At 72.8% G+C, this 922,746-nt stretch carries 767 protein-coding genes, 7 tRNA genes, 9 rRNA genes, 10 pseudogenes and 2 riboswitches (2 of these 795 only partly in view); of the genes and pseudogenes, 495 read left to right on the top strand and 298 right to left on the bottom strand.

Going from position 1 to position 922,746, the window contains the following annotated elements; genetic code table 11:
• Window positions 1–205: the 3' end of a zinc-binding dehydrogenase gene (locus OG455_RS14885; protein WP_266293883.1), read on the top strand. It extends 758 nt beyond the left edge of the window; 205 of the gene's 963 nt are visible here — the last part of the coding sequence; its start codon lies beyond the left edge, outside the window; the stop codon is at window positions 203–205.
• Window positions 206–354: 149 nt separating this feature from the next.
• Here OG455_RS14885 and OG455_RS14880 read toward each other — a convergent pair whose 3' ends face one another.
• The 7 genes from OG455_RS14880 to OG455_RS14850 form a co-directional block, all read right to left on the bottom strand.
• Window positions 355–1,380, bottom strand: coding sequence for a PadR family transcriptional regulator (locus OG455_RS14880; protein WP_266293881.1), 1,026 nt, complete (start codon window positions 1,378–1,380; stop codon window positions 355–357).
• On the bottom strand, window positions 1,377–2,303 hold the full coding sequence (locus OG455_RS14875; RefSeq protein WP_266293879.1) for a DUF4097 family beta strand repeat-containing protein: 927 nt from the start codon (window positions 2,301–2,303) through the stop codon (window positions 1,377–1,379). Before OG455_RS14875 ends, OG455_RS14880 begins: the two co-directional genes overlap by 4 nt.
• 200 nt (window positions 2,304–2,503) lie before the next feature.
• Window positions 2,504–2,683 (bottom strand): DUF6104 family protein, encoded by a 180-nt coding sequence (locus tag OG455_RS14870; RefSeq protein ID WP_266293877.1) that lies wholly within the window; start codon window positions 2,681–2,683, stop codon window positions 2,504–2,506.
• A 52-nt stretch (window positions 2,684–2,735) separates the two neighbouring features.
• A complete protein-coding gene (locus tag OG455_RS14865; RefSeq protein WP_266293875.1) occupies window positions 2,736–4,694 on the bottom strand; it encodes a serine/threonine-protein kinase in 1,959 nt (652 codons plus the stop codon).
• A 136-nt stretch (window positions 4,695–4,830) separates the two neighbouring features.
• A complete protein-coding gene (locus tag OG455_RS14860) occupies window positions 4,831–8,598 on the bottom strand; it encodes a multifunctional oxoglutarate decarboxylase/oxoglutarate dehydrogenase thiamine pyrophosphate-binding subunit/dihydrolipoyllysine-residue succinyltransferase subunit (protein ID WP_266293873.1) in 3,768 nt (1,255 codons plus the stop codon).
• A 410-nt stretch (window positions 8,599–9,008) separates the two neighbouring features.
• Window positions 9,009–10,172, bottom strand: a complete 1,164-nt coding sequence (locus OG455_RS14855; protein WP_266293871.1) for a cell wall metabolism sensor histidine kinase WalK — start codon at window positions 10,170–10,172, stop codon at window positions 9,009–9,011.
• A 73-nt stretch (window positions 10,173–10,245) separates the two neighbouring features.
• On the bottom strand, window positions 10,246–10,977 hold the full coding sequence (locus OG455_RS14850; protein WP_266293869.1) for a response regulator transcription factor: 732 nt from the start codon (window positions 10,975–10,977) through the stop codon (window positions 10,246–10,248).
• Window positions 10,978–11,488: 511 nt separating this feature from the next.
• Between OG455_RS14850 and OG455_RS14845 the strand changes: the two genes are divergently transcribed.
• From OG455_RS14845 to OG455_RS14830, 4 genes are all read left to right on the top strand, one after another.
• On the top strand, window positions 11,489–12,253 hold the full coding sequence (locus OG455_RS14845) for a rhomboid-like protein (RefSeq protein WP_266293867.1): 765 nt from the start codon (window positions 11,489–11,491) through the stop codon (window positions 12,251–12,253).
• 174 nt (window positions 12,254–12,427) lie between these two features.
• Complete coding sequence (lon, locus tag OG455_RS14840; RefSeq protein ID WP_266293865.1) at window positions 12,428–14,845, top strand: endopeptidase La; 2,418 nt, start codon at window positions 12,428–12,430, stop codon at window positions 14,843–14,845.
• Window positions 14,846–15,232: 387 nt separating this feature from the next.
• A complete protein-coding gene (locus OG455_RS14835) occupies window positions 15,233–16,663 on the top strand; it encodes a hypothetical protein (protein WP_266293863.1) in 1,431 nt (476 codons plus the stop codon).
• Between the two features lie 133 nt (window positions 16,664–16,796).
• Window positions 16,797–17,324 (top strand): GtrA family protein, encoded by a 528-nt coding sequence (locus OG455_RS14830; protein WP_266293861.1) that lies wholly within the window; start codon window positions 16,797–16,799, stop codon window positions 17,322–17,324.
• 93 nt (window positions 17,325–17,417) lie between these two features.
• Here the strand turns inward: OG455_RS14830 and OG455_RS14825 are convergent, their stop codons facing one another.
• Window positions 17,418–18,473, bottom strand: coding sequence for a DUF3533 domain-containing protein (locus OG455_RS14825; protein ID WP_266293859.1), 1,056 nt, complete (start codon window positions 18,471–18,473; stop codon window positions 17,418–17,420).
• 187 nt (window positions 18,474–18,660) lie between these two features.
• Here OG455_RS14825 and OG455_RS14820 point away from each other — a divergent pair, with 187 nt between their 5' ends.
• A complete protein-coding gene (locus OG455_RS14820; protein WP_266293857.1) occupies window positions 18,661–19,140 on the top strand; it encodes a MarR family winged helix-turn-helix transcriptional regulator in 480 nt (159 codons plus the stop codon).
• A gap of 276 nt (window positions 19,141–19,416) precedes the next feature.
• Window positions 19,417–20,976 carry an MDR family MFS transporter gene (locus tag OG455_RS14815; protein ID WP_323185639.1) on the top strand — a complete coding sequence of 520 codons (1,560 nt, stop codon included), beginning with the start codon at window positions 19,417–19,419 and terminating at the stop codon, window positions 20,974–20,976.
• On the opposite strand, the gene OG455_RS14810 is transcribed toward OG455_RS14815, so the two are convergent.
• The 3 genes from OG455_RS14810 to OG455_RS14800 all read right to left on the bottom strand — a co-directional run bounded on the left by OG455_RS14810 (window position 20,960) and on the right by OG455_RS14800 (window position 22,887).
• On the bottom strand, window positions 20,960–21,349 hold the full coding sequence (locus OG455_RS14810; protein ID WP_266293853.1) for a hypothetical protein: 390 nt from the start codon (window positions 21,347–21,349) through the stop codon (window positions 20,960–20,962). The two genes, OG455_RS14815 and OG455_RS14810, sit on opposite strands and share 17 nt — an antisense overlap.
• Before the next feature lie 112 nt (window positions 21,350–21,461).
• On the bottom strand, window positions 21,462–21,686 hold the full coding sequence (locus OG455_RS14805) for a hypothetical protein (RefSeq protein WP_266293851.1): 225 nt from the start codon (window positions 21,684–21,686) through the stop codon (window positions 21,462–21,464).
• 10 nt (window positions 21,687–21,696) lie between these two features.
• The gene (locus OG455_RS14800; protein WP_266293849.1) at window positions 21,697–22,887 is read right to left on the bottom strand and encodes an inorganic phosphate transporter; all 1,191 of its coding nucleotides are present in this window, start codon (window positions 22,885–22,887) and stop codon (window positions 21,697–21,699) included.
• 348 nt (window positions 22,888–23,235) lie between these two features.
• Here OG455_RS14800 and OG455_RS14795 point away from each other — a divergent pair, with 348 nt between their 5' ends.
• Complete coding sequence (locus OG455_RS14795; protein ID WP_266293847.1) at window positions 23,236–24,900, top strand: NlpC/P60 family protein; 1,665 nt, start codon at window positions 23,236–23,238, stop codon at window positions 24,898–24,900.
• Window positions 24,901–24,976: 76 nt separating this feature from the next.
• On the opposite strand, the gene OG455_RS14790 is transcribed toward OG455_RS14795, so the two are convergent.
• The 3 genes from OG455_RS14790 to OG455_RS14780 are packed head-to-tail and all read right to left on the bottom strand — an operon-like array spanning window position 24,977 to window position 30,224.
• Window positions 24,977–27,259: an FdhF/YdeP family oxidoreductase gene (locus OG455_RS14790; RefSeq protein ID WP_266293845.1), complete on the bottom strand. Its 2,283-nt coding sequence runs from the start codon at window positions 27,257–27,259 to the stop codon at window positions 24,977–24,979.
• A gap of 23 nt (window positions 27,260–27,282) precedes the next feature.
• Window positions 27,283–29,238 (bottom strand): FAD/NAD(P)-binding domain-containing protein, encoded by a 1,956-nt coding sequence (locus tag OG455_RS14785; RefSeq protein ID WP_266293843.1) that lies wholly within the window; start codon window positions 29,236–29,238, stop codon window positions 27,283–27,285.
• On the bottom strand, window positions 29,235–30,224 hold the full coding sequence (locus tag OG455_RS14780; RefSeq protein ID WP_266293841.1) for an amino acid ABC transporter permease: 990 nt from the start codon (window positions 30,222–30,224) through the stop codon (window positions 29,235–29,237). The genes OG455_RS14785 and OG455_RS14780 overlap by 4 nt, the downstream gene beginning before the upstream one ends.
• Window positions 30,225–30,917: 693 nt before the next feature.
• Between OG455_RS14780 and OG455_RS14775 the strand changes: the two genes are divergently transcribed.
• The 6 genes from OG455_RS14775 to OG455_RS14750 all read left to right on the top strand — a co-directional run bounded on the left by OG455_RS14775 (window position 30,918) and on the right by OG455_RS14750 (window position 37,492).
• On the top strand, window positions 30,918–32,087 hold the full coding sequence (locus OG455_RS14775) for an LLM class flavin-dependent oxidoreductase (protein ID WP_266293839.1): 1,170 nt from the start codon (window positions 30,918–30,920) through the stop codon (window positions 32,085–32,087).
• Between the two features lie 147 nt (window positions 32,088–32,234).
• The gene (locus tag OG455_RS14770; protein WP_266293838.1) at window positions 32,235–33,167 is read left to right on the top strand and encodes an ABC transporter substrate-binding protein; all 933 of its coding nucleotides are present in this window, start codon (window positions 32,235–32,237) and stop codon (window positions 33,165–33,167) included.
• An 8-nt stretch (window positions 33,168–33,175) separates the two neighbouring features.
• Window positions 33,176–33,928 (top strand): amino acid ABC transporter ATP-binding protein, encoded by a 753-nt coding sequence (locus OG455_RS14765; protein WP_266300783.1) that lies wholly within the window; start codon window positions 33,176–33,178, stop codon window positions 33,926–33,928.
• Between the two features lie 125 nt (window positions 33,929–34,053).
• On the top strand, window positions 34,054–35,247 hold the full coding sequence (locus tag OG455_RS14760) for a serine/threonine-protein kinase (protein ID WP_266293836.1): 1,194 nt from the start codon (window positions 34,054–34,056) through the stop codon (window positions 35,245–35,247).
• Window positions 35,248–35,277: 30 nt separating this feature from the next.
• Window positions 35,278–36,483, top strand: a complete 1,206-nt coding sequence (locus OG455_RS14755; protein ID WP_266293834.1) for a serine/threonine-protein kinase — start codon at window positions 35,278–35,280, stop codon at window positions 36,481–36,483.
• Between the two features lie 157 nt (window positions 36,484–36,640).
• Window positions 36,641–37,492 carry a fumarylacetoacetate hydrolase family protein gene (locus OG455_RS14750; RefSeq protein ID WP_266293832.1) on the top strand — a complete coding sequence of 284 codons (852 nt, stop codon included), beginning with the start codon at window positions 36,641–36,643 and terminating at the stop codon, window positions 37,490–37,492.
• A gap of 59 nt (window positions 37,493–37,551) precedes the next feature.
• Here OG455_RS14750 and OG455_RS14745 read toward each other — a convergent pair whose 3' ends face one another.
• Window positions 37,552–38,337, bottom strand: coding sequence for a TetR/AcrR family transcriptional regulator (locus OG455_RS14745; RefSeq protein ID WP_266293831.1), 786 nt, complete (start codon window positions 38,335–38,337; stop codon window positions 37,552–37,554).
• A 268-nt stretch (window positions 38,338–38,605) separates the two neighbouring features.
• Between OG455_RS14745 and OG455_RS14740 the strand changes: the two genes are divergently transcribed.
• From OG455_RS14740 to OG455_RS14730, 3 genes are all read left to right on the top strand, one after another.
• Window positions 38,606–40,351, top strand: a complete 1,746-nt coding sequence (locus OG455_RS14740) for a DUF885 domain-containing protein (RefSeq protein WP_266293830.1) — start codon at window positions 38,606–38,608, stop codon at window positions 40,349–40,351.
• A 407-nt stretch (window positions 40,352–40,758) separates the two neighbouring features.
• Complete coding sequence (locus tag OG455_RS14735; RefSeq protein WP_266300782.1) at window positions 40,759–42,171, top strand: MFS transporter; 1,413 nt, start codon at window positions 40,759–40,761, stop codon at window positions 42,169–42,171.
• A 295-nt stretch (window positions 42,172–42,466) separates the two neighbouring features.
• Window positions 42,467–43,537 carry a serine protease gene (locus OG455_RS14730; RefSeq protein WP_266293829.1) on the top strand — a complete coding sequence of 357 codons (1,071 nt, stop codon included), beginning with the start codon at window positions 42,467–42,469 and terminating at the stop codon, window positions 43,535–43,537.
• 324 nt (window positions 43,538–43,861) lie between these two features.
• Here the strand turns inward: OG455_RS14730 and OG455_RS14725 are convergent, their stop codons facing one another.
• A complete protein-coding gene (locus OG455_RS14725; RefSeq protein ID WP_266300781.1) occupies window positions 43,862–44,284 on the bottom strand; it encodes a hypothetical protein in 423 nt (140 codons plus the stop codon).
• Window positions 44,185–44,943, bottom strand: coding sequence for a GntR family transcriptional regulator (locus tag OG455_RS14720; RefSeq protein WP_266293828.1), 759 nt, complete (start codon window positions 44,941–44,943; stop codon window positions 44,185–44,187). The genes OG455_RS14725 and OG455_RS14720 overlap by 100 nt, the downstream gene beginning before the upstream one ends.
• A gap of 127 nt (window positions 44,944–45,070) precedes the next feature.
• Here OG455_RS14720 and OG455_RS14715 point away from each other — a divergent pair, with 127 nt between their 5' ends.
• A complete protein-coding gene (locus OG455_RS14715; protein ID WP_266293826.1) occupies window positions 45,071–45,706 on the top strand; it encodes a hypothetical protein in 636 nt (211 codons plus the stop codon).
• A gap of 66 nt (window positions 45,707–45,772) precedes the next feature.
• Complete coding sequence (locus OG455_RS14710; protein WP_266293824.1) at window positions 45,773–46,234, top strand: hypothetical protein; 462 nt, start codon at window positions 45,773–45,775, stop codon at window positions 46,232–46,234.
• 128 nt (window positions 46,235–46,362) lie between these two features.
• Here OG455_RS14710 and OG455_RS14705 read toward each other — a convergent pair.
• A tRNA-Arg gene (locus OG455_RS14705) sits at window positions 46,363–46,434 on the bottom strand.
• A gap of 194 nt (window positions 46,435–46,628) precedes the next feature.
• On the opposite strand from OG455_RS14705, the gene OG455_RS14700 reads away from it, so the two are divergent.
• The 30 genes from OG455_RS14700 to OG455_RS14555 all read left to right on the top strand — a co-directional run bounded on the left by OG455_RS14700 (window position 46,629) and on the right by OG455_RS14555 (window position 79,341).
• Window positions 46,629–47,063: a response regulator gene (locus tag OG455_RS14700; protein WP_266300780.1), complete on the top strand. Its 435-nt coding sequence runs from the start codon at window positions 46,629–46,631 to the stop codon at window positions 47,061–47,063.
• Window positions 47,064–47,179: 116 nt separating this feature from the next.
• On the top strand, window positions 47,180–48,844 hold the full coding sequence (gene argS / locus OG455_RS14695) for an arginine--tRNA ligase (RefSeq protein ID WP_266293822.1): 1,665 nt from the start codon (window positions 47,180–47,182) through the stop codon (window positions 48,842–48,844).
• Between the two features lie 62 nt (window positions 48,845–48,906).
• Window positions 48,907–50,301, top strand: a complete 1,395-nt coding sequence (lysA, locus tag OG455_RS14690) for a diaminopimelate decarboxylase (RefSeq protein WP_266293820.1) — start codon at window positions 48,907–48,909, stop codon at window positions 50,299–50,301.
• A 126-nt stretch (window positions 50,302–50,427) separates the two neighbouring features.
• Window positions 50,428–51,720 carry a homoserine dehydrogenase gene (locus OG455_RS14685; protein WP_266293818.1) on the top strand — a complete coding sequence of 431 codons (1,293 nt, stop codon included), beginning with the start codon at window positions 50,428–50,430 and terminating at the stop codon, window positions 51,718–51,720.
• A 5-nt stretch (window positions 51,721–51,725) separates the two neighbouring features.
• Window positions 51,726–52,817, top strand: a complete 1,092-nt coding sequence (gene thrC, locus OG455_RS14680) for a threonine synthase (RefSeq protein WP_266293816.1) — start codon at window positions 51,726–51,728, stop codon at window positions 52,815–52,817.
• 445 nt (window positions 52,818–53,262) lie between these two features.
• A complete protein-coding gene (gene thrB, locus OG455_RS14675) occupies window positions 53,263–54,180 on the top strand; it encodes a homoserine kinase (RefSeq protein WP_266293814.1) in 918 nt (305 codons plus the stop codon).
• A gap of 624 nt (window positions 54,181–54,804) precedes the next feature.
• Window positions 54,805–56,907: a transcription termination factor Rho gene (gene rho, locus OG455_RS14670; protein ID WP_266293812.1), complete on the top strand. Its 2,103-nt coding sequence runs from the start codon at window positions 54,805–54,807 to the stop codon at window positions 56,905–56,907.
• Window positions 56,908–57,125: 218 nt separating this feature from the next.
• Window positions 57,126–58,274 carry an LCP family protein gene (locus tag OG455_RS14665; RefSeq protein ID WP_266293810.1) on the top strand — a complete coding sequence of 383 codons (1,149 nt, stop codon included), beginning with the start codon at window positions 57,126–57,128 and terminating at the stop codon, window positions 58,272–58,274.
• 170 nt (window positions 58,275–58,444) lie between these two features.
• Entirely contained in the window at window positions 58,445–58,669 is a 225-nt protein-coding gene (gene rpmE, locus OG455_RS14660) for a 50S ribosomal protein L31 (RefSeq protein WP_266293808.1), read from the top strand.
• Window positions 58,670–58,783: 114 nt separating this feature from the next.
• Window positions 58,784–59,863, top strand: a complete 1,080-nt coding sequence (gene prfA / locus OG455_RS14655; RefSeq protein ID WP_266293806.1) for a peptide chain release factor 1 — start codon at window positions 58,784–58,786, stop codon at window positions 59,861–59,863.
• A 23-nt stretch (window positions 59,864–59,886) separates the two neighbouring features.
• Complete coding sequence (gene prmC, locus OG455_RS14650) at window positions 59,887–60,753, top strand: peptide chain release factor N(5)-glutamine methyltransferase (RefSeq protein WP_266293804.1); 867 nt, start codon at window positions 59,887–59,889, stop codon at window positions 60,751–60,753.
• Entirely contained in the window at window positions 60,750–60,920 is a 171-nt protein-coding gene (locus OG455_RS14645; protein ID WP_266293802.1) for a hypothetical protein, read from the top strand. Before prmC ends, OG455_RS14645 begins: the two co-directional genes overlap by 4 nt.
• 31 nt (window positions 60,921–60,951) lie before the next feature.
• Window positions 60,952–61,599: an L-threonylcarbamoyladenylate synthase gene (locus OG455_RS14640; RefSeq protein WP_266293801.1), complete on the top strand. Its 648-nt coding sequence runs from the start codon at window positions 60,952–60,954 to the stop codon at window positions 61,597–61,599.
• 20 nt (window positions 61,600–61,619) lie between these two features.
• Window positions 61,620–62,288: a protein-tyrosine-phosphatase gene (locus OG455_RS14635; protein ID WP_266300779.1), complete on the top strand. Its 669-nt coding sequence runs from the start codon at window positions 61,620–61,622 to the stop codon at window positions 62,286–62,288.
• Window positions 62,289–62,326: 38 nt separating this feature from the next.
• The gene (gene glyA / locus OG455_RS14630; RefSeq protein ID WP_266293790.1) at window positions 62,327–63,622 is read left to right on the top strand and encodes a serine hydroxymethyltransferase; all 1,296 of its coding nucleotides are present in this window, start codon (window positions 62,327–62,329) and stop codon (window positions 63,620–63,622) included.
• A 156-nt stretch (window positions 63,623–63,778) separates the two neighbouring features.
• Window positions 63,779–65,140, top strand: a complete 1,362-nt coding sequence (locus OG455_RS14625; RefSeq protein WP_266293788.1) for an MraY family glycosyltransferase — start codon at window positions 63,779–63,781, stop codon at window positions 65,138–65,140.
• A 348-nt stretch (window positions 65,141–65,488) separates the two neighbouring features.
• Window positions 65,489–65,932: a hypothetical protein gene (locus tag OG455_RS14620; protein ID WP_266293786.1), complete on the top strand. Its 444-nt coding sequence runs from the start codon at window positions 65,489–65,491 to the stop codon at window positions 65,930–65,932.
• 300 nt (window positions 65,933–66,232) lie between these two features.
• Entirely contained in the window at window positions 66,233–67,048 is an 816-nt protein-coding gene (gene atpB / locus OG455_RS14615) for a F0F1 ATP synthase subunit A (RefSeq protein WP_266293784.1), read from the top strand.
• A 91-nt stretch (window positions 67,049–67,139) separates the two neighbouring features.
• On the top strand, window positions 67,140–67,379 hold the full coding sequence (gene atpE, locus OG455_RS14610; RefSeq protein ID WP_266293782.1) for an ATP synthase F0 subunit C: 240 nt from the start codon (window positions 67,140–67,142) through the stop codon (window positions 67,377–67,379).
• A 34-nt stretch (window positions 67,380–67,413) separates the two neighbouring features.
• Window positions 67,414–67,971, top strand: a complete 558-nt coding sequence (locus tag OG455_RS14605) for a F0F1 ATP synthase subunit B (RefSeq protein WP_266293780.1) — start codon at window positions 67,414–67,416, stop codon at window positions 67,969–67,971.
• Window positions 67,968–68,783 (top strand): F0F1 ATP synthase subunit delta, encoded by an 816-nt coding sequence (locus OG455_RS14600; RefSeq protein WP_266293778.1) that lies wholly within the window; start codon window positions 67,968–67,970, stop codon window positions 68,781–68,783. The genes OG455_RS14605 and OG455_RS14600 overlap by 4 nt, the downstream gene beginning before the upstream one ends.
• A gap of 164 nt (window positions 68,784–68,947) precedes the next feature.
• Window positions 68,948–70,522, top strand: a complete 1,575-nt coding sequence (gene atpA, locus OG455_RS14595; RefSeq protein WP_266293776.1) for a F0F1 ATP synthase subunit alpha — start codon at window positions 68,948–68,950, stop codon at window positions 70,520–70,522.
• A 32-nt stretch (window positions 70,523–70,554) separates the two neighbouring features.
• On the top strand, window positions 70,555–71,469 hold the full coding sequence (locus tag OG455_RS14590; protein ID WP_266293774.1) for a F0F1 ATP synthase subunit gamma: 915 nt from the start codon (window positions 70,555–70,557) through the stop codon (window positions 71,467–71,469).
• 2 nt (window positions 71,470–71,471) lie between these two features.
• Window positions 71,472–72,926 (top strand): F0F1 ATP synthase subunit beta, encoded by a 1,455-nt coding sequence (atpD, locus tag OG455_RS14585; protein ID WP_266293772.1) that lies wholly within the window; start codon window positions 71,472–71,474, stop codon window positions 72,924–72,926.
• Window positions 72,927–73,109: 183 nt separating this feature from the next.
• A complete protein-coding gene (locus tag OG455_RS14580) occupies window positions 73,110–73,487 on the top strand; it encodes a F0F1 ATP synthase subunit epsilon (protein ID WP_266293770.1) in 378 nt (125 codons plus the stop codon).
• A gap of 159 nt (window positions 73,488–73,646) precedes the next feature.
• A complete protein-coding gene (locus tag OG455_RS14575; protein ID WP_266293768.1) occupies window positions 73,647–74,147 on the top strand; it encodes a DUF2550 domain-containing protein in 501 nt (166 codons plus the stop codon).
• A 257-nt stretch (window positions 74,148–74,404) separates the two neighbouring features.
• Window positions 74,405–74,977 (top strand): cob(I)yrinic acid a,c-diamide adenosyltransferase, encoded by a 573-nt coding sequence (locus OG455_RS14570; protein WP_266293766.1) that lies wholly within the window; start codon window positions 74,405–74,407, stop codon window positions 74,975–74,977.
• A 210-nt stretch (window positions 74,978–75,187) separates the two neighbouring features.
• Complete coding sequence (locus OG455_RS14565; RefSeq protein WP_266293764.1) at window positions 75,188–76,060, top strand: 3-hydroxyacyl-CoA dehydrogenase family protein; 873 nt, start codon at window positions 75,188–75,190, stop codon at window positions 76,058–76,060.
• 215 nt (window positions 76,061–76,275) lie between these two features.
• Window positions 76,276–76,659 (top strand): STAS domain-containing protein, encoded by a 384-nt coding sequence (locus OG455_RS14560; RefSeq protein ID WP_266300778.1) that lies wholly within the window; start codon window positions 76,276–76,278, stop codon window positions 76,657–76,659.
• Window positions 76,660–76,893: 234 nt separating this feature from the next.
• Window positions 76,894–79,341 (top strand): hypothetical protein, encoded by a 2,448-nt coding sequence (locus tag OG455_RS14555; protein WP_266293762.1) that lies wholly within the window; start codon window positions 76,894–76,896, stop codon window positions 79,339–79,341.
• Between the two features lie 51 nt (window positions 79,342–79,392).
• Here the strand turns inward: OG455_RS14555 and nucS are convergent, their stop codons facing one another.
• Window positions 79,393–80,052 carry an endonuclease NucS gene (nucS, locus tag OG455_RS14550; RefSeq protein WP_266293760.1) on the bottom strand — a complete coding sequence of 220 codons (660 nt, stop codon included), beginning with the start codon at window positions 80,050–80,052 and terminating at the stop codon, window positions 79,393–79,395.
• A 704-nt stretch (window positions 80,053–80,756) separates the two neighbouring features.
• Between nucS and OG455_RS14545 the strand changes: the two genes are divergently transcribed.
• Entirely contained in the window at window positions 80,757–81,149 is a 393-nt protein-coding gene (locus tag OG455_RS14545) for an SCO5389 family protein (RefSeq protein WP_266293758.1), read from the top strand.
• A gap of 94 nt (window positions 81,150–81,243) precedes the next feature.
• On the opposite strand, the gene OG455_RS14540 is transcribed toward OG455_RS14545, so the two are convergent.
• On the bottom strand, window positions 81,244–82,401 hold the full coding sequence (locus OG455_RS14540; RefSeq protein WP_266300777.1) for an LLM class flavin-dependent oxidoreductase: 1,158 nt from the start codon (window positions 82,399–82,401) through the stop codon (window positions 81,244–81,246).
• 445 nt (window positions 82,402–82,846) lie between these two features.
• On the opposite strand from OG455_RS14540, the gene OG455_RS14535 reads away from it, so the two are divergent.
• Window positions 82,847–83,167, top strand: coding sequence for an ATP/GTP-binding protein (locus tag OG455_RS14535; protein ID WP_266293756.1), 321 nt, complete (start codon window positions 82,847–82,849; stop codon window positions 83,165–83,167).
• A gap of 64 nt (window positions 83,168–83,231) precedes the next feature.
• On the opposite strand, the gene OG455_RS14530 is transcribed toward OG455_RS14535, so the two are convergent.
• Window positions 83,232–83,999, bottom strand: coding sequence for an ABC transporter permease (locus OG455_RS14530; RefSeq protein WP_266293754.1), 768 nt, complete (start codon window positions 83,997–83,999; stop codon window positions 83,232–83,234).
• A gap of 1 nt (window position 84,000) precedes the next feature.
• Complete coding sequence (locus tag OG455_RS14525) at window positions 84,001–85,020, bottom strand: ABC transporter ATP-binding protein (protein WP_266293752.1); 1,020 nt, start codon at window positions 85,018–85,020, stop codon at window positions 84,001–84,003.
• A gap of 104 nt (window positions 85,021–85,124) precedes the next feature.
• On the opposite strand from OG455_RS14525, the gene OG455_RS14520 reads away from it, so the two are divergent.
• On the top strand, window positions 85,125–85,892 hold the full coding sequence (locus tag OG455_RS14520) for an alpha/beta fold hydrolase (protein WP_266293750.1): 768 nt from the start codon (window positions 85,125–85,127) through the stop codon (window positions 85,890–85,892).
• A gap of 88 nt (window positions 85,893–85,980) precedes the next feature.
• On the opposite strand, the gene OG455_RS14515 is transcribed toward OG455_RS14520, so the two are convergent.
• The 3 genes from OG455_RS14515 to mce all read right to left on the bottom strand — a co-directional run bounded on the left by OG455_RS14515 (window position 85,981) and on the right by mce (window position 92,552).
• Window positions 85,981–86,910, bottom strand: coding sequence for a cellulose-binding protein (locus OG455_RS14515; protein WP_266293748.1), 930 nt, complete (start codon window positions 86,908–86,910; stop codon window positions 85,981–85,983).
• Window positions 86,911–87,017: 107 nt separating this feature from the next.
• On the bottom strand, window positions 87,018–91,718 hold the full coding sequence (locus tag OG455_RS14510) for a hypothetical protein (protein ID WP_266293746.1): 4,701 nt from the start codon (window positions 91,716–91,718) through the stop codon (window positions 87,018–87,020).
• Between the two features lie 384 nt (window positions 91,719–92,102).
• A complete protein-coding gene (mce, locus tag OG455_RS14505) occupies window positions 92,103–92,552 on the bottom strand; it encodes a methylmalonyl-CoA epimerase (protein ID WP_266293744.1) in 450 nt (149 codons plus the stop codon).
• A 209-nt stretch (window positions 92,553–92,761) separates the two neighbouring features.
• On the opposite strand from mce, the gene OG455_RS14500 reads away from it, so the two are divergent.
• The gene (locus OG455_RS14500) at window positions 92,762–93,967 is read left to right on the top strand and encodes an acetyl-CoA C-acetyltransferase (protein ID WP_266293742.1); all 1,206 of its coding nucleotides are present in this window, start codon (window positions 92,762–92,764) and stop codon (window positions 93,965–93,967) included.
• 64 nt (window positions 93,968–94,031) lie between these two features.
• Entirely contained in the window at window positions 94,032–94,988 is a 957-nt protein-coding gene (gene meaB / locus OG455_RS14495; RefSeq protein ID WP_266293740.1) for a methylmalonyl Co-A mutase-associated GTPase MeaB, read from the top strand.
• A 42-nt stretch (window positions 94,989–95,030) separates the two neighbouring features.
• Here meaB and OG455_RS14490 read toward each other — a convergent pair whose 3' ends face one another.
• Window positions 95,031–95,546: a MarR family winged helix-turn-helix transcriptional regulator gene (locus OG455_RS14490; RefSeq protein WP_266293738.1), complete on the bottom strand. Its 516-nt coding sequence runs from the start codon at window positions 95,544–95,546 to the stop codon at window positions 95,031–95,033.
• Window positions 95,547–95,666: 120 nt separating this feature from the next.
• Window positions 95,667–96,455 carry a DUF2127 domain-containing protein gene (locus OG455_RS14485; RefSeq protein WP_266293736.1) on the bottom strand — a complete coding sequence of 263 codons (789 nt, stop codon included), beginning with the start codon at window positions 96,453–96,455 and terminating at the stop codon, window positions 95,667–95,669.
• 209 nt (window positions 96,456–96,664) lie between these two features.
• On the opposite strand from OG455_RS14485, the gene OG455_RS14480 reads away from it, so the two are divergent.
• The 4 genes from OG455_RS14480 (at window position 96,665) to OG455_RS14465 (ending at window position 99,854) form a co-directional block, all read left to right on the top strand.
• Complete coding sequence (locus tag OG455_RS14480; protein WP_266293734.1) at window positions 96,665–96,982, top strand: DUF3817 domain-containing protein; 318 nt, start codon at window positions 96,665–96,667, stop codon at window positions 96,980–96,982.
• A gap of 57 nt (window positions 96,983–97,039) precedes the next feature.
• The gene (locus tag OG455_RS14475; RefSeq protein WP_266293732.1) at window positions 97,040–97,555 is read left to right on the top strand and encodes a MarR family winged helix-turn-helix transcriptional regulator; all 516 of its coding nucleotides are present in this window, start codon (window positions 97,040–97,042) and stop codon (window positions 97,553–97,555) included.
• An 84-nt stretch (window positions 97,556–97,639) separates the two neighbouring features.
• Window positions 97,640–97,981 (top strand): DUF3817 domain-containing protein, encoded by a 342-nt coding sequence (locus tag OG455_RS14470; RefSeq protein WP_266293730.1) that lies wholly within the window; start codon window positions 97,640–97,642, stop codon window positions 97,979–97,981.
• Window positions 97,982–98,168: 187 nt separating this feature from the next.
• The gene (locus OG455_RS14465) at window positions 98,169–99,854 is read left to right on the top strand and encodes a methylmalonyl-CoA mutase (RefSeq protein ID WP_266293728.1); all 1,686 of its coding nucleotides are present in this window, start codon (window positions 98,169–98,171) and stop codon (window positions 99,852–99,854) included.
• Between the two features lie 148 nt (window positions 99,855–100,002).
• On the opposite strand, the gene OG455_RS14460 is transcribed toward OG455_RS14465, so the two are convergent.
• The gene (locus tag OG455_RS14460) at window positions 100,003–100,632 is read right to left on the bottom strand and encodes a TetR/AcrR family transcriptional regulator (RefSeq protein WP_266293727.1); all 630 of its coding nucleotides are present in this window, start codon (window positions 100,630–100,632) and stop codon (window positions 100,003–100,005) included.
• Between the two features lie 396 nt (window positions 100,633–101,028).
• On the opposite strand from OG455_RS14460, the gene trxA reads away from it, so the two are divergent.
• The 4 genes from trxA (at window position 101,029) to OG455_RS14440 (ending at window position 105,572) form a co-directional block, all read left to right on the top strand.
• Window positions 101,029–102,033: a thioredoxin gene (trxA, locus tag OG455_RS14455; protein ID WP_266293725.1), complete on the top strand. Its 1,005-nt coding sequence runs from the start codon at window positions 101,029–101,031 to the stop codon at window positions 102,031–102,033.
• A 653-nt stretch (window positions 102,034–102,686) separates the two neighbouring features.
• The gene (locus tag OG455_RS14450; protein ID WP_266293723.1) at window positions 102,687–103,346 is read left to right on the top strand and encodes a DUF6230 family protein; all 660 of its coding nucleotides are present in this window, start codon (window positions 102,687–102,689) and stop codon (window positions 103,344–103,346) included.
• A 178-nt stretch (window positions 103,347–103,524) separates the two neighbouring features.
• Window positions 103,525–104,136: a DUF6114 domain-containing protein gene (locus OG455_RS14445; protein WP_266293721.1), complete on the top strand. Its 612-nt coding sequence runs from the start codon at window positions 103,525–103,527 to the stop codon at window positions 104,134–104,136.
• On the top strand, window positions 104,133–105,572 hold the full coding sequence (locus OG455_RS14440) for a hypothetical protein (RefSeq protein ID WP_266293719.1): 1,440 nt from the start codon (window positions 104,133–104,135) through the stop codon (window positions 105,570–105,572). The genes OG455_RS14445 and OG455_RS14440 overlap by 4 nt, the downstream gene beginning before the upstream one ends.
• A 213-nt stretch (window positions 105,573–105,785) precedes the next feature.
• Here the strand turns inward: OG455_RS14440 and pyk are convergent, their stop codons facing one another.
• The 8 genes from pyk to OG455_RS14400 form a co-directional block, all read right to left on the bottom strand.
• A complete protein-coding gene (gene pyk / locus OG455_RS14435) occupies window positions 105,786–107,216 on the bottom strand; it encodes a pyruvate kinase (RefSeq protein WP_266293717.1) in 1,431 nt (476 codons plus the stop codon).
• Window positions 107,217–107,278: 62 nt separating this feature from the next.
• On the bottom strand, window positions 107,279–108,484 hold the full coding sequence (locus tag OG455_RS14430) for an acetate kinase (protein ID WP_266293715.1): 1,206 nt from the start codon (window positions 108,482–108,484) through the stop codon (window positions 107,279–107,281).
• Window positions 108,481–110,631, bottom strand: a complete 2,151-nt coding sequence (gene pta, locus OG455_RS14425; RefSeq protein WP_266293713.1) for a phosphate acetyltransferase — start codon at window positions 110,629–110,631, stop codon at window positions 108,481–108,483. Before pta ends, OG455_RS14430 begins: the two co-directional genes overlap by 4 nt.
• 202 nt (window positions 110,632–110,833) lie before the next feature.
• A complete protein-coding gene (locus OG455_RS14420) occupies window positions 110,834–112,012 on the bottom strand; it encodes an esterase family protein (RefSeq protein ID WP_266293711.1) in 1,179 nt (392 codons plus the stop codon).
• Between the two features lie 208 nt (window positions 112,013–112,220).
• Window positions 112,221–114,425 carry a 1,4-alpha-glucan branching enzyme gene (gene glgB, locus OG455_RS14415; RefSeq protein ID WP_266300776.1) on the bottom strand — a complete coding sequence of 735 codons (2,205 nt, stop codon included), beginning with the start codon at window positions 114,423–114,425 and terminating at the stop codon, window positions 112,221–112,223.
• 221 nt (window positions 114,426–114,646) lie between these two features.
• Window positions 114,647–116,185: a maltokinase gene (locus tag OG455_RS14410; protein ID WP_266293709.1), complete on the bottom strand. Its 1,539-nt coding sequence runs from the start codon at window positions 116,183–116,185 to the stop codon at window positions 114,647–114,649.
• A gap of 228 nt (window positions 116,186–116,413) precedes the next feature.
• A complete protein-coding gene (gene treS / locus OG455_RS14405) occupies window positions 116,414–118,117 on the bottom strand; it encodes a maltose alpha-D-glucosyltransferase (protein ID WP_266293707.1) in 1,704 nt (567 codons plus the stop codon).
• Complete coding sequence (locus OG455_RS14400) at window positions 118,114–120,039, bottom strand: alpha-1,4-glucan--maltose-1-phosphate maltosyltransferase (protein WP_266293705.1); 1,926 nt, start codon at window positions 120,037–120,039, stop codon at window positions 118,114–118,116. The genes treS and OG455_RS14400 overlap by 4 nt, the downstream gene beginning before the upstream one ends.
• Window positions 120,040–120,091: 52 nt before the next feature.
• Here OG455_RS14400 and OG455_RS14395 point away from each other — a divergent pair, with 52 nt between their 5' ends.
• Both OG455_RS14395 and glgP read left to right on the top strand, forming a co-directional pair.
• The gene (locus OG455_RS14395; RefSeq protein ID WP_266293703.1) at window positions 120,092–120,328 is read left to right on the top strand and encodes a hypothetical protein; all 237 of its coding nucleotides are present in this window, start codon (window positions 120,092–120,094) and stop codon (window positions 120,326–120,328) included.
• Window positions 120,329–121,047: 719 nt separating this feature from the next.
• A complete protein-coding gene (gene glgP, locus OG455_RS14390; protein WP_266293702.1) occupies window positions 121,048–123,672 on the top strand; it encodes an alpha-glucan family phosphorylase in 2,625 nt (874 codons plus the stop codon).
• 86 nt (window positions 123,673–123,758) lie between these two features.
• Here glgP and OG455_RS14385 read toward each other — a convergent pair whose 3' ends face one another.
• The 5 genes from OG455_RS14385 to OG455_RS14365 form a co-directional block, all read right to left on the bottom strand.
• A complete protein-coding gene (locus tag OG455_RS14385) occupies window positions 123,759–124,496 on the bottom strand; it encodes a hypothetical protein (RefSeq protein WP_266293700.1) in 738 nt (245 codons plus the stop codon).
• A gap of 15 nt (window positions 124,497–124,511) precedes the next feature.
• Window positions 124,512–124,823: a hypothetical protein gene (locus OG455_RS14380; RefSeq protein ID WP_266293698.1), complete on the bottom strand. Its 312-nt coding sequence runs from the start codon at window positions 124,821–124,823 to the stop codon at window positions 124,512–124,514.
• 47 nt (window positions 124,824–124,870) lie between these two features.
• Window positions 124,871–125,620, bottom strand: coding sequence for a hypothetical protein (locus tag OG455_RS14375; RefSeq protein ID WP_266293696.1), 750 nt, complete (start codon window positions 125,618–125,620; stop codon window positions 124,871–124,873).
• A gap of 38 nt (window positions 125,621–125,658) precedes the next feature.
• On the bottom strand, window positions 125,659–125,991 hold the full coding sequence (locus OG455_RS14370) for a hypothetical protein (RefSeq protein ID WP_266293694.1): 333 nt from the start codon (window positions 125,989–125,991) through the stop codon (window positions 125,659–125,661).
• Between the two features lie 190 nt (window positions 125,992–126,181).
• Window positions 126,182–127,366, bottom strand: coding sequence for an MFS transporter (locus OG455_RS14365; RefSeq protein WP_266293692.1), 1,185 nt, complete (start codon window positions 127,364–127,366; stop codon window positions 126,182–126,184).
• Window positions 127,367–127,519: 153 nt separating this feature from the next.
• Here OG455_RS14365 and OG455_RS14360 point away from each other — a divergent pair, with 153 nt between their 5' ends.
• On the top strand, window positions 127,520–128,086 hold the full coding sequence (locus tag OG455_RS14360; RefSeq protein WP_266293690.1) for a TetR/AcrR family transcriptional regulator: 567 nt from the start codon (window positions 127,520–127,522) through the stop codon (window positions 128,084–128,086).
• Between the two features lie 127 nt (window positions 128,087–128,213).
• Here the strand turns inward: OG455_RS14360 and OG455_RS14355 are convergent, their stop codons facing one another.
• The 7 genes from OG455_RS14355 to OG455_RS14325 all read right to left on the bottom strand — a co-directional run bounded on the left by OG455_RS14355 (window position 128,214) and on the right by OG455_RS14325 (window position 132,663).
• Entirely contained in the window at window positions 128,214–128,951 is a 738-nt protein-coding gene (locus tag OG455_RS14355) for a hypothetical protein (protein ID WP_266293688.1), read from the bottom strand.
• Between the two features lie 20 nt (window positions 128,952–128,971).
• Window positions 128,972–129,286 carry a hypothetical protein gene (locus OG455_RS14350; protein ID WP_266293686.1) on the bottom strand — a complete coding sequence of 105 codons (315 nt, stop codon included), beginning with the start codon at window positions 129,284–129,286 and terminating at the stop codon, window positions 128,972–128,974.
• The gene (locus tag OG455_RS14345) at window positions 129,283–130,044 is read right to left on the bottom strand and encodes a hypothetical protein (RefSeq protein ID WP_266293684.1); all 762 of its coding nucleotides are present in this window, start codon (window positions 130,042–130,044) and stop codon (window positions 129,283–129,285) included. The genes OG455_RS14350 and OG455_RS14345 overlap by 4 nt, the downstream gene beginning before the upstream one ends.
• A 35-nt stretch (window positions 130,045–130,079) precedes the next feature.
• The gene (locus OG455_RS14340; RefSeq protein ID WP_266293682.1) at window positions 130,080–130,427 is read right to left on the bottom strand and encodes a hypothetical protein; all 348 of its coding nucleotides are present in this window, start codon (window positions 130,425–130,427) and stop codon (window positions 130,080–130,082) included.
• Between the two features lie 585 nt (window positions 130,428–131,012).
• Entirely contained in the window at window positions 131,013–131,222 is a 210-nt protein-coding gene (locus OG455_RS14335; protein ID WP_266293680.1) for a hypothetical protein, read from the bottom strand.
• Window positions 131,219–131,578, bottom strand: a complete 360-nt coding sequence (locus tag OG455_RS14330; RefSeq protein WP_266293678.1) for a hypothetical protein — start codon at window positions 131,576–131,578, stop codon at window positions 131,219–131,221. Before OG455_RS14330 ends, OG455_RS14335 begins: the two co-directional genes overlap by 4 nt.
• A 179-nt stretch (window positions 131,579–131,757) precedes the next feature.
• The gene (locus tag OG455_RS14325) at window positions 131,758–132,663 is read right to left on the bottom strand and encodes a helix-turn-helix transcriptional regulator (RefSeq protein WP_266293676.1); all 906 of its coding nucleotides are present in this window, start codon (window positions 132,661–132,663) and stop codon (window positions 131,758–131,760) included.
• A 169-nt stretch (window positions 132,664–132,832) separates the two neighbouring features.
• Here OG455_RS14325 and OG455_RS14320 point away from each other — a divergent pair, with 169 nt between their 5' ends.
• A complete protein-coding gene (locus OG455_RS14320; RefSeq protein WP_266293674.1) occupies window positions 132,833–133,507 on the top strand; it encodes a hypothetical protein in 675 nt (224 codons plus the stop codon).
• Between the two features lie 15 nt (window positions 133,508–133,522).
• On the opposite strand, the gene OG455_RS14315 is transcribed toward OG455_RS14320, so the two are convergent.
• From OG455_RS14315 to glgX, 3 genes are all read right to left on the bottom strand, one after another.
• Window positions 133,523–135,340, bottom strand: coding sequence for an ABC transporter ATP-binding protein (locus tag OG455_RS14315; RefSeq protein WP_266293672.1), 1,818 nt, complete (start codon window positions 135,338–135,340; stop codon window positions 133,523–133,525).
• Window positions 135,337–137,139 carry an ABC transporter ATP-binding protein gene (locus OG455_RS14310; protein ID WP_266293670.1) on the bottom strand — a complete coding sequence of 601 codons (1,803 nt, stop codon included), beginning with the start codon at window positions 137,137–137,139 and terminating at the stop codon, window positions 135,337–135,339. The genes OG455_RS14315 and OG455_RS14310 overlap by 4 nt, the downstream gene beginning before the upstream one ends.
• Before the next feature lie 94 nt (window positions 137,140–137,233).
• Window positions 137,234–139,414 (bottom strand): glycogen debranching protein GlgX, encoded by a 2,181-nt coding sequence (gene glgX, locus OG455_RS14305; protein ID WP_266293668.1) that lies wholly within the window; start codon window positions 139,412–139,414, stop codon window positions 137,234–137,236.
• Between the two features lie 380 nt (window positions 139,415–139,794).
• Between glgX and OG455_RS14300 the strand changes: the two genes are divergently transcribed.
• From OG455_RS14300 to OG455_RS14285, 4 genes are all read left to right on the top strand, one after another.
• On the top strand, window positions 139,795–141,084 hold the full coding sequence (locus tag OG455_RS14300) for an Ig-like domain-containing protein (protein ID WP_266293667.1): 1,290 nt from the start codon (window positions 139,795–139,797) through the stop codon (window positions 141,082–141,084).
• A gap of 275 nt (window positions 141,085–141,359) precedes the next feature.
• Window positions 141,360–142,622, top strand: a complete 1,263-nt coding sequence (locus OG455_RS14295; protein ID WP_266293665.1) for an Ig-like domain-containing protein — start codon at window positions 141,360–141,362, stop codon at window positions 142,620–142,622.
• A 104-nt stretch (window positions 142,623–142,726) separates the two neighbouring features.
• Complete coding sequence (locus OG455_RS14290; RefSeq protein ID WP_266293664.1) at window positions 142,727–143,305, top strand: ATP-binding protein; 579 nt, start codon at window positions 142,727–142,729, stop codon at window positions 143,303–143,305.
• A 99-nt stretch (window positions 143,306–143,404) separates the two neighbouring features.
• Window positions 143,405–144,277 (top strand): NAD(P)H-binding protein, encoded by an 873-nt coding sequence (locus OG455_RS14285; RefSeq protein ID WP_266293663.1) that lies wholly within the window; start codon window positions 143,405–143,407, stop codon window positions 144,275–144,277.
• A gap of 320 nt (window positions 144,278–144,597) precedes the next feature.
• On the opposite strand, the gene OG455_RS14280 is transcribed toward OG455_RS14285, so the two are convergent.
• The 6 genes from OG455_RS14280 to gcvT form a co-directional block, all read right to left on the bottom strand.
• Complete coding sequence (locus OG455_RS14280; RefSeq protein ID WP_266293662.1) at window positions 144,598–145,056, bottom strand: type II toxin-antitoxin system VapC family toxin; 459 nt, start codon at window positions 145,054–145,056, stop codon at window positions 144,598–144,600.
• A complete protein-coding gene (locus OG455_RS14275; RefSeq protein ID WP_266293660.1) occupies window positions 145,046–145,315 on the bottom strand; it encodes a type II toxin-antitoxin system Phd/YefM family antitoxin in 270 nt (89 codons plus the stop codon). The genes OG455_RS14280 and OG455_RS14275 overlap by 11 nt, the downstream gene beginning before the upstream one ends.
• A 385-nt stretch (window positions 145,316–145,700) precedes the next feature.
• Complete coding sequence (locus tag OG455_RS14270) at window positions 145,701–147,068, bottom strand: L-serine ammonia-lyase (RefSeq protein WP_266293658.1); 1,368 nt, start codon at window positions 147,066–147,068, stop codon at window positions 145,701–145,703.
• Between the two features lie 224 nt (window positions 147,069–147,292).
• Window positions 147,293–148,561: a serine hydroxymethyltransferase gene (gene glyA / locus OG455_RS14265; RefSeq protein ID WP_266293656.1), complete on the bottom strand. Its 1,269-nt coding sequence runs from the start codon at window positions 148,559–148,561 to the stop codon at window positions 147,293–147,295.
• A gap of 76 nt (window positions 148,562–148,637) precedes the next feature.
• Window positions 148,638–149,018 carry a glycine cleavage system protein GcvH gene (gene gcvH / locus OG455_RS14260; RefSeq protein WP_266293654.1) on the bottom strand — a complete coding sequence of 127 codons (381 nt, stop codon included), beginning with the start codon at window positions 149,016–149,018 and terminating at the stop codon, window positions 148,638–148,640.
• Window positions 149,019–149,120: 102 nt separating this feature from the next.
• Window positions 149,121–150,251, bottom strand: coding sequence for a glycine cleavage system aminomethyltransferase GcvT (gene gcvT / locus OG455_RS14255; protein WP_266293653.1), 1,131 nt, complete (start codon window positions 150,249–150,251; stop codon window positions 149,121–149,123).
• Between the two features lie 149 nt (window positions 150,252–150,400).
• Window positions 150,401–150,505, bottom strand: a riboswitch (glycine riboswitch).
• Between the two features lie 152 nt (window positions 150,506–150,657).
• Between gcvT and OG455_RS14250 the strand changes: the two genes are divergently transcribed.
• The 8 genes from OG455_RS14250 to OG455_RS14215 all read left to right on the top strand — a co-directional run bounded on the left by OG455_RS14250 (window position 150,658) and on the right by OG455_RS14215 (window position 159,830).
• Window positions 150,658–151,488, top strand: a complete 831-nt coding sequence (locus OG455_RS14250) for an enhanced serine sensitivity protein SseB C-terminal domain-containing protein (protein WP_266293652.1) — start codon at window positions 150,658–150,660, stop codon at window positions 151,486–151,488.
• Between the two features lie 173 nt (window positions 151,489–151,661).
• Window positions 151,662–152,468 (top strand): enhanced serine sensitivity protein SseB C-terminal domain-containing protein, encoded by an 807-nt coding sequence (locus OG455_RS14245; RefSeq protein WP_266300775.1) that lies wholly within the window; start codon window positions 151,662–151,664, stop codon window positions 152,466–152,468.
• A 447-nt stretch (window positions 152,469–152,915) separates the two neighbouring features.
• Window positions 152,916–153,908 carry an ABC transporter permease gene (locus tag OG455_RS14240; protein ID WP_266293650.1) on the top strand — a complete coding sequence of 331 codons (993 nt, stop codon included), beginning with the start codon at window positions 152,916–152,918 and terminating at the stop codon, window positions 153,906–153,908.
• A gap of 64 nt (window positions 153,909–153,972) precedes the next feature.
• On the top strand, window positions 153,973–155,736 hold the full coding sequence (locus OG455_RS14235; RefSeq protein WP_266293648.1) for an ABC transporter substrate-binding protein: 1,764 nt from the start codon (window positions 153,973–153,975) through the stop codon (window positions 155,734–155,736).
• Window positions 155,737–155,850: 114 nt separating this feature from the next.
• Window positions 155,851–156,861: an ABC transporter permease gene (locus tag OG455_RS14230; RefSeq protein ID WP_266293646.1), complete on the top strand. Its 1,011-nt coding sequence runs from the start codon at window positions 155,851–155,853 to the stop codon at window positions 156,859–156,861.
• On the top strand, window positions 156,858–157,907 hold the full coding sequence (locus OG455_RS14225) for an ABC transporter ATP-binding protein (protein WP_266293644.1): 1,050 nt from the start codon (window positions 156,858–156,860) through the stop codon (window positions 157,905–157,907). The genes OG455_RS14230 and OG455_RS14225 overlap by 4 nt, the downstream gene beginning before the upstream one ends.
• A gap of 106 nt (window positions 157,908–158,013) precedes the next feature.
• On the top strand, window positions 158,014–159,099 hold the full coding sequence (locus OG455_RS14220; RefSeq protein ID WP_266293642.1) for an ABC transporter ATP-binding protein: 1,086 nt from the start codon (window positions 158,014–158,016) through the stop codon (window positions 159,097–159,099).
• A 74-nt stretch (window positions 159,100–159,173) separates the two neighbouring features.
• Window positions 159,174–159,830, top strand: a complete 657-nt coding sequence (locus OG455_RS14215) for a trimeric intracellular cation channel family protein (protein WP_266293640.1) — start codon at window positions 159,174–159,176, stop codon at window positions 159,828–159,830.
• Here the strand turns inward: OG455_RS14215 and OG455_RS14210 are convergent.
• Window positions 159,766–160,587, bottom strand: a complete 822-nt coding sequence (locus OG455_RS14210; RefSeq protein WP_266293638.1) for an IclR family transcriptional regulator — start codon at window positions 160,585–160,587, stop codon at window positions 159,766–159,768. The two genes, OG455_RS14215 and OG455_RS14210, sit on opposite strands and share 65 nt — an antisense overlap.
• A gap of 115 nt (window positions 160,588–160,702) precedes the next feature.
• Here OG455_RS14210 and OG455_RS14205 point away from each other — a divergent pair, with 115 nt between their 5' ends.
• The 5 genes from OG455_RS14205 to OG455_RS14185 are packed head-to-tail and all read left to right on the top strand — an operon-like array spanning window position 160,703 to window position 165,145.
• A complete protein-coding gene (locus OG455_RS14205) occupies window positions 160,703–161,872 on the top strand; it encodes a cysteine desulfurase family protein (RefSeq protein ID WP_266293636.1) in 1,170 nt (389 codons plus the stop codon).
• A 46-nt stretch (window positions 161,873–161,918) separates the two neighbouring features.
• Complete coding sequence (gene mnmA / locus OG455_RS14200) at window positions 161,919–163,064, top strand: tRNA 2-thiouridine(34) synthase MnmA (protein ID WP_266293634.1); 1,146 nt, start codon at window positions 161,919–161,921, stop codon at window positions 163,062–163,064.
• Window positions 163,065–163,080: 16 nt separating this feature from the next.
• Window positions 163,081–163,611, top strand: a complete 531-nt coding sequence (locus tag OG455_RS14195; RefSeq protein WP_266293632.1) for a TIGR00730 family Rossman fold protein — start codon at window positions 163,081–163,083, stop codon at window positions 163,609–163,611.
• 14 nt (window positions 163,612–163,625) lie between these two features.
• Entirely contained in the window at window positions 163,626–164,315 is a 690-nt protein-coding gene (locus OG455_RS14190; RefSeq protein WP_266293631.1) for an SDR family oxidoreductase, read from the top strand.
• An 11-nt stretch (window positions 164,316–164,326) separates the two neighbouring features.
• Window positions 164,327–165,145 carry a TrmH family RNA methyltransferase gene (locus OG455_RS14185; protein ID WP_266293629.1) on the top strand — a complete coding sequence of 273 codons (819 nt, stop codon included), beginning with the start codon at window positions 164,327–164,329 and terminating at the stop codon, window positions 165,143–165,145.
• A gap of 100 nt (window positions 165,146–165,245) precedes the next feature.
• Here OG455_RS14185 and OG455_RS14180 read toward each other — a convergent pair whose 3' ends face one another.
• The 4 genes from OG455_RS14180 to OG455_RS14165 are packed head-to-tail and all read right to left on the bottom strand — an operon-like array spanning window position 165,246 to window position 166,345.
• Entirely contained in the window at window positions 165,246–165,449 is a 204-nt protein-coding gene (locus OG455_RS14180; RefSeq protein ID WP_266293627.1) for a hypothetical protein, read from the bottom strand.
• Window positions 165,433–165,636, bottom strand: a complete 204-nt coding sequence (locus OG455_RS14175; RefSeq protein ID WP_266293625.1) for a hypothetical protein — start codon at window positions 165,634–165,636, stop codon at window positions 165,433–165,435. The genes OG455_RS14180 and OG455_RS14175 overlap by 17 nt, the downstream gene beginning before the upstream one ends.
• Complete coding sequence (locus OG455_RS14170) at window positions 165,633–166,094, bottom strand: ATP-binding protein (protein ID WP_266293623.1); 462 nt, start codon at window positions 166,092–166,094, stop codon at window positions 165,633–165,635. The genes OG455_RS14175 and OG455_RS14170 overlap by 4 nt, the downstream gene beginning before the upstream one ends.
• Window positions 166,091–166,345 (bottom strand): hypothetical protein, encoded by a 255-nt coding sequence (locus OG455_RS14165; RefSeq protein WP_266293620.1) that lies wholly within the window; start codon window positions 166,343–166,345, stop codon window positions 166,091–166,093. Before OG455_RS14165 ends, OG455_RS14170 begins: the two co-directional genes overlap by 4 nt.
• A gap of 207 nt (window positions 166,346–166,552) precedes the next feature.
• Between OG455_RS14165 and OG455_RS14160 the strand changes: the two genes are divergently transcribed.
• The gene (locus OG455_RS14160) at window positions 166,553–167,770 is read left to right on the top strand and encodes a helix-turn-helix domain-containing protein (protein WP_266293618.1); all 1,218 of its coding nucleotides are present in this window, start codon (window positions 166,553–166,555) and stop codon (window positions 167,768–167,770) included.
• Window positions 167,771–167,798: 28 nt separating this feature from the next.
• Here OG455_RS14160 and OG455_RS14155 read toward each other — a convergent pair whose 3' ends face one another.
• Window positions 167,799–168,746: a DUF2218 domain-containing protein gene (locus tag OG455_RS14155; protein WP_323185507.1), complete on the bottom strand. Its 948-nt coding sequence runs from the start codon at window positions 168,744–168,746 to the stop codon at window positions 167,799–167,801.
• 117 nt (window positions 168,747–168,863) lie between these two features.
• On the opposite strand from OG455_RS14155, the gene OG455_RS14145 reads away from it, so the two are divergent.
• The gene (locus tag OG455_RS14145) at window positions 168,864–169,406 is read left to right on the top strand and encodes a transcriptional regulator (protein ID WP_266293616.1); all 543 of its coding nucleotides are present in this window, start codon (window positions 168,864–168,866) and stop codon (window positions 169,404–169,406) included.
• Window positions 169,407–169,467: 61 nt separating this feature from the next.
• On the opposite strand, the gene OG455_RS14140 is transcribed toward OG455_RS14145, so the two are convergent.
• Window positions 169,468–171,819, bottom strand: coding sequence for an ABC transporter permease (locus tag OG455_RS14140; RefSeq protein WP_266293614.1), 2,352 nt, complete (start codon window positions 171,817–171,819; stop codon window positions 169,468–169,470).
• Window positions 171,820–171,892: 73 nt separating this feature from the next.
• Complete coding sequence (locus OG455_RS14135) at window positions 171,893–172,600, bottom strand: ABC transporter ATP-binding protein (protein WP_266293612.1); 708 nt, start codon at window positions 172,598–172,600, stop codon at window positions 171,893–171,895.
• A 121-nt stretch (window positions 172,601–172,721) separates the two neighbouring features.
• Between OG455_RS14135 and OG455_RS14130 the strand changes: the two genes are divergently transcribed.
• From OG455_RS14130 to OG455_RS14045, 18 genes are all read left to right on the top strand, one after another.
• Entirely contained in the window at window positions 172,722–173,750 is a 1,029-nt protein-coding gene (locus OG455_RS14130; protein ID WP_266293610.1) for a methionine synthase, read from the top strand.
• Window positions 173,751–173,771: 21 nt separating this feature from the next.
• On the top strand, window positions 173,772–176,087 hold the full coding sequence (ligA, locus tag OG455_RS14125) for an NAD-dependent DNA ligase LigA (RefSeq protein ID WP_266293608.1): 2,316 nt from the start codon (window positions 173,772–173,774) through the stop codon (window positions 176,085–176,087).
• 343 nt (window positions 176,088–176,430) lie between these two features.
• Window positions 176,431–178,341 carry an EAL domain-containing protein gene (locus tag OG455_RS14120; RefSeq protein ID WP_323185505.1) on the top strand — a complete coding sequence of 637 codons (1,911 nt, stop codon included), beginning with the start codon at window positions 176,431–176,433 and terminating at the stop codon, window positions 178,339–178,341.
• Window positions 178,342–178,484: 143 nt separating this feature from the next.
• Window positions 178,485–178,781 carry an Asp-tRNA(Asn)/Glu-tRNA(Gln) amidotransferase subunit GatC gene (gatC, locus tag OG455_RS14115; RefSeq protein WP_184935436.1) on the top strand — a complete coding sequence of 99 codons (297 nt, stop codon included), beginning with the start codon at window positions 178,485–178,487 and terminating at the stop codon, window positions 178,779–178,781.
• Window positions 178,778–180,280: an Asp-tRNA(Asn)/Glu-tRNA(Gln) amidotransferase subunit GatA gene (gene gatA, locus OG455_RS14110; RefSeq protein ID WP_266300773.1), complete on the top strand. Its 1,503-nt coding sequence runs from the start codon at window positions 178,778–178,780 to the stop codon at window positions 180,278–180,280. Before gatC ends, gatA begins: the two co-directional genes overlap by 4 nt.
• Window positions 180,277–180,516, top strand: coding sequence for a hypothetical protein (locus OG455_RS14105; protein WP_266293604.1), 240 nt, complete (start codon window positions 180,277–180,279; stop codon window positions 180,514–180,516). The genes gatA and OG455_RS14105 overlap by 4 nt, the downstream gene beginning before the upstream one ends.
• Window positions 180,517–180,612: 96 nt before the next feature.
• Window positions 180,613–181,704: an AAA family ATPase gene (locus tag OG455_RS14100; RefSeq protein ID WP_266293602.1), complete on the top strand. Its 1,092-nt coding sequence runs from the start codon at window positions 180,613–180,615 to the stop codon at window positions 181,702–181,704.
• Entirely contained in the window at window positions 181,701–182,288 is a 588-nt protein-coding gene (locus OG455_RS14095; RefSeq protein ID WP_266293600.1) for a hypothetical protein, read from the top strand. The genes OG455_RS14100 and OG455_RS14095 overlap by 4 nt, the downstream gene beginning before the upstream one ends.
• A gap of 5 nt (window positions 182,289–182,293) precedes the next feature.
• Window positions 182,294–183,787, top strand: a complete 1,494-nt coding sequence (gatB, locus tag OG455_RS14090) for an Asp-tRNA(Asn)/Glu-tRNA(Gln) amidotransferase subunit GatB (protein ID WP_266300772.1) — start codon at window positions 182,294–182,296, stop codon at window positions 183,785–183,787.
• A 295-nt stretch (window positions 183,788–184,082) separates the two neighbouring features.
• Window positions 184,083–184,280 carry a hypothetical protein gene (locus OG455_RS14085; RefSeq protein ID WP_266293598.1) on the top strand — a complete coding sequence of 66 codons (198 nt, stop codon included), beginning with the start codon at window positions 184,083–184,085 and terminating at the stop codon, window positions 184,278–184,280.
• 146 nt (window positions 184,281–184,426) lie between these two features.
• The gene (locus tag OG455_RS14080; protein WP_266293596.1) at window positions 184,427–187,513 is read left to right on the top strand and encodes a helix-turn-helix transcriptional regulator; all 3,087 of its coding nucleotides are present in this window, start codon (window positions 184,427–184,429) and stop codon (window positions 187,511–187,513) included.
• A gap of 374 nt (window positions 187,514–187,887) precedes the next feature.
• The gene (locus tag OG455_RS14075; RefSeq protein WP_266300771.1) at window positions 187,888–190,884 is read left to right on the top strand and encodes a bifunctional diguanylate cyclase/phosphodiesterase; all 2,997 of its coding nucleotides are present in this window, start codon (window positions 187,888–187,890) and stop codon (window positions 190,882–190,884) included.
• A gap of 258 nt (window positions 190,885–191,142) precedes the next feature.
• Window positions 191,143–192,996 (top strand): acetolactate synthase large subunit, encoded by a 1,854-nt coding sequence (locus OG455_RS14070; RefSeq protein WP_266293594.1) that lies wholly within the window; start codon window positions 191,143–191,145, stop codon window positions 192,994–192,996.
• Between the two features lie 29 nt (window positions 192,997–193,025).
• A complete protein-coding gene (gene ilvN / locus OG455_RS14065; RefSeq protein ID WP_266293592.1) occupies window positions 193,026–193,559 on the top strand; it encodes an acetolactate synthase small subunit in 534 nt (177 codons plus the stop codon).
• A gap of 112 nt (window positions 193,560–193,671) precedes the next feature.
• The gene (gene ilvC, locus OG455_RS14060) at window positions 193,672–194,667 is read left to right on the top strand and encodes a ketol-acid reductoisomerase (protein WP_266293590.1); all 996 of its coding nucleotides are present in this window, start codon (window positions 193,672–193,674) and stop codon (window positions 194,665–194,667) included.
• A gap of 272 nt (window positions 194,668–194,939) precedes the next feature.
• A complete protein-coding gene (gene serA / locus OG455_RS14055) occupies window positions 194,940–196,541 on the top strand; it encodes a phosphoglycerate dehydrogenase (protein WP_266293588.1) in 1,602 nt (533 codons plus the stop codon).
• 326 nt (window positions 196,542–196,867) lie between these two features.
• A complete protein-coding gene (locus OG455_RS14050; protein ID WP_266293586.1) occupies window positions 196,868–197,035 on the top strand; it encodes a hypothetical protein in 168 nt (55 codons plus the stop codon).
• 275 nt (window positions 197,036–197,310) lie between these two features.
• Window positions 197,311–200,652, top strand: a complete 3,342-nt coding sequence (locus OG455_RS14045; RefSeq protein WP_323185503.1) for a S8 family serine peptidase — start codon at window positions 197,311–197,313, stop codon at window positions 200,650–200,652.
• Here OG455_RS14045 and OG455_RS14040 read toward each other — a convergent pair.
• On the bottom strand, window positions 200,633–203,083 hold the full coding sequence (locus tag OG455_RS14040) for a YfhO family protein (protein WP_266293584.1): 2,451 nt from the start codon (window positions 203,081–203,083) through the stop codon (window positions 200,633–200,635). The genes OG455_RS14045 and OG455_RS14040 overlap by 20 nt on opposite strands.
• Window positions 203,084–203,178: 95 nt before the next feature.
• Here OG455_RS14040 and OG455_RS14035 point away from each other — a divergent pair.
• From OG455_RS14035 to cimA, 4 genes and pseudogenes are all read left to right on the top strand, one after another.
• Window positions 203,179–203,444: pseudogene (locus tag OG455_RS14035) on the top strand (Uma2 family endonuclease); the annotation flags it as partial.
• A gap of 131 nt (window positions 203,445–203,575) precedes the next feature.
• Entirely contained in the window at window positions 203,576–204,613 is a 1,038-nt protein-coding gene (locus OG455_RS14030) for a 3-isopropylmalate dehydrogenase (RefSeq protein WP_266293582.1), read from the top strand.
• A gap of 186 nt (window positions 204,614–204,799) precedes the next feature.
• Window positions 204,800–205,912: a branched-chain amino acid aminotransferase gene (locus OG455_RS14025; RefSeq protein WP_266293581.1), complete on the top strand. Its 1,113-nt coding sequence runs from the start codon at window positions 204,800–204,802 to the stop codon at window positions 205,910–205,912.
• Between the two features lie 453 nt (window positions 205,913–206,365).
• Entirely contained in the window at window positions 206,366–207,991 is a 1,626-nt protein-coding gene (cimA, locus tag OG455_RS14020; protein ID WP_266293580.1) for a citramalate synthase, read from the top strand.
• A gap of 82 nt (window positions 207,992–208,073) precedes the next feature.
• On the opposite strand, the gene OG455_RS14015 is transcribed toward cimA, so the two are convergent.
• The 8 genes from OG455_RS14015 to OG455_RS13980 all read right to left on the bottom strand — a co-directional run bounded on the left by OG455_RS14015 (window position 208,074) and on the right by OG455_RS13980 (window position 219,235).
• Window positions 208,074–208,658, bottom strand: coding sequence for an ATP/GTP-binding protein (locus tag OG455_RS14015; protein ID WP_266293578.1), 585 nt, complete (start codon window positions 208,656–208,658; stop codon window positions 208,074–208,076).
• The gene (locus OG455_RS14010; protein WP_266293576.1) at window positions 208,639–209,199 is read right to left on the bottom strand and encodes a DUF742 domain-containing protein; all 561 of its coding nucleotides are present in this window, start codon (window positions 209,197–209,199) and stop codon (window positions 208,639–208,641) included. The genes OG455_RS14015 and OG455_RS14010 overlap by 20 nt, the downstream gene beginning before the upstream one ends.
• 288 nt (window positions 209,200–209,487) lie before the next feature.
• Entirely contained in the window at window positions 209,488–209,901 is a 414-nt protein-coding gene (locus OG455_RS14005; protein WP_035797811.1) for a roadblock/LC7 domain-containing protein, read from the bottom strand.
• A 10-nt stretch (window positions 209,902–209,911) separates the two neighbouring features.
• Window positions 209,912–213,493: a nitrate- and nitrite sensing domain-containing protein gene (locus OG455_RS14000; RefSeq protein WP_266293574.1), complete on the bottom strand. Its 3,582-nt coding sequence runs from the start codon at window positions 213,491–213,493 to the stop codon at window positions 209,912–209,914.
• Window positions 213,494–213,843: 350 nt separating this feature from the next.
• Window positions 213,844–214,428: an ATP/GTP-binding protein gene (locus OG455_RS13995; protein WP_266293572.1), complete on the bottom strand. Its 585-nt coding sequence runs from the start codon at window positions 214,426–214,428 to the stop codon at window positions 213,844–213,846.
• Window positions 214,409–214,834 (bottom strand): DUF742 domain-containing protein, encoded by a 426-nt coding sequence (locus OG455_RS13990; RefSeq protein ID WP_266293570.1) that lies wholly within the window; start codon window positions 214,832–214,834, stop codon window positions 214,409–214,411. Before OG455_RS13990 ends, OG455_RS13995 begins: the two co-directional genes overlap by 20 nt.
• A 101-nt stretch (window positions 214,835–214,935) precedes the next feature.
• Complete coding sequence (locus tag OG455_RS13985; protein ID WP_035797811.1) at window positions 214,936–215,349, bottom strand: roadblock/LC7 domain-containing protein; 414 nt, start codon at window positions 215,347–215,349, stop codon at window positions 214,936–214,938.
• Between the two features lie 10 nt (window positions 215,350–215,359).
• Window positions 215,360–219,235 carry a nitrate- and nitrite sensing domain-containing protein gene (locus OG455_RS13980; protein ID WP_266293568.1) on the bottom strand — a complete coding sequence of 1,292 codons (3,876 nt, stop codon included), beginning with the start codon at window positions 219,233–219,235 and terminating at the stop codon, window positions 215,360–215,362.
• Between the two features lie 672 nt (window positions 219,236–219,907).
• On the opposite strand from OG455_RS13980, the gene OG455_RS13975 reads away from it, so the two are divergent.
• The 8 genes from OG455_RS13975 to OG455_RS13940 all read left to right on the top strand — a co-directional run bounded on the left by OG455_RS13975 (window position 219,908) and on the right by OG455_RS13940 (window position 223,328).
• A complete protein-coding gene (locus tag OG455_RS13975) occupies window positions 219,908–220,129 on the top strand; it encodes a hypothetical protein (RefSeq protein ID WP_266293566.1) in 222 nt (73 codons plus the stop codon).
• 124 nt (window positions 220,130–220,253) lie between these two features.
• Window positions 220,254–221,054, top strand: coding sequence for a fumarylacetoacetate hydrolase family protein (locus tag OG455_RS13970; protein ID WP_266293564.1), 801 nt, complete (start codon window positions 220,254–220,256; stop codon window positions 221,052–221,054).
• Window positions 221,055–221,064: 10 nt separating this feature from the next.
• Window positions 221,065–222,564: a glutamate--tRNA ligase gene (gene gltX / locus OG455_RS13965; protein WP_266293562.1), complete on the top strand. Its 1,500-nt coding sequence runs from the start codon at window positions 221,065–221,067 to the stop codon at window positions 222,562–222,564.
• A gap of 212 nt (window positions 222,565–222,776) precedes the next feature.
• Window positions 222,777–222,848 (top strand) — tRNA-Gln (locus OG455_RS13960).
• A 43-nt stretch (window positions 222,849–222,891) separates the two neighbouring features.
• Window positions 222,892–222,964: transfer RNA gene (locus tag OG455_RS13955), tRNA-Glu, on the top strand.
• A gap of 27 nt (window positions 222,965–222,991) precedes the next feature.
• Window positions 222,992–223,067: transfer RNA gene (locus OG455_RS13950), tRNA-Glu, on the top strand.
• 66 nt (window positions 223,068–223,133) lie between these two features.
• Window positions 223,134–223,209 (top strand) — tRNA-Glu (locus OG455_RS13945).
• A gap of 44 nt (window positions 223,210–223,253) precedes the next feature.
• Window positions 223,254–223,328 (top strand) — tRNA-Gln (locus OG455_RS13940).
• Window positions 223,329–223,477: 149 nt separating this feature from the next.
• Here OG455_RS13940 and OG455_RS13935 read toward each other — a convergent pair.
• A complete protein-coding gene (locus OG455_RS13935; protein WP_035845980.1) occupies window positions 223,478–224,191 on the bottom strand; it encodes an IclR family transcriptional regulator in 714 nt (237 codons plus the stop codon).
• A 151-nt stretch (window positions 224,192–224,342) separates the two neighbouring features.
• Here OG455_RS13935 and leuC point away from each other — a divergent pair, with 151 nt between their 5' ends.
• The 4 genes from leuC (at window position 224,343) to OG455_RS13915 (ending at window position 227,721) form a co-directional block, all read left to right on the top strand.
• Window positions 224,343–225,767, top strand: a complete 1,425-nt coding sequence (leuC, locus tag OG455_RS13930) for a 3-isopropylmalate dehydratase large subunit (RefSeq protein WP_266293560.1) — start codon at window positions 224,343–224,345, stop codon at window positions 225,765–225,767.
• Window positions 225,768–225,772: 5 nt separating this feature from the next.
• Window positions 225,773–226,369 (top strand): 3-isopropylmalate dehydratase small subunit, encoded by a 597-nt coding sequence (leuD, locus tag OG455_RS13925; RefSeq protein ID WP_266293558.1) that lies wholly within the window; start codon window positions 225,773–225,775, stop codon window positions 226,367–226,369.
• Window positions 226,370–226,571: 202 nt separating this feature from the next.
• A complete protein-coding gene (locus OG455_RS13920; protein ID WP_266301097.1) occupies window positions 226,572–226,919 on the top strand; it encodes a hypothetical protein in 348 nt (115 codons plus the stop codon).
• A 133-nt stretch (window positions 226,920–227,052) separates the two neighbouring features.
• Entirely contained in the window at window positions 227,053–227,721 is a 669-nt protein-coding gene (locus OG455_RS13915) for an HU family DNA-binding protein (protein WP_266293556.1), read from the top strand.
• 146 nt (window positions 227,722–227,867) lie between these two features.
• On the opposite strand, the gene OG455_RS13910 is transcribed toward OG455_RS13915, so the two are convergent.
• Entirely contained in the window at window positions 227,868–228,086 is a 219-nt protein-coding gene (locus OG455_RS13910) for a hypothetical protein (RefSeq protein ID WP_266293554.1), read from the bottom strand.
• 80 nt (window positions 228,087–228,166) lie between these two features.
• Complete coding sequence (gene cofC / locus OG455_RS13905; protein ID WP_266293552.1) at window positions 228,167–228,898, bottom strand: 2-phospho-L-lactate guanylyltransferase; 732 nt, start codon at window positions 228,896–228,898, stop codon at window positions 228,167–228,169.
• A gap of 234 nt (window positions 228,899–229,132) precedes the next feature.
• Between cofC and OG455_RS13900 the strand changes: the two genes are divergently transcribed.
• The 3 genes from OG455_RS13900 (at window position 229,133) to OG455_RS13890 (ending at window position 232,267) form a co-directional block, all read left to right on the top strand.
• Window positions 229,133–230,008, top strand: coding sequence for a 1-acyl-sn-glycerol-3-phosphate acyltransferase (locus OG455_RS13900; protein WP_266293551.1), 876 nt, complete (start codon window positions 229,133–229,135; stop codon window positions 230,006–230,008).
• Entirely contained in the window at window positions 230,005–231,003 is a 999-nt protein-coding gene (locus OG455_RS13895; protein WP_266293549.1) for an NAD(P)H-dependent glycerol-3-phosphate dehydrogenase, read from the top strand. The genes OG455_RS13900 and OG455_RS13895 overlap by 4 nt, the downstream gene beginning before the upstream one ends.
• Before the next feature lie 121 nt (window positions 231,004–231,124).
• Window positions 231,125–232,267 carry a D-alanine--D-alanine ligase family protein gene (locus OG455_RS13890; protein WP_266293548.1) on the top strand — a complete coding sequence of 381 codons (1,143 nt, stop codon included), beginning with the start codon at window positions 231,125–231,127 and terminating at the stop codon, window positions 232,265–232,267.
• 71 nt (window positions 232,268–232,338) lie between these two features.
• Here OG455_RS13890 and OG455_RS13885 read toward each other — a convergent pair whose 3' ends face one another.
• Window positions 232,339–232,572 carry an Lrp/AsnC family transcriptional regulator gene (locus tag OG455_RS13885; protein ID WP_266293546.1) on the bottom strand — a complete coding sequence of 78 codons (234 nt, stop codon included), beginning with the start codon at window positions 232,570–232,572 and terminating at the stop codon, window positions 232,339–232,341.
• Between the two features lie 209 nt (window positions 232,573–232,781).
• Here OG455_RS13885 and OG455_RS13880 point away from each other — a divergent pair, with 209 nt between their 5' ends.
• The 3 genes from OG455_RS13880 (at window position 232,782) to thiD (ending at window position 235,750) form a co-directional block, all read left to right on the top strand.
• The gene (locus OG455_RS13880) at window positions 232,782–233,750 is read left to right on the top strand and encodes a thiamine-phosphate kinase (protein WP_266293544.1); all 969 of its coding nucleotides are present in this window, start codon (window positions 232,782–232,784) and stop codon (window positions 233,748–233,750) included.
• Window positions 233,751–233,825: 75 nt separating this feature from the next.
• Complete coding sequence (locus OG455_RS13875) at window positions 233,826–234,851, top strand: 6-phosphofructokinase (RefSeq protein WP_266293542.1); 1,026 nt, start codon at window positions 233,826–233,828, stop codon at window positions 234,849–234,851.
• A gap of 80 nt (window positions 234,852–234,931) precedes the next feature.
• Window positions 234,932–235,750 carry a bifunctional hydroxymethylpyrimidine kinase/phosphomethylpyrimidine kinase gene (gene thiD / locus OG455_RS13870; RefSeq protein ID WP_266293540.1) on the top strand — a complete coding sequence of 273 codons (819 nt, stop codon included), beginning with the start codon at window positions 234,932–234,934 and terminating at the stop codon, window positions 235,748–235,750.
• Between the two features lie 122 nt (window positions 235,751–235,872).
• Here the strand turns inward: thiD and rpmB are convergent, their stop codons facing one another.
• A complete protein-coding gene (gene rpmB, locus OG455_RS13865; RefSeq protein ID WP_035846000.1) occupies window positions 235,873–236,058 on the bottom strand; it encodes a 50S ribosomal protein L28 in 186 nt (61 codons plus the stop codon).
• Between the two features lie 296 nt (window positions 236,059–236,354).
• Between rpmB and OG455_RS13860 the strand changes: the two genes are divergently transcribed.
• The 10 genes from OG455_RS13860 to mutM all read left to right on the top strand — a co-directional run bounded on the left by OG455_RS13860 (window position 236,355) and on the right by mutM (window position 246,264).
• Complete coding sequence (locus OG455_RS13860; protein ID WP_266293534.1) at window positions 236,355–238,049, top strand: DAK2 domain-containing protein; 1,695 nt, start codon at window positions 236,355–236,357, stop codon at window positions 238,047–238,049.
• Between the two features lie 38 nt (window positions 238,050–238,087).
• Entirely contained in the window at window positions 238,088–240,358 is a 2,271-nt protein-coding gene (gene recG / locus OG455_RS13855; RefSeq protein ID WP_266293532.1) for an ATP-dependent DNA helicase RecG, read from the top strand.
• Between the two features lie 118 nt (window positions 240,359–240,476).
• A complete protein-coding gene (locus OG455_RS13850; RefSeq protein WP_266293530.1) occupies window positions 240,477–240,989 on the top strand; it encodes a hypothetical protein in 513 nt (170 codons plus the stop codon).
• 81 nt (window positions 240,990–241,070) lie between these two features.
• Window positions 241,071–241,634, top strand: coding sequence for a 16S rRNA (guanine(966)-N(2))-methyltransferase RsmD (gene rsmD, locus OG455_RS13845; RefSeq protein ID WP_266293528.1), 564 nt, complete (start codon window positions 241,071–241,073; stop codon window positions 241,632–241,634).
• Window positions 241,635–241,683: 49 nt separating this feature from the next.
• Window positions 241,684–242,172: a pantetheine-phosphate adenylyltransferase gene (coaD, locus tag OG455_RS13840; RefSeq protein WP_266293526.1), complete on the top strand. Its 489-nt coding sequence runs from the start codon at window positions 241,684–241,686 to the stop codon at window positions 242,170–242,172.
• Window positions 242,173–242,255: 83 nt separating this feature from the next.
• Window positions 242,256–243,467 (top strand): ATP synthase F0 subunit B, encoded by a 1,212-nt coding sequence (locus tag OG455_RS13835; protein WP_266293524.1) that lies wholly within the window; start codon window positions 242,256–242,258, stop codon window positions 243,465–243,467.
• A gap of 181 nt (window positions 243,468–243,648) precedes the next feature.
• Complete coding sequence (locus OG455_RS13830; protein ID WP_266293522.1) at window positions 243,649–244,320, top strand: DUF177 domain-containing protein; 672 nt, start codon at window positions 243,649–243,651, stop codon at window positions 244,318–244,320.
• 2 nt (window positions 244,321–244,322) lie between these two features.
• Window positions 244,323–244,496: a 50S ribosomal protein L32 gene (rpmF, locus tag OG455_RS13825; protein WP_266293520.1), complete on the top strand. Its 174-nt coding sequence runs from the start codon at window positions 244,323–244,325 to the stop codon at window positions 244,494–244,496.
• A 20-nt stretch (window positions 244,497–244,516) separates the two neighbouring features.
• Complete coding sequence (gene rnc, locus OG455_RS13820; protein WP_266293518.1) at window positions 244,517–245,299, top strand: ribonuclease III; 783 nt, start codon at window positions 244,517–244,519, stop codon at window positions 245,297–245,299.
• A gap of 11 nt (window positions 245,300–245,310) precedes the next feature.
• On the top strand, window positions 245,311–246,264 hold the full coding sequence (gene mutM / locus OG455_RS13815) for a bifunctional DNA-formamidopyrimidine glycosylase/DNA-(apurinic or apyrimidinic site) lyase (RefSeq protein ID WP_266293516.1): 954 nt from the start codon (window positions 245,311–245,313) through the stop codon (window positions 246,262–246,264).
• A gap of 49 nt (window positions 246,265–246,313) precedes the next feature.
• Here the strand turns inward: mutM and OG455_RS13810 are convergent, their stop codons facing one another.
• From OG455_RS13810 to OG455_RS13800, 3 genes are all read right to left on the bottom strand, one after another.
• On the bottom strand, window positions 246,314–247,240 hold the full coding sequence (locus OG455_RS13810) for a hypothetical protein (RefSeq protein ID WP_266293515.1): 927 nt from the start codon (window positions 247,238–247,240) through the stop codon (window positions 246,314–246,316).
• 103 nt (window positions 247,241–247,343) lie between these two features.
• Window positions 247,344–249,047, bottom strand: a complete 1,704-nt coding sequence (locus OG455_RS13805) for an LCP family protein (RefSeq protein WP_266293513.1) — start codon at window positions 249,045–249,047, stop codon at window positions 247,344–247,346.
• Entirely contained in the window at window positions 249,040–249,615 is a 576-nt protein-coding gene (locus OG455_RS13800) for a DUF6542 domain-containing protein (protein ID WP_266293511.1), read from the bottom strand. Before OG455_RS13800 ends, OG455_RS13805 begins: the two co-directional genes overlap by 8 nt.
• 301 nt (window positions 249,616–249,916) lie before the next feature.
• On the opposite strand from OG455_RS13800, the gene OG455_RS13795 reads away from it, so the two are divergent.
• From OG455_RS13795 to ftsY, 6 genes are all read left to right on the top strand, one after another.
• Window positions 249,917–251,317, top strand: a complete 1,401-nt coding sequence (locus OG455_RS13795; protein ID WP_266293509.1) for a hypothetical protein — start codon at window positions 249,917–249,919, stop codon at window positions 251,315–251,317.
• A gap of 96 nt (window positions 251,318–251,413) precedes the next feature.
• Window positions 251,414–251,953, top strand: a complete 540-nt coding sequence (locus OG455_RS13790; RefSeq protein WP_266293507.1) for a helix-turn-helix domain-containing protein — start codon at window positions 251,414–251,416, stop codon at window positions 251,951–251,953.
• A gap of 99 nt (window positions 251,954–252,052) precedes the next feature.
• Window positions 252,053–252,334, top strand: a complete 282-nt coding sequence (locus OG455_RS13785) for an acylphosphatase (RefSeq protein ID WP_266293505.1) — start codon at window positions 252,053–252,055, stop codon at window positions 252,332–252,334.
• A gap of 437 nt (window positions 252,335–252,771) precedes the next feature.
• Window positions 252,772–252,975: a hypothetical protein gene (locus OG455_RS13780; RefSeq protein ID WP_266293503.1), complete on the top strand. Its 204-nt coding sequence runs from the start codon at window positions 252,772–252,774 to the stop codon at window positions 252,973–252,975.
• Window positions 252,976–253,230: 255 nt separating this feature from the next.
• Window positions 253,231–256,887 (top strand): chromosome segregation protein SMC, encoded by a 3,657-nt coding sequence (gene smc, locus OG455_RS13775; protein WP_266293501.1) that lies wholly within the window; start codon window positions 253,231–253,233, stop codon window positions 256,885–256,887.
• Between the two features lie 48 nt (window positions 256,888–256,935).
• Window positions 256,936–258,162, top strand: coding sequence for a signal recognition particle-docking protein FtsY (gene ftsY / locus OG455_RS13770; RefSeq protein ID WP_266293499.1), 1,227 nt, complete (start codon window positions 256,936–256,938; stop codon window positions 258,160–258,162).
• Between the two features lie 112 nt (window positions 258,163–258,274).
• Here the strand turns inward: ftsY and OG455_RS13765 are convergent, their stop codons facing one another.
• Entirely contained in the window at window positions 258,275–258,991 is a 717-nt protein-coding gene (locus tag OG455_RS13765; RefSeq protein ID WP_266293497.1) for a bifunctional DNA primase/polymerase, read from the bottom strand.
• A gap of 350 nt (window positions 258,992–259,341) precedes the next feature.
• Here OG455_RS13765 and OG455_RS13760 point away from each other — a divergent pair, with 350 nt between their 5' ends.
• The 7 genes from OG455_RS13760 (at window position 259,342) to ftsH (ending at window position 269,691) form a co-directional block, all read left to right on the top strand.
• The gene (locus OG455_RS13760) at window positions 259,342–260,799 is read left to right on the top strand and encodes a hypothetical protein (RefSeq protein WP_266293495.1); all 1,458 of its coding nucleotides are present in this window, start codon (window positions 259,342–259,344) and stop codon (window positions 260,797–260,799) included.
• 358 nt (window positions 260,800–261,157) lie between these two features.
• On the top strand, window positions 261,158–262,516 hold the full coding sequence (locus OG455_RS13755) for an ammonium transporter (RefSeq protein ID WP_266293494.1): 1,359 nt from the start codon (window positions 261,158–261,160) through the stop codon (window positions 262,514–262,516).
• Window positions 262,516–262,854 (top strand): P-II family nitrogen regulator, encoded by a 339-nt coding sequence (locus tag OG455_RS13750; protein ID WP_266293492.1) that lies wholly within the window; start codon window positions 262,516–262,518, stop codon window positions 262,852–262,854. The genes OG455_RS13755 and OG455_RS13750 overlap by 1 nt, the downstream gene beginning before the upstream one ends.
• A 71-nt stretch (window positions 262,855–262,925) precedes the next feature.
• Window positions 262,926–265,352 (top strand): [protein-PII] uridylyltransferase, encoded by a 2,427-nt coding sequence (locus OG455_RS13745; RefSeq protein ID WP_266293490.1) that lies wholly within the window; start codon window positions 262,926–262,928, stop codon window positions 265,350–265,352.
• Between the two features lie 88 nt (window positions 265,353–265,440).
• Window positions 265,441–267,009, top strand: coding sequence for a signal recognition particle protein (gene ffh / locus OG455_RS13740; protein WP_266293489.1), 1,569 nt, complete (start codon window positions 265,441–265,443; stop codon window positions 267,007–267,009).
• Window positions 267,010–267,110: 101 nt separating this feature from the next.
• Window positions 267,111–267,644 (top strand): GNAT family N-acetyltransferase, encoded by a 534-nt coding sequence (locus tag OG455_RS13735; protein WP_266293487.1) that lies wholly within the window; start codon window positions 267,111–267,113, stop codon window positions 267,642–267,644.
• Window positions 267,645–267,759: 115 nt separating this feature from the next.
• On the top strand, window positions 267,760–269,691 hold the full coding sequence (gene ftsH / locus OG455_RS13730; RefSeq protein WP_266293485.1) for an ATP-dependent zinc metalloprotease FtsH: 1,932 nt from the start codon (window positions 267,760–267,762) through the stop codon (window positions 269,689–269,691).
• A 28-nt stretch (window positions 269,692–269,719) separates the two neighbouring features.
• Here ftsH and OG455_RS13725 read toward each other — a convergent pair whose 3' ends face one another.
• On the bottom strand, window positions 269,720–270,499 hold the full coding sequence (locus OG455_RS13725) for a class I SAM-dependent methyltransferase (RefSeq protein ID WP_266293483.1): 780 nt from the start codon (window positions 270,497–270,499) through the stop codon (window positions 269,720–269,722).
• A gap of 257 nt (window positions 270,500–270,756) precedes the next feature.
• Here OG455_RS13725 and proS point away from each other — a divergent pair, with 257 nt between their 5' ends.
• The 18 genes and pseudogenes from proS (at window position 270,757) to OG455_RS13635 (ending at window position 287,977) form a co-directional block, all read left to right on the top strand.
• Window positions 270,757–272,169, top strand: a complete 1,413-nt coding sequence (proS, locus tag OG455_RS13720) for a proline--tRNA ligase (RefSeq protein ID WP_266293481.1) — start codon at window positions 270,757–270,759, stop codon at window positions 272,167–272,169.
• A gap of 344 nt (window positions 272,170–272,513) precedes the next feature.
• Window positions 272,514–273,101, top strand: coding sequence for a hypothetical protein (locus OG455_RS13715; protein WP_266293479.1), 588 nt, complete (start codon window positions 272,514–272,516; stop codon window positions 273,099–273,101).
• Between the two features lie 193 nt (window positions 273,102–273,294).
• Window positions 273,295–273,720: a 30S ribosomal protein S16 gene (rpsP, locus tag OG455_RS13710; RefSeq protein WP_266293477.1), complete on the top strand. Its 426-nt coding sequence runs from the start codon at window positions 273,295–273,297 to the stop codon at window positions 273,718–273,720.
• A 2-nt stretch (window positions 273,721–273,722) separates the two neighbouring features.
• Window positions 273,723–273,962, top strand: a complete 240-nt coding sequence (locus tag OG455_RS13705) for an RNA-binding protein (protein WP_266293475.1) — start codon at window positions 273,723–273,725, stop codon at window positions 273,960–273,962.
• Between the two features lie 151 nt (window positions 273,963–274,113).
• Complete coding sequence (gene rimM, locus OG455_RS13700; RefSeq protein WP_266293473.1) at window positions 274,114–274,662, top strand: ribosome maturation factor RimM; 549 nt, start codon at window positions 274,114–274,116, stop codon at window positions 274,660–274,662.
• A 20-nt stretch (window positions 274,663–274,682) separates the two neighbouring features.
• Window positions 274,683–275,501, top strand: a complete 819-nt coding sequence (gene trmD / locus OG455_RS13695) for a tRNA (guanosine(37)-N1)-methyltransferase TrmD (protein WP_266300769.1) — start codon at window positions 274,683–274,685, stop codon at window positions 275,499–275,501.
• A gap of 153 nt (window positions 275,502–275,654) precedes the next feature.
• The gene (gene rplS, locus OG455_RS13690; protein ID WP_266293471.1) at window positions 275,655–276,005 is read left to right on the top strand and encodes a 50S ribosomal protein L19; all 351 of its coding nucleotides are present in this window, start codon (window positions 275,655–275,657) and stop codon (window positions 276,003–276,005) included.
• A gap of 64 nt (window positions 276,006–276,069) precedes the next feature.
• A complete protein-coding gene (gene lepB, locus OG455_RS13685; RefSeq protein WP_266293469.1) occupies window positions 276,070–276,948 on the top strand; it encodes a signal peptidase I in 879 nt (292 codons plus the stop codon).
• Window positions 276,932–277,912, top strand: coding sequence for a signal peptidase I (gene lepB, locus OG455_RS13680; protein ID WP_266293467.1), 981 nt, complete (start codon window positions 276,932–276,934; stop codon window positions 277,910–277,912). The genes lepB (OG455_RS13685) and lepB (OG455_RS13680) overlap by 17 nt, the downstream gene beginning before the upstream one ends.
• Before the next feature lie 241 nt (window positions 277,913–278,153).
• Complete coding sequence (gene lepB, locus OG455_RS13675) at window positions 278,154–279,263, top strand: signal peptidase I (RefSeq protein WP_266293465.1); 1,110 nt, start codon at window positions 278,154–278,156, stop codon at window positions 279,261–279,263.
• Window positions 279,264–279,381: 118 nt separating this feature from the next.
• Window positions 279,382–280,269, top strand: coding sequence for a signal peptidase I (gene lepB, locus OG455_RS13670; protein WP_266293463.1), 888 nt, complete (start codon window positions 279,382–279,384; stop codon window positions 280,267–280,269).
• 153 nt (window positions 280,270–280,422) lie between these two features.
• Entirely contained in the window at window positions 280,423–280,917 is a 495-nt protein-coding gene (locus OG455_RS13665) for an NUDIX hydrolase (RefSeq protein ID WP_266293461.1), read from the top strand.
• A 57-nt stretch (window positions 280,918–280,974) separates the two neighbouring features.
• Window positions 280,975–281,301 carry a DUF2469 domain-containing protein gene (locus tag OG455_RS13660; RefSeq protein ID WP_110669769.1) on the top strand — a complete coding sequence of 109 codons (327 nt, stop codon included), beginning with the start codon at window positions 280,975–280,977 and terminating at the stop codon, window positions 281,299–281,301.
• Window positions 281,302–281,556: 255 nt separating this feature from the next.
• Window positions 281,557–281,790, top strand: a pseudogene (locus OG455_RS42075) (YraN family protein); the annotation flags it as partial.
• Between the two features lie 265 nt (window positions 281,791–282,055).
• A pseudogene (locus tag OG455_RS13650) lies at window positions 282,056–283,682 on the top strand (YifB family Mg chelatase-like AAA ATPase).
• Window positions 283,679–284,887: a DNA-processing protein DprA gene (gene dprA, locus OG455_RS13645; protein WP_323185500.1), complete on the top strand. Its 1,209-nt coding sequence runs from the start codon at window positions 283,679–283,681 to the stop codon at window positions 284,885–284,887. The pseudogene OG455_RS13650 and the gene dprA overlap by 4 nt, the downstream one beginning before the upstream one ends.
• A 1,422-nt stretch (window positions 284,888–286,309) precedes the next feature.
• Window positions 286,310–287,098: an RNA polymerase sigma factor WhiG gene (gene whiG, locus OG455_RS13640; RefSeq protein WP_266293457.1), complete on the top strand. Its 789-nt coding sequence runs from the start codon at window positions 286,310–286,312 to the stop codon at window positions 287,096–287,098.
• Between the two features lie 285 nt (window positions 287,099–287,383).
• Window positions 287,384–287,977, top strand: a complete 594-nt coding sequence (locus tag OG455_RS13635) for a TetR/AcrR family transcriptional regulator (RefSeq protein WP_266300766.1) — start codon at window positions 287,384–287,386, stop codon at window positions 287,975–287,977.
• Window positions 287,978–288,105: 128 nt separating this feature from the next.
• Here OG455_RS13635 and OG455_RS13630 read toward each other — a convergent pair.
• Window positions 288,106–288,297, bottom strand: a pseudogene (locus OG455_RS13630) (M23 family peptidase); the annotation flags it as partial.
• On the opposite strand from OG455_RS13630, the gene OG455_RS13625 reads away from it, so the two are divergent.
• The 7 genes from OG455_RS13625 (at window position 288,223) to rlmN (ending at window position 294,850) form a co-directional block, all read left to right on the top strand.
• Window positions 288,223–288,783, top strand: coding sequence for a hypothetical protein (locus OG455_RS13625; RefSeq protein WP_266301096.1), 561 nt, complete (start codon window positions 288,223–288,225; stop codon window positions 288,781–288,783). The pseudogene OG455_RS13630 and the gene OG455_RS13625 sit on opposite strands and share 75 nt — an antisense overlap.
• 368 nt (window positions 288,784–289,151) lie before the next feature.
• Window positions 289,152–290,090 (top strand): 30S ribosomal protein S2, encoded by a 939-nt coding sequence (gene rpsB, locus OG455_RS13620; protein ID WP_266293455.1) that lies wholly within the window; start codon window positions 289,152–289,154, stop codon window positions 290,088–290,090.
• A gap of 131 nt (window positions 290,091–290,221) precedes the next feature.
• Window positions 290,222–291,058, top strand: a complete 837-nt coding sequence (gene tsf / locus OG455_RS13615; RefSeq protein WP_266293453.1) for a translation elongation factor Ts — start codon at window positions 290,222–290,224, stop codon at window positions 291,056–291,058.
• 267 nt (window positions 291,059–291,325) lie between these two features.
• Window positions 291,326–292,081: a UMP kinase gene (pyrH, locus tag OG455_RS13610; RefSeq protein WP_266293451.1), complete on the top strand. Its 756-nt coding sequence runs from the start codon at window positions 291,326–291,328 to the stop codon at window positions 292,079–292,081.
• A gap of 111 nt (window positions 292,082–292,192) precedes the next feature.
• Complete coding sequence (gene frr, locus OG455_RS13605) at window positions 292,193–292,714, top strand: ribosome recycling factor (protein ID WP_266300765.1); 522 nt, start codon at window positions 292,193–292,195, stop codon at window positions 292,712–292,714.
• Window positions 292,715–292,728: 14 nt separating this feature from the next.
• On the top strand, window positions 292,729–293,661 hold the full coding sequence (locus OG455_RS13600) for a phosphatidate cytidylyltransferase (RefSeq protein ID WP_266300764.1): 933 nt from the start codon (window positions 292,729–292,731) through the stop codon (window positions 293,659–293,661).
• An 88-nt stretch (window positions 293,662–293,749) separates the two neighbouring features.
• Window positions 293,750–294,850 (top strand): 23S rRNA (adenine(2503)-C(2))-methyltransferase RlmN, encoded by a 1,101-nt coding sequence (gene rlmN / locus OG455_RS13595; RefSeq protein WP_266293449.1) that lies wholly within the window; start codon window positions 293,750–293,752, stop codon window positions 294,848–294,850.
• A gap of 75 nt (window positions 294,851–294,925) precedes the next feature.
• On the opposite strand, the gene OG455_RS13590 is transcribed toward rlmN, so the two are convergent.
• The 4 genes from OG455_RS13590 to OG455_RS13575 form a co-directional block, all read right to left on the bottom strand.
• Window positions 294,926–296,083: a hypothetical protein gene (locus OG455_RS13590; RefSeq protein WP_266293447.1), complete on the bottom strand. Its 1,158-nt coding sequence runs from the start codon at window positions 296,081–296,083 to the stop codon at window positions 294,926–294,928.
• A 66-nt stretch (window positions 296,084–296,149) separates the two neighbouring features.
• Window positions 296,150–296,875: an ABC transporter ATP-binding protein gene (locus OG455_RS13585; protein ID WP_266293445.1), complete on the bottom strand. Its 726-nt coding sequence runs from the start codon at window positions 296,873–296,875 to the stop codon at window positions 296,150–296,152.
• 270 nt (window positions 296,876–297,145) lie between these two features.
• Window positions 297,146–298,540 carry an aspartate aminotransferase family protein gene (locus tag OG455_RS13580; protein WP_266293443.1) on the bottom strand — a complete coding sequence of 465 codons (1,395 nt, stop codon included), beginning with the start codon at window positions 298,538–298,540 and terminating at the stop codon, window positions 297,146–297,148.
• Complete coding sequence (locus tag OG455_RS13575) at window positions 298,537–299,010, bottom strand: Lrp/AsnC family transcriptional regulator (RefSeq protein WP_266293441.1); 474 nt, start codon at window positions 299,008–299,010, stop codon at window positions 298,537–298,539. The genes OG455_RS13580 and OG455_RS13575 overlap by 4 nt, the downstream gene beginning before the upstream one ends.
• Window positions 299,011–299,339: 329 nt before the next feature.
• Between OG455_RS13575 and OG455_RS13570 the strand changes: the two genes are divergently transcribed.
• Together OG455_RS13570 and OG455_RS13565 are read left to right on the top strand one after the other, a co-directional pair.
• Entirely contained in the window at window positions 299,340–300,785 is a 1,446-nt protein-coding gene (locus OG455_RS13570; protein ID WP_266293439.1) for a gamma-aminobutyraldehyde dehydrogenase, read from the top strand.
• Between the two features lie 205 nt (window positions 300,786–300,990).
• Window positions 300,991–302,349: an aspartate aminotransferase family protein gene (locus OG455_RS13565; protein WP_266293437.1), complete on the top strand. Its 1,359-nt coding sequence runs from the start codon at window positions 300,991–300,993 to the stop codon at window positions 302,347–302,349.
• A gap of 7 nt (window positions 302,350–302,356) precedes the next feature.
• Here OG455_RS13565 and OG455_RS13560 read toward each other — a convergent pair whose 3' ends face one another.
• Window positions 302,357–304,000, bottom strand: coding sequence for a PucR family transcriptional regulator (locus tag OG455_RS13560; protein WP_266293435.1), 1,644 nt, complete (start codon window positions 303,998–304,000; stop codon window positions 302,357–302,359).
• 225 nt (window positions 304,001–304,225) lie between these two features.
• On the opposite strand from OG455_RS13560, the gene OG455_RS13555 reads away from it, so the two are divergent.
• From OG455_RS13555 to OG455_RS13525, 7 genes are all read left to right on the top strand, one after another.
• Entirely contained in the window at window positions 304,226–305,764 is a 1,539-nt protein-coding gene (locus OG455_RS13555; RefSeq protein ID WP_266293433.1) for a gamma-aminobutyraldehyde dehydrogenase, read from the top strand.
• Between the two features lie 84 nt (window positions 305,765–305,848).
• Window positions 305,849–306,310 carry a hypothetical protein gene (locus OG455_RS13550; protein ID WP_266293431.1) on the top strand — a complete coding sequence of 154 codons (462 nt, stop codon included), beginning with the start codon at window positions 305,849–305,851 and terminating at the stop codon, window positions 306,308–306,310.
• Between the two features lie 176 nt (window positions 306,311–306,486).
• On the top strand, window positions 306,487–308,040 hold the full coding sequence (locus OG455_RS13545; protein WP_266293429.1) for a CoA-acylating methylmalonate-semialdehyde dehydrogenase: 1,554 nt from the start codon (window positions 306,487–306,489) through the stop codon (window positions 308,038–308,040).
• A gap of 732 nt (window positions 308,041–308,772) precedes the next feature.
• Window positions 308,773–310,294, top strand: a 16S ribosomal RNA gene (locus tag OG455_RS13540).
• Between the two features lie 271 nt (window positions 310,295–310,565).
• Window positions 310,566–313,684, top strand: a 23S ribosomal RNA gene (locus tag OG455_RS13535).
• A gap of 86 nt (window positions 313,685–313,770) precedes the next feature.
• A 5S ribosomal RNA gene (gene rrf / locus OG455_RS13530) occupies window positions 313,771–313,887 on the top strand.
• The 16S, 23S and 5S rRNA genes sit together here, the layout of an rRNA operon.
• A gap of 118 nt (window positions 313,888–314,005) precedes the next feature.
• The gene (locus OG455_RS13525) at window positions 314,006–314,869 is read left to right on the top strand and encodes a phosphatase PAP2 family protein (protein ID WP_266293427.1); all 864 of its coding nucleotides are present in this window, start codon (window positions 314,006–314,008) and stop codon (window positions 314,867–314,869) included.
• A gap of 87 nt (window positions 314,870–314,956) precedes the next feature.
• Here OG455_RS13525 and OG455_RS13520 read toward each other — a convergent pair whose 3' ends face one another.
• Together OG455_RS13520 and OG455_RS13515 are read right to left on the bottom strand one after the other, a co-directional pair.
• Window positions 314,957–315,526 (bottom strand): acetate uptake transporter, encoded by a 570-nt coding sequence (locus tag OG455_RS13520; protein ID WP_266293425.1) that lies wholly within the window; start codon window positions 315,524–315,526, stop codon window positions 314,957–314,959.
• Between the two features lie 453 nt (window positions 315,527–315,979).
• Window positions 315,980–318,532, bottom strand: a complete 2,553-nt coding sequence (locus OG455_RS13515; RefSeq protein ID WP_266293423.1) for a SpoIIE family protein phosphatase — start codon at window positions 318,530–318,532, stop codon at window positions 315,980–315,982.
• Window positions 318,533–319,054: 522 nt separating this feature from the next.
• Between OG455_RS13515 and OG455_RS13510 the strand changes: the two genes are divergently transcribed.
• The 9 genes from OG455_RS13510 (at window position 319,055) to OG455_RS13470 (ending at window position 332,207) form a co-directional block, all read left to right on the top strand.
• Complete coding sequence (locus OG455_RS13510) at window positions 319,055–323,590, top strand: hybrid sensor histidine kinase/response regulator (RefSeq protein WP_266300763.1); 4,536 nt, start codon at window positions 319,055–319,057, stop codon at window positions 323,588–323,590.
• A 354-nt stretch (window positions 323,591–323,944) separates the two neighbouring features.
• Window positions 323,945–324,634: a two-component system response regulator gene (locus OG455_RS13505; RefSeq protein ID WP_266293421.1), complete on the top strand. Its 690-nt coding sequence runs from the start codon at window positions 323,945–323,947 to the stop codon at window positions 324,632–324,634.
• Between the two features lie 138 nt (window positions 324,635–324,772).
• Window positions 324,773–327,532: a DNA translocase FtsK gene (locus tag OG455_RS13500; RefSeq protein WP_266293419.1), complete on the top strand. Its 2,760-nt coding sequence runs from the start codon at window positions 324,773–324,775 to the stop codon at window positions 327,530–327,532.
• A 148-nt stretch (window positions 327,533–327,680) separates the two neighbouring features.
• Entirely contained in the window at window positions 327,681–328,541 is an 861-nt protein-coding gene (locus OG455_RS13495) for a helix-turn-helix domain-containing protein (RefSeq protein WP_266293417.1), read from the top strand.
• 86 nt (window positions 328,542–328,627) lie between these two features.
• Window positions 328,628–330,118, top strand: a complete 1,491-nt coding sequence (gene rimO / locus OG455_RS13490) for a 30S ribosomal protein S12 methylthiotransferase RimO (RefSeq protein WP_266293415.1) — start codon at window positions 328,628–328,630, stop codon at window positions 330,116–330,118.
• Entirely contained in the window at window positions 330,115–330,756 is a 642-nt protein-coding gene (gene pgsA, locus OG455_RS13485) for a CDP-diacylglycerol--glycerol-3-phosphate 3-phosphatidyltransferase (protein WP_266293414.1), read from the top strand. Before rimO ends, pgsA begins: the two co-directional genes overlap by 4 nt.
• Complete coding sequence (locus OG455_RS13480; RefSeq protein WP_266293413.1) at window positions 330,753–331,265, top strand: CinA family protein; 513 nt, start codon at window positions 330,753–330,755, stop codon at window positions 331,263–331,265. The genes pgsA and OG455_RS13480 overlap by 4 nt, the downstream gene beginning before the upstream one ends.
• Window positions 331,266–331,460: 195 nt before the next feature.
• Entirely contained in the window at window positions 331,461–331,829 is a 369-nt protein-coding gene (locus OG455_RS13475) for a helix-turn-helix domain-containing protein (RefSeq protein ID WP_266293412.1), read from the top strand.
• A gap of 108 nt (window positions 331,830–331,937) precedes the next feature.
• Window positions 331,938–332,207 (top strand): hypothetical protein, encoded by a 270-nt coding sequence (locus tag OG455_RS13470; protein ID WP_266293410.1) that lies wholly within the window; start codon window positions 331,938–331,940, stop codon window positions 332,205–332,207.
• Here OG455_RS13470 and OG455_RS13465 read toward each other — a convergent pair.
• Window positions 332,136–336,815 carry an ATP-dependent helicase gene (locus tag OG455_RS13465; RefSeq protein WP_266293408.1) on the bottom strand — a complete coding sequence of 1,560 codons (4,680 nt, stop codon included), beginning with the start codon at window positions 336,813–336,815 and terminating at the stop codon, window positions 332,136–332,138. The two genes, OG455_RS13470 and OG455_RS13465, sit on opposite strands and share 72 nt — an antisense overlap.
• Before the next feature lie 170 nt (window positions 336,816–336,985).
• Between OG455_RS13465 and OG455_RS13460 the strand changes: the two genes are divergently transcribed.
• The 4 genes from OG455_RS13460 to recX all read left to right on the top strand — a co-directional run bounded on the left by OG455_RS13460 (window position 336,986) and on the right by recX (window position 341,257).
• Window positions 336,986–338,530, top strand: a complete 1,545-nt coding sequence (locus OG455_RS13460; RefSeq protein ID WP_266293406.1) for a S8 family serine peptidase — start codon at window positions 336,986–336,988, stop codon at window positions 338,528–338,530.
• A 121-nt stretch (window positions 338,531–338,651) separates the two neighbouring features.
• Window positions 338,652–338,846, top strand: a complete 195-nt coding sequence (locus OG455_RS13455) for a DUF3046 domain-containing protein (RefSeq protein WP_266293404.1) — start codon at window positions 338,652–338,654, stop codon at window positions 338,844–338,846.
• A gap of 202 nt (window positions 338,847–339,048) precedes the next feature.
• Window positions 339,049–340,182, top strand: coding sequence for a recombinase RecA (recA, locus tag OG455_RS13450; protein WP_266293402.1), 1,134 nt, complete (start codon window positions 339,049–339,051; stop codon window positions 340,180–340,182).
• Window positions 340,183–340,189: 7 nt separating this feature from the next.
• Window positions 340,190–341,257 (top strand): recombination regulator RecX, encoded by a 1,068-nt coding sequence (recX, locus tag OG455_RS42070; RefSeq protein ID WP_323185498.1) that lies wholly within the window; start codon window positions 340,190–340,192, stop codon window positions 341,255–341,257.
• 41 nt (window positions 341,258–341,298) lie between these two features.
• On the opposite strand, the gene OG455_RS13440 is transcribed toward recX, so the two are convergent.
• Window positions 341,299–343,017: an FAD-dependent monooxygenase gene (locus OG455_RS13440; protein WP_266293400.1), complete on the bottom strand. Its 1,719-nt coding sequence runs from the start codon at window positions 343,015–343,017 to the stop codon at window positions 341,299–341,301.
• 479 nt (window positions 343,018–343,496) lie between these two features.
• On the opposite strand from OG455_RS13440, the gene OG455_RS13435 reads away from it, so the two are divergent.
• Complete coding sequence (locus tag OG455_RS13435) at window positions 343,497–344,306, top strand: response regulator transcription factor (protein WP_266293398.1); 810 nt, start codon at window positions 343,497–343,499, stop codon at window positions 344,304–344,306.
• A 2-nt stretch (window positions 344,307–344,308) separates the two neighbouring features.
• The gene (locus OG455_RS13430) at window positions 344,309–345,736 is read left to right on the top strand and encodes a HAMP domain-containing sensor histidine kinase (protein ID WP_266293396.1); all 1,428 of its coding nucleotides are present in this window, start codon (window positions 344,309–344,311) and stop codon (window positions 345,734–345,736) included.
• A gap of 29 nt (window positions 345,737–345,765) precedes the next feature.
• Here the strand turns inward: OG455_RS13430 and OG455_RS13425 are convergent, their stop codons facing one another.
• A complete protein-coding gene (locus OG455_RS13425) occupies window positions 345,766–346,758 on the bottom strand; it encodes a TAXI family TRAP transporter solute-binding subunit (RefSeq protein WP_266293394.1) in 993 nt (330 codons plus the stop codon).
• 165 nt (window positions 346,759–346,923) lie between these two features.
• On the opposite strand from OG455_RS13425, the gene miaB reads away from it, so the two are divergent.
• Window positions 346,924–348,417 carry a tRNA (N6-isopentenyl adenosine(37)-C2)-methylthiotransferase MiaB gene (gene miaB / locus OG455_RS13420; protein WP_266300762.1) on the top strand — a complete coding sequence of 498 codons (1,494 nt, stop codon included), beginning with the start codon at window positions 346,924–346,926 and terminating at the stop codon, window positions 348,415–348,417.
• Between the two features lie 31 nt (window positions 348,418–348,448).
• The gene (locus OG455_RS13415) at window positions 348,449–349,147 is read left to right on the top strand and encodes a class III extradiol dioxygenase subunit B-like domain-containing protein (RefSeq protein ID WP_266293392.1); all 699 of its coding nucleotides are present in this window, start codon (window positions 348,449–348,451) and stop codon (window positions 349,145–349,147) included.
• Window positions 349,148–349,252: 105 nt separating this feature from the next.
• Here OG455_RS13415 and OG455_RS13410 read toward each other — a convergent pair whose 3' ends face one another.
• A complete protein-coding gene (locus tag OG455_RS13410; protein ID WP_266293390.1) occupies window positions 349,253–349,903 on the bottom strand; it encodes an antitoxin in 651 nt (216 codons plus the stop codon).
• A gap of 152 nt (window positions 349,904–350,055) precedes the next feature.
• Here OG455_RS13410 and miaA point away from each other — a divergent pair, with 152 nt between their 5' ends.
• The 5 genes from miaA (at window position 350,056) to hflX (ending at window position 357,028) form a co-directional block, all read left to right on the top strand.
• A complete protein-coding gene (gene miaA, locus OG455_RS13405) occupies window positions 350,056–351,003 on the top strand; it encodes a tRNA (adenosine(37)-N6)-dimethylallyltransferase MiaA (protein ID WP_266293388.1) in 948 nt (315 codons plus the stop codon).
• Between the two features lie 252 nt (window positions 351,004–351,255).
• Window positions 351,256–351,897 carry a hypothetical protein gene (locus tag OG455_RS13400; protein WP_266293387.1) on the top strand — a complete coding sequence of 214 codons (642 nt, stop codon included), beginning with the start codon at window positions 351,256–351,258 and terminating at the stop codon, window positions 351,895–351,897.
• Between the two features lie 41 nt (window positions 351,898–351,938).
• Entirely contained in the window at window positions 351,939–352,826 is an 888-nt protein-coding gene (gene dapF, locus OG455_RS13395; RefSeq protein WP_266293386.1) for a diaminopimelate epimerase, read from the top strand.
• A 175-nt stretch (window positions 352,827–353,001) separates the two neighbouring features.
• Complete coding sequence (locus tag OG455_RS13390; RefSeq protein WP_266293384.1) at window positions 353,002–355,455, top strand: bifunctional (p)ppGpp synthetase/guanosine-3',5'-bis(diphosphate) 3'-pyrophosphohydrolase; 2,454 nt, start codon at window positions 353,002–353,004, stop codon at window positions 355,453–355,455.
• Between the two features lie 145 nt (window positions 355,456–355,600).
• A complete protein-coding gene (gene hflX, locus OG455_RS13385; RefSeq protein ID WP_266300761.1) occupies window positions 355,601–357,028 on the top strand; it encodes a GTPase HflX in 1,428 nt (475 codons plus the stop codon).
• Between the two features lie 136 nt (window positions 357,029–357,164).
• Here the strand turns inward: hflX and OG455_RS13380 are convergent, their stop codons facing one another.
• Window positions 357,165–358,283, bottom strand: a complete 1,119-nt coding sequence (locus OG455_RS13380) for a serine protease (protein WP_266293382.1) — start codon at window positions 358,281–358,283, stop codon at window positions 357,165–357,167.
• Window positions 358,283–359,425: a serine protease gene (locus OG455_RS13375; protein WP_266293381.1), complete on the bottom strand. Its 1,143-nt coding sequence runs from the start codon at window positions 359,423–359,425 to the stop codon at window positions 358,283–358,285. Before OG455_RS13375 ends, OG455_RS13380 begins: the two co-directional genes overlap by 1 nt.
• Before the next feature lie 303 nt (window positions 359,426–359,728).
• On the opposite strand from OG455_RS13375, the gene OG455_RS13370 reads away from it, so the two are divergent.
• The 5 genes from OG455_RS13370 to OG455_RS13350 all read left to right on the top strand — a co-directional run bounded on the left by OG455_RS13370 (window position 359,729) and on the right by OG455_RS13350 (window position 367,566).
• Window positions 359,729–361,543, top strand: a complete 1,815-nt coding sequence (locus tag OG455_RS13370) for an IucA/IucC family protein (protein WP_323185495.1) — start codon at window positions 359,729–359,731, stop codon at window positions 361,541–361,543.
• Window positions 361,435–362,061, top strand: a complete 627-nt coding sequence (locus OG455_RS13365; RefSeq protein ID WP_266300760.1) for a GNAT family N-acetyltransferase — start codon at window positions 361,435–361,437, stop codon at window positions 362,059–362,061. The genes OG455_RS13370 and OG455_RS13365 overlap by 109 nt, the downstream gene beginning before the upstream one ends.
• A complete protein-coding gene (locus OG455_RS13360) occupies window positions 362,061–363,443 on the top strand; it encodes a lysine N(6)-hydroxylase/L-ornithine N(5)-oxygenase family protein (RefSeq protein WP_266293378.1) in 1,383 nt (460 codons plus the stop codon). Before OG455_RS13365 ends, OG455_RS13360 begins: the two co-directional genes overlap by 1 nt.
• A gap of 181 nt (window positions 363,444–363,624) precedes the next feature.
• Window positions 363,625–365,451: an IucA/IucC family siderophore biosynthesis protein gene (locus tag OG455_RS13355; protein WP_266300759.1), complete on the top strand. Its 1,827-nt coding sequence runs from the start codon at window positions 363,625–363,627 to the stop codon at window positions 365,449–365,451.
• Window positions 365,452–365,463: 12 nt separating this feature from the next.
• Window positions 365,464–367,566: an ATP-dependent DNA helicase gene (locus OG455_RS13350; protein ID WP_266293376.1), complete on the top strand. Its 2,103-nt coding sequence runs from the start codon at window positions 365,464–365,466 to the stop codon at window positions 367,564–367,566.
• A gap of 124 nt (window positions 367,567–367,690) precedes the next feature.
• Here OG455_RS13350 and lexA read toward each other — a convergent pair whose 3' ends face one another.
• Complete coding sequence (gene lexA, locus OG455_RS13345) at window positions 367,691–368,416, bottom strand: transcriptional repressor LexA (protein ID WP_266300758.1); 726 nt, start codon at window positions 368,414–368,416, stop codon at window positions 367,691–367,693.
• Window positions 368,417–369,089: 673 nt separating this feature from the next.
• Here lexA and nrdR point away from each other — a divergent pair.
• The 7 genes from nrdR (at window position 369,090) to OG455_RS13310 (ending at window position 378,072) form a co-directional block, all read left to right on the top strand.
• Window positions 369,090–369,596, top strand: a complete 507-nt coding sequence (gene nrdR / locus OG455_RS13340) for a transcriptional regulator NrdR (RefSeq protein WP_266293375.1) — start codon at window positions 369,090–369,092, stop codon at window positions 369,594–369,596.
• 202 nt (window positions 369,597–369,798) lie between these two features.
• Window positions 369,799–372,684, top strand: a complete 2,886-nt coding sequence (locus OG455_RS13335) for a vitamin B12-dependent ribonucleotide reductase (RefSeq protein ID WP_266293374.1) — start codon at window positions 369,799–369,801, stop codon at window positions 372,682–372,684.
• 328 nt (window positions 372,685–373,012) lie between these two features.
• Window positions 373,013–374,692 (top strand): sensor histidine kinase KdpD, encoded by a 1,680-nt coding sequence (locus OG455_RS13330; RefSeq protein WP_266293373.1) that lies wholly within the window; start codon window positions 373,013–373,015, stop codon window positions 374,690–374,692.
• On the top strand, window positions 374,692–375,111 hold the full coding sequence (locus OG455_RS13325) for a roadblock/LC7 domain-containing protein (RefSeq protein WP_266293372.1): 420 nt from the start codon (window positions 374,692–374,694) through the stop codon (window positions 375,109–375,111). Before OG455_RS13330 ends, OG455_RS13325 begins: the two co-directional genes overlap by 1 nt.
• Complete coding sequence (locus OG455_RS13320; RefSeq protein WP_266293371.1) at window positions 375,108–375,497, top strand: DUF742 domain-containing protein; 390 nt, start codon at window positions 375,108–375,110, stop codon at window positions 375,495–375,497. Before OG455_RS13325 ends, OG455_RS13320 begins: the two co-directional genes overlap by 4 nt.
• 113 nt (window positions 375,498–375,610) lie before the next feature.
• Window positions 375,611–376,870, top strand: a complete 1,260-nt coding sequence (locus OG455_RS13315; protein ID WP_266293370.1) for a cytochrome P450 — start codon at window positions 375,611–375,613, stop codon at window positions 376,868–376,870.
• Window positions 376,867–378,072, top strand: a complete 1,206-nt coding sequence (locus tag OG455_RS13310) for a cytochrome P450 (protein WP_266293369.1) — start codon at window positions 376,867–376,869, stop codon at window positions 378,070–378,072. The genes OG455_RS13315 and OG455_RS13310 overlap by 4 nt, the downstream gene beginning before the upstream one ends.
• Before the next feature lie 303 nt (window positions 378,073–378,375).
• Here OG455_RS13310 and OG455_RS13305 read toward each other — a convergent pair whose 3' ends face one another.
• The gene (locus tag OG455_RS13305) at window positions 378,376–378,681 is read right to left on the bottom strand and encodes a hypothetical protein (RefSeq protein WP_266301095.1); all 306 of its coding nucleotides are present in this window, start codon (window positions 378,679–378,681) and stop codon (window positions 378,376–378,378) included.
• On the opposite strand from OG455_RS13305, the gene OG455_RS13300 reads away from it, so the two are divergent.
• The 5 genes from OG455_RS13300 (at window position 378,602) to OG455_RS13280 (ending at window position 383,677) form a co-directional block, all read left to right on the top strand.
• Complete coding sequence (locus OG455_RS13300; protein ID WP_266300757.1) at window positions 378,602–379,789, top strand: ABC transporter substrate-binding protein; 1,188 nt, start codon at window positions 378,602–378,604, stop codon at window positions 379,787–379,789. The two genes, OG455_RS13305 and OG455_RS13300, sit on opposite strands and share 80 nt — an antisense overlap.
• Before the next feature lie 104 nt (window positions 379,790–379,893).
• On the top strand, window positions 379,894–380,901 hold the full coding sequence (locus OG455_RS13295; protein WP_266293368.1) for a carbohydrate ABC transporter permease: 1,008 nt from the start codon (window positions 379,894–379,896) through the stop codon (window positions 380,899–380,901).
• Window positions 380,898–381,854, top strand: coding sequence for a carbohydrate ABC transporter permease (locus OG455_RS13290; protein ID WP_266293366.1), 957 nt, complete (start codon window positions 380,898–380,900; stop codon window positions 381,852–381,854). The genes OG455_RS13295 and OG455_RS13290 overlap by 4 nt, the downstream gene beginning before the upstream one ends.
• A gap of 230 nt (window positions 381,855–382,084) precedes the next feature.
• Complete coding sequence (locus tag OG455_RS13285; protein ID WP_266293364.1) at window positions 382,085–382,768, top strand: ribonuclease HII; 684 nt, start codon at window positions 382,085–382,087, stop codon at window positions 382,766–382,768.
• 426 nt (window positions 382,769–383,194) lie between these two features.
• On the top strand, window positions 383,195–383,677 hold the full coding sequence (locus tag OG455_RS13280) for a hypothetical protein (protein WP_266293362.1): 483 nt from the start codon (window positions 383,195–383,197) through the stop codon (window positions 383,675–383,677).
• A gap of 361 nt (window positions 383,678–384,038) precedes the next feature.
• On the opposite strand, the gene OG455_RS13275 is transcribed toward OG455_RS13280, so the two are convergent.
• Both OG455_RS13275 and OG455_RS13270 read right to left on the bottom strand, forming a co-directional pair.
• Entirely contained in the window at window positions 384,039–384,704 is a 666-nt protein-coding gene (locus tag OG455_RS13275; protein ID WP_266293360.1) for a hypothetical protein, read from the bottom strand.
• 234 nt (window positions 384,705–384,938) lie between these two features.
• Window positions 384,939–387,164, bottom strand: coding sequence for a RecQ family ATP-dependent DNA helicase (locus tag OG455_RS13270; protein ID WP_266293359.1), 2,226 nt, complete (start codon window positions 387,162–387,164; stop codon window positions 384,939–384,941).
• Between the two features lie 182 nt (window positions 387,165–387,346).
• On the opposite strand from OG455_RS13270, the gene OG455_RS13265 reads away from it, so the two are divergent.
• A complete protein-coding gene (locus OG455_RS13265) occupies window positions 387,347–388,924 on the top strand; it encodes a DUF4192 domain-containing protein (protein WP_266293358.1) in 1,578 nt (525 codons plus the stop codon).
• Between the two features lie 466 nt (window positions 388,925–389,390).
• On the opposite strand, the gene OG455_RS13260 is transcribed toward OG455_RS13265, so the two are convergent.
• Window positions 389,391–390,704: an alpha/beta fold hydrolase gene (locus OG455_RS13260; protein ID WP_266293357.1), complete on the bottom strand. Its 1,314-nt coding sequence runs from the start codon at window positions 390,702–390,704 to the stop codon at window positions 389,391–389,393.
• Between the two features lie 510 nt (window positions 390,705–391,214).
• Here OG455_RS13260 and OG455_RS13255 point away from each other — a divergent pair.
• The 7 genes from OG455_RS13255 (at window position 391,215) to OG455_RS13225 (ending at window position 401,473) form a co-directional block, all read left to right on the top strand.
• On the top strand, window positions 391,215–393,395 hold the full coding sequence (locus tag OG455_RS13255; RefSeq protein WP_266293355.1) for a glycogen debranching N-terminal domain-containing protein: 2,181 nt from the start codon (window positions 391,215–391,217) through the stop codon (window positions 393,393–393,395).
• Window positions 393,396–393,602: 207 nt separating this feature from the next.
• On the top strand, window positions 393,603–394,346 hold the full coding sequence (locus OG455_RS13250) for an NUDIX domain-containing protein (protein WP_266293353.1): 744 nt from the start codon (window positions 393,603–393,605) through the stop codon (window positions 394,344–394,346).
• A gap of 332 nt (window positions 394,347–394,678) precedes the next feature.
• On the top strand, window positions 394,679–396,211 hold the full coding sequence (locus OG455_RS13245; protein WP_266293351.1) for an ATP-binding cassette domain-containing protein: 1,533 nt from the start codon (window positions 394,679–394,681) through the stop codon (window positions 396,209–396,211).
• 4 nt (window positions 396,212–396,215) lie between these two features.
• Window positions 396,216–396,959, top strand: coding sequence for a hypothetical protein (locus OG455_RS13240; RefSeq protein ID WP_266293349.1), 744 nt, complete (start codon window positions 396,216–396,218; stop codon window positions 396,957–396,959).
• 288 nt (window positions 396,960–397,247) lie between these two features.
• Complete coding sequence (locus tag OG455_RS13235) at window positions 397,248–398,180, top strand: FadR/GntR family transcriptional regulator (protein WP_323185492.1); 933 nt, start codon at window positions 397,248–397,250, stop codon at window positions 398,178–398,180.
• Between the two features lie 534 nt (window positions 398,181–398,714).
• Window positions 398,715–400,352, top strand: coding sequence for an RNA polymerase sigma factor (locus OG455_RS13230; RefSeq protein ID WP_266293345.1), 1,638 nt, complete (start codon window positions 398,715–398,717; stop codon window positions 400,350–400,352).
• Between the two features lie 221 nt (window positions 400,353–400,573).
• Entirely contained in the window at window positions 400,574–401,473 is a 900-nt protein-coding gene (locus OG455_RS13225) for a serine protease (protein ID WP_266293343.1), read from the top strand.
• A 217-nt stretch (window positions 401,474–401,690) separates the two neighbouring features.
• On the opposite strand, the gene OG455_RS13220 is transcribed toward OG455_RS13225, so the two are convergent.
• The gene (locus tag OG455_RS13220) at window positions 401,691–401,921 is read right to left on the bottom strand and encodes a hypothetical protein (RefSeq protein ID WP_266293341.1); all 231 of its coding nucleotides are present in this window, start codon (window positions 401,919–401,921) and stop codon (window positions 401,691–401,693) included.
• 503 nt (window positions 401,922–402,424) lie between these two features.
• Here OG455_RS13220 and OG455_RS13215 point away from each other — a divergent pair.
• From OG455_RS13215 to OG455_RS13190, 6 genes are all read left to right on the top strand, one after another.
• The gene (locus tag OG455_RS13215; RefSeq protein ID WP_266293339.1) at window positions 402,425–404,536 is read left to right on the top strand and encodes a type IIA DNA topoisomerase subunit B; all 2,112 of its coding nucleotides are present in this window, start codon (window positions 402,425–402,427) and stop codon (window positions 404,534–404,536) included.
• Between the two features lie 193 nt (window positions 404,537–404,729).
• The gene (locus tag OG455_RS13210) at window positions 404,730–405,215 is read left to right on the top strand and encodes a CcdC protein domain-containing protein (protein ID WP_266293337.1); all 486 of its coding nucleotides are present in this window, start codon (window positions 404,730–404,732) and stop codon (window positions 405,213–405,215) included.
• A gap of 42 nt (window positions 405,216–405,257) precedes the next feature.
• The gene (locus OG455_RS13205; protein WP_266293335.1) at window positions 405,258–406,412 is read left to right on the top strand and encodes a sensor histidine kinase; all 1,155 of its coding nucleotides are present in this window, start codon (window positions 405,258–405,260) and stop codon (window positions 406,410–406,412) included.
• Window positions 406,413–406,489: 77 nt separating this feature from the next.
• Window positions 406,490–407,251, top strand: coding sequence for a response regulator transcription factor (locus OG455_RS13200; protein ID WP_266293333.1), 762 nt, complete (start codon window positions 406,490–406,492; stop codon window positions 407,249–407,251).
• Window positions 407,252–407,433: 182 nt separating this feature from the next.
• Entirely contained in the window at window positions 407,434–407,925 is a 492-nt protein-coding gene (locus tag OG455_RS13195; RefSeq protein WP_266293331.1) for a DUF485 domain-containing protein, read from the top strand.
• A gap of 122 nt (window positions 407,926–408,047) precedes the next feature.
• A complete protein-coding gene (locus tag OG455_RS13190; protein WP_266300756.1) occupies window positions 408,048–409,607 on the top strand; it encodes a cation acetate symporter in 1,560 nt (519 codons plus the stop codon).
• 88 nt (window positions 409,608–409,695) lie between these two features.
• Here OG455_RS13190 and OG455_RS13185 read toward each other — a convergent pair whose 3' ends face one another.
• The 3 genes from OG455_RS13185 to OG455_RS13175 all read right to left on the bottom strand — a co-directional run bounded on the left by OG455_RS13185 (window position 409,696) and on the right by OG455_RS13175 (window position 414,385).
• On the bottom strand, window positions 409,696–410,736 hold the full coding sequence (locus OG455_RS13185) for a C40 family peptidase (protein ID WP_266293329.1): 1,041 nt from the start codon (window positions 410,734–410,736) through the stop codon (window positions 409,696–409,698).
• A 235-nt stretch (window positions 410,737–410,971) separates the two neighbouring features.
• On the bottom strand, window positions 410,972–411,880 hold the full coding sequence (locus OG455_RS13180) for a sucrase ferredoxin (RefSeq protein ID WP_266293327.1): 909 nt from the start codon (window positions 411,878–411,880) through the stop codon (window positions 410,972–410,974).
• Between the two features lie 54 nt (window positions 411,881–411,934).
• Entirely contained in the window at window positions 411,935–414,385 is a 2,451-nt protein-coding gene (locus tag OG455_RS13175; RefSeq protein WP_266293325.1) for a DNA topoisomerase (ATP-hydrolyzing) subunit A, read from the bottom strand.
• A 263-nt stretch (window positions 414,386–414,648) separates the two neighbouring features.
• On the opposite strand from OG455_RS13175, the gene OG455_RS13170 reads away from it, so the two are divergent.
• The 3 genes from OG455_RS13170 to OG455_RS13160 all read left to right on the top strand — a co-directional run bounded on the left by OG455_RS13170 (window position 414,649) and on the right by OG455_RS13160 (window position 418,992).
• Entirely contained in the window at window positions 414,649–416,007 is a 1,359-nt protein-coding gene (locus tag OG455_RS13170; protein ID WP_266293323.1) for a pitrilysin family protein, read from the top strand.
• Window positions 416,004–417,392 (top strand): pitrilysin family protein, encoded by a 1,389-nt coding sequence (locus OG455_RS13165; RefSeq protein WP_266293321.1) that lies wholly within the window; start codon window positions 416,004–416,006, stop codon window positions 417,390–417,392. The genes OG455_RS13170 and OG455_RS13165 overlap by 4 nt, the downstream gene beginning before the upstream one ends.
• Window positions 417,393–417,798: 406 nt before the next feature.
• Window positions 417,799–418,992 carry an RtcB family protein gene (locus tag OG455_RS13160; RefSeq protein ID WP_266293319.1) on the top strand — a complete coding sequence of 398 codons (1,194 nt, stop codon included), beginning with the start codon at window positions 417,799–417,801 and terminating at the stop codon, window positions 418,990–418,992.
• Between the two features lie 21 nt (window positions 418,993–419,013).
• On the opposite strand, the gene OG455_RS13155 is transcribed toward OG455_RS13160, so the two are convergent.
• The 3 genes from OG455_RS13155 to OG455_RS13145 form a co-directional block, all read right to left on the bottom strand.
• Entirely contained in the window at window positions 419,014–419,763 is a 750-nt protein-coding gene (locus OG455_RS13155; RefSeq protein WP_266293317.1) for a cyclopropane-fatty-acyl-phospholipid synthase family protein, read from the bottom strand.
• A 154-nt stretch (window positions 419,764–419,917) separates the two neighbouring features.
• On the bottom strand, window positions 419,918–420,712 hold the full coding sequence (locus OG455_RS13150) for a GNAT family N-acetyltransferase (protein WP_266293315.1): 795 nt from the start codon (window positions 420,710–420,712) through the stop codon (window positions 419,918–419,920).
• Between the two features lie 169 nt (window positions 420,713–420,881).
• Complete coding sequence (locus tag OG455_RS13145; protein WP_266293313.1) at window positions 420,882–421,163, bottom strand: HPr family phosphocarrier protein; 282 nt, start codon at window positions 421,161–421,163, stop codon at window positions 420,882–420,884.
• Between the two features lie 150 nt (window positions 421,164–421,313).
• On the opposite strand from OG455_RS13145, the gene OG455_RS13140 reads away from it, so the two are divergent.
• The 4 genes from OG455_RS13140 to OG455_RS13125 all read left to right on the top strand — a co-directional run bounded on the left by OG455_RS13140 (window position 421,314) and on the right by OG455_RS13125 (window position 426,781).
• Entirely contained in the window at window positions 421,314–424,121 is a 2,808-nt protein-coding gene (locus tag OG455_RS13140; RefSeq protein ID WP_266293311.1) for a GNAT family N-acetyltransferase, read from the top strand.
• Between the two features lie 117 nt (window positions 424,122–424,238).
• The gene (locus tag OG455_RS13135; RefSeq protein ID WP_266293309.1) at window positions 424,239–424,826 is read left to right on the top strand and encodes a DUF5998 family protein; all 588 of its coding nucleotides are present in this window, start codon (window positions 424,239–424,241) and stop codon (window positions 424,824–424,826) included.
• 10 nt (window positions 424,827–424,836) lie between these two features.
• Complete coding sequence (locus OG455_RS13130) at window positions 424,837–426,024, top strand: alkaline phosphatase family protein (protein WP_266293307.1); 1,188 nt, start codon at window positions 424,837–424,839, stop codon at window positions 426,022–426,024.
• 106 nt (window positions 426,025–426,130) lie between these two features.
• The gene (locus OG455_RS13125) at window positions 426,131–426,781 is read left to right on the top strand and encodes a thymidine kinase (protein ID WP_266293305.1); all 651 of its coding nucleotides are present in this window, start codon (window positions 426,131–426,133) and stop codon (window positions 426,779–426,781) included.
• Window positions 426,782–426,815: 34 nt separating this feature from the next.
• Here the strand turns inward: OG455_RS13125 and OG455_RS13120 are convergent, their stop codons facing one another.
• Entirely contained in the window at window positions 426,816–427,592 is a 777-nt protein-coding gene (locus OG455_RS13120; RefSeq protein WP_266293303.1) for a VOC family protein, read from the bottom strand.
• A 178-nt stretch (window positions 427,593–427,770) separates the two neighbouring features.
• On the opposite strand from OG455_RS13120, the gene OG455_RS13115 reads away from it, so the two are divergent.
• Window positions 427,771–428,679, top strand: a complete 909-nt coding sequence (locus tag OG455_RS13115; RefSeq protein WP_266293301.1) for a sulfurtransferase — start codon at window positions 427,771–427,773, stop codon at window positions 428,677–428,679.
• Between the two features lie 56 nt (window positions 428,680–428,735).
• Here OG455_RS13115 and sepH read toward each other — a convergent pair whose 3' ends face one another.
• On the bottom strand, window positions 428,736–429,827 hold the full coding sequence (gene sepH / locus OG455_RS13110) for a septation protein SepH (RefSeq protein WP_266293299.1): 1,092 nt from the start codon (window positions 429,825–429,827) through the stop codon (window positions 428,736–428,738).
• A 556-nt stretch (window positions 429,828–430,383) separates the two neighbouring features.
• On the opposite strand from sepH, the gene OG455_RS13105 reads away from it, so the two are divergent.
• Complete coding sequence (locus OG455_RS13105; RefSeq protein ID WP_266293297.1) at window positions 430,384–431,220, top strand: hypothetical protein; 837 nt, start codon at window positions 430,384–430,386, stop codon at window positions 431,218–431,220.
• A gap of 12 nt (window positions 431,221–431,232) precedes the next feature.
• Here the strand turns inward: OG455_RS13105 and OG455_RS13100 are convergent, their stop codons facing one another.
• Window positions 431,233–432,549 (bottom strand): D-arabinono-1,4-lactone oxidase, encoded by a 1,317-nt coding sequence (locus tag OG455_RS13100; protein ID WP_266293295.1) that lies wholly within the window; start codon window positions 432,547–432,549, stop codon window positions 431,233–431,235.
• Window positions 432,550–432,726: 177 nt separating this feature from the next.
• Window positions 432,727–433,968 carry an MFS transporter gene (locus OG455_RS13095; RefSeq protein ID WP_266293293.1) on the bottom strand — a complete coding sequence of 414 codons (1,242 nt, stop codon included), beginning with the start codon at window positions 433,966–433,968 and terminating at the stop codon, window positions 432,727–432,729.
• A gap of 167 nt (window positions 433,969–434,135) precedes the next feature.
• Here OG455_RS13095 and OG455_RS13090 point away from each other — a divergent pair, with 167 nt between their 5' ends.
• Both OG455_RS13090 and OG455_RS13085 read left to right on the top strand, forming a co-directional pair.
• Window positions 434,136–435,284 carry a ferrochelatase gene (locus OG455_RS13090; protein WP_266293291.1) on the top strand — a complete coding sequence of 383 codons (1,149 nt, stop codon included), beginning with the start codon at window positions 434,136–434,138 and terminating at the stop codon, window positions 435,282–435,284.
• 182 nt (window positions 435,285–435,466) lie between these two features.
• On the top strand, window positions 435,467–436,255 hold the full coding sequence (locus OG455_RS13085) for an inositol monophosphatase family protein (protein ID WP_266300755.1): 789 nt from the start codon (window positions 435,467–435,469) through the stop codon (window positions 436,253–436,255).
• A 183-nt stretch (window positions 436,256–436,438) separates the two neighbouring features.
• Here OG455_RS13085 and OG455_RS13080 read toward each other — a convergent pair whose 3' ends face one another.
• Window positions 436,439–436,621 (bottom strand): hypothetical protein, encoded by a 183-nt coding sequence (locus OG455_RS13080; protein ID WP_266293289.1) that lies wholly within the window; start codon window positions 436,619–436,621, stop codon window positions 436,439–436,441.
• A gap of 473 nt (window positions 436,622–437,094) precedes the next feature.
• On the opposite strand from OG455_RS13080, the gene OG455_RS13075 reads away from it, so the two are divergent.
• The 4 genes from OG455_RS13075 to OG455_RS13060 all read left to right on the top strand — a co-directional run bounded on the left by OG455_RS13075 (window position 437,095) and on the right by OG455_RS13060 (window position 441,291).
• Window positions 437,095–437,748: a response regulator transcription factor gene (locus OG455_RS13075; protein WP_266293287.1), complete on the top strand. Its 654-nt coding sequence runs from the start codon at window positions 437,095–437,097 to the stop codon at window positions 437,746–437,748.
• A gap of 35 nt (window positions 437,749–437,783) precedes the next feature.
• The gene (locus tag OG455_RS13070; RefSeq protein WP_266293285.1) at window positions 437,784–439,121 is read left to right on the top strand and encodes a cell wall metabolism sensor histidine kinase WalK; all 1,338 of its coding nucleotides are present in this window, start codon (window positions 437,784–437,786) and stop codon (window positions 439,119–439,121) included.
• A gap of 246 nt (window positions 439,122–439,367) precedes the next feature.
• The gene (locus tag OG455_RS13065) at window positions 439,368–440,360 is read left to right on the top strand and encodes an acyl-ACP desaturase (RefSeq protein ID WP_266293283.1); all 993 of its coding nucleotides are present in this window, start codon (window positions 439,368–439,370) and stop codon (window positions 440,358–440,360) included.
• A 634-nt stretch (window positions 440,361–440,994) separates the two neighbouring features.
• The gene (locus tag OG455_RS13060; RefSeq protein ID WP_266293281.1) at window positions 440,995–441,291 is read left to right on the top strand and encodes a DUF4193 domain-containing protein; all 297 of its coding nucleotides are present in this window, start codon (window positions 440,995–440,997) and stop codon (window positions 441,289–441,291) included.
• A gap of 241 nt (window positions 441,292–441,532) precedes the next feature.
• Here the strand turns inward: OG455_RS13060 and OG455_RS13055 are convergent, their stop codons facing one another.
• The gene (locus tag OG455_RS13055) at window positions 441,533–441,979 is read right to left on the bottom strand and encodes a DUF3093 domain-containing protein (protein ID WP_266293279.1); all 447 of its coding nucleotides are present in this window, start codon (window positions 441,977–441,979) and stop codon (window positions 441,533–441,535) included.
• A 210-nt stretch (window positions 441,980–442,189) separates the two neighbouring features.
• Here OG455_RS13055 and OG455_RS13050 point away from each other — a divergent pair, with 210 nt between their 5' ends.
• From OG455_RS13050 to OG455_RS12990, 13 genes are all read left to right on the top strand, one after another.
• Window positions 442,190–442,732: a PaaI family thioesterase gene (locus OG455_RS13050; protein WP_266300754.1), complete on the top strand. Its 543-nt coding sequence runs from the start codon at window positions 442,190–442,192 to the stop codon at window positions 442,730–442,732.
• Complete coding sequence (gene dut / locus OG455_RS13045; protein ID WP_266293277.1) at window positions 442,729–443,196, top strand: dUTP diphosphatase; 468 nt, start codon at window positions 442,729–442,731, stop codon at window positions 443,194–443,196. Before OG455_RS13050 ends, dut begins: the two co-directional genes overlap by 4 nt.
• A 104-nt stretch (window positions 443,197–443,300) precedes the next feature.
• On the top strand, window positions 443,301–444,143 hold the full coding sequence (locus OG455_RS13040; protein WP_266293275.1) for a DUF3710 domain-containing protein: 843 nt from the start codon (window positions 443,301–443,303) through the stop codon (window positions 444,141–444,143).
• Window positions 444,144–444,684: 541 nt separating this feature from the next.
• Window positions 444,685–446,206 (top strand): 16S ribosomal RNA (locus OG455_RS13035).
• A 283-nt stretch (window positions 446,207–446,489) separates the two neighbouring features.
• Window positions 446,490–449,609 (top strand): 23S ribosomal RNA (locus tag OG455_RS13030).
• An 86-nt stretch (window positions 449,610–449,695) separates the two neighbouring features.
• A 5S ribosomal RNA gene (gene rrf, locus OG455_RS13025) occupies window positions 449,696–449,812 on the top strand.
• 158 nt (window positions 449,813–449,970) lie between these two features.
• Entirely contained in the window at window positions 449,971–451,704 is a 1,734-nt protein-coding gene (locus tag OG455_RS13020; protein WP_266293273.1) for a DUF2637 domain-containing protein, read from the top strand.
• A 91-nt stretch (window positions 451,705–451,795) separates the two neighbouring features.
• A complete protein-coding gene (locus tag OG455_RS13015; protein ID WP_266293271.1) occupies window positions 451,796–453,097 on the top strand; it encodes an aldolase/citrate lyase family protein in 1,302 nt (433 codons plus the stop codon).
• 82 nt (window positions 453,098–453,179) lie between these two features.
• Window positions 453,180–453,839: a YigZ family protein gene (locus OG455_RS13010; RefSeq protein ID WP_266293269.1), complete on the top strand. Its 660-nt coding sequence runs from the start codon at window positions 453,180–453,182 to the stop codon at window positions 453,837–453,839.
• A gap of 148 nt (window positions 453,840–453,987) precedes the next feature.
• Entirely contained in the window at window positions 453,988–454,323 is a 336-nt protein-coding gene (locus tag OG455_RS13005) for a cupin domain-containing protein (protein ID WP_266293267.1), read from the top strand.
• A 207-nt stretch (window positions 454,324–454,530) separates the two neighbouring features.
• Window positions 454,531–456,387 (top strand): hypothetical protein, encoded by a 1,857-nt coding sequence (locus tag OG455_RS13000; protein ID WP_266293265.1) that lies wholly within the window; start codon window positions 454,531–454,533, stop codon window positions 456,385–456,387.
• Between the two features lie 193 nt (window positions 456,388–456,580).
• On the top strand, window positions 456,581–458,320 hold the full coding sequence (locus OG455_RS12995) for a restriction endonuclease (protein ID WP_266293263.1): 1,740 nt from the start codon (window positions 456,581–456,583) through the stop codon (window positions 458,318–458,320).
• Window positions 458,321–458,525: 205 nt separating this feature from the next.
• The gene (locus tag OG455_RS12990) at window positions 458,526–459,299 is read left to right on the top strand and encodes a ZIP family metal transporter (protein ID WP_266293261.1); all 774 of its coding nucleotides are present in this window, start codon (window positions 458,526–458,528) and stop codon (window positions 459,297–459,299) included.
• Here the strand turns inward: OG455_RS12990 and OG455_RS12985 are convergent.
• Window positions 459,268–460,299: a LysR family transcriptional regulator gene (locus tag OG455_RS12985; protein ID WP_266293259.1), complete on the bottom strand. Its 1,032-nt coding sequence runs from the start codon at window positions 460,297–460,299 to the stop codon at window positions 459,268–459,270. The two genes, OG455_RS12990 and OG455_RS12985, sit on opposite strands and share 32 nt — an antisense overlap.
• Before the next feature lie 133 nt (window positions 460,300–460,432).
• On the opposite strand from OG455_RS12985, the gene OG455_RS12980 reads away from it, so the two are divergent.
• Window positions 460,433–461,446, top strand: coding sequence for an EamA family transporter (locus OG455_RS12980; protein ID WP_266300753.1), 1,014 nt, complete (start codon window positions 460,433–460,435; stop codon window positions 461,444–461,446).
• Here the strand turns inward: OG455_RS12980 and OG455_RS12975 are convergent.
• The 3 genes from OG455_RS12975 to gabT form a co-directional block, all read right to left on the bottom strand.
• Window positions 461,403–461,978, bottom strand: coding sequence for a MarR family winged helix-turn-helix transcriptional regulator (locus OG455_RS12975; protein WP_266293257.1), 576 nt, complete (start codon window positions 461,976–461,978; stop codon window positions 461,403–461,405). The genes OG455_RS12980 and OG455_RS12975 overlap by 44 nt on opposite strands.
• Before the next feature lie 118 nt (window positions 461,979–462,096).
• Window positions 462,097–462,735 carry a phosphatase PAP2 family protein gene (locus OG455_RS12970; RefSeq protein ID WP_266293255.1) on the bottom strand — a complete coding sequence of 213 codons (639 nt, stop codon included), beginning with the start codon at window positions 462,733–462,735 and terminating at the stop codon, window positions 462,097–462,099.
• A 463-nt stretch (window positions 462,736–463,198) separates the two neighbouring features.
• A complete protein-coding gene (gene gabT / locus OG455_RS12965; protein WP_266293253.1) occupies window positions 463,199–464,557 on the bottom strand; it encodes a 4-aminobutyrate--2-oxoglutarate transaminase in 1,359 nt (452 codons plus the stop codon).
• A gap of 304 nt (window positions 464,558–464,861) precedes the next feature.
• Between gabT and OG455_RS12960 the strand changes: the two genes are divergently transcribed.
• The 8 genes from OG455_RS12960 to OG455_RS12925 all read left to right on the top strand — a co-directional run bounded on the left by OG455_RS12960 (window position 464,862) and on the right by OG455_RS12925 (window position 476,211).
• Window positions 464,862–466,943 (top strand): ATP-binding protein, encoded by a 2,082-nt coding sequence (locus tag OG455_RS12960; RefSeq protein ID WP_266293251.1) that lies wholly within the window; start codon window positions 464,862–464,864, stop codon window positions 466,941–466,943.
• 176 nt (window positions 466,944–467,119) lie between these two features.
• Window positions 467,120–468,766, top strand: coding sequence for a PucR family transcriptional regulator (locus tag OG455_RS12955; protein ID WP_266293250.1), 1,647 nt, complete (start codon window positions 467,120–467,122; stop codon window positions 468,764–468,766).
• 237 nt (window positions 468,767–469,003) lie between these two features.
• Window positions 469,004–470,446, top strand: a complete 1,443-nt coding sequence (locus OG455_RS12950) for an aldehyde dehydrogenase family protein (protein ID WP_266293249.1) — start codon at window positions 469,004–469,006, stop codon at window positions 470,444–470,446.
• A gap of 197 nt (window positions 470,447–470,643) precedes the next feature.
• Entirely contained in the window at window positions 470,644–471,888 is a 1,245-nt protein-coding gene (gene dxr / locus OG455_RS12945) for a 1-deoxy-D-xylulose-5-phosphate reductoisomerase (protein WP_266293248.1), read from the top strand.
• Between the two features lie 99 nt (window positions 471,889–471,987).
• Window positions 471,988–473,292 (top strand): RIP metalloprotease, encoded by a 1,305-nt coding sequence (locus OG455_RS12940; RefSeq protein WP_266293247.1) that lies wholly within the window; start codon window positions 471,988–471,990, stop codon window positions 473,290–473,292.
• Window positions 473,293–473,407: 115 nt separating this feature from the next.
• Window positions 473,408–474,568, top strand: a complete 1,161-nt coding sequence (gene ispG, locus OG455_RS12935; RefSeq protein ID WP_266293245.1) for a flavodoxin-dependent (E)-4-hydroxy-3-methylbut-2-enyl-diphosphate synthase — start codon at window positions 473,408–473,410, stop codon at window positions 474,566–474,568.
• Window positions 474,569–474,671: 103 nt separating this feature from the next.
• Window positions 474,672–475,514 carry a GNAT family N-acetyltransferase gene (locus OG455_RS12930; protein ID WP_266300752.1) on the top strand — a complete coding sequence of 281 codons (843 nt, stop codon included), beginning with the start codon at window positions 474,672–474,674 and terminating at the stop codon, window positions 475,512–475,514.
• Between the two features lie 133 nt (window positions 475,515–475,647).
• Window positions 475,648–476,211: a GNAT family N-acetyltransferase gene (locus OG455_RS12925; protein ID WP_266293243.1), complete on the top strand. Its 564-nt coding sequence runs from the start codon at window positions 475,648–475,650 to the stop codon at window positions 476,209–476,211.
• Here OG455_RS12925 and OG455_RS12920 read toward each other — a convergent pair.
• Window positions 476,208–477,131: an aminoglycoside phosphotransferase family protein gene (locus OG455_RS12920; RefSeq protein WP_266293241.1), complete on the bottom strand. Its 924-nt coding sequence runs from the start codon at window positions 477,129–477,131 to the stop codon at window positions 476,208–476,210. The two genes, OG455_RS12925 and OG455_RS12920, sit on opposite strands and share 4 nt — an antisense overlap.
• A 76-nt stretch (window positions 477,132–477,207) precedes the next feature.
• The gene (locus tag OG455_RS42065; protein ID WP_323185486.1) at window positions 477,208–478,347 is read right to left on the bottom strand and encodes a ferritin-like domain-containing protein; all 1,140 of its coding nucleotides are present in this window, start codon (window positions 478,345–478,347) and stop codon (window positions 477,208–477,210) included.
• Between the two features lie 308 nt (window positions 478,348–478,655).
• Between OG455_RS42065 and rimP the strand changes: the two genes are divergently transcribed.
• The 10 genes from rimP (at window position 478,656) to OG455_RS12865 (ending at window position 492,627) form a co-directional block, all read left to right on the top strand.
• Window positions 478,656–479,273, top strand: coding sequence for a ribosome maturation factor RimP (gene rimP / locus OG455_RS12910; protein WP_266293239.1), 618 nt, complete (start codon window positions 478,656–478,658; stop codon window positions 479,271–479,273).
• Between the two features lie 31 nt (window positions 479,274–479,304).
• A complete protein-coding gene (gene nusA, locus OG455_RS12905) occupies window positions 479,305–480,318 on the top strand; it encodes a transcription termination factor NusA (RefSeq protein WP_266293237.1) in 1,014 nt (337 codons plus the stop codon).
• A gap of 80 nt (window positions 480,319–480,398) precedes the next feature.
• Window positions 480,399–480,692 (top strand): YlxR family protein, encoded by a 294-nt coding sequence (locus OG455_RS12900; RefSeq protein ID WP_266300750.1) that lies wholly within the window; start codon window positions 480,399–480,401, stop codon window positions 480,690–480,692.
• A 240-nt stretch (window positions 480,693–480,932) separates the two neighbouring features.
• Complete coding sequence (infB, locus tag OG455_RS12895) at window positions 480,933–484,094, top strand: translation initiation factor IF-2 (RefSeq protein WP_266293235.1); 3,162 nt, start codon at window positions 480,933–480,935, stop codon at window positions 484,092–484,094.
• Between the two features lie 230 nt (window positions 484,095–484,324).
• Window positions 484,325–484,621, top strand: coding sequence for a DUF503 domain-containing protein (locus tag OG455_RS12890; RefSeq protein WP_266293233.1), 297 nt, complete (start codon window positions 484,325–484,327; stop codon window positions 484,619–484,621).
• A gap of 165 nt (window positions 484,622–484,786) precedes the next feature.
• Window positions 484,787–485,239, top strand: a complete 453-nt coding sequence (rbfA, locus tag OG455_RS12885) for a 30S ribosome-binding factor RbfA (RefSeq protein WP_266293231.1) — start codon at window positions 484,787–484,789, stop codon at window positions 485,237–485,239.
• Window positions 485,240–485,241: 2 nt separating this feature from the next.
• Window positions 485,242–486,363, top strand: coding sequence for a bifunctional oligoribonuclease/PAP phosphatase NrnA (locus tag OG455_RS12880; RefSeq protein ID WP_266293229.1), 1,122 nt, complete (start codon window positions 485,242–485,244; stop codon window positions 486,361–486,363).
• 105 nt (window positions 486,364–486,468) lie between these two features.
• On the top strand, window positions 486,469–487,374 hold the full coding sequence (truB, locus tag OG455_RS12875) for a tRNA pseudouridine(55) synthase TruB (protein WP_266293227.1): 906 nt from the start codon (window positions 486,469–486,471) through the stop codon (window positions 487,372–487,374).
• Window positions 487,375–487,767: 393 nt separating this feature from the next.
• Complete coding sequence (locus OG455_RS12870; RefSeq protein ID WP_266293225.1) at window positions 487,768–491,631, top strand: hypothetical protein; 3,864 nt, start codon at window positions 487,768–487,770, stop codon at window positions 491,629–491,631.
• Window positions 491,632–491,682: 51 nt separating this feature from the next.
• Entirely contained in the window at window positions 491,683–492,627 is a 945-nt protein-coding gene (locus OG455_RS12865; protein WP_266293223.1) for a bifunctional riboflavin kinase/FAD synthetase, read from the top strand.
• Between the two features lie 89 nt (window positions 492,628–492,716).
• Here the strand turns inward: OG455_RS12865 and OG455_RS12860 are convergent, their stop codons facing one another.
• The 3 genes from OG455_RS12860 to eccE all read right to left on the bottom strand — a co-directional run bounded on the left by OG455_RS12860 (window position 492,717) and on the right by eccE (window position 497,261).
• A complete protein-coding gene (locus OG455_RS12860) occupies window positions 492,717–495,035 on the bottom strand; it encodes a MinD/ParA family protein (RefSeq protein ID WP_266293221.1) in 2,319 nt (772 codons plus the stop codon).
• A 187-nt stretch (window positions 495,036–495,222) separates the two neighbouring features.
• Window positions 495,223–495,993 (bottom strand): hypothetical protein, encoded by a 771-nt coding sequence (locus tag OG455_RS12855; protein ID WP_266293219.1) that lies wholly within the window; start codon window positions 495,991–495,993, stop codon window positions 495,223–495,225.
• On the bottom strand, window positions 495,993–497,261 hold the full coding sequence (gene eccE / locus OG455_RS12850) for a type VII secretion protein EccE (RefSeq protein WP_266293217.1): 1,269 nt from the start codon (window positions 497,259–497,261) through the stop codon (window positions 495,993–495,995). Before eccE ends, OG455_RS12855 begins: the two co-directional genes overlap by 1 nt.
• A 271-nt stretch (window positions 497,262–497,532) precedes the next feature.
• Between eccE and eccB the strand changes: the two genes are divergently transcribed.
• From eccB to OG455_RS12825, 5 genes are all read left to right on the top strand, one after another.
• Window positions 497,533–499,086, top strand: a complete 1,554-nt coding sequence (gene eccB, locus OG455_RS12845; RefSeq protein ID WP_266293215.1) for a type VII secretion protein EccB — start codon at window positions 497,533–497,535, stop codon at window positions 499,084–499,086.
• Between the two features lie 188 nt (window positions 499,087–499,274).
• On the top strand, window positions 499,275–499,583 hold the full coding sequence (locus OG455_RS12840) for a WXG100 family type VII secretion target (RefSeq protein WP_266293213.1): 309 nt from the start codon (window positions 499,275–499,277) through the stop codon (window positions 499,581–499,583).
• Between the two features lie 98 nt (window positions 499,584–499,681).
• Window positions 499,682–499,984 carry a WXG100 family type VII secretion target gene (locus tag OG455_RS12835; protein WP_266293211.1) on the top strand — a complete coding sequence of 101 codons (303 nt, stop codon included), beginning with the start codon at window positions 499,682–499,684 and terminating at the stop codon, window positions 499,982–499,984.
• A gap of 118 nt (window positions 499,985–500,102) precedes the next feature.
• Complete coding sequence (gene mycP / locus OG455_RS12830; protein WP_266293209.1) at window positions 500,103–501,350, top strand: type VII secretion-associated serine protease mycosin; 1,248 nt, start codon at window positions 500,103–500,105, stop codon at window positions 501,348–501,350.
• 172 nt (window positions 501,351–501,522) lie between these two features.
• Entirely contained in the window at window positions 501,523–501,906 is a 384-nt protein-coding gene (locus OG455_RS12825) for a hypothetical protein (protein WP_266293207.1), read from the top strand.
• A gap of 140 nt (window positions 501,907–502,046) precedes the next feature.
• On the opposite strand, the gene OG455_RS12820 is transcribed toward OG455_RS12825, so the two are convergent.
• Window positions 502,047–503,453: an APC family permease gene (locus OG455_RS12820; RefSeq protein WP_266293205.1), complete on the bottom strand. Its 1,407-nt coding sequence runs from the start codon at window positions 503,451–503,453 to the stop codon at window positions 502,047–502,049.
• Between the two features lie 512 nt (window positions 503,454–503,965).
• Entirely contained in the window at window positions 503,966–507,913 is a 3,948-nt protein-coding gene (eccCa, locus tag OG455_RS12815) for a type VII secretion protein EccCa (RefSeq protein WP_266293203.1), read from the bottom strand.
• Between the two features lie 314 nt (window positions 507,914–508,227).
• Between eccCa and eccD the strand changes: the two genes are divergently transcribed.
• From eccD to rrf (OG455_RS12755), 12 genes are all read left to right on the top strand, one after another.
• A complete protein-coding gene (eccD, locus tag OG455_RS12810; protein WP_266293201.1) occupies window positions 508,228–509,685 on the top strand; it encodes a type VII secretion integral membrane protein EccD in 1,458 nt (485 codons plus the stop codon).
• Window positions 509,686–509,859: 174 nt separating this feature from the next.
• Window positions 509,860–510,150 carry a 30S ribosomal protein S15 gene (rpsO, locus tag OG455_RS12805; protein ID WP_266293199.1) on the top strand — a complete coding sequence of 97 codons (291 nt, stop codon included), beginning with the start codon at window positions 509,860–509,862 and terminating at the stop codon, window positions 510,148–510,150.
• 405 nt (window positions 510,151–510,555) lie between these two features.
• Complete coding sequence (locus OG455_RS12800; RefSeq protein WP_266293197.1) at window positions 510,556–512,763, top strand: polyribonucleotide nucleotidyltransferase; 2,208 nt, start codon at window positions 510,556–510,558, stop codon at window positions 512,761–512,763.
• Window positions 512,764–512,906: 143 nt separating this feature from the next.
• Entirely contained in the window at window positions 512,907–514,259 is a 1,353-nt protein-coding gene (locus OG455_RS12795) for a pitrilysin family protein (RefSeq protein WP_266293195.1), read from the top strand.
• 69 nt (window positions 514,260–514,328) lie between these two features.
• A complete protein-coding gene (gene dapB / locus OG455_RS12790; RefSeq protein ID WP_266293193.1) occupies window positions 514,329–515,075 on the top strand; it encodes a 4-hydroxy-tetrahydrodipicolinate reductase in 747 nt (248 codons plus the stop codon).
• A gap of 16 nt (window positions 515,076–515,091) precedes the next feature.
• Window positions 515,092–515,532, top strand: a complete 441-nt coding sequence (locus OG455_RS12785; RefSeq protein ID WP_266293191.1) for a tetratricopeptide repeat protein — start codon at window positions 515,092–515,094, stop codon at window positions 515,530–515,532.
• Window positions 515,529–516,263 carry an FAD-dependent thymidylate synthase gene (thyX, locus tag OG455_RS12780; RefSeq protein ID WP_266293189.1) on the top strand — a complete coding sequence of 245 codons (735 nt, stop codon included), beginning with the start codon at window positions 515,529–515,531 and terminating at the stop codon, window positions 516,261–516,263. The genes OG455_RS12785 and thyX overlap by 4 nt, the downstream gene beginning before the upstream one ends.
• A 228-nt stretch (window positions 516,264–516,491) precedes the next feature.
• Complete coding sequence (gene dapA / locus OG455_RS12775) at window positions 516,492–517,391, top strand: 4-hydroxy-tetrahydrodipicolinate synthase (RefSeq protein ID WP_266293187.1); 900 nt, start codon at window positions 516,492–516,494, stop codon at window positions 517,389–517,391.
• Between the two features lie 207 nt (window positions 517,392–517,598).
• A complete protein-coding gene (locus OG455_RS12770) occupies window positions 517,599–519,284 on the top strand; it encodes a ribonuclease J (protein WP_266293185.1) in 1,686 nt (561 codons plus the stop codon).
• A 476-nt stretch (window positions 519,285–519,760) separates the two neighbouring features.
• Window positions 519,761–521,282: ribosomal RNA gene (locus OG455_RS12765) — 16S ribosomal RNA — on the top strand.
• A 270-nt stretch (window positions 521,283–521,552) separates the two neighbouring features.
• Window positions 521,553–524,674, top strand: a 23S ribosomal RNA gene (locus OG455_RS12760).
• An 84-nt stretch (window positions 524,675–524,758) separates the two neighbouring features.
• A 5S ribosomal RNA gene (gene rrf, locus OG455_RS12755) occupies window positions 524,759–524,875 on the top strand.
• Between the two features lie 100 nt (window positions 524,876–524,975).
• Here the strand turns inward: rrf (OG455_RS12755) and OG455_RS12750 are convergent.
• Both OG455_RS12750 and OG455_RS12745 read right to left on the bottom strand, forming a co-directional pair.
• Window positions 524,976–525,428, bottom strand: a complete 453-nt coding sequence (locus tag OG455_RS12750; RefSeq protein ID WP_266293183.1) for a GNAT family N-acetyltransferase — start codon at window positions 525,426–525,428, stop codon at window positions 524,976–524,978.
• A 28-nt stretch (window positions 525,429–525,456) separates the two neighbouring features.
• Complete coding sequence (locus OG455_RS12745; protein ID WP_266293181.1) at window positions 525,457–526,245, bottom strand: VOC family protein; 789 nt, start codon at window positions 526,243–526,245, stop codon at window positions 525,457–525,459.
• 178 nt (window positions 526,246–526,423) lie between these two features.
• Between OG455_RS12745 and OG455_RS12740 the strand changes: the two genes are divergently transcribed.
• The 3 genes from OG455_RS12740 to OG455_RS12730 all read left to right on the top strand — a co-directional run bounded on the left by OG455_RS12740 (window position 526,424) and on the right by OG455_RS12730 (window position 531,449).
• On the top strand, window positions 526,424–528,649 hold the full coding sequence (locus OG455_RS12740; protein WP_266293179.1) for an ATP-dependent RecD-like DNA helicase: 2,226 nt from the start codon (window positions 526,424–526,426) through the stop codon (window positions 528,647–528,649).
• A gap of 236 nt (window positions 528,650–528,885) precedes the next feature.
• On the top strand, window positions 528,886–530,184 hold the full coding sequence (locus tag OG455_RS12735; protein WP_266293177.1) for a citrate synthase: 1,299 nt from the start codon (window positions 528,886–528,888) through the stop codon (window positions 530,182–530,184).
• A 545-nt stretch (window positions 530,185–530,729) separates the two neighbouring features.
• A complete protein-coding gene (locus OG455_RS12730) occupies window positions 530,730–531,449 on the top strand; it encodes an SDR family NAD(P)-dependent oxidoreductase (RefSeq protein WP_266293175.1) in 720 nt (239 codons plus the stop codon).
• Window positions 531,450–531,535: 86 nt separating this feature from the next.
• Here the strand turns inward: OG455_RS12730 and OG455_RS12725 are convergent, their stop codons facing one another.
• Window positions 531,536–533,806: a cation-translocating P-type ATPase gene (locus OG455_RS12725; protein ID WP_266293173.1), complete on the bottom strand. Its 2,271-nt coding sequence runs from the start codon at window positions 533,804–533,806 to the stop codon at window positions 531,536–531,538.
• 100 nt (window positions 533,807–533,906) lie between these two features.
• The gene (locus tag OG455_RS12720; RefSeq protein WP_266293171.1) at window positions 533,907–534,125 is read right to left on the bottom strand and encodes a heavy-metal-associated domain-containing protein; all 219 of its coding nucleotides are present in this window, start codon (window positions 534,123–534,125) and stop codon (window positions 533,907–533,909) included.
• A 259-nt stretch (window positions 534,126–534,384) separates the two neighbouring features.
• On the opposite strand from OG455_RS12720, the gene OG455_RS12715 reads away from it, so the two are divergent.
• The gene (locus tag OG455_RS12715) at window positions 534,385–535,554 is read left to right on the top strand and encodes a PP2C family protein-serine/threonine phosphatase (RefSeq protein WP_266293169.1); all 1,170 of its coding nucleotides are present in this window, start codon (window positions 534,385–534,387) and stop codon (window positions 535,552–535,554) included.
• A gap of 69 nt (window positions 535,555–535,623) precedes the next feature.
• Here OG455_RS12715 and dhaL read toward each other — a convergent pair whose 3' ends face one another.
• A complete protein-coding gene (gene dhaL / locus OG455_RS12710; protein ID WP_266293167.1) occupies window positions 535,624–536,265 on the bottom strand; it encodes a dihydroxyacetone kinase subunit DhaL in 642 nt (213 codons plus the stop codon).
• Between the two features lie 78 nt (window positions 536,266–536,343).
• Window positions 536,344–537,339 (bottom strand): dihydroxyacetone kinase subunit DhaK, encoded by a 996-nt coding sequence (dhaK, locus tag OG455_RS12705; protein WP_266293165.1) that lies wholly within the window; start codon window positions 537,337–537,339, stop codon window positions 536,344–536,346.
• A 128-nt stretch (window positions 537,340–537,467) separates the two neighbouring features.
• Here dhaK and dhaM point away from each other — a divergent pair, with 128 nt between their 5' ends.
• A complete protein-coding gene (gene dhaM, locus OG455_RS12700) occupies window positions 537,468–537,860 on the top strand; it encodes a dihydroxyacetone kinase phosphoryl donor subunit DhaM (RefSeq protein WP_266293163.1) in 393 nt (130 codons plus the stop codon).
• A 55-nt stretch (window positions 537,861–537,915) separates the two neighbouring features.
• Here the strand turns inward: dhaM and OG455_RS12695 are convergent, their stop codons facing one another.
• Window positions 537,916–539,637, bottom strand: a complete 1,722-nt coding sequence (locus tag OG455_RS12695) for a bifunctional 3'-5' exonuclease/DNA polymerase (protein WP_266293162.1) — start codon at window positions 539,635–539,637, stop codon at window positions 537,916–537,918.
• 160 nt (window positions 539,638–539,797) lie between these two features.
• On the opposite strand from OG455_RS12695, the gene OG455_RS12690 reads away from it, so the two are divergent.
• The 3 genes from OG455_RS12690 to OG455_RS12680 all read left to right on the top strand — a co-directional run bounded on the left by OG455_RS12690 (window position 539,798) and on the right by OG455_RS12680 (window position 543,862).
• Entirely contained in the window at window positions 539,798–541,840 is a 2,043-nt protein-coding gene (locus tag OG455_RS12690; protein ID WP_266293161.1) for a M3 family metallopeptidase, read from the top strand.
• Between the two features lie 36 nt (window positions 541,841–541,876).
• Window positions 541,877–542,473, top strand: a complete 597-nt coding sequence (locus tag OG455_RS12685) for a cupin domain-containing protein (RefSeq protein ID WP_266293160.1) — start codon at window positions 541,877–541,879, stop codon at window positions 542,471–542,473.
• Window positions 542,474–542,677: 204 nt separating this feature from the next.
• Complete coding sequence (locus OG455_RS12680) at window positions 542,678–543,862, top strand: acetyl-CoA carboxylase biotin carboxylase subunit family protein (protein WP_266293158.1); 1,185 nt, start codon at window positions 542,678–542,680, stop codon at window positions 543,860–543,862.
• Window positions 543,863–543,962: 100 nt separating this feature from the next.
• Here the strand turns inward: OG455_RS12680 and OG455_RS12675 are convergent, their stop codons facing one another.
• Entirely contained in the window at window positions 543,963–544,673 is a 711-nt protein-coding gene (locus OG455_RS12675; protein WP_266293156.1) for a G1 family glutamic endopeptidase, read from the bottom strand.
• 288 nt (window positions 544,674–544,961) lie between these two features.
• On the opposite strand from OG455_RS12675, the gene OG455_RS12670 reads away from it, so the two are divergent.
• Window positions 544,962–545,927: a LuxR C-terminal-related transcriptional regulator gene (locus OG455_RS12670; RefSeq protein ID WP_266293154.1), complete on the top strand. Its 966-nt coding sequence runs from the start codon at window positions 544,962–544,964 to the stop codon at window positions 545,925–545,927.
• Window positions 545,928–545,980: 53 nt separating this feature from the next.
• Here OG455_RS12670 and OG455_RS12665 read toward each other — a convergent pair whose 3' ends face one another.
• Entirely contained in the window at window positions 545,981–547,429 is a 1,449-nt protein-coding gene (locus tag OG455_RS12665; protein ID WP_266293152.1) for a glycoside hydrolase family 5 protein, read from the bottom strand.
• A 78-nt stretch (window positions 547,430–547,507) separates the two neighbouring features.
• Entirely contained in the window at window positions 547,508–548,200 is a 693-nt protein-coding gene (locus OG455_RS12660; protein WP_266293150.1) for a TetR family transcriptional regulator, read from the bottom strand.
• A 123-nt stretch (window positions 548,201–548,323) separates the two neighbouring features.
• On the opposite strand from OG455_RS12660, the gene OG455_RS12655 reads away from it, so the two are divergent.
• Window positions 548,324–549,541 (top strand): acyl-CoA dehydrogenase family protein, encoded by a 1,218-nt coding sequence (locus OG455_RS12655; protein WP_266300749.1) that lies wholly within the window; start codon window positions 548,324–548,326, stop codon window positions 549,539–549,541.
• 78 nt (window positions 549,542–549,619) lie between these two features.
• Here OG455_RS12655 and OG455_RS12650 read toward each other — a convergent pair whose 3' ends face one another.
• Both OG455_RS12650 and OG455_RS12645 read right to left on the bottom strand, forming a co-directional pair.
• A complete protein-coding gene (locus OG455_RS12650; RefSeq protein ID WP_266293148.1) occupies window positions 549,620–549,814 on the bottom strand; it encodes a DUF1918 domain-containing protein in 195 nt (64 codons plus the stop codon).
• A gap of 297 nt (window positions 549,815–550,111) precedes the next feature.
• A complete protein-coding gene (locus tag OG455_RS12645) occupies window positions 550,112–550,927 on the bottom strand; it encodes an enoyl-CoA hydratase/isomerase family protein (protein ID WP_266293146.1) in 816 nt (271 codons plus the stop codon).
• 97 nt (window positions 550,928–551,024) lie between these two features.
• On the opposite strand from OG455_RS12645, the gene OG455_RS12640 reads away from it, so the two are divergent.
• Together OG455_RS12640 and OG455_RS12635 are read left to right on the top strand one after the other, a co-directional pair.
• Entirely contained in the window at window positions 551,025–551,513 is a 489-nt protein-coding gene (locus tag OG455_RS12640; protein ID WP_266293144.1) for an NUDIX hydrolase, read from the top strand.
• A gap of 181 nt (window positions 551,514–551,694) precedes the next feature.
• On the top strand, window positions 551,695–552,480 hold the full coding sequence (locus OG455_RS12635) for a 4'-phosphopantetheinyl transferase superfamily protein (protein ID WP_266293142.1): 786 nt from the start codon (window positions 551,695–551,697) through the stop codon (window positions 552,478–552,480).
• 468 nt (window positions 552,481–552,948) lie between these two features.
• Here the strand turns inward: OG455_RS12635 and OG455_RS12630 are convergent, their stop codons facing one another.
• The 3 genes from OG455_RS12630 to OG455_RS12620 form a co-directional block, all read right to left on the bottom strand.
• A complete protein-coding gene (locus OG455_RS12630) occupies window positions 552,949–553,254 on the bottom strand; it encodes a DUF4193 domain-containing protein (protein ID WP_266293140.1) in 306 nt (101 codons plus the stop codon).
• Between the two features lie 418 nt (window positions 553,255–553,672).
• Window positions 553,673–555,022 (bottom strand): hypothetical protein, encoded by a 1,350-nt coding sequence (locus OG455_RS12625; protein WP_266293138.1) that lies wholly within the window; start codon window positions 555,020–555,022, stop codon window positions 553,673–553,675.
• 120 nt (window positions 555,023–555,142) lie between these two features.
• A complete protein-coding gene (locus OG455_RS12620) occupies window positions 555,143–555,763 on the bottom strand; it encodes an ABATE domain-containing protein (RefSeq protein ID WP_266293136.1) in 621 nt (206 codons plus the stop codon).
• An 88-nt stretch (window positions 555,764–555,851) separates the two neighbouring features.
• Between OG455_RS12620 and OG455_RS12615 the strand changes: the two genes are divergently transcribed.
• Entirely contained in the window at window positions 555,852–556,619 is a 768-nt protein-coding gene (locus OG455_RS12615) for an MBL fold metallo-hydrolase (protein ID WP_266293134.1), read from the top strand.
• Between the two features lie 476 nt (window positions 556,620–557,095).
• On the opposite strand, the gene OG455_RS12610 is transcribed toward OG455_RS12615, so the two are convergent.
• Window positions 557,096–557,168 (bottom strand) — tRNA-Arg (locus OG455_RS12610).
• A gap of 595 nt (window positions 557,169–557,763) precedes the next feature.
• Between OG455_RS12610 and OG455_RS12605 the strand changes: the two genes are divergently transcribed.
• The 5 genes from OG455_RS12605 (at window position 557,764) to OG455_RS12585 (ending at window position 563,840) form a co-directional block, all read left to right on the top strand.
• Window positions 557,764–558,612, top strand: a complete 849-nt coding sequence (locus tag OG455_RS12605) for a single-stranded DNA-binding protein (protein ID WP_266293132.1) — start codon at window positions 557,764–557,766, stop codon at window positions 558,610–558,612.
• A 664-nt stretch (window positions 558,613–559,276) separates the two neighbouring features.
• Entirely contained in the window at window positions 559,277–560,512 is a 1,236-nt protein-coding gene (locus tag OG455_RS12600) for a thioester domain-containing protein (protein ID WP_266293130.1), read from the top strand.
• A 283-nt stretch (window positions 560,513–560,795) separates the two neighbouring features.
• A complete protein-coding gene (gene ettA / locus OG455_RS12595) occupies window positions 560,796–562,460 on the top strand; it encodes an energy-dependent translational throttle protein EttA (protein ID WP_266293128.1) in 1,665 nt (554 codons plus the stop codon).
• Window positions 562,461–562,554: 94 nt separating this feature from the next.
• Window positions 562,555–563,040: a thioesterase family protein gene (locus OG455_RS12590; RefSeq protein WP_266293126.1), complete on the top strand. Its 486-nt coding sequence runs from the start codon at window positions 562,555–562,557 to the stop codon at window positions 563,038–563,040.
• 50 nt (window positions 563,041–563,090) lie between these two features.
• Window positions 563,091–563,840 (top strand): hypothetical protein, encoded by a 750-nt coding sequence (locus OG455_RS12585; RefSeq protein ID WP_266293124.1) that lies wholly within the window; start codon window positions 563,091–563,093, stop codon window positions 563,838–563,840.
• Between the two features lie 73 nt (window positions 563,841–563,913).
• On the opposite strand, the gene OG455_RS12580 is transcribed toward OG455_RS12585, so the two are convergent.
• The 13 genes from OG455_RS12580 to OG455_RS12520 all read right to left on the bottom strand — a co-directional run bounded on the left by OG455_RS12580 (window position 563,914) and on the right by OG455_RS12520 (window position 584,814).
• Entirely contained in the window at window positions 563,914–564,870 is a 957-nt protein-coding gene (locus OG455_RS12580; protein ID WP_266300748.1) for an ABC transporter ATP-binding protein, read from the bottom strand.
• Between the two features lie 86 nt (window positions 564,871–564,956).
• On the bottom strand, window positions 564,957–567,884 hold the full coding sequence (locus tag OG455_RS12575) for a hypothetical protein (protein WP_266293122.1): 2,928 nt from the start codon (window positions 567,882–567,884) through the stop codon (window positions 564,957–564,959).
• A complete protein-coding gene (locus OG455_RS12570; RefSeq protein WP_266293120.1) occupies window positions 567,881–571,324 on the bottom strand; it encodes an FtsX-like permease family protein in 3,444 nt (1,147 codons plus the stop codon). The genes OG455_RS12575 and OG455_RS12570 overlap by 4 nt, the downstream gene beginning before the upstream one ends.
• Before the next feature lie 219 nt (window positions 571,325–571,543).
• The gene (locus OG455_RS12565) at window positions 571,544–571,945 is read right to left on the bottom strand and encodes a globin (protein WP_266293119.1); all 402 of its coding nucleotides are present in this window, start codon (window positions 571,943–571,945) and stop codon (window positions 571,544–571,546) included.
• 87 nt (window positions 571,946–572,032) lie between these two features.
• A complete protein-coding gene (locus OG455_RS12560) occupies window positions 572,033–573,124 on the bottom strand; it encodes an ABC transporter permease (RefSeq protein WP_266293117.1) in 1,092 nt (363 codons plus the stop codon).
• The gene (locus tag OG455_RS12555) at window positions 573,121–574,038 is read right to left on the bottom strand and encodes an ABC transporter ATP-binding protein (RefSeq protein ID WP_266293115.1); all 918 of its coding nucleotides are present in this window, start codon (window positions 574,036–574,038) and stop codon (window positions 573,121–573,123) included. The genes OG455_RS12560 and OG455_RS12555 overlap by 4 nt, the downstream gene beginning before the upstream one ends.
• Before the next feature lie 339 nt (window positions 574,039–574,377).
• Entirely contained in the window at window positions 574,378–575,334 is a 957-nt protein-coding gene (locus OG455_RS12550; RefSeq protein WP_323185481.1) for an FHA domain-containing protein, read from the bottom strand.
• Between the two features lie 260 nt (window positions 575,335–575,594).
• On the bottom strand, window positions 575,595–576,956 hold the full coding sequence (locus tag OG455_RS12545) for a VWA domain-containing protein (protein ID WP_266293111.1): 1,362 nt from the start codon (window positions 576,954–576,956) through the stop codon (window positions 575,595–575,597).
• Between the two features lie 71 nt (window positions 576,957–577,027).
• Window positions 577,028–578,332: a PP2C family serine/threonine-protein phosphatase gene (locus OG455_RS12540; RefSeq protein WP_266293109.1), complete on the bottom strand. Its 1,305-nt coding sequence runs from the start codon at window positions 578,330–578,332 to the stop codon at window positions 577,028–577,030.
• 5 nt (window positions 578,333–578,337) lie between these two features.
• Window positions 578,338–580,926 (bottom strand): serine/threonine-protein kinase, encoded by a 2,589-nt coding sequence (locus OG455_RS12535; RefSeq protein WP_266293107.1) that lies wholly within the window; start codon window positions 580,924–580,926, stop codon window positions 578,338–578,340.
• 5 nt (window positions 580,927–580,931) lie between these two features.
• The gene (locus tag OG455_RS12530) at window positions 580,932–582,281 is read right to left on the bottom strand and encodes a hypothetical protein (RefSeq protein WP_266293105.1); all 1,350 of its coding nucleotides are present in this window, start codon (window positions 582,279–582,281) and stop codon (window positions 580,932–580,934) included.
• 77 nt (window positions 582,282–582,358) lie between these two features.
• The gene (locus tag OG455_RS12525; protein WP_266293103.1) at window positions 582,359–583,432 is read right to left on the bottom strand and encodes a glutamate ABC transporter substrate-binding protein; all 1,074 of its coding nucleotides are present in this window, start codon (window positions 583,430–583,432) and stop codon (window positions 582,359–582,361) included.
• The gene (locus OG455_RS12520) at window positions 583,429–584,814 is read right to left on the bottom strand and encodes a hypothetical protein (protein ID WP_266293101.1); all 1,386 of its coding nucleotides are present in this window, start codon (window positions 584,812–584,814) and stop codon (window positions 583,429–583,431) included. The genes OG455_RS12525 and OG455_RS12520 overlap by 4 nt, the downstream gene beginning before the upstream one ends.
• 308 nt (window positions 584,815–585,122) lie before the next feature.
• Here OG455_RS12520 and OG455_RS12515 point away from each other — a divergent pair, with 308 nt between their 5' ends.
• From OG455_RS12515 to OG455_RS12505, 3 genes are all read left to right on the top strand, one after another.
• Complete coding sequence (locus OG455_RS12515) at window positions 585,123–586,157, top strand: cytochrome c oxidase assembly protein (RefSeq protein WP_266293099.1); 1,035 nt, start codon at window positions 585,123–585,125, stop codon at window positions 586,155–586,157.
• A gap of 14 nt (window positions 586,158–586,171) precedes the next feature.
• A complete protein-coding gene (locus OG455_RS12510) occupies window positions 586,172–586,753 on the top strand; it encodes a nucleosidase (RefSeq protein WP_266293097.1) in 582 nt (193 codons plus the stop codon).
• 107 nt (window positions 586,754–586,860) lie between these two features.
• Window positions 586,861–587,367, top strand: a complete 507-nt coding sequence (locus tag OG455_RS12505) for a DinB family protein (protein ID WP_266293095.1) — start codon at window positions 586,861–586,863, stop codon at window positions 587,365–587,367.
• A gap of 135 nt (window positions 587,368–587,502) precedes the next feature.
• Here OG455_RS12505 and OG455_RS12500 read toward each other — a convergent pair whose 3' ends face one another.
• Window positions 587,503–587,931, bottom strand: a complete 429-nt coding sequence (locus tag OG455_RS12500) for a hypothetical protein (protein ID WP_266293093.1) — start codon at window positions 587,929–587,931, stop codon at window positions 587,503–587,505.
• Window positions 587,928–588,041, bottom strand: a pseudogene (locus OG455_RS12495) (IS5/IS1182 family transposase); the annotation flags it as partial. The gene OG455_RS12500 and the pseudogene OG455_RS12495, both read right to left, overlap by 4 nt.
• 215 nt (window positions 588,042–588,256) lie before the next feature.
• On the opposite strand from OG455_RS12495, the gene OG455_RS12490 reads away from it, so the two are divergent.
• From OG455_RS12490 to OG455_RS12480, 3 genes are all read left to right on the top strand, one after another.
• Window positions 588,257–588,457 carry a hypothetical protein gene (locus OG455_RS12490; RefSeq protein WP_266293091.1) on the top strand — a complete coding sequence of 67 codons (201 nt, stop codon included), beginning with the start codon at window positions 588,257–588,259 and terminating at the stop codon, window positions 588,455–588,457.
• A 250-nt stretch (window positions 588,458–588,707) separates the two neighbouring features.
• Window positions 588,708–589,211 (top strand): hypothetical protein, encoded by a 504-nt coding sequence (locus OG455_RS12485; RefSeq protein WP_266293089.1) that lies wholly within the window; start codon window positions 588,708–588,710, stop codon window positions 589,209–589,211.
• Window positions 589,208–589,600 (top strand): transcriptional regulator, encoded by a 393-nt coding sequence (locus OG455_RS12480; RefSeq protein WP_266293087.1) that lies wholly within the window; start codon window positions 589,208–589,210, stop codon window positions 589,598–589,600. Before OG455_RS12485 ends, OG455_RS12480 begins: the two co-directional genes overlap by 4 nt.
• A 315-nt stretch (window positions 589,601–589,915) precedes the next feature.
• On the opposite strand, the gene OG455_RS12475 is transcribed toward OG455_RS12480, so the two are convergent.
• Complete coding sequence (locus tag OG455_RS12475; RefSeq protein ID WP_266293085.1) at window positions 589,916–590,221, bottom strand: hypothetical protein; 306 nt, start codon at window positions 590,219–590,221, stop codon at window positions 589,916–589,918.
• 341 nt (window positions 590,222–590,562) lie between these two features.
• Between OG455_RS12475 and OG455_RS12470 the strand changes: the two are divergent.
• From OG455_RS12470 to OG455_RS12460, 3 genes and pseudogenes are all read left to right on the top strand, one after another.
• Window positions 590,563–591,218, top strand: a pseudogene (locus OG455_RS12470) (transposase); the annotation flags it as partial.
• Window positions 591,215–591,610 carry a hypothetical protein gene (locus OG455_RS12465; RefSeq protein WP_266293083.1) on the top strand — a complete coding sequence of 132 codons (396 nt, stop codon included), beginning with the start codon at window positions 591,215–591,217 and terminating at the stop codon, window positions 591,608–591,610. The pseudogene OG455_RS12470 and the gene OG455_RS12465, both read left to right, overlap by 4 nt.
• Before the next feature lie 93 nt (window positions 591,611–591,703).
• On the top strand, window positions 591,704–592,660 hold the full coding sequence (locus tag OG455_RS12460; RefSeq protein WP_266293066.1) for an aldo/keto reductase: 957 nt from the start codon (window positions 591,704–591,706) through the stop codon (window positions 592,658–592,660).
• Between the two features lie 195 nt (window positions 592,661–592,855).
• Here the strand turns inward: OG455_RS12460 and OG455_RS12455 are convergent.
• A pseudogene (locus OG455_RS12455) lies at window positions 592,856–593,747 on the bottom strand (IS982 family transposase).
• Between the two features lie 220 nt (window positions 593,748–593,967).
• Between OG455_RS12455 and OG455_RS12450 the strand changes: the two are divergent.
• Complete coding sequence (locus OG455_RS12450) at window positions 593,968–594,603, top strand: DUF4291 domain-containing protein (protein WP_266293064.1); 636 nt, start codon at window positions 593,968–593,970, stop codon at window positions 594,601–594,603.
• A 78-nt stretch (window positions 594,604–594,681) separates the two neighbouring features.
• Complete coding sequence (locus OG455_RS12445; protein ID WP_266293062.1) at window positions 594,682–595,215, top strand: hypothetical protein; 534 nt, start codon at window positions 594,682–594,684, stop codon at window positions 595,213–595,215.
• A gap of 7 nt (window positions 595,216–595,222) precedes the next feature.
• Here OG455_RS12445 and OG455_RS12440 read toward each other — a convergent pair whose 3' ends face one another.
• The gene (locus tag OG455_RS12440; RefSeq protein WP_266293060.1) at window positions 595,223–595,804 is read right to left on the bottom strand and encodes a TetR/AcrR family transcriptional regulator; all 582 of its coding nucleotides are present in this window, start codon (window positions 595,802–595,804) and stop codon (window positions 595,223–595,225) included.
• 173 nt (window positions 595,805–595,977) lie between these two features.
• Here OG455_RS12440 and OG455_RS12435 point away from each other — a divergent pair, with 173 nt between their 5' ends.
• Window positions 595,978–596,457 (top strand): nuclear transport factor 2 family protein, encoded by a 480-nt coding sequence (locus tag OG455_RS12435; protein ID WP_266293058.1) that lies wholly within the window; start codon window positions 595,978–595,980, stop codon window positions 596,455–596,457.
• 129 nt (window positions 596,458–596,586) lie between these two features.
• Window positions 596,587–597,942: a hypothetical protein gene (locus tag OG455_RS12430; RefSeq protein WP_266293056.1), complete on the top strand. Its 1,356-nt coding sequence runs from the start codon at window positions 596,587–596,589 to the stop codon at window positions 597,940–597,942.
• 66 nt (window positions 597,943–598,008) lie between these two features.
• Here OG455_RS12430 and OG455_RS12425 read toward each other — a convergent pair whose 3' ends face one another.
• The 8 genes from OG455_RS12425 to OG455_RS12390 all read right to left on the bottom strand — a co-directional run bounded on the left by OG455_RS12425 (window position 598,009) and on the right by OG455_RS12390 (window position 607,165).
• Complete coding sequence (locus OG455_RS12425) at window positions 598,009–598,581, bottom strand: TetR/AcrR family transcriptional regulator (protein ID WP_266293054.1); 573 nt, start codon at window positions 598,579–598,581, stop codon at window positions 598,009–598,011.
• 171 nt (window positions 598,582–598,752) lie between these two features.
• Window positions 598,753–599,805 carry an N-acetylglucosamine kinase gene (locus OG455_RS12420; protein ID WP_266300747.1) on the bottom strand — a complete coding sequence of 351 codons (1,053 nt, stop codon included), beginning with the start codon at window positions 599,803–599,805 and terminating at the stop codon, window positions 598,753–598,755.
• A 64-nt stretch (window positions 599,806–599,869) separates the two neighbouring features.
• The gene (locus tag OG455_RS12415) at window positions 599,870–601,162 is read right to left on the bottom strand and encodes a 6-phospho-beta-glucosidase (RefSeq protein ID WP_266293052.1); all 1,293 of its coding nucleotides are present in this window, start codon (window positions 601,160–601,162) and stop codon (window positions 599,870–599,872) included.
• The gene (locus OG455_RS12410; RefSeq protein WP_266293050.1) at window positions 601,162–602,064 is read right to left on the bottom strand and encodes a carbohydrate ABC transporter permease; all 903 of its coding nucleotides are present in this window, start codon (window positions 602,062–602,064) and stop codon (window positions 601,162–601,164) included. Before OG455_RS12410 ends, OG455_RS12415 begins: the two co-directional genes overlap by 1 nt.
• Window positions 602,065–602,066: 2 nt before the next feature.
• On the bottom strand, window positions 602,067–603,035 hold the full coding sequence (locus tag OG455_RS12405) for a carbohydrate ABC transporter permease (RefSeq protein WP_266293048.1): 969 nt from the start codon (window positions 603,033–603,035) through the stop codon (window positions 602,067–602,069).
• A 7-nt stretch (window positions 603,036–603,042) separates the two neighbouring features.
• Window positions 603,043–604,410, bottom strand: a complete 1,368-nt coding sequence (locus tag OG455_RS12400) for an extracellular solute-binding protein (RefSeq protein ID WP_266293046.1) — start codon at window positions 604,408–604,410, stop codon at window positions 603,043–603,045.
• A gap of 134 nt (window positions 604,411–604,544) precedes the next feature.
• Complete coding sequence (locus OG455_RS12395; protein WP_266293044.1) at window positions 604,545–605,732, bottom strand: ROK family transcriptional regulator; 1,188 nt, start codon at window positions 605,730–605,732, stop codon at window positions 604,545–604,547.
• Window positions 605,733–606,019: 287 nt separating this feature from the next.
• On the bottom strand, window positions 606,020–607,165 hold the full coding sequence (locus tag OG455_RS12390; RefSeq protein ID WP_266293042.1) for a mechanosensitive ion channel family protein: 1,146 nt from the start codon (window positions 607,163–607,165) through the stop codon (window positions 606,020–606,022).
• Between the two features lie 387 nt (window positions 607,166–607,552).
• Between OG455_RS12390 and OG455_RS12385 the strand changes: the two genes are divergently transcribed.
• Both OG455_RS12385 and OG455_RS12380 read left to right on the top strand, forming a co-directional pair.
• Window positions 607,553–608,170, top strand: coding sequence for an HNH endonuclease (locus tag OG455_RS12385; RefSeq protein WP_266293040.1), 618 nt, complete (start codon window positions 607,553–607,555; stop codon window positions 608,168–608,170).
• Window positions 608,171–608,249: 79 nt separating this feature from the next.
• Complete coding sequence (locus OG455_RS12380; protein ID WP_266293038.1) at window positions 608,250–608,954, top strand: HAD family hydrolase; 705 nt, start codon at window positions 608,250–608,252, stop codon at window positions 608,952–608,954.
• Between the two features lie 15 nt (window positions 608,955–608,969).
• On the opposite strand, the gene OG455_RS12375 is transcribed toward OG455_RS12380, so the two are convergent.
• On the bottom strand, window positions 608,970–609,623 hold the full coding sequence (locus OG455_RS12375) for a hypothetical protein (protein ID WP_266293036.1): 654 nt from the start codon (window positions 609,621–609,623) through the stop codon (window positions 608,970–608,972).
• 135 nt (window positions 609,624–609,758) lie between these two features.
• Window positions 609,759–613,973: a beta-N-acetylglucosaminidase domain-containing protein gene (locus tag OG455_RS12370; RefSeq protein WP_266293034.1), complete on the bottom strand. Its 4,215-nt coding sequence runs from the start codon at window positions 613,971–613,973 to the stop codon at window positions 609,759–609,761.
• Between the two features lie 455 nt (window positions 613,974–614,428).
• On the opposite strand from OG455_RS12370, the gene malQ reads away from it, so the two are divergent.
• Entirely contained in the window at window positions 614,429–616,504 is a 2,076-nt protein-coding gene (malQ, locus tag OG455_RS12365; protein WP_266300746.1) for a 4-alpha-glucanotransferase, read from the top strand.
• A 21-nt stretch (window positions 616,505–616,525) separates the two neighbouring features.
• Window positions 616,526–616,768: a hypothetical protein gene (locus OG455_RS12360; protein ID WP_323185480.1), complete on the top strand. Its 243-nt coding sequence runs from the start codon at window positions 616,526–616,528 to the stop codon at window positions 616,766–616,768.
• A 105-nt stretch (window positions 616,769–616,873) separates the two neighbouring features.
• Here OG455_RS12360 and OG455_RS12355 read toward each other — a convergent pair whose 3' ends face one another.
• The 6 genes from OG455_RS12355 to OG455_RS12330 form a co-directional block, all read right to left on the bottom strand.
• The gene (locus tag OG455_RS12355; protein WP_266293030.1) at window positions 616,874–617,575 is read right to left on the bottom strand and encodes a VIT family protein; all 702 of its coding nucleotides are present in this window, start codon (window positions 617,573–617,575) and stop codon (window positions 616,874–616,876) included.
• A 123-nt stretch (window positions 617,576–617,698) separates the two neighbouring features.
• Window positions 617,699–618,466 carry an FAD:protein FMN transferase gene (locus OG455_RS12350; RefSeq protein WP_266293028.1) on the bottom strand — a complete coding sequence of 256 codons (768 nt, stop codon included), beginning with the start codon at window positions 618,464–618,466 and terminating at the stop codon, window positions 617,699–617,701.
• Window positions 618,466–618,984: an FMN-binding protein gene (locus tag OG455_RS12345; RefSeq protein ID WP_266293026.1), complete on the bottom strand. Its 519-nt coding sequence runs from the start codon at window positions 618,982–618,984 to the stop codon at window positions 618,466–618,468. Before OG455_RS12345 ends, OG455_RS12350 begins: the two co-directional genes overlap by 1 nt.
• Before the next feature lie 34 nt (window positions 618,985–619,018).
• Window positions 619,019–620,398 (bottom strand): ferredoxin reductase family protein, encoded by a 1,380-nt coding sequence (locus OG455_RS12340; protein ID WP_266293024.1) that lies wholly within the window; start codon window positions 620,396–620,398, stop codon window positions 619,019–619,021.
• 358 nt (window positions 620,399–620,756) lie between these two features.
• Entirely contained in the window at window positions 620,757–623,339 is a 2,583-nt protein-coding gene (pepN, locus tag OG455_RS12335) for an aminopeptidase N (RefSeq protein ID WP_266293022.1), read from the bottom strand.
• A 132-nt stretch (window positions 623,340–623,471) separates the two neighbouring features.
• On the bottom strand, window positions 623,472–625,253 hold the full coding sequence (locus OG455_RS12330) for a PQQ-binding-like beta-propeller repeat protein (RefSeq protein ID WP_266293020.1): 1,782 nt from the start codon (window positions 625,251–625,253) through the stop codon (window positions 623,472–623,474).
• A gap of 340 nt (window positions 625,254–625,593) precedes the next feature.
• On the opposite strand from OG455_RS12330, the gene OG455_RS12325 reads away from it, so the two are divergent.
• The 6 genes from OG455_RS12325 to OG455_RS12300 all read left to right on the top strand — a co-directional run bounded on the left by OG455_RS12325 (window position 625,594) and on the right by OG455_RS12300 (window position 634,188).
• Window positions 625,594–626,790, top strand: a complete 1,197-nt coding sequence (locus OG455_RS12325; protein ID WP_266300745.1) for an ROK family transcriptional regulator — start codon at window positions 625,594–625,596, stop codon at window positions 626,788–626,790.
• Between the two features lie 201 nt (window positions 626,791–626,991).
• Complete coding sequence (locus tag OG455_RS12320; RefSeq protein WP_266293018.1) at window positions 626,992–628,095, top strand: sugar ABC transporter substrate-binding protein; 1,104 nt, start codon at window positions 626,992–626,994, stop codon at window positions 628,093–628,095.
• A gap of 132 nt (window positions 628,096–628,227) precedes the next feature.
• Window positions 628,228–629,037, top strand: coding sequence for an ATP-binding cassette domain-containing protein (locus tag OG455_RS12315; RefSeq protein ID WP_266293016.1), 810 nt, complete (start codon window positions 628,228–628,230; stop codon window positions 629,035–629,037).
• A gap of 32 nt (window positions 629,038–629,069) precedes the next feature.
• Window positions 629,070–630,323 carry a sugar ABC transporter permease gene (locus OG455_RS12310; protein WP_266300744.1) on the top strand — a complete coding sequence of 418 codons (1,254 nt, stop codon included), beginning with the start codon at window positions 629,070–629,072 and terminating at the stop codon, window positions 630,321–630,323.
• A 223-nt stretch (window positions 630,324–630,546) separates the two neighbouring features.
• Window positions 630,547–632,481: a 1-deoxy-D-xylulose-5-phosphate synthase gene (dxs, locus tag OG455_RS12305; RefSeq protein ID WP_266293014.1), complete on the top strand. Its 1,935-nt coding sequence runs from the start codon at window positions 630,547–630,549 to the stop codon at window positions 632,479–632,481.
• A 186-nt stretch (window positions 632,482–632,667) separates the two neighbouring features.
• Window positions 632,668–634,188: a glycosyltransferase family 39 protein gene (locus tag OG455_RS12300; RefSeq protein WP_266293012.1), complete on the top strand. Its 1,521-nt coding sequence runs from the start codon at window positions 632,668–632,670 to the stop codon at window positions 634,186–634,188.
• A gap of 59 nt (window positions 634,189–634,247) precedes the next feature.
• Here the strand turns inward: OG455_RS12300 and OG455_RS12295 are convergent, their stop codons facing one another.
• From OG455_RS12295 to OG455_RS12270, 6 genes are all read right to left on the bottom strand, one after another.
• Window positions 634,248–634,688: an SPW repeat protein gene (locus tag OG455_RS12295; RefSeq protein WP_266293010.1), complete on the bottom strand. Its 441-nt coding sequence runs from the start codon at window positions 634,686–634,688 to the stop codon at window positions 634,248–634,250.
• 167 nt (window positions 634,689–634,855) lie between these two features.
• Window positions 634,856–636,982, bottom strand: a complete 2,127-nt coding sequence (locus OG455_RS12290; RefSeq protein ID WP_266293008.1) for a 3-hydroxyacyl-CoA dehydrogenase NAD-binding domain-containing protein — start codon at window positions 636,980–636,982, stop codon at window positions 634,856–634,858.
• Window positions 636,983–636,984: 2 nt separating this feature from the next.
• Complete coding sequence (locus OG455_RS12285; RefSeq protein ID WP_266293006.1) at window positions 636,985–638,229, bottom strand: acetyl-CoA C-acyltransferase; 1,245 nt, start codon at window positions 638,227–638,229, stop codon at window positions 636,985–636,987.
• 192 nt (window positions 638,230–638,421) lie between these two features.
• A complete protein-coding gene (locus OG455_RS12280) occupies window positions 638,422–639,666 on the bottom strand; it encodes a ribonuclease D (RefSeq protein WP_266293004.1) in 1,245 nt (414 codons plus the stop codon).
• A 113-nt stretch (window positions 639,667–639,779) separates the two neighbouring features.
• Entirely contained in the window at window positions 639,780–640,496 is a 717-nt protein-coding gene (locus OG455_RS12275; protein WP_266293002.1) for a response regulator transcription factor, read from the bottom strand.
• 324 nt (window positions 640,497–640,820) lie between these two features.
• Entirely contained in the window at window positions 640,821–641,495 is a 675-nt protein-coding gene (locus OG455_RS12270) for a DUF3000 domain-containing protein (RefSeq protein WP_266293000.1), read from the bottom strand.
• 138 nt (window positions 641,496–641,633) lie between these two features.
• Between OG455_RS12270 and hemE the strand changes: the two genes are divergently transcribed.
• Entirely contained in the window at window positions 641,634–642,707 is a 1,074-nt protein-coding gene (gene hemE, locus OG455_RS12265; protein WP_266300743.1) for a uroporphyrinogen decarboxylase, read from the top strand.
• Here hemE and OG455_RS12260 read toward each other — a convergent pair whose 3' ends face one another.
• Complete coding sequence (locus tag OG455_RS12260; RefSeq protein ID WP_266292998.1) at window positions 642,708–643,667, bottom strand: DUF4349 domain-containing protein; 960 nt, start codon at window positions 643,665–643,667, stop codon at window positions 642,708–642,710.
• A 138-nt stretch (window positions 643,668–643,805) separates the two neighbouring features.
• Here OG455_RS12260 and hemG point away from each other — a divergent pair, with 138 nt between their 5' ends.
• Together hemG and hemQ are read left to right on the top strand one after the other, a co-directional pair.
• Window positions 643,806–645,215 carry a protoporphyrinogen oxidase gene (gene hemG / locus OG455_RS12255; RefSeq protein ID WP_266292996.1) on the top strand — a complete coding sequence of 470 codons (1,410 nt, stop codon included), beginning with the start codon at window positions 643,806–643,808 and terminating at the stop codon, window positions 645,213–645,215.
• A gap of 4 nt (window positions 645,216–645,219) precedes the next feature.
• Window positions 645,220–645,933 (top strand): hydrogen peroxide-dependent heme synthase, encoded by a 714-nt coding sequence (gene hemQ / locus OG455_RS12250; protein ID WP_266292994.1) that lies wholly within the window; start codon window positions 645,220–645,222, stop codon window positions 645,931–645,933.
• Between the two features lie 25 nt (window positions 645,934–645,958).
• On the opposite strand, the gene OG455_RS12245 is transcribed toward hemQ, so the two are convergent.
• Together OG455_RS12245 and OG455_RS12240 are read right to left on the bottom strand one after the other, a co-directional pair.
• Entirely contained in the window at window positions 645,959–646,912 is a 954-nt protein-coding gene (locus tag OG455_RS12245; protein WP_266292992.1) for an IS481 family transposase, read from the bottom strand.
• Window positions 646,913–647,087: 175 nt separating this feature from the next.
• On the bottom strand, window positions 647,088–647,867 hold the full coding sequence (locus tag OG455_RS12240) for a TIGR04222 domain-containing membrane protein (RefSeq protein ID WP_266292990.1): 780 nt from the start codon (window positions 647,865–647,867) through the stop codon (window positions 647,088–647,090).
• 119 nt (window positions 647,868–647,986) lie between these two features.
• Here OG455_RS12240 and OG455_RS12235 point away from each other — a divergent pair, with 119 nt between their 5' ends.
• Window positions 647,987–648,910 (top strand): GNAT family N-acetyltransferase, encoded by a 924-nt coding sequence (locus OG455_RS12235; protein WP_266292988.1) that lies wholly within the window; start codon window positions 647,987–647,989, stop codon window positions 648,908–648,910.
• Between the two features lie 9 nt (window positions 648,911–648,919).
• On the opposite strand, the gene OG455_RS12230 is transcribed toward OG455_RS12235, so the two are convergent.
• From OG455_RS12230 to OG455_RS12205, 6 genes are all read right to left on the bottom strand, one after another.
• Entirely contained in the window at window positions 648,920–649,420 is a 501-nt protein-coding gene (locus tag OG455_RS12230; RefSeq protein WP_266292986.1) for a SigE family RNA polymerase sigma factor, read from the bottom strand.
• Window positions 649,421–649,495: 75 nt separating this feature from the next.
• Window positions 649,496–650,329 (bottom strand): hypothetical protein, encoded by an 834-nt coding sequence (locus OG455_RS12225; RefSeq protein ID WP_266292984.1) that lies wholly within the window; start codon window positions 650,327–650,329, stop codon window positions 649,496–649,498.
• A gap of 132 nt (window positions 650,330–650,461) precedes the next feature.
• A complete protein-coding gene (gene msrB / locus OG455_RS12220; RefSeq protein ID WP_266292982.1) occupies window positions 650,462–650,866 on the bottom strand; it encodes a peptide-methionine (R)-S-oxide reductase MsrB in 405 nt (134 codons plus the stop codon).
• Between the two features lie 12 nt (window positions 650,867–650,878).
• Window positions 650,879–652,324, bottom strand: a complete 1,446-nt coding sequence (murC, locus tag OG455_RS12215; RefSeq protein WP_266292980.1) for a UDP-N-acetylmuramate--L-alanine ligase — start codon at window positions 652,322–652,324, stop codon at window positions 650,879–650,881.
• A 140-nt stretch (window positions 652,325–652,464) separates the two neighbouring features.
• Window positions 652,465–652,923 (bottom strand): indole-3-glycerol phosphate synthase, encoded by a 459-nt coding sequence (locus OG455_RS12210; protein WP_266292978.1) that lies wholly within the window; start codon window positions 652,921–652,923, stop codon window positions 652,465–652,467.
• A gap of 114 nt (window positions 652,924–653,037) precedes the next feature.
• Entirely contained in the window at window positions 653,038–653,805 is a 768-nt protein-coding gene (locus OG455_RS12205; RefSeq protein WP_266292976.1) for a pyrimidine reductase family protein, read from the bottom strand.
• 37 nt (window positions 653,806–653,842) lie between these two features.
• Here OG455_RS12205 and zapE point away from each other — a divergent pair, with 37 nt between their 5' ends.
• The 4 genes from zapE (at window position 653,843) to OG455_RS12185 (ending at window position 658,990) form a co-directional block, all read left to right on the top strand.
• Complete coding sequence (gene zapE, locus OG455_RS12200; RefSeq protein ID WP_266292974.1) at window positions 653,843–654,907, top strand: cell division protein ZapE; 1,065 nt, start codon at window positions 653,843–653,845, stop codon at window positions 654,905–654,907.
• A 36-nt stretch (window positions 654,908–654,943) separates the two neighbouring features.
• Window positions 654,944–657,052 carry an excinuclease ABC subunit UvrB gene (gene uvrB, locus OG455_RS12195; RefSeq protein ID WP_266292972.1) on the top strand — a complete coding sequence of 703 codons (2,109 nt, stop codon included), beginning with the start codon at window positions 654,944–654,946 and terminating at the stop codon, window positions 657,050–657,052.
• Window positions 657,053–657,235: 183 nt separating this feature from the next.
• The gene (locus tag OG455_RS12190; RefSeq protein ID WP_266292970.1) at window positions 657,236–657,817 is read left to right on the top strand and encodes a TerD family protein; all 582 of its coding nucleotides are present in this window, start codon (window positions 657,236–657,238) and stop codon (window positions 657,815–657,817) included.
• A 255-nt stretch (window positions 657,818–658,072) separates the two neighbouring features.
• Window positions 658,073–658,990: a TerC family protein gene (locus tag OG455_RS12185; RefSeq protein WP_266292968.1), complete on the top strand. Its 918-nt coding sequence runs from the start codon at window positions 658,073–658,075 to the stop codon at window positions 658,988–658,990.
• Here OG455_RS12185 and OG455_RS12180 read toward each other — a convergent pair.
• The 3 genes from OG455_RS12180 to OG455_RS12170 all read right to left on the bottom strand — a co-directional run bounded on the left by OG455_RS12180 (window position 658,983) and on the right by OG455_RS12170 (window position 661,700).
• Complete coding sequence (locus tag OG455_RS12180; protein WP_266292966.1) at window positions 658,983–659,939, bottom strand: TauD/TfdA family dioxygenase; 957 nt, start codon at window positions 659,937–659,939, stop codon at window positions 658,983–658,985. The two genes, OG455_RS12185 and OG455_RS12180, sit on opposite strands and share 8 nt — an antisense overlap.
• 206 nt (window positions 659,940–660,145) lie before the next feature.
• Entirely contained in the window at window positions 660,146–660,799 is a 654-nt protein-coding gene (locus tag OG455_RS12175; RefSeq protein WP_266292964.1) for an MBL fold metallo-hydrolase, read from the bottom strand.
• Window positions 660,800–660,899: 100 nt separating this feature from the next.
• Window positions 660,900–661,700 carry a maleylpyruvate isomerase family mycothiol-dependent enzyme gene (locus tag OG455_RS12170; RefSeq protein WP_266292963.1) on the bottom strand — a complete coding sequence of 267 codons (801 nt, stop codon included), beginning with the start codon at window positions 661,698–661,700 and terminating at the stop codon, window positions 660,900–660,902.
• 289 nt (window positions 661,701–661,989) lie between these two features.
• On the opposite strand from OG455_RS12170, the gene uvrA reads away from it, so the two are divergent.
• The 11 genes from uvrA to OG455_RS12115 all read left to right on the top strand — a co-directional run bounded on the left by uvrA (window position 661,990) and on the right by OG455_RS12115 (window position 674,848).
• On the top strand, window positions 661,990–664,896 hold the full coding sequence (gene uvrA / locus OG455_RS12165; RefSeq protein WP_266292962.1) for an excinuclease ABC subunit UvrA: 2,907 nt from the start codon (window positions 661,990–661,992) through the stop codon (window positions 664,894–664,896).
• Between the two features lie 156 nt (window positions 664,897–665,052).
• Window positions 665,053–665,505 (top strand): Rieske (2Fe-2S) protein, encoded by a 453-nt coding sequence (locus OG455_RS12160; protein WP_266292960.1) that lies wholly within the window; start codon window positions 665,053–665,055, stop codon window positions 665,503–665,505.
• A gap of 70 nt (window positions 665,506–665,575) precedes the next feature.
• Window positions 665,576–667,606 carry an excinuclease ABC subunit UvrC gene (uvrC, locus tag OG455_RS12155; protein ID WP_266292958.1) on the top strand — a complete coding sequence of 677 codons (2,031 nt, stop codon included), beginning with the start codon at window positions 665,576–665,578 and terminating at the stop codon, window positions 667,604–667,606.
• On the top strand, window positions 667,603–668,514 hold the full coding sequence (gene rapZ, locus OG455_RS12150; RefSeq protein WP_266292956.1) for an RNase adapter RapZ: 912 nt from the start codon (window positions 667,603–667,605) through the stop codon (window positions 668,512–668,514). The genes uvrC and rapZ overlap by 4 nt, the downstream gene beginning before the upstream one ends.
• 133 nt (window positions 668,515–668,647) lie before the next feature.
• A complete protein-coding gene (gene yvcK / locus OG455_RS12145) occupies window positions 668,648–669,667 on the top strand; it encodes a uridine diphosphate-N-acetylglucosamine-binding protein YvcK (protein WP_266300742.1) in 1,020 nt (339 codons plus the stop codon).
• Window positions 669,658–670,638, top strand: coding sequence for a DNA-binding protein WhiA (gene whiA, locus OG455_RS12140; protein WP_266292954.1), 981 nt, complete (start codon window positions 669,658–669,660; stop codon window positions 670,636–670,638). The genes yvcK and whiA overlap by 10 nt, the downstream gene beginning before the upstream one ends.
• Before the next feature lie 227 nt (window positions 670,639–670,865).
• The gene (gap, locus tag OG455_RS12135) at window positions 670,866–671,870 is read left to right on the top strand and encodes a type I glyceraldehyde-3-phosphate dehydrogenase (RefSeq protein WP_266292952.1); all 1,005 of its coding nucleotides are present in this window, start codon (window positions 670,866–670,868) and stop codon (window positions 671,868–671,870) included.
• Window positions 671,871–672,032: 162 nt separating this feature from the next.
• Window positions 672,033–673,253 carry a phosphoglycerate kinase gene (gene pgk, locus OG455_RS12130; protein WP_266292950.1) on the top strand — a complete coding sequence of 407 codons (1,221 nt, stop codon included), beginning with the start codon at window positions 672,033–672,035 and terminating at the stop codon, window positions 673,251–673,253.
• Between the two features lie 4 nt (window positions 673,254–673,257).
• Complete coding sequence (tpiA, locus tag OG455_RS12125) at window positions 673,258–674,043, top strand: triose-phosphate isomerase (RefSeq protein ID WP_266292948.1); 786 nt, start codon at window positions 673,258–673,260, stop codon at window positions 674,041–674,043.
• 90 nt (window positions 674,044–674,133) lie between these two features.
• Complete coding sequence (gene secG, locus OG455_RS12120; RefSeq protein WP_266300741.1) at window positions 674,134–674,370, top strand: preprotein translocase subunit SecG; 237 nt, start codon at window positions 674,134–674,136, stop codon at window positions 674,368–674,370.
• Window positions 674,371–674,512: 142 nt separating this feature from the next.
• The gene (locus tag OG455_RS12115) at window positions 674,513–674,848 is read left to right on the top strand and encodes an RNA polymerase-binding protein RbpA (protein ID WP_184938344.1); all 336 of its coding nucleotides are present in this window, start codon (window positions 674,513–674,515) and stop codon (window positions 674,846–674,848) included.
• A 146-nt stretch (window positions 674,849–674,994) separates the two neighbouring features.
• Here the strand turns inward: OG455_RS12115 and OG455_RS12110 are convergent, their stop codons facing one another.
• From OG455_RS12110 to OG455_RS12095, 4 genes are all read right to left on the bottom strand, one after another.
• Window positions 674,995–676,053, bottom strand: coding sequence for an alpha/beta fold hydrolase (locus OG455_RS12110; protein WP_266292945.1), 1,059 nt, complete (start codon window positions 676,051–676,053; stop codon window positions 674,995–674,997).
• Between the two features lie 101 nt (window positions 676,054–676,154).
• Window positions 676,155–676,697, bottom strand: coding sequence for a hypothetical protein (locus OG455_RS12105; protein WP_266292943.1), 543 nt, complete (start codon window positions 676,695–676,697; stop codon window positions 676,155–676,157).
• 73 nt (window positions 676,698–676,770) lie between these two features.
• On the bottom strand, window positions 676,771–677,457 hold the full coding sequence (locus OG455_RS12100; RefSeq protein WP_266292941.1) for a response regulator transcription factor: 687 nt from the start codon (window positions 677,455–677,457) through the stop codon (window positions 676,771–676,773).
• The gene (locus tag OG455_RS12095) at window positions 677,454–678,758 is read right to left on the bottom strand and encodes a sensor histidine kinase (protein ID WP_266292939.1); all 1,305 of its coding nucleotides are present in this window, start codon (window positions 678,756–678,758) and stop codon (window positions 677,454–677,456) included. Before OG455_RS12095 ends, OG455_RS12100 begins: the two co-directional genes overlap by 4 nt.
• A gap of 313 nt (window positions 678,759–679,071) precedes the next feature.
• Here OG455_RS12095 and OG455_RS12090 point away from each other — a divergent pair, with 313 nt between their 5' ends.
• The 3 genes from OG455_RS12090 to OG455_RS12080 are packed head-to-tail and all read left to right on the top strand — an operon-like array spanning window position 679,072 to window position 681,457.
• Window positions 679,072–679,452: a GntR family transcriptional regulator gene (locus tag OG455_RS12090; RefSeq protein WP_266292937.1), complete on the top strand. Its 381-nt coding sequence runs from the start codon at window positions 679,072–679,074 to the stop codon at window positions 679,450–679,452.
• 26 nt (window positions 679,453–679,478) lie between these two features.
• Window positions 679,479–680,387, top strand: coding sequence for an ATP-binding cassette domain-containing protein (locus tag OG455_RS12085; RefSeq protein WP_266292935.1), 909 nt, complete (start codon window positions 679,479–679,481; stop codon window positions 680,385–680,387).
• Window positions 680,384–681,457, top strand: coding sequence for an ABC transporter permease subunit (locus OG455_RS12080; RefSeq protein ID WP_266292933.1), 1,074 nt, complete (start codon window positions 680,384–680,386; stop codon window positions 681,455–681,457). The genes OG455_RS12085 and OG455_RS12080 overlap by 4 nt, the downstream gene beginning before the upstream one ends.
• Window positions 681,458–681,570: 113 nt before the next feature.
• On the opposite strand, the gene pgl is transcribed toward OG455_RS12080, so the two are convergent.
• The 5 genes from pgl to tkt all read right to left on the bottom strand — a co-directional run bounded on the left by pgl (window position 681,571) and on the right by tkt (window position 688,558).
• Window positions 681,571–682,356, bottom strand: coding sequence for a 6-phosphogluconolactonase (pgl, locus tag OG455_RS12075; protein WP_266292931.1), 786 nt, complete (start codon window positions 682,354–682,356; stop codon window positions 681,571–681,573).
• Entirely contained in the window at window positions 682,353–683,579 is a 1,227-nt protein-coding gene (gene opcA / locus OG455_RS12070; protein WP_266292929.1) for a glucose-6-phosphate dehydrogenase assembly protein OpcA, read from the bottom strand. Before opcA ends, pgl begins: the two co-directional genes overlap by 4 nt.
• Entirely contained in the window at window positions 683,576–685,105 is a 1,530-nt protein-coding gene (zwf, locus tag OG455_RS12065; protein WP_266300740.1) for a glucose-6-phosphate dehydrogenase, read from the bottom strand. The genes opcA and zwf overlap by 4 nt, the downstream gene beginning before the upstream one ends.
• A 92-nt stretch (window positions 685,106–685,197) precedes the next feature.
• Window positions 685,198–686,343 (bottom strand): transaldolase, encoded by a 1,146-nt coding sequence (gene tal, locus OG455_RS12060; protein ID WP_266292927.1) that lies wholly within the window; start codon window positions 686,341–686,343, stop codon window positions 685,198–685,200.
• Between the two features lie 118 nt (window positions 686,344–686,461).
• The gene (tkt, locus tag OG455_RS12055; RefSeq protein ID WP_266292925.1) at window positions 686,462–688,558 is read right to left on the bottom strand and encodes a transketolase; all 2,097 of its coding nucleotides are present in this window, start codon (window positions 688,556–688,558) and stop codon (window positions 686,462–686,464) included.
• Window positions 688,559–688,963: 405 nt separating this feature from the next.
• Between tkt and OG455_RS12050 the strand changes: the two genes are divergently transcribed.
• The gene (locus OG455_RS12050) at window positions 688,964–689,911 is read left to right on the top strand and encodes a heme o synthase (protein WP_266292923.1); all 948 of its coding nucleotides are present in this window, start codon (window positions 688,964–688,966) and stop codon (window positions 689,909–689,911) included.
• 186 nt (window positions 689,912–690,097) lie between these two features.
• Window positions 690,098–690,436 carry a hypothetical protein gene (locus OG455_RS12045; protein WP_266292922.1) on the top strand — a complete coding sequence of 113 codons (339 nt, stop codon included), beginning with the start codon at window positions 690,098–690,100 and terminating at the stop codon, window positions 690,434–690,436.
• A 110-nt stretch (window positions 690,437–690,546) separates the two neighbouring features.
• Here the strand turns inward: OG455_RS12045 and OG455_RS12040 are convergent, their stop codons facing one another.
• The gene (locus tag OG455_RS12040; protein WP_266300739.1) at window positions 690,547–691,488 is read right to left on the bottom strand and encodes a heme A synthase; all 942 of its coding nucleotides are present in this window, start codon (window positions 691,486–691,488) and stop codon (window positions 690,547–690,549) included.
• Window positions 691,489–691,677: 189 nt separating this feature from the next.
• Between OG455_RS12040 and OG455_RS12035 the strand changes: the two genes are divergently transcribed.
• Together OG455_RS12035 and OG455_RS12030 are read left to right on the top strand one after the other, a co-directional pair.
• A complete protein-coding gene (locus tag OG455_RS12035; RefSeq protein ID WP_266292921.1) occupies window positions 691,678–693,102 on the top strand; it encodes a choice-of-anchor A family protein in 1,425 nt (474 codons plus the stop codon).
• A gap of 299 nt (window positions 693,103–693,401) precedes the next feature.
• Entirely contained in the window at window positions 693,402–694,124 is a 723-nt protein-coding gene (locus tag OG455_RS12030) for a hypothetical protein (RefSeq protein ID WP_266292919.1), read from the top strand.
• Window positions 694,125–694,270: 146 nt separating this feature from the next.
• On the opposite strand, the gene OG455_RS12025 is transcribed toward OG455_RS12030, so the two are convergent.
• Together OG455_RS12025 and OG455_RS12020 are read right to left on the bottom strand one after the other, a co-directional pair.
• Window positions 694,271–695,041, bottom strand: a complete 771-nt coding sequence (locus OG455_RS12025; protein ID WP_266292917.1) for an ABC transporter permease — start codon at window positions 695,039–695,041, stop codon at window positions 694,271–694,273.
• A complete protein-coding gene (locus tag OG455_RS12020; RefSeq protein WP_266292915.1) occupies window positions 695,038–695,967 on the bottom strand; it encodes an ABC transporter ATP-binding protein in 930 nt (309 codons plus the stop codon). The genes OG455_RS12025 and OG455_RS12020 overlap by 4 nt, the downstream gene beginning before the upstream one ends.
• 132 nt (window positions 695,968–696,099) lie before the next feature.
• Here OG455_RS12020 and OG455_RS12015 point away from each other — a divergent pair, with 132 nt between their 5' ends.
• The 8 genes from OG455_RS12015 to OG455_RS11980 are packed head-to-tail and all read left to right on the top strand — an operon-like array spanning window position 696,100 to window position 702,928.
• A complete protein-coding gene (locus OG455_RS12015; protein WP_266292913.1) occupies window positions 696,100–696,945 on the top strand; it encodes a metalloregulator ArsR/SmtB family transcription factor in 846 nt (281 codons plus the stop codon).
• Complete coding sequence (sufB, locus tag OG455_RS12010) at window positions 696,942–698,357, top strand: Fe-S cluster assembly protein SufB (RefSeq protein WP_266292911.1); 1,416 nt, start codon at window positions 696,942–696,944, stop codon at window positions 698,355–698,357. Before OG455_RS12015 ends, sufB begins: the two co-directional genes overlap by 4 nt.
• Window positions 698,358–698,416: 59 nt before the next feature.
• Window positions 698,417–699,661 carry a Fe-S cluster assembly protein SufD gene (gene sufD, locus OG455_RS12005; RefSeq protein ID WP_266292909.1) on the top strand — a complete coding sequence of 415 codons (1,245 nt, stop codon included), beginning with the start codon at window positions 698,417–698,419 and terminating at the stop codon, window positions 699,659–699,661.
• A complete protein-coding gene (locus tag OG455_RS12000; protein WP_266292907.1) occupies window positions 699,658–699,999 on the top strand; it encodes a non-heme iron oxygenase ferredoxin subunit in 342 nt (113 codons plus the stop codon). Before sufD ends, OG455_RS12000 begins: the two co-directional genes overlap by 4 nt.
• Before the next feature lie 2 nt (window positions 700,000–700,001).
• Window positions 700,002–700,766 (top strand): Fe-S cluster assembly ATPase SufC, encoded by a 765-nt coding sequence (gene sufC, locus OG455_RS11995; protein ID WP_266292905.1) that lies wholly within the window; start codon window positions 700,002–700,004, stop codon window positions 700,764–700,766.
• Complete coding sequence (locus tag OG455_RS11990; RefSeq protein ID WP_323185476.1) at window positions 700,763–702,037, top strand: cysteine desulfurase; 1,275 nt, start codon at window positions 700,763–700,765, stop codon at window positions 702,035–702,037. Before sufC ends, OG455_RS11990 begins: the two co-directional genes overlap by 4 nt.
• A gap of 14 nt (window positions 702,038–702,051) precedes the next feature.
• Complete coding sequence (gene sufU / locus OG455_RS11985) at window positions 702,052–702,504, top strand: Fe-S cluster assembly sulfur transfer protein SufU (RefSeq protein ID WP_266292903.1); 453 nt, start codon at window positions 702,052–702,054, stop codon at window positions 702,502–702,504.
• A gap of 16 nt (window positions 702,505–702,520) precedes the next feature.
• Complete coding sequence (locus OG455_RS11980; RefSeq protein WP_266292901.1) at window positions 702,521–702,928, top strand: metal-sulfur cluster assembly factor; 408 nt, start codon at window positions 702,521–702,523, stop codon at window positions 702,926–702,928.
• A 221-nt stretch (window positions 702,929–703,149) separates the two neighbouring features.
• On the opposite strand, the gene OG455_RS11975 is transcribed toward OG455_RS11980, so the two are convergent.
• Both OG455_RS11975 and OG455_RS11970 read right to left on the bottom strand, forming a co-directional pair.
• Complete coding sequence (locus tag OG455_RS11975; RefSeq protein ID WP_266292899.1) at window positions 703,150–703,680, bottom strand: hypothetical protein; 531 nt, start codon at window positions 703,678–703,680, stop codon at window positions 703,150–703,152.
• 144 nt (window positions 703,681–703,824) lie between these two features.
• Entirely contained in the window at window positions 703,825–705,153 is a 1,329-nt protein-coding gene (locus tag OG455_RS11970) for an MFS transporter (protein WP_266292897.1), read from the bottom strand.
• A 328-nt stretch (window positions 705,154–705,481) separates the two neighbouring features.
• Between OG455_RS11970 and OG455_RS11965 the strand changes: the two genes are divergently transcribed.
• A complete protein-coding gene (locus OG455_RS11965; RefSeq protein ID WP_266292895.1) occupies window positions 705,482–707,119 on the top strand; it encodes a hypothetical protein in 1,638 nt (545 codons plus the stop codon).
• Between the two features lie 43 nt (window positions 707,120–707,162).
• Here the strand turns inward: OG455_RS11965 and OG455_RS11960 are convergent, their stop codons facing one another.
• Together OG455_RS11960 and OG455_RS11955 are read right to left on the bottom strand one after the other, a co-directional pair.
• A complete protein-coding gene (locus tag OG455_RS11960; RefSeq protein WP_266292893.1) occupies window positions 707,163–707,633 on the bottom strand; it encodes an SRPBCC family protein in 471 nt (156 codons plus the stop codon).
• Window positions 707,634–707,641: 8 nt separating this feature from the next.
• Window positions 707,642–708,097 carry a VOC family protein gene (locus OG455_RS11955; RefSeq protein ID WP_266292891.1) on the bottom strand — a complete coding sequence of 152 codons (456 nt, stop codon included), beginning with the start codon at window positions 708,095–708,097 and terminating at the stop codon, window positions 707,642–707,644.
• Between the two features lie 208 nt (window positions 708,098–708,305).
• Between OG455_RS11955 and OG455_RS11950 the strand changes: the two genes are divergently transcribed.
• Window positions 708,306–709,598 carry a hypothetical protein gene (locus tag OG455_RS11950; RefSeq protein WP_266292889.1) on the top strand — a complete coding sequence of 431 codons (1,293 nt, stop codon included), beginning with the start codon at window positions 708,306–708,308 and terminating at the stop codon, window positions 709,596–709,598.
• A 68-nt stretch (window positions 709,599–709,666) separates the two neighbouring features.
• On the opposite strand, the gene OG455_RS11945 is transcribed toward OG455_RS11950, so the two are convergent.
• Entirely contained in the window at window positions 709,667–711,331 is a 1,665-nt protein-coding gene (locus tag OG455_RS11945; RefSeq protein WP_266292887.1) for a CdaR family transcriptional regulator, read from the bottom strand.
• Between the two features lie 198 nt (window positions 711,332–711,529).
• On the opposite strand from OG455_RS11945, the gene OG455_RS11940 reads away from it, so the two are divergent.
• From OG455_RS11940 to OG455_RS11900, 9 genes are all read left to right on the top strand, one after another.
• Entirely contained in the window at window positions 711,530–712,123 is a 594-nt protein-coding gene (locus OG455_RS11940; protein ID WP_266292885.1) for a PadR family transcriptional regulator, read from the top strand.
• Window positions 712,124–712,183: 60 nt separating this feature from the next.
• Window positions 712,184–713,407 carry an NAD(P)/FAD-dependent oxidoreductase gene (locus OG455_RS11935; protein ID WP_266292883.1) on the top strand — a complete coding sequence of 408 codons (1,224 nt, stop codon included), beginning with the start codon at window positions 712,184–712,186 and terminating at the stop codon, window positions 713,405–713,407.
• Window positions 713,408–713,646: 239 nt separating this feature from the next.
• Entirely contained in the window at window positions 713,647–715,275 is a 1,629-nt protein-coding gene (gene pruA / locus OG455_RS11930) for an L-glutamate gamma-semialdehyde dehydrogenase (protein WP_266292881.1), read from the top strand.
• Window positions 715,276–715,365: 90 nt separating this feature from the next.
• Entirely contained in the window at window positions 715,366–716,295 is a 930-nt protein-coding gene (locus OG455_RS11925; protein WP_266292879.1) for a proline dehydrogenase family protein, read from the top strand.
• Window positions 716,296–716,579: 284 nt separating this feature from the next.
• Window positions 716,580–716,789 carry a hypothetical protein gene (locus tag OG455_RS11920; RefSeq protein ID WP_266292877.1) on the top strand — a complete coding sequence of 70 codons (210 nt, stop codon included), beginning with the start codon at window positions 716,580–716,582 and terminating at the stop codon, window positions 716,787–716,789.
• Window positions 716,786–717,301 carry a DUF6879 family protein gene (locus OG455_RS11915; RefSeq protein ID WP_266292875.1) on the top strand — a complete coding sequence of 172 codons (516 nt, stop codon included), beginning with the start codon at window positions 716,786–716,788 and terminating at the stop codon, window positions 717,299–717,301. The genes OG455_RS11920 and OG455_RS11915 overlap by 4 nt, the downstream gene beginning before the upstream one ends.
• 12 nt (window positions 717,302–717,313) lie before the next feature.
• The gene (locus tag OG455_RS11910) at window positions 717,314–718,171 is read left to right on the top strand and encodes a helix-turn-helix transcriptional regulator (protein ID WP_266300737.1); all 858 of its coding nucleotides are present in this window, start codon (window positions 717,314–717,316) and stop codon (window positions 718,169–718,171) included.
• 61 nt (window positions 718,172–718,232) lie between these two features.
• On the top strand, window positions 718,233–718,433 hold the full coding sequence (locus OG455_RS11905) for a hypothetical protein (protein ID WP_266292873.1): 201 nt from the start codon (window positions 718,233–718,235) through the stop codon (window positions 718,431–718,433).
• Window positions 718,433–719,368, top strand: a complete 936-nt coding sequence (locus OG455_RS11900; protein WP_266292871.1) for a terpene synthase family protein — start codon at window positions 718,433–718,435, stop codon at window positions 719,366–719,368. The genes OG455_RS11905 and OG455_RS11900 overlap by 1 nt, the downstream gene beginning before the upstream one ends.
• Here OG455_RS11900 and OG455_RS11895 read toward each other — a convergent pair.
• The 7 genes from OG455_RS11895 to OG455_RS11870 form a co-directional block, all read right to left on the bottom strand.
• Window positions 719,361–720,158: an anti-sigma factor gene (locus tag OG455_RS11895; RefSeq protein WP_266292869.1), complete on the bottom strand. Its 798-nt coding sequence runs from the start codon at window positions 720,156–720,158 to the stop codon at window positions 719,361–719,363. The two genes, OG455_RS11900 and OG455_RS11895, sit on opposite strands and share 8 nt — an antisense overlap.
• The gene (sigK, locus tag OG455_RS11890; protein ID WP_266292867.1) at window positions 720,155–720,739 is read right to left on the bottom strand and encodes an ECF RNA polymerase sigma factor SigK; all 585 of its coding nucleotides are present in this window, start codon (window positions 720,737–720,739) and stop codon (window positions 720,155–720,157) included. Before sigK ends, OG455_RS11895 begins: the two co-directional genes overlap by 4 nt.
• A 153-nt stretch (window positions 720,740–720,892) precedes the next feature.
• Window positions 720,893–722,020 carry a cytochrome P450 gene (locus OG455_RS11885; RefSeq protein ID WP_266292865.1) on the bottom strand — a complete coding sequence of 376 codons (1,128 nt, stop codon included), beginning with the start codon at window positions 722,018–722,020 and terminating at the stop codon, window positions 720,893–720,895.
• A 143-nt stretch (window positions 722,021–722,163) separates the two neighbouring features.
• The gene (locus OG455_RS42225; RefSeq protein WP_353963035.1) at window positions 722,164–722,244 is read right to left on the bottom strand and encodes a tryptorubin family RiPP precursor; all 81 of its coding nucleotides are present in this window, start codon (window positions 722,242–722,244) and stop codon (window positions 722,164–722,166) included.
• Between the two features lie 261 nt (window positions 722,245–722,505).
• Window positions 722,506–723,339 (bottom strand): protein phosphatase 2C domain-containing protein, encoded by an 834-nt coding sequence (locus OG455_RS11880; RefSeq protein ID WP_266292863.1) that lies wholly within the window; start codon window positions 723,337–723,339, stop codon window positions 722,506–722,508.
• 175 nt (window positions 723,340–723,514) lie between these two features.
• On the bottom strand, window positions 723,515–724,426 hold the full coding sequence (locus OG455_RS11875; protein WP_266292862.1) for an MBL fold metallo-hydrolase: 912 nt from the start codon (window positions 724,424–724,426) through the stop codon (window positions 723,515–723,517).
• A 165-nt stretch (window positions 724,427–724,591) separates the two neighbouring features.
• Window positions 724,592–724,990 carry an SgcJ/EcaC family oxidoreductase gene (locus OG455_RS11870; protein WP_266292861.1) on the bottom strand — a complete coding sequence of 133 codons (399 nt, stop codon included), beginning with the start codon at window positions 724,988–724,990 and terminating at the stop codon, window positions 724,592–724,594.
• 278 nt (window positions 724,991–725,268) lie between these two features.
• Here OG455_RS11870 and OG455_RS11865 point away from each other — a divergent pair, with 278 nt between their 5' ends.
• The 5 genes from OG455_RS11865 (at window position 725,269) to OG455_RS11845 (ending at window position 730,311) form a co-directional block, all read left to right on the top strand.
• Window positions 725,269–726,225: a GlxA family transcriptional regulator gene (locus tag OG455_RS11865; protein ID WP_266292860.1), complete on the top strand. Its 957-nt coding sequence runs from the start codon at window positions 725,269–725,271 to the stop codon at window positions 726,223–726,225.
• 113 nt (window positions 726,226–726,338) lie between these two features.
• Window positions 726,339–727,337, top strand: a complete 999-nt coding sequence (gene gap / locus OG455_RS11860) for a type I glyceraldehyde-3-phosphate dehydrogenase (RefSeq protein ID WP_266292859.1) — start codon at window positions 726,339–726,341, stop codon at window positions 727,335–727,337.
• Window positions 727,338–727,613: 276 nt separating this feature from the next.
• Window positions 727,614–728,177 (top strand): phosphoribosyltransferase family protein, encoded by a 564-nt coding sequence (locus tag OG455_RS11855; protein ID WP_266292858.1) that lies wholly within the window; start codon window positions 727,614–727,616, stop codon window positions 728,175–728,177.
• Between the two features lie 457 nt (window positions 728,178–728,634).
• The gene (locus OG455_RS11850) at window positions 728,635–729,630 is read left to right on the top strand and encodes a hypothetical protein (RefSeq protein ID WP_266292857.1); all 996 of its coding nucleotides are present in this window, start codon (window positions 728,635–728,637) and stop codon (window positions 729,628–729,630) included.
• A gap of 153 nt (window positions 729,631–729,783) precedes the next feature.
• Window positions 729,784–730,311, top strand: coding sequence for a hypothetical protein (locus tag OG455_RS11845; protein ID WP_266292856.1), 528 nt, complete (start codon window positions 729,784–729,786; stop codon window positions 730,309–730,311).
• Window positions 730,312–730,343: 32 nt separating this feature from the next.
• Here the strand turns inward: OG455_RS11845 and OG455_RS11840 are convergent, their stop codons facing one another.
• From OG455_RS11840 to OG455_RS11830, 3 genes are all read right to left on the bottom strand, one after another.
• Window positions 730,344–731,120 (bottom strand): putative protein N(5)-glutamine methyltransferase, encoded by a 777-nt coding sequence (locus tag OG455_RS11840; protein WP_266292855.1) that lies wholly within the window; start codon window positions 731,118–731,120, stop codon window positions 730,344–730,346.
• Window positions 731,121–731,343: 223 nt separating this feature from the next.
• The gene (locus OG455_RS11835) at window positions 731,344–732,600 is read right to left on the bottom strand and encodes a TerD family protein (RefSeq protein ID WP_266300736.1); all 1,257 of its coding nucleotides are present in this window, start codon (window positions 732,598–732,600) and stop codon (window positions 731,344–731,346) included.
• Window positions 732,601–732,856: 256 nt separating this feature from the next.
• Window positions 732,857–734,350, bottom strand: coding sequence for a hypothetical protein (locus tag OG455_RS11830; protein WP_266292854.1), 1,494 nt, complete (start codon window positions 734,348–734,350; stop codon window positions 732,857–732,859).
• Between the two features lie 491 nt (window positions 734,351–734,841).
• Here OG455_RS11830 and OG455_RS11825 point away from each other — a divergent pair, with 491 nt between their 5' ends.
• The gene (locus OG455_RS11825) at window positions 734,842–735,453 is read left to right on the top strand and encodes an SsgA family sporulation/cell division regulator (RefSeq protein WP_266292853.1); all 612 of its coding nucleotides are present in this window, start codon (window positions 734,842–734,844) and stop codon (window positions 735,451–735,453) included.
• A gap of 93 nt (window positions 735,454–735,546) precedes the next feature.
• Here OG455_RS11825 and OG455_RS11820 read toward each other — a convergent pair whose 3' ends face one another.
• From OG455_RS11820 to OG455_RS11810, 3 genes and pseudogenes are all read right to left on the bottom strand, one after another.
• Window positions 735,547–736,959, bottom strand: coding sequence for a GAF domain-containing protein (locus tag OG455_RS11820; RefSeq protein ID WP_266292852.1), 1,413 nt, complete (start codon window positions 736,957–736,959; stop codon window positions 735,547–735,549).
• Between the two features lie 200 nt (window positions 736,960–737,159).
• Window positions 737,160–738,209, bottom strand: a complete 1,050-nt coding sequence (locus OG455_RS11815; protein WP_266292851.1) for a M56 family metallopeptidase — start codon at window positions 738,207–738,209, stop codon at window positions 737,160–737,162.
• A gap of 143 nt (window positions 738,210–738,352) precedes the next feature.
• Window positions 738,353–738,709, bottom strand: a pseudogene (locus OG455_RS11810) (BlaI/MecI/CopY family transcriptional regulator); the annotation flags it as partial.
• A 241-nt stretch (window positions 738,710–738,950) separates the two neighbouring features.
• Here OG455_RS11810 and OG455_RS11805 point away from each other — a divergent pair.
• From OG455_RS11805 to OG455_RS11785, 5 genes are all read left to right on the top strand, one after another.
• Window positions 738,951–739,667 (top strand): DedA family protein, encoded by a 717-nt coding sequence (locus OG455_RS11805; RefSeq protein WP_266292849.1) that lies wholly within the window; start codon window positions 738,951–738,953, stop codon window positions 739,665–739,667.
• Window positions 739,664–740,287 (top strand): phosphatase PAP2 family protein, encoded by a 624-nt coding sequence (locus OG455_RS11800; protein WP_266292848.1) that lies wholly within the window; start codon window positions 739,664–739,666, stop codon window positions 740,285–740,287. The genes OG455_RS11805 and OG455_RS11800 overlap by 4 nt, the downstream gene beginning before the upstream one ends.
• Window positions 740,288–740,563: 276 nt before the next feature.
• Window positions 740,564–741,079, top strand: coding sequence for a pyridoxamine 5'-phosphate oxidase family protein (locus OG455_RS11795; protein ID WP_266292847.1), 516 nt, complete (start codon window positions 740,564–740,566; stop codon window positions 741,077–741,079).
• A gap of 177 nt (window positions 741,080–741,256) precedes the next feature.
• Complete coding sequence (locus OG455_RS11790; RefSeq protein WP_266292846.1) at window positions 741,257–741,952, top strand: phosphonatase-like hydrolase; 696 nt, start codon at window positions 741,257–741,259, stop codon at window positions 741,950–741,952.
• A 115-nt stretch (window positions 741,953–742,067) separates the two neighbouring features.
• On the top strand, window positions 742,068–742,343 hold the full coding sequence (locus tag OG455_RS11785) for an AbrB/MazE/SpoVT family DNA-binding domain-containing protein (protein ID WP_323185471.1): 276 nt from the start codon (window positions 742,068–742,070) through the stop codon (window positions 742,341–742,343).
• A 144-nt stretch (window positions 742,344–742,487) separates the two neighbouring features.
• Here the strand turns inward: OG455_RS11785 and OG455_RS11780 are convergent, their stop codons facing one another.
• Window positions 742,488–742,883, bottom strand: coding sequence for a cupin domain-containing protein (locus OG455_RS11780; RefSeq protein WP_266292844.1), 396 nt, complete (start codon window positions 742,881–742,883; stop codon window positions 742,488–742,490).
• Between the two features lie 52 nt (window positions 742,884–742,935).
• On the opposite strand from OG455_RS11780, the gene OG455_RS11775 reads away from it, so the two are divergent.
• Together OG455_RS11775 and OG455_RS11770 are read left to right on the top strand one after the other, a co-directional pair.
• Window positions 742,936–743,925 carry a GlxA family transcriptional regulator gene (locus OG455_RS11775; RefSeq protein ID WP_266292843.1) on the top strand — a complete coding sequence of 330 codons (990 nt, stop codon included), beginning with the start codon at window positions 742,936–742,938 and terminating at the stop codon, window positions 743,923–743,925.
• A 311-nt stretch (window positions 743,926–744,236) separates the two neighbouring features.
• Window positions 744,237–745,304, top strand: a complete 1,068-nt coding sequence (locus tag OG455_RS11770; protein WP_266292842.1) for a HEAT repeat domain-containing protein — start codon at window positions 744,237–744,239, stop codon at window positions 745,302–745,304.
• Between the two features lie 354 nt (window positions 745,305–745,658).
• Here OG455_RS11770 and OG455_RS11765 read toward each other — a convergent pair whose 3' ends face one another.
• The 3 genes from OG455_RS11765 to OG455_RS11755 are packed head-to-tail and all read right to left on the bottom strand — an operon-like array spanning window position 745,659 to window position 746,394.
• Complete coding sequence (locus OG455_RS11765) at window positions 745,659–745,892, bottom strand: hypothetical protein (protein ID WP_266292841.1); 234 nt, start codon at window positions 745,890–745,892, stop codon at window positions 745,659–745,661.
• On the bottom strand, window positions 745,889–746,077 hold the full coding sequence (locus OG455_RS11760) for a hypothetical protein (RefSeq protein WP_266292840.1): 189 nt from the start codon (window positions 746,075–746,077) through the stop codon (window positions 745,889–745,891). The genes OG455_RS11765 and OG455_RS11760 overlap by 4 nt, the downstream gene beginning before the upstream one ends.
• 56 nt (window positions 746,078–746,133) lie before the next feature.
• On the bottom strand, window positions 746,134–746,394 hold the full coding sequence (locus OG455_RS11755) for a hypothetical protein (RefSeq protein ID WP_266292839.1): 261 nt from the start codon (window positions 746,392–746,394) through the stop codon (window positions 746,134–746,136).
• Window positions 746,395–746,513: 119 nt separating this feature from the next.
• Between OG455_RS11755 and OG455_RS11750 the strand changes: the two genes are divergently transcribed.
• The 4 genes from OG455_RS11750 (at window position 746,514) to OG455_RS11735 (ending at window position 748,359) form a co-directional block, all read left to right on the top strand.
• Window positions 746,514–747,341, top strand: a complete 828-nt coding sequence (locus tag OG455_RS11750; protein ID WP_266292838.1) for a helix-turn-helix transcriptional regulator — start codon at window positions 746,514–746,516, stop codon at window positions 747,339–747,341.
• On the top strand, window positions 747,338–747,547 hold the full coding sequence (locus OG455_RS11745; protein WP_266292837.1) for a DUF397 domain-containing protein: 210 nt from the start codon (window positions 747,338–747,340) through the stop codon (window positions 747,545–747,547). Before OG455_RS11750 ends, OG455_RS11745 begins: the two co-directional genes overlap by 4 nt.
• Before the next feature lie 124 nt (window positions 747,548–747,671).
• On the top strand, window positions 747,672–747,950 hold the full coding sequence (locus OG455_RS11740; RefSeq protein ID WP_266292836.1) for a DUF397 domain-containing protein: 279 nt from the start codon (window positions 747,672–747,674) through the stop codon (window positions 747,948–747,950).
• Window positions 747,951–748,074: 124 nt separating this feature from the next.
• Complete coding sequence (locus OG455_RS11735; protein ID WP_266292835.1) at window positions 748,075–748,359, top strand: DUF397 domain-containing protein; 285 nt, start codon at window positions 748,075–748,077, stop codon at window positions 748,357–748,359.
• Between the two features lie 54 nt (window positions 748,360–748,413).
• On the opposite strand, the gene OG455_RS11730 is transcribed toward OG455_RS11735, so the two are convergent.
• Window positions 748,414–749,337 carry a phosphatase PAP2 family protein gene (locus tag OG455_RS11730; RefSeq protein ID WP_266292834.1) on the bottom strand — a complete coding sequence of 308 codons (924 nt, stop codon included), beginning with the start codon at window positions 749,335–749,337 and terminating at the stop codon, window positions 748,414–748,416.
• A 361-nt stretch (window positions 749,338–749,698) separates the two neighbouring features.
• Here OG455_RS11730 and OG455_RS11725 point away from each other — a divergent pair, with 361 nt between their 5' ends.
• On the top strand, window positions 749,699–752,452 hold the full coding sequence (locus OG455_RS11725; RefSeq protein WP_266292833.1) for an SdrD B-like domain-containing protein: 2,754 nt from the start codon (window positions 749,699–749,701) through the stop codon (window positions 752,450–752,452).
• A 146-nt stretch (window positions 752,453–752,598) separates the two neighbouring features.
• On the top strand, window positions 752,599–753,519 hold the full coding sequence (locus OG455_RS11720) for a hypothetical protein (protein ID WP_266292832.1): 921 nt from the start codon (window positions 752,599–752,601) through the stop codon (window positions 753,517–753,519).
• 40 nt (window positions 753,520–753,559) lie between these two features.
• Here the strand turns inward: OG455_RS11720 and OG455_RS11715 are convergent, their stop codons facing one another.
• The gene (locus OG455_RS11715; protein WP_266292830.1) at window positions 753,560–754,870 is read right to left on the bottom strand and encodes a nitrous oxide reductase family maturation protein NosD; all 1,311 of its coding nucleotides are present in this window, start codon (window positions 754,868–754,870) and stop codon (window positions 753,560–753,562) included.
• A 96-nt stretch (window positions 754,871–754,966) separates the two neighbouring features.
• Between OG455_RS11715 and OG455_RS11710 the strand changes: the two genes are divergently transcribed.
• Window positions 754,967–756,181 carry a Dyp-type peroxidase gene (locus OG455_RS11710; protein ID WP_266292828.1) on the top strand — a complete coding sequence of 405 codons (1,215 nt, stop codon included), beginning with the start codon at window positions 754,967–754,969 and terminating at the stop codon, window positions 756,179–756,181.
• Between the two features lie 205 nt (window positions 756,182–756,386).
• Here OG455_RS11710 and OG455_RS11705 read toward each other — a convergent pair whose 3' ends face one another.
• Window positions 756,387–757,130 (bottom strand): DUF3592 domain-containing protein, encoded by a 744-nt coding sequence (locus OG455_RS11705; RefSeq protein ID WP_266292826.1) that lies wholly within the window; start codon window positions 757,128–757,130, stop codon window positions 756,387–756,389.
• Window positions 757,131–757,521: 391 nt separating this feature from the next.
• A complete protein-coding gene (locus OG455_RS11700; RefSeq protein WP_266292824.1) occupies window positions 757,522–757,725 on the bottom strand; it encodes a cold-shock protein in 204 nt (67 codons plus the stop codon).
• A 359-nt stretch (window positions 757,726–758,084) separates the two neighbouring features.
• Here OG455_RS11700 and OG455_RS11695 point away from each other — a divergent pair, with 359 nt between their 5' ends.
• Complete coding sequence (locus tag OG455_RS11695; protein ID WP_266292822.1) at window positions 758,085–758,267, top strand: SPOR domain-containing protein; 183 nt, start codon at window positions 758,085–758,087, stop codon at window positions 758,265–758,267.
• 230 nt (window positions 758,268–758,497) lie between these two features.
• Here the strand turns inward: OG455_RS11695 and OG455_RS11690 are convergent, their stop codons facing one another.
• Window positions 758,498–760,465, bottom strand: a complete 1,968-nt coding sequence (locus OG455_RS11690) for a phosphocholine-specific phospholipase C (RefSeq protein WP_266292820.1) — start codon at window positions 760,463–760,465, stop codon at window positions 758,498–758,500.
• Window positions 760,466–760,478: 13 nt separating this feature from the next.
• Window positions 760,479–761,918: an endonuclease/exonuclease/phosphatase family protein gene (locus tag OG455_RS11685; protein ID WP_266292818.1), complete on the bottom strand. Its 1,440-nt coding sequence runs from the start codon at window positions 761,916–761,918 to the stop codon at window positions 760,479–760,481.
• Between the two features lie 537 nt (window positions 761,919–762,455).
• Between OG455_RS11685 and OG455_RS11680 the strand changes: the two genes are divergently transcribed.
• A complete protein-coding gene (locus OG455_RS11680; RefSeq protein WP_266292816.1) occupies window positions 762,456–763,970 on the top strand; it encodes a glycoside hydrolase family 3 protein in 1,515 nt (504 codons plus the stop codon).
• Window positions 763,971–763,988: 18 nt separating this feature from the next.
• Here the strand turns inward: OG455_RS11680 and OG455_RS11675 are convergent, their stop codons facing one another.
• On the bottom strand, window positions 763,989–765,620 hold the full coding sequence (locus tag OG455_RS11675; RefSeq protein WP_266292814.1) for an FAD-dependent monooxygenase: 1,632 nt from the start codon (window positions 765,618–765,620) through the stop codon (window positions 763,989–763,991).
• A 149-nt stretch (window positions 765,621–765,769) separates the two neighbouring features.
• Here OG455_RS11675 and OG455_RS11670 point away from each other — a divergent pair, with 149 nt between their 5' ends.
• Window positions 765,770–766,411 carry a TetR family transcriptional regulator gene (locus OG455_RS11670; protein WP_266292812.1) on the top strand — a complete coding sequence of 214 codons (642 nt, stop codon included), beginning with the start codon at window positions 765,770–765,772 and terminating at the stop codon, window positions 766,409–766,411.
• A 76-nt stretch (window positions 766,412–766,487) separates the two neighbouring features.
• Window positions 766,488–767,441 (top strand): immunity 49 family protein, encoded by a 954-nt coding sequence (locus OG455_RS11665; RefSeq protein WP_266292810.1) that lies wholly within the window; start codon window positions 766,488–766,490, stop codon window positions 767,439–767,441.
• 265 nt (window positions 767,442–767,706) lie between these two features.
• On the opposite strand, the gene OG455_RS11660 is transcribed toward OG455_RS11665, so the two are convergent.
• A complete protein-coding gene (locus OG455_RS11660; protein ID WP_266292808.1) occupies window positions 767,707–768,981 on the bottom strand; it encodes a helix-turn-helix domain-containing protein in 1,275 nt (424 codons plus the stop codon).
• 168 nt (window positions 768,982–769,149) lie between these two features.
• Here OG455_RS11660 and OG455_RS11655 point away from each other — a divergent pair, with 168 nt between their 5' ends.
• Together OG455_RS11655 and OG455_RS11650 are read left to right on the top strand one after the other, a co-directional pair.
• Entirely contained in the window at window positions 769,150–769,728 is a 579-nt protein-coding gene (locus tag OG455_RS11655; protein ID WP_323185469.1) for an ATP-binding protein, read from the top strand.
• Window positions 769,729–769,762: 34 nt separating this feature from the next.
• Entirely contained in the window at window positions 769,763–770,734 is a 972-nt protein-coding gene (locus tag OG455_RS11650; RefSeq protein WP_266292804.1) for a hypothetical protein, read from the top strand.
• Here the strand turns inward: OG455_RS11650 and hemC (OG455_RS11645) are convergent.
• Window positions 770,731–771,657, bottom strand: coding sequence for a hydroxymethylbilane synthase (hemC, locus tag OG455_RS11645; RefSeq protein WP_266292802.1), 927 nt, complete (start codon window positions 771,655–771,657; stop codon window positions 770,731–770,733). The genes OG455_RS11650 and hemC (OG455_RS11645) overlap by 4 nt on opposite strands.
• A gap of 101 nt (window positions 771,658–771,758) precedes the next feature.
• Between hemC (OG455_RS11645) and hemC (OG455_RS11640) the strand changes: the two genes are divergently transcribed.
• Together hemC (OG455_RS11640) and OG455_RS11635 are read left to right on the top strand one after the other, a co-directional pair.
• Complete coding sequence (hemC, locus tag OG455_RS11640; protein WP_266292800.1) at window positions 771,759–772,697, top strand: hydroxymethylbilane synthase; 939 nt, start codon at window positions 771,759–771,761, stop codon at window positions 772,695–772,697.
• Between the two features lie 162 nt (window positions 772,698–772,859).
• Complete coding sequence (locus tag OG455_RS11635; RefSeq protein WP_266292798.1) at window positions 772,860–773,390, top strand: flavoprotein; 531 nt, start codon at window positions 772,860–772,862, stop codon at window positions 773,388–773,390.
• A gap of 45 nt (window positions 773,391–773,435) precedes the next feature.
• Here the strand turns inward: OG455_RS11635 and OG455_RS11630 are convergent, their stop codons facing one another.
• The 6 genes from OG455_RS11630 to OG455_RS11605 form a co-directional block, all read right to left on the bottom strand.
• A complete protein-coding gene (locus OG455_RS11630; protein WP_266292796.1) occupies window positions 773,436–773,759 on the bottom strand; it encodes a multidrug efflux SMR transporter in 324 nt (107 codons plus the stop codon).
• A 5-nt stretch (window positions 773,760–773,764) separates the two neighbouring features.
• Window positions 773,765–774,433 (bottom strand): HAD family phosphatase, encoded by a 669-nt coding sequence (locus tag OG455_RS11625; RefSeq protein WP_266292794.1) that lies wholly within the window; start codon window positions 774,431–774,433, stop codon window positions 773,765–773,767.
• An 8-nt stretch (window positions 774,434–774,441) separates the two neighbouring features.
• Window positions 774,442–775,536, bottom strand: coding sequence for an ABC transporter ATP-binding protein (locus tag OG455_RS11620; protein WP_266292792.1), 1,095 nt, complete (start codon window positions 775,534–775,536; stop codon window positions 774,442–774,444).
• Window positions 775,537–775,651: 115 nt separating this feature from the next.
• Window positions 775,652–776,398, bottom strand: a complete 747-nt coding sequence (locus OG455_RS11615; protein WP_266300735.1) for an ABC transporter permease — start codon at window positions 776,396–776,398, stop codon at window positions 775,652–775,654.
• A gap of 80 nt (window positions 776,399–776,478) precedes the next feature.
• Complete coding sequence (locus OG455_RS11610) at window positions 776,479–777,444, bottom strand: ABC transporter permease subunit (protein WP_266292790.1); 966 nt, start codon at window positions 777,442–777,444, stop codon at window positions 776,479–776,481.
• 8 nt (window positions 777,445–777,452) lie between these two features.
• On the bottom strand, window positions 777,453–778,607 hold the full coding sequence (locus OG455_RS11605) for an ABC transporter substrate-binding protein (RefSeq protein WP_266292788.1): 1,155 nt from the start codon (window positions 778,605–778,607) through the stop codon (window positions 777,453–777,455).
• 318 nt (window positions 778,608–778,925) lie between these two features.
• On the opposite strand from OG455_RS11605, the gene OG455_RS11600 reads away from it, so the two are divergent.
• Complete coding sequence (locus OG455_RS11600) at window positions 778,926–779,726, top strand: GntR family transcriptional regulator (protein ID WP_266292786.1); 801 nt, start codon at window positions 778,926–778,928, stop codon at window positions 779,724–779,726.
• A gap of 126 nt (window positions 779,727–779,852) precedes the next feature.
• Here OG455_RS11600 and OG455_RS11595 read toward each other — a convergent pair whose 3' ends face one another.
• The 5 genes from OG455_RS11595 to OG455_RS11575 all read right to left on the bottom strand — a co-directional run bounded on the left by OG455_RS11595 (window position 779,853) and on the right by OG455_RS11575 (window position 785,978).
• The gene (locus OG455_RS11595) at window positions 779,853–781,529 is read right to left on the bottom strand and encodes a phosphonate degradation HD-domain oxygenase (protein WP_266292784.1); all 1,677 of its coding nucleotides are present in this window, start codon (window positions 781,527–781,529) and stop codon (window positions 779,853–779,855) included.
• 275 nt (window positions 781,530–781,804) lie between these two features.
• Window positions 781,805–783,190, bottom strand: a complete 1,386-nt coding sequence (locus OG455_RS11590; protein WP_266292782.1) for an FAD-binding oxidoreductase — start codon at window positions 783,188–783,190, stop codon at window positions 781,805–781,807.
• Window positions 783,191–783,220: 30 nt separating this feature from the next.
• Complete coding sequence (locus tag OG455_RS11585; protein ID WP_266292780.1) at window positions 783,221–784,186, bottom strand: NADP-dependent oxidoreductase; 966 nt, start codon at window positions 784,184–784,186, stop codon at window positions 783,221–783,223.
• A gap of 251 nt (window positions 784,187–784,437) precedes the next feature.
• Window positions 784,438–785,259 carry a TIGR03619 family F420-dependent LLM class oxidoreductase gene (locus OG455_RS11580; protein WP_266292778.1) on the bottom strand — a complete coding sequence of 274 codons (822 nt, stop codon included), beginning with the start codon at window positions 785,257–785,259 and terminating at the stop codon, window positions 784,438–784,440.
• A 206-nt stretch (window positions 785,260–785,465) separates the two neighbouring features.
• Complete coding sequence (locus tag OG455_RS11575) at window positions 785,466–785,978, bottom strand: cupin domain-containing protein (RefSeq protein ID WP_266292776.1); 513 nt, start codon at window positions 785,976–785,978, stop codon at window positions 785,466–785,468.
• 429 nt (window positions 785,979–786,407) lie between these two features.
• Here OG455_RS11575 and OG455_RS11570 point away from each other — a divergent pair, with 429 nt between their 5' ends.
• A complete protein-coding gene (locus OG455_RS11570; protein ID WP_266292774.1) occupies window positions 786,408–787,499 on the top strand; it encodes an amidohydrolase family protein in 1,092 nt (363 codons plus the stop codon).
• 119 nt (window positions 787,500–787,618) lie between these two features.
• Window positions 787,619–788,047, top strand: a complete 429-nt coding sequence (locus OG455_RS11565; protein ID WP_266292772.1) for an SMI1/KNR4 family protein — start codon at window positions 787,619–787,621, stop codon at window positions 788,045–788,047.
• 14 nt (window positions 788,048–788,061) lie between these two features.
• Here the strand turns inward: OG455_RS11565 and OG455_RS11560 are convergent, their stop codons facing one another.
• Entirely contained in the window at window positions 788,062–789,303 is a 1,242-nt protein-coding gene (locus OG455_RS11560; RefSeq protein WP_266292770.1) for an IS110 family transposase, read from the bottom strand.
• A 474-nt stretch (window positions 789,304–789,777) separates the two neighbouring features.
• On the opposite strand from OG455_RS11560, the gene OG455_RS11555 reads away from it, so the two are divergent.
• Window positions 789,778–790,455 carry a uracil-DNA glycosylase gene (locus tag OG455_RS11555; protein ID WP_266292768.1) on the top strand — a complete coding sequence of 226 codons (678 nt, stop codon included), beginning with the start codon at window positions 789,778–789,780 and terminating at the stop codon, window positions 790,453–790,455.
• 92 nt (window positions 790,456–790,547) lie between these two features.
• Here the strand turns inward: OG455_RS11555 and OG455_RS11550 are convergent, their stop codons facing one another.
• Entirely contained in the window at window positions 790,548–791,420 is an 873-nt protein-coding gene (locus OG455_RS11550) for a hypothetical protein (protein ID WP_266292766.1), read from the bottom strand.
• The gene (locus OG455_RS11545; protein WP_266292764.1) at window positions 791,417–792,349 is read right to left on the bottom strand and encodes an ATP-binding cassette domain-containing protein; all 933 of its coding nucleotides are present in this window, start codon (window positions 792,347–792,349) and stop codon (window positions 791,417–791,419) included. The genes OG455_RS11550 and OG455_RS11545 overlap by 4 nt, the downstream gene beginning before the upstream one ends.
• Window positions 792,350–792,481: 132 nt before the next feature.
• Here OG455_RS11545 and OG455_RS11540 point away from each other — a divergent pair, with 132 nt between their 5' ends.
• Both OG455_RS11540 and OG455_RS11535 read left to right on the top strand, forming a co-directional pair.
• On the top strand, window positions 792,482–793,660 hold the full coding sequence (locus OG455_RS11540) for a sensor histidine kinase (RefSeq protein WP_266292762.1): 1,179 nt from the start codon (window positions 792,482–792,484) through the stop codon (window positions 793,658–793,660).
• The gene (locus OG455_RS11535; RefSeq protein ID WP_266292760.1) at window positions 793,657–794,328 is read left to right on the top strand and encodes a response regulator transcription factor; all 672 of its coding nucleotides are present in this window, start codon (window positions 793,657–793,659) and stop codon (window positions 794,326–794,328) included. The genes OG455_RS11540 and OG455_RS11535 overlap by 4 nt, the downstream gene beginning before the upstream one ends.
• Before the next feature lie 97 nt (window positions 794,329–794,425).
• Here the strand turns inward: OG455_RS11535 and OG455_RS11530 are convergent, their stop codons facing one another.
• Window positions 794,426–795,460: an SMI1/KNR4 family protein gene (locus OG455_RS11530; protein WP_266292758.1), complete on the bottom strand. Its 1,035-nt coding sequence runs from the start codon at window positions 795,458–795,460 to the stop codon at window positions 794,426–794,428.
• Window positions 795,461–795,698: 238 nt separating this feature from the next.
• Here OG455_RS11530 and OG455_RS11525 point away from each other — a divergent pair, with 238 nt between their 5' ends.
• Window positions 795,699–796,703 carry an NADP-dependent oxidoreductase gene (locus OG455_RS11525; protein WP_266292756.1) on the top strand — a complete coding sequence of 335 codons (1,005 nt, stop codon included), beginning with the start codon at window positions 795,699–795,701 and terminating at the stop codon, window positions 796,701–796,703.
• 82 nt (window positions 796,704–796,785) lie between these two features.
• On the opposite strand, the gene OG455_RS11520 is transcribed toward OG455_RS11525, so the two are convergent.
• Together OG455_RS11520 and OG455_RS11515 are read right to left on the bottom strand one after the other, a co-directional pair.
• The gene (locus OG455_RS11520) at window positions 796,786–797,130 is read right to left on the bottom strand and encodes a hypothetical protein (protein ID WP_266301094.1); all 345 of its coding nucleotides are present in this window, start codon (window positions 797,128–797,130) and stop codon (window positions 796,786–796,788) included.
• Between the two features lie 35 nt (window positions 797,131–797,165).
• Window positions 797,166–797,612, bottom strand: a complete 447-nt coding sequence (locus tag OG455_RS11515) for a DUF4231 domain-containing protein (protein WP_266292754.1) — start codon at window positions 797,610–797,612, stop codon at window positions 797,166–797,168.
• A 224-nt stretch (window positions 797,613–797,836) separates the two neighbouring features.
• Here OG455_RS11515 and OG455_RS11510 point away from each other — a divergent pair, with 224 nt between their 5' ends.
• The 3 genes from OG455_RS11510 (at window position 797,837) to glnII (ending at window position 800,773) form a co-directional block, all read left to right on the top strand.
• Window positions 797,837–798,307 carry a hypothetical protein gene (locus OG455_RS11510; protein ID WP_266292752.1) on the top strand — a complete coding sequence of 157 codons (471 nt, stop codon included), beginning with the start codon at window positions 797,837–797,839 and terminating at the stop codon, window positions 798,305–798,307.
• A gap of 149 nt (window positions 798,308–798,456) precedes the next feature.
• Window positions 798,457–799,578 carry a hypothetical protein gene (locus tag OG455_RS11505; protein ID WP_266292750.1) on the top strand — a complete coding sequence of 374 codons (1,122 nt, stop codon included), beginning with the start codon at window positions 798,457–798,459 and terminating at the stop codon, window positions 799,576–799,578.
• 172 nt (window positions 799,579–799,750) lie between these two features.
• A complete protein-coding gene (glnII, locus tag OG455_RS11500) occupies window positions 799,751–800,773 on the top strand; it encodes a glutamine synthetase (protein WP_266292748.1) in 1,023 nt (340 codons plus the stop codon).
• A gap of 102 nt (window positions 800,774–800,875) precedes the next feature.
• On the opposite strand, the gene OG455_RS11495 is transcribed toward glnII, so the two are convergent.
• On the bottom strand, window positions 800,876–802,195 hold the full coding sequence (locus OG455_RS11495; protein WP_266292746.1) for an MFS transporter: 1,320 nt from the start codon (window positions 802,193–802,195) through the stop codon (window positions 800,876–800,878).
• A gap of 70 nt (window positions 802,196–802,265) precedes the next feature.
• Between OG455_RS11495 and OG455_RS11490 the strand changes: the two genes are divergently transcribed.
• On the top strand, window positions 802,266–803,261 hold the full coding sequence (locus OG455_RS11490; protein WP_266292744.1) for a DUF5937 family protein: 996 nt from the start codon (window positions 802,266–802,268) through the stop codon (window positions 803,259–803,261).
• A gap of 27 nt (window positions 803,262–803,288) precedes the next feature.
• Here OG455_RS11490 and cobC read toward each other — a convergent pair whose 3' ends face one another.
• Together cobC and OG455_RS11480 are read right to left on the bottom strand one after the other, a co-directional pair.
• On the bottom strand, window positions 803,289–804,734 hold the full coding sequence (cobC, locus tag OG455_RS11485; RefSeq protein ID WP_266292742.1) for an Rv2231c family pyridoxal phosphate-dependent protein CobC: 1,446 nt from the start codon (window positions 804,732–804,734) through the stop codon (window positions 803,289–803,291).
• Between the two features lie 153 nt (window positions 804,735–804,887).
• Window positions 804,888–805,394 carry a MarR family winged helix-turn-helix transcriptional regulator gene (locus OG455_RS11480; RefSeq protein WP_266292740.1) on the bottom strand — a complete coding sequence of 169 codons (507 nt, stop codon included), beginning with the start codon at window positions 805,392–805,394 and terminating at the stop codon, window positions 804,888–804,890.
• A 49-nt stretch (window positions 805,395–805,443) separates the two neighbouring features.
• On the opposite strand from OG455_RS11480, the gene OG455_RS11475 reads away from it, so the two are divergent.
• Window positions 805,444–806,175, top strand: coding sequence for an SDR family NAD(P)-dependent oxidoreductase (locus tag OG455_RS11475; RefSeq protein WP_266292738.1), 732 nt, complete (start codon window positions 805,444–805,446; stop codon window positions 806,173–806,175).
• Window positions 806,176–806,277: 102 nt separating this feature from the next.
• On the opposite strand, the gene OG455_RS11470 is transcribed toward OG455_RS11475, so the two are convergent.
• From OG455_RS11470 to OG455_RS11445, 6 genes are all read right to left on the bottom strand, one after another.
• Window positions 806,278–807,783, bottom strand: coding sequence for a ricin-type beta-trefoil lectin domain protein (locus tag OG455_RS11470; RefSeq protein ID WP_266292736.1), 1,506 nt, complete (start codon window positions 807,781–807,783; stop codon window positions 806,278–806,280).
• A 145-nt stretch (window positions 807,784–807,928) separates the two neighbouring features.
• Window positions 807,929–809,317 (bottom strand): cobyrinate a,c-diamide synthase, encoded by a 1,389-nt coding sequence (locus tag OG455_RS11465; protein ID WP_266292734.1) that lies wholly within the window; start codon window positions 809,315–809,317, stop codon window positions 807,929–807,931.
• Between the two features lie 12 nt (window positions 809,318–809,329).
• The gene (cobO, locus tag OG455_RS11460; RefSeq protein WP_266292732.1) at window positions 809,330–809,935 is read right to left on the bottom strand and encodes a cob(I)yrinic acid a,c-diamide adenosyltransferase; all 606 of its coding nucleotides are present in this window, start codon (window positions 809,933–809,935) and stop codon (window positions 809,330–809,332) included.
• 4 nt (window positions 809,936–809,939) lie between these two features.
• Complete coding sequence (locus tag OG455_RS11455) at window positions 809,940–812,117, bottom strand: putative cobaltochelatase (RefSeq protein WP_266292730.1); 2,178 nt, start codon at window positions 812,115–812,117, stop codon at window positions 809,940–809,942.
• On the bottom strand, window positions 812,117–813,640 hold the full coding sequence (locus OG455_RS11450; RefSeq protein ID WP_266292728.1) for a cobyric acid synthase: 1,524 nt from the start codon (window positions 813,638–813,640) through the stop codon (window positions 812,117–812,119). Before OG455_RS11450 ends, OG455_RS11455 begins: the two co-directional genes overlap by 1 nt.
• On the bottom strand, window positions 813,637–814,590 hold the full coding sequence (locus OG455_RS11445) for a cobalamin biosynthesis protein (RefSeq protein WP_266292726.1): 954 nt from the start codon (window positions 814,588–814,590) through the stop codon (window positions 813,637–813,639). Before OG455_RS11445 ends, OG455_RS11450 begins: the two co-directional genes overlap by 4 nt.
• Window positions 814,591–814,644: 54 nt before the next feature.
• Window positions 814,645–814,783, bottom strand: a riboswitch (cobalamin riboswitch).
• Window positions 814,784–815,020: 237 nt separating this feature from the next.
• Between OG455_RS11445 and OG455_RS11440 the strand changes: the two genes are divergently transcribed.
• From OG455_RS11440 to OG455_RS11425, 4 genes are all read left to right on the top strand, one after another.
• Window positions 815,021–815,737 (top strand): helix-turn-helix transcriptional regulator, encoded by a 717-nt coding sequence (locus tag OG455_RS11440; protein WP_266292724.1) that lies wholly within the window; start codon window positions 815,021–815,023, stop codon window positions 815,735–815,737.
• Between the two features lie 144 nt (window positions 815,738–815,881).
• Window positions 815,882–817,009, top strand: coding sequence for an alpha/beta hydrolase (locus tag OG455_RS11435; protein WP_266292722.1), 1,128 nt, complete (start codon window positions 815,882–815,884; stop codon window positions 817,007–817,009).
• Between the two features lie 276 nt (window positions 817,010–817,285).
• Window positions 817,286–818,725, top strand: a complete 1,440-nt coding sequence (locus OG455_RS11430; RefSeq protein WP_266292720.1) for a hypothetical protein — start codon at window positions 817,286–817,288, stop codon at window positions 818,723–818,725.
• A 161-nt stretch (window positions 818,726–818,886) separates the two neighbouring features.
• Window positions 818,887–819,249, top strand: coding sequence for a hypothetical protein (locus OG455_RS11425; RefSeq protein ID WP_266292718.1), 363 nt, complete (start codon window positions 818,887–818,889; stop codon window positions 819,247–819,249).
• 92 nt (window positions 819,250–819,341) lie between these two features.
• Here the strand turns inward: OG455_RS11425 and OG455_RS11420 are convergent, their stop codons facing one another.
• The 9 genes from OG455_RS11420 to OG455_RS11380 form a co-directional block, all read right to left on the bottom strand.
• Entirely contained in the window at window positions 819,342–820,178 is an 837-nt protein-coding gene (locus OG455_RS11420) for a phosphatidylcholine/phosphatidylserine synthase (protein WP_266300734.1), read from the bottom strand.
• A 43-nt stretch (window positions 820,179–820,221) separates the two neighbouring features.
• On the bottom strand, window positions 820,222–820,914 hold the full coding sequence (locus OG455_RS11415) for a phosphatidylserine decarboxylase (protein ID WP_266292716.1): 693 nt from the start codon (window positions 820,912–820,914) through the stop codon (window positions 820,222–820,224).
• 286 nt (window positions 820,915–821,200) lie between these two features.
• Window positions 821,201–822,403, bottom strand: coding sequence for an acyl-CoA dehydrogenase family protein (locus OG455_RS11410; protein WP_266292714.1), 1,203 nt, complete (start codon window positions 822,401–822,403; stop codon window positions 821,201–821,203).
• A gap of 144 nt (window positions 822,404–822,547) precedes the next feature.
• Window positions 822,548–823,051, bottom strand: coding sequence for a MaoC family dehydratase (locus OG455_RS11405; RefSeq protein WP_266292712.1), 504 nt, complete (start codon window positions 823,049–823,051; stop codon window positions 822,548–822,550).
• Between the two features lie 13 nt (window positions 823,052–823,064).
• On the bottom strand, window positions 823,065–824,045 hold the full coding sequence (locus tag OG455_RS11400; RefSeq protein ID WP_266292710.1) for a CoA ester lyase: 981 nt from the start codon (window positions 824,043–824,045) through the stop codon (window positions 823,065–823,067).
• Window positions 824,042–826,075 carry a protein meaA gene (locus OG455_RS11395; RefSeq protein WP_266292708.1) on the bottom strand — a complete coding sequence of 678 codons (2,034 nt, stop codon included), beginning with the start codon at window positions 826,073–826,075 and terminating at the stop codon, window positions 824,042–824,044. Before OG455_RS11395 ends, OG455_RS11400 begins: the two co-directional genes overlap by 4 nt.
• On the bottom strand, window positions 826,075–827,412 hold the full coding sequence (ccrA, locus tag OG455_RS11390) for a crotonyl-CoA carboxylase/reductase (RefSeq protein WP_266292706.1): 1,338 nt from the start codon (window positions 827,410–827,412) through the stop codon (window positions 826,075–826,077). Before ccrA ends, OG455_RS11395 begins: the two co-directional genes overlap by 1 nt.
• A gap of 336 nt (window positions 827,413–827,748) precedes the next feature.
• Window positions 827,749–828,639, bottom strand: a complete 891-nt coding sequence (locus OG455_RS11385; protein ID WP_266300733.1) for a TetR family transcriptional regulator — start codon at window positions 828,637–828,639, stop codon at window positions 827,749–827,751.
• A 155-nt stretch (window positions 828,640–828,794) separates the two neighbouring features.
• Complete coding sequence (locus OG455_RS11380) at window positions 828,795–830,606, bottom strand: 3-hydroxyacyl-CoA dehydrogenase family protein (protein ID WP_266292704.1); 1,812 nt, start codon at window positions 830,604–830,606, stop codon at window positions 828,795–828,797.
• 562 nt (window positions 830,607–831,168) lie between these two features.
• Here OG455_RS11380 and OG455_RS11375 point away from each other — a divergent pair.
• The 3 genes from OG455_RS11375 (at window position 831,169) to OG455_RS11365 (ending at window position 834,996) form a co-directional block, all read left to right on the top strand.
• Window positions 831,169–832,605, top strand: coding sequence for a glutamine synthetase family protein (locus tag OG455_RS11375; protein WP_266292702.1), 1,437 nt, complete (start codon window positions 831,169–831,171; stop codon window positions 832,603–832,605).
• A gap of 505 nt (window positions 832,606–833,110) precedes the next feature.
• Window positions 833,111–833,920, top strand: a complete 810-nt coding sequence (locus OG455_RS11370; RefSeq protein ID WP_266292700.1) for an SDR family oxidoreductase — start codon at window positions 833,111–833,113, stop codon at window positions 833,918–833,920.
• A gap of 266 nt (window positions 833,921–834,186) precedes the next feature.
• Window positions 834,187–834,996 (top strand): hypothetical protein, encoded by an 810-nt coding sequence (locus OG455_RS11365; protein ID WP_266292698.1) that lies wholly within the window; start codon window positions 834,187–834,189, stop codon window positions 834,994–834,996.
• A 56-nt stretch (window positions 834,997–835,052) separates the two neighbouring features.
• On the opposite strand, the pseudogene OG455_RS11360 reads toward OG455_RS11365, so the two are convergent.
• Window positions 835,053–835,574, bottom strand: a pseudogene (locus OG455_RS11360) (class I SAM-dependent methyltransferase); the annotation flags it as partial.
• Window positions 835,575–835,789: 215 nt separating this feature from the next.
• Between OG455_RS11360 and OG455_RS11355 the strand changes: the two are divergent.
• Window positions 835,790–836,641: an aldo/keto reductase gene (locus OG455_RS11355; protein ID WP_266292696.1), complete on the top strand. Its 852-nt coding sequence runs from the start codon at window positions 835,790–835,792 to the stop codon at window positions 836,639–836,641.
• Between the two features lie 5 nt (window positions 836,642–836,646).
• On the opposite strand, the gene OG455_RS11350 is transcribed toward OG455_RS11355, so the two are convergent.
• Window positions 836,647–837,069: a PIN domain nuclease gene (locus OG455_RS11350; RefSeq protein WP_266292694.1), complete on the bottom strand. Its 423-nt coding sequence runs from the start codon at window positions 837,067–837,069 to the stop codon at window positions 836,647–836,649.
• Window positions 837,070–837,217: 148 nt separating this feature from the next.
• Between OG455_RS11350 and OG455_RS11345 the strand changes: the two genes are divergently transcribed.
• Window positions 837,218–838,258, top strand: coding sequence for a hypothetical protein (locus tag OG455_RS11345; protein WP_266292692.1), 1,041 nt, complete (start codon window positions 837,218–837,220; stop codon window positions 838,256–838,258).
• 13 nt (window positions 838,259–838,271) lie between these two features.
• Here OG455_RS11345 and lgt read toward each other — a convergent pair whose 3' ends face one another.
• The gene (gene lgt, locus OG455_RS11340; RefSeq protein WP_266292690.1) at window positions 838,272–839,177 is read right to left on the bottom strand and encodes a prolipoprotein diacylglyceryl transferase; all 906 of its coding nucleotides are present in this window, start codon (window positions 839,175–839,177) and stop codon (window positions 838,272–838,274) included.
• A gap of 244 nt (window positions 839,178–839,421) precedes the next feature.
• Here lgt and cpt point away from each other — a divergent pair, with 244 nt between their 5' ends.
• Window positions 839,422–839,949, top strand: a complete 528-nt coding sequence (gene cpt / locus OG455_RS11335; RefSeq protein ID WP_266300732.1) for a chloramphenicol phosphotransferase CPT — start codon at window positions 839,422–839,424, stop codon at window positions 839,947–839,949.
• 51 nt (window positions 839,950–840,000) lie between these two features.
• Here cpt and OG455_RS11330 read toward each other — a convergent pair whose 3' ends face one another.
• Complete coding sequence (locus OG455_RS11330; RefSeq protein WP_266300731.1) at window positions 840,001–840,855, bottom strand: HipA family kinase; 855 nt, start codon at window positions 840,853–840,855, stop codon at window positions 840,001–840,003.
• A gap of 137 nt (window positions 840,856–840,992) precedes the next feature.
• Here OG455_RS11330 and OG455_RS11325 point away from each other — a divergent pair, with 137 nt between their 5' ends.
• The 9 genes from OG455_RS11325 to OG455_RS11285 all read left to right on the top strand — a co-directional run bounded on the left by OG455_RS11325 (window position 840,993) and on the right by OG455_RS11285 (window position 851,562).
• On the top strand, window positions 840,993–841,433 hold the full coding sequence (locus tag OG455_RS11325) for an SRPBCC family protein (RefSeq protein WP_266292688.1): 441 nt from the start codon (window positions 840,993–840,995) through the stop codon (window positions 841,431–841,433).
• 188 nt (window positions 841,434–841,621) lie between these two features.
• Window positions 841,622–842,764: a glycosyltransferase gene (locus OG455_RS11320; RefSeq protein ID WP_266300730.1), complete on the top strand. Its 1,143-nt coding sequence runs from the start codon at window positions 841,622–841,624 to the stop codon at window positions 842,762–842,764.
• Window positions 842,765–843,076: 312 nt separating this feature from the next.
• Complete coding sequence (locus OG455_RS11315; RefSeq protein ID WP_266292686.1) at window positions 843,077–844,585, top strand: sugar transferase; 1,509 nt, start codon at window positions 843,077–843,079, stop codon at window positions 844,583–844,585.
• 6 nt (window positions 844,586–844,591) lie between these two features.
• Window positions 844,592–845,977: an O-antigen ligase gene (locus OG455_RS11310; protein ID WP_266292684.1), complete on the top strand. Its 1,386-nt coding sequence runs from the start codon at window positions 844,592–844,594 to the stop codon at window positions 845,975–845,977.
• Complete coding sequence (locus tag OG455_RS11305) at window positions 845,974–847,719, top strand: lipid II flippase MurJ (RefSeq protein WP_266292682.1); 1,746 nt, start codon at window positions 845,974–845,976, stop codon at window positions 847,717–847,719. The genes OG455_RS11310 and OG455_RS11305 overlap by 4 nt, the downstream gene beginning before the upstream one ends.
• Window positions 847,709–848,500, top strand: coding sequence for a polysaccharide deacetylase family protein (locus tag OG455_RS11300; protein WP_266292680.1), 792 nt, complete (start codon window positions 847,709–847,711; stop codon window positions 848,498–848,500). Before OG455_RS11305 ends, OG455_RS11300 begins: the two co-directional genes overlap by 11 nt.
• Window positions 848,497–849,621: a glycosyltransferase gene (locus OG455_RS11295; RefSeq protein ID WP_266292678.1), complete on the top strand. Its 1,125-nt coding sequence runs from the start codon at window positions 848,497–848,499 to the stop codon at window positions 849,619–849,621. Before OG455_RS11300 ends, OG455_RS11295 begins: the two co-directional genes overlap by 4 nt.
• A gap of 1 nt (window position 849,622) precedes the next feature.
• Entirely contained in the window at window positions 849,623–850,309 is a 687-nt protein-coding gene (locus tag OG455_RS11290) for a Wzz/FepE/Etk N-terminal domain-containing protein (protein ID WP_266292676.1), read from the top strand.
• The gene (locus OG455_RS11285) at window positions 850,306–851,562 is read left to right on the top strand and encodes a GNAT family N-acetyltransferase (RefSeq protein ID WP_266292674.1); all 1,257 of its coding nucleotides are present in this window, start codon (window positions 850,306–850,308) and stop codon (window positions 851,560–851,562) included. Before OG455_RS11290 ends, OG455_RS11285 begins: the two co-directional genes overlap by 4 nt.
• Here the strand turns inward: OG455_RS11285 and OG455_RS11280 are convergent.
• On the bottom strand, window positions 851,549–852,979 hold the full coding sequence (locus tag OG455_RS11280) for a glycoside hydrolase family 26 protein (RefSeq protein WP_266292672.1): 1,431 nt from the start codon (window positions 852,977–852,979) through the stop codon (window positions 851,549–851,551). The two genes, OG455_RS11285 and OG455_RS11280, sit on opposite strands and share 14 nt — an antisense overlap.
• Window positions 852,980–853,327: 348 nt before the next feature.
• Here OG455_RS11280 and OG455_RS11275 point away from each other — a divergent pair, with 348 nt between their 5' ends.
• The 9 genes from OG455_RS11275 to OG455_RS11235 all read left to right on the top strand — a co-directional run bounded on the left by OG455_RS11275 (window position 853,328) and on the right by OG455_RS11235 (window position 860,562).
• A complete protein-coding gene (locus tag OG455_RS11275; RefSeq protein ID WP_266292670.1) occupies window positions 853,328–854,263 on the top strand; it encodes a hypothetical protein in 936 nt (311 codons plus the stop codon).
• A 279-nt stretch (window positions 854,264–854,542) separates the two neighbouring features.
• Complete coding sequence (locus OG455_RS11270) at window positions 854,543–856,141, top strand: ABC-F family ATP-binding cassette domain-containing protein (protein ID WP_266292668.1); 1,599 nt, start codon at window positions 854,543–854,545, stop codon at window positions 856,139–856,141.
• A gap of 499 nt (window positions 856,142–856,640) precedes the next feature.
• Window positions 856,641–856,874 (top strand): helix-turn-helix domain-containing protein, encoded by a 234-nt coding sequence (locus OG455_RS11265; protein WP_035843861.1) that lies wholly within the window; start codon window positions 856,641–856,643, stop codon window positions 856,872–856,874.
• A 273-nt stretch (window positions 856,875–857,147) separates the two neighbouring features.
• A complete protein-coding gene (locus OG455_RS11260; protein ID WP_266292666.1) occupies window positions 857,148–857,960 on the top strand; it encodes an enoyl-CoA hydratase/isomerase family protein in 813 nt (270 codons plus the stop codon).
• A gap of 222 nt (window positions 857,961–858,182) precedes the next feature.
• On the top strand, window positions 858,183–858,665 hold the full coding sequence (locus OG455_RS11255; RefSeq protein ID WP_266292664.1) for an Asp23/Gls24 family envelope stress response protein: 483 nt from the start codon (window positions 858,183–858,185) through the stop codon (window positions 858,663–858,665).
• Between the two features lie 30 nt (window positions 858,666–858,695).
• Complete coding sequence (locus OG455_RS11250) at window positions 858,696–858,887, top strand: hypothetical protein (RefSeq protein ID WP_266292662.1); 192 nt, start codon at window positions 858,696–858,698, stop codon at window positions 858,885–858,887.
• The gene (locus tag OG455_RS11245) at window positions 858,887–859,291 is read left to right on the top strand and encodes a hypothetical protein (protein WP_266292660.1); all 405 of its coding nucleotides are present in this window, start codon (window positions 858,887–858,889) and stop codon (window positions 859,289–859,291) included. The genes OG455_RS11250 and OG455_RS11245 overlap by 1 nt, the downstream gene beginning before the upstream one ends.
• Window positions 859,284–859,829, top strand: coding sequence for a DUF6286 domain-containing protein (locus OG455_RS11240; protein WP_266292659.1), 546 nt, complete (start codon window positions 859,284–859,286; stop codon window positions 859,827–859,829). The genes OG455_RS11245 and OG455_RS11240 overlap by 8 nt, the downstream gene beginning before the upstream one ends.
• 82 nt (window positions 859,830–859,911) lie before the next feature.
• Window positions 859,912–860,562, top strand: coding sequence for an alkaline shock response membrane anchor protein AmaP (locus tag OG455_RS11235; protein WP_266292658.1), 651 nt, complete (start codon window positions 859,912–859,914; stop codon window positions 860,560–860,562).
• Between the two features lie 47 nt (window positions 860,563–860,609).
• Here OG455_RS11235 and OG455_RS11230 read toward each other — a convergent pair whose 3' ends face one another.
• Together OG455_RS11230 and OG455_RS11225 are read right to left on the bottom strand one after the other, a co-directional pair.
• Window positions 860,610–861,371 carry an SDR family oxidoreductase gene (locus OG455_RS11230; RefSeq protein WP_266292656.1) on the bottom strand — a complete coding sequence of 254 codons (762 nt, stop codon included), beginning with the start codon at window positions 861,369–861,371 and terminating at the stop codon, window positions 860,610–860,612.
• Window positions 861,372–861,394: 23 nt separating this feature from the next.
• Window positions 861,395–862,390, bottom strand: a complete 996-nt coding sequence (locus OG455_RS11225) for a DEDDh family exonuclease (protein ID WP_266292654.1) — start codon at window positions 862,388–862,390, stop codon at window positions 861,395–861,397.
• Between the two features lie 176 nt (window positions 862,391–862,566).
• On the opposite strand from OG455_RS11225, the gene OG455_RS11220 reads away from it, so the two are divergent.
• The 4 genes from OG455_RS11220 (at window position 862,567) to moaA (ending at window position 866,948) form a co-directional block, all read left to right on the top strand.
• Window positions 862,567–863,610: a zinc-dependent alcohol dehydrogenase family protein gene (locus tag OG455_RS11220; RefSeq protein ID WP_266292652.1), complete on the top strand. Its 1,044-nt coding sequence runs from the start codon at window positions 862,567–862,569 to the stop codon at window positions 863,608–863,610.
• A gap of 270 nt (window positions 863,611–863,880) precedes the next feature.
• Window positions 863,881–864,210 (top strand): DUF485 domain-containing protein, encoded by a 330-nt coding sequence (locus tag OG455_RS11215; RefSeq protein WP_266292650.1) that lies wholly within the window; start codon window positions 863,881–863,883, stop codon window positions 864,208–864,210.
• Window positions 864,207–865,856: a cation acetate symporter gene (locus tag OG455_RS11210; RefSeq protein ID WP_266292648.1), complete on the top strand. Its 1,650-nt coding sequence runs from the start codon at window positions 864,207–864,209 to the stop codon at window positions 865,854–865,856. Before OG455_RS11215 ends, OG455_RS11210 begins: the two co-directional genes overlap by 4 nt.
• Before the next feature lie 102 nt (window positions 865,857–865,958).
• Window positions 865,959–866,948: a GTP 3',8-cyclase MoaA gene (moaA, locus tag OG455_RS11205; RefSeq protein ID WP_266292647.1), complete on the top strand. Its 990-nt coding sequence runs from the start codon at window positions 865,959–865,961 to the stop codon at window positions 866,946–866,948.
• Window positions 866,949–867,037: 89 nt separating this feature from the next.
• Here moaA and OG455_RS11200 read toward each other — a convergent pair whose 3' ends face one another.
• From OG455_RS11200 to OG455_RS11170, 7 genes and pseudogenes are all read right to left on the bottom strand, one after another.
• Window positions 867,038–867,301, bottom strand: coding sequence for a hypothetical protein (locus OG455_RS11200; RefSeq protein ID WP_266292645.1), 264 nt, complete (start codon window positions 867,299–867,301; stop codon window positions 867,038–867,040).
• Between the two features lie 381 nt (window positions 867,302–867,682).
• Window positions 867,683–868,039: a DUF3099 domain-containing protein gene (locus OG455_RS11195; protein ID WP_266292643.1), complete on the bottom strand. Its 357-nt coding sequence runs from the start codon at window positions 868,037–868,039 to the stop codon at window positions 867,683–867,685.
• 97 nt (window positions 868,040–868,136) lie between these two features.
• Window positions 868,137–868,691 carry an RNA 2'-phosphotransferase gene (locus OG455_RS11190; protein ID WP_266292641.1) on the bottom strand — a complete coding sequence of 185 codons (555 nt, stop codon included), beginning with the start codon at window positions 868,689–868,691 and terminating at the stop codon, window positions 868,137–868,139.
• 22 nt (window positions 868,692–868,713) lie between these two features.
• On the bottom strand, window positions 868,714–870,129 hold the full coding sequence (locus tag OG455_RS11185; RefSeq protein WP_266292639.1) for a metallopeptidase TldD-related protein: 1,416 nt from the start codon (window positions 870,127–870,129) through the stop codon (window positions 868,714–868,716).
• A pseudogene (locus OG455_RS11180) lies at window positions 870,129–870,302 on the bottom strand (TldD/PmbA family protein); the annotation flags it as partial. The gene OG455_RS11185 and the pseudogene OG455_RS11180, both read right to left, overlap by 1 nt.
• A gap of 124 nt (window positions 870,303–870,426) precedes the next feature.
• Window positions 870,427–870,876 (bottom strand): hypothetical protein, encoded by a 450-nt coding sequence (locus tag OG455_RS11175; protein WP_266292637.1) that lies wholly within the window; start codon window positions 870,874–870,876, stop codon window positions 870,427–870,429.
• 99 nt (window positions 870,877–870,975) lie between these two features.
• Entirely contained in the window at window positions 870,976–873,381 is a 2,406-nt protein-coding gene (locus tag OG455_RS11170; protein ID WP_266292635.1) for a helix-turn-helix domain-containing protein, read from the bottom strand.
• Between the two features lie 297 nt (window positions 873,382–873,678).
• Here OG455_RS11170 and OG455_RS11165 point away from each other — a divergent pair, with 297 nt between their 5' ends.
• Both OG455_RS11165 and OG455_RS11160 read left to right on the top strand, forming a co-directional pair.
• Window positions 873,679–875,757 (top strand): WD40 repeat domain-containing serine/threonine protein kinase, encoded by a 2,079-nt coding sequence (locus tag OG455_RS11165; RefSeq protein ID WP_266292633.1) that lies wholly within the window; start codon window positions 873,679–873,681, stop codon window positions 875,755–875,757.
• Window positions 875,757–877,280, top strand: a complete 1,524-nt coding sequence (locus OG455_RS11160; protein ID WP_266292631.1) for a serine/threonine-protein kinase — start codon at window positions 875,757–875,759, stop codon at window positions 877,278–877,280. The genes OG455_RS11165 and OG455_RS11160 overlap by 1 nt, the downstream gene beginning before the upstream one ends.
• Window positions 877,281–877,315: 35 nt before the next feature.
• Here OG455_RS11160 and OG455_RS11155 read toward each other — a convergent pair whose 3' ends face one another.
• Together OG455_RS11155 and OG455_RS11150 are read right to left on the bottom strand one after the other, a co-directional pair.
• The gene (locus OG455_RS11155) at window positions 877,316–878,866 is read right to left on the bottom strand and encodes a TldD/PmbA family protein (protein WP_266292629.1); all 1,551 of its coding nucleotides are present in this window, start codon (window positions 878,864–878,866) and stop codon (window positions 877,316–877,318) included.
• A 134-nt stretch (window positions 878,867–879,000) separates the two neighbouring features.
• Window positions 879,001–880,167, bottom strand: a complete 1,167-nt coding sequence (locus OG455_RS11150) for an MBL fold metallo-hydrolase (RefSeq protein ID WP_266292628.1) — start codon at window positions 880,165–880,167, stop codon at window positions 879,001–879,003.
• 275 nt (window positions 880,168–880,442) lie between these two features.
• Between OG455_RS11150 and fabG the strand changes: the two genes are divergently transcribed.
• Both fabG and fabI read left to right on the top strand, forming a co-directional pair.
• Window positions 880,443–881,162, top strand: coding sequence for a 3-oxoacyl-[acyl-carrier-protein] reductase (fabG, locus tag OG455_RS11145; protein WP_266292627.1), 720 nt, complete (start codon window positions 880,443–880,445; stop codon window positions 881,160–881,162).
• A 5-nt stretch (window positions 881,163–881,167) separates the two neighbouring features.
• Window positions 881,168–881,941, top strand: coding sequence for an enoyl-ACP reductase FabI (gene fabI, locus OG455_RS11140; protein WP_266292626.1), 774 nt, complete (start codon window positions 881,168–881,170; stop codon window positions 881,939–881,941).
• Window positions 881,942–882,048: 107 nt separating this feature from the next.
• On the opposite strand, the gene OG455_RS11135 is transcribed toward fabI, so the two are convergent.
• Window positions 882,049–882,774: a FadR/GntR family transcriptional regulator gene (locus OG455_RS11135; RefSeq protein ID WP_266292624.1), complete on the bottom strand. Its 726-nt coding sequence runs from the start codon at window positions 882,772–882,774 to the stop codon at window positions 882,049–882,051.
• An 83-nt stretch (window positions 882,775–882,857) separates the two neighbouring features.
• Between OG455_RS11135 and OG455_RS11130 the strand changes: the two genes are divergently transcribed.
• Genes OG455_RS11130 through OG455_RS11120 form a run of 3 tightly spaced genes read left to right on the top strand, consistent with a single transcriptional unit; the run spans window position 882,858 to window position 884,911 of the window.
• Complete coding sequence (locus OG455_RS11130; protein WP_266292622.1) at window positions 882,858–884,195, top strand: MFS transporter; 1,338 nt, start codon at window positions 882,858–882,860, stop codon at window positions 884,193–884,195.
• Between the two features lie 27 nt (window positions 884,196–884,222).
• Window positions 884,223–884,345, top strand: a complete 123-nt coding sequence (locus tag OG455_RS11125) for an SGM_5486 family transporter-associated protein (RefSeq protein WP_266292620.1) — start codon at window positions 884,223–884,225, stop codon at window positions 884,343–884,345.
• A gap of 38 nt (window positions 884,346–884,383) precedes the next feature.
• Window positions 884,384–884,911, top strand: coding sequence for a histidine phosphatase family protein (locus OG455_RS11120; protein ID WP_266292618.1), 528 nt, complete (start codon window positions 884,384–884,386; stop codon window positions 884,909–884,911).
• Window positions 884,912–885,076: 165 nt separating this feature from the next.
• Here the strand turns inward: OG455_RS11120 and OG455_RS11115 are convergent, their stop codons facing one another.
• On the bottom strand, window positions 885,077–885,733 hold the full coding sequence (locus tag OG455_RS11115; RefSeq protein ID WP_266292616.1) for a ScbR family autoregulator-binding transcription factor: 657 nt from the start codon (window positions 885,731–885,733) through the stop codon (window positions 885,077–885,079).
• A gap of 486 nt (window positions 885,734–886,219) precedes the next feature.
• Between OG455_RS11115 and OG455_RS11110 the strand changes: the two genes are divergently transcribed.
• Genes OG455_RS11110 through OG455_RS11100 form a run of 3 tightly spaced genes read left to right on the top strand, consistent with a single transcriptional unit; the run spans window position 886,220 to window position 889,067 of the window.
• Window positions 886,220–887,191, top strand: coding sequence for a hypothetical protein (locus OG455_RS11110; protein WP_266292614.1), 972 nt, complete (start codon window positions 886,220–886,222; stop codon window positions 887,189–887,191).
• Between the two features lie 29 nt (window positions 887,192–887,220).
• Entirely contained in the window at window positions 887,221–888,819 is a 1,599-nt protein-coding gene (locus tag OG455_RS11105; protein WP_266292612.1) for an acyl-CoA carboxylase subunit beta, read from the top strand.
• On the top strand, window positions 888,816–889,067 hold the full coding sequence (locus OG455_RS11100; protein ID WP_266292611.1) for an acyl-CoA carboxylase epsilon subunit: 252 nt from the start codon (window positions 888,816–888,818) through the stop codon (window positions 889,065–889,067). The genes OG455_RS11105 and OG455_RS11100 overlap by 4 nt, the downstream gene beginning before the upstream one ends.
• 214 nt (window positions 889,068–889,281) lie before the next feature.
• Here OG455_RS11100 and OG455_RS11095 read toward each other — a convergent pair whose 3' ends face one another.
• Window positions 889,282–889,872: a TetR/AcrR family transcriptional regulator gene (locus tag OG455_RS11095; RefSeq protein WP_266292610.1), complete on the bottom strand. Its 591-nt coding sequence runs from the start codon at window positions 889,870–889,872 to the stop codon at window positions 889,282–889,284.
• Window positions 889,873–890,126: 254 nt separating this feature from the next.
• Here OG455_RS11095 and OG455_RS11090 point away from each other — a divergent pair, with 254 nt between their 5' ends.
• The 13 genes from OG455_RS11090 to OG455_RS11030 all read left to right on the top strand — a co-directional run bounded on the left by OG455_RS11090 (window position 890,127) and on the right by OG455_RS11030 (window position 900,138).
• Complete coding sequence (locus OG455_RS11090) at window positions 890,127–890,816, top strand: LuxR C-terminal-related transcriptional regulator (protein WP_266292609.1); 690 nt, start codon at window positions 890,127–890,129, stop codon at window positions 890,814–890,816.
• A 56-nt stretch (window positions 890,817–890,872) separates the two neighbouring features.
• Window positions 890,873–891,577 carry an HAD family phosphatase gene (locus OG455_RS11085; RefSeq protein WP_266292608.1) on the top strand — a complete coding sequence of 235 codons (705 nt, stop codon included), beginning with the start codon at window positions 890,873–890,875 and terminating at the stop codon, window positions 891,575–891,577.
• Between the two features lie 205 nt (window positions 891,578–891,782).
• The gene (locus tag OG455_RS11080; RefSeq protein ID WP_266292607.1) at window positions 891,783–892,520 is read left to right on the top strand and encodes an SDR family oxidoreductase; all 738 of its coding nucleotides are present in this window, start codon (window positions 891,783–891,785) and stop codon (window positions 892,518–892,520) included.
• A gap of 52 nt (window positions 892,521–892,572) precedes the next feature.
• On the top strand, window positions 892,573–893,577 hold the full coding sequence (locus OG455_RS11075) for a DMT family transporter (RefSeq protein ID WP_266292605.1): 1,005 nt from the start codon (window positions 892,573–892,575) through the stop codon (window positions 893,575–893,577).
• Between the two features lie 30 nt (window positions 893,578–893,607).
• Window positions 893,608–894,261: a 4'-phosphopantetheinyl transferase gene (locus OG455_RS11070; RefSeq protein ID WP_266292603.1), complete on the top strand. Its 654-nt coding sequence runs from the start codon at window positions 893,608–893,610 to the stop codon at window positions 894,259–894,261.
• Between the two features lie 139 nt (window positions 894,262–894,400).
• Window positions 894,401–895,750, top strand: a complete 1,350-nt coding sequence (locus OG455_RS11065; protein ID WP_266292601.1) for a class I adenylate-forming enzyme family protein — start codon at window positions 894,401–894,403, stop codon at window positions 895,748–895,750.
• Entirely contained in the window at window positions 895,747–896,499 is a 753-nt protein-coding gene (locus OG455_RS11060; protein WP_266292599.1) for an SDR family NAD(P)-dependent oxidoreductase, read from the top strand. Before OG455_RS11065 ends, OG455_RS11060 begins: the two co-directional genes overlap by 4 nt.
• Entirely contained in the window at window positions 896,493–896,768 is a 276-nt protein-coding gene (locus tag OG455_RS11055) for a phosphopantetheine-binding protein (protein WP_266292597.1), read from the top strand. Before OG455_RS11060 ends, OG455_RS11055 begins: the two co-directional genes overlap by 7 nt.
• The gene (locus OG455_RS11050) at window positions 896,765–897,538 is read left to right on the top strand and encodes an AfsA-related hotdog domain-containing protein (protein WP_266292595.1); all 774 of its coding nucleotides are present in this window, start codon (window positions 896,765–896,767) and stop codon (window positions 897,536–897,538) included. Before OG455_RS11055 ends, OG455_RS11050 begins: the two co-directional genes overlap by 4 nt.
• Before the next feature lie 5 nt (window positions 897,539–897,543).
• On the top strand, window positions 897,544–897,855 hold the full coding sequence (locus OG455_RS11045) for a YciI family protein (RefSeq protein WP_266292593.1): 312 nt from the start codon (window positions 897,544–897,546) through the stop codon (window positions 897,853–897,855).
• A 300-nt stretch (window positions 897,856–898,155) separates the two neighbouring features.
• Window positions 898,156–898,782, top strand: a complete 627-nt coding sequence (locus OG455_RS11040) for a hypothetical protein (RefSeq protein WP_266292591.1) — start codon at window positions 898,156–898,158, stop codon at window positions 898,780–898,782.
• A gap of 5 nt (window positions 898,783–898,787) precedes the next feature.
• Window positions 898,788–899,645, top strand: a complete 858-nt coding sequence (locus tag OG455_RS11035; RefSeq protein WP_266292589.1) for a hypothetical protein — start codon at window positions 898,788–898,790, stop codon at window positions 899,643–899,645.
• A gap of 61 nt (window positions 899,646–899,706) precedes the next feature.
• Window positions 899,707–900,138 carry a carboxymuconolactone decarboxylase family protein gene (locus OG455_RS11030; protein WP_266292587.1) on the top strand — a complete coding sequence of 144 codons (432 nt, stop codon included), beginning with the start codon at window positions 899,707–899,709 and terminating at the stop codon, window positions 900,136–900,138.
• A 160-nt stretch (window positions 900,139–900,298) separates the two neighbouring features.
• Here the strand turns inward: OG455_RS11030 and serB are convergent, their stop codons facing one another.
• Window positions 900,299–901,540 carry a phosphoserine phosphatase SerB gene (gene serB / locus OG455_RS11025; RefSeq protein ID WP_266292585.1) on the bottom strand — a complete coding sequence of 414 codons (1,242 nt, stop codon included), beginning with the start codon at window positions 901,538–901,540 and terminating at the stop codon, window positions 900,299–900,301.
• A 345-nt stretch (window positions 901,541–901,885) separates the two neighbouring features.
• Between serB and OG455_RS11020 the strand changes: the two genes are divergently transcribed.
• The 4 genes from OG455_RS11020 to OG455_RS11005 all read left to right on the top strand — a co-directional run bounded on the left by OG455_RS11020 (window position 901,886) and on the right by OG455_RS11005 (window position 908,978).
• Window positions 901,886–904,561 (top strand): FHA domain-containing protein, encoded by a 2,676-nt coding sequence (locus OG455_RS11020; RefSeq protein ID WP_266292583.1) that lies wholly within the window; start codon window positions 901,886–901,888, stop codon window positions 904,559–904,561.
• Between the two features lie 89 nt (window positions 904,562–904,650).
• Entirely contained in the window at window positions 904,651–906,180 is a 1,530-nt protein-coding gene (locus OG455_RS11015) for a UDP-N-acetylglucosamine 1-carboxyvinyltransferase (protein ID WP_266292581.1), read from the top strand.
• 201 nt (window positions 906,181–906,381) lie between these two features.
• A complete protein-coding gene (locus OG455_RS11010; protein ID WP_266292579.1) occupies window positions 906,382–908,088 on the top strand; it encodes a proline--tRNA ligase in 1,707 nt (568 codons plus the stop codon).
• Window positions 908,089–908,228: 140 nt separating this feature from the next.
• Window positions 908,229–908,978 (top strand): DUF4232 domain-containing protein, encoded by a 750-nt coding sequence (locus tag OG455_RS11005; RefSeq protein ID WP_266292576.1) that lies wholly within the window; start codon window positions 908,229–908,231, stop codon window positions 908,976–908,978.
• A gap of 7 nt (window positions 908,979–908,985) precedes the next feature.
• On the opposite strand, the gene OG455_RS11000 is transcribed toward OG455_RS11005, so the two are convergent.
• A complete protein-coding gene (locus OG455_RS11000) occupies window positions 908,986–909,372 on the bottom strand; it encodes a nuclear transport factor 2 family protein (RefSeq protein WP_266292574.1) in 387 nt (128 codons plus the stop codon).
• A gap of 139 nt (window positions 909,373–909,511) precedes the next feature.
• On the opposite strand from OG455_RS11000, the gene OG455_RS10995 reads away from it, so the two are divergent.
• Entirely contained in the window at window positions 909,512–910,411 is a 900-nt protein-coding gene (locus OG455_RS10995; RefSeq protein WP_266292572.1) for an AraC family transcriptional regulator, read from the top strand.
• A gap of 39 nt (window positions 910,412–910,450) precedes the next feature.
• On the opposite strand, the gene OG455_RS10990 is transcribed toward OG455_RS10995, so the two are convergent.
• Complete coding sequence (locus OG455_RS10990; RefSeq protein ID WP_266292570.1) at window positions 910,451–911,164, bottom strand: IMP cyclohydrolase; 714 nt, start codon at window positions 911,162–911,164, stop codon at window positions 910,451–910,453.
• A 321-nt stretch (window positions 911,165–911,485) separates the two neighbouring features.
• On the opposite strand from OG455_RS10990, the gene OG455_RS10985 reads away from it, so the two are divergent.
• The gene (locus OG455_RS10985) at window positions 911,486–912,571 is read left to right on the top strand and encodes a GAF domain-containing sensor histidine kinase (RefSeq protein WP_266300729.1); all 1,086 of its coding nucleotides are present in this window, start codon (window positions 911,486–911,488) and stop codon (window positions 912,569–912,571) included.
• A complete protein-coding gene (locus tag OG455_RS10980) occupies window positions 912,564–913,217 on the top strand; it encodes a response regulator transcription factor (RefSeq protein ID WP_266292568.1) in 654 nt (217 codons plus the stop codon). Before OG455_RS10985 ends, OG455_RS10980 begins: the two co-directional genes overlap by 8 nt.
• 44 nt (window positions 913,218–913,261) lie before the next feature.
• Here the strand turns inward: OG455_RS10980 and OG455_RS10975 are convergent, their stop codons facing one another.
• Entirely contained in the window at window positions 913,262–914,044 is a 783-nt protein-coding gene (locus OG455_RS10975; RefSeq protein WP_266292566.1) for a DUF4352 domain-containing protein, read from the bottom strand.
• Between OG455_RS10975 and OG455_RS10970 the strand changes: the two genes are divergently transcribed.
• Complete coding sequence (locus OG455_RS10970; RefSeq protein WP_266292564.1) at window positions 914,034–914,273, top strand: hypothetical protein; 240 nt, start codon at window positions 914,034–914,036, stop codon at window positions 914,271–914,273. The two genes, OG455_RS10975 and OG455_RS10970, sit on opposite strands and share 11 nt — an antisense overlap.
• Window positions 914,274–914,342: 69 nt before the next feature.
• Here the strand turns inward: OG455_RS10970 and OG455_RS10965 are convergent, their stop codons facing one another.
• A complete protein-coding gene (locus tag OG455_RS10965) occupies window positions 914,343–915,167 on the bottom strand; it encodes a hypothetical protein (protein ID WP_266292562.1) in 825 nt (274 codons plus the stop codon).
• Between the two features lie 223 nt (window positions 915,168–915,390).
• Between OG455_RS10965 and OG455_RS10960 the strand changes: the two genes are divergently transcribed.
• From OG455_RS10960 to OG455_RS10935, 6 genes are all read left to right on the top strand, one after another.
• Complete coding sequence (locus OG455_RS10960) at window positions 915,391–916,182, top strand: ABC transporter ATP-binding protein (RefSeq protein ID WP_266292560.1); 792 nt, start codon at window positions 915,391–915,393, stop codon at window positions 916,180–916,182.
• Window positions 916,183–916,367: 185 nt separating this feature from the next.
• Window positions 916,368–916,790, top strand: coding sequence for an NfeD family protein (locus tag OG455_RS10955; RefSeq protein WP_266292558.1), 423 nt, complete (start codon window positions 916,368–916,370; stop codon window positions 916,788–916,790).
• Between the two features lie 57 nt (window positions 916,791–916,847).
• The gene (locus OG455_RS10950; RefSeq protein WP_266292556.1) at window positions 916,848–917,903 is read left to right on the top strand and encodes an SPFH domain-containing protein; all 1,056 of its coding nucleotides are present in this window, start codon (window positions 916,848–916,850) and stop codon (window positions 917,901–917,903) included.
• Between the two features lie 172 nt (window positions 917,904–918,075).
• Complete coding sequence (locus OG455_RS10945; RefSeq protein WP_266292554.1) at window positions 918,076–918,834, top strand: sulfite exporter TauE/SafE family protein; 759 nt, start codon at window positions 918,076–918,078, stop codon at window positions 918,832–918,834.
• 102 nt (window positions 918,835–918,936) lie between these two features.
• Window positions 918,937–919,233, top strand: coding sequence for a 4a-hydroxytetrahydrobiopterin dehydratase (locus tag OG455_RS10940; protein ID WP_266292552.1), 297 nt, complete (start codon window positions 918,937–918,939; stop codon window positions 919,231–919,233).
• A 223-nt stretch (window positions 919,234–919,456) separates the two neighbouring features.
• Window positions 919,457–921,388 carry a PQQ-binding-like beta-propeller repeat protein gene (locus tag OG455_RS10935; RefSeq protein ID WP_266292550.1) on the top strand — a complete coding sequence of 644 codons (1,932 nt, stop codon included), beginning with the start codon at window positions 919,457–919,459 and terminating at the stop codon, window positions 921,386–921,388.
• A 32-nt stretch (window positions 921,389–921,420) separates the two neighbouring features.
• Here the strand turns inward: OG455_RS10935 and OG455_RS10930 are convergent, their stop codons facing one another.
• Complete coding sequence (locus tag OG455_RS10930; RefSeq protein WP_266292548.1) at window positions 921,421–921,954, bottom strand: HNH endonuclease; 534 nt, start codon at window positions 921,952–921,954, stop codon at window positions 921,421–921,423.
• A gap of 184 nt (window positions 921,955–922,138) precedes the next feature.
• Between OG455_RS10930 and OG455_RS10925 the strand changes: the two genes are divergently transcribed.
• A protein-coding gene (locus OG455_RS10925) for a DNA-3-methyladenine glycosylase (RefSeq protein ID WP_266292546.1) crosses the window boundary here: on the top strand, window positions 922,139–922,746 show its 5' portion. Its footprint extends 49 nt past the window's final position; 608 of the gene's 657 nt are visible here — the first part of the coding sequence; the start codon lies at window positions 922,139–922,141; its stop codon lies off the right edge, out of view.

Here is a 922,746-nt window from a genome sequence, read left to right as displayed (position 1 = left end):
GCTGAACCGGATCTTCTTCCTGGAACTCAAGGTGGTCGGCTCGACCATGGGGACCAAGGAGGAGCTCGCCGGGCTGCTCGCGCTCTGCGCGCACGCCGGAGTGCGCCCGGTGATCGACTCGGTGCTGCCGCTGGCCGAGGCGCGCGACGGCTTCGCGCGGCTGGCCAAGGGCGAGGTCTTCGGGAAGGTCGTACTGGAGCCCTGAGGTCGCACAGGAGTCCTGGGGTCGCGCTGGAGCCCTGAGGTTGCACAGAGGCTCTGAGTGGCGCGCTGGGGCTCTGAACGGCGCACGGCCCGTCGCACGCGCCGGGGGCGCGGGCAACGGGCCGTGCTGAGGCGTTCGGTGACGCCTGGTCAGCCGAGCAGGCGGCGCAGCCGCTCGGCGGCGCCGGCCAGCACCGACTGCGCCTCGGCCAGCTGATCGGCCGTCACCCGGCCGCCGTCCCGGGTGGCGTCCCTGGAGGCGTCGCGGACCTGGTCGCGGAACCGGTCCAGCAGCCGCTCCAGCTCGCGCGCCGGGTCGGCGTCGGCCTCGGTGCGGGCCCAGTCGGGCAGGTCGGCCGGCGCGTCCCCGCCGACGTCGCCCTTGCCGAAGTCGACCTTGTCCGCCGCCCGATCGCTCGGGCCGCTCCCGGCACCCTCGCCCCAGCGGGCCGAGTCGGCCAGGCCGGCCAGGCCCCTGGTCAGCTCGGAGAGGCCCTCGGCCAGACCGGTCGGCCAGTCGCCCTTGGAGACGTGCTCGCGCACCTGCTGCTCGACCCGGCGCTTGATCCGCAGCGCCTCCTGCTGCGCCGCCTGGCGCACCGCCTGCGACTGCTCCTTGGCCTTGCGGGCCTCCTCCTTGGCCTTCTTGGCCTGCTCCTTGGCGGCCCGCTCCTGCTCCTTGGCCTTCTTGGCCTGGGCCTTGAAGCCGGCGAACTCCTCCTTGGTGCGCTGCCAGCCCGCCTCGCCGCCCAGCGGCGCGGTCCGCGGGGTGCCGGGGTCGGCCGCCCGGGGCGCGTTGCGGGCCGCGTCGCGCAGTTCGGCGCGCAGGTCCTTGGCGGAGTCCCGGACGTCCTCCCGGATCGCCCCGGCGAGCTGGGCGACCGAGTCGCTGATCTCCACCTCCAGCTCGGCCAGGTCCTCCTGACGCTCGGTCAGCTCCTCACGGCCGGCCTCGGTGATCCGGTAGACCTTGCGGCCACCCTCGGTGCTGTGCTCCACGAGCCCCTCCTGCTCCAACTTGGCCAGACGCGGATAAACGGTGCCGGCGGACGGCGCGTAGAGCCCGTGGAAGCGCTCCTCCAGCAGGCGGATCACCTCGTAGCCGTGCCGGGGTGACTCGTCGAGCAGCTTCAGCAGGTAGAGCCGCAGCCGGCCGTGGGCGAAGACGCCGCTCATTCCTGCTCACCCTTCGGCTCGTCGGTCAGCTCGGGGTCGGCGGCGGGGCCGCTCAGCTCCTTGACCAGGCTGGGCCCCTCGTCCTCGGGCTCGGGGCGGCGCAGCACCGAGATCGCGCCGGAGACGGTGGTGACCTGGAGCCTGCCGGTGCCGGCCCCGAGCCGGCCGCTGAGCTTCTTCGCGCCCCAGCTGCCGCCGACCGTCAACTCCTCGAAGGCGGTGGCGAACTGGCCGTTGGTGCTGCCGGCCTCCACCGTGGTGTCGGCGGGCTGCGGCAGCCGCACCGCGACGTCCCCGTTGACCGTGTTGATCTTCACCGAGGCCGGCGCGGTGCCCGCCAGGTCCAGGGTGACCGCGCCGCCGACCGTGTTGGCGTGCAGCGAGGCGGGGGTGCCGGAGATGACCGTCAGATCGCCGGAGACGGTCTTGACCCGCAGCTCACCGGCCACCGACTGGGCGTCCACGTCGCCGGAGACGCTCTTGGCCTCGATCAGCCCGTCCAGGCCGACCAGCGTGGTGCTGCCGGCCACGCCGTGCACCGAGGTGCCGCCGCGCACGCCGGAGACGGTGGCCTCGGCGGTGACCGTGCCGACCTTGACCTCGGTGGTGGCCGGCACGGTCAGCGAGACCACGGCGCGGGCCCGGCGCTTGCGGAAGAGCGAGTCCAGCACGCCCTTGACCGATTCGACCGACTTGAACCGCTCGCCGAAGTCGTTCCAGTCCAGCTCGGGGTAGGTGACGGTGAGCACGCCGTCCGCGAGGGTCACCCGCAGCGGGTCGCCGTCCAACTCGGTGACCTCCAGGCGGGCGGGGCCCTCGGCGGCGACCACGTTGACCGCCCCGCCGACGATCCGCACGTTCAGCGCCCGCACCGCCTCGTCGAAGGTGATCCGGTCGGGTTCGCTGACTGTCCACTGGCTCATCTGTTCGTCCTCCCGTGTGGCGGCCGCCGTCGTACGCTGGAGTGGCGACGATCCGGCAAGTCGCGATGTATCGCGTCTTCCGAGAAACACGATATATCGCGTGGCGGGGAAGTCAAGTGGTTCTCCGCGCCGAGAACGTGGCAGGGCCCGGCAGGCGGTTGCCTGCCGGGCCCTGCCGCGCGTCGGGAGCGCCTGGCGGCTCAGTCCTCGTCCTCGTCGTCCAACCGGGCCAGCCAGGTGGCCAGCCGCTCGACGGGGACCTCGAAGTCGGGATTGAGGTCCACGAACTCGCGCAGGCGCTCGGCCAGCCACTCGAAGGTGACCTCCTCGTCGCCGCGCCGGCTCGCCAGCTCCTCGATGCCGCGGTCGGTGAAGTACACGGTGCGCTCCGGTGGTTCCTCAGGACGGGTTACCGGGCCAGGATAGACGGGCTCAGGCGCCGCCCTGCCAGGTGTTCACCGAGAGCTTGACCTCGCCGGTCTGCGCGTTGGCGGTCTCCACGGCCGCGATGCCGATGGCGTGGGTGGTGCGGTCGCGGATGCAGAGCAGCCGGCCCGCGCTGGCGTGGTTGAAGGACAGGTCGGAGTCCGGGTGGGTGTCGATCGCCGCGTCGCACTGGGCCGGGGTGACGGCGGGGTCGGTGATCACCGCGAAGTCGGAGGCGTCGTCGCCGTCCGAGCCGAAGGAGTCGGCCTGGCTGCCGCCGCCGTTGCCGGTGTTCTGCAGCGACAGGCCCCACTTGAGGCTGGTGCCAGGGGCCACCAGCTTCCCGTTGACCAGGTCGACCCGGTACGCGTTGCTGGCGTACTCGGTGGCCGGGATGTCCAGCTCGATCTTGCTCACCAGCGGGGTGTAGCCGCCCAGCGCGGCGGTCGCCGAGACGCCGCTGACCGGGGTGGGCGCGAGGGCGGCCGACGAGCCGGTGGTGCCGGTGGTGCCGGGGGTGCCGGGGGTCGCGGCGTCGGGGCCCGCGGTGTCCGGGCTCGCGCTGCCCGGGGCGCTGGGGGGTGGCAGGACGGCCGGGGTGGGCGAGGTGGCCGGGGCCTGGCTGCTGGTGCGGCCGCTGCTGCTGCCGTCGGCGCTGTTCGACTTGTCGTTCCTGGTCAGCAGCACGCCGCCCAGCGCGCCGCCGAGCGCCATCACCACGGCGACGGTCAGCAGGGTCTTCCAGGAGACCCCCTTCCGCTTGGCCGGCGGCGGCGGCGGCGGTGCGGCTGCGGGCGCGGGCGCGGGGACGGGCGCGGGGACGGGCTGCTGGAGCAGCACGGTCGGCTCCGGCGGCCGCAGCTGCGTGGTGGGCGCCTCGACGGGCGGCGGCGGTGCGGCCGGTGCCACCGGGCCGGTGACCGGGAAGTCGGGCGCGGCGGCCGGCGCGGTGGTCGGCACGGTGGGTACCGGCGGCGCGCTCGGCCGCGGCGGGGCGGCGACCGGGGCGGCGGCCGGGGCCGGCGGCGGTGTCCTGGGCAGGTCGGAGCGCCGGGTGAGCTCGGTGGCGACCGGCGCCGGCAGCCAGTCCTCGGCGAACCGCAGCTGCCCGCCGACGGAGGGGTGGTTGCGGGCGATCTCGATGATCTCGGCCGGCGCCGGCCGGTCCTCGGGCGACTTGGCCAGGCAGCGCAGCACCAGCTCGCGCAGGTCGTCGGGCACCGCGGCCAGCTCCGGCGGCTCGTGCACCACCCGGTAGAGCACCGCGGTCTCCGGCCCCTCGCCGAACGGCGGCACCCCGCTTGCCACGTAGGCGGCCAGCGCGCCCAGCGCGAAGACGTCGGTGGCGGGGGTGACGGGCGAGCCCTGGGCCTGCTCGGGCGCCATGAAGGCGGGCGAGCCGATCCGGAACCCGGTGCCGGTCAGCGCGGTGGCGTCGGCGGCCCTGGCGATGCCGAAGTCGATCACCCGCGGGCCGTCGGCGGCGACCAGCACGTTGGCGGGCTTGAGGTCGCGGTGCACCACGGCGACGCTGTGGATGGCCTGCAGCGCCTCGGCGATGCCGCCGAGCAGCAGCAGCACGGTGCGCACCGGCAGCGCGCCGTGCTCGCGCACCACCTGCTGCAGCGAGGGCCCGGGCACGTAGGCGGTGACCAGCCAGGGCGCGTCGGCCGTGGTGCCGGCGTCGATCACCTGGGCGGTGTACAGGCCGTGGATCCGCTGCGCGTTGGCCACCTCCTGGGTGAACCGGCGGCGGAACTCGGCATCCTCGGCGAACTCGGCGCGGACCACCTTCAGCGCCACCGGCCGGCCACCCGGGGTGTACGAGAGGTAGACCCGGCCCATGCCGCCGGCCCCCAGCCGCGCGTACAGCTTGTACCCGGCCACCTCGGTCGGGTCGTCCGGGTGCAGCGGCTGGAAGGTGGGCGGCGGCGGCGCGGCGGTACGTGGATCGTCGGCAGGCATGGCGCCGAGATTAGCGACGGACCGTCAGGCGCGAGACGGCGGGACCGGTTTGGTTACCCAGCCGATATCTGCGGCAGCGGGAAGGCCCCGGTCCGCGTGCGGACCGGGGCCTTCCCGGGGAGCTGCTGACCGGATGTCAGAGGCCGTAGACCTCTTCGATCAGCGCCTGCTGCTCGGCGGCGTGCCGCTTGGCCGAGCCCACGGCCGGGGCCGAGGAGGCGTTGCGGGCCACCCGGCGCAGCCGGCCGCCGCTGGCCTTGCGGCCGATCACCACGTCGAGGTGGTCGACCAGGTTCATCGCGATGAACGGCCAGGCGCCCTGGTTGGCCGGCTCCTCCTGGGCCCAGACGAACTGGACGTCCTCGCCGTACCGGGCCAGCTCCTCCTGGAGCTCGGCGATCGGCAGCGGGTAGAGGCGCTCGACCCGGACGATCGCGGTGTCGGTGACGCCGCGCTCGGTGCGGGCCGCCTCCAGGTCGTAGTAGAACTTGCCCGCGGTGATGACCACCTTGCGCACGTTGGCCGGGTCGACGGTGGAGTCGCCGATCACCGGGCGGAACGCGCCGGAGGTGAACTCCTCCGCCGAACTGGCCGCGGCCTTCAGACGCAGCATCGACTTCGGGGTGAAGACGACCAGCGGCTTGTGGTGCGGGTTGTGCACCTGCCAGCGCAGCAGGTGGAAGTAGTTCGACGGCGAGGTCGGCATCGCGACCGTCATGTTGTTCTGCGCGCACAGCTGCAGGAAGCGCTCGGGACGCGCGGACGAGTGGTCCGGCCCCTGGCCCTCGTAGCCGTGCGGCAGCAGCAGGGTGACGCCGGAGTGCTGGCCCCACTTCTGCTCGGCCGAGGCGATGTACTCGTCGACCACGGTCTGCGCGCCGTTGACGAAGTCGCCGAACTGCGCCTCCCACATGACCAGCGAGTTCGGGCGGGTCAGCGAGTAGCCGTACTCGAAGCCCATCGCCGCGTACTCCGACAGCAGGCTGTCGTAGACGGTGTAGCGGGCCTGGTCCTCGGTCAGGTAGAGCAGCGGGGTGTAGTCCTCGCCGGTGACCCGGTCGATCAGCACCGCGTGGCGCTGGCCGAAGGTGCCGCGGCGGCTGTCCTGGCCGGCCAGCCGGACCGGGTGGCCCTCCATCAGCAGCGAGCCGATGGCCAGGGTCTCACCGGTGGCCCAGTCGATCGTGCCGTCCTCGATCGAGGCGGCGCGGCGCTGGAGCTGCGGCAGCAGGCGCGGGTGGACGGTCAGCCACTCGGGCAGGTTGACCTGCGAGGCGGCGATCCGCTTGACCATCTCCTGGGAGATGCCGGTCTGGATGTTCACCGGGAAGTCGGGCACCGGCTTGCCGCCGGGGGTGCCGGCCTGCGCCTGGGCCGCGTCGCGGACCTCGGCGAAGACCTTCTCCAGCTGGCCCTGGAAGTCCTGGAGCGCGGACTCCGCCTCTTCCATGGTGATGTCGCCCCGACCGATCAGGCCCTCGGTGTAGAGCTTGCGCACCGAGCGCTTCTTGTCGATCAGGTCGTACATCAGCGGCTGGGTGAACGACGGGTTGTCGGCCTCGTTGTGACCGCGGCGGCGGTAGCAGATGAGGTCGATCACGACGTCCTTGTGGAACGCCTGGCGGAACTCGAAGGCCAGGCGCGCGACGCGGACCACGGCCTCCGGGTCGTCGCCGTTCACGTGGAAGATCGGGGCCTCGATCATCCGGGCGACGTCGGTGCAGTACATCGAGGAGCGGCTGGAGGCCGGGGCGGCGGTGAAGCCGACCTGGTTGTTGACCACCAGGTGGATCGTGCCGCCGGTGCGGTAGCCGCGCAGCTGCGACATGTTCAGGGTCTCCGCGACCACGCCCTGGCCGGCGAAGGCCGCGTCGCCGTGGATCTGGATCGGCAGCACCGGGAACGAGGTGCCGCCCTGGTCCAGCACGTCCTGCTTGGCGCGCACGATGCCCTCGACCACCGGGTCCACCGTCTCCAGGTGGGACGGGTTGGCGGCCAGCGAGACCTTGATGGTCTCGCCGTCCAGGCCGGTGAAGGTGCCCTCGGAGCCCAGGTGGTACTTGACGTCGCCGGAGCCGTGCATCGACTTCGGGTCGAGGTTGCCCTCGAACTCGCCGAAGATCTTGCCGTACGGCTTGCCGACGATGTTGGCCAGCACGTTGAGCCGGCCGCGGTGGGCCATGCCGATCACGGCCTCGTCGAGGCGGTGCTCGGCGGCGGCGTCGATGGTCGCGTCGAGCAGCGGGATGAGCGACTCGCCGCCCTCCAGCGAGAAGCGCTTCTGGCCGACGTACTTGGTCTGCAGGAAGGTCTCGAAGGCCTCGGCCGAGTTCAGCCGGCGCAGGATGCGCAGCTGCTCCTCGCGCTCCGGCTTGGTGTACGGCTTCTCGACCCGCTCCTGGATCCACTTGCGCTGCTTGGGGTCCTGGATGTGCATGTACTCGATGCCGACGGTGCGGCAGTACGAGTTGCGCAGCAGCCCGAGGATGTCCCGGAGCTTCATGATCTTCTGGCCGCCGAAGCCGCCGACCGCGAACTCGCGCTCCAGGTCCCACAGCGTCAGGCCGTGCTCGACCACGTCCAGGTCGGGGTGCTTGCGCTGCTTGTACTCCAGCGGGTCGGTGTCGGCCATCAGGTGGCCGCGGACCCGGTAGGAGTGGATGAGCTCCATCACGCGGGCGGTCTTGTTGACGTCGTCCTCGTGCGTGGTGGCGACGTCGGTGGCCCAACGGACCGGCTCGTACGGGATCCGCAGCGACTCGAAGACCTCGTCGTAGAACCCGTGCTCGCCCAGCAGCAGCTGGTGGATCGAGCGCAGGAACTCGCCGGACGCCGCGCCCTGGATGACCCGGTGGTCGTAGGTCGAGGTGAGCGTCATGATCTTGGAGACGCCGAGCCGGGCCAGGGTGTCGGGGTTGGAGCCCTGGAACTCGGCCGGGTACTCCATCGCGCCGACACCGAGGATGGTGCCCTGGCCCTGCATCAGGCGCGGCACGGAGTGCACGGTGCCGATGCCGCCGGGGTTGGTCAGCGAGACCGTCACCCCGGTGAAGTCGTCCATCGTCAGCTTGTTGGCGCGGGCCCGGCGGACGATGTCCTCGTAGGCCTGCCAGAAGCCGAAGAAGTCCAGCGTGTCGGCCTTCTTGATGGCCGCGACGACCAGCTGGCGGTCGCCGTTGGGCTTCACCAGGTCGATGGCCAGGCCCAGGTTCACGTGGTCCGGCTTGACCAGGAAGGACTTGCCGTCCTTGACCGCGTAGCTGTGGTTCATGCCAGGGGTCGCCTTCAGGGCCTGCACCAGCGCGTAGCCGATCAGGTGGGTGAAGGAGACCTTGCCGCCGCGGGCGCGCTGCAGGTGGTTGTTGATGACGATGCGGTTGTCGATCAACAGCTTGGCCGGCACGGCGCGCACGCTGGTCGCGGTGGGCACCTCCAGCGAGGCGTCCATGTTGGTGGCGACGGCCTTGGCCGGGCCGCGCAGCGGAACGAGCTCGGGCCCGGTGCTCTCCGGCGCCGGCGCGGCGGGCGCGACGGCGGCCTTGGGAGCCGGCGGCGCGGCCGGTGCGGCTGCCAGCGGCGCGGCCGCGGCAGGCGCGGCCACCGGCGGCACTGCCGCGGGGGCCGGGGCTGCCACAGCGGCGGCGGGGGCAGGCGCCACCGCCGCGACGGGCGCAGCAGGGGCAGGGGCAGCAACGGTGGTCGGCGTGGGGCCGGCCTGGGTCGCGGCCTGGGTCACTGGGGTCACCTCGGTACCGGGCTTGTAGTCGGCGAAAAAGTCCCACCAGGCTCGGTCGACCGAGTTGGGATCCTGGAGGTACTGCTGGTAGATCTCGTCGACGAGCCACTCATTGGGGCCGAAGCCAGTGGTGCTTGCCGAGCTGGGGGTTTCAGGGTGTGGCGACACGGCGGCAACCGCCCTCTTCCGCTTCCTTTTGGGATGTTTGGACAGCGGGGATTAAGGCTACGCCCCTGACCAGTGATCGCGCAGTCCCCTGGGGGTCGGCGTCGCCCAGATCACAGTGCCGCCGGCCACATTGGCTGGAAAAAGACGTTAGAAGGCTGATCGGAGAGGGAATCGGGCAGTCCTGCTCACTCGGTGAAACGGCACGAAACCGGACAAAAGATCACCAGAGTGGCCACTTGTGATCGATCTGGGGCTGTCGACCACCGGATTGTCCCAATTCTGTGACAATGCTGGCCACAACGGACAGGGCGTGGTGGTCCGGTGCGCCGGAGTGCTCCTGGACCACCGCCGACGGGCCCGAGCCGCGGCGGGTCCTGGAGCCGTGGCGGGTCCTAGAGCCGCGGCGGGTCCTAGAGCCGCGGTCTGGGCAGCACCGGGGCGAAGCCCGGCAGGGTGACCTGGATGAGGCAGCCACCGCCACCGCCGCCGTCGGCGACCTCGATCCGCCCGCCGTGCAGATCCACCGCCCAGCGGGCGATGGCCAGGCCCAGGCCGGTGCCGCCGTCGCTGCCAGGCCCCTGGGCGGTGGGGGAGCCGGCCCGGCTGAACCGGTCGAAGACCCGGGTGCGGTCCTGCGCCGGTATCCCCGGACCCTGGTCCTGCACCTCCAGCAGCAGCGCCAGCGGCGCGTCGCCGGCCCTGGCCCGCACGGTCACGGTGCCGCCGGGCGGGGAGTGCTTGCAGGCGTTGTCCACCAGGTTGGCCACCACCTGGTGGAGCCGCTCCGGATCGGCCAGCCCGGTCAGCTGCTCCGGCTGGACGTCGAGCCGCAGCCGGACGTCGTCGCGCCGGCTCCAGGCGCCGCCGGCCGTGGCGCCGTCCACCGTCAGCCCGCGCAGCACGCCGGCCAGGAAGGGGGCCACCTCGAACTCGCGGGCGTCCAGCGGCACCACGCCGCCGTCCAGCTTGGACAGGTCGAGAAGGTGGGAGACCAGCCGACCGAGCCGCTCGGTCTGCTCCAGGGCGGCGCCCAGGGTGTTCTGCGCGGGCGGCACCACGCCGTCCACCATGTTCTCCAGCACGGCGCGCAGGGCGGCGATCGGCGTGCGCAGCTCGTGCGAGACGTTCGCCACCAGCTCGCGCCGGTGCCGGTCGGCCGCCTCCAGGTCGGCGGCCATCTTGTTGAAGGTCACCGCCAGCTCGCCGATCTCGTCGCGGGAGCCGGTGGTCACCCGGCGGCTGTAGTCGCCGCCGGCCATCGCCCTGGCCGCCGCGGTCATCTCGCGCAGCGGGGCGGTCAGGGTGTGCGCCAGCAGCTGCATGAAGAGCAGCGAGGCGATCATCGAGAAGGCCATGATCACCCGGATCTGGGTCTCCGAGCGGATCGCGATCACCACCAGCCCGGTGGCGACCACCACCGACACGATGACCAGCAGGGCGAGTTTGCCCTTGATCGAGCGCACCGGGTCGAACGGTCGTATGTCCCGCCAGATCCGCGCGCCCGCGCGCGCCGGCCACCGCTGCTGGCGCGGTGTCGGCTCGGGCTCGGTGCGAGCCCGTGGTGAGGTGTTCATCGGTGCCTGGTCCCCGTACTCCTGTGCCCCCGTGGCCCCCGCAGCTGACCGGTCGCCGCTCTGGGCGCACCGCTCACCCCACCGGCGCCTCCAGCGCGTAGCCGACGCCGTGCACGGTGCGGATCCAGGTCGCGCCGATCTTCCGGCGCAGCGCCTTGACGTGGCTGTCCACCGTGCGGGTGCCGGACGCGTCGGTCCAGTCCCAGACCTCGGCGAGCAGCTGCTCGCGGGTCAGCACCGCGCGCGGCTGGGCGGCCAGGCAGGCCAGCAGGTCGAACTCGGTGGGCGTCAGGTGGACGTCGCCGGAGGCGAGCCGGACCCGGCGCTGCACGTGGTCGATCTCCAGTTCGCCGAACCGCAGCGAGCCGAGGGCCGGGGTTCTGGCCGCCTGCTGGGCCCGCTCGACCCGCCGCAGCAGCACGTTGACCCGGGCCGCCAGCTCGCGCATCGAGAAGGGCTTGGTCATGTAGTCGTCGGCGCCCACGCCGAGGCCGACCAGCAGGTCCGTCTCGTCGTCGCGGGCGGTCAGCATCAGCACCGGGACCGGTCGCTGCGCCTGGATCCGGCGGCAGACCTCCAGGCCGTCGAAGCCGGGCAGCATGATGTCGAGCACCACGAGGTCGGGCTGCCAGGTGTGGAAGCCGTCCACCGCGCCGGGGCCGTCGTGCGCCACGGCGACCTTGAAGCCCTCCGCACCGAGCCGGGCGGCGATGGACTCGGCGATGGTCGGTTCGTCCTCCACCACCAGTACACGTCGCTGGGCAATCACACCGCTGCCGCTGGTGTCCTGTTGAATCTCTGTCACGGTCACGCCACCGCCCCCAGGGCCTGCGGGCCGCCACCTGTGGGAGTGGCGGGCACCGCTCGTAGTCTTGTTCCGTCGTCAATTGGCCGTGCTGAACTGCCGTGCCGTCTCGGTCGCCCCGGGCTCCGCCAAGCGCGGGTCACGGACCGCGGCTTCCCAGCCGTCGGCCCGACATGCGTACCTCGCAGCGTACGGACACCCGGCGAGCACCGGCAGGCGGTCCGCAGAATTCCGGACCACAGGCCGTCGCGTGCGCCCCGGGGACCCGGCACGGGCCGTTACCTTACCCGTCCATGTCGTGTGGTGGTAACGGTGCGTATGCACGAACCCGTGACCGGCCCCGGCCGGGCGACGGCGGGCCGCTGGTCCGTACCAACTCCTGAACTGCCTTAACGGGGACCGCAACCCGATCCTCAGCCGACTCTCAGGCGCACGTCGTACCGTGGACGAAACCGGCCGGCGATGGCAGGTTGTGCACGCGCAGCGAGCGATCGGACCGATGGGAGGCGCCATGGCGGACACGTCCGCGGACGCGACCCGGGGTGGTGCGCGCCCCGCCGAGGTGACACCCCTGACCGGTCTGCGGTTGGGCCTGCGCTCGGTGCCGCTGCGCTGGGTGCTGGAGCGGCTGCCCACGCCGCGGCGCAACCCCTTCGCCTGCGCGTACCTGCTGGTGCTGGCCGGCACCACGGTCCTCGCCCAGGTCGCCGACCCCGATCTGGTCCACCGGCTGCAGACGATGTCCAGCACCGACGGCCACAACCTGCTGCACGCCCCGGTGCGCTCGCTGCTGATGAGCGGGCTCTGGGTGGCCGGGCCGGTCTGGATGCCCTACCTGTGGGCCTTCGCCTTCACCGTGGCCCCGCTGGAGCGGCGGGTCGGCGCGCTGCGCGCCGCGGGGGTCTTCGTGGCCGGGCACGTGGTGGGCACGCTGCTCTCCCAGGGCGTGGTGGCCCTCGCGGTGGCCACCGGCCAGGTCGGGCCGAGCATCCTGGACGAGCTGGACATCGGGGTCAGCTACGGGGTGCTGGCCAGCCTGGGCGCGCTGGCCGGGCTGCTGCCGCCGCGCGGGCGCTACCTGGCGCTGGGCGGCGCGGTGCTGCTGGTGGTGCACCAGATCGTCAGCGACCAGGACCTGATCACCGCCGTCGGCCACCCGACCGCGTTGCTCACCGGGGTGGCGCTGTGGACCGTGCTGCGGCGGCCGCGGCGGCCCGGGCGCGGGTCGGGCCGGGTGCGGCGGCCGCTGGTCGAGCCGGTGCTCCACCGCGCGTAGGGCCGCGCCGCCTGATCCTGCCGGGCGCGCGACGCCGGGCAGCCGGCCCCGGCCCGCGGGGGACGACCTCCCGGGGCCCGATCCGATCGCTCAGAGCGAACAGAGTCCCGGGAACATCCAGCCCTCGCGAAGCCTTAGTCAAGTCGACTCAAGTTCACTGACTGGGGAGAGATCATGGCATCGACGTCCGCTCCGCTCACTCTGCCCGTGCTGCCCCTCGACGACGAGGTCGTGCTGCCCGGCATGGTGGTGCCGCTGGACCTCAAGGACACCGAGGTGCGCGCCGCCGTGGAGGCCGCCAGGGCCGCCGTGCGGGCGTCGGTGAGCGGCGCCGCGGGCACCGGCAAGCCGCAGGTGCTGCTGGTGCCCCGGCTGGACGGCTCGTACGCCGCGGTGGGCACCCTGGCCACCGTCGAGCAGGTCGGCCGGCTGGCCGACGGCGAGCCGGCCGCCCTGGTGCGCGCGGTCCGCCGGGTGCGGATCGGCGCCGGCACCACAGGGCCGGGCGCCGCGCTCTGGGTGGAGACGACGCCGTTCAAGGAGTCCTCGGTCGGGCTGCCGGTGGGTGGCCGGGCCGCCGAGCTGGTGAAGGAGTACAAGGCGGTCTCGACCCAGTGGCTGCGCAAGCGCGGCGCCTGGCAGATCGTCGACCGGGTGGCCGAGATCGAGGGCGTCGGCGAGCTGGCCGACAACATCGGCTACGCCCCCTTCGCCACCGCCGAGCAGAAGCTGAAGGTGCTGCTGGAGGCCGACCAGGTGGCCCGCCTGGAGTACGCCCTGCAGCTGCTGCGCGACCACCTCGCCGAGGAGGAGGTCAACGACACCATCCGCAAGGACGTCGAGGAGGGCGTGGCCAAGCAGCAGAAGGAGTTCCTGCTCCGCCGCCAGCTGGAGGCGGTGCGCAAGGAGCTCGCCGAGCTGAACGGCGAGGCGGCCGACGAGGAGGGCGACTACCGGGCCCGGGTCGAGGCCGCCGAGCTGCCCGAGAAGGTGCGGGAGGCGGCGCTCAAGGAGGTCGACAAGCTGGAGCGCTCCAGCGACCAGTCGCCCGAGGGCAGCTGGATCCGCACCTGGCTGGACACCGTCCTGGAGCTGCCCTGGAACAACCGCAGCGAGGACGCCTACGACATCGCCGGCGCCCGCGCCGTGCTGGACGCCGACCACGCGGGCCTGGCGGACGTGAAGGACCGGATCGTCGAGTACCTGGCGGTGCGCAAGCGCCGGGCCGACCAGGGGCTGAGCCTGGTCGGCGGCCGGCGCGGCGGCGCGGTGCTGGCGCTGGTCGGCCCGCCCGGGGTCGGCAAGACCTCGCTGGGCGAGTCGGTCGCGCGGGCGATGGGCCGCGACTTCGTGCGGGTCGCGCTCGGCGGCGTCCGGGACGAGGCCGAGATCCGCGGCCACCGGCGCACCTACGTCGGCGCGCTGCCCGGCCGGATCGTGCGCGCGATCAAGGAGGCCGGCTCGATGAACCCGGTCGTCCTGCTGGACGAGATCGACAAGGTCGGCTCGGACTACCGCGGCGACCCGGCGGCCGCCCTGCTGGAGGTGCTGGACCCGGCGCAGAACCACACCTTCAGGGACCACTACCTGGAGGTCGAACTGGACCTGTCCGACGTGGTCTTCCTGGCCACCGCCAACGTGCTGGAGGCCATCCCCGAGCCGCTGCTGGACCGGATGGAGCTGGTGCGCCTGGACGGCTACACCGAGGACGAGAAGGTCGTCATCGCCCGCGACCACCTGCTGCCGCGCCAGCTGGAGCGGGCCGGCCTGCCGGCCGAGGAGGTCGCGGTCTCCGAGGGCGCGCTGCGCAAGCTCGCGGGGGAGTACACCCGCGAGGCCGGGGTGCGGAACCTGGAGCGGGCGGTGGCCCGGATCCTGCGCAAGGTCGCCGCGCAGAGCGAGCTGGGCGAGCGCGAGCTGCCCGTCTCGATCGGCGCCGAGGACCTGCGCGGCCTGATCGGCCGGCCGCACCACACCCCCGAGGCGGCCCAGGAGCCCTCCGAGCGGCGCACGGCGGTGCCGGGCGTGGCCACCGGCCTGGCGGTCACCGGCGCGGGCGGCGACGTCCTCTACATCGAGGCCTCGCTGGCCGATGCCGAGACCGGCTCGACCGGCCTGACCCTCACCGGCCAGCTGGGCGAGGTGATGAAGGAGTCGGCCCACATCGCCCTCTCCTACCTGCGCTCGCGCGGCGCCGAGCTGGAGCTGCCGGTCACCGGCCTGCGGGAGCGCGGCATCCACCTGCACATCCCGGCGGGCGCCGTCCCCAAGGACGGGCCGAGCGCGGGCATCACGATGACCACGGCGCTGGCCTCGCTGCTCTCCGGGCGCAAGGTCCGCACCGACGTCGCGATGACCGGTGAGGTCTCGCTGACCGGGCGGGTGCTGCCGATCGGCGGCCTGAAGCAGAAGCTGCTCGCCGCCGACCGGGCCGGGATCACCACGGTGATCATCCCCAAGCGCAACGAGCCCGACCTGGACGACGTCCCGGCCGAGGTGCTGGAGCGGTTGAGCGTGCACCCGGTGGCGGACGTCCGCGAGGTGCTGGCGCTGGCCCTGGAGTCGGCCGAGGTGCTGGTGGCGGCGGCCTGACCAAGGTGAAGTCCCTTGGTGCCCGGCGGACCTGACGGTGCGTCGGGCACCGAGGCGTTGTGGCGGCGGGCGTGCCCGGCTGATGGCGGTCCGCCGGATCTGACCGGTTCGATCGACGAGGCGCCGGACAGCCGTCCCGGGCGGTGAGACACCTCTTGTGAGACAGAGTGTCAGCCGCCAGCATGGAGGCATGACCTCGCACACGTGGCTGAGCCGTCGACTGGCTGTCGACCTGGCGCGCTCGTGTTCCGCGATCTGTCACCGCGGCTGCTGAGCGCGGTGACCCGTCCGGCCGTTCGGGCCGGGCCGAGACGCTTCCCGTGTGGTCGGGCGGGGTGCACCGCCGTGTCGCGCCGTGCCCCATCCCCCTGTCGAAACGGGATACCCATGCGCTTCGTGCTGCCCTCGCGGGCCGCCGTCCTGACCGCTGCCGCACTGCTGGCGGTCGCGTCCGCCGCCCCGGCGTCCGCCGCCCCGGCCACCGTGCTGCCGCCGGCCAACCCCTACGCCGGGCCACCCGGCTCGGCCACCATGCACGGCGACACCGGCTCCTCCGACGCCACCGTGCTCGCCGGGCCGCCGGCCGGACCGCTCACCTCGCACCGCACCGCGCTGGCCTCGGCCTGCCCGACCATCCTGGACGGCTCGGACGGCATCCCGGTGGCGCTCTGCACCACGATGTTCGGGCAGATCCCGACCGTGCACCTGCTGGACCCGGCCACCGGCGACTCGACCGCGCAGCTGGCGCTGACCAAGGGCTCGCTGCTCGGCGGGGTCTACGCCTACCTGGACGACCAGAACCGACTGGTGGTGGTCGACGGCAACCGGGACCTGCTGCGGATCGGGCACCACAACGGCACGCTGACCGTCGAGAGCACCCTCTCGCTGGCCGCGGCGGTGCCGGCGGGCGACTCCGTGGTCGGCCTCTCGCCCGACTGGCAGGGTCGGGTCTGGTTCGCCACCACCAACGGCCTGGTCGGCACCGCGGACCCGGTCACCGGCGCCGTGCACACCCTGGCGCTGCCCGCGGGGGAGCAGGTGGCGAACAGCATCTCCACCGTCCCCGGCGGCACGGCGGTGGCCACCACGGCCGCGCTCTACCTGCTCACCGCGGGCCCCGACGGCACCCCGCGGATCAGCTGGCGCCAGGCCTACGACCGCGGCCCCGCCCGCAAGCCGGGCCAGCTGAGCTGGGGCACCGGCTCGACGCCGGTCTTCTTCGGCCCGGCCACCGGCACCGAGTACGTGGCCATCACCGACAACGCGGTGCCGCACGAGCACCTGCTGGTCTACCGGGCCGACACCGGGGCCCAGGTCTGCGCCGTCCCGGTGCTCCTCGCGGCCGGCAGCGAGAGCGGCACCGAGAACGCCCCGATCGGCGCCGGCGGCAGCGTCTTCGTGGCCGGCACCTACGGCTACCCGTACCCGGCGCTGCCGGCCGGGGCGCCGGCCAGCGTGCCCGCCTCGGCCGACTTCGAGGGCGGGATGAGCCGGGTGGACGTGCGCGCCGACGGCTCGGGCTGCGACCTGGTCTGGGACACCACCACCCGTTCGGCGGCCGTGCCGCAGCTCACCCTCGGCGACCAGCTGATCCACACGGTGCTGCGCGAGCCGGTGATCCCCGGCACCAGCGGTACCTCGATCCTCGACCCGTACTACTACGCGGAGATCGACCCGCGCACCGGCGCGGTGGTGCGGACCTCGCTCCTGGGGGTCACGTCCCTCTACGACAGCCTGCAGATGGTGGGCACCACCGCGCCCGGAGGGGTGGTCTACCAGGGCAGCCTGACCGGAGTGCTGCGGATTTCCGCGGGCTGACGGCAGGGCTGACGGCAGGGCTGACGGCAGGGCGGGCGCGCCCCGGGGGTGCGCCCGTTCCGCGCGCCCCGGGGTGCGCCCGTTCCGGGGAGTCGATTGAGGTGCCCCACGGCATTCGTGCGACACTGCGCCAATGCCGTCGCCCACACAGAGAGTCCTGGCCAAGGTGCCGGGGCCGCTGCGTCCCATCTTGTTGCAGCACCGCAGTCTGGTGAAGTTCCTCGTGGTGGGTGGCTCGTGCTTCCTGCTGACGCTAGTGATCAACTACGGGCTCAAGCTCACCGTTTGCCAGAACAAGCCGGTTGTCGCGCTGACCATCGGAACGGCCGTCGCGACGGTGTTCTCGTACATCCTGAACCGCCAGTGGTCCTTCCGGTCGGAGGGCAGCCACAAGGAGGCCATCCCGTTCTTCGCGGTGAGCGCGCTGGCGGTCGGGGTCAACGACCTGCCGCTGCTGGTCAGCCGCTACGTCTTCGACCTGCACACCCCGCACGTCAGCAACTTCACCCAGGAGGTCTGCGACTTCCTGAGCGGGATGATCGTCGGCACCCTGGTGGCGATGGCCTTCCGCTACTGGGCGATGAAGAAGTTCGTCTTCACCACCCGTGCCGACCCGGCGAGCCCGCGGACGGCCGCCGAGCCGCCGGCCCCCGTGCGCTGAGCCCACCGCGGCCCGGCCCGCGCACCGACCGAGCCGGCACACGGGCCGGGCCCGCGCACCGACCGAGCCCGCGCACCCATGGGGTCCGCGGGCTCAGCGCGTGGGTCGGGCCTGCTCCGCCGGGGTGGCCATCAGCCGACCACCCCTGGAGCGGCTGTGCACCGCGGCCAGCGAGACCGCCACGCCGATCACCGACCAGACCGCGAGGACCAGCAGCGGCATGGCGAGCCGGGTGGCGCCCAGGTAGGCGATCGAGCGGGCCGCACCGGTCCCCGCGCCGTTCGGCAGCCAGGCGCCGATCGCCCGCCAGAAGGTCGGCAGCAGCGGCGGCGGGAAGACCCCGCCGGCGCTCGGGTTGCCCAGCACCACGAAGAGCAGCACCGCGAGCCCGATGCCCACCACGTCGAAGAGGCACTCCAGCGCCATCGTGACGGTGCCGACCGCGAAGACCACCAGCGCGCCCACGCCCCAGAGGCCCACGACGCTGCCGGGCAGCGCGTTCAGGATCGGCCCGGCGATCAGCACGCCGCCGAGCCCGGCCGCGATCGAGTAGAGCGCCAGCACGGCGATCCTGATCAGCGCCCGGTTCCAGTTGGCCGGGCGGGAGCCGGCGCTGATCCCCAGGATCGCGGCGACCAGGTAGCCGCCGACGCACCAGCCCACCACCAGGTAGAAGGCGGACAGGCCGTTGGCGTCGCCCGGGGCGAGCGGGGCCACGTCCTGGGTCCGGACGGTGCGGCCCTGGGTCTGCTCGACCCCGGTGACGATGGTCAGCGCGGCGGCGGCCGCCGCCTTGCCGCGCGCGCCGGCGATCAGCAGCGTGTCCTGGGTGCCGCCGGGGTCGACCACCAGCGTGGCGTAGAGCCGCTGGTCCCTGATCTGGCCGACCGCCGCGTCCTGGTCGGCCACCGGTGCCGAGCGCACCGCGTCGCCCGGCACCTGGCCCAGGGCGGTCACCAGCTGCTGCTGGGCGGGCGCCGGGGCGACCACCCCGATCGAGAGCCGGTGCGGCTCGGGCTGGTGCAGCGCGCCGACGTAGGAGACGACGAACCCCAGCTGGAGCGCCAGCACGGCGATGACCAGCAGCGCCGCGCGGCCGGTGACGGCGTCCTTGACCTCGTTGATGAAACCCTGGCCCTGGCCGGACAACGGCGGTCCCCCTTCGGAGCGGGTCGAGCGGCGGCGGCCGGTGGTGCGGGCCGACGGCGTCCTTGATCAGGACATACCGCTCACTTCCTACCATCGGGGGCAGAGCGGACCCACCGTCCCGCGCCGGGCTGGTGGATACTGATCACGCGCCGGCGGGCGGCGCTCTGCGGGCGAGCGGCGGGTGGGTGTGGCAGAGGAACTGGCGGGCAGCGAGGCGGTCTTCCGCGCGGTGGAGCGCGAGGTCGCGCTGATGTTCCGGCGCGGGCGGGCCAGATCCGCCGAGATGTCCCGGCTGGTGCACCCGAAGCTGGAGGGGCTGGCCTACAGCCTGCTCGCCCACCTCAGCGAGGCCGGCCAGGTGCGGGTGACCGACGTGGGCGCGCACTTCGGGGTCGGCAAGGCGACGATCAGCCGGCAGATCAAGGCGCTGGAGGAGCTCGGCCTGGTGGCCCGCGAGTCCGATCCGCTGGACGGGCGGGTCTCGCTGGTCTCGCTCACCGAGGACGGCGCCCGGCGCTACTGGCGCGCCCACGAGCACCGGATCGCTTCGTTCCGCGCCATGCTCGGTGCCTGGGAGCCGGCCGAGCTCGCCCAGTTCGCCCGCCTGCTGGCCCGCTTCAACGAGACGGTGGCCACGGTGGCGCGGCGCGAGGGCTGGGCGGAGTAGCGCCGGGTCGGCCGGTCCGCCCCGGGCGGCGGCACCGACGGTGGACCGGGCGGCGGCACCGACGGCGGACCGGGTGGCGGCACCGACGGCGGACCGGGTGGCGTCAGGGCGGCGCCGCCGGCGGGGTGCGGGTGGTGGACCGGACCGAAAAGGTTGCCTGGGTCAACTATCTGCCCTTATGGTTGCCCCAGGCAACTACTTCTAAGGATCCCCATGACCAGCAGCCAGCCGGCGCCGCCGCACCGCCACCACGGCGCGGCGGCCCCCGACCGCCCGATGACGCACCGCGAGATCCTCGAAGCGCTCTCCGGGCTGCTGCTCGGCCTCTTCGTCGCGGTGCTCTCCTCGACCATCGTCTCCAACGCGTTGCCGACGATCCTGAACGACCTGCACGGCGGCGAGTCCGCCTACACCTGGGTGATCACCGCGGCGCTGCTCTCGCTCACCGCCTCCACCCCGATCTGGGGCAAGCTCTCCGACCTGGTGAGCAAGAAGCTGCTGGTGCAGCTGGCGCTGGTGATCTACATCGTCTCCTCCACCCTCGCCGGCCTGTCGCAGAACACCGCCGAGCTGATCGGCTGCCGGGTGCTGCAGGGGCTGGGCGCCGGCGGGGTGGTGGCGCTCGGTCAGATCTGCCTGGCCGCGATGGTGCCGCCGCGCGAGCGGGGACGCTACAGCGGCTACTTCGGCGCGGTCTTCGCGCTGGCCACCATCGGCGGCCCGCTGATCGGCGGGGTCATCGTGGACACCCCCTGGCTCGGCTGGCGCTGGTGCTTCTACGTCGGCATCCCGTTCTCGGTGATCGCCATCGTCGTGCTGCAGCGCACCCTCCACCTGCCGGTGGTGAAGCGCCGGGCGAAGATCGACTACCGCGGGGCGGTGCTGATCGCGGGCGCCGTCAGCCTGCTGATGGTCTGGGTCACGCTGGCCGGCAAGAACTACGCCTGGGGCTCCTGGCAGAGCGCGGCGATGGTCGGCGGCGGGCTGCTGCTGGTCGGGCTCTTCGTGCTGACCGAGCGCCGGGCGGCCGAGCCGCTGATGCCGCTCACCCTGTTCCGCCACCGCACGGTGAGCCTGGCGGCGGTGGCCAGCACCTTCGTCGGCATCGGGATGTACGGCGCCACCACCTTCCTCAGCCAGTACTTCCAGCTGGCCAAGGAGAAGACGCCGACCATGGCGGGCATCATGACGCTGCCGATGATCCTCGGCCTGGCCCTCTCCTCGGCGGTCGCCGGCCGGCTGATCACCAGGTACGGCAAGTGGAAGCGCTTCCTGGTGGCCGGCACCTTCCTGCTCGCGGCGGGCTTCTTCCTGCTCGGCACCGCCCGCGCCTCCACCGGCTACGGCCTGCTCTCGCTCTACATGGCCGCGACCGGCGTGGGGCTGGGCCTGACCTCGCAGAACCTGGTGCTCGCGGTGCAGAACACGGTGCCGGCCAAGGAGCTGGGCACCGCGAGTTCGACCGTCACCTTCTTCCGCACCATGGGCGGCGCGATGGGCGTCTCGGCGCTCGGCGCGCTGCTGGGCACCAGGGTCACCCACTACCTGACCCAGAACCTGCTGGCCGCGCACGTCCCGGCGGCCGGCGCGGGCGCACTGGGCGGCGGCGATCTGCCTGACCTGCACACGCTGCCCGCGCCGCTGGTGCCGCTGGTCACCGACGCCTTCGGGCACGGGGTGGGGACGGTCTTCCTGGTGGCCGCGCCGTTCGCCGCGCTGGCCTTCGTGGCGGTCCTCTTCATCCGTGAGGTGCCGCTGCGCACGGCCCCGGCTCCCGCTCAGGCGCCGGCCGGCGAGCGAGTGGCCGGCGACCGGGCGGTCAGCGACCGGGCGTGAGCGGCGCGGCGAGCCCCTCGCACGGGTCGCGCCGGTAGCCGGAGTCGTCGAGCGAGACGTTCACGGCGAGCCCCTGGAGCAGCAGCGGCAGGACCCAGATGAGCAGCAGCGGCAGGGCGAGCGGGTGCGCGCGCCTGGTGACCAGCTGCCACGCCAGCCAGAGTGTGGCGGCCACCCCGGCCAGCAGGCCGGCGATGGCCGCCGCGACGGCGTACCCGGGGACCCCGGGGCTGCTCCTGCAGTGCTCCGCGGCGTCGCCGACGATGTGCTCGTCCGCCCAGATGGCGAGGGCGGTGGGCACCAGCGCGGTGACCATCACCAGCAGCGGGTAGCCCAGGGTCCGGCGGGGGCGTGAAGGTATCCGAGTGATCATCAGGACCCAGTCTGCCGGGTGCCCGCGCACCGTCGGCACCCGGGGGCGGCGAATGGCCGCGAGGTGGCTTGGCAGTCACCTCGCGGCCATTCGCCGCTGCCCGGTGGGGCGTTCAGCCCGCGATCAGGGTGAGCCCGTAGCCGACCGCGGCCGCGCAGGCCGCGAAGCAGACGCCGGCCCCGGCCAGCGCCGCGCCGCCGCCCCCGTTCCCGGCCTCGACGGCCGTCTCGCGGCGGCCCAGGGCGAGCACGCCCAGGGCGAAGGCGGTGACCACCGCGACGGTGACCACGAAGCTGACGCCGGCGGTGTCGGCCAAGGCGCTCCAGTTGACGTGCATGGCAGGCTCCTCAGGCGGCGACGGTGGTGGTGGGCGGGGTGGCGGGAGCGGTCGCGGCGGCGGCGCCCGGCAGGACCACCGGCGTGACGTCGGTCAGCTCGGGGGCGTTGACGTTGCTCGCGGTCACCGGCTGGCGGCGGGAGAGCAGCCACATCGCGCCCGAGCCGGCCACCAGGGCGGCGCCCACGAGCACGACGCCCCAGGTGCCCCGGTCGGCCACGAAGGCGGCCGCGCCGGCCACCACGGCGGCGGCGGGCAGGGTCAGGCCCCAGGTGTAGACCATGCGGCGGGCCATGCTCCAGTGCACCTGGGCCTTGGGGCCGCCCAGGCCGGCGCCCATGATGCCGCCGGAGACCACCTGGGTGGTGGAGAGGCCGTAGCCCATGTGCGAGGAGGTGAGGATCACCGCGGTGGTCGCCGTCTCGGCGGCGAAGCCCTGCGGCGCCTGGACGTCGGTCAGGCCCTTGCCCATGCTGCGGATGATCCGCCAGCCGCCCATGTAGGTGCCGAGCGCGATGGCCAGGCCCGCGCTGGCGATCACCCAGGTGGGGGGCAGCGCGTGCTTGGGCAGCGCGCCGACCGAGACCAGGGTCAGGGTGATGATGCCCATGGTCTTCTGGGCGTCGTTGGTGCCGTGGGCCAGCGAGACCAGCGAGGCGGAGAACATCTGGCCGATCTTGAAGCCCTTGGTGGTGGTCTTCTCGTGGCCGCGCCGGGTGATCAGGTAGGTGGCCTTGGTCGCGCCCCAGGCGGCCAGTCCGGCGACGATGGGGGAGGCGACCGCGGGGATCAGGATCTTGGTGACCACGGTGCTGAAGTTCACGCCGTCGAACCCGACACCGACGATGGTGGCGCCGATCAGACCGCCGTACAGCGCGTGCGATGAGCTGGAGGGCAGCCCGCGCAGCCAGGTCAGCAGGTTCCACAGGATGGCGCCGGCCAGCGCGGCGAAGATCACCGACGGGTGGATGCCGGCCTTCTCGTTGACGATGCCACCGGAGATGGTGCCGGCCACCTTCACCGAGAGGAAGGCGCCCGCGAAGTTGAGGACCGCGGAGATGGCGACGGCGACCTTGGGTCGCAGGGCGCCGGTGGCGATGGAGGTGGCCATCGCGTTGGCGGTGTCGTGGAAGCCGTTGGTGAAGTCGAAGGCGAGAGCGGTGACGATCACCACCGCGACCAGGAACGTGATGTGTTCCATTACCAAACAATCGTCGTAGTAGTCGGACTGTCGTGTTCTTCAGCTGCGTTCAGCGCGACCGTAGGGAGGCCGAGTGAACGGGAGGTTAACTGGACCGGGCCGCACGGATCCGTTCATGTACGACTCCTTGCCTTGATGAGTCTTTCAGGTGTCCTGGCCTGGTCTTATGCGAACAGTGTCCGATTTAGGTGCGGATTGGTGAGATCTGCGTCACGGCGCCGTGCTTCCTGAGAATTCATCAGATGGCCCGAGGCTCCCTGCCGGATCCGGCCCGGCGCGTGCAAGGATCGGCCAGGGCCTGCCGGACGCGGGCCGGGGAGCGGGACCGAGCGAGGGGGAGGCGGGCCGATGCGGGCCGTGCGGCGCGAACATCTGGTCGGGACCCAGCCGTGGCTGCGGGCCGCGCTGCGCTGCGGGGCGGTGCTGGCCGTGGCGGCGCTCGCGCTGCCGCTGGCCACCCAGGCGGCCGTCGCCGCGCCCTCGCCCTCCGCCTCGCCCACCACGACGCCGTCCGGCGCGCCCGCCACGGCCCCGGGCGACGACCCGCTGGCCGCCGCCAAGGCGACCCTGGGCCCGCTGCTCGACAAGATCCACCTGCTCTACCAGAACGCCGAGGCGGCCACCGAGCAGTACAACGCCACCGCCCAGCAGGTGACCGCGCAGCAGAACAGCGCGGCCGCGATCCAGGCCAGGATCGACGCCCAGCAGAAGCTGGTCGACCAGGGCATCGACGTCGCCGCGGAGCTCGCCTCCGAGCAGTACCGCAACGGTGACATCTCCGGCCTGGGCGAGCTGCTGCTGACCAACGACCCGTACCAGGCCGCGCACCTGGCCTCGCTGCTCTCCGCCGCGAGCCGCTCGCAGGCCGCCTTCGTCGCCCAGCTCAAGAGCGACCAGGCCGCGCTCGAACAGCTGAAGAAGCAGTCAGGCGACGCCCTCGACGGCACCAAGGCGCTGCTCACCCAGCAGGACCAGAACAAGGCCGAGATCGCCCGCCAGCTGGCCACCGTCGAGCAGTTGGTCTCCTCGCTCACCGGTGCCCAGCAGGCCCAGCTGGAGCAGCTGGAGCAGAACCAGGTCGACCAGGCGCAGCTGGCCTTCCTGGCCTCCGGCGCGCTCGGCCAGGGCGAGCGCACCCCCTCGGTGGCCGGTCGGCAGGCGGTTGCCTTCGCGCTCGCACAGCTCGGCAAGCCCTACCTGTGGGGCGGCACCGGGCCGGCCGCCTACGACTGCTCCGGCCTCACCTCGCAGGCCTGGCTGGCCGCGGGCGTCCAGATCCCGCGCACCAGCCAGGAGCAGTGGGCCCAGCTGCAGCACGTGCCGCTGAACCAGCTGCGCCCGGGTGACCTGGTGCTCTACTACGAGAGCGCCGAGCACGTGGCGATCTACATCGGCGGCGGCCTGGTCGCGCAGGCGCCGCACACCGGCGCCGTGGTGCGGGTCTCGCCGATCGGGATGGCGCCGATCCTGGGCGCGGTGCGCCCCGACCCGCAGAGCCCCTCGGACACCCAGGGCGGCACCTGGAAGGTGCCCGCCACCCTGCAGGAGGCGGAGATGGTCACGCCGATCGCGCCCGCGCTGCCCTCGGTGCCCGGCCTGCCGAGCGAGCCGCCGCTGCCGGCGCTCTTCCCGGTGGTGCCGATCATCCCGACGCTGCCGCCGGTGACCGCCTCGACCTCGCCCTCGGCCGTGCCCACCGCGCCGCTCTCGCCCGCGCCGACCGGCGCGGGCCCGGTGCCGGGAGGCGGCTCGCCCTCGGCATCCGGCTCGCCTTCGGCTTCCGGCTCCGCCTCGGGCACCGCCTCGCCCAGCGGCACGCCGCTGCCGACGGACGGCGCGTCGGGCAGTGCCCCGGCCTCGGGCAGCGCCTCGCCCTCGGCGTCCGGTGCCGCCTCGGGCGGCGCCTCGACGAGCGGCACGCCGTCCGACGCCGCGTCCGGCACCTCGCCGTCGGCCTCGTCCAGCGGTTCGGCCGCGGGCTCGCCGAGCACATCGGGCAGCCCCGCGCGGTGATCCGGGCAGCCCCGCGCGGTGATCCGGGCGGCCGGGCCGGATCCCGCCCGGGACCTGGCCCGACCGCGCCGGGGGCTCAGAGGCCGGAGTCGGCCTCGAAGCGGATCACCACGGCCTTCGAGGTGGGTGTGTTGCTGATCTCGGCCGTCGAGTCCAGCGGGATCAGCACGTTGGTCTCCGGGTAGTAGGCCGCGGCCCCGCCCCTGGCGACCGGGTAGTGCACCACCCTGAAGTGGGGTGCCCGCCGGTCCACCCCGTCGCGCCACTCGCTGACCAGGTCGACGTAGCCGCCCTCGGTCAGGCCCAGTTCGGCCGCGTCCAGCGGGTTGACCAGCACCACCCGGCGGCCTCCGGTGATGCCCCGGTAGCGGTCGTCCAGGCCGTAGATCGTGGTGTTGTACTGGTCGTGCGAGCGCAGTGTCTGCAGCAGCAGCCGGCCCGCCGGGACCTCGGGGGCGGTCATCGCGTTGACGGTGAAGTTGGCCTTGCCGGTGGCGGTGGGGAAGGTGCGGTTGTCCCGGGGGCCGTGCGGCAGCGCGAAGCCGCCGGGTGCCTTGACCCTGGTGTTGAAGTCGGTGAAGCCCGGCACCACGCGGGCGATCCGGTCGCGGACCGTGTCGTAGGAGTCGGCGAACTCCTCCCACGGCGTCGGGTCGGCGGGGCCCAGGGTCGCCCGGGCCGTGCGGCAGACGATCGCCGTCTCGGAGAGGATGCCGGGCGCGGGCGGGCGCAGCCGACCCTGCGAGGAGTGCACCATGCCCATCGAGTCCTCGACGGTGACGAACTGGTCGCCCTTGGCGGTGCGGTCCCGGTCGGTGCGGCCCAGGGTGGGCAGGATCAGCGCCCGGCGGCCGGTCACCAGGTGCGAGCGGTTGAGCTTGGTGGAGACCTGCACGGTGAGCCGGCACTGCCGCATCGCCGCCTCGGTGACCTCGGTGTCGGGGGTGGCCGCGACGAAGTTGCCGCCCATCGCGAAGAAGACCTTGACCCGCCCGTCGCGCATCGCCCGGATCGACTCGACCGCGTCGAAGCCGTGCTCGCGCGGCGGCCGGAAGTCGAACTCCCGCTCCAGCGCGTCCAGGAAGGCGGCGGCGGGCCGCTCGAAGATGCCCATGGTGCGGTCGCCCTGGACGTTGCTGTGCCCGCGCACCGGGCAGACGCCGGCCCCCGGCCTGCCCACGTTGCCGCGCAGCAGCAGGAAGTTGACCACCTCGCGGATGGTCGGCACGGAGTGCTTGTGCTGCGTCAGGCCCATCGCCCAGCAGACGATGACCTTCTCGGACTTCAGCACGAGTTCGGCCAGCTGCTCGATCTGCTCCCAGGGCAACCCGGTCGCGGCGAGCACCTGCTGACGGTCCGTCGACTGCGCCTCGGCGGCGAACTCCTCGAAGCCGTGGCAGTGCTCGGCGACGAAGTCGCGGTCCACGCCGCCGTCGGCGGCCAGGATCAGCTGGTTGAGGGCGCGGAAGAGCGCGAGGTCGCCGCCGAGGCGGATCTGCAGGAACAGGTCGGTCAGCTTGGTGCCGCTGCCGACCAGGCCGCGCGCGTTCTGCGGGTTCTTGAAGCGCTCCAGGCCGGCCTCGGGCAGCGGGTTGACGCTGACGATGGCGGCGCCGGCCCGCTTGGCCCGCTCCAGCGCGGAGAGCATCCGGGGATGGTTGGTGCCCGGGTTCTGGCCGGCCACGATGATCAGGTCGGCCTGGTAGAGGTCCTTCAGGCTGACGCTGCCCTTGCCCACCCCGAGCGTCTCCACCAGCGCCGAGCCGGAGGACTCGTGGCACATGTTGGAGCAGTCCGGCAGGTTGTTGGTGCCCAGCTTGCGGGCGAAGAGCTGGTAGGTGAAGGCGGCCTCGTTGCTGGTGCGGCCCGAGGTGTAGAAGGCGGCGCCGTCCGGGGTGTCGAGCGCCCGCAGCTCCTCGGCGATGATCGCGAAGGCCTCGTCCCAGCCGATCGGCTCGTAGTGGGCGGCGCCCTCGGCCAGCAGCATCGGCTCGGTGAGCCGGCCCTGCTGGCCGAGCCAGTAGCCGGAGCGCTCGGCCAGCTCGGCGACCGGGTGCTCGGCGAAGAAGGCGCGGGTGAGCCGGCGCTCGGTGGCCTCCTCGGCGACCGCCTTGGCGCCGTTCTCGCAGAACTCCGCGGTGTGCGGCTTGTCCGGCTCGGGCCAGGCGCAGCCCGGGCAGTCGAAGCCGCCGTGCTGGTTGACCTTGGTCAGGGTGGCCAGCGTGCGCCCGGGGCTCATCTGCTCGTGGGCCATCTTCAGGCTCTGCCGAACAGCCTTGAGTCCGGCGGCCGCGCGGTGCGGGGCGCCCACCTCGGGGGCGTCCTGCACCGGGTCGCTCTGCGGGGCCTGCTTGGCCATCGTCGCCACACCTCCAGCTGGGATCAGGGCCGCGCCGTCGTCAGCCCAGCCTCCATCCTCGCACCCAGGTCAGCGATGGGATCCGGGGCGGCCAGGGCGCGCAGCAGGGTGCGGGCGGCGGCGTCGTTCTGCCGGAAGGCCGGGGCGTTGGTGCGCGGGCGGGCGAAGGCGGCGAAGGCCCGGCCGTTGGTGTGCGGGCCGAGCGCCAGCCGGCGCGGGTGCCCGGCGCCGCCCAGGCCCGGGTCGAGCACCCGGCCGTCCGTGACGTCGGTGCTGAGCAGGCCGGAGCGGTGGGTGTGCTCCGGGTCGGCGACCACCTCCTCGGCCAGCTCGCCCGCGCGCAGCAGGCCGGCCAGCAGCTGGTCCTCGGTGCGCTCCAGGGCGTGCCGGGGCAGGTAGGCGTCGATCAGCGCGGTGGCGGTGACCTGGTGCCCCGGCAGGCTGGGGCTCTGCGCGCGGAAGGTGCCGCTCGCCTCGTCCTCGGTGACGGTGAGGTCGGCGCCGAGGAAGCGCAGCACGCCCGCCTCGGAGAGCGCCAGCAGCTCGCGCAGCCGGAAGCCGGGCGGCCCGGAGGCGAGGAAGCTGAAGAAGCCCTGCCACCAGCCGTCCAGCTCGCGCGCGGTCGAGGCGGCGGTCAGCCGGCCCGCCCCGGTCAGCCGGGGCAGCTGGCCGTAGAGCGAGAGCAGCGCCAGGAAGGCGCCGAGGTCCGCGCTGTGGGCCGGGTCGGCGCGGCGGTCGGCGTCGGCCGTGATGTGGTCGCGCAGGTGCCGCTGCAGCTGCTCGGGTTCGTCGAAGGCGAGGCCGGCCAGCGGGCGGTCCAACTGCTCGAAGTCCAGCCGGTCGACCGGGTCGGGCACCGCGCGGGTGACCAGGGCGGCGGTCTCGGGCGCGTACCAGTCCTGCGCGTCGTAGGCCGCGAGGAACTCCGCCCAGGGCAGCGCGGTGCGCTCGGGGTGGGCGTGGAACAGCTCGTGGTAGTAGCCGAAGCCGATCTCCTTGGCCATCAACGGCCAGATGTCCCGGCGCAGTTCGAGCTGTCCAGGGAGCGCGAGCAGCTCGTCCACGGCGGCCGGGCCGAAGTACCGGGGCAGCGGCGCGGGCGGCCCCTGCAGCCGGTAGCCGGTCTTGGAGTGGTACGGCACGCCGCGCCGCGAGCCGACCAGCAGCAGCGGCTCGCGGCCCGAGGGGAGGTAGCTCTTGGAGCCGTCCGGGCGGTCCTCGAAGCGGCCGCCGCGCCCCTCGGTGAAGAGGGCCATCAGATCGACGAAGGCCAGCCCGAAGCCGCGCAGGATCAGCGGCTCGCCCGGCCCGATGGCGTCCAGGTCGGCCTCCGAGGAGAAGGCCGGCGGCAGGTGGTAGCGGCCGTGCCGGGCGGCGAACGCGGCGGTGGCGGCGTCCCGCCCCGTGGGCGCCGAGCCCAGGTGGCCCAGCGCCAGCACCACCTGGTCCACCAGCAGTTCCCGGCCTGAGGCCAGGGTGACCAGCTGCGGGCCGTCGGCCGGGCCGCTCAGCGCGACGGCGCTCTCCCGGTGCACGGCGAGGGTGATCCGCTCCGGCAGCGCGGCCGCCGTGCGGCGGAACACCCAGTCCAGGTAGGCGCTCTGGGTCTGCCGGGTGGCGAAGTCGGTGGGCGCCAGGGCGGCCAGCTCGGCCCGCACCGCCGGGTCGGCGACCGGGCGGTAGGGCGGGTGGGCGGCCTGGTCGCGGGCCCACTCGGCGAGCGAGGGGCCGCTCACCACGGGCCCGTCGAGCACCGAGCGCTCGTCGGTGAACATCGTGACGTCCTCGGCCATCGAGTTCATCCGCAGCAGCGGGGACTGCTGGTGGCGCCAGATCCGGCCGCCGCCCGGCGGGTGCGGGTCGATCAGGTGGATGGTCAACCGCCTTTCCTCGGGCAGCAGTTCGGCGGCGCTGGCGGCGATCCGCTCCAGCAGCCCGGTGCCGCGCGGCCCGGCGCCGATGATCGCGAGGGCGGTCACGCGCGCACCCCCGCGTCCACGGTGCGGCGCAGCCGGGCCAGGCCGGTGCGCACCCGGGCGAGCGGGGTGGGCGGCAGCGGACCCCGGGTGGCGCCGCGCGCGAAGTACCGCTCCAGGTAGTACTGCAGGACCGACAGCAGGGTGGTCAGCAGCAGGTACCAGAGCGTGGCCACCAGTAGCAGCGGCACCACCTGGTAGGTCTGGTTGTAGATCAACTGGACCGAGTAGAGCAGGTCCTGGACCGCGAGCACACTGACGATCGCGGTGCTCTTGAGCAGCCCGACCAGCATGTTGCCGGCCGTCGGCACGATCGAGCGCATCGCCTGCGGCAGCACGATCCGGCGCAGCACCCGCAGGCGCGGCAGGCCCAGCGACTGGGCCGCCTCCAGCTGCCCCTGGTCCACCGAGAGGATCCCGCCGCGCACCACCTCGGCGGCGAACCCGGCCTCCAGCAGGGTCAGCCCGATCACCGAGGTGAGCACCGGGCCGAAGAGGTGCACGGTCTTCACGGTGACGAACTCCGGGCCGAACGGGATGCCCAGGCCCAGGGTCGGGTAGAGCGCGCCGATGTTGAACCAGAGCAGCAGCTGCACCAGTGGCGGGATCGACCGGAAGAGCCAGACGTAGCCCCAGGCCAGGGTGCGCAGCAGCGGGCCGCCCCAGATCCTGGCGGCCGCGACCACGGTTCCCAGGGTGAAGCCGAGCAGCATGGTGGCGGCGGTCAGCCAGAGGGTGAGGGTCAGCCCGTGCAGCACCGCGCCGGTGGTCAGGTAGTCGCCGACCACGTCCCACTGGAAGCGCGGGTTGCGGACGAGCGAGTTGGCCACCATCGCGAGCACCAGCAGGGCGAGCGCGGTGGCCAGCCACTGCGCGGGGCGGCGGCGCGGGACGATCGGCAGCTCGGCGAGTTCGGCGAGCGGGGTGGTCGACGCGGGGTCGGCGGGCGGCGGGCCGGTGGCGGGCAGGACCTCGTGCGAGGTGGCCATGGGGCAGGCTCCAGAGCAGGCGGACAGGCGGTCGGGGCGCCATCACGCGGGCCGCGTCCCTCAACGCGGCCGTACTGCTCTCGCTCTGCCGACGATCGTACGCGGCGGGGGTGAAGCGCTGTCAAGGGAGGCCCGCGAGGCGGGGCGGCGGCGGGCTCGGCGAAGGAGGTCGGCAAGGACTGTGGCACGGAAGGTGGTTGACGAACTCCACGGTTCGCTGTTCAACTGGGCACATGAACGCCGCCCAGCCCCTGGTCACCCGCGACCACATCGACTTCTGTCGGGTGTGGTCCGCGGCGTGTCGCGGCTGACCCGGCAGCGGGCCGTCTGAATCGGCCCGGCGCCGCGTCCTAGCACGCGGCCTCCTCCCTCGGTGCCCCTTCGCGGGCCGGGACCCGCCGTCGCCGCCGCCCCTTCAGGGCCCTTCGACGGCCGCCAGGCGCACGCTGCCGCCGCCCCCGCCGGCCGATCCGGCTGATCCACCGTCACGCGCTCGCTCCGCGCCGTCCGCTGGTTCCGTTCGCCCCGTCAGCTCCCGCCGTCCGTTCCCGCCGCGCCCGTCGCGTTCGCTTCCCGTTCCCGCCGTGCCCCACCGCGCCCGCCCGCCCTCGCCGCAGGTCGGGGCCGGGGGCCGCCGAGGGCTGCCGCGGGCCCGGTCGCGCCGCCGCGCCATCATCTGAGAGGCAGTCAGCCATGCCCGTCGAGTTCCTCGGTATCGCCGCCACCGGTGACGGCTCGGAGACCACCGCCCGCACCACCGCCGCCTTCGACCGCGACTACACGCTGCGCCTGGGCCGCGCGCACGAGGAGCACGGCTGGGACCGGGTGCTCTTCGCCTACGGGGCCGGTTCGCCCGACCCGGCCCCGGCCGCCGCCTTCCTGGCGTCCCGGCTCGACACCCTGCAGATCCTGCTGGCCCACCGGCCCAACGTCTCGTACCCGACCTTCGCCGCCAAGACCTTCGCCACCCTGGACCAGATCAGCCAGGGCCGGCTCACCGTGCACTTCATCACCGGCGGCAACGACCACGAGCAGCAGCGCGAGGGCGACTTCCTGACCAAGGACCAGCGCTACGACCGCACCCGCGAGTACATCCAGATCGTCAAGCGGATCTGGACCAGTCACGATGCCTTCGACCACGAGGGCGAGTACTACCGGTTCAACGACTTCGTCGCCGACGTCTTCCCGGTGCAGCAGCCCAGGCCCGGCGTCTCCTTCGGCGGCTCCTCCGAGGCGGCGTACGCGGCCGGCGGGGCGGAGGCGGACGTCTACTGCCTCTGGGGCGAGCCGCTGGCCGAGACGGCGGCGCAGATCGAGCGGGTCAAGCAGGCCGCCGCCGCGGCCGGGCGCACCGACGTGCCGCGGATCCAGGTGGCGTTCCGGCCGATCATCGCGCCGACCGAGGAACTGGCCTGGGAGAAGGCGCACCGCACGGTCGAGCGGATCAACTCCCGCCGCTCGGCCGGTGAGCCGCTGCGCCGCCGGGGCGCGGGTGCCGGGGCGGCACCGGAGAACACCGGCTCGCAGCGCCTGATCGCGATCGCCGAGGCCGGCGAGCGCTACGACCGCGCGCTCTGGACCCCGACCGCCGCCGCCACCGGCGGGGCCGGCAACTCCAACGCCCTGGTGGGGACACCGGAGACGGTGGCCGAGGCGCTGCTGGACTACTACGACCTGGGCGTGGACATCCTCTCCGCCCGCGGCTACCACCTGCTGGACGACGCGATCGACTTCGGCCGCTACGTGATCCCGATCGTCCGCGCCGAGGTCGCCGCGCGGGACGCCGCGCGGGCGGCCGAGCAGGCCCGCAAGGAGGCGGCCGCCGAGCGCGACCGCCACCAGCTGATCGCGGTCCAGGCCTGATCGCGGTCCAGGCCTGATCCCGCCGCCGCGACCCGGACCCGCGCGCCGCGACCCGGACCCGCACACCCCGAACGCCCCGCACCACCCGTACCCGCTTTCGGCGCACCCCCCGCGCCCGACGCACCCGACCCGAGAGGCACCGACCCCGTGAGACCGCTCAAGGCCCTCGCCGCCGCCCTGCTCCCGCTGCTCGCGCTCACCGCCTGCGGGGGAGCGGCCGGCGGCACCGCCAAGGCCCTCCCGTCCGCGCAGGGGGTCGACCCGGGCCGCGACGTGGTCTCCCAGGAGCAGAAGGTGGACGCGATCGCGGCGCTGCTGCCCGCCGACGTGCGCCAGGCCGGCACGATCAAGGTCGGCAGCGCCTTCGGCACCCCGCCCACCGCCTACTACCCGGACCCGGCGACCAAGAGGCCGGCCGGCCTGGACGTGGACTTCACCGACGCGGTGGCCCGGGTGCTGGGTCTGAAGGTGGACCGCGAGGACGCCGCGTTCGAGACCATCCTGCCCGCCCTCGGCAGCGGCAAGTACGACCTGGGCACCGGCAACTTCGGGGTCACCACCGCGCGGCTGAAGACCATCGACTTCGTCACCTACATCGACGACGGCCAGGGCTTCGCGGTCCGCAAGGACAACACCGCGCTGAACACCGTCACCGACCTGACCCAGCTCTGCGGCCTGACCATCGGCACCGGCGCCGGCACCACCTTCGAGAGCACGCTCAACTCGCAGAAGCACCTGTGCACCGATGCCGGCAAGAAGCCCTACACCGTGCAGTCCTTCTCGGACAACGGCGCCATCCTGACCAGCCTGCAGCAGGGCCGGATCGACGTGGAGATGTCCACCATCAACGGCCTGCGCTACCAGGCCGCGCAGCCGGCCGCCGGCACGCGGTTCCTCGGCGAGTTCCACCGCCTGGACGTCGGCTTCGCCTTCAAGAAGGGCAGCCCGCTGACCCCGGCCTTCCAGGCGGCGGTCGACCAGCTGATCAAGGACGGCACCTACCAGCGGATCCTGGCCAAGTGGGGCACCGCCGGCTCGGCCGTCACGAGTTCGCAGATCAGCCCGCCGGAGCACGCGTGAGCACCGCGATGGTCGAGGTGTCCGGCCTGCACAAGAGCTTCGGCGCGCTGCCGGTGCTGCGCGGGGTGGACCTGAGCGTGCCGGCCGGCTCGGTCACGGTGGTGCTGGGGCCCTCCGGTTCCGGCAAGTCGACGCTGCTGCGCTGCGTCAACCACCTGGAGAAGCCGACCCGTGGCGTGGTGCTGGTCGACGGCGAGCTGATCGGCCACCGTCGGGTCGGCGCGCGGCTGCGCGAGCTGCCCGAGCGCGAGGTGCTGCGCCGGCGCACCCGGATCGGCTACGTCTTCCAGAACTTCAACCTCTTCCCGCACCTGACCGTGCTGGAGAACGTCACCGAGGCCCCGGTCGGCGCGCTGGGCCACACCAAGGCGCGGGCCCGCGCCTCGGCCCTGGAGCTGCTGGCCCGGGTCGGGCTGGCCGACAAGGCGGACGCCTATCCGCGCCAGCTCTCCGGCGGCCAGCAGCAGCGGGTGGCGATCGCCCGGGCGCTGGCGCTGGAGCCCAAGGTGCTGCTCTTCGACGAGCCGACCTCGGCGCTCGACCCCGAACTGGTCGGCGAGGTCCTCGAAGTGATCAAGGACCTCGCCCGGGCCGGCACCACGATGATCGTGGTGACCCACGAGATCGGCTTCGCCCGGGAGGTGGCCGACACCGTGGTCTTCATGGACGGCGGGGTGGTTGTCGAGGCGGGGCCGCCGGCCGAGGTGCTGGACCGGCCGCGGCAGGAGCGCACCCGGGCCTTCCTGGCCAGGGTGCTCTGAGCCACCCCCGGGCTCGCCGAGCCACCCCCGGGCACGCCGAGCCACCCCCGGGCTCGCCGAGCCGCTGCCGGGCCGCTGCGGCGAAGCCCGGCAGCGGAGGGCGCCGTCCCGATAGGCTGATCGGCATGTCAGATCTCCAGGCGCCGCCGGTGGACGGCCGCTACCAAGTGGTGCGCGAACTGGGCCGATCGGCCACCGGGATCCGCTCCGAGGCCCTCGACCGGACGGACGGCCACCGGGTCCTGCTGCACCAGGCGCCGCCGCCCGCGAGCACCCCGCAGCCGGCCGTCGATCGGTTCCTGGACGAGGCCGAGCGGGTCGGCCGGCTCGGCCACCAGCACCTGGTGGCCGTGGAGGACCGTCTCGACCGGTCGCTGGTGCTGGAACTGCTCAGCGGCCGCTCCCTCGACACGGTGATCGCGGCCGGCCCCGCCGACCTCGGATTCATCCTGATCTGGCTGCAGCAGGCGTGCCTCGGCCTGAAGGCGGCGCACGCGGCCGGCGTGGTCCACTGGGGGATCAAGCCCAGCCGGCTCTTCCTCACCGACCAGGGGCGGGTCAAGCTGCTCGGCTTCGGCACCGCCCACCTGGCACCCGCCACCGCAACCGGCAACGCCCCGTACCTGGCGCCCGAGCAGTGGCGCCAGGAACCCGCCGACGGCCGGGCCGACCTCTACGCGCTGGGCTGCGTCCTCTTCGAACTCTGCGCCGGACGCCCGCCCTACGCCGGCGCGTCGCCGCAGGAGCTGATGCACCGCCACCTGAACGACGCCGTGCCCTACCCGAGCCTGGTCCGCGCCGACCTGCCGCCGGGCCTGGACCAGGTGGTCCTGGCCCTGCTGGCCAAGGACCCCGGCGCGCGCCCGGCCGACGCCGCCGACGCGGCGGCCCGGATCGGCGCGGTGGCGGCCGGCCACCACGGCGCCCTGGTGCCGCCGCCCCAGGAGGGTCTGATCCGGGCCCAGGTCGACCAGGCCTGGGCCTTCGGCGAGGCGGGCCAGGGCCTCGAAGCCGTCCGCCAGTTGACCGCGCTGGTGGCCCACGCGGCCCGCACCCTCGGCGCCGGCCACCCGCAGACCCTGCAGGTCGCCTACGACCTTGCCATCTGGCGGGGGATGACTGACGATATCGCTGGAGCGGCAGGCCTGTTGGGCGATCTCGTGCCGCTGATGATCGCCACCTTGGGACCGGGGGACGAGGACGTGGCCAAGGCGACGCGAGACCTGTGGTCCTTCCGGGGCGACCTGGAGCGCAGACGCCACCGCGGCATCGCCCGCCCCGGCGAGCTGGCGATGCTGCTCGGCCTTCCCGTCCACTGACGTCCTGGAGCCGGGGAGGCTGGGGGAGAGATGAGAGCCGGCGATCTGCTGGGGGAGCGCTACCGACTGGTCGGCGAGCTGGGCCGCGGCGGCTTCGGGGTGGTCTGGGAGGCCTACGACCAGCGGGTCGGACGGCAGGTGGCGGTCAAGACGCTGCGCGACCAGGACGGCCGGCAGGACCAGGAGGCCGGCACCGACCGGGCCAGGTTCGGCCGCGAGATGGCGGTGCTGGCCCGCCTGACGCACCCCAACATCGTCCTGATCTTCGACCAGGGCGAGGCCGCCGAGGGCGGCGAGAGCTACCGCTACCTGGTGATGGAACTGCTCAACGGCCTGACCCTGAAGCAGGTGCTGGCCACCGAGCGCCCCGAGCTGCCGCGCGCGCTGGACTGGGCCCGCCAGCTGTGCGCCGCGCTCGCCGCCGCCCACGCGGCCGACGTGATCCACCGCGACATCAAGCCGGAGAACATCATGTTCACCGACCCCGACCACCGCCTGCTCAAGGTGCTGGACTTCGGGATCGCGCAGATCGGCGACAACAAGGACGGCGGTCTGACCACCGCGGGCGTGGTGATCGGCAGCGCCCCGTACCTGGCCCCCGAGCGCTGGCGTGGCGAGGCGGGCACGGTGCGCAGCGACCTCTACGCGCTGGGCTGCGTGCTCTTCGAACTCTTCACCGGCGCACGCCCGTTCACCGCCGCCGGCACCTACGCGCTGATGGTCCAGCACGTGGAGGCGCCGCCGGTGCCGGCGACCGCGCTGCCGCGTGAGCTGGACCGCCTGCTGCTCGACCTGCTGGCCAAGGACCCCGCCGCCCGCCCGCCCGCCGCGGCCGAGGTGGGCCGCCGGCTGGAGCGGGTGGCCGAGGCGGTGCGCGACCTGCGACGCCGCGCCGACGCCGCGTTCCAGGCGGCCGGCGAGGGCCGGGCACCCGAGGCGCTGACCCAGCTGCGGCCGCTGATCGCGCAGTTCGCGCTCGCCTTCGGCCGCGGCGACGGCCGCACGGTGCGCGGCTGCCACGACTTCGCGGTACTGCTGGCCAGGGCCGGCGCGCACGACCAGTCGTACTGCCTGCTGGACGAACTGCTGCCGCACGCCGCCGCCGCGCTCGGCGAGGGCCACCCGGACGTGGAGGACATCCAGCGCCGGCTGGCCCGCACCCCGGTCCCCGAGCGCCCCTGCCCACCGGGGGTGCTCGACGCCCTGCTCAGCGGTGTCAACCGTGCGGGCAGCTGATTCGGCCCGGGGCCGACTTGGAGGAATTGATAGGAACTCGCCGACGGCCACCCCCTGGATCCGTTCCACAAAATGTTGATATATCTCGGACGCACAGGCGCAAGCGGGTGTGCGGCCCGCTGCGCGCAGATGCGACACCACAGGTGGTGATGGGCAGATGAAGCTCCTCCGTGTTGGCCCCCCGGGCGCCGAGCGGCCGGTCGTGCTCGGCCCGGACGGCACCGCGTACGACCTCTCGGGGCGCACCCCCGACGTCGACGGGGCCTTCCTGTCCGGTCTGGACGTGAGCGAACTGGCGGGCGCGGTGGAGCGGGGCGAGCTGCCCGTCGTCGACCTCGCCGGCCGGCGGATCGGCGCGCCGGTGGCGCGTCCGGGCAAGGTGGTCTGCGTCGGGCTGAACTACCGCGACCACGCGGCCGAGGCGGGTGCCGCGATACCCACCGAGCCGGTGCTCTTCCTGAAGGCCAGCAACACCGTGGTCGGCCCGGACGACGAGGTGCTGGTGCCGCGCGGCGCCACCAAGACCGACTACGAGGTCGAGCTGGCCGTGGTGATCGGGCGGCAGGCCCGCTACCTGGAGAGCGACGAGCAGGCGGCGGCCGTCATCGCCGGCTACGCGATCGCCAACGACGTCACCGAGCGCGCCTTCCAACTGGAGCGCGGCGGCCAGTGGGACAAGGGCAAGTGCTGCGAGACCTTCTTCCCGCTGGGCCCCTACCTGGTCACCCCCGACGAGGCCGGCGACCCGCAGGCGCTGGAGCTCAGGCTCTGGGTCAACGGCGAGCTGCGGCAGGACGGGCACACCGCGGAGATGATCTTCCCGGTCTACCCGGTGCTGCGCTACATCAGCCAGTTCATGGTGCTGGAGCCCGGCGACGTGGTCACCACCGGCACCCCGGCGGGCGTCACCAGCGGCCGCCCGGGCACCGCCTTCCTGCGGCCCGGTGACGTGATGGAGCTGGAGGTCGCCGGGCTCGGGCGGCAGCGGCAGGTGCTGGGCAAGGCCTGACCACCGCGGGGCGTCCGGCCGCGGGGCCGCGGCCGGCCCGCCTTGGTACCCGGCCCGCCTCAGCGCCCGGTGCGCAGGGCGCCGAGGCGGGCCAGCAGCGCCGCGGCGCGCCCGTCCGGTGCCTCCAGCGCCAGCAGGTCGGCCAGCACCTGGGCGCTCTGCGGGTCATGGGCCGCGGTGGCCGCGCACATCGCCACGAACTCGTCCACCAGCCAGTCGCGCAGCTGGGCGGGCGGGATCTGCCGGCCCTCGTCCAGCCAGCTGAGCGAGGAGGCCTCGACCACCGAGATCCAGGAGCGCACCAGCAGGGTGAGCCGCGGCCCCGGTTCGGCCACGCCCATGTAGCGCAGGGTGCGGCGCAGCGCGGCCCGGCGCACCTTGTCGACGATCGCGCCGGTCCGCGCCGTCTCCACCACCGAGCCGCCGCGCAGCAGCGCGCCGTAGCCGGCGTCGTGCTCCGCGACGAAGGAGAAGTAGCCGTCGAGCACCGAGCCCAGCTGCTCGGTCGGGGTGCCGCGCGGCGGCACGGTGAAGCGGCTGATCAGCTCCTCGGCCGCGCTGCTCAGCGCCGCCTCGTAGAGCTGCTGCTTGCCGCCGGCGAAGTAGCGGTAGACCAGCGGGCGGGAGGCGCCGGAGGCCTCGGCCACGTCGTCCAGGCTCACCTCGTCCGGCGGGCGGGCGCTGAAGAGCTCCAGGGCCACCGCGATCAGCTGCTCGCGGCGCTGCTGCACCGGCAGCCGCCGGTAGCCGGCCCGCCGGGGCCGCTCGGCGGGGCCCCGGGCGGGCCCGGTGACCGGACCGGCGGCGGGCGATGGGCTGGGCGCGGCCGGCTCGGTGGCGTTCATGGCGGTCAGCGTAGTGCGCAACCGCGCCGACGGAACCCCGCGTGCGGGCCCGGTTCGCGCCGCCGGCCCCGGCGTTCACGGCGGGGGCGCCTCGCGCGGTGCCCGCCACATCGCCCAGTGCGGTGCCCGCCCGGTGATCGCCGGTGCCGCCCGCCCGTCGCCCGCCCGTCGGTCGCCCGGCACGGTGCGGCCGGGCCCGCCGCCGATCCCGCGGGCCCGGTTCCGGAAAGGGTGTTGCAAAGCGTCCGGGCTGCGAAAAGATGTCCGAATGGCTTCCGAACCGAACCCCGTCGCCGCCGACGGCCGCACGCCGCGCACCATTGCGGACGCGTACGTCCAGGCTCTTGCCGACCTCGACCCGCTGACCGCGGTCTACCTCGGCCTCAACCCGGAGGACGACCACCTCCCCGACCTCTCCCCGGCCGGCCACACCGCCGTCGCCGACCTCGCCCGCCGCACGCTGGCCGAGCTCGACCAGGCCGAGGCCGCCGACCTCCTCGCCACCGCCGCCGATCCCGAGGCCGAGCAGCGCTGCGCCCGGCTGCTGCGCGAGCGGCTGACCGCCGAGCTGGCCGTGCACGAGGCCGGCGAGGACCTGCGCGCGGTGCGCAACCTCGGCTCGCCGCTGCACAACACCCGCGAGGTCTTCACCCTGCTGCCCACCGAGACCGAGGCGGACTGGGCGAGCCTGGGCCGCCGGCTGGCCCGGTTCCCGCTGGCCGTCCAGCAGTACCGGGCCACCTTGGCCGCCGGGGTCGAGCAGAGCCTGTTCTCCGCGCCGCGTCAGGTCGAGACGGTGATCGGGCAGCTCGCCGAGTGGCTGGCCCCGGACGAGGCGGCCGACGAGGCGGGCCGGGCGGCCGGCTGGTTCGGCGCCCTGGTCACCCCGGCCCCCGAGGGCCTGCGCGCCGAGCTGACCGGGCACGCGCTGGCCGCCTCCGCCGAGCTGGCCCTGCTGCGGGACTGGCTGGCCGAGGTCTACGGCCCCGCCGCGGCCGGCACCCCCGACGCGATCGGCCGCGAGCGCTACCTGCGCTGGGCGCGCTACTGGAACGGCGCCGACCTGGACCTGGACGAGGCCTACCGCTGGGCCTGGACGGAGTTCCACGACCTGGCCGCGCAGATGGCCGTCGAGGCCGAGAAGGTGCTGCCCGGCAGCACGCCGATGCAGGCGATGCGCTGGCTGGACACCGAGGGCCCCTCGATCGCCGGTGCCGAGAAGGCCCGCGAGTACCTGCAGGGCCTGATGGACCAGGCGATCCGCGACCTGCAGGGCGCCCACTTCGACCTGGCCGAGCCGATCACCCGGGTCGAGTCCAAGCTCGCCCCCGCCGGCACCGCCAGCGCGCCGTACTACTCGGCCCCCTCGCTGGACTTCAGCCGCCCCGGCCGGACCTGGCTGCCGGTGATGGGCCGGGAGACCTTCCCGACCTGGGACCTGGTCAGCACCTGGTACCACGAGGGCGTCCCCGGCCACCACCTGCAGCTCGCGCAGTGGAACTACGTGGCGGGCAGCCTCTCCACCTACCAGGTCAGCCTGGGCGGGGTGAGCGCCAACCTGGAGGGCTGGGCGCTCTACGCCGAGCGGCTGATGGACGAGCTCGGCTACCTGACCGACCCCGGCCACCGGCTCGGCTACCTCAACGCCCAGATGCTGCGGGCGCTGCGGGTGATCCTGGACATCGGCATGCACGTGGGCCTGGACTTCCCGGCCGACTCGCCGTTCCACCCGGGCGAGGCGATGACCCCGGAGCTGGGCCGCGCGTTCTTCGGCGCCTACTGCGGGCTGGCCGTCGAGACCCTGGACAGCGAGCTGGTCCGCTACCTCGGCATGCCCGGCCAGGCGATCGGCTACAAGCTCGGCGAGCGCGCCTGGCTGCGCGGCCGGGCGGCGGCGCGGGCGGCGCACGAGGCGCGCGGTGAGGAGTTCGACCTCAAGGCCTGGCACATGGCGGCGCTCTCGCAGGGCTCGCTCGGGCTGGACGACCTGGTCGAGGTGCTCGCGCAGCTGTGACGCGCCCGGGAGCCGCGGCCTCCCCGGAGCGGTGACGCTCGCGCCCCGCACGCTGACGGGGCGCGAGCAGCACGCCGACAGGGCGTGAGCACCGCCGTGGTCATAGCTCGGCGGTTAGGGCACAGCGGTCGAAGCTCGGCGGTCAAGCTCGGCGGTCAAGCTCGGCGGTCAAAGCTTGACCAAAGGGTAAAGCTTGCCTAAAAGATCACCTTTTATCCGGTTTTGTCACGGATCCTGCTTGCCCCACCCCCGGCCGAGGGCTTCGCTGGAGAGGAGTGCCGTCCGCGCACGCCGACGGCACCCCCGTCCGGAAGGGTGCTCCCGTGTCCGCGCAAACCGCCCTGACCGACCCGGTGCCGGACCCCCGCCGCTGGCGGGCGCTGGCCGTGATCGCCGTCGCACAGCTGATGATCGTCCTCGACATCACGATCGTGAACATCGCCCTGCCATCCGCCCAGCAGGACCTGGGCATCTCCAACGGCGACCGGCAGTGGGTGATCACCGCGTACACCCTGGCGTTCGGCGGCCTGCTGCTGCTCGGCGGCCGGATCGGGGACCTCTACGGCCGCAAGCGCACCTTCATCATCGGACTGCTCGGCTTCGCCGCCGCCTCCGCGCTCGGCGGCGCCTCGGTCTCCGGTGACATGCTCTTCGCCTCCCGCGCCCTGCAGGGTGCCTTCGGCGCGCTGCTGGCCCCCTCGGCCCTGGGCCTGCTCTCCACCACCTTCACCCAGGCCAAGGAGCGGGCCACCGCCTTCGGCATCTTCGGCGCGATCGCGGGCGGCGGCAGCGCCATCGGCTTCATCGCGGGCGGAGTGCTCACCGAGTACCTGGACTGGCGCTGGTGCCTGTTCGTCAACGTGCCGATCGCGCTGGGCGCGGCCTTCGCCGCGACGCGCCTGCTGCACCGCGACTTCATCGCCAAGGGCTCGCGGATCCCCCTCGACCTGCCGGGCGCGGTGCTCGGTTGCGGCGGCCTGCTGGCGATCGTCTACGGCACCTCGGAGGCCGAGTCGCGCGGTTGGACGGACTGGCTGGTGCTCTCCTGCCTGGCCCTGGGCGTGGCGCTGCTGGCCACCTTCGTCTTCGCCGAGCGGCGCACCGACCATCCGCTGCTGCCGCTGCACATCGTCGGCGACCGGAACCGGGGCGGCGCGGCGCTCTCGGTCGGACTCTCCGTGATCGGCCTCTTCGGCCTCTTCCTCTTCCTGACCTACTACCTCCAGGAGATCAAGGGCTTCTCGCCACTGATGACGGGCGTCGCCTTCCTGCCGATGACGGGCGCGATCATCCTGAGCTCCACCGGGCTCGCCGCCCGGCTGATGAACCGGGTGCCCTCGCGCAACCTGATCGTGCCGGGCCTGCTGCTGGCCGCCGCCGGGATGGCCTGGATCACCCAGCTCAAGGTGGGCAGCGCGTACGCGACCACGGTGCTGCCCTCGGAGATCCTGCTCGGCGTGGGCATGGGCATGGTCTTCATGCCCTCGATGAGCCTGGCCACCCTCGGCGTCGCCCCGCGCGAGACCGGCGCGGCCTCGGCCACCATCAACTCCGCCCAGCAGGTCGGCGGCTCGATCGGCACCGCACTGCTCAACACGATCGCGGCCACCGCCACCACCACCTACCTGGTCGGCCGGGACGCGAGCAGCCGCGCGGTGCAGAACACCGCGAACGTGCACGGCTACACGGTGGCCACCACGGTGGCGCTCGGCATCCTGCTCTTCGCGGCGGTGCTGGCCTTCTTCATGGTCAACCACCGGCCGAGCCCGGGTGAGGCGGCCGGGGAGGACGAGGAGGCGTCGGTGCGGGCCGCGGCCTGAGGCCGGATGCCCTGAGGCCGGTTGTCCTGAGGCCGGTTGTCCTGAAGTCGGTTGTCCTGAATGGTGCGGCTCCGGGGCTTCTCCCGCCACGAACCGTCGGCCATGATGTTCCCCGGCCTCGATCCCACCGCCCGCCCTGCGCCGGGCGGTGGATTCTCACGCGGCTCTCAGTCGAGGATCATCACCTTTCCAGTGAGGCGGGTAATAGTCATCAGGTAGTCGAGACTCCCCGTCGCGGGCGTCGACCAGCCGGCCCGTCCGAGGCCGCCGATCGCGGGCAGGAGAAACCGTCCTGATGACAAGTCAGCAGCGCGGCCACCGCAGGCAGAAGAGTCGTCCCGTCAACCGTCCGCTGGTCCTGGTGCTCTCCCTCACCACCGCCATGGTGATCGCCATCGCCTGCGTCAGTCTGGTCACCTCCCGGGCGGCCGCCTCCACCCGAGCCGCGGCCGTCGTCGCGGCGGCCAAGGCCACGCAGTCCCCCGCCGCGCCGTCCTCGTCCCCCTCGCCCACCACCGTCGCCCCGGTCGGCCCGCCGGCCCCCACCGCCGCCCCGGTGGCCCAGCTGCCCCCGCCGGCCGCCACCTCCCCGACGGCTTCCCTGACACCCTCACCGACGGCCGCGCCCAGCGACACCGCCGTCCCCGCGCCCACCGCGACCACCGGCAGCGGTGACGGCTCGGACGGCACCGACGGCTCGGGCGACGCGACCCGCTCGGCCCCCACCACCGCCACCGCCCCCGCCGGGCCGGAGACCGACCGGGTCGGCGCCCTGTTCAGCGGGAGCGCCACCCCCGGCAACCACTTCTGCACGGCGAGCGTGGTGCAGAGCCCCACCCGCAACCTGCTGGTCACCGCCGCCCACTGTGTCAGCAGCACCAGCGGCCTGGTCTTCGCCCCCGCGTTCCGCAGCGGCCAGACCCCCTACGGCGTCTGGCAGGTGACCCAGATCTACAGCACCAACGGCTGGAAGCAGAGCCAGGACCCCGACCAGGACTTCGCCATCCTCCAGGTCGCCCCGCTGAACGGAAGGCAGATCCAGGACGTGGTCGGCGGCAACCCGCTGGGCCTCAACGAGTCCTTCACCGCCACCGTCCGGCTCTACGGCTACGCCAGCTCGGCCGACGTCCCGATCCTCTGCTCCAACGCCACCACCCAGCAGTCCGCCTACCAGCGCCGCATCGACTGCCCCGCCTTCCCGGGCGGCACCAGCGGCGGCCCCTGGATCAACACCGCCAACGGCGACCTGATCGGCATCATCGGCGGCTACCAGCAGGGCGGCAACTCCCCGGACACCTCGTACAGCGCGTACTTCGACAGCACGATCGGGAACCTGTTCCAGCTGGCGGTGTCGCAGTCGGGCTAGCGGGCGCCCGAGGCACCAGGGCCTGGGCCGAACGGCCCAGGCCCTGTGTCGTGCCGCTGCCTGCCGCGCCTCGTCAAGCGCTCATGGCGCCGGTGTCGGATCGGAGTGGTTCGTCGCTGTCCATCCGCACGACCAGCCGCAGTCCCAGGGCCGCGGCGAGCCTCTCCAACGTCGGGATCGTCGGCTGCGTCCCACCCGCTTCAAAGCGGGCCACGCTGGAGTCCTGCCGACGACGTTCTACCGGCTGCCCGATGGCTGGCGAGGCTGAGAGGCGCGGCAGGCACTGCTCATGCCCCGGGAAGCTGGCACAGGCCCGGTCTCGTCCTATTTCTGGCCGTCTGTCAGACGGCCGCGCCGCTCATCGATCAGCACCCGCCCGTCGTGGGCCCGGACCCGAGGGGCAGTCGAACCGGTAGCGGCCAGGGCGTCGAGCAGGCGGACCCCGTAGACCTCGTGCAGGTGCGTGCGCACGTCCTGCTCGGTGAGCCACCGTACGGCCGTCGACTCGTCGGACGTCCGCACCGCACCGCCCACCGGGCGGCAACGGAAGACCAGCGCGACCACCCCCCGGGTCATGTTCTTGTAGACGCCGGTGAGGCGCTCGACCAGGCCGAAGCAACTGCTCAACAGACCCTCCACGGTGGAATTTACGCGTCGAAGTCGTACTCCAGCACATAGGACGCCGCGTCGAGCACCATTTCGTTGACCTCGACCGCCCGACCTCCTGCGGCGTACGCGGTCCGGCAGACCAGGACCACAGGTGTGCCCGCGCCCAGCTCCAGCCGTTCGCTCTCGTCCTGGGTGGGCATCCTGGAGCGGATCTCCTCGCGGAAGTGCACCGGCTTGGCGCCGATCTCGGCGAGGCGGGCGTAGCTGCCGCCCGGCCCGGTGTCCGGCCGCGTGATCGCCGTGCCCGCGACCAGCGACGCCGGCAGGTAGGAGGTGGAGAGCAGCACCGGCTTGCCGTCCAGCACGAAGCGCCGGTGCCGGACGCACGTCGGCTCACCCGGCTCCATACCCAGCACCCCGGCGATGAGCTCCGGTGCGCCCTGCTCGGTGACCGCGACCTGGTCGACCACCAGCGCCCGGTTCTCCACGTCCGCCGACCAGATCGACCGGCCCGATCCCCACTGATCCTCGGCAAGGCGCTGGATGCTCCGGCGCCCGATGCGGATGAGGAACTCCCGAACGAACACGCCGGAGCCCTTTCGCGCTTCGGCGAGGCCTTCGGTCTGGAGCAGTCCGAGCGCTTGACGGGCTGTCATCCGGGCGACCCCGTATGTCTCCATCAGCTCGTTCTCGCCCGGAAGGCGTTCCCCCGCGCGGTACTGGCCGGACTCGATGGCGGTCCTGAGTGCGTTGGCGATCTTGCGGTACTTGGGCTGCTTCTCGCCAGTGGCGGCCATGACTCTCCTCGGTGATCTCCGGACATCGTAGGACCGCGCGGCGGGCGGAGATGGCCACTCGCGGGTGATTGACATCTCTAGACAAGTTGGCTTCTCTAGAGAAGCCGCATCGAGTCTGGAGGTCCTGATGGTTGAGGCTGCAACGCGACCTGGCGTCGTCCCCTACATCACCGCCTGGAGCGAGGAGCAGTACGCCCGCTTCGACGTCGTCGCCCACCCCGCCGGCGGCATCGCCTACCGCGACGAGGTCCCCCACGACCGCGACGCGGACGGCGTCCTCTGGGCCCGGATGACCCACGCCCGTGGCCAGGGCAGGCCCGACTTCGGGCGGGTCCACTTCGGGCGACAGCGCCGGGCGATGCGGGCGCTGCTCTGCCAGGTCTGCGGCGGGCCGGCCAGTCGTACGGACGAGGGCGTCCTCTGGCTGCTCAAGGACGACCGCGCCGACTGGCCCGGCTGGCCCGAGGGCATGGCCGCCACCCATCCGCCGGTCTGCCTCGCCTGCGCGCGGACCGCCGCCCGGCGCTGCCCGCACCTGCGGGGCGGCTGCGTGGCCGTGCGGGCACGGGAGTTCGGGACTCGCGCCGTGTACGGCAGCCTCTACCGCCCCGGCGTGCCCGCCCCGGTGGCTGCCGCCGAGGTGATCGCCGCCTCCCGTGAGCCGCGTGCCCGCTGGGTGCTCGCGACGCAGATGGTGCGTGTCCTTCGACAGTGCTCGTTCGTCGACCTGGCTGCCGAAACCGGCCTTCCCCGCGCCGCCTGACCCCCTTTCCGGCGTCCCGCGTACCATCGCCGTCGCCCGTTCCCCTGCCCGACGAGGAAGCACCCCATGCCCACACCCCGCAGTGCCCCCGCCGCGCGGGGCGTCAACTACCAGGTCGGGCGGCTGCTCACCTTCGCGCTGCTCGCCGGCACCGTCGTCCCGTACGTGCTGCTCTACCGGCTGCTCCTCTGGGACAACCCGGGCGCCCGGCACTTCGGCGCCGTGTTCTGGGGCGTCCTGGCCTTCGGGGTGCTCGCCACCGCCGAGGGGTTCCGGCTGGCCTTCCTGCGCCGGGCGCTGCCGCTGGCCGGGCCGCGCCGTCACTCCAGCGGGCTGGTCCGGCATCCGGCGGGCCTGCTGGTGCTGCTCTACCTGCTCTGCGTGGTCCTCCTCGCGCCCGGTGTCTTCCTCTCCGGTGCGGTCGACTGCCTGCACGGCCGCCGCTACGCCGAGCTCCAGGCCCGCCGCGAGCGCGGTGCCGAACGCCGTGCCCGCGACCGGCGGAACAGGGGCAGGCGCCAGAACTGACAGGGCATCAGCACCTGGCGAGGCTGCGGAGAGCGTGGAGCGCCCGGGGCCGACCCGCGCCACCGGACCGGAACATGACGAAGGCCCAGGTCGGTTGACCTGGGCCTCGTTCAGCACTTCTCGCGAAGTGCCCCCGGTAGGATTCGAACCTACGCACCCGCCTCCGGAGGGCGGTGCTCTATCCCCTGAGCTACGGGGGCCTGCCATGTCCTGCTTGGTGTTGCTCGCCGCATCGCTGCGACGGGAAGAACGTTACCAGGTCGGCGGCGTGCTCCGTGCAGGGGTTTCCCGGAAGCGGGGTGGAGCCGGCCCCCACCCCCCCGCTCGGTCCGAAGTGTCCAAAGGCCGGACGCGCGCCACCGTGCCGCCGTAATCTCGTGGGGTGTCGGAAGACGTGTCCGGGCGGATCCTCGTGGTGGACGACAGCGAGGTGATCCGCCGGTTGATCAGGGTCAACCTGGAGCTGGAGGGCTTCGAGGTGGTGACCGCGGCGGACGGTGCCGAGTGCCTGGAGGTGGTCCGGCGGGTGCGGCCGGACGTGGTGACGCTGGACGTGATGATGCCGCGGCTGGACGGGCTGCGGACGGCGGCGCGGTTGCGGGCCGAGGAGCAGACGGCGCGGCTGCCGATCGCGATCGTGAGCGCCTGCACGCCGGCGGACCTGCGCCGGGGTGAGTCGGTCGGGGTGGACGGGTACCTCGGCAAGCCGTTCGACCCGGCGGACCTGGTCGCGCTGGTGCGCAGGCTGCTGGCCATCAAGGAGCACGGGGAGCAGGGGGGCCACGGGCGGAACGGCGGGTTGACCTTCGGCGGCGGCGACGTTCGCTGACGGCGAACACGACTCGACCGAACGGGACCCGACCGGACGCGACTCGGCCGACCCGCGGATCTCAACCGGCAAACCGAGTGGCGGGCGGGTACCTGCTCTCGCCTAGGCTTGGGCGCGTGACACCCGCAGAGCTCTCCCACGCAGTCCAGGTCGCCGTGCGCGCCGCCGTCGAGGCGGGCGAGCTGTCCGTCGACGTCCCCGAGACGGTGACGGTCGAGCGACCCAAGAACCGCGACCACGGCGACTACGCCACCAATGTGGCGCTCCAACTCGCCAAGCCGGCCGGCAAGCCGCCCCGCGCGGTCGCCGAGCTGGTCGCCGCGCGCCTGCGCGAGCTGCCGGGCGTCGCCAAGGTCGACATCGCGGGGCCCGGCTTCCTCAACATCACGCTGGACGCCGCCACCCAGGGCGAGCTGGCCCGCGCCATCGTCGAGGCAGGCCAGGCGTACGGCCGCAACGAGGCGCTCAAGGGCCTGAAGATCAACCTGGAGTTCGTCTCCGCCAACCCGACCGGTCCGATCCACATCGGCGGCGTGCGCTGGGCGGCCGTCGGCGACTCGCTGGCGCGGATCCTCAAGGCGACCGGCGCGGACGTCACCACCGAGTACTACCTGAACGACGCCGGCGTGCAGATCTCCAAGTTCGCCGCCTCCCTGCAGGCCGCCGCGAACGGCCGCGAGGTACCGGCCGACGGCTACGTCGGCGAGTACATCGCCGACATCGCCAAGGCGATCACCGAGAGCGTCCCCGGCATCCTGGAACTGCCCGCGGAGGAGCAGCTCCAGGCCTTCCGGGCGCACGGCCTGCAGCTGATGGTGGCCGAGATCAAGCGGTCGATGGACGAGTTCGGCACCCACTTCGACACCTGGTTCTCCGAGAAGTCGCTGCACGACTCCGGCGCGGTGGAGAAGGCGATCGAGCGGCTGCGCGAGCAGGGACACGTCTTCGACCAGGACGGCGCGATCTGGCTGCGCACCACCGACTTCGGTGACGACAAGGACCGGGTGCTGATCAAGGCCGACGGCGAGACGACGTACTTCGCCGCCGACGCCGCCTACTACCTCTCCAAGCGCGATCGCGGTTCCGAGGTCAGCGTCTACATGCTGGGCGCCGACCACCACGGCTACGTCAACCGGCTGAAGGCCATCGCGGCCTGCGCGGGCGACGACATGAACCGCAACATCGAGGTCAAGATCGGCCAGTTCGTCAAGATGCTGCGCGATGGTGAGGAGGTCCGCATGTCCAAGCGGGCCGGCAACATCATCACCATCGACGACGTGGTCGAGTGGATCGGCGTGGACGCCGCCCGGTACACGCTGGCGCGCTCCTCCACCGACTCCACCATCACGCTCGACATCAACGTGCTGACCAGCCAGACCAACGAGAACCCGGTCTTCTACATCCAGTACGCGCACACCCGGATGTGCGGGGTGACCCGCAAGGCCGAGTCGATGGGCATCACCAAGGCCGCGGCCGCCGACTTCAAGCCGGAGCTGCTCGCCTCCGAGTGGGAGTCCGACCTGCTCGGCGCGCTCGCCGACTTCCCGCGGATCGTGGCCAAGGCCGGTGAGCTGCGCGAGCCGCACCACGTCGCCCGGTACCTGGAGGAGGACGTGGCCCGGAAGTACCACCGCTTCTACGACAACTGCCAGATCCTGCCCAAGGGCGACGAAGAGGTCACCGACCTGACGCACGCCCGCCTCTGGCTCGCCGACGCGACCCGCACCGTCGTCGCCAACGGCCTGGCCCTGCTCGGCGTCTCCGCCCCCGAGCGGATGTAGCACCCGCCGCGCGGGTGCCGCCGCCCGGCACCCGCGCACCGCCACGAGAGAGAGCGCCGCAGATGAGCCGCTCCGCCCACCCCGCAGGCCCCCGGCACGGCGACGTGCTGCCCGAAGGCCACTACCTGGCGCCGCCGGGAGACCTGAACGCGCTGGACCCCAAGATCTGGTCCAGGACGGTCACCCGGGACGCGGACGGCACCGCCACGGTCGGCGGCATCCCGGTCACCGAGCTGGCCGCCGAGTTCGGCACCCCGGCCTACGTGCTGGACGAGGCCGACTTCCGGGCCAGGGCCAGGGCCTGGCACGAGGCCTTCGGCGGCGGGGCGGACGTCTACTACGCGGGCAAGGCCTTCCTCTCCAAGGCGGTGGTCCGCTGGCTGCACGAGGAGGGGCTCAACCTCGACGTCTGCAGCCCGGGAGAGCTCGCGGTGGCGCTGGCCGCCGGGATGCCGCCGGAGCGGATCGCGCTGCACGGGAACAACAAGTCCGCCGCGGAGCTGGAGCAGGCGGTCAAGGCCGGCGTGGGGCACATCGTGCTCGACTCCGCCGCCGAGATCGAGCGGCTGGCCGCGATCGCCGAGCGCCAGGGCGTGCGCCAGCCGGTGCTGGTCCGGGTGACGGTGGGCGTCGAGGCGCACACCCACGAGTTCATCGCCACCGCGCACGAGGACCAGAAGTTCGGCTTCTCGCTCGGGCAGGGCGCCGCCGCGCAGGCCGTGCGCGAGGTGCTGGGCCACGCCGGCAGCCTGGAACTGCGCGGCCTGCACTCGCACATCGGCTCGCAGATCTTCGACACCGCCGGCTTCGAGGTGGCCGCCCGCCGGGTGGTCGGCCTGCTGGCCGAGATCCGCGACGAGCACGGCGTCGAGCTGCCCGAGATCGACCTGGGCGGCGGCCTGGGCATCGCCTACACCAGCGAGGACGACCCGCGCGAGCCGGCCGAGATCGCCACCGCGCTGGCCGGGATCGTGCGCCGCGAGTGCGCGGAGCGGCGCCTCGCCGTGCCGCGCCTGAGCGTCGAGCCGGGCCGGGCGATCGTGGGCCCGACCGCGTTCACGCTCTACGAGGTGGGCACCGTCAAGCCGCTGCCGGGCCTGCGCACCTACGTCAGCGTGGACGGCGGGATGTCCGACAACATCCGCACCGCGCTGTACGACGCCGAGTACTCGGTGGCCCTGGTCTCCCGGCGCAGCACGGCCGGGCCGATGCTGGCCCGGGTGGTCGGCAAGCACTGCGAGTCGGGCGACATCGTGGTGAAGAACGCCTTCCTGCCCGCCGACCTGGCGCCCGGCGACCTGATCGCGGTGCCCGCCACCGGTGCCTACTGCCGCTCGATGGCGAGCAACTACAACCACGCCCTGCGGCCGCCGGTGGTGGCGGTCGCGGAGGGTGCCGCCCGGGTGATCGTGCGGCGCGAGACGGAAGAGGATCTCCTGCGCCTCGATATCGGATGACGGAAATCTGGTCTCGAATCTTGAGACGCCCGTAGATCTTTCCGAATCGTCCCCGAGACTGGAACAAGCCAAAACCCGTCGGCTCGCCGAAATGCCGCCGGGAACGAGATGGATGAGCGGAGTCGGATGATGCGTACGCGGCCGCTGAAGGTGGCGTTGCTGGGCTGTGGTGTGGTGGGCTCCGAGGTGGCGCGCATCATGACGACGGACGCCGCCGACCTCGCCGCGCGGATCGGCGCGCCGGTCGAGCTCGTCGGCATCGCGGTCCGCCGGGCCGGGCGGCCCCGCCCGGGCGTTCCCGAGCACCTGCTCACCACCGACGCGGAGGCGCTGGTCGAGCGCGGCGACATCGACGTGGTGATCGAGGTGGTCGGCGGGATCGAGCCCTCGAAGAACCTGCTCCTCACCGCCTTCGAGCACGGTGCGTCGGTGGTCAGCGCCAACAAGGCGCTGCTCGCCCAGGACGGCGCCGAGCTGCACGCGGCCGCCGCCGCGGCCGGGGTGGACCTGTACTACGAGGCCGCCGTGGCCGGCGCGATCCCGCTGATCCGCCCGCTGCGCGAGTCGCTGGCGGGCGACCGGGTCAACCGGGTGCTGGGCATCGTCAACGGCACCACCAACTTCATCCTCGACAAGATGGACAGCACCGGCGCCGGCTACTCGGAGGCGCTGGAGGAGGCCACCGCGCTCGGCTACGCCGAAGCCGATCCGACCGCTGACGTCGAGGGCTTCGACGCCGCCGCCAAGGCCGCGATCCTGGCCGGCATCGCCTTCCACACCAAGGTCACCGCCGCCGACGTCTACCGCGAGGGCCTCACCGAGGTCACCGCCGCCGACATCGCCAGCGCCAAGGCGATGGGCTGCGTGGTCAAACTGCTGGCGATCTGCGAGCGGGCCGCGGACGGCGAGTCGGTCACCGCCCGGGTGCACCCGGCGATGATCCCGCTCAGCCACCCGCTGGCGAGCGTCCGCGAGGCCTACAACGCGGTCTTCGTCGAGGCCGAGGCGGCCGGCCGGCTGATGTTCTACGGCCCGGGCGCCGGCGGTGCGCCGACCGCCTCGGCGGTGCTGGGCGACCTGGTCGCGGTCTGCCGCAACAAGCTCAACGGCGCCACCGGACCGGGCGACTCGGTCTACACCCGGCTGCCGGCCAAGCCGATGGACCAGGTGATCACCCGCTACCACGTCAGCCTGGACGTGGACGACCGCGCGGGCGTGCTGGCGCAGGTCGCCTCGGTCTTCGCCGAGCACGGGGTCTCCATCGACACGGTCCGCCAGCAGGGCCGCGAGGGTGACGCCTCGCTGGTCGTGGTGACCCACCGGGCCACCGACGCCGCCCTGTCGGCGACCGTGGACAAGCTCCGCGCGCTGGACAGCGTGCGGGATGTGGCCAGCATCATGCGGGTTGAAGGGGAATGACGGCAATGAACGCTGTGATTGACAAGGTCGGCGGCCGGACCCACCAGTGGCGCGGGATCATCGAGGAGTACCGCGACCGCCTCCCGGTGGACGCGAGCACGCCCGTGGTCACCCTGCTGGAGGGTGGCACGCCCCTGGTCCCCGCCCAGGTGCTCTCCGAGAGGACCGGCTGCGACGTCTACCTCAAGGTCGAGGGCGCCAACCCGACCGGCTCCTTCAAGGACCGGGGCATGACGATGGCGATGTCCAAGGCCAAGGGCGACGGTGCCCAGGCGGTGATCTGCGCTTCCACCGGCAACACCTCGGCCTCGGCCGCCGCCTACGCGGTGCGGGCCGGCCTGGTCTGCGCGGTGCTGGTCCCGCAGGGCAAGATCGCGCTGGGCAAGATGGGCCAGGCCCTGGTGCACGGCTCGAAGATCCTCCAGGTGGACGGCAACTTCGACGACTGCCTCACCCTCGCGCGTGAACTGTCCGAGAACTACCCGGTCGCGCTGGTGAACTCGGTCAACCCGGTGCGCATCGAGGGTCAGAAGACGGCCGCCTTCGAGATCGTCGACATGCTCGGCGACGCCCCCGACATCCACGTCCTGCCGGTGGGCAACGCGGGCAACATCACCGCCTACTGGAAGGGCTACCGCGAGTACGCGGCGGACGGCCTGGCCACCCGCACACCTCGGATGTGGGGGTTCCAGGCCGCCGGCTCGGCCCCGATCGTGGACGGTGCCCCGGTGCTCAAGCCGCAGACCATCGCCACCGCGATCCGGATCGGCAACCCGGCCTCCTGGGCCTTCGCCGAGGCCGCGCGGGACGAGTCCGGCGGTCTCATCGACAAGGTGACCGACCGTCAGATCCTCTCCGCCTACCGCCTGTTGGCGGCGCGGGAGGGCGTCTTCGTGGAGCCCTCGTCGGCTGCCAGCGTGGCCGGCCTGCTGGCCAAGGCGGAGGCCGGACTGGTCGACCCGGGCCAGCGGATCGTCTGCACGGTGACCGGCAACGGGCTCAAGGACCCGGACTGGGCGGTGGCCGGCGCGCCGCAGCCGCAGGTGGTCCCGGTCAGCGCCGAGGCGGCCGCGCAGCAGCTCGGCCTGTTGGACTGACGCCCCGTCGCATCCGGTCGGCAGCCGCCGCCGGGCCGGGCCGGACGGGCCGATCCCCCTCGGGGACGGCCCGTCCGCCGCGTCGGCGGCAAGCGCGTCGCGACGGGTGAGTAACTGCCCCGCTGTCGCATTCGTTGTTGTTTGCGAAGTCCTCGCGATGCCCTGGTGATGTCCTGGTGATGTCCTGACGATGCCTCGTCGCGAGGCTGATTCCGGCCGGATTCCGGCCATTACCTGCAACACGGTCGATCGGGAGGGAGCGGGGTGTACCGCTGTGGAACCTCTCTTCGATACGCTGAACCCCGGCGGTGTGGCACATGCCAAGGGCTGGGCCGTTCCCCCGCGGGGCGGGCCTGAGCCGCGCGCAGCGCACTGACACCCCCGCCGCCGTACCACCGCAGGGCCCGCCGACGGGCCTGCCTCACTCCCCAGGAGAGTCCACCGCATGGCCGGTCCCGCGTTCCGTGCCGCCGCCGTCCGGGTGCGGGTCCCCGCGACCAGCGCCAACCTGGGCCCGGGCTTCGACGCCTTCGGACTCGCCCTCGGCCTGTACGACGACATCGTGGTCCGGGTCGCCGACTCCGGACTGACCGTGGACATCGCGGGAGAGGGCGCCGAGACGCTGGCCCGCGACGAGCGCCACCTGGTGGTCCGCGCGATGCGCGCGGCCTTCGACCGGCTCGGCGGGCAGCCCCGTGGCCTCGAAGTGGTCTGCGCCAACCGGATACCGCACGGGCGCGGCCTGGGCTCCTCCTCGGCCGCGATCTGCGCGGGCATCGTGGCCGCCCGCGCGGTCACCATCGGCGGCCCGGCCGCCCTGGACGACGCCGCGGTGCTGGCCCTCGCCTCCGAGCTGGAGGGCCACCCGGACAACGTCGCAGCCTGTCTGGCCGGCGGCTTCACCATCGCCTGGACCGACGAGGACCGCGCCAGGGCGGTCCGCCTCGACCCGGCCGCCGAGGTGGTCCCGGTGGTCTTCGTCCCGGCCACCGAGGTGCTCACCGAGACCGCCCGCGGCCTGCTGCCGAAGACCGTCCCGCTGGCCGACGCGGCCGCCAACGCCGGCCGCTCCGCGCTGCTCGTGGAGGCGCTGACCAGGCGCCCCGAGCTGCTGCTGCCCGCCACCGAGGACCGGCTCCACCAGGACTACCGCGCCGCCGCGATGCCCGACAGCGCGGCCCTGGTGGCCGCGCTGCGCTCGGAGGGCGTCCCCGCGGTCATCTCCGGCGCGGGTCCGACCGTGCTCGCGCTGACCGACGAGGCCGGCGCCGACAAGCTGCTCACGTTCGCGGGGGAGTCGTTCGCCGCCCACCGGCTGCGGCTCGACCGTGACGGAGCGGGCGTCCTGCCGTTGGACGGATGACCGTTGCCGCAGGTCGGTCCGACGGTGCCGACCCGTCCGGCGACCGCACGGCCGTGCGCCCAACTGGCCGGACGGCGGCGTTCGGGACGGACACGATTGGCAAGTGCGAGGCTGGGGAATGTGTGAGGGGGTCGGTAGTGTTAACCTCAATGCTGCATCAGGCGCCCCGTGGGGCCCGGTGCACCGCGTCCCCCTCTTCTGAGCCCGCTCGTGCGGGATCAAGACGTTGTCGGGGACCACGATTCTCCGGGAGCCCGCCACAGCGCGTACGCAGCCTGCCTGCGCGATTGCGGCCGCGTCCCGAAGCCGTGTCGGATCCTGACCCCCACCCGCCCAGGCCGGCCTCCAGCTGAGGCCCGGACGGGCGGGAGCGCCGGAGACCGTCACGCGACGGGGGCCCGGGATTCGCAGGCAGCGGTCGGCATGCGGTGCTTTTCCAACCGCCCGCCGCGCCATTTCGCTCCACCGTGCTTCGTGCACCGCACTTCGCACCTCTCCCCCCAGCGGCTCCGCCGTGGTGGCGGGAGCACCGCCTCGGACCTGCGCACAGCAGAGCACAGGTCAGACAGCACAACCGGTCGCCGAGCCAGACAGGCCGACGTCCGCTCCAGGGAAGGACCCTTAGTGAGCGACACCACCGATCTGATGGGCGCGCGCCCGGACGCCGATGCGACGGACACCCCCGCCGCCCCGGCGGCGCCGGCCAAGCGCCGCCGTACCGCTGCCGCAGGCCTTGACGGTCTCGTCCTGGCCGAGCTGCAGAAGCTCGCCTCGACGCTCGGCATCAGCGGCACCGGCCGGATGCGCAAGAGCCAGCTCATCGAGGCCATCAAGGAGAAGAGCGGCGGGGACCCGCTGCTCGCCTCCGCCGGTGCCCCGGCGCCGGCCAAGACGGCCGCCAAGGAGAGCGCCCCCGCCGCCGAGCCGGCCGAGAAGCCGGCCAGGCGCACCCGGGCCGCCGCCACCGCGGCCGCCACCGAGACCCCGGCGCAGATCGAGATCCCGGGCCAGGCCGCTCCCGAGGCCGCCGCTCCGGCGCGCGCCGAGCGCGGCCGCCGCCGGGCCACCTCCGCCGCCGGCGCCCCCACCGCCCCGGCCGCCGCGGAGGCTCCCGCCGCCGCTCCGGTCTCCACGGCTTCGAGCGTCGCCGAGCAGGCCGCGCCCGCCGCCGAGGCCAAGGCCGAGGCTCGCGCCGCCGAGCAGCCCCGCACCGCCGAGGGCCGCGACGACCAGCGTGAGGGCCGCCGCGACCGCCGCGACCGCCGCGACCGCCGCGAGGGCGCGGAGCAGCGCCCCGAGGTGGCCGAGGCCGAGGGTGACGGCCGTGAGTCGCGCCGCGACCGGCGCAACCGCCGGGACCGCGCCGACCGCCGTGAGGGCGGCCAGCCGGCCACCCAGCAGCCCGCCGCGGCCCAGCAGCAGCCCGCCGCCGCCCCGGTCCAGCAGCCCGCCGCGGCCCAGCAGGGCGGCTACGACGACGACGAGTTCGGCGACGGCCGCCGCGGCCGCCGTGGCCGCTACCGCGACCGCAACCGGCGCGGGCGCCGCGACGGCTTCGAGGGCGCCGTGGCCGAGCCGCAGGTCGGCGACGACGACGTGCTGATCCCGGTCGCGGGCATCCTGGACATCCTGGACAACTACGCCTTCGTGCGGACCTCCGGCTACCTGCCGGGCAACAACGACGTCTACGTCTCGCTCGCCCAGGTCCGCAAGAACGGCCTGCGCAAGGGTGACGCGATCACCGGTGCGGTGCGCCAGCCCAAGGACGGCGAGCGCCGCGAGAAGTTCAACGCCATGGTGCGGCTGGACTCGGTGAACGGCATGGACCCGGAGAGCGGCCGCAACCGCCCCGAGTTCGGCAAGCTCACCCCGCTCTACCCGCAGGAGCGGCTGCGCCTGGAGACCGACCCGGGCGTGCTGACCACCCGGATCATCGACCTGGTGTCGCCGATCGGCAAGGGCCAGCGCGGTCTGATCGTCGCCCCGCCGAAGACCGGCAAGACGATGATCATGCAGGCGATCGCCAACGCGATCACCCGCAACAACCCCGAGTGCCACCTGATGGTCGTCCTGGTCGACGAGCGTCCGGAAGAGGTCACCGACATGCAGCGCTCGGTCAAGGGCGAGGTCATCTCCTCGACCTTCGACCGTCCGGCCGAGGACCACACCGTGGTCGCGGAGCTGGCCATCGAGCGCGCCAAGCGCCTGGTGGAGCTGGGCCACGACGTGGTGATCCTGCTCGACTCGATCACCCGCCTGGGCCGTGCCTACAACCTGGCCGCGCCCGCCTCCGGCCGCATCCTGTCCGGTGGTGTCGACTCGACCGCGCTCTACCCGCCGAAGAAGTTCTTCGGCGCCGCGCGCAACATCGAGAACGGCGGCTCGCTGACCATCCTCGCCACCGCGCTGGTGGAGACCGGCTCCCGGGCCGACGAGGTGGTCTTCGAGGAGTTCAAGGGCACCGGCAACATGGAGCTGCGCCTGGACCGCAAGCTCGCCGACAAGCGGATCTTCCCCGCGGTGGACGTGGACGCGTCCAGCACCCGCAAGGAGGAGATCCTGCTCGGCAGCGAGGAGCTGGCGATCACCTGGAAGCTGCGCCGGGTGCTGCACGCGCTCGACTCGCAGCAGGCGATCGAGCTGCTGCTGGACAAGATGAAGCAGACCAAGTCCAACGCCGAGTTCCTGATGCAGATCGCCAAGACCACGCCGGGGTCGGGCGACTGACGGGTCCTCGGAGCACCGCCGCGGGCGGCCATCGGATTCCGGTGGCCGCCCGCGGCGTTCCCGCGTGCGGGGGGACGGCGGCCGAGTGACCGGCAGGGGGGACCGGCAGCGGAGTGAGTGGACGTGGCCGTTTCGCAAACCGGACATACGTATCTAATTCGCTCATCTATCCTCAAAAGGTCGGCCAGTGCGGCCGAGCGACGTGAGGACCGGTACCGATGGCCGAGGAACAGCAGGACCCCACCCCGGGCGGGCGGCGCAAGGCGCGTACCCGCAAGGTGCGCACCCGCAAGGCCCGAGTGCTGCGGGCCGTGGCCATCACGGTGGCCGCCCTGGTGCTGGCCGGGGCCGGTGCGGCCGGCTACGCGTACTGGCGGTGGAACGCCAACATCAAGAGCGTCGACATCGACTCCCAGCTCGGCAGCGCCCGCCCCTCGGCCCCTGCGGGCGGTTCCTTCAACGTGCTGGTGCTCGGCTCCGACTCGCGCGACGGCGCGAACGGGTCACTGGCCGGCGGGGCGACCGACGGCACCGCCCGCTCCGACACGGCCATGGTGGTGCACGTCAACCAGGCCCACTCGGCCGCCACCGTGGTCTCGATCCCGCGCGACACCCTGGTGAGCCGGCCCGCCTGCACCGCGCCGGACGGCAGCGCGGTGCCCGCGGCGACCGGCGCGATGTACAACAGCGCCTTCGAGGTCGGCGGCGCGGCGTGCGCGGTGAAGACCACCGAGCAGCTCACCGGGATGCGGATGAACCACTTCGTCGAGATCGACTTCGCCGGCTTCGCGGGCTTCATCAACGCCATCGGCGGCGTCACGGTGACCACCACGGTGGACATCCACGACCAGGACAGCGGCCTGGACCTCAAGGCCGGCACCACCCACCTGAACGGCGACCAGGCGCTGGCCTTCGTGCGCACCCGGCACGGGGTGGGGGACGGCAGCGACCTGGGCCGGATCGAGCTGCAGAAGGAGATGGTGAAGTCGATCACCAGGCAGATCGGCTCGATCGGGATGTTCACCAGTCCGGCCCGGCTCTACACGGTCGGCGACACCCTGACGAAGTCCATCACCACCGACTCCCAGCTGGCCTCGGTGAGCGCGCTGACCGGCCTCGGCGAGGACCTCAAGGGGATCGGCGCCGACCAGCTGACCATGGTGACGCTGCCGGTGGTCACGGCGCCGAGCGACCCGAACCGGGTGGTGGCCCGGATGCCGCAGGCCGGCCAGCTCTGGGCCGCGCTGCGGGCCGACCAGGCCGCGCCGCAGGCGATCGTCAGCAGTCAGCCGGTCAACCCGGCCGATCCGGGCAGCTCGGGCGGCGCGGCGGGGGCGGCCGCGCAGCCCTCCGCCGCACACTCCTGACGGCACTCCTGACAGCACTCCTGACAGCACTCCTGAGGCGCCGGAATATCCCCGGGGTGGCACCGGTTTGGGAAGAAGCGGCCAGTGCTGGCAGACTGGTCCGTCGGTCCCGGTTCACGTGCGGCATCCTGCCGCCGACCCGGCGCCCTCCCGATACCTAGGAGACTCCCTTGAAGCGCGACGTCCACCCCACGTACGTGGTCACCTCGGTGACCTGCACCTGTGGCAACGAGTTCACCACCCGCTCGACCGAGGCCTCCGGCGTGATCCGCGCCGAGGTCTGCTCGGCCTGCCACCCGTTCTACACCGGCAAGCAGAAGATCCTCGACACCGGTGGCCGCGTGGCCCGCTTCGAGGCCCGCTTCGGCAAGGGCCTCAGCGGCAACCGGGCCTAGCGCTCACTCGGCGCCGGTCTCTGGCGCCCCCGCGTTCACGCGGGGGCGTCCGGGCCGGCGCCGTTCGCGTCTCGCCGTCCATCTCTCACCTTCCGGGAAAGTAGGCCGATCCCCATGTTCGAGGCAGTCGAAGAGCTCCTCGTCGAGCACGCCGACCTCGAGACGAGGCTGGCCGACCCGTCGGTGCACGCGGACCAGGCGAACGCGCGCAAGCTCGCCAAGCGGTACGCCGAACTGACCCCGATCACCCGCACCTACCGGGCCTGGAAGCAGACCGGCGAGGACATCGCGGCGGCCCGCGAGTTCGCGGCCGAGGACCCCGACTTCCTGGCCGAGGCCAAGGCCGCCGAGCAGCGGCAGGGCGAGCTGACCGAGGAGCTGCGGCTGCTGCTGGTCCCGCGCGACCCCAACGACGAGAAGGACGTCATCCTGGAGGTCAAGGCGGGTGAGGGCGGCGAGGAGTCCGCGCTCTTCGCCGGCGACCTGCTGCGGATGTACCTGCGGTTCGCGGAGCGGGTGGGCTGGAAGACCGAGCTCATCGACGCCAACGAGTCCGACCTCGGCGGCTACAAGGACGTCTCGGTGGCCGTGAAGACCAAGGGCAGCCAGCTGGAGCCCGGCCAGGGCGTCTGGGCCCGGCTCAAGTACGAGGGCGGCGTGCACCGGGTGCAGCGGGTCCCCGCCACCGAGTCGCAGGGCCGGATCCACACCTCCGCCGCCGGCGTGCTGGTCACCCCGGAGGCCGAGGAGGTCGAGGTGGAGATCCACCAGAACGACCTGCGGATCGACGTCTACCGCTCCTCGGGCCCGGGCGGGCAGTCGGTCAACACCACCGACTCCGCGGTCCGGATCACCCACCTGCCGACCGGTATCGTGGCCTCCTGCCAGAACGAGAAGAGCCAGCTGCAGAACAAGGAGCAGGCGATGCGGATCCTGCGCTCGCGGCTGCTCGCCGCCGCGCAGGAGGCGGCCGAGCAGGAGGCCTCGGACGCCCGGCGCAGCCAGGTCCGCACCGTCGACCGCTCCGAGCGGATCCGGACGTACAACTTCCCCGAGAACCGCATCTCGGACCACCGCACCGGCTTCAAGGCGTACAACCTGGACCAGGTCCTCGACGGCGACCTGAACGCGCTGATCCAGTCCGCCGTGGACGCCGACGCCGCGGCGAAGCTCGCCGTGGCACACGAGCAGTAACCACCGCAGAGGGGTACGTACGGATGAACCTGCTGCTCGCCGAGGTGGCCCAGGCCACCCAGCGGTTGGCCGCGGCCGGCGTGCCGTCGCCGCGCTTCGACGCGGAGGAGCTCGCCGCACACATCCACCACGTCAAGCGCAGCCAGCTGCACACCGTGCCGGACGCCGACTTCGACGCCCGCTACTGGGAGGCGATCTCGCGCCGCGAGGCCCGCGAGCCGCTGCAGCACATCACCGGGCACGCCTTCTTCCGCTACCTGGAGCTGGCGGTCGGCCCCGGGGTCTTCGTGCCGCGCCCGGAGACCGAGACGGTGGTCGAGTGGGCCATAGAGGCCGTCCGCGAGATGGACGTGGCCGAGCCGCTGGTGGTCGACCTGTGCTCCGGCTCCGGCGCGATCGCGCTCGCCCTGGCCCAGGAGCTGCCGCGCTCGATCGTGCACGCCTTCGAGCTGGACGAGGGAGCGCTGCGCTACACCCGCCGCAACATCGAGGCCAGCCCCGACCGCGACCGGGTCACCCTGCACGCGGGTGACGCCACCGCGGCCTTCGCCGAGGACCGCTCCTGGGACGGCCGGTTCGACCTGGTGATCAGCAACCCGCCGTACATCCCGCTGACCGAGTGGGAGTACGTGGCGCCGGAGGCCCGCGACCACGACCCGCAGATGTCGCTCTTCTCCGGTGAGGACGGCCTGGTCGTGATCCGCGGCATCGAGCGGGTGGCCGCCCGGCTGCTGAGGCCCGGCGGCGCCGTGGTGATCGAGCACGCGGACACCCAGGGCGGCCAAGTGCCGTGGATCTTCAACGAGGAGGGCGGCTGGACCGACACGGCCGACCACCGGGATCTGAACGGGCGGCCGCGTTTCACGACAGCCCGAAGGGCGAGGTCGTGAACCGTTCAGCGCCGTACGACAGCCCGAAGGGCGAGGTCGTGAACCGTTCAGCGCCGTACGACAGCCCGAAGGGCGAGGTCGTGAACCGTTCAGCGCCGTACGACAGCCCGAAGGGCGAGGTCGTGAACCGTCAGCGCGGTACGACAGCCCGCAAGACTTCGCTGTGACTTCCAACCGTCTTCGAAGGGGACCGCTCCGATGAGCCGCCGTTACGACTGTGCCGACGCAGGCGACCGTGCGACCGGGCTGCGCGAGGCCGCCGCGGCGATCCGCCGCGGCGAGCTGGTCGTGCTGCCGACCGACACCGTCTACGGGATCGGCGCGGACGCCTTCAACCCGGAGGCCGTGGCCGGCCTGCTGGCGGCCAAGGGTCGCGGCCGCAACATGCCCTCACCGGTGCTGGTCGGCTCGCCCACCACGCTGCACGGCCTGGTGACCGACTTCTCGGAGAAGGCCTGGGAGCTGGTCGACGCCTTCTGGCCCGGCGGCCTGACCCTGGTGGCCAAGCACCAGCCCTCGCTGCGCTGGGACCTGGGCGAGACCCGCGGCACCGTCGCGGTCCGGATGCCGCTGCACCCGGTCGCCATCGAGCTGCTGAACGCCACCGGCCCGCTGGCCGTCTCCAGTGCCAACAAGTCGGGCCGGCCCGCCCCGGCCGACTGCGCGGAGGCCGAGCTCCAGCTGGGCGACCCGGTCGCGGTGTACCTGGACGGCGGGACGGCCGAGCACGGCCTGGCCTCCAGCATCGTCGACGTCACCGGCAAGGTGCCGGTCCTGCTGCGCGCGGGCGCCGTGAGCATCGAGCAGCTGAGGGAGGTCGTCCCCGACCTGGAGGCCGGCAGTTGACCGCCTCGCTCCATGACCGGATGCCGTCCTACGTCGCGGTCGTCCCCCGCCCCTCGGACTACTTCCGGATCCTCTTCGTCTGCACCGGCAACGTCTGCCGATCGCCGATCGCCGAGCGGCTGGCCCGCCATGAGCTGGACACCCGGCTGACCGAGCGGGCGGCCGGCCGGATCGTGGTGGAGAGCGCGGGGACCTGGGGGCACGAGGGCGCGCCGATGGAGGCTCACGCGGCCACCGTGCTCGGCGAGTACGGCGTGGACAGCGGCAACTTCGCCGGCCGCGAGCTGCTGGACGAGCACGTGGTGGAGGCCGACCTGGTGCTCACCGCGACCCTGGACCACCGCGCGCAGGTGATCTCGATGGGCCACGCGGCGGGCCTGCGCACCTTCACGCTCAAGGAGTTCACCCGGCTGGTCACCTCGATAGACCAGGCCACCCTGCCCGAGGTGGACACCGGCACCGACGTCACCGAGCGGGCCAGGGCGCTGGTGCAGGCGGCCGCCGCGCTGCGCGGCTGGCTGCTGGCCGCCTCGCCCGAGGCGGACGAGGTGGACGACCCCTACGGCGCGCCGATCGGGATGTTCCGCAACTGCGGCGAGGAGATATTCCACGCGCTGGACCCGGTGCTGACCGCCCTGACGGGCGTACCCGCCCCGCGCCATCAGGCCCCGGGGCCCGCACGGTCCTAGGCTGGACTCCACCGCCCTAACGGCCCCGGAGCGCCGCCATGACCCTCACCGATGCCGCGCACCGCCTCGCAGCACACCGCCACGCCTGGCAGCCCTCGACGGCCCTGAGCGCGGCCGATCCCGAAGTGGCCGACCTGCTCTCGGCGGAGGCCGAGCGCCGAGCGGGCAGCCTGCAGCTCCTGGCGGGGGAGAACCTCGCCACCGAGGCCGTGCTGGCGGCGCTGGCCGGCCCGCTGGTGGACAAGTACGCCGAGGGCTACCCGGGCCACCGCCATCACACCGGCTGCGCCGTGGCCGATGCCACCGAGCTGCTGGCTATCTCCCGGGCCCGCGCGCTGTTCGCCGCCGATCACGCCAACGTCCAGCCCAGATCCGGGACTTCGGCGATGCTGGCGGCCTTCGCGGCACTGCTGCGGCCGGGCGACACGGTGCTGGCGATGTCGCTGGAGCACGGCGGCCACCTCTCCTGCGGCTCGCGCGCCAACTTCTCCGGCCGCTGGTTCGACGTGATCGGCTACGGCGTGCGCGAGCAGGACGGGCTGATCGACCTCGACCAGGTCCGCGAGCTGGCCAGGACGCACCGGCCCAAGGCGATCATCGCCGGCTCGATCTCCTACCCCCGGCACCCCGACTGGGCGGCCTTCCGGGAGATCGCCGACGAGGTGGACGCCTACCTGGTGGCCACCGCCGCGCAGATCACCGGCCTGGTGGCGGCGGGCGCCGCGCCCTCCCCGGTGCCGTACGCGGACGTGGTGGTGGCCGCCACCCACAAGATGCTGCGCGGCCCGCGCGGCGGCCTGCTGCTCTGCACCGGGGAGCTGGCCGAGCGGGTGGACCGGGCGGTCTTCCCGTTCACCCAGGGCGGCGCGGCGATGAACGAGGTCGCCGCCAAGGCCGTGGCGTTCGCCCAGGCGGCCACGCCGGAGTTCGGCGCGTACGCGCGGCGCGCGGTCGACGGGGCGCGCGCCCTGGCGGCCGCGCTGGAGCGTGCCGGGGCGCGTCCGCTGACCGGCGGCACCGACACCCACCTGGTGACCGCCGACGTGGGCCCGCTGGGCCTCACCGGGGCCCAGGCCGAGCGGATGTGCGCGGCGGCGGGCCTGCTGCTCGGCAAGTGCGCGGTGCCGTTCGATCCGGCGCCGGCCGCCGAGACCTCCGGCATCCGGCTCGGCACCGGCGCCTGCGCCGCCCTCGGACTGGGGCCGGAACAGCTCGCGGAGGTCGGTGAGCTGATCGGTGGCCTGCTCAGCGGGGGTGCGCCGGCCACGGCGGCGGCCCGGGTGCGCGCGCTGGCCCAGCGGCCGGGGAACGGCGGCGGTGGTCCGGGCCGCTGATCGGAGCGGAACGCGGGCCGCTGATGCGAACCGCGATGCACACCACGCGCGTCCGACTCAATAAGGTGGGTGCCGTGGCGACGCACCTCGAACCCCTGAGCCGTACGGCAGCACCCTCCGTACGCACCCGGCTGCGCGCGCGGAAGGAGGACGGCGGTGCGTGAGTACCTGCTCGTGGTCTTCTGCACGGCGGCCGTCACCTACCTGCTGGTGGGCCCGGTCCGCAAGTTCGCGATCATCGCCGGCGCGATGCCGCCGGTCCGCGCGCGCGACGTGCACCGCGAGCCCACCCCGCGGCTGGGCGGCATCGCCATGTTCGGCGGCCTCTGCGCGGGCCTCCTGGTGGCCTTCCAGCTGAGCAACCTGGGCAAGGTCTTCCACGAGGACTCCTCGGACATCAAGGCCCTGCTCTCCGGCGTCGGCATCATGTGGGTGCTCGGCGTGCTGGACGACAAGTGGGGCGTGGACGCGCTGGTGAAGCTGGGCGGCCAGATGATCGCCGCCGGCGTGATGGTCTACCAGGGCATCACGGTCATCTCGATCCCGGTCCCCGGGGTCGGGCCGGTCGCGCTCAGCCCGACCCTGGGCATGGTGATCTCGGTCGCCCTGGTGGTCGTCATGGTCAACGCGGTGAACTTCATCGACGGCCTGGACGGCCTGGCCGGCGGCATGGTCTGCATCGCCGCGATGGCCTTCTTCCTCTACTCCTACCGGCTCTGGTACGGCTACTCGATCAGCGAGGCGGCCCCCGCCGCGCTGTTCAGCGCGCTGCTGATCGGCATGTGCCTGGGCTTCCTGCCGCACAACCTGCACCCGGCACGGATCTTCATGGGCGACTCCGGCTCGATGATGCTCGGGCTGATGCTGGCGGTCGCCGCGATCTCGGTGACCGGCCGGGTCGACCCCGACCTGATCACCGCGCAGACCGGCGGCTCGCAGACCGCCACCACGCACATCCTGGTGCCGATCTACATCCCGCTGCTGCTGCCGCTGGCGGTGATCGCACTGCCGCTGGCCGACCTGCTGCTGGCGGTGGTGCGCCGCACCTGGGCGGGCCGCTCGCCGTTCGCCGCCGACAAGCAGCACCTGCACCACCGGCTGCTGGAGATCGGCCACTCGCACAGCCGCGCGGTGCTGATCATGTACTTCTGGGCCGCGCTGATCGCCTTCGGCACGGTGGCGTTCTCGTTCACCAACACCGGCCGCACCGTGGTGCTGACCTGCGCCGGGTTCTGCCTGGTCGGCATCGTGGTGCTGCTGCTGCCGTGGTTCCGCCCCAAGGCGCCCGCCGCGGTGCAGTCCATGGTGCCGCCGCGCTACCGCCGCGGCAGCCGCGCGGCCGCCCGGGGCAACGCCGTGGTGACCGCGGCCGGCGCGGTGACGGCGGCGGCGCCGGCAGCCGACCCGGTGCTGCGCGAGGAGGTCCCGGCGATGGCCGAACTCTCGGCCAGGGACCAGGAGCTGCTGGGCCGCCTGGGCACCGGTGCGAGCGCGGTCGGGGACCATCCCAAGCGCTGATACCCTGCCGGCTCCACGAGCTGATGGCCCCTCAACTTCGTTGCTCCATCTGCCTCACCCGTTCGGCGGCACTGATGGGCCGTCGGTGTGACAGGAGCCACACGTTCATGGTAAAGCTCTCATCAAATAGTTTGTGATACCGTTCACGAGTACCGAGAACAAGCCGAAAGACCTACTGGTGAAGGACTTCCGTCCCCAGTGGGTCCGCCTCGAGGAGCCCCGGCCGCTCGCCGGCCGGTCTCGCGGCAGCCTCGCTCGGTCCGGTGTCCCCGCACCGGTGCGCCACCCCTGTTCTCGCTTTCCCGTTGAGCGTTCCCCCGTCCTCGACATGCCGCCGGAGTTGCCGACATGCCGTCCCACGACGCCCGGATCATCCGAGGCGCCGCAATCCCCACTGCGGTCGCTGGTGTGCTCGCCGTTGCGATCTCCGCCGCGGTCGTGGGGAGCAAAGGCCTGATCGGCGCCCTGGCGGCGACCCTGCTGGTCCTGGGGTTCTTCAGCTTCGGCCAGTGGGCCCTAGACCGGCTGACCAGGAACAATCCCCAGATGATGATGGCCGCCGGCCTGCTGGTGTACATGACCCAGATCATGGCGGTGGCCGTTGTTCTCGCGGTGTTCAAGAACACGACGCTTTTCAACACCAAGGCGTTCGGCTTCACCGTGCTCGGCTGCGCCCTGATCTGGACCGCCGGTTCGGTGCGCGCCTCACTCAAGGCCAAGATCTTCTACGTCGAGAACGACTCCGCCACGCGGAAGTCCGACGAGGTGTCGCGGTCGGAGCGTCAACAGTGAGCAGTGCCGGCTGTCCCCCTGGCGAGGGGGGCGGTGTTTATGCGGCGCTGACAGGCTGCTATCGTCCGACGCAACAACGGAGTACGGGAAGCGGCCAGGTCCCGCCGAGCGGTGCGTGCACACCGAGCGGACGGATCGCCCCCCGGACCCGCGCAGTCAGACAAGATCCCGCGCCGGCAGCCACTGCCGGCGCGCCGGGTCCGCGAGAAACCCATCAAGTTCCAGTGCCGCTCCGTGGCCGCAGGCCGCGCCGACACACCGAGGTTGCCGTAACCATGCGTCACGACGAAGGAGTCCGTGGTGAGTGCTGACCAGCTCACGCAGTCGCTTGCCTCTGGGGGCTGCCACCTGTTCTCCGGCTGCGGCTTCCCGGCCCCCGGCCTGAACGAGTTCCAGTTCCACCCGATCTTCACGGTCGCCGGCTTCGGCTTCAACAAGCCGATGCTGCTGTCGATCGTCTGCGCGCTGCTGGTGATCGGCTTCTTCTGGGCCGCCTTCGCCAAGCCGAAGGTGCTGCCGGGCAAGCTCCAGCTGGTCGGTGAGATCGGCTACGACTTCGTCAAGCGCGCGATCGTGTTCGAGAACATCGGTAAAAAGGGCGAGAAGTACGTCCCGATGATGGTCTCGATCTTCTTCTTCGTGTGGATCATGAACATCATGTCCGTGATCCCGTTCGCCCAGTTCCCGGTCACCGCGGTGATCGCCTGGCCGGCCGGTCTGGCGCTGGTCTGCTGGATCACGTACATGAGCCTGACCTTCAAGAAGCACGGCTTCGTCGGCGGCATGAAGAACCTCTGCTGGCCCTCGGGCGTGCCCGGCTGGGTCATGTTCATCCTGGTCCCGATCGAGTTCTTCTCGAACATCTTCGTGCGGCCGTTCACGCTCGCCGTCCGTGCCTTCGCCAACATGTTCGCCGGTCACCTGCTGATCGTCGTCTTCTCCGTGGCGACCTGGTACCTGCTGAGCCCGAGCCTGGGCGCGCTGTACGGGACCACCTCCTTCGTGGTGACCCTGGGTCTGACCGCGTTCGAGTTGCTGGTCCAGTTCCTGCAGGCCTACATCTTCGTGACGCTGGCCAGCAGCTACATCGCCGGTGCGCTGGAAGAAGCGCACTGAGCCGGTCACGGCTCCAAGGCACACGTTCCCTCTGAATCGTCCGGTGGCCAACCACCACCGGCCTCATCACCCCTGCAAAGGACACAAAGAGATGGCACTCGTCGAGAGTCTCGCTGCGGTCAACGGCTCCATCGCCTCGGTCGGCTACGGTCTCGCTGCGATCGGCCCCGGCATCGGCGTCGGTCTGATCTTCGGCAACGGCGTGCAGGCCATGGCCCGCCAGCCCGAGGCGGCCAACCTGATCCGCTCGAACATGTTCATCGGCTTCGCGCTGACCGAGGCGCTCGCCCTGATCGGCATCGTCATGCCGTTCGTCTACGGCGTCAAGTAATCCTGCCGTAACCCACCGGACGGAAGGTCCAGATATGTCGCTCATCGCGATGCAGCTGGCTTCGGAGGACTTCAACCCTCTGATCCCCAAGGCGCCTGAGCTCATCATCGGCCTGATCTGCTTCTTCGTGGTCTTCGGTCTGCTCGGCAAGAAGCTCCTCCCCAGCATCGAGAAGGTGCTGGCGGAGCGCCGGGACCAGATCGAGGGCGGCATGGAGCGGGCCACGGCCGCACAGGCCGAGGCGCAGGCGCTGCTGGAGCAGTACCGCGCCGAGCTCGCCGAGGCGCGCCACGAGGCCGCTCGGATCACCGAGCACGCTCGCGAGCAGGGTGCTGCCCTGATCCGCGAGATGCGCGAGGAGGGCCAGCACCAGCGCGATGCCATCATCGCCGCGGGCCACACCCAGATCGAGCACGACAAGACGCAGGCGACCGCCGCCCTGCGCCAGGACGTGGGTTCGCTCGCTTCGCAGCTGGCCTCCCGCATCGTGGGTGAGTCCCTTGAGGACCACGCCCGCCAGAGTGGCGTGATCAACCGCTTCCTGGACGACCTGGAGGCCAAGGCCGACGCGAGCGCGGCGGTCGCCAAGTGATCGGCGCCAGCCGCGAAGCCTTCGCTGCCGGCCGCGAGAACCTGGACAGCCTGACCGACAACACCTCGGTGGACTCGGCCAAGCTCGCCGAGGAGCTCGGCGCCGTGACCGCGCTGCTGAACCGCGAGGTCTCGCTGCGCCGTGTCCTGACCGACCCCGCGCGGTCCGGTCAGGACAAGGCCCAGCTGATCGCCTCGGTGCTCAGCGGCCAGGTCTCCGGCGAGACCGTCGACCTGGTCTCCGGCCTGGTCCGGTCCCGCTGGTCGGGCTCGCGCGACCTGGTCGACGCGACCGAGGAGCTGGCCGCCTACGCCGAGGTGATCGCCGCGGAGCAGGCCGGCAAGCTGGACGACCTGGAGGACGAGCTCTTCCGGTTCGGCCGGGTCGTCAGCGGCTCGCACGAGCTGCGCGCCGGGCTGACCGAGCCGAAGGCCGGCAAGGCCGCCAAGGCGGAGCTGGTCAACAAGCTCCTCGGCGGGCGCGCCCAGCCGGGCACGGTTCGCCTGGTCACCTCGCTGGTCACCAACCCGCGCGGTCGTAGCCTGGACCAGGGCCTGGCGGCCTACGCCAAGCTCGCCGCCGACCGCCGCGACCGCGTGGTGGCGCTGGTCACCACCGCCGTTCCGCTGAGCGACGGCCAGAAGCAGCGCCTGTCCGGCGCGCTGGCCAAGCTGTACGGGCGCGCGGTGCTCCTGAACATCGACGTCGACCCCCAGGTCGTCGGCGGTGTCCGGGTCCAGGTCGGCGACGAGATCATCGACGGCACCGTGTCGAGCCGCCTGGAGGGCGCTCGTCAGGCCCTCGAAGGCTGAGCCACCCGCACAGCACATCCGACCCTCGGTCGGGCGCCGGTCCCATCCCACGGGGCAGCCGGCACATACGAACGGCCGGTCCAACAGCACCGGCCGAGGATCGAATACTTGCGGCCCTCCTTGGGCGGGCCGAGGATCGCAACCTAGGAGAGCAGGGAAGCCTGATGGCGGAGCTTACGATCCGGCCGGAGGAGATCCGGTCCGCGCTGGCCGACTTCGTCCAGTCGTACCAGCCGGACGCCGCCTCGCGTGAAGAGGTCGGCACGGTCACTGGCGCGGCGGACGGTATCGCCCATGTCGAGGGCCTGCCCTCGGTCATGGCCAACGAGCTGCTGAAGTTCGAGGACGGCACCCTCGGCCTCGCGCTGAACCTTGAGGCCCGCGAGATCGGTGTCGTCATCCTCGGCGAGTTCGCCGGCGTCGAGGAGGGCCAGACGGTGCACCGCACCGGCGAGGTCCTGTCCGTCCCGGTCGGCGACGGCTACCTCGGCCGTGTCGTGGACCCGCTGGGCAGCCCGATCGACGGCCTGGGCGACATCGCAGCCTCCGGTCGCCGCGCCCTGGAGCTGCAGGCCCCGGGCGTCATGGTCCGCAAGTCGGTCAAGGAGCCGCTGCAGACCGGCATCAAGGCCATCGACGCGATGACCCCGATCGGCCGCGGCCAGCGTCAGCTGATCATCGGCGACCGCCAGACCGGCAAGACCGCGGTGGCCGTCGACACGATCATCAACCAGCGTGACAACTGGCGCTCCGGCGACCCGAAGAAGCAGGTCCGCTGCATCTACGTCGCCGTCGGCCAGAAGGGCTCGACCATCGCCTCGGTGCGTGGCGCCCTGGAGGAGGCCGGCGCGCTGGAGTACACCACCATCGTGGCTGCTCCCGCCTCCGACCCCGCGGGCTTCAAGTACCTCGCCCCGTACACCGGTTCGGCCATCGGCCAGCAGTGGATGTACGAGGGCAACCACGTCCTGATCATCTTCGACGACCTGTCGAAGCAGGCCGAGGCCTACCGCTCCGTCTCCCTGCTGCTGCGCCGCCCGCCGGGGCGCGAGGCCTACCCGGGCGACGTCTTCTACCTGCACTCGCGTCTGCTGGAGCGCTGCGCCAAGCTCTCCGACGAGCTGGGCGGCGGCTCGATGACCGGTCTGCCGATCATCGAGACCAAGGCCAACGACGTCTCGGCGTACATCCCGACCAACGTCATCTCCATCACCGACGGCCAGTGCTTCCTGGAGTCCGACCTGTTCAACGCCGGCATCCGCCCGGCCGTGAACGTCGGCATCTCGGTCTCCCGCGTCGGTGGCTCGGCCCAGATCAAGGCCATGCGCTCGGTCGCCGGCCGCCTGCGCCTGGACCTGGCCCAGTACCGCGAGCTGGAGGCGTTCGCCGCCTTCGGTTCCGACCTGGACGCGGCCTCCAAGGCGCAGCTGGAGCGCGGCGCCCGCATGGTCGAGCTGCTCAAGCAGGGCCAGTACCAGCCGTTCCCGGTCGAGGAGCAGGTCGTCTCCATCTGGGCCGGCACCACCGGCAAGCTGGACGACGTCCCGGTCGCCGACATCCGCCGCTTCGAGCGCGAGTTCCTGGACTACGTCCGGATCGAGCACAAGGCGCTGCTGGGCGGCATCGTGGAGACCGGCAAGCTGGAGGACGGCACGATCGACGCGCTGACCGAGGCGGTCAAGTCCTTCAAGCTGGGCTTCACCACGGCGGACGGCAAGCTGCTCTCCGAGCAGGCCTGAGTCCGGTAACGAGGGAAAGGACGTAGCGACCCATGGGAGCACAGCTTCGGGTCTACAAGCGCCGGATCCGCTCTGTCACCGCGACGAAGAAGATCACCAAGGCGATGGAGATGATCTCCGCGTCGCGCATCGTCAAGGCGCAGCGCGCGGTGGCCGCCTCCACTCCGTACGCCGATGAGCTCACCCGCGCGGTGACGGCGGTGGCCACCCGGTCCAACGCCAAGCACCCGCTCACCACCGAGAACCCGCAGGCCACGACGGCCGCGGTGCTGCTGATCACCGCGGACCGCGGTCTGGCCGGCGGCTACTCGACCAACGCCATCAAGCAGGCGCTCGTGGTCAGCGAGCGGCTTCGGGCCGAGGGCAAGACGGTGGTGACGTACATCGTCGGTCGCAAGGGTGTCGCGTACTACGGGTTCCGGGACCTCCCGGTGACGAGCTCGTGGACCGGCTTCTCCGACAAGCCGACCTACGGCGACGCGAAGATCGTGGCGAGCGAGCTGATCGAGGCGTTCACCGCGACCGAGGGCGGGGTGGACGAGCTGCACCTGGTCTCCACCAAGTTCGTGTCGATGCTGACCCAGAACGCGGTCGACGCCCGGCTGCTGCCGCTGAAGCTGGACGAGGTCCAGCTGAGCGACGACAAGCCGGCCAAGACCGAGATCTTCCCGCTGTACGACTTCGAGCCGTCGGCGGAAGGCGTGCTGGACGCGCTGCTGCCGCGGTACGTCGAGAGCCGGATCTACAACGCGCTGCTGCAGTCGGCCGCCTCCGAGCACGCCGCCCGTCGGCGCGCGATGAAGAGCGCGACCGACAATGCGGGAGAGCTCATCAAGTCGCTCACGCGGCTTGCCAACTCGGCCCGTCAGGCCGAGATCACCCAGGAAATCAGCGAGATCGTCGGCGGTGCCAACGCGCTCGCCGATGCTAGCCGCGGGAGCGAATGAGAATGACCACCACTGTTGAGCCGGCCGCGAGTGGTCTGGCGACGGGCCGCGTCGCGCGGGTCATCGGCCCGGTCGTCGACGTGGAGTTCCCCGTCGACGCGATTCCGAGCATGTACAACGCCCTGCACGTCGAGGTCGAGAACCCCGACGGCACGGGCAAGAAGACGCTGACCCTCGAGGTCGCCCAGCACCTGCCCGACGGTGTGGTGCGCGGCATCTCGATGCAGCCCACCGACGGCCTGGTGCGCGGCGCGGCCGTCAGCGACACCGGTTCCGCGATCTCGGTGCCGGTCGGCCAGATCACCAAGGGCAAGGTCTTCAACGCCCTCGGCGAGGTGCTGAACACCGACAAGGCGGAGTTCGAGTCCCAGGTCGAGGTCCGCTGGCCGATCCACCGCAAGGCTCCCGCGTTCAAGGACCTCGAGTCCAAGACCGAGATGTTCGAGACCGGTATCAAGGTCATCGACCTGCTCACCCCGTACGTCCAGGGTGGCAAGATCGGCCTGTTCGGTGGCGCCGGTGTCGGCAAGACCGTCCTCATCCAGGAGATGATCTACCGCGTCGCCGAGAACTTCGGTGGTGTGTCGGTCTTCGCCGGTGTCGGTGAGCGCACCCGTGAGGGCAACGACCTCATCGAGGAGATGACCGAGTCCGGCGTGCTGGACAAGACCGCGCTGGTCTTCGGCCAGATGGACGAGCCGCCGGGCACCCGCCTGCGCGTCGCCCTGTCCGCCCTGACGATGGCGGAGTACTTCCGCGACGTCGAGCAGCAGGACGTGCTCCTCTTCATCGACAACATCTTCCGGTTCACCCAGGCCGGTTCCGAGGTGTCGACCCTGCTCGGCCGGATGCCCTCCGCGGTGGGTTACCAGCCGAACCTGGCCGACGAGATGGGCCTCCTGCAGGAGCGCATCACCTCGACCCGCGGTCACTCGATCACCTCGATGCAGGCGATCTACGTCCCCGCGGACGACCTGACCGACCCGGCCCCGGCGACCACCTTCGCCCACCTCGACGCGACGACGGTGCTCTCCCGTCCGATCACCGAGAAGGGCATCTACCCGGCCGTCGACCCGCTGGACTCCACGTCCCGCATCCTGGACCCGCGCTACATCGCGCAGGACCACTACGACACGGCCCTGCGGATCAAGGGCATCCTGCAGAAGTACAAGGACCTGCAGGACATCATCGCGATCCTCGGTATCGACGAGCTGTCCGAAGAGGACAAGATCACCGTCCACCGGGCCCGCCGGATCGAGCGCTTCCTCTCGCAGAACACCTACGTGGCGAAGCAGTTCACCGGTGTCGAGGGTTCGACCGTGCCGCTGTCGGAGACCATCGAGGCCTTCAACTCGATCGCGGACGGCAAGTACGACTCCGTTCCGGAGCAGGCCTTCTTCATGTGCGGTGGCATCGAGGACCTCGAGAAGAACGCCGCCGAGCTGGCCAAGAAGTAGCAGGCCGCTCAGCCGTGAGTGACCAAGAGGGGTGGTTCCCGCATCCTGGGGACCACCCCTCATGGCACTGCGGCTGTGATTCAGGTCATCTCCGCGCCCCACGTTTCATCCCAGGGGCGCGAGCCCGTTATTCTTACCGAAACTCCCGAGTAATCGGGCGTTGCAAGAGCCTAGGAGCCCACGTTGGCTGAGCTGCACGTCGAGCTGGTCGCAGCCGACCGCAAGGTGTGGTCCGGTGCGGCCACCATCGTTGTCGCCCGCACGGCCTCCGGAGACACCGGCATCATGCCCGGTCACACTCCGGTGCTGAGCGTGCTGGAGTCCGGCCCGGTCACCATCCGCACCACCGATGGCGGCACCGTCATCGCGGCCGTGCACGGTGGCTTCATCTCCTTCGCCGACAACAAGCTTTCTCTGCTCGCGGAGATCGCCGAGCTGGCGGACGAGATCGATGTGACCCGCGCGGAGCGCGCGTTGGAGCTCGCCAAGAGCGAGAGCGACGCGCACGCCGAGCGCCGCGCCGAGGTCCGCCTCGTCGCGGCCGGCGGCAAGGCCGCCTGAGGTTTTGCACGGAAGTTCGACCGACGGTCCCGGGGACGCGCGAGCGTGACCCCGGGACTGTCGTATCGGTTGGTAGGGACAGCGCCGTTGTTTCGTTGATACTCCTGGAGTTGATGCGACCGGCAAACGGGGATGCGGGTAGCGAGGAGGTCGGTGAGCATGGTCCTCGCCCTTGTGGTGTGCGCGGCGGTCGTGGCCCTGGGGGTGGTCGGCCTGGTGGCGTTCGCGGTACGCCGCCGCCTCATCCAGCGGGTCGGCGGCACCTTCGACTGCAGCTACCGGCTGAAAATGCCGGCCGACGCCTCGACCCTCCCCGATCTCGACGAGAACGGACAGCCCACCTCAGCCCCGGTCCCCGCGACCGACGGCAAGGGGTGGGTTTTCGGTATCGGGCGCTACAGCGGCGACCACATCGAGTGGTTCCGGGTCTTCTCCTACGCCCCCCGCGCCCGCAAGGTGCTGCCCCGCCGCGAGATCGAGGTCCTCGGCCGCCGCTACCCCGAGGGCCAGGAGGAGCTCGCCCTGCTCTCCGGCTCCGTCGTGCTCCGCTGCCTGCACAACGGCTCCCCGCTGGAACTGGCCATGAGCGACGACGCCCTCACCGGCTTCCTCGCCTGGCTGGAAGCGGCCCCGCCGGGACAGCGGGTCAACGTCGCGTAGCGGCGAACACGCAGGGATGGGGGCACCCCCGCCCGAAGGGTGGGGGAGTGTCAACGTCGCGTAGCGGCGACTGCTCGTCCGGGTGATCGTCGCAGCTTGTCCGGCGTGCGGGCGGGGCTGTTGTGCAGGCTGGTCGTGACCGCCCAGACTGTTCGGCCACGGCACCGACGTCACCATCCCCGAGGGCCCCGCCAAGGGCTTCGTGATCGGCACCACCGTCACGGGTGAGCCGCGCAAGGCTGAGTAGGCTGCCGCGCATGGTCAACCTCACGCGCATCTACACCCGCACCGGCGACGACGGCACCACCGCGCTCGGTGACATGAGCCGCACGACCAAGACGGACCCCAGGCTGCTCGCCTACGCCGACGCCAACGAGGCCAACGCGGCCCTCGGCGTGGCGATCGCGGCCGGCGGCCTCGCCGAGGACCTGGTGGCCGTGCTGACGCGGATTCAGAACGACCTCTTCGACGTCGGCGCCGATCTGGCGACACCGGTGGTCGAGGATCCGAAGTACCCTCCGCTGCGGGTCGAGCAGACCTACATCGACCGCCTCGAAGCGGACTGCGACCGCTACAACGCGGAGTTGGAGAAGCTGCGCAGCTTCATCCTGCCCGGCGGCACCCCCGGGGCCGCCTACCTGCACCTGGCGTGCACCGTGGCGCGGCGCGCCGAGCGGGCCACCTGGGCGGCGATCGAGGAGCACGGGGAGAGCGTCAACCCGCTGGCCGCGAAGTACCTCAACCGGCTCTCGGACCTGCTCTTCATCCTGGCCAGGACCGCCAACAAGGAGCGCGGCGACGTGCTCTGGGTGCCGGGGGAGAACCGCTGACCCCAGCGCCAGGGACCAGGCCCGGCCCAGCACTTGGGCCGGGCGGCGGCCACCCGCGCCCCGCCGCCCCGAGGCCGACGCAGATCACACCCGCCAATCACCCCACGGCCCGCCCCGGGGCACTACAGTCCGAGCGGTGAGCGGCGCGGCTCCCGGAGGGCGATCCCCTGCCCCGGAGCGCGTCTGGACGGGACTTCGGGAGAAGCAGCCATGAGCAACGTACCCACGCAGCGTCAGCAGATCGCCGTGATCGGCGCCGGACTCATGGGCGCGGGCATCGCGCAGGTGTCCGCGCAGGCCGGACACCCGGTGGTGCTGCGGGACGTCACCGAGCAGGCGCTGGGGCGCGGTCTGTCCGCCATCGAGGCCTCGTACGAGAAGTTCGTCGCCAAGGGCAAGCTGACCGCCGACGAGGCCACCGCCGCGCTCGGCCGGATCACCACCACCACCGACCTGGGCGCCATCGGCGAGGCGGACATCGTGATCGAGGCCGTCTTCGAGCAGTTGGAGGTCAAGGAGGCCGTCTTCCGCGAGCTCGACAAGCTGGCCAAGGACGGCGCGGTGCTGGGCAGCAACACCTCGGCCATCCCGATCACCCGGATCGCCGCCGTCACCGAGCGCCCGGAGTCCGTGGTCGGCGTGCACTTCTTCTCGCCGGTGCCGCTGATGCGCCTGGTCGAGCTGGTGCGCGGCTACAAGACCAGCGACGCCGCGCTGGCCACCGCCCGCGCCTTCGCCGAGGGGGTGGGCAAGGAGGTGGTCGTGGTCAACCGCGACGTGGCCGGCTTCATCACCACCCGTCTGATCACCGCCCTGGTGGTGGAGGCGGCCAAGCTCTACGAGTCCGGGGTGGCCACCGCCGAGGACATCGACACCGCCTGCCGGCTGGGCTTCGGCCACCCGATGGGCCCGCTGCAGACCGCCGACCTGACCGGCGTGGACATCCTGCTGCATGCCGCGCGCAACATCTACGAGGAGACCCAGGACGAGAAGTTCGCGGCTCCGGAGATCATGTCCCGGATGGTCACCGCGGGGGACCTGGGCCGCAAGAGCGGCCAGGGCTTCTACGGCTACCAGAGCTGAGCCGGGCGGCGCCACCAGAGGGGTGAGCTTGCTCACGGCGCTGCCGCAGATGGGTGATTTGCGCGGTAATCGAGCGTGCGCCCCAGGCCCGGCTGCGTATATTCCCTCGGACGAGTGAAGTTGCTCCAGGACGGGCGGAGGAGCAGCAACCTGGACCACTGGTCCGGCGTCAGATGGTGGGGGCCTCAATGCTGAAGGAGGACAGCGTGCGCATCGTGGAGTACCCCGGGCTCGGCGGGCACGCTGTCCTGGCCCTGGAAGGCCGGCTGGACGTGCGCAGCGCCGCCGACGCGCGGGCCAGGCTGCACCAGGCGGTCGACGGCGGCGCCGGCGACCTGGTCCTCGACCTGCGGGCGCTGGACTCCTGGGACGCCACCGGGCTGGGCGTGATCATGGGCACCCACCGCCGGGCCGGCCGGCTCGGCCGCCGCCTGGTGCTGCGCGAGGTGCCGCCCCAGCTGCAGCGCCTGCTGGTGGCCACCCGGCTGCACCGGATCCTGGCGGTGGAGGGCGCGGTGGGCGACCCGTGCGGGGCCACCCTGCCGGGCGGGCCGGCCGGCCAGCCCGCACTGCCCTCGGTGACCGCCCCGTCGCACTGAGTCCCGATCGGGGCGCCGGCCGGGGACCGTGCTGCACGGTGGGGCCCGGATGTGCGAGAGTCTGCGCTCGACAGGACCGTTCGAATCGCCGCCGGCCCCGCCGGGGCGGTGCCGCCGCGCGCGGTGCGGCGGTCCGTCGGCCGTCGGACGCGCGCCCGCGCGCGGCCCGCGGCCCGGTCCCTCACAGCGGCCGGCGGCCGGCGGCCGCACGGCGGAGCACAGGCGGAGCGCATCGTGGCACAGCCATCCGGTGAAGTCGGGCAGGAGAACCTGCGCGTGCGATCGGGCGACCTGGTCGCCGGTCGCTACCTGGTGACCGTCGGCGGCCTGGACGGCTCCGACGTCCAGCCCTGCCCGCCCGAGCACCGCCCCGAGCCGCGACGCCGGCCGAGCGGGCCGCAGCGCCACGGCGGTCGGGCGACCGCGGGCCCCGGGCCGAGCCCGGCGGTCGGCCCGCTCGCCCTCGGCTCGGGCCCGGGCGACCTGCCGCTGCTGGACCGCGAGGCCGAGGTGGCCCAGCTGCTCGGCAAGCTCGCCGAGGGCCGCTCGGTCCGGCTGCTCGGCGAGCCCGGCTCCGGCCGCAGCGCGCTGCTGGCCGCCGTCGCCGCGGGCGCGGGCGAGCTGGCCCCGCACGGCGTGATCCAGCTCTGCGGGCACCGCCGGGACGGCGAGGACCTGCTGCAGGACCTCTTCGCCGCCGCCTACCAAGCCCCCGGCTTCCGTCCCGACCGCGGCCAACTGCCGGTGCTGCTGGCCTCGGTGGGCGCGATCGTGGTGATCGACGAGGTCGCCCAGAGCGGCACCGAGCTGGAGGAGCTGCTCGCGCTGGCTCCCGAGTGCGCCTTCCTGATAGCCCCGTCGGCCGGCGGCACGGCCCCGGCGGCCGTCGGCGCCGCTTCGCGGCCGGGCAGCGACGTGCGGCCCGGCGGCGTCGAGGCCCCGGCCGGCGGCCAGCGGGCGCTGCCGGCCGGCTCGCGGCTGGAGGACCACACGATCGGCGGGCTGACCAGGCCCGCCTGCCTGGCGCTCACCGCCCGGCTGGCCGGCCGCCTGCTGGACGAGGCCGAGCGGGCCTGGGCGGTCGACCTCTGGTTCGAGTCCCAGGGCCTGCCGCTGCGCTTCGTGCAGGCCGCCGCGCTGCTGCGCCGTCGCGACCTGGCGGTGGACACCCTGCTTGCCGCCGAGGAGGACCGGCAGAGCCTCTTCGGCGGTGCGGTGGAGGAGGAGGCGGAGCAGGACCCGGCGCTGCGCGAGGCCGAGCTGCGGGCCGAGGTGCCGCTGCCCTCGGTGGCGCAGACCGCCGCCCCCGCGCTGCTGCTGGTCGAGGGGCTCAGCGAGGGCGCCGACGCCGTGCTGCGGCTGGCGGTGGCGCTCGGCGGTGAGTGCCCCACCGCGCCGCACCTGCCCGCGCTGATCGACGTCGACCACGGCGAGAGCGCGCTGCGCGAGCTGGCGGAGTGCGGGCTCGCCGAGTCGATCGGCGGTCACCACCGGCTCACCGCGGGCGTGCTGGAGGCACTGGCGGAGCACTGGGGGCCCGACGGGCGGAGCACCGAGGGGGCGGCGCGGCACTTCTCCTGGTGGGTCGGTCACGGCTCGGTGAGCACCGAGCAGATCGCCGCCGAGGCGGAGGTGGTGCTCGGTGCCCTGCGGGCGGACCGCGCGGCCGGGCGCACCGACGCGGTGCTGCACCTGGCGCGCGCGGCGGCCCCGGCGCTGGCCCTGACGCTGCGCTGGGGCGCCTGGCGCGAGGTGCTCGAACTCGGGCTCGCGGTGGCCCGGCAGAGCGGCCGGCGGCGCGAGGAGGCCTGGTTCCAGCACGAGCTGGGGGCGTACTGGCTCGCCCTGGCGGACGGCGCCCCGCAGGCGCACGCACTGGCGAGGAACGCCGTGGAGGCGTCCTGTGCGCTGCGCGGGCTCGCCGGGGACAGTCGGGAACTGGCGGCCTCGCGGCGCCTGCTGACGCTGCTTCAGGAGGCCGAGCGGGCGCCGGTGGAACCGGAGGCCCAGACCCAGGTGATCCGTCGGCCGGTGATCCGGGTGCTGGCCGAGCGCTCCTGGCCGCCGGCCGGGGCGCTGCGCGGCTGGTCGCGGCGGAACGCGCTGCTGGCGGTCGGCGGCCTGCTCGCGCTCGGCGCGGTCGGCACCGTGGTCGCGCTCGGCGTCTCCGGGGGCGGGGGAGCGGCGCCGGGCGGGGGTGGCATCGGGGTGACCGGGAACGTGCTGAACGCCGGCAGCGCCACCGCCTCGCCCACCGCCTCGGGTGGTGCTTCCTTCCCCGACCCGGCCTCGGCCGCCGCCTCGGGATCGGCGTCGGCCTCGGCGTCCGCCTCCGGCAGTGCGTCGGCCGCGGCGAGTGCGAGTGCCACGGCCGGTGCCTCGCGGGGCCGGACGGCCTCGCCGACGGCGCGCCCGAGCGGGGCGAGCTCGGCCCCGGACAGCCCGGCCCAGCCCACCGCGGTCCAGCCGGGGCAGCCCGCCGCGCCGGCGCCCACCACTCCGGGCGCGCCGCCCGCGCAACCCACTCCGCCGGCGCCCGCTCCCTCGCCGAGCAGCAAGTCGCCGGCGCCCAGCCCGAGCAGCGCCTCGGCCTCACCGAGCGCACCGTCGCCGAGTGCCAGCTCGGCCGGTCCGAGCGGGTCCGCCTCGCCCAGCCCGTCGGCCAGCGGTAGCAGCTCCTGAGCCGCCCCGCCGCCCCTCACGCCCCGCCGGCCGGCGGGGCGTGAGGGAGCGTCAGAACAGCTTCAGCTTGTCGTCGTCGATGCCGCGCAGCGCGTCGTAGTCCAGCACCACGCAGTCGATGCCCCGGTCCGTGGCCAGCACCCGGGCCTGCGGCTTGATCTCCTGAGCGGCGAAGACGCCCTTCACCGGGGCGAGCAGCGGGTCGCGGTTGAGCAGTTCCAGATAGCGGGTCAGCTGCTCGACGCCGTCGATCTCGCCGCGCCGCTTGATCTCGATCGCGACGGTGCCGCCGGCCGCGTCCCGGCAGAGGATGTCGACCGGGCCGATCGCGGTCGGGTACTCGCGGCGGACCAGTGACCAGCCGGCGCCGAGCACCTCCATGCGGTCCGCCAGCAGCTCCTGCAGGTGTGCTTCGACGCCGTCCTTGATCAGCCCGGGGTCGACGCCCAGCTCGTGCGAGGAGTCGTGCAGGACCTCCTCCAGGGTGATGATCAGCTTCTCGCCCGCCTTGTTCGCCACCGTCCACGAGCCGTCGGCCTCCTTGAGGCTGCACGGCGGTGACATCCAGTTCAGCGGCTTGTAGGCGCGGTCGTCGGCGTGGACGCTCACGCTTCCGTCGGCCTTGATCAGGATCAGCCGGGTGGCGGAGGGCAGATGGGCGGAGAGTCGACCAGCGTAGTCGACGGAGCAGCGGGCGATGACAAGACGCATGGGGGCAAGCCTAGGCGTTTCCGAGCGGCCCTTGAGCGCGATCACGTGAGGTGACCGGAGGGCGACGCTCGGTGCGTCAATCCTCCCGGCAGGCGTTCGACTGCGGACGGGATGCGCGGCACCGCAGGGCGCCGTGGCGAGACGCGCGGTCGAACGACCGGGGCGGGCGGAGCCAATTGAAGCAACCCCATCCGAGGGGTGTGCCGGGGAGTAGAAGGGGGCGAACCATGGGAACCCGGGAGTCCGTGGCTCCCGGAGTCTGGCGCCTGTGCGCCCAGACCGCTACGTTGGGTGACGCCTTCGAACGCCCGCGTAGCCAACGGGGATGGAGTGTGGCGATGGATCGGCATCGGTGGCACCGGGATGGTTTCAGCCATTCCGGCCGCGTTGGCACCGATTTCGACGGCAATAGCGTCGTTCGACAGTTTTGTCGGGCCTGGGCTGCGACCCTGGTCACAGCCGCGTCCGCCCCGCGAGGGGTGCCGACCGCGGCGGTACCGCCCAGGTCGGGTCCGACCGGCACGCCCCTTCCCGGGGCCAACCGACTGAGCACGGCACGGCACGGCACCACCCGCACCTGATCCGCACCATTCGCACCATTGGTACTGATTGCACCAGTCGCACCAGTCGCACCAGTCGCACCATCTGCACTTGGCACCACCACCCGCGCGAGGTGCGCGCGGTGGACCGCGAGAGGAGAACCCATGTCGCTCGACGTCTCACCGGCTCTTCTGGAGAAGGCCGAGCGAGGCGAGGTCGACGAGCGGGAGTTCGTCGACTGCGTCCGTACGTCCCTGCCCTATGCCTGGGACCTGATCAGCTCGCTCGTCGCCCAGATGAAGGTCGACGGCACCGGCTTCGCGGACAACCAGGTCCCGCCGCCGAGCGAGCAGGCGCGCGGCCAGCTGCTGCGCGCGATGGCCAGTGACGCCATCCGCGGTGCCCTGCAGCGGCACTTCGGGGTCCAGCTGGCCTTCCAGAACTGCCACCGGGTGGCGGTCTTCGGTCCGACGGCCGATGCCGAGGCGCGGCGTCTGCGCTTCACCTCGGTACGGGCCCAACTGCTGAACCAGTCGCCGCTGCTGCGCGACTGCTGAGCCGTCAGCGCGGTCGGGCGCCGCTGCCACCAGCGGCGGCGGCCGATCGCCCTGACGGACCGGGCCGTGCCGGTCCTGCCAGGCCCGGCCGCCCTCAGCTCAGTTGGGGGAGGACCTCGGCGCCGAGCCGGGTGATGTTCTCCAAGGTGCCCGCGTGGTCTCCCGAGCCCTCGGCGAGCAGCGCGAAGCGCCGGATCCCGGTCCGCTCGGCGGTGGCCAGCAGCCGGTCCACGCACTGCCGCGGGGTGCCCACCGCGTGCAGGTCGCAGAGCAGTTCGGTGTACGCGTGCGGATCGCGCATCTTGCGCTCCCGCCCGTCCACCGTGCGATGTGCGCCGAGCCCGTACTCGAACCAGCCCGGCATCGCCCGCAGCAGGGTGGCCCGGGCCGCGGGCGTGCGGTCGGCCACCTGCGCCACGCCCGCCGCCACGTGCTCGCGCTCCACCCGGGCCAGTCGCTCCTCGCCGTGTCCGCAGGCCCGCCAGGCGGTGCGGTAGGCGGCGAGCATCAGCTGCTTGTCCTCGTCGCCCGAGTGCATCCCGAGCAGCATCGGCAGCCCGCGCCGGGCGGCCAGTTCGACGCCGGCGGGGGAGGTGCAGGCGACCACCACGGCCGGCCCGGCCGCGGTCGGGCCGCCGCCCGGCGTGCTCGCACCGCCGCTCGCACCGCCGGCCTCGGTGCGCTGGCGCGGGAACCGCAGCGCCGGTTCGGGGCGCAGGCCCAGCCAGTCGGCCAGTTCGCGCCCGGCCAGCCTGGCCGGCTCGGCCGCCCGCGGCACCACCGCGACCTCGGGGAAGGTGAACTGCGGCCCGTCGCCGCGCACCCGTGAGCCGCGCAGGAAGCTCAGCAGCAGGTCGAGCCGCTCGGCGAAGCCCTGCTCGTAGGCGGCCAGTCCGCCGCCGAAGACCGCCAGGTCGACCCAGGGACCCCCGCGCCCGACCCCCAGGGTGAACCGCCCGCCGGAGGTGAGGTGCAGCAGCGCCGCCTGCTCGGCGAGCGCGATCGGGTGGGTGGTGGAGAGCACGCTGACCGCGGTGCCGAGCTGGATCCGCCGGGTGCGGCCGAGCAGCAGCGCGGCCAGGGTGGCGGCGTTCGGGCAGACCCCGTACGGGACGAAGTGGTGTTCGGCCAGCCAGACCGCGTCCAGCCCGGCCCGTTCGGCGGCGACCGTGGCCGCCACCGTCCGGTCCAGTACCTCGGCGTGGTGCTGGCCGGGGAACTGGGCCGAGAGCAGGAAGGCGCCGACCCGGATGGTGTCCTGGGCCGCCGGATGACTGCCGCCGCGCTCGGTGGCCGGCGCCGGGGGCAGCGCCGGCGGACGCTCCGCCAGGGGCGCGCGGGTGCCGCGGCCGGACCGGTCGGCGCGCGGCGGATGGTCGGCGTCGGAGTCGGGGTGGACACCGGCGGCGGCGCTGGTCTGGGTCACGGAAATGCCCTCCTCGGGTGCGCGCAGGCTGTGCGAGCCCCGCTCTGTCACCACGTGAGTAACCCATGTCATGTGCCATTGGCACTCAGGACGGGCAATTTCCTCGCAGAACGGGTGTATATCCCCGAAACCCCGTCAACCGCCACCCTGGTCGTGATAGAGGTCGCTGTGCGCCTCAGGGCGGCTCCCTGCCGACCCCGGGTTCGCCGACCCCGGGCCGGTCGGTCTTAACCTGGAGGGCGAACCGCGCCCCCACCGAGAGGTGACCATCGTGTCTCCGCGTCGCAACCGGATCAGCAGCTCCACCGAACGGGGCGCCGAGCCCGCGGCCCCGCTCGGCGGCTCGCTGCGCCGGACGGAGAGCTTCCAGGGCGAGGAGTGGGTGGTCCAGACGGTGGCCGGCACCCCGGGGCGGTTCTACCGCTGCCCGGGCTGCGATCAGGAGATCCCGCCCGGGACGGGCCACGTGGTGGCCTGGCCCGACCACGGCGCCGGGGTGGAGGACCGCCGGCACTGGCACCGGGCCTGCTGGGGCGCCCGCGAACGCCGCGGCTCGGCGGTCCAGCGCGGGCGCGGCGCGCCCCGCTACTGAGCCGCCGAGCCGCGCTGCCGAGCCGAGCCGCCGCGCGGGCGGGCCCGCGGGTGCGGGACCGCCGTCAGGCGTCCCGGCTCTTCAGCACCGCCGCGCCGCCCAGCATGGCCGCCAACGTCCAGGCGCCGCAGATGAAGAAACCGGCCAGCCAGCCGTACGGGGTGTCGGAGGTCGGGAAGACCGTGAGCATCTGCCGCCCGGCGAAGTCCGGGAAGTAGTGCGCCAGGGTCTTCACCTTGGGCACCGCCGAGAGGATCGGCGAGAGCAGGAAGAAGAACGGCACCAGCACCCCGAGCGCCAGGGTCTGGTTGTGCAGCATCGCGGTCACCCCGGCCGAGAAGAGGCAGAGCAGGGTCAGGTAGGCCGCCGCGCCGAAGACCGCGCGCAGCACGTCGGGCGAGCCGAGCGTGGTGTGGTGCGAGCCGAGCAGCGCCTGGCCCAGGAAGAACGCGATGAAGGCCGTCACCAGCGAGACCAGCAGGGCCAGCACGCCGACCACCAGCAGCTTGCCGCTGAGCAGGGTGCCGCGCTGCGGTACGGCGGCGAGCGAGACCCGGATCATCCGGGTGCTGTACTCGTTGCCGACCGCCAGCACGCCGAAGACGATCATCGCGATCTCGCCCAGCACGATGCCGGAGAAGCTGGTCGCAGTGGCGTCGAAGGGCGTGCTGACGTTCTTGCGGAAGTCGGCGAAGTTGTTCCTGGTGAGCAGCGAGAGCAGCGCGCCGAGGCCCACCGTCACCACGAAGGTGAGCAGCAGCGTCCAGACCGTGGACCGGACGCTGCGGATCTTGGTCCACTCGGAGCGCAGGATCGCGGGGAATGATGCCATCTCAGTTCGCGCCCTTCTGCTGCTTCTTGTCCGCCGTGCCGCCGGCCGGCTGCCACTGCGCGCCCCAGACGCCCGGGGCGCCCGCGGCATCGAGCCCGGGGGCGCCGGGGGCGCCCTGCGGGCCCGCGTGGTACTCCACCGAGTCGGCCGTCATCTGCATGAACGCCTCCTCCAGCGAGGCCCGCTGCAGGCTCAGTTCGTGCAGCGTGACGCCGTGCGCGGCGGCGAGGTCGCCGAGCCGGGCCGGGTCGCCGCCGGCGACCTCGAGGGAGCCGTCGGGGCGCCGGTCGACGGTGATCGACTGTCCGGCCAGCGCGTCCAGCAGCTGCTCGGGGTGCGGGGTGCGCAGCCGGACCACCGAGCGCGAGTTGCGCTCGATGAACTCGGCCATCGGCAGGTCGGCCAGCAGTTTGCCCCGGCCGATCACCACCAGGTGCTCGGCGGTCAGCGCCATCTCGCTCATCAGGTGGGAGGAGACGAAGACGGTGCGGCCCTCGGCGGCCAGCCGCTTCATCAGATTGCGGATCCACAGGATGCCTTCGGGGTCCAGTCCGTTGACCGGCTCGTCGAACATCAGGATCTCCGGGTCGCCGAGCAGCGCCGAGGCGATGCCCAGCCGCTGGCCCATGCCGAGCGAGAAGCCGCGGGCCCGCTTGTGCGCCACCTCGGTCAGGCCGACCAGGGCGAGCACCTCGTCCACCCGGCCCACCGGGATGCGGTTGCTCTGGGCCAGCCAGAGCAGGTGGTTGTGGGCGGTGCGGCCCGGGTGCACGGCCTGCGCCTCCAGCAGCGCGCCGATGTACTTCAGCGGCTCGCTGAGGTGGCCGTAGCTCCTGCCGTCGATGGTGACCTGGCCGCTGGTGGGACGGTCCAGATCGAGGATCATCCGCATCGTGGTCGACTTGCCGGCGCCGTTGGGACCGAGGAACCCGGTCACCACGCCCTGCGGCACCTGGAAGGTGAGTCCGTCCACGGCGAGTTTGTCGCCGTAGCGCTTGGTCAGTCCGTGCAACTCGATCATCGGCACTCCCGCTCCCTGATCCTCATGCGTCGTCAGTTTATGACAAATAAGACATATGAGCCCGGATTGTGCGGCTCTTCGGGATGCCGCCTACGGTGGGCGCCATGACCGATCTCGCTCTTCGCGACAGCGGAAACGGCACACCGCTGCTCCTGCTGCACGCATTCCCCCTCCACGCGGGGATGTACCGCGCCCAGCTCGACGGAGCACTCGGCACGGCCCGGGTGCTGGCGCCGGACCTGCCGGGCTTCGGCGCCTCCCGGGCGCCGGACGGGGAGCCCTCGCTCGATCACTGGGCGGACCTGCTGGCCGGGTTGCTGGACGAGGCGGGCGTGGCGAGCGCGGTGGTCGGCGGGGTCTCGATGGGCGGCTACCTGGCGATGGCCTTCGCCCGCCGCCACCCGGAGCGGCTGGCCGGCCTGCTGCTGGCCGACACCAAGGCGAGCGCGGACCAGCCGGCCGCGCTGGCCAACCGGGAGCGGATCGCGGCGGCGGTTCTCGCCCGGCGGAGCGTGGCCCTGCTGCTGGAGGAGAAGACCGAGAGCTCGCTGCTCGGCCCGGACTCCACCGGGGAACTGGTCGCCGAGGTGCGGGCGCTGATCGGCGCGGCCTCCCCGGCGGGGGTGGCCTGGGCGCAGCGCGCCATGGCGGCCCGGCCCGACTCCTTCCCGCTGCTGGAGCGGTTGCGGGTGCCGGCCGCGGTGGTGGTGGGGGAGTACGACGCACTGACCCCGGTGGCGGACGCGGAAGCGCTGGCGATGGCCCTGCCGGACGCCGAACTGACGGTGATTCCGGGTGTCGGGCACCTGAGCGCGCTGGAGGCCCCGGCGGCCTTCAACGCGGCGGTGACGGCGCTGCTGCGGCGGGTGTAGCCCGCGGCGGGGGCAGGGGCCTCCAACGGCACAGCAGGACGGCGCCCGACCCCGGCTCAGCGGGGTCGGGCGCCGTCCTGGCACTGCGTCAGCGGGACTGCTGCGCCGGGACGCCCAGGGCGTCGTCGGTGGGCAGGGAGGCGGCTGCGACGGCCGCGCCGGTCAGCGTGGCCAGCATCTCGCGGACGTTGGTCAGCTGGGCGTTGATCGAGTCGCGGCGGTTGGTCAGCGCCGCCAGCTCGCGCTCGGACTCGCTGCGGATCCGGTCGGCCTTGGCGTTGGCGTCGGCGACGATGTCCTCGGACTGGCGCTGGGCCGTCTCCACCGTCTGGCGGGCGCGGCGCTCGGCGTCGGTGCGCAGCTTCTCGGCCTCCAGGCGCAGCTGCTCGGCCCGGTGCTCGATCTCGGCCAGCCGCTTCTCGGCCTTGGCCTGACGGGCCGCCAGGTCGCGCTCGGACTGCTCGCGGCGCTTGGCCAGGTTGGTCTCGAACTCAAGCGCGGCCTGGGCGGCCTTGGTGCGGGTCTCCTCGAAGAGGGCGTCCGCCTCCTCACGCTTGTTCTGCGCGTCCTTGTTGGCCTCGTTGCGCAGCTGGGCGCTGTCGCTCTTGGCCTTGTCGACGATCCGCAGGCCCTCGTCCTCGGCCTTCGCCTTGCGGTCCTTGGCGTAGTTCTCCGCCTCGGAGCGGACCTGCTGGGCGGCGGCCTCGGCCAGCTCCCGGTGCTGCTCGGCGGCGCGGTGCGCCTCCTCGCGCAGGTCCTTGGCCTCCTCCTCGGCCAGCCGCAGGATCTTCTCGACCCGCGCGCCGAGGCCGGCGTAGGAGGGCTCGGCGTCGGCCACCTGGGCCTGGGCGCTCTGCGTCTCCAGGTGGAGTTCCTCGATCCGCTTCTCCAGCGCGCTGATCCGGGTCAACGCGCTGTCACGGTCGGCCACCAGCTTGGTGATCCGCTCGTCGACCTGGGCGCGCTCGTACCCACGGCGCACCAGGTCGAAGCCGTGAGGGGAGTGACTGTCGCTCATGGGGTTCTGGGCTTCCTGTCGTCAAACCGCTGATGAGGTTGAGGGAATCCTGACACGTTACCGGAGTGTCGTAGGCGAGAAGCCTATGGCTGACGGACAATGTCCGCTCAATCGGGTGGTGTCCCCCCGGACCTTCCGCCACCCGATCGGGGGGCGCCCACTCCAGCGCCCGCCTTGGAACCCCCGTTGGACCCGCCGGCGCCACCGCCGCGCTTGGCGCCGCCGGAGGAGTCGGCGGCCTCCCGGGCCACCGCCTGCTGCACGGGGGAGGGCGCCTCGAAGGCCTCCAGCGCGGACAGCACGTCCTGCACGCGCGAGATCTCGGTGTTGATGTCCTTGCGGCGGCGCACCAGTTCGTCAAGCTCGCGCCGGCCCTCGTCGGTGACCCGCTGGGCCTCGGTCCGGGCCGCGGTGGCCACCCGGTCGGCCTCCTCCTCGGCCAGCCGCAGCTGCTCGGTGGCGGTCTCCTCGGCGGCCCGCAGCCGCTTGGCGGCCTCACCGGCCGCGGCCTCCAGCTGCTCCTCGGCCTCGTCCTGGGCCGACTTGCGCTTCCGCTCGGCCTCGGCGACCAGCTGCTCGGCCTTCTTGGAGGAGGCGGCCAGCTTCTGCTCGGCCTCCTTGAGCAGGCCCTCGGCCTTGCGCACCGCGGCGATCCGCACCTTGCTGGCCTCCGAGGAGGCCTGGGAGGTGAGTTCGGCGGCGCGCTCCTCGGCGGCCGCCACCAGCGCGGCGGCGCGCTCCTCGGCCTCGGCGACGGCGGCCACCGCCAGCTCCTCGGCCTCGGTGAGCTGCTCCTGAGCCGCCGTCACCAGCGCGTCCACCCGCTCGCCGGCCGACTTCATGGCCTGCGCGTTCTCCTTGCGGGCGCGCTCGTGCAGCGCCTCCACCTCGGCCTCGGTGCGCTCGCGCAGCTCCTCGGCCCGCTCGCGGATCGCCGTGGCGTCCCGGCGGGCCTCGGAGAGCAGCGCGTCGGCGTCGGCGCGGGCCCGCTCGACCTCGGCCTGCCCGGCCGCCTCGCCGGCCGCGACCAGCCGCTCGGCCTCCTTGCGGGCGGCGGCGACCATGGCGTCGGCCTGCTCCTCGGCGGCGGCGGTGGTGGCCAGCGCGGTGGTCCGGGCCTCCTCGCCGAGCGACTCGGCGTCCGCGAAGGCCTTCTCCAGCACCGAGGTGGCCTGGGCCCTGGTGGCGCTGTCGAAGTGCTCGGCCTGCTCCCGGGTGCTCTCGTCGTAGGCGTCGGCCCGGGCGCGGCTGGCGACCTCGTACTCCTCGGCCAGCGTGCGGGTGGCGGAGGCGTACTCCTCGGCCTCGGTGCGCAGCCGGGCCGCGTACTGCTCGGCCTCGGCCAGGATCGCGGCGCCGCGCTCGTCCGCCTCGGCCACCATGTGCTGGGCCTGGCTCTGCGCCTCGGTGCGGTGCTGGTGGGCCTCCTGCTGGGCGTCGGCGAGCTGTGCGTCGGCCTCGGCGCGCACCGCCGCGTCGTAGTCGCGGGCGTCGGCGGCCAACTGGGCGGCCTCGGCCTCGCTCTCGGCGCGCAGCCGGCCGGCGTACTGCTCGGCCTCGGCCCGCAGGCCGCTGTCGTAGGCGTCGGCCTCGGCGCGCAGCCGGTCGTGGTAGGTCTCGGCCTCGGCGGCGATCCGGGCGGCCTCCCGCTCGGCGCTCTCGCGCTCGGCGGCGGCCGCGGCGGCGGCCTGTTCGAGCTGCTCCGTCGCGTCCCGTTCGGCCTCGGCGCGCAGTTCGGCGACCTCGGCGGCGGTGCGCTCGCGCAGTTCGGCGACCTCGGCGGCGGCCGTGCGGCGCTGCTCGGTGCTCTCGCGCTCGGCGCTCTCCCGCAGCTCAGCGGTCTCCCGCTCGGCCTCGGCGCGCAGCTCCGCCAGCTCGGCACCGGTGCGCTCGCGCAGCTCAGCGGTCTCCCGCTCGGCACTCTCCCGCAGGTCGGCGGCGCTCCGCTCGGCACGGGCGGTCAGCTCGGCCACCTGCTGGGCGGCCTTCTCGTGCAGCCCCGCCACCGACTGGCGCACGGCGGCGGCCTCGTCCTCGGCGGTGCTGACCAGCTCGGTCGCCCGGGCGGTGGCGGCGGCGCTGACGCCGGCGGCCTCCAGCTTGGCCTGCTCCAGTGCCTCGGCGATCTCGGCGCGCAGCGCGGCGGCCTCCTCGGCCGCGGCGGTGCGCAGGGCGCCGGCCTCCTGGTCGGCCCGGGCCACGGTGCTCCGGGCGGCCGTCTCGGCCTGCGCCAGTTCCTCGGCGGCCCTGGTCCGCAGCTCCTCGGCCTGCTCGGCGGCCTCGGCGCGCAGCCGCTGGTCGTACTCGGCGGCGGCGCGGCGCAGCTCGGCGCTCTCCCGTTCGGCGCTCTCGCGCTGCTCGTCGGTCTCCCGCTCTGCCACGGCGCGCAGTTCGGCGACCTCGGCGGCGGCCTCGCGGCGCTGCTCGTCGGTCTCCCGCGTCGCCGCGTCGCGCAGCGCGGTCAGCTCGGCGTCGGTGCGCTCGGTCAGTTCCTCGGCGGCCGTCTCGGCCCGGTCCTGGGCCTGCTGGGCGGCCGTCAGCCTGGCCGCGGTCTCCTCGCGCTCGCGGAGCAGGTCGGCGGCGCCCTGCTCGGCGGCCCGGCGGCTCTCCTCGCGCAGCGCGTTCGCGGTCGCCTCGGCCTCGGCCAGCAGTTGCTCGGCCTCCGCCACGGCCTGCGCCTCGCGCTCCTCGGCGGCCTGCTGGGCGGCCGATCGCACCGCGTCGGCCTGCTCCTCGGCCTCGGCGCGCAGCCGCTGGTCGTACTCGACGGCCTCGCGGCGCAGCTCGGCGGTCTCCCGCTCGGCGGCGGCCCGGTTCTCGGCGGCGGCGGCCTTCGCGGCGGCCAGCGTGTCCTTGTGCTGCTGCTGGGTGGCGGCGTGGAGCTTCTCCGCCTCGCCGCGGGCCCTGGCCAGGGTCTGCTCGGCCCGCGCCTGCATCTGGGCGGCCTGCTCCTTGGCCTCGCCGCGCAGCCGCTCGACCTCGGCGGCCGCGCCCGCGCGCAGCTCGTCCGAGTCGGCCTTGGCCTTGGTGAGCAGCTCCTCGGCGCTCTTGGCGGACTCCTCTATCTGGGCGACGGCCTGGCGGCGGGCCTCGCCGCGCAGCTTCTCGGCCTCGGCGGCCGCGCCGGTGCGCAGTTCCTCGGCCTCGGCGCGCAACCTGGCGGCCTCGTCCTGCATCGCCTCCATCCGGGCCCGGATGCCGGCGGCGTCGTCCAGCGCGGCGTTCTGCGCCTGCTCGACGGCGGCCTGCGCCTGCTCGCGCAGCCGCTCCGCCTCGGCGGCCGCCTCGGTGCGCACCCGCTCGGCCTCGGCGCCGGCCTCGGCGAGGGTGGCCTGGGCGTCCTGGGTGGCCCGGGCGAGTGCCTCCTCGGCGCTCTTGGCGGCCTTGGCCAGATGGACGGTGGCGTCCTTGGCGCCCTCGGCCCGACCCTGCTCGCGGGCGTCGTTGCGCAGCGCGTCGGCGGCGGCCTCGGCCTGTGCCCTGACCTCGGCCGCCTCGGCCTGGGCGGCGGCGCGCAGCTCGGCGATGGCCGCCTCGGCCTCGGAGCGCAGCTGGGTGGCGACACTCTCGGCGGCGGTGCGCAGCCGGTCGTTCTCGTCGTCGGCGGCGGCCTTGGCGGCGTCCGCCTCGGCCTGCGCGGTCCGGGCCCGGACGAGCAGCTCGGCGGCGGCGGCCTTGATCCGGTCCGCCTCCTCGGTGGCCCGGCCGACCATCCGGGCGACCTCGGCCTTGGCGGTCTGCGAGCGCTGCTCACTGGCGGCCTCGCCGTCGGCGACCCGCTGCGAGGCGGTGGCCAGCGCCTCCGCCTGCAGCTGCTCGGCGGCCCTGGTGGCCTGCTCGCGCAGCTCGGCGGCCTCCTGGCGGGCCCGCTCGGACTCCGCCTCGGCCTCGGCGCGCAGCCGCTCGATCTCGGCCTGGGCCCGGGTGGCGGCCGCCTGGGCCTGCCGCTGGTCCTGCTCGGCGCGCTGCTTGAGCTCGGTGATCTCGGCCTGGGCGGCGGCGACCCGCTGCTCGGCGGCGGTCAGCGCCTCGGCCTGCAGCCGCGCGGCGGCGGCCTGCGCCCCGGCCAGCTGCTGCTGGGCCTCGGTGGCGGCGCTGCCGCGCAGCTCCTCGGCCTGGCCGACGGTGTGCTGGGCCTGCTCGGTGGCGGCGCGCAGCAGCCGCTCGGCGTCGGTCTGGGCGCGCAGCAGGGCGGCCTCGGCGGCGGCCTGGGCCTCGCCGCGCGCGGCGTCCACGTCGGCGGCGGTCTGCGCGCGGGCCTGGTCGGCGAGGGCGGTGGCCTCGGCGCGGGCGGCGCCCATCAAGCGGTCGGCCTCGGCGCGGGCCTCCTGCAGCAGGCGCTGGGCCTCCTGCTCGGTGCCGGCCCGGGTCTGCTCGGCCCAGTTGACGTTCTCGTTGACATGCTGCTCGGCGGCCCGGCGCAGCTCGACCATTTCCTCTTCGAGCTGGCGGCGGCGGCCCTGCAGCTCGGCTTCCAGGCGGGCGGTGCGCTCGGCGGCCTCGGCCATCAGCCGCTGGGTGGCCGCCTGGGACTCGCGCAGCTGCCGCTCGGCGTCCGCGCGCAGCTGCTGGGCCTGCAGCTCCGCGGTGCGCAGCAACTGCTCGGCCTGCCCGGAGACGGCGTCGAAGGCGCGCGGCTGAGCCAGCTGCCGACGGGATTCGTGCAGCTTGGCCCGGAGCACCTCCACCTGGTAGGCGAGGTCCTCGGCATGCTCGACGGTCTTGTCCCGCTCCTTGCGAAGCCGCTCCATCTCGGCCTCGAACTGGGAGAGGTGATCCTCAACCTCGTAGCGGTCGTTGCCCCGCACTGCGCGGTCCCATCCATCTCCTGGTCGCGTCCTCGACCCGTGCGCCGTGCCGACCCCGTCGGGTCGGCCGGCAGCAAAGGTCCTAACATCCGCGGCCAGCTCCGGACGGGCCGGAACCGGGGACGCCCCCAGCTCTCCTGGAGTCGTCCACCGCGGTCGGAGCCATGGTCCGGTGGGGCGCACGGGGAACCGCGCTCCGCCGACCGGGTGGACTCCTGGGCGAACTCTTGCCTTCTGGAGAATGGTGACAGATCAGGACTGCGTCTGTTCAGCCGTGCCCTGGCTATGGACTCCCCGCGACCCTGGGCAGTGTAGTGGGCCGCGGCGGGACTGTAACCGCCGAGGTCGGCACTGGGGCAGGTTACCGGCCGGTCGGGGCGGTGCTCAGTGCTCCGCCCCGTGCTCCGCGCCGGGCTGCGCGGAGGTGACCAGCTCGGTCAGCACGCCGCCGCAGTCCTTGGGGTGCAGGAAGGTGATCCGCGAGCCCATCGAGCCGATCCGCGGCTCCGGGTAGAGCACCCGGACGCCCTTGCTTCGGACGTCGGCGGCCACCGCATCGACGTCTGCCGTGCCGAAGGCGATGTGGTGCACGCCCTCGCCGTTCTTGGCCAGCCACTTGGCGACGGTGGAGTCCTCCCGGGTCGGCTCCAGCAGCTGCAGGTAGGAGGCGCCGCCGTCACCGGTGTCGTTGATCTTGAGCATCGCCTCGCGGACGCCCTGCTCCTCGTTCACCTCGCTGTGGAACACCTCGAAGCCGTACGTGGCACGGTAGAACTCGACGGTCTTGTCGAGGTCGAAGCAGGCGATGCCGATGTGGTCGATCCGGGTCAACACGGTGGGCCTCCTGAGGCTGGGGTCGGACCAGTGCAGCGCAGATCGCCCGCGCCGCGCCACCGGGTCGCGTGCGAGCCTGATCACACCGTCGCTCCGGTGACGCCCGGGTTACGGGTCAGTACATTGAGCTGCATCCTCCCCCCGAGCCCTGTCGCCGTGCTGAATTCCGGCAGGACTCGCTGGCCAAGACGTGCGAAGGGGCTCGTTCCATGCCTACCGCTTCCACCGCTTCCACCTCCGTGATCGTCGCCGGCGCCCGCACCCCGATGGGTCGGCTGCTCGGTTCGCTCAAGGGTTTCTCCGGCGCCGACCTGGGCGGCTTCGCGATCAAGGCCGCGCTGGAGCGGGCCGGCGTGACCGGCGACCAGGTCCAGTACGTGATCATGGGCCAGGTGCTGCAGGCCGGTGCCGGCCAGATCCCGGCCCGGCAGGCCGCCGTCAAGGCCGGCATCCCGCTGAACGTCCCCGCGCTGACCATCAACAAGGTCTGCCTCTCGGGCCTGGACGCGATCGCGCTGGCCGACCAGCTGATCCGCGCCGGCGAGTTCGACATCGTGGTGGCCGGCGGCCAGGAGTCGATGACCAACGCCCCGCACCTGCTGCCGAAGTCCCGCGAGGGCTACAAGTACGGCTCGATCGAGCTGCTCGACGCGATGGCCCACGACGGCCTGACCGACGCGTACGAGAACATCCCGATGGGCGAGTCGACCGAGAAGCACAACACCCGGCTGGGCATCGGCCGCGAGGTGCAGGACGAGATCGCCGCCCGCTCGCACCAGCGGGCCGCCGCCGCGCAGAAGAACGGCCTCTTCGAGGCGGAGATCGTCCCGGTGGCGATCCCGCAGCGCAAGGGCGAGCCGGTGCTGTTCAGCCAGGACGAGGGCATCCGCGCCGACACCACGGTCGAGGGCCTGGCCAAGCTGCGCCCCGCCTTCAGCAAGGACGGCACGATCACCGCCGGCACCTCCTCGCAGATCTCCGACGGCGCCGCCGCGGTGGTCGTGATGAGCAGGGCCAAGGCCGAGGAGCTGGGCCTGAGCTGGATCGCCGAGATCGGCGCGCACGGCAACGTCGCGGGCCCGGACAACTCGCTGCAGTCGCAGCCGTCCAACGCGATCCTGCACGCGGTGGGCAAGGAGGGCATCGCGGTCGAGGACCTGGACCTGATCGAGATCAACGAGGCCTTCGCCGCCGTGGCCCACCAGTCGATGGCGGACCTCGGCGTCACCGCGGAGAAGGTCAACGTCAACGGCGGCGCGATCGCCCTCGGTCACCCGATCGGGATGTCCGGCGCCCGCGTGGTGCTGCACCTGGCCCTGGAGCTGGGCCGGCGCGGCGGCGGCATCGGCGCGGCCGCGCTCTGCGGCGGCGGCGGCCAGGGCGACGCCCTGATCATCCGGGTGCCCAAGGCCTGATCCGGCGTCACCACCGGCGCCCCCTCGGCAGAGGGGGCGCCGGTCGTTCGAGTGAGGAGAGTCCATGATCGACGTGCCGACCCTGGTCGAGCAGGCCCGCGCCGGCCGCCCGCGCGCGGTGGCCCGGCTGATCTCGCTGGTCGAGAACGCCGCCCCGGAGCTGCGCGAGGCGATGGCCGCGCTCGCGCCGTACACCGGGCGGGCCTACACGGTGGGGCTCACCGGCTCGCCCGGGGTGGGCAAGTCGACCTCCACCTCCGCGCTGGTGTCCGCCTACCGGCGGCTCGGCAAGCGGGTCGCGGTGCTCGCGGTGGACCCCTCCTCGCCGTTCTCCGGCGGCGCGCTGCTCGGTGACCGGGTGCGGATGCAGGACCACGCCACCGACCCGGACGTCTTCATCCGCTCGATGGCCACCCGCGGGCACCTGGGCGGGCTCTCCTGGGCCGCCCCGCAGGCACTGCGGGTGCTGGACGCGGCGGGCTGCGAGGTGATCCTGGTGGAGACGGTCGGGGTCGGGCAGTCCGAGGTGGAGGTGGCCGCCCAGGCGGACACCACGGTGGTGCTGCTCGCACCCGGGATGGGCGACGGGATCCAGGCCGCCAAGGCGGGGATCCTGGAGATCGGCGACCTCTTCGTGGTCAACAAGGCCGACCGGGACGGCGCGGACGCCACCGCCCGGGAGCTGAGCCACATGCTCGGGCTCGGCGAGGCGCGCGAGCCGGGGGACTGGCGGCCGCCGATCGTCAAGACGGTGGCGGCCCGCGGCGAGGGGGTCGACGAGGTGGTCGAGGCGCTGGAGAAGCACCGCGCCTGGCTGGAGGAGCGCGGCGAGCTGGCCGCCCGCCGCCGGCGCAGGGCCGCCCAGGAGATCGAGGCGATCGCGCTCGCCCAGCTCCGGGCCCGGATCGGCGACCTGCGCGGCGACCGCCACCTGGGCGCGCTGGCCGAGCAGGTGGCGGCCGGGCGGCTGGACCCGTACGGCGCGGCCGACGAGCTGGTCGCCGGCCTCACCGACCGTTAGACCGGGGCCGGCTGCTGGTGCCCGGCGCCCGTCAGGCGCTCGTCAGGCCCGGCCGCGCAGTGCCCGCAGGTGGTCGGCGACCGGCCCCAGCGCCTCGTACAGGGCGTCCAGCTGCTCGTCGTCGAAGCGGTCGATGAAGTGGGCCCGGACGCTGCGCACGTGGTCCGGGGCGGCCCGGCGCAGCGTCTGCCAGCCCTGCTCGGTCAGGTGGGCGAAGAGGCCGCGGCGGTCGCCCGGACACTCCTGGCGCAGCACCAGACCGGCGCTCTCCATCCGGGTGATCTGGTGCGAGAGCCGGCTCTTGGACTGCAGGGTGGCGGTGGCCAGGTCGGTCATCCGCATCCGGTGGTCGGGGGACTCGGAGAGCACCACCAGGATCTCGTAGTCGTTGATCGCCAGGTCGTGCTGCTGCAGCTCGCGGCCGAGCTGGTACTCCAGCAGGTGGCTGACCTCCAGATGGGCACGCCAGAGCCGCTGCTCCCGGGCCGTCAGCCAAGGGGCGTCATCGGCGGCGGGCGCGGCCGGGGGGTCGGTCGGCTCGGTGGCGTTGGTGTCCATACCCACCATGCTACCCGATATTGTTCAACTTTCTACAATATTGTACGACCGGCGACTGCGCACGACCGGGGAGCGCCTGCCGCCGGCTGCCTGCCGCCTGCCTGCCGCCTGTCGTCGATGCTAGACGGCCGCCTGGTCGGCCGCCGGCACCGCGCGGGCCGCCTGCTCGACCTCCAGCAGCGAGGCCGAGTGCCGCTCCGCCTCGAACGCCTCGACCCCGCCGCGCAGTCCGAACAGGCGCTTGGAGAGCAGGATCCAGAGCACCGCGAGCACGTTGACCACGGTGGTGGCGATCTTGACCGCGCTCGCGTGCTCGTGCAGCTCGTACCCCTCCAGCGGGAGGAAGGCGGCGGTGGCGACCACCGCCAGGTACTCCGCCCAGCGCCGGCCCAGCCACAGGCCCACCCCCTCCACCGCCTCGATCAGCGAGTAGGCCAGCACGCCGCCGGCCACGTAGACCAGGGTGCTGTGCTTGTAGTCGAAGGTCTTGCGGATGGTGTCGACGACCGAGGCGTGCTCCAGGTCCCAGTGGAAGTGGTCGGCCACCGGCTTGAAGACCGTCAGGTCCTGGTCGAAGAGCTGGTGCAGCGCGTCCTGGCTGTTGGAGAACTTCCACACCGCCCAGGCGGCCAGCACGCCGAGCACGCCCCGCAGGCCGCGCTCGACGGCCAGCAGCCGCAGCACGAACAGGTCTCGCAGCGCCTTTCCGCGCAGCACCGGCGGAGCCTCGGCGGCCGGCCCGCCGCCGTGCGGCGCGCCGAGCGCGAAGTCGCCGCAGCGCAGGCAGCGCCAGGCCTCCCCGGCGGCGGTCGCGACGTGCAGCCGCTCGCGCAGCTCGGGCTCGCTCGGCGCGTAGGTGGTGTGTCCGCGCTTGGCGCAGGTGCGCCGGTTCCAGTCCCGCTTCGCCACGGTGGTGCTCCCCCGATCGGTGCTCGCGCGCCCCGGGTGCGGACCGCGCGCCAGCAGGATAGCGAGGGGCGCCGACGCCCCGTCAGTGGTGTGACCTCGGGCACTCGGGCCACCCCGGGGCCGGGCCGGGGTGCGGGGTCTGCCCATAATGGGCGCTGGCTTGTGCCCCCGTTCACAAGCGACTCCCGCCACTCGTGAGGTACCCCGCCATGCAGAACAGCGCCGCACACCGCCTGCGCCTCGTCTCCGGCCCCGAAGGCCTCTCCTTCATCCTCCTGATGATCGGGGTGGTGCTGAAGTCCACCACCAGCTTCAACCCGGTTCCGGTGCTGGGCTGGGTGCACGGCGTGCTCTTCATCGCCTACGTGCTCTTCCTCTGCCAGGCCTGGCAGAAGCAGCGCTGGGACCTGAAGAAGGTGGCGCTGCTGCTCGTCCTCTCGGTGCTGCCGACCGGCGGCTTCTTCGCCGAGCGAATCCTGGCCAAGGAGGAGCGCGGCGAGCGGGCCGCCGCCCCGGTGGCCGCCTGATCCCATCATGCGGGCCGTCCGGGAGGTGCCGGGCGGCCCGCCGGTACGGTGTGGAGCGTGGCCAAACCCCTCGCACTCGACTTCGACCCGATCGCCCGTGCCGACGAGCTGTGGGCCCGCCGCTGGGGCGAGGTGCCGGCGATGGCCGCGATCACCTCGGTGATGCGCGCCCATCAGATCCTGCTCGGCCGGGTCGACGCGGTGGTCAAGCCCTACGGACTGACCTTCGCCCGGTACGAGGCGCTGGTGCTGCTCACCTTCAGCCGCACCGGCGAGCTGTCGCTCTCCAAGATCGGTGAGCGGCTGATGGTCCACCCGACCAGCGTCACCAACACGGTGGACCGGCTGGAGAAGGCCGGCCTGGTCTCGCGCCGCCCCAACCCGCTGGACGGCCGCGGCGTGCTGGCCGCGATCACCGCGCGCGGCCGGGAGGCGGTGGAGCAGGCCACCCGGGAGCTGATGGCGATCGAATTCGGCCTGGAGTCCTACGACGAGGCGCAGTGCCGGCAGGTGTTCGAGCTGCTCAGGCCGCTGCGGGTGGCGGCCGGCGACTTCGCCGAGCCCCCGGCGTAGATCGCCCCAAATGGGCGGTTACCCTCGATGAGCCGTCCCATCGCTCGACCCACCCCCTGATCCGAACGAAGGCTGACCCGAGACATGAAGCAGAGTGTGCTGACCCGCTACCGGGTCATGGCCTACCTGACCGGTGTGCTGCTGATCCTGCTGACCATCGGGGTGATCGCCAAGTACCTCCTCAAGGTGGACGGCGCGGACGGCTTCGTCACCGCGGTGGGCATCGCGCACGGCTGGCTCTACGTGGTCTACCTCGTCTTCGCCTTCGACCTCGGCAGCAAGGCCAAGATGCCGCTGGGCAAGCTGGCCTGGATGCTGCTCGCCGGCACCGTGCCGACCGCCGCCTTCTTCGTGGAGCGCAAGGTCTCGCGCGAGCTCGCCCCGCTCTTCGCCCCGGCCGAGGGCAAGCAGCCGGTCGGCGCCTGAACCCTCCCGCGCCGTGCCCGCGCGCCGGACCCGCGCGCCGTGCCCGCGTTCCGCCGAGAGGCCCCCACCATGCGGTGGGGGCCTCTCGCGTTCGGCGCGGCCGAGGCTCGCCATCGACAAATACTAGGACGTCCGAGTAAATTTCCAGGACGTCCTATCAATCGAGCACCGAGCGGGAGCGAGCCCCATGGACGCCGAGGAGATCGAGCGCGGCAGGCAGCGCTGGCAGCAGCGCTACGACAGCGCCCGCAAGCGCGACGCGGACTTCACCACCCTGTCCGGCGACATCGTGGAGCCGGTCTACGGCCCGCCGCCGGGGCAGGCCTACGAGGGCTTCGAGCGGATCGGCTGGCCGGGCGAGTACCCGTACACCCGCGGTCTGCACCCGACCGGCTACCGCGGCCGGACCTGGACCATCCGGCAGTTCGCCGGCTTCGGCAACGCCGAGCAGACCAACGAGCGCTACCGGATGATCCTGGAGGCCGGCGGCGGCGGCCTCTCGGTCGCCTTCGACATGCCGACCCTGATGGGCTACGACTCGGACGACACCCGCTCGCTGGGCGAGGTCGGCCACTGCGGGGTCGCGATCGACTCGGCCGCCGACATGGAGGTGCTCTTCCGGGACATCCCGCTGGGCGAGGTCACCACCTCGATGACGATCAGCGGCCCGGCCGTGCCGATCTTCTGCATGTACCTGGTGGCCGCCGAGCGCCAGGGCGTGGACCCGGGAGTGCTCAACGGCACGCTGCAGACCGACATCTTCAAGGAGTACATCGCGCAGAAGGAGTGGCTCTTCGCCCCGGAGCCGCACCTGCGCCTGATCGGCGACCTGATGGAGTACTGCGCCCAGGGCATCCCGGACTACAAGCCGCTCTCCGTCTCCGGCTACCACATCCGCGAGGCCGGGGCCACGGCCGCCCAGGAGCTCGCCTACACGCTGGCCGACGGCTTCGCCTACGTGGAGCTGGGCCTCTCCCGCGGCCTGGACGTGGACGTCTTCGCGCCGGGCCTGTCCTTCTTCTTCGACGCCCACCTGGACTTCTTCGAGGAGATCGCCAAGTTCCGCGCCGCGCGCCGGATCTGGGCCCGCTGGCTGCGCGAGGCGTACGGCGCCAAGACGGAGAAGGCGCAGTGGCTGCGCTTCCACACCCAGACCGCGGGCGTCTCGCTGACCGCCCAGCAGCCGTACAACAACGTGGTGCGCACCGCCGTCGAGGCGCTCTCGGCGGTGCTCGGCGGCACCAACTCGCTGCACACCAACGCGCTGGACGAGACCCTGGCACTGCCCTCCGAGCAGGCCGCCGAGATCGCGCTGCGCACCCAGCAGGTGCTGATGGAGGAGACCGGGGTGGCCAACGTGGCCGACCCGCTGGGCGGCTCCTGGTACGTGGAGGCGCTGACCGACCGGATCGAGGCGCAGGCCGAGGAGATCTTCGCCAGGATCCTGGCCAAGGGCTCCCCGGACCACGCGATCGGCCCGATGACGGCCGGCATCCTGCGCGGCATCGAGGACGGCTTCTTCACCGGCGAGATCGCCGAGGCCGCCTTCCAGTACCAGCAGTCGGTGGAGAAGGGCGACAAGCGGGTGGTGGGCGTCAACTGCTTCCCGAAGTCGGTCACCCCGGCGCTGGAGATCCTGCGGGTCAGCCACGAGGTGGAGCGCGAGCAGGTCCGGGCGCTGGGTGCCCGCAAGACCGCGCGGGACGAGGCGGCGGTGCGGGCCGGCCTCGACGCGATGCTGGCGGCGGCACGGGACGGGGCGAACATGATCCCCCCGATGCTGCAGGCGGTGCGGGCCGAGGCCACCCTCGGTGAGATCTGCGACGCGCTGCGCGCGGAGTGGGGGATCTACCGGGAGCCGGCCGGCTTCTGAGGCCCGTGGCGCACGCGGCCGCCGGGCGGGAGTTGGTTCCCGCCCGGCGGCCGCGCCGTTCTCTCCGGGGTGAGGGCCGTTCGACCCGGTGGTCCGGGGCGGCCGCCAGGGCCACCCCCGGGTCGGCAGCCCGGGTCAGCAGCCCGGGTCAGCAGCCCGGGTAGAGGCCGGGGTTGAGCAGCAACTCGGTGAAGCGGCGGATCCACCGCGGGGTCACCGGCTCGCCGATCACCAGCATCCGGTGCTCGACCGCGCCCGCGATGGTGTCGAAGATGATGTCGATCTGCTCGGCGGCGGCCAGCGGGTCGCGCTCCGCGGCCAGTTCGCCGCGGGCCAGCGCGTGCGCCAGGCCCTGGTGCACCAGCACCTTCTGCGGGTCCACGATGTGCTCGCGGATGCGCAGCCGCAGCTGCGGGTCGCGGCTGCCCTCGGCGAAGACGGCGAGCAGCGCGGCCTGGCTCTCGGGGCGGGCCAGTACGGCGGCGAACTGGGCCACCACGTCCTCGATGTCGGCCTGCAGGCTGCCCAGGTCGGCCACCGCCAGTTCGTCGAAGAGGCTGGCGACGGCGTCCACCACGAGCTCGTTCTTCGAGGGCCAGCGGCGGTACAGGGTGGTCTTGGCGACGCCGGCCCGGACCGCGACGTGGCCCATGGTCAGCCCGCCCCAGCCGAGTTCGGCCAGCGCCTCGCGGGTCGCGTCGAGGATCGCCTGATCCGCGGCGGCGCTGCGCGGGCGCCCTTTGCTGCGGGGCGGGGCCGGCTGCGGGGTGGCGGCCACCGGGCCTCCTTGCATGTACTGACGAGTAGCTTGGGTGGGGGGTGCCACCGTATCGACAGTTCGCCCGCAAGAGAAGTGGCCCACATCACGTGGTTGACACCTGGCGGGGACTTGCGATCCGGGGGCGGTGGAAAGATACGCTACGACCTGTAGCGAATAGAGCGGCAACCACGTGCCGGCCCTGTGGGAGGGGCGGGCGCGGGGCGCGGGTGGGGATCCGCGCCGCATGGCCCCTCCCGCCCCTGGCGGGCGAGGAGGGATGGACCGGCTGCCACCGCGGCCGGCTCCGCACCGTAGGGGAGCGGAGCCGGCGCGAGGCGCTCCGGTGTGGGGATCGAGGCGGACTTTCCCGGCGGATGGCGCCCGGCGGCCGCGCGGACGGGGGAGGATGGTGGCATGCAGCCACGGAACACGCATCTGAACAGCTCCGCCCTGCGCGGTGCGGTCGACCTCGCCGCGGTGAAGGCGGCCGGGGAGGCCGCGCAGAAGGCCGAGCAGGCCCGCGTCGAGCGCGCCCGCCAGGCCGCCGCCGCCGAGGCCGCGGGAGTGCCGGTCCCCGGCGTCGGGTACCGGCTCGTCCTCGACGTCACCGAGGAGACCTTCGAGGAGGAGGTCGTCCAGCGCTCCACCGAGGTGCCGGTGGTCGTCGACTTCTGGGCCGAGTGGTGCGGCCCGTGCAAGCAGCTCAGCCCGATCCTCGAGCGCCTGGCCGAGGAGTACGCCGGCCAGATCGTGCTGGCCAAGATCGACGTCGACCAGAACCAGGTGATCGCCCAGCAGTTCGGCATCCAGAGCATCCCGGCCGTGATGGCCGTGGTGGCGGGCCAGCTGGTACCGCTCTTCCAGGGCGCCGAGAACGAGGCCAACGTCCGCAAGGTGCTGGACCAGCTGATCGCGGTGGCCGAGCAGCGTTTCGGCATCGTCGGCGGCGCGGGCGGCGCGGGCGCTCCGCTCGGCGGGCCGGACGGGGAGCTCCCCGGGCTGCCCGAGGACCCGGTGCTGACCGCCGCCCACGAGGCGCTGGACCGCGGCGACCTGGCCGGTGCGGTCCAGGCCTACCGGAACGTGCTGACCGATCAGCCCGGCAACGTGGAGGCCCAGCTCGGGCTGGCCCAGGCCGAATTGCTCGGCCGGGTGCAGGACTTCGACCCGCAGGCGGTGCGCCTGGCCGCCGCGGCCGACCCCGCGGACGTCAAGGCCCAGTTGGACGCGGCCGACCTGGATCTGGTGGGCGGTCACGTCGAGGACGCCTTCGGGCGCCTGGTGAGCACCGTCGGACGGACCGCCGGCGCCGATCGTGACGCCGCGCGGGTGCGCCTGCTGGAGCTGTTCGAGGTGATCGGCGCGGACGACCCGCGGGTGACCGCGGCCCGCACGGCGCTGGCCCGGGTGCTCTTCTGACGGTGCCCCGGAGCAGGTCGTGCCCCGCCTGACCTGGCCTCGGGTGCCGCCGATGGCACGGCGGGTGACCTGCGGTGTCGTGAGTGATAAGGCGACAATGGTGTCAATCTCGCGAGGGTTTATCAAATCTTGACAAGAGCTGCGCGCGGTCACCTCAGGTGACCGCGCGCAGGTGTTTCCTTCCTGTTTCCATGAGGTTTCTCCGGCACGACGCCCGGATTTCGTCACTCTGTGTCGATGTCATGCCTCGATCATGATCATTGATCATCACTATTGGATTACCCGTCAGTAATGCACCCCTTGTGCTTCGGCCGGGATTCCAGCACGATCGGCCACGCCTGGTCCCTCACTTCACTCGCCGGCAGTCTGCCGGACACGTGCGATGCGGGATCCCCACCAGGCAACCGCCGGTGCCCACCGGCGGTTGGAGGGCAGGGGGGTGTCCGCGTCCCACCGCGGTTCCTGTCCTTTACGGCCGCGCGGCCCCGCGCAGCCGATTGGTTGTCGCTCGGGGGTGATCGCCCGCCGCCAGGTCTTCCTGTTCGGCGGCGGTGCTATCGGCTACCGAGGACGTAGCTCTTCTCCCATCCCAGGACGGGATCCGCGCGTGTCGGACCCGAACCGGAGATGTACGTCCGAGAAGGAGGACACGCATGTCCCAGTCTTATGGCAAGACCCGCTGGAAGCGCTTCGCCCTCGTGATGGTGCCCAGCATCGCCGCGACCGCCGTCGTCGGCGTCAGCATCGCGCAGAGCGCGCTGGCCGCCTCGTTCAGCGTCTCGGGCCAGCAGTTCAAGGTGACCGCCGACCAGCTGCACGGCACCAACTTCGCCCAGTTCGGCTCCGTCGACGTGGGCGCCGACAAGAGCCCGCACGTGGTCGCGATCTCGGCCTTCGACAAGGCCAGCATCCACAACCTGTGCCAGTCCGTGGTCTACAACCTCGGTCCGCTCGGCACCTACACCCTGCAGCTCCACGCCGGCACCGCGCCGGTGAACGGCGACATCTCGACCGACACCAAGCAGGTCCAGGCCTCCAACCTGCTGATCGACCTGAACCAGCTGAACGCCGACGCGACGTTCCAGCAGATCAACATCGGCCAGGACGCCTCCACCCTGTCCGGCAGCGCCACCAAGGGCTGGAAGGCCATTGACGGCAGCGGTCTGCCGACCGGCGCCACCGGCTTCGCCCAGTCCGCCCCGGTGGCCGACCTGTCGGGTGTCCAGCAGACCGCCTGGGCCACCTCGGCCGGCACCTTCGCGCTGCCCGGTCTGAGCCTGAACATCGTGACGGGCGACAAGGAGTGCTACTAGTCCGACCCTGACGGTGCGTGCGGCCCGCGACGGGGCGCGCGCACCGGTCGGAGCCGGATGAACGGATGACCCGAGGCCGCCCGAGCGGTCCCGGCGGCCAGGGGGCGGCGCGATCGAGCCGTCCCCTGGCCGCACACCCCACGCTTTCCCCTCGGACAGACCCACGAGGAGTTCCATCGTGACCAGCGCAACTGCCCCCATCTGGCCCGACGGTGCCGGCCTGTTCACCCGGGCGCGGCTGAGGTTCCGCGCCTGGCGCCGGACCCGGCCGTTCTGGGGCGGCCTGCTGTCCGTCCTCGGCGGGCTCCCGATCCTGTACTTCCCCTACGCGCATCTGACCCTCTCCGGGGTCACCATGGCGATGTCCACCACGGCCGGCGCCGGATCGCTGGTCATCGGCCTGCTGATGATGGCGCTCGGGGTCTCGGCCTGGTTCCAGCCGGCCACCCGCTTCTTCTGCGGGATCGCGGTGACCATCCTGGCGCTGATCTCGATCCCGGTCTCCAACCTCGGCGGCTTCGTGCTCGGCCTGCTGCTGGGGCTGATCGGCGGCGGGCTGCTCTGCTCCTGGGCGCCGCTGAAGGAGCCCAAGGCCGCGGCCGCGCCGCCGGTCGAGGCGGGGGTGGCGATGTCCGTCGCCGCGACCGAGCAGGCGACCGTGCCCGAGCAGGCGACCGCTGCCGAACTCGCCGCCGGACCCGTTGCCGAACTCGCTGCCGGGCCCACGGCCGAGACCGCGGTGATCCCCGAGCAGGCCGGCACGACCGAGCAGGCGGGAGACCTGAAGTGAGCGGCGGGGACGAGCAAGCAGAGCACCGCGGCGCTGGGCCGCGGCACGCCGCGCCGCGCGCGGGCGGCCGCACGCGGGCCCGGCTGCTGGCCTTCGCCGCCGTCCCGACCGCGCTGCTGATGGGCAGCAGCCTGGTGCCCGACATGACCGCCTCGGCCGCGACCAACCCCTCCTGCGCGGCGGCTGCCACCGCCCCGGTGACGATCACCCAGGTGCCCAAGAGCCAGCTCACCCCGGTGCCCGCGCCGAAGGCCACCAAGGCCTCGGCCACCGGTGGCGGCCAGGTGGTCAGCGCCGCCTTCGTCGCGCCGAACGCCGGCCCGGCCGCCCAGCGGCAGGCCGCCGCCGCGGAGACCAGCCGCGTGGTCCAGGCGGACGACAGCGGCGGTGGCGGTGGCCTGATCGGCGACATCATCAACGGCATCGCCGGGATCTTCGACCCGAACCACCAGAACCAGCAGCAGCCGAAGCCGGCCGCGACCACCCCGGCGGCCACGCCGAGCTCCGCGCCCGCCGCCGCCCCTCGGGCCGGCGCGCCGGCCACCCCTGGCGCTCCGAGCGGCTCCGCCCCGGCGAGCGGCCCCACCAGCGGTGCCCCGGCGCCCGCCCAGCCCGGCGCGAGCAGCACCCCCGCCCCGCCCGCCGCGGCCACCACGCCGGCCGCGCCCGCACCCGGTGCCGGCGCCCCCGCGGCGTCCCCGAGCGCGACCCCCGGTGCGTCCGCGAGCGCCTCGCCGAGCGCCGGCGCGACGCCGTCCGGGAGCACCGCGTCCGGGAGCACGGCCTCCGGTGCCCCCGCCACGGCTCCCGCGCCGAGCGGCACCGCCGCGCCCTCGGCCGTCGCCTCCGCCCTGGCCAACGGCGACACCCGCCCGCTCTGCCCGGTGGACACCAGCAAGGTGGCCGCCGCCGCGGTGCAGGGCGGCCAGGTGGTGCCGGACCAGAACTGGACGCTGAACACCTCCAGGCTCGCGCTGCACGGCGCGGTCTTCGGTGGCGTCTACGAGGTGCACACCCCGACCACCACCAAGCGGGTGCTCAAGTTCACCGTCAGCTCGGTGGACATCGACAACCTCGACATGTCGACGATCGAGGACACCGGCTACGGCAGCACCGCGGCCCAGACCTTCCACGTGAAGGGCGCCCCCGGCTCCACCTCGACCATGGTGGACGGTCCGATCACCATGTACGTCGAGAGCCTCAGCGGCGAGCTGTCCGCGCTCTACGGCATCCCGATCCCGCCGCTGGGCACCCTCACGCTGACCCCCGACACGCTGCCGACCTGGCTCTACGACCTGATCGGCGCGGTGCCGATCCCGCTCGACATCACCATGACCGGGGTCACCGCCATCCAGGCCGGCCAGTTCGGCGGCACCCTGCACATCCCCGGCATGCACCTGTACAACGACAACACGCCTTACCCGAACGGGCACTGACGCCGCGGGCACCGGCACCGCGTGCACTGACGCCGCGGGCACCGGCACCGCGTGCACTGACGCCGCGGGCACCGGCACCGCGTGCACCGGCACCGCGTGCACTGACGCCGCGGGCACCGGCACCGCGTGCACTGATGCCGCGGGCACCGGCACCGCTGACAGCATGACGGGCCCCTCCGAACGGAGGGGCCCGTCATGCTGTCAGCGGCGGTCTCAGTTGCTGTTGCGCGATCCCAGGTGGTGCACCTGGACCATGTTGGTGTTGCCCGGCACGCCGGGGGGCGAGCCGGCGGTGACGATGGCGGTGTCGCCCTCGTCCAGCCGCTTCAGCGACAGCAGCTCGCGGTCGACCTGCAGCACCATCTCGTCGGTGGTGGCCACCTGCTCGGTCACGTAGGCCTCCACGCCCCAGCTCAGCGAGAGCTGGTTGCGGGTGGCGGCGTCCGGGGTGAAGGCGATCACCGGGATCGGCGACCGGTAGCGGGAGAGCCGGCGGGCGGTGTCACCGGACTTGGTGAAGGCCACCAGCGCCTTGGCGTCCAGGAAGTCGCCCAGCTCGCAGGCCGCGCGGGCCACCGAGCCGCCCTGGGTGCGGGGCTTGCGGCCCGGGTTGAGCGGCTGCAGGCCCTGGGCCAGCAGCTCGACCTCGGCCTGCTCGGCGATCCGGCTCATCGTCTTGACCGTCTCGACCGGGAACTTGCCGACGCTGGACTCGGCGGAGAGCATCACCGCGTCGGTGCCGTCCAGGATCGCGTTGGCGACGTCGGAGACCTCGGCGCGGGTCGGGCGCGAGGCGTGGATCATCGACTCCATCATCTGGGTGGCGACGATCACCGGCTTGGCGTTGCGGCGGGCCAGCGTGATCAGCTTCTTCTGGACCAGCGGGACCTTCTCCAGCGGGTACTCCACCGCGAGGTCGCCGCGGGCGACCATGATCGCGTCGAAGGCGAGGACGATCTCCTCCATCGCCTCGACCGCCTGCGGCTTCTCGATCTTGGCGATGACCGGGACGCGGATCCCGACCTCGTCCATCACCTTGTGCACGTCGTCGATGTCGCCGGCGTTGCGCACGAAGGAGAGGGCGACCATGTCGACGCCCAGGCGGAGCGAGAAGCGCAGGTCGTCCTTGTCCTTCTCGGACAGGGCGGGCACGTTGACGGCCGCGCCGGGCAGGTTGATGCCCTTGTTGTTGGAGAGCACCCCGCCCTCGATCACTACGGTCTTCACCCGCGGGCCGTCGACGCTGACGACCTCCAGGGCGATGACGCCATCGTTGATCAGGATCGGGTCGCCGGGCTTCACGTCGCCGGGCAGGCCCTTGTAGGTGGTGCCGCAGATGAACTGGTCACCGGGGACGTCCTCGGTGGTGATGGTGAACGTGTCGCCGTTGTCAACGGTCACCGGTCCGTTGGCGAAGGTCGCCAGTCGGATCTTGGGGCCCTGCAGGTCGGCCAGCACACCGATGGTGCGACCGGTGTCCTCGGACACCTGGCGGACCTTGCGGTACCGCTCCTCGTGCTCCGCGTGGGAGCCGTGGCTCATGTTCAGACGGGCGACGTTCATGCCCGCTTCGACGATGGCCTTCAGCTGTTCGTAGGAGTCCGTGGCCGGACCCAGGGTGCAGACAATTTTCGCTCGGCGCATATGGATGATCCTATCCGTAGGAGTTATTCCCGGGGATTGGGACGAACCTCCGACAGTTCGGACTAGCTCGTGCGGACCAGCGCGTACGCCTGCTGGGCGATCTCCAGCTCCTCGTCGGTGGGCACCACGGCCACCGCGACCCGCGAGTAGGCCGGTGAGATCAGCCGCGGCTCGCCGGAGCGGACCGAGTTCAGCTCGGGGTCCACCGCGATGCCCAGCTCCTCCAGGCCGGCGGTGGCCGCCGCGCGCACGGGCGCCGCGTTCTCGCCCACCCCGGCGGTGAAGGCGACGGCGTCCAGGTGGCCGAGCACCGCGTAGTAGCCGCCGAGGTACTTGCGCAGCCGGTGGACGTAGGCCCGGAAGGCCAGCTCGGCGGCCTGGTCGCCGGCCTCGGTGCGGCGGATGATCTCGCGCATGTCGTTGTCCCCGCAGAGGCCGAGCAGGCCGCTGCGGCGGTTCAGCAGGTCGTCGATCTCGTCGATGGACAGGCCGCCGACCCGGTGCAGGTGGAAGATCACGCCCGGGTCGATGTCGCCCGACCTGGTGCCCATCACCAGGCCCTCCAGCGGGGTGAGGCCCATCGAGGTCTCCACGCAGACCCCGCCGGCCACCGCCGAGGCCGAGGCGCCGTTGCCCAGGTGCAGCACGATCACGTTGACCTCCTCCGGCGCCCTGCCGAGCAGCCGCGCGGTGGCCCGCGCGACGTACTGGTGGGAGGTGCCGTGGAAGCCGTAGCGGCGCACCCGGTGCTCGTCGGCCACCGCGGTGTCGATCGCGTAGCGGGCCGCGTGCTCGGGGATCGTGGTGTGGAAGGCGGTGTCGAAGACCGCGATCTGCGGCAGGTCGGGGCGCAGCGCCCGGGCCACCTCGATGCCGATGATGTTGGCCGGGTTGTGCAGCGGGGCCACCGGCACCAGGCGGCGGATCTCGGTCAGCACCTCGTCGGTGATCCGGGTGGGCGCGGTGAACCGCATGCCGCCGTGCACCACCCGGTGCCCGATCGCCGCGAGCTCGGGGGAGTCCAGGCCCAGGCCGTCGGCGGCCAGCTCCTGGGCCACCGCCTGCAGCGCGGCCCAGTGGTCGGGGAAGGCCCGCACCGACTCGCGCCGCTCGCCGCCGGCGGGGGTGTGCAGCAGCCGCCCGCCGCGCTCGCCGATCCGCTCCACCAGGCCGACCGCCGGCCGCGAGCCGTCCACCATGTCGATCAGCTGGTACTTGACCGACGAGGAGCCGGCGTTGAGCACCAGGATCCGGGTCGCCTCGGTCATGCGCTCTCCTCCTTCTGCTCCTGGCGCGCGTCCTGCTCCCGCTGCGCCTGGATGGCGGTGATCGCCACGGTGTTGACGATGTCCTGCACCAGCGCCCCGCGGGACAGGTCGTTGACCGGCTTGCGCAGGCCCTGCAGCACCGGTCCGACCGCGACCGCGCCGGCCGAGCGCTGCACGGCCTTGTAGGTGTTGTTGCCGGTGTTCAGGTCCGGGAAGATCAGCACGCTGGCCCGGCCCGCGACCGCGGAGCCCGGCAGCTTGGTGGCGGCCACGTGCGCGTCCACCGCCGCGTCGTACTGGATCGGCCCCTCCACCAGCAGGTCGGGACGGAGCGAGCGGACCAGCTCGGTGGCCCGGCGGACCTTGTCCACGTCCGCGCCCGAGCCGGAGGTGCCGGTGGAGTAGGAGAGCATCGCGACCCGGGGCTCGACGCCGAAGGCGGCGGCGGTCTCGGCGGACTGGATCGCGATGTCGGCCAGTTGCTGGGCATCCGGGTCCGGGTTGACCGCGCAGTCGCCGTAGACCAGCACCTGGTCGGCCAGGCACATGAAGAAGACCGAGGAGACGATCGCGGCGCCGGGCGAGGTCTTGATCACCTCGAAGGCGGGCCGGATGGTCGCGGCGGTGGAGTGCACGGCGCCGGAGACCATGCCGTCGGCGATGCCCTCCTGCACCATCAGGGTGCCGAAGTAGCTGACGTCGGTGACCACGTCGAGGGCCAGCTCGACGGTCATGCCCTTGTGCGCGCGCACGGTGGCGTAGAGCTCGGCGAACCCCTGGCGCAGCGGGCTGGTGGCCGGGTCGACGATCCGCAGCTGGGCCCGGTCGGCCTGCTGGTCCGGCTGCGGCAGCGTGATGCCCAGGCTCGCGGCCTTGCGGCGCACCGCGTCCACCTCGCCGAGCAGGGTCAGGTCGCAGATGTTGCGGCGCAGCAGGATCTCGGCGGCCCGCAGCACCCGCTCCTCGGTGCCCTCGGGCAGCACCACGTGCCGGCGGTTGCCGCGGGCCCGCTCCAGCAGCTCGTGCTCGAACATCATCGGGGTCACCCGGTCGGACCGGCTCAGTTCGATCCGGCTGGTCAACTCCGCGGTGTCCACATGAAGTTCGAACAGGCCCAGGGCGATCTCGGCCTTCCGCGGGCTGCTCGCGGAGAGCTTGCCCTCCAGGTGGGTGAGCGCGGCCGCGGTCGGCCAGCTGCCCTCCGGGACCACCGCGACCGGGGTGCCGGGGGCCAGCCGGGCGGCCAGCGCCAGCACGTCCTGGCCGGGGTGCTGAGCCAGGGTCAGCAGCACCCCGGCGATCGGCGGCGCGCCGGCGGCGTGCGCGGCGAGCGAGCCGATCAGCAGGTCGGCCCGGTCGCCCGGGGTCACCACCAGCGCCCCCTCGGTCAGCGCGGGCAGGAAGGTGGGCAGCATCGCGCCGCCGAAGACGAAGCCGCGCACGTCGCGGGCCAGACCGGCCGCGTCGCCGAGCAGCACCTCGGCACCGGTGGCCTCCACCAGCTGGGCCACCGTCGGTGCGGCCAGCGCGAGTTCCTCGGGGATCACGTAGACGGGCACCGGCAGCTTGGGGGCCAGGCCGCGCAGCGCCCGCTGCTTGCTGTTCGGGACCACCCGGTTGGCGATCACCGCCAGCGCCGAGCAGCCCAGGTCGGTGTAGGCGCGGTAGGCGCCCAGCACCTCGGCGATCACGGTGGGCGGGTCCTGGTCGTGGCCGCCGACCACCGGCAGCACCCAGGCGCCGAACTCGTTGGCCAGGCGCGCGTTGAAGGCCAGCTCGTCCGGGATGCTGGTGTCCGCGAAGTCGGTGCCGAGCACCAGGACGGCCTGGCACTTGCGCTCCAGCGCGCGGAACCGGTCGACCAGGGTGCTGACCAGCTCGTCCTGCCCCTGGGTGGCCTGTAGTTCGGCGGCCTCCTCGTAGGTCAGGCCGTAGAGCTCGGCGGCCGGCAGGTCCAGCCGGTAGCGGGCGCGGAGCAGTTCGACCACGTGGTCGGCGCCCGGCTCCCCGGCGGCCTGCGCGTGGACCAGCGGCCGGAACACCCCGACCCGGTCCACCTGGCGGGTGAGCAGCTCCATGACCCCGAGTTCGACGGCCTGCCGACCGTCCCCCCGGCCGATCCCGGTCACGTACACACTGCGCGCCACGCGTGTCACTCCGTCCGTTGCGGCTGCCTCCGGCGCCCTGCGGCCCGGTGATCGGTTCGACCATACCTTCGCAGTGCGGCGGCCCGTTCGCATGCCCGTGGGGCCGGCCGGAGCAAGGGGCCGAAGGTCCCCGGTGGCCGGGACCCGCGGCGGCGGGGCCACCGGGGCGGGCCACCGGGCGGGACCGCGGGGCGAGGCGGGGCTACGGGGCCGGGATCAGCTTGGAGAGCCACTGGAAGGAGGGGACCACCAGCGGCTCCCAGGTGGAGATCGCGTGTGCGCTCGGGGTCTCCACGGTGGTCACGGCGGTCGGTGCCTTCGCGGCCTGCTGCAGGGCGACGGCGTCCTCCAGGCCCTGCCCGCCCTTGCCGCCGGCCACCCAGAGCGCGACGTTCGGCGGGCTCTGGGCGCTGGTGAGCAGGTGGAGCGGGTTGCAGTTCTGGCGCAGCTGGGGGTCCTTGGCGGTCAGCGAGTCCGGCTCGCCGTTCGGGTCGTTGTAGCCGGACATGCTGATCCCGGCGCGGTACCGGTCGGGGTGGCCCAGCGCGAGGCGGGTGGCGCAGTGGCCGCCGGCGGAGTAGCCGGCCACCGCCCAGCCGGCCGCGGTGTCGGCCGCCCGGAAGTTGTCCATCACCATCTGCGGCACGTCGCGCGACAGCCAGGTCTCGGCGTTGACCTTGTTCGGGACGTCCGCGCAGCCGGTGTCGTTGCTGCTGAGCAGTGTGACCCGGGGCGAGACCAGGATGAACGGGGTGATCTGGCCGCTCTTCATCAGCGGGGCGAGCTGCTGGCTGGCGGCCATCCCGCCGAACCAGGTGCTGGAGCTGCCGGGGTAGCCGGCCAGCAGCTCGACCACCGGGAAGCTCTTGTTCGCGTAGGCGGGGTCGTCGTACTGCGGCGGCGTCCAGACCAGCACCTCGCCGTCCACCCCGGAGAGCTTGCCCTTGAGGTCGGTCTCCTTCACGTCCTTGGGCACCGCGTCGGAGGAGGCGGGCTTGAAGGTCTGCGACACCTTCTGCCGGGGCGGTCCCGAGGCGGCCGCCTGGTCGCCGGCCAGGCCGTTGTCCTTGGGCGGTACCGGGACCGCCTGGACGTGGTTCGAGGTGCCGAGCAGGTCGCCCCAGTTGTCGTAGAGCTGGTTCGCGTTGTTGACCATCACGAAGACCAGCGCCACGGCGGTGAACTGGCAGAGCAGGATGGTCGCCAGGTATCCGACGGTCCGCAGCGGGCCGCCGCCCCCGCCCCCGGCCCGGCGGCGCCGGTTGGTGCCGCGCGCGGCACCGCCCTTCCCCCGCGCCCTGAACTGGGCCAGGGCCAGCGCGATCGAGGCCACGAAGAGGACGATCGTGAGAATGAAGAAGGGGGTGCCTGTCAGTGCCATCGTGCTCTTCGGTATCCCGCTCCTGTGCCGCCCGGGCCCACTGCCCGGCGAGAAGAGAGACACCAGGGTACAGGTGTTCGGTTGCGCGATTGCGCAAGGGAGATGGAGTCGGCTCGGCGCGCACCTGAACCGGTGGTGCGCGGCCGGAGCGGGTGCTCCGACCGCGCACCACCGGCCGACGGTCCGTCATCCACCCCCCCGGCGGCGCTCAGGCCGGGCGCAGCCAGAGGGTGGCCAGCGGCGGGATGATCAGTTCGGCGCTGCGCGACTGCCCGTTCCACTCCACCGGCTCGGCCTTGATCAGCGCGGGGTTGGCCACCCCGCTGCCGCCGAAGCGCTCGGCGTCGGTGTTCAGCGCCTCGGTCCAGAGCTGCTCGGCGCCGCCCAGGGTGGGCAGGCCGACCCGGTGGCCGTGGCGCACCACCGGGGAGAAGTTGCAGACCGCCACCAGCGGCGGGCCCTGGAGCGGGTGGCGCACGAAGGAGAGCAGGTTGTCCTCGGCGGCACCGGCGTCCAGCCAGCGGAAGCCGTCGGGGCTGGTGTCCTGCTCCCAGAGCGCGGGGGCGGCCCGGTAGACCCGGTTGAGCTCGCCGACCAGCCGCTGCACGCCCAGGTGCTCCTGGGCGGCCGGCCAGCCCTCGTCGAGCACCCACCACTGCGGGCCCTGTTCGTGGTCCCACTCCGCGCCCTGGGCGAACTCCTGTCCCATGAAGAGCAGTTGCTTGCCGGGGTGGGCCCACATGAAGCCCAGGTAGGCGCGGTGGTTGGCGCGCTGCTGCCACCAGTCGCCGGGCATCTTGGCGACCAGCGCGCCCTTGCCGTGCACGACCTCGTCGTGCGAGATCGGCAGCACGTAGTTCTCGGAGTAGGCGTAGACCATCGAGAAGGTGAGCTCGTTGTGGTGGTACTTGCGGTGGACGGGCTCCTTGCTGATGTAGACCAGCGAGTCGTGCATCCAGCCCATGTTCCACTTCAGGCCGAAGCCCAGGCCGCCGGTGTCGGTGGGGCGGGTGACGCCGTCCCAGGCGGTGGACTCCTCGGCGATGGTGACCACGCCGGGGCAGCGGCGGTAGACGGTGGCGTTCATCTCCTGCAGGAAGGCGACCGCGTCCAGGTTCTCCCGGCCGCCGTACTGGTTGGGCGTCCACTGCCCGTCCTGGCGGGAGTAGTCGAGGTAGAGCATGGAGGCGACCGCGTCCACCCGCAGGCCGTCGATGTGGAACTCCTCGCACCAGTAGACCGCGTTGGCGACCAGGAAGTTGCGCACCTCGGTGCGGCCGTAGTCGAACTCCAGGGTGCCCCAGTCGGGGTGCTCGGCGCGGCGCGGGTCGGCGGGCTCGTAGAGCGGCGCGCCGTCGAAGCGGGCCAGCGCGAAGTCGTCCTTGGGGAAGTGCGCCGGCACCCAGTCGACGATGACGCCGATGCCGGCCTGGTGCAGCGCGTCGATCAGGAACTTGAAGTCGTCCGGGGTGCCCAGCCGGGCGGTGGGCGCGTAGAACCCGGAGACCTGGTAGCCCCAGGAGCCGCCGAACGGGTGCTCCATCACCGGCAGGAACTCCACGTGCGTGAAGTTCAGCTCCCGCAGGTAGGCCGGCAGCTCCACCGCCAGCTGACGGTAACTCAGACCCGGTCGCCAGGAGGCCAGGTGCAGCTCGTAGACCGACATCGGGGACCGGTGGTGGTGGCTGAGGGCACGCCGCTCCAGCCACTGCGCGTCACCCCAGGTGTAGTCGGAGACGTGCACCACGGAGGCGGTCTCCGGCGGGCACTGGGCGGCCCGGGCCAGCGGGTCGGCCTTCTGCAGCAGCCGCCCGTCCCGGGTACGGATCTCGTACTTGTAGCGCGCACCGACCCCGAGTCCGGGCACGAAGAGCTCCCAGACCCCGCTGGCGCCCAGCGAGCGCATCGGGAACCCGGTGCCGTCCCAGTGGTTGAAGTCGCCCGCCAGCCGCACCCCGACCGCGTTCGGCGCCCACACCGCGAAGGCGGTGCCGGCCACCCCGTCCACCGTGCGCGGGTGCGAGCCGAGCGCCTGCCAGAGCTGCTCGTGCCGCCCCTCGCGGATCAGGTGCAGGTCCAATTCACCCAGCGTGGGCGCGAAGCGGTAGCCGTCCTCCTGGGCGAGCGGCTCGCCGCCCGGGTAGCGGACCTTGAGCCGGTAGGCCGGGATGGCCGAGCCGGGCAGCAGGCCGGTGAAGAGGCCGGCCTGCTGGTGGGTCAGCTCGGCGGGACCGTAGGCGGTCTCGATGGTGACCCGTTCGGCCAGCGGGCGCAGCACCCGGATCGCGGTGCCGCCGGTGGTGGGATGCGCGCCGAGCAGCGCGTGCGGGTCGTGGTGGGCGCCGCCGACCAGCCGGTCGATCTCGGCCGGCGGCAGCGGCGCCTCCGCCAGCCGGAGCGCCGGGGCGTCCACCGGACTGGTGATCGGGCTGGGGGGTTGCGGTGCGATGACGGGATCGGCAGTGGCCGGGGTCTCGGGCCCGGGCGCGTCGTGCCCGGGCGCCGCCGCGCGGGGCCGCGGCCCGCCGCCCGGCAGGAAGGTGGCGGGCACGGTCGGGTTGGTGCGGTCGAGCGGGGCCACTGCGGGGTTCCTCCTGGCGAGTAAGGGTCAGTGATCCGGGCGCTGGTGCGGTGTCATGAAGCCGTGGCGAGGCGGTGGATGGCGGTGAGCGGGATCGGCAGCCAGCCGGGCCGGTGCCGGGCCTCGTAGACCACCTCGTACACCGCCTTGTCGATCTCCAGCGCCCGCAGCAGCTCCGGGCAGCTCGCCGGATCGGTGCCGCCGGCCGCCGTGTAGCCGGCGCAGTAGGCGGTGCGGTTGCGGGCCGCCCAGCTCGCGGCCAGGTGGGCCAGTTGGGGGTCCGGTTCGGCGCCGGCCAGCAGGTGGGCCGCCGCGTAGTCGAAGGAGCGCAGCATCGCCGCCACGTCGCGCAGGGCCGGCTGCGGCACCCGCCGCTCGGCCACCGACTTGGCCGGTTCCCCCTCGAAGTCCAGCAGCACCCAGCCGTGCGGGGTCCGCATCGCCTGCCCCAGGTGCAGGTCGCCGTGGATCCGCTGGACGGTCAGCCCGGTCAGGTGGTCGGCCGTCAGCTGCTGGAAGGCGGTGTGCAGCGCGGGCCGGTAGCGGCGCAGCGCCGGGACGGCGGCGGCGGCCACGTCCAGGCGCTCGGTCATCGCGGTGGCCAGCCGCCCGATCTGCTCGCGGTCCAGTCTGGCCACCGGCAGCGCGCGGGCCAGCACCCGGTGCACCTCGGCGGTGGCCCGTCCCAGCCGGTGCGCCTCCACCGCGAAGTTGCCGGGGCTGGGGTCGCCCTTGAGCCGGGCCACCTGGTCCAGGGCCAGCTCCCAGCCGTCCTCCGCATCCGGCAGGAAGCGCTGCAGCAGACCCAGGGTGGCCGGTTCGGCGCCCGTCAGCCGGCTCTCGAACCAGGCGGCCACCCGGGGGATCCGGGTGCTGCCGGCCCGCGAGAGGGCGAGCGAGAGCTCCAGGTCGGGGTTGGTGCCCGGGCTGATCCGGCGGAACAGCTTGAGGATGAAGGAGGTGCCGTAGATGACCGAGGTGTTGCTCTGCTCGGCGGTGCCGGCCCGGCCGAGCAGGTCGCTGGGCAGGCCGGGACCAGGGGTGCGGCGGAAGGAGAGCGGGCCGAACCGGTCGGCGGTGGCCAGGTGGCCGAGCAGCCGCCCGGTCAGCTCGGGGTCGTGCACCGCGTCGTAGAGGGTGGCGCCGTCGTAGGGGCCGTGGGTGAGGCTGCCGAGCACCGCCTCCGGGAGCAGCCCGGACGGCGCCTCGGTGCGCAGGCCCAGGAGCAACTGGTAGAGGTCGGCGCCGGCGCCGTGCTCCACCCGCAGCAGCAGGTGCAGCATGGCCGGGTCGCCGGTCAGCAGCGGGGTCGCGGTGAGCGGGTGCAGCCCGGTGATCGCCTGGCCCTTGCCCGCGTACCAGCGCTGACCGGGGAGCCAGTCGGCGATCAGCGGCAGAGCGGCCTCGACGAGTTCACCGACGGCCAGTGAACCCCCGATCCGCGGTCTGCCGCTGTTCCCGCCCTGACTGTGCCCGGTGGTGCTCCGCACCGCGCCGGCGGCGCCGTGCGGAGCACCTGGACCGCCCGGACCGCGTGGCGCGGTACCCGCGTCGCGGTGGGCGTGGGCTTGAGAACGGGAGATTTCCGACATGACTCCCTTTCCCCGGAAGCGGGCTGACGGCCCGACGGGTCTGGCCGGGCCCGCCAGTCTTCCGGATTTCGGCGGCGCTGCTGCGGCGGCACGCGAGGGACACTCGGGTGACACGCCTGAGGGTGGGTACGCGTTGGGCTGTTCTCCGTACGTACGTGGCGCGTGGCTCGCCGAGGGGCGCGAGGCTGGTCCCGCGCCCCCGTGCGGGCGGACGGAGCTGGTGGATCGTTACTGCGCGCCGGGCCTGCGCAACTGGAACCAGTAGAAGCCGTGCCCCGCCAGGGTGAGCAGGTACGGCCACTCGCCGATCGACGGGAACCGCACCCCGCCGATCAGCTCGACCGGGTAGCGCCCGCCGTACTGCCGCAGGTCCAGCTCGGTGGGCTGGGGGAAGCGGGAGAAGTTGTTCACACACATGACCAGGTCGCCCTCGTACTCGCGCACGAAGGCCAGCACGGCCGGATTGCTGGACGGGAGTTCGGTGTAACTGCCGAGCCCGAACGCCGGGTTGAGCTTGCGGATCTCGATCATCCGCCGCGTCCAGTGCAGCAGCGAGGAGGAACTGCTCTGCTGCGCTTCGACGTTGGTCACCTGGTATCCGTACACCGGATCCATGATGGGCGGCAGACTGAGCCTGCCCGGGTCGGCGGAGGAGAAACCCGCGTTGCGGTCGGGGGTCCACTGCATCGGGGTGCGCACCCCGTCGCGATCCCCCAGCCAGATGTTGTCGCCCATGCCGATCTCGTCGCCGTAGTAGAGCACCGGCGAGCCGGGCAGCGAGAGCAGCAGGGCGGTGAAGAGCTCGATCTGGTTGCGGTCGTTCTCCAGCAGCGGGGCGAGCCGGCGGCGGATGCCCACGTTGGCCCGCATCCGCGGGTCCTTCGCGTACTCCGCGTACATGTAGTCGCGCTCCTCGTCGGTGACCATCTCCAGGGTCAGCTCGTCGTGGTTGCGCAGGAAGATGCCCCACTGGCAGCCGGAGGGGATGGTCGGCGTCTTGGCGAGGATCTCCGAGACCGGGTAGCGCGACTCGCGGCGCACCGCCATGAAGATCCGCGGCATCACCGGGAAGTGGAAGGCCATGTGGCACTCGTCGCCGCCGGAGGTGAAGTCGCCGAAGTAGTCGACCACGTCCTCGGGCCACTGGTTGGCCTCGGCGAGCAGCACGGTGTCCGGGTAGTCGGCGTCGATCTCCTTGCGGACCCGCTGGAGGAACTCGTGGGTCTCGGGGAGGTTCTCGCAGTTGGTGCCCTCGCGCGCGAACAGGTACGGCACCGCGTCCAGCCGGAAGCCGTCGATGCCCAGGTCCAGCCAGAACCGCAGGCCCGCGACCATCTCCTCCTGGACCCTGGGGTTGTCGTAGTTCAGGTCCGGCTGGTGGGAGAAGAACCGGTGCCAGAAGTACTGCTTGCGCACCGGGTCGTAGGTCCAGTTGGAGCTCTCGGTGTCGACGAAGATGATCCGGGCGTCCGGGTACTGCTTGTCGTCGTCCGCCCACATGTAGAAGTCGCCGTACGGCCCCTCGGGGTCGTTGCGGGAGGCCTGGAACCACGGGTGCTGGTCGCTGGTGTGGTTCATCACGAAGTCGATGATCACCCGCATGCCGCGCTTGTGGGCGGCGTCCACGAACTCGACGAAGTCGGCCAGATCGCCGAACTCGGGCAGCACCGACTTGTAGTCGGCCACGTCGTACCCGCCGTCGCGCAGCGGGGAGGCGAAGAACGGTGGCAGCCAGAGGCAGTCGACGCCGAGCCACTGGAGGTAGTCGAGCTTCGCGGTGAGCCCCTTGAGGTCACCCACACCGTCGCCGTTGCTGTCCTGGAAGGACCGCACCAGCACCTCGTAGAAGACCGCACGCCTGAACCACTCGGGGTCCAGGTCCTTCTTCTCGGTGTCCGCGAAGGTGTCGTGGACGGGCTCGTTCACAATCACAGGGAGGTCCTCCGAACCGTGAGGAGGTGGGCCGGCGCCGTTGAGGGTTCGAGCCGGACGTAGTTGTCGCGGTGCCAGGTGTAGCGCTCGCCGCGCAGCTCGTCGTCGACGATGAGCTGCTCGTCACTCGGGAGGGTGACGGTGGCTTCCTGCGGGTGGTGCGGGTCCAGGTTGACCACGACGATCACCTGGTCCGTGCCGGTCCGCTTGGTGTAGGCGATGACCTGCTCGTTGTCGGTGGGCAGGAAGGTGAGGTTGCGCAGCTCCCGCAGGGCGGGGTGCTCGCGGCGCAGCCGGTTGAGGGTGGTGAGCAGGGGCGCCAGGGTGTCGGTGCGGCTCCAGTCGCGCGGGCGCAGCTGGTACTTCTCGCTGTCCAGGTACTCCTCGGTGTCCGGGCCGGCCGGCGCGGACTCGGCCAGCTCGTAGCCGGCGTAGATGCCGTAGCTGGGCGAGAGGGTGGCGGCCAGCACCGCGCGCAGCGCGAAGGCGGCCGGCCCCTGGTGCTGCAGGTGGCGGGGCAGGATGTCCGGGGTGTTGGCGAAGAAGTTCGGCCGCATGTAGGCGGCCGCCGCGCCGGTGAGCTCGGTCAGGTACTCGGTGAGCTCGTGCTTGCTGTTGCGCCAGGTGAAGTAGGTGTAGGACTGCTGGAAGCCGATCTTCGCCAGCGTGTGCATCATGGCGGGGCGGGTGAAGGCCTCGGCCAGGAAGATCACGTCGGGGTCGGTCCGGTTGATCTCGCCGATCACCTTCTCCCAGAAGTGCACGGGCTTGGTGTGCGGGTTGTCGACGCGGAAGATCCGCACCCCGTGACCCATCCAGTGGCGCAGCAGCCGCAGCGTCTCGATCACCAGGCCCTCGAAGTCCTGGTCGAAGTTGATCGGGTAGATGTCCTGGTACTTCTTCGGCGGGTTCTCGGCGTAGGCGATGGTCCCGTCGATCCGGTGGCTGAACCACTCCGGGTGCTTGTTGACCCAGGGGTGGTCGGGCGAGGCCTGCAGCGCGAAGTCCAGCGCGATCTCCAGGCCCAGCTCGGTGGCGCGCTCGACGAAGGCGTCGAAGTCCTCGATGGTGCCGAGGTCGGGGTGGACCGCGTCGTGGCCGCCCTCCGGCGAGCCGATCGCCCACGGCGAGCCGACGTCGTCCGGGCCCGGGGTCAGGCTGTTGTTCGGGCCCTTGCGGTAGGCCAGGCCGATCGGGTGGATCGGCGGCAGGTAGAGCACGTCGAAGCCCATCGCGGCGATCGCCGGCAGGCGCTTCGCGGCGGTGCGGAAGGTGCCCGAGCGCGGGGGCGTCAGGGTGGCGCCCTCCGAGCGCGGGAAGAACTCGTACCAGGAGCCGTACAGCGCCCGCTCCCGCTCCACCTGGAGCGGCAGCGCGGCCGAGGAGGTGACCAGCTCACGCAGCGGATGGCGGGTCAGCGGGCCCGTCACGGAGGGGGCGAGCGCGGCGGCGAGGCGGGAGAGCGGGGGCAGCACCGGGTCGCGCAGCGCGTCCACGGCCCGGAGCACCTCGGCGCGGCCGTCCTTCTTGGGCACCCCGGCGGCGGCCCGCTCCAGCAGCAGCGCACCCTCCTCCAGGGTCAGTTCGACGTCCTGGCCGGCCGGCAGCTTGACCGCGGCGGTGTGCTGCCAGGTGGCGACCGGGTCGCTCCAGGCCTCCACGCTGTAGCTCCACCGGCCTTCGGCCGTCGGGGTGACGTCGGCGCCCCAGCGGTCGGTGCCGGGCGCCAGCTCGCGCATCGGGAGCAGGGCGCCGCCGCGCCCGCGCGGGTCGCGCAGCACCACGTTGGCGTTGACCGCGTCGTGGCCCTCGCGGAAGACGGTGGCGGTGACCTGGAAGGTTTCGCCGACCACCGCGCGGGCGGGGCGGCGGCCGCCGTCCACCAGCGGGGCGACGTCCAGGACGGGGATCCGGCCGATCATCGGGTCGTTCTCCTTCGCCCGGCGGGTCGCCGCCGTGCTGCGGGGACCGGCCGTGGTGCGGGTTGCCGCTGTGGTGCGGGTGGTCGTGGTGCGGGTGGCAGCGGCGGCGCGCTTGGCCGGCGTCTGCTTCGGGTCGGGTGATTTCGGGTCGGCTGACTTCGGCTCGGGTGACTTCGCCGACGGTGCTTCGGCCGTTCGGGGGGCGCGTGCGGCGCGCGGCTCCGATATGGCCGGAATCGATACCGGCACGGTGACTGGCTCCAACCCCTCGGACACCAGTGCGGACTGATTCCGTGTGTCGCCGTGCATGCCAAACTCCTGCCCGAGATCGGCGGCAGTCCCGCGGGCGGATCGAGCACCGGGGAGTACCGGGAGGACTGCTGGGTGGGGGGACTGACGAGTGACCGGAGCCTGCCCGTGACCACCGTGCCCGGGAGCCTGGCCGGATCCGGTGCCCGTGGCGGTCCGGACCCGCGACGCGGCGCGCGTCCCGGCGCGCGGCCTCGCGGGACGCCCGCAAGGGCGATTCCGACCCACCCCGGGAACGATCAGGGCAGGCGTGAGGACACGCGGTGGCACACCAGGGAGGACACCGGGTGAGCCGGGTGGGCTAATGGTCGGCAGCTGGACGCCAGGGGCCGGCGGTCAGCGGGCTGACGAAGGGTCGGGGAAGGGAACGAAGAGCGGAGGACCGGCCGAGCCGCACGGAAATCGCCACCCATGCCGATCCGCTGCGACAGCGGCCTGTGCCCATCCTCGCACTGTTCGTAGCTCTTACCACTCGGTACGAGGCCAGCGTGGGTGGTGCGGGGGAGCAGACCGGCCATCCGCAGCCACCCGGTCGGGGGTACTCCGCACGCCCGGCGTGCGCTCGCCCCTCAGTGTGCGCCAGGTGCGCCCCCTGTGGCGCGGATTGCGCCCGACGTGATCTCATCTGTCGCCCGAATGGAGCTGTGTTACGAGAGTTGACGACCCATCACCCCGTCGGGGCGGTCTACGCTTCGGGCCGTGAAGGCCATCCGCAGATTCACCGTCCGCACCGTCATGCCCGAGCAGCTCCAGCCGCTGCACGAACTCGCGCTCAACCTGCGCTGGTCGTGGCACCCGGAGACCCGGGAGCTGTTCCGCTCGGTCGATCCCGGGGTCTGGGAGGCCGTCGGCGAGGACCCGGTCCGGCTGCTCGGCGAGGTGCCGGCCGCCCGGCTCGCCGCGCTCGCCACCGACCGCCGCTTCCTGCGGCGGCTGGGCGACCTCACCGACGACCTGCACGACTACCTGAGCGGCCCGCGCTGGTACCAGTCCTACCAGCCGCTCGGCGAACGTCCCGCGGCCATCGCCTACTTCTCGCCGGAGTACGGCATCGCCGCCGCGCTGCCGCAGTACTCGGGCGGCCTGGGCATCCTGGCCGGCGACCACCTCAAGGCCGCCAGCGACCTCGGCGTCCCGCTGATCGGGGTGGGGCTCTTCTACCGGCACGGCTACTTCCGCCAGTCGCTGACCCGCGACGGGTGGCAGCAGGAGCGCTACCCCGTGCTCGACCCCGACGAGCTGGCGGTCTCGCTGCTGCGCGAGCCGGACGGGACCCCCTGCCGGGTCGAGCTGATGCTGCCCGGTGGGCGCACGCTGGCCGCGCAGATCTGGCGGGCGCAGGTGGGGCGGATCCCGTTGCTGCTGCTCGACTCCGACCTGGAGGCGAACGCGGCCACCGAACGCGACGTCACCGACCGGCTCTACGGCGGTGGCAGCGAGCACCGGCTGCTGCAGGAGATGCTGCTCGGCATCGGCGGGGTCCGGGCGGTGCGGGCCTTCTGCCGGCTGACCGGCCACCCCGATCCGGAGGTCTTCCACACCAACGAGGGGCACGCGGGTTTCCTGGGGATCGAGCGGATCCGGGAGCTGGTGGCCTCCGCCGAGCCGGGCGTCGACTTCCCGGCGGCGCTGGAGGCGGTCCGGGCCGGGACCCTCTTCACCACCCACACTCCCGTCCCGGCCGGCATCGACCGCTTCGACCGGGAGCAGGTGGCCCGCCACTTCAGCGGCGACGCGGCGCTGCGCGGCGTGCCGGTCGACCAGGTGCTCGCGCTCGGCGTGGAGGACTGGCCCGGCGGCGACCCCAAGCTCTTCAACATGGCCGCGATGGGTCTGCGCCTGGCGCAGCGCGCCAACGGCGTCAGCACCCTGCACGGCGAGGTCAGCCGCGCGATGTTCGGTGCCCTCTGGCCCGGCTTCGACACCGCCGAGATCCCGATCACCTCGATCACCAACGGCGTGCACGCGCCGACCTGGATCGACCCCGCCGTGGTCCGCCTCGGTGCCGCCGAGATCGGCGCCGACCGGGCCGAGGCCGCGATGGCGGTTGGGGCCGCCGAGCGCTGGAGCGGCGTCGAGCCGATCGGTGACGCCGAGATCTGGGCGGTCCGGCGCGAGCTGCGCGCCCAGCTGGTCGAGGAGGCGCGGCGGCGGTTGCGGGCCTCCTGGCGCCAGCGCGGCGCCGGGAACGCGGAGCTGGGCTGGACCGACGCGGTGCTCGACCCCGACGTGCTGACGATCGGCTTCGCCCGGCGGGTCCCGTCGTACAAGCGGCTCACCCTGATGCTGCGCGACCAGGACCGGCTGCGCTCCCTGCTGCTGCACCCGACCCGTCCGGTGCAGATCGTGGTGGCGGGCAAGGCGCACCCGGCGGACGACGGCGGAAAGCGGCTGATCCAACAGCTGGTGGCCTTCGCCGACGACCCGGCGGTGCGGCACCGGATCGTCTTCCTGCCGGACTACGACATGGCGATGGCCAAGCACCTCTACCCCGGCTGCGACGTCTGGCTGAACAACCCGCTGCGGCCGCTGGAGGCCTGCGGCACCTCCGGGATGAAGGCGGCGCTCAACGGCTGCCTGAACCTCTCGGTGCTCGACGGCTGGTGGGACGAGTGGTACGACGGGCGCAACGGGTGGGCGATCCCGACCGCCGACGGACCCGGCTTCGACGAGGACCAGCGCGACGACATCGAGGCGTCGGCGCTCTACGACCTGATCGAGCACCAGGTCGCCGGCACCTACTACGACCGCGGTGGTGACGGGCTCCCGCACCGCTGGATCGCGATGGTGCGGCACACCCTGGTGACGCTCGGCCCCAAGGTGCTGGCGGGCCGGATGGTCCGCGAGTACGTGGAGCGGCTGTACGCGCCCGCGGCGCTCGCGCAGCGCGGCCTGTCGGGGGACGGGGCGCGCCTGCTCGCGGACTGGAAGGCGCGGGTGCGGGCAGCCTGGCCGGCGGTGCGGGTCGAGCACGTGGAGGCGGCGGCGGAGGCGGCCGAGCTGGGCTCGGCGCTCGGGCTGCGGGTGCAGGTCGCGCTGGGCGGCCTGGAGCCGGAGGACGTCGAGGTGCAGGCGGTCTCGGGCGCGGTCGATGAGCGCGACCTGATCCGGGATGCCGAGACCCAGACCCTCAAGCCGGTCGGCGGCCCCGACCTGAATGGCTGTCAGCGCTACGAGGGCACGCTGGAGTTGGGCCGTACCGGCCCCTTCGGCTACACCGTCCGGGTGCTGCCGAACCACCCGCTGCTGGCCTCGCCGGCCGAGCTGGGCCTGGTCGCCCTGCCGGCGGAGTCGGCCGGGATGGACGCGGGGGTGCTGCGGTAGCCCCGCCCGAGAGCTGGTGCGCAGGAAGTCGGGTGGGTCGACTTCCTGCGCACCATTCGGCCTCGCCCTGAGGGGCCCTGCGAGGTTCAGGCGGGCTCGGCCGAGACCGGCCAGTGGCCGCCGGGGAACTGGCTGGTGTCGACGGCGTTGCCGTGCAGGGCGGCCATCTCCTTGGCCTGGGCGCCGAGCAGCACCACCAGGGCGCTCACCGCGGCGACGATGATCGCCGTGTTCACCCCGGCCTCCTCCAGGATCAGCAGGAAGCCGGCCCAGGAGAAGACCACCGAGCCGAGCGCGGCGATGGCGGTGATGGTCGCCGCGATGAACTTCACCAGCACCAGGGCGATGGCGAGGTAGAACGTCAGGCCGGCGACCGCGCAGAGCTCCAGGGAGGTGGAGGTCCTGTCGCAGATCCCGCCCAGTGCGGTGGCCGCGGCGGCCTGGCGCGGTATCTCCTTGCCGTACGCGTCGGCGGCCGGGCCCTTCCAGTCGTCCGTCGTGCCGAGGATCGCGGGCTGGAGCTCGCCGGTGACGCCGTTGGCGAGGCCGCGCAGGCTCTCCCACTGGAAGCCGTGGATCGCGAGGTAGACCGGGGCGGCGGCGCCCTCCAGGCACTCCTTGATCTTGTTCAGGATCCAGGAGCCGATCTCGCAGAGCCTGCGGCCGAACCAGATGACCTTGTCGGCCAGCCAGTCGGGCACCCACCAATGGTTGGCGGCATCGTTCGCCTTGCCGGGGACGCTGTCGAGCTTGGCGGAGAGGTCGCCCAGGCCCGAGTTGAGCTTGTCGACCGTCGACTGGTACTGCGCCGCGTTGAACGCCATGTCACTCGCTCCGCTTCACTTGCCGCCGGCGGCCTGGACGGCGGCCGTGGTCGTCTTCTCCTGGTGGTCGTAGGTGTCGGCGACCTTGCGCAGGCCGTCCGCCACCCCCTTGAGGTTCTGCTGCCCCTCCTGCGAGCGTCCCTGCACCGCTTGCAGCACCTCGCCGTAGGCGCTGACCAGGAGTTGGAAGACGCCGGCCTGGAAGCGGTCCGTCGCCATCGAGCCGACGGAGGAGGAGACCTTGCCCAGTTGCTCGCTCTGCTGGTCCCAGGTCCCGGCCTCCTGGCGCAGGGTGTTGGTCGTGACCTGGAAGCCGTCGTCGGTCATGGTGCTCGTACCTCCGGTGCGTTCGGGCGGGGGTTCGGGGTCAGGGGTCAGGAGTCCGCGAGTCGGCGCGGGTCGCTCAGCAGCGCGAGCGCCTCGCGGAGCAGGGCGTCCGGGCCGGTGGCGGTCCGGTCCCTGGCGGCCCGCAGCGCGTCGGCCAGGCCGCTGTGCGCCTGGGCGAGTGCTCGGGCCAGCGCCCGGTTCAGCTCGGCCGAGCTCCGTTCGGCGGCCCAACTCTCGTCCAGCTCACAGGCGGTGAGGCCGCCGGGAGAGAGCACCAGGGTCAGCCGGCCGGCCTGGTCCGAGCCGCGGCCCTCGACCGGGGCCGGCGGTGCGGCCGCCTGGTCCAGGCTGTCGAGCACGTCCTCGACCAGTTCCTCCAGCGGGCGCGGCGCCACCTGGCTCAGATCGCCCAGCAGCGCTGTCAGGTCGGCCGGCGGGGCTTCGGCCACTGGTGGTTCGGCCACTGGCCCGCCGCCGTCGGGGAGTTCGCTCGGCACCGCCTGCCAGGCCGCTCGGCCTGCCTCCTCCTGCCAGCCGGCGAGCCGCTGGACCACGGCGCGCTGTCCGGCCTCGACCACGGCGCCGCCGAGTTCGGCCGGCCGCAGCCTCCGTGACCAGTCCGGGCCGACCTCGATCGAGAGCGGCAGGTCGTCCGGCCCGATCAGGACGGTCACCGTCTTGCTGCGGTCGGTGCCCTCGGCGCGCCGCGGCAGGGCCTCCTGGGTGGCGGCGAGCGCGGAACGGAGCCCGGCCAGATGGGTGTTCAGGTGCTGCAGGTCGCGCAGGATGTCGTCCAACTGAGTGCCCCCTGGTTTGGTGCGGGCCGCTGGTCCGGTCAGGAACGGTCGACGGCCGCGCCGAGTCGGCCGCACATCAGCGCCATCGGGACGACCCCGTCGAGCAGCAGCAGGAAGCCGGCCGCGGAGAAGGCCGAGTCGCCCAGCCAGAGGCTCAACCCGGCCGTGCCCGTCGCGCCGGTGCCGATCGCGAGCAGCGCGGCGGTGCCCATCCGCACCGCTCCAGGGGCGATCGGGCGCCAGAGGGCGACGGCCACGGCCGCTGCCGTGAGCACTGCCGAGCCGAGCACCACGGCGGTCACCCAGCCGGCCGGCGCGTCGGCGTGGCCGTGCCACATCAGCGGGCTGAGCAGCAGGGCGCCTTCGGCCATCACGCCGAGCAGGACCACTGTGCCCCGTGACGCGCGTCGCGTGCGGCGGACCGGACTCATCGCGCACGATCCCCCTGGCGTTCAACTGATGTTCATTGATACTTCTCCGCGGGCTGCGGGATGGCAGCAACCTAGTGGGAGGCGTGAGCAGAGGGAACCCACTTGAGCATCAATTGAGGTGGACACGCGGTCACTGGTTCGAGGACCGCTTGGACCGCCAGGTGATCACGGCCGCGGCCAGGGCGAAGGCGGCGGAGACCGGCAGCAGGTAGGCGGCGGAGCCGGTGGTCGCGAGGAGGGAGGCGCCGATGACGCTGGACAGGAACTGCCCCAGGTAGGCGGTGGAGGCGTTGAGCGAGGTGACCAGGGGCGCGCCGCCCTCGGGCGCGTACCCGATGATGCGGTGCTGCTGCGGGCCGATGACCGAGAAGGACACCACGCCGCTGAGCGCCTGCAGGACGGCCACGAGGACGAAGTCGTGCCTGGCGGCGAGCATCAGCAGGACGATCGCGGCGACCCCGACGGTGGCGGTGATGACGACGAGTCGCGGGTCGCGCCGGTCGGCCAGCGCGCCGGACAGCAGGTTCCCTCCGGTGGCGGCGATGCCGAACACCAGGAGCAGCACGGCGAGTCGGCCCTGGTGGCCGCCGATGGCGGGTGCGAAGACCGCGCCCATGTAGGTGAAGGGGAGGAAGATGGCGACGAAGGCCAGCGCCGTGACGACCAGGACCCGCAGCACGCGCCGGTCGGTGAGCGGTGCCAGGCGCTGGCGCAGCGTGATGTCCTGGTCGAGCCTGATGTCCGGCAGGAGGGCGGCGATGGCCACCGCGACGACGGCGGCCACGGCGGTGACGAACCAGATCGCCGCGCGCCAGCCCCAGGCGCTCCCGATGAAGGTGCCGAGCGGAGCGCCCAGGACGAGCGCGAGCGTCGTGCCGGCGGTGACCATGGCTATCGCGCTGCCGCGTCGCTTCGCGCCGGCCAGGGCCGCGGCCGTCGCGACGGCGTTGGCCGTGAACAGCGCCGCGCCGGACCCCGCGACGACGCGGGAGGCGAGGATCAGGCCGTAGGGCCGGGCCAGCGCGGTGATCACGTTTCCCAGACCGAGCAGGACGAGCGCGGTCACCAGGACGCGCCGCCGGGACCAGGAGCCGGTGACGGTGGCCAGGAGCGGCGACAGGATCGCGTACGCGAGGGTGAAGACGCTCACCAGCTGGCCGGCTTCGGCCATGCTGACATTCAGCGATCCGGTCATCTCGGGGAGCAGTCCGACGATGACGAACCCGTCGGTGCCCACCGCGAAGGCGCCCAGCGTCAGGAGCGCGGTGCGAGCGCGCCAGCCGTGACCGGGGGAAGTGGTGCCGCTGTCGCTCATTCGGGTTCCCGTCTGTGTGCGATGTGCTTGCCTCGCAGACGGTACCGATCGGTACCGAAATGTCAAAGTGATTCAGGGGTAGGGAAGTTGGCGCCGGCTGGGAAATGGTACTGATCGGTGCCGAATGGCGCGGCGGTGCTCTACACTGACCGCATGCCGACTGACGCACGCGAGCGACTCCTGCGGGGCGCGGAAGAGCTCTTCTACGCGGAGGGCATCCAGGCGGTCGGCGTGGAGAGGCTGTTGGCCGTCACGGGAGTCGGGCGCGCCTCCTTCTACCGGCACTTCGCAGGCAAGGACGAGCTGGTGCACGCCGTCCTGAAGCGGCGGGACGCGCACTGGTACGCCTGGCTGGAGCAGGCGGTGGCCGCCCACGGCGGCGGCCCGCTCGCCGTCTTCGACGCTCTCGCGGAGTCCGCCGAGTCCGAGACCTTCCGTGGCTGCGCCTTCATCAACGCCATGGCGGAGGCGGCCGACCCGCGCGGCGAGATCGTCCGCCTGGCCAACGAGCACAAGGGGCGGGTGACGGCCTTCCTCGACCGCCTGATCGAGGCTGCGGGCCACCCTGAACACCGGGCGCTGGCGGAGCAGTTCGTCCTGCTGATGGACGGGGCGACCGTCACCGCCATGCGCAGCCCCGGTGGCGCGGCGGCGCGGCGGGCCCGGGGCATCGCTGAGCGGCTGCTGGCGGGGACGGGCGGGGTGGGCGGCGCGACCTGAACCGGGACACCGAGTCCCGGGCGGGGGCGGACGCGGAGCATTGCGCTTGCCCTGTGCTGGAATTAGTGGATGGGAAGTCGGATGGGCCGACTTCCCATCCACCGTTGTGGGCGGGCGGCGCCGACGGTCAGACGTCGGTCGCCTTTGGCCAGTGACCGCCCGGGAACGCGCCGTTGTCCATCGCGAGGCCGTGCAAGGTCACCATCTGCGTTGCCTGCGGGCCGAGTAGCGCGCCGATCCCCACCAGCGCCGCCAGCATGAGACTGCCCGTGCTCGCCGTTCCCCCGAGGGCGACCAACAGGCCCGGGATGGCGCCGACCACGGTCGTATCCGCGGCCGCTGCGGCCACTTGGATGCCGATGAACTGAACCAGCAGTAAGGCGATGGTGGCATAGAACGCCAGGCCAGTGCCCGCACACGTGACCAACGCTTGCGAGGTCTTGTCAGCGATGCTCGCCAGACTCGCGGCCGCCGTGGACTGCGGCGCAATCGCCTTGGTGTACGCGGTGGCGGTATCGCCTGTCCAGTCGCCCGTCGAGCCGAGCACCCCGGGAGTGGTCTGGCCTGCCACGGTCGAGGCGAGGCCTCGGATGGTTTGCCACTGATCCGCGTTCTCCCAGAAGAGGAGAGGCGCCCCGACACCCTCCATGACAGCCACAAACTCGTCGAGGAGCCATTTGAACGCCTTGACCACCTCGTCCGCGAGGTGCTTGATCACGTCGCCCGCTCCAGGCGGAAGGAAGAGTGATTCCGACACCGAGTAGGCGTTGCGACGGACGACCGCGACGTTGTTCTGTGCCTTCGGCAGCCCGGAGTTCAGCTTGTCAACGACTGCCTCGTGCTGTGAGGGGCTGAACGCTGCCATGTTGGTCTCCCTGGTAGTGGCTAATGCGTGCGGTAGAGCGCGACGGTCGCCTGGTGTTCCGCGGCGCGGTAGGAGTCCGCGACCTTGAGCAACGCCGCACTGATCTTTGCCATCTCGGCGTGGCCTTCGCGGGCCCGCTCGGCGAGCTGTTGGACGACGGAGTCGTTCGCCGCGGTGATCAGCTGGAAGATTCCGGACTCGACGCGCCCAAGGCTCAGGGCTTCCGCCTCCGCGGCGACCAGAGACAGCTGTCCGCTCTCTTGAGCCCAGAGCTGGGCCTCCGAGCGCAGGGTGCTGTCAGTCACTTCGAAGCCGGAACCGCTGCCGCCACTCATCGTCCGTTCCCTCCTTCGGTTCCGAACTGCTGCCCCTGGGCGGTGAGATGCGCGATCAGCTCGATGGCCAGTGCCCGACTCTTCGCGGGTTCGGACCTAGCCAGGGCGCTCGCCAAGGAGGTCCGTGCGCTGCCGACGGCTTCCTTGAAGGCGGCGGCGATCCGGCTCCCCGATTGCTGTGCTGTCCAGTGCGCGTCCATCTCGCAGGAGCTCAGCCCCTGCTGGGTCAGCACGACGACGATCCGGCCCGAACCGTCCGATCCGCTGCCCTGGGCGACGGCTGAGTCAGGCGCGGCATTACGAGTGGCGGAGCTGAGTATGGTCAGCGCGTCCTCCATGACCTCCGCCAACGGGCGGGGCGGTTCTGCCGCCTCGTGCACAGCCTGCGGATGGTCGGCGCTCCGGGCTTCTGCCCCGGCGCCGTCGGTCGGCTGTCCTTGGTTCAGCGCAGCCAGCCGGGCCGGGACGTTCGCCTGGGCGAAGGCGGTGGCCCAGGCAGCAGCCTGCTGTTCGCCTGCGGCTTGGCACGCTTCTCGCACTGCGGCACTGAGATCGGCCGGTCGGACACGCCGCTGCCAGCCGCTCGTGAGGACGATGGCCTCGGGCAGACCATCCGGCGCCAGGATGGCCTTGACCCCGCCGCTGCGGTCCGTCCCCTCCGCCTGCCGGGACGCCGTCTGTTGGGCATCGGCCAGCAGGTTCTTCATGACGCTCATGTGTGACTGGAGCACTTCCAGTCTCTGGATGATGGACTGCACGCCGTTCTCGTCCCCTCCCCGGCCGATGGCCGCTTCTAGTAGTCCTTTGACGTGTGCGAGGCCCCGATGTGCGAGATGAGAGAGCTCAATGCCAGCAGAGCGATGAGCAATGACACCCGGATCTCGATCCCCGGTCCGCCTGTCGGGAGGATGTCCTGGGCCGTGAGCTCGACGCTCAGTGCGCAGACGGAAGGGGCAAGGAGGATGCTGCCCACCAGCAGGCGGACCATCAGTGGAAGCTTCAGCCTGAGCGCGGGAATGAGCATGGCCAGGGCGACCAGAACGATCGGGGTGACCAGCCACCAGAGCGACGAGAACGGGGGTGCGGCTGTGTGCGGCACCCTCATCGGATGCCCGAGTCGTAGTGCCAGCGCCGCCAGCATGAAGGCGATGGCGAGGCAACCCGAGAGCAGTGCCCCCGATCGGCGTCGCCGGATCACCCGTCGGCCTCGGGCAGGTGAAGCTGCCATGCTGTGCCTGCCTTTCGCGCGAGTTGCCCTGGGGTCCTCCGGCGTTCTGTGCGGACAGCTGATTGGGCTGAACCTGAATCAACCTAGCGTCAGGCAGGGTGACTGTCAGTCTTCTTGAGCATTCTCTGAGCCTGGACTTGGTCAGAGAATCCGGTGGCGCGTCTGGTCCACGACCGCGCCTCGCACGAGGGTCGGTACGCGGGCGGGAATCAGGTCGACCGCGAGAACGATGCCCAAGTTCTCTGCGCGGCCCGAGGCGTGGACCACGCCAGTTCCACACTTGCACCGTTCGGGGGCAGGTCGCCAGAGCAGCACCAACACCGCGATGGCCGGCACCACGGCGGCGCCGGTCACTACGGGCAACGCCCAGCCGGCGGGTGCGTTGGGCCTGCCGTGCTCAGCGCCTGGTGTTGAGAAGGAGCGCCAGGAGGGTGCAGGGGGAGAGGAGCGCTGTAGCGGTGACCGCGTAGGCGGCGGCGCGGGTGTGGCGGGGGGTGCTCACGGGCGTGCGTCGCGGGTGGCGGGGTCGAGGGCGCGGGCGAGTTGGGTGACCTCGGCGGGGGTGAGGGGGCGCAGGTGGAGGAGGAGGGTGCCGAGTTCGGTGAGTTGGAAGCCGTCGCCGAGTTCGGGGAGATCGAGGCCGGCGTTGGTGAGAGCGGTGGTCAACTCGCCGAAGGAGGAGGCGACCTGGCGGCGGATGTCGCTCACGAGGCGGCTCCGGTGGCGGGCGGGCGCTGGAGCCAGCGCTGGTCGACGTCCCACTCGAAGCCGCCACCGGGCGGGCGCAGGTAGACGAGCGAACCGAGGCGACCCATGAAGGCGCCGGTGCGGCGGTTGAGGCTGTCGTGCACCAACTCGCCACGGGTGGTGGGGGCGTAGGGGTTGGCGGGCGGCTTGGCGCCGACCTCGGTGGGGGTCGGGTAGGCCTGGGCGAGACGGCGCAGGGCCTCGGGGCGGCCGCCGCAGTTCGCCGGGCACTCGCACTCGGGGAAGAGGCGGTCGGAGACGGGGTGCGGGGGGACGTGCGGGGGAGGGGTGGGGGTGGTGGGCTGATGGTTTGTCATGGGCTGGACTCCGTGCGTTCGCTGCCTGTCGCGCGGGGGCATGGCAGGGCATGCCGTTGCGACGGCGGGATGTGCCGGTAATTGGTGTCGTAACGGTAGGCCTACGCAGGGTTATTGGGCAAGCGTTGCAGGAGTGAAGGGTTCACGAATGAAGGGATTTCCATGCTCCCGCCCGGTGGTCAGCGGATTTCCTTCTCACAAGCGTGTTTCGCGTGCTGGACCACAGTCCACGAGTCGCGCGTGGAACTCGCCCGTGCGGATACCTGTGAATTCCCGGGGCGTAATGCAAGTCGTCTGAGGTCGGCGAACCGTTCTGCGTGCTGTCGGACCATTTCGGGGGTGTCCACGAAGCCGCTCGCCCCGGGGTGGTCGATCACCAGTGTCGAGAGCGCGCGGGGCGCAGGTGCGGCGATCATGAAGGGTCCGCTGTAGGGCGGTGTGGCCCGGATGTCGAAGGGGAAGATCTGAATCGTGACGCTCGGCATCTCCCACAGGTGCAGGACGTGCTCCAACTGCCGGCGCATGGCTCCCATCCCGGCGAAGGTCATCAGCAGTGCCGACTCGTGGATCACGAAGAAGAATCGTGTGCCGGGGGAATCCGTCAGGATTTTCTGGCGGTCCATCCGGAAGGCGATGGAGCTTTTGACCTGCTCCGGAGCAAGGGAGGTCTCATCGCTCTCGAAGAGGCAGCGGATGTATTCCTCGGTCTGCAGTAGGCCCGGAATGAAGAAGGTCTCGTAGTTGAGGTACTGGGCCAGGCCCGATCCTTCCAGTTCTGCGAGGTCGAGGGCGGGCCCGGGGACGCTGCCTCGGTACGAACTCCACCACCCCTTCCCGTCGCTCGTGCCAAGGCGCGCCAAGGCGTTGAGATACGTCGCGTCCGTGCACCCGTAGAGCGCCGCCAGGTAGTGCAGGCGGGTTTCGTCCAGGCCCGTTCGGGCGGCTTCGATGTGGTTCAGGTGGGGGCCGCGCAGGTTGATGTGGGCGGCTGCGTCCTGGACGGTGAGGCCGGCGGTCAGGCGGAGGCGGCGGAGTTCGACGCCGAAGCGCCGCTGGCGTTCGCTGATGTGGGTGCGCAGCGCCATGGTCGGGTCCCTCCTGCGGTGGGTGGGCGAGTTGCAGGGGTGAAACGGCAGCGTACTCAGCGCGGGGTGATGGAGTTGCTGTCAAGAGCATGCCAAGAGTGCTTGATTTGGTCACAACATGTGATTAGGTTGTTGCCATCCGTTGCCGACGAGCGTGCGTGGGGGCACCATGGCGAGCCTGCGATCCGAGCACTTACCGACCGAAGTACCGCGCCACCGGTGGCGATTACTCGGCTGGGGCCTGGTGGTGGCCCTGGTGGTGGGGGCGGGGGTGACCGGGCTCTGGTGGCGGCCATGGCAGTCGGTCGCGCTGCCGAAGAGTGCCTGCTGGGGGGAGCTGGGGCCGGCGGACTACGGGGCGCTGGCGGGGGACGACGGGGCGGCCAAGGCTGCCGACCGGGGGAGCATCGACGGGCCGGTGGCCACTGGGGTGGTGCTCGCCAACTGCCGGTTGATGTGGAGCGGCGGGCACCGCGCGAACATGCTGACGGTGGCGGTGGGTTCGGCCGACGACAGTGACGGGACGGAGGATCCCCGGCTGCTCGGCAGCACGTTGCAGGCGGTGGACTTCGGGCCGGACGCCAAGGGCTGGATCGCCCGTGGCGCCGGCGGGCCGCTGGCCGTGCAGTTCGCCTGCGGCTACCGGAGCGGTGGCGGCGCCAAGGCCTCGCCCTACCTGCGGATCGTGGTGAGCGGCGACGACCTCGGTGACACGTCGACCGCGCAGGTGCGGTCGGCGTACGCCGGGATCGCGCTGAAGGTGGCCAAGGCCGTGGCGCACCGGTTGCCATGCGGCAACGAACCCCGGCTGCCCGCCCAGCCGGGCTTCGTGCCGCCCGGGTGAGCGGACACGGGTGAGTCAGACCAGGCTCTCCCGCCAGGCCGTGTGCAGGGTGGCGAACCGGCCGCTGCCGGCGATGAGTTCGGCCGGGGTGCCGTCCTCGATCACCCGGCCCGACTCCATCACCAGGACGCGGTCGGCGATCTCCACCGTCGACAGCCGGTGCGCGATGATCACCGCGGTGCGGCCGGCCAGGACGGTGCGCATGGCGCGCTGGACGGCCTGCTCGCCGGGCACGTCCAGCGAGGAGGTGGCCTCGTCCAGGATCAGCACCGCGGGGTCGGCCAGCAGGGCGCGGGCGAAGGCGACCAGTTGGCGCTGGCCGGCCGAGATGCGCCCGCCGCGCTTGCGCACGTCGGTGTCGTAGCCGTCCGGCAGGGCGCTGATGAACCCGTGCGCGCCGATCGCCTTCGCCGCCGCCTCGATCTCGGCGCGCGAGGCCTCGGGGCGGCCCACCGCGATGTTCTCCGCGACGGTGCCCGAGAAGAGGAACGACTCCTGGGTGACCATGACGATGCCGCGCCGCAGGTCGGCCGAGGAGAGCTCGCGCAGGTCGACGCCGTCCAGCGTGATCCGCCCCGCGCTCGGGTCGTAGAAGCGGGCGAGCAGCTTGGCGAGCGTCGACTTGCCCGCGCCGGTGGCGCCGACGACGGCGGTGGTGCTGCCGGCCGGCAGGGTGAGGGAGAACTCGGGCAGCACCACCTTGCCGGTCCGGTAGGCGAAGGCGGTGTCGATGAAGGCCACCGTGCGACCGGTGGCGGACGTGGCGGACGTGGCGGGCAGCGCCACGGGCTCGACCGGCTCGGCCACCGAGGGCTCGTGGGCGAGTAGGCCGGCGATCTTCTCCAGCGCGGCCGCCGCCGACTGGTAGCTGTTGAGGAACATCGCCAGCTGGTCGATCGGGTCGTACAGCCGCCGCAGGTAGAGGACGAAGCCGGTGAGCACACCGACCTCCAGGCTGTTCTCGGTCACCAGGTAGGCCCCGACCAGGACCACTCCGGTGACCCAGAGGTTCGCGGTGGCCCGCGAGAACCCGACGTACCGGGCCATCTCCAGCAGGCCGTTGGCGTTGGCCCGCGCGTACTGCTGGTTGACCTCGCCGAAGGCGGCCAGGTTGGCCTCCTCGCGGCGGAAGGCCTGCACCGGGCGGATGCCGTTCATGGTCTCGGTGAAGCGGACGATCACCGAGGCGACCGCCGTGCGCGAGGTGCGGTAGACCCGGGAGCTGCGCCGCCGGAACATCCGCACCAGCAGCGCCATCGGCACCACCGAGCTGAGCGCCAGCAGGCCCAGCCGCCAGTCCATCACCAGCAGGATGACCGCGATGTAGCAGACCGACAGCAGGACCGCGAGCAGCTCCTGGAGGCCCTCGTTGAGCAGTTCGCGCAGCGCGTCCACGTCGCTGGTGGCCCGGGAGATGATCCGGCCGGAGGTGTAGCGCTCGTGGAAGTCCAGGCCGAGCCGCTGGGCGTGCCGGAAGATCCGGGTGCGCAGTTCGAGCAGCACGTCCTGGTTGATCCGCCCGGTGAGGCGGATGAAGGCGCGCTGCAGCAGGGTGCTCAGCGCCGCGCAGCCCAGGTAGGCGGCGGTCACGGCGATCAGCGGGCCGCTGTCGTGCCGGCGCAGAGCAGGTATGCCCTGGTCCATGGCGAGCGCCACCAGCAGCGGGCCGGACTGCAGCGCGGCCTGCTGGACGAGGATCATCAGCATCGCGACCACCACCCGGCCGCGCTGCGGGGCGAGCAGCGAGCGCAGCAGCGAGGCCGGGGCACCGGGCGGGACGGGGATGTCCTCCTCCGCCACCGCGGGCAGTTCTTCGGCAACAGCGGTCGTCATCGGGTCACACTCGCTTCCAGCGCGCTCTCGCCGGACATCAGTTCGCGGTACTCGGGGCAGTTCTCCAGCAGCCGCTGGTGGGTGTCCACGGCCAGGATCCGGCCCTCGGCCAGCACGGCCACCCGGTCGGCCAGCAGCACGGTGCTCGGCCGGTGCGCCACCACCAGCGCGGTGGTGCCGGTCAGCACCTCGCGCAGCGCCTGCTCGACCAGCGCCTCGGTGTGCACGTCCAGCGCCGAGAGCGGGTCGTCCAGCACCAGGAAGCCGGGCTCGCCGACCACCGCGCGGGCCAGCGCCAGGCGCTGGCGCTGGCCGCCGGAGAGGCTCAGGCCCTGCTCGCCGACCTCCGTGTCCGCGCCCTGCGGCAGCTGCGCCACGAAGCCGGCCTGGGCCACCGCGAGGGCGCGCTCCAGCTGCTCGGGGCCGGCCTCGGGCGCGCCCATCAGCACGTTCTCCCGGACGGTGGCGGAGAACAGGGTCGGCTCCTCGAAGGCGACCGCGAGGATCGAGCGCAGCTGGGGCAGCGGCAGCTGGTTGACGTCCTGGCCGTCCAGCGTGATGGTGCCCGCGGTGGCCCGGTAGAGCCGGGGGAGCAACGCGGTGAGCGTGGTCTTGCCGCTGCCGGTGGCGCCGACCAGGGCCATCGTCTCGCCGTGGCGGACGTGCAGGTCGACGCCGCGCAGCAGGTCGGCGGAGTCGGCGGGTGCGTCGGGGTAGCGGAAGCGGACGCCGGTCAGGCGGATGCCGTCGCCGTTGCCGGGCAGGTCCGAGGGCTGCGGTTCGGCCTCCTCGGGGGTGTCCATCACGTCGAAGAAGCGGTCCGCCGCGGTGCCCGCCTCGTTGCTGTAGGCGAGCAGCCAGCCCAGCGACTCCACCGGCCAGCGCAGTGCCAGCGCGGTGGAGAGGAAGGCGACCAGGGTGCCGGTGGTCAGCTCGTCGTGGGCGACCAGCACCGCGCCGACCGCGAGCGAGGTGCCGAGCGCCGCCTCGGGCAGGCCGACGATCACCGCCCACAGGTCGGCCAGCATCCGGGCCTTGCGCAGCTCGGTGCCGCGCAGCTGCTCGGCCTGCTCGGCGAAGTGGCGGGCCATGGTGCGCTGGCGTCCGAAGGACTTCAGGATCCGGATGCCGAGGACCGACTCCTCCAGCACGGTGGCCAGGTCGCCGTTCTGGTCCTGGGCGAGCCGGGCGGTGGCCGAGTAGTGGGTCTCGAAGCGCAGGCAGATCAGCACCAGCGGGATGCCGGGGACCAGCGCGATCAACCCCAGCCGCCAGTCCAGCGCCAGCATCAGGGCCGAGCCGGCCAGGAACATCAGCGAGTTGACGATCAGGAAGACCAGCGGGAAGGCCAGGAAGAGGCGCAGGGTGTACATGTCCGAGGTGGCCCGGGAGAGCAGCTGCCCGGACGGCCAGCGGTCGTGGAAGGCGACCGGCAGGCGCTGCAGCTTGGCGTACAGGTCGCGGCGCATCGCGGACTCGACCCGGGCCAGCGGGCGGGCGATCAGCACCCGGCGCAGCCCGAAGAGCCCGGCCTCGGCGGCGCCGAGCAGCAGGAGCAGCCCGATCAGCGGCCAGAGCGCGGCCCGGTCGTGGTGGCCGATCGGCCCGTCCACGATCCGGCCCAGCACCAGCGGGACCACCAGGACCGCGGCGGAGGCGACCAGGGCGGCGAGCACCGCGCCGATCAGGTACCAGCGGATCGGACGGGCATAGGTCCAGAGCCGGAGCAGCGAGCGCACCGTGGACCTCGTGGGTTCGGCGGCGGGCGGCGGGAGCGGGGGTGCGGCGTTCTCGGACATCAGGCCGAGGGTAGGCGGCGTACCTGCCATTTCTCATCAGGTTTTTCGCACCTGACACAGTCGGGTGCAGGGAACCGGCCACCCGCCCGGCCCGTCACTCCAGCCCGCCGCCGCGCAGCAGCCGCAGTGAGCGCGCCGCCAGCGGCTGCCCGGCTGCCCGGTCGGCGGTGTCCAGCAGCAGCTCCCAGGGGCCCCCGCCCGGCAGGGCGAACTCCGCGGGGTGGTCGGCGGCGTTGAGCAGCAGCAGGAAGCTGTCGTCGGTGAGCGGGCAGCCGTGCTGGTCGCGCTCGGACATCGCGTCGCCGTTGAGCAGCATGCCCAGCTGCGCGGTGGGCGCGAACCAGTCGGCCTCGGCCATCTCGGTGCCGTGCGCGGTGTACCAGGTCAGGTCGCGCCGTCCGCCGGGCACCGCCGCCCGGCCGGAGAAGAAGGCGCGCTGGCGCAGCACCGGGTGGGCGCGGCGCAGCCGGATCAGGTCGGCGGTCAGCTGCCGCAGCGCGCGCCACTCGGGCCGCTCCAGCAGCGACCAGTCCACCCAGCTGGTCTCGTTGTCCTGGCAGTAGGCGTTGTTGTTGCCGCCCTGGGTGCGGCCGAACTCGTCGCCCGCCGTGAGCATCGGGACCCCGGAGGCGAGCAGCAGGGTGGCCAGCAGGTTGCGCAGTTGGCGCGCTCTCAGTTCGAGCACCGCGGGGTCGGCGCTCTCGCCCTCCGTGCCGCAGTTCCAGGACCGGTTGTCGTCGGTGCCGTCCCGGCCGTCCTCGCCGTTGGCCGCGTTGTGCTTGCCGTTGTAGGAGACCAGGTCGCGCAGGGTGAAGCCGTCGTGCGCGGTGACGTAGTTGACCGAGGCGTACGGGCGGCGGCCGCCGCGCTGGTAGAGGTCGGAGGAGCCGGAGAGCCGGTAGCCCAGCTCGGCCACGTCGGGGCGGGCGCCGCGCCAGAAGTCGCGCACGGTGTCGCGGAACTTGTCGTTCCACTCGGCCCAGAGCGGCGGGAAGTTGCCCACCTGGTAGCCGCCGTGGCCGACGTCCCAGGGCTCGGCGATCAGCTTGACCCGGCTGAGGAAGGGGTCCTGGGAGACCGCCGCCAGGAACGGGTGGTGCATGTCCACCCCGTCGCCGCCGCGGGCCAGCGCCGCGGCCAGGTCGAAGCGGAAGCCGTCCACGCCCATCTCGGTGGCCCAGTAGCGCAGCGAGTCGGTGACCAGCCGCACGGTCTGCGGCTGCCGGGTGTCCAGCGTGTTGCCGCAGCCGGTGTAGTCGTCGTAGCCCCGGTTGCCGCGCGGGCCGCGGCCCAGCCGGTAGTAGCCGGCGTTGTCGATGCCGCGCAGCGAGAGGGTCGGGCCGCCCTCGCCGCCCTCGGCGGTGTGGTTGTAGACCACGTCGAGGATCACCTCGATGCCGGCCTGGTGCAGGGCGCGGACCATCCGCTTGAACTCGCCGACCTGCTGGCCGCGGGTGCCGGAGGCGCTGTAGCCGCCGTGCGGGGCGAACCAGCCGATCGAGTTGTAGCCCCAGTAGTTGCTCAGGCCGCGCCGGTGCAGGTGGTCCTCGCTGGCGAACTGGTGCACCGGCAGCAGCTCGACGGCGGTCACCCCGAGCGAGGTCAGGTGCTCGATCGCGGCCGGGTGGGCCAGGCCCGCGTAGGTGCCGCGCAGCTCGGGCGGGATGCCCGGGTGGCGCATGGTGAAGCCGCGCACGTGCAGCTCGTAGAGCACCGTCTCGGCCCACGGCGTCTTCGGGCGGCGGTCGTCCGACCAGTCGTCGTCGTCGTGCACCACCACGCCCCTGGCGGTGTACGGGGCGGAGTCGCGGTTGTCCCGCACGGTGTCGGCGACCTCCGGCTCGGGCCAGTCGCGCACCGAGCCGCAGCAGGCGGGGTGGCCGGTGAAGGTGCCGTCGACCGCTCGGGCGTAGGGGTCGAGCAGCAGCTTGGCGGGGTTCCAGCGGGCGCCGGTCCACGGGTCCCAGCGGCCGTGCACCCGGTAGCCGTAGTGCTGGCCAGGGCCGATGCCGGGCAGGTAGCCGTGCCAGGTCTGGAAGGTCTGCTCGGTGAGCGGATGGCGGCGCTCGGCGCCCGCCTCGTCGAAGAGGCAGAGCTCGACGGCCTCCGCACCCGGCGCCCAGAGCGCGAAGTTGGTGCCGTGGCTGCCGTCGGCGCCGTGCCGGTAGCGGGCGCCGAGCGGCTGCCAGCTGCCCGGCCAGGGGGCGGCCGGGGGCTGGTGAGCGGCCTGGGGCGCCGGGGCCGGCCCGTGCTCCAGTTCCTGGAATGCCGTCATGCCCGCGTCCTCCGAGGCCGGTTTCCCGTTCCGTGTTACGGACGGATGTCCGTTGAGTGGAATCGTTCCCTCGTGTTCCAGGCGGAACCCGATCGTCGAACGCGGGACTGGAGCCGCACTCGACCGGCGGGGCCGTGGCTGGGCGGTGGCTGGGCGGTGGCGGGGCGCGGGTGGCGGCCCCGAACGGCTGGAATCCGCCCCGGGCCGGGCGGCGCGGGGACCGGTCCGGGGCCGCGCGCCGAGCCCTCCCGAGCTGACCCGCTTTCACCTCGCGGTCACGCCCCTCCCGCCGAAGATTCACTCAGTCGGCCCCGTTATCCTTGCGCGAGCGCGGGCCCGGTGCGGGGTTCCGGCGACAAGACGATGAGGGGGAGCGCCCAGTGGAGGCGGTTCAGGCGGCGGACGCCGCGAGAGGCATGTGGGCGACCCGGACGGCGGCTCGGCGAGGCGCCGCGGCGCTGCTGGCGGGCGGTGTGCTGCTGCTGGCGAGCGCCTGCGGTCCGGACGACACCCCCGCCAAGGGCGGCAGCGCGCAGGGGGGCGGCGGCGGGGGCGCCAGCGCCGCCGCGGGCTCGTCGGGCGGTTCGTCGGGAGGCTCCTCGGCGGCGCCGAAGCTCTCGGCGGCCCAGCTGACGGTGGCGCCCGCGGACGGCGCCCAGGACGTGGCACCGAGCGGCGCGGTCAAGGTCTCGGTGGCGAACGGCAAGCTGACCCAGGTGTCGGTGGCCGACAAGGACGGCAACGCGGTGGCGGGCTCCATAGCCGCCGACGGCTCGTCCTGGTCGCCGACCGGGTCGCTGGCCGTCGGCATGCTCTACAAGGTGAGCGCCCAGGCGGTGGACGCGGCCGGACTGCAGGCCGCGGTGGACAGCAGCTTCACCACGCTGACCCCGGCCAAGACGATCTCCTCCAACGACAACGTCTCGACCGGTTCCACCTACGGCGTCGGCATGATCGTCTCGGTCAGCTTCAACAAGCCGGTCAAGAACAAGGACGCCGTCGTCCAGGGCATCACCTTCCAGGCCTCGGACGGCACCACGGTCAAGGGCCACTGGTTCGGCGACCAGCGGCTGGACTTCCGCCCGCAGCAGTACTGGAAGGCCGGCACCAAGGTCACCATCCACTACAAGCTGAAGAGCGTCGAGGTCTCGCCCGGCGTCTACGGCGGCTCGGACCGCGACGAGTCCTTCACGGTCGGCCGCTCGCAGATCTCCACCGCCGACGCGTCGAGCGACCAGATGACAGTGGTCCGCGACGGCCAGACCATCGAGACGCTGCCGATCTCGGCCGGCAACGACCAGAACCCGTCGTGGAACGGCACCATGACGATCGAGAGCAAGGAACTGGTCACCCGGATGAACTCGGCGACCGTCTCCAACGTGGTCGGCGGCGAGTACGACGTCCCGGACGTGCCGCACGCCATGCGGCTGACCGACTCGGGCACCTACGTGCACGGCAACTACTGGGGCAGCACCTTCGGCAAGTCCAACGCCAGCCACGGCTGCGTGGGCCTGCAGGACGCCAAGGGCGGCGACGGGAACTCGGTGGCCGGCAAGTTCTACGCCTCCTCGCTGGTCGGCGACGTGGTGATCATCAAGAACTCCAAGGGCAAGACGGTCAGCGCCAGCAACGGGCTGAGCGGCTGGACGCTGCCCTGGGGTTCCTGGTAGCCCTCCTCCGGGATTCCTGGCAATCCCGTGAGATTTCGCCGTAGCAGGCAACCTGCGGCCCACCCCGAGGCGTTTGTCCCGGGGTGGGCCGTTCGGCTTTTCGGCCGGCTTCGGGGCCGAGGTCCGGCGCGGGTATGGATCCCGCCGAACGGGTGAAGCAATCAGATGTAACAATCGACCGATTTGTCGTACCGGTAGGGAACCGGCGGCCCGCCCGCGACGTGTTCGCAGTGCGGGACCGAGCCCGTCCCGGAGAGAAGCAGGGGAGTAGAGGCATGCGCTCGATACGCGTGGGAGCGGCACTGGCGGTGGGCGGCACCCTGCTGCTGGTCACGGCGTGCGGTGGCGGCGGCACGGGCGCCAAGGCGGCCGGGGCCGGCACGCCGAGCGCGGGTGCCACCGCGACCGGCGGCGGTGGGGGCGGGGGCGGCGCCTCGACCACTCCGGGCGCGCCGGCCACCTCGGCGGCGCCGACCTCCGGCGCGGTGGTCGACATCGAACCCAAGGACGGCACCCAGAACGCCGCGCCGGACGCCCTCAAGGTCGCCGTCAGCAGCGGCAAGCTGAGCCAGGTCACGGTCACCGACAAGAGCGGCCAGGCGGTCCAGGGCAGCATCTCCGCCGACGGCACCAGCTGGGTGCCCGCCGCGGGCCTGTCGGTCGCCGACTCGTACCAGGTCAAGGCACAGGCCACCGACGCCAACGGGGTGGCCACCACGGCCACCAGCAGCTTCTCCACGCTGACCCCGAGCAAGACCTCGCGCAGCCAGGACAACGTCGCGACCGGCTCCACCTACGGCGTCGGCATGATCGTCTCGTTCAACTTCGGCATGCCGATCCAGAACAAGAAGGCGGTCGAGCAGGGGATCACCTTCGTGGCCTCGGACGGCACCACGGTCAAGGGCCACTGGATGGGCAACAACCGGCTGGACATCCGCCCGCAGAACTTCTGGAACCCGAACACCCAGGTCAAGATCCAGATCCGGCTGAAGAACGTCGAGGTCTCGCCCGGCGTCTACGGCGGCTCGGACCGCGACGAGTCCTTCACCATCAGCAGCCGGGCCCAGGTCAGCACGGTGGACGCCGCCGCGCACACCATGACCGTGCAGGACAACGGGCAGACCGTGGAGACCGTCCCGATCAGCTCCGGTTCGGACGAGCACCCGACCTACAACGGCACCATGGTGATCGAGGCCAAGGAGGGCACCGCGCACATGACCTCGGCCTCGGTGCCGGGGCTCAAGCCGGGCGAGTATGACCTGATGGTCCCGCACTCGATGCGGCTGACCGACTCGGGCACCTACGTGCACGGCAACAACTGGTCCTCGGCCGGCACCTTCGGCACCGCCAACGTCAGCCACGGCTGCGTGGGCCTGCAGGACGCGCCGGGCGACGCGGGCGGCACCGACACGCCGGCGGCCAAGTTCTACGCCGCCTCGATGGTGGGAGATGTCGTGAAGGTCGTCAACTCCAAGGGCGCACAGGTCACTCCGGACAACGGCCTGAGCGGCTGGAACATGCCGTGGAGCACCTGGTAGCCACCGCGGGTCGACGCCCGGTGCGCGCGTCATATGCCAAGTGAATAGTGATCGTTTCGTCATTGTCCGTACGCGGCTGCTTGCGAACCGCGATGATGGAGCGCATGGCGGGATGGGGCGAAGTCGATCAGTCATCACATCTCGGGCCCGGCCTGGCCGCTGACGTCCCGTTAGGGGCCCAGCGGGCGGGCGCGGCGGCCCCGTGCGGAGCGGTCCTCACCGGGCTCGCGGCCCTGGAGCGACTCTCCAGCCGGGAGTTGGAGCGCACCGTGCTGCCCAGGCTGCGCGATCCCGCCGCCGGCGAGGAGGTGCGGCTGCCCTCGCGCGGCGAGTCGGGGCCGCTGGCCCGCCGGCTGGTGCTCTCGGTGCTGCAGGGCTGGGGTCTGCAGCCGCTGCTGGAGATCGGCGAGTTGCTCACCGCCGAGCTGGTCGCCAACGCGGTGCGGCACACCGGCGGGCGCACCATCGGGCTGAAGCTGGTGCGGCGCCCCGGCTGGCTGCGGGTCGAGGTGCGGGACTCCTCGCGGGCGCTGCCCTGCCTGATCATGGCCGAGGCCGGGATGGCCGAGTGCGGGCGCGGACTCCAGGTGGTGGACGCGCTGGCCGACCGCTGGGGCGCGGACCTGCTGCCGCGAGGCAAGGGCGTCTGGTTCGAGCTGAAGGTGCGCGAGCGGGTCGTCTGACCGTCCTGTGACCGTCCTGGCCCCGGTCTTGATCGTTCGGCCCGGGTCTGCGAGTGTTCAGCTGACGGATGGTCAACTGAACGACGGGGGAGCAGTTTCGTGATCGTGGTCACCGGTGCCACCGGCACTGTGGGTTCGAAGATCGTCCAGGGTCTGCGCGAGCGCGGCGAGAGCGTGCGCGCGCTGCTCCGCGACCCCGCCGCCGCGCCCGCCGAGTGGGACGCCGGGGTGCGGCCGGTGGCCGCCGACTTCGCCGACCCGGCCTCGCTGGACGCCGCCCTGGCCGGCGCCGACGCCGTCTACCTGCTGGTCGCCGTCCACCCGGAGATGGCCGCGCACGAGCGCAACGTGATCGACGCGGCGGTGCGCACCGGGCGCGGCCCGCGCGTCGTGCTGCACGCCGCGGCCGGACTGGAGCAGCGGCCCGAGGGTGTGCGGTTCGTTGGCGCGCACGTCAGTGGCTTCGACCACCTGGTCGCGAGCGGACTGCCGTGGACCGTGCTGGCCCCCAACGGCTTCTACCAGAACTTCCTCGGCATGGCGGCCGCGGTCCGGGCCGGCCGGCTGACGGTGCCCGGCGGCACCGGCGCGGTCTCGTACGTGGACGCGCGCGACGTCGCCGACGCCGCGGTCGAGGCGCTCACCGGCGAGGGGCACGAGGGGGCGATCCACACCCTGACCGGCCCCGCCGCGCTCACCCACGGCGAGATCGCCGAGCAACTGGGCGCGGCCGCCGGCCGCGAGGTCGGCTACCTGGCCGCCGAGCCCGCGGCGGCCCTGGCCGGCATGCTCGGCGCCGGCTGGGACCCCTGGCGGGCCGAGGGCATGGTCGAGCTCTACGGGCTCTACGCGGCCGGCCTGGCGAGCGCGGTCGCCCCGGACCTGGCGAAGCTGACCGGCCGCCCGGCCCGCTCCTTCGCGGAGTTCGCCGCCGAGCACGCCGCCGTGCTGCGGGGCGAGGGGTCCGGCTGACCGCGGGCCCAGGGGAGGTCAGCGGCCGCGCGGCACCGCGGGGCGCCTCACGGGCACGACGGTGAGCGGTGTTTCGAGTCCTCTGAGAGGGATCACGCAACCGATAGCGTGGTGCTGACCTGCGAGTTCAGCGCCACACGACCTTGGGCGTCACGCTGGCCGGGCACCATTGGACAGGCATCGAATCAGCGGTGCCGGTGTTCGGAACGCTGCATCGGGTGATTGTCTGCTGCCGCACCGGCCGCTTGGAACCCTGGTCAGTGTTCTGTTGACCAGGGGTTCGCCAGGGACTTTTCAGGGACATTTTGACCGGTGCCTGCTCAGCGATCGTGCGGGAGCGCCGGGCGGGTGACCGGTACGACGGTCAGAAGTGTCTCCAAGCCCTTGAAGTCGTCGGGGTTGGTGGTGAACAGAGGGAGGTCCTCGGCGACGGCGATAGCGGCGATCATCAGGTCGGCCACGCGCCTTCGCGGTTTCCGCCCCGCGCCGATGACGGCGGCGCAGATCCGGCCGTAGCTGCGTGCGGCCTCCGTATCGAAGGGGATGGGGTCGAACTCGTTCTCGGCACGTTGGAGGACGTCGAGTCGGCGGGCTCGCTCCGCGTATTCGTCGTAGTCGGCCTGCTCCTCGTTCCGCCGGACCTCATGCGGCCCGGCGGACAGCTCCGCCAAGGTGATCGCGCTGATGGCCATCTCGGCGGGGAGCTCGGCCGGGTCCACCCAACGGCGCAGGATCATGATGTTGGTGTCGAGCAGACCGCGCTCGTGCTCAACGGGCATACGGGTCGTCCATCTCCTGTGCGGCCGTGGCGTCCTGATCCGCCCGGAAGGCATCCAGGGAGATGTCGGGTGCGCTCCGCGACATCGCGGCGAACTCGGCTCGGGGAACGAAGCGCCTGCGGCGCTTCAGCGGGATCAGCTCTCCGATCCGGTGGCCGTCACGGGTCACGGTGAACGACTGGCCGGCCTCGACGGCGTCCATGATCTCTCTCGACCTGCTCCGCAGGTCCCGCTGCGTGATCTCCGGTTGCGCTGTCATGCCACCAGGCTATCGATGTGTGCCACCTGGTGCTACAGGGCGGCACACCATGTGCCCACGGGAACTGCTCCAACATGCGCCGCCTGCCGGGACGGCGTCAGCCGTGATGGCGACAGCGGAGCCGACGCAGTCCACATGGGACGCGGTCTCTGGCCAGAGGCCGATCACTACAAGTCACCATCCGCTGTGGGATACCCGGGCCAACACTCCGATGCGCTTGGACGGATACGGGGACATCGTGGAGGCGTAGTGCTCCGCGGCACGACGACGAACCCCTGGTCAGCGGCGTGCTGATCAGGGGTTCGCCAGGGACTTTTCGCGATGTGGGCAGGGAAGGCCCCGACAGCCCTGAAAGACGCAAAGCCGCAGCTCAGGCTGAGTTTCCTCAGCACTCGATGACGTTGACCGCCAGGCCGCCGCGCGAGGTCTCCTTGTACTTGACCTTCATGTCGGCGCCGGTCTCCTTCATCGTCTTGATCGCCTTGTCCAGCGAGACGTGGTGGCGGCCGTCGCCGCGCAGGGCCATCCGGGCGGCGGTGACGGCCTTGACCGAGGCCATGCCGTTGCGCTCGATGCAGGGGATCTGGACCAGGCCGCCGACCGGGTCGCAGGTGAGGCCGAGGTTGTGCTCGATGCCGATCTCGGCGGCGTTCTCGACCTGCTCGGGGCTGCCGCCGAGGACCTCGGCGAGGCCGCCGGCGGCCATCGAGCAGGCGGAGCCGACCTCGCCCTGGCACCCGACCTCGGCGCCGGAGATGGAGGCGTTCTCCTTGAAGAGCATGCCGATCGCGCCGGCGGCGAGCAGGAAGCGGACGATGCCGTCCTCGTCCGCGCCCGGGATGAAGTTCTGGAAGTAGTGCAGGACGGCGGGGATGATGCCGGCCGCGCCGTTGGTGGGGGCGGTGACGACGCGCTGGCCGCTGGCGTTCTCCTCGTTGACCGCCATGGCGTAGAGGGTGACCCACTCCATCGCGTTGGCCGGGCCTATTCCCTCGGCGCGTAGCGCGCGGGCGCCGGCGGCGGCGCGGCGGCGGACCTTGAGGCCGCCGGGCAGGATGCCCTCGCGGGACATGCCCGCGCTGACGCACTCCTTCATCACGGCCCAGATCTCCAGCAGGCCGGTCCGGATCTCGGCCTCGGTGCGCCAGGCCTTCTCGTTCTCCAGCATCAGGCCGGAGATGGACAGGCCGGTCTCGCGGGTGAGGCGCAGCAGCTCCTCGCCGGTGCGGAAGGGGTAGCGCAGCGCGGTGTCGTCGGGGACCACCCGGTCGGCGCCGATCGCGTCCTCGTCCACCACGAAGCCGCCGCCGACCGAGTAGTAGGTCTTGGCCAGCAGCTCGGTGCCGGCCGCGTCCTGGGCCGCCAGGGTCATCCCGTTGGCGTGGTAGGGCAGCGAGCGGCGGCGGTGCAGCACCAGCTGGAGGTCGGGGTCGAAGGCGATCGGGTGGGTGCCGAGCAGGCTGAGCTGCTTGGCCTCGCGGATCCGCTCCACGTCCAGGTCGGCCTTGGCCACGTCGACGCTGCGCGGCGAGTTGCCCTCCAGGCCCAGCAGGACGGCCTTGGGGGTGCCGTGTCCGTGGCCGGTGGCGCCCAGCGAGCCGAAGAGCTCGGCCTTGACGCCGGTGACCTGCTCCAGCAGCCCCTCCGAGCGCAGCCGGCGGGCGAACATCCGAGCCGCGCGCATCGGGCCGACCGTGTGCGAACTGGACGGGCCGATGCCGATGGAGAAGAGGTCGAAGACGCTGATGGCCACGGGGTGACGTCCTTGTCTATCTCGTGGAGAGGGGCTGGTCGCCCGGAGGCGGAGGGCTGGTCGCCCGGGAGAGGGTCTCGGAGCGTGCGGCGGGGCACCGGCTCACGTTCCAGTGTGCGCGGTGCCCCGGTGCGGGGGCGTGGTCGGTGAGGGTGACGCCGACCACGCCCGCGGTGCGACCTACGGTCCTGCGGGTCCTACAGGGCCCACAGGTCCCACAGGTCCTACAGGTCGGGGTAGAGCGGGTACTTCTCGGCCAGGGTGGTGACCCGGGCCTTCAGTGCGGCGGCCTTGGCCTCGTCGAAGCCCGGCAGCAGCGCCTCGGCGATGATGTCGGCGACCTCGCGGAAGTCCTCCGCGACGAAGCCGCGGGTGGCCAGCGCCGGGGTGCCGATCCGCAGGCCGGAGGTGACCATCGGCGGGCGCGGGTCGTTCGGGACGGCGTTGCGGTTGACCGTGATGCCGACCTCGTGCAGCCGGTCCTCGGCCTGCTGGCCGTCGAGCTGGCTGTTGCGCAGGTCGACCAGGACCAGGTGCACGTCGGTGCCGCCGGAGAGCACCGAGATGCCCGCCGCGGTGGCGTCGTCCTGGAGCAGGCGGGCGGCCAGGATCTTGGCGCCCTCCAGGGTGCGCTCCTGGCGCTCCTTGAACTCCGGCGAGGCCGCGACCTTGAAGGCGACCGCCTTGCCGGCGATCACGTGCTCCAGCGGACCGCCCTGCTGGCCGGGGAAGACCGCGGAGTTGATCTTCTTGGCCAGCTCGGCCTTGGAGAGGATCACACCGCCGCGCGGGCCGCCCAGGGTCTTGTGGGTGGTGGTGGTGACCACGTCCGCGTACGGCACCGGGGAGGGGTGCAGGCCCGCGGCCACCAGGCCGGCGAAGTGGGCCATGTCCACCATCAGGTAGGCGCCGACCTCGTCGGCGATCCGGCGGAACTCGGCGAAGTCGAGCTGGCGGGGGTAGGCGGACCAGCCGGCGATGATCAGCTTGGGCTGGTGCTCCTTGGCCAGGCGCTCGACCTCCTCCATGTCGACCAGGTTGGTCTGCTCGTCCACGTGGTAGGCCACCACGTTGTAGAGCTTGCCGGAGAAGTTGATCTTCATGCCGTGGGTCAGGTGGCCGCCGTGGGCCAGGTTCAGGCCCAGGATGGTGTCGCCCGGCTGGATCAGCGCGAACATCGCGGCGGCGTTGGCCTGCGCGCCCGAGTGCGGCTGGACGTTCGCGGCCTCGGCGCCGAACAGCGCCTTGATCCGGTCGATGGCGATCTGCTCGACCACGTCGACGTGTTCGCAGCCGCCGTAGTAGCGCTTGCCGGGGTAGCCCTCGGCGTACTTGTTGGTCAGGACCGACCCCTGGGCCTCCATGACCGCCACCGGGGCGAAGTTCTCGGAGGCGATCATCTCAAGGGTGGACTGCTGGCGGTGCAGCTCGGCGTCGACCGCGGCGGCGATCTCCGGGTCGAGTGCGTGCAGGGACTGGTTGAGAACCGTCATGGTGGCGTCTTCCCGTGGGGCTGGGCGGGGACCAAGGGCGGGCGGCCGCCGCGCTGCGACCGCCCGCACGCGTCCGTCAGGACTGGGTGAAAGCGGCGTACTCGTCGGCGCTGAGCAGGTCCCCGGGGGTCTCGGAGAGCTTCAGCTTGAAGAGCCAGCCACCCTCGAAGGCGGCCGAGTTGACCAGGGCGGGCTCGTCGACGACGCCCTGGTTGACCTCGACGACCTCGCCGGTGGCGGGGGAGTACAGGTCGCTGACGGACTTGGTGGACTCGAGCTCGCCGCAGGTCTCCCCGGCGGTGACGGTGTCGCCGACCTCGGGCAGCTGCACGTAGACGATGTCACCGAGGGCGGTGGCCGCGTGCTCGGTGATCCCGACGGTCGACACGCCGTCCGCGTCGGCGGCGGTCAGCCACTCGTGCTCCTTGCTGTACTGCAGGTGCTGCGGGTTGCTCATGATGGTCATTCTCCAGGATCGGAAGCGGGTGTGACGAAACGGTCCGCCGAGCGGACGGTCGGCGAACGGTCAGCAGATTGAAGCAGGCGCGGTGGCGCGGGCTCAGCGGGCGCGCTTGTAGAACGGCAGCGCGACGACCTCGACCGGCTCGTGCTTGCCGCGCACGTCCACCGCGACCGCGGTGCCGGGGGCCGCGAAGGCGGCGTCCACGTAGGCGATGGCGATCGGCTTGCCGAGGGTGGGGGAGGGGGCACCGGAGGTGATCCGCCCGATCGCGGCGGCCTCGCCGCCGGCCGTGGCGTCGACCACCGCGTACTCGGCGCGCGGTACCCGCTTGCCCTCGGAGACCAGGCCGACCAGCTTGCGCGGCGGGTTCGACTCGGCCTTGGCGGCCGCCTCCTCCAGCGCCTTGCGACCGACGAACTCGCCGCCGTTGGTGGTCTTGTCGAAGCGCACCACGCGGCCCAGGCCCGCGTCGAAGGGGGTCAGCGAGGTGTCCAGCTCGTGCCCGTAGAGCGGCATGCCGGCCTCCAGGCGCAGCGTGTCGCGGCAGGACAGGCCGCACGGGACCAGGCCCGCGGCGGAGCCCGCCTCGGTCAGCGCGTTCCACAGGTGCTCGGCGTCCGCGGGGGCGCTGAAGACCTCGAAGCCGTCCTCGCCGGTGTAGCCGGTGCGGGCCAGCCAGACCTGCTTGCCGGCCACGGTGGCGGGCAGCAGCGCGTAGTACTTCAGGGCCGGCAGGTCGGCGTCGGTGAGCGAGGCGAGGATGCCGTTGGCCTCCGGGCCCTGCACGGCGAGCAGCGCGTACGCGTCGCGGTCGTCGCGCACCACGGCGTCGAAGCCGGCCGCGCGCTCGGTCAGCGCGTCCAGCACCACCTGGGCGTTGGAGGCGTTCGCGACCACCAGGTACTCGTCCTCGGCGGTCCGGTAGACGATCAGGTCGTCCAGGATCCCGCCGTCCTCGCGGCAGATCATCGTGTAGCGGGCGCGCAGCACGCCGAGCGCCGAGATGAAGCCGACCAGCGCGTGGTCCAGCAGCTCACCGGCCTGCGGGCCCGAGACGGTGATCTCGCCCATGTGCGAGAGGTCGAAGAGACCGGCCTTGGTGCGCACCGCGAGGTGCTCCTCGCGCTCGCTGCCGTAGCGCAGCGGCATGTCCCAGCCGGCGAAGTCGGTCATGGTCGCACCGAGCGAGCGGTGCAGGGCGTCGAGCGCGGTCAGGCGGGGGGACATGATGAGACTCCCGGTCGTGTATGAGGACATGCGGGGGTGGAGTCTCCCCGTCTGTCGTCACAACCTGAGAGCTTCACCGCGTCAAGGATGACGCGGCTTGCACCGTGGGTGGGCGCACGGCACGGCCGTGTTCCACTTTCCAGATTCGCCTCGCCCACACGGTAGGGGTGCCTGAGAGATTCCGGGGAGGACTTGCTCCTTCGGCGCCGGTCCGTGCCGACTGCGGCACCTCCGGACTCTCCCGCGCGGGTTCGAGCGGCCAGTATGAAGTTTTCCCCGCGCGAACGGACGACGCGGACGGGCACATCATGGCATGCCTGTGCGACCCACGGGAGAGGGGGCGGGGTGGGTAGGCTTCCACCGCGCACACCGTGTGCACACTGCGTGAGAAGCGGGGCAGGGGCGGATGGAGACAGAGGGGTACGCCGTGGCGGGGCCCGGGTGGGCCGAGCCCGGCCAGGCACCGGCGGGCAGCGGCTGGCCCGCCAACGAGCTGGAGCAGGTGCTCACCGCCGCGATCGGCGATCCCGGTGCCACGCCCCGGGTGGTCGAGGTGCTGGCGCGCAGCCAGGTCTGGATCCCGCTGCCCGCCGGGGGCGACCCGGCCGGGGTGGCGCTCGACCTGCCCACCATCGAGCTGGCCGGCGCGCCCTACGTGCCGGTCTTCTCCTCCGAGGAGCAGTTCCTGCGGCACGCGCCCGGCCTGTCCTGCGCCGTCGCGCCGGTCTGGGAGTTCGCCCGCGGCCTGCCGCTGGGCATCGGCATCGCGGTCAACCCCGAGGCGCCGGTGGGCATCCCGGTGCCACCGCAGGGGGTGGCCGAGCTGCGCCGCGGCCCGCGCGAGCGGCGCTGGGAGCAGTCCGGCGCGGCGGGGGCGGGCGCGGGCGGCGCGGGGCTGCCCGAGGGCGCCCGGGTGGCGCTGCGCGAGCCGGAGCCGGCCGAGGAGCCGCTCGCCTTCCTGCAGGCGGTGCGGGCCGAGCTGGCCGCGCTGGGCGGGGTGCTGACGGCGCGGCGGGCGCTGGCCTCGGTGGAGGGCGAGGCGACGGTGCTGTTCGTGGGCGTCCAGCTGGACCCGGTGGCGCCCGCCGACCCGGCGGCCGCCAACGCGGCGCTCGGCCGGGCGCTGGGGGTGGCGCCGCTGCCGGGCGGGGTGCACATGGTGCTGCTGGACCTGGCGGCCGACCCGGTGGTGGACTGGCTGCTGCAGCGGGTACGACCTTTCTACGAGCGGGGCTGACGGCCCCGGCCACCCGCACGTCGGCATGACGGGTGTCACCCGCGCCCCGTAGGGTGGCGCCCGACGCGCGGCGAGCGCGGTGGCGAGGACGGGAGTGGGGACCGGTGACGACGGGAGCGGCAGGCGGTGGCGCGGGGCCCTGGGGTCCGGCCCCTGGCGCGGACCCCGGTGCCCTGGAGCGGGCTCTGCGCGAGGTCGGCCCCGAGCGCTGGGAGGCCTACGAGCAGCTGCTGCGCGAGCTCGCCGCCGGCCGGGTCTGGATGCTGCTCTGGCACGGCACCCCGGGCAGCCCTGACGCCCAGTACGGCAACATGGACATCGGCGGCCACGGCTACGCCCCCGCCGCCACCTCGCCCGAGCAACTGGCCGCCAGCGGCTGGGGCCGGGCCCACGAGGTGATCAGCGGCCAGGAGATCGCCGCCGCGCTCTACCGCACCCGCTGGGGCCTGTGGCTCAACCCGCACGCCCCCGGCGGCGGGGTCGGCGTGCCCTGGGCCGACCTGCGCCGGGTGGCGGCGGGCCTCGACCGGCTGCCGGCCGGGCCGCTGCGGTTGAGCGATCCCCAACTGCCGGGGCTGGAGGGCTTCTACGGTCTGCTGGCCCACCAGGCCCCTTCGGTGCGCCCGGTCCGGGCGCTGCGCCGGGCCTGGGTGCGTCCGGTGGTGGGCGAGGCGTACCTGGCGATCGGTCTTGAGCTGTACGACACTTCGCCGCCCGCGGTGGAGGCGGTGCGCGCGCTGATGCAGCGGGCGATCGCGCAGGCGCCGCCAGGGCTGGCCGTCTCGACGGTGGCGATGAGCGACGACTTCGACCCGGTGGCGCTGTGGCTGCGCGCCAACGGCCGGCCGTTCTACCACCGTGAGGCCACTCCGGCGCCGTACCCGGCTCCCTACCAGCCGCAGGCCTATCCGCAGGGACCGTACGGCAGTTCGATGCCGCCGCAGCCCGGGTGGCCGCAGCAGCCCTGGCCCGGCCGCTAGACACCGCGCCGCCGCGCTGAGCGCTGCCTCGCTGAGCCCCGCCTCGCCTCGCTGAGCGCTGCCCCGCTGAGCCCCGTCCCGCCCCGCTGAGTGCCGCCCGCTGGGCCGCCGACCTGCGCCCCGCCCCGCTCCCGGACGCCTCCGCTCGCACCCCCGCGCGCCCTCGGCGCCGCCCGGGCGGTTCGTCGGCGAACCGCTCATCACCAGTTGGCCGTTGATCATCCGTCAGGTTTACCGATCATGAACAACGGTAGATCACAGTTGGGCATCCTTCACCGGGCAGGGCTGGCGCGGCGCTGCTGCCAGCGGCGAGAGTTCTGCGCACCGCACCAGCCGAGCAGCTCGGGTGGTATGGCTCGTCGGCTCTGACCAGGACCTGACACCGCCATGCCCGCCTCCGCGCTGCCCATGGGCCGACAACCGTCGGCGAGGGGACGCCAACTGCCCATGACCACACCCACCGACACCACCACGGCCGCCCCGGGCGACCCCGCCCCCGCCGTCTCCGCCCCCACCGCGATCGAGGGCCGCTCGCTCGGCCGGATCGCCTGGCTGCGCTTCCGCCGCGACAAGGCGGCCGTCGTCGGCGGCGTGGTGGTCATCCTGCTGGTGCTGCTGGCCGTACTGGCCAAGCCGATCGAATCGCTCTTCGGGCTCAGCCCCGACGCGCTGCACCAGGACCTGCTGGACGCCGACCTCGGCGGCCTGCCAATGGGCTCCTTCGGCGGGATGAGCCTGAGCCACCCGCTGGGCGTCGACCCGCTGCAGGGCCGCGACCTGCTCTCCCGGATCATCGAGGGCTCCTGGGTCTCGCTGCTGGTGGCCTTCGGCGCGACCGTGCTCTCCAACACCCTGGGCACCGTGCTCGGCGTGGTGGCGGGCTACTACGGCGGCTGGGTCGACACCGTGATCAGCAGGATCATGGACACCTTCCTGGCCTTCCCGCTGCTGCTCTTCGCGATCTCGATCTCGGCCTCGCTGCAGGGCGGCGCGTTCGGACTGCACGGCCTGCCGCTGCACCTGTGCGTGCTGATCTTCGTGATCGGCTTCTTCAACTGGCCCTACATGGGCCGGATCGTGCGCGGCCAGACGCTCTCGCTGCGCGAGCGGGAGTTCGTCTTCGCGGCCCGCAGCCTGGGCGCCCGCGGCCCGTTCATCCTCTTCAAGGAGCTGCTGCCCAACCTGGTCGGCCCGATCCTGGTCTACTCGACCCTGCTGATCCCGACCAACATCCTCTTCGAGGCGGCGCTCAGCTTCCTCGGTGTCGGTATCCAGCCCCCGCAGTCCAGTTGGGGCGGAATGCTGAACGACGCGATCAAGTACTACCAGGTCGACCCGGAGTACATGGTGGTCCCGGGTCTAGCGATCTTCGTCACCGTGCTCGCCTTCAACCTGCTCGGCGACGGGCTGCGCGACGCGCTCGACCCGCGCAGCAACTGACCTCCGACCATCCCTCACCTCCCTCCCTGGCCCAGACCAGCACTCCCAAGGGGTTGATCCAGCTATGCGCCGATCTCGTACCCTCGCCCTGGCCGCGGTGGCCGCCACCGCCGCGCTGGTGGTGAGCGGTTGCTCCAGCAGCGCCAAGAGCGGCACCGGCGGCACCGGCAGCGATGCCGCCGGCGGGCAGAACGCCGCCACCAAGGGGATCGTGAACGCCTCCGACCAGAAGGGCGGCACGGTCACCTACGAGATGAAGGGCACCCCGGACTCGCTGGACCCGGGCAACACCTACTACGCCTACATCTGGAACTTCTCGCGGCTGTACTCCCGGGCGCTCACCACCTTCCAGCCGGGCCCCGGCAGCGCCGGCGACAAGCTGGTCCCGGACCTGGCCACCGGCCTCGGCCAGGTCAGCGACAACGGCCTGACCTGGACCTACCACATCCGCGCGGGCCTGAAGTACGACGACGGCACCCCGATCACCACCAAGGACGTCAAGTACGCGGTGGAGCGCAGCAACTTCGCGCCCACCGTGAACTCCAACGGCCCGACCTACTTCCAGGAATTCCTGGTCGACAACTCGACCCCGTACCAGGGCCCTTACACCGACAAGAGCCCCGACGGCCTGCAGTCGATCCAGACCCCGGACGACACCACCATCGTCTTCCACCTGAAGCAGCCGTTCGCCGACTTCGACTACCTGGTCAGCGCTCCGCAGACCGCGCCCGTGCCGCAGTCCAAGGACGACGGCGCCGGCTACGTGAAGCACATCGTCTCCAGCGGGTCGTACAAGTTCCAGTCCTACGACGACGGCAAGGGCGCCGTGCTGGTGCCCAACACCAACTGGGACCAGTCCACCGATCCGATCCGCAAGCAGCTCGCGGACAAGATCGTGCTGAAGATGAACATCGACCAGAACACCATCGACCAGGACCTGATCGCGGGCAACGCCCAGGTCGACCTGGTGGGCGGCGGCGTCGACCCGCAGACCCAGGCCAAGCTGCTGCTCGACTCCAAGCTCAAGGCGCAGACCGACAACGCCTTCGGCGGCCGGCTCGCCTACCTGGCGCTGAACACCAAGGTCGCGCCGCTGGACGACGTGAACTGCCGCAAGGCCGTCGAGTACGCGATCGACAAGGTCTCGGTGCAGACCGCCGAGGGCGGCCCGGTCCGCGGCGCGGTCGCCACCAGTGTGCTGCCGCCGGACATCCCCGGGTACCAGAGCATCAACCCCTACGCCTCGCCCAGTGACAAGGGCGACGACGCGAAGGCCAAGCAGGCGCTGGCGGCCTGCGGTCACCCGGACGGCTTCACCACCACCATCACCGCCCGCAGCGAGCGCGACACCGAGGTGGCGGCCGCCACCTCGATCCAGGCCGCGCTGGGCAAGGTCGGCATCAAGCTGAACATCCAGCAGTACCCGCAGGGCAAGTACTTCTCCGACTACGCGGGTGTGCCGAACTTCATCAACAGCAACGGCGTTGGCATGATGATGATGCAGTGGGCCGCCGACTGGCCCAGCGGCTACGGCTTCCTGCAGCAGATCGTCGACGGCCGCTCGATCAAGGCCTCCGGCAACAGCAACCTGTCGCAGCTCGACGACCCGGCCGTGAACAAGCTGATCGACGACGCCGGCTCCAACACCGACCAGGGCGCCCGCGAGAAGGACTACGCGGCGATCGACGCGCAGGTGATGAGCGACGCGGTCATCGTGCCGCTGACCGACGTCAAGGTCTTCAACTTCCGGCCCACCGGCAACACCAACGTCGTCTCCACCTCGGCCTACGACGGCGAGTACGACTACCTCAACATCGGCACCAAGTAAGAGCCTGGCTCCCCGTCCCCGAAGGCAGGTGAAGGCGAGCGGAGCCGGCCCCGGTCCGGTGCGTCCCCGAGTGGGCGCACCGGACCGGGGCGGGGCACCCGGAGCCGTCCAACTGTGTTGGCCTACATCATCCGCAGGACATTCGCCGCCGTGGTACTGCTGCTGGTCGTCAGCGCGGTCACCTTCGCGATCTTCTTCCTGCTCCCGCGCATCGCGGGCGAGACCACCGACCAGCTCGCCGCCCAGTACATCGGCAAGAACCCCACGCCCGAGGCGATGGTGGCGATCAAGCGCAACCTCGGCTTCGACCAGCCGCTCTACATCCAGTACGGGCGCTTCGTGAAGCAGCTCTTCGTCGGCGCCCAGTACAAGTTCGGCCCGGACGCCACGACCTGCCACGTGCCGTGCTTCGGCTACTCGTTCAAGAACCACGTGGAGGTCTGGCCGGAGATCCGCAGCCGGATCCCGGTGACCTTCTCGCTGGCCATCGGCGCGGCCGTGCTCTGGGTGCTGGCGGGCGTCGCCACCGGGGTGATCTCGGCGCTGCGGCCCAAGTCGGTCTTCGACCGCCTCTCGATGGGCGTCGCGCTGGCCGGCGTCTCGCTGCCGGTCTTCTTCACCGGCGCCCTGCTGCTCACCCTGTTCAGCTACAAGTGGCCGATCTTCGCGAACCTGCACTACGTCGACTTCACCGCGAACCCGCTCCAGTGGGCCAGCAACCTGGTGCTGCCGTGGATCTCGCTGGCCTTCCTCTACTCCGCGCTCTACGCCCGGCTCACCCGCTCCGGGATGCTGGAGACGATGAGCGAGGACTACATCCGCACCGCCCGGGCCAAGGGCCTCCCGGAGCGCGCGGTGGTGGTCCGGCACGGGCTGCGCGCCGCGCTCACTCCGCTGCTCACCATCTTCGGCATGGACCTGGGCCTGCTGCTCGGCGGCGCGATCATCACCGAGCAGGTCTTCTCGCTGCAGGGCATCGGCTTCTTCGCGGTCTCCGCGATCTCCGACAACGACCTGCCCAAGATCCTCGGGGTGACCCTGATCGCGGCCTTCTTCATCGTCTTCTGCAACCTGCTGGTGGACCTGCTCTACGCCGCCATCGACCCCCGGGTGAGGCTGTCATGACCATCGAGCCCCCCGCCCGCCCGGGCGACGCCTTCCTCGCCGTGCGCGACCTGCGGATCCACTTCGACACCGACGACGGCCTGGTGCGGTCGGTGGACGGGATCGGCTTCGACCTGGAGCGCGGGCGCACGCTGGGCATCGTCGGCGAGTCCGGCTCGGGCAAGTCGGTCACCTCGCTGGGCATCATGGGCCTGCACCGCAGCAAGCGGGCCCGGATCAGCGGCGAGATCTGGCTGGACGGCGAGGAGTTGGTGGCCGCCGACCCGGACCGGGTGCGCAGGCTGCGCGGCCGCTCGATGGCGATGATCTTCCAGGACCCGCTCACCGCGATGCACCCCTACTACACGGTCGGCGCGCAGATCGTCGAGGCGTACCGGGTGCACCATCCGCAGGCGTCCAAGAAGGAGGCCCGCAGGCGCGCGGTGGAGATGCTCGACCGGGTCGGCATCCCGCAGCCCGACCGGCGGGTCGACGACTACCCGCACCAGTTCTCCGGCGGCATGCGGCAGCGCGCGATGATCGCCATGGCGCTGGTCAACGACCCCTCGCTGTTGATCGCGGACGAGCCCACCACCGCGCTGGACGTCACCGTGCAGGCCCAGATCCTGGACCTGATCCGGGACCTGCAGGAGGAGTTCGGCTCGGCGGTCATCATCATCACCCACGACCTGGGCGTGGTGGCCGAGCTGGCCGACGACATCCTGGTGATGTACGGCGGCCGGTGCGTCGAGCGCGGCCCGGTGGCCGACCTCTTCGACAAGCCCGAACACCCGTACACCTGGGGGCTGCTGGGCTCGATGCCGCGGCTCGACCGGCCGCTGCAGGAGCGCCTGGTCCCGGTCCGCGGCACCCCGCCGAGCCTGATCAACGTGCCCGGCGGCTGCGCGTTCCACCCGCGCTGCCCGTACGCCGACCTGACCGGCGGCCGCTCCACCGCCGAGCTGCCCGTGCTCGCTGAGACCGACCCCGGCCACTTCGCGGCCTGCCACCTGCCGGCCGCCGAACGGCACCGGATCTTCGCCGACGAGATCGCGCCGAAGTTGTGAGCGCCGCCGTGGACGATGCCGTGAGCGCCGCTGTGAGCGCCGCAGTGAGCGCCGCTGTGAACGATGCCGGGAACGATGCTGTGAACGATCTGGAGAGCGAAGCGTCATGACGGAGACTCAGGACTTCGCCAAGCCGGCGGCTCCGCCGGTGGGCGAGCCGCTGCTGCGGGTCACCGCGCTGGAGCGGCACTTCCCGATCCACCAGGGCCTGTTGCGCCGGCGCACCGGCGCGGTGCGCGCGGTGGACGGGATCAGCTTCGAGGTGCGGGCCGGCGAGACCCTCGGCGTGGTGGGGGAGTCCGGCTGCGGCAAGTCGACCATGGGCCGGCTCGTCACCCGGCTGGACGAACCGACCGGCGGCACCGTCGAGTTCGAGGGCCGCGACATCACCCACCTGAGCGCCGGCGCGATGCGGCCGCTGCGCCGGGACATCCAGATCATCTTCCAGGACCCGTACTCCTCGCTGAACCCGCGGCACACGGTGGGCACCATCGTCGGAGCGCCGTTCCGGCTGCAGAAGGTGGCCACCGAGGGCGGCGTGAAGAAGGCGGTCCAGGAACTGCTGGAGCTGTGCGGGCTCAGCCCCGAGCACTACAACCGCTACCCGCACGAGTTCTCCGGCGGCCAGCGGCAGCGGATCGGCATCGCCCGGGCGCTGGCGCTGCGGCCGAAGATGATCGTGGCCGACGAGCCGGTCTCGGCCCTGGACGTCTCGATCCAGGCGCAGGTGGTCAACCTGCTCGACGACCTGCAGCGCGAGCTGGGCCTGACCTACCTGATCATCGCGCACGACCTCTCGGTGGTCCGGCACGTCTCGGACCGGGTGGCGGTGATGTACCTCGGCAAGATCGTGGAGGTCGCCGACCGCGACACCCTCTACGCCACGCCCGCCCACCCGTACACCGTCGCCCTGATGTCGGCGGTCCCCTCGCCCGACCCGCGCCGCAACGAGCGCCGGCTGGGGGCGCCCGCGACCGGCAGCCGGCGGCGGATCCTGCTCACCGGCGACGTGCCCTCGCCGATCAATCCGCCCAGCGGCTGCCGCTTCCGCACCCGCTGCTGGAAGGCCCAGGACATCTGCGCGAGCCAGGAGCCGCCGCTGGCCGAGCTGCGCTCGGGCCACCTGACGGCCTGCCACTTCCCGGAGAACACCGGGAGCACCGTGCCCGCCCAGGCCGCCGGCACCGCCTGAGCGAGCGGCCGCCACCCGAACGGCCAGGGCCGCCGGATTCGGCGCGGCCCTGGCCCCGGGGGGACACTGGCCGGGTGACCTCGCTCTTCTCGCCCGACGTGCAGCAGACGCTGGACCTGATCGGCATCTTCGTCTTCGCGCTCTCCGGCGGCCTGCTCGCGGTCCGCAAGAACATGGACATCTTCGGCATCTGCGTGCTGGCCGAGGCCACCGCGCTGGGCGGCGGGGTGATGCGCGACCTGCTGATCGGCGCCGTGCCGCCGGCCGCCTTCACCAACCTCGGCTACTTCCTCACCCCGCTGGTGGCCGGCGTGGTGGTCTTCTTCCTGCACCCCGAGGTCGAGCGGATCAACCGCGCGGTGCAGGCCCTGGACGCCCTCGGGCTGGGCCTGTTCTGCGTGAGCGGCACCGTCAAGGCGCACGACTACGGGCTCGGCTCGGTCGCCTCGGTGGCGCTGGGCCTGCTGACCGCGGCCGGCGGCGGGGTGATCCGCGACGTGCTGGCGATGGACCCGCCGTCCCTGCTGCGCTGGGACCGCGAGGTCTACGCGGTGCCCGCGCTGGTCGGTTCGACCCTGGTGGCGGTGCTGATCGCGATCAACCACCTGACCACGCTGACCGCGAGCGGCGCGGCGATGATCGCCTTCGTCCTGAGGATGCTCGCGCTCAGATATGGCTGGCGCGCACCGCGTGCTTGGCACCGCAACGGTTCTCGCACCAGCGAGGAGTAGGCGAGCCGCCGTAGGCCAGCGAGATCGCCTCCACGGTGCAGAGCAGCTCGGGCAGCAGCCGGCACAGCTCGCCCACCTGGGCGGCCGAGGCCGGTGCCGCGATCGCGCAGGCGGCCACCGGGCGGCCCTCGCTGTCGGTGATCGGGGCGGCCATGCAGTTCACCGCCTCCTCGTACTCGCCGTGGTCCAGCGCCCAGCCCTGGCGAAGCACCGCCGTCAGCTCGGTGCGCAGCTCGGCGGCCGAGCGCAGGCTGCGCGGGGTGCGGAGCGGGAACTCCTGGCCGTCCAGCGTCTTCGTCAGCTGATCCTCGGTCAGGCCGGCCAGCAGCACCTTGCCGACGGCGGTCGCGGTGGCCGGGGCCCGCCGGCCGATCCCGGAGGCGGCGCCCAGCCAGCCCTCGCCGGCGCCGGGGTAGCGGGCCTGCACCTTGTCGACGTAGACCACGTCGGGGCCCTCCAGCACGGCCAGGTGCACGGTGTGCCCGTACCGCTCGTTGAGCGAGGCCAGGTAGGGCGCGGAGACCTGGCGGACGTCGATGCCCTCCAGCGCGGTGTGGGCCAGCGAGAGCAGCCGGCCGCCCAACCGGTAGCGGTGGTCGGCCTGCCGGTGCACGAAGCCGTGCTCCTCCAGGGTGCGCAGCAGCCGCAGGGCGGTGGACTTGTGCACGCCGATCCGGGTGGCGGCCTGTTCGAGTGAGGCCGGGCCGTCGCCCAGCGAGGCCAGGATGGTCAGGGCCCGGTCAACGGTCTGCGACATGGCCGGAGGCTAGCGCCGCGTTGCAGCCCGTGCAATGGCCAAATCGTGACCGTGCCGCGGCTTTCCGCGGCATCCGGCCGTCGGGCCCGCCGCGGGCCCCTACACTGGTTCAGCCATGCCATACCTCGACCACGCGGCCACCACCCCGATGCTCCCCGAGGCGATCGCCGCCATGACGGCGCACCTCGGCGTCACCGGCAACGCCTCCTCCCTGCACGCGGCCGGCCGCCGGGCCCGGCGGGTGATCGAGGAGTCCCGCGAGTCGCTGGCCGCCTCGCTCGGCGCGCGGCCCAGCGAGATCGTCTTCACCGGCGGCGGCACCGAGTCCGACAACCTGGCGGTCAAGGGCCTCTACTGGGCCCGCCGGGACGCCGACCCGGCCCGGGTGCGGGTGCTGTGCAGTCCCGTCGAGCACCACGCGGTGCTGGACGCGGTGCACTGGCTGGCCGAGCACGAGGGCGCGCGGGTCGAGTACCTGCCGGTGGACGGCTACGGGCGGGTGAGTCCCGAGGCACTGCGGGCCGCCGTCGAGGCGGATCCCGCGTCGGTCGCGCTGATCACCGTGATGTGGGCCAACAACGAGGTCGGCACCCTCCAGCCGATCACCCGACTCTCGGCGATCGCCCGGGAGTTCGGCATCCCGATGCACGCCGACGCGGTGCAGGCGCTCGGCCAGGTGCCGGTCTCCTTCGCCGACTCGGGGCTGGACGCGCTGACCGTCACCGGGCACAAGATCGGCGGCCCGTACGGGGTCGGCGCGCTGCTGCTCTCCCGCACCGCCACGCCGGTGCCGCTGCTGCACGGCGGCGGCCAGGAGCGCGACGTGCGCTCCGGCACCCTGGACGTGCCCGCGGCGGCCGGCTTCGCGGCGGCGGCCGCGCTCGCCGTCGAGCGGCAGCCGGAGCAGGCCCTCGCGCTGGCCGCGCTGCGCCAGGACCTGATCGCCCGGGTGCGCGCCGCCGTCCCCGACGCGGTGCTCAACGGCGACCCGCTCGACGCGGGCCGGCTGCCCGCCAACGCGCACTTCTCCTTCCCCGGCTGCGAGGGCGACGCGCTGCTGATGCTGCTGGACGCCGCCGGGATCGAGTGCTCCACCGGCTCGGCCTGCTCGGCCGGCGTGCCGCAGCCCAGCCACGTGCTGCTGGCGATCGGCGCCGATGCGCCACTGGCCCGCTCCTCGCTGCGCTTCTCGCTGGGGCACACCTCCGGCAAGGCGGACGTGGACGCGCTGGCGGAGGCGATCGGCCCGGTGGTGGCACGGGCCCGCCGGGCCGGGCAGCGCTGAAACCGGGCTGAGCCGGCCCACCCCGACCACGTACCCTGGTCGGACTATGACTGACTTCCCTGGTGCTCCGTCCGGGCCGTCGACCGGCCCCCGCCTGCGTGTGCTCGCCGCGATGTCCGGCGGGGTCGACTCCGCGGTCGCCGCCGCCCGGGCCGCCGAAGCGGGCCACGAGGTCACCGGCGTGCACCTGGCGCTGTCGTCGAACCCGCAGTCCTTCCGAACCGGCGCCCGCGGCTGCTGCACCCTGGAGGACTCCCGGGACGCCCGCCGGGCCGCCGATGTGATCGGCATCCCGTTCTACGTCTGGGACCTGGCGGAGCGCTTCCGCGAGGACGTGATCGACGACTTCGTCGCCGAGTACGCGGCCGGCCGCACCCCCAACCCCTGCCTGCGCTGCAACGAGAAGATCAAGTTCGCCGCGCTGCTGGACAAGGCGGTCGCGCTCGGCTTCGACGCGGTCTGCACCGGGCACTACGCGCGGATCGTCGAGCTGCCCGGCGGCGGCCGGGAGCTGCACCGCGCGATCGACCCGGCCAAGGACCAGTCCTACGTGCTGGGCGTGCTGGACGCCGAGCAGTTGGCGCACTCGCTCTTCCCGCTCGGTGACACCACCAAGGAGGAGATCCGCCTGGAGGCCGAGCGCCGGGGCCTGGCGGTGGCCAAGAAGCCGGACAGCCACGACATCTGCTTCATCGCGGACGGGGACACCCAGGGCTTCCTGGCCCGGCACCTGGGCACCGCGACCGGCGACATCGTGGACGAGGCCGGGGCGAAGGTCGGCGAGCACGACGGCGCGTACGGCTTCACCATCGGGCAGCGCAAGGGCCTGCGGATCGGCCGCCCCGCGCCGGACGGCAAGCCGCGCTACGTGTTGGACATCTCGCCGGTGGACAACACCGTCACGGTCGGCCCGGTGGAGGGCCTGGACGTGCTGGGGCTGACCGCGATCCGCCCGCGCTGGTGCGGGGCGCAGGCCCCGGCGGGCGAGGCGCGCTACACCGCGCAGCTGCGGGCGCACGGCGAGGAGGTGCCGGTCACCGCCGAGCTGGTGGACGGCGAGCTGCGGGTGCGCCTGGACCGCGCGGTGCGCGGGATCGCGCCGGGGCAGGCCGTGGTGCTCTACGACGGCACCCGGGTGGTCGGTTCCGCCACCATCGCCGAAACGGAGCGGCGGGCCGTCGCGGAGATCTGATAAGTCTTCTTCCACTATGAACATCACGGTCTTCTGCTCCGCGTACTCGCTCGACGCCCGCTACACCGCCCCCGCCGCCGAGTTCGCCCGGCTGCTCGGCGAGGGCGGCCACACCCTGGTCTGGGGCGGCTCGAACGCCGGCCTGATGGGCCTGCTCGCCGACGGGGTCAAGGCGGCCGGCGGCAAGCTGGTCGGCGTGCTGGTCGAGCTGCTCTCGCACAAGGGCTACCAGGGCGCCGACGAGCTGGTGATGACCGCCGACCTGGCCGAGCGCAAGGCCCAGCTGCTGGCCCGGGCGGACGCGATCGTGGTGCTGGTCGGCGGCCTGGGCACGTTGGACGAGGTCACCGAGGTGCTGGAGCTGAAGAAGCACAACCTGCACGGCAAGCCCGTGGTGGTCCTGGACACCGAGGGCTTCTACGACGGCCTGCGCACCCAGCTGCGCCGGATGGACAGCGAGGGCTTCCTGCCCCGCCCGCTGGCCGAGCTGGTCTCCTTCGCCGACACCCCGGCCGAGGTCTTCGAACTGCTCACCGCCTCTTCCTGACAGGATCTCGCCTCATGGCCACTCACCTCATCACCGGCGCCGGCTCCGGCATCGGCGCCGTCGTCGCCCAGCGGCTGCTGGAGCGCGGCGACGACATCTGGCTGCTCGCCCGCGACGCCGCCCGCGCCGCCCAGCTGCGCGAGCGCTTCCCCGGCGCGCAGACCCTGGTCGGCAACCTGGCCGACCCGGCCAAGCTCGCCTGGGCGCTGGGCCACCAGAGCCCGCCGGTCGAGCTCGACTCGCTGCTGCACATCGCGGGCGTGGTCGAGCTGGGCCAGGTCGGCGACACCCCGGTCAAGGTCTGGAACGAGACCCTGGCGATCAACCTGGTGTCCCCGGCCGAGCTGACCCGCCTGCTGCTGCCCCAGCTGCGGCAGTCGCGCGGCCACGTCGTCTTCGTCAACTCCGGTGCGGGCCTGCGGGCGGACGCCGACTGGGGCTCCTACGCGGCCAGCAAGTTCGGCCTGCGCGCGCTCGCCGACTCGCTGCGCCAGGAGGAGCACGCGGGCGGCGTCCGGGTCACCACCGTCTACCCGGGGCGCACGGCCACCGCGATGCAGGAGAAGGTGCACCAGCAGGAGGGCAAGGAGTTCGACGCGGAGCGCTGGATCGCCCCCGAGTCGGTGGCCACCGCGGTGCTGACGGCGCTGGACCTGCCGCGCGACGCCGAGCTCACGGAGATCACGGTGCGCCCGGGGCGGTAGCCTGGGCCGTTATGCGGATCACCACACGTAACGCTCGCTTCCAGCAGTGGGAGGCGCTGCTCGGCAACCGGAACAAGCGCCAGCGCTCCAGGGAGTTCCTCGTCCAGGGCGTGCGCCCGATCTCGCTGGCGGTGGAGCACGGCTGGCCGGTCCGCGCGCTCATCCACGACGCGGACCGGCGGCCCTCCGGCTGGGCGGCCGAGCTGCTGCGCACGGTGGACACCGAGGTGGTCGCGATGGCGCCCGAGCTGCTGGCCGAGTTGGGGGAGAAGAACGAGGACACCCCGGAGCTGGTCGCCGTCCTCGAACTGCCCGCTGACGACCTCGACCGGATCCCGATGGGCGGCGACTTCCTGGGCGTCCTCTTCGACCGCCCCACCAGCCCCGGCAACATCGGCAGCATCCTGCGCTCCGCGGACGCCTTCGGCGCGCACGGCATGATCGTCTCCGGTCACGCGGCCGACGTCTACGACGCCAAGTCGGTGCGCGCCAGCACCGGTTCGCTCTTCGCCCTGCCGGCGGTCCGGGTCCCCTCGCACCGCGAGGTCGCGCAGTGGGTCGAGCGCGAGCGGGCGGCGGGCTGCCCGGTGGTGCTGGTCGGCACGGACGAGCGCGGGGAGTGCGACGTCTTCGACTTCGACTTCACCCAGCCGACCCTGCTGCTGGTCGGCAACGAGACCTCGGGGCTGAGCAGCGCCTGGCGCGAGCTGTGCGACCACACGGTGAGCATCCCGATGCAGGGCTCGGCCAGCTCGCTGAACGCGGCCAACGCGGCGACGGCGGTGCTGTACGAGGCCTCCCGGCAGCGCATCGCGGCGGCGCGGGGCTGAGGCGGGGGCCGCGCGCCCCTCGCACCGCGACAAGGGCGCGAGGGGCCGGCGGGCGAACAGGGACGTTGCAGCCCCTGAACCGGCAGCACTGGCGTGTGTGTCACGCGTGCTCCCTGATCCATCTCGCCAGCGCACGGGCGGTCTCGGCGGACGCCCCGCCGAGGTGAACGAGCGGGTGGTCACCGACGGGGAACTCGCCGCGCAGTGAGGGGAACACCACTCTGGCCAGCTGCAAGGCGTCGACCAGCTCCTTGGCGGCTTCCTCCCCCTCGCGCATCGCGTCAACGTCAATGTTGTCGTCCATCGTGAACCTCTTCTGACTGGTACCTGTCTCGATGGGTCGGGCACTCGCATGTCGGCCAGGTGGCGTGTCGGGGCGGGAAAGCGAGTTCGTCATTGCCGAAGAACACCTCCCGCTTGATCTCGATCAGCTCGCCGGCCTCGTTCTGCTGCCTGACGGTGAAGGTGAAGATCGGCTCCGGTTCGCTCACGCGGCGCTCTCCGCACCAGTGCAGGCAGCGGCCTCCGGGTCGGCACGATCGAAGCGGATCGGCGCGGAGTCGGCGGCTACCAGGAAGTGGACGGCTTTCCCGGAGTCGCTCGGGTTCCAGCCCCACGAATGCGCCACGCTGTCGACCAGGGTGAGCCCACGGCCCGACCCCTTGTCGAAGTCGGGCGCGAGCACGCACGGCAGCCGAAGCGACCGGTCCCGTACCGAGACCTTCAGGTGGCTGCCCGTCCACTCGGTCCGCACCCAGCATTCGGCGCCCGCATGGACCAGGGCATTGGTGACGATCTCGCTTGTGCACAGCTGCACATCGGCCACCGCCTCCCGCGACAGTGGGAGTTCCCACGCCCGGATGACAGCGGCGACCCACCGCCGCGCCCCGGCCACCGCACCATCGCCGGCTTGGACGTGGAACTCGTCTGGGGCGGAGAAGCCGCTCACGCCGCACTCCTGGTCCTGACCTTGACGGTCACCGTGCACGGCCAGGGCGTATCGCAGCGGACGCAGCTCCCGCCGTCGCTCCGGTGCTCGTCCAGCAGGATGCGGTCGGTCGCCGCCGTGCCGTCGGAGGCCGACCGCCTGGCAGGAGCCTGAGGCGCGAGCGCGCTTCGGCAGGGGCCGGTCAGCAGGGCGGACGCGCCGCCCAGGCGCCAGGGGTGGGTGGCGAGGTGGGGACGGGCAGCACTGAGCATCAGTCTCTCCGGGGATCGGGTGACATGACGGCCTGGCCGGCGCCGAGACACGGGGCACGAGCTGTCGGCGGGAGCAGCGGGCATGCTCATGGTCGGGTCTCGGTGTCAGCTGGCTTGATGGTCCGTCAACTTCGTGTCATCACCTTGCCGGGTGGTGTACCCGCCGATCCACCGCAGCGTCCTATAGGGCCGTCCTATATTTCAGGCATGGAGCAGGACTTGGACGTGTGGACGCATCCCGAGTTGCGCGCCGCCGTTGTGGCGGGGAACTGGCCTGTCGTGCTGAAGAAGTGGCGCACCATCACCCGCAGTAGTCAGAGCAGGCTCGGTGCGCTGATCGGCCTCGCCCAGCCTGACGTCTCGGCGATCGAGAACCGGCGGCGCGAGGTGACCTCGATCGAGGTCCGGCAGCGGATCGTCACCGGCTTGGGCATTCCACCGGAGCTGCTGGGAGGCGGCCGTGACGAACTTCCGCTTCCCTCACTGGTGCTGCCCGGCGTCGTCGCCGAGCCTGAGACGGACCGTCTGCTGAAAGCGCGCAGCGGGATGCGGCTCGACACCGGGGCGCTCGAGGCGATGGAGCGGTTGCTGGCCGAGCATCGCCGTGCGGAGGACACCCTGGGCTCCCGGGTCATGAACACCGTGGTAGCCGCACAGTTCGAGGCGGTGGCCGGTCTCTACAGCCAGGCTCGCGGTCCCCTCGCGGACCGCTTGGTGAAGCTGCTCGCCGAGTACGCGCAGTTCCTGGCCTGGATGGCGCAGGACCAGGACAACGCACCGGTAGCGCTCGGCTGGTTCGACCGGTCGTACGACTGGGCGCTGGAGTCCGGGTACGGGGACATGGCCGCCACCACGATGAGCATGAAGGCGCACCTGGCGTGGTCGCACGGCAACGGCCGCCGCTGCGTGCGCCTCGGTGAGGCAGCCGCGGCGACAGTGGGTGCGACGGATGCGACCAGGGCCATGGCGGTGCAGATGGCCGGACGTGGGCACGCCCTCAACGGGGAGGCCGATGCCGCGTACCGCCGACTCGACGAGGCGCGGCAGATCATCACTGACGCCACGGACGCCCCGCCGTGGCTCTACTTCTACGGCGAGTCATGGTTCGCTGCCCAGCGCGGGATGGCCGAGCTGCACTTGAAGCACTGGCGGATCGCGGCCGAGCACTTGGTGGCGGGGCTCGGCGGCTTCGCGTCCACCTACCGGCGGGACCGTGCCTGGTACGGGGCATGCCTGGCGCATGCCTACGCGGGCGGCGGCGAGGTCGAGGCTGCGTTGGAAGCCGCGCTGGACGTGGTCGGCGATGCCTCCGAGGTCGGCCGTCCGCACGCATGGGGCGAGTTGCACACCGTGGCTGCTCTGCTGCTGCGAAGCGGCGCGGCGCAGGGCCGCGTGCTGGTCGAGGCCCTGGCGGCGCTCGACTGAGTGCACCGCCAGGAGCCGCCCGACTCGCTCACCGCCGCCGCGCCAGCGTCACCCCGTCCCGCACCGGGAGCATCACCGACTCCACCCGCTCGTCGCCCGCGATGAAGTCGTTCAGCTCGCGGATCGCCAGGTGGTGGGCCTCCTGGTACGCGGGGTCGAACACCCGGCCGCCGAGGAAGACGTTGTCCAGCACCACCAGGCCGCCGGGGCGCAGCCGCCGCACGATCTCCTCGTAGTAGACGGGGTAGCTGTCCTTGTCGGCGTCGATGAAGGCGATGTCGATCAGGGGCTCCTCCGGGAGGGCGCGCAGGGTCTCGACGGCGGCGCCGACCTTGAGGTCGATCCGGTCGGCCACGCCGGCCTGCTCCCAGGCGGTGCGCGCGATCGCGGTCCACTCCTCGCTCACGTCGCAGGTGAGCAGCCGGCCGCCCTCGGCCAGGCCGCGGGCGACGCAGAGGGACGAGTACCCGGTGAAGGTGCCGACCTCGACGGCGAACGTGGCTCCGACCAGCCGCGTCAGCATGGTCAGCAGCACGCCCTCGTCGTGCGAGACCTGCATCCCGGAGGCGCTGCCGGTGGCCTCCCGGGTGGTGGCGGCCAGCTGGCGGAGCACCTCGTCGGCCGGGGTGCAGTGGCTCAGCAGGTAGTCGTCGACCACCGGGTCCAGGATATCGAGGTCCCCGCCCGCCATCGGCTCGGTCCAGTCGACGCTCAGCTCCTCCTGGGTGGCGAAGCGCACCAGGTGCCGGGCGACCACGTCCTGCACCCGGGCCAGACCCTCCAGGTCGGCGGCGTCGGCGAGCAGGCGCAGCCCGTCCGGCCCGGCGCTGAGGGCGCAGGTGCCGGCGGTGACGGTGACGGTGCCCCGGGTGTCGTCGAGGAGCCGGGTGGTGGTCTTGTGGCCCAGGTGGGAGATGAGCTGCTTGAGGTAGCGGGCGGGGCGGTCGGTGGTGACCAGGGCGGTGGAGATGGGCACGGGGGGTCCTTCCGGTCGGGAGTTAAGCGTTGAATATTCTCGCCGCTTGATTCGAGGCGATTCTGTGGCAGCGCCGGGCCGCTTGTCAAAGCGTCGAGATTTATGGACACTTTCGGCATGGCAGCAGCAGACGACGACGCCGAGCCCCTGGTGCTCCGCTCACCCGAGCAGTTCAAGGCCCTCGGGCACCCGATCCGCCACCGGATGGTCAACGCGCTGCGCCAGCGGCCGGCCACCCTGCGCCAGTTGGCCGCCGCGCTGGGGATGGCGAAGGGCACGGCCGGCTACCACGTGCGGGTGTTGCGCGAGGCGGGCCTGGTCCGGCTGGCGGAGACCCGGCAGGTGCGCGGCGGCACCGAGCAGTACTTCGCGCTGGTCAGCCACGGGTTCACCTTCCACGAGGACGTCCAGGGCGGACCGGAGTTCCTGATCAGCGCGGCGCTCGGCGAGATGCTGCCGGCCCGCCCCGGCCAGGCTGAGCACACGGTGCTGCGCCACCTCTGGCTCGATCCGCAGGAGGCGCACGCGCTGGCCGCCCGGCTGCGCGAACAGGCCGCGGAGCCGCACACGGCGGACAACTCCCGTGGCGACCCCTACGGCCTGCTGGTCTGCCTCTATCCGGCCGACATCCCCAAGCTGGGGCCCGAGGACGCGGACTGACCCCCGTACGGTCCGCGCCCGCGGGCTCCCGGTCCGTGCCCCCGGGCCCCCGGCGCCGGGCTCACTCGCTGCGCAGCACCTCGGCGATCGTCAGCCTGGCCGCCGAGCGGGCCGGGATCAGCGCCCCGAGGACCGCGATGGCCACGCCCGCCAGGGTCACCGCCGCGAGTGTCAGGGGGTGCCAGACCGCCAGGTAGCTCGCCGGGAGTTCGAGGCCCACCGCGTCGGTCATCGCCGGGACGATCGTGCGGTGCGCGAGCATCCCGAGCGGCACGCCGAGCAGGCCGGCGACCACGCCGAGGGCCGCCATCGAGGTCACCATCATCACCGTCACCTGCCGCGGCGTCATGCCGATCGACTTCAGCATGCCCAGGTCGCGGCGGCGCTCACGGGCGTTCAGCAGCACGGTGTTGAAGACGCCGAGCGAGGCGACCGTGCCGAGCAGCAGGCTGAGGACGGTCGAGGTGCCGACGATGGTGACGGTGATGCTGTTCGTGCCGCCGGAGGGCGACGGTTCGAGTCCCGGCTCGGCCGCCTTGGCCGCGTCGTCCAGGGCGTTGACGTCCGCGCCGGGTGCGACCTGGACCCAGTACTGGTTGACGTAGCTCCTGGCCGTCGCCTCGGGGACGAGCGCGGTCAGGGTGCCCCAGCCGGCGGTCACCTCGTCGGCGTTGTCGCCGAAGGTCTGGCCGACCAGGGTCACGGTCTGCTGGTGGCCGTCCAGTTCCAGCGTGAGGCGGCTGCCGAGCCGCACGTCGTGCTTGCGCAGGAAGGCCGTCCCCACCACCGCCTCGTCCGCCGCGCCCGCCCAGCGGCCGCGCAGCAGCGGGGAGTGGCTCGCCGCCCCGTCGCCGCGCATGAACCAGCCCCGGACCTGCTGGTTGTCGCCCACCAGGTGGAGCCGCAGCGGCGCCACGGCGGCCACCTTCGCCGCGCCGGGCAGTGAGTGCAGCTCCGCCTCGATCTGCTGGTCCGTCAGCTTCGGCGCGACCTGGCCGGGCACGCTGGGGTCGCCCACGTAGAAGGTCGAGGAGACATGGCCGCTCTGGCTGGAGAACATGGCGTTCACCGTGCTGGACATTCCGGTCGCGAAGGTCACCGTGAGCACGCCGAGCACCAGGGACATCATCGTCAGCGCGGTCCGCCCCGGCCGGGCGAAGGGCAGACCCAGGCCCAGGCTGACCGAGCGCGGCAGCCGGGTGCCGCCGAGCCGGCGTTGGACCCGCAGGCCGCGCCCGGCCCGCGGCGCGCTGCCCGCGCTGATCGCCCGGGCCGCCGAGAGCCGGTGCGCGCGCAGCGCGGGGACGAGTGCCGCGAGCAGCACCAGGGCCGGCATGCCCAGCAGCGTCACCACCTCGACCCAGGGGCTGAGCGTGGGGGTGAAGTAGCCGGAGTCGAACCCCGAGAACGACATCTGCAGCAGGGGCTTCGCCGCGAGCGAGCCGAGCGCGGTGCCGATCACGCCACCCACGACCCCCGGGACCAGCACCATCACCAGGTACACCGCCACCACCTGGTTCGGGGTGAACCCCAGCGCCTTGAGCACCCCGATGTGCCGGAAGCCCGAGACGACGGCGCCGCTGACCACGTTGGCGGTGATCAGCACCGCCACCAGCAGGCCGAGCACCCCGAAGGCCATCAGGAACGGGATGTAGGCGTTGGCGACGCTGGTCAGGTCCTGCTTGACGGTCAGGTAGGAGAGCGAGCCGAGCACCGAGCCCTGCGGCAGCCCGGCCGTCACGGCGGCCTGGTCGGCCTCGACCTGGCTCTGCGAGCCGGCGTGCGCGAAGCGGTAGAGCACCTGCGTGCTCGTCGGGTGCAGTGCGGCCAACTGGTCGGGCGTGACCCAGGCGCCGGCGCTCTGGCTCAGGCTGGAGGCGAAGCCGACGATGGTCAGCGGTGGGGCACCGGGCAGCTCCAGCCGGCTGCCGACCCGCTCGTACTCGGCCCAGGTCTGGTTCGGCGGTCGCATCAGGACGACCTCGCCCGGCCCCCTGACCCAGCGGCCGGCCCAGAGGTCCACCCGGTCCACCGGCCCGCCCGGGTCGGCACGGCCGGTGAAGGTGATCGGCCCGGGGTCGGGGTCGTCCACGCCGGGGGCGGGGGCCTGCTTGTCGTTGGGCGGGGCGGTCAGCACGACCTGCGCGAACGGTCCGGCGACGGCGGTGACACCGGGCCGGTGGGCGGCCGCGGTGAGCTGCGCGTCGGTGGCCTTGGCCGGGTCGTAGGTGACGGTCAGCTGCGCGCCGCGCTGCTGGGCGAAGGTGTCGTCGAAGGGCGCCGAGGCGGCCTCCAGCAGGCCCAGCGCGACCACCAGGGTGATGGTGGAGGTGAGGACGACCAGGCCGATCACGAAGGTCTGCAGCCGCCGCCTGCGCACCGCGGCACGAGAAGCCCGCCAGACAGCGCTCATGCGCCCACCTCGCAGAGCTCGGCGAGCGCTTCGCGCACGCGCACCTCATGATCGGTTCTCTCGCTCCGCTCGTTCACGCGGTCCGCTCCAGCGCCGTCTCCCGGGCCACCCGGCCGTCGGAGAACTCGATCAGTCGGCTCGCGCACCGGGTGGCGAGCCGCTTGTCGTGGGTCACCATCAGCAGCGTCTGGCCCATCTGGTTGAGGTCGATCAGCAGGTCCATCACCTGCTCCCCGGCGTGGCTGTCCAGCGCGCCGGTCGGCTCGTCGGCCAGCAGCAGCGCCGGACGGTTCATCAGCGCCCGCGCCACGGCGACCCGCTGCCGCTCGCCGCCGCTCAGCACCGCCGGGTAGGCGTTGCGGCGGTCGGCGATGCCGAGCTCGTCCAGCAGCTCCAGGGCGCGGCGGCGGGCCTGCCCGGCCGGGGTGCCGGTCAACTGGGCGGCCAGCGCGACGTTGTCCAGCGCCGGCAGGTCGTCGATCAGGTTGAAGAACTGGAAGATCATGCCGATCCGGTGCCGGCGGAAGAGCGCGAGGCCGGTCTCGCTCAGCGCGCCCAGCTCCTCGCCGTGCACCGCGATCGAGCCGGCGGTCGGCCGGTCCAGCCCGGCGACCATGTTGAGCAGGGTGGACTTGCCGCACCCCGAGGGCCCCATCACCGCGACCGCCTCCCCGGCGCGGATCTCCAGCGACACCCCGTCGAGCGCGACCGCCTCGCCGTACTCCTTGCGTACGCCGTCGAGGCGCACGACCACCTGTTCCGTGTTCTCCGCACTGGTCATGGCGGTAAAGCTAGGGGCCGGGACGGGGTCGGCGAATCCCTCCCGCGTGGTAGCCCCAGGGCCGGGTCATCCCTGGGATGTACGGCACGGCCGCCGCCGGCCGGCGCGTAGTCTGCAGACCGTGACCAGCGAAGAGACCTTCCCCGCCCTGCTCGGCGCCGCCACCGGCGTCGGCTCGATGCCCGGCACCGACGCCCGGGAGGCCGCGCGGACCGCGGTCGGGGCCCTGGAGCAGCTGCCGTTCCTGCCCGAGCTGCCCGCCCGCGGCCCGGGTGCCGACATGATCGGGCGCACCGCCGGCCTGCTGGTCGAGCTGTTCGCCCAGGTGGAGCCGAGCGGTTGGCGGTTCGCCGACCGCCCGGGCCGCGACACCCGGCGCGCGCGCTCCTGGCTGGGCGAGGACCTGGACGCGCTGGAGGAGTTCACCCAGGGCCACACCGGCGCGCTCAAGGTTTCGGCGGTCGGCCCGTGGACGCTGGCCGCCGCCGTCGAACTGCGGCACGGGGAGAAGGCGCTGGCCGACCCCGGCGCCTGCCGCGACATCGCCGGCTCGCTCACCGAGGGGCTGCGCCGCCACCTGGCCGAGCTGCGCCGGCGGATCCCCGGGGCGCGGCTGGTCCTCCAGTTGGACGAGCCCTCGCTGCCCGCCGTGCTGGCGGGCGCGGTGAAGACGGCCAGCGGTTTCCAGCGGCTGCGCGTGGTGGACCGGCAGCGGGCCGAGGAGGCGCTGCGCGAGCTGATCGGGGCGCTGGACGTGCCGGTGGTCGTGCACAGCTGCGCGCCCGAGGTGCCAATCCCCTTGCTGCGCCGGGCCGGTGTGGCGGGCATCTCGCTCGACTTCGCTCTGCTGACGGAGCGTGATGATGAGGAGATCGGTGAGGCGGTCGAGGCGGGGACGGTGTTCCTCGCCGGCGTGGTGCCCGCCACCGAGCCGGCCCGTGGCGAAGTGGCCGCGGTGTCGGACCCGGCCGGTAATGTCACCGGTGTCAGGACGTTGTGGCGCAGGCTCGGACTCGATCCGGAACTGCTGGGCCGCCGCGTGCTGGTGACGCCGACCTGCGGGCTGGCGGGCGCGAGCCCGGCCTATGCGCGCACCGCGCTGTCACTCAGCGTGAGGGGGGCTCAGAGCCTGGTGGACAACCCGGAGTAACGGTGCAACAGGAGGCGTGCGGTGGCGGCTGTCGAGGGCTGGGAGGAAGTCCCGGCGGAGGTGCGCCGGCGCCATGCCGAGCTGGCCGCGGAGCTCGAGGAGCACCGCGTCCGCTACTACGAGCAGGACGCGCCGGTCGTCAGCGACGCCGAGTTCGACGCGCTGATGCGCGAGCTGGAGGCGATCGAGGCCGCGCACCCGGTGCTGATCACCCCGGACTCGCCGACCCAGAAGGTGGGCGGCGGCGCGGCCGAGGGCTTCACCAAGGTCGAGCACCGCGAGCGGCTGCTCAGCCTGGACAACGCGATGGACGACGAGGAGCTGGCCGCCTGGGCCGAGCGGGTCGCCCGCGAGCTGGACGGCTCGTCCTACCACTACCTCTGCGAGCTGAAGGTTGACGGCCTGGCCGTCAACCTCACCTACCAGCACGGCCGCCTGGTGCTCGCCGCCACCCGCGGTACGGGGCGGGTCGGCGAGGACATCACCGCCAACGTCCGCACCATCAAGGAGATCCCGCACCAGCTGCACGGCGACGGCCTGCCGGCCCTGGTCGAGATCCGCGGCGAGGTCTACCTCCCCACCGAGGCCTTCGAGGAGCTGAACGCCTCGCTGGCGGCCGAGAACGAGCGCCGCCGCCAGGAGAACGAGGAGCGCGTCAAGGCGGGCAAGCGCCCGCAGGCGCTGGTCAAGCTCTTCGCCAACCCGCGCAACGCCGCCGCCGGCTCGCTGCGCCAGAAGGACCCGCTGGTCACCGCCTCCCGCCCGCTGCACATGGTGGTGCACGGCATCGGCGCCCGCGAGGGCTTCGAGATCGACTGCCAGTCGCACGCCTACCAGCTGCTGCGCGACTGGGGCCTGCCCACCGCCCGCCACAACCGGGTGGTCTCGACGCTGGACGAGGTGCGCGCCTTCATCGAGCAGTACGGCGAGCAGCGCCACTCGGTCGAGCACGAGATCGACGGCGTGGTGGTCAAGGTGGACGAGATCCCCTTGCAGGGCCGGCTCGGCTCGACCTCCAAGTCGCCGCGCTGGGCGATCGCCTGGAAGTACCCGCCGGAGGAGGTCACCGCCAAGCTGGACCGGATCCAGGTGGGCATCGGGCGCACCGGCCGGGCCACGCCGTTCGCGGTGCTGGCCGAGCCGGTCAAGGTGGCCGGCTCGATGGTGCAGTACGCGACGCTGCACAACCAGGACGTGGTCAAGGCCAAGGGCGTGCTGCTCGGCGACACCGTGGTGCTGCGCAAGGCCGGCGACGTGATCCCGGAGATCCTCGGTCCGGTGGAGGACCTGCGGGACGGCACCGAGCGCGAGTTCGTGATGCCGAGCACCTGCCACGAGTGCGGCACCGAGCTGCGCCCGATGGCCGAGGGCGACATCGACCTGCGCTGCCCCAACGCGCGCTTCTGCCCGGCCCAGGTCCGCGAGCGGATCGCCTACCTGGGCGGGCGCGAGTCGCTGGACATCGAGGGCCTCGGCTACGTGGCGGCCACCGCGCTCACCCAGCCGCTGGAGCCGGCCGACCCGCCGGTCAGGAACGAGGGGGACATCTTCGGCCTGACCGTCGAGCAGCTGCTGCCGATCAAGGTGCTGGTGCGCGACCAGAAGACCGGCCTGCCCAAGCTGGACGACGCGACGGGCAAGGAGAAGAAGGCGACCTTCTTCGCCAACCTCAGGGGCGAGCCGAAGAAGACGGCGACCCTGCTGCTCGACAACCTGGCCGCCGCCAAGGAGCGCCCGCTGTGGCGCTACCTGAACGGCCTGTCGATCCGCCACGTCGGCCCGGTGGCGGCCCAGGCGCTGGCCCGCGAGTTCCGCGACCTGGACGCGATCTTCGCGGCGAGCGAGGAGCAGCTGGCCGCCACCGAGGGGGTCGGCCCGGTGATCGCCCGGGCGATCATCGAGTGGCACGAGGAGGAGTGGCACCGCGAGATCCTGCGCAAGTGGCGCGAGGCCGGGGTGCGCTTCGTCGAGGAGCCGGCCGAGGAGGAGGCCGAGCGCCCGCTGGAGGGGCTCACCGTGGTGGTCACCGGCACGCTGGCGGAGCACACCCGGGACGGTGCCAAAGAGGCGCTGGTCTCGCGTGGTGCGAAAGTGACCGGTTCGGTTTCGAAGAAGACCCACTTCGTTGTGGTCGGCGACAATCCGGGATCGAAGTATGACAAGGCGGTCCAACTCGGCCTCGCCGTGCTCGACGACGCGGGCTTCGCCGTGCTGCTCTCGGCCGGCCCGGCCGCGGCCCGCGCGCACCTGGGGCTCCCGCCGCTGCCGGATGCGCCCGTCGACGCACCGGCCGAGGAGGCCCCGGGGGTAATCCCCGAGGGGGCTGACCAGGCCTGACGTGTCCCTCTTGTTATCGTGCTGATGCCCCGTCACCTGGATGGTGGGCGTGTAAAGGGGGCATCGTGTCACTGTGCGGCGCCGGATCCGTGCTGGCGTGCTCCCGGATGACCGAAAGTCCGCCCTCACTGTGAGGGCGGACTTACTCTGGAGCGCAACAGTGTGTCAGCAGGAGTGGGGGGCACCGGCCAACGGGATCGACGGGTGGCCGGCGCCGACAGGGGCGCTTCCGGGCTGAGACCGACTGGCACGTGATCACGTCGTGCCAGGGCCGACCGTTCTTCGGGTCGGTTCCAGCCGCGATGCGGCCTGGCGGGGGCGGGCCTGACGGAGGACAGGGCGTATGGATCGTACGACCGGCGGTGCGCTGACGCGTCCGCCGCAGGGGGTGGCGGGTGCGGTCCTGCTGCTCGGTGTGCTGCTGGCCGGAGCCGCACCGCTCATCCCTCTGGCCGTCCTGGTCAGCCGGCACGAACCCGAGCTGCTGCCGCTCTTCGCGGTCCCGCTGGCCGTGCTGGTCGCGGCCTGGCGGATCGCCCGGGACCGGGCCAGGGACCAGCTCACCGACCCGCTGACCGGTCTGCCGAACCGTCATGCCCTGCTGCTGGCGGCCCAGGAGGCGATCGCCGAGCACGAGGCCGAGGAGGAGTACAGCGTCGGGTTGATCCTGCTCGACCTCGATCGGTTCCGGTCGCTGAACGACACGCTCGGACATGCGGCCGGTGACCGCTTACTCGTGCACATCGGCCGCCGGCTGCACCGCGTGCTGCGCGGCGCGACCGGCTCGGGGGGGACGGGGCGCGCGGCCGACCAGGGCTCGCCGACGCCGTGCGCCGAGCCGCCCGCCACCGGGTCGCCGGCCGTCGAGCCGCTGCTGGCCGAGTCGTTGCTGGCCGAGCCCCTGCCGGCCGAGTCGCTGCGTGCCGTCGGGCCGCCGCACACCGCCGGACGCTGCCAGGGCGGCGCCCAGGGCCGCGCCGCCCTGTCCGGCCCGCCGGGCGTCGCCGACCGGCGTCGGGAGACCGAGGAGCTGCTGGCCTGCCTGCCGCCCGCCGCCGAGCACGGCCGCCGCGCGGTGGTGGCCCGGATGGGCGGCGACGAGTTCGCCGTGCTGCTCCCCGGCGTCGGGCACGCCGACACCCTGGAGCGCCTCGCCAAGGCGCTGATCGCGGAACTCGCCGCGCCGATCCGGCTGGACGGGCTGCTGCTGGTGCTGGAGGCGACCGCCGGGGTCTGCGTCTACCCCCAGCACGCCGGGGACGCAGAATCGTTGCTGCGGCGCGCGGACGTCGCGATGGGCCACGCGCAGCGCGGGCGCACCGGCGTCGAGCAGTACGACCACTCGCAGGACGCCGACACCCCCTACCGGATCGGCCTGCTCGGTGACCTGCGCCGGGCGCTGGAGACCGGCGAGGTGCAGCTGCACTACCAGCCCAAGGTGGCCTTCGACGGCCGGGTGGTGGGCCTGGAGGCGCTGCTGCGCTGGGAGCGGCCCGGCCGCGGCAAGGTCTCGCCGGACGAGTTCGTGGGCCTGGCCGAGTCCAGCGGCCTGATGCCCCGGCTCACCGACTACGTGCTGGAGGCCGCCATCGGCCAGCTCGCCAGCTGGCGGGCGCAGGGCCTGCAGGTGCAGGTCGCGGTCAACGTCTCGCCGCGCGACGTGCTCAACCCCGGCTTCGCCCAGCGGGTGGCCGGCCACCTGAGCCGCCATCAGGTCCCGGCGCAGGCGCTGCAGCTGGAGATCACCGAACGGCTGCTGCTCGACGACTCGCGCCGGGCCGCCGACACCCTGGCCGAGCTGCGCCGGCACGGCGTGGGAATGTCGCTGGACGACTTCGGCACCGGGCACTCCTCGCTGGTGCGGCTGCGCAGCCTGCCGGTCGGCGAGTTGAAGATCGACCGCTCCTTCGTCTCCCGGATGGTCGCCGACGACCACGACGCGGCGGTGGTCCGCTGCTCGGTCGAGCTCGCCCACTCGCTGGGCCTGACCGTGGTCGCCGAAGGCGTGGAGGACGACGAGACCTGGGAGCGCCTGCACGGCCTGGGCGTGGACGCCGTCCAGGGCTGGCTGGTCTCCGCCGCGCTGCCCGCCGACCAGGCCACCGCCTGGCTGCGGGTGCACCGCACCGGACCGCCCTCCGCCGAGCGGTTGACCCCGCTGGAGCGCTGGACCGGGCAGGCCGAACTGCAGTACCCCGGCCTGCCCCGGCAGCCGCTCGCGCCGCCCACCGAGGCCCCCACGACCCCGCAGTAACGCTCCGGACGCCTGGTGACCCCTAGGATGGGCGGTAAAGACAAGAGGACGGACGACCTGCGCGCCCCGCGCCGCCGGTCGCCGCCCGGGCTGGGCGCCGTGCGCGCCCGGTCTCACTCAGAACTCACTTTGAGGATCGCTGCATGCCTGGCATCACGCGCGAGGAGGTCGCCCACCTCGCCCGGCTGTCGCGTCTGGAGCTGCAGGCGGAGGAGCTGGACCACTTCGCCGAGCAGCTGGACGTGATCATCGGCGCGGTCGCCCGCGTCTCCGAGGTCGCCGGAGCGGACGTCCCGCCCACCTCGCACCCGCTGCCGCTGACCAACGTCATGCGCGCGGACGAGGTCCGCCCCTCGCTCACGCCCGAGCAGGCGCTCTCGGGGGCCCCGGCCGCCGAGGAGCAGCGTTTCCGGGTTCCGCAGATCCTCGGGGAGGACTGACCGGCATGTCCGAGCTCATCACGTACACGGCCGCCCGCACGGCCGAGGCGATCAAGGCCGGCCAGGTCAGCGCCGTCGAGGTGGCACAGGCCCACCTGGACCGGATCGAGGCCGTCGACAAGAAGGTCAACGCCTTCCTGCACGTGGACACCGAGGGGGCCCTGGCGGCCGCCGAGGCGGTGGACCGCAAGCGCGCCGCGGGCGAGGAGCTCGGCCCGCTGGCCGGCGTCCCGCTCGCGCTGAAGGACGTCTTCACCACCAAGGGCGTCCCCACCACCTGCGGCTCCAAGATCCTCGAAGGCTGGATCCCGCCCTACGACGCCACCCTGACGGCGCGTCTGAAGGACGCGGGCGTGGTCATCCTGGGCAAGACCAACATGGACGAGTTCGCGATGGGCTCCTCCACCGAGAACTCCGCCTACGGCCCCACCGGCAACCCCTGGGACCTCTCGCGGATCCCCGGTGGCTCCGGCGGCGGCTCGGCGGCCGCGCTGGCCGCCTACGAGGCCCCGCTCGCCATCGGCACCGACACCGGCGGCTCGATCCGCCAGCCCGGCGCCGTCACCGGCACGGTCGGCGTCAAGCCCACCTACGGCTCGGTCTCCCGCTACGGCCTGGTCGCCTTCTCCTCCTCGCTCGACCAGGGCGGGCCCTGCGCCCGCACCGTGCTGGACGCGGCGCTGCTGCACGAGGCGATCGCCGGCCACGACCCGCTGGACTCGACCTCCATCGACGCGCCGGTCCCGGCCGTGGTCGCGGCCGCCAAGCTGCGCGACGTGCGCGGCATGCGGATCGGCGTGGTCAAGGAGTTCGCCGGCGAGGGCTACCAGGCCGGTGTGATGCAGCGCTTCAACGAGTCGGTGGAGCTGCTGCGCGAGCTGGGCGCCGAGGTCGTCGAGGTGTCCTGCCCGTCCTTCACCCTGGCGCTGCCCGCCTACTACCTGATCGCCCCGAGCGAGGCCTCCTCCAACCTGGCCCGCTTCGACGCGATGCGCTACGGCCTGCGGGTCGGCGACGACGGCACGGCCTCGGCCGAGCAGGTCACCGCGCTCACCCGGGAGGCCGGCTTCGGCCCCGAGGTCAAGCGCCGGATCATCCTGGGCACCTACGCCCTCTCCTCGGGCTACTACGACGCCTACTACGGCTCGGCCCAGAAGGTCCGCACCCTGATCTCGCGCTCCTTCGACGAGGCTTTCGCGGCTGTGGATGTCCTGATCTCGCCGACCACCCCCACCACCGCCTTCCCGATCGGCGAGCGCGCCGACGACCCGATGGCGATGTACCTGGCCGACCTGTGCACGATTCCGTCGAACCTCGCGGGCAACGCGGCCATGTCGCTGCCCTGCGGCCTGGCTCCGGAGGACAATCTCCCGGTCGGCCTGCAGATCATCGCACCCGCGATGGCGGACGACCGCCTGTACCGCGTGGGCGGCGCCGTCGAGGCCGCACTCAACGACAAGTGGGGGCACCCCCTGCTGGAGGAGGCACCGGCACTGTGAGCAAGATCGAGAAGGCCAAGGGCTGGAAGCACAGCAAGCCCGGCCTGTGGCTGTCCATCGGCACCAGCGCCTTCGGCGTGCTGAGCATCGTCAAGGACGTCAGGAAGGCCCGCAGCGAGAGCGACAACCTGCTGCTCGCCAACGCCGTGGTCGGCGCCGCGGCCCTGGCCACCGGCACCCTGCTGCTGGTCCGCGAGCTGCGCCGGCTCGGCAGCGACGACGTCCTGGCCGACTGAGGACGGGCCGAGAACGGACGAACGAGTCGGCCTGTACCTGGCGTACGGGCCGACTCGCGCGGTAGCGGACCCGAAGCGGAAGGAGGGCAGCGCGCGATGATCACCCGGATCGAGATCGACGGCTTCAAGTCGTTCAAGGACTTCGTGCTGGACGTCCCGCCGCTCCTGGCCGTCACAGGGGCGAACTCCAGCGGCAAGTCGAACCTGATCGACGCGCTGCGCCTGCTGGCCGGCGCCTCCCACGATCACCGTGTCGTGTTCCGGTTCGACCGGGGCAACGCGGTGCAGCTCCTGCGGCACTACGGCAACGGCGGCATCGTCGACAGGTTCCGGATCGCGGTCGACCTCTCGGTGCCCTCGGAGGCCGGAGCGCTGAGCCTCCAGGCCGCTGTCGTCGCGGAGCTCGGCCCGCTCGCCGCCGGCCAGGCGCGCCCGGTCGAGCCGGCACCGTTGGCGTTCGAGGCCCGCTTCCTCGGTGACATCGAGCCGAAGGAGCGACGCGCGGCCCTGAACGCGGAGCTGGACAGCTGGCTGTTCCTCGCGCCCTCGCCGGATCGCCTCAGGACGCGTGCACCCGGTACCGATCGGGGGCGCCTGGCCTCCGACGCGTCCAACCTGGCGGCTGTACTCGGCAGGCTCGCCGAGAGCGGCGCGCTGCCCGAGCTGCTGCTGGATCTGCGTGCCGTCATCCCGACGCTCGACGATGTGCTGCCGGTGCAGGATCATCGCGGCGACTGGGACTTCGACCTCGCCTACCGGGACTCGGGGCGCATCGCCCCGTCCATGGCGTCGGACGGCACGCTCAGGGTCCTCGCGGTACTCGCTGCCGTGCATGACGCTGCTCACCCGGGCACCATCGTCATCGACGAGGTGGAGAACGGCCTGCATCCAGGGCGTCTGGCGACGTTGCTGGAACTGCTGGCAGAACGGATCGCGGAGGCGGGGGCCCGGCGGCAGATGATCATGACCACGCACTCTCCGGTCGTGCTCTCCCACATGCTGTCGACCGACCGTGACGCGGTTCTCTTCCTCGATTCGGTCCTGGAGACGGACGTGCTCGCCGGAGTCCCCGTCGGATCCATGGTCACTCGGGCCCGCGGGGTGCGAGCGGACGGTCCGAGAGGCACCTACGTGACCGCCGCGGAGGTTCGCAGGTATCTGGAGACCGTGCGGCAGGACGTAAGGTGAGCGGCAAGTACCTGGTGGTCGGACTCATGACCGAAGGGCTCAGCGACGAACTGCTCCTCGGACAGGTCATCTCTCGGCAGCTGCGTGAGCTGTCCTTCGAGCATCCGGGCGGCTTCGCCCTCGGCGACCTGGTGATGGCGTCGGTGCGGACCGTCGACCCCGGTGACCGGGTCCAGGCCGAGGTCACGGAGCTGCTCGACTGTTGTGATGTGGTGGTCGTCCACTGCGATCATCGAGAGCGTGGCAAGATCGATGCTTTTCGAAGCCATGCCGGAGAAGCGGGTCGACGAATCGTCGGTATCGCACCTCGAAAGGAGACCGAGGCATGGGCGCTCTGTGATCCGGAAGGTTTCCGGCGCATCCCCCGAACGGATCTGACAGCTCTTCCCGGCAAGGCCCGGGAGGTTGAATCCGTTCTCGATCCGAAGACCACGCTCAAGACGGTACTCGGTGCGCGTGACCCGATGACCGTCCTCAGGCAATTGGGAATCGACCTGCGTCTCGACCGGTTGGCGGGGGTTCCCGCCTATCAGGCGTGGCTCGCACAGCTAAAGAATGTTCTGAAGGAGTTGCACTTCCTGTGAGCGGCATGACCCTCGTCTCCTACGACGACGCACTCGCCTCCTACGACCCCGTCATGGGCCTTGAGGTCCACGTCGAGCTGGGCACCAGGACGAAGATGTTCTGCGGCTGCTCCACCGAGCTGGGCGCCGAGCCGAACTCGCAGACCTGCCCGACCTGCCTGGGCCTGCCGGGTTCGCTGCCCGTGGTCAACGCGGTCGGCGTCGAGTCGGCGGTCAAGATCGGCCTCGCGCTGAACTGCGACATCGCCGAGTGGTGCCGCTTCGCGCGCAAGAACTACTTCTACCCGGACATGCCGAAGAACTTCCAGACCTCGCAGTACGACGAGCCGATCGCCTTCAACGGCTACCTCGACGTGCAGTTGGAGGACGGCGAGGTCTTCCGGGTCGAGATCGAGCGCGCGCACATGGAGGAGGACACCGGCAAGTCCAGCCACGTCGGCGGAGCCACCGGGCGCATCCACGGTGCCACCCACTCGCTGCTCGACTACAACCGGGCCGGCATCCCGCTGATCGAGATCGTCACCAAGCCGATCGAGGGCGCCGGGCACCGCGCGCCCGAGGTGGCCAAGGCCTACGTGGCCGAACTGCGCGAGCTGATCCGGGCGCTGGGCGTCTCCGAGGCGCGGATGGACAAGGGCCAGATGCGCTGCGACGTCAACCTGTCGCTGCGCCCCAACGGCACCGAGAAGTTCGGCACCCGCTCGGAGACCAAGAACGTCAACTCGCTGCGCAGCGTCGAGCGGGCCGCCCGGTTCGAGATCCAGCGGCACGCCACGGTGCTGGGCGACGGCGGCACCATCATCCAGGAGACCCGGCACTTCCACGAGGAGGACGGCAGCACCACCGCCGGCCGGATCAAGGACAACGCCGAGGACTACCGGTACTTCCCGGAGCCCGACCTGGTCCCGATCGCCCCCGCCCGCGCGTGGGTCGAGGAGCTGCGGGCCGCGCTGCCCGAGCTGCCCCGGGTCCGCCGGGCCCGGTTGCAGGGCGAGTGGGGCCTGAGCGACCAGGACATGCAGTCGGTGCTCAACGCCGGCGCGGTGGAGCCGATCCTGGAGACCATCGCGGCCGGCGCCCCGGCCGACCAGGCCCGCAAGTGGTGGATGGGCGAGCTGGCCCGGCGGGCCAACGAGACCGGCACCGAGCTGGCCGAGCAGCCGATCACCCCGGCCCAGGTGGCCCGGGTCTGCGTGCTGGTGGCCGAGGGCAAGCTCAACGACAAGCTGGCCCGCCAGGTGATCGAGGGCGTGCTGGCCGGCGAGGGCGGGCCCGACGAGGTGGTGGCCGCCCGCGGGCTGGCCGTGGTCTCGGACGACTCCGCGCTCGGCGCCGCGGTCGACCAGGTGATCGCCGACAACCCGGACGTGGCGGAGAAGATCCGCGGCGGCAAGGTGCAGGCGGTCGGGGCACTGGTCGGCGCGGTGATGAAGGCCACCCGCGGCCAGGCGGACGCCGCCAAGGTCAAGGACCTCATCCTGGAGCGGCTTGCCGCGTAAGGACATCGGGCGGGGTCTGGAGCGGCTTGCCGCGTAAGGACGTCGGGCGGGGTCTGGAGCGGCTTGCCGCGTAAGGACGTCGGGCCGGGGCTGGAGCGCCTGGGCGCCCCGGCCTAAGGACCCCGTAAGCGCCGGTGGCCACCCCTCCTTAGGGGCGGCCACCGGCGCTTTCGCCGTTCCCGGGCCCGTCTAAGGCCCCCGCGCCCCGCAAGATCCGGCATGCTGCCGATGCCCCGCACCCCCCTGGGCGAGGAGTCTCTAGGTATCCGAACGACGGGGAACGAGGGGAACGAAGATGACCGAGCTCGAGTACCAGCTCGTCCAGCAGCGCGGCGCCGAACTGCGCGAGCTGGCGGCGCACGAGCGCCTGGTGGCCGAGGCCCGCCGGGTGGCCCGGACGACCCGGCAGACCGGCGGCCGCCGGGGTGGGCTGACCGCGGGCCTGCGCCGCTCGGCCCGCCCGGCGCACCGGGCAGACCTGGGCGAGTGCTGATCCGACCGCATGGTCCCGGTGCCACGAGGGGAGCACCGGGACCGCGCACCGCGGACCAGCGGGGGAGGGATGCCGACGGCACCCTCCCCCGTTCCGTCCGCGCCGAGGACCCGCCAGGTCCGCTCCGTGGGATAACGGTTCGGACCATGACAGTGCCCTGTGGCATGCTCGGCGCCGTGGAGCAGATCTCGGTCAGTCCCGTCTTCGTCGGCCGCGGCAGCGAGATCGCCTCGCTCACCGCCGCGCTGCGTCGTGCTTCGGCCGGCCAGCCCCAGGCGCTGCTGGTCGGCGGTGAGGCGGGGGTGGGCAAGACCCGTCTGCTGGAGGAGTTCCTCTGCCGGGCCGAGAAGGACGAGCGCTCGGCGACCATCACCATGCTCGGAGGCTGCCTGGAGGTCGGCGCCGAGGGCCTGCCCTACGCCCCGCTGGTCACCGCGCTGCGCCGGCTCCACCGTCGCCTGGGCCCGGAGCTGGAGCGTGCCGCCGAGGGGCTGGAGGGCCACCTGGCCCGGCTGCTGCCCGAGTTCGGCGAGGCGGGTACCGAGCCCAACGACGAGTACGGCCGGGCCCGGCTGTTCGAGAACATCGGCCGGCTCTTCGAGCGGCTCAGCGCGGAGCGCACCCTGGTGCTGGCGGTCGAGGACCTGCACTGGGCCGACCGGTCCACCCGGGAGCTGCTCGGTTACCTGATCAGCACCCTGCACCGGTCCCGGGTGCTGATCCTGGCCACCTACCGCACCGACGACCTGCACCGCCGCCACCCGCTGCGCCCCTTCCTCGCCGAGCTGGAGCGCCAGCGCGCCGTGCACCGGCTGGAGCTGGACCGCTTCGGCCGCCAGGAGGTGGCCGCCCAGCTGGCCGGCATCCTGGGCATCGAGGTGCCCGACCGCCAGCTGGTGACCCGGATCCACCGCCGCTCCGAGGGCAATCCCTTCTTCGTGGAGGAGCTGGCCTGCTCCCACCAGGAGGGCTGCTCGGTGGGGTTGAGCGAGACGCTGCGCGACATCCTGCTGGTCCGGGTGGAGGCGCTGCCGGAGGAGACCCAGCGGGTGCTGCGGATCGCCGCCGAGGGCGGCTCGCGGATCGAGCACCAGCTGCTGGAAGCCGTCCTGACCGGCGCCGAGGACGAGTTGCTGGACGCGCTGCGCACCGCGGTCGGCGCCAACGTCCTGCAGCCGGACCGGGACGGCGAGGGCTACCGGTTCCGGCACGCGCTGGTCCGCGAGGCGGTCTCGGACGACCTGCTGCCCGGGGAGCGGACCAGGATCAACCGCCGCTTCGCCGAGGCCCTGGAGGCCGATCCGACCCTGGTCGGCGCCGACCAGCGGCCGGCCAGGCTGGCCAACTACTGGTACCACGCGCACGATCCGGCCCGCGCGCTGCCGTGCGCGCTGGACGCCGCCAGGGCGGCCCGGCGCCGCAACGCCTTCGCCGAGCAGCTCAGCCTGCTGGAGCGGGCCATCGAGCTGTGGGACGAGGTCTCCGAGGAGACCCTGCGGGCCACCCTGCGCCCGCACGACTGGGCCGAGACCTACCCGCCGTGCTCCTGCGAGGCGTGCGACTGCGACCCGGACTGCGAACAGCTGCGGCTGGTCGACGTGCTGGCCGAGGCGGTGGTCGCGGCCCGCCGGGCCGGCGACCGCGACTGCGGGCTGCGGCTGGCCAAGCGCGCCCTCAAGCTGGTGGACGAGACCCGCAACCCGCTGCGCGCCGCCTGGTTCCGGATGAACCGGGCCCGGATGCTCGGCCACCTCAACCGGCTGGGCGGCGATCAGGAACTGGCCCACGCCCGGCGCCTGGTGGAGCACACGCCGCCGTCCGCCGTCAAGGCCGACGTCTACGCGCTGGCGGCCGGGCAGGCCATGCTGCAGCAGGCCACCGCGGCCGACCTGGAGATGGCCGAGCAGGCGGTGGCGATCGCCCGGACGGCCGGGGCGACCAGCGTCGAGCTCTTCGCCCGGATGACCCTCGGCACCTTCTACACCGACCTGGGCGACCCCGAGCGGGGCATCGCGACGCTGCGCGAGGCGATCGAGGGCGCCCGCCGGTTCGGCGTCCCCGACCTGCTCACCCGCGGCCTGAACAACCTCGCCAGCCTGTTCGCCCAGCTGGGCCGGGCCGAGGAGGGTGTCGAACTGGCCCGCGAGGGCCTGGCGGTGGCCGGCGACCTGGGCCTGCTGCGCAACACCGGCGCGATCCTGGCCGGCAACCTGGCCGAGTGCCTGCTGCTGGTCGGCCGCCCGGCCGAGGCGGCCGAGGTGCTGGCCGGTTGGGAGGGCGACGGCCGGCCGGAGGCCTACGACCCCTTCCTGTACCGGCTGCGCGGCGAACTGGCGCTGCTGCACGGCGACCTGGCGACCGCCGAGGAGTGCCTGGCGCGGGCCCGGATCGGCGCCCAGTCCCAGCCGCAGCACGAGTTGCCCAACACCAGGCTGGCGATCGAGCTGGCCGGCCGGGCCGGGCGCCCGTTGGAGGCCAGGGCCGCCCTGCTGGCCACCCTGGACGCCACGGGGCCGGGCCGGGAGGGCTACCTGCTGCCGCTGCTGGCCCGGGCCGCCGCGGTGGAGGCCGACTCGCGCGGCCTGCCCGCCGCCGACGCGGACCGCCCGGCGGTGCTGCGCCGGATCACTGCCGAGCTGTCGGGGCTGCGGCCGCGCGCCCCGCTGCAGTGGGGCTGGCTGCGCCTGGCCGAGGCCGAACTGGCCAGGGCGAGCGGCGGCGACACCCCGGCGCACTGGGCGGCCGCCGTCGAACCGCTGCGCGAGAGCGGTCTGCCCCATCCGCTGGTCCTCGCGCTGCTCGGCGCGGGGGGCGCGGCGGCCGCCGCCGGCGAGCGCGAGCGGGCGGGCGAACTGCTGCGCGAGGCCGCCGGCCTGGCCGAGCGCCGCGGTGACGCGGAGCTGGGCCGCGAGGTCGCCAGGCTGGCCGAGCGCGCCGGGGTGGCCCGGGTGCTACGGCCCGAGCTGCCGAGCGCGCGGACCGAGCCGCCGCAGGGCGCGGCCGCCTTCCAGCTGACGCCCCGGGAGACGGATGTGCTGCGGCTGCTGACCGAGGGCCGGACGAACCGGCAGATCGCCGAGCAGCTCTTCATCTCGCCGAAGACCGCCAGCGTGCACGTCTCCAACATCCTGGCCAAGTTGGAGGTCTCGGGCCGTGGCGAGGCCGCCGCGCTGGCCCACCGGCTGCGGCTCTTCCCGGAGACCGGGCTGGTTCCTGCCAGCGGCGGCGCGTAGTCCGGCGCACGGACGCACGCGCCCCGGCGCGCGTGCCCCCGGGCGTGCGCTACGGCCAACCGGGCCGATCTGGTGGAAGCGGGTGCATATCCCTACTCTCGGACCATTACTCTAAGTTGAGTGCGCGTGTCATTGAGTGACCGATGTGGTGCGGGGGCCCGGCCGGGCCGCGTTCCTCCCTGTTCCGGGCCGAGGCGGCGCCGCGGCCCGGCGCCCTGCCGCCCCCGGGCCCGGACGAGGCCCCGGACCGGAGGGGGAGGTGCCTGGTGAGCCCCACCGAAGTCGTACCCCGGCCCGATCGGCCGCCCGTCCGCCCCGAAGCGGCCGCGGAGCCGCCGCCCGGCCGGGCCGCGGAGCCGCCGCCCGGCCGACCCCTGCCGCTGGCCGGGCCGCTGATCGCCCTGCTCTGCGCCGGGTACGCGCTGGGCGCCGCCACCGGCTGGGGCTCGCGCTCGCTGGCCCTCTTCATGGGCGACTTCGGCCTGGCCGGCGCGGCCCTGGCGGCGGCGCTCTCCTGCCTGGCGCACGGCTGCACGGTGCCGGGGCCGGCCCGTCCCGCCTGGCTGCTCTTCGGCCTCTCCTCGGCCACCGTGGCGGTCGGCAACGGCACCTGGGGCTGGTACGAGGTGGTGCTGCGCACCGGCCTGCCCTCGGACTCGCCGGCCGACTACGCCTTCCTGCCGTTCGCGCCGCTGGCCATCACCGGCCTGCTGGTGCTGGCCCAGCGCCCGCGCGGCGCGGCGGGCTGGCTCTGCCTGCTGCTGGACGGCTGGATGGTGGCCGGCTCGCTCTTCACGCTCAGCTGGAGCCTGGCGCTGGGCCGCACCGCGGAGGGCGACATCGGCAACCCGCTGCGGCTCGCCCTGGGCCTGGCCTACCCGGTGCTCGACATCCTGATGGTCTCGCTGGTGGTCGGCCTGCGCTTCCGCCGCCGGGACGGCAACCGGGCCGCGGTGCACACCGCGATGCTGGGCCTGGCGGTCACCGTGGTCTGCGACGGTCTCTTCACCTCGCCCGCGCTGCGCGACAGCTACCACTCCGGCGACCTGCTGGACGCGGGCTGGTTCGCCGGCAGCCTGCTGCTCGCCTCGGCCCCGTGGTCGAACCGCTGGCGGCGCGGGCGGCCCAGTCGCGAGCACCCCTCGGCCGGCGGCACGCCCCGGCGCCGGGTGGCCTCCACCTTCAACGCGCTGACCCCGTACGCCGCCGCCTCGGTCTGCACCGCCGGCATCCTCTACAACGCTCTCGGGGGGCATCCGATGGACCGGGTGGTGATCGTGGTCGCCTGCACGGTGGGCCTGGCGCTGATCGTCCGTCAGGGCATCATGCTGCTGGACAACCTGTCGCTGGCCCAGGAACTGGCGCAGAAGGAGGCGCACTTCCGCTCACTGGTGCAGGGCTCCAGCGACGTGATCATGATCACCGGGGCCAACGGCGTGCTCTCCTACGTCTCCCCGGCCGCGCTCGGCGTCTACAGCCGAGACCCGGAGGAGCTGGTCGGCGGCCGGCTGCTCGACCTGGTGCACCCGGAGGACGCGGACCGGGTGACCGGCGAGGTCCGCCGGTTCCTGGCCCGCAGCCAGCGGCTGGCCCGCCAGTTCACCCACGCCCCGGCGCGCAGCGGCGAGCCCAGCGCCCGGGTGGAGTGCCGGATCATGGCCGGCGGTGGCGAGTGGCTGCACGTGGAGTCCACCGTCAACCGCTACCGCGACGGGCTGATCCTGAACAGCCGCGACGTCACCGAGCGGGTCAGGCTGCAGGCCCAGCTGCAGCACAACGCCTTCCACGACCCGCTCACCGACCTGCCCAACCGGGCGCTCTTCGCCGAGCGGCTGCGGGCCGCGCTGGGCGGGCGCGGCCCGCAGCCGATCGGCGCGGAGTGCCCGCGCGAACACCCGTACCAGGAGCCGGACACGGTGGCCGTGCTCTTCCTCGATCTGGACGGCTTCAAGGCGGTCAACGACAGCGCCGGACACCAGGTCGGGGATCAGCTGCTGGTGCAGGCCGGCCGCCGGCTGCAGTCCACCGTGCGCTCCGGCGACACCGTGGCGCGGTTGGGTGGCGACGAGTTCGCGGTGCTGGTCTGCGGGCCGCTGGGCCGGCTGCGGGTGCAGGAGCTGGCCGAGCGGCTGCGGTTGGCGCTCTCCGAGCCGTACTGGATCGCCGGCGCCGAGCTGGCGGTGGCCGCCAGCATCGGGATCGCCTTCGGTCCGCGCGACCTCGACCCGTACGGGCCGCCGGTGGCCGAGGTCGCGACGCTCGCCGACGAGCTGATGCGCGACGCCGACCTGGCGATGTACCGGGCCAAGTCCGAGGGCAAGGGCCGGGTGGTGCTCTACAGCCCCGCGATGCGCGCCGACGTGGAGCGCCGCCGGGAGCTGGACGACCGGCTGCGGCTGGCCGTGCGCGAGGGCAGCTTCGCGCTGCTCCACCAGCCGGTGGTCGACCTGCGCACCGGCGCGGTGGCCGGCCTGGAGGCGATCGCCCGCTGGCGCTCGGCCCAGGGCCTGCTGCTCACCCCGGCCGAGTTCCTGCGCGGCGCCGAGGCGGGCGACGCGGCCGGCCGGTTCACCCGCTGGCAGCTGCAGCAGGCGATCGCCGAGGCGGCGCTGCGCGGAGCGGCACTGCGCGGTCCCGCGGGGCGCAGCCCGGCGGGCGCGGTCCCGGTCACCGTGCGGCTCACCGCGGAGCGGCTCTGCGCGCCCGGGGTGCACGAGACCATCGCCGGGGCGCTGCGCGACTCGGGGCTGCCGCCCGAGCGGCTGGTGATCGAGCTGGCCCGGATGGGCCCGGACGCCTCCGCCGACGAGCTGGGCCGCAAGCTGGCCGCGCTGCGCCGGCTCGGGGTCGGCACCGCGCTGGCCGGCTTCGGCGCCGGCGGCGGCTCGCTGGGCGCGCTGGTGCGGCTGCCGTTCGACGCGCTCAAGCTGGACCGCGCCCTGGTGCAGGAGCTGGTCGAGCACCCGCGCAGCCGCGCGCTGGCCGGCCACGCGCTGCGGCTGGGCCGGGAGCTGGGGCTGGCCACCGCCGCCGAGGGGGTGGACCAGGAGCGCCAGGTCACCGTGCTGCAGGAGCTGGGCTGCCGGCACGGGCAGGGCCTGGCCTTCGCGCAGCCGCTGGACGAGTTCCGGCTGCGCCGGGCGCTCGCCCGCCGGCTCTACCCGCTGCCGCGGCCACTGGGCGCGATCTCGGCCCGCCGCGCGTACCTGTCCGCCGCCGACACCCGATCGGGTGCATGCGGGGAGCCGGGTCCGATCCGCTCGGCCCACCACCACGGCCCCCACGAGCCCCCGGAGCACCGGCCGCTGGGCGGTCCGGGACCGGGGTCCAGCGTGGGTCCGTATGGCGAGACGGCGATCCCACCTGCTTGACATCGCCCCGCGCCGAGGAGCAAGGTCGGTGCCATGCGCACCCGAATTCTCGTACTTGGCGGGCGCGTCGGCTGAGCCAGGGCTGCTGTGCCCGACTCACGACTAGCCGACGCGCCACCCCTCGCTTGCCCTTGGCACGAGGGGTTTTTTGTTGCAATCGCACGATGTGAACTCCCTCCGAACACCGTTGTACCGCCAGTCCGACTCGCCTGAAAATGGTGTGAAGCGGACAGTCGCCCGGCGAAAGAAGACAGGCAGATGACTGAGCACACGGCATCCCCCCGCCGCGGGGACCACCCGGCCGCCCCGTCCGCGGACGCGTCCGTGGTCGTCGAGACGATGACCGGCGCGCAGTCGCTCGTCCGCTCGCTGGAGGCGGTCGGCGCGGACACGATCTTCGGCATCCCGGGCGGGGCGATCCTGCCGGCGTACGACCCGCTGATGGACTCGGTCAAGGTGCGCCACATCCTGGTCCGCCACGAGCAGGGCGCGGGCCACGCGGCCACCGGGTACGCGCAGGCCACCGGCAAGGTGGGCGTCTGCATGGCCACTTCGGGCCCGGGCGCGACCAACCTGGTCACCCCGATCGCCGACGCCTACATGGACTCGGTCCCGATGGTGGCGATCACCGGCCAGGTCGCCTCCAAGGCGATCGGCACCGACGCCTTCCAGGAGGCGGACATCTGCGGCATCACGATGCCGATCACCAAGCACAACTTCCTGGTCACCGACCCGGCCGAGATCCCCCGGGTGATCGCCGAGGCCTTCCACATCGCCGCCACCGGCCGCCCCGGCCCCGTGCTGGTCGACATCGCCAAGGACGCGCTGCAGTCCACCACCGTCTTCCGCTGGCCGGTGGAGACCTCGCTGCCCGGCTACCGCCCGGTCACCAAGCCGCACGCCAAGCAGATCCGCGAGGCCGCCAAGCTGCTGGTCGCGGCGAAGAAGCCGGTCCTCTACGTGGGTGGTGGCGTGCTCAAGGCGAACGCCACCACCGAGCTGCGGATCCTGGCCGAGCTGACCGGCGCCCCGGTGGTCACCACCCTGATGGCGTTGGGCGCCTTCCCCGACAGCCACCCGCAGCACCTGGGCATGCCCGGCATGCACGGCAGCGTCCCGGCGGTCACCGCGCTGCAGAAGTCGGACCTGCTCTTCACCCTCGGCGCCCGGTTCGACGACCGGGTCACCGGCAAGCTGGACAGCTTCGCGCCGTTCGCGAAGGTCGTGCACGCCGACATCGACCCGGCCGAGATCGGCAAGAACCGCCCGGCCGACGTGCCGATCGTGGGCGACGCCCGCGAGGTGCTGGCCGACCTGATCGTCGCCGTCCAGGCCGAGCACGAGGCCGGCCGCAAGGGCGACTACGGCGACTGGTGGGTCAAGCTCAACGAGTGGAAGAAGACCTACCCGCTGGGCTACGAGCCGGCCCCGGCCGGGGAGCTCTCGCCGCAGCAGGTGATCGAGCGGATCGGTCAGCTGGTGGGCCCGGACGCCATCTACGCGGCGGGCGTCGGCCAGCACCAGATGTGGGCCTCGCAGTTCATCAGCTACGAGAAGCCGGCCACCTGGCTGAACTCCGGCGGCGCGGGCACCATGGGCTACGCGGTGCCGGCCGCGATGGGGGCCAAGGCGGGCCGGCCGGAGTCGGCGGTCTGGGCGATCGACGGCGACGGCTGCTTCCAGATGACCAACCAGGAGCTGGTCACCTGCGCGCTGAACAACATCCCGATCAAGGTCGCGGTGATCAACAACGGTTCGCTGGGCATGGTCCGCCAGTGGCAGACGCTCTTCTACAACCAGCGCTACTCCAACACCGTGCTGCACGCGGGCCCCGAGCACGACGGGGTCGCCCCGCCGCCGCAGGGCACCCGGATCCCGGACTTCGTGCTGCTCTCCGAGGCTATGGGCTGCGTGGGCCTGCGCTGCGAGCGCCCGGAGGACCTGGACGCGGTGATCGAGCAGGCGATGGCGATCAACGACCGCCCGGTGGTGATCGACTTCATCGTCCACCAGGACGCGATGGTCTGGCCGATGGTCGCGGCCGGCACCAGCAACGACGAGATCCTGTTCGCCCGGGACGTGCGTCCCGACTTCGGCGACGACCTCGACTGACCAGCCCCTTCGACCACTTCGACCACGGAATGAGCACCATGTCCAAGCACACCCTCTCCGTCCTGGTCGAGAACAAGCCCGGCGTGCTCGCCCGCATCGCCGCGCTGTTCTCCCGTCGGGGCTTCAACATCGACTCCCTCGCCGTCGGCCCCACCGAGCACCCGGACATCTCCCGGATGACCATCGTGGTCAACGTCGAGGACCTGCCGCTCGAGCAGGTCACCAAGCAGCTCAACAAGCTGATCAACGTGATAAAGATCGTCGAGCTCGACCAGTCCGCTGCGATCCAGCGGGAACTGGTCCTGGTCAAGGTCCGGGCCGACAACGAGACCCGGTCGCAGGTCGTCGAGATCGTGCAGCTCTTCCGCGCCAAGACCGTGGACGTGTCGCCGGAGGCCGTGACCATCGAGGCCACCGGCAGCTCGGACAAGCTGGAGGCGATGCTGAAGATGCTGGAACCGTACGGCATCAAGGAGCTCGTCCAGTCCGGCCTGGTGGCGGTCGGGCGCGGTGCCCGGTCCATCACCGACCGCTCGCTGCGAGCCCTGGACCGCAGCGCCTGAGCGCGGCCGGCGCGCGCCGTCTCATCCTCTGGGCGCGACCCCCTGAACCCCCATCACCTGCGCGTACGGTAGCTGGAGCACCGACGCGATCAACGCAAGGAGAAGTCCCACCGTGGCCGAGCTGTTCTACGAAGACGACGCCGACCTGTCCATCATCCAGGGCCGCAAGGTCGCGGTCATCGGCTACGGCAGCCAGGGCCACGCCCACGCGCTGTCGCTGCGCGACTCGGGTGTCGACGTGCGGGTCGGCCTGCTGGAGGGCTCCAAGTCCCGCGCCGCCGCCGAGGAGGAGGGCCTGCGCGTGGTCACTCCGTCCGAGGCCGCCGCCGAGGCCGACGTCATCATGATCCTGGTGCCGGACCCGATCCAGGCCGACGTCTACAAGGAGGCCATCGAGCCGAACCTGAAGGCGGGCGACGCCCTCTTCTTCGGCCACGGCCTGAACATCCGCTTCGGCTTCATCAAGCCCCCGGCCGACGTCGACGTCTGCATGGTCGCCCCGAAGGGCCCGGGCCACCTGGTCCGCCGCCAGTACGTCGAGGGCCGCGGCGTGCCGTGCATCGTGGCGGTCGAGCAGGACTCGACCGGCGGCGCCTTCGCGCTGGCGCTCTCCTACGCCAAGGGCATCGGCGGCACCAAGGCCGGCGTCATCAAGACCACCTTCACCGAGGAGACCGAGACCGACCTGTTCGGCGAGCAGGCGGTCCTCTGCGGCGGCACCGCCGCCCTGGTCAAGGCCGGTTTCGAGACCCTGGTCGAGGCCGGCTACCAGCCGGAGATCGCCTACTTCGAGTGCCTGCACGAGCTGAAGCTGATCGTCGACCTGATGTACGAGGGCGGCCTGGAGAAGATGCGCTGGTCGGTCTCCGAGACCGCCGAGTGGGGCGACTACGTCACCGGCCCGCGGATCATCACCGCCGACACCAAGGCCGAGATGAAGAAGGTCCTGACCGAGATCCAGGACGGCACCTTCGCCAACACCTGGATCGCCGAGTACAAGGCCGGTCTGCCCAAGTACAACGAGTACAAGAGCGCCGACTCCGAGCACCTGCTGGAGACCACCGGCAAGGAGCTGCGCAAGCTCATGAGCTGGGTCAAGGACGCCTGAGCGGCGCTCGGCGACACCGCGGGGACAGGCCGGCACCGGGCCTGTCCCCGCTGTACAACCCGTCTGATCCCGTGCGGGTGATTTCGCCGCACGGGCACAGGCAACTCCCCTGTGCGTCGATACACTTCCGAGTGCGCGTCAGGCCCACAGCGTCGTGCGTCTATCCACGCGGCATGCCTCCATTCCCCCCACGCCTGCCGGTGTTTCCCGACCGGCCACGCCACCCACGTGACAGTGGAGCGGGGGAATTCCGGACAGTAAGGACAACTGTCGTGAGCACTGTGACATCCAAGACCGCCGTGGTACTGATCGCCGAAGAGCTGTCGCCCGCCACCGTGGACGCCCTGGGGCCGGACTTCGAGATCCGCCACTGCGACGGCGCCGACCGCACCGAGCTGCTGACCGCGATCGCGGAGGTGGACGCGATCCTGATCCGCTCGGCCACCCGGATCGACGCCGAGGCGCTGGCCGTCGCCACGCGGCTCAAGGTGGTCGCCCGGGCCGGTGTCGGCCTGGACAACGTCGACGTGGCCGCCGCCACCAAGGCCGGCGTGATGGTCGTGAACGCCCCGACCTCCAACATCGTCACCGCCGCCGAGCTCGCCTGCGGCCTGCTGATCTCGGTGGCCCGCAACATCGCGCCCGCCAACTCCGCGCTCAAGGCCGGTGAGTGGAAGCGCAACAAGTACACCGGCGTGGAGCTCTCCGAGAAGACCCTCGGCGTGGTGGGCCTGGGCCGGATCGGCGTGCTGGTCGCCCAGCGGATGTCCGCCTTCGGCATGAAGATCGTCGCCTACGACCCCTACATCCAGGCCGCCCGCGCGGCCCAGATGGGCGTCAAGCTGCTCTCGCTGGACGAGCTGCTGGAGGTCTCCGACTTCATCACCGTGCACCTGCCCAAGACCCCCGAGACGATCGGCCTGATCGGCGACGACGCGCTGCACAAGGTCAAGCCGAGCGTGCGGATCGTCAACGCCGCCCGCGGCGGCATCGTGGACGAGGCCGCGCTCGCCAGCGCCCTCAAGGAGGGCCGGGTGGCCGGCGCGGGCCTGGACGTCTACGCCAAGGAGCCGTGCACGGACTCCCCGCTCTTCACCTTCGACAACGTGGTGGCCACCCCGCACCTGGGCGCCTCCACCGACGAGGCGCAGGAGAAGGCCGGCATCGCGGTGGCCAGGTCGGTGCGCCTGGCGCTGGCCGGCGAGCTGGTCCCGGACGCGGTCAACGTGCAGGGCGGCGTGATCGCCGAGGACGTGCGCCCCGGCCTGCCGCTGGCCGAGAAGCTGGGCCGGATCTTCACCGCGCTGGCCGGCGAGGTGGCGGTGCGGCTCGACGTCGAGGTGCGCGGCGAGATCACCCAGCACGACGTCAAGGTGCTCGAACTCTCCGCGCTCAAGGGCGTCTTCGAGGACGTGGTGGCCGAGACCGTCTCCTACGTCAACGCCCCGCTGTTCGCCCAGGAGCGCGGCGTCGAGGTGCGGCTGACCACCAGCAGCGAGAGCGCCGAGCACCGCAACGTGATCACCGTGCGCGGCACCCTGGCCGACGGCGCCGAGATCGCGATCTCCGGCACCCTCTCCGGCCCGAAGCAGCAGCAGAAGATCGTCGGCGTGGACGGCTTCGACGTGGACGTCGCGCTCACCGACCACATGGCCTTCTTCAAGTACGAGGACCGCCCCGGCGTGGTCGGCACCCTGGGCCGGATCCTCGGCGACGCCGACATCAACATCGCCGGCATGCAGGTGGCCCGGGACCGCGAGACCAAGGACGCGCTGGCCTCGATCACGGTCGACTCCGAGATCCCGCAGGAGGTGCTGGCCGAGATCGCCAGCGAGATCGGGGCCAAGTTCGCCCGCGGCGTCGACCTGGGCTGACGCCCCCTCGGCAGGCGCAGGACCACCGGGGCCCGGACCGTTTCGACGGTCCGGGCCCCGCCGTTCGCACGGCCCGCTGAGCGGTCCGGGTGAGCCCTGTCTCAGATACTAGGAAATCCAACTAAATCTAGAGACAGCCGCCGGACCCGGGCGTACCTTGAAATGGCCGCACCAGAAAGCCACCGTCGACGGGCCCCACCAACCGGCCCGGGCGGGTGGCCCGTGCGTGCCGTACGCAGCGTGGCGGGCGATCCCCGCCAGGCGTACCCCCCTCCTCCCTCCCCGCACCGGCGCCGTTCGGCGTCCCCTGGACCAAGGAGCCCGGTATGCCCCCCACCGCAGACCTGCTCAGCCACCGCGACCACACCTCGACCGCCGTCGCCCCCGCGCGCCGGCGCCGCCGCCGCGGCGATTCGCCCACCTCGGCCGACGCCGCCGCCGCTCTGCAGCGCGCGCTCGACCGGCGCGACAACGGCGGCGCCACCGGTCACTGACCTTCGGTAAAGCGTTGGGCCATTGGCCTGACGCTTGCTCAGAATCCGGGTGGGCGGCCCGGTCAGGGCCCGATCCTGGGGTAGTGCGTATCCGATCACCCCGATCACCCCGATCACCTCGATCACCCCGATCACCCCGTCGCCGAGCCGCCCGGCCACCGGAAGTTCGGCCACCGGTCCTTCGAGGGCCGGCCCGGCTCCTGCTGGCCCTGGGCCTGCTCGCCGGACCGACACTGCTCACCGCGCTGCCGCCCGGCCCGCTCGCGGCCGGCCCGGTGGCCGCCCTGCCCGCCGCGCCCGGCACTTCCGCCGAGCGGGAGTCGGTGCTGCTGGAGCTGGACACCGAGTCCGCCGCCCCCGCCTGGCGGCGGGCCGCCGAGGGCGTCCGGCGTCGGCGCGGCACCCCGGAGCAGACGCGGCAGGCGGCCGCCGCGGCCGGCCGGGCCGCGCGGCAGCGGGCCGACGCGGCGCTGACCGGGCTGGCCCGCGCGATGGGCCCCGACATCCAGGTGCTCTACCGCACCCAGGCCCTGCTCACCGGCCTGGCGGTGAACGCCCCCACGGCCCGGCTGGCCGCGCTGCGCCGGCTGCCGGGGGTGCGCGCGGTCCATCCGATCGCCCTCAAGCAGCGCGCCAACGCGCACTCCGTCCCGCTCACCGGCGCCCCCACAGTCTGGGCCGGCCCACCTGGCAGCACGGGCACCACGGGCTCGGGGGTGCGGATCGGCATCATCGACAGCGGTGTCGACTACACCCACGCCGACTTCGGCGGCCCCGGCACCGAGGCCGCCTACCGCTCGGTGGACAGCGCCGCGCCGGCGCCTGCCGCGCTCTTCCCGAACGCCAAGGTCACCGGCGGTCAGGACCTGGTCGGCGACGACTACGACCCGGACCCGGCCGCCGCCGACCACCAGCCCGTCCCGCACCCCGACCCCAATCCGCTGGACTGCGACCGCAACGGCCACGGCACCCACGTGGCCGGCACCGCGGCCGGCTACGGCGTCGACGCCCAGGGCCGCACCTACCGCGGCCCCTACCGCCCCGGCCTCGATCCGGCGGCCTTCCGGATCGGCCCCGGCGCCGCCCCGGGCGCCACCCTCTACGCGATCAAGGTCTTCGGCTGCCAGGGCTCCACCGACCAGCTCGCGCACGCCCTCGACCTGGCCGCCGACCCGAACCAGGACGGCGACCTCACCGACCACCTGGACGTGGTCAACCTCTCCCTCGGCAGCGACTTCGGCGACCCGGCCGACGCCGACGCGCTGGCCGCCGACAAGCTCGCCGAGGCGGGCACCGTGGTGGTCGCCTCGGCCGGCAACGACGGCGACGTCCACGGGGCCGGCGGCAGCCCCGGGGTGGCCGCCCGGGCGATCGCGGTGGCCGCCTCGGTGGGCGGCCACGGCGACGCCGACGGGGTGCGGGTGCTGGCCCCACCCGCGCTGGCCGGCCTGCTGCCCGCGCACTGGAGCGCCCGCTACCGCGACTGGAGCACCGCCGAGGTGGCCGGCGAGCTGGCCCGCCCCGCCGCCGACCTGGACGGCTGCGCCCCCTTCGACGCGGCCGACGCGGCCCGGCTGCGCGGCAAGGTGGCGCTGCTCGACTGGGCGGTCGAGGACGCCGACCGGGGCTGCGGCTCCACCCCGCGCGCCGACCACGCGGCGGCCGCCGGCGCGCTCGGCGTGCTGCTCGCCGCCGACGGTGACCACCTCGGCGAGGTCAGCGGCGACGAGAGGATCCCCGAGGCGATCCTGGCCCGGGCCGAGGGCGAGCGGCTGCGCGCGGCGCTGGGCGGCGGTGCGGTCGGCGTCGAGCTGGCCGCGCCCGGCAACCCGCTGCACGGCGCGGTCGCCCAGGACCAGCCCGAGCGGATCGACACCGTGGCCCGGTTCAGCTCGCGCGGCATCGGGCAGGCCGGGGTGGTCAAGCCCGACCTGGCCGCGCCCGGCGAGACCATCTGGTCGGCCAAGGCCGGCAGCGGCAGCCAGGGCACCCGCGAGGACGGCACCTCGATGGCGGCCCCGCACGTGGCCGGGATCGCGGCGCTGGTGCGTGCCGCGCATCCGACCTGGAGCGTGGCCGAGGTCAAGGCCGCGCTGATGAACACCGCCACCGACGTGCGCGCCACCGACGCGCGCGCCGTCCCGGGCGGCGCCGCGCCGGCGCTCGGCCCCGAGCGGGTCGGGGCCGGCCGGGTCCGCGCCGACCTGGCCGTCGCCACCCCCGCGGTGGCCTACGCGGCCGGGGACGCCGGGCAGGTCGGGCTCTCCTTCGGCCCGGTGCCGGTCACCGGTCCGCTCACCCTGACCAGGGAGGTGACGGTGCGCAACCTCTCCGCCGCGCCGCTCTCCTACCGCACGGGCTACCAGGCCGCCACCGAACTACCCGGCGCGGCCTTTCGTCTGACGCCTGATCAGCTGACCGTGGCACCGGGGGAGAGCGGCACCGTCCGGGTCGTGCTGAGCGCCGCCGGCTCCCTGGACCGGGTCCCCGATCCGAGCCTGGTGCTGACCCAGGCCGGGCGGGCCAGGTCGTTCCGGGGCGAGCTCTCCGGCGAGCTGCTGCTCACCCCCGTGGCGGCCGGGCCGCCGGTGCTGCGGGTGCCGCTCTTCGCCGCGCCCCGGGCGGCCTCCGAGCTGACCGCCACGGTCCTGGGCAGCCCGGGCGCCGAGCCGGCCAGGATCGCCATCACCGGCACCCCGGCCCGCACCGGAGGCGGGACGGCCTCCCTGGTCAGCGCCTTCGCGCTGGGCGGCGAGGCCGAGCGCCGGCCCGACTGCGCGGCCGGCACCCCCGGCACCCCCGGCACCCCCGGCACCGGTGGTCCCGGTGGTCCCGGTGGTCCCGACCCCGGCAGCCCGAGCAGCCCCGTGCCCGGCAGCCCGAGCGGCCCGAGCGGCGACAGCCACGGCAGCGCCGCCGGGCCCGCCCGGGCCCGCTGCGCCGAGCGGCCGCTGGACCGTGCCGCCGACCTGCGCGCGGTCGGCGCGGCCAGCGACGCCCCGACCGTCGGCGCGGCCGACGCCACCCTCTACCTGGCCGCCACCAGCTGGGCCCCCTCGGCCGGCCCGGTGGCCGCCGTCGCCGTCCGGGCCGCACTCGACACCGACGGGGACGGCCGACCCGACGCCCTGGTCCTGGCCGACCGGCTGCCCGGCAGCGATGTCCTGGTGGCCCGGCTGCTGGACGCCCGCACCGGGCGCCAACTCGACGTCCAGCCGCTGAACGCCCGGTGGGGAGAGACCGACACCGATCTGCTGGACAGCGACACCGTCGTCCTGCCGATCCGGCTCGCCGCACTGCCCGGCCTGCCGGCCGCCGGCGGCCGGATCCACTACGCCATCTGGACCGGTCAGGTCGGCGCGGCGCCCGACCCGGCGCACGCGCTCTCCTCGATCGGCCTGAGCCAGGGGCGCCCCGCGCTGGAGATCGACCCGCTGCATCCCGCGCTGGACATCCGCCTCTCGGTGGGGGGAGCGAGCGCCCTGCTCCGACCGGAGCTCCCAGGCACCCTGCTGGAGGTGCGCCGCGCGGCGCCGGGCCCGGCCCGGCTGCTGCTGGTCCACCACCTCAACGAGGACGGGCGGCGGGCCCAGCTGATCACCCTGCCGGCCGGCTGACGCCGCGCCGCCGCCACCAGGCCCAGCCGGTCACCAGCACCCAGGCCCCGAGCGCGCCGGCCGCCACCCGCAGGCCCGGCGCCAGCCCCGGCTGCCGGTAGGAGCAGGCGAGGCTCCCGGCGCCGCTCCCCAGCGGCACCGCGAGCAGCCCCTCGGCCGACCCGGCCGCGACGGCCGGCCCGCCGTCCACCGCGCAGCGCCAGCCCGGCACGGCCGGCACCGCGAGCACGGCGGTGCCGGTGCTGCCGGGCGGCAGCCGGGCCGACAGGGAGTGGCCGCCCGCCCGCACCCGCGTGGCGCCGTGCGCGCGCAGCTCCCGCAGGGCGTCGGCCAGTGCCGCCTCGTCCAGGCAGGCGAAGGGCTCGGCCGGCACCTGGGTGGCCGGCTCGACCCGGACCGTCACCCGCACCACCCCGTCGGCCGGCACCGGGCCGAGCGCGATGACCGGCAGCGCCGTCGCGTCCTGCTCCCCGTGCGCGTCCAGCGAGCCGCCCGGCCAGGTCAGCCGGCCGGCGAGGTAGGGCGCGTAGAGGTAGGCCGCCCGTCCCGGGTCGCAGCGCGCGGTGAGCACCGTGCCGTCGCTGCCGGGCGGGGTGGTGGGCAGCGACCAGCCGCTGCGCCCGTGGTCGGTGGGCGCCGCCGGGCCGCCGCCCGGCACCAGTGCCGGGACCTGGTACACCGTCGCGCCGAGCAGCCGCTCCCGCCGCGCCCAGAGTGAGAGGCCGCCCGCCGGTGCGGCGGGGGGCACCGTCACCAGCGGTGCGGCGGGGCCGCGGAGTTGCGTCAGATCGGGCTGCAGCGAGGCGGTGATCCCGAAGAGCGCCTGCCCGACCGGATCGGCGAAGCTGAGCGTCTGCCGCCCCTGCCGCAGCCGGCCGGCGCCCAGCCCGTGCAGCGCCTGCGCGGTGGCCTGCGGCAGGTAGTCGCTGCGGTAGCCGCCGCCCTCGCCGCCCAGCAGCATCGGGTCGTTGCCGGTGAAGACGTGCGGCCCGGGGTCGCTGCGCCCGGCCGGCCAGCTGTCGGCCGCCCGCACCAGCTGCCGGGCCTGCCGCAGTTCCGCCGCCTCGGGCCCGGTCGCCGGTCGGTCGCGCTGCCGATCGGTCGGCCCCAGCAGGGTGTACGCGGCCCCGCCCGACCCGGCCAGCACGGCGCAGCCCAGCACGGCCGTCGCCAGCCGGGGTGATCTCCCCAGGCCCCACAGCGCCGCCACCGCCACCGGCACCCCGAGACCCAGCAGCAGCCAGGCCGCCGCCCCGCCGCCGCCCCGCCCGTGGGTCAGCGCGGCCGGCAGCGCGAGCAGCGCCACCCCGCCGCCCAGCGCGAGCGGGGTGGGCCGGTGCGCCAGGCAGGTCCAGGCCGCCATGGTCAGCAGCCCGCTCAGCACGAAGGTCGACCGGTACGGGTCGCCCTCCGGCGCGTTCGACAGGTGCCAGAGCAGCAGGGCGGGGCGCCACGCGAAGGAAGCCGCGCCCAGCACCAGCGCGCCTGTCCAGGCCAGCCGCTCGGCCGCGCGCACCCCGCGGTTGAACGGCAGCGCCGCCACCAGCAGCAGGCCCAGCACGCCGGTGAAGACCTGCGGCAGCGCCCGGGCGGTGAGGCCGCCGGGCAGCAGTTGGGCCAGGTAGTCGCCGAGGCCCGGGGGAGCGGGGCGCAGCACGGCGGCGGGTACCGCGGCGCGGCCGGCCTCGAAGGTCACCCAGAGCACCGGCGTGGCCGCCGCGATCCCGACCGCCGCCATCGCCAGCGCCCGCCCCAGCACGCGCAGCCGCTCCCGGACCGGCCGCCGGTCCAGCAGCAGCCGCAGCACCAGCACCAGGCCGGCTCCGAGCGAGGCGGTCGCGGCGGTGTAGAAGTCGCCGACCCAGGCCAGCGCGACGGCCGCCGCGCCCAGCGGCCAGCCGGTGCGCCGCAGGCAGCGGTCGGCGGCCAGGCAGAGCATCGGCAGCGAGACCAGCCCCCAGAGCCAGGCCGGCTGCTCCACCCCGTCCACCAGCACCCAGGCGCAGAGCCCGTAGCCGGTGGCGAGCAGCGCCCGCAGCCACCCCGGGCCCGGGTGCAGCCGCCCGAGGAAGACGGTCATCAGCGCGGTGGCCAGCCCGATGCTCAGCAGGGTGCCGAGGAAGACGGCCAGGCCCACCTGATCGCGCGGGAAGAGCAGCACCAGCAGCGAGAAGGGGTTCAGCAGCCCGCTCATCAGGTCGGGCAGGAACGGCACGCCGTACCCGCTGTTCCAGTTGAGCAGCAGGTCGCCGCCGCCCTGCCCGTGCAGCAGGTCCCAGAGGTGCGTGTGCAGCGGCACCACCTGCTCCGCCAGCACCGTGCCGGGCCGGGGCCCGTGCCCGAACGGATACGCCCCCCGCGCTCCGAGCGCCAGCGCGTACGCCCCCATCGCCAGCCCCGCCGCCCCCAGGGGCGCCCGCCTCTCCCGCATAGCGACATCATCCGGGACACGTTCGGGTGATCCCGCCTCAGGACCCGCCGGGTAGCCTGAACTGGATCGCCAGAATCTCTCGCACGGGAGCAATGATGAGCGTCGAACCGTTCCCGGACTGGCTCCGGCCGCCCGTCGGCGGCTGGACGGCCGATGACCTGGACCGGCTCCCGGACCTGCCTCCGCACACGGAGCTGATCGACGGGAGCCTGATCTTCGTGAGCCCGCAGACCACGTCTCACTCGCTGATGATCCGGGTGCTTGAGCGTGCGCGCTGGAGCGTGCCGCTCCCGCGGGCTGGGAGGTCTGGCGGGAGATGACCGTGAAGCTCGACGAGCGGAACCGGCCCGAGCCCGAGCTACGTCCCCACCGGCATCTTCCACGACCGCCTGACCGTGGAGCACCCCTTCCCGCTCGACGTCCCGCTGACCATCCGTCCGGATAGTGGACGGAAGATGTCATCCCCTGGGACGCAGGAGTAGCGTTCCCGGCATGTCTCGCACCCTTCGTCTCGCAGTGATCCCCGGTGACGGCATCGGCCAGGAAGTCGTCGCCGAAGGCCTCAAGGTGCTCACCGCCGCGCTCCCCGGCGACGTGAAGCTGGAGACCACCGAGTACGACCTCGGCGCCCGCCGGTACCACGCGACCGGGGAGACCCTGCCCGACACCGTGCTGGCGGAGCTGAAGTCGCACGACGCGATCCTGCTCGGCGCCATCGGGGACCCGTCGGTCCCGTCCGGGGTGCTGGAGCGGGGGCTGCTGCTGAAGCTGCGCTTCGCCTTCGACCACCACATCAACCTGCGCCCGGGCAAGCTCTTCCCGAACGTGCCGTCGCCGCTGGCCGGCGACCCCGAGATCGACTTCGTGGTGGTCCGCGAGGGCACCGAGGGCCCCTACGTGGGCAACGGCGGCTCGCTGCGCACCGGCACGCCGCAGGAGGTGGCCACCGAGGTCAGCCTCAACACCGCCTTCGGCATCGAGCGCGTGGTCCGCGACGCCTACCGCCGCGCCGCCGCCCGCCCGCGCAAGAAGCTGACCCTGGTCCACAAGAACAACGTGCTGGTGCACGCCGGCCACCTGTGGACCCGGATCTTCCAGCAGGTCGGCCAGGACTTCCCCGAGGTCACCACCGACTACCTGCACGTGGACGCGGCGACCATCTTCTTCGTCACCCAGCCCGAGCGGTTCGACGTGATCGTCACCGACAACCTCTTCGGCGACATCCTGACCGACCTGGCCGCCGCCGTGACCGGTGGCATCGGCCTGGCCGCGAGCGGCAACATCAACCCCTCCGATGAGTTCCCCTCGATGTTCGAGCCGGTGCACGGCTCCGCCCCGGACATCGCGGGCCAGGGCAAGGCCGACCCGACCGCCACCGTGCTGTCGGTCGCCCTGCTGCTGGACCACCTCGGCTTCACCACCGAGGCGGCCGCGGTCGAGGCGGCGGTCGCCGCCGACCTGGCCGAGCGCACCGGCACCCGCACCACCACCGAGGTCGGCGACGCGCTCGCCGCCCGAGTAGCCGGCTGACGGGCCGGGCCGGGAGGCGGAACGAGGCGCCCTTCGAGGCGTGACAACCCCACAGCTGTTCGGCACGGCCCCTTAGATGCGAGTATCAACAGTGGGCCGTGCCTTCGGCGTACCCGGGGGTCCCCCGACCCGCCGCCGGATGGCGGTCAACGGCCCTGACCAACCCCACGGTGAAGGACAGAAGCCATGACCACGCCCACCCAGGCGCCCATCACGTTCGAGCTCAAGCCCTCCGCGCACCCGCTGTCGGCGGCGGAGCGCGAGGCGCGGCTGGCGAACCCCGGTTTCGGCCGGATCTTCACCGACCACATGGTCACCATCCGCTGGACCGAGGGCCGCGGCTGGCACGACGCCCAGCTCACCCCGTACGCGCCGCTGGAGATGGACCCGGCGAACATGACCCTGCACTACGGGCAGGCGATCTTCGAGGGCCTCAAGGCCTACCACCAGCCCGACGGCTCCGTCGCCACCTTCCGCCCCGAGTCCAACGCCACCCGCTTCCAGGCCTCGGCCCGCCGCCTGGCGATGCCCGAGCTGCCCACCGAGGCCTTCGTCAAGGCCGTCGAGCTGCTGGTCCAGCAGGACCGCGGGTGGGTGCCCACCGAGGCCGAGCAGAGCCTCTACCTGCGGCCCTTCATGTTCGCCACCGAGATCGGCCTCGGGGTCCGCCCGGCCAACGAGTACCTCTTCGTGGTGATCGCCTCCCCGGCCGGCGCCTACTTCCCCGGTGGCGTCAAGCCGGTCTCGGTCTGGCTCTCCGAGGAGTACGTGCGCGCCGCCCCCGGCGGCACCGGCGCCGCCAAGTGCGCGGGCAACTACGCCGCCTCCCTGGTGGCCCAGGCGCAGGCCGCCGCCCAGGGCTGCGACCAGGTGGTCTGGCTGGACGCCGCGGAGCACAAGTGGATCGAGGAGATGGGGGGGATGAACCTCTACTTCGTCTTCGGCGAGGGCGAGGACGCGAAGATCGTCACCCCCGCGCTCTCCGGCGCCCTGCTGCCCGGCATCACCCGCGACTCGCTGCTCACCATGGCCGCCGACCTCGGCTACGCCACCGAGGAGCGCAAGATCTCCACCGACGAGTGGAAGCAGGCCAACGCCGACGGCACCCTCACCGAGGTCTTCGCCTGCGGGACCGCCGCCGTGATCACCCCGGTCGGCTCGGTCAAGTCCGCCCGCGCCGACTGGACCGTGGGCAAGGGCGAGCCCGGCCCGGTCACCATGCGCCTGCGCGAGACCCTGCTCGGCATCCAGGGCGGCACCGTGGCCGACACCCACGGCTGGCTGCACCCCATCGCCTGAGCCGTTGGACCGTTCCTCCCGGGCGCCCTGCGGGGGCGGGGCGCCCGGGGGTGGGTAACCCCGAAGTGTTCCGCTTCTGACACCCCGTCCCGGATCGCGAGACGTCCCGCCCACCCCGCGGAACCTGTGCCAGACTGCGAACGTGTCCTCGCTCGCGCTCATTATTAGCAGCAGGCGCGCCGGTCCGCAGTGACCGTTCCGCAGTGAACCCCGCGGGACGAGCACAGCGTCACACGACCCGCGCGCAGACCTCTCGCACCCGCGAGGGGTCTTTTGTTTTGCCCCGTCGAGCCCACCCCACGCCGACCGGGCAGGACCAGGACCACCGGCGCCGCCCACCAGGCGGGCACGGATTCCCGGTGGCGCGCGGGACAGTGGACAGTGGAGCCGGGAGGACCGACTCCGGCAGCAGCAAGCAGCAGCAGACTCTCCCCGAACGGAGAAACCAGGGCCATGACCGACGGCAGTACGCGTCACCCCGACGACAGCTTCCACGTCTTCGACACCACCCTGCGCGACGGCGCGCAGCGCGAGGGCATCAACCTCACGGTGGCCGACAAGCTGACCATCGCACGGCACCTGGACGATTTCGGGGTCGGGTTCATCGAGGGCGGCTGGCCCGGCGCCAACCCCCGGGACACCGAGTTCTTCGCCCGGGCGGCCGCCGAGCTGGACCTCAAGCACGCGCGGCTGGTCGCCTTCGGGGCCACCCGGCGGGCCGGCGGCAACGCGGCCGAGGATCCGCAGCTCGCGGCGCTGGTCGACTCGGGCGCCCCGGTGATCACCCTGGTCGCCAAGTCCCACGACCGGCACGTGGAGCTGGCGCTGCGCACCACGCTGGAGGAGAACCTGGAGATGGTCCGGGACAGCGTGGCCTACCTGCGCTCCCGCGACCGCCGGGTCTTCGTCGACTGCGAGCACTTCTTCGACGGCTACCGGGCCAACCGCGAGTACGCCCTCGCCGTGGTCCGCACCGCCCACCAGGCCGGCGCGGACGTGGTGGTGCTCTGCGACACCAACGGCGGGATGCTGCCCGGCGGGGTGCGCGAGATCGTCGCCGACGTCCTCGCGCAGTGCCGGACCTATTCGGCCGGCGCCCGGCTCGGCATCCACGCCCAGGACGACACCGGCTGCGCGGTGGCCAACACGTTGGCCGCCGTGGACGCCGGCGCCACCCACGTGCAGTGCACCGCGAACGGCTACGGCGAGCGGGTCGGCAACGCCAACCTCTTCCCGGTGGTGGGCGCGCTGGAGATCAAGTACGGACGGCGGGTGCTGCCGCTGGGCAAGCTGGCCGAGATGACCCGGATCTCGCACGCCATCGCCGAGGTGGTGAACCTGACCCCGTCCACCCACCAGCCCTACGTCGGGGTCTCGGCCTTCGCGCACAAGGCCGGCCTGCACGCCTCCGCGATCAAGGTCGACCCGGACCTCTACCAGCACATCGACCCCGAGCTGGTCGGCAACACCATGCGGATGCTGGTCTCCGACATGGCCGGGCGGGCCTCGGTCGAGCTCAAGGGCAGGGAACTGGGCTACGACCTGTCCGCCGACCGCGACCTGGTCGGCCGGGTGGTCGCCAGGGTCAAGGCGCAGGAGAACCTCGGCTTCACCTACGAGGCGGCCGACGCGTCCTTCGAACTGCTGCTCCGTGACGAGGTGAACGGCAACCGGGACCGCTTCTTCACCCTGGAGTCCTGGCGGACCATCAGCGAGCAGCTGGCGGGTGGGCGGGCGGGCGACGAGGCGACCGTGAAGCTCTGGGCCAAGGGCGAGCGGATGATCGCCACCGGTGAGGGCAACGGCCCGGTCGACGCCCTGGACAAGGCGCTGCGGGCCGCCCTGGAGCGGATCTACCCGCAGCTGGCGAAGCTGGAGCTGGTCGACTACAAGGTGCGGATCCTGGAGGGCGAGCACGGCACGGCCTCGCGCACCCGGGTGCTGGTCGAGTCCACGGACGGCAGCGCCACCTGGTCCACGGTCGGCGTCGCGGACAACGTGATCGCGGCCTCCTGGCTCGCGCTGGAGGACGCCTACACCTACACCCTGCTCAAGGCCGGCCTGACGCCGGAGGCCTGACCCGGCGCCTGACCCGGCGCCTGACCTGGTGGCCGGGACCCCGAGCCCACGGGATCCCGGCCACCGGGTCAGCGCGGCCCGGTCAGCGCAGCCGGGCGAGTAGCGCGTGTTCGACCAGGGTGATCAGGGCGCTCTTGGCGCTGTCCCGGCGCCTGGCGTCCAGGGTGATGATCGGTGTGTCGGGGCCGAGTTGGAGCGCCTCGCGGACCTCGTCCGGGGTGTGCGCCTGGTGCCCGTCGAAGCCGTTGAGGGCGACGACGAAGGGCAGGCCGCTGTTCTCGAAGTAGTCGAGGGCGGGGAAGCAGTCGGCCAGGCGGCGGGTGTCGACCAGGACGACGGCGCCGATGGCGCCGCGCACGAGGTCGTCCCACATGAACCAGAAGCGGTCCTGTCCGGGGGTGCCGAACAGGTAGAGGATGAGGTCCTCGTCCAGCGTGATGCGGCCGAAGTCCATCGCCACCGTGGTGGTGGTCTTGCCCGCGGTGTGGGTCAGATCGTCGATGCCCGCCGAGGCGGAGGTCATGACGGCCTCGGTGCGCAGCGGGTTGATCTCGGAGACCGCGCCGACGAGGGTGGTCTTGCCGACGCCGAAGCCACCCGCGACAACGATCTTCGCGGAGGTGGTGGCACGGGCGGCGGCCGCGGGGCTAGAGCTTGCGAAGTCCACTGAGGACCCTTTCGAGCAGCGTGACGTCGGGCTGGTTGCCGGATTCGCCCCCGGCGGCGGGCTGGTGGATGGCGACCAGGCCGGCTTCTGCCAGGTCGGCCACGAGGATCCGGGCCACCCCGAGCGGCAGCGAGAGCAGCGCGGAGACCTCGGCCACCGACTTCACCTCGGTGGCGCAGAGCGTGCAGATCCGCTGGTGCTCGGGCAGCAGGGTGGCCAGCCGGGCCTGGTCGACACTGGCCGAGACCAGGGCCTCCAGGGCCAGTTCGTAGCGCGGTCTGGTCCGGCCGCCGGTCATCGCGAACGGCCGGATCAGCGGGCCGCTGTCCATCTCGTCCTCGGGCGCCTGCGGCCCCTGGTGGGCCCGCGCGGCCTGCGGATCCTGCTGCGGGAGGGGACGGCCGTACGAGGCGCCGTACTGGCCGTACTGCGCTCGGCCGTAACTCTGGCCGTGGCCTGCGCCGGGCGTCCCGAACGCGTCGTGGCCGGTGCCGGGGTACGGGACTCCGTACTGGCCCTGCCGATCGTCGGGCGATGTCACGGTTCCTCTCCTCACAAGATGCGGCGGTGCGGTGCAAGGTGCGGACGCGGCCTCGGGTGGGACCGAGGCCGGTGGTGCGAGGTGCCGGTACAGAGCCTGAAGCCGAGCCCGTCGCCACGGGATCGAAAAGGGGGCGGCTGGATACTACAAGTACTACGACGGTGACGGCATGCCTTCACCGGGGTGCCCGACGGACCGTCAGGAGCATACGGTGGTCCGTCAGAAGACCTCCTCCGAAAACCTGCTGACCGGCCGTCAGCATACTGACGGCCGGTCAGCAGGGCAGTCTCAGTGCAGGAGGCTGCCCTGGAGTTCGGCGCGCAGGGCGGGGGTGAGGACGGCGCCGGCGCGGTCGACCAGGAGGGCCATCTCGTAGCCGACCAGGCCGATGTCGGAGTCGGGGGAGGCGAGGACGGCGAGGGAGGAGCCGTCGCTGACGGCCATCAGGAAGAGGAAGCCTCGTTCCATTTCGACGACGGTCTGGTTGACGTCGCCGCCTTCGAAGATCCGGCTGGCGCCGGAGGTGAGGGAGGTGAGGCCGGAGGCGACGGCGGCGAGTTGGTCGGCGCGGTCGCGCGGGAAGCCTTCGGACATGGCGAGCAGGAGCCCGTCGGCGGAGACCACCACTGTGTGGGACACCCCGGGGGTGTTGTCCACGAAGTTGGTGATCAGCCAGTTCAGGTTCTGTGCGGCCTGGCTCATCTGGGTCAACTCAACGCTCCTGGTGGTTCGAGCCGCCGAAGAGATCGGTGCTGTCGTTCTGCTGTCCGCGTCCGGGGCGGTCCGGCTGGGACATGTCCTGGTGGTCGATCCGGAAGCTACCGGTCTGACCGTCGGCGCCGGCGTTGCGGCCCTGCTCCACGCCGCGGCGCAGGTTGGTCAGCCGGCCGCGCACCTCCTCGGGGCTGCGGGAGACCTGCGGGCCTTCCGAGGCGGCGGGCTTGGCGTTGCCGGGGACCAGGTTCTGCCGCGGCACGCGGCGCGGCAGACCGGAGCCGGTCACCCCGCCGGCGGCCGGCTCGCGGACCTGCTCGGCCCGCTGCCAGGCGCCGTCGTTCGCCGACTGCCAGGCGGCCTGGCCGGTCGGACCGGTCGGACCGGTCGGGCCGGAGCTGCCGAGCCCGGACACCTGGTGGCCGCGCGCGTCGACCTCCTCGGTGCCCGAGGTGTCCTTGGCGCCGGTGAACCAGTTCGGCTGCTCCCCGGAGTCGAGGTCGCCGATCGAGCGGGCGCCGAGCCCGCCGGCCAGCTGCTGGCCGGGGCGGCGCAGCGGCAGCCCCGAGTCCAGCGAGGGGGCCGGAGCGGCGGCCGGCAGCGCCGGTGCCTCGTACGGGTGGCCGGCGGCCGTCTCCTGACCGCGCTGGTCGCGCGGAGCGAAGCCGTCGAAGCCGGTCGGGGCGGGCTGGTAGGCGGCGGGCTGCTGGTAGCCGTTGCCCTGGTAGCCACCGTCCTGGTAGCCGCCGTCCTGGTACTCGTAGGGCTGCTGGGCGTTCTGGTCGGTGTAGTAGCCGCCCTGCTCGTAGCCCTGCTGCCCGTAGTCCTCGTAGGGCTGCTGGTAGCCGGGCTCGGCGTACTGCTGGTCGCCGTAGTAGCCCTGGTAGCCGCCCTGCTCGTGGTTCTGGGCCGGGTAGCCCTGCTGGGCGTAGGTCGCCGGCTGCTCGTACTCGGTCTCGGCCTCGACGAACTCGGCCTCGACGTAGTCCGGGTCGCCGGCCCCGGGGCCGGCCTCGGCGAACTCCGGTGCGTTGAAGTCCTGCTGGCCGAACTCCTGCGCGTTGAACTCCTGCGCGTTGAAATCCTGTTGGCCGAACGGCGACTCGCCCGACAGCTCGCCGTGCTCGTCCGGGCCGGCCTCCAGCGCCGCGCGGCGGCGCTCGTCCAGCCGCAGCGAGCGCTGCATCGAGTCCAGCGCGGGGCTGAACCCGCCGGCCCCGCCGCCGAGCGCCAGGTTGTCGTCGAAGCCCAGCTCGGCGGCGCTGCGCGGAGCGGCGAACGCCTCCTGCCCCCAGCTCGGCTGCGGCTCCTGCTCGGCGAAGATCCGCGAGACGGTGAACTCCTCCTCCGGCTCCGGCATCGCGCGCATCTGGGTGAGCGCGGCCGGGAGCATGACGAGGGAGGTGGTGCCGGCCGACTCGCCCGAGGGGCGCAGCTGGACCCGGATGTCGTGCCGGTCGGAGAGCCGGCCGACCACGAACAGGCCCATCCGGCGCGAGATCGAGGCGTCGACCGTGGGCGGCTCGGCGAGCTTCTCGTTGATCTCGGCGAAGTCCTCGGCGGTCAGGCCGATGCCCTTGTCGTGGATCTCGACCAGCACGCGGCCGTCCGGCAGCCGGGTCGCGTTGACGTTGACCCGGGTCTGCGGGCTGGAGAAGGAGGTGGCGTTCTCCAGCAACTCGGCGAGCAGGTGGACGAGGTCGGTCACGGCGGCGCCGATCACCTCGGCCTCGGGGATGCCGGAGAGCTCGATGCGCTCGTACTGCTCCACCTCGGAGGCGGCGGCGCGCAGCACGTCGACCAGCGGGACCGGGGTGTTCCAGCGGCGGCCCGGCTCCTCGCCGGCGAGGACCAGCAGGTTCTCACCGTTGCGGCGCATGCGGGTGGCGAGGTGGTCCAGCTTGAAGAGGTTCTCCAGCTGGTCCGGGTCGGCCTCGTTGTTCTCCAGGTCGGTGATCAGCGCCAGCTGGCGCTGGATCAGGCCCTGGCTGCGGCGCGAGAGGTTGGAGAAGATCGCGTTCAGGTTGCCGCGGAGCAGGGCCTGCTCGGCGGCGAGCGCGACCGCCTGCCGGTGGACCTGGTCGAAGGCGCGGGCGACCTCGCCGATCTCGTCCCGGCCCCACAGGGCGATCGCCTCGACGTTGGTGTCCACCCGGTCCGGGTCGGTCTTGGAGAGCTTCTCGACCAGGTCGGGCAGCCGGGTGTTGGCGATCTCCAGCGCGCTGGTGTTGAGCACGCGCATGCCCAGGATCATCGAGCGGGCGATGAAGCCGGTGAGCAGGCCGGCCAGTACCAGCGAGGCGATCACGATCGAGGCGTTGAGGATGGCGTCGGTCTGCGCGCCGTCCTTGGCGGTGACCGCGTCGCCGACGACGCTGCCGAGCAGCTGGGTCTCGGTGGCGCGCAGCGGGCCGATCTCGCTGGCGGTGGCCTGCACCCAGTTCTCCGGCGTCAGGCCGGCCGCCTTGGCGTCCGCGGCGGCCGCGGCGGCCACGTCCTGGCCGTCGGACATGCCGGCCTGGGCGGCGGCCTGGTAGGCCAGGCCGATGTTCATCAGCCCGTTCATGGTCGGCAGCGACGTCTTGTCGGGCATCCGCAGCGGCAGGTGGGTGTCGGCGGTCGCCTGGGTGACCAGGGCGTTGGCGTACACGTGGCTGTCGTCGGCCGAGGCGCCGTTCTGGAAGGCGCTCAGCGAGTTCTGCTCGATGCTCGAGGCGACCAGCAGGTCCTGGATCAGCTGGGTGTTCTCGTACTTGGTGGTCCGCTCGGCGGCGATGCCGACCAGCAGCATCAGCATCTGGGCGCGCTGGGCCGAGGCGTAGGCCTTGGTCTGCGACATGTTGTAGATGGCGCGGCCGCGGTTCACCCCGGCGGCGCTGCCTGCGCCGACCGAGCTGTCGATCGAGAGCAGCGGGTCGATCAGCGTCGAGTAGGCGTTGCCCGTCGCGCTGGCGAAGAGGTGCACGCTGTAGGCGTTGGTCCGCAGGCTCGCCAGCGAGGCGACGTTGTTCTCGAAGGCGTAGTCGTCCTGCGCGATCTCGGGGTCGCCGCTGACCTTGGCGTAGGCGGTCCGGTAGGCGGCCAGCTTCTGGTCGGTGGCGGAGCGCAGCTGGGCGACGGTGCCGTTCGGGTCCTGGCCGGTGAGCAGCGGGGCGAGGGTGAGGTCGCGCTCGTTCTCCAGCGCGTCGGCCAGGTTGGTCGCCGCCTGGGCCAGCTTCGCGGTCTGCTCGGCCCTGCTGGCCTTGACGTAGTCGTCGAACGAGGTGTTGACGCGCATGCCGCCGAAGACCAGCGCGATGGTGACCGGGATCAGCATGATCGCGACCAGCCGGACCGGCACCCGCCAGTTGCGGAAGGCGAGGAACTCGTACCGGCTGGTCCCCGTTGGACGGTCATCACCGCCCGCGCTGATCACCTCGGGCCCGGAGCCGGCCGGCCGGCCGGGGGCACCGGAGTTGGCCAGCGGCGGACGCTCGGTGTTCGCCGCGAAGGGGGAGAACCCGGCAGTGCTCTGGCCGCTGCGGTCCGTCTCGCGGGGCTCGGAGCGCCGCTGCGGGGTGACTGGCTGCTTACGCCTCACTCGACAACAACCTCTCGGCCGCTTGGCGGCCATGGATCTATCCAGCGGCTACCCCTGGCCGCAGCCCGCTGCTGGGTGGAACTGCCGTGGGTCAATTCGGGGTAGCTGGAATTTCAGCACGTGCGGGAGAACGGGACAAACAGGTCTGGTCGCAGGCCCACCGAGGAACAATTCGGACAATCGCTGACAGGAGCGGCGAAACCAGTGGATGCTGTAATCCGAGTGAACCTGAGTGACTACGGTGTGTCACGAAAAGGTCCGAAATGCCTACCGAACCGTTATGCGATCCACAGAACCTGTTATGTGACGTACAGAACGGGGACCCCGGTGGTTCGGGGCCCCCGTCCGGGTCAGCGCAGCCGGGCGAGCAGCGCGTGTTCGACCAGGGTGATCAGGGCGCTCTTGGCGCTGTCCCGGCGCCTGGCGTCCAACGCGATGATCGGTGTGTCGGGGCCGAGTTGGAGCGCCTCGCGGACCTCGTCCGGGGTGTGCGGCTGGTAGCCGTCGAAGCCGTTGAGGGCGACGACGAAGGGCAGGCCGCTGTTCTCGAAGTAGTCGAGGGCGGGGAAGCAGTCGGCCAGGCGGCGGGTGTCGACCAGGACGACGGCGCCGATGGCGCCGCGGACCAGGTCGTCCCACATGAACCAGAAGCGGTCCTGTCCGGGGGTGCCGAACAGGTAGAGGATGAGGTCCTCGTCCAGCGTGATGCGGCCGAAGTCCATCGCCACCGTGGTGGTGGTCTTGCCGGACACCTTGCTGATGTCGTCGATGCCCGCCGAGGCGGAGGTCATGACGGCCTCGGTGCGCAGCGGGTTGATCTCGGAGACCGCGCCGACGAGGGTGGTCTTGCCGACGCCGAAGCCACCCGCGACAACGATCTTCGCGGAGGTGGTGGCCCGGGTGGCCGCCGCGGGGCTAGAGCTTGCGAAGTCCACTGAGGACCCTTTCGAGCAGCGTGACGTCCGGAGTTCCGCCCGAGTCGCCGGCGGCGGCGGGTTGGTGGATGGCGACCAGGCCGGCTTCTGCCAGGTCGGCCACGAGGATCCGGGCCACCCCGAGCGGCACCTGGGCCAGGGCCGAGATCTCGGCCACCGACTTGACCTCCTGGCACAGCTGGACGATCCGCTGGTGCTCGGGCAGCAGGCCGGTGGAGCGGGCCGCGTTGCCGGTGGTGGAGATCAGGGCCTCGATGGCCAGCTGGTAGCGGGGCCGGGTACGACCACCGGTCATCGCGTACGGGCGCACCAGCGGCTGCTGCTCGTAGCCGCCGTTGTTCTGGTCGCCGTAGCCGGAGCCGTACCCGTTGCCGTACGAGCCGGCCGGTGTCGGGGGCGGGGTCATGCGCGATCCTCCTTGCACTGCGGCTGAAAACTGCGTCAGCTGTGGGGTAGGTCGCCGGGCCCGGTGGTACCGGGCCCGGCGGAGGGTGACGTGCGTCGTTGTCAGTGCAGGAGGCTGCCCTGGAGTTCGGCGCGCAGGGCGGGGGTGAGGACGGCGCCGGCGCGGTCGACCAGGAGGGCCATCTCGTAGCCGACCAGGCCGATGTCGGAGTCGGGGGAGGCGAGGACGGCGAGGGAGGAGCCGTCGCTGACGGCCATCAGGAAGAGGAAGCCTCGTTCCATTTCGACGACGGTCTGGTTGACGTCGCCGCCTTCGAAGATCCGGCTGGCGCCGGAGGTGAGGGAGGTGAGGCCGGAGGCGACGGCGGCGAGTTGGTCGGCGCGGTCGCGCGGGAAGCCCTCGGACATGGCGAGCAGGAGCCCGTCGGCGGAGACCACCACTGTGTGGGACACCCCGGGGGTGTTGTCCACGAAGTTGGTGATCAGCCAGTTCAGGTTCTGTGCGGCCTGGCTCATCTGACTCAACTCAACGCTCCTGGTTCTCAGTGCCGTAGCCGTAGCCGCCACGGCCGCCGTCCCCGAAGGGGTCCGGCGCGGCAGAACGGTAGTCGCCCTGTGCTGGGTCGGTACCGGCGGGGCGCCCGAAACCGTCGAACTGCTGTCCCTGGTCCGGCATTCCCTGCACCGGGATGCCCTGGGTCGCCTCGGCGCCCGCCCGGCGGCCCTGCTGGATGCCGCGGCGCAGGTTGGTCAGCCGGCCGCGCACCTCCTCGGGAGCCCGGGAGACCTGCGGACCGGTCAGCGGCGCCGCCTCGGCGGTGCCGGAGACCAGGTTGGCCTGGGGGGTGCGGCGGGGCAGCCCGGAGAGCGTGACCCCGTCCGAGGAGGGCTCGCGCACCTGCTCGGCGCGCCGCCAGCGCTCGTCGTTCGCGGACGGCCGCCACGGCGCGTCGCCAGGGCCCTGGCCGGGTCCGCCGAACGGCGCCCGGCCCTGCCCCGGTGCCTGCTGGCCCGGCGCTTGCTGGCCCTGGCCCGGTCCCTGCGGGGGCTGCGGCTCGGTGAAACCGGGTGCCGTGGTGCCCGGGCGCTGCGGCTGGTACGGCTGCGACCGCTCCTGCTGCTGCGCCTGCTGGCGCTCGGCCTGCTGCTGGTTCACCTGCACCGAGGCCATCCGGTTCGCGCCACCGGTGCGGACGCCCGGCTGCTCCTCCTCGCGTGGGCCGGCGGGTGCCGTCCCGCGCTCGGTGGCGCGGCGCGGCGGCAGCGCCATCGGCTGCTGCGGCTGCTGCGGGGCGACCTGCTGCGGGGCCTGCTGCTGGAACTGCGGCTGCTGCTGCGCGACCGGTCGCGGCGCGGGGTTGGCCACGCTCGGCAGCACCGGCTCGACGAGACCCAGGCCCAGCGGGTCGCGCGGGTCGATCTGGCTGGCCTCGAAGGCGGGCCTGGCGAACGGCACGGTGCTCTCGACCGGGGTCGGCGCGGGCGCGCCCTGGGCGATCACCGGCTGCTGAACGGTGGGCGGACCCTGCGGGTCGCCGACCGGCGCCTGCGGCCGCTGGGCCGGCTGCTGGCCGGGCTGCTGCTGGCCGGGCCGGACGGCCGGCCGTCCGGGGCGACCCGGCAGCGGCTGGCCGGGGCCCTGCTGGCCTTGCGGCCGGCCCTGGCCCTGACCCTGCTGAACGGGACCCTGCGGACCCTGGCCCTGCTGACCGGGAGCCTGCCGGCCCTGACCCGGCCGGCCGGGAGCCTGCTGCTGACCCGGGCCCTGCTGACCCGGGCCCTGCTGACCCGGGCCCTGCTGGCCGGGGCGGCGCTGCGGCAGTCCGCCGGGACGCCCGTTCGGGCCGACGTCGCCACGCACCCCGGGACCCTGGCCGCGGCCGTCCGCCCGGCCGTGCTGCGGCTGCTCGCCGGTCGGGTCCTGCGGCATCTGCTGACCCTGCGGGGCCTGCTGGCCCTGCTGCGGGGCCGGGGCCGGGGCACCGCGCCGGGGCAGGCCGGGGCCGCCCGCGGGCGCGCCGGGACGGCGAGCGCCCTGCTGCGGGCGTCCGGGCGGCGGAGTCTCCCGGAGCGACTGCCCGACCGCGCGGGTCGGCAGGCCGCCGGCGGGTGCCGTCGGCGCGGCCGGGGCACCGCCCTGGCCCGGGCCCTGCGGACCCTGGCCGAGCTGCGGGCGGCTTCCGCCACCCTCCGGCCGGGGGGAGCCCCACGGCGCGGCGGGCGGGCCGCCGCCCTGGCCGAGCGCCGGAGCCGGGGCACCGGGCAGCGTGCGCTGCTGACGCGGCGTCGGAGCGACCCCGCGCTGGCCCTTGCCGGGCAGGCCGCCCTGGCCCTGGCCGGGGCGCGGAGCGCGCCGGTCGGCCGAGTTGGTGACGTCCACCGGGAGCATGACCAGCGCGGTGGTGCCGCCGGAGTCGCTGGGGCGCAGCTGGATCCGGATGCCGTGGCGCAGCGAGAGGCGGCCGACCACGAAGAGGCCCATCCGGCGCGAGACCGAGACGTCCACCGTCGGCGGGTTGGCCAGGCGCTCGTTGATCTCGGCCAGGTCGTCGGGGGAGAGGCCGATGCCGGTGTCGTGGATCTCGACCAGCACCCGGCCGTCCGGCAGCGAGTGGCCGGTGACCCGGACCCGGGTCTGCGGGCTGGAGAAGGAGGTGGCGTTCTCCAGCAGCTCGGCGAGCAGGTGGACGAGGTCGTTGACCACGCGGCCCGCCACCTCGGCGGACGGGACGGTGGCGAGTTCGATGCGCTCGTACTGCTCCACCTCGGAGGCGGCGGCGCGCAGCACGTCGACCAGCGGGACGGGCCTGGTCCAGCGGCGGCCCGGGTCCTCGCCGGCGAGGACGAGCAGGTTCTCACCGTTGCGGCGCATGCGGGTTGCGAGGTGGTCCAGCTTGAAGAGGCTGGCCAGCTGATCGGGGTCGGCCTCGCGGCTCTCCAGTTCGGAGATCAGCGAGAGCTGGCGCTGGATCAGGCCCTGGCTGCGGCGCGAGAGGTTGGTGAACATCGAGTTGATGTTGCCGCGGAGCAGGGCCTGCTCGGCCGCCAGGCGGACCGCCTCGCTGTGCACCATGTCGAAGGCGTGCGCCACGTGGCCGATCTCGTCGGACGAGTCGATACCGACCGGTTCCACCGTGACGTCCACGTCGTGCGGGTCGCTCTCGGAGAGCGTCTTGACCAGCTCCGGCAGCCGCCGCTCGGCGACGTCCTCGGCCGCGGTCTGCAGCTTGGTCAGCGAGCGCACCATCGAGCGGGCCACCAGGGCGGCGCCGATCACGGCGACCAGCAGCACCAGCGCGACGACCACGCCGTTGAGGATCACGTCGTTGTCGGCCTGCGACTGCAGCGTCTGGGCCTCGTTCTTGAGGTTGTCCAGCAGCAGGCCCTCGATCGCGCGGTCCGCGTCGATCCGGACGCTCGACTGCTCGTACCAGTCCTCGTAGGTGCGCGGGTCGGCCTGCTTGATGCCGTTCAGGGTGAGCACCTGGCTGGCGTAGCGGTCGGCGAGGCTGATGTTGGTGTTGTACGACTGGCGGGCGCGCAGCTTCAGCGCGGCGGTGGTGCCGTAGATCGAGTTGAAGTTGGTGATCGCGTTGGAGTACGCGGTGCGCAGGCGCAGGCCGAAGCTCTGGTCCGAGTTGGACAGGTCGGCGCCGCCGGGGCGGGCCAGCGCGGCGCTGATCAGGGCGCGCTGCTCGGAGCTGCTCTCCTTCTCCTCGGAGAACTGCTCCAGCGCGCGGGTGGCCTTGACCAGGTCGGGGTTGGAGGAGCCGAGCGCGATGTCCTGGCTGATCGACAGCAGATCCTTGATGATCGTGTCGTAGCTGGTGACCGTCGCCTCGATGTTGTCCTTGTCGCCGTACGCGTTGGTGCGCGTGGTGGAGAGCAGCTCCATGTCGGTACGGACCTGCATCAGCAGCGAGTTGCCGCCGGACAGGTCGGTGCCGTCGAAGCTGTCGGCCCGCGCGTTGTACGCCTTGTTGGCCGCGTCGGTCGCCTTCTGCGCCTGGTCGACCTGCGCGTACTGCTTGGACTTGTCCTCGGTCAGCGGGCCGGCGCTGACGTCGCGCTCGGTCTGCAGCGCGTCCGCGAGCGCGGTGGCCTTGACCGCGAGGTCGCTCAGGTTGGTCATCTGGGCGAGCTGCTGCGAGCTCTGCGCCGAGCTGGAGATGCGCAGGCCACCGAGGACCAGCGCGACCACCACGGGGAGCAGCAGCAGGGCGATCAGGCGGGTGCGGATGCGCCAGTTGCGCATCCGCAGTCGGCCGAAACCGGTCGCGTTGCGGCGGCGGGTCAGCGAGACGCGCAGCCGGGCCCGTCCGTTGCCGCGGCCCTCGCCGTCCTCGTCGTCGAGGTCCGGCTCGACCTCACTGTCGCCGTTGGTCAGCCGGTCGCCCGGCACGGCGTCCGGGTCCGACTGCTGGGGGGCACCCAGGGGCTCCGGTGAATCCGGCTTGCCTGCCGCGGCGCCGCTACCCCTTTTGAAACGTCCCTGCACTGGCGTCGCAACCTCTGGACCGGGCGCCCCTCCGCGTTGCCGAGGACGGGCGGTGTCGAGTTTCGATTTCGGCAGACCCGGCTGATCCGGGAATGCACGTGTGCCGCCGTGGGTAGCTCTCCTGAGGACTGCGCCGGGCCCGAGGGGCGGTCGAAGGACCGCGGTTCGCGCCGCGCGCAGGGTCAAGGAGGGTCACCTCCGGCGGTTCGTGGCATTCCAGCACAGCCCGGGAACTCCAACAAGGGGCGGGGTGGCGACCGGGGTGGGGCTACCGAGTGCGCGCGGGGTCTCACGGACGGTGCGGCGCGGGCCGTGAATACGGCCCTTTTCGGACAGTTGGCGGTCCAACGGCCGGAACGCGCCGCCCCGGCAGGTTCCTGATATGCGTAGTACATCGGTTTTGTCGGAATTTACTTCTTGGGTGAAATATCCAATTTGCGAGCGTTCGGCAGGAAATTGTGAGCAAACTCACAGGCTAATGTGTAGCTTTGGTCACGGCGTCTGTGGAATGAGATCCCTACGCTGGGCCAGCGAGTCCCCGCCACCGGCCCACCCTGAATAGAAGGTGCAGAACCGATGTCCCAGAGCCCGGCCAAGTCGGCCACCAAGTCGACGCTCGTCGCCCGTTCGACGGCGAACCCGCGCCGGACGACGCTGGCGTCCCTGGAGGACTTCAGCCAGCTCCCCGGCGCCCGCGCCACGCTGGAGCCGATCGAGTACCCGGCCGAGCTGCCGACGAGCACCGCCAACCCGCGCCGCACCGTGCTGATGACGCTCCCCGGGCAGCAGCAGGGCTGAGCGCGGCCGCCCACCCGGCAGGTACCCCGAGGGCGCCGTCACCACTGGTGGCGGCGCCCTCGCCCGTAGGCCGGGCGATAGCCTGGAGCCGAATCGACACCGCGCCCCGAGAGGTTGCCCAGCCGTGCGAATTGCCAGGTTCTCTGTCCGAGAAGGGGGAGCGGCCGCCGCCGGCGTCTCCTTCGGTGTGGTCGAGGGCGACGCCGCCCAGCCGGAGTCGCTGGTGGTGCACGCCATGGCCGGCCACCCCTTCGGCACCCCCCAGCTGACCGGCGAGAGTTACCGGCTCGACCAGGTCCGCCTGCTCACCCCGATGCTGCCCAGCAAGATCGTCGCGGTCGGCCGCAACTACGCCGCGCACGCCGCGGAACTGGGCAACCAGGTGCCCGAGGTCCCGCTGACCTTCTTCAAGCCCTCCACGGCGGTGATCGGCCCCACCGAGTCGATCGCCTACCCGCCGTTCTCCAGCGACCTGCAGCACGAGGCCGAGCTGGCCGTCGTGATCGGCCGGATGTGCCGCGAGGTGCCGCCGGCCCGGGTGCCCGAGGTGGTCTTCGGCTACACCTGCGCCAACGACGTGACGGCCCGCGACGTCCAGCAGCGCGAGGGCCAGTGGGCCCGGGCCAAGGGTTTCGACACCTCGTGCCCGCTCGGCCCGTGGATCGAGACCGAGCTGGACCCGGCGGACCTGGCCATCACCTGCACGGTCAACGGCGAGCTCCGGCAGAGCGGGCGGACCTCGCAGCAGGTCCGCGGGGTCGCCGAGCTGGTCGCGCACATCTCCGAGGCCATGACGCTGCTCCCGGGCGACGTCATCCTCACCGGCACCCCGGCGGGTGTCGGGCCCCTGAACGTCGGCGACGAGGTCGCCGTCTCCATCGAGGGCATCGGCACTCTCGCCAACAAGGTCATCAAGCGAAATTGAGGCTGTAAGCGTGGTTACCACCGACCCGACCGTCCGGGTCCGTTTCTGTCCCTCCCCGACCGGCAACCCGCACGTCGGCCTGGTCCGCACCGCCCTGTTCAACTGGGCCTTCGCGCGCCACCACGGCGGCACCATGGTGTTCCGGATCGAGGACACCGACGCGGCCCGCGACTCCGAGGACTCCTACGACCAGCTGCTCGACGCGATGCGCTGGCTCGGCTTCGACTGGGACGAGGGCCCCGAGGTCGGCGGCCCGCACGCGCCCTACCGGCAGTCCCAGCGGATGGACATCTACGCCGACGTGGCCCGCCGGCTGCACGAGGCCGGGCACGCCTACGAGTGCTTCTGCAGCACCGAGGAGCTGGACGCCCGCCGCGAGGCCGCCCGGGCGGCCGGCCTGCCCTCCGGCTACGACGGCCTGTGCCGGACGCTGACCGAGGAGCAGAAGGCGATCTTCCGGGCCGAGGGCCGGCAGCCGATCCTGCGGTTCAAGATGCCCGAGAACACCATCGTCTTCGAGGACCTGGTCCGCGGCACCCTCAGCTTCGAGCCCAAGGACGTGCCGGACTACGGCCTGGTGCGGGCCAACGGCGCCCCGCTCTACACCCTGGTCAACCCGGTGGACGACGCCCTGATGGGGATCACCCACGTGCTGCGTGGCGAGGACCTGCTCTCCTCCACGCCGCGTCAGATCGCGCTCTACGCGGCGCTGGCGGAGATCGGCGTGGGCAGCGGCGCCACCCCGCGCTTCGGCCACCTGCCCTACGTCATGGGCGAGGGCAACAAGAAGCTCTCCAAGCGCGACCCGCAGGCCAACCTCAACCTGTACCGCGAGCGCGGCTTCCTGCCCGAGGGCCTGCTCAACTACCTGGCGCTGCTGGGCTGGTCGCTGGCCGAGGACCGGGACCGGTTCTCCATGGCGGAGCTGGTCGAGGCCTTCGACATCAGCAAGGTCAACGCCAACCCGGCCCGCTTCGACCTGAAGAAGTGCGAGTCGATCAACGCCGACCACCTGCGGCTGCTGGCGCCCGAGGACTTCGCCGGTCGGCTGGTGCCCTACTTGCAGGGGGCCAGCCTGCTGCCGGCCGAGCCGACGGCGGAGCAGCTGGAGTTGCTGGCCCAGGCGGCGCCGCTCACCCAGGAGCGGATGGTCGTCCTCTCCGAGGCGGTCGACATGCTCGGCTTCCTCTTCGTGGCCCCCGCCGACTTCGCGGTCAATGCCGAGGATGCGGCCAAGGTGCTGACCGCCGACGCCCGCCGGGTGCTCGAGGCCAGCGTCAAGGCGCTGACGGAGCTGGGCGACTTCACCCCCGAGCCGATCCAGGCCGCGCTGCGCGAGGCGCTGGTGGAGGGCCTGGGCATCAAGCCCAAGTTCGCCTTCACGCCGCTGCGGGTGGCCGTCACCGGCCGCCGGATCTCCCCGCCGCTCTTCGAGTCGATGGAGCTGCTCGGCCGTGCCGAGACGCTGCGCCGCCTCGGTGCCGCGCTGGACGGGCTGCCGAGCGCCTGACAGCCCGTCGGGCCTGGTCACGGCGAGCCGCTGTGACCAGGCCCGACGCCGGGCCTGCGGTTATCGATTTTGGAGCGGGGCCAGGCGTCGGGTAATGTTCTTTCTGCGCCGCCCGGGAGGGCACCGGCGAGGGACCAGAAGCCTCACCGAGAACCACCGATCGGCCCGGCGCGATCATCGAGCAAGACCTCTCTCAAGGGGTTGCGTTCTGATGGGGTATGGTGTAATTGGCAGCACGAGTGATTCTGGTTCATTTAGTCTAGGTTCGAGTCCTGGTACCCCAGCGCAGTACGAGTAGTAGCGGTACGAGCAGTACCTGCAGGACAAGCCCCCGTTGTGTAGCGGCCTAGCACGCTGCCCTCTCACGGCAGTAGCGCCGGTTCGAATCCGGTCGGGGGTACGCAGTGCGGATAAACGCATAGCAGGAGCCCCCGTTGTGTAGCGGCCTAGCACGCTGCCCTCTCACGGCAGTAGCGCCGGTTCGAATCCGGTCGGGGGTACCAGATCCTTCACCAGCCACCATCCGGATGCTCCATTGCCCGGAGGCGGCGAAGCTGGATCGCCAGTTTGCCCCCGTTGTGTAGCGGCCTAGCACGCTGCCCTCTCACGGCAGTAGCGCCGGTTCGAATCCGGTCGGGGGTACCAGGCAGTTCGGCCGATGGTCTACCAGCCATCGGCTTGACCGCTGTTGGGGTATGGTGTAATTGGCAGCACGAGTGATTCTGGTTCATTTAGTCTAGGTTCGAGTCCTGGTACCCCAGCCAGTAGCAGGTTTGCACGACAGGTGGGCCCCCGGTGATCCGGGGGCTTTTTCGTTTTCCCGCCGGTGCCGACGAAGAGGCGACGGCAAACGGGCCGCGCACCAGATCCTGGTGCGCGGCCCTTCGGGTCGGCGGCTTCTCCGGGCGGGGGGTCAGCCCCGGCGCAGCGCGTCGGTGAGCCGGTTGGCGGCCTCGATGATGGCCTGGGCGTGCAGTCGCCCGGGGTGGCGGGTGAGCCGCTCGATGGGGCCGGAGACGGAGACCGCGGCCACCACGCGGTTGGAGGGCCCGCGGACCGGCGCGGAGACGGACGCGACGCCCGGCTCCCGCTCGCCGATCGACTGGGCCCAACCGCGCCGCCGGACGCCGCTCAGCGCGGTGGCGGTGAAGCGGGCGCCCTGCAGGCCCCGGTGGAGCCGTTCGGGCTCCTCCCAGGCGAGCAGGACCTGGGCGGCCGAGCCGGCCTTCATCGGCAGGGTGCTGCCGACCGGGACGGTGTCCCGCAGGCCGGAGAGCCGCTCGGCGGCGGCGACGCAGATCCGCATCTCGCCCTGCCGGCGGTAGAGCTGTGCGCTCTCGCCGGTGACGTCGCGCAGGTGGGTCAGGACCGGGCCCGCGGTGGCGAGCAGCCGGTCCTCGCCCGCCGCGGCGGAGAGTTCGGCAAGTCGGGGGCCGAGGATGAAACGGCCCTGCATGTCCCTGGTGACCAGGCGGTGGTGTTCGAGTGCGACGGCGAGTCGGTGGGCCGTGGGCCGCGCCAAGCCGGTGGCGGCGACCAGCCCCGCCAACGTGGCGGGGCCCGACTCCAGTGCGCTGAGCACCAGAGCGGCCTTGTCGAGAACGCCGACGCCGCTAGTGTTGTCCATACGTCGATACTGCAGTCTCAGTGGGCGAGACGCAAGTTCAATCCGCCGAGAAAAGCGCCACCCTGGGTGGAGCAGCCCGGATCGACACTCCGGGAGCGGGCACCCCAACGACACGATCAGGCCGGCAGAGCGGCCGGCTGGAGGGAACGCGATGGGACGGACACTGGCGGAGAAGGTCTGGAACGACCACGTGGTGCGGCGCGCGGAGGGCGAGCCCGACCTGCTCTACATCGATCTGCACCTGCTCCACGAGGTCACCAGCCCGCAGGCCTTCGACGGTCTGCGACTGGCCGGGCGCCCGGTCCGGCGGACCGATCTCACGATCGCCACCGAGGACCACAACACCCCGACGCTGGACATCGACAAGCCGATCGCCGACCCGGTCTCCAAGGTGCAGTTGGAGACCCTGCGTCGCAACGCCGCCGAGTTCGGGGTCCGGATCCACTCGCTGGGCGACGTCGAGCAGGGCGTCGTCCACGTGGTGGGCCCCCAGCTGGGACTGACCCAGCCGGGCATGACCGTGGTCTGCGGTGACTCCCACACCTCCACCCACGGCGCCTTCGGCGCGCTGGCGTTCGGCATCGGCACCAGTCAGGTCGAGCACGTGCTGGCCACCCAGACGCTGCCGCTGGCCCCGTTCCGGACCATGGCGATCACCGTCGAGGGCGAGCTGCCCGAGGGCGTGACCGCCAAGGACCTGATCCTGGCGATCATCACCAGGATCGGCACCGGCGGCGGCCAGGGCTACGTCCTGGAGTACCGCGGTTCGGCGATCCGCGGGCTGTCGATGGAAGCCCGGATGACCATCTGCAACATGTCGATCGAGGCGGGCGCCCGGGCCGGCATGATCGCCCCGGACCGGACCACCTTCGACTACCTGCAGGGCCGTCCGCACGCCCCGCAGGGCGAGGACTGGGACGCCGCCGTCGCGTACTGGGAGACCCTGGCCACCGACGAGGACGCGGTCTTCGACGCCGAGGTGGTCATCGACGCGAACGAGCTGACTCCGTTCGTCACCTGGGGCACCAACCCGGGCCAGGGCGCGCCGCTGGGCGCGTCGGTGCCGGACCCTGCCTCGTTCGCCGACGAGCAGGAGCGCGCGGCCGCCGAGAACGCGCTGACGTACATGGGCCTGACCGCCGGCACCCCGCTGCGCGAGGTGACGGTCGACGCGGTCTTCGTCGGCTCCTGCACCAACGGCCGGATCGAGGACCTGCGGGCCGCCGCCGCCGTGCTGGACGGCCGCCAGGTCGCCGACGGCGTACGGATGCTGGTGGTCCCCGGTTCGGTGCGGGTCGCGCTGCAGGCCGTCGAGGAGGGCCTGGACAAGGTCTTCACCGCCGCCGGCGCCGAGTGGCGGCACGCGGGCTGCTCGATGTGCCTGGGCATGAACCCGGACCAGCTGGCCCCCGGCGAGCGCTGCGCCTCGACCTCGAACCGCAACTTCGAGGGCCGCCAGGGCAAGGGCGGCCGCACCCACCTGGTCTCCCCGCAGGTGGCCGCCGCCACCGCCGTCCTGGGCCGCCTGGCCGCCCCGGCGGACCTGTCGTCGTCCAACGTCCCCGCGGAGGTCTGAGTCCGATGGAGAAGTTCACCACCCACACCGGCCGGGCCGTCCCGCTGCGCCGCAGCAACGTCGACACCGACCAGATCATCCCCGCCCATTGGCTCAAGAAGGTCACTCGCTCGGGTTTCGAGGGCGGACTCTTCGAAGCCTGGCGCAAGGACGAGTCGTTCATCCTCAACCAGCCCGAGCGGCAGGGGGCCTCGGTCCTGGTGGCCGGTCCCGAGTTCGGTACCGGATCGTCGCGCGAGCACGCGGTCTGGGCCTTGCAGAACTACGGCTTCCAGGCCGTGATCTCCTCCCGCTTCGCCGATATCTTCCGTGGGAACTCGCTGAAGAACGGGCTGCTCACGGTGGTTCTGCCGCAGCAGACGGTGGAGCGGCTCTGGGCGCTGACCGAGGCCGATCCGAAGGCCGAGATCACCGTCGACCTGCAGGCCCGCGAGGTGCGCGCCGAGGGCGTCACCGCCGCGTTCGAGCTGGACGAGAACGTGCGTTGGCGGCTGCTCAACGGCCTGGACGACATCAGCATCACTCTGCGGAACGCTGATGACATCACCGCCTTCGAGGCCGGCCGGCCGGCCTTCAAGCCGCGCACCCAGCCGGTCGCCTGACCCCTCTCAATACCTGCCCGATACCTGCCCGCGAACGATGGCCCGCCCCCTTGCCGGGGGGTGGGCCATCGTTCGTCGGGGGTTCGTCGCGGGGGGGAGTTCCGTCCTGACAGCGCGTGAGACACGGCGAGATACCGGCCCCGGATTTGCCGGAAGACGGGGCCGACGCGTCGCAACTCCGAACGGATGGCACAATCAAGGCATGCACCGGCACCATGAACCTCCGTACGCGGGCTGCGATCCCGCGTCGACGGAGTTCGTGGCCCGGGATGCCGAGAGTCGAATTGACGATCGGCCGGACGTCGAGACCTCAGCAGCTGAGGGACCGGACGACCCGGAAGTCGCGGCGCTCTACGCCCTTGTCGCAGAGCGGTTGAAGCAGGCTCACGCGCGCGTCCACGCGCTGCACGTGTCCGCTGAGGCAAAGACCGCTCTGACCCGGCAGCTGTTGATCGTCACCGAGACCGCCAAGCGCGATCTCCCGGCGGCGGCACGGCGGTTGAGTCGCTTTGTGCAGGACCTCGACGAGGGGCGCCCACCCCTCGGCTGAGGTCGCAGACGCGCAAATCCATTGCGACACTAGGGTGATTCGCGCGTTTGGTAATTGAAAGTCCGCAAATACATGCCTAACGTGCGAATTGAACGGATGGAATCATCCGGCGCCCGTTTCTGAAGGGGAAGACGTGAACAAGGCTCAGCTTGTCGAAGCGGTGGCCGAGCAGCTGGGTGGTCGCAAGGCTGCCGCAGAGGCTGTCGACGCAGTGCTCGACACCATGGTGCGTGCCGTTGTGGCCGGTGACCGGGTGTCGGTCACCGGTTTCGGCACCTTCGAGAAGGTGGAGCGCTCCGCGCGCTTCGCCCGCAACCCCCAGACCGGTGAGCGGGTCAAGGTCAAGAAGACCTCGGTTCCCCGCTTCCGTCCCGGTCAGGGCTTCAAGGACCTGGTCAGCGGCAGCAAGAAGCTGCCGAAGGACGGCCCCTCGGTCAAGAAGGCCCCCAAGGGCTCGCTGACCCCGGGCAAGAGCGGCACCACCGCCGCCGTCAAGCGCGCGGCCAGCAAGCGCTCCGCCGCTGCCGCCGAGGCTGCTCCGGTCAAGAAGACCGCCGCGAAGAAGGCGACCGCCACCACCACCAGGGCGGCCGCGAAGAAGGCGACCACCGCCACCAAGGCGGCCGCGGTGAAGAAGACCACCGCGGCTGCCAAGAAGGCGGCGCCCGCCAAGACCACCGCGGCGAAGAAGACCACCACGGCCAAGGCGGCCGCCGCCAAGACCACGGCTGCGAAGAAGACCGCTCCGGCGAAGAAGACCGCCACCCGCAAGACCACGGCCCGCAAGACCGCCGCGAAGTAGTCGCGTCGGCGCGGCCCGGACAGCGTCCGGCCCGCATCCAGGGTCATCTGGCGGTCCGTCAGGACCGCGCACAGCCGCGGCGGCCCGCCCCTTTTCCGGGGGCGGGCCGCCGCGGCTTCGTTGTCGGCGCGTGCGCTGACGCGGGCTCAGTTCCCCGGGTCGGGAAAGGTCTGGAGGGTCACGAAGACCACCCGCCGCTGCTCGCCGCTGCCCTCGGTGCGGATCCGCACCCGCTGCCCGGGGCGCAGCAGGAGCAACCCGCCGGCATCGAAGGCGGCCGCGTCGAAGGGCACCGGGGTGCCGTCGTCGAGCAGCACGGAGCCGGCCCGGGTGGCGGGGTCGAAGGTGAACGCGGTGGCCTGCATGCCAGCAGCATAGAGCGGCCCGGTCGCCGGCCGGCGACCGTCTCGGCGCAGCGCGACCCGCTCGGGCCGGCGCGGCCCTCTCAGACCAGTGCGGCCGCCACCGCCCTGGTGTGCGGGCCCACCCCGAGCGCCAGCGCCTGGGCCAGGTCGGCGGCGGTGTCCACGTCCCGGCGCACCGAGGGCACGTCGGTCAGCGCGAGTTCGAGCGCGCCGCCGGCCGCGTGCCGCTGCCGCGAGGCGCCGCCGAAGGCCGGGCGCAGCGGCTGTCCGGCGGCGCAGGCCAGCAGGGTGGTGCCGATCCCCGGGGTGTCCGCCAGGAAGGCGCGCGCCCCGTCGGGCACCGCCGCCAGCACCCGGGCGAGTTCGGCCGGGCGCAGCGCCGGCAGGTCGGCAGAGAGCGCGGCCAGGGGCGCGCCGGGGCGCAGCCGCCGCGCGTGCGCCGCGCCGTGCGCCAGCGCGGGGTTGAGGCCGTCGGCGGTGGGCTGCCCGGCCCGCCGGGCCGGGTCGATCCGCTCGGCCGGGTCGGGCCCCTCGGGCTCGTCGTCGACCAGCACCGCGCCGAGCGCCGCCAGTCGGGCCCCGGCCAGCGGGTCCCGGGAGACCACCAGCACCTGCGCCACCACCGGGCATTCCAGTGCCGCGGTCACCGTGTCCAGGGCGAAGGCCAGTGCCAGTTCGGGCCGGCGCGCCCCGGCGTACGGGTGGAGCCGGCTCTTGGCCCGCGCCAGCTGCTTGAGCGGCAGCACCAGGCTCCAGGCGGCCGACCGACCCCGCGCGGCGGGGGAAAGGGGGCGTACGGTGTGCTGGGTCATCCACGCCATTCTCGCGTCGGTCCGTCAGGCTCCGCCAGAGCACCCCCGGACGGTGGCGTGCGATTGGTCACTCGGCGCCGACCCGCACCCGGCCCTGCTCGACACGGCCTCTCCGCCCGGCGAGGATGACCAGGGTTTCCCGGACCCGCCACGTCGGGCGGACCAGGATGCGATCATGCGATGGACTTCGGCTGCGGCACCCCGTGTGCCGCGCGACACGATGGAGGACCTGGGGTGGCCCGCCGCTCGTACGCCAGTTTCGGCAACGCCGACTACGGAATCTGGTACCGCTTCGCCGCGGTCCTGGTGAAGCCGGTGACGACCGCACTGGTGAAGCCCGAGTGGCACGGTTGGGAGAACTTCCCCGAAAAGGGGGGCTTCCTGACGGTGGTGAACCACAACTCGGTGATCGACCCGGTGGTCTACGCCCACTTCCAGTACAACAGCGGTCGGCCGCCGCGGATCCTGGGCAAGTCCTCGCTCTTCAAGGTGCCCTTCATCGGCTTCATGCTGCGCAAGACCGGGCAGATCCCGGTCTACCGCGACTCGACCGACGCCGCGCACGCCTTCCGGGCCGCGATCGAGGCCATCGACAACGGCCAGGTGGTGCAGTTCTACCCGGAGGGGACCATCACCCGCGATCCGCAGCTGTGGCCGATGACCGGCAAGAGCGGCGCCGCCCGGGTGGCGCTGATGACCGGTGCGCCGGTGATCCCGGTGGCGCACTGGGGGGCGCACGAGATCGTCCCGCCGTACGGCAAGGGGCTGGGCGGCCGACCGGCCAAGGTGAGCCTCTTCCCGCGCAAGAAGGTGGTGGTGGCGGCCGGGCCGCCGGTCGACCTGAGCCGCTATCAGGGCAAGGAACTGACCAGCCAGGTGCTGCGCGAGGCCACCGAGGACATCATGGACGCGATCACCGAGGTGCTCGCGCAGATCCGCGGCGAACAGCCGCCCGCCGAGCGCTTCGACCTGCGCCGGGCCCGGATCGCGAAGAACCGCAGCGCAAGGAACCGCGGCGCCGAGAACGACAGCACAGAGAACGACAGTGCCGAGAACGACAGCACTGAGAACGACAGCACTGAGAACAACAGCACGGAGGCCGACCGATGACCCGCTGCGCCGTCTTCGGGACCGGCTCCTGGGGCACCCCGTTCGCGATGATCCTGGCGGACGCCGGCTGCGAGGTCGCGCTCTGGGGACGCCGCAGGGAACTGGTCGAGCGCATCGCCGCCACCCGCACCAACCCCGAGTACCTGCCAGGGCTGGTGCTGCCCGACGCGGTGCGCCCCACCACCGACGCCGCCGCCGCGCTGGCCGGCGCCGACTTCGCGGTGCTCGCGGTGCCCTCCCAGACGCTGCGCGAGAACCTCGCCGCCTGGAAGCCGCTGATCGGGCCGCGGACCGTGCTGGTCAGCCTGATGAAGGGCATCGAACTGGGCACCGTCAAGCGGATGACCGAGGTGATCCGCGAGGTCGCCGGCGTCGGCCCGGAGCGGGTCGCGGTGGTCTCCGGGCCCAACCTTGCCCCGGAGATCGCCAAGCGCCAGCCGGCCGCCAGCGTGGTCGCCTGCGAGGACGAGGCGGTCGCCAAGCGCTTCCAGCAGGCCTGCCACACCCCGTACTTCCGCCCGTACACCAACACCGACGTGATCGGCTGCGAGCTGGGCGGCGCGGTGAAGAACGTGATCGGCCTGGCGGTCGGGATGGCCGACGGGATGGGTCTGGGCGACAACACCAAGGCCACCCTGATGACCCGCGGGCTGGCCGAGATCACCCGGCTCGGCGAGCGGCTCGGCGCCGACCCGCACACCTTCGCCGGCCTGGCCGGGATGGGCGACCTGGTGGCCACCTGCTCCTCTCCGCTCTCCCGCAACCACACCTTCGGCGTGAACCTGGGCAAGGGCATGACCCTGGAGCAGGTGATCGCGGCCACCAAGCAGACGGCCGAGGGCGTCAAGTCCTGCGAGTCGGTGCTCGACCTGGCCCGGCGCAACGGCGTCGACATGCCGATCGTCGCGGCGGTGGTCGACGTGGTGCACAACGGGCGGCCCACCCAGCAGGTGCTGAAGGACCTGATGAGCCGGTCGGCGAAGTCCGAGCGCTGAGGCCGGGCGCCGAGGCCGGGCCCGAGGCATTGGTCGTGGTCACGGCGGTCACCGCGGCGATCGCCGGTGCCGTGGCGCCGACCTGGAACCGGAAGGTCCGCACGGTAGTCTCAGATTCGATATGAGCATCGAATCGACCTCCCCGAACCAGGCGGCCAAGCCGCGCGTCGCGATCGTCTTCGGCGGGCGCTCCTCCGAACACGGTGTCTCGGTGGTCACCGCCGCCAGCGTGCTGCGGGCGATCGACCGGAGCAAGTACGAGGTGCTGCCGGTCGGCATCACCCAGGAGGGCCGCTGGGCGCTGGTCGCCGACGAGCCGGACCGGATGGCCATCACCGGCGGGCGGATGCCCGACGTGGACCAGATCGCCGAGTCCGTCGAGGGCCAGCTCGTGCTGCCCGCCAGCCCCGTCTCGCGCGAGGTGGTCTGGAGCGAGCCCGGCGCCGCGCCCAAGCTGCTCGGCGAGGTCGACGTGGTGCTGCCGCTGCTGCACGGCCCGTGGGGCGAGGACGGCACGCTGCAGGGTCTGCTGGAGCTCTCCGGCGTGCCGTACGTCGGCTCCGGCGTGCTGGCCAGCTCGGTCGGCATGGACAAGGAGTACACCAAGCGGGTGCTGGAGTCCTTCGGGCTCGGCATCGGCCCGTACACCGTGCTGCGCCCGCGTGACTGGGAGAGCGAGGCGGGCCGCGCCGCCGCCCGCGAGCGGGTCGCGGCGCTTGGTCTGCCGGTCTTCGTCAAGCCCTGCCGGGCCGGTTCCAGCATCGGCATCACCAAGGTCAAGGACCTGGCCGAGTTGGACGCGGCGGTCGAGGAGGCCCGCCGGCACGACCCGAAGGTGATCGTCGAGGCGATGTTGGAGGGCCGCGAGCTGGAGTGCGCGGTGCTGGAGTACGAGGACGGGCCGCGCGCCAGCGTGCCGTCCGAGGTGCTGGTCGGCGAGGGCTACGAGTTCTACGACTTCGAGGCCAAGTACATCGACTCCTCCGAGGTGCAGATCCCGGCGAAGCTGACCGAGGAGGAGACCGCGGAGATCCGCCGGCTCTCGCTGGCCGCCTTCGAGGCGCTGGGCTGCGAGGGCCTGGCCCGGGTCGACTTCTTCCTGCTCACCGACGGGCGCTTCGTGGTCAACGAGATCAACACGCTGCCCGGCTTCACCCCCATCTCGGCCTACCCGAAGATGTGGGAGGCCACCGGGGTGCCCTACCCCGAGCTGATCGACCGGCTGCTGCAGGCGGCGCTGCGCCGCTCCACCGGCCTGCGCTGAGGCACGCGCGGCCGGGGCCGCACCGGTTGCCCGGTGCGGCCCCGGCCGGCTGACCGCGGATGGACCCGCGTCTACAGGTGGACCACCGGGCAGGTCAGTGTCCGGGTGATCCCGTCGACCTGCTGGATCTGGGCGACCACCAGGCGCCCGAGGTCGTCGACCGTGCTGGCCTGGGCCCGCACGATCACGTCGTAGGGACCGGTGACGTCCTCGGCCTGGATGACCCCCTCGATCTTGCTGATGGCCTCGGCCACGGCACTGGCCTTGCCCACTTCGGTCTGGATCAGGATGTATGCCTGTACCACGGAGGACCTCCCGGCGGCTGGGGGTGGCGGAGCGACGACGACGGCGCGGCCCGCGCGGGTCGGTGGGAGCGGGCACGCCGCGATGGACTGGATCACCACGCTACCGCGCGCCGGGCCCAGGAGGGGAGACCTGCGGCGGGCCGGTGGGCGTTACGCTTCGCGCGGGGCGCGCGTCTCGTGCCCGGAAGCTGACTCGGAGAGGACGGCAGATGCAGGGGACCGTGGGCGAGCTCGGCGAGTTCGGACTCATCAGGGAGCTCACCGCCCGGTTGCCGCTCACTGCCGCGGTGGAGCTCGGCCCGGGTGACGACGCCGCGGTGGTCAAGGCCCCGGACAGCCGGGTGGTGGCCACCACCGACGTGCTGATCGAGGGCCGGCACTTCCGCCGCGACTGGTCCACCGCCTACGACGTCGGCCGCAAGTCCGCCGCCCAGAACCTCGCCGACATCGCCGCGATGGGTGCGGTGCCCACCGCGATACTGCTGGGCCTGGTGGTGCCGGCGGACCTGCCGACCACCTGGGCCACCGAACTGATGGACGGTCTGCGCGACGAGTGCCAGGTGGCCGGGGCCGGCGTGGTCGGCGGCGACGTGGTGCGCGGCGAGACCATCACGCTGGCCATCACCGCGCTCGGCGACCTGCAGGGCCGTGAGCCGGTCAAGCGCTCCGGGGCGCAGGTGGGTGACGTGGTCGCGGTGACCGGCTGGCTGGGCTGGTCGGCCGCCGGGTTGACCGTGCTCTCCCGCGGTTTCCGCTCGCCGCGCGCCTTCGTCGAGGCGCACCGACGCCCCGAGCCGCCCTACCACGCCGGCCCCGCGGCGGCCGAGCTGGGCGCCACCGCGATGATCGACGTGAGCGACGGGCTGGTCGCCGACCTCGGCCACGTCGCCGCCGCCAGCGCGGTCGACATCGACCTGCGCGCCGCCGACTTCGACGTCCCGGCCCAGATGGCCGACATCGGGCAGGCGGTCGGGGTGGACCCGCTGGTCTGGGTGCTCTCCGGCGGCGAGGACCACGCGATCGTGGCCACCTTCCCGGCCGGCGTCCAGTTGCCGGCCCGCTGGCGGGTGGTCGGGCAGGTCGCGGGACCGGCCAGGACCGGTCGCACCGGCCGGGTCACGGTGGACGGCGCGCCCTGGGACCGCTCGGCCGGCTGGGACCACTTCGCCGAGGAGTGAGCCGCCCGCCATTTGCCGGTCGGTCCAGGTGTCGGCCGCCGGGCCGGGCGTCGGCCACCGCGTAGGCTTCGCCCCATGCGTATCGGTGTGCTCACCAGTGGCGGCGACTGTCCCGGGCTCAACGCGGTGATCCGCTCGGTGGTGCACCGGGGGCTGGACGTGCACGGCGACGAGATCCTCGGCATCGAGGACGGCTTCCTCGGCCTGATCGAGGGCCGCGCCCGGCTGATCAGCCATGACGACGTGACCGGCCTGCTCACCCTGGGCGGCACCGTGCTCGGCTCGGCCCGGGTGCACCGGGACAAGATCGAGTGGGCCGTCGCCAACGCTCGCCGACTGGCCGGCGACCTCGGCATCGACGCGCTGATCGCGATCGGCGGCGAGGGCACGCTGACCGCCGCCAAGATGTTCAGCGACGCCGGGCTGCCGGTCGTCGGGGTGCCCAAGACGATCGACAACGACATCGACGCCACCGACGTCACCTTCGGCTTCGACACCGCCGTGCACGTGGCCACCGAGGCGATCGACCGGCTGAAGACCACCGCCGAGTCGCACCAGCGGGTCATGGTGGTGGAGTTGATGGGCCGGCACACCGGCTGGATCACCCTCACCGCGGGCATGGCCGCCGGGGCGCACGGGATCCTGATCCCGGAGAAGCCCTTCGACACCGAGGCGGTGGCCCGGATGATCGAGGAGCGCTTCGCCCGCGGCAAGAAGTTCGCCATCATCGCGGTGGCCGAGGGCGCCCAGCCGATGCCCGGCACGCTGCGCTTCGACCACGGCGGCGTGGACCAGTTCGGCCACCAGACCTTCGGCGGCATCGGCACCCGGCTCGCCCACGAGCTGGAGGACCTGCTCGGCAAGGAGTCCCGCCCGGTGATCCTGGGCCACACCCAGCGCGGCGGCACCCCCACCGCGCGGGACCGGGTGCTCGCCACCCGGTTCGGGTGGCACGCCGTGGAGGCCGTCCACCAGGGCGCCTTCGGGCACTTCACCGCGCTGCGCGGCACCGAGATCGAGCTGGTCCCGGTGGCCGAGGCGGTCACCCGGCTGAAGACCGTGCCGCAGGACCGCTGGGTGGAGTCGGAGGCCGTGCTCTGACGTCGCCCACCGTCCTCGCCCACCGTCCGCCGTCGCCCACCGTCCGCCGCCGCTTCGGGCTCGCCCGGTAGGTTGGGCCCATGTCCGTTGAAGCACCCCGTGCAGCGCAAGCCCCCCCGCGGGTCCTGACCATCGCCGGCTCCGACTCCGGCGGCGGGGCCGGCATCCAGGCCGACCTGAAGACCATGCTCGCCCTCGGCGTGCACGGGATGAGCGTGATCACCGCCGTCACCGCGCAGAACTCGCTCGGCGTCCAGGGCTACTGGGAGCTGCCTGCCGCCGCCGTCCGGGCCCAGCTGCGCAGTGTGGTGGACGACATCGGGGTGCAGGCCGTGAAGACCGGCATGCTGGCCTCGATCGAGCTCGTGGAGACCGTCGCCGAGCTGCTCGCCGATGTCGGGGCGCCGATCGTGGTGGACCCGGTCGGGGTCTCCAAGCACGGCGACGCGCTGCTCGCCGCCGAGGCGGTCGCCACCCTCCGGGACCGGCTGCTGCCGCTGGCCACGCTGGCCACCCCGAACCTGCACGAGGTGGCCCAGCTCACCGGGATCACCGTGCTGGAGGAGGGTGAGATGCGCCCGGCCGCCGACGCGCTGCTCGCGCTCGGCCCGCGCTGGGTGCTGGTCAAGGGCGGACACCTGCCGGGCGAGGCCGCCGACCTGCTGGCCGGGGCGGACGGTGAGGAGCACTGGTTCCGCGCCCCGCGCCACGACAACCGGCACACCCACGGCACCGGCTGCACGCTGGCCAGCGCGATCGCCTCGGAGCTGGCCAAGGGCCAGGAGGTGCCGGCGGCGGTGGCCGCGGCGAAGGAGTACGTCACCGGCGCGATCCGGGCCGGCTTCGCGCTGGGCGCGGGCATCGGTCCGGTCGACCACGCCTGGCGGCTGCGCGGCTGAGCGCTCCCGCGCCGCCCGCCCGGCTCACCGGGCCGGGCGGCCCGGGCGGCAGGGAAAAGCAGAATGCCGATCCATCCGAGGATGGATCGGCATTCCGGAGGACCGGCGTACCGGTCTGCGCGTCAGCGCGAGACCTTACCGGCCTTGATGCACGAGGTGCACACGTTGAGCCGCTTCGGCGTCCGCCCGATCACAGCGCGCACCGTCTGAATGTTGGGGTTCCAACGACGGCGGGTACGGCGGTGCGAGTGGGAGATGTTGTTGCCGAAGCCCGGCCCCTTGCCGCAGACGTCGCAGTTGGCAGCCACAGGAGTCACTCCAAGACTTCAGATCATTTACGTTCGAAAACCCCGGCTGAACCATCCTGGCCACTCACGTGGTCCGATTCGGTTCAAGGGGGAAGCCCGGATTGTTCCAGGCAACCGGAGCAGCATACATCGACTGCTCCCGCTCCACGAAACTACCATGTTCGATCCCTCGACCCCTCCTCGTCGGCCGCTCGGCCGCTCGGTCGGGACCCGCCCCCGGACGCCCCGATAACCTGCTGGCAGCCCCACCCCGCAGCAACATCCCGTTGCCGTCGTGTTCACCTGGAGGAGACCCGGTGCTGGAGACGCTCGACGCCCCCGCCGTCCGCACCTGGTGCCGCCTCGCGTTGTCCGCCCTCGGCCAGGCCCGCGAGGAGATCGACGCGCTCAACGTGTACCCGGTGCCGGACGGGGACACCGGGACCAACCTCTTCCTCACCGTGGAGTCCGCCACCGCCGCCGTCGAGCAGTGCTTCGAGCAGACCGCGCTCCAGGCCGCGCCGCGGGCCGCCGGGCAGGCCGCGGCGCCGGAGGCGCCCCCCGCGCTGGCCACCGCCGTCAAGGCGATGGCCAAGGGCGCGCTCCTTGGTGCCCGCGGCAACTCGGGGGTGATCCTGGCCCAGTTGCTGCGCGGGATGGCCGAGGTGCTGGCCGCGCAGGGCGGCGGCCCGCAGCCGCTGCGCCAGGCGCTGGCCCGCGGTGCCGCCGCCGCCTACCAGGCGGTGGCCGACCCGGTCGAGGGCACCCTGCTGACGGTGGCCAGGAGCGCCGCCGAGGCCGCCGACCGGTCCGCCGGTCCGCTGACCGAGGTGGCCGCCACCGCCTACCAGGCCGCCCGCGTCGCCCTGCTGCGCACCCCGGGCCAGCTCGCGGTGCTCGCCCAGGCCGGGGTGGTGGACGCCGGCGGGCGAGGCCTGGTGGCCGTGCTAGGCGCGCTGGCCGACGCGGTGGCGGGCCGGCAGCCGATGGGTCCGGTCGCGCGCGGCGAGGACCTGCCGACCGGAGCCCCGGGGCACGGCGGGCACGGCGGGCACACCTGCGCGGACGAGGCGGAGCGGCTGCCCGGCCACCCCGCCTTCGAGGTGATCTACCTGCTGGACGCCCCGGACGCGGCGCTGCCCCGGTTGCGCGCCGACCTGGCCGCCCTCGGCGACTCGCTGGTGGTCGGCGGCGGCGACGGCCTGTGGAACGTGCACGTGCACGTCGACGACGCGGGCGCGGCCGTCGAGGCGGGCCTGGCGGCCGGTCGCCCGCACCGGATCCGGATCACCCACTTCGCCGAGGCCGCCACCCGCGCCGGGGCCGGGCCCGGCGCGGGGAGCGGGCCCACCGAGCGCGCGGTGCTCAGCGTGGTGACCGGAGCGGGCCTGGCCGAGCTGTGCCGCACGGCCGGCGCCGCCGTGCTGGCCGCCGACCCGGACGCGCCGCCGTCCAGCGCCGAACTCGCCGCCGCGGTCCGCCGGTGCGGCGCCCGCGAGGTGATCGTGCTGCTCAACGACCCCGAGCTGCGGGCCGGCGCGGGGGCCGCGGCCGAGCAACTGCGCGACGAGGGGGTGCGGATCGCGGTGCTGCCCACCCGCTCCCCGGTGCAGGGCCTGGCCGCGCTCGCGGTGCACGAGGCGGGCCGCCGCTTCGACGAGGACGTGGTCGCCATGACCTCCGCCGCCGGCGCCACCCGGTACGCCGAACTGGCGGTCGCCGAGGGGGAGTCCTGGACCATGGCCGGGGTCTGCCAGGCCGGCGACGTGCTCGGCCTGATCGACGGGGACGTGGCGGTGATCGGTCCGGGCATCGCCGAGACCGGCGCCGAGGTGCTCTCCCGGATGCTGGCGGCCGGCGGCGAGCTGGTCACCCTGGTGCTCGGCGACGGCGCGCCCGAGGATCTGGCCGAGCACCTGGTGGCGCACGCCCGGCGGCAGCGCCCCGAGGTGGACACCATGGTCTTCGCGGGCGGCCAGGAGAGCGCGCCGCTGCTCATCGGGGTCGAGTAGCGCCCGGCTGTCCGCGCCGTGGTGTTCCATAGGGTCTGATGGCTGCCCTGGACGAACCCCTGACCAAGCTGGTCGGCGACCGCACCGCGAAGGTGCTCGCCGACAGCCTCAAGCTGCGCACGGTCGGCGACCTGCTGCACCACTACCCGCGCCGGTACGCCGAGCGCGGGCAGTTGACCAGCCTGGACGAGCTGGAGGCCGACGAGCACGTCACCGTGCTGGCCCGGATCGAGAAGGTCACGCTGATCCCCTTCCGCGGCCGCAAGGGCGACCGCCTGGAGGTGGTGGTCACCGACGGGCGCGGGCGGCTCTCGCTGGTCTTCTTCAACCAGGGCTGGCGTCAGAAGGAGCTGAAGCCCGGCCTGCAGGGCCTCTTCGCGGGCAAGGTCGGCGTCTTCAACCGCAGCCGCCAACTGGCTTCCCCCGACTACCAGTTGCTCGACGAGAGTGCCGGCGACCCGACCGGGGCCGACGACACCGCCCGGCAGTTCGCCGGCCGGATGATCCCGGTCTACCCGGCCAGCAGCCAGATGCCCAGCTGGAAGCTCTCGCTGGCGGTCGAGATGGCGCTCACCACCCACCTCGGCGCGGTCGGCGAGCCGCTGCCCGAGGCGCTGCGCGCCGAGCGCGGCCTGCTCCCGCTGCCCGAGGCGCTCGAACTGATCCACCGGCCGCGCGACCAGGCCGAGCTGGAGCGGGCCAGGGACCGGCTGCGCTGGGACGAGGCCTTCGTCCTGCAGGTCGCCCTCGCCCAGCGCCGGGCCGCCGCCCACGCGCTGCCCGCCGTGCCGCGCCCGGTCCGTCCGGGCGGGCTGCTGGACGCCTTCGACGCCGAGCTGCCGTTCACCCTGACCGCCGGCCAGCAGGCGGTCGGCGCCGAGATCTTCGCCGACCTGGCCACCGAGCACCCGATGCACCGCCTGCTGCAGGGCGAGGTCGGCTCCGGCAAGACGCTCGTCGCGCTGCGCGCGATGCTCGCGGTGGTGGACACCGGCGGGCAGGCCGTGCTGCTCGCGCCGACCGAGGTGCTGGCCCAGCAGCACCACCGCTCGATCGTCGAGATGATGGGCGCCTTGGCGCAGGGCGGCATGCTCGGCGGCGCGGAGCACGGCACCAAGGTGGCGCTGCTCACCGGCTCGATGGGCGCGGCGGGCCGGCGGCAGAACCTGCTCGACATGGCCTGCGGGGACGCCGGGATCGCGATCGGCACCCACGCGCTGATCGAGGACAAGGTGCAGTTCCAGGACCTCGGCCTGGTGGTGGTCGACGAGCAGCACCGGTTCGGCGTCGAGCAGCGCGACGCGCTGCGCGCCAAGGGCGGCCGGCCGCCGCACCTGCTGGTGATGACCGCCACCCCGATCCCGCGCACCGTCGCCATGACGGTCTTCGGCGACCTGGAGACCTCGGTGCTCGACCAGCTGCCGGCCGGGCGCTCACCGATCTCCAGCCATGTGGTGCCCGCGCTGGAGAAGCCCAACTTCCTCGCCCGCGCCTGGGAGCGGATCCGCGAGGAGGTCGGCAAGGGGCACCAGGCCTACGTGGTCTGCCCGCGGATCGGCGACGAGCCCGAAGAGGCCAAGGGCGGGCAGAGCGAGGGCGGGCAGGGCAAGGGCGGCCAGAACAAGGGCGGCCAGAAGAAGCGCAAGGCCGCCGCCGAGGAGCCCGTGGACCTCGGCGCGGACAGCGAGGAGCGCCGCCCGCCGCTGAGCGTGGTGGGGACGGCGGAACTGCTCGCCCAGGGGCCGCTGGCCGGCCTGCGGGTGGAGATCCTGCACGGGCGGCTCGCGCCCGAGGCGAAGGACGACGTGATGCGGCGCTTCTCGGCCGGTCAGGTGGACGTGCTGGTCGCCACCACGGTGATCGAGGTCGGGGTGAACGTGCCCAACGCGACCGCCATGGTGATCATGGACGCGGACCGGTTCGGCGTCTCCCAGCTGCACCAGCTGCGCGGCCGGGTGGGCCGCGGCAGCGCGCCCGGGCTCTGCCTGCTGGTCAGCGAGATGCCGGCCGGCAGCGCCGCCCGGGCCCGCCTGGAGGCGGTGGCCGCCACCCTGGACGGCTTCGCGCTCTCCCGGATCGACCTGGAGCAGCGCCGCGAGGGCGATGTGCTCGGCCAGGCGCAGTCCGGCGTGAAGTCCTCGCTCAAGGTGCTCTCGGTGCTGGAGGACGAGGACGTCATCGCCGAGGCCCGCGCCGAGGCCGCCGCCCTGGTCGCCGTCGACCCCGAGCTGGCGGACCACCAGGACCTGCGGGCGGCCCTGGCCGGCCTGCTCGACGAGGACCGCGCCGCCTACCTCGACAAGGGCTGAGGGCGGCTGTCGGGCGGATACGCACGGCCCCTCGATTGTCAGTGCCCCGCGCGACAATGGAGGTGTTCAGGACGGAGCGTCAAGCTTCGTTCCTGGCACGACAACTGGGGGTCATGCCATGGCATTCCGTCATCTCAACGAACTCCCGCTGGGCGACAAGGTCTTCCGGGTCGAACTCGCCAGCGACGACGACCGAGAGGTCACCCTCACCCTGACCGGCTGGCGCGAGGGCGCGGCCGCCGACCAGATCGCCGCCGGCAAGCTCCGCCTCCCGGTGGAGGACGTCGCCAGCCTGCGGATCGCGCTCAACCGCGCGCTGCGCGCCCTGGCGATCGTCGCCGACGTCGCCGAGCCCATCCCCGACCGCGACGTGCTGCGCGAGCTCTACCCCGGCCACGGCGCCCCCTGGGTGCCGCAGCACGAGGAGGAGCTGGTCCGGCGCTTCCACGACAGCGAGACCATCGCCCGGATCGCCGCCCGCTTCGGCCGCACGCCCGACTCCGTCCGCAGCAAGCTGCGCGAGCTGGGCCACGACCCGCGCCGCCCCGAGTACTGCCCGCCCGACGGCTGCCTCTCCTGGTCCCGCTACGCCTCGCCGGCCCTGCTCGGCGCGGCGGCTCCCAAGGAGTAGCGCCGCCCGGTCCGCCGGGTCCTGAGCACCGAGCGCCGCCCGCCCCGTATAGCGTGGTCACCGCACAGCTGAGAGGACACCATGACCCGCGTCATCGCCGGGGCGGCCGGCGGCCGCCGACTGGCCGTACCGCCCGGTCGGGGCACCCGCCCGACCTCAGACAAGGCCCGTGAGGCGATGTTCTCCACCCTGGAGGCGCTGCGCGGCACCCTCGTCGGGGCCCGCCTGCTCGATCTCTTCGCGGGCTCCGGCGCGGTGGGCCTGGAGGCGCTCTCCCGGGGCGCGGCGCACGTCCTGCTGGTCGAGGCGGACGCCGCCGCGGCCCGGGTGGTCCGGGCCAACGCCAAGACCGTGGCACTGCCGGGTGCCGAGGTGCGGGCCGAGCGGGCCGAGCGGGTGGTGGCGGGCGGCCCGCCCGCCGAGCCCTACGACCTCGTCTTCCTGGACCCGCCCTACGCGGTCACCGACGAGGAGCTGCGCGAGACGCTGATCACACTCCGGGCCGGGGGCTGGATCACGGACGACGCACTCGTCACCGTGGAACGCAGCACCCGGGGCGGCGAGTTCCGCTGGCCCGGGGGCTTCGAAGCGTTGCGCTCCCGCCGCTACGGCGAGGGCACGCTCTGGTACGGGCAAGCCGTCTGACCGCGGCCGCACCGGCCGGGGACCACTACCGAGAGGGAAGCACACCGCAATGCGCCGCGCCGTCTGTCCGGGTTCCTTCGACCCGATCACCAACGGGCATCTCGACATCATCGAGCGGGCCTCCCAGCTCTACGACGTGGTTCACGTCGCGGTGCTGATCAACAAGAACAAGCAGGGCCTGTTCACCGTCGAGGAGCGGATCGCGCTGATCGAGGAGACCTGCGCCCGGTACGGCAACGTCCAGGTCGAGTCGCACCACGGCCTGCTGGTGGACTTCTGCCGGGACCGCGGCATCCCGGCCATCGTCAAGGGCCTGCGCGCGGTCAGCGACTTCGACTACGAGCTGCAGATGGCCCAGATGAACCGCGGCCTGACCGGCGTGGAGACGCTCTTCGTGCCCACCTCGCCGACCTACAGCTTCCTCTCCTCGACCCTGGTCAAGGAGGTCGCCTCCTACGGGGGCGACGTCTCGCACCTGATCCCCGCCGCGGTGCACCGCCGGCTGGTGGACCGCATCGCCGAACGGGCCGCCCGGTAGCGCGAGGAGCGCGCTGGGCGCCGCGGATTCTGACGTACAGTCTGTAGTCCCGCCCCGCGGTACTCACGGAAAGACAGAAGCCCGTGGACGTGCAGAACAGAGTCGACGAGATCATCGCCGTGGTCGAGAACGCCCGCGCGATGCCCATGTCGGCCTCCTGTGTGGTGAACCGGGCCGAGTTGGTGGCGCTGCTGCAGGGGCTGCGCGAGGAGCTTCCCGCCGAACTCGCCCAGGCCCAGTCGGTGATGGCCGACCACCAGCAGGTGGTGGCCGACGCGCACGGCGAGGCCGACCGGATCATCCAGGGCGCGCACGCCGAGCGGGGCTCGCTGATCTCAGACACCGAGGTGGTCCGGCGCGCGCAGGCGCAGGCGGACCGGATCCTCGCCGAGGCGCGCGAGGAGGTCACCCTCAAGCGCCAGGAGGCGGACGACTACGTCGACAGCAAGCTGGCCAACTTCGAGGTGGTGCTGACCAAGACGCTCGGCGCGGTCGGCCGCGGCCGTGACAAGCTGCGCGGCGAGGGCGGCTACGAGCCCGAGGACGGCGAGGAGTTCCAGCCCGCCGTCAGCCCCAGCCCCGAGGTCGACGAGTACGTCGACGCCAAGCTCGCCACTCTCCAGGCGGTGCTCGGCGGCACCCTGGAGGCGGTCGGCCGGGGCCGCGACAAGCTGATCGGCAAGGCCCCGATCGACGAACTGGGCGCCTACCTGGCCGCCGCCGACCAGGCGCAGCAGCAGAAGGACCGGGCCGAGGCGGTGGCGGCCGGGTTCGCGGCCGAGGGCTTCGGCGAGGTGGACGAGGAGCGCCCCTGGTACCGGGAGGAGACCCCGGCGCCGCAGAGCTGGCCGCAGGAGCCCGCGCACTCCGGCCCGCCGGCGGACGCCGGCTGGCAGCCAGTGCCCGGTGAGGGCGGCGGCTTCACCGGTGCGCCGGCCTACCCGGGCCAGGAGTACGCGGAGCCGAACGTCCAGTACGCCGCCGCCGCGCAGCAGGGCGGCTACCAGGACGGCTACGGCGGCGGCTACGATCCGGGGGCCGGCCAGGGCGACCCGTACGCGGGGCAGTACTACCAGGGCCAGCAGCAGGGCGATCCGTACGCGGCCGGCTACTACCAGCAGGAGCAGCCCGGCGGTTACCCGCCCGCGCAGCCCGGCTACGACACCGGCTACTACCAGCAGCAGCCGGTGCAGCAGCAGGTGCAGCCGATCCAGCCCGCGTCGCTGGACGAGACCAGCTTCTTCGACACCAGCATGATCGACATGACCAGGCTGCGGGAGCTCGGCGGCCGCTGAGCGGGGCACCCGGGAGCGAAAGTTGGGCCTGGGCGCATGGTCGGGTACGCTGACCACTCCGGCTCTCTGCCGCCGGATCGTTCGGCTGCCCGCCTTCCGCGGAGCGGGCCGGAACCCAGAGCAAACAAACAAACCACCCGCGCCGCGCAGTGATGCGCCCGCCGCCAGGAAGCCAGGAACCGTGAACCGCCTCGACCACCGCGACCCGCTCGTGTTCGACACGCATGAGCTCGGCCGTCGCCCGGGCTCGATGCGCACGGTGGAGCGGACTCTCCAGGCGCCCGAGGGCCTGGGCATCGTGGACGTGATCGGCGTCCCGGTCGGCAGCGAGATGGCCCTGGAGCTGCGCCTGGAGTCGGTGGTCGAGGGAGTCCTCGTCACCGGCACCGCCGAGGCCCAGGTCACCGGCGAGTGCGTGCGCTGCCTGGAGCCCGTCGAGGACGACCTCGATGTCGAGTTCCAGGAGCTGTTCTACTACCCGGAGACCGACGAACGCGGTCGGTCCCGGAAGCCCTCCTCCGAGGACGAGGCGTCCGAGGAGGACGAGGAAGAGACTTACCGGTTGGAGGGCGACTTCTTCGACCTCGAACCGGTGCTGCGTGACGCGGTGGTGCTCGCACTGCCGCTGCAGCCGGTGTGCCAGGAAGACTGCCTGGGTCTGTGCTCCGAGTGCGGAGCGCGACTCAGCGACGACCCGGACCACCACCACGATGCCGTCGACCCCCGGTGGGCGGCTCTGCAGGGACTCTCCGCCACCCCCGGCGACGAGGCCCGCGGCCGAGCCGCTGATCGGCGGAGCGGAACCGAGAACAGCGACACCCGTGAGGGTCTCGCCGAGAACCAGGAGAAGTAGCCGTGGCTGTTCCGAAGCGGAAGATGTCGCGCAGCAACACGCGCCACCGCCGTAGCAACTGGAAGGCCGTTGTCCCGGCCCTCGTGGCGTGCGACCGCTGCCACGAGCCGAAGCTCGGTCACATCGCGTGCCCGACCTGCGGCACGTACAACCGTCGCCAGGTCCTCTCGGTCTGATCGGCGGGGTGGACGGATCGATGTCGGACGCTCACTCCTCCCGCAAGTCGGGTCCCCGTAAGAGCGGGGGTGAACCGGGCGGCGGGCCGGCCTCGACCGCATACGACGTCCTGGAAGGGCGCCTCGGGTACGTACTCGAGCGCGCCCTTCTGGTGCGTGCCCTGACGCACCGCTCGTTCGCCTACGAGAACGGCGGCCTGCCCACCAACGAGCGCCTGGAGTTCCTCGGCGACTCGGTGCTGGGTCTGGTGGTGACCGACACCCTCTACCGCATCCACCCGGATGTCCCGGAGGGCACGCTCGCCAAGCTGCGGGCCGCGGTGGTCAACTCCCGTGCGCTCGCCGAGGTCGGTCGCGGTCTCGAACTGGGCACCTTCATCAGGCTCGGCAAGGGCGAGGAAGGCACCGGCGGCCGGGACAAGTCCTCGATCCTCGCGGACACCGTCGAAGCCGTGATCGGCGCCGTCTACCTCGACCAGGGCCTGGAGGCGGCGACCGAGTTCGTGCACCGCCTCTTCGACCCGCTGATCGCGGAGTCCTCGCAGCTGGGCGCCGGTCTCGACTGGAAGACCAGCCTGCAGGAGCTGACCGCCTCGGTGGGCATCGGCGTGCCCGAGTACGTGGTCGAGGAGTCCGGTCCGGATCACGAGAAGACCTTCAACGCGGCCGCCAGGGTGGCCGGCGAGGCCTTCGGCAGCGGCACCGGCCGCTCGAAGAAGGAGGCCGAGCAGAAGGCGGCGGAGAGCGCCTGGCGGGCGATCAAGGCCAAGTACGGCGACAGCCCGGCCGCTCCGGCGGCCTGAGGGGGCCGGCCGTGCCAGAACTCCCCGAAGTCGAGGTGGTCCGGCGCGGCCTGGCCAACTGGGTCAGCGGTCGCACCGTCGCGGCAGCCGAGGTGCTGCATCCGCGTGCGGTGCGGCGGCAGCCGGCCGGCGGCGCCGACTTCGCCGCCCGGCTCTCCGGTGTCACCCTCGGAGTGGCCGAGCGCCGCGGCAAGTACCTCTGGCTGCCCTTCGCCACGTCTCCCGGTGCAGCCTCTCCCAGCGCCACGTCTCCCGGCGCCGCCTCTCCCAGCGCCGCGTCTCCCGGCGCCGCCTCGCCAGGGGAGGAGCACGGCTTCGCACTGCTCGGACACCTCGGGATGAGCGGCCAGCTGCTGGTGCAGGACCCGGCGACCCCTGACGAGACCCACCTGCGGGTCCGGCTGCGCTTCACCGACGGCGGGCGTGAGCTGCGCTTCGTCGACCAGCGCACCTTCGGCCACCTCGCGGTCGAGGAGCTGGACGCGGCCGGACTGCCGCTCTCGCTCGGGCACATCGCCCGCGACCCGCTCGACCCGCGCTTCGACGACGCCGCCTTCTGCACGGCGCTGCGGGCCAAGCGCACCACGGTCAAGCGGGCACTGCTCGACCAGAGCCTGATCAGCGGGGTCGGCAACATCTACGCGGACGAGGCGCTCTGGCGGTCGAAGCTGCACTACGACCGCCCCACCGAGACCCTCACCCGCCCGCTCGCCCGGACCCTGCTGGCCAACGCCCGCGGGGTGATGAGTGCCGCGCTCGCGGTCGGCGGCACCAGCTTCGACAGCCTCTACGTGAACGTCAACGGCGAGAGCGGCTACTTCTCCCGCTCGCTGGACGCCTACGGGCGGGAGGGCGAGCCCTGCTACCGCTGCGGCACCCCGATCCGGCGGGCTGCCTGGATGAACCGCTCAAGCTACTTCTGCCCGCGCTGCCAGCGCCTGCCGCGCCCGCGCGCCGCCGGCTGACGGCGCTCCGGGCCGCCCGCACCGCCGGCCGAGCGCACGGCCGGTCACCTCAGCGGGCGGCGCCCGTCGGCTCCTGCGCCTGGACCTGAAGGGCCCCCTCGCCCTCGCCGTAGCGCGCCACCGCCACCGCGCCGACCACCGCGAGCACGAAGCCGACCAGGCCGAGCCAGGCCAGCCCCGGCCGGGCCGCGTCGCCCAGCCAGACCACCCCGACGATGCCGGGGACGACCGTCTCGCCCACCACCAGCGCGGCGGTGGCGCCGTTCACCGAGCCGACCTGAAGGGCGACGGTGTGCAGGTACATCCCGCCCAGACCGCCGACCAGGATCGCGTAGAGCGCCGGGTCCGCGATCAGCTGGCCGACGTCGAAGGGGTTCACCCCGTTCAGGATCCGCACCCCGATGCCGAGCGCGCCGAAGCCGAGGCCGGAGAGCAGGCCGGCCATGATGGCCCCGCCCGCGCCGAGCCGCCGCACCAGCAGCGAACCGCCGCCGATCACCGCGATCGAGATCACCAGCAGCCACCAGTGGGCGGCGGCCGGCTCGGTGCCGGTGCCCTCGTGCCCGGCGGCGACGGCGAGCAGTACCAGGCCGCCGCAGACCACGCCGATCGCCGTCCACTCCGGGCGCCGCAGCCTGATGCCGAGCAGCTTGATGCTGCACAGCGCGGTGATCACCAGGTTGGCGCTGATCACCGTCTGGGAGAGGAAGAGCGGCAGCAGCCGGGCGGCGAGCGCGCCGAGCAGGAAGCCGACGAAGTCGAGCACCGTGCCGAGGATGAACTCCCAGGTGACCACGGCCTTGGCGGTGGAGCTGAGGCTCGGGCCGCCGTGCTCGGTGACCTGGGTGCTCGCCGCGCCCGCGGCCTCGGCCGACCTCTCCTCGCGGGCCGAGCGGCGCGAGCCGACGGCTTGCAGCACCGAGCCGACGCCGTAGCAGGTGGAGGCGGCGACGGCGGTCACCAGGCCGATGATCACAGGTACTCCGATCGGGTCGCGCCGGGCGCGAATGGCGGGAGGGGTCCCACTATGCCCTGCGGGACGAGGCGTCGTGAAACCCCGTCCCGCTCATCGGCCCTGGTCAGTCCACGCAGGGGATGCCGCCCATCCTCACCGCGGGCCCCTGCATCGGCAGCCCGGCCGCCAGGTCGCCCGGGGCGGGGGCGGCGGACGTGGACGTCGCCGCGGCGGATGCCGGGGCGGCGGAGGGCACCGGGCCGGGCGGGGTGAAGCCGGTGCCCAGCGTCAGCTGGACGTGTCCGGCCTTGATGCCCGGGCCCGGGGCGGCCGTGACCCCGTAGCGGGCGGCCACTTCGTCGGCGGCGTCCTTGGCCCCGGTGCCGTAGGCCACCGTGGTCCTGGTCTGCCGCGGGCCCTGGCCGGTGCGGCCCTCGGTGAAGCCGAGCGCGGCCAGCGCCTTGGCCTCGGTGTCGGCGGCGTGCGGGATCGTGGAGGTGTTGACCACGTCGACGGTCCCGCCGGGCCGGGCGCCCTGGTCGGGGTCCGGGTTCGGTGCGGCGGGCGCGTCGGGCGGTGCGGTGCTCGGCGCGGACGGGGCACCGGACGGGGCGGCAGCCGGGGCTTGGCCGCTGTCCACCGTGCTGCCGGCGGGCACCGGGTCGTGCCCGATCAGCTGCTGGACGATCCGCTTGATCTGCACCGGGTCGACCTTGTTGACGTCCTGCCCGTTGATGGTCGCGAAGCCGGCGATCGGCAGGGTGTTGGCCTCCACGTGGCCGCCCGAGAGGTTGGGCGCCTGTTGCGCGAAGTCCAGCACGTTCCAGCGGTCGTCGGTCACCACGTCCCTCTTGACCACGTTGAGCAGCTGCTGCATCTTTCCCAGGTCGCCGACCACGCCCTGGTCCTTGAGCTTCTTCACCACCGAGGAGATGAAGGCCTGCTGGCGGTGGGTGCGGTCGAAGTCGCCGCCGGCCAGGTTGTGCCGCTGGCGGACGAAGGAGAGCGCCTGCGAGGCGTTCAGCGTGTTGAGTCCGGCGCGGAAGTCGGCACCGGAGCCCTGGCCGGCCATCGCCGGGTCCTTGGTGTCGTGGTTGAGGCAGACCGTGATCGGCTGCACCGCCTTGGCGATGTCGTAGAAGCCGACCAGGTTGACCTCGGCGAAGTGGTCGATCGGCACCCCGAGGAAGCTCTGCACGGTGGCCAGCGTCGCCTTGCGCCCGGCCTCGCGGCTCTGCCGCTCCAGATCGGCCTTGCCCAGGCCCTTGCTCGCCAGTCTGGCCTCGGCGGCCGCCTTGGCGATCCCGTAGGCCTCCTTGATCTTGTGCATCTTCCCGTCGGCGCCCACCGTCTGCACGTAGTCGTCGCGCGGGATGGAGAGCGCGGTGACCTGGCCGCCGTTGGCCGGGATGTGCATCAGCATCAGGGTGTTGGTGTTGTAGCCGCCCACCTCGCTGCTGGCGCCCGCGTGCAGCTCGTCCTGGACGAACTCGCCCGGCAGGTCGTTGCCGTCCATGTCCTTGCGGCTGTCCAGGCCGATCAGCAGCAGGTTCACCGAGTTGTCCAGGCGCGGCGGGGCGCCCTTCCTGATGTCGTCCAGCGCGCTGGAGGTGGTCAGGTCGCTGGACAGGGCGTGGACCGCGTACCAGGTGAACCCGCAGGTGCCGAGCACCGCGAGCGAGGTGACGCAGGCCATCGTGCGCCCGGCGACCAGCAGCGGTGAGCGGCGCCGGGCCCCGGTCGGACCGCCCGCCCTGGTGCTGCCGTTCCTGGTGCTGCCGCTCCTGGGGCCCGCGGCCCGGCGGTCGGGGCTGGGCCGGTCAGCCACGGCGGCTCCTCTTCTGCTTCTGCTCCAGGACGATCCGCAGGACGATCACCAGCAGCGCGGCCGCGAGCGCCGCGGCCATCACCGGGAAGCCCCGCACGGCCCACTTGGCGGCGCCGGTCGCCAGCGCCTTGGCGTTGCCGTAGCCGCCGCGGTCGGCGAGCAGTTCGGCGCCGGCAATGCTGGCGAGCACCACCGGGGCGACCCCGGTGAGCACCCACCACCAGCCGGCCCGGGTGGCCAGCCAGGCGGCCGCGGCGGTGCCGAGCACGGTCAGCGCGGTGAAGACGCCGCCCGGCGCCGAGCCGAGCAGCTCGTCGCTGAACGCGCCGACCACCGGCAGGCCGAGCGCGGCCAGCGCGGTCGCGCCCGGATTGGGCCGGCGCGTGCGGCTGCCGCTCCTGGACCGGCCGGCCGCCCGCCCGGCGGCCGCCCGCGCCCGCGCCCGCGTCGGCGGCGCCGCGTCCGCGCCGCGCCGGGGGGCCGGCAACCGCGCGGCGCGGGCCCGGGTCCGCGGCTGCGCCTGCTCAGGCACGTCGCCGGTGGGCGTGCTCGCCCGTTGGCCTGCCATGTCCCTACCTCGTCCGGTCGGCCGGTGTCGCCGGCGGTCGAGCCGACGGCCGCCGGCGTGTGACAGTTGCGCAATCTAGCAAGCGTTGGGGCGGATGCGGGGCTCCCGACGGGTCCCCGGATCCCGGAAGGTAACGCGTGCGTAAGGGAATAAGTTTTGATGTGACTTTGGATCTCCCTTGGTTGACATGGTAACCACCATGGCCGCTGGGACAGTTGGCGGCTCGCAGGGTGATCTGCCGGAGGGCGCCCGGCCCTCGGCTCCCCCTTGGTCCGATGAGCGGACCGGTAGCGTCGGGGCCATGAGAATCGTTCTTCGCCGCTCCCGGGCGGTCGGGCAGGGCGCCGTCCTGGCGGTGCTGCTCGGGCTGCTCCTGCTGCTGGTCCCCGGTACCGCCACCGCCGCGGGCGGGCTCGACGACGCGTCCGCGGCGCTCAAGCAGGGCAAGGTCTACGTCGACCCGGCGATGGCCGGCCAGTTCTCCCAGGCGCAGGCCGACGCCCTGACCAAGCGGATCAAGGACGCCGACAAGCCGATCATGGTCGCGGTGCTGCCGGCCAACGGCCAGTACCAGCCGAAGACGATCTTCCAGGACCTGCGCACCAAGGCGGGCATCACCGGGGTCTACGCGGTCTGGTTCGGCAACCAGTTCGCCGTCCGCACGGACAGTGCCGCGATGAGCGAGCTGACCGCTCGCAACTACGCCCAGGCCGCGTTCGACTCCCATCATGGTGATATCAACGCGACGTTGACCGATTTCGTCACCAATGCCGCGCCGAAGGTGAAGGGCCACGCGCCCGGCGCCGACTCCTCCGGGGTCGGCGCCGCGCTGATCGTGGTCCCGCTGGTGATCCTCGCGCTGGTCGGCGTGGGCGGGTTCCTGCTGGTCCGCCGCTCCCGCAAGCGCAAGGCCGAGCAGCTGGCGGCCGAGCTGCGCGCGCTGCGCACCGTGGTCGACGAGGACATCACCGCGTTCGGTGAGGAGCTGGAGCGCCTGGACTTCACACCGGGCGCCCCCGGCGCGGACGACGCCCAGCGCGCCGACTACACCCACGCGCTGGACGCCTACGAGCGGGCCAAGCGCACCATGGACGAGGCCCGGCGCCCCGAGGACGTCAAGGCGGTCACCGAGGCACTGGAGGACGGCCGCTTCTCACTGGCCACCCTGGCCGCCCGGCGCGCGGGCCACCCGCTGCCGGACCGCCGCCCGCCGTGCTTCTTCGACCCGCGCCACGGCCCCTCGGCGCAGGACGCCGACTGGGCGCCGGCCGGCGGGACCGCCCGCGCCGTGCCGGTCTGCGCGGCCGACGCCCAGCGCCTGGCCGCCGGCCTCGACCCGGCGATCCGCACCGTGCAGACCGAGCGCGGCCCGCAGCCCTACTGGGACGCCGGCCCGGCCTACGGGCCCTGGGCGGGCGGCTACTTCGGCGGCTACGGATCGGGGCTGCTGCCAGGCCTGCTGGTCGGCACCATGCTCGGCTCGGTCTTCTCCGGCCCCGGCGCCTGGGCGGCCGACGGCTACCAGGGCGGCTACGACGGCGGCGGCGAGCAGTACCAGGGGGGCGACGTCTCCGGCGGCGACTTCAACCCGGCGGACTTCGGGGGCTTCAACGGCGGCGACTTCGGTGGCGGCGACTTCGGTGGCGGGGACTCCGGTGGCGGGGACTTCGGCGGTGGCGACTTCGGTGGCGGCGACTGGTAGTCCGTCCCCGCCGGACCCGGGCCGGGTCCGCCTCCTTCGGGAGCGGGCCCGGCCTGCACGGTTTGGGAACGGAACTCCCTGTGGGACGCTGGCCCTGTGACCACCACCAGTGCCACCGCCGGGCCCGGCCCGGGCAAGCCGACCGGCCGCCCCTGCTCCATCGCCGCCGCCCTGCAGATCCTGGGTGAGAAGTGGGCGCTGCTGGCGGTGCGCGAGCTCTTCTACGGCAACCACCGCTTCGACCGGATCGTGCGCAACACCGGTGCCCCGCGGGACCGCCTCACCGCCCGGCTGCGCGCGCTGGAGGAGGCCGGGGTGATCGAGCGGCGGCTCTACCAGGAGCGGCCCGCGCGCTATGAGTACCACCTGACGCAGGCCGGCCGGGAACTGGCCCCGGTCACCCAGGCGCTGCTGGTCTGGGGCGACCGCTGGGCGGTCGAGGAGCCGCCGGTCACCCTGCTGCACCATGCCGCCGGTCACCCGGAGCACCACCTCGACCCCGTCTGGGTCTGCCGCACCTGCGGTCAGGAGTCCGGCGGGTCCGGCGGCGCCGGCGATTCCGAGGTGTCCGGGGGCCCCGGGCTGAGCCTGGACATCCACAGCCCGGGCTGGGACCGCAGGGGACCGGTGGCCTGAGCCCCGGCCTGACCGGGTCGGCCGCCCGTACCGGTGCCGCGTCAGGCAACCTTCGCCCCGTCGCGCAAAAGTTGCCTGACGCGGCACTAGGGTCGGGGGATGCACGACGAAGACGTCCGGGTCACCGCTTGGGTGCGCGGCAGCGTCCAGCAGGTGGGCTTCCGGTGGTGGACCAGGGCCCGCGCGTTGGAGATCGGCCTGACCGGCTACACCGGCAACCTCGGGGACGGCCGGGTCCAGGTGGTCGCCGAGGGTCCGCGCGCGGCCTGCGAGCAACTGCTCGGCCTGCTCCGCGGCCCGGGCACCCCCGGTCGGGTCAGCGGGGTGACCGAGATCTGGAGTGCCACCGGCGCGGGCTACGACGGCTTCGCCATCCGCTGAGCGGGCCGCCGTGACCGCCCGCCGGGGCCACCGGGCCGGATCGCGCAGACGGCGGGCGGGGTGCGCGGCCGGGTGGAGCGGGGATCACAGTGGTTGCCATAACGCGCTACTCGTGGTTAACTCCGCACGTGCAGTGATCCACCAGGTCCGACCGGTGGCGTCACCCGCTGCCCATGGCGTGAGTCCACCGCCATGCAGGTGACAGCGGGGCTGTAGCACGCGGTGATCGTGTTGACCCGTACGGTCTTTGGTGAGACGCTGGAAGCCCGCGCACGCGACCGTGATTTCGGGCAGGGTCATGCCTTGTGGCCGCACGTCCACAGTGTCTGACCTGGTCGGCCGTAGCCGACTGCTCGGCATGCGCAAGCGCGCGCGTCACCCCTTCCCTCGACCTGTACCGTACCGGTTCGGTCACTCAGCGTGGAGGACCATTTATCATGGCAAAGGCGCTTCTCGGTTACGTCGGCGGCCCCGACCCGCGAATGCTCTCCGAGATGCGGCGGCTTCAGCTGCGCGTCCAGGACCTGGAGGCCGAACTCGTTCGGATGCAGGCCGAGAACGACGCGCTCGTCGCTGTCGCCGACGAGCACTCCCTGCTCGACAGCATCGGCCTCGGACAGCGGGAGCCCGCACTCACCTGAAGCACAACTGACGTCGACCGGCCCCTGGACCGGCCGGCTTCGCCGCGCGCGGATGTTCTCGGCCCCGTCCCGGGCCGCCTGCCCTGCTGGGGACAGCCATCCTGAACGCGGGACGCGATCATCGGGGACGCCTTCACCGGCGTCCCTTCGTCGTCTTCTCCGCCGTGTTCCCCCCTGCTCACACTCCGTTTGTCCGATGCTGCCCACGGCCCGCCCTCCCGAAACCGGGGCACCGGACGGATACAGTCGGGCGCTGTGCACCTCAAGAGTCTGACGCTGCGCGGCTTCAAGTCCTTCGCCTCGGCCACCACCCTGCGCTTCGAGCCGGGCATCACCTGCGTGGTCGGCCCCAACGGCTCCGGCAAGTCGAACGTGGTCGACGGGCTCTCCTGGGTGATGGGCGAGCAGGGGGCCAAGACGCTGCGCGGCGGCAAGATGGAGGACGTCATCTTCGCCGGGACCAGCGGGCGCGCCCCGCTGGGCCGGGCCGAGGTCAGCCTCACCATCGACAACAGCGACGGCGCCCTGCCGATCGACTACGCCGAGGTGACCATCACCCGGACCATGTTCCGCAACGGCGGCAGCGAGTACGCGCTGAACGGCGACAGCTGCCGGCTGCTCGACATCCAGGAACTCCTCTCCGACTCCGGCATCGGCCGCGAGATGCACGTGATCGTCGGTCAGGGCCGGCTCGACTCGGTGCTGCACGCCGACCCGATGGGCCGCCGAGCCTTCATCGAGGAGGCCGCCGGGGTGCTCAAGCACCGCAAGCGCAAGGAGAAGGCGCTGCGCAAGCTGGACGCGATGGCCGCCAACCTCAACCGGGTGCAGGACCTGGTGGCCGAGCTGCGCCGCCAGCTCGGCCCGCTCGGCCGGCAGGCCAGGATCGCCCGCCGGGCCGCCGGGATCCAGGCCGAACTGCGCGACGCCCGGCTGCGGCTGCTCGCCGACGACCTGCTGGCGCTGCGCCACGCGGTGCAGGCCGAGGTGGCCGACGAACTGGCGCTGCGACTGCGCCGCACCACCGTGGAGCAGGAACTGCAGCGGGCCAGGCAGCGCGAGGCGGTGCTGGAGGCCCAGGTCGAGCAGCTCGGGCCGCGGTTGGAGGCCACCCGGCAGGCCTGGTACCGGCTCTCGGCGCTGCTGGAGCGGACCAGGGGCACGATCGGCCTGGCCGAGGCCCGGATCCGCCGCGCGGGCAGCGAGGGCCAGGGCGAGGAGCGGCGCGGCCGGGACCCGCAGGAGCTGGCCGCCGAGGCCGAACGGGTGCGGGCCGAGGAGGCGGCGCTGGCCGAGGCGTTGGAGGAGGCCCGGTACGCGCTGGCCGAGGCGGTGGAGACCAGGGCCGCCGCCGAACGCGCGCTGACCGAGGAGGAGCAGCGGCTCAAGGCCGCCGCCCGGGCCGTGGCCGACCGGCGCGAGGGGCTGGCCCGGCTGCAGGGGCAGGCCGCCGCCGCGGCCTCCCGGGCGGCCGGCGCGCAGGCCGAGATCGAGCGGCTGGCCACCGCGGGAGAGGAGGCCGCGCTGCGCGCCGAGGCCGCCCAGGCCGAGCTGGAGCTGCTCCAGGAGCAGGTCGCGGGCCTGGAGTCGGGGGACGAGGAGCTGGAGGCGGCGCACGAGCGGGCGCGCGAGGCGCTGGCCGGCGCCGAGCGGGAGCTCAGCGCGGTCCGGGAGGCGGCGGGTGCCGCCGAGCGCGAGCGCGCCGCGCTGACGGCCCGGCACGAGGCGCTCTCGCTGGGCCTGCGCCGCAAGGACGGCACCGGCGCGCTGCTGGCGTCGGCCGAGCTGCTGGGCGGGCTGCTCGGGCCGGCCGCCGAGCTGCTCACCGTCACCCCCGGTCACGAGGTGGCGCTGGCCGCCGCGCTGGGTGCGGCGGCGGACGCCGTCGCGGTGGCCGACCTGGACACCGCGACGGCCGCGCTGCGGCTGCTGCGCGAGCAGGACGCGGGCCGGGCGGCGCTGCTGGTCGCGGGCGCGCACGGGTCGGCGTCGCTGCCGTCCGGGGCGCCTGAACTGCCGGCGCTGCCTGAGCTGCCTGAACTGCCGGCGCTGCCTGAGCTGCCGCCGGGCGGCGCGCGCTGGGCGGCCGAGCTGGTGGACGGCCCCGCCGAGCTGCTGGTGGCCGTCCGGGCGCTGCTGGCCGGCACCGCCGTCGTCGCCGACCTGGCCGCCGCCCGGCAGCTGCTCGCCGCCCGCCCCGGACTGAGGGCCGTCACCGCCGAGGGCGACCTGCTCGGCGCCCGGCTGGCCCAGGGCGGCTCGGCCGGCCCGCCGAGCCAGCTGGAGACCCAGGCCGCCGTGGACGCGGCGGCCCGGGCGATCGAGGAGCTGACCGGGCGCTGCGCCGAGCTGGCCGAGCGCCTGGCCCTGGCCAAGGAGCACCGCCGCGCCGGGGCCGAGGAGTTGGAACGGCTGGCCGCCGAGCGCCGCCGGGGCGAGAAGCGGCGCGCCGAGGTGGCCGGCACGCTCGGCCGCTTGGGTGGCCAGGCCAGGGGGGCGGCCGGCGAGGCCGAGCGCACCGCCGCCGCCGTGCGGCGCGCCGAGGAGGGCCTCGCCGCCGCGGCCGCCGCCGCCGGGGAACTGGCCGCCCGGCTGGCCGCCGCCGAGGAGCTGGCCGAGGAGGAGCCGGCCGAGCCCGACGCCGCCGAGCGCGACCGGCTGGCCGAGGCCGGGACCGCCGCCCGCCAGGCCGAACTGGAGGCCCGGCTCTCGGTGCGCACCCACGAGGAGCGGGTCCGCTCGCTCGCCGGGCGGGCCGACGGCCTGGACCGCGCCGCCCGCGCCGAGCAGGAGGCCAGGGAGCGGGCGGCCGAGCGCCGTCGCCGGGCGGCCGACGACGCCCGGGTGGCCGGTGCGGTCGCGGCCGGCGCCCGGCAGTTGCTCGGCTGCCTGGAGGTCTCGCTCGCCCGGGCCGATGCCGGGCGCGCGGCGGTCGAGCAGGCCAGGACCGAGCGGGAGAGCGCGCTGCGCGAGGTGCGCGAGCGGGGCCGCGAGCTGAAGGACGAGCTGGACAAGCTGGTCGACGCCGGGCACCGGGACGAGGTGCTGCGGGCCGAGAAGCGGCTGCGGATCGAGCAGTTGGAGTCCCGCGCGCTGGAGGAGTTCGGCATCGCGGGGGAGGAGCTGCTGGCCGGCTACGGGCCTGATCGGCCGGTGCCGCCGCCCACCCCGGAGGAGGGGCAGGAGCCGGGGGAGAGCCGCCCGTACGTCCGGGCCGAGCAGGAGAAGCGGCTGCACGCGGCCGAGAAGGCCTACCAGCAGCTGGGGCGGGTGAACCCACTGGCGCTGGAGGAGTTCGCCGCGCTGGAGGAGCGCCACCAGTTCCTCGGTGAGCAACTGGACGACCTGAAGCGGAGCCGGCGCGACCTGATGGAGATCATCCGGGACGTGGACCAGCGGGTCGAGCAGCTCTTCACCGCCGCCTTCCACGACACGGCGGCCCAGTTCGAGGGCGTCTTCTCCCGGCTCTTCCCCGGCGGCGAGGGCCGACTGGTGCTGACCGACCCGGAGAACATGCTCACCACCGGGGTCGAGGTGGAGGCCCGCCCACCCGGCAAGAAGGTCAAGCGGCTCTCGCTGCTCTCCGGCGGCGAGCGCTCGCTGACCGCGGTGGCCATGCTGGTCGCCATCTTCAAGGCCCGCCCCAGCCCGTTCTACGTGATGGACGAGGTGGAGGCGGCGCTGGACGAGACCAACCTGCGCCGGTTGATCGCGATCATGGAGGAGCTGCGGGACAGCTCCCAGCTGATCGTGATCACCCATCAGAAGCTGACCATGGAGTGCGCCGACGCGCTCTACGGCGTGACGATGAAGGGGGACGGCATCTCCCAGGTGATCAGCCAGCGGCTGCGGGAGGAGCACCGGGAGCGCCGCGCGCCTAAACCGCGGGAAGCACGGGAAGCAACGGTCTGAGCACGGTTACCACCGCTGGGGCCCCGCGTCACGGATACTGGCCTGGTTATGGAATACGTGATCCTTGCCGTAGTCATCGCCGTGGTCGCCATCGGAGCGGTCGCCGGCCTCGTCGTCAGCGGCAGACGACGTAAGGAACTGCCCCCGGTCCAGCGGCCGACCACCATCGAGCCGAAGACCCCGAGCGAGCCGCAGGTCGGCGACGAGGCCGCGCCGCCGCGCGCGGCGCCGGTGCAGACCGTCCAGGAGGTCGACCTCCCCGAGCAGGTCGAGCAGGCCCCGGCGGCGCCCGAGGCCGGCGAGGTCGCGCCCGAGCAGGCCGCCGAGGCGCCCGCCGTCGAGGTGCCCGAGCCGACCGCCGGCCGGCTGATCCGGCTGCGCTCGCGGCTCTCGCGCTCGCAGAACTCGCTCGGCAAGGGCCTGCTGGCGCTGCTCTCCCGGGACCGGCTGGACGAGGACACCTGGGAGGAGATCGAGGAGACCCTGCTCACCGCCGACGTCGGCGTGACCCCGACGCAGGAGCTGGTCGAGCGGCTGCGCACCCGGGTGAAGGTGCTCGGCACCCGTACCCCGGCGGAGCTGCGCGGGCTGCTGCACGAGGAGTTGGTCGCGCTGATCGGCACCGAGGCCGACCGCTCGCTGAAGACCGCCAAGCACGAGGACGGCCGCCCGGCCGTGGTCCTGGTGGTCGGCGTCAACGGCGTCGGCAAGACCACCACCTCCGGCAAGCTCGGCCGGGTGCTGGTGGCCGACGGCCGCACGGTGGTGCTCGGCGCGGCCGACACCTTCCGGGCCGCGGCCGCCGACCAGCTGCAGACCTGGGGCGAGCGGGTCGGCGCGCGCACCGTGCGCGGGCCCGAGGGCGGCGACCCGGCCTCGGTCGCGTTCGACGCGGTCAAGGAGGCCATCGCCGAGGGCGCCGACACCGTGCTGATCGACACCGCGGGCCGGCTGCACACCAAGACCGGTCTGATGGACGAGCTGGGCAAGGTCAAGCGGGTGGTGGAGAAGCACGGCCCGGTCGACGAGGTGCTGCTGGTGCTGGACGCCACCACCGGTCAGAACGGCCTGGTGCAGGCGCGGGTCTTCGCCGAGGTGGTGGACATCACCGGCATCGTGCTGACCAAGCTGGACGGCACCGCCAAGGGCGGCATCGTGGTCGCGGTCCAGCGCGAGCTGGGCGTGCCGGTGAAGCTGATCGGCCTGGGCGAGGGCGCCGACGACCTGGCCCCGTTCGAGCCGGGCGCGTTCGTCGACGCGCTGATCGGCGACTGACGGGCCGTCACCCGACCGGTTCCACTGCGGGGCGTCCTTCCGATCACGGGAGGGCGCCCCCACTCGTTCTCACGAGGATCCGTTCCTAGGGGGCCTAGGGGGCCTAGGAGGCCTAGGAGGCCAGCCAGGCCGGCTCGGCCGCCACCGCCCGCTCCCGCCCGCGGTGGCAGGCGTAGGCGATGGTGCCCAGCAGCAGCCGGGCCTCGGGCGGGCGGCTCGCGCTCTCCCGGCAGGGGTGGCGCAGCCAGCGCATCGGGCCCAGGCCCGGCAGCACGGTGGGCGGCGCGGCCAGGTAGGCGCCCTCGCCGTGGCAGCCGAGATCGAGTGCGGCGTCGTCCCAGCCCATCCGGTAGAGCAGGTCGGGCAGCTTCTCGGCGGTGCCGCGGGCCACGAAGAAGAGCAGCCGGCCGGCCGGCGAGGCGAGCACCGGGCCGACCTGGGTGCCCATCCGCTCCAGCCGGACCAGGGCGCGCAGCCCGGCCGCCTCGGGTACGTCGAGCACGTCGAAGCCGCGCCCGGTCGGCAGCAGCACGCTGGCCTGCGGATCGCCGTCCCACAGGGCGCGCGCCTCGTGCGGGGCGGCGCCCGGGGGCAGTTCGCGCGCGGCGGTGCCGTGCGGCGGGTGCAGACCGGGCGCGGCGCAGCGCGGGCGGCCGCAGGAGCACAGGTCGCCGGGGCGCAGCCCGGTGGTCGGCCCGGTCCGGGCCGGCGCGCTGCCGAGGGCGACCGTCCAGCCCCAGCGCCCGGCGTACTCGGCCGCGGCCTGGTACGCGGTGGCGCGGGTGCGGCGGCGCGAGCCGAACCTCAGATCGCCGAACAGGTTGTCCATGCCTCCCCCAACAGAATTCGGTTGCCGGCGGTTACGGGATTGTGACGCACCGTCAAATTCTCGCCCCCGGCGTGTGTTCTTGCTTGGCGGCGCGCGGTGGGCAGCACGCGCCGTCCTGTGCTTTCACCGGCTGGGACGCGGCCGGGCGGGGCCGGCTACCAGTGAAGCGCCGGTGGCGGGCACCGGGCTCCACCGCGGGGGGTGGCGAATGGTGGCGTTTCCCGGCGAAGCATCCCCCGGACGGGTCATGGCAGGTTACGTTCAGCACACGGACCGGGGCAGTGGGTGCGTGGGCGGGACGACGAGCAGGCCCCTTCAGCGGGGCCGCGCGGGACAGGGGTGGACCCTCAATGGCAGAGAAGCAGCCCAACGAGAAACTGACGGCGTGGTTCGCCCGCAGCGGCTGGTCGAAGGGCGAGTTCGCCAGGCAGGTCAACCGGCAGGCCAGAACCCTGGGCGCGCACCACGTCAGCACCGACACCTCACGAGTGCGCCGCTGGCTGGACGGGGAGCAGCCGCGCGAGCCGATCCCCAAGATCATGGCCGACCTCTTCTCCGAGCGCTTCGGCTCGGTGGTCTCGGTCGAGGACCTGGGCCTGCGGGCCGTCGTCCCGGTCTCCACGGTGGCCGGCGGCGGGGTCGACCTGCCCTGGAGCGGGCCGCAGACGGTGCAGCTGATCAGCGAGTACTCGCGCAGCGACCTGATGCTCAACCGGCGCGGCTTCCTCGGTACCTCGCTGGCCCTGACGGCCGGCGCCGCGCTGATCGAGCCGATGCAGCGCTGGCTCACCCCCGGGCCCGGCGGCTCGCCCACCCCGATCCTGGCCGCGGCCAACGGCGGTGAGCCCTACACCGGCCGGCTCTCCGAGCCCGAGCTGCAGCTGCTGGAGCAGACCACCGTGATGTTCCGGCAGTGGGACGCGCAGAACGGCGGCGGCCTGCGCCGCAAGGCGGTGGTCGGCCAGTTGCACGAGGTCACCGACCTGCTGCAGGAGACCTACCCGCCCCAGGTGACCCAGCGGCTCTTCCGGCTCACCGCCGAACTCGCCCACCTGGCCGGGTGGATGTCCTACGACGTGGGCATGCACCCGAGCGCGCAGAAGTACTACGTGCTGGCGCTGCACGCGGCCAAGGAGGCAGGCGACCGCCCGTTCGGCGCGCTGATCCTGACCGACATGAGCCGCCAGATGATCCACCTGAACCGCGGCGAGGACGCGCTGGAGCTGATCCACCTGGCCCAGTACGGCAGCCGGGACACCGCCTCCCCCCGCCAGCAGGCGCTGCTCTACGCGATGGAGGCCCGCGCGTACTCCAACATCGGCGAGGTCAACCGCTGCGCCCGCGCGGTCCGGCTGGCCGAGGACACCTTCACCGACGCCGGGCCGGTCGAGTCGGACCCGAGTTGGCTGCGGTTCTTCTCCAAGGCCGAGCTCTACGCGGAGAACGCGCACTCCTTCCGTGACCTCGCCTACCACTCCTCGCGCAGCCCGCGGTACGCCTCGATGGCCGAGCCGGTGATGGCCACCGCGGTGGACCTCTTCCGCGCCGACAAGGAGAACCACACCCGCTCCTACGCCTTCAACCTGGTCGGCATGGCCAGCGTGCACCTGCTGCGCGGCGAGCCGGAGCAGGCCGCGACGGTGGCCGAGGAGGCGGTGGAGATCGCCGGCAAGGTGCGCTCCGAGCGGCTCAACACCCGGCTGCGCAAGACCTCGGTGGCGGCCAACCGGGACTACCGCTCGGTTCCGGCCGTCAACCGGCTGGCCGAGCTGGTGGTGGACCAGATCCCGGAGTACGAGGCGGTCTAGGGCGGGGCGGCTCAGCCGGTCGGTCCTGGCCCGGTCGACCTTGGCCCGCCCGGTCTCGGCCCGTCTGGTCTTGGCCCGCCCGGTCTCGGCCCGTTCGGTCTTAGCCCGTTCGGTGGACCCGGGGTGATCGGATGGGCACCCCGGGTGGTGTGCGGCGGTACGGTACCTCACGGCCTGTCATGGCACGGCCGTAGTTCACGTACCCGTAACCGGTGCGTCGACCGCGTCACGACGGCGAAACACCGAGCCGCACCGGCCGAAACCCGTCTTCGGCACTCTCCTCTTCAACGCCGACACCCCGGGTGGCACGGGACAGGGATCCCGAGGGTGGCGCGGCAGACACCTGGAGGAGACGCCGATGCCGGACGGCTTCAGCGCGGGCGATACCGCTTTCGTTCTGATCAGTGCGGCCCTGGTCATGTTGATGACCCCGGGCCTGGCCTTCTTCTACGGCGGCATGGTCAGGGTGAAGAGCACCCTCAACATGCTGGTCATGAGCTTCATCTCGCTGGCGATCGTCAGCGTGCTCTGGGTGCTCTACGGCTACACCCTCAGCTTCGGCAAGGACGCCGGTGCCGGCCTGATCGGCAACCTCGATCACTTCGGCATGCGCGGCATCGGGATGAACGACCTGAGCGGCTCGATCCCGGTCACCGCCTTCGCCGCCTTCCAGCTGATGTTCGCGGTGATCACCCCGGCGCTGATCAGCGGCGCGATCGCGGACCGGGCGAAGTTCGCCGCCTGGTCGCTCTTCGTGGCGCTCTGGGTGACCATCGTCTACTTCCCGGTCGCGCACTGGGTCTTCTTCTTCGACGGCGGCCACGGCGGCTGGCTGGGCGACCGCCTCGGTGTGATCGACTTCGCCGGCGGCACCGCCGTGCACATCAACGCCGGGGTCGCGGGCCTGGCGCTCTGCCTGGTGCTCGGCAAGCGGGTGGGCTTCAAGAAGGACCCGATGCGCCCGCACAGCCTGCCGCTGGTGATGCTCGGCTCCGGGTTGCTCTGGTTCGGCTGGTTCGGCTTCAACGCCGGCTCGGCGCTGGCCGCCAACGGCCTGGCCGGGATGGCCTTCATGAACACCCAGGTGGCCACCGCCGCCGCGATGCTCGGCTGGCTGGCCTTCGAGAAGCTCAGGCACGGGGCCTTCACCTCGCTGGGCGCCGCCTCCGGCGCGGTGGCCGGCCTGGTCGCCATCACCCCGGCCTGCGGTTCGGTCTCGATGCTCGGCGCACTCGCGATCGGCCTGATCGCCGGTGCCGTCTGCGCCGCCGCGATCAGCCTCAAGTACAAGCTCGGCTTCGACGACTCGCTGGACGTGGTGGGTGTGCACGCGGTCGGCGGGGCGATCGGCTCGGTGCTGATCGGCCTCTTCGCCACCGGGCACGTGGGCCAGAGCGCGAAGGGCCTCTTCTACGGCGGCGGGTTCGAGCAGCTCGGCAAGCAGGCGCTCGGCGTGGTCGTGGTCGCCGGCTACTCCTTCGTGCTCTCCTGGCTGCTCGGCCAGGGGATCCAGAAGACGATCGGGTTCCGGGTCACCGAGGAGGTCGAGGTGGCCGGCATCGACCAGGTCGAGCACGCCGAGACCGCCTACGACCACAGCGCGGTGGGCGCGAGCCTGGCCCGCGCGCTGAGCACCCCCACCACCCCGCCGGCCGAGCAGGCCGTCATCGAGAAGGCCGCCGCGCAGGCTGCCGAGAAGACCGAGGTCGACGCCTGATGAAGCTGATCACCGCCGTCGTCAAGCCGCACCAGCTGGAGCAGGTCAAGGAGGCGCTGCAGGCCCACGGCGTCCAGGGCCTGACCGTCACCGAGGCCAGCGGCTACGGCCGCCAGCGCGGTCACACCGAGGTCTACCGGGGTGCCGAGTACACCGTCGACCTGGTGCCGAAGATCCGGATAGAGGTGCTGGTCGAGGACGCCGACGCCGAGGCCGTGATCGAGCTCCTGGTCAAGGCCGCCCGCACCGGGCGGATCGGGGACGGCAAGGTCTGGAGTGTCCCGGTGGACACCGTGGTCCGGGTGCGGACCGGCGAGCGCGGGCCCGACGCGCTCTGATCCACCCCACGCAAGCGGATCCGCGACCAGCCGTCGCGGGTCCGCTGACCGCTTTCGCCGGAGTCGCCGTGATGCTTGACCACCAGTCGGCCCGGGCCGAACTCTTCGCCCGCCCCGACCTCGCCGGACGCGAACGCCGCCGCGCGCTCGCCGAACTGACGGACCGTTGGCTGACCGGACTGCTCGTCGCGGCGGGCGGCGACCGGCCCGGCGTCGCGCTGGTCGCCGTGGGCGGTTACGGCCGCGGCGAGCTCTCCCCGCGCAGCGACCTGGACGTGTTGCTGCTGCATGACGGCGCCCCGGTCGGCGAGCTCGCCGACCGGCTCTGGTACCCGGTCTGGGACAGCGGGGTGAGCCTGGACCACGCGGTCCGCAAGCCCGGCGAGGCGCGCGCGGTGGCCGCCACCGACCTCAAGGCGCAGCTGGGCCTGCTGGACGCCCGGCACCTGGCCGGCGACGCCGAGCTGACCGCGGGCCTGCGCTCGGCGGTGCTGTCCGACTGGCGGGCCAGGGCCGCCGAGCGGCTGCCGGAGCTGCGCGAGCTGGGGCGCGAACGGGCCGAGCGCCACGGCGAACTGGCCTTCCTGCTGGAGCCCGACCTCAAGGAGGCCAGGGGCGGCCTGCGCGACCTGGTCGCGCTCGACGCGGTCGCGGCCTCCTGGCTGGCCGACGCCCCGCGCGAGGGCCTGGACGCCGCCCGCTGCCGCCTCGGCGACGTGCGCGACGCGCTGCACCTGGCCACCGGGCGGGCCACCGAGCGGCTCGCCCTGCAGGAGCAGGACCAGGTGGCCGCCGCGCTCGGCGTGCTGGACGCGGACACCCTGCTGCGCCAGGTCTACCAGGCCGCCCGCACCGTCTCGTACGCCAGTGACGTGACCTGGCGCGCCGTCGACCGGCTGCTGGCGGCCCAGCGGTCCAGAGGCCGCCGCCCGTTCCGCTTCGGCCTGGGCGGCGCCGGCCGCGCGGCGCCGCCCGCCGCTCGCGGTCAGGCCGTGCGCCGGCCGCTGGCCGAGGGCGTGGTGGAGCAGGACGGCGAGGCGATCCTCGCCCAGGGCGCCCGCCCGGCCGCCGACCCGGTGCTGCCGCTGCGCGCGGCGGCGGCCGCCGCCCAGGCGGGCCTGGTGGTCGCCCATGCCACGGTGCGCCGACTGGCCGCCGAGACCGGGCCGCTGCCGGTGCCCTGGCCCACCGAGGCGCGCGAGCAGCTGATCACCCTGCTGGGCGCGGGCGAGGCCTGCCTGCCGGTCTGGGAGGCGCTGGAGGCCGAGGGACTGGTCACCCGGCTGCTGCCGGACTGGGAGCGGGTGCGCTGCCGGCCGCAGCGCAACGCCGTGCACACCTGGACGGTGGACCGGCACCTGGTGCAGACCGCGGTGCGGGCCGCCGCGCTGACCCGCCGGGTGGCCCGCCCCGACCTGCTGCTGGTCGCCGCCCTGCTGCACGACCTGGGCAAGGGCTGGCCGGGGGACCACTCGCAGGCCGGCGAGGTGATCGTGCGCGACGTGGCCGCCCGGATGGGCTTCGACCAGGACGACACGGAGACGCTGGCCCTGCTGGTGCGCCACCACCTGACGCTGGTCGACACCGCGACCCGCCGCGACCCGGACGACCCGGCCACCGTCGAGGTGATCGCCAAGGCGGTGGGCACCGCCCAGCACCTGGAGCTGCTGCACGCGCTGACCGAGGCGGACGCGCTCGCCACCGGGCCGGCCGCCTGGAGCGCCTGGCGGGCCGCCCTGGTGGCCGGGCTGGTGGAGCGCGCGGCGGTGGTGCTGGCGGGGGAGGGGCCCGCGCCGCGGCCGGTGGCGGCTTCGGCGGCCTCGGCGGCGGACGAGCGGCTCGCGGTGGAGGCGGCCAGGACCATGGAGCCGGCGCTGGCGATGCGGGCGGAGGCGGGGCACGAGGCGTTGGCGCCCGACACCCTCGCGCACGAGCCGATGGGCGTCGAGCTGGCGCTGGCCATCCCCGACCGCCCCGGGTTGCTCGGCACCGTCGCCGGGGTGTTGGCGCTCAACCGGCTCACCGTCCGCTCGCTCACCCTGCGCGAACTGGACCCGATCGGGGCCGGACCGGTGCTGCTGCTCTCCTGGCGGGTGGCCGCGGAGTTCGGCGAGCTGCCGGAGGCGGCCCGGCTGCGCGCCGATCTGCGCCGGGCGCTGGACGGCTCGCTGGACCCCGGGCGGCGGCTGGCCGAACGGGACGCGGCGGTGCCGCGCCGGCCCGGCATCAGCACCCCGCCGCCGGTGGTGACGGTGCTGCCGGGCGGCGCCTCGGCCAGCGCCACCGTGCTGGAGGTGCGCGCGCACGACGTCCCCGGCCTGCTGCACCGGATCGGCCGCGCCCTGGACGAGGCGGGTGTGCGGGTACGCACCGCCCACGTCAGCACGCTGGGCGCGGACGTGGTGGACGCCTTCTACCTGACCGACGCGGGCGGCGCGCCGCTCGCCCGGGAGGAGGCCCTGGCGGTCGCGGAGCGGCTTCGCCGGGCACTGCGCTGACCGGGTGGGGCCCGACCCCGGGGTCTGCGGATACCCTGGTGGGCGACGACCGTACTCATACCGATGCCGCAAGGGACCCGCGACCGACGTGTTCGACACTCTTTCCGACCGCCTCGCAGCGACGTTCAAGAACCTCCGGGGCAAGGGCCGCCTCAGTGAGGCGGACATCGATGCCACCGCCCGGGAGATCCGGATCGCCCTGCTGGAGGCGGATGTCGCGCTGCCGGTGGTGCGGGCCTTCATCAAGCAGGTCAAGGAGCGCGCGCTGGGCTCCGAGGTCTCCGGCGCGCTGAACCCGGCGCAGCAGATCGTCAAGATCGTCAACGAGGAGCTCATCAACATCCTCGGTGGCGAGACCCGTCGCCTGCGGTACGCCAAGACCGGCCCGACCGTGATCATGCTGGCCGGTCTGCAGGGTGCCGGCAAGACCACGCTGGCCGGGAAGCTCGGATTCTGGCTGAAGCAGCAGAAGCACACCCCGCTGCTGGTCGCCTGCGACCTGCAGCGCCCCAACGCGGTGACCCAGCTCAACGTGGTGGCCGACCGGGCCGGCGTGGCCTTCTTCGGCCCCGAGCCGGGCAACGGCGTCGGCGACCCGGTCAAGGTCGCCCGCGACGCGATCGAGTACGCCAAGCAGAAGCAGCACGACGTCGTCATCGTCGACACCGCCGGCCGCCTGGGCATCGACGCCGAGCTGATGCGGCAGGCCGCCGACATCCGCGCCGCGGTCGACCCCGACGAGGTGCTCTTCGTCGTCGACGCGATGATCGGCCAGGACGCGGTGACCACCGCTCAGGCCTTCCTCGAGGGCGTCGACTTCACCGGTGTGGTGCTCTCCAAGCTGGACGGCGACGCCCGCGGCGGCGCGGCCCTCTCGGTGGCGCACGTCACCGGCCGGCAGATCATGTTCGCCTCCAACGGCGAGAAGGTCGACGAGTTCGACGCCTTCCACCCCGACCGGATGGCCTCGCGCATCCTCGGCATGGGCGACATGCTCTCGCTGATCGAGAAGGCCGAGCAGACCTTCTCGCAGGCCGAGGCCGAGAAGATGGCCGCCAAGCTGCAGGGCGGCGGCAAGGACTTCACGCTCGACGACTTCCTGTCGCAGCTGGAGCAGGTCCAGAAGATGGGCTCGATCTCCAAGCTGCTCGGCATGCTCCCGGGCATGGGCCAGATCCGCGAGCAGATCAACAACATCGACGACAAGGACGTCAACCGCGTCGGCGCGATCATCAAGTCGATGACCCCGGCCGAGCGGACCGACCCGAAGCTCATCAACGGCTCGCGCCGGCTGCGCATCGCCAAGGGTTCGGGCGTCGGCGTCGGTGAGGTCAGCAACCTGGTCGAGCGCTTCTTCGACGCCCGCAAGATGATGACCGCGATGGCCTCCGGCAAGGGCATCCCGGGCATGCCGGGGATCCCCGGCATGGGCGGTGGCGGCAAGAAGTCGGCCAAGAAGGCGCCGGCCGCCAAGGGCAAGCGCAAGAGCGGCAACCCGCTCAAGCGGGCCCAGGAGGAGGCCGCGGCTGCCGAGCGCCGCGCGCTGGGCCCGGCCGCCGGCCAGCAGGAGCCGACCCAGGGCGGTGCCTTCGGGATCGGCGCGGGCAAGGGGCCGAGCGACTTCGAGCTGCCCAAGGAGTTCAAGGACCTGCTGTAGTCCGGTGCGCCCTGCCGGTGCCCCGGAACCGCCTGTCGGCCCGTCACCCCGCTGGGGGGTGGCGGGCCGACGCCGTTGGCCCGATGCCCGATGATGTCCGGATGAGCCGTGTGACGATTCGCGCCCCCAGGCCCTCCGACGCCGTGCTGTACGCCGCGTCGGTGCGCCGCTCCGCCGAGCACATCGGGCGCTGGAATCCGGTGGAGCCGGACGGGCTGCCGGACCTGCTGCAGCGTCAGGGTCCCGGGCTGCGCAGCTATCTGATCGTGGACACGGCCGAGAGCGGCCTGGTCGGCAAGTGCAACGTTTCCAACATCGTGATGGGCCGGTACTGCAACGCCGCGCTCGGCTACGACAGCTACCTGCCCTACGCCGGCACCGGGCGGATGAGCGAGGGCATGCGGCAGGTGCTGGACTCCTGCTTCGCGGACCAGACCGCCGGGGGCCTGGGTCTGCACCGGCTGGAGATCAACGTGCAGCCGGAGAACGAGCGCTCGATCGCGCTGGCCCGCCGGCTCGGCTTCCGGCACGAGGGGTTCACGCCGCGGATGCTCTTCCTGGCCGGGGCCTGGCGCGACCACGAGCGCTTCGCCCTGACGGCGGAGGAGTGGCAGCCGCTGGGAGCGCGCGGCTGACGCCTGTCCGGCCACGCGGCCGACGCCCGCCCGACTGGTTCGCCCGACCATGTCCGCCGGCCCGGTCCGCCCGGCCCGGCGGCGTTGCTGATGGTTCGTCAGGTTTTCGGCCCGTATGGTCCGGAAGGTGACCGAACCCGTGCCGCCGCGCCAGAGTCCCGAGCAGCCCTGGCGCTCGGAGGGCGCCCCGCCCCCGCCGCCGCCCGTGCCGCCGCGCCGCAAGATGCCCGGCGGCTGGGTCGGGCTCATCCTCACCGCGCTCGCGGTCTTCCTGATCAGTGACCTGCTGCTGAGCTTCTTCGGCAACGGCGGCGGCACCACCATCTCGTACACCGAGTTCAACAACGAGCTGACCAAGGGCAACGTCGCCAAGATCTACGCCAAGGGCGACGCGATCGAGGGCACCCTCAAGGCCGCCGCCGCCAAGCCGGACGGCGGCAAGGGCGACTACACGGAGTTCACCACCCAGCGGCCCTCGTTCGCCAACGACAACCTCTACAGCACGCTGCTCACCCAGGGCGTGGAGGTGACCGCCGAACCGGTGGTGCAGCAGCGCAGCTTCCTGGCCAACCTGTTGATCTCGCTGGCCCCGATGCTGCTGCTGGTGGTGATCTGGGTGCTGCTGGCCCGCCGGCTGGCCGGCGGCCCGGGCGGCGGACCGCTGGGCCGCAAGGCGCCGCCCAAACCGGTGGTGCCCGAGGAGGGCAAGCGCACCACCTTCGCCGACGTGGCCGGCATCGACGAGGTCAAGGCCGAACTCACCGAGGTGGTGGACTTCCTGAAGAACCCGGGCGCCTACCGCAGGCTGGGTGCCCGGATGCCCGGCGGCGTGCTGCTGGCCGGGCCGCCCGGCACTGGCAAGACCCTGCTCGCCCGGGCGGTGGCCGGCGAGGCGGGGGTGCCGTTCTTCTCCGCCTCCGCCTCCGAGTTCATCGAGATGATCGTCGGCGTTGGCGCCAGCCGGGTGCGCGAACTCTTCGCCGAGGCCCGCAAGGTGGCCCCCGCGATCATCTTCATCGACGAGATCGACACCATCGGGCGCAAGCGCGGCGGCGGGAACACCATGGGCGGCCACGACGAGCGCGAGCAGACGCTCAACCAGATCCTCACCGAGATGGACGGCTTCTCCGGCTCCGAGGGCGTGGTGGTGCTGGCCGCGACCAACCGGGCCGACGTGCTCGACCCGGCGCTGCTGCGCCCCGGCCGGTTCGACCGGGTGGTCAACGTCAGCCCGCCCGACCGCGACGGGCGCACCGCGATCCTCGCCATCCACGCCCGCGACGTGCCGCTGGCCCAGGGCACCAGCCTGGCCGAGATCGCCAAGACGACCCCCGGGATGACCGGTGCCGAGCTCGCCAACCTGGTCAACGAGGCGGCCCTGCTCGCGGTCCGCCGCAAGCAGGACGCGGTCGGCCAGCGCGACCTCTCGGACGCCCTGGAGAAGGTCCAACTGGGCGCCGTGCGGCCGCTGGTGATGCCGGAGGCCGACCGCCGCAGGACGGCCTACCACGAGAGCGGCCACGCCCTGCTCGGCATGCTGCAGCCGGGCGCCGACCCGGTCCGCAAGGTCACCATCGTGCCGCGCGGCCGGGCGCTGGGCGTCACCATGTCCACCCCCGAGGCCGACAGGTACTCCTACACCGAGGAGTACCTGCGCGGGCGGATCATCGGCGCGCTCGGCGGGATGGCCGCCGAGCAGGTGGTCTACGGGGTGGTCACCACCGGCGCCGAGAGCGACCTGGAGCAGGTCACCAACATCGCCCGCGGCATGGCCGGGCGCTGGGGCATGAGCGAGCGGGTCGGGCGGCTCACCGCGATCCCGGACGACAGCCAGGGCGCCTACGGCCTCTCCGCCGCCCCGGCCACCCTGGACCTGGTGGACCACGAGGCCCGGCGGATCGTGGCCGAGTGCTACGAGGAGGCGCTGGGGCTGCTGGAGGAGCACCGCGGCCGGCTGAACGCGCTGGCCGCGGCCCTGCTGGAGCACGAGACGCTGGACGAGGAGGCCGCCTACCGGGCCGCCGGGATTGCCAGGAGTTCCGAGTGAGACCGCGTCAGCTGGGCCGCGGACCGCGTCAGGTCCGGCGGCCCAGCACGTACTGGAAGACGTTGGCCATCCGCACCGTGTCGTCCGCGCGGGTGAAGGGGTGCAGCGCCTCGGCCACCTCCTTGGCCACCGGCGCCGCGCCCGCGTAGGCGAGGGCCGCGTCGAACCACCCGGTGGCGAGCAGCCCGCGCACCGCGCTGTCCAGGTCGGGGTAGCCGAACGGGCAGGCCACCTGGCCGCTGCCGACCACCCGCAGCCCGGCCCCGGCGGCCAGCCCGGCCAGCTCGCCCGCCCCGCTGAGCCGGAACGGGTCCAGGAGCCGGCCCGGCCCGCCGCGCCGCCGCGCCACCTCCAGCACCGCGGCGCTCTGGCAGGCCTGCTCGGGCGCGAGGCCGGCCAGCACCACCAGCCCGCCGGGCAGCACCAGCCGGGCCGCCTCCCGGGCCACTCGCCGCGGCTCCTCGGCCAGCCGCAGCGGCTCGAAGACGGTCACCGCGCCGTGCGCCGACCGGGTGGCACCCGGCCCCGGGGCGACCGGCAGCCGGCGCGCCCTGGCCAGCTCGCGCAGCTCCGGATCCGGCTCCAGACCCGCCACCTGGGCCCCGCGTCCGGCGGCCAGCAGCAGCGCGAGCCCGGAGCGGCAGCCCAGGTCCAGCAGGCTCAGGGCCGGGCCGACGGCCAGCCGCTGGTGCACCGCCTCGTAGAGCGGGACCAGGGTGCGCTCCTGGATCTCGGCCCAGTCGCGGGCCCGCGCGGCGGGGGTCGGCTGGATCGGTGCCGCGATGGCCGTGCCGTGCGCTGAAGCCATACTGGTGGCCTCCCAATCAGGTCCGGTCGGACGTGCCTGCGAAATGCTCCCCCCGCTGTTCGCCCCGACTCAAGCGAACAGCGGCGCGGGCGCGCCGTCCAGAGGAGCGCGCCGGGGCGTGCGAGCCTGCCGGGCGTGCGCCCCCCGGCGGTCCGCGGACCGGTCCCTGCCCGGCCGAGTCCCGGCCGAGTCCCGGCCCTGGCCCGGCTCCTGCGGCGATTCACACTCGGTCCGCCGGGCACCGTACGATTCGCCCCATGGCAAAGGCTCCCGTTCTCACCCCCCAGGCGGATGACTTCCCGCGCTGGTACCAGGATCTGATCAACAAGGCCGAGCTGGCCGACAACGGTCCGGTGCGCGGCACCATGGTCATCCGACCGTACGGCTACGGCCTGTGGGAGCGGATGCAGCAGGAGATGGACGCGCGGATCAAGAAGGCGGGCGCGCAGAACGCCTACTTCCCGATGTTCATCCCGCAGTCCTACCTGACCAAGGAGGCCGAGCACGTCGAGGGCTTCGCCCCCGAGCTCGCGGTGGTCACCCACGGCGGCGGCAAGCAGTTGGAGGAGCCGGTCGTGGTCCGGCCGACCTCCGAGACGATCATCAACGAGTACTTCTCCAAGTGGGTGCAGAGCCACCGCGACCTGCCGCTGCTGATCAACCAGTGGGCCAACGTGGTCCGCTGGGAGCTGCGTCCGCGGGTCTTCCTGCGCACCACCGAGTTCCTCTGGCAGGAGGGCCACACCGCCCACGCCACCTACGAGGACGCCCGCGCGTACGCCTCGATGATCCACACGGACGTCTACGGCGACTTCATGACCAACGTGCTCGGCATCGACGTGGTGCTCGGTCGCAAGACCGCCAAGGAGCGCTTCGCCGGCGCGATCAACACCCTCACCCTTGAGGGCATGATGGGCGACGGCAAGGCGCTGCAGATGGGCACCAGCCACGAGCTGGGCCAGAACTTCGCCAAGGCCTTCAACACCACCTACCAGCTGCAGGGCGCCGAGCGCGAGTACGTCTGGCAGACCTCCTGGGGCGTCTCGACCCGCATGGTCGGTGGCCTGATCATGTCGCACGGCGACGACAACGGTCTGCGGGTGCCGCCGCGGCTGGCCGCCGTGCAGGCCGTGGTCCTCGCGATCAAGGGTGACGACGCGGTGGTCGCCAAGGTCCGGGAGATCGGCGCCGCCCTGGAGGCGGCGGGGATCCGCACCGTGGTGGACGACCGCACCGACACCCCGTTCGGCCGCCGCGCGGTGGACTGGGAGCTGAAGGGCGTCCCGCTGCGGATCGAGGTCGGTCCGCGCGACCTGGAGGCGGGCACCGCCATGCTGGCCCGGCGGATCCCGGGCGGCAAGGAGCCGGTGGCGATCGAGGGCCTGGCCGCGCTGCTGCCGGGCGTCCTGGAGGAGGACCAGGCGCAGCTGCTGCGCGAGTCCCGCGAGCGCCGCGAGGCCCGCACGGTGGACGTCAAGAACATCGACGAGGCCATCGAGGCCGCCGCCACCGGCTGGGGCCGGATCTCCTGGGCCGAGCTCGGTCCGCAGGGTGAGGCGAAGCTCGCCGAGCAGGGTGTTTCGGTGCGCTGCATCGTCGCCGCGGACGGCTCCGTGCCGGCCGCCGACGACCAGGAAGGCAATGTCGCGATCGTCGCTCGGGCGTACTGAATGACTTATGCCGTCGCTCATTGCGTAACCAGTGGGTGACGGCGTCTCGGCTACTGGTCGGTCAACTCCCAGTGCGAGCGAACTAGCGGTACGGTGTACGGCCCGTGGCCCTGTCAAAATCACGTCAGGGCCCGGGTCGGAACAACTCGGCGCGGCCCTCTGCCGTGCCCGGGAATCGGGCGACCCGGCGAGGAACGACGGGTGCAGACACCGAGGGGGTTGGTCTTGCGTCAGATTTCGAACGCTCAACACGGGCATTGTCACGCGCAGCTGAGAGTTCTCCGAGAATTCCTGGTGAGTGCTCAAGAATGGAACGTCGGAACCGACTCCCTCGTTGGCATAGCGTGAGCACGACACAGCCTCTCGTCCTCGCGGCCGAACTGGCCGCCGCCTGGAGCGACATCCAGGCCTACCATCGCGACCTGCCCGATCTCGCCTCGCCCGAGGCGCTGATCGGTGAGTCGTCCTCGGCCTGCGGCACCGAGCTCGGTTTCGAGCGACTGCTGCACGAGGCCGCCCACGGTCTGGCCGCCGCCCGCGACATCCGGGACACGTCCCGGGCCGGGCGCTACCACAACCGCCGCTTCCTGTTGCTCGCCTCCGAGCTGGGCCTGGCCCACCCGGTGGAGCCGCACGCCAGCAGCGGCTTCTCGCAGGTGACCATGCTCACCGAGACCCAGGAGCGGTACACCGCGACCATCGAGCGGCTGGAGCTCGCCCTCGGCGCCCACCAGCAAGCGGTGGCCGGGACCCCTGACGGCGGAGTGCTACGCGCGTTCCGTGGGCCGGCGGCCCGGCACGGGTCCTCGGGCGGCGGCGTGCGGGTCAAGGCCGTCTGCGGCTGCGGCCGCAACGTCCGGGTGGTGCCGTCGGTGCTGGCCCAGGCCTCGATCGTCTGCGGCGCCTGCCAGCAGCCGTTCAAGATCGCGTGAATCCGCGCGTCCCCTGACCGGGTCGGACCCGGTCAGGGGAGCCGTGCCCGATGTGGCACAATCGATAGCTGATACCCGGCAGCCAACAGGAACCCTCTCGCCTACGGCTGGCGTGTCATTCGATCGGCCGGCCCCGCAACCCCACGCGGAGCGCGGTCGCTCACCCACGTCAACTCCAGGAGAATCCACTCCCGTGGCAGTCAAGATCAAGCTCAAGCGTCTCGGCAAGATCCGTTCCCCGCACTACCGCATCGTCGTCGCCGACTCGCGCACCAAGCGCGACGGTCGTGCGATCGAGGAGATCGGCATCTACCAGCCGACCTACAACCCCTCGAAGATCGAGGTCGACACCGACCGCGCCCAGTACTGGCTGTCCGTCGGCGCCCAGCCGACCGAGCCGGTGCTCGCCATCCTCAAGCTGACCGGTGACTGGCAGAAGTTCAAGGGCCTGCCGGCTCCCGCGCCGCTGCTCGTCGCCGAGCCCAAGGTCGAGGACTTCTCGCACCTGTTCGCGAAGGCCGTCGCCGGCTTCGAGGACGCCACCACCGGTGTCGCCATCACCCCGAAGGCCAAGAAGTCGGACAAGGTCGAGGCTGACGCCGAGACCACCGAGGCCTGAGCGTGATCGAGGACGCCCTCGACCACTTGGTGAAGGGCATTGTCGAGCACCCCGAGGATGTCCAGGTGCGCTCGCGCAACCTGCGCCGGGGTAACACCATCGAGGTGCGGGTGCACCCCGATGACCTTGGCAAGGTGATCGGCCGTGGCGGCCGCACCGCCCGTGCGCTGCGCACCGTGGTGGGCGCGCTCGGCGGTCGCAACGTCCGGGTCGACCTGGTCGACGTGGACAACATCCGCTGACGATCACCGTCGTCTTCTGATCCGGCCGGGACGCGTCACGCGTCCCGGCCGGATCCGCTTTTTCCCCGTTTTCCGCGGAAGCCCGTCCTGCCCCGGGAAACACACCCCAGGCTTTACGCCTCGTACCAGTGCTAGCGCTCAGGAGTGCACCGTGCAGCTCGTCGTCGGCCGGATCGGCCGTGCCCACGGCATCAAGGGGGACGTCTTCGTCGAGGTCCGCACCGACGAGCCGGAGCTGCGGCTCGGGCCCGGCGCGGTGCTGCTCACCGATCCGAGCGCCACCGGGCCGTTGACCGTGGAGTCCGGCAAGGTGCACAGCGGCCGGCTGCTGATCCGCTTCGCGGGCGTCAAGGACCGCACCGCCGCCGAGGCGCTGCGCAACACGATGCTCATCGCCGAGGTGGACCCGGAGGAGCGGCCCGAGGACGAGGACGAGTACTACGACCACCAGCTGATCGGCCTGGACGTGGTGCTGCTCGACGGCACCCCGGTCGGCGAGCTGACCGAGGTGGTCCACCTGCCCTACCAGGACCTGCTGACGGTCACCAGGCCGGACGGCACCGAGGTGCTGGTCCCCTTCGTCGAGCGGATCGTGCCGACCATCGACCTGGAGAACCAGCGCTGCGTCATCGACCCGCCCCGCGGGCTGATCGACGAGGCCGAGGCGGAGCTCGACGGCGGACCGGAGACCGAGCGATGACCGCCGATGAGCAGCACGGGATGCGGATCGACGTCGTCACGATCTTCCCCGAGTACCTGGAGCCGCTGAACGTCTCGCTGGTGGGCAAGGCCCGCGCCCGCGGCCAGCTCGACGTGCAGCTTCACGACCTGCGCTCCTGGACCCACGACATCCACCGCACGGTCGACGACACCCCCTACGGCGGCGGTCCCGGCATGGTGATGAAGCCCGAGCCGTGGGGCGAGGCACTGGACGCGGTGCTCGCGGCGGGCCCGGCGGGGGAGGTGCCCACGCTGGTGGTGCCCACCCCGAGCGGCGTGCCGTTCACCCAGGAGCTGGCCCAGGAGCTGGCCGGGCGCCCCTGGCTGGCCTTCGCGCCGGCCCGGTACGAGGGCATCGACCGCCGGGTGATCGAGGAGGCGGCCACCAGGATGCCGGTGGTCGAGGTCTCGATCGGCGACTACGTGCTGGCCGGCGGCGAGGTCGCGGTGCTGGTGATGGTCGAGGCGATCGCCCGCCTGCTGCCCGGGGTGCTCGGCAACGCCGAATCGCACCGCGACGACTCCTTCGCCCCCGGTGCGATGGCCGACCTGCTCGAAGGCCCGGTCTACACCAAGCCCGCCGAGTGGCGCGGTCGCGAGGTGCCCGAGGTGCTGCTCAGCGGCAACCACGGCAAGATCGCCCGCTGGCGGCGCGAGCAGGCCTTCACCCGCACCCTGGCGAACCGGCCCGACCTGGTCGGGCGCTGGCGCCCCGCGGCCTTCGACAAGAAGGAGCGGGAGGTGCTGAGCGTGCTCGGTCTCGGCTGGAACGAGGAGCAGGGCCGATTTCTCCGCACCCCGGGGGCTGTGGAAGAATAGGCGGCTGTTGTCTGTCGCCTGGACCCGGTCACGGGATCCGGTGGCCCGGCGCCCCCGCCACGGGGGGACCGCCGAAAGCCGAAGCGACCCGCAACGCACCCCATTGTGACGAATTTCCGTGGGCGGCCCGTGGCGCCCGCGATGGAGAGCATCATGAGCAACAAGCTCGCTGCTGTCGACGCGCCTTCGCTGCGCACCGACATCCCGGCCTTCCGCGCCGGTGACACCCTGAAGGTCCACGTCCGGGTCATCGAGGGCAACCGCTCCCGTGTCCAGGTCTTCCAGGGCGTCGTGATCCGCCGCCACGGCGCGGGCATCGGTGAGACCTTCACCGTCCGCAAGGTGAGCTTCAACGTCGGCGTGGAGCGCACCTTCCCGGTGCACACCCCGATCGTCGAGAAGATCGAGGTCCTCACCCGCGGTGACGTCCGTCGCGCCAAGCTGTACTACCTCCGTGACCTGCGCGGCAAGGCCGCGAAGATCAAGGAGAAGCGCGACCGCTGAGTCGCTGCCCCCGGCTCGCCCCGGGGGTGCGGCGCGCTCAGGGTTGGCCGCTAAGCTCAGCCCGATGAGCACGCACGAACCGATCGCGGACCGCGACGGCGCCCCGGCACCTTCAGGTGCCACGGTGCCGTCGCGGTCCGCGGCCGTTTCCGCGCAGGAGGGCCAGGAGGGCCAGGAGGGCCAGGAGGGCTCAGGGGCCGCCGAGCCTGCTGATTCCGCTGAATCGGCTGAGCCCGGGGCGCCTCAGGAGCCGGACGGGCCCGGTTGGAGCCTGGGCTACCTGGCCAAGCTCGGTGCCGTCTGCGTGCTGGCGCTGCTGCTGGTGAACGTCTTCGTCGCACAGCCCTTCGTCGTCCCGTCGGCCTCGATGGAGAACGTGCTGCGCCCCGGCGACCGGCTGGTGGTGAACAAGCTCGCGTACCAGTTCGGCGACACGGTCCGGCGCGGCGACGTGGTGGTCTTCGACGGCACCGACTCGTTCGTCCCGGGCGCTGAGAACCAGGTCGGCCTGGGGACCGAACTGCACGCGTTCGCCGCGATGCTGGGCCTGGCCTCCGACGACACGGTCTTCGTCAAGCGGGTGATCGGCGTCGGGGGTGACCGGGTGACCTACCGGCCCGGCGACCAGGAGCTGACCGTCAACGGGGTGCCGCTGGCGGAGTCGGACTACCGCTACCCCGGTGACGCGCCCTCCACCGTCGGCTTCGACGTCCAGGTGCCGCCGGGCACGCTCTTCGTGCTGGGTGACCACCGCAGCGACTCCAGCGACTCCCGGGACCACCTCGGCGACCCGGGTGGCGGGTTCGTCCCGGTCCGCAAGGTGATCGGGCGGGCCGACTGGGTGGTCTTCCCGGTCGGGCACTGGTCCGCGCTGGACACCCCGGCCGGCTTCGCGGCCATCGCCGCCGCGTCGAAGGGCGGTGCCCATGGGGAGTCGCGGTAGAGCGGCGCCGCCGGCCGAGGAGGCCGTTGAGGAGATCGGTGAGGAGGTCGCCGAGGAGCCCGGCACGCCCCGCGGCCGCGCCCAGCGCCGGCGCACCGCCCGGCGTGCCGCGCGCCGGGGCCGGCGCTCGCTGCTGCGGGAGATACCGGTGATCGCCGTGGTCGCGCTGCTGATCGCGCTGACCTTGAAGACCTTCTTCGTCCAGGTCTTCGTGATCCCCTCCGGATCGATGGAGCAGACGATCCAGATCGGTGACCGGGTGCTGGTCGACAAGCTCACCCCCTGGTTCGGCAGCACGCCGCAGCGCGGCGACATCGTGGTCTTCAAGGATCCGGGCGGCTGGCTGGAGGGCACGTCCGCCCCGAACAGCGGCGGGCCCGTGCTGGGTGCCGTCAAGGACGCCTTCGGCGCCATCGGGCTGCTGCCCTCGTCCAACGAGCAGGATCTGATCAAGCGGGTGATCGGGGTCGGCGGCGACACCGTGGCCTGCTGCGACGACCACGGCCGGATCACCGTCAACGGCAAGCCGATCGAGGAGCCCTACCTCGCTCCCGGCAACCCGCCCTCGCGGATCCCGTTCAAGGTCACGGTGCCCGAGGGGCGGTTGTGGGTGATGGGCGACCACCGCGACCTGTCCGCGGACTCGCGCTACCACATGGCCGGCCCCTTCCAGGGCACCGTGCCGCTCTCGAACGTGATCGGCCGCGCCTTCCTGGTCGGCTGGCCGCTGAACCGCGTGCACGGGCTCTCCCGGCCGACCTACGCGACCCCGGCGGCGCTCGGGTCGCAGAGCTCCGGAGAATCCTCGGGCGTCAGCCCGGATCCCTTGGAACCCTCACTCGTTATGGGGATGTTGGGCATCTCGCCGGCCGTGTTGCGCCGTCGGCGCGGCGCGCTCACCGGCGGTTCGCCGGCTGACCGGCGGCGCTGGCGGGCGGCCCGCCGCTCCGCCGGGGCCGACTGACGGCCCGTCCGGTACCCGGGGCCGCTGTGTGGGATGACCCAGGCGGAGCATCCGGAGTGATAGAGAAGTGCAGACGTCCCCCGGCTCGGCCGCGGGGACGGTTCCGAAGGCTGTGCTGGTGTCAGGCCGTCCGGCGACGGGCAGTCTGACCCGGGTTCACGGTCGGTCACAGGCGTGGTGCCGGCTGTGCGGCACTGGTGAGCGCGGGCGATGGTCGTCCGCACAGCAGGGAGGAGATGTCGTGGGGGATCTGGTGATCGGCGCCCGCGGGGCCGGTGAGCCTGAGGGCTCCGGCGGCCGTACGGCCCAGTCCACCGAATCCGGACAGCCGACGGAGCCCACTGACGGTCAGGGTGGGCACGGCGGTCAGGGCGGTCCGGGTGGTCATGCCGGTCCGGGCGGGCACGGCGGTCCGGGCGGTCACGGCGGCTCAGGAGGTCAGAGCGGTCCGGGCGGTGGCCCCGGTGCGGGCGCGCCCGGTGGTGGCGCGGCCGAGCAGCCCGAAGCCGACCGGCCGCGGGAACCGGACCCGGACAAGGTGCGGGAGAGGCCGTCCGGCGAGCGCAAGCAGCGGTCGTTCTGGAAGGAACTGCCGATCCTGATCGGTATCGCGCTGGTCCTCGCACTGGTCATCAAGACCTTCTTCGTGCAGGCCTTCTCGATCCCCTCCGCGTCGATGGAGAACACCCTGCAGATCGGCGACCGGGTGCTGGTGGACAAGCTGACCCCGTGGTTCGGCGCCAAGCCCGACCGCGGCGACGTGGTGGTCTTCCACGACCCGGGCGGCTGGCTGAGCGACGGCGAGACGGCCCAGCAGAGTTCCAACACCGTGGTCCGCGGTGCGCAGGACGTGCTCAGCTTCATCGGCCTGATGCCGGCGGCCAACGAGAAGGACCTGATCAAGCGGGTGATCGGGGTGGCCGGCGACACCGTCGAATGCCAGGGCAACGGGCCGCTCACGGTCAACGGGGTGGCGCTGAACGAACCGTACGTCTACACGCCCGGCATGACGCCGCCCAACCCGTGCGGCGGCACGCCGTTCGGGCCGGTCAAGGTGCCGCCGAACGCGATCTGGGTGATGGGTGACCACCGCAACGACTCGCTCGACTCGCGGTTCCACCAGGACCAGCCGCCGACCAAGGACGAGCCCGGTGGCGGCTTCGTCTCGGTCAACGACGTGGTCGGGCGGGCCTTCGTGGTCGCCTGGCCGGTGAACCACTGGTCCACCTTGCCGGTGCCCTCCACCTTCGACCAGAAGGGCATCTCGGCCGAGGGCCTGGTGCCGCCGGCCCTCGGAGTGGTCGGGACGCTGCCGGTCGCCTGGTGGCTGCGGCGCAGGCGCCGGGACTGACCGCCCCGGTTTCACCTCTGCTCGGCTCTTGCGCGGGCCGTGGTACCGACGAGTAATCTGCTCGGACGTGCCACGGCCCGCCGCCGTGTCCGGCCCCTCGCACCCCAGGACGGTTCCGATGAGCAGGCTTGCCGAAGACAGCCCCGGTGCCGCCGGCTCCTCGGGCAGTTCCTCGGGCGGCGCCGGCGGCTCGGCGGCCGCCGAGCCGGTGACTCCTGCGGAGCCCGTGACGCCTGCCGCGCCGGTGACGCCTGCCGCGCCGGTGACGCCTGCCGCGCCGGTGACGCCTGCGGCGGCCGGGCGGCGCCCGCGGCTCGGCGCGGTGCTGCAGACGGTGGCCCTGGTGCTGGGCCTCGGGCTGCTGCTGGGCGGCTTCGGGATGATCGCGCTGGACTACCGGCCGTACTCGGTGCCCACCGGTTCGATGTCCCCGACCATCGCCGCGGGGGACACCGTGCTGGCCCGCAAGGTGGACGGTGCCACTGTCGGTCGCGGCGACATCGTGGTCTTCCACGACCCGACCTGGGGCAACGAGACCATGGTCAAGCGGGTGATCGGGGTCGGCGGTGACACGGTGGCCTGCTGCGACGCCCAGCACCGCTTCACCGTCAACGGCACCCCGCTCGACGAGCCCTACACGGCGACCGGAGGTCTGCCGAGCGCGGCCTTCAGCGCCAAGGTCCCGGCCGGACGGCTCTTCCTGCTCGGCGACAACCGCAGCGGATCGCTGGACTCCCGGGTGCACCTGGACGAACTCGCCGGCACGGTGGCGACCTCGCAGGTGCAGGCGCGGGTGGAGGCGATCCTCTTGCCCTTCGGCCAGGCCGGGCTGCGCGGGCGTACGGTGGCGTTCGACGCGCTGGGCACTCCGGCGGCGAGCCGACCGGGGCCGCTGGTGCCGCTCGCCTGGGCAACGGTGGCGGGAGCGGTGATCATCGTGCTCACCTCGCTGACCGGGCCGGCGGCCGCGCTGGCACGGCGGATCCGCCCGGCCGCGCGAGCTTAGGGCCCGCGAGCTTGGGGCCCGCAGCTTGGGGCCGTCGTCCCTCGGGGGCGGCTTCCTGCTCGGCGCGCTCTGGTTCGCGCTGATGACCCAGGTCGGCCCGGATCGAGAGTCAGCTCGGCATCCGGTAGGCACTCGATGGCACAGGAGGTTCGGATGGCGGCAGGTGACGCGGTGCGACGTCGGGCGGCCGCCCGGGTGTTGCTGCTGGACGCCGCGGACCGGGTGCTGCTCTTCCACGGCTTCGACCCCGCCGAGCCCGCGCGCACCTGGTGGTTCACCCCCGGTGGCGGGCTGGAGCCGGGGGAGGACAGCCGTGCGGCCGCGCTGCGCGAGCTGGCCGAGGAGACCGGGCTGGCCGGGGTCGAGCTGGGCCCCGTGGTGGCCGTCGACCTGGCGGAGTTCAGCTACGACGGCGAGTCCTACCAGCAGCGCCAGTCCTTCCACGTCGCCCGCACCAGCGGCACCGGACCGGCGGTCCTGGACAACTCGGGCAGCGCGCCGGACGAGCGCGAGCAACTGAGCGAGGCTCGCTGGTGGACGCTGGACCAGCTCCGCCGGACGGGCGATCAGGTCTATCCGGAGCGCCTGGCCGAGCTGCTGGAGCTGCTGCTGCGGCAAGGGCCGCCCATCGAGCCGGTCCGCCTCTGAGGACGGGCGCCGTGGTCCACAATGGGGAGGGACTCGACGAGCTGAGGGGACGCCTGTATGAGCGCGGAAGATCTCGAGAAGTACGAGACCGAGATGGAGCTCAAGCTCTACCGGGAGTACAAGGACGTCGTCGGCCTGTTCAAGTACGTGATCGAGACCGAGCGCCGGTTCTACCTCACCAATGACTACGAGCTGCAGGTCCACTCGGTGCAGGGGGAGGTGTTCTTCGAGGTCTCGATGGCCGACGCCTGGGTCTGGGACATGTACCGCCCGGCCCGCTTCGTCCGCAAGGTGCGGGTGCTGACCTTCAAGGACGTCAACATCGAGGAGCTCGCGAAGAGCGATCTGGAGCTGCCCTCGGACGAGGCGGGCTTCGGAAGCTGAGCCCGTTCGTCCGATGATCCCTTCGCGGCTGCGGCCGACTGAGGGAACGCCGCTGTCCACAGCCCCGGGGTTCTCCCCAGCCTGACACCACCCCGTGGTCGGCGCGGCCGCACGGCGGCAACCTCTGTGGCGGAGGTGATCGCTGTGCAGAACGCACACACCGCGGAGACCGCAGAGACCGCAGAGACCGCAGAGACCGTACGCAGGGTTCACACCGGGTACTCCGGGTACTCCGGGTACACCGCGCACGCGGCCCTGGGCCGCTACGGCGAGGAGGTGGCCGCCCGCCGCCTCGCCGAAGAGGGCCTGCGGATCCTGGAGCGCAACTGGCGCTGCTCGGAGGGCGAGCTCGACATCGTCCTGCTGGACGACGACACGATCGCTGTCTGCGAGGTCAAGACCCGGTCCGAGCACGGATTCCAGCAGCCCGAGGAGGCGCTCGGCCCGGTCAAGGCAGAGCGGCTGCGCCGCCTTGCCGAGCGCTGGCTGGTCGAGCGCTGGCCGGAGCACTTCGCCCGGCTGGCCCTCGCACCGCCTGACCAGGCGCCCGCGCCGCCCGATCAGGCGCCCGCGCCCCAGGCAGTAGAACCGGCTGCCCGTGCCCGGGCGGGCGCCGAGCCCATCGCCCTGCGGGCGCCAGTGCCGGCGACCGAGGTGCCGCTGCCGCCCGGCGGGGTGCGGATCGACCTGATCGCGGTGGTCAGCCGGACCAGGGGCGCCGCGCGGATCGAGCACCTGCGGGGGGTGGTCTGAGATGGCCTTCGCCCGCACCTGCTCGGTGGCCCTGCTCGGGGTGGACGGCGTGGTGGTCGAGGTGCAGGCCGACCTCGAACCGGGTGTCGCCGCGTTCACCCTGGTCGGCCTGCCCGACAAGGCACTCAGCGAGGCTCGCGACCGGGTCCGCGCCGCCATCTCCAACTCCGGTGAACGTTGGCCCCAGCGCAAGCTCACCGTCGGGCTCAGCCCCGCCTCGGTGCCCAAGAGCGGCAGCGGCTTCGATCTCGCGGTGGCCTGTGCCGTGCTGGCCGCTGCCGAGCGCCTGCCGCCACCCGCCATCGCCGACCTGCTGATCATCGGCGAACTGGGGCTGGACGGGCGGGTCCGGCCGGTGCGTGGTGTGCTCCCCTCGGTGCTGGCCGCCGCGGACGCCGGGTACCGGCAGGTGGTGGTGGCCGAGCAGACCGCCGCCGAAGCGGCGCTGGTCCCCGGGGTATCGGTGCTCGGGGTCCGGAGCTTGCGGCAGCTGATCGCCCTGCTCACCGACGAGCCGGTGCCCGACGAGCCGCCGGACACCGTGGCCGGTGGCCCCGACCCGCTGCTGTCCGGGTTGGTGCTGCCCGGCACGGCCGTCCGGCGCGGGGCGACCAAGGCCGACGCGGAGTACGGGCCCGACCTGGGTGATGTCGCCGGGCAGGAGGAGGCCCGCAGGGCGCTGGAGATCGCTGCCGCCGGTGCCCACCACCTCTATCTGAAGGGCCCGCCCGGCGCCGGCAAGACGATGCTCGCCGAGCGGTTGCCCGGTCTGCTGCCGCCGCTGACCAGGGCGGAGGCGTTGGAGGTGACCGCTGTCCACTCGGTGGCGGGCCTGCTCCCGCCGGGCCGTCCGCTGATCGACCTGCCGCCCTACTGCGCTCCGCACCACTCAACGACCATGCCCGCGATCGTCGGCGGCGGCAGCGGTCTGCCCCGCCCCGGCGCGGTCTCCCTCTCCCATCGCGGCGTCCTCTTCCTGGACGAGGCGCCCGAGTTCCCGGTCCGGGTGCTCGACGCGTTGCGTCAGCCGCTGGAGTCCGGCGAGGTGGTGATCGCGCGCTCGGCCGGGTCGCTGCGGCTGCCGGCCAACTTCCTGCTCTGCCTGGCGGCCAACCCCTGCCCCTGCGGGCGCCACTCGCGCCGGGGCGAGGGCTGCGACTGCACGCCGACCATGGTGAGCCGGTATCAGGCGCGGCTCTCCGGGCCGCTGCTGGACCGGGTCGATCTGCGGGTCCAGGTCGATCCGGTGACCCGGACCGAACTGCTCGGGCGCGACCGCTCCGCCGAGCGGACCCAGGTGGTGGCCGATCGGGTCCGGGCCGCCAGGGACCGGGCCGCGGGCCGCCTGGCCGGGACCCCGTGGCGCACCAACGCCCAAGTGCCGGGGCGCGAGCTGTACCCGGTGGCGGCCGGTGGAGGGTTCGCTGACGGAGGCCGAGCGGGAGATGGAGCGCGGGCTGCTCACGGCGCGCGGGCTGGACCGCGTGCTACGAGTCGCCTGGACGGTGGCGGACCTGGCGGGCCGGGAGGCCCCCGGGGCGGGCGAGCTGCGTACCGCGCTCGCCCTGCGGCGAGGGTTCCCGGGCGGCGTCCGCTCGCTCGGCGGCGGGTCAGGAGGGCGGCCATGACGTGGTCGGACGGTGTGCAGAACGAGTTGGACCTCGGCGTGGCTGCTTCGCCGGGGAGTGCGTCCGGGGCCGTGGCCGCACCGGTCGCACCCGAGGCGGAAAGGTCGGCCCGGATGACGCTGACCCGAATGGTCGAGCCAGGCAGCGCGGTGGTGGGCCGCTGGTTGGGCTCGCGCTCGGCGGTCGCACTGCTCGACGTGCTGCGCGGCGGCGGCACGCACCGGGAGTTGCGGCTCGACCGGCAGCGTCTGGCCCTGCTGCGCCAGCGCTTGGCGCTCACCGATGCCGCCGCCGACCTCGAACGCCTGCGGGCCCTCGGCGGCCGGTTCCTGGTGCCCGGTGACGCGGAGTGGCCCAGTCAGCTCGCCGACCTCGGCGAGGCCGCGCCGATCGGCCTCTGGGTGCTGGGCACCGGATCACTGCGCCTGCTCGCACTGCGCTCGGTCGCGGTGGTCGGCGCTCGCGCCTGCACCGACTACGGCGCGCACATCGCGACCGAGCTGGCCGCCGCGCTGGCCGAACGCGGCTGGGTGGTCTGCTCCGGCGCGGCCTACGGGGTGGACGCGGCCGCCCACCGGGGCGCGCTGGCGGTGGGCGGCATGACGGTGGCCGTGCTCGCCTGCGGCGTGGATGTGCGCTACCCGCGCGGCAACAGCGAACTGATCAGCCGGATCAGCGAGCAGGGCCAACTGATCAGCGAGCTCCCGCCCGGCGAGCACCCGAACCGCTTCCGCTTCGTCCTGCGCAACCGGGTGCTCGCCGCCCTGACCCGCGGCACGGTCGTGGTCGAGGCGGCGTCGCGCAGCGGGGCGCTCAGCACGGCCCGGCGGGCCCAGGAGCTCAACCGGCACACCATGGGCGTCTGCGGCCCGGTCACCTCCGAGCTCTCGGCCGGGGTGCACGCCCTGATCCGCGGCGGTGGCGCGACCCTGGTCACCGACGCAACCGAAGTGATCGAGCAGATCGGCGCGATCGGGGCCGACCTGACGCCGCCGGCCCGCTCTCGGCCGAGGCCGCGCGACCTGCTGCACCACAGTGCCGCCCTGGTGCTGGAGGCAATTCCGGCAGGTCAGCGCGGAGCGCCGGTCGGGGAGCTCGCGTTGCGCACCGCGATCCCCACCGACCAGGTCCTCAAGGAGCTCTACGAGCTGTGTTCGCTGGGGTTCGTCCAGCGGGTGGGATCGCACTGGAGAGTGATCCATTGACCGCTGACGAACCGTACGGCCGGGGTGCTCGTTGGTGTGGTCACGGGTTCCCGGCCTCGCGGCGGTGCCGAGCCGATCCCCGAGCCGATCCCCGAGCCGATCCCCGAGCCTGATCCCCGAGCCTGATCCCCGAGCCTGATCCCCGAGCCTGATCCCCGAGTCCGATCCTCGTGGTGTTCCCGCTAACGATCCTCGTGCCGATTCCTGAGTCGATTCCTGAGCCGATGCCCCGCGTTGATCACTGAAACGGGCCCGAGTCGTTCCCGCGACGGAGTGAACGCCACCGGAACGGGGGACGGCCAGGTGGTGGTAGCGCATTGCATCGACTCGATCACGCTACGCTCGCCAATGGCTTCCCTATCAGCACATGCCTATCAGCACATGACTCGGCAGAACGGCGCAGACCCACGTATGCCCACACACATTCCCGGACACAGGGTGACCAGTGCCGGCCTGCCCTCGGGGGGCCCCAGCACCGACTCGCGTCCCAGCCCCATGGCCCAGCCTGCGAAGCCCGTCCTGCCGACACCCAGCATGACGAGTCCCCTGGACGCGACCGAGCCTGCGGGCGCGACGACTGCGCCGAGCCTGGCACCCCCACCGAACGCGGCGCCACCTCCGGGCCCGACGGCCGCACGGGAGGCGCTCGCTACCGCTACCGCTGCTACCGCCGCTGTGCCTGAGGCGGCGGCGACCGCGATGGTGACCAGTGCGGAGCCTGCCGGCCCGGCACGTACCGCTGACCTGTCGCCGCTGGCAGTGCCGTCGCAGTCGCCGTCATCGCCGGCGGGCCGTCCTTCGGCGCAGCCCGCCCAGGGGCGGTCGTGGGCCCGTCTGCGCTCGTACGCGCGCGGTCAGGGTGTGGGCGCGGGGCGGGCACCCGCGGCCGCGGTGGCGCTGATCACGCCGACAGCGCAGGCAGTGGTGCCGTCACCCTCACGTGGCTCCGCCCGCCGCTCCGAGGCAGGCGACAGCACCGCCACGGCCAGGGCTGACGCGGCGCGGAGCAGCGGCGCACCTGGCCCCGAGGCAGCCGGCCCGGCCAGCGGGTCGGGCGGCCCATCAGGGGCGACCGCGCCCATCGGCCAGGCGCAGCCGCAGCCGCAGCCGCGGTCGCAGCCGTCTTCGCGGACGCACGGGCCGGGCCGGCTCGGACGCCAAGCCGGCCCGCCCGCGAACCCGCAAACCGCACCGACCGCACCGACCTCTCCTCCCGGCCCCGGCGCGCGACTCGGCCGGCAGGCCGCCGCACCACCCGCCGGTCCGCCCATCGGCGCGCAGGCCGCCGGCGCGCAACCCGCCGGCGCGCAGGCCGTGCGCTCCGGTGCTCCGGCTGCCGCCGGCACGCGCGCTGCTCCTGAGGTTCCGGGGGCACCCGCGGCGCCCGCGGTTCCCGGATCCACGCCCGCCGTTCCCGCCGCCGTGCCCGCTCCTGCTGGTGGCTCGGCGCAGCCCAGTGCGCTTGAGGTGCTTTGGCGGTCATACAAGTGCAGTGGCGATCCAAACCTGCGCGAGCAGTTGATCCTTCACTACTCACCGTTGGTCAAATACGTGGCCGGCCGCGTCGGGGTCGGCTTGCCGCCCAACGTCGAGCAGGCGGATTTCGTCTCGTCCGGGATCTTCGGCCTGATCGACGCGATCGAAAAGTTCGACCTCGACCGGGCAATCAAGTTCGAGACCTACGCGATCAGCCGGATCCGCGGTGCGATCATCGACGAACTGCGCGCGCTGGATTGGATTCCCCGCTCGGTCCGGCAGAAGGCCAAGGCGGTTGAACGGACGTATGCCGCCCTGGAGGCCCGGCTGCGCCGCACCCCGCACGAGCCCGAGGTGGCCGCGGAGATGGGGATCGCGATCGAGGACCTGCACACGATCTTCAGTCAGCTCTCGCTCGCCAATGTGGTGGCGCTCGACGAGTTGCTCCACCCGGCCGGCGAAGGCGGTGAGCGGCTGAGTCTGATGGACACCCTGGAGGACATCGGCGCTGACGACCCGGTCGAGGTCGCCGAGGACCGTGAGCTGCGCAAGCTGCTGGCAGGCGCCATCAACACCTTGCCCGAGCGGGAGAAGACCGTGGTGACCCTCTACTACTACGAGGGCCTGACGCTGGCCGAGATCGGCCAGGTCCTCGGGGTGACCGAGAGCCGGGTCAGTCAGATCCACACCAAGTCCGTGCTGCAGCTGCGGGCGAAGCTCACCGATCTCCGCTGACCAGGTCGCCGCCGGCAGCCCACCCGAGTCCGCGCCCTCTCTGCCTGCACCCCTCTGCCTGCACCCCTCTGCCTCCATCACCTTGACCGCATCACTTTGCCCGCGAGGCATTGCCCGTACTGGCCGGCCCTCACCGGCGGGCCCTCCCGACCAGCCCGCCCGATCAGCCCGCCCGGTGAGCCCGGATCGGCCGGCTCGCACCGGCCGTTCCGAGGGTGCGCCGCCGTCCCGGTGCTCCAACGGGCTCCGTACAGTGGGACGGTGCCGAAGATCCGAGCCGCCACCCTGGCCGAGCATCGTCAGCTGCAGCGCGCAGCCCTCCTGGACGCGGCCCGTGCGCTGCTCGCGGAGGGCGGTATGGAGGCGCTCACCTTCCCCTCTCTGGCCACCCGCACCGGGCTGGCCCGTTCGTCGGTCTACGAGTACTTCAAGTCCAGAGCCGCCGTGGTGGAGCAGCTCTGCGAAGTCGACTTCCCGCTCTGGGCGGCGGAGATCGAGGCCGGGATGGCCGCTTGCGACGACGCGGTCGGCCGGCTGGAGGCCTACGTTCGCGGCCAGCTCGCGCTGGCCGGCGACCCGCGGCACCGGGCCATCGTCGCGCTCTCCGCGGTGGAACTGGACGAGGCCGCCCGGCGTCGGATCCGCTCGGCGCACGCGGAACTGGTCGGCCTGGTGGTGACCGCCCTGGGTGACCTGGGCCACCCGGAGCCGCGCGTGGCGGCGACGCTGCTGCAGGGCGTGGTCGAGTCGGCGGTCAGATGCTCGGAAGGCCGCTCGGCCGACGAGCGCGCCCGGATCGCCGACACGGCTGTCGCGCTCGCCCTGCGCGGGTTGGCCGCCACCGGCCAGGCGCGTGACCGCGCGCGGGGCTGTGACTGAGCCGGCAGCGCCGCCGCGAGTGATCGCAGCGGCAGCAGCCTGGCTTGCCCGGCACCGAAGAGGGCGAGCGGATCCAGGTAGCGGTCGCCGCGCAGCAGCCCCCAGTGCAGGCACGTCGCTGGACAGTGCCCACCGCTGGGGGCCAGTCGCCCGATGACCGCCCCGGCCGCCACCTGGCTGCCGACCGGCAGACCCTTCGCCACGGGCAGGTAGGTGGTACGCAGCGGCGGGCTGCCGGTGCCGGGATGCAGCACCGTCACCACCGGACGCCCGGCGACCTCACCGGCGAAGGCGACGACACCGGGTGCGACGGCCCGCACCGCCTCGCCCTCCGCGGCGGCGAGATCGACTCCGCGGTGGCCGGCGGCCCACGGCGCCGGCGGTGCCGCGAACCGCCGCAGCAGGCCACTGGGCCCGCCGACCGGCCACGCCCGCCCGCCCCCAGGGCCGCCCCCGCCCCCGAGCAGCAGGTCGGCGCTCGCCCCCACCCCACCCCCGGGCTGCGAGCCCGCACCCGCACCCAGGCCCGCACCCAGGCCGACGCCGCCACCCGCGCCGCCGTCGCCGCTCGCCGGATCGGCCCGCGCGGTCGAGGGCCCGAGCAGCACGCAGAGAGCCGCGAGGAGCAGCTCGCAGAGCAGGGCGAGCAGGACGAAGGCGGTGCCGGAACGGGGCCGGGGCGAAGGTCTCATGCCCGTGAGGATCCGCCCGATCACCCCGGCACGGGGACGCCGTCCCGCCACCTGTGGACAACCCCGCCCCGGTGGACAACGTCCGTCACCCACACCGCCGAAGCTGCCGTGTGATCACCTGATGAACGGGCGGTCGCACCCTGACCGCCCCATCCGCGCAGAGTCGCCGGTCACGCGGCGCTTCCCGTACACTTCACACGCGACCCGGTCCACCGGGTCGACTTCGCACGCCCTGCCACCGGCGATCGCGCGCGTGGACCACAGCCTTCACAAGCCCGGTTCGCCGCCTCTCCGGTGCGAGTGCCGCTCGGTCCCCCGAGCCTGTCGCGGCCCAGCCGCTCCCAGGCCCGGACGGCTCGGCACGTCAGGGCGTCAGGCGTGGCGGTCATCCCGACCGGCACGGACAACCGAGCAGACCCGGTCGCCGCCGAGTGCCGCAAGGCAGCAACGAGCGCCGGGCGCAACACCTGAGGAGCGCGGCCATGGCCGTCGTCACGATGCGGGAGCTGCTGGAGAGCGGCGTCCACTTCGGTCACCAGACCCGTCGTTGGAACCCGAAGATGAAGCGCTTCATCTTCACGGAGCGCAACGGCATCTACATCATCGACCTGCTGCAGTCGCTGAACTACATCGACCGCGCGTTCGAGTTCGTCAAGGAGACCGTTGCCCACGGCGGCAGCGTCCTCTTCGTCGGCACCAAGAAGCAGGCGCAGGAGGCCATCGCGGAGCAGGCCACCCGCGTGGGCATGCCCTACGTGAACCAGCGCTGGCTCGGCGGCATGCTGACCAACTTCCAGACCGTCTACAAGCGCCTTCAGCGGATGAAGGAGCTCAGCGAGATCGACTTCACGGACGTGGCCGGCTCCGGCCTCACCAAGAAGGAGCTCCTGGTCCTCGAGCGCGAGCACACCAAGCTCGAGAAGACCCTCGGTGGTATCCGTGACATGCAGCGCGTGCCCAGCGCCGTCTGGATCGTGGACACCAAGAAGGAGCACATCGCGGTCGGCGAGGCCCGGAAGCTCAACATCCCGGTCGTCGCGATCCTCGACACCAACTGCGACCCCGACGAGGTCGACTACAAGATCCCGGGCAACGACGACGCGATCCGCTCCGTCACCCTGCTGACCCGCGTGATCGCCGACGCCGTCGCCGAGGGCCTCAAGTCCCGCGCCGGTGTCGCCAAGGGCGACGTCAAGGCCGAGCCGGGCGCCGACCAGCCGCTGGCCGACTGGGAGCAGGACCTCCTGGCGACCGGTGACAAGAAGGCCGACGAGGCCGAGGCCGCCACCGACGAGGCCCCCGCCGCCGAGGCCGAGGCCGCTGTCGAGGCCCCCGCCGCCGAGGCCGAGGCCGCCACCGAGGCTCCGGCCGAGGAGGCCCCGGCTGACGAGGCCCCCGCCGCCGAGGCCGAGCAGGCCTGACGCACCGAAGGGTGAGGGGTACTCGTCGGCGGACACCGGCGAGTGCCCCTCTCTCCACGTGCCGGGGCTGAACCATGAGCCCCGGCACACCCACCCCGCAGACACGCGAGACGCGAGAAGAGATTCACACCATGGCGAACATCTCCGCCGCGGACGTCAAGAAGCTCCGTGAGCTCACCGGCGCCGGCATGATGGACTGCAAGAAGGCGCTGGACGAGGCTGAGGGCGACGTCGAGAAGGCCCTTGAGATCATCCGCATCAAGGGGCAGAAGGGCGTCGCGAAGCGCGAGGGCCGCACCGCCGAGAACGGCGCCGTGGTCGCCAAGATCGCTGCCGACGCGACCTCCGGTGTGCTGGTCGAGCTGAAGTGCGAGACCGACTTCGTCGCCAAGAGCGAGAAGTTCGTCGCGGTCGCCGACGCGATCGCCGCGCACCTCGCCGAGGCCGCCCCGGCCGACCTGGCGGCCGCGCTGGTCTCCGAGATCGAGGCCGGCAAGACCGTCCAGCAGTTCGTGGACGAGGCCAACGCGAACCTGGGCGAGAAGATCGTCCTGGACCGCTTCGCCCAGTTCTCCGGCGGCTACGTCGCGGTCTACCTGCACCGCACCTCTCCCGACCTCCCGCCGCAGGTCGGCGTCCTGGTCGAGCTCGACAAGGAGAACGCGGACGTCGCCAAGGACGTCGCGCAGCACATCGCCGCCTTCTCGCCGAAGTACCTCTCCCGCGAGGAGATCCCGGCCGAGGTGCTGGAGAGCGAGCGCCGCGTCGCCGAGGCCACCGCTCGCGAGGAGGGCAAGCCCGAGGCCGCCCTGCCGAAGATCGTCGAGGGTCGCGTCACCGGCTTCGTCAAGGAGTTCGCCGTCCTGGAGCAGGCCTTCGCGAAGGACAACAAGAAGTCCGTCGCCAAGGTGCTCGAGGAGAACGGCGTCGCGCTCAAGCGCTTCGCCCGCTTCCGCGTCGGCGCCTGACCCACGTTCACCTGGTTCCCACCTAAGGTGGGAACCGCCGCCGCAGCTGGAACCCAGTGAGTCGGCACCAGAACGACGAGGAGGCCATTGCCGTGCAGGAGACCGTACCGGTTCCCGCGGCAATGGCCTCCTCGCGTGTATGCGCGGGCGGGCCGGCCACCCGGCCGAGGCACCGCCCCGCGCAGCCGGGTCCGGGGGCCGCCCACCCCGGTCCGCGAGTCAGCAGGTGAAGAGCCTGTGAACCAGCAGGTGCAGAAGGAGAAGTCCATGCAGAAGACGCAGGAGTCCGCGCAGGACGGCGCCCGCCGTCGGGTCCTGCTCAAGCTGTCCGGTGAGGCGTTCGCCGGTGGAGGCGGCCTCGGTGTCGACCCCGACGTCGTCCACGCGATCGCCCGGGAGATCGCCACGGTGGTCCGCCAGGGCACCGAGGTCGCGATCGTCATCGGCGGGGGCAACTTCTTCCGCGGCGCCGAGCTGCAGCTCCGCGGCATGGACCGGGCCCGGTCCGACTACATGGGCATGCTCGGCACCGTGATGAACTGCCTGGCGCTGCAGGACTTCCTGATGAAGGAAGGCATCGAGACCCGGGTCCAGACCGCGATCACCATGGGCCAGGTCGCCGAGCCGTACCTGCCGCTGCGGGCGATCCGGCACCTGGAGAAGGGCCGTGTGGTCATCTTCGGCGCCGGTATGGGGATGCCGTACTTCTCCACCGACACCACCGCCGTGCAGCGCGCCCTGGAGATTCACGCCGAGGTGCTGCTGATGGGCAAGAACGGCGTCGACGGAGTGTACGACTCGGACCCCAAGACCAACCCGGACGCGGTGCGCTTCGATGCTCTGGAGTACTCCGAGGTGATCGCGCGCGACCTCAAGGTCGCCGACCTGACCGCGATCACCCTGTGCAAGGACAACAGCCTGCCGATCCTGGTCTTCGAGCTGCTCGCGGAGGGCAATATCGCCCGCGCGGTGAAGAGTGAGAAGATCGGCACACTCATCAGCCAGGATTCCGTCCGGGCCTGAGCAGCAATCAGCCGCGTGCCCCGGCACGCGGACCGTCAGTACGCCACGAGGCAACCGGACAGGGAGCAGACTGTGAGCACCGAAGAGATCCTCCTCGAAGCCGAGGAGAAGATGGAGAAGGCCGTCGGCGTCGCCAAGGACGACTTCGCCGCCATCCGTACCGGCCGGGCCCACCCGGCGATGTTCAACAAGATCGTCGCGGACTACTACGGCGCGATCACCCCGATCAACCAGCTCGCCTCGTTCTCGGTGCCCGAGCCGCGGATGGCCGTGATCACCCCGTTCGACAAGAGCGCGCTGCGCAACATCGAGCAGGCGATCCGCGACTCCGACCTGGGTGTCAACCCGTCCAACGACGGCTCCATCATCCGGGTGGTCCTCCCGCAGCTCACCGAGGAGCGCCGCAAGGAGTACATCAAGCAGGCCCGCGGCAAGGGGGAGGACGCCAAGATCTCGATCCGCGCGATCCGTCGCAAGGCCAAGGAGGCCTTCGACAAGCTGGTCAAGGACGGCGAGATCGGCGAGGACGAGGGGCGCCGCTCGGAGAAGGAGCTCGACGACGCCACCGCCAGGTACGTGGCGCAGGTCGACGAGCTGCTGAAGCACAAGGAAGCCGAGCTGCTCGAAGTCTGATGACCGACGCCCCCATGGCCCCTGGCGAGAGGGGCGTTGACCCGCAGGCCCCCGTGACACCGCTGGTGGAACGGGGGTCCCCACCCCCAGCGCAGGAGAGTCCGGTGGCCCAGCCCGAGCCGCAGCCCCGCAAGCAGCGCGGCGGCCGCAACCTCCCTGCCGCGATAGGGGTGGGCCTGGGCCTCGGGGTGGTGATCATCGTCTCGCTCTTCGTGGTCAAGGTGCTCTTCCTGGCCGTGGTGGTCGCCGCCGCCTCGGTCGGCAGCTGGGAGCTGACCAGCCGACTGGCCGAGCGCAAGGGGATCCAGGTCGCCCAGCTCCCGCTGCTGCTCGGCGGCGTGGCCATGCTGACGGCCGGTTACTGGATCGGCCCGCAGGGTGCGGCGGCCGCGTTGGCCCTCACCGCGCTGGCGCTGATGATCTGGCGGATGAGCCGGCCGCCGGAGAACTATCTGCGCGACATAACCGCGGGTGTCTTCACCGCCTTCTACGTGCCCTTCCTGGCGACCTTCGTCGCGCTGATGCTGGCCGCCCACGACGGTCCGCAGCGGATCGTGCTCTTCCTCGTGGTGACCATCTGCAGTGACACCGGTGCCTACGCGGTCGGCTACAAGTTCGGCCGCACCAAGCTGGCGCCGACGATCAGCCCCGGCAAGACCCGTGAGGGCCTGGCCGGCGGCATCGGGCTGTCGATGCTGGCCGGCGCGGTGCTGATGCAGTGGATCATCGATGACGGCCGCTGGTGGCAGGGCCTCATCCTGGGCGGCTGCGCGGCGCTGATCGCGACCCTCGGCGACCTGGCCGAGTCGATGATCAAGCGCGACCTGGGCATCAAGGACATGGGCACGCTGCTGCCCGGCCACGGCGGGATCATGGACCGGCTGGACTCGCTGCTGCCGACCGCCCCCGTGGTGTGGCTGCTGCTGGCGGCCTTCGTCGGCAGCTGACCCGCGGTCGGGGCGCATCCCTCGTCGAAACGGACCCCGGACGGCACGGCCGTCCGGGGTCCCGCGCATCTGCGACACTGGACGGACCATGCCTGCACCCGGAGAACTCACGTTTGTCGCGCCGCGCGGCGCCAAGCCCCCGCGACACCTCGCCGACCTCAGCCCCGCCGAGCGCAAGGATGCCGTCGCCGAGCTCGGCGAGCAGCCGTTCCGCGCCAAGCAGCTGGCCAACCACTACTTCGGCCGGCTCTCGAACGAGCCGGGCTCCTGGACGGACATCCCGGCCGCCAGCCGCGAGAAGCTGGTCGGCGCGCTGCTGCCCGAGCTGATGTCGGTGGTCCGGCACGTCTCCTGCGACAACGACACCACCCGCAAGACGCTCTGGAAGCTCTTCGACGGGACCCTGGTCGAGTCGGTGCTGATGCGCTACCCGGATCGGGTGACCATGTGCATCAGCTCGCAGGCCGGTTGCGGCATGAACTGCCCGTTCTGCGCCACCGGCCAGGCCGGGCTGACCCGCAACCTGTCCACGGGCGAGATCGTCGAGCAGATCGCGGCCGGGATCCGGGCGCTGAAGAGCGGCGAGATCCCCGGTGGCGAGGCGCGGCTGAGCAACGTGGTCTTCATGGGCATGGGCGAGCCGCTGGCCAACTACAACCGGGTGCTGGCCTCGATCCGCCGGCTGACCGACCCGGCGCCGGACGGCTTCGGCCTCTCCCAGCGCGGCGTCACGGTCTCCACCGTCGGCCTGGTGCCGGCCATGCACCGGTTCGCCGACGAGGGCCTGAGCTGCCGCCTCGCCCTGTCGCTGCACGCGCCGGACGACGAGCTGCGCGACGAGCTGGTCCCGGTCAACACCCGGTGGAAGGTCGCCGAGGTGCTGGAGGCCGCGTGGCACTACGCGGAGAAGTCCGGTCGGCGGATCTCCATCGAGTACGCGCTGATCAAGGACATCAACGACCAGGCCTGGCGGGCCGACCTGCTGGGCCGGCTGATCAAGAACCGTCGGGTGCACGTGAACCTGATCCCGCTGAACCCGACCCCGGGCTCCAAGTGGACGGCTTCCCGTCCCGAGGACGAGCGCGAGTTCGTCCGCCGGCTGGAGGCGCACGGCGTGCCGACCACGGTGCGTGACACCCGCGGTCAGGAGATCGACGGCGCCTGCGGGCAGCTCGCGGCCGCAGGCTGACCGTTCGAGCAGCAGGCCGGGCCGGCGCCGTTCAGGTGGTGCCGGTCAGGTCGCGCCCGAACTGGTCGTGCCCGTTCAGGTCAGCATCCCGGCGCCGAGCACGGCGGTCAACGCCCCGGTGGCCAGCACCACGCTGCCGGCGGCCGCCCAGCGCAGCATGGCGGCCCCGAGCAGCAGCCGGGGCGAGGCACCCAGCCGCGACAGCGCCGCGCCGCCCGGCCGCCGCAGGGCCCGCAGCTCGACCAGCCGGGCCAGTACCGCCGCCACCACGCACCCGGTGACCAGCACCGCCTCGGCGGCCGGCAGTGGCCCGGCGCCGTCGGCACCCGGCGCCACCCAGTGGCGCACCGAGGTCAGCACCACGGCCGTGGTGAAGGCCAGCACCGCCAGTGGGACGCCCAGCCGACGGGCCGCGCCGGTCAGCCCGCGCCCGGCCAGCAGCCGCCGTGGGCTGGGTCGGCCGACCGCCAGCAGCCACCCGGTGCCGGCCAGCAGCGGCCCGGTGAGCAGGCCCAGGCCCAGTGCGGCCGCCGCCCAGCCGCCGAGCAGCGCGGCGTTGGTGTGGCCGAGGTCCGCGGGCAGGTGCAGGGTCCGCGGGTCGTAGGCCGCGGCGGGGCGCAGCGCGTACAGCTCGGTGAGGATGCCGCCGGCCGCCAGCAGGGCGGCCAGTGTGGTGCGCAGCGGTCCGAAGCGGTGCAGCGGGTCCGGCTCCTCGCCGCCCGGCAGCGGATCGACCGCCCGGACCGCGAGGGCGGCGGCCAGACCGCCGGCCAGCGGCAGCAGGGTGAGCAGCGCCACCGGTGCGGCGAGCGGCAGTGGGACGCCCATGCCCAGCTCGGGTGCCAGGGCGGCCCCCGCGATGTTGTTGCGCAGCACCAGGAAGAGCAGCAGCGTCAGCAGCGCGCCCAGGGCGCAGGCGAGCGCGAGCTCACCGGCGATCAGCAGCCGGATCCGCACCGGCCCGGCCCCGGCGGCCGTCAACCCGGCCATCCGCTCGGGCCGCTGCACGGGCAGCGCGCGGGCGGCGACGGCCGCGAACCAGGCGATCGCCAGCAGCGGTGGCAGGCACCAGAGCAGGCGCTGCACCGTCGCGTGCGCGCCGGGCGGATCGCTCAGCGCGCGGCCCAGCGCCCGCAGCAGGAAGGCGGCCACCACGGCCGCGGCCGTGGCGGTGAGCAGCCAGCGGCCCAGGTCCAGAACCCGGTACCCCCTGACCAGGCGGAGATAGAACACCTGATAGTCCTTCGGTCCTTCGGAGCGCGGGGCTCAGCGGCGGCTGCTGTCCTGGGCGGGGCGGTGTCAGGGGCCGGCCACCGCGGCGGCCTCGTGCCGCACCGGGGTGGCGGGTGCCTGGGTGCGGCCGTCGACCAGGGCCACGGTGCGGTCCGCGTACTTGGCGAGCTCCGGGTCGTGGGTGGCCAGCACCAGGGTGAGCTGGTGGGAGCGGGCGGCGCTGGTCAGTATCCGCAGCACCTGGTCCTGGGCCTCGCGGTGCAGCGGGGCGGTCGGGTCGTCGGCGAAGACCACCCGGGGGAGCGGGGCCAGGGCCCGGGCCACCGCGATCCGTTGGCGCTGGCTCTGGATCAGCTCGGCCGGCCGGCGCTTGGCGCAGTCGGTCACGTCCAGCCGCTCCAGCCAGTCGTCGGCGGCGCCGTAGGCGGCCTTGTGACCGGTTCCGGCGAGCAGCAGCGGCAGCGCGACGTTCTCCCGGGCGGTCAGCTCGGGGACCAGCTGGGGCTGCGAGCCGACGAAGCCGAACCGGTCGCGGCGCAGCTTCTCCCGCCCGGCGCGGCTGAGCGTGTGCACCGGCGCGCTGTTGAACCAGACCTCGCCGGAGTCCACCGGCAGCAGCGCCGAGAGGCAGCCGATCAGGGTGCTCTTGCCGCTGCCGCGGCCGCCGGTGATGGCGAGCACCTCACCCTCCCGGACCGCGATCGACACCTCCCGCAGGGCCGGGGTGCCGCGGTGGGACTTGACGATCCCCCGGGCCCACAGCACGTCGTTGTCGGGCGGGGCCGCTGACATGGAATTCCTCCGCCGGTCCAAGAGGGCTCTGCACGGGTGCCGTCGAGGTGGCGCGGCGCGGTGCAGGGGAATGACAGTCGTCAGATTAGAACGACAAGGTCGCGTTGCGGTTGCGGCGCACGGGGCTGAGCTGGGGTAAACCCGGACGAACTATCAGCAGATCAGTCGGAAAAACACCGCGGGGCGGTCCCGCGCAGCCCTGAGGAGGAGACTGCGCGGAACCGCCCCGCGGTGCGAGGGTGGGTCGGAAAGCTCTCGGAGGACGCTCCGTCAGATCTTGGCCCACGCGTCGGTGAGGCTGGTCCGCAGGATCTGCTCGATCTCGTCGAAGGTCGACTGGTCGGAGATCAGCGGCGGCGCCAGCTGCACGACCGGGTCGCCACGGTCGTCGGCGCGGCAGTACAGGCCGTTGTCGAAGAGCGCCTTCGACAGGAAGCCGTAGAGCACGCGCTCCACCTCGTCGTCGTTGAACGACTCCTTGGTGTGCTTGTCCTTGACCAGCTCGATGCCGTAGAAGTACCCGTTGCCGCGCACGTCACCGACGATCGGCAGGTCGCGCAGCTTGTTCAGGGTGCCGAGGAAGCTCGCCTCGTTGTCGAGCACGTGCTGGTTGAGGCCCTCGCGCTCGAAGATGTCGAGGTTGGCCAGCGCCACCGCGGAGGAGACCGGGTGGCCACCGAAGGTGTAGCCGTGCAGGAAGGTGTTGTCGCCCTTGTAGAACGGCTCGGCCAGGCGGTCCGAGATGATCGTGGCGCCGATCGGGGAGTAGCCCGAGGTCATGCCCTTGGCGCAGGTGATCATGTCGGGCTGGTAGCCGAACTTGTCGGCGCCGAACATGGTGCCCAGGCGGCCGAAGGCGCAGATGACCTCGTCCGAGACGAGCAGCACGTCGTGGCGGTCGCAGATCTCGCGCAGCCGCTGGAAGTACCCGGGCGGCGGCGGGAAGCAGCCGCCGGCGTTCTGCACCGGCTCGACGAAGACGGCGGCGACGGTGTCGGCGCCCTCGTTGAGGATGGCCACCTCGATCTCGTCGGCGCACCAGCGGCCGTAGGCCTCCGGGTCGACCGTGCCGTCGGGGCCGGCCAGGAAGGCCGGGGCGCGGTAGATGTTGGTGTTCGGGGCCTTGTGGGTGCCCGGCACCAGCGGCTCGAACGGGGCCTTCAGGCCCGGCAGGCCGGTGATCGACAGGGCGCCCTGGGGGGTGCCGTGGTAGGCCACCGCACGGGAGATGACCTTGTACTTGGTGGGCTTGCCGGTCAGCTTGAAGTACTGCTTGGCGAGCTTCCAGGCGGTCTCGACGGCCTCGCCGCCACCGGTGGAGAAGAAGACCTTGTTCAGGTCGCCCGGCGCGTAGTTGGCCAGGCGCTCGGCCAGCTCGACGGCCTTGGGGTGGGCGTAGCTCCACACCGGGAAGAAGGCCAGCTCGGCTGCCTGCTTGGCGGCCACCTCGGCGAGCTCGCGACGGCCGTGGCCGGCGTTGACCACGAACAGGCCGGAGAGGCCGTCGAGGTACTTCTTGCCGTTGGTGTCCCAGATGTAGGTGCCCTCGCCCTTGACGATCGTCGGCACGGGGGCGTTCTCGTACGACGACATGCGGGTGAAGTGCATCCACAGGTGGTCGTAGGCGGTCTTCGAAAGGTCCTTCTGTGCCGGGTCGGCGGTCATCGGGTGCCCCAGGTGTAGGTCTGTTTCCGGAGCTTCAGGTAAACGAAGCTCTCGGTCCTCCGCACGCCGGGAAGCGCGCGGATTCGCTTGTTGATCATTTCGAGCAGGTGCTCGTCGTCCTCGCACACCAGCTCGGCCAGCAGGTCGAACGAGCCCGCGGTGCAGACCACGTAGTCGACCTCGTCCATGGCGGCCAGTGCGTCGGCGATCTGCTCGATGTCACCTTCGACGGTGATCCCGACCATGGCCTGCCGGGTGAATCCGACGGTCAGCGGGTCGGTGACGGCGACGATCTGCATCACGCCCTGGTCGAGCAGCTTCTGGACCCGCTGGCGGACGGCGGCCTCGGAGAGGCCGACTGCCTTGCCGATGGTCGCGTACGCGCGGCGGCCGTCCTCCTGCAGCTGCTCGATGATCGCCTTGGAGACGGAGTCGAGGGGAACGCTGCTGTTCCGGTCGCGGTTGGCCACGCCGCCACTGTGCCCGATCGGGGGCGGGTTCGCAAGTGTGTCCGCTACTGATTTCGTTGCTTCACTCAGAAAAGGGCGCGGATTTCATCGTGATCAGCGCACAGGCATGTCGATAACGGCAAGGTAGGAGCTACTCTGGCGAGGTCACGCGCGCGCGTCCCCCGGGGCGTACGCTCCCCACCAGTGGACCACCGAACCGGCCGACGGCCCACCCGACCCGGGCCGTCCGGCGCCCCGGGCGGCGTCGGACCGGATCACCCTCCGGCCCACTGGCACCGCCCCCCGACGGCTCGGCGCCATCGCACCGACCGCAACCCGAGGAGAGAGTCGTGAGCGACCTTCGTACGCTGCGCAACTACATCAACGGCCAGTTCGTCGACGCGGCCGACGGCCGCACCCTGCAGATCGTCGACCCGACCAGCGGCCAGGCGTACGCGACCTCCCCGCTGTCGGGCGCGGCCGACGTCGACGCCGCGATGGCCGCCGCCGCCAGCGCCTTCGAGACCTGGCGCGACGCCACGCCGTCGACCCGTCAGAAGGTGCTGCTCAAGATCGCCGACGCGGTCGAGGCGCGCGCCGACGAGCTGGTGGACGCCGAGTGTCGCAACACCGGCAAGCCCCGCGGGCTGACCAGGTCCGAGGAGATCGGCCCGATGGCCGACCAGATCCGCTTCTTCGCCGGTGCCGCCCGCCTGCTGGAGGGCAAGGCCGCAGGTGAGTACATGGACGGGATGACCTCGATCGTCCGCCGCGAGCCGGTCGGCGTCTGCGCCCAGGTCGCGCCGTGGAACTACCCGATGATGATGGCCGTCTGGAAGTTCGCCCCCGCGATCGCGGCCGGCAACACCGTCGTGCTCAAGCCCTCCGACACCACCCCCGCCTCCACGGTGCTGCTCGCCGAGATCATCGGCGGCATCCTGGCGGAGCTGGAGCTGCCGGCCGGCATCTTCAACGTGCTCTGCGGCGACCGCGAGACCGGCAAGCTGATGGTCGAGCACGCCACCCCGGCGATGGCCTCGATCACGGGCTCGGTCCGAGCCGGCATCCAGGTCGCCGAGTCGGCCTCCAAGGACGTCAAGCGGGTGCACCTGGAGCTCGGCGGCAAGGCCCCGGTGGTCGTCTTCGAGGACGCCGACATCGCCGAGGCGGTCGAGGGCATCTCGGTGGCCGGCTTCTTCAACGCCGGCCAGGACTGCACCGCCGCCACCCGCGTGCTGGTGCACGAGTCCATCCACGACGCCTTCGTCACCGCGCTGGCCAAGGCCGCCGCCGAGACCAAGACCGGCGGTGTGGACGACGAGGACGTGCTCTACGGCCCGCTGAACAACGCCAACCAGCTCGCCCAGGTCTCCGGCTTCATCGACCGCCTGCCCGCGCACGCCAAGGTCGAGGCCGGCGGCCACCGGGTCGGCGAGGTGGGCTACTTCTACGCCCCGACCGTCGTCTCCGGCCTGAACCAGGACGACGAGATCATCCAGAACGAGGTCTTCGGCCCGGTCATCACCGTGCAGCGGTTCACCGACGAGGAGCAGGCCGTCGGCTACGCCAACGGGGTGGAGTTCGCGCTCGCCTCCTCGGTGTGGACCAAGGACCACGCCCGTGCGATGCGGATGTCGCGCCGGCTGGACTTCGGCTGCGTCTGGATCAACACCCACATCCCGCTGGTCGCCGAGATGCCGCACGGCGGCTTCAAGAAGTCGGGCTACGGCAAGGACCTGTCCTCGTACGGTTTCGAGGACTACACCCGGATCAAGCACGTCATGACCGCGCTCTGATTGCGCCCTGACTGCGCCCTGATTCCGCGCTGACCGCGTTCTGATCGGGCGCCGACGTGCTCCGATCACGCGCTGAGCGCGGCCTCACCGGGCTCGACGGCCCCGGGGACCAACCCCGGGGCCATTTCCATGCTGTCGCCCTTCCCGTCGACCACCTGACAAGATGCCGCTCCACGCCGGCGGACGGGTTGCCTACGCTGACGGCATGAGCATCCCCACTGCCGATCCCGCCGCCGGGCTGGCCGTCAAGGCCGCCGACCGCGCGCACGTCTTCCACTCGTGGTCCGCCCAGGCCCTGATCGACCCCCTCGCGGTGGCCGGCGCCGAGGGCTCGTACTTCTGGGACTACGAGGGCAACCGCTACCTCGACTTCTCCTCCCAGCTGGTGAACACCAACATCGGCCACCAGCACCCCAAGGTCGTCGCCGCGATCCAGGAGCAGGCCGCCAAGCTCTGCACCCTGGCCCCCGGCTTCGCGGTCGAGTCACGCGGTGAGGCGGCCCGGCTGATCGCCGAGCGCACCCCCGGTGACCTGGACAAGGTCTTCTTCACCAACGGCGGCGCCGAAGCCGTGGAGAACGCGATCCGGATGGCCCGCCTGCACACCGGCCGGCAGAAGATCTTCTCCACCTACCGCTCGTACCACGGCGCCACCGGCCAGGCGATCGCCCTCACCGGCGACCCGCGCCGCTGGCCGAGCGAGACCGGCACCTCCGGCATCGTCCACTTCTGGGGCCCGCACCTGTACCGCTCGGCCTTCCACGCCGAGAACGAGGCGCAGGAGTGCGAGCGCGCGCTCGCCCACCTGGAGCAGACGATCGCCTTCGAGGGTCCGCAGACCGTCGCCGCGATCATCCTGGAGACCGTGGTCGGCACCGCCGGCATCCTGGTCCCGCCGCCCGGCTACCTGGCGGGCGTGCGGGAGATCTGCGACCGCTACGGGATCGTCTTCATCCTGGACGAGGTGATGGCCGGCTTCGGCCGGACCGGCGAGTGGTTCGCCGCGGACCACTGGGGCGTCGTCCCCGACCTGCTGACCTTCGCCAAGGGCGTCAACTCCGGCTACGTCCCGCTCGGCGGCGTGGCGATCGGCGCCGAGATCGCCGCCACCTTCGCCGAGCGGCCCTTCCCCGGCGGCCTCACCTACTCCGGCCACCCGCTGGCCTGCGCCTCGGCGGTCGCCACCATCAACGCGATGGCCGAGGAAGGCATCGTGGAGAACGCCAAGCTGATCGGTGAGACGGTGCTCGGCCCCGGGCTGCGCGAGCTCGCGGAGCGCCACCCCTCGATCGGCGACGTGCGCGGACTCGGCGTCTTCTGGGCGCTCGACCTGGTCCGCGACCGGACCACCCGTGAGCCGCTGGTCCCCTACAACGCGAGCGGCGCGGCCAACGCCCCGATGGCCGAACTGACCGCGGCCAGCAAGAAGGCCGGGCTGTGGCCGTTCATCAACATGAACCGCTTCCACGTGGTGCCCCCGTGCAACGTCACCGAGGCGGACGCCAAGGCCGGCCTCGCCCTGTTGGACGAGGTGCTCACCGTGGCCGACGCGCACGTGAAGTGACGACCCCTCAGCGCCGCACCGCGTCCAGCGCCAGCAGGGCCACGTGCAGCGAGAGGCAGGACTCGACCTGGTCCAGATCCACGGCCAGGATCCGCTCCACCTTGTGGAGCCGGTCGTAGAAGCTCGGCCGCGACAGATGCGCAGCGTCTGCCGCGGCCGACTTGTTCCGCCCCTGCTCCAGGTAGACCCGCAGCAACGGCACCAGCTGCGAGCCGTGCTCCGCGTCGTGCGCCAGCAGCGGGCCCAACTCCCGCTCCACATAGGTCTGCAGCCGCGCGTCGTCGCGCAGCAGGTGCAGCAGCCCGCGCAGCCGCACGTCCGGCAGCCGGTAGTACGACGCGGCGCGGGTGCCCGGCACTTCGTGCAGTGCGGCGTCCGCCACCTGGGTGGCCTCCATCAGGGTGCGGCGGGCATCGCGGACCGAGCCCACCGAGGAGCCCACCGCCACCACCGGCGCGGCCGTCTCCTTGCCGCCGTCCGCCGAAAGCCGCCGCAACGCGGCCGCGAAGGCCTCCAGCGAGGCGTGCTCGTCCTGCTGGGAGCCGAGTGCGATCAGCAGCCCCACCCCCTCGTCGTCCAGCGCCCCCACCAGGGCCGAGAGCCGGCTGGCGCGGGCCGCGGCAGCCGCCAGCTCGGTGAAGTCGCGCAGCCGCGCCTGGGCCTCCAGCGCGGCCGGCAGCTGGCCGCCGCGCCGCCGCAGCACCACGCCGACCAGGCGCCGCCCGTCCAGCGGGACCCCCAGTGCCTGCGCCCGCAGCGCGACCTCGCTGACCGTCAGCGCGTGGGTCATGATCCCGGAGAGCAGGGTGCGGTGGGTCTGCCGCTCCAGGCTCTCCCGGTCGCGCACCAGCAGCCGGTTCAGCGCGAGGGTCGCCGCGCCGCGCTCCAGCAGCATGGTGCAGGGGTGCGACTCCTGGTCCGGCAGTGCGCCGGGCTCCTCGATCAGCACCAGCCGGCCCCAGTCCTCGCCGCGGGCGCCCACCGCCGTCACCAGCCAACCGCTGCGCGGGTCGTGGCCGGTGCGCCCGGCCGGCCGCACCGCGCGCGAACGCCGCTCCCACTGGTCGAGCAGCTCGACCTCGGTGCGCCCCGCCGGGTCGTGTGCCAGCACCTGGTGGCTCAGGTTCTCCAGCACCACCGGCGCACCTGCCATCCGGGCGATCTGGCGCAGTACCTCGGCGGGCTCGGCGCCCTCCACGGCCAGCTCGTTGAAGACCTGGTGCACGGCCTCGGAGGCCCGCAGCTGCTCCAGCTGCGCGTTGACCACCAGCGCGTGTACCGCCTCGGTGACCGCCACGAAGCGCAGCTCGCGGCGCAGCACGATCAGCGGCAGTCCGCGCTGCTCGGCCGCGTGCACCAGGGCCCGCGGCAGGGTGTCGAAGTAGCGGCGGCCGAACTCCACCACCAGTCCCGCCACACCGATCTCGACCAGCTCCCGCACGTAGCGGGCCAGCCCTTCGCGGTCCTCGGGCAGCGCGATGCCGGTGGTCAGCACCAGCTCGCCGCCCTGCAGCATCCCGGCCACGTCCGGCAGCTCGCTCACGTGCACCCAGCGCACCGGGCGTTCCAGCTGGTCGGCACCGGCCACCACCTGGGGCAGGCCGCGGCGCATCACGTCCAGATCGAGCACACGGGCGACGGTGGGCAGCACAGCGGGCCTCCTGAACGGCGGGCGGCGGGGATCATGGGTGGGGGAGCAAGGTGTCAGGTGAATCATGCATCCCCATGACGACCTGTTGCCCCACTCCGGGCTTTCCACTCTGTAAGGCTCTTGGCGGCTCGGCTGTCGGAGTGAGCCTTGCCGGGCTCCCGGACCGGCAGGCATCGTTCGGCGGACCGGAGCGGGTGGAATGGACCTATGGAGGAGAACCGACCGATGGACCGCAGCAGTGATGTGGATCTGAGCAGTTTCGCGGGCGGCGCCCAGTACATCGGGGGCCGGCTCACCACCGGGACCGGCTACGAGCCGTTCGACGTGGTCAATCCCGCGGACGGCAGCACGGTCCAGCAGGTCAGGCTCGCTTCGACCGAGGACGTCGACGCCGCCGTGGCCGCCGCCAAGGCCGCGCTGCCCGAGTGGTCGCGCGCCACCCCCGGCACCCGGGCCGAGGCCCTGCTGCGGCTCAGCGCGATCCTGGCCGAGCGGACCGAGGAGTTCGCCCACGTCGAGACCGCCCAGACCGGCAAGCCGATCAAGCTCTCCAGCGAGTTCGACGTCCCCGGCACGATCGACAACGCCGCCTTCTTCGCCGGTGCCGCCCGCAACCTGGAGGGCAAGGCGGCCGGCGAGTACTCGGCCGACCACACCTCCTACGTGCGCCGCGAGGCGATCGGGGTGGTCGGCTCGATCGCGCCGTGGAACTACCCGCTGCAGATGGCCGCCTGGAAGATCCTGCCGGCCGTCGCCGCCGGCAACACGATCGTGCTCAAGCCCGCCGAGCTGACCCCGCTCACCTCGCTGATGCTGGCCCACGCCTGCACCGAGGCCGGTCTGCCCGACGGCGTGGTCAACGTGGTCACCGGCAGCGGCAGGACCGCCGGCGAGCGCCTGGTCTCCCACCCCGACGTCGCGATGGTCTCCTTCACCGGCTCCACCGGGGTCGGCCGCCGGGTCGCCGAACTGGCCACAGCCACCGTCAAGCGCACCCACCTGGAGCTGGGCGGCAAGGCCCCCTTCGTGGTCTTCGAGGACGCCGACCTGCAGGCCGCCGTGCACGGCGCGGTCGCCGGCTCGCTGATCAACAGCGGCCAGGACTGCACCGCCGCGACCCGTGCCTACGTCCAGCGCCCGCTCTACCAGGCCTTCGTCGACGGGGTCGCCGAACTGTTCGCCGCGATCCGGCTCGGCGACCCGCGCGACCCGCACACCGACCTCGGCCCGCTGGTCTCCTTCGCCCACCGGGACCGGGTGGCCGGCTTCGTCGAGCGGGCCCGCGGCTACGGCGCCACCGTCGTCACCGGCGGCGCCGCCCCCGCTCGCGGGCACGACGGCACCGACCTGGGCCGGGGCGCCTACTACGCGCCCACCCTGATCACCGACGCCGCCCAGGACAGCGAGGTGGTGCAGGGCGAGATCTTCGGCCCGGTGCTGGTGGTGCTCCCGTTCGACAGCGACGACGAGGGCCTGCGGCTGGCCAACGACACCCCCTACGGCTTGGCCGCCTCCGCCTGGACCCGCGACGTGCACCGCTCGCTGCGCGCCACCCGGGAGCTCGCGGCCGGCTGCGTCTGGGTCAACGACCACATCCCGATCATCAGCGAGATGCCGCACGGCGGGTACAAGGCCTCCGGCTACGGCAAGGACATGTCGCAGTACTCGCTGGACGAGTACACCCAGGTCAAGCACGTCATGTTCGACACCACGGCGGTGGCGCGCAAGGACTGGCACCGGACCGTCTTCGGCGACCGGGCCTGACCGTTGTAAGAGTCGGCCCCCAGGGCCGTCTCTCCTCTCGGAACGGCGGCCCGCAGCCGCCGCCTGGACGAGTGGAGGACGGCCATGGAGCAGACCGGACCGATCGCCGCGGCCGCGGCCTGGCTGGCCGCCGCCGCGCCCGCCCCCCAGGCCTGCCGCCGGGAGTGGGAGCGGTCCGTCTCGGGCCTGGTGCTGCTGCCGGCCGGGCTGCGCTGGGACGTGCTGCTGGTCCCCGGCCGCCTCGGCCGGCCCACGCTGCGCCTGCTCGCCGGCCTGTCCGGCGGCGGGCCGGTGCTGTTCGACCCGGGGGACGACAGCGTCGGCTTCCTGGTCCCGGTCGGCACGGCCGCCCGCTGGGTCGGCACCGGCGTGCGGGTCGCCGGGGACGGCGCCTGGATCGCGGTTCCGCACCCGGCCCGGCGCGGTCCGGGACCGCGTTGGCTGGTACCGCCGGACGGCTCGGGGCGGCTCACCGACCCGGTGGCGCTGGAACTCGCGCTGCACGAGGCCGCCGCCGGGCTGGGTGGGCCCAGGGAGCATCCGTGAGGTGCCCGTGCGGCCCTGGAGCCTGCCGGTGCCGACGGGATCTGCCGGTGCCGACGGGATGTAAGGCCGATCGGGGTATCCCCGTCAGTGTGCTCGTTGAGTCGGCCCGGGGCGCGGACCAGACTGGAGGACGAGCGCGGTAGCCCCCGTGAGCCTGACCTTGGAGGCAGAGGAACTTGAACACCACCACTGAACGCCAGGCCGGCGCCCCGAAGCACGTCGTCCACTGGATCGACGGCGCCTCGGTGCCCACCGCCGGTACGGCCCCCCGGCGCGGCGACATCTACGACCCGGCCACCGGGCAGATCTCCGGTCAGGTGGACTTCGCCGGGATCGCCGAGGTCGACCAGGCCGTCGCCGCGGCCGCCGGCGCCTTCAGCGAGTGGCGGCACGCCTCCATCGCCAAGCGCACCACGGTCCTCTTCGCCTTCCGCGAGCTCTTCAACGCCCGCAAGGACGAGCTGGCGTCGATCATCGTGGCCGAGCACGGCAAGGTGCACTCGGACGCGCTCGGCGAGCTGGCCCGCGGCCAGGAGGTCATCGAGTACGCCTGCGGGATCCCGCAGCTGATCAAGGGCGGCTTCACCGAGCAGGCCTCCACCGGGATCGACGTCTACTCGATCCGCCAGGCGCTGGGCCCGGTCGCCATCATCTCGCCGTTCAACTTCCCGGCGATGGTGCCGCTCTGGTTCTTCCCGATCGCCATCGCGGCGGGCAACACGGTGGTCCTCAAGCCCTCCGAGAAGGACCCGTCGGCGGCCAACTTCATCGCAGAGCTGTGGCGGGAGGCAGGGCTGCCGGACGGCGTCTTCAACGTGGTGCACGGCGACAAGGCCGCGGTCGACCGCCTGCTGGAGCACCCGGACATCAAGTCGGTCAGCTTCGTCGGCTCCACCCCGATCGCGCGCTACGTCTACGAGACCGGCACCCGGTACGGCAAGCGGGTGCAGGCGTTGGGTGGTGCCAAGAACCACATGCTGGTGTTGCCCGACGCCGACCTGGACCTGAGCGCCGACGCCGCGATCAACGCCGGCTTCGGCGCGGCCGGCGAGCGCTGCATGGCGGTCTCGGTGCTGGTCGCGGTCGACCCGATCGGCGACGAGCTGGTCGAGAAGATCAAGGCGCGGATGGCCACCCTCAAGGTCGGCCCCGGCTGCAACGGCGAGAGCGAGATGGGTCCGCTGGTCACCGGCCAGCACCGCGACAAGGTCACCTCCTACGTGGAGTCGGGTGTCGCGGACGGTGCGGAGCTGGCCGTCGACGGCCGAAAGCACCCGATCGCGGGCGAGGACGTCACCGGCCGACCCACGGCCGACGGCTTCTGGCTGGGCCCGACCCTCTTCGACCACGTGAAGCCGGGCATGTCGGTCTACAACGACGAGATCTTCGGCCCGGTGCTCTCCGTGGTCCGGGTCTCCTCCTACGAGGAGGGGTTGGAGCTGATCAACGCCAACCCGTACGGCAACGGCACCGCGATCTTCACCAATGACGGCGGTGCGGCCCGGCGCTTCCAGCACGAGGTGGAGGTCGGCATGGTCGGGATCAACGTGCCGATCCCGGTCCCGGTGGCGTACTACTCCTTCGGCGGCTGGAAGGCTTCGCTCTTCGGCGACGCGCACGCGTACGGCCCCGACGGCGTGCAGTTCTTCACCCGTGGCAAGGCCGTGACCCAGCGCTGGCTCGACCCCTCGCACGGGGGGATCAACCTCGGCTTCCCGACCAACAGCTGATCCGGCCGGGCGACCTCGGGGACGCCCACCGGCAGACTCATCCGGCGTCGGCCGGCCCACCCCACCGGGGCGGGCCGGCCGACGCCGTTCATGTGCTGTTTGCACGACGGCCGCGGAGGGCGTAGCGTGTCCTAGTCGCTCGGCAGGGAGAACCGGACACGCGTCTGCGCGGACGGTCCCGGGGCGGCCACTCTCTGAAACACCAACTCTCAGTACAACGTCCGGCTTTTCGCGTGCTGCTTTTCGCGCATCACGGAGCCGGTCTGATTTGCTGTGCCGGTAATTCGGTGAGTGGGGCCGGATTCGCTTTTCGGAGCGGGACTGGGCTAAAGTTCAACACGTCGGACGGGCCGTCAGGTCCGGTACGGTGAAGGCCTCCTGAGGCCGGAGCGGTGCGGAAGACCTGGTAAGGTTGGAAACACCGAGAGCGAGTCGGGAAACGCCGGGAGGCGGGTCTGATAAGCTCGAAGAGAAGAAAGAACGCAGTAACACTGAAACGAATGCCCGGAGAGCTTGCGAGAGCGGCTTGAAGGAAGTGTCCGTTCCTTGAGAACTCAACAGCGTGCCAAAAGTCAACGCCAGATATGTTGACATCCCCGGCCTTCACCGTTTGGTGGGGGTTGGAGATTCCTTTTGAAGTAAGACACAGCGAGGACGCAGTGCACGGGGCCGCCCTATTCCGGTGGTTGTCGTGCCGCTCAACGCGGGTGTGAACCCGATTACGGGTAATCATTCACGGAGAGTTTGATCCTGGCTCAGGACGAACGCTGGCGGCGTGCTTAACACATGCAAGTCGAACGGTGAAGCCCTTCGGGGTGGATCAGTGGCGAACGGGTGAGTAACACGTGGGCAATCTGCCCTGCACTCTGGGACAAGCCCTGGAAACGGGGTCTAATACCGGATATGACCTTCCTCCGCATGGGGGTTGGTGTAAAGCTCCGGCGGTGCAGGATGAGCCCGCGGCCTATCAGCTTGTTGGTGGGGTAATGGCCTACCAAGGCGACGACGGGTAGCCGGCCTGAGAGGGCGACCGGCCACACTGGGACTGAGACACGGCCCAGACTCCTACGGGAGGCAGCAGTGGGGAATATTGCACAATGGGCGAAAGCCTGATGCAGCGACGCCGCGTGAGGGATGACGGCCTTCGGGTTGTAAACCTCTTTCAGCAGGGAAGAAGCGCAAGTGACGGTACCTGCAGAAGAAGCACCGGCTAACTACGTGCCAGCAGCCGCGGTAATACGTAGGGTGCGAGCGTTGTCCGGAATTATTGGGCGTAAAGAGCTCGTAGGCGGCCTGTCGCGTCGGATGTGAAAGCCCGGGGCTTAACCCCGGGTCTGCATTCGATACGGGCAGGCTAGAGTGTGGTAGGGGAGATCGGAATTCCTGGTGTAGCGGTGAAATGCGCAGATATCAGGAGGAACACCGGTGGCGAAGGCGGATCTCTGGGCCATTACTGACGCTGAGGAGCGAAAGCGTGGGGAGCGAACAGGATTAGATACCCTGGTAGTCCACGCCGTAAACGTTGGGAACTAGGTGTTGGCGACATTCCACGTCGTCGGTGCCGCAGCTAACGCATTAAGTTCCCCGCCTGGGGAGTACGGCCGCAAGGCTAAAACTCAAAGGAATTGACGGGGGCCCGCACAAGCAGCGGAGCATGTGGCTTAATTCGACGCAACGCGAAGAACCTTACCAAGGCTTGACATATGCCGGAAACGTCCAGAGATGGGCGCCCCCTTGTGGTCGGTATACAGGTGGTGCATGGTTGTCGTCAGCTCGTGTCGTGAGATGTTGGGTTAAGTCCCGCAACGAGCGCAACCCTTGTTCTGTGTTGCCAGCATGCCTTTCGGGGTGATGGGGACTCACAGGAGACTGCCGGGGTCAACTCGGAGGAAGGTGGGGACGACGTCAAATCATCATGCCCCTTATGTCTTGGGCTGCACACGTGCTACAATGGTCGGTACAAAGGGCTGCGATACCGTGAGGTGGAGCGAATCCCAAAAAGCCGGCCTCAGTTCGGATTGGGGTCTGCAACTCGACCCCATGAAGTTGGAGTTGCTAGTAATCGCAGATCAGCATGCTGCGGTGAATACGTTCCCGGGCCTTGTACACACCGCCCGTCACGTCACGAAAGTCGGTAACACCCGAAGCCGGTGGCCTAACCCTTGGGAGGGAGCCGTCGAAGGTGGGACCAGCGATTGGGACGAAGTCGTAACAAGGTAGCCGTACCGGAAGGTGCGGCTGGATCACCTCCTTTCTAAGGAGCACATGGCCAGATCCGAGCGAATGCCTCGGATTGGTTGCTCATGGGTGGAACGTTGACTATTCGGCACACTGGGTGATGGTTCGTGAGTACTGCTTCGGCGTGGAAAGCGTAACTGTGAGTCTGGTGTGTCGGGCACGTTGTTGGGTCCTGAGGGAACGGGTTTCCGTTGTCTCAGTGCCGGTCCTACTTGAGATGCCTTCGGGTGTTGAGGGTGGGTGTCTGGTCGTTGTTTGAGAACTGCACAGTGGACGCGAGCATCTGTGGCCAAGTTTTTAAGGGCGCACGGTGGATGCCTTGGCACCAGGAACCGATGAAGGACGTGGGAGGCCGCGATAGGCCCCGGGGAGCTGTCAACCGAGCTTTGATCCGGGGGTGTCCGAATGGGGAAACCCGGCAGTCGTCATGGGCTGTCACCCATACCTGAACACATAGGGTATGTGGAGGGAACGCGGGGAAGTGAAACATCTCAGTACCCGCAGGAAGAGAAAACAACCGTGATTCCGGGAGTAGTGGCGAGCGAAACCGGATGAGGCTAAACCGTAGTGGTGTGAGACCCGGCAGGGGTTGCCACTTCGGGGTCGTGGGAGAGTTCTTCAGTCGTCTGCCGGCGGCTGGGTGAGTCAGAAACCGTATGGATAGTCGAAGGACATGCGAAAGGTCCGGCGTAGAGGGTAAGACCCCCGTAGACGAAATCTGTGCGGCTCACTTGAGCTTTTCCCAAGTAGCACGGAGCCCGAGAAATTCCGTGTGAATCTGGCGGGACCACCCGCTAAGCCTAAATATTCCCTGGTGACCGATAGCGGATAGTACCGTGAGGGAATGGTGAAAAGTACCGCGGGAGCGGAGTGAAATAGTACCTGAAACCGTGTGCCTACAAGCCGTGGGAGCGTCGTTCGTGTCTTCGGACACGGGCCGTGACTGCGTGCCTTTTGAAGAATGAGCCTGCGAGTTTGCGGTGTGTAGCGAGGTTAACCCGTGTGGGGTAGCCGTAGCGAAAGCGAGTCCGAATAGGGCGTTTGAGTTGCATGCCCAAGACCCGAAGCGGAGTGATCTAGCCATGGGCAGGTTGAAGCGCGGGTAAGACCGCGTGGAGGACCGAACCCACCAGGGTTGAAAACCTGGGGGATGACCTGTGGTTAGGGGTGAAAGGCCAATCAAACTCCGTGATAGCTGGTTCTCCCCGAAATGCATTTAGGTGCAGCGTCACGTGTTTCTTGCCGGAGGTAGAGCACTGGATAGGCGATGGGCCTCACCGGGTTACTGACCTTAGCCAAACTCCGAATGCCGGTAAGTGAGAGCGTGGCAGTGAGACTGTGGGGGATAAGCTCCATGGTCGAGAGGGAAACAGCCCAGAACACCGACTAAGGTCCCTAAGCGTGTGCTAAGTGGGAAAGGATGTGGAGTCGCAGAGACAACCAGGAGGTTGGCTTAGAAGCAGCCACCCTTGAAAGAGTGCGTAATAGCTCACTGGTCAAGTGATTCCGCGCCGACAATGTAGCGGGGCTCAAGCACACCACCGAAGTCGTGTCATTCACAGAATACGTCCAACGGCGCTGTGGATGGGTAGGGGAGCGTCGTGTTCCGGGTGAAGCGGCCGAGGAATCGAGTCGTGGACGGGATACGAGTGAGAATGCAGGCATGAGTAGCGATACAAGAGTGGGAAACTCTTGCGCCGATTGACCAAGGGTTCCTGGGTCAAGCTGATCTGCCCAGGGTAAGTCGGGACCTAAGGCGAGGCCGACAGGCGTAGTCGATGGACAACGGGTTGATATTCCCGTACCCGCTTTGAAGCGCCAACGTCGAACCTCTGGATGCTAAAGCCGTGAAGCCGGCCTGGAGTCTTCGGACGAAGGGACGTGGTGGAGCCGCTGATCCAACAGGGTAGTAGGTGAGCGATGGGGTGACGCAGGAAGGTAGTCCAGCCCGGGCGGTGGTAGTCCCGGGGTAAGGGTGTAGGGCGTTGTGTAGGCAAATCCGCACAACTATAGCCTGAGACCTGATGCCGAGCCGATTGTGGTGAAGTGGATGATCCTATGCTGTCGAGAAAAGCCTCTAGCGAGTTTCATGGCGGCCCGTACCCCAAACCGACTCAGGTGGTCAGGTAGAGAATACCGAGGCGTTCGGGTGAACTATGGTTAAGGAACTCGGCAAAATGCCCCCGTAACTTCGGGAGAAGGGGGGCCATGTCTGGTGAGGAGACTTGCTCTCTGAGCTGGGTGTGGCCGCAGAGACCAGCGAGAAGCGACTGTTTACTAAAAACACAGGTCCGTGCGAAGCCGTAAGGCGATGTATACGGACTGACGCCTGCCCGGTGCTGGAACGTTAAGGGGACCGGTTAGCTCCACTTCGGTGGGGCGAAGCTGAGAACTTAAGCGCCAGTAAACGGCGGTGGTAACTATAACCATCCTAAGGTAGCGAAATTCCTTGTCGGGTAAGTTCCGACCTGCACGAATGGCGTAACGACTTCTCGACTGTCTCAACCATAGGCCCGGTGAAATTGCATTACGAGTAAAGATGCTCGTTTCGCGCAGCAGGACGGAAAGACCCCGGGACCTTTACTATAGCTTGATATTGGTGTTCGGTTCGGCTTGTGTAGGATAGGTGGGAGACTTTGAAGCGGCAACGCCAGTTGTCGTGGAGTCGACGTTGAAATACCACTCTGGTCGTGCTGGATGTCTAACCTGGGTCCGTGATCCGGATCAGGGACAGTGTCTGGTGGGTAGTTTAACTGGGGCGGTTGCCTCCTAAAGAGTAACGGAGGCGCCCAAAGGTTCCCTCAGCCTGGTTGGCAATCAGGTGTTGAGTGTAAGTGCACAAGGGAGCTTGACTGTGAGACCGACGGGTCGAGCAGGTGCGAAAGCAGGGACTAGTGATCCGGCGGTGGCTTGTGGAAGCGCCGTCGCTCAACGGATAAAAGGTACCCCGGGGATAACAGGCTGATCTTCCCCAAGAGTCCATATCGACGGGATGGTTTGGCACCTCGATGTCGGCTCGTCGCATCCTGGGGCTGGAGTAGGTCCCAAGGGTTGGGCTGTTCGCCCATTAAAGCGGTACGCGAGCTGGGTTTAGAACGTCGTGAGACAGTTCGGTCCCTATCCGCTGTGCGCGTAGGAGTGTTGAGAAGGGCTGTCCCTAGTACGAGAGGACCGGGACGGACGAACCTCTGGTGTGCCAGTTGTCCTGCCAAGGGCATGGCTGGTTGGCTACGTTCGGGAGGGATAACCGCTGAAAGCATCTAAGCGGGAAGCCTGCTTCGAGATGAGCACTCCCACCTCCTTGAGAGGGTAAGGCTCCCAGTAGACGACTGGGTTGATAGGCCGGATGTGGAAGCCCAGTAATGGGTGGAGCTGACCGGTACTAATAGGCCGAGGGCTTGTCCTCAGTTGCTCGCGTCCACTGTGTTGTTCTGAAACAACGACCCCACACCGTTGGTCACGGGTGTGGTGCGGCCGATAGTTTCATAGTGTTTCGGTGGTCATAGCGTGAGGGAAACGCCCGGTTACATTCCGAACCCGGAAGCTAAGCCTTACAGCGCCGATGGTACTGCAGGGGGGACCCTGTGGGAGAGTAGGACGCCGCCGAACAATCATTCAGGAGAAGCCCCGCACCCGGGAAACCAGGTGCGGGGCTTCTCTGTGTTTACCCCCCGTCGCGCGCTACCCTCGCTGGCACACCTATCGGCAGGCGGAGAGGCGCACGGCCTTGCAGAATCTGACCCTTTCGTGGCAGAGCGCCGGCGCCACGGCGGCGGTCCTGCTCGGCGCCTCCTTCGCCGTTCGGCGGGCCTTGCCGAGCCGTCGGAACGCGGCGGCCGCGCCCTGGCTGGTGGCCGTGCTGCGCGAAGCCGGCACCCTGCTGGCGCTGTTCGCGCTCTGGCAGCTGGTCGGCCAGCTCTCGCTGATGAGCACCGACCACGCGCTCAGCCGGGCCGAGTGGATCCACCGGACGGAGCTGCGGGTCGGCCTGCCGGACGAGGCTTCGGTGCAGCGGCTGATCACGCCGTATCCGGTCCTGGTGCGGCTGGCGAACTACTACTACGCGAGCATGCACTTCGGTGTGATGATCGCGGTGCTGCTCTGGGCCTTCCTGCGGCACCGGGCCCGCTACGCCTGGGTGCGGACCACGGTCGTCCTGGTGACCGCGGCCTGCCTGGCGATCCAGTTCATCCCGGTGGCGCCACCCCGCATGCTGCCGGGCAGCGGTTTCGTCGATGTGGCGACCGAGTACGGGCAGTCGGTCTACTCGGGCGGTATCGGCGGCCTGCACGCGGACGAGCTGTCGGCGATGCCCTCGGTCCACGTCGCCTGGTGTGTCCTGGCGGCTGTCGCGGTGATCACGATCAGCCGCTCGCCCTGGCGCTGGCTGATCCTGCTGCATCCGGTGCTGACCGTCTTCGTCGTGGTGGCGACCGCCAACCACTTCTGGGCCGACGGCCTGGTGGCGCTGTGGCTGCTGATGGTCGCGTACGCGGTGCAGTACGGTGCCGGCCGGCTTCGTGCCCGGCGCCGACGGGACGGCCAGGGGGTGCCGGTCACGCGGCCGCAGCCCCAGCCGACCAGTCGTTGAGCCCGACCAGTCGTTGAGCCGACCAGGCGCGGCACGCGGAAGGGCGGAGCCCCGACAGCAGGCTCCGCCCGTTGAGTCCCCGAGCCGTCACTTCACCGGCAGCGCGGCCCGGCCCCAGCCGCTGTTGGTCAGCGCCGCGGTGGCCCAGTACCAACTGGCGAGACCGGCCACGGCCGCGAGCCAGCCGGCCACCTTGACCAGGGTGCCCGAGCTGCCGAAGGTGCCGAGCGCGGCCAGCAGCAGCGAGAGCGTCAGCAGGCCGTAGACGCCGCGGCTGAACAGTCCGGCCTGCCAGCTCGCCGCCGCCAGGGTCAGGGCCAGCAGGGTCCAGAGGAGCAGGAAGAGGCCGGCCGCGTTCTTGCCGCCGGCTGTCGAGCCCGCCCCGGCCGCCCAGACCGCCCAGAAGGCGCCCAGGCCGGTGAAGGCGGTGCCGCTGAAGGTGTCGCCGGCCCGGAACTGCCAGAGCCCGGCGATGAACAGCGCGACCCCGCCGACCAGGTGGGCGAGGCCCGCGGCGTCGGCGACACCGGCGCCGTGCAGGATCCCGGTCTGCAGCACGCCGTAGGCGAGGAGGGTCAGGCCGAGTGCGAGGTATCCGAGGGGGCCCGCATCGAGCGATGCGGGTCGGGCGTTGGCCCCGGTAGCGTCACTGCTCACCGGAGGCTCCTTTCTGGTGGTTCCAGGACAGCTGGGTGGGTTCCGGGTCGGCGGACCGGTCCGGGACATGGCGGGGTGGGCACCCGGGCGGGTCGCTGCCCGCCGGGCGCGCGAGGGCACGCGGGGGTGCGCGAGAGGGATCGGTGTGCTGGCGGCAGCGGAAGCGGCAACTGTCGCGGTGGCCTTGCCGGGGGTGCCCTGCGGGAGGGCGCGGGCGGCGTCGGCCTGCTGCGTCCCCGCAGCTCAGGACTGCCGGGACTCGGTTCACCGGGGGGATCCCCGGTCAGCAGGTCTCTACCCGCGCCGAACCGCTTGTACCCTTGTGAATCGCAGAAGTTGTCTGTTTGTCAGCTGAGTCGTCATCAGACGGTGACCATTGCCCAGCCGGACGCCCAGCCGGACGCCCGGCCCGACTCGCACCCGGGCACCCCGCACCTGGCGGACGGCGCCCGCTCAGCCCTGGCGCTGGACCGGCACCCGCAGCGCGATGATGGCCATGTCGTCCGACGGCGGCTCGGGCGCGAACCGCTCCACGGCCCGCTGCACCCGGGCCGCCACCGCGCCCGCCGTCAGCCCCGTGCAGCCGGCCAGTACCTCGGCCAGCCCGTCCTCACCGAGCATCCGCATGCCCTCCCGGCGCTCCGTCACGCCGTCCGTCACGCAGAGCAGCACCTCGCCCGGCAGCAGCACCACCCGCTCGACGGTGAGCTCCAGGTGCTCCAGCACCCCGAGCAGCGGCTGTGACTCCGCCGCCGGGCTCACCCGCCCGTCCGTGGCGAGCCGCAGCGGCAGCGGGTGCCCGGCGCAGACCAGGCTGAGTTCGGCGCTGCCGTCGTCGCGCGGCGTCAGCTCCCCGTACAGCAGGGTCAGGAAGCGGCCCCGGTCGCCCTCGTCGAGGATCGCCCGGTTCAGCCGGGTCAGCACCTGCGGGGCGTCCAGGCCCTCGCGGGCCAGCAGCCGCAGCGAGTTGCGGGCCAGGCCGGTGACCGAGGCGGCCTGCGGACCGGTGCCGCAGACGTCGCCGATCGCGAAGCCGTAGGTGCCCTCGCGGATCGGGAAGAGGTCGTAGAAGTCACCGCCGACCTCGTTGCCCTCGCCGGCGGCCTGGTAGTAGACCTCCACCTCGACGCCGGGGATCTTGGGCAGCTCCGGCGGCAGCAGACTGCGCTGCAGGGCCTGGCTGGTGGCGGTCCGCTCCGAGTAGAGCCGGGAGTTGTCCAGGGCCAGGGCGGCCCGCCGGGACAGGTCCTCGGCGAGCTCCAGGATCTCCTGGCGGAAGGTCACCCCGGCCTTGGTCCCCAGCACCAGCAGCCCGATCACCCGGTTGCGGGCGAAGAGCGGCAACGCGACGGTGTGGCCGATCAGCCCGCTGGGCTCGGCCCCGGTGAGCGCGCCGGTCGGGCCGTCCCACGCGGTGGTACCGCCGGCCGCGATGTCCGAGGGGGTCTCGGTGGCCCGCAGCAGCGCGCGCAGCGGGTCGATCCGCTCCTCGTCCTCGTGCAGCACGAAGGCGAGTTCGGCGAGCGGCGCGTACTCGGCGATGGTGTAGACGGCGCACCAGGCCGCCAGCGTGGGCACCGCCATCTGTGCCATCAGGGCCAGGGTCTGCTGCAGCTCCAGGGTGCCGGCCAGCAGGTCCGAGGCCTCGACCAGGAACGAGAGCGCGCCGCGCCGCAGCCTCTCCCGCTCGGCCAGCCGGGCGTTCTCCACGCTGAGGGCGATCCGGTCGGCGGCGAACTGCAGGCGCAGCGCCTGGTCGTTGTCGTACTGCCCGGGCCGACTTGCGGCCACGCCGAGCGAGCCGATCAGCCGGCCCTCGACCTTGAGCGGCACGGTGATCAGTGAACGCAGCCCGGAGCCGCCGAGCAGCGGGGCCGCGCCCGGACGGACCGACAGGTCCTCGTGGACGGCGGGCAGCCGGGCCGAGTCGTACCGGTTCTGCCCGTTGTCGACCGGGATCCGCACGTCCTTGACCCGCCCGGCGGGCAGCCCGGTGGCGGCCCTGACCTCGAACTCGCTCTCGTCCTCGGTGATCAGCAGCAGATAGGCGGCGTCGCCGTCGAGCAGGTCGCGGGCCCGTTCCACGGTCTGCTGCAGCATGCCGGACAGATCGTCGGCGGAGACGCCGTCCAGCTGCAGGTCCAGCGGTTCGACGGCCGTGGTGCTCGATCCGCCGACCGTCACCCGGGCGGGGGCGCGCAGCACGGCGTGGTCGCGCTCGCGGACCAGTAGGCAGAGTGTGGAGGGGGCGCCGGTGGGGTCCAGCACCCGGACCTGGGCGCCGTAGACCTCGATGGTGCGCTGGTCGGCGCGGCGGATCCCGAAGGCGCCCTCCCAGCGGGCCAGCCGGAGCACCGCGGTCAGCTCGCTGTGCTCGCCGGGCGATTGCGGCCAGAGCACCAGGTCGGCCCAGCGGCTGCCGAGCACCGCGGCGGCCGGCCGGCGGAACAGCCCCTCCGCGTCAGCGTTCCAGGAGCGGACCAGCCCCTCGTCGTCCACCTGGACGACGGCCACCAGCACCGGGCCTTCGGTGCTGGGCAGCACCTCGCCGGGCGCCTGCGGCAGCGCGTAGCGGGTGCCGGGCAGGGCGCGCTGCAGCGGCAGCCGGAACCAGACGGTCTTCTGCCCGGCGGAGTACTCCACGCCCCAGCGGCTGGAGAGCGCGGAGCACATCAGCAGCCCGCGCCCGCCCTCGCCCTCGGCGTCCGCGAAGTGCTCCGAGACGCCGTCCCCGGCGACCGGTCCGGCGAAGGCGGGCAGGCCGCGCTCGGGGTGCCGGTCGGTGACGCCGATCTGGACCGAGTCCTCCTCGCGCAGGCAGCTGACCTCGGCGGCGGTGCCCGCGTGCACCACGGCGTTGGTGACCAGCTCGCTGACCAGGACTATCGCGTCGTCCACCACCTCGGGCAACCCCCAGCCCAGCAGCGCGGCACGCACGAAGCCGCGTGCGGCGGACGCCGACCGGCCGTCCGGCTCGAAGGTGGCGGCTGCGCGCGCGGTGACCACGGGCTGCTTCTCCTCTGGTTCGGGTACGGCTGCTCGGCGCCTGGTGCCCCCGGCGCCCAGTGGCTGAGCCCCGGTGGCACCGGCCAGGGCGAGGTGCAGCGCTCCACCCTACTTTCCGGCTGGTCTCCCCGGGGGAAAGGGGGAGCGAAACAGTAGCCGTGCAGTGATTCTCCCCACCCCTGGCCCCCGGAACCGAACCGCCGAGGCGTCCGCACCACGGTGTGAGCCTGGCGAACCGGGCGTTGCCGGTCGGTGGGTGCTGTCAGACTGGGGGATCCGCGGGAGCGGCGCGCCCAGCCTGCCGGGCCCGCGGGTCCCAGCCAGTCGCGACGTGGGAGGGTCCCGTTGAGTTCCGCCACCAAGGACGCTGCCGGTCAGAGCACCACCGGACAGAAGAGCGCGGCCGCGCCGCGCGGCGCGCGCGCCACGACCGCGCCCCGCGGCGGGGCCGGGCGCCGCCCCGGGCACAACCGCGGGGCCGAGCCGGCCGAGCTGCGCAAGCTGCTCGGCGCGCTGACCGCGATGCGCGACGGCAACTTCCGGCGCCGCCTCACCGTGCCGGGCGACGGTCCGATGGCTGAGATCGCCGCGATGTTCAACGAGGTGGCGGAGCGCAACCAGCACCTGACCGGCGAGCTGGCCCGGGTGCGCCGGGCGGTCGGGCGCGAGGGCCGGCTGACCGCCCGGCTGGAGAACGGCGCGGGCGAGGGCGCCTGGGCCTCGGCGGTGGACAACTGCAACGCGCTGATCGACGACCTGGCCCGCCCGATGGCCGAGGTCGGCCGGGTGCTGGCCTCGATCGCCGAGGGTGACCTCGACCAGCGGATGGAGTTGCGCTCCAACCAGCCCGACGGCGGCAGCCACCCGCTGCGCGGTGAGTTCCTCAAGGTCGGGCGGACCGTCAACGGACTGGTCGACCAGCTCTCCGAGTTCACCGACGAAGTGACCCGGGTGGCCATCGAGGTGGGCACCGAGGGCAAGCTCGGCGGCCAGGCCCGGGTCCGCTCGATGTCGGGCAGCTGGAAGGACCTGGCCGACTCCGTCAACACCATGGCGGGCCGCCTCACCGCCCAGGTGCGCAACATCGCCGAGGTGACCACGGCGGTGGCCAAGGGCGACCTCTCGCACAAGGTCACGGTCGACGTGGCAGGCGAGATGCTGGAGCTGAAGAACACCGTCAACACGATGGTGGACCAGCTGAATTCGTTCGCCGCGCAGGTGACGCGGGTGGCGCGGGACGTGGGGACCGAGGGGCGCCTGGGTGGTCAGGCGCAGGTGCCGGGGGTCGCGGGGGTGTGGCGCGATCTGACCGATTCGGTGAACTTCATGGCGAACAACCTCACCGATCAGGTGCGCAACATCGCGCAGGTGACCACGGCGGTGGCGCGCGGTGACCTGTCGCAGAAGATCGAAGTGGATGCCCGGGGCGAGATCCTGGAGCTGAAGAACACCATCAACACCATGGTCGACCAGCTCTCCGCCTTCGCCGCGCAGGTGACGCGGGTGGCGCGGGACGTGGGGACCGAGGGGCGCCTGGGTGGTCAGGCGCAGGTGCCGGGGGTCGCGGGGGTGTGGCGCGATCTGACCGATTCGGTGAACTTCATGGCGAACAACCTCACCGATCAGGTGCGCAACATCGCGCAGGTGACCACGGCGGTGGCGCGCGGTGACCTGTCGCAGAAGATCCAGGTGGATGCCCGGGGCGAGATCCTGGAGCTGAAGAACACCATCAACACCATGGTCGACCAGCTCTCCGCCTTCGCGGACGAGGTGACCAGGGTCGCCAGGGACGTCGGTACCGAGGGCATCCTCGGCGGCCAGGCCAGCGTGCCGGGGGTCTCCGGCACCTGGAAGGACCTCACCAACAGCGTCAACCTGATGGCCAACAACCTGACCAGCCAGGTGCGCAACATCGCCGAGGTGACCACGGCGGTGGCGCTCGGCGACGTCTCCAAGAAGATCACCGTCGACGCGCGCGGCGAGATCCTGGAACTGGTCACCACCGTCAACACCATGGTCGACCAGCTGAGCGCGTTCGCCGACGAGGTGACCCGGGTGGCCCGCGAGGTGGGCACCGAGGGGATCCTGGGCGGCCAGGCCCGGGTGCGCGGGGTCTCGGGCATCTGGAAGGACCTGACCGACAACGTCAACTTCATGGCGTCCAACCTGACCAGCCAGGTGCGCAACATCGCCGAGGTGGCCACCGCGGTGGCCCGCGGCGACCTCTCGAAGAAGATCACCATCGAGGCGCAGGGCGAGGTCGCCGCGCTGGCCGGCACCCTCAACACGATGGTCGACCAGCTGAACGCCTTCGCCGTCCAGGTGACCCGGGTGGCCCGCGAGGTGGGCACCGACGGCATCCTCGGCGGCCAGGCGGACGTGCCGGGCGTGGCCGGCATCTGGAAGGACCTGACCGACAACGTCAACCAGATGGCCAACAACCTGACCGGCCAGGTGCGCAACATCGCCCTGGTGATCACGGCGGTGGCCCGCGGCGACCTGTCCCAGAAGATCGACGTGGACGCCCGCGGCGAGATCCTGGACCTGAAGACCAGCATCAACACCATGGTGGACCAGCTGAGTTCGTTCGCCGATGAGGTGACCCGGGTGGCCCGCGAGGTGGGCACCGACGGCCGGCTCGGCGGCCAGGCCCGGGTCCCCGGGGTGGACGGCACCTGGCAGGACCTCACCGAGGGTGTGAACGAGCTCGCCAACAACCTGACCCGGCAGGTGCGCGCGATCGCCCAGGTGGCCACCGCCGTGACCCGCGGCGACCTGTCCCTGCGCATCGACGTCGACGCCTCGGGCGAGATCGACGAGCTCAAGGACAACATCAACCAGATGATCGCCAACCTGCGCGAGACCACGCGCACCAACCAGGAGCAGGACTGGCTGAAGACCAACATGGCCCGCTTCTCCGGCCTGCTCCAGGGCCGGCGCGACCTGGAGGCGGTCGCCTCGCTGATCATGTCGGAGCTGACCCCGGTGATCTCCGCGCAGCACGGCGCCTTCTTCCTGGCCCAGCCGGCCGGCCGGACCGCCGAGATGATCACCGAGGACGACGACGAGTCGGACACGGTGCTGCGCCTGATCGGCTCGTACGGCTACCAGCGCCGCTCGATGCCCACCACCTTCCGCCCCGGTGAGTCGCTGGTCGGCCAGGCCGCGGTGGAGAAGCGCCCGATCAGCCTGACCGAGGCGCCCCCCGGGTACCTGCGGATCTCCTCCGGCCTCGGCGAGGCCTCACCGGCCCATGTGGTGGTGCTGCCGGTGCTCTTCGAGGGCCGGCTGCTCGGGGTGATCGAGCTGGCCACCTTCAGCGCCTTCACCACCGTGGTGATGGACTTCCTGAACCAGATCGCCGACCTGATCGGCGTCACGGTCAACACCATCAGCGTCAACACCAAGACCGAGGGGCTGCTGCTGGAGTCCCAGCGGCTGACCGCCGAACTCTCCATGCGCTCGGCCGAGTTGGAGGCGCGCCAGGAGGAGCTGGAGCGCACCAACGAGGAGCTGCAGGAGAAGGCCGAGCAACTGGCCCAGCAGAACCGCGACATCGAGATCAAGAACAGCGAGATCGAGGAGGCCCGCAAGGTCCTGGAGGAGCGCGCCGAGCAGCTCGCCCTCGCCTCGCGCTACAAGAGCGAGTTCCTCGCCAACATGTCGCACGAGCTGCGCACCCCGCTCAACTCCCTGCTGATCCTGGCCAAGCTGCTCTCCGACAACAACGAGGGCAACCTCTCCTCCAAGCAGGTCGAGTTCGCCGACACCATCCACGGCGCCGGGTCCGACCTGCTGCAGCTGATCAACGACATCCTCGACCTCTCCAAGGTCGAGGCCGGCAAGATGGACGTCCGCCCGGCCAAGATCGCCCTGGTCCAGCTGACCGACTACGTCGAGGCGGCGTTCCGGCCGCTGACCGCCGACAAGGGCCTGGAGTTCACGGTCACCGTCTCGCCCGAGCTGCCGCCCACCCTGCACACCGACGAGCAGCGGCTCCAGCAGGTGCTGCGCAACCTGCTCTCCAACGCGGTGAAGTTCACCGACTCCGGCGCGGTGCACCTGGCCATCGAGCCGGCCCGCCCGGTGGTGCCGCAACACGTGCGCGAGCAACTGCTGGAGTCCGGTCAGATCGACGACCCGGACGCCCAGTTGGTGGCCTTCTCGGTGACCGACACCGGCATCGGCATCCCCGGCAACAAGCTGCGCGAGATCTTCGAGGCGTTCAAGCAGGCCGACGGCGGGACCAGCCGCAAGTACGGCGGCACCGGCCTGGGACTGTCCATCAGCCGGGAGATCGCCCGGCTGCTGGGCGGGGAGATCCACGCCGAGAGCGAGTTGGGCGAGGGCAGCACCTTCACCCTCTACCTGCCGCTGCACAGCGGGGCCGCGGAGGGCCAGCCGGAGCGCGAGCGGCCGGCGGGCGGGGCGGCGGGCGGCGGCCGGCTGCGGGCCGCGGTCGGCATCACCCCCACCGGGCTGCCGGTGCCGGTCGGTGAGAACCCGGCCGACCACTGGGCCCAGGAGGTCCGCGAGCTGGCCGAGGAGCGGCGCCGGGACGCGGCCGAGCGCCGGCGCTCGGCCCTGGACGCCGAGGCGGCGCCCGGCCCGCGCGCCGAGGAGCTGCCGGCGCCCCGGGCCGGTGCGGGGCCGCAGTTCCAGGGCCGGTTCGACGGCGAGGAGGTGCTGATCGTCGATGACGACGTGCGCAACGTCTTCGCCCTCACCAGCGTGCTGGAGCAGTACGGACTGACCGTGCTGTACGCGGAGAACGGCCGCGAGGGCATCGAGATGCTCGAACACCACGAGGACGTGGCCCTGGTGCTGATGGACATCATGATGCCGGAGATGGACGGCTACGCGACCACCGAGGCGATCCGCCGGATGCCCAACTTCGCCGGGCTGCCGATCATCGCGCTGACCGCCAAGGCGATGAAGGGCGACCGGGAGAAGAGCCTCGCGGCGGGCGCCTCCGACCACGTGACCAAGCCGGTGGACACCGACCACCTGCTCGGTGTGATGCGGCAGTGGCTGGGGGCGCGCGGCGAACTCGCCTAGTGCCGCGTCAGGCAACTCTTGCGCGACGGGGCGAAGCTTGCCCGACGCGGCACTAGGGTCTGTCGGACAGGCCCTGGGCCCGCTCCGGACCCGGCGCGAGGACACCGGCGTTTACTGGCGGGCCGGGCCGGGAACCCGCTAGGGTCACTCATCGTTGCGAACAGTAACCGGATGGCGACGGTGCGCAGGTGTGCGCGCCGGGGTCACCGGTGCGGCAGGCACTCGGGTGCCCTGTTGCGACCATCCGATAGGGCAGGGCTTGGGGGTGCGGCTAGCATGACCGGGTCGGTGGCAGGCGGTACACAGGTGCCGGTACGCGGCAAACAACCGGGCTATCCGGCAGGAGGGCGGGTCGTGGTGCAGAAGGCGAAGATCCTCCTGGTCGACGACCGACCGGAGAACCTACTGGCGTTGGAGGCCATCCTCTCGGCGCTGGATCAGACGCTGGTCCGCGCCGCCTCGGGGGAGGAAGCGCTCAAGGCGCTGCTCACCGACGACTTCGCGGTGATCCTGCTGGACGTCCAGATGCCGGGGATGGACGGGTTCGAGACCGCGGCGCACATCAAGCGCCGCGAGCGCACCCGGGACATCCCGATCATCTTCCTGACCGCGATCAACCACGGCCCGCACCACACCTTCCGTGGCTACGCGGCCGGCGCGGTGGACTACATCTCCAAGCCGTTCGACCCCTGGGTGCTGCGCGCCAAGGTCTCCGTCTTCGTCGACCTCTACGTGAAGAACTGCCAGCTCAAGGAGCAGGCGGCGCTGCTGCGGCTGCAGTTGGACGACGGCCGGCAGGCCGACAGCCGCCAGGGTGACGGGCGGCAGGGCGACGCGCGCCAGGGCAGCGGCAGCGCGGAGCCGCTGCTGGCCGAGCTCTCCGCGCGGCTCGCCTCGGTGGAGGAGCAGGCCGAGGCGCTCACCAAGCAGTTGGGCGACTCGCCCGAGACCGGGGCCGCCGCCACCGCGGCCCAGCTGGAGCGCAAGCTGGCCGGCCTGCGGGCCGCCCTGGAGGCGCTGCGGCCGGGTGCCGACTCCGCCTGAGCCCTGTCCTGCCCGGGCTCGGCCGGTCAGGTGAATCAGCGGCCCGCTGACGGTGTGTCGACCGGCCGCGACGACACGCCGGGGGCATGACGGTCGGTCATGTGTCCAGCGCTCAGGGCCGCCGGTAGGCTCTGGGCCATGGCCTCACGGACGCCCGGCAGCACGGCACGCACCTCGAGTCCGGGACCGGCGAAGAAGGCCGCCCCGGCGAAGAAGGCTCCGGCCCGCAAGGCGTCGGCCAAACCACCCGTCAAGAGCGCGCCGGCCAAGGCGGCCGCCAAGAAGGCTCCGGCGAGGACCGCACCGGCGAAGAAGGCGATCGCCGCCCCGCCGAGTGCCCCCGCGCCCAGGCCGAAAGCCAGGCAGCCGATACTCTTCCGCGCCGTGCGGGCCTGCTGGCTCGGCCTGGCGCACAGCGTGGGCGCGCTCTTCCGCGGTTTCGGCGACGGCGCCAAGGGCCTGCACCCGGCCCATCGCAAGGACGGCGTGGCGCTGCTGCTGCTGGCCCTGGCCCTGGTCACCGCCGCCGGCACCTGGTTCAGCCCGCAGGGCTGGCTGGGCGACGCCGCCACCGCCGTGGTCAGCGGCCTCTTCGGCCGGCTGGCGGTGCTGGTCCCGCTGCTGCTGGCCGCGATCGCGGTCCGGCTGATGCGCCACCCCGGCCTGCCGGAGGCCAACGGCCGGATCGCGATCGGCCTGAGCACGCTGGTGATCGGGGTGCTGGGCCTGGTCCACATCGGCTGCGGCGCCCCCGGGATGCAGAGCGGGGCGACCCGGATCCGCGACGCCGGCGGCATCCTCGGCTGGGCCGCCTCCACCCCGATGATGGCCGCCGCCGGTCCGCCGCTGGCCGTCCCGCTGCTGCTGCTGCTCTCCTTCTTCGGCCTGCTGGTGGTCACGGCCACCCCGGTCAACCGGATCCCGGAGCGGCTGCGGCTGCTCGGCGAGCGGCTCGGCGTGCTGGAGGCGACCGCGCACGAGGCACCGGACGAGCTGGACGAGTACGGCGAGCCGTACGCCACCGGCGAGCGCGAGCTGTCCACCGAACCGCCGGAGGACGCCGACCCAGACGCGCTGCCCTACACCGTCGAGGAGGACCCGCACGACGAGGTCGGTGCCCGGCGCCGGCGCGGGCGCCGCAAGCAGGTGGACGAGCCGGAGCTGGCGCCCGCCGTCCCCGACATGTTCGTCAAGGACCCGTTCCAGACCCGCGACCTGGCCGCCGGAGTGGCCGCCGACCTGGACGGCGCGCTGCTGCACGGCGTGCCGGCCTCGCCCGCGGTGGCCAGCATCATGCACCAGGTCCAGGACCGCACCGCCCCGCCGGAGGAGGCGGCGGTGCCACCGGCCCGCACCGCGGCGCCCGGCGAGCCCGCCGCGCCGGCCGGGCACGGCCCCGCGCCGGTCCGGATGGAGCAGCTCCAACTGCTCGGCGGCGGCGGTTACACGCTGCCCCCGCTGGACCTGCTGGAGCGCGGCGGCCCCGGCAAGACCCGCAGCGCGCTCAACGACCAGGTGGTCGCCCAGCTCACCTCGACCTTCGCCGAGTTCAAGGTGGACGCCAAGGTCACCGGCTTCACCCGGGGCCCGACGGTCACCCGCTACGAGGTGGAGCTCGGCCCGGCGGTCAAGGTCGAGCGGATCACCGCGCTGGCCAAGAACATCGCCTACGCGGTGGCCAGCCCGGACGTGCGGATCATCAGCCCGATCCCCGGCAAGTCCGCGGTCGGCATCGAGATCCCCAACGGTGACCGCGAGATGGTCAACCTCGGCGACCTGCTGCGCTCGCGCAGCGCCGCCGAGGACACCCATCCGATGGTGGTCGGCATGGGCAAGGACGTCGAGGGCCACACGGTGCTCGCCAACCTGGCCAAGATGCCGCACATCCTGGTCGCGGGTGCCACCGGCGCGGGCAAGTCCTCCTGCATCAACTGCCTGATCACCTCGGTGCTGGCCCGGGCCACCCCCGACGAGGTCCGGATGGTGCTGGTCGACCCCAAGCGGGTCGAGCTGACTGCCTACGAGGGCATCCCGCACCTGATCACACCGATCATCACCAACCCGAAGAAGGCGGCCGAGGCGCTGCAGTGGGTGGTCCGCGAGATGGACCTGCGCTACGACGACCTGGCGGCGTTCGGCTTCCGGCACGTGGACGACTTCAACGCGGCGGTGCGGGCCGGCAAGGTGACCCCGCCGCTGGGCAGCGAGCGGGAGCTGAGGCCGTATCCGTACCTGCTGGTGATCGTCGACGAGCTCGCCGACCTGATGATGGTCGCGCCGCGCGACGTCGAGGACTCGGTGGTCCGGATCACCCAGCTGGCCCGCGCGGCCGGCATCCACCTGGTGCTCGCCACCCAACGGCCCTCGGTGGACGTGGTGACCGGCCTGATCAAGGCCAACGTGCCCTCCCGGCTGGCCTTCGCCACCTCGGCGATGGCCGACTCCCGGGTCATCCTGGACCAGCCCGGCGCCGAGAAGCTGATCGGCAAGGGCGACGCGCTCTTCCTGCCGATGGGCGCGAGCAAGCCGGTCCGGATGCAGGGTGCCTTCGTCACCGAGGCCGAGATCGCCGCGCTGGTGCAGCACTGCAAGGACCAGCTGACCGCGGTGTACCGCGACGACGTCACGGTCGGTGGCGGTCCCAAGAAGGAGATCGACGAGGAGATCGGCGACGACCTGGACCTGCTCATCCAGGCCGCCGAACTGGTGGTCTCCACCCAGTTCGGCTCGACCTCGATGCTGCAGCGCAAGCTTCGGGTGGGCTTCGCCAAGGCCGGGCGGCTGATGGACCTGATGGAGTCCCGCGGCATCGTGGGGCCCAGCGAGGGCTCCAAGGCCCGGGACGTCCTGGTCAAACCGGACGAGTTGGACGGAGTGCTGGCCATCATCCGCGGGTAGCGCTCCGAGCGGGTCCCAGCGGCCCCGCGAGGCCGTTTGGCACCGCGACGGACGGTGCGCGTTCGGTCGAACTCCGGTTGAGAAACGATTCACCCGCACCCCTAGACTGATCTCTCAGCAGGTCGCCTCCGCTCGAAAGGCGCGCCCAGTGACCACCGGCAAGTCTTCCCGCCGCGACAACCGCCGATCCTCCGACGCCGCCGGCCCGGCCGAACCCCAGCCGACCGGGCAGGCCGGCACGCCGGCCATCGGCCGGGTGCTGGCCGAGGCCAGGCTCGCCGCCGGGCTGACGGTGGACGAGGTGAGCGCTCGGACCAGGGTCCGGGTCCCGATCGTGCACGCGATCGAGGAGGACGACTTCAGCCGCTGCGGCGGCGACTTCTACGCCCGCGGCCACCTGCGCGCGCTGGCCCGCGCGGTCGACGCCGACGGCGACGCCCTGGTGGCCCGCTACGACGCGATCCACGGCACCGAGCCGGTCCAGCTGGCCCCCGTGGCCACGCTGGACTCCCGGCGGATCCGGACGGGCTCGGGCCGCCCGAACTGGACCGCCGCGATGCTGGTGGCCATCGCCGCGGTGGTCCTGCTGATCGGTTTCAACCTGGTCAGCGGCAAGTCCGGCCGGGCCGCGGTGGGCTCGGCCAGCTCCCCGCTGCCCAGCGCCACGGTGTCGGCCTCGCCGAGCCCCACGCCAGCCCAGCCGCCCGCGCCGGCCCCCAGCGTCGCCCCGATCGCGGCCGCCCCGGCCGACAAGGTCACCGTCAAGCTGGTCGCCGACAGCGGCACCAGCTGGATCTCGGCCGCCGACAGCGATGGCAAGTCGCTCTTCCAGAACAACCTCGACCAGGGTCAGGACCAGACCTTCACCGACCCCAGGTCGATCAAGCTGGTGATCGGCAACGCGGCCGCCGTGCACCTGTACGTCAACGGCAAGGACCTGGGCCCCGCCGGCAAGGACGGCCAGGTGGTGCACCTCACCTACACCCCCGGCGACCCGCAGGCCGGCTAGCCGCCAGGGCGTCCGAGGACCCCTGATCACCGCCGCGCGGCCTCCGGGGGAAACGGCACCGGGGGCCGCGCGTTAATCTTGGCCCTATGCCTGAACGCCGTACTGTCGCCCTGGTCACGCTCGGATGCGCCCGCAACGAGGTCGACTCCGAGGAACTCGCCGGGCGACTGGAGGCCGATGGCTGGCAACTGGTCGACGACGCGAGCGAAGCCGATGTCGCCGTCGTCAACACCTGCGGCTTCGTCGAAGCCGCCAAGAAGGACTCGGTGGACGCCCTGCTGGAGGCCAACGACCTCAAGGGCCACGGTCGCACCCAGGCCGTGGTCGCGGTCGGCTGCATGGCCGAGCGCTACGGCAAGGAGCTCGCCGACGCGCTGCCCGAGGCCGACGGTGTGCTCGGCTTCGACGACTACGCCGACATCAGCGACCGTCTGCAGACCATCCTCTCCGGTGGCCACCACGCCGCCCACCTGCCGCGCGACCGCCGCAAGCTGCTCCCGCTGACCCCGGTCGAGCGGCAGGCCGCCGCGGCCGAGGTGGCGCTGCCGGGCCACGGCGCGCCCCAGGACCTGCCCGAGGGCCTGGCCCCGGCCTCCGGCCCCCGCACCCTGCGCAAGCGGCTGGACGACAGCCCGGTGGCCTCGATCAAGCTCGCCTCCGGCTGCGACCGGCGCTGCTCCTTCTGCGCCATCCCCGCCTTCCGCGGCTCCTTCATCTCCCGCCGCCCCTCGGACGTGCTGAACGAGGCCGTCTGGCTGGCCGGGCAGGGGGTCAGCGAGGTGGTGCTGGTCAGCGAGAACAACACCTCCTACGGCAAGGACCTGGGCGACATCCGCCTGCTGGAGACGCTGCTGAGCGAGATCGCCGCGGTGCCCGGCATCGAGCGGGTCCGGGTCAGCTACCTGCAGCCCGCCGAGATGCGCCCCGGCCTGGTCGAGGCGATGACCTCGACCGACGGCGTGGTCCCGTACTTCGACCTCTCCTTCCAGCACTCGGCGCCCGCCGTGCTGCGCCGGATGCGCCGCTTCGGCAACACCGAGCAGTTCCTGGAGCTGCTGCGGACCATCCGCGAGAAGGCGCCGCAGGCCGGCGCCCGGTCCAACTTCATCGTCGGCTTCCCCGGCGAGAGCGAGGCGGACTTCGCCGAGCTGGAACGGTTCATCACCGAGGCGGGGCTGGACGCGATCGGCGTCTTCGGCTACTCCGACGAGGACGGCACCGAGGCCGCGACCTTCGAGGGCAAGCTCCCCGAGGACGTGGTCGCCGAGCGGTTGGCCAGGCTGACCCGGCTCGCCGAGGAGCTGACCGCCCAGCGCGCCGAGCAGCGGATCGGCACCGAGGTGCTGGTCCTGGTGGAGGCCGTGGCCGCCATCGAGGGCGGCGACGAGGACGACGAGGAGCTGCTGATCGAGGGCAGAGCCGCCCACCAGGCGCCGGAGACCGACGGCCTGACCGTGCTCACCGGTGCGCCCGAGGCCGAGGTCGGCCAGTACTACCGGGCCCGGGTGGTGGCCAGCGAGGGCGTGGACCTGGTCGCCGAGGCGATCGAGCTCGTCCGTACGGCGGCCGCGGCATGACCGGCGGGCCGGGCAGCCCGGCAGCGGCGCGCCCGGCCCGTCCGGGGGCGGTGCCGACGGCGGTGGTGCCATCGCTGTGGAACCTCGCCAACCTGCTGACCATGCTGCGTCTCGCCCTGGTGCCGGTCTTCGTGGCGCTGCTGCTGGTGGACGGCGGGCACAACCCCAAGTGGCGGGCGGTGGCCTGGGCGGCCTTCGCGATCGCCATGATCACCGACCTGTTCGACGGCGAGATCGCCCGCCGCAAGGGCCTGGTGACCGACTTCGGCAAGATCGCCGACCCGATCGCCGACAAGGCGATCATGGGGGCCGCGCTGATCGGCCTCTCGGCGCTCGGCGACCTGCCGTGGTGGATCACCGTGGTGATCCTGGCCCGCGAACTGGGCATCACCCTGCTGCGCTTCTGGGTGATCCGCTACAGCGTGATCCCGGCCAGCCGGGGCGGCAAGCTCAAGACGCTGACCCAGGGGATCGCGGTGGGCATGTACGTGCTGCCGCTGACCGGCTGGCTGGCGACCGCGCGGCTGGTGCTGATCCTGCTGGCCGTGCTGATGACCTTGGGCACCGGGGCCGACTACGTCGGCCAGGCGCTGCGGCTGCGGCGTGAGGGACGGGCCAGGGAGCGGGAGGGGCGATGACGGAGTTCGTCCCGGCGGCCGAGCGGGTGCACGCCGAGCTGCGCGCGATCGGCGCCACGGTGGCGGTCGCCGAGTCACTGACCGGCGGTCTGCTGGCCGCGTGGCTGGTGGAGGTCCCCGGTGCCTCGCAGACCTTCCGCGGCTCGGTCACCGCCTACGCCACCGAGCTGAAGGCCTCGGTGCTGGGCGTGGACGAGGGGCTGCTCGCGGTCGAGGGGCCGGTGCACCCGGTGGTGGCCCGCCAGATGGCCGAGGGGGTGCGCGCTCTGCTGGGTGCCACCTACGGGCTCTCCACCACGGGGGTGGCCGGGCCGACCGAGCAGGACGGCCGCGCAGTCGGCACAGTACACCTCGGATTCGCCGGTCCGGGGGGAACTGCCGTGAGATCGCCCCAGCTGTCCGGGGACCGTGCCACAATCCGACGCAAGGCCGCGGCCGGGGCCCTGGAACTGCTGTTGGACCGGTTGGCCACCGAGGAGAACGCCGTCGGCACCACGGGTGTCAGCTGAACAACGCCTGAACAGGCAGAATCCGGGGAACCTCTCATCAGGAGGGGCGTGCCGGCGCCCGGGGCGGGAAGAACAGGGGAGGGGAGAGGCTTGCAGCCCAGAGTGAACACGACCACGGTCCCCGCACACGAAGCGGGCAAGGCGGTACGGTGGGGTCGTGACATCTCGATCCGCAGTCCGAGGAGGGAGCCACCGATGATCCTGCTCCGTCGCCTCTTGGGTGACGTGCTGCGTCGGCAGCGCCAGCGCCAGGGCCGCACACTTCGCGAGGTGTCGGCCGCCGCACGAGTGTCGCTCGGTTACCTCTCCGAGGTCGAGCGCGGGCAGAAGGAGGCGTCCTCCGAACTGCTCTCGGCGATCTGCGACGCACTGGACGTCCGGATGTCCGAGGTCATGCGCGAGGTGAGCGACGAGCTGTCGCTGGCCGAGCTGGCCGCGATGTCGACGCTCTCCGAGGACGGCATGCTGCGTCCGGTGCTGGAGCCCGTGCCGTTGCCGGCCCCGGGCGACCGGATGAGCTCGATCACTCCCAAGGCCGCGGCTGTGGACGTCGTCGCTGCCTGACCTCGCCCTGCACCGGGGGGCCGAGAGAAGGAGTCACGCGTGCACCGCTCGCCGCAGGGCGGGCCTGCGGGCCGAATAGGCCGAGGCAGCCGACGAGGTCATACGTTCTTGCGCGGCCTGCGCCGCTCGGTGCGGGCCGTGCTGCTCGCCGCTGTGGCGATCGGCGTGCTCTGCTGCTGGCTGCTGCCGGCCGGGGCCCGTCCTGGTGGCTCGGATGCCCTGCTGGCGCTGCTCACCCTGGGTGGCTGGGGCCTGGGCGTCCTGCCGCTGCACACCGACCGGCAGCCGGTGCGTCCCAGGCGGCGGCTAACCGCGCAGGCGCAGGCCGCGCGGGGTGGGGTGGAAGCCCCCCTCCTCCAGGACGAGGCCGAGCGCTGAACCGAGCGCGCTCGCGCCGTTCGCCCGCTCCACGGTCAGGCCGCTCAGCCGGCCGCGCCGCACCGCCTCGGTCAGCGCTCCGACCGCCGCGGTCAGCTCCGGCTCCCCTTCGGTCCAGCAGAGCAGTGACTTGCCGCCGCGCTCCAGGTAGAGCGCGAGTTCGCCGTCCACCAGGACCACCAGGGCACCGGCCTTGCGGCCCGGGCGGTGGGCGCCGCCCTGCTCGCCCGGCGGCTCGGGCCAGGGCAGCGCCGCCCCGTAGGCGTTGGCGGGGTCGGCCGCCGCCAGTAGCTGGGCCTGCGGGCCGGTGGCCTGACCGGGCTGACCGGGCTGACCGGGCTGACCGGCCGGGCCCGTGGCGCCGCCCGGCCAGTCGGTGCCGGCCCGCTCCAGGCGGCCGCTGACCGAGCGCAGCCGGTCCGCCGCGCCCTCCATCGCGAACTGCGCGCCGCCCAGCCCCTCGACCAGGTAGCCGCGCCGGGCCCGGCCGCGCTCCTCGAAGGCGGAGAGCACCCGGTAGACCGCCGCGAAGCCGCCCTGGATCCGCTCGGCCTGCACGGTGCCCCGGGTGAGCACACCGTGCCGGTCCAGCAGCACCTGGGCCTGGGCGGCGGCGCGGGCGGTCGGTTCGGCCGGGGCGGCCAGCAGCGACCAGCGCCCGCCCACCGTCGGGTCGGCGGGACGGGCCGGGGTGCGGCCCAGCGCGCCGTAGCGGCCGCGGGGGACGCTACGCGGCGCGCGGTGCGCGGTGGCGCCCGCGGTGCGGGCCGAGCCGAGCAGGGCGCGCACCGGGCCGAGGGTGTCATTGGTGACCCGGCCGGCCCAGACCAGGTCCCACAGCGCGGTGACGAGCTCGCCTGGGGCCTCGTCCGGCAGTTGCCCGCGCAACTGCTCGAACAGGACTCCATAGCCACTGGAGAGCGCCTTGAGGATCGCTTCGTGCCGGGGGGTGAGGGTCAGCGGGAGCGGATCGGGGCGCAGCAGGTCGGCGTTCTCGGTCAGGTGCAGGCTGATCCAGCCGTCCTTCCCCGGCAGCGCACCGGCGCCCGACCAGCCGATCTCCCCGTCGGCCATCAGCTTGTCCAGCAGGGCGGGCTGGTAGTCGCTCAGCCGCCCCGGCAGCACCAGCCGCTCCAGCGCGGAGGCGGGCAGCGCGGCCCCCTGGAGCTGCTCGACGACCCGGAACAGGCCGTCCTCGCCGCGCAGCTGATGGCCGGTCAGGTGCTGCCACTGGGGCAGGAAGGCGGCCAGCGCGCGGGGTGGCACCGCCTCCACCTCCTGGCGCAGCGCGGCCAGCGAGCGGCGGCGCAGCCGGCGCAGGTTCTGCGCGTCGCACCACTCGGTCTCGCCGGTGCCGCCCGCCTCGGCGGGGCGGAACTCCCCCTGGACCAGGCGGCCGGTGGCCGTCAGCCGCTGCAGGGCGCCGACGACCACGGCGGTGCCCAGGCCGAAGCGGGCGGCGGCCCGCTGCGCGGTGAACGGACCGTTGGTGCGGGCGTACCGGGCCAGCAGATCGCCGAGTGGATCCTTGACCGGCTCGGTGAAGGCCTCGGGGATGCCGACCGGCAGCGGGGTGCCGAGCGCGTCGCTGAGCCGCCCGGCGTCCTCGATGGCGGCCCAGCGCTGCTCACCGGCGATCCTGACCTCGATGGCCCGCCGGGCGCGCTGGAGTTCGGTCGGCCAGTGCGGTTCGGCGCCGCGCAGGGCCAGCTCGGCGGAGCCGAGCGGGCCGAGCAGGCGCAGGGCGTCGGCGACCCCCTCGACGTCCTTGATCCGGCGCTCCGGGGTGAGCCGCCGCAGTTCGGCCTCCAACTCGGCCAGCACCGCCGGGTCGATCAGCTCGCGCAGCTCGGCCTGGCCGAGCAGTTCGGCCAGCAGCCGGGAGTCCAGTGCCAGCGCGGCGGCCCGGCGCTCGGCGAGCGGGGAGTCGCCCTCGTAGAGGAACTGGGCGACGTAGCCGAACAGCAGCGAGCGGGCGAAGGGGGAGGGCTCGGGGGTGGTCACCTCGACCAGCCGTACGGCGCGCGACTCCAGGTCGCGCATCAGCTCGACGAGACCGGGCAGGTCGAAGACGTCCTGCAGGCACTCGCGGACGGCCTCCAGCACGATCGGGAAGGAGCCGAACTCGCCGGCCACCTCCAGCAGCTGGGCGGCCCGTTGGCGCTGCTGCCAGAGCGGGGTGCGCTTGCCGGGGCTGCGCCGGGGCAGCAGCAGCGCGCGGCCGGCGCACTCGCGGAACCGGGAGGCGAAGAGCGCGGAGCCGCCGACCTGGTCGGTGACCAGCTGCTCGATCTCGGCGGGGTCGAAGAGGGCGGTGTCGGCCCCGACCGGCGCCTGGTCGGGTTCGGGCAGGGGGGCGTCGGGGCTCGGGAAGTCGAGCAGGTCGACGTCCGGCAGCCGCAGCACGATGCCGTCGTCGCCGTGCATCACCTGCGGGTCCAGGCCGTGGCGCTCGCGCAGCCGGGCGCCCAGGGCCAGCGCCCAGGGGGCGTGCACCTGGGCGCCGAAGGGGGAGTGGATGACGATCCGCCAGTCGCCGAGCTCGTCGCGGAAGCGCTCGACCACGATGGTGCGGTCGTCCGGTAGGTGGCCGGCGGCCTGGCGCTGTTCGGCCAGGTAGCCGAGCAGGTTGCCGGCAGCCCAGTCGTCCAGCCCGGCACTCAGCAGGCGGGCCCTGGCCTCGGGCTCGGGCAGGCCGCCCAGCTCGCGGACGAAGGCGCCCAGTGCCCGGCCCAGCTCCAGCGGGCGGCCCAGGGAGTCGCCCTTCCAGAACGGCAGCCGCCCCGGCACCCCGGGGGCCGGGGTGACCAGCACCTTGTCATGGGTGATCTCCTGGATCCGCCAGGAGCTGGTGCCCAGGGTGAAGACGTCGCCGACCCGGGACTCGTAGACCATCTCCTCGTCCAGCTCGCCGACCCGGCCGCCGCCCTTCTTCGGGTCGGCGCCGGCGATGAAGACGCCGAACAGGCCTCGGTCGGGGATGGTGCCGCCGGAGGTGACGGCCAGGCGCTGGGCGCCGGGGCGGCCGGTGACGGTGCCCGCCACCCGGTCCCAGACCAGCCGGGGGCGCAGCTCGGCGAAGGCGTCCGAAGGGTAGCGGCCGGCCAGCATGTCGAGCACCGAGTCGAAGGCGGACTGCGGCAGGGCGGCGAACGGGGCGGCCCGGCGGACCAGGGTCAGCAGCTCGTCCACGTCCCAGGTGTCCAGTGCGGTGATCGCGACCAGCTGCTGGGCCAGCACGTCCAGCGGGTTGCGCGGGACCCGCAGGGCCTCGATCAGCCCGGCCCGCATCCGCTCGGTGACCACGGCGGACTGCACCAGGTCGCCGCGGTACTTGGGGAAGACCACGCCGGTGGAGACGGCGCCCACCTGGTGCCCGGCGCGGCCGACCCGCTGCAGGCCGGAGGCGACCGAGGGCGGCGACTCGACCTGGACCACCAGGTCGACCGCGCCCATGTCGATGCCCAGCTCCAGGCTGGAGGTGGCCACCACGGCGGGCAGCCGGCCGGCCTTCAGCTCCTCCTCCACCAGGGCGCGCTGCTCCTTGGAGACCGAACCGTGGTGGGCCCGGGCCAGGATCGGTGGGGCGCCCCTGGCCGCGCCCGCCTCGGCCATCAGCTGGGCGGGGGCGTGCGACTCGGGCAGTGGGCTGCCGGTGGCGCGCTCGTGGGCGATCTCGTTCAGCCGGTTGCACAGGCGCTCGGCCAGCCGGCGGGAGTTGGCGAAGACGATGGTCGAGCGGTGCGCCTGGACCAGGTCGACGATCCGCTCCTCGACGTGCGGCCAGATCGAGGCGGACCTGGCCGGGTCGTCCTCGGCGGCGCCGGCGGCCGCCGCCGGGGCGGGCGCGAGCTCGGCCAGGTCGGCGACCGGGACCACCACGGAGAGGTCGAAGCGCTTGGCCGAGGGCGGCTGGACGATGGTGGCGCCGCGCTGCGGGGAGAGGTAGCGGGCCACCTCCTCGACCGGGCGCACCGTGGCGGACAGGCCGATCCGGCGGGCCGGGCGCTCCAGCAGCTGGTCCAGCCGCTCCAGGCTCAGCGCGAGGTGGGCGCCGCGCTTGGTGCCGGCCACCGCGTGCACCTCGTCGAGGATCACCGTGTCGATGCCGCGCAGCGCCTCCCGGGAGGCGGAGGTGAGCAGCAGGAAGAGGGACTCGGGGGTGGTGATCAGGATGTCGGGCGGGTGGCTCTGGAACCTGCGCCGGTCGGCCGCGGGGGTGTCGCCCGAGCGGATGCCGACCTGCACCTGCGGCTCCGGCAGGCCGAGCCGGGTCGAGGCCTGGCGCAGGCCGGCCAGCGGTGCGCGCAGATTGCGCTCGACATCGACCGCCAGGGCCTTCAGCGGGGAGATGTAGAGGACCCGCAGGCGCCTGCGGGGCTCGGCCGGCGGCGGGGTGCTGCTGAGGTGGTCCAGCGCGGACAGGAAGGCGGCCAGCGTCTTGCCGGAGCCGGTGGGGGCCACCACCAGGACGTCGCTGTGCTCGCGGATGGCCGCCCAGGCGCCGGCCTGGGCGCTGGTCGGGCCGTCGAAGGCGGACTCGAACCAGGCCCGGGTGGCCGGGGCGAAGCCGGCCAGCGGGTCGGGGTGGGGTCGCTGTTCCGCCATGCCCCCAATGGTGCCCTGCGGCACTGACAGTGAGGGCGACTCGGAGGACAAAGCGGGTACCGCCGGATGGCTGCGAGGGAAGGTCATAAAAGGCGCAAACAAGATATTCCGCTCATATCGTGATGCTTCGTGCGGTGCGCGTGGGCCGCCCGAGGAGCGGAGGACATCCGATGGCCGAGGTGCGGCTGGTCTCCCGCCGTCCGCTGCGCCGCCGGGCGCTGCTGCTGCGCAGCTCACCGGCCGTGCTCGCGGCGGCCCTGCTGCTGGGCGGCGCCGTCCCCTACCTCTCCGGGACGGAGCGCGGCTACCTCAGCTACCTGGTGCTGGCCGACCGGCAGGACGCGCAGGGCGCCGCCGCCGCGCAGAGCGCCGTCCGCGCGGTGGGCGGCCAGGTGGTGCAGGGCTATCCGCAGATCGGCGCGGTGCTCGCGTACGCCAACGACGGGCGGTTCGCCGGGCGGCTGCGCAGTCGTCCGGGCATCGCCGCCGTCGGGGCCACCAGGACCGCCCCGGTGCCCGGACCGCCCGGGGCGCTGGCCGGCTCCGGGGACTTCCGCCGCCCTGGCGCCGACGCGGCCGAGCGGGGCGCGCGGGGGGAACGAGCTGCGCGGGTCGAAGGGGACAGCACGCCGACCGTGCCCGATCCGGGGGAGGGCGGCGGCTGGAACCTCGCGATGATGGGCGGCCCGCCGGCCCAGGCCGCCCCGGCCGCGCTGGTCGCCACGTCCGGGGCGGGCGCGGTCCGGGAGGCCGCCCGGGAGGCGGCGCTCCACCAGGTCCTGGTCGCGGTGCTGGACTCCGGGGTCGACGACACGCACCCGGACCTGCGTGACGCGGTCAGCCCCGCCGACTCGGCCTCCTGCGCCGACGGCCGCCCGGACGCCAGGTTCGGCGCCTGGCGTCCGGACAGCGGGGTCGCCGAGAGCGGCCACGGCACCCACGTGGCCGGGCTGATCGGCGCGGCCCGCGACGGCCGCGGGGTGGTCGGGGTGGCCCCCGGGGTGCGGATCGCGGCCGTGCGGCTGCTCGGCCCGCTCGGGCAGTACTACCCGGAGAACATCGTCTGCGGGCTGCTCTGGGCCGCCGACCACGGCGCGGTGGCGGTCAACAACAGCTACTTCGCCGATCCGTGGAAGTACAACTGCCCCGAGGACCCGGACCAGGGTGCGATGCTCCGGGCGGTGGGCCGGGCGGTGGCCTACGCCCAGCGCCGGGCGCTGGTGGTCGCCTCGGCCGGGAACGACGCGCAGGACCTGGCGGCGCCCAGGGTCGACGAGCGCAGCCCCAACGACCGGCTGACCGGGCCGGCCCAGGACCGCCGGCTGGGCACCGAGTGCCTTCGGCTGCCCGGCGAGCTGCCAGGGGTGCTGCCGGTCAGCGCGGTCACCAGGACCGGCGCGATCGCGGCCTACTCGAACTACGGCGACGGGCGGATCGCGCTGGCCGCCCCCGGCGGCGACCCGGACGGCGGCCCGGGTGAGGCGATCGTCTCGGACTGGCCCGGCGGGAAGTACGCGGCGCTGGCCGGCACCTCGATGAGCGCCGCGCACGTGACCGGGGCGATCGCGGTGGCCGCCGCGCTGCACCCGGGGTGGGGCCCGGACCGGCTGCGGGAGCTGCTGCTGGCGCAGGCCGGGGCGAACTGCCTGATCGGCCCCGGCCTGTGCCGGGAGCGGCGCGGCTACGGCGCCGGGATCGTCGCCCTGCCGCACTGAGCCGCGCTGAGCCGCACTGAGCCGCACTGAGCCGCACTGTGCCGCGCTGTGCCGCGAGGGTGCGCCGAGCCGCGCGGCGCGGGTCGCGGGGGGCCGCGGCGGGCGGGCGATACTGGGCGGCATGAGGCTGACCGAGTTCTGGCGACGGATGGACGAGCACTTCGGGTCGGCGTACGCGCAGTCGTTCGCCCGGGACCACGTGATGAGCGAGCTGGGCGGCCGTACCGTGCACCAGGCGCTGGAGGCGGGCTGGGAGGCCAAGGACGTCTGGCGGATGGTCTGCCAGGTGGTGGGGGTGCCGGCGCGGCTGCGCTGAACCGGTCCCGCCCTCGCCCGGACGCCGCGGGCAGCGGTTCCGGCTCGGGGGATGGCGTGCGAATAGAATCGAACAAACGTTCCCTATACTGGTTTCCCGGCGAGTTTTCCACAGGCCGAGCCCGTTCGGGGCGGATTGTCGGTGGGACGCGCTAGCGTCGAGGACGATGAAGCGCACAGCACAGAACCCGAGGGTGGAAGCCATGGCAGGGACGGACCGCGAGAAGGCTCTTGAGACCGCACTCGCCCAGATTGAGCGGCAGTTCGGCAAGGGTTCGGTGATGCGCCTGGGCGACCAGTCCCGTGCCCCGATCGATGTGATCCCCACCGGGTCCACCGCGCTGGACGTGGCGCTCGGCGTCGGCGGGCTGCCCCGCGGCCGGGTGGTCGAGATCTACGGCCCGGAGTCCTCCGGCAAGACCACGCTGACCCTGCACGCCGCGGCCAGCGCGCAGAAGCTCGGCGGCACCGTCGCCTTCGTCGACGCCGAGCACGCGCTGGACCCGGAGTACGCCCGCAAGCTCGGCGTCGACACCGACGCCCTGCTGGTCTCCCAGCCGGACACCGGCGAGCAGGCGCTGGAGATCACCGACATGCTGATCCGTTCCGGCGCGATCGACCTGATCATCATCGACTCGGTGGCGGCGCTGGTCCCGCGCGCCGAGATCGAGGGTGAGATGGGCGACTCCCACGTGGGTCTGCAGGCCCGCCTGATGAGCCAGGCGCTGCGGAAGATCGCCGGTGCGCTGAACCAGTCCAACACCACCGCGATCTTCATCAACCAGCTCCGCGAGAAGATCGGCGTGATGTTCGGCTCGCCGGAGACCACCACCGGTGGCCGGGCGCTGAAGTTCTACGCCTCGGTCCGCCTGGACATCCGCCGGATCGAGACCCTCAAGGACGGCACCGAGGCGGTCGGCAACCGCACCCGGGTCAAGGTGGTCAAGAACAAGGTCGCCGCGCCGTTCAAGCAGGCCGAGTTCGACATCCTCTACGGCCACGGCATCAGCTGGGAGGGCGGCCTGATCGACATGGGTGTCGAGCACGGCTTCATCCGCAAGGCCGGCGCCTGGTACACCTACGAGGGCGACCAGCTCGGCCAGGGCAAGGAGAACGCCCGCAACTTCCTGCGGGACAACCCGGCGCTGGCCGAGGAGATCGAGAAGAAGATCAAGATCAAGCTCGGCATCCTGGTCGACCCGGACGCGCCGGTCGAGGCCGCAGCTCCGGCCGCCGACGCGGACGGCGCGGTCAAGCCGATCACCGCCACCGCCACCGCCACCGCCACCGCGACGAAGGCGGCGCCGGCCAAGAAGGCAGCGGCGGCGAAGGCCTGATCGGCTGATGAGGAGCGAGCCGGGGGGCGAGTCGGCGCAGTCGGGCGACTGGGGGCCGCGCGACTGGTGTGCCAGCGGCATCGGGGGCGAGAGCGTCGAGCCCGCCCCCGAGCCTGCCGCAGGTCGGCCGCGCCGTGCCGCCCGGGCGGCTGCCGAGCCGCGGCCCTCGTCCGAGCGGCGGGAGGCGGGGGCCGGGTGGCCCGCCGCGGACCGTCCACCCCTCGGCGGCCCGCCGCAGGGCTGGCAGGTCGAGGTCAAGGGGGAGCAGGAGGGCGAGCGCCCGGACTGGGTGGTGGACACCGCAGAGCGGGGGGCGCCCGCCGAGCCGCCGGCAGCGCCCGCTCGCGCGAGGGGCGGCGTGGCTCGCGGCGGTTCCACCGGGCGCGGCTCGGGGGCGCGTGGTTTCGGCGAGCGCGCGGGGGGCGCGCGGGCGGGGGGCGCGGCGCGCGAGACGCGTGAACCACGCGAGTCGTATGAGCCGCGAGAGGCGAGGGTGCCCCGCGAGCCCGGGCGGTCGAGCCGCTCGCGCTCGGCCGGGGCGCGCGCGGCTGCGGAGCGGGCGGCGGCCGAGCAGGATCCGGCGGCCCGCGCCAGGGACATCTGCCTGCGGTTGCTCACCGGCACCCCGCGCACCCGCAAGCAACTGGGGGACGCGCTGCGCAAGCGGGAGATCCCGGAGGAGGTCGCCGACGAGGTGCTCTCCCGCTTCGAAGAGGTCGGCCTGATCGACGATGCCGCCTTCGCCGCCGCCTGGGTCGAGTCCCGGCACGCCGGTCGTGGGTTGGCCCGCCGCGCGCTGGCCCAGGAGCTGCGCACCCGGGGCGTGGCCGGCGCCCTGGTCGAGGAGGCGGTCGCCCAGCTCGACCCGGAGGAGGAGGCCGCCACCGCCAGGGCCCTGGTCGAGCGCAAGCTGCGCACCACCGCGGGCCTGGAGCGGCAGGCCAGGATGCGCCGCCTGGTGGGCATGCTGGCCCGCCGCGGCTATCCGGAGGGTCTCGCCTTCCGGGTGGTGCGCGAGGTGCTGGACGCCGAGGGCGAGAGCACCGAGGAACTGGAGGACTGGTCGCTCGGCTGAGCGGCCACCAGGCCCCCGCGCGCCGGACTTCTCGGCGGCCCTCAGACCACCTGCTCGGCTCCCGCCAGCGGGGTCGGGCCGCCGCGCACCCCGTCGGCCAGCGCCTGCAGGTCCTCCGCCTTGCAGCCCTGGGTGACGCCGACCAGGTGCCCGTCCGGGCGGATCAGCAGCACGGTGTGCGCCCCCGCCCCGGGGTACTCCTCGGTGACCAGCACCTCGGCCGGCACCGGCAGCGCGTCCGCGACCTCGGCCAGCCGCGGCATCAGTCCGGCGCCCATCCAGCGCTCGGCCGACCAGACGGCCGTGCCCGGGGCCACCAGCAGCAGCAGGAAGGTCGCGCCGAGTCGCGCGTACAGCTGATCGGTGGCGCCCTCGGCGGTGACCACCGGGAGGTCGGGGACCAGCACCCCGGGCGCGGTGGCCGGCAGCTGCTCGCTCAGCGCCGTGCCCCGCCCGGCCCCGCGCTGCACCGGCAGGCCGCCGGCCCGCCCCGGCACTCCCGAGGGCGCCGCCGGATAGGCGGGCGCGCCGCCGAACCGCCCGGTGCCGAGCAGCCCGTCGGTGAGCAGCGGCGCGTGCTTGCGGAACGAGCCGGTGAGCAGCGAGCGCCTGGTCTGCTGCCAGCCGCGCAGCGGGCGCAGCAGCGGCATCGCCTGGTCCACCGCGCGAAGCCGGGCACCGACGGCTCCGCGCCGCTCCGCCTCGTACCCGTCCAGCAGCGAGCCGCCGGACCGCGCCCCGCCGACCTGCGGGTCCTCCCGGCTGAAGGCCGGCGGGAGGTGCCAGGCGACGGCCAGCCGCCAGGCCAGGTTGTCCACGTCGCGCAGCCCGTCGGCCAGGTTCTGCATGCCGAGGGCGCCGTGCAGGTGGGCGGCGTCGCCGGCCAGGAAGCAGCGGCCGCTGCGGAACCGGGCGGCCAGCCGCTGCTGGGCGGTGTGGTCGGCGGCGGCCAGCAGCTCGTAGCGCGGCAACTGGCCGCACCAGCCGGTCAGCGTCGCCTTGACCCGGGTGAGCAGGGTGTCCCCGGTGACCAGCCCGGGCCAGGTGGCGTGCGGGTCGACCGGCTCGCTGGGCACCGGCCGGCCCAGCGGCAGCCGCCAGTCCAGGCGCCACAGGCCGTCCGGTAGCGGGCGGGCCGAGGCCTCGCGGTCCCCGCGCCACGGCGGTTCGCGGTGCAGCCGGGCCTCGCCGGGGAAGGGCAGGTCGACCCGGACGGTGGCGATCGCGTGCCGGTCCACCGCCGGGCGGCCCGGGAACCGGATGCCCAGCAGCTTGCGCACCGCGGACCTGGCCCCGTCGCAGCCGACCAGGTGGCTGGCCCGCCACCAGGTGTCGGTGCCGTCCTGCGGGTGGCGGCCGCGCACGCTGACCCCGTCCCGGTCCTGGTCGATCTCCTCGACCCGGGAGTGCGGCACCAGCTGGATCAGGTGGGTCGCGGTGGCCGCGTCGCGCAGCCCGCGCTGCAGCCGGTGCTGGGGCAGGTGCAGCACCGGGTGGTCCGTCAGATCGAGGTCCAGCACCTGCTGGCGGCGGCGCCAGACGCTCAGCCGCTCCCAGCGCGCGGCGTCCGAGGCGGCGCGCAGGTAGCCCAGCCGCTCCAGGAAGGCGGTGCTCTCCGGTCCGAGCACGGCGCTTCGCGGCCCCTCGGGGCAGACCCCGCTGCCCTGGTCCAGGACGATGCTCGGCACCTCGTGGCGGGCCAGCGCCAGCGCCAGCGCCAGGCCCACCGGACCGGCGCCGACCACGATCACCGGGTCCACGGACGGCCTCCGCACCGCGCGTGGGGGCAGGTCGCAGGCGAACCGGTGGTGAGGGAGGCAGCGCAGGTCCCGGGTGGTGTCACGAAGAGCAATGCAACAGAGTGCCTGGGAGTCCGTCAAGCAGCGGCCGGTGTGCGCCGGTTCGCGCCGCGGCGCCCGGGCGGCCCGATCCGGCGGACGGGCGCGGTGCGGCGATGGGTGGCGGCGCTGCGGCGGGGACACGCGGAGCCGGTTGCCACGCCGGAATATCGGGGGCTGCGGCCGGCGGAGCGCACAGCCCCCGAACAAGGAGACCCTAAGTCGGTCGCGCGGCGCCCGTCAGGTGATCTGAGCGGAACTTGAGGATCACGAAAGGGCCACGCGCCCCGCACCCGCCCCGCCGGGGCTGGCCGGGGCGGTGGGCGGTGGGGGAGGATGGCCGCTTCGTCGGCAGGCCCCCTCGGACTGCCGGAGCGAGACCCCGATCGGGAAGGTGTGGGATGCGGCTGCTCCTCGTCGAGGACGACGACCGGGTCGCGGCGGCGCTGGTCGCCGTCCTGAGCCGGCACGGCTTCCAGGTGCGGCACGCCCGCAGCGGCCACGAGGCGCTGGACGCGCTGGTGCCGGACGGCAGCGACCCGTACCGGGTGGTGCTGCTCGACCTCGGCCTGCCCGACCGGGACGGCTTCGAGGTGTGCAGCCGGATCAGGGCAGGCAGCGGGGTCCCGGTGATCATGGTGACCGCCCGGGCCGACATCCGCTCCCGGATCCACGGCCTCAACCTGGGCGCCGACGACTACATCACCAAGCCCTACGACATGGGCGAGCTGCTGGCCCGGATCCACGCGGTGGCCCGGCGCTTCCAGCCGGCGCCGCCGGCCGCCGCACCGGACGGCCCGGCGGCCCCGGCCGGGCCGGGATCGCTGGAGTCGTGGGGGATCAGCATCGACCGCGAGCGCCGCCGGGTCAGCGTGGACGGCCGCGAGGTCCCGCTCACTCGCAAGGAGTTCGACCTGCTCGCGCTGCTCGCGCAGAGCCCGGGCGTGGTCTACCGGCGTGAGCAGATCTTCAGCGAGGTCTGGCGCAGCGGCTGGGAGGGCAACGGCCGCACCCTTGAGGTGCACATCGGCTCGCTGCGCACCAAGCTCGCGCTGCCCGGGCTGGTCGAGGCGGTGCGCGGGGTCGGCTACCGGCTGATCCCGCAGTCGCCGATCCAGCATCCGCCGGTTGAGCGTCCTCCGGCCCAGCAGGCGCCGGCTCAGCAGGCGGGCGAGGGCATCGGCGGCGCGAGCCCGGACGGCGCGAACTAGGCATGCGCACCCGCCTGCTCGGCATCCTGCTGGCCCTGATGGTCTGCGTGCTGGCGGCCCTCGGGGTGCCGCTGGCCGCCGCCATGGCCGCCGCCGAGCAGAGCCGCACGGTGGTCGACCGGATGGACGACGTGGCCCGCTTCGCCCAGGAGCTGCCCACCCAGGGCCTGCCGGCGCGCGGCGCCGTCGGTTCCGACCCGGCCGTCCCGACCGACCCGAGCGCCATCCAGTTGCACGAGCTGCAACTGGAGGCCACCCGCTACCAGGAGCTCTACGGGGTGCGGATCGGCCTCTACCTGGCCGACGGCCGCCGGCTCGCGGTGGCCCCCGACAGCTGGCGGTTGCCGGCCAGCGGTTCCGGGGCGGAGGCCGTCCAGGAGGCCAGGGACGGCCGGCGCAGCCACAACCCGCCGCAGGTCTGGCCATGGACCCCCGGCCGTGACCTGACCATCGCCTCGCCCGTGGTCCGCGACGGTGACGTGGTGGCCCTGGTGGTCACCCAGTCGCCGACCGACGCGCTGCGCTCGCGGATCCTGCACCGCTGGCTGGTGCTGGCCGGGGGCGAGGCGGTGGCGATGATCGCGGCCGTGCTGCTCGCGATGCGGCTGACCGAGTGGGTGCTGCGCCCGGTGCGCACCCTGGACCGGGCTGCCCACGACATCGCCACCGGTCGGATGAACGCCCGGGTCGCGCCGGCCGGCGGGCCACCGGAGCTGCGCCGGATGGCCGACTCGTTCAACGACATGGCCGACCACGTGGTGCTGGCGCTCGACCAGCAGCGGGCCTTCGTCGCCGACGCCTCGCACCAGCTGCGCAACCCGCTGGCCGCGCTGCTGCTGCGGGTCGAGCTGCTCGGCCTGGAGCTGCCCGAGCGGCACGAGGCGGAGCTGTCCCAGGTCCGCGAGGAGGGGGTCAGGCTGGCCCGGGTGCTGGACGACCTGCTGGGACTGGCCACCGCCGAGGGCAGCAGGCCCGAGCCCGAGCCGGTGGACCTGACCGCGCTGGTGCTGGCCAGGGTGGACGCCTGGCAGCCACTGGCCGGCCGGAGCGGGGTGCGGCTGGCCTGCGGCACGCCGCCGCCGGCCCGTGGCTGGGTGGACCCGATCGGTTTCGGCAGCGCGCTGGACGCGGTGCTCGACAACGCGGTCAAGTTCAGCCCGGTCGACGGCACGGTGGCGGTCACGGTGCAGGTGCGCAAGCACGAGGTGGCCGTCACCGTGACGGATGCCGGGCCCGGGCTGACCGAGGAGGAGCTGGACCGGGTCGGCGACCGGTTCTGGCGCAGTGCGCGGCACCAGAACGTCGACGGCTCGGGCCTGGGCCTGTCCATCGCGCGCACCCTGCTGCTGGCCGGGGGCGGTTCGCTGGACTTCGCGGCGGCGGACCCGGGCGGCCTGGCCGTGACGCTCAGCGTGCCGCGCGAGCGCTGAGCCGGCCGGCTCGCGGCGCCGGACCGGTGCTACGGCTTGATGGAGCGGTAGTAGCGCTCGGCGCCCTCGTGCAGCGGCAGCGGATCGGTGTAGACGGCGGTCCGCAGATCCACCAGCTGCGCCGCGTGCACCTTCTCGCCCATCGGGTCCCGGTTGTCGATCACCGTCCTGGTGAGACCCTCGACCAGCCGCGGGTCCACGTCGTCGCGGGTGATCAGCAGATTGGGCACCGCCATGGTGAGGACGGCCTGGGTCTTGGGGTAGACCCCGGCGGGCAGTACGGCGGTGCGCCAGGCGTCGGTCTCGCTGTTCGCCTGGTGCAGTTTGTCGGTCAGGTCGCCCAGCGGCACGATCCGGATCGGGAACCTGGCCGCCAGGCTGGTCAGCGCGCTGGTGGGCAGCCCGCCGGACCAGAAGAAGGCGTCCAGTTTCCCGGTGGCCAGCTGGGTGCTGGCATCGCCGACCCCGAGCGGGGCCGGGTCGATGCCGTGGTCCGGGTCGACACCGGCCGCGGCGAGCACTTCGCGGGTCACCAGGTTCACCCCGGACTTGGGTTCGCCCACCCCGACCCGCTTGCCCTTCAGGTCGGCCACCGACTGCACCGGGGAGCCGGCCGGGACCACCAGCTGCAGGTAGTCGTCGTAGAGCCGGGCGATCGCCCGCAGGTCGCCCTTGCGGGGGTCGTCGAAGTCGGCCACCGAGTCGGCGGTGGCGATCGCGAAGGAGTCCTGCCCCCCGACGACCCGGTCCAGGTTGTCCACCGAGCCCTGGGTGGGGTCGAGCCGCAGTTCCACGCCGGGCATCTCGGTGTGCAGGTACGACTGCAGCAGGGTCCCGTACTGGGCGTAGACCCCCTCGGGCACCCCGGTCGCGAAGCCGCTGACGCCCTTGGGGTAGCCGGCCGGCCGGCCATCGGTCAGCCACCAGCCACCGAGTGCGCCCACCAGCAGCAGCAGGGCGGCCAGCAGCGGCCAGAGCCGGCGCCGGCCGGCCGCGCCGAGCCGGGTGGTGGTGGAGGTCATGCGGGGGATCCTGCCAGGCGAAGCCGCCGCGCGGGAGGGGCCGGCCGGGATCCTCGGCCGCGGCCCGGCTCCCGGGCCGCCTCCCGGCCCGGCTCTCCGGTGGGGGAAGCCGGGCAGGACCCGTCGGGCACCGGGCCCGCTGCCCTTACTCTTGCTGCTGTGGGTATGGGAGAGAGCTTGCGAACTTACAAGGTCGTCACGCACGGCTGTCAGATGAACGTCCACGACTCCGAGCGCCTGGCCGGGCTGCTGGAGGACGCCGGATACGTGAAGGCCGACCTGGGCGGTGATCCCGACCTGGTGGTCTTCAACACCTGCGCCGTCCGGGAGAACGCCGACAACAAGCTGTACGGCAACCTCGGCCAGCTGGCCCCGGCCAAGGCGGCCCGCAAGGACCTGCAGATCGCGGTGGGCGGCTGCCTGGCCCAGAAGGACCGCGACACCATCGTGCGCAAGGCGCCCTGGGTCGACGTGGTCTTCGGCACCCACAACATCGGCCACCTGCCCGCCCTGCTGGAGCGGGCCCGGGTGGAGCGCAAGGCCCAGGTGGAGATCCTGGAGTCGCTGGAGACCTTCCCCTCCACGCTGCCCACCCGCCGTGAGTCCGCCTACGCGGCCTGGGTCGCGATCTCGGTCGGCTGCAACAACACCTGCACCTTCTGCATCGTGCCGGCGCTGCGCGGCAAGGAGGAGGACCGCCGTCCCGGCGACGTGCTCGCCGAGGTGGAGGCGCTGGTCGGCGAGGGCGTCATCGAGGTGACCCTGCTCGGCCAGAACGTCAACGCCTACGGTTCGGACCTGGGCGACCGCGAGGCCTTCTCCAAGCTGCTGCGCGCCTGCGGCCAGATCGAGGGCCTGGAGCGGGTCCGGTTCACCTCCCCGCACCCGCGCGACTTCACCGACGACGTGATCGCGGCGATGGCCGAGACCCCGAACGTGATGCACCAGCTGCACATGCCGCTGCAGTCCGGCTCCGACACGGTGCTGCGCGCGATGAAGCGCTCGTACCGCCAGGAGCGGTTCCTCGGGATCATCAAGAAGGTGCGCGAGGCGATGCCGGACGCCGCGATCTCCACCGACATCATCGTCGGCTTCCCCGGCGAGAGCGACGAGGACTTCGAGCAGACCCTGCACACGGTCCGCGAGGCCCGTTTCACCAACGCCTTCACCTTCCAGTACTCCAAGCGCCCGGGCACCCCGGCCGCCGAGATGGAGCACCAGGTGCCCAAGGCCGTGGTCCAGGAGCGCTACGACCGGCTGATCGCCCTGCAGGAGGAGATCTCCTGGGCGGAGAACAAGAAGCAGGTCGGCCGCACGCTGGAGATCCTGGTCGCCGAGGGCGAGGGCAAGAAGGACAACAAGACCGACCGGCTCTCCGGCCGCGCGCCCGACAACCGCCTGGTGCACTTCGACAGGCCCGCCGAACCGGTGCGCCCGGGCGATGTGGTGACCGTCGAGATCACCTACGCCGCCCCGCACCACCTGCTCGCCGAGGGCCCGGCGCTGGCCGTGCGGCGCACCCGGGCCGGCGACGCCTGGGAGAAGCGCACCGCCGCCCCGGCCGCGGCCAAGCCGGCCGGGGTCATGCTCGGCCTGCCCGGTATCGGGGCGCCCGCGCCGCAGCCGGCCGCGACCGGTAGCGGCTGCGGCTGCGACTGAGCGCCAGGGGCAGCCGGTTAGAGTGATCACCATGCTGGTCGCCGCCGCCGTCTGCCCCTGCCCGCCGCTGCTGGTCCCCGAGGTCGCCTCGGGTGCCGCCGCCGAGCTGGAGGGGCTGCGAGCGGCCTGTGCCGAGGCGGTCGGCGAACTGCTGGCCGCCGGCCCCGAGCTGCTGGTGCTGGTCGGCGACGGGCCGCGGGCCGAGGTCTGGACCGAGGGCGGGGCCGGCTCGTTCCACCGCTACGGCGTCCCGCTCGGCGTGCGGCTGCCCTCCGGCGGGGTCGAGGGCCCCGAGCTCAGCCCCGCGCTCACGATCGGCGCCTGGCTGCTGGACCGGGCCGGCGCGGCGCTGCCCACCCACGCCTGCGCGGTGCCCGGCGACGCGTCGGCGGAGCGGATGCTCGGGCTCGGCCGGGGGCTGGCCCAGCTGGCCGACCGGGTCGGGCTGCTGGTGCTGGGCGACGGCAGCGCCCGACGCACCGTCAAGGCGCCCGGCTACCTGGACGACCGGGCCGAGGAGTACGACGCCGAGGTGGCCCGGGCGCTGGGGGCGGCGGACACGGCCGCGCTGGCCGCGCTGGACCCCGGGCTGAGCGGCGAGCTGCTGGCCGCGGGGCGGGCGCCGTGGCAGGTGCTGGCCGGTGCGGCTGAGGGGGCCGGGCTCGCCGGGCGGCTGCGGTACGCGCAGGCGCCGTACGGGGTCGGGTACTTCGTGGCCTCCTGGAGCTGAGCCGGAAGCATGGTGGGGCCGGAAGCACGGTGGGGCCGGAAACGTGGTGGGGCCGGACGGAGTCTCCGTCCGGCCCCACCACGGTCCTGATCAGCTCAGCCTCGATCAGCCCTGCCGGCCCGGCCGCTCGTCCGCCCCGCCGGTGGTCGGCTCCTCGCCCGGGTGGCCCTTCTCCGCGAAGTCGTCCACCGCGCCCTTGGCCTTCTCGGCACCGGTGGCGATCTTGTCGCTGTACTTCCCCTTGGTGGCCTTGTCGATCGCGCCGCCGGCCTTGTCGACCAGGTCGTCGATCTTCTCGTTGTGCTGACCGGCCAGCGCGCTGGCCCTGTCCTTGAGCTCCTCGGCCTTGCCCTTGAGGTTGTCCATCAGGCCCATGGCTTCGTCTCCTGTGTCAGGCCGCTCGGGTCGGCTCGGCGGAAGGGCGTCCTCGGCCGGCTCCACGCTCTGCGCGGCCGCCGCCAGCGCGGCGGCCAGCAGTTCGGCGACGTCCGGCGAGAGGATCGCCGGGACGTCCAGCAACGTCGCCGCAGCGCTCTCGTCCGCCGCACCGCCCTCGTCCACCGGCGCCGGTGACCCGCCCAGCTCGGCCTCGGGGGCCGTCCGGGCTGCCGGGACACCGGGCGGCGACTCCTGCTGCTCGCCCCCGGTCGTCCCCGGCGCCACCTGCTCCTGCGGATCCAGCACCGCGACCGAACCGCCGTCCGCGGCCGTCGGCACCTCGGCGATCCGACGACGGAACCAGCTGATAACACCCATATCTTCTCCCAACCTACGCGGTCTGCGGCGGACCCGGGGCCGGTTCTGTGGCGATCCGGTGCAGGGTGCCGCCCATCCGGGGAACGAGCGGGCCGGTGGCCGGTCACGTCCCCCGTTCGGGTAACGCGGCGCGCTTTGCGAGACTTGACGGTGTGAGCAGCTCTCCTTCCCGTATTCCGGCCCGTATTCCGGTGGTCTCGGTGGTCGGCGCGACCGCGGCCGGCAAGTCCGACCTGGCCGTCGCGCTGGCCCGCGTGCTGGGCGGCGAGGTGATCAACACCGACTCCATGCAGCTCTACCGGGGCATGGACATCGGCACCGCCAAGCTCACCGAGGCCGAGCGCGCCGGTGTCCCGCACCACCTGATGGACGTCTGGGAGGTCACCGAGACCGCCAGCGTCGCCGAGTACCAGCGGCTGGCCCGGGCCGAGATCGACCGGCTGCTGGCCGCCGGGCGCCCGCCGGTGCTGGTCGGCGGCTCCGGGCTGTACGTGCGCGCGGCGATCGACGAGATGGAGTTCCCGGGCACCGATCCGGTGGTGCGCGCCGAGCTGGAGGCCGAGTTGGCGGAGCGGGGGCCGGCCCCGCTGCACGAGCGGCTCGCCGCGCTCGACCCGGCCGCCGCGGCCGCCATCCTGGCGAGCAACGGGCGGCGGATCGTCCGGGCGCTGGAGGTGATCCGGCTGACCGGGCGTCCGTTCACCGCGAACCTGCCGAGCAACACCGCGGTCTACCCGGCGGTCCAGATCGGCGTCGCGGTGCCCCGCCCGGAGTTGGACGAGCGGATCGCCCTGCGGGTGGACCGGATGTGGCAGGCCGGGCTGCTGGACGAGGTCAGAGGGCTGGAGGCGCGTGGGTTGCGCGAGGGGCTGACGGCCAGTCGGGCGCTCGGTTACCAACAGGTGCTGGCGCACTTCGCGGGCGAGTGCTCCGAGGAGGAGGCGCGGGTCGAGACGGTGCGCGCCACCAAGCGGTTCGCGCGCCGTCAGGAGTCCTGGTTCCGCCGGGACGAGCGGATCCACTGGCTGGACCGGCCCACCGGAACGGACCCGGCGGACCTGCTGGAACGCTCGCTGGAACTGGTCGAGCGGGCGGGCTGAGCGGCGGGTTCCGGCCGGTCGCCCCATGGGTTCCGGCCATCTGCCGGTGCAGCTGCGCCCGCACCTGCAGGTGCACGGGGAAGCCGGGATCACAGCCGGATCACGTCATGGCCACGGATCACCCGGCGACCCGGGTAACGCGCTGTGAGCGCGCTGGGACATGCCATTATCGAGGCAAGAGGGACCGGTCGCGCGGGCCGGACCCATCCGTTCGCGAGTCCCGGCTCGTGTCGAACTGTCAGGGGAGGCCGCGTGTCCACGGGTCCCGGCCCCGAGACCGAGCAGTTCCCGCACCATGCCCTGGGTCTGCCCGGCGCGGCGCACCGCCTCGACGAGCCGGAGACCGGCCGCGGTGCGGTCACCGACCTGGCTGAGGAGGCGTTCGAGCTGCCGTCCGCCGATCTGCTGTCCCCGGGCCTGCTGCCGCCCGCCGGTCACCTGCCGCCCGCCGGTCTCCTCCCGCCCGCCGGTCTCCTGCCGCCGCCGCTGTCCACCGACGAGCTGCTGCTGGCCGCCGACCCGGAGGGGCCGCCCGCCCCGCCCACCGACCTGGGCGTGCTCGAGCGCGAGATCCGCCCGCGCCGCCGGCTGCGCTGGTGGCAGCTGCTGCCGATCGTGCTGATCGGTGTGATCGGCTCCCTGATGTTCGCCTTCCCGCTCGCCTTCGGCTCCGGCGACGGCGGCTCGATGGTCGCCATGCTCGGCCTGCTGCTCACCGCGGCCTCGATGGGCTGGGGCGCGATGGCCGCCCGCCGTGCGGGCTACGCCTGGCCCGGCCTGCCGCGCCGCGGCTCGGGCCGCCGGGCCGCTTGGCAGGCGATCGCCGGCTACACCCTGGTCGCCGGCGCGGTCCTGGCGCTGGCGGTCTGGCGGGTAGTCCAGCTGCGCGGCTGATCGGCTGATCACCGCCGACGCGCGGTCAGTACTATCGCAGCGTGAGCGCACCCACCCCGCAGGGCCTGTCCTTCCTCAAGGGCCACGGCACCGAGAACGACTTCGTCATCCTCCCCGACCCGGACGGCCGGCTGCGGCTGGGCCCGGCCGAGGTGGCCCGGCTCTGCGACCGCCGGGCCGGGATCGGCGGCGACGGCCTGCTGCGGGTGGTCCGCGCGGCCCGCGACGAGGCCTCGGCAGCCATGGCCGACGAGGCCGAATGGTTCATGGACTACCGCAACTCCGACGGCAGCATCGCCGAGATGTGCGGCAACGGCGTGCGGGTCTTCGCCCGCTACCTGGTGCACGCCGGGCTGGCCGCACCCGGCCCGCTCGTGATCGCCACCCGCGCCGGGCTGCGGCAGGTGCGCATCGCCGAGGACGGCCCGGACGGCACACCCGGCGCGATCACCGTCGACATGGGCCGGGCGCTGCTGCCGGGTCCCGAGGGCATCGAGGTGGCGGTGGGGGAGCGGCGCTGGCCGGCCCGCAACGTCAGCATGGGCAACCCGCACGCGGTGGCCTTCGTGGCCGACTTGGCCCAGGCCGGGAACCTCTACCAGGCGCCCGGGGTCAGCCCGGCCGGGGTCTACCCGCAGGGCGTCAACGTCGAGTTCGTGGTGGACCGGGGCGAGCGTCACGTCGCGATGCGGGTGCACGAGCGCGGCTCCGGCGAGACCCGCTCCTGCGGCACCGGCGCCTGCGCGGTGGCGGTCGCCGCGGCCCGGCGGGACGGGCTGGACCCGGCGGTCATCGGGGCGCCGGTCAGCTACACGGTGGACGTGCCCGGTGGGCGGCTGGTGATCACCGAGCACCCCGACGGGCGGGTCGAGATGACCGGTCCCGCGGTGATCGTGGCCGAGGGCGTGATCGAACCAGGCTGGCTCTGAGGCGTCGTCACGGGCGGTGGAGCGGCATCCTTTCCCCGTTCCGTGCGACGCCGAATCCGCCCGTTCGGGTGATCCGGCTGACAGAGCGGAAGCAGGGCCTCGCGGAACGTGGTCTGCTCGGTAGCATGGACCACCGGGGCGGCGACCGCTCCGGTGCTCGCTGCCGGAGGTTGCCATGACCGTCGAGACCGGCCGGCCGACCGGCCAGGCCCTGTCAAGTGGGACATCTGAGGCTCCGTCAACCGTGCCGCGCCCGCCCGAGGTGCTGCCCGCCGGGCCGCCCGCGGCCGGGCCGGCGTCACCCGAGCCGCCGTCACCCGGTCGGCGGCTGCTGGGGCGGGCCGTGCTCGGCCGGGCGGGTCGGGCCGCGCTGCTGGCCACCGGGCGCGCCCCGGTGCCGGACGCGATCGAGCCGCTGGTGCAGGCGCACCGCCGCCACCATCCGCAGGCCGACCTCGCGCTGCTCAGCCGCGCCTACCGGACGGCCGAGGTCAGCCACCGGGGGCAGAAGCGCAAGAGCGGCGAGCCGTACATCACCCACCCGCTCGCCGTCACCATGATCCTGGCCCAGCTCGGCGCCGAGACCACCACCCTGGTCGCCTCGCTGCTGCACGACACGGTCGAGGACACCGAGGTGACGCTCGATCAGGTCGCCGCCGCCTACGGTGCCGAGGTCGCCTACCTGGTGGACGGCGTGACCAAGCTGGAGAAGGTGGACTTCGGCGCGGCCGCGGAGGCGGAAACGTTCCGCAAGATGCTGGTCGCCACCGGGGACGACGTGCGGGTGATGGTGATCAAGCTCGCCGACCGGCTGCACAACATGCGCACCATCCGGCACATGAAGCCCGCCAGCCGGATCCGGATCGCCAAGGTGACCAGGGACGTGCTGATCCCGCTGGCCGAGCGCCTCGGCATCCAGGTGGTCAAGACGGAGCTGGAGGACATCGTCTTCGCCACCCTGCACCCCGAGGAGTACGCCAGGACCAGGGCCCTGATCGCCGCCCGGGAGGCCGCCCAGGACGAGCTGCTCAGCCCGTTCGCGGCGGCGCTGCGCCGGCAGCTGGCCGAGACCGGGGTGGCGGCCGAGGTGACCGTGCGGCCCCGGCACTGCGTCTCGGTGCACCGGGCGCTGCTGCGCCGCGGCCCGGGCGCCCGCCCGCACCCGGTGGACCTGGCCCGGCTGCTGGTGGTGGTCGAGGAGACCGCCGACTGCTACGCCGTCCTCGGTGAGCTGCACACCTGCTGGACCCCGCTGCCAGGCGAGTTCAAGGACTTCGTGGCCGCTCCCAAGTTCAACCTCTACCAGTCGCTGCACACCGCGGTCGCGGTGGACGGCGCGCCGGTCGAGGTGCTGGTCCGCACCCCCCGGATGCACCGGATCGCCGAGTTCGGCGTGGTCGCACTCGGCAGCCCCCAGCCGGCCGACCAGCAGCCCGGCGCCGAGGCGGCCGGGCGCGACGAACTGGACGGCACCGACCCGGCCAGGCCCGGCTGGCTCAGCCGGCTGCTGGAGTGGCAGCAGGACACCCCCGACCCGGACGCCTTCTGGTCCACCCTGACCGCCGACCTCTCCGACGACGGGGAGATCACCGCGGTCACCGAGGAGGGCGCCACCCTCGTGCTGCCGGTCGGGGCCAGCTGCGTCGACGCCGCCTACCAGCTCGGCGAGGGGATCGGCCACCGCTGTATCGGCGCCCGGGTGAACGGGCGACTGGTCGCGCTGGCCACCCCGCTGGCGGACGGCGACATGGTGGGCATCCTGACCGAGCCGGGTTCGGGGCCCGGCGGGCCCGAGCCCACCGGGCCGAGCCCCCAGTGGCTGGAGTTCGCACACACGCCGGGCGCGCGGATCGCGATCGAGCGCTGGCTGGCCGAGCACCCGGGGCCGGCGCCGGCCGCGCCCACCGGCCCGGTCGCGGCCGCCCCGCCGGCGGCGTCACCGGCGGCCGCCGCCTCACCCGGGGCGCACCGGCAGGGCGGGCGCGCGCTGCCGCCCCGCGCGCCCGGCGGCCGCGGGCGGCTGGTGATCGCTCCCGGCCACCCGGGTGCGACCGTGCGGCTGGCCCGCTGCTGCACCCCGGTGCCGCCGGACCGGGTGACCGGGTTCCAGATCCGCGGCGGGTCGATCGCGGTGCACCGCGCCGACTGCCCCACCGGCGAGCGGATGCGCGGCGCGGGGCGCGGCCCGGTGCAACTGGACTGGGCGCCGGAGGCCGGCGCGGCCGCCGCCGCGGTCCCGGCCACCTTCCGGGTCACCCTGCAGGCCGAGGCGCTGAACCGCCCGGGGCTGCTGGCCGACCTGACCGCCGCGATGTCGGCCACCGGGCTCGACATCGTCTCCGCCGTGGTCGAACCACCGCAGGAGCTGCGGGTCCGGCACACCTACACGGTGGAGCTGCCCGGGGCGGACACCCTCCCGGTGGTGATGCGCGCGATGCTGCGGGTCTCCGGGGTCTACGACGTCCGCCGCCCCGGTCTGGAGGCCCCGCGCCCGCCCCGGCTGCGCCAGCCCGCCCGCGGGGTCGGAAACACGGGTGACCCGGCCCCCTCGCCCGTGCGACCATCGAAGGGAATGCGGGACTCCTCCACCGTGTTGGAAGCGGTGGAGGGGCGGCCCGAAACGCCCTGATCCGGCGCCCTCGTCGAGGGTCCGGATCCACTGCCTGCCGAGACCTAAGGACACGATGACCTCCACGTTCGAAGACCGCGACTTTTCCAGCGAGACCGCCGGCCGCAGCGCTCGCCGTCCCGCTGACCTCCGGGCCGAGGCCCTGATGGACGAGGACCTCGCGGCGATCGACGAGGACCTCGGTCAGAACTACGACGGCGACCAGTACGACCGCAGCGAGCGTGCCGCGCTCCGCCGGGTCGCGGGTCTGTCCACCGAGCTCGAAGACGTCACCGAGGTCGAGTACCGCCAGCTGCGCCTGGAGCGCGTGGTGCTGGTGGGCGTCTGGACCGACGGGACGGTCGAGGAGGCGGAGAACTCGCTCGCCGAGCTCGCCGCGCTCGCCGAGACCGCCGGTTCCGAGGTGCTCGACGGCGTGATCCAGCGCCGCGACAAGCCGGACGCCGCCACCTACATCGGCTCCGGCAAGGCCAAGGAGCTGCGCGACATCGTCGCCGCCACCGGCGCCGACACCGTGGTCTGCGACGGTGAGCTGACCCCTGGTCAGCTGATCCACCTCGAAGACGTGGTGAAGGTCAAGGTGGTCGACCGGACCGCGCTGATCCTGGACATCTTCGCCCAGCACGCCAAGTCCAGGGAGGGCAAGGCCCAGGTCTCGCTGGCGCAGATGCAGTACATGCTGCCGCGCCTGCGCGGCTGGGGTCAGTCGCTCTCCCGGCAGATGGGTGGCGGTGGCTCCGGCTCCTCCGGCGGCGGGATGGCCACCCGTGGTCCCGGTGAGACCAAGATCGAGACCGACCGGCGCCGGATCCGCGAGAAGATGGCGAAGCTCCGCAGGGAGATCGTCGACATGAAGAAGGGCCGGGACACCAAGCGCCAGGAGCGCAAGCGGCACCAGGTCCCCTCGGTGGCGATCGCCGGCTACACCAACGCCGGCAAGTCCTCGCTGCTCAACCGGCTCACCGGCGCCGGCGTCCTGGTGGAGAACTCGCTGTTCGCCACCCTGGACCCGACCGTCCGGCGGGCCACCACTCCGGGCGGGCGGCTGTACACGCTGGCCGACACCGTCGGCTTCGTCCGGCACCTGCCGCACCACCTGGTCGAGGCGTTCCGCTCGACCATGGAGGAGGTCGCCGACGCCGACCTGATCCTGCACGTGGTGGACGGCTCGCACCCCGAGCCGGAGACCCAGCTCGCGGCCGTCCGCGAGGTGATCGTCTCGGTCGACGCGCAGCACGTGCCGGAGATCGTGGTGATCAACAAGGCCGACGCCGCCGATCCGCACGTGCTGCAGCGCCTGCTGCGCCGCGAGCCGCACGCCATCGTCGTCTCGGCCCGCTCCGGGCAGGGCATCGACGAGCTGCTCCAGCTGATCGACCAGGAGCTGCCGCGGCCGGCCGTCGAGGTGCAGGCGCTGGTTCCCTACACCCGGGGTGACCTGGTCTCCCGGGTGCACGCCGAGGGCGAGCTGCTGGAGACCGAGCACACCGGTGAGGGCACGCTGCTGCGGGCCAAGGTGGCCGCGGAGCTGGCCGCCGAGCTCGAGCGGTACGCGGTGGCCGTGCGGAGCTGAGCCGAGCGGCCCGGGTTGACCCTGGGCGAGCGCGAGCGCGACCGCAAGTGAGCCAGGACGAAGGGCCCCGGAGTGATCCGGGGCCCTTCGCGCTGCCCGCCGCGTGCGATCCGCCGGGCACGCGGCATGCGGGCACTCAGGGCAGTTCGGTCATGGCGGTGAACATCTGCCGTGCCTGATCGTCCAGTTGCGGCCCGGCCACCCAGCTGGCCGGGCTGGGGCCGATCGAGGTGTTGCTGACCAACGCCGGCCTGCCGTCGGGGCCGGTGGCCAGCCAGCCGCCGCCACTGGCGCCGGCGGTCATGGTGCAGCCGATGGTCAGCATGGCGGGGCGGGTCGGATCGTAGGAGAGCCGGCCGGGGCCGCCGCCGGCGCAGGAGTCCAGCTGCTGGCCGTCGAAGGGCTGCAGGGCCGGGAACCCGTAGGCCGTGACCGCGCCGATCCGCTCGCGCGGGGCGTCGAACCAGATCGGCACCGAGCCGCCCACCGCCTCCTCCAGCGAGGTGCCCGGCAGGTCGGGGTCGGTGACCCGGATGATCCCCGAGTCGTACTGGCTGACCGCGCCGCCCGCCGCGTCGCTGCCCTCCGCCATCCACTGCGGGGCGACCATGGCGTGGTCCGCCCACCAGCGGCCCAGCGGGGCGACCTGGGCGAGGGTGGCCGAGCGGCCGCCACCGGCCGCACCGGCGCTGTTGTAGTCCGGCACGAAGGCGATGTTCTTCAGCCAGTCGCCGCCCTTGCCGCCGTGCAGGCAGTGCCCGGCGGTCCACACCAGGTTGCTCTTGCCGGGGTGCGCCGGATCGCTCACCACGGTGCCCGAGCAGGTGTAGGTCCCCTGCGGGCTCTTGGCGAGCAGCCTGCCGAAGACCGCGAGATCGGCCGGGTAGGGGTGCGGGACCGGCCGCGCCGGGACGGGCCCGGGCAGCGGGTCGCTGCCGGTCCGCGCCGGGGCGGGCACGGCGGACGGCGAGGGGGCGGCGGCGGCCGTGCCGGGCGCCGCGGGCGCCTTCATCGCGGCGGGGGACCAGAGGTCGCGGGCGATCTCGTTGTGCAGCAGGTGCTGCTGCGCCCAGCGGGACCAGTCGGCGCTGCTCCAGCCGCGCAGATCGGGCAGACCAGGCAGTGCGCGCGGATCGCCGCCCCGCCCGGCACCCGAGCCGCACCCGGCGGTGAGCGCCAGGGCGGCGGCCAGCGCCGCGGCGATCGGGAGCCGGACGGCGGTGGCGCGCGGGGTGCGGGCGGGGCGGCCGGTCATCAGCCCTTCTTGCTGATGTAGTCCAGCGCGCTCTGCGCCACGTCGTCCAGGTACGGGCCGGCCAGCCAGCCGCTCTCCTCCGGGCCGATCGAGGTGTTGCTGACCAGCGCGGGCTTGCCGTTCCTGAGCGCGAACCAGCCGCCGCCGCTGGAGCCGGCGGTCATGCCGCAGCCGATCACGTCCATCGCCGGGCGCGAGGTGTCGAAGGAGAGCCGGGTGGCCTGGCCCCCGTCGCAGTGCTCCATCTCCATGCCGTCGAACGGCGGCGCGGCCGGGTAGCCGACCGCGTTGATCTTCAGCTGGTCGCGCGGGGCGTTGAACCAGACCGGGACCGAGCCGCCGACCGTCTCCTCCAGCGACTTCCCGCTGCCGTCCTGGCTCTGCACCCGGATGATCGCGAAGTCGTACTGGCTGGCCGGGCCGCCGGTCTCGCCGCCCTCCGCGTACCACTGCGGCGAGGAGATCCCGGCGGTGGCGTCCCAGACGCCGAACGGCGCGAACTGGCCCTGATTGTCGACCTGCTTGCCGCCGCTGACCGCGCCGGAGCTGTTGAAGGCCGGGACGAACGCGATGTTGCTGTACTGCTGCCCGCTCTTGCCACTGGTCAGGCAGTGCCCGGCGGTCCAGATCAGGTTGCTCTTGCCCGGGTGCTGCGGGTCGGAGATCACGGTGGCCGAGCAGACCGCGTGCTTGCCGGGAGCGACGTCGAAGAAGACCTTGCCGTCCACCGCGTTCTGCGCGTACGGGTGGGCTATCGCCTGGGCCGGGAGCGGGGCGGGCAGCGGGTCGGTGCCGCCGTCGGTGGGCTGCTGCGGCTGGACGACCGGGTCGCTGGGCTTGGCCTGGAGCATCTTCTGCAGGTTCCAGAAGCCCTTGACCGCCTGCGGGATCGCGTGCTGCTTGGCCCAGTTGTCCCAGTCCGAGAACTTCCACTTCTTCAGGTCGTTCAGACTGGGCAGGCCACCGGGCAGCCCGCTGGGCAGCGCCAGCCCGTTCGACGGAGCGGGTGCCGCCGAAGTGGGGCTCGGTGCGGGCGGGGCCGCCTGCCGGGTGGCGCTCGACCCGCAGCCCGCGGTGGCGAGCAGGGTCAGGGCGGCCGCGGCGCCGACGGCCGCGGAGCGTCGGCGTCCTGCGCTGTTCATCGGTGACATCTGTTCAGTTCCCCCATGTCGAGTTATCGCGACGGCGCCCGCACGCGCCTGTCGGGCAGGTGGGAGTCTGCCATGCGGCCGGCACGGGTGGTTCGGGTGCCCCGGTCGCGCCTGGTGATGACCGGTCACCGATGCGCGAGGGACGTCGCACCCGCCGATCCGGACGGCGATTTCCGGCCGTCGGCCCCACCGGCCGTGATTCCCGGGCGACTTGCTCGTTGCACCGAGTGGATGTCCCCCGCCGGGGTGCACGCGCGTCGGCGGCGCCCTCTCGACGCGCACCGAGGAGCAGCCTTGAGCACCGCCCTGACCGGAGCCCCGGCCACCGTCCCCCGCCAGCTGGACCAGTGGGCCGAGTCCGATCCGCTGCTGCACCAGGATCCCGCGGTGGCGGCCGAGCAGGCGGGCATGGAGGCACTGCTGCGCTGCTGGTGCCGGGAGACCGGGGCCCGACCGGGGGAGGACGGCGTGCTGCGGATCCCGGTGCTGGACGGCGCGGCCCGGCTGCTGGCGGCCGTGCGCTACTGGTCGCCGTGCGGCTGGCACCGGTTCGGGCCGGCCGTGCTGGCCCCCGGGCAGGCGGACGACGGCGCCGCGCTGGACCCGGTGACCGCCGCCGCCCTGCTGGCGAGGTCGGTCGGCGCCGATCCGGCTCCCGAGCAGATCGCCGACCTGGCCGGAAGGGTGGCCGACTCGGTGCGGCGGACCGCTGACGTGCTGCGCCACCGTCGCCGGCACCTGGGGCCGGTGCCCGACTCGGCCTTCCTGCGGGCCGAGCAGTCGCTGCTGCTCGGCCACCCGCTGCAGCCCGATCCGAAGAGTCGCGACGGCCTGGGGCCGGCCCAGAGCACGGCCTACTCGCCCGAACTGCGCGGCTCCTTCGCACTGCACTGGTACGCCGTTGACCGCGACCTGCTCGCCAGCGGCTCCGCGCTGTCGGCCGGGTCCGAGCGGCTGACCGCCGAGCAGTTGACCGCCGAACTGCTCGGCGCCCCGGGCCTGCTGCCGCCGAACACCGCCGCACTGCCGCTGCACCCCTGGCAGGCCCAGGAGTTGGAGCGCCGCCCGCTGGTGGCCCGGCTGCTCGCCGAGGGCGCGCTGCACGACCTCGGCCGGCACGGCGCCCCCTGGTACCCGACCTCCTCGGTGCGCACCGTCTGCCGCCCCGGCACGCCGTGGATGCTGAAGCTCTCGCTGGGCCTGCGGATCACCAACTCCCGCCGGGAGAACCTGCGCAAGGAACTGCACCGGGGCCTGGAGGTGCACCGGCTGCTGGAGGCGGGCCTGGGCGCCCAGTGGCGGGCCGCGCACCCCGGCTTCGACATCGTGCGCGACCCGGCCTGGATCGGGGTGGACCTGCCCGGTGTCGGCGAGCAGTCCGCCGGCGGTCTGGACACCGTGCTGCGGCAGCAGCCCTTCGCCGACACCGACCGGGCGATCTGCGTGGCCGGGCTGGTCGCCGAGCGCCCGCTCGGCGAGCCGGCCCACAAGGTGCCCTCCGAACTCGGCGACCTGCTGCGTTCGCTGGCCCGCCGCAGCGGCCGCCCGCTGCCGACGGTGGCCGCCGAGTGGTTCCTGCGCTACCTGGACGCGGTGGTGCTCCCGGTGCTCTGGCTGGACGGGCAGGCCGGCATCGCCCTGGAGGCGCACCAGCAGAACAGCCTGGTCCTGCTGGACGCCGCCGGCTGGCCCGCCGGCGGCCGGTTCCGCGACAACCAGGGCTACTACTTCCGCGCCTCGCACGCCGAGCGGCTCACGGCCCGGCTGCCGGGGCTGGGCCGCGACAGCGACACCTTCGTCGAGGACGCGGTGGCCGACGAGCGCTTCGCCTACTACCTGGGGATCAACCACCTGCTCGGCCTGATCGGCGCCTTCGGCTCGCAGCGGCTGGCCGACGAGCGGGTGCTGCTGGCGGCGCTGCGCCGGTTCCTGGCCGGCCCCGCCGCCAGGGCCACCGGCTCCACACTGCCCGACCACCTGCTGGCCGCCCCCAGTCTGCGCTGCAAGGCCAACCTGCTCACCCGGCTGCACGGACTGGACGAACTCGTCGGCCCGGTGGCGACGCAGTCCGTCTACGTCACCATCCCCAATCCGGTGGCGGCCGGATGACCGCGCTGACCACCCCGGCCGGACAGTTCCGGCTGCGGCTCGTGCGGCCCGAGGACCTGCCGCTGATCACCGAGTGGATGAACGACCCGGCGGTGGACGCCTTCTGGGAGCTGGCCGGACCGCCCTCGGTCACCGAGCGGCACGTGCGCGCCCAACTGGACGGGGACGGCCGCAGCGTGCCCCAGCTGGGCCTGCTGAACGGCGAGCCGATCAGCTACTGGGAGGTCTACCGGGTCGAGCAGGACCGGCTGGCCGCGTACTACCCGGTCGAGCCGGGCGACATCGGGCTGCACCTGCTGCTGGGGCCGGCGCGCAGCCGGGGTAGGGGCCTGGGCGCGGTGCTGCTCGCCGCGATGGCCGAGCACCTGCTGCGGACCAGCCCGCGGGTGGTCGCCGAGCCCGATGTGCGCAACACCCCGTCGGTGCGGGCCTTCGCACGGGCCGGTTTCACCAGCACCGGCGAGATCGAGCTGCCCGAGAAGCGCGCGGCGCTGATGATGCGTGAGAGGAGCACCTGATGGAGGCTCAGCCGATGGAGGAGGAGCTCGACCTGCTGGGCGTCGGCATCGGCCCGTTCAACCTCTCGCTGGCCGCGCTCGCCGACCGGGTGCCCGGACTGCGCGCGCTCTTCTGCGAGCGACGGCCCGAGTTCCGCTGGCACCCCGGGATGCTGGTGGACGGGGCCAGGATGCAGGTGCCGTTCCTGGCCGACCTGGTCTCGTTGGTCGACCCGACCAACCCCTGGTCCTTCCTCAACTACCTGCGCGAGCACGAGCGGCTCTTCCCGTTCTACTTCGCCGAGCGCTTCCAGCTGCCGCGCCGCGAGTACGACCACTACTGCCGCTGGGCGGCCGAGGCGCTGCCCGACTGCCGCTTCGGCACCGAGGTGACGGCGGTGCGCTGGGCGGACGGCCGCTTCCGGGCCACCCTGGCGACCGGCGCGGGCACCCGCGAGGTCTCGGCCCGCAACCTGGTGCTCGGGGTCGGCACCGAGCCGGTGCGGCCGCAGGCCTTCGCCGCGCTCGACGGGCGGCCGGAGGTCTTCCACTCCGGGCAGTACCTGGAGCGCCGGGGCGCGCTCGCCGGTGCCCGGGACATCACCGTGGTCGGCTCGGGGCAGTCGGGTGCCGAGGTCTTCCTGGACCTGCTGCGCTCGCGGGCCGGGGACGGCACCCGGCTGCGCTGGCTCACCCGGACCAGGGCGCTGGCCCCGATGGAGTACTCCAAGCTGGGCCTGGAGCACTTCACCCCGGACTACACGCGCTACTTCCACGCGCTGCCCGCCCCGGTCCGCGACCGGCTGGTGGCCGAGCAGTGGCAATTGCACAAGGCGGCCAGCGCCGAGACCCTGGCCGAGATCCACGACCTGCTCTACGAGCGGACCATCGGGCGCCCGATCGGGTCCGCGGACGCCGAGATCCTGCCCGGTACCGAGGTGGCCGAGGCGCTGCCCGGGCCGTGCGGCGGACTGGAACTGCGCTGCCTGCACCGGGACTCCGGGCTCGCCCGGGTGCTGCGCAGCGACGCCGTGGTGCTGGCCACCGGCTACCGGGCCGGGCGCCCGGCGGCCCTCGAGCCGCTGGCCGAGCTGATCGACTGGGACGAGCGGGGCCGGTTCCGGGTCGACCTGGACCACCGGGTGGCCACCCGCGAAGAGCTGACCGGCGGTCTGTACGTGCAGAACGCCGAGCTGCACACGCACGGCGTCGGCACCCCCGATCTCGGGCTCGGCGCCCACCGCGCGGCGGTGATCCTCAACGCGGTCACCGGCCGCGCGGTGCACCGGCTGCCCACCCGGACCGCCTGGACCAGCTTCGCCCCGGCCGCCCCGCCCGCCCTGCCCGCCCAGGGCGGTGCCTTCCCCGAGGAGTGGAACCGTGCCCCGTCCGCCCGCCGCTGACCCGTCGATCCAGCCGACGCCCCAGCCGCCCCAGCCCGAGTCGCCCCAGCCCGAGTCAGCCCAGCCCCCGTCAGCCCAGCCCCAGTCAACCCGGCCCCCGCTCCCGTCACTGCCCCAGCAGGGCGCCCGGCCGCAGGCCGAGCGCTCGGCCGCACCCGTGGCCGAGCACGCGGCCGCACCCGTGGCCGAGCCGGTGACGCGGCAGCTGACCCGCCCGCGCTGGCAGGCGGCCTGCCGCGCGCTGCTGGCCAAGCTGCTGGCGGAGTTCAGCTACGAGGAGCTGCTGCACCCCGAGCCGGTGCCGGACGGCTACCGGCTCGCGCTGCCCGAGGGACCCGAGTACCGCTTCACCGCCCGGCGCGGGGCGTACGGCAGCTGGCAGGTCGACCCGGGGTCGATCCGGGCCGACGGGCAGCCGGCCGCGGACCCGTTCGCCTTCGTGCTGGCGGCCCGCGGGTTACTCGGGCTCTCCGGCGACACCAGCGGCCACCTGGTCCGCGAGCTGACCGCCACCCTGCTCGCCGACGTGCGGCTGGCGGCCGGCGCGCTGAGCGCGGCCGAGCTGGCCGACCTGGACCACACCGCGCTGGAGGGCCACCAGAGCGGCCACCCGTGGCTGGTGCTCAACAAGGGCCGGCTCGGCTTCTCCGCCACCGACGCCGCCGCCTGGACCCCCGAGGCCCGCACACCGGCGCGGCTGAACTGGCTCGCCGTGCACCGGGACCTGGCCGAGTACCGCGGCACCGGCGCGCTGGCCGAGGCCGAGGTGCTCCACCGGGCCGAGCTGGACGCCGAGGTGCTGGCCGGCTACCGGCGGCGCCTGGCGGACCAGGGCCTGGACCCGGCCGCCTACCTGCTGCTGCCGGTGCACCCCTGGCAGTGGGACGAGACCGTGCTGCCGCTCTTCGCCCCCTGGGTCGCCGAGGGGCGGATCGTGCTGCTGCCCCCCGACGGCGACCTGCGGTTGCCGCAGCAGTCGATCCGCTCCTTCTTCAACGTGACCAGCCCGCACCGGCACACGGTCAAGCTGCCGCTCTCGGTGCTCAACACGCTGGTCTGGCGCGGCCTGCCGACCGAGCGCACGCTGGCCGCCCCGGCCGTCACCGCGTGGATCCACGGGCTGCGCGACCGCGACCCGTTCCTGCGCGAGGAGTGCCGGGTGGTGCTGCTCGGCGAGGTCGCCTCGGTCACCGTCGAGCACCCCTACTACGCGCGGCTGCCGGAGGCGCCCTACCAGTACAAGGAGCTGCTCGGCGCGATCTGGCGCGAGCCGCTCGGCGCGTACCTCGCGCCGGGGGAGCGCGGGCGCACGCTGGCCGCGCTGCTGCAGACCGGGGCGGACGGGCGGTCGCTGGCCGAGGAGCTGATCGCCCGCTCGGGGCTCACCGCCCGTGCCTGGGCGGCCCGGCTCCTCGGCGTGATGCTGCCGCCGCTGTTGCACTTCCTCTACCGCTACGGCACGGTCTTCTCCCCGCACGGCGAGAACGCGATCCTGCTCTTCGACAGTGCCGACGTCCCGGTGCGGCTGGCGGTCAAGGACTTCGTCGACGACGTGAACCTCAGTGACCAGGACCTGCCCGAGCTGCGCGAGCTGCCGCCCGCCGTGGCGCGGGTGCTGCTGCGGGAGCCGCCGGCGGGCCTGTGCCAGTTCCTGCACGCGGGCCTCTTCATCGGCGTCTACCGCTACCTCGCGCCGCTGCTGGAGCGGCGGGCCGGGCTGCCGGAGGCGGAGTTCTGGGGCTTGCTGCGGGCCGAGGTCCTGGCGTACCAGGAGCGCTTCCCCGAGCTGGCCGAGCGGTTCGCGCTCTTCGACCTGCTCACGCCGACGATCGACCGGCTCTGCCTGAACCGCAACCGCCTGCTGCTGGACGGCTATCGGGACCGCGCCGAGCGCCCGCACGCGGCGGTGCACGGGCAGGTGCCGAACCCGCTGGCGGCGGCCCCGCGAGCCGGGGAAGCGCCGGAGCACCCCGGTCCGCGCGAGGGCTTTGTCAGTGGGGCCCCGTAGGGTGGAACGGCCATGACGAACGACTCCGCACCCCAGCCGCCCGCCGAGGGATCGAACGCCCCGGGCCCGGGCCCCGTACCGACCGGCCGCATCCCCGAGCTCCTGCACGCCGCGGTCGCCGCGGTCGGCGGAGTCGAACGGCCCGGCCAGATCCAGATGGCCGAGGCCGTGGCCGACGCCGTCGACGGCGCCGAGCACCTGCTGGTGCAGGCCGGCACCGGCACCGGCAAGTCACTCGCCTACCTGGTCCCCGCGCTCGCGCACGGGGACCGGGTGGTGGTGGCCACCGCCACCCTGGCGCTGCAACGCCAGTTGGTGGAGCGGGACCTGCCCCGCACGGTGGAGGCGCTGCACCCGATCCTGCGCCGCCGCCCGCTCTTCGCGATGCTCAAGGGCCGCTCCAACTACCTGTGCCTGCACCGGGCCAGGGAGGGCACCCCGAGCGAGGAGGGCGAGGGGCTCTTCGACCCGGTCGAGGCGCTCGGCGGTCCCAGCGGCAAGCTCGGCCAGGACGTCCTGCGGCTGCGCGACTGGGCGGACGAGACCGAGACCGGCGACCGCGACGACATGAGCCCCGGGGTATCCGACAAGGCCTGGGCCCAACTCTCCGTCAGCTCCCGGGAGTGCCTGGGCGCCACCCGCTGCGCGTACGGCCAGGAGTGCTTCGCGGAGCAGGCCAGGGAGCGGGCCAAGCTCGCCGACGTGGTGGTCACCAACCACGCGCTGCTGGCGATCGACGCGATCGAGGGCGCCCCGGTGCTGCCCGAGCACGAGCTGCTGATCATCGACGAGGCGCACGAGCTGGTGAACCGGGTGACCGGTGCGGCCACCGCCGAACTGACCGTCGGCGCGGTCAACCGGGCCGTCAAGCGGGCCGCCCGGCTCGCCAACGAGAAGGCGGTGGACGCGCTGCAGGCCGCCGCCGAGAGCTACCACGGCCTGATGGAGACCGCCCAGCCCGGCAAGGTCGACGAGCTGCCCGAGTACCTCGGCTACGCGGTCGCCGCGATCCGGGACGCCAGCCGCCTGGTGATCACCTCGCTCGGCGAGACCAGGGACAAGGGCCTGAGCGACGAGGACGCGGTGCGCAAGCAGGCGATGGCCGCCGCCGAGACGCTGCACGACACCACCGAGCGGCTGCTCTCCGAGTCGCCGTACGACGTGGTCTGGATCGAGCGCAACGACCGCTACGGCCTGGTTCCGGCCTCGCTGCGGGTGGCGCCGATGAGCGTCTCCGGCCTGCTGCGGGAGAACCTCTACAAGGAACGCTCGGTGGTGCTCACCTCGGCCACCCTCAAGCTCGGCGGTGACTTCAACGGGGTGGCCGCCTCGGTCGGCCTGCCCGGTGAGGGCCGGCTGCCGGACCTGCGCGGCGGCGCCGAGCCGGAGCGGGCCGAGGGCGAGGACGCCCCGCCGTACTGGCGCGGGCTGGACGTCGGCTCGCCGTTCTCCTACCCCAAGCAGGGCATCCTCTACGTCGCCAAGCACCTGCCGCCGCCGGGCCGGGAGCCGGACCGGCCGCAGATGCTGGACGAGCTGGCCGAGCTGATCGGCGCGGCCGGCGGGCGCACGCTGGGCCTCTTCTCCTCGATGCGGGCCGCCCAGAACGCCGCCGAGCAGCTGCGTGAGCGGCTCGACTTCCCGATCCTGCTGCAGGGCGAGGACACCCTGGGCGAGCTGATCCGGGCCTTCGCGAGCGATCCGGAGAGCTGCCTCTTCGGCACCCTCTCGCTCTGGCAGGGGGTGGACGTGCCGGGCTCCGCCTGCCAGCTGGTGGTGATGGACCGGATCCCGTTCCCGCGCCCGGACGACCCGCTGATGAGCGCGCGGCAGAAGGCCGTCGAGGAGGCCGGCGGGAACGGCTTCATGGCGGTGGCGGCCACGCACGCCGCGCTGCTGATGGCGCAGGGCGCGGGCCGGCTGGTCCGGGCGGCGGAGGACCGCGGCGTGGTCGCGGTGCTCGATCCGCGACTGGCCACCGCCCGGTACGGCGGCTTCTTCCGCGCCTCGATGCCGGACTTCTGGTACACCACCGACCGCAACCAGGTGCGGCGCTCGCTGGCGGCGATCGCGGCCGCCGCGCCGCCGCCGCGCCCCGTCGCCAAGCGCGGCTGAGCACGCCTGGAGCACGGCTGAGCCCCTGCCGATCGGCAGGGGCTCAGCCGTGCTCCAGGCTGCCTCCGCAGCCCGCCGCGGCCTGCCAGCGGGCTGCGGAGGCAGCCTGTCAGTGGGCCGTCCCTCAGAGGCGGCGCAGCACCGCCACCACCTTGCCCAGGATGGTCGCGTTGTCGCCGGGGATGGGCTCGTAGGCGGGGTTGTGCGGCATCAGCCAGATCCGGCCGTCCTCGCGCTTGAGGCGCTTCACGGTGGCCTCGCCGTCGATCATCGCGGCCACGATGTCGCCGTTCTCGGCAACCGGCTGGCGGCGCACGGTGACCCAGTCACCGTCGCAGATCGCGGCCTCGATCATCGAGTCGCCGCGCACGGTGAGCGCGAACAGCTCGCCCTCGCCGACCAGTTGACGGGGCAGCGGGAAGACGTCCTCCACCGTCTGCTCGGCCAGGATCGGGCCGCCGGCGGCGATCCGCCCGACCAGCGGCACGTAGGAGGTGGACGGGCGCCCGGCGGCCTCGGCGGTGTTGGGCCGGGTCACCTCGACGCCGCGCACCTCGTAGGCCCGCGGCCGGTGCGGGTCGCGGCGCAGGAAGCCCTTGCGCTCCAGGGCCATCAGCTGGTGGGCCACCGAGGAGGTGGAGGAGAGGCCGACGGCCTGGCCGATCTCCCGCATGCTCGGCGGGTAGCCGCGCCGCTGCACCGAATCCCTGATCACGTCGATCACCCGGCGCTGGCGCTCGGTCAGCCCGGCCTCGTCGGTGCGGATCCCGGGGGGGCGGCCGGGCAGTGAGCGGGCCTGGCCGTTCGGCAAGCCGAGCGGCACGTCCTGCACCGAGGCGTGCTCGACCAGCTGGTCGGGGAGGAAGCCCGGCGCGGTGCCGGGGCGCTCGTTGTCGCTGCGATCCATGCTCTGGTCCATGCTCTGGTGGTCCGCGGTGGTCCGACCCGCGAGGTGCGGGGCGCGCTCCTGCCCCGGGATACCGCGGCCGTCGGCCACGGTGTTCGGGAGGTTCTGGATTGCGGTGGAACTGCTGCTGGTGGTCTGTACGGTGCTCACGGCGGCCCCTCTCGTCGGGCGTTCTCCCTTGCCTGCCCAGCCCAACGGCAGCACCTATCGAAAGGTTGCGCCAAACACACGTTCGAGTGAATTATCAGGGAGTCGGCTGACTTGATCAAGGCATTCGGTGTATGTCGATTAAATGTTCGATCAGATCGATTCTAAAGGGCGCGGCGGGCCCGGGTGGGGTGCGGGGGCGAGGTGGCCGACAGTCGGCCGGAATCCGCCCCTGCGCCGTCCGGGTGAGCCTGTCCGGCGGCCCCCGGCAACTGACCAGCGGCGATTGCGCCGGGTGATCCGCGCGACACCGAATCGGGTGTGTCCGATCGGGACAGCGGCCTAGATCTAGTGGTTACATAGGTCCCCGTGGCCCACAGGTTGTGGTCCCCGGTACTTGATCATGGTGGGCGTCGCCTAGACTGGACGCTGCTCGCCCGCCAGCCAGACCCAGAAGGGAGTCGGTCCCGTGCACTGCCCCTTCTGCCGGCACTCGGACAGTCGCGTGGTCGACAGTCGCACCACGGACGACGGCAGCTCGATCCGCCGCCGCCGGCAGTGCCCCGACTGCGGCCGCCGCTTCACCACGGTGGAGACGGCCGCGCTGATGGTGATCAAGCGCAGCGGGGTGACCGAGCCGTTCAGCCGGGAGAAGGTGATCTCCGGCGTCCGCAAGGCCTGCCAGGGCCGACCGGTCACCGAGGACGCCCTCGCGCTGCTCGGCCAGCGGGTCGAGGAGTGCGTGCGGGCCAGCGGCAACGCGGAGCTCTCCACCCATGACGTCGGGCTGGCCATACTCGGCCCGCTCAAGGACCTGGACGTGGTGGCGTACCTGCGTTTCGCCTCGGTCTACCAGGCCTACGACGGGCTGTCGGACTTCGAGGCGGCCATCACGGAGCTGCGCGGGGCCGAGCTCCCCGGGCCGGCTCCGGCCGAGGGCGGCGCTGCGGCCGCCCTCCCCGCCGCGGCGCCCTAGGGCACCAGGCGGCGAGAAGCGCGGCCCGCAAGGGCCGCGGGCGCGTCCGGAAACGGCGCGCGAACCCATACAAGCGGTGCGAACCGGTCGGCCTGTCCGGCCTGCCCGCACACCAGGAGAAGCGAAGAAGCAGCGATACCCCTCTGCGCTGAAAAGCGACAATTGGGGTATGCGGGGCGTATGCCCAGGAGGAGGAGAAGCAGTGACAGACACGACGAGCGGTTCCGCACGCGGGTCGAAGTCCGAGAAGGCGGGGAAGGGGGCCGGCAAGGCTCCCAAGGGCGGCCTGCGGATCGAGCGCATCTACACCACTCCTGGGGTCCACCCCTACGACGCGGTCAGCTGGGAGCGGCGCGACGTCGTCATGACCAACTGGCGTGACGGCTCGATCAACTTCGAGCAGCGCGGCGTCGAGTTCCCCGACTTCTGGTCGGTCAACGCGGTGAACATCGTCACCTCGAAGTACTTCCGCGGCGCGGTGGGCACCCCGCAGCGCGAGTGGAGCCTCAAGCAGATCATCGACCGCGTGGTGCTCACCTACCGCGCCGCCGGTGAGAAGCACGGCTACTTCGCCACGCCCGCCGATGCCGAGACCTTCGAGCACGAGCTGACCCACGCCCTCCTCCACCAGGTGTTCAGCTTCAACTCGCCGGTCTGGTTCAACGTCGGCACCAAGCAGCCGCAGCAGGTCAGCGCCTGCTTCATCCTGGCCGTCGACGACTCCATGGACTCGATCCTCGACTGGTACAAGGAAGAGGGGATGATCTTCAAGGGCGGCTCCGGCGCCGGCCTGAACCTCTCCCGGATCCGCTCCTCCAAGGAACTGCTCTCCTCCGGCGGCAACGCCTCGGGTCCGGTCTCCTTCATGCGCGGCGCCGACGCCTCGGCCGGCACCATCAAGTCCGGCGGCGCCACCCGCCGCGCGGCCAAGATGGTCGTGCTGGACGTCGACCACCCCGACGTCGAGGCCTTCATCGAGACCAAGGTGAAGGAGGAGGAGAAGATCCGCGCGCTGCGCGACGCCGGCTTCGACATGGACCTGGGCGGCGACGACATCACCTCCGTGCAGTACCAGAACGCCAACAACTCGGTCCGGGTCTCCGACGAATTCATGCGGGCCGTGGAATCCGGTTCGGAATTCGGTCTGCGGGCCCGGATGACCGGCGAGGTCATCGAGACCGTCGACGCCAAGAAGCTCTTCCGCAAGATGGCCGAGGCCGCCTGGGCCTGCGCCGACCCGGGCATCCAGTACGACTCGACCATCAACCACTGGCACACCTGCCCCGAGTCGGGCCGGATCAACGCCTCCAACCCCTGCTCGGAGTACATGCACCTGGACAACTCCAGCTGCAACCTGGCCTCGCTGAACCTGATGAAGTTCCTGCGCGACGACGACACTTTCGACGCCGGGACCTTCGCCAAGGTGGTCGAGCTGGTCATCACCGCGATGGACATCTCGATCTGCTTCGCCGACTTCCCGACCGAGAAGATCGGCGAGACCACCCGCGCCTTCCGCCAGCTCGGCATCGGCTACGCCAACCTCGGCGCCCTGCTGATGGCCACCGGCCACGCCTACGACTCCGACGGCGGCCGCGCGCTGGCCGGCGCGATCACCTCGCTGATGACCGGCACCGCCTACCGCCGCGGCGCCGAACTGGCCGGCGTGGTCGGCCCGTACGACGGCTACGCCCGCAACGCCGCCCCGCACCAGCAGGTCATGAAGCAGCACGCGGACGCCAGCAACGCCGCCGTCGCGGTGGACGAGCTGGACGCCCCCGTCTGGGCCGCCGCCACCGAGACCTGGCAGGACGTGCTCCGCCTCGGCGCGCAGAACGGCTTCCGCAACGCGCAGGCCTCGGTGCTCGCCCCCACCGGCACCATCGGCCTGATGATGGACTGCGACACCACCGGCGTCGAACCCGACCTCGCCCTGGTCAAGTTCAAGAAGCTGGTCGGCGGCGGCTCGATGCAGATCGTCAACAACACCGTGCCGCGCGCCCTGACCCGGCTCGGCTACCACGGCGAGTCGGTGGAGGCGATCGTCGCCCACATCGGCGAGCACGGCAACGTGCTGGACGCCCCGGGCCTGAAGACCGAGCACTACGAGGTCTTCGACTGCGCGATGGGCGAGCGCTCCATCTCGCCGATGGGCCACGTGCGGATGATGTCGGCGATCCAGCCGTGGATCTCCGGCGCGATCTCCAAGACGGTCAACATGCCCCAGGACGCCACCGTCGAAGAGGTCGAGGAGATCTACTTCGAGGCGTGGAAGCTCGGCGTGAAGGCGCTGGCCATCTACCGCGACAACTGCAAGGTCGGCCAGCCGCTCTCTGCGAAGACCAAGGCCACGGCCGCCGCCGCGGTGCCGGCCGCCGCCGAGAAGCAGGTCGAGAAGCAGGTCGAGAAGGTCGTCGAGTACCGCCCGGTCCGCAAGCGCCTGCCCAAGGGTCGCCCGGGCATCACCACCTCCTTCACCGTGGGTGGCGCCGAGGGCTACATGACCGCCAACTCCTACCCGGACGACGGCCTCGGCGAGGTCTTCCTGAAGATGTCCAAGCAGGGCTCGACCCTCGCGGGCATGATGGACGCCTTCTCCATCGCGGTCTCGGTCGGCATGCAGTACGGCGTCCCGCTGGAGACCTACGTCTCGAAGTTCACCAACATGCGCTTCGAGCCGGCCGGTCTGACCGACGACCCGGACGTGCGGATGGCCCAGTCGATCGTCGACTACATCTTCCGCCGCCTGGCGCTGGACTTCCTGCCGTTCGAGACCCGCTCGGCGCTCGGCATCCACTCCGTCGAGGAGCGCCAGCGCCACCTGGAGACCGGCTCCTACGAGCCGCTGGAGGAGGACGTCGACGTCGAGGGGCTGGCCCAGTCCGCCCCGCGCGCCGTCGAGCCCGCCGCCAAGCCGGAGCCGGTCGCCGCGCCCGCCGCCAAGGCCCCGCACAACTCGACCGAGCTGCTGGAGATCCAGCTCGGCCTGAACGCGGACGCCCCGCTCTGCTTCTCCTGCGGCACCAAGATGCGCCGTGCGGGCAGCTGCTACCTCTGCGAGGGCTGCGGTTCGACCAGCGGCTGCAGCTGATCCCAGCCGCCGGCTGCCGGGTCGGCGGCGGCTGCGGCTGATCTCGGCCACCGGCTGCCGCGGCTGATTTCCACTGGTCCCGGCCGACGGTTCAGCCCGCTCAGCGGTGCGGAGCGGTGATGCGGGGCGGGAACCCACGGGTTCCCGCCCCGTTCGCGTCCGCTGACCGGTGCAGGGTTGGCGTACATCACGTCAACTGGCTGGTTGAGCATGTTTGCCGAATCGATATGATCTGGTGACCGCGTGAACTGATCATGAACCTCCCGGGCTGCGGGAGCTGGTGCGCTGTCGCCTGCCCTGGCTCCGACCCCCGCCGAGGAACCGCGCCATGACCGCACGCTCCCGCTTGTCCGGCAGACCTGCCGCGCTGCTCGCCGCCCTGGTGGCAGTGGGAGCGGCGGGCGCCGCCCTGGCTGTGGCCGTGAGTGCCGCGCCGCCGGGGGAGCGGTCGGTGGTGGGACTCTGGGGAGCGGTGGCGGCCGCCGTGTGGTCGGTGGCCGCCGTGCTGGGTCTGGCGCAGCGGCGGCGGGCCCGCCGGCTGGCCGGCGAACTGGCCGTCAGCCGCGGCAAGGGGGAGGCCGCGCTGGCCGCCGTGCTGCGCGCGGAGGCCGCCACGGCGAGTGCGACGGCCCAGGCGCAGGCCGCCCGGGCCCGGGCGAATGCGGCTCACACCGAGGCCGAAGCGGCCCGGGTCGAGATGCTGGCCGCTCGCTCGGAGGCCGTGGAGGCCCGCTCCGAGGCGGCTGCCGCCCGGGCCGCGGCCGACGACGAGCGGGCGGAGCTCGTGCTGCTGGCCGAGCGGACGGTCCCGGAGGTGGTCCGCCTGCTGCGGGCCGGGGCCTCGGTGGAGACCGTCCTGGTGGCACACCGGCAGACCGCGCACGAGGACCTGATCGGTCTGCTGGCCAAGGAGATCGCCTACGGCGAGCGGCAGCGGGCGGCGGCGCTCGCGGTCTGCGCGACGGCGGCGGGCCGGGTCCAGGCGCTGGCCACCAGCATGCACGCCGAACTGCGCGAGATGGAGCACCGGCACGGCGAGGAGGTGCTCGGCGACCTGCTCCGGCTCGACCACAGCACCGCCCAGGCGGGCCGGTTGGCCGACAGCATCGCCGTGCTGACCGGCGCCCGCAGCGGGCGGCGCTGGAGCAGGCCGATCCCGGTGGAGAGCGTGCTGCGCGGGGCGCTCGGCCGGATCAACGCCTATCAGCGGGTGCGGCTGCACTCGGCCAGCGGCGCGGCGGTCGCGGGCTACGCGGCCGAGGGGGTGATGCACGTGCTGGCCGAACTGATGGACAACGCCGCCAACTTCTCGGCGCCGCCGGCCGAGGTGCACATCTACGTCGAGGAGTTGCACACCGGGCTGGCGATCACGGTGGAGGACGGCGGGCTCGGGCTCTCCGAGGTCTGGCTGCGCCGGGCCGAGCAGGCCGTCTCCGGCGAGCCGCTGGACCTGACCACGCTCTCGGCCGGCACCCGGCTCGGGTTCGCGGTGGTCGGCGCGCTGGCCCGCAAGCACGGTCTGGCGATCTCGTTCCGCCCGTCCTCGCGGGGTGGCACGGGCGTGGTGATGCTGGTGCCCGATCAACTGGTGGTGCGGCAGGAGCAGTTGGCGACGGACCAGGAGGCGTGGGCGGCGGCCGGCGATGCGGCCGGGGCGGTGCCGGCGCTGCCGTCGGCTTCGGGCCTTGCCGTTGCTCCGGCCGTTGCTCAGGCCGTTGCTCAGGCCGCTGACGTGTCCGTGGACGAGGACGGCCTGCCCAGGCGGCGGCGCGGCCAGACGCTCGCGACCGGCAACGGCACGCCCGCCCCCACCGGCGCAGCTGCCCCCACAGGCACGGCTGCCACCGGCGTGGTGGCTCCGCTCGGCGGCACCCTCACCGCGGCCCGGTTCGGCGCCTTCCGCCAGGGCATCCGCAGCAGCACCCAGCGCGCCGACGCCACCACCCCGCTCGCCCAGCTCGCCCCGATCACCCCGGACACCCCGGACACCCCGAAGGACAACGCCTGATGAGCAGCACCACCGACCGCGATCTCGGCTGGCTGTTGGAGAACCTCCTGGCCGACACACCCGCCTCCCGGCACGCCCTGGTGCTCTCCGCGGACGGCTTGAAGCTCTGCCACAGCTCCGGGTTGAGCGCCGATCAGGCCGACCAGCTGGCCGCCATCGCCTCCGGCATCCAGAGCCTGGCGCACGGCGCCTCGATCGAGTTCGGCGACGGTGCCGGCGGGGTGCGGCAGTCGATGACCGAGTTCCACGGCGGCATCCTGTGCATCGTGGCGGCCGGGCACGGCACCCACCTGGCGCTGGTGACCGACGACAGCGCCGATGTGGGCCTGGTCGGCCACAACATGCACGGTCTGGTCGAGCAGATCGGCGAGTTCCTGAGTGCGCCGCCGCGCGGGAACGACGCCGCCGCGGACGCGTGACGCGGCCCCCGCGGCCCCCGCAACCCGCGTGGCACCCGCGGTCGGCTCCGCCGGACGGCCCGGACCGGCTGTACACCGTGACCGGGGGGCGCAGCCGGGTCGGGCCGCACGCCTTCGACGTGGCCACCCTGGTCGTCACCGAGCAGCGCCCGGTGCCGGGCATGCAGTCCGAGCACGCACGGATCCTGCGGCGCTGCGAGCGGCCGACCGCCGTGGTGGAGGTGGCGGCCGAACTGGGCCTGCCGATCAGCGTGGTGAAGATCCTGCTCGGCGACCTGCTGGCGGCCGGTCGGATCACCGCCAGGCACCCGCGGTTCGCCGTCCAGGCCCAGTCGCCCGATCTCGACACGTTGGAGCAGGTGCTGCGTGGACTCCGAAGGCTCTGAGGCCGGCCCGCTCGCAAGCGGGTGCTGATCGAACTCGTCAACCAGCTGTACGTCCGTGTCGCAGGCGCCGAGGGCGCGAGCGCTGATGAGGTAGAGGAACAGGAGAGCGACTCGTGACCGAGCCCGCACCCACCCCGCCGCCCGGCTGCCCCGCGCACCGCGCGGCCGCGCAGCTGTACGGGCCGCGCTTCCAGACCGACCCGGCCCAGGTCTACCGCGAGCTGCGGGCCGCGCACGGTCCGGTCGCCCCGGTCGAGCTGGCCGGCGCGGTACCCGCCTGGCTGGTGATCGGCTACCGCGAACTGCGGTTGGTGACCGGGCAGCCGGGGCTCTTCGGCCGCGACTCCAGCCGCTGGAACGCCTGGCCGAGGATCCCCGCCGACTGGCCGCTGCGGCCGATGACGGCCCCCACGCCGTCGATCCTCTACACCGAGGGCGCCGAGCACCAGCGCCGGTCCGCCGCGATCACGGACGCGCTCGCCGCGGTCGACCCGTACGAGCTCAAGAAGCACTGCGAGCGGCTGGCCGACCGGCTGATCGACGAGTTCGCCGGGCGCGGCGAGGCGGACCTGGTCACCGAGTACGCGCACCGGCTGCCGCTGCTGGTGCTCTGCTGGATGCTCGGCCTGGATTCGGTGCAGGCGCCGGTGCTGATCGGCGGCCTGGTCGACATGCTGGACGGCGGCGCGCGGGCGCAGCAGGGCGGGCAGACGCTGCTTCGGATGATGGTGGACCTGGTCGAGGACAAGCGCGCCGCGCCCGGGGTCGACATCACCTCCCGGCTGCTGGTCCACCCGGCCGGGCTGGACGACGACGAGGTGATGCGCGATCTTCGGGTGCTGCTGGCCGCCGGCCACCAGCCGACCGCCTACTGGATCGCCAACGCGCTGCGGCTGATGCTCACCGACGAGCGGTTCGCCGCCTCGTTCTCGGGCGGCCGGCGCAGCGTGGGGCAGGCGCTCACCGAGGCGCTCTGGGAGGACACGCCCACGCAGGTCTTCGCCGGTCGGTGGGCCACCAGGGACACCCGGCTCGGCGGTCAGCGGATCGCCGCCGGCGACCTGGTGCTGCTGGGCTTCGCGGGGGCCAACGCCGACCCGGCGGTACGGCAGCCGGACGGTGCCACGGCCGAGGGCAACCACGCGCACCTGAGCTTCTCGCACGGTGAGCACCGCTGTCCGTTCCCGGCCCAGGAGGCGGCGGAGGTGATCGCCGGCACGGCGGTCGAGGTGCTGCTGGACCGGCTGCCGGACCTGCGGTTGGCGGTGGCGGAGCACGCCCTGGTCTGGCGGCCCTCGGCCTGGGTGCGGGCCCTGGTGGCGCTGCCGGTGGCGTTCACCCCGTCGACGAGCGTCGGAGGTGCCTTCGGATGACCGGCCTGGTGAGGCTGGACCCCCTGGCGCGGGACAGCGCCGGGGAGGGGGAGCGGCTGCGCGCGGCGGGACCGGTGGCGCGGGTGGAGCTGCCCGGCGGGGTGCGGGCGTGGGCGGTCACCCAGCACGCGGCCGCCCGGGCGCTGCTGACCGATCAGCGGCTGGTCAAGGACGCCCGGCACTGGGCCGCCTACCAGCGCGGCGAGGTCCCCGGTGACTGGCCGCTGATCGGCCTGGCGGTGCCCGGGCCGAGCATGGTGACCGCCGACGGCGAGGAGCACCGGCGCCTGCGCGCGCTGGTGGCACAGGCGTTCACGCCGCGGCGGGTGGAGCTGATGCGGCCCCGGGTCGAGCGGACCACCGCCGCACTGCTGGACGCGCTGGCCGCGGGGGAGCCGGAGGTGGACCTGAAGTCCGACTTCGCCTTCCCGCTGCCGATGACGGTGATCGGCTCGCTGCTGGGGGTGGACCCGGCGGACCACGGTTACCTGCGCGAGCTCTACGAGCGGTTCTTCAGCAGCGTGCCCGACCCGGCGGGCATCCAGGCCACCATCAAGGCGCTGAACGCCTTCGTGGCCGACCTGGTCCGCCGCCGCCGCGCGGCGCCCGGCGACGATCTGACGAGCGCGCTGCTCGCGGCCGATGTCGAGGGCAGCGAGCTGACCGACGCGGAGGCGGCGGCCACCCTGCGGGTGATCATCGCGGCGGGTCACGAGACCACGGTCAACCTGATCAGCAACGCCGTGCGGGCCCTGCTGGGGCACCCGGACCAGCTGGCGCTGGTGTGCTCGGGCGCGGTGCCCTGGTCGGCGGTGGTCGAGGAGTCGCTCCGCTGGACGCCGCCGACCAGCAACTTCCTGTTCCGGTACGCCACCGAGGAGATCGCGGTGGCCGGCGTCGTGCTGCCGGCCGGGGAGCCGGTGCTGATCTCCTACAACGCGATCGGGCGGGACCCGCTGCGGCACGGGGTGACGGCCGAGCTGTTCGACGTCACCCGGGACCCGGTGCGCCACCTCTCCTTCGGGCACGGGCCGCACGTCTGCCCCGGCTCGCCGCTGGCCCGGCTGGAGGCGCAGGTGGCGCTGCCCGCGCTCTTCGCCCGCTTCCCCGGCCTGGCACTGGCAGTGCCGGACGAGGAGCTGCGGCCGAGCGCCTCGGTGGTGGTCAACAGCCTGCGGGAGCTGCCGGTCCGGCTGCGCTGATCGCGGGTCGGGCCCGCGGCGGCGGGAGCTGACGAGAGGTCAACTCGTGCTGCTGCCATGCGGTGCGGGAAGTCGGGTGGTCCGATGTCCCGCACCATTGGCGTGTCCGGGGCGGGGCGAGGGTAGGTATGCCGGACGCGGTCCACCACGTGGTGAAGTGTGACGGGAACTCTTCACAGTGAAAGTTGAATGTGTCCTTGGCGTCTGATGACGGGTGCGTTAACGTCTTCAAGCCAGTCGCCGTCGACCTGGCCGTGGCCGCCGTTGCCATGGCCGCATTTCGACTTCCGGTTCAGCGCAGTGTCATGTGGTTCGTCCCAGGCCGCAGGAGAACACTTTGAACATCACGATGAGTTCCCGGCTCCGAAATCGACTCCTGGTGGCTCCGGCGCTACTGGGCCTCTCCCTCGCCGCGGCCTGCTCCAACAGTTCGAGCGGCGGTGGGAGCAGCGCCAGTTCGGCACCACCCTTGTCGGCGGCGTGCGCCAAGTACCAGCCGTACGCGGGACACTCCGGAACGACGGTGACGATGTTCGCCTCGATCCTGAGCCCGGAGTCGGACTCGCTGGAGAAGTCCTGGGCCGAGTTCAGTTCTTGTACCGGAATCAAGATCTCCTACGAGGGCTCCAACGACTTCGAGTCCCAGCTCCCGGTCCGGGTGGCCGGCGGCAACACCCCTGATCTCGCGATCATTCCGCAACCCGGCCTGCTGGGCCAGATGGTGAAGACCGGGAAGGTCGTCAAGCCGCCGGCCCGGACGGTGGCCAACGAGGACCAGTGGAGCCCGATCTGGAAGACCTACGGCTCGGTCAACGGGACCTTCTACGCGGCGCCGATGAGCGCCAACATGAAGTCGCTGGTCTGGTACTCGCCCAAGGCCTTCCAGGCGGCGGGCTACAGCGTCCCGAAGACCTGGGCCGACCTGATGGCGCTCAGTGACAAGATCGCCAAGGCGGGCAGCAACGGCAGCAAGCCCTGGTGCGGCGGCCTCGGCTCGGGCACGGCGACCGGCTGGCCGGCCAGCGACTGGCTGGAGGAGGTCGTGCTCGGCGGCCAGGGCGCGCAGGTCTACGACGACTGGATCAGCCACAAGGTCAAGTTCGGCGATCCGCAGATCACCCAGTCCATGCAGACGGTGGCGGGCTGGATGCAGAACCCGGCCTGGGTCAACGGCGGTATCGGGGACGTGAAGTCGATCGCCACCACGACCTTCCAGGACGCGGGCGCGCCGATCCTCACCGGCAAGTGCTGGATGCTCCAGCAGGCCTCCTTCTACGAGGCGCAGTGGCCCAAGGGCACCAAGGTCGCACCGGACGGCGACATCTTCGCCTTCGCGCTGCCGCCGGCGAACCCGGCGCTGCCCGCCCCGGTCGAGGGCGGCGGCGAGTTCGTGGCCGCCTTCTCCAGCCGGCCCGAGGTGCAGGCGGTGCAGAACTACCTCTCCTCGACGGACTGGGCCTCCAGCCGGGTCAAGGTCGCGCCCGGCTGGGTCTCGGCCAACCGCGGTGTGGACCAGAGCCTCTACACCGATCCGATCGACCAGCTCTCGGCCAAGGCGCTGACCGACAGCTCCGCCGCCTTCCGGTTCGACGCCTCGGACATGATGCCCGCCGCGATCGGCTCCGGGGAGGAGTGGAAGGCGCTCACCGCCTGGTTCGCGGAGGGTGAGTCGGTGCAGAAGGTGGCCTCGGACATCGACGGCGCCTGGCCGCAGTAGCACCGGCCGCAGTAGCACCCGCTGCAGCAGCACCTGTTGTGGCAGCACCCGCTGCAGTAGCGGCCGGCCGCCAGGACACCCGCTCGTCGGAAGGACCTGCCCGCATGCCCGTGACCAGTCCTCTACTCGCCGACTCGGCCTGGAACGACGCCGCGATCAAACTGGGCAACAGCTTCGGGGCGATCGCCGGCTTCCTGGGCATCCTGTTGGTGGTCTTCTTCGCGGCCGGCCGGGCGACCGGGCGGTTCGGCCGCCCGCTCGCTATCGCGGTCTTCCTCGGTCCGGCGGTGCTGCTGCTCCTGGTGGGCCTGGTGGCGCCGCTGATCCGGACGGTCTACCTCAGCTTCCGCAACGACGACAGCACCAAGTTCCTCGGCGCCAAGAACTACACCTGGGCCTTCACCAACGACTCGATCCACCAGGTGCTCCTCAACACCCTGCTCTGGCTGGTCGTCGCCCCGTTGGCGGCCACCGGCCTGGGGCTGGCGCTGGCCCTGCTGGTGGACCGGATGCGCTGGCAGTCGCTCTACAAGTCGCTGATCTTCATGCCGATGGCGATCTCGCTGGTCGGCGCCAGCATCATCTGGAAGTTCGTCTACGACACCCGCAGTTCCGCGCAGGCGCAGATCGGGCTGCTCAGCCAACTGGCGGTCTGGCTGGGCTGGAAGAACCCGCCGAACTGGATCCTCTCCCACCCGTTGAACGACTTCCTGCTCATGGTGGTCATGGTCTGGGTGCAGACCGGCTTCGCCATGGTGGTCCTCTCCGCGGCGATCAAGGCGATCCCCGACGAGGTCACCGAGGCCGCCCGGCTGGACGGCGCGGGCGGGCTGCGGCTCTTCTGGTACGTCACGGTGCCGATGATCCGCACCACGCTGGTCGTGGTGCTGACCACCGTCATGATCGTCACGCTCAAGGCCTTCGACATCGTCCGCACCATGACCGGCGGCAACTTCGGCACCCAGGTGCTGGCCAACGAGATGTACTCGCAGTCCTTCGTGCAGTTCAACGTCGGCCGGGGCAGCGCACTCGCGGTGATCCTCTTCCTCGCGGTCCTCCCACTGGTCGCCTACAACATCGTCCAACTGCGCAAGGAGCGGGCCACCCGATGAGCAGTCAGACGTCCGACCAGCCCGTCCTGTCCGCCGCCCGACCGCTGCCCGCGGCCAAGGCCGTCCGCAAGTCGTTCAGCAGCCCGCTCGGCTCGCTCTTCGTCATCGTGGTCACGATCCTGTGGACGATCCCGACCTTCGGGCTGCTCGCCACCTCGCTGCGGCCGCAGCAGGACGTGGCCGTGAGCGGCTGGTGGAACGTCTTCGCCCACCCGAACCTGCTCCTCTCCAACTACCACACCGTCCTGTTCGACGGCGGATACGGCGTCCAGGGCGGACTGATGCCCTATCTGGTCAACTCGCTGGCGATCAGCGTGCCGGCGACCGTCTTCCCGCTGGTGCTGGCCTCGATGGCCGCCTACGCACTGGCCTGGGTGCGGTTCCGGGGCAGCGACACCCTCTTCTTCCTGATCTTCGCGCTGCAGGTGGTCCCGCTGCAGATGGCCCTGATCCCGCTGCTCCAACTCTTCTCGGGCGGCGCGCACCTGGGCGGGGTGACCGTCATCCCGAAGTTCGACCTGAGCGGCACCTACGCCCCGGTCTGGCTGGCCCACACCATGTTCGCGCTGCCGCTGGCCACCTTCCTGCTGCACAACTTCATCTCCCAGCTGCCCCGCGACCTGATGGAGGCGGCGGTGGTCGACGGGGCCACGCACTTCAAGATCTTCCGGTCCATCGTGCTACCGCTGTGCACGCCCGCGCTGGCCTCGTTCGCGATCTTCCAGTTCCTCTGGGTCTGGAACGACCTGCTGGTGGCGCTGACCTTTGCCGGTGGCACCCCCGAGGTGGCGCCGATGACGGTCCGCCTGGCCCAGCTCTCCGGCTCGTTCGGCGGGCACTGGGAGGTGCTGACCGCGGGGGCGTTCCTGTCGATCATCATCCCGCTGCTGGTCTTCTTCGGGCTGCAGCGCTACTTCGTCCGCGGGCTGCTGGCGGGCTCGGTCAAGGGCTGACGGCGGGGGCGGGTCGCCGGGGGCGGGAGCAGAGCAGTCCCGGACTGCTCCTGGCCCGCTCCTGGCGTGCTTCCGGACTGCTCCTGGCCCGCTCCTGGCCCGGCCCGCTCCTGGTCGGGACCGGTTCGCTCCCGGTCCACTCCACTCCTGGTCCGCCGTAGGGTGGAGCTGCGCGGCCCGTCGGCTGCTCCTCACCCGCCCTGGCCGCCCGAGTCGAAACGGACCGCTCCATGCCGTACCAGCCACCGACCCACAGCGTGGAGCGCTCCCTGCGCCGCACCGGCGCGACGCTCGTCGCCGGCCTGGACGAGGTGGGGCGCGGGGCCTGGGCCGGCCCGGTGACGGTCGGCGCCGCCGTGACCGGCCTGCGGCGCCCGCCCGAGGGGCTCACCGACTCCAAGCTGCTGACCCCGCGCCGTCGCGAGCAACTGGCGCCGGTGCTCGCGGACTGGGTCACGGCCTACGCGCTGGGGCAGGCCTCCGCCCTCGAATGCGACGAACTCGGCATGACCGCCGCACTGCGCCTGGCCGCGATCCGGGCGCTGGAGGCGCTCCCGGTGCGGCCCGATGCGGTGATCCTGGACGGCAAGCACGACTACCTGGGCGGCCCTTGGCGGGTGCGGACGGTGATCAAGGGCGACCAGAGCTGCGTCTGCGTCTCGGCCGCCTCGGTCCTGGCCAAGGTGCACCGGGACGGCCTGATGGCCGAACTGGCGCCGGAGTTCCCGACCTTCGGCTTCGAGGACAACGCCGGATACCCCTCGCCCGTGCACCGGGCAGCGCTGGAGGAGCTCGGCCCCACCCAACACCACCGGCTCTCCTGGGCCTTCATGGACGCCCTGCCCCGCTGGAGCCACCTCAAGCGTTCGCGGTTCGCGGCAGAGGGCGACGAACAGCTCACTCTGGGTTTCTGACTGTTCATCAGGAATACTCCTCGGTGGCACGTTCCGCTGATCGGGTCGATGGCATGCTGCCCAACAGGTGGGGCGCCCGTGCGCACCCGACCGGCATTTGATAGATATCCGGGTATGCCTGTCTTCCCCGAGGAGCCGGAGATTCACGAGAGTATCCCGGGGCCCGGCGTTCCCTTCCCCCGCGAGTCGGACGCACAAGCCCCCAGCACGCCTGCCACCGGCAGCGCGTTTCCTGTCAGCCCTACCGCTGCCGGTCGTCCGGTTGCCGGTCGTACCGCCGGAGCACCCGGCAGTCTCGCTGTCCAGGGCGCCCATGCTGCCCTTGGCAGCTCCGTGGCGTCCGGCGGCCCCGGCGCGCGGCCGGCAGCCGAGTCCGGCGCCGTGCGGCCCGGCCCGGCGGCGGCGCAGGTCCCCGGACCTCGCCCGGTGCCGCCTCGCCCGGCCGCGCCGCGCCCTCAGATCCCCAAGCCCGGTCCGCGGCCGGCTCCGGTGGGCCCGGCCGTCCAACTGCTGCCGGCCGCTCCCGGGAGCGCCTTGGAGCGGGCTGACGAGGCGGTGGACCAACTGCTGGAGTCGGGGCGCAGCCCCGGCGACATCCTCGTCCTGACCTCCGGTCAGTCGCACCCGTGGCAGCAGCACGAGTTGTCCTTCGGTGCGGACCGCTACTGGGCCCAGCTGGCCGAGGCCTCCGACGTGTTCTACGCGGACCTGGCGCTGAACCGCCCGGCCAAGCGCGAGGTGGTGATCCTCGTGCTGGACAGGGAGGGGCGCGCGGCCGGGCGGGAGTCCGAGCGTGCGGCGGCGGTGGCGAAGGCGCGGACGCACGCCGCGTCGTTGCTGGTGGTCTGCGGGGCGACGGATCAGCTGACCGGTACGGCCTTCGCCGGCGGACAGCCGGCCCTGGCCTGAACGGTGCCCTGGCCTGAACGCTGCCCTGGCCGGCCGGTCCGCCGTGGCCCCGCTGCGCGGGCCACGGCGGACCGGCCGGCCGCTGGCTGCTCGGCTGCTCGGCCGCCGGTCCTGCGGTGGGGGCGGCGCTCCTCATGGCGGCCCGTGCAGAGGTTGACCTGTCCGCGGGACCGCCCGTGCGTGGGATGGCCCGGGTGTGAAGTGGCCCGGGTGTGAAGTGAGCGCATGGAGCGTCCCGTGCGTCCGCGGAGAGGTCGACTCCGCCGGGTCGGGCTCCGAACAGGAGCGGGCCCAGGCCGCCGACACTGCCGCGTAGGCCGCCGGCATCGTTGCGTCGCGGTCAGGCAGGGCCCGACCGCGGTCAGCGGGCGATGTGCCGCATCGGCTCCGGGCCTGCTGCGGAGGCGGGCCACGGACGGGCCGATCGGGTGTACTCCGAGGCCGGCCGGACGGTCGGGGCGCCGCGCCGCGGCAGTTCGGAGACCGTCGGCAGAGCGGAGACGGTGTGCACCGGCCGCTCGGACCAGGAATCCGCGTGCGGCGTCCGTCCCGAGCGAACCTCCCCGAGCACCTGCCAGCCGCTCGGGGTCAGCGCGACGTAGGCGCCGCAGCGCAGCCCGTGCAGCGACGCGGTGTCGCGCAGTGCCCACATCCAGCCGCCGTCCTCCTCGGTCCAACCGGGTGCGCCGTCGCGGCAGCACAGCAGGACCGCGGTCCTGCGGGGGACGGGTAGTCGGAGGTCGTGCGCGATGACCCGGCGCAGCTGGGGGAGCAGCGCATTGCGCAGCAGCCAGCCGTCCGTGACCGGCGGCCGCAGCGTGACGGAGGCGGAGGCGACCACCCGGTGGTCGACGTCCAGTACCGCGATCACGCTGGTGCCCGGCTGGGGCAGATGGCGCTGGTGCAGATCGACGACCAGCTCACGTGGGTCGCGCAGCAGCGGGACACTCGCGTCCGACCAGCTGGCAAGGTCGACGCAGCGACCCGTGACGGAGGGAAGCTGACCGCGGTCTACGCCGTGGATCATCGTCCTCCTTCCCGGCCCGTGCTTGCACGGGCACCTGCGTACGCCGAATACAGGTCCTTGGGACCAGCAGCCGGGTACGCTGCAATTCTCACGTCAGATGGCCGGACCGGCAACGATGAAATGATGAATGCCGCCCGAAAGCTGGGGATCTGCCAGATATATTCCCTGGATGGCTCAAGCTCCGCTCCTCCCTTCTGGGCCAGCCGTGTCCTCCGCTCCAGGCGCCGTGCCCTGTCACCCCTGAACCGCCAGGACCAGCGGCAACACGGCTTGCGCGCCCGCCCGCCGCAGCAGCCGGGCAGCCACCGTGACCGTCCAACCGCTGTCGACCAGGTCGTCCACCAGGAGTACCGGCCCCGAGGCACCGGCCAGCGATTGCGTCAGGTCGGCGGGCAGGGCCAGGGCGCCCGCGAGTGAGTGCAGCCGCTGGGCGCTGTTGCTGCGCGCACCTTGCGGAGGCCGGCCGTCGACGTAATCGATCCGACCGAGCAGTGGCAGCCGTCCGATCTCCGCGATCCGCGCCCCCAGCGTGCTCACCAGCTGCGGACGATCGGCGGACGCCATGGTGACGACTCCGACCGGGCGACCGGTCTCCGGCTCGTTCCCGGCCCAGCCGCCCGGTCCGCGCGCCCAGTCGGCCAGCACCGTGACCAGCGCGTCCAGCAGGTCGGCGGGCACCGGGCCGTCCGGGGCACCATCGGCCAGCAAGGTGCGCAGCCGACCTCCCCAACCGATGTCGGAGAGCCGGCCGAGCGCCCGACCGACCTGGGCCTGCTCGTCGGCCGGGATCCGCCCCTTGAGGGGCACGCCGAGTGTGTCCATCCCGGTGGGCCAGAGGCGGCGCGGCTCGAAGCTGACACCGGGGCGGCCCAGCGCGGCGCGGGCTGCGTCCAGGGCCTGGGCCGACACCTCGGCACTGTGCCGGGGACCGGCGCAGTTGTCGCAGCGTCCGCACGGCGCGGCCTGCTCGTCGTCCAGCTGGCGGCGCAGGAACTCCATCCGGCAGTGATCGCCGCTGGCGTACTCGCGCATGGCCTGCTGCTCGTCCGTCCTGGCCTGGGCGACCTTGGCATAGCGCTCGCCGTCGTAGACCCAGGGCTCCCCGGTGGCCAGCCAGCCGCCGCGCACCCGGTGTACCGCGCCGTCCACGTCGAGGACCTTGAGCATGGTCTCCAGCCGGGCCCGGCGCAGGTCGACCCGAGCCTCCAGGGCCGCGGTGGAGAGCGGCCGTCCCGCCTCGGCCAACGCGCCGAGGGTCCGCAGGACTTGTTCCTCGGGAGGGAAGCCGAGCGAGGCGAAGTACCGCCAGATCGCCTCGTCCTCACGGCCGGGCAGCAACAGGACCTCGGCGCGGTCCACCCCGCGCCCGGCGCGGCCGACCTGCTGGTAGTAGGCGATCGGTGAGCCCGGGGATCCGAGGTGGACCACGAAACCGAGGTCGGGCTTGTCGAAACCCATGCCGAGCGCTGAGGTGGCCACCAGGGCCTTGACCCGGTTGGCCAGCAGATCGGCCTCGGCGCTTCGACGCTCGGCATCCTCGGTCCGACCCGAGTAGGAGGCGACCGCGAACCCTCGGCCGCGCAGGAAGTCGGTGACCTCTTCCGCGGCGGCCACCGTCAGGGTGTAGACGATGCCCGAGCCGGGCAGCTCGTCCAGGTGGTCGGCGAGCCAGCCCAGGCGGTGGGCCGGATCGGGCAGCGGCAGCACCGCGAGGCTCAGGCTCTCGCGGTCGAGCGGGCCGCGCAGCACCAGCGCGCCGCTGTCGGAACCGGCGGTGCCCAACTGCTCGGCTACGTCCGCGGTGACCCGGGCGTTGGCCGTGGCGGTCGTCGCCAGCACCGGGACACCGGGGGAGAGGTCGGCCAGCATGGTGCGCAGCCGGCGGTAGTCGGGCCGGAAGTCGTGGCCCCAGTCGGAGATGCAGTGCGCCTCGTCGACCACCAGCAGGCCGGTCGAGGCCGCGAGCTTGGGCAGCACCTGGTCACGGAAGTCGGGGTTGTTCAGCCGCTCCGGGCTGACCAGCAGGATGTCCACCGTCCCGGCCGCCACCTCGGCCTGGATCTCCTCCCACTCCTGCGGGTTGGCGGAGTTGATCGTGCGGGCGTGGATCCCGGCCCGGGCAGCCGAGTCCACCTGGTTGCGCATCAGCGCGAGCAGGGGGGAGACGATCACCGTGGGCCCGGCCCCGGCCGACCGGAGCAGCGCGGTGGCGATGAAGTAGACGGCCGATTTGCCCCAGCCGGTGCGCTGGACGACCAGCGCCCGGCGGTGGTCGACGACGAGCGCCTCGATGGCGAGCCACTGATCATCGCGCAGCCGGGCCTGCGCCCCGGCGAGCTCGCGAAGCACGGTCTCGGCCCGCTCGCGAACGGCGCTTCGGTCGAGCTCGGTCGGGGCGGCGGAGGCGGCGGCGCCGTCGTCGGGGCCTCGGTGGTCGGGGGCTGGCACGGGCTGGTCCATGGCGTCTATGTAACCCTGCCGGACTGACGCGGGGCGAACCGGTGAGCCGCCCTGTGGACAACTCGCCTGTCGACCGAGATGGTTCATCCGACTGGGGCAATCGGGTTGTCCACAGGGGCGGGTTGTCCACAGCTGAAGAGAAATCTCCGTGAGGCCGGTGCGCTCGGCCGCACTCTTCCGTCATGACTCACGACGACCCGACCACCGCGTCCCACCTCCGGCTCCCCGGAGACCACCTGCTGCAGATGCACGGCCCCGCGGACATGGCCGCGATGCTGCCCTACCTGCTGGGCTTCTACCCGGACGACAGCATCGTCGCGGTCGCCCTGTACGGCCCGACCGGTCAGCACGGCGGAGCGATCCGGGCGGACATCCCCGAGGATCCGAATACCTGGCCGACCGCCGCCGCGGGCCTCCTGCAGCTGCTGGTCGAGCTCTCGGAGGAGCGGGAGCGGCGTCCTGACGCGGTCCTGATCTACCTGTGCCGTGATCCCGAGCCGGGGGCCCGCCCGGTCGTGACCCAGCTGCGTCCGCTCGCCGACCAGCTGCTGCTGGCGCTCCGGGCGCTCGGTGTCCGGCCCAAGGAGGCGCTCTGCGTCTCCGGCGGCCGCTGGTGGTCCTATCTCTGCACGGATCCGGGCTGCTGCGATCCCGATGGCACCTCGGTCGTCGCGGGGCGGGATCCGCGCGCGGTGGTGGCCGCCGCCACCTATGCGGGCCTCGCGCCGCGCGGCAGCCGCAAGGCCATCGCGGCCGCCTTCAGACCGATCAGCGCGTCGGCGGCGGATGCGCAGCGCCACGCGTTGGAGTTGGAGCTGAGCCGGCTGATCAAGAGCCTCGCCGCGCCGGACGGCGAGGCGCGGGAGCTGGAGGCCACCCAGCGGCTGATCGCCCAGGCCATGGCAGCGGCCGGCACCGACCCGCTGCGCCTGGACGAGGGGCAGGTGGCCCGGCTGCTGGTCGGCCTGCAGAACCGGACCAATCGTGACTGCGGCGCCGAGTACGCCGAGCCGGACGAACTGGTCGCCGCCCAGCGGCTGTGGCGCTTCCTCACCCGGCGCTGCGTGCCGCCCTACGACGAGTTCGCGAAGGCACCGCTCACCCTGCTGGCCTGGACGTCCTGGCTCGCCGGCGACACGGCGACCACCCGGGTCGCGTTGGCTGAAGCGCTCGAACTGGATCCCGCCTACACACTGGCCGACCTGCTGTACCACTCGCTCAACAGCGGGCTGGAACCGGACGGCCTGCTCCGGGTGGTGCGCGCGGAGCGCGTCCGCCGGGCAGCCCGAGGAGGCCGAGGCAGCGAGTCCGGCTCAGCGCCACAAGCCTTTGCCGACGACTTCGATGACGAATCGTCAGAGCCCGTCGAGCCGCCCGCCGAACCAGTGGCTCCGGCAGCCGGTCCGACCGGGCGCCGGGCGCCGCGCCCGCCTTCCATGGTGGAGGTGCGCCGAGGCACCGACCGGTCCGACCGCCGCACCCCGGGACTGCCCACAGCGGGCCCAGCGGCCGGGCCGAGCGCAGGGCCGAGCCCGTCCGCTGCGAGTGGCCAGGGGGTGGTCCCGCCCCAGCGCGGCCGCAGGGGCCCCGGAGAGTCGCAGCAGCGGCTGGCCGCGCCACAGCCGCCTCCTGCTTCGGACCAGTCGGCGGGCGGCTCGGCGGTGCGGCCGGAGGTGGCGCACGGCCTCTTCGCCGGGCTCGCGCACCTCGCCGCTCGCTGTCGCGGCCGGAAGGCCAACACCACCACGATCGGAGCCTGACATGACCAGCCGCCCGCTCCCGCCCCGGCGTACGTCCCACGCACGGACCACCTCGGTGCCCGCTCCGGCATCGCGGACCGTCCTGGGGCCGACGTCGCAGGAGCCGCCTGCCCCGCAGGAGCTGTGCCCGCCGCCGGATCCGTCTTCTTCCCCCGCTCTGCCCACTGCTGGCACATCGTCCCCAAGGGCGCGCGCCGCACGGATGGCGGCCGTGCCGCCGATCCGGCCCACCGGTCCGTCCGCTCCGTCCGGTGTGGTGTTCCGCCCGCCTGGGTCCCCCCAGCCCCGGCTGGTTGCCGGCCCCCGTTGCCCACTCCGGCCCGGCACGACGGACGCCGTCGCCGTACCGCCGCGACGGCCCGCCCGCCCGCCGAGGTGCCGATCGGCCCGCGGTGCGAAGATCCCGCGCACCGCGCGCCACGGCTGCTGGCCGCCGCTCTCCCGCGACCGGCGCTGTTGTCGACCGCTACAGCTGGCCGCGGACCATGCGGATCAGCCGGTCCAGCACCTGTCCGCCGCTGACGCGCAGGCCGTCGTGCTCCCACTCGTTGGTCACCCAGGTCCGCAGGCCGCGGACAGCGTCAGCGGTGGCCAGCGAGTCGGCGGTGTCGACGTACATGTCGTCGTGGTAGACGGCGGCGGCCACCGGGACCTGGTTGGCCGCCAGGACGTCCGGCGCGTAGAGGTCGGGCCAGTCCGCACGCTTGGCCAGCAGGTCCGCCGTCTCCTGCAGTGGGTGCAGCGCCGGATCGGTCTCGAACATCCAGGGGTAGATCATCTCCCCGGTGAAGCGCACCGGGGCACCGTCCTCCAGCGCCCGGATCGCGTCGAACTCGGGGAATTCGGCGCGGACCTGCTCGGCGGCCCAACCGGACGGTCCGGGGTCCACCGACCGCTGCCCGTAGATGGACTCGTGCAGCACGGCGTAGAGCGGGCTGTCGGCGAAGGAGAGCTTCGCCTGGGCGCCCGCAAGGAAGGTGTCGGAGAGCTCCAGTCCCGCGCTGCCACGGACCCAGGCGTCCTCCAGCAGGTAGTGCAGGGTGTCCGAGCCGCTGCCGGCGCCGAGCAGCAGCCCGAGCGCCTGGAACGACCGGACGGTCAGCTGCCCGCCGCCCGGCAGTGCGGCGGGTGCGGCTGCCAGGTGCTCGGCGATCCGCCGCACGACCTCGACGTCCTGCGGGTAGCGCGCGTAGTGCGCGGCGTTCTTCCGTGCCACTCGCGGGTACGCCGCCCGGTACACATCTGCCGCGCTGCTGCGCAGGCCTGCCAGACCACCGGTCACCAAGGCCTCGCGCAGTCCCTCGGGGGCCAGCGACAGGTAGGTGAGCGTGCAGAAGCCGCCGAAGCTCTGCCCGAGCAGGCTCCACCTGCCCTGCTCGCCCAGCAGCCGGCGCCTGATCATTTCAGCGTCACGGACGATCGAGTCGGCGCGGAAGTAGGAGAGGTACTCGGCCTGCTCGGCCGCGCTGCCGCGCAGCGGCAAGGTCTGCCGCGTCGCCGGGGTCGAGCGTCCGGTGCCGCGCTGGTCGAGCAGCAGTACCCGGTAGTCGTCCAGGGCCCGGTCCAGCCAGCTGTCACGACCCAGCGGTCGGGCCGCCCGCCCACCGGGGCCGCCCTGCAGGTAGAGCAGCCAAGGCAGTTCGGCGCGCTCGTTGCCCACCGCGACCACCTCGCGGGCGTAGACCTCGATCTGCTCGCCCTGCGGAGCCGTGTGATCCAGCGGTACCTGGAAGAGATGGTCGGTCAGGACGACGCCAGGCTGTCGGATCACGACGGACATGAGACTCCTCGGTCTGTGGTCGGTGCGGCGGGTGCGCGCATGATTCCGCGAGTGTTGACGCCGACGACACCACCTGAGCTGGTCACGAGTGCGGGTCGGCGTCGACCAGTGGACTTCCCGGTACGGGCAGTGCCACCTCGGCACCGTATCCTGACGCCGAGTGAGCGCCACCCTTGCCGTCCGCTCAAGGGCGCCCGGCTCCCGTTCGTGCCACAGCGAGCGCAGTGGGGCGCCTGCCGTGCCCCGGTTGCCCCGACCACCTTGGTCCGCCGTGCGGCGGGGCGTGACCTGTGCCCGGTGCGCTGCGTTCACTCAGGGGGGCGCCACCGAGCCCGCCGTGGTTGGTGGCCCCCGCGATGGGGGAAGGCGAGACCGGTCGATCCGGACCAGGCCCACGGTGATCCCGGCACTCCGCCGGGGGGAGCCTGGCCGAGCGCGCGCGTGAGAGAGACCACCCACGGCGGTCGTGGCCTGCGGGCCCGCCCCGCCGGTCGACAGGAGGAGAGCTCGGTGACGGCCCCCAGGTCAGCACAGACCGCGCTGCCGGCCGAGACGGTCGGTGGCTCCCGGACCGTTCCCGGGCGGCCCGAGCCGTCCGGCGGCGGTCCTGGCCGTCCGGCGGCGCAGGCCCGTCGGCTGCCCGTGTCCACCCATGCGGATGTGCTCTGCGTGAGTGCCCCGGCGATGGCCGCCTCCGGCTCTGACGGGCAGCTGCGCGGGTACGGACTGCACGGCTTCTTCCGCTCAGGCGTCCGCGCGTTGAGCCGGATGGAGCTGAGGGTCGGCGGGGCGGAGCCGCTCGCGCTCCAGGGCGACCTCTCCTCGGCGTCCCAGGTCCGGTTCCTCGGCGCGGTCCGACTGCCCGGTGAGTTGGACCCTGATCCGGCGCTGACCGTGGAGCGCCTGCGCCATGCCGACGGCTCGGAGACGATCACCTTGCGCAACGCCGGCGGTCGGCCTGCCCGGCTGCCGCTGGAGATCGCGCTCGGCACCGACCTCGGCAGCCTCGCGGAGATCGCTGCCGGGGCCCGCCCACCGGACGTTCCTGGCCAGGTCCAGTCCGCAGGCCTGCGCTGGATCGGGCGTGGCCACAGCGCGACGGTCAGCGCCAAGCCCTCGCCGCACGCGGTCCTGGCCGGCGCGGGGGTGCTCCGCTGGGACCTTGAGGTGCAGCCAGGCGCCCGCTGGTCGGTGGAGCTCCGGGTGGAGGTGGAGACCACTGCCACCACGACCACCGTCCGTCCGGCGATCGGCCGCGGTGCCGGCGTGCCGGCACCCTGGACGGACGTGGCGATCCGCTGCGACGACTCCCGGGCCGAGTTGCTGATGACCCGCTCGCTGGACGCCCTCGGCGCACTCCTGCTCGCCGACCCCGACCGGCCGACCGACCTCTACACGGCGTCAGGAGCGCCGTGGCGATTCGGGTTGGCCCCGGCTGACGCCCTCTGGGCCGCCCGGTTCACGCTGCCACTGGGTACCAGGCTGGCCGCGGGCACGCTGCGAGCGCTGGCGCGCCGTCAGCAGGCACTGACGCCCCGAGCGGGTGGGGGCGCCGTTGCCGGCAGTGGTGGGGGTGCCGCCGTCGGAGCCGCCAAGTCCGAGGGGATCATCCCAGGACCGCTGCGCCACGGCGGTCCTGAGCTTCCGCCCTCCTGCACCGCCACTGAGGCGACCCTGCTCTTTGTCACCGTGCTGGCCGAGGCCTGGCGCTGGGGCATGCCCCGGCAGGAGGTCGCGGAACTCCTGCCCGCCGCTGAGCGGGCCCTGGCCGCACTGCGCGCGGCCGACGAACACGGTTTGGTCGACGGCTTCGTCACCGACTTCGGCCGCCTGTCCGAGGACCGTGCGGCGCAGCCGGCAACAGCGCGCTGTGAGGTCCAGGCACAGGCGCATCGGGCCGCCCTGCACGGAGCCGAGCTGCTGGAGGCCTTCGGTCGACCGGGCGCCGCGGCCTGGCGGGAGTGGGCCGAGGGGCTGCGCGCCCGGTTCCGGGAGCGGTTCTGGGTCGATGACCTGTCCGGTGGCCGCCCGGCAGCTGCCTTGTCGGCCGGCGGGCGACCGCTTCCCGCGGTGGCCGCTTCCTTCGTCCACCTCCTCGACCTGGGACTCGCGGCGGACGGCGGCGCGCTGCCCGGCTTGCTCGACCGGGAGCAGACCAGGCTGCTGGCCCACCGGTTGGTTGCCCCCGAGCTGGACTGCGGCTGGGGTCTGCGCACGCTGAGTGCCAAGTCGGCCCGCTTCAACCCGCTGGGCCATCGCAGCGGCGCGGTCCGGGTGCAGGAGACGGCCATGGCTGCTGCCGGCCTGGCCGAGGCCGGGTTCGAACGCGAGGCAGGTGTCATGCTCGAGGGGCTGCTCGCGGCCTCCACCCACTTCGCCGGGCGTCTGCCCGAGATGTACGCGGGGGAGCAGCGCCTGCCGGACTGCCCGCCCGCGCCCCACCCGGCGGCCTGCCGTCCGGCGGCCGGGTCCGCGGCAGGCGCCGTGCACGCGATCCTGGCCCTGGCCGGTGTCCGCCCGGATGCTCCGGCCAAGCGCGTGGTGGTTCGCCCGGCAAGTACCGCCCCGCTCGGCGAGCTCGAACTCTCCGGGCTGCGGGTGGCCGGGGAGCCGTTCGCGGTCCGGGTCAGCCGAATCGGTGTGGCAGTGGTGGAGGAGGCCTCTGCTGATCTGCAGTTGGGGGCGAGCTGACACCAGGCGGACGGCACCACTTCCCACGGCGCACTTCCCATGGCAGCCCGAGGAGCACCGGCACATTGCGCTGATCCGAGCCGGGCTGAGCTTGGCTGAGTCTGGTTCAGCCGAGCCTGGCGCCGACCGGCTCACCCGGCTCACCCCGGCTGAGCCGGATTGCGCGACCTCGTGTTTATCGTCAGAAAGACGACTATGATCGACGCCATGTCGCGCTATGACCCGTCGGCCTTTCCCCCGTTCGCAGTCACGGTCGACCTGGTGGTGCTGACGGTCCGGGAGCACGAGCTCTGCGCGCTGCTGGTGCGCCGGGGCGAGCCGCCCTTCCAGGGCTACTGGGCACTTCCTGGCGGCTTCGTGCGCCCGGACGAGGGCCTCGGTGAGGCGGCCTCACGCGAGCTGGCCGAGGAGACCGGCCTGCGCGCCCACTCCAGCGCGGGCCAGGCGGCAGCCGGCGCACACCTGGAGCAGCTGGCCACCTACGGTCATCCGCAGCGTGATCCGCGGATGCGCGTGGTCAGCGTGGCCCACCTGGCGCTCGCACCCGACCTGCCCACCCCCAAGCCGGGCGGTGACGCGCGGGGCGCCCGCTGGGCACCTGTCAGCGAATTGCTCGGGCCTGGCCTGGCGGACCGTGATCCACTCGCCTTCGACCATGAGTTGATCCTCGCCGAAGGCGTGGAGCGCGCCCGTTCCAAGATCGAGTACTCCGCGCTGGCCACGGCGTTCTGCGCGGAGGAGTTCACCGTGGGCGAGTTGCGGCGCGTCTACGAGGCGGTCTGGGGGGTGGCGCTGGACCCGCGCAACTTCCACCGCAAGGTCACCGGTACGCCAGGCTTCCTGGTGCCCTCCGGCGGCACGACGACCCGTCAGGGTGGCCGCCCTGCACAGCTGTTCACCGCAGGCGGCGCCACCGTGCTCAATCCCCCGATGCTGCGCCCGGAGTCCTGAGGCCAAGGCGGCCCGCCGGCCCCGGGCTCGCGGCCGGGCTCGCCGAGCCGTCCGTCGGCGGCCCGGTCGGCCACCGCGTCGGCCACCGCGCGGCTGCCGAGCCGTCCGTCGGGCCGGCCGTCGAACGCGGACCGGGTCGTCCGGGTGAACGCCGGTGCGGTTGCTGTCCCCTGATCGAGTGAGGTGGGCAGCCTAGTTGTCCGCGCCGCCTGGGCAATGCCCGAAATCTCCCGATGCTCCCCCTAGGGTGCTGAATTCGGAGCGGGCGCTGAACCCGATGCGGCCGCCGGCCGCGCCGCCAGGGCAGCCGGAGCACGTGGGAGCAGCCAGTGATGATCCAAGTCAATGGACTCACCAAGGTCTACCGCCGTGGCCGCCGCCCGGCGCTGCTCGATCTCGGCTTCGACGTCGGCCCCGGGACGGTCACGGCCCTGCTGGGGCCGCAGGACGCGGGCAAGACCACCGCACTGCGCCTCATGGTGGAGCTGGAGCGGGGCAAGGGCGTGACGCTCTTCGACGGGCGCGCCTACCGGCGTCTGCGCCGTCCTGAGCGGTCGGTCGGTGTGCTCCTCCCGACGGCGCATCAGCGGCCGGGCAGCCCCGGACGGACCGCGCGCGGTCACCTCTGGATGCTGGCCGCCCAACTCGGTGTCCCGGCCCGGCGCGCGGACGAGCTGCTGGAGCAGACCCGGCTGGCCAGCGTCGCCGAGCACCGCTTGCGGGCGTTCTCCCCGGGGATGAACCGCCGCCTCGCGCTCGCGGCAGCGCTGCTGGGCGACCCCGCCGCGCTGCTGCTGGATGCCCCGACCGAGGGGTTGTCGCCGCGCAACGCCGAGTGGCTGCACGCCTTCGTACGGGCCTTCCCGGCCGGCGGCGGATCGGTGGTGGTGACCACCCGCAGCCCGCAGGAGGCGGCGCTGCTGGCCGACCGGGTGGTCACCCTCGACGACGGGCGGCTGGTCGCCGATCAGCCGGTCGCCGAGTTCCGCCGCACCAGGCTGCATCCGGAGGTCGCCGTCCGCGGCCCCCAGATGGCGCGGCTGGCCGACCTGCTGCTGGCACAGGGGGCCCAGGTGCGCGAGGACGGCAGCGCCCGCCTCGCGGTGAGCGGCTACGGGCGCATGGAGATCGGTGAGCTCGCCTACCGCAATGGCATCCTGCTGCACGAGTTGGCCGATCGGGTGGTCGAGCAGCCGGCGCCGCGCGCCGCGCTGCCGGCCGCTGCCCGCCCGGGCGGCGCATCCGCGGTGCAGGTGCGGCGGGTCGGCGCGCTCGCCGCCGGCGTGCGAACCAAGACCCTGCCGTCCGGCCGTTCGGGGCGCTCCGCAGGCGCCTCCGCAGTGGGCTCGGGCGCGGGGTCGGGTTCCTCCGCAGGCTCCAGCGCCTCGGCTGCCTTCGGCGCCGCCATCGCTCCCGCCGCTGCCGCCCCCACCTCGGCCTCCGCCCCCACTTCCGCTCCCACCGCCACCGCCACGTCCAGCTCCACCGCCCAGCGCACCTCGGTGGCGCCTGCCACCTCCACCGGCCGCCCGGCCCGTCAGCTGCCTGAGCCCGCCGATCTGGCCGGGCTCACAGTCACGATGGAGCTCGCGACCCTGCCCGAGCCCGCCACCGCTCCGGAAGCCGCCTCCGTGCCCCAGCCCGCGCCTGCCACCCAGCCCGCGCCTGCCACCCAGCCCGCGCCGGCCACCCAGCCCGCGCCGGCCACCCAGCCCGCGCCCACCGTGCCGCCGGCTCCCGCCGCCCCAGCTGCTCCCGCCGCCTCAGCCGTGCCGCCATTGCCTGCCGCGCCCGCCTTCCCGTCCGTCCCCGCCTCGGCACCCACCCCGCAGCCCTTGACCGGGCCCGATCACTGGAACGGATGATCCCGTGCGCGTACTCGCCTACGAAGGGCGCCGCCTGCTGGGCCTCCGGTCGAGCTGGCTGATCCTCGCCGCCACCCTGCTGGCGGGCGCCGTCCTGGCGGCCGTGCTCGCCCGCCGGGACGCCCCGGGGCCGCTGACCACGGAGGCGACGGCCCAGTTGGTCACAGCGGGGCTCCCGGTGCTCGCGATCCCGCTCGCAGCCGTGGCCGCCGGGCTGCTCGGCGCGCTGGCCGCGGCCCATGAGGTGCGGTGCCCCGGTCTGCCGGCTTCCCAGATCCGCTATGCCGCCCGGCTGCGCCTCCTGCTCGCCAAACTCGGGGTGATCGGCGCCGTCTCCGCGCTGCTCGCCTTGGCGACGCTGCTGCTGGATTCGCTCGCGATCCGGCTGGCCCTGCCGAACGCCGGCCCGGGCTCCTCGGTCCAGGTACTCACCCCCGAACTCCTGCGCAACGACCACCGGATGCTGCTGCTGCTCCTGACCTTCGGCGCACTGGTCGTCGGCGCGGGGTGGAGCGGGGTGCTCGCCGCGGCGCTGACCCGCAGCGCGGTCGCCGGGATCCTGCTGCTGTGCGCGCTGCCGACGCTGGTCGAGCAGCTCGCGCTGCCGGCCGCGCTCGAACTGCTGCACCACGAGGGCGTCTCCTGGGCGCCGACCCACCTGGCGCGGATGCTGGCCGTGGTGCTGCTGCCGGTCGCGGTGCTGCTCGCCGGCTGCTTGCTGGCCCAGACCCGCCGCCGCGCGCTCTGACGCTCCCGCACCGCGCGCACCCTCCGCATCGCGCGCACCGTGTGCACCCTCCGCACCGCCCGAGCCACCCGACTTCCCCCCTCCAGTCGACCAGTCTTGACGGTCGGTCAGCACCGTTGCGACCTCCTCGCCCGGCTCGCCGTCACGGACGCTCGGGCCGCCGTCACGGATGCCCCGCCCGCCGCCCCGCCCCTCCGGTCACTCGGTTCCCGCCAACCCCATGACCGGTATAGCCACTTCTTCCTGATAAGAAGTCAATTATCCGGGCATGGGCGATCACCCTTTCGTGTGCTTTTCACGAGAATCCTCAAGTCGGGCCCGCCGATCGCCGACAAAGGACGTGTGAGTACCCTTGCGCACCCCGCCATGACCGTCGCCCGCACCGCTGAGGCCCCTGCGCCCGGCGCTGTCGAGCTCGACCGTTTCTCCTACGCCGATCGGCCGACCCCGCCCGTCCCCCGATGGGACGGGGTCGAGAGCGATCTCGCCCGAGTCGGCCGCAAGACCACCAGCAGCCGCGGCCGCGGGTTGCACGGGCAGCTGGTCCAGCAGCTCGGCCAGATGATCGTCTCCGGTGACCTCGGGGCCGACCGCCCACTGGTCCCCGAGGAGATCGGTCAGCGCTTCGAGGTCTCGCGCACGGTGGTGCGCGAGTCGCTGCGCGTGCTGGAGGCCAAGGGCCTGGTCAGCGCCCGTCCGAATGTCGGCACCCGGGTCCGCCCGGTCAGTGACTGGAACCTCCTCGACCCTGACATCATCGAGTGGCGCGCCTTCGGCCCGCAGCGCGACGAGCAGCGGCGTGAGCTCTTCGAGATGCGCTGGGCGATCGATCCGCTGGCCGCGCGCCTGGCCGCCGGGCACGGCCGCGAGGACATCCAGCAGCGGTTGGCCGAGATGACCGAGATCATGAGCCACGCGGCGGCCCAGGGCGATCTGATCACCTTCTCGCGCGCCGACGCCGAGCTGCACGCCCTGGTCCTGCAGATGGCGGGCAACCGCATGCTGGAGCACCTGTCCGGCATCGTGGGGTCAGCGCTGCAGGTCAGCGGTGGTCCGGCGACGGCCTGCGAGCGGCCGTCCGAGTCGTCGGTCAGCGTGCACGCCCGCCTGGTCGAAGCGATCGGCACCGGGGACGGCACGGCCGCCGAGGCGGCCATGCGCGCCTTGCTCACCGTTCACCCGGACGTCGAGCACGCGGTGCCCGGGCCTCGCGAGCACTGAGCGCGGCCGGCCACGGAGCCGTCGGACCGTCGGTCATGGAGCCATCGGGCCTGGGCAGTGCCCTCCGGATGCCGCGCGGCAGCACACCGCGATCCACCCGGAGGGCCCGCCCCCAGACCCCGCGGTCACCACGACCACGACACCGGGCCGACAGCCCGACCAGCGGATTCGGTTCGGGTCCGAGCTCCGACCTCGGCCAGGATCTCGGCCGGGATCTCGGCCAGGAGTCCGTCCGGAGCACGCTCGGGAACCCGGTCGGGGAGGCGTGTGACCTGTGCCACGAGCGGCATGCGTAACACTTGAGGGGCGGCAGCGATGTGTACGGAGCGGAAGCAGCTCCGGAATACCCGCGCCATGTCAGAATGCTGTGTTGGTTGGTCTGCGGCGCTGCTGCCGTTCCAGTAACCCAGCGTCTGCAAACCCCAGTCCTCAAGTCCGAGCCGGTCGGAACCTGTCGTGCCCCGTGGCACGTGCTCCTTCCTCGCCCTCTCGGGCGGTCCGGTACGGGTTCGAGTCCACTCTTCGTCCGAGAGGTTGTTCGTGTCGGCCAGCACATCCCGTTCGCTCCCCCCCGAGATCGCAGAGTCCGCGGCCCTGCTGGCGCTCATCGAGCGGGGCAAGGCCCAGGGGCAGATCGCCGGTGACGACGTGCGTCAGGCCTTCGAGGCGGACCAGATCCCGGTCACCAAGTGGAAGAACGTCATGCGCAGCCTCAACCAGGTGCTGATTGAGGAAGGGGTGGACCTGATGGTGAGCGCGGCCGAGCCGTCCGCCGCCAAGCGCAAGAGCGTCGCTGCCAAGAGCGCCACCAAGCGCACCGCGACCAAGGCGGTCACCACTCGTACGCCGGTCGCGCAGACCAAGCCGCCGGTGCGGATCGCGCCGTCCCCGGTGGTGTCGTCCGCTGCCGTGGCTGCCGCGGTCTCGGTCACCTCGGTGACGGTCGGGGCCTCGCTGGACGAGTCGGTGACGCTCGACTCGACGGGTGCCGTGGTGAAGAAGGTCGCCGCCCCCGCCGCTGCCAAGAAGACGGTGGCCAAGAAGGCCGCCGCCCCCGCCAAGAAGACCGCTGCCAAGAAGACCGCCGCCAAGGGCGAGAAGGGCGGCGAGGAGCTGCTCGGCGAGGAGGAGGTCCTCGAGGACGCGGCCGCGCCCGGCGCCAAGACCGAGACCGAGGGTGAGCCGGAGGAGGAGTCGGAGGGCTTCGTCCTCTCCGACGACGACGAGGACGACGCGCCGGCCCAGCAGGTCGCCGTCGCCGGTGCCACCGCCGACCCGGTCAAGGACTACCTCAAGCAGATCGGCAAGGTCCCGCTGCTCAACGCGGAGCAGGAGGTCGAGCTCGCCAAGCGGATCGAGGCCGGCCTGTTCGCCGAGGACAAGCTGAGCCAGGCCGACAAGCTGGCTCCCAAGCTCAAGCGCGAGCTGGAGATCATCGCCGAGGACGGCCGCCGGGCCAAGAACCACCTGCTGGAGGCCAACCTCCGTCTGGTGGTCTCGCTGGCGAAGCGCTACACCGGTCGCGGCATGCTCTTCCTGGACCTGATCCAGGAGGGCAACCTCGGTCTGATCCGCGCGGTCGAGAAGTTCGACTACACCAAGGGCTACAAGTTCTCGACCTACGCGACCTGGTGGATCCGTCAGGCGATCACCCGCGCGATGGCCGACCAGGCCCGCACCATCCGCATCCCGGTGCACATGGTCGAGGTCATCAACAAGCTGGCCCGTGTCCAGCGCCAGATGCTCCAGGACCTGGGCCGCGAGCCCACCCCGGAGGAGCTGGCCAAGGAACTCGACATGACCCCTGAGAAGGTCATCGAGGTCCAGAAGTACGGTCGCGAGCCCATCTCGCTGCACACCCCGCTGGGCGAGGACGGCGACAGCGAGTTCGGTGACCTGATCGAGGACTCCGAGGCGGTCGTTCCGGCGGACGCGGTCTCCTTCACCCTGCTCCAGGAGCAGCTGCACTCGGTGCTCGACACCCTGAGCGAGCGCGAGGCGGGTGTGGTCTCGATGCGCTTCGGTCTGACGGACGGGCAGCCGAAGACGCTGGACGAGATCGGCAAGGTCTACGGGGTCACCCGTGAGCGCATCCGCCAGATCGAGTCGAAGACCATGTCCAAGCTGCGCCACCCGTCGCGCTCCCAGGTGCTGCGCGACTACCTGGACTGATCATCGGTCCAGTACGGCGGCATGATCCGAGGGCCCGAGACAGTTCCGCTGTCTCGGGCCCTCGGGCGTTCGGCTCGCCCGTCACGTTCGACCCCCCGTCATCCGGCGGCCTGCCGAGTCCCCCGTTCGGGTGGCTCAATACGGGCTGATGGGCACTCAGCGTGAGATAGTGACTACGCTGTGGCGGTTGCCTGCTGTCGAACCGCCCGGAGTGCACCGTGATGTCCCTCTCGTCCCATCCGCCCGGCACCGACAACCGCCCGGCGCCGAGCGTCTCGGATGGCGCCCGCCCCTCGCACGGCGCGCGCCGGCGAGCCGCCGGACTGGCGCTGCTCGCCGTACTGCCGGCCGCGATGCTCTCGTTCGGCGCCTCGCCCGCACAGGCCGACCGCCGGATCGTGGGCGGCTGGGCGGACACCGCGGTGCAGCGGCCCTGGATGGTCGCGGTCGCCAGTCGCGCCCAGTTCGGGGACGCCCGCTCCGGTCAGTTCTGCGGCGGGACCCTGGTCACGCCGACCAAGGTGGTCACCGCCGCGCACTGCTTCTACGACGAGCGGGAGGGGCGGCCGACCAAGCGGCCCGGCCTCGCGGTGATCGTCGGGCGGACCGATCTGACCGGCCAGGACGGTGTGGAGGTCCCGGTCACCAACGTCTGGATCCACCCGCAGTACTCGTATCTGCAGAACATGCAGGATGTGGCGGTGCTCACACTGGCTGCCCCGCAGGATCCCCGCGGGGTGCTGCCGATGGTCGGGCAGGACGAGACGGCGCCGTACGCCGCCGGCACCCGGGCGCAGGTCTACGGGTGGGGTGACACCAGCGGGCGCGCGACGTATGCGAACACGCTGCACGGGGTGGATGTGCCGATCGTGGCCGACGCGGTGTGCGCGCGCGACTACCCGGGCGGCTCCGATGGCGCCTTCGATGCCCGCGGCATGGTCTGCGCCGGAGAGTCGGAAGGCGGCAAGGACGCCTGCCAGGGCGACAGCGGTGGTCCGCTGGTGGTGAACGGCAGACTGGTCGGTGTGGTGTCCTGGGGCGCCGGCTGCGCGGAGGCTGGGCACCCGGGCGTCTACACCCGGCTGGCCGCGGTGGCGGACACGGTCAGTGCCCAGTTCTGAGCTGCCACAGTGGTCAAGTGTCACAGCGGTCCGCGTCACGGTGGTCACACAGTGTGCTCAGTGCCCAGCGGTCACTGCCTCGCCTGCTCGGCCAGTGACCAGTCAGTGACGCTCTGCGGTCGGCTGAATATGACGCTGGGCGGCAGGCCGCTAAGCCTGCCGCCCAGTGGCCGGCCCGCAAGGGTCGACCTCAGCACGTCAAAGGGGGCGCCGGTGATCAGCGCTCGTCGTTGTCGGCCGAGGCCGCCGTGGTGGCGAGACGACCGCTCTCGTCCTGTATCTCCACGGCGATCTTCTTGAGCTCCGGCTCGAACTTCCGCCCATGGTGGGCGCAGAAGAGCAGCTCTCCGCCACTGGCCAGTACGACGCGCAGGTATGCCTGGGCGCCGCAGCGGTCGCAGCGGTCAGCCGCGGTGAGCGGGCTCGCAGGTGTCAGAACAGTAGTCACGTCGCCTCTTCTCTAGCTCGACGAGCTGTCGTACCAGGGTCAACATCCAACCAGGCCGAAAACGTTCCCGCTCGTGGCTTTTCTTCTCTGAGGATTCTGCTGTGTTGATGAGGACGTGCCCCGGGCGCCGGTGGTTCATGCCTGCCGGATTCCGCGACTTGTCCACCACCTCGAACGCATCTTCGAACTGTTGTCCGAGGGTGGGCGTAGCATAATCCCCTACTGGGTTGGAGCATAAGCCCCGCCCCGAGCACCGGTAGCCTGCATCTCGGCAGTTCCAGCGCTCGCGGCCGGTTCGACGGCCCGCCAGGATCCGTCGGGCACGGGCGAAATGGCACTCCCGCGCGGCCAACCGGGTTCGGCCCGTGTTCGCGCAGCGCGTACAAGCTGCGGAGCCGGGGCGATCCGTGCAGTGGCCGGGCGCGAGGTCGGGGCGCGGCTGGGGGAGGTCCGGGGAACCGCCGCCGGACCGAGTCAGAAGTCTCATTGGAGGAGTGCACCGCGTGAGTGCCGAAACGACCGTGCCACCCGCCCTGCGTGCCGCGGAGGACGGATCCAACTACACCGCTCGGCATCTGCTCGTCCTTGAGGGGCTCGAAGCGGTCCGCAAGCGGCCCGGTATGTACATCGGCTCCACCGACAGCCGCGGCCTGATGCACTGCCTCTGGGAGATCATCGACAACGCGGTGGACGAGGCGCTGGGCGGCTTCTGCGACCGGATCGACGTCGTCCTGCACGACGACGGCTCGGTCGAGGTCCGGGACAACGGCCGCGGCATCCCGGTGGACGTGGAGCCGAAGACCGGCCTGTCCGGCGTCGAGGTCGTGATGACCAAGCTGCACGCCGGCGGAAAGTTCGGCGGCGGCTCCTACGCCGCCTCCGGCGGTCTGCACGGCGTCGGCGCCTCGGTGGTCAACGCGCTCTCGGCCCGGCTGGACGTCGAGGTGGACCGCAACGGCCACACCCACGCGATCAGCTTCCGCCGCGGCACCCCCGGCATGTTCACCGAGCTGAGCCCGGACGCCCCGTTCGACCCGGCGAACGGCCTGGCGAAGACCCGCAAGGTGCCCAAGGCCCGCACCGGCACCAGGATCCGCTACTGGGCCGACCGGCAGATCTTCCTCAAGGAGGCCAAGCTCTCCCTGGAGCACCTGCACAGCCGGGCCCGGCAGACCGCCTTCCTGGTCCCCGGCCTGACCATCATCGTGCGGGACGAGCGCCTGACGGAGAGTGAGAAGGTCCAGGAGGACACCTTCCGCTTCGACGGCGGGATCGGCGAGTTCTGCGAGTTCCTGGCACCCGACAAGCCGATCTGCGACGTGCTGCGGCTGCGCGGTGAGGGCACCTTCAAGGAGACCGTCCCGGTCCTGGACGAGCTCGGCCACATGACCCCCACCGAGGTCACCCGCGAGCTGGGCGTGGACATCGCGCTGCGCTGGGGCGCCGGTTACGACACGACGCTGCGCTCCTTCGTCAACATCATCGCCACCCCCAAGGGCGGCACCCACGTCACCGGGTTCGAGCGCTCGCTCGCCAAGACGGTCAACGAGGCGCTGCGCGCGACCAAGCTGCTGCGGGTGGCCGAGGACGACGTCACCAAGGACGACGCGACCGAGGGCCTGACCGCGGTGGTCACCGTCCGGCTGGCCGAGCCGCAGTTCGAGGGGCAGACCAAGGAGGTGCTGGGCACCTCGGCGGCCAACCGGATCGTGGCCGCGGTGCTGGCCCGCGAGCTCAAGGCCTTCCTCGGCTCGTCCAAGAAGGACGAGAAGGTCCAGGCCAGGGCGGTGCTGGAGAAGGTGGCCGCCGCCGCCCGCACCCGGGTCGCGGCCCGCCAGCACAAGGAGGCGCAGCGTCGCAAGACCGCGCTGGAGACCTCCTCGCTGCCCGCCAAGCTGGCCGACTGCCGCAGTGACGACGTGGAGCGCAGCGAGCTCTTCATCGTCGAGGGCGACTCCGCGCTCGGCACCGCCAAGCTGGCCCGCAACTCCGAGTTCCAGGCGCTGCTGCCGATCCGCGGCAAGATCCTGAACGTCCAGAAGGCCTCCGTCTCGGACATGCTCAAGAACGCCGAGTGCGCGGCGATCATCCAGGTGATAGGAGCGGGCTCGGGGCGGACCTTCGACATCGACCAGGCCCGCTACGGCCGGGTGATCTTCATGGCCGACGCCGATGTCGACGGGTCGCACATCCGCATCCTGCTGCTGACCCTCTTCCAGCGGTACATGCGTCCGATGGTCGAGCAGGGCCGGGTCTTCGCGGCGGTCCCGCCGCTGCACCGGATCGAACTCACCAACCCCAAGCGCGGCCAGGAGAAGTACCACTACACCTACTCGGACGCCGAACTGCGCCGGACCCTGCTGGAGTTCCAGGGCAAGGGCCTGCGCTGGAAGGAGCCCGTGCAGCGCTACAAGGGCCTGGGCGAGATGGACGCCGACCAGCTGGCGGAGACCACCATGGACCCGCGCTTCCGCACGCTGCGCCGGATCAACCTCGGTGACCTGCCCGCCGCCGAGCACGTCTTCGACCTGCTGATGGGCAATGACGTGGCGCCGCGCAAGGAGTTCATCGTGGACTCGGCCGCGACCATGGACCGCTCGCGCATCGACGCCTGAGCCGCGCGGCGGCGGGGCGTGCTTCCGCGCGGCGGCGTGCCCGCTCCCGCGCGGCAGCCGATCGAGGGGCTCTCCACCCACGGGTGGAGGGCCCCTCGGCCGTTGGTTCAACCCTGGAGCCGATCAGCCGGGCGCCCGTGATCCGTAGCGTCGTAGGCGTCAGATCCTCCCAGCCGAGAGAGAGCGAAGTCCGATGACCGGCATCGCCAACATCCTCGTCATCCTCGCCGTGGTCGTCCTCGTCCTCGGCCGCCAGCTCCGGGCCCGCAAGATCGACACCGAGCGGCGTTTCTGGTTGCTGCCACTGATCCTCTGCGCCCTCGGCCTCAGCGACAAGCAACTGATCGACCCCGCGCACAAGGCCGAGGCGATCGCCCTGCTGGCCGGCTCGCTCCTGGTGGTGCTGGCCATGGGCTCGGTCTGGGGCTGGACCGTCCGGGTCTGGCGGGCGAGCGACGGCAGCGTCTGGACCAAGGGCACCAAGGCCACGCTGGCGGCCTGGGTCGGCATGGTCGCCATCCGGATCGGGATCTTCGCCCTCGGCTCCTCGCTGCACGTCCACCAGAGCAGCAAGGCGCTCTACCTCACCTTCGGGGTGATGCTGCTGGTCCGCGGCGCCGTGGTGAACTGGAGGGCCCGCGGCCTCGACGCCCGGCAGCCGTTCGGCGTGGTGGGCTGAGCCATCGACCTCACCGGCCGCCGCGCAGTCGAAGGAGAGCCCGTGCAACTGGAGAGCTGGACGCGCTGGCCCTCGCGGGAGGCCCGCGAGGGCCGCTCGCGGGCCGGCCTGGTGCTCACCGTCGGGGGCCGGAGCGCCCTGGCCCTGACGGTGGTGCTGGGGACGGTCGACAGCGGCCGGTTCACCGGCCGGGACGCGGTCGCAGCCTGCCTGGCGCTGGTCGCGACCGCGGTCCTCTTCCGGCAGTTCATCCGGAGCACCAAGCGGCACCGGGTCGGCTGGGCCCTGGCGATGGCCGCCCAGCTGCTGGTCGTCGCGGCGCTGGCGAACCACGTCGGCGCCGTCCTGCTGGGCAATGTGATCTGGTGCGGCCTCGCGGTGCTCTCGCTGCTGCGCCTGCCGCTGGCGGCGGCCCTGCCGGTCTGCGCGGGCGCCCTGGCGTCCTACGCCGTGGCCAGCGGTGACAGCTACCTGGCGCTGGTCGCCACCGTGGTCGGCCTGGTGCTGCTCGGCTACCTGCTGCGGCTGGACGCCGAGGCGCGGGGCACCGCCCAGCTGCTGCTGGAGCAGGAGCGGGCCGCGCGGGCCGCCGAGGCGGAGAGCGCGGCGCTGGCCGAGCGGGCCCGGATCGCCCGGGAGATCCACGACGTGCTGGCCCACAGCCTCTCCGCCCAGCTGGTCCACCTGGAGGCGGCCCGGCTGATGCTGGAGCGCGGGGCGGAGCGCGAGCAGATCAGGGACCGGGTGGTGGCGGCCCGGCGGATGGCCCAGGAGGGACTGACCGAGACCCGGCAGGCGCTCTCCGCGCTGCGCGGCGAGTTCACCCCGGTCGGCGAGTTCCTGGTGGAGCTGGCCGACCGCGACCAGGCCCGGCTGACGGTCACCGGTACGCCCCGCCCGCTGCCCGCCGAGGCCGGCCTGGCGGTGCGGCGCACGGCGCAGGAGGCGATCACCAACATCCGCAAGCACGCGCCCCGCTCGCACCGCGCCGTGACGCTGCGCTATCTGGAGCACGAGGTGGAGCTGGAGGTCCGCAACACCGGCGGCCAGCCCGGCCCCGCCGCGGCGGAGCTGGCCGGCAGCGGGAGCGGCTACGGCCTGCTGGGCATGCGGGAGCGGGCCGAATTGCTCGGCGGCAGCCTTGCGGCGGGCCCGGACGGTGACGGCTGGCTGGTCGTGCTGAGGCTGCCGATGTGACCGGGCGGGGGCCCAGGAGGTAGAACCGGGCATGACGAGGGTCTACGGACGGCGAGTGGTGAGCGGGGTGGCGGCGGGTGAACGGGCGGAACGGGGCCGGCGGTGCGGGGGCGGCGACGCGCGTCCTGGTGGCGGACGACCAGACCGTGGTGCGCGAGGGCATCGTCATGCTGCTGGGCCTGCTGCCCGGCATCGAGGTGGTCGGGGCGGCCGCGGACGGTGAGGAAGCCCTCCGGCTGGTGGCGGAGCACGCGCCGGACGTGGTCCTGATGGACCTGCGGATGCCGCGCTGCGACGGCGTGGAGGCGACCCGGCTGATCCGGGCCCAGCACCCGGGCACCGAGGTCGTGGTGCTCACCACCTTCGCCGACGACGATTCGCTCTTCGCCGCGCTCCAGGCCGGCGCCCGCGGCTACCTGACCAAGGACGCGGGGGCCGAGGAGATCGCCCGGGCCGTCGCGGACGTCCGGGCCGGGGCGGCCGGTCTCTCCCCGCAGGTGCAGCGGCGGCTGCTCGAACGCCTCTCCGGACCCGCCGCGCAGAGCGCGCCCGCGCCCGCCGGGCCCGCGCCGGGCGGGCCCGCGCCGCGTCCCTCGGCCGCGCAGCCCGACCGAGCCCGGCCGCTGCCCGACGGCCTGACGGCCCGTGAGGCCGAGGTGCTCGCGCTGATCGCGGACGGCCTCTCCAACACCGAGATCGCCCAGGCGCTCTTCGTCAGCCCGGCCACGGTGAAGACGCACATCAACAACCTGTTCGCGAAGACCGCCGTGCGGGATCGGGCACAGGCGGTCAGTTATGCGTTCAGGCACGGGCTTTCCGGTGGTTCGCAGACCGACTGACCTCACCTCAATGGGTGAAAAGCCCGGCTGAATGCCATATTTCGGTTTCCGACCCGCAATGATGGGATCCGTCAGGGCGCCGTCGGTACGCCGAATGGATCTTCGGGGCGGGTCGTCCGGAGTGCCCGGTGCCGTTCTCCGACGCCCACCGTTCGGTGGTGCATCCCGTGCAGGGAGCAGTCTTGGCACAGCACGAAGTCACCGGATCGACCGGTCCCACACCCCGTCAGGGCCAGCGGTTCGACTGGTGGTCCACTCCCGGCACGGCCGGCCGGTTCGCCCGAGGGCGGACCGGCGCCGCGCGCTCGGCCGTCCCGGTCCAGCGGACCGTCCCCCTGGCTCCGCAGCCACCGGACCCGGCGGTCGCCGAGGTCTACCGCGAGGTGCAGCAGAGCGACGCCTTCCAGGAGATCCGCCGGGACTACCGCCGGTTCGTCTTCCCGGCCACCGCGATCTTCCTCGGCTGGTACCTCAGCTACGTGACCGCTCAGGCGGCCGCGCCGGACCTGATGCGCACCCAGCTCGCCGGCCCGTTCAGCGTGGCCTGGCTGCTGGGCCTGCTGCAGTTCGTCTCGACCTTCGTGATCACCTGGCTCTACGCCCGCAACGCCCGCACCAAGCGCGACCGAGCCGCCCTCGGGCTGCGCTGGGACACCCAGGACCAGCTGCGATGACTCCTACCGTCTTCACCGCAGTGCCGTTCGCCGCGGGCCCGTTCGCCGCGGGTCCGGCCACTGCCAGGCCGGCGGTCACCGCCAGCGGTCAGCACCACGCGCTGGCCGTCGTGCTCTTCGCCATGGTGGTCGTGGTGACGCTGGCGATCACCCTCTGGGTCGGGCGGCGCGGCCAGGCCGCCGAGGACTTCTACGCCGGCGGTCGGGACTTCGGCGCGCTGCAGAACGGCATCGCGCTCTCCGGCGACTACCTCTCGGCAGCCTCCTTCCTCGGCGTCACCGGACTGATCGCCCTGTACGGCTACGACGGGATGCTCTACAGCATCGGCTTCCTGGTCGCCTGGCTGGTCGTCCTCATGTGGGTGGCCGAGCTGGTGCGCAACACCGGCCGCTACACACTGGCCGACGTGCTGGCCACCCGGATGCGCCAGCGCCCGATCCGCGCGGCGGCGGGCAGCGCCAGCGTGGTGGTCACCCTGCTCTACCTGATCGCCCAGATGGTCGGCGCGGGCAGCCTGGTGGCCCTGCTGCTCGGCACCACCGGGGCGGCCGCGAAGACCTGGACCATCGTCGCCGTCGGCGCCCTCATGGTCGTCTACGTGACGGTCGGCGGCATGCGGGCCACCACCTGGATCCAGATCGTCAAGGCCATGATGCTGATGGGCGGTGCGCTGCTGCTCACCTTCCTGGTGCTGGTCCGCTTCCAGGGCGACCTCGCCGAGCTGATGCACGCCGCGGCCCGCAGCAGCGGCGCGGGCGACCGCTACCTGGAGCCCGGCCTCAAGTACGGGGGCTCGCTCACCAACCGCCTCGACTTCGTCAGTCTGGGTCTGGCCCTGGTGCTGGGCACCGCCGGCCTGCCGCACATCCTCTCCCGCTTCTACACCGTCCCCACCGCCCGGGCCGCCCGGCGCTCCACGATCTGGGCGATCGGCCTGGTCGGCGCCTTCTACCTGATGACCGTGGTGCTCGGCCTCGGGGCCACCGCGCTGGTCGGCTCCAAGGCGGTGAAGGCCGCCAACTCGGCCGGGAACACCGCCGTCCCACTGCTCGCGCTCGATCTGGGCGGCGGCGAGGGGAGCACCGGCGGCACCCTGCTCTTCGCCGTCACCTCCGCGATCGCCTTCGCGACGATCCTCGCGGTGGTCGCCGGTCTGACCCTGGCCTCCTCGGTCTCCTTCGCACACGACCTCTACGCCCAGGCGTTCCGCCGCCAGGACCGGCCTCCGGTGACGGACCATCAGGAGGTGGTGGTGGCGCGGCTGGCGGCAGTGGCGATCGGCGGCCTGGCCATCGTGCTGAGCCTCTACGCCCAGCGGCTGAACGTCGCCTTCCTGGTCAGCCTCGCCTTCGCGGTGGCAGCCTCGGCCAACCTGCCCACCCTGCTCTACAACCTCTTCTGGCGCCGCTTCACCACCCGGGGCGCGTGTTGGGCGACCTACGGCGGCTTGGTGCCGGCGCTGGTCCTGGTGCTCTTCTCGCCGGTCGTCTCCGGCAGCAGGACCGCGATGTTCCCCGGGGTGGACTTCCACTGGTTCCCGCTGGAGAACCCCGGGCTGATCTCCATCCCGCTCGGCTTCCTGCTCGGCTGGGTGGGCACGGTCAGCGGCGAGGAGCGCGCCGATCCGGACAAGTTCGCCGAGCTGGAGGTGCGTTCGCTCACCGGCGCGGGCGCGGTCTGACCGCGGCGGGCCGCCGGTGAGGCGCGTTCCGGCACGGGGCCCCGGTCACCACTGGTGACCGGGGCCCCGTGCCGGAACGGCGCGCGGATCAGGGGCGACCGATGAAGTCCGGGCGGTACCCGCTGTTCAACGTGGCGGTCCGGACGTTGGTGCCGGCGTGCGCGGCCTCGATGTAGCGGTTGCCGCCGAGGTAGAGCGCGACGTGGTGGATCCCGCTGACGCTGCCGTCCGAGGACCAGAAGAGCAGGTCGCCGCGCTGCATGCGGCTCGCGCTCACCGGGGTGGTGGCGCCGTACTGGTCGTCGGCGATCCGGGGCAGCGAGACGCCGGCGTGCCGGTAGGACTGCTGGGTGAGGCCGGAGCAGTCGTAGCCGTTCGGGCCGTTGCCGCCCCAGACGAAGGGCTTGCCGAGCTGGGCCTGGGCGAAGCCGACGGCGCTCTCGACCTCGCCGCCCGAGGCGTCGGAGGCGTCGGAGGCGTCGGAGGCGTCGGAGGTGTCCGAGGCGTCCGAGCCGGCACTGGTGGCCGCGACGGACCGGTCGCTGGCGGTGTCGCCGCTGTCGGCGGAGCCGCTGTCCTCGGCCGAGTCGATCCGGTTCAGGTAGATGTCGCGGTGGCTGGTGTAGCGCCACTCGCCGCTGCTGTTCTGGAACCAGTAGACCGAGCCGTCCCAGCCCTGCTCGATGTCCCCGTTGAGTTCACCGGTGGAGGTGTCGGGGCTGTCGGGGGTGTCGGGGGTGTCGGAGCTGTCGTCTGTGGCGCTCCGGTCGCCGTAGCCCTGGTCGTCCGAGCCCGAGTCGTCGGCGCTCTGGTCGTCGCCGGTGGTGGCGGTGCCGTCGGCCGCGTCATCGTCCCCGTTCGCCGGGTCGTCGGTGCTGACCAGGCCAGGGGGCGAGGCAAGGTGCTCGGGCAGCGGGGCCGCGCTCGCCAGGTCGGCGCCCAGGCCGATCGATCCGGCGCCCGCGACGATCGCCGCCGCCAGGCCGACCCGCTGCCGCAGTCGGCCGGCCCGGTGGTGCGGACCCTCCTCGGGCGGCGGAGCGCAGGCGGTCGTCGCGTCCTGGTCGGGTTCGGGCCGGTCGGCTATCGGGTCGGCCGAGGTCAGGTCCGGGTTCAGGTCCGGCTTCATTTCCGGTGCATTCCTTCCGTGCGCCCGGCCGGAGCCGGGACGGCGGGACGGACCGAGACGGCCCCGTCCCGCACGCACTGCGAGGTCCGCGGCCCCCCGCCGGCTCCGGGAACGGAGCGGGCGGCAGGCCGTTCGCGTGGGTGGGGTCCCACGGCCGCCACGCTAAGCAGACCGCGAGCCCGCCCGCGTCGTGGACTGCGCCGACCGGGGGTGCACCGTCGGTGACGGCCTGCCGTCAGCTCCGGTCGGCCACCACCGACCGCACGTCCATCCGCACCGGTGTGCCCGGGGCCTTGGCGCAGCTCTCCGGGCGGGGCGGCTCGCTCAGCCCCCGCACCACCTCGACCAGCCACGCGCGGCCGTCGGCGTGGCGCACCCGGCACCGCCACTCGCCGGCCGCCAGCGGCTCCTGGACCACGCTCAGCGCCTCCGCGGCACTCTCCTCGATCAGCTCGCGCACGGCCTGCTCGGCGGCCTGGGCCGGCCGGTCGTAGCAGGAGCGCCCGCGCGACCAGAGCGGTGCCATCCGCCCGGCCGCGGTGGCCGCCAGCACCTCCTTGGCCGAGGTGTCGGTCAGCCGCCCGTACGCGTAGCCGTACGGCAGCACCAGCATGGTGGGGGAGAAGCGGTGGCCGCCCAGGTGGGTGACCTCCCAGACCTCGCTGTGCCCCGCGGCCGCCAGCTCGGTGGCCAGCGGGCGGCCGAGCAGCGCGCAGCAGCGGTCGCGGCGTCCGTTGGTGCACACCAGGGCCAGCGGGCCGCCGGTGTGCGGCACCCCGAAGCCGCCGTGCTCACCCGCGCCCGCCGCGGCCAGGTCCAGCGTCAGCAGCTCGGCCACGTCCGCCACGTCGGTGCGACGTACCCACCCCCGGCCGGGCGCCGTGTGCGCCAGGATCACCTGGTGCCGGGCCGCCGGGCGGTCGTCGGCGTGCCGGCCCGGACGGCGGATCAGCGCCACCCGCACCCCGGTGCCCTCGCAGGCGGCGTCCAGCGCGCGGCCCAGCCCGGCGTCGAGGTGGCTCTCGGTCATGGCCTTCGCCCCCCACGGGCCGCTCTGCTCGATCAGCAGCCAGGTGGTGGCGGTGGCGGCGGTGGCGGCCAGCGGCTCGGCCAGCTCGGTGGAGAGACTCGTACAGATGCTCACCCGGGCACCCTACCGCCGTGCGGTCCGGTGCCCGGGTGGGGGCATAAGGCGACGTCAGGCGGGTCCGGCCACCGCTGCCAGCGCCGTGGTCACCGGTGTGCCCGAGCCGTCGCGGCGCGGGTCGCGCTCGGGCAGGGCGACCGGCGAACCGTTCGCCGCCGCGCCGCGGGCCGGTGCCGGGCCCGCCCAGGCGAAGGCCAACGCGTCCTCACCGCGCAGGAAGCGCTGGCAGCGCACACCGCCGGTGGCCCGCCCCTTGCGCGGGTACAGCTCGAACGGCGTGACCTTCCAACTGGTCTGCGCCTCACCCGTGAGCGTGCCCGAGGCACCCGCCACCGAGACCACCACGGCGTCCGCGGCCGGATCCACCGCGGTGAACGAGAGCACCCGCGCCCCGTCCGTCAGCTTGATCCCGGCCATCCCGCCGGCCGGGCGGCCCTGCGGCCTGACCTGGCCCGCCGGGTAGCGCAGCAGCTGGGCGTCGCTGGTGATGAAGACCAGCTCCTCCTCGCCGGTGCGCAGTTCGATGGCGCCCACCAGCTCGTCGCCGTCCTTGAGCGCGATCACCTCGAACTCGTCCTTGTTGGCCGGCCACTCCGGGACCACCCGCTTGACCACCCCCTGCACCGTGCCGAGTGCCAGGCCCGGCGAGGACTCGTCCAAGGTGGTCAGCGCGATCAGCCGCTCACCGGCGTCGAGCTTCAGGAACTCCGACACCTGGGCCCCGCCGGCCAGCGACAGGGTCGGTTGCGGCGGCAGCGAGGGCAGATCGATCACCGGCAGCCGCAGCACCCGCCCGGCCGAGGTCACCGCGCCGACGTCGCCGCGCGCGGTGGCCGGCACCGCGGAGACGACCACGTCGTGCTTGGCCCGGCCTTCGAGCACCGGCCCGGCCGCGCCGTCCGCCGTGCGGGCCAGCAGGCCGGTGGCGGAGAGCAGCACCCGGCACGGGTCGTCCGCCACCTCCAGCGGCACCATGAGCGCCGCCGAGGGCACCGCGCCGGCCTCCAGCAGCACCGTGCGCCGCTCGGTGCCGAACTGCTTGGCCACCGCGCCCAGCTCGCCCGAGACCACGCCGCGCAGCCTGCTGTCCGACTCCAGGATCTCGGTCAGCTCGGCGATCTCGGTGAGCAGCTTGGTCTGCTCCGCCTCCAGCTCGACCCGGTCGAAGCGGGTGAGCCGGCGCAGCGGGGTGTCCAGGATGTAGGCGGTCTGCGTCTCGGAGAGCGAGAAGCGCTCCATCAGGCGCTCCTTCGCCTGGGTCGCGTTGTCGCTGGACCGGATCAGCGCGATGACCTCGTCGATGTCGACCAGTGCCACCAGCAGGCCCTCGACCAGGTGCAGCCGCTCCTGCCGCTTGCGGCGGCGGAACTCGCTGCGCCGGCGGACCACCTCGAAGCGGTGGTCGACGTAGACCTCCAGCAACTCCTTCAGCCCCAGCGTCAGCGGCTGGCCGTCCACCAGCGCCACGTTGTTGATGCCGAAGTTCTCCTCCAGCGGCGTCAGCTTGAAGAGCTGCTCCAGCAGCGCCTCGGGGACGAAGCCGTTCTTGACCTCGATCACCAGCCGCAGCCCGTGCTCACGGTCGGTCAGGTCCTTGACGTCCGCGATGCCCTGCAGCTTCTTGGCGTTGACCAGGTCCTTGATCTTGGCGATCACCTTCTCCGGGCCGACCGAGAAGGGCAGCTCGGTCACCACGATGCCCTTGCGGCGCGCGGAGACGTTCTCCACCGTGCAGGTGGCGCGGATCTTGAAGGTGCCGCGGCCGCTCTCGTAGGCGTCCCGGATGCCCGACAGGCCCACGATCCGGCCGCCGGTCGGCAGGTCGGGACCGGGGATGAAGCGCATCAGGGTGTCGAGGTCGGCGTTCGGATGCTTGATCAGGTGCCGGGCGGCCGCGACCACCTCGCTCAGGTTGTGCGGCGGCATGTTGGTCGCCATGCCGACCGCGATCCCGGTGGCGCCGTTGACCAGCAGGTTCGGGAAAGCCGCCGGGAGCACCACCGGCTCCTGCTCGCTGCCGTCGTAGTTCGGCCCGAAGTCGACGGTCTCCTCGTGGATCGACTCCACCAGCGCCATCGAGGCGGCGGTCAGCCGCGACTCCGTGTACCGCATCGCGGCCGGTGGGTCGTCGTTGCCCAGCGAACCGAAGTTGCCGTGACCGTCGATCAGCGGCACGCGCATCGAGAACGGCTGCGCCATCCGGACGATCGAGTCGTAGATCGAGGCATCCCCGTGCGGATGCAGTCGACCCATCACCTCGCCGACCACCCGCGCGCACTTCACGTGCGCGCGCTCCGGGCGCAGGCCCATCTCGTTGGCCTGGTAGAGGATGCGCCGGTGCACCGGCTTGAGACCGTCGCGCGCGTCCGGCAAAGCGCGCGAGTAGATCACCGAGTAGGCGTACTCAAGGAAGGAACCCTGCATCTCGTCCACGACGTCGACATCGAGGATCCGCTCCTCGAAGTCTCCGGGCGGCGGGGTCGGCGAACTGCGGCGGGCCATCGCGGCGGGGCTCCCTTGCGTCTGTCAGCTGCTTCACATGTCGTCACCGGGGGATACGGCGCCCCCCATTGTGGACCCTCGCGCGGACACCCCCGGTCAAGGGCCGCCACCCGGCGGCTCCCACCGGGCCGGTACGGCTTCCGCCGCTGGCGAACGGGCAGCGCGCGCGGACACATCCCGGCACCGTACGCGTTACACCACAATGGGGACCGCACGACCCGACGTTCCCCCCGACCCCAACCTGACGGGAAGGACCCGAGCGCATGGCCAACCCGGCCTCCGCCTCCGACAACGGAGGCATCGCCATCACCGAGCACCGCCTGGCCAACGGCCTGCGCGTGGTGCTCTCCGAGGACCACCTCACCCCGGTCGCCGCCGTCTGCCTCTGGTACGACGTGGGCTCCCGCCACGAGGTGAAGGGCCGTACCGGGCTGGCGCACCTCTTCGAGCACCTGATGTTCCAGGGCTCCGCCAACGTCTCCAACAACGGGCACTTCGAACTGGTCCAGGGCGCCGGCGGTTCGCTCAACGGCACCACCAGCTTCGAGCGCACCAACTACTTCGAGACCATGCCGACCCACCAGCTGGAGCTCGCCCTCTGGCTGGAGGCCGACCGGATGGGATCGCTGCTGGCCGCCCTCGACGACGCGTCGATGGAGAACCAGCGCGACGTGGTCAAGAACGAGCGCCGCCAGCGCTACGACAACGTGCCCTACGGCACCGCCTTCGAGAAGCTCACCGCGCTCTCCTTCCCCGGCGACCACCCGTACCACCACACCCCGATCGGCTCGATGACCGATCTGGACGCCGCCACCCTGGAGGACGCCCGGGCGTTCTTCCGCACCTACTACGCGCCCAACAACGCGGTGCTCTCGGTGGTCGGCGACATCGACCCCGAGCAGACCGTCGCCTGGGTCGAGAAGTACTTCGGCAGCATCCCCGCCCACGACGGCAAGCAGCCCCCGCGCGACGGCGCGCTGCCCGACATCATGGGCGAGGAGGTCCGCGAGCTGGTCGAGGAGGAGGTCCCGTCCCGCGCGCTGATGGCCGCCTACCGGCTGCCGCAGGACGGCACCCGCGAGGCCGACGCCGCCGACCTGGCGCTCACCGTGCTCGGCTCCGGCGAGTCCAGCCGCCTCTACAACCGGCTGGTCCGCCGCGACCGAACCGCCGTCTCGGCCGGCTTCGGCCTGCTGCGGCTGGCCGGCGCCCCCTCGCTGGGCTGGCTGGACGTCAAGACCTCGGGCGAGGCCACCATCGCGCAGATCGAGATCGCCGTCGACGAGGAACTGGCCCGCTTCGCCGCCGAGGGCCCCACCGCGGCCGAACTGGAGCGCGCGCAGGCCCAGATCGAACGCGAGTGGCTGGACCGGCTCACCACGGTCGCCGGTCGGGCGGACGAACTCTGCCGCTACGCCGTCCTGTTCGGCGATCCCAAGCTGGTGAACAGCGCCCTCGCCAAGGTGCTCGACGTCACCGCCGAGGAGGTCAAGGCGGTCGCCGCCGCCCACCTGCGTCCCGACAACCGAGCGGTCCTGGTCTACGAGCCGCTCCCCGCCACCGCTGACCACGACGCCGCCGACGCTGACGCCGCCGGCGCCGCCGAGGAGGACGCCGCATGAGCGCCTACGTTCCCGCCATGACCTTCCACCCGCAGCCGGAGCCCGGCACGCCCACCCCCTGGGCGTTCCCCGCACCCGAGCGCACCGCCCTGGCCAACGGCCTGACGGTGCTGCACTGCGACCGCCCCGGGCAGCAGCTGGTCGCCGTCGAGGTGCTGCTCGACGCGCCGCTGGCCGCCGAGCCCGAGGGCCTGGACGGCGTGGCCACCATCCTCGCCCGGGCGCTCAGCGAGGGCACCGACACGCTCACCGCCGAGGAGTTCGCCGGCGAGCTGGAGCGGGCCGGGGCCACCCTGGACGCGCACGCCGACCACCCGTGCATCCGGGTGATCCTGGAGGTCCCGGTCTCCCGCCTGGAGCGCGGCCTGAGCCTGCTCGCCGACGCGCTGCGGGCCCCCGCGCTGCCCGCCGACGAGATCGAGCGGCTGGTCGCCAACCGGCTGGACGAGATCGTCCACGAGCAGGCCAATCCGGCCCGGCGCGCCGCCAAGGCGCTCTACGCCGAGCTGTTCGACGCCGCCGACCGACTCTCCCGCCCCCGCTCGGGCACCGCCGAGACGGTCAAGCGGATCGACCGCGCGGCCGTCCAGGCCTTCTACGCCGAGCACGTCCGCCCCGCCACCGCCACCCTGGTGGTCGTCGGCGACCTGACCGGCACCGACCTGCCGGCCCTGCTGGAGTCCACCCTGGGCCGCTGGAGCGGCGAGCAGGCCGCCCCCAGCGGCAGCGCCGCGGTCAACGCCGACGACGCCGGACGGGTGATCATCGTCGACCGGCCCGGCTCGGTGCAGACCCAGGTGCTGATCGGCCGGATCGGTCCCGACCGGCACGACCCCGCCTGGGCCGCGCAGATCCTGGGCACCTACTGCCTGGGCGGCACCCTCACCTCCCGGCTGGACCGGGTGCTGCGCGAGGAGAAGGGCTACACGTACGGCGTGCGGGCCTTCGCCCAGCCGCTGCGCTCCGCCGCCGACGGCTCGGGCCGGGCGCTGCTGGCGATCAGCGGGTCGGTGGACACCGACTCCACCGCCCCCGCGCTGGCCGACACCTGGGCCATCCTGCGCACCCTGGCCGCCGAAGGCCTCACCGACGGCGAGCGTGAGGAGGCCGTGCAGTTCCTGGTCGGCGTCGCGCCGCTGAAGTACGAGACCGCCGGATCGGTCGCCGCCACCCTGGCAGACCAGGTGGAGCAGCACCTGGCCGACGACTTCCAGGCCGAGGTCTACCAGCAGCTGGCGGCCCTCGACACCGCCGCCGCCACCGCCGCCGTGGTGGCCGCGTTCCCGCCCGAGCGACTGGTGACCGTGCTGGTCGGCGACGCCTCGGTGATCGCCGGGCCGGTCAAGGAACTGGGCATCGGCGAGGTCACGGTCGTCACCAACTGAGGCTGACGCTCCATCAGGAGGCCTGGCGGGCGAGCCCGCCAGGCCTCCGGCGTATTTCCGTTGCGGGGCACGCGCGCGTCGTGAGTTGATGGGCACCACCGAACGGACGGAGAGGAGGCGGTCACCATGCGGGTCGAGCCAACCAGCAGGCGCAGCAGCGCTCCACGCTCCCCGAGGCCTGCCGCTTCCCCCGCCTCGCTGCGCCGCCGCCGCGCTGCCTGAGCCCGTCGCCGGGCCGCGCCTGCGGTAGCTCTCGCTACCGCGGTCTTCGTTTCCCGCGGCCCTTCGTTGCCGTAGCTCTTCGTTGCCACAGCCCTTCGTTGCCACAGTCTTCCCGGGCCACGCCGGATGCTTCGCGTGGCGGTCCTACCCTTGATCTTGTCGACCTTTGGGGGTCAGTCTCACCATGTCGTACACCGAGGTACCCGGCGCGCGCGTCCCGATCCGGATGTGGGCCGACCCGGCCACCGTCGAGGGCGCCGCGATGCAGCAGCTGCGCAACATCTCCACCCTCCCCTGGCTGCACGGCCTGGCCGTGATGCCGGACGTCCACCTGGGCAAGGGCGCCACCGTCGGCTCCGTCATCGCGATGAACGGCGCGGTCTGCCCGGCCGCGGTCGGCGTGGACATCGGCTGCGGGATGAGCGCGGTGAAGACCTCGCTCACCGCCCGCGACCTGCCCGACGACCTCAGCCGGCTGCGCTCCAAGATCGAGCAGGCGATCCCGGTCGGCCGCGGCCTGCACGGCGAGCCGGTCGACCCGCGTTCGCTGCACGGTTTCGGCACGGCGGGCTGGGACGACTTCTGGGATCGCTTCGACCAGGTCGCTCCGGAGGTGAAGTGGCGGCGCGAGCGGGCGATGCAGCAGATGGGGACGCTGGGATCCGGCAACCACTTCGTGGAGGTATGTGTAGATAAGGCCGATTCGGTCTGGCTGATGCTGCACTCCGGGTCGCGCAACATCGGCAAGGAGCTGGCGGAGCACCACATGACGGTGGCCCGCTCGCTGCCGCACAACCAGGGCATCGTCGACCGCGACCTCGCCGTCTTCATCGCGGACACCCCGCAGATGAACGCCTACCGCCAGGACCTCTTCTGGGCCCAGGAGTACGCCAAGCGCAACCGCGCGATGATGATGGCGCTCTTCCAGGACGTGCTGCGCCGTGAGTTCCGCAAGGCGAAGGTCGCCTTCGAGCCGGTGATCAGCTGTCACCACAACTACGTCGCCGAGGAGCGCTACGACGGCGTCGACCTGCTGGTCACCCGCAAGGGCGCGATCCGGGCCGGTTCCGGCGACTACGGAATCATCCCCGGTTCGATGGGCACCGGTTCGTACATCGTCCGCGGTTTGGGCAGTCTGGACTCGTTCAACTCCGCCTCGCACGGCGCGGGGCGGAAGATGAGCCGGACGGCGGCGAAGAAGCGGTTCACCACGCAGGACCTGGAGGAGCAGACCAGGGGTGTGGAGTGCCGCAAGGACAGCGGTGTGGTGGACGAGATCCCAGGGGCGTACAAGTCCATCGAGAAGGTGATGGATCAGCAGCGTGACCTGGTCGAGGTGGTCGCACACCTCAAGCAGGTGGTCTGTGTGAAGGGCTGACGTCGCATCGGTGCGTCCCGGTCAGCCCGCCCGCCGTCGCAGCAGCAGCGTGACGAAGCCGAACGCCTCCCGGTAGCCGTGCAGCCAGGCGGTGCGGTGGTCGGTGGCGGTGCTGGCGGCCTGGGCGGCGGCGGGGTGTTCGGGGTGGTCCAGGGCCCAGGCGGTGAGGGAGCCGGTCCAGGACCACTCGTAGTCGTCGAGTTCGGCGCGGGTGCTGGTGTGGCCGTGGACGGGGAGCCAGCCGGCGGTGGTGAGCAGGTCGGTGAGGGCGGGCAGGTCGCGCAGGTCGTCGGCGAGGGGGCCGAGGGCGTCGCGGGCCGCCTGCTCCGGCGGGCGCTGCCAGTAGCCCTGGCCGAGCAGCAGGGTGCCGCCGGGGGCCAGCTGGCGTTCGGCGGCGGCGAGGGCGGGGAGCAGGCCGCCCAGGGCGGGGGTGGCGCCGACGCAGAGCAGCAGGTCGTAGGGGCGGGCCGCGGTGAAGTCGGCGGGCGCCCGGTGGTGCAGGCCGAGCCGGCGGGCCAGACCCAGCTGTTCGGCGGCGACCCGGGCGTCCGTCAGGGCGGCGGGGTCGGGGTCGACCCCGTCGGCGGTCAGTTCGGGGTGGGCCGCCAGCGCGCGCAGCAGCCAGGCGCCGCTGCCGCAGCCGAGTTGCAGGACCCGCTCGTCCCCGCGGCGCACGGCGTGGCGCAGCAGTGCGGCCACGGTGTCGTCGGCGAGCGGGGCGGTGACGGGGTGGTGGGCGTGGGCGAGGCGGGAGCGCTCCTGACGGTCCATCCGCCCAGCCTGGCAGCCGCGGGCCGGATCCGCACGGGTTCGGTCCGGATCCGCACGGGTTCGGTCCGGATCGGTCCGGATCGGCCTGGATCGGGCCTGGATCGGCTCGACCCGTGCGCCGACTGCCCACGGCACGACGGGCCCTGATGATCCGTCAGATCACGTAGGCGGCCAGTACCGCGCGCCGGCGCAGGCCCAGGCGCTCGTAGAGGCGGATGGCGGCGGCGTTCTCCCCGGCCACCATCAGCCCGGCCCGGCCGTAGCGGCGCACCAGGGTGTCCAGGACCAGTCGGCAGGCAGCCTCGGCGTGCCCGCGGCCGCGGCCGTGCACCGGGTGGGCGGTGACGCCGGCCAGCAGGCCGAGGTCGGGGGCGCTCCAGGCGTCGGCGGCGAGGGCGGTGAGTCGGCCCTCGTGGTCCCGGACGCCGGCCCAGGCGCGGGCGCCGGGGCGCCCGGGGTGGGCGTAGGAGTCGGGGAAGGCCAGGTCGAGCAGGGCCGCGGCGTCGGGCAGCTCGTCGGGGGTCAGCCAGCGGGCGGCCGGGGTCGGGGCTGTGGCCGGGCGCTGGTGCTGGTTCGGGACGGAGGGGGCCGGTGCGGTCGGCGGGCCGGCGAGGTCCATCCAGAAGAACTCGGCGGCCGCCCGCAGCTCGGGTACCGCGGCCAGCAGCGAGGTCATCAGCGCGTGCTCGCCGATCGGCCGGAAGTCGGGGCCGACCTCGCGCAGCACCTGGCGGAGCAGCCGGGCGGCGGGCTCGGCGGGGCCGTGCACGGCGAGGCGGTCGCGGCAGGAGAGGGCCGGGGAGGCCACCGCTACGGCGCCGTCCAGGGTGAAGGCCCGCACGCCGGGGGCGAAGCCCTGGGCGGCCCAGCGGATGATCGGGTGGGCGCCGGGCTCGCCGAGCTCGTCCAGCCCGGCGGCGGCCGCGGTGTCGATGGTCAGTTCGCGCACCCGGCGATTGTGGCACGAGGTGTCGAAGGGCCACGAGGTGCTGGAGCGGAACGAGCACCACGACGTGCCGAAGGGGCATCCCGCGGCGATCGGGATGCCCCTTCGGAGCCGGAGCCGGAGCCGGAGTCGGGGCCGGGGCCGGGGCCGGAGTCGGGGCCGGGGGCGCGGGTCAGGCCGCGGGCAGCTCGTCCAGGCCCTCCTGGACCAGCTTGGCCAGGCGGTCCAGCGCGGCGTCGGCCTCGGGGGCGTCGGAGGCCAGCACGACCTCCTCGCCGCCCGCGGCGCCGAGCGCCAGCAGGCCGAGCATCGAGGCGGCGTTGACCGGGGCGCCTCCGGCGGCCTTGGCGATGGTGACCGGCACACCGGTGGCGGCCGCCGCCCGCACGAAGACGGAGGCGGGACGGGCGTGCAGGCCCTCGGGCCAACCGATGGTGACGCGGCGCTCAGCCATGAGACGTGCCTTTCAGGTGGTGCTGATTTCAGACATGTTGTCTAGACCATTCTGGCACGACCGGCGCGGAACCGGACGCCCGGGCAATGCCACCCTGTCGCGCGCACTCGCCAGGAGCCATCTGGCCCGCCGCCCGATAGCCTGGCCGTTGTGGACGACCCCCAGGCCCCCGCGCTCCCGGCCGACGCCTCCGACACTCCCGGTTACCCGCAGCACTGGGAGGCCGACATCCTGCTGCGCGACGGCGGTACCGCCCGGATCCGCCCGATCGTGCCCGGCGATGCCGAACGTCTGGTGGAGTTCTACGCACTGGTCTCGGACCAGTCGAAGTACTTCCGCTTCTTCGCTCCCTACCCCCGGCTCTCCGACAAGGACGTGCGGCGCTTCACCCACCACGACTTCGTCGACCGGGTGGCGCTCGCCGTGGTGGTCCGCGACCGCTTCATCGCCACCGTCCGCTACGACCGGATCGACGAGCACGGCCGGCCCAGCGAGGGCGGCACCGACGCCGAGGTGGCCTTCCTGGTCCAGGACGCCCACCAGGGCCGCGGCGTGGCCTCCGCGCTGCTCGAGAACATCGCGGCGGTCGCCCAGGAGCGCGGGATCCGCCGCTTCGTCGCCGAGGTGCTGCCGGAGAACCGGAAGATGACCAAGGTCTTCACCGACGCCGGCTACACCCAGAAGCGCAGCTTCGCCGACGGCCTGGTCCACCTGGAGTTCGACCTGGAGCAGACCGCCGCCTCGCTCGCGGTGATGCGGGCGCGCGAGCACCGCGCCGAAGCCCGCTCGGTGCAGCGGCTGCTGACACCTCGTTCGGTCGCGGTGATCGGGGTCTCGCGGACCGAGCGCTCGGCCGGGCGGGCCCTGCTGCGGGCGCTGCGCGGCAGCTTCGCCGGCCCGGTCCACGCGGTGAACAGCGCCGCCCCGCCGGGCACCGAGCTGGAGGGCGTGCCGCTGCACCGCTCGGTGCTGGAGATCCCGGGGCCGGTCGACCTGGCGGTGCTCGCGGTGCCGGCCGAGGCGATCCCCGCGGTGGTCGCCGACTGCGGTGCGCACGGGGTGCGCGGCCTGGTGGTGGTGACCGCGGGCTATGCCGAGACCGGTGCGGACGGGCGCGAGCGGCAGCGGGCGCTGGTGCGCCAGGCCAGGGCGGCCGGGATGCGGGTGATCGGGCCGAACGCCTTCGGCCTGCTGAGCACCAACCCCGAGCACCCGCTCAATGCCTCGCTCGCCCCGGTGCTGCCGGCGGCCGGGCGGTTCGGGATCTTCTGCCAGTCCGGCGCGATCGGGGTGGCGCTGCTGGAGGCGGCGCACCGGCGCGGGCTCGGCGTCTCCTCCTTCGCCTCGGTCGGCAACCGGGCCGACGTCTCCGGCAATGACCTGCTCCAGTACTGGGAGGAGGACCAGGCCACCGACGTGGTGCTGCTCTACCTGGAGTCCTTCGGCAACCCGCGCAAGTTCACCCGGATCGCCCGCCGCCTGGCACTGGCCAAGCCGATCGTGGTGGTCAAGGGCGCCCGGCACACCGGCAGCCTGCCGCCGGGGCACGCGGTGCCGCCGACCGCGAGCGGCCTGCGCGACGCCACCGTGGACGCGCTCTTCCAGCAGGCCGGAGTGGTCCGGGTGGAGACCATCACCGACCTCTTCGACACCGGCGAGCTGCTGGCCCACCAGCCGCTGCCGGCCGGCGACCGGGTGGCCGTGGTGGGCAACTCCGACTCGCTCGGCCTGCTCACCCACGACGCCTGCCTGAGCGCCGGCCTGCGCCCGCGCACCCCGGTCGACCTGACCACGGCCGCCACCGGCGAGCACCTGCGGGTCGCGCTGGAGACGGCGCTGCGCGACAGCGCGGTGGACGCGGTGATCGCGGTCGCCATTCCGCCGCTGACCACCCAGAGCATCGCGGTCGGCGAGGAGCCGGCGCTGCCCGCCACCGACCCGGCGATCGGCGAGGGCCTGCTGGCCGCCGCCGCGGTGGCCCGGCTGCTGGGCAAGCCGCTGCTGCTCACCCACCTCGCGCTGTCCGACCTCCCGGCCGTGCTGAGCGCCGGTGAGCACCCCGTCCCGGCCTACCCCGCCCCCGAGCGCGCCGTGCGCGCCCTGGCACACGCCGTGCGCTACGGCCAGTGGCGCCGCGCTGCCGAGAGCGCCGAGCAGACCGCCCGGGTCCCCGAGCTCGACCGGATCGACGCGGCGGCCGCCCGCCGCCTGGTCGGGCGCGCACTGGACTCCCGCACCGCGCAGGCCGCCCGCACCCAACCCGGCGGCGCCCGCTTCACCCTCCCGGAGGAGCAGAGCGCCGAACTGCTCGCGCACTACGGCATCGACGTGCAGCGCGCGCTGCCGGCACCCGACGAGGACCGCGCCGTGGCCGCGGCAGGCCTCCTCGGCTACCCGGTCGCGCTCAAGGCCACCGCCGCCCACCTGCGCCACCGCCCCGATCTGGGCGGCGTGCGGCTCGACCTGCCGGACGAGGACGGGCTGCGCCGGGCCCACCGCGAGGTGGTCGCGCTGCTCGGCGGAGCGGCGCGGGCCGAACTGGTGGTGCAGCGGATGGCCGCGCGGGGGGTGGACACGGTGATCGGCGCCAGCGTGGACCCGGCGGCGGGCGCGATCCTCTCCTTCGGGCTGGCCGGCGCCCCGGCCGAACTGCTCGGCGACCTGGCGCACCGGCTGATCCCGGCCACCGACCTGGAGGTGGCATCGCTGGTCCGCGAGGTGCGGGCCGCGCCGCTGCTGTTCGGCTGGCGGGGCGCGGCCCCGGTGGACACCGGCGCGCTGGAGGAACTGCTGCTGCGGGTCTCCCAACTGGTGGACGACCTGCCCGAGGTGGCCGGGGTGGACCTGGAGCCGGTGGTGGTGGCCCCGCGGGGGCTGACGGTGCTCTCCGCGCGGGTGCGGATCGCGCCGCTGCCGGTCCGCAGCGATCTGGGCCCGCGCGCCATGAGCACCCTGTAATCTTCCTGGGTTGCGCCCACACGCCAGAGCCCGCCCCCAGTTCCGGGGTGGCCGGTTCGCGCGGACGGACGGCGCAGTCCAACCCGCCGTGTAGGCGGGACATGCCAGGATGGAGTTATGGCGAAGACCGGTACCACCACCACGCAGGACCTGCGCTCGGCGATCGAGCGCAGCGGCTACTACCCCGCGCTGGTGTCCGAGGCCGTGGAGTCCGCGGTGGGCTCCGAGCCGATCAGCTCCTACCTGGTCCACCAGGAGACCACGTTCGACGCCAACGAGGTCCGCCGGCACGTCACGGTGCTGGTGCTGACGCCCACCCGGTTCGTGGTCAGCCACACCGACGAGCAGGCCGCCGACGCGGCCAGCCCGGTGCCCTACGCGACCACCTCCACCGAGAGCGTGCGGCTGGACCGGATCGGCTCGGTGGTGCTCAGCCGGATGGTCGCCAACCCGGAGACGTACACCCCGGGCCGGCTGCCGCGCGAGGTGGTGCTGACCATCGGCTGGGGCGCGGTGCAGCGGATCGACCTGGAGCCGGCCGGCTGCTCGGACGCGAACTGCGAGGCTGACCACGGCTACACCGGCTCGGCCACCGCGGACGACCTGTCGCTTCGGGTCAGCGAGGCCGGTGACGGACCGGAGACGGTGTCCCAGGCGCTGGTCTTCGCCCGGGCGCTGTCCGAGGCCACCATCAGCAGGGCCTGAGGCCCGGACGATGTCCTACCTCGCACCGCACGGCCATGACGACTTCCAGCTGCTCGACCCGGCCACCGCACCGGCGCCCGGCTACGGCAGCGGGTCGCTCTGCGACCTGCTGCCCTCGGTGGCGGCGGGCCTGGGCGTCCCGGGCTTCACCAGCACGCTGCCGATCGCCCCGGCCGACCGGGTCTGCGTCTTCCTGGTGGACGGCATGGGCTGGGAGCTGATCCGCCGCCACCCCGAGTACGCCCCGTTCCTGCACTCGCTGCTGGCCGGCTCGCTCGGCGGCACCGGGCGGCCGCTGACGGCCGGCTTCCCGGCCACCACCGCGACCTCGCTGGCCTCGGTCGGCACCGGCCTGCCGCCCGGACTGCACGGCCTGGCCGGCTACACGGTGGCGATCCCGGGCCGGGGCGAGCTGATGAACCAGCTGCGCTGGCAGCCGCCGGTCGACCCGCGGAGCTGGCAGCCCTACCCGACCGTCTTCGAGCGGGTGCACCAGGCGGGCGTGGCGGCCAGCCAGGTCTCCTCGCCGCTCTTCGCGCAGACCCCGCTGACCCGGGTGGCGCTGTCCGGCGGCGAGTTCCTCGGCCGCACCACCGGCGAGGAGCGGATGGACCTGGCGGCCCGTCAGCTCGGCTCCGCCGACCGCGCGCTGGTCTACACCTACGTCAGCGAGCTGGACGGGATGGGCCACCGCTACGGGGTCGACTCGGACGAGTGGCGGATGATGCTGAACAGCGTCGACCGGCTGGTGGTGCGGCTGGCCGAACAGCTGCCGCCGCGCTCGGCGCTCTACGTCACCGCCGACCACGGCATGATCGACATCGCGCCCGAGGACCGGATCGACTTCGACGAGGACTGGGAGCTGAGCGCGGGCGTGGCCCTGCTCGGTGGCGAGGCGCGGGCCCGGCACGTCTACGCGGTGCCCGGCGCGGCCGCCGACGTGCACACCGTGTGGAGCGAGGTGCTCGGCGACCGGATGTGGGTGGCCACCCGGGACCAGGCGATCGAGGCGGGCTGGTTCGGCCCGGCCGTCGACGACCGGGTCTACCACCGGATCGGCGACGTGGTGGCCGCGGCCCGCGACGACATCGCGGTGATCGCCTCCCGCAGCGAACCGGGGGAGTCCGCGATGACCGGGCTGCACGGCTCGATGACGCCCGTCGAGCAGCTCGTCCCGCTGCTCGAAGTCCGCACCTGACCCCGCGCGTCAGCCTGCCCGACGCCCCGCCTGCCCGACGCCCCGCCTGCTCGACGCCCCGCCTGCCCGACGACCGACCGGCTCACGAAAGGCCCACGCCTCACCCATGGCTGATCTGGTGTTCTTCTCCGGCACGATGGACTGCGGCAAGTCCACGCTGGCGCTGCAGATGAACCACAACCACGCCGCCCGCGGTCGGCAGGGGATCATCTTCGCCCGGCACGACCGGGCCGGCGCCTCCACCATCTCCAGCCGCCTGGGCCTGCGCGCCGAGGCGGTCGAGGTGACCGACGGCTTCGACTTCCAGCACTACGTGGTGCAGCTGCTCTCGGCCGGCGGCAAGGTCGACTACCTGATCTGCGACGAGGCCAACTTCTACGCCACCGAGCAGGTCGACCAGCTGGCCCGGGTGGTGGACGAGCTGGGCATCGACGTCTTCACCTTCGGCATCACCACCGACTTCCGCACCCGGCTCTTCCCCGGCTCGCAGCGGTTGATCGAGCTGGCCGACCGGGTGGAGATCCTGCAGGTCGAGGCGCTCTGCTGGTGCGGTGCCAGGGCCACCCACAACGCGCGCACGGTCGGCGGGGTGATGGTGGTCGAGGGGCCGCAGGTGGTGGTCGGCGACGTCGCGGTCAACGAGCACGAGGTCGGCTACGAGGTGCTCTGCCGCCGCCACCACCGCCGTCGGCTCACCGCCGCCACCGCCCGGGCGGCCGCCCTGTCGCCGGACGTGCTGCCCTTCGAGCGGAGCTGACGGGCCCGGGGCCGTCAGCTCCGCAGGAGCGGGCCTACGGCAGCTTCACCACCGAGAACCGCCCGCCCTCCGGGTCGGCCAGCCGGGCCACCCGCCCGTACGGGGTGTCGTGTGCCGCGACCAGCAGCGCCCCGCCCAGCTCCAGGCACTGGCGCACCGTCAGGTCCACGTCCGTGACCGCGAAGTAGATCCGCCAGCGCGGCGGTCCGTCCCGCAGGTCGGTGGTCTGCTTGATCCCCGCCACCCGGTGGCCCTCCACCCGCAGGGTGGCGTCCTCCTCGCCGCGGGCCACCGCCGAGGGGTCCGCCTCGACCACCGCGCGGCCCAGCACCGAGCCGTAGAAGGCGGCGGCCAGCGGCTCGTCCTTGGTGACCAGCTCGCTCCAGACCGGTGCGCCGGGCTCGCCGACCACCTCCCACCCGAGGTGGTCCTGCCCCTCCCAGAGGCCGAAGAAGGCGCCCGACAGGTCGGCCGCCACGGCCAGCCGGCCGGCCCCCTCGGACTGCAGCGGGCCGACCGCCACGGTGCCGCCGCACTCGCGCACCCGGGCCGAGACCTCATCGGCGTTGTCCACGGCGAAGTAGGTGGTCCACTCGGTGGGCAGCGCGGACCGGTCCGGCGCGAGGCCGATCCCGGCCACCTTGGCCCCCTGCAGGCTGGCCCGCACGTAGGCGCCCAGCTCGGTGGGGCCAGGGGTGAAGCTCCACCCCAGCAGCGGACCGTAGAACGCCTTGGCGCGTTCCAGATCCCGGACCAGCAGACTCACCCAGCAGGGCGTGCCGTGGGCCACCTTGACCTTCACCGCCGTCATCCCAGACCTCCTCGCGCGGGCGCCCGGCCCGGCGGCTCGGGCCCCAGGCAGATGGTGCCACCTGCGCGGGCGGCAGAACGGGCACCCGCGCGGAAATCATGGCAAAGAGCGCACAAAGGACCACGGAGCGCCACTTGAGGACCGCCACAGGAGTGAGTGAGGCAGCAGAATGGCGTCCATGGACGATATCGAGAACACCGCCGTGCTGAAGCCCACCGAGCCCTCGCCGCTGATCGGCGTCGAGGAACTGGCGGAGGAACTGGCCGGCGAGCGGCCGCCGGTGCTGCTGGACATCCGCTGGCAGCTGTCCGCCCCGGGCGCCGCCTCGGGCCAGGGCGGCTCGGTCGGGGCCGCGGAGTACGCGCTCGGGCACCTGCCCGACGCCGTCTTCGTCGACCTGGACCGCGAGCTGGCGGCGCCGCCGGCCGGCGCCCGGGGCGGGCGACACCCGCTGCCCGACCCCGCCGCGCTCGGCGCCGCGCTGCGCCGGGCCGGGGTGCGCGCCGACCGCCCGGTGGTGGTCTACGACGGCGGCCCGGCCACCGCGGCCGCCCGCGCGTGGTGGGTGCTGCGCTGGGCGGGCCACCAGGACGTCCGGGTGCTGGACGGCGGCATCGCCGCCTGGCGCGCGGCCGGGCAGCCCGAGAGCACCGAGGTGCCGGCCCCGGCCGAGGGCGACTTCGCCGCCGTGCCCGGCGGGCTGCCGACGCTGGACGGCGACCAGGCCGCCGAGCTGGCCCGCACCGGCCTGCTGCTGGACGCCCGCGCGGCGGAGCGCTACCGGGGCGAGGTCGAGCCGCTGGACCCCCGGGCGGGTCACATCCCCGGCGCGGTCAGCGCGCCCACCTTCGAGAACAACGCCGAGGACGGGCGCTTCCGTCCGCTCGCCGAGCTGGTGGCGCGGTTCCGCACGCTGGGCGTGGACGGGCAGCCGGTCGGCGTCTACTGCGGCTCGGGTGTCACGGCGGCGCACCAGGCGCTGGCGCTCGCGGTGGCCGGGCAGCGGGTGGCGCTCTACCCGGGCTCGTGGAGCGAGTGGTCGAATGACCCGCGGCGGCCGGTGGCGACCGGCGCCGAGCGCGGCTGACCGCGCGTCACGCGCGGGCGGCCACCTCGGGGCGGCCGCCCGCGCGTGACGGTGCGTCAGTCCTGCTTCTTGCGCCTGCTGCCGAAGACGATCTCGTCCCAGCTGGGCACGGTGGCCCGGCGGCCGGGCCGCACGCCGTCCGCCTCGGCCTGCCGGTCGGTGGTGCCGACCAGCCGCTCCCGGTGCGGGGCGACCGCACGCGGCATCAGGATGTCCGCGTACGCCGAGCCGGCGCCGACGGCAGGAGCGGCAGCGGCAGCGGCGGCTGCCGGCTCGGCGGCCTCCTGGCCCTCCTCGACCGGGGCGGCCTCGATCGCCGAGGGGCCCACCGCCAGGTCGCCCCGGAAGGCCGGGACCACGTCCAGCAGGCTGGTCAGCGAATCCCGTGCCTCGGCGGCCGCGACGGCCTCCCTGGCCGGCAGCCGTTCGGGCGGTGACATGATCCGGTCGGCCGAAGGCCGCTCGATCATCGGGCGCAGCGGGCGGTCGTGCGGCAGCCGGGCGATCCGCGGGATGAACGGGAAGACCTGCTCGTCCTCCCGTTCGACGCTCTCGCCGATCAGCGCGCGGGCTTCGTCGTCGTTCGGCTGGACCAGGCGCCGGGGCGGGTCGTACGTCCAGCTCGCGGTGCGGCCCTCGCCGTCCGAGCGGTAGGAGAGGGACACCTCCCAGGTGCCGTCGTCACGCCGCCAGGAGTCCCAGCGCTCGGTGTCCTTCTCGGCGGCGCGCAGCACCAGGCGCTCGGCCACGGCCTCGCCCAGCTGCGGACCGGTGGACTCGCCGGGGCGACGGATCGGGGTCTTGCGGGCCCGCTCGGCCATGAAGGCGCGCTCGGCCAGCACCGGACCCTCGAAGCGGCGCACCCGGTCCACCGAGATCCCGGCCGCCTGGGCGACCTCCTCGGCGGAGGCGCCGGCTCGTATCCGCGCCTGGATGTCCCGGGGGCGCAGGTGGCTCTCGACCTCGATCTCGATCTGGCCGAGGCGCGGGCGGTCACCGCGAATGGCGGCGCGCAGCCGCTCGTCGATGGGAAGGGTGTACTCCGTGCTGTCGGCAGCCTTGAGCACCAGCCGTGTGCCGTCGTTGCTGACGGCCACAACCCGCAGTTCGGGCACGGTTACCTCCCGGGTGGTGCCTGCCGACGTCACCTGCGTCGCTGCTCCCGTACTGAGTGTGGCCTGCCCACTGGCGACTTGCCACAACCTTGCAGAGTTCTCCGGTGTGTCGGACTTCCGTCCGATTGCACCGCTGTGGCACGGTGGCCTGTTCGCCGCGTCATTCTCTGACGCGGCGTCAGCTGTTCCGGCCGTTCCCCGCACGTGGATGGTGGAGCGACGGTTCGGGTCGAGCGCCGCCGTGCGTGCCTGGGCCGAGGCTCTCATATCGACTGTCGCAGGTAGGGCAGTCGAGAGGATGACCGAAGGCTCAGGCTTCACGAACAGTACTCCATTCGTGGCATCCACAGGGGCGGCTCGCCGCTCAAGTCTCCCGCGATTCACGGGAATCTCAAGAGCGAAGACTCCGATGGCGGACCCCTGATCAGCTGACGGTGATCATCTTCACATATATCGACTGGAAGAAACCGGATTTTCGACCCTTGTGTCCTTCTTTGTGCACAATGAGCGGGCTTATCGGACTGAGCGACGAGTCTGCTGAGCCGACCTGACGAAATACCGACCGACCATGACCTGACAAGGGGCGCCGATGCCGGACGAGAAGCAGCGGGCCACCCGCCGGATCGATCTGAGCCTGGCCCAGGTCAGCGCCAGCGCGCTGGCCGCCGTGGTCGGCGCGGTGCTCGCCTCCGAGCTGGGGGTGTACGGGACGATCATCGGCGCGGCCGTGGTCAGCGTCGGCGCCACCACCGGGGGCGCGATCTTCCAGCACCTCTTCCGGCGCACCGGTGAGCAGCTGCGGGAGGCCACCGACCGCTCCCCGGGGCGGGCGGTCAACGGGCTGCGGCAGGTCCCGCTCACCGACACCGCGCCGCTGCCGGCCACCTGGCAGGCGGAGCCGGGCGGCGAGTGGAACGACTCCGGAGTCTTCCGGGCCCGGCGGCGGCGCGGCTGGAAGACCTACGCGGCGCTCTCCGCCCTGGTCTTCGTCCTGGCGATGGCGCCGATCCTGGTGGTCGAGCTGGCCACCGGGCAGACCGTGCACGCGCTGACCACCGGCCAGGACGGCGGCGGCACCTCGGTCTTCCCCAGCGGCGGCGGCAAGCGGAGCGAGCCCTCGCCCGCGAAGCCGACCGGCGGCGCTCCGGCCGCGCCGCCGAGCCCGAGCGGCACCGGTGGCGCGGGCCGGGCGACCACCTCGCCGTCACCGACGCCGTCCGCTCCGTCCAGCGCCGCGCCGTCCACCTCGTCCTCGCCGTCCAGCACGCGGGGCACCGGTGCGGTGAGCCCGCCGGCCTCCCCGAGCGGCCCGGCCGGCGCGTCCGGGTCGGGCACGCCGGGTGCGGGCGCCGCGGACCCGGGGACCGGGCCGGCCTCGGCACCGGCCGGCGAGCACACGCCGACCGGTGCGCCCGCCTCGCCCTGACCGCCGCCGTGCTCAGGCCCCGAGCACCCGGCGCAGGTAGGCGTTGGCGAACCGCCGCTCGGGGTCGACCCGGTCGCGCAGCTCGGTGAAGTCCTTGAAGTGCGGGTAGACGCCGGCCAGGTACTCGGCGTCCCTGCTGTGCAGCTTGCCCCAGTGCGGACGCCCCTGGTGCGCGGTCATCAACTGCTCGACGGCGGTGAAGTAGCCCTGTTCGGCGGTGCCCCGGTAGAGGTGCACCGCGATGTAGACGCTGTCCCGGCCGCCGGCGGTGGAGAGCCACAGGTCGTCGGCGGGGGCGCAGCGCACCTCCACCGGGAAGCTGATCCGCCAGTCGTTCCGCTCCACCAGCGTCTTCAGCTCGCGCAGCACCTCGGTGGCCGCCGCGCGCGGCACGGCGTACTCCATCTCGGTGAAGCGGACCTTGCGCGGGCTGGTGAAGACCCGGTGGGAGGTGTCGGTGTAGGTCCGCTCGGACCAGACCCGGCTGGCCACGGCGGCGATCGTCGGGATGCTCCGCGGGAAGGCCCGGCCGATCCGGCAGACACCCTCCCAGACGGTGTTGGAGAGGAAGTCGTCCTCCAGCCAGGCCTTGAAGCCGGGCAGTGGGGCGGCCGGCCCCTGGCTGCGGTTGTTGCGCTTGGTGCTGCACCGGTCGGTGTGCGGGAACCAGTAGAACTCGAAGTGCTCGTTGACCGAGCTGAGCTCCTCGAAGGAGTCGATCACCTCCGCGAAGCCCATCGGCTGCTCGTGCGCGGTCAGCAGGAAGGCGGGCTCGACCGCGAAGGTGAGTGCGCTGAGCACGCCGAGCGCGCCCAGGCCCAGCCGGGCGCCCGCGAAGAGCTCGGGGTCCTCGGTCGGCGAGCACTGCCGGATGCTGCCGTCGGCGAGCACGATCTCCGCCGCGGTGAGCTGCGCCGCCAGCGAGGCCGAGTCGCGCCCGGTGCCGTGGGTGCCGGTGCTGGTCGCGCCTGCCACGGTCTGCACGTCGATGTCGCCCATGTTGGTCAGCGACAGGCCGGCCGCCGCCAGCAGCCGGTTGAGCGCGGACAGCGGCAGCCCGGCCTCCACCGTGACGGTGCCGGCCGCGCGGTCCAGCTCGCGCACCGCGCGCAGCCCCTCGGGCCGCACCAGGACGCCGTCGCCCGGTGCGGCGATCGCGGTGAAGGAGTGCCCCGAGCCGACCGCCTTGACCGTGCGGCCCTGCTCGGCGGCCCGCCGGACCACCGCGGCCAGTTCCTCGGCCGAGGCCGGGGTGGCCACCTGGCTGGGCTCGGCACTCTGATTGCCCGCCCAGTTGGTCCAGCGGCCGGCGGTGACAGTGGCGGGCATGCAAGGGCCTCCCTGCGACGGGTGCGTTACCAGTGGGTAGGGAGCCTAGCCACCGGCACTCCCACGGTCTACGGGCACGGGCGCCCGTCTCAAGGAGCGGTTCGCATCCTGAGCAGTGCGCCTGAGCAGCGCGCCCGAGCGCTGCCCCCGGGCCCTGCCTCCGAGCGCCGCCCCAGGTCAGTGTGCCGCCGACACCGGCTCCGGCGCGTCGGCCCCGCTCGCCGGGCGCAGCCAGCGGCCGCCGATCAGCGCGACCAGCAGGGCGAAGACCGCCGCCAGCAGCGGCACCCGGTAGCCGGCCGCCGCACCCGCCGCGTCCACCAGGACGCCGGCCGCCCAGGAGCCGCCGGCCACCCCGAGGGCCAGGCCGGTGGTGGTCCAGCTCATGCCCTCGGTCAGCTGCGCAGGCGGGACCAGCCGCTCGACCAGGCCCATCGTGGTGATCATGGTCGGGGCGATCGAGAGCCCGGAGACGAAGAGCGCCGCGCCCACCGCCACCAGCCCCACCGGCCCGGTGCACCAGAGCGCCGCCAGCACCAGCGGCACCATGGTCACCGCCATCACCCCGACGCCCGTCTGGAACCGGCGCTCCGCCGTGCCGCGCGGCCGCAGCGCGCCGAAGACCGTGCCGGCCACCGCCGAACCGAGGGCGTAGACGGCCAGCACCAGGCTGGCGGCCGCCTTGTGCCCCTGGGCCTGGGCGAAGCCCACGGTGACCACCTCGACCGAGCCGAAGATCGCCCCGGTGGCGATGAAGGTCAGCATCAGCACCCGCAGGCCGGGCGAGCGGATCGCCGAGCCCGGCGCCTCGTGCCCCCGCTCGTGCACCGGCGGCTCGGTGCCGCGCTGGGCGGTGAAGAGCAGCACCCCGAGGGCCAGGAAGACCGCGGCCAGCAGGACCCCGGCCTCCGGGAAGAGCGAGGTCGCCAGTCCGATCGAGAGGATCGGCCCGACGATGAAGATGATCTCGTCCACCACCGATTCCAGCGCGTAGGCGGTGTGCAGCTTGGTGGTGTCCCGGCGGTACAGGTGCGCCCAGCGGGCCCGGACCAGCGCGCCGGTGCTCACCATCGTGCCCATGCCGATCGCACAGACGAAGAGCGTCCAGTCCGGGGCCCCCGAGCGGGCGCAGAGCAGCAGGGCGACGGTGGAGGCGGTGGTGACGGCGGTGCAGGGCACGGCTATTCGGCGCTGCCCGTGCCGGTCCACCAGGCGCGAGATCTGCGGTCCGATCGCCGCCGCCGACAGGGCCATCACCGCCGAGACCGCGCCGGCCACCCCGTAGGAGCCGCGCAGCTGGGAGAGCATCGTGATGATGCCGACACCGGTCATCGAGATCGGCAGGCGGGAGACGAAGCCGGTGGCCGAGAAGGCGAGGCTGCCGGGGGCGTCGAAGATCTGGCGGTAGCTGGACAGCACTGCGGCTCCGGGGTGGGGAGGTCCGGGGGAGGGGCCCGCGGTGGGCCCCGGTAAGGAACATCGCTTGTAAAGACAGCTTACGAAGCTTGGCGGAAGGATGAAAACGGGTTTGGCCGCCGCGGCCCTGCCCGCGGGGCCGCCCGCCACGCAGTGGCAGGATCGGAGCCATGCCCGACGACACCCTCACCGAGTCCGGCCCGGCCTCGGCCGCCCCGTACGACGCCCTGCTGCTGCTCTCCTTCGGCGGCCCCGAGGGACCCGAGGAGGTGGTCCCGTTCCTGGAGAACGTCACCCGCGGCCGGGGCATCCCCAAGGAGCGCCTGGTCGAGGTCGGCCGGCACTACTTCCTGTTCGACGGGGTCAGCCCGATCAACGCGCAGAACCGCGAGCTGCTCGCCGCGCTGCGCGCCGACTTCGCGGCGCACGGTCTCGAGCTGCCGGTCCACTGGGGCAACCGCAACTGGGCCCCGTACCTGGTGGACACCCTGCGGGAGATGGCCCAGGCCGGCCACCGCCGGATCGCGGTGCTGGCCACCAGCGCCTACGCGGGCTACTCGGGCTGCCGCCAGTACCGGGAGAACCTCGCCGACGCGCTCGCCACCCTGGCCGCGGAGGGCCTGCCGGAGCTCACCGTCGACAAGCTGCGGCACTTCTACAACCACCCCGGTTTCGTCGAGCCGATGATCGAGGCCACCCTGCGCGCGCTGGCCGAGCTGCCCGCCGAGCTGCGCGACGGTGCCGAGCTGGCCTTCACCACCCACTCCATCCCGACCGCGATGGCGGAGAGCTCCGGCGCCCCCGACGACCCGGCCCGTGGCACCCCCGGCGGCGCCTACGTCGCCCAGCACCTGGTGACGGCCGGGCTCATCGCCGACGCCGTCGCCAAGGCCACCGGCGTCGCGGAGCGCGACTGGCGGCTGGTCTACCAGTCGCGCAGCGGCGCCCCGCACATCCCCTGGTTGGAGCCGGACATCTGCGACCACCTGGCGGAGCGCCGGGAGCAGGGGGCCGCCGCCGTGGTGATGGTCCCGATCGGGTTCGTCTCGGACCACATGGAGGTCAAGTACGACCTGGACACCGAGGCGGTGGCCAAGGCTGCCGAGCTGGGCCTGCCGGTTACCAGGGCCGCCACGGTCGGTGCCGACCCGCGCTTCACGGCCGCCGTGCGCGAGCTGCTGCTGGAGCGGGCGGCCACCGAGCGCGGCCTCGCCCCCCGGCGCTGCGCCCTGGGCGCGCTCGGCGCCAGCCATGACGTGTGCGCCGTCGACTGCTGCCCCAACCCGCGCGCGCCCCGTTCGGCCGCGGCCGAGGCCTGAACGCCGGCCCTGCCCGCACCGCTGACCCGGCCGGTTCGGCAGACCTCGCCGAACCCCGACGACTCCCGCTGACCTCGCCCGCCGTGCCGACAAGGAGCCCCGTGTCCGAGCCTGCCCAGCCCCAGCCTGCCCAGCCCCAGAGCGATGCCGCCCGGCCCGACGCCCCCCGGCCCGACGCCGCCCTGCTCGACGAACTGCTCGTCCTCGCCCTGGAGGCCGCGCGGCAGGCCGGCGCCCTGCTGCGCGACGGCCGCCCGGCCGACCTCGGCGTGGCGGCGACCAAGAGCAGTCCGGTCGACGTGGTCACCGAAATGGACCTGGCTTCCGAGAAGCTGATCGTGGAACTGATCGCCGGCCGCCGCCCGCAGGACGGCTACCTCGGCGAGGAGGGCACCGAGCGGCCCGGGGGCAGCGGCGTGCGCTGGGTCGTCGACCCGCTCGACGGGACGGTCAACTACCTCTACGGCCTGCCGAACTGGGGCGTCAGCGTGGCGGCCGAGTACCACGGCGAGGCGGTCGTCGGGGTGGTCTTCGCGCCGGCCAGGGGCGAGCTCTTCCAGGCCGTGCTGGGACGCGGCGCCCGGCTCGACGGCCGCCCGCTGGTCGCCCGCCCGGCTCCGCCCTGGGGACGGGCGCTGGTCGCCACCGGGTTCAACTACGTGCAGTCGGTCCGGGTGCACCAGGCCGAGGTGCTGCACCGGCTGATGCCCGAGGTGCGTGACATCCGGCGCGGCGGCGCGGCCGCGGTCGACCTGTGTGACGTGGCGGCGGGCCGCCTGGACGGCTACTACGAGCGCGGGCTGGCCCCGTGGGACCTGGCGGCCGGCGGCCTGATCGCCCGCGAGGCCGGCGCGCTGACCGGTGGGCGGGTGGGCCGACCCGCCTCCGGCGAGCTGGTGGTGGCCGCGCCGCCCGGCCTGTTCGAACCGCTGCAGGCCCGGTTGGAGGAGCTGGGAGCCTGGCACGACTGACCGGCCGGCCCAGCCGGCCCAGGCGCCCCGGCCGACCTGCCGTCCGCCGGGGCGGGCAGCGAAGAGCCCCGGTGCCGTGGTGGTGCCGGGGCTCTTGAAGTCGCTCGGAGGATCGGAGGATCAGCTGTCAGGGGCCGGTCGGGCGGCCGGAGGAGGTGGCTTACGCGGCGGCGGGTGCCGGGATCAGGCGCTGCGGGGCAGTGCCAGGACCGGATCGATGCCGTGGTCGGTGGCGATCCGGCGCAGGTCGTCCAGTTCGGACTGTTCGACCTCGGCCAGGAAATCGTCCCCGGACTCGAGTGCGCGGTGCAGGTCCTGCTCGGTGTTCCTTATACGCTGCAGGATTCCGGCGGTGAAGGCGTCCATGCGGCAGACCCCCTTACGGTGTCGGACGTGCGCGGTCGAGCGTTCCCCGGTCGGGAGGGTGCGGTGATCCAGCGGCTGCGCCGGTACCGGTCGGCTGGCTCCGGTGATGGCGGGTACGGCCTTGAGGCCGCTCCGTGGGACCTGCGATCCCCCAGCCGGTGCGGATGAACGCGCGGCGGGTGGGTGCGATCGCCTGACGGCGTCATCGCGGGTGTGCATTCGTCCTCCCCAGCCACGCGGCGGGGAAACCTCGGGTCGCCAGAAACGCGGAGAAAGTTGCCGCCGTCACATTCGGTTGCCGTACCCGCGTGCGGGGCGCGGTCCCGCCGAGGGGCGGGCGAGGTCGGGCGGGGACCGCCTTACCGCTGCTTTACCCCGACAGGGGGCAGGATGGAGGGACCGTCGGAGTCGCAGGCCCGCGTACGGGGACGCTCCGATCCCGCCGCGCGCGCCCCAGAGAAGGGACAACCGCTGTGCGGGTTCTTGTCGTCGAGGACGAGCAGCTGCTCGCCGAAGCCGTGGCCACCGGCCTGCGCCGGGAGGCGATGGCCGTCGACGTGGTGTACGACGGCGAGGCCGCCCTGCAGCGGATCGCGGTCAACGACTACGACGTCGTGGTGCTCGACCGGGACCTGCCGCTGGTGCACGGTGACGACGTCTGCCGCAGCGTGGTCGAACAGGGCCTGGCCACCCGGGTGATCATGCTGACCGCCTCCGGCGACATCAGCGACCGGGTCGAGGGCCTGGAGATCGGCGCGGACGACTACCTCCCCAAGCCGTTCGCTTTCAGCGAACTCGTCGCCCGGGTGCGCGCGCTGGGCCGACGCGCCACCGTCCCGCTCCCGCCGGTCCTGGAGCGGGCCGGGATCACCCTCGACCCCGGCCGCCGCGAGGTGCTGCGCGACGGCCGCTCGATCCAGCTGGCCCCCAAGGAGTTCGCCGTCCTGGAGGTCCTGATGCGGGCCGGCGGGGCCGTGGTCTCCGCCGAGCAGCTGCTGGAGAAGGCCTGGGACGAGCACACCGACCCCTTCACCAACGTGGTGCGGGTGACCGTGATGACCCTGCGGCGCAAGCTCGGCGACCCGGCCGTCATCGTCACCGTGCCCGGTTCCGGCTACCGGATCTGACCCCCGCCCGCCCTCCACCCCAAGGGATCCCACCCATGACCACCCCGCCCACCACCGGCGGGCCCTCCGGCAGTCCCCGCGCGGTGCCGCCGCGGCCCGACCAACCGCCGCGTGCGGACCAGCCGTCGCGCCCGGATCAACCGCCGCGCGCGGAGCAGCCCTCCCGCCCGGTCACCGCGCAGTCCGGCCCCTACCAGCCCGAGGAGGGGCTGAGCTGGCTGCCGTTCCGCCCGACCATCCGGATCCGCCTCACCCTGCTGTACGGCGGGATGTTCCTGATGGCGGGGGTGCTGCTGCTGATGCTGATGTACGTCGTGGTGCGCAACGCCTTCCAGGAGACGCCGGTGCCGCAGATCGGCATCGACCCCGGTGTCATCGCGCGGGTCGGCAACCAGCAGGTCACCGGTGACCAGTTCAACCAGATCCTCCGGAACCAGATGCTGGCCGGGCAGCACAGCGAGCTGGACACCCTGCTGCGCAAGGCCCTGACCGTGCTCGTCGTACTCGCCGTGATCGCCTTCGCGGCCGGCTACGCGATGGCCGGCCGGGTGCTGCGCCCGCTGGGCCGGATCACCCGCATCGCCCGCGAGGTGGCCAGCTCCGACCTGCACCGGCGGATCGAGCTGGAGGGACCAGACGACGAGCTCAAGGAGCTCGCCGACACCTTCGACGACATGCTCGACCGGTTGGACCGCTCCTTCGACTCGCAGCGCCGTTTCGTCGCCAACGCCTCGCACGAGCTGCGCACCCCGCTGGCGATCAACCGCACGCTGCTGGAGGTCCAACTCGCCGACCCGGCCGCCTCGCCCGATCTGCAGCAGCTGGGCAAGACCCTGCTGGCCACCAACGAGCGCAGCGAGCAACTGGTCGAGGGCCTGCTGCTGCTGGCCCGCAGTGACAACGTGCTGACCGATCGGCGCTCGGTGGAACTGTCCGAGGTGGCCTCCCGGGCCATCGAGCAGACCAGGACCGAGGCGGGCAACCGCGAGGTGGAGATCCGCTCCGAGCTCAACCCGATCGCCGTCTCGGGCAACGGCGTGCTGCTGGAGCGGATCGCGCTCAACCTGCTGCAGAACGCGGTGCGCTACAACCTGCCCGACGGCTGGGTGGAGATCACCACCACGCCCGGCCCGGGCGGCCTGGGGGAGCTGGCGGTGAGCAACACCGGGCCGGTGGTCCCGGGATACGAGCTGGAGCACATCTTCGAGCCGTTCCGCCGGGTCAAGGGGGCCGACCGGACCCGCAGCGACAAGGGGGTCGGCCTGGGGCTGTCGATCGTCCGCTCGGTGGTCCGCGCGCACGGCGGGTCCATCGAAGCGGTGGCCCGCCCGGGCGGCGGGCTGACGATCCGGGTACGAATTCCCGGCGCCTGAGCCGGTCCGGTCCGCGAGGCCGTCCGCGTGCCCGCCCCGGCCCCGCTGTGGCCCCACTGTGGTCCGGCCGTGGTCCGGCCGCGAACAGAACCGGCCGAGCGCCCTGGTGCGCCCTTCACCTGCACGAAGGGACGGACCAGGGCGCTTGTCATATCCCCCCTGAACAACTTACGGTGGCGTAACCTACGCATCCGTAAGTGACGCGTCCGTACGTTCCGAACGTTCCCGCCCTCAGGAGCCACCGTCGTGACCATCGCACCCGCCCAGCGCACCGGTTCGGCCGCTTGGACCGATGCCCGGCTGATCCTCGCCCTGGAAGAGGTGGTCGAGACCGAGTTGAACCGCCACCTGAAGGTCGCCAAGGAGTGGATGCCGCACGAGTTCGTCCCGTGGAGCCAGGGCCGGGACTTCGACGGCCCGCTCGGCGGCGAGGCCTGGGAGCTGTCCCACTCCAAAGTGACCCCGCTCGGCCGGATCTCGCTGGTGGTCAACCTGCTGACCGAGGACAACCTCCCCAGCTACCACCACGAGATCGCCACCATGTTCGGTCGTGAGGGCGCCTGGGGGACCTGGGTGCACCGCTGGACGGCCGAGGAGGGCCGGCACGGGATAGCGCTGCGCGACTACCTGCTGACCACTCGCGCGGTCGACCCGGTGGCCCTGGAGCGGGCCCGGATGGAACACATGTCGGCCGGGTTCGCGTCCGACAACGCGCACAGCATGCTGCAGTCGGTCGCCTACGTGGCCTTCCAGGAGCTCGCCACCCGGATCTCGCACCGCAACACCGGCCACTTCGCCGGCGACCCGCTCTGCGAGCAGCTGCTGGCGAAGATCGCCAACGACGAGAACCTGCACATGGTCTTCTACCGGAACCTGCTGAAGGCCGCGCTGGAGATCGCCCCCGACCTGGCGATGCAGGCCGTCCGCGACGTGGTGACCGACTTCCGGATGCCCGGCCACGGGATGCCCGGCTTCGAGCGCGCGGCGGCGCAGATCGCCATCGGCGGCATCTACAACCTGCGGATCCACCACGACGACGTCCTCCAGCCGGTGCTGCGCCACCTGAAGGTGATGGAGATCGGCGGGCTCGGCCCCGCGGGCCTGCAGGCCCAGCAGGAGCTCGGTCTCTTCCTGGACGGGCTGGACACCCAGGCCACCCGCTTCGACGACCGCCAGGCCGCCCTGCTGGCCCGTCGTGCCGCCAACGCGGAGCGCAAGGCCGCCGCCGCAGCGAGCTGACGGCTCGGCCGCGCCGCCCGGTCGGCCTGCCCAGGCGCGCCGCCCGGTCGGGCCGACCGGCACGCCGCGCCCTGCGCTCGGATGCCTCGGCAGGGCGGCCCGACAGGCCCCGCCGGGCCGCTGCGGTTTCGGCGAGGAAAGCCCCGCAGCGCCAGGTCGGGTCGTACCGAGGCTTGAGATGGTGGGACGTTTTCGATGGTTTCGTCCGAATGGTGACCCGACGTGACCAAGGTCACATCACCTGGGCGCACTCGTTCGGATGATCTCGCAGAGTGATCATTCGAGCCGAATCGATCCTCGCTGACCGTAGCCGGATCCGGCGGCCGGGCTTCCGCCGGCGCTCGACGGAACTCGCTCTCCCACCTGGGTCGAGGCGGCCTGGCGCAAGGGGTCGACGAGGCGTACCATCACCATCCGTATTCGACAGCGGGCATCTGCCGACGATCGGTGGACACTGTCCGCAAGCCCCTCGAAGGTGGCTTCGATCACCTGGTCGAGCCCGCCGATGAGTGTCGATTGAGTAACAGGGCTTGAAGTAAGGCACAATCTCGGCCTCGGGTCGGGCACAAGACCGGCCCCTCATGCGTTACGTGCGCTGGAGATACCGCACACACCCAGAGGGGGAGAGCGAAACATGGCAACGGACTACGACACCCCGCGCAAGACCGACGACGACATCAACGAGGACAGCATCGAGGAGCTCAAGGCTCGTCGGAACGAGAAGTCGGCGCCTTCGGTCGACGTCGACTTCGACGATTCCGGCGAGAGCCTCGAGCTGCCCGGGGCGGACCTCTCCAACGAGGAGCTGTCCGTCCGCGTGCTGCCGCGCCAGGCCGACGAGTTCACCTGTGTGAGCTGCTTCCTGGTGCACCACCGCAGTCAGCTCGCCGGCGAGAAGAGCGGCCAGCCGTACTGCCGGGACTGCGCCTGAGCATCGGGCGGCTTCGGTCCGCGTCCGGCGTCCGCCCCATGGCGGTCCACCGTCGGCGCGGCACGGCGCCCCGTCGGAGCTGGTCACCGCCCCGACGGCTGATGGCGCGGCCGATCCGGCGGTCGCACACGAGTAATGGCGAAGGGACGGTCCGTCGTAGCGGACCGTCCCTTCGCCATTTCCTCGTCGCGGTGCTCCGCGTTGCGGTGCCGGTGCGCGACCGGGGCCGGCCGCCGCCTCGTCAGGCCTGGGCCGCACCGATCGCTGCGGCCAGCGCCCGCGGGTCGCGGGTGGAGAGGTAGAGGTATGGCGTGGGGTCGTCCGGATCGGTGATCTCCACCCGCAGTGCGGTCGGCACGTAGCTGCGCAGCAGCATGAAGGCCCGCGGGTCGGCCTTCACCGAACGCCAGGCCACCGCCTCCGCGGCGTCCAGCGGCCGGGCCTCGCCCAGTGCGGTCAGTGGGATCCGGGCCTGCCCGGCCACCAGCGAGCCCTGCACGACCCGGATCCGGGCCGAGCCGTAGGAGCTCAGCCCGATGGCGGCGGCCACCAGCCCCACGACCAGGCCGATCAGCCCGGGCACCGAGCCGAACTTCAGCAGGACAAGGCCGATCGACAGGCCGGCACCGACCGGCAGCAGCCACCAGGAGCGGGGCGCGGTGAGGCGTTCGTCGTACATGCCCCCCATTGTGGGCGTCCTTTCTGAAAGCCAGGCACGAGCCCCCGTTCCGATGGGTGGAATCGACTGGCGCCCGGACGGCTACCCACGGGTAGGGTCGGCGCTGTGACTGGACCCACCGCCCCCAGACCGGCCCCGCAGGACAGTACCGGGCCCGCCGAGCAGCACCCTCGATCCGCCGCGCCGACCAGTACGCCGACCACCCCGCCTGCCGGCTCGGTGCAGCCTGTCCGCCATCCCGAGGCGCCCGCGCCCGGCACCCCGCTCGGTTCGCACTACGTGCACTGCTTCGGCTGCGGTCCGCAGCAGACCAGCGGATTGCAGCTGGACGTCCGAGCCGGCGACGGGGTCGACGTCACCGCCGAGTTCACCGTCAAGTCGGTGCACCAGGGTGGCCCGGGACTGGCCCACGGCGGCATCCTGACCACCGCCATGGACGAGACCCTGGGCTCGCTCAACTGGATCCTGCACACCGCCTCGGTCACCGGCCGACTGGAGACCGACTTCGTCCGCCCGGTCCCGGTCGACGCGCTGCTGCACATCCGCGCCTGGGCCACCGGTGTGCACGGGCGCAAGCTCTACTGCGCGGCCGAGGGCCGGATCGGCGGACCCGCAGGACCGGTGGCGATAAGGGCGGCCGCTCTCTTCGTTCAGGTGAAACTGGAACACTTCACCACGCACGGTCGTCCCGAGGACATCAAGGCTGCCCTCGACGACCCTGACCTGTTCAAGCGTGCCAGAGCCTTCGAGGTGAATCCGTGAGTTCCTCCGCCCGTCCGCCGGTCGACGTCCTGATCCGACGACTGGACCCCGAGCTGCCGCTGCCCGGCTACGCCCAGCCCGGCGACGCCGGCGCGGATCTGTGCGCAGCCGTCGACGCCGACCTCGAACCGGGCGAGCGCACCGTGATCCCGACCGGTGTCGCCATCGCGTTGCCGGACGGCTACGCCGCGTTCGTCCACCCGCGTTCAGGGCTGGCAGCTCGTTGCGGAGTTGCGCTCGTGAACGCCCCAGGGACGGTCGATGCCGGGTACCGTGGTGAGATCAAGGTGATCGTCGTCAACCTGGACCCGCGCGAGCGGGTCAGCTTCCGACGTGGGGACCGGATCGCCCAGCTGGTGATCCAGCAGGTCGAGAAGGCCCGCTTCCACGAGGTGGCCGAATTGCCCGGGTCCGCACGTGCCGAGGGTGGGTTCGGGTCGACCGGTGGCCACGCGGCGGTTTAACATGCCGCCGCCCGCCGACCTGTTCCGCGCGGGTCGCCGGAGGCAAGCCGCCGAAGGTACGAGCAGGAATTCGCATCGGTCTTGGACCGGGAAGGACAGTGACCGTGTTCCGTCGTCGCCAGAAGAGCGAGGACGCTGTCGAGCAGCTCGCCGAGGACGCCATCAGCGCCGACGAGACGGCCGATGACGTCGAAGGTTCCGCCGACTCCGAGAGCGAGCCGCTGACCGACGTCGATGAGGTCGACGAGGAGGCCGTCGAGGAGACGGAGGAGGATCCGGCGGACCGCGTCGGCCTGCCGCCGGCCCCGCGTCCGGACGGCCCCTGGGACTTCTCCGAGCTCGAAAGCCCCACCGAGGGGCGGGTCGACCTGGGTGGTCTGCTGATCCCCGGCGTGGAGGGCATGGAGCTGCGGGTCGAGGTTGCCGGCGACGCGATCGTGGCCGCGACCCTGGTCCTGGGCAACAGCGCCATCCAGCTGCAGGCTTTCGCGGCGCCCAAGTCCGAGGGCATCTGGAGCGAGGTCCGCGACGAGATCGCGGACGGCATCCGCTCGCAGGGCGGTCTGGTCGAGGTCGAGGAGGGCAACCTCGGCTGGCACCTGCGGGCGCAGGTCCCGGTGCAGCTGCCGGACGGCGCGCAGGGTGTGCAGCTGGTCCGCTTCGTCGGCTGCGACGGCCCGCGCTGGTTCCTGCGCGGTGTCATCTCCGGCCAGGCCGCCGTTCAGCCCGAGTCGGCCGAGGTGCTGGAGCAGGTCTTCCGGCAGACCGTGGTGGTCCGCGGCGAGGTCCCGATGGCGCCGCGCGACCCGATCGTGCTCAAGCTCCCCGAGGACGCCCAGATGGTCGCGGACGGTGGCGTCGGCGCTGCCGAGGGCGAGGCCCCGCGGTTCGGTGACGCGACCCTCAGCCCGTTCGCCCGTGGCCCGGAGATCACCGAGGTCCGCTGACGCGATCCTCCGCCTGACCTGGCCCGATGAGGGCCTCGGCGCCTCTTCCGGCCCCGGACAGCATCGCTGTCCGGGGCCGGTTTGACTCCCGATGGGCCGGTGCGTAATGTTCTCCGAGTTGCCCCGCAGGCCGCGCGGCTCCGCTTCGAATTCAGTTCGGGCGGGGAAAACGGGCCGAAAAACTCTGCTAGAGTTCGGGAGCGCCGAAAGGCGAAAGCAAATCGGAATGAAATCCGGAGCCGGAAACGGAACGGAAAACTTCTGATAAGCTGGAAACACGAAAGACAGAACGCAGTAACACTGAAACGAATGCCCGGAGAGCTTGCGAGAGCGGCTTGAAGGAAGTGTCCGTTCCTTGAGAACTCAACAGCGTGCCAAAAGTCAACGCCAGATATGTTGACATCCCCGGCCTTCACCGTTTGGTGGGGGTTGGAGATTCCTTTTGAAGTAAGACACAGCGAGGACGCAGTGCACGGGGCCGCCCTATTCCGGTGGTTGTCGTGCCGCTCAACGCGGGTGTGAACCCGATTACGGGTAATCATTCACGGAGAGTTTGATCCTGGCTCAGGACGAACGCTGGCGGCGTGCTTAACACATGCAAGTCGAACGGTGAAGCCCTTCGGGGTGGATCAGTGGCGAACGGGTGAGTAACACGTGGGCAATCTGCCCTGCACTCTGGGACAAGCCCTGGAAACGGGGTCTAATACCGGATATGACCTTCCTCCGCATGGGGGTTGGTGTAAAGCTCCGGCGGTGCAGGATGAGCCCGCGGCCTATCAGCTTGTTGGTGGGGTAATGGCCTACCAAGGCGACGACGGGTAGCCGGCCTGAGAGGGCGACCGGCCACACTGGGACTGAGACACGGCCCAGACTCCTACGGGAGGCAGCAGTGGGGAATATTGCACAATGGGCGAAAGCCTGATGCAGCGACGCCGCGTGAGGGATGACGGCCTTCGGGTTGTAAACCTCTTTCAGCAGGGAAGAAGCGCAAGTGACGGTACCTGCAGAAGAAGCACCGGCTAACTACGTGCCAGCAGCCGCGGTAATACGTAGGGTGCGAGCGTTGTCCGGAATTATTGGGCGTAAAGAGCTCGTAGGCGGCCTGTCGCGTCGGATGTGAAAGCCCGGGGCTTAACCCCGGGTCTGCATTCGATACGGGCAGGCTAGAGTGTGGTAGGGGAGATCGGAATTCCTGGTGTAGCGGTGAAATGCGCAGATATCAGGAGGAACACCGGTGGCGAAGGCGGATCTCTGGGCCATTACTGACGCTGAGGAGCGAAAGCGTGGGGAGCGAACAGGATTAGATACCCTGGTAGTCCACGCCGTAAACGTTGGGAACTAGGTGTTGGCGACATTCCACGTCGTCGGTGCCGCAGCTAACGCATTAAGTTCCCCGCCTGGGGAGTACGGCCGCAAGGCTAAAACTCAAAGGAATTGACGGGGGCCCGCACAAGCAGCGGAGCATGTGGCTTAATTCGACGCAACGCGAAGAACCTTACCAAGGCTTGACATATGCCGGAAACGTCCAGAGATGGGCGCCCCCTTGTGGTCGGTATACAGGTGGTGCATGGTTGTCGTCAGCTCGTGTCGTGAGATGTTGGGTTAAGTCCCGCAACGAGCGCAACCCTTGTTCTGTGTTGCCAGCATGCCTTTCGGGGTGATGGGGACTCACAGGAGACTGCCGGGGTCAACTCGGAGGAAGGTGGGGACGACGTCAAATCATCATGCCCCTTATGTCTTGGGCTGCACACGTGCTACAATGGTCGGTACAAAGGGCTGCGATACCGTGAGGTGGAGCGAATCCCAAAAAGCCGGCCTCAGTTCGGATTGGGGTCTGCAACTCGACCCCATGAAGTTGGAGTTGCTAGTAATCGCAGATCAGCATGCTGCGGTGAATACGTTCCCGGGCCTTGTACACACCGCCCGTCACGTCACGAAAGTCGGTAACACCCGAAGCCGGTGGCCTAACCCTTGGGAGGGAGCCGTCGAAGGTGGGACCAGCGATTGGGACGAAGTCGTAACAAGGTAGCCGTACCGGAAGGTGCGGCTGGATCACCTCCTTTCTAAGGAGCACATGGCCAGATCCGAGCGAATGCCTCGGATTGGTTGCTCATGGGTGGAACGTTGACTATTCGGCACACTGGGTGATGGTTCGTGAGTACTGCTTCGGCGTGGAAAGCGTAACTGTGAGTCTGGTGTGTCGGGCACGTTGTTGGGTCCTGAGGGAACGGCCGTTTGGTCGTCACCTCAGTGCCGGTCCCACGGACACAGTTCCTCGTGTGAGGGGTTGTGTGGGTGGGTGTCTGGTCGTTGTTTGAGAACTGCACAGTGGACGCGAGCATCTGTGGCCAAGTTTTTAAGGGCGCACGGTGGATGCCTTGGCACCAGGAACCGATGAAGGACGTGGGAGGCCGCGATAGGCCCCGGGGAGCTGTCAACCGAGCTTTGATCCGGGGGTGTCCGAATGGGGAAACCCGGCAGTCGTCATGGGCTGTCACCCATACCTGAACACATAGGGTATGTGGAGGGAACGCGGGGAAGTGAAACATCTCAGTACCCGCAGGAAGAGAAAACAACCGTGATTCCGGGAGTAGTGGCGAGCGAAACCGGATGAGGCTAAACCGTAGTGGTGTGAGACCCGGCAGGGGTTGCCACTTCGGGGTCGTGGGAGAGTTCTTCAGTCGTCTGCCGGCGGCTGGGTGAGTCAGAAACCGTATGGATAGTCGAAGGACATGCGAAAGGTCCGGCGTAGAGGGTAAGACCCCCGTAGACGAAATCTGTGCGGCTCACTTGAGCTTTTCCCAAGTAGCACGGAGCCCGAGAAATTCCGTGTGAATCTGGCGGGACCACCCGCTAAGCCTAAATATTCCCTGGTGACCGATAGCGGATAGTACCGTGAGGGAATGGTGAAAAGTACCGCGGGAGCGGAGTGAAATAGTACCTGAAACCGTGTGCCTACAAGCCGTGGGAGCGTCGTTCGTGTCTTCGGACACGGGCCGTGACTGCGTGCCTTTTGAAGAATGAGCCTGCGAGTTTGCGGTGTGTAGCGAGGTTAACCCGTGTGGGGTAGCCGTAGCGAAAGCGAGTCCGAATAGGGCGTTTGAGTTGCATGCCCAAGACCCGAAGCGGAGTGATCTAGCCATGGGCAGGTTGAAGCGCGGGTAAGACCGCGTGGAGGACCGAACCCACCAGGGTTGAAAACCTGGGGGATGACCTGTGGTTAGGGGTGAAAGGCCAATCAAACTCCGTGATAGCTGGTTCTCCCCGAAATGCATTTAGGTGCAGCGTCACGTGTTTCTTGCCGGAGGTAGAGCACTGGATAGGCGATGGGCCTCACCGGGTTACTGACCTTAGCCAAACTCCGAATGCCGGTAAGTGAGAGCGTGGCAGTGAGACTGTGGGGGATAAGCTCCATGGTCGAGAGGGAAACAGCCCAGAACACCGACTAAGGTCCCTAAGCGTGTGCTAAGTGGGAAAGGATGTGGAGTCGCAGAGACAACCAGGAGGTTGGCTTAGAAGCAGCCACCCTTGAAAGAGTGCGTAATAGCTCACTGGTCAAGTGATTCCGCGCCGACAATGTAGCGGGGCTCAAGCACACCACCGAAGTCGTGTCATTCACAGAATACGTCCAACGACGCTGTGGATGGGTAGGGGAGCGTCGTGTTCCGGGTGAAGCGGCCGAGGAATCGAGTCGTGGACGGGATACGAGTGAGAATGCAGGCATGAGTAGCGATACAAGAGTGGGAAACTCTTGCGCCGATTGACCAAGGGTTCCTGGGTCAAGCTGATCTGCCCAGGGTAAGTCGGGACCTAAGGCGAGGCCGACAGGCGTAGTCGATGGACAACGGGTTGATATTCCCGTACCCGCTTTGAAGCGCCAACGTCGAACCTCTGGATGCTAAAGCCGTGAAGCCGGCCTGGAGTCTTCGGACGAAGGGACGTGGTGGAGCCGCTGATCCAACAGGGTAGTAGGTGAGCGATGGGGTGACGCAGGAAGGTAGTCCAGCCCGGGCGGTGGTAGTCCCGGGGTAAGGGTGTAGGCCGAGTGGTAGGCAAATCCGCCACTCATTGAGGCTGAGACCTGATGCCGAGCCGATTGTGGTGAAGTGGATGATCCTATGCTGTCGAGAAAAGCCTCTAGCGAGTTTCATGGCGGCCCGTACCCCAAACCGACTCAGGTGGTCAGGTAGAGAATACCGAGGCGTTCGGGTGAACTATGGTTAAGGAACTCGGCAAAATGCCCCCGTAACTTCGGGAGAAGGGGGGCCATGTCTGGTGAGGAGACTTGCTCTCTGAGCTGGGTGTGGCCGCAGAGACCAGCGAGAAGCGACTGTTTACTAAAAACACAGGTCCGTGCGAAGCCGTAAGGCGATGTATACGGACTGACGCCTGCCCGGTGCTGGAACGTTAAGGGGACCGGTTAGCTCCACTTCGGTGGGGCGAAGCTGAGAACTTAAGCGCCAGTAAACGGCGGTGGTAACTATAACCATCCTAAGGTAGCGAAATTCCTTGTCGGGTAAGTTCCGACCTGCACGAATGGCGTAACGACTTCTCGACTGTCTCAACCATAGGCCCGGTGAAATTGCATTACGAGTAAAGATGCTCGTTTCGCGCAGCAGGACGGAAAGACCCCGGGACCTTTACTATAGCTTGATATTGGTGTTCGGTTCGGCTTGTGTAGGATAGGTGGGAGACTTTGAAGCGGCAACGCCAGTTGTCGTGGAGTCGACGTTGAAATACCACTCTGGTCGTGCTGGATGTCTAACCTGGGTCCGTGATCCGGATCAGGGACAGTGTCTGGTGGGTAGTTTAACTGGGGCGGTTGCCTCCTAAAGAGTAACGGAGGCGCCCAAAGGTTCCCTCAGCCTGGTTGGCAATCAGGTGTTGAGTGTAAGTGCACAAGGGAGCTTGACTGTGAGACCGACGGGTCGAGCAGGTGCGAAAGCAGGGACTAGTGATCCGGCGGTGGCTTGTGGAAGCGCCGTCGCTCAACGGATAAAAGGTACCCCGGGGATAACAGGCTGATCTTCCCCAAGAGTCCATATCGACGGGATGGTTTGGCACCTCGATGTCGGCTCGTCGCATCCTGGGGCTGGAGTAGGTCCCAAGGGTTGGGCTGTTCGCCCATTAAAGCGGTACGCGAGCTGGGTTTAGAACGTCGTGAGACAGTTCGGTCCCTATCCGCTGTGCGCGTAGGAGTGTTGAGAAGGGCTGTCCCTAGTACGAGAGGACCGGGACGGACGAACCTCTGGTGTGCCAGTTGTCCTGCCAAGGGCATGGCTGGTTGGCTACGTTCGGGAGGGATAACCGCTGAAAGCATCTAAGCGGGAAGCCTGCTTCGAGATGAGCACTCCCACCTCCTTGAGAGGGTAAGGCTCCCAGTAGACGACTGGGTTGATAGGCCGGATGTGGAAGCCCAGTAATGGGTGGAGCTGACCGGTACTAATAGGCCGAGGGCTTGTCCTCAGTTGCTCGCGTCCACTGTGTTGTTCTGAAACAACGACCCCACACCGTTGGTCACGGGTGTGGTGCGGCCGATAGTTTCATAGTGTTTCGGTGGTCATAGCGTGAGGGAAACGCCCGGTTACATTCCGAACCCGGAAGCTAAGCCTTACAGCGCCGATGGTACTGCAGGGGGGACCCTGTGGGAGAGTAGGACGCCGCCGAACAATCATTCAGGAGAAGCCCTCAGCCTTTCGGCTGGGGGCTTCTTCGCGTTTGCCCGCCGTTGGATCGGCCCGCGGGTGGCAGGGGGAGGCCGTGAGGCTGAACAGGTGTCCGAGTAGGATCCGATGACCCGAGTCCTGACCCAGGGGTTGATCAACGAATGGCACGTCCATCCCTTACCCGTGCGCACCGGGCGCTGCTTGGCTTGGTAGCGGTCGGCGCCTGCCTGATCTCCGGGATCGGCTTCGCGGGATCGTACTCGGCAGTGCGTGAGTTGGCGCTGCACAAGGGCTTCGGTAACTTCTCCTACGCCTTTCCGATCGGCGTGGACGCCGGCATCGTCGTCCTGCTCGCGCTGGACCTGGTGCTGACCTGGCTCCGCATACCGTTCCCGCTGCTCCGGCAGACGGCCTGGGTGCTCACCGTCGCCACCATCGCCTTCAACGCCGCGGCCTCCTGGGGTGACCCGCTGGGTATGGGCATGCACGCCGTCATTCCCGTGCTCTTCGTCGTGGTCGTCGAGGCCTCGCGGCACGCGGTCGGACGGATCGCGGCGATCTCGGTGGACCGGCACATGGAGTCCGTGCGAATGATGCGCTGGCTCCTGTCCCCGGTGCCGACCTTCCGGCTGTGGCGGCGGATGAAGCTCTGGGAGCTCCGCTCCTACGACGAGGTGGTCCGGCTGGAGCAGAACCGGCTGGTCTACCGCGCGCAACTGCGCTTCCGGTACGGGCGCGGATGGCGGCGGGCGGCGCCGATCCAGGCGCTGCTGCCGCTCAAGCTGGCCAAGTACGGGGTGCCGCTGGACGTGACCCTGCTCGACCGGATCGATCCGCCCGCGGTGCCGGAGGCACTGCCGACCGAAGCGGGGGCCGATCACGGGGCGCCCGAGGGACCGACCGTGTCAGCGGCGGTGGCGGTGCCCGCTCTCGCCAAGCTGGCCGCCGCGCGCTGGCGTGATGGGCAGGGTGGCCAGGACCAGCAGCACGAGGCGGCGGTGATGGAGCCGGTCGAGACTCCGGCGCGACCGGCGCGTTCGATCACGGCGCTGCGTGACATCCGCGCCGGGGCCGGTGACCAGGGAGTCGCTGAGCAGTCCGCCGTGCGGCAGTCCTCGGTGGTGCCGCCGGCCGGTGCCCAGCCGCCGGCCGTCCAACAGTCGGCCGTCCAACAGTCGGTGTTCCAACGGCCCTCGGCCCAACAGCCTTTGGCCCAACAGTCGTTGCTGCAGCAACCGCCGGTCCAGGAGCGGACGGGCCAGCCGCAGGCCGAGGTTGCCGCAGACGACGCGCGCCCCGTTGGCCAGCCGTCGCCGTGGTTCAAGGCGCCGCGCCCGGCGAGTTCCCAGCCGCAGCCGCCGCCGCAGCCGCAGCCGCAGCCGCAGCCGCAGCCGCAGCAGATGCGTGCGGCTCGGCAGCGTGCGGAGGGCCCGGCCGCGGTCCAGGTCCAGTCGCCGCGGCCCGGACCCGTCGCCGAGCCCGCTCCACTGGCCCCCACGCAGGCTGAGGCTCCGTCAGCACCCGTGTCGGAGCGCGTTCCGGTGGAGTCACCGGTGGAGGAGGGCCCGGCGCCCGCCGCCGTCCCGCAGCCCGCTGCGGACAACGTCTTCGTGCCGAGGGTTCCGGTGCCCAACCGGCCGGCTGCCGAGTCGGCGGCCCCGGACCGGCAGGACGTCTCCGAGAACCTGCCGCTGACGGTGGATCTGGCCTTCGACGCGCTGGTCGCCTTTCAGGACGCGTTCGGCCGCGACCCCGACGAGGAGGGGCTGGCCGTCTTCCTCTTCACCCAGTACGGCGTCAGCGGCAAGCAACCGGGCGTTCCGGCGAGCGAGAGCGAGATCCGCCGGATCTGGCCGAAGCTGCGGGACCGCTACGCGACCCTCGGGCGCGAGTAGTCCGCCGGCTGGGCCGCCATTGACGCCCGGCGGCAGCGCGGTTACCTTCACATCAACAAATTGTTGAATGAGTCAGTGTGGAGGAACCCGGATGTCGCAGGTCCAGGTGGGTGGCGGCGCAGCCGATGGAGCGGCGCGGAGCCTGACGTTCTCGGCCTCCGCGCGCGCCGCCGTGGCCGAGCTGCTCGGTCCGGTCGACGCCGAGCTGGCCCGCTACTACCCGGGGGAGTCCGGCAGCCGGCAGCCCGTCCACACCGTCTACGTCCCGGCCGACGCCTTCGCCGCCGGCACCGTGGCGGACTGGGGGCGGCAGGCGCTGGCGGCGCTGGACACCCACGCCGCCACCCCGGCGGAGCTGGCCGAGGCGCTCGGCGTGCCCGCCGACGAGCTGATCACCGAGGTGCACGCCCGGGTCCGGGCCAAGCTCCGGCGCGAGCCGATCGAGGACCTGCGGATCGACTTCGAGGATGGCTACGGCCCGCGCCCGGACGCCGAGGAGGACGCCGAGGCGATCCGCGCGGCCCGCCTGGTCGCCGCCGCCGTGGCCGAGGGTAGCGCCCCGCCGTACATCGGCATCCGGATCAAGTGCATGGAGGCGGCGGTCCGCGACCGCGGCATCCGCACCCTGGAGCTGTTCCTCGCCACCCTGCTGGAGGGCGGCCGCGAGCTTCCCGCCGGCCTGGTGCTGACGCTGCCCAAGGTCACCTACCCGGCGCAGGTCACCGCGCTGGTCCGGCTGCTGGAGGACTTCGAGCGGCGGGCCGGCCTGCGCGCCGGGCGGATCGGCTTCGAGATCCAGATCGAGACCACCCAGGCGATCCTGGGCGCCGACGGCCGGGCCACCGTGGCGCTGCTGATCGAGGCGGCCGAGGGCCGGGCCACCGGCCTGCACTACGGGACCTTCGACTACAGCGCCTCCTGCGGAGTGAGCGCCGCCTACCAGAGCATGGACCACCCGGTGGCCGACCACGCCAAGGCCGTGATGCAGGTGGCCGCCGCCGGTACCGGCGTGCGGCTCTCGGACGGCTCGACCAACGTCATCCCGACCGGTCCGCGCGAGCAGGTCTTCGCCGCCTGGAACCTGCACCACGGGCTGGTCCGGCGCTCGTTGGCCCGCGCCTACTACCAGGGGTGGGACATGCACCCCGCGCACCTGCCGACCCGCTACGCGGCTGTCTACGCGTTCTACCGCGAGGGCCTGGCCGCCGCCGCGTCCCGGCTGGCCGCCTACGTGGCCAAGGCCGGCGGCGACGTGATGGACGAGCCCGCCACCGCCAAGGCGCTGAGCGGATACCTGCTGCGCGGGCTGGACTGCGGCGCGGTCGACCTGGCCGAGGTCACCGAGCTGACCGGCCTGGACCGCGAGCGGCTGGACGAGCTCAGCGGCCGCTGACCCGCTGCCACCGGGTGCTCGGTGGATAGGCTGGCCGGACCGCCCCCGTCCGTCCGCCGACCACCTGGAGAACTGCCACCCCATGCCCCAGCCCGCCGCCAAGCCCACGCTGACCATCCGCGCGGACGGCAGCCACGAAATCGAGGTGAAGCGTTCACGCTTCATCTGCCACCTCGCGCGGGTCGGTGACGAGGAGGCGGCGCAGGAGTTCATCGCGCGGATCAGGAAGCAGTACTGGGACGCCCGGCACAACTGCACGGCCTTCGTGGTCGGTGCGGAGCAGCGCCGCGAACGCTCCAACGACGACGGCGAGCCCGGTGGCACGGCGGGGGTGCCGATGCTCGAGGTACTGCGCCGGCGCGGCGTCACCGACACGGTCGCCGTGGTGACGCGCTACTTCGGCGGGGTGCTGCTGGGAGCCGGTGGCCTGGTCCGCGCGTACGGGGGCGCGGTCTCGGCGGCGCTGGACGAGGTCGGGCTGGCGCAGCGGCACCGGGTCGCGCTGCTGGTGGTCGCGGCCGACCACAGCAGGGCCGGGCGGCTGGAGAACGAGTTGCGGGCGGCCGGTCACTCGGTGCGCGGGCTGCACTACGAGGCGGCCGGTGTGCGGATCGAGGTGGGGGTGCCCGAGGACGCTCTCGCGGCGTTCCACGCCTGGCTCGCCGAGGCCAGTGGCGGTAGCGCGACGGCGGTTGCCGCAGGGCACTTCCACGCGGAGACGCCCTGGTCGGACGCGCCCTGAGCGGGACGGGCCGCCCTGTCCGGCACCGCAGACCGGACAACCGACTCAGTCGCATATTCTTTCGGCCAAAGCCCAGGGAATCGGCCTCTCGCGCGGCTCACGGTCAGTAGCCTGAGATGACCGTCGAGTCACAGGAGCAGATTCCGAGATGGCCGTGATCCGTACCATCAGCCTCGCCCCGGGCGCGAACACCGGTTGGCACTACCACCCGGCCCTCGTGCAAGCCGTCCTGCTCTCCGGGGAGCTGACCCGGGTGCTGGAGGACGGAAGGGTCGAGATCACCCGGCCCGGGCAGTTCCTGACCGAGCTGCCGCAGCAGGTGCACATCGGCTGCAACCACGGCACCGAGCCCGTGGTGATCCTGGCCAACTACCAGGTGGCGGAGGATGGCCCGCTGGCCATCCCGGCCCAGGCGCCGGCCGTGGCGGCGGCGGTGGCCGCCGGGCTCGGGCACCGCCTGGCGGCCCGGCTCAGCAACGCCTGAGGGCTATACACCACGTCGCGCGCGGCACGTCAAGCGAATGCCAATCGACACTCGAACGAATTAACACGGCCCGGATCTGGAACTCCAGCTCCGGGCCGCCGCGTTCTTCCGGCAAGGACTTGGTCGGCCCCCGCCGACCGGAGGCCAGACATCACCCCATCGATGGAGGACCGTCAGACCCCACCTCGCACCACGGAGGCACCACCCATGAGCATCGACCGCACCGCGCCGCCCGAGGCAGCCGCAGCCGACCCCCGTTCCGGCTCCCCCCAGCCGGGCCGTGCCACGCCCTACCGGATGACGGTGACCACCCGTCAGTCCCACGCCGACGCGGTCGCGTTGGCGGACCAGTGTCTGGGCGCCTGGCTCAAGGAGGAGGGGCACGCCGAGCCACCGCCCGTGCCCGAGCCGCCACCCGACCCCGGGCCCGTGATCCCGCCCGGTCCGGCCGCCGGGCCACCGCCGCCCGCCGACCCGCTCCATGACCCGCCGTTCCACGAACCGCCGTTCCACGAACTGCCGCCCGCGCCCGCTCCCGCCGCCGTCCGCCACCGGCTGGGCGACCGGGTCCTGCTCGACCGGGACGACGGCCCGCTACCCGTCCGGTCCCCGGGCGCCCCGCCCGGCCGCTACACCCGCCGCCGCCTGCGCACACCCGCGCCGCACGGCACCCACCAGTTGACCCTCACCGTGGCCACCGAGCGCGGCGGTCCCACCTGGATCCGCCTGGAGGCCGAGCAACTGGCCACCGCTCCGGGCCTGCGGACCCCCAGTGCCGTCCCCGTCCCCGAGCTGGTCCACCGCCTGCTGCCGCTGATCGACGCGCTGGACGGGACGGCGGAGGTCCGTCCGCTGCCCCGGATCATCACTGCCGCCGAGGTCGACACCGTCATCGACGAGCTCTGCGACCCGGCCCGCCGGCTACCGGTCCTGATCGCGAGCGTGCCCGCCGACCTGGATCCGCGTGCCTGGGCAGCCGAGCCGCTGGCCCCGCTGCTGCACAAGGTGGCCGGTCTGGCCGTCAGCTACGTGCTCGATCCCGGTGCCCGGGTCGTCTTCAACACCGCTCTCGAGTTCCACACCGTCTACGGCGGCGCCGTCCGCACCTACCTGCCCGAGGTGGATCCGGCCTCCCGGCGCGACGCCCAGCGGCACCTGGTGCTGCCTCGGCACCGGATCGAGGGCGAGCCCCGGCGGGCGGCCGCGCTGCTGGCGCGCGAGCCGCGCCGACTGGCCGACCTCGCGCCGCTGCCCGAGCCGCTCGCCCGGGTGCCGGTGCTGCGGGTGCGGCCCGCCGAGCCCCCGGGGTCCGGCGCCTGTGCCGGGACCGGCGCGGGCCTGGCCGAGCTGGTCGGCGAGTTGACGCAGGCCCAGCAGGTGGGTGCGGACGAGCTGCAGCGGATCCGGCACCGCTTGCACCGCTCGCACCGGCGTGAGCGCCATCTGCGCGCCGAGAACGAGCTGCAGGGCACCGCGCTGCGCCGGGTCAGTGCCCAGCTGAGGGCGCTCAACAGCCGGCTCTGCCTGCCGGGGGAGAGCTCGCCCGGTCCGGCCGCGCCGCTCGACCGGGCCCCGGGCGACCCGGGCAGCTTCACCGAACTGCTCGACCGGATCGGTGAGTTCCCGCTGCTGAGCTTCACCGGTGACGAGAAGGAGACCCTCGCACTGGACGCGCACACGATCGGTGGCAACTGGGTCCGGCTCACCTGGGACGGTCTGACGGCCCTGCAGGAGTACGCCACCGTCGCCGTGCACGGCGCGGCCGGCGGGGATTTCAAGCAGTGGTGCGAGCACGCGCCGGTCGGTGGCAGCCATTTCCCGCCGCGCAAGGCGGTGCGCAACGAGTCCCGGACGGTCTGCAGTCACAGCAAGATGCGCCGGGAGCGGATGTTCGCCGTGCCGGCCTCGGTGGACCCGAGCGGCCGTGCCTTCATGGGCGCCCACCTGCGGATCGGCGGCGGCCGCACCGCCCCCCGGCTGCACTACCTGGACGACTGCTCGGGCAGCGGGCGGATCTACGTCGGCTACATCGGCATGCACCTCACCAACACCATGACCAACTGACCCCTGATCGGCTGCCGCCGCGCGCGGCTGACCACCCGTCAATCCATCGAGACCGAAAGGCCACACGTCCACCACCGACCCCCCGTACGGTGGACAATGCTCTCGGGGGGTATACCGCCATCGCGCGCATGCCCGGCCAGCGCAGTGCCCGGCCACCGAAGAAGCGCCGGACGAGCATGGGGGCGGACCGCCGATGCAGGATTCGACCAAGCGTCAATCGGCGGTCGAGGGTGCCTTCGGCCGCCGGGCCGGCTTTCTGGCCTCGGTGTTCGGCGGTTCGACGTTCGGCGGTTCGACCGATGGCCCCGACCAGGTGACGCCGACCGCGTTCCAGCCCGCCGGCGCGAGCGCGGCCGGCCCGTCCCGGATCGATTGGCCGGACGGCGGCCCCCACAGCTCCGCCGACACCGACGCCGACACCGAACCCGACACCGACGGCCACCAGGCCGGCGAGGCCGGTGCGGAGCCCGATGGCCATGATCCCGCCGTGGCCGCGCTCGGCCGTGCCGCGGAGCTGACGCACCACCGGACGGCCACCGTCCGCGCCGAGCAGCAGCGGCTGGCCGGGTTGCTGGCCCGGCTCGCGCTGCCGGTCAGCGCGATGGACTTCGAGAGCCAGCGGCGCAACTACGAGCCGCGCCCTTACCCCGAGGGCCCGTCAGCGGGAGCGGGCACCCGCGAGCCGCGCTGGACGGACTTCGAGCCGGCCGCCTCGGCGGTCCAGGAGCCGGGCTCGAACGGGTCCAGCCGCCTGCTGGACTCCGGCTACCAGCGCGAGCTGGCGCAGGCCCGGCTGGCCCACCAGCGCGCGCTGCGCCAATGGCGGACCGAGCGGGCCGTCGCCGCGGACCCGGCCGAGGCGGCCGCCCGGCTCGCCCACGAGGAGGCCGAGCAGGGCAGGGCGCGCGCGGTGCGGGAGTACAACGACAGCCTGGAGGAGTGCCGTCGCGCCTACCGGGAGGGCGAGCCGGCCGCGGTCGAGTCGCTGCTGGAGCGCGCCCTGGCCGCCGCCGAGGCGGCCACCCCCGAGTTGCCCGCCGCCTGCCGGGCCGTGTTCCGGCCGCTCACCCGCACCGCCGTGCTCGACCTCGACCTGCCCCCGCTCGGCCTGGTCCCCTCGCTGGACGGTTACCGGTTGACCGCCGAGGGCGAGATCAGCCCGGTGCCGCGCCCGCCCGCCGACCGCGCCGCCGACTATCTGCGCCTGGTCGCCAGGCTGGCCCTGCGCGCCCTGCAGGCCGCCGACGCGGTGGACACCGACGGCATGCTGGCCGGGGTGGTGCTCAACGGCTGGCTGCGCGAGCCCGAAGCGACCTGCCTGCTCACCGTGGACGCCGACCGCGACGCGCTGGCCCGCACCCGGCTGGTGGAGCCGGTCGCACCGGACGAGGAGGAGGCCGACCCCGGGGTCTACGCGGCCGCCGAGCAGGACGAGGCGCTGGTGCGACTGCGTGGGCTGGGCGCGGCGGTGAGCCCGGACCCGTACGCCAGGGCCGAGGTGCGCCCGTGCGCCACGGCGGGTGCGGCGGTGCCGGCGGTGGCCGACCTGTCGCCGGGCGAGTTCGCGGTGCTGGTCCGCGAGGTGCTCACCAGGGGCGGCCTGCGCGACTGGAGCGTGCGGCTGCGCGGCCATTCCGGCCTGGTCGCCACCGGCACCGGTGCCCCGGGCAGCGCGCTGCCCGGGCGCTGGGTGGTCTGCGCCTCGCGCCGCCCCGGGCAGGTCGGCGCCACCGAGGTGCGCACGCTGGCGGAGGCGGTCGCCGAGGAGTCGGCCGGCCACGGACTCTGGCTCAGCACCGGCGGCTTCACCGAGGAGGCGCTCGACCTGACCGACACCGCCGAGTACCGGCAGATCCACCTCGCCGACGGCGAGGGCTTCCGCGCACTGGCCGAGACCCACCTCGGGCTGCCGCTGGCGACCGGAACGGTTTAGGTCCGGACAGGACCTGGCGCACCCGCCGCCACGGCCACGGCCACCGGCGTCGTGGCGGGCGGCGCGGGCGGGGCGGGCGGGGCGAAAGCCCGGCGGTCACCCGCTCACCCGCTCACCCAGGCGGCGGACCCGGCGGGCGCGGTGCTGGGCCCCGGACCAGGCTGGGCGGGAAAGGCGCACGGCCCAGGCGGGCGGGAGGAATGGGATGACCGCCGTACTCGTCGCCGCCGGGGCCTTCCTCATGACGCTGATCGGCGGCTACGTCGCCCAGCGCACGGGGGACCGGCGGCATCTGGTGCTCGGCTTCGCGGCCGGGCTGATGCTCGGTGTGGTCGCCTTCGACCTGCTGCCGGAGGCGCTCACCGAGGCGCCTGAGGAGCTGTACGGGGTGCCGCGGGCGCTGCTGATGTTCGCCGCCGGATTCCTGGCCATCCATTGCGTCGAGCGGTCGGTGGCGATCCACCGGGCGCACGAGGGCGAGTACGGGCCGCACACCCACGCGCACGGCCACGCGCACCCGCACGGCCACGGGAAGGCCAGGTCCGAGGGCATCGGGCTGACCGCGGCCGGGGCGCTGGTGGGGCACAGCCTGATGGACGGCTTCGCGATCGGTGCCGCCTTCCAGGCCGGCGGCACGGTCGGCACCGTGGTCGCGATCGCGGTGGTGGCCCACGACTTCGCGGACGGGTTCAACACCTACACGGTCACCCGGCTGTACGGGAACAACCGGCGCCGGGCGCTGACCCTGCTGTTCGCGGACGCGCTGGCCCCGGTCACCGGGGCGGCGATCACCCTGGCCTTCACCATCCCGGAGCATGTGCTCGGCCTCTACCTGGGCTTCTTCGCCGGGTTCCTGCTCTACCTGGCGACCTCCGACATCCTGCCCGAGGCCCACAGCCCGCACCCCTCGCGCTCGACGCTGCTCTGCACGCTGATCGGGGTCGGCTTCATGTGGCTGGTGATCGGCCTGGCCGGCTGAGGGCCGGGCCGGGGCGCCGTCCGTCCGCCGCACCGGCTCGGTCGGGCTCGTGCGCCGTCCGGTCGGGTGCGGCAGCGCTCCGGTCCGGTTCGTCCGCGGCGTGGCGGATCGGCCAGTGGCGGCGCAGCGCGTCCAGGGCGGCGGTGATCGCGGGGCGGCGCGAGGCCTGGGTGCGCCAGAGGGTGAAGACCCGGCGGGTCGGCTCCGGCAGCACCGGGCGGGCGACCACGCCGGCCGGCAGCGGGCCGCGCCCGAGCCGGGGGACCAGGCCGACCCCGAGGCCCGCAGCGATCAGCGCGATCTGGGTCTCGAACTCGCCGACCTGGTAGAGCACGTCGGGCTCCTCGCCGACCTCACGCATGGTGCGCACCAGCCAGTCGTGGCAGATGTTGCCCGGCGGCACGCTGGTCCAGCGCTGCCCGGACAGGTCGGCCACCGGCACCACGGTGAGCGCGGCGAGCGGGTGCTCCGCGCGCAGCACCAGGTCGACCGGGTCCAGGCCCAGGCTCTGCCGGGAGAGGCCCTCGGGGACCGGCAGCGGGACGGAGGGCCAGTCCTGCACCAGGGCCAGGTCCACCTCGCCGCGCGCCACCAGCTCGGTGGCCAGGTAGGGGTCGGTCTCCAGCACCCGGACCTCCAGCTCCGGGCAGGTCCTGGTCAGTTCGGCCAGCGCGCCGGGGAGCAGCCCGCGCGCACCGGTGGCGAAGGCGGCCACCCGCAGCTGGCCGACCGCCTGGCCGCGCTGGTGCTCCAGGGTCACCTCGGCCTGCTCGACCAGCGCGAGCACCCGCTGCGCGGTGGCTGCCAGTTCCTGGGCCGCGTCGGTCAGCACCACACCGCGGCCCTGGCGCTCCAGCAGCACGGTGCGGGTCTCGCGCTCCAGCTTGGAGATCTGCTGGGAGATGGCCGAGGAGGTGAAGCCGAGCGAGGCCGCGGCCTTGCCGACCGAGCCGTGCACCGCGACCGCGTGCAGGGCGCGCAGCCGTCCGAGATCAAGCATGGTCCGATTATGGGCCACTGATTAGCAGAGATGAAGAGTTCGCTTCAGTATTCTTCGCTGGTGCTGAAGAGTGTGGGTGGCGCATCCTCGGGACATGTCCGCCACACCCCGTCGCGCCGGTGCCGCCGGCGCCATGAGCCCCCGTCACATCGCCCTGGCCGTGCTGGTCGCCGCCGTCTGGGGGGTGAACTTCGTGGTGATCGACGTCGGCCTGAAGGACTTCCCGCCGCTGCTCTTCTGCGCACTGCGGTTCACCGTGGTGGCGCTGCCCGCGGTCTTCTTCGTCGGGCCGCCGCGGGTGGCCTGGCGGTGGGTCCTGGCGGTGGGTCTCGTGCTCGGGGTGCTGAAGTTCGGCACGCTCTTCCTCGGCATGCACGCCGGAATGCCGGCCGGGCTCTCCTCGCTGGTGCTGCAGAGCCAGGCGGTCTTCACCGCGGGCTTCGCGGCCGGCCTGCTCCGCGAGCGCCCGGCCCGGCAGCGGATCGCCGGACTGGCGATCGCGGGTGCCGGCATCGCACTGGCCGCCGTGGACAGCGGCGCGGGCGGGCCGGTCAAGGCCTTCGCCCTGGTCATCGCGGCGGGCGTGTTCTGGGGGCTGTCCAACGTGCTGACCCGCAAGGCCGCGCCGCCCGACCTGCTGCGCTGGATGGTCTGGGTGAGCGCGGTGCCGCCGCTGCCGCTGCTCGCCCTCTCGCTGCTGGTCGAGGGGCCGCACGCCGACCTGCGCGCGATGGTCTCGATCACGCCGGTGGGCGTGGGCGCGGTCTGCTTCGTGGGCCTGCTCTCCACCCTCTTCGGCTTCGGCGCCTGGGGCTTCCTGCTGCGCAGCTACGACGCGAGCGCGGTGGCGCCGTACTCGTTGCTGGTCCCGCTCTTCGGGATGACCTCGGCCTGGCTGCTGCTGGGTGAGGCGATCACCCCGATGGCCGGTGGCGCGGCGCTGCTGGTGATCGCCGGGATCGGGCTCAGCGCGCTGCGGCCCGGGGCACCGGCGCGGTTGGCCGCCCACCTGGGACGGCGCACGCGCCGGGACGGTGCGGCGGTGCCGGCCGCAGCGCCGCAGGCGCCTGGCGCGGTGCAGGCCACGGCTGAGCCGCTTCCGGTCAGGCCGGTGCCGGCGGCCGCTGCGCCGCTTCCGCGGCCCTGAGCACGCGCAGCATCACCACGACGTCCGCCGGGTCGGCGTCCCGGAAGTAGTCCTCGGCGACCTCCTGGCGGACCCGCGCGACCCGCTCCACCGCCGCCCGCCCGGCGGCGGTCAGCACCAGGCCCACCGAGCGCCGGTCCACCGGGTCGGGCACCCGCTCGACCAGGGCGGCCTGCTCCAGTGCGTCCACCACCGTGGTGGCCGAGCGCGGGGCCACGTTCAGCCGGTCGGCGAGCTCGCTCAGCCGCATCGCGCGACCGGGGGTCTCGCAGCGCGCGGCGTGGGCGAGCACCCGCAGGGCGCGGCCCTGGCCGGGGGTCAGGCCGTAGGGCTCGAGCCGGTCCATGGTGCGGTGCCGGATCCGCTTCATCGCCCGGGTCAGCTCGTCGGCCAGCTCGGCGGCACCGTCCGGGGACGGGTTGTCCGCTGAGGGGCTGTCCTGGGAGCCGTCGTCCGGGGCGGAGCTGCCTGAGGCCGAGACGTCCGCAGCCGAGGTGCCGGTGGTGACGGATCCGGTGGGCGAACTGGTCATGCGGGGGCTCCTCGGCGCGGGAAGTGGGCCCAGGGTAGCGCCCGGCGCGGGTAGCGAGCCAGCCACACGGTGAGCCAGGCTCAGTATCTCGCTGAGGCGCTCCGGGCCGGGGCCCGGTTCAGCCCGTCCTCGCGTCGTCCCGGACGTCCTCGCGCGGCAGCCACCGGGCCAGCGCCCAGAGCACCAGGGCGGCGAGGCACCACCCGGCCAGCACGTCCAGGAACCAGTGGTAGACCGACCAGATCAGCCCGAGCCCCACCGCGAGGCCGAGCAGCCCGGTCACCGCGTAGAGACGCCGCCGGGCGGCGAGCGGCCAGGTGCGGCCGAGCAGCAGCGCCCCGACCCCGTAGCTGACGCAGGCGGTGGTGGTGTGCCCGGACGGGTACCAGCCCCAGGAGCCAGGGGCGAGCGGCTGCCCGAGCGGCCCGGGACGGGCGAAGTAGTCCTTGGCGGGCACCACCAGCAGCGGGATCAGCAGCGCCGCGAGTGGAGCCACCAGCAGCGGCAGCCACCAGCGCCGCAGCCCGGCCCGCCGGGAGCGCCAGGCGGCCAGTGCCCCCGCGCCCAGCAGCACCGGGATCGCCGGCACCGTGCTGCCGAGGTCGGAGAGGAGGTGGCCGAGCCAGTCCAGCAGGCCGCTGTGCAGTGCGTCCCGCACCTCTCCGACCCAGTGGCGCACCCAGCGGTCCAGGCCGAGCAGCGGCCCCGTGACCCCGACCTGCCAGGAGACCAGGGCCAGCGCCAGGACGAGCGGCAACGGCGTCAGCAGGCTGTCGCGCGCGCGGGCCAGCGGGTGTGCCGGGACGGCGAGGAGCCGCCCCGGAGCGGGGGGGAGTGCCCCGGGGCGGCTGGGGTGATCGCCGCTCCGCGCGCCCCGGGGGGTGTGGGCCGGACGGCCGGTCGATCGGTCCTGTGGCGGCGCCGATGAGGGCGCCTGGTTGTCCTCGCGGGTCGGCTGGCCGACCGCTGGATGAGGCTCGCTGTCCATCTGTCATGACACTACGTCAAGCCGATTCCCAGCGGGCCGACCCTGGCCGGGTTCGCACAGCATCTTCACCGCTGGCAGGGCAACCTCCACGCCTGCCCGATCGTCTGTGCGCCCGGTCCTGGAGCGGACCGGGCGCACAGAGAGGATCGGACGGCGACGGGAGGGTCGACGGCGACGGGAGAGATCGGACGGCGACGGGAGGGTCGACGGCGACCGTTCGGTCGCCTCCGGCTCAGACGCCAGCGGTGGCACCCTGCAGCGTGAAGGCGCCCTCGATGATGTCCAGGCCCTCGGTCAGCAGGTGCTCGGGGATCACCAGCGGCGGCAGGAAGCGCAGCACGTTGCCGTAGGTGCCGGCGGTCAGCACCACCAGACCCTCGGTGTGGCACGCCTTCGCCACGGCGGCGGTGAACTCCGGGTTCGGCTCCTTGGAGCCCGGCTTGACCAGCTCGATGGCGATCATGGCACCGCGCCCGCGCACCTCGCCGATCACGTCGAACTTCTCCTGCATCGTCCGCAGGCGGCCCAGCATGACCTCGCCGATCCGCTGCGCCTTCGCGTTCAGGTCCAGCGTCCGCATGGTCTCGATCGAGCCCAGCGCGGCCGCGCAGGCCACCGGGTTGCCGCCGTAGGTGCCGCCCAGGCCGCCCGCGTGCGCGGCGTCCATGATCTCGGCGCGGCCGGTCACGGCGGCCAGCGGCAGACCGCCGGCGATGCCCTTGGCGGTGGTGATCAGGTCCGGGACGATGCCCTCGTCCTCACAGGCGAACCACTGGCCGGTCCGGCAGAAGCCGGTCTGGATCTCGTCCGCGACGAAGACGATCCCGTTGGCCTTCGCGTACTCCACGATGGCCGGCATGAAGCCCTTGGCCGGCTCGATGAAGCCGCCCTCGCCCTGGATCGGCTCGATGATGATCGCCGCCACGTTCTCGGCGCCGATCTGCTTGTTGATCAGGTCGATCGCCTGCGCGGCCGCCTCGGCGGCGCAGTTCTCCGCACCGGTCAGCCAGCGGTACGGGTAGGCCACCGGCACCCGGTAGATCTCCGGCGCGAACGGACCGAAGCCCTGCTTGTAGGGCATGTTCTTCGCGGTCAGGCCCATGGTCAGGTTGGTGCGGCCGTGGTAGCCGTGGTCGAAGACCACGACGGCGGTGCGCTTGGTGTAGGCACGAGCGATCTTGACCGCGTTCTCCACAGCCTCGGCGCCCGAGTTGAACAGCGCGGTGCGCTTCTCGTGGTCGCCCGGGGTGAGGTCGTTGAGCTGCTCGGCGACGGCGACGTAGCCCTCGTACGGGGTCACCATGAAGCAGGTGTGGGTGAACGCGGCCAGCTGCTCGCTCGCCCGGGAGACCACGGCCTCGGCGCTGTTGCCCACGTTGGTCACGGCGATGCCGGAGCCGAAGTCGATGAGGCTGTTCCCGTCCACGTCCTCCAGCACGCCGCCGCCGGCGCGCGACACGTACACGGGCAGGGTCGTCCCGACGCCCGCCGCCACCGCGCTCAGCTTGCGGGCCTGCAGCTCCTGCGACTTCGGGCCGGGGATCGCGGTGACCAGGCGGCGCTCCTGCGGGAGCTGCGCTGCGGCGCTCATAGGGGTATCTCCAGTCGGCTCGGCTTGTTCTGACACGTTCTTCTCGGTTCCTCGCAGGCTACGACCGCCACACCGGCCCCGGCATGCGCCAGTGGGGCGCACTGGGCCGTCCGACTTGTCCCTCCCGGCCACCGTCGCCCTCCTGGCGAACGTACCCGGCTCCGGCCGGCCCCTCCACTACATTGAGCGCGGGGTGTCGCCCGCGGGGCGGCATGGGTAACACTCAGCCGGGCAGGTCGGGCAAGGGAGCGGGGCCGCGATGGGACTGGACGGCGGACAGGGCGGGCGGACGGAGCTGGTGCCCGTGGCAGGCACGGTCCTGGAGCCGAGCCCGGTGCCGCGTCAGTCGACGCGCCAGGCGCCGCCGACCAGCCTCGCCGGTTGGGTGGCGGAGCCGCGCCCGCCGGCCCAGGTGGGTATCTATCGGTACGGCTATGAGCGGTTGGACCTCACCGAGGCGGGGGAGCCGCCGCGGCCGGCCGGTCCGCTCCTGCTGCGAGCCGCCGCCAATGTGGTGGTCGGCCTGATCGCCTACCGTTACGGCACGCCTGCCGTGATGTACACCGTCGGCTATCTCGGGTGGTTCCGCGCCCTCTCCCCGGATCAGTTCAATGTGGTTGAGTCGCTGATCAATCTGCTGCTGCTCTTCCTCTTCATCCTCCTCTTCGGCCGCATGGGCCGCTGGTTGGAGGTCTTCCGGCGCTTCCTCTCTCCAGTGGGGTTCCGCCGCAATGTCCTTCCGCTGCTCTCCAAGGCGGTGACCGAAGACCGCCCGAAGGGCGATGCCCCGGCCAGTGCCACCACCCCGCCATCCGTCGTCGATCCCTGGGCCGAGTTGCGGCAGGGTGGGCTCGGGAAGGCGTTGGCGATGGTCGAGGAGGACACCTGGGCCGGCCGCGTCAGCGATGTCGATTACGTGCGCATCCACCGCGTCTGGCGGGAAGTGCTCGCCGAGCCGGGGTTGGTCGGGGCGTTCGGGGAGCAGGTGGCGGTGCGGGGGGCGGCGGCGTGTGCGCATCCGTCGGAGGCGCGGGATCTGCCGGCGCGGGTGGCGGAGCACGATCTGCTGGTGGGGCAGGTGCGGCTGGGGACGGCGCAGGACGTGCCGAAGAATTCGGCGGCGCACCGGGGGGCCGGGTTCGCGCTGGACCGGGAGGTGCTGGCGACCTCGCTGCTGGCGGTGGGGCCGGCGGGGACGGGGAAGACGGCGCGGCTGGCGCGGCCGGTGGCGGAGGCGCTCTGCCTGCAGGCGCTGGCGCGGACGGCGTGCGTGGTGGTGGTGGGGGCGGCCGAGGCCGAGTTGGGACCGGACGCGGGGTACGACGTGGTGATCGCGCCGGGGGACCCGGGCTCGGCGTACGGGCTGGACCTGTACGGGGCGGCCAGTGACCAGGACGCGGCGGCGGCCCGGCTGGCCGACGCGCTGCTGCCGGACGAGTTGTCCGCGCGGGCGCAGAGTGCGCGGACGGCGCTGCAGCAGGTGGTCGGGCCGTTCCACGCGGGCTACGGGCGCTACCCGGGGGTGCGGGAGCTGCGGGCGCTGCTCGTCGGCGAGGAGGAGAGCTGGGACCGGCTGGTCGCGGAGCTGGCGGCCAGGGAACTGCTGGCGCTGCACGAGCCGGACGTGCAGCACCGGCGCGCCCGGCAGGGGCGGGCGGACGACCCGGGGGTGCTGCTGGCCGACCGGCTGGCGCTGCTGGATCGGCCGGCCTTCGCCGGGTGCTTCGAGCCGACGGGGCCCGGTGCCAAGCCGGCATTCGCGATGCGGGCGCTGGAGCACCCGCTGCGGGTGCGGGTGAAGCTGCCCGAGCGCGGGCACCCGGAGGCGGCCCGGATCCTGTCGCGCCTGGTGGTGGGGCAGTTCCTGCAGGCCGCGGTGGCCCGGGAGGACCGCTCGCTCTTCGCCGGCCTGGTGGTGGACGACGCCTCGGCGGCGCTGGACGCGGGGACGGTGCAGGGGCTGCGCCGCCTGCCGGGGGCGAACGCGGGGGCGGTGCTGCTGCTGCGCAGCCTGGTGGATCTGCCGGAGGCGCTGCGGGTGCCGCTGTTCGGTGCGGTGGGCTGCCGGATGGCCTTCCCGGGGATCGCGCCCTGGGACGGCAAGCTCTTCTCCGAGGCCTGGGGCACGGTGCTGGTGCGTGAGCGTGCGGTGACCCTCGCCCCGGACACCTCGGGCGGGATGCTGCGCAAGGCCGGACGGCTGGCCCGCAAGGCGCTCTCGGGGACGACGGCCCAGACCGAGAGCGTGACCACCCGGGAGGTGGAGCGCGAGCGCTGGTCGCCCTCGGACCTGGCGCACGCGCTGCCGGGCGGGCACGCCGTCGTCTCGCTGACCGCGGTGGGCGGGGAGCAGGTGCCGCCGCTCCTGGTGGACCTGCGCGCCTGACCGGCCGTTGGCCGGCGGCGGCCTGACTGTCCGTCGGCGTTCGATCGTCATTCGGTTACCTACGGGACGGTGGATTAGGCGTCACGGCTTGTCCGCAGCGTCCATAATGAGAGGCGAACCCTCACCCCCGCCGCCCGGCCGCAACGTGGCTGCCAGGTCGTCCCACCGAAGGTGCCATGCCCCCCACACTCGCTTCCGTCGTGCGCAACTCCTCGCTCCATCTGACGGTCCTCGCTGGAGCGGACCACCTGGAGCGCCCGGTCCGCTGGGTGCACACCAGTGAGCTGGACGACCCCACGCCCTTCCTCGAAGGCGGCGAGCTGCTGCTCACCACCGGGATCAAGCTGGGCACCAGTACCAAGAGCCTGCAGTCCTACGTGCACCGGCTGGCTGACGCCGGCGTGGTGGGCCTGGGGCTGGGTGTCGGCCTCTCGCACACCGAGGTCCCGCAGCCGCTGGTCGACGCGGCCGCCCAGCGCGGGCTGCCGCTGCTGCGGGTGCCGGAGCCGACCCCGTTCATCGCGATCAGCAAGGCCGTCTCGGCGGCGCTGGCGGCAGAGCAGTACGAGGCGGTGACCACCAGTTTCGAGGCCCAGGAGGAGCTGACCCGGGCGGCGCTGGGCCAGAACGGCACGGCCGCGGTGGTGCGCCGGCTGGCGGCCCGCCTCGGTGGGTGGGCCGCGCTCTACGACAGTTCGGGCGCGCTCTCCGTGGTGGCCCCGGACTGGGCCGCGCGCCGGGCCGCGCGGCTGGCCGCCGAGGTGGACCGGCTGCGCCGGCGTCCGGCCCCGGCCAGCGCCGCGCTGCAGGGCCGGGCGCCGGGCTTCGACACCGCCGACGAGGACTTCGTGGTGGTCCAGTCGCTGGGTGCCGACCGCCGGGCCCGCGGCTTCCTCGCGGTGGGCACCGAGGACCGGATCACCCCGACCGAGCGCTACGTGCTGAACGCCGCGGTCGCCCTGCTCACCCTGACCCTGGAGCGATCGCGCGAGCTGCGCTACGCCGAGGAGCGGATGGGTGCGGCGCTGCTGCGGCTGGTGCTGGCCGGGCAGGTGCCGACCGCCCGGCAGGTGGCCACCGGGCTCTTCGGCGGCCTGCCCGAGGGCACCATACGGGTGCTGGTGGCGGGCGTCGCGCCGGGCACCGAGAGGGAGAAGGAGAAGGGAAAGGACGAGGCCGAGGCCCCGGTGCACGACCTGACCGAGCTGGCTGAGCGCGCCGAGCAGGCCGGCGGCCGGGCCGGCGAGAAGCTGCTGGTGGCCCGCGAGCAGGCCGGCAAGGACGGCAAGGACGGCAAGGACGGCGTCACGCACCCCGAGCGGCTGGTGCTGCTCGCGGTGGACGGCGGTGCGGTGCACCGGGCCTGCCTCGGCGCGGTCGAGGAGCGCGAGGGCCTGGCGCTCGGTGTCTCGGCCCCGGCCCCGGTGGAGGAGGCCGGCGGCGCCTACGCGCAGGCCGAGCGGGCGCTGGCGGTGGCACTGCGCGGCGGGCGCCGCTCGGTGGGCCACGAGGAGGTCGGCGCGGGCTCGCTGCTGCCGCTGCTCGGTGAGGACGCGGTGGCGGCCTTCGCCGAGGGACTGCTGCGTCCGCTGCGCGACCACGACCGCACCGCCCGCGGCGACCTGGTGGCCTCCCTGCGGGCCTGGCTCTCCCGGCACGGTCAGTGGGACGCGGCGGCCGCCGACCTGGGCGTGCACCGGCACACCCTGCGCTACCGGATGCGCCGGGTCGAGGAGTTGCTCGGTCGCTCGCTGGACGACACCGACGTGCGGATGGAGCTCTGGCTGGCGCTGCGCTCCGGCGAGGAGTCGGCCACCCTGTGAGCCGACCGCAGTGCGAGGTGGCCGCAGTGCGAGGTGGCCGCAGTTGAGGTGGCCGCAGGGTGAGCCGACCCCCCTGCGAGCCGGCCGGGGCGGTTGGTCGGCCCCCTCGGTAGTCGGGGTGGCCGATGTGGCAGGCGCGGTGCGGCCCACCGCTCCACCTTGGCCAATCCGTTTCGTACGCCTCTGCCCCTACCGTTGCTGGGGTAAGCCACCGACGACGAGAGGGCCGGTACCACCGTGACCACGACCCACGCATTCTGGCTGGCCGGCCGCCAGGAGACCGGCGAGCTCAGCTTCGAGGTCCGCCACCCCTTTGACGACAGCCTGGTCGGCACGGTCAGCGTGCCCACCGACGCCCAGGTGAGCGAAGCGGTCGACGCCGCCGTCGCCGTCCTCCCGGCCTTCGCCGCCACGCCCGCGCACGTGCGCGCCGCCGCGCTGGACCACGTGGCCCGCCGGCTGACCGAGCGCGCCGAGGAGATCGCCCGCCTGATCACCGCCGAGAACGGCAAGCCGATCAAGTGGGCCCGCGGCGAGGTCGGCCGGGCCGCCTCGGTCTTCCGCTGGGCGGCCGAGGAGGCCCGCCGCACCAACGGCGAGACCATGCGGCTGGACACCGACCCGGGCGGCACCGGCCGTTTCGCGGTGGTGCGCCGCTTCCCCAAGGGCGTGGTGCTGGGCATCGCCCCGTTCAACTTCCCGCTCAACCTGGTGGCCCACAAGGTCGCCCCGGCGATCGCGGTCGGCGCCCCGATCATCCTCAAGCCGGCCCCGGCCACCCCGCTCTCCGCGCTGCTGCTCGGCGAGCTGCTGGCCGAGACCGAGCTGCCGGCCGGCTCGTGGAGCGTGCTGCCGGTGGCCAACGAGAAGATGCCCGCGCTGGTCCAGGACGACCGCCTCCCGGTGATCTCCTTCACCGGTTCGGACAAGGTCGGCTACCAGATCATGGACTCGGTGCCGCGCAAGCACGTCACCCTGGAGCTCGGCGGCAACGCCGCGGCCGTGGTGCTCGCCGACTGGTCCTCGGAGGCCGACCTGGAGTGGGCCGCCACCCGGATCGCGATGTTCGCCAACTACCAGGGCGGCCAGTCCTGCATCTCGGTGCAGCGGGTGATCGCGGACGCCGCGGTGTACGACGCGCTGGTCGAGAAGCTGCTCGTCAAGGTCGCGGCCCAGGTCACCGGTGACCCGGCCGAGGACGCCACCGATGTCGGCCCGCTGGTGGACGAGAACGCTGCCAAGCGTGTCGAGGAGTGGGTGGCGGACGCCGTCGCCAAGGGCGCCAAGGTGCTCATCGGCGGCACCCGCGAGGGTGCCGGCTATGCCCCGACCGTGCTGGCCGAACTGCCCGGTGACGCGATCCTGGCCACCGCCGAGGTCTTCGGCCCGGTCCTGTCGCTGCACCGGGTCGACTCCACCGACGAGGCCTTCGCCGCCGTCAACGACTCGAAGTTCGGCCTGCAGGCCGGCGTCTTCACGCACGACGTGCAGACCGCCTTCCGGGCCCACCGCGAGCTGCAGGTCGGCGGTGTGATCATCGGCGACGCGCCGTCCTACCGCGCCGACCAGATGCCCTACGGCGGCGTCAAGGACTCCGGCGTGGGCCGCGAGGGCGTCAAGTACGCGATGGACGACTTCACCTACGAGAAGGTGCTGGTACTCACCGGCCTGGACCTCTGAGGCCCGAGCCCGGCCCGGACCCGGCACGGCGGCGGCCCCGGACTCCCTCGCGGAGGCCGGGGCCGCTGCCGTACGTCCGCTGCCGTACGTCCGCCGCCACACGTCTGCCGCACGTCCGCCGTGCGGGCCCGCCCTGCGTCCGGGACCGGGCGGGGCAGCGGTAGGCCTGTCGGCGCGGGCACGCCACAATGGAGCCCATGAACTCGCTCGCCCACCCGCAGCTGCGCTTCACTCCGGCCGTCGACGACCCGTCAGGTCCCAGAGAGCTGGTCATCCTCGGCTCGACCGGCTCGATCGGCACCCAGGCCATCGACATCGTGCTCCGCAACCCGGACCGGTTCCGGGTGGTGGCGCTCTCGGCGGGCGGCGGGCAGGTCGAGCTGCTGGCCGAGCAGGCCTTCCGGCTGGGCGTGCACACCGTCGCCGTGGCCCGGGTCGAGGCCGAGGCGCCGCTGCGGGCCGCGCTCGCCGACCGGGCGGCCGGCCGTCCGCTGCCCACCGTGCTGGCCGGCCCGGATGCCGCCACCGAGCTGGCCGCCCTGCCCTGCCATTCGGTGCTCAACGGCATCACCGGCTCGATCGGCCTGGCCCCCACGCTGGCCGCGCTGCGCGCCGGCCGGGTGCTGGTGCTGGCCAACAAGGAGTCGCTGATCGTCGGCGGCCCGCTGGTGAAGGCGGTGGCCGCGCCCGGCCAGATCGTGCCGGTGGACTCCGAGCACGCCGCGCTCTTCCAGGCGCTGAGCGCGGGCACCCCGCGCGAGGTGCGCCGCCTGGTGGTCACCGCGAGCGGCGGCCCGTTCCGTGGCCGCGGCCGCGATGAGCTGGTCGGCGTCACCCCGGAGCAGGCGCTGGCCCACCCGACCTGGTCGATGGGCCCGGTGGTGACGATCAACTCGGCCAACCTGGTCAACAAGGGCCTCGAGGTGATCGAGGCGCACCTGCTCTACGACATCCCCTTCGACCGGATCGATGTCGTGGTCCATCCGCAGTCGGTGGTCCACTCCATGGTGGAGTTCACGGACGGCTCAACGCTGGCCCAGGCCAGCCCGCCGGACATGCGGATGCCGATCGCGCTGGGTCTGGGCTGGCCGGACCGGGTCCCGGACGCCGCCCCGGGCTGCGACTGGACCAAGGCCGCCACCTGGGAGTTCTTCCCGCTGGACGACGACGCATTCCCGGCCGTCGCACTCGCCCGTGAGGTGGGTACGCTCGGCGGCACGGTACCGGCGGTCTTCAACGCCGCCAACGAGGAGTGCGTGGACGCCTTCCTGAGCGGGCGGCTGCCCTTCACCGGCATCGTCGACACGGTCGCCAAGGTGGTCGCCGAGCACGGGCAGAACAATGGCGGCAGGGCGGTGCCGGGAACTTCCCTGACCGTCGAGGACGTCCTGGATGCGGAGGGTTGGGCCCGGGCCCGGGCCCGTGAGCTGGCGGCGGGCTGACCCGGTGGCCGTGCCCGGCGCGTCGGTGCGGGGCCGGTCGGGGAGCATCCCCGGCCGGAGGCACGGGGAGAGTGGGAGCGACATGACGGAGGACCAGCGGTGACTGCAGTGATGACGGTGCTCGGCATCGTGGTCTTTTTCGTCGGGCTGCTCGTCTCGATCGCCTGGCACGAGTTGGGCCACCTCTCGACGGCCAAGCTCTTCAAGATCCGGGTGCCGCAGTACATGGTCGGCTTCGGGCCGACGATCTGGTCCCGGAAGAAGGGCGAGACCGAGTACGGCTTCAAGGCGATCCCGCTCGGCGGCTACATCCGGATGATCGGGATGTTCCCGCCCGGCGCCGACGGGCGGATCACCAAGCGCAGCAGCTCGCCGTGGCGCTCGATGATCGAGGACGCCCGGGAGGCCTCCTACGAGGAGCTGCAGCCCGGCGACGAGGACCGGCTCTTCTACACCCGCAGGCCGTGGAAGCGCGTCATCGTGATGTTCGCCGGGCCGTTCATGAACCTGATCCTGGCGTTCGCGCTCTTCCTGGTCGCCATGATGGGCTTCGGCGTGCAGCAGTCGATGCCGACCGTGCGCTCGGTCTCGCAGTGCGTCGTCCCGGCCGACCAGGCCACCGACACCTGCAAGTCCGACGCGCCGCTCTCCCCGGCCGCCGCGGCCGGGCTGAAGGCGGGCGACACCGTCGTCTCCTTCGGCGGCGACCGGATCCACGACTACCAGCAGCTGCAGGAGGACATCCGCAGGTCGGCCGGGAAGACCGTGCCGATCGTGGTCCAGCGCGGCGGGCAGCAGGTGTCGCTGTCGGCGGCCATCGGGAGCAACCTCGTCGCCAAGGTGGACGGCAACGGCGACCCGATCCCGAACCAGACCGTGACCGCCGGCTTCCTCGGCATCGCGCCGACCACCGGCGTGGTGCAGCTGGGCCTGGGCGCCAGCGTGGACCGGATGACCGGCATGGCGCGCACCGGCATCGGTTCGCTGGTCGCGCTGCCCGGCAAGATCCCGGCCCTGTGGGACTCGGTCTTCGAGGGCAAGCCGCGCTCCGCGGACTCGCCGATCGGCATGGTCGGCGCGGCCCGGGTGGGCGGCGAGGTGGCGGCGCTGCACCTGCCGGCCTCGCAGCGGATCGCCTTCCTGGTGAACCTGCTGGCCGGGGTGAACCTCTCGCTCTTCCTCTTCAACATGCTGCCGCTGCTGCCGCTGGACGGCGGCCACGTGGCCGGCGCGCTCTGGGAGTCGGTCCGGCGCCGGGCGGCCCAGCTGTTCAAGCGCCCCGACCCGGGCCCCTTCGACGTGGCCAAGCTGATGCCGCTGGCATACGTGGTGGCCAGCATCTTCATCGGCTTCACCCTGCTGGTGCTGATCGCCGACGTGATCAACCCGGTCAAGATCACCTGACACCGCTCAGGGGGTGTGTCGGGGCGCCCCACGGGGTGCCGTACCGTTGGACGCCGGGTGCGCGATCGATGCGCACCCGGCGTCCGTCACCTCTACCCCGGGGAACCCTGCGCACATGACCGCGATCTCGCTCGGTATTCCGTCCCTGCCGCTGAAGCCGTTGGCCCAGCGGCGTCATTCGCGTCGGATCATGGTCGGCAACGTTCCGGTGGGTGGTGACGCGCCGGTGTCGGTGCAGTCGATGACCACCACGTTGACCTCGGATGTGAACGCGACGCTCCAGCAGATCGCGGAGCTGACGGCTTCGGGGTGTCAGATCGTGCGGGTGGCGGTGCCTTCGCAGGACGATGCGGACGCGTTGCCGATCATCGCGCGCAAGTCGAAGATCCCGGTGATCGCGGACATCCACTTCCAGCCGAAGTACGTGTTCGCGGCGATCGACGCGGGGTGTGCGGCGGTGCGGGTGAATCCGGGCAACATCAAGGCGTTCGACGACAAGGTGGGTGAGATCGCGAGGGCGGCGGGGTCGGCGGGGGTGCCGATCCGGATCGGGGTCAACGCGGGGTCGTTGGACAAGCGGTTGTTGGAGAAGTACGGGCGGGCGACTCCTGAGGCGTTGGTGGAGTCGGCGTTGTGGGAGTGCTCGCTGTTCGAGGAGCACGGGTTCCGGGACATCAAGATCTCGGTGAAGCACAACGATCCGGTGGTGATGATCAACGCGTACCGGCAGTTGGCGGCGGCGTGTGATTATCCGTTGCATCTGGGGGTGACGGAGGCGGGTCCTTCGTTCCAGGGGACGATCAAGTCGGCGGTGGCGTTCGGGGCGTTGCTGGCGGAGGGGATCGGGGACACGATCCGGGTCTCGTTGTCGGCGCCGCCGGTGGAGGAGATCAAGGTCGGCAACCAGATCCTGGAGTCGTTGAACCTGCGTCAGCGTGGTCTGGAGATCGTGTCGTGTCCTTCGTGCGGGCGGGCGCAGGTGGATGTGTACAAGCTGGCGGAGGAGGTCACCGCTGGTCTGGAGGGTATGGAGGTGCCGTTGCGGGTGGCGGTGATGGGGTGTGTGGTGAACGGGCCGGGTGAGGCGCGTGAGGCGGATCTGGGGGTGGCCTCGGGCAACGGCAAGGGGCAGATCTTCGTCAAGGGCGAGGTGATCAAGACCGTGCCCGAGTCCAAGATCGTCGAGACCCTGATCGAGGAGGCCCTGCTGCTCGCCGAGCAGATGCAGGCCGAGGGCGTCGAGTCCGGTGTGCCGACCGTGATCGCCGCCGACTGACGGTGGATGAGGCGCTGTGCTCGATCGAGGTGTGATGGTCCCGGGTTCACTGCAAACCACTCGCGGCCACGGTGGGCCCGGCGGTTCGCACGGCCGTCGGCCGCTGGAGGCGACCCGGGTGCTGGAAGGCCCGGATCTCGGCGCCACCCTGGAGGTGCTGCACCGGGATCCGGTCGCCAACGCCTTCGTCGCCACCCGGGTCGAGGCGGTGGGCCTGGACCCCTGGCGGCTCGGCGGCGAGATGTGGGGCTGGTTCGACCAGGACGGCCACCTGGAGTCGCTCTGCTACGCCGGGGCCAACCTGGTGCCGGTCAACGCCGGCCCGCAGGCCGTGCGGGCCTTCGCCGAGCGCGCCCGGCGGCAGGGGCGGCGCTGCTCCTCGATCGTCGGCCCGGCCGAGTCCACCGCAGCGCTCTGGGCGCTGCTGGAGCGCAGTTGGGGTCCGGCCCGCGAGGTGCGCGCCCACCAGCCGCTGATGGCCACCACCGAGCCGGCCGCCACAGTGGCCGCCGATCCGCTGGTCCGCCGGGTCCGTCGGGACGAGATCGAGCTGCTGATGCCGGCCTGCGTGGCCATGTTCACCGAGGAGGTCGGCGTCTCCCCGCTGGCCGGGGACGGCGGCCTGCTCTACCAGGCCCGGGTGGCCGAACTGGTGGGCGGCGGACGCTCGTTCGCGCGGATCTCGGAGCGGGGCGAGGTGCTCTTCAAGGCCGAGATCGGGGCGGTCACCCAGGGCGCCTGCCAGATCCAGGGGGTCTGGGTGGCACCCGCGCACCGCGGGCAGCGGCTCTCCGAGACGGGGATGGCGGCCGTGCTGGAGATCGCGCTGCGCGAGGTCGCCCCGGTGGTCAGCCTCTACGTCAACGACTACAACCTGCCTGCCAGGGCCGCCTACCACCGGGTGGGCTTCCGTGAGGTGGGCGCCTTCATGTCGGTGCTCTTCTAGGCCGGTGCTCTTCCGGGCCGCTGCCCTTCCGGGCCGCTGCTCTTCCCGGGCCGGCTCCTTTTCCAGGTCCGCGGCTTTCCAGGTCTGCGGCTTTCCGGGCCTTTCCGGACGGTGCTGGAGTAACGTCCCGGGCATGGAGCAGCTGACCGAGGTGACCGTACGGCCGATCGACCTGGCGGCCTGGGCGCCCTACGCGCTGGAGGTGCAGTCGGCGGCCTTCGGGCTCTCGCCCGAGGAGGTCGCGGTGCGGCTGCACATCGTGGGGCGGCACGCGCTGCAGCCCGGGGTGATCGCGCTCGGCGCGCTGAGCGCCGACCGGCTGGTGGGCTTCGGCTACGGCATGCCGAACCTGCGCGAACACTGGTGGAGCACGGTGATCGAGCCGCACCTGGAGGCCCGCGGTCACGGGGACTGGCTGGACGGGGTGTTCGCCATCACCGAGCTGCACGTGCTGCCCGAGTTCCAGGGCCGGGGGCTGGGCAGCACGCTGATCCGCACCCTGTGCGAGCGCTCCGGGCTGCCACGAAGCATCCTCTCGGCGATCGACGCCGAGACCCCCGCCCGGCGGCTCTACCGCTCGCTGGGCTACCGCGATCTGGCCCGCCCGGTGCGCTTCCCGAACACCGACCGCCCCTACGCCGTGATGGGCGCCCGGCTGCCGCTGCTCGACCGCACCGACCGCACCGATCGCTCCTAGAGTCGGCCGGCGAACTCCAGGGAGAGTTCCGCGCCGGTCCGGTCGCCGCCGGCCAGCGAGGCCATCCCGGCCGCCACGCTGCGGAACAGCGTCCAGCCGCGCAGCCGTTCGAGGTCCACCTCCAGGGATTCGGAGAGCTGGTGCAGGCGGCGGCGCACCGCGCCCTCCGGGCCCGGGGCGGCGGCCAGCGTCTCCTTGCGGTCCTGGGCCAGCCAGGCCAGGTCGAAGGCGCGCTCGCCGACCAGCGGCTGCGGGTCGATGGCCAGCCAGGGGGCTCGGTCGGCGGCCATCACATTGCCGTGGTGGAAGTCGCCGTGCAGCAGGAACTCCTCCTCGGTGGAGGCGAGCAACTCCTCGGCGGTGTGCAGGGCCGCGTCCACCAGCGGCCGGGCGTCCAGCCGCGCGGCCGCCGCCGGGTGCTCGCGCAGCCAGGCGGTGCGGACCGCGACGTGGTCGGCCACCGAGGTGAAGCAGTGGCCGTCGGCGGGCCTGGTCCACAGCCGCCGCAGCAGGCCGCAGGCCTCCAGCATCGCCTTCGCCTCGGCCAGCGAGCGCAGCGGGATCTCTCCGTGCAGCCGCTCCAGCAGCAGGAAGCCCTCGGCGGGATCGGCGTCCAGCAGCAGCACGGCGCCGCGCCCGGCCCACTGGGTCAGCGCGGCGTGCTCCTGGGCGGTCTCCGGGGTGACCAGGCCGGCCTTCAGCACCGCCGGGGTGTTGTCCGCCCGCCGCACGTAGCAGATGACGCTGAGCCGGCCGCCCGGCTCCGCGATCCGGTCCAGGGTGAGGTCCCAGTGGGCCAGGCGGCGGGCCACTCGCTCGGGCAGCGCGGCCAGCCAGCGGGCACCCGGCTCGCCCTGGCGGGCCAGCACGCTCGCCCGCAGCCGGTCCGGGACGGTGAACTGCCCTGCTGCCGGCTCCATGCCGCTCCTCCGTCCCTCGGGCCACTACCCGTCCATTGTCGGCCATCGGGCGCGGTGCCGGGGGGAGCCGCGCTGGTCAGGGGCTTGCCGTGGCGCTCGGCGCGCTCGGGGCGGGCAGCCCGGGCAGTGCTCCGGGTGCGCCGCCCCAGTGGGCCGCCTGCAGCGTGCACCCGCGCAGTGCGACGGCGCCGGCCAGCCGCAGCGCGCCGCTGCCGGCCGCCACCAGGTCGGCGTAGACGGCGGTGAGTCTGGTCTCCACGGTGGCGGCCAGCCGGCCCGCCGCGTTGGCGTCCGGGACGGCGAACGGCAGCTCGTAGCCGGGGGCGGCGGCGACCGGGGTGGCCCCGGCGTCGGCCAGCATCCGCTGCCAGGCGTCGCGGCGGGCCTGGTGGACCGCGTAGCAGGAGCGGGCGTCGTCGCGCTCGGGGCCCGTGGGTATTCGGGCGCCGATCACGCCGAAGGCGTAGACCGCGGTGTGCTCCCCGGCCAGCGCGGCCTGCAGCGCGGTGACCGCCCCGGCCGGCAGTGCGCCCGCCGGGGTGCCACCGGTGGTCGGCGCGGACGCCGAGGCGGGAGTGCCGGCGGGGGCGCTGGACGAGTTGCTGGACGAGGCGCCGGACGAGGTGGTGGGTGAGGCGGTGGCCGGGGCCGGGTTGTTCTGCGCGGCCTGGGGGGCCTGGTCGCCCAGCGCGACCGCGTGCAGTGCGCCCGCCGCGGAGACCGAGGCCAGCAGTCGGGCCAGTTCGGGGGAGGCGGCCGTCAGGTCGGTCAGCCGGGCCTGCGCGGTGCTCCATTCGGCCGCGGCCAGCTGCGCCGACCCCACCGGTGCGCCGGGCGCGTTCGCGGCGGCGGAGGGCGAGGAGCCGCCGCTCGGCCCGGTGCCGGCCGGTGCGGTGCCGCTCGGTGCGGCGGCGTTCTTGGGCAGCCCGGCCGCCAGGGCCGCCCGCTGTGTCTCCAGCTCGGCCCGCAGGGCGGTGAGCGGCGAGCCCTGGGCGCCGGTGCCGGTGCCCAGGGCCGCCGCGTACTGGGCGATCAGCGCGTCGGTGGCGGCCACCGCCCTGGTGCGCAGCGGCAGGTCGGGATCGGCCTTCTCGGCCTTGCGGCCGGCGCCGCCGCCGGCCGCGGACTTCGCCCCCGAGGAGGTGCAGGCGGCCAGGAGTCCGGCGGCGGCCAGGGCTCCGGTGGCCAGGAAGGTCCGCCGGCTGGGGGACTGCATCGACGCGCTCCGTGAGGTCGTGCGGAAGCCGTCGAGGGCCCCCCGCTGCTGTGGACTTGCCTGGTGGGCCGCACCGTCGATCACACCGTGTCCACACCGTTCACCGCGTGAAAGAGATGTGCCCGCCCGTCTGGACCGTACCGTCAGCGGTTGACGCCGCCTAGCGGGGGGCCGGTTCCGGCGATCACGCGGTGGCCGGGCAAGGGGTGTCGAATCAGGCGAATCGGCGGTTCGGGGGTCGACCCGATAGGCTTTGCGTCGAGTTACGACCTTCTGACAACAGCAGACGCGGCCGAGGAGTCACCCGGATGAGCACCACCCCCACCGATCGGTTGCGTGCCCTGTTGGAGCCGCTGGCCGAGCGCGCGGGCCTGGACCTTGAGGACGTCAAGGTGACCCAGGCCGGCAGCCGCCGCCAGGTGCAGATCGACGTGGACGCGGACGGCGGGGTGGACCTCGACGCCATCGCCGAGTTCAGCCGCTCGGTCGGGCAGGCGCTCGACGAGGGTGATGTGCTGGGCAGTGCCCCGTACGTGCTGGAGGTCGGCTCCCCGGGCGTGGACCGCCCGCTCACCGAGCCGCGGCACTGGCGCCGCAACACCGGCCGGCTGGTGAAGGCGCAGCTCGCCGACGGCGGCGAGATCGTGGCCCGGATCCTGTCGAGCGACGAGGACGGCGCGCTGGTCGAGGTGCAGCCGGTCAAGGGCCGCGGCCGCGCGAAGGAGCGCCGGCTGGAGTTCACCGAGGTCGCCAAGGCCCGGATCCAGGTGGAGTTCAACCGCAAGGAGGACGAGCAGCTGCTCGCCGACGCGGAGGACGACGCCGAGCTCGCCGACGACATCGACGACGCCGACGACGCCGACGACACCCAGGTCGCCGATGACGGTGACGACAACGACAACGACGACGCTGCCGACGAGCAGTGAGCAAGAAGAGAAGAGCGGAGGAGGCGTAGCTGTGGACATCGACATGAGTGCCCTGCGTGGGCTGGTGACCGAGAAGAACATCCCGTTCGACCTGTTGGTCGAGTCGATCGAGTCGGCGCTCCTCATCGCGTACCACCGCACCGAGGGCTCGCGCCGTCGTGCCCGGGTCGAGCTGAACCGCAAGAGCGGCCATGTGACGGTGTGGGCGCTTGAGGACGCGAGCGAGCTCGACGAGGGCGTGGAGCCCAAGGAGTTCGACGACACCCCGAGTGGCTTCGGTCGGATCGCCGCCAGCACGGCCAAGCAGGTGATCCTGCAGCGCCTGCGCGACGCCGCCGACGACCAGACCTTCGGGGAGTACGCCGGCAAGGAGGGCGACATCGTCACCGGTGTCGTCCAGCAGGGCAACGACCCGAAGAACGTGCTGGTGGACATCGGCAAGCTGGAGGCCATCCTGCCGCCGCAGGAGCAGGTCCCCGGCGAGGAGTACAAGCACGGCACCCGGCTGCGCAGCTACGTGGTCGCGGTGCGCCGCGGTGTGCGCGGGGCCTCGGTGACGCTCTCCCGCACCCACCCCAACCTGGTGAGGAAGCTCTTCGCGCTGGAGGTCCCGGAGATCGCCGACGGTTCGGTCGAGATCGCCGCGATCGCCCGCGAGGCCGGCCACCGCACCAAGATCGCCGTCTTCTCGCGCCGCGCGGGCCTGAACGCCAAGGGTGCCTGCATCGGCCCGATGGGCGGCCGGGTGCGCAACGTGATGGCCGAGCTGCACGGCGAGAAGATCGACATCGTCGACTGGTCCGAGGACCCGGCCGAGATGGTGGCCAGCGCGCTGTCCCCCGCGCGGGTGACCAAGGTCGAGATCGTGGACTACGCGCAGCGCTCCGCCCGGGTGATCGTGCCGGACTACCAGCTGTCGCTGGCGATCGGCAAGGAGGGCCAGAATGCCCGTCTGGCCGCACGGTTGACCGGCTGGCGGATCGACATCCGACCGGACACCGACCCCTCGGCCGGCGGCTCCGACCGGGAATCCAACGCCGAGTAGTGGTGTTGTCGTCGAGGAGCGGCGACCCCGGCCAGATCGGCGGGGCCGCGGTCAGTCCCTGCGGAGGGGTAGACTTGATGGTGTCCGGCCGGACGCATGTCCGGGCATGCCCTGAACGCACTTGCGTGGGCTGCCGCAAGCGAGCGGCCAAGCACGAGCTGTTGCGGGTCACGGCGGTCGAGGGAGCTTGTCTCCCCGATCCTCGCGGCTCGTTGCCAGGCCGGGGCGCGTACCTGCACCCCGATCCGGTCTGTCTCGACCTCGCGGTCCGCCGCAGGGCGTTCCCGAGGGCCTTCCGGCTCCAGGGCACGCTCGACACGGAGGAGCTGGCGAAGCGGGTCGGGGCCGGGGCGGACAGCACCCCGGCGTCCTGAGTCCGGAGCAGCTCTCCGGGCCGCGGGTTCGCCCGTGGCACGACCCCCGCCGGTGCGGGGGAGAACCACCGCACGGAGCACGGCACGCGCACTCCGGTTGCGCGCGCCAAAAGTCAGGTACCTCGCGAGATGGAAGTAGGTCGAGATTGCGATGAGCACTCGATGAGTACGCGATGAGTACGCCCATGAAGTAGCGACGGTCCGGCGGAGACGACCCCGGACTTATAGATCAGGAGCGAAGTGGCTAAGGTCCGGGTATACGAGCTCGCCAAGGAACTGGGCTTGGAGAGCAAGGCTGTTATGGCCAAGCTCACCGAGCTGGGTGAGTTCGTCCGTTCGGCGTCCTCGACGATCGAGGCGCCGGTCGTGCGCAAGTTGACTGATGCTCTGGGAGCGACGCCGCCTTCCGGCGGTTCGGCTGCCAAGCCTGGCCCGCGGAAGCCCGCGGCGCCCACGCCCACCGGCGCTGCCGGTGCGGCCGCACCCAAGCCGGGTGCACCCACGCCGGGTCCGCGGCCTGCCGCGACCCCCGGCCCCCGTCCCACGCCGGCCGCGGCTCCCGCCGCCCCGGCAGCCCCCGCCGCCGCGGCCCCGGTCGCTCCGGCGGCCCCCGCCGCGCCGCGTTCGGCCGCGCCGAGTCCGGGCCCGCGCCCGGCCGCGCGTCCCGCCGCGCCGGCTGCCCCGGCGGCCGAGTTCTCCTCCCCGGCCCCGGCCGGTGAGACCCAGGCCCCGCGTCCGGCCTCGCAGGCCCCGCGTCCGGCGGGCTCCGCCGGCGGTGGCGCCCGTCCGGGCCCGCGTCCGGCCGGCCCGCGTCCGGGCAACAACCCCTTCACCTCGGGCAGTGCCACCGGCATGGCCCGTCCCGGCGACCGCCGTCCGGGTGCGCCCGGTGGCGACCGGCCGCGTCCCGCCGGTGCGCCCGGCGCGGGTGCTCCGCGTCCCGGTGGCGACCGTCCGCAGCGTCCGGGCGGTGCCCAGGGCGCGGGTGCTCCGCGTCCCGGTGGCGACCGTCCGCAGCGTCCGGGTGGTCCTGGCGACCGTCCGCAGCGTCCGGGCGGCGACCGTCCGCAGCGTCCGGGCGGTGCGCCCGGTGCGGGTGCGCCGCGTCCTGACGGCATGCCCCGTCCGGCCGGTCCGCGCCCCGGTGCGCCGAGCCCGTCCGGCATGCCCCGTCCCAACCCCGGCATGATGCCGCAGCGTCCCGGCCCGGGTACCGGTCCGCGTCCCGGCCCCGGTGGCCGTGGCCCGGGTGGCCCCGGTGGCCGTCCGGGTGGTCCGGGTGGTGCCGGTGGCGGCGCCCGTCCCGGCTTCCAGGGCCGTCCGGCCGGTCCGGGCTCGCGTCCGGCCGGTGCCGGCGGCTTCGGCGGCCCCCGTCCGGGTGGCGGTGCCGGTGGTGGCGGCGGCTTCGGTGGCGGCGGTGCCCGTCCCGGTGGCTTCGGCGGCCGTCCTGGCGGCCCGGGTGCCCGTGGTGGCACGCAGGGTGCCTTCGGTCGTGGCCCGGGCGGTCGCCCGGCCCGTGGCCGCAAGTCGAAGCGTCAGCGTCGCCAGGAGTACGAGGCCATGCAGGCCCCGTCCGTGGGCGGTGTGATGCTGCCCCGCGGCAACGGCGCGACCGTGCGCCTGTCGCGTGGTGCCTCGCTGATGGACTTCGCGGAGAAGATCAACGCCAACCCGGCCGCGCTCGTCTCGGTGATGTTCAACCTCGGTGAGATGGTCACCGCGACCCAGTCGGTCGCCGACGCGACCCTCGAGCTGCTGGCCGGCGAGATGGGCTTCGTGCTCGAGATCGTCAGCCGCGACGACGAGGACCGTGAGCTGCTCGAGTCCTTCGACATCGACTTCGGTGCCGACGAGGGCGACGAGGACGAGCTCATGCCGCGTCCGCCGGTCGTGACCGTCATGGGCCACGTCGACCACGGTAAGACCCGACTGCTCGACGCGATCCGCAAGAGCAACGTGGTCGCGGGCGAGGCCGGTGGCATCACCCAGCACATCGGTGCCTACCAGGTGGCGGCCGAGGTGAACGGCGAGGAGCGCCGGATCACCTTCCTCGACACCCCGGGTCACGAGGCGTTCTCCGCCATGCGTGCCCGTGGTGCCAAGTCCACCGACATCGCGATCCTGGTGGTCGCGGCCAACGACGGCGTCATGCCGCAGACGGTCGAGGCGCTCAACCACGCCAAGGCCGCCGGTGTGCCGATCGTGGTCGCGGTCAACAAGATCGACGTCGAGGGTGCCGACCCGGTCAAGGTCCGCGGTCAGCTGACCGAGTTCGGCCTGGTGGCCGAGGAGTACGGCGGCGACACCATGTTCGTCGACATCTCCGCCCGCCAGGGCCTGCACATCGACCAGCTGCTGGAGGCCGTGGTCCTGACCGCGGACGCCTCGCTGGACCTGCGGGCCAACCCGGAGCAGGACGCGCAGGGTATCGCCATCGAGGCGCACCTGGACAAGGGCCGCGGCGCCATGGCGACCGTCCTGGTCCAGCGCGGTACGCTCCGCGTCGGCGACTCGATCGCCGTCGGCGACGCGCACGGCCGTGTCCGCGCGATGCTCGACGAGAACGGCAAGAACGTCGACGAGGCGGGCCCGTCCCGTCCGGTCCTGCTGCTCGGTCTCACCTCGGTGCCGCGCGCCGGCGACAGCTTCATCGTCGTCGACGACGACCGCACCGCGCGCCAGATCGCGGAGAAGCGCTCGGCGCGTGACCGCAACGCCATGTTCGCCAAGCGTCCGATGCGGATCTCCCTGGAGAACCTGGACCAGGCGATCGCGGCCGGCGGCATCCAGCAGCTGAACCTGATCATCAAGGGTGACGTCTCCGGTTCGGTCGAGGCCCTCGAGGACGCGCTGGTCAAGCTGGACGTCGGCGACGAGGTCGAGCTGCGCATCCTTCACCGCGGTGTGGGTGCCATCACCGAGTCCGACGTGGACCTGGCGATGGGCTCGGACGCGATCATCATCGGCTTCAACGTCCGCGCCGAGGGCCGTGCTCGCACGGCGGCCGAGCGCGAGGGCGTCGACGTCCGGTACTACTCGGTCATCTACCAGGCGATCGAGGAGATCGAGGCCGCGCTCAAGGGCTTGCTCAAGCCGGAGTACGAGGAGGTGCGCCTCGGCTCCGCCGAGGTCCGCGAGGTCTTCCGCAGCTCCAAGTTCGGCAACATCGCGGGTGTCATCGTCCGCGAGGGTCTGCTGCGCCGCAACGCCAAGGCCCGCCTCATCCGCGACGGCAAGGTCGTGGCGGAGTCCCTCACCATCGAGGGCCTGCGCCGCTTCAAGGACGACGCGACCGAGGTCCGCGAGGGCTTCGAGGCCGGTGTCACCCTGGGGTCGTTCAACGACATCAAGGTGGACGACGTCATCGAGACCTTCGAGATGCGCGAGAAGCCGCGCTCGTAGCGGTGGCACCGCGACTGAGCTGAGACGTAGCGGAGGGTGGGGGCCGCCGAGGTACGAGGTGGCACCCGCCCGCAGCGCAGGAGCAGCTCATAAAGCGCACAGAACACTGCCGGGGCCGGACGGCGGGAATTTCCCGTCGACCGGCCCCGGTCTGGCTGTGTAGGGTCCTGCGCTACGAGCCCCGTTCGGGGCGCCCTACGAGGCCTCCAGGTCGGCGAGACCTGTCATACATGTTCGTGGGAACACTCACTTTCGACCTGCTGCTGGGCGACGTCCACTCGCTCAAGGAGAAGCGCTCGATCGTGCGGCCCATCGTGGCCGAGCTGCAGCGCAAGTACAGCGTCTGCGCCGCGGAAGTCGGGAACCAGGATCTGCACCGCCGGGCCGAGATCGGCCTGGCGGTGGTCTCCGGCGAGCACCGCTTCGTCACCGAGATCCTGGACAGCTGCGAGCGGTTGGTCGCCGGCCGCCCGGAAGTGCAGCTGCTCTCCGCCCACCGGCGGTACTACGGCGACGATGATGAATGAGACGGGGATGTGCCGGTGGACGCCTGGGAACAGGCTGTCGCCACTGTCACACCGACGAGGACCGAGAGCGCTCACAAGGCTGAGCGCGGGCCGGTACGTTGGGGCGTGGGCCCCTACGGGCGCTGCGGCGTCCCGCGTACCGTGCCCACTGCACGAGGAGGCAACGTGACCGACACCGCAAGGGCGCGCAAGCTCGCCGACCGAATCCAGGTGATCGTCGCCCAGACGCTGGAGCGCCGGATCAAGGACCCCCGGTTGGGCTTCGTGACCATCACCGACACCCGGGTCACCGGCGATCTGCGGGAGGCCACCGTCTTCTACACGGTCTTCGGTGACGAGACCGAGCGAGAGGCGACGGCGGCCGCGCTGGAGAGTGCCAAGGGCGTGCTGCGCACCGAGGTCGGCAAGCAGACCGGGGTGCGGTTCACCCCGTCGCTGACCTTCGTCGCGGACGCGCTGCCGGACACCGCGCGCACCATCGACGACCTGCTCGAGCGGGTCAGGGTCTCGGACGCGGCGGTCCGCACCGCCGCGACCGGCGCCCAGTACGCCGGGGACGCCGACCCGTACAAGGCCCCGGCCGCCGAGCGCGACGACGACGCGGACGAGGACGAGTAGTCATGGCGACTGAGCCGGCGGCGGCCGGTTCGGCGAGGGCGTCCGTCACCATCGAGGTGACGGACGCCCTCGCGGTGCTTCCGGGCCAGCGCGCGCAGTCACCGCTCGGTGCCCCGCCGTCCTGCGCGGACGGTCCGGCCGGAGCCGGCTTCGCCGAGGTCTGGGAGCAGGTGCTCGCCGAGATCGGCGCGGCGGGGGAGATCGACCTGGTCTGCCACATCACCCCGGACGGCGACGCGCTCGGTTCGGCGCTGGCCGCCGGGCTGGCGCTGCGCTCGCTCGGGCACCGGGTGCGGGTCTCCTTCGGGGACGATCCGCAGATCATCCCCGACTCGCTCTCCTTCCTGCCGGGGCAGGAGCTGATCGTGCCCGCCGCCGAGCTGCCGGACCGGCCGGAGCTGGTGATCTGCTTCGACGTCGCCTCCGAGGGGCGGCTCGGGCTGCTGCGGGAGAAGGCCTTCGCGGCCAGGGTGCTGGTGGTGCTGGACCACCACGCCTCCAACCCGGGTTTCGGGACGCACCGGATCATCGACCCGGGCGCGCCGGCCACCGCCGTGCTGGTCGACGAGCTGCTGCGGCGGCTGCGGGTGCCGCTCGACCAGGACATCGCCACCTGCCTCTACACCGGAGTGGCCTCCGACACCGGCTCGTTCAAGTACCCGGGGACCACGCCGGCCACCCACGAGCTGGCCGGGCGGCTGCTGGCCACCGGGATCCGGCAGGACCTGATCTCCCGGCGGCTCTGGGACACCTCCTCCTTCGGGTACCTCAAGGTGCTGGCCGCCGCGCTGGACCGGGCGGTGTACGAGCCGGACGCGGCCGGTGGCCGGGGGCTGGTGTGGACCTGGGTGCCCTATCAGGACCTGGTGCTGTTCAGCGTCACGGTGGAGGAGATCGAGGGCCTGATCGACGTGCTGCGGAAGCCCGCGGAGGCCGAGGTGGCGCTGGTGCTCAAGCAGGATCCGGACGGCACGCTGCGCGGGTCCTGCCGGGCCAAGGGGGCGGTCGACCTCGCCGCCGTCTGCGCGGAGCTGGGTGGCGGCGGGCACACCTTCCAGGCCGGCTTCTCGCTCCGGACGGACGTGCTGAGCGCGGTGGCGCGGTTCCGGGCCGCGCTGGGGTAGCGGGGGCGGGTGCCGGTGGGGGTGCGGGTGTGCCGTTGATTGTGGGGCTTGCAAACTTTGCAAGCGCCGAAACCATGGTTTGCAAACGTTGCGAAGAAAGAACTGATGAAGCGCAAAGGCACCGGCCCTGACGGCCTGGTCATCGTGGACAAGCCCGAAGGCATCACCTCCCACGGCGTGGTCGCCCGGCTGCGCCGACTGGCCGGGACCAGGAAGGTCGGCCACGCCGGCACCCTGGACCCGATGGCCACCGGCGTGCTGGTGATCGGTGTCGAGCGGGCCACCCGGCTGCTCGGGCACCTGATGCTCACCGCCAAGACCTACGAGGCGACCATCCGGCTCGGCCAGACCACCATCACCGACGACCGGGAGGGCGAGGTCACCGCCGCCGCTCCCGCCGACGCGGTGACCCGGGCGGCGATCGACGAGCAGATCGCCCTGCTGACCGGCGACATCATGCAGGTGCCGTCCAAGGTCAGCGCGATCAAGATCGACGGGAAGCGCTCCTACCACCGGGTGCGCGAGGGCGAGGACTTCGAGCTGCCGGCCCGGCCGACCACGGTCCACTCCTTCACCGTGCACGAGCAGCGCGCGGCGGTGGCCGAGGACGGCACCGCGGTGATCGACCTGGACGTCACCGTGGAGTGCTCCTCCGGCACCTACATCCGCGCGCTCGCCCGCGACCTGGGCGGCGCACTGGGCGTCGGCGGCCACCTGACGGCGCTGCGCCGCACCAAGGTCGGCCCCTACGGCGTGGAGTCCGCGCACACCCTGGAGCAGTTGGAGGAGCAGTTCTCGGTGCTGCCGATCGGCGCGGCCGCCGCGGCCGCCTTCCCCCGGTGGGACATCGGCGCCGACGAGGCGCGCCTGCTGTCGACCGGCGCCCGGTTGACGGCACCCGGGCTCGGCGTGGACGGGCCGATCGCGGTCTTCGGGCCGGACGAGCAGTTCCTCGCGCTGGTCGAGGAGAAGGGCGGGCTGGCGCGACCGGTGGCGGTCTTCGTCGGGTAGCTCGCACGGTCGTGCTGAGCGGGCCGGGTGGGGTGGGAAGTCGGCGGGATCGACTTCCCACCCCACCCGGCCCCTTTTCGTGCCGAGCTCTCCCTGTGGAGGTCTCCGTGCCGCGCCGCGCCGTGCCGTGCCGCGCCGTGCGGTGCGGTGCGGTGCCGTGCGGTGCCGCCTCCGGGGTCGGGCCTGCCCCGGCCGGCCCCGCTTCACCTGCACGGGTGAGTTTCGGTGTCCCTTGCCTCACTCGAACGGTCGAGCGCGCGAGGTGACCGGAGGTGGTGAACGGGGCGGCCGCGGTCGCTCCGGCCCTGCCGCGGGCAGGCTCCCCGCGGCGAGCACGGCAGCGGCGAGGGGCCCGACAGGTGCCCGCCGGGGCCGCCGGGGAGGGCAGCACGGATGGCTGGTGGCCTGGAGGGCGGCACCGCGGTGGACGGCACCGCGGTGCAGGGCGGTCCGGTGGACCCGCGCGGGGCGCTGGTCGGGATCAGCACGAGCGCCGGACGGGCGCTCGGGCACGGGTTCTGGGCCGACGCGCGCGGCACGGTGCTCACCGTGGACGAGGTGGTCGCCGAGGTCGCCGGGTCGGCGGAACGGGGCGAGGGCCTGCGGGTGCGCACGGCGGCCGGGCAGTGCCACATGGTCGGTGCGGCCGCGCTGACCCGCTGCCCGGAGCTCGGTCTGGCCTGGCTGACGGTCGATCAGGCGGTCGGTGGTGTGCCGTTGCCGGTGGCAGGGCCGCGCACGCCGCCGGGCCGCCCGCGCTCGGAGGTGCTGCTGCCCGGGGTGGGCGAGGGCACGCTGCGCGGCACGGCTGCCGCGCTGACCGGCCCGCCGGCGCCGGCCCGGCTGCTGTCGGGTGTCCTGCTGCTCGAACTGCCGCCCGGGACCGCGCCGGTGGCCGGACTCCCGGTACTCGATCCCGCGACCGGCGTGGTGCTGGGCCTGCTCGCCCCGGGGCTGCGCGGGCTGCCGGACGGCCTGACCGGTGCGATCCCGCTCGTGGCCGCCGGCGGGGCGGAGGTCGATGCCGCGTCGACCGGGTCGGCCCTGGCCCTGGCCCCGGCCCCGGCCGCGCTCGCCGAGCTGCTGGCGGCCAACGCGCTCGCCGCGCCCGCTTACGGCCCCGCGCTCAACCTGGGCGGCGTGCTCCGGCTGACCTCCCGTCAACTGGCCTGCGCGGCAGCGGGACCGGGCCGGATCGCCGAGCTGGCCGCCGATCGGACGGAGCGCGCGGACGGCCTCCGCGGCGAGGAGCCGGGGGTGCCGCTGACCGTCCTGGTCGGCGAACCGGGCAGCGGGCGGAGCACCGAACTGGCGGCCCTCGTGGTGCGCCGGGCCGCTGCCGAGCCGTCGCTGCCGAGCCTCTGGCTGCGCGGCGCGGACCTGCGGGCGGCGGACCGCGGCCTGCCCGCCGCCCTGGCGCGGACGCTGCCGCCGCTGGCCGCCGGGGCGGACGAGGCCGCGGTGGCCCGGGTCTGCGCCGCCGCGGGCCGACCGCTGCTGGTGGTGCTGGACGCGCCGGAGGAGGCGCCCGGCGGGCTCGGCCCCGGCTGGTGGACGGACACGCTGGACTGGCTCACCACGGCGCGGGCCCGGCTGCTGGTGGCCTGCCGGCCGGAGAGCTGGGAGCAGTACGCATCGGTGGCCGGGGCGGCCGGGCCGGACGGGCCCGCCGGAGCGGTCGCGACGGTTCGGCTGCACCGGCTGAGCCCGCCGGGCGGGCCGGGCGGGCCGGCCCTGGAGCGGGCCGGGCTGCGCCACGGGGTGGAGGTGGATCAGCCGCGACCTGGTCCACTGCTGGTGCGGCTGGCGGGGGAGCTGCGGGCCGGCGGCACGGATCCGGTGGGCGCGAGCGCGGAGGAGCTGTACCAGGGCTGGCTCGACCTGCGCTGCCTGCGGATCGCCGAGCGGCTCGCCCGGGCCCGGGTGCGCCCCGCCTCGCACCGGAAGGGCGGTACGGCGCCGATGCCGGCCCTCGCGCCGGGGCAGGTGCGCCGGCTCGCGGCGACGGCTGCCGGTCGGGTGCACGAGGCGGCCCGCCGGATGCTCGGGCCCGGCCAGGGCGGGCTGGGGCCGGCTGCCTTCGAGGAGCTGTTCCCGGCGGCCGGCGGCTGGCGGGAGGCGGTGCTGGCGGACCGGCTCTTCGTCCCGGCGGGCGAGGGCTACCGGCTGGCGCACGAGGAGGTCGCGGACTGGCTGCAGGGCCGGCACCTGGACCTGGACGGGACGCTTCGGCTGCTGCTGGCCGACACCGGGCGCAGGGAGGCGCGCCGGGCGGTGCCCAGGCACCGGGTGGGCGCGGTGGAGGCCGCGCTGCGCTCGCTCGCCCGGGCACGGGGGGCCGCCGGCCTCGACCCGTGGCTGCGTCGGCTCTGGCAGGCGCTGGAGGGGCCGCCGGAGGAGCCGCCGGACGGGCCGGGGGGCGGGGCCGGGGCGGGCGACAAGGCCGGGGCAGCGCGGGCAAGCACCGGGCCAGGCGTGGAGGCCGGCGTGGAGGCAGGCGCGGAGGCGGGCGTGGAGCCGGGCGTGGAGGCGCGGTGGTGGGCGGCGCGCCTGCTGGCGACGGGCTTGCGGGTGAGCCCGGACCCCGTGGCGCACCAGGAGCTGCTGGAGCTGATGGCGGAGCGGATCGCCGGCACGGCCGCGCGGGAGTGGGAGTGGGAGCGGGAGCAGGGGCAGGAGCAGGAGCCGGTACGGGAGCGAGGGCAGGCGCAGAGCCAGGCTCAGGTGCCCGGTGCCGCCCTGGCGCGGTTCGGTCCCGGCTTCTGGGCCGGCCTGGCCCTGCCCGCCGAGCAGGTCTGGGCCCTGCTGCGGGTGCTGGTCAGGGCGGACGGCCCCGAGGCGCACTTCCTCGCCGCGGCGACGGACCGGCTCACGGCCTCGGGCGCCGCGGCCTTCCCGGCGCTCTGCGGCTGGTTCGAGGACCGCCGCGCGCCGGCCGGGCGACCCGGGGTGCTCGTCGCCGACCTCGCCCACGACCTGCTCTTCGCGCATCGGGCTTTGGGCGTCGACGAGTTGACGGAGGCTCTGGTGGCGACCGCGCACCCGCGGGCCGACGCGCTGCTGACCGTGCTGGCGGTCGAGGAGCCGTCCGCGCTCTGCCGCGCCGTCGACCGGTGGAGCCATGACGCCCGTCCCGAGCGCCATGTGGCGGCCGCCGTGCACGCGCTGCGCACCGCGCCGTACGCCACCGGCGCCGGGTGCGAGCTGCTGCGCCACACCGCGCTGACCCTGCTCGCCCGGGAGGAGGAACCCGCGCTGCACGGGGCCGCGCTCGCCCTGCTCGTCCGTGACCCCGCCACCCGCGCCCGGCACCTGGCGGCAGCGCTCGCGGCGTACGCGGCCGACGACCCGTTCGTCGGTCCCGAGGTGCTCGGTCCGGCGCTGGACACCGACGCCGCCGCGGTGCTCGCCGCCTTCGAGACCCGCCTGGCCGTGCCGGGCCCCGGCGCGGCCGCCGTGCTGCGCGTGCTCGCGGATGCCCCGTCCGGCACCGGCGGTTCCGGCGGCGGCAGTTCCGGCACCGGCAGATTCGGCATTGGCAGAGCCGAGAGCAGCGGAGCCGGGAGCGGCGGAGCAGGCACCGGGGTGCCGAGCTCGCTGCCCGACCCGGCCACCCGGTTGGCCGGGCGGCTGCTGCGGGCCCGCCCGGAGCGGGCCGAGCTGGTGGCCGAGTACCTGAACCGGCGGCTGGTGCTCGGCGTGGCGGCCCGAGGCGATCTGACCGCGCTGCTCGGCACCCCGGCCAGGGAGCGGCCGGCCGCCGTCCGGCGCGCCTTCGCGCTGGTGCTCGCCACGCCGCAGGACGAGCCGCCTCAGGGGGAGGCGCTGCGCCGCGAGTTCCTGGACCGCCTGCTGGTCGCCGAGCGGGACCCCGCGGTGCTGGCCCCGGCCCTGGAGCGGCTGGCCACCACCACGGGCCGCCAGGAGGCGCGACCGGTCCGCGCGGCGGTGCGCCGGATCGCGGCCGCCTGGGAGCAGGGCGACGGCGGCCCGGACCGGTGGGACGCGCTGCTGGTGCGCTGCGCGGGCCGGAGCGCCGGCTTCGCCCAACTGCTCGCCGAGTGGCCCGCCGACGACCGCCCCCCGGCCGGCGGGCCGCTGCTCGCCCGGATGCGCGCGCTGCTCGCGCAGGGCCGCGACCCGCAGTACGCGGCGGCCGAGGCCGAGCGCACGCCGGCGCGGGCGGTGACGGCCGCGGTGCCGCGCGCAGCGGGCGTTCCGGTGCCGGAGCGTGGAGCGGCGCATGGCACGCTATAGGGGATCGAGTTCGAGCATGTGAGCAGTGGCGGAAGAAGAGGAGCGGTCAGGGTGCAACGCTGGCGTGGCCTGGAGGAGATTCCCGGCGACTGGGGACGCAGCGTCGTCACCATCGGTTCCTTCGACGGTGTGCACCTCGGGCACCAGCTGATCATCGACCGGGCGGTCGAGCGGGCCCGCGAACTGGGCGTCAAGGCCGTGGTGGTGACCTTCGACCCGCATCCGAGCGAGGTGGTGCGCCCCGGCAGCCACCCGCCGCTGCTGGCCCCGCACCCGCGCCGGGCCGAGCTGATGGCCACGCTCGGGGTGGACGCGGTGCTGGTGCTCCCGTTCACCGCCGAGTTCTCCAAGGAGTCGCCGGAGACCTTCGTCCAGCAGGTGCTGGTGGACGCGCTGCGCGCGCGGCTGGTGATCGAGGGCCCGAACTTCCGGTTCGGGCACAAGGCCGCGGGCAATGTCGAGCTGCTGGCCGAGCTGGGCCGGGCCGCCGACTTCGCGGTCGAGGTGGTCGACCTGCGGGTGAGCGGTGCGGCCGGCGGTGGCGAGCCGTTCTCCTCGACACTGGTGCGCCGCCTGGTGGCCACGGGCGACATGGCCGGCGCCGCCGAGGTGCTCGGCCGCCCGCACCGGGTCGAGGGGATCGTGGTGCGCGGCGCCCAGCGCGGCCGCGACCTGGGCTTCCCGACCGCCAACGTGGACACGGTGCCGCACAGCGCGATCCCGGCCGACGGGGTGTACGCGGGGTGGCTGACCGCGCAGGGCGAGCTGATGCCGGCGGCGATCTCGGTCGGCACCAACCCGACCTTCGACGGCACCGCCCGCACCGTGGAGGCCTACGCGATCGACCGGGTGGGCCTGGACCTCTACGGGCTGCACGCGGCGGTCGACTTCCTCGCCTACCTGCGCGGGATGGAGAAGTTCGACAGCATCGAGGCGCTCCTCGACCGGATGGCCGACGACGTCAAGCAGGCCAGGGAGTTGACCGAGCAGGTCTGACGGTCACCCGCCACCCCCGCGGCAGCCGGACGGAACGAAGCGGCGCCCGCCCCCGGATACCTGGGGGCGGGCGCCGCTTCATCGTTCACTCACTGTTGCTGCGGGGGTGGCGGGTAGCCGTACCCGTAGCCGGGCTGCTGCGGCGGCTGCTGGGCCGGGTCGGGCTGCTGCGGCCACTCCGGGGGCGGCGCCTGCTGCGGTCCGGGCTGCTGCGGGGCGCCGGGCGGCGGGTAGCCGTAGCCCGGCGGCGGCGCGGGCTGCCCGGGCTGCGGTGCCCAGGGCTGGGCGGGCGGCGGCGCGCCCCAGGGCTGGCCGCCCTCCTGCTGCGGCGTCGGATAACCCTGGCCGTCCTGGCCCGGCTGGCCCCACGGCTGCTGCTGCGGCTGGACCGGCCCGGGTTGGCCGCTCCACTGCTGCTGCGGCGGCACGCCCTGCTGCTGGGCCTGCTGCTGCCAGCCGCTGCTCTGCGCGGCTTGCTGGGCCCGGATGATGTCCTCGCCGACCAGGGTGGCCAGCTCGAAGTACGCCTCGCGGACCTTGGGCCGCATCATCTCCAGGTTGACCTCGGCGCCGGCCGCCAGGCTCTCGTCGAAGGGCACCACGACGACGCCGCGGCAGCGCGTCTCGAAGTGCGCGACGATGTCCTCGATCCGGATCATCTTGCTGGTCTCGCGCACCCCGGAGACCACCGTGATGCTGCGCTGGACCAGGTCCGCGTAGCCGTGCGCGGAGAGCCAGTCCAGCGTGGTGCTGGCGCTGCTGGCGCCGTCCACGCTCGGCGTGGCGACGATGATCAGCTGGTCCGCCAGGTCGAGCACCCCGCGCATCGCGCTGTAGAGCAGGCCGGTGCCCGAGTCGGTAAGGATGATCGGGTACTGGCGGCCCAGCACGTCGATCACCTGGCGGTAGTCCGAGTCGTTGAAGGTGGTGGAGACCGCCGGGTCGACGTCGTTCGCCAGGATCTCCAGGCCGGAGTTCTGGTCCTGCGAGGTGAACTGGCGGATGTCCATGTAGCTGCGCAGGTGCGGGATCGCCGTCACCAGGTCGCGGATGGTCGCGCCGGTCTGGCGCTTGATCCGCCGGCCCAGCGTGCCCGCGTCCGGGTTGGCGTCGATCGCGATCACCTTGTCCTGGCGCTCGCTGGCCAGCGTGGCCCCGAGCGAGGTGGTGGTCGTGGTCTTGCCGACGCCGCCCTTGAGGCTGATCACCGCGATCCGGTAGCAGCTCAGCACCGGGGTGCGGATGATCGTCAGCCTGCGCTCGCGCTCGGCCTGGGCCGCCTTGCCGCCGAACTTCAGCCGCGGCGCCTGACGCTGCTGCTTGGGCTGGCTGCGCAGCAGCCGGTCGGAGGAGAGCTCCACGGCCGCGGTGTAGCCGAGCGGGGCGCCGTGCGCGGTCGGCTGCTGGCCGCCGCCCTGCTGGAAGGCGGGCGGGGCCTGCGGGCCGCTCTGCTGGTGCGGGTAGGCCACCGGGGCCGGGTAGGGCGACTGGGCCTGGGCCTGCGGCTGCTGCGGCTGCTGCGGGTGGGCCGGCGGGCCCGGCTGCGGCTGGGGCTGCGCCTGCTGGCCGCTGTTCGGGGCCGGCCAGCCGCCCTGGCGCGGGTCGACCGGGCCGGGCTGCTGGGCGCCCTGCTGCTGGGCGACCGGTGCCTGGGCCCACGGGGTGCCGGCGGCGGGCCCGCCCTGCTGCTGCGGCGCGGCTTCGGCCGGGGCCTGCGGCTGCTGCGGCGGCACCGGCAGAGCGTGCTGGGCCTGCTGGGCCTGTTGCGGCGGGCCCGGCTGCAGGTGCGGCGGGTAGGCGCTGGGCGGGTAGGCGGTGTTGGGGTAGGCGGCGTTGGGGTAGCCGTAGCCCGGCTGCGGCTGCGGCTGCGGCGGTGCGGCCTGGGCGACCTGTGGGGGGAGCGGCTGGGGCGGGCCCGGCTGCTGCGGGGGTGCCTGGTAGCCGCCCTGCTCGGCGCCCGGCCAGCCGCCCTGTTCGGCCCCCGGCCAGCCGGCCTGCGCGGGCGGTCCGGGCTGCTGCGGCGGTCCGGCCTGGGCCGGCTGGACGGTCTGAGCAGGCTGAGCCGGCTGGACGGCCTGGGCCGGTGCGGCTGCCTGGGCGGACTCCGGGCCCTGCGCGGGCGCGGGTGCTGCTACCGGCACGGGCGCCGGCACCGGATCGGCCGCGATCGGCGCGGGCACCACGGCAGGCGCGCCCACCGGTGAGGTCACCGGCGCGGGCGCCTCGGCCCGAGCGTCGGCGGGTGCGGCCGGGGCGGGTACCGGAGCGCCAGCCCCGCCCGCGCCGGCCTGCGCCGCGTCGCCCTGGGTGTACCAGGACGGGGGAGTGTAGTCGGGTGCGTCGGACCAGTCGTCGTCGTCCTCCGCCGCGTTGTCGCCGACGTAGACGCCGTCCCGATCGCTGCTCACCTAGGGCTCCCTCGTGTTCGCTGCCGCTCGTCGCGGTGCGGTCAGGCACAAGAGTAGAACCTGTGCCTCGCCAGGTTGAGTGCGCCGTCGGTTCTGGTCCGAACCTGATGGGCACTCAGCTGCTGGCGGCCTCCGCGCGGCCGGCCGGTCGGCGCTGTCACCCGTACCGGTGGTGGCGCCGCCCGGGTCAGTCGACCCGGCGGGCCGGCCCCAGCTGCTGGTGCTCGGCCGGGCCAGGCTCGGTCCGCACGTACTGGCGGTGGATCCGGGTGGCCCAGAGCGTGAAGTCGTCGCTCAGGGTAGGCAGCGCCGCCACGTCCGCGCTGCTCAGCGAGAGCACCCGGCCGACCAGCTCCGCCTCCTGCGGGGAGACCCGCTGCACACCGGTCAGGTCGGCCGCGTTCAGCACCCGGGCCGCGTTCGGTCCCAGGTACGGCAGCAGGGTGAGGGTGGACTGCCACGGGGTCGCCGAGAGCCGGCTGCGCGGCGGGCGCGGCCCCAGGTCACGCACCACCAGCACCGGCGCCGAGACCGAGGCGCCCTGCGCGCCGAGCCGCCCGATCTGGTGCACCGTCACGCACGGCTGCCCGCCGCCGGCGGCCTGCGCTAGCGGCGCCCAGACCTGCGGGCGGGCGGTCTCCACGGCCACCCGGGCCCCGGTCGCGGCCGCTCGCAGCGCGATCACCTGCGCCGTCCAGACACCGCCGACCAGCACCACGTCGTAGGCGGTGGGCCGGAACAGGCCCAGCACCGCGGTCTGCCGCTGCGGGTCCTCGCCGATCACCACGCCGTCGTCGCCCACCGGCACGCTGAGCGCGGCGAGCTCCTCGGGGCCGAGCACGTGCTGCTCGCGCCGCGGGCCGCGCAGGCCGAAGCCGGCCCGGATCCGGCGCTGCGGCCTGGCCTGCTCGTCGGCGGGCTGCGGGCGGCTCTGCCCGGAGTAGGTCTGGTAGGCCATCAGGCACATCCCCCCAGGGGCAGGGTGGCGAGCAGGCCGGGCGCCTGCTCCTGGTCCAGCCGGGACAGGCCCAGGCCCGCGCCCTGTGCGCGCTGCTCCAGCAGCCGGCCGTACTGGGCCACATCGGCCTCGCTGCGGGCGACCACCCGGACATGGCCGGTGAGCGCCACCGAATCGCCGGCGCCGGGCCGCGCGGTGAGGCTGAACGCGCTGGCCAGGGCCGGCGTGCCGGTGGCCAGGTTGATCAGCTCGGCGGCCGGCACGCCGCGCCCCGGCGAGCCGGGGCGGCTCAGCTGGGGCCACTTGGAGATCCAGTACGTGGTGTGGAAGCGGTCGTCGATCCGCCAGAACCGGCTGCTCTCCTGGGTCCTGCGGGTGCCGCTGCCGCCACTGCCGGTGCCCTGCCGGCCGGCCGTGGCCAGCGGGTTGGCACAGGTGGCGATGGACAGCGCGGCGATCAGCTCGCGCTCGTCCAGCGCGGTGGCGCTGAAGCCGGCCCCGTTGAGCCGCCCGGCGAGCTGGTCGGTGACCCGCTGCAGCGCCTTTCGGGCGCCCTCCTCGCCGCCGCCGCGGGCCAGCACGGCGGTGGCCGCGCGCTCCGGGTCGAGCTTGAGGGCGACCCAGGTCAGCCGCAGCGCCGGGGTGGTGAGCCCGTCCCGCAGCTCCTGGTAGGCGCGGGTGGCCAGCGCCTGCTCGGGCAGGTGCGGGGCGGGGGCGGGCTGGGTGTGCTGGACCACCTGGACCGACTCCAGCGTGATGTCGTCCACCCGCAGGGCCGAGCAGACCACGTCCAGCGGCAGCGGCAGTTCGGTGCGCATCGGGCGCAGCGGCTGGTCCTTGGCCTGCACCAGCAGCACGCTGGTGAGGAAGGTGCCGTCGCCGATCATGCCGGTCTCGCGGCGGACCGGACGACCACCGCCGAGGTCCGCCTCGGTGGCGTGGGTGCAGGTGTGCAGGGCCGGTTCGAGCTCCAGCACGGGGGCCAGGGCCGGGTCGGTGCCGGGCGGCGGCACGTTGCCGGGCGCCTCGCGGCGCCGGGCGCGCGCCCTGGAGCGGATCCGCAGCGCCTCGGGCAGGCTGCGCCCGCGCACCGGCACCAGGGCGAGCACCACCAGCAGCAGGGCGGGCACCGCGAAGGCCCCGGCCACGGTGCGGTTGACCGTCCAGCCGACCGCGACCAGCGCCGCCGCGACCTCGATCAGCACCAACTGCTGCAGGCGCAGCCTCCGGCCGAGCAGACCGGGGCGCGGATGCACCTTCACCGGCACGGATGACGCACCGTCAGGCTGCTGCCGGCCCTCCGGGACCCGGGGCCCGGTCGTGCCGCGCGAGCCCTTCTCCCTGCCCCGTGCCGCCCTGCGTCGCCCTTGCGCACTCTGGCTTGGCATTCCCCCGGGTGACCCTCTCTGATTCGCTGTCACGGCCCGGTTGGCCGGGCGTTGAACAGTACCCGTACCGTACTCACCGTCTGCCGCATCGTAGAGGGTCAGCAGGGACCGGAGGCGAGCGGGCGGCCTCAACAGGGGAGGGCCACGCAGCATGGCATCACGCAAGGACGAGCTGAACGCCTACACCTTCGCGCGCAAGCGCATGGTGGGCGCCTTCCTGCAGCCGGTCGGCGGCGGCAGTGACGAGGACGCCCCGCGGCCGATCCGCGCGGTGGTGCCCTCGCTCGTGGTGGCCGCGGTGCTGGTGGCCGGCTTCGGCGCCTGGGGGCTGATCAAGCCGACCGCGCCGCAGGGTTGGGACAGCGGCGACAACATCATCCTGGGCAAGGACTCGACCACCCGCTACGTCGTGCTGACCAGCGCGGACGGCACCAAGATGCTGCACCCGGTGCTCAACATGGCCTCGGCGAAGCTGGTGCTGCCGGCCGACTCCAAGGTGGTCATCGTCACCGACTCGGCGATCGACAGCTACAAGTCGCACGGCCCGACCATCGGCATCCCGTACGCGCCGGACAAGTTGCCGAGCGCAGCCGACGCCGGCGTGGCGAAGAAGTGGTCGGTCTGCGACCGGCCCGGCGCCGACGCCAGCCACCCGGTGCAGGCGGTCTTCGTGGCGGCCGGCCCGGACGCGGCCGCGCTGGAGAACCCCGGCCACAAGCTCGCCGCCGGCCAGTCGCTGTGGGTGCAGGGGGTGACGGCGAGCGGTGCGCTCGACGCGCAGTTCCTGGTCGACCCGCAGGGCCGCAAGCACTCGATCGGGGCGCCGGGGGCCTCCGACACGGAACTGACGGCCCTGCAGCTCGCGCTGTTCGGCAACGGCGCCAAGGCCGAGCCGGTCAGCGACGACTGGCTGGCGACCCTGCCCCAGGCAAGCCCGATCACCTTCCCGCAGGTGCCGGGGACGATCGGCGCCGCGTCGAGCGTCAAGCTCTCCGACCCGCAGCAGGACAAGGTGGGCCGGCTGGTCTCCTCCAACGGCACCGACTACGTGGTCGGCCCCGACCGGCTCTACACGGTGACGCCGTTCCAGGCCGAGCTGCTGCGCTGGGCCAAGTCGACCTCGGACCTGTACAACCCCCACCAGCCGGCCTACGCCGAAATCACCCTGGGCGACGTCTCGAAGTACGACAGCACCGCCACCGAACTCGCGGCCCCGGGCGATTGGCCCCAGGCCAAGCCGGGCTCCTCGGTCAACGGCGGCGGGCCGAGCACCGCCCGTCCGGTGGTCTGCTCGACCTTCGAGGGCATGGCGGGCACCAACGTCCAGCAGAGCGTCTGGGCCGGCACCGACCTCCCGGTCGCGGCGACCCCGGGCTCGGCCAGTGCCTACGTGAGCCCGGGGCACGGGCTCTTCTACCGCGCGATGGACAACAACCCGGACGCCTCCGGCAGCGACTACCTGATCACCGAGACCGGGCTGCGCTACTCGGTGCCCGCCAGCAGCGAGGGGACGGTGGCCGGCGCCTCGCCCACCCCCGCCCCCTCGGCGAGCGGTCAGCCGGCCCAGCCGCAGGCCAACGAGGCGCAGGCCAGGCTCGGTTACCAGAACACCCAACCGGTCCTGGTGCCCAAGGCCTGGTCGGATCTGGTGCCGGCCGGCCCGGCGCTGAACACCAACGCGGCCACCCAGGTGCAGAACTCCTGACCCTCGGTCAGCAGGCTTGGCGCTGTGGGCTGCCGCAACGTCATGGGTTGGTAACCAAACCGCTCCCGGTGTTGGGTGTGTCGGGGGTGGCGGCTACAGTGCTGCCAAGCATCACACCGTGATGTCGTCCGGGTGGGCAGGGTGACCGTCCGCTCGGAAAGAGTCTGTCTCATGGGGGACGGTGGAATATGGCCGGTCAGCAGTTCACGACGACCGCTGAGGAGATGCGCAGCTTCTCCGGGAAGATCGTCGAGGTCAACTCGCAGATCCAGGGCGAGCTCTCGAAGCTCAACTCGCTGGTCAGCTCGATCGCCGGCGGGTGGCAGGGCGCGGCCGCGACCGCGTACCACCAGCTGCAGGAGCGCTGGAACGATGACGCCAGTGCCCTCAACAAGGTGCTGGACGAGATCCGCGCGGCGATCGACGCCACCACCGCGAAGTACTCCCAGACCGAAGAGGAGCAGAAGAGCTCGCTCGGCGGTGTCCAGGGCGCCTGAGCGGCGTCCTCGGCTCAGCGGCACCGCGGCGTAGGCCGCGCGGGGCGACCCCGGACCGGGGTGCCCCGGCTCACCCTCTTCCTTGACAAGGAGCCACCATGTCCGACGGACACATCAAGGTCACTTTCGCCACCATCCAGGACGCGGGCACCGAGGTCCGCGCCACCGCCGGCCGCATCCAGCAGCAGCTGGACGACCTCAAGGCCGGCGTGCAGCGCATCGCCAGCTCGTGGACCGGTTCGGCGCAGGAGGGCTACCAGGCCCGTCAGGCCATCTGGGACCAGAAGGCCACCGACCTGCACAACACGCTGAACCAGATCGCGGCCGCGCTGGACAACGCGCACCAGAGCTACACCACCACCGAGAGCGCGAACACCGCGATCTGGCACCAGGGTAGTTGAGCCACCCCGCCCTCCACGGGGGCGAGGGCATGACCGCGGTGGCGGGGCGGGCGTCCTTGGGCGTCCGCCCCGCCGCACGTCCGGATAGCACAGGCGAGTCGAGAGGTGCCAGGTGGGGTTGGGGCGGAGGCTGAGCCGGATCGCGTCGGTCGGCGCGGTGCTCGGGGTGCTGGCCGGGACGGCCGCGGGGCCGGCGGCGGCGGACCCGCCCGGAGCGCGCTGGTCGCCGATGGGTCTCGCCGCGGCCGGTGACTGCCAGTTCCCGGCCAAGGACGTGGCGGCCGCCCCGTGGGCGCTGCAGCGGGTGCTGCTGGACCAGTTGTGGCAGAACAACAAGGTCACCGGCGCCGGAGTGCTGGTCGCGGTGATCGACACGGGCGTGGACGACAAGAATCCGCAACTGGCCGGCAAGGTGCAGGACGGCGGCACGCTGCTGCCCGACCCGAACAACAGCGGCCAGCCCATCGGACCCTCGGACCAGGACACGGTCGGCCACGGCACCAAGGTGGCCGGCATCATCGCGGCCTCACCGCGCTCCGGGGTCGGCTTCGTCGGCCTGGCGCCCGGCGCCCAGATCCTGTCGATCCGGCAGAACGACGACTCGGGCAGCGGCAACGTCAGCACCATGGCCCAGGCGATCCAGATCGCGATCGCCAAGCACGCCCAGGTCATCAACATCTCGCAGGACGTGCGGGGCGTCAACGGCAGCCCGACCTTCGACGGCAGCGGTGCCCTGCAGACGGCCATCGCGGCCGCCGAGGCGGCCAACATCGTGGTGGTCGCCGCCTCCGGCAACGACGGCGAGCAGGTGACCACCTACCCGGCCGGCTACCCCACGGTGCTCGCGGTGGGCGCCTCCGACCGCAACAACGAGCGCGCCTCCTTCTCCGACTACGGCGACTTCGTCAAGGTGGCGGCTCCGGGCGTCGACATGCTCTCCACCGTCCCGGGCGGCGGCCAGTGCGTGGACAACGGCACCAGCTTCGCCTCCCCGTACGTGGCCGGAGTGGCCGCGCTGCTGCGCGGCGAGCACCCGGACTGGACGGCCCAGCAGATCCGCGCCCGGATCGAGCAGACCGCCCAGCGCACCGAACGCGGCTCCAACGAGTACCTCGGCTGGGGCGTGGTCGACCCGGTCAAGGCGGTCACCGACACCGACCCGCCGACCGGCACCCCCACCCCCGACCCGACGTTCGCGCTGGCCGGATCGGCGATCCTGCCGCAGCCGCTCGGCCTCGGTGAGACCCAGGCCGACCGCGACCGGCGCACCGCCACCTACGTGCTGGGCGGCGTGGTGCTGGCGGTGGCCCTGCTGCTCGGCGGCTCCGTGGTGCTGCGCGACCACCGGCGCCGCGGGCAGGCCTGACGGCCGGCGGAATTCCGTCGGCCCCCTTGTAACATCACGGGTCCGTTGCCGCGTCATCCAGGTGACAGGGTGGCGCTGGCAGGGGGTAACGGTGTTCCGGAGCGGTGCGGCGGCGAGCTGCCGGAGGCCGCCGCCCGCGAGGGCGACCCGTGCCACCGCCACCGCCGCGCCCGTGCTGAGTGCACCGGTCAGCAAGGACCAGATGATCGCGGCGCTGAAGTCGCTGCTGCCGCCGGGTGGGACCAGCTCGCCGAGCGGGCGGCGCACCGCGGACGACGGCGACGGGGTGGCGGGCGAGCCGTTCGCGGGTCTGCTGTACGACGACGGCCACGGCGAGGCGCAGGTCACGGTCGACCTGGGCCGGCCCTACCCCAGCGCCGCCGTCACCTCCTGCCCGGACAAGACCCTGGTGAGCTACGACAACTGCACTACGGGCCGACAGCCGGACAACTCGGTCCTGACCGTGGTGCAGGGCTACGTCCACCCGGACAAGCGGCTGCCGACCAAGCAGTGGGATGCCTACCTGGTGCGGCCGGACGGCGGCATATTTCAGTAGCGGCCGCACCCCGGACCTCGCACCCCGGACCTCGCACCCCGCACCCCGCACCGGACCCCGCACGGCGAAGCGGCCCGGACGCCCCTCAGCAGGGCGTCCGGGCCGCTTCGCGGTTGCCGTCGGGGCCGGAAGCCCGTGTCTCAGAGCTGCTCGTCCTCCGGCAGCGTGATCACCCAGCGCGACTCCTGGCGCGGGCGCAGGTAGCAGACCCAGTAGAGCGAGGCGGCGACGGTGATCGCACCCGTCCAGAGCAGCGCGGTGTGGTCGAGCTGGGTCAGCACGTAGCAGAGCACCCCGATCAGCAGCACCGGCAGCACCGGCCACAGCGGCTGGCGCCAGGCGGGGGTGTGCTTGTGGGCGCCGCGCCGGGAGAGCAGCGCGGCGACCGCGACCAGCAGGTAGAGGGCGGCGACCGCGACGCCGGTGATGTTGGTCAGCTGGTCGAGCTTGACGAAGCAGAGCGCCGCGCCGGGCAGGCCGACGGCCAGGGTGGAGACCCAGGGGGCGTTGAACCGGTTCAGCGTGCCGAAGGCCTTGTTGACCGGCTCGGGCCAGGCCTTGTCGCGGCCGGAGGAGAAGAGCACCCGGGAGTTCTGGATCACCATCACGATGCCGGCGTTGATGATGGCCAGCGCGATGCAGAGGCTGATGAAGGTGCCGAGCGCGGAGTCGCTCCAGCCGGCCACCATGCCGGAGATGTCGCCGCTGGTCAGGGTGGACAGGTCAGGGGCGCCCACGGTGATCGCGATCACCGGGACCATGATGACCACGCAGGACAGCCCCAGCGTCCAGAGCACGGTGCGGGCCACGTTGCGGCGCGGGTTCTCCAGCTCCTCGGAGAGGTAGATCGCGGTGCTGAAGCCCTGGGTGACGAAGAGCGCGGTGCCCATCGCCGCCATGATCGCGCCCAGGCCCACCGTGCTGGTGGCGCCGTGCCCGGCGTCCACCACACCGTGGAAGAGGCTGCCCATGCCGCGCCGGCTGTGCGCGAAGCCGAGGACCGACACCACGCCGGCCGCGATCACCTCCAGGACCAGGAAGACGCCGGTGATCCAGGCGTTGGCCCGCAGGTCCAGCAGGCCGGCCACGGTGGCGGCCAGCATCACCGCGGCACCGGCCACCGGGCCGCTGACGTGCACGATCGGGGCCAGGTAGGCGGCGGTGCCGACGGCGATCACCGCGGGGACGATCATCACCACGAGCAGGGACTGGATGAAGACCAGCCAGCCGGCGAACCGCCCGGCCAGCGTGCCGACCATCGCGTACTCGCCGCCGGCGCTGGGGATCAGGGTGCCGAGCTCGGAGTAGCAGAAGGCGACCGCGACGCAGAGCACGGCGCCGATCCCGATGGTCAGCGCGGTCGCCGTGCCCAGCGCGTTGAACAGGGTCGGCACGATGACGAAGAGCGAGGAGGCCGGGGTGACGCAGGAGAGCGTGAGCAGCGTTCCGCCCACGACGCCTAGCGAGCGCTGCAGCTTGCGCGGGGCCTCGGCGGTACTGACCGTCACCGTGGGGGAGGCGGTGGGTGGGCGAAGCGTGTCGGTCATGCCTGGGGTCCGATCGACTCAGCGCGGCGGTGCGCGGTCCTGTGCGGTGCTGGGGTGGGGAGCGGTATCGCCTCCGCGAGGGTCGCCTGGGGTTCGGTCCTGCCTGTCGCTCCCGGATCGCCATGGTGCGTGGGCGTAAAGCTTGCGTCAATGGCGGTTGACCTTCGGAATCCGTTGCGAAAGTCCGCATAGGCATCCGATCTGATGATCACTTTGTGTCGCGAGGATTGATGTCCGACTTGTTAACTTTGGCCAACGGGGCATGAATCGAAGGTTAACTGGCCGACCTTCTTCGTGAATCAAAGGTCCAGTCGGCCAGCGGAGGCCGGTCTCCAGGCGACCCGGCCCGCCTCGCCGGTCCGCCCGCACCACCGCCCCCGCCACGAGAACCGCAGCTCAGCGGCGAAAAATGGTCGATAACATTCCGGAACGTTCCGGTTGCTGGACGGCGGAAGGCCGGGCGCGACTGCGCGCACCCGGCCTTCTCGTCACTCGGTGTAACTGTTGTGGGGCTACGGCTGCGGCACCCAGCCGGTCTGGACCATCTGCCCGCTGGTGATCCGCCGCGACACGAAGACCCCGCGGCCCGGGGGCAGCGCCTGCGGCTTGACCGTGCCGAGCAGCGCGCCCTCGTCCCTGTTGCCGGAGAGCAGCACGCCCTGCCCACCCAGCTCGCGCATCCGCTGCATCACCGGCTCGAAGAGCGAGCGCCCGGCGCCGCCCGCGCTGCGCGCGATGATCACGCGCAGGCCGATGTCGCGGGCGAACGGCAAGAACTCGGCCAGCGGCGCCATCGGATTGCCCGAGCCGGTGGCGACCAGCTCGTAGTCGTCCACGATCACGAACATGTCCTTGCCGCTGTACCAGCTGCGGCTGCGCAACTGCTCAGCCGTCACGTCAGGACCGGGCAGCCGGCGGGCGCAGGCGCCGCGCAGCATGTCCACGATCGCGGCCATCGCGGGCTGCGCGGCGGCGTACTCCACCAGGTACTCCGGCGGCACCGCGCCGAGCAGCGCGCGCCGGTAGTCGCCCACCACGATGCCGGCCTGCTCGGGCGTGTAGCGCTCGGTGATCTGCTTGATCAGCATCCGCAGCAGCGCCGACTTCCCGGACTCGCTCTCGCCGAAGACGATGAAGAGCGGGTCGGTCTCGAAGTTGACGAAGACCGGGGCCATCTCGCTCTCGTCGATGCCGAAGGCGACACCGCGCTCGGGCAGCTCGAAGCCCTTGGGCAGCGCGTTTCCGTCCAGCACCGCCGGCAGCATCCGCACCTGCGGGGCGCGCGGCCCGGTCCAGGCCGCGTTGACCGCCTCCACCAGCCCGGCCGTGCCCGCCGCCAGGTCCTCCGCGCTGGAGGAGCCGTCCAGGCGCGGCAGCCCGCTCAGGAAGTGCAGCTTGCCGCTGGTCACGCCGCGGCCCGACGCGCCGCTCGGCACGTTCTGCGCCACCTTGCGGTCGACCTCCGACTCCATCGGGTCGCCCAGGCGCAGCTCGGTGCGGTTCTGCAGCGCGTCCTTCAGCGCCGGGCGGACCTCGGCGTAGCGGGCGGCGGTGAGCACGACGTGCACGCCGTAGGTCAGACCGCGGGCCACGATGTCGGTGACCACCGGCTCCAGCGCCTCGAACTCCTGGCGCAGGGTCAGCCAGCCGTCGATCACCAGGAAGACGTCGCCGAACTGCTCCTCCGGCAGCTGACCGGCGGCCCGGCGGGTGCGGTAGGTGGCGATCGAGTCGATGCCGGTGGCGCGGAACAGCTCCTCGCGCCGGTTCAGCGCGCCGTGCACCTCGCTGATCATGCGGCGCACCTTGTCCAGGTCCAGGCGTCCGGCCACCCCGCCGACGTGCGGCAGCTCCTGCAGCGACTGGAAGCCGCCGCCGCCGAAGTCCAGCAGGTAGAACTGCACCTCCACCGGGGTGTGGGTGAGCGCGAAGCCCGCCACCATGCTGCGGATCAACGTCGACTTGCCCGAGAGCGGACCGCCGACCACCAGGCCGTGGCCGGCCGCGCCGGAGTAGTCCTGGTAGAGCACGTCGCGGCGCTGCTCGCGCGGCCGGTCCACGATGCCGACCGGCACCACGAGGCGGCCCAGTGCCCCGAACTCCGGCGAGGTGAGCCCGCGTTCGGGGGTGGCCTGCAGCGGCGGCATCAGCTGGTCCATGCTCGGCGCCTCGTCCAGCGGCGGCAGCCAGACCTGGTGGGCCGGCGGCCCCTGGCCGACCATCCGCTGCACGATCACGTCCAGCACCGTGTCCACCAGCGCGTCGTCGAGCAGCTCCGGCTCCGGCTCGACCTCCTGCACCTGCGGCTCGGTCACCGCCACCTCGGCGGCGGTGAAGAGCACCGGCTGCACGGTGGAGATCCGGCCGCTGGCGCGCTGCTGGCCCGGCGCCCGGTAGGGGCCGGAGACGTAGGCGGCCTTGAAGCGGTCCATCACGTCGGTGCCGAACTTCAGGTAGCCGACCCCGGGCACCGGCGGCAGGTGGTAGGCGTCCGGGACGCCGATCGCGGCCCGCGACTCGGCGGCCGAGAAGGTGCGCAGGCCGATCCGGTAGGAGAGGAAGGTGTCCAGACCGCGCAGCTTGCCCTCCTCCAGGCGCTGCGAGGCCAGCAGCAGGTGCACCCCCAGGGAGCGGCCGATCCGGCCGATCTGGATGAACATGTCGATGAAGTCGGGCTTGGCGGTGAGGAGTTCGGAGAACTCGTCGATGATCAGCACCAGCGAGGGCAGCGGGTCGAGGGCCGCGCCGGCCGCCCGGGCCCGCTCGTACTCGTTGAGGTTGGCGTAGTTGCCGGCCGAGCGCAGCAGCTCCTGGCGGCGGTTCAGTTCACCCTCGATCGCATCGCGCATGCGGTCGACCAGGGTGAGTTCGCCCTCCAGGTTGGTGATCACCGCGGAGGTGTGCGGCATGTCCGCCATGCCCGCGAAGGTCGCGCCGCCCTTGAAGTCGGCGAGCACGAAGTTGAGCGTCTCCGAGGAGTGCGTCATCGCCAGGCCGAGCACCAGGGTGCGCAGCAGCTCCGACTTGCCGGAACCGGTCGCGCCCACGCACAGGCCGTGCGGGCCCATGCCCTCCAGCGCGGCCTCCTTGATGTCCAGCTGGACCAGCTCGCCATTGGCCCCGACCCCGATCGGCACCCGCAGCTTCTCGTGCTGGGCCCGCGGCCGCCAGGTGCGCGCCACATCCACCGAGCCGGCGTCGCCCACGCCCATCAGATCGGTGAAGTCCAGGTTGGAGAGCAGCGGTTCGTCGTCGCCGCCGGCCGAGATCCGGTACGGCGCCAGCTGGCGGGCCAGCGCCTCGGACTGCCAGGTGGAGAGCAGGTCAGGAGTGCCCGAGTAGGAGGCGCCGGAGGCCGACTCCAGCAGCAGCTCGCGCTGCCCGACGGTGACCACCAGGTGCCCGGTCGGCTCGTCCAGGTCGCCCGGGACCACCTCGATCACGGTCACCCCGTGCACGCCGTCGGCCGAGGCCAGCAGCGAGTCCTGCGGCACCGAGGCACCGTCCAGGATCACCACCAGGTGCTGCTGGTCCGACTGCGCCGGGGCGTCGCGGCTGAACCGCTGGCGGCCCGAGAGCTCGTCCTCCAGCAGCAGCTCCAACTCGCCCAGCCCGGAGGCGATCAGCCGGCGCGAGCCGGCCCCGTCGTGCTGCTTGCGGTGCTGGGTGTGCGGGAGCCACTTGACCCACTCCCACTCCTCCAGCGCGCCGGGCGCGGCCGCCACCCCGAGCACCAGGTCGTCGGGGGAGTGCAGGGTGGTCAACTGGGCGATCATGGCCCGGACGTTGGAGTACACCGCGTCCGGGTCACCGCAGACCGTGATGTGGTAGAACGCCCGCAGCGAGACCGCCAGCGGCAGGTCCTGCAGGGTGCCGTGCGCCTGCAGGAAGCTGCGCATCGCGTCGGCGGCCAGCGGCTCCAACTCGTCCATCGGCGCGGTCTGCGGGGCCACCAGAGGGGTGGCCAGCTGCTGCGCGCCCCGGCCCAGGCGGATCTGGGCGAAGTCCGGGTCGCTCGGGCGCCGCTCCCAGAGCCGGCGCCCCTCGGCCACGATCGACCAGAGCTGGTCCGGCTCCGGGTGCAGGTAGAGCTGCGCGCCGCGCTGCCGCTCGGCGGTGCGCCGGACCTGACGGCGCACCTGCTGCAGGTACTTCAGGTAGTCGCGCCGCTCGTCGGCCAGCCCCGCGCCGCCGCCCTTGCGGGCCCGCACTATCTGCGCCACGCCCATGCCGGCGGTGGAGCACATCATCAGCAGGCCCATGATCTTCATCATCGGCGCCGTGCCCGGCATGAAGAAGAACGCGGCCGAGCCGCCCATGCCGAGCAGCGGGAGCATGCTCATCATCCAGTCGTCGCCACCCCCGCGGGGCAGCTCGGGCGGGGTGACCAGTTCCACCGGCTCGTCCGGCACCACGGGCGGGTACGCCCGGGGCGGACGCTTGACCGTCACGACACTCATCTACTACCGCACCAGCCCTCACGCGACTCGTCAGGCCCCGGAGGAGGCGCCCCTGTGACTGCCTTGCCCCCGCCGCGGACCGCAGGCGACACCGCGGCGATCCATCCCGCCCCCGGTACGCGCGCTGCGCAGGGGCCGATCCTACCGAGCCCCGGCCCGCGCCGAGAGGGGGCCGGTGCGCACACCCCCGGTACACCCCTGGCACGCGCCGCCCGGGCGGGCGATAGGGTGACGCAGCGCCAACTCCGGTGGACGCGGCGCGTGGTCGGCGCGATGCACGTCGACCCGGGACAAGCGAGCAAGGGGGAGCACCGGTGAGTTCGAACGCAGCGACCGGATTCTGCCGGGTCACCGTGGTGGCACCGGACAGCCGGATCGATGTGGCCCTGCCGGAGGACGTGCCGCTCGCGGACGTCTACCCCGAGGTGCTGCGGCTCTCCGGCCAGACCCAGGCCGAAGGCGCCGCCACCGGCTTCCACCTGGTGCGCCGCGACGGCACCGTGCTCGACAGCGGCCTGCCGCTCAACGCCCAGCAGGTGCGCGACGGTGACCTGCTGAGCCTGCGTCCGTTCGCCGAGTCGCTGCCGCCGGCCGTCTACGACGACGTCGCCGACGCGATCGCCAGCGCGGTCGAGGCGGACCGGCGGTTCTGGAGCCCGGACCTGATGCGGTCCTTCGGCCTGGTCGGCGCCGGCCTGCTGATCGTGCTGCTCGGCTTCGCGCTCTGGTTCTCCGACCTGCGCCACGACATGCACGGCCTGCCCGGCGTGCTCAGCGGGGTCACCGCCGTGCTGCTGGTCGCCTTCGCCGGAGTGCGGGCCCGGGTCTACCGGGACGACGCCTCGGCCGTCACCCTGGGCATCGGGGCGCTGCCGCACGCGCTGATCGCCGGGACCGGGATCCTCGCCGTCACCCACAAGTACGACGGCCCCGGCCGCCTGCAGTTCCTGGTCGGCTGCGCCGCCATGCTGGTGGTCTCGGTGCTGCTGGTGGGCCTGCTCCCGACGAGGGACTCGGTCTTCGTGGCCGCCGCGGTGCTCTCGGCCGGGGGCACCCTGGCCACCTTCTCCGCCGTGCTGATGCCGAACACCCCCGCCGGCCACATCGCCGCCGTGGCCGGCGTGGCCGCGCTCGCCGCGATCGGCTTCCTGCCGGCCCTCTCGGCCCGCTTCGCCCGCCTGCCGGTGGGCTTCAGCGCCCCGGGCCAGGCCCGCACCCGCGGCAGCCGGGCGATCGAGGAGGAGAGCCGGGCCGAGGCCGTGCAGTACGAGCGGATCGCCCACCAGGCCCGGCGCGGCCACGAGGTGCTGGTCGGCCTGGTCGGCGGCTGCGCCGCGGTGATCGTCGGCGCCTGCGCCGTGCTCGGCTTCAGCGACCAGCCCTTCCCGCAGCTGCTGGCGCTGGCCCTGGGCATCTCGACGATGCTGCGGGCCCGGTTGTTCCGCTACACCGCGCAGGTCTTCAGCCTCACCGTCGCCGGCCTGCTGGGCCTGTCGCTGCTGATCCTGGGCCTGTCGCTGCACACCCCGCTCTTCATCATCAAGGCCACCAGCACCACGGCCGTGGACCTGCGCACCCTCTGGCTGGGCGGCTCGATCGCGCTCGGCGCCACGCTGCTGATCGCGATCGCCCTGGTGGTGCCGCGGCTGGGCGTGTCACCCTTCTGGGGCCGGATCCTGGACATGGTGGACAGCCTGCTGCTGATGGCGCTGGTGCCGCTGGCCCTCGCGGTGCTGGACATCTACACGCTGGTGCGCGGCGTCACCAGCTGAGGCCGCGTACCAGGTGGGGCCCGTCACCGGCCGAGGCCGGTCCCGAGCCGGGCGGTCGCAGGCGGGGCGGGCCCGGGGCGGGGCTGCACGGGTGGCTGGTACCCTTGGGCTGCCGAGTCCCAGAAGATCCTGTGTCGCATACCGGGATCGCTCGGTCACCCAAGAGGAGTTGCAGTGGCTCTCGCCCCTGACGTCAAGAAGCAGATCTTCGCCGAGTTCGGTCAGAAGGAGGGCGACACCGGCTCCCCCGAGGTGCAGGTGGCCATGCTCTCCCGCCGCATCTCGGACCTGACCGAGCACCTCAAGTTCCACAAGCACGACCACCACAGCCGTCGCGGCCTGCTGATCCTCGTCGGTCAGCGCCGTCGCCTGCTGCAGTACCTGGCCAAGAAGGACATCGAGCGCTTCCGTACGCTCGTCGACCGTCTGGGCATCCGCCGCGGTGCCGCCGGCGGCGCCCGCTAAGACCGCCGCTCGGGGCGGCTCCCCACCACGGGGAGCCGCCCCGCACGCGTACCGGTCGCAGAAATCCCGGTCCGCCTCCCGAGGCGGTCGAGATTCGCACCGTAGGGTTGTGGGCATGCCGGGTGAGAGCGCCGACCGGCGCTTCACCCCAGCAGCACAACCCCCCTGCGGGCCGCAGGCTTCAAACGGAAGCCGCCCGCATCCAGGAGAGCGTCCAGACGCCCACCGCTGAGCGGCCTGGCAGCCGAGAGGCGCCGGTCCTCGGTAGTGGCCGCCGGGAGTCCCGCGGACCGACGCGGGAGCCCCCGGGGGCTTCGATCGAAGACCGGCCCGGCGAGTCAGGGCCACCGGCAGGCAAGCGCGGGGGCGCTCTCCCGGAAACGTACGAAAGAGGAGATCTTCCAGGTGGAAGAGAACGTGTTCTACGCCGAGGCCGTGATCGACAACGGTTCCTTCGGCACCCGTACCATCCGCTTCGAGACCGGCCGCCTGGCCCGTCAGGCCGCCGGCTCCGCCGTGGCCTACCTGGACGACGACACCATGGTGCTGTCGGCCACCAGCGCCTCCAAGCAGCCGAAGGAGCACTTCGACTTCTTCCCGCTGACGGTGGACGTCGAGGAGCGGATGTACGCCGCGGGCCGGATCCCCGGCTCGTTCTTCCGTCGTGAGGGTCGCCCCTCCGAGGACGCCATCCTGACCTGCCGGCTGATCGACCGCCCGCTGCGCCCGTCCTTCGTCAAGGGCCTGCGCAACGAGATCCAGGTCGTCGTCACCGTCATGGCGCTCAACCCCGACCACCTGTACGACGTGGTGGCCATCAACGCGGCCTCCGCCTCCACCCAGCTGGCCGGCCTGCCGTTCTCCGGCCCGATCGGCGGCGTCCGCGTCGCGCTGATCCGCGGCCAGTGGGTGGCCTTCCCGACCCACAGCGAGCTTGAGGAAGCCGTCTTCGACATGGTCGTGGCCGGCCGCACGCTGCCGGACGGCGACGTCGCGATCATGATGGTCGAGGCCGAGGCCACCGACAAGACGATCAAGCTGGTCGAGGGCGGCGCCGAGGCGCCCACCGAGGACGTCGTGGCCGCCGGCCTCGAGGCCTCGAAGCCCTTCATCAAGGTGCTCTGCGCCGCGCAGTCCAAGCTCGCCGCCCAGGCCGCCAAGCCGACCGGCCAGTTCCCGGTCTTCCTGGAGTACCAGGACGACGTGCTGGCCGCGCTGACCGCCGCCGTCAAGGACGAGCTGGCCAAGGCGCTCACCATCGCGGGCAAGCAGGAGCGCCAGAACGAGCTGGACCGCGTCAAGGCGCTGGCCGGCGAGAAGCTGCTCCCGGAGTTCGAGGGCCGCGAGAAGGAGATCAGCGCCGCGTACAACGCGCTGACCAAGAAGATCGTCCGCGAGCGCGTCATCAAGGACAAGGTCCGCATCGACGGCCGCGGTGTCACCGACATCCGCACCCTGGCCGCCGAGGTCGAGGCGATCCCGCGGGTGCACGGCTCGGCCCTGTTCGAGCGTGGCGAGACCCAGATCCTGGGCGTCACCACCCTCAACATGCTCCGCATGGAGCAGCAGCTGGACACGCTCTCCCCGGAGACGCGTCGCCGCTACATGCACAACTACAACTTCCCGCCGTACTCGGTCGGCGAGACCGGCCGCGTCGGCTCCCCGAAGCGTCGCGAGATCGGCCACGGCGCGCTCGCCGAGCGCGCCCTGATCCCGGTCCTGCCGACCCGCGAGGAGTTCCCCTACGCGATCCGCCAGGTCTCCGAGGCGCTGGGCTCCAACGGCTCCACCTCGATGGGCTCGGTCTGCGCCTCCACCATGTCGCTGCTGAACGCCGGTGTGCCGCTGAAGGCCGCCGTCGCCGGTATCGCCATGGGCCTGATCTCGCAGGAGATCGACGGTGAGACCCACTACGTCGCGCTGACCGACATCCTGGGTGCCGAGGACGCGTACGGCGACATGGACTTCAAGGTCGCCGGTACCCGCAACTTCATCACCGCCCTGCAGCTGGACACCAAGCTCACCGGCATCCCGGCCTCGGTGCTGGCCGCCGCGCTGAAGCAGGCCAAGGACGCGCGTCTGCACATCCTGGACGTGATGAACGAGGCGATCGACGCGCCCGACGAGATGTCGCCGAACGCGCCGCGCATCATCACCATCAAGATCCCGGTGGACAAGATCGGTGAGGTCATCGGCCCGAAGGGCAAGATGATCAACCAGATCCAGGAGGACACCGGCGCGGACATCACCATCGAGGACGACGGCACCATCTACATCGGTGCGGTCGACGGTCCCTCGGCGGAGGCTGCCCGTACGACGATCAACCAGATCGCCAACCCGACCATGCCGGAGGTCGGCGAGCGCTACCTGGGCACCGTGGTGAAGACCACGACGTTCGGCGCGTTCGTCTCGCTCATGCCGGGCAAGGACGGCCTGCTGCACATCTCGCAGATCCGCAAGCTCGCCGGTGGCAAGCGCGTGGAGAACGTCGAGGACGTGCTCGCCGTCGGCGCCAAGGTGCAGGTCGAGATCGCCGAGATCGACCCGCGCGGCAAGCTTTCGCTGATCCCGGTCGTCGAGGGCGAGGAGGGCGGCGAGAGCGCCGCCGAGTGAGCGCTCGACCCTAGCGCCGCGTCCAGGCGACCTTCGCCCCGTCGCGCAGAAGTTGCCTGACGCGGCACTAGCTGAACCCGCGGCCCGTACGCCCTCGCGGCGTACGGGCCGCACCCTGTTGTCCTTGCTCGAGAGGAACTTTCGTGGCCCAGGCTTCGGCGGCCAAGCAGCGCCCAGGCACCACCCGTACCCTGCTCAAGGGCACGGACGGGGCCGGAACCGTGCGCCGCACGGTGCTCCCCGGCGGCCTGCGGGTCGTCACCGAGACCCTGTCGACGGTCCGTTCGGCGACCTTCGGCATCTGGGTCGGCGTCGGCTCCCGGGACGAGACGCCGGTGCTGAACGGCGCCACCCACTACCTGGAGCACCTGCTCTTCAAGGGCACCGAGCGGCGCAGCGCGCTGGAGATCTCGGCGGCCCTGGACGCGGTCGGCGGCGAGATGAACGCCTTCACCGCCAAGGAGAACACCTGCTACTACGCGCGGGTGCTGGACACCGACCTGCCGCTGGCCATCGACGTGGTCTGCGACATGCTCACCGGCTCGCTGATCCGCCCCGAGGACGTGGAGGCCGAGCGCGGCGTCATCCTCGAGGAGATGGCGATGGCCGAGGACGACCCGGGTGACGTGGTGCACGACCTCTTCGCCAAGGTGATCTACGGTGACGCCCCGCTCGGCCGCCCGATCCTGGGTACCCAGGAGACCGTCAAGGGGCTCAGCCGCGACCAGATCGCCGGCTTCTTCAAGCGCCGCTACAAGCCCGAGCACCTGGTGGTCGCCGCCGCCGGCAACCTCGACCACCGCGCCGTGGTCAAGCAGGTCGAGGAGGCCTTCGCCGGCGTCCTCGCCAGGTCCGAGGCGGCCCCCGCCGAGGCCCGCCGCGGGGTGCGCGCGCAGCGCACCGCCGGCCGGCTGGAGACGCTCAACCGCGCCACCGAGCAGGCCCACCTGGTGCTCGGCGTGCCCGGCCTGCCCCGGCACGACGAGCGGCGCTGGGCACTGGGCGTGCTGAACGCCGTGCTCGGCGGCGGGATGAGCTCGCGGCTCTTCCAGGAGGTCCGGGAGAAGCGCGGCCTGGCCTACTCGGTCTACTCCTACTCCTCCTCCTACGCGGACAGCGGCCTGTTCGGCATCTACGCCGGCTGCCAGCCCAAGCGGGTCGAGGAGGTGCTGCGGATCTGCCGCGGCGAACTGGACAAGGTGGTCGCCGACGGCATCACCGAGGAGGAGCTGAGCCGCGCGGTCGGCCAGATCTCCGGCTCCACGGTGCTCGGCATGGAGGACACCGGCTCGCTGATGAACCGGATCGGCAAGGCCGAGCTGGCCTACGGCCACCACCTCTCGGTGGACGAGATGCTGGAGCGGATCGCCGGCGTCACGCTCGACGACGTGCGGGAGGTCGCCCGGGACGTGCTCGGCGCGCACCGGCCCTCGCTGGCCCTGATCGGGCCGATCACCGACAAGCGGGCCGCCAAGCTCGCCGACTTCCTGCTCTGACCCCGCGGCCTCACCGGGCCCGCGTGCCCATCCCACCCGCGGGCCCGACCCGGCTTGAAAGGACACCACATGACCCTCCGGGTAGCCGTCATCGGCGCCACCGGCCGGATCGGCTCCGAGGCGGTGAAGGCCGTCGAGGCCGCCGAGGACCTGGAACTCGTCGCCACCCTCGGCCGGGACTCGAAGCTGGAGACCCTGGTCGAGTCCGGCGCCCAGGTCGCCGTCGAGCTGACCCACCCCGACGCGGTGATGCGCAACCTCGACCACTGCCTGCACAACGGCATCCACGTGGTCACCGGCACCACCGGCTGGGACGAGGCCAGGCTCGCCGAGGCCGGGCGCTGGCTGGCCGCCGACCCGCGGCTCGGGCTGCTGATCGCGCCGAACTTCTCGATCGGCGCCGTGCTGTCCATGCGCTTCGCCCAGCAGGCGGCCCGCTACTTCGAGTCCGTCGAGGTCGTCGAGCTGCACCACGACCGCAAGGCCGACGCCCCCTCCGGCACCGCCACCCGCACGGCCCAGCTGATCGCCGCCGCCCGCCAGGAGGCCGGCCTGCCCCGCCAGTCGGACCCGACCACGCACGGCCTGCCCGGCGCGCGCGGCGCCGACGTGGACGGCGTGCCGGTGCACGCGGTGCGGATGCGCGGCCTGCTGGCGCACCAGGAGGTGCTCCTCGGCGACACCGGCGAGACCCTGACGATCCGCCACGACTCACTGCACCACAGCTGCTTCATGCCGGGCATCCTGCTCGGTGTGCGCCGTGTGGTGGACACGCCCGGGCTGACCCTGGGCCTTGAGCACTTCCTCGACCTGTGAGCCCGGTGAGCACCCGATGACCTCCCGTACCGGCTTCTTCATCCTCGCCGCCACCCTCTTCTTCGTCGCCCTGGTCTGCGTCGGCGAGGGAGTGCAGCTGATCGCCACCGGCAAGCTGTTCGGCATCGGCATCGGGATCTGCGCCTTCATCATCCCGGGGATCGGCGTCTGGTTCCTGCGCCAGACCGTCCGGTTCGGCCGCACCACCGAGGCGATGTCCCGTGAGCTGGAGGCCGAGGGCGGCCTGCCGGTGGACGAGCTGCGCCGCACCTCCGGCGGCCGGATCGACCGGGCCTCGGCCGACGAGGTCTTCGCCAAGCGCCGGACCGAGGCCGAGGCGGAGCCGGGCGACTGGCGGGTCTGGTTCCGACTGGCCGTCGCCTACGCGGACGCGGGGGACACCCCGCGGGCCCGCAAGACCATGCACCACGCGATCAAGTTGAGGAGCAACCCGTGACCGACGAAGCAGCGGCCACCCCCACCTTCCGCAGTGACGTCACGGTGGAGCTGGTCCGCAGCGCGGCCACCGACACCGACGTGCTCTGGGCGGCCCGGGTGTCGACCAAGGGCGAGCAGTCGCTGGATGCGCTCCAGGAGGACCCGGCCAAGTCCAAGGGCCTGATCAACTACCTGATGCGCGACCGGCACGGCACGCCGTTCGAGCACAACTCGATGACCTTCCTGATCAGCGCGCCGATCTTCGTCTTCCGCGAGTTCCACCGCCACCGCAGCGGCTGGTCATACAATGAGGAAAGCGGACGTTACCGTGAGTTGCAGCCGGTCTTCTACGTGCCCGGCGAGGAGCGCAAGCTCGTTCAGCAGGGTCGGCCCGGCAAGTACGAGTTCGTCGAGGGCACGCCCGAGCAGTACAAGCTGACCTCCGAGGCGATGCGCCACGCGTACCAGCAGTCCTACACGGCGTACCAGGAGATGCTGGCCGAGGGCGTCGCCCGCGAGGTGGCCCGCGCGGTGCTGCCGGTGGGCCTCTTCTCCTCCATGTACGCGACCTGCAACGCGCGTTCGCTGATGCACTTCCTGTCGCTGCGGACCAAGGACGAGCGGGCCAAGGTGCCCAGCTTCCCGCAGCGCGAGATCGAGATGGTGGGCGAGCAGATGGAGGCCCACTGGGCCCAGTTGATGCCGCTCACCCGTGCGGCCTTCAACGAGCACGGGCGGGTCGCGCCCTGACCTGGGCCGATAGGCATATGGGCGCATCAGCCCGGCCTGTCTGGATTGCGACCGATTCGGGCGCTCCCTAGGCTCAGGGCACGGATTCCGGTGCTGCTTGAACCCCCGAGCAGGTAGCACCGGAATCCTATGTTTTGTCCGGTTCCTGGGTGGCTGTCAGTACCTCCGTTGTCCGAACCCTGGACCGGAGGGTCAGCCTCCTCATCGGCTACGAGTATTTTTGGACCCATGGCTCCGACCTCCACACCCCGCGCTCCATTCGGCCGGGTCCTCACCGCGATGGTGACCCCGTTCACCGCCGACGGCGACCTCGACCTCGACGGCGCCCAGCGCCTGGCCGCCCACCTGGTGGACTCCGGCAACGACGGCCTGGTCCTCAACGGCACCACCGGCGAGTCGCCGACCACCAGCGATGCCGAGAAGGCCCAGCTGGTGCGGGCCGTGGTCGAGGCGGTCGGGGACCGGGCCCACGTGATCGCGGGTGTCGGCACCAACGACACCGCGCACAGCCTGCACCTGGCCCGGCAGGCCGAGGCGGCCGGCGCCCACGGGCTGCTGGTGGTCACCCCGTACTACAGCAAGCCCCCGCAGGAGGGCCTCTACCGGCACAGCGTCGCCATCGCCGACGCCACCGAGCTGCCGGTGATGCTCTACGACATCCCCGGGCGCAGCGGCGTCCCGCTGAGCCACGAGACGCTGGTGCGGCTCGGTGAGCACCCGCGGATCGTGGCCAACAAGGACGCCAAGGGCGACCTCGGCGCCGCGGCCTGGGCGATCGCCCGCAGCGACCTCGCCTGGTACTCCGGCGACGACATCCTGAACCTGCCGCTGCTCTCGGTCGGGGCCGTCGGCGTGGTCAGCGTGGTGGCCCATGTGGTCGCCGATCGCCTGCGTGCCATGATCGAGGCGTTCAGCAGCGGCCAGGTCGCCGAGGCCACCGCGATCCACCAGGGTCTGCTGCCGGTCTTCACCGGTATGTTCCGTACCCAGGGCGTGATCCTTACCAAGGCCGCCCTCACGCTGCAGGGTCGTGCCGCGGGTCCGCTCCGGCTGCCGCTGGTCGACGCCACGCCCGAGGAGATCGCCCGATTGAAGGAGGATCTCGCCGCCGGCGGGGTACACCTGTAGGAGAAGACGTGCGCGCCTTCCGGCTCGCCGGACCCCTGATGCCGCATCCGGGGTCCCGCCGCTGGGCCGGAGACGACAGGCGCGAGGCACAGCAAGCCAGCCGCTCGGTGACGGGCGGACCGTACTGATAGGTACCTAGCGAAGTCGCGCGCCATATGTCGCCGGGGGATCCCTGGGCATATGGCGCGCGGCGCGAAGGAGAGTCTTTTGAGCCACCCTCATCCCGACCTCGGCGCGCCCCCCGCGCTCGCGCCGAACGCGATCCGGATCACCCCGCTCGGCGGCCTCGGGGAGATCGGGCGCAACATGACGGTGCTTGAGCACGCCGGACGGCTGCTCATCATCGACTGCGGCGTGCTCTTCCCGGAGGACGAGCAGCCCGGCATCGACCTGATCCTGCCGGACTTCTCCTCGATCCGGGACCGCCTCGACAAGATCGACGGCATCGTCCTGACCCACGGCCACGAGGACCACATCGGCGCCGTGCCGTACCTGCTCCGGGAGAACCCGGACATCCCGCTGATCGGCTCGAAGCTGACCCTGGCCCTGATCGAGGCCAAGCTCGCCGAGCACCGGATCCGGCCCTACGTGCTGGAGGTGGCGGAGGGCGAGCGCGAGCAGATCGGCCCGTTCGACTGCGAGTTCATCGCGGTCAACCACTCCATCCCGGACGCGCTCGCGGTCGCCGTCCGCACCAGCGCCGGCATGGTGGTCGCCACCGGTGACTTCAAGATGGACCAGCTGCCGCTGGACGGCCGCCTCACCGACCTGCCCGCCTTCGCGAAGCTGGCCGAAGAGGGCATGGACCTGCTGCTGGTGGACTCCACCAACGCCGAGGTCCCCGGCTTCATCCCGCACGAGCGGGACATCTCGGCCGCGCTGCGCACCGTCTTCGCCAACGCGGACAAGCGCATCATCGTCGCCTCCTTCGCCAGCCACGTGCACCGGATCCAGCAGGTGCTGGACGCCGCGCACGAGTACAAGCGCAAGGTCGCCTTCGTCGGTCGCTCGATGGTCCGCAACATGGGCATCGCCCGCGACCTGGGCTACCTCAAGGTCCCCGGCAACCTGATCGTCGACGTCAAGCAGCTGGACGACCTCCCGGACAAGGAGGTCGTGCTGGTCTGCACCGGTTCGCAGGGCGAGCCGATGGCCGCGCTCTCCCGGATGGCCAACCGCGACCACCAGATCCGGATCGTCGAGGGCGACACCGTGATCATGGCCTCCTCGCTGATCCCGGGCAACGAGACCGCGATCTACCGGGTGATCAACGGCCTCACCCGCTGGGGCGCCAACGTGGTCCACAAGGGCAACGCCAAGGTGCACGTCTCCGGCCACGCCTCCTCGGGTGAGCTGCTCTACTTCTTCAACATCTGCAAGCCGAAGAACCTGATGCCGGTGCACGGCGAGTGGCGTCACCTGCGCGCCTGCGCCGACCTCGGCATCAAGACCGGCGTTCCGAAGAACCGCACGGTGATCGCCGAGGACGGCGTGGTGGTCGACCTGGTCGACGGCGTCGCCAAGATCGTCGGCAAGGTCCAGGCCGGGTACGTGTACGTCGACGGCTCGTCCGTCGGTGACGTCACGGAGTCCTCGCTGAAGGACCGCCGGATCCTCGGCGAGGAGGGCTTCATCTCGGTCTTCGTGGTGGTCGACTCCTCCAGCGGCAAGATCGTCAGTGGGCCCACCATCCAGGCCCGCGGCTCCGGCATCGACGACGGGGCGTTCTCCCCGGTGGTGCAGAAGCTGGAGGAGGCGCTGCGCAAGTCCGCCGACAACGGCGTGCTCGAGGTTCGCCAGGTCCAGCAGCTGGTGCGCCGCATCATCGGCAAGTGGGTGGCCGACAACTACCGCCGCCGGCCGATGATCCTGCCGGTCGTGGTCGAGGTCTGAGGTCGGTCGACGACCTGGTTTGACGCGGGGCAGCTCGGTGCGTAATGTTCTCCGAGTTGCCCCGCAGGCCGCGCGGCTCCGCTTCGAATTCGGTTCGAATTCGGTTCGAGCGGGGAAAACGGGCCGAAAAACTCTGCTAGAGTTCGGGAGCGCCGAAAGGCGAAAGCAAATCGGAATGAAATCCGGAGCCGGAAACGGAACGGAAAACATCTGATAAGCTGGAAACACGAAGGAAAAGAACGAAGCGCCCGGAGAGCTTGCGAGAGCGGCTTGAAGGAAGTGTCCGTTCCTTGAGAACTCAACAGCGTGCCAAAAGTCAACGCCAGATATGTTGACATCCCCGGCCTTCACCGTTTGGTGGGGGTTGGAGATTCCTTTTGAAGTAAGACACAGCGAGGACGCAGTGCACGGGGCCGCCCTATTCCGGTGGTTGTCGTGCCGCTCAACGCGGGTGTGAACCCGATTACGGGTAATCATTCACGGAGAGTTTGATCCTGGCTCAGGACGAACGCTGGCGGCGTGCTTAACACATGCAAGTCGAACGGTGAAGCCCTTCGGGGTGGATCAGTGGCGAACGGGTGAGTAACACGTGGGCAATCTGCCCTGCACTCTGGGACAAGCCCTGGAAACGGGGTCTAATACCGGATATGACCTTCCTCCGCATGGGGGTTGGTGTAAAGCTCCGGCGGTGCAGGATGAGCCCGCGGCCTATCAGCTTGTTGGTGGGGTAATGGCCTACCAAGGCGACGACGGGTAGCCGGCCTGAGAGGGCGACCGGCCACACTGGGACTGAGACACGGCCCAGACTCCTACGGGAGGCAGCAGTGGGGAATATTGCACAATGGGCGAAAGCCTGATGCAGCGACGCCGCGTGAGGGATGACGGCCTTCGGGTTGTAAACCTCTTTCAGCAGGGAAGAAGCGCAAGTGACGGTACCTGCAGAAGAAGCACCGGCTAACTACGTGCCAGCAGCCGCGGTAATACGTAGGGTGCGAGCGTTGTCCGGAATTATTGGGCGTAAAGAGCTCGTAGGCGGCCTGTCGCGTCGGATGTGAAAGCCCGGGGCTTAACCCCGGGTCTGCATTCGATACGGGCAGGCTAGAGTGTGGTAGGGGAGATCGGAATTCCTGGTGTAGCGGTGAAATGCGCAGATATCAGGAGGAACACCGGTGGCGAAGGCGGATCTCTGGGCCATTACTGACGCTGAGGAGCGAAAGCGTGGGGAGCGAACAGGATTAGATACCCTGGTAGTCCACGCCGTAAACGTTGGGAACTAGGTGTTGGCGACATTCCACGTCGTCGGTGCCGCAGCTAACGCATTAAGTTCCCCGCCTGGGGAGTACGGCCGCAAGGCTAAAACTCAAAGGAATTGACGGGGGCCCGCACAAGCAGCGGAGCATGTGGCTTAATTCGACGCAACGCGAAGAACCTTACCAAGGCTTGACATATGCCGGAAACGTCCAGAGATGGGCGCCCCCTTGTGGTCGGTATACAGGTGGTGCATGGTTGTCGTCAGCTCGTGTCGTGAGATGTTGGGTTAAGTCCCGCAACGAGCGCAACCCTTGTTCTGTGTTGCCAGCATGCCTTTCGGGGTGATGGGGACTCACAGGAGACTGCCGGGGTCAACTCGGAGGAAGGTGGGGACGACGTCAAATCATCATGCCCCTTATGTCTTGGGCTGCACACGTGCTACAATGGTCGGTACAAAGGGCTGCGATACCGTGAGGTGGAGCGAATCCCAAAAAGCCGGCCTCAGTTCGGATTGGGGTCTGCAACTCGACCCCATGAAGTTGGAGTTGCTAGTAATCGCAGATCAGCATGCTGCGGTGAATACGTTCCCGGGCCTTGTACACACCGCCCGTCACGTCACGAAAGTCGGTAACACCCGAAGCCGGTGGCCTAACCCTTGGGAGGGAGCCGTCGAAGGTGGGACCAGCGATTGGGACGAAGTCGTAACAAGGTAGCCGTACCGGAAGGTGCGGCTGGATCACCTCCTTTCTAAGGAGCACATAGCAGCTTCGGGCGAATGTCCCGGAGTGCTCGCTCATGGGTGGAACGTTGACTATTCGGCACACTGGGTGATGGTTCGTGAGTACTGCTTCGGCGTGGAAAACGTAACTGTGAGTCTGGTGTGTCGGGCACGTTGTTGGGTCCTGAGGGAACGGGTTTCCGTTGTCTCAGTGCCGGTCCTACTTGAGATGCCTTCGGGTGTTGAGGGTGGGTGTCTGGTCGTTGTTTGAGAACTGCACAGTGGACGCGAGCATCTGTGGCCAAGTTTTTAAGGGCGCACGGTGGATGCCTTGGCACCAGGAACCGATGAAGGACGTGGGAGGCCGCGATAGGCCCCGGGGAGCTGTCAACCGAGCTTTGATCCGGGGGTGTCCGAATGGGGAAACCCGGCAGTCGTCATGGGCTGTCACCCATACCTGAACACATAGGGTATGTGGAGGGAACGCGGGGAAGTGAAACATCTCAGTACCCGCAGGAAGAGAAAACAACCGTGATTCCGGGAGTAGTGGCGAGCGAAACCGGATGAGGCTAAACCGTAGTGGTGTGAGACCCGGCAGGGGTTGCCACTTCGGGGTCGTGGGAGAGTTCTTCAGTCGTCTGCCGGCGGCTGGGTGAGTCAGAAACCGTATGGATAGTCGAAGGACATGCGAAAGGTCCGGCGTAGAGGGTAAGACCCCCGTAGACGAAATCTGTGCGGCTCACTTGAGCTTTTCCCAAGTAGCACGGAGCCCGAGAAATTCCGTGTGAATCTGGCGGGACCACCCGCTAAGCCTAAATATTCCCTGGTGACCGATAGCGGATAGTACCGTGAGGGAATGGTGAAAAGTACCGCGGGAGCGGAGTGAAATAGTACCTGAAACCGTGTGCCTACAAGCCGTGGGAGCGTCGTTCGTCGAGTTTTCTCGGCGGGCCGTGACTGCGTGCCTTTTGAAGAATGAGCCTGCGAGTTTGCGGTGTGTAGCGAGGTTAACCCGTGTGGGGTAGCCGTAGCGAAAGCGAGTCCGAATAGGGCGTTTGAGTTGCATGCCCAAGACCCGAAGCGGAGTGATCTAGCCATGGGCAGGTTGAAGCGCGGGTAAGACCGCGTGGAGGACCGAACCCACCAGGGTTGAAAACCTGGGGGATGACCTGTGGTTAGGGGTGAAAGGCCAATCAAACTCCGTGATAGCTGGTTCTCCCCGAAATGCATTTAGGTGCAGCGTCACGTGTTTCTTGCCGGAGGTAGAGCACTGGATAGGCGATGGGCCTCACCGGGTTACTGACCTTAGCCAAACTCCGAATGCCGGTAAGTGAGAGCGTGGCAGTGAGACTGTGGGGGATAAGCTCCATGGTCGAGAGGGAAACAGCCCAGAACACCGACTAAGGTCCCTAAGCGTGTGCTAAGTGGGAAAGGATGTGGAGTCGCAGAGACAACCAGGAGGTTGGCTTAGAAGCAGCCACCCTTGAAAGAGTGCGTAATAGCTCACTGGTCAAGTGATTCCGCGCCGACAATGTAGCGGGGCTCAAGCACACCACCGAAGTCGTGTCATTCACAGAATACGTCCAACGGCGCTGTGGATGGGTAGGGGAGCGTCGTGTTCCGGGTGAAGCGGCCGAGGAATCGAGTCGTGGACGGGATACGAGTGAGAATGCAGGCATGAGTAGCGATACAAGAGTGGGAAACTCTTGCGCCGATTGACCAAGGGTTCCTGGGTCAAGCTGATCTGCCCAGGGTAAGTCGGGACCTAAGGCGAGGCCGACAGGCGTAGTCGATGGACAACGGGTTGATATTCCCGTACCCGCTTTGAAGCGCCAACGTCGAACCTCTGGATGCTAAAGCCGTGAAGCCGGCCTGGAGTCTTCGGACGAAGGGACGTGGTGGAGCCGCTGATCCAACAGGGTAGTAGGTGAGCGATGGGGTGACGCAGGAAGGTAGTCCAGCCCGGGCGGTGGTAGTCCCGGGGTAAGGGTGTAGGCCGAGTGGTAGGCAAATCCGCCACTCATTAAGGCTGAGACCTGATGCCGAGCCGATTGTGGTGAAGTGGATGATCCTATGCTGTCGAGAAAAGCCTCTAGCGAGTTTCATGGCGGCCCGTACCCCAAACCGACTCAGGTGGTCAGGTAGAGAATACCGAGGCGTTCGGGTGAACTATGGTTAAGGAACTCGGCAAAATGCCCCCGTAACTTCGGGAGAAGGGGGGCCATGTCTGGTGAGGAGACTTGCTCTCTGAGCTGGGTGTGGCCGCAGAGACCAGCGAGAAGCGACTGTTTACTAAAAACACAGGTCCGTGCGAAGCCGTAAGGCGATGTATACGGACTGACGCCTGCCCGGTGCTGGAACGTTAAGGGGACCGGTTAGCTTGGTTTCGACCAGGCGAAGCTGAGAACTTAAGCGCCAGTAAACGGCGGTGGTAACTATAACCATCCTAAGGTAGCGAAATTCCTTGTCGGGTAAGTTCCGACCTGCACGAATGGCGTAACGACTTCTCGACTGTCTCAACCATAGGCCCGGTGAAATTGCATTACGAGTAAAGATGCTCGTTTCGCGCAGCAGGACGGAAAGACCCCGGGACCTTTACTATAGCTTGATATTGGTGTTCGGTTCGGCTTGTGTAGGATAGGTGGGAGACTTTGAAGCGGCAACGCCAGTTGTCGTGGAGTCGACGTTGAAATACCACTCTGGTCGTGCTGGATGTCTAACCTGGGTCCGTGATCCGGATCAGGGACAGTGTCTGGTGGGTAGTTTAACTGGGGCGGTTGCCTCCTAAAGAGTAACGGAGGCGCCCAAAGGTTCCCTCAGCCTGGTTGGCAATCAGGTGTTGAGTGTAAGTGCACAAGGGAGCTTGACTGTGAGACCGACGGGTCGAGCAGGTGCGAAAGCAGGGACTAGTGATCCGGCGGTGGCTTGTGGAAGCGCCGTCGCTCAACGGATAAAAGGTACCCCGGGGATAACAGGCTGATCTTCCCCAAGAGTCCATATCGACGGGATGGTTTGGCACCTCGATGTCGGCTCGTCGCATCCTGGGGCTGGAGTAGGTCCCAAGGGTTGGGCTGTTCGCCCATTAAAGCGGTACGCGAGCTGGGTTTAGAACGTCGTGAGACAGTTCGGTCCCTATCCGCTGTGCGCGTAGGAGTGTTGAGAAGGGCTGTCCCTAGTACGAGAGGACCGGGACGGACGAACCTCTGGTGTGCCAGTTGTCCTGCCAAGGGCATGGCTGGTTGGCTACGTTCGGGAGGGATAACCGCTGAAAGCATCTAAGCGGGAAGCCTGCTTCGAGATGAGCACTCCCACCTCCTTGAGAGGGTAAGGCTCCCAGTAGACGACTGGGTTGATAGGCCGGATGTGGAAGCCCAGTAATGGGTGGAGCTGACCGGTACTAATAGGCCGAGGGCTTGTCCTCAGTTGCTCGCGTCCACTGTGTTGTTCTGAAACAACGACCCCGTTCCATGGCCATGGGACGGTGCGGCCGATAGTTTCATAGTGTTTCGGTGGTCATAGCGTGAGGGAAACGCCCGGTTACATTCCGAACCCGGAAGCTAAGCCTTACAGCGCCGATGGTACTGCAGGGGGGACCCTGTGGGAGAGTAGGACGCCGCCGAACAATCATTCAGGAGAAGCCCCCAGCCTTTCGGCTGGGGGCTTCTTCGCGTTTCCGGGGCCTCGCGGTCGTCAGATGGTCAGATGGTCAGGCAATCAGGCAGTCAGAGCTGCAGCTTGAAGCCGAGGTGCGATCCGGTGAATCCCAGCCGCTCGTAGAAGCGGTGCGCGTCGGTGCGGCTCCGGTCCGAGGTGAGCTGCACCAGGTTCGCGCCGAGTTCGCGGGAGCGCTCGATCGCCCACTCCATCAGCGCCGTGCCCAGGCCGCTGCCCCGTTCGTCCGCGTGGACCCGGACCGCCTCCACGATGACCCGGGTGGCCCCGGTGCGGGAGAGTCCGGGGATCACGCTGAGCTGTAGGGTGCCGACCACCCGGCCGGCGCGGACGGCGACGGTCGGGTGCTGGTTGGGATCGGCGGCCACGCGCTCCCAGGCCGCGTAGTAGGGGGCCAGATCGTCCGGGCTCTCGCGGGAGACGGCTACCGGGTCGGCGGCGAGCATGGCCACGATGGCGGGGATGTCCGCCGCGGTGGCCGGGCGGATTTCAAGATCTTCCATGCCGCTCACCCTACGGACACCGGTCCGTTCACCCGACCGCCGGAGTGCTCGTGATGATCGAGAAGACCGCGCCGTGCGGGTCGGCGAGCTGCGCGAGCCGGCCGACCCCGGGGGCGTCCACCGCGGGGCCGCGTACGCTGCCGCCGAGCTCCTGGGCCCGGGCGAGGGTGGCGTCGGTGTCCGCGACCTCGAAGTAGGGGAGCCAGAAGGAGCCGTCCGCGGCCTTGTCCTCGGGCAGCAGGCCCACGATGCCCCCCTGGCTGGCGTCGGTGCCGCCGGCGGTGGGGGAGACCACGGTGTAGGTGAAGGCGCCGAACGGCACGTCCTGCGCCACCCAGCCGAGGACGGCCCCGTAGAAGGCTTTGGCGGCCACCGGATCGCTCGTGTGCAGTTCGGTCCAGCAGAGGGTGCCGACCGCGGTCACGGCGTCCAGGCCGAGCGTTTCACCGGGTTGCCAGACGGCGAACCGGGCGCCGGTCGGGTCGGTGTAGCCCGCCATCCGGCCGTTGCTGAAGACGTCGAACGGGCCGAAGCGGACCGTGCCGCCCGCCCGCTGGACCAGCGTGCTGGTCAGGTCGGCGTCCGCGGTGTGGAAGTAGAGCGTCCAGGCCGCCTCGGCACCCTCCTCGGTGAGCGGGCCGAGGGCGGCGACCGTCCGACCGTCCTGCTGGAAGAAGCCGTAACCTCCGGCGTTCGGGCCGGCCGAGGCGAAGGTCCAGCCGAAGAGGCCGGTGTAGAAGGCCTGGGCGCCGTCCGTGTCGGGGCTGCCCAGGTCGAGCCAGTTCGGTGTGCCGGGCACGTAGTTGGTGGTCAGCATGGTTGTCCTCCGTCTCTGGGTCCTCCCCTGTCATCGTCGTGTCATCGCGGGCCTCCCACCAGCGGGTGGCCATCGGCCCCGCGGTGTCGGTCCGGCGCGGTACCGTGCTTTTCGCATGGTTCAGCAGTGGTGTGAGGGGGGTTCCCGGATGGCCGGGCAGCGGTCCCAGGAGGCTCAGGTGCCGGGCCAGCGGCAGCTCGCCGAGGTCGAGGGCGTGCTGGAGCGGATCACCTACGCCAACGAGGAGACCGGCTACACGGTGGCCCGGGTCGACACCGGGCGGGGCAGCGCAGACCTGCTCACGGTGGTCGGCGCGCTGCTCGGCGCGCAGGTGGGGGAGTCGCTGCGGCTGCACGGCCGCTGGGGATCGCACCCGCAGTACGGGCGCCAGTTCACCGTGGAGAACTACACCACCGTGCTGCCCGCCACCGTGCAGGGCATCCAGCGCTACCTGGGCTCGGGCCTGATCAAGGGCATCGGCCCGCGCTTCGCGGAGCGGATCGTGGAGCACTTCGGGGCCGACACGCTCACCGTGATCGAGGAGCAGCCGGGGCGCCTGGTGGAGGTCCCGGGGCTCGGGCCCAAACGCACCAAGATGATCGCGGCGGCCTGGGAGGAGCAGAAGGCGATCAAGGAGGTGATGGTCTTCCTCCAGGGGGTGGGGGTCTCCACCTCGCTCGCTGTGCGGATCTACAAGAAGTACGGCGACAGCTCGATCGGCGTGGTCAAGAACGAGCCCTACCGGCTGGCCGCCGATGTCTGGGGCATCGGCTTCCTGACCGCGGACCGGATCGCCCAGGCGGTCGGGATCCCGCACGACAGCCCGGAGCGGGTGAAGGCCGGCCTGCAGTACGCGCTCTCCCAGAGCAGCGACCAGGGGCACTGCTACCTGCCCGAGGAGCGGCTGATCGCCGACGGGGTGAAGCTCCTGCAGGTGGACGTCGGGCTGGTGATCGACTCGCTCACCGAGCTGGTCGCCGAGGAGGGCGTGGTGCGCGAGAGCCTGCCCGGAGACGGTGGCCAGCTGGTCACCGCGGTCTACCTGGTGCCCTTCCACCGCGCCGAGATCTCGCTGTCCAACCAGGTGCTGCGGCTGCTGCGGGCCGAGAGCGACCGGATGCCCGCCTTCTCCGATCGACACGGCGGGGGCGTGGACTGGACGAAGGCGCTGGCCTGGCTCGCGCAGCGCACCGGCGCCGAGCTGGCGCCGGAGCAGGAGCAGTCGGTCAGGCTCGCGCTGACCGAGAAGGTCGCGGTGCTGACCGGCGGCCCGGGCTGCGGCAAGTCCTTCACCGTCAAGTCGATCGTCACCCTGGCGCTGGCCAAGCGCGCCAAGGTGCTGCTCGCGGCGCCCACCGGGCGGGCGGCCAAGCGGCTGGCCGAGCTGACCGGGCACCAGGCCTCCACCGTGCACCGGCTGCTGGAGCTGCGTCCGGGTGGTGACGCGGCCTACGACCGGGACCGGCCGCTGGACGCCGACCTGGTGGTGGTGGACGAGGCCTCGATGCTGGACCTGATCCTGGCCAACAAGCTGGTCAAGGCGGTGGCGCCGGGCGCGCACCTGCTCTTCGTGGGGGACGTGGACCAGCTGCCCTCGGTCGGCGCCGGCGAGGTGCTGCGCGACCTGCTCGCCGCGGACGGCCCGGTCCCGTCGGTGCGACTGACCCGGATCTTCCGCCAGGCGCAGCAGTCCGGCGTGGTGGTGAACGCGCACCGGATCAATGAGGGCCAGCCGCCGCTCACCGACGGGCTGCCCGACTTCTTCCTCTTCGTGGAGGACGACACCGAGCGCGCGGCCGGTCTGGTGGTGGACGTGGTGGCCCGCCGGATCCCGCAGCGGTTCCGGCTGGACCCCCGGCGGGACGTGCAGGTGCTGGCCCCGATGCACCGCGGCCCGGCCGGTGCGGGCAACCTCAACACGCTGCTCCAGGCCGCCGTCACCCCAGGGCGCGAGGGGCTGGCCGAGAAGCGCTTCGGCGGGCGCACCTTCCGGGTGGGCGACAAGGTCACCCAGATCCGCAACAACTACGACAAGGGCCAGAACGGCGTCTTCAACGGCACGGTGGGGGTCGTCACCGCGCTGAGCGTGGAGGACCAGCGGCTGACCGTGCTGACCGACGAGGACGAGGAGGTGCCCTACGACTTCGACGAACTGGACGAGCTGCAGCACGCCTACGCCGTCACGATCCACCGCTCGCAGGGCAGCGAGTATCCAGCGGTGGTGATTCCGGTCACCACCTCGGCGTGGACCATGCTGCAGCGCAACCTGCTCTACACGGCGGTCACCCGGGCGAAGAAGCTGGTGGTGCTGGTCGGCTCGCGCAAGGCGATCGGGCAGGCGGTGCGCACCGTGAGCGCGGGCCGCCGCCATTCAGCGCTGGATCACCGACTGTCCATTGGATGATCATCTGAGGCCGAATGGGGGCGAGGGCCTCGGCGGGGGTATCTTGACGTGAAGAAATTGATGGACCAGCCTAGTCTTGCCGCGATCTTGTCCGGTTCATACGGGCTGGGCCGTCGGTTCTTGTGGTGCACGGCTCTTTTGGGCCACCCCGGGTGCGCGGTCGTCCTCCGGATGGGGGAGGGTGGACGGGCAGGGCACCTTGGAAGCGGATTTTCATTTCGTCGGTGAGGAAGCGCGTGAGCGAGAACAGTCAAAACGCGGTAGTACTGCGGTACCAGGGCGGCGAGTACGAGTACCCCGTCGTCGAGAGCACTGCGGGGAACGCCGGCTTCGACATCTCGAAGCTGCTCCCGCAGACCGGCCTGGTCACCCTGGACAACGGCTTCGGCAACACCGCTGCCTACAAGTCCGCGATCACCTTCGTGGACGGTGACAACGGCATCCTCCGCTACCGCGGTTACCCGATCGAGCAGCTCGCCGAGCAGGGCAGCTTCATCGAGACCGCGTACCTCCTGATCAACGGTCAGCTGCCCTCCGCCGACCAGCTGGCGGAGTTCAACAGCGAGATCACCCAGCACACGCTGCTGCACGAGGACGTCAAGCGCTTCTACCAGGGCTTCCCCCGGGACGCGCACCCGATGGCGATGCTCTCCTCGGTGGTCGGCGCGCTGTCGACCTTCTACCAGGACAGCCACAACCCCTTCGACGCGGACCAGCGCCACCTGTCGACGGTCCGCCTGCTGGCGAAGCTGCCGACCATCGCGGCCTACGCCTACAAGAAGTCCGTCGGCCAGCCCTTCGTCTACCCGCGCAACGACCTGAGCTACGTCGAGAACTTCCTGCGGATGACCTTCGCGGTCCCGGCCCAGGACTACGAGCTCAACCCGGTGATCGTCAACGCGCTGGACAAGCTCTTCATCCTGCACGCCGACCACGAGCAGAACTGCTCCACCTCGACGGTGCGCCTGGTCGGCTCCAGCCACGCGAACCAGTTCGCCTCGATCTCGGCCGGCATCTCGGCGCTCTGGGGCCCGCTGCACGGCGGTGCCAACCAGGCGGTGCTGGAGATGCTGGAGCAGATCCAGGCCGACGGCGGCGACGTCGACGCCTTCATCCGCAAGGTGAAGAACCGCGAGGACGGCGTCAAGCTGATGGGCTTCGGCCACCGCGTGTACAAGGCCTTCGACCCGCGCGCCGCGCTGGTCAAGGGCCTGGCGCACGACGTGCTGGCGCAGCTGGGCAAGTCGGACGAGCTGCTGGAGATCGCGCTCAAGCTGGAGGAGCACGCGCTCAACGACGACTTCTTCGTCTCGCGCAAGCTCTACCCGAACGTCGACTTCTACACCGGCCTGATCTACCGCGCGATGGGCTTCCCGACCAGCATGTTCACCGTGCTGTTCGCGCTGGGCCGGCTGCCCGGGTGGATCGCCCACTGGCACGAGATGATCAACGACCCGACCAGCCGGATCGGCCGCCCGCGCCAGATCTACACCGGCACCGCGATCCGCGACTACGTGGCGCTCGACAAGCGCTGAGCGCGGCTCGCCCCCGCCGGTGCTCCGGTGGGGCGCCCGTTGTGCCGAAGGCCCCGCAGCCGTGCTGCGGGGCCTTCACCATGCTGTGCGGGAAGCGGGAAGCGGGAAGCGGGAAGCGTGAGGTGGGCGGCGGTACAGCGCACGGCGCCCGGGGGGTGGGCGAGGTCCGGAACGGCCGCTCAAAGCGTTCCTGACCACCCCACCGCCCGGCAGCGCCGTGCGCACCCGGGGCCCGCCGGAGCCCCGTGGCGTCCGCCGACCGCGGGCGCGCGGCACATCCAGGGGAGGTGCACCGCGCGTGCCGTTCCGCGAATCGTCGGCCGCTCTCACCAAGGTAAGACGTATCAGGGTCGGCAAAGTTACGTCGGGGTGGTGTGAGTTGTCTCTCGCCGGCCCCCGCGGCCTCCGGTTCACCCGCTCATACCACACCGGACCCGCGCCGCCGGGTGTCACCCTCCCCGCAGCGATGGCAACCCAGCGTGATAGGAATCGTGGCATTCCGGTACGGACTGGGCGCCGGTGCGGACTGGGCGGGAGAGAAGCAGATGGCCAGGAGCGTTGTCGTCACCGGCGGTGGGACCGGGATCGGCCTGGAGATCGCCCGTCGGTTCGTCGAGGCGGGTGACTCGGTGGTGATCGTCGGGCGGCGGCGCGCGGTGCTGGAGCAGGCCGCCGAGGGGCTCGGCGGCGGCGTCGCCCCGCTGGTCTGCGACCTGGCCGACCCGGAGGCCGTGGAGGCGGCGCTGGCCGCGCTGCCGGCCCGGATCGACGTGCTGGTCAACAACGCCGGCAGCCGGGAGACCGGTTTCGGGGCCGGCCCGCACGCGCTGCTGGCCCGCTGGCGCGGCGACTTCGAGCGCAACGTGCTCACCGCCGTGCTGCTCACCGAGTCGGTGCGCGACCGGCTCACCCCGGGCGGGGGCCGGGTGATCACCATCAGCTCGATCGCGGCGCTGCGCGGGGCCGGCTCCTACGGGGCCGCCAAGGCCTCGCTGCACGCCTGGAACCACTTCCTGGCCGCCCAGCTCGGCCCCTCCGGGATCACCGCGAACATCGTGGCGCCCGGCACGGTGGCCGGCACCGAGTTCTTCGGGCCGCGGCTGGACGAGGCCGAGGTCTCGCGCCGGGCCGCGCGCACCCTGCTGGGCCGGGTCGGCGAGCGGGGCGAGGTGGCCGCGGCGGTGGAGTTCCTGGCCTCGGCCGGGGCGGGCTTCATCACCGGCGAGATCCTGCACTGCAACGGCGGTGAGCTCCTCGGGCGGTAGCGCCGAGGAGCTCACCGCCGGGACAGCCCGGGTGGGCGGCAGCCAGGCAGGCAGGCAGGCAAGCAGGGCAGCCAGGCAGGCGGAGGTCAGGTGCCGAAGCGGCGCAGGCGCAGGCTGTTGGTGACCACGAAGACCGAGGAGAAGGCCATGGTGGCCCCGGCCACCATCGGGTCCAGCAGCCCGGCGGCGGCCAGCGGGAGGGCCGCCACGTTGTAGGCGAAGGCCCAGAAGAGGTTGCCCTTGATGGTGCCCAGGGTCCGCCGGGAGAGCCGGATCGCGTCGGCCGCCACCCGCAGGTCACCGCGGACCAGGGTCAGGTCGGCGGCCTCGATCGCGGCGTCGGTGCCGGTGCCGAGCGCGAGCCCGAGGTCGGCCTGGGCGAGCGCGGCGGCGTCGTTCACGCCGTCGCCCACCATCGCCACCGCACGGCCCTCCTGCTGCAGGCGCTTGACCACCGCGACCTTCTGCTCGGGCAGCACCTCGGCGATCACGTCGGCCGGCTCGATGCCGACCTCCGCCGCCACCGCCAGCGCCACCGCGCTGTGGTCGCCGGTCAGCAGCACCGGGCGCAGGCCGAGCGCGCGCAACTCGCGCACCGCCTGCGCGCTGGTGGGCTTGACGGCATCGGCCACCTCCAGGACCGCGCGGGCCGCGCCGTCCCAGCCGACCACGACGGCGGTGCGCCCTGCGGCCTCGGCGGCGCCCTTGGCTGCGGCCAGAGCGGGGCCGAGCGGGTGCGCCAGGTCGGCCAGCAGGCTCGCCCGGCCGGCCAGCACCGCGTGCCCGTCCACCAGGCCGCGCACGCCGCGCCCCGGCAGGTTCTCGAACCGCTCGACGGAGGGCAGCGGGCCGACCCGGTCGCTCGCCGCGGCGGCGATGGCCCGGGCGATCGGGTGCTCGGAGGCGTGCTCCAGCGCTCCGGCCAGGCGCAGTGCCTGCTCGGTGGCGACACCCTCGGCGGTGTGCACCGCGGTCAGCGCCATGGCGCCGGTGGTCACGGTGCCGGTCTTGTCCAGCACGATGGTGTCCACCCGCCGGGTGGTCTCCAGCACCTCGGGGCCCTTGATCAGGATGCCCAGCTGGGCGCCGCGCCCCGTGCCCACCAGCAGCGCGGTCGGGGTGGCCAGGCCCAGCGCGCACGGGCAGGCGATGATCAGCACGGCGACGGCGGCGGTGAAGGCCTCGGTGGCGCTGCCACCGGCCAGCAGCCACCCGGCCAGGGTGGCCAGCGCGATCAGGATCACCACCGGGACGAAGACCGCGGAGATCCGGTCGGCCAGCCGCTGGGCGGCGGCCTTGCCGTTCTGCGCCTGCTCGACCAGCTCGGCCATCCGGGCCAGCTGGGTGTCCGCGCCGACCCGGCGGGCCTGGACCACCAGGCGGCCGCCCGCGTTGACGGTGGCGCCGGTCACGCTGTCGCCGACCGAGACCTCGACCGGCACCGATTCGCCGGTGAGCATCGAGGCGTCCACGGCCGAGGCGCCCTCGACCACCACGCCGTCGGTGGCGATCTTCTCGCCGGGCCGAACCACGAAGCGGGTGCCGACGCTCAGCTCGGCCACCGGGACGCGGACCTCGCGCCCGTCCCGCAGCACCGCGACCTCCTTGGCGCCGAGGTCGAGCAGGGCGTGCAGCGCGGCGCCCGCCCGGCGCTTGGAGCGGGCCTCCAGCCAGCGGCCGAGCAGGATCAGCGTGGTGACGGCGGCCGCGGTCTCCAGGTAGAGCGTCGACGCGGCGTCGCCGCGGCCGACCGTGAGGGAGAACGCGTGCTTCATCCCCGGCATCCCCGCGCCGCCGAGGAACAGGGCCCAGACGGACCAGCCGAAGGCGGCCAGGGTGCCGAGCGAGACCAGGGTGTCCATGGTGGCCGCGCGGTGCCTGAGGTTGGTCCAGGCGGCCTGGTGGAACGGCGCGCCGCCGTAGGCGACCACCGGGCCGGTGAGCGCGAAGGCGAGCCACTGCCAGAAGGTGAACTGCAGGGCCGGCACCATCGAGAGCAGCACCACCGGGACCGTGAGCACGGTGCTGACCAGCAGGCGGCGGCGCTGCGGGTCGGGTTCGGCGGCCGACCCGGCCGACCCGGCCGACGGGCCCGACCCGGCGGCGGCCGGCGGCGGCGCGGGCAGCTCGGCGGTGTAGCCGGTGCGCTCGACGGTGGCGATCAGGTCGGCCACCGTGGTCTCCGGGCCGAAGTCGATCCGGGCCTTCTCGGTGGCGAAGTTGACCGTGGCCGCGACGCCGTCCATCCGGTTGAGCTTCTTCTCGACCCGGGCGGCGCAGGAGGCACAGGTCATGCCCCCGATCGCGAGCTCGACGCGGTCGCTTATGCCGGAGGGGGCGGTGGTGGCGGTGCTCATGGTGCGGCTCCTACGCGAGGTCTGCGGGGTGCGGGGGGCGGCCGCCGGGGCGGTGCCCCCCGTCGCCGGGCCCGGACCGGCCGGCAGTGAGTGGGCGGCGTCAGGCGGCCGGGCCGACCAGCTCGTAGCCGGCCTCGTCAACGGCGGCGCGCACGTCGGCCAGGGCCAGCGGCTGCTCGGAGGAGACGGTCACGGTGCCGGCCTTGGCGTCCGCGGCCACCTCGGTGACACCGGTCAGCGCGGAGAGCTCGGAGCTGACCGACTTCTCGCAGTGGCCGCAGCTCATGCCGGTGACGGTGTAGGTGACGGTGCTGGACATCGGTGCCTCCGGGAGGTCGAGAGATCGAGAGATGAAGGGGCGCCAGGGGGTGGCGCCGTCGTAGTGTCGAGAACACGATACCCCCTAGGGGTATTCCCAGGGAGGGTGGGCCGTCGACCCGGTGGGATGGTCGTCACGGTCCGACGACTGACAGTAGTCGCAGCGGCACCGTACGTCGGCCTGCGCCGCTCCCGGCCGCCCGGAACGGCGGCGGGCGTGTACGCGGGCATCCGGGCCGAATATCCGTAATGTTCGGCAGGTGTTCAGCTTCCGCCGCGCCAGTCAGCCCTTGGTCCCGGCCGTCCAGGGCCTGCCCCGGGCGCGGCGGCGGCGTGCGCTGGCCGCCGTCGACCTGCGGGACCTGTCCTGGCAGCGGCGGGCCGCTCCGGCCCTGCTGGGGATCGTCGCCGTCTGCGTCGCCGACCTCTCCACCGGCAAGGAGCGCTACCTGGCGCCGCTGATGACGGTGGTGCCCTCGATCGCCGCCCTGACGCTCTCCGCCCTCGGGGTGCTCTCGGTCTGCACGGTGGGCCTGGCGGTGCTGATCGGACTGAACCAGTACGACAACGTCACCGAGGCGCACGACCAGCGCTTCCTCTTCGGTTCGATGATCACCTATGCGGCGCTCACCCTGTTCAGCGCCTACGTCGCGGAGATCCGGATGCGCCGGGCCGCCGCCTTCGCCGCCGTCAGTTCGGTGGCCGAGGCCGCCCAGCGGGCGCTGCTGCGCCGCCCCGGGCCCGAGGTCGGGCCGCTGCGGTTGGCGGTGCGCTACGCCTCGGCCGCCGACGAGGCGCGGATCGGCGGCGACCTCTACTCCGTGCTCGACACTCCGCACGGCACCCGGGTGGTGGTCGGCGACGTGCGCGGAAAGGGGCTGGACGCGGTCCAGACGGCGGCCGTCGTGCTGGGCGCCTTCCGTGAGGCCGCCTATGACGAGGCGGATCTGTGCCGGGTGGCCGCCCGGGTCGAGGCCAGCGTGGAACGGCACGTGCCCGACGGGGAGTTCACCACCGCGCTGTTCGCCGAGGCGCGCCTGGGCGGCGTGGTCGAGCTGCTGCAGTACGGGCACGTGCCGCCGCTGCGGGTGGCCCCGGACGGCACCGTGGCGGTGCTGGAGGCACCCGACCCCTGGGTGCCGCTGGGGCTGGGGCGGCTCGCGCCGGGCCGGCCGCAGAGCTGGGAGCAGCCGTTCGGTTCCGGTGACGTGCTGGTGTTCTGCACCGACGGCGTGGTCGAGGCCCGGCGGTCCGGCGGCGGCGAGTTCTATCCGCTGGAGCACCGGGCGGGCGCGCTGGTGGCGGGAGCCGGCGGCTCGGTGGCCGAGCTGGAGGCGGCGGTCGGGCGGCTCTACGCGGACCTGCTCGACCACACCGGCGGCGACCTCGACGACGACGCGTTGCTGCTGCTGGTCAGCCGGGTGGACTGACCACCCGGCCGGCGCGTCGGCGGGGTGCCGTGCCGGCCGGCGGGGTCAGCCGGCCGCCCCCGTGGGTGGTCAGCGGCCGGACGCGGCGTCGGCCAGGGCCCGGAAGAGCAGCGCGGTCGAGGTCGCCCCGGGGTCCTGGTGGCCGACGCTGCGCGGGCCGAGGTAGGAGGCGCGGCCCTTGCGGGCCTGCAGCGGGATGGTGGCGCGCGCCCCGGCCTCGGCGGCCTCGGCGGCCAGCGCGCCGGCCTCGCGCAGCGTGAAGCCGTCGAAGGCGGCGCGCTCCAGTGCGGCCACGGCCGGCTCGAAGGCGTCGACCATCGTCTTGTCGCCCACCACGGCGCCGCCCAGCTTCCGCACCGTGCCGAGCCCGGCCCGCATCGCCTGGGCGAGTGCGGTCAGGTCGGCGCCCGGGTCGGGCAGCGCGGCCCCGGCGGTGCGCAGCGCGCTGCCGTAGAGCGGGCCGGAGGCGCCGCCGACCTTGGAGATCAGCGTGCGGCCGGCCGTGCTGAAGACGGTGCCGGGCGTGGCGCCGGGCTCCAGCGCGTCCAGCGCGGCGGTGACGGCGGCGAAGCCGCGCCGCAGGTTGCTGCCGTGGTCGCCGTCGCCGATCGCGGCGTCCAGCGCGGTGAGCTGTTCGTGCTGCCGCTCGACGGCGGCGGCCGCGGCGCGCAGCCAGGCGAGCGCGAGGTCCTGGTCCAGGTCGGTGCGCATGGCGGGGTTCCTCGGGGGTGGCGGGTGGTCAGGGGTGGCGGTGGCAGCGGGTGGTCAGGGGTGGCGGCCGGCTGGCGGTCAGGGGCGGCGCAGGGCCGGGGTGGCGGCCGGGGCGTCCCACAGGTCGAGCAGCTCGGGGTCGGCCTTGGTCAGGGTGAGCGAGAAGCCGGCCATGTCCAGGCTGGTCACGTAGTTGCCGACCAGGCTGCGGGCGAGGGTGATGCCGCGCTCGGCGAGCCGGGCGGCGAGCTCGCCGTGCACGATGTACAGCTCCAGCAGCGGGGTCGCGCCCAGGCCGTTGACCAGGGCGATCACCTCGTCGCCCGCGGTCAGGGTGTGGTCGGCCAGGATGGTGTCCAGCACCTCGGCGACCAGTTCGCGGGCGGGGCGCAGCGGTTCGCGGCGCCGGCCCGGCTCCCCGTGGATCCCGACGCCCACCTCGATCTCGTCGGCGGGCAGGTCGAAGCCGGGGCGGCCGGCGGCGGGCGTGGTGGCGGCGGTCAGCGCGACCGCGAAGGAGCGGGAGGCGGCGACCGCGCGCTCGCCGACGGCGGCCACCTCGGCGGCCTTGGCCCCGCGCTCGGCCAGCGCGCCCGCCACCTTCTCGACCACCACGGTGGCGCCGGTGCCGCGCCGGCCCGCCGTCCAGGTGGAGTCCTCGACCGCGACGTCGTCGTTGACCAGCACGGTGTGGACCTCGATCCCCTCCGCCCGCGCCAGCTCGGTGGCGAGTGCGAAGTTGAGCACGTCACCGGTGTAGTTCTTGACGATCAGCACCGCGCCCGCCCCGCCGTCGGTGGCGGCCAGCGCGGCGAGCACCTGGTCGGGCACCGGGGAGGTGAACACCTCGCCCGGGCAGGCGGCGTCGAGCATCCCGGGGCCGACGAAACCGCCGTGCAGCGGCTCGTGGCCGGAGCCGCCGCCGGAGATCAGCGCGACCTTGCCGGGGCGCGGCGCGTCCGCCCGGTGGATCACCCGGTTCTCCCGGTCCACCGTCAACTCCGGGTGGGCGGCGGCGATTGCGGCCAGGGCGTCGTCGAGCACGGATTCGGGGGTGTTGATCAGCTTCTTCACGCGGCGTCTCCGAGGGGGCGGTCGGACCGGCTCGCTGCCGAACCTACGCCACCCGGAGGAGGTTTCCCATCGGTTCGCCGCGACCTGGCGTGGCGGGTGGGCCGGCCGCCGGCCTACCCTCGGGCGGTATGAGGGCTTCGGTGGGAATCGTGCTGGTGTCGCACAGTCCGCTGCTGGGCGCGGGTGTGCACGAGTTGGCGGAGCAGTTGGGCGGCGGCAGCGTGGCGCTGGCGGTCGCGGCGGGGACCGAGGACGGCGAACTCGGGACCAGCGCCGAGCTGATCGAGGCGGCGGTGCGGCAGGTGGACGGCGGCGCCGGGGTGGTGGTGGTGCCCGACCTCGGCAGCTCGGTGCTCACCGCGCGCCTGGTGCTGGACGAGCTGGCGCGCGAGGAACTGGTGCTGGTGGACGCCCCGTTCGTGGAGGGCGCGGTGGCGGCGGTGGTGACCGCCTCCACCGGGGCGAGGCTGGCCGAGGTGGTCCGGGCGGCACAGGAGGCCTGGCAGGCCCGCAAGCTCTGAGCCGGCCGGCGCCCGCGAGCCGTGAGTCGGCGGGGCGCCTCGGCCCGCTCCGGGCTCACTTGGCGTCCGCGTAGCACTCCACCACGGCGGTGCTCATCGGGAACCGCACCGCGGTCTGCCCGAAGACCAGCCGGCTGGCCTCCTCCGCGGCGGCCGCGACGGCGGCGCCGACCTGCTCGGCGAGCTCGGCGGGGGTGTGCACCACGACCTCGTCGTGCTGGAAGAAGACCAGGTGCGGGCGCCCGCCCGGCCCGGCGAGCCCGGCCAGTCGGCGGCGCAGCGCGGCCAGCAGGGCCAGCGCCCAGTCGGCGGCACTGGCCTGGATCACGAAGTTGCGGGTGAAGCGGCCCCGGGCCCGGGTGGAGCGGCCGCCCGGCTCGCCGGGCTCGGCCGCGGCGGCGCCCTCGGCGAGGTCCAACCAGGCGTCCGAGGGCGGCGGGCAGGGGCGGCCGAGCCGGGAGGTGACGATGCCGCCCTCCTCGCCGGTGCGGGCCGCGGCCTCGACGTAACCCATCGCGACCGGGTAGCGCTGGCGCAGGGTGGCCAGCAGCGGGCCGATGTCGCCGCTGGTCTGCCCGTACATGGCGCCGAGCAGGCCGAGCTTGGCCTTGTCCCGGTCGCCCTGGAAGGCAGTCTGGGCCAGCGCCTGGTAGAGGTCGCCGCCGGCCGCGCCGCGGGCCATCGCGGCATCGCCGGAGAGCGCGGCCAGCACCCGGGGCTCCAGCTGGGCGGCGTCGGCCACCACCAGCCGCCAGCCCGGATCGGCCACCACGGCCCGGCGCAGGATCCGCGGGATCTGCAGCGCCCCGCCGCCGCGGCTGGCCCAGCGCCCGGAGACCACCCCGCCGACCACGTACTCGGGGCGGAAGCGGCCGCCGCGGGCCCAGGCGTCCTGCCAGGCCCAGCCGTGCGCGGTGTGGATCCGGGAGAGCTCCTTGTAGCGGATCATCAACTCGGCCGCCGGGTGGTCCACCTCGCGCAGCTCCCAGACCCGGGTGGAGTTCAGCCGCACGCCCTGGTCGGCGAAGGCGCGCAGCACCTGGGTGTGCGAGTCGGGGTTGAACGGCCTGCCGCCCAGCGCCTGCTGGAGCCGGACCGAGAGCTCGGCCAGCTTGGCGGGCTGGGTGCCGGGGATGTGCGGGCGCGGGCCGAGCAGCTCGGTGAGCAGCGCGTCGTGCACCTCGGCGCGCCAGGGCAGACCGTCCTCGGCCATCTCGGCGGCGGCCAGCGCACCGGCGGACTCGGCGGCCACCAGCAGCCGGAAGCGGGACCTGGCCGCCTCGTCCTCGATGGCCCGCAACCGCTCCTGCTGGTCGGCGTGCACGGCCAGCACGGCCGCCAGCGCGTCGGTGCCGGGCGGCAGTTGCAGGCGGTCGGGGGCGAACAGGGTGTCCTGCGCCTCGCTGGGGCCGGCCTCGGGCAGGTCGGCGGGCACCGGCAGGGAGCGCAGCCGGGCCCAGGCGGCGCCGAGCGAGCGGGGCGCGCCCCAGCGGCCCTCCTGCGCCAGCAGCAGGGCCTCGACCAGCCGCAGGTCGTGGCAGCGGCCCAGCCGCCGCCCACCGGGCAGCCGGCTGAGCACGGGCAGCAGCGGGACGTAGGCGGACTCGGCGCTCGCCCAGACCCAGCGGGGCTGCTCGGCGGCCTCCAGCTCGGCGACCGTGGCGGCCAGCTCGGCGGTGCGCAGCGGGGCGCCGAGCGGCTCGCCCGCCTCGGTGAGGCGGTGCAGGCGGCCGCCGCGCCCGTGGGCGTCGGGGACCAGGGCGATCCTGGTGGGCACGGCGGTCTCCGGTCGGGATGGCGGGGTGGGGCGTGGCGGGGCGTGGCGGTGGGTCGTGGCGGTGGGTCGTGGTGGTGGGGCGGTGGGGCGGGGCGGGATCAATGTCGTTCGACCCCGACCGTAGCGCGCGGCGCCGACAGCGGCGCGTAGGGTCTGCGGAATGACGGACAATCCCTTCCTGATCCCCAGCCCGCTGCCCTATCAGCTGCCCCCCTTCGCCGAGATCCGCGCCGAGCACTACCGGCCGGCACTCGAGGCGGGGATGGCGGAGCAGTTGGCCGAGGTCGCGCGGATCACCGGCGACCCCGGGCCCGCGAGCTTCGAGAACACGGTGGTCGCGCTGGAACGCACCGGGGAGCTGCTGCGGCGGGTGCTGACCGTGTTCGACAACCACGCCTCCTCCTACACCGAACCGCAGGTCCAGGCGCTGGACGCCGAGTTCAAGCCGCGGCTGGCGGCGCACAGCGACGCGATCCACCTGGACCGCGCGCTCTTCGCCCGCATCGACGCGGTGCACGCCGGGCGGGCCGGGCTCTCGCTGGACGCCGAGTCGCTGCGCCTGCTGGAGCGCCACCACACGCGCTTCGTGCGGGCCGGGGCGCAGCTGCCCGAGGCCGACCAGCAGCGGCTGCGCGAGTTGAACGGCGAGCTGGCCGCCGCCGCCGCCACCTTCGAGCAGAACCTGTTCACGGCCAACGCCGAAGGCGCCCTGGTGCTGGAGAGCGCCGAGCAACTGGCCGGGCTGCCCGAGGCCGAGATCGCCGCCGCCGCCGAGAACGGCCAGGCGCGCGGGCACGCGGGCAAGTACGTGCTGAGCCTGCTGAACTTCACCAACCAGCCCGCGCTGGCCCGGCTGACCGACCGCGCGGTGCGCCGCCGGCTGCTGGACGCCGCGCTGGACCGGGCACTGGCCACCAACGGCCCGGTGGCCGCCCGGATGGCGGCGCTGCGGGCCGAGCGGGCCGCGCTCTTCGGCTACCCGAGCCACGCGGCCTACGTGGTCGCCGACGAGACGGCCGGCAGCGTGGAGGCGGTCACCGCGATGCTGGAGCGGCTGGTGCCGCCCGCGGTCGCCAACGCCGAGCGGGAGCTGGCCAGTCTGCGCGCGGCGGCCGCCGCCGACGGCGTCACCGACTTCGGCCCGCACGACCTGGCGTTCTACTCCGAGCGGGTCCGCAAGGCGGAGTACGACCTGGACAGCGCCGAGCTGCGCCCCTACTTCGAGCTCGAACGAGTGCTGCTGGACGGCGTGTTCCACGCGGCCGGCCTGGTCTACGGGCTGACCTTCACCGAGCGCGCGGACCTGGTCGGCTTCCACCCCGACACCCGGGTCTTCGAGGTCTTCGAGGCGGACGGCAGCCCGCTGGGCCTCTTCCTGGCGGACTTCTTCGCCCGGCCGTCCAAGCGCGGCGGTGCCTGGATGGACGAACTCGTCAAGCAGAGCCACCTCTTCGGGCGCCGCCCGGTGGTCTTCAACAACCTGAACATCACCAAGCCCGCCCCCGGGCAGCCGGCGCTACTCAGCAGCGACGAGGTCGTCACCCTCTTCCACGAGTTCGGCCACGCGCTGCACGGCCTCTTCTCCGACGTGCGCTACCCGCTGCTGGCCGGCACCGAAGTGCCGCGCGACTTCGTGGAGTTCCCCTCGCAGGTCAACGAGATGTGGGCGAGCTGGCCCGAGGTGCGGGCCAACTTCGCCCGGCACCACGGGACCGGGGAGCCGCTGCCGACCGAGCTGGTGGCACGGCTGGAGGCGGCCGCGCAGTTCGGCCAGGGCCTCAAGACGGTGGAGTACCTGGCGGCCGCGCTGCTGGACTGGGCCTGGCACACCCGCCCGGTCGACCCGGTCGCCGACTCGGGGACGGCCGTCGACGCGGCCGCCTTCGAGGCCGAGGTGCTGAGCCGGGTGGGCCTCGACCTGCCCGAGGTGCCGCCGCGCTACCGGACCGCCTACTTCAGCCACCTCTTCGTGGGCGACTACAGCGCCGGCTACTACGCCTACATCTGGTCCGAGGTGCTGGACGCGGACACCGTGGAGTGGTTCCGCGGCAACGGGCGCCCGATCCGCCAGAGCGGGGAGCTGTTCCGGCGCGAGCTGCTGGCACGGGGCAACAGCGTCCCGGCGCTGGACGCGTTCCGCGCGGTGGTCGGCCGCGAGCCCGAGCTCGCCCCGCTGCTGGCCCGGCGCGGGCTGGGCGGCTAGCTCCTCAGTGCCAGGGCCTCTCTCTAGGATGTGATGGTGGCTGATCCCGTTCCGTCCCTCGACGCTCCCGAGCCGCGTGATCCGGAGCTCGGATTTCCGCGGCCCGGCGAGGTGCTGCACCGGCTCCGCACGCACCACGGCATGTCACTGCGCCAGGTGGCCGCCGAGTGCGGGCTGTCGGTGTCCTTCCTGGCCTCGCTGGAGCGGGGCGAGACGGACATCGCGCTGGAGCGGCTCGGTCGGCTGGCCAGGGTGTTCGGTCACGATGTCGGCTCGTTCCTCGGCTTCTCCCGGGGGCCGGCCACCCCGTCGGTGTTCCCCGGCGAGAAGCGGGAGGTGCTGAACCGGGCGCCGGGCGTGGTCTACCGGGTGGTGCGTTCGCCGGTGCTCGGCTACCAGGTCGTCACGGGCGACTTCGCGCCGCACAGCGGCCTCGCGGAGGACCTCCAGCACGAGGGGTCCGACTTCGTCGCGGTCACCAGGGGCGCCCTGGTGGCCCGGTACAACGGGGTGGACCACGTCCTGAGGTCCGGTGACTGCATCCAGTGGTCGGCCGGGCACCCGCACAGCTTCCGCAACGACTCGGACGAGCCGGCCCAGCTGATCGCGATCCTGTTCTCCAGCCTCTACTGACCCCTCGCAGAACGGCCGACTGCCCCACGGAGACCCGTCCGTGGGGCAGTCGGCCGTTCTGGTCCGGTTCCGCGGCCGCGGAGCCCCGCACTGTCGACGTGAGCGATATTCTGCTCTAAAGTCCAGTTTATCGAACAGTGTGTCCATCCCGTCCGCGCGGACGCGCGGACGCGCGGACGCGCGTCCGAGAGGCCGGTGATCGCCATGACCAACATCGCCCTGACCAACATCGCAGTGCTCAACTACGGTCCCAAGCTGGACTATCCCGCCATGTTTCCGGAAGTCGTCGACAGGCTGCAGGTGTTCAGCCAGCACGAGCTGAAGTCCACTGCGGGGCTGGCCCGTTACGAGTACGTCGCGGACAACGATGCCGTCCCGTACGCGGAACTGATGATCCGCCGGCTGCACCGGGAGCGGCCGTTCACCCACGTCATCACGGACAACGAGTACGACTTGGAGCGGGCTGCCCGGATGCGCGAGGACTTCGGCCTGTCCGGCCAGTCCGCGGCCAGCGCCCGGTCCTTCCGGGACAAGGCCGTGATGAAGCGGGTGGCCGGCCGTACGGTCGCCACGGCCCGCTTCGCCAGGCTCGGCACCATCGTCGAACTGACCGGCTTCATCGCCGAGGCGGGCTACCCGGTGGTCGTCAAGCCGGTGAGCCAGGGCGGCTCGCGGGACATCGTGGTGCTCGACGGCGAGGACGATCTGCTGGCGTTCAGCCGCCGCCCCTGGCGCGAGGACCTCATGGTCGAGGAGTTCGTCGAGGGGCCGATGTACCACGTCGACGCGGTGCTCGGTCCCGGCTACCGGTTCGTCGCCTCATCGCGCTATCTGCGCAGCTGCCTCGGGGTGTTCTCGGGGCGCAACAACGGCTCGGTCCAGCTCCGTCCGGAGAGCGAACTGGCGCGGCGGCTGGAGGACTTCCTCGACCGCACGCTCGCGGCGTTCGACACCCCCGAGGTCAGCGCGTACCACCTGGAGGTGTTCCACACCCCGCAGGACCAACTGGTGCTCTGCGAGATCGCCTCGCGGGTGGGCGGCGACCGCATCCCCTTGATCACCCGTGCCACGTACGGGGTGGACCTGCACGGCGCGGTGCTGCGCCAGTCCTGCGGGCTGCCGGTCGAGGCGCCGTCGGCCGCGGTCCCGGCCGAGGTGCACGGCTCGCTCTGCATCCTGCCGCCGGGCCGCCCGGTCGAGGCCCCCGGCCGCCCGCCGTTCCCCTGGGTGCGGCACTACGAGGTGAACGAGCGGCTCGAACCGGGCGCGGTGCTGCACAGCGCCTCCCACCTCTGCTTCGTCATCGTGTCCGGCAGCGGCCCGGAGCAGGTGGAGGAGCGGCTACTGGAGGCCGAGGCCTGGCTCATGGCGCGGTTGGCGGACCGGTGACCACGGCAGGTGGGCGGCTGCCGTAGGTTCCCCTCATGGTGCGGCCGGTGCGCCGCGGGTTCCGCGGTGCACCGGCCGGGTCAAGGGGACTGGCGAGGGGTCAGCCCGGGATGATGGAGAAGGCGCCGTTCTGCAGCTGGGTCTCGGTGTACTGGCCGCTGTCGATGGCCTGCGGGTCGTAGTTGTCGAAGACCTGGCCGTTCACCGTGAGATTGGCGAAGTTCAGCTGGTTGAAGGACGGGTAGCTCTGGGTCGGCGACTCGATGACCGCCTCGGCGCTGACGTTCTGCGCGCTGCGCAGGGTCTGCTTGGTGGTCTTGGTCCAGCCCTTGGTCACGTCGGTCAGGGTGATCGTGTAGCTGCCCTTGGTGGTGCTCACCACGCTGGCGTTGAAGGTGTCGCCGGCGCTGACCGGGTTGCTCCAGTAGACCGGGGAGGCCGGGTACATCTCGTACCAGGCGGAGTAGACCGCGCGGCCGCTGGAGCAGTCCGCCTGGACGCCGGTCTGCTCGACGGTCTGCGAGCCGTAGCCGTCGATGCCGATCCACGGGGCGAACAGGTCGTTCGTGGTGTTGCACTGAACGGTCGGCATGGTCCACGAGCCGGAGATGCTCTTGAGGCCGCTGCCCTGGGCGACGTAGCCGCCCCAGTTGCTGTCGCCGGAGAAGCCGCGAGCGGCCTGGGCGTGGTGCGGGGCGAAGACGTGCGGGGCGGCGGCCTGGGCGGCGGGGGCGGCGAAGGCGGCACCGGAGAGGGCGAGCAGCGCGGCGAGGCCGGCCCGAGCGGGCTTGCGGAGGCGGAGACTGGTCATGATGGGGGTGCTCCTCAATCTTGCGAGTCGGCACTGCGTGGGGGTCGACTCGCCGGGCAGCCCTCGGGGTGGGGCCGGGGGCTGCTGGGCGATGCGGCTCAGCGTGCGGCCAGCGGGCGACTGTTCGGAAGGTCGGGACCGGGGCAGGAATGCGACATGGCGGAAACATGTCAGCCGTCAGAACTCTTGATTTCCGGTCAGGCGTGGACCACAGTCGGGTCCACACAAGGCCGGAGCCCCAGGTGGGACCGGTCGCGGCGACGGTTGCAGGATCCGGGGGCGGGCCAAGTGGCGGAGCAGTGGACGGCGCGGTTCGGCGGTCTCGGACTGGCCGCCGACCAGGAGCTGCTCTACCTGCACCTGCTCACCGGTCCCGGGCTGAGCGCCGCCGGGGTCGGCGCCGCGGTCGGGATCGGCACCGAGCGGGCCCTGGCCGCGCTCGGCGCGCTGGCCGAACTCGGTCTGGTGGAGCGTCCGGTGGCGGACGGCGCGCTCTGGCGCACGGCGGCGCCCGACGTGGCGCTGGAGGAGCTGCTGCTCCGCCGCGAGTTGGAGCTGCGTCGCACCCGGGGCCGGATCACCGAGTTGCTGCGCACCTACCGGCGCACCAGCACGGGCCCCGAGGGCGAGCTGGTCGAGGTGATCAGTGGGCGGCAGTCGATCGCCGACCTGTGGCGCAGCCTCCAGCTGGGCGCGCGCGGCCAGTTGCGGATACTCGACAAACCGCCCTACATCCGGCGCTCCGACCCCGACCTCGAACTCGCCTCGCTGGCCAGGGGGGTGCGGATGCAGGTGGTCTACGAGAGCCTGGTGCTGCGCGACCCTGGCCGGCTGGCCGAGATCCACCTCTTCACCGAGGCCGGTGAGCAGGCCCGGGTGCTGCCCGAACTCCCGCTCAAACTGGCTCTGGTGGACGACCGTTGGGCGCTGCTGCCGGTCAGCTCGGGCACCGAGGAGCAGAGCGTGCTGCTGGTACGACCCTCCTCCCTGCTGGACGCGCTGACCGGGCTCTTCGAGCTCTACTGGTCGCGGGCGATGCGGATGCCGCCGCCGGACTCCACCGAGACTCCGCGCGACCGGCACCACCAACTGCTCACCCTGCTGGCGGCCGGGTTGACGGACGAGAGCATCGCGCGGCAGATGGGCGTCTCGACCCGCACCGTGCAGCGCTGGGTGCGTGAGCTGATGGACCGCTTCGGCGCCCGCACCCGGTTCCAGGCCGGCATCCAGGCGGCCCGCGCCGACCTGCTCTAGCCGACCCGCTCCAGCCGACCTGCTCCAGCCGACCCGCCCCAGGGCCTGGCCGCTCAGTTCGACACTTGCGCCCGCGCCTGCGCCTGCGCCGGCACCGCGACCGTCAGGCTCACCTCCGCGCCGCGCGGCACCCGCACCCGTGGCCGTCCGGGTGTGCTGCGGTCGATGGTGACCCGGTCCGTCCCGGTCACGGTGATCCGCGCGGTCGGTGGCGCGGCCAGCTCGGTCCAGCCGCCGTCCGCCCGGAAGGCCGCCGTGTAGGAGTCGGCAGCCCAGCTCTCGCCGCTCGGGTGCCCGGCCAGCGCGAGCGCGTACGGGCCGAAGGCGGGGCCGTCGCCGGGGGCGGGCTGCCCGTCCGTCCCCAGCGCGCAGTAGCCGCCCTCGCCCTGGCACCAGTACCACATGGTCCAGCCACTCGCGAAGCCCGTCATCGCCTGGATCTGACGGCGCACCAGCTCGGTGTTGCCCGGGGTGCGCGAGTTCGGCGGCCCCCACTCGCCGACCAGCACCGGCAGCCGGTGGGCCCGCGGGTAGGCGGTGATCGCGGCGGTGTAGGCCTCGATGAAGCCGTCGGCCGGGTCCCAGTCGGCGCCGTCCTCCACGGCGGTGTCGTAGAAGTGCGGCGCGTAGCCGAGCCGGGGCGCGCCCGGGCGCGGGTCGGTGAAGCCGGGCAGCTGGGTGGGGACGCCCTCGCCGACCAGCACGGTCGGCTCGACGAAGAGCCAACTGCGCTGGTCCACCGAGCGGATCGCGCCGATCAGCCGCTGGTACATGGCCGCGAGGCGCCCCTGTTCGAGCTGCGCCGAGGCGGCCGCCAGCACCGCCGGGTCGCTCGGGTCGCCGTTCACCGGTCCGAACGGCTCGTTGAACAGGTCGTAGCCCAGCAGCGAGCGGTGGCCGCGCAGTTCACCCGCCAGGCGGGTGTAGAACTCGGCCTGCCAGCGGCGCAGGTCCGGGTCGTCGTAGAGGTGGCGGAAGGCGGCCTGCACGGCGGGTTGGAAGTAGCCGGCGAACCAGTCGTCCGGGTCGGGGACGAAGGGCAGCCCGTCGTCCCGGGTGGCCCAGGGCGGGATGCCCCGGTCGCCGCCGCCGAAGGCCGGGCCGTAGACGTCCTGGTGGAAGTCGATCACGGCGAGCAGGCCGTCCTGGTCGGCCCAGTCCAGCAGCCTTTGCAGCTTGGCGAGTTCGGCGTCGTCGTAGTGGCCGTGGGCGGGCTCCAGACGGTCCCAGGAGACGGCCACCCGGATCAGCGTGAAGCCGCGGGCGGCGATCGCGCGCAGGTCGGCCGCGGTGGTCTCGTCGTACTTGTCGACGTTGAAGCCGCGGGGCTCGACCACCCGGCCCGCCTGGTCGGTGAAGAGCGTGCGGCCGTCGGGGGCCACGGTGGTACCGGTGGGGAAGTCGGCGGCCGGACGGGCGGGTCGGGCCTGTGCCGGGGGTACGGCGGTGAGCAGCGCGGCAGCGGTCAACAGCAGGGCGGCGGCGGTACGTCGGACGCGCACGGACACCTCGCACGGGCGGCGGTCGGGGGCGAGGGCCGATCGTCGCGGAAGCCGCCGCCGCGCGCAAGGGGTCCGGCGTTACCGCGTTTCGGCGGGCGCGGGCGCGGGAGCGGTGACGGTGGCAGCAGGGGGTGCCGGGGCGGTGGGGGCGGTGGGGGCGGTGCCGGACGGCAGCGGCGCGGCGGGCAGTGGGGCGGCGGCGGCCAACCGGCCCCAGAGCAGATCGGCCAGCGCCTGCACCATCCGGGCCCGCGGGCAGGGCTTGCTCTCCAGCCACCAGTCCCCGGCGGCCAGCACCATGCCGGTGATGCCCCGCCCCCAGGCCTCGGCGAGCAGCGGAGCGTCCGGGCCGAGGTCGACCTGGGCGGTGACCGCCCGGGTGATCTCCTCGGCGATCTGCCGCAGCGCGGGCGCCAGCGCGTTGCCCACCCCGTCGGGGTCGCCCGCCTCCGGGTGGGTGAGCAGCCGGTAGACCTGCGGGCGGGCCTCGATCCCGGCCAGGTAGGTGTCCAGGACGTGCTCCACCCGCTCGCGGCGCTCCAGCGGTTCGGCCAGCGCGGAGCGCACCGCCGCCAGCAGGCCGGAGGTGTGACGCTCCGTCAGGGCTTGGAAGAGGCCGCCGCGATCGCCGAAGTGCCGGTAGAGGATCGGCTTGGTGATGCCGGCCTCGGCGGCGATCGCGTTCATGCTCGCGCCCGGGCCCTCCCGAGTGACCACCCGGTCGGCGGCGTTGAGCAACTGCTCCCTGCGCGGTTCCTCCAGGGCGGTCATGTGGTCCCCTCCGTTCCGCTGTGCCTGGTTGCGTTGACAGCCGTTACCTATCAGTAGCAGACTCCGTCGATGTTACCGCTGGTAACACCCCCGAGCGGCGCGATCTTGATCCTGGAGGACTGCATGAACACCTTCTCGCTGGCGCTCGGCGAGGACCAGCTCGCCGTCCGCGACTGGCTGCACGGCTTCGCCGCGGACGTGATCCGCCCGGCCGCCGCCGAGTGGGACGAGCGCGAGGAGACCCCCTGGCCGATCATCCAGGAGGCCGCCAAGATCGGTATCTACTCGCCGGACTTCTACGCCCAGCAGTACTTCGACCCCTCCGGCGTCGGCATCCCGGTCGCGATGGAGGAGCTGTTCTGGGGCGACGCGGGCATCGGCCTGGCCATCGTCGGCACCACGCTGGCCGCCGTCGCCCTGCTGGCCAACGGCACCGACGAGCAGATCGGCACCTGGGCCCCGCAGATGTTCGGCACCCCCGATGACGTCAAGGTGGCGGCCTTCTGCTCCTCCGAGCCCGACGCCGGCTCCGACGTCTCGGCGCTGCGCACCCGGGCCGTCCACGACCAGGCCACGGACGAGTGGGTGCTGAACGGCACCAAGACCTGGGCCACCAACGGCGGCATAGCGGCCGTGCACGTGGTCGTCGCCACCGTCGAGCCGGAGCTCGGCGCCCGGGGGCAGGCGTCCTTCGTGGTGCCGCCGGGCACCCGGGGTCTCTCCCAGGGGCAGAAGTTCAAGAAGCACGGCATCCGCGCCTCGCACACCGCCGAGGTGGTGCTGGACGGCGTGCGGGTCCCCGGGAACTGCCTGCTGGGCGGAAAGGAGAAGCTCGACGAGCGGCTGGCCCGCGCCCGTGAAGGGGTCCGCAAGTCGGGTCGCAACGCCGCGATGGCCACCTTCGAGGCCTCCCGTCCGGCGGTCGGCGCGCAGGCGATCGGCATCGCCAGGGCCGCCTACGAGGTGGCGCTCGACTACGCCAAGACCCGGGTGCAGTTCGGCCGTCCGATCATCGACAACCAGGGCGTGGCCTTCACCCTGGCCGACATGCGCACCCGGATCGACGCGGCGCGGCTGCTGGTCTGGCGGGCCTCCTGGATGGCCGCCAACCAGCAGCCGTTCACCGCGGCCGAGGGGTCGATGTCCAAGCTCTACGCGGGCGAGACCGCCAAGTGGGTCACCGGGCAGGCGATGCAGCTGCTCGGCGGCAACGGCTTCACCCGGGAGTACCCGGTGGAGCGGATGCACCGCGACAGCGCGATCTACACCATCTTCGAGGGCACCAGCGAGATCCAGCGGCTGGTCATCGCGCGGGCCATCTCCGGGATGCCGATCCGCTGAGCCGGTCCACGCTCGGGCCCCCGCTTGGGCTTGGGCTTGGGCTTAGGGGCAGGCTTGGGCTTGGGGGCGGGCTCAGGCTCAGGCCTGGGCGGACCGGTGCTCGATCATGCTGTCCGGCCCGGGGTAGAGCAGTCCCACGTGACCGTCGGCGAACCTGACCATGTACGGGGGCTCGCCGTCCTGGCCGCGCACCTCGATGATCTCGCCCTGGAGCTCGTCCATGCCGACCGACCGGCTGTGGATGTGGATCTTGTCGCCTACGTCTGCACGCATCTCCGGTGACTCCTTGTTCTGGGGGCCTGTGCCTGCGGGCCTGGGGATTCGGGGGAGCTGTTCCTCGGGTCGAGGACTGCTCCCTGAGGGCATCCCACCAGAGAGTGACCGCAGCCACGCCCTGTGTTACTCCGTCGGGCCCAGCGCCGGGCTCGGGGCCGACCCGGGGCAGGCAGGGCCGACCGGGGTCGGTCGAGGTCGGTAGAGGCCGACTGGGGCCGGTCGAGGTCGGTAGAGGCCGACCGGGGTCGGTCGAGGTCGGCGGGCGGCTGAGGGGGGAGGCGCGGCGAGAGCGGGCTAGAAAGCCGGCTCACGCCGCTCCAGGAACGCCGCCAACCCCTCGCGGACGTCGGGCGCCTGGCGGGAGCGGCGCTCCCAGGGCGCGAGGGCGGCCCGCGCGGCGGCGGGGTCGGGGGCGGCCAGGGCCGCCTTGGCGGCGCCGATGGTCTGCGGCGAGCGCCGGGCCAGCAGCCGGGCGAACTCCACGGCACGCGCGTCCAGCAGCGGCGCCGGGTGCACCTCGTCCAGCAGACCGAACCGCTCGGCCCGCGCAGCGTCCACCAACTCCCCGGAGAAGAGCAGGTACTTGGCCCGGGCCGGCCCGACCAGCGCGGCCAACCGCGCCGTGGGCACCGCCGGGTAGACCACGCCGAGCTTGGCCGGGGTGATCCCCAGCCGTGCGTCGGCGGCGCCGAAGCGCAGGTCGCAGGCGAGCGCCAGCTGGCAGCCGCCGCCCACGCAGGAGCCGTGCACCACGGCCAGCGTCGGGTGCGGGAAGGCGGCCAGCGCCTGCTCCGCCGCGACGTTGTCCGCGTGGTAGGCATCCGCCCGGGCCGGGTCGCCGTACACCTCGGCGAGTTCGGCGATGTCGGCCCCGGCACTGAAGGTGCCCGCGGCGCCGGTGACCAGCAGCGCCCGCACCCCGGGCCGAGCCGCCAACCCGGCCAGCAGCTCCGGCAGCGCCCGCCACATCGCCAGCGTCACGGCGTTGCGGCGCTCGGGACGGTCCAGGAGCAGGACGGCCAGGCCGTCGGCCCCGTCGTGGAAGGCGCGCAGCCCCGGGGCGGGGGAGGGGAGTTCGCCGCGGCCGGTGGTGAGGGTCTGGTCGGTCATGGTGCCCACTCTCGCAGGCGAATCCCGCTGCTCGGGGCAGGGGGCATGGTTGAATGCGCGGGAGACGACCACCGCGCGGGGAGACCAAGGAGTCGACGTGGACCAGGAGCTGCTACCCCGGGACGCCTGGCTCGCCTCGCTGCCGCGGTCCTACACCGCGGCCGGCACCCTGCTGACCGACGAGGCGGGGCGGGTGCTGGTCCTCAAGCCCAACTACCGGCCCGGTTGGCAGTTCGCCGGCGGCACCATCGACGCGGGCGAGGACGCCCTGCAGTGCGCCCGGCGCGAGCTGCTGGAGGAGACCGGCCTGGACCGGGAGATCGGCCGGCTGCTGGTGGTGGGCTGGATCCACCCCTCCGAGCAACTGAACCATCCTTCGGTGCACTTCATGTTCGACGCGGGCACCGTGCCGGTGGACACCGCGATCGTGCTGCAGGAGAGCGAGTTGGAGGAGTACCGGTGGGTGGCGCCGGAGCAGGCCTACGAGCTGCTCGGGGAGGCCCGCGCACCGCGGCTGCGCGCGGCACTGGCGGCGCGGGCCGATGGCGTGGTCCGGATCGTGGCGGGCACCGTCTCGGGGATCTGAGCCGGTGATCGCTCGCTGGTGGGTCGTTGGTGGTCGCTGGTGGTCGCTGGTGGTCGTTGATGGTTGCTGGTGGGTCGTTGGCCGGTCGCTGGTGGGAGTTCATCGGGAGCTGACCGAGATCCGGTAGGGAGCCGGTCGGTGCCTGGTCGGGCGGGGACGTGACGGAAGCGGAGTGGACGGGGTGGACGAGGTGGCAGGGGTGACAGGAGGCCGGGGCGATGGCCAGGCCGACGGTCGGGTCGAGGTCCACTGGGTGGCGGTGACACCGGACAACGCGGCCGCGGCCGAGGCCGAGGCCGCGCGTGGGGTCCTCGACGCGGAGGAGCTGCGGCGTGCCGCGGTCTTCCGGCGGGCCGAGGACCGGGCGCTCTACCAGGTCGCCCACGTGGCGCTGCGGCGGCTGCTGGGCCAGCGGCTGGACCGGGCGCCGGGCTCGGTGACCTTCCGGCGGGCCGCCTGCCCGGGCTGCGGGGAGCCGCACGGCCGACCCGAGCAGGCCGACGCCCCCGGCCTCGAATTCTCGCTCTCGCACGCCAGCGGGCTGGCGTTGATCGCGCTGGCGGCCGACCCGGTCGGCGCCGACGTCGAGCTGGCCGGCGCCTTCGAGCAGGGGGCCGCCGCGGACGTGGTCACCCAGCTGCACCCGGTCGAGCGGGCCGAACTGGCCGCGCTGGCCGAGCGGGCGCCGGACCGCTGGGCCGCCGGGGCACTGCGCTGCTGGGTGCGCAAGGAGGCCTACCTCAAGGGCACCGGGATGGGGCTCGGCCAGGGCGCGGACCAGGACTACGTGGGTCTGGGGCCCGGGTTCGGCACCGGGCCGGCCGCTTCGGCGCGGCCGCCGGCGGGCTGGGAGCTGCGGGCGATCGAGGTCCCGCCGGGGTTCGACGCGGCGATCGCGCTGCGACTGCGGCCCGGCTCGGCCGGCGAGGCGGTCCGGGTGCGGACGGCGGAGCTGCGGCTGGCGTAGCGGCCGGGGGCTGCGCGGTCGGCTCCCGCTCCTCCACGGCTACGGGCCCGCCGGGACCACGGTCGCGGCCACCTGAGCGAGGCGCGCTGCTGCCCGGCGAGGAGCCCGCAGCCGGGCCGGCCCTGGCAGCCTGGGCCAGGCCGAGGAGCGGCCCGAGGAAGCAGCCCGAGGAGCCGGGGCGTCCGGGCACGGGCGGCCGGGCCCGGACGGAGGGCGGGGAGGGGCCGGTGGCCGAGAGGGCCTGAGCCGACCTGGGCATCGTCCGATCGCGCGGACGGCCGTCATCGCCCTCCGCCCAGGCCCCTCGTTCCCGGCCCCGTCCCTGTCCCTGTCCCCGTCCTACGTCAGCAGCTCCCCAGGGCCGACCGGTGGCCCGGTTCGGTCCGGTCCGGCCCTGCCCGGTCCTGCTCGGCTCGGGGAGCCCCGGCTTCGGACCACCCGCCCTGGCGCGAGCGGGTGGCGCGGTGATCAGGCCGTCGAGGCGCAGTCGCGGCAGATGGGCTGCCCCTTCTTGTCCTCGCCGGCGAGCTGCGTGCGGTGGTGGACCAGGAAGCAGGTCATGCAGGTGAACTCGTCCTGCTGGAGCGGGACGACCCGCACGGTGAGTTCCTCGCCCGACAGGTCGGCGCCGGGGAGCTCGATGCCCTCGACAGCCTCGGCGTCGAGGTCGACCGCGGAGCCCGTCTTGTCGTCGCGGCGGCTCTTCAGCTCCTCGATGCTCTCGTCGTTCGACTCGTCATTGGTATTGCGCGGTGCGTCGTAGTCAGTTGCCATGGCGGTGCCTTTCGTCAGGGGTGGTCGCGGCGTGGATCTGCGTCAGCTTGCCTCGTCGGCTCAGTGTCGGCACCGCGCGGGGGTCTGCTCGGATGACGCGGCCGCTCCGTCGCGCCACGACGCCGCCGGCCACGACCAGCCGCCGTCTCGCGGACGCCCTCGATTCACTCTGATAGGGCGTGTGATGGTTTTTCCCCACGTCATGGCGGACGGCGGCCGCTGCTTCCTCAAGCCGACCAGTCTACCGGGCCGCCCGCGGCAGCGGGGGAGCCGACGCCCCCCGGCTCGCGGTGGTGCTTCGCGGCCCGCGGCCGGCTGCGTGCGGTCCACGGTTCGCGGGCCGTGGCTCTCGGGCTGACACCGCCTCACAGTCCGGAGCGCCACTCGTGCGGCGCCGTCGCCAGGGCTGATCGGGGGCTCAGGCGAAGCGCGAGCTGCGCACCGGACCCGAGGAACGGATCCGATCCCGCGGGCCGCTCGCCCACAGCCCGGCGGCGCGGGCGGCGAAGGCGGCCAGTGCCTCGTCGGAGTCGGCCGGGGTCTGACCGTCGCCCTCCTGCGGGACCGGGGCGGCGGCCAGGATCGCCTCGGCGAGCTCTTCGGCCGAGCGCTCGTCAGGCTCCGACTGCTCGGCCCCACCCTCCTCGGTGAACCGTAGGCCCTGCTGCCAGGGGGCGCTCACACTCTGCACCAGCAGGGTGCAGACATCGGCCGTCACGCCAGGAGTGTCGGTCCAGCAGCTGGCGTGCTCGAAGAGCAGCTCGCCTGCCGCCCGCTCGCGCAGCGCGGTCACCGCGGCGGGATCGCAGTCGTTCAGGTCGTACGCGACCACCAGCGCGTCCGCGGTGCCCGGCTGGTACGGAGCGGCCGGGACGCCGAGCAGGCGGGCCGCTGCCAGGCCGAGCGCCCGGCTGCCCCGGTCCGGCAGCAGGCCGACGGACGCGGGCTTGCGACCGCCGGCCTCCAGCACCGTCCGCAGCCGCTCCAGACCGTGCCGGCAGGAGTCGAAGCCGTCCTGCAGGTAGGCCCAGCGGCCGGTCATGCCCTGGTCGAAGCCGTACGGTGAGAGCGTGGTGAGCAGTCCGCCGGTCAGTGCGTAGTGCCAGCCACGCAGGTCCTGGTCCCCTGCCGGGGGCAGGGCCGCGGCACGTTCGAGCATCCGACCGACCCGTTGGCCGGGCCCCACCCAGACTCCCTCGGGCGCCGAAAGGGCATCGAACACCCGCTGGGCGATGGCTGTCTCACCGCTCATCAGCGCGTTGTAGACCATCAGGTAGCGGTCCGGCCAGTCGCCGAGCAGGGCATCGTGCTCGCGCAGCACGGCCAGGGCCTCCGTGTGCCGCCCGCCACGCTCCAGGGACGTCACCAGCTCCAGCAGCACCTGGCGAGAGGTGAGTTCCGGGTCGAGCCGCTGCTTGGGCTTGCGGCGGAACAGGCCGGTGCGCTCCGGTGCGGGCGGCGCGGGTGCGGGCGGCACCAGAGTCAGCCGTAGTGCCTCCCGCAGGGCGGGAACGGCCAGCGCCGGGATGCCGCGTCCGACACAGGCGTAGCCGTACCGGTAGAGCCGGTCGGCCTCGCCTGGTCGGCCCGCCAGCGCTGTCGACGCCTCGGCGAGGTCCGTGAAACCGGCACCTCCGGCCAACTTGGCCACCAGCGGCGCGATCTCGGCGGGCGTGAGCTCGTCGGCGGCGAGCCGCAGCGTCCGCATCGACCCTTGCGGGTCGCCGGACTCGAAGAGCTCCCAGGCGTTGGACAGTTCGGCGGTCATGTGTCTCCGGTGGTCGGGGGTGCCAGGTCCCCAGGATGATCGCCGGTGGCCCGGCATCCGGGCAAACCGGTTTCAGCCGCCCGCCCGGGCGAGGGCTCCAGCACGGCACCGCCCGCCCGCTCAGCCCCCTGTCACCGGTTGCCGCTCCTTCGCCTGCTGGCGCCGCGCGTAGGCACGGGCGGCGCGGACCCGGTCGCCGCAGCGGGTGGAGCACCAGTGGCGGGCGGCGTGGGTGCGGACGAGGTAGCGGGTGCACGGGCTGCCGCCGCAGGAGGCGAGGCGTTCGGCGTCGGGGCCGGTGAGGAGTTCGGCGGCGTCGGCGGCGATGACGGCCATCGCGTGCTCGGCGACCCGGTCGGCGGGGTGGACGGGGGCGCGGTGCAGGCCCTGGGTGGAGTCCCAGTGCAGCAGGGCGGCCGAGGGCGCGGTGGTGAGCGCGGTGTTCACGGCGCACAGGGACTCCGGTGGGGCCGGGGTGCCGGTGGTGCGGGAGGCGAGCAGCGCCCGCAGGTGGGCGCGCAGCTCGCGCAGTCGGCCGGCGCAGAACTCGTAGAGGACGGCGTCGGCCGGCGCGAGGTCGTGCTCGACCAGCCAGCGCGTGCATGCGGAGGGGGTGTCGAGCAGGTCGAGCGGCCCGGCGGGCAGTACCAGGTCGCTGTTGGCGAAGTCGAGCGCGACGTGCTCGTCCGCGCCCGGCGCGGGAGGCAGCGGGGCGCGGGTGGGGGTCACAGTCTCCGTCATGCCTCTCATGTTAAACCTTGCGCTTCTCCGTGAGGGCGGGCTAGGTTTCTCTCACGGCAAAACAACGACTTTCTCGTGAGGAACTGACATGGCGAACGACCTGACCCCCGAGCAGACCCCCATCCGCGTCTTCGGCGGCCCGACCGCCCTCATCGAGTTCGGCGGCCTGCGCTTCCTCACCGACCCCACCTTCGACGTGCCTGGCGACTATCAGCGCGATGGCGCCACCATCCTGACCAAGACCGCCCCCGCCGCGATCTCCCCCGCCGAGCTCGGCCCGGTCGACGCGGTCCTGCTCTCGCACGACGAGCACCCCGACAACCTGGACAGGTCGGGCCGCGCGCTGCTCGCCGACGTCCCGCTCGTGCTCACCACCACTGGCGGCGCCGACCGCCTCGGCGGCACCGCGCAAGGGCTCGCCCCGTGGGCGTCCGTCGAGCTGACCCGGCCGGACGGCGGCACCGTGACCGTCACCGCCGCCCCGGCCCTGCACGGGCCCGACGGCTGCGAGCCGGTGACCGGCCAGGTGATCGGCTTCCTGCTGACCGCCGCCGACCTGCCGACCGTCTACATCAGCGGCGACAACGCGTCACTCGAACTGGTCAAGGAGATCGCCGAACGCTTCGGCCCGATCGACACCGCCGTCCTCTTCGCCGGTGGCGCCCGAACCCCCCTCTTCGACGGCGCGCTGCTCACCCTGGACAGCGCCCAGGCCGCCGAAGCCGCCGCCGTCCTCGACGCCCGCCGGGTGGTGCCCGCCCACTTCGACAGCTGGGCCCACTTCACCGAGGGCCGCGAGGCCCTGCTGGCCGCCTTCGCCGCGGCCGGGCTCGCTGGGCGGCTGCAGCTGAGCTGAGCTGAGCTGGGCTGATCGAGCAGCAAGTGGTGCGCGAGTCATGGTGATCTGACGGTCAATCAGGTCGGGGCGATGCTGCGCTGCTCCGCGTGCTGTCGTGCTGGGCCGGGCTGGGTCGGGCGGGGCGAGGCCGTGCTGGGCCGTGCTGGGCCGGGCTGGGCGGATCCGTGAGGGCGCGATTCGAGTCCGGGCCTCGACGGTGTCGGGGGGTGGCTTGGCGGTGCTGCGTTCGCCGCCTCACCTGGCTCGCAAGCGAAGACGGCGGCGCTGTCACCTCGGGCAGCGTCCGGAAGTCGGCTTGGCTCGCCGAAGCGGTGACGCTGGGCACCAAGTGCGCACGGCGCGAGCCGGCCGGACGGCGGGCGGGGGCGGGCTGCCCGGCCTTCGGACAGGCGGCTGCGGCTTCGTGCGACTTCCACTGCCCTGAGCTGCGAAAGCGCCCCGCTGATCCGGCTCGGATCGGCGGGGCGCGGCTGTGCCCCCGGCAGGACTCGAACCTGCGGCCAAGTGCTTAGAAGGCACCTGCTCTTTCCGCTGAGCTACGGGGGCGGGGCGGGAGTTGGGCCCGAGTGGGGGCTGGTGGCTTATCCCTGGGTGGGGGTGGTCCTTGTCCTGCCGGGGACAGGATAAGGGGGTATGGACGCCTTGCTCGGCTTTCCACCGGTGGAGCTGGTGTGTCGGCCTCGCCAGAGCGGTCTGATAATCGCAGGTGGACGAGCGGGGTGCAGCATTGCGGGGTGCCTTGCTGCCGGACGTTGTGCAGTCGTTACGGCGATGTCTCCTCACCCGTTATGGACTTGCCGTGCTGGTAGCAGGGTGTGTTGGGAACGTGACGGTTGGGCGAGGGCCGGGCGCGGGCGGGATTTCGGTTCGTCCGGTCGGATGACGTGGACAGAGCGCCCTTGGAGCCACTCGTTCAGGGGGTGGGGGCGGGGCAGTGGGGGTCATCTTGTCATGCACGCAGAATGCCGTGATTGTCAGCCATGAGAATGGTATTGCCAAAGGATGGCAAAGCTGTCCACAGGTGCTGGTTATCCACAGAAATAAAAGATCCTGATCCTGTGCTCGTCGAACCGGACATCATCAGCAGCAGTCGGAGGTTTCTCCGGAGGACGGAGAAACACGAGAAATGCGGAGGGCTGCTGTGAACGAGACTCTGGTGACGATGATCGGAAATGTCGCCTCGGCGGTTAGCTACGGACAGACCGCTGCGGGAGTGCCGACGGCCAACTTCCGGCTCGCGGCGACCGAGCGGCGCTACGACCGGGCGCGCAGCGAGTGGGTCGACGGTGACACCAACTGGGTCACGGTGACGGTGTGGCGCGGGCTGGCCACGAATGTGGTGAGTTCGCTCGGCAAGGGTGATCCGGTGCTGGTCTGCGGGCGGTTGCGGATCAGGGAGTGGGAGGAGGAGGGCAGGCGTCGCAACGCGGTGGAGATCGACGCCCGCTCGGTGGGGCACGATCTCGGCCGTGGCACCTCAGCGTTTCGGTGGGCGGTGCGCGGTCGCTCCGAGGTGGTGCCGGCGCAGCCGGTGGGCGGGACCGCGGGCGAGGCGGTGCCGGAGTGGATCACGGCGGCGATCCGTGAATACCGGGCCACGCAGGCGGAGCGGGCAGAGCGGGCGGCGCAGGGGGCACGGTCGGGTGAAGCGGATGGGGCCGGTGGCGATGCCAACGCGGGCGTAGGGGTGGGTGTCGCGGTGAGCGCCGAGCCGTGTGCGAACGGCCGTGCTGTTGCGGGTGAGTTGGCGGTGGTCGCAGGGTCCACCGAGTCTTCTGGGGCGCGTGAGGTGCGTGGCGCCGACGGCGAAGAGGGCGAAGAGGGCGAAGAGGGTGCCTCCGGTTCCCCGGCGGGGCGTGCTGCGCGGGCGTCTCGAGCCACGCAGGGTGCGGCGTCGTCGCGGCCGCCGAGGGCGGGGCGCGGGGCCGGCCGGGCGCCGGAGGGGCAGGGGCGTCGGCTCGGGTCGGAGGGTGGGGTGGTCGCTGTCTGAACGGCTGCGGTCTGAACGGCTGCGGTCTGAACGCCCGCGACGTGAAGGGCCACGGTGTGAACGGCCGCGATGCCAACGGCCGTGATGTCAGAAGCAGCGGTGTGAGCGGCTGTGATCCGAGCGGCTGTGATGTGAGCGGCGTGGTGCCGGCGGGTCGAGCGCGCGGCAGTGGGCAGCGCGGTGGGCGCGGCCCTGTCCGATGGTGGCCTGCCTGGTGGCGGTTCGGCGGCCGGCGGTGCGCGGGCTGAGCCGATACATCGAGGGCGGGCGGGGAAAGAAGCGGTGGTCGGCGCCATGCCGGTCAGCGGTCATAAGGAGCCCGGCTCTTGAGCGTTAGTTGAGCTTTCAGCGACACTTCTCGTCGCAGACCGTGCAATGGGCGGTGGGGGAAGGTCAGAGAGTCGATAAAGTGACGAATATCTGGCGCTCCGTCAGGTGGACGCGCGAGCAACCTGTTTGATAACAATTCCGATACAGAAGTCGCATCGTTAGACATTCAGGTTTGCTTGTCGGTGGTTCTCAATATGATGCGTCTGGTTCATACAAGTGCGGCAGCGCCAGAAGCGCGGCATTGCACGGCGGGCCGTCATGGGCGCGGCCCTGCCCGGAGGGGTCATTCATGTACCACATGCAACGGCGGGGGATCTCCCGCATAACCTCTGTCATGCTCGCGTCGAGCATGATGGTCGGTGGCGGGCTCGCGATCGCGAGTGCGGCTGTCGCGGACAGTGGCACCGGCGGTTCCGGAGCGGTCGCGACGCTCCAGGACGGCCTGAAGTCCGGTGGTCAGATCACGATCAACGACGGCAGCTGGAACGCCGGCGGCGGCCTGATCGTCCTCAAGGCGGCCGACGGCACCGAGTTCGACACCTACTGCATCGATCTCCACAACGAGACCCAGACCGGCGCGAAGTACCAGGAGAGCGACTGGTCGGGTATCTCGCTCGCGACCAACCCGGACGCCGGCAAGATCAACTGGATCCTGCAGAACTCCTACCCGCAGGTGAGCGACCTGACCGCCCTGAGCAAGGACATCAAGGGTGCTCCGCTCACGGCGGACGAGGCGGCGGCCGGTACCCAGGCGGCGATCTGGACCTACTCCGACCACGTGAAGGCGGTTCCGGTCGATTCCACGGCCGCGGCGCTGGCCACGTACCTCATCGCCAACGCGACGGACGTGAAGCAGCCGACCCAGTCGGTGACCCCGACCCTGACCCTGACCGCGCCCGGTGCCGCCGGCGCCCCCGGTGCGCCGCTCGGGCCGATCACGATCGCGACCACGGGTGCCGCCGTCACCGCTCAGCTCGATGAGATCTCCAGCAAGGCCGGTGTGGTCTTCACGGACGCCACCGGCACCGTCGTCCTGTCCGACAAGAGCGGCAAGCTGATCAAGCCCGCGAAGGACGGCGACAAGCTTTACGTGAAGGCTCCGGCCGGCGCGAGTGCCGGGTCGGCGACCATCTCCGCCAGCACCTCGGTCGAGGTGCAGGTCGGTCGGGCGTTCCGCAGCCTCAACTACACGCCGACTGACCACAGCCAGTCCCTGATCCTGGCGGGCAGCCAGACCAACACGGTCAAGGCCACTGCCACTGTCAGCTGGACCGTGGCCACCACGTCCTCGTCCCCGAGCCCCTCGGCCACGCCGTCCGGCTCGGCCACCCCCAGCACCACCCCCAGCACCACTCCCAGCAAGAGTGTTTCGCCGAGCACCTCCGCCGCTGCCCCGGTGCCGAGTGCTTCGAGCAGCCCGAGCAGCACGGGAGGCAAGAGCCTGGCCTTCACCGGTGGTGGCGGGTCCACTCCGTTGATCGCGAGTGTCGCCGGTGCGCTGGTGCTGCTCGGCGGTGGCGCGGTGTTCATGATGCGCCGCCGCGGTCGGCACAGCCGCACCACTGCCTGAGGCAGTAGGTAGGTAGTTAGGTAGGCAGTAGGGAGGGCGGCCGCGGTTCGGCGTCGGGCACTTGAGGTCCGAAGCCGAGGCGCGGCCGCCGATACCTGACAGACGCCAGTGGCCTGGTCCCTTCGCGGGGCCAGGCCACTGGCGTCCGTCGGTCTGCCGCCCCCGCCCCGGCTGCTCCCGCCCGTCGCGCCCCCGGCTGCGGGTTCGGGGTGGGACGTCCGGTGCGGCACAATGGAAAGCTGACAGCCTGAAACACTCCTCGACGACGCCGGAGCGATCTCACGTGGCGGAATACATCTACACCATGCGCAAGGTGCGCAAGGCGCACGGCGACAAGGTCATCCTTGACGACGTGACGCTCAGCTTCCTCCCCGGGGCGAAGATCGGTGTCGTGGGCCCCAACGGCGCCGGTAAGTCCACGGTGCTGAAGATGATGGCCGGACTGGAGCAGCCGTCCAACGGTGACGCCTTCCTGTCGCCGGGCTTCACCGTCGGCATGCTGCTGCAGGAGCCGCCGCTGGACGAGTCCAAGACGGTCCTGGAGAACGTCCAGGACGGTGTCAAGGAGATCAAGGGCAAGCTCGACCGGTTCAACGAGATCGCCGAGCTGATGGCGACCGACTACTCGGACGCGCTGCTGGACGAGATGGGCAAGCTCCAGGAGGAGCTCGACCACTCCAATGCCTGGGACCTCGAAGCCCAGCTGGAGCAGGCCATGGACGCGCTGGGCTGCCCGCCCGGTGACTGGCCGGTCACCAGCCTCTCCGGTGGTGAGCGCCGCCGCGTCGCGCTCTGCAAGCTGCTGCTCGAGGCGCCCGACCTGCTCCTCCTCGACGAGCCCACCAACCACCTGGACGCCGAGTCGGTGAACTGGCTGGAGCAGCACCTGGCCAAGTACGCCGGCACCGTCGTCGCGGTCACCCACGACCGGTACTTCCTCGACCACGTCGCCCAGTGGATCCTTGAGCTGGACCGCGGCCGCGCCTACCCGTACGAGGGCAACTACTCCACCTACCTCGAGACCAAGCAGACCCGTCTCAAGGTCGAGGGCCAGAAGGACGCCAAGCGCGCCAAGCGGCTCAAGGAAGAGCTGGAGTGGGTCCGCTCCAACGCCAAGGGTCGCCAGGTCAAGTCCAAGGCCCGGCTCGCCCGGTACGAGGAGATGGCGGCCGAGGCCGACAAGATGCGGAAGCTGGACTTCGAGGAGATCCAGATCCCGCCGGGACCGCGCCTGGGCAGCGTCGTGGTCGAGGTGGACAGCCTCTCCAAGGCCTTCGGCGAGAAGGTCCTGATCGACGGCCTCAGCTTCACCCTGCCGCGCAACGGCATCGTCGGCGTGATCGGCCCCAACGGCGCCGGCAAGACCACGCTCTTCAAGATGCTGCAGGGCCTGGAGACCCCGGACTCCGGCCAGGTCAAGGTCGGTGAGACCGTCAAGATCAGCTACGTCGACCAGGGCCGGTCCAACATCGACCCGAAGAAGACCCTGTGGGAGGTCGTCTCCGACGGCCTCGACTGGATCAACGTCGGCCAGGTCGAGATGCCCTCCCGCGCCTACGTCTCGGCCTTCGGTTTCAAGGGCCCGGACCAGCAGAAGCCGGCCGGTGTGCTCTCCGGTGGTGAGCGCAACCGCCTGAACCTCGCGCTCACCCTGAAGCAGGGCGGCAACCTGCTGCTCCTCGACGAGCCGACCAACGACCTCGACGTCGAGACCCTCTCCTCGCTGGAGAACGCGCTGCTGGAGTTCCCGGGCTGCGCCGTGGTCATCTCGCACGACCGCTGGTTCCTGGACCGGGTGACCACCCACATCCTCGCCTACGAGGGCGAGAGCAGGTGGTTCTGGTTCGAGGGCAACTTCGAGTCCTACGAGAAGAACAAGATCGAGCGTCTGGGTGCCGATGCGGCCCGTCCGCACCGGGCGACCTACAAGAAGCTGACCCGCGGCTGACCTTCGGTCAGCGGTGATGCGGTAGCGGCCCGGTCGGGTACCCCTGCGGTGCCCGGCCGGGCCGATCGAGTGAGTGGAAGAAGGAGAGACGTTCGTGGCGCGCCACATCTACGCCTGCCCGTTGCGGTGGTCCGACATGGACGCCTTCGGCCATGTGAACAACGTGGTCTTCCTGCGCTACCTGGAGGAGGCCCGGATCGACTTCATGTTCACCCAGGCCGCCGAGGCCGGGGCGGGCGAGTTCGCGGGCGGCTCGGTGGTGGCGCGGCACGAGATCGACTACAAGCTGCCGCTGGTGCACCGTCCGACGCCGGTGACCATCGAGACCTGGGTGACCAGGATCGGCGGGGCCTCGCTCACCGTCCGCTACGAGGTGAAGGACATCGCCGAGGACGGCACCGAGACGGTCTACGTCCGGGCTTCCACGGTCGTGGTCCCGTACGACCTGAAGAACGCCCGTCCGCGCCGGATCAGCCCGGTGGAGCGGGAGTTCCTCAGCCGCTTCATGGACGAGCCGGACGAGGTGGACCAGGTGGCGGCGAGGAGCGAGCGGGGCGACAAGGTGCCCGCGGCCGCCTGACCGACGCCGAGACGTACCCGGACCGGACGAAACGAAGTGTGAGCGCTCCCGTGATCAGTACCGCCAGGCTCGTCCTCGCCGATCCCCGTGAGGCGGCCGACCTCGGCGCGTTCCTGGGGCGGCTGCTGCGGTTCGACCGCGCGGCCGCGGTCCGCCTGCAGACGCTCGCCGGTGAGGTCGGCGCCGACCAGGAGGCCGGAGCCGGTGTGCTGGCCGTCTACGGACGCCTGCCGCTCGGCAGCACCGGTGTGCTCGCGCTCCGCACCGCCCGGCTCGCCTCCGACGCCAAGGCTCAGGCCGGTGCCGGTGCCGTCATCGGTACTGGCGTGCTGCTCGACCTGACGCTCTCGGCGGGCCAGTTGCTGGAGGGCGTGGACGAGGAGCGGGGCGCGCTCGCCGTGCCGCCACCGGTGACCGGGCCTGCCTGGGCGGGCCTGCTGCCGCCGCGTGGTGGCTGGCAGCCGCTGGGCGTGATCGGCGCCGAGCGGGTGCTCCCGCAGCTGCTGGCCGCGGTGGGCGAGTTCAAGGAGCGCACGGCCCAGGTGCCGGAGCAGCATCGGACCCGCGCGGTGCTGGACGGCATCGCCGACGAGATCTGGTCCCGACCGCTCACCGCGCTCCCGGCGCTGCCGCTGCGTGCCGCCCACGCGGCCTACCGGATCGGCTTCCTGCAGCCGGGCGCACGGCTGAGCGCGCACCGCGCGGGCGGCTGGCTGCGGCTGACCGCCCCGCACGGCACGGTCGCGCTGCGCGCCGCCGACGCGCCGGGCGCCGGCCTCGGGCTGACCCCGCTCGGCTGACCCCGTTCAGCTGACTTGCCGCGGGCCCGCCCCGCGCCGCGTCCCCCGCGCCCCGCTCCCAGCCGGCCCGGGGTCAGTCGGCCTGCCCGGCACGGTCGTCCGGGTGGAGCGCGATGTGGTCGGCGGCCAGCTCGACCGCGACCCGGTGCTCCATGCCCAGCGCGGCCAGGAACTCGCGCGGCAGTTGCACCCGTCCGGTGCGGTCCAGCATCACGTACTCCCGCTCGCTGACCGTCTCCTGCCCCTGCTCGTCGGTACTCGTCTGCCGCAGCACCTCGGAGCTGGTCCGGCCGTCCCGGATCGCCACCGTGCGGCGGACCTCGCCGGCCACCATCGGGTCGTGCGTCACGATCACCACGGTGGCGCCCAGCTCGCGGTTGACGGTGCGGAAGGCCTCGAAGATCCCGGCGGCGGTCTCCGAGTCCAGCTCGCCGGTCGGCTCGTCGGCCAGCACCACCGAGGGGTTGTTGGCCATGGCGACGGCGATCGCCACCCGCTGCTGCTCGCCGCCGGAGAGCTGGGCGGGCCGGCGGTCGGCCAGGTGGCCGATGCCGATCGCCTCCAGCAGCTCCGCCGCGCGGGCGGCTCGGCGCCGGGCCAGACCGGGTGCCCAGCGGGTGCCGTTCAACTGCATGGGGAGCGCGACGTTCTGCGCGGCGGTCAGGAACGGCATCAGGTTGCGCGCGGTCTGCTGCCAGATGAAGCCGACCACCTCGCGGCGGTAGCGCAGCCGCTCCTTGGCCGTCATGGTCAGCAGGTCGGCACCGGCCACGGTGGCAGAGCCGGCCGAGGGCACGTCGAGACCGGCCAGGATGTTGAGCAGGGTGGACTTGCCGCTGCCGGAGGACCCGACCAGGGCGACCAGGTCGCCCTTGCGGACCAGCAGGTCCAGGCCCTGCAGCGCCTGCACCTCGACCCGGTCGGCGGTGAAGATGCGGACCAGGCGGTCGCAGGCGATCACCGAGTCGTGCCCGTAGGCGGGTTGCCGCTCGGCGGTCCGGACCCGCTGCTGCAGCTCCTCGAAGCTCACCTCAGCCTCACTGCTCACCGCGGCCTCACCGCTCACCTCAGCCTCACTGCTCACCGCGGTCCCACCGCTCACCTCAGCCCCACCGCTCACCGCTGGTCACCCGCTCTCAACTCGGTATTGATCTGCCGCCGCCCGGCGAGCAGCGTCTCCGCGACCACCACCGCGCAGGACAGCGCCGCCAGGAGCAGCGCCTGCACGGCCACCGCACCCGGCGCGATGCGCAGGCCGCCGGGCACGACGGCGCCGGCCATGGCCGACAGGTTGACCGCCGAGCCCAGCAGCGGCACGGCCAGGAGGGACAGGCCCGCCCCGGCCACCGCCGCCACCAGGGCCGGCGGCAGCGCCTCGATCAGGATGAGTGTCAGCCCCTGGCGCGGCCGCAGGCCCATGGTGCGCAACCGGGCCAGCAGCGCCGCGCGTTCGGGCGCGGCCCGCAGCAGGCTGAGCAGCAGCGAGAGCGCGCTGTACCCGGCGGCGGCAAGGATCGAGCTCCAGAACAGCCGCTCGGTCGACCGCTGCAGCGGCGCACCACCCAGCCGCTGGACGTAGTCGCCCTCGGTGGCGATGGTGTACCGCAGATCGACCCGGTCCTCGCCGGCGCCCGGTGCCGCGGGCAGCTCCTTGGCCAGCAGGCCGCGCAGCGCGGCGCTGCTGATCCCGCTGCCCGCGCCGAACCACTCGGTGGGCGCCGCCAGCAGCGGCCCGGCCTTGGGCAGCTGGCGGCCGACCGCCGCGGCGGAGACGATGACCACCGGACGCTCGGCCGGGTCCGGCATGGCGGCGGTGCGGTGCACCGAGCCCGCCTGCTTGATCCGCAGGTTGCCGTAGCTGGCCGGCAGCTGGATGAAGGACTCCTGGGCGCCGACCTGGGCCGCGACGTTGTCGCTGATCAGCGCGGGGACCGGGTCGCTCGGCGCGTCGTTGGAGCCGTCCAGCACGGCCGGGTCGAACTGGCCGTACCCGAGGTACTGCGCCAGCGCGGCGTAGCCCCGCGGATCCACGATGACCAGCACGGCCCCGGCCATCGAGTCGCCGCCGGCGGTGTCCAGCGCGGCGTCCCCGTCGACCACCACGGAGGTGCCGGTCCGCAGCCCGGGCAGCTGGGCGGCGGCCGCCGGGAAGGCGGCCGGCAGCGTGTCGTCCTGGTTCGCCATCACCCGGGCGTCGCCGCCGACGAGTTGGCGGACCGCCAGCTGCCGCGCGGAGCCGGCGGAGTCCAGCATGGTGACACCGAAGCCCGCCGTGGCGACCGCGAGCATGAGCGCCATCAACGGCAGCACCGTGGGTGCCTGCCGCAGCCGCGAACCGGCCGGACCGGACGAACCGGCCGAGCCACCGCCGCGGGTGGACCTGGCCAGCCCGAGGAACCCGATCGCCCCGGGCCGCCGGGCCGCCCAGTGGGCTCCGGGTGCCAGCAGCAGCGGGAAAAGCCGGGCCAGCAGCACCGCGCCCGCCACCGCCAGCAGCACCGGCGCGCCGCTCAGCAGCAGGTCCACCGAACTGCCCTGCGGGGTCACCCCGCGCCGTCGCGCCGCCAGCACGGCCGCGGCGGCCAGTGCCAGCGCCGCCAGTTCGGCCACCGCCCGGCGCGGCTCGCCGAGCAGCCGGGCGAACCGGGCCCGCCTGGCCGGAGCGGGGCCGCCGCGCCCGGGCCCGCGCGGCCCGGTGGCGCGCAGCATCGCCACCGCCCGCACCGGGAACGGCAGCAGTCCCACCAGCCCGGTCAGCACACCGAGCAGCACCGCGGCCGTCCACCGGGGTGCGGGCAGCAGGAGCAGCGCCAGCGCGGTGCCCAACAGGGCGGCGGGCAGCACCAGTACGGCGGTCTCGGCCAGCAGCCGGCCGCCGATCGCCCGCAGCGAGCCGCCGCGGGCGCGCAGCAGGCTCAGCTCGGCACCGCGGCGGTCCACCGCGAGCCCGGCGGCCAGCAGCAGCACCACGATGGCGACCGCGCCCGCGCCGAGCGGGCCGATCGCGCTGAGCGGGGCGACCGCGGCGCGCTGCTGCTGGGCCTGGTCCAGCAGGGAGGGCAGCATCGACTCGGCCCGCAGGCCGGGGATGCCGCTGTTGGTGGCGAGGTCCGCGGCCAGCGGTCCGTCCAGGATCGAGCTGACCAGGTGCTGCGCCTGGCCGAGCTGGTAGGCGTGCAGGTGGTGCGGGTCGATCGGGAGCTGCCAGAAGAGCTCCCCCTGGCCGCCCCAGAGCGGCAGCTGGTCCAGTTGTCCAGGACCGACCAGCGCGTTGGCCTCCCAGTACTGGGCGGGTGGCGAGGCCTGGGTGAACGGGGTGGATTCGAGGCAGGGGCCGGTCAGGCACGGGGTGGCGGACCAGAACGCCTCGTTCGGGGCGTTCGGCTGGAAGATCCCGGTGACCACCGCCTGGAAGAGCTTCGGCCGGCCCTTCAGGTTGGTGTCCAGGACCGCGCCCACTCCCACGCCGAGCAGGTCCGCGGTCGGCTTGGCGAGGGCGACCTCGAAGACGCGGGCGCCGCCGGGCCCCGGGGTGACCGCGTCGGGCAGGTGGCCGGCCAGCAGCCGCAGGTGCGGATCCTGGTCGTGCAGGGTGATCAGGTTCATCACGGGCGGCAGGCCGTCGGGGGCAGGCAGGCCGGGCGTGGTGAGGCCGCGGGAGTACTTGGTGCGGGCGCCGTAGGTCTGCTCGGTGAGGGAGGGGGCCAGCGGCTGGGTGACCTCACCCCGGAGCAGCTGGGCGACCTGGTCGGAGATGGCCTGGCTGTACCCGGCCGGGCTGCCGCTGCTCGGGGCATCGACGTCCGGGCCGTCGGCGGTCGGCTGTGCGGCGCTGGTGGTCGTGGCGGTCAGGCTGCGGCTTCCCGGTGTGGCAGCGGAGAGCAGCTTCGCCACCGCCTGGTCGCCGTCCCGGTCCAGGACCCGCGGCAGCGCGGCGGCCAGGAACGCGGTGCCGAGCACCAGCAGGGCGAGCAGCAGGGCGGCGGCGCGGCTGGTGCGCAGCCGGGTCCGCACCCAGGGGGCCAACGGGCGGGCGGCGCTCACATCTCCTCCGAGTGACGCAGGCGGGCGACGGTCTCGGCGGCGCGGGGCCGCCGCAGCACCCGGCGGAGGGTGAGCAGCACGGGCGGCGCGGCGACGGCCCCGAGCAGCACCAGCACCTGCCAGGGCGGCAGCACCACCAGGACCGGCGGCATCGGGCGGTGCGCCGCCGGGGTGAGCACGGTGTGCGGCACCACCAGGTGCACCAGCACCGTGCCCAGCAGCGTGCCGACCCCGAGGCCGAGCGCGATCAGGATCCCCTGCTCGGCGGCGGCGGTCCTGGCCAGTTGGCGGTGCGGGGCGCCCAGCGCGCGCAGCACGGCGAACTCGGCCGCCCGCTCCCCGGCAGCGCCCACCGCGGCCGCCGCGAAGCCGATCGCGGCCAGCACGGCGGCGGCGACGGTCAGCGCCAGCAGCGCGCTCTGCGGGCCGGCCCCCAGCGGGTCGTCGCGCATCCCCGCCAGTTGCTCGCCGGCCAGGTCCACCCGGGCCGGCACGGTGCCGGCCCGCAGCGCGGTGGCGGCCCGGGCGGGCACCTGGTCGGCCGGGCCGGTGCTGGGCAGCCACCACTCGGTGGGCCCGAGCGGCGCGCCGCCGCCGTCGGTCAACGCCCGGTCCAGGGTGGCCAGGTCGACCATCAGCGCGGCGGTCGGACCGCCGCTGTCGCTGCCGGCGGTGGGCAGCGCGGGGAGTGCCTCGACGATCGTGATGTCCAGGTTCGCGGTGCCGAGCTGCAGCGGGATGTGCCGGCCGACCGAGGCGCCGGTGGCGGCGAGGAAGTCCTCGGTCGCCACGGCGTCGACGGTGTCGGGGGCGGCGCCGCCGGGTCCGGCCGCGCTCACCTCCTGGGTGGCACGGCTGTCCGTCAGGTAACTCACGTCGAGCAGGTCCTGCCCCGGGCTCAGCTGGGGAGCCCTGGAGGGCGCACCGGGCGTGGAGTCGGCGGTCCGGGCCTGCCAGTTCAGCCCGGCAGCCGTCGCCACCGCGGTGCCCGCCCCGTCGCCCGTGCCCACCGTGCGGATCTGGTGGACCACCACCTGCTGCTTCTCGTTCTCGCTGCTGCCGAAGCCGCCGCTGTTGCTCAGCTGGAAGCCGGTCAGGGTGAGCGGGTAGGCGGGGCGGCCGACCGGGTCGGCGAAGAGATGACCCAGGTCGATCCGGACGGTGCGGTCACCGTTGTCCGGCAGGGCGTCGGTGATTCCCTCGAAGGTCACCCCGAAGCGGTCGCGCAGCTCCAGGCTGAGTTCGGGCGCGTTCAAACTGGCCGGCGGCAGGACGACGTCCGGTGGCAGGTCGGTCGGGGGCGGGCTCTCGGCGGTCCGCACCGAGATGTCGAGGTCCAGGGCGGTCGGCTCGCCGGGCAGCGCGAGGCCGTCGGCCGGCCCGGCGCCCGCGGTCAGTGGGGCGAAGACCTGGGCCGCGCCGCGTCCGCCGGTCAGGTCGGGGCGCAGCCGCACCGAGGTCGCCGCGTCCTTGCTGTCCACGGCCAGCAGCTGGCCGATCACCCCGCCGTGCAGCGGCAGCGGCTGGCGGGAGACCGGCAGGAACCGGCTGCCGCCGGGCAGCGCCGCGAGCACCCCGCCCTGGCCGACCGCCGGGACGCCCAGGGCGCTCACCCGCAGGCCGCCCACGGTGGCGAAGTCGGCCTGGTCGCGCTGCGAGGCGGTGAGGGAGGCGCCCTGGCCGAGCGCGAGCAGGCCCATCGAGACCGCGAGGACCAGCAGCAGCACCGGTCCGGCGTTGCGCCGCGGGCGCCGGGCGAACTGCCAGCCGGCCAGCGCGGCCGGCAGCCCGGTGCGGCGGCCCGCCCAGCGCTCGCCGAGCTTGGCGGCCAGCGGCAGCAGCCGCAGCGCCAGCAGGGTGCCGGCGCAGAGTGCCAGGGTGGGCGCGGTGACCAGGACCGGATCCAGTCCGAGCCGGCCGGTCGCGTCCGCGGACAGCGCCCCGCCACCGGTGGCGGCGGGGCCCGCGGCGGTGGCGGTGGTGCCGGCACCGGACGCCGAGCTGTAGTGCGCGAGCTGGAGGTAGGCGAGGACGGCGAGCGCCAGCAGGGCCAGGTCGGCGCCGGACCTGACCAGCCCGGAACGCAGCGCCTGGCGCCGGCCGGGCCGGCGGCGCAGCGCCGAGCCGCCCGCCCGCAGGGCGCTGGGCACCAGCATCATCAGCCCCGCGCAGGCGGCGATCACGAGTGCGACCAGCCAGGAGCCGGGCGAGAGCCCGTCGTCCAGCCGCGCCCCACTGTGGGCCAGTGGACCGAAGTGGTCGAGCAGGCGCAGCAGCGGGGCGGTGAGCAGCGGGGCGAGCCCGGCGGCGGGCAGCACGAGCAGGCCGGCCTCCAGCGCGGTCAGCCCGGCGATCCGGTACCAGGCGGCGCCGCGCGCGGTGAGCAGCGCGTCCTCGGCGACCTGCCGTTCGGTCAGCAGCCGGGTCACCAGGATCAGCGCGGCGATCGCCAGCACGGCCAGTTGGAGGCTGCCGATCACCAGGGTGGAGGTGGCCACCAGCAGGTCGTTGTGCAGTTCGTCGAGGACGTCCGGCAGCAGGCTGGTCGCGGTGAAACCGGTCTGCTGCTGGAAGTCCGTCAGCTGACCGCTCGTCCGGTCCCGCAAGGCGTCCAGGTCGTCCGCCCGAGCCCGGGTGAAGTCGGTGGTGACCACCCAGCTCAGGCCCTGCTGGGCGATCCGGCCGCCGGTGAAGACGCTGTCGGGCGCCAGCAGCGGGCCGTAGGTGGTGAAGCCGCTGACCTGCAGGCCGCGTCCGCCGACCGGGTCGATCTGCCAGTAGGGGGCGGTCGGGTCGGTGGCGCGGTAGCTGCCGGTGACCTGGACGTCCAGCGCGGAGCCGTCGTAGCGGTCGACCAGGTGCAGGGTGGCGGGCAGCGCGGCGGTGCGCAGGCCGAGCCGGCTGAGCGCGATGTCGGGGACGGCCACCTGCAGGGGCTCGCCGGCGGCGGCGGCGGGCTGCGGCAGGCGGCCGGCGGTGACGGTGACCTGGGCCGGGTCGAGCGCGGCGAGCAGGGTCAGGTCGGGGTCGGCCGGCTTGCTGCCGGTGTTCGCGGGGGTGGTGCTCGCGGAGGTGGTGTTCGCGGGGGTGGTGCTCGGGGCCGCGGGGGTGGCGCTCGCCGACGCGGGCAGCGCGTACGCGTGGCTGGTGGCCAGCTCGTGCACGGTGCTGGGCAGCCGCGGGCCGAAGATCCTCGCGGCCAGCCCCTGGACCTGCTGCTCGGCGGCGGCCCGGCCGCTCACGTCAGTGCTGGCGGCGGTGATCCGCAGGGTGGTGCTGCTGTGATCCTGGACGCTGAGTGCGCGGCGCACTCCGGCGTCCCCGAGCCCGCTGTTGAAGGCGCTCAGCGCGCAGAGCACGGCGGCGGTCAGCAACACGGTCAGCGAGGCGGCGGCGGCCAGCGGCCAGCGACCGCGCAGTCTGCGCAGGACAAAGCCCATGGACGGCGTTGCTCCCCCCGAAACGTCCGAATAACGGAGGCGATGTTGCCAGATCATGGACGTTGGTGGAAGGGATGTGGGCGAACGTGCGTCCGGATCGTGATACGCGGGGGCCGTGGCCAGGGGCGTCAGGCGTCAGGCCCCCGGCGTCAGGTGTCCGGCGTCAGGCCTCCGGCGTCAGGTGTCCGGCCTCCGGCGTCGGGCCTGCTGTGTCCGGCGTCAGTGCGAGTTCACCATCGAGGCGGCCGCGTAGGTCAGGTAGTCCCACAGCTGCCGCTCGGCGGCCGGCGCGAGCTCCAACTCGTCCACGGCGACCCGCATGTGCCGCAGCCAGGCGTCGTGCGCGGCCCGGTCGACCTTGAACGGGACGTGCCGCATCCGCAGCCGCGGGTGGCCGCGCTGCTCGCTGTAGGTGCGCGGGCCGCCCCAGTACTGCATCAGGAAGAGGGCCAGCCGCTCCTCGGCCCCGGCGAGGTCCTCCTCGGGGTACATCGGGCGCAGCAGCTCGTCCTCGGCCACCCCCTGGTAGAAGCGGTGCACCAGTCGCCGGAAGGCGGCCTCGCCGCCGACCGCCTCGAAGAAGGTCTCCTCGCGCGTCTCGTCCTGCCCGATCTCAGTCACCCGTCCATGGTCGCAGACCGCCCCCGGGGCCCGGAACCAGGACGTTCGTCCTAGGCCCCGGGCCCCTGGGCGGCTGCCGGACAGGGCTCAGGCCTCTTCCCAGTCGAAGATCCGCCAGGCGATCAGGCTGAGCACCGCGGCGAACGCCAGCAGGCCGCCCATCTGCGGCAGCACGTCCATCAGGCCGCCGCCGCGGCTGAGCACACTCTGCGCCGAGGTGACCAGGTAGTGCAGCGGGAAGACCTTGGAGAACTGCTGCAGCCAGTGCGGGGAGTTGTCCAGCGGGAAGAAGGCGCCGGAGAGGAAGGACATCGGCAGGATGATGACCTGGTTGATGCCGTTGGCCGCCTCCTCGGTCTTCGCGATCGCGCCGGTGACCAGGCCGATCGACATGAAGGCCAGGGTGGCGCAGAGCACCAGCGGGATCACCAGCGGCCAGTCACCGGTCAGTTTGAGGCCGAAGGCGGGGGTGGTCGCCACCGCCAGGAAGATCGCGGTCTGCGCCAGCGCCACCACGCAGGTGACCAGCAGCCGCGAACCCACGATCGCGCCCACGCTGATCGGCGCCAGCCGCAGCCGCCGCAGGATCCGCTTCTTGCGCCAGTTGACCAGGCTGAGCGAGGCCCCGAAGATCGCCCCGGTGGCGATCGCCCAGCCGAGCAGGCCGGGGGTGAGGTACTGGATCGGCTTGAGGCTCTGGTCCTCCACCTGGCTCGCCACCATGGTGTAGGCGGGAGCCTGCTGGGTGGCGGCCTGGTCGGCCTGCTGCACCAGGGAGTTGACCACGGCCTGCACGCCGCCCGCCTTGACGGTGTCCGAGGCGCTGTAGCGCACCACCACCTGGCCGCCGGGCCCCTGCTCGATCAGCCCGTCGTAGTCGCCCTTCTTGACCTTGCTCAACGCGGTCCGCTCGTCCGGGACCTGAGTGATCGTCAGCACCTGGTCGATCGCCGCCCGGTCGGCCCCCTGGGCCGAGTCCAGCACCGCGACCGGCCCGACCTGGGCGATCTTCAGGTGCGGGGAGGTCGCGCCCTTGAAGAGGAAGCCGAAGAGCACCAGGAACATCAGCGGCATCGCCAGCGTGAAGAAGAGCGCGGTGCGGTCCCGCAGGAAGGTCAGCAGCATCACCCGGGAGAGGCCCGCGAAGGCACTGGCCCGCTCGTTCGTCGGAGCGCTCATGCGCGGTACTCCCGTCCGGTCAGGTGCAGGAAGACGTCCTCCAGGGTGGCGCCGCGGACCTCCAGGCCGCGCAGCGCGTTCTGCTCGGCCAGCACGGAGAGCACCGGCGCGGGCAGCCGGGTGGAGACCGAGAGCAGCACCCCGTTGTCCTCCAGCGCGGCGATCTCCGCCCCGGCGGCCAGCAGCAGTTCGCGCGCCCGCTCCACGTCGAGCAGCCCGGACTCCACGCTGACCCGGACCGTGTCGTCCAGCTCGCGGACCAGCGCGGCGGGCGCGCCGGTGCGCAGGACCTTGCCGTGGTCCATCACCGCGACCCGGTCGCAGAGCACCTCCGCCTCGTCCAGGTAGTGCGTTGTCAGCACGACCGTTCGGCCTTCGGCGTTGATGTCCCGCAGCAGGTCCCAGAGGTTGCGCCGGGCCTGCGGGTCGAGACCCGTGGTCGGCTCGTCCAGGAAGACCAGCTCCGGGTCGTGCACCAGGGCGCAGGCGATCGAGAGCCGCTGGGCCTGCCCGCCGGACATCTTGTCGGTGCGCACCGCGGCGGAGTCGGTCAGCCCGACCCGCTCCAGCCAGACGTCCGCCCGCTTGGCCCCGATGCCGTAGAAGGAGGCGAAGGTGCGGATGGTCTCCCGCGCCGTGAGCTTGTCGAAGAACGCCGTCGCCTGGAACTGCACCCCGATCCGCGGCAGCAGCTGCGGATTGCGCGGCCACGGCGCCAGCCCCAGCAGCTCGACGCGGCCCTCGTCGGCCTCGCGGATCCCTTCCAGGATCTCCAAGGTGGTGGTCTTGCCGGCGCCGTTGGGCCCGAGCAGACCGAAGAACTCGCCAGTGCCGACGGTGAGTGAGACCCCGTCGACCGCCTGGACATCCCCGTACCGCTTCCGGATCCCGTCGGCGGTTATTGCAGTTGTCATAGCGCCAGACAGTACGGGTGGCGGGGCACCGACCACCACTGCCAGGCCCGGGAACGGAGGATCGGTGCAGGCGCCGCGAGCCGCCCGGCCCGGGCGGCGGATCGCCGCTACGCGTCGGTGGCGGGCGCGAAGTAGTCGCGGAGCATGGTGCTGGTCCATTCGGCCTGGCGCTGGTCGCCGCGCGGGCCCATCTCGCCGAACCACGCTTCACGTCCAGGACCGGCGTGCCGTCGACCGCGTCGAGGTCTGACTCCTTCTCGGGCTGCGCGGGTGCGGCGCCGGTCGGATGCGGGACGGCGCTGTTGTCCCACGCCCGGGTGGGACAACAGCGCCGCGGCCCTAGCCCCTGATCAGCGTGATCGTGGTCCAGGCGCCGATGTGGATCCGGTCGCCCTCGCCCAGCGGGATCGCGGTGTGCGGGGTGATCGGGTCGGCGCCGCCGTTGATGGTGGTGCCGTTGGTGGAGTCCTGGTCGACCAGCACCCAGCTGCCGTCCGGCTGCTCGGCGAGCAGGGCGTGCTGGTGCGAGGCGCCCGGGTCCTCCGGGGGCACCGACAGGTCGATCTCCGGGACGGTGCCCTTGTGCTGGCTGCGCCGGCCGATCCGCAGCTGGCCGCGGCCGGTGATCGGGATCCGGCGCTCGGGGCAGTAGGGCGGGAAGAAGAGCCCGGAGGCCTCCGGACCGCTGCGGGCCATCATGTCGGTGAAGTACTCGCGGTCGGCGGCGACCACGGCCATCCAGGTGGAGCGGACCGGCTCGTGGTAGGCGGGGGCGGCCGGTGGGGTCAGCGCGAACGAGGTCGGGTACTCCATCGGCGCCGGGGGCGCCTGCTGCTCGGCGACCGGCGGGTAGCCGTGCTCGGCCTGCGGCTGGTACTGGTGCTGCTGGTACTGCTGCTCGGCCGGCTGCTGGTGCTGCTGGTACTGCGGTTCGGACTGCGGCTGCTGGTAGACCGGCCCGCCGGCGCCCACCGGCGGGTAGCCGTAGTTGCCCGGCGCCGGGCCGGTCGGCAGCGGTCCGGGGGCCTGCGGGTACCCGTAGCCGGGCTGCTGATGCTGCTGGTGCTGCGCCTGGGGAGCGGCGGCCAGCTCGTAGTCGTAGCCGCACTCCTCGCAGTACCGGCCGGTCTGCGGGGTCTGGCAGATCGGGCAGGTGACCAGGGCCTCGGTGGCACCGGGGAAGCCCCCGGGGTGCCCCATCGGCGGGCCGGGCGGCATCGGCGGCATCGGCGGCGCGGCCGAGAACGGTGCCCCACCCGCCGCCCCCACCGGCGCCGAGCCGGAGGCCGGGTTCATCGGGAAGCCACAGAAGTCGCACCAGTCCTCGGCTTGCGACTCATGGCCCCTAGGGCAGAACGGCATCAAGTCCCCCACATCTCAGCAGGTCCGGCTCGCGGTGGCACCAGGTCATGCCAGCGCACCACGATACCGATGGGTGGTGAAGCGGTGAACGTCGCGTCGGGGCTGCTCATGCCCCGCCCGCGACCGCCCGCGCCCGCGGCGCCCCCTGAACTCCCTGAACTCCCCCCAGGGGGCGCGGCGCCGGCGCGGGTGGATCACTCGGAGCGCTTCTTGCCCGCCACCCGCACCGTCTTCGTCGAGCGGGTCTCCAGGGTCATCGAGTCGGCCTCGCTGACGTCCTTGCGGAACCTGACCGTGCCCTCCTTGGCGTCCACCACGTCGACCACCTTCTGCAGCAGCTTGAAGGTGCCGTCGTTGCCGGTCTGGTGCGCCAGGCGGACCGCGGCGCCGAGCTTGGAGGTGGCCCGGTCGACGTCGCCGGCCCGGTGCGCCTCCAGGCCCTCCTGGATCGCGTCGGCCAGCTCGGCCTGGCCGGTGTAGTGGGCCACCTGCGGGCTGATCCTGGTGGAGGAGGCCAGGTCGTCGGTCCAGAGCGCCTTGACCAGGCCCTGGGAGAGCACCTCGCTGGTGCCGCCGGGCTGCGGCAGCACCAGCGAGATCCGTGCGGCCAGCATCTCGTTGCCGACCGCGGCGGTCGGCACCTCCACGCAGACGTGGTAGTCGCGGCTCTCGTCGCCCCAGGAGCCGGTGGGGTAGTCGCCGGCCCGCGGGCCGGCCTCGGCGCGGCGCTCGGTCAGGTCCTCCAGGTTCGGCGCGACCTGCTTGACGAACTTGACGGTCGCGTTGGCCGGGGTCCAGACCCGCAGCGCCACGTCCGCGACCTGCTTGCCCATCGCGGCCTCCATCATCGAGCGGAAGTCGTCGGCCAGGCCCGAGGGTTCGGCCACGATGTCCACCGTGCCGAGCAGCGCGGAGGAGATCCGGCGCAGCTCGGGGATCTCCCAGTCGGTCCCCACGCCGCGGCAGTCCGCGGTGAAGTGGCCTCCGACCCGGTCCAGGACGCGCTGCAGGTCCTCCGGCTTCTCGTGCTCGTTGCGGCCGTCGGTGAGCAGGATGCCGTGCCGGATCGCGAAGTCGCGGCGGGTCAGGAAGAGCTGGTCGGCCAGGCTCAGCCAGGTGCCGATCGCGGTGCCGCCGCCCGCGCTGAGCTTGCGCAGCGACTGCTTGGCGGCCTCCCGGGTGGCCGCGGAGGCTATCGCCAGGGTGCCGTTGCCCGGGTAGACCTCCTTGGCCTCGTGGGTGCCGGCCACCACCGCGAAGGCCACTCCGTCGCGGATGGTGTCGATGGCCACCGCCGTGGCGTCGCGGGCGTTGCGCATCTTGGTCGGCGGGTAGTCCATCGAACCGGAGCAGTCCACCATCAGCACCACGGCGGCGCTCTGCCCGCCGCCCTCGGCGTGGTCGGTGGCGCCGAGCGGGCGGCCGCCGGTGGTGCCGCCACCGGTGGCGGTGACGGTGACGATCGCGTTGACCTCGCGGGCGCCTTCGGCGAGGTACTCGTTCTGGAAGATGTCGGTGGTGAAGCGGGGCAGGTTCGACTTGGCGAGACTGGCCATGGCCGTGGACTCCTGAGGCGTGCAGGCAGGGAAGGGGCGTGGCGGGCGGCCGCGGTGCGGCCGTCGGCAGCTCAGCTCGGCGGCACCGGGGGCAGCGGCGGTACCGGGGGCAGTGGCGGCACCGGCGGTACGGCCGGCGGCGCTGCGGGCGCGGTGGGTACGGCCGGCGGGGTGGCCGGCGCTGCGGGTGAGGCCGGTGGGGTGGCCGGCGTGGCGGGCGCGGTGATCACCGGCAGGTCGAGCAGGGTGTCGGTGTAGCCGCCGGCCGGGTCGGGCCGCACCGGCAGCACCGCCACCGTGATGTTGTCGTGGCCGCCCGCCGCGACCGCGAAGGAGACCATGGCCCGGGCGGCGCGCAGCGGGTCCTGCTGGGCGTCGGCCCGCACCAGCTCGGCCAGGTCGGTGGCGGCCTCGGCGTAGTTCCACAGGCCGTCGGTGCAGATGACCAGCACCCCGGGCACGTGCGGGGTGAAGGCCACGGTGTGCGGCTCGACCTCCTCGGCGTCCGCGCCCAACCAGCCGGTGATCGCGTGCGCCCGGGCGTCGGCGTAGGCCTCGGCCTCGTTCATCAGGCCGGCCGCGACCATGCCGGCCGCCCAGGAGTCGTCCTCGGTCAGCCGGTAGGGCTCGGCGCCCCGGTCGTCCGGGACCCAGTACGCCCGGCTGTCGCCGACCCAGCCCACGGTCACCACCCCGGCCGCCGCGACGGCGCCGACGAAGGTGCAGGCGGGGGAGTTGCGCCCGACCTCGGGACTGCCGGCGCGGCCCAGCTCGGCGACCGCCTCGGCGGCGGTCATGATCGCCCGGCGCATCGCCGGCTCCGGCTCGACGCCGTGCTCCAACGCGGTGAGCAGCGCCTCACTGGCGGCGTCGGCGGCGGCCTGGGAGGCCTCGTCGGGGCGGGAGGCCGAGGAGACCCCGTCGCAGACCACCGCGACCTGCGCGCCCTCGCCGCCGGGCAGCGAGGTGGCGGCCACCGCGAAGGCGTCCTCGTTGCGGTGGTGGCGGATGCCGCGGTCGCTCACCGCGGCCACCCCGGACAGCTCGCGCTCCTGGTGGTCGCGCGGTCGCGGCTGGGCGGCCCCGCAGGCCTCGCAGTAGCCGTCCTGGCTGAGTTGCAGCGAGCCGCACCGCGCGCAGCCTTCGGAGGCCGGCAGCTCGAAGTCCTCCTCCGAAGCGCCCACTTCGCCCGCTGTGCCCACTGCCTCCGGCCCTCCCGCTCCGTCCGGCCGCGCCTGCGACCGCACCTCCGACCGCGCCCGCGCCTGCTCGCCCCGCTCGGCCGCCGACGCCAGGTGGCGCCCGCAGGCCTCGCAGAAGACGTCGGCCGCGTCCAGCGGCTCGGCGCAGAACGGGCAGACCCGCTGAAACTCCATCAGGCTCACACCCATGTCCTAGGTCGGGTCCGGTTGGCCCGCTCGACCAGCTCGATCCGGTCCTCGGAGCGCTCCGCCAGCCGGGCCAGGACCCGGTAGGAGCGCTCCAGCGCGAACCGCAGTTCTCGTTCCCGCGCGGGGTGCCCGAGCACCCGCACATCCGCGTCCCCCACCGGCAGCGGGTGGCTCGCGGTGGGGGTTGGCCGGCCGGCCAGCACCCAGCCGAGCGCGGCGTCCAGCACCTCGACCGAGAGCTGCTCGCGCCGCCGGTCCTCCAGGCCGAGCGCGGTCAGCTGCGCCGAGCCGGCCAGCAGGTCGGCGCCCAGCGGCTCCGCACCGGGGCGCTCGCGCAGCCGGGCCCTGATGCCGGCGATCCGGGCGGCGGTGTAGTGGCTGGAGGTCTCCGGCACCGACTCCAGGGCGCCCACCGCGCTGCTCCGGTCGCCGGCCGCCAGGCTGACCCGGGCCAGGCCGAAGGCGGCGCTGACGTAGGCGTGGTCCGTGCTCCAGACCAGGCGGTAGAACTCGGCGGCGTCGTCGCCCCGGCCGAGCAGCTCGGCGCAGACGGCCAGCGCCAGCTTGGGCGCGCTCTCGCCGGGGAAGGCGTCGTAGATCGCGTCGAAGGCCTCGGCGGCCGCCTCGGCCAGCGCCTTGGCCTGGGCGGCCTCGCCGGCCGCCCCGGCAGCGGTCAGCTGGGAGAGGCCGCGGTACCAGACCACCCGCCAGTCGTCCGCGTGGTCGGACTGCAGCTCGGCCAGCGCCTGGGCGGCGTCGGTGTGCCGGCCCAGCTCGATCAGAGCCCGCAGCTCGCGCAGCCGGCGCTCCACCGAGTTGACCGGCGCGCCCTGCAGGGCGCTGAGCACATCGGCGGCCCTGGTGGCCATCAGCGCGGCCAGGAAGCCCGCGTTGGGGTCGCCCGGGTCCACCCGCGGCACCGGCAGGGCGAGCGCGGCGGCCGCCGCGTCCAGTGCGGCGACCCGCGGCAGGCCCGGCGCCGGCGGCTCGCCGTCGGTCACCAGCTCGGTGTCCACCACGCGCAGTTCGGGACCGAAGAGGGTGGAGAGCGCGGGGCGCGGGCGGCTGTCCTTGAGGGCCAGGATCTCCCGCAGCACGCCGGTCAGCTGGTCGGCCATCTCCTCGGCGGAGGCGAACCGGCGGCCGGGGTCCGGGTCGGTGGCGCGCACCAGCAGGCGGTAGAAGGACTCGTACTCGGCGAAGACCGGCACCTGCTCGGGGCCGGGCAGCTCGTCGACCCAGGTGGTGCTGTAGCCCTGGAAGTCGAAGGTGAGCACGGCCAGGGTGCGGGCCACGGTGTAGAGGTCGGAGGCGGCCGAGGGGCCTTCGGTGGCGATCTCCGGTGCCTGGTAGCCGACGGTGCCGTAGATCGGGCCGTCGTCGTCCAGCCGGCGCACCGCGCCCATGTCGATGACCTTGAGCGAGTCCTCGCTCTGGATCACGTTGTCGATCTTGAAGTCGCAGTAGACCAGGCCCCGGCCGTGCAGGTAGCCGAGCGCCGGCAGCGCCTCCAGCGCGTAGGCGATGGCCTGCTCGACCGGCAGCGGTTCGCGCCTGCCGTCCGGGGTGCGGCGCTCGTTGGCGATGTCCTTGAGTGACTTGCCGCCGACGTACTCCATCACGATGTAGCCGTCGGTCGAGCCGGTGCGCAGGTCCGGGTGCTCGACGAAGTTGATGATCCGGACGATGTTCGGGTGGTCCACCTCGGCCAGGAAGCGCCGCTCGGCGATCGCCGCCGCCAGCGCGTCCTCGTCGCCGCTGTCCAGCAGGCCCTTGAGCACCACCCAGCGGTCCGAGACCCGGCGGTCGACCGCCAGGTAGATCCAGCCCAGGCCGCCGTGCGCCAGGCAGCCGAGCACCTCGTACTGGCCGCCGACCAGGTCGCCGCGGCGCAGCTTGGGGGTGAAGGAGTAGGCCGTGCCGCAGTTGCTGCAGAAGCCGTCCGGGCGGCCCGGGCGGCCGTTCTTCTCCCGGCCCACCGGGCGCTCGCACTTGCTGCAGAACCGCTTGCGCTCGGGGACCTCGGGGTTCTCCAGCACGGCCTGGGCCGGGTCGGCGCTCGGCACGCTGGGCACCGTCACCAGACCCGCGCCCAGCCGGGGGCGGCCGGTGGTGGTGCCGGTGGACTTGCTGCTGCGCACCGAGACCGAGCCGCGGGTGCCGGTGCGGGTGGAGCGGTGCGAGCGCGAGCGGCCGGACATCGAGCGGGCCGAGCCGGTGCGGCCGGAGGGCAGCGAGCGCACCGAGGCGGAGCCCGGCGGGCGGCGGGCGGCGGGGAGCACCGGCGCGGCCGCGGCGGCGCCGCCCTCGGGGGCCAGGCCGCACTCGTCGCAGAAGCCGTCCGCGTCGATGGTGCCCGAGCAGTCCGGGCGCACGCAGCGCGTCCCGACCGCCGAGGCACCTACCGCAGCGGCTCCGGCCGCAGCGACCCCGACCGCCGAGGCCGCGGCCGACCCGGTGGCGGCCGCCTTGGCAGACCCGGTCGCCGCCGCCAGCGGGGCCAGGCCGCACTCGGTGCAGTAGCCGTCCTCGTCGATCACGCCGCCGGAGCAGTCCGGCCGCACACAGGCTTCGCCCATGGCTCTCAATCCCCCTGTCCTTCGTCGCGCCGCACGTCCCGCGGCGCCGCCGCCGGACGGAGCGCCTGCTGGAACCTCGTCACCGCCGCCGCGGCCGCGCGAAGATCGCACGGCGCGCTCCAGAGCAGCCAGCGGGCCTTCTCGTACCGCTCGATCACCTCGGGGTCCTCGGCCACCCGCAGCCGGGCCGCCATCGCCTTGTAGGCGTCCAGCCGGCCGCGCAGCTCGGCCCGCACGGCCAGCGGCGCGGTCACCTCGCCCAGCGACTGCCGGGCCCGGGTCAGCTCCTGGGCCGCCTGCTCCTCCAGGGCGTCGAGCAGCGGTGCCAGCCGGTGCCACTGGCCGCTCTGGCGCAGCTCGGCCGCCTGGTGCACACCCTCGCGCAGCGCGGCCAGCGGCCCGGGCACGGCCGGCACCTCGGTGGCCGCGATCTTGGCCAGCACCTCGCCGCGTGCCTGCCGGGCCTCGCCCAGCGTGGCGTCCGCGCGCCGCAGCAGGTCGGCGACCTGGTGCAGTCGCTCGTCCGCCTCGTCGCGCAGCCGCAGCAACTGCTCCAGCTCGACCCGGACGCCGTCCAGCGCCCGCCCGGCCCGGTCGAAGCGCTCGGTGTCCACCGCGCCGGCGGCCGCCGCGTGGGCGGTGGCCACGCTGCCGGCCGTCTCGCGACCGCGCTGGGCCGGCACCCGGGCCGGGCGCCAGAGTGCCAGCGGGTCGGCGATCACCTCGGCCCGCAGCGCCGTCAGCTCCTGCTCCAGCCGGGCCAGTTCGTCGCCCAGCGGGTGCGCGCCGACCCGCACGCCGACCGAGGCGGCCAGCGTGGCCACCCGGCGCAGCTCGGCCAGCAGCAGGTCGATCCTGGTCGGCAGGGCCGACCAGACGGCGTCGGCCGCGTTGACCACCTCCAGCACGGTGCCGTACCAGGAGTTCATCCGGTTCATCAGCTCGCCGAGGCTGATCTGCTCGACCAGCCGGGCCGGCCCGGTCAACCGCAGGGCCGCGTCGGGCAGCTGGCCGCCCGAGACGGTGACCGCCGGACCGCGCAGCAGCGCGTTCAGTTCGGCCAGTTCGGGCGAACTCGGGCGCACCCGGCGCGAACGCACCGCCCGGGCGGCCGCCAGCGCCTCGCAGTAGCGGTCGAAGAAGGACCAGAGCAGCGAGAGCCCGTGCGCCGCCACCGACCAGCGCTCCTCGGTCCGCCCGGACAGGGCCGCGCCCTCCAGCAGGCGCCTGCCGGGGTGGTCCTGGAGCGCGAGCAGCGCGGTCTCGACGGCCTCGCGCTCGGCGCTCAGCCGGGACAGCTCGCGGTCCACCTCCTCCCGGCTCAGCACCGGGCCAGCGGATCCTGTCAACGCCACGCCCTTCTCTCCTCGGTCAGTTGGTCACTCGGCTTGCTACGGCGGGCAGTTGGCCCACTGCGGCGGGTGGATGGCTGCTACGGCAGGTAGTTGGCCGGCGGCGGTCCCTGGGAGGGGCCCAGGTAGGGCGCCAGCCACTTGTCGTAGCTGGCCAGCCAGCCGCCGTCGGCCCGGTAGTCGGCCAGTACCTGGTTGACCCGGGCGACCAGGTCGGGCGAGTTCTTGGACATCGCCACGCCGTAGGGCTCGTTGGTGATCGAGGGGCCGATCACCTGGACCGTCGGGTCCTGGGCGGCCTGGCCGACGGCGATCGCGTTGTCGGTGAGGGTGGCGTCCACCTGCCCGAGCTGCATCAGCACCAGGCAGTCCAGGTCGTTGGCCACCACCTTGACGGCCTTGGCCCCGCGCGGGTTCTGCTTCAGCTGGTCCTGCGCGGTCGAGGCGTCCGACACGCACACGGTCTTCCCCCTCAGCGCGTCGTCGACGCTCTTCGCGTGGGCCGACTTGGGCACCACCACCTGCTGCCCGGCCTGGAAGTAGACCGTGGAGAAGGCCACGTCGTTCAGCCGGTCGCAGGTGATCGTCATGGTACGCGCGATCACGTCCACCTGGCCGCTCTTGATGGCTTCCATACGCTGCGCGGTGGGCACCATCAGGAACTTGACCTTGTTGGGATCACCCAGCACGGCCTGCGCGATCGCGTGCACGATGTCGATGTCGAAGCCCTCCACCTGGCCGGTGGCGGGGTCGCGGAAGCCCCAGTGGTAGTTGTTCTGGTCCACGCCCGCGATCAGCACGCCGCGCTTGCGGATCGCGCTGACGGCCGGTCCGCTGTCGCTGCCGCTCGGCAGCAGGCTCTTGGTCGGATCGCAACTCTGGGCGCTGTCCTGGGCGGTGCTCAGCAGGCCGGCCGCCGCCGCGGTCCGGGTGCCGGCCGCCGGGCGGCCCGGCGCCCCCGCGGCCGAGCCGGCCAGCGCCAGCGGTGCCAGCAGGGCAGCCGTGAGCAGCAGGGCCCGCACCCGGCGGGGCAGCCGGCGCCCGGCTGTTCGCCGTCCCGCCGGCCGCGGCCCGGTCAGCCGCGGCCCGGTCGGCCGTCGCCCGGTCAGTTGTGGCCGGGTCGGCTGTTCGTCCGTCACGCGTCCCCCCGTCATCGGTACTCCGCCAGCCGGCGGCCGATCCCGCGCAGCACGCCCGCCGCGCCCAGCAGGGCGAGCACGGCGGTGGCCACCACGACCGTACCGGTGGCGTCCCGTCCGTTCTTCGCCGCGCTCAGGAAACCGGCCTGCTCGACCTGGACCGCCTTCGCCAGGTCCTGGTCCAGTGCCTGGTAGGCGGGCTGCGCGCTGGTCGGGCCGCTGCCGACGGTGGCCTGCAGCGCGTCGTCGTAGTCGCCGTTGTTGTTCAGCGCGTCGGCGGCGCCGTGGCGCTGGGTCCAGAGCGCGAACTGGTCCCGGGCCGCCTTGATGTCGTCCACCGCGCCGGCGGGGGCCAGCAACTGGGCGCCGGCCAGCGCGCTGGAGTCGGCCTTCGAGGCGCTGGTCCACTGGTCCGCGTACTGGGTGGTGGAGCCGCGGGCGACCAGGTTGAGGTTCTCCGCGGTGCGGGCCTGCAGCGCCTGCACCCGGGCCAGGTTGAGCGCCTGGAGCGGTGCGGAGCCGTGCTTGAGGCTGTCGGTCAGCGCCGAGTCCGCCGCCAGCACCCCGGCGGTCAGCCAGAGGAGGACGGCCAGCACCGCGGCCGTGGCGCCGAGCAGCCCGGGGTTGACCACCCGGTTGGTGCGGCGGAACAGCCGCGCCTGGAACCAGAGGAGCGCGGCCAGCACCAGCACGCCCAGCACGTAGGCGGCCCAGGGCGTGGCCCTGGCGTCGCGGTAGTCGCTGGTCAGCCGGGCCAGTTCGGCCTCCGACAGGTGCTGGGCGGCGGGCAGCAGCTGGCCCTGCATCTGCCCGGAGGCGTAGCTCAGGTAGGCCGCGCCGAGCGGCAGGCCCTGGCGGTCGTCGGTCCGCGCGGTCTCCACCAGGCCGGAGTAGACCGGCAGCTGCGCGTTGAGCTGGTCGATCCAGGTCTGCGCCTGGCCCGAGCCGCCGCTCTGCGCGGCGGCCTGGGTGAGCAGCCGGGCGGCGTTGGCCAGGTCGTCCTGGTAGCGCTGGCGGACCTCGCGCGGCTCGTCACCGGCCAGCAGGAAGCCGGCGGCCGCGGTGGTGTCGGCGTCGGCCAGCGAGCGGTAGATCTCGGTCGCGTTCTGGCTCAGCGGCTGGCTGTGCGTCACCACCTGCTCGGCCGCGGCGCTGCGGTCGGCCACCTGCCAGCCGGTCAGGGCACCGAAGCCGAGCACCAGGACCACCAGGGCGGTGCCGGTCAGCCGCAGCTGCCCGGGCGCGGTGCGGGCGGCGGCCCGCCAGCGGTCGCGCCGGCGGGCGCGCGGCGGCGCGGGGGGTCGCGGGGGCTGCTGCGGTTGCTGTGTCGGATACGGCGGTGGCGCGCTGCCACCCGGTCCCGGCGGCAGTGCCGCCGTCTGCGCTGGTGTCGCCACCCGCCCCACCCTCCCCGCAGCCGCCCGACGGTCGGGACCGGCCCGCTGCCAGCAGTATGGCCACCGGGTCCGACGGCCGCACGTGACTTGCGCCAAGACGCGTCTGCACCTTAGTGCGGTTCCGACCTGGCGCGAGCGGCGGGTGGCCCCCGGCCTGCGGCCCTGCGACCGTGCGGACGGCCCTGCGACCGTGCGGACGGCCGTGCGGACGGCGCGGCGCCGTGCCCCGCCGACGGTGATCGACTGCGGATCGGCCATGATGGCTCGGGAGAACCCGCCGTTCCCGGGCGGAGCATGGAGCGCGAACGATGCAGAGCACAGCAGTCCTGGCCCAGGGCGTCGGCCACCTCGCCGTCGGCTACCACGGCCCGCCGCCCTGGCAGTGGGCCGACCTGGCCACCTCGTGGACCGCCGAGCCGGTGGTGCTGGCGCTGTGCGCGCTGCTCGGCGGCGGCTACCTGCTCGGCCTGCGCCGACTGGCCAGGGCCGGGCAGCGCTGGCAGCCCACCCGCACGCTGAACTTCTTCGCGGGCCTGCTGCTCTGGATCTGGGTCACCTGCTCGGGCATCGGCGTCTACGAGCGGATCCTGTTCACCGACCGCGCCGTGCAGATCGTCCTGCTGCTGATGCTGGTCCCGCTGCTGATCGCGCTGGGCGCGCCGGTCTCGCTGCTGGTCGAGGCGTCGGCGCCGCCCCGGCGCGAGCGGATCCTGCGGGCGCTGCGCAGCAGGCCCTCGAAGCTGCTGATGTTCCCTGCGGTCTCCACCGCGCTGCTGATGGCGCCGCCGTGGCTGCTCTACTTCACCCCCTGGTACGAGAAGAGCCTGAGCAGCGGCACCTGGAACATCGGCCTGCACGTCTCGTTGGTGCTGCTGGGGCTGGCCTACTTCTGGCCGCGGCTGCAGCTCGACCCGGTCGGCCACGAGTACCCGCACCTGGTCGGCCTCTTCATCACCTTCGCCGAGGTGATCTTCGACGCCGCGCTCGGCATCGTGCTGATCTACGGCGGCCACATCATGGCCGAGCACTACTACGCGACGCTCGGCCGCCCGTGGGGCCCGAGCATCGCCCAGGACCAGACCTGGGGCGGCAACTCGCTCTGGGTGCTGGGCGACCTGGTCGGCCTGCCGTTCCTGTGCGCGCTGGTCCGCCGCATGATCGTGCAGGGCCGCGAGGAGACGGTGGCGGTGGACGCGGCGCTGGACGCGCAGTACGAGGCGGCCGCCGCGGCCGCCGTCGAGCGGGGCACGGCAGGCTCGGAAGGTGCGCCGGCCGAGGTGGGGCTGCGCCCGTGGTGGCTGGACGACCCCAACCTGAAGCACCGGTACGGCGCCGAGGGCTGAGTACGATCGGCCGCATGCAGCTGATCGGAACCGTCACCCCTGACCGCCCGCTCCTCGTCCTCGCCGTCCAGGAGGAGGCCGCCCACCTGGGCGCGGAGCTGCCGGTGCTGCTCACCGGCATCGGCAAGGTCAACGCCGCGGCCGCGCTGGCCACCGTGCTGGCGAGCGGCCCGCACCCGCTGGAGGTGGTCAACCTCGGCACGGCCGGCGCGCTGCGGACCGGGCTGGCGGGCCGGATCCACCGGATCGGCACCGTCCTGCAGCACGACCTGGACACCGCCGTGCTGCACCAGCTCACCGGCCGGACCTACGGCGGCCCGATCACCCTGGCCCCCGAGGGCCCGACCCTGGCCACCGGCGACCTCTTCGTCTCCGACCCCGCCGCCCGCGAGCGGCTGGCCGCCGCGGCCCACCTGGTCGACATGGAGGGCTACGCGGTGGCCGGCGTCGCCCGGCGCGCGCAGGTGCCGGTGCGGCTGGTCAAGTACGTCAGCGACGAGGCGGGCGAGGGCGCGGCCCGCGCCTGGCGGGACTCGGTCGACGACTGCGCCAAGCAGCTGGCCGCCTGGCTGGACGGCGAGTTCGGCGCGGCCTGAGGGGCGGGCGGGGGCGGGCGGGGGCGGGCGGGGGGCAGGCCGGGGGAGGGCTGAGGAGGCCGGGCCGAGCGGTGGCCCGCGCCGGGCCGGGTCTAGGCTCACACCCCATGACGACCACCGAGACCCCGCGCCCCGACCTGCGTCCGCCCGGCATCGAGGCCGATGAGCGGACCACGCTGCTGGCCTTCCTCGACTACCTGCGCGAGTCCCTGCTCGCCAAGCTGGTCGGGCTGGACGACGAGGCCCTGCGCACCCCGGCCGTCGGCTCCGGCACCAGCCTGCTCTGGCTGGTCAAGCACCTGACGGCGGTCGAGCTCAACTGGTTCGTCTGGTCCTACGCCGGCCCCGACCGCGAGCAGTGGGACGACGAGCCCGTGGTCACCGCCGAGGACACCGCCGCGGACCTGGCCGCCGCCTACCGGGCGGCCGTCGCCGCCGCCAACGAGGTGGTGCGCGGCTGCGCCGACCTGGACGGCCCGGGCGCCCGCTCGCTGCGGGAGACGCCGGCCCCCTCGATGCGCTGGATCCTGGTGCACATGGTCGAGGAGACCGCCCGGCACGTCGGCCACGCCGACATCCTGCGCGAGCTGCTGGACGGCGCGGTCGGCCGCTAGCCGAGTAGTTCCGATGCGCTCAGTGGTCGATCAGTGACCGGGTGACGGGCTGGCCGGTCCGGTTGTCGTGTCAGAGGGCGGAACGTGAGCTGATGTCCGCTTCGCGGTAGTGGAGGAAGTGGCCGCGCCGGACGGCTACGGTCGCGGCAGGGTGAACAGGCCCGGTTCGGTCTCGGCCAGGATGTTGCGCCCGGTCAGGCGCTTGAGCTTCAAACGGACGTTGTTGATGTTGTTCGGAGCCGGGTCCAGGTCCATCGCCTCGCACACGCCCCGTGCCCGTAGCGGACCGTCCGCCTGGGCGAACACCGCCATGATTTCCTGGTAGGCCGCCCTGTCCGGCAGCTGCGGGGCGGACGCCGACGGCGCGGGCGGGTCCGGGTCGGGCAGCTCCAGCAGCGTCTTGCGTGTGATCCGCACTTCCTCGGCAGCCCGGCCGAGCTCGTCCAGCACGGCGGTGAGCCGCGAGATCTGCTCACGGGTCTCCTCGACCTGCGCGGCGATCTCCCGCTCGCGCTCCTCCAGCCGTAGCAGCACCGCCCCCAGGGTCAGCTCCCCGCTGGTCACGCGCCGCGCCAGGACGTCGCACTGCCGGTCAGCCGACGGGTCATCACGTCACTTATCGCCCAGTACACCCGGGACTCGGCCGAAGCGGGCCGGTGCTCGTAGTCACGTACGGCTTGCGGTCACTCACGCAGTCACCTCAGCACGGCGCCAGCCCCGCGACCTGCCGCAGACGGCAAAGCCACACGTTCAGGCGACGACAGAACGGAAATCAGCTCACATTCCGCCCTCTGAACTACTGCCACGCGGTGATGAACACCGACTGGCAGCCCACCGGCCAGGTCCAGGTCGCCGTGAACGCCGACAACCCGGCCGGGGTGGCGGTCACGTGTACGGCTCAGTTCTACACCTACCAGACGGGCCCGACCGGGCCGAGCTGCACCGTCGCCAACGGGCCAGCGCGCAGGGCGGCTGGGTCGCCGACAGCACCGCCGGCAGCCACAACTACGTCTGCGTCAGCGAGATGGACATCAACCTGGCCTCGAACCACCTGGCGGCCGGCTACGCAGGCTGCAGCCTCCTGTACTGAACGCCGCCGCGCCGGTAGCAGAACTGAGCCGCCCCGCCCGCACAGCACCACGCGGGCGGGGCGGCCGCCGCAGGACCTCGCCGCCATGCGGGCCTGCGCCCGGGAAGGCTGGTCGCGGCCCTGGCTTTGCAGGGGCTTGCTGCGCCTCCACGGCGTTGCCGTCAGCCGCCCCATGGGCGTGTCCACTTGCCTCGCAGGAAAGTACGAGCTACTTTCTCCATAGGAAAGTACTCGCCTGAGGAGGAACGCCATGAAGACTCCCAGCCCCGCCGAAGCCCGGGACGCCCTGGCCCGCGTCCGCGAGGTCCGCCTCGACACGGCCGGCTCGCTCCGCACCCCCTGGTGGCTGTGGGCCGCGCTCGGCGCCGTCCTGGCCCTGGTCACCGCCGCCGAGGACTTCGGCCCCGCCGTCCAGGAGGTCGCCTCCCTCGGGTTTGGCGCCCTCACCGTCGCCTGGGTCGTCGCCGGACGCCGCAGCCCGCGCGTGGCCGCCACCTCCGGTACCCTGCACCGCAGCGCCCTGCCCGGCTACGCCTGGCTGCCCGTCCTCCTGATCGGCCTCGCCTTCGGCGCCCTCCGGTTCTTCGCCGAACCACCCGTGCACCGCGCGCTCACCGGCTCCGGCACGCCCGCCTGGATCCACGACCACCCCTCCATCACCATCGCCCTCCCGTACGCCGTCCTCTGCGTCGCCGTGGGCCTGCTGATCAACGCGGTGCTGCGCCGGATGGCCCATCGCGCAGCGGCCCGATGAGCGTGAGCGGCCAGGGCGGCGACGCCGCGCCGGACGCTGTCCCCGACGCCGTCGGCGGCCTGGAACAACTCCTCCTGGACCCCACCAGACTGACCATCGTGGCGCTGGTGTCCGCCACCACCTGGTGCGAGTTCGCCTTCGTCCGCGACCACGCCCGGCTGAGCGACTCGGCGCTGTCCAAGCAACTCACCACGCTCGGAAACGCCGACCTCGTCGAGATCCGCAAGGGCCACGTCGGCAAGCGCCCCCGCACCTGGGTACGGGCCACCACCGCCGGCCGCGAACGGCTGCGCGCCCACCTGGCCACGCTCCAACAGATCGCCGACCGCGCCGAATACGCCGCCGGGGCCCGCCCCGACGCCGATGCGCCACCGCCTCACACCGGCTGAATCGACCCGCCGGATGGCCCCGCCGCTGTCCCGACTCACGAGCACGTCGCGACCCGGAGACCGTCAGTTCCTCGGCGTTCGGCAACCGTCGCCACCAGGACGGCTCCCTCCCAAGCCGTCCCCTGCGTCGGGGAGTTGCACCGGAGACGATATCCGGCCCATCCGTGCGCCGCTGCCGTCGCCGTCGCCGTCGTCAGAGGCTCAGCACCAGGTCGAGGACCGCTGCGGGCCGGGACAGGAACGGATGGTGGCCGGCGTCGAGCTCGACGACCTTGCCGGCCCGACGGGCGAACTCGCGCTGCATTCGTGGAGGGGTCAGGCCGCCGGGCTGTCGAGGTAGAGGCCGCAGGCGCAGTCCAGGCACTCTTCGGGGGCGCCGACGGGTAGGCCGCTGGGGAGCACGTTGTCCTCGTAGCCGCCTCGGCCGGCGAGGAAGCCCGCGAAGCCCCAGGTATGCAGGACTCCGGCGAAGCGGAGGCGACCCGGCGGCAGGCGTTCGCCGTCCTTCAACTCACCTTCCACGTAGGCGAATCCTGCGCGAAGGCGGACGTGGACCCGGGCCAGTTGCGGCCAGCGCTCGGCGGCGCGGGTGTTCAGCCGCTGGAGCAGATGGTGCTGCATGGACGCCGACGGCTTCTTCGGCATAGCCCACGGATTGAGCAGCGCGGCTCCTGGCGGTTCGACGCTGCCTGGGACTGGCACCCCTTCAAGGCTGAAGGTGAGCAGCCCAGCTTCCCGGCCTGGCCGCTGACGCTCCTCGCCCGCCGCAACGGCGAGCCGACACCGGAACAGTTGGCAGCCGTCGCCCTCACAACGGCGGTCGGCAGCCACCGAGAGGAACTCGGGCGGTGGAGCGAACTCACCCGCGCGAAGCCGGCCGAATATCGGCAGTAATCTCACCACGCCGGACATGATCAGCTGGCAGGGAACTGCTTCGGTGGGCGGCCCGGGCCCCGGCGCGCGATCTGCCGCCGAAGAGCGCTTCCTACTACTACTTCGCTGCCTGGCGCGACGACGGAACCGACCAGGTCATCCACGAACTCCTGCGCTGCCAGGTCCGCGAGCGGGCCCGCCGATCAGAGGACCCGACCCTGGTGGTCCTGGACACGCAGAGCGTCCACGTGGCCGCCGGGGTCCCCGCCTCCACGACCGGCCTGGGCTCGGCGAAACGGGTGTCCGGTCGCAAACGGGCCCTGGCCGTCGACGTGTTGGGCCTGGTCATAGCTGTCATCGTTCTGGCTGCGAGCACGCACGACAACGCCGCGGGCATCGCCCTGCTGGACCAGGTCGCCGAACACACCGGCGGCACCGTCCGCAAGGCCCTGGTCGACCAGGGCTTCAAGAAGCAGGTCGCCGCGCACGGCGCCGGCCTGGGCATCGACGTCGAGATCATCGAACGCAACCCGCAGGACAAGGGGTTCGTCCCGCAGCCGAAACGCTGGAGGGTCGAGCAGACCTACGGGATCCTGGTCCTGCACCGGCGCCTGGTCCGCGACTACGAGCACAGCCCGGCCTCCTCCGCCTCCCGCGTCTACTGGGCCATGCCTGGGTCATGGCCCGCCGCCTCACCTGCGCGAACACGCCCACCTGGCGCGACCCGCAGGCGGTGACGGCGTGACCATCCAGCCCCTCCTCGACGCGCTCGACATCCAAGAAGACGCCGCCCGGGCCTTGGCCGACGACCTCCGCAGCCAAATCCAGGAACTGCAGGGCCGACTGCGGGAGGCCGAGACCCAGCTCGAACACCTCGCGATCACCCGCAAGACCGTCACCGCCCTCGCCGACCGCCTCCCGGCCCGGACCACCCCGCCCGAGCACCCGGACTACCCCCGCATCCTCTCGCTCTTCAACGAGGCGACCGGCCCCCTGCGAGCCCGTGACGTCTGCGAAGCCCTCGGCCACGAACCACAGCCGAAGAACATCGAAGGCACTCGCGCCGAGCTGAAACGCCTGGTCAAACTCGACGTCCTCACCGAAGTCGACGCCGGCAGCTTTACCAAGAAGCAGTAGCCGACTGAGCCCCCGCGACCAGCAGTCCTGTCCTGTCTCACTTCGAAACGGACATCGACTCTCGAACCGCCCTCTCAGAACTAGAGTCACCCCATGGAATATCGAACGCTCGGCAACAGCGGACTCCTCGTCTCCGTAGTTGGACTCGGTTGCAACAACTTCGGCGGACGTCTCGACGCAGCGCAGACACTCGCGGTGGTCGACGCGGCACTCGACGCCGGGGTGACGCTCTTCGACACCGCCGACATCTACGGCGCCGGGGGCGGCTCCGAGACGCTGCTCGGCCGGGCGTTGAAAGGGCGGCGCGACGAGGTCGTGCTGGCCACCAAGTTCGGCTATCAGCGTGCGGACCTGGGGTACGGGCCGGCGGCCGGGGCGAAGGGCGGTCGGGCCTACATCCGGCGCGCGGTCGAGGAGTCGCTGCGACGCCTGCAGACCGACCACATCGACCTCTACCAGCTGCACACTCCCGACCCGCGCACACCGATCGCCGAGACCCTCGCCGCGCTCAGCGAGCTGGTGCGCGAAGGCAAGGTGCGCTACATCGGGCACTCCAACTTCGCCGGCTGGCAGATTGCCGAGGCCGCGCACGTCGCCCGGGAGATCGGGGCTGTTCCGTTCGTCTCGGCCCAGAACGAGTGGTCGCTGCTCGAACGCGGCGCTGAGCGGGAGGTGGTACCCGCGGCACTGCACTACGGCCTCGGCGTGCTGCCGTTCTACCCGCTCGCCAACGGCCTGCTGACCGGCAAGGTACGCCGTGCCACCGGCGTGCCCGCGGGCTCGCGCCTGGCATCGCGGCCCGAGCGAGTAACCGAAGCCGGCCTCGACGCGGTCGAACGTCTCGCCGCCTGGGGCGAGGTGCACGGCCGGAGCGTCCTTGAGATCGGTGTGGGAGCGCTCGCCGCACGGCCCGGCTGCGGCTCGGTCATCGCCGGGGCGAGCAGTGCCGAGCAGGTGCGTGCCAACGCCGCCGCCGGGCAGTGGGTGCCGACCTCCGAGGAACTGGCCGAGATCGACGCGGTCCTCGACGCGGAACTCGCCGTGGCCTGAGCAGCCCGGGAGAGTACGGGCGCTGCGCAAGGCACGTCGGCGGCACGGTCCGGCTCCCGGTGAAGCCGCCGCTGCCGCCCGGCGTGCCGCTCGCCCACGGGTGAACCGGCGAAGCCCCGCACCGAACGGCGCGGGGCTCGCGGCCGGCGACAATGCCGGGGTTCCGGTGGAGCTTGACGAGTTGCACCGAAGTGGTCAGTGATCGTAAGCGATCAGCGAGCGGGTGACCGGTGCGCCGATCCGGTTGTTGTGCCAGATCCCGGCAGGCATCGCCAAGATCCTTTGTGTGACCCGGACCGCGACGCCCTCGAAGGTCCGTCCGCCGTGTTGTTCCAGGTCAAGTTGCCCCTTGAGGGTGTCGTTGACCGACTCGATCAGCTGGCGGACCTTCTTGAGCATCGGTTCGCCGTACCGCTCCTTCTCGCGCTTGCGCGAAGGCCGCAGCAGCTCGATGCCCTGATCGAGAAGCTCCCGCTCGAAGTTTGGACGCGAAGCCGTTGTCCGAGATGAGCAGGATGCCCTCGCGGGCGGCGACCACGCCGGCGTCGACCTCAAGCATCGCGGACAGCACCTCGCGCTCGCCGATCTTCGCGGAGGCAAGCGCCCACATGATCGGCATACCGGTGGGCGTGCAGACCAGGTAGAGCCGAAGTCCCGAGAAGAACCGGGAATGTGACGCGCAGTATCCGTACTGCGCCCACCCGGCCAGGTTCGACCGCAACACCGTCCGCCGCGACATCCCGCACGGGACCGGCGTCGAGTCGACGATCCAGTGGTTGTCGAACCAGAAGTCGCTGTCCATGGCCAGCTCCCGGATCACGCGCTTGAGCAGCGGAAGCGAGGATCGCAGACGCTTGTTGTAGCCCGGCCGCTGCGGCAGGTAGGGGAACATGTCCGACAGGTGCTTGTTCGCGTAGCGCAGCCACCGGGCCTCGGAGTGGTACCCGAGCAGTGCCTGCGCGACCGCCAGACAGACCAACTCGCTGTCGCTCAGTAGCGGTGGCGTTCCCATCCATCGGGTTCCTCCGATCTCGTCGTCAACTTCCACATAGAGTGAGGTCAAGAGGGTTGCGAGGTCTGTCGTCACACACGGATCATCGGGACCCTCTTGCTGTCTCCGCAGCCAGACATCGGAACTACTCGGCTAGCCGCTAGCCGCTAGCCGCTAGCCGGTTGCCGGTAGCCGGTTGCCGGTTGCCGGTTGCCGGTTGCCGGTAGCCGGTAGCCGGTAGCCGGAGGTTGCCGCCCGGTGGCGGGCGGGCGGAAATTCGGCCGCGCCCGCCCGCCCCGCCCGGCAGACTGGCCCGATGCAGCACCAGGACGCCGCCGAGCCCACCCCCGTGCCGCCGCGGCAGATCCGCGCGGCCTTCACCGAGCGGACCGTGACGGTCTACCAGGCCTACCCGCCCGTGATCGGCGAGCACGCGGCCCGGCACGGCGCCTTCCCGGCGAGCTGGAGCCGCAGCCGGATGACCTGGATCAAGCCCAGCTTCCGCTGGATGATGTACCGCAGCGGCTGGGGCACCAAGCCGGGCCAGGAGGTGGTGCTGGCCCTGGAGATCAGCCGGGCCGGCTTCGAGTCCGCGCTCGCCGGGGCGGTGCTCTCGCACTACGACGCCGCGGTGCACACCGACCGCGAGGCCTGGACCGAGCGGCTGCGGCAGAGCACTGTGCGGGTGCAGTGGGACCCGGAGCGCGACCTCGACCTCAACGCCCTGCCGCACCGCTCGCTCCAACTCGGCCTGGCCGGCCGGGCCACCCGGGACTACGCCGACCACTGGCTCGGCTCGGTGCGTGACGTCACCCCGCTCGCCCACCGGGTGCGCGAGCTGGTCCGGGCCGGCGACCGGACGGCCGCCGCCGCGCTGCTGCCCGCCGAGGCGCCCTACCCGCCGCTCCCCGAGGCGGTGGCCCGCGAGCTCCGGGCGTCCCCGCCCACGTAGCGCCGGTCCGCCCCGCGGCCTGTCCCGTGGCCCGTCCCGTCGTCCGCGCTGACGGTCGGGCACGCTAGCGTGCCCGCCATGGAACGCTCCCTGTTGGCCGCCATCGCCGAGCACGAGGCCGCCGAAGACCTGCTGCTGGTGCCGTGCGACTTCGACCTGTCCGGCGATGACCACGTGGAGGAGGTCGTGCTGGCCTCCGGCGCGCGGCTGGACCCGTTCGCGGGCACCGGCTGCGGAGGCACCTACTTCTTCTGCGGCGAACCGGCGGCCGACGACCCCTTCGGCGAGCGCCGCCCGGTGCTCTACGCGGACTCCGAGGGCAGCGCCGCGGTGCTCGCGCTGGGCGGGCTGGCCGAGTTGCTCGAACTGCTGCTGGGCCACCCCGAGTGGCGCGACGGGGGTACCGAGCTGGTGGAGCTCTCCGAGGAGATGCGTGAGGACCACCCCGACTACGAGGCCGAGCGCGACGAGGTCGCCCGGCTGCTCGGCCTGGCGATCCCGGCGCCGGAGCAACTGCTGGACCGGCTGCGCCGCTCGCTGGCCGCGACCGAGCCCGATCATCTACTGCTCAACGCGGTGGAGGGCAACGCCTATGGCCTGCTGAGATTCTGACGTATCGTCAATTCGGGCCGGGGCGGAGCGTGCCGAGGATAAGCGCGGTGATCCGTCCGGGCCGCCGCCGATCGTCGCGGTGCCGTTCGGCGGTGAGTGCGGCCAGCACCAGGGCGTGCAGGTCGGCCTGGTCGATGTCGGCGCGCACCGCGCCGGCGGCCTGCGCGGCGGTGAGCAGTTCGCCGAACTCGTGCCGCAGCGCGGCGCTCGCCGCCATGGTCCCGGCGGAGAGCGGGACGCCGGCGCCGGCCAGGGCGTCGGCCAGGTCCTTCTTCACGTGCGCGTCCGCGACCAGCCCGGTGACGAAGGCGTAGAACGCCTCGGCGGGGTCGGCGGCCCCGCGGGCGGCGCCGGCCTGCTCGGCGAGGCGCTCCAACTGGTCCAGCACCACGGCCTCGAAGAGCGCCTCCTTGGTCGGGAAGTGCCGGTACACGGTGCCCGCGCCGACCCCGGCCCGGCGGGCGATCTCGTCCAGCGGTACGGCCAACCCCTCGGCGGCGAAGGCGTCCTGGGCCGCGCTCAGGATGGCCGCCCGGTTGCGGCGGGCGTCCGCGCGCAGCGGGCGGGCGGGGGTGTTCTCGGCGGGCATGCGGCGTCCTCTCGGCGGTTGGGACTGGACAACCGGGGCGGTCGTTCCGGATACTCGAAGCGGGGCCACCGTTCCGATTGTCCCATGCGCGTCGGCGCGCGTCGGCTTGCCAGGCGAAGCCGTGCGAATCACCCGAATCGCGCGAATCACGCGAGCCACCGAGGAGCACACCCATGTCCGAAACCGAGCTGACCCCGACCGGCTCGACCCCGACCGATCTGACCCCGCGTCAGGTGCTGGAGAAGCTGTTCCGCACGATCGTGCACGGCACCCGCGACGAGGTCGCCGACCTCTACGCGCCCGACGTGGTGATCGAGATGCCGTTCGCCCCGGCGGGCGTTCCCCAGGTCTCGCACGGTCGCGAGGAACTGCGGGCCAGGATGAAGGAGCGCGCCGGCCTCTGGTCGTTCACCGGCGTGGACGGCGTGCGGTTGCACGAGACCGGGGATCCCGAGGTGCTGGTGACCGAGTACCAGGTGCACGGCACGGTCACCGCCACCGGGCGGGAGTTCACCTTCACCTACATCATGGTGGTCCGGGTCCGCGACGGGCTGATCGCTTCCTCGCGCGACTACTTCAACGTGCTGGAGAGCGCGGCCGCCCTGGACGCCGGCCCCGAGATGATCGCCGGCCTGATCCGTGGCGGGAGTTGACGGTCAGTCAAACCCATGGCTGGGTAAAGAGATTGCCCCCTACCCGTTGACGGGCCGCCGTCGCGGCGGTTGGCTCGTGGCGTTCGTCCGGTCAACGGCCGCGGGGGCGGCCACTTCGGGAGGGGAACCATGTTCGGACTCGGCCGAGCCAAGAGCCTGACCACCGCGGGCGTCTGCGCGGTGACCGTCGTCCTGGCGGTCACCGGCGCCGCGCCGGCCGGCGCGGCGGTGCCGCCCGCGGTGCGCCAGGTCTGCCTGGCGCCCGGCGGCGCGCAGCCGGACCAGGCGGTCTACCCGAACGCGATCAGCGGCGACGGCCGCTTCGCGCTCGTCGACTCGCCCGCCACCAACCTGCTGCCGGGGGGCGGCAGCGGGCCCGGCGGTGTCTTCGTCTGTGACCTGCGCACCGGACGGCTGCGCCAGGTCGACCTGGGCCCGGGCGGCGTCCAGCCCGACAGCTACGGCCACAGCGACGCGATCAGCGCCGACGGCCGCTACGTCGTCTTCACCTCCACGGCCGACAACCTGGGGCCCGCCGCCACCAAGGGCGTTGCCAACGTCTACCTGCGCGACCTGCGCACCGGCCGCACCCAACTGGTCAGCATGGGCAGCGGCGCCCTGCCGCAGAGCGGCGACAGCGACCAGGCGGGCATCAGCCCCGACGGCCGCTACATCACCTACGAGTCCAACCGGGCCGACCTGGTGCCCGGCGACACCAACCAGGCCGGGGACGTCTTCGTCCTCGACCGCCGCACCGGCCGCACCGCGCGGGCCTCGGTGGCGACCGGCGGCGCTCAGGCCGCGGCCGCCTCGCTCTGGCCCGCGATCAGCGCGGACGGCTCCCGGGTGGTCTTCGTCTCCCGCGATCCCGGCCTGGTCCCCACCGCCGGGGCCCCGGCGCCGAAGCCGTCCGCCGGGCAGGCGGTGAGCCCGAGGCGGGCCCGGTTCTACCCGCTCTACCTGCACGACCTGCGCACCGGGCTGACCAGCGTGGCGAGCGTCGAGCCCGACGGCAGCACCGCGGCCGTGATCCGCGGGGTGCTCAGCGCCGACGGCCGCTACGCGGTCTTCACCTCGCTGGACAACGACTTCTCGGCGCCGAGCCAGGTGCTGGTCCGCGACCTGGACCGCGGCACCACGACGGTGGTCAGCACCGCCCCCGACGGCACGGTGGGCGACCAGTCCTCCACCCTGGTGGGGATCAGTCCGGACGACCGCTGGGTCTACTTCACCTCCGACGCGGACAACCTGCTGCCCGGCACCGCGCCCCAGGCCTTCGGCTACTTCCGCCGCGACCTGCGCACCGGTGCGACCGAACGGCTGCTGCAACTGCCCGGCGCCGCGAACACCGAGGCCGAGAGCCTGGGCGCCTCGGTGGACGGCCGGGGGAGCACCCTGCTCCTCGGCGCGGCGAGCAGCACCCTGCCGACCGGCAGCAGCGACCTGGCGAGCGCGGCCTTCACGCTGCGGCTGCCCCGCGGCTGAGCCCGGTCACCAGGCGCGCCCGGCCGGCAGCCCGGCCGGGCCCCGGTGCGCGGACGCGCGCTCCGGTCACCGGCCGGCCCGCGCCTGGGCGGCGAGCAGGCCGAGCACACCGGCGACGGCCTCGTCGAACGGCTCGGTCGAGTCGGCGGCCCTGGCCAGCACGTAGCCGCCCTGGAGCACCGCGACGATGGTGGAGGCGGTGGCGGCCGGGGCCAGCGCCGGGGCGAACTCGCCGCGCTCGCGCCCCTCGGCCAGCAGGTCGGTCAGCCGGCTGCGCAGCCACCCGAAGGTCTCCTCGACCGGCCGGCGCAGCGCCGGATCGGCCATCACCTCCGGATCCTGGGTGAGCCGGCCCACCGGGCAGCCCTTGAGCACGTCGCGCTCCCGGCGCAGGAACGCGGTGATCCGGGCCAGCGAGCCGCCGGGCCCGGTGAACTCGGCCTCGGCCCTGGCCCGCTGCTCCTCCGCGGTGCGGCTGATCGCGGCCAGCGCCAGGTCCGGCTTGCCGTCGAAGTGGTGGTACATGCTGCCCTGGCCCACCCCCGAGCGCTGCTGGATCGCCTTGGGGCTGGTGCCGACGTACCCGCGCTCCCACAGCAGCTCTCGGGTGCTCTCGATCAGGCGCTCGGAGGTGTTCATGGGCCCGAGCGTACCTACCGGTAGGTACAGCGGCAACCAGCCCCTCGCCCGGTGGCGCCGCCCCACCGGCGACCCCACCGGGCACCCCGCGCCCCGCCTCCGAGAGCCCCCACAGCTCCCGGACGGACGGCACGCGGGCGCACCAGGGCCCGGAGGACTCCAAGGAGTCCTCTAGGCCGCCACCGCCGCCGCGCTGCCGTACGCCGCGCGCAGCCGCGCCTGGGCCGCCGGGCCGCCGCCCAGGCCCGCGGCGGCCAGCCGGTCGAGACCGAGCAGCGCCGCGCCCAGCACCGGCGGCGCGGTGACCACCCGGGGCAGCGCCCGCGGCGCCTGGGTGCGCAGCCGGGCGGTCAGGTTCTCCAGCAGCAGCGGCTGGCCGGCGGCCAGCACCCCGCCGCCCAGCACCACCGGGGTCGGGGTGTCCAGCAGGTCGAGCCGGGCGAGGGTGACCCGGACCAGCCGGGTGATCTCGTCGGCCTGGCGGTCGATCAGCTCCAGCGCGGCGGCGTCGCCCCGCTCCGCGCAGGCGAAGAGCAGCGGCACCACCTCGTAGATCCGCTGCCCGGGCAGCTCGCCCAGGTGCAGCGCCTCCGCGACGGCGGTGGCGCTGGCCAGCTCGAAGTGCGCGGCGATGGCGGCGGCCAGCGCGGTGGCGGGCCCGCGCCCGTCCTCGGCCCGGGCGGCGTGCCACATCGCCTCGCCGGCCAGGCCCCCGCCGCCGCCCCAGTCACCGGTCAGCTGGCCGAGCGCCGGGAAGCGCGCGGTGCGGCCGTCCGGCAGCAGGCCCGCGCAGTTGATCCCGGCGCCGCAGACCACCGCCACCCCGCGCCGGGCGTCGGTGCCGACCCGCAGCAGCCCGAAGGTGTCGTTGGCGACGGCGACCGTGCGGCCCCAGCCGTGCTCGGCCAGGGCCCGCTCCAGCCGCTGCTCCTCGATCGGCAGGTCGGCGTTGGCCAGGCAGGCCTGGACGTGCTGGACCAGTGGCCCCCCGGTGGGCGTCAGTCCCGCCTCCCGCGCCACCGCCGCGACCAGCGGGGCCAGGGTGGCGACCGCGGCCTCGGAACCGTGCAGGTGCGGGGCGAAGCCGCCGCCCCGTGCGGTGCCGAGCAGCCGGCCGTCGGCGGCGACCAGTGCCACATCGGTCTTGCTGTTGCCCGCGTCGACGGCGAGCACGCCGCCGGGCTCGGCGTCGGGCAGGTGCGGTTCCAGCTGGTGGTGGTCCATCGGATCCCTGGGCTCGTCCATGGGCTCCGGCCCCTGCGGCCGGAGCGCGGTGCGCGGCTGGTCGTCAGAGCCGGCGCAGGTATTGCTCGTTGTGCGCGAGCAGGCGGTCCGTCAGCTGGTCGGCCAGGTCGAGCTGGCCGACCAACGGGTGCGCGAGCAGCGCGTCGAAGACCCGCTCCCGGCCGCCCTTCAGGGCCGCCTCCAGGGCCAGTTCCTCGTAGCTGGTGACCGCGGCGACGAGCCCCCGGTAGAGCGGTTCGAGGGGGCGCGACTGCGGCAGCGCGGTGATGCCGCGCTGGTCCACGGTGGCCGGGACCTCGATCACCGCCTCGGGCGGCAGGAACGGCAGCACCCCGTTGTTGCGGGTGTTGACCACCTGCACGCCGTACGCCCCGCCCCCGGTGCCGAGCAGCGCCGCGAGCAGCTGCACCGCCGCCTCCGAGTAGAAGGCGCCGCCGCGCCGGCCGAGCAGCTCGGGCTTGGTGTCCAGCGCCGGGTCCGCGTAGAGGTCCAGCAGCTCGCGTTCGATGGCCGCCACCTCGGCGGCCCGCGAACCCTTGGTGAGCAGCTCCTGGACGACCTCGTCGTGCTGGTAGAAGTAGCGCAGGTAGTACGAGGGCACCACGCCCAGGCGCCGGATCACCGGCAGCGGCAGGTGCAGGTCCTCGGCGATCTCGGTGCCGAAGCCGGCCAGCAGTTCCGGCAGCACCTCGCGCCCCGCCGCCGCGCCCGGCTCGGGCAGCACGGTGACCCCGCGCTCCCAGGTCAGGTGGTTCAGCCCGACGTGGTCGAGCCGCACCAGCTCGGGGGCCACACCCAGGTGGGCGGCGAACTTGCGCTGGAAGCCGATCGCCACGTTGCACAGGCCCACCGCCTTGTGGCCCGCGTCCAGCAGCGCCCGGGTGACGATGCCCACCGGGTTGGTGAAGTCGATGATCCAGGCGTCCGGGTTGGCCCGGCGGACCTTCTCGGCGATGTCCAGCACCACCGGCACGGTGCGCAGTGCCTTGGCCAGGCCGCCCGCGCCGGTGGTCTCCTGGCCCACGCAGCCGCACTCCAGCGGCCAGGTCTCGTCCTCGTTGCGGGCCGCCTGTCCGCCGACCCGCAGCTGCAGCAGCACGGCGTCGGCGTCCGCCACCCCCGCGTCCACGTCGCCGGTGGTGGTGACGCGGGCCGGGTGCCCCTGCTTGGCGAAGATCCGCCGGGCCAGGCCGCCGATCAGCTCCAGCCGTTCGGCGGCCGGGTCGACCAGCACCAGCTCGGCGATCGGCAGGGTGTCGCGCAACCGGGCGAAGCCGTCGATCAGTTCGGGCGTGTAGGTGGAACCGCCGCCGACGATGGCGAGTTTGAGCGACATCAGCCCTTGACCCCTGTCAGTGTCACGCCTTCGATGAAGGCCTTCTGTGCGAAGAAGAAGAGGATGATCACCGGCGCCATGACCAGCAGGGTGGCCGCCATGGTCAGGTTCCAGTTGGTGTGGTGCGCGCTCTTGAACGACTCCAGGCCGTAACTCAGCGTCCAGGCACCGGGGTTCTCGCTGGCGTAGATCTGCGGTCCGAAGTAGTCGTTCCAGCAGTAGAAGAACTGGAACAGCCCCACCGCGTAGATGGCCGGCTTGGCCATCGGCAGGATGACCCGCAGCAGGGTGCGCAGCTCCCCGCAGCCGTCCACCCGGGCCGCCTCGGTGTACTCCTTGGGGATGGTGAGCAGGAACTGCCGCAGCAGGAAGATGGAGAAGGCGTCGCCGAAGGCCATCGGGATGATCAGCGGCCAGAGCGTGCCGGTCAGGTGCAACTGCTTGGCCCAGAACAGGTACATCGGGATCACCGTCACCTGCGGCGGCAGCATCATCATCGAGATGACCGCCATCAGGGCGGTGTGGCGCCCGCGGAACCGGAACCGGGCCAGCGCGTAGGCGACCGGCAGGCTGGAGGCGACGGTCAGCACGGTGCCCGCGACGGCGTAGACCAGGGTGTTGCGCCACCAGGTCAGGAAGCCCGGGGTCTGCCACACCTTGACGTAGTTGCCCCACTGCCAGTGCTGCGGCCAGTAGTCGGTGGTCAGTGCCTGGCGGTCGCTCATCACCGAGGTGAGGAGGACGAAGACGAACGGCAGCAGGAAGAAGAGCGCCGCCGCCACCGCCGTCGAGTGCACGGCCACCCAGTGCAGGGCGGCCCGGCGACGCGCGACGCGCTCCGCGGCGCTGCGCGGCGCGGAGCCGGCCGGCTGGGCGAGGACAGGGGTCGAAGTCAGGGTCATCCTCAGTCCTCGTTCGTCACGAAGCCGGCCCGGCGGCGCAGCAGCAGGCTGGTGAAGGCCATCGAGAGCGCGAACAGGACCAGCGCCACCACGCAGGCCGAGCCGGTGTCGAAGCGCTGGAAGCCCAGGTTGTAGACCATCTGCGGCAGGGTCCAGGTGGAGCCGTGCGGGTAGCCGGGCTCGAACTGCTGGCCGGAGCCGCCGATCACGCCACTGGCCACCTTCCCGGCCACGATCGCCTGGGTGTAGTACTGCATGGTCTGGATCACGCCGGTGACCACCGCGAACATCACGATCGGCGTGATGTTCGGCCAGGTGACGTAGCGGAACCGCTGCACCGGCCCCGCGCCGTCCAACTCGGCCGCCTCGTACTGCTCCTGCGGCACGTCGAGCAGCGAGGCCATGAAGATCACCATCAGGTCGCCGATGCCCCACAGGGCCAGCATGGTGAGGGCGGGCTTGGACCAGGTGGGGTCGGTGAACCAGCCCGGCTGCGGCAGGTGGAGCAGCTTGAGCAGCTGGTTCACCGGGCCGGTGCTGGGGTTGAGCAGGAAGGCGAAGGCGATGGTGGCGGCCACCGGCGGCGCCAGGTAGGGCAGGTAGAAGGCGGTGCGGAAGAAGCCCGCGCCGCTCTTCACCTTGGTGATGAGCAGGCCGATCCCCAGTCCGAAGACCACCCGCAGCGACACCATCACCGCCACCAGCCAGAGCGTGTTGCCCAGGCCCTGCCAGAAGAACGGGTACTGGTTGAAGACGTAGTTCCAGTTCTTCAGACCGGTGAAGACTGGTGCGTTGAACCCGTCGTACTTCATGAAGGAGAAGTAGACGGTGGAGATCAGCGGGTAGGCGAAGAAGACGCAGAAGCCGATCAGCCAGGGTGACAGGAAGGCGACGGTGCGGGCGGCCTCCCGGCGGTGCTTGCGGCGCAGGGCCGCGGGCACCGCCGGGCGGGCGGAGCGGGTCAGGGCCATGTGAGCGTCACTTCGCCTGGGCGATGGCGGCGTCGATCTCCTGGTCGGTGGCCTTCAGGCCGCCCGCCAGATCGGTCTTCTTGCCGCTCTCCACGTCGTAGGCGAAGTTCTGCAGGCTCACCTGGTACGCGCCGCCGTTGATGCTGGCCGGCGTGGTCGTGGAGTTCGGGTCCTTGGCGATGTCCAGGAAGGTCTTGAAGTTCGGATCCGCCGTCAGGTCGGGCGAGTTGAGCGCGGCTATGGTGCTCGGCACGTTGTGGATGGCGTTGGCGAAGCTCACCACGGCCTGCGTGTTGGTGGTCAGGTACTTCACCAACTGCCAGGCGGCCTGCTGCTTCTGGCTGCTGCGGGAGATGCCGATGATGGTGCCGGTCTGGTAGCCGCGGCCGTAGGTGTCGGCGAGCGCGTCCGGCACCGGGAACGGCGCGGTGGCCCAGTCGAGCGTGGCCTTGTCGTCGGCGATCGACTGGGTGCGCCACTCGCCGTCGATCGCCATCGCCACCTGGCCGGTCTCGAACGGGTTCTTGGCGCTGAACTCGTCGCCGAAGCCGGTGCGGAACTTCTCCAGCTTGGCGAAGCCGCCCAGCTGGTTCACCAGCCCCTGCTGCCAGGTGAGCATCTGGTTCACCGCCGGGTCACCGGCCAGGTTCGACTTGCCGGAGGAGTCGAAGTAGCTGGGGCCCCACTGGGCGAGGAAGTGGGCGGGGGTGGACTCGTAGCCGTGGTAGTCCGGCATGAAGCCGAGCTGCTGGTAGCCGTCGCCGCTCGGGATGGTCAACTTCACCGCGTCGGCGTCGAATTCGCTGAGCGTCTTGGGCGGCGCGGTGATCCCGGCGGCGGCGAAGGCCTTCTTGTTGTAGTAGAGGCCGTAGTCGTCGCCGAGCAGCGGCAGCGAGCACTGGTCGCCCTGGAAGCCGCTGTACTTGAGCATCGGCGCCGGGAAGGTGGCGTTCGGGTCGATGTTGTCCTGCTTGAGGAACGGCGTCAGGTCCACCCAGATCTTGTCCGAGCAGAACTTGCCCACGTTGTCGGTGGTGAACGAGGAGACCACGTCGGGGGCGTCGGGGCCGCCGGCCCGCAGCGCCTGCTCGCTCTTGTCGTCCGAGATGTTGGCGACGACCTTCACGTGGATGTGCGGGTTCTGCTTCTCGAAGTTGGCGATGTTGGCGTTGATCGCCGCGGTCTCGTTGTCCTGGCTCCAGCCGTGCCAGAACGTGATGGTCACGTCCTTGCCGTTGGCCGTGGTGTCGGAGCCGCTGGAGTTGGTTCCGGTGCAGCCGGCCAGCAGTACCACGCTGGAGCTGAGCGCCAGCGCGGCGAGGGACGTTCTGCGGGCCCGGGTACGGGTCTGGGTCTGGGTACGGGTCTGGGACACGCGTCCTCCTGGAGGTACGGGGGCGGGCGGCATCGCCCGTCCACCCGGCGGGGGAAGGGGGGAGGCAGTGCTGGTGGGTTCTGGTGCGGGTTCTGGTGCGGGGAGGTCATGGCGGTCGTGCGGGTGCCGCCGGGTCAGGCGGTGGTGAAGGCCCTTTCCCGTGCGGCGGTCAGGGCGTGGTGCAGGGCGCCGTGCAGCACGGGCGAGCCCGGAACCGTGCTGCTGAGCAGCTGGGGGCGGGGTACCGCGAGGCCGGTGAGCTCGTCCTGGACCAGCTCGCGCAGCCGCTCGCCACCGGCGGTCGGGATGCCGCCGGAGAGTACGACGAGTTCGGGGTCGATCACCGCGACGATCGCGGCCAGTCCGGTGGCAAGCCGGTTGGCCAGTTCACCGAGGAACTCCTCGCCCGCGCCCGGGGTCGCCAGTGCGCGTTCGATCGTCGCCTCGGCCGATCTGCCGGGGAGCCGGTACTTCTTGGCCAGCGCCAGCACGGCGTTGGCGCCGGCCAGGTGCTGGAAGCCGCCGGAGTTCTCCCGGCGGACGTTGCGGACCACCGGCGCGCCGGGCACCGGCATGTAGCCGACCTCGCCGGCGCCCCCGGTGAAGCCCCGGTGCAGCCGGCCGCCGATCGTGATCGCGGCACCGATGCCCTCGCCGACCCAGAGCAGCACGAAGTCCTCGCAGCCGTGCGCCGAGCCGAGCGTCCGCTCGGCGATGGCGGCCAGGTTGACGTCGTTCTCGATCGACACCGGCGCGCCCAGGGCCGCCGTCAGCTCGGACGCCAGCCGGGGATCGTGCCAGCCGGGCAGGTGCGGCGCGTAGCGCAGCTTGCCGGTGGCCGGGTCGATCGCGCCGGGGGTGCCGATGGTGACCTCGCTCAGGCAGCCCGGCGCCAGGCCGGCCTCGCGCAGCGTCCGCTCCGCCCCGTCGGTGACCCGGCCCACCGTGCCGGCGGCCTGCCGCCCGGGGGTGGGCAGGCGCAGCTCGGCCACGGTGCGGCCGGTGATGTCGGCCACCGCGAAGCGGATGTGACCAGGGGTCACGTTCAGTCCCAGGACGTACCCGGCGGCCGGATTCACTTGGTACAGCTGCGCGTTGGGGCCGGGGCCGCCCGCCGTGGTGCCCACCGGGACGACCAGGCCGGCCGCCTCCAGGCGGGCCAGCAGCTGGGAGGCGGTGGGCTTGGACAGGCCGGTCAGGGTGCCGATCCGGGTGCGGGAGAGCGGGCCGTGCGCGAGCAGCAGGTCGAGTGCGGCCCGGTCGTTGATCGCCCGGAGGCGGCTGGGGGTGCCGGGGCGGGGGGTGCTGGTGGTGTCGGTCACGACCTTGATCCTCCTCCATCGGCGGCAGTCGGTGCGGCGGTTGCGCGGTGGTTGGTACGACGGGCGGCGCGCGGGCGCGTGGTGATCGCTCGGTGGCGGATTACCGACGGCCTCGTCGTGATTGGAAACTTTACTAACAGTTCCCCGAGTGTCAATGGCTCTGACGAGTTCGACGGGTTCCGTCGGGTTGCGATGCGGAAACGACGCAGCCCCGAGACCTGGGGAGGTCTCGGGGCTGTCGGGCGCCGCAGGCAGGGCCAGGGCTGGGGCCGGGGTTGGGGCCGGGGCTAGGGCAGCTTGCCGAAGGCCTGCTGCTCCTCCGGCGTGGGCAGCGGGATCGGACGGGTGGCCAGCGAGCGGGCCGAGGCCGGATCGGCGAGCGCGGAGGGCGGCAGCGCGTCCGCGACGGTGGGCGGGACGGCGAGTGCCGAGGCCGTGCCCGGCTCCTCCTTCAACTTGATCCCGGCATCGTCGAAGGCCTGCTTGAGCCACTGCCGCAGACCCCGGGTGACCAGCGCCGCCTTGCCCGGCATGGTCCTGGCCTGCACCCGCAGCACCACGGTGTCGGCGGCCACCGACTCCACGCCGAGCACCTCCACCGGGTTCCAGAGCAGCTCGTCCCAGGGCGCCTCCTTGGCGAACTCCTGGGCGGTCTGCAGGATCAGCTCCTCGACCCGGTCCAGCCGCTCCCGGTAACCGACCTGGACGTCCACCGTCGCGGTCGACCAGCCCTGGCTCATGTTGGCGATCCGCTTCACCTCGCCGTTGCGGATGTACCAGATCTCGCCGCTCGCGCCGCGCAGCTTGGTCACCCGCAGGCCGACCTCCAGCACCGTGCCGGTGGCCACGCCGGTGTCGATCTCGTCCCCGACGCCGTACTGGTCCTCCATGATCATGAAGACCCCGGAGAGGAAGTCCGTCACCAGGTTGCGGGCGCCGAAGCCGATCGCCACCCCGGCCACCCCGGCGCTGGCCAGCAGCGGGGCCAGGTCCATGCCGAGCGCCGAGAGCACCATCAGCGCCGCGGTGCCCAGGATGGTGAAGGAGGAGACGCTCTTCAGCACCGAGCCGATCGCGGCCGAGCGCTGCTGGCGGCGCTCGGTGTTGACCAGCAGGCCGCCCAGCCGGCTGACCGTCTCGACGTCCGCCTCCGGCTCGCGGGTCATCCGGTGGATGAACTGCGCGATCAGCTTGCGCACCACCGCGCGCAGCAGCAGCGCGAGCACCACGATGATCACGATCCGCACCGCGCCCTCGACCCAGCTCGCCCAGTTGGCGTCCAGCCAGCCGGCCGCCTCCTTGGTGCTGGTGCTCACGTCCTGCGCGCTGGTGGGCAGCCGCAGGACGGGTGCCTGGGGCGGGGCGGTGGACGGGGCGGGGGACGGGCCGGCGGCGGCCAGGGGGAGGAGGGCCGGGGAACCGGACCAGCTCACGGTCGAACCTTCCTGCAGAGGGGCACACGACCGGTCCGGGCGGACACGCCGCCCGCGCGGACCGTGCGACTCAGCCTAGCGTCCGGCCGGACCCCCGTTTCCCAGCCGCTTCCCTCGCGGGTGATCTTGCGCTGCCGCCGCGGTGGTCCCGCTGGCCCCGCTGGGGCGTCGAGCGGCGCGCCACGGCCGTTCGAGTGCGACGGGGTCCGCGGCTGGGCATAGAGATCAGGACGACCGGCGCGGACCGAAGCCTCTTCGGCCCGTTACCCGGTAGTGGTGGCGCCGTACAGAACCGTAAGGCGACACTGGGGGTGATCGCGCAGAGATGCGCGGTCATCCGCTCGTCCCGGCGCGAGCCACGCGCCGCAGGCGTCCAAGGAGGCATCCGTGCCGCATGTCCTGGTCCTCAACGCGTCCTACGAGCCACTCGGCGTCGTATCGATGCGCCGCGCCCTCATCCTCGTCCTCAACCACAAGGCGGTCAGCCTGGAGGACTCGGGTGTCACTCTGCACAGCGCCACCAGCGCCGTTACGGCGCCCTCCGTGGTCCGGCTCACCCGGTTCGTCCGGGTGCCGTTCTGCGGGCCAGTACCGCTCACCCGCCGCGCACTGTTCGCCCGTGACCACGGGCGTTGCGTCTACTGCGGGGCCGCCGCGACCAGCGTCGACCACGTGATCCCGCGCAGCCGCGGCGGTCAGCACCGCTGGGACAACGTGGTGGCGGCCTGCCGCCGCTGCAACCACATGAAGGCCGACCGCCACCTGACCGAGCTCGGGTGGCGGATGAAGCGACCTCCGGCGCCGCCCAGCGGGCTCGCCTGGCGCATCATCGGAACCGGGATCAAGGACCCGCGCTGGCGGCCCTACCTGGAGCCGTACGGCGGCACGGACCAGTTCCGTGACTTCGAGCACCACGACCATACCGACCACGCGGGAGCACCGGTTCCGCTGGGCCGGTCCCGTCCCGTCCACCGCGGTGAGCAGCCGGAGGCACTCACCGCCTGACCAGCGAGGGCCGAACGGTGCCTCATGGGCCGGTGCCGCGCACGGGAGCGCGTCGCCGGCCCGCCGCTATCCTCGGCCGGTGACCTCGATAGCCGCGATCTCCTTCGACGCCGACGACACCCTCTGGGACTTCGGCACCCCCTACCGCGCCGCCCTCGCCGCCACCGCGCGGCGGCTCACCGCGATGGGGCTGCGGGCTCCCCACGGCCCCGTGACCGCCGACTGGCTGGACGCGCTGCGGGCGCGGGCCGCCGCGGCGCTGCCGGGCGGGACGCTGGACGACATCCGGACCGCCGCCTTCGAGGCCGCGCTCGCCGCCTGCGGCCGCCCCGATCCGGTGCTGGCCCGGGAGGTCTTCACCGAGTTCACCCGCGAGCGCCACGGCGGGGTGACCCCCTACCCGGAGGTCCCCGCGGTGCTGGCGGAGCTCGCCGCCCGGTTCCCGCTCGCGGTCACCACCAACGGCAACACCGACCCGGCCGCAGCCGGCCTCGGCGGCGTCTTCCGGTGCGTGACCAACCCGTACGAGTCGGGCTTCCAGAAGCCCGACCCGCGGATCTTCCACCTCACCGCCGAGCGCCTGGGTGTGCCGCCCGCCGCCGTGCTGCACGTGGGCGACCACCTGGACGAGGACGTGCTCGGCGCCCGCGCGGCCGGACTGCACGCCCGCTGGCTCAACCGGCGCGGCCCCGGCCCCGGCGCCGAACGCGCCGCGCGGGCCGGGATCACCGAGATCCCGGCCCTGACGGCGCTGCTGGTGCTGCTGGAGTCGCCGGCCCGCTGAGAGCCTGAGGGGCGTTCAGCGCGCGCGGCCCAGCGGGGCCAGCGCGAGGGCGTAGAGCACGGCACCGACCGTCATCAGGTCCAGCGAGGCGGCCATCGCCAGGGTGGCGACCAGCAGCAGCGCCGGGCTCCAGAAGGGCAGCCGGCGGCGCACCGCGAGGACCGTCAGCAGGACCAGCAGGCCGAGGTAGAAGAAGAGCGGGCCGATCTGGTAGACGGCCGGCAGTACCCCGGGGTGGGACTGGATCTGGGCGAAGAGCGCGTTCTGCTGTGCCTCGGTCGAGGTCCGCAGACCCACCCAGAGGTCGATCGAGACCTGGGCCAGCGAGGCGGCCAGGCCCACCAGGAAGAGGCCGAAGCCCGTGCCGGCGGCGATCCTGCCGCGCTCGGCGGCGAGCCGGTGGAGCTGATGGGCCAGCACGCCGAAGAGCAGCAGCGCGGCGAGCAGCGCGGTGTGGCCGGTGGTCCAGCCGGCGCCGGGCTGCTTGGAGCCGGGGATCAGCCGGATCAGCCCGTACACCCCGAGCAGGGCGGGGGCGGCGATCCGGGCGAGGCCGGCAGCGGTGCGGCCGGCAGCGGTGCGGGCGGTGGTGCCGGCCGGGCTGCCGGTGCTGCCGGTGCTGCCGGTGGCGCCGGTGGTGCTGGTCGCGGTGGTGACGACGGTGGTCATCTCGTGGTCCTTCCAGGTCTGCCGGGCTGCTGCCGGCCGTTGCTGACAAGGAAGATCCTGCCGAGCGGCGGGCTCATCGCGGATCGCCGCCGAGGGGGAACCGGTGGCCTCCCCCGCAGGAGGGAGGCCACCGGCTCAGTGCGCGATGGTGGGGGTCCCGCTCGGGCTCGGGCTCGGCCCGGCCCCCGCCACCGGCGGGGTGCCCGAGGGGCCGGGCGCCGGGGTGGAGGTGCCGCTGGGGGCCGTGCTCGGCGCCGTGCTGGGGCTCGGCACGGGCGTGGGCACCGGCACCGGGGGCGTCGGCGTACCGCTGGGCACCGGGCCCGGCACCCCGCCCGGGGTCGGCGTCGGCAGCGGCACGCCCACCGGCGGCTGGGCCGGCGGCACCGTGGTGGCGGCCGGGTCGGTGACCCCGTACAGCTCGATCCCGTAGAGCGAGTAGCCGTACTTGGTGGACCGACTGACCCCCTGCATCCGCAGGTAGAGCGCGCCGGGTGCGTCGAACCTGACCGTCTCGGTGCCGCCGTGGCCGTTGGGCACGGTGGCCACCGTGGTCCAGTTGGTGCCGTCCACCGAGGTCTGCAGCCGGTAGGCGCTGGCGTAGGCGTCCTGCCAGTGCAGCACCGCCTCGCCCAGGTGCGCGGCCTGCGGCAGCTTCAGCTCCACCCAGGCGTTGTCGGCGGGCTGCGAGGACCAGCGGGTGGTCGGGTCGCCGTCGTTCACCGCCGAGGCGGGGAACTTGGCCGACACGTCGCCCGAGGAGCTCGCGCTCGCGCCCGGCGCCAGATCTGGGCCACCGGTCGGCGGGACCACGTGCACCTGCAGCGTCTGCTGGATCGTCACCGAGCCGGCCGTGAAGTCCACCGGCACCTGGTAGGTGCCCGACGGGGTCCCGGCCGCCGCGCTGACCTGCACCGGTGTGTCGGCCCGGCCGCCGCGCGGCACGCTGACCGGCGAGCCGGGGCGGCCACCGGCGGGCGCCGGCGCGGCGGCGGGGGCGACGGTGATCCCCGGCACCCCGGCCGGGGCCGCCGCCGTGATCTCACCGGTGGCGCCGTCGGGGCGCAGCGCGTCCACCACGGCCTGGGTCTGCGCGGGCGCCGGAGCCCCGGCGATCACGTCGAGCACCGGGTCGGCGAGGGTCAGCCGGGCGACGGGGGTGTCCGCGTACCAGGGCACGATCTGGTTGACCACCGGCGCGTCACCGCCCGGCTGCCAGGTCAGCCGCACCGCGTCGGTCGACTGGCCGCCGGCCGGCAGCTCGTTGTAGCCGGGCTTCAGGGTGCCGAGGTCCGCCCAGCTGCCGTCCGGGCGGCGCACCGAGACGGTCGCGGTGGCCCGCACGGTCGGGTCGGTCAGCACGGTGAGCCGATCCAGCGGGCGGGCGGCGCCCAGCTCGACGGTGAGCGGGGCGTCCGCGGCGGTGGGGGCGGCGGCCGCCCGGTAGGCGGTGTCGGGGTCGCCGTCCAGCACCGAGGCGGGCGAGGAGCCGGGCGCGGCGGCCGGGCCGCCGGAGACGGTGACGCCGGCGCTGTCCGGCGCGGTCACGGTGAACTCGCGCACCGCGACCGCCGTCTGCTGCGTCTTGGTGGCCCGCAGCCGGATCGCCTTGACCAGCACGCCGTCCGGCAGCCGGGCGGTGATCGTCTTCTGCTCGTGCGCCGTCAGCAGCGGGTGCCAGACGCCGTCGTCGCCGACGTACTCCAGCACCCCGTCCCGCAGGTAGTCGTCGGCGGCCGCGCCGGTGTCGTCGCTCGGGGCGCCGTCGGGCGCCGGGGTGTCGGTGGAGCCCATCTGCACCGTCACGGAGGCGACCGGGCGCCCGTCGCCGAGAGCCACTCCGATCGCGTCGCCCACCTGCGGCGGGGCCGAGCTCCAGTAGAAGGTGTCGGACGAGGAGTCGGTCATCAGCGCCGGACCGTGGCCGCTCGCGCTGCCCATCGTGGTGGTCGGGCTGAGCCCGCCGGCGCTCACCCCCGACCAGCTGTCGGCGGCCTGGGTGGCCTTGTCGAGGAACGGGTCGAGGACGCCCGCGCCGACCGTCACCGAGACCTGCGCGGCGAGTTGGTCGCGCAGCGCCCGCAACTGCACCCGGGCCTGCCAGGCGGCGGCGCCGTCCCCCCGGTGCTGGGCGAGCAGCATGTCCAGCGCGGCCTGCCCGGCCTTGCCGTAGAGGCTCAGCCGGGTCAGCCACGGCCCGGTCTCGGCGGCCAGCGGGCCGCTGCCGCGCAGCGCGTCCGGGGCCCCGGCCATGGTGGTGAAGGCGGCCCGCAGCGGGTCGGCGGCCTGCTGCAGCCTGCCGAGGTCCACCGCGCCGCCGCCGGTGGGCTGCAGGGCCGCCCAGAAGGCGTCCAGCAGCGGGGTCAGGTAGCCCGACTCCTGGGTCGAGAGCGGGGAGGACGAGCTGTTGCCCGCCAGCGCGGTGAGCGCGGCCAGCGCGGCACCCGTGTCGGTGGCGGCGGCCGGGCCGCCGGTGGCGGAGGCGCCCGCGCCGCCCGGCGCGGTCTCGGCGGCCAGTGCCCGCAGCGCGTACTGCCAGGAGGCGTCCGACTGGTAGCCGGCCGGGTTCCAGGCGTAGTCGGCGGCGGTGGACAGCGCGGGCTGGGAGGCGGTGGGCTGCTGCATGGCGGCCGTCAGCAGCATCGCCGAGCGGCCGGCCACCTCGGGGTCGCGCCCGGTGTAGGGGCCCAGGAAGAGCCGGTCCGGGGAGGAGTCGTTGACCGGGTAGTTGTCCATGGTGACCAGCGGGTGGTCGAAGAGCAGCCCGGTGGCCGCGGTCTGCGCGGCGGTGATCTTGCCCGGGATCACCCCGACCCCGCTCCAGGCGATCTGCACGGCCTTGGGCAGCGCGGCGGCCAGCGCGGTGCGGTAGGGGCTGGCGCCCTGCTGGTGGAACTCGGTGGGCACCACCGAGAGCGAGGCGAGCGCCGGGTCCGGGTCGATCAGCCGCTGCTGGACGGCGGCCGCCAGTCGCGCCTGCGCCTTGGCGGCGGCGGTCGGGCCGGTGCCGAACGCGTCCTTGTCGGCCGAGCAGTGCCACTCGTCGTAGCTGACGTCGTCGAACTGCAGCTGGAAGGCGCCGAAGCCGAGGTCGCGCATGGCCGCGAGCTTGGCGACCAGCGCGTCCAGGTCACCCGCCGAGCTGTAGCAGAAGTTCTGGCTGGGGGAGACGGCGTAGCCGAGGGTGACGTGGTCGGCCTTGGCACGCTGGGCCAGCGCCCTCAGGTCCGCGGCCTGCGAGGCCGGGTAGGGCTCGCGCCACTGCTCCTGGCGGTAGGGGTCGTCGCCGGGGGCGTAGAGGTAGAAGTTCTGCTTGGTCCGGCCCAGGAAGTCGATCAGGTCGAGCCGCTGGGCGGTGGTCCACGGGGTGCCGTAGAAGGACTCCGCGGTGCCGCGCACCTGGGCGCCGGTGGGCCAGTCACGGATCGTCAGGCCGGGGAAGCCGTAGCCGCCGGCGCTCTGGCCCTGCCCGGCCGGCACGGCGGTGAGCAGTTGGCGCAGGCTCTGCGCGGCGTAGAAGGTGCCGGTGGCGTCCACCCCGGCGAGCACCACCGCGCCGTAGGCGCCGCCGGCCGTCGGCAGTTGACCGGTCGCCAGCACGTAGCCGCCGGCCGGCAGCCCGGCCGGCCCGCCGGCGCCGAGGCCCTGCAGCGCCTGGGCGGTGGCCGGGTCGGGCTGCTCGGTGGGGCCGCCGAGGTAGACCACCAGCGTGCCGGCGGCCGGGGCCGGCACCGGTACGCCGGGCACCAGTGAGGAGGGGACGACCACGCTGGTGGCGCCGGCCTCGCCGAGCACCTCGCGCACCGCGGCCAGCGCGCCCGGGTCGGCCTGCCCACCGGTCACCAGGGTCACCTGGGCGGGGACGGTCACCGGCTTGCCACCGGGCGTCAGCTGCTGGGGGCGGGGGAAGACCTGGGGGCCGGTCAGGCTGCCGAGCGGGGTGCGCACCGGGGCACCGGCCGTGTACGAGGTCCCGGTCCCGTCCGCCGCACCGGCCGGCAGGGCACCGACCAGGCCGCCGATCACGGCGGCGGCGGAGAGGGTGGCGGCGATCCGCAGCGTCTGCCGGCGGCGGGTCCCGAGCGCTTCGGGGTGGGCGGTGCCGGTGCCGCTGACGGTCGCTTCGTCGGGGCGGCGCTCGGCCCGCACCTCGGCGAGCAGCGGCCGGGTGCCCTTGAGGTCCGCGATCAGCCGGTCCGCCGCGCGCGGGGCGACCAGGCGGGCGGTGCGGGCGGTGGCCCTGCGGGTGACGTGGACGGCCGGATGCTGCAGCACCTCGCGCAGCGCCGGGCTGGCTTCGAGCTGCTGACGCAGCCGCTGACCTGCGGCGACGGAGACACGGGTCTGCACGGGGGCCTCCTCGCGGCCGATGCGGGCGGCCGAACGGGGTGATCGACGGGCGCGCGACGACAGCTGCCCCGGCCCCCCACCGAACCCGCGTGCACCTCGCGGGCCCAGCCCACCAGCTGGCCACCACCACTGTCAACGTGAGCTGGTCCGATGACCGTTCCATCCCATTTTGTCCATCGATCGAGCGACGCCCGGCAGTTGATCGCGACCCCGCCCCCGGCGCGCCGCTGCGGATGCCGGGCGGCCCCGCCGGGTAGGAGTGGAGCTGACGCACTGTCAGCCGCCGCAGCAGCCGCACCACACCCGCCGTCGCCCCCGAGTCCCTCCAGGAGACCGTGTTGGCCGCCTATCTCAACAGCACCGACGAGCAGCAGGACGGGCCGTCAGGCCCGGTGGCCGACGAGGGCGCCGCCCTCCCCGGCCCGGCGCTCATCGCCCTCTCCCACGCGCACGGCGTGGACAGCAGCTACGACCCCGGTGAAGGCGAGCTGGTCCAGGTCGGCGCCGCCACCCTGATCGACGTGCTGGCCGCGCTCGGCGTGGACGCGAGCACCCCGCAGGCCGTCGAAGCGGCGCTGGCCGAGCACCGGGCCGCCACCACCGCCAGGCTGCTGCCGCCCTGCCTGGTGGTGCGCGCCGGGCGCCGCACCGCGCTCGACGTGCCCGCCGCCGCCCGGCTGGCCATCGAGCTGGAGGACGGCGGCAGCTGGCAGCTGGAGCCGGCCCGCTCGCACTGGCTGCCGGCCGACCTCCCGCTCGGCCGCCACACCCTGCGCCTGGCCCTGGCCGAGCGCGCCGAGTCCACCACCCTGATCGTGGCCCCCGAGAAGCTGGCCGCGCTGCCCGGCCGCGGCTGGGGCTTCCTGGCCCAGCTCTACTCGGTGCTCTCCGAGCGCTCCTGGGGCATGGGCGACCTCGGCGACCTGGCCGAGCTCGCCCAGTGGTCGGCCGGCGCGCTCGGTGCCGACTTCCTGCAGCTCAACCCGCTGCACGCGGCGCTGCCCACGGTCCCCTCCGACCCCTCGCCCTACCGCCCCTCCTCGCGCCGCTTCGCCGACCCGGTCCACCTGCGGATCGAGGCCGTCCCGGAGTACGCCTACGCCGGTGCCGCCGACCGGGCCAGGCTGGACGAGCTGGCCCAGCAGGGCGCCCGGCTGCGCGCCGAGGTGCTGGAGCACGACGGCCTGATCGACCGGGACGCGGTCTGGGCGGTCAAGCGCGAGGCGTTGCGGCTGCTGCACGCCGTCCCGCGCGGCCCCGGCCGGCAGGCCGCCTACCAGGCCTACGTCCGCCGCGAGGGCGCCTGGTTGGAGCAGTACGCGACCTGGAGCGCGCTGGCCCAGGCCCACGGCAGCGACTGGCGGCACTGGCCCGCAGGGCTGCGCCACCCCGGCACCCCGCAGCTGGCCGCCGCCCGGGCCGAGCTGGCCCAGCAGGTGGAGTTCCACCGCTGGCTGGCCTGGCTGCTCGACGAGCAGCTCGGCGGCGCCCAGCAGGCCGCCGAGCGGGCCGGCATGGCGGTGGGCCTGATCCACGACCTGGCCGTCGGCTGCCACCCGGACGGCGCCGACGCCTGGGCGCTGCAGGACTACCTGGCGGCCGGCATCTCGGTCGGCGCCCCGCCGGACGCCTTCAACGCGCACGGGCAGGACTGGGGCCTGCCGCCCTGGCGCCCCGACGCGCTGGCGGCCGCCGGCTACGCCCCGTACGCGGAGCTGCTGCGGGCCGCCGCCCGGCACGCGGGCGCGATCCGGATCGACCACGTGATGGGCCTGTTCCGGCTCTGGTGGGTGCCCGCGGGTCGCCCGCCGACCGAGGGCGCCTACGTGCGCTACGACGCCGAGGCGATGCTCGGTGTGCTGGCCCTGGAGGCGCACCGGGCCGGCACCGCCGTGATCGGCGAGGACCTGGGCACGGTCGAGCCGGGGGTGCGCGAGGAGCTGAGCGCGCGCGGGGTGCTCGGCACCTCGGTGCTCTGGTTCGAGCGCGACTGGACCGGCAAGGAGGGTGCCAAGGGCGCGCCGCTGGCCCCGGCCCGCTGGCGGCCCGGCTGCCTGGCCACGCTGACCACCCACGACCTGCCCAGCACCGCCGCCCGGCTGAGCGGCGAGCACGTCCAGCTGCGCCACCAGCTGGGCCTGCTCGCCAACCCGCTGGCCGCCGAGCAGCAGGCCGCCGCCACCGAGCTGGCCGACTGGAAGGCCGAACTGGTGGCCCTGGGCCTGCTCACCCCCGGGGCCGCGCTGGACCAGGTCGCGCTCTACCGGTTCCTGCTCGCCACCCCGGCCGAGCTGGTCGGCGTCTGGCTGCCCGACACGGTCGGCGACCCGCGCCCGCAGAACCTGCCCGGCACCTGGGACCAGTACCCCAACTGGCGGCTGCCGGTCGCCGACGCCGCCGCCCGCCCGGTCACCCTGGAGCGGCTGGCCGCCTCGCCGGGCGCGGCCGAGCTCGGCGGCCTGCTCGGCGGCCTGCTCGGCGCGGGGCCGGCCCGACCCGGAAGGCCGACCCCGCCGAGCGATGCCCAATAAAGGGCGGGTACGTTGAAAAACGTGGACAAGAGGAATGCTTTGCGCGCCGGTGCGGTCTCCGCGACGGCCACGCTGATGATGCTGCTGTCGTCGCCCGTCTTCGCCGCGACCCAGGACGCCACGACGCCGCAGGCCGGCGGCCTGAGCGTCGGGGCGTCGATCGGCCTGTACGTGGTGACCCCGATCGTGCTGTTCGCGATCATCGCCGGCCTGGTGATGCTGGGCAGTGCCAACGCGGCCAAGGGCAAGGGCAAGAAGAAGTAGCGACCCGGTACGACAGCGCACAACCCGGTACGACCCGCTCGACGCGTCCGCCCCGCCGCCCGCCAGGCGGCGGGGCGGACGCGTCGTCGAGCGGCCCGCGAGGGCTCAGGCCCCGGCCGCGCCCAGCAGCAGGCCCGCCAGGTAGGTGACCGCCATCGCCAGGCCGCCGCCCAGCACGTTGCGCAGCACCGAGCGCGGCACCGGGGCCCCGCCCAGCCGCGCGCCGGTCCAGCCGGTGAGCAGCAGCGCGCAGAGCACCGCCGACACGGTCACCGGGACCCGCAGCCCGGCCGGCGGCAGCACGATCGCCAGCAGCGGCAGCAGCGCGCCGACCGTGAAGGCGATGAAGCTGGCCCAGGCCGCGTGCCAGGGGTTGACGATCTGCTCCGGGTCGATGCCCAGCTCGACCCGGGCGTGCGCGGTCAGCGCGTCCCGCGCGGTGAGCTGCTCGGCCACCTCCCTGGCCACCGCGGGCGTCAGTCCGCGGTCCTCCAGGAGCCCGGTCAGCTCCGCCAGCTCGGCCACCGGCCGCTCGGCCAGCTCCCGCTCCTCGAAGGCCAGCGCGGCCTGCTCCGAATCCCGCTGCGAGCTCACCGAGACGTACTCGCCGGAGGCCATCGAGAGCGACCCCGCGAGCAGCCCGGCCAGACCCGCCGTCAGCAGCGCGTCCGCCGAGGAGGTCGCCCCGGCCACCCCGACCACCAGCCCCGCGGTCGACACGATCCCGTCGTTGGCCCCGAGCACCCCGGCCCGCAGCCAGTTGAGCCTGCTGCTCAGGCTCCCCCCGCCACGCTCGCTGTCCTCCACGCCCCCAGTCTCCCCAGGGCCGCGCCGCCCGCCGCCGACCGCGCGCCCGCGGCGTGTCGCGGGTGGGCGGTCGGCGCGCGGGTGGGCCGGGGATCCGCCTGGGACGCGGGGTGTCCTGGCCGGTCAGGCCTCCGTCGCCAGGTACCGCGCCACCCCTGGGGTGCCGAGCCGGCGGCCGTCCGGCAGCACCGCGAGTGCCTCGTAGCCGGGCTTGGCGGTCACCCACTCCAGGGCGCGCAGGGGGCCCATGGCGAAGGCGGCGGTGGCGTAGGCGTCGGTGCGGGCCAGGCGGGGGCCGATCAGGGTGAGGGAGAGCAGGCCGCGGGCCGGGGTGCCGGTGTTCGGGTCCATGATGTGCGCGCCGCGCTCGGCGGTACCCGAGGTGGCCACCGCGAAGCCGTCGGCCGGAGCGCTCTCGCTGAGGACGGCCACCAGCTGGTCGGCGCGCGCCGGGTCCGCGATGCCCACGCGCCAGGGGCGGTCGGGGGCGGCTCGGCCCCTGGTCTGCACGTCGCCGCCGCCGGTCACGCTGTGGTGGAGGTGGCCGGCGGCCAGCAGCAGTTCCGAGGCCCGCTCGATGGCCCAGCCCTTCACCCAGCCGGAGGGGTCCAGGCGGCCGGCCGGGCGCGCGGTGAACCAGCCGCCGGTCTCGGCGGCGACGGCCGCGCAGTGCTCCAGCGCCTCGCCCACCAGCGGGTCGCACTGGCGCACCGTCAGCTCGCCGCGGGCCAGCCGGCTGAGTTGGCTGTGCGGCAGGTAGGGGGAGAAGAGCGCGTCCAGGTGGTGCAGTTCGGCGAGCGCGGGGCCCAGGATGCCGGTGTGACCCGGTTCGGCGTCGCGCACCGCGAAGGAGAAGACGGTGCCCATCGCGGCCTCCGCGTGCCGCAGCATCAGTGCGCCCCGGCCTGGTCGAGGGCGCTCTGCAGGGAGCGGGTGTACCCCTCACTGGTGTAGGTGGCGCCGGAGACCGAGTCGATCTGCGCGCTCCCGGCGGCGATCGCCTCCTGGTTGAGCTGGGGGAGCGCGAAGGTGTTGATCTCCAGGTCGCGGTTGGTCTCGGACGGGTACTGCAGCACGTCGACCTTGCTGAGCTTGCCGCCGGTGAGGGTGACCCGGACCTGCACCGGGCCGTAGCGGGTGTCGACGGGGCTGCCGGTGACGGTCCTGGTGGCGGCGCTGCCCGAGGCCGCGGAGGGGGAGCCGGACGGGCTGCTCGACGGAGCACCGGACGGGGCGCCGGACGGAGCGCTCGACGGAGCGCTCGACGGCTCGTCGGCCGGCACGGTGGTCCCGGTGTCGGAGGAGATCACCGGTCCGCTCTGGGCCGAGGCGCTGCCGTGCGGCTTGAGCGAGAGCAGCAGCACGATGCCGGCCGCGGTGGCCGCCGTGGTGACGATGGTGCGGCGCATCAGCCGGCACCCCTTTCGGACTCGGACTTCTGGCTCAGAAGACGAACGACTCGTGGTGGATCCGGTGCCGCGGTACCCCGGCGGCGCGCAGCTCCCCGATCACGGCGGTGGTGAACTCCTCGGGGCCGCAGAGGAAGACCTCGTGCCCGGCCAGCTGCGGTATCAGCCGCCGCAGCCGCTCCGCCGCGAAAGGATCACCCACGTCGGTGCGCGCTCCCAGCAGGAAGCGGAGCGTGGCCTTCCGCCGCTCCGCCACCTCCTCCAGCTCGGTGCGGAAGAGCAGGTCCTGCTCGGTGCGCGCCCGGTAGAGCAGGGTCAGCTCGCCCGGCCGGGCAGGCAGCGTCTCGAAGAGCGCCCGGATCGGGGTTATGCCGACCCCGGCCGCGATCAGCAGCACCTTGCGCGCCTTGCGCCGCCGCGCGGTGAACGCCCCGTACGGGCCCTCCGCCCGCACCCGGACGCCCGGTCGCAGCGCCGCCACGGCCGCGCTGTGCCCGCCCAGGTCCTTCACCGTGAAGCGCAGGAAGCGCGGGTGCGGCGGCGCGGAGAGCGAGTACGGGTTGGCGGCCCAGCGCAGGCCCGGCACCAGGAACTGCAGACGGAAGAACTGGCCCGGCTCGCAGCGCAGTTCGTCCAGCCGCTCGCCGGTCAGGAAGACCGAGACGACGCCCGGCGCCTCCGGCCGCACCTCGGCGATCCGCAGCCGGTGCCGCCGGTCGCCCAGGAACGGCACCACCAGGCGGAACCACCCGAGCAGCGCGAAGGAACCCAGGTAGAGCGCCCACCAGCCGAGCAGCCCGATCCCCTCGGCCAGGTCGGCGCCGTTGGCGAGCTGGTGCGCGAAGGCCAGCGCGATCGCCAGGTAGGTCGCCAGGTGCAGGTAGTACCAGGCCTCGTAGCTCAGCCGGCGGCGCGCCGCGCGGGCCGAGACGGCGCCGGTGCCCAGCATCAGCAGGGTGCCGAGGCTCGCCTTGATCATGTCCGGGTAGTGGAAGACCAGTTGGACGCCTTCGGGCAGCACGCCGCGGTGCGCGGTCAGCGCGTACCCCCAGATCACCGTGAGCAGGTGCGCGGTGACCAGGCCCACCAGGTAGCGCCCGCCGAGCGCGTGCCAGCGGGCCAGCCGGTCGGCGCCCACCTCGCGCTCCAGCGGCGGCAGCCGGGCCATCAGCAGGAGCAGCACCGGCGCCGCGTACCCCGCCAGCAACCCGGTGATCCGGGCCGCACCGGTCAGCCACTCGGCCGCCCCGTTCACCGCGTAGGTGTCCCGCCACCAGAGCGCGAGCACCGCCGCGGCGCCCGCCGCGATCAGCACCGGGACCAGAGCGGCCGGCTCGAAGGCGAGCGCGTCGCGGGCCGGCGCCGGAGCGGGCGCGGTCCGCCGGGCGCGGCGGTGGGTGGTGGTGCTGCTCACCAGGGGTTCTCTCCTCCGGTCGGGACGGTCCAACCCTGCCACCGGAAGCTCTCAATTCCCTCTGAGCCGGCTGTGCGGCAGACCACGCCGACTGGCGTTTTCCCAGGTCAGAGCCGTCTACGCGAGAGGCGGATCTCACAGCATTCTCATCGGACCAGGCCGGACCGGACCAGACCCGGCCAGACCCGGCCGGACCGGACCAGGCCGGACCCGTCCGGACCGGACCGTCCGTGCCGGTCGTCGTGCCCGCCCTCGCCCTCGTGCTCCGGCGCGTGCTCGGCTGGAAGCACCCCGACGCCAGCGGCCCCCGGACGCCGTCGATCGCGTCCGGGGGCCACTGGCATGAGCTGACGTACCGTCAGCCCACCTGCCCCGCGGCGCGGTCGGCCGCCTGGGCCGTCAGCGCGCGCTCGACGCCGGCGCGGGACTCCACCACCAGGCGGGCCAGGGCCGGGGCCGGGTCGGCGTCGGCGAGCCAGGCGTCGGTGGCCGCCAGGGTCTCGGGCGAGACCTGGTAGCTGGGGTAGAAGCCGATGATGATCTGCTGGGCGATCTCGTGGCTGCGGGTCTCCCAGACGTCCTTCAGCGCCTCGAAGTACCGGCTCACGTAGGGGGTCAGCAGCTCGCGCTGGTCGGCGATGTTGAAGCCGACGATCGCCGCCTCCTGCACGTAGTTGGTCAGTGCGTCGGAGTCGATGACCGAGGCCCACGCCTGCGCCTTGGCCTCGGCTGTGGGCCGGGCCGCGCGGCAGGTGACGGCGTGCTCCTGGCCGGCGGCCGTGTTGTCGCGGGCGAGCTCGGCCTCGATCGCCGCGTCGTCCGCGCGGCCGGTGGCGACCAGGCGGGTGAGCAGGTCCCAGCGCAGGTCGGTGTCGACGGCCAGGCCCGGCAGTTCGACCGAGCCGTCGAGCAGGCCGGCCAGCAGCGCGAGCTGCTGCTCGGTGCGGGCCACCGCGGCGAAGGCGCGGGACCAGGCGAGCTGGTGGTCGCTGCCGGCGGCGGCGGCGCGCAGCTGCTCCTCGGCGGCGGCGGCCCAGCGGGCCAGGCCCTGCTCGCGCCAGGCGGGGTCGGCGTAGTTGTCCAGGGCCAGCCTGACCTGGCGGTGCACCGACTGGACCACGCCGATGTCGGACTCCTTCGGCAGGCCGGACAGGGCGAGCGAGAGGTAGTCGCGGGCGGCCATCTCACCGTCGCGGGTCATGTCCCAGGCGGCGGCCCAGACCAGCGCGCGCGGCAGCGGCTCGGTGAAGTCGCCCAGGTGCGCGGTGACCGCGGTGAGCGAGTCGGCGTCCAGTCGCAGCTTGGCGTAGGAGAGGTCGTCGTCGTTGAGCAGCACGACGGTGGGTCGCGGGCGGCCCACCAGCTGCGGGACGGCGGTGAGTTCGCCCTCGACGTCCAGTTCGATCCGGTCGGTGCGCACCAGCTTGCCCTCGGTCAGCTGGTAGCAGCCGACGGCGATCCGGTGCGGGCGCAGCGCGGCGGCGCCCTTGGCGCCCTCGGGCAGCGCGGGCGCCTCCTGGCGGACGGCGAAGGCGGTGATCACGCCTTCGGCGTCCACGGTGAGTTCGGGGCGCAGCACGTTGATCCCGGCGGTCTGCAGCCAGGCCTTGGACCAGGCCTTCAGGTCGCGGCCGCTGGCCTCCTCCAGGGCGCCGAGCAGGTCGGCCAGCGTGGTGTTGCCCCAGGCGTGCCGCTTGAAGTAGGCCTGCACGCCCTGGAAGAAGGCGTCCTGGCCGACGTAGGCCACCAGCTGCTTGAGCACCGAGGCGCCCTTGGCGTAGGTGATGCCGTCGAAGTTGACCTGGACGTCCTCCAGGTCGTTGATCTCGGCCATGATCGGGTGCGTGGAGGGCAGTTGGTCCTGCCGGTAGGCCCAGGTCTTCATCTGGTTGGCGAAGCTGGTCCAGCCGTTGGGCCACTTGGTGTCGGCCGGCTCGACCAGGGCGACCATCTCCGCGTAGGTGGCGAAGGACTCGTTGAGCCAGAGGTCGTTCCACCACTCCATGGTGACCAGGTTGCCGAACCACATGTGGGCCAGCTCGTGCAGGATCGTGGCGGCGCGCGTCTCGTAGGCCGCGTCGGTCACCTTGGAGCGGAAGACGTACTGGTCGCGGAAGGTGACGGCGCCCGCGTTCTCCATCGCGCCGGCGTTGAACTCCGGGACGAAGAGCTGGTCGTACTTCTCGAACGGGTAGCCGAAGTCGAACTTCTCCTGGAAGTACCGGAAGCCCTGCTTGGTGACGTCGAAGATCGCCTCCGCGTCCAGGAACTCCTTCAGTGAGGGGCGGCAGTAGATGCCCAGCGGCACCCGCTGCGCGCCGTCGGCGAACTCGTCGAAGACGCCGACGTAGGGGCCCGCGATGACGGCGGTGATGTAGCCGGAGATCCGCCCGGTGGGGGAGAAGCGCCACAGCTGGGTGTCACCGTCACCGACGGGCTCGGGGGTGGGGGAGTTGGAGACGACCACCCAGCCGCGCGGCGCGATGACGGTGAAGGCGAAGCTCGCCTTCAGGTCGGGCTGCTCGAAGGAGGCGAAGACCCGGCGGGCGTCCGGTACCTCGAACTGGCTGTAGAGGTAGGTCTCGCCGTCCACCGGGTCGACGAAGCGGTGCAGTCCCTCGCCGCTGTTGGTGTACGCGCAGTCCGCGACCACGCGCAGCTCGTTCTCGGCGGCCAGGCCCGTCAGCGCGATCCGGCTGTCGGCGAAGGCGGACAGTTCGAGGGGCGCACCGTTGAGCACGATCTCGTGCACCGCCGGGGCGACCAGGTCGATGAAGGTGGCGGCGCCGGGCTGCTGGGCGGTGAACCGGACCACGGTGGTGGACCGGAAGGTGCCGCCTTCGCGGGCCGAGCTCAGGTCGAGCTCGATGTCGTACGCATCCACGTGGAGGAGCGCGGCCCGGGTGCGGGCCTCCTCACGGGTCAAGTTGGTGCCAGGCACTCGCAGGACTCCTTCGTCAGGCTTCTTGGCCCGAATCCTCCCACGTCGCCCGACCCGGCCCCGAGCGGTTCGTCCCGGAGCCCGCCGCGGTGCTCGCGGCGGGCTCCGGGTACGACCCAGGGTGACCGGGGGTCAGTGCTTCGTGTACATCGTGATGGTGGAGTCCACCGGCAGCTGCGGGATGGTCAGCACCGGACCGGCGTCCGAGAGCAGCACCTGCGAGTCCTGGAAGGTGAGGAAGCTGTCGTCGCTGGACTTGCTGCTGAAGCTCTCGACCTGGGTCACGCTGCCGTCGGTGGGGCTGAGCGTGACCACCTGGGCGCCCTTGCCGTAGCCGTTCATGGCGATCGCGGTCGGCGTGCTGGTGGAGGTCTTGTCCACCAGCCGCAGGCCGCTCTGGGCGCCGCCGTCGACGGTCCACAGGGTCTTGCCGCCGACCAGGTCGATGGCCCGGATCGAGGTCTTGCCGCTGTTGTCCACCTCGACGTAGAGGGTGTTGCCGAGCACCAGGCTCTTGGTCATCGGGTCGGAGTAGGCGGAGAGCTGCAGCCGGTCCTCGCCGGTGGTCTTCAGCGGGATCTTGGCCTCGGCGTTGCCGGAGGAGTCGACGCCGACGAAGTAGTCGTTGTCGTAGCCGTTGGAGATCTGCACCACCAGCGGCTTGGCCGAGACGATGTTGGTGAGCCGCTCGTTGTCGCCCAGGCTGAAGGACTGGGTGGTCTTGCCGGTGTTGGCGTCCAGCACCAGCAGGGCCTGCTTGGTGTCGGTGTCCGAGCAGTAGTCGCTGACCACCACGACGGTGTCGGCGGCGTCCGCGTTGTCCGAGCAGTACTGGCCGCGGTCCTTGTAGGACCAGACGTTCGAGCCGTCGGTCAGGTTGTAGCCCGCCAGCAGCGAGCCGCTGGCGGCGGCCAGCGTGGTGTCGGTCACGGTGACCTGGGTGCCGAAGCTCTTGCTGCTCAGCGGCGAGCCGACCTTGTAGATCAGGCGCCCCGTGGTGGCGTCGATCGCGCCGACCGCCGCGCAGTCGTCGTCGCCGAGGTTGAAGCTGACGCCGCCGATGTTGTTCTTGTTGACGGCCTTGGACATGCTGCAGAAGGCCTTGGTGCCGTCCGGCGCCTTCAGCGTCCAGGCCACCTTGCCGTCGCTCAGGTTGTAGGCGGTCAGCGCGGTGGAGTCGCCGCGGATGACCAGCTTGTCGGTGACCCAGTCGCCCAGGGTGCGCAGGTCGGTGGTGCTGCCGTCGGCCTTCGGCACGTTCCAGGAGACGGCGAGCTGCCCGGTGGTGCTGGTGCCGCCGCCCCCGCCCCCGCCGCCGGTGGTGCCGCCGGAGGTGTTGTTCTTCGGCGTGTTGCCGGTGAACAGCACCACCAGGCCGATCACGATGGCGACCGCCAGCACGCTGCCGGCGACCGCGCCGAAGACCATCACCGGGTTGCGCTGCTTGACCGGTGGCGAGGGGGGCTGGACCGGGCCGGGGCCGGGGAAGCCGCCGTAGGCCGGGCCGGGCTGCTGCTGCCCGAACTGCGGCGGGGCCGGGTAGCCGGTCTGCGGCGGCGGGGGGTAGCCGCCCTGCTGGGCGCCGTAGGCCGGAGCGGGCGGCGCCTGCTGCGGGTAGCCGTAGGAGGGCTGCGGGTCGTAGGGGCCGACCGGCGCGCCGGGCGGCGGCGGGGTGCCCTGCGCGGGGAAGGCGGGGGCGGTCGGCTGGTAGCTCAGGCCGGGAGCGCCCGGCGCTGCCCCCGGGGTCACGGGTGCGCCCGGCGGTGCCGCCTGGGCGGGGATCGCCGAGCCGTCGAGCTGCGTCATCTGGTCCGCGACCGCCGCCGGGTCGACTCCCGGCCGCGGCGGTACGCCGCCCTGCCCGCCTGCCGGGTCCTGCGACCCGAAGCCCGCACTGGGCTGATCCCCTGCCATGTGATGCCCCGTCATTGTCCGTCCGATGGCCGCCCCTCCCGGGCCGTGCGGCGCGGGAGACTGGCTGGGCGGCTGAGAATTAAGGGACATCGTAGAGGTGCGCGATTTTCGGGCGGTCCCAGGTCCGCCGCGGACGCGCCCGGCGGGGGCGCGCGGCCCGGTCCGACGGCGCGACTGAGCCGCCGTTGAGCTTCACGGCGATCCCGGTTGCCGTCTTGACGCGGCTCCCCGGACTTCGCTCGGCATAGAGTTCAGAAGTTGAAGGTGCTGTTTTCCGCAACGGCGCGGTGGGGCGGGGGACCGTCGGGTGCCCGCGCCCGAAGGAGGTCGATTCATGTCCATGGATACGCCGGGTTCGCAGTCCTCGCTGCACCGGGCCAATCTCGAACGGGTGCTGCGCGCGGTGCGGATGGCGGGCTCGCTCACCCAGGCCGAGATCGCCCGGGCCACCGGGCTCTCGGCGGCGACGGTCTCCAACATCGTGCGCGAGCTCAAGGAGGGCGGCACGGTGGTGGTGGCCGACACCTCCTCCGGCGGGCGCCGGGCCCGCAGCGTCTCGCTCAGCGGGGACGCCGGGATCGTGGTCGGCGTCGACTTCGGCCACTCCCACCTGCGGGTGGCGGTGGGCAACCTGGCGCACCGGGTGCTCGCCGAGGAGAGCGAGCCGATGAACGTGGACGTCTCCGCCGAGCAGGGCTTCGCCCGGGCCGAGGCCCTGGTGGCGCGGTTGCTGACGCAGGCCGGGTTCCGGGCCGACAAGGTGATCGGGGTGGGGCTGGGGGTGCCGGGCCCGATCGACGTGGAGACCGGCGCGCTCGGCTCCACCGCGATCCTGCCGGGCTGGACCGGCATCGCGCCGGGCCGCGAGCTGGCCCAGCGGCTGGGCATGGAGGTGTACGTCGACAACGACGCCAACCTCGGCGCGCTCGGCGAGCTGGTCTGGGGCGCGGGGCGGGGGCTGGGCGACCTGGCGTACATCAAGGTGGCCAGCGGGGTGGGGGCCGGACTGGTGATCAACGGCCAGATCTACCGGGGCCCCGGTGGCACGGCCGGCGAGATCGGGCACATCACGCTGGACGAGTCCGGGCCGGTCTGCCGCTGCGGCAACCGGGGCTGCCTGGAGACCTTCGTCGGCTCCCGCTACCTGCTCAACCTCTTGAACGCGAGTCACGACCGGGAGCTGAACCTCTCCGAGGTGGTCCAGCTGGCCCAGCAGGGCGACCTCGGCTGCCGCCGGGTGATCGCGGACGCCGGCCGGCAGATCGGGACCGGGGTGGCGACCCTGTGCAACCTGCTCAACCCGCGCCGGGTGATCCTCGGCGGCGACCTCGCCGAGGCCGGTGAGCTGGTGCTTTCCCCGATCCGGGACTCGGTGGCCCGGTATGCGATCCCCTCCGCCGCACGTCAGCTCTCCATCGTGCCGGGCACGCTGGGTGGCCGGGCCGAAGTCCTGGGCGCGCTGGCCCTGGTGATGAGTGAGATGGGTGAAACCGGCGCAATCGGACACGGCGTGGCGGTGGGGAGCCGGCGCGCCTGACGCGGTGTCGTCCCTCGCACAAGAGGGACGAAAGTGGACATGGTCGGACAGTTTGGTCTCGGCTTAGCCTTCAGGAAGATAACGAAAGGATTTGGATCCTCCGAGCACTGGGTTTACTTGTTGACGGCAACGCGAGGTGGCGGGTTGACTCCCTTCCACCTCGCCGCGATGTTGCGGCTCTGTCAGGGAGGCTCCCCCCACATGAACGCAATGATGCGTCGCGTCGTCGTCGGAACCGCTGCGGTCTCGATGGCCCTCACCTTGGCCGCGTGCGGCAAGGCGGGTAGCAGCAGCTCGAACTCCGCGAGCTCGGGCGACAACAAGACCATCGGCCTGCTCCTCCCCGAGAACTCCTCGTCGGTCCGCTACGAGTCCTTCGACAAGCCGCTGATCACGGCCAAGGTGAAGGACCTCTGCGCCGACTGCACCGTCAAGTACAACAACGCCAACGGTGACGCGGCGACCCAGAAGCAGCAGTTCGACACCCTGGTCTCGCAGGGCGTCAAGGTGATCCTGCTGGACGCGGTCGACGCCACCGGTACCGCCTCCTGGGTCACCCAGGCGCAGGCGAAGGGCGTCAAGGTCATCGCGTACGACCGGCTGGCCACCGGCCCCGTCGCCGCGTACATCTCCTTCGACAACGAGAAGGTCGGCGAGCTGCAGGGCCAGGCGCTGATCGACGCGATCACCGCGAACGGCGGCGACCCCAAGACCTCGAACATCGTCATGATCAACGGTGACGACGCCGACCCGAACGCGGGTCAGTTCAAGGCCGGCGCCCACAAGGTGCTCGACACCGGTGTCGGCAAGGTCGTCTACGAGCAGTCCGGCGAGTGGAAGCCCACCGTCGCCAGCCAGAAGATGGGTGCCGCGATCACCGCGCTCGGCAAGACCGGCTTCCAGGCCGTCTACTCCGCCAACGACGGCATGGCCGCCGCCATCATCACCGCGCTGAAGGCCCAGGGCATCAACAACATGCCGGTCGGCGGCCAGGACGCGGCCTCCGACGCCATCCAGCGGATCCTGACCGGCGACCAGGCCTACACCATCTACAAGGCCTACAAGCCGGAGGCCGAGGGCGCCGCCACCGTCGCCGTCGACCTGCTGCACGGCGTGGACGTGACCGGCACCGCCACCTCGACCACCCCGAGCGGCGGCCAGAACATCCCCTCGCTGCTGCTGACCCCGGTCGTGGTGACCAAGAAGAACATCGAGTCCACCGTGATCGCCGACGGCCTCTACAAGGCCTCGGACATCTGCACCGCCCAGTACGCCGACGCCTGCAAGGCCGCGAACATCCAGTAGCGGACGCGCCTTCAGCAAGCGACGCAGTCGGCCGGGCCGCAGCAGCGGGCCGGCCGGCCCCGTCGGCACTTCGGCGTGCGGTAGCCCTGCTGAGCTGCGCGTGCGCCCCTTGAGTCCCCAAAGGAGCCACCGATGGTTCAGACAGACATACCCGTTCTCGCCCTGCGCGGCGTCTCCAAGCGGTTCGGCGCCGTCCAGGTGCTGACCGACGTGGAGTTGGAGGTGCACGCCGGCCAGGTGGTCGCCCTGGTCGGCGACAACGGCGCCGGCAAGTCCACCCTGGTCAAGACGATCGCCGGGGTGCACCCGATCGACGAGGGCGTCATCGAGTGGGCCGGCCGTCCGGTGCACCTGAACCGTCCGCAGGACGCCCAGGCGCTGGGCGTCGCGACGGTCTACCAGGACCTCGCGCTCTGCGACAACCTCGACGTGGTCGCCAACCTCTTCCTCGGCCGCGAGCTGACCCGCGGCGGCCGGCTCGACGAGGTGGCGATGGAGAAGCGCGCCAAGGAACTGCTCGACACGCTCTCGATCCGGATCCCCAGTGTGCGGATCCCGGTCGCCGCGCTCTCCGGCGGCCAGCGCCAGGTGGTCGCCATCGCCCGCGCGCTGATCGGCGACCCGAAGGTCGTGATCCTGGACGAGCCGACCGCCGCCCTCGGCGTCGAGCAGACCGCCCAGGTGCTCGACCTGGTCGAGCGGCTCCGCGACCGGGGCCTGGGCGTGATCCTGATCAGCCACAACATGGCGGACGTGCGCGCGGTCGCCGACCAGGTCGCGGTGCTGCGGCTGGGCCGCAACAACGGCGTCTTCCCGGTCGCCGGCACCAGCCACGAGACGATCATCTCGGCCATCACCGGCGCCACCGACAACGCGGTGACCCGCCGTCAGGCCCGCGTCGCCGACGCGACCGTCAAGGCCGGCGCGGAGGCGACCAAGTGAGCAAGCACGCCACCACCCAGAAGGCTCCCACTGTGACCCAGACGACCTCCGACAGCGCGGCGCCCATCCCCGCCGCGGACCCCCGCCTGCTGGTCCGCGAGCAGGGCTTCGCCGGCTACCTCGGCGAGTTCAAGCGCAAGCTGCGCTCCGGCGACCTCGGTTCGATACCGGTGGTGCTCGGACTGATCCTGATCGCCACCATCTTCCAGGTGATCACCGGCAACTTCCTGACCGCCGGCAACCTCTCCAACATCACCCTCTACATCGCCGGCCCCGGCCTGATCTCGGTCGGCATCGTCTTCGTGCTGCTGCTCGGCGAGATCGACCTCTCGCTCGGCTCGGTGGCCGGCGTCTCGGCCGCGGTCTCCGCGGTGCTCTCCATCCAGCACGGCGTCAACGAGTACCTGGCGGCGATCCTGGCCGTGCTGGCCGCGCTGGCCATCGGCGCGCTGCACGGCTTCTTCTTCGCCAAGATCGGCGTGCCCGCCTTCGTCGTGACGCTGGCCGGCCTGCTCGCCTGGAGCGGCCTGCAGGGCTACGTGATGGGCAACACCGGGACGCTCAACAACATCCCGAACGGCTTCATCGCCCACCTGGACAACTACTTCTTCGCCGACGTCGCCGCCGCCTACGCGCTGGCCGCGATCAGCGTGGCCGGCTACCTGGCCGCCGCGCTGCTGGGCGCCAGGAGCCGCCGCGAGGCCGGCCTGCCCGCCCGGCCGGTCAGCGAGATCGCGCTGCGCGCCGCGGTGCTGGCGGTGCTGGCCTTCGGCGCCGCCTACACCCTCAACCAGGACCGCGGCCTGCCGCTGGCGCTGGTGGTCTTCCTCGGTGTGGTCGTCGCCACCGACTTCGTGCTGCGCCGCACCTCCTACGGCCGCAAGGTCTTCGCGGTCGGCGGTGGCGTGGAGGCGGCCCGCCGGGCCGGCATCAACGTGGCCCGGGTGCGGATCTCGGTCTTCATGATCTCGGCCGGTCTGGCCGCGGTCGGCGGTCTCTTCATCGCCTCGCAGGCCGGGTTCGCGGACAAGCAGCTGGGCAGCGGCAACGTGCTGATGAACTCGATCGCGGCGGCCGTCATCGGCGGCACCAGCCTCTTCGGCGGCCGCGGCAAGACCTGGTCGGCGCTGCTCGGCATGCTGGTGATCCAGTCCATCGTCACCGGCCTGGACCTGCAGGGCATCAGCCAGTCCATCCAGTACATGATCACCGGTGCGGTGCTGCTGGCCGCGGTGGTGCTGGACTCCGTCTCCCGCCGGACCCAGAAGTCCTCCGGCCGCGGCTGACCCGGCCGCTGCTGATCGCACCGACCGCCGCCGCCCTCGCCCGGCGTCCGCGGTGAAGACCCGGGACGCGCCCGAACCAAGGGGCCCGTCCCGGGTCTTCGCACGCCTGGTGGGAGCGGTGAAGGCGCCCCGCGCCGCAGAGTGTCCGACGGGTGGACATTAGACTCGACCAGCTGGGTAGTCCGACAGCCTGCCCGGACACGTACCGACAGAGGAGGAACGGGTGCCCCTGCTGACCCGCATTCGGGGACCGCGCGATCTCGACCGGCTCTCCCCGGGGCAGCTGGCTGCCCTGGCCGAGGAGATCCGGGGCTTCCTGATCGAGGAGGTCGCCAAGACCGGCGGACACCTGGGCCCCAACCTCGGGGTGGTCGAGCTGACCATCGCCCTGCACCGGGTCTTCGACTCCCCGCGCGAGCGGATCCTCTTCGACACCGGGCACCAGTCCTACGTGCACAAGCTGCTCACCGGCCGGCAGGACTTCAGCCGGCTGAAGATGAAGGGCGGCCTCTCCGGCTACCCGTCCCGGGCCGAGTCCGAGCACGACGTGATCGAGAACTCGCACGCCTCCACCGTGCTCGGTTACGCCGACGGCATCGCCAAGGCCAACCAGCTGCGCGGCCTGACCGACTGCCCGGTGGTCGCGGTCACCGGCGACGGCGCGCTGACCGGCGGCATGGCCTGGGAGGCGCTGAACAACATCGCCGACGGCAGGGACCGCCCGGTGGTGATCGTGGTCAACGACAACGAGCGCTCCTACTCGCCGACCATCGGCGGCCTGGCCAACCACCTCACCACGCTGCGCACCACCCAGGGCTACGAGCGCTTCCTCACCTGGGGCCGCGACACCCTGCAGCGCACCCCGGTGCTCGGCCAGCCGCTGGCCGGCGCGCTGCACGGCGCCAAGAAGGGCCTGAAGGACTTCATCGCGCCGCAGGGCATGTTCGAGGACCTGGGCCTGAAGTACCTCGGCCCGATCGACGGCCACGACATCACCGCCCTGGAGTCCGCGCTGCGCAAGGCCCGCGGCTTCGGCGGCCCGGTGATCGTGCACTGCATCACCGAGAAGGGCCGCGGCTACCACGCCGCGCTGCAGAACGACGAGGACCGCTTCCACGCGGTCGGCGTGATCGACCCGGACACCGGCCGGCCGGTGAAGAGCTCCAGCAAGGACTGGACCTCGGTGTTCGGCGAGGAGATGGTGGCGCTGGGCCGCGAGCGCGAGGACATCGTGGCGATCACCGCCGCGATGCTGCACCCGGTGGGCCTGGCCGACTTCGCCAAGGCCTTCCCGAAGCGCACCTTCGACGTCGGCATCGCCGAGCAGCACGCGGCCGTCTCGGCGGCGGGCCTGGCCACCGCCGGCCTGCACCCGGTGGTCGCGGTCTACGCGACCTTCCTCAACCGGGCCTTCGACCAGGTGCTGATGGACGTGGCCCTGCACCGGGTCGGCGTCACCTTCGTGCTGGACCGCGCCGGGGTCACCGGCACCGACGGCGCCTCGCACAACGGCATGTGGGACATGTCGATCCTGCAAGTGGTGCCCGGCCTGCGGCTGGCCGCCCCGCGGGACGCCGACCAGCTGCGCGCGCAGCTGCGCGAGGCGGTCGAGGTGACCGACGCGCCGACCGTGGTGCGCTACTCCAAGGGCTCGGTCGGCCCGGCGGTCGCCGCGCTCGGCCGGATCGGCGGGATGGACGTGCTGCGCGGCAGCGCCGAGCCCCTCGCCCCGCGGGCCCCGGTCGAGGGCGGGCACCGGGCGGACGTGCTGATCGTCTCGGTCGGCGCGCTGGCCCCGCTCTGCCTGGAGGCCGCCGCGCTGCTGGACGCCCAGGGGATCAGTTCCACCGTGATCGACCCGCGCTGGGTCAAGCCGGTGGACGCCGCACTGCCCGGCCTGGCCGCCGAGCACCGGGTGGTCGTCACGGTCGAGGACAACGGGCGGGCCGGCGGCGTCGGCTCGGCGATCGCGCAGGCGCTGCGGGACGCCGAGGTGGACCTGCCGCTGCGCGACTTCGGCATCCCGCAGGAGTTCCTGGACCACGCCAAGCGCGAGGAGATCATGGCCGAGATCGGGCTCACCGGCCCGGACATCGCCCGCCAGGTCACCGCGCTGGTCGCCCGCCTCGACCAGCGGTCCGCACGGGTCGACGCCTGACCCGGGGCCCGGCCGGGCCCCGGGGCGAGCAGCCCGGATCGCGAAGGAGTGCCGCGCAGTGCCGCGGGACCGCTCGTCGAGCGTTCGTCCAGCGATCTCCCAGCGATCTTTGGGACAATATGACATTCATATCTGAATTCGGGACCGGCAGCGCTTCCGCCGGTCCCGCCCGGTAGGTTGTCCCTCGTGCCTGCCGAGACCTCGACCCCCGCGCGCCCCGCCGTGCTCGCCGCGCGGATCTCCGAGCGCATCCGCACGGGGTACTGGACCAGGCTGGTCCCGGTGCTGGCCGTGCTCGCGACGCTGACCCACATCCCCTCCTTCCTGCGGCCGGTGTGGAGCCCCGACGAGGGCTACCTGGCCACCCAGGCCCGGATGCTCGCCGACGGCGGCGTGCTCTACGACACCGTGGTGGACCGCAAGCCGCCGCTGCTGCCCTGGCTCTACGAGGCCTGCTTCTCGGTCTTCGGCTCCCTCTCGCTCTGGCCGCTGCGCACCCTGGCGATCGTGGCGCACGTGGTCACCGCCGTGCTGCTGGCCTCGATCGCGCGCGGCCGCTGGGGCAACCGGGCGGGCGGCGCGGCCGGAGTGCTCTACCTGATGCTCTCCATCGGGCTCTCCCCCGAGGACACCCAGGCGGCGACCTTCGAGGTCTTCATGCTGCCCGCGATGGTGGCCGCCTTCCGCTACGCCGAGCGGCGGCGCTGGCTGGCCGCCGGGATCGCGGTGGCGCTCTGCTCGCTCACCAAGCAGACCGGCGGCGCGGTCCTGCTGCCGGTGCTCTGGATGCTCTTCCAGGACGCCAGGCTGCGCTCGGTGCCCTGGCGCAGCGCGCTCGCCAAGCTCGGCCTGGGCACCGCGCTGCCGATAGTCCTGGTCGCGGTGATCCTCACCAAGCCCAAGGGCTTCCTCTTCTGGGTGGTCACCGGCAGCGGCGACTACGCCTCGCTGAACGGCGACTGGCTGCAGATGCTCGGCCGGGCGCTGGGCAACTCGGCGATCCTGCTGGCGGCGGGCCTGGGCTTCCTCTTCCCGCTCGGCCACCGGCTCTGGATGCGCTACCGCACCGGGCGGGCGCTGCCCACCCGCGGCGAGTCGCACGGGTCGGCCGCCGACCTGTGGGTCTGGCTCTTCTCCTCGGTGGTCGCGGTGGCCACCGGCTTCCACTTCTTCGGCCACTACTACCTGCAGCTGATGCCGCCGCTGGTGCTGCTCGGGGTCGGCGCGGTCTCGGTCTCGGCGGTCCGCTGGAAACCGGTGCTGGTCTACAGCGCGGTCGCCTGCACCGCCTTCTGGTCGCTCGCGGTGGCGTGGCCGGGCGAGCAGATGAGCCAGAACAACCAGGTGGCCACCGCGGTGGCCGAGCGCAGCACGCCCAAGGACACCGTGCTGGTCTGGGGCATGCACCCCGAGCTCTACTGGCTCTCCGACCGCAAGCCCGCCACCCGCTACCTGACCGCCGGCTTCCTGACCAACTTCAGCGGCGGCAAGGGGGGCGCGGACGTCGGCGAGCAGTACAGCGTGCCGGACGCCTGGCAGACCTTCGACAAGGAGCTGAGCAACGGCCTGCCCGCCGTGGTGGTCGACGACTCCGGCAGCGCCCCGTACCAGCCCTCCCAGGTGCCCGCGATCGAGAACCTGCTGGACACCCACTACCAGGTGGTGGGCGCCTACGGCGACGCCATGGTCTACCGCCTCAAGAAGTGAGCCGCCCCAAGAAGTGAGCCGCCGGCTCCCGGGGGAGTCGGCGGCTGCGGGGGTGCCGCTCAGCGCCGGCGGCCCATCACCAGGCCCGCCGCCGAGAAGGCGAGCAGGCAGGTCAGGCCACCGACGATCACCTGGTTCCAGATCATGCCCCGGGTCGCCGTGTGCCCCACGGTCACCACCCAGGGGGAGATGATCAGGAAGACGCCGGTCGCGGCCATCGCCCAGGTCAGCCCGAACATCCGGGCCGGCGCGAGGGTGAGGCCGAGCCCGAGCGCGGCGATCCCGATCCCGAGGATCAGGTTGCAGATCGTCAGCTCGTGGCTGGCGGCGCTGAAGTGCACCACGTAGGGCGAGATGGCCAGGTAGAGCCCGGCGAGCACGACCAGCCCGTCGACCGCGACTCCTCGGGGCCCGTCCATCACGCGTGCGTACCGGGTCCGCATCTCCGAGATGTCCGGGTGCGTCGAGAGGTCACCGGTTCGATGTGAGACGTCGGCCATACGACTCGCCTCCTTCGGTGTGCAAGTGCATCCGCTTGGCCTATCGGTATTATGCGCTTTGTCCTCATTTGATGTATAGCGATGGGGTTCGCGCAGCCGAAAGGGCGGCCCACTCGTTACCGAGTGGGCCGCCCTTCAGGTGTTCAGCGGCTGTCGCGCGCGCGGTCTCAGACCGGCACGCTGGCCAGGCCGGGGGCCAGGAACTTCTTGCCGTTCACCCGCTCGGAGACGCCCTCGCGGTCCAGGTACGGGGTGATCCCGCCCAGGTGGAAGGGCCAGCCGGCGCCGGTGATCATGCAGAGGTCGATGTCCTGCGCCTCGCCGACCACGCCCTCGTCCAGCATCAGGCCGATCTCCTGGGCGACGGCCTCCAGGGCGCGGGCCCGGACCTGCTCCTCGGTGAGCGCGGCGGCGCCGAAGGAGAGCAGTGCCAGCACCTCGGGGTCCAGGACCTGCTGGCCGTCCTGCCAGATGTAGAAGCCGCGCTTGCCGGCCTTGACCACCTCGGCGAGGTTCTCGGAGACGGTGAACCGCTCCGGGAAGGCGCCGTGCAGCGTCTCCGAGACGTGCAGCGCGATGGCCGGGCCGACCAGTTCGAGCAGCGCGATCGGGGACATCGGCAGGCCGAGCGGCCGCACGGCCGCCTCGACGGTCTCGAACGAGGTGCCCTCGTCGATGATGTTCTGGATCTCGCCCATGAAGCGGGTCAGGATCCGGTTGACCACGAACGCCGGGGCGTCCTTGGCCAGCACGGCCGTCTTCTTCAGCTTCTTGGCGACCGCGAAGGCGGTGGCCAGCGAGGCGTCGTCGGTCTGCTCGGCCCGCACGATCTCCAGCAGTGGCAGGATCGCCACCGGGTTGAAGAAGTGGAAGCCGACCACGCGCTCCGGGTGCTGGAGCTTGGAGGCCATCTCGCTGACCGAGAGCGAGGAGGTGTTGGTCGCCAGGATGGTGGTCGGCGAGACCACGGCCTCCAGCTCGGCGAAGACGTTCTGCTTGACGCCCATCTCCTCGAAGACGGCCTCGATCACGAAGTCCGCGTCGCCGAAGGCGGTCGCCTTGTCCAGGTGCCCGGAGACCAGGCCCTTGAGCTTGTTCGCCTTGTCGCCGCCGATCCGGCCCTTGGCGAGCAGCTTGTCGACCTCGGCGTGCACGTAGCCCACGCCCTTGTCGATCCGCGCCTGGTCGATGTCGGTGAGCACCACCGGCACCTCCAGGCGGCGCGCGAAGAGCAGCGCCAGCTGCGAGGCCATCAGGCCGGCGCCGACCACGCCGACCTTGGTGACCGGGCGGGCCAGCGACTTGTCCGGCGCGCCGAACGGGCGCTTGGCCCGGCGCTGCACCAGGTTGAAGGCGTAGATGCCGGAGCGCAGCTCGCCGCCCATGATCAGGTCGGCCAGCGCGGCGTCCTCGGCGTCGAAGCCGGCCTGCAGGTCGCCGTTCTTCGCGGCGGCCATGATGTCCAGCGCCCGGTAGGCGGCCGGGGCGGCGCCGTGCACCTTGGCGTCGGCGACCGCGCGGCCCCAGGCGATGCACTGGTCCCAGTTGTCGCCGCGGTCGATCTCCGGGCGCTCGACCACGGTCTCGCCCTTGAGGACCTTGGCGGCCCACAGGATCGACTGCTCCAGGAAGTCGGCGGGCTCGAAGATCGCGTCCGCGATGCCGAGCTCGAACACCTCCTTGCCCTTGAGCTGCTTGTTCTGGCTCATCGAGTTCTCGATGATGACCTTGACCGCGTTGGCCGGGCCCACCAGGTTCGGCAGGATGGTGCAGCCGCCCCAGCCGGGCACCAGACCGAGGAAGACCTCGGGCAGCGAGAAGGCCGGCGTGCCGGAGCTGATGGTGCGGTAGGTGCAGTGCAGGCCGATCTCCACACCGCCGCCCATCGCGGCGCCGTTGTAGAAGGTGAAGGTCGGCACCGGCAGCGCGGCGATCCGCTTGAAGACCTCGTGGCCGCCCTTGCCGATGGCCAGCGCGTCGCCGTGCTCCTTGAGCAGCTCGACGCCCTTGAGGTCGGCGCCCACGGCGAAGATGAACGGCTTGCCGGTGATCGCGACGGCGATGATCTTGCCGTCCGCCGCCTCGGCCTCGACCTGGTCCAGCGCCTCGGAGAGCTTGAGCAGCGAGCCGGGCCCGAAGGTGGTCGGCTTGGTGTGGTCGAAGCCGTTGTCCAGGGTGATCAGCGCCAGCCTGCCGGCCTGCAGCGGCAGGTCGAGGTGGCGGACGTGCGCGGTGGTGACGACCTCGCCGGGGAACAGCTCGGCGCCGCGCTTGAGGAGCTCAGTGGTGCTCATGGTCACTTACCACCCTCGAACTCGGTCGACTCTGTCGCTTCGCTCCAATGGGGGTTCTCCCAGATGACGGTCGCGCCCATGCCGAAGCCGATGCACATGGTGGTCAGGCCGTAGCGCACGTCGGGGCGCTGCTCGAAGCGGCGGGCCAGCTGGTTCATCAGGCGCACGCCCGAGGAGGCCAGCGGGTGGCCGAAGGCGATCGCGCCGCCGAACGGGTTGACCCGCTCGTCGTCGTCCGCGATGCCGTAGTGGTCCAGGAAGGAGAGCACCTGCACGGCGAAGGCCTCGTTGACCTCGAACGCGCCGATGTCCTCGATCGTCAGGCCGGCCTTGGCCAGGGCCTTCTCGGTGGCCGGCACCGGACCGATGCCCATCACCTCGGGCTCCACGCCCGCGAAGGCGAAGTCGACCAGGCGCATCTTGACCGGCAGGCCGAGCTCCTCGGCCACGTCCTCGGCGGCCAGCAGCGCGGCGGTGGCGCCGTCGTTCAGACCGGCCGAGTTGCCCGCGGTGATGTTTCCGTGCGGGCGGAACGGGGTCTTCAGGCCGGCCAGCGACTCCATCGTGGTGCCCGGGCGCATCGGCTCGTCCGTGGTCGCCAGGCCCCAGCCGGTCTCGCCGACCTCGGGGTTGGTGTTGCGGATCGCGATCGGCACCAGGTCGGGCTGGATGTCGCCGTTGGCGTACGCCTTGGCGGCCTTCTCCTGGGAGCGCACCGCGTAGGCGTCGCAGCGCTCCTTGGTGATGTGCGGGAACCGGTCGTGCAGGTTCTCCGCCGTCATGCCCATGAAGAGGGCCGACTCGTCGACCAGCTTCTCGGAGACGAAGCGCGGGTTCGGGTCGACGCCCTCGCCCATCGGGTGGCGGCCCATGTGCTCGACGCCGCCGGCCACGACGATGTCGTAGGCGCCGAAGGCGATGCCGCCCGCGGTGGTGGTGACGGCGGTCAGCGCGCCGGCGCACATCCGGTCGATGGCGTAGCCGGGGACCGACTTCGGCAGACCGGCCAGCAGCGCGGCGGTGCGGCCGATGGTCAGACCCTGGTCGCCGATCTGCGTGGTGGCCGCGACGGCGACCTCGTCGATCCGCTCGACGGGCAGGTTCGGGTTGCGGCGCACGAGCTCCCGGATGCACTTGACGACCATGTCGTCGGCGCGGGTCTCGTGGTAGATGCCCTTCGGGCCGGCCTTGCCGAACGGGGTGCGGACGCCGTCAACGAAGACGACGTCCCTCGCGGTACGAGGCACGGGGGCTCTCCTCCCAGGGGACTGACATGGTGCGCAGAGACGCGCTCGCGGGCGAGCAGCGCTGCTTCACCGTCATGCTACTGGTCGGTAACCAACTTGCCCAGGGCCGGGTCGGCGTGCCGGGTGTGTCCCGCGCCACGCCTGGGCCGCACCCGGCACGCGACCCGGCCCGCCGGTCTCAGCCGGCCGGTCTCAGTCGGCGGGTCGCGCCGCGGCCTCGAAGGCCTCGGCCACCACGGGTGCCACCAGCTCGACCTGCCAGCGCCGGGCGCCCAGCGTCCGCAGCGCCCCGGCGATGGCGGGTGCGGTGGGCTCGGTCGGCGGCTCCCAGCAGACCCGGCGGATCAGGTCGGGCGTGATCAGGTTCTCGGCGGGCAGGTGGTGCCGCTCGGCCAGCTCGGTCACCGCCGCCCTGGCCCCGGCGAGCCGGGCGGCGGCCACCGGGTCCTTCTCGGCCCAGGCCCGCGGCGGCGGGGGGCCCTCGTGCGGGGCGGCGGCCGGGGGCAGCTGCGCCTCCGGGATCGCCCGGGCCCGGTCGAGCGCGGCCAGCCACTGCTCCAACTGGCGGCGGTGCACCCGGGGCCCGAAGCCCTGGAGGTTCTGCATGGTCTGCACGGTGGTCGGCATGGCGAGCGCGGCCGTCACGATCGCCGCGTCGGAGAGCACCCGGCCGGGCGAGACGTCCCGGTCCTGCGCCTGCTTGTCCCGGGCCTGCCACAGCTCGCGCACCGCCGCCAGCTGCCGGCGCCGGCGCACCTTGTGCAGACCGGAGGTGCGCCGCCAGGGGTCGACCCGGGGGGCCGGGCGGGGGGCGGCGGCGATCGAGGCGAACTCCTCCAGCGCCCAGTCGAGCTTGCCCTGGGCCTCCAGCTCCGCTTCGAGCGCGTCGCGCAGCTCGACCAGCACCTCGACGTCCAGGGCCGCGTAGCGGAGCCAGGGCTCGGGCAGCGGACGGGTGGACCAGTCGACCGCCGAGTGCTCCTTGGCCAGCGTGTAGCCGAGCACGCTCTCGGTCATCGGGCCCAGGCCCACCCGGGCGAAACCGGCGATCCGGCCCGCGAGTTCGGTGTCGAAGAGCCGCTGCGGGCGCATCCCGACCTCGGTCAGGCAGGGCAGGTCCTGGGTCGCCGCGTGCACCACCCACTCGGTGTCGGCCAGTGCCGCGCCCAGCGCGCTCAGATCGGGGCAGCCGACCGGGTCGATCAGCGCGGTGCCCGCGCCGGCCCGGCGCAGCTGGATCAGGTAGGCGCGCTGCCCGTAGCGGTAACCGGACGCCCGTTCGGCGTCGACGGCGACCGGACCGGTGCCGCCCGCGAAGGCCGCGACCACGGCCGCCAGCGCGGTTTCGTCCGCCACCACTGGTGGCAGGCCCTCCCGCGGTTCGAGCAGCGGCACCGGGGCGGACTCTAGGGCGATGGCTTCTGCGGCGTCGGTCACTCACCAAGGGTACGACGAGCCCCGTCGGCGGGACCCTGCTCGGCGGTCTCGGAGCTGCCCGGATGCGCGTGGCGGCCCGGAGGAAACGTTCCTCCGGACCGCCGCGCGGCCCCTCAGTGGATGATGCCGGTCCGCAGCGCGACGGCGACCATGCCGGCCCGGTCGCCGGTGCCCAGCTTGCGGGCGATCCGGGCCAGGTGGCTCTTCACGGTCAGCGCGGAGAGGCCCATGGCCACGCCGATCGCCTTGTTCGACTGCCCCTCGGCGACCAGTCGCAGCACCTCGACCTCGCGGCCCGACAGCTCGCGGTAGGCGGCCGGCGCGGCCCCCGGTGCGCCGGGAGCCCCGGGGGCGCCGGGAGCGCCCAGGTGGCCGGGGGTGCCGGGCATCCCGGGCCGGCGCATCCGGCCGGCCAGGCCCCCCGCGCCCAGCGGCAGACCGGGCCGCCCCGGCATCGCGATGTTGGTCCGGGTGCCGGTGACCACGTAGCCCTTGACGCCGCCGGCCAGCGCGCTGCGCACCGCGCCGATGTCGTCGGCGGCGGAGAGCGCCAGGCCGTTGGGCCAGCCCGCCGCGCGGGTCTCGGCCAGGATGGTCAGGCCGGAGCCGTCCGGCAGGTGGACGTCGGCCACGCAGATGTCGCGCGGGGTGGAGACCCGGGGGCGGGCCTCCGCGATCGAGGAGACCTCGATGACGTCGCGCACGCCGAGCGCCCACAGATGGCGGGTGACGGTGTTGCGGACCCGGGGGTCGGCGATCACCACCATCGCCGTGGGCTTGGTCGGGCGGTAGGCGACCACGTTTGCGGGGTGATCGAGCAGGACCGACACCGTGCCTCCTGAGGGGAGTGGCGGACGGAACCCCGATGGGCGAAGGAGTCGGAGTGTTCCGCGTGTGGAAAGGGTCACAGACTGCTTCGGCATCATCCGTGCCCGGCTTTAGCGAATGATCACGATCTAGTGAGCCAGAATACGGACAAATCACTCGGCCGAATGGTGCGACATGCGCACGGGACGGTAGGAATCGATCGCAAACGGGATGAAATGGTCAGCCCTCATCGGGCAGTTGACGTCCGGTCACAGCCAGTGATGCCTGGTGAGCAGCCCGGCGACCCGCCTGGAGGCGGTGCGGGAGCGTTGACGCGGCGTCAGCCTTCAGTGTGAGCGCGGCCGGCGCCTGGCCGGCATCGGGACCACTCCGCCGAGTGACGGCGCGTCCGGCGCGGCCAGGGGCGCGGGAGAACTCGGCGGCAGCCCCGCGCAGACGCAGAGCAGGTCCGCCCAGGCCGTCAGGTGCCGCTCGAACCGCCCGTCGGAGGGCGTCCAGGAGGCCCGCAGCTCGATCTCGGTGGACGGCCGGCGCTCGGCCAGCGCGCCGAAGTACTGCGAGGCGCAGCGGGTCACCGTGCCGCCCGGCGCGGCGAAGCCGGCGCCCTGGGTCTGCAGCGCGTCCATCAGCCAGGCCCAGCCCACCTCGGTGAGCAGCGGGTCGCCGGCGATCTCCGGCTCCAGCTCGGCCCGGGTCATGGTGACCACCCGGAACTCCCCCTGCCAGGCCTCGGGCGCGGCGGGGTCGTGCAGCAGGACGAACCTGCCGTCGGCGAGCTCCTCGCCGTCCAGCTCCACCTCGGCGGTCACCGCCCAACTGAACGGGGCCAGGCGGCGCGGGGCCGGCGTCGCGGAGAGCCGCACCTCGGGGCGCAGGCGCAGCGCCGCCAGCGCCTGGACCGCGCTGCGGAAGGCGTCGCCGTGCGGCTCCGCCGCGGGGATCGATGCCGACTCCTTGCTCGTTCCGCCCTGCTGTGCGGGGTTCCCGCCGACCGCTGCCATGAGCTGAAGACTAGGCCCTGTCCCTGGGAACGCGGCGGAGCGGCACGCCCTTGGACGATCCGACGACCAGGGCGCGGCCGGGATCCGCAAGGCGCGTGGGAGGATGGCGGGGTGAGTGAGACGACCGCAGCCCAGCCCATCGTGCCGACCCCCGCAGCCCCGCCCGCCGCGCGCGGCCGGGCGTACGACTCAGCCTTCCTGCGGGCCTGCCGGCACGAGCCGGTACCGCACACCCCGGTCTGGTTCATGCGCCAGGCGGGCCGGTCACTGCCCGAGTACCTCAAGGTGCGCGAGGGCATCCCGATGCTCGACTCCTGCATGCGGCCCGAGCTGGTCAAGGAGATCACCCTGCAGCCGGTGCGCCGCCACCAGGTGGACGCGGCGATCTTCTTCAGCGACATCGTGGTGCCGCTCAAGGCGGTCGGCATCGATGTGGACATCAAGCCGGGCATCGGCCCGGTGATCGCCGACCCGATCCGCACCGCCGCCGACCTGCAGCGGCTGCGCCCGCTGGAGCCGGACGACGTCCCCTACATCACCGAGGCGATCGGCCTGCTGGTCGACGAGCTCGGCGCCACCCCGCTGATCGGCTTCGCCGGCGCCCCGTACACGCTGGCCAGCTACCTGGTCGAGGGTGGTCCCTCGAAGAACCACGAGCGCACCAAGGCCATGATGTACGGCGAGCCGGAGCTCTGGGCCGAGCTGGTGGACCGGCTGGCCGAGATCACCGCCGCCTTCCTCAAGGTGCAGATCGCCGCGGGCGTCTCCGCCGTCCAGCTCTTCGACTCCTGGGTCGGCTCGCTGGCGCCGGACGACTACCGGCGCTCCGTCATGCCGGCCAGCACCAAGGTCTTCGACGCGGTCGCCGACCTCGGCGTGCCCCGGATCCACTTCGGCGTCGGCACCGGCGAGCTGCTCGGCCTGATGGGCGAGGCCGGCGCCGACGTGGTCGGTGTGGACTGGCGGGTGCCGCTGAACGAGGCGGCCCGCCGGGTCGGCCCCGGCAAGGCGCTGCAGGGGAACCTCGACCCGGCGGTGCTCTTCGCGCCGACCGGCGTGGTGGAGGCCAAGGCCCGCGAGGTGCTGCACGCGGCCTCGGCACTGGGCGCCAGCGGCCACATCTTCAACCTGGGCCACGGCGTGCTGCCGAGCATGGACCCGGACGCGCTCAGCCGCCTGGTCGCCTTCGTGCACGAGGCCAGCGCGCGCTGATCACTCGGTCTGCTCGGCCTGCTCGGTCTGCTCGGCCGGTTCGCCTTGCACCGCCACCGGCACAGCCACGGCCATAGCCGCCGCCCGGCCCGCCCGGCGGCGGCGCAGGACGAACCAGAGCACCGGCGCCACGACGACCAGGAACGGCGCCGCGGCCGCCAGCACGATCAGCAGCGCGCGCAGCACCGCGAGGAGGACCCGCCAGCCGCTCGCCAGCGCGTGTCCGACCGAGCCCCAGAAGCCGCGCCCCGTCGGGGCCTTCGGTGCGATCGCCGCCGGAACCGGCGCGGCGGCCTGCAGGTTGACCGTGATGGTGGAGAGCGAGGTCTGGGCGGCCAGTTGCTGCTGCTGGGCCTGCAGTGACTCCAGGGCGGCCTCGCGGGTGCTCAGCTCGCCCTCCAGCGTGACGATGTCGTTCAGCGAGGTGGCCTGCTGCATCAGCTGGCGGACCCGGTCCACGCTGGCCTGCTGGCTCTTCACCCGGCTGTCCACGTCGACCACCTGCTGGGTGAGGTCGTCCGCCTGGCTGGTGCGGTTCAGCACGGTGCCGAAGCCGGCCAGCTGGTCGAAGCTCTTGGCGAAGGCCGCCGACGGGATCCGGAGCACCACCTGGGCGGATCCGGCGTCGCCGGTGTCCTCGTGCTCGACGTAGCCCGACTGCTGGGCGGCCAGTGTCTCGGCCTGCTGGACGGCGCTCTCGATGCCGGCGACCCGCAGGGTGAGCCGGCCGGTGTAGGCGATGGCCCGCGGGTCGGCGCTGGGCAGCGCGCTGGGCGCGCCGCCGGGCAGCGGTGCGCCGCTGGGGGCCGCCCCCGGTGCCCTGGCGGGCTGCGCGCCGGCCGCCATCGGGGCCGCCGCGCTGTCGCTCCTCGCGCCGCTGTCCGCGCTGCACCCGGCCAGTGCCAGGACGGCGGCGACCGCCAGCGCGGCCCCGGCTCTGCTGATCCGCTTCCTGCTCATTCTCTTCCCCTCCCGTTGACGTATCCGCTTGGACGGAGCGGGAGCTGACGGAGTTTCAGGTTCCCGGTTGCGACTGCGTCACGGCCTGGTCACCATCCGGACCGGGGGCGCCCGCGGAACTCTGCGAGACTGCGGGGCATGGCAGAAGCACTTCCCAAGGTCACCGTGATCGGCGGCGGCATCGCAGGGCTGGCCGCGGCCGCCCACCTGGCCGGCGCGGCCGGCGGACCGGCCCTCGCCCGGGTCACGCTGCTGGAGGCCGGCGAGCGGCTGGGCGGCAAGCTGCGCACCGGCGAGGTCGGCGGGGTCCAGGTCGACCTCGGCGCCGAGTCGATGCTGGCCCGCCGCCCCGAAGCCGTCGAACTCGCCCGGGACGTCGGCCTGGCCGACCTCCTGGAGCCGCCCAGCACCGCCAAGGCCGCCGTCTGGACCCGTGGTGAGCTGCGCCCGCTGCCCGGTGGGCAGTTGATGGGCGTCCCCGGCGACCTCGCCGCGCTGGCCGCCTCCGGTGTGCTCAGCCCCGAGGGCCTGGCCAGGGCGCGGGCCGAGCGCCCCGCCGGAGCGGCGCTGGGCGACGATGCCGCGATCGGGGCCTACGTGGCCCAGCGGCTCGGCCAGGAGGTGGTGGACCGGCTGGTCGAGCCGCTGCTCGGCGGCGTCTACGCGGGCCGCGCCGAGGAGATCTCGCTGCGCGCCGCCGTCCCCCAACTGCTGGCGATCGCGCAGGGCGGCGGCTCCCTGGTCGAGGGCGTGCACGCGCTGCTGGACCGCCCGCAGGCTGGCGGCCCGGTCTTCCAGGGGCTGCGCGGCGGGATCGGCACGCTGCCGACCGCCGTCGCCGCGGCCTGCGAGCGGGCCGGGGTCGAGCTGCGGCTGCGCGCGCCGGTCAGCGAGCTGCGCCGCACCGCCACGGGCTGGCTGGTCGACGGCCGGGCCTGCGACGCCGTGCTGCTGGCCACCCCCGCGCCGGTGGCCGCGAAGCTGCTGGCCACCGAGGCCCCGGACGCCGCCGCCGAGTTGGCCGCGATCGAGTACGCCGGGATGGCGCTGGTCACCCTCGCCTTCCACCGCGCCGAGCTGGCCCCGGCGCCGTCCGGCAGTGGCTTCCTGGTCCCACCGGTGGACGGCCGCTCGATCAAGGCCGCCACCTTCTCCAGCCGCAAGTGGGGCTGGCTGGAGCGCGCCGCACCCGACGCCTTCGTGCTGCGCACCTCGCTCGGCCGCTACCGGGACGAGGCCGCGCTCGACCTGGACGACGCCGAGCTCGTCGCCCGCTCACTGGCGGACCTGCGCGAGGCCGTGGGCCTCACCGCGCGCCCGTACGCGAGCGTGGTGAGCCGCTGGCGCGCCGGCCTGCCCCAGTACCCGGTGGGCCATCAGGCCAAGGTTGCCCGGATCCGGGCGGCGGTCGGCCGGCTGGGCGGCCTCGCGCTGGCCGGCGCGGCCTACGACGGCGTGGGCATCCCGGCCTGCGTGGCGAGCGCGCGGCGCGCCGTCGACGAATTGTTGACCCCGCCGCCGGGGCGGCGAGCCGGAAAGGGAGAATGAGGACATGACCGATACCGCTGAGCAGACGCCGCAGAAGAAGAAGGCCCGGGACCTGAACCAGGTCATCCGCTACACCATGTGGTCGGTGTTCAAGCTGCGGGACGCGCTCCCCGAGGACCGCGCCGCGCTGGCCACCGAGGTCGAGGAGCTGTTCGAGCAGCTGGCCGCCAAGGACGTCACGGTGCGCGGCAGTTACGACGTCTCGGGCCTGCGTGCCGACGCCGATCTGATGATCTGGTGGCACGCCGAGAACTCCGACGACCTGCAGGAGGCGTACAACCGCTTCCGCCGCACCGCGCTGGGCCGCCTGCTGGCGCCGGTCTGGTCGAACATGGCGCTGCACCGCCCCGCCGAGTTCAACAAGTCGCACATCCCGGCCTTCCTGGCCGACGAGCACGCGCGCGACTACGTCTGCGTCTACCCGTTCGTCCGCTCCTACGAGTGGTACCTGCTGCCGGACGAGGAGCGCCGGGCGATGCTCTCCGAGCACGGTCAGATGGCCCGCGGCTACCCGGACGTGCGCGCCAACACGGTCGCCTCCTTCGCGCTCGGCGACTACGAGTGGCTGCTCGCCTTCGAGGCGGACGACCTGCACCGGATCGTCGACCTGATGCGCGATCTGCGCCCGTCCCGCGCCCGGCTGCACGTGCGCGAGGAGGTCCCGTTCTTCACCGGCCGCCGCAAGCCGATCAGCGAGCTGCTGGCCGGACTCGCCTGAGCCCAGGGCCTGCGGACCGCGAGACCTAGGTGTTCTGACCCGTGAGGTTGGGGACGCGGCTGGCGGGTGATTGGCCCTTGAGCGCGGTGTGTCCGCGGTGGTGATTGTAGGTGTGGAGCCAGGCGGGGTAGGCGTCGCGTCGTTCCTGCTCGGTGCGGTAGGGCCTGGCGTAGGCCCATTCGTCGAGCAGGGTGCGGTTGAAGCGTTCGACCTTGCCGTTGGTCTGTGGCCGGTAGGGCCGGGTTCGTTTGTGGGTGATCCCGGCGGCGGCCAGGACGTCCCGCCAGGGGTGGGACTTGTAGCAGGAGCCGTTGTCGGTCAGCACGCGCTGGACGGTGATCCCGGCCTGGGCGAAGAAGTCCTGGGCTCGGGTCCAGAACGCGGCGGCGGTCTCCTTGCGCTCGTCGGTCAGGATCTCGCTGTAGGCGAGGCGGGAGTGGTCGTCGACGGCGTTGTGGAGGTAGCTGTAGCCGGTGCCGGAGCGGGTCTTGCGGCCGGCCTGGCGGCCGAGCACCTGGTGGCCGCCGCCGTCGGGGATGTTGCCGAGCTTTTTGATGTCGACGTGGACCAAATCGCCTGGTGCGTCGTGTTCGTAGCGGCGGATGGCGCGGCCGGTGGCGCGGTCGAGGTGGGTGAGGCGGGCGAGGCGGTAGCGGGTCAGGACCCGGTGGACGGTGGCGGGGTTGAGCCCCAGCAGGTAGGCGATGCGGGCCGGTCCCCAGCGGCGCAGGACGCGGACCTTGATGATCCGGCGCTCGGTGCGGGTCGGGGTGCGGCGCGGGCTGTGGTGCGGGCGGCTGGACCGGTCGTCCATGCCGGCCTCGCCCAGGGCCCGGTAGCGGTCCGCCCAGCGCTTGGCCGTGGTGGGCGAGACCTGGAAGCGTTCGGCGGCCCGGCGCAGCGGCCAGCCGTCCTCGACCACGCATCGGGCCAGGCGCAGGCGTCCGGTCTCAGTCAGGGGTGCGTTACGGTGTGGCATGAGGGCCTTTCTGGCGCTGGGGTAGATGTCGCAATCCACACCTGGCCAGAAGGCCCTCACTCATTTCAAGATCTGCCAGCCGTGAGCCCTGTCACCAACCTCCGTGGTCAGTACACCTAGGGCCTGTCCGGGCGATCCTGCCGGGCGCGCGACGCCAAGATCGCCCGGACGGGCCCTAGCCGCGCAGCGCCATCCGCAGTCGGGCGTCCGGCACCGCGTCCGCGCCGTCGATCGCCACCGCCGTGAGCAGCCGGCGCTCCGCGTCGCCCGCGCCCTCGCCGCTCGAACGGCGGGGGCGGCGGCGCAGTTCGCGCAGCACCTCCGCCCCGGCCGGGGCGGCCCAGCGGGTGTAGGGGTGCACGTCGACCCGGGCCATCAGCAGGGTGCCGGTGGTGAGGATCAGCGGCAGCGAGAACCAGGCCAGGGCGGCGGCGCTGCTGTGGCGGCCCGGTGCGCTCAGGGTCATCGCCGCGACCAGCAGCACCACCGAGAGCAGCAGCGCCTGGCGGACCTGGCGCACCGCCAGCACCGTGTTCTCCCGGGTCACCGCGGGCGTGGCCAGGCCGGCCAGCGAGAGCCGGGCGCCGATCTCGGCCACCGTCGGATGTTCGCTCAGCGCCTCGCGCAGCTCGGCCGTGCGGCACTGCCCCTCCGGGCCTATCTCGCTGATCAGCGCCCGCTCCAGGCGGCTGCGGCCCTGCGGGTCGACCACCGTGGTCCAGCCGGTGTGCGCCAGGTGCAGTCGCCCGCGCCCGTTCATCAGCACGAGCGCGAGGTCCACCACCCGCTCCGGACCGCCCGCCAGGTAGGCCGTCTCGTACAGCCCGATCGCCACCTGCTCCGACTCCTCCGCCACCAGCCCGGCCAGTGCGTCGGCCGAGGCTGCGGCCCGGATCAGCCGCAGGCAGGCGAGTACCGCGACGACACAGGCCGGAACCAGGAAGAGCAACCACATGGGCCCTGTTCTAGACCCCGCGCGCCGCTGCCGGGAACGGAAACCGGTTTCGCGATATCGAATCGTGACCGTGGGAAATTCCGTGGCGGCCCTCCTCGGGCACGGTTAGCGTACGACTGATGACCCATCAGATCCGTGATTTCGCCCCCGCTGACGCCGGCGACGCGGTGGCCGCCGCGGCCTGTCAGCAGGCCGGCCGCGCGTACCGCCTGATCACGCCGGAGGTGGCCGCCTGGCAGGTCCGGGTCCAGCTGGCCGGGAGCCGCTACCGGCACCTGCTCGCCGAGCTGGACGGCACGGTGGTGGGCAGCGCCCGCTGCGCGCTCGCTGTGCACAGCGGCGAACGTGGCCAGGCCCACCTCGACCTCTCGGTGTTGCCCGGGCACCGGGGCCGCGGCGCGGGCCGCGCGCTGCTCGCCGCCGCGGAGGACCACCTGCGCGAGCTGGGCGCCACCCACGCGCACGGCTGGGCCGACGAGGAGCGGCGCTCGCTCGCCTTCGCCGAGCGGCACGGCTACCGGCCGGGCCGCGCCGTGCGGTTCGCCCGGCTCGACCTGAGCGGTCCGCTGCCGCGGGTCCCGTCACTGCCGCCGGGCGTCGAGCTGCGCACCGCCGCCGACTTCCTGGACGATCCGCGCCCGATCCACCGGCTCGACGTCGAAGCCGGTGCCGACGAACCGGGTGACCTGTCGCTGGATGCCATGGGCTACCAGGAGTGGCACGAGACTGTCTGGTCGCGCCCGGACCAGGCCCACGAGCTGACCGTGGTGGCCGTCGTGGCCGGCGAGCCCGTCGCGCTCAGCGCCGTGCTCAGCGATGGCCGCACCCGCTACTGGTCGAACTTCACTGTCACCCGGTCGGCCCACCGCGGCCGCGGCCTGGCCAAGGCGGCCAAGACGGCCTCGCTGCACCGGGCCCGCGCGGCCGGGCTGACCGAGGCGTTCACCGCCAACGACGAGACCAACGAACCGATGCTGGCGATCAACTCCTGGCTCGGGTACACGCGGTGCGGTGGCCAGTACAGGGTGGTCAGGGAGCTGTAGCGGCACCGCTCAGCTGAAGAGCAGCTCGCGGTCCGGCCCGAAGTGCGCGCGCAGCAGGGCCAGCGCCCGACTGCTCTGCGACTTCACCACGGAGACGCTGACCCCCAGGGCCTCGGCGGTCTGCTCCACGCTCTGGTCCTCCCAGTAGCGCAGCAGCACGATCGCCCGGTCGCGGGGCGGCAGCAGGGCCAGGGCGTTCAGCAGGGTGAGCCGCTCGGCGGTCGGGTCGCCCTGCTGCGGACGGTCCGGCAGCTGGTCCACCGCGAGTTCGCCGCTGCTGCGCAGGCGCCGGTGGTCGAGCAGCGTGTTGAGCAGCACCTTGCGGGTGTAGGCGAACGGGTCACCGCCCTGACGCGCGACCCGGCCCCAGGCCAGGTACATCTTGGTCAGCGTGCTCTGGGTCAGGTCCTGGGCCAGGTGCCAGTCCCGGCACATCAGGAAGGCGATCTGTCGCAGGCGGGTGGCGTTCGCCTCGGCGAACGCGGTGAAGTCGGCTTCGCGGCGCACCATCGGACTCCCGGTCTCTGAGGGTGGAAGTGGGGGAAGCCGCGGCCCCGCTCGGGGGCCGCGGCAGAGACGGTGCGGTTACTTGGTGATGTGCAGGTTGGGGTACTTCGCGTCGGCGGCCTGGACGAACGCGGCCGGCATCCGGTCGCTGATCGCCGCGGTGGCGGCCAGGGCGAGGGCCTGGTCCTGGGTCAGCGGCGGCACGTGCGGGCTCGTGACGCCGGGCGCGTCCGTGCAGTTGGGCATCCAGACCGCGACGTCGACGCCGTCGTGGCGGCGCAGCACGACGAGGGAGTGCTGCCAGCAGGCGGCCGGGTTGGAGACCACCTCGTACTGCTCGCCGCCGGCCGTGGTCGAGCAGTGGTAGCTGTAGCCGGCGGGCCAGTCGCCCGGCTGGCAGAAGTCGTACTGCGACTTGTACGCCGCGACCTGCAGCACGGCGGTGCCGTGCTGCGAGTGCACGTTGAGGGTGACGGAGGGGTTGGGGGTCGCCGGGTCGCCCAGCTTGGCCGAGTAGGTGTCCGTGGTCAGCCCGGCGGGCAGTGCGCTCACCACCGCGTCCAGCAGAGCGGCCGGGGTGTCCGCGACCAGCTGGTCCGAGGCCGTGGCGGCCGCGGGGACGGAGGCCGGGGCGGCCGCGGCACTGGGCGACCCGGTCGCGGCCGCGGTCAGCTCGGTCCGCTGCGCCGGCCCGCTGTCCAGCACGCCGACCAGCAGGCTGGCCGCGACGGCCGCGGCGGTCACCGAGCCGGTGACCGCGCCCAGGGTGCGCCACCGCCGCTGCCGGCGCCCGCGCTGGGCGGCGAGGGTGACCAGGTCGCCCAGCGGGGGCGCGCTCGTCCCGGCCAGCTCGGTGGCCAGCGACTGGTGGAACTCGTCGGGTCGGAACCCCACGTTCTCGTTCTCGTTCATTCGGTTGCTTTCCTCTGGTGTCAACCGCACGCCGGCCATGCGGACCCGCTCCTGCGCGGGGCTCTGCTCACCAGGACGGGGTGGACCGCCGATTCGGTCGCACCAGAGGGGACGGCAATCGAAATGGACGCGCTACTCGGCCGGCCGCAGGGTCAGCGAGAGGCTGTTGATGCAGTACCGCTGGTCGGTCGGGGTCGGGTAGCCCTCGCCCTCGAAGACGTGGCCCAGGTGGCCGCCGCACCGGGCGCAGCGGACCTCGACCCGGCGCATGCCCATCGTGCTGTCCTCGATGTACTGCACCCGGCCCTCGGCCAGCGGCGCGAAGTAGGAGGGCCAGCCGCAGTGGCTCTCGAACTTGGTCTCCGAGCTGAACAGCTCGCTCCCGCAGGCCCGGCAGCTGTACACGCCCACCGTCCTGGTGTCGGTGTACTCGCCCACGAAGGGGCGCTCGGTGCCCGCCTCGCGGAGCACGTGGTACTCCTCGGGGCTCAGCTGGGCGCGCCACTCGGCGTCGGTCTTCTCGATCTCGTAGCTCATGTCGAAACCTCCTCAGACCGCAGCAGCGAACTGCTCCAGGCCATTCCCCAACTCGGTCAGGATCGCCGGGCCGAGGTTGGTCACGTCCCCGGCGCCCATGGTCAGCACCAGGTCGCCCGGCGCGGCCAGCTTGGCCAGCACGCCGGCGGCGGCGGCGAACTCGTGCTCGGCGGTCACCTCGGCACCCGCGCGGCGGGCCGCGTCGATGATCAGCTCGCTGGTCACCCCGGGGATCGGGTCCTCGCGCGCCGGGTAGATGTCGAGCACCACCGAGGCGTCGGCCAGCGCCAGGGCCTGGCCCATCTCCTCGGCCAGCTGCTGGGTGCGGCTGAACAGGTGCGGCTGGAAGACCACCAGCACCCGGCCGGCCGCGGCGTCCCGGATCGCCTCCAGGTCGGCGGCCATCTCGGTGGGGTGGTGCGCGTAGGAGTCGATCACCTGCACGCCGCGCGCCTCGCCCTTGAGCTGCAGCCGTCGGCGCACGCCGGTGTACGAGCCGAGCGCCTCGGCCAGCTTCTCGGCCGGCACGCCCAGCGCCACGCCGGCCGCCAGGGCGGCGACCGCGTTGTGCGCGTAGTGCCGCCCGGGCACCGAGACGGTGAAGGCCAGCTCCGTACGGCCCTGCTCCGTACCGCCCTGCTCCGCGCCGGCCAGCTCCACGACGACCTCGCTGGTCATGCCGCGCGCGGTCACCGAGACCACCCGAACGGTGGCGTCCGCTGCGGCGCCGACGGTGACCACCCGCAGGTCCGGGCGGCCCGCGACCCGCGCGGTCAGCTCCCGGGCGCCGTCGTGGTCGGCGGAGACCACCAGGGTGCCGCCGCTCTGGATCCGCCCGACGAAGGTCTCGAAGGAGTCGTAGATCTCCTCCATCGAGGCGTAGTTGGCGTGGTGGTCGAGCTCCACGTTGAGGATGATCGCCACCTCGGGCGCGTACTTGTGGAAGCTGCGGTCGCTCTCGTCCGCCTCGGCCACGAAGATCTCGCCGGTGCCGTGGTGCGCGTTGCTGCCGGGGGCGTCGAGGTCGCCGCCGATCGCGTAGGACGGGTCCAGGCCCAGGGTGGCGAGTGCGACGGCCAGCATGCTGGTGGTGGTGGTCTTGCCGTGGGTGCCGGCCACCGCCAGCGCGCGCCGCCCGCCCATCAGCGCGGCGAGCGCGTCCGAGCGGTGCACCACCGGGATGCCGCGCTCGCGGGCGGCGGCCAGCTCCGGGTTGTCGGTCCGGATCGCGCTGGAGACCACGATGCTGCTGGCGCCGTCCGGCACGTGCTCGGCGGCGTGGCCGACCCGGACCACCGCGCCCAGCTCGCGCAGCGCGAGCACGGTCTCGGACTCCTTGGCGTCGCTGCCGGAGACCTTGGCACCGCGCACCGCGAGGATCTTCGCAAGGCCCGACATGCCGGCGCCGCCGATGCCGATGAAGTGCGGGGCGTGCAGGTCGTGGGCGGCGTCGTTCAAGGCAGTCTCCGTGGCTGAATCCGTGGCTGAGTGGCTGAAGAGCCGAATCGTCCTGCGGGCCATCCATCCCGCAAGGACGATTCTGCACCACCGGGCGGCCGGGCCGGGCCGCAGCGCGGGGCGGGCGCCCGCGAGCCGGGTCAGGCCTCGCTGGCGAAGAGCTTCAGCACCGGCACGCCCACCTTGTGGCGCGCCTTCGAGGCCCAGTCGCGGTGGAAGAACTCCTCCACGAAGTGCGGCGCGGTCAGCACCAGCACCTCGTCCGCCGCGCTCTCCCCGACCACCGTGCGCAGGGTGTCCAGCGGGTCGGCCCCGACCACCTGGCCGACCGCCTCGGCGCCGGCCTCGCGCAGGTGGCGCAGGCTGTGCTCCAGCGATTCGGCGGCCACCGCCGGGCCGTTCGCCTCCTCGTGCTCGTGCACCGCCTTGTCGAGATGTCCGAGCGCCACGTCGTCGAGGGAGCGCAGCAGTTCGTCCTGCTTGCCGCGGGGTTGCATCAGCACGACGAACGAGACCTTCTCCTCGCCGTGCAGCGTGGTGACCAGCTCCACGTCGGCGTCGGAGAGTGCCTTTTCGATCATCAGTACGGTCTTGAACACTAGAGTCCCTTCCGTGTCGCAGGCCCCCGGGGTCCGGTGTCCCCTCCCATAGTGCCCGGAGGAAGCTTTCCTCACGCGGCACAAGTGGCACACGGGCCACCGGGAAGTGGTCGGCTACTCGGGGGTACGGCAGTAGCGGGTGAAGAGGAAACCTTTCTGCTCGATCAATGAGACCAGCCGCATCCGCTGCGCGTCAGCCATTTGGGCACCGTGCATGATCCGTGGCGCGTCGCCGCCGGTGAGCAGCGGGGCCACCGAGAGGCAGAGCTCGTCCAGCAGGCCCGCGCCGGCCAGCTGGGCCAGCAGCCGCGGGCCGCCCTCGGTCAGCTGGCGGGTCCAGCCCCGTTCGGTCAGCGCCGCCAGGGCGGCGACCAGGTCGACCGAGCCGCGGCCGGCCGTGATCAGGTCGGCTGCCCCGGCCACCGCGGCCAGGGCGTCGGCCGGGGCGTCCTCGGGCGCGATCACCACGGTGCGCACCAGCGGCTCCGTGAAGAGCGGGGTGCTCAGGTCCAGCTGCAGCGAGCGGCTGACCACCGCGATCACCGGCGCCGGCGACTGCCCGGCGGCCGCCCGCGCCGCCGCGAAGTCGGCCCGCGCCCTGGCCGGCCGGTAGCCCTCGGCCCGCACCGTCTCGGCGCCCACCAGCACCACGTCGGCCAGCGCCCGCAGCACCCCGAAGATCCGCTTGTCGGCGTCGCCGGAGAGCCCCTCGGAGAGCCCGGAGAGCCGCGCGGCCCCGTCCAGCGAGCCGACCATGTTGGCCCGCAGCCAGGGCTGACCCGCGCCGACCCGCGCCGGATAGGCGTAGCTCTCGGCCAGCGCCGCCAGGGTGCTGGGGTCGGCGTGGTCGGCGGAGTGTGACGGACGGATCAGCTGGCGCATGACAGCCAGTCTTCCACGGCGCGTACCCTTGATTACCGTGCCCGCAGCCCCTCACCCCGAAGCCATAGCCACTACCACGGCCACCGGTACCCCTGTCGCGCTGGCCTCGCGCCGGCCGGTGGTCCCGGCCGAACGCCTGGTCGCCGAGATGGTTCCGCCGCCGCGCTTCGCCGGCGTCAGCTTCGGCTCCTACCTGCCGGACCCCACCCAGCCCAGCCAGAGTGACGCGGTCACCGTGCTGGCGGAGTTCGCTGCCGCGATGAACGCCCCGCCGGCGCCCAGGCGCGGCTGGTTCCGCAAGGCGGCCGCCCACGCGGCGGCCCCGGCCGGTGTCTACCTGGACGGCGGCTACGGCGTCGGCAAGACCCACCTGCTGGCCTCGCTCTGGCACGCGGCGCCGGGCCCCAAGGCCTTCGGCACCTTCGTCGAGCTGACCAACCTGGTCGGCGCGCTGGGCTTCCAGCAGGCGGTGCGCACGCTCTCCGGCCACCAGCTGCTCTGCATCGACGAGTTCGAGCTGGACGACCCGGGCGACACGGTGCTGGTCTCCACCCTGCTGTCGCGCCTGGTCGAGGCCGGGGTCAAGCTGGCCGCCACCTCCAACACGCTGCCGCAGAAGCTCGGCGAGGGCCGGTTCGCCGCCGCCGACTTCCTGCGCGAGATCCAGGGGCTCTCCGCGCACTTCCGCCCGGTGCGGATCGACGGCCAGGACTACCGCCACCGCGGCCTGCCGGCCGCCCCGCCGCCGTACGCGGACGCCGAGGTGGCCGAGCGCGCCGCCGACACCCCGGGCGCGGCGCTGGACGACTTCGGCGACCTGCTCGACCACCTCTCGGTGGTGCACCCCAGTCGGTACGGCGCCCTGCTGGACGACGTGCACGCGGTCTTCCTGCGCGGGGTGCGCCCGGTGGAGGACCAGTCCACCGCGCTGCGCCTGGTGGTGCTGGCCGACCGGATGTACGACCGCGAGCTGCCGATCACCGCCTCCGGGATCCCCTTCGACCAGGTGTTCTCGGCGGAGATGCTGCGCGGCGGCTACCGCAAGAAGTACCTGCGGGCGATCTCCCGGCTGGTCGCGCTGGCCCGGGATTCGGCGCGATAGCCCCGGTCTGTCGGTGGCGGGTCGTACGGTGGGACCGTGCGACCCATCACGAGCATTGAGCGGACCACGACGCCCATCGAGGTCGTCAGCCCCTACCAGCCCAATGGTGACCAGCCGGCGGCCATCGCCGAGCTGGAGCGCCGGGTGCGCGCCGGCGAGCGGGACGTCGTCCTGCTCGGCGCCACCGGCACCGGCAAGTCGGCCACCACGGCCTGGATGATCGAGAAGCTCCAGCGGCCCACCCTGGTGATGGCGCCGAACAAGACGTTGGCCGCCCAACTCGCCAACGAGTTCCGCGAGCTGCTGCCGAACAACGCGGTCGAGTACTTCGTCTCGTACTACGACTACTACCAGCCCGAGGCGTACGTCCCGCAGACCGACACCTACATCGAGAAGGACTCCTCGATCAACGAGGAGGTCGAGCGGCTGCGCCACTCCGCCACCAACTCGCTGCTCACCCGCCGGGACGTGGTGGTGGTCGCCTCGGTCTCCTGCATCTACGGCCTGGGCACCCCGCAGGAGTACGTGGACCGGATGGTGCCGCTCAAGGTCGGCGAGGAGCTCGACCGGGACGCGCTGCTGCGCCGCTTCGTCGACATCCAGTACACCCGCAACGACCTGGCCTTCAGCCGCGGCACCTTCCGGGTGCGCGGCGACACCGTGGAGATCTTCCCGGTGTACGAGGAGCTGGCGGTGCGGATCGAGATGTTCGGCGACGAGATCGAGTCGCTCTACACCCTGCACCCGCTCACCGGCGAGATCATCAAGCAGCACGACTCGATCTTCGTCTTCCCCGCCTCCCACTACGTGGCGGGCCCGGAGCGGATGGAGCGCGCGGTCAACGGCATCGAGCGCGAACTGACCGAGCGCCTGGCCGTCCTGGAGAAGCAGGGCAAGCTGCTGGAGGCCCAGCGGCTGCGGATGCGCACCACCTACGACATCGAGATGCTCCGCCAGATCGGCAGCTGCTCCGGCGTGGAGAACTACTCGATGCACTTCGACGGCCGCGAGCCGGGCACCGCGCCCAACACGCTGCTGGACTACTTCCCGGAGGACTTCCTCCTGGTGATCGACGAGTCCCACGTGACCGTCCCGCAGATCGGCGCGATGTACGAGGGCGACGCCTCGCGCAAGCGCACCCTGGTCGAGCACGGCTTCCGGCTGCCCTCCGCGATGGACAACCGCCCGCTGAAGTGGGAGGAGTTCCTCGGCCGGGTCGGCCAGACGGTCTACCTCTCGGCCACCCCCGGCCCGTACGAGCTCTCCCGCGGTGACGGCCAGGTCGAGCAGATCATCCGCCCGACCGGCCTGATCGACCCCGAGGTGATCGTCAAGCCGACCGAGGGCCAGATCGACGACCTGGTGCACGAGATCCGGCTGCGCGTCGAGCGCGACGAGCGGGTGCTGGTCACCACGCTCACCAAGAAGATGTCCGAGGACCTCACCGACTACCTGCTCGGCCTCGACATCCGGGTCCGCTACCTGCACAGCGACATCGACACGCTGCGCCGGATCGAGCTGCTGCGCGAGCTGCGGGCCGGCAAGTACGACGTGCTGGTCGGCATCAACCTGCTCCGCGAGGGCCTGGACCTGCCCGAGGTCTCCCTGGTGGCGATCCTGGACGCCGACAAGGAGGGCTTCCTGCGCTCCGGCACCTCGCTGATCCAGACCATCGGCCGCGCGGCCCGCAACGTCTCCGGCCAGGTCCACATGTACGCCGACAGGATCACCCCGGCGATGGAGAAGGCGATCGAGGAGACCAACCGCCGCCGCGCCGTCCAGCAGGCCTACAACACCGAGCGCGGCATCGACCCGCAGCCGCTGCGCAAGAAGATCGGCGACATCCTGGACACCCTGGCCCGCGAGGAGGTGGACACCGAGGAGCTGCTCAGCACCGGATACCGGGACGCCGGCAAGGCCAAGGGCAAGGCGCCGGTCCCCGCGCTCGGTGCCGAGCGGGCCGCCGACCGGGCCAAGGCGGGCAGCCTGCCGGCCGCCGAGCTGACCGGCACCATCCAGGAGCTGACCGAGCGGATGCACGCCGCCGCCACCGCGCTCCAGTTCGAGGTGGCCGCCAGGTTGCGCGACGAGGTCAAGGAGCTGAAGAAGGAGCTGCGTCGGCTCAAGGAGGCCGGAATCGCCTAGCGCACCCCTTGACGTGGGGCGGCGCCCCTGGTGGGGGCGCCGCCCTAGGCCCTAGGGTTGGCGTGCGACATACCAGGCGGACAGCGAGCCAGGGGGCCTCAGCCGGGGGACGGCAGCGGGGTGTTCCGACGTTGGTCGGCGTGCGTGACCGAGGCACGCCGGTCGAGAAGAGGAGATGACACCGTGTCGGTGAGTCTGAGCAAGGGCCAGCAGGTGAGTCTGCGCAAGGCCGGGGGCGAGGCCCTGAGCGTGGTCCGGATGGGCCTGGGCTGGCGGGCGGCACCCAAGCGCGGCCTCTTCGGCAGCCGCACCCGGCAGATCGACCTGGACGCCTCGGCCCTGCTCTACGCCGAGCACACCCCCGCCGACGTCGTCTTCTTCCAGCAGCTGGTGAGCAAGGACGGATCGGTGCGGCACACCGGGGACAACCTGGTCGGCGGCGCCGGGGCCGGCGGGGACGACGAGTCGATCGTGGTGGACCTGTCCCGGATCCCGACGCAGATCACCCAGGTGATCTTCACCGTCAGCTCCTACACCGGGCAGACCTTCGCCGAGGTGCAGAACGCCCACTGCCGCCTGATCGACGAGCTCACCGGGCAGGAGCTGGCCCGCTACGAGCTGACCGGCGGCGGCGCGCACACCGGGCAGATCATGGCCAAGGTCTTCCGCGACGAGAGCGGCGGCTGGGGGATGCAGGCGATCGGCGCGCCGGCAAGGGCCAGGACCTTCCAGGACCTGCTGCCGGCGATCGAGCCGTTCCTCTAGTCCTCCGGGCGCTGCGGAGTCCTCCGGGCACCGCGCAGTCCTCCAGGGCGCCCAGGCGCCGGGCAGAGGGTTTCTTTACCTTCTCTTGGTGGAAGCTGTTACTCTTCTTGGAACGGAGGGGAGTATTCCCCCTACGGTGTTCCCGTCATCACGGCGGCCGCGGACCGGCCCGCCCGGGAGCACCGGTCCGCGGCCGCCGAGCGGCGCGGGCGGAAGAGACCTCCGGCAGACGACATATGCCGGAGGAGCAGCTTCGTGGACGTCTCACTTGCCCTGTGGGTGACCACCATCGGGGTGCTGATCGCCCTGATCGCCGCCGATTTCTTCATCGGCGGCCGCAAGCCGCACGAGGTCTCGATGAAGGAGGCCGGCACCTGGACCGTGGTCTGGGTGGTGCTGGCGATCCTCTTCGGCTGCTTCCTCTGGTGGTACGGCGGGGGGCAGCCGGCCGGCGAGTTCTTCGCCGGGTACATCACCGAGAAGTCGCTGAGTGTCGACAACCTCTTCGTCTTCATCCTGATCATGGCGAAGTTCGCCGTGCCCAAGGTCGACCAGCAGCGGGTGCTGATGGTCGGGGTGATCATCGCGCTGGTGCTGCGGGGGCTGTTCATCGCCGGCGGTGCGGCGCTGATCTCCACCTTCTCCTGGGTCTTCTACTTCTTCGGCGCCTTCCTGATCTGGACGGCCTGGAAGCTGATCAAGGACGCCAGGGCCGGCCACCAGGACGAGGAGTTCGAGGAGGGCCGGCTGCTGGGCGCGGTCCGGCGGCGCTTCCCGTCGATCTCCGCGATGGCGGTGGTGATGCTGGCGATCGGCACCACGGACCTGCTCTTCGCCCTGGACTCGATCCCGGCGATCTTCGGCCTGACCCAGGACCCGTACATCGTCTTCACCGCCAACGCCTTCGCGCTGATGGGCCTGCGCCAGCTGTACTTCCTGATCGGCGGCCTGCTGAAGCGGCTGGTGCACCTGTCCTACGGGCTCTCGGTGATCCTCGGCTTCATCGGCGTCAAGCTGGTGCTGCACGCCCTGCACGAGAGCGGGGTGCACGTGCCGGAGATCGGCATCCCGTTCTCGCTCGGGTTCATCGTGCTGGTGCTGGGCGTCACCACCTTCACCAGCCTGCGCGCCTCGAAGGGGGCGGCTCTGGAGGAGAAGGAGCCGGTCAGTTGAGGAGGGCCGCCTCCAGTTCGGCGGCGGGCACCAGGCCGGCCACGGCGGGCGGCTCGGTGGGCTCCAGCAGCCGGCTGGGCACCCCGTCCACGCCCACCGGCAGGTCGCCGTCCAGGGTGATCCGGCGCACCAGGCGCGGCTGGTCGCCGTAGTCGTTCACGGCGTAGTGCTGGGTGGCCCGGTTGTCCCAGATCGCCACGTCGCCGACCTGCCAGTCCCAGCGCACGGTGTTCTCCGGGCGCTCGACGTGCCGCTGGAAGAGCTCGATCAGGTCCCGGCTGTCGGTGCTGGAGAGCCCCTGCAGGCGCTGGGTGAAGGAGCCGAGCAGCAGGCTCTTCTCGCCGGTCACCGGGTGCACGCGGACCACCGGGTGCTCGGTCTTGAAGGCGGTGGAGACGAAGACCTGGCGGAACAGCGCGGCGACCTCCTTGTTGCCGGCCAGGTCCTCGCTCAGCGCCAGGTTGGCCGCGTAGTCGAAGTCGTTGGTGTGCACCGCGCGCAGCCGCTCGGCCAGCGCCTTCAGCGGCTCGGGCAGGCCCGCGTAGGCGGCCGCGGTGTTGGCCCACACGGTGCTGCCGCCGGCCTCGGGCAGGCTGAGCGCGCGCAGGATCGAGGCCTTCGGGTAGGAGGGCACGAAGGTCACGTCGGTGTGCCAGTTGTTGGCCCGCACGCCCTTGGTGGCGTCCAGCTCGAAGATGTAGCGGCCGTCCGCGCTGGGCACCGTGGGGTGCCCCACCGGGTGGCCGAGCAGCCGGGCGAAGCCCTCGTGCGCGGCGTCGTCCAGGTGCTGCTGGCCGCGGAAGAAGAGCACCTTGTGCCGGTAGAGCGCGGCCTCGATCGCGGCGACCGTCTCGGCGGCCAGCTCGGGGCCCAGGGTCACGTCGTGCACCACGGCCCCGATCCGTCCGGCGGCGGGCGTGGTGCGCAACTCGGTGCTGGCGGTGGTCATGACGGCTCCTTTGCGGCGGTGCGCGGTGCGGGTGGCCCCCATCCTGGAGGCCGCACCCGGACACCGGTGTTGCCGCGGCATTGCAGTCGTCGTACGGCTCGCCGCCGCCCGCCACTGCCGCCCCGCTGCCGCCCCGCTCACAGCGGCTGACGGCGCCGACGGTGACCTGCGGCGGCCGGCCCGCAGGTCAGCCGCCCGCGGGCCGGCTACCAGCCGCGCTCGCGCCAGGCCGGCAGCTGCGGGCGCTCGGCGCCCAGCGTGGTGTCCTTGCCGTGGCCCGGGTAGACCCAGGACTCGTCGGGCAGCACGTCGAAGAGCTTGGTGGTGACGTCGCGGTAGAGGCTCTCGAAGGCCGCCGGGTCGTTCCAGGTGTTGCCGACGCCGCCCGGGAAGAGGCAGTCCCCGGTGAAGACGTGCGGGTGCCCCTCCGGGTCGTCGTAGATCAGCACGATCGCGCCGGGCGTGTGGCCGACCAGGTGGCGCACGGTGAGCGCGACCTCGCCGACCCGGACGGTGTCGCCGTCCGCCAGCGGTTGGTCGGTGGGCACCTCGATGCCCTCCACGTCGTGGCGGCCCGCCGCGGTGCGGGCGCCGGTGGCGGCCACCACCTCGGCCAGCGCGTTCCAGTGGTCGTGGTGGCGGTGCGTGGTGACCACCGTGGCCAGCCCCTCGCCGACCGTCTCCAGCAGCGCCGGGGCGTCGGCCGCCGCGTCGATCAGCAACTGCTCGTCGGTGGCCCGGCAGCGCAGCAGGTAGGCGTTGTTGTCGAACGGGCCGACCGCGACCTTGGTGATGATCAGGTGGGCGAGTTCCCGCACGTCCGGCGGGCCGCCGACCTTGACGGCTCCGTGGTAGCTCAAGGGGTGCTCCTCTGACAATTCTGGTGGCTGGTCTGGTGGCTGGTCTGGTGGCTGGTCTGGTGGCTGGTCGGGCCGATGGCTCCTCGGATATGGTCCCGCGTCAGCGCATCGCGGGGAGCGCGGGCAGTGCCGCGCGCGGGTCGGCCAGCGGGCCGCCGTCGCGGTGCACCTGCAGGCCGTCGCCGTCCGAGCGGCCGGAGAGCCAGGCGGTGAGCGCCCGGACCGGGCCCTCGACCCGCAGCACGGGTTCGCCCTCGCCGCCGAGCCGGGCCTTGGCGCCGGTGTCGTCGGCCAGCAGGTCGAGCGCCGGCAGGCCGTCCAGAGTGGCGAACCGGGCCGTCAGGGTTGCGAACTCGGCGGCGGCGAACTCCTCGGGCCAGTGCGCGGGGGTGTAGCCGGCCGCCAGGTCGACGTGGTGGTACTCCAGCTCCTGCAGCCGCTTCCAGGGCAGGTCGGTGGCCGGGAAGGTGTAGCCGTGCCGGTGCTTGAGCTCGGCGCCCCAGGCCGCCTCGGAGAGCGCGGCGGCGGCCTCGGCCAGCCGGGCGGCGGACTCGCGCAGGTCGGTGAGCTGCTCGGCCGGCGGGCGTCCCGCGCCCTGCGCGATGCCCTGCTCACGGGCCTCGTCGCTGGCGTACTGCGGGATGTCCAGGCCGGTGCGGGCCGACTCCAGCAGGTTGACCAGGGAGTCGGCGTTGCGGGCCAGGTGGGCCAGCACGTGGCCGCGGCTCCAGGTGGGCAGCGCGCTGGGCGCGCCGATCGCGGCCTGGTCGAGGCCGGCGGCGGTGTGCAGCAGGCGCTCGGTGCTCTCCGCGACCCTGGCGAGGTCGGCGTGCGGGTCGGGCTGGCTGGTGGGCTGGGTGGTGGGCTGGGTGGTGGGCTGGCTGGTGGGCTGGGTGGTCATCGAAGGCCCCCGTCGGTGGCGTGCGTGACGTGGCAGGGCCCGGACTCGTTGGGCCGTGCAAGGGCGAGGTTATCGCCGGGCGGGGCGCTGAGCAGGGGGTTTCCCGGGATCCGGGCGATTGTCAGTGCGATGCGCTTCACTCGTTCGGGTGGTTCCGGTCGACAGGCGTTGGAGTCGGTCGATAATCGAACGCCAGATCGATAGGCTGATGGGTGAAACTGGAATCAGTGTCTGTCGCCAGGTGTTGCCCCACAGACCTGTCCGTCCCCGGAGAAAGGCGCCAGTAGCAGTGGCCGACCGCCTCATCGTCCGCGGTGCTCGCGAGCACAACCTCAAGAACGTCTCGCTCGACCTGCCCCGCGACTCCCTGATCGTCTTCACGGGGCTGTCCGGGTCCGGCAAGTCCTCGTTGGCCTTCGACACCATCTTCGCCGAGGGCCAGCGCCGCTACGTCGAGTCGCTGTCCTCCTACGCCCGGCAGTTCCTGGGCCAGATGGACAAGCCCGACGTCGACTTCATCGAGGGCCTCTCCCCGGCCGTCTCGATCGACCAGAAGTCGACCAACCGCAACCCGCGCTCCACCGTCGGCACCATCACCGAGGTGTACGACTACCTGCGCCTGCTCTTCGCCCGGGTCGGCAAGCCGCACTGCCCGCACTGCGGGCGCCCGATCGCCAAGCAGTCCCCGCAGGCGATCGTGGACAAGGTGCTGGCGCTGGCCGAGGGCACCCGGTTCCAGGTGCTCAGCCCGGTGGTGCGCGAGCGCAAGGGCGAGTTCGCCGACCTCTTCGCCGACCTGCAGTCCAAGGGCTACGCCCGGGCCCGGGTGGACGGCGAGACGGTGCAGCTGACCGAGCCGCCCAAGCTCAAGAAGCAGGAGAAGCACACCATCGAGGTGGTGATCGACCGCCTCACCGTCAAGGAGAGCGCCAAGCGCCGGCTGACCGACTCGGTGGAGACGGCGCTCAAGCTCTCCGGCGGCATGGTGGTGCTCGACTTCGTCGACCTCGACGCCGCGGACCCCGAGCGCGAGCGGATGTACTCCGAGCACCTCTACTGCCCCTACGACGACGTCTCCTTCGAGGAGTTGGAGCCGCGCTCGTTCTCCTTCAACTCCCCGTTCGGCGCCTGTCCGGAGTGCACGGGCCTGGGCAGCCGGCTGGAGGTCGACCCCGAGCTGGTCGTCCCCGACGACGAGAAGTCGCTGGACGAGGGCGCCATCCACCCCTGGGCCGGCGGCCACGCCCGGGAGTACTACGGCCACTTGATCGACGCGCTCGCGACCGAGATCGGCTTCCGCACCGACATCCCGTGGGCCGGGCTGCCGGTCCGGGCCAAGAAGGCGCTGCTGCACGGCCACAAGGCCAAGGTCGAGGTGCGCTACAACAACCGCTTCGGCAAGTCCCGCTCCTGGGTCACCGGGTACGAGGGCGTGATCCCGTTCGTCCGGCGCAAGCACGCCGAGGCGGAGACGGACACCGGGCGCGACCGCTTCGAGGGCTACATGCGCGAGGTGGCCTGCCCGACCTGCCAGGGCACCCGGCTCAAGCCGGTGGTGCTCGCGGTCACCGTGCAGGGCAAGTCGATCGCCGAGGTCGCGGCGATGTCGATCAGCGACTGCGCCGAGTTCCTCAGCGGGATGAAGCTGACCGCCCGGGACAAGAAGATCGCCGAGCGGGTGCTGAAGGAGGTCAACGAGCGGCTGCGCTTCCTGGTCGACGTCGGCCTGGACTACCTCTCGCTGAACCGCGCGGCCGGCACCCTGTCCGGCGGCGAGGCGCAGCGGATCCGGCTCGCCACCCAGATCGGCTCCGGCCTGGTCGGCGTGCTCTACGTGCTGGACGAGCCCTCGATCGGCCTGCACCAGCGCGACAACCACCGCCTGATCGAGACCCTGGTCCGGCTGCGCGACATCGGCAACACGCTGATCGTGGTGGAGCACGACGAGGACACCATCAAGGCCGCGGACTGGGTGGTGGACATCGGCCCCGGCGCCGGCGAGCACGGCGGCAGGGTGGTGCACTCCGGCGCGCTCAAGGAGCTGCTCGCCAACAAGGAGTCGCTGACCGGCCAGTACCTCTCCGGCAAGCGCTCGATCCCGATCCCCGAGGTGCGCCGCCCGCGTGACAAGAAGCGCCAGATCGTGGTCCAGGGCGCCCGCGAGAACAACCTGAAGGACCTCACGGTCGGCTTCCCGCTCGGCACCTTCACCGCGATCACCGGCGTCTCCGGCTCGGGCAAGTCGACGCTGGTCAACGACATCCTCTACAGCCACCTGGCCCGCGAGCTGAACGGCGCGCGCAGCGTGCCCGGCCGGCACACCCGGGTCACCGGCACCGAGCTGGTGGACAAGGTGGTGCACGTCGACCAGTCGCCGATCGGCCGCACCCCGCGCTCCAACCCGGCCACCTACACCGGCGTCTTCGACCACGTCCGCAAGCTCTTCGCGGAGACCGCCGAGGCGAAGGTGCGCGGCTACCTGCAGGGCCGGTTCTCCTTCAACGTCAAGGGCGGCCGCTGCGAGACCTGCTCCGGCGACGGCACCATCAAGATCGAGATGAACTTCCTGCCGGACGTCTACGTCCCGTGCGAGGTCTGCCACGGCGCCCGGTACAACCGGGAGACCCTGGAGGTGCACTACAAGGGCAAGTCCATCGCCGAGGTGCTGGACATGCCGATCGAGGAGGGGCTGCACTTCTTCGAGGCGGTCCCGGCGATCGCCCGCCACCTGCGCACCCTCAACGACGTGGGCCTGGGCTACGTGCGGCTGGGCCAGAGCGCGCCGACCCTCTCCGGCGGCGAGGCGCAGCGCGTCAAGCTCGCCGCCGAGCTGCAGAAGCGCTCCACCGGCCGGACCGTCTACGTGCTGGACGAGCCGACCACCGGTCTGCACTTCGAGGACATCAGCAAGCTGATCAAGGTGCTCTCCGGGCTGGTCGAGAAGGGCAACACGGTGATCGTCATCGAGCACAACCTCGATGTGATCAAGACCGCCGACTGGGTGGTGGACATGGGTCCCGAGGGCGGCAGCGGCGGTGGCACGGTGATCGCCGAGGGCACCCCGGAGCAGGTGGCCGCGGTGACGTCCAGTCACACCGGCAAGTTCCTGCGGGACCTCCTCGGCGACCGGGTGAGCGACGAGGCCCCGGTGCCCGCGCCGCGCTCGCCCCGCAAGCGGGCGGCGGCCAAGAAGTAGTCGCACGCCGCTCCTGCCCACCCGGGCCGGGGCGGCGCGCGACCCGCGCCGCGAACCGCCCCCGGCACCCCGCTGCGGGGCGCCGGGGCGGTGAGCGGAGCGGGACTAGACTGCGCCCGTCCGAGCAGCAGCCGTCCCCGCAGGGAGCCTCAACCGATGTCCCAGGCCACCGGGTCCACCGAGCCCACCACCACCCGCCGTACCCTGCTCTGCTGCGGCGCGGCCGTCCTGGCGGGCGGCTCCGCGCTCGCGGTGGCCGGCTGCGGGCCGAGCAACAGCATCGCCAAGGGCGACAGCAAGAGCTCCTCGTCCGGCCCGGTCGACCTCGGCCCGGCCACCGCGGTGCCGGTGGGCGGCGGCAAGGTCTTCGCCGACCAGCGGATCGTGGTCACCCAGCCGAGCGCCGGCCAGTACAAGGCGTTCAGCGCCCGCTGCACGCACGCCGGCTGCCTGGTCGACCAGGTCAAGGACAACCTGATCCAGTGCCCGTGCCACGGCAGCCGCTTCAACGTCGCCGACGGCTCGGTGGCCGACGGTCCCGCCCCCTCCCCGCTGCCCTCCTACCAGGTCACGGTGACGGGCGGGAACCTCTCGGTCACCACGGCCTGACGGCGGCCCCGGCCCGCCACCTCGGCGGGCCGGAGTCCTCACCAGTCACAGCCGCACAAGGGGGAGCACGATGGCTGACCCGTCCACCTACCGCCCGGCGGCGGGAGCGATCCCGCTGTCTCCCGGGGTCTACCGGTTCCGTGACGAGCACGGCCGGGTGATCTACGTCGGCAAGGCCAAGAGCCTGCGCCCGCGCCTGTCCTCCTACTTCCAGGACCTGGCGAACCTGCACCCGCGCACCGCCACCATGGTCACCACCGCCGCCTCGGTGGAGTGGACGGTGGTCGGCACCGAGGTCGAGGCGCTGCAGCTGGAGTACGCCTGGATCAAGGAGTTCGACCCCCGCTTCAACGTCAAGTACCGCGACGACAAGAGCTACCCCGAGCTCGCGGTCACGCTGAACGAGCAGTACCCCCGCGTGCAGGTGATGCGGGGGGCGCACAAGAAGGGCGTGCGCTACTTCGGCCCCTACGGGCACGCCTGGGCGATCCGCGAGACGGTCGACCTGCTGCTGCGCGTCTTCCCGGTGCGCACCTGCTCCACCGGTGTCTTCAAGCGCGCCCAGCAGGTCGGCCGCCCCTGCCTGCTCGGCTACATCGGCAAGTGCGCCGCACCCTGTGTCGGCAAGATCGACGAGGCCGACCACCGGGCGCTGGCCGAGGAGTTCTGCGACTTCATGGCCGGGCGGACCGGCAACTACCTGCGCCGTCTGGAGGAGCAGATGCGCGAGGCGGCCGCCGACCTGGAGTACGAGAAGGCCGGCCGGCTGCGCGACGACATCGAGGCGCTCAAGCGCGCGATGGAGAAGAACGCCGTGGTGCTCGCCGACGGCACCGACGCTGACCTGCTGGCCCTGGCCGAGGACGAGTTGGAGGCCGCGGTGCAGATCTTCCACGTCCGCGGCGGCCGGGTGCGCGGCCAGCGCGGCTGGGTCACCGACAAGGTCGAGGACGTGGACACCGCCGCGCTGGTCGAGCACGCGCTGCAGCAGCTCTACGGCGGCGACGAGCTGCGGCGCGAGGCGGTCCCGCGCGAGGTGCTGGTGCCCGCGCTGCCCGAGCCGGCGGGCCCGGTCCAGGAGTGGCTCACCGGCCTGCGCGGCAGCCAGGTCGACCTGCGGGTGCCGCAGCGCGGTGACAAGAAGGACCTGATGGCCACCGTCGAGCGCAACGCCCAGCAGGCGCTCGCGCTGCACAAGACCAAGCGCGCCTCCGACCTGACCACCCGCAGCCGCGCCCTGCAGGAGATCGCCGACGCGCTGGAGCTGGACTCGGTCCCGCTGAGGATCGAGTGCTTCGACATCTCGCACCTGCAGGGCGAGGACGTGGTCGCCTCGATGGTGGTCTTCGAGGACGGTCTGGCCCGCAAGAGCGAGTACCGCCGCTTCCAGATCAAGGGCTTCGAGGGGCAGGACGACGTCCGCTCGATGCACGAGGTGGTCGGCCGCCGGTTCCGCCGCTACCTGCGCGAGCGTGAGCAGACGGGGGAGTGGGCGGTCCCCGAGGAGGACGCCCCCGACGACGAGCCGACCGGGCCGACCACCGAGGACGGGCGGCCCCGGCGCTTCGCCTACCCCCCGCAACTGCTGGTGGTCGACGGCGGGCAGCCGCAGGTGGCCGCGGCCCAGCGGGCGTTGACCGAGCTCGGCATCGACGACGTCGCGCTCTGCGGCCTGGCCAAGCGGTTGGAGGAGGTCTGGCTGCCGGGCGAGGACGACCCGGTGGTGCTGCCGCGCAGCAGCGAGGGCCTCTACCTGCTGCAGCGGATCCGCGACGAGGCGCACCGCTTCGCCATCGCCTACCAGCGCGGCAAGCGCGCCAAGCGGTTGACCACCGGCGGCCTGGACTCGGTCCCTGGACTGGGTGAAACACGCCGGACCGCGCTGCTCAAGCATTTCGGCTCGGTGAAGAAGCTTCGTGCCGCAACCGTCGAGGAGATCTGCGCCGTTCCGGGCATCGGACGCCGGACCGCCGAAACTGTTGTCGCGACGTTGTCCTCCCGGCCACCCGCGGCATTCGCGGTGAACACGGCCACAGGCGAGATCATTGAGGACGACGCGCAACAGAACGTTGCCAGCACCGAGAGCGGGGAACCGAAGTGACAGTGTCCGACGAAGGCGGTGCCGCCCGGCCGCAGGCCGCCGGAGAGACCGTCCCGGAGCTGGTGATCATCTCCGGCATGTCCGGCGCGGGCCGCAGCACGGCCGCCAAGTGCCTGGAGGACCTGGGCTGGTTCGTGGTCGACAACCTCCCGCCCGCCCTGATCCCGACCATGGTCGACCTCGGCGCCCGCTCCCAGGGCGCGGTGGCCAGGATCGGCGCGGTGGTCGACGTGCGCGGCCGGCAGTTCTTCGACGACCTGCGGGCCTCGCTGGAGGAGCTGGAGAAGCGCGGCACCCGGCTGCGGGTGGTCTACCTGGAGTCCAACGACGACGCCCTGGTCCGCCGCTTCGAGAGCGTGCGCCGCCCGCACCCGCTGCAGGGCGAGGGCCGGATCGTGGACGGCATCGCCCAGGAGCGCGACCTGCTGCGCGAGCTGCGCGGCGAGGCCGACCTGGTGATCGACACCTCCGACCTCAACGTGCACCAGCTGCGGGCCAAGCTGGACGCCCAGTTCGCCGACAACGACGAGCCCGAACTGCGCTGCACCGTGATGTCCTTCGGCTTCAAGTACGGCCTGCCGGTGGACGCCGACCTGGTGGTGGACTGCCGGTTCCTGCCCAATCCGCACTGGGTCCCGGAGCTGCGGGCACGAACCGGTACGGATGCGGACGTCGCGGACTACGTCTTCCAGCAGCCCGGTGCCAAGGAGTTCCTGAACGGTTACGCCGAGTTGCTGCGGATCGTCACCGAGGGCTACCGCAGGGAGGGTAAGCGGTACATGACGCTTGCCGTAGGCTGCACCGGTGGCAAGCATCGCAGCGTCGCCATGTCGGAGCGGCTGACGAAACGTCTGATCGCCGACGGCGTGGAGACGGTCCTGGTGCACCGCGACATGGGACGGGAGTAGCGGCGGTCCCGTAGCACCGCCGACAGCACAGGAAACTGGGGTAGGTGTGACGGGATACTCGCCAGGGCGGCAGCACCAGCACAAGGCCGCCGAGCGGGGCTCCCCGGGCGCACAGCGCAGATCGGTCACCGCGGTGAAGGGTTCCTCGACCGGCGCCGGCCGACAGGTCGGCGCCCCGCGGATCACCGCGCTGGGCGGCGGGCAGGGCCTGTCCGCCTCGCTCTCCGCGCTGCGCCGCCTCACCTCGGACCTCACCGCCGTGGTCACGGTGGCCGACGACGGCGGCTCCAGCGGCCGGCTGCGCGCCGAGCTCGACGTCCTGCCGCCCGGCGACCTGCGCAAGGCGCTGGCCGCGCTCTGCGGCGACGACGACTGGGGCCACACCTGGTCCGAGGTGCTGCAGCACCGCTTCTCCGGCACCGGCGAGCTGGGCGGCCACGCGGTCGGCAACCTGCTGATCGTGGCGCTCTGGGAGAAGCTCGGCGATCCGGTGGCCGCGCTGGAGTGGGTGGGCCGGCTGCTCAACGTGCAGGGCCGGGTGCTGCCGATGTCGGCCGTCCCGCTGGACATCGAGGCCCAGGTGCGCGGCCACGACCCGGCCCACCCGGCCCAGGTCACCGCGGTCCGCGGGCAGGCCAGCGTGGCGGCCACCCCGGGCACCGTGCAGTCGGTCCGGCTGCTGCCCGAGGAGCCCCCCGCGGTGCCCGAGGCGGTGACCGCGGTGCAGGAGGCCGACTGGGTGGTGCTCGGCCCCGGGTCCTGGTTCACCAGCGTGCTTCCGCACCTGCTGGTGCCCGACCTGGCCAAGGCGCTGATCGGCACCAAGGCGCGCCGCCTGCTCACCCTGAACCTGGCGCCGCAGCCCGGCGAGACCGAGGGCTTCACCCCGCAGCGCCACCTGGAGGTGATCGCCGACCACGCCCCTGACCTGGGGGTGGATGCGATCCTGGTGGACGAGCGCGCGGTGACCGGCGGTGCGTTCGGGCAGGCCGACCTGGCCGGTCTGGAGAAGGCGGCCGGTCGGATGGGCGCGGCGCTGGTGCTGGACAAGGTCGCCTCGGCCGACGGCACGCCGCGACACGACCCGGAGCTTCTGGCCGCCGCGTACGACCGGATTTTCCGGACACATGGAAGGATCGGCCCATGGCGATGACGGCAGCGGTGAAGGACGAAATCAGCCGGCTCCCTGTCACCCGGGCCTGCTGTCGAAAGGCCGAGGTGTCGGCGATCCTGCGATTCGCGGGCGGACTGCACATTGTGAGCGGTCGGATCGTGATCGAGGCGGAGCTGGACACCGGCATTGCGGCCCGGCGACTGCGCAAGGACCTGCTGGAGATCTTCGGTCACTCCTCCGAACTGGTGGTGATGGCCCCCAGCGGGCTGCGGCGCGGCAGCCGGTACGTGGTCCGGGTGATCAAGGACGGCGAGTTGCTGGCCCGGCAGACCGGGCTGGTGGACGGCCGGGGTCGGCCGATCCGGGGCCTGCCGCCGGCGGTGGTCTCCGGGGCGACCTGCGACGCCGAGGCGGCCTGGCGCGGGGCCTTCCTGGCGCACGGTTCGCTCACCGAGCCGGGCCGGTCCTCCTCGCTGGAGATCACCTGCCCCGGCTCCGAGGCGGCACTCGCGCTGGTCGGCGCCGCCCGCCGGCTCGGCATCCCGGCCAAGGCCCGCGAGGTGCGCGGCGCGGACCGGGTGGTGATCCGCGACGGTGACGCGATCGGCGCGCTGCTCACCCGGCTCGGCGCGCACGAGTCGGTGCTGGCCTGGGAGGAGCGCCGGCTGCGCCGCGAGGTGCGCGCCACCGCCAACCGGCTGGCCAACTTCGACGACGCCAACCTGCGCCGTTCGGCCCGCGCCGCGGTCGCCGCCGGTGCCCGGGTGCAGCGGGCGCTGGAGATCCTCGGCGACGAGGTGCCCGAGCACCTCGCGGCGGCCGGCCAGTTGCGGATGCAGCACAAGCAGGCCTCGCTGGAGGAGCTCGGCGCGCTCGCCGACCCGCCGCTGACCAAGGACGCGGTGGCCGGCCGGATCCGCCGCCTGCTCGCGATGGCCGACAAGCGGGCGCTGGAGCTCGGCCTGCCGAGCACCGAGGCCAACCTGACCGAGGAGATGGCCCTCTCCTGAAGCACCGTCCGCCGCCACCCCGGGACTCCGGCCCGTTACGGGCCCAAGTCCCGGGGTGGCGGTGCTTTTCCGCTCGTGCGCCGGTGGAGCCGCACGCCACGCCAGGGGCTTGACGACGGGCTGATGTGTCCGGGCAACCCGGCGGGAGGTAGGGTCTGGGGTGGTCGGGGACATCCCAATTTCCACCCCGTCGGCATAGCCCGGCGCACCTCAGAGGAGATCGGTTCGTGACGATCCGGGTAGGCATCAACGGATTCGGCCGCATTGGCCGCAACTTCTTCCGCGCGGTCAAGTCCCAGGGCGCGGACATCGAGATTGTCGGCGTCAACGACCTGACCGACACCAAGACCCTGGCTCACCTGCTCAAGTACGACTCGATCCTGGGCACCCTGCAGGCCGAGGTCAGCCACACCGAGGACAGCATCACGGTCGACGGCCACACCTTCAAGGTGATCGCCGAGCGCGACCCGGCCAACCTCCCCTGGGGCGAGCTGGGCGTGGACATCGTGATCGAGTCCACCGGCATCTTCACCAAGGCCGACCAGGCGAAGAAGCACGTCGCCGCCGGTGCCAAGAAGGTCATCATCTCGGCGCCCGCCACCGACGAGGACGTCACCATCGTGATGGGCGTCAACGACGAGAAGTACGACGCGGCGAACCACACCGTGATCTCCAACGCCTCCTGCACCACCAACTGCGTGGCGCCGCTGGCGAAGGTGCTGAACGAGAACTTCGGCATCGTCAAGGGTCTGATGACCACGGTGCACGCCTACACCAACGACCAGGTCACGCTGGACTTCCCGCACAAGGACCTGCGTCGCGCCCGTGCCGCCGCGCTGAACATCATCCCGACCTCCACCGGTGCCGCCAAGGCCACCGCGCTGGTGCTGCCGGAGCTCAAGGGCAAGCTGGACGGCACCTCGCTGCGCGTCCCGGTCCCGACCGGCTCGATCACCGACCTGGTCGTCACCCTGGAGCGCGAGGTCACCGTCGAGGAGGTCAACGCGGCCTTCCAGAAGGCTTCCGAGGGCTCCCTCAAGGGCATCCTGCAGTACACCGAGGACCCGATCGTCTCCTCCGACATCGTGAACTCGCCGTTCTCCACGATCTTCGACTCGCTGATGACCATGGTCCAGGGCAACCAGGTCAAGGTCTTCGGCTGGTACGACAACGAGTGGGGCTACTCGAACCGCCTGGTCAACCTGACCTCCCTCGTCGGTGGCCAGCTCTGATCCAGCGGGAGCTGACGTGATGTGAGGGCCAGGGCCCGGACGGCGCACCAACCGCCTCCGGGCCCTGTCCCTGCCCACACCCTCACCTTCCCCGGCGGCCCGGCGCTGTGCCGCCCCCAGCGCCCCCTTTCCTGTGGCCCTCCCCTCTGGAGACCGAAGACCGTGAAGACCATCGACGACCTCGATGTGGCCGGCCGGCGGGTATTCGTCCGCGCCGACCTCAACGTGCCGCTCTCGGGCGCCACCCCCGATTCGATCCGCATCACCGACGACGGCCGGATCCGCGCCGTCGCCCCGACGATCGCCACGCTGCTGGAGCGCGGCGCCAAGGTGATCGTCGCCTCCCACCTCGGCCGTCCCAAGGGCGAGCCGGAGGACCGGTTCTCGCTCGCTCCGGTCGCCGTGCGGCTGGGCGAGATCCTCGGCAAGCCGGTCGCCTTCGCGACCGACACCGTGGGTGACAGCGCGAAGGCCACCGTTGCCGCCCTCGGCGACGGCGAGGTCACGCTGCTGGAGAACCTGCGCTTCAACGCCGGCGAGACCAGCAAGGACGAGGCCGAGCGCGGCGCCTTCGCCGATCAGCTCGCCGAACTCGCCGACCTGTACGTCGGCGACGGCTTCGGCGCGGTGCACCGCAAGCACGCCTCGGTCTACGACCTGCCGGCCAGGCTGCCGCACGCCGCCGGGCTCCTGATCGGCAAGGAGCTGGACGTCCTCACGAAGCTCACCGACGAGGTGGCCCGCCCGTACGTGGTGATCCTCGGCGGCGCCAAGGTCTCCGACAAGCTCGGCGTGATCGACAACCTGCTGGGCAAGGCCGACCGGATCCTGGTCGGCGGCGGCATGGCGTACACCTTCCTCAAGGCCCAGGGCCACGAGGTGGGCATCTCGCTGCTGCAGGAGGACCAGATCCCCACGGTCCTGGAGTACCTGGAGCGGGCCAAGGCCAACGGCGTGGAGTTCGTGCTGCCGGTGGACATCGCGATCTCCGCGACGTTCCCCGACACCAAGACCCACAAGCCTGTCGAGGACTTCGAGGTGGTCGACGCCGACAAGATCCCGGCCGACAAGGAGGGCCTGGACATCGGCCCGAAGTCGCGGGCGCTGTTCGCCGAGAAGGTGGCCGACGCGGCCACCGTCTTCTGGAACGGCCCGCTGGGCGTCTTCGAGCACCCGGCCTTCGCCGAGGGCTGCAACGCGATCGCCCAGGCCCTGATCGACAGTGACGCGTTCACCGTGGTCGGCGGCGGCGACTCGGCCGCGGCCGTGCGCCTCGGCGGGTTCGACGAGAACGAGTTCGGGCACATCTCCACCGGCGGTGGGGCGAGCCTCGAGTACCTGGAGGGCAAGATCCTCCCCGGTATCGCCGCCCTGGAAGGCTGAACGAATGACTGAGCGTCTCCCGCTGATGGCGGGCAACTGGAAGATGAACCTCAACCACCTTGAGGCCATCCAGCACACCCAGAAGCTGGCCTTCGCGCTGGCCGACAAGGACTTCGAGGCCGTCGAGGTCGCCGTCCTGGTCCCGTTCACCGATCTGCGCTCGGTGCAGACCCTGGTGGACGGCGACAAGCTGAAGATCAAGTACGGCTCGCAGGACGTCTCGGCGCACGACTCCGGTGCCTACACCGGTGAGGTCTCCGCCCCGATGCTGGCCAAGCTGAAGTGCGCATACGCGGTGATCGGCCACTCCGAGCGCCGGCAGTACCACGGCGAGAACGAGGAGATCGTCGCCGCCAAGGTGAAGGCCGCCTACCGCCACGGGATCACCCCGATCCTCTGCGTCGGCGAGCCGCTGGAGGTCCGCAAGGCCGGCACGCACGTCGCGCACACGCTGGCCCAGCTGGCGGGCGCGCTGGAGGGGCTGCCGGCCGTGCAGGCCGAGAGCATCGTCGTCGCCTACGAGCCGGTCTGGGCGATCGGCACCGGCGAGGTGGCCACCCCCGAGGACGCGCAGGAGGTCTGCGCGGCGATCCGGGCCGAGCTGGCCGAGCTCTACGACGCCGAGCTGGCCGGCAAGGTGCGCGTCCTCTACGGCGGTTCGGTGAAGTCCTCCAGTGCGGCGGGCCTGATGGCCAAGCCGGACGTGGACGGCGCACTGATCGGCGGTGCCTCGCTGGACGCCGACGAGTTCGTCAAGATCGTGCGTTACCGCGACCAGGCAGTAGGCTAACGCCCGCGCAGCAACGTAGTCTTTGGGCCGGACCACCTTCACCGGGGGTCCGGCCCTTCGCCCATGTATGAAAGAGACGGTCCCGCCGTGCTGGTGCTCAGCTTCTCGTGTGCCCTGATCCTCTTCAGCTTGCTGATGATCGTCCTGGTGCTGCTGCACAAGGGGAAGGGTGGCGGCCTCTCCGACATGTTCGGCGGTGGCTCGATGTCGGCGGGCGGCGGTTCGGCGGTCGCCGAGCGCAACCTGGACCGGATCACCATCATCGTCGGGCTCTGCTGGTTCGCCTGCATCGTCGTACTGGGTCTGCTGATCAAGGTCAAGAGCTGATCAGGTCTCAGTTCTGCGGGCGGTGCGGACAGATCCTTATCAGCTCCGTACACTAGGACAACTTGCCACCGTCCGCAGCGGGCGGAAGGTCGGCAGAGCCTGGGCAGACCCAGGCGGTTAAGGGCACGCAGGGAGTCAGACCGTGGCAAGTGGCAACGCCATCCGTGGCAGCAGGGTCGGGGCAGGCCCGATGGGTGAGGCGGAGCGCGGCGAGTCCGCCCCGCGCAATCGGATCTCCTTCTGGTGCGCCAACAAGCACGAGACGCGCCCCAGCTTCGCCGCCGAGGCCGTCATCCCGGACACCTGGGACTGCCCGCGCTGCGGGTTCCCGGCCGGTCAGGACGAGGACAACCCGCCGGCGCCGTCGCGCAACGAGCCGTACAAGACGCACCTGGCCTATGTGCGCGAGCGGCGCACCGACGCGGACGGCGAGGCGATCCTGGCGGAGGCGCTGGCCAAGCTGCGCGGCGAGATCTGAGCTGACACCACCGAGGCGCGGCCGGCGGACCTGAGGGTCCGTCAGCCGCGCTTTCGCGTTCGCCCACCCCGTTCGCGGGATCTTTGCGGCGCCCTCCACTCCGTGAGTTCCTCGCGTCTCCGGCCGTCGCCGTCCGAAGTGGTCTGCTATTCGACGCCTGACGCCTCGGTGAACCGGGTCACCAGGGAGACGAACCGGCCGGAGTCCTGGACGAGCATCGCGTGGCCGGCGTCAGGGAACATGACCAGCTCGGCGTGCTCGGCCCGCTGAGTGATGATGCTCGCGTTTCCGGGCGGGGTGATCTCGTCGAGGGAGCCGTTGGTGATCAGCATCGGGATGGTGCTGTCGGGCAGCTTGTCCCAGGTGCCCTCGAAGGACTCGTACGCCTGTCCGGCCTGGTATTGACGCAGCAGCGTCTCGTCGCCGACCTTCTCCGGCGGGATCAGACCGAGCTGCTCGACGTACGCGGTCCGCGCGGCGGTGGCGTCGGCGGGGAAGAGCAGGTCCAGCATCTGCGGACCCGTGGTCTTGGGGCTGTTGAGCTCCTCGGCCACGGCGGACGGCGTGTTGATGGCCTGGCTGCCGCCGAGGTCGCCACCGGTGCTCACGAGCGCGCTGATCGCACCCGGGTGGAGCGCGGCGACGGTCAGGCCGATCTCGCCGCCCATCGACCAGCCGAGCAGCGTGGGGTGCCGCAGACCCAGCGCCTTGACCAGACCGACGGTGTCGTCCGCCATGAGCGGAATGCTGTCGGGGACCGAGGTGTCGTCGGTCGTGTAGCCGACGCCGCGGTTGTCGAAGATCGTGACGTGGTAGTGCCGGCCGAGCCGGCCCAGCAGGTCGACCGTCCAGTCGCTCATGGTGCCGGTGTCGCCCATGACCATGATGAGGTCGGGGCCGGAGCCGAACTGGCGGTAGCCGATCCTGATGCCGTCGACCGGGATCTGGCGCACCGGCCCGAGGAACGCGCCCGGCCCGCTCAGGGCGGAGTTCGGGACGATGGTCGACGACGCCGTGGTAGCGGCCGTTGCCGTGGCCCGCGTGCTCGGCTCGCTGGTCGACGCGCTGCTTGACGCGCTGCTCGACGCGCTGGTCGCGTGCCCGCCGCCGGGCGAACAGGCGACCGCTCCGAGGGTCACCACGGCCACGGCCACGGCCAGCCGGGGCAGGGTGAGGGCGCGCGGCGTCCGGTGCGATGCGGACATGAGGGACCTCCGTGCCAATCATGTGCGGGTGGGGTGTTGAGCGGGATGGGCTGTGGGTTCGGTGCGCGGGTCGAGTGTCGCGCCGCGGGCTGTCTCGCGGCTCAGACGTAGGCGCCCGGGCGGTGGGCCGGCTTGTGCGCGTTGCGGCCGACCCGTGCCTGCAGCAGCTGACCGCGGATGACGATCGTGCCCAGGCGGACGACGACCTCGCCGACCGCCATCAGGAGCAGGGCGACGACCCAGGCCTGGCCGCTGGTGATGTCGTGCGCGGCGGAGAAGCTGGTCAGGTGCGCGGCGCCGGAGGAATGCGTGGACCACACCGCGAAGCCGAGACGGAAACCCATGCTGATGATCCAGAGTGCGGCCGCGCCGCGGGAGGCCTTGATCAGCACGTGCCCGCCGGTGTGCCGGACGCGGGTGAGCAGACCGCCGGCGAGGCCGAAGCCGACCCCGGTGGCCGCGAAGATCACGGCCAGCAGCACGTCGTTGCCGGCGGTCGGGATGGCGGTCAGGTAGTTGCCGGCGGCCCAGGCGATCATGCCGAGCGGCAGCAGGATGGTGCGGGTGGTCAGCCGCTCCTCGCGCAACTGGCGAAGAACGATGAGCAGGAGCGCGATGTCGATGAACCAGTCGGTCGTTGTCATGTGTACGAGCATCCGCCGACGCGCCCCGAACTCCTTCAACCCAGGGGTGCAACCCGGGTTGAGGTCCGCGCCGCTAGCGCTCGGTGTTGTCGACCAGGCCGAAGCGCCAGGCCCAGGCGATCAGCGCGCCGCGATCGTCCAGCGCCAGCTTGGCCAGGACGTGGTTGAGGTGCGTTTTCACCGTCGCCTGACTGACGACCATCTCGCGCGCCACCTGCCGGTTGTTCAGCCCCTGCGCCAGGAGCCGGACGACGTCGACCTCCCGCCTGGTCAGCCCCTCGGCCTCGGGGGGAAGCGTCGCCGGCGAGGACGCGGGCGCGGCGGCGGTCGCCTTGGGCTCCGTCACGACGAGCTGCACGAGCCGCCGCTGCACGGCCGGGTCGAGGACGGTCCGACCGGCCGCCACGTCCCGGACCGCGGCCAGCACCGCCTCGCCGGTCGCGTCCTTGGTCAGGTAGCCGAGTGCGCCCGCCCGCAGCGCGGGCATCACCGCGTCGTCGTCGGCGAACGTCGTCAGGATCAGCACCCGGGTCTCGATGCCCGCTGCCAGGACCTCGGCCGTCACCTGCGCGCCGTCGAGCCCGGGCATCCGCAGGTCGACGAGGGCGACGTCGGGCCGCTGCGCCAGGGTGAGCCGCACCGCCTCGTTCCCGTCGCCGGCCTGCCCGACCACCTCGATGTCCTCCGTCGAGGTCAGCAGCAGCACCACCCCGTCACGCACCACCGCCTGGTCGTCCGCGACCAGCACCCGAATCGTCACGCGTCTGCCGTCCCGTCTGCCGTAATGCTGTCAGCGTTGGTGCCGGCGTTGGTGCCGGCCGCGTCAGTGCCGCCTGCGACAGCGCCGCCCGCCGCGGCGGCATCCCCGGAAGCGGTGTCCGCCTCGGCGCCGGCGTCCTGCACGACCGGCACACGGAGCGTGATCCGCCAGCCCGGTCCCTCGGGCGCGGGTCCGGCGGTCAACGAGCCGCCGACGGCCTCGATCCGCTCGGCCATGCCGCGCAGCCCCGTGCCGCTGCCCTGGACTCCCGACGGGCGGCGACCGGCCGGCAGCCCACGGTCCCGCACGACAGCGCGCAGCTCGGAGCCCTCCCATGCCAGGACCACGTCGATGGCACTACCGGTGGCGTACCGCGCCGCGTTCGTCATGCCCTCCTGCACCGCCCGGTACACCGCGTGCCCGGCCCCGGGTGTGAGCCGACCGGCCCGGCCGCTGACGCGCAGCCGCGCCTCACCCGGAAAACCCCTGGTCAGGCCGTCGATATCGGCCACGCCCCGGAGCGGTACGGACCGCAGCGCACTCACCGCCGCGCGGGCCTCCTGCACCCCGTCGCGCGCGAGTTCGGCGGCGCGGTCCAGCGGCTCGGTCAGCGCAGCCGGAGCACCGTCACGCCGCGCGATCGCCCTGACCGCCTGCAGCTGCATGGACAGTCCGGCGAGGCTGTGCGCGAGCACGTCGTGCATCTCGTGGGCGATCCGCCTCCGCTCCTCAAGGGCCGCCGCCTCCTGCCGGGACGCGCGGGACGCCTCCACTTCGGCCAGCAGCGCGACCGCGCGGTCCCGCTCGGCCTGGAGCGCGGCGTGCTCGATCGAACGGTCGGCGAGCAGCCACACGCCGACGGCCGACAGCAGGCCGGCCACGCTGTCGAAGACCACCATGACCGCGACGCCGAAGACCACCGCCAGCAGCGCGACGCAGGCGTTGCGCACCGGCCCGGCCGGGACGCACATCGGCAGCACGGCGGCGCCGGCCAGTACGGGAACCTCGCCGAGCCCGTCGGGCACGAGAGCCATGATGGCGAAGCCGGTCCCGATGGTCAGCGCGACGCCGAACCAGGTCAGCGGCGTCGGCAGGGCCCGGCCACTGAGCACCATGCCCAGCTCCGCGCAGAGCCCGAGCACGGCGACGACGACCTTCAGCGCCGCCCCGTCGGCCGCGATCACCGAGACCACCACGCAGGCGATCAGCGCGCCCGCGCCGATCACGTCACCACGCTCGAAGATCCGGCGGCGGGCGGGATCGGCCGCGGACCGGATCACGTCGGGCCACATACCCACCATTCCCGCACTCCGTTCGCCATCGGTCGGCTCCCGCCGTCCACGCACTGCGAGTCTCACACGTGACCACGGCTCCGTTGAGCACGACCGGCGCGGTGCGCTCACGGCCGGCGGCGCACGGCGGCGAGCATATACGTGGCATCGGCACGTGCCTTGCCGCGCTCGGTGACCAGCCCGGCCTGGAACGCTTCCGGGAACAACCGCCGCGTTCAAGTGACAGGTGTCGCGTTCCCGCGCAGTCGTCAGCCGGCTTGACGGTAGGGCCCCCTTGCACCACCATTCCACTAAGACATTAGTGGAATGGTGGTGCAAGCCCGTGGAGTACCGCATCGACCGGAACAGCGGTGTGGCCACCTATCTGCAGATCGTGCAGCAGACCAAGCACGCGCTGCGGCTGGGCCTGCTGGAGCCGGGCGACAAGCTGCCGACCGCCAGGGAAGTGGTGGCGGCCACCGCGATCAATCCGAACACCGTGCTGAAGGCCTACCGCGAACTGGAGCGGGAGGGGCTGGTGGCGCCACGCCCCGGCCTCGGCACCTTCGTGCTCCGCTCGCTGGCCCGCGAGGAGGCGGGGGCCGAGTCCCCGCTGCACGCCGAGCTGGCCGACTGGGCGGCTCGCGCACACCGCGCGGGCCTGGAGCGGGACGACGTGGCGGCGCTGGTCGCCTCCGTCGTGGAGCGCGAGTTCGGCGCGTAGGACCGAGCAGAATCCGAGGGGAAGCAATGACCGAGCAACACCCCGCTGTGGCCGCCTACGGCCTCGGCAAGCGGTACCGGCGCGGCTGGGCGCTGCGCGACTGCGGCTTCCGGCTGCCGGCGGGGCGGATCTGCGCCCTGGTCGGCCCGAACGGCGCCGGCAAGAGCACCCTGCTGGCACTGACCGCCGGACTGCTCAGCGGCACCGAGGGGCGGATCGAGGTGGCCGGACGGGTGCCTCGGCCCGGCGGCAGCCCCGGCACCGCCTTCGTCGCCCAGGAGAAGCCGCTCTACCCCGGCTTCACGGTGGCCGAGCTGCTGCGGCTGGGCCGCGAGCTCAACCCGGGCTGGGACGAGGAGCGGGCCCAGGTGGCCCTGGCGGACGGCGGCTTCCCGGCGAGCGCCAAGGTCGGCTCGCTCTCCGGCGGCCAGCGCACCCGGGTGGCGCTCGCGCTGGCCCTGGGCAAGCGGCCGGAGCTGCTGATCCTCGACGAGCCGATGGCCGATCTCGATCCGCTGGCCCGGCACCAGCTGATGGGCCTGCTGCTGGCCGAGGCGGCAGACCGCGGGATGACCGTGCTGATGTCCTCGCACGTGATCGCCGAGCTGCGCGAGGTCTGCGACTACCTGCTGCTGCTGGCCGGTGGTCGGGTCCGGCTGGCGGGCGACACCGACGAACTGCTGGCCGCGCACCGGCTGGTGATCGGCCCGCGGAGCGCGGCCGAATCGCTGGCGGGCCACCAGCTGGTGGAGTCCCGTGGCGGTGGCCGCCAGCTGACCGCGCTGGTGCGCCCCCAGGGCCCGCTGGACGAGCGCTGGGACGCGAGCGAACCCACCCTGGAGGAGCTGCTGTTGGCCCATCTGCGGGCTCCCGAGGTGCCGCCCCTGCTGACCGCCGAGGCGCGCGTGCCCGAGACCGGGGCGGTGGCCGCATGAGCGCCGCCGACCTGAGCGCCGCCGACCTGAACAGCGCCGACCCGAACAGCGCCGACCTGAGCAGCGCCGACCCGAGCGTGGGCACCCGTCCCGTCGCGCCCGCCCGGGCGGCCCGGCTGCGGCCGCGCGGCCTGGCCTGGCTGATGTGGCGTCAGAACCGGCTGCTGCTGCGCGTCTGGCTGGTCCTGCTGCTGGCGGCGGTGGTCGCCGCCCCGTTCCTGCGGGCCGGGATGGTCTCCTTCATCAGCGGCCACCACATCGCGGGCTGCGCCGAGATCAGCATGGACCCGGCCTGCCAGAACCCGAGCACCCAGCAGGCGGTGTCGGACTTCCGCGGTACCTACGGCACCTTCCTCAAGGGGCTGGGCGCCCTGCTGCTGCTCGTGCTGCCCGCCGGGTTCGGGGCCGGGCTCGGCGCGCCGCTGCTGGCCCAGGAGTTGGAGACCGGGACCTGGAAGCTGGCGCTGGCGCAGTCGGTCGGCCGGGACCGCTGGGTGGCGGCCAAGCTGCTCACGGCCGCTCTGATCGGCTCGCTGGGCGCGGCCGTGCCGGCGCTGCTGCTGCACTGGCTCTGGCAGCCCTCGGCCAACGACGTCTCCGGAATCGGCTGGTACAGCCTGGAGTTCTTCGGCTCGGGCGGCCCGGTGCTGGTGGCCACCGTGCTGCTGGCGATCGCGGTGGGTGCGCTGGCCGGGGTGGTGCTGCGCCGGGTGCTGCCCGCGATGGCGGTCACCCTCGGTCTGGTCTGGCTGGCCCAGTGGGCGCTGGCCGTGGTGCGTCCGCACCTGTGGGCCTGGAACACCGAGGTCGTCGACCCCTCCTCGCTGCCCAACAGCGTCTGGGGCTTCGGGCAGGGCTACCTGACCCCGGACGGCCACCGGCTGCCCTCCGACCACTGCTCCGCCGCGGTGGACTACCAGAGCTGCTCGGCGAACCTCAGAGGGGTCACCGACCTGCACCACGCGGCGGACTACTGGCCGCTGCAGCTGGTCGAGTCCGGCATCTGCCTGGCGGTGGCGGCGGCGCTGACCGCGCTGACCGTGCGCTGGGCGCGGCGCCGGTTCGGCTGAGCGCGGAGGTCCGCACGGAGGTCCGCACGGAGGTCCGCACGGCGGGTCACGACGCACGACGAAGGGGCGGTGCGCTCTCACCGAGCGCACCGCCCCTCATCGTTGACGTGCCGTCAGGCCGAGGACGGCGGATAGAGCTGCGGCGGGATCTTGGCCGCCGCCGCCCGGTCGAGCAGCCAGAGCGTGCGGCTGGTGCCGTACGCGCCGCCGGCCGGGGCCTGGATCTCCCCGGGACCGGACAGGGCCAGCGCCACGGCCTCCGCCTTGTCCTCGCCGGCCGCCAGCAGCCAGACCTCGCGGGCCGCCCGGATGGCCGGGAGGGTCAGCGAGATCCGGGTGGGCGGCGGCTTCGGCGCCCCGCGCACCCCGACAACCGTGCGGGCGCTCTCGCGCACGCCCGGGTGCCCGGGGAAGAGCGAGGCGACGTGGGTGTCCGGGCCGACGCCGAGCAGCAGCACGTCGAAGGCGGGCACCAGGCCGCGGTCCTGCGGACCCGCGGCCTTGGCCAGCTCCTCGGCGTACCGCTCGGCGGCGGCCTCCACGTCGGCACCGTCCACGCCGTCCGAGGCGGGCATGTAGTGCACCCGCGCCGGGTCGAGCGGGACCCGGGCGAGCAGCTCGTCGGCTGCCTGCACCGCGTTGCGCTCCGGGTCGGCGGAGGGCACGAAGCGCTCGTCCCCCCACCACAGGTCCAGCCGGGACCAGTCCACCGCGTCCCGGGCCGGGGAGGCGGCGATCGCGGCGAGCAGCGCGTTGCCGTTGCGGCCGCCGGTGAGCACCACGGAGGCGGTGCCCCGGGCGGCCTGCGCGTCGACGATCTTGGTGATCAGACGCGCGGCGGCCGCCTGGGCCATCAGCTCCTTGTCGCGGTGCACGACCAGCTGCGGTACCGGGGTCACGCGCCGCTCCGCTTGCGGGTCGCCGCCTTCTTGGCGCCCTTCTCCGGCGCCGCCTTCTTGCCGCCCGCGGCCTTCTTCGCCGCGGGGGCCTGCTCGGCGGCCGCCTTCTTGGCGGGCGCCTTCTCGGCCGGAGCCTTGGCCGCCGGGGCCTCGGCGAGCTCGGCGAGCTCGGCCGCCTCGGCCACCGGCACCTTGGCGGTCACCCGGGGGATGGCCACCGCGGCCTCGACCACGGCCGCCGCGGTCGCCTCGGCCACCGCGGCCTCGGAGCCGATCGAGTGGGTCTGCTCGGTGCGCGGCTCGTCGAGGCGGTCCACACCGGTGCGCACGGCCGCGGCGTAGATGGTGTCCTCGTCCAGCCGGCGCAGCTCCTCGGCGATCAGCTCGGCGGTGTCCCGCCGCTTGAGCGCCACGATCCGGTCCGGCGAGCCGGGGATGGAGAGGGTGCCCATCAGCCCGTCGGGCCGGCCGAGCACGATCTCGCCCTCGGCGCCGCGCAGCCGCACCGCGGTGATGCCGGGGCCGTCGCTGACCACGCGCTCGACCGGCACCCGCAGGCGGTCGTGCAGCCACAGGCCGAGCAGCTCGACGCTGGGGTTGTACGACTCGCCCTCGACCGAGGCCGACAGGACCCGGGTGGGCCGCTGGTCCAGTGCGGCGGCCAGCATCGAGCGCCAGCCGGTGATCCGGGTCCAGGCCAGGTCGGTGTCGCCGGGGGTGTAGCTGTCGGCCCGCACGGCCAGCTGCTCGACCGGGGACTCGGCGGTCACCGCGTCGGTGATCCGGCGCTGGGCGATCGCGCCGAGCGGGTCCTGGGCCGGGTGCAGCGGGGCGTTCTCCGGCCACCAGACCACCACGGGGGCGTCCGGCAGCAGCAGCGGCAGCACCACCGACTGGGCGTGCGAGGTGAGTTCACCGTGCATCCGCAGGATGGCGGTCTCGCCCGAGCCGGCGTCCGAGCCCACCAGGATCTCGGCGTCCAGCCGGGTGCCGGCCCTGGCCCGCGGCGAGCGGCCCGCCCGCTTGATCACCGCGAGGGTGCGCGAGGGGTGCTCGCGGGAGGCGTCGTTCGCGGCCTTGAGGGCGTCGTAGGCGCTGCCCTCGTCGGTCACGATGACCAGCGTCAGGACCATGCCGGCCCCGGTGGAGCCGCTGGCCCGGCGAGCCTCCATCAGGGCGCTGTTGATCTTGCTGGATGTGGTGTCCGTCAGGTCGATCTTCATGGCCGGCGCCAGCTCCTGCCGTCTCGTGCGATCATCTCGTCCGCCTCGGTCGGCCCCCAGGTGCCGGCCGGGTACTGCGCGGGCTTGCCGTGCTGGTCCCAGTACCTCTCGATCGGGTCGAGGATCTCCCAGGAGAGTTCGACCTCCTGGTGCCGGGGGAAGAGGTTGGCGTCGCCGAGCAGCACATCCAGGATGAGCCGCTCGTACGCCTCCGGGCTGGACTCGGTGAAGGACTCGCCGTAGGCGAAGTCCATCGTGACGTCCCGGACCTCCATCGAGGTGCCCGGCACCTTGGAACCGAACCGCACCGTGACGCCCTCGTCCGGCTGCACCCGGATGACCAGGGCGTTCTGCCCCAGCTCCTCGGTGGCGTAGGAGTCGAACGGCAGGTAGGGCGCGCGCTGGAAGACCACCGCGATCTCGGTCACCCGGCGGCCCAGGCGCTTGCCGGTCCGCAGGTAGAACGGGACGCCGGCCCAGCGCCGGTTGTTGATCTCCAGCTTGATCGCGGCGTAGGTGTCGGTCTTGGACTCGGGGTCGATGCCGTCCTCGTCCAGGTAGCCGACCACCTCCTCGCCGCCCTGCCAGCCGGCCGCGTACTGCCCGCGCACCGTGTGGCGGCCCAGGTCCTTGGGCAGCTGCACGGCGCTGAGCACCTTGAGCTTCTCGGCGACCAGGGCCTTGGGGTGGAACGAGGCCGGCTCCTCGATGGCGGTGAGCGCCATCAGCTGGAGCAGGTGGTTCTGGATCACGTCACGGGCCGAGCCGATGCCGTCGTAGTACCCGGCGCGGCCGCCGATGCCGATGTCCTCGGCCATGGTGATCTGCACGTGGTCCACGTAGGAGCGGTTCCAGATCGGCTCGAACATCGTGTTGGCGAAGCGCAGCGCCAGGATGTTCTGGACCGTCTCCTTGCCCAGGTAGTGGTCGATCCGGAAGACCTCGTCCCGGGGGAAGACCTCGTGGACGACCTTGTTCAACTCCTGCGCGCTCAGCAGGTCGTGGCCGAACGGCTTCTCGATCACGGCACGGCGCCAGGAGCCGGTCGGCGGGTCGGCCAGCCCGTGCTTCTTCAGCTGCTGCACCACGTTGGGGAAGAACTTCGGCGGCACCGAGAGGTAGAAGGCGAAGTTGCCGCTGGTGCCCTGCGCCTTGTCGAGGTCCTCGATGGTCTCGCGCAGCGTCTCGAAGGCGGTGTCGTCGTCGAAGGTGCCCTGGACGAAGCGCATGCCCTTGGCCAGCTGCTGCCACACCTCCTCGCGGAAGGGGGTGCGGGCGTGCTCCTTGACGGCGTCGTGGACCTCCTTCGCGAAGTCCTCGTCCTCCCACTCACGGCGGGCGAAGCCCACCAGCGAGAAGCCCGGCGGCAGCAGGCCGCGGTTGGCCAGGTCGTAGATCGCCGGCATCAGCTTCTTGCGCGACAGGTCGCCGGTGACGCCGAAGATCACCAGACCGGACGGTCCGGCGATCCGCGGCAGCCGCCGGTCGGCCGGATCGCGTAGCGGGTTCGCTGGCTGCTGCGGAATATCCTGCGTCACCTCGGCCCCCTCCAGGTCGGGAAATGCTGGTGCATTACTCACTGCTGGGCTCCGCTTTCCGTGCGTCGTGCGGGCGGGTGTCAGTTGCTCTCGGCGGAGAAGGACGCCAGCGAGGCGGTCACCGTGTCGAGCAGCTCCTGCCAGGAGGCCTCGAACTTGCTGACGCCCTCGTCCTCCAGGACCCGCACGACGTCGTCGTAGTCCACCCCGGCCGCGGCGAGCGCGTCCAGCACGCTCTGGGCGTCGTCGTAGTTGACGGTGATGGTGTCGCCGGTGACCTGGCCGTGGTCGCCGGTGGCGTCCAGGGTGGCCTCGGGCATGGTGTTCACGGTGCCGGGCGCCACCAGCTCGGTGACGTACAGGGTGTCCGGCAGCGCCGGGTCCTTGACGCCGGTGGAGGCCCAGAGCGGGCGCTGCGGCTTGGCACCGGCCGCCTCCAGGGCCTTCCAGCGGTCGCCGGCGGGCTTCTTGCCGTCCACCGAGCCGAAGACCTCCTCGTAGGCCTGGTAGGCGAGGCGGGCGTTGGCCAGCGCGGCCTTGGAGCGCAGCTTGACGGCGTCGCCGCCGATGGCCTCCAGCCGCTTGTCGATCTCGGTGTCCACCCGGGAGACGAAGAAGGAGGCGACCGACTCGATCGAGGAGAGGGCGATGCCCTTGGCCTTGGCCTGCTCCAGACCGGTCAGGAAGGCGTCGATCACGGCCTTGTAGCGCTCCAGCGAGAAGATCAGCGTGACGTTGACGCTGATGCCCCGGCCGACCACCTCGCTGATCGCGGGCAGACCGGCCAGGGTGGCGGGGATCTTGATCAGCACGTTGGGGCGGTCCACCAGCCACCACAGCTGCTTGGCCTCGGCCACGGTGGCCGCGGTCTCGTGGGCCAGCCGCGGGTCGACCTCGATCGAGACCCGGCCGTCGCGGCCGTTGCTCGCGTCGTAGACCGGGCGCAGCACGTCGGCCGCGTCCCGCACGTCCGCCGTGGTGATCATGCGGATCGCCTCGTCGGTGGTGACCTTGCGGACCGCCAGGTCGCGCAGCTGGGCGTCGTACGAGGAGTCGCCGCTGCCCGCGATGGCCTTCTGGAAGATGGTCGGGTTGGTGGTCACACCCACGACGTGCTTGCTCTGCACCAGTTCGGCCAGGTTGCCGGTGGTCAGCCGGTTGCGGCTGAGGTCGTCCAGCCAGATCGCCACGCCTTCTTCGCTGAGGCGCTTCAGTGCGTCAGTCATGCTGCTCAGTCCTTACATCTGTATCAGTCGGTCAGGAAGCGGAAGGTCAGGAAGCGGAAGGGCCGCGCGCCCCTCGCACCGGGAGCCGGGGCGGAGTCCGGCGCGCGGCCCGGCGGGCCTAGCGGCTGACGGCTTCCAGCGAACGCAGCGACTTGTGCGCGGCGTGCGCCACGGCCTCGGCGGTGATGCCGAACTCCTGGTACAGCACCTGGTAGTCGGCCGAGGCACCGAAGTGCTCCAGGCTCACGATCCGGCCGTGGTCGCCGACCAGCTCGCGCCAGCCCTGGGCGATGCCGGCCTCCACCGAGACCCGGGCCTTGACGGTGGGCGGCAGCACCTGGTCGCGGTAGGCCTGGTCCTGCTCGTTGAACCACTCGACGGAGGGCATCGAGACCACCCGGGTCGGGATGCCCTCGGCCTCCAGCGCCTCGCGCGCCTTGACGGCCAGCTGCACCTCGGAACCGGTGCCGATCAGGATCACCTTCGGCGCGTTGTCCGAGGCCTCGGCCAGCACGTAGCCGCCCTTCGCGGTGCCCTCGGCGGAGCCGAAGACCTCGCGGTCCCAGGTCGGCACGCCCTGGCGGGTGAGCGCCAGGCCCACCGGGCCCGGGTGGCTGGAGTGGCGCTCCAGCACGGTGCGCCAGGCCACCACCGTCTCGTTGGCGTCGGCCGGGCGGACCACCGACAGGCCGGGGATGGCGCGCAGCGCGGCCAGCTGCTCGACCGGCTGGTGGGTCGGGCCGTCCTCGCCCAGGCCGATCGAGTCGTGCGTCCAGACGTAGGTGACCGGCAGCTTCATCAGCGCGGCCAGCCGGACCGCCGGGCGCATGTAGTCGGAGAAGACCAGGAAGGTCCCGCCGTAGACCCGGGTGTTGCCGTGCAGCGCGATGCCGTTCATGGTCGAGCCCATGGCGTGCTCGCGGATGCCGAAGTGGATGGTCCGGCCGTACGGGTTCGCGCCCTTGAGCGGGTTGTCCGCGGGGAGGAAGGAGGAACCCTCCTCGATCGTGGTGAGGTTGGACTCCGCGAGGTCGGCCGAGCCGCCCCACAGCTCCGGGACCACCGCGCCGAGCGCCTTGAGCGCGTCGCCGCCGGCCTTGCGGGTGGCGACGTCCTTGCCGGCCGGGAAGACCGGCAGCGCGTCCTTCCAGCCGTTGGGCAGCTCGCCGGCCTCGATCCGGTCGAACTCGGCGGCCTTGCCCGGGTGGGCGGCGCGCCACTCCCCGAAGCCCAGCTCCCACTCGGCGCGGGTGGCCTTGCCGCGCTGGATCACCTGGCGGGCGTGGCTGAGCACCTCGTCGGTCACCTCGAAGGTGCGCTCGGGGTCGAAGCCCAGCACCTTCTTGGTGGCGGCGATCTCGGCGTTGCCGAGCGCGGAGCCGTGCGCCTTGGCGGTGTTCTGCGCGTCCGGGGCGGGCCAGGCGATGATCGTGCGCATCCCGATGATCGAGGGGCGCGAGGTCTCCGCCTTGGCGGCGGCCAGCGCGGCGGCCAGCGCCTGCACGTCGATGTCGCCGTCCGCCTTGGGCGCGACCCGCTGGACGTGCCAGCCGTACGCCTCGTAGCGGGCGAGCACGTCCTCGGAGAAGGCGGTGTGGGTGTCGCCCTCGATCGAGATGTGGTTGTCGTCGTAGACCGCGACCAGGTTGCCGAGCTTCTGGTGGCCGGCCAGCGAGGAGGCCTCGGCGGAGATGCCCTCCTCCAGGTCGCCGTCGGAGACGATCGCCCAGATGGTGTGGTCGAAGGGCGAACTGCCCGGCTCGGCCTCGGGGTCGAACAGGCCGCGCTCGTAGCGGGCGGCCATCGCCATGCCCACGGCGTTGGCGATGCCCTGGCCGAGCGGACCCGTGGTGGTCTCCACACCGGCGGTGTGGCCGTGCTCGGGGTGGCCGGGCGTGCGGCTGCCGTGCACCCGGAAGGACTTGAGGTCGTCCAGCTCCAGGCCGTAGCCGGAGAGGAAGAGCTGCGTGTACAGCGTCATGCTGGTGTGGCCGGGGGACAGCACAAAGCGGTCACGGCCCACCCAGTGCGGGTCGGTCGGGTCGTGCCGCAGGAAGCGCTGGAAGATGAGGTAGGCCGCGGGGGCGAGGGCCATCGCCGTCCCCGGGTGGCCGTTCCCGACCTTCTGCACCGCGTCCATGGCCAGGACCCGGGCGGTGTCGACCGTCCGCTCATCCAGCTCGGACCACTCGATTGCGTTCGTCGGCGTGCTCACCCTTCTCAGGGCTCCTTCCGTATTGAGGTATGACCCCGTGAAGGGACCGGGTCGGCCACGTCACTGTGGGCCTGACGCATGTTCGGTAGTGCCGGTCACGGAGGGTTGATCCCGCTGCTGCGGCCGAGCCTACCGTCCGTGCCGGGGCACGCCTTCCGTACGGCGACAACCGGGAGTTTCGTGAGCCGATTCCCGTTCGTACTGAGTGCAGTGCTGCCGCCGCGGCCGCGTCTGCCCAGCACATCCGCGGGCTACTCACCCACGGGAGTGCGGCCCGGCCCCGTCAGCCGACCCCGAGGCGGATCGGGAGATATGCACCGTCTAAGGTGGCGTGGTACGCGCAGCGTGAACGGATTCACGAGCAATCGACCCGTGGACGCCTGCGAAGTTTCATCTTCAGTTGGGGTGTTCGTGACCGCCGTTGAATCCCGCCCCGCGGGGGTCCTCGGGACGACCCCCGCGCACCGGCCGCTGGGGGCCCGTGTCGGGGCCTTCGTCGCGCTGACCAAGCCTCGGATCATCGAGCTGCTCCTGATGAGCACCGTTCCGGTGATGTTCCTGGCGCAGCGCGGGGTGCCCAATCTCCTGCTGGTGCTGGAGGTCGTCATCGGGGGGTACCTCTCCGCGGGCGGCGCCAACGCACTGAACATGTACATCGACCGCGACATCGACGCGGTGATGAGCCGCACCGAGCGGCGGCCGCTGGTGACCGGCATGGTCGCACCGCGCGAGGCGCTGGTGTTCGGGATCGCTCTCGGTGCGGTCTCCACGCTCTGGCTCGGCCTCCTGGTGAACTGGCTGGCCTCGGGGCTGGCGCTGACCGGGTACCTCTTCTACGTCTTCGTGTACACGCTGGGCCTCAAGCGGCGCACCACGCAGAACATCGTCTGGGGCGGCATCGCCGGCTGCATGCCGGTGCTGGTCGGCTGGGCCGCGGTCACCGGATCGCTGACCTGGGCGCCGGTGGTGCTCTTCCTGGTGATCTTCTTCTGGACCCCGCCGCACTACTACCCGCTCTCCATGAAGGTCCGCGAGGACTACGAGAAGGCCGGCGTGCCGATGCTGCCGGTGACCGCCGGCAACGTGACGGTGGCCAGGCACATCGTGGCCTACTCCTGGATCATGGTGGCGGTCTCGCTGGCGCTGTGGCCGCTGGATCACACCAGCTGGCTCTACCCGACCGCGGCGGTGCTGCTGGGCGCGTTCTGGATCAAGGAGGCGCACGGGCTCCAGGCGCGCGCCAAGGCGGGCGTCGTGGGCGCCAAGCTCAAGGAGATGCGGCTCTTCCACTGGTCCATCACCTATCTGACGCTGCTGATGGTGGCGATCGCGGTGGACCCGTTCCTCAGGTGAGCCGCCTCCCCGGCTGATCGGCCCGCAACGGCCCCGGTGCGTCCGCGACGCGCCGGGGCCGTCCGCCGTCCCGGGGTCGTCCGGGGGGCGTCCCGGACCGTTCCGGTGTCCTCGTGGTGACGCTGTGTCCGGCGGCACACGGCGGCACCGTCGCGCGTTCCGCTACCCGTGGGTAGCATGCGGGGCATGAGCAGCGCAGAGACCCTCGCCCCCGCCGCCCCGGACGCTCGTGCCGAGCGTCGGGCCAAGCGCATCGCCAAGCACCTGACCGCCTTCACCAAGCAGCACGGCGGCAGCGCCGACGGCGTGGTGGAGTACGTGGGCCGGGTCGCCACCCGGATCGTGCTGGTCGGCCAGGACGGCGCCTGGGGCGATCAGGTGGCGCCGAGCTACGCGGTGGGCCTCCGGGCGGCCGAGCTGGCCGGGGTCACGCTGCACGACTCCTTCGAGGGCGAGCTCGCCCTGAAGGTGCGGACCGGCCCGTACGAGTGGAAGCGGATGGCGGGTATTCAGCTCGGCGGCTGACCCGCGTCCGGTACAGCCGGTACGACAAGGCCCTGACTCCCCGGTGCGGTGGGAGTCAGGGCCTTGGCACGTCTGCCGCTCGCGGGCGCGTGCGGGGGCGCGTCGAGCCGTCAGGCGGTCGCTTCCTGCGGGGTCTGCGCGGGCAGTACGGGGGTCGGCCCGGACCCGGTGTCCCGGGTGCGCAGCGCCAGCGGCACGCGCAGCACGGCGATCCAGGTCAGCGCGGCGCCGAGCATGTGCAGCCCGACCAGCAACTCCGGCGCGTCGGTGAAGTACTGGACGAAGCCCAGCACGCCCTGCGCCATCAGCACCACGAACAGCTCGCGGGCCCTGGCCCGGGCGGCCGGCGGGGCCTTGACGGCCGCCAGCACGAAGATCACCGCGAGCGACAGGCCGACCGTCACGCAGGCGAGGTCGGTGTGCAGCTGGGCCAGCCGGTCGTAGCTGATCGGCACCCGCGGCACGTCGCTGGAGTCGCCCGGGTGGTGCCCCGCGCCGGTGACCAGGGTGCCGGCCGTCACCAGGGCGCCGGTCGCGGCCACCAGGACGTGGCTCAGCTGCCGGACCGGTCCGGTGACCAGCGCCCTGGGCGGCCCGTCGCCCTCCTTGGCCCGCTCCCAGGTCACCACCGCCACCCAGACCAGGGCCAGCGCGGAGAGCATGTGGCAGGCCACCACGTACGGGTTGAGCTTGACCAGCACGGTGATCCCGCCCAGCACGGCGTTGCTCATCACCACCCAGAACTGCCACCAGCCCAGCCGGGTCAGCGAGCGCCTCCCCCGGCCTTCGGCCGGGGGGACCCCCATCGGCTCCGCGCAGCGCGCCGCCAGGATCGCCCAGCCGATCGCCGCGCAGAGCACGTAGGTGAGCATCCGGTTGGTGAACTCGATGATCCCGTGGAAGCCCATCGCGGGCGTCGGCGTCACGCTGTCCCCGGTGCAGGTCGGCCAGGTCTTGCAGCCGAGCCCGGAGCCGGTCAGCCGGACCGCGCCGCCGGTGACCACGATGACGACGCTCATCACCAGTGCGGCGAGGGCGGCCCGCCGCACCATGGTGGCGGACGGGTGCCAGCGCTCGGCCAGCAGGGAGAAGGGGGTACGCACCGTTTCATCCTAGGTTGCGCGCTTGCCGATCTTGCGGCGGGGGCGACCTGCCGGGCCGGGCGGGGGCGGAACGGACTCTTCGGGCGGATCGGACATTGGTCTTGACCAGTGCCGAAGATCCCCGGAAGAGTGCGCGACATGCGCATCCCTGTTCCCGTGCCGGCCCTCGCTCTCGGCGGTTCGCTCATCCTCGGCGGCTCGCTCGCGCTGGGCGCCCTCGCCGCGCCGGCCGCCGTCGCCGCTCCCGCCTCGCCCAGTTGCCCGACCCTCGGGGTGGCGGGCCAGTACGGCGAGTTCATCGAGGGGGACGACACCCACGCGCCGGACGCCGAGGGCGCGGTCGCGGTCGGCGGCAACGCCGACTTCAGCCACGGCTTCAGCGTGGGCCAGGAGTTGACGGACGCCGAGGTCAAGGCGCTGCCGGGGCAGAACGCGCTGGTGGTGGCCGGGGACATCAACGTCGGCGGCGGCAACACCGAGGTGATGAAGGGCAACGGGGTCTACGCGGGACAGAAGCTGGGCGGCGGCCTGCTGGAGGGCCACGCGGGCACCGTGACGCACGGGCCCTTGCCGATCGACTTCGCCGCCGAGTTCACCGAGCTGCGCGGCATCTCCACGGCGCTGGCCGCCCGGGGCGCCACGCCGGGCACCACGGCGGTCGCCGCCGGCCAGGGTGATGGCGCCACGCTGACCCTGACCGGTACCGATGCCTCCTACAACAACTTCGTGGTGAGCGCCGCCCAGTTGCAGGGCGCCAAGGCGATCCGGCTGAAGGTGCCGGCCGGCGCGGTCGCGGTGGTCAACGTCACCGGCGGCAGCTACGACTCGCAGGCGGCCGGCACCACCTCGATCTGGCTCTGGGACCACGGCAAGCAGAGCTGGGTGGAGGACGACAAGCTGCAGAGCGCCGACGGCGGCGCGGTGCGCGCCTCGCTGCTGTGGAACTTCCCGACCGCCACCTCGGTGGTCAAGAACAGCCTGCTGGCCTGGGCCGGCAGCATCCTGGCCCCGAACGCCGACTTCGCCCTGGGTCACGGCGGCCCGGTCAACGGCTCGGTGATCGCCCACTCGCTGACCGGCAGCGGCGGCGCGGAGACCCACCACTCCCCGTTCACCGCCTGCCTGCCGAGCATCCCGACCGGCTCGCCCTCGCCCTCGGCGTCGGCGTCCGGCCCGGCCACCACCCCGCCCACCGGCGGCGGCCCGAGCACCCCGGCCACCACGCCGGTCGGCACGCCCGGCAGCAGCGCGAGCGGCACACCGAGCGGCAGCCCGAGCACCGGCCCGAGCGGCACGCCGAGCACCGGCGGGAGCGCGCACCCGGTGGCCGCGCCCTCGGGGACGCCCGCCACCCCGAGCCCCGGCGCGTCGGCGAGCGGCGCGCTCCCGGTGGGCGCCCCCTCCACCGGCCCGAGCCCGGCGGCCCCGGCGCCTTCGCACGGCGGACTCGCCTTCACGGGCGCCGCCGGTGTGATCCCGCTGACCGTGGGCGGCGTGCTGGTGGTCGGCGCCGGCGCGGGCATCGTGGTCGCCACCCGCCGCCGGGCGGCGCGGAAGGCCTGACGCGCGGCCAACTGTCCTGAACCCGCCCCCTGGCGATCGCCGTAGATCACCAGGGGGCGGGTTCTTTGATCGAGTGTGATCAAAGCAACTTGATTCCCATCCATCGGTGTTGCGCGAGGTGAGGCGTGTGGCGCGCCGGTTCAGCACGTCGCCGCCGGTGCGGCTAGCCGAAATCCAGCCGTTCGCCGGGGTGGTGCGAGGGGCGGGGGCCGGTAGAGTCCCCCGAACCAGGTGTAGCCGGTCCGTCACTGCTCAGCCAACGCCCGTGCTGCACAGTCCCGTTCGGAAGGAACACAGTTATGGCACGACAAGGGCGGATATCCGGTCGGACACTTGCCGGGGCGGCGGCGATCGCGGTGGCCGCCACCGGCCTGCTGGCCGGCAGCGCTTCGGCGCACGACTCTTCGGTCACCGAGACCTGCTCGGGGCTCACGGTCAAGCTGACCGACTACAACGCGAGCGTCACGAACACGATCACGGTGGTCGTGGACGGCAAGACCCTGCTGGACCACCAGACGTTCAAGACCAGCTTCGACCAGACGTTCCCGGTGGACCCCAAGCACACCGCCGTCATCGACACCAAGGTGGCGGTCGTGGCGGGTGACGACGCGACCGGCAAGCACCCGACCTGGACCTTCACGGTCACCCCGCAGATCCCGGTCTGCCCGCCGTCGCCGAGCCCGTCGCCCAGCCCTTCGATCTCGTCCTCGCCGAGTCCGTCGCCGAGCCCCTCCACGGCCTCGCCGAGTCCGTCGCCGAGCCCCTCCACGGCCTCGCCGACCCCGTCGCCGACCCCCACGCCCAGCACCTCGGCGCCCACCACTTCGGCCAAGCCCACCAGCGCCGCCCCCGTGGTCAAGCCCACCACCCCGGCGCCCAAGCCGAGCAGCACCTCGCCGTCGCTCGCCTTCACCGGTGGCGGCAGCGACTCCGGGCTGATCGCCGGTGTCGGCGCGGGCGTGGTCGTGCTCGGTGGCGGACTGGTCTTCCTCAGCCGTCGCCGTCGGGCCGGCCGGCACTGACGCCAGGCCCTGAGCAGCACTGGCCCTGAGCAGCACCGGGCCTGAGCTGCACCGGGCCTGAGCAGCGCTGAGGGGGTGGGGACCGCGACCGGTCCCCACCCCCTCGGCGTTCAGTGCGTCGGACCGGGCGCGTCACGCCCGGTGCCTCACTCCCAGCGGAAGAACCGCGCCGCCGCGGCCAGCGCGAGCACCGCCCAGCCGGCCAGGATGCCGAGGTCCGCCCAGGGCACCCCGGCGCCGGTCTGCAGCACCGAGCGCAGCCCGTCCGAGAGCGCGCTGATCGGCAGCGCCTCCAGCACCCCGCGCACCGCACCGGGGAACTTCGTCAGCGGCACGATCACGCCGCCCGCCAGCAGCAGCAGGACGAAGACCAGGTTGGCCGCCGCCAGGGTGGCCTCGGCCTTCAGCGTGCCGGCCATCAGCAGGCCGAGCCCGGAGAAGGCGGCGGTGCCCAGCACCAGCAGCGCCAGGACCGAGAAGGGGTCGCCGTGCGGCGACCAGCCCAGCGCCAGCGCGATCACCGAGAGCAGCGCGACCTGCAGCGCCTCGGTCACCAGCACGCAGCCGGTCTTCGCGGCCAGCAGCGCCCAGCGCGGCAGCGGGCTCGCGCCGAGCCGCTTGAGCACCCCGTAGCGCCGCTCGAAGCCGGTGGCGATGGCCTGCCCGGTGAAGGCGGTGGACATCACCGCGAGCGCCAGCAGGCCGGGGGCCAGGAAGTCGACCCGCTTGCCGGGGCCGGTCACCGACACCACGTCCACCGCGCTGAACAGCACCAGCAGCACGGTCGGGATCACCACGGTGAGCAGCAGCTGCTCGCCGTTGCGCAGCAGCATCCTGGTCTCGAACGCGGTCTGGGCGAGCACCATCCGGCCCAGCGGCGCGGCGCCGGGCCTGGGGGAGTAGTCCACCGTGGTCACGAGCGAAGCTCCCGTCCGGTCAGTTCGAGGAAGACGTCTTCGAGGCTGCGCCGCTGCACGGTCAGCCGTTCGGGCAGGACGCCGGCCTCGGCGCACCAGGCGGTCACGGCGGCCACCAGCCCGGGGTCGATCGGCGTGGCCTGCACCCGGTAGCTGCCGGGCGCCAGCTCGACGGCCGCCGCGCCGTCCGGGAGCACCTTGGTCAGCGCGCCCAGGTCGAGACCGGCCGGGCCGTCGAAGTGCAGGCTGCTCTCGGCGCCGCCGCGGCAGAGCTCCTCGGGGCTGCCGGCGGCGATCACCCGGCCGCCGTCGACGATGTTGACGGCGTCGGCCAGCTGCTCGGCCTCGTCCATGTAGTGGGTGGTGACCACGACCGTGACGCCGTCCCGGCGCAGGTCGCGGACCAGCTCCCAGGTGGCCCGGCGGGCCTGCGGGTCCAGGCCGGCGGTCGGCTCGTCCAGGAAGACCAGCTCGGGGCGGCCGACCACGGCCATCGCCAGCGCGAGGCGCTGCTGCTGGCCGCCGGAGAGCCTGCGGTAGGCCGTCCGGCCGCACGAGCCCAGGCCCAGCCGCTCGACCAGGGCGGGCACGTCCAGCGGGTCGGCGTGCAGCCTGGCGGTGTGCCGGAGCATCTCCTCGGCGCGGGCGCCGGCGTACACACCACCCGATTGGAGCATCACGCCGATCCGGGGGCGCAGCTCGGCGGCCTGCCGGACCGGGTCGAGGCCGAGCACCCGCACCGTCCCGGCGTCCGGGCGGCGGTAGCCCTCGCAGGTCTCGATGGTGGTGGTCTTGCCGGCGCCGTTCGGGCCGAGCACCGCGGTGACGGTGCCGCGCTCGATCCGCAGGTCCAGGCCGTCCACCGCGGTCTTCTCGCCGTACCGCTTGACCAGCCCGGCGATCTCGACGGCGGGGTGTGTTCGCATTCCGGCAGTCTAAGAGCCCCCGATGACGATCATCAGGTAAGGCTTACCTTCCGTGATGGATCACACCGCTGAGGCGTGGATCACGGCTTGTTCGTCCGGAAGTAATTACGCAACAATGGTGTTGTGAAAAACATGCGCGAGCACCAGGGGGAGCCGGAGGCCGAGTCGGCCCCCGGTTCACCGGTGCCCGCGACCGCGACCGAGGTGCTGCTGGACGGCCACCGGGCCACCCGGGACCGGGTCGCCCGCTCCATCCTGGACCACGGCCCCTCCTCCGCCGCAGACCTGGCCAGCCGGCTGGGCCTGACCGCCGCCGCCGTGCGCCGCCACCTGGACGGGCTGGCCGCCGCCGGCCTGGTCGAGTCCCGCGAGCAGCGGGTCTACGGCAGTCGCGGGCGCGGCCGCCCGGCCAAGGTGTTCGCGCTCACCGAGTCCGGTCGGGACGCCTTCTACCAGGCCTACGACCAGCTCGCCGCCGACGCGCTGCGCTGGATCGCCGAGGCGGTCGGCGGCGGCCCGGCGGGCGAGGAGGCGGTCGCCGCCTTCGCCCGGGCCCGGTTCGGCAAGCAGGGGCAGCGCTACCTCGGCGCGCTGGAGCAGGCCTCGGCCGACCGGCGCACGGAGGCGCTCGCGGAGGCGCTGAGCGCCGACGGGTACGCTGCCACAGTGCGGCGTGTGCCGTCCGCCGCGGTGGCGAAGGCCCCCGCCGGAGCTCAGCTCTGCCAGCACCACTGCCCGGTCGCGCACATCGCCGAGCAGTTCCCCCAGCTCTGCGAGGCGGAGACCGAGGTCTTCTCCCAGCTGCTGGGGACCCATGTGCAAAGGCTGGCCACCATCGCCCACGGTGATGGGGTCTGCACCACCTATGTGCCGGCACCCGGTGCCGCACCGTCGCCCCGTCCGGGCACCGGTGCAGCGCCGACTGCCGGTACGACCACCGAAGAACCCGCTACGTCCGCGCGGAGGAGTCCCGCATGACTGACACCGTTTCCCACCCCGAGCTCGAAGGTCTGGGCACCTACGAGTACGGCTGGTCGGACCCCGACGCGGCCGGCTCGGTGGCCAAGCGCGGCCTGAGCGAGGAGGTCGTCCGCGACATCTCGGCGAAGAAGTCCGAGGCGCAGTGGATGCTCGACCTGCGCCTCAAGGGCCTGAAGCTGTTCGGCAAGAAGCCCATGCCGACCTGGGGCTCCGACCTCAGCGGCATCGACTTCGACAACATCAAGTACTTCGTGCGCTCCACCGAGAAGCAGGCCGAGTCCTGGGAGGACCTGCCCGCCGACATCAAGGCGACCTACGACCGGCTGGGCATCCCGGAGGCCGAGAAGCAGCGCCTGGTCGCCGGTGTCGCCGCGCAGTACGAGTCGGAGGTCGTCTACCACCAGATCCGCGAGGACCTGGAGGAGCAGGGCGTGATCTTCCTCGACACGGACACCGCGCTCAAGGAGCACCCGGAGATCTTCCAGGAGTACTTCGGCACCGTGATCCCGGTCGGCGACAACAAGTTCGCCGCGCTGAACACGGCCGTGTGGTCCGGCGGCTCGTTCATCTACGTGCCGAAGGGCGTGCACGTGGACATCCCGCTGCAGGCCTACTTCCGGATCAACACCGAGAACATGGGCCAGTTCGAGCGGACGCTGATCATCGTCGACGAGGACGCCTACGTCCACTACGTCGAGGGCTGCACCGCGCCGATCTACTCCTCGGACTCGCTGCACAGCGCCGTCGTGGAGATCATCGTCAAGAAGGGCGGCCGCTGCCGCTACACGACGATCCAGAACTGGTCGAACAACGTCTACAACCTGGTCACCAAGCGCGCCGTGGCGTACGAGGGCGCGACCATGGAGTGGGTCGACGGCAACATCGGCTCCAAGGTCACCATGAAGTACCCGGCCGTGTACCTGATGGGCGAGCACGCCAAGGGCGAGACCCTGTCGATCGCCTTCGCGGGCGAGGGCCAGCACCAGGACGCCGGCGCCAAGATGGTGCACATGGCGCCGAACACCTCCTCCAACATCGTCTCCAAGTCGGTGGCGCGCGGCGGTGGCCGCACCTCCTACCGCGGACTGATCGAGATCGGCGAGGGCTCCAAGGGCGCAAAGTCCAACGTGCTCTGCGACGCGCTGCTGGTGGACACCATCTCCCGCTCGGACACCTACCCCTACGTGGACGTCCGCGAGGACGACGTCTCGATGGGCCACGAGGCGACCGTCTCCAAGGTCAGCGAGGACCAGCTCTTCTACCTGATGAGCCGCGGCATGACCGAGTTCGAGGCGATGGCGATGATCGTGCGCGGCTTCGTCGAGCCGATCGCGCGCGAGCTGCCGATGGAGTACGCGCTGGAGCTGAACCGGCTGATCGAGCTGCAGATGGAGGGTTCGGTCGGCTGACGCCCAGTCAGCCACCGGAGCCCACCCACACTTTGAGGAAGAGAGCAACACGAACAGCCATGGCTGACACGCCCATGAACACCGCCGGCTCCACCACCGCCGGCTCGATCGAGGTCGGTACCGCCGGCGCCGGCGCGCAGCTGGCCGGTCCCGGCACCGGTCGGGCCTCCGTGCAGCAGCCGATCGACGCCCGCGTCGCGGTCAAGCCCTCGTACGACGTGAACGACTTCCCGGTGCCCACGGGCCGCGAGGAGGACTGGCGGTTCACCCCGATGCACCGCCTGGCCGGCCTGCACGACGGCACCGCGGCCGAACGGGCGGGGGGTGCCGCGGGCACCGACAAGATCGAGTTCTCGCTGCCCGAGGGCGTCACCGCCGACCTGGTCGGCCGCGACGACGCGCGGATCGGCAAGGCCGGCAAGCCGGTCGACCGGGTCGCCGCGCAGGCGTTCAGCGCCTTCGAGCAGGCGCTGGTCGTCACCGTCCCCAAGGACGCGGTGCTCACCGAGCCGGTGCGCGTCGACGTGCGCGCCGAGGGCGGCGTCCGCTTCGCGCACGTGGTGATCGACGTCAAGCCGTTCGCCGAGGCCGTCGTGGTGCTGAACCACACCGGCAGCGGCACCCGGGCGGCCAACGTCGAGCTGCTGGTCGGCGACGGCGCCAAGCTCACCTTCGTCTCCGTCCAGGACTGGGAGCGGGACGCGGTGCACGCCGCCCAGCAGACCGCGCTGGTCGGCCGGGACGCCTCGTTCAAGTCCGTGGTGGTCACCTTCGGCGGCGACCTGGTGCGGATCCACCCCCGGGTCACCTACGCGGCCCCCGGCGGCGAGGCCGAGCTCTTCGGCCTCTACTTCGCCGACGCGGGCCAGCACCTGGAGCACCGCCTGCAGATCGACCACGACACCCCGCACTGCCGCTCCAACGTGGTCTACAAGGGCGCGCTGCAGGGCCAGGACGCGCACGCGGTCTGGGTCGGCGACGTGCTGATCCGCGCCGCCGCCGAGGGCACCGACACCTACGAGCACAACCGCAACCTGGTGCTCACCGACGGCGCCCGGGTCGACTCGATCCCGAACCTGGAGATCGAGACCGGCGAGATCGTCGGCGCCGGCCACGCCTCCGCCACCGGCCGCTTCGACGACGAGCAGCTCTTCTACCTGCAGTCGCGCGGCATCTCGCAGGAGGAGGCGCGCCGCCTGGTGGTGCGCGGCTTCTTCGCGGAGCTGGTGCAGCAGATCGGGGTCGCCGAGCTCCACGACGCCCTGATGGAGAAGATCGAGGCCGAGCTGGCGGGCGTGGCATGAGCGAGCGAGCCGGCGGCGCCGCGTACGTCCGCGTCTGTTCGCTCAACGAGCTGGGCGAGGACTCGCCCAAGCGCGTCGAGCTGGGCGGCGGTCTGGCGATCTCGGTCGTCCGCACCGGTGGCGAGGTGTTCGCGATCAACGACATCTGCTCGCACGCGAACGTCTCGCTCTCCGAGGGCGAGGTCGAGGACTGCCGGATCGAGTGCTGGCTGCACGGTTCCGCGTTCGACCTGCGCACCGGAAAGCCCTCGGGGCTGCCCGCCACCCGGCCGGTCCCCGTTTACCCCGTAAAGATCGAAGGGGACGATGTGCTCGTCTCCGTCACCCAGGAGTCCTGAGCATGGCAACCCTTGAAATCCGCGACCTGCACGTCTCCGTCGAGACCGAGAGCGGTCCCCGTGAGATCCTGCGCGGCGTCGACCTGACGGTCAAGCAGGGCGAGACCCACGCCATCATGGGCCCCAACGGCTCCGGCAAGTCCACCCTGGCCTACACCCTGGCCGGGCACCCGAAGTACACCGTCACCGGTGGCGAGGTGCTGCTCGACGGCGAGGACGTGCTCGCGATGTCGGTGGACGAGCGCGCCCGGGCCGGCGTCTTCCTGGCCATGCAGTACCCGGTCGAGGTCCCCGGCGTCTCGGTCTCCAACTTCCTGCGCACCGCGGCCACCGCGATCCGCGGCGAGGCCCCCAAGCTGCGCACCTGGGTGAAGGAGGTCAAGGAGGCCATGGCCACCCTCCAGATGGACCCGGCCTTCGCCGAGCGCAACGTCAACGAGGGCTTCTCCGGCGGCGAGAAGAAGCGCCACGAGATCCTCCAGCTGGAGCTGCTCAAGCCGAAGATCGCGATCCTGGACGAGACCGACTCCGGCCTGGACGTCGACGCGCTGCGCCAGGTCTCCGAGGGCATCAACCGGGTCACCGCCTCCGGTGAGGTCGGCACCCTGCTGGTCACGCACTACACCCGCATCCTGCGGTACATCAAGCCCGACTACGTTCACGTCTTCTCGGCCGGCCGGATCGTCGAGTCCGGTGGCGCGGAGCTGGCCGACAAGCTGGAGAACGAGGGCTACGAGGCTTACGTGAAGGGCGGCGCTTCCGAGTGACAACCATTCATCCCGGCTCGACGCTGGCCGGCCTGCTCGACACCGACGCGATCCGCAAGGACTTCCCGATCCTGCAGCGGGTGCTGCACGACGGCAAGCCGCTGGTCTACCTGGACAACGCGGCCACCTCGCAGAAGCCGCGGCAGGTGCTGGACGCGCTCAACGCGTACTACGAGCGGCACAACGCCAACGTCCACCGCGGTGTCCACGTGCTGGCCGAGGAGGCCACCGCGCTGTACGAGGGCGCCCGGGACAAGGTCGCGGCGTTCATCAACGCGCCGAGCCGGGACGAGGTGATCTTCACCAAGAACGCCTCGGAGTCGCTCAACCTGGTCGCCAACATGCTCGGTTGGGCCGACGAGCCGTACCGCGTGGACGCGGACGCGGAGATCGTCATCACCGAGATGGAGCACCACTCCAACATCGTGCCGTGGCAGCTGCTCTCGCAGCGCACCGGCGCGAAGCTGAAGTGGTTCGGGCTGACCGACGAGGGCCGGCTCGACCTGTCCAACATCGAGCAGCTGATCACCGAGAAGACGAAGATCGTCTCCTTCACGCTGGTCTCCAACCTGCTGGGCACCGTCAACCCGGTCGAGGCGATCGTGCGCCGCGCCCAGGACGTCGGTGCGCTGGTGCTGATCGACGCCTCGCAGGCCGCGCCGCACATGGTGCTGGACGTGCAGGCGCTGGAGGCCGACTTCGTCGCCTTCACCGGCCACAAGATGTTGGCGCCCACCGGCATCGGCGTGCTCTGGGGCCGCCAGGAGCTGCTGGAGGACCTCCCGCCGTTCCTCGGCGGCGGCGAGATGATCGAGACCGTCACCATGGGCTCGTCCACCTACGCCCCCGCGCCGCACAAGTTCGAGGCCGGCACCCCGCCGATCGCCCAGGCGGTCGGGCTCGGCGCGGCCATCGACTACCTGTCCAACGTGGGCATGGCGAAGATCGCCGCGCACGAGCACGCGATCACCGAGTACGCGGTCACCCGCCTGCAGGAGATCCCCGACCTGCGGATCATCGGCCCGCGCACGGCCGTGGACCGCGGCGCCGCGATCTCCTTCGTGCTCGGCGACATCCACCCGCACGACGTCGGCCAGGTGCTGGACGAGCAGGGCATCGCGGTGCGGGTGGGCCACCACTGCGCGCGCCCCGTCTGCCTGCGCTACGGAATTCCGGCGACCACCAGGGCGTCGTTCTACCTGTACTCGACGCCGGGCGAGGTCGACCAGCTGATCGACGGCCTGCACCACGTCCGCAACTTCTTCGGCTGAGGGGTGACGGCGCCATGAAGCTCGACTCCATGTACCAGGAGATCATCCTGGACCACTACCGCAACCCCCACGGCAAGGGGCTGCGCGACGGTGACGCCGAGGTGCACCACGTCAACCCGACCTGCGGGGACGAGATCACCCTGCGGGTGCGGCTCGACGGGACGGTCGTCGCGGACGTCTCCTACGAGTCGCAGGGCTGCTCGATCAGCCAGGCCAGCGCCTCGGTGCTGAACGACCTGGTGGTCGGCAAGCCGGTGGGCGAGGCCCAGCTGATCCAGCAGGCCTTCCTGGAGCTGATGCAGAGCAAGGGCCAGGGCGAGGGCGACGAGGAGGTGCTGGAGGACGCGGTCGCGTTCGCCGGCGTCTCCAAGTACCCCGCCCGGGTCAAGTGCGCGCTGCTCAGCTGGATGGCCTGGAAGGACGCCACCGCGAAGGCGCTCGCCGAGCAGCCGGCCATCAACAACTGACGAGGACCGATTGAGCATGAGTGACACCGAGGCCGGCACCCCGGCCCCCCAGACGGACGGCGAGGCGGCCGCCCAGGCCGAGGGCCCGACCGTCATCGTCGGCACCACCGCCGGCACCGTCTCCGTCGAGGACCTCACCGAGGCCCTGATGGACGTGGTCGACCCCGAGCTGGGCATCGACGTGGTCAACCTGGGCCTGATCTACGGCATCCACATCGACGAGTCCGATGTGGCCACCATCGACATGACGCTCACCTCGGCGGCCTGCCCGCTGACCGACGTCATCGAGGACCAGGCCAAGACCGCCACCGACGGCCTGGTCCAGGACCTGCGGATCAACTGGGTCTGGATGCCGCCGTGGGGCCCGGACAAGATCACCGATGACGGGCGCGAGCAGCTCCGGGCGCTGGGCTTCAACGTCTGAGGTTCGTGGCGTGTCAACCTGCTGCCGCGTGGATCGCTCCTTCGGGGGAATGATCCACGCGGCAGCGGTGTGTCCGCCTGTCCTGGGCGAAGCTGGCGGTCGTGACCAGGGAGGGAGTGGCGAGCCTGGGAGTTCGGCGAGCTGGTGCGCTTGCCCGAGCCCTTCGGCGTCGACATCCCCGCCGATCTCTGGCGCCCCTGGTCCGCCTGAGCCCGCCGTGGTCAGTCGGCCAGGTGGGCGATGATCCGCTCGTTCAACGCGGCGCGGTCCCGCACCAGGTTGAGGCTGACCAGGAGGCGTTGCTCGGTCAGCGGCAGCAGGACGGGGGCGGCGAGCGGGACGGCGATCAGCTTGAGGTGGAACTCGCCGAGGCTGGTGCCGGTGCGCTCCTCGTGGGCGCGGACGGCGCCGGCCAGCTGCGGGCGGCCGCGCTCGCGGGCGAGGTCGGCGAGGGTGCGCTTGTGGCCGGCGGTCCAGGAGCGCAGGGTCTCCTCGTTGGCGTCGACGATCTCGCCCAGCACGCCGCCGGGCGACATCGGGCCCTCCGCCTCGCCGCGGGTGGCCACGGCCCACCAGGAGCGCCACTCGGCGATGAGTGCCTCGGTGGCGGCCGGCGGCCGGTCGAGCACCAACTGGGGCGGGGAGTCGATGGTGAGGAGCGCCTCGGTGGGAGTCGGGGGCGGGTCGGCCGGCCGGAGCGCGGCGCGGATCGCGAGGGCGGCGGCCGCCGGGGCGGAAGTGCCCAGGGACACGGACCAGGGGATGCCGTTCTTCAGGTGCACGACGGGCCTTTCGCGCGGGTGGGGAACGGGCGGGCGCAGCTGACTGTACGTCAGCTGCGCCCGTCGGCAACTCATTTGCTCCCGGCCCTGGTTGGACCGCCGACTCGGGCCGGCTCAGGCCCGCTCGCGCCGCAGTACCGCCCCCGCGAGCCCCACGCAGGCGGCCGCGGCGAGCACCGCGAAGCCGCTGACGGCGGGGAGCAGGCCGTAGTGCTGGGAGAGCGCGCCGACCGCCACGATGGGCAGTGAGCTGCCGAGGTAGACGATCACCCACAGGGCGCTCATCTCGCTCGCGCGCCGCGCCGGGTCCATGGCGGCCACCGCCGTGGTGAAGAGCGAGCGGAAGGCGATGCCCTGGCAGGCGCCGCCGAGCACGCTGCCGGCGAAGAGCAGCGCGGGCTGGTGGGCGTACTCCGCGGTGACCACCAGGGTCAGGCCGAGGGCGAGGCCGGTCATGCCCAGGGCGATGACGCGGCGGTCGCGGGTCGGCGGCACCAGCAACTGGGCCAGGGCGGAGGAGCCGAGCAGCAGCGCGGCGACCACGGCGCCGACCATCCGGGAGTGGGTGTGCAGCAGGCCGGCCGAGAACGCGGGGGCCAGGCTCAGGTAGACGCCGAAGACGGCGTAGGAGACGAAGCCGGTGCCGGCCGCGAGCAGGAAGGCGCGGCGGCCCTGGGCGGGCAGCACCAGGCGGCGCGGGCGCAGGTGCAGTGGTGCGGTGATCCGCGGCGGCGCGTCCTGCGGGCGGCGCGCGCCGGGCATCCGCGGGTGCACCAGGGCCAGCGGCACGCAGAGCACCAGTAGCGCCAGCGCGTGCACCAGGAACGGGGTGAGCAACGGGTGCGCGCCGCCGGCCAGCGAGGCGCCCACCACCGGGCCGAGCGCGACGCCGCCGGCCGAGCAGGCCAGGGTGAGCTTGGCGGCCAGCGTCGGGTGGTCGGGCAGCAGGTCGCCCAGCGCGGCGCCGGCCGCGCCGGTGGCCAGTGCCACCGCGATGCCCTGCACGGCACGGCCCGCGGCCAGCTGGCCGAAGGAGTCGGCGGTGGCGAAGATGGCGTCCCCGCTGGCGGCCAGGCAGACGGCGGGCAGGATCAGCGCGCGCCGCCCCAGCAGGTCCGACCAGTGGCCGACCGCGGCGAGCACCGGGACCAGGGCGAAGACGTAGACGGTGAAGAGCAGCGTGGTGTCGAAGGCGGTCAGGCCCAGGCGCTGCTGCAGCAGCGGGTAGACCGGAGTGGCCAGGTTGGCCCCGATCAGCAGCAGTAGCAGGGCGGCGGCGCAGAGGCCGACGCGGATGCCGCGCAGGGCGTTCCAGCGGCTGACGGCCGCCAGCTGGAGCTGGGTCCGTGGGGCGAGCTCCAGGGGGAGCAGGGCCTCCGAGAGCCGGGTGCCGGTGAGCTGCGCGGTGGGCAGGCCGGAACCGGCAGGGGAGAGGTCCGCCATGGCAGGGGTCTCCTGTGGCCGGGCGCCACCGCGGGTCGGCATGCGTCGCCGACGCGCCCGTCCGGTGGCGCTGTGGTGGTGGCCGTGGGTGCGGGAGAACCGTGGTGGAGCGGGGTGTGCTGTGGTGCGCCGGGCATCGTTGCCCAGGCGTGACCGCGCGCGGGGTGTGCACGGGGTCGAGAGGAAGGATACGGGGTGGTGCGGCAACGGCGTACACGGGTGGCGCGCGCCCCCCGTAGGTCGGACGCTGCCGCGGGCTCGGCCGATACGCTGATCGCAACGCTGATTGCAGTATGCAGCCCCGATCCTCGCTAGGAGCTCGCGCCTGATGGCCGGACGACGCCGCAAGAACCCTGACCACCCGTCGGCGACCGGGCCGGACGCGCTGCCCGGAAGTGAGAGTCTGCTGCCCGCCGACTTCGAGCTTGCCGACCTCTACGGCGCGCACGGATCCGATCCGGAGGAGGACCTGGACGACCTCTCGGTGCTGGTCCCGCCCGTGCGCCTGCTGCCCGAGGCGGAGCTGGCGGCGGCCGCGCTGGCCGTGCCGCTGATCGACCGCGCGGTGAAGCTGGCCCGCTGGAGCGCGCCCACCCGCCCGGTGGACGAGCTGGGCGACCTGCTGGACGCCGACCGCGAGGAGGCCGCCCGGTTCCTCGGCCTGGCCCCGGCCGAGGGCGAGGTCGCCGAGGAGGCGGTGCTGGAGGCGATGCGGGCCTGGTCGCTGGCCGGCGACCTGGAGCTGGTGCTGGTCGCCCACGACGAGGCGGGCAACCGCGCGGCGGCTCCCAGCCAGGAGCTGGCCCCGGTGGAGGCCGGCGACCCGGAGGCGGTGCTGGAGCTGTGGCTCTCCGCCGCCGATGTGATCGCGGAGCTGGCGGTCGAGATCGAGCCGCTGGACGCCGAGCCGGACGCCGGCGAGCGGGCCGACGACGAGCGGGCCGAGGAGCTGCTCGCGCAGTTCGAGGAGGTTCAGGAGGAGGCCGCCGAGCTGCTGGACGAGGCGCTGCAGGTCCTCTACGAGACCACCGCCTTCGCCGAGCCCGGCCAGGAGACGGTGCCGCTCGGGGTGCTGGCCGCGCTGCTGGTGGTGCCCGAGGGCGAGGAGCCGGACGAGGAGATGCTCGGTGACATCACCGACGTGATGGTCGCCCTGGACCCGATGCTCGCCGATCTGGCCGAGATCGGGCTGCTGGAGTACCAGCCGATCGACCCGGACCTCTTCGACGAGGAGGAGGCGGAGCTCGGCGCGGAGGAGGCGGCCGCCCAGGACGCCGAACGGGCCCTGGACGAGGCCGAGGCCGCCCGGTTCGGCCTGGTCAGACTCACGCCGCTGGGCCAGTACGGGATCCGCCAGTGGCTGCTGGACGACGGCTTCGAGGCGCCGCTGATCGGCGAGCTGGCCACCGGCGACGCGGCCGCGCTGCTCGGCGGCATCGCCGAGGCCGCCAATGTGCTGCCCGAGCAGGAGATCCGGGTCTGGCTGGCGGACCGCGAGCCGCTGCCCGCCGCCCGCGAGCTGCTGGCCGCCGCCCGCGGCACCGACCGCACCGCGCCGCTGCGCCGGATGCTCGCCCAGCTGGCGCTGGGGGAGCTGGGCGAGGCCGCCGAGCCGGCCGCCCGCGAGGTGCTGGAGGATCCGGAGCTGGGCGGTGGCGCGCGGGCCTGGCTGGTCTCGCGCGGGGCCGCGGACGTGCCCGCGCCGAACCGCTCGATGGTGCTCTGGACCACGGTGGACACCTTCGCCGCCCAGCTGCTGGACGGCGAGGGTGACGCGGAGCTGCTGCGCGAGCTGATCTCCGGCATGCCGGTGACGGACAACCCGGCGAGCTTCTTCGGCGAGCTGTGGCGGGTCGACCACCCCTACACCGCGCAGGTGCTGGAGGCGGTCGGCGAGCTGCACCTGGACCGCCAGGTGGCCAAGGAGGCCCGCAAGGCGGCCTTCAAGGCGCGGTCGCGGCAGTAGGCGAGGTCACGGCAGTGTCACGCCAGTAGGTGGGCCGCGCGGCTCAGTCGGTGGGCCGCGCGGCGAGGTGGCGGCGCAGCCCGCGCAGGCCCGAGCGCATCATCAGCGCGTGGTTGGCCAGGAAGAACGGGCGCCCGGGCCGCGCGAAGAGCCGCATCAGCGTGGCCCCGCCGCTCACCTCCTCCTCGAAGACGGCCAGGCTGCCCCGGGCGCCGTCGGGCGCGACCGTCCACCGGGACCAGCCGACCAGGTCCCCGGTCAGCTCGGCCTCCAGCACCCCGCCGCGCCCGGCGGGGTGCTCGTCCTGGCGCCGCTCCCGGGCGGTCAGCAGCAGCTCGTAGGGCAGCACCGAGCGGATCCGCAGCCGCCCGGTGCGGTCGTCCAGCCGGCTCACCTCGCGCACCTCGCGCCACCAGCGCGGGTAGTGCTCGACGTCGCGCAGCGCCCGGTAGACGGTTCGGGGCGGCGCGGGCAGCTGCCAGTTGCTGGTGAGGTGGTAGCGGTTGGACTCCATACCCGTGATTACGGGAGAACGAGCTGTCCCGTTCCGCTGAAGGCGAAACCGGGGGCGTGCGCCAGCTCCCACAGGTGGCCGTCGGGGTCCTCGAAGTAGCCGCTGTAGCCGCCCCAGCTGGTGGCCTTAGGCGGCTTGACCACCGAGGCGCCGGCGGCCACGGCCGCCGTCATCGCCTCGTCCACCGCGCGCTCCGACTCCAGGTTGATCCCCATCGTCACGCCGCGGAAGGCGGGCTCGCCGATCGGGGGGATGCCCGCGTCGGCGGCCAACTCGTCGGCCGGGAAGAGGCCGAGCACCGAGTCCGCGGTGCGGAACCAGACGATCTCCGCGCTGGAGGCCGAGGCCCGCGGCCAGCCGAGCGCCTCGTAGAACGCGCTGCTGCGGGCCAGGTCGGCGACGCCGAGGGTGATGATGCTGATCCGGGCGGGCACCGCGCCGCCGCCGGTGTTGGTGGTCGTCATGCCGCTCAGCGTAGGCAGCGGCACCCACAAGATAGGGCCGATCCGCGCGTGGCGGGCCGGGAGCGGGTATCTGCCAACCGTACGAGGGAAGCTGATGGCCCAGCAGGTCGCGCGCCCGTATCGTGGGCGAACGCGGTCCGCCGACCGGGCTCCCCGGCTCGCGGCGACCGCGGACCGAACGACGGCGAACCCCGGGGGTGCGGCGAAGGTGACGATCAGCAGCGGCAGTTGGGCCGCTGAGCCCGATGACGTGGCCGTGCCGCCCGGCGCCGGGAGCGCATCAGGGCCCGGAGCAGGGCCCGGAGCAGGGCCCGGCAGCTGCTCGGTGGCCGAGCACGCCGAGCAGGCCGAGCACGCCGACGAGGAGTACCGCGCGCAGCAGGAGCGGCACGTCCGCCAGGTCTTCGCGGAGCTGGAATTCCCGCTCTACGCCGTGGACCGGGCCGGCCACGGCGCCCGGAGCGGTGACCGGGCGCCCGGTGCCGGCGCCGACAGCGACGCGATGAGCGGCTACGAGGCCCACAACGGCGAGATCACCTGGATCGAGCTGCGCTCCGGCGACTGGACCTCGCTGGAGGGCCCGTACGTCACCGTGCGCACCTACCAGCCGGGGGTGGAGCGCTACGCCCCGCTGCCCGAGCTGGAGGAGCTGGTCGAGCGCGAGCGGGACCGGGTCTACGAGCAGCTCGGCATCGACGAGGGGGACAGCCCCGGCCGGGTGCGCGCGCTGCGCGAGTGGATCAGCGTGATGGGCGAGCCCACGGCGGTGCAGTTGCACGAGGAGAGCGGCGCGGGCAGCGGCACGGCCGCCAGGGCCCGCACGGTCTGGGCGGGCAAGCTGCTGCTCCACGGCTCGGTGGTGCTGGTCTGCGGCCGCGGCGTCGACCCCGCCGACATCGAGCTGGAGCAGCTGGCCGACCCGGAGCACGAGCGCTTCACGGTGGGGCGCACCGAGCTGCTGCGCCAGGTGGCCGAGCGCCGCCGGCACCGCCTGGCCCGGCTGCAGCGCAGCCACCTGGCGCTCACCGGGCTGGACGCGCACCGGGCGCTGCTGGAGTTCAGCGTGGAGCGCGCGCTGGCCCACCAGGCGTACCGGCTCTCCCGCGGCCGCACCCGGATGCCGCGCCGGCTGCGGGTCGCCGAGCAGCCCGAGCAGTGGGAGGCCGCGGTGCGCCAGCAGATGCACTACGCCTCGGAGAGCTATCCGGAGGCCTACGCTGCGGTCGGCTCGATGGTCGGGCAACTGCTGCTGCTGGCCGAGCGCGCCGACTGGCTGGTCGGCGGCACCGAGGGGCGGGCCGCGCTGGAGGAGGTGATCCGCTACACGGCCTTCGCCAGCCAGGTGCCCAGCCTGCCCGCGCAGCGGGCCTGGGAGCAGCTGGCCCGCAGGCGCTCGGCCACCGACCAGGAGCCGGCCGCCGCGGAGGAGCTGGAGTCGGCCGAGCAGGCCTGGCTGGGGGCCTGGGAGCAGTGGCGCCAGGAGCGCGGGCGCGGGCGCTGAGCGGGCAGTGAGCCGTGGGGGCCAGCGGGCCATGGGGGCAGACGGGGCGGTGAGAGCCGGTCGGGCGGTCAGGCGTCGCCGTGCGGCTGCTCCTCGGCGGGCAGCCGCAGCTGGAGCATCGCCAGCAGCCGCTGCTGGGGCTGGGCCAGGTCGATCCCGGTCAGCTGCTCGGCCCGGCGCACCCGGTAGCGCAGCGTGTTCGGGTGGATGTGCAGGGCCTGCGCCGCCACCCGCACCTCGCCCAGCGCGTCCAGCCAGGCGAGCACCGACTCGGCCAGCCTGGTGCCGTGCCGCCGGTCGTACCCGGTGAGCGCCGCCAGGCGCGGGTCGCGCAGCGCCGGCCGCTCCTGGAGCAGCGCCAGCACCTCGCTGAGCAGCACCTCCGCCTGCACGTCGATCAGCGCGGCCACCTCGGGCACCACGCCGCCGCGCCCCATCGCGTCCAGGATCCGGTCGGCCTGCGCGCGGGAGGCGGGCACGGCCGCCAGGCCCGGTTCGGTGCTGCCGATCGCGGCCCGCAGCGCGACGCCCAGGTGGTCCTTCGCCGCGTCCACCACCTCCTGCGCCCAGGCCCGCACGGTGGTCATCGGCAGGCCGGCGGGCAGCTCGGGCAGCAGCACGTAGACCCGGTTGTCGATCGGGGCCAGCAGCGCGCCGCGGTGCCGGGCGGCGGTGTGCACCGAGATCAGGCCGGTCACCTCGGTGCGGTTCAGGTCGGCGCCGACCGCGGCGTAGGCGAGCACGGTGGCGGGCCGGTGCTGGTGCAGCCCGAGGTGGGTGGCCAGCGACTGCGGCCCGGTGCTGCCCTCCAGCAGGCCGGTGAGCAGGGTCTGGGTCAGCCGGACGTCGGCCGAGACCTCGCGGCGGCGGCGCACCAGCTGGCCCGCCGCCACCCGGGCCGCGCCGATCAGCGCCTGCTCGGCCTGCTCGGCCAGCGGCCGCGGGCCCTCCTGCACCCAGATGGTGCCCAGCGGCTGGGCGCCGGCCCTGATCCCGATCGCGAGCCTGCGGCGCAGGCCCAGCTCGGGGTGCGGCTCGACCGCGATCACGCTGTCCGAGCTGCGCAGGTGCTGGAAGATGCCCCACTCGCGGAGCTTGGACAGGTACGGCTCGGGCCCCTGCCAGCCCAGGATGGAGAGCCGCCGCAGGTCGTCCACCTCGTCCGAGTCGGCCGAGCGGGAGTAGGCGAGCACCCGGCTGGAGGTGTCCTCGATCGAGACGATGCCGCCGGTGAGCACCGCGGTGGTCTGGGCCAGCGAGAAGAGGTCGCCGGCGCCGCCGGTGGGGAGCACGCCCTCGGCGCTCTCCGGCGCGTCCGGGCCGTTGATCACCGCGCGGGCCAGCGCGTCCAGGTGCTCCCAGCGGGTCTCGCTGCGCACCGAGAGCAGCGCCACGCCCGCCTCGGTGGCGGCCTCGCGCAGCGCGTCGGCCTGGCCCGGGGCGTCCAGCTTGACGGCGACGGCGGCCGCCTTGGCCCGCCCGGCGGCGCGCAGCGCGGGCAGCGCGGCGCGGCCGCGGGCGCCGATCGCCAGCACGAGTTCGCCGGGGTTGGCGGTGGCCGGGTCCTCGGGGTCGAGGATCGCCACGTCGCGCACCGGGACGTCCAGGCCGGCGGGCGCGGCCTGCAGTTCGACCAGTGGCTCGCCCAGCGACATCAGCAGTCGGCGCAGCGGCAGGCCGGGGGTGGACGGCGGCGGACCGGGGGTGGACGGCGGGAGGCCGGGGGCGGTCATCCAGGCCTCCTTCGTCCGCTCGGACAATGTCGTACGCACGACTTTAGCTGTGCGGACAGCCGGTACGGACGGCGTGTGCGGACAGCCGGTGCGGACAGCCCGTGCGGACAGTCCGTGCGGACACGGTACGGAACTGAATAGTTGACACTGACTAGTTAGAGCTGGATAGTCAGTACTGACCACAGAGAGAGGTACGCAGTGGCGAAGCGACGCGCGGTGGCCAACCCCTTGGCCCTGGCCGTCATGGCGGAACTGGTGGTGGAGCCCATGCACCCGTACGAGATGGGACGCCGGCTCAAGGAGCACGGCAAGGAGCGGACCATCAAGTACAACCGCAGCTCGCTCTACATGGTGGTGGAGCAGCTGCGGAAGGCCGGGTTCGTCGCCGAGCAGGAGACCGTGCGCGACACCCAGCGGCCCGAGCGCACCGTCTACGCGCTCACCGAGGCCGGCCGGGGCGAACTCGGCGACTGGATGCGTGAACTGGTCGCCGATCCGCAGGCGGAGTACCCCAAGTTCGGGGTGGCGCTCTCGCTGCTGGCCATCGTGCCGCCGCTGGAGGCGGCCGAGCTGCTGGGCCGCCGGCTGGCGGCGCTGGGCGAGCAGCTCGCGGACGTCCGCGAGCAGCTGCGGATCGGCGCCGAGCAGCAGGTCCCCTGGATCTTCCTGATCGAGGAGGACTACCGGCTCGGCGTGCTGGAGGCCGAGGAGCGCTTCGTCACCAACCTCATCGAGTCGGTCGAGCGGCCGGACTACGTCCGCTACTGGCGGGACTTCTTCGAGAAGCCCTAGAGAGGCCCTGGCCCGCACAGGTCCTGGGCGCATCCGAACTGACTGGGGGTCAGTGGAACCATGGTGAACGCGACGGGAACGCACGGCACGAGGACGGCGCTGGTGGTCGGGGGTGGCATCGCGGGGCCCGCGATGGCACTGGCGCTGCACAAGGCGGGCATCCGGGCCACGGTCCTGGAGGCCTACCCCACCACCGCGCAGGGGGTGGGCGGCGCCTTCATGATCGCGCCGAACGGGCTGGCCGCGCTGCGGCTGCTCGGGCTGGACGAGCAGGTGCGCGCGATCGGCCAGCCGATCCAGCGGATGCTGATGGACGATCCGAACGGCCGCCGGATCGCCGAGTTCGGCGGGGTGCCCGGACTGCCGCCGGGCCTGGCGATGTGGCGCACCGACCTGTACGCCGTGCTGGAGCGGCGGCTGCGCGAGGTGGGCATCACGGTCGAGTACGGCAAGCGGCTGGTCGACGTGGCCGAGCGGCCCGACGGGGTCACCGCGCACTTCGCGGACGGCACCAGCGCCGAGGGCGACGTGCTGATCGGCGCGGACGGCGTCCGCTCCACCGTGCGCACGCTGATCGACCCGGCCGCGCCCGGCCCGCGCAACACCGGACTGATCGGGCTGGGCGGCCTCAGCGGGCACACCCTGAGCGGCCCGGCGGCGCGCACCGACACGATGCACTTCGCCAACGGGCGGCAGGCCTTCTTCGGCTGGTGGGCGCTGCCCGGCGGCGGCACCGCCTGGTTCAGCAACGTGAAGCGGGCCGAGGAGCTGACCGCCGCCCAGGCCCGCGAGACGCCCGCCGCCGACTGGCTGGCCCGGCTGCGCGAGCAGCACGCGGGCGACCACCCGGCCGCCGAGATCCTGCGGGGGGTCGCGCCCGAGCAGCTGGTCAACGTCGGCTCGCTGCACATCATGCCCAGGGTGCCGCGCTGGCACCGCGGCCGGCTGGTGCTGATCGGGGACGCCGCGCACGCGCCCTCGCCCAGCTCGGGCCAGGGCGCCTCGCTGGCCGTGGAGGGGGCGGTCGAGCTGGCCCGCTGCCTGCGCGACCTGCCCGACCCGGCGGTGGCCTTCGCCCGCTACGAGTCGCTGCGCCGGGCCCGGGTGGAGAAGATCATCGCCCAGGCCGAGCGGAGCAACAACGAGAAGACCGCGGGCCCGGCGGCCCGGCTGATGCTGCGCCTGGTCGCGCCGGTCGCGGTGCGCACCTTCCTGCGGCCCGAGAAGATGTTCGGCCCGGTGCACCGCTACCAGGTCGACTGGGACCGGCGGCTGACCGCCTGAGGGCTGCCGGCCGTCTGGCCGTCGGACCGTCGGCCCGTCTGAGGGCGCGGGGCGGTCGTTCGTCCGTTCGTCCGGTCGGCGGTACATCCCCGCCTTCGTCCGTGTGGACAACTCCGAACGAACGACTTTAGCCGCCCGGCCAACCAAGTGGGCCGGGCGGCGGGCTTAACGTTCCTCCATGGCCCGCGTGTGACCCTCGCACTGGCCACCCCCACGACTCGAAGGAGAGCGCGCGCCTTATGGACGCTGTGACCCAGGTCCCCGCGCCGGTGAACGAGCCGGTCCACAGCTACGCCCCCGGCAGCCCGGAACGGGCCCGCCTGGAGGCCAAGCTGAAGGAGCTGGGGGGCCAGGAGCCCGTCCAGCTGACCATGACGATCAACGGTGAGCGCCGGATGGGCGCCGGCACCGAGATCCACGTCGTCCAGCCGCACAACCACGCGGCTCGGCTCGGTACCCTGCGCAACGCCACCCAGGGCGACGCGCAGGACGCCATCGACACTGCCCTGGCGGCCGCTCCCGCCTGGCAGGCGCTCTCCTTCGACTCGCGCGCCGCGATCTTCCTCAAGGCCGCCGACCTGCTGGCCGGCCCGTGGCGCGAGACGCTGGCCGCCGCGACCATGCTCGGCCAGTCCAAGACCGCGCAGCAGGCCGAGATCGACTCCTCCTGCGAGCTGATCGACTTCCTGCGCTTCAACGTGCACTTCGCCCGGCAGATCATCGCCGAGCAGCCGGTCTCCTCCGACGGCGTGTGGAACCGCAGTGACCACCGCCCGCTGGAGGGCTTCGTCTACGCGATCACGCCGTTCAACTTCACCGCCATCGCCGGCAACCTGCCGACCGCCCCGGCCCTGATGGGCAACGTGGTGCTCTGGAAGCCGTCCCCCACCCAGCAGTTCTCCGCGCACCTGCTGATGGAGCTGCTGGAGGAGGCGGGCCTGCCCAAGGGCGTCATCAACATGGTGACCGGCGACGGCCTGGCCGTCTCCGAGGTCGCGCTGAAGCACCCGGCGCTGGCCGGCATCCACTTCACCGGCTCCACCCCGACCTTCCAGCACCTGTGGCGCGAGGTCGGCAACAACATCGCCGGCTACCGCAGCTACCCGCGGATCGTCGGCGAGACCGGTGGCAAGGACTTCCTGGTCGCCCACCCCTCCGCCGACCCGGCCGTGCTGAAGACCGCGATGACCCGCGGGGCCTTCGAGTTCCAGGGCCAGAAGTGCTCGGCGCTGTCGCGCGCCTACGTCCCCGCGTCGATCTGGGCCGGGCTGAAGGACGAGTTCCAGGCCGAGGTCGAGGGCCTGACCATGGGTGACGTCACCGACCTGGCGAACTTCATGAGCGCCGTGATCGACGACCGCTCGTTCGCCAAGAACAAGGCCGCCATCGACCGCGCCCAGGCCGACCCGTCGGTCGAGGTGCTGGCCGGCGGCACCTACGACGACTCGGTGGGCTACTTCGTGCGCCCGACCGTGCTGGTCTGCTCGGACCCGGCGGCCGAGTACTTCCGCGACGAGTACTTCGGCCCGATCCTCGCCGTGTACGTCTACGAGGACGAGAAGTACGACGAGATGCTCGCGCAGATGGAGTCGGTCTCCTCCTACGGCCTGACCGGCGCGATCATCGCCCAGGACCGCGCCGCCGCCCAGGACGCGATGCACAAGCTGCGCTTCGCGGCCGGCAACTTCTACATCAACGACAAGCCGACCGGCGCGGTCGTCGGCCAGCAGCCCTTCGGTGGCGGCCGGGCGTCGGGGACCAACGACAAGGCCGGCGCCAAGCAGAACCTGGCGCGCTGGACCTCCACCCGTTCGGTCAAGGAGACCTTCGTCCCGCCGACCGACTACCGCTACCCGCACATGGGCTGACCGAGCCGCACTCCCCGGGGGCGGCGGCCCACCCTCACCGCCGCCCCCACCCTTTTCTGCCTCCCCCTGTACACCCCCACAGGAGTACCGATGCTCCGTTCCGCCCTCCTCGCCGCCTCCCGCTCGCCGCAGGTGCGCACCGTCGTGGAGAAGTTCCCGCCGACCCACGCGATAGTCGAGCGGTTCGTCGCCGGCGAACTGCTCGACCAGGGCATCACCGCCACCGACGAACTGGTCGCCACCGGCCGCAGGGTCACGCTCGACCACCTCGGCGAGGACACCAAGGACGCCGCGCAGGCCGCCGGCACCGCCGAGGCCTACGAGCTCCTGCTGGCCGCGCTCAAGGAGACCGGCCTCGCCGCCAACGCCGAGGTCTCGGTCAAGCTCTCCGCCGTGGGCCAGTTCCTGCCGGTGGACGGCGAGAAGATCGCGCTGGAGAACGCCCGGCGGATCTGCGAGGCCGCGGCCGACGCGGGCACCACGGTCACCCTGGACATGGAGGACCACACCACCACGGACTCCACGCTGGGCATCGCGCGCGAGCTGCGCGCCGACTTCCCGTGGCTGGGTGTCGTGCTGCAGGCCTACCTGCGCCGCACCGAGGAGGACTGCAAGGAGTTCGCCGCGGCCGGCTCCCGGGTCCGGCTGTGCAAGGGCGCCTACAAGGAGCCGGAGTCGGTCGCCTTCCAGGGCAAGCACGACGTCGACCTGGCCTACGTCCGCGCCCTCAAGGTGCTGATGGCGGGCGAGGGTTACCCGATGATCGCCTCGCACGACCCCAACATGATCAAGATCGCCGGCCAGCTCGCCGAGTGGAACGGCCGCGCGCGCGACAGCTTCGAGTACCAGATGCTCTACGGCATCCGCCCCGAGGAGCAGCTGCGGCTGGCCGAGGCCGGCAACACCATGCGGGTGTACCTGCCCTACGGCCAGGAGTGGTACGGCTACTTCATGCGCCGGCTCGCCGAGCGTCCGGCGAACCTGGTCTTCTTCCTGCGGGCGATGGCTACCAGGGGCTGACGGAGCGTCAGTTCAGCTGCGGCGGAGTCGGATTCGGCTCCGCCGCAGTCGTCATATGCTGTGCCGATAGGCTGGCTTCGAAATCAACCAGGCAGTCGTAGAGCCTGCGTAGTCCTGCCCGTCTCCCGCCACTGACCACGCGTCCCCGCCCGGCCTCGGCCGAGCGGGGCGCTTCCGTGTGCCTGGGCAGCCGCTCGCAAGTTGTCGCAAGCTTCTGGCAAAGTGGTCGCTCAGCGTGCAAGCCTGAGCACAGAGATCGTCAACCAGCGACCGTGGAGGCCAAGATGGCACTGCACAAGCTTGGACAGGACCCGAATAGCCCTGATGGCAAGAGCCCGACGCTGTATTACGACGACGAGACCGACAACTACCTGATCCAAGGCTGGAAGGTGCTCGACCAAGAGCGGCTCGCACAGCTCGACCTGCCCGAGCACGAGACCGTGATCGAATACCCGAAGCGGATGATCCAGTTCTTCCCGGAGGTGAGCGGGTGATCGTGGTGCCCTCGATCGAGGACCTCATGGCCGCCTGTACGGCCTCGGCCGTACATCTGGAGATGCGCGACGGGTACATGCGAGATGACCCGCGGTTCATCGCCTGGCAGGAACACACGCTCGACCTGTCCGCGATGACCGAAGCAGAGCGTCCCTGGCTCGCGGTAGTCGCCTCGACCACCCAACGCGGTGTGGCGGTGTGTCGGGCCCGGATCGTCTCGGAACCCATCAGCGATTACGTCCGCTTCGAGCATGATCTCACCTCGGCCAACGAGGCCTCAGGTGAACTCGTACGCTGGTTGCCACGCCGACAAGCGACCAGCATCGCACTTCCCGGCAACGACTTCTGGCTGTTCGATGGCACCGTGCTGCTACTCAACCACTTCGATGGCGATGGCAACTTCATTGACCACGAACTGGTCAGGGATCCCGAAGTCATCAAGCTGTGCGCTACAGCATTCGAGGCGGTCTGGGGCCGCGCCATCCCGCACGAGGAGTACCGGCCGGTCTGACCGGTCACCATGATGTCTGCCGCCGGCTCGCCTTCCTCCGCCGTCCAACAGGCCAAGCAGGCCTTGGGCTTGCGCATGCGTGAGATCCGAAAGGACGGAGGACTCAGCGCGCGGGCGCTTGCACGGCTGGCCGGCTGGCACGAGTCCAAATGCTCGCGAATCGAACACGGACACACGATGCCGTCCGATGCAGACATCCGGGCCTGGACTCTGCACTGCGGCGTTCCCAGTCAGGCAGCAGATCTGATCGCTGCAGCCCGGGGTATCGATGGCGCCTACGTCGAGTGGCGCCGCATCGAGCGTCCCGGGCTGAAGCGTGCCCAGGAGGCCGTTCTGCCGCTTTTCGAGCGAACGCGGCGCTTCCGGGCTTACCAGTCCTGGGTGGTCCCAGGCCTGCTGCAGACGCCTGCGTACACTCGGGCGATTCTCGAGACGATCGTCGCGCTCCGCAGTGTCCACAATGACGTCGATGAGGCGCTGGCCGTCCGCATGGACCGCCAGAAGGTACTGCATACCGGCCACCATCGCTTCGCCGTCCTCATCGAGGAGTGGGTGCTGCGAACCGTCATCGGTGATGCAGACGTCATGACTGGCCAGTTCGGCCACCTCATCGCGATGGCTTCAACTCCTTCGGTCAGCCTCGGTATCATCCCGCTTGGTGCCAGCCGGGGTGCTGGATGGCCGGTCGAGTCCTTCACGATCTACGATGACGCACAGGTCAACGTCGAATTGGTCTCTGCTCATCTCACAGTCACGCAGCCGGGCGAGATCCATGAATACGTGCGCGCCTTCGCTGAACTGGAGGCGCTGGCTGTCTACGGTGCCGCAGCGCGGACCATCATCATGTCGGCGGTCAACTCGATCAGGTGACGGCTTGCAAGTTCGCGCACACTTGTGGTGCACGCCTCTGCGTCGTCTCTACCGTCGTCGCATGGCAGATCTCGTGGCTCCGCCGCAGCCCTCCGCCGGGCCGCCGCCTGCGGACACAGTCCTGACCTATGCGCAGCTGCACGAGCGGCAGTGCATCGCCTGCCCGGCGACTGTCGGACTGGCGGTGGCCGGGTACCGGACGGTCGACGGTCTGACCTGGGCCGTGGCGGCCTGCCCCGAGCATGTGGGGGAGGCGAGTTGATGGCCGCCGCTGACACTCGGCGCCCGGTCCTGCGCTCCGGCGCACTGACCTTCCTGCGGCGGTACGGGCTGCACCCGGACCCGGAGGGCTTCCTCGCGCATGGCTATGTCGACCTGTTCCTGGAGGCGTGGCGGGGCTCGACCGGCAGGCCGCTGGAACTCGCCACCTGGTGGGGGCTGTGGACGTGGCGCACGGACGACCTCCTCGACCGGGAGCTGCGCGAAGCCGACGCAGCGACGGTCAGGTACCTCGTCATGCGACTGCGTGAGGTCCTGGACGGCGACACGGCCGAGCTGGTCGAGGACCATCCTGCGGTGCGGGCGCTCGCGGACCTGGTCCGCTGGACCCGGCCGGCGATGCCGGGCGACTGGTGGGATCGGTACGCGTCCGAGCTGGAGGCCTGGATCCAGGCGGCGACCGAGAAACGGCAGGGCTTCGCGCGGGTGAGCCGCACGCCGACCCTGCGCCAGTACCTGACGCTGCGTCCGACCGACGGCGGGATGCTGCTGGCCGCGATGTGGACGGAGCTGGCCCTGGGTTGCGTCACCCCGCAGTGGCGGGGCCTGTGGATGCACCGGCTGCTCGACGCGTTCTCGGCGTGCGGCACCCTCGCGAACGACCTCGCGGCCGACGACGATGACCGCTTCACCGCGCAAGCCGCGCTGGTCGCGGCCGGGGTGCCCGAGGCGGAGGCTCTGGAGCGGGTGCGCGAGCAGTTGTCCGGTGAGCGGGCCCGCCTGTGGATCCTGATGACCGCCATTCGGCAGGACGCCGAACTCGGCGGCCCCGACGCGGCCTTCCCGGTCACGGCCGAACTCGCTCGCGCCCTCGACCATTTCGTGCGGGCCCTGGCGGAGTGGACGCGCACCAGCACCAGGTACCGGCCGCCCGACGGTCTGTGTGCCCGGCGGGGCGCGCGCCGCCGGCTCAGGTGAGGGGCAGCAGGAAGAGCGGGGTGGTGGTCGGGTGCGGTGAGCCGCCGGTGGGTTCCAGGGTCATGCCGACGCCGATGGCGCCGTGCGGGCCGCCGTTGAGCAGCAGGGTGCCGGTGGTGGTGGGGAGCAGGCCGGCGGGGCGCATGGTGCCCGCGTCGTCGAACCAGAGCTCGTAGACCCGTCCGGTGCCCGGGGCGGGCAGGCCCTGGGCGAGGAAGCCGGCCTGGTCCTGGCCCCGCGACCAGATGACGGTGCCGGTTCCTGAGCCGACCTTGGTGCTGGTGGTGCGGGCGTCGGGAGCGGCGAGCAGGCCACCGAGCCGCGCCTGCTGCGCCTGCAGTTGGCTGGTGCGGGCCGAGACGTCGTCGGCCCGTTGGTGCTGCTGGAGCGCGAGCCCGCCGAGGGCGGCGGCCAGGGCGAGGCAGGCGGCGAGCGCGAACCTGCTCCAGCGGCGGGTGCGGGGTGGTGCGGGGTGGTGCGGGTCGGGGTGGTGCGGGTCGGGGTGGTGCGGGTCGGGGTGGTGCGGGTCGGGGTGGTGCGGGCCGGTGGTCTCGGGTGGCAGTTGGCGCACGGTGCTGGTCGCCGCGAGCACCCGGGCGCGTAGCTCGGGCGGTGGGGTGACCGCCTCGGCCGCGCCCAGGCGGGCCAGCGTTCCGGTGAACTCGCGCACGTCGAGCGCGCAGGCCGGGCACTGCGCCAGGTGGCGTTCGAACGCCGCTCGCTCGTCCTCCGCCAGGGCGTGGGCCGCGTAGGCCCCGGCGAGGGTGTGGGCCTCGGCGTCGCCGGTCACGAACCCACCCCCAGGCAGTCGCGCAGCCGGATCAGCCCGTCGCGCATCCGGGTCTTGACCGTGCCGAGCGGGGCGCCGAGCAGTTCGGCGACCTGCTGGTAGGTGTAGCCGCGGTAGTAGGCCAGGGTGACCGATTCGCGCTGGAGCTCGGTCAGGGTGCGCAGGCAGCGTCGCACCTGCTCGCGCTCCAGCCGCCCCTCCACCTGCTCGGCGACCTCGTCGAAGAGCGGTGTGTGCTGCTGGGCGGCCTCGCGCTGATCGCGGTCGGCGGCCGCCTGGGCCGCCCGGACCCGGTCCACCGCCCGCCGGTGCGCCATGGTGAGCACCCAGGCCAGCACCTCGCCCCGCTCGGGCCGGTAGCGCGCGGCGGTGCGCCAGACCTCCAGCAGCACCTCCTGCGCCACCTCCTCCGACTGCGCCGGGTCGCGCAGCACCCGCCGCACCAGGCCGAGCACCGGGCCGGCGACCGCGTCGTAGAGCCGGGCGAAGGCGTCCTGGTCGCCGAAGGCCACCCGCGCCACCAGCTCCGGCAGGTCGGGTCCGCGCCGCTGCGGGCCGGAGAGGGGGACCGCGGAGCTCACCGCGTCACCACCGGCACACGGGGAGGGGCATTGGATCCTCCTGGAGGCGGGCGCGCGGCGGGGGCGGGCACGCGGCGTGGGGCGGACGGTCCGGGTGGGCCGTCCAGCTCCAGTCTCCCGCGCCGGCCCGGGCGCGCCCAGCCGGCGACCCGTTCAGCCGGCCGCCGGGGCCGCCCCCGCGAGCGGACGCGTCAGGTGCGGCTGCCGCACCCGCTTCACCCGGATCTCGTCGACCCCGAGCAGACCGAGCAGCGAGACCTTGGCCCGGCGCTGCTCCGGGTCGACCGTCAGGCCGTTCTCCCGGAGCAGGTCCAGCAGCAGCTCGGCGAGCGGCATCACCATGTGCCGTCCCCAGCAGCGCTCCGAGGAGTGGCCGAAGGGCAGGTAGCCGGGCGCGGTGTCCGGGTCCAACTCGTCCCAGCGCTCCGGGCGGAACTCGTCCGGCGCCTCCCAGAGCGCCGGGTCGCGCTGCGAGAGCAGCGGCAGGATCAGCACGTCGTCCGCCGTGCCGATCCGCGGGTCGATCTGCGGGAACTCGGGGCAGGCGCGGCGCAGCATGTTCCAGGACGGCGGCAGCAGCCGCAGCGACTCGTGGATGATGTTCCGGTTCGAGACCCCCTCGTCGAACGGCGCGCCGAGCCAGAGCGCGTTCGCGACCAGGGTGGAGACGGTGAAGCAGACCGGGGCCGCCGCCCGCCGGTACATGCCCATCGCGTAGCGCCGGTCCTGGTAGTTGGTGGCGTCGGCGACGAGGCCGGCCAGGGCGGTCCGCCCGGCGTTCGGCCCGGCGTTCGGCCTGGCCCGGCCCGGCAGCGCGGCGCCGGCCGCGATCACGGACCAGGTCAGCACCGTCGTCAGTTCGAGGTTGCGGCTCATCAGGACGCGCAGCCGGTAGGGGTCGGCGCCGAGGATGAGGTCCCGCAGGAACAGGTGCCCGGTGATCGGCCACGGCCCACTGAGGTCGACCCCGGTCGGCAGCGGCCTCTCCAGTGCCGCCCGCACGTCGCGGCCGACCGTCCGCATCACCGAGGAGGCTTCGGGCCGCGCGATCGAGCGCCCGTGCAGCGGCTTGAAGGTGGGCCGCTCCAGCTCGGTGGCCCGCCGCGCGGCGAGGATGCGGTCGGTGAGCTCGGGGCCGGCGATCCCGATCGTGTCGGGCTCCAGCCGGACCAGGTCCTTGCCCAGGTGGTCCCGGAGCAGGGCGGCGAGTCGCGGCGCGAAGACGGTGGTGCGCCCGTGCGCCGGGTGGGCGGAGGCGGGGTGGGAGGACGGCGACGGCATGGGGGTGCTCCGAGGGGTCTCCGGGCGGAAAGGCAGAGGGTCCGCGCTCGGCCGGGCGCCGATGAGGGCGACGTGCCGTGCGCGGACCCGGACCGATGCACAGCCGGCCAGGCCTGGGGAGCGGGCCGGAGGTGCGGGTGCGCCTAGTACCAGATGTACCAGGCGCTGGCCTTGAGGCTCTGGCGGCCGCGAACGGCGTTGCTGATGGCGAAGAGGACCTTCATGGGTGCATCTCCTTCCGGCGTGCGATGTGCGCTGTTCACCGGGGCTTTTCCCCGGTGAGAGGAGAAGCTAGTAAGGGGTGATCAACGTCCGTTCGACGCAGCATCTATGGAGTGGTGATCCGGGTCGGTGATCCGGGTCGGTGATCCGGGCGTCAGCCTGCTGCCGGCCGATCCAGCTGCTGCCGGAGTCGGTCGGCGAGTCCGCGACCTTGGCCGGCCGAGCGGTCCGCATGGCTGAGCGGTTGGGCTCACGTGGTGTTGCTAGGGCTGCGCCGGGATCCAGTGCACGGCGGTGGCGTCGTCGTGGAGTTTGAAGCGGGGCCAGCGGCGGCCTTGGGGGTCGTGCTGTTCGGCGGATCGGACGCGGTCGATCAGGGGGGTGGGGCCCTGTTCGTCGAGCAGGTCGAGGACTTGGGGCCAGGTGGCCTGGCGGTAGGCGTCCACGTAGTCGGCCACGCCGTCGCTGAAGAGGGAGACGGAGCGCACCTGGGCCGCCGGGAGGGTCCCGGTGACTGCCTCGGCGGCGCTGCGCGGGTCGGCGCCGGCGACCCAGTAGCCGGTGGGGGTGTTGCGGTGGTGGCGTTCGACGGCCATGTACGCGCGACGGGCGGCCGCGTGCTCCGGAGTGCCGAGCTGATGATGCGTCATGGCCTGCCACAAGGGCTGGAGTTCGGGGATCTGCTGGACCCGGCGGTCGCTCACCACGTGCGGGCCCTCGGCCAGGGCGAGGACGATGGTGGAGTCGTGCAGGGCGAGGTGGTCGAACCGGTCCTCGCGCTGCACGACGATGGCCACCGTCGAGGAGGGGGTGCCCGGGTCCGCGAGGTCGCAGGTGGGTGCGTGCAGCCGCGCGACCGCTTCGATCGCCTCGGCAAGCACGGTGGCGGGCGGCCGCTGCCGCGCGTCGAGCAGCCCGGCCAGGAGCTGGGCGCCGAGTTCCCGGACGTACCAGCGCACTCCGTGTACGCAGCCGCCGCCGTCCTCGCTGGGGCCGCCGGCGCCGTCCAGGAGGATCGCCAGCCCCGGGCCGAGGATCGCCAGGTCCTCGTTGGGGCGATCCGGCAGGGCGGGACGGGTCGCGAACGTGGCCTTCATGGCTCCCCCAGAAGTCGGACCGGTTGCTGACCCCAGTTCTACAGCGCGAACGAAATTCAACGCAAGAGAACATTTATCAACATCTGGTGCCTGGGAGTGCGAGGCGTGGCGACTCAGGGACGGTGCGGACGTTGCGGACGGGGCGGACGGGGCGGGTTGTGGCGGTCGGGCGCGTTCACCAGCGCACGGCTGTGAAGTCGACCTCCCGGGGCTGGAGTTCCCGGGTGCGGGCGGCCAACTGCCGCAGCCGCTGGGCCATCTCGGCGGCGGGGAGGTGGCGGCGGTCGCCGTGGCCCGGGAGCAGCCACTCGAAGCGCAGCTGGTCGGCGGCCCGGGTCAGGGAGCGGGCCAGCTCGGTGATGGAGTACCAGGTGACGCTGTCGGCCACTTCGAGGTCCGCGGTGGTGCGCGACCAGTAGAAGCTGTCGCCGCTGAAGCAGTACCGCTCGTCGGCGAGGTAGAGCACACTGCCCCGGGTGTGGCCGGGGAGGGGGAAGGCGGTCACGCCCGCGCCGATCTCCGCCGGGTCGGTGCCGCGGAGCACGCGGTCGGCGTCCGGGGCGGCGTCGAGGTCGCCCTCGTGGATCCAGAGCCGGGCGCCGAAGTGGTCGGCGTAGCGGCGGCCGTGCGCCGCGTGGTCGCGGTGGGTGAGCAGGACGTCGGTGACCGGGCCCAGGGCCGCGTAGCGGGCGGCCAGCGAGGCGCTCCAGCGCGGGGTGTCCACCATCATCGTGGTGCCGTCGGGCCGTCGCAGCAGGTAGGAGTTGGCCCCCGCGGTGTGCGTGGAGTTGTGTCCGCACAGGTGCACGGTGTCGTCCAGGGCCAGCGGGAAGGGGTCCGTGCCCGCGTCCAACCGCCCGCCTGGGGGGCGGATCGAGCGGGTGGGGCAGGCGTGCGCGGCGGCGTGGAGCTGCTGGACCTCGCTCCGGCTGCGCGGCCCGCGCAGGACGGCCGAGCGGCCGTCCACCTCGCCGATCAGGCCGGGGGCGAGCTGCCGGGCGACGTCGCAGTTCGTGCACCGCCCGTCCACCTGCCAGCCGTCCTCGAACCGCTCCTCCAGCCGCTCCTCCGGCCGTTCCTCGCTCATGGCCCGCTCCCTCCCTGCCGCGTCCGCCGGCGTGTTCGCCCGCCCTTCAGGGGTATCCCGCGCAGGGCTGATATTGGAAGGGGGTACGGGGGTTGTCCTTGTGGTGGGGCGCTGCTCTCGCGGGCGGGGGAAGGAGGGAGCGGCTCGGGGCACGGCGGGGCGGGCTCAGCCGGGGTCGGAGAAGGAGTGGTGCTCGTGCGCCACCTGCCAGCGGCCCCGCTCCTTGCGGAGTCCGACGGTCAGCCGCAGGCGGTTCTCCGGCTGCTCGGCGAGCTCCCGCGCGCTGCCGCAGCGCAGCAGGGCGTGGGCGTAGGCCACGTCGGCACCGGCGGTGACGTCGAGGGAGAGGAGGTCGAACGAGCCGCCTCGGGCCAGCGCGGCGAAGAACGGCGGCCACGTCGCGCGGTAGGCGTCGATGCCGCGGGCACCCTCGTACGGCGGGGGCACGTCGAACATCACGATGTCGTCCGTGTGGTCCGCCAGGACGCCGGCCAGGTCGCCCGCGCGCGCCGCCGCGAGCCACCGCTCGATCAGGGCCCGGATCTGTGCTTCGTCGTCGGTCAAGGCTCGGCTCACCATCTCTCGGTCGCACCGTCCGTCGGTCGCGCCGTCCGTCGGCCGCGTCGCGCGGGTGCTCGCGTCGGCCCCGCGGCTGGTGCGTGCGGGCTGCCTCCATTGTCGCCCGACGGCGCCGGGAGCATCCTGTTGTGACGTCCGGTGACTTCCTGGCGCGTCGGCCCCCTGCCCGTCTCGCGGGTGGACGGGACGGCCCGGCGGTGGTCGACGGCGAAGGACGCGGCGGCGGGCCGCCGGGCCCGTGCGCCCCGGTTACCCTCGTCCCCGTGCCAGCCTCACCCCCGCACCACGTCGCCGTCCTCGTGCTCGAAGGCGCGAAGCCGCTCGACGTCGGTATTCCCGCCCAGGTGTTCACGACCCGCGCGAGCATGCCGTACGAGGTGCGGGTGTGCGGCGCGGCGCCGGGCCTGGTGACCGGCGGCGACGGCCTGTCGTACGCCGTCGCCCACGGCCTCGACGCACTCGCGTGGGCCGACCTCGTCTTCGTCCCCGGCTACCGGCACCCGGACCGTGACGACCCGCCGCGGGCCGTCCTCGACGCGCTGATCGCCGCCCACGAGCGCGGCGCGCGGCTCGCCGCCATCTCGACGGGCGCCTTCGCGCTCGCCGCCACGGGCCTGCTCGACGGCAAGCGCGCCACGACGCACTGGCACTACACGCGGGCGCTGGCGGCGAAGCGTCCGCTCGTGCGGGTCGACGAGAACGTCCTGTTCGTCGACGAGGGCGACGTGCTGACGTCGGCCGGCGCCGCCTCGGGCATCGACCTGTGCCTGCACATCCTCCGCGGCGACCTGGGGGTCTCCGCGTCGAACCACGCGGCACGGCGCCTGGTCGCCGCCCCCTACCGCAGCGGCGGTCAGGCGCAGTACGTGCCGCGCAGCGTGCCCGAGGCGCTCGGCGAGCGGTTCGCCGCCACCCGCGAGTGGGCACTGCACCGGCTCGGCGAGCCGCTCACCCTCGACGTGCTCGCCCGGCACGCGGCGGTCTCGCCGCGCACGTTCTCGCGCCGCTTCGTCGAGGACACGGGGTACACGCCGATGCAGTGGGTCATGCGTGCCCGCATCGACCTCGCCCGTGAGCTGCTGGAGCGCTCGGAGCGGGGCATCGAGCAGATCGCCGCCGACGTCGGCCTGGGCACCGGCGCGAACCTGCGGCTGCACTTCCAGCGCATCCTCGGCACCACGCCGAGCGAGTACCGGCGCACCTTCACCCGGGGCGAGTAGGCGCCCGCGCCGGCGGGTGGCGTGATCCTTTCGGACCGTGGCGATCATGCCGCTGCCACCGTCCGGCGCCGCGCGAGAGCCTGGTGGTGAGACCGGACGAGGGGACACCACTCATGACTCGCATCGCCATCAACGGATTCGGCCGCATCGGACGCAATGTGCTGCGCGCGCTGCTGGAGCGCGACAGCGCCCTGGAGGTCGTCGCCGTCAACGACCTCACCGAGCCCGCCGCCCTGGCGCGGCTGCTCGCCTACGACACGACGGCGGGCCGGCTCGGCCGCCCGGTGACCGCCGAGGCGGACGCCCTGGTCGTCGACGGCCGCCGCATCACCGTGCTCGCCGAGCGCGAACCGGCTCGGCTGCCGTGGGCCGAACTCGGCGTGGACGTGGTGCTGGAGGCGACCGGCCGCTTCACCTCGGCCACCGCCGCCCGCGCCCACCTCGACGCGGGTGCGAAGAAGGTGCTCGTCAGCGCGCCGGCGGACGGCGCCGACGTCACGCTCGCGTTCGGGGTCAACACCGACGCGTACGACCCGGCCGCGCACACGATCATCTCGAACGCCTCCTGCACCACCAACGCGCTCGCTCCGCTGGCCGCGGTGCTCGACGAACTCGCCGGCATCGAGCACGGGTTCATGACCACGGTGCACGCCTACACGCAGGAGCAGAACTTGCAGGACGGCCCGCACCGCGACCCGCGCCGCGCCCGCGCGGCCGCCGTCAACATCGTGCCGACCACCACGGGCGCGGCCAAGGCGATCGGCCTGGTGCTGCCGGGCCTCGACGGCAAGCTGTCGGGCGACTCGATCCGCGTGCCGGTCCCGGTGGGGTCGATCGTCGAACTCAACACGACCGTCGCGCGCGAGGTGACGCGCGAGGAGGTGCTGGCGGCGTACCGGGCGGCGGCGCAGGGCCCGCTGGCCGGTGTGCTGGAGTACTCGGAGGACCCGCTCGTCTCGTCCGACATCACGGGCAACCCGGCCTCGTCGATCTTCGACTCGGCCCTCACCCGCGTCGATGGCCGCCACGTCAAGGTGGTCGCCTGGTACGACAACGAGTGGGGCTTCTCGAACCGCGTGGTCGACACGCTCGAACTCCTCGCCGCCGGCTGACGGGAACGAGGGCGAGGGGCGAGGGGCGGCGTCCGCCGGTCCGCGCGCTGTGCCGGCGGACTGCTGGTCAGTCCCGGCCGGCGCCCCGGACGATCCGGCCGATGACGGCCGCGGCCGGCTCCGGGTGCTCCGCCGGCCATCTCCTTGTCGAGGAAGGCGACGAAGTCCCGTGCCCCGCCCGGGAACCGGAACCGCGCCGACTCGGATCCGGTGGCCGCTCGGCGCCTGCCGGATATCGAGTTGCCCTGTCCCCGCACGGCCGGGACACTTCCCGCCATGCCTTCCCGCGCGCGCGACCTCCTGCTGGAGCACTTCCGATGGATCGACGGCCATGCCGACGTCTGGTCGGTCTTCAGGGATCCCGTGGCCCTGGCCGCCGTTGTCGCCGGCATCGTCGACCCGTTCCGGGACGCACAGGTCACCGCGGTCTGCGGCATCGAGTCGCGCGGGTTCCTCCTCGGCGCCGCCGCCGCGGTCGAGTTGGGGGTCGGCTTCGTTCCCGTGCGCAAGCCCGACGGCCTCTTCCCCGGCGATAAGCTCAGCGCCCGGACCGACCCGGACTACCGGCAGCGCCGCCACACGCTCCGCCTGCAGCGTTCGTCGCTCGGGCCAGGGGACCGGGTGCTGCTGGTGGACGACTGGATCGAGACCGGCAGCCAGGCGATCACCGTGCGGCGGATGGTCGAGGAGTGCGGCAGCAGATGGGTCGGCTGCGGCGTGATGGTCGACCAACTGCGCGACGAGCGAAGGGCGTTGCTGGGGCGTGTGGTGGGGGTGGTGCGGGCGGGGGAGTTGCCGGCGTCGGTCGGTTCGACCGTGCCGCCGCCGACGACCCGGTAGGCGGGGACGCCGGGGCGGATGCGCTTGATCAGCGGCACGGTGTTGTCCGGGGTGAGGAGGACGGCTCGGACTCGCGCTTGCATGGTGGTCTGCTTCCTTCGTGGTGGAGCGGGGCCGCTCGTCCGGCGAATTCGGCACCTCCTCTGATCCGCCGCCGTCTCGTTCTTCGGCAAGCCGAGCTGCGACAGGCGTTCTGGATCGAGGGCCTTGTATCCCTCCGTACCGACGAACGGACAGGTGGGGCCGTCGGTGGGCGAAATGCGCTGGAGTGGGCTGGATCTGGCGCAAGATCAGCAGAAATGATCAGTTGCGGACAGTGCCCGAGTGGGCACGAAGCGTGGTGTACGGTGGCCGCGAAAGCGCGGTGGCCCAGCAAGAAATGGGCGAGCCCGGCAGGTGTTAGCAGCACCAGCGCCGGGCTCTTCACCGCCCAGTGGAAGGCATGGGTCCACCGGAGATGCTTAGGCATGTTAGCGCGCCTACGCGCGACTTCACGCGGATTCGCAACACCCAGCTCTGGGATGACGAGCTGTCGGACAGCGCCTTCCGGCTGCTGGCACGGGCGCAGTCGCTGCCCCCGGCCAAGGCGCGCACCACCACCGTCACCGACATGGCCGCCGGACTGACCGGCGGACGGATCACCGCGGAGCGGGCGCGCAAGCAGCTCGCGCGCGCCGGTCTGCTGCACCACACGCGCTGGCGCGGCCGCAATGGGCAGGTCCGCAGTGAATCGCTGCTCTGCGACGAGCCGTTGAGCGCGGGGGAGGCCGAACTGCTGTTCGCCGCGCACTTCGAGCGGCTGGACGGTCGCGGCCATGGCGCACCGGATGCCGGGTCGCGAAGGTGCGGTGCGGCCGCACTGCCGTCACCCGGCATCGCCCTCCCTGCGGGAGAAAGACTGGAGGGGGAGAAGACTTCCCCCCTCCCGGTCCCGCCGCCTCCGCCGACCCCGCCGCCTCCGCCGACCCCGCCGCCCCCGCCGGCCGACGGACCGCCCGCCGACGAGCACCCCGAGGCCGAGCAGGTGCTGCGCACGCTGCGGCAGAGCGATCCGCGCCTGGTGCTCGGCCGCTCCGAGGTGCGGCGGCTGGCCCCGCTGGCGGCGGAGTGGCTGGCCAGGGGCGTGAGTTCGGAGTCGTTGCGGCACGCGCTCACCGCCGGGCTGCCGGAGCGCGTGAAGAGCCCGCACGCGTTGCTCCGCCATCGCCTGCTGGAGAAGCTGCCGGACGCCCCCGGGACGCCGACGCCACCGCCGGTGCCACCGCCGGTGCTGGAGCTGGTGAGTTGCACGCGCTGCGAGCTCCCGTTCCGTCCGCTCAGCGGGGAGGCCGCCTGCCGCACCTGCCGCCAGGCGGCCGCCGCGACGCCGGCCGATGCTGGTGAGCCCTCGGCCCGGCCGGGCTGGCGCGAGCGCTTCGCGGGCATGGCGGTGGCCGCCGCCGGGCCCGCGTGACAGGTGGCCAATTCCCGGTGAGTCCGAGGTGCCACTTCGAATTCATTGCTGACGCGCTGTCGGACCCACCAGAATGGAGACCTTCTCGACCGACGGGGGATCGTCGACATGGCCGAAACTGTCAGCCAGACACAATTCTTGATCAACGGCGCTGTGAGGCAGCGGGAGTGGCGCAGCTCGGGGAAGTCCCGGACGGGCGCCATCGTGTTCCTGCTGGTCCTGGTGGCGATCGGCATCGGGCTGATCTTCGCCGGCCAGGGCCACCCGAACGACAACTCCGCGCCGACCTGCGACGGCAAGACGATGAGCACCTCGGACATCTGCGACGAGTACACCAACGGCGCGCTCACCAGCTCCTCCAGCTACCAGGACCTGCTCGACCAGCAGCACAACGGCCAGCCCGGGGAGATCGTCTTCGGTGGCGTGCTGATCGGGGTGGCGGTGCTGCTGAGCATCCCGCTGCTGCGGGCGTACAGCCCGTCGCGGCCGTGGGGAAAGCCGATCGGGTTCCTCTGCCCGCAGTGCGGCGGCCCGAACCTGCGCGAGGCGTCGATGTCCCGCAGCACCACCAAGGGGCGCACCAAGACCACCTACCGCGGCGTCGTCACGCTCTGCTCGCCCGCGTGCGGCTTCAGCGCGGTGCGGCGGCCCGACCCCGTCGCCAAGAAGAACAGGCGCTGACGGGGCCGGGGCGTCCGGTAGTTGACGGAGCGTCAGGAGGGGCGGGCCACCACCACGGTGGCGTCCAGCTCGTCGTCTGTGCGCACCTCGGCCCTCAGCCCGGCGCCGGTCACGGTGGCGACGGCGTGGGGCACTTGGCGCTCGCTGGTCTCGAAGAGCAGCGCGCCGCCCGGTGCCAGCCAGTGCCGGGTGGCCGCGGCGACCCGGCGCAGCACGTCCAGGCCGTCTGCGCCGCCGTCCAGGGCGACCCGGGCCTCGTGCACCCGCGCTTCGGCGGGCAGCAGCGCGATGTCGCCGGTCGGGACGTAGGGGACGTTGGCGAGCAGGGTGGCGACCCGGCCGCGCAGCCGGGCGGGCAGCGGGGCGAAGAGGTCGCCCGCGTAGGCGTGGGCGCCGGTGGGGAGGTTGCGCCGGGCGCAGGCGACGGCGGCCGGGTCGACGTCGGCCGCGTGCAGCTCGACGCCGCCGGGCACCGCGGCGGCCAGTGCCGCGCCGAGCGCGCCGGAGCCGCAGCAGAGGTCGACCACCAGGTCACCGGGCGCGGTGAGTTCGGCGGCGCAGTCGATCAGGAACTCGGTGCGGCGGCGGGGGACGAAGACGCCCGGGTCGAGGCTGATCCGCAGGCCGTGGAACTCGGCCCAGCCGAGCACGTGCTCCAGCGGATGGCCGACGACGCGCTGCTCGACCATGGCGGCGAGTTGCTCGGGGCCGGTGGCGGTGGCGAGGATCAGGTCGGCCTCGTCCTCGGCGAAGACGCAGCCGGCGCCGCGGAGTCGGGCGACGATCGCGGGGTGGGTCAGGAGCTGCATGAGAGCGGTGAACGCCTTTCGGGGGAACCGAAGGTGCTCCCGAGGTCCGCGCCCGGCTCAGGCCTGGTGTGCGGCGGGACCGTGGAGGGAGAGCACCCGAACTGCGACAGCGGTAATGCCTCTCACCTCCTCGGTCATGGGCCCCGCGTACCGTGCGCCGGTACCTCGGGCCTGCGGTGCGCAGCGTAGCAGAGCGCGGGCGGTGCCCCGCGGGCGGCGGCTCTCAGAGCAGGGCGGCCGCGGGCTTGACCATGCCGCGGGCGGTCTTCGCGTCGACGAACTCGCCCAGGGCGGTCATCACCCACTCGCCCGAGTACTGCCGGACCAGCTTGCACATCACCACGCCCGTGTGGGGCTGGGCGTTGGTCAGGTCGAAGCGGACCAGCTCCTCGCCGGTGGCCACGTCGAGCAGGCGGCAGTACGCGTCGGTGACCTCGGTGAAGCGCTGGCCGGAGAAGGAGTTGACCACGAAGACCAGACCGCAGACCTCCGGGGGCAAGCCCTCCAGGTGGACCTCGATGGCCTCGTCGTCGCCCGCGCCCCCGCCGGTGAGGTTGTCGCCGGTGTGCTGGATGGCGCCGTTGAAGATGTTGAGCTTCATGAACCAGGCGGTCTCCAGGCGTTCGCGCTTGGCGTCGAAGGCGATGCAGGAGGCGTCCAGGTCGACGTTGCGGCCGCGCTTGGCGGGCTCCCAGCCCAGCGCCATCCGGATCGAGGAGAGCAGCGGGCGGCCGCCCTTGACCAGGGAGACCGAGCCGCCCTTCACCAGGGAGACCCGGCCCTTGTCCAGGGTGACCTTGGGAGCGGCCGCCGGACCGCCCTGGCCGCCCGGACCGCCCGGACCGCCCTGGCCAGGCTGACCGGATGCCACCGGCGGTGCGGCCGGTGCGGGCGGGGCGGCGGGCACCGGCGGGGCGGCGGGTGCGGAGGGCATCAGCGGGAGGGTGGGCGCGTAGCCGGGCATCGGGGGCACCGCCGCCGGGCCCGGCTCCTCGATCGAGACGCCGAAGTCGGTGGCGATCCCGGCCAGCCCGTTCGCGTAGCCCTGGCCGACCGCGCGCACCTTCCACTCCGCGCCGCGCCGGTAGACCTCGACCACCACCAGGGCGGTCTCCCGGCTCAGCCGGGGCGGGGTGAACTCGGCGATCACCTGGCCGGTGTCGGCGTCCTTGATGGTCGCGGTGGGCTCGGTGCCCGCGAAGGTGGCGCCGGCCTCGTCCAGGCTGGCGGTGATCACGATGGTGCTGACATCCGCCGGCACCGCCCAGGTGTCCACCGTGATCGCGTCCGGGGTGGAGCCGCCGGCCGGGCGGTGGGTGACGCCCGGCCCGCGCGGGGCGTTGAAGAAGACCAGGTCGGCGTCGGAGCGGACCTTGCCGGCGGCGGTGAGCAGCAGCCCGGAGACGTCCACCCGTTGACGGCAGGTCACCTCCACACTCACCCGGACTGCGGACAGCGGGGCGTTGGAGCCCTGGGTCAGGGTGGTGGACACGTGATCCTCCTGGACTGGACGGGCACGGTGGGGCGAACCGGCGTGCGCTACAGGGCCAGCCTAGCCAAGGGCAGGTCAGGGTGGGATCAGCTGGTCGGGGCGAAGGGGAGGCAGGTGCGGCGCGAGGGTTGCCCGGGAGGCGGTGCCCGGTGGCGGGCCCGCCTCCCCGAGGCCGGGATCAGCCCGGGAGCGGCCCCGGACCAGCCCGGGAGCAGCCCCGGACCAGCCCGGGAGCGGCCCGGGATCAGCCCGGGAGCGGCCCGCGGCGGGGCACCGGGGCGCCGAAGACGCCGAGGGCGGCCACCGCGTGCGGGTCGCGCAGCGCGAAGCCGGAGGCCGTCCAGCCGCTGTCGGCGGCCCGGAGGCCGGGGTCGGCCGAGCGGGCGTCCTGCACGGTGAAGGTGTAGGTGCCGGGCGCCAGGTCCTCGCCCGGGGCCGGGGCGAAGCGGTAGACGAGGGCGGAGCCGCGCTGAAGGAGCGTCACCCGGGCACCGGGCAGGGTGCTCCAGGCCATCGCCCCGGCCGAGGCGTCGGCGTCGAGGCGCAGCTCGACCTCGACGGCGGCCAGCGGCTCGGTGACGGTGAGAGTCACGGTGTGGCGGCGGCCGAGCCCGGCCGGGTCCGCCGTGCTGCCCTGGCCGCTGAGGATCGGCGCGGCCGGGGCGATGGCGGCGCTGTCGCCGCCGATCAGGTCCGGCGAGGGACGGGGCGCCGGGATCAGCGGGGGCGCCGGCGAGGTCGGGGTCAGCGGGGTGGGGGCGGGTGGCGGGGTCTCCGGCGAGCGGGCCGGGGGCACCGTGACCGGGGGCGAGGGCTGGTCGCTCGCGCTGCCGGTGGGGGTGCCGGGGCTGGTGGGATCGCTGGGGCTGCTGGGGCTGCTGGGGCTGGAGGGATCGCTGGGGGCGCCGGGGGCGGTGGTGCCCGTGGTGCCCGGGCCTGCGGTGGGCGTGGGTGCGGGCGTGGCGGTGGGCGAGGGCGCGGCTGTGGGCTCGCCCGTGGGCGACGGCGTCGCGCCGCCGGGCACGCGGCCCGTGCCGGTGGGCGGGTGGCCGGCGGTGGCGGTCGACGGCCGCACGGAGGGCCCGCCGACCGTCCCCGCGGGTGCCCCGGCGGGCGGCGTCGAGGCCCCGGCGGCGCCGGGCGCTTCGGACGCGGCCGGTGCGCCGGCCTCGGCGGGGGCGGTGGGCGCGGGGGACGTCGTGATGCCGGCGTCCGGGGTCGATGCGGCCAGCGGGGGCGGCGCGGCGGGCTCGGGGCTGACGGGAGCGGTCAGCGGGCGGGCGCCCGGGTCGGAGGGCGCGGACGGCGGCGTGTACGCCGGGCGCGCGGGGCCGCCGGCCACCGGCACGGCGGCGCCGGGCGCGGGCGTGAGCGGCGCGCCGCCGGCCGGCTTGCCCGTGGCGGGACGGGCGCTGATCGTCGCGCCCGCCAGCGGAGCGGGTGCGGCGGGCCCGACCGCGGGACGGCCGCCCGGCGCACCGGTGGCGGGCGTCGAGCCCGGCCCGGAGGGAGTGGCGCCGACCTCGGTCATCCGCACCCCGTAGCCGACCCGCTGCTGGGCGCTGACCAGCCAGGTGGTCGCGATGCTGATGCCGACCACGGTGGACATCGCCATCGCCGCGCCGGAGACCTTGATCGCGGGCAGTCGGAACTGCCCGCCGAGCGGCCTGGGCCGGCTGTGCCGGCCTTGCGGCGGCGCCTGCTGCGCCGCCGTGGGGGTGCCTTCCCGGTGAGCCACCGGACTCCTCTCCTCCCCAGCCGACCTCCCCGGTCGGCTGCCGCTACCCCGCCCGAAATCCCCGATCGATTCCCCGCTCGAACACCACGTCCGGAGTCGCGCCCGAAGCCGCGCCCGAAGTCGCGCTCGAACGCCGGATCCGAACACTCCGCCCGACCACGGCCCCGGCTGCCCCGATCCGCGCTCCGGCGGACCGTCACCCCCGTGGCACCACCCGTGTCGACAGAGTGACGAGAGTACCAGCGCGGCGGCACCGCGTGACCGGGCCGGCAAAGAGAGAGGGAGCACACCAGTCGCAGATCAACAACGCGGACCGGCTGCCGGACGGCAGAAGTTGACGTACCGTCTGGTGCACGGACCGAACGCGGGAGCGGAAAACGCCGGCCCGGCCGTCGCCGATCAGCGCACGTTGCAACCCCCTGCAACCTTTGCGGCATCCCGTAGCGGCGGAGCACGCTGGCCCGGTCCGCTCTCGCCCCGGAGAATCAGCCATGCCGCGCGATCACCTGTCCGCCGCCACCGGCGGAGCCCCGTACCCCGCCACCCAGGGGGCCCGGCCGCAGTCGCCGCTCCGTCCGGCCGTACCGGTCGAGGAGGTCCTGACCCTGCGCATCGCGCTGGGCCGGGACAAGGTGGGCACCGTCCCCACCCGGTTCCGCTACGAACCCGAGCGCCCCTACGAGATCCTGGTCACCTTCCACCTGGGCCGGCCCGACGAGGTCGACTGGGTCTTCTCCCGCGACCTGCTGCGCGACGGACTGCGCGGCCTGACCGGCCAGGGCGACGTGCGCCTGTGGCCCGCGCACTGCCCCTGCCACGGCGCGACCCTGCACCTGGCGCTGGAGTCGCCCTACGGCAGCGCGCTGCTGGAGGCCTCCGCGCCGCAGGTGCGGGACTGGCTGGACCGCACCTACGCCGAGGTGCCGGAGGGCGGCGAGCCGGACTGCGGGCCGACCGACGAGCAGCTCTCGGCCTTCCTCTTCGGAGATCACGGAGATCACGGAGATCACGGCGATGCCGGCGAGCCTGGCGACCAGGACGACCCGGGTGAGCCGGACGGCCTGGGTGAGCTGGGTGGCCTGGGCGACCTGGGCGAGAGCTGAAGGCCTGAGGGTTCGGGAGCTCGGGAGCTCGGGAGCTCGGGAGCTTGAGGGCTTGAGGGCTTGAGGGCTTGACCGCCTGGGCGCCGCTGGTGCTCAGGCGGGCCCGCGCCGCTGGATCGGCACCTGTCTGCGGGACAATTCGGACGCCTCCTCGACGCCCGCCGCCGCGATCCGGCAGCCGGGCAGCAGCACCGCGCCGCTGTCCAGCAGCGCCCGCAGCCCGCGGATCCCGGGTGCCGAGGAGGCGGGCAGCAGCTGCGAGGGGTCGGCCGGGCGGACCACCTCCACCTGCACCGTCTCGGCGAACCGGTACGGGCGGTGCTCCAGCAGCCCGCCCAGGTAGCGGCGCAGCCGGGAGAGCTCGGCCCGCACGGTGACCGCCCGGGACGGGTCGCCGAAGAGGTCCTCGGCCAGCTCCGCCGCCGTCCGCCCGGTCTGGTGCGCTGCCAGCAGCAGGAGCAACTCGGCGTGCCGGGGGCTGAGCGCGTGCGACCAGCTGCCGACGCCGCCACGCACCGAGACCTCCGGGCGGTCGGCGCGACCGAGGTCGAGCACCAGCCGGGCCCCGGACGCCTGCTCGGAGACCGCCTGCGGGGAGCCGGTGAGCGGACGCACCAGCCAGCCGTCGGCGATCGGCTCCACGGCGCATTCGCCCAGCGAGGGCAGCCAGTGCAGCGGGGCCGAGCCCCAGCCATCGGCGGGCAGCCGCAGCCGGCTGATCGGCGGCAGGCCGGCGGTGGCGGCCGTCCAGCCGTCCCGGTCGACCACCAGGGCCGGCCCCGCGGCCTGGGCCAGCACCGGGGCGGCGACGGTGCGCAGCCGGTGCAGCGACTCCAGCTGGGCGGCGCGCAGTTCGGTCTCGGCGAGCCGGGCGGCGGTGACGGCCAGCGCCAGCAGCTGCGGGTGCATGCCGCGGGCCGGACCGCTCAGGTCGACCACGCCGGCCACCCGCCCGGTGCGCGGGTCGCGGACCGGGGCGCCCACGCAGGTCCAGGCGTGCTGGTTGCGGACGTAGTGCTCACTGGAGTGCACCCGCAGCGGGCGCCCGGTGCGCGCCACCGTGCCGATCCCGTTGGTGCCCACCTCGTCCTCACCCCAGCGGCCGCCGGTCATGAAGCCGATCAGGTCGCCGCTGCGGCGCAGTTGGCGCGGGCCCTCGTGCCAGAGCACGGTGCCCTGGGAGTCGGCGACGGCCAGGATCAGCGGCAGGTCGGTGATCGGGTCGAGCAGGGTGTCGCGCAAGGTCGGCATCACGACGTCCAGTCCGCTGGCGCGGCGGCGGTGCTCGATCTCGGCGGTGCCCAGGTGCTCGGGATCGCGGCCGCGCTCCGGGTCAAGGCCCAGGCGGCGCAGTCGTTCCCAGGAGTCGCCGATCTCGGGGCGCGGGGCCTGGCGGGGGATCTCGCCGGTGACGACCTGCTCGTGGCTGCGGGCGGTCTCGGCGGTGGACCGTTCGACCACCTCCTCACCCCGGCCCAGGTGTCCCAGGTGCGCGGTCTCCCGCATGGTGGCTCCCCTCGCCGTGTCATCGGTCCAGCTCGGCCCGGGACAGGGCCCGGCAACCCTGTCGCCCACAGCGTACGGGTGCCGCCGCCCCGGTGGTCGGGGGATCCGCCGACCAAGGGCATGGGTTGACGGTGAGCGACCGACGCGGGGTGGCCGGGGCTGGGGCGGCCGGGGGCGGGCGCGGGCGCGGACTCCCGGGGTCAGCGCCCGCCGTCCGCCAACTGCGCGCTCTCCACCGTGCGGTGGAGGTCGCTGGTGGCGGCGGTGGCGGCGGTGCTCACGCCCAGGCAGGCGGCCAGCGCGAGCGCGGCGACCACGCGGCGGCGGGTGCCGGTGCGGGTGGCCGTGTGCGGCTGCGGGGAGAGCAGGGCGGCCACCCGGCGCGGCACCGGCCCGGTGGCGGCGGCCGGGGCGAGGCCGGGGCGCGGCGGGCGAGGGGTGCGGGCGGCGGCCAGGGCGGCGTGCCCCACCGCGCGGGCGGTCAGGGCGCGGTCGCCGACCGCGCGGGCGGCGCATTCGTCGGCCCAGCGCTCCAGGTGGAAGCCGAGCGGCGCGCGCAGCCGGCCGAGCGCGGGGTGCAGCACGGCGGCGTACTCGGCGGCGGCCAGGAAGAGGTGGTGGCGGGCGGTCAGGTGGGCGCGCTCGTGGGCGAGCAGCGCGGCCCGCTCGGGCGCGGGCAGGGCGCGCAGCATGCCGGCGGTGACCACGATCCGTCCTGGTCGACCGGGGCGCCCGGGCAGCGCGTAGGCGTCGGCGCGGTCGTCGTCCAGCACGGCCAGCGGGGGCCCGTCGGTGGCGGAGGTGGCGGAGACGGCGGAGATGGCGGAGGTGGCGGAGGCGGCGGTGCGGGCGGAGCTGCCGGTGCGGGTGGAGGCGTCGGAAGCCGGGCAGGGGGCCAGTGCCGCGTGGGCCCGGCGCAGGTCGGTGACCTGGCGGTGGGCGGTGCGCAGGGTGAGCAGGCCGGCCAGTACCAGCGCGAGCGCGGCCGGCCAGGCCGCCACCAGGGCGGCGGGCGAGGCCTGGGCCAGCCAGGGCAGTGAGATGTGGCCGAGCGCGGCGACGGCCGGGATCCGCAGCAGCCCGCCCGCCGCGAGCAGGCCCAGCGAGGCGGCGCTCGCGCCGGCCAGCAGCACGCCGGTGGTGCCCAGCACCCAGGCGGCCGGGCGCGGCGGCAGCGCGTCGGCCAGGCGGCGGGCGGCCGGGGCGGCGAGGAAGGGGATCAGCAGCGGGGCCAGGACGAGCAGGATCACCGGGCACCGCCCGCCGGGTCCTGGCCGCTCGCCGGAGCCTGGCTGCCCTGCGGGCCCTGGTCGCCCGCCGGAGCCTGGCCGCCCTGCGGGCCCTGGTCGCCCGCCGGAGCCTGGCCGCCCTGCGGGTCCTGATGGTTCTGCGGGCCCTCGCCGAGCAGCTCGCGCAGCAGCCGCTCGTCGTCGTCGGAGAGGTCGGAGACGAAGCGCGCCAGCACGGTGGAGCGGTCCTGCTCGCGGTCCAGCTCGGTGCGCATCCGGCGGGCGGCCAGCCCGGCCGGGTCCCGCACGGTGGGGGTGTAGGCGTAGGCGCGCCCGGCCCTGGTGCGTTCGACCGTGCCCTTGTCGTGCAGTCGGGCCAGGATCGTGGCGATGGTGGTGCGGGCCAGCTCGCCGCCGAGTGCCAACTGCACGTCCTGCGGGGTCAGCGGCCGGTCGGCGGCCCAGAGGGCGGCGAGCACCTGGGCTTCGAGCTCGCCGGAGGGGCGGCGCGCGGCGGGCACTTCGGACGCGGACGGTACTTCGGACGTGGACGGCACTTCGGACGTGGACGGCACTTCGGACGTGGACGGCACTTCGGGCAGGGGCACTTCGGATGAGGGCGGCACTTCGGGCATGGCGGGCACTTCGGGCATGTCGACGTGACCTCCAGGCGTCGTCTACAGTCATGTAGACCGTCTACGTCACTGTAGACGGTCGGGGTGAGCGCTGCGGAGTCGCCGCCGCCCTTGGTACCCCATCAGTATGAGAGGTCCGCCGAACGTGCCCTTCGCCTCCTCCCTGCTCGCGGTCAACGTGCTGGACGCCTCGTCCCTGCTGTCCGCCTTCGGCGCGCTCGGCATCGCCGTGGTGCTCTTCGCCGAGACCGGCCTGCTGGTCGGCTTCTTCCTGCCCGGCGACTCGCTGCTCTTCACCGCCGGGCTGCTCTGCGTCTCCGGCACCCACGGCGGCCCGCACCTGGTGCTCTGGCAGGTGCTGCTCGCCGCGCTGGCCGGCGCGCTGGCCGGCGCCCAGGTCGGCTACCTGATCGGGCGGCGCGGCGGGCGTCCGCTGCTGGCCCGCACCCGGCGCAAGGCGCTGGTGAAGGGCGCGGCGCGGGCCGAGGTGCTGCTGAACGAGTACGGGCAGGGCAAGGCGATCGTGCTGGCCCGGTTCATCCCGGTGGTGCGCACCGTGCTCAACCCGCTGGCCGGCGTGCTGGAGGTGCCGGTGCGCACCTTCACCTGCTGGCAGGTGCTGGGCGGCACGCTCTGGACCGTCGGTGTGGTGCTGGCGGGTTACGGCCTGGGGTCCTCCGTGCCCAACGTCGACACCTACCTGTTGCCGATTGTTGGTCTGGTAGTAGTTGTCTCTGTGATCCCGATTGCTCTCGAATTGCTCCGCGCTCGCCGCGAGGCCCGCCGGTCCGGTGCCGACCGGTCCGCCGACTCCGACCGTCAGGGCGGGGGCGGGGCCCGATGACGTCCGCGCTCCACACCCTGCTCGCCTACGACGGCAGCAGCATCGACGGCGGCCTCTACAGCACGGTGACCGGCTGGGCCGCCGCCGCCCCGCACTGGCTCGACCAGCTGATCAAGGCCTGGTCCGACTACGGCCTCGGCCTCTTCGCGGTCTTCATGCTCTGGGCCTGGTGGCAGGCCCGGCGGGCGGATTCGGTGGTGATGGCCAGGGTGCTCGCCTCGCCGCTGGTCGTGGTCGCGGTCTACCTGGTCAACTCGGTCCTCAAGAGCCTGGTCGAGGAGGTGCGGCCCTGCCAGCAGTTGCCCACCACGGTGACGCTGGAGACCTGCCCGGCGCCCGGTGACTGGTCCTTCCCCAGCAACCACTCGGTGATCGCCTTCTCGGCGGCGGTCGCGCTCTGCCTCGCCTACCGCAGGCTGGGCGCCGTCGCCCTTCTCGCCGCCGCGCTGATGGCGGCCTCGCGGGTCTGGGTCGGCGTGCACTACCCCCACGACGTGGTGGTGGGCGCGCTGATCGGCGTCCTGGTGGCGTTCCCGCTCGCACTGCTGGCCGGCCGGGCCGCGCCAATGGTGGAGCGGCTGCGTGGCGGGGCGCTGGGGGCCGCGCTGGGCAGCGGCTGAGTCGCGTCCGCGTCCGCGTCACGTCCGCGTCACGTCCGCGTCACGTCCGAGTCGCGTCCGAGTCGGGCGCGCGCGGTGCCGGAGCCGGGTCCCTGGGGGGCCCGGCTCCGTGCTGCGCGGGGGTGGCGGGTGATCGGTGGCAGTTGATCGTCGGCCCCTTGTGCGGCCCGGGTCGGCGGGGGCAGCATGAAGCCCCGGGCCGACGCCCACCACCGCCGGTCCGGCCCGCCTGTGCCGCGCGCGCAGGTTCCCGTTCGGTCGGTCGAAGGGACGCACATGCCGTACCGGCTCGACATCACCCAGGGCGACTGGCCCGCCGAGGAACTCCGCAAGGGCGTCGAAGGCCTGCTGGCCGAGTCCATGGTGCTGACACTGGCCACCGCCGGCCCGGACCACGGGCCGCACGCCAACCTCGCCTTCTACGCGTTCGACGAGGAGCTGGTGCTCTACTTCGTCAGCGAACGCTCGACCCGGCACAGCCTGCACCTCTCGGAGCAGGCCAGAGCCGCCGCCACCGTCTTCCTGCCGCCGCCGGTCTTCGGCGAGCAACTGCGCGGGCTGCAGCTGACCGGGCGCGCGGGGGAGGCCTGGGGGCAGCACGCCCAGGCGGCGCTGACGGCCTACCAGGGGCGCTACCCGACCTTCGCGCAGGACCCGGCGGTGCGCGAGCAGTTCCTGAACGGGGGCGGGGCGGCGGCGCTCTACCGGTTCCAGGTGGAGGAGCTGACGGCGGTGGACGAGCCGCACTTCGGCCGCCGCAACTACCTGCGGGCGCGGGTGGCGCGCGAGTAGCGGCGGCCCTTTTTGAGGACGAGGGCAAGTTGGCTGAACAACTACTCGCTGGTTGTCTGTACAACTTGAGGACTATTGGTCCGCGCGTCGCTGACCGGACACCTCGTGGTCACCTGGATCACGCAGGCTGGCAGCCACCATGCAGGTCAGTAGCGCAACCGGTAAGGACGTCCACCGATGAGCATCGAGAACCCCGCCGACCCGATCACCCTGGTCGTGCTCGACATGGCCGGCACCACCGTGGCCGACGACGGCCTGGTCGAGCAGGCCTTCCAGGCCGCCGCCGGCGAGCTGGGCGTGGCGGCGGGCAGCGAGCGGCACCAGGAGATGCTGGCGCACGTGCGGGCCACCATGGGCGAGTCCAAGATCTCCGTCTTCCGCCACCTGTTCGGCGAGGAGGAGCTCGCCCAGCGGGCCAACACCGCCTTCGAGCGCGCCTACGACGACCTGGTCGAGGCCGGGCACTGCGCCGCGCTGCCGGGCGCCGCCGAGGCGATCGCCGAACTGCGCGCCCAGGGCCGCACGGTGGTCCTCACCACCGGCTTCTCCCGGGCCACCCAGGACCGGATCCTGGACGCCCTCGGCTGGCAGGAGATCGCCGACCTGACGCTCTGCCCCGCCGACGCGGGCCGTGGCCGCCCCTACCCCGACCTGGCCCTCACCGCGCTGCTGCGCACCGGCACCGACTCGGTGCGCCAGATCGCGGTGGTCGGCGACACCGGCTACGACATGCTCACCGGCACCCGCGCCGGCGCGAGCGTGGTGGCCGGCGTCCTCACCGGCGCGCACGACGCCGAGCGGCTGCGGGCGGACGGGGCCACCCACGTGCTGGACTCGATCGCCGAGCTGCCGGCGCTGCTGGCGGGGCGCTGAGCGCGGGGCGCACCGCCACGTGCCTGCCGCCCGGCCTGCCGAGTGCGGCACTCCCTCCTGGTGAGCAGGGCTGACATTCCGCTCACCAGTGGGAGCTCGGGCGTAATGTCGCGGTATGGCTTCCACACCTGCTCGGCCTGTCGAGGCGGACACCATCATCGGGCAGCGCGGCCGCATAATCCTCCCCGTGGCCGTCCAGCAGGCGGCGGACCTCGCCCCGGGCGACAGGGTCCACATCCGCGTCCTGGAGACCGGCGCCATCGTCATCGAGACGACCAAGAGCATCCTGAACCGCATCTGTGTCCCCGACCCGGACGGCAACACCCGGGGTACTGACCTGGTCCGCGAAGAACGCCGCCGCCAGGGCGAGTCCGAAGGCGAACGGCTGTGAGTCACGTCCTCGACACCAGTGCCGTCATCGCTCTCCTGCGGGGCGAACCCGGCGCGGCCGCGGTCGAGGGCCGGCTGGCCGGCTCGCTGATCACTCAGCTCAACCTGTCCGCCTGATCCGCTGTTTCGCGCGGCTGGGTTCGGCTCAGATGTCGAGTGGGTGTCCGGTCGTCGCGTCCACGTGGTCCGGGATCTCGTCGTGGCGATCGCCCACGGTCGGTGTCCCGGTGGGCTCGAACATCAGGATGGCGGCGCCGGACGGCGCGTACGGCCTGTGCTCCGTGCCCCGGGGGACGGTGAAGACCGCACCCCGTGGCAGCAGGACCGTGCGCTCCCCGGCGGGCTCCCGCAAGGAGATGCGCAGTTCTCCGTCGAGCACGAGGAAGAACTCGTCGGTGTCCTCGTGGACGTGCCAGAGGTGCTCGCCCTCGACCTTGGCGACGCGGACGTCGTAGTCGTTGACGCGTGTGACGATGCGGGGGCTCCACAGGGCGTCGAAGGAGGACAGCGCCTTGTCGAGGGAGATGGGTTCGTTGCTCATGGGGCCAGCCTGAGCCGTTTCGCACGGCCGGTGTGAGTGCTAGGAATCGCACATGGCGAAAGAATCCTCGCAGGCGGTGCGTTCGGCGGGCGTGCACCGGGTCGTCGTGATCGTCGACGAGAACTCGAACCCCTTCGAGCTCGGCTGCGCGACCGAGGTGTTCGGTCTGCGCAGACCCGAACTCGGCCGTGACCTCTACGACTTCAGGCTCTGCTCGCCCGAGCCCCGCACCCTGATGCGGGACGGCTTCTTCGCGCTCACCGGAGTGGCGGACCTGGCGGCGGCCGAGACCGCGGACACCTTGATCGTCCCCAACCGCCCCGACACCGACGTGCCCCGACGCCCGGCCGTCCTCGACGCCGTCCGGCGGGCGCACGCGCGGGGCGCCCGCCTGGTCGGCTTCTGCAGTGGCGCCTTCACGCTGGCCGAGGCCGGAGTCCTCGACGGGCGCCGGGCCACCGCGCACTGGCAGTGGGCGGATTCGTTCCGGGCCCGCTTCCCCGCCGTCCGGCTCGAATCGGACGTGCTGTTCGTGGACGACGGTGACATCCTCACCGCCGCCGGGAGCGCGGCCGCACTCGACCTCGGACTGCACGTGGTCCGCCGCGACCACGGCGCGGAGGTCGCCAACTCGGTGAGTCGGCGCCTGGTCTTCGCAGCCCACCGGGACGGCGGGCAGCGGCAGTTCGTGGAGCGCCCGATGCCCGAGCCACGGGACGAGTCCCTGGCACCGCTCCTGGCCTGGGTCCAGGAGCGGTTGGACGCGCCGCTCACCGTCTCCGACCTCGCGGCGCGTGCGGCGGTCAGCCCGGCGACGTTGCACCGCCGCTTCCAGGCGCAGCTGGGCACGACGCCGCTGGCGTGGCTCACGGGGGAACGGCTGGCCCTGGCCTGCCGGTTGATCGAGCGGGGCGAGGGCCGTCTGGCTGTCGTCGCGCGGCGGAGCGGGCTCGGCACCGCCGCCAATCTGCGCGCGCTGATGCGGCGTCAGATCGGCATCACGCCGTCGGCGTACCGGAGCCGGTTCGGGCCCGGGGGGTGAGGCGGCGCCGGGCGAGGCGGCGCGGCGCGAGGTGACGCGGCGTGCGTGTCGGCAGGGCGCGCGCCGGCCCGAAGGGGTCGGGTGGCACGCCGCGATCGGTGTGCTCGGATGTGCGCTCGGACGGGAGGCCGGTCCGGCGCAGCTCGGCGGGCAGATGCCGCGTGTCGTTGTAGAAGAGGACGGCGGCCGGCCGGGCGCGTACCGGATGACCGTCAGTGCCCTGGCGCGGTGGACCCGAAGACGCTGACCGGAAGCGTGGTCGGGCCGACAATTCCCGCGCGCACGCGCGGTTCGTGCACCAGAATGCCCGGATGGAAACGGACATCGTGGCGGACCTGGTCACACAGGCACTGGTGGCAGCGCGCGTCGTCGCCTCCGCGGAGGACCCGGACGACCCGGACGGCTTGCCCGAGTACGTGGCGCTGCTGTGGCGGGCGGCCGCCGACGGGGCGGCGGCGCTGCCGCTCGGTCTGGAACTGATCGGTTCGGCCGATCCGATCGAGCGCGAGGCGGGCTGCACCCTGCTGGGCGACACCAGCAACCAGAACGAGGCGGTCCGCGCCGAGACGGCCACCGCGCTGGTCGCCCTCGCGCAGCGGGAGACCGAGGACCGCGTGCTGTGGGCCCTGGCGCGCGCGATCGAGATGACGTACGACCCGCGCGCCGTCCCCGTCCTCGTCACCCTCGCCGGGCATCCCGACGCCGAGGTCCGCGAGCAGGTGGCGCGCTCGTTCCCGGGGGTCATGACCGGTCTGCCGGACGGACCGGACATCCGTGTCCTCGTCGGGCTGACCCAGGATCCGGAGCCGGAGGTCCGCAACTGGGCGACGTTCACCCTCGGCACCCAGGCCGAGGTGGACAGCCCCGCGATCCGGGCCGCGCTCTGGGAGCGGACGACCGACGAGCACACCGAGACCCGCGCGGAGGCGATCCACGGACTGGCCCGTCGCCGGGACCGCCGCGCCGGCCCGTTCCTGGCCGAAGTGCTCGACAACCCCGAGGTCTCAGACGTCTTCAGGTTCGGCGCCGTGCCGATCACGGGTGCCGTCGAACTGCTGCCGGCCCACCCGGAGTACGAACCCGGCGACGACTGGTTCACCGACGCCGTGAACGCCTTCGACCCGGCGCGGCGGGCCCGCCTGGACGCCTTCGCCTGGGAGCTGGTCTCCACACTGCACCAGCTCCGCCCCGACCTGGACGCCGCCCTCTCGATGGAACGCTTCGGCTGGGGCCGTTCCCTCGGCGTCGACGCCGCCTTCGGGTCACCGGGCTACGACATCGAGGCGCTGCTCGCTCGCGCGGACGGCGACCCCACACGCGCTGCCGAACTGGTCGCGACCGACCTGCCGAGGACCCTGCCCGACTCCGGCCGGGGCTGAGGCCGCACCGACGACACGAACTCCATCCCGCGGACAGAGACCGCAGGACCGCCCCCGGGCTCTCCGGCGGCCAGGCTTCGGCGCGGGTCCGCCGCGATCCGGTCGTGGACCGCGCGCATCGCGTGGAGCGTGGCGTCGAGTTCGGCGGCGCTGGTGCCGGTGCCGGAGGTGACCTGGTGGTCCAGGTGCTGGCCGAGGGTGCGCAGGAGGGCGCGGGCGGCGGCGGTGGTGATCACCGTGTTCCCTTTCGTGCTGGTGCTGGTGCTGGTGCTGGTGCCGGCGTCCGGGTCTGGGGCACGGGCGGGCGCGAACGTGGTGTGCGGGGCGCGCGGTGGGTGGTGTCCGCTCGGTGGGTCAGGCGCGTTCGGTGACTGCCGCGCGCAGGCGGATGCGGTGGAGGTGGCGGCCCGCGCGCTCGAATCCCACCAGGCAGAACGGGAGGGTCACCAGCGCCCCTTCGCCGGCGGGGATCTGCGGGCCGGGGGCCACCAGGGTCTGGCGGTCGCAGCAGACGCAGCGTCCGAGGCGCCACTGGTGCCTGGGCGGCAGGGCGATACGGGGCGGGGCGATGGAGGGCGGGTCCGTCACCGTCCGGCCTTCCTGGCGCGGCGCCGGGCGGCCCACCGCAGGGCCGGTTCGCTCGCCACCACGCAGACCATGACGAGTGGGCACGCGGTGCACATGAAGAGCGCGGCCCGGGTCGAGAACGGATCGGTGGAGCGGAGCGGCACGGTGGCCAGCAGGCCGGCACCGATGCTGATCAGGAGGGTCACGGCGGTGGCCGCGAGGACATCCGCCCCCCGCGTGTGCGGTGGGCGGCGCCGGCGGGTCACGCGGTCGCCTGCTTCCGGGCGCGGTCCTGGGCTCCGGTGGGCTGCACGGGGTCCAACTCGCGGGCCGGGTGGATCCTGTCGATCTCGGAGGCCGGGGTCTCCCACTCGATGCCGCCGCCCACCGGTCGCAGGTACACCGTGGGGTACTTGCCGAAGCCGGGGGACTGGTAGACGCCGTCGACGTCGTGCTTGGTGTCGTGCACCAACTCGCCGACCTGGGGCGTGTAGGGGTGACGAGGGGGCTCGCTGCGCTTCATCGGCCGCTCCGTTCTGTAGTCGTTCCGCTACTAAGAATCGGCACGCGCGGCTACGATCGGAAGGGATTGAACTCGACACTTGGGCCTAGTAGGACTCGGCGTACGGAGGTCGAACAGCTATGCGTAAGACCAAGCTTGATCCATCGTCATCTCCGGCTGCTGCCTTCGGCGTGCAGCTCCGCAGGTCGCGCGAGGCTCTTGGGCTCACCCAGCGGGCACTGGGCAGCCTCATCGGGTTCAGCAACGCGTGGGTGAGTTGTATCGAAAGAGCGACGCGCAGTCCTACCTACGAGTTCGCGACCAGGTGTGACGTGTGCCTGGGCACCGGCGGCACCCTTGAGCTGATGTGGTGGGGGCTCAAGCACAGCGGTCTCCTGGAAGGCTTCCCGGAGTATGCGGCCCTTGAGGCGAATGCTGCTGCCATCCGGTTGTTCGAGGTCAGCGCGATCCCTGGGCTGCTCCAGACCCGCGAGTACGCGGCGACCCATGCCGCAGCTGACGTGAAGCGCGGCATCATTACCCAGCAACAGGCTGACGAGCGCGTCTCCTTCCTGTTGGCGCGTCAGGTCCTGCTCGCTCGTACGCCGCCGCCGTTTGTCCATGCTGTATTGGACGAGGCTGCCCTGCGGTGCGTCGGCGGTCCTGCTGTCATGGCTCGGCAGTTCGATCATCTGGAGGCACTGGCAGCGCGCCCGAGGGTGACGCTGCAAGTCGCGCCGTCCTCACTCGGTGCGGCCCGCCCGTTCGACCTACCGGTGACGCTCCTGACCCTGTCCGACCGAAGCATGGTGGGGTATACGGAGACGCTGAAGCGCGGCTTCCTTGAGCGTGACAGTGACACGGTCGCGGGATGGCTGAGAAGCTACGATCAACTCCAGATCGAAGCTCTACCGCAGGCACCTTCCCTCGATCTGCTCGGCAAGACACGAAAGGAAGTTCTGGGATGAACGGTATGGACCTCAGCGGCGCCGCCTGGTTCAAATCCAGTTACAGCACTAACGGTGGGCAGTGCGTTGAGGTGGCCCCCGGTTTCTCCGGCATCGTGCCCGTTCGTGACTCCAAGGACCCCGAGGGCGGCGCGCTGGTCTTCCCGGCCGGTGCGTTCGCCGCGTTCGTCGCCGCCCTCAAGGTCGGCCGGTTCGACGCTGCGTGACCCCGCTCCTCTCCGACGCCCCGTCACTCCGCCGGCCCGAGTGGCGGGGCTTCGCTGTGGGTAGGTGGCTCGCAGGCCGCGTCCCCTGGCCATCATCCGTGAAGCTCGATGGGAGTTGGCGACCATGCGCGTTGACCTGACGGGCGCCCGTTGGCGCAAGAGCACGCACTCTGGCAGCGGCGGAGAGTGCGTGGAGGTGGCCGACGGCTTCGGCGGCGCCGCCTGGTTCAAGTCCTCCCACAGCGCCAACGGCGGGCAGTGCGTTGAGGTGGCCCCCGGTTTCTCCGGCGTTGTGCCCGTTCGTGACTCGAAGGACCCCGAGGGTGGTGCCCTGGTCTTCCCGGCCGGTGCGTTCGCCGCGTTCGTCGCCGCCCTCAAGGTCGGCCGGTTCGACGCTGCGTGACCCCGCTCCTCTCCGACGCCCCGTCACTCCGCCGGCCCGAGTGGCGGGGCTTCGCTGTGGGTAGGTGGCTCGCAGGCCGCGTCCCCTGGCCATCATCCGTGAAGCTCGATGGGAGTTGGCGACCATGCGCGTTGACCTGACGGGCGCCCGTTGGCGCAAGGGCACGCACTCTGGCAGCGGCGGGCAGTGCGTGGAGGTGGCCGACGAGTTCGCCGGCGCCGCCTGGTTCAAGTCCAGTTACAGCACCAACGGCGGCGAGTGCGTCGAGATCGCTCCCGGCTTCTCCGGCGTTGTGCCCGTTCGTGACTCGAAGGACCCCGAGGGCGGCGCGCTGGTCTTCCCGGCCGGTGCGTTCGCCGCGTTCGTCGCCGCCGTCAAGAGTGGCCGGTTCAATGAGCCCCAGCTTTGACGACCTGCTGGCCAGGGCACAACGGTCGGCCGTGCATCTGGAGATGCGCGACGCCTACGGCGTCGGCGGCAAGTCCTCCGGCGCCGCGCCGTACACGGGCCGTCCTTGCAGGACGCGCTGGACCAGGAAGCCGGCACCCAGGGTGACCAGGCCGCCGACCACGTCCAGGACGTAGTGGTTGGCCGTCGCGATGATGACCGTGAAGGTCGCCACCGGGTACAGGATGCCCAGGACCTTCACCCACTTGCGTTCGGCCAGGTGGGCGATCGCCAGGGCGCACCAGACCGCCCAGCCGATGTGGAGGGACGGCATCGCGGCGAACGTGTTCGTCACCGAGCCGGACAGGCCCGCCACTCCGCTGCAGGTCTGCTCGCCCCAGGTGTGGTGGACGCAGAACGTGTCGATGAACCGGGTCGGGTCGAGCAAGCGCGGCGGGGCGACGGCGTAGAGGTAGAAGCCGATCAGGGCCACGCCGTTCATCGCGAACATCACGGTGCGGACGGCGCGGTAGCGGTCGGGGAACTTGACGTAGACCCAGATGAAGACCGCTATCGTCACGATGAAGTGGAGCGTCGCGTAGTAGTAGTTCATCCCCACGATCAGCCAGTCGATCTTGGCGATCGTGTGATTGAGCCACTGCTCGATGTCGAGGTGGAGCGCGTGCTCCAGACCCAGGATGTCCCGGCCCCGGTGGTACGGGGCCTCGCCGCCGGTGCTCGCCGCGTTCTGCGTCACCCGGTAGCAGTAGTAGCCGATGCCGATGAGCGCGATCTCGATCCACATGGTGGGGCGGTTCACCGGTCGCAGTCGGGCCGGCAGGATCGGGCCGATCTTCGAGAATCCGCGTTTCGCGCTCGTCCCCGCGGAGGCCGCCGCGCCGTTCGTCCCGTTCTCGGTGCCGGTGCCGGTGCCGGTGCCGGTGCCGGTGCCGCGGCTCGTGGACCCGGACTGTTGGTCGCGCAGCTGTGTCGTCGTCACGATCTCACCCCCATGATCGGCTAGTCTGCCACGCCGGCGTGGCCCTCACTCGCACGATCACGCTGTCGCGTAAGCCTCGCGCCTGGACCGCGCCCCGCCCCACGCCGGCCCCGTGACCTGCGACTTCAGGTCGAGAAGTGCTCATTGCTCGACAGGTTCATGAAGACGTACTTCGCCGTTTCACCAAGATCTCGCTTAAATCCCCCTTAAGCTCGCCCACGAGGCGGTTCTCCGCCGGCTCATGAATTCCCTCCCTGATTTGGGCAGTTGGCCCCCATGTGAACGATGAGAGCAGGGGATGACAGACACACGTGAACAGGTAGTGGGCAGTGCGCGCGGGCCCGGTCGGCAATGGCCGGGCATGCTTGGCCTGCGCGCGACGGGCGGCGTTGCGGCGCTCGTCCTCGGGCTCGGCAGTTGTTCGTTGGTGTTGGCGCCGTCGGCGTACCCGCAGGCCGGGGACGGCACGGTGACGGTCCGGGTGATCCGGGCCGTTGACACCAGCGGCGCCTGGACGCCCGGGCTGGAACCGGGCATCGGCGGTGTCACGGTGACCCTCTCCGATGACGCCGGCACCAGCATCGCCGGGGTCACGGCGGCCGACGGCACGGTCACCCTGGCCCCGGCGCAGAGCAAGGCCACCGGCGGCAAGTACCGCGTGCAGGTGGTGAATCCACAGCCGGGCGTGCTGTTCCCGGCCTTCGCCTCGCCGCAGGGCCTGGACGGCGCACCGACCCAGCTGAGCAGCAACGAGGAGTTCGTCGACCTCTCCGGCAAGAAGAACGTGTCCTACACCACCGGTCTGTGGAGCCCTGGCGACTACTGCCAGAAGAACGCCCCGTTGGTGACGACCTGTCAGCCCGCCACGCGCGAGGGTGGATCCCAGCGCACGCTGGTCTCCTTCCCGTACGACACGCGCGGGCAGGACGGCGCCGATGGCGTCAACGTCACCGATATCGCCACCAACGCCGACACCGGGGCCCTGTACGGAATCGCCTGGAACAAGGCCGACAAGCGGGTCTTCTCCTCGGCGGTGGCCAAGCGCACCACGGACTACGGTCCGGGTGGGCCCGGCGGCATCTACGTGACCGACATCGCGGCGAAGAAGACCTCGCTCTTCACCGTCGTCCCGGACGCGGGCACGACGGCGCACGGCCCGGGTACCGATGACTCGTTCCTCGCCGTGCCCGGCAAGGAGAGCCTGGGCGGCATCAAGATCACCGACGACGGGTCCTCCCTGTTCGTCGTCAACCTCGACGATCGCAAGCTCTACGAGTACGACGCCACCGCGGCGAGTGCGGCGGCGCCGAAGGCCGCCTTCAGCATCCCGGACCCGGGCTGCCCGGCGGCCGTGGACTGGCGGCCGTTCGGCCTCGGCATGCAGGACGGCGCCGGCTACGTCGGCGGTGTCTGCTCCGGCGAGTCCACCGGCAAGACCTCCGACATGCGCGTGGTGGTCATGCCGTTCGACCTCGCCACCGGGGCCTTCGGCAAGCCGGTGCTGGACCAACCGCTGGACTACCCAAGGCAGTCCACGGTCGGTTCGGGCGCGTGCGACGGCGGTACGGGGTGGTGGCCCTGGACCAACACCTGGCCGACCTCGCAGAACGGCCAGGCCTGCACGAGCTACCTGGCCCAGCCGGAACCGGAGTTGGGCGAGATCGCCTTCGAGACCGACGGCTCGATGCTGCTGGCCTTCCGCGACCGGTTCGGCGACCGCGCGCCGGCCGGCCCCACGCCGGGAACCCCCGGGCTGGTGCTGTCGGGCGGAGACCTGAACAAGGCCTGCCTGTCGGGCGGGACGTACGTGATGGACACCAACGACGGCTGCGGGCTCTCCCCCCGGGGAACCCGGTTCTTCGACAACAGCCGCCTGGGGGCCCACCACAACGCCGCGTTCGCGGGGATGGCGCTCTCCAAGGTGGAGGACAGCATCGCGGTCTCCAGCTACGACCCCAACAGCACGGCCTTCGGGGCCGGCACCGCCTTCGTCGGGCGGGACGGCAAGCAGCACCCGCCGGACGGGCTGCGGCTCAACCCCGCGGACGTCAACTCGGCGTTCGGCAAGGGCGCTTCGATGGGCGACCTGGAAGTGCTCTGCGACCAGGCGCCGTTGCAGATCGGCAACCGCGTCTGGTACGACCCGCAGCGCACCGGCATCCAGGACCCGGGCCAGCTGCCGGTGGCCGGGGTGACGATCCATCTGTACGACGGGTCGGGCAAGTTGGTCGGCACGACGAAGACGACGGCGCGGGGTGAGTACTACTTCGACGACTCCGACGTCACCGGCGGACTCAAGCCGAAGACCGACTACACCATCAAGCTCGACAATCCGGCCGACTACGCCAAGGGCGGTCCGCTCTACGAGTGGGTGCCGACCGACGCGAACGTCGGGACCAACCACTTCATCGACTCCAAGGGGACCGTGCCGCCGGGCACGGCGTACCCCGTGAAGGCGCTGACCACCGGGGGGCCCGGCGAGAACAACCACACCTACGACTTCGGCTTCCGGCAGCAGGAGGGCGTGCTGCGCGTGGTCAAGCACGACCAGGACGGCGACCCGCTGGCCGGGGCCAGGTTCCAGCTGTGGGAGGAGGGCAACGGCACCGGCGGCCTGCAGACCGGCGGGTCGAAGCCTGACACCAAGGTGGGTGACGTCTGCACCACCGGGGCCGACGGCATCTGCCAGGACAGCGGCACGGTGGGGACGTACTACTGGCAGGAGGTCAGCCCGCCCGCGGGCTACACCGCGCCGGACTCGACGGTCTTCGGGCCGCTGGTCCTGACGGCCGACAACCTCACCACCGGGGTCTCGGTGACGGCGGTCAACCAGAAGATCGTCACCCCGACGCCCACGCCGACGCCCACGCCGACCCCGACGCCGACCCCGACGCCGGGCCAGACCCCGACCACGCCCGCCCCGACCACGCCCGCCCCGACCACACCGGCACCGATCGTGCCGGGCCCGGGCTCCCCGCCCGGCTCGCACCTGGCCTTCACCGGCATGGGCGAGGTGGTTCCGCTGGCCCTGGTCGGTGGCGCCGCGTTCACCGCGGTCGGCGCCACGACGCTCGTGCTGACGCGCAGGCGCAAGGCCTCGGCACAGCGCGGCTAGCCGCGGCCCCGTGAGGGGCGGCCGGCACCGGGGATCCCGGGGCCGGATCGGGCGGGTTCGCCGGTCACTGGCCGGCGAACCCGCCCGACTCAGTGACCGGTCGGCCGGGGCCGACCGCACCCACAGCGACGAGAGAAGGAGACCGGATGGCTCGCAGGACCAGGACCGCCGGCCCCGCGCCGAGCAAGGACGGCCCCGCATCGGGCCAGGACGGCCCCGCGCCGAGCAAGGACGGCCCCGCATCGGGCCAGGACGGCCCCGCGCCGCGCCGGACTCGCTGGTTCAGGGCCCTGGTCGCGCTCGCCGTGTGCGGCGCCGCGGTGGGCGGCGTGGCCGCCTACCGGGGCCTGTCCGGCGGCAGCGGCGAGCGGCCGGTGACGATGGACGAGGCCTCCCGGCTGGCGCTGTCGCGGCTGGACCTGTACCAGGCCAGCCCCGTGGCGGTGACCCTGACCGCCGCCGAGGGCGGCGGCGTGGTGCTGCGGGTCAGCGGGGTGGTGGACTACCGGACACACCACGCCGTCGGGAGCTACGAGACCACCGGGGCCGGGCCCACCGGCTCGTCCGGCGCGGCGGGCTCCACCCCCGCCCCGCAGCTCGACCACGGCCTGATCGTCTGGGACAGCGACGGCCTCGGCCTGGCCCCCGCGCTGGACGGCACCCCGCCCTGGCAGCAGGCCGAGCACATCCCCCGCTCGGGCTGGTCGCCGCGCTCCTACACCACCGATCCGCTGGACGCCGGGCTCCAACTGCTGATCGGGCTCGGCGCGGACCGGCCCGACAACCCGCTGCTGCTCGCCCAGTCCGGCGCCCGCTGGCTGGGCCGCGACCGGATCGACGGCCGCGACTACGACGAGATCTCCGGCCCGCGGGCCACCGGCACCACCCCGGGCACCGGCCCCGACGGCGGGAAGTCGCCGCTGACCTACTGGGTGGACGGCAACGGCGGCCTGCGCCGGGTCACGATGCGGATGCCGGGCCTGGGCACCCCGACCACCCTGGAGTTCACCGGGCACGACCCCAACGCCAAGCTCCCGGAGGCACCGTGGGACACGGGCACCGACTGAGACCCGAACCACCTTGGCACTGTCAGGAGATGACCGTACGTCAGTGCGCCGCCGGGACCGCGCCGGTGTCCGTTGGCAGCGGGTACGCGTCCGGATCGAAGGTCCCGGGCAGCCCGGTCGCCGGGGCGGCCGCGGCCGTCGGGTCGGGCATCGACGGTTGCGCGGGCGGCGCCGGCACCTGGCTGAACGGAACACCGGGCGGAGCCTGCACCGAGGCCGCTCGACCGCTCGGCGGGCTGCCCCGCCCGTTCGCCCCGCAGCCCGCCAGGCCCTCCAGTCCGGCCGGACTCTGGGTGGTCGGCTGGTTGCCGCTGAAGCAGTTGCTGGGGTCGGCGGCGGCCAGCACCAGGTCCTCGCCGTTGCCGGTGACCCGGTTGCCGGTGACCTGGTCGCCGCTCGCCGGGTGCCCCGGCGGGTCGGTGATGATCACCCCGACCGCCGTGTTGCCCTGGACCAGGTTGCGCTGCACGCGGTCCCCGGTGCCGCCGCCGATCCCGATCCCGATCCCGAAGCCGCCGTCCGCCTGCTCGGGCGTGTCGGCGGCGTTGTTGTCGGTGATCACGTTGCCCGCGAGCACCGCGCCGTGCTGCGGGGCGAGCGCCTCCTGGTCGTTGGAGTTGATGGTGACACCGACCCGGTTGCCGGTGACCAGGTTGCCCAGCACCGAGACGCCCTCGGAGGCGTTGGTGATCTCGATGCCGACGGCGTTGTGCGCCATGGTGTTCCCGCGGACCAGGGTGTCGCAGGGCCGGCACTGGCCGACGTAGATGCCCGAGTCGGCCTGCCCGGAGGCGTAGGAGTCCTCGATCACACCGCCGTGCGCGTCGAACGCGTAGATGCCGTACAGGCCGTTGTCGTACGAGGTCACCCGGGTCGCCCGGAAGCCCTGGACGGCCGGGAAGCGGGTGGTGTCCAGCGGGTCGTACGCCGAGCCGCCGGCCCCGCGCTGCTGCAGCTTCTGGTCGGTGACGCCGGTGAACAGTACGCCGTTGGCGAGGTAGTCGCGCACGGTGAGGTTCTCCACCACCGAGCCCGCGCCGGTCACGGTGATGCCGTTGACCAGTCGCACTCCGCCGTCGAGGACCACCGCGTTGCGGTCCGTGCCGCGCAGCACCACGTCGGGCTCGGTGACCTGCACGCTCTCCCGGTACACACCCGGGCCGATCAGCACCGTGTCCCCCGAACGGGCGACGTCCACCGCCTGCTGCACCGTGTGGAAGTCCTGGGGCACCCGCAGCACGGTCCCGGCCGGGTGCTTCGCGTCGGCGGACGCCGAACCAGAGGAGGAGCACCCGGTGGCCGCCAGCGCCAGTGCCACCACCGCGACCAGCGCCGACAGGCGCGCCACCACCGCCCGTGACCCCGCCGGTCGGATCTTATGGAGGATCAACACACTGTGATCAGGCGGCATTTGCATGACAGGTGTTCTATCGTCTCCAATAGCCGCATGCCCACCGAACCGGAAAACGCGCAGGATCCCGCCCGCCCGGTCGGCGCCGGATTCGGGCGGCGCGGGGCCCTGCTCGCCGCCGGTGCGGTGCTCGCCGCCGGCATCGGCGCGGCGGCCGAAGACCTGGCCCGGAAGAACCTGACGGCCGCTCACGAGCGCTCCCCGGCCGCCCCGCCGGCCCAGGCCGCGACCCCCTTCCACGGGCCCCGGCAGGCCGGTGTGACGGCGCCCCAGCAACCGGCCACCCAGCTGCTCGCCCTCGACCTCCCGCAGACCTCCTCCGCCGCCGACCGGCAGACCCTGCGCACCGTCCTCGACGCGCTGACCCACACCCTCGCCACGGCGGCCTCCGACGCACCGTCGGATGCCCGGCTGCAGGGCGTCGGCGCCACCCGGCTCACCTCGCTGGTCGGCGTCGGCCCGGGGCTGGCCACCCGGCTCGGCCTCGACGTCCCCGCCGGGCTCGCCGAGTTGCCGTCCTTCCCCGGTGACCAGCTGGACCAGGCGCGCGGCGGCGGCGACCTGCTGCTCCAACTGTGCGCCGCCGACCGCTGGACGCTGACCGTGGTCGCCGAACTCGCCGCCACCGCCGCCCGGTCCGCCGGTGCCACCTTGCGCTGGAGCCAGTCCGGTTTCCTGTCCGTGACCGCCCCGGGGACCACCCCGCGCAACCTGTTCGGCTTCAAGGACGGCACCGCCAACCCCGGTCCTGCGCAGGACGAGCAGTTCGTCTGGGGCCCGCCCGGCGCGCACCAGAACGGCACGGTGCTGGTCTACCGCCGGATCCGGATGGACGTTGCCGGCTTCGCCGCCCTGCCCGCGGACCAGCGCGACCGGGCGATCGGCCGCCGCGAGAGCGACGGCGTCCCGCTCACCGGCACCGCCGAGCACGACGACCCGGACATCTACGCCAAGAACCCGGACGGCTCCTACGTGATCCCCGCCAACGCCCATGTCCGGCTCACCAGCCCCCGCCTCGACGGCGGTACCCGGATGCTCCGGCGCAGCTACAGCTACGACGACGGCCCGACCGACCGCGGCCTGCTGTTCTGTGCCTTCATGCGCGACCCCGCGCAGTTCATCCGGGTCCAGGACCGCCTGGCCACCCGCGACGCCCTCGCCCCCTTCCTCCAGCACCAGGCCTCGGCCGTGGCCTACGTGCTGCCCGGCGTGGCCGCCGGCGGCCGCCTCGGCGAGCAGCTCCAGGGGTAGGGATGTCGGCGGTCCGGCTTCACGCAGGCCTCGGGATCCGGCTTCGCGCAGGCCGCGGGATCCGGCTTCGCACAGGCCTCGGGATCCGGCCTCGGGATCCGGCCACGCGCTCAGGCGCGGGCACTCGGCGTGGGCGTGCGGGCCGGGAACGGTGGTGGAGGTGCGCGGCCGCGACGGGGGCGAGAGGCCGGAACCCGGCACGGCGTCAGTCCTCTGTCGACGCCGTCAGGAACCACCAGAGGCTCAGCGCGAGCGGGGTGCCGAGCGCGCCCACCACGACCGCGATCCACAACGGCCAGTAGCCGCCGTCGGTCATGGGCGCCCGCTCCGGGTGCACGGGATCGATCCGCACGCTCACCCGGTGCCCGTCGGGCCACTGGTCGGCTGCGCCCTCCTGGGCGCTGTACCCGCGCCCGTCCACCAGCCAGTGGTAGGTGCACAGGCCGGCGGAGTCGGCTTCGCCGCGGCAATCGGTGACGGTGGCGGACACCCGCGACGTGGCGTGCGCGTCGCGGTCGTGCTCGTGGAACCAGCCGCTGAGCGCGAAGGCGAAGCAGCCGGCGAAGACAGCGAGCAGCAGGGCCGGCATGACGTCGTGCAGCGGCGCGGCTCGCCGGCCCCCGGTCAGGAGCCGGCGGAGCGGGGCAGCCACTGTCGCGAGCAGCACCGCGCTGCCCGCGCCGATCCAACCGGCGTACCAGGCCCGTGATCCCCACGGCGCGAAGGCCGTCACCACCGCGCCGACCAGGACGGCGGCCCAGGCGAGGCGCTGGAACGTGCGCACCGCGGCGCCGGCCCGCTCCCGCGGCCTCCCCGACCGCGCCGGGGCGGCGGGGGGTGCTGTGAGGGCGGCGGGGGGTGCGGCGCGGGCAGGGACGGGGGCGGCGGGCGTGGCGGGAGGCCGCCGGTCCTCGGGAACGGGGGGTGCTTCGTCCTCGATCGTGGTCACCCCGCAAGGCTGGCAGCCGGTCGCGGCGGGGACCAGACAGCGGCGCCGTCCCCCGGCGTTCAGCAACGCTTACGCGGTCGTGGCGGACGGCTCCTGCCCGTCGTCGGACGCGGTCCGCTCACTTGGGTCGAGGGGATGCCGAGGTGGCTGGTGTTCCAAATCTGAGCCGCGCTCGCGGACTTCATCCGGGAGTCGAGCGTCTCCAGTACCCGCGAGGGCCTGGCCGCCGCGCGAGCCCGGGGCAAGGCCGGGGCAGGCCGACCGTCGTCGACCTGGGCCGAGCCTCCGAAGGAGCCGCGGACCGAGCCGGCTGCTGCCGTGAACGTGACGACGCCCTGCGAGGTGCGCGATGCCCCGCACCAGCCGGTGCGGGGCATCGCGTCCACCGAGGTCAGGCGGGGACGATGTTCTCCGCCTGCGGGCCCTTCTGGCCCTGGGTGATGTCGAAGCTCACCTTCTGGCCCTCCTGGAGCTCGCGGAACCCCTGGGCGTTGATGTTGGAGTAGTGGGCGAAGACGTCCGGGCCGCCGCCGTCCTGCTCGATGAAGCCGAAGCCCTTTTCCGCGTTGAACCACTTCACGGTACCGGTGGCCATGTGTTGCTCCCAAAGTCGGGGACGAGGTACGCGCTGGTGCCTACCTCGAGGGATGAGGTGATCGCCTGGGTCCTCCGACTGCTGGTCGAGCGGTACATCGGATCCACGACTGCTGGAGACGACGCTACCCCCATCGGAGGCTCCGGTCATGTGCTTTCGCGTGATCTTCAGTGCGCCGCCACGGAACGGCGGCATGCGAGCGACGATCGGACGCTCCACCGCACCTCGGGATCGTTCGCGCAGCCGCGGCTGGAGTGTTGTCGTCGAGGGATTCCCGGGCTTCCCGGGCGCCCCTGGTCCAGGGCGCCGCGGGCCCCGCGCAGTGCCGCGCGGCGGGGCGGCGAACTAGGCTTGCGGCCATGACCTCCGTGCCGAACACGCCCGCCTGGCGGGTGATGCGTCAGGACGACAACGGCAACCAGTACCTGGTGGCCCGTGAGCTCGCGAAGGACGAGGCCGACCGGCTCGCCGCCGAGCTGGAGGCACGCGGGCACAAGCAGCTCTACTGGACCGAGCTCGACCAGCCGCGCGCCGCGGGGTGACCCGAGCGGCGAGCCGGCGTGATCCGGCCTCGGTATCGGCCACCGTCGTGCTGGACCGACGACGGCGCGTGATATCGAACGGGAGCTTTCCGCGCTCCTCGGCTTCCTCGACGGCCGCACAGGCCTCGACGGCCGCGCCTGCCTGGCCGTCGCCCACCGACCGCGACCCGAGCCGCACCCCCGCTCGTCGAACGGGGGCGCAGCTCGGTTCGCGATCAGTTGATCGACCGTCAGCCCTGGTGTGCCCAACCCGCGTAGCGCTGGGCGAAGCGGGTGCCGGTGCCGGCGGCGACCGTCACGTCGTAGCGGCCCTGGGGGTCGAGGGGCCAGTCGATCTTCGCGGTCTTCCCGGCGTCGACCCAGACGGTCTGCGGGGCGCCCGCGAAGTCGTTCGCCGTCGCGGTGAAACTCACCTGACCCGCGCCGTCGTTGGCCACCTCGAAGCGGATCGACTTCGGGTCGCGCAGGTCGGCGCTGACGATCGGTGCCGCCACGTCCTCCTGCTCCAGGCGGACGACGGTGCCGGCGAAGCGGGTGACGAAGCCGTCCGCGCCGTGCACGGTGAAGTCGTAGCGGCCGTCGGTGGTGGAGGCGTCCCAGACGTAGGTCGTGCTCGCGCCCGGTGCGACGGTGAACGGGGTGGCGGCGAAGGGCAGGGCGATGTTCGGGTAGACGGCGAAGCTGTAGCCCACCGAGCCGAAGTTGGTCATCGTGCAGGTGACCTTGCCGCTCTCCCGGTCCACGTCGATGTCCGCCCAGGGGCGGTAGGGCAGCGGGCGGTGCGGGCGGTCGCCGCGCTCCTGGACGGGCAGCGACTGGGTGCCCAGGGCCGGCAGCGCGACCGGCGGCAGGGCGGCGTTCGCGTCGGCCTTGGCCATCAGCGCGTTGGTGTCGGGCAGCGCGGGGATCGAGAAGTCCGGCTTGGTGAAGTCGAAGCAGCTGGTCAGGTCGCCGCAGACGGTGCGGCGCCACTGCGAGATGTTGGGCTCCTGGACGCCGGTCACCACCTCCAGGAAGCGCAGGACCGAAGTGTGGTCGAAGACCTGCGAGTTGACCCACCCGCCGCGCGACCAGGGCGAGGCCACCCAGAGCGGCACCCGGTTGCCCAGGCCGATCGCCCGGCCCTGGGTGAACTCCTCGGGCGTGCCCGGCTCGGGGGTGGGCGGCACCTGGTGGTCGAAGTAGCCGTCGTTCTCGTCGTACATGACCAGGAAGACGGTGTGCTCCCAGACGTCCGGGTTGGACATCAGCGACTGCAGCGCGGAGTTGACCCACCAGGCGCCGTAGTCCGGGCTGGCGTTGGGGTGTTCGCAGAACAGGTACGGCGCGACCATCCAGGAGACGGTGGGCAGCGTGCCGGCCTTGCAGTCCGCGTCGAAGGCGGTGAGGTCGAACTTGGTCATCGCGTTGATGTAACGCGGGTCGGTGGCCGGGAAGTTGTGGAACTGCTTGAAGTAAGACAGCGCGTTGTCGTCGTAGTCGCCGGTGCGGTCGTCCTCGCTCGGGTTGTGGTAGACCCGCCAGCTGATCTTCGCCGCCTCCAGGCGCTCGGCGTAGGTGGTCCAGTCGGCCACCGGGTTCTGGGTGACCGGGGTGTTGTCGATCCACGGCCCGGTGGTGCCGTCCTTGCCCGGGCCCGAGGTGCCGGTCCACAGGTAGAGGCGGTTGGGGTCGGTCGGGCCGGCCAGCGAGCAGAAGTACGCGTCGCAGAGGGTGAACGCGTCGGCCAGCGCGTACTGGTAGGGGATGTCCTCGCGGGTGAAGTAGCCCATGGTGCGCTCACCCTTGGCGGCCACCCACTTGTTCAGCGCGCCGTCGTTGATCGCCTGGTGGCTGGTCGCCCAGTCGTGGGCCAGGCCCGCCGCGTTCTGCGCGTTGTACTTGGTGGTGTCCATCCGGTACGGCAGCATCACGCCGCCGTCGCTGCGGCCGGCGTCCGGCTGGCGGAAGACGGAGTCACCGTTCGGGAAGGTCAGCGCCTGCTTGTCGGCGAAGCCGCGCACGCCGTTCAGGGTGCCGAAGTAGTGGTCGAAGCTGCGGTTCTCCTGCATCAGGATCACCACGTGCTTGACGTCGGTGACATCGCCCTGGCGGGCGGCCTTGCCCTTGGCCTGCGCGCTGCCGGGCAGGCCGACCACGGTGGCGGCGGCGGTCGCGGCGGCGGCGCCCAGGACGGTACGGCGGTTCAACTCGGTCATGGTGGCAGCCCTTTCAGAGCGCGAAGGTGGCGACGGCGGCGGCGGTGTCCGAGGGCCAGCCGTTGGCGGCCGTGTTCGGGTCGGCGGCCGGCCAGCCGGTGGCGATCACGTGCGCCTCGCGCATCTCGATCCGGCCGGTGTCGGCGTACAGCACGTAGTCGATCCGGTCCTGCGGCTCGGGCTTGCTGCCGCGCACCTTGCGGGTGGGCGACCAGGTGGCGCCGGGGAACTTCGCGGGGTCCGGGTGCTCCTCGCGGAAGCTGTCGGTCAGGCCGGCGGCCTGCATGGCCTCGGTGACCGGCCAGGCGAACGCGGTGCCGTGGGTGGCGGCGGTCCAGTCCAGGTGCGAGGGGGAGGAGAGCCCGGCGGCCACGATCACCGGGCTCCTGCCCGTCGCACCGTCGGCCGCGATCGCGGCGAGCAGGGCCTGGGCCTGCTGGTGGCGGAGCGAGGCGGTCTCGGTGGCGAGCACCTGGGCGGGCGTCTGGCCGTCCTGGATCGCGTACGGGCCGTAGGAGTTCTCGTCCAGGTGCGCCGTCCAGAGGCGGATGGCGCGGCCGCCCGGCAGCTGCACGGTGACCCCGGCGGCGGGCAGCGCGGCGGTCACCGTGGTGACGTCGGTGAGCGGGTAGCGGCTCAGCACGCCGACGCTGCCCGGGCTCTGGTAGGCGAACCAGCCGAGCGCGTCGGCCAGTCGCTGGGCGCCCGTGCCGGCCGTCTCCTGGAGCGCGACCACGTCCCAGCCCTGGGTGAGGACCACCCGCAGCTGCTTCTCGAACCCGTCGGTGCTGTGGCTGCCCGCGTCCCACAGGTTCCAACTGGCCACCTTGACCTGCTGCTTGCCCTTGGCATCCACCGCGGCGACGACCGGGACCTGCACGGTCACGGTGTCGGTGGCGCCCGCGCTGTCCTTGACGCCGACCGTGACGATCGCGGGGCGGGCGAGCGCCTTGGCGGGCGCGGTGCCGGTGACGGTGCCGTCCGCGCCCACGGTCAGCCAGGAGTCGCCGCTGATTCGGCGGAAGGCCGGGGTGCCGGCCGGGTTGCCGGCCGGGCGGGACCAGAGCCCCTGCAACTTGACCTGAACCTGACCGCCGGGCTGGACCGGGGTGGCGGTCAGCGCGTCGACCGCGCTGTGCGGGGCGACGACGGTCGGCTTGGGCTTGAAGCTGAACGGCGCGCTCTGCGCGAGGATCCCGTACCCGTCCTTGGCCAGCAGGTACGCGGTGTAGGGGCCGCCGGTGAGCGCCGAGGTGTCGAGGGTGAGGTCGCCGGAGCCGCCCGGGGTGTACTTCCAGAGCAGCGAGGAGCCGGTGCCGGGCTGCCGGGTGCCGTCGTAGACGCCGACCCAGTTGGTGGGGTCCGGGGTGGCGGTGGTCCAGTGGAAGGTGAGCTTGTCGCCTTCGGTGGGGCTGGGCGGCGTGGTGAGCGCGAGGGAGCTGCCGGTGGCCACGGGGTTCCTGTCCGTCGGGTGAAGGGGGCAGAGTTGGCTGGACAACTCTGCCCACATTCAGGCCACCTGCGAGGGACGGCGCATGAACGACGCATGACGGACAGTCGGAAATCCGCCGAATTCGGCGGCACGGCAGGGGCTCCGGCGGCTACCGGTCGGTACATTCCCTCGATCGCCGTCCACCGCGCTGTCGCGCTCCAGCGAGTTGCTGGGGTGCGGGCCAGTGCGGTGCGGTGCGGGGCGCCGCGTGCGGGGCCTGCGCGGGGGCGGTGCTGTCCGGATCCGTGCCGTCCGGAACCGCTCGCGGTGGTCCGTCGCTCGGTATCCCCACCGGCCTCCCGGATTGGTTCAGACCATTGACGAGACTCGCACGGTCGAAACGGACCGTCAACCCGTTCGCAAGCGTGAATGTCCCTGTCCGAGCAGGGTGAACGGACTACTTGACACTGCAGATTGGCCTAGGCCAATATCCGTTGGTCCGTACCAAGTGCCAACGCTGCGATCGGCGTGCCGGCACTCTCTCGGAAGGCCCGGTCGATGTCCTCCCACCAGCCCAACAAGGAGCTGCGCCGTCTCGCGCTCTCCGTCCTGCAGCCAGGATTCGTCGGTACGGAGGCGCCGGACTGGTTGCTCCGCAGCATCGGTGACGGTCTGTCATCCGTCGTGCTGTTCGCCAGGAACATCGCCAACCCCGAGCAGGTGGCCCGGCTCTCCGCGCAACTGCGCGCGGAGAATCACGAGTTGATCATCGCGATCGACGAGGAGGCCGGCGACGTCACCCGGATCGAGGCCTGGACCGGTTCCACCCGGCCCGGCAACTACGCCCTCGGGGCGGTGGACGACGTCGAGTTGACCGAGTCGGTGGCCCGCGACATCGGCCGTGAGCTGCACGCCGCCGGAGTCTCCCTCGACTACGCGCCGAGCGCCGACGTCAACTCCAACCCGCGCAACCCGGTGATCGGCGTACGCTCCTTCGGGGCCACGCCCGAGCTGGTATCCCGGCACGCCGCCGCGTGGATCCGCGGCCTGCAGGCCGGCGGCGTCGCGGCCTGCGCCAAGCACTTCCCGGGCCACGGCGACACCGCGGTCGACTCCCACCACGGCCTGCCCAGCTACGACGCCTCGCTGGAGGAGATCGCCGCCCAGGCGCTGCCCCCGTTCCGGGCCGCCCTGGAGGCCGGCGTGCGGGTGGTGATGAGCGGTCACGTGCTGGTGCCCGCCTACGACCGCGAGCTCCCGGGCACCCTGAGCCGGCGGATCCTGCACGACCTGCTGCGCGTCGAGTTGGGCTTCGACGGCCTGGTGGTCACCGACGGCATCGAGATGGGCGCCGTCACCGACCGCTACGGCATCGACGGTGCCACCGTGAAGGCCATCATCGGCGGCGCCGACGCCGTCTGCGTCGGCGGCGAGAGCGCCGAGGAGAAGACCGTCGACCTGCTCTCCGGCGCACTGGTCGAGGCCGTGACCAGCGGGGTGCTCACCGAGGAGCGGCTCGCGGACGCGGTCGAGCGGGTCCACGCCTTCGCCCGCTGGTCGACCGGGCTCGGCGCCGCCGTGCCGGCCAACCGGATCAGCAACGACATCGGCTTCGTCGCCGCCCGCCGCGCCGTCGAACTGAGCGGCCCCAAGCCGGAGATCCTGCCGCTGACCGTCCCCGCGCACGTGGTGGAGCTGGTGCCGACCAGCAACCTGGCCATCGGCAAGGAGACGCCGTGGGGCGTGGCGGTCCCACTGCGCGAGCGGCTGCCCGGCACCACCTTCGCGCGCGTGCACCACACCCAACTGGAGTCCGAGCCGGGCCTGCTGGAGCAGCTCGCGCTCACCCCGGCCGTCGGCCGCCCGCTGGTCGTGGTGGTCCGCGACGCCTCCCGGCACGAGTGGATGAGCGGCGCGCTCGGCCAGTTGGTGCGGGCGCGGCCGGACGCCATCGTGGTGGAGATGGGCCTGGCGGGCACTTCTACCCCCGGGGCCGTGCACATCGTCACCCACGGGGCCACCACCGCCTCCGGGGTCGCCGCCGCAGAGGTGCTGGTGGGGGCGCGGCCGTAGTCACGAGTTGACGTAGCGTCAGTTCGCTGCCGCGACAGCGACCTTCGGCTGCCCGACCCAGGTGGCCAGGGCCGCGCGCAGGCCGGCGAGGTCCACCTCCGCCGCCGGGTCCGCGTCCGTGGCCGCGCCCGCCGCGCCGCCCGCCCAGGCCAGGTAGCCGTCGGGGCGGATCAGCAGCCCGGCCGGCGCGCCGCCGCCGCGCACCGGGGCCGCGACCGGGGCCTTGATCGGGGCCTTGACCGGGGCCTTGAATGTGGCCTTGACCGTGGCTTTGACGAGCCGCACCCGGTCGGCCCGGTCCCGGGCGGCCGCGTGCAGTCGCGCGTCCGAGGTGAGGTCGAGCAGCACGGGGCGGCCGTCGGCCAGCAGGTCGAGCGGTGAGCAGGCCGTGCCGTCGGCGGTGGTCAGCGCCAGGTCGGGCACGAAGGCCCCGGTGAGCGGGTGCGCGTCGTGGGCCTGGTGGTAGGTGACGGCCACCGCGCTGAGGAGTTCGGCCAGGGCGAGGTTCACCTCGTCCAGCTCCATCAGCTCGGTGAACAGCTCGCGCAGCGGCGTGACGCCCGGGTCCGGGTTCATCAGCGCCACCTGCGCCCGGGTGTTGTGCAGCACCCGGGCCGCCACCGGCCGCCGCTCGCGCTGGTAGCTGTCCAGCAGCCCCTCCGGCGCGGTGCCGGCCACGGCGGCGGCCAGCTTCCAGCCCAGGTTCATCGCGTCCTGCAGGCCGAGGTTGAGGCCCTGGCCGCCGAACGGCGAGTGCACGTGCGCCGCGTCGCCGGCCAGCAGCACCCGGCCCAGGCGGTAGTGCTCGGCGAGGCGGGTGTTGTCGGTGAACCTGCTCAGCCAGGTCGGCTCGGCGGTGAGCTCGATCCGGCGCCCGGTGATCCGCTCCAGGGAGTCGGCGAACTCCTGCTTCGTCACGGGCTGTTCGCGGTCGGCGGGCGGGCCGTCGAACTCGACGGCGAGGATCCGGCCCGGCAGCACCTGGAGCACGCCGCCCGCCAACCGGTGCCAGCCGCCGCCGGGGTTCGCCAGCAGTTCGGGCACCGCCACCTCGGCGAGCCGGCCGGTGATCGTCGGGTCGTCGCCCGGGAAGGCGAAGCCGGCGAGCTTGCGGACGGTGCTGCGCCCGCCGTCGCAGCCCACCAGGTAGGCGGCACGGAACGCGACGCGCCCGGCCGCGCTCTCGGCCGTGACCGTCACGCCGTCCGGGTCCTGGTCGACCGCCGCCACCCGGTGCCCGCGGCGCACCGAGGCACCCAACTCCGCTGCCCGCTCGGCGAGCACCGCCTCCGTCCCGGTCTGCGCGATGGGCAGGATGCCGGGGCTGGCGCTGTCGAGCCGGTCCAGCCGCACGGTGCGGATCCCGGCGAAGTGCACGAGCGGGACGGGGCCGCCGCCGCCCGGCGGCCGGTGGTTGCCGAACATCGCCACCGGCTGCTCGGTGCCCTTCGCCAGCCGCTCGACCAGGCCGCGCAGCCGCAGTGACTCGATGCTGCGGGCGTGCAGGCCGAAGGCCCGGGCGTGCGGGGAGGGCGCGTCGAGCTGCTCCAGGACGATCACCTCCGAGCCCTGCAGCCGCAGTTCGGCGGCCAGCAGCAGGCCCACGGGGCCGGCGCCGGCGATCACCACATCGGTGTTGACGGTCTTCATCGGTGGCAGTGGTGGCATCGGCGACATGGGTGACATCGGTGGCAGCGGTGACATCGCGGACTCCTTAACGCGTTAAGTGCTCGATGGGTCCCACTGTTCACTTAACGCGTTAAGCTGTCAAGTGAACGCGATGAGGAAGAGGGATTCGGATGCCGATCGACCGGGACCACGCGGTGCGCGTGGCCATGCGGATGCTTGACGAGGACGGTCTTGAGAAGCTGTCGCTGCGCCGGATCGCCGCCGAACTGGACGTCAAGGCACCGGCGTTGTACTGGCACTTCGCCAACAAGCGGGCGCTGCTCGACCACCTGACCGACCTCATGCTCGCCCCGGCGCTGGAGGAACTGCCGCTCCCCGAGCCGGCCGACGCCTGGCCGCAGTGGCTGGAGCGGATGGCCCTGGTGGTCCGCGACACGCTCTTCGCCCACCGCGACGGCGCCCAGGTCGCCCTCGGCGCGGGCCTCGGGCGCGCCACCTCCCTCGGCCTGGTGATCGAGCGCTCGGTGGAGGTGCTGCACGGCGCCGGTTTCGACCTCGCCGAGGCCAGCCGGATCGCCGGTGCCTTCAACGCCTTCCTGCTCGGCCGCGCCGCCGAGGAGCAGGCGATGCCCAAGCTCGGCACGGTCGACCTGGACGCGTTCGCGACGGCCTATCCGTTGCTCGCCGCAGGCCTGGCGCAGCGCGCGGCGGACGGGGACACCCCGGAGGTGGCGTTCCGCTACGCGGTGGGGATCATGGTGGCCGGCATCAAGGCGCTGCACGCGGAGGGTGGGGCGAAGGGCCACTCTTGAGGCCCTGTCCCGGCGATGACCGAGCCCCTGATAGCGTGCCGCGTCCGGTGGGGAAGATCATGAGAGGACGGCGGCCGTGCGGGAAGTCGAACGCCACGAGGTCGATGGACGGCACACAGTCCAGGCGCTCGACCGCATCAGCCACCGGATCCGGTGGCGGTGGTACGGGATGCGCTACGACGACCCGTCCCCGGAGAGGCTGAAGGAGATGCGTGACGAACTCCTCGACCACCTCGCCGCCCGCACCGCGCAGGACCCAGCGCTCGATGCGGCAGCACGCTCGGCACTGCTGACGGCGGCGGAGTGCGCCCTGGGTGTGCTGGGCGTCGGCTGCTTTCCCGACGGCGATCAGGAGATCCTCCTCCCGCTCGTCGGTCTGGGTCTCAGCAGCGAGGACATCGCTTTCGGCGAGGCCGTCGAGCAGGCCCCCACGGCCAGGACGTGGCTCGACGCCTTCGAGATGTGCCTGGTCAGCGGCCTGTTGTGGGAATGGCCGCGGGTGATCGGGCTGGTCCTGCGAAACGACTACGCGCCCGCGATCCGTGACGGGGTGCCGTACTCGAAGCTGGACTCGACGTCGGATCCGGCGGACCGCGCCGCGATGGACGCCCTGTGCGGCTACCTGACGCGGAAGAACGGGCACCTGCCCCGCGACCGGCCCACCGTGACCCTCTGCAAGCCGGACGCCGACGAGCGGGCCGAGGCGGCCCGGCAGCTGGACGCGGTCGGACCCCTGACGCCTGATCAACTCCTGCTCCGCGTACTCCTCGACGACGACCCGCACGCGTTCGAGCAGGCCCTCGCGGTCCGGCTCGTCGAGCACCGGGAGAGCCAGGGACCCGACCCCGCCCCCAGGACCCTGCTGCCGGTCGGCGCCCTGGCCCTGGCCGCCCTCGCGGTCCAGGTGCACGGATGGGAGCTGGGCATCCGGTCCGGCTACCTGCCGCCCGACCTGCTGGGTTCCCCGGACGCGCTGCGCCGCGCGGCGGCGGCCGGACCGAACAACCTGGGCCGCTGGGGCGCCGAGTAGTAGCCGCTCCGGGCAGCGTGAGCCCCCGACGGTGACACCCCGGACATGGCGTTCCGCTACGAGGTGGGGATCATGGTGGCGCGGATCAGGGCGCTTCACGCGGAGCGGACGAGTGGCGCGGGGGAGTAGGAGGCGGCGAGTCGGCGCAGCGAGGGCACGCGCAGGGCGGCCAGCTGAGGGCGTCCCGGGCCTTCCGCCAGGAAGGCCATTGGGACTGTGCCGGGAGCATTGGAGGGCCTCCAGGGCTCCCCGGATCGGGGCCGGGTCAGCTGGCGAGGGCTTCCCCGAGCCGTGTGTGAGCCGGTCCGGCCAGAGTCCGGCGCAGGGCCTCGGCGCGGGACCGGACGAGTCCGTGCCGGTACGCTTCGGGCAGTTGCTGCCAGACCCCGATGGCCATGTCGGCGGCGGCAATCGGGTCGCCGTCCGCGCTCAGGCAGGTTGCGGCGTCCATGGTCAGCAAGGCCCGCGTCATGATGGACGGTGATCTGGTGAGGTCGAGAGCCGCTTCCTGCTCGGAGTTCGCCTCGCGGGTGCGGCCCATCAGCGTGAACGCCTGCGAGAGGTGGACGTGATGCTTCTGCAGCGGGTAGCCGAACCAGGTGTCGGCCGCCTCTACGGTGTTGAGACGTTCGGCGATGTTGCGGGCATCGGCGACCGCGCGAAGGGCCCCTTGGTGGTCACCGGTCGAGGCGAGGGCCCTCGCCGTGACGGCTGCGGCCAGCGCGGCAGAGGCAGTGGGGAGCCTGCCAGCCTCGCGGCGGGCGTTGATGGCCAGGTTCGCGGCGGCGTTCGGGGCACCGTAGTTCAGCGGGACCATCGCGCGCCGGGCCAGCACCCACGCCAGCATGTGCCGGTCGCCAGACTCGCGGGCGGCCTTCTCGGCAGTGGCGAACCAGCCGTGAGAGTCCCGCTGGTCACCCCGGTCGTGTTGGATGATTGCGACCAGTCCGGTGATCCCTGCCGCTGTTCGGGCCAGGTCGACGCGGGTGCCGGCGGGGTGCGGACGGCTGAGGACGTCCTGAAGGAGCCCGAGGTCTTGGCGCATTTGAGCCAGTACGACCTCCGGTGCCCGGCCGTGGTAGCCGCCGCGGTGGCGCTCGAACGCCCCGTCGAGGTAAGCGAGATCGCCGGCATCGGAGCCGGAAAGGCCGGCGTCGATCCCGTGCCGTGCCTCCGCGATGCCGGGCAGGGCGACGACCCCTGTCGTCAAGGCCGCCGCACCGAGAAACTGCCGTCGGTTCACCGCCGTACCCTCCTCTCCTTCGTCTTCGACCGGCTGCTGGTGAAGCCTGCGCCAGCGCCGCGAGGCGGCCACCGCTCGGGCGACCTCCTCCACCGAGAGCCCATACCCGTCGGCCAGCAGCTGGTGCCACCTCGGGGTCGGCAGACGTCGCTCGGTCTCCCAGCGCTTCAGGTTCTCCGGGTCGAACCACATATCGCCCTGAGCCGCCTGTAAGACCAGGGCCTGCTCGTCGCGGGTGAGTGTGGCCGCCTCGCGGATCCGCCTCAGCATGGCGCCGATGCCGTCTGGTGCCATCATGCCCGTCCCCCAAACCTTTGACTGATTGGTGCCCGATCCTGGCCCCCCAAAGCGGTCCCCCACGCGAGAAATGCACCCCCTGCTGGCACCGCCGGTGGCACTACAGAGGGTAGTTGACTGTGTACCAGCCAAGCGGACGGCCGGGCGAGATCAGTTCCTTCCCTCCGCATGGCACATCCAAGCCCCCGGCTTCGGCCTGACGCCCCGAAGGGTTCCTTCGACATGCGCGTGTGCAGCAGCAGCTTTTTCCTGGTCCGCGACCCCGCCTCCGTTCCCATCAGTCGCCAGCGACTCGGCCGGCTGATCCAACAGTGGAAGGTGCGCACGGACAACGACAGCCGCTTGGCCCTGGACACCGTGATCTCGGAACTCGTCACCAACGCGGTACGGCACACCACCGGAGCGATGCTCACCGTCGGAGTGCACGCCGACCTGGACCTGCGACGCCTGATCATCGAGGTCTACGACGGTTCGCAGGTCATGCCCCGCCATCAGATCACGGGCCCGGACGCGGAGACCGGCCGGGGAATGTTCCTGGTCGAACACCTGGCCGTCTCCCACGGGGCCGAGCACACCGCGCGAGGCAAGAAGGTCTGGGCCGAGGTAGCCCTACCCGGGCAGCCGCTCACCCGCCGCCAGCTCCTCGTCCACCCCCGCCGGGCGGCCCGCGCGGTGATCCGCCGCCTGTCCGGCCCGCGCCGCCCGCCGATACACGCACCCGTCCTGGTCGCCTCCAGCGCCCGCTGATGCGAGCGTTCGCAGCCATGCTCGAAAGGACGACATGACCACTACCCAGCACGGCACCGCGATCACGGACACGGCCCGGCTGCACGGCCGGGCCGCTGTCCGCAGCTTCCTGGAGGGCCCTTCACTGACGGTGGCCGACCTGTCGATGGTCCTGCTGGTCCGCGAGGACAGCGAGGACACCGACCGGCCGATGCCGACCGTCACGGTGGCCGAGATCCCGCACACGGTGCGCGACCTCGCCGCCCTGGGCATCCGTTCGGTGAAGGTGTTCGCCAACAGCCTGCACCGCGACGCCGAGGCGTCCGGGGCCGTCGTACCGGACAGTTTGATGGTGCGGGCCATCCACGCCGCCAAGGATGCCGAACCGGGCATCGCTGTGATGACCGAGAACTGCCTGTGCGGCCACACTGACACCGGCGAGTGCCACCTGACCGGCGGCGGCCGGATCGACCTGGACCGCACCGCGGCGATGATCGCCGCTCAGGCCGTCGTCCAGGCCGAGGCCGGCGCCGACATCGTGGGGCCCGCCGCGATGATCCGAGGCACCACCGCCTGCGTGCGCCAGGCCCTGGACGAACACGGCCACCGCGATGTGGCGACCATGCCGCACCTGATCTTCGACTCCGCCCTCTACGAGGGCTACCGGGCCACCATGCGAGCCACCCCCGCCTCCGGTGCCCACCGGCCGTTCCAGATCAGCCCGCGCCAGCCGGGGACTGCGGTGGACACTGGCCTGTCCTTCGTCGGCGAGGGGGCGGACATGCTGCTGTTGGAGCCGGGGATGTTCTCGGTGGACGTGCTCACCAGCCTCAAGCAGAAGACGTCGGCGCCGCTGATGCCGTTCTCCGTCTCCGGTGAGTACACGCGCCTGGCCCCGTTCGACCCGGGCACCGGGCGGCGGGACTTCCGGCCGCTGCTGGAGCTGTTCACGATGCTCAAGCGCTCCGGCGCCGACCGGATCATCACCTACGCCGCCGGCGACCTCGCCCGCTTGCTGACCGGCTAAGTGGCTGGGCGGATCTCCGACAGGATCTCTTCGGCGCCCTGGTCCAAGAGAAGTCCGGCCACCTGCATTCCCAGCTTCTCCGGCTCCGAGACGGGGCCGGAGAAGCTGGCCTCGACCTGCTTCGTCCCGTCCAGGGAGGTGACCTGCGCGTGCAGCGACAGCGTCTCGCCGGTGGCCTTCGCGTAGGCGCCGATCGGCACCGAGCACCCACCGTGCAGCTCGCCGAGCATCGCCCGCTCGGCCCGCACCTCCGCGTCCACCACCGCGTCGCCGGTGCCGGCCAGGATCTCGCGGGCCGGCTCGTTGTCCTCGCGGATCTGGATCCCCAGCGCCCCCTGACCTGGGCTCGGGGGGAACTGGGCGAGTGGCAGCAGCTCGCCGATCGCGTCGTCCAGGCCGAGCCGCACCAGCCCGGCCGCCGCCAGCACGACCCCGTCCAGGTTCATCGTCCTGAGCTTGTTCAGCCGAGGCGGGACGTTGCCCCGGATCGGCACGAACACCAGGTCGGGGCGGACGTGCAGCAGTTGGGCGATCCGGCGGGCCGCCGAGGTGCCGACCCGGCCGCCCTGCGGCAGGCCGGCCAGCGTCGAGCCGCAGAGCGCGTCCCGGACGTCCTCGCGACCGGGAGGGGGCAGCAGGACCAGGCCGGGTGGGTTGCTGGTCGGCAGGTCTTTCAGGGAGTGCACGATCACGTCCACCTCGCCCCGGACCAGTGCGGCTTCCTGCTCGGTGGAGAACGCGCTACCGCCCGAGCGGGCCGACACCTGTGAAAGGGCCGTCCTCCGGTCCCGGTCGCCGCCTTCGAGAATCACCTGATGGCGGAACTCGACGTCGGGGAAGCGCTCCCGCAGCGGTGCCAGGAACTCCCTGACCTGCGCTCGCGCGAGGTGACTGGCCCGCGATCCGACAATCAGCGTCCGCATTCCCCAACTCCCAGCATCTGAAGAGATGTTGACCGCATGCTACTCGAACATGGCTCGACCTTTTTCCGACGGTTTGTCGGAATCATGATTGGAGAGATCGAATGCCGTCCACCCGTCGCACCATCCGTATCGGCGCCCGCGCTTCGGCCATGTCGCTCGCCCAGGTCGCCCGCGTCCGCGCCGGCCTGGCCGCCCTCCATCCTGACGTGGCCACCGAGCTGGTGCCGTTCGTCGCGGCCGGCGACCGCGAGCCCGGCGAACAGGCCGAGCTCCACGACAAGGGCGCCTTCACCGGCGACATCGAGGACACCCTGCTGAGCGGGGGATGCGATCTCGCGGTGCACTGCATGAAGGATGTGGCCGGCGACCCGCTGGTCAGCCCGGGCACCGTCTTCGCCGCCTATCCCAAGCGGGCGGACATCCGCGACGCGCTGATCCACCCTGGCGGCCTCACCCTCGACCAGTTGCTGCCCGGCACCCGGGTCGCCACCTCAGCGGTGCGGCGCGTCGCCCAGCTCACCCGCAGCCACCCCCACCTGGACCTGGTGCCGATCCGCGGGACGGCGAACCTGCGGCTGGCAGCCCTCGATGCCGGGGAGGTCGACACCCTGGTGCTGGCCGCCTCCGGGCTGGAGCGCATCGGCGAACAGCACCGGATCAGCGAGATCCTGACCGTCGAGCAAATGTGCCCGCCACTGGGGGCCGCTGTGCTCGGCCTGCAGTGCCGCGAGGATGACACCGACCTGATCGCCCTCCTCGCCCCGCTCGGCGACCGCACTACGACGCGGGAGATCACCGCCGAACGAGCCCTGCTGAACGTCCTGCGCGGGCACTGCAACAGTCCGATCGCCGGGTTCGCCCGGTCCTTCGAGGACGGACACCTCGGCCTTCGCGCGATGGTCTTCTCCCCGGACGGCGTCACCGTGCTGGAGGCTCGCCAGTCGGCTGGTCGGCTCAGCCCGGAGGCCCTCGGGAAGGCAGTCGGCGCCGCCCTGATCCGCGACGGCGCCCGCGACCTGATTGATTCCATCGCGCGTTGAGTGGGCACCGTGCGGGAGTGTCGTCGCAGGCCGGGTTGGCTGGGATCGACCTTGCCCAGGTGCTCGCCGGAGGCACGTAGCCAGTGCCGACCCCGCGCTGGGCCGGAGCTCGCAGAAGCCGTCGGTCAGCTTCACTGAAAGCAGCATGATTGCATGGGCGTTATGACGACTGATCGGGTGCTGTACCTGCTGGGCTCCGCCGCGCCGCCGGTGCTCGGCATCGGGGCGGTGGTGGAGCGGGCCCAGGCGGCAGGGTGGGACGTCTGCCTCGGGTTGACGCCGACGGCCGCGCTGTGGCTGGCCGACGAGATCGACCGGCTCGCGGAGTTGACGGGGCATCCGGTGCGGAGCCGGTACCGGATGCCCGGCGAGCCGGACGTGTGGCCGCCCGCCCGCGCGGCGCTGCTCGCCCCGGCGACGTTCAACACGCTCAACGCCTGGGCGCAGGGGATCACCGGCTCGTTCATCGTGGGCTTCGCGGCGGAGGCGATCGGTAAGGGGATCCCGCTGGTCACCATGCCGTGCGTGAACCGGGCCTTCCTGGCGCATCCGCAGTTCGAGCGGAGCGTCGAGGCGCTGCGCGGCTCGGGGGTGCGGGTGCTGCTGGGGGAGGGTGGGTTCGTGCCGAACGAGCCGGGGCAGGGCGATCCTGCCGTCTTCCCTTGGGACCTGGCACTCGCCGCGCTGGCGTGAACGCCGAAGGGGTGCCCGCCGGCCCGGCGTGCACCCCTTCGGCGTTCAGTGCGAGGCGCGCAGGTTGAGCAGCACCACGCCCACGATGATTAGCGCGATGCCCGCCAGCTGCGGCTTGCCCAGGTGCTCGCCGAAGGCGACGACGCCGATGGCGGCGACGGCCGCGGTGCCCGCGCCCGACCAGATCGCGTAGGCGACGGAGACCGGGATGTGCTTCAGGGCCTGCCCGAGCAGCAGGAAGGAGAGCACGTAGCCGATGCCGACCCCCACGCTGGGCCAGAGCTTGCTGAAGCCGTCGGTCAGCTTGAGGCAGCTGGTGGCGCAGACCTCGCTCAGGATGGCGAAGGCGAGGAGCAGGAAGGAGGGCATGGGTTCTATTCTCGCGGGCCGGTCAGCGCGGCCAGCATCGGGAGGTCCGCCTCGGTGAGACTGGCCAGCATGGTGATGCCGGGGGCCTGCGGGATGGGCGCCGCCGAGGAGGGGACGGCGAGCACGGCGCAGCCGGCCGCGTGGGCGGAGGCGACGCCGGTCGGGGTGTCCTCGACGGCGACGCAGTCGGCCGGGTCCAGGCCCAGGTGCGCGGCGGCGGCCAGGTAGGGGGCCGGGTCGGGCTTGGTGCGCGGGGTGTCCTCGGCGGCCAGCGTGACGGTGAACCAGTCGCGGCCGAGCTGGCCGAGCACCAGGTCGACCACCTGCCGGGGCGAGGCGGAGACCAGGGCGGTGGGCACCGCGGCGTCGCGCAGCCGGGCGAGCAGGGCGAGCGCGCCGGGGCGGGGGACCACCTGGGCGGCGACCCGGCCGGTGAAGGCCGCGTTGAGCCGGGCGGCCAGCTCGTCGACGCCCGGGGAGGCGGGGGCCACCCGGTCCAGGTGGGCCGCGGTGTGCTCGACCGCGTGGCCGAGCACCTCCGGCTGGTCCGCGTCGGTGAGGAGGTGGCCGAGGCCGGCGGCGACCTCCGCGGTGGCCTCCCACCAGAGGTGCTCGGTGTCGACCAGGGTGCCGTCCATGTCGAAGAGGACGGCCTGCGGGAGCTGCGCGGTCATGGCGGCGATCACTGCTCCGCGCCGGTGCGGACGTCGACCAGCACCGGGCGCTGGGGCAGCGTGAGGTCGGCGTTGCCGCCCACCGGCAGCCGGGCCGCGTCCTCGGTGGGCAGGTCGGCCTTGACCGTGGTGCCGTCGGCGAGGCGGACGGTGAGCCGGGTGACAGCGCCCAGGAAGCTGGCGCCGACCACCACCGCGGGCCCGTCCGCGGCCGGGGTGAGGAGGACGTTCTCCGGGCGCACCAGCACGTCCAGCTCGCCCGTGGCCGGCAGCGCGCCGTCCACCGCGTGGCGGCGGCCGAGGACCTCGACCTGCTCGCCCGCTCGCACCGCCGGGATCCGGCTCATGGTACCGACGAACTGGGCGACGAAGGCCGTGGCGGGGCGCGCGTAGAGCTCGCCCGGGGTGGCGCACTGCTCCAGGCGGCCGGCCCGCAGCACCGCGACCCGGTCGGCCATCGAGAGCGCCTCCTCCTGGTCGTGCGTGACGAAGAGGGTGGTGATGCCCAGCTCCTGCTGCAGCCGGCGGATCTCCTCGCGCAGGTTGAGCCGGACCTTGGCGTCCAGCGCGGAGAGCGGCTCGTCGAGCAGCAGCACCCGGGGCTGCAGCGCCAGCGCGCGGGCCAGCGCGATGCGCTGCTGCTGGCCGCCGGACATCTGGTGCGGGAAGTGGGCGGCGCGCTGCGGCAGGCCGACCAGCTCCAGCAGCTCCATCGCGCGCTTGCGCCGCTCGTCCTTGCCGATGCCGCGCATCTTCAGGCCGAAGGAGACGTTGTCCAGCGCGGTCAGGTGCGGGAAGAGGCTGTAGGACTGGAAGACCATGCCCGCGTCGCGCTTGTGCGCGGGGATCGCGGTGACGTCCTGGCCGTCCACCAGCACCTCGCCGGAGTCGTGGCTCTCGAAGCCGGCCAGGATCCGCAGCGCGGTGGTCTTGCCGCAGCCGGAGGGGCCGAGCAGCGCGAGCAACTCGCCGGGGTGGACGGTCAGGTCGAGTCCGTCGAGCGCGACGGTGCTGCCGAAGGCGCGCCGCAGCGAGCGGAACTCGACGGTGGCGCTGCCGGGTGCGAGCGGCACTCCGGTGGGGACGGTGGCGGCCGTGGTCATGAGGGGAACTCCTGGAGGAAAGTGCGTGGGGATCGTACGCGATCGAATCCGCGCCGGCGAGCGGCGACGCGAGGCGCGAGGCAGGGCGCGAGGCAGGGCGCGATGCGGGGTGCGGTCAGGAACGCGCGGCCTTGCGACCGCGGTTGCCGACGACGGACATCAGCAGCAGCACGACCCAGACGACCAGCAGACTGATCATCGAGACCGCGACGGACATCTGGCCGTCCGTCTTGCCGTACGAGTTGATCCACACCGAGAAGGGCTGGAAACCGAGGATCGAGGCGGTGGTGAACTCGCCGAGCACCAGGGCGACGGTGAGCACCGAGGCGCTCAGCAGCGCGCTGCGCAGGTTGGGCAGCACCACCGAGAAGACCGCGCGCGGGTAGCTCGCACCGCAGTTGCGGGCGGCCTCGACCAGCGTCACGACGTCCACCCCGCGCAGTCCGCCGTCCAGCGCGCGGTAGGCGAAGGGCAGCGCCATCAGCACGTAGGCGACCAGCAGCACCACCGGGAAGCTCGGGTTCTGGATCGCCACGAAGGTCTGGAAGAGCGGCGAGTTCGCGAAGTGGTCGGGACCCCAGCGCAGCACGCCGACGATGCCGGTGGTGAGCGCGACCACCGGGACCACCAGCGGCAGCGAGCACATGACCTCGACCACCGGGCGCAGCCTGGGTGCGCCCAGCCGGGCCGCGAGCAGCGCCGGCACCAGGACCAGCAGCAGCACCACCACGGTGGCGGCGGCCAGTTCCAGGCTGAGGTAGAGCGCGTCCAGGAAGCCGGGGGCGCCGAGCAGCTTGGTGTAGGCGTTGAAGGTGACGCCGCCGTGGTAGTCGTCGACGCTGAACCAGAGCGAGGCGCCCATCGGCACGAAGAAGTAGACCGCGGCCAGCAGCAGGACGCCGGCCCGGCCGGGACGCAGGCGGCCCAGGGCGGCCTTGGAAGTCAGCTGAGCCACTTGGCACTCCGGCGCTGGAGGGGCAGGTAGATCGCCATGACCAGGCAGGCGACCACGATCATGTCGAGACCGAGCGCGAGGGCCAGGTTGCCCTGGCCGACCAGCACGTTGCCGGAGAGCGCGTCGCCGATCTGCATCGAGATCAGCGGGATCGAGCTGCCGACCATGGCCTCGGCGGTCGCGTACGCGGCGAACGAGGCGCCGAAGAGCAGCACGTAGCCGCCCAGCAGCGAGGGCAGCAGCACCGGCAGCGCGACGTGGCGCCAGTACTGGAAGGTGGTGGCGCCGTTGTTCGCCGCCGCCTCGCGCCACTGCACCCGCAGGCCCTCCAGGGCCGGGGTGATGGTGAGGATCATCAGCGGGATCAGGAAGTACAGGTAGACGACGGCCAGGCCGTCGAAGGTGTACAGGCTCCAGCCGTACTTCTTCAGGCCCAGGCCCGTGGTGACCTCGCCGGCGTTGCCGAGCGTGGCGACGAACATGAAGGCCAGCGGCACACCGCCGAAGTTGGCCAGCACGCCGGAGCCGGACTGCACCGCCTCGCGCACGAAGCGCCAGCGGGAGGTGGCCACCGCCTGGGCCAGCGGCAGGCCGAGCACGGTGCCGACCAGCGCGGTCAGCGCGGAGAGCTTGATGCTGCCGAGCAGCGCCGTCAGGTAGCCGCCCTGGAGCGAGGCGGTCAGGTTCGAGAGGGTGAAGGTTCCGCCGCCGTTCGGGGCGTCGGAGGAGGTGGTGAACGCGCCGATCGCGATGGCGATCGCGGGCAGGCCGAAGCCGACGGCGAAGAACACCATCAGTGGCAGCGCGCCCAGCCAGGCGCGGGTGCCGGCCTTGCGGCGGCGGTTGGCCGTGGGGGCGGCCGGGGAAGCGGGAGTCGCGGTACCGGGGGTCCCCCCACCGCCGCTGAGGTCAGCGGCGGTGGAGGTCGGCACCGGGGTGGGAGCCGTAGTCATCGTGTGGGTCAGCCCCCGATGGCCTTGGACCAGTTGGACGTGATGGCGGCCTTCGCCGCGTCCTGCTGCGCCTGGGTCGGGAAGGTGGTGAACGGCTTGGCGATGGCCGGCAGCTTGGCGACGGCGGACGCGTCCAGGGTGCCCGCGGTCTTCATCGGGTCGAACAGCGCCGGGGTGGCGTAGCCGCCCAGGAAGCCGTTCTGGCCCTCGGCGCTGTAGAGGTACTCCTCCCACAGGCGAGCGGCGGCCGGGTGCGGCGCGTACTTGCTGATGGCCTGGTTGTAGAACTGGGCGAAGCTGCCGTCCGAGGGGATCGACACCTGCCAGTCGATGCCCTTGCTGGCGTACTGGGCGGTGTAACCGGTGTTCAGGTACGACCAGTCGATGGTGATCGGGGTCTCGCCGTTCTGCACGGTGGCGGAGGTGGCCTCGACCGGGTTGAAGTTGCCGGCGGCCTTCAGCTTGCCGAAGAAGTCGATGCCGGGCTGGATGTTGTCCAGCGAACCGCCGTTGGCGAGCGCGGCCGCCCAGACACCGCTGAGCGCGGCGTTGGCCTTGGTCGGGTTGCCGTTCAGCGCGACCATGCCCTTGTAGGCCGGGTTCAGCAGGTCGGCGAAGGTCTTGGGGCAGGGGTTGACCTTCTTGGCGTCGCAGCCGATGGAGACGTAGCCGCCGTAGTCGTTGTAGCTGGTGGCGTCGGACGCCTTCATCGAGGCCGGGATCTGGTCGTAGGAGGCGACCTTGTACGGCGCGAAGAGGCCCTGCTGGGCACCGGAGATGGCGAACGCGGTGCCCACGTCGACGACGTCCGGGCCGCGGTCCTGGCCCTTGCGGGAGGTGATCGCGTTGATCTCGTCCTGGCTGGTGCCGTCCGGGTTCTCGTCCTCGATCTTGATGCCGTACTTCTTGGTGAAGCCGTCCATCAGGACGCCGTAGTTGGCCCAGTCGCGGGGGAGGGTGATGACGTGCAGGTTCCCCTCCTTCTTGGCGGCCGCGACGAGCGCGTCCATCCCCCCGAGGTCGGCGGCCGAGGTGGCGGTCTTCGCCTTGCTGTCACCGCTGCTCGCGGTCGAGGAGCCGGCGGAGCCGCAGGCGGTGAGAGAGAGCGCGGCGCAGGTCAGCACCGCCGCGAGGGCAGCGGTACGGGCACGGTGCACGGTCACGGGAGGATCTCCTGGATCGGGGTGCGGCAGGGTCGCGAGGCAGGAGTGTTCGGGGCTGCTTCTGCGACAGGGAGGGGAGCCGGGTTCAAGTTGGCCAGCCAACTTCGTCCGACGGGGACAGTACGCCGGAGCTGGATGACCAGGAGGTGAACGGGCGCCCCAGAACAGGGGTCGGCTACGGGAACGGTCAAGTCCGGTCGGGCGATACCCGCTCATCTGGCGTGCGAACGATCGAGGCGGAGCCGATAGGGTCGGGACGTCCCCGAGCCGACGGCGCGCGGGACACCGAGGCACGAGGGGGATCCGGTGGGAGGCACGGTGACGGGGAGCGCGACGCGGCTGGACGACCAGGAGGGCCAGGGCGGCCCGACCGGTGGAGCGCTGTACCGCCAGGTCGCCGCGGACCTGCGGGAGGCGATCACCACCGGCGCGTACGGCGAGGCCGGCCGGCTGCCCGCGGAGGGCGCGCTGGCCGAGCGGTACGGCGTCTCGCGCGGCACCGTGCGCCAGGCGCTGGCGGTGCTGCGCGCCGACGGGCTGGTGACCTCGCGCCGCGGCACCCGCCGGGTGGTGCTGGGCAACGCCCGGGTGCAGAGCTTCTCCGAGCTGCTCAGCTTCACCCACTGGGCGCGCGCGATGGGCGAGGAGCCGGGCGGCCGGCTCGAATCGCTGGTGCGCCGCCAGGCCGACACCGCCGAGCGCGAGCAACTGCGCCTGGAGCCGGGCGCCGAGGTGTACGTGACGCTGCGGCTGCGCACCCTGTCGGGCACCGCCGTGATGGTGGAGCGCACCGTCTACCCGCCCCATGTCGGCGTGCTGGTGGCCCAATTGCCGCCGGACGTGGTCTCGCACACCGAGCACCTGCGGGAGCACGGCATCCTGTTCACCGACGCCGACCACACCATCGACGTGGTGGCCGCCAACGCCGAGGACGCCAAGCTGCTCGGCTGCCGGCGCGGCGCCCCGCTGCTGCGCGAGCGCCGTCGCACCACCGACCCCACCGGACGCCCGGTGGAGTGGTCGCAGGACCGCTACCTGCCCGGCACGGTCGCCTTCAGCGTGCACAACTCGATGGTGACGTCGGCGCTTTCGCGGCATGCGCGGGCCGCCGACGACTAGGAGCTGTCCGGCAAGATCGGCCGGACGGGGTCTGGGTCGGACGGGGCCTGGATCGGACGGGGCCCGGGTCGGACAGGGCCCGGGTCGGACGGGGCCCGGGCCCGCTCGCCTCGGGAGGCCGCCGGGTCAGCGCGCCATCAGGGCGGCCAGCAGCTCGCGGAAGTGCTCGAAGGGCGGGGTGTCCGCGTCAGCGGCCTTCGCCCGGTCGTCCCAGCGCCGGACCGCCACCGCGTCCGTGGCGCCGGGCAGTTCGGCGAAGGCCGCCGCCTGTTCGGCGTCCAGCGGGCCGCCCTGCACCCGCAGGGTGTAGGCGGAGGCCTCGGAGAGCTGCTCCCGGTAGGCGGGTTCGACCGAGCACAGGTAGCGCTTGGCGGCCACGTGCAGTCGCACCGGCTCGGTGACCTCGGGGCCGAACCACTGCGCCAGCCAGTCGGCGCCGGCCTCGCTGTGGTGGTTGTCCTGACCCAGCATCAGCTGACGGCCGGTCAGGGCGCCGGTGAAGTGGCCGACATCGTGCAGCAGTGCGGCGGCCACCAGGTGGTCGGGCGCCCCGTCGCGCTGGGCCAGCGCGGCGGCCTGCAGCATGTGCTCGGCCTGGGTGACCTGCTCTCCCAGGTACTCCGCCGCGCCCTCGCCCTCGAAGAGGCGCTGCAGTTCGTCCAGCGCGGCGGCGCGCCTCTCCAGCACCGCGAGGGTCGAGGCGAGCGAGTCCAGGTCGGCGTAGCAGCCCTGCAGGTGGCGCCCGCCTCGACCCTCGCGGTGCTGGGCGGTGTCCCCGGGCTCGAAGGCGGTGCGGGCGTGCAGCAGGCGGGTGTTGTCGAAGATCAGGCAGTCGCCCGCGCCGAGTCGGAACTCCAGCCGCAGCTCGGGGCGCAGGGTGATCGCGGCGAACGTCCGGTAGGCGGCGTAGAAGGCGTCGAGCTCGGCGGCGGGCAGGTGCAGCCGGCCGATCGAGCGGTTGTTGAGCCGCACCTCGCGGATCCGGCCGAGCGGGTCCAGCTCGATCAGCGGCCGGTCGGCGCGCAGTTCGGTGGCCCGGTCGCGGAAGACGAACGGCACCAGGGTGCGGGTCAGCACGGCGAACTCCTCCGGTGCCTGCTCCCGCAGCAGTTCGGCTGCCCGGAAGCCGTCCACCAGGCCCGAGTCGCCGCCGACCGCCGCGTTCTCCAGGCAGTGCAGCACCTGCAGGGTGGGCACCGGGTCGCGGTAGGGGTTGTCGGTGTGCGGGGCGATCGCCGCGCTGGTGAAGGCCAGGTTGTTCGGGTCCGGCTCGACCCGGACGTCGAAGAGCTCGCCGTAGTTGGTCACCCGCGGATGGCCGAAGCTCGCCACCACGTCGAGCACCTGCCGCGGGGTGGTCGGGACCTCGCGCAGCACCGCGAAGCCGAGCCGCAGCACCGCGCGCAGCACGGCGGCCCGCTCGGCGGGCTCGGCCAGGTACTGCGCCCAGTTCGCCTCGGGGAGCCCGGCGGCGAAGTCGGCGGCCTGCCAGCGCCGCTTGCCGGCCTCGGTGCGCCGGTCGTCCTCGTCCTCGTTCCCGTTCACGGCGGCGTTCTCGGCGGCGTTCTCGGCCTCGGCGGTCTTCCCGGCGGCGAGCCAGGGCAGCGGGTAGCGCGAGCGGTGGCCGTCGTTCCAGAGCACCTCCAGGTGCCCGTGCAGCTCGGTGGTGGCGGCGATCGCCAACTCCTCCGGCAGCTCGGTGACCTGGAAGAGCTTCTGGCCGTTGCGCGGGTTGCGGCACTCGGTGCAGGGGCAGTTGTCGCGCAGCCAGTACCGGGAGAGCGACGCGGTGGCGTCAGACATGGCGGGCCCTTCGGAAGGCGGTGGCCGACCGGGCGGGCGGCCGTGGCAGAGGGCGAGTTGTATAGCCAACTTCCCTCGGCCGGACTCTTCCGAGCGCTGGTGAGCGGTGACTGAACGGCGGATGGCGGGCAGTGGAACACCTGCGGACACGCGGCTGGCCCGGCCGCCGGGGAGGGGGAGCGGCGACCGGGCCGGTCTGCGGGGCGGCGGTCGGGCGGCCGCCGGCGGGGACTACCGGGTGGGCGGGGGACTACCGGGTGGGCGGGGGCGGGGGGCTACCGGGTGGGCGGCGGCAGGGCGGGGATGCCGGTGAAGACGGCGTCCGGGTCGAACCGGCGCTTGACGGCGAGCAGCCGCTCGGCGTTGGCGCCGAAGCCGGTCAGGGCCCGGTCACTCTCGTCCGGGCCCATCAGGTTGGCGTAGCCGCCGGGCAGGGCGAGCGCGGCCAGGTCGGCGGAGAGTGAGCGGGCCCAGGCGCGGTGCGCCTCGGCCCGGGCCTCGGTGCCCGGCGCCCAGGAGGCGGCGATCTCCACCAGCAGGTGGTCCCGGCGCAGCCCGAAGGCGGTGTCGGCCACCGGCACCCGGGTCGCGGCGCCGTGGAAGTGGTGCAGGTAGAGGCCGGAGAACGGCGCCGTCATCCGGGCGGCCGCCTCGGTCAGCACCTCGATCGACTCCGTCGTGTGCCCGGGTATCCACCGGGTGCGCATCTCGGTGTGCCGCCCGTTCTGGATGCTGTCGTCGAAGAGCGAGGCAACCTGCAGGTACGGCACCTGGGTGAACTCCCCGGCCACCGGGCTGCCCACACTCGCCAGCCTGGCCCGCCACGGCTCGGCGGCGGCCGGATCGCCGACCCAGAGCGGCAGCAGGAAGACCAGCGGCTCGGCATCCGGCACCGCGAAGAAGCCCGCCATCACGGTGAGTTCGTCCGGCGCCTCGGCGAGGATCTCGGCGTGCCCGCGCAGCACCGCGGCCGCCTGGGCCAGCGGGAAGAGCAGCAGGCCGCTGGTCACCGTGGTCAGCGGGTGCACCCGGTAGCGCAGTGAGGTCAGCACGCCGAAGTTGCCGCCGCCGCCGCGCAGCGCCCAGAACAGGTCCGGGTTCTCCTCCGCGCTCGCCGTCACCGACTCGCCGTCCGCCAGCACCACGTGGGCACCGACCAGGTTGTCCGAGGCCAGCCCGTGCGCGCCGGCGAGCAGCCCGTAGCCGCCGCCCAGGGTCAGCCCGGTCACGCCGACCGCCTTCACCGTGCCGGTGACCGGCGCGAAGCCGTGCCGGGCGGCCTCCTCGATCAGGTCGCCGGCCCGCGCCCCGCCCTGGACCTCGGCGGTGCCGGTCGCCGGGTCCACGGTGACCTGGCGCAGCCCGGACAGGTCCAGCACCACCCCGCCCTGGCGCAGCGCCCGCCCGGCCCAGTCGTGGCCGCCGCCGCGCACCGAGAGCGGCAGGCCGTGCTCGCGGGCGATCCGCACCGCCGCCCGCACGTCCTTCTCGCCGGCGCACCTGACGAGCACGGCCGGATGGTGGTCCACCGCGGCGTTCCAGACCTGCCGGGCCTGGTCGTAGCCCGGGTCGGCGGCCACCAGGACCTCGCCGCCGAGCGCGGCGCGCAGCGCGGCCGCGGCCTCGGCGGTCTCTCTGGGCAGGGCGGGGGAGCTGGTCATCGCATTCCTCACGGGTGAAGGGGGAAGAGCCTATTCGGTGTCGAGGATCAGCCGCCCGCGGACGTGGCCGCGCTCGCCGGTCCGGTGCGCCTCGGCGGCCTGGGCCAGCGGGAAGACCCGTTCGACGGCGATCCGCAGGCTGCCGTCGCCGAGCAGCGTGGCGATCTCGCCGAGCGCCGCGCCGTTCGGGCTGACGTAGGTGTAGCCGCCGCGCACCCCGCGGGCCGCCAGCAGCTCCTGGTAGCCGGCCTGTTGGCCCTTGAGCGTGACGATGATCCCGCCCGGCCGCAGCACCTGGGCCAGCTCGGCGAAGTCCGCTCCGCCGCGCGGGTCGAGCACCACGTCCACGTCCTTGACCGCGTCGGCCACCCGCCCGCTGCCGTAGTCGACCACCTGGTCGGCGCCGAGCTCGCGCAGGAACTCGTGGTTGGCCGCGGAGGCGGTGCCGATCACCTCGGCGCCCAGCGCCTTGGCCAGCTGCACGGCGACATGGCCGACCCCGCCGGCCGCGCCGGAGACCAGCACCCGCTGGCCCGAGGTGAGTTGGGCGTGGTCCACCAGGCTCTCCCAGGCGGTCAGCGTGACCATCGGCGCGCCGGCCGCCGCGTTGTGCTCCAGGCCGGCCGGCAGCTGCGCCAACTCGCCCTCGGGCGCGACCGCGTACTGCGCGTAGGCGCCGGCCAGTCGGGGGAAGCGCGGCATGCCGAAGACCTGGTCGCCGACCGCGAACCGGGTGGCGCCGGGGCCCAGCGCCGCCACGGTGCCGGACAGGTCCCAGCCGAGCACGGCCGGGAAGACGCCGATGCCCACTCCCTGGCCGATCCGGGTGGCCCAGTCGATCGCGTTGACGCCGGCCGCGTGGACCCGGATCAGCACCTCCCCGGCGCCGGGCACGGGCACCGGAAGGTCGGCCGGGCGCAGCAGCTCGGGGCCGCCGAGGCCGGTGAGGACGGCGGCGCGCATCGTCGCGGGGATCGGGGAGGTGGGCTGTGCCATGTGCTCTCTCGTTCCGTTCTTGTTGTGAGGGGGGCTTGCGGATGACAGATATCAGATTCTGTCAGCTGAAATCTGTCATCCCTCGTCGGTCATCCGCCATCAGGCCGCCGTCGGTCCGCCTCGCGCCGCCCTGGACCCGCTGCCGGATCCGCGGAACAGCGGATCCACCCCGGCCGATCGGCGATCGGCGGGCAGGTGACGACGGCGCCGACCTGCCCGGCGCCGACCTGCCCGGCGTTGCCTGCCGCCCGTCAGTCGCTGGTCAGCCAGGCCGGGTCGGCCGCGGCGGCGAGCGCGGTCATCCGCTGCTCGAAGCCGTCCAGCGCGCCGAACCAGACAGCCAGGTGCTCGGCTCCGGCGGCGTCCCAGGCGCGCAGCTCGCCCAGCACCTGCTCGATCGGCACCGCCGGGTCCTCCCAGGTGGTCCTGGCGCCGGTCTCGATCGGCCGCTCGGCCTGCCGGCGCACCTCGGCGGCCAGCGCGGCGAACTGCGCGGCGTCGATCGGCGGGCTCTGCCAGACGTCGGCCGCGCGCGCGGCCCGGCGCAGCGCGGCGGGCGAGGTGCCGCCGACCATGATCTTCAGACCCTTGCCCGGCCTGGGGCTGAAGGCCCCGGTCTCGAAGCCGAAGCGCTTGCCGGTGAACGGCCCCGCGCCTTCGGTGAAGAGCTGGCGCAGCAGCCGCAGCGACTCGTCGGTGCGGCCGGCCCGGTCGCTGAAGTCGGCGCCGACCGCCTCGAACTCCTGCCGTTCCCAGCCGAGTCCGACGCCCAGGGTGAAGCGGCCGCCGGAGAAGCGGTCGAGCGTGGCGACCTGCTTGGCCACCGCGAAGGGGTTGCGCTGGGCCAGCAGCAGCACCGATGTGCCCAGCCGCACCCGGGTGGTGGCGGCGGCGAGGTAGGAGAGGGTGACCAGCGGCTCGTAGACCACGCCGTAGTCGGCGGCCGGGGGCAGCAGGTGGTCGCCGAGCCAGAGGCCGTCATAGCCCAGCTGCTCGGCCTGCCGGGCCAGTTCGGTGATCCGGGCGGGTTCGGTCTCGGCGGACTCATTGGGCAGGACGACGTGCAGCCGCATGGACGTTCTCTCTCTGGGCTCGGTGCGGAAGTGGTCGGGTGCGGAAGCGGCCGGTTGCGCAAGCGGTTCGGCGCGCAACTGGCCCGGTGCGCGACTGGTTTGGCGCGCAACTGGCCCGGTGCGCGACTGGTTTGGCGCGCGGCCGGCTCGCTCCGGAGGCGGCCGGGTCGCGCCGGCGGGCCGGGCCCACCGGCGCGACCCGTGGCTCAGGGAGCCAGGTGCAGGTCGTGCCGCGGGGCGTTGTCGATGATCTGCTGGCGCTGCTCCGGGGTGAACGGCTGCGGCGCCTCACCGGCCCTGGCCTCCTGGCCGATCTCGGTGAAGAAGCTCTCCATGCCGCCCGGGGTGAAGAGGAAGAGCAGCCGGGAGACGTGCAGGCCGACATTGCGGAACCGGTGCCGGGTGCCGCGCGGCACGAAGACGAAGTCGCCCTCGCGGGCGATGAAGGTCTTCTCGCCGTTCAGGAACTCGATCTCGCCGGAGAGGATGAAGAAGGCCTCGTCGGCGTGCGGGTGGATGTGCGGCGGCGGGCCCCCGCCGGGCGGTACCGACGCCTCGGCGAAGGTCAGCGACCCGTTGGTGTTGTCCTTGGTCGCCTTGAACGTGTAAATCGCGTCGCCGAACCAGGTGGTGGGACCGGTGCCCGCCGGGTGGTGGATGACGTTCCCCTCCGGGTGGGCGCCGTGCGCCGGCGCTTTCACTTCCACGCTGCTGGTCATGGTGCCTCCGATGTCTCCTGGGGACGCCCGGCCGCACCACGTCGCGGCCTTTTGGAGAAAGAGCTCTGCCGGTGAATTCCGGGGCGGGAAGGGGCGATCGAGGGTGCCCTGGAATCCGGCGGTGCGGGGGCGTTGGTCTCCGTGGATCGAGGACTTGCTCACTGGAGTCAACCACGGCAGTCATGGCGAGTCAATCAAAGAGTAGAGACCAGCACCCTTGCTGCTGCTTATGTCTGATGATGTATCAGGAGTTGATAATGCGGAACTCGGCGGGTTTCCGCCGGTGATGTGACGCTGTATTGACCGGAGAAGTCACAGAGAAAGCCCGGCGCCCCCCGGAAGCCTTCGCGCCGGGCCTTCCGCTGTCACCCTGGCGGGTGATTGCCAGGGGGCCGTGATTGCCCAGGGGCCGCGCCGTAGAGTGCGGGCATGACGGATGGCGTGGTGCTGCACATCAAGGGCCGGATCCTGGTCGGGCCCGACGAGGTCCGGGACGAACTCTGGGTGCTCGACGGCCGGGTGAGCTACCAGCGGCCCGCCGGCGCCCGGGAGGTCCGCACGGTCACCGGCTGGGCGCTGCCGGGTCTGGTCGACGCGCACTGCCACGTCGGCCTGGACGCGCACGGCGCGGTCGACGAGGCCACCAGCGAGAAGCAGGCGATCACCGACCGCGAGGCCGGCACGCTGCTGATCCGCGACGCGGGATCGGCCGCCGACACCCGGTGGATCGACGACCGCGAGGACCTGCCCAGGATCATCAGGGCCGGCCGCCACATCGCCCGCACCCGCCGCTACATCCGCAACTACGCGCACGAGATCGAGCCCGGCGACCTGACCGCCTACGTGGTCGCGGAGGCCCGGCGCGGCGACGGCTGGGTCAAGCTGGTCGGCGACTGGATCGACCGCGAGCGCGGCGACCTGGCCGCCTGTTGGCCCGCCGACGCGCTGGCCGAGGCGATCGCGGCGGCGCACGCCGAGGGCGCGCGGGTCACCGCGCACTGCTTCGCCGCCGAGTCGCTGCCCGACCTGCTGGCGGCCGGCATCGACTGCGTCGAGCACGCCACCGGGCTGACCGAGGAGCTGATCCCGGTCTTCGCCGAGCGGGGGGTGGCCATCGTGCCGACCCTGGTCAACATCGCGACCTTCCCGAAGCTGGCCGAGGGCGGCGAGGCGCGGTTCCCCGCCTGGTCCGCGCACATGCGCCGGCTGCACGAGCGGCGCTACGACACGGTGGGCGCCGCGCACGAGGCGGGCGTGCCGGTCTACGTCGGGACGGACGCGGGCGGCTCGCTCGCCCACGGCCTGGTCGCGGCCGAGGTGGCCGAGCTGGTCAAGGCCGGCCTGAGCGCCACCGAGGCGATCTCGGCGGCCAGTTGGGGCGCCCGGTCATGGCTCGGCCGGGAGGGCCTGACGGAGGGCGCCCCGGCGGACCTGGTGGTCTACGGGACGGACCCGCGCGCCGACGTCCGCGTGCTGGCGGACCCGCGCCTGGTGGTGCTCCGCGGGCGCCCGATGGGCTGACGGCGGCGCTGTCGGCTGGGCCGATAGACACCTCACGGTGTGAAGCCGTCAAGCTGATGGCTCGGGATGCCCATGTAGCCTGTCGATTCGTTCGATTTGGGGATCGGAGTGGGGCATCAGTGATCTGGACTGAGCTGATTGGCGCGCTGCCGGGGGAGCTGACGCTGCAACCGCCGGCGCCTGAACCCGCTCTCGCCGAGGCCCAGCAGCTGCTTGGCCATCCGCTGCCGGACGAGCTGGCCGCGCTGCTGCGAGAGAGCAACGGCGTCGGAGCTGAGTACGGGCTGGAGTTGATCTGGCCGATCGAACGGATCGCCACCGACAACCTGGTCCTCCGACGTGACGCCGACCTGGCGAAGCTCTACATGCCGTTCGACCCCCTGCTTTTCATCGGCGACGCGGGCAACGGCGATCAGTTCGCGCTCGTCCCGCACACCCGCCGCCCCGACGTGTTCGTCTGGGATCACGAGAACGACAGCCGGACCTGGGTAGCGCCGGGCCTGGCGAAGTACCTCGACTGGTGGCTCACCGGCAAGATCAACCTCTAGCGACGATCCCTGGTCTATGCAGCAGCCGTGGCAAGGGCCGTTTGCGGGGTCGGGAAGGCTGTGTGTTCGTCGAAGGGCTGGCGGGCCTTGAGGCAGTGGTAGAGCTGGCCGAGCATGCGGTTGAACAGGTTGCGCTGGGCGGCGGCGTGCCAGTCTCCGGCGTCGTCGCGGCGGCGTCGGTAGTGGGCCTTGGCTCCGGGTGAGGCGGTGAGCGCGGCGAAGGCCCACAGGTAGCCGGCGTGGTTGAGCCGGTCGTTCTTCACCCATCGGCGGGTGATGCTCGACTTCTTGCCGGAGGCCCGGGTGACGGGGGAGGCGCCGGCGTAGGCCTTGAGGCCGCGGGCGTCGGCGAAGCGCTGGCGATCGTCGCCGATCTCGGCCAGCACCCGGGCGCCGAGCTGGATGCCGAGGCCGGGGAAGCTGAGGATGATCTCAGCGTCCGGGTGCTGAGGGAACGCCTCCTCCACCGCCTGGGCGAGGTCGTCAGCCGCGATGCAGGCGGCCGTGAGCTGGCCGAGCAGGGCCAGCATCTGCTTGCCGAGCGCTTCCTCGACCAGGGTGGGTTGGTGGGCCCACTCCGCACGGAACGCTTCGCGCAGGCGCTCGGCTTCCGGCTCGATGCCGCGCTGGCGGCCGGCCCGCTTGAGGGCCGCGGTGATCTGAGCACGAGTCAGCCGGGCGGCCTGGAGCGGGGTGGGGGCAAGCCTGAGCAGCTCGCGGGCTTCTGGCCTGCACAGGCCGTTGGCCCATTTGGCGAAGGCGTCCAGGGCGGCGGGGTAGTACTCGCGCATCAGGGAGCGGAGCTGGTTGGCGAGCTGCTGGCGGTTCCAGACCGCGTCCTGCTGGGCCCGGGCGAGGACGGCGATGGCGCGGACCAGGTCGCTGTCGTCGGGCAGGGGCCGGTGGGCGTGCATGTCGGTGCGCAGGATGTTCGCCAGGACCAGCGCGTCGCCCGGGTCGGACTTCTTGCGGGAGACGGCGTGCCGATCGCGGTAACGGGCGGCGGCCAACGGGTTGATCGCGAACACCTGCCGCTTGCCGGTCCGCAGCACCGCGACCAGCAGCCCGCGCGAGGTCTCGATGGCGACCGGCATCGGGTTCTCCTCGGTGTCGCCGTACTCGGCGAGCAGGTCCAGCAGGATCTTGTAGCCGGCTGCGTCGTCGGTGATGTGGCGCTTGGCCAGAAGCTGACCGGTGTCGTCGACCAGGGCGACGTCGTGCGTCTTCTCGGCCCAGTCGATGCCGCAGTAGATCAAGATTCCCTCCCAGGGCGCGGGTGTTTGCGCTGGTTACGAGCGCATGCGGGCCACGCAGCGACCTAATTCCGGTCGGTCCGCCACCTCACTAGCCGTTCGTGGCACCAGCGCGCCGCGCGGGCCTCGGTCTGTTGAGGGAGCTCAGGCAGCTCGGGTAGATCGAGAGGTCACCGCGCGGCGGGCTCGCACCACCAACACCAACGAGTGATCAGGCGCAAGGTATTGACGGTGGTGGCGGCCACGAAGGCGCCGAACGTCGCCGGTCTGGGGTAGGGCCTGCACGGCCGGATAACAGAAAGGCATCCGTCCGGCGCCCACGTGACCGCCACCACCACGAGCGCCGGGCCGTGTGCCGCTCTATCGGGAGGCCTCGACGACCGGGGTGAGACAGGGCATCACGCCCCCGGCGCTCGAACGGACCGGTGGCAACCCCTGGCTCCCACCATCCGCTAACAAGGAATTAGGGTGAGCACCATGGCACCGCGTCCCCTTCACGAGATCGTCGAACCCGGCTGGGCCCAGGCCCTGCAGCCGGTGGCCGGGCGGGTCGCCGCCATGGGCGAGTTCCTGCGCGGCGAGCTGGCCGCCGGGCGCACCTATCTGCCCGCCGGACCCGATGTGCTGCGCGCCTTCCAAGAGCCGTTCGCGGACGTGCGGGTGCTGATCGTCGGTCAGGACCCTTATCCCACCCCCGGCCACGCGGTGGGGCTGAGCTTCTCGGTCGCCCCGCAGGTGCGGCCGATCCCCGGCAGTCTGGTCAACATCTACCGCGAGTACGGGCAGGACCTCGGCTTCCCGCCACCCGCCAACGGTGACCTCACCCCCTGGACCGAGCAGGGCGTGCTGCTGCTCAACCGGGCCCTCACCACCGCGCCCGGCAAGCCGGCCGCGCACCGGGGCAAGGGCTGGGAGGAGGTCACCGAGCAGGCGATCCGGGCGCTGGTGGCCCGTGGCACCCCGCTGGTGTCGATCCTCTGGGGTCGGGACGCGCGCAACCTGCGGCCGCTGCTCGGGCAGTTGCCGGCGATCGAGTCGGCGCACCCGAGCCCGATGTCGGCGGACCGCGGCTTCTTCGGCTCCCGCCCGTTCAGCCGCGCCAACGACCTGCTGGTCAAGCAGGGCGCGCAGCCGGTGGACTGGCGACTGCCGTGACGACACGTGCAACTGCCACGGCCTGCTCGTGATCGCGCTCACCGACGACACGGGCAGCCTGGTGTGGCCCGACGGTGGCCGAAGAACCGCCGTCAGACGTCGCGGGAGCGGAAGGCCGCCACGACCACAGCGACCGAGCCGACCGCCCACGCGCCGAACGAGATCCATGAATGGGTGGCGGACGGGTGGTGGCCGACGATCCCCCCGGTGGGGCCCAGCGCGGTCAGGAAGATCCATCCGGAGAAGGGCCAACTGTTGACCACGAAGGTGAACAGTTGGCCGGTGTGGAAGAGCGTGTCGAGGGTGGACGAGCCGCCCATGAACAGCGGCACCATCACGAAGTAGACGAAGAGGGCGAACACGGTGGGCGCGGTGTGGCGAATGAGCGAGGCGGCGGTCATGCCGATCAGGCCGGACACCGGGAACGCGAGTACGGTGGCCAGCATCCACCGGCCGAGACCGGGGGTGCTCCAGGACCAGGCGGTGAGCCGGTCCGAGTAGCAGGCCAGGGTGATGGCCCAGCTCAGCACGGCGACGAGCGCGCCGACGACGGTCGTTACGGCGGTCACGACGCTGATCTTGGCGAGCAGTACCCGGCTGCGGTTCGGCACGGCGATGAAGGTGGTGCGGATCATGCCGCTGGCCAGTTCGCCGAGCATGGTCTGGGCGCCGATCACGCCGGCGATGGTCATGAGCAGGCAGAACATGACGGGAAAGAGGGCGTCATGCCCGGGGTCGTAGATCTGCTTGAACGAGTCGGGGTAGCTCGGCCAGTTGTTGTACGCCGTGGTGGCCACCTTCCAGGCGGAGATGCAGGCCAGCACGGGGGCGGCGGTGACCACGATGAAGGTCGAGCGCAACGACCAGAGCTTGATCCACTCCGCGCCGAACAGGTCGAGCCAGCGGGCGGGTGACCCGACAGGAGGCCGGGTCCTGGTGGTGGGCACTGCTGCGAGGGTGGTCATCGGCCCTCACCCCTCTCCGAGGACGCGACTGCGGCGCGGTACTGGACACTGTCCGCGGTCAGCTGCATGAACGCGTCTTCCAACGTCCCACCGTGGGCAGTGACTTCGTGGACCATGACGTGGTGGGTGAAGGCGAGCTCGTTGATGCGGGTCGCGGTCAGTCCGGTGACGTTCAGGACACCCGGGCCCTCGGAGAGCACCGAGCCGCCCGCGTCCCGCAGGACCCCGGTCAGTGCGGTCGGGTCCGGAGTGCGCACGGTGACGCCGGCGGTGGTGGCGCGGGCAGCGAAGTCCCCGGCGGGCTCGTCGGCGATCAGCCGGCCACCGCCGATCACGATGAGGTGGTCGGCGGTGTTCGCCATCTCGCTCATCATGTGGCTGGAGACGAAGACGGTGCGCCCCTCGGCGGCCAGGCTCCGGAACAGCTCACGCGCCCACCTGATGCCCTCCGGGTCGAGGCCGTTGACCGGCTCGTCGAAGATCAGGACCGGCGGGTCGCCGAGCAGCGCGGTGGCGATGCCCAGGCGCTGGCGCATCCCGAGCGACAACCCGCCGATCCGCCGTCGGCCCGCCCCGCCCAGACCGACCGTCTCCAGGGCCTCCTGGACCCGGCGCTTCGGCAGGCCGTTGCTGCAGGCCAGCGCCGCCAGATGCGCCTTGGCGGTGCGCCCCTTGTGGAGGTCGTTGGCGTCCAGCAGCGCACCCACGTGGCGCATGCCGGTGCCGAAGTCGCGGTACCGGCGGCCGTCGATGGTCGCGGTGCCCTTGGTGGGAGTGTTCAGTCCCAGCAGCATGCGCAGCGTCGTGCTCTTGCCCGAGCCGTTGGGGCCGAGGAACCCGGTCACCCGGCCGGGCCGCACGGTGAACGTCAGGCCGTCCACCGCCAGGACGTCGCCGTACCGCTTGGTCAGTTCGTTGGTTTCGATCACGCATCGGATGCTGTCGCGGTTCGGGCCCCGCCACATCGGTCGCCAGAGCGGACCGCGACGCTGGCGCATCGGTCTGCAGGATGACGCCCGGGGAGCGATTTCACCAGTTCATCGCGCGGTTAGCATCGCGGCGTGAATCAACCTCTGAAGGTGCCCGTACTGCCGCGGCGGTTGCCCGACGCCCTGACGGCCCTGAGCTGGTGCGGCGTCCCCGCGTTCGCGATCGTGCTGCTCGGCGCCACGATCGCCGGGGACGGGCGCTCGCTCTCCCTGGGGCGGCACGAAGGCTTCGCCGCCCCCCTGCTCATGGTGGCAGCGGCCGTCGTTCTGGCACTGCCGATCGGTTGGGCCGGCCGGCGACCGGTGCCGGTGCTGGGAGTCGTGCTGGTCGAGGCGATCGGGGCGTGGGTCTACGGGGGGAGGACCTGGCCGCTCATGCTGGCGGCGGTCATCCTGGTCTTCTACGTCACCATCACCCAGGTACAGCGCACCGCGGCCGCGGCCGCGGGCAGCGTGCTGATCACCTGGGGCATCGTCAACATGGCCGACACGCCCGGCGTGGATCTGCTGAACGACTTCAAGGTTCCGTCGGCCTACCAGGTGGTGATCATCTTCATCGCCTGGATCCTCGGCAGCTGGATCCGGCTGCGGCAGAACCACGCCGAGACCCTGCGCGCCCAGGCCACGACCCAGGCGGTCCAGGCCGAACGGCTGCGGATCGCAAGGGAGTTGCACGACATGGTCGCGCACAGCGTGGGCATCGTCGCGATCCACGCCGGTGCGGCGGCCCGAGCCATCGAGATCGAACCGGCCGGAGCCCGCGAGTCCCTGACCGTCATCGAGAACACCAGCCGAGAGACCTTGGCGGGACTGCGCCGCATGCTGGTCGCACTGCGGGAAGCCGACTCGGAGGAAGCGGAGACGACCCCCGCACCGGGCCTCGCGGACATCGAGGGGTTGGCCGCGACGGCCGCGGACGCCGGAGTGGAAGTCGCCGTCCAGTGGCGCGGTGAGCAGCGCCGGCTTCCCGCCGAGATCGACCTGTCCGCCTACCGCATCATTCAGGAGTCCCTGACCAACGTGCTGCGACACGCGAGCGCCGCCACCTGCCGCATCCACGTCGACTACGGGGCAGACGGGCTCGACATCGAGGTCGTGGACGACGGACGCGGCAGTGCGAGCGGCGGCAGCGCCGGGCCCGGCTTCGGCATCGCCGGGATGCGCGAGCGCGTCAGCCTGCTGCACGGCCAGTTCAGCGCCGGACCGAGGCCCGAGGGCGGGTTCCGGGTGGCGGCTAGGCTGCCGGTATGACGATCACTGTCGTACTCGCCGACGACCAGCCGCTGGTGCGCGCCGGACTGCGGCTGCTCATCGCCAGCGCGCCGGACATCGAGATCGTAGGGGAGGCCGGCACCGGAACCGAGGCGGTCCAACTGGCCAAGGAACTGCGCCCCGACGTCGTGGTGATGGACATCCGGATGCCCGTCATGGACGGCATCGAGGCCACCCGGCGGATCAAGGCCCACGCCGCGGGGGTGGGGCCCGGGGCGGTGGGGGTGGTGATGCTCACCACGTTCGACGACAACGAGAACGTGTACGCCGCGCTGTACGCCGGAGCCAGCGGATTCCTGGTCAAGGACACGGTGCTGGACGAGATCCTCGCAGCGATCCGCGTGGTGGCCGGTGGTGAGGCCCTGCTCGCTCCAGGCGTCACGCGCCGCCTCATCGAGCGGTTCACCGACCAGGCGCAGGCCGCCGAACCACGGCGGAGGCTCAAGGGGATCACCGAGCGCGAACGCGAGGTCCTGACCCTGATCGGGCGGGGCATGTCCAACAGTGAGATCTCCACCCACCTGCACATCAGCATGGCCACCGCCAAGACCCATGTGGCACGGCTGCTCGCCAAGCTCGACGCGCGCGACCGGGTGCAGCTCGCCATTGCCGCCCATGAGGCGAAGATCGTCCCGCAGTCCGACTGAGGACCGATCGGACACAGAAGGAAGCGGGCCCTGTCCTGCTTGCCCAGCCGCCCAGCCGCCCAGCCGCCCAGCCGCCCCGTCGCCCCGGCGAGTACGGCTACCCGCCCTCGCCGGCCACGGTGGCGAGTTCGTGGAGCAGCGCGGCGACGGCGGCGTCGGTCAGCCGGTAGCCGTCGGCGGTCTCGGTGATGCGGCCCGGGGCGATTCGGGAGTTCCACCACTCTTCCAGGAAGCCGGGGGCGTATCCGCCGGTACGGAAGCCGTACTGCTCGGACGCGAGGCCGAAGGAGATCATCAGCTCGTAGTCCGGCGTCGCGTAGGAACGCTCGGACTGCTGAGGCGTCCTGAGGTACCGCTCGAAGGAGGCGACCTGGTTGAAGCTGGTGAACAGCCAGAACAGGTAGTCGTACATCAGCATGGAGCGCGCGTCGGCGTGCAGGGCGAAGAACCCCTTGTCGCGCACGACGGCCTCCGCGAGCGCCCGCATTCGCCGGTCCGCGTCGGGCAGCGCGTCCGCGACCTCGCGGAAGGCACGCAGCAGGACCGGGGAGAAGCTGCCGTCGCGCACCGTGGCCAGGGCGGCGAGCCGGTCCTGCTCCGAGGTGTCGTAGACGGACTCGTCGACCAGGCCCGTGACGAACGCCTCGAAGTTCTCCGCGACCAAGGTGATCGCGAAGTCGCTCTCCTGGTCGACGTGCACCACGGTCGGCTCGCCCTGCCTGCCGCACGCGCGGTAGTCGAGGGCGAGCATGTCGTGGCCGGCCGAGGGCGTGTCGGCGAAGTAGACACCGATGTCGGGGTACTCCCACATGTCGATCCAGAACCGGCTGCCGAACTCGCCGCCGAGCGAGTGCGATCGGGTCCGCCCGATGCCGCGGATACCGGTGATCTCGATGTAGTCCTCGGCCCAGGAGGTCGCCTCGGTCACGGGGAAGCAGGTCCGGGCCGGAGTGCCGCCGTTGTGCGCCGTCATCAGCGCGAGGTAGGAGTCGGGCAGACGGTATCCGCCGAGCTCCTCCGTCAGCGACGCGATCAACTCCCGCGATGGCGGGGCCTCCTCCACGTACTCCTTGAGCGCGTACGCCGAATCGTCCCAGAACCCGGCGGCGTCGAAGCCCTCGAAGTGTCCCACTGCGCCCTCCCGCACCTACTTGTCCGGCGATTGTAGGGTCCGCACCCGGACGCGATCGCGGTCGCCCTCGGGCTGACCGTGCACCTGCCTTAGGCCCGTGGCGCCCCGTTGGCGTCGATCCCCCGCGGCTCAGGCTCCCGCAGGCGCGTGGGGGGCCATGAAGGCCCTTCATGGATCGGGCCGTTCCATGAGCGCGACCCTCTCCCCGGCCTCCGCATCCCTGCGTACGGTCCCTGTCATGACCGAGACCGCGTTCACCGTGCACCAGACGGCCCGCCCCGTTGGCTTCCCCACCCCCGAGCACTTCGCCTTCGTCGAGTCGGCGATACCGGAACCCGGACCGGGAACGGCGCTGGTGGAGAACCTGTACTGGTCGGTGGACCCCTACCACCGCGAAATGATGGACGGGGACTTCGCACTGAACGCCCCCTTGGAGGGCCGCGCCATCGGCCGGGTCGTGGCCTCCCGCGACCCGGCGCTCCGCGAGGGCGCGATCGTCTTCCACCGGCAGGGCTGGCGCACCCACACCGTCGTCACCCCCGAACAGGTGCGCGCCGTACCCCACTTCGACGGCGTGCCGCTCTCCGCGCACCTGAGCATCCTCGGCGGCACCGGCCTGACCGCCTACGTCGGTCTGACCCGCATCGCCGAACTCCGCGAGGGGCAGGACGTGTTCGTCTCGGCGGCAGCCGGCGGGGTGGGCACGGCCACCGGGCGGCTCGCCCGGCTGATGGGCGCGGGGCGGCTGGTCGGCAGCGCGGGCAGGGCGGCGAAGGCCGCCTACCTGACCGAACACGTCGGCTACGACGAGGTCTTCGACTACCACTCGGGCCCGGCGGCCGAGCTGCTCGCCAAGGCGGCGCCCGACGGGATCGACCTCTACATGGACAATGTCGGTGGCGAGCACCTCGAAGCCGCGATCTCCTCGCTGCGTGAGTACGGACGGATCGTGCGGATCGGCACGATCGCCCAGTACAACAGCACCGATACGCCCTACGCCCTGCGCAATCTTCCCGACATCGTCGAGAAGAGTCTGCGCATGGAGGGCTTCCTGGTCAGCAACTACCGTGATGTGCAGGAGGAGTTGTACGAGTTCGTCGTGCCGCACCTGCAGAGTGGACGCGTCATGCTCGATGAGACCGTGGTCGATGGCTTCGGCGGAATCGTGGACGGGTTCCTGGGGATGCTGCGGGGCGAGAACCAGGGCAAGATCATCGTGCGGGCGGCCGGCGCGGACGCCTGACGGACCGGGGCGTGCCCGGCGCCCCAGAGATGGGGTCTGGTACTCCGGCGGGAGCAGTGGTCGATACCCGTGGATGGCTTGGTCATGGCGGCGGATTGGTTCCCTGGATGACCTGCCAGCGGGAGCGTGGGGCGGCTGATGTGAGGAGCTGGACCCCTGTGCCTCGGAGGGGCACGAGTGCGGTGTGGACGGGGTCGAGCTCCTCGACCGAGCGTCCGAAGTAGGCGAGGATCTGCGTCAGTTCCAGGTCGATGGCTTCTGCCGAGTCGTGGATGCGATCGTCGGGCGCCGCAGCCGGGCTACCGGCGCCACAGGTGACCCTGGTGCGGAACTTGATGGTGGAGAACGTCGACTCGACCGGGTTCGTGGTCCGCGGGTGGATACAGTGCTCGGCCGGGATGTCGTAGAACGTGACCTTGGTCGACATGACGGCCCTGACCGAGCCGCAGGGGAGTCGATGGCTCACTGGCTCTCCGAGGTGGAGGGCAGGGCGCGGCGCTCCTGCAGCCAGCGCTCGCTCAGGTGCGCCCATACGCCCTGGTATTCGTCGAAGATCGGCTGGAGCCGGTCGTGGGTGAGATCGGTAGCGGGCGTTGACGCGATGAGGTACTCAAGGTCATCGGTGAGACGCTGGAACCGGTACTGCGTCTCCTCCATCAACACCCAGCGCGATCTCCAGTTGAAGAACGACTCAACGGCCCCCAGCAGGGTGACCAGTGCCACGAGGGAGAAGGCCAAGCCGGCCCAGAGGTTCAGGTTCTGCAAGCCCAGGATGATCGTTGAGGCGGCGGACAGCGAGAGCGTCAGCACCTTCAACGCCGAAGAGGCGAGGCGGAGGCGCTTCTTCCTGCTCCGGGCGTAGACGTTGCCCTGCCGAATCTTCTCCAAGAGGTGGCCGGCGGTCTCCATCGGAGCCGGCCCCGCTCCCACCTGCCCGCTCGATCCCACTTCGCCCCCATCGCTCCCCGTACGCGACACCCCTGCGACTCCCGACCGTAGGGTCTCACATCACAGGACTGAGCTGGAGGTTCTGCTCCCCGCCCGGCTTCCCGGGGCGCGCAGCCGGTGGACTGGCGGCCGTCTTGGCGGTTTGCTGTCGGGACCAGCTCGCTCACGCCTCCCTGGAGAACCCGATGGCCACGCCGGCGCCGACGTCCCCGTCCGCCTCCGCTCCCGCCCCCACGCCCGTCCCCGCCCAGCCCCCCGCGCCGGCCGCCGGACCTGCTGCCTCCGCCTCCGCCTCCGCCTCCCCGTCCGCCGCAGGACCCGCCGCCGGGCTGGTCGCGGTGGGCTTCGGTCTGCTCATGGTCTTCCTCGCGGTGATCGCCTGGGACGGCGACGCCGCGCTGCCGAATCTCACCCAGACCATCGCCGGCCTGGTCACCGCGCTGCTCGGCGCGGTCATCAACCCCGGTCACACGGTCACCCGTGGCGCCTGGAACCTGCTGGCCCTCTGCGCGCTGCTGGCCGCGGTCTCGGCCGGCGTCGCGGTGCTGGTCTTCCCGCGGCACGTCGACGCGGTCCCCGCGCTGACCTCGGCGGTGGCGGCCTTCGCGGGGCTCTACCTCAACACCAGCAAGATCACCCACGTCGGCGCGAGCTGATCGCGGATGTGGCCGCCCGCCCCTGGTTCACTCCAACGAGTGAACCAGGAGCGGGAGTTGCCCATGCGGCAGTGGATACCGCTGAGGATGGCGGCCATCCGGAGCGCACCTGACGCTCCCCACCACTGTCCACCCCTGGGGGTTCCACCGTGCTGTCCGCCGCCCGTCCCGTCCATCGTGCCGCCGCCGTCCTGGCCGCCACCGCGCTCGCCGCGCTCCCGGCCCTCGGGTCGGCCCGCGCCGACACCCCCGCGGCCGGGCAGGCCAGTGCCGTCACCGCCGAACTCGATCTGCACGTGCGCCTGTTGAACAACGCGGTGGACATCCCGGTGGACATCGCGCTGAACAAGACCTCCTCGCCCGCCGAGCAGCACGGCGCGATGCTGAGCGCGGACGTGGCCGGTGTGGCGCAGCCCGGGCCCGTCACCCTGCTCAAGGCGGACGTGGGCAGCTCGGTGACCCGGGTGGACGCCCAGGGCGCCTCCGCCGCCGTCCAGTTGCTCAACGCCGATGTGCACGCGCCGGGCCTGCCCGCGACCACCCTGCTGGGGCTGCGGGCGCTCGGCACCTCGGTCAGCTGCCCGGTCGACGGCCCGCCGACGGCCACCGTGGACGCGCCCGCCGCACTCTCGGTGCTCGGCCACCAGGTGAACCTGCGGCTGGACGGGCCGACGCACGTGGTCGTCCCGGCGATCGGCACGGTGGACATCGAGTTCTCGCAGCGCAGCACCACCTCCACGACGGCGGCCGCCGCCGCGCTCTCGGTGACGGTCGCGCTGAACCCGCTGAACCTCAACGTCGCCAAGGTGGACGGCACCATCACGGTGGCCTCGGTGAGCTGTCGCAAGCCCGGCGGCTCCGCCGCGCCGTCGCCCGCCGCCTCACCCGCCGCCTCGGCCCCCTCGTCCGGCGCGGCGGCCCCGGCCCTCCCCGTCACCGCCGCCCAGGCCGCCACCGCCACGGGCGCTCCCGGGGCCTCCCCTGCCGCCGCTCCCGGCGCCGACGCCGGTGCGGACCCCGCCACCCCCGCCGACCCCGCCACCCCCGCCGCCACCCCGACCCGCGCCGCCACCCCCGCCCGCCCGGCCGACCCCGCCCGCCCGGCCGACCCCGCCCGCCCGGCCACCCCCGCCCGCCCGGCCGACCCCGCGCTGGCGTTCACCGGTAACACGAGCGTCATCCCACTCGGCATCGCCGGCACCGCGCTGCTCGTCCTGGGCGCCGCCGCCGTGCTGCTGGCCCGCCGCCGCCGTTCCGGACACCGGCGCTGACCTGCCCGGATATCGGGCAGCCAGCGTAAAACGCCCCGTGCGGCACTCTCAGAGTGTGAGGGTGCCACTTCGGACAGTCGGTTCACACGCTGGTTACACAAGAGGAACAACGGGGAAACGGCGACTTGCGACGCTACGCGGGCACCCACCAAAACATTGCGAGGTAACCGCCGTGGCTATCAAGGCCGAGTACATCTGGATCGACGGCACCAAGCCGACCGCCAAGCTCCGCTCCAAGACTCGGATCCTGGCCAACGCGGACAAGCTGCCGACCTGGGGCTTCGACGGTTCCTCCACCAGCCAGGCGGAGGGGCACGCCTCGGACCGCGTGCTCGACCCGATCGCCTCCTTCCCGGACCCGATCCGCGGCGGCGACCACATCCTGGTCCTGTGCGAGGTCAACGAGACGGACGGCACCCCGCACGTCTCCAACACCCGCGCCCTGCTGCGCCCGATCGCCGAGCAGTTCGCCGACCAGGAGGCGATCTTCGGCATCGAGCAGGAGTACACCTTCTTCAAGGGCTCGCGTCCGCTGGGCTTCCCCGAGGGCGGCTTCCCGGCCCCGCAGGGCGGCTACTACTGCGGGATCGGCGCCGAGGAGGTCTTCGGCCGCGAGATCGTCGAGCTGCACCTGGACCGCTGCCTGGCCGCCGGCCTGGCGATCTGCGGCATCAACGCCGAGGTCATGCCCGGCCAGTGGGAGTTCCAGATCGGCCCGGTCGACGCGCTGACCGCCTCCGACCACCTCTGGGTCGCCCGCTACCTGCTCTACCGCACCGCCGAGGAGTTCGGCATCGACGCCACCCTGGACGCCAAGCCGGTGCGCGGCGACTGGAACGGCGCGGGCGCGCACACCAACTTCTCCACCAAGGCCATGCGCGAGGGCTACGACGCCATCATCGCCGCCTGCGAGTCGCTCGGCGCCTCGCAGGAGATCGTGCTGGAGCACGTCAACCAGTACGGTGACGACATCCAGGCCCGCCTCACCGGCAAGCACGAGACCGCCCCGTGGAACGTCTACTCCTACGGTGTCTCGGACCGCGGTGCCTCGGTGCGCATCCCGTGGCAGGTCGAGGTGGAGCAGAAGGGCTACATCGAGGACCGTCGCCCGAACGCCAACATCGACCCGTACGTGGTGACCCGCCTGCTGGTCAACACCTGCTGCGCCGCGCTGGAGAAGGCCGGCCTCGTCTGAGCCGCCGTACTCAAGTCACCGTCACCTGACGCCGCGTCGCCGCCCGTCCGCCCCTCGTGGGTGGACGGGCGGCGACGTTTCACGCGGTGCGCGCACGGCGTTTCACGCGGTGCGCGCCCGGACCCGTCCCGCGACCAGCAGCAGGATCGTCGCCGCGGTCAGCCCGACCACCGCGCAGCCCCACCAGAGCGCGGCCGGGCCCAGGCCGGTGTAGACGGCCGAGCCCAGCACCAGCGCGCCGAACCTGGCCAGCCCGCGCGCCCACCCCGCGGCACCCTGGTAGCGGCCCTGGCCGCCGGCCGGCGCCAGGTCGGCCACGATCGACTCGTACACCCCGCTGGTGCAGACCTCGCCCAGGCTCCACACCACCACGGTCAGCGCGAAGCCCCAGGCGCTGCTCGCCACTCCGGTCAGCGCGATGCCGGTGGTCACCAGGGCGCCCGCCACCACCCAGAGCTTGACCCGGTCGAAGCGGACCACCCAGGCCGACGCGAACGGCTGCAGGAGCACCACGAGCAGCGCGTTGACCACCGCGGCCAGGCCGAAGACGGTGGGCGGCAGCCCGTGGTCGCGGATCGCCAGCGGCAGGGTGAACTCGGTCTGCGCGTAGAGGGCCTCGGCCAGCACGATCGGCACCAGCAGGGCCAGCAGCAGCCGGTCGCGCAGCACGATCCGGTAGCCGCCGCCGTCGTCCGCGCCCCGCGCGGTGGCCCGCCCGGCCGAGCGCGGCAGCCGGGTCGCCACCAGCACGGCGTAGGCCAGGCAGGTGGCCGCGTCCAGCGCGAAGAGCAGGCCGTAGCCGTGTTCGGCGAGGAAGCCGCCGACCGCACCCGCCACCGCCGTACCGACGTTGATGGACCAGTGGAACAGCCCGAAGGCGGTCCGCCGCCGGTCCCCGTGCGCCGAGTCGGCCACCACCGCGCTCGCGCCCGGCAGGTGCACGTTGCCCGCGGCGCCCAGAACGGCCGCCGCCAGCATCAGCGCCGCCGGGGTCGGGGCGGCGAAGAGCAGTCCTTGGGCGGCGGCGGTGGCCAGCATCCCGGAGATCATCGCCGGGCGGCTGCCGAAACGGTCGGTCAGCAGCCCGCCGAGCACCGGGCCGACCAGCCCGCCCGCCCCGAGCGCGCCCAGCACCAGCGGCAGCCGGTCGCTCGGGACGTGCCGGGCGCCGAGGAAGAAGACCAGGAACGGCAGCACCATGTTGCCGATCCGGGTCACCGCCGTGCCGCCGATCACCACCCAGAACGGCCCGCTGAAGCCGCCGAACCGGGCATGCCACCAGCTCGCGGGCGGGGCGGGGACGGACGCCGAGGTGGACGCCGGGGTGGACAACGGGGTGGCGAGCGGGGTGGACAACGAGGCGGGGGTGGGGAGCGGGGTGGGCGTGTCGGTGGGGGTGGGCGTGGTGAGCCGGGAGGTCATGCGGGAATCCTGCGGCGGTGGGTGGGGTTGCACCATTCATTCAGGCAGGCCTGAATCCAAAGGGGATCTCGTGCTCGAACTCGGCTTCTCGGCCCGTGACCTGGCGCACACCAGGCTGGCGTACTCGCCGCTCTGGGAGGTGGTGACCAGCCTCCGGGTGCTCGGCTCACCCACCGCCCGCCCGCTGCACCGCCGCTGGGCCGAGCGGACCAGGCCGCGGTTGGCCGCCGCCGGATTGGCCGGCAGCCTGCTGCTCGACCTGGTGCCGGCCGAGGGCTACATCCCCGACTTCCTCAATCCGCCGCCGCCCTCGGCCGCCCCCGGCCCGCGCGCCGAACTCGCCCTGGAGTCCGAGCTCTCGGTGCTGGCCGCCACCACCCCCGAGCGGATCCGCGCCGACCTGGAGAGGCTCTCGCCCTGGGCCCCGGCCGTGCGCGAGCTCGCCGCGGACCCGGCGGCGGGCCTGGTCCGCCTGCTCGGCGAGCTGAGGCGCTACTGGCAGGTCGCGCTCGCGCCGTACTGGCCCCGGGTGCGCGCGGTGCTGGAGGCGGACGTGCTGCACCGCTCGCGCCGCTTCGCCGCGGAGGGCGCCGCGGCGGTGCTGTACGAGTTGGACGCGCGGTTGGAGTGGCAGGACGACGGTGAGGTGCTGCGGTTGCCACAGTCCGTCTGCGACAACTCCGCGGAGCTGGCCGGGCGCGGGCTGCTGCTGGTCCCCTCGGCGTTCGTGGGCCCGGGGGTCCTGGTGGTCAACCGGCCGCCGGACGTGGTGCAGATCTGCTACCCGAGCCGGGGCGTCGGGGTGCTCTGGGAGCAGCCCGCCGTCGAGGTGCCGGACGCGGTGGCCGCGGTCCTCGGCCGCTCCCGCGCCCTGCTGCTGGCCGAACTCACCGCCCCCGCCTCCACCACCGAACTCTCGCTGCGCACCGGCATGTCGGCCGGCGGTGTCTCCCAGCACCTCGGCGCGCTGCGCGCCGCCGGGATCGTCACCGCCCACCGGTCCGGCCGCTCGGTGCTCTACCAGCGCACCTCGCTCGCGGACTCCCTGCTCACCGGGGCAGGTTGACCGCCCCGCTATCGGCAGCCCGGCCCGCTAACGGCAGCGCGCCAGCGCCTCGGCGAACGCGTCCACCGTCGCCCGGTCGCGCACCGCCAGCCGCAGCCAGTCGGTGCCCAGCCCGGGGAAGGTGTCCCCGCGCCGCACCGCGAACCCGGCCGCGCGCAGCCGCTCGCGCACCCGGTCGGCGCCCGCCAGCTCGATCAGCACGAAGGAGGCGGCAGGCGTGCCGTGCACCCGCACCCCGGGGAGTGCCGCCAGCCGCTCCAGCAGGTGCCGCCGGTCCGCGCCGAGTTGCCGCGCCGCCGCCTCGGCCTCCGCCAGCGCGGGCGCCGCGCTGCACAGTTCGGCGGCGAGCAGGCCCAGCGAGGAGACCGGCCAGAGCGGTTGGGCCCCGGCCAGCTCGGCGACCAGGGCGGCCGGGGCCAGCAGGTAGCCGATCCGCAGGCCGGCCAGCCCCCAGGTCTTGGTCAGGCTGCGCAGCACCACGACCTGCCCGGGCAGTTGGTGCGGGCCGGCCAGCGAGGCCGTCTCGCCGGGGACGGTGTCCATGAACGCCTCGTCGACCACCAGGGTCCGCCCGGGGCGGGCGAGCGCGGCCAGCGCGGCTGCGGGGTGCAGCACCGAGGTCGGGTTGGTCGGGTTGCCGATCACCACCAGGTCCGCCTGCTCCGGCACCGCGTCCGGGCCGAGCCGGAACCCGTCGGCGGCCTCCAGCAGCACCCGGTGCACGGCGATCCCGGCGTCCCGCAGCGCGGCTTCGGGTTCGGTGAACTGCGGGTGCACGACCACCGCGTGGCGCGGGCGCAGGGTGCGGGCCAGCAGCACGAAGGCCTCGGCGGCACCGGCGGTCAGCAGCACCTCGGCGGCCGGGCGGCCGTGCCGGGCGGCGACGGCGGCCCGGGCGGCGCTCTGCTCGGGGTAGGCGGCGAGGTCGCCGAGCGCGGCGGTGAGGGCGGCGCGCAGCCAGGCGGGCGGCGTGCCGGTGCGGACGTTCACCGCGAGGTCGACCAGGCCCGCGCCGCGGACCTCCGCGTCGCCGTGGTGGCGCAGGTCGGGCTCGGTGGGGGCAGCGGGGGCAGCGGGCTCGGCGGTGACGACCGTCGGCAGGGTGGCCACCGCCACGGTCGACCTGGCCGACTTCCGCTTGCCGATCAGCAGTTCACCCCCACCCAGCAGCGCCGCCGCCTCCGCCACGCTCGCCGTGCCCGTCGCGGCCAGCACCGCCGGCGAGGGGCTCGGCACCGCGACGGCGCCCAACTCACCGGCCGGGTGCCCGACCAGGGGCACGCCCAGCGTCCGGGCGGCCCCGAGCAGCCCCGGCTCGGTGGCCCGCTGCTCGACGGTGGCCAGCCGGCGGACCGCCCCGGCTGCCACCCCGACCTCGGCCAGCACCGCGCCGATCAGGTCGAGCACCTCCGCCTCGGCCACTCCGACGCTCGCTCCGACGCCGACCACCACGCCGCTCTCCGTACCGCTCACCTGTGGTTTCTCCCTCCGCGCCCCGGAATCATGTCACGCGCCCGGCGGGCCGCCCAGCCCGTCCCCAGCCCGTCCCCGGTCCGTCCTCGGTCCGTCCCCAGGTCTGCCCCGGGCGACGCGGCAAGGCCGCCGCCCCCGCCGCGGCCCCCCGCGCTACCCCCGGGGCAGCGAGGCCAGCAACTTGGCCAGTAGCCTGCCCAGTTCTACCTGCTCCGGCCCGTCCAGCGCCGCGTCCACCAGCCGCTGCTCGTGCCGCAGCAGATCGCCCACCGCCGCCTCGACGGCCGCGTGCCCGCCCTCGGCCAGCTCCACCGGCACCGCCCGGCTGCCCGGTTCGGCGGGCAGCCGCCGCACCAGGCCGGCCCGTTCGGCCCGGTCCACCCGCTGGGTGACGGCGCCCGCGGTGATCAGCGAGCGGGCGGCCAGCTCGCGGGTGCTCAGGCGGTAGGGCGGGCCGGCCCGGCGCAGGGTGCTGAGCAGGTCGAGGGTGGCATCGTCCATCGCCACCCGGGCCAGGGTGCGCCGCCGGTCGTCGGTGAGCAGTTTGGCGGCCTGCCTGATCCGGGTCAGGATCGGGATCGAGCCGACCGGCAGCGCCGGCTGTTCGCGTTGCCAGGCCCGCGCGATGGCGGCGGCGAGGTCGTCCTCGGGTTCGGGCATGGTGCTAGTGTGCCATCAACGTTTAGGTCTAAACGAGAGGAGTGCGCCGATGCGCCGGATCATCGTCACCGGAGGCGGTACCGGGATCGGACGGGCGGTCGCCGCCGCGTTCGCCGAGCAGGGCGACCAGGTGGTGATCACCGGCCGTCGCGAGGACGTGCTGGCCAGGGCCGCGGCCGAGCTCGGCCCGGCCGTCCGCGCGGTCGCCTTCGACGCCGCCGACCCCGCCCAGGTGACCGCCGCGCTGGCCGAACTCCCCGAGCACGTCGACGTGCTGGTGAACAACGCGGGCGGCAACACCGACATCGGCGCCGAGCCCACCGACCCGGCCGACCTCGCCGCGCTGGCCGCCGCCTGGCAGGCCAACCTGACCGCCAACCTGCTCTCCGCCGTCCTGGTCACCACCGCCCTGCGCGAGCGGCTGCGCCCCGGCGGCACCGTGGTCAACATCAGCTCGATCGCCGCCCACCGCGGCGGCTCCGGCTCCTACGGCGCCGCCAAGGCCGCGGTGGAGGCCTGGACCCTCACCCTGGCCCAGCAGCTGGGCCCCGAGGGGATCACCGCCAACGCGATCGCCCCCGGCTACATCGAGGACACCGAGTTCTTCGGCTCCGGCATCTCCCCGGAGCGCCGCGCCTGGAACATCTCCCAGGCCGCCAACCGCCGCGCCGGCACCCCAGCCGACCTGGCCGGCACCGCGCTCTACCTGGCCTCCCCGGCCGCCGGCCACCTGACCGGCCAGGTCCTGCACCTCAACGGCGGCTCCTTCAACGGGCGCTGACCGGGGCCCACCCGCCGGCCTGCCGACCGGGCCCCGATCACCGCCGTGCGCTCAGGGCCGCCCTGCGGTCAAGGGGGCGGCGCGGTCAGGAGGGCAGCGCGGTCAGGAGGGCAGCGCCCACGCCTGCGCCGCGGTGCCGTTGCAGGACCAGATCTGCAGCCGGGTGCCGTCCGCCGTGCTCGACGACGGGTCGTCCAGGCAGCGGCCCGACTGGGCGCTGACCAGCGCGCCGTTCGCGCCCGCCGTCCACTGCTGGTTGGCGCCGCCGTTGCAGCCCCACAGCTCCACCGGGCTGCCCTGGGCGGTGGCGGCGCCGGTGACGTCGAGGCAGAGGTTGTTGATCCGCAGGGTGCCGTCGGTGGCCGGGCGCCACTGCTGGGCGGGGGTGCCGTTGCAGCTGTAGAGGTCGACGGTGGCGCCGGGGGCGGTCGCGTCGGTGTAGTCGTCCAGGCACTTGCCGGGGATGCCCGCGGTGACCTGGCCGCTGCGCCAGATCCCCGGGTTGCGGTCGATCAGGCCGGCGACGACCGCCCAGCCGGGGAAGTCCATCCGCAGGATGCCGGTCTTGCCGGGGGCGCCGGCGTCGAGCCGGTCCAGCAGGCGCTGGTTCTCGCCCTCACCGCCCAGGTAGCCGCCCGCCATGTCGGCCGGATCGGCGCCCAGCGGTGCGCAGTTGGACGAGGTGTAGGTGACGTACAGCGCGCCGGTGGGGTCGGCGGCGGCGTTCGCCAGGTTGCTCTGCGCCTCGTTCCACTTCTTCGTCAGGTCGCACTGGCCCCAGTCGTTCTCCACACCGCCGCCGGGTTCGCCGCCGGTCAACTGGCTCAGGCCGAAGCCCGGGTAGACCTCGCCGACCGGGCCGGTGAAGTCGGTCAGCACGATGTGGCCGCGCACCTGGCCGAGGGAGGGCGTCGCGGCGGTGCTCGTGCCGGTGACCGTGGGGGCGTAGAACAGGCCCGGGTAGCGGGCCAGGTAGCCGTCGAAGACGCCGATCCGGTCGGCGGTGGTGGTGTTGGACGGGTCGTCGGCGCAGTGGCCGATCGAGGAACTGCCGCTGCCGCCCTCGGTGCTGTCCGCGTCGCACTCGCCGTGCAGGTCCATCAGGATCGTCTCGCCGGGGTGCGCGGTCAGGAAGGCCTGGGCGCGGGTGAGTACGTCGTCGAAGTTCGCGTCCTGGTACACGTCGGTGTGGTGGATCGCGAACGCGCCGCCGATCACCCGCACCCGGATGTCGATGGCGCGGATCCCGGCGTCCAGCTGCGCGGTGAGGGTCGCGGCGCTGTCGCCGTGGTCCTCCTGCGCCTCGTACGCCCACGGGGCGAGGCCGCCGTGGATGGCGAGGGTGTCGTGCGTGCCGGGGATCGACATGGCGCCCAGTCCGGTGCCGTCCGGCACCTGGGACATCCAGTCGGAGTGGCTCTGCGCGGTCAGGCTGTTGAAGGCGTCGGACGAGGAACCGGGCTGGGCCGACGCGGGGGTGGGCGTCGTGAGCAGCGCGCCGGTGGCGACGGCGAGGGTGGCGGCGACGGCGATGGCGGCCTTGGCGGCACGCCGGGGGAGTGCGCGCCGGGGGAGTAAGCGCTTGTGCTCGAACACCGGGAACGGCACGGGAGTCCTCCTGGGTGGGGGAGCCGGCGACCCGCTGGTGCGGGCCGCGGTGGTCGCACGGCCGGCCGCGGACGGTGGTCGGCGGTCGGCCGTGCGATTCTCCGCCACGACACCCGGGCGGCGAAAGACCTCGGCGGCCCCGGACTTACCCGCGGGTAGCCGAGTGCGGCGAAAGCCCCGCCCCCGCCGCCGCGACCAGCCGCCGCGCCACCCCCGGCGCGCCCGCCCAGTGCAGGTGCAGGTAGCTGGCGTGCACGTTCGACGTGGCGAAGCCCTCGGTGACCGCCGCACCGTCGGGGGAGCGCCAACCCCAGGCCGGCGTGGGCCCCGCGGCGGGCTCGCAGGCGGTGCGGTGGAACTCGTGGCCGCGCACCCTGGTACCGGTGGCGGCCAGCGGGCTGTCGTGCAGCGCGACCGCCTCGCGGTAGCCCAGGGTGAGCCGTTCGGTCATCCGGGCCGTGCCGTCCAGCACGCCGCACATCGGGCGGCCGTCCAACTCGCGGCCCAGGTAGAGCAGTCCGGCGCACTCGGCGGCGATCGGCGCGCCGGCGGCGGCAAGGGAGGCGATCGCGGCGCGCAGCGGGGCGTTCTCGCTCAGCTCGGCGCCGTAGACCTCGGGGAAACCGCCGCCGATCACCAGTCCTGACGTACCGTCAGGAAGTCCGGTGTCGTGCAGCGGGTCGAACGGGAGCACCTCGGCGCCCGCCGCGGCGAGCAGTTCGGCGTTCTCGGCGTACGAGAAGGAGAAGGCCGGGCCGGCCGCCAGCGCGATCCGCGGCGGCGGCCCCGGCACGGCGGTGACCTCGGCGGCCGGCTCCCAGGGCGCGGCGGTCAGCGGTGGGGCGGAGCGGGCCAGCGCCAGCAGCGCGTCCAGGTCGACCGAGGCGGCGATCAGCTCGCCCATGTCGGCCACCGCCCGCACCGCCTGGGCCGAGCGCTCCACCACCGGCACCAGGCCCAGGTGCCGGGAGGGCGTGGCCACGGCGGCGCTGCGCCGCACCGCGCCGAGCACCGGCACCCCCGCGCCCTCCTCCAGCGCCTCGCGCAGCAGTTGCTCGTGCCGGTCGGAGGCGACCCGGTTGAGGATCACCCCGGCCAGGCGCACCTGCGGATCCCAGGAGGCGAAGCCGTGCACCAGCGCGGCCACCGAGCGCGACTGCGAGGAACCGTCGACCACCAGCACCACCGGCGCCCGCAGCAGCTTGGCCACGTGCGCGGTGGAGGCCAGCTCGCCGCGCCCCGAGGCGCCGTCGAACATCCCCATCACGCCCTCGACCACCGCCAGGTCCGCGCCGGCCGCGCCGTGCCGCAGCAGCGGCTCGATCAGCCCGGGCCCGCACATGAAGGCGTCCAGGTTGCGCCCCGGGCGGCCGGTGGCCAGGCCGTGGTAGCCCGGGTCGATGTAGTCGGGGCCGACCTTGTGCGGTGAGACCTTCAGGCCGCGCGCGGTGAGCGCGGCCATCAGGCCGGTGGCGACGGTGGTCTTGCCCGCACCCGAGGAGGGCGCGGCGATGACGAGGCGGGGCAGCTGCATGGATCTACGGGCCTACCACTCGATCCCGCGCTGGCCCTTGCGACCCGCGTCCATCGGGTGCTTGACCTTGGTCATCTCGGTGACCAGGTCGGCCACCTCCAGCAGCGGCTCGGGCGCGTAGCGGCCGGTGATCACCACGTGCTGCGAGCCGGGACGCCCGCGCAGTACCTCGACCACCTCGGCCGGATCGATCCAGCCCCAGTGCATGGGGTAGGTGAACTCGTCCAGCACGTAGAGCCGGTAGGTCTCGGCGGCCAGGTCGCGCTTGACCTGCGCCCAGCCCTCCTTGGCGGCCTCCTCGCTGCTCACCTCGGCCTCGGCGGAGCGCTGGATCCAGGACCAGCCCTCGCCCATCTTGTGCCAGACGACACTGCCGCCCTCGTCGGAGGCGCCCAGCACCTTGAGCGCGTTCTCCTCGCCCACCTTCCACTTGGCGGACTTCACGAACTGGAACACCCCGATCGGCCAGCCCTGGTTCCAGGCCCGCAGCGCGAGCCCGAAGGCGGCCGTGGACTTGCCCTTGCCGGGCCCGGTGTGCACGGCGGTGATCGGCTGGGTGCGGCGCTGACGGGTGGTCAGGCCGTCGTTGGGGACGACCTCGGGCTGGCCCTGCGGCATCGGATCACGCTGCCTTTCGCGAAGAGGGAGACGGCCGGGGGGAACGATGGGCGTGCACCAGGGCGGCCACGCCCTCGGCGCGCAGGTCGTCCAGGGTGACGCTGGTGGCGTGCAGGTGGGCGGCCAGGGTGCGGGCCAGGCCGAGGCGGACCGGCCCGGACTCGCAGTCCAGCACCACGGCGGCGGTGCCCTGCGCGGCCAGCAGCCCGGCGGCCCGCTCGGCCTCGGCGAGCGCGGTGCGCCCGCCGGTGGCCCGGCCGTCGGTGACCAGCACCAGCAGCGGGCGGCGCAGCGGGTCGCGCAGCCGCTCCAGCCGCAGCACCTCGTGCGCGCGCAGCAGGCCGGCCGCCAGCGGGGTGCGCCCGCCGGTGGGCAGCCGCTCCAGGCGGGCCGCGCCGACCTCGACCGAGGAGGTGGGCGGCAGCGCCAGCTCGGCGCCGGTGCCGCGGAAGGTGATCATGCCGATCTTGTCCCGCCGCTGGTAGGCGTCCATCAGCAGCGAGAGCACCGCGCCCTTGACGGCGGTCATCCGCTGCCGGGCGGCCATCGAGCCGGAGGCGTCCACCACGAAGAGCACCAGGTTGGACTCGCGGCCCCGGCGCACCTGCTCGCGCAGGTCCTCGCCGCGCAGCAGCAGCGCCCGCCCCGCGCGGCCCCTGGCCACCTGGTGCGGGGCGGCGGCCTGCAGGGTGGCGGCCAGGTGCAGCCTGGTCAGCCGGCCCCGCGGCGCGCGCGACCTGATGGTGTGCCCGCCGTCGGTCTCGGCGGGGGAGCGGCGGCCCTGGGTGCCCTGGCCGGTGCCGGGGACCTTGAAGAGCCGGGTGCGGTAGGCCTCGCCGGCCGCCACCGGTGCCGACTCGCGCGCGGGGGCGCCGCCGGGCCCGGGCAGCCGCGGCGGGGCGGTCTCGGCGGGTGCGTCCGAGGCGGGTGCGTCGGAGGCGGGTGCGCCCGCGGTGGCGTCGGGGGCGCCGGGTCCGGCCGGCTCGGACGGCTCGGGAGCACCGCCACCGTTCCCGCCGCCACCACCGTCGCCGCCACCGTCCGGGTCGTCGTCCTGGCCGCCCTCCGGACCGCCCTCCGGACCGCCGTCCTCGGGCGGCTCCGGCTGCTCGGCGTGCTCGTCCAGCGTCCGGTCCAACTGCTCCTCGTCCAGCCCCGGCGCGTCGAACGGGTTGCGCCGGCGCCGGTGCGGCAGCGCGAGCCGCGCGGCCCGGCGCACGTCCTCCTCGACCACCGCCGTCCGTCCGTCCCAGGCGGCCAGCGCGACCGCGGTGCGCGCCATCACGATGTCCGCCCGCAGGCCGTCCACCTCGAAGGCGGCGCAGACGGCGGTGATCTGACGCAGCGCCGGGTCGCCCAGCACCACGGAGGGCAGCAGCGCCCGCGCGGTGGTGATCCGCCCGGCCAGCGCCCGCTCCTCGGCCGCGTACGACGCCGCGAAGCCGGCCGGGTCCGCGTCGTACGCCAGCCGGCGCCGCACCACCTCGGCCCGCTCGGCCGGGTCCCGGGTGGCCGCGATCTCCACGGTGAGCCCGAACCGGTCCAGCAGCTGCGGCCGCAGCTCGCCCTCCTCCGGGTTCATCGTCCCCACCAGCAGGAACCGCGCCGCGTGCCGAACCGAGACGCCCTCGCGCTCCACGTAGGAGCGGCCCATCGCGGCCGCGTCCAGCAGCAGGTCGACCACGTGGTCCTGGAGCAGGTTGACCTCGTCGATGTAGAGCACGCCCCGGTGCGCGCGGGCCAGCAGGCCCGGCTCGTAGGCCTTGACGCCCTCGGCCAGCGCCCGCTCCAGGTCCAGCGAGCCGACGATCCGGTCCTCGGTGACCCCGACCGGCAGCTCGACCAGCCGCGCGGCCCGCTCCGCCGACGCTCCGGCGCCGTGCGGCCCGGCGGTGCCTGTCCCGGCGGTGCCTGTCCCGGCGGTGTCCGTCCCGGCGCTGTGCGGCCCATCCGGGCAATGCGGGTCCGGCGAGGCGGGGTCGCAGGCGAACCGGCAGCCCTGCACCACCGCGATCGTGGGCAGCAGCCCGGCCAGCGCCCGCACCATGGTCGACTTCGCGGTGCCCTTCTCGCCGCGCACCAGCACCCCGCCGACGGCCGGCGAGACCGCGTTGAGCAGCAGGCCGAGCCGCAGGTCCGCCATCCCGACGATCGCGGTGAACGGGTATCGGACGTCACTCATCAGCTCTCACCCTCCATTGCGCGCGCCGCCGGTGCTCCCGGCGGTATGAACGGCAGGCCGTCGCCGGCCCCGCCCTCGATCAGCCGCCACAGGGCGTCGGTGTCCGCGTGCTCCTCGATCAGGTCGCCCAGCCGCTCCAGCCGGGCCTCGCGCGCGGCGGCGAACGAGGTGCCGGGCGCCGGCACGAAGGCCCGCCCCGCCTCGGCCGCGACCTCGCGCAGGAAGGCGCGGCGGAACCCGTCGTTCTCCAGCGCGCCGTGCCAGGTGGTGCCCCGCACCGCGCCCTGGCGGCAGCCGTCCAAGAAGGGGGTGCCGCCCTCGACGGACGCCACCCCGTGGTGGATCTCGTAGCCCTCGACCCGCTCGCCGTACGCCTCGCCGACCGGGCGCCCGAGCACCTTCCCGACGCCGAACACCACCCGGGTCGGCAGCAGGCCGAGCCCGTCGACCGGCCCGGCCTTCGACTCGACCTCGTCCACGATCTCCCGCGCCAGCATCTGGTAGCCGCCGCAGATCCCGAGCACCGGCCGCCCGGCCGCCACCCGCTCGCGCAGCGGCCGCGCCAACCCGCGCTCGCGCAGCCAGGCCAGGTCGGCGACGGTGGCCCGGGTGCCGGGCAGCACCACCAGGTCGGCGTCGGCCAGCTCCTCGGGCCTGGTGGCCCAGCGCACCAGCACCCCGGGCTCCTGGGCCAGCGCGTCCAGGTCGGTGAAGTTGGACAGCCGCGGGAAGCGCAGCACGGCCACCCGCAGCACGTCGGCGCCGAACGGCCCGGCGGTGTCCTCGCGGTCCACCGCCGTGGTGAGGTCGAGCGAGTCCTCGGCGTCCAGCCACAGGCCCTTCAGCATCGGCAGGGTGCCGAGCACCGGACGGCCGGTCAGCTCGTGCAGCATGTCCAGGCCGGGCTTCAGCAGCCGGGCGTCGCCGCGGAACTTGTTCACCAGCCAGCCCGCCACCAGCCGCTGGTCCTCGGGCGAGAGCAGCGCCAGGGTGCCGAACATCGCGGCGAAGACGCCACCGCGGTCGATGTCGCCGACCACCACCACCGGCAGCTCGGCGGCCCGGGCCAGTCCCATGTTGGCGATGTCGCGGTCGCGCAGGTTGATCTCGGCCGGCGAGCCGGCGCCCTCGCAGACCACCACGTCGAAGCGGCGCCGCAGGTCGGCCAGGCACTCCAGCGAGCGCTCCAGCAGGTACGGCTTGCGCTCGCGGTAGTCGAGCGCGCCGACCTCGGCGACCGGCCGGCCGAGCAGCACCACCTGGCTGCGCCCGTCCGCCCCGGGCTTGAGCAGCACCGGGTTCATCGCGGCCTCGGGCTCGACCCGGGCGGCCTGCGCCTGCATCACCTGGGCCCGGCCGATCTCGGCGCCGTCCAGCGTGACCATCGAGTTGAGTGACATGTTCTGGGCCTTGAACGGGGCCACCTTGACGCCCCGGCGGACCAGCCAGCGGCAGATCCCGGCGGTGACCACGCTCTTCCCGGCGTCCGAGGTGGTGCCCGCCACCAGCAGCGCGTTGCTCATCTCCGTCGTCCCCTCCGTACGGGCACGGCGAACCGCAGCGCCACCGTCGTCCCCAGCGCGAGCAGCCCGACCCGGCGCGACAGCCGGCAGGCCCGTTCGATGTCCGCCACCGCCACCGGGCGCTGCCCGCCGCCCAGCACCGGGCGGTGCTCCACGTGCTCCCCGTACCGCAGCGTCCCGCCCAGGCGCACGCCGAGCGCGCCGGCGAAGGCGGACTCGGCCTGCCCGGCGTTCGGGCTCGGGTGCGCGCCGCCGTCCCGGCGCCAGACGCGCCAGGCCCGGCCGCGGTCCTCGGCGGCCGCCACCGTGAGCAGCGCGGTCAGCCGGGCGCCCGGCCAGCCGGCCACGTCGTCCAGTCGGGCCGCGGCCCAGCCGAACCGGCGGTACCTCGCCGACTTGTGGCCGACCATCGCGTCCAGCGTGTTGACGGCGCGGAAGGCGAGCAGGCCGGGCGCGCCCGCGAGCGCGCCCCAGACCAGGGCGTTGACCACCGCGTCGGCGGTGTTCTCTGCCACCGACTCGACCACGGCGCGGGCGATCTGCTGCTCGTCCAGTTCGCTCGGGTCGCGCCCGCACAGGTGCGGCAGCCGCTGCCTGGCGGCCGCCAGGTCGCCGGCCGACAGCGCGTCGCCGATGGTGCGGGCCTCGCGGGCCAGCGAGCTGCCGCCGAGCACCGTCCAGGTGGCGGCGGCCGTCAGCGCGGCGCTCTCCCGTCCCAGCAGCCGTCCGATCCCGGCGGCACCGCCCGCCACCGCGCCCACGCAGAGTGCGGTGTGCAGCGCGCCGGCGCCGCGGTCATCGCGCCAGAGCGCGCGCTCCAGCCGGGCGGCCGCGCGCCCGAAGAAGGCCACCGGGTGGCCGCGCCGGGGATCGCCGAAGCGGGCGTCGGCGGCATAGCCGGCCAGGGCGCCCAGGGCGTACGGCAGCGCGCGGTGGGGAACCCCCGCCATGTGTCGCGTGTCCTCACTCAGGGTCCTCGCCCTGGATCGACGTACCGGCGGCGAGAGTCTCCTGGCTTCCCCGGGTGGTAGAACGCACACCCGGGCCTTCCAACGACCCTGTGGCGGGCCGCCGTGACCGTGCGTCGGGCGTGCTCCCCGGTGACAGTGGCGGGACCGCGCCGGATTCGCACCGGCTTCCTCTACTTGCCTCCGTTTGGCCAACGGATCCCATCACGCGTGCGAAGCGGGAGTCAACCAGGCCCCGGGACTGGTTGATCACACGACGGGCCGGAGCAGCGGAACCGTTGCTACCTCCGAGTAGCGGCGCGGCCGGGGCGCCGGGCGCTGGTGAATCGTCCAAGGGCGGCCCCGGGCCCGTCGCGCGGCTTCGTGTGTTCGGCGACTGGGGGCGGGTCGACCCCGGCCCTAGCGTCGGCCCATGCGAAGAAGCCGGCCGCCGGCCCCCACCCCGGTCCCGTTCTCCCCCCGGGCCGCCCGCGCTCATCGCGTCGGTCTCGGCCTGACCCCCGAGCAGGTCGCCCAGGGCCTGGCCGCGCACGGGGTGCGGCTGCTGCCCGGCCACGTGATCGGCTGGGAGAGCGGGGAGATCCGCCCGACCGAGGAGGAGTTCATCGCGCTGGCCCGCGCGCTGTGGTGCCCGGCGGCGCAGCTGATGGGCGTGGCCCCCGACTCGCTGCGCGACTTCCGGGTGGCCCGGGAGCTCAACCAGGAGCAGACCGCGACCCGGATCGGGATGGACCCGCGCGCCTACGCCGCCGTGGAGCGGACCGGCCGCTGGACCGGCAGCGAGGAGCAGGGCGCCGCGCTGGCCGAGGTGCTCGGCCTGACGCTGCGCGACCTGGTCCGGGTGCGGGGCGCCGAGCAGGAGCTGGTGGACCGGCTGCGCCAGTGCGTGGACGGCCGCTGGCAGGCGCAGCTGAAGGCGGTCGCCGAGCTGGTGCCGGTGCACCGCGACACCCTGGGCCGGGTACTGGCGGCGCTGCGGAGCGAGTACCAGGTGAGCGGTCACTGGGGCACGGGCAGCTGGGGCCCCGCCGCCCCGGCCGCGCCCCGGCCGGCGGAGCCGGAGCAGGAGCCGGTCGACCGCTTCTGGAGCCTGCTGACCCGCGAGGACACCGGCGGCCTGCGGGTCTGAGACACCCCGGGGCGGCACTCGGGCGGCACTCGGGCGGCATCTTGGACGGCGCCCGGACGGCGGCGTTGCGGTGGCCGGGTGGCATGGCGCGCGGTGGACTGGGCAGGTCGTCTCCGACCTGCCGTCACCACTCTGGGGAGAGCCATGCGCTGGGGAACCGCCGTCGTCGCAGCCACCGCCGTCGCCGCCGCGGCGGGCGCGGCCGCCCTGCTGATCGGGCGCCGGGTCTCGGATCTGAGCCTGCGCCCCGAGCGCTCCGCGAGCGGCGAGCCGGTGGGCGAGCCCGTGCTGCGGGTGCACGAGCTCGCCGCCGGGGAGGTCACGCTGACCCGCACCGTGGCCAGTGCCAGGCGCGGCCGCTACGCGCTGGACTGGCCCGGCGGCCACGCGGTGGTCGGCAAGGTGCTGCGCACCGGCCCGCAGAGCGTCACCCGCCGCCTGGAACTCACCGCCGGCAGCCCGCTGACGGCCGGCACCGAGGTCGAGCTGAGCCCCCGGGTGCTGCGCGGCGACCCGGGCTCGGCCTGCGGCCTGGACTACATGGACGTGCTGGTCGACGGCGAGCTCGGCGCGCTGCCCGCCTGGTACGTCCCGGCGGTGCGCGGCACCTGGGTGATCGCGGTGCACGGACGGCTGGCCGACCGCCGCCAGGCCCTGCCGGTGCTGCCACTGCTCAAGCGGCTCAACCTGCCCGCGCTGGTGGTCAGCTACCGGGGCGACCAGGGGGCGCCCGCCTCGCCGGACGGGATCGGGCACTTCGGCGAGACCGAGTGGCGCGACGTCGAGGCGGCGATCCACTTCGCCAAGGAGGCCGGCGCCGGACGGATCGTGCTCTACGGCTGGTCGGTCGGTGCCGCCACCGTGCTGCGCACCGCCGCCGAGTCCGGGTACCGCCACGAGCTGGCCGGGTTGATCCTCGACTCGCCGGTGCTGGACTGGTCGGCCTCGGTGCGCGGGGTCGCGGCCCGGGCCGGGGTGCCCGGCGCGGTCGCCGGGCAGCTGGGCGCCTGGGCGGCCGAGGGGCGCACCGGGGTCGACCCGGCAGGCTTCGCCCGGCTCGCCGACGGTGCCGAGCTGGCCGTCCCCACCCTGCTGCTGCACAGCCCGCAGGACGCCGTGGCGCCGTTCGCCGCCGCCCGCCGGCTGGCCGAACTGCGCCCGGATCTGGTCAGCCTGCGCAGCATCCCCGACGCCGGGCACGCGGCGCTCTGGAACGCCGACCCGCGCGGCTACGAGGAGGCGCTGCGCCGCTACCTCACCCCGCTGCTCTGAGGTCGCCCGGCTCCCACTCCCGCGCGCGCTCGGTCACCCCTTGACCACGGTGCGTGCCCCCGTCTACTGTCGTGCACAGGTCACCACGGCGCCGCCGGGCCCGGTTTGGCCGCTCTTGCCCCGAGTCGGCCACCCCGGCCACCCCAGTCGGTCGAAGACGCGCCGAACTCGATGTGACAGAAGCCCCGTACACGGGGAAGACTGCACGGCGTGACGTCTCGGAATCCGCGCGACCGTGATGCCCCGCTCCCGCCGACCACGGGTACCGGCGCGACGGTGACCCGTCTACCCGGAACGGCCCGCCGCGCCGACAGCGTGCAGCCGGGCCGCCCCGCCGCCGCTCGCCGGCGCACCCCCAAGCCCGCCCCCGGCCGCGGCCGCCTGCCGCTGCCCGAGGGCTTCCCCGGCCCCGCCGAGCTCGCCCCGCCGGCTCGCCGGATGCTCGCCGACGCGGTGCGGATCGCCCGCTGGGCGGGCGAACTCGCCGCCGTCGACAAGCGCGGCGAACTGCTCCCCGAGGACGCCAGGGCCGCGGGCCGCGCGCTCGCCATGACGGTGGGCGCCGCCGCCAAGGCCTGGGGCCAGGCGCTGCTGGTCGGCCTGGTCGAGCCCCGGGACGGCGGTGCCGCCCCCGGCTGGCGGCTGCACGCCTGGGAGCACGACGACGAGGCCGTGCTGCGCGGCTGGTCCGCCCTCTTCGACGCCTGGACGCTGCTCGCCCCGGTGCCGCCCGCCGCACTGCGCGGCGTCTTCGCGGTGCTCGCCGGGCAGGCCGTCGACCAGGCCCCGCAGCTGCTCTCCTTCCTGCACCTGGTGGCCGGCCCGGTCGCCGAGAGCGAGCTGATGGAGCTGCTCCGGCGCGGCCTGGACGAGCGCCGGCACGGTTCCGGCACCGGCTTCGCCACCCTCTCCCCGGTCCCGCACGCGGCCTCCGCCGTCTCGGCCGTGCGCGGCACCTGCCGCGAGCCGCAGATCGACACCCCGCCGGCGCCCTCCGACATCGCCGCCGTCCTGGACTGGATGCTGGACGGCCTGACCGCGGTCGGCGCGGTGGTCCGCGCGGAGGACGCCGCCGAGCTCTCCCCGCTCGGTCACTGGGCGGTGCGCGCCAAGCTGGAGGACATCTGCACGGTCGCCCAGACCGAGGCCGGGCACATCGAGCAGAGCGCCCTGGAGCTGCTGGACGCCTGCGCCAACTACTCCCCGGGCCCGGCCCGCGCGGAGTACCGGGCCTGGGTCGCCGCGCGTCCGGTGGACCGCGCGGTCGCCGAGCTGCTGGAGGCCGCCCAGGGCGAGGACGCGCTGCTGCGCGGGCTCGCCTTCGAGGCGCTGCGGGTGGCCGGCGGCACCGCCGAGCAGGCGGTCCGGGCGGCCGTCGACGAGCCGGTGCTGCGCCCCTACGCGCTGCTCTGGCTGGCCGAGCAGCTGGACGAGGGCGGGGTGGTCCCCTCCGACGTGCTGAGCGCGGAGGACGCCGCCTGGCTCTGGGTGGACACCGCCGCCGCCGTCCTCGACCACGGCGAGACCGAGCTGCTGGTCGGCCACGTCGAGGGCGCCTGCGCCGGCGACCCGGTCCGCCTCTTCGCCCGCGCCCGCCAGTCCGGCCACCCGCGGGCCGCCTCGGTGCTCACCGCGGTGGCCGGGGTCTACCCCGATCCGGCCGTCGCCCGCGCGGCCCGCCGCTCGGCGTTCAGCGTGCACCACGGCGGGGCCTGACGGGTCGTCGGGCCGCTCTGCCGAACGGCCGATGGTGCCGGACCAGGGGCGCGGACCAGGCTGGAGCCACTCACGGCGACTCGGCCGGCACGCCCAGCCGGGCGCCCAACGCCGCGGGCCTGTCCGACGCGAATTGTCAGACACGGCCTAGGCTGCCCACCATGCGGATCGAGCTGACCCGGGGCAGCGTCGCGGCGGGCGACGACACCGATGCCCCGCACCAGGAGGCCCGGCAGCTCCCCGACGGGAGCGCACTGGACGCGGCGGCGGTGGCCGCTCTCGCCGCGGGCTACCTCGCGCGGATCGGCGGCGGCCTGGCCACCTGGGTGCTGCGCGCCGCCGACGGGACGGCCCTCGCGGTGCTGGCCCAGCAGTGGCCCGCCCCTCGCCCGCTGGGCCCGCGGCCCCCGGCCCTCGCCGCCCTCGCCGATCCGGACGGCGTCGTGCGGCTGCACTTCGACTACCTCGCCCAGCGGGACCCGGCGGAGGTGTTCGGGAGCCTGGCACCGCGGGGGGCCTGCTGAGCGGTGTCGCCGGCGCCCGGCGGGCGCGAGAACGCCGCTGCCCCCGGATCACGAGGATCCGAGGGCAGCGGCGTTCGTTCAGCGTCGGCGGCTCAGCAGCCGCGGGACTCCGCGCGGCGGGCGCGGACGTCGCCGACCTTCTGGCCCACCTTGCGGCGGATCACCAGCAGCGGGGCCATCGCGGCCAGCGCGATCTGGGCGACGGCGCCGATGTGCATCAGCACGTCACCACCGGGCAGGCCGGCCGCCCAGGCGGCCAGGCAGCCGATCGAGACGACGATCCAGCCCAGCGTGGCGGTGGCCAGCAGGCCCTGCGGCTTGGGGTACTCGACCCGGCTGACCATCAGGTAGGCCACGCCGAAGATGGCCAGCAGGCCGGCCAGGAACGGCGGGTCGAGCAGCACGATGGCGATCACCGTCATGGCGCCCATCGGGCAGGGCATGCCCTGGAAGACCCCGGGCCGCATCTTGACCGCGGAGAACCGGGCCAGCCGCAGCACCACCGCGAGCAGCACGGTCAGCGCGATGAAGGCGGAGAGCCCCTGGCTGCTGCCCGGTCCGCCGACGATGCCCCAGACAGCGACGAAGTAGGCGGGCGCGATGCCGAAGCTGATCAGGTCGGCCAGGTTGTCCAGCTCCGCCCCGAGTGCCGAGGAGCGAAGCTTGCGGGCCACCAGGCCGTCGAAGAGGTCGCACATCGAGCCGAGCAGCAGCAGGGTCACGGTGGTGGCGGCGCCGTGCCGGACCATGCCGCCGGTGCCGTCGCCGGTGCCGCTGATGTGCGGGATGAGCATGTTGGTGGTGATCGAGTAGATCGCCAGGAAGCCGCAGACGGCGTTGCCCAGCGTCAGGAAGTCCGCCGTGGACAGGGTCTGCGGCGAGCGCGGCGCGCGCAGTTCGCGGTCGCGCGCCCAGCGGCGCCGGCGCAGCTCGGTCTCCTCCGAGTCGCCGAGGCCGACCAGGGTCTCGGGATCAGTCACGGTCAAGGCGTGTCACCCCCGCGGTCGTCTTCTGGCCGACCTCGACGCCGACCTCGACGCCGGCCGGCAGGTAGGTGTCGACGCGGGAGCCGAAGCGGATCAACCCGATCCGCTCGCCCTGCTCGACCTTGGTGCCGGCGGGCACGTACGGCACGATGCGACGTGCCACGGCCCCGGCGATCTGGACCATCTCGATGTCACCGAGCTCGGTGTCGAAGTGCCACACCACGCGCTCGTTGCGGTCGCTGTCCTTGTTGAACGCGGGGACGAAGCCACCGGCGATGTGCTCGACGGAGGTGATCGTGCCCGGCAGCGGAGCCCGGTTGACGTGCACATTGAGCGGGCTCATGAAGATCGCGACGCGGGTGCGGCCGTCCGGCCAGGCGTCGATGCTCTGCACCACGCCGTCGGCCGGCGAGATCACTCTGCCGGCGCCGATCTCACGCTCGGGGTCGCGGAAGAACCACAGCATGCCGGCGCTGAGCGCGCAGAGCGGAGCCGCCGCGACGGCCCACTTGCCGTTCCGCTTGGTGAGAGCGGTGGTCAGGGCCGCGGTGGCCAGGGTCGGGACGAACCAGGGGGTGGCTCCGCGCGCGATGGTCACGCGGGGTCGCCGGCCGGCCGTCTCGGGAGCGAGGGCATCGCGCTCCGTGACGGAAGTGAGAGGGGACGGGCTGATGGGCATCGAAGACCTTTGTCGCGGGGGATCTTGGCCTGCACGGGGGCCAACCGCGGGGATCGGGTGATAAGGGGACAGCTGCTGTCCCGGTGGATGCTATCGGGAGCAGGCGGTGGAAGGGCAACCCGCCTGCTCGTTCAACTGTCTCCTGCCGTGCCGGAGCGCACGCGCTATGTGTACGACCGTAGCGGGCGGGTCTCCGGTTCCCAAGGGACTCGTCAAGATCCGTGAGTCATCTCTCAGGAGGTCGGTGGGTCCTGGACGCACGTCCCGGACCCACCGGACACACCTGTCACTCGGCGAGCTTGTACTCCTCCAGCAGGCGGCGCCCGACGATCATCTTCTGGATCTCCGCGGTGCCTTCACCGATGAGCAGCATCGGCGCCTCGCGGTAGAGCCGCTCGATCTCGTACTCCTTGGAGAAGCCGTAGCCGCCGTGGATCCGGAAGGCGTCCTCGACGACCTCCTTGCAGTACTCGGAGGCCAGGTACTTGGCCATCCCGGCCTCCAGGTCGTTGCGCTCGCCGCTGTCCTTCTTGCGGGCGGCCATCACCATCATCTGGTGCGCGGCCTCGACCTTGGTGGCCATCTCGGCCAACTTGAACTGGATCGCCTGGTGCTCGGCGATCTTCTTGCCGAAGGTCGAGCGCTGCTGGGCGTAGGAGATGCCGAGCTCGAAGGCGCGCCGGGCCACCCCGCAGCCGCGCGCGGCCACGTTGACCCGGCCGACCTCGACGCCGTCCATCATCTGGTAGAAGCCCTTGCCGGGCACCCCGCCGAGGATCCGGTCGGCCGGGATCCGGACGTCCTGGAGCACCAGTTCGGTGGTGTCGACGCCCTTGTAGCCCATCTTCTCGATCTTGCCGGGCACGGTCAGCCCGGGAACCGACGGGTTCGGGCCGAAGCCCGGCGTCTTCTCGATCAGGAAGGTGGTCATGTTGCGGTACGGGGTGCTCGCGCCCTCGTTGGTCTTGCAGAGCACCGCGACCAGGGTGGAGGTGCCGCCGTTGGTCAGCCACATCTTCTGGCCGTTGAGGACGTAGAAGTCCCCGTCCTTGACGCCCTTGGTGCTGATCGCCGCCACGTCCGAGCCCAGGCCCGGCTCCGACATCGAGAAGGCGCCGCGGATCTCGCCGGCCGCCATCCGGGGCAGGAAGTACTCCTTCTGCTCCTGGGTGCCGTGCGCGTTGATCATGTGCGCCACGATGAAGTGGGTGTTGACGATGCCGGAGACCGACATCCAGCCGCGGGCGATCTCCTCGACCACCAGGGCGTAGGTGAGCAGCGACTCGCCGAGGCCGCCGAACTCCTCGGGGATGGTCAGGCCGAAGAGGCCGAGCTGCTTCATGCCCTCGACGATGGCGGTCGGGTACTCGTCCCGGTGCTCCAGCTCGGTGGCGACCGGAATGATCTCCTTGTCGACGAAGTCCCGCACGGTGGCGAGGATGTCCCGCTGGATCTCGGTCAGGCCGTCGGTCTGTGCGAGGCGTCCCATCGTGCGGCTCCATGTCTGTCTAGCGCTGAGGGTGGTGGGGTGTTCGGGGCCCCGCGGAGCGTGACGTCCGCGGGGCCCCTGGCCTTCGAGCGGCCGATGACGGCGGTCGCTCGAAGGGGGCTGGGGGGTGCCGGGGGAGCAGGATCAGGCGAGCGGGGTCGGGCGGCCGGGCTGCTCCCCGCCGCGCGCCTTGGTGTACGTCTCGGTCGGCACCATCACCTTGCGGCGGAAGACGCAGACGACCGTGCCGTCCTGCTTGTAGCCCTTGGTCTCGACGTACACGATGCCGCGGTCGTCCTTGGACTTGGACGGCCACTTGTCGAGCACCGTGGTCTCGCCGTAGAGGGTGTCGCCGTGGAAGGTCGGCGCGATGTGCCGCAGCGACTCGATCTCCAGGTTGGCGATCGCCTTGCCCGAGACGTCCGGGACGGACATGCCGAGCAGCAGCGAGTAGATGTAGTTGCCGACGACGACGTTCTTGCCGAAGTCCGTCGTCCGCTCCGCGTAGTTGCTGTCCAGGTGGAGCGGGTGGTGGTTCATGGTCAGCAGGCAGAAGAGGTGGTCGTCGTACTCGGTGACCGTCTTGCCGGGCCAGTGCTTGTAGACCGCGCCGACCTCGAACTCCTCGTAGGTGCGTCCGAACTGCATCTCAGGTCTCCCCTCAGGCCTGCGTCGAGGCGGGAGCCTCGAACTTGCTGGTGCGCTGCATGCCGGCCGCCCGGCCCTTGCCGGAGATGACCAGGGCCATCTTGCGGCTGGCCTCGTCGATCATCTCGTCGCCGAGCATCGCGGAGCCCTTGAAGCCGCCGGCCTCCGAGGTGCACCAGTTGTAGGCGTCGAGGATCAGCTCGGCGTGGTCGTAGTCCTCCTGCGAGGGGGAGTAGATCTCGTTCGCGGCGGCGACCTGGTCCGGGTGCAGCACCCACTTGCCGTCGAAGCCCAGCGCGGCGGAGCGCCCGGCCACCTCGCGGTAGCCCTCCTGATTGCGGATCTGCAGGTAGGGGCCGTCGATCGCCTGCAGATCGTTGGCGCGGGCCGCCATCAGGATGCGCATCAGGATGTAGTGGTAGGCGTCGGCCGGGTAGCCGGTCGGCTGCTCGCCGACCACCAGCGACTTCATGTTGATCGAGGCCATGAAGTCGGCCGGGCCGAAGATGATGGTCTCCAGGCGCGGCGAGGCGGTGGCGATCGCGTCGACGTTGATCAGGCCCTTGGCGTTCTCGATCTGCGCCTCGATGCCGATCTTGCCGACCTCGAAGCCCATGGTCTTCTCGATCTGGGTGAGCAGCAGGTCCAGCGCCCTGACCTGCTCGGCGTCCTGCACCTTGGGCAGCATGATGCAGTCCAGGTTCTGGCCCGCGCCCTCGACCACGGTGATCACGTCGCGGTAGGTCCAGTGCGTGGTCCAGTCGTTGACCCGCACCACCTTGGTCTTGCTGCCCCAGTCGCCGTTGTTCAGGGCGTCGACGATGGTGTGCCGGGCGCTCTCCTTGACCAGCGGGGCGCAGGCGTCCTCCAGGTCGAGGAAGACCTGGTCGGCCGGCAGGCCCTGGGCCTTCTCCAGGAAGCGCGGGTTGCTGCCCGGCACGGCGAGGCAGGAGCGGCGCGGGCGCAGACGGCTGAATTCCGGGGTGGCGGTCATGATGCGAGAGTCTCTTCCTTGCGGGGGGCGAGAATCGGGTCCAGCCGGTTGGCCAACCTGATCTCGTCCACGATCCGGCCGATGATGGTGGTGATGCCGAAGTCCTTCGGGGTGAACACGGCGGCGACGCCGGCGGCCTTGAGCGCCTCGCCGTCCGCTGCCGGGATGATGCCACCCACGATCACGGGCACATCCTCCACCCCGGCCCGGCGCAGCCGCGCGAGCACGTCCGGGACCAGCTCGGTGTGCGCCCCCGAGAGGATCGACAGACCCACGCAGTGCACGTCCTCGGCGACCGCCGCGGCCACGATCTGCTCCGGCGTCAGCCGGATGCCCTGGTAGACCACCTCGAAGCCGGCGTCCCGGGCGCGCACCGCGATCTGCTCGGCCCCGTTGGAGTGCCCGTCCAGGCCCGGCTTGCCGACCAGCAGGCGCAGCTTGCCGGCGCCCAGCTCGGCGGCCGTGGCGGCCACCGCCGCGCGCACCTGGGCCAGCTCGCCGCCCGGCTCGGCCGCCACCGCCACCGGTGCGCCGCCGACCCCGGTGGGGGCCCGGTACTCGCCGAAGACCTCGCGCAGCGCGAAGGACCACTCGCCGGTGGTCACCCCGGCCCGCACGCAGGCCAGGGTGGCGGCCATCAGGTTGGCCCCGGTCGCGGCGACGGCCTTCAGCTCGGCCAGCGCGGCCAGCGCGGCCGCCTCGTCGCGCTGCGCCCGCCAGGCCGCCAGGTTGTCCAGCACGGCCTGCTCGGCGGCCGGGTCGACCACCATGATGGCGCCGTCCAGGTCGGCGGTGAGCGGGCTCTCCTCGGTGGTGTCGAAGCAGTTCACCCCGACGATCTTGTCCTCGCCGGCCTCGATCCGCGCCCGGCGCTCGGCGTGCGAGGCGACCAGCGCGGACTTGAGGTAGCCGGACTCGACGGCCGGGATCACCCCGCCCATCCCCAGCACCTTGGCGATCTCCGCCTCGGCGCCGGTCAGCAGCTCGGTGGTCTTCGCCTCGACCACGTGCGAGCCGTCGAACAGGTCGCCGTACTCCAGCAGGTCCGACTCGTAGGCCAGCACCTGCTGGATCCGCAGCGACCACTGCTGGTCCCAGGGCCGGGGCAGGCCCAGCGCCTCGTTCCAGGCGGGCAACTGGACGGCGCGGGCGCGGGCGTCCTTGGAGAGGGTGACGGCGAGCATCTCCAGCACGATCCGCTGGACGTTGTTCTCCGGCTGGGCCTCGGTCAGGCCCAGCGAGTTGACCTGCACGCCGTAGCGGAAGCGCCGCTGCTTGGGGTCCTCGATGCCGTAGCGCTCCCGGGTGATCCGCTCCCAGAGCCGCCCGAAGGCGCGCAGCTTGCACATCTCCTCGACGAACCGCACGCCCGCGTTGACGAAGAAGGAGATCCGGCCGACCACCTCGCCCATCCGCTCGGCGGGCACCTGGCCGGAGTCTCGCACCGCGTCGAGCACCGCGATCGCGGTGCACATCGCGAAGGCGATCTCCTGCACCGGCGTGGCCCCGGCCTCCTGCAGGTGGTAGCTGCAGATGTTGATCGGGTTCCACTTGGGGATGGTGGAGACGGTGTAGGCGATCATGTCGGTGATCAGCCGCACCGAGGGGCCGGGCGGGAAGACGTGCGTCCCGCGCGACAGGTACTCCTTGACGATGTCGTTCTGGGTGGTGCCGGTGAGCTTGGTGATGTCCGCGCCCTGCTCCTCGGCGACCACCTGGTACATGGCCAGCAGCCACATCGCGGTGGCGTTGATGGTCATCGAGGTGTTGGTGCGCTCCAGCGGGATCCCGTCGAAGAGCGTCCGCATGTCGCCCAGGTGCCCGACCGGGACGCCGACCCGGCCGACCTCGCCGCGGGCCAGCACGTGGTCCGCGTCGTAGCCGGTCTGGGTGGGCAGGTCGAAGGCGACCGAGAGCCCGGTCTGGCCCTTGGCGAGGTTGCGCCGGTAGAGGGCGTTGGAGTCGCTCGCGGTGGAGTGGCCGGCGTAGGTCCGCATCAGCCAGGGGCGGTCGCGCTTCTGAGGGCCCATCAGATGTCCCGGAACCGGTTGATGGCCGGCAGGTGGCGCTCGCGCAGCTCGTGGTCGCGCACGCCCATGCCCTCCTCGGGCGCCAGGCAGAGCACGCCGACCTTGCCCTGGTGCTTGTTGTGGTGCACGTCGAGGGCGGCCTGCCCGGTCTCCGCGAGCGAGTAGACCTTGGAGAGGGTGGGGTGGATCTTGCCCTTGGCGATCAGGCGGTTGGCCTCCCAGGCCTCGCGGTAGTTGGCGAAGTGCGAGCCGACGATCCGCTTGAGCGACATCCACAGGTAGCGGTTGTCGTACTGGTGCATGTAGCCCGAGGTGGAGGCGCAGGTGACGATGGTGCCGCCCTTGCGGGTCACGTAGACGCTGGCGCCGAAGGTCTCGCGACCGGGGTGCTCGAAGACGATGTCCACGTCCTCGCCGCCGGTCAGCTCGCGGATCCGCCCGCCCAGGCGCTTCCACTCGCGCGGGTCCTGGGTGTTCTCGTCCTTCCAGAACTTGTAGTCCTCGGCGCCGCGGTCGATGATCGCCTCGGCGCCCATCTTCCGGCAGATCTCGGCCTTCTGCGGGCTGGAGACCACGCAGATCGGGGTGGCGCCGCCGGCCAGCGCGTACTGGGTGGCGTAGGAGCCCAGGCCCCCGCTGGCGCCCCAGATCAGCACGTTGTCGCCCTGCTTCATGCCGGCGCCGTTCTGGCTGACCAGCTGGCGGTAGGCGGTGGAGTTGACCAGGCCGGGGGAGGCGGCCTCCTCCCAGGTGAGGTGCTTCGGCTTGGGCATCAGCTGGTTGGTCTTCACCAGGGCCAGCTGGGCCAGGCCGCCGAAGTTGGTCTCGAAGCCCCAGATCCGCTGCTCCGGGTCCATCATCGTGTCGTTGTGGCCGTCCGAGCTCTCCAGCTCGACCGAGAGGCAGTGCGCGACCACCTCGTCGCCCGGCTTCCAGGCGTTGACGCCGACGCCGGTGCGCAGCACCACGCCCGCGAGGTCCGAGCCGAGCACGTGGTAGGGCAGGTCGTGGCGCTTGGTCAGCGGCGACAGGCGGCCGTAGCGCTCCAGGAAGCCGAAGGTGGAGACCGGCTCGAAGATCGAGGACCAGACGGTGTTGTAGTTCACCGCGCTGGCCATCACGGCCACCAGCGCCTCGCCGGGGCCCACTTCGGGCAGGGCCACGTCGTCCAGGTGGAGCGAGCGGCGGGGGTCCTTGTCGCGGCTCCGCAGGCCGGCGAACATCTGCTCCTCGTCCTTGTGGAGCGTGACCGCCCGGTAGGACTCCGGCAGCTTCAGGGCGGCGAAGTCCGCCGTCGTGCTGTCGGTGCTGAGGATCGCGTCGAGGATTTCCTTCATGGCTGCCTCCGAAGGCGTACCTGTGTGAGGGCGCACAGGGCGTCTGGGGGAGCCGGGAGCGGACACCGGCTTCACAAGGGGGGTCTTGGGTGGGATGGCTCGCCCCCTGGGTGTGGGGACGCCGGACGACGGCGCGCCGAGGTGGGGAGCCGCGGCGCCGCGACTGGTGGGTAACAAGCTACTGGCACCCTGTGCCACTCGTAAAGACACTGGGTGCCATGATTTTGACAAGCTTCCGGCAGGCTGTCGGACCGGCAAAGAAGCGGTGCGCGGCAGCCGGAAGGCCCGCCCCTTCGATGTCGGGACGGGCCTTCTGACCTGCGATTTCAAGGTGCCTCAGCGGCTGAGTGCCGCCTTGATGCTGTCCAGCACCAGGTCCAGCGGGGCGTCGGTGCGAGCCACTGTGATGAGCACCTCACCGCCCGGGGTGGCACTCAGTGCGCTGGCTGCCACCGGCTCCCCGGGGCTCATCGGGTCATCAATGGCACCGGGTGTCACGACCGTGCCGCGGCGTCTCACACCGCGCGGCGGGGTGGCCCAGAAGGTGTTCCTGATGACCTCGAAGGAGTGGTCCAGCTGGGCCTCCACGTCCCCGTGGCCGCCGGCCCGCAGCCAGCGCCGCAGCACGTGGTTGTGTGCCGCGACCACCGCGGCCGCCGAGACCTCGGCGAGCATCGAGTCGTCGTCCCCGCCGTGCTGCCAGCCGGCCGGGATCGCCGCGTTGTCGCCGCCGACCGCCGCGTCGAAGCGGCCGAGCAGGTAGCGGGTGAAGAGCCGCTCGTACCGGGCCACCACGGCGATCTCCCGCTCGCGCAGCGCCGGGACCTGGCGGATCAGCTGGTAGCGGGCGACCGAGACGCCGGGGGTGGAGGCGTACATGTGCAGCACCTCCTTGATCCCCCGGCAGACCACGTCCAGCGGATGCTCGTCGTGCTCGGCGCTGGCCAGCAGGTCGGCCACCCGGACCAGGGTGTCGTCGTGGTCCGGGAAGATCGCCTCCTCCTTGGACCGGAAGTAGCGGAAGAAGGTCCGCCGGGCCACCCCGGCGGCGGCGGCGATCTGATCGACCGTCGTCTCCTCGTACCCCTGGGTGGCGAACAGCTCCATCGCGGCCGCGGCCAGGTCCTGGCGCATCTGCAGGCGCTGCGCCGCGGCCCGGCGGCTGCCGGGTGCCTGCTCCGCGACCGTTCGCACGTCCTGTTCGGCGGCTGCCGGTTCCCGATCCATGGCGGGAACGCTACACGCCCCGGTGCCCTGCGCCGGTGCCGTTCGCGGCAACGGGCGGCGCACCGGCGGCACCTGCGGGCGCACCGCCGGGCGGGGCCAGCGGGCGGCGGCGCCGGCGTCGCCCCAGACCGGGCGCAGCGGGCGCTGGTCGCCGGTCATCGGCGCGCGTGGTCGCGGAAGCCGCGGCCGGTCTTGCGGCCCAGGCAGCCGGCCGCCACCAGGTGCTCCAGCAGCGGGGCGGCGGCCAGGCCCGGCTCGCGGAACTCCTGGTGCAGCACCCGCTCGATGGTCAGCGAGACGTCCAGGCCCACCACGTCGAGCAGTTCGAAGGGCCCCATCGGGTAGCCGCAGCCCAGCTTCATCGCGGTGTCGATGTCGTCCACCGTCGCGTAGTGCTCCTCCAGCATCCGCACCGCGTCGTTCAGGTACGGGAAGAGGAGGGCGTTGACGATGAACCCGGCGCGGTCGCCGCACTCCACCGGGTGCTTGCGCACCTCGGCGCAGACCGCCAGCACGGTGGCGGTCACCTCCGGGTCGGTCAGCACCGTGGAGACCACCTCGACCAGCTTCATCGCGGGCGCCGGGTTGAAGAAGTGCATCCCGATCACGTCGCGCGGGCGCCCGGTGGCGCTCGCGCAGCTGATCACCGGCAGCGAGGAAGTGGTGGTGGCCAGCACGGCGCCCGGCTTGCAGATCTTGTCCAGCGCGGCGAACAGCTCGCGCTTGACCGCCAGGTCCTCGGCCACCGCCTCCAGCACCAGGTCCGCCTCGGCCAGATCGGCCTGCCGGCCGGTGGGGGTGACCAGCGCGAGCGCCGCGTCGCGCTGCTCGGCGGTGAGCCGGCCCTTCTCCACCGAGCGGTCCAGCGAGCGGGCGAGCTGGGCCTTGGCCTTCTCGGCCTTCTCCTGGCCGCGGGCGACAAGGGTCACCGGGTAGCCCGCCTTGGCGAAGACCTCGGCGATGCCGGTGGCCATGGTGCCCGAGCCGCAGACGCCGACGCTGGTGACCGGCCGGCCGGCCGGGCGGGTGACCGCGGTGGCGCCGGACTCGGCCACCACCTTGGAGGAGCCGGGCGCCTCGTAGCTGTAGAAGCCGCGGCCGGTCTTGCGGCCGAGCAGCCCGGCGGCGACCAACTGGCCGAGGATCGGGGCCGGGGCGTGCAGCCGGTCCCTGGACTGCTCGTACATCGCCTCCAGGACGGTGCGCGCGGTGTCCACGCCGATCAGGTCGAGCAGCGCCAGCGGGCCCATCGGCAGGCCGCAGCCCAGCCGCATCGCGGCGTCGATGTCCTCGCGGGTGGCGTAGCGGGACTCGAACATCGCCGCGGCCTGGTTGAGGTAGGCGAAGAGCAGCCCGTTGACCACGAAGCCGGCCCGGTCGCCGGCGGCCACCGGCTCCTTGCCCATCGAGCGGGCGAACTCGGCCGCCTGCTCGGCCACCTGAGGAGTCGTCAGGACGGTGCGGACCACCTCGACCAGCTTCATCGCGTGCACCGGGTTGAAGAAGTGCAGGCCGAGCACCCGCTCCGGGCGGGCGGTGGCGGCGGCGATCCGGGTCACCGAGAGCGAGGTGGTGCCGGTGGCCAGCACGGTCCCGGCCGGGCAGATCCGGTCCAGCTCGGCGAAGATCTCCCGCTTCAGTTCGAGCTGCTCGGGGACCTCCTCGATCACCAGGTCGGCCGCCGCGGCGGCCTCCAGCCGCTCGTCGACGCTGATCAGCGCGAGCAGCGCGGCGCGCTCCTCGGCGGTGAGCCGCTCGCGGTCCACCGCGTGCGAGGTGGCCTCCTCGATCCGGGCCAGCGCCCGGGCGGCGGCGGCGCCGTCGGCCTCGATGCCGATCACCCGGCGCCCGCTGCGGGCGATCGCGACGGCGATGCCCGCGCCCATGGTGCCGAGTCCCACCACGGCGACGGTGGGGAAGGGCCCCAGTGGCGCGGCGGTGGCGGTGGTGCTGTCGGGAGCCTGCATCGTTGCTGGTCCTTTCGGATGGCCCGACCGGGCTGCCGGGGCAGGGCCGGGGGAGGGGCGACCTGGTCCTCGGCCCGGGGCGGCGTGCGCGCGGGCGGACCGCGGGGCGCGGCGCGCGTGGGCGCGCGGCGGCCGGCGATCGGGCCCGACGGGCCGAGGGGTCAGGCCGAGGGGTGGTGCCGAGGGGTGAACTGGTGAACGGTCGCGGCTCTCGTGGCCGGGCCGGTCCGCTCCGGGCCGTGCCGCGAGAGATGCGCGCCGGGGACGTGCGTCCCGGCACCAGGTGACGTGATGGAAGCGGCACCCCGGCCGCGCGTGACGCGGCGCCTCGCCGGTGCGGCTCCCGAAGCCCGGCGGTGGTGCGTGCGGTCACTGTAGCGAAGTTACCGCCAAGTAGGGAAGGGGTGGGGCAGGGCGAAAAGGGGCGGACCATGGCGGGTCGTGGCGGATCATGGCGGATCATGGCGAAGCACGGAAAATCGACGGACCGTCAGTTTCCGGGCGGCGGAAACACTCGTTCGGGTAGTTCCGGCGGCGACGGGCGCGCGGGAGCATGGGTCGTATGAGTACCACCACGGCCGAGCAGGACGGATCGCCCGCCGCCCCGCTGCAGGCCCCGCCGGACCCGCCGCTCGACGCCGAGCTGCGGGCCGAGCGCGCGGCCAGGGCCCGGGTGGCGGCGGCCCGGCTGGCCGCCGAGAGCGTCGAGGGCGTGATCCTCAGCTGGGTGGACAACGCCGGCCTCACCCGGGTGAAGACCGTCCCGGTCCGCCGCCTGGAGCACGCGGCGGCCTGGGGCGTCGGCGCCGCCCCCTGCTTCGACGTCTTCCTGGTCGACGACTCGATCACCACCAGCCGTCACATCGGCGGGCCGGCCGGCGACCTGCGACTGATCCCCGACCTGGACCGGCTCACCCGGCTGGCCGCGCAGCCCGGCTGGGCCTGGGCCCCCGCCGACCGCTACGCCCAGGACGGCTCGGCGCACCCCGGCTGCCAGCGCCGGTTCGCCCGTCGGTCGGCGGCCGCGGCCGCGCTGCGCGGCATCGAGCCGCTGACCGGGATCGAGATCGAGTGGGTGGTCGCGCTGGCCGGCGCCCCGGGTGAGCCGCCGGTCCACCCCACCCACGGCCCCGCCTACGGGCTGCACCGCCTGGTCGACCTCTCCGACTACCTGCGCGACCTGCTGCACGCGCTGGACGAGCAGGGCATGGCCGTCCTCCAGCTCCACCCCGAGTACACCCCGGGCCAGTTCGAGCTCTCGCTCGATCCCGAGGGCCCGCTCGGCGCCGCCGACACCACGGTGCTGGCCCGCCAGACCATCCGCGCCGTCGGCGTCCGGCACGGCCTGCGCACCTCCTACGCCCCCGCCGTCGAGCCCGATGCCGTGGGCAACGGCGCCCACCTGCACCTCTCGCTCTGGCGTGACGGGCAGAACCTGGGCCAGGGCGGCCCGGGCCGCTACGGGCTGACGGGTGAGGCGGAGTCCTTCCTGGCCGGGGTGCTCGCCGAGCTGCCCGCACTGCTCGCCCTCGGCGCGCCCAGCCCCGCCAGCTACCTGCGCCTGGTCCCGCGGCGCTGGGCCGGCGCCTACCGGTGCTGGGGCCTGGAGAACCGCGAGGCCGCGCTGCGCCTGATCCCCGGCCCGCCCGGCGAGGGGCCGGCGAGCGCCAACGCCGAGCTCAAGTGCTTCGACGCCGCCGCCAACCCCTACCTGCTGATCGGCGCCGTGCTCGCGGCCGGCCTGGCCGGCCTGGACGCCCGCCGGGCGCTGCCCGCCGAGGTCCCCGGCGATCCGGCCGCGCTGCCCGAGGGCGAGGTCCCCCGACTGCCCGCCTCGCTCGCGGCGGCGGTCGCGGAGTACCAGACCTCCGGCGTGCTCCGCGAGGCGCTCGGCGATCCGCTCTACGAGGCGGTGCTGGCGGTGCGCCGGGGCGAACTGGCGCTCTTCGCCGGGCACTCACCCGCCGAGCTGGCCGCCGCCACCCGCTGGCGGTACTGAGCTGGCGGCCGCCCGCCGGCACCGGCCGTGGCACCTGTCAGCGGCACGGCGCGGGGCCCCGTCAGCGGCACCGGGCGTGGCACCCGTCACCGGCAGCGCCCGCGACCGGTGCTGCCGGCCGGGCCGCGCCACGTCATGATCACGGGCGCACCGCGTCCGCATTCCGCACGCACTCCGGTGAACCTGACGTAGACGTGACGACCTGCCACCGGGGAGCCCGCCGACGCTGCCGCCGGGCGCCGACGGCGCTGTAGCGTGCACAGCGCCGGCCTTCGAGCAGTCGACGGACAGTCACTGCGACGAGGCCGGGGCGGGGGACGTGCGGAACGGGCGGCGGTACCACCCGCCCCGGTCCCGCACGCGCACAGGACAGTCGACAACGGACCGGAGTTCCGGCCTGCCCCCGGGAGTCCCGGCACGCGCCTCTCGTCCCGACGATCCCGCCGACGGCGGGTCCGGACCGGCCGGCCCGTTGGACCACATCGACCGGACACAGGAGATTCCCATGGACCAGGACACGAGTGCGGCCGTGTCGCAGCGGGCGCCCGGCAGCCCGCTGGCAGGCCGGACGGCGATCGTGACGGGTGGCTCGCGCGGCATCGGGGGAGCGATCGTGCGGCGGCTGGCCGCCGACGGCGCGGCCGTGGTGTTCAACTACAGCACCAACGAGGCCCCGGCCAAGGAGGTCGTCGCCGAGGTCGCCGCGGCCGGCGGCACGGCCTGGGCGGTCCAGGCCGAACTGGGCTCCCTCGACCAGATCGAGGGGCTCTTCACGGCCGCCGACCAGCACTTCGCGGAGATCGGCGCGGACGGCCTGGACATCCTGGTGAACAGCGCGGGCACCTTCGTGCGCACGCCGTTCGGCGAGACCAGCGAAGCCGCGTACGACGAGATGATGGCCATCAACGCCAAGGCCCCGTTCTTCACCATGCAGCACGCGGTGCGCCGGCTGCGCGACGGCGGCCGGATCATCAACCTCTCGACCGTCACGACCCGTTGGCCGCGCGTCCACGAGTCCGCCTACATCGCGAGCAAGGCCGCCCTGGAGCAGTTCAGCTGGGTGGCCACGCGTGAACTGGGCGGCCGCGGCATCACCGTCAACGTCGTCTCCCCCGGCCCCACCGACTCCGGTGCCGGCGGCATGCTGCAGAGCGCCACCACCGACGCGATCCGCGCCGAGGTCGCCAACCAGACCCCGCTGAACCGCCTCGGCCTGCCCACCGACATCGCGGCCGTCGTCGCCTTCCTGGCCGGCCCGGACGGCGGCTGGGTCAACGGTCAGAACATCCGCGCGGACGGCGGCCTGGTCTGGTAGCGGCACACGGTTCCCGGTGGCCGGCCCGTCGCCCCGCGGCGCGGCCGGCTCCGCCGTGCGCGGGCGGGGGTGGCTGAACCACCACAGGTCCCGGGGCCGTGAGCTCCTGGTGTAGGGCGTCACGATCGATGGTCGTGCGGTCCCCGCCGGGCGGCCCCGTGGGACCGGGGCGGGTCCGGACTCCGCGCTGCTGTCCGGTGGAGTTCTGGGTGCCGCGCGAAGATCATCCAGCGCCTGCGCCAGAACTCCTGTGACAAAGAGGACATATGACTACGCGTACGTTCATGGGCCGTCGGATCGCCGGTGCCGCACTGGTGGTGGGCCTGCTCGGGGCCGGTGCTCCGGTCCTCGCCGCCCCCGCCTTCGCCGACTCGGCGAGCCCCGCCGCGGTGGCGGGCATACCGACCTTCGGTGACGTGCTGCGCGGCATCGAGGTGGACTGGGCCGAGGGCCACTGGAACTGGACGGCTTGGAACGACAGCACCCCGGTCGCCTTCGGCGCCGACCAGGACAACTACCAGTGCGCCGAGTACGTCGCGCGGGCCCTGGCGGCGGCCGGCCTGGTCCCCGGGCTGGGCCCGGACGACCCGCAGGACGACTACTTCCACTACACGGCGCCGAACGGCACCACCTACGACCTGCTGCTGATCAGCGATGTGGCGCCTTACCACACCCTGTACGACTACCTGATGGACAGTCACCTCGGCACCGACATCGGCGACCACCCCGAGGACGCCCGCCCTGGCGACGTCGTGGTCACCTACGCCGGCCCCGGCAACACCAAGAGCCACACCGGCCTGGTGGTGACGGCCGCCGACGGTTCGACCGAGCCCACCGTCGACGCGCACAACCGCGCGCGCTCGCACTACGGGTACCACTACTACGCACCGTCGCACCTGGTCCGGATCGACCCCCTGGGCCTGCTCCAGGGTTTCCTGCCGAGCGCGGTCTCCGCGTTCGAGGCGCCGAAGGCCGGCTCCTCGAAGATCGCCACCCCGAAGGCCACCGCCCCGAAGGCCACCGCCCCGAGCACCTCGACCTGGGGCCGCCAGGACCCGGCGGGCCCGCAGGTCTGACGCCGCACAGCGCTGCCCGTCGCCGCACACCGCGGCGGCGGGCAGTCCTGCTCCGCTCACTCCACCGGCCGCTCCGCGGCCAGCCCCAGCAACTCCGGTACTCCCGTGCCGTCCGCCGTGCCCTCGCCTGCCGTGCCGTCGTCCTCCGCGGTCTCGCGCAGGACCAGCCCCGACCCGGTCAGCGCGTTCAGCAGCACCGGCAGCGGCACGTTGACCACGCCGACCCGCGCCCGGATCCCGTCACCGAGCAGCGGATGCCGCTCGACCCGCTCGTGCCGCCGGTAGCCGGGGTGCACCACGCAGCCCCCGTCCGCCGACCGCGTCGCGAAGACGCCGCCGAAGCACGGGTGCGCGCCGACCAGGGCCAGCCGGCCGCCCGGCCGCAGCACCCGGTACGCCTCGGCGAAGACCGGTCGCAGGTCGTCGAAGTCGGTGCTGGTCATGACCGTCGCGACCGCGTCCACCGATTGGTCGGCCAGCGGCAGCCGCTGGGCGTCGCCCACAACCGCGGCGACCCCCTTGCGCCGGGCCAGTTCGACCTGGCGGACCGAGACGTCCACCCCGGCCACCTGCGGGGGAGGGCGTTCGGCGCGGTGCCGGTGGTGCCGGTGGGGTCGTCGGTACGGGCGTTGGCTTCGGCAGCTGGCATGGTCGAGCGATAGGGAGCGGGTCGAGCGGGGGGCGAGCCATTTCTGAACTCTTGATCAGATCTCGGATCCTGCGATCATGGTGCGGTCGCCCTGCGGTCGCCCTGTGGTCGCGACAGCCCGCTTGCAGGAGGAGAGAGTTGCTCATGTCGGCCCCCGAGATCGCCCTCGGCCTCTTCGGCGTACGCCACGACCGGGACCTGCTCGAAGCGGCGCTGGAGCTCGGCGTCCGCACGATCGACACCAGCTCCAGGTACCACGACTTCGGCTCGCACCGCGCGCTGGCCAAGGTCGGCACCGACCTGCTGCCGGAGTTCACCATCAGCACCAAGGTCGGCTTCCTCCGGGAGGCGGGCCGGTCGCGCCACTCGCTCGACCCGGCCGAACTCACCGCCGCCGCCCGGCGCACGGCCGACGAGCTGGGCCGCACCCCGGACGCGCTGCTCCTGCACAACCCCGAGCACACGCTTGCCCGGCTGCCCCCGGCCGAGGCGGGCGCCGTCCTCGCCGCCGCCTGCGAGGCGATGGCGGCGGCCGTGCGGGCCGGCCTGTGCGGCAGTTGGGGAATCTCCTGCTGGGATCCACGCCCGCTGCTCCCGCTGGCGGCCGGTGTCGTCGTGCGGCCCCAGACCCTGATGACCCGGGCGGGCCTGCTGCTGGACCCTGGCACCCGCACGGCCGCCGCCGCCCTGGCCGACGCCCTCGGAGTCGCCCCGTCCGGCCGGTGGGGCATGAACGCCTTCGGCGGCGACGGGGCCCAGCAGGCCTGGTCCACCCCCGCAGGCCTCGACGCGACCGCGTTGCTCGGCCCCGGCCAGGTCGCGAGCAGCCGCCAGGCCGCGCTGCGGGTCGCCTTCGAGCTGCCACCTGTCTCCCGGATCGCGGTGGGCACCGGGAACCCTGAGCACCTGCGCGAACTGGTGGGCGCGACAACCCTGCGCCTCGGCGCGAGGGCGGTGGGGGCATCCCTGTCAGCGGCTCTCGAAGTCAATGGGTGACCCGTTCAAGTTCCTGCCCCCGGTCCGTACCACTGGAGGGCCTGGCCGGTGACGTTCGCGATGCACTGGAAGTCGTGGTCCCGGTGCGGCAGGGTCAGGCCCCGCAGTTCGGCCGAGGCGGCGACGATCAGGTCGACGGCTCCGGCGCCGCGATGCGGGCCCCGCCCGGTCAGCAAGGACTGGACCTGCCAGGCGCGGTCGTAGGCCCGGTCGTCGACCGGCACCCAGCTGAACAGCGATCGCATGTCCCCGATCCCCCGAGCGCGGTCGTCCGCTGTTCGCGCGCCGTGGAAGAACTCGAGTTCGGTGATGGGACAGGTGGCGACCAAGCCGGCTGCCGCGGTCTGGTCCCAGCCGAACTGTTCGGCATCTCCACGCATGAAGCGCGCGAGCGCGCTGGTGTCGATCAGGAACTGCGCCGCGTTCACCGGCGGTGGTTCCTCTTGTCCTCGAAGATCTCTAGGTCGAAGGCGCCGCCATCGGCCCTGCCGGCGCTGATCCCTACGGTGTCCGGGCCGGCCGCCGAACCGGAGGTGATCAGGGCGCGTCCTCAGCGGAGGACCGGGAGGGATCACGATGATCGATACGACCGAAGCCGAAGCGCTCGGAGAAGCTGACGAGACCACGGCCGCCCGACGGCGTGGCCGGTGGGGCCCCGTCGCGGTGGTGGGTCTGGCCGGCCTGGTCGTCGGCGTGGAACTGGTCGGCCTGGCCCGGCAGTTCGAGGTCCGCGAGGGGATCACCGGCCTGCTGGTCGCCACGGTCCTGATCGGTGGGCCCGCGACCCTGCTCGCGCTGCTGTGGGGCGGCTGGGCACTGTGGCGGCTCTGGCCGAGTGCGTGGGCGCTGGTCGCGGTGCCCGTCCTGGACGTCGTGCTCACGGTGTTGCTGGCCCGGCCGCTGGGCACCGGGTTCGGGCTGGTCACCTGCGCCTACCTGGCACTGCCCTCGCTGCTGCTGGCCGTCGGCTGCGCGCGGCGGTCGCGGCGGGCCGTCCTGGCGGTGGGGCTGGCGCTGGGCGCGCTGTTCGCCGTGGCGTTCCCACTGGGCGCGGTGCAGCGGCAGCTCGCCGTCGAGCAGTGGCTGCGCACCACGGGCACCCCGTCCCGGGCGGTGGTGCTGCCGGTCGATCCGCCGGGTCTGGCGCGGGCGGGGCTGCGCTGGGACGGGAGGCGGATGGTGATCACCTTCGGCACCCCGGAGGGGCAGGGCGGCTCGGACACCTTGGCCACGGTCGTCGAGACCGTCACGCCGGGCTACGGCGACCCGTGCGGGCCGCTCAGCTACGGCACCGAGGGCGATCCGGCGATGGCCGACCCGCCGTGTGCGCGGGAGGCGTCCGGCCTCTGGTTCCGGGGCTATCCGGACGCAGCCGGCTCGGTGCCGGGCTACGTGCTGCAGCGCGACGGCGTGACGATCACCCTGACCGACCAGGGGGCCCACCGCACACCGGGCGGGCAGCTCCAGTTGACCGGCCTCGGTAACGGCGGGGACCAGCCGCTCTTCGGACGGGACGGGCTGCGGCGGGTCATCGAGTCCGCCCACCCGGCCGCCGCCGACGACGTGCGGCCGAAGGGCTGGTGGCTGCCCAGGTCCTGGGCGGGCCTGCTGCTGTGAGGCCGGCCGGTCCTCAGTGTTCTTCGGGCGTGCCAGGCTCCTCGGGCTCTGGCTGCTCCGGCTGCTCCGGCTGCTGCGACTGCTCCGGCCGCTGCGGCTGGGCCGCAGGCTCGTCGGCCGGCTCGGCGCCTTCGGGCCGGCGCCGGTTGAGCCAGGCGAACCAGGCCAGCCCGGCCAACGTGCCCAGCGTGGCGATGTAGAAGTTGAGCCGCAGCCCCAGGAAGTACTGCGAGTAGTCGACCCGCAGCGACTCCTCGAAGATCCGGAACGCCGAGTAGCCCGCCACGTAGAGCGCGAACAGGCTGCCCTGCCGGACCTTCCCGCGCCGCCCGAGCCAGATCAGGAAGCCGGCCAGCGCCAGGTCCCAGACGAGCTCGTAGAGGAAGGTCGGGTGGAAGGTGGCGTCCTGGGCGTACCCCGGCGGGCGGAAGGCGGGGTCGATCTCCAGGCCCCAGGGCAGGCTGGTCGGCCCGCCGAACAGCTCCTGGTTGAAGTAGTTGCCGATCCGGCCGACCGCCTGCGCGATCAGCAGGCACGGGGCCAGCGTGTCCATCATCGCGGTCACGCTCGCCTTGGCCCGGCGCAGCCGCCAGACGCAGACGCCGGTGGCCAGCGCCACACCGCCCCAGATCCCGAGGCCGCCGTCCCACACCGCCAGCGGCCCCCACCAGTGCGGCGGGATGTCCTTGGGGGTGGTCAGGTCGAAGTAGAGCCGGCCGCCGAGGATGCCGAACGGCACGCCCCACAGCGCCATCTCGTCCACCAGCTCGGGGTCGCCGCCCCGGGCCCGCCAGCGCCGCCGGCCGAGGGCGACGGCGATGCTGATGCCGACGATGTACATCAGCGCGTAGAAGTGGATGAACAGCGGCCCCACGTAGAAGCCGTTCACCGACGGGGACGGGATGGCGGCAAGCAGCATGCGCCGAGCGTACTTGAACTGCGCGAACGCCTCGGCGGCGGGCGGAGCGCTGCGGGTAGGCAGCCTCGCGGGCGCCCGGGGAAATCCCGTTGGACCCGCTGCCGTCCGCCCATACGGTGGCCCGGTGACGAACCAGCCGCAGCCCCAGCAGCCTCAACAGGCCCAGCAGCCTCAGCAGCCCCGGCAGCCCCAGCAGGCCCATCCTCAGCGCCTCCGGCAGGAGGGGCACCCGTCCGGGCCTCGGATGATCATCCTCAACGGCGGTTCCAGCTCGGGGAAGTCCGGCCTGGCCCGTTGCCTGCAGGCGGTGCTTCCCGAGCCGTGGCTGTCCTTCGGAGTCGACACCTTCGTCGATGGCCTGCCCGCGGCCCTGCGTGCCTCGGAGGCCGGCATCGAGTTCGCCGCGGACGGCGGGGTGGCGGTCGGCGCGGTCTTCCGGGAGTTGGAGGCCGCCTGGATCGCGGGCCTCGTGGCGATGGTCCGGGCGGGGGCGCGGGTGATCGTGGACGAGGTGTTCCTCGGCGGCGCGGCCTCCCAGGCGCGGTGGGAGCGGGCGGCCGAGGGGCTGGAGGTGCTCTGGGTCGGGGTCCGCTGCGAGGCGGCGGTCGCGGCGGGGCGCGAGATGGCCCGCGGGGACCGGGTGGGCGGCATGGCGGCGGCGCAGGCGGAGCTGGTGCACCGGGGGGTGCGGTACGACCTGGAGGTGGACACCGCGCACGCCGAGTCGGTCGCCTGCGCGCGGCTCATCGCGGACCACCTCGGCCGCGCCTGAGCCCGCTGCCCGCTGCCCGCGCCCAGTCCCCGACCGCGGCCGCCCGTCCGCTCAGTTCCCGTGCAGGTCCGGCACCTGCTGCAGCCAGGCCGGCCGCCCCCGCGCGGTCTTCCGCGCCCGGGCGGCCTCGGCGACCCGCAGCTCCGCCTCGGAGGCGAAGCCGCTCGGCAGCCAGCGCCGGGAGACCGCCGCCCGCGCCGCCAGCTGCCGCACATAGGCCTCGCGCAGCTCGTCGGCACCGGCGAACCCCTCCTCCGCCGCCAGCCACTCGCCGGGCACCAGCGCCAGCACCTCGCGCAGCAGTTCCTCGGTCACCCGGGGCGCCAGTTCGGCGTCGGCGGCGCGCAGGTCGGGGGCGAAGTCGCCGAGCGCGTGCGCGCTGAGGTCGTAGGAGCGGTCCAAGGCCGCCGCGGCGCCGGACCAGCGGTGGTGGAAGACCAGGGCCGCGCCGTTGTCGATCAGCCACAGCCTGCCGTGCCAGACCATCAGGTTGGGGTTGGCCCGGCTGCGGTCGACGTTCGCGGTGAGCGCGTCCAGCCAGACCACCCGGCCGGCCTCCAGCGGGTCGACCGTCAGCATCGAGGGCTTGAAGTCCCGGGCGCCCGGCAGGTAGTCCATCCCGAGGTTGAGCCCGGCGCTGGCCCGCAGCAGGTCCTGGATCTCGGGGTCGGGCTCGTGCTCGGCGACCGCGGGGTCGAAGTCGACCAGCACCAGTTCGGGCACCCGCAGGCCCAGCCGCCGGGCCAGTTCGCCGACGATCACCTCGGCGACCAGCGCCTTGCGGCCCTGGGCGGCGCCGGTGAACTTGACCACGTAGGTGCCCAGGTCGTCGGTCTCGACGATCGCGGGCACCGAATCGCCGCCCCGCAGTGGGGCCAGGTAGTGCAGGGCGTTCACCCGGGGCAGGTCAGCAGACACCCGGCCAGCCTAGACCGAGCGCGCGGGCGGCGCCCCGGGCCTGTCGCGGTCCGGCGCACCGCGTGTGGTTGGCTGTCCGCGACGCACCACCGAGGTACCGCTGACACTCCCTAAGGAGCCACCCCATGGCCCAGGTCCACGCCCGCACCGAGCGGACCTACCCCGCCACCCCCGAGCAGGTGTACGAGGCGATCGCCGACTACAGCAGCGTCCGGCCGACCCTGCTGCCCGCGCAGTACAGCGAGTACGAGGTGCGCGCGGGCGGGATCGGCGCGGGCACCCAGGTGCACTGGAAGCTGCAGGCCACCGAGAAGCGGGTCCGCGACTGCCTCTTCACCGTCTCCGCGCCGTCGGCCGGGACGCTGGTGGAGAAGGACGCCAACTCCTCGATGGTGATCACCTGGTCGGTCTCCGCGGCGGCCGCCGGGCAGACCGCGGTGGCGATCGAGACCACCTGGCAGGGCGCTGGCGGCATCGGCGGCTTCTTCGAGCGCACCTTCGCGCCCAAGGGCCTGAACCGGATCCACGACGAGGTCCTTGGCCGCCTGGCCGACCACCTGAAGTAGGCCCCAGCCCACCCCGCCGTCCCGCCCCACCCCGCCGTCCCGCCCAGCCCGCCGTACCGCCTCGCCCACCCCGCCGCACCGGACGGACACCCGTACGAGGCCCAGCCCGTACGGGTGGACCGCGCCCCCGGGGGAGTGACGGCGCGCGAAGCGCCGTGCCGCGCCACCCTAGGCTCGCGGCCGTGCATCTGACGATCCTTCATGTTTCCCAGCCGGTGGACGGCGGCGTGGCCCAGGTGGTCACCGATCTGGTGCGCGGCCAGCGCGCGGCCGGCCACCGGGTGCTCCTCGCCTGCCCGCCCGGCGGTCGGCTGGGCCCCCGGGCGGGCGCCGCCGGGGCCGAGCTGCTGGAGTGGCCGGCCCGCCGCGCGCCCGGGCCCAGCGTGCCGGGCGAGGCGGCGAGGCTGCGGCGGCTGGTGCAGGCGGCGGCCCCCGATCTGGTCCACCTGCACAGCGCCAAGGCGGGCCTGGCCGGCCGGTTGGCGCTGCGCGGCCGGATCCCCACCGTCTTCCAGCCGCACGCCTGGTCCTTCGCCGCCGCGACCGGCACGCTGGCCACCGCCAGCACCCGCTGGGAGCGCTACGCCACCCGCTGGGCCGCCGCCGTGCTCTGCGTCAGCGAGCAGGAGCGGCAGGACGGTGAGGCGGCCGGCATCAGCGCCCCGTTCGCCGTGGTCCCCAACGGCGTGGACCTCGCACACCACACGCCCACCGAGCGCCGCGCCGCGCGGCTCTCGCTGGGGCTCGACCTGTCCGAGCCGCTGGCGGTCTGCGTCGGGCGGCTCTGCCGGCAGAAGGGGCAGGACGTGCTGCTCGCCAGCTGGCCCGCGGTGCTGCGGCGGGTGCCGAGCGCGCGGCTGGCGCTGGTCGGCGGCGGTCCGGACGCGCAGGCGCTGGCCGCGCAGGCCAGGGCGCTGCCCGAGCCGTACCGGGTGCACCTGGCGGGGGAGGTGGCCGACCCCAGGCCCTGGCTGGCCGCGGCCGACCTGGTGGTGCTGCCCTCGCGCTGGGAGGGGATGGCGCTGGCGCCGCTGGAGGCGATGGCGATGGCCCGGCCGGTGATCGTGACCGAGGTGCCCGGTGCCCGCGAGCAGTTGCCGCCCGAGCAGCGGGAGACCGGGTTGGTCCCGGTCGAGGACCCGGCGGCGCTCACCGACGCGCTGGCCGAGGCGCTGGCCGATCCGCTGGAGTGCGCCCGGCGCGGGGTGGCGGCGCGCGCGTGGGTGGCGGGCCGGCACGACGTGCGGACGGTGGTCGCCCGCGTGTCCGAGCTCTACCAGAAGTCGATCACCGGGGGCCAGCCGACTCCCCGTGTCCCCGCGCGGATCTGATCGTTTCTCAGGCAGTGACGTGCATCTTGTTCGGTAGGGGCGACTTGGTCGATCACCCGTTCCGGCCGTGCCCAGCGGCCAAGTCGGAAATTCCGATTAATGGGCGGGTGGAATGAAATGGCAAGTCAACTTCCCCGTCAACTGCCGGGAATTTAGCCGTCGTTCGGTAATGTCTGATTTTGCCCAATTCGTTCCAGTAGTGCGAGAGCCTCGGTCGGGTTATCGCGCCAGTTTGTGCGAATGGGTGCGAGTGAGACGAACGTACCGCGAAATCCACCACCAAGGGCACACTGCAGGGGAGTTCGTGCGCTGATGACCATTGACCACGAGAGTCTGCCGCGGCCTGGGCGATCCGCGGCCGGCGGTCGGCGGCTCGCGACCGAGCTGCTCGACCGGCCCGCCCGGCCGCCGCACCAGCGCGGCACCGCCCAGCTCGGCCGGCACCGCCGGGGCCTGCGCGCCGCCGTGCTGCTGCCCGGCTCGCTGCTCGTGGTCGACCTGCTGGCCGCCTGCGTGAGTTCGGTGGGCTGCGCCTCCGCGCGGGCCCACCCGCTGGGCGCGGCCCTCGCCCTGCTGCCGATCCTGCTGCCGCTCAACCTGGCCGGCGGCCTCTACCGCACCCGGATGAGCCCCTCCGCGCTGGACGAACTGCCCGCGCTGCTCGCCCGGGCCGCCGTCGCCCTCGCCTTCGCGATCACCCTCACCGACTGCCTCGGCGGTGCCTGGCCCTCCGGCGGCCCGGCCGGCTGGCCCCGGCTGCTGGCCCTGCTGCTCACCCTGGCCACCGGTGCCGCGCTCGGCCGCGCCGTGGTCTACGGGCTGCTGCGCAAGCTGCGCAGCCGGCGCCCGGTGCCGGTCCTGGTGCTCGGCGCGGGGGAGCTCGGCCAGCGGATCGCGGGGGCGCTGCGCGAGCACCCCGAGTACGGCATGCGCCCGATCGGCTACCTGGACCCGGACCCGGTGCTGCTGCCCGGAGACTCCCCGCTGCCGGTGCTCGGCGGTCGCGAGGCCCTGGCGCGCGAGCTGCGCCGGCACGGCGAGGTCCGGCTGATCGCCACCGCCGGGGCCGCCGACGAGCAGGAGACGGCGGGCACCATGCGCGAGGCGGTCCGGCTCGGCTGCCAGGTCTGGCTGGTGCCCGGCCTGCGCGAGCACGCCGGGCTCGGCGCCGGCCCGCAGCGGGCGACCGACCACCTCTGGGGCTACCCCTGCCTGCGGCTCTCCACCCCGCCGCTGCGCCGCCCCGGCTGGCTGCTCAAGCGCGGCGTCGACATCGTGGCCGCCGCCCTCGGCCTGCTCGCCATCTCCCCGCTGCTGGCCGCCTGCGCGCTCGCCGTCCGGCTGGACACCGGCCCCGGCGTGCTCTTCCGCCAGCAGCGCACCGGGCTGGACGGCCAGGTCTTCACCCTGCTCAAGTTCCGCACCCTGCGTCCCAGCAACGAGCACGAGTCGGCCACCCACTGGAACATCGCCCAGGACCACCGGATGAGCCCGGTGGGCCGGCTGCTGCGCCGCAGCTCGGTGGACGAGCTGCCGCAGCTGTGGAACGTGCTGCGCGGCGACATGACCCTGGTCGGCCCGCGCCCGGAGCGCCCCTACTTCGTGATGCGGTTCGGCCAGGCCTACCCGGAGTACGCCGACCGGCACCGGGTCCCGGTCGGCCTGACCGGGCTGGCCCAGGTCAACGGGCTGCGCGGGGACACCTCGATCGAGGACCGGGCCCGGTTCGACAACCGCTACATCGAGAGCTGGAGCCTCTGGCAGGACGTCAAGATCCTGCTGCGCACCGCCGCGCTGATGCTCCGTCCGGACGGGAGCTGACCCACCGTGGCACTGACCATCACCCCGGGCCCCGCCTTAACGGGCCCGGGCCCGGGTCCGGCCCCGGTCCTGCGGCGGCCCTGGCCGGAGCTGCTGCGCGCGCTGGCCACCGCGCCGCTGCGCCGCCCGAGCCTGCTGGCCGCCGCGACGGTGCTGCTGGTCTGCGCGCCGACCGGCGAGAAGGACGTGACGGCCGCCGTCCACATCACCCCCGCCGACCTGGCCTCGCTCGCCCTGGTCGGGCTGCTCGGGCTCGACCTGCTGCGCGGCCGCCCGCTCGGGCTCGGCAGGTCCGCCTGCGCGGTCTTCGCCGGGGTGGTCTGCGCGGCCGCCGCCGCCACCGTGACCTCGATCGACCCCGCCGCCGGCCTGACCGGCTTCATCCGGCTGGTGCAGATCTTCGTGCTGGTCCCGGTGGCCGTGCTGGCCGCGCTGCGCGACCGCACCGACCTGCACCTGGTGCTCGGCGCCTTCGTGCTGGCCGCGCTGATCGAGGGCGGCGTCGGGGCCGGGCAGTACCTCACGCACACCGGCGCCTCCTACACCGGTGAGCCGATCCGGGCGGTCGGCACCTTCGGCGCGCTCGACATCATGGCGATGTCGGGCGTCGTCAGCTTCGGCCTGCTGGCCGCCCTGGCCCTGGGCCTGACGATGCCCCGGGGCGGCTGGGCCCGGCGCGGGCTGCTGGCCTGCGCGGCGTTCCTGGTCTTCCCGCTCGCGGTCTCGTTCAGCCGGGGCAGCTGGATCGCCACCGCGGTCGCGGTGGCCGTGCTGCTGCTCAAGGCCGACGCCCGGCTGGCGCTGCGCTGGGCGGTCCTCGGGCTGGCGGCCGCGATCGTGGTGGTCGGCGGGCTCGGCGCGGGCGGCGGCGGGGTGACCGAGCGGCTGGACAGCATCGGCTCGGTCTCCGGCGGCAACGAGGACCACTCGGTCAGCGACCGCTACGACCTGTGGGCCACCGCCCGCGCCATCTGGGCCGACCACCCGGTCACCGGGGCCGGCCCGAAGAGCTTCCCGCAGCTGCGCGACTCGCACGCGCCGCTGCGGCTCTCCTCCGGCAGCGACGCGGCCGACTCCACCATCGGCTTTGAGCGCGAGCCGCTGCTCTCGCCGCACAACATGTACTTCCTGGTGCTCTGCGAGCAGGGCCTGGTGGGCATCGTCGCCTACGGCGCGCTCTTCCTCGCGCTGCTGCTCGGCGGCCTGCGCCGGCCGGGCCCGCCGCACCGGGGCGCCGGCGGCCCGGGCCCGGCGGCGGTCGGCCTGCTCTGCTGGGTGCTGGTCGACTTCCTCTACGCGGACATCGGCGGCACCACTACCGTGCTGACCTCGGTGATCCTGGGCGTGGCCGCCTGGTGGGCGCTGCCCGCCGCCGAAGGGCCGACGGCATGACGATCAGTCAGGACCTGCTCCCCGCGCCGCCACCGCCGCCGGCGCCGCCGCGACCGGCCGTCGACGGCACCTCCTTCCTGGCCAAGGCCTTCGGCATCACCGCGGTGCTCAGCGCGGCCGGCTCGGCGCTGGGCCTGCTGCGCGACCTGCTGCTGGCCCGGTTCTTCGGCGCCGACGAGGGCACCGACGCCTTCCTGGTCGCCTGGACCGTGCCCGAGACGGCCGCGCCGCTGCTGATCGAGGACGCGATGGCCTTCCTCATGGTGCCGGCCTTCAGCCTGGCCCTGGTGCTGCGCGAGGAGCGGCCCGAAGGCCCTGATCCGGTGCGGCAGTTGACGGTGGACACGCTGCCCTGGCTGCTGGCGGTGCTGTGCGCGCTCTCCGGCGCCACCATGCTCTGGGCGCCCGAGGTGGTGCACACCCTGGCCCCCGGGCTGGGCGACCCCTCGCTCGCGATCACCTGCACCCGGATCACCGCCGTCACCGTGCTGCCCTTCGGCGTGGCCGGGTACCTGGGCGCCGCGCTCCGGGCCCACCACCGCTTCACCGCGCCGGCCGCCATCTACGTCGCCTACAACCTCGGCATCCTGGCCGTGCTGACCGCCTGCCACCTGGTGCTGGGGGTGCGGGCGGCCGCGCTCGGGGTGGCCTTCGGCAGCCTGCTGATGGCCGGGGTGCTGGCCGGCCCGTTCGTCCGGGCGCTGCGCGGCGGGCGAGGAGCCCCCCGGCGCACCGCGGCGGGCCGGCGCGGGCTGCTGCTCAGCCCGCTCGCGCTGCTGCCGATGGCCGCCTTCACGCTGACCCGGCAGTCCCAGGTCTTCATCGAGCGCTACCTCGGCTCCACCCTGCCGGCCGGCACCATCTCGCACCTCAACTACGCCGCCAAGGTCTCCCAGCTGGCGATGACCACGGCGATCCTGATCTGCACGGTCACCTTCCCGCTGGTCGCCCGGGCGCTGGCCGCCGGTGACCTGGACGCGGCCCGCGACCGGGTGGAGAAGGACCTCGGCCAGGCGGCGGCGGTGGTGCTGGCCGGCACCGCCTTCCTGATCGCCTGCGCGCCCGCCGTGGTCTCGCTGCTCTTCCAGCGCGGCGCCTTCGACGCGGCCGACACCGCCGCCACCGCCCAGGTGATCCAGGTGTACAGCTTCGGACTGCTCGCCCAGGCGCTGACCGGCGTCATGGTGCGGCCGTTCTTCTCGATGCGCCCGGCGGTGCGGCGGGCCGACGACCCGCGCCCGGACGAGGCGGGGCGGCGACTGCTCGACTGGTACCCGGTGGCCGCGATGGCGGTGGGTCTGGTGGTCACCACCGCCGTGGGCCTGCTCACCAGCCACCGGTTCGGCGCGCTGGGCCTGGCCGCGGGCAACGCGGCGGGCATCACCACCGCCGCCGTGCTGCTGCTGCGCGGGCTCGCGCTGCGCGGCATCGCGCTGCGGATGCCGCAGGTGCTGGGCGGCCAGGCCCGGCTGCTGCTGGCCGCCGCGGGCGCCGCGGCGGTCGGCGGCTGCGCGGCCCGCGCGGTGCGCCCGGCCCCGCTCTCGCTCGCCGCGGGGGGCGCGAGCGTGCTCGTGGTCTACCTGCTGCTCGGGGTGCTGCTCGGCGCCCGCGAGCTGAGGGGCCCGGCGGAGCGGGCCCTGGGGCCCGGCCGGGCGCTGCTGCGGGGGCCGCGGGCAGTGACCGGCGGCCCGGCGATGGGGGATGACCCGCTGGAGGAAGGAACCATGCCCGATGGTCGCTGAACTCACCCGCCGCACCCGTCTGCCGCGCCAGGCCACCGCCACCGGCGGCCGCTCCGGGCGGCCGTGGATCCTGATGTACCACTCGGTGGCCGAGGAGGAGGAGGATCCGTACCTGCTCACGGTCAGCCCCGCGCGCTTCGCCGACCAGATGCGCTGGCTGGCCGCGCGCGGCTGGCGCGGTGTCAGCATGCGCGAGCTGCTCGCCGCCCGGGCCGCCGGCCGCCGCGACCGGCTGGTCGGCCTGACCTTCGACGACGGCTACGCCGACTTCGCCCGCCACGTGGTCCCGGTGCTGCGCGGCTACGGCTTCACCGCCACCGCCTACGTGGTCGCCGACCGGCTGGGCGGCGACAACTTCTGGGACGTCGAGGGCCCGCGCAAGGCGCTGCTCACCGTGGAGCAGGTGCGCGAACTGGCCGCCACCGGCTGGGAGATCGGCTCACACGGACTGAGCCACCTGGCGCTGCCCGGACTGCCGGCCGACCTGCTGCGCGCCGAGGTGCGGGACAGCCGGCGGGCCCTGGCGGAGCTGCTCGGCGGTCCGATCGACGGCTTCTGCTACCCGTACGGCGCGGTGGACGAGCCGGCCGCCCGGGCCGTCCAGGAGGCCGGCTACGACTACGCGGTGGCGATCGCCCACACCCCGCTCGCCGGGCGGTTCGCGCTGCCCCGCTGCTACGTCGGCGACCGCGACGGCGCCTGGCGGCTGCGCGCCAAGCGCGGTCGGCACGGCCTGCGCGACGTGGTCACCGAGCTGCGCCGGCTGGGGGTGGCGCGGTGAAGGTGCTGCACGTCATCACCGGTCTGGCGGCGGGCGGCGCCGAGCGGCAGCTGCTGCTGACGGTCCGCCACCTGCCGCCTTCGGTGCGCTGCGAGGTGGCGGTGCTGACCAACCCGGGCAGCGTGGCGGCGGAGCTGCGCGCCGACGGCGTGCCCGTCCACGACCTGGCGATGCGCGGCAACCGGGACCTGGCGGTGCTGCCCCGGCTGGTCCGGCTGATCCGCCGCGGTCAGTACGACGTGGTGCACACCCACCTCTACCGGGCCGGTCTCTACGGGCGGTTGGCGGCCCGGCTGGCCGGGGTGCGGGCGGTGCTGGCGACCGAGCACTCGCTGCACGCCGGCACGATCGAGGGGCGCCCGGTGAGCGCCGGCGTCAAGTCCCTCTACCTGGCCGCCGAACGGCTGGGCGTCACCACCGTCGCGGTCTCCGGGCAGGTGGCCCACACACTGGCCGACTGGGGGGTGCCGCGCCGGCGGGTGGCGGTGCTGCCGAACGGCATCGAGACGCGCGACCCCGCGGGGCCCTGGGCGCGGCGGACCGAGACCCGGCGCGGGCTCGGACTGGCAGCCGACGCCTTCGTGGTCGGCGGGGTGGGGCGGCTGGTGCCGGGCAAGCGGTTCGAGGTGCTGCTCCAGGCGCTGACCGTGCTGCCGCGGGCGGTGCTGCTGCTGGTCGGGGAGGGGCCGCAGCGGGCCGAACTCGCCGAGCGGGCCCGCACGCTGGGCGTCGGCTCGCGGCTGCTGCTGGTCGGCGAACGGGCGGACGTGCCCGAACTGCTGGGCGCGATGGACGTGCTGGCCGCGCCCTCGGTCGAGGAGACCTTCGGGCTGGCGGTGCTGGAGGGCCTGGCGGCCGGGCTGCCGGTGCTGCACAGCGGCTGCCCGGCGCTGGAGGAGCTGCCCGCCGAGGCCGCCCCCGGCGCCCGCAAGCTGCCCTCCACCGTGGCGGCCTACCAGGAGGCACTGCTGGCGCTCGGGCCGGCACCGCTCGGCGTCCCACTGCCCAGGCCACCGGCCGTGGCGCACTACGACATTGTCCGCACAGCCGGCCGACTGGGCGAGCTGTACGAGCGGTTGGGACGGGCCCCGGTGGCCCTCCCGACCGGGAGGGAGTCCTGAAGTGAGCGGTATCGAGCGAGGTCAAGCCGCCCGGGTCCGTACCCTGGCCCGCCGCTGGTGGCCGCTGGCCGTCGCGGTCCCGCTGGGCGCGGTGGCGGGGGCGGGCTACGCGGTGGTGGCGCCGCCGGTCTACACGGCCAACTCCTACGTGGTGGTGGTCCCCGATCCCGGCGGCGAGGCGGGCCTCGCGGTCAACTTCGCCCAGGCGTACGGACGGCTGGCGGCCCAGCCCCAGGTGCTGGAGCTCGCCGCGCCGGAGGCCGGCCGCAGCGGCGCCGAGCTGGCGGGCCTGGTGGCCGGGACCACCTCGCCGGACGCCCCGGTGATCGAGATCGCGGGCAGCGGCGGGCACCCGCAGGACGCGGTGAAGGCGGCGGACGCGGTGGCCAAGGCGCTGATCTCGTTCGCCAACACCAGCAGCAAGGAGACCGGCGTCAAGCTGGTGCCGCTGGCCGCCGCCGCCGAGCCCGACCAGCCGACCACCCCGAGCGGCCGGCTGGACGTCGCGGTCGGCGGGGCGGCGGGCGTGCTGGTCGGGGCGCTGGCGATGATGGCGCGCCGCAAGGCCGGCGACCCGGCCGCCGCGGTGCCCGGCGGCGCGGCGCCGGTCGAGCCGGCGGCTGTCGTCCCCACCCCCACCCGCGCGGCGCCGGACAAGCGGGCCGAACCGGCCGGGAGCGCCAAGTGAGCGCCCCGCAACCGACCCGGCGGCCCGCGCCCGTCCCCGCCCCCGTTCCCTCCGAGGAGGCGCAGGCCCCGCCCGCCCGCACCCCCGCCCCCCGCAACCCGGCCCCGGGGGGCACGACGGACCCCGCACCCGCGAGCGCACCCGCCCCCGCCGTGCCGCGCTGGACCACCGAGCTGCACCGCGCGGACGACACCCTCACCCGCCTGACCGAGGAGTGGGACGCCCTCGCCACCCGCTGCCGCACCGCCACCCCCTTCCAGTCCGCCGCCTGGCAGGCGTCCTGGTGGGCCGCGTACGGCCGCCCCGGCCGGCTGCGGGTGCTGCTGGTCCGCCGGGACGGCGCGCTGGTGGGCGCCGCCGCGCTGGCCCGCGGCCGGACCGGCACCCTCACCGCGCTCGGCGGCCGGCTGATCGACTTCACCGACGTACTGCTCGACGACTCCTGCGCCGCCGAGGCCGCCGCCGAGCTGGCCCGCGCGCTGCCGCTGCGCCGCCCCTGGCAGGCCCTGGACCTGCGCGAGGTGCGCCCGGGAGCGGCGGCGCACCAGCTCTACGCGCACTGGCACGGGCGGCGCCACCAGTTGCTCGACTCGGTCTGCCAGCACCTGCCCGCCGTGCCGATGGAGCAACTGCTCGCCCGGCTGCCCGGCCGCACCGCGCAGCGCAGCCGGGCCAAGCAGCGCAAGCTGCTGGAGGCCGGAGTGGTGGCCCGGCGGGTGCCGGTGGCGGAGGTCGGCGCGGCGATGGGCGAGCTGCTGCGGCTGCACACGCTGCAGTGGGAGAGCCGCACGGTCACCGCCGAGCACACCAGGGCCCGGTTCGCGGCGCACCTGCGCGAGTCCACGGCGGGCCTGGCCCGGCGCGGCCAGGCGGTGGTCTACCGCTACTACCTGGACGAGGAGCTGATGGCGGTCGACCTGCTGCTGCTCTGCCCGGCCTTCGCCGGCCTCTACCTCTACGGCGCGCACCCGCGGCTGCGCGAGCGGATCGACATCGCGGGCCTGCTCTTCGGCACCTCGCTGGAGGAGGCGGTCCGGGCCGGCATCCCGGAACTGAGCCTGATGCGCGGGGAGGAGCCGTACAAGGAGCGCTGGCGGCCCGAGCGCGGGCGCAACCACCGGCTGCTGTTCGGGCCCGCCCACCTGGCCGCCGCGCTGAGCCTGCGGCTGCTGCTGGCCCGGACCCGCGCGGCGGCCGCCCCCCGACTGCGCGGGCCGGCCGCCCGGCTGCGCGCGCTGCTCAACCGCGGCTGACCGCGGCGCCGGCCGACGAGGAGGCCGAGGCGGACGCCGCCGACGCGGGCGGGGAAGCGGACGGTGCGGCAGGGGAGGCGGCCGGCGAGGCGGACCCGGACGACGCGGCCGAGGCCGACGGCGAAGCGACCCCCGACGGCGCCCCCGACGGCGACTTCGACCCCGATGGTGACGGCGACCCCGATGGTGACGGCGACGGCGATGGTGACGGCGACGGCGACGGCGGGGATGACGGCGAGGGGGACGCCCCGCCCCCCGGCCGACCCGGGCAGCCGTGCGACAGCAGCGGGGGCCGCAGCCAGGCGAGGCCGCCGAACGGCCCGACCGGCAGGCCGGGGCAGAGCGGCGCGGTGGGTGCGGGCGCCGCGCCCTTCGAGCCGTCCAGCAGCTGCCGGTAGACCGAACTGGAGCGCGGGTTGCTGCGGCACTCCCAGAAGCCGTGCGGGCAGTAGTCGGTGACGGTCTGGTAGAGGGTGTCGTGGGTGCGCATCCAGTCGACCATCCGCCGCACGAACTCCGGGTTGTCCCCGTTGCGGAACAGCCCCCACTCCGGGTACGAGACCGGCTTGCCGCGCTTGGCCGCGAACTCCACCTGGTCCTGCAGCCCGTACGCCTCGTGCACGTAGTCGTCGAAGGTGGCGCCGGCCGGCTGGTCGTAGCTGTCGGTGCCGATCACGTCCACCACGTCGTCACCGGGGTAGCACTTGGTCCAGGCGATCGCGTCCAGCCCGCGGTTGGGGGTGAAGTCGAAGCGGAACCGCTGCCCCGGCACCTCGCGCATCACGCCGACGATCCGCCGCCAGTACGCCTTCCAGGCGGTGGGGTCGGGCTTGCAGCGGCTGGTGTAGGTGGTGCCGTTCATCTCCCAGCCGAGCACGACCACCGTGTCGCCGCCGCCGAGCGCCACCAGCTTGCGGGCCAGCTTGCGGAAGTGCTGGTCGAAGGCGCCGTGCGCGCCCTGGTCGAGCAGCTCGGCCACCTGGTCGTCGGGCAGGTCGCCCTCGTTGGGCACCAGCATGGGCACGTTGAGCACCAGGGTCCGGCCGCGGTCGCCGAGGCGCCACTGCGACCAGAGGGCCAGCATCCTGGTGTCGCCCTCGATGTCGCCCCAGCTGTTCCCGGCCAGATAGGTGTGGCCGACCTGGAGGTTGGCGCCGTTCAGCCAGCTGGAGAACCGGGCGATCTGCGGGATGTACTCGTCCCAGGAGCCGACGAAGGCGCCGAACGGCACCTCGTGGTCGGCCCGCCGGGTGCTCGGCCGGGGCGCGGCGCCGCGCGGCTGCGGCGGGGCGGCGCCGAGCGTGCCGATGGCGGCCGTGCTGCGGTCGGCGGTGCTGACCGGTCCGCCCCCGGCCAGGCCCGCCGAGGTGAGCAGCAGCAGCGCGGAGGCGGCCAGGGCCAGCCGGCCGATTCGCATGGTCTCTCCTCCAGCACGGGACTGCACGGGGACTGCACGGGACCGCACGGGACCGCGCACAGGGCGGCGATGCGCACCGCCCGCATCTGCCTACTCAGCGTAAGGTGAGCCGCCGTCGGAAAAGCCGAATGTCACCCTGAAGTGGACGATTGTCGCGAGCCTGGTCGATTCCGACTTGCGCGATCCGCTGTCCTGACCGATCGTCAGCCGGTTCGGGTGCCCACCGGGCCCCGGTCGACGTCCCACCCGCCCACCGACCCCCGCCGAATGTCCGGATAATCCGCCCGCGGGCCCGTGAGGCGGCCCCGCCGTGCTGACGGGTGAGCACGCACCAGGTACCCTCCCGAAGTGTCCTGGAAGCCGCTTCGTACTCTGACCCCCCGGTCGGCCCTGCCCGCCATGGCCGTGCTGCTGGTGCTCGGCGTCGGCGCCGCCGCGCACGCCAACCGCCCGGTTCCGTTCGGCGACCAGGTGTCGGCGCCCGGCAACGCGCAGGCCAGCCCGGTGGGCGCGCAGTCCACCGACCCGGTCGTGCCGGACTTCCGGGTCGGGCCGGGCCTGGAGGCGTACGACCCGTCCAGCGGCTCCCTGCTCTGGTCCTACCGCCGTGACGGCGCCACCGCGCTGCACGTGACGGTGCTGGGCCAGAGCGCGGTGGTGGTCTGGGACGACGGCATGGTCACCTCGGTGGAGATCGACGACCACGAGGTCCGCTGGCACCGCTCCGTGCCAGGTCTCTCCGACTGGCTGCACGGGACCGGCGAGCCCGGCGCCGACCAGCGCACCGACGCCCAGCGCAAGCAGCTCGAACTGCAGCGGGCCGCCGCCGCCGTCCAGGTGGCCACCGAGCCCGAGCCCTGGGTCCAGGTGCTCACCCCCGGCCTCACCATGGGTTTCCGCGACCGCGACGGCGACCTGCGGTTCAACGCCCGCCCGCAGGACGGCTGCGCCTACGACCCGCTGCGCGCGGTCGACACCGACGGCGCCGTGCTGGTCCCGCGAGCCTGCACCGGCACCACCGGCTCCGGCCACCCGCTGCCCGGCTCGATCACCGGGTTCCGACTGGACGGTCACGGCTACGTGCTCAACGCCGGCCCCAAGGTGAAGATCACCAGGATGGACGGCAGGCGGGTGCTGATCGACGACGGCCCGCTGGTCGGCAGCCGGGTCTTCGACACCGACCAGGGCGCCTCCGCGATCCCGTGCGACAGCCCCGAGGCGGCGTTCGCGGCGGTCCGATCGCAGGACGGCTGCGCCACCCAGGCCCCGGCCGACAGTCACTGAGGCCCTGGCCCGGGCCCGGGTGCGGCGGCCCGGGCGGGGGTCCGCGGGACGGCGGCGCCATCATCCTCCGGGTCCGCCCGGGCCGCCCGGTAGACTGGCCCGCATGGCTGTTCTCCTCGGGCATTAGCGGCGGCAGTCGGTGAGGCTCCAGGTCCGTGCCAGCGCGTGCGGACCGCGGCCGCACCGGACCGTCCAGCCCCCGCCCCCACCCGCCGCACCTCCGTGCCCGGCCCGCGCCGCCGCGTCCCGGGCCGCCCAGCCCCAGGAGTCCTCCCAGCCATGATTGCCGCCAACGCCCTCGAACTGCGCGCCGGCGCCCGCGTCCTGATCGAGTCCGCCAGCTTCCGGGTCGCGCCCGGCGACCGGATCGGCCTGGTCGGCCGCAACGGCGCCGGCAAGACCACCCTGACCAAGGTGCTGGCCGGCGAGGGCCTGCCGGCCGGCGGCACCGTGACCCGCTCCGGCGAGGTCGGCTACCTGCCGCAGGACCCGCGCACCGGCGACCTGGACGTGCTCGCCCGCGACCGGATCCTCTCCGCCCGCGGCCTCGACACCGTGCTGCAGAAGATGCGCGAGAACGAGGAGCGGATGGCCAACGGCAAGGGCGCCACCCGCGACAACGCGATGAAGAAGTACTCCCGGCTGGAGACCGAGTTCCTCACCAAGGGGGGCTACGCGGCCGAGGCGGAGGCCGCCACCATCGCCGCCGCGCTGGGCCTGCCCGACCGGATCCTCGGCCAGCAGCTGCACACCCTCTCCGGTGGCCAGCGCCGCCGGGTCGAGCTGGCCCGGATCCTCTTCTCGGACTCCGACGTCCTGCTGCTGGACGAGCCGACCAACCACCTGGACGCCGACTCCATCGTCTGGCTGCGCGACTTCCTGAAGACCTACAAGGGCGGCTTCATCGTCATCTCGCACGATGTCGAGCTGGTCGAGACGGTCGTCAACAAGGTCTTCTACCTGGACGCCAACCGCTCCGCGATCGACATCTACAACATGGGCTGGCGGCAGTACCAGCAGCAGCGCGAGGACGACGAGAAGCGCCGCAAGCGCGAGCGGGCCAACGCCGAGAAGAAGGCGGCCACCCTCAACGCGCAGGCCGACAAGATGCGCGCCAAGGCCACCAAGACGGTCGCCGCGCAGAACATGGCCCGCCGCGCCGAGAAGCTGCTCTCCGGGCTGGAGCAGGTCCGGGCCTCCGACAAGGTCGCCAAGCTGCGCTTCCCCGACCCGGCCCCGTGCGGCAAGACCCCGCTGACCGCCAGCGACCTGTCCAAGTCCTACGGCTCGCTGGAGATCTTCGCGGGCGTGGACCTGGCGATCGACCGCGGCTCGCGGGTCGTCGTGCTCGGCCTCAACGGCGCGGGCAAGACCACCCTGCTGCGGATGCTCGCGGGCGTCGAGAAGCCGGACACCGGCGAGGTGATCCCCGGCCACGGCCTGAAGATCGGCTACTACGCCCAGGAGCACGAGACGCTCGACCCGGAGCGCACGGTGCTGGAGAACATGCGCTCCGCCGCGCCGGACACCGACCTGGTGCAGATCCGCAAGATCCTCGGCTCCTTCCTCTTCTCCGGCGACGACGTCGACAAGCCGGCCGGGGTGCTCTCCGGCGGTGAGAAGACCCGCCTCGCGCTGGCCTCGCTGGTGGTCTCCAGCGCCAACGTGCTGCTGCTCGACGAGCCCACCAACAACCTCGACCCGGCCAGCCGCGAGGAGATCCTGGGCGCGCTGCGCTCCTTCTCCGGCGCGGTGGTCCTGGTCACCCACGACGAGGGCGCGGTCGACGCGCTGCACCCGGAGCGGATCATCCTGCTGCCGGACGGTGTCGAGGACCTCTGGAGCCCGGCGTACCACGACCTGGTCTCGCTGGCCTGAGCCAGGCCCGATCCGGCCGGGCGCATCCACCCGCGGGCCCGTCCGCCCGCGGCGCCCGAGCCCCACGCCGGCCCGGCATCCGCCACCGCACCCCTGGTCAGCCGCCTCCGGGCGGCTGACGCGTTTCCGCCCCGCCACGGCGCGTGACCGGTTCGCCGCCCGTCGGCGCTCGACACGGGTAGACGCGCGCTCCTGCATCCGGCCGATGCCCTCTCATCAGGCAGGCCCATTCGGGAATCTCGGGGTCAGGGATTCCGTTTTAGACAGATTCAGTCAGGTTGTCTGCCAACCGCGCCCGGCGACCCTGCTGATCAGCTCTTTCGTTCACCGCGGCCGATTCGGCCGGGGGCGCGTGCACCCAGGGTGAGCGCCCTGATGCGCTCGGATCACGCCGGAGCGGCGCCCTATTGGCGCGATGGACCTTGTCGAATGGGTGGCCAGGACGCTGGGGATGGGTGATCATGGGAATCTGACCGAGCACAGCTACGAGGAGGCACGGGTGGCCGAGACTCTGAAAAAGGGCAGCCGGGTAACTGGTGCCGCGCGTGAGAAGCTCGCGGCCGAGCTGAAGAAGAAGTACGACTCCGGGGCGAGCATTCGCGCGCTGGCGGAGGAGACCGGCCGCTCGTACGGCTTCGTGCACCGCATGCTGAGTGAGTCCGGGGTCAATCTCCGGGGTCGCGGTGGCGCCACGCGTGGAAAGGCCAAGGCTGCTGCGGCAGCAGGCTCCTGACGATCAGTCAGTCCGGAGCGCGGCTCGCGCTCCCGGTCGGCCGGCGGCAGGGCAGCACCAGGTTCCGACAGTCCGTCCGCACGAATCCCGACGCATCGGCGACCGTGACAGGCACCCTCGGTGTCCCCCATGGCCGCCGATCGTCATGTCTGCGAGCAGGGTGAACGCGGGGTGAATCCGCGGCGGTACCCAAGGCCCGGACAATAAGTTACTCTCCGGTAGACATAGTGGGCAGCGCGCTGGAGCCTGCCCCGACCCTCGCCGGAGGTGCCCATGACCGCGCCCGTCCCCACCCCTGCCAGCTCGGCCGCGTGGCAGGAGGCCGGCGTCCGCCTCGACGTCGAGGGCGAGCTCGCGACGGTCACGCTCTGCCACCCCCAACGGCGCAACGCCCAGACCCCGGCGATGTGGCGCGCGCTGGCCGCCGTCGGCCGCGAGCTGCCCGGGACGGTGCGGGTGGTCGTGCTGCGCGCCGACGGCGTCTCCTTCTCGGCCGGTCTGGACCGGGCCATGTTCACCCCCGAGGGGATCCCCGGCGAGCCCAACTTCCTCGCGCTGGCGGCCAGCCCCGACAAGGAGCTGGACGAGGCGATCGCCGGCTTCCAGCAGGCCTTCACCTGGTGGCGGCGGCCCGACCTGATCAGCGTGGCGGCCGTGCAGGGCCACGCCGTCGGCGCCGGGTTCCAGCTCGCGCTCGCCTGCGACCTGCGGATCTGCGCCGAGGACGTCCAGTTCTCGATGCGCGAGACCTCACTCGGCCTGGTGCCCGACCTGGCCGGCACCAAGCCGCTGACCGACCTGGTCGGCTACGCGCGCGCGCTGGAGATCTGCGCCACCGGCCGCTGGGTGCACGCGGCCGAGGCCGCCTCGATCGGGCTGGCCAACCTGGTGGTGCCGAGCGCCGAGGAGCTGACCGGCGCGGCCCGCGACCTGGCCGCCGCGCTGCTGGCCGCGCCGCGCGCCGCGGTGATCGAGACCAAGGCGCTGCTGCTCGGCGCCGCCGACCGCTCCTACCAGGAGCAGTGCGCCGCCGAGCGGGCCGCCCAGGCGCGCCGGCTGCGCGACCTGGCGGGGATCGGGGACTGACCGCGGGCCCGGCGGGCGGTGGGCGGCGGCGGCTCGACCGCGGCCCGGCGGGCAGTACCACGGCGGCAGTACCACGGCGGAGTCCGGCTCTCGGAGGGGGAGAGCCGGGCTCCGTTCCGTTGTTGCCGCCCGGTGGATCTCCAGGGGCGAGTTACGTGGCGGAATGTCAGAGTTGAGGCAGTTTGCGGTATAGCTGGAGACGTCCTTCAGGAGGCAACCCTCATGCCCGACACCCCCAAGCCGTCCGATCTGACCAAGTCCGGCCCCTCGCACGGCACTCCGCACGGCGGTCCGCCCGCCGAGGAGCGCGGGACCACCGCGCTGGCCGACGGTGTGGTGGAGAAGATCGCCGGAATGGCGGCCCGCGAGGTCCCCGGCATCTACGCGCTCGGCTCCGGCCTGGCCAGGACCTTCGGCGCGATGCGCGACCGGGTCCCCGGCGGGCGGGCCAGCATCTCACGCGGCATCAAGGCCGAGGTCGGCGAGAAGCAGACGGCGATCGACATCGCGCTGGTGGTCGAGTACGGGGTGGTGATCCCGGAGCTGGCCGCGACGGTGCGGCGCAACATCATCTCCTCGGTCGAGCGGATGACGGGCCTGGAGGTGGTGGAGGTGAACATCGCCGTCAACGACATCCACCTGCCCGACGAGCCGGACGAGGAGGAGGAGCTGCCCTCCCCGGAGCGGCGGACCCGGGTCCAGTAGTCCCCACACACCCCGCTTGGGAGCGCAACGATGAATCTCGCCCTGATCGGCCTGGTGGCCGGCATGGCCCTGGGCTTCGCCGGCTACTTCGGCGGGTTCGCGGCCTTCCTGCTGGTCGCCGCACTCGGCGCGGTCGGCTTCGTGGTCGGCCGGGTCCTGGAGGGCGATCTCGATCTGGGTGATCTCGGCGACCTGCTGCGCAGCCGCGACCGGCGCCGTTGATGGGCCTGGGCGCCGCTTCGCCGGCCTCCGCGAGCGGGGCGGGCTGGGGGCCGGACACCGGGCGCGGCACGCCGCCGGCCCAGCGCGGCCGGCTGCGGATCGCCGACCGGGTGCTGACCCGGATCGCCGCTCGGGCGGCGGGTGAGGCGCTCGGCCCCGCCCTGGTGGGCGAGGCACCCCGGGTGGCGGTCTCCGTCGTCGGCGGGGCGGCCCAGGTGCGGGTGGGGGTGGAGCTGCCGTTCCCCTGCGACCTGGGCCGGTGGGCGGCGGCGGTGCGGGCGGCGGTGGCCGAGCGGGTCGCCGCGCTGACCGGGATCCCGACGCGCGAGGTGCTCGTGGTGGTCGAGCGGCTGCACCCGGTGGGCGGTGCGGGCCCGGGCTCCGGGGGAGCGCCCGGTGAGTGAGGCGGGGCCGGGCTTCAGGGTGCCGCGCTCGCCGCGGACCAGGGCGGCCGCGCTGGTGGCGGTCGTGGTGCTGGCCGCCGCGGCGGTGCTGCTCTACGACGCGGTCTCGCGCTGGGCCGGGCACCGGGCGGGCAGCTGGCGCTCCCGCGTGGCCCACCAGCTCGCCACCCGGCATCTGGACACCGGGTGGGTGCTGGGCTGTGCCGCGTTGGTGGGGCTGTTCGGCCTCTGGTTGTGTGTGCTCGCGCTGTCCTCCGGCGGGCGGCGCTGGCTGGTGCTGCGGCAGGCCCCTGGCACGGTGATCGACCGGGCCGGGGTGGCCGCGCTGCTGGAGACCAGGGCACTGCAGCTGCCGATGGTGGCGGCCGCGCGGGTGCGGGTGGGCCGGCGGCGGGCACGGGTGACGATCCACGGCAGCGCCGACCTGGAGCGGGCGCGGGTGGTGCTGGCGGCGGAGCTGGCGCGGCTCCAGCTGCTGAGCGAGCCGGCGCTGCGGGTGCGCGGCAGGCCGGCCAAGCACCGGCCGCCGATGTCCTGAGACCGCGTGCCGCCGAGTTCGCCTGTTCCTGGAGCCCGGCCGCCCCGACCCCGTGCGCTGACCTGAGAGGACGTGAGGTGTCGTGACCCGAGGCACCGTCAACCGGCTGCTGATCGGGCTGGCCGGGGCGCTGCTGGTGCTGGGCGCGCTGCTGGTGCTGGCCGGCGGGTTGGACCTCTACCACCACCTGGGCGTCACGCCGCCCGGCTGGTGGCCGTTGACCGAGCCGGGGCAGCCGGTGCTGAGCACCGCCTCGCGCACCCGCTGGCGCGATCGGGGCTGGTGGTGGCCGGCGGTCGTCGCGGGCCTGGCGGTGCTGGTGCTGCTGGCGCTGTGGTGGCTGCTGGCCCAGCTGCGGCGGCCGACCCCGGCGGAGCTGGAGCTGCCGACGAGCGGCACCCCGGGGCTGCGGCTGCGGCTGCGCGGCGCGGCGCTGGCGGAGGCCGTGCGGGGCGCCGCGCAGGAACTGCCGCAGGTCACGGCGGCCCGGGCGCGGCTGGTCGGCCGCGGGCGGCGGCTGGGGCTGCACGCGATCCTGCTGCTGGAGCCGGGTGCGGCGGTGGCCGCCGCGGTGGACGAGTTCCGGGCCGGGCCCGCCGAGCACGCGGCCGCGGCGCTGGGCCGGCCCGGCGGGCTCCCGCTCGACCTGCGCCTGCAGGTCGCGCCGACCCCGGCCCCGGCGCCGCCCCGCCGCAAGCGCTCGGCTGCCCGCCGCGCGCCGCGCGTGCAGTGACCGGCGAGGCCGTGTGGCGATGTGGCGATGTGGCGATGTGGCCAGAACTAGAGGCCGTGCAGCGCGCCGCCGTCGACCGGGATCATCAGGCCGCTGAGGTAGGAGGCGGCGGGGGAGAGCGCGAAGGCGGCGACCCTGCCGAACTCCTCGGGGGTGCCGTAGCGGCCCAGCGGGATCCGTTCGCCGGCCTGGGCCCGGGCGGCGTCCGGGTCGGCGGTGAGGGCGTCGAGTTCGCGGACCCGGTCGGTGTCGATCCGGGCGGGCAGCAGGCCCAGCACCCGGATGCCGCGCGGGCCGAGCTCGCCGGCCAGCGCCTTGGCGGTCATCGCCAGACCCGGGCGCAGGCCGTTGGAGACGGCCAGGCCGGGGATCGGCTCGCGCACCGAGCTGGAGAGCACGAAGGCGATCACGCCGCCCTCGCCGAGCACCTGGGCCGCCGCGCGGGCCAGCCGCAGCGCGCCCAGGAAGACGGTCTCGAAGGAGCTGCGCCAGGCCTCGTCGCCGGTGCCGAGCACCGAGCCGGCCGGCGGGCCGCCGACGCTGATCAGGATGCCGTCCAGCCGGCCGAAGCGCTCCACAGCGGCGGCGACGGTCCGCTCGGCGGACGCCGGGTCGGTGTTGTCCGCGACCAGGCCCGCCGCGGCCCGCTCGCCGCCCAGGGCGGTGACGGCGGCGTCCAGAGTCTGCCGCTGACGGCCGGTCAGCAGCACCTTCGCGCCGTCGGCGGTCAGCTCGCGGGCGGCGGCGAAGCCGAGTCCGCGGCTGGCGCCGGTGACCACGTACACCTTGTCCTGAAGTCCGAGATCCATGGGCCCATCCTGCCCGGTGGGCCTCAGGCGGGCGCGGTCGGGTGCGGGGCGACGTCGGAGAGCAGCTGCAGGAAGGCGTCCTCGCCGAGCACCGGGGTGCCCAGCTCACGGGCCTTGCGGGCCTTGCCGCTCCAACTGCCCGGCTCGTTGGTGACCAGCAGGCTGGTGAGCCGGCTCACCGAGCTCGCGATGTGCAGCCCGGCGGCGATCGCGCGGTCCTCCAGCAGCTCGCGGTCGGTGGCGGTGTCGCCGGTGATCGCCACCCGCATGCCCTGGACCAGCGGTCCGTCCTGCTCCCAGCGCCCGGGGTTCGGGTAGGGGCAGGCGGGGCGCTTGCGGGCCGGGCGGTAGGAGGTGCTCCAGGAGCCGCGGGCGGCCGAGGCGGCGGGGGCCGGGCTGTCCTCGCCCAGGTCGGTGACGGCCACGCAGGTGGTCAGCGGGAGCGGGACGCCGCCGCTGCGGGCCAGCTGGAGGCTGGGCCGGAAGGCCTCGGCGAGCACCCGGGCGTCGTCCAGCGCGTTGTGCGCGTGGCGCTGCCGGACGCCGAAGTGCTCGGCCAGGGTGGAGAGCTTGCCGTTGGCCAGCGGCAGGCCCAGGTCGCGGGAGAGGACCATGGTGCACAGGCGCTGCTCTACCGGGGCGCGCAGTCCGGCGCGGGAGAACTCACGCGAGATCATGTTCCAGTCGAAGAGCGCGTTGTGGGCGACCATCACCCGACCGCTCAGTCGCTCGGCCAGCTCCTCGGCGACCTGCGGGAAGGTCGGCGCGTCGGTCAGCATCGCGCTGGTCAGGCCGTGGATCCAGACCGGGCCCGGGTCCCGTTGGGGGTTGACCAGGGTGTACCAGTGGTCGAGGACCTCGCCCTCGGCGTCCAGCCGGTAGACGCCTGCCGAGATCACCCGGTCGGTGCGGCCCAGGCCCGTGGTCTCGACGTCGACCACCGCGTAGCCCGAAGGGCCCTCGGATGCACCGGTGCGCTGGGTCGGGATCGGGCGTGCCGTGGGCTGGGGCGCATGCATGGTGCACCAGCTTAAGGGGCGGTGCCGCCGCCCGGTGACGGAACGCCGCGGCACGTCGTGGATGCGGCGTGCGTCACGTCGACGGGCAGGGGTCGGAGCGCCGGGAATAGAGTGACCGGTGGGGCGGGTCGTACTAACCGGACGAATCCACACCAGGTACCCCGAAGGGCTTCACCATGCGCGCCACCGTGATCCACGGCCCCAACGACATCCGGATCGAAGAGGTCCCGGACCCGGTCATCCAGCAGCCCACCGACGCCGTGGTGCGGGTGGTGAACGCCTGCATCTGCGGCAGCGACCTGTGGGCCTACCGCGGCGTGGCGGACCGCGAGGCGGGGCAGCGGATCGGGCACGAGTTCCTCGGCATCGTCGAGGAGGTGGGCGCGGGGGTCGAGGGCGTGAAGGTCGGCGACTTCGTGGTCGCCCCCTTCGTCTGGTCGGACGGCGTCTGCGACTTCTGCCGCGACGGCCTGCACACCTCCTGCCCGCACGGCGGCTTCTGGGGCAGCATCGGCTCGGACGGCGGGCAGGGCGAGGCGGTCCGGGTGCCGTTCGCCGACGGCACGCTGGTCAGGCTGCCCAAGGAGGCGGCCACCGACCAGGCGCTGCTGCCCAGCCTGCTCGCGCTCTCCGACGTGATGGCCACCGGGCACCACGCGGCGGTCGCCGCCAAGGTCCGCCCGGGCTCGACGGTGGCGGTGGTGGGCGACGGCGCGGTGGGCCTCTGCGGGGTGCTGGCCGCGCAGCGGCTGGGTGCCGGTCGGATCATCGCGCTGGGGCGGCACGAGGTGCGCACCGAGATCGCCCGGCGGTTCGGCGCCACCGACGTGGTGGCAGAGCGCGGCGAGGCGGCGATCGAGGCGGTCCGCGAGCTGACCGGCGGTCAGGGTGCGCACGCGGTGCTGGAGGCGGTGGGCACCGAGGAGTCGATGCGCACCGCGATCTCGATCGCCCGGGACGGCGGCGCGGTCGGCTACGTCGGCGTGCCGCACGGCGGCAGCGCGGGCGTGGACATCGGCCAGATGTTCGGCCGCAACGTCTCGCTCGGCGGCGGCGTGGCGCCGGCCCGCGCGTACATCCCCGAGCTGCTCGCCGACGTGCTGGCCGGCGACATCAACCCCGGCCTGGTCTTCGACCGCACCGTGGACCTGGACGGCGTCCCGGCCGGCTACCGGGCGATGGACGACCGCACGGCGCTGAAGGTGCGGATCGCCTTCTAGACCGTCGCCGTCAGATGATCTGACGATCAGTCATATACCCGAGGGGCCATGCCAGTTGGCTGCATGGCCCCTCGGGCGTGTCCGAGAACGGGTGCCGAGGGACGGCTTTCGGCCAAATCGCGGTGCATCAGTGTGAAGAGTGGGCTGAACGCACCTCAAATACCCTCTGCAATCGAGTGGTCGCTCCTAGCATGCATCGGCACGGACAGGACTGTGCCGCCCGTCACCTCGCGCGCGGGCCTGTCTCACCAAGACGTCAGGAGAGATGGATTGGACGATCCCGGCATCGAGCGCAGCGCGGAGTTCCGCGCCCTGCGCGGTACCTTCCGCGGCTTCGCCTTCCCGGTCACCGCGGGCTTCCTGCTCTGGTACCTGCTCTACGTGTTGCTGTCCTGCTACGCGCACGGCTTCATGGCCACCACGCTGTTCGGCCACTTCAACATGGCGCTGCTGCTCGGCCTGCTGCAGTTCGCCAGCACCTTCGCCGTCGCCGCCTGGTACGCCAGGTTCGCCGGGCGCCGACTCGATCCGCCGGCCGCCGCGCTGCGCGCCCGCTACGCGGCCCCGGCCGCCGTCACCCTCCAGGAGGCGGGCGAATGACCGGCCCCCGTACCGCCGGCCCCCACGGCACCGGCGCGCTCGCCGCGGCCGTCACCGCCGACGGGCACCGCACCCTGACCCTGGCGCTCTTCGCCTTCTTCGTCCTGGTCACCCTCGGCATCACCCTCTGGGCCGGGCGGCAGACCAGGACCGCGACCGACTTCTACGCCGGCGGCCGGGCCTTCACCAGCCTGCAGAACGGCCTGGCGATCTCCGGCGACTACATGTCGGCCGCCTCCTTCCTCGGCATCGCCGGCGCCATCGCGCTGGCCGGTTACGACGGCTTCCTCTACTCGATCGGCTTCCTGGTGGCCTGGCTGGTGGCGCTGCTGCTGATCGCCGAGCCGCTGCGCAACGCGGGCCGCTTCACCATGGCCGACGTGCTGGCCTTCCGGCTGCGCCAGCGCCCGGTGCGCACCGCCGCGGGCATCTCCACCATCGTGGTGTCGATCTTCTACCTGCTGGCCCAGATGGTCGGCGCCGGTTCGCTGGTCGCGCTGCTGCTCGGCGTCGAGGGCTCGGCCGCCAAGGGCTGGACCGTGGTGGCGGTCGGCGCGCTGATGGTGCTGTACGTCACGGTGGGCGGCATGAAGGGCACCACCTGGGTGCAGATCGTCAAGGCCGTGCTGCTGATCGCGGGCGCGGCCGTGATGACCTTCCTGGTGCTGGCCAAGTACGACTTCAACCCCTCCGCGCTGCTCGGCGCCGCCGCGCAGGCCAGCGGCAAGGGCGCCGCGTTCCTGGCGCCCGGCCTGAAGTACGGCGCGAGCGGCACCAGCGAGCTGGACTTCGTCAGCCTGGCGCTGGCACTGGTGCTCGGCACCGCGGGCCTGCCGCACATCCTGGTCCGCTTCTACACCGTGCCCACCGCCCGGGCCGCCCGGAAGTCGGTCTTCTGGGCGATCGGGATCATCGGCGTCTTCTACCTGATGACCCTGGCGCTCGGCTTCGGCGCGGCCGCGCTGGTCGGTCCGAAGCTGATCAAGGCCTCGAACGCGGCCGGCAACACCGCCGCGCCGCTGCTGGCCCAGCAGTTGGGCGGCGGGGCCGGCACCACCAGCGGGGCGGTGCTGCTCGCGGTGATCTCGGCGGTCGCCTTCGCCACCATCCTGGCCGTGGTCGCCGGGCTCACCCTGACCTCCTCGTCCTCCTTCGCCCACGACCTGTACGCCAACGTGATCCGCCGGGGACGGGTCGGCGAGCGGGAGGAGGTGGCCTCGGCCCGGCTGGCCGCCGTGGTGATCGGCGCGATCGCGATCGGGCTGAGCATCTACGCGGAGAAGCTGAACACCGCCGCCCTGGTCGCGCTCGCCTTCGCGGTGGCGGCCTCGGCCAACCTGCCGACGCTGCTCTACTCGCTCTACTGGCGGCGCTTCAGCACCGCCGGCGCGGTCTGCTCGGTCTACGCCGGCCTGGTCAGCTCGGTGGCCCTGGTGGTCTTCTCGCCCGTGGTCTCCGGCGGCCCGGCCGCGCTCTTCCCGCACGCCGACTTCCACTGGTTCCCGCTGGAGAACCCCGGGCTGGTCTCGATCCCGATCGGCTTCCTGGCCGGCTGGCTCGGTACCGTGCTCGGTGGCCGGGCGGACGGCCAGGCGAAGTACGCTGAACTGGAGGTTCGGTCCCTGACCGGGATCGGCGCACACTGAGGGCATGATCACCCGGTCCGGGACCGGTCGGTCTAAGCTGGCGCCCGATCCGCACGCGGCGGGTCGGGCGCCGGTCCGTGAAGGGGAGATGAGGTGGGCAGCGTGCTGCTGGACAGTTTCGGTCGACGGGCCGTGGACCTGCGGGTCTCGCTCACCGACAGGTGCAACCTGCGCTGCACGTACTGCATGCCCGAGCAGGGCCTGCAGTGGCTCGGCAAGCCGGAGCTGCTGACCGACGAGGAGATCGTGCGCCTGGTGGCGCTGGCCGTGCGCGAGCTCGGGGTGCGCGAGGTGCGCTTCACCGGTGGCGAGCCGCTGCTGCGCCCCGGCCTGGTCGGCATCGTCGCGGCCTGCGCCGAGCTGGCGCCGCGCCCGGAACTCTCGCTCACCACCAACGGGGTGGGCCTGGCGCGCACCGCGCGGGCGCTGCGCGAGGCCGGCCTGGACCGGGTCAACGTCTCGCTGGACACGCTGGACGAGGAGACCTTCCACACCCTGACCCGCCGGCACCGTCACCAGGACGTGCTGGCCGGGCTGGCCGCCGCCGAGGCGGTGGGGCTGACCCCGGTCAAGCTCAACGCGGTGCTGATGCGCGGGGTCAACGACCACGAGGCGCCCGATCTGCTCGGCTGGTGCCTGGAGCGCGGCTACCAGCTGCGGTTCATCGAGCAGATGCCGCTGGATGCCCAGCACGGCTGGGACCGCTCGCGGATGGTCACCGCCGAGGAGATCCTCGAACTGCTCGGTGCCCGCTTCACCCTGACCCCCGAGGCCACCGCGGCGCGCGGCGCGGCCCCCGCCGAGCGCTGGCTGGTGGACGGCGGCCCGGGGACGGTCGGCGTGATCGCCTCGGTCACCCGTCCGTTCTGCCGGGCCTGCGACCGCACCCGGCTCACCGCCGACGGCCAGGTCCGCAACTGCCTCTTCGCCACCGGCGAGACCGACCTGCGCGGCGCGCTGCGCTCGGGCGCCTCGGACGCCGAGCTGGCCGCGCTGTGGCGGGCGGCGATGTGGGGCAAGAAGGCGGGCGCGGGGATAGACGGCCCGCTGTTCCACCAGCCGGACCGCCCGATGTCGGCGATCGGCGGCTGAGGCGGCCGCGGTCGCCCCTCGGCGCACTGCCCGGTCCGCACTGCTCGGCTCACCCCGCTCGGCTCACCCCGCTCTGCTCGGCCCGTCGCTCAGTCGGCGTTCGGTGGCTGCGTCCAGTCGGCCAGCGCCACCGTCTCCTTCAGGAAGCCGCGCACGCCCAGGAACTGGCCCAGCGACTCGCGGTGCTCGGGGCAGGCCAGCCAGGTCTTGCGGCGGTCGGGCGTGTGCAGCTTGGGGTTGTTCCAGACCAGTACCCAGGCCGCCGCCGCCTTGCAGCCCTTGGCCGAGCACTTGGGGGGCCCCGCTGGGCCCTGCGGGCTGTCGCCCGCGGCGCCGAAGAAGTCGATGCTCATGATCGAAGTTTCTCACCCCGGCCGGCGGAGCAGGATCCATCCTGGAGGCCGGGTTGAAGCGGACATGGCGACGCCGGGCAGCCACGGGGGGAGCCGCCCGGCGTCGGTCCGTCGCTCCGACGGGGGATGCGGAGCGCGTACGCAGTATGTCACGGACAGATGGGCGGTTGGCTAGCCCTCTCAAGATTTATTTGAGCTTCTCCTGAGGTTCAGGGGTGACATATGGTGCTGAAAACGGGCAAGTCCGGCACATGTTTGAAGAGGGCATGACCTGTTGCCCAGGCCTGGCTGTGTACGGAGAGTCAGCATGCGATAGGTCGGCGCGCGACGGACCGCTCGGCGCGCGCGATGGACCGGGCTGCGGTCGGCCCTGCGGCGGGTTCAGCCCTGCGGCAGGTCGCCCTCGGGGCGCCCACCGCCACCGGTGCCGCCGGGGCCGAGCATCAGGGGAGTGTCGGCCGGCATGTCGAAGGTGCTCGGCAGGCCCGGGGCCCGCTCCCGGCCGGCGTTGGCGATGATCACCGCGAAGTACGGCAGCAGCACCGCGCCGCCCAGCGCGCCGTACGCCACGTAGCGCTGCACGTTCCACAGCACCACCGCCAGCAGCACGCAGGCGGTGCGCACCAGCATCGAGATCACGTAGCGGCGCTGCCGCCCCCGGACGTCCTCGGAGAGGCTGGTCCGGGCCCCGGTGATCCGGAAGACCTGGTCGTCGTCCGCGCTCCTGCCCATCTGCATCGCCGCCTTAGCTCCCACCCGTGCGACACCGATTCCGCCCGGTTTGCTCCACCGTACGCCCCGTGACCGCGCCTCAGGAGGGCGGGGGAGCGGGGCGTCACACGGCGTCGTGGCGGCTGAGGTAGCCGGGGGGCACGGCGCTGGTGAGCCAGACCCCGTTGTCGCTGACCCGGAACTCGTGCCCGGCCGCCGCCAGCCCGGCCGCGTCCACCCGCAGCACGACGGGGCGGCCGTGCCGGCCGCCGACGTTGAGGGCGGTGGCCACCTCGGCGGAGAGGTGCACGTCCTGACGAGACATCGGCCGCAGGCCCTCGGCGAGGATGGCCGGCAGCGAGCGGTCGGCGGTGCCGTGGAAGAGCACCGCCGGGGGCTCGGCGGCGGCGAGGCCCAGGTCGACCACCACCGAGTGGCCCTGGCTCGCCCGGATCCGCAGGCCGTCGGACGAGTAGGCGAAGCGCTTCTTGTTGTTGGTCTCGACCACGTGGTCGAGCTCGGCCCGGGTGAGCCGGTTGCCGCGCCCGCCGAGGGCGGCGAGCAGGGTGTCGACCGGCACCCAGCCGCCCTCGCCCAGACTCAGGCCGACGCGGCCCGGGTCGTGCCGGAGTATCCGGGAGAGCATCTTCGAGGTCTTGACGGTGCGCTTTTCGTCCAAAGGACGGTCCTTTCGGTGCGGGCTACGAGGCCTGGCTGACCGAGCTCATGTTGAAGTCCGCGATCCGCAGCGGCGGCATCGCGGCGCGGCTGAACCAGTCGCTCCACTCGCGGGGCAGGCAGCGCTCGGTGCGGCCGGCCTCGGTGATCCGGCCGAGCAGGTCGACCGGCGACTCGTTGAAGCGGAAGTTGTTGACCTCGCCGACCACCTGGCCGTCCTCGACCAGGTAGACGCCGTCCCGGGTGAGGCCGGTGAGCAGCAGGGTGGCCGGATCCACCTCGCGGATGTACCAGAGGCAGGTGAGCAGCAGCCCGCGCTCGGTGCGGGCCACCATCTCGGCCAGGCTCGGCGCCGCGCTCTGGTCGGCCAGCTCCAGCAGCAGGTTGTCCCCGTGCGGGCGGACCGGCAGGCCGGTCAGCGCCGCGCTGTGCCGGGTGGTCTGCAGCTCGGCCAGTTCGCCGCCGCGGATCCACTCGGTGGCGCCGATCGGCAGCCCGTTGTCGAAGACCGAGCGGTCGTCGCCGGAGGAGTGCGCGAGCACGAAGGGCGCGCTCGCCAGACCGGGCGCCGCCGGGTCCGAGCGCAGCGTCAGCGGCAGCGGGGTGAGCCGCTCGCCGATCCTGGTGCCGCCGCCGGGCCGGCTGAAGACGGTGCGGCCTTCGACGGCGTCCCGGGCCCCCAGCGCCCAGCTCAGCGAGATCATCAGATCGGCCACGGCGGTGGGCGGCAGCAGCGTCTCGTACCGGCCGGCCGGCAGCTCGATCCGGCGCTTGCCCCAGCCCAGGCGCTCGGTGAGGCCGGACTGCAGTGCCGTCACGTCCACGTCCGCGAAGTCGCGGGTGGCGGCGCCGGCCCAGGCGGAGGCGGCGCCCGCCTTGGCGTTCAGCTCCACCGTGCCGGTGGGCTGGTCGTGGCGCAGCCGCAGGCCGGTGGAACTGCCCAGGTAGCTGCTGGTCAGCTCGTGCCGGGCGAAGCCGTAGAGCGCCTGGCCGGCCGTGCGGGCCCGGGCGAAGGCGGCGCCCAGCTCGGGGGCGAAGGCCTCGAAGACGTCGATCGAGGTCTCGGCCGGCGGCGCGGTGAAGTCGGGGCCGGGCGGGCCGGCGGGCAGCAGCGGCTGGGCGTCCTCGGCCGGGCCGGCCGCGCGGGCGGCGGCCTCGGCGGCGCGGACCAGCTCCTCGACGTCGGCCGCGGTGACCGCCTCGCGGGCCAGCACGCCCGTGGCGGTGCCCTCGGCGCCGTCCACGGTGGCGATCACGGTCAGCCGGCGGCCGCGGGTCACGCCGTTGGTGGTCAGGGCGCCGCCCGGCCGGTTGTCCGGGGCCGCCCAGCGCAGGTTGGCACTGGTCTCCTCGTCGACCAGGACCACGCAGCCGTCGGCCCGGGAGAGCTCCAGGGCCCGCTCGACCAGCTCGTGCGGGGGATTGTGCTGACCTGCCATCAGTGCGCCGCCTCCTGCTGCGTGTTGCGGATCTTGACCTGTTCGAAGAGGGCGGTCGGGCTGCCGTGGCCGACCGCCGCGATCCGGCCCGGCTGCGCCTTGCCGCAGTCGAAGGCGCCGGCCAGCTCGCCGTTCTTGATGGCGTAAGCGCGCTGTGCGGTGAACCGGAAGTTGTCCAACTGACTGACCGGGACGCGCGTGTGACGCGTTCTCCCAGCTCAGATGGGGTGAGCGCGGTCGGGCGCAACCCCGGTTCATACCGGATGATACCCGGTGGCAGGTGGGGCGCCGCCCTGGTCAGAAGCCCAGCGCGTCGTACCGGGCGCAGGAGCCTCGCAGGAACAACTCGACTTCGTCGCCGACGATCTCCTCGTGCTTGGCGGTGAACTCGGCTACCAGGCGCATCTGGTAGAGGACGCCGCCTTCGAGCGGGTACAGCCGGGAGTGGCCGGGCGGCGGCGCGCCGGGGCCGATCTGCTCCAGCACGAAGAGGGCCATCGGAGCCGGTTGCAGTCTCGCCAGATCCCGTGGATAGGCGCGCTGCAGGCGCTCCAGGTATGCCTGCACCGTGGCCACGCTCTCGTGGCCGGTGAACGGGCGTTCCATCACATTGCGGAAGAACGCGTTGAGGACGCCGAGGAATGCGGGTCCGGCCAGCGCGATGTCGTTCTCGAACTCCCGTGCCTGCCGGCCTTCGACGAAGATGGCCCGCAGGACCCGGTGCGCTCGGTGGACCGACTCGTCCATGACTGCCTCCCCCTTGATCGGCCCCGGGTTCCGGGGCGACGCTCTGTTCGGTTCCGACCGTAGGCACGGGGCGGATCGCGGGACAGGTCAGTGCGCCGGTCATGGCTGGCCGGTCGCCTCCGGAGCCGGCTGCGGCGGGGTTTCACGGTGGGGGCGGGCGAGGTGGTGCTGCAGGCGTTGGTGGCGGAACTGGTAGACCGCGCCGGCCTGGCGCAGGACGCCGCGCCGGTGGGCGTCGTCGAGGAACGTCATGACGTCCCAAGGGAGTCGGCCGGTCAGCGGCAGCCAGAGGCGTACCAGGACCAGCCACTGACCCCATGCCGTGAAGGCGAGCGCGTAGGCGAGCGTGCCGCCGGCGCCACCGATGGCGCCGATCTCCAGTCCCGCTGCCAGGCCCCAGGTCAGCGGGCCGACTGTGCCCTGGAGGACGTCCACCACCACCTGTCCCACCAGGGCGATGGTGATCGTCAGCAGCGGGGCGAGGACCAGGATCTGGCGGCCGACCGCGATGCGGTTCTCGGCGAGCAGGGTGGTGGGGCTTGCGGCGGAGGTGATGTCGAGCGGTACTTCGAGGGCTGCGACGAGGCCGAAGGCCAGGACGCCGGCCACGCCGAACACGAGGCCGAACACCAGCATGTTGGCGAACAGCTCCTCCATGACGAGGGGGGCCGTGATCGGGAGGTGATAGACGAGGCAGCGTTCCAGATTCAGGGCGACGGCGCATCCGACGCCCATCACGAACCCGCCCATGAGCACGGCCCCCAGCCGGGGGGCGATGTTCCGCAGGGGTGGGTGGCCGGATCCGTTCCGTGCCCCGGGCAGACGTAGCGTGGCGCGGGCGGGTGGGTAGGTCCGGGGGCCGCCGAAGGCGCGGGTGAGCGTGTGGGCGCAGCCGAAGGCCAGCCCCGCCGCCGGGCCGAGGAGGAGGCCGAGGAGGAGGACTTCGCTCGGTCGGATCGGGGAGAGCCAGCCGAGCAGCCAGGTGGCGGCGGAGACGCAGACGGTGCTGGTGAGCACGACGGCCAGGAGCCGTGAGGCTTGGGGGAGCGAGTCCCCGATCCGCCACCAGGCGAGGTCCTGGCGGTCGTGGTCGGCGGTGAGCCCGTGCGCGAGGACGCCGAGCCAGTGTCCGGCGCGCCCGGGGCCGGGGGTGCGGGGCCCGCGCTGCCGGCCGGGCGGGGTGCGTTCGGGCGCGCGGCTGCGGTAGAGGCTCGGCACGAAGCCGGCCAGGAGGTGCTCCTCCACGGAGTGGCTGGTCGGGAAGCGTGTGGAGTCCAGGAGTTCGGCAGGATCGCCATCGGTCGACTCGCTGTACATCGTGCGGGCCAGCGTGATCATCAGCGGCGTGCTCAGGACATCGGCGAGGAGGCGGCCGGCGGGGGTGTCCTGGCACTGCAGTTCCTTCAGGACGCCCTCCCAGCGGGGCTTGTCCAGCGGGTGCGGTCGCGGATCCGTGCGCGTGGTGCCGGTGCGCGTGGTGACGGTGCGCACGGTGCGGGGTAGGTACTGCGCGACGTCGTCGGGGGAGAGGTCGGCCAGTTCGACTCCGCCGGCCCAGGAGAGCGGTACGCCGGCCGTGCGGACGGCCTCGGTGAGCTCCTCGACCCGGCTGGTCAGCACCAGCGGCGTGGAGGTGGCGTTGAGTTCGCGTAAGGCGGCGTCGCGCAGCCCCACGGCGATCTCGTCGAAGCCGTCGAGGACGGGCAGCAGGGCGTCGGAGTGGACGAGGGCCTCGGCCAGCGACCCCGAACCGGTGGGGCTCTGCTGAGCGAGGTAGGGGTGGTCGCGCAGCAGCTGGTCCGTCAGCCAGTCCGCGAGGCCGGCGCGGTCCGGGGACCAGGACCCGAGGCTGAACAGGACCGGTACACGAGGGAAATCGGTCTCGATCAGATCCAACACGAGCCGGATCGCCAGCACGGACTTGCCGGCCCCGGCGCGCCCGAGCAGCACCAGGCGGCCGGAGGGCACGCGCCGGTAGACCTCGGTCACCGTGGCCAGGTCTCCCGCGAGGTCCAGCGGTCCTCGGGTGTCGCCCGGTCCGAGCCGCCGGATGTTGTCCCAGGTGTCAACCAGTTCGGCGCCGGCCGGCCGCCATCGCACCGGAAGCGCGAAGGGGTCGTGCACGCGGCGATGGTCCTCCTCGCGCCGCCAGCGGCGCCTGACTTCGCGTTCCAGCGCGCCCGCTGCCGCCCCGAGCGGGCCGTGAACCTTGAAGGGGGCCGGGAACGCGGCGGCACGGGAGGCAGGGGAGACGCTGACAGGACCCGCGGGGTCGCCGGTGCCGTGCGCCGGGCCGGCGGGCGGCACCACCTGCCCGAGCTCCTCCGGACGCACGCCGAGCGCTGCGGCCAGAAGCCGCAGCGTCGCCACCCGGTGGTCCTTCAGCCTGCCGCTCTCCAGCCTGCGGATGGTGCTGACGCTGACGCCTGAGCTGTTGGCCAACTCCTCCTGCGTGAGCCCTGCTTCGTTGCGCAGGCGCTTCAGGGACGCTCCGATCTCGACCAAGGCCCGCCCATCCTTACTGCGCGGTAAGTACGTGCGCAGAGCCTATCGTGACGACCGGTCACGGATGACCGGTGCATGAACTGTTGACCGGCCGCACCGGAGGTCATGATCGCTTCAGGGTGTCCGGTCCAACGGCACCAGCAGTGAGCCCGGCCCACGCCGCCGCTGCGCGGACATCCGATCCTGCCGTCCCCGGTGGCGGGTCTGCCTTCCGACAGCGGCGACGTCGGGGCGTCCGAGTGGGCCTCAGGTACGGATCAGTGCGTGCGGAGCACGTCGCACGGAGGAGGACAGTCGATGGTTCAGGCCCTGCAGGCGGGAGATCCGCGCGAGGTCGGCGGGTATCAGTTGCTGGGAAGGCTGGGTCAGGGGCGGCTGGGTCAGGTCTTCCTGGGACGCTCCCGCGGGGGCCGGCTCGTCGCCCTGCGAGTGGTCGCACCCGAGTTGGCCGCGGACGCGCGGTTCCGCGACCGGTTCCGGGAGACGGTGACGTCCGTCCGCGCGGTCAGCGGTTTCTACGTCGCGCAGGTGGTGGACGCCGGTCCGGACGACACCCCCTTGTGGCTGGCCGGCGCCTACATACCCGGCCCGTCCCTCGCGGAGGCCGTGGCCGCGCACGGGCCGCTGCCCCACGAGGGTGTACGGGTGCTGGGAGCCGGCCTGGCCGAGGCGCTGGAGGCCGTCCACGCCGCGGGCCTGCTCCACCGCGACCTCACACCCGGCAATGTGATCCTCGCCGGTGACGGTCCCCGCGTGACCGACTTCGCGCTGGCGCACGCCTGGGACGAGGCTCACCCCTCCCGGACGGTCGGCGCGGTCTCGGGCTCGTTCCTGGCACCCGAGCAGATCCGTACCGGCGTGAGCGGGACCGCCTCCGACGTGTTCGCGCTCGGCGGTCTCCTCGTCTTCGCCGTCACCGGGAACCCTCCCTTCGGCCGGGACACCGGCTCCGCCGCACTGCACCGCATCGTCGCCGAGGACCCCGACCTGTCCGGGGTGCCCGCCCCCCTGCTGGGTCTGGTCAGCGCCTGCCTCACCAAGAACCCCGACGATCGCCCGAGGCTTCAGGAGATCCGCCGGCAGCTGGCCGGCTCCGGCTCCACGGCATGGCTCCCCTCGTCCCTCGCGGACATGGTCGTGGACCGGCAGGCGGACGCGGACGCCCGGAACCGGGTCCCGGGTCCGAGTCGCAGGACCGTGCTGGCGCTGGCGGGCGCCGGCACACTCGCCGCCGTCGGCGTCCCCGTCGGCCTCTGGCTCGGATCGCGCGCCGGCAGCTCCCCCCAAGGCCGCCGCGTCACCGGCACGGCGGGCATCACCGGCGCGGCGGGCGGCCACGGGCGCGCCGTGCAGGTGCAGCCGCTGCGGACCATGGGCGTCGGAGCGCAGAGCGATGTCCACGCCCTCGCCTTCAGCCCCGACGGCACGTTCCTCGCCTCCGGCACGGATCAGGGCCAGCTCAACGTCTTTCGCGACCCGGGCGGCCAGGGGGCCGACGCCGTCCTCACCGTGCCCGAAGTGGACAACAGCATGATCAACTCTGTGGCTTTCAGTCGCACCAACCTGCTGGCAGGCAGTTACATGCTGCCGCCCGATTTCAACACCGGGGACATCGCGGGCGACCGCCTCGGCGTCACCGTCTGGGAAGTGACCCCCACCACCGACATCGCGAACTTCAAGAAGGTGATCTCGGTGGTCTCCGGCACCGAGGGGACCACCTTGTCGCTGGGGAACGCCGTCGCGCTGAGTCCGGACGGCCGCCTGCTGGCGCTCGGGCGCAGCGGGCGCGGCTGCGTGGGGAAGGTCCAGGTCTGGGAGGTCGGTTCAGGAAAGCTGCTCGCGAGCCTGGTGGTCGGCCCGGGCGCCGCCAGCGTGACCAGCGCCGTGATGTGCGTCGCCTTCAGCCCGGACGGAGGCGTGCTGGCCGCGGGCTACGGATCGGACCAGCAGAACGGGGTCCAGCTGTGGGACACGGCGTCCTTCACGCCGGTGGCCACGTTCGCGCTCGACCGCACCGAACTGGGCGGCGTCCTGTCCCTGTCCTTCAGCGCCGACGGCCGTACCCTCGTCGGCTCCTACGGAGGCATCGCTATCTGGGACATGACCTCGCACACGCTGAAGGCCAACATCGGCACGCCCGACTCCCGCTACGAGTTCGCGGCCCTCAGTCCCGACGGCACCACCATCGCCGTGAGCGTCGACGGACAGACGGAGGTGACACTGTGGGACCTCCCCACCCGCACCCAGGTCGCCTCGGTCCCCGCGGGCCGCGGCGGCGCCAAGAACCTGGCGTTCAGCCCTGACGGCAAGCTGCTGGCGGCGACCACCCAGACCACCGACCTCCTGGGCGCCGTCGAGCTGTGGAGGGTGAGCTGATGGAGCCACTCGACCCAGCCGATCCTCGCCGGATCGGCCCCTACGAACTGCTCAGGCGGCTCGGCCGCGGCGGGATGGGACAGGTCTACCTCGGGCGCTCGCAAGGCGGCCGCCTGGTCGCGGTCAAGGTGGTGAATCCCGAGTTCGCGCATGACCCCGACTTCCGGCGCCGCTTCGCCCACGAGGTGGCGGCCGCCCGCAAAGTAGGGGGCTTCTACACCGCGCAGGTGGTGGACGCCGACCCGCAGGCCGACCCGCCGTGGTCGGTCACCGCCTACATCCCCGGACCGACCCTTCAGGAGGCCGTCCGCCGGCTCGGCCCGCTGCCGCACACCGCACTCCGGGTCCTCGGATCCGGCCTGGCCGAGGGCCTGGCTGCCATCCACGCCGCCGGCCTGGTCCACCGCGACCTCAAGCCGGGCAACGTCATCGTCGCCGACGACGGCCCCAGGGTCATCGACTTCGGCATCGCCAGCGCGCTGGACGCCGCCCAGCACACGACCACGCTCATCGGCACCCCCGGCTACATGTCGCCGGAGCACGCACGCGGCAGGACCACCGGACCCGCCTCCGACATCTTCGCCCTCGCCTGCGTGCTGATCTTCGCGGCGACCGGGCGGCACCCCTTCGGGGAGGGGCGACCCGAAGCCGTCCTGTACCGGACCATCCACGAGAAGCCCGATCTCGTCGGCGTCCCCGCCGAACTCGCCGCCTTCCTCACCCGCTGTCTCGTCCCCGAGCCCGAGCAGCGCCCCGACGTCTCGGAGGTGGTCCGCCTCCTCTCGACCTCGTCCAATGACACCCAATGGCTGCCCGCCAGCGTCAGCGCGCTCATCAGCGAACGCCGACACGCGACCCTGATCCTGCCGGACCCGCCGGGCACGCCGCCGCCGGACGACTCCCCGGGGACGTCCGGCTCCGGTGGCGAGACGGACCCGTCCGCGCGGCCCGGCCCCAGGCGCCGCCGTCTGCTCGCCACCGGGATCGCGCTGGCCGTCGTCGTCACCGGGGGTACGGTCGCGGCCGTGGCGATGAACCCCCGGCCTCACGCGACACCGGGGTCCACGCAGGGCACGAGCCGCAGCCCCGGGACCGCCACCCCCGCCCGATGGAGCGGCAACCCCTGCGACGTGATCGACAACGCGCTCATCGATCAGTTCGCGCTCACGACCGTGGGAACGGCCGGTGGTTCGTCGACGGGCGGAACGGCAGTCGCCACCTGTGCCTGGAGGAGCGGGCCACCCACCGTCTACGGCGCGGACCTCACGCTCGCGTACTCCCACGCCGCGATCCAGCTCCTGCCCCACCGCACTGCCGTGAATGCCACGGACGTGCACACCGGCCTGATTCCCTCCGCCGTCGCTTACAAGGACCAGGGCAGCGAGAGCTGCGAGGTCGACTGGAGGCTCCGAGACGGGTACGCGGCCGTCCTCTACAGCGTCCCGTCCAACGTCATCGGCGGAGGCGGCTGCGAGACGCCCGCTCAATTCGCCCAGGCCGTCATGCCGAAGATGAACGCGTAGTCCGGGTGACGACCGGGGGCTCGGATGCCCGCTTCTCAGGAGCGCCCGGACTCCTGCACCGTGTTGAGGATGCTGACCCCACGGAACAAGGCCGACGGGCAGCCGTGGGAGACTGCCGCAACCTGGCCGGGTTGGGCCTTTCCGCAGTTGAAAGCCCCTCCCAGGACGTAGGTCTGGGGTCCGCCCACCGCCTTCATCGACCCCCAGAACTCGGTGGTGGTGGCCTGGTAGGCGAAGTCCTTGACCTGGCCGGCCAGCTCGCCGTTCTTGATGGCGTAGGCGCGCTGCGCGGTGAACTGGAAGTTGTAGCGCTGCATGTCGATCGACCAGGACCGGTCGCCGACCAGGTAGAGGCCGTCCCGCACGTCGGCGCAGAGCTCGGCCGTGCTCGGGCCGTCGGCGGCGGGCCGCAGCGAGACGTTCGCCATCCGCTGCACCGGAACGTGCGCGGGGGAGTCGGCGAAGGCGCAGCCGTTGGACCGGCCCAGGCCCTTGAGCCTGGCCATCCGCCGGTCGAGCTGGTAGCCGGTCAGGATCCCGTCCCTGACCAGGTCCCAGGACTGGGTGGCCACTCCCTCGTCGTCGTAGCCGATGGTGGCCAGGCCGTGTTCGGCGGTGCGGTCGCCGGTGACGTGCATCAGCTCCGAGCCGTACCTCAGGGTGCCGAGCTGGTCGAAGGTGGCGAAGGAGGTCCCGGCGTAGGCGGCCTCGTAACCGAGCGCGCGGTCCAACTCGGTGGCGTGGCCGACCGACTCGTGGATGGTGAGCCAGAGGTTGGTGGGGTCGATCACCAGGTCGTGGACGCCGGCCCGGACGCTGGGCGCCTTGACCTTCTCGGCCAGGTACTCGGGGATCCTGGCCAGTTCGTCCGCCCAGTCCCAGCCGGTGCCCCGCAGGTACTCCCAACCGCGTGCGGCCGGCGGGGCCAGCGTGCGCATCGACTCGAAGGCGCCGGTGCGCCCGTCGACCGCGACGGCCTCCAGCTCCGGGTGCAGCCGGATCCGCTGCTGGGTGGTGACGGTGCCGGCGGTGTCGGCGTAGAACTTGTTCTCCTGGACGGTCAGCAGCGAGGCGTCCACGTGCGAGACGCCGTCGGCGGCCAGCAGGCCCGCGCTCCAGTCGGCCAGCAGCGCGGCCCGCTCGGCGGCCGGCACGTCGAAGGGGTTGATCTCGTAGGCGGAGATCCAGGTGACGTCCTGGTGGACCGGCTCGTCGGCCAGCTCCACCAGGTCGCCGCCGCCGGCCGCCTCGCTGATCCGGGCCGAGAGCCTGGCCACCGCGACCGCCTGCTCGGCCACCTGGGCGGCGGCCTGCTCGGTCAGGTCGACCCCGGCCGCGAAGCCCCAGGCGCCGTCCAGCACCACCCGCACCGCGAAGCCCAGCCGCACCGTGTCGGAGCTGCCCGCCGGTTTGGCGTCGCGCAGCCGCAGCGCCGCGCTGCGCACCCGCTCCAGGCGGAAGTCGGCGTGGCCGGCACCGAGTTGGCGGGCCCGGTCGAGCGCGGCCGCGGCCAGCCGGCGCAGCGGCAGGGCGAGGAAGAGCGGATCGATGGGGCGGCCGTCGGGACTGCTGGCTGTCGGCGGCATCGGACTCCCTGGAGGTGACGGGCAAGTGCGGTGAGCGGTGCGGGCCCGCCCTGGGTATGGGAGGCCCGCATCGCATCATGTCCTGCCACTGCCCTTTCGGCCAGGAGATATCGACCCGCTGAACTGACAAATCGTCAGTTCTCGCCGGTGGGAGCCAGATCGGCCCACCAGGGGTCGAGCTCCGGCGGGTCGGCCACCTCCACCCGCTCGCCCGGGCGCGGCACCGCCACCGGCACGCCCTGCGCCTTGGCCTCGGCGAGCAGCCGCTCCACCGGCTCGGCCCACGGGTGCAGGCCCAGGTTGAACGTGCACCAGTGCACCGGGATCAGCAGCCCGCCGCCCAGCTCCTGGTGGGCCAGCACCGCGTCCTCGGGGCTGAGGTGGATGTCCGCCCAGTACTGGTCGTAGGCGCCGATCTGCACCAGCGAGGCGTCGAACGGGCCGTGCTCGGCGCCGATCGCCGCGTAGCCCTCGAAGTAGCCGGAGTCGCCGGTGTAGAAGACCTTGCGGCGCCGGCCGGCGATCACCCAGGAGCCCCAGAGCGTGGTGTTGCGGGTCAGCGAGCGGCCGGAGAAGTGGTGGGCGGCGGTCAGGGTGACGGTCAGGTCGCCCAGGGTGCAGGTCTCGTCCCAGTCCAGCTCGATGATCCGGTGCTCCGGCACGCCCCAGCGCCGCAGGTGGCCGCCGATGCCCAGCGGCACCGCGAACGGCGCCGACTGGCTGCGCAGCAGGCGCTTGACCGTCGACATGTCCAGGTGGTCGTAGTGGTCGTGCGAGATCAGCACCACGTCCACCGCGGGCAGGTCCTCCAGCTCCACCGGCACCGGGTGCAGCCGCTTGGGGCCCACGTGCGCGGAGGGCGAGCAGCGCTCGCTCCAGATCGGGTCGAGCAGTACCCGGGCACCCTCGATCTCGACCAGCGCGGAGGCGTGGCCGTACCAGGTGATCGCCACCTCCTGGGCGGCCGGCCGGTCGGCGGGGCCCGCCTCGCGGATCAGCGGCACCGGGCGGCCGGGTGTGCGGCCGGCCCGCTCGGTCAGGAAGCGGCGCAGCGCGGCCGGGTCGGTCGGCGAGAAGCGCTGCGGCGCGCGGGCCACCGAGGAGGGCGCGTTGTGGAAGGTGCCGTCCGCGAACTGGGGGGAGTTGCGGATCCGGTCGTCGTGCTCGGCGTCGGGGTCGCGCCCGAAGGCGGCGGGGACCTCGCGCAGTGCCCAGGCCGCCGCGCCGATGCCGACGGCCGCGGTGGTCAGGGTGAGCAGCCGGCCCCGGCGCCGACTGGCCTGGGGGTTTGCCTCGCTCATCGGGATGCCGCCCTTTACTGGTGTGTTCTCGGCATTCGGTCGGGGCACAGGCTACGACTCGACCGGCCCGCACCGACAGGGCAACGGGTATCGACCGTTCGGCGTTCCCGACAGCCGGCACCGGTCGGGTGGGGGCGCGCATTGTCGGAATGCGACAGTTCCGGCCCTGATCACCTGTGGAGCCCAGATTCGTCGCGGTGCGGAGGCAACCGATAGCGTCACACTGCGTACGTTCCGGACGCGTCACGCAACCAGGAAAAGGGAGAGGTGGATCGTTGAGCCGCTCGGTTCTCGTCACCGGAGGTAACCGGGGCATCGGCCTCGCCATCGCCCAGGCCTTCGCCGAGGCGGGCGAGAAGGTCGCCATCACCAGCCGCTCCGGCGAGCTGCCCGAGGAGCTGGCCGGGCTCGGGGTGCTCGCGGTGCGCTGCGACATCAACGACGCCGCGCAGGTGGACGCGGCCTTCACCGAGATCGAGGCCGCGAACGGCCCGGTCGAGGTGCTGGTGGCCAACGCCGGCATCACCAAGGACGTGCTGATGCTCCGGATGACCGAGGACGACTTCACCTCGGTGATCGAGACCAACCTGACCGGGACCTTCCGGGTGGTCAAGCGCGCCTCGGCCAAGATGCTGCGGGCCCGCAGGGGCCGGATCGTGCTGGTCTCCTCGGTGGTCGGCCTGGCGGGCTCGCCGGGACAGGCCAACTACGCCGCCTCGAAGGCCGGGCTGATCGGCTTCGCCCGCTCGCTGGCCCGCGAGTACGGCCCGCGCAGCATCACCGTCAACGTGGTCTCTCCCGGCTTCGTGGACACCGACATGACCGCGGTGCTCAGCGAGGAGCGCCGCAAGGAGATCGTCTCGGGGGTGCCGCTGGGCCGGTACGCCGCGCCCGCCGAGGTCGCCTCCACCGTGCGGTTCCTCGCTTCCGACGAGGCCGCGTACATCACTGGAGCCGTCATTCCCGTGGACGGCGGATTGGGTATGGGGCACTGAGCGACATGAGTGGAATTCTCGAGGGCAAGCGGATCCTGATCACCGGCGTGCTGATGGAGTCCTCCATCGCGTTCCACATCGCGAGGCTGGCCCAGGAGCAGGGCGCCGAGATCATCCTCACCGCCTTCCCGCGGCCGAGCCTGACCGAGCGGATCGCCAAGAAGCTGCCGCGGCCCGAGAACGTCAAGGTGCTGGAGCTGGACGTCACCAACGGCGAGCACCTGGACCGGCTGGCCGGCCTGGTGCGCGAGCAGCTGGGCGGCCTGGACGGCGTGGTGCACTCGATCGGCTTCGCGCCGCAGGACGCGCTGGGCGGCACCTTCCTGGACACGCCGTGGGAGTCGGTGGCGACCGCGATGCACGTCTCGGCGTACTCGCTGAAGGCGCTGACCACGGCCTGCCTGCCGCTGATGACCGAGGGCGGTTCGGTGGTCGGCCTGACCTTCGACGCGCAGGTGGCCTGGCCGCAGTACGACTGGATGGGCCCGGCCAAGGCGGCGCTGGAGGCGACCTCCCGCTACCTGGCCCGCTACCTGGGCGCGCAGGACATCCGCTGCAACCTGGTCTCGGCCGGCCCGCTCAAGTCGATGGCCGCCAAGTCGATCCCGGGCTTCGAGCAGCTGGCCGACACCTGGAACCACCGCTCGCCGCTGAGCTGGGACGTCACCGACATGGAGCCGGCCGGCCGTGGTGTGGTCGCGCTGCTCTCGGACTGGTTCCCGAAGACCACCGGCGAGATCATCCACGTGGACGGCGGGCTGCACGCGATCGGCGCCTGAGCGCGCCGCGCATCGCGCACCACGCACCACGCACCAGGCGACCCCCGTCGCGGCCGTTGACCGGTCGCGGCGGGGGTCGTCTGCTTGCGGGCGGCCGCGCGGCCGGCTCAGGCCTCGCTGCCGAGGGTTTCGCTGCTCCGGGTCTTGCCGCTGGGGGCTTCGCTGTCGAGCCGGCCGCACGCGCCGACCGCGGCGGAGGACTCGGTGGAGGCCGCGGCCGCGTCGCCGCCGCGGATGGCGGCCAGGATCTGGTCGTGACCCACATAGCGCTCGGGGGAGAGCACCGGGCCGATGTCCTGGCGCAGGTGGGCCCGGGTGACCTCGCCGAGGTCGGCGTAGAGCGTGGCCAGCACGTCGTTGTGCGCGGCGGCCACCACCGCCTGGTGGAAGGCGGCGTCGGCCTGCACGAACACCTCGGTGTCGCCGCCGAACCAGGCCTCCTCGCGCCGGGCCAGCGCGGCGGTCAGCAGGGTCAGATCCCGCTCGGTGCGCCGGTGGGCGGCCAGCGCGGCCGCCCCGGCCTCCAGCACCGAGCGCAGCTCGGCGACCTGCCGCTGCCCGGCGTCGGCGAACCTGCGGTGCATCACTCCGGCCAGTTCGCTGGTGGCCAGCACGTAGGTGCCCGAGCCCTGGCGGATGTCCAGCAGCCCGTTGTGGGCCAGCGCGCGGACGGCCTCGCGCACCGTGTTGCGGGCCACGCCCAGCTGCTCGACCAGCGCGGCCTCGGTCGGGATCCGGGAGCCGACCGGCCACTCGCCCGAGGTGATCTGGGCCCGCAGCTGGGCGATCACCTGATCGGCCAGCGGAGTGCGCCGGGGCGAGGACAGCGTCATGGTGCTCCTTCGAAGGCTCGACTGGCACCATCCTCTCGCGATGATGGCGCGGAAATTCATCCCATCATTCTATGATGGTGCCCATGCCTTCCGCAGCGGACGCCAGTCCCGCCACCCCGCGCGCCGAACACCCGCCCACCGTCGAGCGGCTGTCCACCCTCGAACGCCCGTCCGCCGCCCAGCGCTCCGCCGCCGGCACGCGCTCCGCCGACACGCGCTCGCGCCGCCTCGGCTGGCTGCTGGCCGTCGCCGTCGCGCTCGCCGCCGTGAACCTGCGCCCGGTGGTGACCAGTCTCGGCCCGCTGCTCCACCCGGTCCGCGCCGACCTGCACATGAGCGCCACGGTGGCCGGGCTGCTCACCGCCGTGCCGTCCTTCTGCTTCGCGGTCTTCGGCTTCGCCGCCCCGGTGCTGGCCCGGCGGTTCGGGCCGACCCTGGTGGTGACCGCCGGGACGGGAGCGATCACGGCCGGCGTCGCCGCCCGCTCCTTCTCCGGCGGTACCGCGGTCTTCCTGCTGCTCACCGCGGTGGCGCTGGCCGGGGTGGCGGTCGCCAACGTGCTGATCCCGGTGGTGATCAAGCGGTACTTCCCGGACCGGGTCGGCCCGATGATCGGGCTGTACTCGATGATGCTGTCGGCCGGCACCGCGCTGGCCGCGGCCGTCACCGTGCCGATGACCAGCGCGCTGGGCGGCAGCTGGCGGCTGGGCCTGGGGGTCTGGGCGGCGCTCGGCGGGCTCGCGCTGCTGGTCTGGCTGATCACTCTGGCGGCGCGCCGGGACGGGCGGCCGACCGCGGCCGCGACCGGCGCCGAGGGCCGGTTGGCGATCACCCGCAGCCGCACCGCCTGGGCGCTGGCCGTCTTCTTCGGCTGCCAGGCGACCGGCGCCTACGCCGTGATGGGCTGGATCTCGCAGATCTACCAGGACGCCGGCGTCAGCGCCGGCACCTCGGGCGTGCTGCTGGCGCTCACCATGGCGATCGGGGTGCCGATCTCCTTCATCCTGCCCAGCTGGGCGGCCCGGCGCGGTGACCAGCGGATCTTCGTGGTGGCGCTGGCCGCCTGCGGCGTGGCCGCCTACCTCGGGCTGATCTTCGCGCCGGCCGGCGGGCAGTGGCTCTGGGCCGTGCTGCTGGGGCTGTCCAACTGCGCGTTCCCGCTCACCCTGACCATGATCGGCCTGCGCGCCAGGACCAGTGGCGGGGTGGCCCAGCTGTCCGCCTTCGCCCAGGGCGTCGGCTACCTGATCTCGATCCCCGGCCCGATCCTGGTCGGCACCCTCTACCAGCGCACCGGCGGCTGGGACCTGCCGCTCGCCTTCCTGACGGTGTTGCTGGTGCCGCAGGTGCTGATCGGCCTGCGGGCCGCCCGGGCCCGCCACATCGAGGACGAGGTGGCGGCCACCCCGGTTTCCGCCTGATCGGGGACGGGTGCGAGACTCGGGCCCATGCCCGTTCTCGAACCCAATCCCACTGACGGCCGCCGCAAGCTGGCGCTGGTCTTCGCGGCGATCGTCGGAATCGTCGTGCTGATCTCGATCATCGCGACGATCGCCCAGTCGATGGGCTGAGCCCGGTGGCGGGCCGGGTTTTCTGCGAAGCTTTTCCAATGAGCCTCAACGCGTCTCGCAGGATCACCGTGCTCCGCCATGCCAAGGCCGACTGGCCGGAGGTCGCCGACCATGAGCGCCCGCTCGCCGACCGGGGCCGGCACCAGGCGCCGGCCGCCGGCGAGTGGCTGGCCGACTCGGGGATCAACCCCGACTTCGTGCTCTGCTCCACCTCGGTGCGCACCCGCGACACCTGGAAGCTGGTCGCGCACGAGCTGCCCAAGCGGGCCCGCAAGACGGTCTTCGAGGACCGGATCTACGAGGCGACCGCGGGCGAGATCATCGAGGTGCTGCAGGAGACCCCGGAGCAGTACGCCGATCTGATCCTGATCGGCCACAACCCCGGGGTGCAGAGCCTGGTCGAGGTGCTCGCCGGGGACGTGAGCCTGGGGGACGAGCTCTCGCGGCTGCGCCAGGGCGGGTTCCCGACGGCCGGGATCGCGGTGCTCTCCTTCGAGGGCTCCTGGAAGGCGGTCGAGCCGGGGGTGGGCACGCTGGTCTCGTACTACGTGCCGCCGCAGGACTGACGTCCGCCGCAGGACTGACACGGTCGCCGGTCGTTGGCCGGTCGCTCGGCCCGGCTCGGCCCCGCAGGCCCGGCCCGGCGCGCAGGCCCGGTGCGTACGCGTACCGGGCCTGATGCGTGCCCGGCCTGATGCGTGCCCGGCCTGATGCGTGCCGCGCGCGGGAGGTCAGCGCGGGGCGAGCGCGCCCAGGACCACGGTGCGGACCTCCGACCAGCGTGTGAGCAGGTCGTCGCGGCTGTTCAGCACGTCGGAGACGTACTGCATGCCGAAGAAGGCGGAGACGATCACTCGGGCCAGGGCAGCCGCCTCCAGGTCGCGCCGGACCTGGCCGGCCTCCTGGGCGCTCGCGATCAGGTTCGAGGCCAGCTTCTCGATCCAGGCCAGGTAGGGCCGTGGCAGCTCCGCCTTGATCTGCGCCTGCTCGGCCTGCAGCCGGGTGCCGGCCCGCACCATGGCGTCCTCGGCGAAGGCGTGCGCCGCGCGGTCGAGCAGCTCGTGGATGGTGGCCAGTGGGTCCAGGCCCTGGCCGTGCACGGAGTCCAGCAGGGTGGCCCAGCGCTGGTAGTGGGTCTCCACCACCGCGATGGCCATGTCCTCCTTGTCCTTGAAGTGGAAGTAGACCGCCCCCTTGGTCATCCCGACGCTCCGTGCGACGTCGGTGATCGATGTGCCCAAGTAGCCGTGCTGGGCGAAGAGTTCGGCGGATGCTTCGAGGATCTGGGACCTGGTCCGCAGGGCCCGTTCCTGCTTGGGCTCAAGAAGCTGCTCGATGCTCGCCGTCCTGGCGGTGGTCGGCATCGGCGGCGAGGTGGTCTGGTTCACGGTGGCGCTCCAACTCTCTTCTCGGGCCCCCAGCGGATGGTTGTGCGATCAACAAGCACTATAGCCGCGCAAATACCTTCTCACCGGTATTTTTTTGAGTACGCTGCCCCTTGAGGGGGTATGGAGCGCGCCCGGCAGCGCCGCTGGGGGGTGGCTGGAGTGTCGCCGGAGTGCCTCTGGAGGGTTGCTCAAGTCCGGCTGGAGCGCTGCCGGCTGGAGCGCTGCCGGGTGTGCGGCGCTGGGTGTGCGGCGCTGGGTGTGCGCTGCCGGGTGTGCGAGGGCTCGGGCTGCGGGCCGCAGGGTGCGGGGCTCGGGCTGGGGGGTGGGGAATGGGGTGCGGGTGGGGCCGGGGTGCGGCCTGGGGTGCCCGAAAAGGGAGGCTGGATAAAAACCTTCACGTAGGTATTCTGTTGCCCTGAGGCGCTCCGGCCCGTTCGGCCGCCCCGCGGACAAGCAGAAGCTGACGATGTGTGAGGAGAACGGCTCATGGCACAGACAGGGAAGGTGACCGTCGTCGGGGCGGGCGCTCAGGGCGCGGCCATCGCCGGGCGGATCGCCGAGTCCGACACGGCGGGCCTGGTGGTGCTCGCCGACGTGGTCGACGGCCGGGCGGAGGCACTGGCGCTGGACCTCAACCAGTGCCGGGCGCTGACCGGGCACGAGACCCTGGCCGTCGGGATCGCCACCTCGCCCGAGGGGGAGGGCTACGAACTGACGGCCGGCTCCGACCTGGTGGTGATCGCCGCCGGCCGGCGTCCCACGCCGGACGGCGACCGCTTCACCCACCTGCGCGCGAACCTGGAGCTGGTCACCGGGCTGGCCCGGCAGGTGGCCCTCCACTCGCCCGACGCGGTGCTGCTGATGGCCAGCAACCCCGTCGCCGAGCTGACCCGGGCGGTGCAGCAGGCCGCCGGTTTCCCGGCCTCGCGGGTGATCGGCCAGAGCCCGGCGCTGGACTCGGCGCGCTTCGCCCACTTCCTGGCCGAGGAGTTGGAGGTGGAGGTCGCGCGAGTGCGGGCGCTGACGCTGGGCTGGCACGGCGAGGACATGCTCACCGCCGTCTCGGCCTGCACGGTGGACGGGCGCCCGCTCGGCGAGCTGCTCTCCAGCGGGGTGCTGGAGGACCTGGCGGAGCGCACCCGCTACGCCGGCACCGAGCTGACCGCGCTGCTGCGCGGTTCCGCCGTGCTGCGCGCGCCGGCCGCCGCGGCGGCCGCGCTGGCCCGCGCGGTGCTCACCGACTCCGGTGCGGTGCTGCCGGTCTGCGCCTTCGTGGACGGCGAGTTCGGACTTGAGGGGGTCTGGCTCGGGGTGGAGGCGGAGCTGGGTGCCCGGGGCGTGAACAAGGTGGTGGAGACCCGGCTCGCCCCTGACGAGCTGGCGGCCCTGCGACTGGCCGCCGAGGGGGCCAGGGCCTCCCAGCGCCGGGCGGACGCCCTCGGCGCAGAGATCAGTTGACCGGCTCCGCGAGTCAGGAAGGAACCAGCATGAGCATCATCGAGGAGAGCCGACCCGCCACGGTGCCCGCCGGGGTCCCCAGCGCACACGAGCGGCTGGCCGAACTGGCCTGGATCCGGGACGAGGTGGTCCAGGGACCGGCCGCGAACGCGACCGAGCTGCAGCACGCCAGAGGAAAACTCACCGCCCGGGAGCGGATCGACCTCCTGCTGGACGAGGGCTCGTTCTGCGAGGTGGAGCCGCTGCGCCGGCACCGGGCGCAGGGCTTCGGACTGGAACGCCGCAGACCGTACTCGGACGGGGTGGTCACCGGCTGGGGGACCGTCGAGGGCCGGACCGTCTTCGTCTACGCGCACGACTTCCGGATCTTCGGGGGTTCGCTGGGCGAGGCGCACGCGGCGAAGATCCACAAGATCATGGACCTGGCCGAGCAGGCCGGCGCCCCCCTGGTCAGCCTCAGTGACGGTGCCGGCGCCCGGATCCAGGAGGGCGTCACCGCGCTGGCCGGCTACGGCGGCATCTTCCAGCGCAACGCCCGTTCCTCGGGGGTGATTCCGCAGATCTCGGTGATGCTCGGCCCGTGCGCGGGCGGCGCGGCCTACTCGCCCGCGCTGACCGACTTCGTCTTCATGGTCCGCGGCATCTCGCAGATGTTCATCACCGGTCCCGATGTGGTGGAGGCGGTCACCGGCGCCAAGGTGACCCTCGACGAGCTCGGCGGCGCGGACGTGCACGCCGGCACCTCGGGGGTCTCGCACTTCGCCTACGACGACGAGCGCGGCTGCCTGGCCGATGTGCGGCACCTGCTCTCGCTGCTGCCCGCCAACAACCGCGAGCTGCCGCCCTCGGTGACCGCCACCGACCCGGCCGACCGCCGGTGCGAGCGGTTGGTCGACCTGGTACCCGCCAACCCGGCCCAGTCCTACGACATGCGGCGGGTGATCGAGGAACTCGTCGACGACGGCGACTTCTTCGAGGTGCACGAGCAGTGGGCGACCAACGTGCTCTGCGCGCTGGCCCGGCTGGACGGGCACGTGGTGGGCCTGATCGCCAACCAGCCGGGCGTCACCGCCGGGGTGCTGGACATCGCCGCCTCGGAGAAGGCGGCCCGATTCGTGCAGATGTGCGACTCCTTCAACATCCCGCTGGTCACCCTGCTGGACGTGCCCGGCTTCCTGCCCGGTGTCGACCAGGAGCACAACGGGATCATCCGGCACGGCGCGAAGCTGCTCTACGCGTACTGCACGGCCACCGTGCCGCGGATCCAGCTGATCCTGCGCAAGGCCTACGGCGGCGCCTACATCGTGATGGACTCCCGCTCGATCGGCGCCGACCTCTCCTTCGCCTGGCCGACCAACGAGATCGCCGTGATGGGCGCGGAGGGCGCGGCGAACGTGGTCTTCCGCCGCGAGATCGCGGCCGCCGAGGACCAGGACACGGCTCGCCGGCAGCTGATCGAGCAGTACCGTGGCGAGCTGATGCACCCGTACTACGCGGCCGAGCGCGGCCTGGTGGACGACGTCATCGACCCCGCCGAGACCCGCACCGTGCTGATCCGCTCGCTGGAGATGCTCCGCGGCAAGCACGCGGACCAGCCCTCCCGCAAGCACGGGAACCCGCCGCTGTGAGCGGCGGCGAGGGGGCGCAGCCGCTCCTGCGGGTGCTGCACGGGTGCCCGGACGAGATCGAACTCGCCATTGTCACAGCGGTACTGCTCGCGGCCGTGGCCGAGCGGACGGCGCTCGCGGCGGCGGCCCGGGCGCACACGCCCGCGAGGCGGCGGGCCGGTTGGGATCGGCGGGTGGGGCTGCGCGGCAGTGCGCCCTCGTGGCACGGGGGCGCGCAGCGGGGCAAGCCGGCCGCGCTGGCGCACTGAGGAGCTCGCGGGGGCCGGGGCAGGGGCCGAGGGGTGAGGGACCGAGAGGGAGCACGGAGGGGGATGAGGGGGAGCGGCGGTGGAGCCCGGTGTGCGACCGGGCTCCACCGCCGTGCGTGCGTGTGCGCGCCCGAGGCGTCCGGGAGCAGGTGGCTGATGAAACGTCAATTGCTCTGCGTCCAGCGGGTCCTGGGCTTGGTCGGCGGCCGCCGCGTCAGTCGGGCCCGGTGAGCAGCAGGGCGCGGGCCAGCAGGCGCCAGGCCTCGTCCAGGTCGGCGTCCGACTCGGCGGGCTTGGTGCTCCCCGGCAGCTGCTCGTAGCCCAGCAGCACCGCCAGCAGCAGGTCGGCGACGGTTGCCGGGGTGTGCTCGGCCGGCAGCCGGCCGGCCCGCCTGGCGTGCCCGGCGTGCTCCAGCAGGAAGCCGTGGATGCTCGCCAGCAGGGCTGCGCCGCCCGGTACTTCGGCGGCCGGCTCAGTGGCCAGCCGGAGCGCGGCACGCACTCTCGGGTCGCTCCGCAGGCGCCTGCTGAGGGTCAGGGCGGCCGTCAGCAGGGCGGCCACCGCGTCGTCGGCGCCCGCGGCGGCCTCCGCGAGCACCTGGGCGCAGGCCTCGGCGCCGTGTGCCACCAGGGCGGCGGCCACGGCCTCCTTGGAGCGGAAGTGCCCGTACAGCGCGCCCTTGGTGAGCTCGGTGCGGGCCATCACGCCGGCCATGGTGGCGCGGGCGTAGCCCTGCTGGATGAACTCCTGCGACGCCGCGTCCAGGGTCTGCTGGTAGGTGCGCAAAGCGCGCTGCTGCTTCATCGTCTCGTGCCTCCTCCCTCCAGGGTAGAGAACATACCTGACAGAAGGTAGGTTCCGCGATCCGTCGAACTGCTGCGAGTTTCCTGGTAGTTGACGATGCATCGACCCAGTTGGCGGCCGTGATCACGCTCCGCGGCGGAGTTCTCAGAGAAAAAACCTCCCTGAAGGTATTCTACTTGTGCCATCATGGGCATGTCCTCGGACCGAGGGCCGCACGCGCCCGGTCGGGCGGCGTGATCGAGGGGATGGTCGTCGTGCTGAACAGTGAGGAAAATCCGAAGGGGGCCACCGCGCCCGTCCGCCTGGTGCTCGGCCTGGGCAGTGAGCTGCGTCGGTTCGAGTTCGAGCGCGTGCTCAACTCATCAGGTTTCGTTGGAGAGTTGACCACTACCGCGAACGCCGCGGGGGCGATCGCGGCGGCCGGGCGACTGGCTGCGGACCTGGTGGTGGTGGCGCTCGCCGAGCTCGACCGCGCGGTGGTGGCCGCGCTCGCCGCGGCGGGTGCCGCCGGGCCGCGGGTGCTGCTGCTGGTCGAGGACGTGGCCCAGGCCGACCTGGCCAAGGTCACCAGCGTGCGCAGCGCCGGGGTGCTGGACGCCGCGGAGTTGACGCCGCGCGCGGTGCGCGAGTGCCTGGAGCGGATCGCCGCCGGCGAGGTGCCGATCCCGTCCGCGCTGGCCCAGCGACTGCTGACGCCGGGCTGGGCGCCGGTCCAGGAGCGGACCCTGCCCCGCCTGACGCCGCGTGAGCAGGAGGTGCTCCCGCTGCTGGTGGACGGGCTGAGCAACAAGCAGATCGCCCGGCGGCTGGGGATCTCCGAGCACGGCGCCAAGCGGCTGGTGGCCAACATCCTGGCCAAGCTCGACTCCCCCAACCGGACCTGCGCGGTCACCCGGGCGCTGCGCGAGGGCCTTTACGAGCAGTGCCTGGAAGCGGCGAGCTGACGCAGTGTCAGTTCAGCGGGCCGCGAGGAAGCTTCACGAGAAGGAGTGAGTGAGCCATGGCAGGCGGGTCCCGACGGGCGGCGTTCTTCGACGTCGACGAGACCGTCATCACGGTCAAGAGCATGTTCGACTTCCTGCGGCACTGGACCGAGTACACCGGCGGCGGCCCGCAGGCCTACCAGGAGGCGGCCGGGCGGCTGCACGCGATCGCGGCGGCCGGGCGACACCGCTCCGAGGTCAACCGGGCCTACTACCGCGGCTTCGCCGGAGTGCCGTACGAGGAGCTGCTGGAGCAGGGCCGCCAGTGGTACGCCGTCTACCGGCGGCGCCCCGACGCCTTCGTCGGCGCGACGCTCGACGCGATCGCCGCGCACCGGCTGACCGGGGACCCGGTGGTCTTCGTCTCCGGTTCGTTCCGGGCCTGCCTGGAGCCGCTGGCGGGGGAGTTGGGCGCGGACCTGGTGCTCGGCAGCGAGCCGCTGGTCGGCTCGGACGGCCGGCTCACCGGCGAGGTGGTCCGTCCGATGATCGGCTCCAACAAGGCGCTGGCGGTGCAGGAGACGGTGGCCCGGCTGGGTCTGACCGCCGCTCACTGCTACTGCTACGGCGACCACGCCAGCGACCTCGACATGCTCCAGCAGGTCGGCCGCCCGCACGTGGTCGGCCAGGACCCGGTGCTGCTGGCCCAGGCCGCCGAGCACGGCTGGCCGCTGCTCTCCGCCGAGCCGGGCCCGCTGCCCGAGCTGGCCGGCCGCGGCTGAGAGTGCCGCCTGAGGCGGCACCGCCGCGGAGCACCGCAGCGGAGCAGTACCGCAGGCCGCTACCGCAGGCCACCACCGCAGAGCCACCTGACGAGCCGTCACAGCGTTGTGCGGCGCGCCACCACAGAGCCACTTGACGCACCACCACAGCACCACCACAGCACCACCCACACCGAGAGAGCAGCACCCACACCAAGGAGACACCATGAGTGCAGAGAACCGCCGGGTCTCGCTGATCACCGGCGCCGACCGCGGCATCGGCCTGGCACTGGCCCACCGGCTGGCCGACGCCGGCCACGCGCTGATCCTCCACTCCAACGAGGGCGAGGGTCTGGCCAAGGCCGTGGCCGAGGCGGGCTGGACCGAGGACCAGGTGATCACCGCGAGCCACGACGTCGCCGACGTCGAGGCCGTGGACGCGGCGGTGGCCGCCGCCGTCGCCCGCTTCGGCAAGATCGACGACCTGCTGAACGTGGCCGGCGTCGCCTACTTCGGCGGTGTCCTCACCACCGACCTGGAGATCTGGGAGCGCACCCTGCGCACCAACCTCACCGGCTACTTCCTGATGTCCCGCGCCGTGCTGCCGCACATGAAGGACGCCGGCACCGGAACCATCGTCAACATGTCCTCGATCTGGGGCAAGCGCGGCGCCCCGGCCGGCGCGATGTTCGCCTACGCGGTGTCGAAGTTCGGCATCGAGGGCCTGACCAAGTGCCTGATCGAGGAGGCCCGCCCGTGGGGCGTCAAGGTCTCCAGCATCGTGCTGGACAAGGTCGACACCGGCTTCCGGGACAACATGCTGCCCCACATCGACTACACCCCCGAGCAGCGCGCCAGGATGCTCAGCGCCGATGACGTCGTTGACGCCACGATGGCGATCCTGAACAGCTCGGGCCGCGCACACCCCTCCACGATCGAGCTCGACGCGTGGCTCTGGGCCTGACGCCCCGCCGGCTCCCGCATCCCAAGCTCGCTCCTTCTCACCGGAGATCGGCATGAAGAAAACTCGCAGCATCTACCCGCTGCTGACCCTGTCCGCGTTCTTCTGGGGCGCGACGTTCAACCTCGCCAAGTACTCGGTGCGCTACCTCTCGGCACCGGCCAGCGCGGCGCTGCGGTTCACCCTGGCCGCCGTGGTCATCTCGCTGATCCTCGTCCCGCAGGCGGGGAAGGTGAAGACGGTCCTCAAGCAGAACAAGGGGATCTTCACCGTCCTGGCGCTGCTCGGCGTCTTCGGCTTCAACACCTTCTTCTTCCTGGGCATGCGGTTCACCTCGCCCACGAACGGTTCGCTGATCCAGGCGACCAATCCGCTGGTGACCGCGCTGATCGCCGCCGTCTTCTTCAAGGAGAAGATCAGCGGAAATCACAAGCTGGGTACCTCGATCAGTTTCGCCGGTGTGGCCGCGCTGATTCTGACCGGTTCGGTGCAGCGGCTGCAGGCGCCCAATATCGGTGACATCTGCTGCCTGGTGGCGAACATCTGCTTCGCGTTCTACGCGGTCCTGCAGAAGCGCCACGTGAAGAACAGCACGCCGATCATCACCACGGGTATGACCACCATCATCGGCTTCGTGCCGCTGTGGGTGGTGGCGGCCGCGGTCACCCCGCGTCCGACCGTGACCGTGCTGGCCCACCTGCCCTGGCAGGTCTACGGCGCGCTGGTCTTCATGGGCGCGCTCGGCTCGGTGCTGGCGTACGTCTTCTGGAGCCAGGGGATCGCCCGGATCGGCGTCGCCGACACCGCGGTCTTCTTCCACCTGGTGCCGGTCTTCACCGTGCTGGTCTCCTTCATCCTCGGCCAGCAGGTCACCCTGCTGCAGGTGGCCGCCGGTGTCGTCGTGATGTCCGGTGTGGTGATCTCCTCGGGGACGCACCGCAAGCTGCTGGCCAAGTTCAAGGGCGAGCCGGCCGCGGTGGTTCCGGCCACCGTCCCGGCCGCGGGTTCGCCCGCCGCTCCGGCCGGCGGGGCCGCCGCGCCGGTGGCCCAGAAGGTCTGACCCGGCCCAGGACGCCGCGGGAGGCGACCCGTGATCGAGCAACTCCTGCCGGACTCCGTCGCCTGCGTCTGGACCACCCGTGATTCCGTGAAGGCAGCCCTCCTCCCCGCGGAGGAGGGCTGCCTTCGGCACGCGGTGGACGAGCGGCGCCGGGAGTTCACCACCGGGCGGCACTGCGCGCGCCAGGCGCTCGCCGGCCTGGGCCTGCCCGGGCGGGCGATACCGGCCGGCCCGCGCGGTGAACCGCTCTGGCCGGCCGGCGTGGTCGGCAGCATCACCCACTGCCGGGGCTACCGGGCGGCCGCGGTGGCCAGGTCGGCCCAGGTCCCGCTGCTCGGCATCGACGCCGAGGAGCACCGGGCGCTGCCGCCCGAGCTGCTTCCCAGGGTGCTGCTGCCCGCCGAGCGCGCGGCGGTGGCGCGACTGGCGCGGCTGGCGCCGCAGACGCACTGGCCGACCGTGCTGTTCAGCGCCAAGGAGGCTGTCTACAAGGCCTGGTACCCGTTGACCGGGCGTTGGCTCGGCTTCCACGACGCACGGCTGGAGGTGTCCTTGGACGGGCATTTCCGGGCGGTTCTGCTGGTCGATCCGCCACGGCTCGAAAGCGCGCCGGTGCGGGAATTCCAGGGCCGCTGGACGGCCACCGGGGAAACCATTGCGACGGCGGCTTTCCGGGTCGCCTGAAAGCGGCCGGGAAGCAGTCGGGTATGGCCGTCCGGCTAGCCGCAACGGGGTAGCGGAAAAGGCCCGTTGAGACCTCGTGAAGATCTGCCTAGCATTTGTTTCAGAACGCACATTCCATACGTTCTGCGGGAGAGCAGTGATGACCGGATCCATAATCGAGAAACTGTCGGACTTCGGTACCGACGAGGCCGTGGTCTTCCACGACCGGACCTACACCTACCAGGAGCTGGCCGAACTGGCCGCCGACTGGCGCCGCTTCCTCGACGAGCACGAGGTGCGGGCGGGCGAGGTGGTCACTCTGGAGGGTGCCTACTCGCCGCAGCTCTGCGCCGGCCTGCTCGCGCTGATCGAGCGCGGGGTCGTCGTCGTGCCGCTGACCGTGCTGCCCGCGGCCAAGCGCGCCGAGTTCCTGGACGTCGCCCAGGTCGAGACCGTGATCACCGCCGACGGCAGCGGGGGCCGCGAGCTCTCGCGCACCGGGCAGCGGGCCGAGCACGAGCTCTACGGGCAGCTGCGCGAGACCGGTCACCCCGGTCTGGTGCTGTTCAGCTCGGGTACGACTGGGCGCAGCAAGGCCTCGGTGCTCGACTTCAGCAAGGTGCTCGGCCGCTACGCGCCCGGCGGCAAGCCGCGCCGCATCCTCTCGTTCCTCAGCCTGGACCACATCGGCGGCATCAACACCCTGCTGCACACGCTGGTCCAGGGCGGCACCGTGATCACGGTCGCCGACCGCACCCCCGAGACCATCTTCGAGGCGATCGCCCGCCACCGGGTCGAGGTCCTGCCCACCACCCCGACCTTCCTCAACATGGTGCTGATCTCCGGCGTCCTGGAGCGGCACGACTGCTCGGCGCTGCAACTGGTCACCTACGGCACCGAGCCGATGCCGATCCGCACCCTCAAGCGGCTGGCCGAGGCGCTGCCCGCGGTCCGCTTCAAGCAGACCTACGGCCTCTCCGAGTTGGGCATCCTGCCCACCAAGTCGCGCGGCGACGACACCCTGTGGGTCAAGCTCGGCGCGGCCGGCTTCGAGCACAAGATCGTCGACAGCGTGCTGTGGATCCGCTCGGAGATGGCGATGCTCGGCTACCTCAACGCCGAGGCGCCGTTCGACGAGGACGGCTTCTTCAACACCCAGGACGTGGTGGAGACCGACGGCGAGTGGGTCAAGATCCTCGGCCGCCGCTCGGAGATCATCAACGTCGGCGGCGAGAAGGTCTACCCGAGCGAGGTGGAGAGCGTCGTCCTGGAGGTCCCGGGCATCGCCGAGGCCACCGTGAGCGGGCACCCCAGCCACGTCACCGGCATGATCGTCAAGGCCACCGTGCTGCTCGCCCCGGACGTCGACGAGGACGTCCGCGCGGTGCAGCGCCGGGTGCGTGAGCACTGCCGCACCAAGCTGGAGGGCTTCAAGGTGCCGGCGCTGGTCGTGGTCTCCGAGGCCGCCCAGCACTCCGACCGGTACAAGAAGATCCGGAGCCTGGCGTGAGCCGGCCCGCGGAGCCGCTGCCCGGCCAGGTCGCCGTGATCAGCGGCGGCAGCCGGGGCCTGGGCCGGGTGCTGGCCGAGCGGCTGCTCGGCGAGGGCTGGAAGGTGGCGACCTTCAGCCGCAGCAGCAACGAGCAGGTCGAGCAGTTGCAGACCAAGTACCCCGACGACTTCCTCTGGGAGTCGCTGGACCTGGGCGACCGGGTGGCGCTGCGCAAGTACGTGGCCGCGGTGGCCCGCCGGTTCGGCGGGATCGACCTGCTGGTCAACAACGCCGCGGTGCTCAACCGCCAGGAGCTCTTCCTGACCACGTCGGCGCGCCAGATGGACGCGCTGATCAACAACAACCTCAGCGCCCCGATCGCCCTGGCGCAGGCCTGCGCCAGGGTGATGAGCACCAACAACAGCGGACAGATCGTCAACGTCTCCTCGATCAACGCCATCCGCGGCTTCCGCGGTGTGGCGGTCTACTCGGCCACCAAGGCCGGCCTGGACGGCTTCAGCCGCAGCCTGGCCCGCGAACTGGGCCCGCTGAACATCCGGGTCAACTCGGTGATCCCCGGCTTCTTCGACAGCGACATGACCACCGAGGTCACCGACCAGAACCGGGACCGGATCCAGAAGCGCACCCCGCTGGGGAGGTTGGCGGACATCGAGGAGATCGCCGACACCGTCCAGTTCATCATCTCGTCCAAGGCCTCGTTCATCACCGGCCAGACCATCGTCGTCGACGGAGGAATCACATGCTAGACAACGCCACCGCTCTGACCGCGGTCCGCGAGCAGATCATCGACCTGCTGGCCGAGGCCGGCATCGAGCACGGGGAGATCACCGGGGCCGAGCCGCTGAACGCGGTGGGCCTGAGCTCGCTGCTGCTGGCGAGACTGATCATCCAGCTGGAGTTGGACCTCGGTGTCGACCCGTTCGCCGAGGGCGACCTGGTGGTCTCCGACGTGCGCACCGTGGGCGAGCTGGCCGCGGCCTACGTCGCGGCGAGTGCCGCGCCGGTGGCGGCATGAGCGCGCCGGTCGCGCCGGGCAAGCCGCTGCTGGTGGTCGGTGACCGGTTCGAGGAGTTCCTCGCGCTGCCGGGCACCATCGCCGCCTCGGTCCTGCTGGAGCGGCTGCGCACCGAGCCGCCCGGCGAGCCGCTGCGGGTCACCGTCGGCCAGGGCCTGACCGGTGAGCAGTTGGTCGAGCTGGACCGGCTGGCCGAGTCCGCCTACGGGGCGCTGACGATCTCCCAGGGCCAGGTGCCGCTGCCGGTCGAGCGCTCGGTCACCCACAAGGTCTTCGAGAAGAACGTGCTGATCGGCGAGGTCGAGGAGCTCGGCGAGGGCCGCTACCGGGTGCCGCTGGTGCTCGACCAGCACGTCGAGGTGTTGGAGGACCACCTGACCGGTCTGCACATCCCGGCCGTCACCCTGCTGGAGGCGGCCCGGCAGACCTGGACCGCCGTCACCGAGCAGTACCTGATCGAGGCCGAGCCGCGCACCCGGTTCGTGATCAGCGGCTTCCGCTCGGTCTTCGAGAACTTCGTCTTCCCGCTGCCGGCCGACCTGGAGTACCAGCTGCTCGAGCGCAAGCCCGGACCGGTCGGCGAGAGCATCTCCTTCAACGTCGAGGTCTGGCAGCTGGGCCGGGTCGCGGCCCGCTTCGAGGCCGAGATCCGGGTGATCCCCGAGCTGTTCGCCGTCAAGCAGGAGACCATGGCGGCCCGCCAGGCGCTGCGCGACACCACTGACCGCTACCGGCAGCAGCCGGTGCTGGCCTTCGCCGAAGGGGCGTGAGCCCGTTGTTCTGGACCATCCACTGCCTGGACGGCGCCGACGTCACCGAGCAGCGCAAGGCGCTGGGCGCCGAGCACTCGGCGCACCTGAAGACCGCCCGGCCCGCCCCGCTGGTCTACGGCCCGCTGCTGGCCGACGACGGCGAGAGCGGTGTCGGCAGCCTCTTCATCATCGACGCGCCCGACCGGGCCGCCGCCGAACGCTGGGTCGAGGCCGACCCGTTCCGCCGCGGCGGGGTCTGGCAGGAGGTGCGGATCCACTTGTTCCGCCAGTCCGCCAACGCCCCGGTGCAGCTGCCGCAGAGCCCTGCGGTCTGAGACCTACGTCTGAGACGTTTGTCTGATGCTCACGTCTGAGATCCAAATCTGAGATCCAAGTCTGATACCTGCGTCTGATACCTGCGTCTGAGACTTACGTCTGAGATCCGAGTCTGAGACTTAATTCTGAGACCCGTGTCCGGTACTCGCGTCTGAGACCTAGGTCTGAGACCCGCCGCCTGACCGCCGCGCACCCTGACCGCCGCGCACCCTGGCCCCTGCGCCGCCTGACCGCTGCGCACCCTGACCCCTGCGCCTCTGGTCACGCCAACTCTCCATCCTGGAAAGGAAGTCACCTCCATGTCCACGCAACTCCTGCTGGTCACCCAGGTCGCCGTCGAGAAGCAGTCCGCCGAGCAGGCCGTCAAGGCCTGGCAGCAGCTGAACATCGACGCCGGCGCCACCGCCCAGCTCTACCGCTCGCTGGACCGCGACACGCTGCTCGAACTGCGCGCCCTCAAGGGCCTGGCCGAGCTGCCGGCGCTGCGCAACGAGTGGGCCGCGCTCTGGGACACCCTCGCCCCCTTCCTGGCCGGCGACTTCCGCCGCCAGCTCCAGGAGTTCGTCGAGGCGCCCAAGCCCACCGAGCTCGAACTGCCGGACACCACCTACGTGCAGCTGCGCCGCGTCGAGGTCAAGCCGCCGGTGATAGCCGACTACCGGGCGTGGCGCGAGCGAACCATCTTCGAGACGGTCCGGGCCGCCGACGAGTCGGAGATCTTCCTGGCCTACCACTCGCTGATGAGCACCGAGCCCGGCGTGCTCTTCGTGGCCGGCTTCAACGGCTCGCCCGAGGTGCACAACGCGGTCTTCCGCACCCCCGAGTACGAGGCCATCCTGGTCCAGGCGCGGGACAACTACATCGTCACCCACACGGGTGGCGACGCCGGTCTCTTCCTGGAGACCTTCGCCCGCGTCGAGGCCTGAGCCCGATGCAGAAGCAGAGCTACGACCTGAGCCTCACCACCCAGGGGCCGACCTATCCGCCCAGCGAGGTGATGGACCCCAACGGCGACTTCGTCGTCATCGGCGTGGTCAACCGGCCGGGCCCGGACGGCACCACCCGCACCGAGTGGGGCCGGGCCATCGTCTCGGCGCAGAGCGAGATGCCCCCGCACGGGCAGAACGTGCCGTACCGGATCGTGCGTGAGCTGCCCTCGAACGACCAGCTGACCCAGGCCGACCGCGACACCGTGCTGCACACGCTGCCGCTGCCGCTGCCGATCAACAACTACCCGATGCTCTTCGCCCCCGAGCAGTCCCCGGAGGCGAACAGCGTCCAGCGCCCCAGTTACCCGTTCCACGAGGTGCCGATCCCGGATCTGCGCCCCGAGGACGGCCGCCGGGTCAACGAGCCGATCACGCTGGGCCAGTGGGTGCGGGCCCGGGGTGACATGGAGGTCGCGCTGGCCGACGACGGGCACGCCGCCGAGTTCACCTTCGAGTTCGCCGGACTGATCCCGTCCAGCATGTACACGGTGATGTCGCTGCGCACCCACGACCTGGCGCCGGCCCCGCTCGGGCCGCACCGCCCGGGCCCGCTGGGCATCCCCAACGTCTTCATGACGGACCGTCAGGGGCGTGGCCACTACCACGCCAAGCTGCCCAACCCGTTCCCCGCGCCGGGCGCGCCCGGTCCCGAGCGGATCGTCAACGTGGTGCTGCTCTGGATGAGCTACCAGCAGAACTACGGTGGGGCGATCGGCTTCTACGGCCTCGGAGGCGACATCCACGCCCAGCTGAAGCTGCAGCGGGCGAGCTTCCAGGAGTTCGTCACCACCGCCGAGTGACGCCCGACGCGGGGCGGCCCGCAAGGCCGCCCCGCCCGGGCCCGACCACCCAGGAATCCCGATGACCACAGTCACCACCGCACCGCCCGCCACCACCCCCACGCCCGCCACCACCGTCACGCCCAGCGCCACCGAGCAGCACGGCGCCGCCGTGATGCGCGAGCTGGGCCTGGACGCCGAGCAGTTGATCGCCGGAATCGCCCCGCTGGACGAGCGCTTCGGCCACAGCGTGGTCGAGTACGTCTTCGGCGAGATCGTCGGCCGCCCCGAACTGGACCTGCGCACCCGCGAGCTGGCCACCCTGGCCGTGCTCACCGCGATCGGCGGCTGCGAGGCGCAGTTGGAGACCCACCTGCGCGCCGCCGTGCACCTGGGCATCCCGCGCAGCGAGATCGTCGCGCTGCTCACCCACGTCACCGCCTACGCCGGCATCCCCCGGGTGATGAACGCGCTGCCGGTGGCCAAGCGGGTGCTGCTGCCGGCCGACGTCTAGGGCAGGGCGCAGTGAGCGGGCGGTCGCCTTCTGTCACAGGTGGGCCTGTCACAGGCGAACCTGCCACGGGCTGGCCTGTCACGCGCGGACGTGCCACAGGGCGGAGCTGGGCCACGGGGCGTACCCCGCGGCCCCGCTCCGCCCTGATGCGCGCGCGCCGTTACTCCGGCGGCGTCCCGTGCAGCTCGTCCGCCGCCTCGACCTCTTCGCGGGTGATCCCCAGCAGGTAGAGCACGGTGTCCAGGAACGGCACGTTGACCGCCGTGTCGGCGGCCTCGCGCACCACCGGCTTGGCGTTGAAGGCCACCCCGAGCCCGGCCGCGTTCAGCATGTCCAGGTCGTTGGCGCCGTCGCCGATCGCCACCGTCTGCTCCAGCGGCACCCGGGCCTGCTCGGCGAACCGGGCCAGCCAGCGGGCCTTGCCGGCCCGGTCGACGATCTCCCCGGTGACCCGCCCGGTGAACCGGCCGTCCTCGACCTCCAGGGTGTTGGCCGCCGCGAAGTCCAGTCCGAGCAACTCCACCAGGTAGTCGGTGACCTGGGTGAACCCGCCCGAGACGATGCCGACCTGGTAGCCGAGGCGCTGCAGCGTGCGGATCAGGGTGCGGGCCCCGGGGGTGAGCCGGACCTCGGTGCGGACCTTCTCCACCACGCCCGCGTCCAGCCCGGCCAGCAGCTTCACCCGGGCCCGCAGCGACTCGGCGAAGTCCAGCTCGCCGCGCATCGCGGCCGCCGTCACCTCGGCCACCTCGGTCTCGCAGCCCGCGTGGGCGGCGAAGAGCTCGATCACCTCGTCCTGGATCAGGGTGGAGTCCACGTCCATCACCACCAGGCGCTTGGCCCGCCGCTCCAGCCCGGCCGACACCACCGCGATGTCCACCCGCTGGACGGCCGCCTCCAGCGCCAGCGCGGCCCGCAGCCGCTCGGTGGCCACGCCGGAGACCGCCAGCTCGACCGCCGTCACCGGGTACTTGGCCAGCCGGAACACGCGGTCGATGTTGCCGCCCTGGGCGGTCACCTGTCGGGTCAGCGCCGAGACGGCGGACGCGGTGAGCGGCTGGCCCAGCACGGTGACATGGGAACGGCCCTCGGCACGCGGGCGGTTGTCACCGGTGCCGGAGATGATCTCGGCCTGGAGTCTCAGCTCCTCGGCCCAGCGGTGCACGGTGGCGCGCAGCGCGCCCTCGGCGCCGGGCGCCCCGCCGGCCGGCGGGGTGACCAGGGCGCAGAGCGTTATCCGGCCACGGGTGACCACCTGCTCGATGTCGATCACGTCGACATCGAAGGCGGCCAGGGTGGCGAAGAGTCCGGTGGTGATGCCCGGGCGGTCCTTGCCGAACACCTTGACCAGCAGAGTGCGCTCGTCGTCGGCGGTCCGGGGCTGCGGGGGAGTCGTGTCCATGGTGCTGCCCACGCTACCTGGCCAGGACCGGGCCACCGGGCAGCGTCCGTCCTCTGGACGTCCGCCGGACGTGCGTTGTTCACTCGCGAACCGGGCACCTGGCGCGCACGAACACGGCACCCGGTCCGCACGCCGCTCTCACCTGGATCCCCGCCCGCGCGGGGCCCGGCACCGCGGGTGTCACCGCGGCGGCGTGGGATGGTTGCCGCCTGGTCACAGTCACCGGGGCTGACTTTTCGCCATCGGGCACGAGCTGGAATGATTACCCCCCGTCAGACGCGATATTCCTCACTCCCCGCCCGCGGGGAAGCCATCGGGGGACCGAGAGAGCGGGGCAGGCGGACAGTGCCGCAACTCGTACTAGAGATCAACGGGCAGCAACGGACCCTGGAGCCGGGCCGGGCCTACACCATCGGGCGGGATCCGCAGGCGGACTTCCCGTTCGACGACGCCAGGGTCTCCTGGCGGCACGCCACCATCTCCTTCAACGGCGCCGCCTGGCAGCTGGAGGACCACGGCAGCACCAACGGCACCTTCCTCGGCGGCGGTCGCACCCTGCACGCGCAGCTGCTGCCCGGCACGGTGCTGAACCTGGGCAACGCCGAGAACGGGCCGCGGCTGGCCTTCTCGGCCCCGGCCGCCGCCGTCCCCGCGCAGGCAACGCCGGCGCAGGCCGCGCCGGTCGCCGCGCAGCCCGCCCCCGCGGTGGCCTGGCACGAGGCCGAGACCAACCGGCACGCCGCCGGCGGTCAGGCGCCCTACCAGGCGCCGGCCCCCTACCAGCAGCAGCAGCCGTTCCCGCAGCAGTACCAGCAGCAACAGCAGGCCCAGCCGTTCCCGCAGCAGCACCAGCAGGCCCAGCAGCAGCCGTTCCCGCAGCAGCAGGCCCACCCCTACCCGCCGCAGTACCCCCAGCAGGCCCAGCCCTACCAGCCGCCGGCGCCGTACCAGCAGGCCCAGGCCCAGGCCCCGGCCCCGCAGCCGTTCACCGACGCCCCGGCGCCCGGTGAGCGCAACCCCACGATGATCCGCAACCTCACCGCGGGCATGCGCACGGTCCGGATCGGGCGCGCGCTCGACAACGACGTCGTGGTCTCCGACCTGCAGGTCTCCCGCCACCACGCGGAGCTGCGCCAGCTGCCCGACGGCCGCTACGAGATCGTCGACCTCGGCTCGCACAACGGGATCTTCGTCAACGGCATCCCGGCCCAGCGCCAGCTGCTGGGCCCGCAGGACCGGCTGACGGTCGGCCACTCCTCCTTCCAGCTGGTCGGCGACCAGCTGCAGGAGTTCATCGACAACGGCCCGGTCTCCTTCTCCGCCCACCACCTGACCGTCGAGGTCGACTTCAAGGGCGGCAAGAAGGTCCTGCTGAACGACGTCAGCTTCGGGGTCCCGGAGAAGTCGCTGATCGCGGTGATCGGCCCCTCCGGCTCCGGCAAGTCCACCCTGCTGCGCGCGCTCACCGGCTACCGCCCGGCCGACCGCGGCGAGGTGCTCTACGACGGCCGCAACCTCTACAAGCAGTTCGCCGAGCTGCGCCAGCGCATCGGCCTGGTGCCGCAGTCGGAGATCCTGCACAAGGAGCTCACGGTCCGCACCGGCCTCAAGTACGCGGCCCGGCTGCGCTTCCCCGGCGACACCGAGGCCGCCGAGCGCAACCGCCGGATCGACGAGGTGCTCTACGAGCTGCGCCTGGACAAGCGCGCCGACAACCGGATCACCGCGCTCTCCGGCGGCCAGCAGAAGCGCGTCTCGGTCGCCCTGGAGCTGCTCACCAAGCCCTCGCTGATCTTCCTGGACGAGCCCACCTCGGGCCTGGACCCGGGCATGGACCGCGAGGTCATGCAGATGCTGCGCGGCCTGGCCGACGACGGCCGCACCATCCTGGTGGTCACCCACTCGGTGGCCGAACTCGCCCTCTGCGACCGTCTGCTGGTGATGGCGCCGGGCGGTTCGGTGGCCTACTTCGGGCCACCGGACGAGGCGCTGCACTTCTTCGGCTACGAGACCTGGGCGGACATCTTCCAGGCCTTCGAGAACTACCCCGAGCACGACTGGGCCGGCCGCTACCGCGGTTCGGTGCACTTCCAGCAGTACTCGGCCGACGTGGACGCGGTCGCGGTGCAGCAGGCCCCGGTCAACCACCAGCCGATCCAGCCGACCAAGCCGCAGAGCTGGGGCTCGCAGCTGTGGACGCTGATCCGCCGCTACCTGTCGGTGATCGCCTCCGACCGCGGCTTCCTGGCCCTGTCGGTGCTGCTGCCCGCGGTGCTCGGGGTGGTCTCCACCGTGGTCCCGGCCACCCACGGCCTGCGCCCCAACCCGGCCGGCGGCTCCAACAACGCGGCCGGCACCATCATGCTGGTGCTCGCGATCGGAGCCTGCTTCTCGGGCGCGGCCAACTCGGTCCGTGAGTTGATCAAGGAACGGGCGATCTACGAACGAGAACGCGCCACCGGCCTGTCCCGGTCCGCGTACCTGATGTCGAAGATCATCGTGCTGGGCATCTTCAGCGTGCTGCAGGGCGCGATCATCGCGGCCGTCGGCTTCTCCACCCGCTCGCTGCCCGAGCACGGCCTGATCTTCAGCAACGCGCCGGCGATCGAGATGGCGATCGGCATCATCCTGCTGAGCTTCGCCTCGATGATGTTCGGCCTGGTCATCTCGGCCCTGGTGAAGACCGCCGAGAAGACCATGCCGCTGCTGGTGATGTTCGCCATCGTCCAGGTGGTCTTCACCGGCTGCCTCTTCCAGCTCTTCGACAAGGCCGGGCTGGCCCAGTTCGCCTGGCTGATGCCGGCCCGCTGGGGCGTCGCGGTGGTCGGCACCACGCTGGACCTCGGGCACCTGATGGTGCTCGACCCGACGCACATGAACGCGCACGACGGCCTGTGGCAGCACAGCGTGCTCCAGTGGTCGATCGACTCCTTCATGCTCGTGGTCATCTCCGCCGCCCTCGGCTTCCTGGTGCTGCGCCTGCTGCGCCGGCACGAGCCGGAGGTCATGCAGAAGGGCTGACGCGGCCTCACCAGCGCGAACGCGGGCGGCACCCCTGAGCGGGGGCGCCGCCCGCGCTCGTATCTCATCCATGAGATATCGTCTCCGCCATGGCAGATGACTACCTCTCGCGTATCGGCAAGCTCATCCGTGACGCCCGCAAGCACCGCGGCTGGACACAGGCCGAGCTCGGCACCGCGCTCGGGACCAGCCAGAGTGCGGTCAACCGCATCGAGAACGGTGGGCAGAACATCAGCCTTGAGATGATCGCCCGGATCAGCGAGGCGCTGGACAGCGAGATCGTCTCCCTCGGCTACGCCGGTCCGATGCACCTGCGGGTCGTCGGCGGTCGCCGGCTCTCCGGCAGCATCGACGTCAAGACCAGCAAGAACGCCTGCGTCGCGCTGCTCTGCGCCTCGCTGCTCACCACCGGCCGCACCACGCTGCGCCGGGTGGCCCGGATCGAGGAGGTCTACCGCCTGCTGGAGGTGCTGAACAGCATCGGCGTGAAGACCCGCTGGATCAACGACGGCGCGGACCTGGAGATCACCCCGCCGGCCGAACTCGACCTGGACGCGATGGACCAGGCGGCGGCCCGCCGCACCCGCTCGATCATCATGTTCCTCGGCCCGCTGATGCACCGGGTGGACCGCTTCAAGCTGCCCTACGCCGGCGGTTGCGACCTCGGCACCCGCACCGTCGAGCCGCACATGGCCGCGCTGCGCCGCTTCGGCCTGGAGGTGACCGCCACCACCGGCCTGTACCACGCCGAGGTCGACCGCCAGGTCGGCCCCGAGCGCCCGATCGTGCTGACCGAGCGCGGCGACACCGTGACCGAGAACGCCCTGCTCGCCGCCGCCCGGCACGACGGCGTCTCGGTGATCCGCAACGCCAGTCCCAACTACATGGTCCAGGACCTCTGCTTCTTCCTGGAGCGGCTCGGCGTCAAGATCGAGGGCATCGGCACCACCACCCTCACCGTGCACGGCCAGGCCGTGATCGACTGCGACGTCGACTACGCCCCCTCGGAGGACCCGGTGGAGGCGATGAGCCTGCTCGCCGCCGCCGTGGTGACCTCCTCCGAGCTGACGGTGCGCCGGGCGCCGGTGGAGTTCCTGGAGATCGAGCTCGCCGTGCTGGAGGAGATGGGCCTCGACTACGACCGCGGCCCCGAGTACTTCGCCGACAACGGCCGCACCCGGCTGGTCGACCTGACGGTCCGCCCGTCCAAGCTGCACGCGCCGATCGACAAGATCCACCCGATGCCGTTCCCCGGCATCAACATCGACAACGTGCCGTTCTTCGCCGCCATCGCGGCCACCGCGCAGGGCTCCACGCTGATCCACGACTGGGTCTACGACAACCGGGCCATCTACCTCACCGAGCTGACCCGGCTGGGCGCCAACGTCCAGCTGATGGACCCGCACCGGGTGCTGGTCGAGGGCCCGACCCGCTGGCGCGCCGCCGAGATGATGTGCCCGCCCGCGCTGCGCCCGGCGGTGGTGGTGCTGCTCGCGATGCTGGCCACCGAGGGCACCTCGGTGCTGCGCAACGTCTACGTGATCAACCGCGGCTACGAGGACCTGGCCGACCGGCTGAACTCGGTCGGGGCGCGGATCGAGACCTTCCGCGACATCTGAGCCCGTCGCTCGCCGGTGAAGGCCCGGCCGGCCCTGGGGAGTTCCCCACGGTCCGGCCGGGCCTTCACCGTGTCCTGGGCCGGGCGGCCCGAAAATCGCGCCGCGCCGCCGGCCGCAGGCCCTACGCTCGGTCCTCATCAGGGCCCGCCGACCAGGGCGGTCGCCCGTCGTGCCGCACCTCGTCGAGAAGGTTCACCGCTCATGCGCTGGTCCCAGATGCACATCCCCACCCTCCGCGAGACCCCCGCGGACGCGGAGGCGCCGAGCCACCGGCTGCTGCTGCGTGCCGGGTACGTCAAGCAGCTGATGGCGGGTCACTACTCGCTGCTGCCGCTCGCGGTGCGGGTGCGGGCCAAGGTGGTGGGCATCATCCGCGAGGAGATGGACGCGATCGGCGCGCAGGAGTTCCTGCTCCCCACCGTGCACCCGGCCGAGGTCTGGCAGCGCAGCGGCCGCTGGGAGACCATGGGCGAGGAGATGTTCCGCCTCAAGGACCGCAGGGGCGCCGAGCTGGCCCTGGGCATGACGCACGAGGAGATCTTCTCCACGCTCGCCGCCGACCTCAGCTCCTACCGCCAACTGCCCCAGATCTGGTACCAGTTCCAGACCAAGTTCCGCGACGAGCCGCGCCCCAAGGCCGGCCTGATGCGGACCCGCGAGTTCACCATGAAGGACGCGTACTCCTTCGACCTGGCCGGCGAGGGGCTGGACACCGCCTTCGAGCGGCACCGCGCCGCCTATCTGCGGATCTTCACCCGGCTCGGCATCCCCGCGATCCCGGTCGAGGCCTCCAGCGGTGCGATGGGCGGCTCCACCTCCACCGAGTTCATGTGCCCCGCCGAGGTCGGCGAGGACTTCGTCGTGCACTGCCCCGCCTGCGGCTACGCCGCGAACATCGAGAAGGCGACTTCTCGACTGTCGCCGACCGAGGACGAGGCCGGCCGGCCCGCCCCCGAGCGCTTCGACACCCCCGGTGTGCGGACCATCGACGACCTGGCGACGGGCTTCGGCGCGGCGGCGGAGCGCCAGATCAAGACCCTGGTCCAGGTGCTGGACGAGCGCCTCACCCTGATCCTGCTGCGCGGCGACCACGCGCTGGCCGAGCAGAAGCTGATCGACGCCACCGGCGCGAGTACGGTGCGGCCGGCCCGCCCCGAGGAGATCCAGGCGGTCCTGGGCGCCCTGCCGGGCAGCCTCGGCGCGGTCGGCGTCACCTCGCTGCCGATCCTGGCGGACGAGTCGCTGCGGGGTCGGCGCGCCATGTTCACCGGCGCGAACACCGACGGCGTGCACCTGCGCGGCGTGGACGTCGAGCGCGACATCACCGTCGGGCAGTGGGCCGACCTGCGCGAGGCGGCGGCCGGCGAGCCCTGCGCGCACTGCGGCGAGCCGCTCCAGGTGCGCAAGGCGATCGAGGTCGGCCACATCTTCAAGCTCGGTCAGAAGTACAGCCAGGCCTTCGGCCTGACCGTGCAGGACGCGGCCGGCGCCCCGGTCACCCTGGTCATGGGCAGCTACGGCATCGGCGTCGAGCGCGCGATGGCCGCCGCCATCGAGTGCCACCACGACGACAAGGGAATCGCCTGGCCGGTGTCGATCGCGCCGTTCGCCGCGGCGGTGGTGGTCGCCCAGCCGAAGGACGCGGAGACGGCGAAGGCGGGCGAGGAGGTCTACCAGCAGCTGCTGGCGGCGGGCGTCGAGGTGATCGTCGACGACCGCGACGAGCGGCTCGGCGTGAAGTTCGCCGATGTCGAGCTGGTCGGCATCCCGCTGCGGATCACGGTCGGCAAGCGCGGCCTGGCCGAGGGCGTGGTCGAGCTGACCTCGCGGGCCACGGGCGAGACGGAACGGGTGCCGGTGGCCGAGGCCGCGCAGCGGGTGCGGCAGGTGCTGGGGGCGGCGCGGTAGGTCGGTTTGGGACAGGAACGGGACACCGTCACAGCTCTGTCCCCGCAGCCGCCGAAGCCTGGAAGAGCACGATCGCCTGTGTGACGCTACTGGTGGTCGCGGCGGGGGCCGCGACCACCAGAACCCACGGGAGATCTCAGATGCGTGTTCAGCGTGCCCTGGCGGCAAGTGCGATGCTGGTCGTGACCGGGCTGGCACTGACGGCCTGTCAGGACGACGTCAGCGGGCCGGCCGGCACGGGCGGCGGCCAGGCGGCGTCGGCGCCGAGCAGTGCCAAGGCTTCGGGCGGCACCGGCACGACCGGCACGACCGGCACCACCGGCACGACCGGCACCACCGGCACGACCGGCACCACCGGCACCACCGGCACCGGCGGGGCAGGCGGGGCGAGCCCCAAGGCTCCCGTCGCTTCCAAGACCCCGGTCGCCTCCAAGGCCCCCACCACCGGCGCCACCGGGACGGGCAAGGCCACGATCGCCGCCTGCACCACGGACAACCTGATCCCGGACGTCTCCGCGGGCAACGCGACGCCGCCGGACCAGGACATGGCGTCGGTCACCGTCTCGCTCTACAACAAGGGCGAGACCTGCACCCTGACCGGCTTCGCCGGGGTCGACCTGGTCACCAGCGAGGGGTCCACCTCGGTGCCGCGCGGCCGGCAGCAGCCGACCACCATCACCCTGGCCAAGTCGCAGGACTCCATGTTCACCATCTGGTACCGCACCAACCCCAAGGGCCACCCCGCCGCCACGGTGACCACCATGACCATCACGCCGCCCGGGGAGACCCACTCGGTCAAGATGACCTGGCCGGGCGCCGGTCTGGCCGTGGGTGCGGACGCCGGCGGTACGGACACCCTGTACCTGGAGCCGGTCGCCCTCCATGCCTGATCGATCGTCAGCTACCGCTCGTGCCAAGCGGGTTGAGGACGGTGAAGCGCCAGCCACCGTCGGCGTCCCGGCGGGCGACGTTGGCGGTGGTGCCGGTCGGGGTGATCCGTTCGCCGCCCGGGCCGTCGATCTCCATGGTCCAGTCGGTGACCAGGAGGGCGGTCCCCGCGCCGACGAGCGTGTGCCGCTGGACGTTCGTCAGCCTGCCGCGGGCGGCGACGGTTCCGCTGATCTCCGCGCGCAGCGCCGCGGCGCCGGTGAGCTGCTCGCCGGCCACCGTGCGCATGCCCGCGTCCGGGGCGAACAGGGCCAGCACGCCGTCGACGTCGCCCGCGTTCAGCGCGTCCTGGAACACGATCGGCAGCCGCGCCGGGTCGGTGATGACAGGGGACATGGTGGAAGGTCCTCACTTCTCGAAGGGGTGGTGGTGACGGCCCCCTCGGCGGGCTGCCCGGTGTGGCAGCCGCCGTTCGGCCGTGACTCCACGATGCCCCGGTGACCATCCCGCGGACGAGGTAGGGTCGGGACCCGAGATGGTCGAAAATGGACAGCGTGATGTCATCGACATCGCTTACGACAACCCCGACCGGGCGCCCGCCGGCATCGAGGTGCTGACCTTCGACGCGCTGAAGTCGCGCCTGAGGTCCTCGGTGGCCCGCCGGCCGAGCCGCCTGGACTTTCACCAGGTCATGCTGGTGCGTGGCGGCCACGGCACGGCGATGGTCGATTTCGTCACCCACCCCTGCGCCCCTGGCACGCTGCTGCACCTGCGGCCCGGCCAGGTGCAGCGCCTGCCCTCCACCGGCGCGAGCGGCCGCCCCGCGGACCTCGACGCCGTCCTGCTGCTCTTCACCGCCGACTTCCCGCCACCGCTGCCCGCGACGCGCGAGGTGCTCGACGGATTCGGTCCGGTCGCCCGGCGGCTGGCGCCCGACGAGTTCGGTGCCTTCGACCGCGCCGTGACGGAGTTGGCCGCGGAGTACCGGACCCTGCGAGCGCTCGCCGACGCCGCCGAACTGACCGGTGCGCTGCTGCGCCAACTCCTCGGTGCGCTGCTGATCCGGATGGCCCGCCTCCCGGACCCGGCCCGCCTCCCGGACCCGGCCACACCCGGCGCCGAGGTCCACCTCGCTTTCCGGCGCGAGCTGGAGCGATCCTTCGCCACCACCCGCTCCGTCGAGGCCTACGCCGCGCGGCTCGGCTACTCGCCGCGCACCCTGACCCGCGCCTGCCTGGCCGCCACCGGCCGCAGCGCCAAGCAGCTCGCCGACGCCCGCGTCGCCCTGCAGGCGCAGCGCCTGCTCGCCCACACCGACCTGCCCGTGGCCGCGGTCGGCCGCGCGCTGGGCTTCACCGAGGCCACCAACTTCGGCAAGTTCTTCGCCCGCGAAACCGGCCGCACCCCGGGCGACTTCCGCCGCGCCCAGCGCTGAGGGAGTCCGGCCGGCTCCCAGGGTCCGGCCGGACAGCTCCTAGCCTCGCGCCTGCGCCCGCAGTTCCGCCCCGGCCAGCGCGCCGGGCGCGAAGACGGTTGCCGCGACCCGCAGTTCGGGGCGAAGGGCGGCCCACACCTGGTCGAGCAGCGCGATGCGGTCGGGCGCGGTGATCGCGACCTCGGTGAACGGCGCGCCCGTGGCGATCGCCTGCCCGTCCGGCGACCGGTAGGTGGTCAGCAGGACTCCCTCGCCCGGCGCCAGTTCGCCGACCCGCAGGGTGAGCCGGTCGGTCGCACCGCGCGGGCCGGCGCTGTGCCGGGCGGCGCCGAACCAGGCCTGCCCGTGCGGGTCGCCGCTCCGAGCGACAACGGTCAGCCTGGGCGTGAAGATCGGCGGGTCGGGCTCGTAGTCCAACCCGTCGAGCGCGGAGCCCGGCGCCTGGCCCTCCGCGAGCCGGTCGGCCACCGTCGCGACCTGCTCCCCGTTGCCGAAGGCCAGCCACCCGCCGCTCTCCCGGGCGGCGGCGTAGTGCCGCAGGTGGTCGTGCTCGCGCTGCTCGGCGGGGGTCGGCGCCACGATCAGCTCGACGGCACCGGACCGCTCCACCACACCGAGCGTGCGCGCCTGCGAGGCCGGGCTGCGCCCGGTGAGGAAGTAGCCGCCGAGCAGCGTGCCGTCGAGGGTGCGGGCCCAGAGGACGCCGCGACCGGGGTAGTGGTTGGCCGTCAGCGCGGCGGTGAGGTGCTCCATGCGGCCCATCCAAGCGGATCTTGGTGAGGTGCGGGCCGACCAGGGGTCGGTACGACCTGTGCGGTGCCGAGGCGCACCCTGCTGGCCGGCGTCCCCGTACCTACGCCCTACGCCCTCCGCCCTACCCCCGCCCCGTCCCCGGCCCCAGGCCCGAGGGCGGGGCGTGGCGGTAGCGTGGGCGGCATGGGGAACACGCACCACCGGCCCGCCGCACCCGCGCCGGCCCACCCGCTCGGCGACGCCCACACGCCCGCCGACGCCCACCCGCTCGATGACGCCTGCCTCGACGGCCTGGAGACCGTCAGCGATGCCGTCCTCGCGATGAGCGCCCACCTGGAGGTCCGCGAGGTGCTGCGCCGCATCACGGCCTCGGCGCGCAGCCTGCTGGGCGCCGAGTACGCCGCGCTCGGCGTGCCCGATGACCACGGCGGGTTCGCGCAGTTCGTGGTGGACGGGGTGAGCGACGAGCAGTGGAAGGCGATCGGGCCGCTGCCGCGCCAGCACGGGGTGCTGGCCACGATGCTGCACGACGCGGCCCCCACCCGGCTGGCCGACGTCCGCAAGGCGGCCGCCTTCGGGGGGTGGCCGAGCGCGCATCCCGAGATGAGCGACTTCCTCGGGATGCCGATCATCGGCAACGACGAGATCCTCGGCGCGATCTTCCTGGCCAACAAGGCCGACGGCTTCACCGACCACGACGAGCGCCTGCTGCGCATCCTGGCCGCGCACGCCTCCATCGCCCTCGCCAACGCCCGCCTCTACGAGCGCAGCCGCGAACTCACGCTGGCCGGCGAGCGGGCGCGGATCGCGCACGACCTGCACGACGCCGTCTCGCAGAAGCTCTTCAGCCTGCGCCTGACCGCCAAGGCCGCCGCCACCCTGCTCGACCGCGACCCCGAGCGGGCCCGCGCCGAACTCGACGAGGTGACCCGGCTGGCGGCCGAGGCGGCGGACGAACTGCGCTCGGTGGTCGTCGAGTTGCGCCCGGTCGCGCTCGACGAGGACGGGCTGGTCGCGACCCTCGCCTCCCAGACGCAGGTGCTGGACCGCGCGCACAGCGCCGCCGTCGTCTTCGAGTCCGACGGCGGCGTGCGCACCCTGCCGCCCGCCCAGGAGGCCGCGGTGCTGCGGATCGCCCAGGAGGCGCTGCACAACGCGCTGCGCCACGCCGAGCCGAAGAACGTGTGCGTCACCCTGCGCGGCACCGCGACCCGCGGCGCGACACTGACCATCACCGACGACGGCCGCGGCTTCGACCCGGCCGCCGTCCGCGAGGCCGGCCGGCATCTCGGGCTGGTCTCGATGCGCGACCGCGCGCAGAGCGTCGGCGGCCGTCTCACCCTCACCTCGGCCACTTCGGGCGTCGGCCGCGGCACAGTCGTCGAACTGGAGGTCCCCGGTGCCTGAGAACCACTCGACAGCCATCCGCGTGCTGCTGGTCGACGACCACCAGGTGGTCCGCCGCGGCCTGCGCACCTTCCTGGAGGTCCAGGACGACATCGAGGTGGTGGGCGAGGCCGCCGACGGCGCCGAGGGCGTGGCGAAGGCTCAGGAACTCGCGCCGCACGTGGTCCTGATGGACCTCAAGATGCCCGGCGTGGACGGTCTGGAGGCGCTCAAGCGGCTCAAGGCCGAGGGCAACCCGGCCCGGGTGCTGATCGTCACCAGCTTCACCGAACACCGCACCGTGGTCCCGGCGCTGCGCGCGGGCGCCGCCGGGTACGTCTACAAGGACGTGGACCCCGAGGCGCTGGCGGGGGCGATCCGCTCGGTGCACGCGGGCCATGTGCTGCTCCAGCCCGAGCTGGCCGGCGCCCTGCTCGCCGACGACGCCCCGCGCGCTCCGCACGGCCGGGGCGGCACCCTGACCGAGCGGGAGCGCGAGGTGCTCGGCCACATCGCGGACGGCCGCTCCAACCGGGAGATCGCCCGCGCCCTCAACCTCTCCGAGAAGACGGTCAAGACGCACGTCTCCAACATCCTGATGAAGCTCGACCTGGCCGACCGCACCCAGGCCGCCCTCTGGGCCGTCCGGCACGGGGACCTGGCCTAGAAGGCTGATGGGGTACGGCCTGCGGCGGGTGCGCCGCGCCGCGGTCACTGCTGTTGGACGTCCCCGCTGGTGATGACTCCGTCCTGGACGGTGTAGCTGCCGGTGTAGAGACGGTGGCTGCCGTCCGTCTGCGTGGCGTCGAGGCTGACGGTCACGGTGCCGCCGTGGCTGCCGGTGACGGTCACGGTATCGGCCGAGGTCGTGGCGAAGCCGGCGACGAAGGACTCGTAGTCGTGGGACAGGTTCTTGCCGCCCAGGGCCCACGCGGTGGTGAAGTCATGCGCGTTGATGGCGGCGAAGTAGTCCGTCACGACCTGCTGGGGGTCCGTCGCCGAAGCCGAAGCCGAAGCCGAGTCGGAGCCCGAAGCCGAACCCGTGCCGGACGGCGACCCGGTCGACCCCGACGACGCGGCAGTCGCGGTGACGGCCCACTGCCCCGTCTGGTTCGCGAAGCCGGAGGCCGGCGTGAACTGTACCTTCGCCACCGTGGACGAGTCCGGGATCTGGAAGGTGATGAAGCCCAGGGCCGTGTCACCGGGCGCGAGGTGGACGATGCCCGGGAACGCGGGCCCCGCCGTGGTGCTGTCCGTGATCGCGGTGTTGAAGTCCTGCCCGCTCGTGTCGATCAGCTGCGCGCTGTTGTCCGGGCTGTCCGAGTAGTCGCTGGTCCCGATGTTGTGCAGCCGGAACTGGACAGCCACGAGGTGCTGGCCGGGACTCGGGCTGGAGAACTGGTTCGCCGCCTCGGCCCGGTCCACCACCTGGGTCACCGTCACCGCCAGCCGCGCGCCGGCCTCCGTCCCCGCCAGCTCCAAGGTGTCGCCCACCTGCGCCTGCGCCCCAGCGGACGACGAGGAAGAGGAGGAAGACGAGGAAGACGAGGGACCGGGTGGCGAGCCGGGCGCGGCAGGCGCCGAGGCAGAGGCGTGGGCTGAGGAGACCGGCGTCGTGGTGACCGTTCCGGAGGAGCAGCCGGCGGCTGCCACGCCAAACGCGGCAGCGCACAGCGAAGCGGTGATCACGGCATGGCAGCGGCGCACGGCCATCGCCTCCTGAACCGGGCAGGGCCACCCCCTCAGCACCAGGCTATAAAGCGTTCGGCCCGCCCGCTCCTCAGCACCGGCGCTACTCCCCCCGCTCGTCCACCAGCGCGTTGTACGCCGCCACCTGGGCCCGCCGAGCGGTGCGCCGCAGGGGGGTCAGGGCCGCGGCCCGGGCCGCCATCTCGCCCGCGCTCACCGCCGCGCCGTGGCCGCCCGAGGCGATCGCCAGCAGCGCGGAGACCTGCCGCGCCGACTCCAGCACCCGCACCGCGCGCGGCGGGTAGCCGGGGGCGAGCGGCTTGCTGTGGCCGCGCCGCCGGTACTGGTCCAGTGCCCGCAGCGCCTCGGGGCCGGCCCCGGCCACGTCCAGCCGGGAGAGCAGGGCGGTCGCCTCGCGCAGCCCGTCCGCCAGCTCGCGCTCGGCCTCGGGCAGCGAGGGGACGTCGGCCGGCGGTGCGTCGCGCACCTCGTGGCAGCGCCAGAGCACGGTGGCGGACTGGTCGCCGGGCGGCCCGTACACCTCGATCTCGGGGACCAGGCCGACCGGCACCCCGACCGCCAGCACCGCCTCGCCGACCGCCAGCGCCGCGCCGTTGAAGGCGGCGGGACCGGTCAGCCCCAGCGGGTGGCCCTCCGACGGCAGTGCGAGGCGCAGCCCCTTGACCCCGAGCACCCGCAGCCGGCCCAGCGCCCAGCTCAGCGCGTGCTGCTCGCCCTCCGCGTCGCCGGGCAGCCCGACCACCCGGTGTCTCTCGTCCGCCCCGACCACCTCCTCCACCACGTGGTCCGGCGGTGCGAATCCGGCCAGCAGCGAGTTGCCCCAAGCGGTCAGCCGTGCTGATCGCGGCTCGGCGAAGGGATCCGCGGAAGGACCGGAGGACGGATTCTGGGCGGGAGTCAGCGGCATCCCGCCAGCCTACGGACAAGGCGGCCACCCGCGTGGCGTAGGTTTGGCCTGTGCTGCGAGCAGTGGTACTCCCTCCCTGCCTATCCGGCCGGCGGAGTAGGCTGCCCGCCGGGCACCGACTTGTCGACATGAGTGGACCGCACCCCGAGGTCTCCTTCGCGCAGGACCCCGCTGCGCAGGGCCCCGGACGGCCGAAGAATCTGCAATGGGGAAGGCGTTGGGCATGAGTGACGTGCTGGAGCTGGTTGACGTTTCGGTGGTCAGGGACGGCCGCGCGTTGATCAGCCAGGTCTCCTGGTCCATCGCCGAGGGGGAGCGCTGGGTGATCCTCGGCCCCAACGGCGCGGGCAAGACCACGCTGCTCCAGGTCGCCGCCAGCTACCTGCACCCCACCAGCGGGACGGTCGCGGTGCTCGGCGAGAAGCTCGGCGCGGTCGACGTCTTCGAGCTGCGCCAGCGGATCGGTCTGGCCGGCGCCTCGATGCTGGAGCGGATCCCGCGCGAGCAGACCGTGCTGCAGACCGTGCTCACCGCCGCCTACGGCATGACCGCCACCTGGCAGGAGACCTACGAGGCGACCGACACCTCGCGCGCCCTGCTGCTGCTCGACCTCCTCGGCATGCGCGGCTACGAGAACCGCAGCTTCGGCACCCTCTCCGAGGGCGAGCGCAAGCGCACCCTGATCTCCCGCGCCCTGATGATCGACCCCGAACTGCTGCTGCTCGACGAGCCCGCAGCCGGCCTGGACCTCGGCGGCCGCGAGGACCTGGTGCGCCGACTCGGCGCGCTCGCCCAGGACGCGAACGCGCCCGCGATGGCGATGGTCACCCACCACGTCGAGGAGATCGCGCCCGGTTTCACGCACGTGCTGATGATCCGTCAGGGCAAGGTGCTGGCGGCCGGCCCGATCGACACCGAGCTGACCGCGCGCAACCTCTCGCTCTGCTTCGGCCTGCCGCTCACCCTGGAGCGCCACGGCGACCGCTGGTCGGCCCAGGGCCTGCCGCTCGGCTGACCCCGCGACAGCCCCGCGAGGTCTCCCGCGACAGCCGGCGACAGCCCCGCGACGCCTCCCGCGACGACCCGGTGCCAACTCCCGCGCACCGCACCCGCCGCGACACCCGTTCCACTGGCCGGTTTTGGCCCGTCCACCTGCGGGCACCCACCCTCCTGACCTCGTTTCCTCCCTAGGATGGGCCTGTGGACAGCTGGGTGTGGTGGCTGCTGGTCGCCGTAGGTCTTGGCATACCGCTGGTGATCACGGTGCTGCCGGAGTTCGGGCTGTTCGCGCTCGGCGCCGTCGGTGCCGCGATCGCCGCCGGGGTCGGGGCGGACGTGGTCTGGCAGTTCGTCACTTTCCTGGTGGTCTCGGTCTCCATGCTGGTGGTGGTCCGACCGATCGCCTACCGCAAGCTCGACCGGGGACCGCAGATCCGGATGGGGATCGAGGCGCTGCGGGGGGCCAGGGCGACCGTGCAGGAGCGGGTGGACCAGCACGGGGGGCGGATCAAGCTCAACGGCGAGGTCTGGTCGGCCCGGACGCTGCACCCGGACCGGGTCTACGAGCCCGGCCAGCAGGTGGACGTCGTCGAAATCCAGGGCGCGACGGCCCTGGTCGACTAGCCGGCCGTCCCGGCCCGCCAGTCGTCCGAGTTATGCAGTCTGTCCAGGGGAGACACTGTGGAACCCGTCCTCATCGTGCTGATCGTTCTGGTTGTGGTGGCGTTCATCGCGCTGATCCGGACGATCCAGGTGATCCCGCAGGCCAGCGCGGCGATCGTGGAGCGCTTCGGCCGCTACACCCGCACGCTCAACGCCGGCCTGAACATCGTGGTGCCGTTCATCGACACCATCCGCAACCGGATCGACCTGCGCGAGCAGGTGGTGCCGTTCCCGCCGCAGCCGGTGATCACCCAGGACAACCTGGTGGTGAACATCGACACCGTCATCTACTACCAGGTGACCGACGCCCGGGCGGCGACCTACGAGGTGGCCAGCTTCATCCAGGCGATCGAGCAGCTGACCGTCACCACGCTGCGCAACATCATCGGCTCGATGGACCTGGAGTCCACCCTGACCTCCCGCGAGGTGATCAACGCCGGACTGCGCGGGGTGCTGGACGAGGCCACCGGCAAGTGGGGCATCCGGGTCAACCGGGTGGAGCTGAAGGCGATCGAGCCGCCGACCTCCATCCAGGACTCGATGGAGAAGCAGATGCGCGCCGAGCGGGACAAGCGCGCCGCGATCCTCACCGCCGAGGGCGCCCGGCAGGGTGCGATCCTGCGGGCCGAGGGCGAGAAGCAGGCCGAGGTGCTCAAGGCCGAGGGTGAGGCGCAGGCCGCGGTGCTGCGCGCCGACGGTGAGGCCGCGGCGATCCGGACCGTCTTCGAGGCGATCCACGACGGCGACGCGGACCAGAAGCTGCTCGCCTACCAGTACCTGCAGACGCTGCCCGAGCTGGCCAAGGGCGACGCCAACAAGCTCTGGATCATCCCGAGCGAGGTCGGCGAGGCGCTCAAGGGCATCGGCGGCGCCTTCAGCGGCATGGGCGGCGGCGGCCAGGGCGCGGGTCCGAGCCTCGGCCCCGACCTGACCAAGCCGCCGGTGGCCGAGGGCAACGGCAGCCGCCCGGTCGGTGCGGCGAGCGGCCCGCGGCCGGTGGACACCGACCAGACCGGCGCGGCCCGCCCGCGGGTCAACCCGACCAGGGAGTACCCGCAGATCGACCCGGAGTGAGGGCTCGGCGCGCCACCCGGGAGCGGCACGGCGGCCCGACCGCCGTGCCGCTCCCGCGTCTCACGTCCCATCTCTCATCATGGAACCGGCTGGGCGCCCGGCCCGCCGTCCGGCATGATCGCGAGCGCCGCCACCCTCCTGGGGGCGGACACGCGACAGTAGGGACGGGTCAATGACTCCATGGGAAGGACTCGCGGTCCTCGCGGCCGGAGTGGGCGCGGGCACCATCAACGTCATCGTGGGATCGGGAACGCTGATCACGTTCCCGGTCCTGCTGGCGATCGGGCTGCCCCCGGTCACCGCCAACGTGTCCAACACGCTCGGGCTGGTGCCGGGGTCGATCAGCGGGGCGATCGGCTACCGGCGCGAGCTGGTCGGCCAGCGCCGCCGGCTGATCCGGCTCGGGATCCCCTCGCTGCTCGGCGGGCTGCTCGGCGCCTACCTGCTCACCCAGCTGCCCGGCAAGGCCTTCGACGCCATCGTCCCGGTGCTGATCCTGCTGGCGCTGGTCCTGGTGGTGATCCAGCCCCGGGTGGCCCGCGCGGTCGCCGCCCGCGGCGGCAAGGGCGCCCACCCCGACGGCAGCGCGCTGCTGATCGCCGGGGTCTTCTGCTCCGGCGTCTACGGCGGCTACTTCGGCGCCGCGCAGGGCGTGCTGCTGCTCGCGCTGATGGGCATGCTGCTCCGCGACGAGCTCCAGCGGATGAACGCGGTCAAGAACGTGCTGGCCGTGATCGTCAACGGCGTCGCCGCGCTCTTCTTCGTCTTCACGGCCTCGATGGACTGGCTGGCGGCGCTGCTGGTCGCGGTCGGCTCGACGATCGGCGGCCTGATCGGGGCCAGGGTCGGCCGCAAGCTGCCGCCGACCGCGCTGCGCGCCCTGATCGTGGTGATCGGCCTCGCCGCCGTCACCAAGCTGCTGCTCGCCTGACCGGGATGTCCCGCCGCCTCCCCTGCTGACGCTCCGTCGGTCGCTAGCATCGGTTGCTCCGGAACGAGCCACCCAACGAGCCACTTGAGCTGGAGCGATGCCATGAGCAGAAGCCCTCTTCTCACCGAGGACGAGATCACCGCCGGGTTGGTCCGGCTGGACGGCTGGCACCGACGGGACGGGTCGATCACCCGCACCGCCGACGCCGCCGACTTCCCGGCCGCGATCCGGGTGGTCGTGGCGGTCGCCGAGGCGGCCGAGGCGATGGACCACCACCCCGACATCGACATCCGCTGGCGAACCTTGACCTTCACGCTGTCGACCCACAGCGCGGGCGGCCTCACCGACCTGGACCTCCGACTGGCGGCCAGGATCGACCAGGAGCTCGCGGCCCACTGACCGGGGACCGGACGGCGTCGGGACGGCACCGGACGGCCCCGGGAGCGGGACCCGCCGCCTCGCGCACCAGGCCTGACGGTCCGTCGACCGCACCGGCCGGGGCGTCGCCGCCCACCGCACCGACCGGCCCCGGCGCCGCCCGCGAGCGCCGGGGCCGACCACCGCCCGCGGGCGGCGTGAGATGCTGGCTGTTCGGTGTACGCAGTCGGGACGGACGGAACGCATGGCTCAGGACTTCCCCCCAGCCTCCGACCAGGGGTACCCCCAGGAGGGCGGCGGGCCGGCTCCGGTCGGGTACGACTACCAGCAGACCTGGTACCCGACCGAGCAGCAGCCCTACGGCACGCAGCAGCAGCCGTACCCGGGGGAGCAGCCGTACCCCGCCGAGCCGTACCCGGGTGACCAGCAGGCCGGGGGCCAGTACGTCGGTGACCAGTACTCCGGCGACCAGTACCCCGCCGGGCAGTACCTCGGCGAGCAGTACCCCGCCGAGCAGCACAGCGGCGAGTCGCAGCCCTGGCAGTGGCCGGAGCAGCAGTACCAGGCGGCGGCCCACACCGACCCGTTCGCCACGGCCACCATGCCGCCGGTGGCCGCCGACCCGTCGGCCGATCCGTCCGGTGACCCGCACGGTGACCTGCACGGGGACCCGTCCCCCGACCCGGCGGCCGACCCGTCCGCCGAGCCCGACAGCGCGGCCGACGTGGACCCGACGGTCGCCCCCGTCCCCGCGCCCCGCTCGCGGCGCGGCTCCGGTGGAGCCGGCTCGGGCCAGGGCTCGCCGCTGGACCGCGCCCGCTCCGCCGCGCGAGGCGCGCTCGGCGCGGTGCTCGCCACCGAGGGCGCCCCCAGCCGCCGCACCCTGGCGATCCGGGTCGCGGCCGGCGTCGCCGCCCTCGGCGTGCTGGTCACGGCGGGCGTGGTCGCCACCAGCGGCAGCGGCACCCACCACGCCGCCCCCGCCGGGCCTCCTGTGGCCGACCCGGGCTTCGCCGTCGCGCACAACCGGATCTGGGCCGCCCAGCCCGCCGCGGCCCCGCCGGCCGGCACCGACGACACCCTGATCGGCAGCTGGCTGCTCCCCACCGCGCTGGTCCGCGCCGACGGCAGCGGCGTGCACGCCTACGACCTGGCGACCGGCAAGCCCACCTGGAACCTGGACGCCCCCGCCGCCGGCGCCACCCCGTGCGACCTGTCACCCACCGTCAACTCGGCCGGCATCGGCGGGGTGCTCTTCCACACCCAGGCCGACCCGAAGAGCCCCTGCGCGCTGCTCGCCGCCGTCGACACCAAGGCGGGCAAGGTCGCCTGGACCAAGCCGCTCTCCGGCAACAACCCGTACTCGGCCCAGGTCGCGGTCACCGAGGACAAGGTGATCGCGGTCGGCGACGACAAGGTGAGCGCCTGGTCGGCCGCCAACGGCCAGGACGCCTGGCAGTACGGCGGGCAGGGCAAGTACTGCACCCTCTCCGGCAGCGCCTCGGGCGCCACCGTCCTGGTGCACAGCTCCTGCGTCGACAGCAGTCCCGGTGACCAGGCCGTCGCCCTGGGCGCGGCCGACGGCAAGCCGCTCTGGGCCAAGGGCCTGCCCAGCCAGCCCAAGACCGCCACCGTGCTCTCCGCCGAACCGGCCGTGATGCTCACCACCGGCGACCAGCCGACCGACGACAAGCTGCTCGCATGGGGCCAGAACGGCGACCCCGCCGTGGCCATCCCGGTCACCGATCCGAACGGCGGCGGCGAGCTGAACGTCGGCCAGGGCAGCTTCGACGCGCTGCCCGGCGCCTTCTTCCAGGACCACATGCTGGTCACCACGCTGGCCGCTCCCGGTGGCAAGACCTCGGTGATCGCCTACGACCTCGGCAGCGGCAAGCAGCTGTGGCGCACCCCGGTCAGCGAGAAGGGCGGCGTCGCGGCGGTCGGTCTGGACGACGGTTCGCTGGTGCTGGCCGCCGAGGAGCGGCTCGACCAGCCGGCCCATCTGAGCCGCTTCGCCCTGGCGAGCGGTCAGGAGAGCGTCGGCGGCGGGTTCCCGCACGGCACCGGATCGCTGCTCACCTCGGGCCGGGTGCTGATCGGCAACGACCGGGTGATCGCCGTGCCCGGCCACTCCGCCACCTTCGGCACCGCGAGCGCCTACCAGGCCAAGGGCTGACCCCCCCCCGCAGGGTCCGCGCCCCGCCGGGCTCAGGCGACCGCGCCGCCGCTCAGCTGGGCCGGGCGCGGCAGCCAGGCGGCCAACTCCCCGACCTCCCCGGCCCGCAGGCCGAGCGCCAGCATCAGCGAGGCCTCCGGCGTCGGCTCGAAGGGCCGGCGCAGCAGCGCCATCCCGGCCTGCTCGGGGGTCCGGTCGGCCTTGCGCTGGTTGTCCTCGGCGCAGGCCGCCACGGTGTTCAGCCAGCTGTCCGCACCCCCGCGCGACTTCGGCACCAGGTGGTCCACCGTGGTCGCCCGCCGCCCGCAGTAGGCACACAGGTGCTGGTCCCGGACCAGCACGCCCCGCCGCGACCACGGGGCCCGTTGTCGGAACGGCACCCTGACGTACCGCCGCAGTCTGATCACCCGCGGCACCGGTACCGACCTGCCGGTCGCCCGCATCACGCGCAGCGGATGGGCCTGCTCCACCACGGCCTTGTCCTGGAGCACCAGCACCACGGCACGCTGCAGGGAGACCGTCGACAGGGGTTCGTAGCTCGCGTTAAGGACCAGCGTGTTGCGCATACCGGACACCTCTCAGGCCATTGCCGCCGCCGTGGCGGACCCGACCACTCTGACCGCCAAGCCCCTTGCCCGACAACGGAATTTCCGCCGCTCAGCGCCCGCCCGCGCGACCGGTCGGCAGCTGTTCGGCACCTGTTCGGCGGACCTGCCCCGGCCCCCCGCCCGCCCGGCTACGCTCGGCTCCGTGCCCACCGACCCCGTGCCCACCGACCCGGCCGCACCGCTGCCGCGCTCCTTCTTCGACCGTCCGGCCACCGAGGTGGCCCCCGAGCTGCTCGGCCGCCTGCTCCGCTGCGCCCTGCCCACCGGCACCGTCGAGCTGCGGCTGACCGAGGTCGAGGCCTACACGGGTCCCGACGACCCCGCCTCGCACGCCTTCCGCGGACCCACCCCGCGCAACGCCGTGATGTTCGGCCCGCCCGGCCACGCCTACGTCTACTTCACCTACGGGATGCACCACTGCCTCAACCTGGTCTGCGGCCCGGCCCTGCACCCCGGCGGAGTCCTGCTGCGGGCCGGCGAGGTGACCGGGGGAGTGGAGCGCGCGCGCCGGCGCCGGGCCACCAGCCGCCGCGACCACGACCTCGCCCAGGGGCCGGCCCGGCTCGCCCGGGCACTCGGCGTCGACCGGGCCCAGGACGGCGAGGACGTGGTGGACGGTCCGGTGCTGCGCTTGCTGCCCGGCACCCCGCCGCCCGCCGAGCTGATCCGCACCGGGCCCCGCACCGGCGTCTCCACCGCCGCCGACACCCCGTGGCGCTTCTGGATCGCCGGCGAGCCCTCGGTCAGTCC

Origin of the sequence: Kitasatospora sp. NBC_01287 (assembly GCF_026340565.1) — a bacterium.
Lineage (GTDB): Bacteria > Actinomycetota > Actinomycetes > Streptomycetales > Streptomycetaceae > Kitasatospora.
The sequence above is the reverse complement of the archived record's forward strand: the minus strand, read 5'-3'. Positions and strand labels throughout refer to the sequence as shown.

Bases quoted from the DNA above. Each gene is read 5' to 3' on its own strand.
- OG455_RS13090 (WP_266293291.1), top strand. From the start codon at position 434,136: ATGCCCGACGACACCCTCACCGAGTCCGGCCCGGCCTCGGCCGCCCCG.
- OG455_RS11965 (WP_266292895.1), top strand. From the start codon at position 705,482: ATGGCCGGACGACGCCGCAAGAACCCTGACCACCCGTCGGCGACCGGG.
- OG455_RS13895 (WP_266293549.1), top strand. From the start codon at position 230,005: ATGACCCGCTGCGCCGTCTTCGGGACCGGCTCCTGGGGCACCCCGTTC.
- OG455_RS12015 (WP_266292913.1), top strand. From the start codon at position 696,100: ATGCGCGAGCACCAGGGGGAGCCGGAGGCCGAGTCGGCCCCCGGTTCA.
- OG455_RS12375 (WP_266293036.1), bottom strand. From the start codon at position 609,623: ATGACCACCGTCGTCACCACCGCGACCAGCACCACCGGCGCCACCGGC.
- OG455_RS13795 (WP_266293509.1), top strand. From the start codon at position 249,917: ATGAGAATCGTTCTTCGCCGCTCCCGGGCGGTCGGGCAGGGCGCCGTC.
- tpiA (WP_266292948.1), top strand. From the start codon at position 673,258: ATGACTGAGCGTCTCCCGCTGATGGCGGGCAACTGGAAGATGAACCTC.
- OG455_RS11575 (WP_266292776.1), bottom strand. From the start codon at position 785,978: ATGACCAGCAGCGTGGAAGTGAAAGCGCCGGCGCACGGCGCCCACCCG.
- OG455_RS14205 (WP_266293636.1), top strand. From the start codon at position 160,703: ATGCCATACCTCGACCACGCGGCCACCACCCCGATGCTCCCCGAGGCG.
- OG455_RS11200 (WP_266292645.1), bottom strand. From the start codon at position 867,301: ATGAGCATCGACTTCTTCGGCGCCGCGGGCGACAGCCCGCAGGGCCCA.
- OG455_RS11015 (WP_266292581.1), top strand. From the start codon at position 904,651: ATGGCAGATGACTACCTCTCGCGTATCGGCAAGCTCATCCGTGACGCC.
- cimA (WP_266293580.1), top strand. From the start codon at position 206,366: ATGACCGACGGCAGTACGCGTCACCCCGACGACAGCTTCCACGTCTTC.
- OG455_RS11770 (WP_266292842.1), top strand. From the start codon at position 744,237: ATGGAAACGGACATCGTGGCGGACCTGGTCACACAGGCACTGGTGGCA.
- OG455_RS12720 (WP_266293171.1), bottom strand. From the start codon at position 534,125: ATGTCCAGCACCGTCACCTACACCGTCACCGGCATGAGCTGCGGCCAC.
- OG455_RS13890 (WP_266293548.1), top strand. From the start codon at position 231,125: ATGAGCATCGAATCGACCTCCCCGAACCAGGCGGCCAAGCCGCGCGTC.
- cofC (WP_266293552.1), bottom strand. From the start codon at position 228,898: ATGACCCAGCACACCGTACGCCCCCTTTCCCCCGCCGCGCGGGGTCGG.
- OG455_RS13755 (WP_266293494.1), top strand. From the start codon at position 261,158: ATGCCGGACGGCTTCAGCGCGGGCGATACCGCTTTCGTTCTGATCAGT.
- OG455_RS14730 (WP_266293829.1), top strand. From the start codon at position 42,467: ATGACAAGTCAGCAGCGCGGCCACCGCAGGCAGAAGAGTCGTCCCGTC.
- OG455_RS14220 (WP_266293642.1), top strand. From the start codon at position 158,014: ATGACGGAGACTCAGGACTTCGCCAAGCCGGCGGCTCCGCCGGTGGGC.
- OG455_RS11925 (WP_266292879.1), top strand. From the start codon at position 715,366: ATGCTCCGTTCCGCCCTCCTCGCCGCCTCCCGCTCGCCGCAGGTGCGC.
- OG455_RS12730 (WP_266293175.1), top strand. From the start codon at position 530,730: ATGGCCAGGAGCGTTGTCGTCACCGGCGGTGGGACCGGGATCGGCCTG.
- OG455_RS12020 (WP_266292915.1), bottom strand. From the start codon at position 695,967: ATGCGAACACACCCCGCCGTCGAGATCGCCGGGCTGGTCAAGCGGTAC.
- OG455_RS13270 (WP_266293359.1), bottom strand. From the start codon at position 387,164: ATGGACCAGCCCGTGCCAGCCCCCGACCACCGAGGCCCCGACGACGGC.
- OG455_RS13165 (WP_266293321.1), top strand. From the start codon at position 416,004: ATGAGCGCCTACGTTCCCGCCATGACCTTCCACCCGCAGCCGGAGCCC.
- gcvT (WP_266293653.1), bottom strand. From the start codon at position 150,251: ATGTCCCCCCGCCTGACCGCGCTCGACGCCCTGCACCGCTCGCTCGGT.
- lepB (WP_266293463.1), top strand. From the start codon at position 279,382: ATGAGCAGGCTTGCCGAAGACAGCCCCGGTGCCGCCGGCTCCTCGGGC.
- OG455_RS13105 (WP_266293297.1), top strand. From the start codon at position 430,384: ATGCCGGACGAGAAGCAGCGGGCCACCCGCCGGATCGATCTGAGCCTG.
- OG455_RS11790 (WP_266292846.1), top strand. From the start codon at position 741,257: ATGAGCATCGAGAACCCCGCCGACCCGATCACCCTGGTCGTGCTCGAC.
- OG455_RS14100 (WP_266293602.1), top strand. From the start codon at position 180,613: ATGATCACCCGGATCGAGATCGACGGCTTCAAGTCGTTCAAGGACTTC.
- OG455_RS11450 (WP_266292728.1), bottom strand. From the start codon at position 813,640: ATGAGCAACGCGCTGCTGGTGGCGGGCACCACCTCGGACGCCGGGAAG.
- OG455_RS13325 (WP_266293372.1), top strand. From the start codon at position 374,692: ATGAGCAGCACCACCGACCGCGATCTCGGCTGGCTGTTGGAGAACCTC.
- OG455_RS13175 (WP_266293325.1), bottom strand. From the start codon at position 414,385: ATGGCCCGCCGCAGTTCGCCGACCCCGCCGCCCGGAGACTTCGAGGAG.
- OG455_RS13265 (WP_266293358.1), top strand. From the start codon at position 387,347: ATGACTCACGACGACCCGACCACCGCGTCCCACCTCCGGCTCCCCGGA.
- OG455_RS14250 (WP_266293652.1), top strand. From the start codon at position 150,658: ATGGAGACAGAGGGGTACGCCGTGGCGGGGCCCGGGTGGGCCGAGCCC.
- OG455_RS11610 (WP_266292790.1), bottom strand. From the start codon at position 777,444: ATGACTACGGCTCCCACCCCGGTGCCGACCTCCACCGCCGCTGACCTC.
- OG455_RS11160 (WP_266292631.1), top strand. From the start codon at position 875,757: ATGGAGCCACTCGACCCAGCCGATCCTCGCCGGATCGGCCCCTACGAA.
- OG455_RS14790 (WP_266293845.1), bottom strand. From the start codon at position 27,259: ATGGCCAAGCAGGCCCCGCAGAGCGACCCGGTGCAGGACGCCCCCGAG.
- OG455_RS11655 (WP_323185469.1), top strand. From the start codon at position 769,150: ATGGCACATCCAAGCCCCCGGCTTCGGCCTGACGCCCCGAAGGGTTCC.
- OG455_RS11585 (WP_266292780.1), bottom strand. From the start codon at position 784,186: ATGGCACAGCCCACCTCCCCGATCCCCGCGACGATGCGCGCCGCCGTC.
- OG455_RS14180 (WP_266293627.1), bottom strand. From the start codon at position 165,449: ATGGACGACAACATTGACGTTGACGCGATGCGCGAGGGGGAGGAAGCC.
- OG455_RS11380 (WP_266292704.1), bottom strand. From the start codon at position 830,606: ATGCAGGCTCCCGACAGCACCACCGCCACCGCCGCGCCACTGGGGCCC.
- OG455_RS11980 (WP_266292901.1), top strand. From the start codon at position 702,521: ATGAGTGACACCGAGGCCGGCACCCCGGCCCCCCAGACGGACGGCGAG.
- OG455_RS12505 (WP_266293095.1), top strand. From the start codon at position 586,861: ATGACGACCACCGAGACCCCGCGCCCCGACCTGCGTCCGCCCGGCATC.
- OG455_RS11735 (WP_266292835.1), top strand. From the start codon at position 748,075: ATGCGCGTTGACCTGACGGGCGCCCGTTGGCGCAAGGGCACGCACTCT.
- OG455_RS12035 (WP_266292921.1), top strand. From the start codon at position 691,678: ATGCGCATCCCTGTTCCCGTGCCGGCCCTCGCTCTCGGCGGTTCGCTC.
- OG455_RS13600 (WP_266300764.1), top strand. From the start codon at position 292,729: ATGGCCCCTGGCGAGAGGGGCGTTGACCCGCAGGCCCCCGTGACACCG.
- OG455_RS13625 (WP_266301096.1), top strand. From the start codon at position 288,223: ATGCAGCACCGTCACCACCGGACGCCCGGCGACCTCACCGGCGAAGGC.
- OG455_RS14500 (WP_266293742.1), top strand. From the start codon at position 92,762: ATGCCTACCGCTTCCACCGCTTCCACCTCCGTGATCGTCGCCGGCGCC.
- OG455_RS14325 (WP_266293676.1), bottom strand. From the start codon at position 132,663: ATGGCGCTGCGCACCCACATCAGCGAACGCCAGCGGCGCTTCGGCGTC.
- OG455_RS14640 (WP_266293801.1), top strand. From the start codon at position 60,952: ATGAGCCGCCGTTACGACTGTGCCGACGCAGGCGACCGTGCGACCGGG.
- dapA (WP_266293187.1), top strand. From the start codon at position 516,492: ATGGCTCCGACCTCCACACCCCGCGCTCCATTCGGCCGGGTCCTCACC.
- OG455_RS13480 (WP_266293413.1), top strand. From the start codon at position 330,753: ATGACGGAGTTCGTCCCGGCGGCCGAGCGGGTGCACGCCGAGCTGCGC.
- OG455_RS13985 (WP_035797811.1), bottom strand. From the start codon at position 215,349: ATGAGCCAGGCCGCACAGAACCTGAACTGGCTGATCACCAACTTCGTG.
- OG455_RS13565 (WP_266293437.1), top strand. From the start codon at position 300,991: ATGAGCATCCCCACTGCCGATCCCGCCGCCGGGCTGGCCGTCAAGGCC.
- OG455_RS14515 (WP_266293748.1), bottom strand. From the start codon at position 86,910: ATGAGCGACAGTCACTCCCCTCACGGCTTCGACCTGGTGCGCCGTGGG.
- OG455_RS11795 (WP_266292847.1), top strand. From the start codon at position 740,564: ATGCCGTACCGGCTCGACATCACCCAGGGCGACTGGCCCGCCGAGGAA.
- OG455_RS13665 (WP_266293461.1), top strand. From the start codon at position 280,423: ATGGCGGCAGGTGACGCGGTGCGACGTCGGGCGGCCGCCCGGGTGTTG.
- OG455_RS13260 (WP_266293357.1), bottom strand. From the start codon at position 390,704: ATGTCCGTCGTGATCCGACAGCCTGGCGTCGTCCTGACCGACCATCTC.
- ccrA (WP_266292706.1), bottom strand. From the start codon at position 827,412: ATGAAGGAAATCCTCGACGCGATCCTCAGCACCGACAGCACGACGGCG.
- ftsY (WP_266293499.1), top strand. From the start codon at position 256,936: ATGGAATACGTGATCCTTGCCGTAGTCATCGCCGTGGTCGCCATCGGA.
- atpE (WP_266293782.1), top strand. From the start codon at position 67,140: ATGGCACTCGTCGAGAGTCTCGCTGCGGTCAACGGCTCCATCGCCTCG.
- OG455_RS13160 (WP_266293319.1), top strand. From the start codon at position 417,799: ATGTCGTACACCGAGGTACCCGGCGCGCGCGTCCCGATCCGGATGTGG.
- OG455_RS11075 (WP_266292605.1), top strand. From the start codon at position 892,573: ATGAAGAAAACTCGCAGCATCTACCCGCTGCTGACCCTGTCCGCGTTC.
- OG455_RS11370 (WP_266292700.1), top strand. From the start codon at position 833,111: ATGGACCAGGACACGAGTGCGGCCGTGTCGCAGCGGGCGCCCGGCAGC.
- OG455_RS14160 (WP_266293618.1), top strand. From the start codon at position 166,553: ATGGAGCAGGACTTGGACGTGTGGACGCATCCCGAGTTGCGCGCCGCC.
- OG455_RS12030 (WP_266292919.1), top strand. From the start codon at position 693,402: ATGGCACGACAAGGGCGGATATCCGGTCGGACACTTGCCGGGGCGGCG.
- OG455_RS10990 (WP_266292570.1), bottom strand. From the start codon at position 911,164: ATGGAGCACCTCACCGCCGCGCTGACGGCCAACCACTACCCCGGTCGC.
- OG455_RS12480 (WP_266293087.1), top strand. From the start codon at position 589,208: ATGAGCGTGAGCGGCCAGGGCGGCGACGCCGCGCCGGACGCTGTCCCC.
- OG455_RS11455 (WP_266292730.1), bottom strand. From the start codon at position 812,117: ATGAGTGACGTCCGATACCCGTTCACCGCGATCGTCGGGATGGCGGAC.
- OG455_RS11195 (WP_266292643.1), bottom strand. From the start codon at position 868,039: ATGCAGATGGGCAGGAGCGCGGACGACGACCAGGTCTTCCGGATCACC.
- OG455_RS12410 (WP_266293050.1), bottom strand. From the start codon at position 602,064: ATGACCCTGACTTCGACCCCTGTCCTCGCCCAGCCGGCCGGCTCCGCG.
- OG455_RS14365 (WP_266293692.1), bottom strand. From the start codon at position 127,366: ATGAGCGACAGCGGCACCACTTCCCCCGGTCACGGCTGGCGCGCTCGC.
- OG455_RS13390 (WP_266293384.1), top strand. From the start codon at position 353,002: ATGACCGTCGAGACCGGCCGGCCGACCGGCCAGGCCCTGTCAAGTGGG.
- OG455_RS11230 (WP_266292656.1), bottom strand. From the start codon at position 861,371: ATGGATCTCGGACTTCAGGACAAGGTGTACGTGGTCACCGGCGCCAGC.
- OG455_RS14805 (WP_266293851.1), bottom strand. From the start codon at position 21,686: ATGCACGTCAACTGGAGCGCCTTGGCCGACACCGCCGGCGTCAGCTTC.
- rimO (WP_266293415.1), top strand. From the start codon at position 328,628: ATGCCTGAACGCCGTACTGTCGCCCTGGTCACGCTCGGATGCGCCCGC.
- OG455_RS11695 (WP_266292822.1), top strand. From the start codon at position 758,085: ATGACCTCCGTGCCGAACACGCCCGCCTGGCGGGTGATGCGTCAGGAC.
- OG455_RS11595 (WP_266292784.1), bottom strand. From the start codon at position 781,529: ATGTCTGACGCCACCGCGTCGCTCTCCCGGTACTGGCTGCGCGACAAC.
- OG455_RS11385 (WP_266300733.1), bottom strand. From the start codon at position 828,639: ATGGATCGGGAACCGGCAGCCGCCGAACAGGACGTGCGAACGGTCGCG.
- OG455_RS12555 (WP_266293115.1), bottom strand. From the start codon at position 574,038: ATGACAACTGCAATAACCGCCGACGGGATCCGGAAGCGGTACGGGGAT.
- OG455_RS11720 (WP_266292832.1), top strand. From the start codon at position 752,599: ATGGCTCGCAGGACCAGGACCGCCGGCCCCGCGCCGAGCAAGGACGGC.
- OG455_RS11960 (WP_266292893.1), bottom strand. From the start codon at position 707,633: ATGGAGTCCAACCGCTACCACCTCACCAGCAACTGGCAGCTGCCCGCG.
- OG455_RS13765 (WP_266293497.1), bottom strand. From the start codon at position 258,991: ATGGACAACCTGTTCGGCGATCTGAGGTTCGGCTCGCGCCGCCGCACC.
- OG455_RS11660 (WP_266292808.1), bottom strand. From the start codon at position 768,981: ATGATGGCACCAGACGGCATCGGCGCCATGCTGAGGCGGATCCGCGAG.
- OG455_RS14135 (WP_266293612.1), bottom strand. From the start codon at position 172,600: ATGACCAGTGCGGAGAACACGGAACAGGTGGTCGTGCGCCTCGACGGC.
- OG455_RS11955 (WP_266292891.1), bottom strand. From the start codon at position 708,097: ATGACGACCACCAACACCGGCGGCGGCGCGGTGCCCGCCCGGATCAGC.
- OG455_RS12955 (WP_266293250.1), top strand. From the start codon at position 467,120: ATGCCCCCCACACTCGCTTCCGTCGTGCGCAACTCCTCGCTCCATCTG.
- OG455_RS11010 (WP_266292579.1), top strand. From the start codon at position 906,382: ATGCGCTGGTCCCAGATGCACATCCCCACCCTCCGCGAGACCCCCGCG.
- OG455_RS12180 (WP_266292966.1), bottom strand. From the start codon at position 659,939: ATGACCACCGCCAGCACCGAGTTGCGCACCACGCCCGCCGCCGGACGG.
- OG455_RS13015 (WP_266293271.1), top strand. From the start codon at position 451,796: ATGTCGCAGGTCCAGGTGGGTGGCGGCGCAGCCGATGGAGCGGCGCGG.
- OG455_RS11135 (WP_266292624.1), bottom strand. From the start codon at position 882,774: ATGACGCTGTCCTCGCCCCGGCGCACTCCGCTGGCCGATCAGGTGATC.
- OG455_RS11050 (WP_266292595.1), top strand. From the start codon at position 896,765: ATGAGCGCGCCGGTCGCGCCGGGCAAGCCGCTGCTGGTGGTCGGTGAC.
- OG455_RS14400 (WP_266293705.1), bottom strand. From the start codon at position 120,039: ATGATCGGCCGGATCCCCGTCCTGGACGTCGCCCCGCTGGTGGACGGC.
- OG455_RS11550 (WP_266292766.1), bottom strand. From the start codon at position 791,420: ATGACCACCCTCGCAGCAGTGCCCACCACCAGGACCCGGCCTCCTGTC.
- OG455_RS12925 (WP_266293243.1), top strand. From the start codon at position 475,648: ATGGAGCAGCTGACCGAGGTGACCGTACGGCCGATCGACCTGGCGGCC.
- OG455_RS11245 (WP_266292660.1), top strand. From the start codon at position 858,887: ATGGGCCTGGGCGCCGCTTCGCCGGCCTCCGCGAGCGGGGCGGGCTGG.
- OG455_RS12345 (WP_266293026.1), bottom strand. From the start codon at position 618,984: ATGCGCCGCACCATCGTCACCACGGCGGCCACCGCGGCCGGCATCGTG.
- OG455_RS11935 (WP_266292883.1), top strand. From the start codon at position 712,184: ATGGTGAACGCGACGGGAACGCACGGCACGAGGACGGCGCTGGTGGTC.
- OG455_RS14750 (WP_266293832.1), top strand. From the start codon at position 36,641: ATGAAGCTCCTCCGTGTTGGCCCCCCGGGCGCCGAGCGGCCGGTCGTG.
- OG455_RS14030 (WP_266293582.1), top strand. From the start codon at position 203,576: ATGTCTCGCACCCTTCGTCTCGCAGTGATCCCCGGTGACGGCATCGGC.
- dhaM (WP_266293163.1), top strand. From the start codon at position 537,468: ATGAGGGCTTCGGTGGGAATCGTGCTGGTGTCGCACAGTCCGCTGCTG.
- OG455_RS13880 (WP_266293544.1), top strand. From the start codon at position 232,782: ATGCAGGGGACCGTGGGCGAGCTCGGCGAGTTCGGACTCATCAGGGAG.
- glyA (WP_266293656.1), bottom strand. From the start codon at position 148,561: ATGACGGTTCTCAACCAGTCCCTGCACGCACTCGACCCGGAGATCGCC.
- OG455_RS13005 (WP_266293267.1), top strand. From the start codon at position 453,988: ATGGCCGTGATCCGTACCATCAGCCTCGCCCCGGGCGCGAACACCGGT.
- mnmA (WP_266293634.1), top strand. From the start codon at position 161,919: ATGACTGACTTCCCTGGTGCTCCGTCCGGGCCGTCGACCGGCCCCCGC.
- OG455_RS13070 (WP_266293285.1), top strand. From the start codon at position 437,784: ATGACCACCCCGCCCACCACCGGCGGGCCCTCCGGCAGTCCCCGCGCG.
- dprA (WP_323185500.1), top strand. From the start codon at position 283,679: ATGACGTGGTCGGACGGTGTGCAGAACGAGTTGGACCTCGGCGTGGCT.
- lon (WP_266293865.1), top strand. From the start codon at position 12,428: ATGGCATCGACGTCCGCTCCGCTCACTCTGCCCGTGCTGCCCCTCGAC.
- OG455_RS12840 (WP_266293213.1), top strand. From the start codon at position 499,275: ATGGCCGGTCAGCAGTTCACGACGACCGCTGAGGAGATGCGCAGCTTC.
- OG455_RS14295 (WP_266293665.1), top strand. From the start codon at position 141,360: ATGCGCTCGATACGCGTGGGAGCGGCACTGGCGGTGGGCGGCACCCTG.
- OG455_RS11670 (WP_266292812.1), top strand. From the start codon at position 765,770: ATGCCGATCGACCGGGACCACGCGGTGCGCGTGGCCATGCGGATGCTT.
- trmD (WP_266300769.1), top strand. From the start codon at position 274,683: ATGCGGATCGACGTCGTCACGATCTTCCCCGAGTACCTGGAGCCGCTG.
- OG455_RS11465 (WP_266292734.1), bottom strand. From the start codon at position 809,317: ATGCAGCTGCCCCGCCTCGTCATCGCCGCGCCCTCCTCGGGTGCGGGC.
- pgsA (WP_266293414.1), top strand. From the start codon at position 330,115: ATGACCGGCGGGCCGGGCAGCCCGGCAGCGGCGCGCCCGGCCCGTCCG.
- OG455_RS11880 (WP_266292863.1), bottom strand. From the start codon at position 723,339: ATGAAGGCCACGTTCGCGACCCGTCCCGCCCTGCCGGATCGCCCCAAC.
- OG455_RS13550 (WP_266293431.1), top strand. From the start codon at position 305,849: ATGGAGCAGACCGGACCGATCGCCGCGGCCGCGGCCTGGCTGGCCGCC.
- OG455_RS12625 (WP_266293138.1), bottom strand. From the start codon at position 555,022: ATGACCGCCGAACTGTCCAACGCCTGGGAGCTCTTCGAGTCCGGCGAC.
- OG455_RS11580 (WP_266292778.1), bottom strand. From the start codon at position 785,259: ATGCGGCTGCACGTCGTCCTGCCCAATGAGTCCGCCGAGACCGAACCC.
- OG455_RS12540 (WP_266293109.1), bottom strand. From the start codon at position 578,332: ATGGAGTTTCAGCGGGTCTGCCCGTTCTGCGCCGAGCCGCTGGACGCG.
- OG455_RS13800 (WP_266293511.1), bottom strand. From the start codon at position 249,615: ATGGCAGGCCAACGGGCGAGCACGCCCACCGGCGACGTGCCTGAGCAG.
- OG455_RS11480 (WP_266292740.1), bottom strand. From the start codon at position 805,394: ATGCCCGAACCCGAGGACGACCTCGCCGCCGCCATCGCGCGGGCCTGG.
- rlmN (WP_266293449.1), top strand. From the start codon at position 293,750: ATGCCTGCACCCGGAGAACTCACGTTTGTCGCGCCGCGCGGCGCCAAG.
- OG455_RS11345 (WP_266292692.1), top strand. From the start codon at position 837,218: ATGATCGATACGACCGAAGCCGAAGCGCTCGGAGAAGCTGACGAGACC.
- lysA (WP_266293820.1), top strand. From the start codon at position 48,907: ATGAGCCGCTCCGCCCACCCCGCAGGCCCCCGGCACGGCGACGTGCTG.
- OG455_RS12095 (WP_266292939.1), bottom strand. From the start codon at position 678,758: ATGGTGGGTATGTGGCCCGACGTGATCCGGTCCGCGGCCGATCCCGCC.
- OG455_RS12545 (WP_266293111.1), bottom strand. From the start codon at position 576,956: ATGGCCAGTCTCGCCAAGTCGAACCTGCCCCGCTTCACCACCGACATC.
- OG455_RS14040 (WP_266293584.1), bottom strand. From the start codon at position 203,083: ATGCGGGAGAGGCGGGCGCCCCTGGGGGCGGCGGGGCTGGCGATGGGG.
- OG455_RS11410 (WP_266292714.1), bottom strand. From the start codon at position 822,403: ATGGGACGCCTCGCACAGACCGACGGCCTGACCGAGATCCAGCGGGAC.
- OG455_RS11675 (WP_266292814.1), bottom strand. From the start codon at position 765,620: ATGAAGACCGTCAACACCGATGTGGTGATCGCCGGCGCCGGCCCCGTG.
- OG455_RS13055 (WP_266293279.1), bottom strand. From the start codon at position 441,979: ATGGGGGGCATGTACGACGAACGCCTCACCGCGCCCCGCTCCTGGTGG.
- OG455_RS11780 (WP_266292844.1), bottom strand. From the start codon at position 742,883: ATGAGCAACGAACCCATCTCCCTCGACAAGGCGCTGTCCTCCTTCGAC.
- OG455_RS12745 (WP_266293181.1), bottom strand. From the start codon at position 526,245: ATGCTGACCACCAACTACGTGCCCGGCACACCGAACTGGCTCGACCTG.
- OG455_RS12680 (WP_266293158.1), top strand. From the start codon at position 542,678: ATGACCAACATCGCCCTGACCAACATCGCAGTGCTCAACTACGGTCCC.
- OG455_RS14795 (WP_266293847.1), top strand. From the start codon at position 23,236: ATGCGGGCCGTGCGGCGCGAACATCTGGTCGGGACCCAGCCGTGGCTG.
- thiD (WP_266293540.1), top strand. From the start codon at position 234,932: ATGTCCGTTGAAGCACCCCGTGCAGCGCAAGCCCCCCCGCGGGTCCTG.
- meaB (WP_266293740.1), top strand. From the start codon at position 94,032: ATGATCGACGTGCCGACCCTGGTCGAGCAGGCCCGCGCCGGCCGCCCG.
- OG455_RS12235 (WP_266292988.1), top strand. From the start codon at position 647,987: ATGACCCATCAGATCCGTGATTTCGCCCCCGCTGACGCCGGCGACGCG.
- opcA (WP_266292929.1), bottom strand. From the start codon at position 683,579: ATGAAGATCGACCTGACGGACACCACATCCAGCAAGATCAACAGCGCC.
- thrC (WP_266293816.1), top strand. From the start codon at position 51,726: ATGAACGCTGTGATTGACAAGGTCGGCGGCCGGACCCACCAGTGGCGC.
- OG455_RS12855 (WP_266293219.1), bottom strand. From the start codon at position 495,993: ATGGCCTACCAGACCTACTCCGGGCAGAGCCGCCCGCAGCCCGCCGAC.
- OG455_RS14855 (WP_266293871.1), bottom strand. From the start codon at position 10,172: ATGAACACCTCACCACGGGCTCGCACCGAGCCCGAGCCGACACCGCGC.
- OG455_RS12320 (WP_266293018.1), top strand. From the start codon at position 626,992: ATGAACGCAATGATGCGTCGCGTCGTCGTCGGAACCGCTGCGGTCTCG.
- fabI (WP_266292626.1), top strand. From the start codon at position 881,168: ATGAGTGGAATTCTCGAGGGCAAGCGGATCCTGATCACCGGCGTGCTG.
- miaB (WP_266300762.1), top strand. From the start codon at position 346,924: ATGGGAGAGAGCTTGCGAACTTACAAGGTCGTCACGCACGGCTGTCAG.
- rnc (WP_266293518.1), top strand. From the start codon at position 244,517: ATGTCGGACGCTCACTCCTCCCGCAAGTCGGGTCCCCGTAAGAGCGGG.
- OG455_RS14355 (WP_266293688.1), bottom strand. From the start codon at position 128,951: ATGGCAGCGTTCAGCCCCTCACAGCACGAGGCAGTCGTTGACAAGCTG.
- OG455_RS11635 (WP_266292798.1), top strand. From the start codon at position 772,860: ATGACGACTGATCGGGTGCTGTACCTGCTGGGCTCCGCCGCGCCGCCG.
- OG455_RS13850 (WP_266293530.1), top strand. From the start codon at position 240,477: ATGGCATTCCGTCATCTCAACGAACTCCCGCTGGGCGACAAGGTCTTC.
- OG455_RS13935 (WP_035845980.1), bottom strand. From the start codon at position 224,191: ATGGACAACACTAGCGGCGTCGGCGTTCTCGACAAGGCCGCTCTGGTG.
- OG455_RS13295 (WP_266293368.1), top strand. From the start codon at position 379,894: ATGCCCGTGACCAGTCCTCTACTCGCCGACTCGGCCTGGAACGACGCC.
- OG455_RS14780 (WP_266293841.1), bottom strand. From the start codon at position 30,224: ATGGCCACCTCGCACGAGGTCCTGCCCGCCACCGGCCCGCCGCCCGCC.
- OG455_RS14875 (WP_266293879.1), bottom strand. From the start codon at position 2,303: ATGAGCCAGTGGACAGTCAGCGAACCCGACCGGATCACCTTCGACGAG.
- OG455_RS13435 (WP_266293398.1), top strand. From the start codon at position 343,497: ATGCGGCTGCTCCTCGTCGAGGACGACGACCGGGTCGCGGCGGCGCTG.
- OG455_RS14480 (WP_266293734.1), top strand. From the start codon at position 96,665: ATGCAGAACAGCGCCGCACACCGCCTGCGCCTCGTCTCCGGCCCCGAA.
- OG455_RS13910 (WP_266293554.1), bottom strand. From the start codon at position 228,086: ATGCAGGCCACCGCGTTCACCTTCGACCCCGCCACCCGGGCCGGCTCC.
- OG455_RS11300 (WP_266292680.1), top strand. From the start codon at position 847,709: ATGGTCGCTGAACTCACCCGCCGCACCCGTCTGCCGCGCCAGGCCACC.
- OG455_RS13580 (WP_266293443.1), bottom strand. From the start codon at position 298,540: ATGACCGCCGACCCGGCACAGAAGGACCTTTCGAAGACCGCCTACGAC.
- OG455_RS11155 (WP_266292629.1), bottom strand. From the start codon at position 878,866: ATGCCGCCGACAGCCAGCAGTCCCGACGGCCGCCCCATCGATCCGCTC.
- OG455_RS42065 (WP_323185486.1), bottom strand. From the start codon at position 478,347: ATGCAGTCCCCCAGCCGGCGGACCTTCCTGGCCACCGGAGCCCTGGCC.
- OG455_RS14835 (WP_266293863.1), top strand. From the start codon at position 15,233: ATGCGCTTCGTGCTGCCCTCGCGGGCCGCCGTCCTGACCGCTGCCGCA.
- OG455_RS11785 (WP_323185471.1), top strand. From the start codon at position 742,068: ATGGCTTCCACACCTGCTCGGCCTGTCGAGGCGGACACCATCATCGGG.
- OG455_RS11150 (WP_266292628.1), bottom strand. From the start codon at position 880,167: ATGAGCGAGGCAAACCCCCAGGCCAGTCGGCGCCGGGGCCGGCTGCTC.
- frr (WP_266300765.1), top strand. From the start codon at position 292,193: ATGGAGAAGGCCGTCGGCGTCGCCAAGGACGACTTCGCCGCCATCCGT.
- OG455_RS14240 (WP_266293650.1), top strand. From the start codon at position 152,916: ATGACCACACCCACCGACACCACCACGGCCGCCCCGGGCGACCCCGCC.
- OG455_RS12475 (WP_266293085.1), bottom strand. From the start codon at position 590,221: ATGCAGCACCATCTGCTCCAGCGGCTGAACACCCGCGCCGCCGAGCGC.
- ilvN (WP_266293592.1), top strand. From the start codon at position 193,026: ATGAGCACCATGTCCAAGCACACCCTCTCCGTCCTGGTCGAGAACAAG.
- OG455_RS14315 (WP_266293672.1), bottom strand. From the start codon at position 135,340: ATGACGACCGCTGTTGCCGAAGAACTGCCCGCGGTGGCGGAGGAGGAC.
- OG455_RS13170 (WP_266293323.1), top strand. From the start codon at position 414,649: ATGGCCAACCCGGCCTCCGCCTCCGACAACGGAGGCATCGCCATCACC.
- OG455_RS13330 (WP_266293373.1), top strand. From the start codon at position 373,013: ATGACCGCACGCTCCCGCTTGTCCGGCAGACCTGCCGCGCTGCTCGCC.
- OG455_RS11620 (WP_266292792.1), bottom strand. From the start codon at position 775,536: ATGACCACGGCCGCCACCGTCCCCACCGGAGTGCCGCTCGCACCCGGC.
- OG455_RS13120 (WP_266293303.1), bottom strand. From the start codon at position 427,592: ATGACGGCGGTGAAGGTCAAGGTGGCCCACGGCACGCCCTGCTGGGTG.
- OG455_RS11305 (WP_266292682.1), top strand. From the start codon at position 845,974: ATGACGATCAGTCAGGACCTGCTCCCCGCGCCGCCACCGCCGCCGGCG.
- OG455_RS14470 (WP_266293730.1), top strand. From the start codon at position 97,640: ATGAAGCAGAGTGTGCTGACCCGCTACCGGGTCATGGCCTACCTGACC.
- OG455_RS11885 (WP_266292865.1), bottom strand. From the start codon at position 722,020: ATGCCGTCGCCGTCCTCCCACCCCGCCTCCGCCCACCCGGCGCACGGG.
- OG455_RS13920 (WP_266301097.1), top strand. From the start codon at position 226,572: ATGCACCGGCACCATGAACCTCCGTACGCGGGCTGCGATCCCGCGTCG.
- OG455_RS11800 (WP_266292848.1), top strand. From the start codon at position 739,664: ATGACGTCCGCGCTCCACACCCTGCTCGCCTACGACGGCAGCAGCATC.
- OG455_RS12615 (WP_266293134.1), top strand. From the start codon at position 555,852: ATGGCGAACGACCTGACCCCCGAGCAGACCCCCATCCGCGTCTTCGGC.
- OG455_RS14520 (WP_266293750.1), top strand. From the start codon at position 85,125: ATGACCGATCTCGCTCTTCGCGACAGCGGAAACGGCACACCGCTGCTC.
- msrB (WP_266292982.1), bottom strand. From the start codon at position 650,866: ATGAGCTACGAGATCGAGAAGACCGACGCCGAGTGGCGCGCCCAGCTG.
- hflX (WP_266300761.1), top strand. From the start codon at position 355,601: ATGGACGAGGACCTCGCGGCGATCGACGAGGACCTCGGTCAGAACTAC.
- OG455_RS11520 (WP_266301094.1), bottom strand. From the start codon at position 797,130: ATGTCGACCAAGGTCACGTTCTACGACATCCCGGCCGAGCACTGTATC.
- OG455_RS11110 (WP_266292614.1), top strand. From the start codon at position 886,220: ATGGCACAGACAGGGAAGGTGACCGTCGTCGGGGCGGGCGCTCAGGGC.
- OG455_RS11945 (WP_266292887.1), bottom strand. From the start codon at position 711,331: ATGACCGCCCCCGGCCTCCCGCCGTCCACCCCCGGTCCGCCGCCGTCC.
- OG455_RS14280 (WP_266293662.1), bottom strand. From the start codon at position 145,056: ATGCCCGTTGAGCACGAGCGCGGTCTGCTCGACACCAACATCATGATC.
- OG455_RS12040 (WP_266300739.1), bottom strand. From the start codon at position 691,488: ATGGTGCGGCGGGCCGCCCTCGCCGCACTGGTGATGAGCGTCGTCATC.
- OG455_RS11400 (WP_266292710.1), bottom strand. From the start codon at position 824,045: ATGACCGCCACCCCGGAATTCAGCCGTCTGCGCCCGCGCCGCTCCTGC.
- OG455_RS13020 (WP_266293273.1), top strand. From the start codon at position 449,971: ATGGCACGTCCATCCCTTACCCGTGCGCACCGGGCGCTGCTTGGCTTG.
- OG455_RS12980 (WP_266300753.1), top strand. From the start codon at position 460,433: ATGAGCCCCCGTCACATCGCCCTGGCCGTGCTGGTCGCCGCCGTCTGG.
- OG455_RS13125 (WP_266293305.1), top strand. From the start codon at position 426,131: ATGGCTGATCTGGTGTTCTTCTCCGGCACGATGGACTGCGGCAAGTCC.
- OG455_RS14340 (WP_266293682.1), bottom strand. From the start codon at position 130,427: ATGCTGGCGGCGCTGGCACTACGACTCGGGCATCCGATGAGGGTGCCG.
- OG455_RS11740 (WP_266292836.1), top strand. From the start codon at position 747,672: ATGCGCGTTGACCTGACGGGCGCCCGTTGGCGCAAGAGCACGCACTCT.
- OG455_RS13115 (WP_266293301.1), top strand. From the start codon at position 427,771: ATGGACGATATCGAGAACACCGCCGTGCTGAAGCCCACCGAGCCCTCG.
- gap (WP_266292859.1), top strand. From the start codon at position 726,339: ATGACTCGCATCGCCATCAACGGATTCGGCCGCATCGGACGCAATGTG.
- OG455_RS14185 (WP_266293629.1), top strand. From the start codon at position 164,327: ATGCGGATCACCACACGTAACGCTCGCTTCCAGCAGTGGGAGGCGCTG.
- OG455_RS12630 (WP_266293140.1), bottom strand. From the start codon at position 553,254: ATGGCAACTGACTACGACGCACCGCGCAATACCAATGACGAGTCGAAC.
- prfA (WP_266293806.1), top strand. From the start codon at position 58,784: ATGTTCGAGGCAGTCGAAGAGCTCCTCGTCGAGCACGCCGACCTCGAG.
- OG455_RS14685 (WP_266293818.1), top strand. From the start codon at position 50,428: ATGATGCGTACGCGGCCGCTGAAGGTGGCGTTGCTGGGCTGTGGTGTG.
- OG455_RS12675 (WP_266293156.1), bottom strand. From the start codon at position 544,673: ATGACCAGTCTCCGCCTCCGCAAGCCCGCTCGGGCCGGCCTCGCCGCG.
- OG455_RS12000 (WP_266292907.1), top strand. From the start codon at position 699,658: ATGAGCGAGCGAGCCGGCGGCGCCGCGTACGTCCGCGTCTGTTCGCTC.
- OG455_RS13725 (WP_266293483.1), bottom strand. From the start codon at position 270,499: ATGGCTTCAGCGCACGGCACGGCCATCGCGGCACCGATCCAGCCGACC.
- OG455_RS14760 (WP_266293836.1), top strand. From the start codon at position 34,054: ATGTCAGATCTCCAGGCGCCGCCGGTGGACGGCCGCTACCAAGTGGTG.
- OG455_RS12170 (WP_266292963.1), bottom strand. From the start codon at position 661,700: ATGACCACCCAGCCCACCAGCCAGCCCACCACCCAGCCCACCACCCAG.
- OG455_RS14195 (WP_266293632.1), top strand. From the start codon at position 163,081: ATGAACATCACGGTCTTCTGCTCCGCGTACTCGCTCGACGCCCGCTAC.
- OG455_RS12620 (WP_266293136.1), bottom strand. From the start codon at position 555,763: ATGACGGAGACTGTGACCCCCACCCGCGCCCCGCTGCCTCCCGCGCCG.
- OG455_RS12515 (WP_266293099.1), top strand. From the start codon at position 585,123: ATGCAGAGCACAGCAGTCCTGGCCCAGGGCGTCGGCCACCTCGCCGTC.
- OG455_RS11270 (WP_266292668.1), top strand. From the start codon at position 854,543: ATGATTGCCGCCAACGCCCTCGAACTGCGCGCCGGCGCCCGCGTCCTG.
- OG455_RS11825 (WP_266292853.1), top strand. From the start codon at position 734,842: ATGCCGCGCGATCACCTGTCCGCCGCCACCGGCGGAGCCCCGTACCCC.
- OG455_RS11005 (WP_266292576.1), top strand. From the start codon at position 908,229: ATGCGTGTTCAGCGTGCCCTGGCGGCAAGTGCGATGCTGGTCGTGACC.
- OG455_RS13785 (WP_266293505.1), top strand. From the start codon at position 252,053: ATGCACGACGAAGACGTCCGGGTCACCGCTTGGGTGCGCGGCAGCGTC.
- OG455_RS42225 (WP_353963035.1), bottom strand. From the start codon at position 722,244: ATGAAGGTCCTCTTCGCCATCAGCAACGCCGTTCGCGGCCGCCAGAGC.
- recX (WP_323185498.1), top strand. From the start codon at position 340,190: ATGAGGAGCGAGCCGGGGGGCGAGTCGGCGCAGTCGGGCGACTGGGGG.
- OG455_RS13190 (WP_266300756.1), top strand. From the start codon at position 408,048: ATGGTGGTCGTGGTGACGCTGGCGATCACCCTCTGGGTCGGGCGGCGC.
- recG (WP_266293532.1), top strand. From the start codon at position 238,088: ATGGCTGCCCTGGACGAACCCCTGACCAAGCTGGTCGGCGACCGCACC.
- OG455_RS12655 (WP_266300749.1), top strand. From the start codon at position 548,324: ATGAACACCTTCTCGCTGGCGCTCGGCGAGGACCAGCTCGCCGTCCGC.
- OG455_RS11535 (WP_266292760.1), top strand. From the start codon at position 793,657: ATGACGATCACTGTCGTACTCGCCGACGACCAGCCGCTGGTGCGCGCC.
- OG455_RS13000 (WP_266293265.1), top strand. From the start codon at position 454,531: ATGAGCATCGACCGCACCGCGCCGCCCGAGGCAGCCGCAGCCGACCCC.
- OG455_RS11130 (WP_266292622.1), top strand. From the start codon at position 882,858: ATGCCTTCCGCAGCGGACGCCAGTCCCGCCACCCCGCGCGCCGAACAC.
- OG455_RS13080 (WP_266293289.1), bottom strand. From the start codon at position 436,621: ATGGACGCCTTCACCGCCGGAATCCTGCAGCGTATAAGGAACACCGAG.
- OG455_RS14145 (WP_266293616.1), top strand. From the start codon at position 168,864: ATGGCAGCAGCAGACGACGACGCCGAGCCCCTGGTGCTCCGCTCACCC.
- OG455_RS10930 (WP_266292548.1), bottom strand. From the start codon at position 921,954: ATGCGCAACACGCTGGTCCTTAACGCGAGCTACGAACCCCTGTCGACG.
- OG455_RS13465 (WP_266293408.1), bottom strand. From the start codon at position 336,815: ATGGCGGAACAGCGACCCCACCCCGACCCGCTGGCCGGCTTCGCCCCG.
- OG455_RS13210 (WP_266293337.1), top strand. From the start codon at position 404,730: ATGACCGGCATCGCCAACATCCTCGTCATCCTCGCCGTGGTCGTCCTC.
- OG455_RS11185 (WP_266292639.1), bottom strand. From the start codon at position 870,129: ATGGCAGGTCAGCACAATCCCCCGCACGAGCTGGTCGAGCGGGCCCTG.
- OG455_RS11435 (WP_266292722.1), top strand. From the start codon at position 815,882: ATGCGCTGGGGAACCGCCGTCGTCGCAGCCACCGCCGTCGCCGCCGCG.
- OG455_RS13310 (WP_266293369.1), top strand. From the start codon at position 376,867: ATGACCGGCCTGGTGAGGCTGGACCCCCTGGCGCGGGACAGCGCCGGG.
- OG455_RS13135 (WP_266293309.1), top strand. From the start codon at position 424,239: ATGGCGAAGACCGGTACCACCACCACGCAGGACCTGCGCTCGGCGATC.
- OG455_RS12080 (WP_266292933.1), top strand. From the start codon at position 680,384: ATGAGCGCCGCCGACCTGAGCGCCGCCGACCTGAACAGCGCCGACCCG.
- OG455_RS12725 (WP_266293173.1), bottom strand. From the start codon at position 533,806: ATGAGCACCGCCACCACCGCCCCCTCCGGCATAAGCGACCGCGTCGAG.
- OG455_RS11315 (WP_266292686.1), top strand. From the start codon at position 843,077: ATGACCATTGACCACGAGAGTCTGCCGCGGCCTGGGCGATCCGCGGCC.
- OG455_RS12085 (WP_266292935.1), top strand. From the start codon at position 679,479: ATGACCGAGCAACACCCCGCTGTGGCCGCCTACGGCCTCGGCAAGCGG.
- OG455_RS12975 (WP_266293257.1), bottom strand. From the start codon at position 461,978: ATGACCAGTTCGCCCACCGGATCCGTCACCACCGGCACCTCGGCTGCG.
- OG455_RS13460 (WP_266293406.1), top strand. From the start codon at position 336,986: ATGGCCGAGGTGCGGCTGGTCTCCCGCCGTCCGCTGCGCCGCCGGGCG.
- OG455_RS13425 (WP_266293394.1), bottom strand. From the start codon at position 346,758: ATGACCTCCACCACCACCCGGCTCGGCGCGGCCGGCCGGCGCCGGCTC.
- OG455_RS14755 (WP_266293834.1), top strand. From the start codon at position 35,278: ATGAGAGCCGGCGATCTGCTGGGGGAGCGCTACCGACTGGTCGGCGAG.
- OG455_RS12880 (WP_266293229.1), top strand. From the start codon at position 485,242: ATGGCGACTGAGCCGGCGGCGGCCGGTTCGGCGAGGGCGTCCGTCACC.
- dxr (WP_266293248.1), top strand. From the start codon at position 470,644: ATGAACTCGCTCGCCCACCCGCAGCTGCGCTTCACTCCGGCCGTCGAC.
- OG455_RS11555 (WP_266292768.1), top strand. From the start codon at position 789,778: ATGGCACCGCGTCCCCTTCACGAGATCGTCGAACCCGGCTGGGCCCAG.
- thrB (WP_266293814.1), top strand. From the start codon at position 53,263: ATGGCCGGTCCCGCGTTCCGTGCCGCCGCCGTCCGGGTGCGGGTCCCC.
- OG455_RS13585 (WP_266293445.1), bottom strand. From the start codon at position 296,875: ATGTCAGCGGCCCCGCCCGACAACGACGTGCTGTGGGCCCGGGGGATC.
- OG455_RS11840 (WP_266292855.1), bottom strand. From the start codon at position 731,120: ATGCAGCTCCTGACCCACCCCGCGATCGTCGCCCGACTCCGCGGCGCC.
- OG455_RS13415 (WP_266293392.1), top strand. From the start codon at position 348,449: ATGCTGGTCGCCGCCGCCGTCTGCCCCTGCCCGCCGCTGCTGGTCCCC.
- serB (WP_266292585.1), bottom strand. From the start codon at position 901,540: ATGGACACGACTCCCCCGCAGCCCCGGACCGCCGACGACGAGCGCACT.
- OG455_RS14310 (WP_266293670.1), bottom strand. From the start codon at position 137,139: ATGTCCGAGAACGCCGCACCCCCGCTCCCGCCGCCCGCCGCCGAACCC.
- OG455_RS11475 (WP_266292738.1), top strand. From the start codon at position 805,444: ATGCGCCGGATCATCGTCACCGGAGGCGGTACCGGGATCGGACGGGCG.
- OG455_RS11165 (WP_266292633.1), top strand. From the start codon at position 873,679: ATGGTTCAGGCCCTGCAGGCGGGAGATCCGCGCGAGGTCGGCGGGTAT.
- OG455_RS14385 (WP_266293700.1), bottom strand. From the start codon at position 124,496: ATGGCGTTCAACGCGGCGCAGTACCAGTCGACGGTCGACAAGCTCAAC.
- OG455_RS12460 (WP_266293066.1), top strand. From the start codon at position 591,704: ATGGAATATCGAACGCTCGGCAACAGCGGACTCCTCGTCTCCGTAGTT.
- OG455_RS14380 (WP_266293698.1), bottom strand. From the start codon at position 124,823: ATGACCGACGACGGCTTCCAGGTCACGACCAACACCCTGCGCCAGGAG.
- pyrH (WP_266293451.1), top strand. From the start codon at position 291,326: ATGCAGAAGACGCAGGAGTCCGCGCAGGACGGCGCCCGCCGTCGGGTC.
- OG455_RS13100 (WP_266293295.1), bottom strand. From the start codon at position 432,549: ATGCCCGCCACTGTCACCGCCGGCCGCTGGACCAACTGGGCGGGCAAT.
- OG455_RS14320 (WP_266293674.1), top strand. From the start codon at position 132,833: ATGGCGAGCCTGCGATCCGAGCACTTACCGACCGAAGTACCGCGCCAC.
- OG455_RS11615 (WP_266300735.1), bottom strand. From the start codon at position 776,398: ATGGGCGCCTCGCTCTGGTTCAGCGTCGACGACTACCACGGCGGCGTC.
- OG455_RS13455 (WP_266293404.1), top strand. From the start codon at position 338,652: ATGAGGCTGACCGAGTTCTGGCGACGGATGGACGAGCACTTCGGGTCG.
- OG455_RS13275 (WP_266293360.1), bottom strand. From the start codon at position 384,704: ATGATCCACGGCGTAGACCGCGGTCAGCTTCCCTCCGTCACGGGTCGC.
- OG455_RS11220 (WP_266292652.1), top strand. From the start codon at position 862,567: ATGCGCGCCACCGTGATCCACGGCCCCAACGACATCCGGATCGAAGAG.
- dapB (WP_266293193.1), top strand. From the start codon at position 514,329: ATGACCCTCCGGGTAGCCGTCATCGGCGCCACCGGCCGGATCGGCTCC.
- OG455_RS13145 (WP_266293313.1), bottom strand. From the start codon at position 421,163: ATGGCTGAGCGCCGCGTCACCATCGGTTGGCCCGAGGGCCTGCACGCC.
- OG455_RS11630 (WP_266292796.1), bottom strand. From the start codon at position 773,759: ATGCCCTCCTTCCTGCTCCTCGCCTTCGCCATCCTGAGCGAGGTCTGC.
- OG455_RS14225 (WP_266293644.1), top strand. From the start codon at position 156,858: ATGACCATCGAGCCCCCCGCCCGCCCGGGCGACGCCTTCCTCGCCGTG.
- gatB (WP_266300772.1), top strand. From the start codon at position 182,294: ATGACCCTCGTCTCCTACGACGACGCACTCGCCTCCTACGACCCCGTC.
- OG455_RS11700 (WP_266292824.1), bottom strand. From the start codon at position 757,725: ATGGCCACCGGTACCGTGAAGTGGTTCAACGCGGAAAAGGGCTTCGGC.
- OG455_RS14735 (WP_266300782.1), top strand. From the start codon at position 40,759: ATGATCGTCCTCGACATCACGATCGTGAACATCGCCCTGCCATCCGCC.
- OG455_RS11905 (WP_266292873.1), top strand. From the start codon at position 718,233: ATGGCAGATCTCGTGGCTCCGCCGCAGCCCTCCGCCGGGCCGCCGCCT.
- eccCa (WP_266293203.1), bottom strand. From the start codon at position 507,913: ATGAGTGTCGTGACGGTCAAGCGTCCGCCCCGGGCGTACCCGCCCGTG.
- OG455_RS14235 (WP_266293648.1), top strand. From the start codon at position 153,973: ATGCGCCGATCTCGTACCCTCGCCCTGGCCGCGGTGGCCGCCACCGCC.
- sufB (WP_266292911.1), top strand. From the start codon at position 696,942: ATGACTGACACCGTTTCCCACCCCGAGCTCGAAGGTCTGGGCACCTAC.
- leuC (WP_266293560.1), top strand. From the start codon at position 224,343: ATGGGACGGACACTGGCGGAGAAGGTCTGGAACGACCACGTGGTGCGG.
- OG455_RS14740 (WP_266293830.1), top strand. From the start codon at position 38,606: ATGGCTTCCGAACCGAACCCCGTCGCCGCCGACGGCCGCACGCCGCGC.
- OG455_RS11000 (WP_266292574.1), bottom strand. From the start codon at position 909,372: ATGTCCCCTGTCATCACCGACCCGGCGCGGCTGCCGATCGTGTTCCAG.
- OG455_RS13010 (WP_266293269.1), top strand. From the start codon at position 453,180: ATGCCCCAGCCCGCCGCCAAGCCCACGCTGACCATCCGCGCGGACGGC.
- OG455_RS14330 (WP_266293678.1), bottom strand. From the start codon at position 131,578: ATGACAAACCATCAGCCCACCACCCCCACCCCTCCCCCGCACGTCCCC.
- OG455_RS13500 (WP_266293419.1), top strand. From the start codon at position 324,773: ATGGCCTCACGGACGCCCGGCAGCACGGCACGCACCTCGAGTCCGGGA.
- OG455_RS12690 (WP_266293161.1), top strand. From the start codon at position 539,798: ATGACGGACAATCCCTTCCTGATCCCCAGCCCGCTGCCCTATCAGCTG.
- OG455_RS12330 (WP_266293020.1), bottom strand. From the start codon at position 625,253: ATGGCAGGGGATCAGCCCAGTGCGGGCTTCGGGTCGCAGGACCCGGCA.
- atpA (WP_266293776.1), top strand. From the start codon at position 68,948: ATGGCGGAGCTTACGATCCGGCCGGAGGAGATCCGGTCCGCGCTGGCC.
- OG455_RS13245 (WP_266293351.1), top strand. From the start codon at position 394,679: ATGATCCAAGTCAATGGACTCACCAAGGTCTACCGCCGTGGCCGCCGC.
- OG455_RS11030 (WP_266292587.1), top strand. From the start codon at position 899,707: ATGACCACAGTCACCACCGCACCGCCCGCCACCACCCCCACGCCCGCC.
- OG455_RS11900 (WP_266292871.1), top strand. From the start codon at position 718,433: ATGGCCGCCGCTGACACTCGGCGCCCGGTCCTGCGCTCCGGCGCACTG.
- OG455_RS12485 (WP_266293089.1), top strand. From the start codon at position 588,708: ATGAAGACTCCCAGCCCCGCCGAAGCCCGGGACGCCCTGGCCCGCGTC.
- OG455_RS11650 (WP_266292804.1), top strand. From the start codon at position 769,763: ATGACCACTACCCAGCACGGCACCGCGATCACGGACACGGCCCGGCTG.
- gatC (WP_184935436.1), top strand. From the start codon at position 178,485: ATGCCTGGCATCACGCGCGAGGAGGTCGCCCACCTCGCCCGGCTGTCG.
- OG455_RS10985 (WP_266300729.1), top strand. From the start codon at position 911,486: ATGAGCGCCCACCTGGAGGTCCGCGAGGTGCTGCGCCGCATCACGGCC.
- OG455_RS12440 (WP_266293060.1), bottom strand. From the start codon at position 595,804: ATGCCCGCCGAGAACACCCCCGCCCGCCCGCTGCGCGCGGACGCCCGC.
- sufC (WP_266292905.1), top strand. From the start codon at position 700,002: ATGGCAACCCTTGAAATCCGCGACCTGCACGTCTCCGTCGAGACCGAG.
- OG455_RS14120 (WP_323185505.1), top strand. From the start codon at position 176,431: ATGGATCGTACGACCGGCGGTGCGCTGACGCGTCCGCCGCAGGGGGTG.
- OG455_RS11910 (WP_266300737.1), top strand. From the start codon at position 717,314: ATGTCTGCCGCCGGCTCGCCTTCCTCCGCCGTCCAACAGGCCAAGCAG.
- OG455_RS13660 (WP_110669769.1), top strand. From the start codon at position 280,975: ATGAGCGCGGAAGATCTCGAGAAGTACGAGACCGAGATGGAGCTCAAG.
- OG455_RS13185 (WP_266293329.1), bottom strand. From the start codon at position 410,736: ATGAAGCCGGACCTGAACCCGGACCTGACCTCGGCCGACCCGATAGCC.
- OG455_RS11445 (WP_266292726.1), bottom strand. From the start codon at position 814,590: ATGGCGGGGGTTCCCCACCGCGCGCTGCCGTACGCCCTGGGCGCCCTG.
- OG455_RS12510 (WP_266293097.1), top strand. From the start codon at position 586,172: ATGCAGCTGATCGGAACCGTCACCCCTGACCGCCCGCTCCTCGTCCTC.
- OG455_RS12315 (WP_266293016.1), top strand. From the start codon at position 628,228: ATGGTTCAGACAGACATACCCGTTCTCGCCCTGCGCGGCGTCTCCAAG.
- OG455_RS14530 (WP_266293754.1), bottom strand. From the start codon at position 83,999: ATGGCATCATTCCCCGCGATCCTGCGCTCCGAGTGGACCAAGATCCGC.
- OG455_RS11710 (WP_266292828.1), top strand. From the start codon at position 754,967: ATGCCCACCGAACCGGAAAACGCGCAGGATCCCGCCCGCCCGGTCGGC.
- OG455_RS14570 (WP_266293766.1), top strand. From the start codon at position 74,405: ATGGTCAACCTCACGCGCATCTACACCCGCACCGGCGACGACGGCACC.
- OG455_RS13510 (WP_266300763.1), top strand. From the start codon at position 319,055: ATGCGCGACGGCAACTTCCGGCGCCGCCTCACCGTGCCGGGCGACGGT.
- OG455_RS12820 (WP_266293205.1), bottom strand. From the start codon at position 503,453: ATGACCGACACGCTTCGCCCACCCACCGCCTCCCCCACGGTGACGGTC.
- OG455_RS14830 (WP_266293861.1), top strand. From the start codon at position 16,797: ATGCCGTCGCCCACACAGAGAGTCCTGGCCAAGGTGCCGGGGCCGCTG.
- OG455_RS14525 (WP_266293752.1), bottom strand. From the start codon at position 85,020: ATGATCGAGTTGCACGGACTGACCAAGCGCTACGGCGACAAACTCGCC.
- tsf (WP_266293453.1), top strand. From the start codon at position 290,222: ATGGCGAACATCTCCGCCGCGGACGTCAAGAAGCTCCGTGAGCTCACC.
- OG455_RS11920 (WP_266292877.1), top strand. From the start codon at position 716,580: ATGGCACTGCACAAGCTTGGACAGGACCCGAATAGCCCTGATGGCAAG.
- proS (WP_266293481.1), top strand. From the start codon at position 270,757: ATGGCAAAGGCTCCCGTTCTCACCCCCCAGGCGGATGACTTCCCGCGC.
- OG455_RS11440 (WP_266292724.1), top strand. From the start codon at position 815,021: ATGCGAAGAAGCCGGCCGCCGGCCCCCACCCCGGTCCCGTTCTCCCCC.
- leuD (WP_266293558.1), top strand. From the start codon at position 225,773: ATGGAGAAGTTCACCACCCACACCGGCCGGGCCGTCCCGCTGCGCCGC.
- OG455_RS12230 (WP_266292986.1), bottom strand. From the start codon at position 649,420: ATGGTGCGCCGCGAAGCCGACTTCACCGCGTTCGCCGAGGCGAACGCC.
- tal (WP_266292927.1), bottom strand. From the start codon at position 686,343: ATGACTGACGCACTGAAGCGCCTCAGCGAAGAAGGCGTGGCGATCTGG.
- OG455_RS13750 (WP_266293492.1), top strand. From the start codon at position 262,516: ATGAAGCTGATCACCGCCGTCGTCAAGCCGCACCAGCTGGAGCAGGTC.
- dhaL (WP_266293167.1), bottom strand. From the start codon at position 536,265: ATGCGCACCGACCTGGACCAGGACCTCGCGCTCGCCTGGCTGCGCGCC.
- OG455_RS14720 (WP_266293828.1), bottom strand. From the start codon at position 44,943: ATGGCCGCCACTGGCGAGAAGCAGCCCAAGTACCGCAAGATCGCCAAC.
- OG455_RS14545 (WP_266293758.1), top strand. From the start codon at position 80,757: ATGTCGCTCGACGTCTCACCGGCTCTTCTGGAGAAGGCCGAGCGAGGC.
- OG455_RS13060 (WP_266293281.1), top strand. From the start codon at position 440,995: ATGGCAACGGACTACGACACCCCGCGCAAGACCGACGACGACATCAAC.
- OG455_RS14745 (WP_266293831.1), bottom strand. From the start codon at position 38,337: ATGAACGCCACCGAGCCGGCCGCGCCCAGCCCATCGCCCGCCGCCGGT.
- OG455_RS13380 (WP_266293382.1), bottom strand. From the start codon at position 358,283: ATGACCGGCCGCCCCGCCCGCACCCCGCGCGCCACCGCCGTCCGGCTC.
- OG455_RS14410 (WP_266293709.1), bottom strand. From the start codon at position 116,185: ATGTCGGAAATCTCCCGTTCTCAAGCCCACGCCCACCGCGACGCGGGT.
- OG455_RS14490 (WP_266293738.1), bottom strand. From the start codon at position 95,546: ATGGACACCAACGCCACCGAGCCGACCGACCCCCCGGCCGCGCCCGCC.
- OG455_RS12985 (WP_266293259.1), bottom strand. From the start codon at position 460,299: ATGCTTGATCTCGGACGGCTGCGCGCCCTGCACGCGGTCGCGGTGCAC.
- lgt (WP_266292690.1), bottom strand. From the start codon at position 839,177: ATGCTGCTTGCCGCCATCCCGTCCCCGTCGGTGAACGGCTTCTACGTG.
- OG455_RS12550 (WP_323185481.1), bottom strand. From the start codon at position 575,334: ATGAACCCGGCCTCCGGCTCGGCGCCGGTGGGGGCGGCGGGTGGGGCA.
- OG455_RS14565 (WP_266293764.1), top strand. From the start codon at position 75,188: ATGAGCAACGTACCCACGCAGCGTCAGCAGATCGCCGTGATCGGCGCC.
- ftsH (WP_266293485.1), top strand. From the start codon at position 267,760: ATGGTCCGGAAGGTGACCGAACCCGTGCCGCCGCGCCAGAGTCCCGAG.
- OG455_RS11970 (WP_266292897.1), bottom strand. From the start codon at position 705,153: ATGGCGGACCTCTCCCCTGCCGGTTCCGGCCTGCCCACCGCGCAGCTC.
- OG455_RS11510 (WP_266292752.1), top strand. From the start codon at position 797,837: ATGGCCACGCCGGCGCCGACGTCCCCGTCCGCCTCCGCTCCCGCCCCC.
- OG455_RS14665 (WP_266293810.1), top strand. From the start codon at position 57,126: ATGGCCGAGGAACAGCAGGACCCCACCCCGGGCGGGCGGCGCAAGGCG.
- OG455_RS12525 (WP_266293103.1), bottom strand. From the start codon at position 583,432: ATGACGGGGGGACGCGTGACGGACGAACAGCCGACCCGGCCACAACTG.
- OG455_RS14710 (WP_266293824.1), top strand. From the start codon at position 45,773: ATGCCCACACCCCGCAGTGCCCCCGCCGCGCGGGGCGTCAACTACCAG.
- recA (WP_266293402.1), top strand. From the start codon at position 339,049: ATGGCAGGGACGGACCGCGAGAAGGCTCTTGAGACCGCACTCGCCCAG.
- OG455_RS11095 (WP_266292610.1), bottom strand. From the start codon at position 889,872: ATGAAGCAGCAGCGCGCTTTGCGCACCTACCAGCAGACCCTGGACGCG.
- OG455_RS12260 (WP_266292998.1), bottom strand. From the start codon at position 643,667: ATGAGCAGGAAGCGGATCAGCAGAGCCGGGGCCGCGCTGGCGGTCGCC.
- OG455_RS13975 (WP_266293566.1), top strand. From the start codon at position 219,908: ATGTCCCAGAGCCCGGCCAAGTCGGCCACCAAGTCGACGCTCGTCGCC.
- OG455_RS12295 (WP_266293010.1), bottom strand. From the start codon at position 634,688: ATGGCCGACGTCTCACATCGAACCGGTGACCTCTCGACGCACCCGGAC.
- OG455_RS13360 (WP_266293378.1), top strand. From the start codon at position 362,061: ATGGAGGCTCAGCCGATGGAGGAGGAGCTCGACCTGCTGGGCGTCGGC.
- OG455_RS11805 (WP_266292849.1), top strand. From the start codon at position 738,951: ATGAGAGGTCCGCCGAACGTGCCCTTCGCCTCCTCCCTGCTCGCGGTC.
- OG455_RS11875 (WP_266292862.1), bottom strand. From the start codon at position 724,426: ATGAGCGAGGAACGGCCGGAGGAGCGGCTGGAGGAGCGGTTCGAGGAC.
- OG455_RS12110 (WP_266292945.1), bottom strand. From the start codon at position 676,053: ATGTCCGCATCGCACCGGACGCCGCGCGCCCTCACCCTGCCCCGGCTG.
- hemQ (WP_266292994.1), top strand. From the start codon at position 645,220: ATGACCGATACCGCTGAGCAGACGCCGCAGAAGAAGAAGGCCCGGGAC.
- OG455_RS12645 (WP_266293146.1), bottom strand. From the start codon at position 550,927: ATGACCGACCAGACCCTCACCACCGGCCGCGGCGAACTCCCCTCCCCC.
- OG455_RS11690 (WP_266292820.1), bottom strand. From the start codon at position 760,465: ATGACCGAGTTGAACCGCCGTACCGTCCTGGGCGCCGCCGCCGCGACC.
- OG455_RS14275 (WP_266293660.1), bottom strand. From the start codon at position 145,315: ATGACAGCGCAACCGGAGATCACGCAGCGGGACCTGCGGAGCAGGTCG.
- OG455_RS14845 (WP_266293867.1), top strand. From the start codon at position 11,489: ATGGCGGACACGTCCGCGGACGCGACCCGGGGTGGTGCGCGCCCCGCC.
- OG455_RS13285 (WP_266293364.1), top strand. From the start codon at position 382,085: ATGCCGTACCAGCCACCGACCCACAGCGTGGAGCGCTCCCTGCGCCGC.
- OG455_RS12835 (WP_266293211.1), top strand. From the start codon at position 499,682: ATGTCCGACGGACACATCAAGGTCACTTTCGCCACCATCCAGGACGCG.
- OG455_RS12535 (WP_266293107.1), bottom strand. From the start codon at position 580,926: ATGGGCGAAGCCTGTGTGCGGCCGGACTGCTCCGGCGGCGTGATCGAC.
- hemG (WP_266292996.1), top strand. From the start codon at position 643,806: ATGGCAGAAGCACTTCCCAAGGTCACCGTGATCGGCGGCGGCATCGCA.
- OG455_RS14715 (WP_266293826.1), top strand. From the start codon at position 45,071: ATGGTTGAGGCTGCAACGCGACCTGGCGTCGTCCCCTACATCACCGCC.
- OG455_RS14350 (WP_266293686.1), bottom strand. From the start codon at position 129,286: ATGAGTGGCGGCAGCGGTTCCGGCTTCGAAGTGACTGACAGCACCCTG.
- OG455_RS14360 (WP_266293690.1), top strand. From the start codon at position 127,520: ATGCCGACTGACGCACGCGAGCGACTCCTGCGGGGCGCGGAAGAGCTC.
- OG455_RS14430 (WP_266293715.1), bottom strand. From the start codon at position 108,484: ATGACCGAGGCGACCCGGATCCTGGTGCTCAACGCCGGCTCCTCGTCG.
- OG455_RS12245 (WP_266292992.1), bottom strand. From the start codon at position 646,912: ATGCCACACCGTAACGCACCCCTGACTGAGACCGGACGCCTGCGCCTG.
- OG455_RS14800 (WP_266293849.1), bottom strand. From the start codon at position 22,887: ATGGAACACATCACGTTCCTGGTCGCGGTGGTGATCGTCACCGCTCTC.
- glgX (WP_266293668.1), bottom strand. From the start codon at position 139,414: ATGACGGCATTCCAGGAACTGGAGCACGGGCCGGCCCCGGCGCCCCAG.
- OG455_RS11775 (WP_266292843.1), top strand. From the start codon at position 742,936: ATGGCGAAAGAATCCTCGCAGGCGGTGCGTTCGGCGGGCGTGCACCGG.
- OG455_RS12160 (WP_266292960.1), top strand. From the start codon at position 665,053: ATGTCCCAGGCCACCGGGTCCACCGAGCCCACCACCACCCGCCGTACC.
- gabT (WP_266293253.1), bottom strand. From the start codon at position 464,557: ATGAGCGCCGCAGCGCAGCTCCCGCAGGAGCGCCGCCTGGTCACCGCG.
- OG455_RS12445 (WP_266293062.1), top strand. From the start codon at position 594,682: ATGGAACGCTCCCTGTTGGCCGCCATCGCCGAGCACGAGGCCGCCGAA.
- OG455_RS14635 (WP_266300779.1), top strand. From the start codon at position 61,620: ATGCCGTCCTACGTCGCGGTCGTCCCCCGCCCCTCGGACTACTTCCGG.
- trxA (WP_266293725.1), top strand. From the start codon at position 101,029: ATGCAGCCACGGAACACGCATCTGAACAGCTCCGCCCTGCGCGGTGCG.
- OG455_RS12270 (WP_266293000.1), bottom strand. From the start codon at position 641,495: ATGGCAGCGGTCGGCGGGAACCCCGCACAGCAGGGCGGAACGAGCAAG.
- OG455_RS13250 (WP_266293353.1), top strand. From the start codon at position 393,603: ATGTCGCGCTATGACCCGTCGGCCTTTCCCCCGTTCGCAGTCACGGTC.
- whiA (WP_266292954.1), top strand. From the start codon at position 669,658: ATGGCGATGACGGCAGCGGTGAAGGACGAAATCAGCCGGCTCCCTGTC.
- OG455_RS14865 (WP_266293875.1), bottom strand. From the start codon at position 4,694: ATGCCTGCCGACGATCCACGTACCGCCGCGCCGCCGCCGCCCACCTTC.
- OG455_RS13350 (WP_266293376.1), top strand. From the start codon at position 365,464: ATGACGAACGACTCCGCACCCCAGCCGCCCGCCGAGGGATCGAACGCC.
- lepB (WP_266293467.1), top strand. From the start codon at position 276,932: ATGGGGAGTCGCGGTAGAGCGGCGCCGCCGGCCGAGGAGGCCGTTGAG.
- OG455_RS12650 (WP_266293148.1), bottom strand. From the start codon at position 549,814: ATGCGTGCAGACGTAGGCGACAAGATCCACATCCACAGCCGGTCGGTC.
- sufU (WP_266292903.1), top strand. From the start codon at position 702,052: ATGAAGCTCGACTCCATGTACCAGGAGATCATCCTGGACCACTACCGC.
- OG455_RS10965 (WP_266292562.1), bottom strand. From the start codon at position 915,167: ATGCCGCTGACTCCCGCCCAGAATCCGTCCTCCGGTCCTTCCGCGGAT.
- OG455_RS12990 (WP_266293261.1), top strand. From the start codon at position 458,526: ATGACCGCCGTACTCGTCGCCGCCGGGGCCTTCCTCATGACGCTGATC.
- OG455_RS12660 (WP_266293150.1), bottom strand. From the start codon at position 548,200: ATGACCGCCCTGGAGGAACCGCGCAGGGAGCAGTTGCTCAACGCCGCC.
- OG455_RS11405 (WP_266292712.1), bottom strand. From the start codon at position 823,051: ATGCAGTTCGGACGCACCTACGAGGAGTTCGAGGTCGGCGCGGTCTAC.
- OG455_RS14765 (WP_266300783.1), top strand. From the start codon at position 33,176: ATGGTCGAGGTGTCCGGCCTGCACAAGAGCTTCGGCGCGCTGCCGGTG.
- prmC (WP_266293804.1), top strand. From the start codon at position 59,887: ATGAACCTGCTGCTCGCCGAGGTGGCCCAGGCCACCCAGCGGTTGGCC.
- OG455_RS11425 (WP_266292718.1), top strand. From the start codon at position 818,887: ATGCGGATCGAGCTGACCCGGGGCAGCGTCGCGGCGGGCGACGACACC.
- OG455_RS14575 (WP_266293768.1), top strand. From the start codon at position 73,647: ATGGTCCTCGCCCTTGTGGTGTGCGCGGCGGTCGTGGCCCTGGGGGTG.
- hemC (WP_266292800.1), top strand. From the start codon at position 771,759: ATGCCGTCCACCCGTCGCACCATCCGTATCGGCGCCCGCGCTTCGGCC.
- hemC (WP_266292802.1), bottom strand. From the start codon at position 771,657: ATGCGGACGCTGATTGTCGGATCGCGGGCCAGTCACCTCGCGCGAGCG.
- glyA (WP_266293790.1), top strand. From the start codon at position 62,327: ATGACCCTCACCGATGCCGCGCACCGCCTCGCAGCACACCGCCACGCC.
- OG455_RS11745 (WP_266292837.1), top strand. From the start codon at position 747,338: ATGAACGGTATGGACCTCAGCGGCGCCGCCTGGTTCAAATCCAGTTAC.
- OG455_RS13760 (WP_266293495.1), top strand. From the start codon at position 259,342: ATGGCAGAGAAGCAGCCCAACGAGAAACTGACGGCGTGGTTCGCCCGC.
- OG455_RS14140 (WP_266293614.1), bottom strand. From the start codon at position 171,819: ATGAGCGCTGTCTGGCGGGCTTCTCGTGCCGCGGTGCGCAGGCGGCGG.
- OG455_RS11105 (WP_266292612.1), top strand. From the start codon at position 887,221: ATGAGCATCATCGAGGAGAGCCGACCCGCCACGGTGCCCGCCGGGGTC.
- OG455_RS11080 (WP_266292607.1), top strand. From the start codon at position 891,783: ATGAGTGCAGAGAACCGCCGGGTCTCGCTGATCACCGGCGCCGACCGC.
- OG455_RS13130 (WP_266293307.1), top strand. From the start codon at position 424,837: ATGTCCTACCTCGCACCGCACGGCCATGACGACTTCCAGCTGCTCGAC.
- OG455_RS11495 (WP_266292746.1), bottom strand. From the start codon at position 802,195: ATGACCTCCCGGCTCACCACGCCCACCCCCACCGACACGCCCACCCCG.
- OG455_RS11570 (WP_266292774.1), top strand. From the start codon at position 786,408: ATGACGGATGGCGTGGTGCTGCACATCAAGGGCCGGATCCTGGTCGGG.
- OG455_RS13780 (WP_266293503.1), top strand. From the start codon at position 252,772: ATGGCAAAGGCGCTTCTCGGTTACGTCGGCGGCCCCGACCCGCGAATG.
- rplS (WP_266293471.1), top strand. From the start codon at position 275,655: ATGAGCAACAAGCTCGCTGCTGTCGACGCGCCTTCGCTGCGCACCGAC.
- sufD (WP_266292909.1), top strand. From the start codon at position 698,417: ATGGCTGACACGCCCATGAACACCGCCGGCTCCACCACCGCCGGCTCG.
- pyk (WP_266293717.1), bottom strand. From the start codon at position 107,216: ATGCGCCGAGCGAAAATTGTCTGCACCCTGGGTCCGGCCACGGACTCC.
- OG455_RS11625 (WP_266292794.1), bottom strand. From the start codon at position 774,433: ATGACCGCGCAGCTCCCGCAGGCCGTCCTCTTCGACATGGACGGCACC.
- OG455_RS12290 (WP_266293008.1), bottom strand. From the start codon at position 636,982: ATGAGCACCACTGAGCTCCTCAAGCGCGGCGCCGAGCTGTTCCCCGGC.
- cobO (WP_266292732.1), bottom strand. From the start codon at position 809,935: ATGCCGCAGGGCCAGCCCGAGGTCGTCCCCAACGACGGCCTGACCACC.
- OG455_RS11725 (WP_266292833.1), top strand. From the start codon at position 749,699: ATGCTTGGCCTGCGCGCGACGGGCGGCGTTGCGGCGCTCGTCCTCGGG.
- OG455_RS13475 (WP_266293412.1), top strand. From the start codon at position 331,461: ATGATCCTGCTCCGTCGCCTCTTGGGTGACGTGCTGCGTCGGCAGCGC.
- OG455_RS13875 (WP_266293542.1), top strand. From the start codon at position 233,826: ATGCGTATCGGTGTGCTCACCAGTGGCGGCGACTGTCCCGGGCTCAAC.
- OG455_RS14005 (WP_035797811.1), bottom strand. From the start codon at position 209,901: ATGAGCCAGGCCGCACAGAACCTGAACTGGCTGATCACCAACTTCGTG.
- OG455_RS13745 (WP_266293490.1), top strand. From the start codon at position 262,926: ATGCTTGACCACCAGTCGGCCCGGGCCGAACTCTTCGCCCGCCCCGAC.
- OG455_RS12420 (WP_266300747.1), bottom strand. From the start codon at position 599,805: ATGGACCACCACCAGCTGGAACCGCACCTGCCCGACGCCGAGCCCGGC.
- OG455_RS12995 (WP_266293263.1), top strand. From the start codon at position 456,581: ATGCAGGATTCGACCAAGCGTCAATCGGCGGTCGAGGGTGCCTTCGGC.
- OG455_RS12105 (WP_266292943.1), bottom strand. From the start codon at position 676,697: ATGACAACGACCGACTGGTTCATCGACATCGCGCTCCTGCTCATCGTT.
- OG455_RS11680 (WP_266292816.1), top strand. From the start codon at position 762,456: ATGTCCTCCCACCAGCCCAACAAGGAGCTGCGCCGTCTCGCGCTCTCC.
- OG455_RS11395 (WP_266292708.1), bottom strand. From the start codon at position 826,075: ATGGGCCCTCAGAAGCGCGACCGCCCCTGGCTGATGCGGACCTACGCC.
- OG455_RS12350 (WP_266293028.1), bottom strand. From the start codon at position 618,466: ATGCTGCGGCACGCGGAGGCCGCGATGGGCACCGTCTTCTCCTTCGCG.
- OG455_RS11525 (WP_266292756.1), top strand. From the start codon at position 795,699: ATGACCGAGACCGCGTTCACCGTGCACCAGACGGCCCGCCCCGTTGGC.
- OG455_RS11260 (WP_266292666.1), top strand. From the start codon at position 857,148: ATGACCGCGCCCGTCCCCACCCCTGCCAGCTCGGCCGCGTGGCAGGAG.
- OG455_RS13155 (WP_266293317.1), bottom strand. From the start codon at position 419,763: ATGGACCGTCAGGAGCGCTCCCGCCTCGCCCACGCCCACCACCCCGTC.
- rpsB (WP_266293455.1), top strand. From the start codon at position 289,152: ATGGCCGTCGTCACGATGCGGGAGCTGCTGGAGAGCGGCGTCCACTTC.
- OG455_RS10995 (WP_266292572.1), top strand. From the start codon at position 909,512: ATGGTCGAAAATGGACAGCGTGATGTCATCGACATCGCTTACGACAAC.
- OG455_RS11175 (WP_266292637.1), bottom strand. From the start codon at position 870,876: ATGGACGAGTCGGTCCACCGAGCGCACCGGGTCCTGCGGGCCATCTTC.
- OG455_RS11255 (WP_266292664.1), top strand. From the start codon at position 858,183: ATGCCCGACACCCCCAAGCCGTCCGATCTGACCAAGTCCGGCCCCTCG.
- OG455_RS11040 (WP_266292591.1), top strand. From the start codon at position 898,156: ATGTCCACGCAACTCCTGCTGGTCACCCAGGTCGCCGTCGAGAAGCAG.
- coaD (WP_266293526.1), top strand. From the start codon at position 241,684: ATGCGCCGCGCCGTCTGTCCGGGTTCCTTCGACCCGATCACCAACGGG.
- OG455_RS11085 (WP_266292608.1), top strand. From the start codon at position 890,873: ATGGCAGGCGGGTCCCGACGGGCGGCGTTCTTCGACGTCGACGAGACC.
- OG455_RS12425 (WP_266293054.1), bottom strand. From the start codon at position 598,581: ATGAACACCTCCGAGCGCCTGATCGAGAGCACCCGAGAGCTGCTGTGG.
- OG455_RS12570 (WP_266293120.1), bottom strand. From the start codon at position 571,324: ATGGGCTTTGTCCTGCGCAGACTGCGCGGTCGCTGGCCGCTGGCCGCC.
- OG455_RS12240 (WP_266292990.1), bottom strand. From the start codon at position 647,867: ATGTGGTTGCTCTTCCTGGTTCCGGCCTGTGTCGTCGCGGTACTCGCC.
- OG455_RS11035 (WP_266292589.1), top strand. From the start codon at position 898,788: ATGCAGAAGCAGAGCTACGACCTGAGCCTCACCACCCAGGGGCCGACC.
- OG455_RS11280 (WP_266292672.1), bottom strand. From the start codon at position 852,979: ATGCGAATCGGCCGGCTGGCCCTGGCCGCCTCCGCGCTGCTGCTGCTC.
- OG455_RS11415 (WP_266292716.1), bottom strand. From the start codon at position 820,914: ATGCCCATCAGCCCGTCCCCTCTCACTTCCGTCACGGAGCGCGATGCC.
- OG455_RS14080 (WP_266293596.1), top strand. From the start codon at position 184,427: ATGACAGTGCCCTGTGGCATGCTCGGCGCCGTGGAGCAGATCTCGGTC.
- OG455_RS12890 (WP_266293233.1), top strand. From the start codon at position 484,325: ATGTTCGTGGGAACACTCACTTTCGACCTGCTGCTGGGCGACGTCCAC.
- OG455_RS14605 (WP_266293780.1), top strand. From the start codon at position 67,414: ATGTCGCTCATCGCGATGCAGCTGGCTTCGGAGGACTTCAACCCTCTG.
- OG455_RS14810 (WP_266293853.1), bottom strand. From the start codon at position 21,349: ATGATCACTCGGATACCTTCACGCCCCCGCCGGACCCTGGGCTACCCG.
- OG455_RS13555 (WP_266293433.1), top strand. From the start codon at position 304,226: ATGGACCGCAGCAGTGATGTGGATCTGAGCAGTTTCGCGGGCGGCGCC.
- OG455_RS14465 (WP_266293728.1), top strand. From the start codon at position 98,169: ATGGACGCCGAGGAGATCGAGCGCGGCAGGCAGCGCTGGCAGCAGCGC.
- OG455_RS12405 (WP_266293048.1), bottom strand. From the start codon at position 603,035: ATGGCCCTGACCCGCTCCGCCCGCCCGGCGGTGCCCGCGGCCCTGCGC.
- OG455_RS11325 (WP_266292688.1), top strand. From the start codon at position 840,993: ATGGCCCAGGTCCACGCCCGCACCGAGCGGACCTACCCCGCCACCCCC.
- rimP (WP_266293239.1), top strand. From the start codon at position 478,656: ATGAGCACCACCCCCACCGATCGGTTGCGTGCCCTGTTGGAGCCGCTG.
- OG455_RS12785 (WP_266293191.1), top strand. From the start codon at position 515,092: ATGACCTCCCGTACCGGCTTCTTCATCCTCGCCGCCACCCTCTTCTTC.
- OG455_RS11515 (WP_266292754.1), bottom strand. From the start codon at position 797,612: ATGGAGACCGCCGGCCACCTCTTGGAGAAGATTCGGCAGGGCAACGTC.
- OG455_RS11375 (WP_266292702.1), top strand. From the start codon at position 831,169: ATGAGTACCACCACGGCCGAGCAGGACGGATCGCCCGCCGCCCCGCTG.
- OG455_RS13225 (WP_266293343.1), top strand. From the start codon at position 400,574: ATGTCCCTCTCGTCCCATCCGCCCGGCACCGACAACCGCCCGGCGCCG.
- OG455_RS12435 (WP_266293058.1), top strand. From the start codon at position 595,978: ATGTCCGAAACCGAGCTGACCCCGACCGGCTCGACCCCGACCGATCTG.
- OG455_RS12750 (WP_266293183.1), bottom strand. From the start codon at position 525,428: ATGGAAGATCTTGAAATCCGCCCGGCCACCGCGGCGGACATCCCCGCC.
- OG455_RS13410 (WP_266293390.1), bottom strand. From the start codon at position 349,903: ATGGGTGTTATCAGCTGGTTCCGTCGTCGGATCGCCGAGGTGCCGACG.
- ispG (WP_266293245.1), top strand. From the start codon at position 473,408: ATGACCGCGATCTCGCTCGGTATTCCGTCCCTGCCGCTGAAGCCGTTG.
- lepB (WP_266293469.1), top strand. From the start codon at position 276,070: ATGAGCACGCACGAACCGATCGCGGACCGCGACGGCGCCCCGGCACCT.
- OG455_RS14420 (WP_266293711.1), bottom strand. From the start codon at position 112,012: ATGGCACTGACAGGCACCCCCTTCTTCATTCTCACGATCGTCCTCTTC.
- OG455_RS14070 (WP_266293594.1), top strand. From the start codon at position 191,143: ATGACTGAGCACACGGCATCCCCCCGCCGCGGGGACCACCCGGCCGCC.
- OG455_RS14085 (WP_266293598.1), top strand. From the start codon at position 184,083: ATGACCGAGCTCGAGTACCAGCTCGTCCAGCAGCGCGGCGCCGAACTG.
- OG455_RS13990 (WP_266293570.1), bottom strand. From the start codon at position 214,834: ATGACCCCGCCCCCGACACCGGCCGGCTCGTACGGCAACGGGTACGGC.
- OG455_RS11855 (WP_266292858.1), top strand. From the start codon at position 727,614: ATGCCTTCCCGCGCGCGCGACCTCCTGCTGGAGCACTTCCGATGGATC.
- OG455_RS11225 (WP_266292654.1), bottom strand. From the start codon at position 862,390: ATGCATGCGCCCCAGCCCACGGCACGCCCGATCCCGACCCAGCGCACC.
- OG455_RS13290 (WP_266293366.1), top strand. From the start codon at position 380,898: ATGAGCAGTCAGACGTCCGACCAGCCCGTCCTGTCCGCCGCCCGACCG.
- OG455_RS11120 (WP_266292618.1), top strand. From the start codon at position 884,384: ATGAGCCTCAACGCGTCTCGCAGGATCACCGTGCTCCGCCATGCCAAG.
- OG455_RS14590 (WP_266293774.1), top strand. From the start codon at position 70,555: ATGGGAGCACAGCTTCGGGTCTACAAGCGCCGGATCCGCTCTGTCACC.
- OG455_RS12045 (WP_266292922.1), top strand. From the start codon at position 690,098: ATGAGCAGCGCAGAGACCCTCGCCCCCGCCGCCCCGGACGCTCGTGCC.
- OG455_RS11210 (WP_266292648.1), top strand. From the start codon at position 864,207: ATGACCGGCCCCCGTACCGCCGGCCCCCACGGCACCGGCGCGCTCGCC.
- pruA (WP_266292881.1), top strand. From the start codon at position 713,647: ATGGACGCTGTGACCCAGGTCCCCGCGCCGGTGAACGAGCCGGTCCAC.
- uvrC (WP_266292958.1), top strand. From the start codon at position 665,576: ATGGCTGACCCGTCCACCTACCGCCCGGCGGCGGGAGCGATCCCGCTG.
- OG455_RS12450 (WP_266293064.1), top strand. From the start codon at position 593,968: ATGCAGCACCAGGACGCCGCCGAGCCCACCCCCGTGCCGCCGCGGCAG.
- OG455_RS10960 (WP_266292560.1), top strand. From the start codon at position 915,391: ATGAGTGACGTGCTGGAGCTGGTTGACGTTTCGGTGGTCAGGGACGGC.
- OG455_RS11365 (WP_266292698.1), top strand. From the start codon at position 834,187: ATGACTACGCGTACGTTCATGGGCCGTCGGATCGCCGGTGCCGCACTG.
- OG455_RS13300 (WP_266300757.1), top strand. From the start codon at position 378,602: ATGTTCGCCTCGATCCTGAGCCCGGAGTCGGACTCGCTGGAGAAGTCC.
- OG455_RS13430 (WP_266293396.1), top strand. From the start codon at position 344,309: ATGCGCACCCGCCTGCTCGGCATCCTGCTGGCCCTGATGGTCTGCGTG.
- OG455_RS14815 (WP_323185639.1), top strand. From the start codon at position 19,417: ATGACGCACCGCGAGATCCTCGAAGCGCTCTCCGGGCTGCTGCTCGGC.
- OG455_RS13375 (WP_266293381.1), bottom strand. From the start codon at position 359,425: ATGAACAGCGCAGGACGCCGACGCTCCGCGGCCGTCGGCGCCGCGGCC.
- gcvH (WP_266293654.1), bottom strand. From the start codon at position 149,018: ATGAGCAACCCGCAGCACCTGCAGTACAGCAAGGAGCACGAGTGGCTG.
- OG455_RS11820 (WP_266292852.1), bottom strand. From the start codon at position 736,959: ATGCGGGAGACCGCGCACCTGGGACACCTGGGCCGGGGTGAGGAGGTG.
- OG455_RS12560 (WP_266293117.1), bottom strand. From the start codon at position 573,124: ATGAGCGCTCCGACGAACGAGCGGGCCAGTGCCTTCGCGGGCCTCTCC.
- OG455_RS13735 (WP_266293487.1), top strand. From the start codon at position 267,111: ATGAGCCGTGTGACGATTCGCGCCCCCAGGCCCTCCGACGCCGTGCTG.
- OG455_RS10935 (WP_266292550.1), top strand. From the start codon at position 919,457: ATGGCTCAGGACTTCCCCCCAGCCTCCGACCAGGGGTACCCCCAGGAG.
- OG455_RS12430 (WP_266293056.1), top strand. From the start codon at position 596,587: ATGTTCGGACTCGGCCGAGCCAAGAGCCTGACCACCGCGGGCGTCTGC.
- OG455_RS14370 (WP_266293694.1), bottom strand. From the start codon at position 125,991: ATGGCCGAAGGCGCCCTGCTGCTCAGCCCGCTGATGTGGCACGGCCAC.
- OG455_RS14880 (WP_266293881.1), bottom strand. From the start codon at position 1,380: ATGAGCGGCGTCTTCGCCCACGGCCGGCTGCGGCTCTACCTGCTGAAG.
- OG455_RS14025 (WP_266293581.1), top strand. From the start codon at position 204,800: ATGACCACGCCCACCCAGGCGCCCATCACGTTCGAGCTCAAGCCCTCC.
- OG455_RS12870 (WP_266293225.1), top strand. From the start codon at position 487,768: ATGGCTGGTGGCCTGGAGGGCGGCACCGCGGTGGACGGCACCGCGGTG.
- OG455_RS10940 (WP_266292552.1), top strand. From the start codon at position 918,937: ATGAGCAGAAGCCCTCTTCTCACCGAGGACGAGATCACCGCCGGGTTG.
- atpD (WP_266293772.1), top strand. From the start codon at position 71,472: ATGACCACCACTGTTGAGCCGGCCGCGAGTGGTCTGGCGACGGGCCGC.
- OG455_RS11590 (WP_266292782.1), bottom strand. From the start codon at position 783,190: ATGACCAGCTCCCCCGCCCTGCCCAGAGAGACCGCCGAGGCCGCGGCC.
- OG455_RS14290 (WP_266293664.1), top strand. From the start codon at position 142,727: ATGGCGGGATGGGGCGAAGTCGATCAGTCATCACATCTCGGGCCCGGC.
- OG455_RS14190 (WP_266293631.1), top strand. From the start codon at position 163,626: ATGGCCACTCACCTCATCACCGGCGCCGGCTCCGGCATCGGCGCCGTC.
- OG455_RS11850 (WP_266292857.1), top strand. From the start codon at position 728,635: ATGCTTAGGCATGTTAGCGCGCCTACGCGCGACTTCACGCGGATTCGC.
- OG455_RS14620 (WP_266293786.1), top strand. From the start codon at position 65,489: ATGCCGTCCCACGACGCCCGGATCATCCGAGGCGCCGCAATCCCCACT.
- OG455_RS12415 (WP_266293052.1), bottom strand. From the start codon at position 601,162: ATGTCGCTCAAACTCGCCATCGTCGGCGGCGGTTCCACCTACACGCCC.
- OG455_RS11250 (WP_266292662.1), top strand. From the start codon at position 858,696: ATGAATCTCGCCCTGATCGGCCTGGTGGCCGGCATGGCCCTGGGCTTC.
- OG455_RS11125 (WP_266292620.1), top strand. From the start codon at position 884,223: ATGCCCGTTCTCGAACCCAATCCCACTGACGGCCGCCGCAAGCTGGCG.
- OG455_RS11055 (WP_266292597.1), top strand. From the start codon at position 896,493: ATGCTAGACAACGCCACCGCTCTGACCGCGGTCCGCGAGCAGATCATC.
- OG455_RS14450 (WP_266293723.1), top strand. From the start codon at position 102,687: ATGTCCCAGTCTTATGGCAAGACCCGCTGGAAGCGCTTCGCCCTCGTG.
- OG455_RS12225 (WP_266292984.1), bottom strand. From the start codon at position 650,329: ATGAACGAGAACGAGAACGTGGGGTTCCGACCCGACGAGTTCCACCAG.
- truB (WP_266293227.1), top strand. From the start codon at position 486,469: ATGAAGCGCAAAGGCACCGGCCCTGACGGCCTGGTCATCGTGGACAAG.
- cpt (WP_266300732.1), top strand. From the start codon at position 839,422: ATGATCATCCTCAACGGCGGTTCCAGCTCGGGGAAGTCCGGCCTGGCC.
- OG455_RS14050 (WP_266293586.1), top strand. From the start codon at position 196,868: ATGCCCCCCACCGCAGACCTGCTCAGCCACCGCGACCACACCTCGACC.
- OG455_RS11750 (WP_266292838.1), top strand. From the start codon at position 746,514: ATGCGTAAGACCAAGCTTGATCCATCGTCATCTCCGGCTGCTGCCTTC.
- nucS (WP_266293760.1), bottom strand. From the start codon at position 80,052: ATGCGTCTTGTCATCGCCCGCTGCTCCGTCGACTACGCTGGTCGACTC.
- OG455_RS11355 (WP_266292696.1), top strand. From the start codon at position 835,790: ATGTCGGCCCCCGAGATCGCCCTCGGCCTCTTCGGCGTACGCCACGAC.
- OG455_RS11755 (WP_266292839.1), bottom strand. From the start codon at position 746,394: ATGAAGCGCAGCGAGCCCCCTCGTCACCCCTACACGCCCCAGGTCGGC.
- eccB (WP_266293215.1), top strand. From the start codon at position 497,533: ATGGCATCACGCAAGGACGAGCTGAACGCCTACACCTTCGCGCGCAAG.
- OG455_RS12325 (WP_266300745.1), top strand. From the start codon at position 625,594: ATGGATACGCCGGGTTCGCAGTCCTCGCTGCACCGGGCCAATCTCGAA.
- OG455_RS14210 (WP_266293638.1), bottom strand. From the start codon at position 160,587: ATGTCGCAGACCGTTGACCGGGCCCTGACCATCCTGGCCTCGCTGGGC.
- OG455_RS14775 (WP_266293839.1), top strand. From the start codon at position 30,918: ATGCCCGTCGAGTTCCTCGGTATCGCCGCCACCGGTGACGGCTCGGAG.
- OG455_RS12205 (WP_266292976.1), bottom strand. From the start codon at position 653,805: ATGCGCCAGCTGATCCGTCCGTCACACTCCGCCGACCACGCCGACCCC.
- OG455_RS14165 (WP_266293620.1), bottom strand. From the start codon at position 166,345: ATGCTCAGTGCTGCCCGTCCCCACCTCGCCACCCACCCCTGGCGCCTG.
- OG455_RS12600 (WP_266293130.1), top strand. From the start codon at position 559,277: ATGCTCGCGTCGAGCATGATGGTCGGTGGCGGGCTCGCGATCGCGAGT.
- rsmD (WP_266293528.1), top strand. From the start codon at position 241,071: ATGACCCGCGTCATCGCCGGGGCGGCCGGCGGCCGCCGACTGGCCGTA.
- OG455_RS11065 (WP_266292601.1), top strand. From the start codon at position 894,401: ATGACCGGATCCATAATCGAGAAACTGTCGGACTTCGGTACCGACGAG.
- OG455_RS12920 (WP_266293241.1), bottom strand. From the start codon at position 477,131: ATGGAGCCGGCAGCAGGGCAGTTCACCGTCCCGGACCGGCTGCGGGCG.
- OG455_RS10945 (WP_266292554.1), top strand. From the start codon at position 918,076: ATGACTCCATGGGAAGGACTCGCGGTCCTCGCGGCCGGAGTGGGCGCG.